856 protein-coding genes, 12 tRNA genes, 5 other RNA genes, 22 pseudogenes and 3 riboswitches (1 of these 898 cut by a window edge) are annotated in these 910,299 nt (G+C 66.2%); of the genes and pseudogenes, 553 read left to right on the top strand and 342 right to left on the bottom strand.

Annotated features, from left to right (window positions below; translation table 11 throughout):
* A protein-coding gene (locus TK90_RS11560; RefSeq protein ID WP_012983664.1) for a hypothetical protein crosses the window boundary here: on the top strand, positions 1–562 show its 3' portion. The gene continues 251 nt to the left of window position 1, outside the view; the window shows 562 of its 813 coding nt (coding positions 252–813); its start codon lies off the left edge, out of view; its stop codon occupies positions 560–562.
* Positions 563–602: 40 nt separating this feature from the next.
* Positions 603–1,091 carry a DsrE family protein gene (locus TK90_RS11555; RefSeq protein ID WP_012983663.1) on the top strand — a complete coding sequence of 163 codons (489 nt, stop codon included), beginning with the start codon at positions 603–605 and terminating at the stop codon, positions 1,089–1,091.
* Here TK90_RS11555 and murU read toward each other — a convergent pair.
* Genes murU through TK90_RS11540 form a run of 3 tightly spaced genes read right to left on the bottom strand, consistent with a single transcriptional unit; the run spans position 1,076 to position 3,548 of the window.
* On the bottom strand, positions 1,076–1,768 hold the full coding sequence (murU, locus tag TK90_RS11550) for an N-acetylmuramate alpha-1-phosphate uridylyltransferase MurU (RefSeq protein ID WP_012983662.1): 693 nt from the start codon (positions 1,766–1,768) through the stop codon (positions 1,076–1,078). The genes TK90_RS11555 and murU overlap by 16 nt on opposite strands.
* Positions 1,768–2,754, bottom strand: coding sequence for an aminoglycoside phosphotransferase family protein (locus TK90_RS11545; protein ID WP_012983661.1), 987 nt, complete (start codon positions 2,752–2,754; stop codon positions 1,768–1,770). The genes murU and TK90_RS11545 overlap by 1 nt, the downstream gene beginning before the upstream one ends.
* Complete coding sequence (locus TK90_RS11540; protein WP_012983660.1) at positions 2,751–3,548, bottom strand: phosphodiesterase; 798 nt, start codon at positions 3,546–3,548, stop codon at positions 2,751–2,753. The genes TK90_RS11545 and TK90_RS11540 overlap by 4 nt, the downstream gene beginning before the upstream one ends.
* Positions 3,549–3,689: 141 nt before the next feature.
* Between TK90_RS11540 and dksA the strand changes: the two genes are divergently transcribed.
* Both dksA and TK90_RS11530 read left to right on the top strand, forming a co-directional pair.
* On the top strand, positions 3,690–4,115 hold the full coding sequence (gene dksA / locus TK90_RS11535) for an RNA polymerase-binding protein DksA (RefSeq protein ID WP_012983659.1): 426 nt from the start codon (positions 3,690–3,692) through the stop codon (positions 4,113–4,115).
* A gap of 42 nt (positions 4,116–4,157) precedes the next feature.
* The gene (locus TK90_RS11530; RefSeq protein WP_012983658.1) at positions 4,158–5,036 is read left to right on the top strand and encodes a sterol desaturase family protein; all 879 of its coding nucleotides are present in this window, start codon (positions 4,158–4,160) and stop codon (positions 5,034–5,036) included.
* 27 nt (positions 5,037–5,063) lie between these two features.
* On the opposite strand, the gene argA is transcribed toward TK90_RS11530, so the two are convergent.
* The 3 genes from argA to TK90_RS11515 all read right to left on the bottom strand — a co-directional run bounded on the left by argA (position 5,064) and on the right by TK90_RS11515 (position 7,271).
* Entirely contained in the window at positions 5,064–6,305 is a 1,242-nt protein-coding gene (gene argA, locus TK90_RS11525; RefSeq protein WP_018138916.1) for an amino-acid N-acetyltransferase, read from the bottom strand.
* Between the two features lie 207 nt (positions 6,306–6,512).
* Positions 6,513–6,983, bottom strand: coding sequence for a DUF192 domain-containing protein (locus TK90_RS11520; protein WP_012983656.1), 471 nt, complete (start codon positions 6,981–6,983; stop codon positions 6,513–6,515).
* A 15-nt stretch (positions 6,984–6,998) separates the two neighbouring features.
* A complete protein-coding gene (locus TK90_RS11515) occupies positions 6,999–7,271 on the bottom strand; it encodes a heavy-metal-associated domain-containing protein (protein ID WP_012983655.1) in 273 nt (90 codons plus the stop codon).
* Positions 7,272–7,353: 82 nt separating this feature from the next.
* Between TK90_RS11515 and ilvD the strand changes: the two genes are divergently transcribed.
* Together ilvD and radC are read left to right on the top strand one after the other, a co-directional pair.
* Complete coding sequence (gene ilvD, locus TK90_RS11510; protein ID WP_012983654.1) at positions 7,354–9,201, top strand: dihydroxy-acid dehydratase; 1,848 nt, start codon at positions 7,354–7,356, stop codon at positions 9,199–9,201.
* Positions 9,202–9,393: 192 nt separating this feature from the next.
* Positions 9,394–10,065, top strand: coding sequence for a DNA repair protein RadC (radC, locus tag TK90_RS11505; RefSeq protein ID WP_018649101.1), 672 nt, complete (start codon positions 9,394–9,396; stop codon positions 10,063–10,065).
* Positions 10,066–10,072: 7 nt separating this feature from the next.
* Here the strand turns inward: radC and TK90_RS11500 are convergent, their stop codons facing one another.
* From TK90_RS11500 to TK90_RS11475, 6 genes are all read right to left on the bottom strand, one after another.
* Positions 10,073–11,296 carry a DUF418 domain-containing protein gene (locus tag TK90_RS11500; protein WP_020146848.1) on the bottom strand — a complete coding sequence of 408 codons (1,224 nt, stop codon included), beginning with the start codon at positions 11,294–11,296 and terminating at the stop codon, positions 10,073–10,075.
* Between the two features lie 135 nt (positions 11,297–11,431).
* A complete protein-coding gene (locus tag TK90_RS11495) occupies positions 11,432–12,010 on the bottom strand; it encodes a YMGG-like glycine zipper-containing protein (protein WP_012983651.1) in 579 nt (192 codons plus the stop codon).
* A gap of 121 nt (positions 12,011–12,131) precedes the next feature.
* Positions 12,132–13,313, bottom strand: a complete 1,182-nt coding sequence (gene bioF, locus TK90_RS11490; RefSeq protein ID WP_012983650.1) for an 8-amino-7-oxononanoate synthase — start codon at positions 13,311–13,313, stop codon at positions 12,132–12,134.
* A gap of 10 nt (positions 13,314–13,323) precedes the next feature.
* Complete coding sequence (locus tag TK90_RS11485) at positions 13,324–14,076, bottom strand: class I SAM-dependent methyltransferase (RefSeq protein ID WP_012983649.1); 753 nt, start codon at positions 14,074–14,076, stop codon at positions 13,324–13,326.
* Between the two features lie 13 nt (positions 14,077–14,089).
* Entirely contained in the window at positions 14,090–15,085 is a 996-nt protein-coding gene (gene bioB, locus TK90_RS11480; protein ID WP_012983648.1) for a biotin synthase BioB, read from the bottom strand.
* Positions 15,082–15,540 (bottom strand): hypothetical protein, encoded by a 459-nt coding sequence (locus TK90_RS11475; RefSeq protein ID WP_012983647.1) that lies wholly within the window; start codon positions 15,538–15,540, stop codon positions 15,082–15,084. Before TK90_RS11475 ends, bioB begins: the two co-directional genes overlap by 4 nt.
* A gap of 12 nt (positions 15,541–15,552) precedes the next feature.
* On the opposite strand from TK90_RS11475, the gene TK90_RS15460 reads away from it, so the two are divergent.
* Positions 15,553–16,329, top strand: coding sequence for a ComF family protein (locus TK90_RS15460; protein WP_012983646.1), 777 nt, complete (start codon positions 15,553–15,555; stop codon positions 16,327–16,329).
* 5 nt (positions 16,330–16,334) lie between these two features.
* Here the strand turns inward: TK90_RS15460 and ubiA are convergent, their stop codons facing one another.
* From ubiA to TK90_RS11420, 10 genes are all read right to left on the bottom strand, one after another.
* On the bottom strand, positions 16,335–17,204 hold the full coding sequence (gene ubiA, locus TK90_RS11465; RefSeq protein WP_012983645.1) for a 4-hydroxybenzoate octaprenyltransferase: 870 nt from the start codon (positions 17,202–17,204) through the stop codon (positions 16,335–16,337).
* Between the two features lie 91 nt (positions 17,205–17,295).
* Entirely contained in the window at positions 17,296–17,961 is a 666-nt protein-coding gene (locus TK90_RS11460; protein ID WP_012983644.1) for an OmpA family protein, read from the bottom strand.
* Positions 17,962–18,065: 104 nt separating this feature from the next.
* The gene (aroE, locus tag TK90_RS11455; RefSeq protein ID WP_012983643.1) at positions 18,066–18,914 is read right to left on the bottom strand and encodes a shikimate dehydrogenase; all 849 of its coding nucleotides are present in this window, start codon (positions 18,912–18,914) and stop codon (positions 18,066–18,068) included.
* Positions 18,911–19,927: a porphobilinogen synthase gene (gene hemB / locus TK90_RS11450; RefSeq protein WP_012983642.1), complete on the bottom strand. Its 1,017-nt coding sequence runs from the start codon at positions 19,925–19,927 to the stop codon at positions 18,911–18,913. Before hemB ends, aroE begins: the two co-directional genes overlap by 4 nt.
* A gap of 22 nt (positions 19,928–19,949) precedes the next feature.
* Positions 19,950–20,879, bottom strand: a complete 930-nt coding sequence (hemF, locus tag TK90_RS11445) for an oxygen-dependent coproporphyrinogen oxidase (protein ID WP_012983641.1) — start codon at positions 20,877–20,879, stop codon at positions 19,950–19,952.
* A gap of 16 nt (positions 20,880–20,895) precedes the next feature.
* Positions 20,896–21,489 carry an L-threonylcarbamoyladenylate synthase gene (locus TK90_RS11440; RefSeq protein WP_012983640.1) on the bottom strand — a complete coding sequence of 198 codons (594 nt, stop codon included), beginning with the start codon at positions 21,487–21,489 and terminating at the stop codon, positions 20,896–20,898.
* Positions 21,476–24,040, bottom strand: coding sequence for a DNA topoisomerase I (locus tag TK90_RS11435; RefSeq protein WP_012983639.1), 2,565 nt, complete (start codon positions 24,038–24,040; stop codon positions 21,476–21,478). Before TK90_RS11435 ends, TK90_RS11440 begins: the two co-directional genes overlap by 14 nt.
* A gap of 141 nt (positions 24,041–24,181) precedes the next feature.
* On the bottom strand, positions 24,182–24,667 hold the full coding sequence (locus TK90_RS11430; RefSeq protein ID WP_012983638.1) for a DUF494 family protein: 486 nt from the start codon (positions 24,665–24,667) through the stop codon (positions 24,182–24,184).
* Positions 24,664–25,797 (bottom strand): DNA-processing protein DprA, encoded by a 1,134-nt coding sequence (dprA, locus tag TK90_RS11425; protein ID WP_012983637.1) that lies wholly within the window; start codon positions 25,795–25,797, stop codon positions 24,664–24,666. Before dprA ends, TK90_RS11430 begins: the two co-directional genes overlap by 4 nt.
* Positions 25,798–25,825: 28 nt before the next feature.
* Complete coding sequence (locus TK90_RS11420; protein WP_012983636.1) at positions 25,826–26,995, bottom strand: LysM peptidoglycan-binding domain-containing protein; 1,170 nt, start codon at positions 26,993–26,995, stop codon at positions 25,826–25,828.
* Between the two features lie 144 nt (positions 26,996–27,139).
* Here TK90_RS11420 and def point away from each other — a divergent pair, with 144 nt between their 5' ends.
* The 13 genes from def (at position 27,140) to msrA (ending at position 41,383) form a co-directional block, all read left to right on the top strand.
* Complete coding sequence (def, locus tag TK90_RS11415) at positions 27,140–27,673, top strand: peptide deformylase (RefSeq protein WP_012983635.1); 534 nt, start codon at positions 27,140–27,142, stop codon at positions 27,671–27,673.
* Positions 27,673–28,635, top strand: a complete 963-nt coding sequence (fmt, locus tag TK90_RS11410) for a methionyl-tRNA formyltransferase (RefSeq protein ID WP_012983634.1) — start codon at positions 27,673–27,675, stop codon at positions 28,633–28,635. Before def ends, fmt begins: the two co-directional genes overlap by 1 nt.
* A gap of 3 nt (positions 28,636–28,638) precedes the next feature.
* Positions 28,639–29,994, top strand: coding sequence for a 16S rRNA (cytosine(967)-C(5))-methyltransferase RsmB (rsmB, locus tag TK90_RS11405; RefSeq protein WP_012983633.1), 1,356 nt, complete (start codon positions 28,639–28,641; stop codon positions 29,992–29,994).
* Between the two features lie 3 nt (positions 29,995–29,997).
* Positions 29,998–30,567, top strand: coding sequence for a DUF4390 domain-containing protein (locus tag TK90_RS11400; protein ID WP_012983632.1), 570 nt, complete (start codon positions 29,998–30,000; stop codon positions 30,565–30,567).
* Between the two features lie 280 nt (positions 30,568–30,847).
* Positions 30,848–33,058 carry an ATP-binding protein gene (locus TK90_RS11395; protein WP_012983631.1) on the top strand — a complete coding sequence of 737 codons (2,211 nt, stop codon included), beginning with the start codon at positions 30,848–30,850 and terminating at the stop codon, positions 33,056–33,058.
* Positions 33,055–34,434, top strand: a complete 1,380-nt coding sequence (locus TK90_RS11390) for a sigma-54 dependent transcriptional regulator (RefSeq protein WP_012983630.1) — start codon at positions 33,055–33,057, stop codon at positions 34,432–34,434. Before TK90_RS11395 ends, TK90_RS11390 begins: the two co-directional genes overlap by 4 nt.
* A 57-nt stretch (positions 34,435–34,491) precedes the next feature.
* A complete protein-coding gene (gene trkA / locus TK90_RS11385; RefSeq protein ID WP_012983629.1) occupies positions 34,492–35,871 on the top strand; it encodes a Trk system potassium transporter TrkA in 1,380 nt (459 codons plus the stop codon).
* A gap of 13 nt (positions 35,872–35,884) precedes the next feature.
* A complete protein-coding gene (locus tag TK90_RS11380) occupies positions 35,885–37,339 on the top strand; it encodes a TrkH family potassium uptake protein (protein ID WP_012983628.1) in 1,455 nt (484 codons plus the stop codon).
* Positions 37,340–37,379: 40 nt separating this feature from the next.
* Positions 37,380–37,718 (top strand): tetratricopeptide repeat protein, encoded by a 339-nt coding sequence (locus tag TK90_RS11375; RefSeq protein WP_012983627.1) that lies wholly within the window; start codon positions 37,380–37,382, stop codon positions 37,716–37,718.
* The gene (locus TK90_RS11370) at positions 37,715–38,692 is read left to right on the top strand and encodes a lipid A biosynthesis acyltransferase (protein ID WP_012983626.1); all 978 of its coding nucleotides are present in this window, start codon (positions 37,715–37,717) and stop codon (positions 38,690–38,692) included. Before TK90_RS11375 ends, TK90_RS11370 begins: the two co-directional genes overlap by 4 nt.
* Positions 38,693–38,707: 15 nt before the next feature.
* A complete protein-coding gene (locus tag TK90_RS11365; RefSeq protein ID WP_012983625.1) occupies positions 38,708–39,550 on the top strand; it encodes a DNA-formamidopyrimidine glycosylase family protein in 843 nt (280 codons plus the stop codon).
* Between the two features lie 25 nt (positions 39,551–39,575).
* On the top strand, positions 39,576–40,736 hold the full coding sequence (locus tag TK90_RS11360) for a PQQ-dependent sugar dehydrogenase (protein ID WP_012983624.1): 1,161 nt from the start codon (positions 39,576–39,578) through the stop codon (positions 40,734–40,736).
* A gap of 11 nt (positions 40,737–40,747) precedes the next feature.
* Positions 40,748–41,383, top strand: coding sequence for a peptide-methionine (S)-S-oxide reductase MsrA (gene msrA, locus TK90_RS11355; RefSeq protein WP_012983623.1), 636 nt, complete (start codon positions 40,748–40,750; stop codon positions 41,381–41,383).
* 21 nt (positions 41,384–41,404) lie between these two features.
* Here the strand turns inward: msrA and dut are convergent, their stop codons facing one another.
* The 3 genes from dut to TK90_RS11340 all read right to left on the bottom strand — a co-directional run bounded on the left by dut (position 41,405) and on the right by TK90_RS11340 (position 44,014).
* Positions 41,405–41,866, bottom strand: a complete 462-nt coding sequence (gene dut, locus TK90_RS11350; protein ID WP_012983622.1) for a dUTP diphosphatase — start codon at positions 41,864–41,866, stop codon at positions 41,405–41,407.
* 19 nt (positions 41,867–41,885) lie between these two features.
* Positions 41,886–43,103, bottom strand: a complete 1,218-nt coding sequence (gene coaBC / locus TK90_RS11345; protein ID WP_012983621.1) for a bifunctional phosphopantothenoylcysteine decarboxylase/phosphopantothenate--cysteine ligase CoaBC — start codon at positions 43,101–43,103, stop codon at positions 41,886–41,888.
* Between the two features lie 314 nt (positions 43,104–43,417).
* The gene (locus TK90_RS11340; protein ID WP_012983620.1) at positions 43,418–44,014 is read right to left on the bottom strand and encodes a DUF502 domain-containing protein; all 597 of its coding nucleotides are present in this window, start codon (positions 44,012–44,014) and stop codon (positions 43,418–43,420) included.
* Positions 44,015–44,138: 124 nt separating this feature from the next.
* Here TK90_RS11340 and TK90_RS11335 point away from each other — a divergent pair, with 124 nt between their 5' ends.
* Positions 44,139–45,110 carry an MBL fold metallo-hydrolase gene (locus tag TK90_RS11335; protein WP_012983619.1) on the top strand — a complete coding sequence of 324 codons (972 nt, stop codon included), beginning with the start codon at positions 44,139–44,141 and terminating at the stop codon, positions 45,108–45,110.
* A gap of 17 nt (positions 45,111–45,127) precedes the next feature.
* Here TK90_RS11335 and TK90_RS11330 read toward each other — a convergent pair whose 3' ends face one another.
* Positions 45,128–46,114: a lipid A deacylase LpxR family protein gene (locus tag TK90_RS11330; protein WP_012983618.1), complete on the bottom strand. Its 987-nt coding sequence runs from the start codon at positions 46,112–46,114 to the stop codon at positions 45,128–45,130.
* A gap of 64 nt (positions 46,115–46,178) precedes the next feature.
* Here TK90_RS11330 and TK90_RS11325 point away from each other — a divergent pair, with 64 nt between their 5' ends.
* Entirely contained in the window at positions 46,179–47,900 is a 1,722-nt protein-coding gene (locus TK90_RS11325) for a potassium/proton antiporter (RefSeq protein ID WP_012983617.1), read from the top strand.
* A gap of 319 nt (positions 47,901–48,219) precedes the next feature.
* Here the strand turns inward: TK90_RS11325 and TK90_RS11320 are convergent, their stop codons facing one another.
* Entirely contained in the window at positions 48,220–50,274 is a 2,055-nt protein-coding gene (locus tag TK90_RS11320; RefSeq protein ID WP_210399569.1) for a UvrD-helicase domain-containing protein, read from the bottom strand.
* A 451-nt stretch (positions 50,275–50,725) separates the two neighbouring features.
* Here TK90_RS11320 and TK90_RS11315 point away from each other — a divergent pair, with 451 nt between their 5' ends.
* The 4 genes from TK90_RS11315 to TK90_RS11300 are packed head-to-tail and all read left to right on the top strand — an operon-like array spanning position 50,726 to position 52,389.
* On the top strand, positions 50,726–50,884 hold the full coding sequence (locus TK90_RS11315) for an entericidin A/B family lipoprotein (RefSeq protein WP_012983615.1): 159 nt from the start codon (positions 50,726–50,728) through the stop codon (positions 50,882–50,884).
* A 31-nt stretch (positions 50,885–50,915) separates the two neighbouring features.
* Positions 50,916–51,242, top strand: coding sequence for a co-chaperone YbbN (locus TK90_RS11310; protein WP_081601268.1), 327 nt, complete (start codon positions 50,916–50,918; stop codon positions 51,240–51,242).
* Positions 51,239–51,805, top strand: coding sequence for a 1,6-anhydro-N-acetylmuramyl-L-alanine amidase AmpD (ampD, locus tag TK90_RS11305; RefSeq protein WP_012983613.1), 567 nt, complete (start codon positions 51,239–51,241; stop codon positions 51,803–51,805). The genes TK90_RS11310 and ampD overlap by 4 nt, the downstream gene beginning before the upstream one ends.
* Positions 51,802–52,389, top strand: a complete 588-nt coding sequence (locus TK90_RS11300; RefSeq protein WP_012983612.1) for a histidine phosphatase family protein — start codon at positions 51,802–51,804, stop codon at positions 52,387–52,389. Before ampD ends, TK90_RS11300 begins: the two co-directional genes overlap by 4 nt.
* Positions 52,390–52,447: 58 nt before the next feature.
* Here TK90_RS11300 and TK90_RS11295 read toward each other — a convergent pair whose 3' ends face one another.
* Positions 52,448–52,765, bottom strand: coding sequence for a DUF2322 family protein (locus tag TK90_RS11295; RefSeq protein WP_012983611.1), 318 nt, complete (start codon positions 52,763–52,765; stop codon positions 52,448–52,450).
* A 130-nt stretch (positions 52,766–52,895) separates the two neighbouring features.
* Here TK90_RS11295 and TK90_RS11290 point away from each other — a divergent pair, with 130 nt between their 5' ends.
* Positions 52,896–53,675, top strand: a complete 780-nt coding sequence (locus tag TK90_RS11290; protein WP_012983610.1) for an inositol monophosphatase family protein — start codon at positions 52,896–52,898, stop codon at positions 53,673–53,675.
* 64 nt (positions 53,676–53,739) lie between these two features.
* Here TK90_RS11290 and TK90_RS11285 read toward each other — a convergent pair whose 3' ends face one another.
* The 11 genes from TK90_RS11285 to TK90_RS11235 form a co-directional block, all read right to left on the bottom strand.
* Positions 53,740–54,072 (bottom strand): helix-turn-helix domain-containing protein, encoded by a 333-nt coding sequence (locus tag TK90_RS11285; RefSeq protein ID WP_012983609.1) that lies wholly within the window; start codon positions 54,070–54,072, stop codon positions 53,740–53,742.
* Between the two features lie 2 nt (positions 54,073–54,074).
* Positions 54,075–55,067 carry a tRNA dihydrouridine synthase DusB gene (gene dusB, locus TK90_RS11280; RefSeq protein WP_012983608.1) on the bottom strand — a complete coding sequence of 331 codons (993 nt, stop codon included), beginning with the start codon at positions 55,065–55,067 and terminating at the stop codon, positions 54,075–54,077.
* 60 nt (positions 55,068–55,127) lie between these two features.
* Positions 55,128–55,865 carry a DUF3426 domain-containing protein gene (locus TK90_RS11275; protein ID WP_012983607.1) on the bottom strand — a complete coding sequence of 246 codons (738 nt, stop codon included), beginning with the start codon at positions 55,863–55,865 and terminating at the stop codon, positions 55,128–55,130.
* A gap of 78 nt (positions 55,866–55,943) precedes the next feature.
* Complete coding sequence (prmA, locus tag TK90_RS11270; RefSeq protein WP_012983606.1) at positions 55,944–56,825, bottom strand: 50S ribosomal protein L11 methyltransferase; 882 nt, start codon at positions 56,823–56,825, stop codon at positions 55,944–55,946.
* Positions 56,822–58,171 carry an acetyl-CoA carboxylase biotin carboxylase subunit gene (gene accC, locus TK90_RS11265; RefSeq protein ID WP_012983605.1) on the bottom strand — a complete coding sequence of 450 codons (1,350 nt, stop codon included), beginning with the start codon at positions 58,169–58,171 and terminating at the stop codon, positions 56,822–56,824. Before accC ends, prmA begins: the two co-directional genes overlap by 4 nt.
* Positions 58,172–58,203: 32 nt before the next feature.
* Complete coding sequence (gene accB, locus TK90_RS11260; RefSeq protein WP_012983604.1) at positions 58,204–58,647, bottom strand: acetyl-CoA carboxylase biotin carboxyl carrier protein; 444 nt, start codon at positions 58,645–58,647, stop codon at positions 58,204–58,206.
* Positions 58,648–58,654: 7 nt separating this feature from the next.
* Positions 58,655–59,098 carry a type II 3-dehydroquinate dehydratase gene (gene aroQ, locus TK90_RS11255; RefSeq protein WP_012983603.1) on the bottom strand — a complete coding sequence of 148 codons (444 nt, stop codon included), beginning with the start codon at positions 59,096–59,098 and terminating at the stop codon, positions 58,655–58,657.
* A gap of 279 nt (positions 59,099–59,377) precedes the next feature.
* Positions 59,378–63,898 carry a DEAD/DEAH box helicase gene (locus TK90_RS11250; protein ID WP_012983602.1) on the bottom strand — a complete coding sequence of 1,507 codons (4,521 nt, stop codon included), beginning with the start codon at positions 63,896–63,898 and terminating at the stop codon, positions 59,378–59,380.
* A 25-nt stretch (positions 63,899–63,923) separates the two neighbouring features.
* Positions 63,924–64,226: a hypothetical protein gene (locus TK90_RS11245; RefSeq protein WP_012983601.1), complete on the bottom strand. Its 303-nt coding sequence runs from the start codon at positions 64,224–64,226 to the stop codon at positions 63,924–63,926.
* A gap of 61 nt (positions 64,227–64,287) precedes the next feature.
* Positions 64,288–65,499, bottom strand: coding sequence for an alkaline phosphatase family protein (locus TK90_RS11240; protein ID WP_012983600.1), 1,212 nt, complete (start codon positions 65,497–65,499; stop codon positions 64,288–64,290).
* A gap of 4 nt (positions 65,500–65,503) precedes the next feature.
* Positions 65,504–65,824, bottom strand: a complete 321-nt coding sequence (locus tag TK90_RS11235) for a BolA family transcriptional regulator (protein WP_012983599.1) — start codon at positions 65,822–65,824, stop codon at positions 65,504–65,506.
* Between the two features lie 120 nt (positions 65,825–65,944).
* Here TK90_RS11235 and TK90_RS11230 point away from each other — a divergent pair, with 120 nt between their 5' ends.
* The 6 genes from TK90_RS11230 to TK90_RS11205 all read left to right on the top strand — a co-directional run bounded on the left by TK90_RS11230 (position 65,945) and on the right by TK90_RS11205 (position 71,982).
* Positions 65,945–66,613, top strand: coding sequence for a haloacid dehalogenase type II (locus tag TK90_RS11230; RefSeq protein ID WP_012983598.1), 669 nt, complete (start codon positions 65,945–65,947; stop codon positions 66,611–66,613).
* A 103-nt stretch (positions 66,614–66,716) separates the two neighbouring features.
* Positions 66,717–67,688 carry a hypothetical protein gene (locus tag TK90_RS11225; protein WP_012983597.1) on the top strand — a complete coding sequence of 324 codons (972 nt, stop codon included), beginning with the start codon at positions 66,717–66,719 and terminating at the stop codon, positions 67,686–67,688.
* Positions 67,689–67,729: 41 nt separating this feature from the next.
* Complete coding sequence (locus TK90_RS11220) at positions 67,730–68,320, top strand: RQC-minor-1 family DNA-binding protein (RefSeq protein ID WP_012983596.1); 591 nt, start codon at positions 67,730–67,732, stop codon at positions 68,318–68,320.
* Positions 68,321–68,399: 79 nt separating this feature from the next.
* Positions 68,400–69,569 (top strand): GNAT family N-acetyltransferase/peptidase C39 family protein, encoded by a 1,170-nt coding sequence (locus TK90_RS11215; protein WP_012983595.1) that lies wholly within the window; start codon positions 68,400–68,402, stop codon positions 69,567–69,569.
* Positions 69,562–71,046: a RimK family protein gene (locus TK90_RS11210; protein ID WP_012983594.1), complete on the top strand. Its 1,485-nt coding sequence runs from the start codon at positions 69,562–69,564 to the stop codon at positions 71,044–71,046. The genes TK90_RS11215 and TK90_RS11210 overlap by 8 nt, the downstream gene beginning before the upstream one ends.
* Positions 71,047–71,691: 645 nt before the next feature.
* The gene (locus TK90_RS11205) at positions 71,692–71,982 is read left to right on the top strand and encodes a DNA-binding transcriptional regulator (RefSeq protein ID WP_012983592.1); all 291 of its coding nucleotides are present in this window, start codon (positions 71,692–71,694) and stop codon (positions 71,980–71,982) included.
* A gap of 19 nt (positions 71,983–72,001) precedes the next feature.
* On the opposite strand, the gene TK90_RS11200 is transcribed toward TK90_RS11205, so the two are convergent.
* Complete coding sequence (locus TK90_RS11200; protein WP_012983591.1) at positions 72,002–72,547, bottom strand: glycine cleavage system protein R; 546 nt, start codon at positions 72,545–72,547, stop codon at positions 72,002–72,004.
* A gap of 213 nt (positions 72,548–72,760) precedes the next feature.
* A complete protein-coding gene (locus TK90_RS11195; RefSeq protein WP_012983590.1) occupies positions 72,761–73,582 on the bottom strand; it encodes a TatD family hydrolase in 822 nt (273 codons plus the stop codon).
* Between the two features lie 165 nt (positions 73,583–73,747).
* Between TK90_RS11195 and pepN the strand changes: the two genes are divergently transcribed.
* The 6 genes from pepN (at position 73,748) to TK90_RS11165 (ending at position 81,684) form a co-directional block, all read left to right on the top strand.
* The gene (gene pepN / locus TK90_RS11190) at positions 73,748–76,384 is read left to right on the top strand and encodes an aminopeptidase N (RefSeq protein WP_012983589.1); all 2,637 of its coding nucleotides are present in this window, start codon (positions 73,748–73,750) and stop codon (positions 76,382–76,384) included.
* Between the two features lie 269 nt (positions 76,385–76,653).
* The gene (locus TK90_RS11185; RefSeq protein WP_049772264.1) at positions 76,654–77,094 is read left to right on the top strand and encodes a hypothetical protein; all 441 of its coding nucleotides are present in this window, start codon (positions 76,654–76,656) and stop codon (positions 77,092–77,094) included.
* A gap of 147 nt (positions 77,095–77,241) precedes the next feature.
* Positions 77,242–78,870 (top strand): TolC family protein, encoded by a 1,629-nt coding sequence (locus tag TK90_RS11180; RefSeq protein WP_041444281.1) that lies wholly within the window; start codon positions 77,242–77,244, stop codon positions 78,868–78,870.
* The gene (locus TK90_RS11175; protein ID WP_012983586.1) at positions 78,870–80,294 is read left to right on the top strand and encodes a multicopper oxidase family protein; all 1,425 of its coding nucleotides are present in this window, start codon (positions 78,870–78,872) and stop codon (positions 80,292–80,294) included. Before TK90_RS11180 ends, TK90_RS11175 begins: the two co-directional genes overlap by 1 nt.
* A 109-nt stretch (positions 80,295–80,403) precedes the next feature.
* On the top strand, positions 80,404–80,772 hold the full coding sequence (locus TK90_RS11170; protein ID WP_012983585.1) for a copper resistance CopC family protein: 369 nt from the start codon (positions 80,404–80,406) through the stop codon (positions 80,770–80,772).
* A 3-nt stretch (positions 80,773–80,775) separates the two neighbouring features.
* Complete coding sequence (locus TK90_RS11165; RefSeq protein WP_012983584.1) at positions 80,776–81,684, top strand: copper resistance D family protein; 909 nt, start codon at positions 80,776–80,778, stop codon at positions 81,682–81,684.
* A gap of 43 nt (positions 81,685–81,727) precedes the next feature.
* On the opposite strand, the gene TK90_RS11160 is transcribed toward TK90_RS11165, so the two are convergent.
* A complete protein-coding gene (locus TK90_RS11160) occupies positions 81,728–82,846 on the bottom strand; it encodes a trypsin-like peptidase domain-containing protein (protein WP_012983583.1) in 1,119 nt (372 codons plus the stop codon).
* Positions 82,847–82,913: 67 nt separating this feature from the next.
* Here TK90_RS11160 and TK90_RS11155 point away from each other — a divergent pair, with 67 nt between their 5' ends.
* The 6 genes from TK90_RS11155 to TK90_RS11130 all read left to right on the top strand — a co-directional run bounded on the left by TK90_RS11155 (position 82,914) and on the right by TK90_RS11130 (position 87,912).
* On the top strand, positions 82,914–83,663 hold the full coding sequence (locus TK90_RS11155; RefSeq protein WP_012983582.1) for a Nif3-like dinuclear metal center hexameric protein: 750 nt from the start codon (positions 82,914–82,916) through the stop codon (positions 83,661–83,663).
* Between the two features lie 331 nt (positions 83,664–83,994).
* Entirely contained in the window at positions 83,995–84,597 is a 603-nt protein-coding gene (gene petA / locus TK90_RS11150) for a ubiquinol-cytochrome c reductase iron-sulfur subunit (protein WP_012983581.1), read from the top strand.
* Positions 84,597–86,006: a cytochrome b N-terminal domain-containing protein gene (locus TK90_RS11145; protein WP_012983580.1), complete on the top strand. Its 1,410-nt coding sequence runs from the start codon at positions 84,597–84,599 to the stop codon at positions 86,004–86,006. The genes petA and TK90_RS11145 overlap by 1 nt, the downstream gene beginning before the upstream one ends.
* Positions 86,006–86,749 (top strand): cytochrome c1, encoded by a 744-nt coding sequence (locus TK90_RS11140; RefSeq protein ID WP_012983579.1) that lies wholly within the window; start codon positions 86,006–86,008, stop codon positions 86,747–86,749. The genes TK90_RS11145 and TK90_RS11140 overlap by 1 nt, the downstream gene beginning before the upstream one ends.
* 105 nt (positions 86,750–86,854) lie before the next feature.
* On the top strand, positions 86,855–87,481 hold the full coding sequence (locus tag TK90_RS11135; protein ID WP_012983578.1) for a glutathione S-transferase N-terminal domain-containing protein: 627 nt from the start codon (positions 86,855–86,857) through the stop codon (positions 87,479–87,481).
* Positions 87,478–87,912 carry a ClpXP protease specificity-enhancing factor gene (locus TK90_RS11130; protein ID WP_012983577.1) on the top strand — a complete coding sequence of 145 codons (435 nt, stop codon included), beginning with the start codon at positions 87,478–87,480 and terminating at the stop codon, positions 87,910–87,912. The genes TK90_RS11135 and TK90_RS11130 overlap by 4 nt, the downstream gene beginning before the upstream one ends.
* Here the strand turns inward: TK90_RS11130 and TK90_RS11125 are convergent.
* Genes TK90_RS11125 through TK90_RS11115 form a run of 3 tightly spaced genes read right to left on the bottom strand, consistent with a single transcriptional unit; the run spans position 87,905 to position 91,521 of the window.
* Complete coding sequence (locus tag TK90_RS11125) at positions 87,905–89,299, bottom strand: FAD-binding oxidoreductase (protein WP_012983576.1); 1,395 nt, start codon at positions 89,297–89,299, stop codon at positions 87,905–87,907. The two genes, TK90_RS11130 and TK90_RS11125, sit on opposite strands and share 8 nt — an antisense overlap.
* The gene (locus TK90_RS11120) at positions 89,296–89,652 is read right to left on the bottom strand and encodes a YraN family protein (RefSeq protein WP_012983575.1); all 357 of its coding nucleotides are present in this window, start codon (positions 89,650–89,652) and stop codon (positions 89,296–89,298) included. The genes TK90_RS11125 and TK90_RS11120 overlap by 4 nt, the downstream gene beginning before the upstream one ends.
* A 3-nt stretch (positions 89,653–89,655) precedes the next feature.
* Positions 89,656–91,521 carry a penicillin-binding protein activator gene (locus tag TK90_RS11115; RefSeq protein WP_012983574.1) on the bottom strand — a complete coding sequence of 622 codons (1,866 nt, stop codon included), beginning with the start codon at positions 91,519–91,521 and terminating at the stop codon, positions 89,656–89,658.
* 80 nt (positions 91,522–91,601) lie between these two features.
* Here TK90_RS11115 and rsmI point away from each other — a divergent pair, with 80 nt between their 5' ends.
* From rsmI to lpxC, 19 genes are all read left to right on the top strand, one after another.
* The gene (rsmI, locus tag TK90_RS11110; RefSeq protein WP_041444280.1) at positions 91,602–92,438 is read left to right on the top strand and encodes a 16S rRNA (cytidine(1402)-2'-O)-methyltransferase; all 837 of its coding nucleotides are present in this window, start codon (positions 91,602–91,604) and stop codon (positions 92,436–92,438) included.
* 48 nt (positions 92,439–92,486) lie between these two features.
* Positions 92,487–92,833, top strand: an RNA gene (gene rnpB, locus TK90_RS14485) — RNase P RNA component class A.
* A gap of 292 nt (positions 92,834–93,125) precedes the next feature.
* Positions 93,126–93,566: a division/cell wall cluster transcriptional repressor MraZ gene (mraZ, locus tag TK90_RS11105; protein ID WP_012983572.1), complete on the top strand. Its 441-nt coding sequence runs from the start codon at positions 93,126–93,128 to the stop codon at positions 93,564–93,566.
* Positions 93,567–93,568: 2 nt separating this feature from the next.
* On the top strand, positions 93,569–94,498 hold the full coding sequence (gene rsmH / locus TK90_RS11100) for a 16S rRNA (cytosine(1402)-N(4))-methyltransferase RsmH (protein ID WP_012983571.1): 930 nt from the start codon (positions 93,569–93,571) through the stop codon (positions 94,496–94,498).
* Positions 94,498–94,782 carry a cell division protein FtsL gene (ftsL, locus tag TK90_RS11095; protein ID WP_012983570.1) on the top strand — a complete coding sequence of 95 codons (285 nt, stop codon included), beginning with the start codon at positions 94,498–94,500 and terminating at the stop codon, positions 94,780–94,782. The genes rsmH and ftsL overlap by 1 nt, the downstream gene beginning before the upstream one ends.
* Positions 94,770–96,485 (top strand): penicillin-binding protein 2, encoded by a 1,716-nt coding sequence (locus TK90_RS11090; RefSeq protein WP_012983569.1) that lies wholly within the window; start codon positions 94,770–94,772, stop codon positions 96,483–96,485. The genes ftsL and TK90_RS11090 overlap by 13 nt, the downstream gene beginning before the upstream one ends.
* Positions 96,482–97,999 carry a UDP-N-acetylmuramoyl-L-alanyl-D-glutamate--2,6-diaminopimelate ligase gene (locus tag TK90_RS11085; RefSeq protein ID WP_012983568.1) on the top strand — a complete coding sequence of 506 codons (1,518 nt, stop codon included), beginning with the start codon at positions 96,482–96,484 and terminating at the stop codon, positions 97,997–97,999. Before TK90_RS11090 ends, TK90_RS11085 begins: the two co-directional genes overlap by 4 nt.
* Positions 97,996–99,369, top strand: coding sequence for a UDP-N-acetylmuramoyl-tripeptide--D-alanyl-D-alanine ligase (murF, locus tag TK90_RS11080; protein ID WP_012983567.1), 1,374 nt, complete (start codon positions 97,996–97,998; stop codon positions 99,367–99,369). Before TK90_RS11085 ends, murF begins: the two co-directional genes overlap by 4 nt.
* Positions 99,350–100,432, top strand: coding sequence for a phospho-N-acetylmuramoyl-pentapeptide-transferase (gene mraY / locus TK90_RS11075; protein ID WP_012983566.1), 1,083 nt, complete (start codon positions 99,350–99,352; stop codon positions 100,430–100,432). Before murF ends, mraY begins: the two co-directional genes overlap by 20 nt.
* Before the next feature lie 4 nt (positions 100,433–100,436).
* Entirely contained in the window at positions 100,437–101,783 is a 1,347-nt protein-coding gene (gene murD / locus TK90_RS11070; RefSeq protein ID WP_012983565.1) for a UDP-N-acetylmuramoyl-L-alanine--D-glutamate ligase, read from the top strand.
* Complete coding sequence (ftsW, locus tag TK90_RS11065) at positions 101,780–102,982, top strand: putative lipid II flippase FtsW (RefSeq protein ID WP_012983564.1); 1,203 nt, start codon at positions 101,780–101,782, stop codon at positions 102,980–102,982. Before murD ends, ftsW begins: the two co-directional genes overlap by 4 nt.
* Entirely contained in the window at positions 102,979–104,079 is a 1,101-nt protein-coding gene (murG, locus tag TK90_RS11060; protein WP_012983563.1) for an undecaprenyldiphospho-muramoylpentapeptide beta-N-acetylglucosaminyltransferase, read from the top strand. Before ftsW ends, murG begins: the two co-directional genes overlap by 4 nt.
* Positions 104,076–105,512 (top strand): UDP-N-acetylmuramate--L-alanine ligase, encoded by a 1,437-nt coding sequence (gene murC, locus TK90_RS11055; RefSeq protein ID WP_012983562.1) that lies wholly within the window; start codon positions 104,076–104,078, stop codon positions 105,510–105,512. Before murG ends, murC begins: the two co-directional genes overlap by 4 nt.
* On the top strand, positions 105,509–106,468 hold the full coding sequence (murB, locus tag TK90_RS11050) for a UDP-N-acetylmuramate dehydrogenase (RefSeq protein WP_012983561.1): 960 nt from the start codon (positions 105,509–105,511) through the stop codon (positions 106,466–106,468). Before murC ends, murB begins: the two co-directional genes overlap by 4 nt.
* Positions 106,465–107,406, top strand: coding sequence for a D-alanine--D-alanine ligase (locus tag TK90_RS11045; protein WP_012983560.1), 942 nt, complete (start codon positions 106,465–106,467; stop codon positions 107,404–107,406). The genes murB and TK90_RS11045 overlap by 4 nt, the downstream gene beginning before the upstream one ends.
* 59 nt (positions 107,407–107,465) lie before the next feature.
* Complete coding sequence (locus tag TK90_RS11040) at positions 107,466–108,188, top strand: cell division protein FtsQ/DivIB (protein WP_012983559.1); 723 nt, start codon at positions 107,466–107,468, stop codon at positions 108,186–108,188.
* A gap of 23 nt (positions 108,189–108,211) precedes the next feature.
* Positions 108,212–109,447, top strand: a complete 1,236-nt coding sequence (gene ftsA, locus TK90_RS11035) for a cell division protein FtsA (RefSeq protein ID WP_012983558.1) — start codon at positions 108,212–108,214, stop codon at positions 109,445–109,447.
* Positions 109,448–109,538: 91 nt separating this feature from the next.
* On the top strand, positions 109,539–110,696 hold the full coding sequence (ftsZ, locus tag TK90_RS11030; RefSeq protein WP_012983557.1) for a cell division protein FtsZ: 1,158 nt from the start codon (positions 109,539–109,541) through the stop codon (positions 110,694–110,696).
* Between the two features lie 121 nt (positions 110,697–110,817).
* On the top strand, positions 110,818–111,741 hold the full coding sequence (gene lpxC / locus TK90_RS11025; protein WP_012983556.1) for a UDP-3-O-acyl-N-acetylglucosamine deacetylase: 924 nt from the start codon (positions 110,818–110,820) through the stop codon (positions 111,739–111,741).
* 11 nt (positions 111,742–111,752) lie between these two features.
* Here the strand turns inward: lpxC and TK90_RS11020 are convergent, their stop codons facing one another.
* Positions 111,753–112,181, bottom strand: a complete 429-nt coding sequence (locus tag TK90_RS11020) for a DciA family protein (protein WP_012983555.1) — start codon at positions 112,179–112,181, stop codon at positions 111,753–111,755.
* Between the two features lie 48 nt (positions 112,182–112,229).
* Between TK90_RS11020 and TK90_RS11015 the strand changes: the two genes are divergently transcribed.
* The 4 genes from TK90_RS11015 (at position 112,230) to TK90_RS11000 (ending at position 118,233) form a co-directional block, all read left to right on the top strand.
* A complete protein-coding gene (locus TK90_RS11015; RefSeq protein WP_012983554.1) occupies positions 112,230–113,120 on the top strand; it encodes a M23 family metallopeptidase in 891 nt (296 codons plus the stop codon).
* 113 nt (positions 113,121–113,233) lie between these two features.
* Positions 113,234–116,020, top strand: a complete 2,787-nt coding sequence (gene secA, locus TK90_RS11010) for a preprotein translocase subunit SecA (RefSeq protein WP_012983553.1) — start codon at positions 113,234–113,236, stop codon at positions 116,018–116,020.
* 19 nt (positions 116,021–116,039) lie between these two features.
* Positions 116,040–117,251, top strand: coding sequence for a bifunctional glutamate N-acetyltransferase/amino-acid acetyltransferase ArgJ (gene argJ, locus TK90_RS11005; RefSeq protein WP_012983552.1), 1,212 nt, complete (start codon positions 116,040–116,042; stop codon positions 117,249–117,251).
* A complete protein-coding gene (locus TK90_RS11000) occupies positions 117,232–118,233 on the top strand; it encodes a Nudix family hydrolase (RefSeq protein ID WP_041444279.1) in 1,002 nt (333 codons plus the stop codon). Before argJ ends, TK90_RS11000 begins: the two co-directional genes overlap by 20 nt.
* A 22-nt stretch (positions 118,234–118,255) precedes the next feature.
* On the opposite strand, the gene zapD is transcribed toward TK90_RS11000, so the two are convergent.
* The 5 genes from zapD to pilB all read right to left on the bottom strand — a co-directional run bounded on the left by zapD (position 118,256) and on the right by pilB (position 123,962).
* Positions 118,256–119,026 carry a cell division protein ZapD gene (gene zapD, locus TK90_RS10995; protein ID WP_012983550.1) on the bottom strand — a complete coding sequence of 257 codons (771 nt, stop codon included), beginning with the start codon at positions 119,024–119,026 and terminating at the stop codon, positions 118,256–118,258.
* A gap of 150 nt (positions 119,027–119,176) precedes the next feature.
* The gene (coaE, locus tag TK90_RS10990) at positions 119,177–119,788 is read right to left on the bottom strand and encodes a dephospho-CoA kinase (protein ID WP_012983549.1); all 612 of its coding nucleotides are present in this window, start codon (positions 119,786–119,788) and stop codon (positions 119,177–119,179) included.
* 4 nt (positions 119,789–119,792) lie between these two features.
* Positions 119,793–120,656 (bottom strand): A24 family peptidase, encoded by an 864-nt coding sequence (locus tag TK90_RS10985; RefSeq protein WP_041444278.1) that lies wholly within the window; start codon positions 120,654–120,656, stop codon positions 119,793–119,795.
* A gap of 315 nt (positions 120,657–120,971) precedes the next feature.
* Complete coding sequence (locus TK90_RS10980; RefSeq protein ID WP_012983547.1) at positions 120,972–122,183, bottom strand: type II secretion system F family protein; 1,212 nt, start codon at positions 122,181–122,183, stop codon at positions 120,972–120,974.
* A gap of 60 nt (positions 122,184–122,243) precedes the next feature.
* Complete coding sequence (pilB, locus tag TK90_RS10975) at positions 122,244–123,962, bottom strand: type IV-A pilus assembly ATPase PilB (protein WP_012983546.1); 1,719 nt, start codon at positions 123,960–123,962, stop codon at positions 122,244–122,246.
* Positions 123,963–124,170: 208 nt separating this feature from the next.
* Here pilB and TK90_RS10970 point away from each other — a divergent pair.
* The 45 genes from TK90_RS10970 to rplQ all read left to right on the top strand — a co-directional run bounded on the left by TK90_RS10970 (position 124,171) and on the right by rplQ (position 155,572).
* Positions 124,171–124,255: transfer RNA gene (locus tag TK90_RS10970), tRNA-Tyr, on the top strand.
* Positions 124,256–124,311: 56 nt separating this feature from the next.
* Positions 124,312–124,385: transfer RNA gene (locus tag TK90_RS10965), tRNA-Gly, on the top strand.
* A gap of 44 nt (positions 124,386–124,429) precedes the next feature.
* A tRNA-Thr gene (locus tag TK90_RS10960) sits at positions 124,430–124,505 on the top strand.
* Between the two features lie 66 nt (positions 124,506–124,571).
* Positions 124,572–125,762, top strand: coding sequence for an elongation factor Tu (gene tuf / locus TK90_RS10955; RefSeq protein WP_012983534.1), 1,191 nt, complete (start codon positions 124,572–124,574; stop codon positions 125,760–125,762).
* A gap of 86 nt (positions 125,763–125,848) precedes the next feature.
* A tRNA-Trp gene (locus TK90_RS10950) sits at positions 125,849–125,924 on the top strand.
* Positions 125,925–125,963: 39 nt separating this feature from the next.
* A complete protein-coding gene (secE, locus tag TK90_RS10945) occupies positions 125,964–126,329 on the top strand; it encodes a preprotein translocase subunit SecE (protein ID WP_012983545.1) in 366 nt (121 codons plus the stop codon).
* A gap of 16 nt (positions 126,330–126,345) precedes the next feature.
* On the top strand, positions 126,346–126,879 hold the full coding sequence (gene nusG / locus TK90_RS10940; RefSeq protein WP_012983544.1) for a transcription termination/antitermination protein NusG: 534 nt from the start codon (positions 126,346–126,348) through the stop codon (positions 126,877–126,879).
* Between the two features lie 63 nt (positions 126,880–126,942).
* On the top strand, positions 126,943–127,374 hold the full coding sequence (rplK, locus tag TK90_RS10935; RefSeq protein ID WP_012983543.1) for a 50S ribosomal protein L11: 432 nt from the start codon (positions 126,943–126,945) through the stop codon (positions 127,372–127,374).
* A 2-nt stretch (positions 127,375–127,376) separates the two neighbouring features.
* Positions 127,377–128,072, top strand: coding sequence for a 50S ribosomal protein L1 (rplA, locus tag TK90_RS10930; protein ID WP_012983542.1), 696 nt, complete (start codon positions 127,377–127,379; stop codon positions 128,070–128,072).
* A 215-nt stretch (positions 128,073–128,287) separates the two neighbouring features.
* On the top strand, positions 128,288–128,809 hold the full coding sequence (rplJ, locus tag TK90_RS10925; RefSeq protein WP_026148294.1) for a 50S ribosomal protein L10: 522 nt from the start codon (positions 128,288–128,290) through the stop codon (positions 128,807–128,809).
* 67 nt (positions 128,810–128,876) lie between these two features.
* Positions 128,877–129,257, top strand: a complete 381-nt coding sequence (gene rplL, locus TK90_RS10920) for a 50S ribosomal protein L7/L12 (protein WP_012983540.1) — start codon at positions 128,877–128,879, stop codon at positions 129,255–129,257.
* 130 nt (positions 129,258–129,387) lie between these two features.
* Positions 129,388–133,467, top strand: coding sequence for a DNA-directed RNA polymerase subunit beta (rpoB, locus tag TK90_RS10915; RefSeq protein ID WP_012983539.1), 4,080 nt, complete (start codon positions 129,388–129,390; stop codon positions 133,465–133,467).
* A 73-nt stretch (positions 133,468–133,540) separates the two neighbouring features.
* Entirely contained in the window at positions 133,541–137,761 is a 4,221-nt protein-coding gene (gene rpoC, locus TK90_RS10910) for a DNA-directed RNA polymerase subunit beta' (protein ID WP_012983538.1), read from the top strand.
* A 109-nt stretch (positions 137,762–137,870) separates the two neighbouring features.
* On the top strand, positions 137,871–138,248 hold the full coding sequence (rpsL, locus tag TK90_RS10905) for a 30S ribosomal protein S12 (protein ID WP_012983537.1): 378 nt from the start codon (positions 137,871–137,873) through the stop codon (positions 138,246–138,248).
* 26 nt (positions 138,249–138,274) lie between these two features.
* Entirely contained in the window at positions 138,275–138,742 is a 468-nt protein-coding gene (rpsG, locus tag TK90_RS10900; RefSeq protein ID WP_012983536.1) for a 30S ribosomal protein S7, read from the top strand.
* A gap of 22 nt (positions 138,743–138,764) precedes the next feature.
* Positions 138,765–140,861: an elongation factor G gene (gene fusA, locus TK90_RS10895; RefSeq protein WP_012983535.1), complete on the top strand. Its 2,097-nt coding sequence runs from the start codon at positions 138,765–138,767 to the stop codon at positions 140,859–140,861.
* A 45-nt stretch (positions 140,862–140,906) separates the two neighbouring features.
* A complete protein-coding gene (gene tuf / locus TK90_RS10890) occupies positions 140,907–142,097 on the top strand; it encodes an elongation factor Tu (protein WP_012983534.1) in 1,191 nt (396 codons plus the stop codon).
* Between the two features lie 5 nt (positions 142,098–142,102).
* A complete protein-coding gene (gene rpsJ, locus TK90_RS10885; protein WP_012983533.1) occupies positions 142,103–142,414 on the top strand; it encodes a 30S ribosomal protein S10 in 312 nt (103 codons plus the stop codon).
* 111 nt (positions 142,415–142,525) lie between these two features.
* On the top strand, positions 142,526–143,170 hold the full coding sequence (gene rplC / locus TK90_RS10880) for a 50S ribosomal protein L3 (protein WP_012983532.1): 645 nt from the start codon (positions 142,526–142,528) through the stop codon (positions 143,168–143,170).
* Between the two features lie 5 nt (positions 143,171–143,175).
* A complete protein-coding gene (rplD, locus tag TK90_RS10875) occupies positions 143,176–143,781 on the top strand; it encodes a 50S ribosomal protein L4 (protein WP_012983531.1) in 606 nt (201 codons plus the stop codon).
* On the top strand, positions 143,778–144,074 hold the full coding sequence (gene rplW, locus TK90_RS10870) for a 50S ribosomal protein L23 (protein WP_012983530.1): 297 nt from the start codon (positions 143,778–143,780) through the stop codon (positions 144,072–144,074). Before rplD ends, rplW begins: the two co-directional genes overlap by 4 nt.
* Positions 144,075–144,076: 2 nt before the next feature.
* Positions 144,077–144,898 carry a 50S ribosomal protein L2 gene (gene rplB / locus TK90_RS10865; RefSeq protein WP_012983529.1) on the top strand — a complete coding sequence of 274 codons (822 nt, stop codon included), beginning with the start codon at positions 144,077–144,079 and terminating at the stop codon, positions 144,896–144,898.
* A gap of 12 nt (positions 144,899–144,910) precedes the next feature.
* Positions 144,911–145,183, top strand: a complete 273-nt coding sequence (gene rpsS / locus TK90_RS10860; RefSeq protein WP_012983528.1) for a 30S ribosomal protein S19 — start codon at positions 144,911–144,913, stop codon at positions 145,181–145,183.
* Between the two features lie 9 nt (positions 145,184–145,192).
* The gene (rplV, locus tag TK90_RS10855) at positions 145,193–145,531 is read left to right on the top strand and encodes a 50S ribosomal protein L22 (protein WP_012983527.1); all 339 of its coding nucleotides are present in this window, start codon (positions 145,193–145,195) and stop codon (positions 145,529–145,531) included.
* Between the two features lie 2 nt (positions 145,532–145,533).
* Complete coding sequence (gene rpsC / locus TK90_RS10850; protein WP_012983526.1) at positions 145,534–146,214, top strand: 30S ribosomal protein S3; 681 nt, start codon at positions 145,534–145,536, stop codon at positions 146,212–146,214.
* Positions 146,215–146,226: 12 nt separating this feature from the next.
* Entirely contained in the window at positions 146,227–146,640 is a 414-nt protein-coding gene (gene rplP / locus TK90_RS10845) for a 50S ribosomal protein L16 (protein WP_012983525.1), read from the top strand.
* Positions 146,640–146,831: a 50S ribosomal protein L29 gene (rpmC, locus tag TK90_RS10840; protein ID WP_012983524.1), complete on the top strand. Its 192-nt coding sequence runs from the start codon at positions 146,640–146,642 to the stop codon at positions 146,829–146,831. The genes rplP and rpmC overlap by 1 nt, the downstream gene beginning before the upstream one ends.
* Before the next feature lie 4 nt (positions 146,832–146,835).
* Positions 146,836–147,102 carry a 30S ribosomal protein S17 gene (gene rpsQ, locus TK90_RS10835; protein WP_012983523.1) on the top strand — a complete coding sequence of 89 codons (267 nt, stop codon included), beginning with the start codon at positions 146,836–146,838 and terminating at the stop codon, positions 147,100–147,102.
* 21 nt (positions 147,103–147,123) lie between these two features.
* Positions 147,124–147,492, top strand: coding sequence for a 50S ribosomal protein L14 (gene rplN, locus TK90_RS10830; protein ID WP_012983522.1), 369 nt, complete (start codon positions 147,124–147,126; stop codon positions 147,490–147,492).
* Positions 147,493–147,499: 7 nt separating this feature from the next.
* On the top strand, positions 147,500–147,814 hold the full coding sequence (gene rplX, locus TK90_RS10825; RefSeq protein WP_012983521.1) for a 50S ribosomal protein L24: 315 nt from the start codon (positions 147,500–147,502) through the stop codon (positions 147,812–147,814).
* Between the two features lie 16 nt (positions 147,815–147,830).
* Positions 147,831–148,370 carry a 50S ribosomal protein L5 gene (gene rplE / locus TK90_RS10820; protein ID WP_012983520.1) on the top strand — a complete coding sequence of 180 codons (540 nt, stop codon included), beginning with the start codon at positions 147,831–147,833 and terminating at the stop codon, positions 148,368–148,370.
* Between the two features lie 13 nt (positions 148,371–148,383).
* A complete protein-coding gene (gene rpsN, locus TK90_RS10815) occupies positions 148,384–148,689 on the top strand; it encodes a 30S ribosomal protein S14 (RefSeq protein WP_012983519.1) in 306 nt (101 codons plus the stop codon).
* 13 nt (positions 148,690–148,702) lie between these two features.
* Positions 148,703–149,095 carry a 30S ribosomal protein S8 gene (gene rpsH / locus TK90_RS10810; RefSeq protein WP_012983518.1) on the top strand — a complete coding sequence of 131 codons (393 nt, stop codon included), beginning with the start codon at positions 148,703–148,705 and terminating at the stop codon, positions 149,093–149,095.
* Positions 149,096–149,105: 10 nt separating this feature from the next.
* On the top strand, positions 149,106–149,636 hold the full coding sequence (rplF, locus tag TK90_RS10805) for a 50S ribosomal protein L6 (RefSeq protein WP_012983517.1): 531 nt from the start codon (positions 149,106–149,108) through the stop codon (positions 149,634–149,636).
* Positions 149,637–149,646: 10 nt separating this feature from the next.
* Positions 149,647–149,997: a 50S ribosomal protein L18 gene (gene rplR, locus TK90_RS10800; protein WP_012983516.1), complete on the top strand. Its 351-nt coding sequence runs from the start codon at positions 149,647–149,649 to the stop codon at positions 149,995–149,997.
* Between the two features lie 27 nt (positions 149,998–150,024).
* Positions 150,025–150,531 (top strand): 30S ribosomal protein S5, encoded by a 507-nt coding sequence (gene rpsE / locus TK90_RS10795; RefSeq protein WP_012983515.1) that lies wholly within the window; start codon positions 150,025–150,027, stop codon positions 150,529–150,531.
* 2 nt (positions 150,532–150,533) lie between these two features.
* Positions 150,534–150,713 (top strand): 50S ribosomal protein L30, encoded by a 180-nt coding sequence (gene rpmD, locus TK90_RS10790; protein ID WP_012983514.1) that lies wholly within the window; start codon positions 150,534–150,536, stop codon positions 150,711–150,713.
* Positions 150,714–150,716: 3 nt separating this feature from the next.
* Complete coding sequence (gene rplO, locus TK90_RS10785; protein WP_012983513.1) at positions 150,717–151,151, top strand: 50S ribosomal protein L15; 435 nt, start codon at positions 150,717–150,719, stop codon at positions 151,149–151,151.
* Positions 151,151–152,497, top strand: a complete 1,347-nt coding sequence (secY, locus tag TK90_RS10780) for a preprotein translocase subunit SecY (RefSeq protein ID WP_012983512.1) — start codon at positions 151,151–151,153, stop codon at positions 152,495–152,497. The genes rplO and secY overlap by 1 nt, the downstream gene beginning before the upstream one ends.
* 36 nt (positions 152,498–152,533) lie before the next feature.
* Entirely contained in the window at positions 152,534–152,647 is a 114-nt protein-coding gene (gene rpmJ / locus TK90_RS10775) for a 50S ribosomal protein L36 (RefSeq protein ID WP_012983511.1), read from the top strand.
* Between the two features lie 66 nt (positions 152,648–152,713).
* On the top strand, positions 152,714–153,070 hold the full coding sequence (gene rpsM / locus TK90_RS10770) for a 30S ribosomal protein S13 (protein ID WP_012983510.1): 357 nt from the start codon (positions 152,714–152,716) through the stop codon (positions 153,068–153,070).
* A gap of 21 nt (positions 153,071–153,091) precedes the next feature.
* Positions 153,092–153,481: a 30S ribosomal protein S11 gene (gene rpsK, locus TK90_RS10765; protein ID WP_012983509.1), complete on the top strand. Its 390-nt coding sequence runs from the start codon at positions 153,092–153,094 to the stop codon at positions 153,479–153,481.
* 15 nt (positions 153,482–153,496) lie between these two features.
* Positions 153,497–154,117 carry a 30S ribosomal protein S4 gene (rpsD, locus tag TK90_RS10760; RefSeq protein ID WP_012983508.1) on the top strand — a complete coding sequence of 207 codons (621 nt, stop codon included), beginning with the start codon at positions 153,497–153,499 and terminating at the stop codon, positions 154,115–154,117.
* A 30-nt stretch (positions 154,118–154,147) separates the two neighbouring features.
* Positions 154,148–155,134, top strand: coding sequence for a DNA-directed RNA polymerase subunit alpha (rpoA, locus tag TK90_RS10755; protein ID WP_012983507.1), 987 nt, complete (start codon positions 154,148–154,150; stop codon positions 155,132–155,134).
* 42 nt (positions 155,135–155,176) lie between these two features.
* Positions 155,177–155,572 (top strand): 50S ribosomal protein L17, encoded by a 396-nt coding sequence (rplQ, locus tag TK90_RS10750; RefSeq protein WP_012983506.1) that lies wholly within the window; start codon positions 155,177–155,179, stop codon positions 155,570–155,572.
* A gap of 85 nt (positions 155,573–155,657) precedes the next feature.
* Here the strand turns inward: rplQ and uvrA are convergent, their stop codons facing one another.
* A complete protein-coding gene (gene uvrA, locus TK90_RS10745) occupies positions 155,658–158,507 on the bottom strand; it encodes an excinuclease ABC subunit UvrA (protein WP_012983505.1) in 2,850 nt (949 codons plus the stop codon).
* 169 nt (positions 158,508–158,676) lie between these two features.
* Here uvrA and TK90_RS10740 point away from each other — a divergent pair, with 169 nt between their 5' ends.
* The 7 genes from TK90_RS10740 (at position 158,677) to lnt (ending at position 166,258) form a co-directional block, all read left to right on the top strand.
* Positions 158,677–160,065, top strand: coding sequence for an MFS transporter (locus TK90_RS10740; protein WP_012983504.1), 1,389 nt, complete (start codon positions 158,677–158,679; stop codon positions 160,063–160,065).
* Positions 160,066–160,455: 390 nt separating this feature from the next.
* Positions 160,456–160,938 carry a single-stranded DNA-binding protein gene (gene ssb, locus TK90_RS10735; protein WP_012983503.1) on the top strand — a complete coding sequence of 161 codons (483 nt, stop codon included), beginning with the start codon at positions 160,456–160,458 and terminating at the stop codon, positions 160,936–160,938.
* Between the two features lie 36 nt (positions 160,939–160,974).
* The gene (gene miaB, locus TK90_RS10730) at positions 160,975–162,327 is read left to right on the top strand and encodes a tRNA (N6-isopentenyl adenosine(37)-C2)-methylthiotransferase MiaB (RefSeq protein ID WP_012983502.1); all 1,353 of its coding nucleotides are present in this window, start codon (positions 160,975–160,977) and stop codon (positions 162,325–162,327) included.
* A gap of 3 nt (positions 162,328–162,330) precedes the next feature.
* Positions 162,331–163,326 carry a PhoH family protein gene (locus TK90_RS10725; protein WP_012983501.1) on the top strand — a complete coding sequence of 332 codons (996 nt, stop codon included), beginning with the start codon at positions 162,331–162,333 and terminating at the stop codon, positions 163,324–163,326.
* A complete protein-coding gene (gene ybeY / locus TK90_RS10720) occupies positions 163,313–163,828 on the top strand; it encodes an rRNA maturation RNase YbeY (RefSeq protein WP_012983500.1) in 516 nt (171 codons plus the stop codon). The genes TK90_RS10725 and ybeY overlap by 14 nt, the downstream gene beginning before the upstream one ends.
* Entirely contained in the window at positions 163,821–164,756 is a 936-nt protein-coding gene (locus TK90_RS10715) for an HlyC/CorC family transporter (protein WP_012983499.1), read from the top strand. Before ybeY ends, TK90_RS10715 begins: the two co-directional genes overlap by 8 nt.
* Positions 164,756–166,258, top strand: coding sequence for an apolipoprotein N-acyltransferase (gene lnt, locus TK90_RS10710; RefSeq protein ID WP_012983498.1), 1,503 nt, complete (start codon positions 164,756–164,758; stop codon positions 166,256–166,258). The genes TK90_RS10715 and lnt overlap by 1 nt, the downstream gene beginning before the upstream one ends.
* 6 nt (positions 166,259–166,264) lie before the next feature.
* Here the strand turns inward: lnt and TK90_RS10705 are convergent, their stop codons facing one another.
* Together TK90_RS10705 and TK90_RS10700 are read right to left on the bottom strand one after the other, a co-directional pair.
* On the bottom strand, positions 166,265–166,810 hold the full coding sequence (locus tag TK90_RS10705) for a zinc ribbon-containing protein (protein ID WP_012983497.1): 546 nt from the start codon (positions 166,808–166,810) through the stop codon (positions 166,265–166,267).
* Between the two features lie 59 nt (positions 166,811–166,869).
* Positions 166,870–167,724: a DUF2189 domain-containing protein gene (locus tag TK90_RS10700; protein WP_012983496.1), complete on the bottom strand. Its 855-nt coding sequence runs from the start codon at positions 167,722–167,724 to the stop codon at positions 166,870–166,872.
* Between the two features lie 207 nt (positions 167,725–167,931).
* Between TK90_RS10700 and leuS the strand changes: the two genes are divergently transcribed.
* The 8 genes from leuS (at position 167,932) to TK90_RS10660 (ending at position 175,910) form a co-directional block, all read left to right on the top strand.
* Positions 167,932–170,523 carry a leucine--tRNA ligase gene (gene leuS, locus TK90_RS10695; protein WP_012983495.1) on the top strand — a complete coding sequence of 864 codons (2,592 nt, stop codon included), beginning with the start codon at positions 167,932–167,934 and terminating at the stop codon, positions 170,521–170,523.
* Positions 170,520–171,077 carry an LPS assembly lipoprotein LptE gene (gene lptE, locus TK90_RS10690; RefSeq protein ID WP_012983494.1) on the top strand — a complete coding sequence of 186 codons (558 nt, stop codon included), beginning with the start codon at positions 170,520–170,522 and terminating at the stop codon, positions 171,075–171,077. The genes leuS and lptE overlap by 4 nt, the downstream gene beginning before the upstream one ends.
* A 293-nt stretch (positions 171,078–171,370) precedes the next feature.
* A complete protein-coding gene (gene holA / locus TK90_RS10685) occupies positions 171,371–172,408 on the top strand; it encodes a DNA polymerase III subunit delta (RefSeq protein ID WP_041444277.1) in 1,038 nt (345 codons plus the stop codon).
* A gap of 4 nt (positions 172,409–172,412) precedes the next feature.
* Positions 172,413–173,717, top strand: coding sequence for a glutamate-5-semialdehyde dehydrogenase (locus tag TK90_RS10680; protein WP_012983492.1), 1,305 nt, complete (start codon positions 172,413–172,415; stop codon positions 173,715–173,717).
* 63 nt (positions 173,718–173,780) lie between these two features.
* Positions 173,781–174,431 (top strand): nicotinate-nucleotide adenylyltransferase, encoded by a 651-nt coding sequence (nadD, locus tag TK90_RS10675; protein WP_012983491.1) that lies wholly within the window; start codon positions 173,781–173,783, stop codon positions 174,429–174,431.
* Positions 174,432–174,438: 7 nt separating this feature from the next.
* Positions 174,439–174,831: a ribosome silencing factor gene (rsfS, locus tag TK90_RS10670; protein ID WP_012983490.1), complete on the top strand. Its 393-nt coding sequence runs from the start codon at positions 174,439–174,441 to the stop codon at positions 174,829–174,831.
* A gap of 15 nt (positions 174,832–174,846) precedes the next feature.
* Positions 174,847–175,317, top strand: coding sequence for a 23S rRNA (pseudouridine(1915)-N(3))-methyltransferase RlmH (gene rlmH / locus TK90_RS10665; RefSeq protein WP_012983489.1), 471 nt, complete (start codon positions 174,847–174,849; stop codon positions 175,315–175,317).
* Positions 175,314–175,910 (top strand): nucleoside triphosphate pyrophosphatase, encoded by a 597-nt coding sequence (locus tag TK90_RS10660; RefSeq protein ID WP_012983488.1) that lies wholly within the window; start codon positions 175,314–175,316, stop codon positions 175,908–175,910. Before rlmH ends, TK90_RS10660 begins: the two co-directional genes overlap by 4 nt.
* Positions 175,911–175,920: 10 nt before the next feature.
* Here the strand turns inward: TK90_RS10660 and TK90_RS10655 are convergent, their stop codons facing one another.
* The 5 genes from TK90_RS10655 to glgA form a co-directional block, all read right to left on the bottom strand.
* A complete protein-coding gene (locus tag TK90_RS10655) occupies positions 175,921–177,345 on the bottom strand; it encodes a sigma-54 dependent transcriptional regulator (protein ID WP_012983487.1) in 1,425 nt (474 codons plus the stop codon).
* Positions 177,342–178,991 (bottom strand): PAS domain-containing sensor histidine kinase, encoded by a 1,650-nt coding sequence (locus tag TK90_RS10650; protein ID WP_012983486.1) that lies wholly within the window; start codon positions 178,989–178,991, stop codon positions 177,342–177,344. Before TK90_RS10650 ends, TK90_RS10655 begins: the two co-directional genes overlap by 4 nt.
* Before the next feature lie 21 nt (positions 178,992–179,012).
* Positions 179,013–179,294, bottom strand: a complete 282-nt coding sequence (locus TK90_RS10645) for a PP0621 family protein (RefSeq protein WP_012983485.1) — start codon at positions 179,292–179,294, stop codon at positions 179,013–179,015.
* 66 nt (positions 179,295–179,360) lie between these two features.
* Positions 179,361–182,201, bottom strand: coding sequence for a phosphoenolpyruvate carboxylase (gene ppc, locus TK90_RS10640; RefSeq protein WP_012983484.1), 2,841 nt, complete (start codon positions 182,199–182,201; stop codon positions 179,361–179,363).
* Between the two features lie 87 nt (positions 182,202–182,288).
* Positions 182,289–183,764, bottom strand: a complete 1,476-nt coding sequence (glgA, locus tag TK90_RS10635) for a glycogen synthase GlgA (protein WP_012983483.1) — start codon at positions 183,762–183,764, stop codon at positions 182,289–182,291.
* Between the two features lie 153 nt (positions 183,765–183,917).
* On the opposite strand from glgA, the gene pgi reads away from it, so the two are divergent.
* Positions 183,918–185,576, top strand: coding sequence for a glucose-6-phosphate isomerase (gene pgi / locus TK90_RS10630; protein ID WP_012983482.1), 1,659 nt, complete (start codon positions 183,918–183,920; stop codon positions 185,574–185,576).
* 21 nt (positions 185,577–185,597) lie between these two features.
* On the opposite strand, the gene TK90_RS10625 is transcribed toward pgi, so the two are convergent.
* Positions 185,598–186,464, bottom strand: coding sequence for a bifunctional nuclease domain-containing protein (locus TK90_RS10625; protein WP_012983481.1), 867 nt, complete (start codon positions 186,462–186,464; stop codon positions 185,598–185,600).
* A 90-nt stretch (positions 186,465–186,554) separates the two neighbouring features.
* Between TK90_RS10625 and TK90_RS10620 the strand changes: the two genes are divergently transcribed.
* Positions 186,555–187,154, top strand: coding sequence for a DUF938 domain-containing protein (locus TK90_RS10620; protein ID WP_012983480.1), 600 nt, complete (start codon positions 186,555–186,557; stop codon positions 187,152–187,154).
* Positions 187,155–187,184: 30 nt separating this feature from the next.
* Here the strand turns inward: TK90_RS10620 and TK90_RS10615 are convergent, their stop codons facing one another.
* Positions 187,185–187,604 carry a DNA polymerase III subunit chi gene (locus tag TK90_RS10615; protein WP_012983479.1) on the bottom strand — a complete coding sequence of 140 codons (420 nt, stop codon included), beginning with the start codon at positions 187,602–187,604 and terminating at the stop codon, positions 187,185–187,187.
* 16 nt (positions 187,605–187,620) lie between these two features.
* Complete coding sequence (locus TK90_RS10610; protein WP_012983478.1) at positions 187,621–189,099, bottom strand: leucyl aminopeptidase; 1,479 nt, start codon at positions 189,097–189,099, stop codon at positions 187,621–187,623.
* Between the two features lie 88 nt (positions 189,100–189,187).
* Here TK90_RS10610 and lptF point away from each other — a divergent pair, with 88 nt between their 5' ends.
* From lptF to TK90_RS10595, 3 genes are read left to right on the top strand one after another with little or no spacing between them, the layout of a single operon-like run.
* A complete protein-coding gene (gene lptF, locus TK90_RS10605; protein WP_041444360.1) occupies positions 189,188–190,303 on the top strand; it encodes an LPS export ABC transporter permease LptF in 1,116 nt (371 codons plus the stop codon).
* A complete protein-coding gene (gene lptG, locus TK90_RS10600) occupies positions 190,300–191,373 on the top strand; it encodes an LPS export ABC transporter permease LptG (RefSeq protein WP_012983476.1) in 1,074 nt (357 codons plus the stop codon). The genes lptF and lptG overlap by 4 nt, the downstream gene beginning before the upstream one ends.
* Complete coding sequence (locus tag TK90_RS10595) at positions 191,370–192,026, top strand: GDSL-type esterase/lipase family protein (RefSeq protein WP_012983475.1); 657 nt, start codon at positions 191,370–191,372, stop codon at positions 192,024–192,026. Before lptG ends, TK90_RS10595 begins: the two co-directional genes overlap by 4 nt.
* Before the next feature lie 42 nt (positions 192,027–192,068).
* On the opposite strand, the gene TK90_RS10590 is transcribed toward TK90_RS10595, so the two are convergent.
* Complete coding sequence (locus tag TK90_RS10590) at positions 192,069–192,605, bottom strand: RDD family protein (RefSeq protein ID WP_012983474.1); 537 nt, start codon at positions 192,603–192,605, stop codon at positions 192,069–192,071.
* Positions 192,606–192,667: 62 nt separating this feature from the next.
* Here TK90_RS10590 and TK90_RS10585 point away from each other — a divergent pair, with 62 nt between their 5' ends.
* On the top strand, positions 192,668–193,033 hold the full coding sequence (locus TK90_RS10585; protein WP_012983473.1) for a PilZ domain-containing protein: 366 nt from the start codon (positions 192,668–192,670) through the stop codon (positions 193,031–193,033).
* Between the two features lie 49 nt (positions 193,034–193,082).
* Here TK90_RS10585 and glp read toward each other — a convergent pair whose 3' ends face one another.
* The 3 genes from glp to mobA form a co-directional block, all read right to left on the bottom strand.
* Entirely contained in the window at positions 193,083–194,327 is a 1,245-nt protein-coding gene (gene glp / locus TK90_RS10580) for a gephyrin-like molybdotransferase Glp (RefSeq protein ID WP_012983472.1), read from the bottom strand.
* A 19-nt stretch (positions 194,328–194,346) separates the two neighbouring features.
* Positions 194,347–194,883 carry a molybdopterin-guanine dinucleotide biosynthesis protein B gene (mobB, locus tag TK90_RS10575; RefSeq protein WP_012983471.1) on the bottom strand — a complete coding sequence of 179 codons (537 nt, stop codon included), beginning with the start codon at positions 194,881–194,883 and terminating at the stop codon, positions 194,347–194,349.
* 64 nt (positions 194,884–194,947) lie between these two features.
* Complete coding sequence (mobA, locus tag TK90_RS10570) at positions 194,948–195,514, bottom strand: molybdenum cofactor guanylyltransferase MobA (RefSeq protein WP_012983470.1); 567 nt, start codon at positions 195,512–195,514, stop codon at positions 194,948–194,950.
* Between the two features lie 137 nt (positions 195,515–195,651).
* On the opposite strand from mobA, the gene TK90_RS10565 reads away from it, so the two are divergent.
* The 4 genes from TK90_RS10565 (at position 195,652) to TK90_RS10550 (ending at position 199,765) form a co-directional block, all read left to right on the top strand.
* Entirely contained in the window at positions 195,652–197,184 is a 1,533-nt protein-coding gene (locus TK90_RS10565; RefSeq protein WP_012983469.1) for a nodulation protein NfeD, read from the top strand.
* A 37-nt stretch (positions 197,185–197,221) separates the two neighbouring features.
* Positions 197,222–198,049, top strand: coding sequence for a slipin family protein (locus tag TK90_RS10560; RefSeq protein WP_012983468.1), 828 nt, complete (start codon positions 197,222–197,224; stop codon positions 198,047–198,049).
* Positions 198,050–198,052: 3 nt separating this feature from the next.
* Positions 198,053–198,958, top strand: coding sequence for a site-specific tyrosine recombinase XerD (xerD, locus tag TK90_RS10555; RefSeq protein ID WP_012983467.1), 906 nt, complete (start codon positions 198,053–198,055; stop codon positions 198,956–198,958).
* A gap of 93 nt (positions 198,959–199,051) precedes the next feature.
* A complete protein-coding gene (locus TK90_RS10550; RefSeq protein WP_012983466.1) occupies positions 199,052–199,765 on the top strand; it encodes a DsbC family protein in 714 nt (237 codons plus the stop codon).
* 147 nt (positions 199,766–199,912) lie between these two features.
* On the opposite strand, the gene trxA is transcribed toward TK90_RS10550, so the two are convergent.
* Positions 199,913–200,788: a thioredoxin gene (gene trxA, locus TK90_RS10545; RefSeq protein ID WP_012983465.1), complete on the bottom strand. Its 876-nt coding sequence runs from the start codon at positions 200,786–200,788 to the stop codon at positions 199,913–199,915.
* Between the two features lie 132 nt (positions 200,789–200,920).
* Here trxA and parE point away from each other — a divergent pair, with 132 nt between their 5' ends.
* Entirely contained in the window at positions 200,921–202,807 is a 1,887-nt protein-coding gene (parE, locus tag TK90_RS10540; protein WP_012983464.1) for a DNA topoisomerase IV subunit B, read from the top strand.
* A gap of 27 nt (positions 202,808–202,834) precedes the next feature.
* On the opposite strand, the gene TK90_RS10535 is transcribed toward parE, so the two are convergent.
* From TK90_RS10535 to TK90_RS10495, 9 genes are all read right to left on the bottom strand, one after another.
* On the bottom strand, positions 202,835–203,092 hold the full coding sequence (locus tag TK90_RS10535; protein WP_012983463.1) for a type II toxin-antitoxin system RelE/ParE family toxin: 258 nt from the start codon (positions 203,090–203,092) through the stop codon (positions 202,835–202,837).
* On the bottom strand, positions 203,079–203,312 hold the full coding sequence (locus TK90_RS10530; protein ID WP_012983462.1) for a hypothetical protein: 234 nt from the start codon (positions 203,310–203,312) through the stop codon (positions 203,079–203,081). Before TK90_RS10530 ends, TK90_RS10535 begins: the two co-directional genes overlap by 14 nt.
* 81 nt (positions 203,313–203,393) lie before the next feature.
* On the bottom strand, positions 203,394–206,474 hold the full coding sequence (locus TK90_RS10525) for an efflux RND transporter permease subunit (protein ID WP_012983461.1): 3,081 nt from the start codon (positions 206,472–206,474) through the stop codon (positions 203,394–203,396).
* A gap of 11 nt (positions 206,475–206,485) precedes the next feature.
* On the bottom strand, positions 206,486–208,147 hold the full coding sequence (locus tag TK90_RS10520) for an efflux RND transporter periplasmic adaptor subunit (RefSeq protein ID WP_012983460.1): 1,662 nt from the start codon (positions 208,145–208,147) through the stop codon (positions 206,486–206,488).
* A complete protein-coding gene (locus tag TK90_RS10515; RefSeq protein ID WP_012983459.1) occupies positions 208,144–209,403 on the bottom strand; it encodes a TolC family protein in 1,260 nt (419 codons plus the stop codon). The genes TK90_RS10520 and TK90_RS10515 overlap by 4 nt, the downstream gene beginning before the upstream one ends.
* Before the next feature lie 75 nt (positions 209,404–209,478).
* Positions 209,479–209,859, bottom strand: a complete 381-nt coding sequence (locus tag TK90_RS10510; protein WP_012983458.1) for a hypothetical protein — start codon at positions 209,857–209,859, stop codon at positions 209,479–209,481.
* A gap of 94 nt (positions 209,860–209,953) precedes the next feature.
* Positions 209,954–211,060 (bottom strand): alkene reductase, encoded by a 1,107-nt coding sequence (locus TK90_RS10505; RefSeq protein WP_012983457.1) that lies wholly within the window; start codon positions 211,058–211,060, stop codon positions 209,954–209,956.
* A gap of 199 nt (positions 211,061–211,259) precedes the next feature.
* Positions 211,260–211,586: a DUF3634 family protein gene (locus TK90_RS10500; protein WP_026148233.1), complete on the bottom strand. Its 327-nt coding sequence runs from the start codon at positions 211,584–211,586 to the stop codon at positions 211,260–211,262.
* Positions 211,587–211,598: 12 nt separating this feature from the next.
* A complete protein-coding gene (locus TK90_RS10495; protein WP_026148232.1) occupies positions 211,599–212,426 on the bottom strand; it encodes a M48 family metallopeptidase in 828 nt (275 codons plus the stop codon).
* Between the two features lie 236 nt (positions 212,427–212,662).
* Between TK90_RS10495 and TK90_RS10490 the strand changes: the two genes are divergently transcribed.
* A complete protein-coding gene (locus tag TK90_RS10490; protein ID WP_012983454.1) occupies positions 212,663–213,022 on the top strand; it encodes an MbcA/ParS/Xre antitoxin family protein in 360 nt (119 codons plus the stop codon).
* 12 nt (positions 213,023–213,034) lie between these two features.
* Positions 213,035–213,781, top strand: a complete 747-nt coding sequence (locus TK90_RS10485) for an RES family NAD+ phosphorylase (RefSeq protein WP_012983453.1) — start codon at positions 213,035–213,037, stop codon at positions 213,779–213,781.
* Between the two features lie 84 nt (positions 213,782–213,865).
* On the opposite strand, the gene TK90_RS10480 is transcribed toward TK90_RS10485, so the two are convergent.
* The 5 genes from TK90_RS10480 to TK90_RS10460 form a co-directional block, all read right to left on the bottom strand.
* Positions 213,866–214,780: a pirin family protein gene (locus TK90_RS10480; protein WP_012983452.1), complete on the bottom strand. Its 915-nt coding sequence runs from the start codon at positions 214,778–214,780 to the stop codon at positions 213,866–213,868.
* The gene (locus TK90_RS10475; RefSeq protein WP_012983451.1) at positions 214,777–215,364 is read right to left on the bottom strand and encodes an NADPH-dependent FMN reductase; all 588 of its coding nucleotides are present in this window, start codon (positions 215,362–215,364) and stop codon (positions 214,777–214,779) included. Before TK90_RS10475 ends, TK90_RS10480 begins: the two co-directional genes overlap by 4 nt.
* Positions 215,365–215,391: 27 nt before the next feature.
* Entirely contained in the window at positions 215,392–215,868 is a 477-nt protein-coding gene (locus TK90_RS10470) for a pirin family protein (RefSeq protein ID WP_231289549.1), read from the bottom strand.
* Positions 215,869–216,175: 307 nt separating this feature from the next.
* A complete protein-coding gene (locus TK90_RS10465; RefSeq protein WP_017926326.1) occupies positions 216,176–216,397 on the bottom strand; it encodes a pirin family protein in 222 nt (73 codons plus the stop codon).
* A 73-nt stretch (positions 216,398–216,470) separates the two neighbouring features.
* Positions 216,471–216,920, bottom strand: a complete 450-nt coding sequence (locus TK90_RS10460) for a DoxX family protein (protein WP_012983450.1) — start codon at positions 216,918–216,920, stop codon at positions 216,471–216,473.
* A gap of 121 nt (positions 216,921–217,041) precedes the next feature.
* Between TK90_RS10460 and TK90_RS10455 the strand changes: the two genes are divergently transcribed.
* The 4 genes from TK90_RS10455 to TK90_RS10440 all read left to right on the top strand — a co-directional run bounded on the left by TK90_RS10455 (position 217,042) and on the right by TK90_RS10440 (position 220,093).
* Positions 217,042–217,947, top strand: coding sequence for a LysR family transcriptional regulator (locus TK90_RS10455; protein ID WP_012983449.1), 906 nt, complete (start codon positions 217,042–217,044; stop codon positions 217,945–217,947).
* Between the two features lie 200 nt (positions 217,948–218,147).
* A complete protein-coding gene (locus tag TK90_RS10450) occupies positions 218,148–218,510 on the top strand; it encodes a nucleotide pyrophosphohydrolase (RefSeq protein ID WP_012983448.1) in 363 nt (120 codons plus the stop codon).
* 143 nt (positions 218,511–218,653) lie between these two features.
* Entirely contained in the window at positions 218,654–219,418 is a 765-nt protein-coding gene (locus tag TK90_RS10445) for an SDR family NAD(P)-dependent oxidoreductase (RefSeq protein WP_012983447.1), read from the top strand.
* Positions 219,419–219,625: 207 nt separating this feature from the next.
* Positions 219,626–220,093, top strand: coding sequence for a pyridoxamine 5'-phosphate oxidase family protein (locus tag TK90_RS10440; RefSeq protein WP_012983446.1), 468 nt, complete (start codon positions 219,626–219,628; stop codon positions 220,091–220,093).
* A gap of 65 nt (positions 220,094–220,158) precedes the next feature.
* Here TK90_RS10440 and TK90_RS10435 read toward each other — a convergent pair whose 3' ends face one another.
* The 7 genes and pseudogenes from TK90_RS10435 to TK90_RS10410 form a co-directional block, all read right to left on the bottom strand.
* Complete coding sequence (locus TK90_RS10435) at positions 220,159–220,824, bottom strand: DUF3012 domain-containing protein (protein ID WP_012983445.1); 666 nt, start codon at positions 220,822–220,824, stop codon at positions 220,159–220,161.
* Positions 220,825–221,028: 204 nt separating this feature from the next.
* Positions 221,029–221,970, bottom strand: a complete 942-nt coding sequence (locus TK90_RS10430) for a DUF5996 family protein (RefSeq protein ID WP_012983444.1) — start codon at positions 221,968–221,970, stop codon at positions 221,029–221,031.
* Between the two features lie 175 nt (positions 221,971–222,145).
* Complete coding sequence (locus tag TK90_RS10425) at positions 222,146–222,775, bottom strand: MarC family protein (protein ID WP_012983443.1); 630 nt, start codon at positions 222,773–222,775, stop codon at positions 222,146–222,148.
* Positions 222,776–222,948: 173 nt separating this feature from the next.
* Positions 222,949–223,359 carry a hypothetical protein gene (locus TK90_RS10420; protein ID WP_017926320.1) on the bottom strand — a complete coding sequence of 137 codons (411 nt, stop codon included), beginning with the start codon at positions 223,357–223,359 and terminating at the stop codon, positions 222,949–222,951.
* A gap of 147 nt (positions 223,360–223,506) precedes the next feature.
* Positions 223,507–223,980, bottom strand: coding sequence for a hypothetical protein (locus TK90_RS10415; protein WP_026148229.1), 474 nt, complete (start codon positions 223,978–223,980; stop codon positions 223,507–223,509).
* 180 nt (positions 223,981–224,160) lie between these two features.
* Positions 224,161–224,286: pseudogene (locus TK90_RS15390) on the bottom strand (NnrS family protein); the annotation flags it as partial.
* A 169-nt stretch (positions 224,287–224,455) separates the two neighbouring features.
* A complete protein-coding gene (locus TK90_RS10410) occupies positions 224,456–224,785 on the bottom strand; it encodes a DUF3634 family protein (RefSeq protein ID WP_012983440.1) in 330 nt (109 codons plus the stop codon).
* Between the two features lie 364 nt (positions 224,786–225,149).
* Between TK90_RS10410 and katG the strand changes: the two genes are divergently transcribed.
* Positions 225,150–227,342, top strand: a complete 2,193-nt coding sequence (gene katG / locus TK90_RS10405) for a catalase/peroxidase HPI (RefSeq protein WP_210399556.1) — start codon at positions 225,150–225,152, stop codon at positions 227,340–227,342.
* Between the two features lie 115 nt (positions 227,343–227,457).
* On the opposite strand, the gene corA is transcribed toward katG, so the two are convergent.
* The gene (gene corA, locus TK90_RS10400; protein WP_012983438.1) at positions 227,458–228,531 is read right to left on the bottom strand and encodes a magnesium/cobalt transporter CorA; all 1,074 of its coding nucleotides are present in this window, start codon (positions 228,529–228,531) and stop codon (positions 227,458–227,460) included.
* Positions 228,532–228,655: 124 nt separating this feature from the next.
* Between corA and TK90_RS10395 the strand changes: the two genes are divergently transcribed.
* On the top strand, positions 228,656–229,141 hold the full coding sequence (locus TK90_RS10395; RefSeq protein WP_012983437.1) for a universal stress protein: 486 nt from the start codon (positions 228,656–228,658) through the stop codon (positions 229,139–229,141).
* A 9-nt stretch (positions 229,142–229,150) separates the two neighbouring features.
* Positions 229,151–229,405 carry a Smr/MutS family protein gene (locus tag TK90_RS10390; RefSeq protein WP_012983436.1) on the top strand — a complete coding sequence of 85 codons (255 nt, stop codon included), beginning with the start codon at positions 229,151–229,153 and terminating at the stop codon, positions 229,403–229,405.
* Between the two features lie 87 nt (positions 229,406–229,492).
* Here the strand turns inward: TK90_RS10390 and TK90_RS10385 are convergent, their stop codons facing one another.
* Positions 229,493–230,470, bottom strand: coding sequence for a patatin-like phospholipase family protein (locus tag TK90_RS10385; RefSeq protein ID WP_012983435.1), 978 nt, complete (start codon positions 230,468–230,470; stop codon positions 229,493–229,495).
* A gap of 20 nt (positions 230,471–230,490) precedes the next feature.
* The gene (locus TK90_RS10380) at positions 230,491–230,922 is read right to left on the bottom strand and encodes a hypothetical protein (RefSeq protein WP_012983434.1); all 432 of its coding nucleotides are present in this window, start codon (positions 230,920–230,922) and stop codon (positions 230,491–230,493) included.
* Positions 230,923–231,022: 100 nt separating this feature from the next.
* On the opposite strand from TK90_RS10380, the gene TK90_RS10375 reads away from it, so the two are divergent.
* Complete coding sequence (locus TK90_RS10375) at positions 231,023–231,499, top strand: YbhB/YbcL family Raf kinase inhibitor-like protein (protein ID WP_012983433.1); 477 nt, start codon at positions 231,023–231,025, stop codon at positions 231,497–231,499.
* Between the two features lie 34 nt (positions 231,500–231,533).
* On the opposite strand, the gene TK90_RS10370 is transcribed toward TK90_RS10375, so the two are convergent.
* Together TK90_RS10370 and TK90_RS10365 are read right to left on the bottom strand one after the other, a co-directional pair.
* On the bottom strand, positions 231,534–232,526 hold the full coding sequence (locus tag TK90_RS10370; RefSeq protein WP_012982455.1) for an IS110 family transposase: 993 nt from the start codon (positions 232,524–232,526) through the stop codon (positions 231,534–231,536).
* Between the two features lie 365 nt (positions 232,527–232,891).
* A complete protein-coding gene (locus tag TK90_RS10365; RefSeq protein ID WP_012983432.1) occupies positions 232,892–233,824 on the bottom strand; it encodes a carbohydrate kinase family protein in 933 nt (310 codons plus the stop codon).
* Positions 233,825–234,140: 316 nt separating this feature from the next.
* Here TK90_RS10365 and TK90_RS10360 point away from each other — a divergent pair, with 316 nt between their 5' ends.
* The 11 genes from TK90_RS10360 (at position 234,141) to TK90_RS10315 (ending at position 246,670) form a co-directional block, all read left to right on the top strand.
* A complete protein-coding gene (locus tag TK90_RS10360) occupies positions 234,141–235,172 on the top strand; it encodes an IS110 family transposase (RefSeq protein ID WP_012983403.1) in 1,032 nt (343 codons plus the stop codon).
* Positions 235,173–235,625: 453 nt separating this feature from the next.
* On the top strand, positions 235,626–235,784 hold the full coding sequence (locus TK90_RS15270; RefSeq protein ID WP_012983431.1) for a hypothetical protein: 159 nt from the start codon (positions 235,626–235,628) through the stop codon (positions 235,782–235,784).
* The gene (locus TK90_RS10355) at positions 235,781–236,515 is read left to right on the top strand and encodes an ABC transporter ATP-binding protein (protein WP_012983430.1); all 735 of its coding nucleotides are present in this window, start codon (positions 235,781–235,783) and stop codon (positions 236,513–236,515) included. Before TK90_RS15270 ends, TK90_RS10355 begins: the two co-directional genes overlap by 4 nt.
* 18 nt (positions 236,516–236,533) lie before the next feature.
* The gene (locus tag TK90_RS10350) at positions 236,534–238,894 is read left to right on the top strand and encodes an FtsX-like permease family protein (RefSeq protein WP_012983429.1); all 2,361 of its coding nucleotides are present in this window, start codon (positions 236,534–236,536) and stop codon (positions 238,892–238,894) included.
* Between the two features lie 860 nt (positions 238,895–239,754).
* On the top strand, positions 239,755–240,948 hold the full coding sequence (locus tag TK90_RS10345) for an efflux RND transporter periplasmic adaptor subunit (RefSeq protein WP_017925784.1): 1,194 nt from the start codon (positions 239,755–239,757) through the stop codon (positions 240,946–240,948).
* Positions 240,949–240,957: 9 nt separating this feature from the next.
* Complete coding sequence (hrpB, locus tag TK90_RS10340; protein WP_012983427.1) at positions 240,958–243,471, top strand: ATP-dependent helicase HrpB; 2,514 nt, start codon at positions 240,958–240,960, stop codon at positions 243,469–243,471.
* A 564-nt stretch (positions 243,472–244,035) separates the two neighbouring features.
* Positions 244,036–244,257 carry a hypothetical protein gene (locus TK90_RS10335; RefSeq protein ID WP_012983426.1) on the top strand — a complete coding sequence of 74 codons (222 nt, stop codon included), beginning with the start codon at positions 244,036–244,038 and terminating at the stop codon, positions 244,255–244,257.
* Positions 244,258–244,396: 139 nt separating this feature from the next.
* Entirely contained in the window at positions 244,397–245,617 is a 1,221-nt protein-coding gene (locus TK90_RS10330; RefSeq protein ID WP_012983425.1) for an AI-2E family transporter, read from the top strand.
* A gap of 12 nt (positions 245,618–245,629) precedes the next feature.
* Positions 245,630–245,947, top strand: coding sequence for a YqjD family protein (locus TK90_RS10325; protein ID WP_012983424.1), 318 nt, complete (start codon positions 245,630–245,632; stop codon positions 245,945–245,947).
* Positions 245,948–245,950: 3 nt separating this feature from the next.
* On the top strand, positions 245,951–246,364 hold the full coding sequence (locus TK90_RS10320) for a phage holin family protein (RefSeq protein ID WP_012983423.1): 414 nt from the start codon (positions 245,951–245,953) through the stop codon (positions 246,362–246,364).
* A 3-nt stretch (positions 246,365–246,367) separates the two neighbouring features.
* The gene (locus TK90_RS10315; RefSeq protein WP_012983422.1) at positions 246,368–246,670 is read left to right on the top strand and encodes a hypothetical protein; all 303 of its coding nucleotides are present in this window, start codon (positions 246,368–246,370) and stop codon (positions 246,668–246,670) included.
* 21 nt (positions 246,671–246,691) lie between these two features.
* Here TK90_RS10315 and smpB read toward each other — a convergent pair whose 3' ends face one another.
* Positions 246,692–247,171: an SsrA-binding protein SmpB gene (smpB, locus tag TK90_RS10310; protein ID WP_012983421.1), complete on the bottom strand. Its 480-nt coding sequence runs from the start codon at positions 247,169–247,171 to the stop codon at positions 246,692–246,694.
* 232 nt (positions 247,172–247,403) lie between these two features.
* Here smpB and TK90_RS10305 point away from each other — a divergent pair, with 232 nt between their 5' ends.
* From TK90_RS10305 to TK90_RS10295, 3 genes are read left to right on the top strand one after another with little or no spacing between them, the layout of a single operon-like run.
* On the top strand, positions 247,404–248,762 hold the full coding sequence (locus TK90_RS10305; RefSeq protein ID WP_012983420.1) for a sodium-dependent transporter: 1,359 nt from the start codon (positions 247,404–247,406) through the stop codon (positions 248,760–248,762).
* Complete coding sequence (locus tag TK90_RS10300; protein ID WP_012983419.1) at positions 248,762–249,202, top strand: type II toxin-antitoxin system RatA family toxin; 441 nt, start codon at positions 248,762–248,764, stop codon at positions 249,200–249,202. Before TK90_RS10305 ends, TK90_RS10300 begins: the two co-directional genes overlap by 1 nt.
* Complete coding sequence (locus tag TK90_RS10295) at positions 249,192–249,623, top strand: RnfH family protein (RefSeq protein WP_012983418.1); 432 nt, start codon at positions 249,192–249,194, stop codon at positions 249,621–249,623. The genes TK90_RS10300 and TK90_RS10295 overlap by 11 nt, the downstream gene beginning before the upstream one ends.
* A 15-nt stretch (positions 249,624–249,638) precedes the next feature.
* On the opposite strand, the gene TK90_RS10290 is transcribed toward TK90_RS10295, so the two are convergent.
* Entirely contained in the window at positions 249,639–250,001 is a 363-nt protein-coding gene (locus TK90_RS10290) for an outer membrane protein assembly factor BamE (protein ID WP_012983417.1), read from the bottom strand.
* A 100-nt stretch (positions 250,002–250,101) separates the two neighbouring features.
* Here TK90_RS10290 and fur point away from each other — a divergent pair, with 100 nt between their 5' ends.
* Positions 250,102–250,527 carry a ferric iron uptake transcriptional regulator gene (fur, locus tag TK90_RS10285; RefSeq protein WP_012983416.1) on the top strand — a complete coding sequence of 142 codons (426 nt, stop codon included), beginning with the start codon at positions 250,102–250,104 and terminating at the stop codon, positions 250,525–250,527.
* A gap of 177 nt (positions 250,528–250,704) precedes the next feature.
* Here fur and TK90_RS10280 read toward each other — a convergent pair whose 3' ends face one another.
* Positions 250,705–251,394 (bottom strand): glutathione S-transferase family protein, encoded by a 690-nt coding sequence (locus tag TK90_RS10280; protein ID WP_012983415.1) that lies wholly within the window; start codon positions 251,392–251,394, stop codon positions 250,705–250,707.
* Positions 251,395–251,503: 109 nt separating this feature from the next.
* On the opposite strand from TK90_RS10280, the gene TK90_RS10275 reads away from it, so the two are divergent.
* The 13 genes from TK90_RS10275 to TK90_RS10215 all read left to right on the top strand — a co-directional run bounded on the left by TK90_RS10275 (position 251,504) and on the right by TK90_RS10215 (position 263,072).
* Positions 251,504–251,929 carry an RNA-binding S4 domain-containing protein gene (locus TK90_RS10275; RefSeq protein WP_012983414.1) on the top strand — a complete coding sequence of 142 codons (426 nt, stop codon included), beginning with the start codon at positions 251,504–251,506 and terminating at the stop codon, positions 251,927–251,929.
* Positions 251,930–251,949: 20 nt separating this feature from the next.
* Positions 251,950–252,396: an NUDIX hydrolase gene (locus TK90_RS10270; protein WP_017925775.1), complete on the top strand. Its 447-nt coding sequence runs from the start codon at positions 251,950–251,952 to the stop codon at positions 252,394–252,396.
* 76 nt (positions 252,397–252,472) lie between these two features.
* Positions 252,473–253,858, top strand: a complete 1,386-nt coding sequence (gene pcnB, locus TK90_RS10265) for a polynucleotide adenylyltransferase PcnB (protein WP_012983412.1) — start codon at positions 252,473–252,475, stop codon at positions 253,856–253,858.
* Positions 253,855–254,385: a 2-amino-4-hydroxy-6-hydroxymethyldihydropteridine diphosphokinase gene (folK, locus tag TK90_RS10260; protein WP_012983411.1), complete on the top strand. Its 531-nt coding sequence runs from the start codon at positions 253,855–253,857 to the stop codon at positions 254,383–254,385. Before pcnB ends, folK begins: the two co-directional genes overlap by 4 nt.
* Positions 254,382–255,032 carry a deoxynucleoside kinase gene (locus TK90_RS10255; RefSeq protein ID WP_012983410.1) on the top strand — a complete coding sequence of 217 codons (651 nt, stop codon included), beginning with the start codon at positions 254,382–254,384 and terminating at the stop codon, positions 255,030–255,032. Before folK ends, TK90_RS10255 begins: the two co-directional genes overlap by 4 nt.
* 36 nt (positions 255,033–255,068) lie before the next feature.
* Positions 255,069–255,863 carry a 3-methyl-2-oxobutanoate hydroxymethyltransferase gene (gene panB, locus TK90_RS10250; protein WP_012983409.1) on the top strand — a complete coding sequence of 265 codons (795 nt, stop codon included), beginning with the start codon at positions 255,069–255,071 and terminating at the stop codon, positions 255,861–255,863.
* Positions 255,864–255,914: 51 nt separating this feature from the next.
* Complete coding sequence (gene panC / locus TK90_RS10245; protein ID WP_012983408.1) at positions 255,915–256,796, top strand: pantoate--beta-alanine ligase; 882 nt, start codon at positions 255,915–255,917, stop codon at positions 256,794–256,796.
* A 92-nt stretch (positions 256,797–256,888) separates the two neighbouring features.
* Positions 256,889–257,269: an aspartate 1-decarboxylase gene (gene panD / locus TK90_RS10240; protein ID WP_012983407.1), complete on the top strand. Its 381-nt coding sequence runs from the start codon at positions 256,889–256,891 to the stop codon at positions 257,267–257,269.
* 82 nt (positions 257,270–257,351) lie between these two features.
* Positions 257,352–258,512 (top strand): ADP-forming succinate--CoA ligase subunit beta, encoded by a 1,161-nt coding sequence (gene sucC, locus TK90_RS10235; RefSeq protein ID WP_012983406.1) that lies wholly within the window; start codon positions 257,352–257,354, stop codon positions 258,510–258,512.
* Entirely contained in the window at positions 258,509–259,384 is an 876-nt protein-coding gene (gene sucD, locus TK90_RS10230) for a succinate--CoA ligase subunit alpha (protein WP_012983405.1), read from the top strand. The genes sucC and sucD overlap by 4 nt, the downstream gene beginning before the upstream one ends.
* Positions 259,385–259,393: 9 nt before the next feature.
* Positions 259,394–261,088 carry an NAD+ synthase gene (locus TK90_RS10225; RefSeq protein ID WP_012983404.1) on the top strand — a complete coding sequence of 565 codons (1,695 nt, stop codon included), beginning with the start codon at positions 259,394–259,396 and terminating at the stop codon, positions 261,086–261,088.
* A 226-nt stretch (positions 261,089–261,314) separates the two neighbouring features.
* Positions 261,315–262,346 (top strand): IS110 family transposase, encoded by a 1,032-nt coding sequence (locus TK90_RS10220; RefSeq protein ID WP_012983403.1) that lies wholly within the window; start codon positions 261,315–261,317, stop codon positions 262,344–262,346.
* A gap of 387 nt (positions 262,347–262,733) precedes the next feature.
* The gene (locus TK90_RS10215; RefSeq protein WP_012983402.1) at positions 262,734–263,072 is read left to right on the top strand and encodes a P-II family nitrogen regulator; all 339 of its coding nucleotides are present in this window, start codon (positions 262,734–262,736) and stop codon (positions 263,070–263,072) included.
* A 146-nt stretch (positions 263,073–263,218) separates the two neighbouring features.
* On the opposite strand, the gene TK90_RS10210 is transcribed toward TK90_RS10215, so the two are convergent.
* Entirely contained in the window at positions 263,219–264,058 is an 840-nt protein-coding gene (locus TK90_RS10210; protein WP_012983401.1) for an outer membrane protein assembly factor BamD, read from the bottom strand.
* 106 nt (positions 264,059–264,164) lie between these two features.
* Here TK90_RS10210 and rluD point away from each other — a divergent pair, with 106 nt between their 5' ends.
* The 7 genes from rluD (at position 264,165) to TK90_RS10175 (ending at position 273,453) form a co-directional block, all read left to right on the top strand.
* Positions 264,165–265,124 (top strand): 23S rRNA pseudouridine(1911/1915/1917) synthase RluD, encoded by a 960-nt coding sequence (rluD, locus tag TK90_RS10205; RefSeq protein WP_012983400.1) that lies wholly within the window; start codon positions 264,165–264,167, stop codon positions 265,122–265,124.
* Positions 265,114–265,932 (top strand): peptidoglycan editing factor PgeF, encoded by an 819-nt coding sequence (pgeF, locus tag TK90_RS10200; RefSeq protein WP_012983399.1) that lies wholly within the window; start codon positions 265,114–265,116, stop codon positions 265,930–265,932. The genes rluD and pgeF overlap by 11 nt, the downstream gene beginning before the upstream one ends.
* 96 nt (positions 265,933–266,028) lie before the next feature.
* On the top strand, positions 266,029–268,611 hold the full coding sequence (gene clpB, locus TK90_RS10195; protein ID WP_041444274.1) for an ATP-dependent chaperone ClpB: 2,583 nt from the start codon (positions 266,029–266,031) through the stop codon (positions 268,609–268,611).
* A gap of 199 nt (positions 268,612–268,810) precedes the next feature.
* Entirely contained in the window at positions 268,811–270,079 is a 1,269-nt protein-coding gene (locus TK90_RS10190; protein WP_041444273.1) for a triacylglycerol lipase, read from the top strand.
* Positions 270,080–270,182: 103 nt separating this feature from the next.
* Entirely contained in the window at positions 270,183–271,346 is a 1,164-nt protein-coding gene (locus TK90_RS10185) for a putative zinc-binding metallopeptidase (protein WP_012983396.1), read from the top strand.
* 27 nt (positions 271,347–271,373) lie between these two features.
* On the top strand, positions 271,374–273,050 hold the full coding sequence (locus TK90_RS10180; protein ID WP_012983395.1) for a BCCT family transporter: 1,677 nt from the start codon (positions 271,374–271,376) through the stop codon (positions 273,048–273,050).
* Between the two features lie 112 nt (positions 273,051–273,162).
* Positions 273,163–273,453, top strand: a complete 291-nt coding sequence (locus TK90_RS10175; RefSeq protein WP_012983394.1) for a hypothetical protein — start codon at positions 273,163–273,165, stop codon at positions 273,451–273,453.
* A gap of 51 nt (positions 273,454–273,504) precedes the next feature.
* Here the strand turns inward: TK90_RS10175 and TK90_RS10170 are convergent, their stop codons facing one another.
* From TK90_RS10170 to TK90_RS10145, 6 genes are all read right to left on the bottom strand, one after another.
* A complete protein-coding gene (locus tag TK90_RS10170; RefSeq protein WP_012983393.1) occupies positions 273,505–274,083 on the bottom strand; it encodes a hypothetical protein in 579 nt (192 codons plus the stop codon).
* A gap of 82 nt (positions 274,084–274,165) precedes the next feature.
* A complete protein-coding gene (locus tag TK90_RS10165; RefSeq protein WP_012983392.1) occupies positions 274,166–275,164 on the bottom strand; it encodes an NAD(P)H-dependent glycerol-3-phosphate dehydrogenase in 999 nt (332 codons plus the stop codon).
* A 15-nt stretch (positions 275,165–275,179) separates the two neighbouring features.
* Positions 275,180–275,716, bottom strand: coding sequence for a protein-export chaperone SecB (gene secB, locus TK90_RS10160; protein WP_012983391.1), 537 nt, complete (start codon positions 275,714–275,716; stop codon positions 275,180–275,182).
* Positions 275,717–275,787: 71 nt separating this feature from the next.
* The gene (locus TK90_RS10155) at positions 275,788–276,066 is read right to left on the bottom strand and encodes a glutaredoxin domain-containing protein (RefSeq protein ID WP_012983390.1); all 279 of its coding nucleotides are present in this window, start codon (positions 276,064–276,066) and stop codon (positions 275,788–275,790) included.
* Entirely contained in the window at positions 276,066–276,494 is a 429-nt protein-coding gene (locus tag TK90_RS10150; RefSeq protein ID WP_012983389.1) for a rhodanese-like domain-containing protein, read from the bottom strand. The genes TK90_RS10155 and TK90_RS10150 overlap by 1 nt, the downstream gene beginning before the upstream one ends.
* A 28-nt stretch (positions 276,495–276,522) precedes the next feature.
* Positions 276,523–276,858, bottom strand: a complete 336-nt coding sequence (locus TK90_RS10145; protein ID WP_012983388.1) for a helix-turn-helix transcriptional regulator — start codon at positions 276,856–276,858, stop codon at positions 276,523–276,525.
* Between the two features lie 79 nt (positions 276,859–276,937).
* On the opposite strand from TK90_RS10145, the gene TK90_RS10140 reads away from it, so the two are divergent.
* The 6 genes from TK90_RS10140 (at position 276,938) to ruvA (ending at position 282,171) form a co-directional block, all read left to right on the top strand.
* The gene (locus tag TK90_RS10140) at positions 276,938–278,137 is read left to right on the top strand and encodes a peptidoglycan DD-metalloendopeptidase family protein (protein ID WP_041444272.1); all 1,200 of its coding nucleotides are present in this window, start codon (positions 276,938–276,940) and stop codon (positions 278,135–278,137) included.
* Between the two features lie 141 nt (positions 278,138–278,278).
* A complete protein-coding gene (locus TK90_RS10135) occupies positions 278,279–279,565 on the top strand; it encodes a S41 family peptidase (protein ID WP_012983386.1) in 1,287 nt (428 codons plus the stop codon).
* A gap of 14 nt (positions 279,566–279,579) precedes the next feature.
* Positions 279,580–280,134 carry a DJ-1 family glyoxalase III gene (locus TK90_RS10130; protein ID WP_012983385.1) on the top strand — a complete coding sequence of 185 codons (555 nt, stop codon included), beginning with the start codon at positions 279,580–279,582 and terminating at the stop codon, positions 280,132–280,134.
* A 160-nt stretch (positions 280,135–280,294) separates the two neighbouring features.
* Positions 280,295–281,032 (top strand): YebC/PmpR family DNA-binding transcriptional regulator, encoded by a 738-nt coding sequence (locus TK90_RS10125; protein ID WP_012983384.1) that lies wholly within the window; start codon positions 280,295–280,297, stop codon positions 281,030–281,032.
* 21 nt (positions 281,033–281,053) lie between these two features.
* Complete coding sequence (gene ruvC / locus TK90_RS10120; RefSeq protein ID WP_012983383.1) at positions 281,054–281,569, top strand: crossover junction endodeoxyribonuclease RuvC; 516 nt, start codon at positions 281,054–281,056, stop codon at positions 281,567–281,569.
* On the top strand, positions 281,566–282,171 hold the full coding sequence (ruvA, locus tag TK90_RS10115; protein ID WP_012983382.1) for a Holliday junction branch migration protein RuvA: 606 nt from the start codon (positions 281,566–281,568) through the stop codon (positions 282,169–282,171). Before ruvC ends, ruvA begins: the two co-directional genes overlap by 4 nt.
* Before the next feature lie 51 nt (positions 282,172–282,222).
* Here ruvA and TK90_RS10110 read toward each other — a convergent pair whose 3' ends face one another.
* Positions 282,223–282,663 (bottom strand): DUF3617 family protein, encoded by a 441-nt coding sequence (locus tag TK90_RS10110; protein WP_012983381.1) that lies wholly within the window; start codon positions 282,661–282,663, stop codon positions 282,223–282,225.
* Between the two features lie 119 nt (positions 282,664–282,782).
* On the opposite strand from TK90_RS10110, the gene TK90_RS10105 reads away from it, so the two are divergent.
* The gene (locus TK90_RS10105) at positions 282,783–283,742 is read left to right on the top strand and encodes a matrixin family metalloprotease (protein WP_012983380.1); all 960 of its coding nucleotides are present in this window, start codon (positions 282,783–282,785) and stop codon (positions 283,740–283,742) included.
* A 34-nt stretch (positions 283,743–283,776) separates the two neighbouring features.
* On the opposite strand, the gene TK90_RS10100 is transcribed toward TK90_RS10105, so the two are convergent.
* The 9 genes and pseudogenes from TK90_RS10100 to rplU all read right to left on the bottom strand — a co-directional run bounded on the left by TK90_RS10100 (position 283,777) and on the right by rplU (position 291,233).
* Positions 283,777–285,075, bottom strand: coding sequence for an OmpP1/FadL family transporter (locus tag TK90_RS10100; protein WP_012983379.1), 1,299 nt, complete (start codon positions 285,073–285,075; stop codon positions 283,777–283,779).
* A gap of 163 nt (positions 285,076–285,238) precedes the next feature.
* Positions 285,239–285,427 carry a DUF3185 family protein gene (locus TK90_RS10095; protein ID WP_012983378.1) on the bottom strand — a complete coding sequence of 63 codons (189 nt, stop codon included), beginning with the start codon at positions 285,425–285,427 and terminating at the stop codon, positions 285,239–285,241.
* 24 nt (positions 285,428–285,451) lie between these two features.
* On the bottom strand, positions 285,452–285,709 hold the full coding sequence (locus TK90_RS10090; RefSeq protein WP_012983377.1) for a GlsB/YeaQ/YmgE family stress response membrane protein: 258 nt from the start codon (positions 285,707–285,709) through the stop codon (positions 285,452–285,454).
* A 63-nt stretch (positions 285,710–285,772) separates the two neighbouring features.
* Positions 285,773–287,848, bottom strand: a pseudogene (gene recG, locus TK90_RS10085) (ATP-dependent DNA helicase RecG); the annotation flags it as partial.
* A 7-nt stretch (positions 287,849–287,855) separates the two neighbouring features.
* Complete coding sequence (locus tag TK90_RS10080; RefSeq protein WP_012983375.1) at positions 287,856–288,245, bottom strand: RidA family protein; 390 nt, start codon at positions 288,243–288,245, stop codon at positions 287,856–287,858.
* Between the two features lie 85 nt (positions 288,246–288,330).
* Entirely contained in the window at positions 288,331–289,461 is a 1,131-nt protein-coding gene (proB, locus tag TK90_RS10075) for a glutamate 5-kinase (protein WP_012983374.1), read from the bottom strand.
* The gene (gene cgtA / locus TK90_RS10070) at positions 289,458–290,528 is read right to left on the bottom strand and encodes an Obg family GTPase CgtA (protein WP_012983373.1); all 1,071 of its coding nucleotides are present in this window, start codon (positions 290,526–290,528) and stop codon (positions 289,458–289,460) included. Before cgtA ends, proB begins: the two co-directional genes overlap by 4 nt.
* 100 nt (positions 290,529–290,628) lie before the next feature.
* Complete coding sequence (rpmA, locus tag TK90_RS10065; protein WP_012983372.1) at positions 290,629–290,889, bottom strand: 50S ribosomal protein L27; 261 nt, start codon at positions 290,887–290,889, stop codon at positions 290,629–290,631.
* Between the two features lie 32 nt (positions 290,890–290,921).
* Positions 290,922–291,233 carry a 50S ribosomal protein L21 gene (rplU, locus tag TK90_RS10060; RefSeq protein WP_012983371.1) on the bottom strand — a complete coding sequence of 104 codons (312 nt, stop codon included), beginning with the start codon at positions 291,231–291,233 and terminating at the stop codon, positions 290,922–290,924.
* Between the two features lie 201 nt (positions 291,234–291,434).
* Between rplU and ispB the strand changes: the two genes are divergently transcribed.
* The 5 genes from ispB to spoT all read left to right on the top strand — a co-directional run bounded on the left by ispB (position 291,435) and on the right by spoT (position 295,828).
* Positions 291,435–292,403, top strand: coding sequence for an octaprenyl diphosphate synthase (gene ispB, locus TK90_RS10055; protein WP_012983370.1), 969 nt, complete (start codon positions 291,435–291,437; stop codon positions 292,401–292,403).
* 116 nt (positions 292,404–292,519) lie between these two features.
* A tRNA-Pro gene (locus TK90_RS10050) sits at positions 292,520–292,596 on the top strand.
* 85 nt (positions 292,597–292,681) lie between these two features.
* A complete protein-coding gene (gmk, locus tag TK90_RS10045) occupies positions 292,682–293,332 on the top strand; it encodes a guanylate kinase (protein ID WP_012983369.1) in 651 nt (216 codons plus the stop codon).
* A gap of 34 nt (positions 293,333–293,366) precedes the next feature.
* The gene (gene rpoZ, locus TK90_RS10040) at positions 293,367–293,642 is read left to right on the top strand and encodes a DNA-directed RNA polymerase subunit omega (RefSeq protein ID WP_012983368.1); all 276 of its coding nucleotides are present in this window, start codon (positions 293,367–293,369) and stop codon (positions 293,640–293,642) included.
* A gap of 14 nt (positions 293,643–293,656) precedes the next feature.
* On the top strand, positions 293,657–295,828 hold the full coding sequence (gene spoT / locus TK90_RS10035; protein ID WP_012983367.1) for a bifunctional GTP diphosphokinase/guanosine-3',5'-bis pyrophosphate 3'-pyrophosphohydrolase: 2,172 nt from the start codon (positions 293,657–293,659) through the stop codon (positions 295,826–295,828).
* Between the two features lie 41 nt (positions 295,829–295,869).
* Here the strand turns inward: spoT and mutM are convergent, their stop codons facing one another.
* From mutM to TK90_RS10020, 3 genes are read right to left on the bottom strand one after another with little or no spacing between them, the layout of a single operon-like run.
* Complete coding sequence (gene mutM / locus TK90_RS10030) at positions 295,870–296,685, bottom strand: bifunctional DNA-formamidopyrimidine glycosylase/DNA-(apurinic or apyrimidinic site) lyase (protein ID WP_012983366.1); 816 nt, start codon at positions 296,683–296,685, stop codon at positions 295,870–295,872.
* Positions 296,678–297,622, bottom strand: a complete 945-nt coding sequence (locus TK90_RS10025) for a hypothetical protein (RefSeq protein ID WP_012983365.1) — start codon at positions 297,620–297,622, stop codon at positions 296,678–296,680. Before TK90_RS10025 ends, mutM begins: the two co-directional genes overlap by 8 nt.
* 3 nt (positions 297,623–297,625) lie before the next feature.
* The gene (locus TK90_RS10020) at positions 297,626–298,840 is read right to left on the bottom strand and encodes an EAL and HDOD domain-containing protein (protein WP_012983364.1); all 1,215 of its coding nucleotides are present in this window, start codon (positions 298,838–298,840) and stop codon (positions 297,626–297,628) included.
* Positions 298,841–298,914: 74 nt separating this feature from the next.
* Between TK90_RS10020 and TK90_RS10015 the strand changes: the two genes are divergently transcribed.
* A complete protein-coding gene (locus TK90_RS10015) occupies positions 298,915–299,124 on the top strand; it encodes a hypothetical protein (protein WP_012983363.1) in 210 nt (69 codons plus the stop codon).
* A gap of 117 nt (positions 299,125–299,241) precedes the next feature.
* Here the strand turns inward: TK90_RS10015 and rpmG are convergent, their stop codons facing one another.
* From rpmG to TK90_RS10000, 3 genes are all read right to left on the bottom strand, one after another.
* Positions 299,242–299,412: a 50S ribosomal protein L33 gene (gene rpmG, locus TK90_RS10010; protein WP_012983362.1), complete on the bottom strand. Its 171-nt coding sequence runs from the start codon at positions 299,410–299,412 to the stop codon at positions 299,242–299,244.
* A 10-nt stretch (positions 299,413–299,422) separates the two neighbouring features.
* On the bottom strand, positions 299,423–299,659 hold the full coding sequence (rpmB, locus tag TK90_RS10005; RefSeq protein ID WP_012983361.1) for a 50S ribosomal protein L28: 237 nt from the start codon (positions 299,657–299,659) through the stop codon (positions 299,423–299,425).
* Between the two features lie 74 nt (positions 299,660–299,733).
* Complete coding sequence (locus TK90_RS10000) at positions 299,734–301,470, bottom strand: bifunctional diguanylate cyclase/phosphodiesterase (protein WP_012983360.1); 1,737 nt, start codon at positions 301,468–301,470, stop codon at positions 299,734–299,736.
* A 183-nt stretch (positions 301,471–301,653) separates the two neighbouring features.
* Between TK90_RS10000 and TK90_RS09995 the strand changes: the two genes are divergently transcribed.
* From TK90_RS09995 to pmbA, 10 genes are all read left to right on the top strand, one after another.
* Positions 301,654–302,613, top strand: a complete 960-nt coding sequence (locus TK90_RS09995; RefSeq protein WP_012983359.1) for a LysR family transcriptional regulator — start codon at positions 301,654–301,656, stop codon at positions 302,611–302,613.
* On the top strand, positions 302,610–303,353 hold the full coding sequence (locus tag TK90_RS09990; RefSeq protein WP_012983358.1) for a type 1 glutamine amidotransferase: 744 nt from the start codon (positions 302,610–302,612) through the stop codon (positions 303,351–303,353). The genes TK90_RS09995 and TK90_RS09990 overlap by 4 nt, the downstream gene beginning before the upstream one ends.
* A gap of 14 nt (positions 303,354–303,367) precedes the next feature.
* Entirely contained in the window at positions 303,368–303,844 is a 477-nt protein-coding gene (locus TK90_RS09985; RefSeq protein ID WP_210399568.1) for a hypothetical protein, read from the top strand.
* The gene (locus TK90_RS09980; protein WP_012983356.1) at positions 303,841–304,959 is read left to right on the top strand and encodes an AI-2E family transporter; all 1,119 of its coding nucleotides are present in this window, start codon (positions 303,841–303,843) and stop codon (positions 304,957–304,959) included. The genes TK90_RS09985 and TK90_RS09980 overlap by 4 nt, the downstream gene beginning before the upstream one ends.
* A gap of 81 nt (positions 304,960–305,040) precedes the next feature.
* Complete coding sequence (gene rng / locus TK90_RS09975) at positions 305,041–306,555, top strand: ribonuclease G (RefSeq protein WP_012983355.1); 1,515 nt, start codon at positions 305,041–305,043, stop codon at positions 306,553–306,555.
* A 266-nt stretch (positions 306,556–306,821) separates the two neighbouring features.
* Positions 306,822–310,724: a YhdP family protein gene (locus tag TK90_RS09970; RefSeq protein WP_012983354.1), complete on the top strand. Its 3,903-nt coding sequence runs from the start codon at positions 306,822–306,824 to the stop codon at positions 310,722–310,724.
* Positions 310,725–310,736: 12 nt separating this feature from the next.
* The gene (locus tag TK90_RS09965) at positions 310,737–311,567 is read left to right on the top strand and encodes a carbon-nitrogen hydrolase family protein (protein WP_012983353.1); all 831 of its coding nucleotides are present in this window, start codon (positions 310,737–310,739) and stop codon (positions 311,565–311,567) included.
* 108 nt (positions 311,568–311,675) lie between these two features.
* Positions 311,676–313,118: a metalloprotease TldD gene (tldD, locus tag TK90_RS09960; protein ID WP_012983352.1), complete on the top strand. Its 1,443-nt coding sequence runs from the start codon at positions 311,676–311,678 to the stop codon at positions 313,116–313,118.
* 46 nt (positions 313,119–313,164) lie between these two features.
* Positions 313,165–313,428 (top strand): hypothetical protein, encoded by a 264-nt coding sequence (locus TK90_RS09955; RefSeq protein ID WP_012983351.1) that lies wholly within the window; start codon positions 313,165–313,167, stop codon positions 313,426–313,428.
* Positions 313,429–313,514: 86 nt separating this feature from the next.
* Positions 313,515–314,888, top strand: a complete 1,374-nt coding sequence (gene pmbA, locus TK90_RS09950; RefSeq protein WP_012983350.1) for a metalloprotease PmbA — start codon at positions 313,515–313,517, stop codon at positions 314,886–314,888.
* A gap of 19 nt (positions 314,889–314,907) precedes the next feature.
* Here pmbA and TK90_RS09945 read toward each other — a convergent pair whose 3' ends face one another.
* From TK90_RS09945 to TK90_RS09910, 8 genes are read right to left on the bottom strand one after another with little or no spacing between them, the layout of a single operon-like run.
* Positions 314,908–315,735: a symmetrical bis(5'-nucleosyl)-tetraphosphatase gene (locus TK90_RS09945; protein ID WP_012983349.1), complete on the bottom strand. Its 828-nt coding sequence runs from the start codon at positions 315,733–315,735 to the stop codon at positions 314,908–314,910.
* Positions 315,736–315,745: 10 nt separating this feature from the next.
* Positions 315,746–316,138, bottom strand: a complete 393-nt coding sequence (apaG, locus tag TK90_RS09940; RefSeq protein ID WP_012983348.1) for a Co2+/Mg2+ efflux protein ApaG — start codon at positions 316,136–316,138, stop codon at positions 315,746–315,748.
* Positions 316,135–317,121 carry an ROK family protein gene (locus TK90_RS09935; protein WP_012983347.1) on the bottom strand — a complete coding sequence of 329 codons (987 nt, stop codon included), beginning with the start codon at positions 317,119–317,121 and terminating at the stop codon, positions 316,135–316,137. Before TK90_RS09935 ends, apaG begins: the two co-directional genes overlap by 4 nt.
* Before the next feature lie 40 nt (positions 317,122–317,161).
* On the bottom strand, positions 317,162–317,953 hold the full coding sequence (gene rsmA / locus TK90_RS09930) for a 16S rRNA (adenine(1518)-N(6)/adenine(1519)-N(6))-dimethyltransferase RsmA (protein ID WP_012983346.1): 792 nt from the start codon (positions 317,951–317,953) through the stop codon (positions 317,162–317,164).
* Positions 317,954–317,961: 8 nt separating this feature from the next.
* Positions 317,962–319,026 carry a 4-hydroxythreonine-4-phosphate dehydrogenase PdxA gene (pdxA, locus tag TK90_RS09925; protein WP_041444271.1) on the bottom strand — a complete coding sequence of 355 codons (1,065 nt, stop codon included), beginning with the start codon at positions 319,024–319,026 and terminating at the stop codon, positions 317,962–317,964.
* Positions 318,992–320,419, bottom strand: a complete 1,428-nt coding sequence (locus tag TK90_RS09920) for a peptidylprolyl isomerase (RefSeq protein ID WP_012983344.1) — start codon at positions 320,417–320,419, stop codon at positions 318,992–318,994. The genes pdxA and TK90_RS09920 overlap by 35 nt, the downstream gene beginning before the upstream one ends.
* On the bottom strand, positions 320,403–322,658 hold the full coding sequence (locus TK90_RS09915) for an LPS-assembly protein LptD (RefSeq protein ID WP_012983343.1): 2,256 nt from the start codon (positions 322,656–322,658) through the stop codon (positions 320,403–320,405). Before TK90_RS09915 ends, TK90_RS09920 begins: the two co-directional genes overlap by 17 nt.
* Before the next feature lie 37 nt (positions 322,659–322,695).
* On the bottom strand, positions 322,696–323,343 hold the full coding sequence (locus TK90_RS09910) for an adenylate kinase (RefSeq protein WP_012983342.1): 648 nt from the start codon (positions 323,341–323,343) through the stop codon (positions 322,696–322,698).
* A 262-nt stretch (positions 323,344–323,605) separates the two neighbouring features.
* On the opposite strand from TK90_RS09910, the gene ppa reads away from it, so the two are divergent.
* The 9 genes from ppa (at position 323,606) to lipB (ending at position 332,447) form a co-directional block, all read left to right on the top strand.
* Positions 323,606–324,142, top strand: coding sequence for an inorganic diphosphatase (gene ppa / locus TK90_RS09905; RefSeq protein WP_012983341.1), 537 nt, complete (start codon positions 323,606–323,608; stop codon positions 324,140–324,142).
* Between the two features lie 104 nt (positions 324,143–324,246).
* Positions 324,247–326,127 carry a penicillin-binding protein 2 gene (gene mrdA / locus TK90_RS09900; RefSeq protein ID WP_012983340.1) on the top strand — a complete coding sequence of 627 codons (1,881 nt, stop codon included), beginning with the start codon at positions 324,247–324,249 and terminating at the stop codon, positions 326,125–326,127.
* On the top strand, positions 326,124–327,242 hold the full coding sequence (rodA, locus tag TK90_RS09895; protein WP_012983339.1) for a rod shape-determining protein RodA: 1,119 nt from the start codon (positions 326,124–326,126) through the stop codon (positions 327,240–327,242). Before mrdA ends, rodA begins: the two co-directional genes overlap by 4 nt.
* Complete coding sequence (gene mltB, locus TK90_RS09890; RefSeq protein ID WP_012983338.1) at positions 327,239–328,264, top strand: lytic murein transglycosylase B; 1,026 nt, start codon at positions 327,239–327,241, stop codon at positions 328,262–328,264. Before rodA ends, mltB begins: the two co-directional genes overlap by 4 nt.
* The gene (locus tag TK90_RS09885) at positions 328,221–329,225 is read left to right on the top strand and encodes a septal ring lytic transglycosylase RlpA family protein (protein WP_168021578.1); all 1,005 of its coding nucleotides are present in this window, start codon (positions 328,221–328,223) and stop codon (positions 329,223–329,225) included. Before mltB ends, TK90_RS09885 begins: the two co-directional genes overlap by 44 nt.
* Before the next feature lie 104 nt (positions 329,226–329,329).
* Positions 329,330–330,577: a D-alanyl-D-alanine carboxypeptidase family protein gene (locus TK90_RS09880; protein WP_012983336.1), complete on the top strand. Its 1,248-nt coding sequence runs from the start codon at positions 329,330–329,332 to the stop codon at positions 330,575–330,577.
* Positions 330,578–330,589: 12 nt separating this feature from the next.
* On the top strand, positions 330,590–331,474 hold the full coding sequence (locus TK90_RS09875; protein ID WP_012983335.1) for a D-amino acid aminotransferase: 885 nt from the start codon (positions 330,590–330,592) through the stop codon (positions 331,472–331,474).
* Positions 331,471–331,740, top strand: coding sequence for a YbeD family protein (locus TK90_RS09870; RefSeq protein WP_012983334.1), 270 nt, complete (start codon positions 331,471–331,473; stop codon positions 331,738–331,740). The genes TK90_RS09875 and TK90_RS09870 overlap by 4 nt, the downstream gene beginning before the upstream one ends.
* Positions 331,737–332,447 (top strand): lipoyl(octanoyl) transferase LipB, encoded by a 711-nt coding sequence (gene lipB / locus TK90_RS09865; protein ID WP_041444270.1) that lies wholly within the window; start codon positions 331,737–331,739, stop codon positions 332,445–332,447. Before TK90_RS09870 ends, lipB begins: the two co-directional genes overlap by 4 nt.
* Positions 332,448–333,338: 891 nt before the next feature.
* On the opposite strand, the gene lipA is transcribed toward lipB, so the two are convergent.
* The 6 genes from lipA to TK90_RS09835 form a co-directional block, all read right to left on the bottom strand.
* On the bottom strand, positions 333,339–334,295 hold the full coding sequence (gene lipA, locus TK90_RS09860) for a lipoyl synthase (protein WP_012983332.1): 957 nt from the start codon (positions 334,293–334,295) through the stop codon (positions 333,339–333,341).
* A gap of 64 nt (positions 334,296–334,359) precedes the next feature.
* Entirely contained in the window at positions 334,360–335,559 is a 1,200-nt protein-coding gene (locus TK90_RS09855; protein ID WP_012983331.1) for an HDOD domain-containing protein, read from the bottom strand.
* Positions 335,560–335,567: 8 nt separating this feature from the next.
* Positions 335,568–336,779: an HDOD domain-containing protein gene (locus TK90_RS09850; RefSeq protein WP_041444359.1), complete on the bottom strand. Its 1,212-nt coding sequence runs from the start codon at positions 336,777–336,779 to the stop codon at positions 335,568–335,570.
* 95 nt (positions 336,780–336,874) lie between these two features.
* Entirely contained in the window at positions 336,875–337,459 is a 585-nt protein-coding gene (locus tag TK90_RS09845; protein WP_012983329.1) for a hypothetical protein, read from the bottom strand.
* Positions 337,456–337,860, bottom strand: coding sequence for a hypothetical protein (locus TK90_RS09840; RefSeq protein WP_012983328.1), 405 nt, complete (start codon positions 337,858–337,860; stop codon positions 337,456–337,458). The genes TK90_RS09845 and TK90_RS09840 overlap by 4 nt, the downstream gene beginning before the upstream one ends.
* Before the next feature lie 6 nt (positions 337,861–337,866).
* Positions 337,867–338,106 carry a BolA family protein gene (locus TK90_RS09835; RefSeq protein WP_012983327.1) on the bottom strand — a complete coding sequence of 80 codons (240 nt, stop codon included), beginning with the start codon at positions 338,104–338,106 and terminating at the stop codon, positions 337,867–337,869.
* Positions 338,107–338,338: 232 nt separating this feature from the next.
* Here TK90_RS09835 and TK90_RS09830 point away from each other — a divergent pair, with 232 nt between their 5' ends.
* The 3 genes from TK90_RS09830 to TK90_RS09820 all read left to right on the top strand — a co-directional run bounded on the left by TK90_RS09830 (position 338,339) and on the right by TK90_RS09820 (position 340,740).
* Positions 338,339–339,091, top strand: a complete 753-nt coding sequence (locus tag TK90_RS09830; RefSeq protein ID WP_012983326.1) for an MBL fold metallo-hydrolase — start codon at positions 338,339–338,341, stop codon at positions 339,089–339,091.
* Between the two features lie 96 nt (positions 339,092–339,187).
* A complete protein-coding gene (gene mazG, locus TK90_RS09825) occupies positions 339,188–340,015 on the top strand; it encodes a nucleoside triphosphate pyrophosphohydrolase (RefSeq protein WP_012983325.1) in 828 nt (275 codons plus the stop codon).
* Entirely contained in the window at positions 340,012–340,740 is a 729-nt protein-coding gene (locus tag TK90_RS09820) for a ferredoxin--NADP reductase (RefSeq protein WP_012983324.1), read from the top strand. Before mazG ends, TK90_RS09820 begins: the two co-directional genes overlap by 4 nt.
* A gap of 143 nt (positions 340,741–340,883) precedes the next feature.
* Here the strand turns inward: TK90_RS09820 and nadB are convergent, their stop codons facing one another.
* Positions 340,884–342,524 carry an L-aspartate oxidase gene (gene nadB / locus TK90_RS09815; RefSeq protein WP_012983323.1) on the bottom strand — a complete coding sequence of 547 codons (1,641 nt, stop codon included), beginning with the start codon at positions 342,522–342,524 and terminating at the stop codon, positions 340,884–340,886.
* 144 nt (positions 342,525–342,668) lie between these two features.
* On the opposite strand from nadB, the gene rpoE reads away from it, so the two are divergent.
* The 18 genes from rpoE to TK90_RS09725 all read left to right on the top strand — a co-directional run bounded on the left by rpoE (position 342,669) and on the right by TK90_RS09725 (position 359,117).
* Positions 342,669–343,250: an RNA polymerase sigma factor RpoE gene (rpoE, locus tag TK90_RS09810; protein ID WP_012983322.1), complete on the top strand. Its 582-nt coding sequence runs from the start codon at positions 342,669–342,671 to the stop codon at positions 343,248–343,250.
* Positions 343,251–343,261: 11 nt separating this feature from the next.
* Entirely contained in the window at positions 343,262–343,831 is a 570-nt protein-coding gene (locus tag TK90_RS09805) for a sigma-E factor negative regulatory protein (protein WP_012983321.1), read from the top strand.
* A gap of 6 nt (positions 343,832–343,837) precedes the next feature.
* Positions 343,838–344,821, top strand: a complete 984-nt coding sequence (locus tag TK90_RS09800) for a MucB/RseB C-terminal domain-containing protein (protein WP_012983320.1) — start codon at positions 343,838–343,840, stop codon at positions 344,819–344,821.
* A gap of 5 nt (positions 344,822–344,826) precedes the next feature.
* Positions 344,827–345,312: a SoxR reducing system RseC family protein gene (locus TK90_RS09795; RefSeq protein WP_017925699.1), complete on the top strand. Its 486-nt coding sequence runs from the start codon at positions 344,827–344,829 to the stop codon at positions 345,310–345,312.
* An 88-nt stretch (positions 345,313–345,400) separates the two neighbouring features.
* Positions 345,401–346,810, top strand: coding sequence for a DegQ family serine endoprotease (locus TK90_RS09790; RefSeq protein ID WP_041444269.1), 1,410 nt, complete (start codon positions 345,401–345,403; stop codon positions 346,808–346,810).
* 49 nt (positions 346,811–346,859) lie between these two features.
* Entirely contained in the window at positions 346,860–347,099 is a 240-nt protein-coding gene (locus TK90_RS09785) for a glutaredoxin family protein (protein WP_026148139.1), read from the top strand.
* Entirely contained in the window at positions 347,096–348,901 is a 1,806-nt protein-coding gene (gene lepA / locus TK90_RS09780; RefSeq protein WP_012983316.1) for a translation elongation factor 4, read from the top strand. The genes TK90_RS09785 and lepA overlap by 4 nt, the downstream gene beginning before the upstream one ends.
* A 49-nt stretch (positions 348,902–348,950) precedes the next feature.
* Positions 348,951–349,721 carry a signal peptidase I gene (lepB, locus tag TK90_RS09775; RefSeq protein ID WP_012983315.1) on the top strand — a complete coding sequence of 257 codons (771 nt, stop codon included), beginning with the start codon at positions 348,951–348,953 and terminating at the stop codon, positions 349,719–349,721.
* Between the two features lie 59 nt (positions 349,722–349,780).
* Positions 349,781–350,137 (top strand): DUF4845 domain-containing protein, encoded by a 357-nt coding sequence (locus TK90_RS09770; RefSeq protein ID WP_041444268.1) that lies wholly within the window; start codon positions 349,781–349,783, stop codon positions 350,135–350,137.
* A 15-nt stretch (positions 350,138–350,152) separates the two neighbouring features.
* On the top strand, positions 350,153–350,857 hold the full coding sequence (rnc, locus tag TK90_RS09765; protein WP_041444267.1) for a ribonuclease III: 705 nt from the start codon (positions 350,153–350,155) through the stop codon (positions 350,855–350,857).
* Between the two features lie 5 nt (positions 350,858–350,862).
* Positions 350,863–351,774 carry a GTPase Era gene (era, locus tag TK90_RS09760; protein WP_012983312.1) on the top strand — a complete coding sequence of 304 codons (912 nt, stop codon included), beginning with the start codon at positions 350,863–350,865 and terminating at the stop codon, positions 351,772–351,774.
* Between the two features lie 16 nt (positions 351,775–351,790).
* Positions 351,791–352,450, top strand: coding sequence for a DNA repair protein RecO (locus TK90_RS09755; RefSeq protein WP_012983311.1), 660 nt, complete (start codon positions 351,791–351,793; stop codon positions 352,448–352,450).
* A gap of 56 nt (positions 352,451–352,506) precedes the next feature.
* Positions 352,507–353,274, top strand: a complete 768-nt coding sequence (locus tag TK90_RS09750) for a pyridoxine 5'-phosphate synthase (protein ID WP_012983310.1) — start codon at positions 352,507–352,509, stop codon at positions 353,272–353,274.
* A gap of 7 nt (positions 353,275–353,281) precedes the next feature.
* A complete protein-coding gene (gene acpS / locus TK90_RS09745; protein WP_012983309.1) occupies positions 353,282–353,665 on the top strand; it encodes a holo-ACP synthase in 384 nt (127 codons plus the stop codon).
* A gap of 421 nt (positions 353,666–354,086) precedes the next feature.
* Positions 354,087–355,307, top strand: coding sequence for an FtsH protease activity modulator HflK (gene hflK, locus TK90_RS09740; RefSeq protein WP_012983308.1), 1,221 nt, complete (start codon positions 354,087–354,089; stop codon positions 355,305–355,307).
* Positions 355,307–356,191 (top strand): protease modulator HflC, encoded by an 885-nt coding sequence (gene hflC / locus TK90_RS09735; RefSeq protein WP_012983307.1) that lies wholly within the window; start codon positions 355,307–355,309, stop codon positions 356,189–356,191. The genes hflK and hflC overlap by 1 nt, the downstream gene beginning before the upstream one ends.
* Before the next feature lie 441 nt (positions 356,192–356,632).
* Positions 356,633–357,817 (top strand): ATP phosphoribosyltransferase regulatory subunit, encoded by a 1,185-nt coding sequence (locus tag TK90_RS09730; protein WP_012983306.1) that lies wholly within the window; start codon positions 356,633–356,635, stop codon positions 357,815–357,817.
* Between the two features lie 4 nt (positions 357,818–357,821).
* The gene (locus tag TK90_RS09725) at positions 357,822–359,117 is read left to right on the top strand and encodes an adenylosuccinate synthase (protein ID WP_012983305.1); all 1,296 of its coding nucleotides are present in this window, start codon (positions 357,822–357,824) and stop codon (positions 359,115–359,117) included.
* Between the two features lie 138 nt (positions 359,118–359,255).
* Here the strand turns inward: TK90_RS09725 and TK90_RS09720 are convergent.
* Positions 359,256–359,342: transfer RNA gene (locus tag TK90_RS09720), tRNA-Leu, on the bottom strand.
* Positions 359,343–359,582: 240 nt separating this feature from the next.
* Here TK90_RS09720 and rnr point away from each other — a divergent pair.
* The 20 genes from rnr to TK90_RS09625 all read left to right on the top strand — a co-directional run bounded on the left by rnr (position 359,583) and on the right by TK90_RS09625 (position 384,503).
* Positions 359,583–362,072 carry a ribonuclease R gene (gene rnr / locus TK90_RS09715; protein ID WP_012983304.1) on the top strand — a complete coding sequence of 830 codons (2,490 nt, stop codon included), beginning with the start codon at positions 359,583–359,585 and terminating at the stop codon, positions 362,070–362,072.
* An 11-nt stretch (positions 362,073–362,083) separates the two neighbouring features.
* Positions 362,084–362,839 (top strand): 23S rRNA (guanosine(2251)-2'-O)-methyltransferase RlmB, encoded by a 756-nt coding sequence (gene rlmB, locus TK90_RS09710; RefSeq protein WP_012983303.1) that lies wholly within the window; start codon positions 362,084–362,086, stop codon positions 362,837–362,839.
* Positions 362,840–363,341: 502 nt separating this feature from the next.
* On the top strand, positions 363,342–363,782 hold the full coding sequence (locus tag TK90_RS09705) for a cytochrome c (protein WP_148216254.1): 441 nt from the start codon (positions 363,342–363,344) through the stop codon (positions 363,780–363,782).
* A gap of 161 nt (positions 363,783–363,943) precedes the next feature.
* Complete coding sequence (gene rpsF / locus TK90_RS09700; protein WP_012983301.1) at positions 363,944–364,348, top strand: 30S ribosomal protein S6; 405 nt, start codon at positions 363,944–363,946, stop codon at positions 364,346–364,348.
* Positions 364,349–364,390: 42 nt separating this feature from the next.
* On the top strand, positions 364,391–364,615 hold the full coding sequence (gene rpsR / locus TK90_RS09695; protein ID WP_012983300.1) for a 30S ribosomal protein S18: 225 nt from the start codon (positions 364,391–364,393) through the stop codon (positions 364,613–364,615).
* Positions 364,616–364,646: 31 nt separating this feature from the next.
* Positions 364,647–365,597: a DUF2232 domain-containing protein gene (locus TK90_RS09690; RefSeq protein ID WP_012983299.1), complete on the top strand. Its 951-nt coding sequence runs from the start codon at positions 364,647–364,649 to the stop codon at positions 365,595–365,597.
* Between the two features lie 68 nt (positions 365,598–365,665).
* On the top strand, positions 365,666–366,115 hold the full coding sequence (gene rplI / locus TK90_RS09685; RefSeq protein WP_012983298.1) for a 50S ribosomal protein L9: 450 nt from the start codon (positions 365,666–365,668) through the stop codon (positions 366,113–366,115).
* 88 nt (positions 366,116–366,203) lie between these two features.
* The gene (gene dnaB / locus TK90_RS09680) at positions 366,204–367,562 is read left to right on the top strand and encodes a replicative DNA helicase (protein WP_041444266.1); all 1,359 of its coding nucleotides are present in this window, start codon (positions 366,204–366,206) and stop codon (positions 367,560–367,562) included.
* A gap of 70 nt (positions 367,563–367,632) precedes the next feature.
* Entirely contained in the window at positions 367,633–368,736 is a 1,104-nt protein-coding gene (alr, locus tag TK90_RS09675) for an alanine racemase (protein ID WP_012983296.1), read from the top strand.
* 52 nt (positions 368,737–368,788) lie between these two features.
* On the top strand, positions 368,789–369,979 hold the full coding sequence (locus TK90_RS09670; RefSeq protein WP_012983295.1) for an O-succinylhomoserine sulfhydrylase: 1,191 nt from the start codon (positions 368,789–368,791) through the stop codon (positions 369,977–369,979).
* A gap of 27 nt (positions 369,980–370,006) precedes the next feature.
* Positions 370,007–371,479 carry a cardiolipin synthase gene (gene cls / locus TK90_RS09665; protein ID WP_012983294.1) on the top strand — a complete coding sequence of 491 codons (1,473 nt, stop codon included), beginning with the start codon at positions 370,007–370,009 and terminating at the stop codon, positions 371,477–371,479.
* A gap of 96 nt (positions 371,480–371,575) precedes the next feature.
* On the top strand, positions 371,576–371,920 hold the full coding sequence (locus TK90_RS09660) for a hypothetical protein (RefSeq protein ID WP_012983293.1): 345 nt from the start codon (positions 371,576–371,578) through the stop codon (positions 371,918–371,920).
* Positions 371,921–372,027: 107 nt separating this feature from the next.
* Positions 372,028–372,159: a hypothetical protein gene (locus tag TK90_RS15455; RefSeq protein ID WP_012983292.1), complete on the top strand. Its 132-nt coding sequence runs from the start codon at positions 372,028–372,030 to the stop codon at positions 372,157–372,159.
* Positions 372,160–372,170: 11 nt separating this feature from the next.
* Positions 372,171–374,687, top strand: coding sequence for a heavy metal translocating P-type ATPase (locus TK90_RS09655; protein WP_012983291.1), 2,517 nt, complete (start codon positions 372,171–372,173; stop codon positions 374,685–374,687).
* A complete protein-coding gene (locus TK90_RS09650) occupies positions 374,684–376,270 on the top strand; it encodes a multicopper oxidase family protein (protein ID WP_012983290.1) in 1,587 nt (528 codons plus the stop codon). Before TK90_RS09655 ends, TK90_RS09650 begins: the two co-directional genes overlap by 4 nt.
* A 28-nt stretch (positions 376,271–376,298) precedes the next feature.
* On the top strand, positions 376,299–377,135 hold the full coding sequence (locus tag TK90_RS09645; protein ID WP_012983289.1) for a ferritin-like domain-containing protein: 837 nt from the start codon (positions 376,299–376,301) through the stop codon (positions 377,133–377,135).
* 917 nt (positions 377,136–378,052) lie between these two features.
* Entirely contained in the window at positions 378,053–378,658 is a 606-nt protein-coding gene (locus TK90_RS09640) for a TetR/AcrR family transcriptional regulator (protein WP_012983288.1), read from the top strand.
* An 83-nt stretch (positions 378,659–378,741) separates the two neighbouring features.
* Positions 378,742–379,926, top strand: a complete 1,185-nt coding sequence (locus TK90_RS09635) for an efflux RND transporter periplasmic adaptor subunit (RefSeq protein ID WP_012983287.1) — start codon at positions 378,742–378,744, stop codon at positions 379,924–379,926.
* A gap of 1 nt (position 379,927) precedes the next feature.
* Positions 379,928–383,062, top strand: coding sequence for an efflux RND transporter permease subunit (locus TK90_RS09630; protein WP_012983286.1), 3,135 nt, complete (start codon positions 379,928–379,930; stop codon positions 383,060–383,062).
* Positions 383,055–384,503 (top strand): efflux transporter outer membrane subunit, encoded by a 1,449-nt coding sequence (locus TK90_RS09625; RefSeq protein ID WP_012983285.1) that lies wholly within the window; start codon positions 383,055–383,057, stop codon positions 384,501–384,503. Before TK90_RS09630 ends, TK90_RS09625 begins: the two co-directional genes overlap by 8 nt.
* Before the next feature lie 51 nt (positions 384,504–384,554).
* Here the strand turns inward: TK90_RS09625 and TK90_RS09620 are convergent, their stop codons facing one another.
* On the bottom strand, positions 384,555–385,310 hold the full coding sequence (locus TK90_RS09620) for a UDP-2,3-diacylglucosamine diphosphatase (RefSeq protein WP_012983284.1): 756 nt from the start codon (positions 385,308–385,310) through the stop codon (positions 384,555–384,557).
* 8 nt (positions 385,311–385,318) lie between these two features.
* Positions 385,319–385,834: a peptidylprolyl isomerase gene (locus TK90_RS09615; protein WP_012983283.1), complete on the bottom strand. Its 516-nt coding sequence runs from the start codon at positions 385,832–385,834 to the stop codon at positions 385,319–385,321.
* Between the two features lie 509 nt (positions 385,835–386,343).
* Here TK90_RS09615 and gltX point away from each other — a divergent pair.
* Positions 386,344–387,771: a glutamate--tRNA ligase gene (gltX, locus tag TK90_RS09610; protein WP_012983282.1), complete on the top strand. Its 1,428-nt coding sequence runs from the start codon at positions 386,344–386,346 to the stop codon at positions 387,769–387,771.
* Between the two features lie 9 nt (positions 387,772–387,780).
* On the opposite strand, the gene xseA is transcribed toward gltX, so the two are convergent.
* On the bottom strand, positions 387,781–389,196 hold the full coding sequence (xseA, locus tag TK90_RS09605; protein WP_012983281.1) for an exodeoxyribonuclease VII large subunit: 1,416 nt from the start codon (positions 389,194–389,196) through the stop codon (positions 387,781–387,783).
* 47 nt (positions 389,197–389,243) lie between these two features.
* The gene (locus TK90_RS09600; RefSeq protein ID WP_012983280.1) at positions 389,244–390,011 is read right to left on the bottom strand and encodes a DUF4197 domain-containing protein; all 768 of its coding nucleotides are present in this window, start codon (positions 390,009–390,011) and stop codon (positions 389,244–389,246) included.
* A 193-nt stretch (positions 390,012–390,204) separates the two neighbouring features.
* On the opposite strand from TK90_RS09600, the gene guaB reads away from it, so the two are divergent.
* Positions 390,205–391,665, top strand: coding sequence for an IMP dehydrogenase (gene guaB / locus TK90_RS09595; protein ID WP_012983279.1), 1,461 nt, complete (start codon positions 390,205–390,207; stop codon positions 391,663–391,665).
* Between the two features lie 64 nt (positions 391,666–391,729).
* The gene (gene guaA / locus TK90_RS09590) at positions 391,730–393,307 is read left to right on the top strand and encodes a glutamine-hydrolyzing GMP synthase (protein WP_012983278.1); all 1,578 of its coding nucleotides are present in this window, start codon (positions 391,730–391,732) and stop codon (positions 393,305–393,307) included.
* Positions 393,308–393,336: 29 nt separating this feature from the next.
* On the opposite strand, the gene TK90_RS09585 is transcribed toward guaA, so the two are convergent.
* Positions 393,337–393,927, bottom strand: a complete 591-nt coding sequence (locus tag TK90_RS09585) for a BLUF domain-containing protein (protein ID WP_012983277.1) — start codon at positions 393,925–393,927, stop codon at positions 393,337–393,339.
* 82 nt (positions 393,928–394,009) lie between these two features.
* Complete coding sequence (locus tag TK90_RS09580; protein WP_012983276.1) at positions 394,010–394,861, bottom strand: HDOD domain-containing protein; 852 nt, start codon at positions 394,859–394,861, stop codon at positions 394,010–394,012.
* Between the two features lie 136 nt (positions 394,862–394,997).
* On the opposite strand from TK90_RS09580, the gene TK90_RS09575 reads away from it, so the two are divergent.
* A complete protein-coding gene (locus TK90_RS09575; RefSeq protein ID WP_012983275.1) occupies positions 394,998–395,588 on the top strand; it encodes an RNA ligase partner protein in 591 nt (196 codons plus the stop codon).
* 13 nt (positions 395,589–395,601) lie between these two features.
* Here the strand turns inward: TK90_RS09575 and TK90_RS09570 are convergent, their stop codons facing one another.
* The 6 genes from TK90_RS09570 to lgt all read right to left on the bottom strand — a co-directional run bounded on the left by TK90_RS09570 (position 395,602) and on the right by lgt (position 402,023).
* Positions 395,602–396,702, bottom strand: coding sequence for an RNA ligase (locus TK90_RS09570; protein WP_012983274.1), 1,101 nt, complete (start codon positions 396,700–396,702; stop codon positions 395,602–395,604).
* Entirely contained in the window at positions 396,699–398,369 is a 1,671-nt protein-coding gene (locus tag TK90_RS09565) for a Na/Pi cotransporter family protein (protein ID WP_012983273.1), read from the bottom strand. The genes TK90_RS09570 and TK90_RS09565 overlap by 4 nt, the downstream gene beginning before the upstream one ends.
* 21 nt (positions 398,370–398,390) lie before the next feature.
* A complete protein-coding gene (locus tag TK90_RS09560) occupies positions 398,391–399,791 on the bottom strand; it encodes an MBL fold metallo-hydrolase RNA specificity domain-containing protein (RefSeq protein ID WP_012983272.1) in 1,401 nt (466 codons plus the stop codon).
* 75 nt (positions 399,792–399,866) lie between these two features.
* A complete protein-coding gene (locus TK90_RS09555; RefSeq protein WP_012983271.1) occupies positions 399,867–400,358 on the bottom strand; it encodes a dihydrofolate reductase in 492 nt (163 codons plus the stop codon).
* Complete coding sequence (locus TK90_RS09550; RefSeq protein ID WP_012983270.1) at positions 400,358–401,176, bottom strand: thymidylate synthase; 819 nt, start codon at positions 401,174–401,176, stop codon at positions 400,358–400,360. Before TK90_RS09550 ends, TK90_RS09555 begins: the two co-directional genes overlap by 1 nt.
* Before the next feature lies 1 nt (position 401,177).
* Entirely contained in the window at positions 401,178–402,023 is an 846-nt protein-coding gene (gene lgt, locus TK90_RS09545; protein ID WP_041444262.1) for a prolipoprotein diacylglyceryl transferase, read from the bottom strand.
* A 72-nt stretch (positions 402,024–402,095) separates the two neighbouring features.
* On the opposite strand from lgt, the gene TK90_RS09540 reads away from it, so the two are divergent.
* From TK90_RS09540 to TK90_RS09515, 6 genes are all read left to right on the top strand, one after another.
* A complete protein-coding gene (locus TK90_RS09540; protein WP_012983268.1) occupies positions 402,096–404,129 on the top strand; it encodes a thioredoxin domain-containing protein in 2,034 nt (677 codons plus the stop codon).
* 159 nt (positions 404,130–404,288) lie between these two features.
* A complete protein-coding gene (locus tag TK90_RS09535) occupies positions 404,289–404,702 on the top strand; it encodes a rhodanese-like domain-containing protein (protein WP_012983267.1) in 414 nt (137 codons plus the stop codon).
* Between the two features lie 113 nt (positions 404,703–404,815).
* A complete protein-coding gene (locus TK90_RS09530; protein WP_012983266.1) occupies positions 404,816–405,631 on the top strand; it encodes a GNAT family N-acetyltransferase in 816 nt (271 codons plus the stop codon).
* A gap of 4 nt (positions 405,632–405,635) precedes the next feature.
* On the top strand, positions 405,636–406,382 hold the full coding sequence (locus TK90_RS09525; RefSeq protein ID WP_017925665.1) for a 1-acyl-sn-glycerol-3-phosphate acyltransferase: 747 nt from the start codon (positions 405,636–405,638) through the stop codon (positions 406,380–406,382).
* Between the two features lie 80 nt (positions 406,383–406,462).
* Entirely contained in the window at positions 406,463–407,650 is a 1,188-nt protein-coding gene (locus TK90_RS09520) for a glycosyltransferase family 1 protein (protein WP_083767912.1), read from the top strand.
* The gene (locus tag TK90_RS09515) at positions 407,625–408,155 is read left to right on the top strand and encodes a phosphatase PAP2 family protein (RefSeq protein WP_012983263.1); all 531 of its coding nucleotides are present in this window, start codon (positions 407,625–407,627) and stop codon (positions 408,153–408,155) included. Before TK90_RS09520 ends, TK90_RS09515 begins: the two co-directional genes overlap by 26 nt.
* 89 nt (positions 408,156–408,244) lie before the next feature.
* On the opposite strand, the gene TK90_RS09510 is transcribed toward TK90_RS09515, so the two are convergent.
* From TK90_RS09510 to TK90_RS09470, 9 genes are all read right to left on the bottom strand, one after another.
* Complete coding sequence (locus TK90_RS09510; RefSeq protein WP_012983262.1) at positions 408,245–408,574, bottom strand: hypothetical protein; 330 nt, start codon at positions 408,572–408,574, stop codon at positions 408,245–408,247.
* Between the two features lie 62 nt (positions 408,575–408,636).
* Positions 408,637–409,818 carry an alanine--glyoxylate aminotransferase family protein gene (locus TK90_RS09505; protein WP_012983261.1) on the bottom strand — a complete coding sequence of 394 codons (1,182 nt, stop codon included), beginning with the start codon at positions 409,816–409,818 and terminating at the stop codon, positions 408,637–408,639.
* A gap of 64 nt (positions 409,819–409,882) precedes the next feature.
* Positions 409,883–411,148, bottom strand: coding sequence for a glycolate oxidase subunit GlcF (gene glcF / locus TK90_RS09500; RefSeq protein ID WP_012983260.1), 1,266 nt, complete (start codon positions 411,146–411,148; stop codon positions 409,883–409,885).
* A gap of 3 nt (positions 411,149–411,151) precedes the next feature.
* Positions 411,152–412,264, bottom strand: coding sequence for a glycolate oxidase subunit GlcE (gene glcE / locus TK90_RS09495; RefSeq protein ID WP_012983259.1), 1,113 nt, complete (start codon positions 412,262–412,264; stop codon positions 411,152–411,154).
* Between the two features lie 12 nt (positions 412,265–412,276).
* On the bottom strand, positions 412,277–412,681 hold the full coding sequence (locus TK90_RS09490) for a DUF302 domain-containing protein (protein WP_012983258.1): 405 nt from the start codon (positions 412,679–412,681) through the stop codon (positions 412,277–412,279).
* Between the two features lie 27 nt (positions 412,682–412,708).
* Complete coding sequence (locus TK90_RS09485; RefSeq protein ID WP_012983257.1) at positions 412,709–415,501, bottom strand: TRAP transporter permease; 2,793 nt, start codon at positions 415,499–415,501, stop codon at positions 412,709–412,711.
* Positions 415,498–416,499: a TAXI family TRAP transporter solute-binding subunit gene (locus TK90_RS09480; RefSeq protein ID WP_012983256.1), complete on the bottom strand. Its 1,002-nt coding sequence runs from the start codon at positions 416,497–416,499 to the stop codon at positions 415,498–415,500. Before TK90_RS09480 ends, TK90_RS09485 begins: the two co-directional genes overlap by 4 nt.
* Before the next feature lie 236 nt (positions 416,500–416,735).
* On the bottom strand, positions 416,736–417,368 hold the full coding sequence (locus tag TK90_RS09475; RefSeq protein WP_017925658.1) for a PEP-CTERM sorting domain-containing protein: 633 nt from the start codon (positions 417,366–417,368) through the stop codon (positions 416,736–416,738).
* Positions 417,369–417,700: 332 nt separating this feature from the next.
* Positions 417,701–418,378 (bottom strand): PEP-CTERM sorting domain-containing protein, encoded by a 678-nt coding sequence (locus TK90_RS09470; protein ID WP_012983254.1) that lies wholly within the window; start codon positions 418,376–418,378, stop codon positions 417,701–417,703.
* 586 nt (positions 418,379–418,964) lie between these two features.
* Between TK90_RS09470 and glyA the strand changes: the two genes are divergently transcribed.
* The 5 genes from glyA (at position 418,965) to ribBA (ending at position 423,929) form a co-directional block, all read left to right on the top strand.
* Entirely contained in the window at positions 418,965–420,224 is a 1,260-nt protein-coding gene (gene glyA, locus TK90_RS09465; RefSeq protein WP_012983253.1) for a serine hydroxymethyltransferase, read from the top strand.
* 22 nt (positions 420,225–420,246) lie between these two features.
* Entirely contained in the window at positions 420,247–420,798 is a 552-nt protein-coding gene (gene nrdR / locus TK90_RS09460) for a transcriptional regulator NrdR (protein ID WP_012983252.1), read from the top strand.
* Positions 420,798–421,988: a bifunctional diaminohydroxyphosphoribosylaminopyrimidine deaminase/5-amino-6-(5-phosphoribosylamino)uracil reductase RibD gene (ribD, locus tag TK90_RS09455; RefSeq protein ID WP_012983251.1), complete on the top strand. Its 1,191-nt coding sequence runs from the start codon at positions 420,798–420,800 to the stop codon at positions 421,986–421,988. The genes nrdR and ribD overlap by 1 nt, the downstream gene beginning before the upstream one ends.
* 123 nt (positions 421,989–422,111) lie before the next feature.
* Entirely contained in the window at positions 422,112–422,795 is a 684-nt protein-coding gene (locus TK90_RS09450) for a riboflavin synthase (protein ID WP_012983250.1), read from the top strand.
* Between the two features lie 27 nt (positions 422,796–422,822).
* A complete protein-coding gene (gene ribBA, locus TK90_RS09445; protein WP_012983249.1) occupies positions 422,823–423,929 on the top strand; it encodes a bifunctional 3,4-dihydroxy-2-butanone-4-phosphate synthase/GTP cyclohydrolase II in 1,107 nt (368 codons plus the stop codon).
* Positions 423,930–423,975: 46 nt separating this feature from the next.
* Here ribBA and TK90_RS15265 read toward each other — a convergent pair whose 3' ends face one another.
* Both TK90_RS15265 and TK90_RS09440 read right to left on the bottom strand, forming a co-directional pair.
* Complete coding sequence (locus TK90_RS15265) at positions 423,976–424,140, bottom strand: hypothetical protein (RefSeq protein ID WP_012983248.1); 165 nt, start codon at positions 424,138–424,140, stop codon at positions 423,976–423,978.
* 3 nt (positions 424,141–424,143) lie between these two features.
* Entirely contained in the window at positions 424,144–425,190 is a 1,047-nt protein-coding gene (locus TK90_RS09440) for a folate-binding protein YgfZ (protein ID WP_012983247.1), read from the bottom strand.
* Positions 425,191–425,382: 192 nt separating this feature from the next.
* Between TK90_RS09440 and sdhC the strand changes: the two genes are divergently transcribed.
* The 8 genes from sdhC to TK90_RS09400 all read left to right on the top strand — a co-directional run bounded on the left by sdhC (position 425,383) and on the right by TK90_RS09400 (position 430,810).
* Positions 425,383–425,763, top strand: coding sequence for a succinate dehydrogenase, cytochrome b556 subunit (sdhC, locus tag TK90_RS09435; RefSeq protein ID WP_012983246.1), 381 nt, complete (start codon positions 425,383–425,385; stop codon positions 425,761–425,763).
* On the top strand, positions 425,760–426,098 hold the full coding sequence (sdhD, locus tag TK90_RS09430) for a succinate dehydrogenase, hydrophobic membrane anchor protein (RefSeq protein WP_012983245.1): 339 nt from the start codon (positions 425,760–425,762) through the stop codon (positions 426,096–426,098). Before sdhC ends, sdhD begins: the two co-directional genes overlap by 4 nt.
* A complete protein-coding gene (gene sdhA / locus TK90_RS09425; protein WP_012983244.1) occupies positions 426,095–427,870 on the top strand; it encodes a succinate dehydrogenase flavoprotein subunit in 1,776 nt (591 codons plus the stop codon). Before sdhD ends, sdhA begins: the two co-directional genes overlap by 4 nt.
* 80 nt (positions 427,871–427,950) lie before the next feature.
* Entirely contained in the window at positions 427,951–428,652 is a 702-nt protein-coding gene (locus tag TK90_RS09420) for a succinate dehydrogenase iron-sulfur subunit (RefSeq protein WP_012983243.1), read from the top strand.
* Positions 428,653–428,788: 136 nt separating this feature from the next.
* Complete coding sequence (locus tag TK90_RS09415) at positions 428,789–429,043, top strand: succinate dehydrogenase assembly factor 2 (protein ID WP_012983242.1); 255 nt, start codon at positions 428,789–428,791, stop codon at positions 429,041–429,043.
* Positions 428,997–429,950: a NifU family protein gene (locus tag TK90_RS09410; RefSeq protein WP_041444261.1), complete on the top strand. Its 954-nt coding sequence runs from the start codon at positions 428,997–428,999 to the stop codon at positions 429,948–429,950. The genes TK90_RS09415 and TK90_RS09410 overlap by 47 nt, the downstream gene beginning before the upstream one ends.
* Positions 429,951–429,993: 43 nt before the next feature.
* On the top strand, positions 429,994–430,407 hold the full coding sequence (locus TK90_RS09405) for an ATP-binding protein (protein ID WP_012983240.1): 414 nt from the start codon (positions 429,994–429,996) through the stop codon (positions 430,405–430,407).
* 67 nt (positions 430,408–430,474) lie between these two features.
* Positions 430,475–430,810, top strand: coding sequence for an STAS domain-containing protein (locus TK90_RS09400; RefSeq protein ID WP_012983239.1), 336 nt, complete (start codon positions 430,475–430,477; stop codon positions 430,808–430,810).
* A 45-nt stretch (positions 430,811–430,855) separates the two neighbouring features.
* Here the strand turns inward: TK90_RS09400 and TK90_RS09395 are convergent, their stop codons facing one another.
* A complete protein-coding gene (locus TK90_RS09395) occupies positions 430,856–431,059 on the bottom strand; it encodes a hypothetical protein (RefSeq protein WP_012983238.1) in 204 nt (67 codons plus the stop codon).
* A 44-nt stretch (positions 431,060–431,103) separates the two neighbouring features.
* Positions 431,104–431,328: a hypothetical protein gene (locus tag TK90_RS09390; RefSeq protein ID WP_012983237.1), complete on the bottom strand. Its 225-nt coding sequence runs from the start codon at positions 431,326–431,328 to the stop codon at positions 431,104–431,106.
* Positions 431,329–431,622: 294 nt separating this feature from the next.
* Between TK90_RS09390 and TK90_RS09385 the strand changes: the two genes are divergently transcribed.
* Complete coding sequence (locus TK90_RS09385) at positions 431,623–434,964, top strand: bifunctional diguanylate cyclase/phosphodiesterase (protein WP_244406381.1); 3,342 nt, start codon at positions 431,623–431,625, stop codon at positions 434,962–434,964.
* Here the strand turns inward: TK90_RS09385 and TK90_RS09380 are convergent.
* The 7 genes from TK90_RS09380 to TK90_RS09350 all read right to left on the bottom strand — a co-directional run bounded on the left by TK90_RS09380 (position 434,961) and on the right by TK90_RS09350 (position 444,412).
* Positions 434,961–435,338, bottom strand: a complete 378-nt coding sequence (locus tag TK90_RS09380; protein WP_012983235.1) for a winged helix-turn-helix domain-containing protein — start codon at positions 435,336–435,338, stop codon at positions 434,961–434,963. The two genes, TK90_RS09385 and TK90_RS09380, sit on opposite strands and share 4 nt — an antisense overlap.
* A gap of 180 nt (positions 435,339–435,518) precedes the next feature.
* The gene (gene acs / locus TK90_RS09375) at positions 435,519–437,477 is read right to left on the bottom strand and encodes an acetate--CoA ligase (RefSeq protein ID WP_012983234.1); all 1,959 of its coding nucleotides are present in this window, start codon (positions 437,475–437,477) and stop codon (positions 435,519–435,521) included.
* Between the two features lie 89 nt (positions 437,478–437,566).
* A complete protein-coding gene (locus tag TK90_RS09370; protein WP_012983233.1) occupies positions 437,567–438,307 on the bottom strand; it encodes an exonuclease domain-containing protein in 741 nt (246 codons plus the stop codon).
* Between the two features lie 40 nt (positions 438,308–438,347).
* Entirely contained in the window at positions 438,348–440,195 is a 1,848-nt protein-coding gene (locus tag TK90_RS09365) for a putative nucleotidyltransferase substrate binding domain-containing protein (RefSeq protein WP_012983232.1), read from the bottom strand.
* 234 nt (positions 440,196–440,429) lie between these two features.
* Positions 440,430–442,208 (bottom strand): sodium:solute symporter family protein, encoded by a 1,779-nt coding sequence (locus tag TK90_RS09360; RefSeq protein WP_012983231.1) that lies wholly within the window; start codon positions 442,206–442,208, stop codon positions 440,430–440,432.
* Between the two features lie 7 nt (positions 442,209–442,215).
* Entirely contained in the window at positions 442,216–442,479 is a 264-nt protein-coding gene (locus TK90_RS09355) for a DUF4212 domain-containing protein (protein ID WP_012983230.1), read from the bottom strand.
* Between the two features lie 55 nt (positions 442,480–442,534).
* Positions 442,535–444,412, bottom strand: a complete 1,878-nt coding sequence (locus TK90_RS09350) for a DUF294 nucleotidyltransferase-like domain-containing protein (protein WP_012983229.1) — start codon at positions 444,410–444,412, stop codon at positions 442,535–442,537.
* 191 nt (positions 444,413–444,603) lie between these two features.
* Between TK90_RS09350 and TK90_RS09345 the strand changes: the two genes are divergently transcribed.
* Entirely contained in the window at positions 444,604–445,356 is a 753-nt protein-coding gene (locus TK90_RS09345; protein WP_012983228.1) for a Crp/Fnr family transcriptional regulator, read from the top strand.
* A gap of 48 nt (positions 445,357–445,404) precedes the next feature.
* Here the strand turns inward: TK90_RS09345 and TK90_RS14835 are convergent, their stop codons facing one another.
* Entirely contained in the window at positions 445,405–445,569 is a 165-nt protein-coding gene (locus TK90_RS14835; protein ID WP_012983227.1) for a DUF1328 domain-containing protein, read from the bottom strand.
* A 205-nt stretch (positions 445,570–445,774) separates the two neighbouring features.
* Between TK90_RS14835 and TK90_RS09335 the strand changes: the two genes are divergently transcribed.
* The 3 genes from TK90_RS09335 to TK90_RS09325 all read left to right on the top strand — a co-directional run bounded on the left by TK90_RS09335 (position 445,775) and on the right by TK90_RS09325 (position 447,492).
* Positions 445,775–445,990, top strand: a complete 216-nt coding sequence (locus tag TK90_RS09335) for a CsbD family protein (RefSeq protein WP_012983226.1) — start codon at positions 445,775–445,777, stop codon at positions 445,988–445,990.
* A 25-nt stretch (positions 445,991–446,015) separates the two neighbouring features.
* The gene (locus TK90_RS09330) at positions 446,016–446,279 is read left to right on the top strand and encodes a hypothetical protein (RefSeq protein ID WP_017926771.1); all 264 of its coding nucleotides are present in this window, start codon (positions 446,016–446,018) and stop codon (positions 446,277–446,279) included.
* 580 nt (positions 446,280–446,859) lie between these two features.
* Positions 446,860–447,492, top strand: a complete 633-nt coding sequence (locus TK90_RS09325) for a porin family protein (RefSeq protein ID WP_012983224.1) — start codon at positions 446,860–446,862, stop codon at positions 447,490–447,492.
* A gap of 468 nt (positions 447,493–447,960) precedes the next feature.
* Here TK90_RS09325 and gorA read toward each other — a convergent pair whose 3' ends face one another.
* A complete protein-coding gene (gene gorA / locus TK90_RS09320) occupies positions 447,961–449,361 on the bottom strand; it encodes a glutathione-disulfide reductase (RefSeq protein ID WP_012983223.1) in 1,401 nt (466 codons plus the stop codon).
* A gap of 187 nt (positions 449,362–449,548) precedes the next feature.
* The gene (locus TK90_RS09315) at positions 449,549–450,298 is read right to left on the bottom strand and encodes a glutathione peroxidase (protein ID WP_012983222.1); all 750 of its coding nucleotides are present in this window, start codon (positions 450,296–450,298) and stop codon (positions 449,549–449,551) included.
* A 240-nt stretch (positions 450,299–450,538) separates the two neighbouring features.
* Between TK90_RS09315 and ffs the strand changes: the two genes are divergently transcribed.
* The 6 genes from ffs to TK90_RS09290 all read left to right on the top strand — a co-directional run bounded on the left by ffs (position 450,539) and on the right by TK90_RS09290 (position 454,797).
* Positions 450,539–450,635: signal recognition particle sRNA small type (gene ffs, locus TK90_RS14470), an RNA gene on the top strand.
* Positions 450,636–450,721: 86 nt separating this feature from the next.
* Positions 450,722–452,485 (top strand): DNA polymerase III subunit gamma/tau, encoded by a 1,764-nt coding sequence (dnaX, locus tag TK90_RS09310; protein ID WP_012983221.1) that lies wholly within the window; start codon positions 450,722–450,724, stop codon positions 452,483–452,485.
* A gap of 35 nt (positions 452,486–452,520) precedes the next feature.
* Positions 452,521–452,847 (top strand): YbaB/EbfC family nucleoid-associated protein, encoded by a 327-nt coding sequence (locus TK90_RS09305; protein ID WP_012983220.1) that lies wholly within the window; start codon positions 452,521–452,523, stop codon positions 452,845–452,847.
* A 15-nt stretch (positions 452,848–452,862) separates the two neighbouring features.
* Complete coding sequence (recR, locus tag TK90_RS09300; RefSeq protein ID WP_012983219.1) at positions 452,863–453,453, top strand: recombination mediator RecR; 591 nt, start codon at positions 452,863–452,865, stop codon at positions 453,451–453,453.
* Positions 453,454–453,529: 76 nt separating this feature from the next.
* Positions 453,530–453,874, top strand: coding sequence for a histidine triad nucleotide-binding protein (locus TK90_RS09295; protein WP_012983218.1), 345 nt, complete (start codon positions 453,530–453,532; stop codon positions 453,872–453,874).
* Positions 453,875–453,978: 104 nt separating this feature from the next.
* Complete coding sequence (locus TK90_RS09290) at positions 453,979–454,797, top strand: hypothetical protein (RefSeq protein WP_017926775.1); 819 nt, start codon at positions 453,979–453,981, stop codon at positions 454,795–454,797.
* A 19-nt stretch (positions 454,798–454,816) separates the two neighbouring features.
* Here TK90_RS09290 and rsgA read toward each other — a convergent pair whose 3' ends face one another.
* The 3 genes from rsgA to TK90_RS09275 form a co-directional block, all read right to left on the bottom strand.
* The gene (gene rsgA, locus TK90_RS09285) at positions 454,817–455,662 is read right to left on the bottom strand and encodes a ribosome small subunit-dependent GTPase A (RefSeq protein WP_017926776.1); all 846 of its coding nucleotides are present in this window, start codon (positions 455,660–455,662) and stop codon (positions 454,817–454,819) included.
* Between the two features lie 81 nt (positions 455,663–455,743).
* Positions 455,744–456,079, bottom strand: coding sequence for a 4a-hydroxytetrahydrobiopterin dehydratase (locus tag TK90_RS09280; RefSeq protein WP_012983215.1), 336 nt, complete (start codon positions 456,077–456,079; stop codon positions 455,744–455,746).
* Positions 456,072–456,383 (bottom strand): cytochrome c, encoded by a 312-nt coding sequence (locus tag TK90_RS09275; RefSeq protein WP_012983214.1) that lies wholly within the window; start codon positions 456,381–456,383, stop codon positions 456,072–456,074. Before TK90_RS09275 ends, TK90_RS09280 begins: the two co-directional genes overlap by 8 nt.
* Positions 456,384–456,474: 91 nt before the next feature.
* Between TK90_RS09275 and orn the strand changes: the two genes are divergently transcribed.
* Positions 456,475–457,041, top strand: a complete 567-nt coding sequence (gene orn, locus TK90_RS09270) for an oligoribonuclease (protein WP_012983213.1) — start codon at positions 456,475–456,477, stop codon at positions 457,039–457,041.
* Between the two features lie 818 nt (positions 457,042–457,859).
* On the opposite strand, the gene asd is transcribed toward orn, so the two are convergent.
* Positions 457,860–458,714, bottom strand: a complete 855-nt coding sequence (asd, locus tag TK90_RS09265; RefSeq protein ID WP_012983212.1) for an archaetidylserine decarboxylase — start codon at positions 458,712–458,714, stop codon at positions 457,860–457,862.
* Positions 458,715–458,792: 78 nt separating this feature from the next.
* Between asd and prmB the strand changes: the two genes are divergently transcribed.
* Both prmB and dapB read left to right on the top strand, forming a co-directional pair.
* Positions 458,793–459,680: a 50S ribosomal protein L3 N(5)-glutamine methyltransferase gene (gene prmB, locus TK90_RS09260; RefSeq protein WP_041444259.1), complete on the top strand. Its 888-nt coding sequence runs from the start codon at positions 458,793–458,795 to the stop codon at positions 459,678–459,680.
* 42 nt (positions 459,681–459,722) lie between these two features.
* Entirely contained in the window at positions 459,723–460,517 is a 795-nt protein-coding gene (dapB, locus tag TK90_RS09255; RefSeq protein WP_012983210.1) for a 4-hydroxy-tetrahydrodipicolinate reductase, read from the top strand.
* Positions 460,518–460,519: 2 nt separating this feature from the next.
* Here dapB and TK90_RS09250 read toward each other — a convergent pair whose 3' ends face one another.
* Positions 460,520–460,783: a hypothetical protein gene (locus tag TK90_RS09250; RefSeq protein WP_244406396.1), complete on the bottom strand. Its 264-nt coding sequence runs from the start codon at positions 460,781–460,783 to the stop codon at positions 460,520–460,522.
* Between the two features lie 59 nt (positions 460,784–460,842).
* Positions 460,843–461,970, bottom strand: coding sequence for a metal-dependent hydrolase (locus TK90_RS09245; protein WP_012983208.1), 1,128 nt, complete (start codon positions 461,968–461,970; stop codon positions 460,843–460,845).
* A gap of 94 nt (positions 461,971–462,064) precedes the next feature.
* Here TK90_RS09245 and TK90_RS09240 point away from each other — a divergent pair, with 94 nt between their 5' ends.
* The 7 genes from TK90_RS09240 to TK90_RS09210 all read left to right on the top strand — a co-directional run bounded on the left by TK90_RS09240 (position 462,065) and on the right by TK90_RS09210 (position 471,365).
* Positions 462,065–465,742, top strand: a complete 3,678-nt coding sequence (locus TK90_RS09240) for a hydantoinase B/oxoprolinase family protein (protein WP_012983207.1) — start codon at positions 462,065–462,067, stop codon at positions 465,740–465,742.
* 65 nt (positions 465,743–465,807) lie between these two features.
* Positions 465,808–466,845 carry a cyclopropane-fatty-acyl-phospholipid synthase family protein gene (locus tag TK90_RS09235; RefSeq protein WP_012983206.1) on the top strand — a complete coding sequence of 346 codons (1,038 nt, stop codon included), beginning with the start codon at positions 465,808–465,810 and terminating at the stop codon, positions 466,843–466,845.
* Positions 466,846–466,850: 5 nt separating this feature from the next.
* Positions 466,851–467,624, top strand: a complete 774-nt coding sequence (locus tag TK90_RS09230) for a DUF1295 domain-containing protein (RefSeq protein WP_041444257.1) — start codon at positions 466,851–466,853, stop codon at positions 467,622–467,624.
* Positions 467,625–468,097: 473 nt separating this feature from the next.
* Complete coding sequence (minC, locus tag TK90_RS09225) at positions 468,098–468,829, top strand: septum site-determining protein MinC (protein ID WP_041444256.1); 732 nt, start codon at positions 468,098–468,100, stop codon at positions 468,827–468,829.
* A 351-nt stretch (positions 468,830–469,180) separates the two neighbouring features.
* Positions 469,181–469,990 carry a septum site-determining protein MinD gene (minD, locus tag TK90_RS09220; protein ID WP_012983203.1) on the top strand — a complete coding sequence of 270 codons (810 nt, stop codon included), beginning with the start codon at positions 469,181–469,183 and terminating at the stop codon, positions 469,988–469,990.
* Positions 469,991–469,992: 2 nt separating this feature from the next.
* The gene (minE, locus tag TK90_RS09215; protein WP_012983202.1) at positions 469,993–470,250 is read left to right on the top strand and encodes a cell division topological specificity factor MinE; all 258 of its coding nucleotides are present in this window, start codon (positions 469,993–469,995) and stop codon (positions 470,248–470,250) included.
* Positions 470,251–470,357: 107 nt separating this feature from the next.
* Positions 470,358–471,365 carry an NAD-dependent epimerase gene (locus tag TK90_RS09210; RefSeq protein ID WP_012983201.1) on the top strand — a complete coding sequence of 336 codons (1,008 nt, stop codon included), beginning with the start codon at positions 470,358–470,360 and terminating at the stop codon, positions 471,363–471,365.
* 37 nt (positions 471,366–471,402) lie between these two features.
* Here TK90_RS09210 and TK90_RS09205 read toward each other — a convergent pair whose 3' ends face one another.
* From TK90_RS09205 to lexA, 3 genes are all read right to left on the bottom strand, one after another.
* Positions 471,403–472,839, bottom strand: a complete 1,437-nt coding sequence (locus TK90_RS09205) for a DNA polymerase Y family protein (RefSeq protein ID WP_012983200.1) — start codon at positions 472,837–472,839, stop codon at positions 471,403–471,405.
* A 169-nt stretch (positions 472,840–473,008) separates the two neighbouring features.
* Positions 473,009–473,632 (bottom strand): translesion DNA synthesis-associated protein ImuA, encoded by a 624-nt coding sequence (gene imuA, locus TK90_RS09200; protein WP_012983199.1) that lies wholly within the window; start codon positions 473,630–473,632, stop codon positions 473,009–473,011.
* Positions 473,619–474,242, bottom strand: coding sequence for a transcriptional repressor LexA (lexA, locus tag TK90_RS09195; RefSeq protein ID WP_012983198.1), 624 nt, complete (start codon positions 474,240–474,242; stop codon positions 473,619–473,621). The genes imuA and lexA overlap by 14 nt, the downstream gene beginning before the upstream one ends.
* A 194-nt stretch (positions 474,243–474,436) precedes the next feature.
* Here lexA and TK90_RS09190 point away from each other — a divergent pair, with 194 nt between their 5' ends.
* Positions 474,437–476,233 carry a potassium/proton antiporter gene (locus TK90_RS09190; protein WP_012983197.1) on the top strand — a complete coding sequence of 599 codons (1,797 nt, stop codon included), beginning with the start codon at positions 474,437–474,439 and terminating at the stop codon, positions 476,231–476,233.
* A gap of 215 nt (positions 476,234–476,448) precedes the next feature.
* Here TK90_RS09190 and TK90_RS09185 read toward each other — a convergent pair whose 3' ends face one another.
* Positions 476,449–476,799: a hypothetical protein gene (locus TK90_RS09185; RefSeq protein ID WP_012983196.1), complete on the bottom strand. Its 351-nt coding sequence runs from the start codon at positions 476,797–476,799 to the stop codon at positions 476,449–476,451.
* Between the two features lie 20 nt (positions 476,800–476,819).
* Entirely contained in the window at positions 476,820–477,146 is a 327-nt protein-coding gene (locus TK90_RS09180) for a hypothetical protein (protein WP_012983195.1), read from the bottom strand.
* 165 nt (positions 477,147–477,311) lie between these two features.
* Here TK90_RS09180 and TK90_RS09175 point away from each other — a divergent pair, with 165 nt between their 5' ends.
* The 3 genes from TK90_RS09175 to lolA all read left to right on the top strand — a co-directional run bounded on the left by TK90_RS09175 (position 477,312) and on the right by lolA (position 482,114).
* On the top strand, positions 477,312–478,550 hold the full coding sequence (locus TK90_RS09175) for a methyltransferase domain-containing protein (RefSeq protein ID WP_012983194.1): 1,239 nt from the start codon (positions 477,312–477,314) through the stop codon (positions 478,548–478,550).
* Between the two features lie 146 nt (positions 478,551–478,696).
* Positions 478,697–481,066, top strand: coding sequence for a DNA translocase FtsK (locus tag TK90_RS09170; RefSeq protein ID WP_012983193.1), 2,370 nt, complete (start codon positions 478,697–478,699; stop codon positions 481,064–481,066).
* 388 nt (positions 481,067–481,454) lie between these two features.
* Positions 481,455–482,114, top strand: a complete 660-nt coding sequence (gene lolA / locus TK90_RS09165) for an outer membrane lipoprotein chaperone LolA (RefSeq protein WP_012983192.1) — start codon at positions 481,455–481,457, stop codon at positions 482,112–482,114.
* Positions 482,115–482,257: 143 nt separating this feature from the next.
* On the opposite strand, the gene TK90_RS09160 is transcribed toward lolA, so the two are convergent.
* Both TK90_RS09160 and zapB read right to left on the bottom strand, forming a co-directional pair.
* Positions 482,258–482,560 (bottom strand): cell division protein ZapA, encoded by a 303-nt coding sequence (locus TK90_RS09160; RefSeq protein WP_012983191.1) that lies wholly within the window; start codon positions 482,558–482,560, stop codon positions 482,258–482,260.
* Positions 482,557–482,781, bottom strand: a complete 225-nt coding sequence (gene zapB, locus TK90_RS09155) for a cell division protein ZapB (protein ID WP_012983190.1) — start codon at positions 482,779–482,781, stop codon at positions 482,557–482,559. The genes TK90_RS09160 and zapB overlap by 4 nt, the downstream gene beginning before the upstream one ends.
* 247 nt (positions 482,782–483,028) lie before the next feature.
* On the opposite strand from zapB, the gene TK90_RS09150 reads away from it, so the two are divergent.
* From TK90_RS09150 to TK90_RS09105, 10 genes and pseudogenes are all read left to right on the top strand, one after another.
* On the top strand, positions 483,029–483,316 hold the full coding sequence (locus tag TK90_RS09150; protein WP_012983189.1) for a hypothetical protein: 288 nt from the start codon (positions 483,029–483,031) through the stop codon (positions 483,314–483,316).
* Positions 483,316–483,918 carry a UPF0149 family protein gene (locus TK90_RS09145; RefSeq protein WP_012983188.1) on the top strand — a complete coding sequence of 201 codons (603 nt, stop codon included), beginning with the start codon at positions 483,316–483,318 and terminating at the stop codon, positions 483,916–483,918. The genes TK90_RS09150 and TK90_RS09145 overlap by 1 nt, the downstream gene beginning before the upstream one ends.
* Positions 483,915–485,279, top strand: a complete 1,365-nt coding sequence (pepP, locus tag TK90_RS09140) for a Xaa-Pro aminopeptidase (RefSeq protein WP_012983187.1) — start codon at positions 483,915–483,917, stop codon at positions 485,277–485,279. Before TK90_RS09145 ends, pepP begins: the two co-directional genes overlap by 4 nt.
* A 204-nt stretch (positions 485,280–485,483) precedes the next feature.
* Positions 485,484–486,743: an FAD-dependent oxidoreductase gene (locus TK90_RS09135; protein WP_012983186.1), complete on the top strand. Its 1,260-nt coding sequence runs from the start codon at positions 485,484–485,486 to the stop codon at positions 486,741–486,743.
* Entirely contained in the window at positions 486,740–487,936 is a 1,197-nt protein-coding gene (locus TK90_RS09130; RefSeq protein WP_012983185.1) for an FAD-dependent monooxygenase, read from the top strand. The genes TK90_RS09135 and TK90_RS09130 overlap by 4 nt, the downstream gene beginning before the upstream one ends.
* Before the next feature lie 337 nt (positions 487,937–488,273).
* Positions 488,274–488,579, top strand: a complete 306-nt coding sequence (locus TK90_RS09125; RefSeq protein WP_012983184.1) for a nucleotidyltransferase domain-containing protein — start codon at positions 488,274–488,276, stop codon at positions 488,577–488,579.
* A complete protein-coding gene (locus tag TK90_RS09120) occupies positions 488,576–489,055 on the top strand; it encodes a hypothetical protein (protein ID WP_012983183.1) in 480 nt (159 codons plus the stop codon). The genes TK90_RS09125 and TK90_RS09120 overlap by 4 nt, the downstream gene beginning before the upstream one ends.
* A 470-nt stretch (positions 489,056–489,525) precedes the next feature.
* Positions 489,526–489,777: a type II toxin-antitoxin system Phd/YefM family antitoxin gene (locus tag TK90_RS09115; RefSeq protein WP_012983182.1), complete on the top strand. Its 252-nt coding sequence runs from the start codon at positions 489,526–489,528 to the stop codon at positions 489,775–489,777.
* A pseudogene (locus tag TK90_RS09110) lies at positions 489,777–490,212 on the top strand (type II toxin-antitoxin system VapC family toxin). The gene TK90_RS09115 and the pseudogene TK90_RS09110 overlap by 1 nt, the downstream one beginning before the upstream one ends.
* A gap of 632 nt (positions 490,213–490,844) precedes the next feature.
* Positions 490,845–491,909, top strand: a complete 1,065-nt coding sequence (locus TK90_RS09105) for a porin (RefSeq protein ID WP_012983180.1) — start codon at positions 490,845–490,847, stop codon at positions 491,907–491,909.
* 753 nt (positions 491,910–492,662) lie between these two features.
* On the opposite strand, the gene TK90_RS09100 is transcribed toward TK90_RS09105, so the two are convergent.
* The 3 genes and pseudogenes from TK90_RS09100 to TK90_RS14800 all read right to left on the bottom strand — a co-directional run.
* Positions 492,663–493,496 (bottom strand): transposase, encoded by an 834-nt coding sequence (locus TK90_RS09100; protein WP_012983179.1) that lies wholly within the window; start codon positions 493,494–493,496, stop codon positions 492,663–492,665.
* A gap of 231 nt (positions 493,497–493,727) precedes the next feature.
* A pseudogene (locus TK90_RS14805) lies at positions 493,728–493,985 on the bottom strand (transposase); the annotation flags it as partial.
* 243 nt (positions 493,986–494,228) lie between these two features.
* Positions 494,229–494,555 (bottom strand): annotated as a pseudogene (locus TK90_RS14800) (transposase); the annotation flags it as partial.
* A 201-nt stretch (positions 494,556–494,756) separates the two neighbouring features.
* On the opposite strand from TK90_RS14800, the gene TK90_RS09095 reads away from it, so the two are divergent.
* Positions 494,757–496,031 (top strand): IS256 family transposase, encoded by a 1,275-nt coding sequence (locus TK90_RS09095; protein WP_012981820.1) that lies wholly within the window; start codon positions 494,757–494,759, stop codon positions 496,029–496,031.
* A 417-nt stretch (positions 496,032–496,448) separates the two neighbouring features.
* Here TK90_RS09095 and TK90_RS09090 read toward each other — a convergent pair whose 3' ends face one another.
* The 8 genes from TK90_RS09090 to TK90_RS09055 form a co-directional block, all read right to left on the bottom strand.
* A complete protein-coding gene (locus tag TK90_RS09090; RefSeq protein ID WP_210399567.1) occupies positions 496,449–497,189 on the bottom strand; it encodes a secretin N-terminal domain-containing protein in 741 nt (246 codons plus the stop codon).
* A 61-nt stretch (positions 497,190–497,250) separates the two neighbouring features.
* Positions 497,251–497,733 carry a hypothetical protein gene (locus TK90_RS09085; RefSeq protein WP_012983175.1) on the bottom strand — a complete coding sequence of 161 codons (483 nt, stop codon included), beginning with the start codon at positions 497,731–497,733 and terminating at the stop codon, positions 497,251–497,253.
* Between the two features lie 96 nt (positions 497,734–497,829).
* Positions 497,830–498,306: a hypothetical protein gene (locus tag TK90_RS09080; RefSeq protein WP_012983174.1), complete on the bottom strand. Its 477-nt coding sequence runs from the start codon at positions 498,304–498,306 to the stop codon at positions 497,830–497,832.
* Positions 498,297–498,599 carry a nucleotidyltransferase domain-containing protein gene (locus TK90_RS09075; protein WP_012983173.1) on the bottom strand — a complete coding sequence of 101 codons (303 nt, stop codon included), beginning with the start codon at positions 498,597–498,599 and terminating at the stop codon, positions 498,297–498,299. Before TK90_RS09075 ends, TK90_RS09080 begins: the two co-directional genes overlap by 10 nt.
* Before the next feature lie 93 nt (positions 498,600–498,692).
* Entirely contained in the window at positions 498,693–499,163 is a 471-nt protein-coding gene (locus tag TK90_RS09070) for a GNAT family N-acetyltransferase (protein ID WP_012983172.1), read from the bottom strand.
* 162 nt (positions 499,164–499,325) lie between these two features.
* Complete coding sequence (locus tag TK90_RS09065; RefSeq protein WP_012983171.1) at positions 499,326–500,594, bottom strand: cyclopropane-fatty-acyl-phospholipid synthase family protein; 1,269 nt, start codon at positions 500,592–500,594, stop codon at positions 499,326–499,328.
* On the bottom strand, positions 500,594–501,364 hold the full coding sequence (locus TK90_RS09060) for a DUF1365 domain-containing protein (protein ID WP_012983170.1): 771 nt from the start codon (positions 501,362–501,364) through the stop codon (positions 500,594–500,596). Before TK90_RS09060 ends, TK90_RS09065 begins: the two co-directional genes overlap by 1 nt.
* A 9-nt stretch (positions 501,365–501,373) precedes the next feature.
* Entirely contained in the window at positions 501,374–502,747 is a 1,374-nt protein-coding gene (locus TK90_RS09055; RefSeq protein WP_012983169.1) for an NAD(P)/FAD-dependent oxidoreductase, read from the bottom strand.
* Between the two features lie 132 nt (positions 502,748–502,879).
* Between TK90_RS09055 and TK90_RS09050 the strand changes: the two genes are divergently transcribed.
* Genes TK90_RS09050 through folE form a run of 3 tightly spaced genes read left to right on the top strand, consistent with a single transcriptional unit; the run spans position 502,880 to position 504,948 of the window.
* Positions 502,880–503,452: a glutathione peroxidase gene (locus TK90_RS09050; RefSeq protein ID WP_026148091.1), complete on the top strand. Its 573-nt coding sequence runs from the start codon at positions 502,880–502,882 to the stop codon at positions 503,450–503,452.
* Positions 503,449–504,264 (top strand): DUF3429 domain-containing protein, encoded by an 816-nt coding sequence (locus tag TK90_RS09045; protein ID WP_012983167.1) that lies wholly within the window; start codon positions 503,449–503,451, stop codon positions 504,262–504,264. Before TK90_RS09050 ends, TK90_RS09045 begins: the two co-directional genes overlap by 4 nt.
* Positions 504,265–504,294: 30 nt before the next feature.
* Positions 504,295–504,948: a GTP cyclohydrolase I FolE gene (folE, locus tag TK90_RS09040; protein WP_019025217.1), complete on the top strand. Its 654-nt coding sequence runs from the start codon at positions 504,295–504,297 to the stop codon at positions 504,946–504,948.
* A gap of 54 nt (positions 504,949–505,002) precedes the next feature.
* On the opposite strand, the gene TK90_RS09035 is transcribed toward folE, so the two are convergent.
* Positions 505,003–506,745: a uracil-xanthine permease family protein gene (locus TK90_RS09035; protein ID WP_012983165.1), complete on the bottom strand. Its 1,743-nt coding sequence runs from the start codon at positions 506,743–506,745 to the stop codon at positions 505,003–505,005.
* Positions 506,746–507,070: 325 nt separating this feature from the next.
* On the opposite strand from TK90_RS09035, the gene TK90_RS09030 reads away from it, so the two are divergent.
* Positions 507,071–507,697, top strand: a complete 627-nt coding sequence (locus TK90_RS09030) for a class I SAM-dependent methyltransferase (protein WP_017925279.1) — start codon at positions 507,071–507,073, stop codon at positions 507,695–507,697.
* 100 nt (positions 507,698–507,797) lie between these two features.
* Positions 507,798–508,010, top strand: a complete 213-nt coding sequence (locus TK90_RS09025) for a YjfB family protein (RefSeq protein WP_012983163.1) — start codon at positions 507,798–507,800, stop codon at positions 508,008–508,010.
* 100 nt (positions 508,011–508,110) lie between these two features.
* Here the strand turns inward: TK90_RS09025 and TK90_RS09020 are convergent, their stop codons facing one another.
* From TK90_RS09020 to metG, 9 genes are all read right to left on the bottom strand, one after another.
* On the bottom strand, positions 508,111–508,803 hold the full coding sequence (locus tag TK90_RS09020) for an electron transport complex subunit E (protein ID WP_012983162.1): 693 nt from the start codon (positions 508,801–508,803) through the stop codon (positions 508,111–508,113).
* 26 nt (positions 508,804–508,829) lie between these two features.
* Complete coding sequence (gene rsxG, locus TK90_RS09015; RefSeq protein WP_012983161.1) at positions 508,830–509,498, bottom strand: electron transport complex subunit RsxG; 669 nt, start codon at positions 509,496–509,498, stop codon at positions 508,830–508,832.
* Positions 509,491–510,552: an electron transport complex subunit RsxD gene (gene rsxD, locus TK90_RS09010; protein ID WP_012983160.1), complete on the bottom strand. Its 1,062-nt coding sequence runs from the start codon at positions 510,550–510,552 to the stop codon at positions 509,491–509,493. Before rsxD ends, rsxG begins: the two co-directional genes overlap by 8 nt.
* The gene (gene rsxC, locus TK90_RS09005; protein ID WP_012983159.1) at positions 510,552–512,177 is read right to left on the bottom strand and encodes an electron transport complex subunit RsxC; all 1,626 of its coding nucleotides are present in this window, start codon (positions 512,175–512,177) and stop codon (positions 510,552–510,554) included. The genes rsxD and rsxC overlap by 1 nt, the downstream gene beginning before the upstream one ends.
* Before the next feature lie 32 nt (positions 512,178–512,209).
* Positions 512,210–512,794 (bottom strand): electron transport complex subunit RsxB, encoded by a 585-nt coding sequence (gene rsxB / locus TK90_RS09000; RefSeq protein WP_012983158.1) that lies wholly within the window; start codon positions 512,792–512,794, stop codon positions 512,210–512,212.
* Positions 512,791–513,369 (bottom strand): electron transport complex subunit RsxA, encoded by a 579-nt coding sequence (gene rsxA, locus TK90_RS08995; protein WP_012983157.1) that lies wholly within the window; start codon positions 513,367–513,369, stop codon positions 512,791–512,793. The genes rsxB and rsxA overlap by 4 nt, the downstream gene beginning before the upstream one ends.
* Positions 513,370–513,585: 216 nt before the next feature.
* A complete protein-coding gene (locus tag TK90_RS08990; protein WP_012983156.1) occupies positions 513,586–514,281 on the bottom strand; it encodes an enolase-phosphatase in 696 nt (231 codons plus the stop codon).
* Positions 514,278–514,898 (bottom strand): methylthioribulose 1-phosphate dehydratase, encoded by a 621-nt coding sequence (gene mtnB / locus TK90_RS08985; protein WP_012983155.1) that lies wholly within the window; start codon positions 514,896–514,898, stop codon positions 514,278–514,280. Before mtnB ends, TK90_RS08990 begins: the two co-directional genes overlap by 4 nt.
* Positions 514,899–514,967: 69 nt before the next feature.
* Entirely contained in the window at positions 514,968–517,004 is a 2,037-nt protein-coding gene (metG, locus tag TK90_RS08980; RefSeq protein WP_012983154.1) for a methionine--tRNA ligase, read from the bottom strand.
* A gap of 461 nt (positions 517,005–517,465) precedes the next feature.
* Between metG and apbC the strand changes: the two genes are divergently transcribed.
* The 15 genes from apbC to arfB all read left to right on the top strand — a co-directional run bounded on the left by apbC (position 517,466) and on the right by arfB (position 530,416).
* Positions 517,466–518,557, top strand: a complete 1,092-nt coding sequence (gene apbC / locus TK90_RS08975) for an iron-sulfur cluster carrier protein ApbC (protein WP_012983153.1) — start codon at positions 517,466–517,468, stop codon at positions 518,555–518,557.
* 29 nt (positions 518,558–518,586) lie between these two features.
* Positions 518,587–519,153, top strand: a complete 567-nt coding sequence (dcd, locus tag TK90_RS08970; RefSeq protein ID WP_012983152.1) for a dCTP deaminase — start codon at positions 518,587–518,589, stop codon at positions 519,151–519,153.
* A 33-nt stretch (positions 519,154–519,186) separates the two neighbouring features.
* On the top strand, positions 519,187–520,092 hold the full coding sequence (locus TK90_RS08965; RefSeq protein WP_012983151.1) for a carbamate kinase: 906 nt from the start codon (positions 519,187–519,189) through the stop codon (positions 520,090–520,092).
* 107 nt (positions 520,093–520,199) lie between these two features.
* Positions 520,200–520,409, top strand: coding sequence for a hypothetical protein (locus TK90_RS08960; protein WP_012983150.1), 210 nt, complete (start codon positions 520,200–520,202; stop codon positions 520,407–520,409).
* 162 nt (positions 520,410–520,571) lie between these two features.
* Positions 520,572–522,290 (top strand): biosynthetic-type acetolactate synthase large subunit, encoded by a 1,719-nt coding sequence (gene ilvB, locus TK90_RS08955; RefSeq protein ID WP_012983149.1) that lies wholly within the window; start codon positions 520,572–520,574, stop codon positions 522,288–522,290.
* 22 nt (positions 522,291–522,312) lie between these two features.
* Positions 522,313–522,807, top strand: a complete 495-nt coding sequence (gene ilvN, locus TK90_RS08950; RefSeq protein WP_012983148.1) for an acetolactate synthase small subunit — start codon at positions 522,313–522,315, stop codon at positions 522,805–522,807.
* Between the two features lie 91 nt (positions 522,808–522,898).
* Positions 522,899–523,915 carry a ketol-acid reductoisomerase gene (ilvC, locus tag TK90_RS08945; RefSeq protein WP_012983147.1) on the top strand — a complete coding sequence of 339 codons (1,017 nt, stop codon included), beginning with the start codon at positions 522,899–522,901 and terminating at the stop codon, positions 523,913–523,915.
* A gap of 64 nt (positions 523,916–523,979) precedes the next feature.
* On the top strand, positions 523,980–524,648 hold the full coding sequence (locus TK90_RS08940; RefSeq protein ID WP_012983146.1) for a phosphatidylserine decarboxylase: 669 nt from the start codon (positions 523,980–523,982) through the stop codon (positions 524,646–524,648).
* Positions 524,645–525,454, top strand: a complete 810-nt coding sequence (gene pssA, locus TK90_RS08935) for a CDP-diacylglycerol--serine O-phosphatidyltransferase (protein ID WP_012983145.1) — start codon at positions 524,645–524,647, stop codon at positions 525,452–525,454. Before TK90_RS08940 ends, pssA begins: the two co-directional genes overlap by 4 nt.
* 3 nt (positions 525,455–525,457) lie before the next feature.
* Positions 525,458–526,252, top strand: a complete 795-nt coding sequence (locus TK90_RS08930; protein ID WP_012983144.1) for a uracil-DNA glycosylase — start codon at positions 525,458–525,460, stop codon at positions 526,250–526,252.
* 94 nt (positions 526,253–526,346) lie between these two features.
* Positions 526,347–526,826, top strand: a complete 480-nt coding sequence (gene rimI / locus TK90_RS08925) for a ribosomal protein S18-alanine N-acetyltransferase (RefSeq protein WP_012983143.1) — start codon at positions 526,347–526,349, stop codon at positions 526,824–526,826.
* Between the two features lie 156 nt (positions 526,827–526,982).
* On the top strand, positions 526,983–527,786 hold the full coding sequence (locus TK90_RS08920; protein WP_012983142.1) for a tetratricopeptide repeat protein: 804 nt from the start codon (positions 526,983–526,985) through the stop codon (positions 527,784–527,786).
* A gap of 142 nt (positions 527,787–527,928) precedes the next feature.
* On the top strand, positions 527,929–529,521 hold the full coding sequence (locus TK90_RS08915; protein ID WP_012983141.1) for a peptide chain release factor 3: 1,593 nt from the start codon (positions 527,929–527,931) through the stop codon (positions 529,519–529,521).
* Between the two features lie 169 nt (positions 529,522–529,690).
* Positions 529,691–529,996, top strand: coding sequence for a hypothetical protein (locus TK90_RS08910; protein ID WP_012983140.1), 306 nt, complete (start codon positions 529,691–529,693; stop codon positions 529,994–529,996).
* Complete coding sequence (arfB, locus tag TK90_RS08905; RefSeq protein WP_012983139.1) at positions 529,997–530,416, top strand: alternative ribosome rescue aminoacyl-tRNA hydrolase ArfB; 420 nt, start codon at positions 529,997–529,999, stop codon at positions 530,414–530,416. It abuts the gene before it with no gap.
* 28 nt (positions 530,417–530,444) lie between these two features.
* Here the strand turns inward: arfB and TK90_RS08900 are convergent, their stop codons facing one another.
* Entirely contained in the window at positions 530,445–531,170 is a 726-nt protein-coding gene (locus TK90_RS08900) for an HAD family hydrolase (RefSeq protein WP_012983138.1), read from the bottom strand.
* Positions 531,171–531,284: 114 nt separating this feature from the next.
* Between TK90_RS08900 and TK90_RS08895 the strand changes: the two genes are divergently transcribed.
* The gene (locus tag TK90_RS08895; protein WP_012983137.1) at positions 531,285–531,866 is read left to right on the top strand and encodes a cytochrome b; all 582 of its coding nucleotides are present in this window, start codon (positions 531,285–531,287) and stop codon (positions 531,864–531,866) included.
* 13 nt (positions 531,867–531,879) lie between these two features.
* On the top strand, positions 531,880–533,475 hold the full coding sequence (locus tag TK90_RS08890; protein ID WP_012983136.1) for a sulfatase-like hydrolase/transferase: 1,596 nt from the start codon (positions 531,880–531,882) through the stop codon (positions 533,473–533,475).
* Here TK90_RS08890 and TK90_RS08885 read toward each other — a convergent pair.
* The 6 genes from TK90_RS08885 to arsS form a co-directional block, all read right to left on the bottom strand.
* A complete protein-coding gene (locus TK90_RS08885) occupies positions 533,472–534,812 on the bottom strand; it encodes a TlpA disulfide reductase family protein (RefSeq protein WP_012983135.1) in 1,341 nt (446 codons plus the stop codon). The two genes, TK90_RS08890 and TK90_RS08885, sit on opposite strands and share 4 nt — an antisense overlap.
* Before the next feature lie 76 nt (positions 534,813–534,888).
* On the bottom strand, positions 534,889–535,959 hold the full coding sequence (locus TK90_RS08880) for a succinylglutamate desuccinylase/aspartoacylase family protein (protein ID WP_012983134.1): 1,071 nt from the start codon (positions 535,957–535,959) through the stop codon (positions 534,889–534,891).
* Positions 535,959–536,864 (bottom strand): 30S ribosomal protein S6--L-glutamate ligase, encoded by a 906-nt coding sequence (rimK, locus tag TK90_RS08875; RefSeq protein ID WP_012983133.1) that lies wholly within the window; start codon positions 536,862–536,864, stop codon positions 535,959–535,961. Before rimK ends, TK90_RS08880 begins: the two co-directional genes overlap by 1 nt.
* The gene (locus TK90_RS08870) at positions 536,861–537,358 is read right to left on the bottom strand and encodes an ATP-dependent zinc protease (protein WP_012983132.1); all 498 of its coding nucleotides are present in this window, start codon (positions 537,356–537,358) and stop codon (positions 536,861–536,863) included. The genes rimK and TK90_RS08870 overlap by 4 nt, the downstream gene beginning before the upstream one ends.
* A gap of 62 nt (positions 537,359–537,420) precedes the next feature.
* Positions 537,421–537,885, bottom strand: a complete 465-nt coding sequence (locus tag TK90_RS08865; RefSeq protein ID WP_012983131.1) for a DUF302 domain-containing protein — start codon at positions 537,883–537,885, stop codon at positions 537,421–537,423.
* Positions 537,886–537,934: 49 nt separating this feature from the next.
* Positions 537,935–538,894, bottom strand: coding sequence for an arsenosugar biosynthesis radical SAM (seleno)protein ArsS (gene arsS / locus TK90_RS08860; protein ID WP_012983130.1), 960 nt, complete (start codon positions 538,892–538,894; stop codon positions 537,935–537,937).
* A gap of 110 nt (positions 538,895–539,004) precedes the next feature.
* Here arsS and TK90_RS08855 point away from each other — a divergent pair, with 110 nt between their 5' ends.
* Positions 539,005–539,979, top strand: coding sequence for an arsenic resistance protein (locus TK90_RS08855; protein WP_041444354.1), 975 nt, complete (start codon positions 539,005–539,007; stop codon positions 539,977–539,979).
* Positions 539,980–540,008: 29 nt separating this feature from the next.
* On the opposite strand, the gene TK90_RS08850 is transcribed toward TK90_RS08855, so the two are convergent.
* From TK90_RS08850 to sohB, 3 genes are all read right to left on the bottom strand, one after another.
* Positions 540,009–541,340: an ethylbenzene dehydrogenase-related protein gene (locus TK90_RS08850; RefSeq protein ID WP_012983128.1), complete on the bottom strand. Its 1,332-nt coding sequence runs from the start codon at positions 541,338–541,340 to the stop codon at positions 540,009–540,011.
* Positions 541,341–541,457: 117 nt separating this feature from the next.
* On the bottom strand, positions 541,458–541,958 hold the full coding sequence (locus TK90_RS08845; protein ID WP_012983127.1) for a DsrE family protein: 501 nt from the start codon (positions 541,956–541,958) through the stop codon (positions 541,458–541,460).
* 77 nt (positions 541,959–542,035) lie between these two features.
* Positions 542,036–543,106 carry a protease SohB gene (gene sohB, locus TK90_RS08840; protein WP_012983126.1) on the bottom strand — a complete coding sequence of 357 codons (1,071 nt, stop codon included), beginning with the start codon at positions 543,104–543,106 and terminating at the stop codon, positions 542,036–542,038.
* 50 nt (positions 543,107–543,156) lie between these two features.
* On the opposite strand from sohB, the gene TK90_RS08835 reads away from it, so the two are divergent.
* The 4 genes from TK90_RS08835 to TK90_RS08820 all read left to right on the top strand — a co-directional run bounded on the left by TK90_RS08835 (position 543,157) and on the right by TK90_RS08820 (position 546,889).
* A complete protein-coding gene (locus TK90_RS08835) occupies positions 543,157–543,546 on the top strand; it encodes a hypothetical protein (RefSeq protein ID WP_012983125.1) in 390 nt (129 codons plus the stop codon).
* Between the two features lie 129 nt (positions 543,547–543,675).
* Positions 543,676–544,578 carry a LysR family transcriptional regulator gene (locus tag TK90_RS08830; RefSeq protein ID WP_256364832.1) on the top strand — a complete coding sequence of 301 codons (903 nt, stop codon included), beginning with the start codon at positions 543,676–543,678 and terminating at the stop codon, positions 544,576–544,578.
* A gap of 90 nt (positions 544,579–544,668) precedes the next feature.
* Positions 544,669–546,453 (top strand): N-acetylglutaminylglutamine amidotransferase, encoded by a 1,785-nt coding sequence (locus TK90_RS08825; protein WP_012983123.1) that lies wholly within the window; start codon positions 544,669–544,671, stop codon positions 546,451–546,453.
* Positions 546,454–546,460: 7 nt separating this feature from the next.
* Positions 546,461–546,889: a DUF488 domain-containing protein gene (locus TK90_RS08820; protein ID WP_012983122.1), complete on the top strand. Its 429-nt coding sequence runs from the start codon at positions 546,461–546,463 to the stop codon at positions 546,887–546,889.
* 4 nt (positions 546,890–546,893) lie between these two features.
* Here the strand turns inward: TK90_RS08820 and moaB are convergent, their stop codons facing one another.
* Entirely contained in the window at positions 546,894–547,430 is a 537-nt protein-coding gene (moaB, locus tag TK90_RS08815) for a molybdenum cofactor biosynthesis protein B (protein WP_012983121.1), read from the bottom strand.
* A gap of 98 nt (positions 547,431–547,528) precedes the next feature.
* Here moaB and rluB point away from each other — a divergent pair, with 98 nt between their 5' ends.
* From rluB to TK90_RS08800, 3 genes are read left to right on the top strand one after another with little or no spacing between them, the layout of a single operon-like run.
* On the top strand, positions 547,529–548,485 hold the full coding sequence (rluB, locus tag TK90_RS08810; RefSeq protein WP_012983120.1) for a 23S rRNA pseudouridine(2605) synthase RluB: 957 nt from the start codon (positions 547,529–547,531) through the stop codon (positions 548,483–548,485).
* A complete protein-coding gene (locus tag TK90_RS08805; RefSeq protein WP_012983119.1) occupies positions 548,485–549,135 on the top strand; it encodes an endonuclease III domain-containing protein in 651 nt (216 codons plus the stop codon). The genes rluB and TK90_RS08805 overlap by 1 nt, the downstream gene beginning before the upstream one ends.
* A gap of 5 nt (positions 549,136–549,140) precedes the next feature.
* A complete protein-coding gene (locus TK90_RS08800) occupies positions 549,141–550,346 on the top strand; it encodes a nitrate/nitrite transporter (RefSeq protein ID WP_012983118.1) in 1,206 nt (401 codons plus the stop codon).
* 24 nt (positions 550,347–550,370) lie between these two features.
* Here TK90_RS08800 and TK90_RS08795 read toward each other — a convergent pair whose 3' ends face one another.
* The 3 genes from TK90_RS08795 to TK90_RS08785 form a co-directional block, all read right to left on the bottom strand.
* Positions 550,371–553,061, bottom strand: a complete 2,691-nt coding sequence (locus tag TK90_RS08795) for a PAS domain S-box protein (RefSeq protein WP_012983117.1) — start codon at positions 553,059–553,061, stop codon at positions 550,371–550,373.
* Positions 553,062–553,173: 112 nt separating this feature from the next.
* Positions 553,174–553,890, bottom strand: coding sequence for a hemerythrin domain-containing protein (locus TK90_RS08790; protein ID WP_012983116.1), 717 nt, complete (start codon positions 553,888–553,890; stop codon positions 553,174–553,176).
* Complete coding sequence (locus TK90_RS08785) at positions 553,883–554,440, bottom strand: hemerythrin domain-containing protein (protein WP_012983115.1); 558 nt, start codon at positions 554,438–554,440, stop codon at positions 553,883–553,885. The genes TK90_RS08790 and TK90_RS08785 overlap by 8 nt, the downstream gene beginning before the upstream one ends.
* A gap of 180 nt (positions 554,441–554,620) precedes the next feature.
* On the opposite strand from TK90_RS08785, the gene TK90_RS08780 reads away from it, so the two are divergent.
* From TK90_RS08780 to rnk, 5 genes are all read left to right on the top strand, one after another.
* Positions 554,621–555,019: a hypothetical protein gene (locus tag TK90_RS08780; RefSeq protein ID WP_012983114.1), complete on the top strand. Its 399-nt coding sequence runs from the start codon at positions 554,621–554,623 to the stop codon at positions 555,017–555,019.
* A complete protein-coding gene (locus TK90_RS08775; RefSeq protein WP_012983113.1) occupies positions 555,019–555,471 on the top strand; it encodes a glycine cleavage system protein H in 453 nt (150 codons plus the stop codon). The genes TK90_RS08780 and TK90_RS08775 overlap by 1 nt, the downstream gene beginning before the upstream one ends.
* A 20-nt stretch (positions 555,472–555,491) precedes the next feature.
* Positions 555,492–556,160 (top strand): thioredoxin family protein, encoded by a 669-nt coding sequence (locus tag TK90_RS08770; RefSeq protein ID WP_012983112.1) that lies wholly within the window; start codon positions 555,492–555,494, stop codon positions 556,158–556,160.
* A 62-nt stretch (positions 556,161–556,222) separates the two neighbouring features.
* The gene (locus TK90_RS08765; protein WP_012983111.1) at positions 556,223–556,561 is read left to right on the top strand and encodes a rhodanese-like domain-containing protein; all 339 of its coding nucleotides are present in this window, start codon (positions 556,223–556,225) and stop codon (positions 556,559–556,561) included.
* A gap of 151 nt (positions 556,562–556,712) precedes the next feature.
* The gene (rnk, locus tag TK90_RS08760; protein ID WP_012983110.1) at positions 556,713–557,123 is read left to right on the top strand and encodes a nucleoside diphosphate kinase regulator; all 411 of its coding nucleotides are present in this window, start codon (positions 556,713–556,715) and stop codon (positions 557,121–557,123) included.
* Positions 557,124–557,139: 16 nt separating this feature from the next.
* Here rnk and TK90_RS08755 read toward each other — a convergent pair whose 3' ends face one another.
* On the bottom strand, positions 557,140–557,595 hold the full coding sequence (locus TK90_RS08755; protein WP_012983109.1) for a rhodanese-like domain-containing protein: 456 nt from the start codon (positions 557,593–557,595) through the stop codon (positions 557,140–557,142).
* 42 nt (positions 557,596–557,637) lie between these two features.
* Complete coding sequence (locus tag TK90_RS08750; RefSeq protein ID WP_012983108.1) at positions 557,638–558,144, bottom strand: heme-binding protein; 507 nt, start codon at positions 558,142–558,144, stop codon at positions 557,638–557,640.
* A 133-nt stretch (positions 558,145–558,277) separates the two neighbouring features.
* Between TK90_RS08750 and aroC the strand changes: the two genes are divergently transcribed.
* Complete coding sequence (gene aroC, locus TK90_RS08745) at positions 558,278–559,384, top strand: chorismate synthase (RefSeq protein WP_012983107.1); 1,107 nt, start codon at positions 558,278–558,280, stop codon at positions 559,382–559,384.
* A gap of 45 nt (positions 559,385–559,429) precedes the next feature.
* Entirely contained in the window at positions 559,430–560,587 is a 1,158-nt protein-coding gene (locus tag TK90_RS08740; protein ID WP_012983106.1) for an MFS transporter, read from the top strand.
* Between the two features lie 18 nt (positions 560,588–560,605).
* Here TK90_RS08740 and TK90_RS08735 read toward each other — a convergent pair whose 3' ends face one another.
* The gene (locus TK90_RS08735; protein ID WP_012983105.1) at positions 560,606–561,040 is read right to left on the bottom strand and encodes an SRPBCC family protein; all 435 of its coding nucleotides are present in this window, start codon (positions 561,038–561,040) and stop codon (positions 560,606–560,608) included.
* Positions 561,041–561,153: 113 nt separating this feature from the next.
* Between TK90_RS08735 and TK90_RS08730 the strand changes: the two genes are divergently transcribed.
* On the top strand, positions 561,154–561,603 hold the full coding sequence (locus TK90_RS08730; RefSeq protein ID WP_012983104.1) for a hypothetical protein: 450 nt from the start codon (positions 561,154–561,156) through the stop codon (positions 561,601–561,603).
* Between the two features lie 326 nt (positions 561,604–561,929).
* On the opposite strand, the gene TK90_RS08725 is transcribed toward TK90_RS08730, so the two are convergent.
* The 5 genes from TK90_RS08725 to TK90_RS08705 form a co-directional block, all read right to left on the bottom strand.
* Positions 561,930–562,355 (bottom strand): DUF1841 family protein, encoded by a 426-nt coding sequence (locus TK90_RS08725; protein WP_012983103.1) that lies wholly within the window; start codon positions 562,353–562,355, stop codon positions 561,930–561,932.
* Between the two features lie 28 nt (positions 562,356–562,383).
* A complete protein-coding gene (gene nth, locus TK90_RS08720; protein WP_012983102.1) occupies positions 562,384–563,031 on the bottom strand; it encodes an endonuclease III in 648 nt (215 codons plus the stop codon).
* A gap of 67 nt (positions 563,032–563,098) precedes the next feature.
* Positions 563,099–563,536 carry a hypothetical protein gene (locus tag TK90_RS08715; protein WP_012983101.1) on the bottom strand — a complete coding sequence of 146 codons (438 nt, stop codon included), beginning with the start codon at positions 563,534–563,536 and terminating at the stop codon, positions 563,099–563,101.
* Between the two features lie 91 nt (positions 563,537–563,627).
* Positions 563,628–566,822, bottom strand: a complete 3,195-nt coding sequence (locus TK90_RS08710) for an efflux RND transporter permease subunit (protein WP_012983100.1) — start codon at positions 566,820–566,822, stop codon at positions 563,628–563,630.
* The gene (locus TK90_RS08705) at positions 566,815–568,134 is read right to left on the bottom strand and encodes an efflux RND transporter periplasmic adaptor subunit (protein ID WP_012983099.1); all 1,320 of its coding nucleotides are present in this window, start codon (positions 568,132–568,134) and stop codon (positions 566,815–566,817) included. The genes TK90_RS08710 and TK90_RS08705 overlap by 8 nt, the downstream gene beginning before the upstream one ends.
* Before the next feature lie 167 nt (positions 568,135–568,301).
* On the opposite strand from TK90_RS08705, the gene TK90_RS08700 reads away from it, so the two are divergent.
* Complete coding sequence (locus tag TK90_RS08700) at positions 568,302–568,850, top strand: copper chaperone PCu(A)C (RefSeq protein WP_012983098.1); 549 nt, start codon at positions 568,302–568,304, stop codon at positions 568,848–568,850.
* Between the two features lie 23 nt (positions 568,851–568,873).
* Here the strand turns inward: TK90_RS08700 and TK90_RS08695 are convergent, their stop codons facing one another.
* Both TK90_RS08695 and TK90_RS08690 read right to left on the bottom strand, forming a co-directional pair.
* Positions 568,874–569,743: a peptidylprolyl isomerase gene (locus TK90_RS08695; RefSeq protein ID WP_012983097.1), complete on the bottom strand. Its 870-nt coding sequence runs from the start codon at positions 569,741–569,743 to the stop codon at positions 568,874–568,876.
* Positions 569,744–569,745: 2 nt separating this feature from the next.
* On the bottom strand, positions 569,746–570,042 hold the full coding sequence (locus TK90_RS08690) for a YciI family protein (protein ID WP_012983096.1): 297 nt from the start codon (positions 570,040–570,042) through the stop codon (positions 569,746–569,748).
* A gap of 111 nt (positions 570,043–570,153) precedes the next feature.
* On the opposite strand from TK90_RS08690, the gene TK90_RS08685 reads away from it, so the two are divergent.
* From TK90_RS08685 to scpB, 5 genes are read left to right on the top strand one after another with little or no spacing between them, the layout of a single operon-like run.
* Positions 570,154–570,768: an L-threonylcarbamoyladenylate synthase gene (locus TK90_RS08685; RefSeq protein WP_012983095.1), complete on the top strand. Its 615-nt coding sequence runs from the start codon at positions 570,154–570,156 to the stop codon at positions 570,766–570,768.
* 30 nt (positions 570,769–570,798) lie between these two features.
* Complete coding sequence (locus tag TK90_RS08680; protein ID WP_012983094.1) at positions 570,799–572,160, top strand: DUF945 family protein; 1,362 nt, start codon at positions 570,799–570,801, stop codon at positions 572,158–572,160.
* A gap of 44 nt (positions 572,161–572,204) precedes the next feature.
* On the top strand, positions 572,205–573,425 hold the full coding sequence (locus TK90_RS08675; RefSeq protein WP_012983093.1) for a tryptophan--tRNA ligase: 1,221 nt from the start codon (positions 572,205–572,207) through the stop codon (positions 573,423–573,425).
* A gap of 32 nt (positions 573,426–573,457) precedes the next feature.
* Positions 573,458–574,315, top strand: a complete 858-nt coding sequence (locus tag TK90_RS08670) for a ScpA family protein (RefSeq protein ID WP_012983092.1) — start codon at positions 573,458–573,460, stop codon at positions 574,313–574,315.
* A complete protein-coding gene (scpB, locus tag TK90_RS08665) occupies positions 574,312–574,998 on the top strand; it encodes an SMC-Scp complex subunit ScpB (RefSeq protein ID WP_012983091.1) in 687 nt (228 codons plus the stop codon). The genes TK90_RS08670 and scpB overlap by 4 nt, the downstream gene beginning before the upstream one ends.
* Positions 574,999–575,961: 963 nt before the next feature.
* Here scpB and nadC read toward each other — a convergent pair.
* A complete protein-coding gene (nadC, locus tag TK90_RS08660) occupies positions 575,962–576,864 on the bottom strand; it encodes a carboxylating nicotinate-nucleotide diphosphorylase (RefSeq protein WP_012983090.1) in 903 nt (300 codons plus the stop codon).
* On the bottom strand, positions 576,854–578,245 hold the full coding sequence (locus tag TK90_RS08655) for a sodium:alanine symporter family protein (protein ID WP_041444253.1): 1,392 nt from the start codon (positions 578,243–578,245) through the stop codon (positions 576,854–576,856). Before TK90_RS08655 ends, nadC begins: the two co-directional genes overlap by 11 nt.
* A 167-nt stretch (positions 578,246–578,412) precedes the next feature.
* On the opposite strand from TK90_RS08655, the gene TK90_RS08650 reads away from it, so the two are divergent.
* The 8 genes and pseudogenes from TK90_RS08650 to TK90_RS08615 all read left to right on the top strand — a co-directional run bounded on the left by TK90_RS08650 (position 578,413) and on the right by TK90_RS08615 (position 591,248).
* Entirely contained in the window at positions 578,413–579,342 is a 930-nt protein-coding gene (locus TK90_RS08650; RefSeq protein WP_012983088.1) for a ZIP family metal transporter, read from the top strand.
* 184 nt (positions 579,343–579,526) lie between these two features.
* A riboswitch (glycine riboswitch) is annotated at positions 579,527–579,628 on the top strand.
* A gap of 1 nt (position 579,629) precedes the next feature.
* Positions 579,630–579,739, top strand: a riboswitch (glycine riboswitch).
* A gap of 122 nt (positions 579,740–579,861) precedes the next feature.
* Positions 579,862–580,959 carry a glycine cleavage system aminomethyltransferase GcvT gene (gene gcvT, locus TK90_RS08645; protein ID WP_012983087.1) on the top strand — a complete coding sequence of 366 codons (1,098 nt, stop codon included), beginning with the start codon at positions 579,862–579,864 and terminating at the stop codon, positions 580,957–580,959.
* A 74-nt stretch (positions 580,960–581,033) separates the two neighbouring features.
* The gene (gene gcvH, locus TK90_RS08640; RefSeq protein ID WP_012983086.1) at positions 581,034–581,426 is read left to right on the top strand and encodes a glycine cleavage system protein GcvH; all 393 of its coding nucleotides are present in this window, start codon (positions 581,034–581,036) and stop codon (positions 581,424–581,426) included.
* 118 nt (positions 581,427–581,544) lie between these two features.
* Entirely contained in the window at positions 581,545–582,903 is a 1,359-nt protein-coding gene (gene gcvPA, locus TK90_RS08635; RefSeq protein ID WP_012983085.1) for an aminomethyl-transferring glycine dehydrogenase subunit GcvPA, read from the top strand.
* 50 nt (positions 582,904–582,953) lie between these two features.
* Positions 582,954–583,481, top strand: a complete 528-nt coding sequence (tpx, locus tag TK90_RS08630; protein ID WP_012983084.1) for a thiol peroxidase — start codon at positions 582,954–582,956, stop codon at positions 583,479–583,481.
* Between the two features lie 76 nt (positions 583,482–583,557).
* On the top strand, positions 583,558–585,069 hold the full coding sequence (gcvPB, locus tag TK90_RS08625) for an aminomethyl-transferring glycine dehydrogenase subunit GcvPB (RefSeq protein ID WP_012983083.1): 1,512 nt from the start codon (positions 583,558–583,560) through the stop codon (positions 585,067–585,069).
* 216 nt (positions 585,070–585,285) lie between these two features.
* Positions 585,286–587,661, top strand: coding sequence for a PAS domain S-box protein (locus TK90_RS08620; protein ID WP_012983082.1), 2,376 nt, complete (start codon positions 585,286–585,288; stop codon positions 587,659–587,661).
* 40 nt (positions 587,662–587,701) lie between these two features.
* Positions 587,702–591,248 (top strand): annotated as a pseudogene (locus tag TK90_RS08615) (PAS domain S-box protein).
* Between the two features lie 73 nt (positions 591,249–591,321).
* Here the strand turns inward: TK90_RS08615 and TK90_RS08605 are convergent.
* Positions 591,322–592,431 (bottom strand): zinc ABC transporter substrate-binding protein ZnuA, encoded by a 1,110-nt coding sequence (locus TK90_RS08605; protein ID WP_012983080.1) that lies wholly within the window; start codon positions 592,429–592,431, stop codon positions 591,322–591,324.
* Between the two features lie 78 nt (positions 592,432–592,509).
* Between TK90_RS08605 and znuC the strand changes: the two genes are divergently transcribed.
* The gene (gene znuC, locus TK90_RS08600) at positions 592,510–593,340 is read left to right on the top strand and encodes a zinc ABC transporter ATP-binding protein ZnuC (RefSeq protein ID WP_012983079.1); all 831 of its coding nucleotides are present in this window, start codon (positions 592,510–592,512) and stop codon (positions 593,338–593,340) included.
* Positions 593,337–594,158 carry a zinc ABC transporter permease subunit ZnuB gene (gene znuB / locus TK90_RS08595; RefSeq protein ID WP_012983078.1) on the top strand — a complete coding sequence of 274 codons (822 nt, stop codon included), beginning with the start codon at positions 593,337–593,339 and terminating at the stop codon, positions 594,156–594,158. The genes znuC and znuB overlap by 4 nt, the downstream gene beginning before the upstream one ends.
* A gap of 52 nt (positions 594,159–594,210) precedes the next feature.
* Here the strand turns inward: znuB and TK90_RS08590 are convergent, their stop codons facing one another.
* Complete coding sequence (locus tag TK90_RS08590; RefSeq protein WP_018137934.1) at positions 594,211–594,702, bottom strand: Lrp/AsnC family transcriptional regulator; 492 nt, start codon at positions 594,700–594,702, stop codon at positions 594,211–594,213.
* Positions 594,703–594,864: 162 nt separating this feature from the next.
* On the opposite strand from TK90_RS08590, the gene TK90_RS08585 reads away from it, so the two are divergent.
* The gene (locus TK90_RS08585; protein ID WP_012983076.1) at positions 594,865–596,553 is read left to right on the top strand and encodes a 2-isopropylmalate synthase; all 1,689 of its coding nucleotides are present in this window, start codon (positions 594,865–594,867) and stop codon (positions 596,551–596,553) included.
* A 166-nt stretch (positions 596,554–596,719) separates the two neighbouring features.
* Here the strand turns inward: TK90_RS08585 and TK90_RS08580 are convergent, their stop codons facing one another.
* The 11 genes and pseudogenes from TK90_RS08580 to TK90_RS08540 all read right to left on the bottom strand — a co-directional run bounded on the left by TK90_RS08580 (position 596,720) and on the right by TK90_RS08540 (position 604,298).
* A complete protein-coding gene (locus tag TK90_RS08580; protein WP_012982455.1) occupies positions 596,720–597,712 on the bottom strand; it encodes an IS110 family transposase in 993 nt (330 codons plus the stop codon).
* Positions 597,713–597,972: 260 nt separating this feature from the next.
* Complete coding sequence (locus TK90_RS08575; protein ID WP_012983075.1) at positions 597,973–598,815, bottom strand: ion transporter; 843 nt, start codon at positions 598,813–598,815, stop codon at positions 597,973–597,975.
* 753 nt (positions 598,816–599,568) lie between these two features.
* On the bottom strand, positions 599,569–599,991 hold the full coding sequence (locus TK90_RS08570) for a type II toxin-antitoxin system VapC family toxin (protein WP_012983074.1): 423 nt from the start codon (positions 599,989–599,991) through the stop codon (positions 599,569–599,571).
* Entirely contained in the window at positions 599,991–600,233 is a 243-nt protein-coding gene (locus tag TK90_RS08565) for a type II toxin-antitoxin system Phd/YefM family antitoxin (RefSeq protein WP_012983068.1), read from the bottom strand. Before TK90_RS08565 ends, TK90_RS08570 begins: the two co-directional genes overlap by 1 nt.
* Before the next feature lie 78 nt (positions 600,234–600,311).
* Positions 600,312–600,650 (bottom strand): transposase, encoded by a 339-nt coding sequence (locus TK90_RS15105; RefSeq protein ID WP_012983073.1) that lies wholly within the window; start codon positions 600,648–600,650, stop codon positions 600,312–600,314.
* Positions 600,651–600,800: 150 nt separating this feature from the next.
* Entirely contained in the window at positions 600,801–601,106 is a 306-nt protein-coding gene (locus TK90_RS14785; RefSeq protein WP_012983072.1) for a BrnA antitoxin family protein, read from the bottom strand.
* On the bottom strand, positions 601,081–601,359 hold the full coding sequence (locus TK90_RS08555) for a BrnT family toxin (RefSeq protein ID WP_012983071.1): 279 nt from the start codon (positions 601,357–601,359) through the stop codon (positions 601,081–601,083). Before TK90_RS08555 ends, TK90_RS14785 begins: the two co-directional genes overlap by 26 nt.
* 670 nt (positions 601,360–602,029) lie before the next feature.
* A pseudogene (locus TK90_RS15385) lies at positions 602,030–602,206 on the bottom strand (transposase); the annotation flags it as partial.
* A 371-nt stretch (positions 602,207–602,577) separates the two neighbouring features.
* Entirely contained in the window at positions 602,578–603,711 is a 1,134-nt protein-coding gene (locus TK90_RS08550) for a transposase (RefSeq protein WP_012983070.1), read from the bottom strand.
* A 99-nt stretch (positions 603,712–603,810) separates the two neighbouring features.
* Positions 603,811–604,056: pseudogene (locus TK90_RS08545) on the bottom strand (type II toxin-antitoxin system VapC family toxin); the annotation flags it as partial.
* Entirely contained in the window at positions 604,056–604,298 is a 243-nt protein-coding gene (locus TK90_RS08540; RefSeq protein WP_012983068.1) for a type II toxin-antitoxin system Phd/YefM family antitoxin, read from the bottom strand. The pseudogene TK90_RS08545 and the gene TK90_RS08540, both read right to left, overlap by 1 nt.
* A gap of 99 nt (positions 604,299–604,397) precedes the next feature.
* Here TK90_RS08540 and TK90_RS08535 point away from each other — a divergent pair.
* Positions 604,398–604,688: pseudogene (locus TK90_RS08535) on the top strand (alpha-isopropylmalate synthase regulatory domain-containing protein); the annotation flags it as partial.
* A 206-nt stretch (positions 604,689–604,894) separates the two neighbouring features.
* Here the strand turns inward: TK90_RS08535 and TK90_RS08530 are convergent.
* A complete protein-coding gene (locus tag TK90_RS08530) occupies positions 604,895–605,737 on the bottom strand; it encodes an ion transporter (protein ID WP_012983067.1) in 843 nt (280 codons plus the stop codon).
* Positions 605,738–605,995: 258 nt separating this feature from the next.
* Between TK90_RS08530 and TK90_RS08525 the strand changes: the two genes are divergently transcribed.
* Entirely contained in the window at positions 605,996–606,595 is a 600-nt protein-coding gene (locus tag TK90_RS08525; RefSeq protein ID WP_012983066.1) for a bifunctional 2-polyprenyl-6-hydroxyphenol methylase/3-demethylubiquinol 3-O-methyltransferase UbiG, read from the top strand.
* Positions 606,596–607,137: 542 nt separating this feature from the next.
* Here TK90_RS08525 and TK90_RS08520 read toward each other — a convergent pair.
* The 5 genes and pseudogenes from TK90_RS08520 to mgtE (TK90_RS08505) form a co-directional block, all read right to left on the bottom strand.
* Positions 607,138–608,125 (bottom strand): annotated as a pseudogene (locus TK90_RS08520) (transposase).
* Between the two features lie 534 nt (positions 608,126–608,659).
* Positions 608,660–608,965, bottom strand: coding sequence for a BrnA antitoxin family protein (locus TK90_RS14780; RefSeq protein ID WP_012983065.1), 306 nt, complete (start codon positions 608,963–608,965; stop codon positions 608,660–608,662).
* Positions 608,940–609,219 (bottom strand): annotated as a pseudogene (locus TK90_RS08515) (BrnT family toxin). Before TK90_RS08515 ends, TK90_RS14780 begins: the two are co-directional and overlap by 26 nt.
* 702 nt (positions 609,220–609,921) lie before the next feature.
* Positions 609,922–611,280: a magnesium transporter gene (gene mgtE, locus TK90_RS08510; protein WP_012983064.1), complete on the bottom strand. Its 1,359-nt coding sequence runs from the start codon at positions 611,278–611,280 to the stop codon at positions 609,922–609,924.
* A gap of 11 nt (positions 611,281–611,291) precedes the next feature.
* The gene (gene mgtE, locus TK90_RS08505) at positions 611,292–612,650 is read right to left on the bottom strand and encodes a magnesium transporter (RefSeq protein ID WP_012983063.1); all 1,359 of its coding nucleotides are present in this window, start codon (positions 612,648–612,650) and stop codon (positions 611,292–611,294) included.
* 424 nt (positions 612,651–613,074) lie between these two features.
* Here mgtE (TK90_RS08505) and TK90_RS08500 point away from each other — a divergent pair, with 424 nt between their 5' ends.
* The 5 genes from TK90_RS08500 (at position 613,075) to TK90_RS08480 (ending at position 619,513) form a co-directional block, all read left to right on the top strand.
* Positions 613,075–613,803, top strand: a complete 729-nt coding sequence (locus TK90_RS08500; RefSeq protein WP_012983062.1) for an ABC transporter ATP-binding protein — start codon at positions 613,075–613,077, stop codon at positions 613,801–613,803.
* Positions 613,800–616,340 (top strand): FtsX-like permease family protein, encoded by a 2,541-nt coding sequence (locus tag TK90_RS08495; protein ID WP_012983061.1) that lies wholly within the window; start codon positions 613,800–613,802, stop codon positions 616,338–616,340. Before TK90_RS08500 ends, TK90_RS08495 begins: the two co-directional genes overlap by 4 nt.
* 284 nt (positions 616,341–616,624) lie before the next feature.
* Complete coding sequence (locus tag TK90_RS08490) at positions 616,625–617,617, top strand: IS110 family transposase (protein WP_012981642.1); 993 nt, start codon at positions 616,625–616,627, stop codon at positions 617,615–617,617.
* Positions 617,618–617,657: 40 nt separating this feature from the next.
* On the top strand, positions 617,658–618,800 hold the full coding sequence (locus TK90_RS08485; protein ID WP_041444251.1) for a lipocalin-like domain-containing protein: 1,143 nt from the start codon (positions 617,658–617,660) through the stop codon (positions 618,798–618,800).
* Between the two features lie 158 nt (positions 618,801–618,958).
* Positions 618,959–619,513, top strand: a complete 555-nt coding sequence (locus TK90_RS08480) for a transposase (RefSeq protein ID WP_012983059.1) — start codon at positions 618,959–618,961, stop codon at positions 619,511–619,513.
* 126 nt (positions 619,514–619,639) lie between these two features.
* On the opposite strand, the gene TK90_RS08475 is transcribed toward TK90_RS08480, so the two are convergent.
* Complete coding sequence (locus TK90_RS08475) at positions 619,640–619,840, bottom strand: PA3496 family putative envelope integrity protein (RefSeq protein WP_012983058.1); 201 nt, start codon at positions 619,838–619,840, stop codon at positions 619,640–619,642.
* Positions 619,841–620,129: 289 nt separating this feature from the next.
* Between TK90_RS08475 and msrP the strand changes: the two genes are divergently transcribed.
* The 6 genes from msrP to TK90_RS08445 all read left to right on the top strand — a co-directional run bounded on the left by msrP (position 620,130) and on the right by TK90_RS08445 (position 624,755).
* Positions 620,130–621,101, top strand: a complete 972-nt coding sequence (gene msrP / locus TK90_RS08470) for a protein-methionine-sulfoxide reductase catalytic subunit MsrP (RefSeq protein ID WP_012983057.1) — start codon at positions 620,130–620,132, stop codon at positions 621,099–621,101.
* 64 nt (positions 621,102–621,165) lie between these two features.
* A complete protein-coding gene (locus tag TK90_RS08465) occupies positions 621,166–621,759 on the top strand; it encodes a sulfite oxidase heme-binding subunit YedZ (protein WP_020146480.1) in 594 nt (197 codons plus the stop codon).
* A 97-nt stretch (positions 621,760–621,856) separates the two neighbouring features.
* Entirely contained in the window at positions 621,857–622,342 is a 486-nt protein-coding gene (gene ribE, locus TK90_RS08460; protein WP_012983055.1) for a 6,7-dimethyl-8-ribityllumazine synthase, read from the top strand.
* Positions 622,343–622,608: 266 nt separating this feature from the next.
* On the top strand, positions 622,609–623,172 hold the full coding sequence (nusB, locus tag TK90_RS08455; RefSeq protein ID WP_012983054.1) for a transcription antitermination factor NusB: 564 nt from the start codon (positions 622,609–622,611) through the stop codon (positions 623,170–623,172).
* Between the two features lie 22 nt (positions 623,173–623,194).
* Positions 623,195–624,169, top strand: a complete 975-nt coding sequence (gene thiL, locus TK90_RS08450; RefSeq protein ID WP_012983053.1) for a thiamine-phosphate kinase — start codon at positions 623,195–623,197, stop codon at positions 624,167–624,169.
* 40 nt (positions 624,170–624,209) lie between these two features.
* Complete coding sequence (locus TK90_RS08445; protein ID WP_012983052.1) at positions 624,210–624,755, top strand: phosphatidylglycerophosphatase A; 546 nt, start codon at positions 624,210–624,212, stop codon at positions 624,753–624,755.
* A gap of 103 nt (positions 624,756–624,858) precedes the next feature.
* Here the strand turns inward: TK90_RS08445 and TK90_RS08440 are convergent, their stop codons facing one another.
* Positions 624,859–625,143: a hypothetical protein gene (locus TK90_RS08440; protein WP_012983051.1), complete on the bottom strand. Its 285-nt coding sequence runs from the start codon at positions 625,141–625,143 to the stop codon at positions 624,859–624,861.
* A gap of 122 nt (positions 625,144–625,265) precedes the next feature.
* On the opposite strand from TK90_RS08440, the gene TK90_RS08435 reads away from it, so the two are divergent.
* Positions 625,266–626,714, top strand: coding sequence for a circularly permuted type 2 ATP-grasp protein (locus TK90_RS08435; protein ID WP_012983050.1), 1,449 nt, complete (start codon positions 625,266–625,268; stop codon positions 626,712–626,714).
* Between the two features lies 1 nt (position 626,715).
* Positions 626,716–627,663 (top strand): alpha-E domain-containing protein, encoded by a 948-nt coding sequence (locus TK90_RS08430; protein WP_012983049.1) that lies wholly within the window; start codon positions 626,716–626,718, stop codon positions 627,661–627,663.
* Between the two features lie 100 nt (positions 627,664–627,763).
* Here TK90_RS08430 and TK90_RS08425 read toward each other — a convergent pair whose 3' ends face one another.
* Positions 627,764–628,609, bottom strand: coding sequence for a proteasome-type protease (locus TK90_RS08425; protein WP_012983048.1), 846 nt, complete (start codon positions 628,607–628,609; stop codon positions 627,764–627,766).
* Positions 628,610–628,752: 143 nt separating this feature from the next.
* Here TK90_RS08425 and TK90_RS08420 point away from each other — a divergent pair, with 143 nt between their 5' ends.
* The 3 genes from TK90_RS08420 (at position 628,753) to TK90_RS08410 (ending at position 631,011) form a co-directional block, all read left to right on the top strand.
* Positions 628,753–629,346, top strand: coding sequence for a histidine phosphatase family protein (locus TK90_RS08420; RefSeq protein ID WP_012983047.1), 594 nt, complete (start codon positions 628,753–628,755; stop codon positions 629,344–629,346).
* A 91-nt stretch (positions 629,347–629,437) separates the two neighbouring features.
* Positions 629,438–630,088, top strand: a complete 651-nt coding sequence (locus TK90_RS08415) for a histidine phosphatase family protein (protein WP_148216262.1) — start codon at positions 629,438–629,440, stop codon at positions 630,086–630,088.
* 215 nt (positions 630,089–630,303) lie between these two features.
* Complete coding sequence (locus TK90_RS08410; protein ID WP_041444349.1) at positions 630,304–631,011, top strand: 2-keto-4-pentenoate hydratase; 708 nt, start codon at positions 630,304–630,306, stop codon at positions 631,009–631,011.
* 42 nt (positions 631,012–631,053) lie between these two features.
* Here TK90_RS08410 and TK90_RS08405 read toward each other — a convergent pair whose 3' ends face one another.
* Entirely contained in the window at positions 631,054–631,500 is a 447-nt protein-coding gene (locus TK90_RS08405) for a host attachment protein (RefSeq protein WP_012983044.1), read from the bottom strand.
* Positions 631,501–631,712: 212 nt separating this feature from the next.
* Here TK90_RS08405 and TK90_RS08400 point away from each other — a divergent pair, with 212 nt between their 5' ends.
* Complete coding sequence (locus TK90_RS08400; RefSeq protein WP_012983043.1) at positions 631,713–632,294, top strand: GNAT family N-acetyltransferase; 582 nt, start codon at positions 631,713–631,715, stop codon at positions 632,292–632,294.
* A gap of 79 nt (positions 632,295–632,373) precedes the next feature.
* Here the strand turns inward: TK90_RS08400 and TK90_RS08395 are convergent, their stop codons facing one another.
* From TK90_RS08395 to TK90_RS08370, 6 genes are all read right to left on the bottom strand, one after another.
* Positions 632,374–632,751: a YajD family HNH nuclease gene (locus TK90_RS08395; RefSeq protein WP_012983042.1), complete on the bottom strand. Its 378-nt coding sequence runs from the start codon at positions 632,749–632,751 to the stop codon at positions 632,374–632,376.
* Between the two features lie 77 nt (positions 632,752–632,828).
* A complete protein-coding gene (locus TK90_RS08390; RefSeq protein WP_012983041.1) occupies positions 632,829–635,429 on the bottom strand; it encodes an EAL domain-containing protein in 2,601 nt (866 codons plus the stop codon).
* Positions 635,430–635,551: 122 nt separating this feature from the next.
* Positions 635,552–636,568, bottom strand: a complete 1,017-nt coding sequence (locus tag TK90_RS08385) for an alpha/beta fold hydrolase (RefSeq protein ID WP_012983040.1) — start codon at positions 636,566–636,568, stop codon at positions 635,552–635,554.
* A gap of 7 nt (positions 636,569–636,575) precedes the next feature.
* Entirely contained in the window at positions 636,576–638,597 is a 2,022-nt protein-coding gene (locus TK90_RS08380; protein ID WP_012983039.1) for a site-specific recombinase, read from the bottom strand.
* 649 nt (positions 638,598–639,246) lie between these two features.
* Positions 639,247–639,882 (bottom strand): TMEM165/GDT1 family protein, encoded by a 636-nt coding sequence (locus tag TK90_RS08375; protein ID WP_012983038.1) that lies wholly within the window; start codon positions 639,880–639,882, stop codon positions 639,247–639,249.
* A 350-nt stretch (positions 639,883–640,232) separates the two neighbouring features.
* Complete coding sequence (locus tag TK90_RS08370) at positions 640,233–641,642, bottom strand: GGDEF domain-containing protein (protein ID WP_041444348.1); 1,410 nt, start codon at positions 641,640–641,642, stop codon at positions 640,233–640,235.
* 236 nt (positions 641,643–641,878) lie between these two features.
* On the opposite strand from TK90_RS08370, the pseudogene TK90_RS08365 reads away from it, so the two are divergent.
* Positions 641,879–642,061: pseudogene (locus tag TK90_RS08365) on the top strand (TetR/AcrR family transcriptional regulator); the annotation flags it as partial.
* Positions 642,062–642,064: 3 nt separating this feature from the next.
* Positions 642,065–642,326, top strand: a pseudogene (locus TK90_RS08360) (DsrE family protein); the annotation flags it as partial.
* Positions 642,327–642,362: 36 nt separating this feature from the next.
* Here the strand turns inward: TK90_RS08360 and TK90_RS08355 are convergent.
* Positions 642,363–642,992 (bottom strand): alternative oxidase, encoded by a 630-nt coding sequence (locus TK90_RS08355; protein ID WP_012983034.1) that lies wholly within the window; start codon positions 642,990–642,992, stop codon positions 642,363–642,365.
* A gap of 293 nt (positions 642,993–643,285) precedes the next feature.
* Between TK90_RS08355 and TK90_RS08350 the strand changes: the two genes are divergently transcribed.
* Together TK90_RS08350 and TK90_RS08345 are read left to right on the top strand one after the other, a co-directional pair.
* Positions 643,286–643,900, top strand: coding sequence for a microcompartments protein (locus tag TK90_RS08350; RefSeq protein WP_012983033.1), 615 nt, complete (start codon positions 643,286–643,288; stop codon positions 643,898–643,900).
* 1 nt (position 643,901) lies between these two features.
* Positions 643,902–644,474, top strand: coding sequence for an NUDIX hydrolase (locus tag TK90_RS08345; RefSeq protein ID WP_012983032.1), 573 nt, complete (start codon positions 643,902–643,904; stop codon positions 644,472–644,474).
* 32 nt (positions 644,475–644,506) lie between these two features.
* Here the strand turns inward: TK90_RS08345 and TK90_RS08340 are convergent, their stop codons facing one another.
* Entirely contained in the window at positions 644,507–644,857 is a 351-nt protein-coding gene (locus TK90_RS08340) for a hypothetical protein (RefSeq protein WP_012983031.1), read from the bottom strand.
* A gap of 116 nt (positions 644,858–644,973) precedes the next feature.
* Between TK90_RS08340 and TK90_RS08335 the strand changes: the two genes are divergently transcribed.
* Complete coding sequence (locus TK90_RS08335; protein WP_012983030.1) at positions 644,974–646,290, top strand: rhodanese-like domain-containing protein; 1,317 nt, start codon at positions 644,974–644,976, stop codon at positions 646,288–646,290.
* A 31-nt stretch (positions 646,291–646,321) separates the two neighbouring features.
* Here the strand turns inward: TK90_RS08335 and mscL are convergent, their stop codons facing one another.
* Positions 646,322–646,717: a large-conductance mechanosensitive channel protein MscL gene (gene mscL, locus TK90_RS08330; RefSeq protein ID WP_041444347.1), complete on the bottom strand. Its 396-nt coding sequence runs from the start codon at positions 646,715–646,717 to the stop codon at positions 646,322–646,324.
* Between the two features lie 66 nt (positions 646,718–646,783).
* On the opposite strand from mscL, the gene TK90_RS08320 reads away from it, so the two are divergent.
* Positions 646,784–647,955 (top strand): IS3 family transposase gene (locus tag TK90_RS08320; protein WP_148216238.1). Its coding sequence is split into 2 segments (ribosomal slippage): positions 646,784–647,042 and positions 647,042–647,955, totalling 1,173 coding nucleotides; the frame shifts between segments, so codons are not numbered across the junction.
* A 258-nt stretch (positions 647,956–648,213) separates the two neighbouring features.
* Positions 648,214–649,674, top strand: coding sequence for a plastocyanin/azurin family copper-binding protein (locus tag TK90_RS08315; RefSeq protein WP_012983028.1), 1,461 nt, complete (start codon positions 648,214–648,216; stop codon positions 649,672–649,674).
* A gap of 24 nt (positions 649,675–649,698) precedes the next feature.
* Here the strand turns inward: TK90_RS08315 and TK90_RS08310 are convergent, their stop codons facing one another.
* From TK90_RS08310 to TK90_RS08295, 4 genes are all read right to left on the bottom strand, one after another.
* Positions 649,699–650,046 carry an antibiotic biosynthesis monooxygenase gene (locus TK90_RS08310; protein ID WP_012983027.1) on the bottom strand — a complete coding sequence of 116 codons (348 nt, stop codon included), beginning with the start codon at positions 650,044–650,046 and terminating at the stop codon, positions 649,699–649,701.
* Between the two features lie 284 nt (positions 650,047–650,330).
* Positions 650,331–650,633, bottom strand: a complete 303-nt coding sequence (locus tag TK90_RS08305) for a DUF3817 domain-containing protein (RefSeq protein ID WP_012983026.1) — start codon at positions 650,631–650,633, stop codon at positions 650,331–650,333.
* Between the two features lie 74 nt (positions 650,634–650,707).
* Complete coding sequence (locus tag TK90_RS08300; protein ID WP_012983025.1) at positions 650,708–650,986, bottom strand: hypothetical protein; 279 nt, start codon at positions 650,984–650,986, stop codon at positions 650,708–650,710.
* A gap of 159 nt (positions 650,987–651,145) precedes the next feature.
* Positions 651,146–651,559, bottom strand: coding sequence for a GreA/GreB family elongation factor (locus TK90_RS08295; RefSeq protein ID WP_012983024.1), 414 nt, complete (start codon positions 651,557–651,559; stop codon positions 651,146–651,148).
* A 237-nt stretch (positions 651,560–651,796) separates the two neighbouring features.
* Here TK90_RS08295 and TK90_RS08290 point away from each other — a divergent pair, with 237 nt between their 5' ends.
* Together TK90_RS08290 and TK90_RS08285 are read left to right on the top strand one after the other, a co-directional pair.
* Positions 651,797–652,204, top strand: a complete 408-nt coding sequence (locus TK90_RS08290; protein WP_012983023.1) for a rhodanese-like domain-containing protein — start codon at positions 651,797–651,799, stop codon at positions 652,202–652,204.
* A 93-nt stretch (positions 652,205–652,297) separates the two neighbouring features.
* Entirely contained in the window at positions 652,298–654,415 is a 2,118-nt protein-coding gene (locus tag TK90_RS08285) for a S9 family peptidase (protein ID WP_012983022.1), read from the top strand.
* 31 nt (positions 654,416–654,446) lie between these two features.
* Here the strand turns inward: TK90_RS08285 and TK90_RS08280 are convergent, their stop codons facing one another.
* Positions 654,447–656,249 (bottom strand): SLC13 family permease, encoded by a 1,803-nt coding sequence (locus TK90_RS08280; RefSeq protein ID WP_041444346.1) that lies wholly within the window; start codon positions 656,247–656,249, stop codon positions 654,447–654,449.
* Between the two features lie 219 nt (positions 656,250–656,468).
* Complete coding sequence (locus TK90_RS08275) at positions 656,469–657,050, bottom strand: OsmC family protein (RefSeq protein ID WP_012983020.1); 582 nt, start codon at positions 657,048–657,050, stop codon at positions 656,469–656,471.
* Positions 657,051–657,184: 134 nt separating this feature from the next.
* On the opposite strand from TK90_RS08275, the gene TK90_RS08270 reads away from it, so the two are divergent.
* On the top strand, positions 657,185–658,240 hold the full coding sequence (locus TK90_RS08270) for a GlxA family transcriptional regulator (protein WP_012983019.1): 1,056 nt from the start codon (positions 657,185–657,187) through the stop codon (positions 658,238–658,240).
* 203 nt (positions 658,241–658,443) lie between these two features.
* On the opposite strand, the gene pyk is transcribed toward TK90_RS08270, so the two are convergent.
* Together pyk and TK90_RS08260 are read right to left on the bottom strand one after the other, a co-directional pair.
* On the bottom strand, positions 658,444–659,901 hold the full coding sequence (pyk, locus tag TK90_RS08265; protein ID WP_012983018.1) for a pyruvate kinase: 1,458 nt from the start codon (positions 659,899–659,901) through the stop codon (positions 658,444–658,446).
* Positions 659,902–660,065: 164 nt separating this feature from the next.
* Entirely contained in the window at positions 660,066–660,536 is a 471-nt protein-coding gene (locus tag TK90_RS08260) for a hypothetical protein (protein ID WP_012983017.1), read from the bottom strand.
* Positions 660,537–660,714: 178 nt separating this feature from the next.
* On the opposite strand from TK90_RS08260, the gene TK90_RS08255 reads away from it, so the two are divergent.
* Together TK90_RS08255 and TK90_RS08250 are read left to right on the top strand one after the other, a co-directional pair.
* Positions 660,715–661,182 (top strand): hypothetical protein, encoded by a 468-nt coding sequence (locus TK90_RS08255; protein ID WP_012983016.1) that lies wholly within the window; start codon positions 660,715–660,717, stop codon positions 661,180–661,182.
* 371 nt (positions 661,183–661,553) lie between these two features.
* Positions 661,554–662,063 (top strand): DsbC family protein, encoded by a 510-nt coding sequence (locus tag TK90_RS08250; RefSeq protein WP_041444250.1) that lies wholly within the window; start codon positions 661,554–661,556, stop codon positions 662,061–662,063.
* A gap of 120 nt (positions 662,064–662,183) precedes the next feature.
* Here the strand turns inward: TK90_RS08250 and TK90_RS08245 are convergent, their stop codons facing one another.
* The 7 genes from TK90_RS08245 to TK90_RS08215 form a co-directional block, all read right to left on the bottom strand.
* Positions 662,184–662,885: a hypothetical protein gene (locus TK90_RS08245; RefSeq protein WP_012983014.1), complete on the bottom strand. Its 702-nt coding sequence runs from the start codon at positions 662,883–662,885 to the stop codon at positions 662,184–662,186.
* Positions 662,886–663,072: 187 nt separating this feature from the next.
* The gene (hsdR, locus tag TK90_RS08240; RefSeq protein WP_012983013.1) at positions 663,073–665,487 is read right to left on the bottom strand and encodes an EcoAI/FtnUII family type I restriction enzme subunit R; all 2,415 of its coding nucleotides are present in this window, start codon (positions 665,485–665,487) and stop codon (positions 663,073–663,075) included.
* The gene (gene rhuM, locus TK90_RS08235; protein WP_012983012.1) at positions 665,484–666,488 is read right to left on the bottom strand and encodes a RhuM family protein; all 1,005 of its coding nucleotides are present in this window, start codon (positions 666,486–666,488) and stop codon (positions 665,484–665,486) included. The genes hsdR and rhuM overlap by 4 nt, the downstream gene beginning before the upstream one ends.
* Positions 666,485–667,744, bottom strand: a complete 1,260-nt coding sequence (locus TK90_RS08230) for a restriction endonuclease subunit S (RefSeq protein WP_012983011.1) — start codon at positions 667,742–667,744, stop codon at positions 666,485–666,487. Before TK90_RS08230 ends, rhuM begins: the two co-directional genes overlap by 4 nt.
* Positions 667,741–669,228 (bottom strand): N-6 DNA methylase, encoded by a 1,488-nt coding sequence (locus tag TK90_RS08225; RefSeq protein WP_012983010.1) that lies wholly within the window; start codon positions 669,226–669,228, stop codon positions 667,741–667,743. The genes TK90_RS08230 and TK90_RS08225 overlap by 4 nt, the downstream gene beginning before the upstream one ends.
* 94 nt (positions 669,229–669,322) lie before the next feature.
* On the bottom strand, positions 669,323–669,640 hold the full coding sequence (locus TK90_RS08220; protein ID WP_012983009.1) for a HigA family addiction module antitoxin: 318 nt from the start codon (positions 669,638–669,640) through the stop codon (positions 669,323–669,325).
* 416 nt (positions 669,641–670,056) lie between these two features.
* Entirely contained in the window at positions 670,057–671,355 is a 1,299-nt protein-coding gene (locus tag TK90_RS08215; RefSeq protein WP_083767911.1) for an RNA-directed DNA polymerase, read from the bottom strand.
* Here TK90_RS08215 and TK90_RS08210 point away from each other — a divergent pair.
* Positions 671,354–672,343 carry an IS481 family transposase gene (locus TK90_RS08210; RefSeq protein ID WP_012983008.1) on the top strand — a complete coding sequence of 330 codons (990 nt, stop codon included), beginning with the start codon at positions 671,354–671,356 and terminating at the stop codon, positions 672,341–672,343. The two genes, TK90_RS08215 and TK90_RS08210, sit on opposite strands and share 2 nt — an antisense overlap.
* 532 nt (positions 672,344–672,875) lie before the next feature.
* On the opposite strand, the gene modC is transcribed toward TK90_RS08210, so the two are convergent.
* The 4 genes from modC to TK90_RS08190 all read right to left on the bottom strand — a co-directional run bounded on the left by modC (position 672,876) and on the right by TK90_RS08190 (position 676,953).
* Positions 672,876–673,982, bottom strand: coding sequence for a molybdenum ABC transporter ATP-binding protein (gene modC, locus TK90_RS08205; protein WP_012983007.1), 1,107 nt, complete (start codon positions 673,980–673,982; stop codon positions 672,876–672,878).
* Positions 673,979–674,671, bottom strand: a complete 693-nt coding sequence (gene modB, locus TK90_RS08200; RefSeq protein ID WP_012983006.1) for a molybdate ABC transporter permease subunit — start codon at positions 674,669–674,671, stop codon at positions 673,979–673,981. Before modB ends, modC begins: the two co-directional genes overlap by 4 nt.
* 6 nt (positions 674,672–674,677) lie before the next feature.
* Positions 674,678–675,436 (bottom strand): molybdate ABC transporter substrate-binding protein, encoded by a 759-nt coding sequence (gene modA, locus TK90_RS08195; protein ID WP_012983005.1) that lies wholly within the window; start codon positions 675,434–675,436, stop codon positions 674,678–674,680.
* Between the two features lie 263 nt (positions 675,437–675,699).
* Entirely contained in the window at positions 675,700–676,953 is a 1,254-nt protein-coding gene (locus TK90_RS08190) for a NupC/NupG family nucleoside CNT transporter (RefSeq protein WP_012983004.1), read from the bottom strand.
* Between the two features lie 177 nt (positions 676,954–677,130).
* Between TK90_RS08190 and recC the strand changes: the two genes are divergently transcribed.
* The 6 genes and pseudogenes from recC to TK90_RS08160 all read left to right on the top strand — a co-directional run bounded on the left by recC (position 677,131) and on the right by TK90_RS08160 (position 692,539).
* Entirely contained in the window at positions 677,131–680,622 is a 3,492-nt protein-coding gene (gene recC / locus TK90_RS08185; protein ID WP_083767910.1) for an exodeoxyribonuclease V subunit gamma, read from the top strand.
* Complete coding sequence (recB, locus tag TK90_RS08180; RefSeq protein ID WP_012983002.1) at positions 680,619–684,341, top strand: exodeoxyribonuclease V subunit beta; 3,723 nt, start codon at positions 680,619–680,621, stop codon at positions 684,339–684,341. Before recC ends, recB begins: the two co-directional genes overlap by 4 nt.
* Positions 684,338–686,377, top strand: a complete 2,040-nt coding sequence (gene recD / locus TK90_RS08175) for an exodeoxyribonuclease V subunit alpha (RefSeq protein ID WP_012983001.1) — start codon at positions 684,338–684,340, stop codon at positions 686,375–686,377. The genes recB and recD overlap by 4 nt, the downstream gene beginning before the upstream one ends.
* A 227-nt stretch (positions 686,378–686,604) precedes the next feature.
* Positions 686,605–687,913 (top strand): annotated as a pseudogene (locus TK90_RS08170) (efflux RND transporter periplasmic adaptor subunit).
* A complete protein-coding gene (locus tag TK90_RS08165) occupies positions 687,913–691,059 on the top strand; it encodes an efflux RND transporter permease subunit (RefSeq protein WP_012982999.1) in 3,147 nt (1,048 codons plus the stop codon). The pseudogene TK90_RS08170 and the gene TK90_RS08165 overlap by 1 nt, the downstream one beginning before the upstream one ends.
* Positions 691,060–691,066: 7 nt before the next feature.
* Positions 691,067–692,539, top strand: coding sequence for an efflux transporter outer membrane subunit (locus TK90_RS08160; RefSeq protein ID WP_371190825.1), 1,473 nt, complete (start codon positions 691,067–691,069; stop codon positions 692,537–692,539).
* A gap of 12 nt (positions 692,540–692,551) precedes the next feature.
* On the opposite strand, the gene mutS is transcribed toward TK90_RS08160, so the two are convergent.
* The gene (gene mutS / locus TK90_RS08155) at positions 692,552–695,194 is read right to left on the bottom strand and encodes a DNA mismatch repair protein MutS (protein ID WP_041444249.1); all 2,643 of its coding nucleotides are present in this window, start codon (positions 695,192–695,194) and stop codon (positions 692,552–692,554) included.
* 389 nt (positions 695,195–695,583) lie between these two features.
* Between mutS and TK90_RS08150 the strand changes: the two genes are divergently transcribed.
* The 12 genes from TK90_RS08150 to TK90_RS08095 all read left to right on the top strand — a co-directional run bounded on the left by TK90_RS08150 (position 695,584) and on the right by TK90_RS08095 (position 707,213).
* On the top strand, positions 695,584–695,883 hold the full coding sequence (locus TK90_RS08150; RefSeq protein WP_012982996.1) for a PilZ domain-containing protein: 300 nt from the start codon (positions 695,584–695,586) through the stop codon (positions 695,881–695,883).
* A gap of 7 nt (positions 695,884–695,890) precedes the next feature.
* Positions 695,891–696,421, top strand: a complete 531-nt coding sequence (locus tag TK90_RS08145) for a CinA family protein (protein WP_012982995.1) — start codon at positions 695,891–695,893, stop codon at positions 696,419–696,421.
* Positions 696,422–696,576: 155 nt separating this feature from the next.
* On the top strand, positions 696,577–697,623 hold the full coding sequence (recA, locus tag TK90_RS08140) for a recombinase RecA (RefSeq protein ID WP_012982994.1): 1,047 nt from the start codon (positions 696,577–696,579) through the stop codon (positions 697,621–697,623).
* Positions 697,598–698,080, top strand: a complete 483-nt coding sequence (locus TK90_RS08135; RefSeq protein WP_012982993.1) for a regulatory protein RecX — start codon at positions 697,598–697,600, stop codon at positions 698,078–698,080. The genes recA and TK90_RS08135 overlap by 26 nt, the downstream gene beginning before the upstream one ends.
* 274 nt (positions 698,081–698,354) lie before the next feature.
* Positions 698,355–700,964, top strand: a complete 2,610-nt coding sequence (gene alaS / locus TK90_RS08130; RefSeq protein ID WP_012982992.1) for an alanine--tRNA ligase — start codon at positions 698,355–698,357, stop codon at positions 700,962–700,964.
* Between the two features lie 151 nt (positions 700,965–701,115).
* A complete protein-coding gene (locus TK90_RS08125; RefSeq protein ID WP_012982991.1) occupies positions 701,116–702,360 on the top strand; it encodes an aspartate kinase in 1,245 nt (414 codons plus the stop codon).
* Positions 702,361–702,428: 68 nt separating this feature from the next.
* Positions 702,429–702,677 (top strand): carbon storage regulator CsrA, encoded by a 249-nt coding sequence (gene csrA, locus TK90_RS08120; protein WP_012982990.1) that lies wholly within the window; start codon positions 702,429–702,431, stop codon positions 702,675–702,677.
* Between the two features lie 83 nt (positions 702,678–702,760).
* Positions 702,761–702,851, top strand: a tRNA-Ser gene (locus TK90_RS08115).
* Positions 702,852–703,772: 921 nt separating this feature from the next.
* Positions 703,773–704,783: a multicopper oxidase domain-containing protein gene (locus tag TK90_RS08110; RefSeq protein ID WP_026148287.1), complete on the top strand. Its 1,011-nt coding sequence runs from the start codon at positions 703,773–703,775 to the stop codon at positions 704,781–704,783.
* Between the two features lie 43 nt (positions 704,784–704,826).
* Positions 704,827–705,891 carry a multicopper oxidase domain-containing protein gene (locus tag TK90_RS08105; protein WP_012982988.1) on the top strand — a complete coding sequence of 355 codons (1,065 nt, stop codon included), beginning with the start codon at positions 704,827–704,829 and terminating at the stop codon, positions 705,889–705,891.
* A gap of 70 nt (positions 705,892–705,961) precedes the next feature.
* Entirely contained in the window at positions 705,962–706,729 is a 768-nt protein-coding gene (locus TK90_RS08100) for an ankyrin repeat domain-containing protein (RefSeq protein ID WP_012982987.1), read from the top strand.
* A 109-nt stretch (positions 706,730–706,838) separates the two neighbouring features.
* Positions 706,839–707,213 carry a metalloregulator ArsR/SmtB family transcription factor gene (locus TK90_RS08095; RefSeq protein WP_012982986.1) on the top strand — a complete coding sequence of 125 codons (375 nt, stop codon included), beginning with the start codon at positions 706,839–706,841 and terminating at the stop codon, positions 707,211–707,213.
* Here TK90_RS08095 and TK90_RS08090 read toward each other — a convergent pair whose 3' ends face one another.
* The 3 genes from TK90_RS08090 to TK90_RS08080 are packed head-to-tail and all read right to left on the bottom strand — an operon-like array spanning position 707,214 to position 711,086.
* Positions 707,214–707,810, bottom strand: coding sequence for a nucleoside triphosphate pyrophosphatase (locus TK90_RS08090; protein ID WP_026148288.1), 597 nt, complete (start codon positions 707,808–707,810; stop codon positions 707,214–707,216).
* Positions 707,811–707,814: 4 nt separating this feature from the next.
* On the bottom strand, positions 707,815–709,641 hold the full coding sequence (gene oadA / locus TK90_RS08085) for a sodium-extruding oxaloacetate decarboxylase subunit alpha (protein WP_012982984.1): 1,827 nt from the start codon (positions 709,639–709,641) through the stop codon (positions 707,815–707,817).
* Between the two features lie 26 nt (positions 709,642–709,667).
* The gene (locus tag TK90_RS08080) at positions 709,668–711,086 is read right to left on the bottom strand and encodes an acetyl-CoA carboxylase biotin carboxylase subunit (protein WP_012982983.1); all 1,419 of its coding nucleotides are present in this window, start codon (positions 711,084–711,086) and stop codon (positions 709,668–709,670) included.
* 131 nt (positions 711,087–711,217) lie between these two features.
* On the opposite strand from TK90_RS08080, the gene TK90_RS08075 reads away from it, so the two are divergent.
* The 13 genes from TK90_RS08075 (at position 711,218) to TK90_RS08015 (ending at position 723,795) form a co-directional block, all read left to right on the top strand.
* A complete protein-coding gene (locus TK90_RS08075) occupies positions 711,218–711,739 on the top strand; it encodes a DUF177 domain-containing protein (RefSeq protein WP_012982982.1) in 522 nt (173 codons plus the stop codon).
* Positions 711,740–711,845: 106 nt separating this feature from the next.
* Positions 711,846–712,043 (top strand): 50S ribosomal protein L32, encoded by a 198-nt coding sequence (gene rpmF / locus TK90_RS08070; RefSeq protein WP_012982981.1) that lies wholly within the window; start codon positions 711,846–711,848, stop codon positions 712,041–712,043.
* A 75-nt stretch (positions 712,044–712,118) separates the two neighbouring features.
* Complete coding sequence (plsX, locus tag TK90_RS08065; RefSeq protein WP_012982980.1) at positions 712,119–713,147, top strand: phosphate acyltransferase PlsX; 1,029 nt, start codon at positions 712,119–712,121, stop codon at positions 713,145–713,147.
* The gene (locus TK90_RS08060; protein WP_012982979.1) at positions 713,144–714,106 is read left to right on the top strand and encodes a beta-ketoacyl-ACP synthase III; all 963 of its coding nucleotides are present in this window, start codon (positions 713,144–713,146) and stop codon (positions 714,104–714,106) included. The genes plsX and TK90_RS08060 overlap by 4 nt, the downstream gene beginning before the upstream one ends.
* Before the next feature lie 104 nt (positions 714,107–714,210).
* Complete coding sequence (locus tag TK90_RS08055; RefSeq protein ID WP_012982978.1) at positions 714,211–714,687, top strand: CYTH domain-containing protein; 477 nt, start codon at positions 714,211–714,213, stop codon at positions 714,685–714,687.
* On the top strand, positions 714,677–715,315 hold the full coding sequence (locus TK90_RS08050; RefSeq protein ID WP_012982977.1) for a uracil-DNA glycosylase: 639 nt from the start codon (positions 714,677–714,679) through the stop codon (positions 715,313–715,315). The genes TK90_RS08055 and TK90_RS08050 overlap by 11 nt, the downstream gene beginning before the upstream one ends.
* A 158-nt stretch (positions 715,316–715,473) precedes the next feature.
* Entirely contained in the window at positions 715,474–717,297 is a 1,824-nt protein-coding gene (gene uvrC / locus TK90_RS08045; RefSeq protein ID WP_012982976.1) for an excinuclease ABC subunit UvrC, read from the top strand.
* A gap of 298 nt (positions 717,298–717,595) precedes the next feature.
* On the top strand, positions 717,596–718,147 hold the full coding sequence (gene pgsA / locus TK90_RS08040; RefSeq protein ID WP_017926843.1) for a CDP-diacylglycerol--glycerol-3-phosphate 3-phosphatidyltransferase: 552 nt from the start codon (positions 717,596–717,598) through the stop codon (positions 718,145–718,147).
* Positions 718,148–718,221: 74 nt separating this feature from the next.
* Positions 718,222–718,297 (top strand) — tRNA-Gly (locus tag TK90_RS08035).
* 98 nt (positions 718,298–718,395) lie between these two features.
* Positions 718,396–718,469: transfer RNA gene (locus TK90_RS08030), tRNA-Cys, on the top strand.
* Between the two features lie 158 nt (positions 718,470–718,627).
* Positions 718,628–719,989: a GntP family permease gene (locus TK90_RS08025; protein WP_012982974.1), complete on the top strand. Its 1,362-nt coding sequence runs from the start codon at positions 718,628–718,630 to the stop codon at positions 719,987–719,989.
* A 13-nt stretch (positions 719,990–720,002) separates the two neighbouring features.
* Positions 720,003–721,133, top strand: coding sequence for a glycerate kinase (locus TK90_RS08020; RefSeq protein ID WP_012982973.1), 1,131 nt, complete (start codon positions 720,003–720,005; stop codon positions 721,131–721,133).
* 133 nt (positions 721,134–721,266) lie between these two features.
* Positions 721,267–723,795 (top strand): EAL domain-containing protein, encoded by a 2,529-nt coding sequence (locus TK90_RS08015; protein WP_012982972.1) that lies wholly within the window; start codon positions 721,267–721,269, stop codon positions 723,793–723,795.
* A 36-nt stretch (positions 723,796–723,831) separates the two neighbouring features.
* Here TK90_RS08015 and TK90_RS08010 read toward each other — a convergent pair whose 3' ends face one another.
* The gene (locus TK90_RS08010; protein ID WP_012982971.1) at positions 723,832–725,952 is read right to left on the bottom strand and encodes an EAL domain-containing protein; all 2,121 of its coding nucleotides are present in this window, start codon (positions 725,950–725,952) and stop codon (positions 723,832–723,834) included.
* 37 nt (positions 725,953–725,989) lie between these two features.
* Entirely contained in the window at positions 725,990–728,101 is a 2,112-nt protein-coding gene (locus tag TK90_RS08005) for an HDOD domain-containing protein (RefSeq protein ID WP_012982970.1), read from the bottom strand.
* A 190-nt stretch (positions 728,102–728,291) separates the two neighbouring features.
* On the opposite strand from TK90_RS08005, the gene TK90_RS08000 reads away from it, so the two are divergent.
* Positions 728,292–729,851 carry a MinD/ParA family protein gene (locus tag TK90_RS08000; protein WP_012982969.1) on the top strand — a complete coding sequence of 520 codons (1,560 nt, stop codon included), beginning with the start codon at positions 728,292–728,294 and terminating at the stop codon, positions 729,849–729,851.
* Here TK90_RS08000 and TK90_RS14755 read toward each other — a convergent pair.
* Positions 729,777–729,953 carry a PLDc N-terminal domain-containing protein gene (locus TK90_RS14755; RefSeq protein ID WP_012982968.1) on the bottom strand — a complete coding sequence of 59 codons (177 nt, stop codon included), beginning with the start codon at positions 729,951–729,953 and terminating at the stop codon, positions 729,777–729,779. The genes TK90_RS08000 and TK90_RS14755 overlap by 75 nt on opposite strands.
* A gap of 153 nt (positions 729,954–730,106) precedes the next feature.
* Between TK90_RS14755 and TK90_RS07995 the strand changes: the two genes are divergently transcribed.
* Positions 730,107–730,562, top strand: a complete 456-nt coding sequence (locus TK90_RS07995; protein ID WP_012982967.1) for a YaiI/YqxD family protein — start codon at positions 730,107–730,109, stop codon at positions 730,560–730,562.
* Between the two features lie 9 nt (positions 730,563–730,571).
* Here TK90_RS07995 and TK90_RS07990 read toward each other — a convergent pair whose 3' ends face one another.
* Positions 730,572–731,120 (bottom strand): pyridoxamine 5'-phosphate oxidase family protein, encoded by a 549-nt coding sequence (locus tag TK90_RS07990; RefSeq protein WP_012982966.1) that lies wholly within the window; start codon positions 731,118–731,120, stop codon positions 730,572–730,574.
* 98 nt (positions 731,121–731,218) lie between these two features.
* Between TK90_RS07990 and TK90_RS07985 the strand changes: the two genes are divergently transcribed.
* The 3 genes from TK90_RS07985 to TK90_RS07975 all read left to right on the top strand — a co-directional run bounded on the left by TK90_RS07985 (position 731,219) and on the right by TK90_RS07975 (position 734,213).
* Positions 731,219–731,584, top strand: a complete 366-nt coding sequence (locus TK90_RS07985) for a hypothetical protein (RefSeq protein WP_012982965.1) — start codon at positions 731,219–731,221, stop codon at positions 731,582–731,584.
* A gap of 72 nt (positions 731,585–731,656) precedes the next feature.
* A complete protein-coding gene (locus TK90_RS07980) occupies positions 731,657–731,980 on the top strand; it encodes a non-heme iron oxygenase ferredoxin subunit (RefSeq protein ID WP_012982964.1) in 324 nt (107 codons plus the stop codon).
* 133 nt (positions 731,981–732,113) lie between these two features.
* Positions 732,114–734,213: a DUF1631 family protein gene (locus tag TK90_RS07975; RefSeq protein ID WP_012982963.1), complete on the top strand. Its 2,100-nt coding sequence runs from the start codon at positions 732,114–732,116 to the stop codon at positions 734,211–734,213.
* A 64-nt stretch (positions 734,214–734,277) separates the two neighbouring features.
* Here the strand turns inward: TK90_RS07975 and TK90_RS07970 are convergent, their stop codons facing one another.
* A complete protein-coding gene (locus TK90_RS07970) occupies positions 734,278–736,227 on the bottom strand; it encodes a SpoIIE family protein phosphatase (RefSeq protein WP_012982962.1) in 1,950 nt (649 codons plus the stop codon).
* Positions 736,224–737,183 (bottom strand): ABC transporter substrate-binding protein, encoded by a 960-nt coding sequence (locus TK90_RS07965; protein WP_041444344.1) that lies wholly within the window; start codon positions 737,181–737,183, stop codon positions 736,224–736,226. The genes TK90_RS07970 and TK90_RS07965 overlap by 4 nt, the downstream gene beginning before the upstream one ends.
* Positions 737,184–737,428: 245 nt before the next feature.
* Here TK90_RS07965 and TK90_RS07960 point away from each other — a divergent pair, with 245 nt between their 5' ends.
* Positions 737,429–739,654 (top strand): TRIC cation channel family protein, encoded by a 2,226-nt coding sequence (locus tag TK90_RS07960; protein ID WP_012982960.1) that lies wholly within the window; start codon positions 737,429–737,431, stop codon positions 739,652–739,654.
* A 16-nt stretch (positions 739,655–739,670) separates the two neighbouring features.
* On the opposite strand, the gene cysZ is transcribed toward TK90_RS07960, so the two are convergent.
* The 4 genes from cysZ to queF all read right to left on the bottom strand — a co-directional run bounded on the left by cysZ (position 739,671) and on the right by queF (position 742,648).
* Positions 739,671–740,345: a sulfate transporter CysZ gene (gene cysZ / locus TK90_RS07955; protein WP_049772236.1), complete on the bottom strand. Its 675-nt coding sequence runs from the start codon at positions 740,343–740,345 to the stop codon at positions 739,671–739,673.
* A 56-nt stretch (positions 740,346–740,401) separates the two neighbouring features.
* Positions 740,402–740,611, bottom strand: a complete 210-nt coding sequence (locus tag TK90_RS07950; RefSeq protein ID WP_012982958.1) for a DUF3185 family protein — start codon at positions 740,609–740,611, stop codon at positions 740,402–740,404.
* Positions 740,612–740,917: 306 nt separating this feature from the next.
* Complete coding sequence (locus TK90_RS07945; RefSeq protein WP_012982957.1) at positions 740,918–742,216, bottom strand: FGGY-family carbohydrate kinase; 1,299 nt, start codon at positions 742,214–742,216, stop codon at positions 740,918–740,920.
* 9 nt (positions 742,217–742,225) lie between these two features.
* Entirely contained in the window at positions 742,226–742,648 is a 423-nt protein-coding gene (gene queF / locus TK90_RS07940) for a preQ(1) synthase (RefSeq protein ID WP_012982956.1), read from the bottom strand.
* A 226-nt stretch (positions 742,649–742,874) separates the two neighbouring features.
* On the opposite strand from queF, the gene smc reads away from it, so the two are divergent.
* From smc to TK90_RS07910, 6 genes are all read left to right on the top strand, one after another.
* Positions 742,875–746,369 (top strand): chromosome segregation protein SMC, encoded by a 3,495-nt coding sequence (gene smc / locus TK90_RS07935; protein WP_012982955.1) that lies wholly within the window; start codon positions 742,875–742,877, stop codon positions 746,367–746,369.
* 63 nt (positions 746,370–746,432) lie between these two features.
* Positions 746,433–747,620 carry a cell division protein ZipA gene (gene zipA / locus TK90_RS07930; protein ID WP_012982954.1) on the top strand — a complete coding sequence of 396 codons (1,188 nt, stop codon included), beginning with the start codon at positions 746,433–746,435 and terminating at the stop codon, positions 747,618–747,620.
* Positions 747,617–749,710, top strand: a complete 2,094-nt coding sequence (gene ligA / locus TK90_RS07925) for an NAD-dependent DNA ligase LigA (RefSeq protein WP_012982953.1) — start codon at positions 747,617–747,619, stop codon at positions 749,708–749,710. Before zipA ends, ligA begins: the two co-directional genes overlap by 4 nt.
* Before the next feature lie 219 nt (positions 749,711–749,929).
* Entirely contained in the window at positions 749,930–750,382 is a 453-nt protein-coding gene (locus tag TK90_RS07920) for a transposase (protein ID WP_012982952.1), read from the top strand.
* A 346-nt stretch (positions 750,383–750,728) separates the two neighbouring features.
* Positions 750,729–752,633 (top strand): nucleoside-diphosphate sugar epimerase/dehydratase, encoded by a 1,905-nt coding sequence (locus TK90_RS07915; protein WP_012982951.1) that lies wholly within the window; start codon positions 750,729–750,731, stop codon positions 752,631–752,633.
* 225 nt (positions 752,634–752,858) lie between these two features.
* Complete coding sequence (locus tag TK90_RS07910; RefSeq protein ID WP_012982950.1) at positions 752,859–754,025, top strand: nucleotide sugar dehydrogenase; 1,167 nt, start codon at positions 752,859–752,861, stop codon at positions 754,023–754,025.
* Between the two features lie 202 nt (positions 754,026–754,227).
* On the opposite strand, the gene TK90_RS07905 is transcribed toward TK90_RS07910, so the two are convergent.
* Positions 754,228–755,343 carry a Wzz/FepE/Etk N-terminal domain-containing protein gene (locus TK90_RS07905; protein WP_012982949.1) on the bottom strand — a complete coding sequence of 372 codons (1,116 nt, stop codon included), beginning with the start codon at positions 755,341–755,343 and terminating at the stop codon, positions 754,228–754,230.
* 284 nt (positions 755,344–755,627) lie between these two features.
* Between TK90_RS07905 and TK90_RS07900 the strand changes: the two genes are divergently transcribed.
* The 28 genes and pseudogenes from TK90_RS07900 to TK90_RS15510 all read left to right on the top strand — a co-directional run bounded on the left by TK90_RS07900 (position 755,628) and on the right by TK90_RS15510 (position 781,163).
* Positions 755,628–755,987: a MarR family EPS-associated transcriptional regulator gene (locus TK90_RS07900; protein WP_012982948.1), complete on the top strand. Its 360-nt coding sequence runs from the start codon at positions 755,628–755,630 to the stop codon at positions 755,985–755,987.
* A gap of 400 nt (positions 755,988–756,387) precedes the next feature.
* Positions 756,388–756,609, top strand: coding sequence for a DUF6290 family protein (locus TK90_RS07895; protein ID WP_012982947.1), 222 nt, complete (start codon positions 756,388–756,390; stop codon positions 756,607–756,609).
* 268 nt (positions 756,610–756,877) lie between these two features.
* On the top strand, positions 756,878–757,144 hold the full coding sequence (locus TK90_RS14735) for a type II toxin-antitoxin system RelE/ParE family toxin (RefSeq protein WP_083767896.1): 267 nt from the start codon (positions 756,878–756,880) through the stop codon (positions 757,142–757,144).
* A gap of 417 nt (positions 757,145–757,561) precedes the next feature.
* Complete coding sequence (locus TK90_RS07890) at positions 757,562–757,825, top strand: AbrB/MazE/SpoVT family DNA-binding domain-containing protein (RefSeq protein ID WP_012982946.1); 264 nt, start codon at positions 757,562–757,564, stop codon at positions 757,823–757,825.
* The gene (locus TK90_RS07885) at positions 757,822–758,202 is read left to right on the top strand and encodes a PIN domain-containing protein (protein WP_012982945.1); all 381 of its coding nucleotides are present in this window, start codon (positions 757,822–757,824) and stop codon (positions 758,200–758,202) included. The genes TK90_RS07890 and TK90_RS07885 overlap by 4 nt, the downstream gene beginning before the upstream one ends.
* Before the next feature lie 401 nt (positions 758,203–758,603).
* Complete coding sequence (locus TK90_RS07880) at positions 758,604–758,879, top strand: type II toxin-antitoxin system Phd/YefM family antitoxin (RefSeq protein WP_012982944.1); 276 nt, start codon at positions 758,604–758,606, stop codon at positions 758,877–758,879.
* Entirely contained in the window at positions 758,879–759,292 is a 414-nt protein-coding gene (locus tag TK90_RS07875; protein WP_012982943.1) for a PIN domain-containing protein, read from the top strand. Before TK90_RS07880 ends, TK90_RS07875 begins: the two co-directional genes overlap by 1 nt.
* A gap of 477 nt (positions 759,293–759,769) precedes the next feature.
* Entirely contained in the window at positions 759,770–761,092 is a 1,323-nt protein-coding gene (locus TK90_RS07870; RefSeq protein WP_244406380.1) for a lipopolysaccharide biosynthesis protein, read from the top strand.
* On the top strand, positions 761,076–761,807 hold the full coding sequence (locus TK90_RS07865; protein WP_012982941.1) for a class I SAM-dependent methyltransferase: 732 nt from the start codon (positions 761,076–761,078) through the stop codon (positions 761,805–761,807). Before TK90_RS07870 ends, TK90_RS07865 begins: the two co-directional genes overlap by 17 nt.
* The gene (locus tag TK90_RS07860; protein WP_012981492.1) at positions 761,761–762,726 is read left to right on the top strand and encodes an IS5 family transposase; all 966 of its coding nucleotides are present in this window, start codon (positions 761,761–761,763) and stop codon (positions 762,724–762,726) included. The genes TK90_RS07865 and TK90_RS07860 overlap by 47 nt, the downstream gene beginning before the upstream one ends.
* A 176-nt stretch (positions 762,727–762,902) precedes the next feature.
* A complete protein-coding gene (locus TK90_RS07855) occupies positions 762,903–764,060 on the top strand; it encodes a hypothetical protein (RefSeq protein ID WP_012982940.1) in 1,158 nt (385 codons plus the stop codon).
* A gap of 290 nt (positions 764,061–764,350) precedes the next feature.
* Positions 764,351–765,043 carry a transposase gene (locus TK90_RS07850; protein WP_012982938.1) on the top strand — a complete coding sequence of 231 codons (693 nt, stop codon included), beginning with the start codon at positions 764,351–764,353 and terminating at the stop codon, positions 765,041–765,043.
* Between the two features lie 25 nt (positions 765,044–765,068).
* Positions 765,069–765,581 (top strand): annotated as a pseudogene (locus TK90_RS07845) (transposase); the annotation flags it as partial.
* A gap of 231 nt (positions 765,582–765,812) precedes the next feature.
* Positions 765,813–766,505, top strand: coding sequence for a transposase (locus tag TK90_RS07840; protein ID WP_012982937.1), 693 nt, complete (start codon positions 765,813–765,815; stop codon positions 766,503–766,505).
* A 26-nt stretch (positions 766,506–766,531) separates the two neighbouring features.
* Positions 766,532–767,044 (top strand): annotated as a pseudogene (locus TK90_RS07835) (transposase); the annotation flags it as partial.
* Positions 767,045–767,275: 231 nt separating this feature from the next.
* Positions 767,276–767,968, top strand: a complete 693-nt coding sequence (locus TK90_RS07830) for a transposase (RefSeq protein ID WP_012982937.1) — start codon at positions 767,276–767,278, stop codon at positions 767,966–767,968.
* Between the two features lie 26 nt (positions 767,969–767,994).
* A pseudogene (locus tag TK90_RS07825) lies at positions 767,995–768,507 on the top strand (transposase); the annotation flags it as partial.
* Between the two features lie 142 nt (positions 768,508–768,649).
* On the top strand, positions 768,650–769,342 hold the full coding sequence (locus TK90_RS07820) for a transposase (RefSeq protein WP_012982936.1): 693 nt from the start codon (positions 768,650–768,652) through the stop codon (positions 769,340–769,342).
* 369 nt (positions 769,343–769,711) lie between these two features.
* Positions 769,712–770,986: a Vi polysaccharide biosynthesis UDP-N-acetylglucosamine C-6 dehydrogenase TviB gene (gene tviB / locus TK90_RS07810; RefSeq protein WP_012982934.1), complete on the top strand. Its 1,275-nt coding sequence runs from the start codon at positions 769,712–769,714 to the stop codon at positions 770,984–770,986.
* A gap of 230 nt (positions 770,987–771,216) precedes the next feature.
* Entirely contained in the window at positions 771,217–772,152 is a 936-nt protein-coding gene (locus TK90_RS07805) for a glycosyltransferase family 2 protein (protein ID WP_371190817.1), read from the top strand.
* The gene (locus tag TK90_RS07800) at positions 772,149–773,099 is read left to right on the top strand and encodes a glycosyltransferase family A protein (RefSeq protein ID WP_012982932.1); all 951 of its coding nucleotides are present in this window, start codon (positions 772,149–772,151) and stop codon (positions 773,097–773,099) included. The genes TK90_RS07805 and TK90_RS07800 overlap by 4 nt, the downstream gene beginning before the upstream one ends.
* Positions 773,100–773,154: 55 nt before the next feature.
* Positions 773,155–774,246 carry an EpsG family protein gene (locus tag TK90_RS07795; RefSeq protein ID WP_012982931.1) on the top strand — a complete coding sequence of 364 codons (1,092 nt, stop codon included), beginning with the start codon at positions 773,155–773,157 and terminating at the stop codon, positions 774,244–774,246.
* Between the two features lie 280 nt (positions 774,247–774,526).
* On the top strand, positions 774,527–775,651 hold the full coding sequence (locus TK90_RS07790) for a glycosyltransferase family 4 protein (RefSeq protein WP_012982930.1): 1,125 nt from the start codon (positions 774,527–774,529) through the stop codon (positions 775,649–775,651).
* Positions 775,652–775,792: 141 nt separating this feature from the next.
* The gene (locus TK90_RS07785; RefSeq protein WP_012982929.1) at positions 775,793–776,812 is read left to right on the top strand and encodes a glycosyltransferase; all 1,020 of its coding nucleotides are present in this window, start codon (positions 775,793–775,795) and stop codon (positions 776,810–776,812) included.
* A gap of 35 nt (positions 776,813–776,847) precedes the next feature.
* Positions 776,848–777,747 carry a DUF3800 domain-containing protein gene (locus TK90_RS07780; protein ID WP_244406394.1) on the top strand — a complete coding sequence of 300 codons (900 nt, stop codon included), beginning with the start codon at positions 776,848–776,850 and terminating at the stop codon, positions 777,745–777,747.
* A 115-nt stretch (positions 777,748–777,862) separates the two neighbouring features.
* Positions 777,863–778,822, top strand: coding sequence for an SDR family oxidoreductase (locus TK90_RS07775; RefSeq protein WP_012982927.1), 960 nt, complete (start codon positions 777,863–777,865; stop codon positions 778,820–778,822).
* Positions 778,823–779,150: 328 nt separating this feature from the next.
* Positions 779,151–780,134, top strand: coding sequence for an IS110 family transposase (locus tag TK90_RS07770; protein WP_012982926.1), 984 nt, complete (start codon positions 779,151–779,153; stop codon positions 780,132–780,134).
* Positions 780,135–780,637: 503 nt separating this feature from the next.
* Positions 780,638–781,163 (top strand): annotated as a pseudogene (locus tag TK90_RS15510) (DUF2335 domain-containing protein).
* Between the two features lie 283 nt (positions 781,164–781,446).
* On the opposite strand, the gene nadS reads toward TK90_RS15510, so the two are convergent.
* Both nadS and TK90_RS07760 read right to left on the bottom strand, forming a co-directional pair.
* Complete coding sequence (gene nadS / locus TK90_RS07765) at positions 781,447–781,731, bottom strand: NadS family protein (RefSeq protein ID WP_012982925.1); 285 nt, start codon at positions 781,729–781,731, stop codon at positions 781,447–781,449.
* Positions 781,728–782,085: pseudogene (locus tag TK90_RS07760) on the bottom strand (type II toxin-antitoxin system RelE/ParE family toxin). Before TK90_RS07760 ends, nadS begins: the two are co-directional and overlap by 4 nt.
* A gap of 377 nt (positions 782,086–782,462) precedes the next feature.
* On the opposite strand from TK90_RS07760, the gene TK90_RS07755 reads away from it, so the two are divergent.
* The 6 genes and pseudogenes from TK90_RS07755 to TK90_RS07725 form a co-directional block, all read left to right on the top strand.
* Complete coding sequence (locus TK90_RS07755) at positions 782,463–783,014, top strand: sugar transferase (protein WP_012982924.1); 552 nt, start codon at positions 782,463–782,465, stop codon at positions 783,012–783,014.
* 280 nt (positions 783,015–783,294) lie between these two features.
* Complete coding sequence (locus tag TK90_RS07750) at positions 783,295–784,461, top strand: ATP-binding protein (protein WP_012982923.1); 1,167 nt, start codon at positions 783,295–783,297, stop codon at positions 784,459–784,461.
* Positions 784,462–784,567: 106 nt separating this feature from the next.
* Positions 784,568–785,739 (top strand): IS3 family transposase gene (locus TK90_RS07740; RefSeq protein WP_148216238.1). Its coding sequence is split into 2 segments (ribosomal slippage): positions 784,568–784,826 and positions 784,826–785,739, totalling 1,173 coding nucleotides; the frame shifts between segments, so codons are not numbered across the junction.
* A gap of 383 nt (positions 785,740–786,122) precedes the next feature.
* Entirely contained in the window at positions 786,123–786,329 is a 207-nt protein-coding gene (locus tag TK90_RS07735; RefSeq protein ID WP_012982922.1) for an AbrB/MazE/SpoVT family DNA-binding domain-containing protein, read from the top strand.
* Positions 786,326–786,481, top strand: a complete 156-nt coding sequence (locus TK90_RS07730; protein ID WP_371190816.1) for a hypothetical protein — start codon at positions 786,326–786,328, stop codon at positions 786,479–786,481. Before TK90_RS07735 ends, TK90_RS07730 begins: the two co-directional genes overlap by 4 nt.
* A 299-nt stretch (positions 786,482–786,780) precedes the next feature.
* Positions 786,781–786,981: pseudogene (locus tag TK90_RS07725) on the top strand (type II toxin-antitoxin system VapC family toxin); the annotation flags it as partial.
* Between the two features lie 119 nt (positions 786,982–787,100).
* Here TK90_RS07725 and TK90_RS07720 read toward each other — a convergent pair.
* Together TK90_RS07720 and TK90_RS07715 are read right to left on the bottom strand one after the other, a co-directional pair.
* Complete coding sequence (locus tag TK90_RS07720) at positions 787,101–787,499, bottom strand: type II toxin-antitoxin system VapC family toxin (protein ID WP_012982921.1); 399 nt, start codon at positions 787,497–787,499, stop codon at positions 787,101–787,103.
* Positions 787,496–787,723 (bottom strand): hypothetical protein, encoded by a 228-nt coding sequence (locus tag TK90_RS07715; RefSeq protein WP_012982920.1) that lies wholly within the window; start codon positions 787,721–787,723, stop codon positions 787,496–787,498. The genes TK90_RS07720 and TK90_RS07715 overlap by 4 nt, the downstream gene beginning before the upstream one ends.
* Positions 787,724–788,043: 320 nt before the next feature.
* On the opposite strand from TK90_RS07715, the gene TK90_RS07710 reads away from it, so the two are divergent.
* Positions 788,044–788,475, top strand: a complete 432-nt coding sequence (locus tag TK90_RS07710; RefSeq protein WP_041444245.1) for a restriction endonuclease — start codon at positions 788,044–788,046, stop codon at positions 788,473–788,475.
* 540 nt (positions 788,476–789,015) lie between these two features.
* Here TK90_RS07710 and glgB read toward each other — a convergent pair.
* A complete protein-coding gene (glgB, locus tag TK90_RS07705; protein ID WP_012982919.1) occupies positions 789,016–791,226 on the bottom strand; it encodes a 1,4-alpha-glucan branching protein GlgB in 2,211 nt (736 codons plus the stop codon).
* Positions 791,227–791,292: 66 nt separating this feature from the next.
* Here glgB and glgC point away from each other — a divergent pair, with 66 nt between their 5' ends.
* The 5 genes from glgC (at position 791,293) to TK90_RS07680 (ending at position 796,436) form a co-directional block, all read left to right on the top strand.
* Positions 791,293–792,558, top strand: coding sequence for a glucose-1-phosphate adenylyltransferase (gene glgC / locus TK90_RS07700; RefSeq protein WP_012982918.1), 1,266 nt, complete (start codon positions 791,293–791,295; stop codon positions 792,556–792,558).
* A 52-nt stretch (positions 792,559–792,610) separates the two neighbouring features.
* Positions 792,611–794,290, top strand: a complete 1,680-nt coding sequence (locus TK90_RS07695) for a glycoside hydrolase family 57 protein (protein WP_017926256.1) — start codon at positions 792,611–792,613, stop codon at positions 794,288–794,290.
* Positions 794,290–795,759: a 4-alpha-glucanotransferase gene (gene malQ / locus TK90_RS07690; protein ID WP_012982916.1), complete on the top strand. Its 1,470-nt coding sequence runs from the start codon at positions 794,290–794,292 to the stop codon at positions 795,757–795,759. Before TK90_RS07695 ends, malQ begins: the two co-directional genes overlap by 1 nt.
* A gap of 293 nt (positions 795,760–796,052) precedes the next feature.
* Positions 796,053–796,142: transfer RNA gene (locus TK90_RS07685), tRNA-Ser, on the top strand.
* A gap of 219 nt (positions 796,143–796,361) precedes the next feature.
* Positions 796,362–796,436 (top strand) — tRNA-Val (locus TK90_RS07680).
* Between the two features lie 30 nt (positions 796,437–796,466).
* On the opposite strand, the gene TK90_RS07675 is transcribed toward TK90_RS07680, so the two are convergent.
* From TK90_RS07675 to pdxH, 12 genes and pseudogenes are all read right to left on the bottom strand, one after another.
* Entirely contained in the window at positions 796,467–797,783 is a 1,317-nt protein-coding gene (locus TK90_RS07675) for an RNA polymerase sigma factor (protein ID WP_012982915.1), read from the bottom strand.
* Positions 797,780–798,145 carry a DUF1428 domain-containing protein gene (locus tag TK90_RS07670; RefSeq protein WP_012982914.1) on the bottom strand — a complete coding sequence of 122 codons (366 nt, stop codon included), beginning with the start codon at positions 798,143–798,145 and terminating at the stop codon, positions 797,780–797,782. The genes TK90_RS07675 and TK90_RS07670 overlap by 4 nt, the downstream gene beginning before the upstream one ends.
* A gap of 95 nt (positions 798,146–798,240) precedes the next feature.
* Positions 798,241–799,158, bottom strand: a complete 918-nt coding sequence (locus tag TK90_RS07665; protein WP_012982913.1) for a VOC family protein — start codon at positions 799,156–799,158, stop codon at positions 798,241–798,243.
* Positions 799,159–799,277: 119 nt separating this feature from the next.
* Positions 799,278–799,754 (bottom strand): annotated as a pseudogene (locus tag TK90_RS07660) (AAC(3)-I family aminoglycoside N-acetyltransferase); the annotation flags it as partial.
* Complete coding sequence (locus TK90_RS07655) at positions 799,744–800,199, bottom strand: SRPBCC family protein (RefSeq protein WP_012982911.1); 456 nt, start codon at positions 800,197–800,199, stop codon at positions 799,744–799,746. The gene TK90_RS07655 and the pseudogene TK90_RS07660, both read right to left, overlap by 11 nt.
* Before the next feature lie 51 nt (positions 800,200–800,250).
* Positions 800,251–800,607: a YciI family protein gene (locus tag TK90_RS07650; protein ID WP_012982910.1), complete on the bottom strand. Its 357-nt coding sequence runs from the start codon at positions 800,605–800,607 to the stop codon at positions 800,251–800,253.
* An 11-nt stretch (positions 800,608–800,618) separates the two neighbouring features.
* Positions 800,619–801,002 (bottom strand): VOC family protein, encoded by a 384-nt coding sequence (locus TK90_RS07645; protein ID WP_012982909.1) that lies wholly within the window; start codon positions 801,000–801,002, stop codon positions 800,619–800,621.
* Between the two features lie 233 nt (positions 801,003–801,235).
* A non-coding RNA gene (locus TK90_RS14725) (RtT sRNA) lies at positions 801,236–801,381 on the bottom strand.
* 39 nt (positions 801,382–801,420) lie between these two features.
* Positions 801,421–801,551, bottom strand: a non-coding RNA gene (locus TK90_RS14720) — RtT sRNA.
* A 53-nt stretch (positions 801,552–801,604) separates the two neighbouring features.
* Positions 801,605–801,750, bottom strand: a non-coding RNA gene (locus TK90_RS14715) — RtT sRNA.
* A gap of 39 nt (positions 801,751–801,789) precedes the next feature.
* A tRNA-Ser gene (locus TK90_RS07635) sits at positions 801,790–801,879 on the bottom strand.
* A gap of 78 nt (positions 801,880–801,957) precedes the next feature.
* Complete coding sequence (gene pdxH / locus TK90_RS07630; RefSeq protein WP_012982908.1) at positions 801,958–802,602, bottom strand: pyridoxamine 5'-phosphate oxidase; 645 nt, start codon at positions 802,600–802,602, stop codon at positions 801,958–801,960.
* 130 nt (positions 802,603–802,732) lie between these two features.
* Here pdxH and TK90_RS07625 point away from each other — a divergent pair, with 130 nt between their 5' ends.
* The 4 genes and pseudogenes from TK90_RS07625 to TK90_RS07610 all read left to right on the top strand — a co-directional run bounded on the left by TK90_RS07625 (position 802,733) and on the right by TK90_RS07610 (position 808,085).
* Positions 802,733–804,289 carry a glutamate synthase-related protein gene (locus TK90_RS07625; RefSeq protein WP_012982907.1) on the top strand — a complete coding sequence of 519 codons (1,557 nt, stop codon included), beginning with the start codon at positions 802,733–802,735 and terminating at the stop codon, positions 804,287–804,289.
* A gap of 442 nt (positions 804,290–804,731) precedes the next feature.
* Positions 804,732–805,082 (top strand): annotated as a pseudogene (locus TK90_RS07620) (hypothetical protein); the annotation flags it as partial.
* A 66-nt stretch (positions 805,083–805,148) separates the two neighbouring features.
* Positions 805,149–805,547, top strand: coding sequence for a globin (locus TK90_RS07615; RefSeq protein ID WP_012982905.1), 399 nt, complete (start codon positions 805,149–805,151; stop codon positions 805,545–805,547).
* Positions 805,548–805,808: 261 nt separating this feature from the next.
* Positions 805,809–808,085, top strand: a complete 2,277-nt coding sequence (locus tag TK90_RS07610) for a YgiQ family radical SAM protein (RefSeq protein WP_012982904.1) — start codon at positions 805,809–805,811, stop codon at positions 808,083–808,085.
* A gap of 101 nt (positions 808,086–808,186) precedes the next feature.
* Here TK90_RS07610 and TK90_RS07605 read toward each other — a convergent pair whose 3' ends face one another.
* Genes TK90_RS07605 through hpnD form a run of 3 tightly spaced genes read right to left on the bottom strand, consistent with a single transcriptional unit; the run spans position 808,187 to position 811,198 of the window.
* Positions 808,187–808,996 (bottom strand): SDR family NAD(P)-dependent oxidoreductase, encoded by an 810-nt coding sequence (locus tag TK90_RS07605; RefSeq protein ID WP_012982903.1) that lies wholly within the window; start codon positions 808,994–808,996, stop codon positions 808,187–808,189.
* On the bottom strand, positions 808,993–810,327 hold the full coding sequence (hpnE, locus tag TK90_RS07600; protein WP_012982902.1) for a hydroxysqualene dehydroxylase HpnE: 1,335 nt from the start codon (positions 810,325–810,327) through the stop codon (positions 808,993–808,995). Before hpnE ends, TK90_RS07605 begins: the two co-directional genes overlap by 4 nt.
* 13 nt (positions 810,328–810,340) lie before the next feature.
* Positions 810,341–811,198, bottom strand: coding sequence for a presqualene diphosphate synthase HpnD (gene hpnD / locus TK90_RS07595; RefSeq protein WP_012982901.1), 858 nt, complete (start codon positions 811,196–811,198; stop codon positions 810,341–810,343).
* Between the two features lie 180 nt (positions 811,199–811,378).
* On the opposite strand from hpnD, the gene hemN reads away from it, so the two are divergent.
* A complete protein-coding gene (gene hemN / locus TK90_RS07590; protein WP_012982900.1) occupies positions 811,379–812,767 on the top strand; it encodes an oxygen-independent coproporphyrinogen III oxidase in 1,389 nt (462 codons plus the stop codon).
* Here hemN and hpnC read toward each other — a convergent pair.
* The 9 genes from hpnC to TK90_RS07545 all read right to left on the bottom strand — a co-directional run bounded on the left by hpnC (position 812,764) and on the right by TK90_RS07545 (position 823,026).
* Positions 812,764–813,642, bottom strand: coding sequence for a squalene synthase HpnC (gene hpnC / locus TK90_RS07585; RefSeq protein ID WP_012982899.1), 879 nt, complete (start codon positions 813,640–813,642; stop codon positions 812,764–812,766). The genes hemN and hpnC overlap by 4 nt on opposite strands.
* Positions 813,643–813,646: 4 nt before the next feature.
* Complete coding sequence (rmuC, locus tag TK90_RS07580) at positions 813,647–814,975, bottom strand: DNA recombination protein RmuC (RefSeq protein WP_012982898.1); 1,329 nt, start codon at positions 814,973–814,975, stop codon at positions 813,647–813,649.
* Complete coding sequence (locus TK90_RS07575; protein ID WP_012982897.1) at positions 814,960–815,646, bottom strand: HAD-IA family hydrolase; 687 nt, start codon at positions 815,644–815,646, stop codon at positions 814,960–814,962. Before TK90_RS07575 ends, rmuC begins: the two co-directional genes overlap by 16 nt.
* The gene (ubiG, locus tag TK90_RS07570) at positions 815,643–816,386 is read right to left on the bottom strand and encodes a bifunctional 2-polyprenyl-6-hydroxyphenol methylase/3-demethylubiquinol 3-O-methyltransferase UbiG (protein ID WP_012982896.1); all 744 of its coding nucleotides are present in this window, start codon (positions 816,384–816,386) and stop codon (positions 815,643–815,645) included. The genes TK90_RS07575 and ubiG overlap by 4 nt, the downstream gene beginning before the upstream one ends.
* An 11-nt stretch (positions 816,387–816,397) precedes the next feature.
* Entirely contained in the window at positions 816,398–817,735 is a 1,338-nt protein-coding gene (locus TK90_RS07565; protein ID WP_012982895.1) for a TRZ/ATZ family hydrolase, read from the bottom strand.
* An 84-nt stretch (positions 817,736–817,819) separates the two neighbouring features.
* The gene (wrbA, locus tag TK90_RS07560) at positions 817,820–818,440 is read right to left on the bottom strand and encodes an NAD(P)H:quinone oxidoreductase (protein ID WP_012982894.1); all 621 of its coding nucleotides are present in this window, start codon (positions 818,438–818,440) and stop codon (positions 817,820–817,822) included.
* 99 nt (positions 818,441–818,539) lie between these two features.
* A complete protein-coding gene (locus TK90_RS07555) occupies positions 818,540–821,338 on the bottom strand; it encodes an EAL domain-containing protein (protein ID WP_041444242.1) in 2,799 nt (932 codons plus the stop codon).
* 389 nt (positions 821,339–821,727) lie between these two features.
* Entirely contained in the window at positions 821,728–822,120 is a 393-nt protein-coding gene (locus TK90_RS07550; RefSeq protein ID WP_012982892.1) for a DoxX family protein, read from the bottom strand.
* 66 nt (positions 822,121–822,186) lie between these two features.
* Positions 822,187–823,026: a phosphate/phosphite/phosphonate ABC transporter substrate-binding protein gene (locus tag TK90_RS07545; protein ID WP_371190824.1), complete on the bottom strand. Its 840-nt coding sequence runs from the start codon at positions 823,024–823,026 to the stop codon at positions 822,187–822,189.
* A gap of 256 nt (positions 823,027–823,282) precedes the next feature.
* Here TK90_RS07545 and TK90_RS07540 point away from each other — a divergent pair, with 256 nt between their 5' ends.
* Positions 823,283–824,386, top strand: a complete 1,104-nt coding sequence (locus TK90_RS07540) for a hypothetical protein (RefSeq protein ID WP_012982890.1) — start codon at positions 823,283–823,285, stop codon at positions 824,384–824,386.
* On the top strand, positions 824,383–825,144 hold the full coding sequence (locus tag TK90_RS07535; RefSeq protein WP_012982889.1) for an OmpA family protein: 762 nt from the start codon (positions 824,383–824,385) through the stop codon (positions 825,142–825,144). The genes TK90_RS07540 and TK90_RS07535 overlap by 4 nt, the downstream gene beginning before the upstream one ends.
* Positions 825,145–825,178: 34 nt before the next feature.
* Here the strand turns inward: TK90_RS07535 and glnD are convergent, their stop codons facing one another.
* Both glnD and map read right to left on the bottom strand, forming a co-directional pair.
* Positions 825,179–827,860 carry a [protein-PII] uridylyltransferase gene (glnD, locus tag TK90_RS07530; protein ID WP_012982888.1) on the bottom strand — a complete coding sequence of 894 codons (2,682 nt, stop codon included), beginning with the start codon at positions 827,858–827,860 and terminating at the stop codon, positions 825,179–825,181.
* Positions 827,861–827,870: 10 nt separating this feature from the next.
* Positions 827,871–828,656, bottom strand: coding sequence for a type I methionyl aminopeptidase (gene map, locus TK90_RS07525; RefSeq protein WP_012982887.1), 786 nt, complete (start codon positions 828,654–828,656; stop codon positions 827,871–827,873).
* Between the two features lie 292 nt (positions 828,657–828,948).
* On the opposite strand from map, the gene rpsB reads away from it, so the two are divergent.
* The 13 genes from rpsB to lpxA all read left to right on the top strand — a co-directional run bounded on the left by rpsB (position 828,949) and on the right by lpxA (position 841,537).
* A complete protein-coding gene (gene rpsB, locus TK90_RS07520; RefSeq protein WP_012982886.1) occupies positions 828,949–829,731 on the top strand; it encodes a 30S ribosomal protein S2 in 783 nt (260 codons plus the stop codon).
* A 113-nt stretch (positions 829,732–829,844) separates the two neighbouring features.
* On the top strand, positions 829,845–830,714 hold the full coding sequence (gene tsf / locus TK90_RS07515) for a translation elongation factor Ts (RefSeq protein WP_012982885.1): 870 nt from the start codon (positions 829,845–829,847) through the stop codon (positions 830,712–830,714).
* A 122-nt stretch (positions 830,715–830,836) separates the two neighbouring features.
* On the top strand, positions 830,837–831,574 hold the full coding sequence (gene pyrH / locus TK90_RS07510) for a UMP kinase (RefSeq protein ID WP_012982884.1): 738 nt from the start codon (positions 830,837–830,839) through the stop codon (positions 831,572–831,574).
* Positions 831,567–832,124 (top strand): ribosome recycling factor, encoded by a 558-nt coding sequence (gene frr / locus TK90_RS07505; RefSeq protein WP_012982883.1) that lies wholly within the window; start codon positions 831,567–831,569, stop codon positions 832,122–832,124. Before pyrH ends, frr begins: the two co-directional genes overlap by 8 nt.
* A 14-nt stretch (positions 832,125–832,138) precedes the next feature.
* Entirely contained in the window at positions 832,139–832,891 is a 753-nt protein-coding gene (uppS, locus tag TK90_RS07500) for a polyprenyl diphosphate synthase (RefSeq protein WP_012982882.1), read from the top strand.
* 10 nt (positions 832,892–832,901) lie between these two features.
* Positions 832,902–833,711 carry a phosphatidate cytidylyltransferase gene (locus TK90_RS07495; protein WP_017926281.1) on the top strand — a complete coding sequence of 270 codons (810 nt, stop codon included), beginning with the start codon at positions 832,902–832,904 and terminating at the stop codon, positions 833,709–833,711.
* A gap of 20 nt (positions 833,712–833,731) precedes the next feature.
* Complete coding sequence (gene ispC, locus TK90_RS07490; protein WP_012982880.1) at positions 833,732–834,937, top strand: 1-deoxy-D-xylulose-5-phosphate reductoisomerase; 1,206 nt, start codon at positions 833,732–833,734, stop codon at positions 834,935–834,937.
* Positions 834,934–836,295 carry an RIP metalloprotease RseP gene (rseP, locus tag TK90_RS07485; protein ID WP_012982879.1) on the top strand — a complete coding sequence of 454 codons (1,362 nt, stop codon included), beginning with the start codon at positions 834,934–834,936 and terminating at the stop codon, positions 836,293–836,295. Before ispC ends, rseP begins: the two co-directional genes overlap by 4 nt.
* A 33-nt stretch (positions 836,296–836,328) precedes the next feature.
* Positions 836,329–838,671 (top strand): outer membrane protein assembly factor BamA, encoded by a 2,343-nt coding sequence (gene bamA, locus TK90_RS07480; protein WP_012982878.1) that lies wholly within the window; start codon positions 836,329–836,331, stop codon positions 838,669–838,671.
* A 19-nt stretch (positions 838,672–838,690) separates the two neighbouring features.
* Positions 838,691–839,227 carry an OmpH family outer membrane protein gene (locus TK90_RS07475; RefSeq protein ID WP_012982877.1) on the top strand — a complete coding sequence of 179 codons (537 nt, stop codon included), beginning with the start codon at positions 838,691–838,693 and terminating at the stop codon, positions 839,225–839,227.
* A gap of 4 nt (positions 839,228–839,231) precedes the next feature.
* The gene (gene lpxD / locus TK90_RS07470) at positions 839,232–840,233 is read left to right on the top strand and encodes a UDP-3-O-(3-hydroxymyristoyl)glucosamine N-acyltransferase (protein ID WP_012982876.1); all 1,002 of its coding nucleotides are present in this window, start codon (positions 839,232–839,234) and stop codon (positions 840,231–840,233) included.
* Between the two features lie 66 nt (positions 840,234–840,299).
* Positions 840,300–840,758, top strand: a complete 459-nt coding sequence (gene fabZ / locus TK90_RS07465) for a 3-hydroxyacyl-ACP dehydratase FabZ (RefSeq protein WP_012982875.1) — start codon at positions 840,300–840,302, stop codon at positions 840,756–840,758.
* Positions 840,755–841,537, top strand: coding sequence for an acyl-ACP--UDP-N-acetylglucosamine O-acyltransferase (gene lpxA, locus TK90_RS07460; protein ID WP_012982874.1), 783 nt, complete (start codon positions 840,755–840,757; stop codon positions 841,535–841,537). Before fabZ ends, lpxA begins: the two co-directional genes overlap by 4 nt.
* Positions 841,538–841,552: 15 nt before the next feature.
* On the opposite strand, the gene lpxB is transcribed toward lpxA, so the two are convergent.
* Genes lpxB through TK90_RS07445 form a run of 3 tightly spaced genes read right to left on the bottom strand, consistent with a single transcriptional unit; the run spans position 841,553 to position 844,837 of the window.
* Positions 841,553–842,707: a lipid-A-disaccharide synthase gene (gene lpxB / locus TK90_RS07455; protein ID WP_012982873.1), complete on the bottom strand. Its 1,155-nt coding sequence runs from the start codon at positions 842,705–842,707 to the stop codon at positions 841,553–841,555.
* A gap of 22 nt (positions 842,708–842,729) precedes the next feature.
* Positions 842,730–843,827 carry a DegT/DnrJ/EryC1/StrS aminotransferase family protein gene (locus TK90_RS07450; protein ID WP_012982872.1) on the bottom strand — a complete coding sequence of 366 codons (1,098 nt, stop codon included), beginning with the start codon at positions 843,825–843,827 and terminating at the stop codon, positions 842,730–842,732.
* Positions 843,824–844,837 (bottom strand): Gfo/Idh/MocA family protein, encoded by a 1,014-nt coding sequence (locus TK90_RS07445; RefSeq protein ID WP_012982871.1) that lies wholly within the window; start codon positions 844,835–844,837, stop codon positions 843,824–843,826. Before TK90_RS07445 ends, TK90_RS07450 begins: the two co-directional genes overlap by 4 nt.
* Positions 844,838–844,984: 147 nt before the next feature.
* Between TK90_RS07445 and rnhB the strand changes: the two genes are divergently transcribed.
* The 17 genes from rnhB (at position 844,985) to glpK (ending at position 863,924) form a co-directional block, all read left to right on the top strand.
* Entirely contained in the window at positions 844,985–845,590 is a 606-nt protein-coding gene (gene rnhB, locus TK90_RS07440; RefSeq protein WP_041444240.1) for a ribonuclease HII, read from the top strand.
* Positions 845,587–849,066, top strand: coding sequence for a DNA polymerase III subunit alpha (gene dnaE / locus TK90_RS07435; RefSeq protein WP_012982869.1), 3,480 nt, complete (start codon positions 845,587–845,589; stop codon positions 849,064–849,066). The genes rnhB and dnaE overlap by 4 nt, the downstream gene beginning before the upstream one ends.
* 160 nt (positions 849,067–849,226) lie before the next feature.
* Positions 849,227–850,192: an acetyl-CoA carboxylase carboxyltransferase subunit alpha gene (locus TK90_RS07430; RefSeq protein ID WP_012982868.1), complete on the top strand. Its 966-nt coding sequence runs from the start codon at positions 849,227–849,229 to the stop codon at positions 850,190–850,192.
* A gap of 13 nt (positions 850,193–850,205) precedes the next feature.
* Positions 850,206–851,462 carry a tRNA lysidine(34) synthetase TilS gene (gene tilS / locus TK90_RS07425; RefSeq protein WP_012982867.1) on the top strand — a complete coding sequence of 419 codons (1,257 nt, stop codon included), beginning with the start codon at positions 850,206–850,208 and terminating at the stop codon, positions 851,460–851,462.
* 180 nt (positions 851,463–851,642) lie between these two features.
* Positions 851,643–852,338 (top strand): ABC transporter substrate-binding protein, encoded by a 696-nt coding sequence (locus tag TK90_RS07420; protein WP_041444239.1) that lies wholly within the window; start codon positions 851,643–851,645, stop codon positions 852,336–852,338.
* On the top strand, positions 852,331–852,924 hold the full coding sequence (locus TK90_RS07415) for a SiaB family protein kinase (RefSeq protein ID WP_012982865.1): 594 nt from the start codon (positions 852,331–852,333) through the stop codon (positions 852,922–852,924). Before TK90_RS07420 ends, TK90_RS07415 begins: the two co-directional genes overlap by 8 nt.
* Positions 852,924–853,316 carry a DUF1987 domain-containing protein gene (locus tag TK90_RS07410; RefSeq protein WP_012982864.1) on the top strand — a complete coding sequence of 131 codons (393 nt, stop codon included), beginning with the start codon at positions 852,924–852,926 and terminating at the stop codon, positions 853,314–853,316. Before TK90_RS07415 ends, TK90_RS07410 begins: the two co-directional genes overlap by 1 nt.
* 32 nt (positions 853,317–853,348) lie before the next feature.
* Positions 853,349–854,185: a GGDEF domain-containing protein gene (locus TK90_RS07405; protein WP_041444238.1), complete on the top strand. Its 837-nt coding sequence runs from the start codon at positions 853,349–853,351 to the stop codon at positions 854,183–854,185.
* On the top strand, positions 854,182–855,858 hold the full coding sequence (locus tag TK90_RS07400; protein ID WP_012982862.1) for a PP2C family protein-serine/threonine phosphatase: 1,677 nt from the start codon (positions 854,182–854,184) through the stop codon (positions 855,856–855,858). The genes TK90_RS07405 and TK90_RS07400 overlap by 4 nt, the downstream gene beginning before the upstream one ends.
* Before the next feature lie 366 nt (positions 855,859–856,224).
* Complete coding sequence (locus TK90_RS07395) at positions 856,225–857,892, top strand: CTP synthase (RefSeq protein ID WP_012982861.1); 1,668 nt, start codon at positions 856,225–856,227, stop codon at positions 857,890–857,892.
* 75 nt (positions 857,893–857,967) lie between these two features.
* Positions 857,968–858,810 carry a 3-deoxy-8-phosphooctulonate synthase gene (gene kdsA, locus TK90_RS07390; protein ID WP_012982860.1) on the top strand — a complete coding sequence of 281 codons (843 nt, stop codon included), beginning with the start codon at positions 857,968–857,970 and terminating at the stop codon, positions 858,808–858,810.
* A gap of 83 nt (positions 858,811–858,893) precedes the next feature.
* Positions 858,894–860,171, top strand: a complete 1,278-nt coding sequence (gene eno / locus TK90_RS07385; protein WP_012982859.1) for a phosphopyruvate hydratase — start codon at positions 858,894–858,896, stop codon at positions 860,169–860,171.
* Between the two features lie 156 nt (positions 860,172–860,327).
* Positions 860,328–860,735: a cell division protein FtsB gene (gene ftsB, locus TK90_RS07380; protein WP_012982858.1), complete on the top strand. Its 408-nt coding sequence runs from the start codon at positions 860,328–860,330 to the stop codon at positions 860,733–860,735.
* Positions 860,728–861,477 carry a 2-C-methyl-D-erythritol 4-phosphate cytidylyltransferase gene (gene ispD / locus TK90_RS07375; protein ID WP_012982857.1) on the top strand — a complete coding sequence of 250 codons (750 nt, stop codon included), beginning with the start codon at positions 860,728–860,730 and terminating at the stop codon, positions 861,475–861,477. The genes ftsB and ispD overlap by 8 nt, the downstream gene beginning before the upstream one ends.
* Positions 861,474–861,974: a 2-C-methyl-D-erythritol 2,4-cyclodiphosphate synthase gene (ispF, locus tag TK90_RS07370; RefSeq protein ID WP_012982856.1), complete on the top strand. Its 501-nt coding sequence runs from the start codon at positions 861,474–861,476 to the stop codon at positions 861,972–861,974. Before ispD ends, ispF begins: the two co-directional genes overlap by 4 nt.
* Positions 861,971–862,357, top strand: coding sequence for a VOC family protein (locus TK90_RS07365; RefSeq protein ID WP_012982855.1), 387 nt, complete (start codon positions 861,971–861,973; stop codon positions 862,355–862,357). Before ispF ends, TK90_RS07365 begins: the two co-directional genes overlap by 4 nt.
* A gap of 49 nt (positions 862,358–862,406) precedes the next feature.
* Positions 862,407–863,924, top strand: a complete 1,518-nt coding sequence (gene glpK / locus TK90_RS07360) for a glycerol kinase GlpK (protein ID WP_012982854.1) — start codon at positions 862,407–862,409, stop codon at positions 863,922–863,924.
* Positions 863,925–864,075: 151 nt separating this feature from the next.
* On the opposite strand, the gene TK90_RS07355 is transcribed toward glpK, so the two are convergent.
* The 5 genes from TK90_RS07355 to TK90_RS07335 are packed head-to-tail and all read right to left on the bottom strand — an operon-like array spanning position 864,076 to position 868,118.
* A complete protein-coding gene (locus TK90_RS07355; RefSeq protein WP_012982853.1) occupies positions 864,076–864,924 on the bottom strand; it encodes a pirin family protein in 849 nt (282 codons plus the stop codon).
* Between the two features lie 59 nt (positions 864,925–864,983).
* Positions 864,984–865,373 (bottom strand): hypothetical protein, encoded by a 390-nt coding sequence (locus TK90_RS07350; RefSeq protein WP_012982852.1) that lies wholly within the window; start codon positions 865,371–865,373, stop codon positions 864,984–864,986.
* A gap of 10 nt (positions 865,374–865,383) precedes the next feature.
* Positions 865,384–866,238, bottom strand: coding sequence for an ABC transporter ATP-binding protein (locus TK90_RS07345; RefSeq protein WP_012982851.1), 855 nt, complete (start codon positions 866,236–866,238; stop codon positions 865,384–865,386).
* Positions 866,238–867,209 (bottom strand): iron ABC transporter permease, encoded by a 972-nt coding sequence (locus TK90_RS07340; protein ID WP_012982850.1) that lies wholly within the window; start codon positions 867,207–867,209, stop codon positions 866,238–866,240. Before TK90_RS07340 ends, TK90_RS07345 begins: the two co-directional genes overlap by 1 nt.
* Before the next feature lie 6 nt (positions 867,210–867,215).
* On the bottom strand, positions 867,216–868,118 hold the full coding sequence (locus tag TK90_RS07335; protein ID WP_012982849.1) for a cobalamin-binding protein: 903 nt from the start codon (positions 868,116–868,118) through the stop codon (positions 867,216–867,218).
* Between the two features lie 145 nt (positions 868,119–868,263).
* A riboswitch (cobalamin riboswitch) is annotated at positions 868,264–868,459 on the top strand.
* 95 nt (positions 868,460–868,554) lie between these two features.
* On the opposite strand from TK90_RS07335, the gene bluB reads away from it, so the two are divergent.
* The 15 genes from bluB (at position 868,555) to TK90_RS07260 (ending at position 882,854) form a co-directional block, all read left to right on the top strand.
* Positions 868,555–869,277, top strand: a complete 723-nt coding sequence (bluB, locus tag TK90_RS07330) for a 5,6-dimethylbenzimidazole synthase (RefSeq protein ID WP_012982848.1) — start codon at positions 868,555–868,557, stop codon at positions 869,275–869,277.
* Complete coding sequence (gene cbiB, locus TK90_RS07325; RefSeq protein WP_012982847.1) at positions 869,274–870,176, top strand: adenosylcobinamide-phosphate synthase CbiB; 903 nt, start codon at positions 869,274–869,276, stop codon at positions 870,174–870,176. Before bluB ends, cbiB begins: the two co-directional genes overlap by 4 nt.
* A gap of 52 nt (positions 870,177–870,228) precedes the next feature.
* Complete coding sequence (gene cobD, locus TK90_RS07320) at positions 870,229–871,188, top strand: threonine-phosphate decarboxylase CobD (protein ID WP_017926306.1); 960 nt, start codon at positions 870,229–870,231, stop codon at positions 871,186–871,188.
* Positions 871,185–872,672, top strand: a complete 1,488-nt coding sequence (locus TK90_RS07315) for a cobyric acid synthase (protein WP_012982845.1) — start codon at positions 871,185–871,187, stop codon at positions 872,670–872,672. The genes cobD and TK90_RS07315 overlap by 4 nt, the downstream gene beginning before the upstream one ends.
* Positions 872,669–873,190 carry a bifunctional adenosylcobinamide kinase/adenosylcobinamide-phosphate guanylyltransferase gene (gene cobU, locus TK90_RS07310; protein WP_012982844.1) on the top strand — a complete coding sequence of 174 codons (522 nt, stop codon included), beginning with the start codon at positions 872,669–872,671 and terminating at the stop codon, positions 873,188–873,190. The genes TK90_RS07315 and cobU overlap by 4 nt, the downstream gene beginning before the upstream one ends.
* A gap of 70 nt (positions 873,191–873,260) precedes the next feature.
* Positions 873,261–874,322, top strand: coding sequence for a nicotinate-nucleotide--dimethylbenzimidazole phosphoribosyltransferase (gene cobT / locus TK90_RS07305; protein WP_012982843.1), 1,062 nt, complete (start codon positions 873,261–873,263; stop codon positions 874,320–874,322).
* The gene (locus TK90_RS07300) at positions 874,319–874,891 is read left to right on the top strand and encodes a histidine phosphatase family protein (RefSeq protein ID WP_012982842.1); all 573 of its coding nucleotides are present in this window, start codon (positions 874,319–874,321) and stop codon (positions 874,889–874,891) included. Before cobT ends, TK90_RS07300 begins: the two co-directional genes overlap by 4 nt.
* 109 nt (positions 874,892–875,000) lie before the next feature.
* Positions 875,001–875,771, top strand: a complete 771-nt coding sequence (cobS, locus tag TK90_RS07295) for an adenosylcobinamide-GDP ribazoletransferase (protein ID WP_012982841.1) — start codon at positions 875,001–875,003, stop codon at positions 875,769–875,771.
* 75 nt (positions 875,772–875,846) lie between these two features.
* On the top strand, positions 875,847–876,476 hold the full coding sequence (locus TK90_RS07290) for a YIP1 family protein (protein ID WP_012982840.1): 630 nt from the start codon (positions 875,847–875,849) through the stop codon (positions 876,474–876,476).
* Positions 876,477–876,992: 516 nt separating this feature from the next.
* Positions 876,993–878,288 carry a flagellin gene (locus TK90_RS07285; RefSeq protein WP_012982839.1) on the top strand — a complete coding sequence of 432 codons (1,296 nt, stop codon included), beginning with the start codon at positions 876,993–876,995 and terminating at the stop codon, positions 878,286–878,288.
* A gap of 74 nt (positions 878,289–878,362) precedes the next feature.
* The gene (locus TK90_RS15505; RefSeq protein WP_012982838.1) at positions 878,363–878,794 is read left to right on the top strand and encodes a flagellar protein FlaG; all 432 of its coding nucleotides are present in this window, start codon (positions 878,363–878,365) and stop codon (positions 878,792–878,794) included.
* 261 nt (positions 878,795–879,055) lie between these two features.
* Entirely contained in the window at positions 879,056–880,369 is a 1,314-nt protein-coding gene (locus TK90_RS07275) for a flagellin (protein ID WP_012982837.1), read from the top strand.
* Positions 880,370–880,625: 256 nt separating this feature from the next.
* Positions 880,626–881,984 (top strand): flagellar filament capping protein FliD, encoded by a 1,359-nt coding sequence (gene fliD / locus TK90_RS07270; protein WP_012982836.1) that lies wholly within the window; start codon positions 880,626–880,628, stop codon positions 881,982–881,984.
* 23 nt (positions 881,985–882,007) lie between these two features.
* Complete coding sequence (gene fliS, locus TK90_RS07265) at positions 882,008–882,421, top strand: flagellar export chaperone FliS (protein WP_012982835.1); 414 nt, start codon at positions 882,008–882,010, stop codon at positions 882,419–882,421.
* A 49-nt stretch (positions 882,422–882,470) separates the two neighbouring features.
* On the top strand, positions 882,471–882,854 hold the full coding sequence (locus TK90_RS07260; RefSeq protein WP_012982834.1) for a flagellar protein FliT: 384 nt from the start codon (positions 882,471–882,473) through the stop codon (positions 882,852–882,854).
* 391 nt (positions 882,855–883,245) lie between these two features.
* Here TK90_RS07260 and TK90_RS07255 read toward each other — a convergent pair whose 3' ends face one another.
* Positions 883,246–884,481 (bottom strand): GNAT family N-acetyltransferase, encoded by a 1,236-nt coding sequence (locus TK90_RS07255; protein ID WP_012982833.1) that lies wholly within the window; start codon positions 884,479–884,481, stop codon positions 883,246–883,248.
* A gap of 3 nt (positions 884,482–884,484) precedes the next feature.
* The gene (gene trxB / locus TK90_RS07250) at positions 884,485–885,600 is read right to left on the bottom strand and encodes a thioredoxin-disulfide reductase (protein ID WP_017926897.1); all 1,116 of its coding nucleotides are present in this window, start codon (positions 885,598–885,600) and stop codon (positions 884,485–884,487) included.
* 452 nt (positions 885,601–886,052) lie between these two features.
* On the opposite strand from trxB, the gene TK90_RS07245 reads away from it, so the two are divergent.
* The 14 genes from TK90_RS07245 (at position 886,053) to TK90_RS07185 (ending at position 902,354) form a co-directional block, all read left to right on the top strand.
* Positions 886,053–888,947: a ribonucleoside-diphosphate reductase subunit alpha gene (locus tag TK90_RS07245; protein ID WP_012982831.1), complete on the top strand. Its 2,895-nt coding sequence runs from the start codon at positions 886,053–886,055 to the stop codon at positions 888,945–888,947.
* A gap of 109 nt (positions 888,948–889,056) precedes the next feature.
* On the top strand, positions 889,057–890,295 hold the full coding sequence (locus TK90_RS07240) for a ribonucleotide-diphosphate reductase subunit beta (RefSeq protein ID WP_012982830.1): 1,239 nt from the start codon (positions 889,057–889,059) through the stop codon (positions 890,293–890,295).
* Positions 890,296–890,838: 543 nt separating this feature from the next.
* On the top strand, positions 890,839–891,921 hold the full coding sequence (locus tag TK90_RS07235) for a reverse transcriptase family protein (protein ID WP_168021575.1): 1,083 nt from the start codon (positions 890,839–890,841) through the stop codon (positions 891,919–891,921).
* The gene (locus tag TK90_RS15065; RefSeq protein WP_012982828.1) at positions 891,911–892,624 is read left to right on the top strand and encodes a retron Ec48 family effector membrane protein; all 714 of its coding nucleotides are present in this window, start codon (positions 891,911–891,913) and stop codon (positions 892,622–892,624) included. The genes TK90_RS07235 and TK90_RS15065 overlap by 11 nt, the downstream gene beginning before the upstream one ends.
* Positions 892,625–893,332: 708 nt before the next feature.
* Positions 893,333–894,607 carry an IS256 family transposase gene (locus tag TK90_RS07230; RefSeq protein ID WP_012981820.1) on the top strand — a complete coding sequence of 425 codons (1,275 nt, stop codon included), beginning with the start codon at positions 893,333–893,335 and terminating at the stop codon, positions 894,605–894,607.
* Positions 894,608–895,492: 885 nt separating this feature from the next.
* Positions 895,493–896,518 (top strand): transposase, encoded by a 1,026-nt coding sequence (locus TK90_RS07225; protein WP_012982827.1) that lies wholly within the window; start codon positions 895,493–895,495, stop codon positions 896,516–896,518.
* A gap of 27 nt (positions 896,519–896,545) precedes the next feature.
* Positions 896,546–896,791: a DUF4160 domain-containing protein gene (locus tag TK90_RS07220; protein ID WP_012982826.1), complete on the top strand. Its 246-nt coding sequence runs from the start codon at positions 896,546–896,548 to the stop codon at positions 896,789–896,791.
* The gene (locus TK90_RS07215; RefSeq protein WP_012982825.1) at positions 896,763–897,020 is read left to right on the top strand and encodes a DUF2442 domain-containing protein; all 258 of its coding nucleotides are present in this window, start codon (positions 896,763–896,765) and stop codon (positions 897,018–897,020) included. The genes TK90_RS07220 and TK90_RS07215 overlap by 29 nt, the downstream gene beginning before the upstream one ends.
* A 177-nt stretch (positions 897,021–897,197) precedes the next feature.
* On the top strand, positions 897,198–897,827 hold the full coding sequence (locus TK90_RS07210; protein WP_012982824.1) for a hypothetical protein: 630 nt from the start codon (positions 897,198–897,200) through the stop codon (positions 897,825–897,827).
* A 474-nt stretch (positions 897,828–898,301) separates the two neighbouring features.
* Complete coding sequence (locus TK90_RS15315) at positions 898,302–899,594, top strand: hypothetical protein (RefSeq protein WP_012982823.1); 1,293 nt, start codon at positions 898,302–898,304, stop codon at positions 899,592–899,594.
* Between the two features lie 161 nt (positions 899,595–899,755).
* Positions 899,756–900,076: a hypothetical protein gene (locus TK90_RS07200; protein ID WP_012982822.1), complete on the top strand. Its 321-nt coding sequence runs from the start codon at positions 899,756–899,758 to the stop codon at positions 900,074–900,076.
* A gap of 58 nt (positions 900,077–900,134) precedes the next feature.
* Positions 900,135–900,467, top strand: coding sequence for an antibiotic biosynthesis monooxygenase (locus TK90_RS07195; protein ID WP_012982821.1), 333 nt, complete (start codon positions 900,135–900,137; stop codon positions 900,465–900,467).
* A 104-nt stretch (positions 900,468–900,571) separates the two neighbouring features.
* On the top strand, positions 900,572–901,453 hold the full coding sequence (locus TK90_RS07190; protein WP_012982820.1) for a phosphatase PAP2 family protein: 882 nt from the start codon (positions 900,572–900,574) through the stop codon (positions 901,451–901,453).
* A 121-nt stretch (positions 901,454–901,574) separates the two neighbouring features.
* Positions 901,575–902,354, top strand: a complete 780-nt coding sequence (locus TK90_RS07185) for a type II CAAX prenyl endopeptidase Rce1 family protein (RefSeq protein ID WP_012982819.1) — start codon at positions 901,575–901,577, stop codon at positions 902,352–902,354.
* Positions 902,355–902,481: 127 nt separating this feature from the next.
* Here the strand turns inward: TK90_RS07185 and TK90_RS07180 are convergent, their stop codons facing one another.
* The 4 genes from TK90_RS07180 to TK90_RS07165 all read right to left on the bottom strand — a co-directional run bounded on the left by TK90_RS07180 (position 902,482) and on the right by TK90_RS07165 (position 908,530).
* Entirely contained in the window at positions 902,482–903,774 is a 1,293-nt protein-coding gene (locus tag TK90_RS07180) for an MFS transporter (protein ID WP_012982818.1), read from the bottom strand.
* 157 nt (positions 903,775–903,931) lie between these two features.
* On the bottom strand, positions 903,932–905,089 hold the full coding sequence (locus tag TK90_RS07175; RefSeq protein ID WP_012982817.1) for a GGDEF domain-containing protein: 1,158 nt from the start codon (positions 905,087–905,089) through the stop codon (positions 903,932–903,934).
* A 140-nt stretch (positions 905,090–905,229) separates the two neighbouring features.
* The gene (locus TK90_RS07170; RefSeq protein ID WP_012982816.1) at positions 905,230–906,681 is read right to left on the bottom strand and encodes a diguanylate cyclase; all 1,452 of its coding nucleotides are present in this window, start codon (positions 906,679–906,681) and stop codon (positions 905,230–905,232) included.
* Between the two features lie 565 nt (positions 906,682–907,246).
* Positions 907,247–908,530 carry a hypothetical protein gene (locus TK90_RS07165; RefSeq protein WP_012982815.1) on the bottom strand — a complete coding sequence of 428 codons (1,284 nt, stop codon included), beginning with the start codon at positions 908,528–908,530 and terminating at the stop codon, positions 907,247–907,249.
* Between the two features lie 191 nt (positions 908,531–908,721).
* On the opposite strand from TK90_RS07165, the gene TK90_RS07160 reads away from it, so the two are divergent.
* The gene (locus TK90_RS07160) at positions 908,722–909,492 is read left to right on the top strand and encodes a hypothetical protein (protein WP_026148189.1); all 771 of its coding nucleotides are present in this window, start codon (positions 908,722–908,724) and stop codon (positions 909,490–909,492) included.
* Between the two features lie 36 nt (positions 909,493–909,528).
* Here the strand turns inward: TK90_RS07160 and TK90_RS07155 are convergent, their stop codons facing one another.
* Positions 909,529–910,197, bottom strand: a complete 669-nt coding sequence (locus tag TK90_RS07155; RefSeq protein WP_012982813.1) for a c-type cytochrome — start codon at positions 910,195–910,197, stop codon at positions 909,529–909,531.
* Positions 910,198–910,299: the final 102 nt, after the last annotated feature.

The following is a 910,299-nucleotide window of genomic DNA, read 5'->3' as shown; positions in this document are numbered from 1 at the left end:
GTTCCCGTCGATGGCGGCCGGGGTGGTGGCGCTCGTGCTGGGGTCCCTGGCGGGTTACGAGATTACGCGCGATGCCGGATTCCTCGGGAGTGGCGAACCAACCGCCTGGATCGGTGGTGATGCCGGCGAGACGGCGCTGATTGCCGGTAGCGATCAGGCCGATGGTTCCGCGCCGCAGGTCGTCGCGGCGACCGAGACTGACCAGATCCTGCTGCATATCAACGAGGCCGACCCGAAATCCATGGCCGAGCTGCTGGACGACATCGAGGCGATGTACCGCGACGCGGCGGCCGATGGTCGCGAGCTGAACGTGCAGGTCGTGGTGCACAACAACGCGATGGATTTCCTGCGCACGGACCGGGCTCCGTATCCCGAGCGGGTTGCGGCGCTCAGCCAGGAGTATGCGAGCCTGCGTTTCACGGCCTGCACCCAGACCCTCGATCGTCTGGCCCGCGAGGAGGGTGGCACGGTGGACATCCTCCCGCAGGCCGAACGGATCGATTCCGGCGTAGCCGAGGCCGCGCGCCGTCAGGCCGAAGGCTGGATCTACATCAAGGTATGATCGCGCCAGTCGCAGGTCATCCCGAGGGTTCGGCCTGGCGATGAACCCCCTCTCGTTTCTCGCGCGCCCCGGCTGGTTCCTGGCCGGGGCGCTTTTCGTACTGTCGCTGGGGGTCACCTGGGCCCTGTTCTCGTTCGAGCGAGACGGCGGCGAGACCGCTGATGCCGACGACACACTGCAGGTGGTCTATCACATCAATGCCGATGATCCGGCTCTGCACCTCAATGCCCTGCGCAACCTGCAGAACCATATCGACGGCAGTGCGGTGGATCGTCTGGAGATCAAGGTCGTGATGCACGGTGGCGGGGTCAGTCTGCTGCAGCACGCCAAGGACGACCCCGACCTTCGCAGTACTGTGGACACCCTGAAGATGCAGGATGTGCGGTTCCTCGTCTGCGGCAACACCCTGGACAAGCGCGGGATCGAGCTGGACGATCTGCATGATGCCGAGCCCAAGGACCGTGTGTCCTCGGGCATTGGCGAGCTGACGCGGCTGCAGCGCGCGGGCTACACCTACATCAAGCCGTGATCCCGACTTCGGTCGATGTCCGCCTCCAGCGTCGCGAGGCGTTCGGGGGTGCCGATGTCGCGCCAGTCCCCCCTGTAGCGCTCTCCGCTCACCCGCCCGCCGCCGATGGCCTCGCGCAATAAGGGTCCCAGCGGGCGGCGCCCTTCGGGCAGGCCAGCGAACAGCGCGGGGTGATACCAGCCGATGCCGCTGAAGGTCAGCGGCGTGCCGGTATCCAGCGATACCCGCCCGCCGGACAGTCGAAAGTCGCCCTGCGGATGGTGCGGCGGGTTGTCCACCAGCACCAGGTGCGCAAGCGGGCCGCTTTCCGCGAGCGGCTGTTGGGCGGGAGGGTGGAGCGGGTGCTCACACCAGACGTCGCCATTGACCACCAGAAACGGCCCGTCGCCCAGCAGCGGCAGGGCCTGGCGGATGCCCCCCGCGGTTTCCAGCGCCCCCTCCGGTTCCTCGGAGTACAACAGTCGCGTGCCTGCGTACTCGGCCCCCAGCGCCTCGCGGATCTGTGCGCCCAGGTGTGCGGTGTTGATCACCACCGTGCGGTAGCCGGCCCGGGCCAGGCGTTCCAGGGTGTAGGCGATCAGCGGGCGTCCGGCGACCGGGAGCAGTGGCTTCGGGCAATGGTCGGTCAGCGGGCGCATGCGCTCGCCGCGTCCGGCGGCCAGGATCATCGCGCGCATCAGGCGTGCTCCCTGGCCGCATGGGCAGCGAACCAGCGGGCGACCGGCCCCAGTTCGGGGTGGCGCAGGCCCTGTTCCAGCAGTCGGTGCAGGCGCGGCAGGTGCTCCAGATAGCGGGGCTTGCCGTCGCGTTCGGCCAGGCGCACGAAGATGCCCAGGATCTTCACCGTGCGCTGCACGCCCAGCACGTGATAGTGCGCCATGAACGACGCGCGGGGCATGTCCGCGTTCGCCAGGTAGTGTTCGAGCCCGCGGGCGACCGTGTCGGCCGAGACCTCGCGGCGAGCGTCTTCCAGCAGCGAGACCACGTCATAGGCGGGACTGCCGATCACCGCATCCTGAAAGTCCAGCAGCGCGCAGGCCTGCTCGTCGCCGGGAGGCAGCATCAGATTGTCGACATGGAAATCGCGTAGCACCAGGGCGTCCGGGAGACCTGGCAGGGCCTCCAGCACCTGGTGCCAGGCGGCGTCGAACTCCGCACGCATGGCCTCCGGCATGGCGTGACCCCGCAGCCGCGGCCAGTACCAGTCCGCGTACAGGGCCGTCTCTGCCAGCAGGCGCTCGCGGTCATAGGGGGGGATGTGATCAGCGCGGCCTTGCTCGGGCCAGCGCTGATGCAGCGTGGCGAGCGTATCCAGGGCGCGCTGGTACAGCGGCCATTCGTTCGCCCCCTCGGCCAGGGCCCGGGTGAAGGTGCGGTCCCCCAGGTCCTCCAGCAGCACAAAGCCCGAGTCGGGCTCGTGTTCCAGTACCCGGGGCGGTCGCAGCCCCAGACCCTCCAGCAGCCGGGCGATTCGTACGAAGGGCTCGGTTGCCTCGCGTTCGGGCGGGGCGTCCATGATCACGACCGACACCCCGTCCCGACGGGCTCGGAAATAGCGGCGAAAGCTCGCATCCGCCCGCAGCAGGCGCAGGTCCTCGAACGCCCCGGGCAGGGTGTCCAGCCAGTGCTGCAAGGACTGGGCGCGGGCGTCTGGCGTATTCATGCCGAAGGTTCCATGGCGATGCGGGTCCCCGGTACGCGGACCACCTGCGTATCGAATCGCCCATCCGGGTGCAGATCCAGAATGCGGTAGCCGGCGTCCAGGGCCGCATCCACGGCGAACTCTTCGGAGCCCGGCGTGAACTGCACGCAGGTCGACGGGCTTCCGAGGAGCTCGATCGCACCCCGCCGGGCCCGGAAGTCCTGGTGGATGTGCCCGAACAGGCAGGCGCGCACCTGCGGATGGCGGTCGAGCACCGCGAACAGCGCGTCCGGATCCAGCAGCCCCAGCCGATCCATCCAGGCACTGCCAATGGCCACTGGCGGATGGTGCAGGGCGACGACGGTAGGGCGGTCCGGATCGGCCGACAGGCTTTTCTCCAGGCGCTCGCACTCTGACGCGTCCAGACGCCCGGCCGCCTCGCCGGGTGTGCTGGAATCCAGGCCGATCAGCTTCCAGGGCCCCAGCATCCTCTCGCCATGGACTTGACAGGTCTCGGGCTCCAGGGCGGTGCGCAGGGTCTGGCAATCGTCGTGGTTGCCGGCGAGTGCGAGCATCGGTTCGCGCCGGCTGCCCAGCAGTCGCGCCAGCCGAGCATAGGTCGCTGGTTCCGGATCCTCGGCCAGATCGCCGCTCAGGAGCAGGGCATCCGCCGCCGGCTCCCGGGGCAGGGCGCCGAGGATTCGTTCCAGCTGGGTGTCGCTGTCCGGATAGCCGGCCCGGATCGGCCCGGGCACGCGGCCCAGGTGGGTGTCACTGATCTGGATCAGGCGCTGCGTGGTGCTCATGGTGTGCATGGGTTCCCATGAAGTCCTGCGATTGTTGCGCGGCGTTTGCCGTCCGCGTGGGGAAGTGCCCTATACTGGATCGGGTGTACCTGTCGTCGTGCCGGGTCCGTTCCGACATGGGGTCGGAAGGCGGTCCGGCGAGGGGCCGATATGAGCCAAGAAGCCGAAACTATCCTGGAGTCCGGGTATCGTCCGTCCGAGGACGAACCCTACATGAATCCGCGTCAGCTGGACTACTTTCGCGCCAAGCTCGAGGCCTGGCGTGCGGAACTGATCGAGGAGTCCGAGCAGACGCTCGAGCACCTGCGCACCGAGAGCTGGCAGGAACCGGACCCCAACGACCGCGCGACTCACGAGGCCGATGCCGGGCTGGAGCTGCGCACGCGCGATCGCTACCGCAAGCTGCTGAACAAGATCGATGCGGCCCTGGCGCGTATTGATCTGGGCGAGTACGGCTACTGCGAGGAGACCGGCGAACCGATCGGTATCGCTCGCCTGGAGGCTCGTCCGATCGCGACCCTGAGCGTGGCGGCCCAGGAGGCCCATGAACGCAACGAGGCGCGCTTCGGTCAGTAGGCAGGGGCGCGACCGCGCCTGAAGCGAACGCAGGGCACACACATGGCGGACTGGTTTCTGGCGCAGGAGCCGATCATTCGGGTCGGCATCCTGCTGTCCGTTCTGGCGATCATGGCGACCTGGGAGATCCTGGGGCCGCGACGTCCCCTGTCGGTGGGCAAGGCCTATCGCTGGTCGAATAACTGGGGCGTGGTGATTACCGGCACGCTGCTGACCCGGTTCCTGTTCCCGGCGGGGCTGGTGGGCCTGGGGCTGTTCGTCGAGACCCAGGGCTGGGGGCTGCTGCAGATGCTGGACCTGCCCTTCTGGCTGGTCGTGCTGATCGCGGTCGTGGTCCTCGATTTCGCGATCTGGGCCCAGCACGTGATGTTTCATGCCGTCCCGTCGCTGTGGCGGCTGCACCGCATGCACCATGCGGATCTCGACTTCGACGTGACCACCGGCCTGCGCTTCCACCCGCTGGAAATTGTGCTGTCGTTCGGTATCAAGGCCATGGTGGTGGTCGCAATCGGCGCCCCGGCACTGGCGGTGCTGATCTTCGAGGTGATCCTCAGCTCGCTGGCCCTGTTCAACCACTCCAACGTGCGCATGCCGGCCGCGGTGGACCGGGTGCTGCGCTGGTTCATCGTCACGCCGGACTTCCACCGCGTCCACCATTCCTGGTATCCGCACGAGACCAACTCGAACTTCGGATTCAACCTCTCGCTCTGGGACCGGATCATGGGGACCTACCGCGCGCAGCCGCAGGACGGGCATGACGGGATGACGATTGGGCTGAACCAGTTCCGCGACCCCGCCTGGGAGCGGCTCGATCGCATGCTGATCCAGCCATTCGTCGGGCCCGCCGACAGCTATCCGATCAATCGCCGCCCAGAGACCGAGGGGGATTCGCGGGAGGAGGTCACCCGCCGCCGGCGCTGATGGCGCGGTTGCGGCGGGCGGCCGGGGTCAGGGCTGGAGCCGTTTCGTGTAGACCCGGGAGTTTCGCGCCTGGTTGTAGTGCGCGCGCCGCTCGGGCGGCAGATCGTCGACCTTTCCGGTCGTGTAGCCGCGCTCCTGGAACCACTGCGCGGTGCGGGTCGTCAGCACGAACAGCTGCCGTGCGCCCTGTTCCCGCGCCAGTGACTCCATGGCCGCCAGCAGGCGGTCGCCCCGTCCGCTGCCGCGATAGTCGGCGTGCAGAGCCAGGCAGGCGATCTCCGCCGCTTGTTCGCCAAACGGATACAGCGCGGCGGTGCCGATGATCAGACCGTCGACATCCAGCACCTGGAAGCGCTCGATTTCCAGCTCCAGGTGCTCGCGTGCACGATGGACCAGGATGCCCTCGGCCTCCAGCGGCTGCAGCAGGGCATGGATACCGCCGACATCGTCGATCGTTGCCTGACGCAGCCGCTCCAGCGGTTCGCGCGAGACCAGCGTGCCGATCCCCTGGCGGGTGAACAGCTCGATCAGCAGCCCGCCATCGTCATGGCGGTCCACCAGGTGGACGCGCATCTCGCGCTGGCGGCAGGCATCGATCGCGCTCTTGAGGTGATTGGCCAGCTCCTCCGGCAGATCGTCCGATTCCGCCAGGAGCCGTTCCGCGGCGGGCACGGTCAGCTGGCCCAGGACCCCGTGTTGTGGATCGCGCAGGACCCCCGCCTCGGTCAGGAAGATCAGCTTGTCCGCGTTCAGGGCGATCGCGACCTGGGTTGCCACGTCCTCGCCGGAGAGGTTGAACACCTCACCGGTGGGCGAGTACCCCAGCGGCGAAACCAGCGCCACCTGATCCTGGTCCAGCAGGTTGCGCAGGGCCTCGGTATCGACCCCGCGCACCTCGCCGGTGTAGTGAAAGTCCACGCCGCCACGCACGCCAAGCGGGCGCGCGGTGACGAAATTGCCGCTGGCCACGCGCAGCCGTGCATTGCCGGTGCCCGGCTGCCCCAGGCTGCGCGACAGCAGGCCCTCGATCTGCAGGCGCAGCCGGCCGACTGCATCCAGTACCGCCTCCAGCGCCGGCGCGTCGGTGACTCGCAGGCCCTCCGCGTACTGCGGCGTCAGGCCGCTCTCGGCCAGTCGGGCCTCGATCTGGGGGCGCACGCCATAGACCAGCACCACACGCACACCGAGCGCGTGCAGTTTGGCGATATCGCGCATCAGCTCCGGGAATTCCGGTGCCAGCGCAGCCTCGCCGGCCAGGGCGATGACCATGGTTCGACCCCGGTGCGCGGCGATATACGGCACCGCCCCGCGGAACCAGTCGAGTTCCGAGGGGTGCGGGGCGGCCCGGGTTTCACTGGGTGCGCCGGGCGTGGCACTGGCGGTGGCGGGAGGGTTCACGGGCGTGTCCGCGCGCGGATGGGCTTGTCGGACAGTGTAGGGAAAGCACGCGGTGGGCGCATCAGTGTGAGATCTGGGCTATTTCTTGCCCAGTGCGCGCGGGAGATCGTCGATCCGGTCGCCGGCGCTGACATCGTTTTCCGCGAACCAGCCCGCGTTGACCTCCAGCGCATAGAGCACGTCGCGCTCGGCTTCGTGCAGGGTGGTGGTCTGCGGCTCCATGGTCTCGATGTTGGTGATGCGGTAGTCGGTATCAATGAACGCGACGTCCAGCGGGATGTAGGTGTTGCGCATCCACATCGCGTAACGTGCCGGGCGGTCCCAGACGAACAGCATCCCGCGGTCGTCGGCCAGTTCCTCGCGGTACATCAGGCCCTGGCGGCGGGCCGGCTCGTCGGCGGCGATCTCGATGGTCAGCGTGCGCTCGCCGACCTTGAGTTCGGCGACGGGCAGGCCGGACTCGGCCTGGGTCGCGCCCCACAGCAGCAGGACCCCCAGCAAAGCCGCGCCCGCCACGAGGGCGGGCGCGATACGCGAGACTGCACGCATGCCGTCCGTTGCCGGCTAGTCGCCGCTCATGCGCCCCACGGCGCAGCTGGCGAAGGACTTGGCCTTGGCGCTGGCGGAACGCAGACCGGAGACCGAGCCCACCTCGGGGTAGCCCATGCTGGCCAGCTTCGCCGCGACCGCTTCGCGGGCGCTATCCGGGGCATGGACTTCCACGGCGCCGCCTTCCACATCGACCTCGGCTTCAGTGACGCCTTCGACCTGCATCAGGCCCTTGCGGATGGAGCTGGCGCAGCCGCCACATTTGATGTTCTCGACCTCGATTTTCATCAACGTTTCCTCCGGAAACTGGGGTTTGTACGACTCATTATGTACGATTCCGCATCTGCATAAACGTTCACGAGATCCGACCATGCCCGCCTATCGTTCCCGCACCACCACCCACGGCCGCAACATGGCCGGCGCCCGCGCCCTGTGGCGCGCCACCGGCATGAAGGATGGCGACTTCGGCAAGCCGATCATCGCCATCGCCAACTCCTTCACCCAGTTCGTGCCCGGGCACGTGCACCTGAAGGATCTGGGCCAGCTGGTCGCCGGCGAAGTGGAGAAGGCCGGTGGTGTGGCCAAGGAGTTCAACACCATCGCGGTGGATGACGGTATCGCGATGGGCCACGGCGGGATGCTCTATTCGCTGCCCTCGCGCGAGATTATCGCCGATTCGGTGGAGTACATGGTCAATGCCCACTGCGCCGATGCGCTGGTGTGCATCTCGAACTGCGACAAGATCACCCCGGGCATGCTGATGGCCGCGATGCGTCTGAACATCCCGGTGGTCTTCGTCTCCGGCGGCCCGATGGAGGCTGGCAAGGTGAAGCAGCCGGGTACCGACAACGTGATCCACCTGGATCTGGTGGATGCGATGGTCAAGGCCGCGGACTCCAGCGCCAGCGACGAGGAGGTGGAGGCCATCGAGCGCTCCGCCTGCCCGACCTGTGGATCCTGCTCCGGCATGTTCACCGCCAACTCGATGAACTGCCTGACCGAGGCCCTGGGCCTGTCGCTGCCGGGCAACGGCTCGCTGCTGGCCACCCATGCCGGGCGCAAGTCGCTGTTCGAACAGGCCGGTCGGCGCGTGGTCGAGCTCGCGAAGCGCTACTACGAGCAGGACGACGAATCCGTGCTGCCGCGTTCGATCGCCACCTTCGAGGCCTTCGAGAACGCGATGAGCCTGGACATCGCGATGGGCGGCTCCACCAATACCGTGCTGCACCTGCTGGCGGCCGCGCGCGAGGGCGACGTGGACTTCACCATGGCGGATATCGACCGCCTGTCGCGCAAGGTCCCGAACCTGTGCAAGGTGGCGCCGGCCACCCAGCTCTATCACATGGAGGACGTGCACCGCGCCGGTGGCGTCGTCGGCATCCTGGCCGAGCTGGACCGTGGTGGGCTGATCCACCGCGATATCCCGACGGTCCACGCCGACACCATGGGCCAGGCGCTGGAGCAGTGGGATGTGATGCGCCACGCCGCTGCCTCCGAGACCCTGTACAAGGCCGCGCCGGGCGGCGTGCCCACTCAGGTCGCGTTCAGCCAGGACAAGACCTGGGACAGCCTCGACATCGACCGCGAGAACGGCTGTATCCGCGATATCGAACATGCCTACTCCCAGGACGGCGGCCTGGCCGTGCTCTACGGCAACATGGCCCCGGACGGCTGCATCGTGAAGACCGCGGGGGTCGACGAGAGCATCCTGAAGTTCTCCGGCCCCGCGCGGGTGTTCGAGAGCCAGGACGCGGCCGTCGAGGCGATCCTCGGTGACCGCATCCAGGCGGGTGACGTCGTGATCATCCGCTACGAGGGTCCGAAGGGCGGCCCCGGCATGCAGGAGATGCTCTACCCGACCTCGTATCTGAAGTCCAAGGGGCTGGGCAAGGAATGCGCGCTGATCACCGACGGGCGCTTCTCCGGCGGTACTTCCGGGCTGTCCATCGGCCACGTCTCCCCGGAGGCCGCGCAGGGCGGCGCGATCGGCCTGATCGAGGAGGGCGACACCATCGTGATCGACATCCCCGGGCGCGAGATCCGCATCGACGTCGACGACGCCACCCTGGCAGCCCGGCGCGAGGCGATGGAGGCCCGTGGCGCGAAGGCCTGGAAGCCCGAGTCGCGGACCCGCCCGGTCACCCAGGCCCTGCGCGCCTACGCCCTGATGACGACCTCCGCCGCCTTCGGCGCGGTGCGTGATATCTCCCGCTTCTAGGACTGACCGAGGGCTACCAGCAGGGTCGTAGGATGCGTTGAGCGGCAGCGAAACGCATCATGCTTGCCATTGGTGTCCGAATCGATGCGTTTCGCTGCCGCTCAACGCATCCTACGGTTCTTCGCTACGGTCGGGATGACCGAGACGGCCTGGAACGAAAAAACCAAACGACTGAACCACAGGGAGGTGGGGATGGCGATTACCGACTGGCCCGCGGCCGAGCGCCCGCGGGAGAAGCTGATCGAACGGGGCGCGGCTGCGCTTTCGGACGCAGAGCTGCTGGCGATCTTTCTGCGCACCGGCGTGGCCGGCAAGAGCGCGGTCGATGTCGCGCGCGATCTGCTCAGCCGCTTCGGCGGGCTGCGGCCTCTATTGCAGTCCGATCAGGCGGGATTTTGCGCGGCGCCGGGGCTGGGGGATGCCAAATACGCCCAGCTCCAGGCGGTGCTCGAGATGGGTCGGCGGCACCTCGCCGCCGACCTGGAGCGTGGCGATGCGTTGACCTCGCCGACTGCCACCCGCCAGTTCCTTGCGGCGCGTCTGCGCGACTATCCCTTCGAGGTCTTCGCGGTCCTGTTCCTGGATAACCGCCATCGGGTGATCGCCTTCGAGGAGCTGTTCCGCGGCACGATTGACGGCGCCGCCGTGCACCCGCGCGAGGTCGTGCGGCGTGTGCTGCACCACAATGCGGCCGCGGTGATCCTTGCCCACAACCACCCGTCCGGGGTGGCCGAGCCCTCGGGCTCGGATATCGCGATCACCCGGCGTTTGACCGAGGCCCTCGGGCTGGTGGATGTGCGGATACTCGATCACGTGGTGATCGCCGACACCCCCGTATCCATGGCTGAACGGGGGCTGCTGTAGACCCTGGCTAGCTTGCCAGGCGCCGCCAGAGGGTCTCGATTGGCCCGGGGCCGATGTAGCGTTGCCAGAGCAGGGAGAAGGTGATCTGGAACACCCAGATCGCCAGCACGATGCCGAGCAGTTCGAGGTGCCCGAACTGCGAGAACAGGCCGAGCCCGATCCCGTAGAAGATCATCGCGGCGAGGATCGACTGGCCGATGTAGTTGGTCAGCGCGAGGCGGCCGACCGCCTCGAGGGCGCGGATGACGCCTGGCAGGATCCGCCGCCGCCCGTCGGGGTGGGCCAGCAGGATCACCAGGGCGACCCAGGCCAGGGCAATCGCGACACTGCCCCACAGGTTGGCGATGCGGCCCAGGAACATCGAGTAGCGCAGATCCCACTCCACGGCCGTGTTGAACCACAGCCCCGCCAGTACCAGCGGGATGCCGGCGCCCAGTCCGATCAGCACGACGCGCCGATAGCCGGCCAGTGACCAGGTCCCGTGAAGGAAACCGAGCCGCAGCAGGGCCATGCCGATGAACATCATCGCGAGCATCTGCCACAGGCGCTCGGAGAAGAACATCCACAGCTGCGCAGTCAGTGCACCGGTCGCCCGTTCGCCGGTCGCCGCCAGCCAGTGCAGGGACATCCGGTTGAGCTCGTCGCTGACGACATCGGCGCCGGGCTGCCAGTAGCGCTCGTTGAGCGTCTGCAGCCAGTGCTCGGGGACAAGGAAGATCAGGATCGCGCTCAGAACGAGCCAGAGCGCGGTCAGTCCTCCGAGCAGCGCGACCCCGAAGGCCAGGAGCGTCATCGGCGGGTGGTCGCGAAAATGCATGGCCACCAGTCCGCACACCGCGTATGCCGCGAGGATGTCGCCGGGCCACAGGATCAGCCCGTGTGCCAGCCCGATCAGGAACAGCCAGCCCATGCGGCGGCGAAAGCGCTGCTCGAAGGTGTCGGCCGGATGGCGCGAACCCGAGGCCATCAGCACGATCCCGGCCCCGAACAGCAGGGTCAGCATGCTGATGAACTTCTCGTCCGCCAGCACGTGGACCACGACCCAGGCGATCCAGTCCGCCAGCGGGAGGGGGCCGAGAGCCATCGGATTCAGGTATTCGCTGGAGATGCGTCCGAACGACTGGATGTTCATCACCAGGATGCCGAGGATCGCGACTCCGCGCAGCACATCCAGAACGATCACGCGTTCCGGTGCGGACGGGGACGTATTGGCGGGCAGGATCCGGGCCATGGAGTGAGACATTCCGTGCTGTGCGGCCCTTCGGTAGCCGGACGGAAGGTGTGGCCGGCCGGGGCAGGGCAGGGTGGCCCTGCAGGATAGGCGATGGTGCCCGGGGGCGTTCAAGGCCCCCGGGCCAATGGTCGTTTATCCGCGGATCTCCCAGTGTCCGGGTTCGTCCGGGCAAGCCGTACCGGTGTGGCGTTCGCCGTCGATCATCATCTCGAAGTCGCGGCAGCCGCTGTCGCGAACGCGCCCCGGCGTCATGTGCACCGGCTGCCCATTGGCATTGTCCCAGTAGACGGGCTGTCCGGGCTCGGCCAGTTCCAGGGCATGTCCCATGCAGGCCTGGTCATTGCGGTCCATCTGGCGTCCGATCATGCCGCCCAGGACCGCGCCCCCCGCCGCCCCGATCAGAATGGCCACCGGATCGCCGTCGCCGACCTGGTGGCCGATGACGGCGCCGGCACCGCCGCCAATCGCCGCGCCGATTGCGTCGCGGTTGCAGCGGCCGTCCATCACGCCGTAGTCGTGTTCCCAGCGGTCAACACTGTAGCCGTGGTACCCGGCATACCCCGGGTCGTTCTGCGCGCGCCAGCCGTGGGCCGGTGCCCAGGGCGGTGGGGCGGCCAGGGTGTCGGCGGCGAAGCCGAACAGCATCGCGGCCGCCAGCGCCTTCAGATGAGTGGGTACACCGCGTCGGGAATGGTTGCGTTTCCGTGCCATGGTCCGTCTCCTTTCGACCGTGCTCGGCCCCAGCCTCGCGCGGGGTCGCTGAACGGTTCTTTAACGGGGAATGGCGGTTTTCGGAAACGTGAAGGGCGTCAATGCCGGGGTGTGTACGGGTTCACGGAGTCGCATGATCGAGGGCCTGCTCCAGCGCCCGTAGCAAGGCATCCACCTGAGCCTCGGTGTGGGCGGCGGACAGGGTGATGCGCAGCCGTGCCTGGCCCTCGGGGACTGTGGGCGGACGGATCGCCGGGACCAGAAACCCGGCGGCCAGCAGCCTCTCGGCCACGTCGCTAGCGCGGTGGGCGTCACCGATCTGGACCGGCTGGATGGGGGTCAACGGAGGCGGGTGCTGCAGGCCGAGCCGGTCCAGGCCCGCCCCCAGGCGCTGGAGCAGGTCCTGCAGGTGCGCCCGCCGATCCGTTGCGGCCTCGGCGATGCGCACGGACGCCAGCGTTGCGGCGGCGAGGGCGGCCGGCATCGCGGTGGTATAGATGTAGGGCCGGGCGGTCTGGATCAGGGTCTCGATCAGGGCTTCGGAGCCGGCAACGAAGGCCCCGGCGGCGCCGAATCCCTTACCCAGCGTGCCCATCAGGATCGGCACATCGTCCGCGCCGAGGCCGTGGTGCTGGCAGCTGCCGCCACCGGTCGCGCCCAGCACCGACAGGCCGTGGGCGTCATCCACCATCAGCCAGGCATCGAACTCGCGCGCCAGCGCGGCTAGCTCCGGCAGGGGTGCGATATCCCCGTCCATGGAGAACACCCCGTCGGTGACGACCAGCCGATGCCCGCGATCGGGAGCCCGCTCCAGGCGATCGCGCAGGTGCCCGGGATCGGCATGACGATAGCGCTGGCTGCGCGCGCCGGCCAGGCGCACGGCATCGATCAGCGAGGCATGGTTCCAGCGGTCCTCGAACACCGTGTCGTGGCGGCCGGCCAGCGTCTGTACCAGCGCCAGGTTGGCCATGTAGCCGGTCGAGAACAGCAGCGCGCGCTCGCGCCCGGTGAAGCGCGCCAGCGCCTGCTCCAGTTCCACATGGGCGCGGGTGTGGCCGTTGATCAGATGGGCGGCCCCGGCCCCAAACCCGTAGCGGTCGAGGGCCTCGCGGGCGGCGGCGGCGACGGCCGGATCCGCCGCCAGACCCAGGTAGTCGTTGGAGCAGAAGGCAACAACCGGCTGGCCGTCGATGACCTGCTCCGGTTGCTGCGGACCGTCCAGCGTGCGCAGCCGGCGCCAGCGACCGTCCGTGCGCACGCGGTCGAGACGGGCCTGCAGGAAGGCCTGCAGCGAGGTGCTCATGGTGACGGACTCACGGCCGCAGCCCGGCGCGCAGGAAGATCGGCCAGTGCAGGCGGGCGGTGATGTCCGCGTTCGGCCACAGTGCGTGCAGGGCTGGCTCCAGTGCGGCCAGCGGATCCTGGCCGGCCGTCTGCGCGCGGCGGATGGCTGACCAGGTGCCGAGGTAGCCGAGCAGGGTGTCGCGGCCCCATTCGCGGTCGATCCGAAACTCGGGCGTCTCGATCTCCGGCCAGGGGAACGGCAGGTCGCGGTAGTGGCTGCGGATATGGCTGCGTTCTTCCGGCCACCAGGGCGCCAGGGTGGTGTCGTGAAAGTCGGTCAGCAGGCGGTCCAGCGCCGGGTCCTCGGCGCGCAGGATGCCGTAGCCCCAGATCGCCAGCAGGCCGCCCGGGCGCAGGACGCGTGCAACCTCGTCATGGAACTCGGCGTGGCGAAACCAGTGCGCGGCCTGGGCGACGCAGGCGAGATCCACCGAGGTATCGGCCAGTGCGCAGGCCTCGGCGGCGCAGGCTACTCGGTTGATCCCGGCTGTCGCCGGCAGAGCGGCCAGCAGGGCTGGGGCGGCATCGGTCGCTACGACCTGGGAGAAGTGAGGCTGCAGGCCCTGCGCGGCCTGGCCATTGCCGCTGGCGCAGTCCCAGGCCTGTTCGTGGTGCGGGGTGCGCGCGGCCAGCCAGTCAAAGAGATCGGCGGGGTAGTCCGGGCGGTGGCGGGCATACGCCGCCGCCACCGCCGAGAAATGATCGGGAAAGTCGCCCGCCACTGGCCGGTCGGCATCAGGCCGATGCGGAGGCGGGCCGGTCCGATTCCCCGGGGGCTTCCGGCCCGGTCTCCGGGTGCAGGCCGAGGCGTTCGAACAGCGCGAGGTCGTGGTTCTCGCCGGGGTTCGGTGTGGTCAGCAGGGTGTCGCCGTAGAACAGCGAGTTGGCGCCGGCCAGGAAGCACAGGGCCTGCATCTCGTCGGACATCTCGGTGCGCCCGGCGGACAGGCGCACGTAGGAGGCCGGCATCAGGATGCGGGTGGCGGCGATGGTGCGCACAAACTCCAGCGGGTCGAGGTCCTCGATCCCGTGCAGTGGGGTGCCCTCGACCTGGATCAGCTGATTGATCGGGACTGACTCCGGGTGCTTCGGCAGGTTGGCCATCTGCTGCAGCAGACGCGCCCGGTCACGGCGCGATTCGCCCATGCCGAGGATGCCGCCGCAGCATACGTTCATGCCCGCTTCGCGTACGTGTTCCAGGGTTTCCAGGCGGTCTTCGTAGGTGCGCGTCGAGATGATGTGCCCGTAGAACTCCGGCGAGGTGTCGAGATTGTGGTTGTAGTAGTCCAGACCTGCCTCGGACAGGCGCTTCGCCTGCTCGGCCTTCAGCATGCCGAGGGTCATGCAGGTCTCCAGACCCTCGTCCTTGACCGCGCGCACCATCTCGATCACGCGCTCCAGGTTCTTGTCGGTGGGGTTGCGCCAGGCGGCACCCATGCAGAAGCGGGTCGCACCCTGGGCGCGGGCGTTGCGCGCCGCCTCCAGCACCTCGTCCAGTGGCAGCAGGCGCTCGCGTTCCAGCTCCACTTCGTGGTGCGCGCTCTGCGGGCAGTAGGCGCAGTCCTCGGGGCAGGCCCCGGTCTTGATCGACAGCAACGTGCTGACCTGTACTGCGTTCGGATCGAAGTGTTCGCGGTGCACGGTCTGCGCGCGGAAGATCAGGTCATTCAGCGGCAGGTCGAGCAGGGCCTCGACCTCGTCGGTGTTCCAGTCGTGGCGGGGCGTGCTCATGAGTGTGGCTCCTTGTCGGCTTCCGCCGGGATGGCGACATCGGCCCAGGGTTCGCGGTAGACGCGGAACAGGGCGTAGACCGTCCACGGCAGCAGGATGGCGGCAGCCACGGCCCAATAGGCGCGGTAGTAGGCCAGATCCGGCGGGAAGAAGGTGGCGACCCCGATCAGCAGGCCCATCAGCGCGTAGTAGCGATAGGCCGCCCACTGCGTGAAATGGCCCACGCGCGGATCGGGGTGGTGCTTGTTCAGGGCGTACACCAGCATGGAGGCGCCAAACCACAGCACTAGCGGCACGATGCCCATGATCGCGGCAATGATGAAGCCGACTCCGACCCCCTCGCTGCTAACCACAAACAGCGGGATGCCGGCAATCGACACGCTGATCAGATTGCCGACGTCGAACATCGCGGCGGCGCGCCGCGAACTGCGTGCGGAGACGGTCTTGGTCGCCATGGACTACCCTGAATGCAAAAGCGGAAGCATACCATCATGGCTCATCCCCCTTCAGCCACGCCGGGGCAAACTGGAGAGCGATCGGGCGCGCTGCGTGCGCTGAGCGCCTGGGCGGCCCGGGCGCTGTATCCCGACCACTGTGGCTTGTGTCTGGCCCCGTTGCCGGAGGGCGGGGCCATCTGTCCTGCCTGCCGCAAGGACCTGGTGCGGGTGGAGGCCCCGTGCCCGGGTTGCGCGGCACCCCTGCCGGCGACAGTGGCCTGCCCCGCCTGTCAGCGCCGCCCTCCGGCAGTAGACGCCCTGCGGGCGCCATGGGCCTATGCCTGGCCGCTGGATCGGGTGCTGCTGGCCTACAAGCGCAGCGGCCACGCCCGCGCTGAACGGATCCTCGTGGACCTGGCCGCACAGGCAGCCCGCGAACGCCGGGATGTGCCGACACCGTTGCCTACCCGCGTGGTGCCCGTTCCATTGCACCCCTCGCGCCTGCGCGAGCGCGGGTTCAATCAGTGCGAGCCGCTGGCGCGGTGCGTCGCCGAGGTCCTGGGGCTCCCGCTGGATACCGCATGCGTTCGCCGCGTACGGGCCACGCCTTCGCAGCAGACGCTGAGCGGTCCACAGCGGCGCCGGAACCTGCGCGATGCATTTGCCGTGAACGCGGAGTTGGCGGGCGAGCGGGTGCTGCTGGTGGACGATGTGGTCACGACCGGGGCGACCCTGGATGCGCTGGCCCGTGCGCTGCGGGCGGCGGGAGCGGCATCGGTCGAGGGTCTGGCGCTTGCCCGCGCGTAACCGAGTTAGCCCCCCAGATGATGGTCTGCGATCATCGCGAGCAGGACCACGGCACCGAGATAATGGTTGTTCTTGAATGCCCGCAGGCAGTCGGTCGGCTCGCGTTCGGCGATCAGGAACTGCTGGTAGAACATCAGCATCGCCACGATCACCAGCCCCGCCGTGTAGTAGCCGCCGAGCCCGGCATGCTGGCCGATCAGGTACAGCCCCAGCCAGACGAGCACCTGGAGCCCCGCGGTGATCAGACGGTCCATCTCGCCGAACGCGATGGCGGTGGACTTCACCCCGATTTTCAGGTCGTCTTCTCGGTCCACCATCCCGTAGAAGGTGTCATACACCACGGTCCAGGCCAGCACGGTCACGTACAGCAGCCAGGCGAGCGGCGGCGGGTGATCCCCGGTGACCGCGGTAAAGGCCATGGGCACGGCCCAGGCGAAGGCCGCGCCCAGGTGCACCTGCGGAAAGTGGTGAAAGCGCTTGGCGAAGGGATAGGTAGCGGCCAGCACCACCGCGACCAGGGAATAGAGAATGGTCAGCAGGTTGGTGAACAGGACCAGCACGAAGGCGGTCAGGGCCAGCACGGCGAAGGTCGCCAGTGCCTCGTTCGGGGTGATCGTGCCCAGCGCCAGCGGGCGGTCGCGCGTACGGGCGACATGGGCGTCGAAGTCGCGGTCCGCGTAGTCGTTGATCGCACAGCCGGCCGAGCGCATCAGCACGACGCCGGCAACGAAGATGAAGATCAGCGAACCCGGCGGCCAGCCCTCGGCTGCGATCCAGAGCGCCCACAGGGTCGGCCACAGCAGCAGATAGATGCCGACAGGTCGGTCCAGGCGGACCAGTCGGGCCAGTTCCCACAGGCGTGCACGTGCGTCCATGGCGGCCAAGCTTACCAGCCCGGCGCGCCGGATGGATGCGGAAGGGGGCGGGTCGGGCAATCCCCGGCCCGGCCGCGCTGGGGGCCGGCGCTCAGTCCGCGGTCAGCGGGAACAGGGTCAGTTCTACACGCCGGTTCAGCGCTCGGCCCTCGGCGGTTTCGTTGGTCGCGATGGGCTGATGCGGCCCGAAGCCGACGGTGTCGACGCGCACCGACTGGACGCCGCGCCGTATCAGGGCGCGCCCGACGCTCTGAGCGCGCCGTTCCGACAGGTCCATGTTGTACTCGACGCGTCCGGTGATGTCGGTATGGCCGGCGACCTCGATACCGGTCTGGTCGTATTCGGCCAGGACCAGCGCCACCGAGTTCAGCACCTCCTCGAACTCCGGTTTGATGTCGGTGCGGTCGATATCGAAGGTGATGTGCCCGGGCATGTTCAGGATGATGTTGTCGCCGTCGCGGGTCACGCTGACACCGGTTCCCCGCAGCTGCTCGCGCAGCTCGGCCTCCTGGCGGTCCATGTAGTTGCCGATCGCACCGCCGGCCAGGGCCCCGATCCCGGCCCCGATCATCGCGCGCTGGGTGCGGTTGCGGCGGCTGGTGATGCTGCCGACCACGGCCCCGGCAGCCGCGCCGACACCGGCGCCGATGGCCGTGCGCGATACCCGCTCCTCGCCGGTATAGGGATCCGTGGTGGTACAGCCGATGGCGAAGGTCAGAAAACCGACCAGTACCAGAACACCAATGCGCGAGATCATGCTTGCCCCCCAGCCGGGAAGGAACTCCCGGGTTTCAGTCTGCGCCCACGGGCGCGCTCGGGAACAGGATTGCGCCGTTGCTTGAACGGAAGGTGAACCGGGCGTCAGGCCGTGTCGTTTTCGTGACGCAGTTGGCGCAATACCGGGGTGGTGTCGGGGTGGATGCCGCGCCAGGTCGCGAAGGCCTCGGCGGCCTGCTCGACCAGCATGCCCAGGCCGTCCGACGTCTGCCGGCAGCCAGCATCCCGGGCCCAGTCAAGGAACCGGGCCGCACCGGGGCCGTAGACCAGGTCGTAGGCCAGGCTGTCCGGGTGCACCAGCGTCGCGGGCAGGTTCAGGCCCGCGTCGGACAGGCCGGCGGCGGTGGCGTTGATGACCAGATCGAACGGGCCGGCGGGCAGGGCGTCGAGGCCGCAGGCGGAGAGCTCGGTATCGATCGCCAGGTCGGCGAAGTCCTCGGCCAGTGCCTCGGCCCGCGCCGCAGTGCGGTTGGCGATCACCAGCTGTGCGGGGTGGCGCTCCAGCAGGGGCTGCAGCAGCCCGCGGGTCGCGCCGCCGGCCCCGAGGATCAGGATGCGCCGGCCGGGCACCTCGCCACCCAGGCGGTCGAGGTCGCGGCAGAAGCCGATGCCGTCGGTGTTGTCGCCGTGGAGCTGGCGCTCGTCGTCGCGCCAGAGGGTGTTCACGGCGCCGGCGCGCCGGGCGCGGTCGGTCAGGACCCGGGCCAGGGCGAACGCCTCTTCCTTGAACGGGACGGTCACGTTCAGGCCGCGGAACCCGGAGGAGAACCATGCCCAGACCTCCTCGGCGAACTGCCCCGGGGTGCCGAGCAGGGCCTCGTAGGTCAGGTGCTGCCCGGTCTGTTCGGCGAATAGGGCATGGATGCGCGGCGACAGCGAATGGCGGATCGGGTTGCCGACCACGCCATAACGATCGGGGCGCGGCTCGCTCATCGGGCCGCGTCCTCCGTCAGCCATTCGGCCACGGTGCGGGCGTAGTAGGTGAGGATGCCGTCGGCCCCGGCGCGCTTCATGCCGGTCAGGGCCTCCAGCACGCAGGCGCGCTCGTCCAGCCAGCCGCGTTCGGCGGCGGCCTTGAGCATCGCGTACTCGCCGGAGACGTGATAGACGAAGGTCGGGCGCTGGAACTCGTCGCGAATCCGGCGGACCACGTCCAGGTACGGCATCCCCGGCTTGACCATCACCATGTCGGCGCCCTCGGCCAGGTCGAGCGCGACCTCGTGCAGGGCCTCATCGCCGTTGGCCGGGTCCATCTGGTAGGTCTCCTTGCCGCCCTTGCCCAGATTGCTGGCCGAGCCCACCGCATCGCGGAACGGCCCGTAGAAGGCCGAGGCGTACTTGGCGGAGTAGGCGAGGATGCGCGTGTGCACGTGCCCGCCATCTTCCAGCGCGGTGCGGATCGCGCCGATGCGCCCGTCCATCATGTCGGAGGGGGCGACCACGTCGGCCCCGGCCGCGGCATGCGACAGCGCCTGCTTCACCAGCGCCTCGACGGTGATGTCGTTCACCACGTAGCCGTCATCGTCGATGATGCCGTCCTGGCCGTGGGTGGTGAACGGGTCCAGGGCGACGTCGGTGATCACGCCGAGCTCGGGGTGGGCCTGCTTCAGCGCGCGTACCGCGCGCTGGGCCAGGCCCTCGGGGTTCCAGGCCTCGGCGGCATCCAGGCTCTTCTTCTCGCCCGGGACCACCGGGAACAGGGCCAGCGCCGGGATGCCGAGGCGCACGGCGGCGGCCGCCTCCTCCAGCAGCAGGTCGATGCTGACGCGCTCCACGCCGGGCATCGACGGCACCGCCTCGCGCACCCCTTCGCCCTCGGTGACGAACACCGGCAGGATCAGGTCGTCCGCGCGCAGGTGATGCTCGCGCATCAGGCGGCGGGAGAAGGCGTCGCGGCGCATGCGGCGCGGACGGCCGGCGGGATAGGGGGCGATCGGTGCGGTCATGCGGGTCGTCCTTGTTGGTGGGTCAGCCGGCGGACTCGGCCAGCCAGTCGCGCGGCTTCAGATAGCGCTCGTAGAGTTCGGCCTCGGGCGTGCCGGCCTCCGGCTGGTAGTTGTATTCCCAGCGCACCAGCGGCGGCAGCGACATCAGGATCGACTCGGTGCGCCCGCCCGACTGCAGGCCGAACAGGGTACCGCGGTCGTAGACCAGATTGAACTCGACATAGCGCCCGCGCCGGTAGAGCTGGAACTGGCGCTCGCGCTCGCCGTATTCGGTCGCGTGGCGACGCTCGACGATCGGGCCATAGGCATCCAGATAGGCATTGCCGACGCTCTGCATGTAGCCGAAGGCGTGCTCGAAGCCGCCCTCGCTGAAGTCGTCGAAGAACAGCCCGCCGACGCCGCGCGGCTCGTCGCGGTGCTTGAGATGAAAGTACTCGTCGCACCACTGCTTGTGCGCCGGGTAGAGGTGCTCGCCGAACGGACGACAGGCGGCCTCGGCCGTGCGGTGCCAGTGGATGCAGTCCTCGTCGAAACCGTAGTACGGGGTCAGGTCGAAGCCGCCGCCGAACCACCAGATCGGCTCCTCGCCGGGCTTCTCCGCGATGAAGAAGCGCACATTCGCGTGCGAGGTCGGCACATACGGGTTGTGCGGGTGGATCACCAGCGACACGCCGGTGGCCTGGAACGAGCGTCCGGCCATCTCCGGGCGGTGCGCGGTGGCCGAGGCCGGGAGGTTGTCGCCCATCACATGGGAGAAGTTGACCCCGGCCTGCTCGAAGACCCGCCCCTCGTGCATTACACGGGTGCGGCCGCCGCCGCCGGCCGGGCGTTCCCAGGCGTCCTCCTGGAAGCGGGCCTGGCCGTCCAGGCCCTCGAGACCCTGGCAGATGCGGTCCTGCAGGCCCTGCAGGTAGTCGATGACACGGTCGATGGAGACGTGGTCCTGGCTCATGCTGCGTCCCGGTTGGTTATTCGTGGGTATCCGGCGCGCCCCGGAGCCAGGCCCCGGTGCGGGCATCGCGGATCGTGCTGGGTGCGGTGCGCCCGCCACATTCTGCCTGCAGGATCGCGTCGATGCCCGCCCCGAGCTGCGTGTTCACGCAGTCCCAGGTGCGGCAGGGCTCTATGCCCGCGCGGTTGGCGCTGGTGGAGACCAGGGGGCTGCCCGCGGCCGCGCACAGCGCGCGCGTCTCCGGGTGGGCGGTGACGCGTACCGCGAGGCTGTCGTGTTCGCCGCGCAGCAGCGGCGGGCAGGCATCGGTGACGGGTAGCAGCCAGGTGGTCGGCCCAGGCCAGCTGGCGTCGATCTCGGCCCGGCGTTCGGCCGGTAGCGGCGCCAGCCAGGGCGCGAGGCGATCCAGCCGGTCGGTGACCACAATCAGTCCCTTGGTGGCCGGGCGGCCCTTGATCTCGAGGATGCGATCGATCGTCCGGGGGTCATCCGGGCGGCAGCCAAGGCCGAAGACCGCCTCGGTGGGGTAGGCGACCACGCCGCCGTCGCGCACGCACTGCGCGACGGGCTCGATCTCGGGGGTTAGCAGCGGTTGGCTATTCGGATCCACGGTCGCCGGAGGGCTGGGCACTCAGGCGGCTGTCGCCGCTGCCGGATTTCGCGCTACCAGACTTGGCGGTCGAAGCCTTCTTCGCCGGGGCCTTCTTCGACGTGCTCGTCTTCTTTGCGGTGGCCTTTTTCGTGCCCGTCTTGCTGGCGGCCTTCTTGGTGGTGGCTGCCTTTTTCGTGGTCGTCTTCTTTGCGGTCGACGACTTGGAGGCGGTCTTCCCGGAGGACTTGCCGGTCGACTTGGCCGCCCCCTTGCGGCCGCGGCCCTTGCGTTCCGGGGCGGCGGCGATCAGTTCCTGGCACTGTTCCAGCGTCAGGGACTTGGGATCGGTCTCCTTGGGGATCTTGGCGTTCTTGTTGCCGTCGGTCACGTAAGGGCCGTAGCGCCCGTTGAGGACCTGGATGCCCTCTTCGTCGAAGCTCTTGATGAAGCGTTCGGCGTCCTTCTTCTTCTTCTCGGCGACGATCTCCAGCGCGCGCGGCAGCTCGATGGTCCAGACGTCGTCGTCCGGGCCGAGGGAGGCGTACTTGGAGCCGTACTTCACGTACGGTCCGAAGCGGCCGATGTTGACCATCACCGGCTCGCCCTCGGGCGTCTCGCCGAGGTCGCGCGGCAGCTTGAATAGCTCCAGCGCCTCGTCGAGGGTGATTTTGTCCATCTTCTGCCCGGGCAGCAGGCCGGCGAAGCGCGGCTTCTCCTCGTCGTCCTTGGTGCCGATCTGCACGATCGGGCCGAAACGGCCCAGGCGCACGCTGACCGGGCGTCCGCTCTGCGGATCGGGGCCCAGTTCGCGCGACTGCACGGCCTCGGCGCGAGTGACGTTTTCTTCCTTCTCCTTCACCCGGTCGCGGAAGTCGCCCCAGAAATCCTCCAGCACCGGGACCCAGTCCTTCTCGCCGCGCGAGATCGCGTCCAGCTCGTCTTCCAGCTTCGCGGTGAAGTCGTAGTCCACGTAGCGGTCGAAGTGCTGGGTCAGGAAGCTGTTCACGATCCGGCCGGTGTCGGTCGGGATGAAGCGCTTGCCGTCCATCTCCACGTACTCGCGCGACTGCAGCGTGGAGATGATGCTGGCGTAGGTGGACGGACGGCCGATGCCGTATTCCTCCAGCGTCTTCACCAGGCTGGCCTCGGTGTAGCGCGGCGGCGGCTCGGTGAAGTGCTGGTCGGCGGTGACCTCTTCCAGCTGGACCGTGTCGCCCTCGGCCATTTCCGGCAGGCGCTTGTCCTCGTCGTCATCCTGCGCGTCGTCGCGGCCCTCCTGGTAGACGGCGATGAAGCCGGGGTCGACCAGGGTGGAGCCGGTGGCGCGGAACTGGTGTCGGCTGTCACCCGGGACCAGGTCGGCGGCCACGGTGTCGAAGGTCGCGTGGATCATCTGGCAGGCGACGGTGCGCTTCCAGATCAGGTCGTACAGCCGGGCCTGGTCACTGCTCAGGCGGGCGCGGACCTCGTTCGGCAGGCGGCGCACGGAGGTCGGGCGGATAGCCTCGTGGGCCTCCTGCGCGTTCTTCGACTTGGTCTTGTACTGGCGCGGGCTGTCGGGGACGTTGTTGGCGCCATAGCGCTCCTCGATCAGGCCGCGGATCTCGCCAATCGCCTCGCCGGCCAGGGCCACCGAGTCGGTACGCATATAGGTGATCAGGCCGATCGCGCCGGAGCCCAGATCGATCCCCTCGTACAGCTGCTGCGCGGTGCGCATGGTGCGCGATGCGGTGAAGCCCAGCTTGCGCGAGGCCTCCTGCTGCAGGGTCGAGGTGGTGAACGGCGCGGCCGGGTTGCGGCGGCGCTGCTTCTTCTCGACCTTGGCGACACGCAGCTCGCCGTTCGCGGCCTCGGTCAGGCGCTTCTGGGCGTCATGTGCGAGTTCGGCGCTGTTCAGGTCGAACTGGTCCAGCTTGTTGCCGTCCAGGTAGGTCAGGCGCGCGGTGAACGGCTGCTCCTGGCGCTCGACCTTCGCATCCAGGGTCCAGTATTCGCGCGGGACGAAGGCCTCGATCTCGTTCTCGCGCTCGCAGATCATGCGCAGTGCCGGGCTTTGCACGCGCCCGGCGGACAGGCCGCGCTTGATCTTGCGCCACAGCAGCGGGGAGAGGTTGAAGCCGACCAGGTAGTCCAGCGCGCGGCGCGCCTGCTGGGCATCGATCAGCGGCTTGGCCAGGTCGCGCGGTTCCTCGATCGCCTGCTGGATCGCCTTCTTGGTGATCTCGTGGAACACGACCCGATGCACGCCACGATCGTCTAGCAGGCCGCGGTCACGCAGCACCTCGTAGAGATGCCAGGAGATTGCCTCGCCTTCACGGTCGGGGTCAGTCGCGAGGATCAGGTCATCGGATTTCTTCAGAGCCTTGGCGATCGCCTCGATCTGCTTTTCGCTGCGCTCGATCACGTCGTACTTCATGCGGAACCCGTTTTCCGGGTCCACCGCCCCTTCCTTGGGGACCAGGTCGCGGACATGGCCATAGGAGGCCATGACCTGGTAGTCCGGGCCGAGATATTTTTCGATGGTCTTGCCCTTGGCGGGCGACTCTACAATGACGAGGTGCTTGCTCATGTCGCTCGGGACCGTCTCCGTGGCAGCGGGTTCCGTATCGGGGCGATCGCGGTCGCATGGCAGCGACCGGGTTCACGGGCGCTAAAGACTAGAGGAGGAAAACGCCCGTGGCTACCGCATTGTCTGCGGAGGACGGTGGACTCAGTGCAGATAATCCACGGCCGACGGGCCGGCATCGTCGCGCATCACCTCTTCCAGGCGGGAATAGGCGATCGCATCGTCGGGCTGGTTGAACAGCACCATCAGCACCACCCAGCGCAGCTGGTCGAGGTCGATCTCCTCGGCGTCCAGTTCCATCACGCGGTCCAGTACCAGCTCGCGGGTGCCGGCGGTCAGCAGCCCGTTTTGCTCCAGGTGCAGCAGGAAGCCGTGCGCCTCGGTGTCCAGGCGCTTGCGCTCTTCCGGGGCATAGATGCGCTGGGCCGCGCTGTCGCCGCCGCGACCGGTGAGGGGGGCCTCGCTCATCAGGCGATCCAGCCAGCCCAGGGCGCGGTCGATCTCGGGGCGGGCGAAACCGGCCTCCACCAGGTGGCGTTCCAGTTCCGCGCGATCCGGCTCCTCGTCGGATTCCTCGTCCATGGTGTGCTCGAACAGGTACATGAGCACATCCAGCACGCTTTCGTTCATGATTCAGGGGATCCTGCGTCGAGGCGCTGGTAGCGCCCGTGGTCGAGGGCGGCCACACGGCCGTTGAGTTCCAGCAAAACCAGCATGGATGAAAGGCGCTCGATGGTCAATTTGGTGCGATCCCGCAGGGTTTCCAGCGGGATCGGGTCAAAACCCATCGCGTTCAGCACGCGTTCCTGCTCCGGATCCAGTGGCTCCCGGGCCGGTTCCGGTGGTGTGCTGGCTGTCTCCCCGGGGGCGACGCCGAGCCAGTCCGCCAGGTCTTCCAGCACCTCGTCGGCCGATTCCACGAGTTGCGCCCCATCACGGATCAGGCGATGGCAACCTCGGCTGACCGGGCTCAGTACCGAGCCCGGCACCGCGTAGACCTGCCGGCCCTGTTCCGCCGCCAGGCGGGCGGTGATCAGCGATCCGCTCTTCAGTGCGGCCTCGACCACGACCGTGCCCAGGGCCATGCCGCTGATCACCCGGTTGCGCTGCGGGAAGTTGCGCGCCAGTGGGCGCGTGCCGGTTGGCCACAGCGATACGACCAGTCCGTGATCCGCGATGCGGTGGGCGAGGCGACGATGCTGCGCCGGGTAGATGCGGTCGGGGCCGGTCGCGACGACTGCGATCGTGCGGCCACCGGGGGCAGCCAGGGCGCCCTCGTGGGCCACCCCGTCGATGCCGCGCGCCAGGCCGCTGGTCACCACCACGCCGGCACCGGCGAGCTCGCGCGCGAACTCCCCGGCCAGGCGTTCGCCCTGCGGCGTGCACTCGCGTGCGCCGATGATTGCGATTTGCGGCCGATGCAGCAGGCTCGGGTCGCCGTTCAGGTACAGGACCGGGGGCGGATCGGGGATTTCGGCCAGTAGCGGCGGGTAGTCGGGGTCATCCCGGCATAGCAGGTGGTGCCGCTCGTCCTGGTCGAGCCAGGCCTGGTCGGCATCGGCGGCTGCCGTGCGGGCCGCCGGGTCGATATTCAGCTCGACGCCGTGATGGCGCCATTCGCTAGGAGAAGCGGCCAGGGCGGCGCCGGGACCGCCAAAGGCCTCGACCAGATGCAGCAGGCGCTGGTGGCCGAGCCCCGGGGTGTTGATCAGTTCCAGCCAGGCGCGCTGATGCGTCGCCCGGTCCCAGTCGTCGGTCATCGGTGGTGCGGATGCCCGTGCGAGCGGATCAGTGCGACGGATGGCGGACCTTGTCACCCTCGCGCAGGGTGCGGTCGGACTCCGTGACCAGGATGTAGGAGACCTTCTCGAAGGTCTGGAACACCATCACCGTTCCGACCGATTCCTCGGGCAAGGTCACGACCTCGTTCGCCCGGTCGCTGATCGGGTCGCGAACCTGGCGGCCGGCGGTGTAGGCGGTCATCACCTGGCCGTTCTCGATGCCGTCACGCTCGCCACGGTTGATGATCGCAGCCTGGAGCTGGCCGATCTGGCTGATCGCGTCGAACAGGGAGATGATCGTGCCCTCCAGGTCTTCTGGCGGACGTCCGATCTCGAACAGCATGTCCTGTTCATCGGCATAGGGGACCAGGCGGTCGCCACGGATGGCTTCGCGCTCACCCTTGCGGATGTTTGCGCGTGCCACGTTGCCGGGCTCGACGATCTCGGCCTCGCCAATCGGCAGGGTCGCAATGCCCAGGTTCTCGCCGGTGTCCGGGTCCACCAGCTCGCCGTCACGACGCACGATGTGATAGAGGTCGTATTGCTGGGTGTCTTCGGCATTGCGCACGTAGACGCGGTCGCCCGGGCCGAAGATCACGCGCTCATCCTGCGAGGCCAGGATGTAGGGGGCGTTGTCCAGCGTCTCGTCGTCCAGCACCTGCGGACGGAACATGAACGACTGCAGCGTGGAGATCGGGGTCGCATCCTCATCGCGATCGACTACGCGAATCTCGGGCGACAGACGCTTGGTCGGGCGAACGCGCGGGCCGCCATCCACGGTGATGCGCGGTTCGCCGTCCACGTAGTAGATGCTGAGTACGTCGCCCGGATAGATCAGATGCGGGTTCTCGATCTCGGGGTTCACCAGCCAGATCTCCGGCCAGTACCACGGATCGCGCAGGAACATCGCGGCGATGTCCCACAGGGTGTCGCCCTCGCGGACCACGTAGCGTTCGGGAGCGGATTCGCGGATCTCGGGTTCCGGCTCCGGGGTCTCGGCGGCCCGGTCGGTTTCGCGGGAGGTGTCCTCGCTGCGGGCCGTTTGTGTGGCCTCGGTGTCCTCGGCGGTGGCAGCCCCCTCTTCGGTCTGGGTGGCTGCGCAGGCGCCGAGCAACAGCGTTACACTGAATAAAATGCCCGGCAGAACGAAGGTCGTGGTCGCCCTGGTCTTGTACATTGCTGTCCCCTGTCAGATCCGCGCGCTCCCCGAGCCTTCTTTTGCTTTAGCCCGGCCCCATGCGGATGACGCAATTCCGCGGATATTGCGGTCCAACGTTAGCAGAATTGCGGCATCTGTACAGTACAAAGTTTGAGGTTTTTCATGGCCAAGCGCGAAATACTGCATTTCCCGGATCCCCGCCTGCGCCTGAAGGCGGAGCCGGTCGAGACGGTGGACGACGAGATCCGCACCCTGGTCGACGACATGCTGGAAACGATGTACGACGCGCCGGGCATTGGTCTGGCGGCCACCCAGATCAACGTGCAAAAGCGGGTGCTGGTCGCGGATGTTTCCGATGACCAGAGCGAGCCGCATGTGCTGATCAACCCCGAGATCCTCGAGACCTCCGGCGAGGAGGAGATGGACGAGGGCTGCCTCTCGGTGCCCGGTTTCTACGAGAAGGTACAACGCGCGGATCGTATCCGCGTGCGCGCCCTCGGTCGCGATGGCGAGCCCTTCGAACTCGACATCGACGGCCTTTTGGCCGTGTGCATCCAGCACGAGATCGACCACCTCGACGGCAAGCTGTTCGTGGACTACCTCTCCAGCCTGAAGCGCAACCGCATCCGCAAAAAGCTGGAGAAGCAGGGCGCGCGGACTGGCGCGGGAGACAAGGCCGCGGCGCCCGCCGTCTGATGACGCAAAGCGACAAGGATGTTCCAAGGCCGCGCGTGGTCTACGCTGGCACGCCGGACTTCGCGGTCCCCGCGCTGGAGGCCCTGATCGAGTGCGGCCCGCGGCCCGTGGCCGTGTACACCCAGCCGGATCGCCCGGCGGGGCGTGGGCGTCAGCTGCGTCCGAGCCCGGTCAAGGTCGCCGCCGAGGCGGCCGGTATCCCGGTGCGGCAGCCGGAATCCCTGAAATCGCCCGAGGCCCAGGCCGAACTGGCCACCTGGCGCCCGGATATCCTGATCGTCGCGGCCTACGGGCTGATCCTGCCGCGCGCGGTGCTGGAAATCCCCCGCCGGGGCGGGCTGAACATCCACGCTTCGCTGTTGCCCCGCTGGCGCGGCGCCGCACCGATCCACCGCGCGATCCTTGCCGGCGATTCCGAGACCGGGGTCTGCCTGATGCAGATGGCGCCCGGCCTGGACACGGGGCCGGTGCACGCCTGTCGCTCGACCCCGATCACGGCGACGACGACCACCGGCGAGCTGCACGACACGCTGGCCACACTGGGCGCCGAGCTGCTGCTGGAGTGGCTGCCCGAGATCCTCGCGGGGCGTTCGCAGCCGGAACCCCAGGACGATGCCGACGCGACCTACGCGCACAAGCTGGAGAAGAACGAGGCCTGGCTGGACTTTGCCCGCCCGGCGGTGGAACTGGATCGCCAGGTGCGGGCCTTCAACCCCTGGCCGGTCGCCCAGGCGCGCTGGGGCGAGCAGGTGATCCGCGTGCATGCCGCGCGCCCGCTGCCCGGCCCGGCGGACCCGGAGCCGGGCACCATCCGCGCCGCGGGCCGCGACGGGGTGGAAGTCGGCACGGGGGAGGGCCGGCTGCGTCTGGAGACCGTGCAGCTGCCGGGCAGGCGCCCGGTTGCGGCCGCGGACTGGGCCAACACTACGGCGCTGGCGGGGCAGCGCCTCGCGGGGCGCTAGGCGATGGCAGGCAAGCGCGCCGGACGCATCGTACCCTCGCGGGTGGACTCGCGCTCCCCGCGCCAGCGGGCGCTGGAGGCGGCCGAGGGGGTCGTACTGCAGGGGCATTCCCTGACGCGTGCGGTCGAGCACGCAACCGAGGGGCTGAACGCCCGCGACGCGGCCTGGGTGCAGGCGCTGGCCTACACTACGCTGCGCTGGTATCCGCAGCTGTCGGCGCTGGTGAACGGGTTCCTGGAGCGCCCGCTGCGCAAGAAGGACGCGGTGATCGGTGTGCTGCTGGCCCAGGGGCTGGCCGAGCTCATGCATTTCTCCACCCGGGACCACGCGGCGGTGCGCGAGACCGCGGAGCTGGCGAGGGCCATCCATCGCCCCGGTGCGGTGGGGCTGATCAATGCGGTCCTGCGGCGCGCGCAGCGCGAGCAGGATGCGCTGGAGGCGGCAGTCCGGGAAGACCCGGCGCTGCGTTTCGCCGTTCCGGAATGGCTGCTGGAGACGATCCGCGCCTCCTGGCCCGACGACTGGGAGACGTTGCTGGAGGCGGCCACCCGTCCCGCACCCATGACCCTGCGCGTGAACCTGTCTCGCACCTCGCGCGAGGAGGCCCTTCAGGCGCTGGTCGCGGCGGGACACCCGGCACAGGCGCATCCTCAGCTGGAGGCGGCCCTGACCCTGGACGAACCCGCCGACGTCGCCCAGCTGCCCGGTTTTGCCGAGGGCCGGCTCTCGGTGCAGGACGCCTCCGCGCAGTGGGCGGCGGTGCTGCTCGATCCGCAGCCGGGCGAACGCGTGCTGGACGCCTGCGCGGCCCCGGGTGGCAAGACCGGTCATCTGCTGGAACGGGCGGGTGGTGATCTCCAGCTCACTGCGCTGGACAGCGACGCCGAGCGCCTGGTGCAGGTGCGCGAGAACCTCGACCGCCTGGGCTTCGCCGCGCAACTGACCGCGGCCGATGTCGCCGATCCCGACGCCTGGTGGGATGGTCGGCCCTTCGATGCGATCCTGCTCGATGTCCCCTGCTCGGCGACCGGGGTGATCCGGCGTCACCCGGACATCAAGACCCTGCGCCGTGCCGACGACATCCCGCGCCTGGCGGCGGAGCAGGCGCGCATTCTGGAGGCCGCCTGGGGGCTGCTGCGCCCTGGCGGGCGCCTGCTGTATGCGACCTGTTCGCTCCTGTCGGAGGAGAACGACGCGGTGGTCGCAGGCTTTCTCGAGCGGATGCCGGATGCCCGAGCGCTGGAGCCCGAGGGTGGTCCACCGATCGCCGGCGCGCACGCACGCTCGGTCGGCTGGGCGCTGCCGCTGGGCCTGGAAGGCGGCGATGGCTTCTACTACGCGTTGTTGACAAAGGATTAGGACATGCGCGCGGGGCGGTCGCCGATCGGATTGCTGCTGGCGTGGTCGCTTGTGCTGGCGCTGGTCCCGGGTGCGGCGCAGGCCCTGGAGATCCGCGACGCCCGGCACATGTGGATGGACGATGACACCCTGCTGGTGCGCCTTGTGCTCGACATGCGACTGCCGCAGGTGCTGGAGGACGCGCTGGCCAACGGGGTCACGCTGGAATTCGAGGCCGAGGCCCGGATCGAACGGGATCGCTGGCTGGGGCGGGAGTCCGTGCAGCACGAGACACGCCGGGTCAAGCTGCAATACTTTGCGCTGAACCGGTATTACCTGGTAACCGACGTGAACGACGACCGGATGGAGCTCAAGCCGACCCTGGGCGATGCCCTGGAGTATGTGGCCCGTCGACTCGGGCGCCTGCCGATGCATGGCGTCCCGGGGGCGGTGCGCGAGCGGCCGGAGGATTACAACATGGCCGCGCGGCTGTTGCTCGTGTATTCGGCGCTGCCCCTGCCGCTGCAGCTGGATGCCGGTCTGCGCGGTGACCTCACCACCCGGCGGGAGTGGCATCGATGGTCACTGGATTAGGGAAACGCTGGTCAATGTACACGCCCGCTGCTTCGTCGCTTTTGCGTGCGAACAAGGCGCGGCGACTGCCGTGCAGTCATTCTGCACAAGGGAGCCGCAACGCCGTTCCCGCGCCCGTTTTTGTCAATAACGGGCGGCCGAGCCCCTTGAGGTTGGCAACCCAGGTTTCCCGATCCCGCGTTGCGCCCCGAATCCATCAAACACGGGCGGATAGAACCACTACCCCCTGCACGACGCGCTTTGTCTCGGAAAACCTGGGTTACCAACGCGAGTGTGTACATTGATCAGCGTTTCCCTAAGACGCTTCCCATGGGGCCTGCTGGGCATGGGCCTGCTGTTCCTGCTGCTGCTGACCTCGCTGGTGGTCATGGGCGGGGCGGCGCAGGACCAGGCCCGCTTCGAGCAGCTGTTCCTGTGGCTGCTGGTATTCCACGCCGCGATCCTGCTGGTACTGGGTGGCCTGATCGTCCACCAGGTCGTCCGCATGGTTGCTCAGTATCGCCAGGGCGTTCCCGGCAGCCGCCTGACGCTGCGGCTGGTCGGGGGGTTCATGCTGGTCGCGGTGCTGCCGGTGTCGGTCGTCTATTACTTCTCCTTCGAGTTCCTGAACGAGGGCGTGGATTCGTGGTTCGACGTGCGCGTGGACTCTGCGCTGGAGGATGCCCTGGAGCTGTCGCGTTCGTCGCTGGATCTGCGTGTGCGCCAACTGGCGACCGAGACGCAGGAGATGATGAGCGAGCTGGAAGGGGTCTCGGAGGGCCTGGTTCCGCTGGCGTTGAATGACTACCGCCGTCAGGTTGGGGCCCAGGAACTGACGCTGGTCGGCTCCAACAACCGCATCATTGCCTCCTCCACCGACAGCCCGATCCGCCGCCTGCCCAGTCCCCCGGGGGCCGATATCCTGATGCGCGTGCGCCCGGAGCAGCCGTATTCGCGCCTGGAACCGCAGACCGACGGCTCGCTGGTCATCCGTGTGGTGGCTACCACCAGCAGTCGAAGGCCGGGGGCGGAGAACCGCATCCTGCAGGGGATCTACCCGGTCGACCCGCGCATGTCGGCCCTGTCGCAACGCGTGGAGGACGCCTTTGCCGGCTACCGCGAGTTCGCCTACCTGCGCGGCCCGATCATCCAGGGCTTTATCTTCACCCTGTCGCTGGCGCTGGCGATCTCGCTGATGGCGGCCCTGTGGGCCGGGCTGCTGGTGGCGCGGCGCATGGTGCGTCCGATCTCCGATCTGGTGCAGGGGACACGGCTGGTGGCCGCTGGCGACTATTCCACCCGGCTCGCGGTGCAGCGGGCGGACGAACTGGGCTTTCTGGTGCAGTCGTTCAACGCCATGACGCGCACGTTGAACGAGGCGCGTGACGAGGCCGAGCGCAACCGCCGCCTGCTGGATGCCGAGCGCGCCTACCTGGAGAGTGTCCTGCAGCACCTGCGTTCCGGCGTGCTCGCGCTGGATGGCAGTCTGCGCCTTCGCACCGCGAACGAGGCCGCCGGCCAGATCCTGGAGTGCGACCTGCAGGGCGCCCGTGCGCGTCCGATCTCCGAGCTGGGCGCCGAGTGTCCGCTGGTCGGGCAGTTTTTCGAGGCGATCAACGATGCCCTGGCGCGCCAGGAAGACGAGTGGTCGCGGCAGGTCGTCGTGTTTACCCGTTCCGGGCGCAAGGTGCTGATGACGCGTGCCGTCTGGCTGCCAACCTCGGGCTCCAGTCGCGGCCTGCACGCGATCGTGTTCGATGACATGACCGAGTTCCTGAAGGCGCAGCGCGATGCCGCCTGGGGCGAGGTGGCCCGGCGTCTGGCACACGAGATCAAGAATCCGCTGACCCCGATCCAGCTATCCGCCGAGCGTCTGTCGCGCCGGTTGGGCAAGGTCCTCGACGGGGCCGACCGCGATGTCCTGGATCGCGCGACCGGCACGATCATCCAGCAGGTGGAGGCGATGAAGACGCTGGTCAACGCCTTCCGCGATTACGCTCAGGCCCCGCGACTGGAGCTGGGATCGGTGGACCTGAACCAGCTGATCCAGGATGTCTGCGAGCTGTATGTCGATTCCGACGGCCATTCCCGTGTGCAGACCGACCTCGAGCCGGATCTGCCCGGGATTCGGGGCGACGCCGGACGCCTGCGACAGCTGCTGCACAACCTGATCAAGAACGCGCTGGAGGCCGGCAAAGACCAGGAGGCCTTCGTGGTGCATATCGCCACTGCCTATCTGGACGATCCGACTGGGCCGCATATCGAGCTGCGGGTGACCGACACGGGCCCGGGGATCAAGCCCGAGCTGCTGGAACGCATCTTCGAGCCCTACACCACTGACAAGCCGCGTGGAACCGGTCTCGGTTTGGCGGTCGCGCAGAAGATCGTCGAGGAACATGGCGGCATGATTGAGTGCCATAATGAACCGGCGGGCGAAGGTGGGGCGGTTTTCCGCATTCGCATCCCGGTCGAACATACCCCGCAGGCCCTGGCCCACGAGGAACCGGAATGAGCGAACCGTACGTACTGGTCGTCGACGACGAACCGGATATCCGGATGCTGCTGCAGGATGTCCTCGAGGACGAGGGCTACCAGGTGGCGCTGGCCGGCTCGGTGGCCGAGGCCAAGGCCCAGCGGCGCAGCCGCCGCCCGGATCTGATCCTCCTCGATGTCTGGATGCCGGATGGCGACGGGATCTCCCTGCTCAAGGAGTGGGGCGACGACGAGGGTCTGCCCTGTCCGGTGGTGATGATCTCCGGCCACGGCAACGTGGAGACCGCCGTCGACGCCACGCGGCTGGGCGCCTACGACTTCATTGAAAAACCGCTGTCGATCGACAAGCTGTTGATCACGCTCAACAATGCCCTGGAGGCCGCCCGCCTGCAGCGCGAGAACGTGGGCCTGAAGCGCCATGCCGGCACGGTCGCCGATCCGGTCGGTGGCAGCGCGGTGATGGTGAACCTGCGCGACCAGGTGCAGCGCATGGCGCAACACGACACCTGGGTGCTGATCACGGGCGAGCCGGGGGTAGGCAAGCAGACCTTTGCCCGGTTGCTGCATGCGCGCAGTGCGCGGCGGGACAGCCCGTTCATCGTAGTCTCGGTCGGTTCGCTGTCGGGCGACGAGGCCGTGGCCGAGCTGTTCGGCAGCGAGCAGGGCGATCGCGTGCGCTATGGCTTGCTGGAGCAAGCCGCCGGTGGCGTGCTGTTCCTCGACGAGGTCGCCGAGATGGACATGCAGACACAGGGCCGGCTACTGCACGCCCTGGACACCCAGCGCATTACCCGGATCGGGGGCGATCAGCCGATCAGTGTCAATGTTCGGGTGATCGCCGCCAGCCAGCACGATCTCGGCGAGGCGGTGGAGCAGGGCCGGTTTCGCGAGGACCTGTATTACCGGCTGAACGTCCTGCCACTGGCGATCCCGCCGCTGCGCGAGCACGCGGAGGACATCCCGGAGTTGCTGGACTACCATATGCGCCATCTGCATCAGCAGGAAGGCCTGCCGATGCGGCTGTTCCAGCGCCCGGCGCTGGAGCGGCTGCAGCAGTATCAGTGGCCCGGCAACGTGCGCGAGCTGCGTAACCTGGTGCAGCGACTGATGATCCTCGGCTCCGGTGACGAGATCACCCGCGACGAGGTCGAGCGCACCCTGACCGGCCAGCCGCAGCGCGGTGAGGAGTTCGAGGATGGGGCACTGGCGATCCCCGACCTGCCGCTGCGCGAGGCGCGCGAGCAGTTCGAGCGCGAGTATCTGATCCAGCAACTGGAGCGCTCGGAAGGCAACATGACACGGCTGGCCGAGCGGGTGGGGCTGGAGCGCACCCACCTCTATCGCAAGTTCAAGGCACTGGGCATCGATCCAAAACGGGTGAAGGCCGACGGCTGAGAGGCCAGCCTTCGTTTCCCTGGCACGATGCCCTGACATCTCCGGGACGGGAGACGCATGAAGCACATCATCATCCTCGGCGCCGGGCAGGTGGGCCAGTCACTGGCCGAGGCCCTGAGCGCCGACGGCATCGACATCACCATCGTCGACGCCCGCGCCGAGCGCCTGGCCGAGCTGGAGGACCAGTTCGACATCAAGACGGTGAACGGCTTCGCCTCGCACCCCAGCGTGCTGGAGGCCGCCGGGGCGCAGGATGCCTCGATGGTCATCGCGGTGACCGACTCCGACGAGGTGAACATGATCGCCTGTCAGGTCGCCTCGACCCTGTTCAATGTCGAAACCAAGATCGCCCGTGTGCGCTCGCGGGACTACCACGAGACCCCGGAGCTGTTCGCCCAGGACGCGATGCCGGTGGACATGCTGATCTCGCCGGAGGCGATCGTCACCCGCCACATCCACCGCCTGATCGAGCATCCGGGCTCGCTGCAGGTACTGGAGTTCGCCGAGGGGCTGGTCTCGCTGGTCGGTGTGCGCGCCTACTACGGGGGGCCGCTGGTCGGGCACGAGCTGAAGAATCTGCAAAGCGACATGCCGGGCATCCACACGCGGGTGGCGGCGATCTTTCGCAAGAACCGCTCCATCCAGCCGGATGGCGACACCGTAATCGAGGCCGACGACGAGGTCTTCTTCGTCGCGGCGAAGAAGAGCATCCGTGCGGTCACCTCGGAGCTGCGCAAGCTGGAAAAGCCGTACAAGCGCATCATGATCGCCGGTGGCGGCAATATCGGCGAGCGCCTGGCGGAGACGCTCAGCAAGCGCTATCGGGTCAAGGTGATCGAGCGCGACCCGGACCGCGCCGACCACCTGGCGCGCTCGCTGCCCAGCAATGTGCTGGTCCTGCATGGCGACAGTGCGGACGATCGCTTCCTCGAATCGATCGGCATCGAGAACAACGACGTCTTCTGTGCGGTGACCAATGACGACCAGGCGAACATCTTTGCCGGCATGCTGGCCAAGCGCTGGGGCGTGCGCAAGGTGATGTCGCTGATCAATCGCCCGAGCTATGTGGATCTGCTGCAAAGCGGCACCATCGACGTCGCGATCTCGCCGCAGCAGGCGACGATCAGCGCACTGCTGGCGCGCGTACGCGAGGGTGGCACGGCCACCGTACACACCCTGCGTCGCGGCGCCGCCGAGGCCATCGAGACAGTCGTGAATGGTGATGCGCGTACCTCGCAGGTGGTGGGTCGGCAGATCGAGGAGATCGATTTCCCGGAAGGCACGAGCGTGGGTGCGGTGGTGCGCGGCGAGGATGTCATCATTCCGCACCACGACACCGTGATCGAGGCGGGTGATCACGTGATCCTGTTCCTGACCGACCGGCGCAAGGTCAAGCAGGTGCAGCGCCTGTTCCAGCCCTCCGCCCTGTTCTTTTAGGGCTCCCTGGCCGATGCTGCATCTCGCATCCACTGCCCGCTTGCTCGGGGTTCTGCTGACCCTGTTCAGCCTGACCATGCTGCCCCCCGCGGCGATCGGATTTCTCTACGGCGAAGCCACTGCCTGGGTGTTTCTCCAGGCCTTCGCGCTGCTGCTGCTAATTGGCGGGATCCTCTGGGGTTCGCTGTACAAGGCGCGCTGTGATCTGCAGGTACGCGACGGCTTTATCCTTGTCGTGCTGTTCTGGCTGGGGCTGGGGATTGCCGGGGCGGCGCCACTGGTGCTGGACCCCAACCTGCCAGTCTCGTTTACCGACGCCGTCTTCGAATCCATGTCCGGGCTCACCACGACGGGCGCGACGGTGCTCACCGGACTGGATGATTTGCCGCGCGCGATTCTGTGGTATCGCCAGCAACTGCAGTGGATGGGGGGCATGGGGATCATCGTGCTGGCGGTCGCGATCCTGCCGCTGCTGGGCGTGGGTGGGATGCAGCTGTTCAAGGCCGAAACCCCGGGCCCGATCCGTGACAACAAGCTGACCCCGCGCATCGCGGAGACCGCGCGCAATCTCTGGTACATCTATCTGGGTCTGACCGTGGCCTGTGCATTGGCCTACTGGGCCGCCGGGATGGAGGCCTTCGATGCGGTTGCTCACTCCTTTACCACGGTGGCCATCGGCGGTTTCTCGACCTACGATGCCAGTATTGGCCACTTCAATTCGGTGGCGATCGAGACGGTCGCGATCGCGTTCATGATCCTTGGCGGGATGAACTTCGCGCTGCACTTTCTGGTGCTTCATCGCGCAACCTGGAAGCCCTATCAGCGGGACGAGGAGTTGCGTACCTACCTGCTGCTGCTCGGTTCCGCTGCCGTAATTGTGGTCAGCTACATGCTGTGGAGTGGTTTCACCGACCAGGCGGGTGACGCCCTGCGCCGCGGGGTGTTCCATGTCGTTTCCATTGCGACCACCACGGGTTATGCCACCGATGCCTTCTATCTGTGGCCGGGGTTCCTGCCGGTCCTGCTGATTTTCCTGTCCTTTATCGGTGGCTGCACCGGGTCCACCGGTGGCGGGATGAAGGTGGTGCGCGTACTGCTGCTGGTCAAGCAGGGGCTGCGCGAGATCAAGCGCCTGATTCATCCGCATGCGCGCATTGCGGTCAAGGTGAACGGTAAAGAGGCGCCGGACCGGGTGGTTCAGGCGGTCTGGGGCTTTCTCGCCGCCTACGTGATGGTGTTCGTGGTGATGATGCTGGCGCTGATGGCCTCCGGGCTCGATCAGGTGACCTCGTTTTCCGCGGTCGCGGCGACGTTGAACAATCTGGGCCCGGGGCTGGGCGAGGTCGGGCCCAACTTTCAGTCGATCAACGACTTCAGCAAGTGGGTGCTGGTGCTGGCGATGCTGATGGGGCGTCTGGAAATCTTTACCGTGCTGGTGCTTCTGTCGCCGGCCTTCTGGCGGCGTTAGCCTGCAGTAACTGAATGGCACGCGGCGATGGAGGTGCCCCATGAGTGACATGATCGAACGCTTCCAGAACATGCTGGATGGCGGACAGGATTCCGCGATGCTGCGTTTCTCGCTGGGCAATGCCCTGGCGACCGACGGCCAGAAGGAGGCCGCGATCCCGCATCTGGAACGCGCGTTGGAGTTGGATGGCGGGTATTCCGCTGCATGGAAGCTGCTGGCCAAGACCTTGGTCGACCTGGAGCGTTCGCAGGCCGCGCTGTCGGCCTGCGAACGCGGCATTGCCATCGCCACCGAGAAGGGCGACCTGCAGGCGGCGAAGGAGATGGAGGTCTACGCGAAACGTGCTCGCAAGCAGCTCGATGCGGGCGGGAGCGCATGAGTGAGAAGACCGGGGAGACCCGTTCAGGCAAAGAGGCGGGCGCCTATCAGGCCCCACTGACGGCCGCGCATTTCGCTCCGCGTTACTGGGGCAGCTGGCTGCTGCTGGGTGTGGCCTGGGTGCTGCAGGAGATGCCGCGCCCGGCCGTGCACGCACTGGCCCGGGGACTCGGGCGGCTGATCCGCCGGGCGGCCGGGCGCAGCCGCGCGGTGGTGCAGCGCAACCTCGAGCTGTGCTTTCCCGACATGACCCCGGCCGAGCGCGAGCAGCGCATGGAGGCCTATTACCGCTACCAGGCGCAGACGGTGCTGGACTACGGACTGCTGTGGTTCGGCAAGCCCGGCCAGCATGCTACGCGTATCCGTATCGAGGGGCTGGAACACTACGAGCGCCTGCAGGCCGCGGGTACTCCGGTGATCATCCTCGCCCCGCACTCGCTGGCGCTGGATTACGGCGGCGTGCGCATGAGCCAGATGCACGACGGCGTCTCGTTCGCCAAGCCGATGAAGAATCCGGTGCTGGAGTGGATCAATCACCGCAGTCGCACGCGCTACTCGGGTGACATCTTCGCCCGCGAGCAGGGCCTGCGTCCGGCGATTCGCCAGTTGCGCCGCGGCCGTTTCTTCTACTACCTGCCGGACGAGGATCTGGGCGCGGAAGGCGCAGTGTTCGTCGATTTCTTTGGCGTGAAGAAGGCCACGCTGACGGCGCTTGGTCGCCTGGCGCGCATGTCGAAGGCGGTCGTGCTGCCCAGCTTCGCCTGGTACGACAGCGCCCGCGACCAGTACGTGATGCGCCTGTGGCCTCCGCTGGACGACTTCCCCAGCGACGACGAGTCGGCGGACGCACGCGCCATGAACACGGCCATCGAGCGCGGCATCGAACAGGCCCCGGCCCAGTACCTGTGGTCCATGCGCCTGTTCCGCACCCGCCCCGAGGGCGAACCCCCGCTCTACCCCAGCCGCAAGCGCTGATCTCCGCTTCCCGCGATGCCCGAGGGCGATACCATCCACAAGCTGGCCCGGGTGCTTGGTCCGGCGTTGGCTGGTGCCCCCCTGGAGTCGGTGGCGACGCGCGCGCGGCGCGGTGCGGTACTGGTGGAGCATGGGGCGATGACCGTGCGTAGGGTGAGCGCTCGTGGCAAGCATCTGCTGATCGCGCTGGAGGATGCCGCGGGCCGGGCCTGGCGCCTCCGCACGCATTTGGGGATGTACGGGACCTGGCACCAGTACGCGCCCGGGGCGGCCTGGCACAAGCCGGACCATCAGGCCTGGGCCGTGCTGCGCCTGGCGGACCGAGTGCTGGTCTGTTTCCATCCGCGTGAGCTCGCCTGGCAGTTATTGTCGGAGGGGCGAGCCGATCCGGAGCGACTGGACGCGCGGGTAGGGCCGGATCTTCTGGATGCGACTGTGGAGCTGGATGAGGTCGTCCAACGCATCCGCACGAACTGTGATCCCGCGCGGCCGATCCTGGATGTACTGCTCGATCAGTCGCTGGCGGCGGGCATTGGCAACATCTACAAGTCGGAGGTGCTGTTCCTGCAAGGCCGGTACCCGCTGACGCCGGTCGGCGCGATCACGGATCGCGACTTGCTGGATATCTACTGCGATTCCGCACGTCTGTTGCGACGCAACCTGAAGCCAGGGCCGCGCATTACGCGCGCGCGGGCCGAGACGGACGAGTACCTGCATGTGTACGGGCGTGGGGGCCAGGCCTGCCGGACGTGCGGGACGCCAGTGGAACGGGCGTTACTGGGCGAGCACCTGCGCGCCACCTACTGGTGCCCCTCCTGCCAGCCGGGGAACCTCGACAGGCCCCGCGACCACCAATAACCAGGTTTCAGCGGAGGAGCGCAACATGACAGCGCATGCATGGACCCCGGGTCGCCTGCTGGCGGCGCCCCTGTTTGGCGGCCTGCTGGTGGCCTGCGGGGGCTCGGCCGGGATCGCGGCCGAGGAGTTCTCCGCCGCGGATGGCGAGTTGCGGGGCGAGGTGGTGCAGCAGGGACTGAACCACCCCTGGGCGATCGCCTTCCTGCCGGATGGCGGTGCCCTGATCAGTGAACGCCCGGGGCAGTTGCGCCACTTCCCGGATGTGTCGAACTTCGAGGGGCGTGGCGATCTGGTGTCCGGCCTGCCGGACGACCTGGTTGCGCAGAACCAGGGCGGGCTGCTGGATCTCGCACTGCACCCCGAGTTCGAGGACAACGGTTGGCTGTACTTCACCTACTCCGCCCAGGCCGATGGCGGCCAGACCACACGACTCGCCCGAGGCCAGTTTGCCGACGGCACACTCGAGGATGTCGAGATCCTGTTCTCCGCCGAGCCGGCCACGCGTGGCGGGCGCCACTTTGGCTCGCGCATCGTGTTTGACGCGGATGGTTACGTCTACGTCAGCGTCGGCGACCGTGGCGACCAGGACCGCGCTCAGAAGAAGGACGACCATGCCGGCAGCATTGTGCGCCTGCATGACGATGGCTCGGTGCCGGACGACAACCCGTTCGTGGACGCGGACGGCGCGCACCCCGAAATATGGGTGATTGGCGTGCGCAATCCGCAAGGCATGGTCATGGACCCCGAGACCGGCACCTTCTGGCAGAACGAACACGGCCCGCGTGGTGGCGACGAGGTGAACATCATCGAGCGCGGCCTGAACTATGGCTGGCCGGTGATCTCGCATGGCGAGGCCTATTCCGGTGGCCCGATTGGTACCGGAGAGTCGGAGAAGGAGGGTATGGAGTCCGCCATACACTACTGGACACCGGCCATCGCCCCATCCGGGATGGCGATCCTGCGCGATCCGGCCCTTGCCGACTGGGATGGCGATCTGCTGGTGGGCGGTCTGCGCGGCCAGACCCTGCGCAAGCTGACCTTCGAAGATCGCGAGCTGGTGGAAGAGGTGGATCTGCTACCCGATCTCGGTCGCCGCATCCGCGATGTGCGCGTGTACGATGGCGCAATCTGGGTGCTGACCGATCACAACCCGGGCGAGCTGATCCGGCTCACCCCGACCGACTGAAGGAACGCGTAATGTTCGCATTTTCCGACCCGCGCCTGCCCGCGCCCGAGGAGGCCTTGCCAGGGCGTGATGACCCCCTGCCGGTCCCGCCCCGTCACATGGTGCTGGGTACGCCGCTTGCGCCCCCGTACCCGGATGGCCTGCAGGTGCTGCATGTGGGCATGGGCTGTTTCTGGGGGGCGGAGCGCTTGTTCTGGCAGACCGACGGCGTGTACTCGACCAGCGTGGGCTACGGTGGCGGCTACACGCGCAACCCCACCTACCGGGAGGTCTGCTCCGGGCAGACCGGGCATACGGAGCTGGTGCGCGTGGTGTTCGACCCGAATCGGGTCGCGTTGGAGACCCTGTTGCGGGTGTTCTGGGAGGGGCACGACCCGACCCAGGGTATGCGCCAGGGCAACGATGTCGGGACCCAGTACCGCTCCGCGATTTACGTGGACTCGGCCGAGCAGCAGGCGGCTGCCGAGGTCAGCCGCGAGCGCTATCAGGCCGCGCTGGACGCCGCAGGGCGCGGCCCCATCACCACGGAGATCCAGCCGCTGGATGCCTGGTACTTCGCCGAGGACTACCACCAGCAGTATCTGGCCAAGGTGCCCAACGGATACTGCGGCCTGGGCGGGGTGGGTGTGCCGTATCCCTCTGGCTGACGGATCGATGCGCTGCGGTCGTTATCCGCGACCGGAGGAACCGAAGCCGCCTATGCCGCGTGCGGTTTCCTCGAAGTCCTCGACCACGTGGAATTGCGGCTGGACCACCGGTACGATGACCAGCTGCGCCAGGCGTTCCCCCACCTCCAGCGTGTAGGCGTTCGCGCCTCGGTTCCAGCAGGAGACCATCAGCGGGCCCTGGTAGTCGGCGTCGATCAGGCCGACCAGGTTGCCCAGCACCAGACCGTGCTTGTGGCCGAGCCCGGAGCGCGGAAGGATCATCCCGGCGTAGCCCGGGTCCTCGATATGGATCGACAGGCCGGTCGGGATTAGCTCGGCTGCGCCGGGTTCCAGTGTCAGCGGGGCGTCGATCATCGCGCGCAGGTCCACCCCGGCGGAGCCGTCTGTAGCCGGTGCGGGCACCGGGAAGTCCGTGCCCATGCGCGGGTCGAGGATCTTCAGGTCAATCTCGGGGACGGGCATCCGGTTTTCCTTTCCAATATCAGTCGGTTTCACGTTCGGCCAGACGTTCGATGACTAGGTCGATCAGTGCCCGGGCCAGCTGCGTCTTGGGCTGGTTCGGCAGGGTGCGTTCACCGCCTTCCCAAATGCACAGCAGTTCGTTGTCGGCGGTGCCGAAGGCGAGGCCCTCGCCCACGCGATTGGCCGCGATCAGGTCGACAGCCTTGGTGCGACGCTTGGCCTCGGCGTGTTCGCGCAGTTGCTCGGTTTCGGCTGCGAAGCCCACCAGGAACGGGCGCCGGGGGAGCGTGGCCGCGTGGCTTGCGGCCTCGGCCAGGATATCCTCGGTGCGCTCCAGCGTGAGGTTCAGTACCGGAGCGGCCTTCTTGATCTTCTGCGTCTGCGCTTCGGCCGGGCGGTAGTCGGCCACCGCCGCCGCGGCGATCAGGATGTCGGTTTCGGGCAGACGTTCCATTACCGCCGCGTGCATCGCGGCGGCGGTCTCGGTGGCCACGCCCTTGATCCCGGCGGGCACGGCCTCGGCCGTGGGGCCGTGTACCAGCGTCACGCGGGCGCCGGCCTCGCGCGCGGCCGCGGCCAGGGCGAAGCCCATGCGCCCGGAACTGCGGTTGCCGATGAAGCGGACGGGGTCGATCGGTTCAAAGGTGGGGCCGGCGGTGATCAACACGTGCCGTCCCGCCAGGGGGACGTCGGCCGGCTGCAGCAGTTCGCGCGCGATCGCGGCCGGCTCGCGCAGGCGGCCCTCGCCCTGTTCGCCGCAGGCCTGGTCGCCACTGTCCGGCCCGATCAGGGTTACGCCGCGCTCGACCAGGGTCGCGATATTGGCCTGTGTGGCCGGATGGGCCCACATGCGGTGGTTCATCGCCGGCGCCAGCGCGACCGGTGCGGTGGTGGCCAGCAACAGGGTGCTCAGCAGATCGTCCGCCAGGCCCTGGGCAAAACGTGCGATCAGGTTGGCGCTGGCCGGGGCGACCACGATGCGCTCGGCCCAGCGCGCCAGCGCGATGTGGTCCATGCCGGATTCGGCCTCGGCATCCAGCAGCTCGGTGCGCACCGGCGCGCCGGAAAGGGCCTGGAAAGTCAGCGGGGTTACGAAGGCCTGGGCGCCCGCGGTCATCACCACACGCACCTCGCAGCCGGCGCGCCTCAGTTCGCGCACCAGCTCGCAGGCCTTGTAGGCGGCGATGCCGCCGCTGACGCCGACCAGTATCCGTGGCTTGGAATCGTGTTCCGTCATGCGGCGGATTCTACCCCTTAAGGAGACGCTGATTAATTCGCACGTTCGCGCTCGAGTCGATTTTTCTCGATGACAAGGCGCGGCGAGCGAAGTGTAGTCGAGCTACATAAGCGAGCCGCAACGCCGTCAGCGGGCCCATTTTTATCCAATAGGGGCGGCCGAGCCCCTTCGGGGTTGGTGCCCCATTTTCCCCGATCCTGCGTTGCGCCCCGATGATCGACACGGGGCCGTAGAGTGACTACGGCACTGCGCACCGCGCCTTGTCTCGGAAAAAATGGGCACCAACGCGGACGTGCGAATTGATCAGCGTCTCCTTAGGTCTTTTCCTGGCGCGCGGAGACGCCGGCGGTCAGGGCATAGCGCATGGCATCCTCCAGCGACAGGTCCAGCGGCTCGATGCGTTCGCGCGGGAGCATGAGGGTGTAGCCACCGATCTGGTAGCTCATGGGCATGTACACCGCGAGGGTTTCCGGGCCGCCCAGGTTGTTCGGAAGGCCCTCGAAATCCTCGCGGGTGACGAAGCCGACCAGCTTGAAGTCGCTGCCGGGAAAGGTCACCAGCACGGCCTGTCCGAAACGCTTGTGGATGTCGCCGGAGAGCAGGTTGGTGACGTCGCGCACGGTCCCGTGGATCGTCTTGATGACCGGGATGCGCTGCATCAGCGATTCCATCCAGTCGAACAGCCCGCGCACCACATAGGCCTGAAGCAGTACGCCCAGCGCAAACACCAGCGCGACGCCGGCAAGGATACCAAGACCCGGGAAATACAGGGCGTCGGGCAGGATCGCACCCAGCAGTCCGCCGAGGACCTTTTCGGCCGTGCTGCCCAGCCACCAGAGCAGGGCCAGGGTGATGACCAGCGGCAGGATCGCCGCCAGGCCTGTCAGGAAGGTCCGGGAAATATTGCGCACCAGCCGTCTCCATCCCAGGGAAGTCCCGATGCTACCAGTTTCGAGGCCACGCGCGGCGCCGCGCACTTTGGTGGCGCTGGCGGGTCTACTCTTGAGCGTACAAGACCATTGGGAAGTGACCGCGATGCTGGGATGGAAACCGTTATGCGTTGTACTGGCAGGTTTGGCCGGGGTGCTGGCCTTGACCACTTCATTGTCGGCCGGCGAACCGGCCGCGCCCGAGGATTACGAGATGACAGCCGAGCCAGTGGCCCCGGGCGTGTACGCGGTGATGACACCCGCGCGCGATTTTCCCAGCCGCGAGAATCTCGGCTGGAATGCGAACATGGCGTTTGTGGTGACCCGCGAAGGGGTGCTCGTGTTTGACACGGGTTCGTCCGAGACCATGGGCGTGGCCCTGCGCGAGGCGATCCGCGAAGTTACCGATCAGCCGGTGCGCTGGGTCGTGAACAGCCATAGTCACGGCGACCACTGGCTGGGCAACCACGCCTTTGCCGAGGATGACCCGGAGATCATGGCCGGCCCCGAGGCGGTCGAACGCATGAAGGCGGAGGCCGACACCTGGGTCGAGAACTTTCGCGAGATGACCGAGGGGGCCACCGGCGACACCACGCCGCTTTTGCCCAACATGCCCGTGGACGAGCGCATGACGCGCGACCTGGGCGGTAAGGAAGTGGTGATTCTGCCCTCCGGAGGCGCCCATTCGCCGGGTGACCTGATCGTATGGCTGCCGCAGACGGAAGTGCTGCTGGCCGGGGACGTGGTCTACAGCGATCGCGCCCCGTCCGTCTGGGATGGCGACGTCGCGCAGTGGATCGAGTTGCTGGATGATCTGATCGCGCTGGAGCCTGACGTGGTCGTGCCCGGGCATGGGCGGCTGGAGGGCGCGGAGACGCTGCCGCGGCTGCAGAACTATCTGGTCACGCTATGGGACGCAATCGAGGAAGGCGTGGAGCAGGGGCTGGCGGACTTCGAAACCGTGCCGCTGGTGCGCGAACGCATGGCCGACATCATCGGCGATTACCCGGGATTCGACGACAAGATCGACCGCTCGGTGGCCACCACCTACCCCGATGTCGAGGCCGCGGTGTTCTGAGCCTGGTCACCGCGGGCTCAGAACTGCCAGGTGGCGTGCAGCGAGCCGAACTCCGCCGCGCCCTTGGCCTGGCCGCTGAACTCGCGCGAGCGCCAGACATGGGTGTATCCCAGACGCACCCCGCCCACATGGAATACGAACCCCGCGGTGAATTCTCCTACCGCCGGGTGCTTGTCCACCGAGGGGCCGTCGCGGAACAGCGGACCGTCCAGGAACAGATCGTAGGCCATTAGCCGGGTGTCCACGCCGGCGAACAGATAGCCCCCGACTGGCCCGGTCGTTTCAAAGGTATGCGAACCCGATAGCGCCGGGTTGATCCGTGGTGGGCCGTAGTCGCGCGGCAGGTTGCGCCCGGCACGCACGATCGCCCCGGCATTGGCGAAGGTGAACGGGCTGCCGACGGTCACGCCCCAGTGCGGGGTCAGATCCCAGCCCCAGCCGCCCTCGGCGTGATGCGAATACCCGCGCAGGTGGCGCTCGTACCCCACCATCAGGGTGGCCTCGTTACCGATCTGGTCGTCCCAGCCCTGTGGCTGCGGCGCGCTGGACCAGCTGTGGACCTCCTCCTGGGTGCGGCCGGCCAGGGAGGCGGGGCCGACTGTGCCTACGGTGACCTGCAAACGGTCGCGGCGATCGCCGTGATCCTCGGCCAGGCTGAAGTTCAGATACAGCCAGCCGGCGTAGGGTCGGTCATCCGGGTCCGGGGGCGAGCGTTCGATGTCCTCCGGGGTGTACATGTTCTGGCCCAGGTGGATGGCCGACTTCAGGCGCCCGCGTTCCTCGCGGTCAATGAAATAGGGCAGGGTGTCGGCGACGCGCTGCAGCCAGGGTGGTACGCGTTCCTCGCTGCGCGTCCAGCCGATGCGAAACCCATTGGTGTAGTACCGGTCCTCGCCGGCAAACAGATCGTTCTCGAACTCGAAATGCAGTGCATCCACGCCGCGCTCCGCGAGTGCCGGTGAGGCGCACAGCAAGAGCATGCAGGCGGCTGTGGCCCCCAGCATGGACCGGCCGGCCAGTAGCTTTCCGGCGCGCCGGGGGGCACACGCGTTCCGGTATGATCGACGCATGGATCTCTCCAACCAGATTATTTTCCTGGCTGCCATTGTGCTGCTGGGCAGCATCCTTTCGAGCGTGATCACCTCGCGGCTGGGTGTGCCCCTGCTGCTGGTGTTCCTGGTGATCGGCATGCTGCTCGGGCCGGAGGGCCCGGGCGGTCTCGAGGTCGAGAATATCACCCTGGCCTATCTGATCGGCTCGGCGGCGCTCGCGATCATCCTGTTTGACGGCGGGATGCGCACACCGGCCCGCAATTTCCGCATTGGACTCAAGCCGGCCTTGGGGCTGGCCACGTTCGGTGTGCTGGTGACCTCCGGGCTGACCGGGGTGTTTGCCGTTTGGTGGCTGGGGCTGTCCTGGCTGGAGGGCTTGTTGCTCGGTGCGATCGTCGGCTCTACCGACGCCGCCGCCGTGTTCTCGCTGCTGCGCTCGCGCGGGCTGGAGCTGAAAAGCCGTGTCGGCGCCACGCTCGAGATCGAGTCCGGCTCCAACGACCCGATGGCGATCTTTCTGACCATCGTGCTGATCGAGTTGCTTTTGATGCCCGATCAGCAATTCGGTGTGGTGGTGGCGGTCGAGTTTGTCCAGCAGATGGGCCTGGGGGCGCTGCTGGGCGTGGCCGGGGGCTTTGCCCTGCTGGCCCTGATCAACCGGGTGCCGATGGCGGGCGGCCTGTACCCCCTGTTTGCCATGGCCGGGGCGCTGGCCATCTTCGGTCTGACCGGATTGGTGGGAGGCTCGGGCTTCCTCGCCGTCTATCTGGCGGGGCTGCTGATCGGCAATCGTCCGCTGGAGGCCTCGCAGAACATCAAGCGCTTTCACGACGGGATCGCCTCGCTCGCGCAGATCGGGATGTTCCTGATGCTCGGCATGCTGGTGACGCCCTCGGGGTTGCCTCCGGTGGCGCTGGACGCGGGCCTGGTCGCGGCCGTGCTGATCCTGGTTGCGCGGCCGCTGGCGGTCTGGCTGTGCCTTCTGCCCTTCCACTTCCCCTGGCGCGAACAGGTGTTCATCTCATGGGTGGGACTGCGCGGCGCGGTGCCGATCATCCTGGCGCTGTTTCCGCTACTCGCCGGGCTGGAGTTGGCCGGCTACTTCTTCCACGTGGTGTTCTTTGTGGTGCTGATCTCGCTGCTGGTGCAGGGCTGGACGGTGGCGACTTCGGCGCGCTGGCTGGGGCTGGAACTGCCGCCCACCACCGCGCGCGTGCAGCGCACCGAGCTGGATATCCCGGGGCAGCAGGAGATGGAGTTGGTCGGCTATCGCCTGGCCGAGACCACGCCCGTGGTGCGCGAGGCCTGGTCCAGTTTCCGCCTGCCGGGCACCGCGCGGGTGGTCGCGCACCTGCGTGAGGGCAAGCTGCTGGACACCCTGGAACTACTGGACCTGCATGCCGGTGACCACCTCTACATTATGGTCGCGCCGACGGACCTGCATGACCTCGACCGTCTGTTCGTCCCGCAGGACGAGGTGCCCGAACGCCTGACCGAACGCAGCGTGTTTGGCGAATTTGCACTCAATGGCGACGCCCAGCTGGACGCGGTCGGCATGGCCTACGGCGCCCCGGTGCCTCCGGAACGCCAGGGCGACACCCTCGAGGCCTATCTGCGCCACGAACTCCAGGCCGAACCGGTCGTCGGCGACGCCGTCGACCTCGGCCCCATGCGCCTGGTCATCCGCGAGATGGACGGTGCCCGCATCACCAGGGTCGGCCTGAAGCTGCGCCACTGATGCCGTCGGCGCTGGACGCTGTACAGGGGTGTCGTCTCAGTGAGCCTCGCTGGTTCAATTGAGGTGGGGCCTTTGGTATAAGAAACGAAGATGGCGTGTGACGAATACCATACTTTTCCGGCGACCTAAGCTTTTGACAAGCGAGTCGTATGTCACTTTGAGGGTCGCAGTGCGTTTGCCGCCGCCCGCCAAGTGACCGGCAACAGCACAACGCACAGCTGCAGGCTGAGGAGACAAGGGGGGAGCGGGGCGGGGCGCCCGGAATGGGCCGGGCGCCTCCACTAGCGATTGTTTGCTTCCCCCGGCGGCCGCCCATGGCCTATTTGCCGAGCATGGCCTTCAGGCCGGCGAGGTGGGCGCGGGCGGTGAGTTGCTGGGTCTCGGGGTCCGGCGGTTTGGCGTCCGGCCATTCGAGGTGTTCCTCGGGGAGTTCGTCGAGGAAGCGCGAGGGCTCGCAGTCGATGGTCTCGCCGTAGCGGGAGCGTTGCTGGGCGTAGGTGATCAGCAGGGTCTGCTGGGCGCGGGTCAGGCCGACATAGGCCAGGCGGCGCTCCTCCTCGATGGAGTCGTCCTCGACGCTGACCCGGTGCGGCAGCAGCTCTTCCTCGAAACCCACGAGGCAGACGTGCGGAAACTCCAGGCCCTTGGCGGTGTGCAGGGTTAGCAGTTGTACCGACTCGTCGCCGTCCTGGGATTCGCGATTGCGGTCGAGGATGTCCATCAGGCTGATGCGGTTGACGATGTCGGCTAGGTCCATGCCTCGGTCATCCTCGGCCTCGTCGTCGCCGTATTCGGCGCTGGTGCTGCCGCCGCCCATGCGCCCGACCCAGTCGATGAACTCGCGCACGTTCTCCATGCGCCGTGTGGCGGCGCGCGGGTTGGGGCTGTTTTCCAGCAGCCAGGATTCGTAGTCGATGTCCTCGACCAGGGCGCGCAGCAGGGCGTCGAGGGCCTCCTCCGTGCCCCGGCGCTGGAAGCCGTCGACCCAGTCGGTGAAGCGTTCCAGCCGCGCCTGGGCGCGGGCATCCATGTATTCGGACAGGCCGGCACCACGTGCGGCCTGCAGCAGCGAGGTCCCACGCTGGTTGGCGTAGTGGCCGAGCTTTTCCAGGGTCGCCGGCCCGATCTCGCGGCGCGGCACGTTGACCACGCGCAGGAAGGCGGTGTTGTCGTCCGGGTTCGCAAGCAGGCGCAGGTAGGCGACCAGGTCCTTGATCTCGGCCTTCTCGAAGAACGACTGCCCGCCGCTCAGGCGGTAGGGGATGCCCTGCTCCCGCAGGAGCTTCTCGAACAGCCGTGACTGGTGGTTGCTGCGGTAGAGGATCGCGAAGTCGCCCCAGGTCGCATTCAGGCGGAAGCGACGGCGCATCAGCTCGGAGACCACGCGGGCGGCCTCGGTATCGGCGTCAGAGCAGCCGATCACCTCGATCTTCTCGCCCTCGCCGAGTGCACTCCACAGGCGTTTCTCGAACACGTGCGGGTTGTTGGCGATCAGCGCGTTCGCGGTGTGCAGGATGCGGTTGGTGGAGCGGTAGTTCTGCTCCAGCTTGATCACCTCCAGACGCGGGAAGTCCTGCTGCAGGCGTGCGAGATTCTCCGGCCGGGCCCCGCGCCAGGCGTAGATCGACTGATCGTCGTCGCCGACCACGGTCAGGCCGTCGCTGACGCCTACCAGCAGGCGCACCAGCTGGTACTGCGCGGCGTTGGTGTCCTGGTATTCATCCACCAGCAGGTGGCGGATGCGGTCCTGCCAGCGGTTGCGCAGATCGGCATCCACGCGCAGGCAGTCCACCGGACGCTTGATCAGGTCGTCGAAGTCCACCGCGTTGTAGGCGCGCAGGGCATCCTCGTAGCGCGGGTAGAGGTTGGCCGCGGCGATCGCCTCCGGGGCGTCGCGCATCTGGCTGGCCTCGTGCAGCGCCTCCTCCGGCGTCATCAGGTCGTTCTTCCAGCGGCTGATATGGCCGATCAGGGCATCGACCTCGGAGCCGGTATCGTCGCGGTAGGTGATCTCGCGCAGCAGCGAGCGGCAGTCGCCCGGGTCGAGGATGGAGAAGCCCGCACGCAGTCCGGACGCGGCCAGTTCGCGGCGCAGGAAGTTCAGCCCGAAGGTGTGGAAGGTGGAGACGCCGAGCCCGCGTGCCTGTTCCTTCGACAGGCGCCCCTGGACGCGTTCGCGCATCTCGCGCGCGGCTTTGTTGGTGAAGGTGATCGCGACAATCCGGCGGGCCTCGAGCCCGCGCTGCTCGATCAGGTACGCGATCTTCTCCGTGATCACGCGGGTCTTGCCCGAGCCCGCTCCGGCCAGCACCAGCAGGGGGCGGTCCGTGGTGGTCACGGCCGCCTGCTGTTGCGGATTCAGGGAAGCACTGATCAATGGACACCCTCGCGCTCGAGTCGCTTTTGTGTGGGAACCCGGCGCGGTGGCCGCCGTGCAGTCATTCTGCACAAGGGAGCCGCAACGCCGTTCCCGCGCCCGTTTTTGACAGCAACAGGCGGCCGAGCCCCTTCGTTCATTAAGTTGTGGGGTTGGTATCCCAGGTTCCTCGATCTTGCGTTGCGCCCCGCATCCATCAACCACGGGCGGGTAGAACCACGACCCGCTGCCAGAGGCGCCTGGTCTCGGAAAACCTGGGATACCAACGCGAGTGTGTACATTGATCAGTATTTCCCTGGCTCGGACACGGGGTTGCGACTTCCTTCACGAAAAGAGGGCGGCGCGTAAACTACCCCAGTGCGTGCGCCTCATAAAGTGTGACCGCCCCGGGAGTGCCCTTTGGCGGTCAGTATCACGGACCGAATCACGAAAGAGACAAGGAGCACACATGCATTTCACCCAACGCATTCCCGCCGCCCTGCTGATACTGCTGGTGGCCCTGGGGTCGCTTGGCATCGCTGGTTGCGCCACTATGGAGGGGTTTGGCGAAGACGTGCAGGATGCCGGTGAATCCATTGAGCGACAGGCCGAAGACAACTCCAACTGACCCGTCCCCGCGTCAGGCGGGCCTGCCCCGCCTGACGCAGTTCGACCTCCACCAACACCTCCTGGAGGTCCCGGGCCCGGCGGTGATCCTGTTCACTCGCCGGGGCTGCGGGGCCTGCAAGGTCATGGGCCGGGTGCTGGAGCAGTGGCAGGCCGAGTCTGAAGCGCCCGCCCTGTTCGTCGTCGATGCGGAGACGGATACCGCACTGGTGCGCGAGTTCGAGGTCTTCCACCTCCCGGCCCTGTTCGTCTTCAATGCCGGTGCCTACCACGGCCGTCTCGAGGCCCCGCCACGCCTGCCGTTACTGCGCGAGGCCCTCGCGGCCTGTCTGCAGCGTCCACCCGAGGAGGCCCCGTGACCGAAGCCGTGACCGTTGATCGCGACTGGTGGCCGCCGGCTCGCGTGCTCGAGAGCCCGAACCAGGACGCGCGCCCCGCGCGGATAGAACCCGAGTTGATCGTCGTGCATGCGATCAGCCTGCCGCCGGGCGAGTTCGGCGGTCCGCACGTAGCCGAGCTGTTCCAGAATCGGCTCGATCCGGATGCCCACCCGTACTTTGCGCAGATCGCCGATCTGCGCGTGTCCGCGCATGTACTGATTGACCGGGAGGGGATGGCGACCCAGTTCGTGCCGTTCTCCCGGCGTGCCTGGCATGCGGGCGTATCGCAATGGCGTGGTCGCGAGCGCTGCAACGATTTTTCCATCGGCATCGAACTCGAGGGCACCGACGACGACCCGTTCACGCCGGTGCAGTACGCCGAGCTGGCCCGTCTGATCGGCTGGCTGCGCGAACGCTTTCCGGCGATTGCTCCGGATGCGCTGGTGGGACACTGCGACATCGCCCCCGGGCGCAAGACCGACCCGGGACCGCATTTCGACTGGGCGCACCTGGAGAGCTGCCTGAGCGAGGACACGGCATGATTGTGGATCTGTTGCGACACGGCGAGCCGGAGGGCGGGCAGCGCTATCGTGGCCATGGCTGCGACGATCCGCTCAGCGCGCAGGGGTGGACGCAGATGGAACACGCGGTGCGCGACGACGACGGCTGGCAGGCGGTCGTCAGCTCGCCGATGCGCCGCTGCCGGGCGTTTGCCGAACGCCTGGTGGACGAGCGTGAGCTGTCCCTGCATCTAGAGCCGGACCTGCGCGAGGTCGGCTTTGGCGACTGGGAGGGCCGCACACGGGTCGATCTGCAGCGCGAACGGCCGGAGGAATACCGGGCGTTCTATGCCGATCCGGTGCATTCGCGGCCGGCCGGGGCGGAGCCGCTGGGGGCCTTTCGCCGGAGGGTGGAGACGGCCTTCGAAACCGCGGTCGGGGGCCAGTCGGCGGAACGCGTGCTGGTGATCGTGCACGCCGGGGTCATTCGCGCACTGGTCGGCTGGGTGATGGGGGTGCCGGACGAGCGGCTGTTCCAGCTGGAATGCGAGTATGCGAGCCGGACCCGGCTGCACCGCCATCCGACGCGCGGCTGGCGCCTGATCCACACCAACCGCCTGCCGTGATGCGCGGAAGGCGCGATCCTTTTTGCCCGCTGAAACGGGGTAGCGCCCTCCAGAAGAACTAGCCGGCGCGGCTCTTGCGCTTGGGTACGGCCTTCACCGAAAGATAGTAGCCCTTGTCGAGGATCTCGAACAGGCGGTCGATGTTCGGGTGCTTGCCCGGATGGGCGCGGGCATCGTCGGCATGGCTGCCGTACATCAGCAAACCGGAGTTGGCGGCCTTCGGGCCGATGCCACCGTAGTCCAGCGCCAGCTGGTAGTAGATCTGCAGCGACAGGGTCTGGCCGTCCACGTTCTCGATGGTCGCACTCGGGTTGTAGTCCTCGCCGAACAGTTCCAGGCGTTCGAGATTGCTGACGTCGGGCAGGTTCTTGGGCATGTCGGACTCCTCGAAAAGATGGCGGCATTATCGGGGCATGCCCGAGCCGGGACAACCGCCGACCGTTTACTGGCCAGAGCCGCTGGGGGCGGCATGGTAAGATGGCTCCTTTTTTTGAAGGGGTAGCAGCATGCAGCAGAGCGCGTTTATGGAGGCCGCCCAGGCCGCCGCCGATGCCGCGGACAAGGTCATCCGTCACTACTACGCCGCCGGCGTCGACGTCGAGACCAAGCCCGACGACACGCCCGTGACGCGCGCCGACGTGGAAAGCGAACAGGCGATCCGCCAGGTGATCCGCGAGCGCTTCCCGGATCACGGCTTCTACGGCGAAGAAACCGGCCAGTCGGACATGGACTCCGATTATGTCTGGCTGATCGACCCGATCGACGGCACCAAGAGCTTCGTACGCCGCTACCCGTTCTTCTCCACCCAGATCGCGCTGATGCACAAGGGCGAGCTGATCCTCGGGCTGTCCAACGGCATGCAGTTCGGCGAGCGCGCCTGGGCGGAAAAAGGCCAGGGCGCCTTCCTCAACGGCGAAAAGATCGCCGTCGCCCCGACCACCGAGCTGGGCCGCGCCTCGCTGTCCACCGGGAACCTGAAGACCCTTGCGCAGAATGCCGCAGGCTGGACGGCGCTGGGCGGGATCATGGCCGAGGTCAATCGCACGCGCGGCTATGGCGATTTCTACCACTACCACCTGCTGGCACGCGGCAGCATCGACCTGATCATCGAGTCGGATGTGAATATCCTCGATATCGCGGCGCTGGCCGTGATCGTGCGCGAGGCGGGCGGGACCTTCACCAATCTATCCGGCGGCGAATTGGACCTGCAGACCACCAACGTGCTGGCGGCGGCGACGCCGGAACTGCACCGCACGGCGCTGCAGCGCCTCGGCTGGCAGGGATAGATCGGTCGATGATTGCGCACACGCCCGTCAGGTGGCGGGCGTGTGCCGGGTACGGCGGGGTGGGTTAGCGCTGGGCGCCGTTCCCGTTCCCGTGGCCGTTCTCGCTGATTAGGCCATGGGCACGCAGCTTCTTGCGCAGCGTGGCGCGGTTGAGCCCCAGAAGCGCCGCCGCCCGGCTCTGGTTGCCGTTGCAGCGCTCCAGCACGCAGGCCAGTAGTGGGCGCTCGACCTCGTTCATTACGAGCGCATAGAGGTCGTGGCTACTCTGCCCGTCCAGCGTCTCGAAATACTGGTCCAGCGCATTGCGCACCGACTCGGCGAGTACGCAGCCCGACGCGAGGTTGCCCGATGATGCCGGTTCCCCGCTTTGTTCTTGTTCGAAAGAGGGTACGTCCATCCTCATGCAGCCTCGCTTGTGATTCCTGACAGAATGGCGCGCAAGCGCCCAAGCTGTTCACTAGCGGTAGTGGCGGCGAGAAGGGAAGCCCGTGCCGCACGGGTTGGGTCCTCCCCGAGACCCATGTGCTGAAGATACCAGCCCAGGTGCTTGCGTGCGATACGTACGCCCTGCATTTCGCCGTATTGCGCATGCAATGCCCGCAAATGCTCCTCGATCAGCGCAAGACGCGCATCCCATGCAGGGTCGGCTGGCACTGGCTCGCCGGCCAGGCTGGCGCGGATCTGGCCGGGGAGCCAGGGGCGCCCCTGTGCCCCGCGCCCGATCATCAGTCCGGTCGCGCCGCTGATCGCGAGCGCCCGGCGCGCACTGCCGATGTCGACCACATCGCCGTTGGCCAGCACCGGGATGGAGACGGCCCGTACCACGCGCGCGATGGCCTCGTAGTCGGCCGTGCCACGGTAGGCGTCGGCGCGGGTGCGCCCGTGCACCGTCAGCATTGCGATCCCGCAATCCTGCGCGATGCCCGCGATGGTCTCGGCGTTGACCCGCTCGCGATCCAGCCCCAGGCGCATCTTCAGCGTGACCGGGACCTCGACGCTTTCCACCAGTGCGGTCAGCAGCTCGCGTACCCGCTCCGGCTCCCCCAGCAGGGCCGAGCCTGCGGCCTTGCTGCAGACCTTCTTGGCGGGGCAGCCGAGGTTCAGGTCGATCACGTCCGCCCCGCGGCGTACGTTTTCGCGCGCGGCCTCGGCCAGCGGTTCGGGTTCGTTTCCCAGCAGTTGCACGATGCGCGGGCGGGGTTCCTGGCGGTGGTCCAGCCGGTGCCGGCTCTTGTCGCTGCCCCACAGGCGCGTGTCCGAGGTGACCATCTCCGAGACGGCCGCGCTGGCCCCCAGGCGCCGCGCGATCAGGCGCAACGGCCGGTCACTGACCCCGGCCATCGGGGCCAGGAACACGGGCGGGTCGGGGAGATGGTGGGGGCCGAGCTGCATGCGGGATTTCGAACCAGCAGGGTAAAACCCGAGAGTCTAGCAGCGTTGAGTGGGGCGGGGTCAGTGCAGCGTGATGTGAGCCCCGGTGATGTGCGGCCCGGTATCGGGTAATTCGATCTCGATCGCATAGCGGTGACCTGCCGCCATCGGTGCCTGAAGGTTGGCATGGCCGTCCGCCGGATGGAGTCGCCAGTGGCCGCGGGGTGTCCCCAGTCGGTCCGACAGCCAAACGTCTATTACCGGCCATGCCTGTTGCAGCGGGCTTTCCAGCTCAAAGCGCATGGACAGGTCTCCCGCGTTGGCGAGGTGCAGGTCGGGGGAGGAGACGCGGATGCGTTCCGGTTCGCGCTCAGGTTCCCATCGCGGGCAGAGATCCTCGACCCGGGGCGCGGCGCAGAGGCTCGCGCGAGCGGCGTCCAGTGCGCTCCAGGTCCCCGGGGGTACCGGCGGCGCCAGCAGGAGCTGCAGGGCGAGGAGGGCGAGCAGCAGAAGGGCCAGAAAGGCGGCGAAGGTCCGCCCCGGGCGTCGTCCCGGAAATGCCGTGGTCTGCCCGGGGCGGGTATCGATATCGAGTTCCAGTGCCTGGCGCCGGGGGCTGCGCTCGATCTCCAGGGAGGCAGTGTGGCGTACCGCCGAGATGCCGGGGCCGGTTGCCCGTTCGCCGGCGCCGCCGATCTCGAGTGCCACGAACAGCGCAAAGTCCGCACCGCAGGCATCACAATGTGCCCGGTCCAGTCGTAGCTCTTCGCCGCGGGTCAGGGTGTGGGCAACGCCACAATGGGGACAGCGGGCGAGCATCGTGCGGGGCTCCGGTCAGCCGTACCAGGGAAATACGGACCCTTGCACATGCTCGCGGACCGGGCGCGCGCTCATGCGCTAGCGCCGGCGCCCGCTGAGCAGGGCCCAGCCCTCGCGGGTGTCCTCGATCCCGATGTCGAAGGCGTCCGCGTAGGCCGCCATGACCTCGTCGGCCTGGCGCTCCAGCAGGCCGGCCAGCAGCAGGCGCGCCCCCGGGCGGGCCGCGCAGGCCAGTTCCGGGGCGAGATCGATCAGAGGCTTGGCCAGGATGTTGGCGATCACGAGGTCAAAGCCGGCATCGGGTACCGGGTGATCGGTCAGTCCAGCCTCGATCTGGTCCTCGGAGATGTCGTTTGCCGCCGCATTGCTGTAGGTGGCCTGCACGGCCTGGCGGTCGATGTCGGTGCCCACCGCATGCCGTGCCCCCAGCTTCAACGCAGCGATCGCGAGGATGCCCGAGCCGCAGCCGTAGTCGAGCACCTCCTGATCGCGTGGCGGGTTCGCCGCCAGCGATTTCAGGCACATCGCGGTGGTCGGGTGATTGCCGGTGCCAAAGGCCAGGCCCGGGTCGAGATGCACGAACACGCCATCCTCGACGTCGGGCGGGCTTTCCCAGGAGGGCACGATCCACAGCGGCCCCCCGCAATGGATGGCGCCCAGGCCGTCGAGCCCCGCGCGCACCCAGTCCTGATCCTCGATCGCGACCACGGAGATGGACTCCGGCGCCGGTTGGTGGCGCTCCAGCGACGCGGCGGCCAGCTCGGCCTGGGTGGCGTCGGCGAACACGGCCTTCAGGCACACGCTGGACCACAGCGGATGGGTGCCAATCGGGGGCTCGAACAGCGGCTCGTCGGCGCCGTCGTGCAGCTCCACGCTGACGGCACCGAGTTCGAACAGGGCATCCTCCAGGGGCTCGGCCTGCTCCGGGGCGATCTGGCACTGCAGTTCGGCGAGACTCATCCGGTCAGCGACTTCAGCTTCTTTTCCAGGTAGTGGATGTCGGTCCCACCGTTCTGGAAGTTCGCGTCGTTCATCAACTCGCTGTGCAGGGCGATGTTGGTCTCGATCCCGTCGATCACGATCTCGCCGAGCGCGCCGCGCATACGGGCGATTGCGATCTTGCGGTCAAACCCGTGGGCGATCAGCTTGCCGATCATCGAGTCGTAGTACGGGGGCACCGCATAGCCATTGTAGATGTGGGTATCCATGCGGATGCCGAGCCCGCCCGGGGCGTGATACTGCTGGATGGTGCCCGGGCTGGGGATGAACGTGGCCGGGTTCTCGGCATTGATGCGGCACTCGATCGCATGCCCGCGGATCTCCACCTGATCCTGGGTCAGGGACAGCGGTTCGCCCGCCGCGATGAGAATCTGCTCGCGCACCAGGTCGATGCCGGTGACCTGCTCGGTCACCGTGTGCTCGACCTGCAGCCGGGTGTTCATCTCGATGAAGTAGAACTCCCCGTTTTCGTAGAGGAATTCGAAGGTCCCGGCACCGCGGTAGCCGATCTCCTGGCAGGCCCGGACCAGCCGCTCGCTCATGGCCTGACGCTGCTCGTCGGTGATACCCGGTGCCGGGGCCTCCTCGATCACTTTCTGGTGGCGGCGCTGCATCGAACAGTCGCGCTCGCCCAGGCAGATGGCGTTGCCGTGGCTGTCGGAGAGGATCTGGAATTCCACGTGGCGTGGGTGTTCGAGGTACTTCTCCATGTAAAGGGTGTCGTTGCCGAACCCCTGCTGGGCCTCGTTGCGGGTTAGCGAGATCGAATGCAGTAGCGCGCCCTCGGTGTGCACCACGCGCATGCCGCGGCCGCCACCGCCCGCGGCGGCCTTGATGATGACCGGGTAGCCAATCTCGCGGGCCAGCGCCATGTTGGCATCGGCGTCGTCGGTCAGCGCGCCGCCGGAGCCGGGCACGCAGGGTACGCCGGCATCCAGCATTGCCTGCTTGGCCGAGACCTTGTCGCCCATCAGGCGAATCGTCTCGGCGCGCGGGCCGATGAAAGCAAAGCCCGAGGACTCCACGCGTTCGGCGAAGTCCGCGTTCTCGGACAGGAAGCCGTAGCCGGGGTGGATCGCGCCGGCATCGGTGACCTCGGCCGCGGCGATCAGTGCGGGGATATTCAGATAACTCTCGCCGGAGGCGGCCGGCCCAATGCAGACCGACTCGTCGGCCAGGCGCACGTGCTTCAGGTCGCGGTCGGCGCTGGAGTGCACCGCGACCGTCGCGATGCCCATCTCGCGGCAGGTACGCAGGACCCGCAGGGCGATCTCGCCGCGGTTGGCGATCAGAATCTTTTCAAACATGCTCGGACCTGTAGGCAGCGAAGTCGGGGGCGTCAGCCAATGATGAACAGGGGCTGGCCGTATTCCACCGGGTTGCCGTTCTCGACCAGGATGTCGCGGATGGTGCCGGCCTGGTCCGCCTCGATGGGGTTGAGCATCTTCATTGCCTCGATGATGCACAGCGTCTCGCCGACCTCGACCGTCTGGCCGACCTCGACAAAGGGCTTCGCGCCGGGGCTCGGGGCGCGGTAGAAGGTGCCGACCATCGGTGCGGTGACCGGATGGCCATCCACTTCCGGCGCCGCCGGTGCCGCGGCCTCGCCCGCCGGGGCGGCGGCCGGTGCCGGGGCGGGCATCGCTGCCGGGGCGGCGGCCACGGCCGAGCCACTCGGCGAGCGGGTGATGCGCACCGACTCCTCGCCTTCGTGGATCTCGATCTCGTGGATGCCGCTCTCGTCGAGCAGATCGATCAGTTTCTTGACCTTGCGAATATCCATGGGGTGTCTATGACTCCTTGAGGGCCGCGATTGCCGCGTCCAGCGCCATCCGGTAGCCGATTACGCCGAACCCGCTCAGGGTGCCGGCGGCGACATCGGCCAGGCGCGAGGTATGGCGAAACGCCTCGCGCGCGTGGATGTTGCTGATGTGAATCTCGTAAAACGGGATGTCGACGCCGAGCAGGGCGTCGCGCAGGCTTACGCTGGTGTGCGTCAGGCCGCCCGGATTGATCAGGATGCGGCGTACGCCCTCGCTGCGTGCCGCATGGATGCGGTCGATCAGCTCGCCTTCATGGTTGCTCTGAAAGCAGGCCAGGGTCTCCCCGGCGGCCTGGGCGTGCGCCGTCAGGTCGGCCTCGATGTCCGCCAGCGTATGGTGCCCGTACCGCTCCGGCTCCCGCTGTCCCAGCAGGTTCAGGTTGGGGCCGTTGAGCAGCAGGATAGAAGGCATGGTGGGCGGAATCGGCGGCGATCCTGTCGTGAATGGACGCGATTGCACCAAAAATGGAAGGTGCATCGAATGAGCGGGATTCTGCCGTACCGGGGGTGCGAGTGTCCAGCCAGACAGGCGTTTTTTGTCCGGGCGCGTGCAGCACGTGGCCGCTGGATGCCGATGCGTCCGGGGAACCGCATCGAGCCCCGAGAACCCGGGCTAGCGGAGCGTTTCGCTTGGCTCAGCGCACCCTGCAACCATGCCACCGCAGGATGCCGATGAGCGCAGCGAATCGCATCAATAATGCCGCCCCGCCGGTGATTCCAGGCGCAGGCCGCGGACCTCTCCCATGGCGCCGCCGGCGCGCAGGGCGGCGGCAAACGGCGATTGGCGGGCGGGTTCGCCATTGACGGTCTCGATGGTGATGCTGCGGCGCTTCGGCAGCCAGCGGCTCCCGGCGAGCTGGCGGATGGCCTCGGTTACCAGCGCGGCGTGTTCCTCCGCGGTGTCGATGCCGGGGATCGCCTCCCAGACGAACAGCTGGCGGCCCGAGGCGGCGAGATAGAGCAGCGGCTGGCCGCCGGCCAGCGCGACCAGCGCCCCGGCGACACGGCGCAGGCGGCCCTCGGCCGCTTCCGGGGGCTGCGGCCAGGGCAGGAGCTGGCCCCAGGGGTTGGCCGGGTCGACGCTGGCCAGCCACTGCGGTTCGGGGGTGTCGTCGGCCGCGCGTTCCAGCGCGCGCAGGCGATCCACCGCGCCGGCGCGGGCGAACTGCGCGCCGGTCAGGCCCTCGACGAAGTGGCCGCGCCGCAGCTTGCCGGCGTCCTCCATCGCGCGGTAGACGGGATACACGCGCCCGAAGCCGCCGGGCAGGCCCTCGGCGCGGGCCATCTCGCGGCTGACCACGCCGTAGCGCGCCAGCAGGTTCTCGGCCTGTTCGCGGGCGCGCTCGGTCAGCGACACGTCGGGGTCGATCAGATCCGCGACCCGTGACCAGCGCCCGCCGGCCAGGCCCTGGCCCGGGCGTCGGCGACCTCGGGCGGAGGTCTTGCGCTGGCCCAGGCTGCGCAGCGGAGCGAAGGTGTCGTTGGTGATCTGCCCGGCCCAGACCCGATCCCAGATCGCGGCCTCGATCGCGTCCTGGCGGGCGTCCGGCTGTGCGCTGCGGGCCGCGCGCTCCAGCTCCATGTAGAAGCAGGCGCCGCGCCGGTCCAGGGTCTCCAGGATCGCCTGTGCCAGCGGGTCGTCGCTGGCCGGGGTATCCGCGGCATCGGCCTCCGGCTCCAGCAGCACCATCGCCTGTTCGCGGCGCAGGAAGCGGATGCGCCCGTCGCGCTGGCCCAGCGCGCCGGCACCCACCCAGACGAACTCCCCGGAGGCGGTGATGCGGTCCAGCGCATCCAGCGAGAAGTCGCGCACCCGCATCGGCAGCACGTGGGCGATCCAGGCGGACCAGGGCAGGGCGATGCCCTCCAGTTGGGTCAACGTGTCGCGCAGGGCGCTGGCGCCGCGGCCGGGCTCGGTCAGGCCCTGCCAGGCGGGCAGAAGGCGGCCCAGTGCGCGGGCATCCACCGCCGCCGCCTCGTCGCGCAGGCGGGCCAGGGTGCGGCGCTTCAGCCGGCGCAGGATGTCCAGTTCGCACCAGTCCTCGCCCGTGCCCTGCGGGCGGATCTCGCCACGCAGCAGCACGCCGGCGCGCTCCAGGCTCTCGAGCGCCGGCAGCAGTGCGCCCGGCGCGAGGCCATAGCGTGCGCCCAGGTCCTCGCTGCGGAACGGACCGTGGGTACGGGCGTAGCGGCGGAGCAGCTGTTCCAGCGGGTGCTGCGGCGGTTCCAGGAAGGCGGCGGGCAGGCCGGGCGGGGGCACCACGCCGAGGGCATCACGGTACAGCGCCGCGTCCTCGGCCGCGATCCAGCGCGGCTCGCCGGCGATGCGCACCTCCACCGCGCGCAGGGAGCGCGCGAGCTGTTCCAGCCACGGCCCCGGCGCCTCGGCGCAGGCGGCTGCGACCTCGTCTGGCGTCAGGTCCCCGCGCCGGCGCAGCAGGTCGTGCAGGGCGTCGGCGTCCGGCACCCGGGTCGCCTCGGTGGCGTGCGCCAGCTCGGCCTCCAGCTCGGCCAGGGCCTCGGGGTCGATCAGCTCGCGCAGCTCGGCCTGGCCCAGCAGTTCGGCCAGCATGCCGCGGTCCAGCGTCAGCGCCTGGGCCTTGCGCTCGGCCATCGGCGCGTCCTGCTCGTAGATGTAGGCCGCGACATAGGCGAACACCAGGCTGCGCGCGAACGGCGAGGCCTGCGGCGTCTCCACCTCGTGCACGCGGATGCGCCGTTCCTGCACGCCGCGCAGGATCTCGCGCAGGGCGTCCAGGTCGAACACGTCGGCCAGCACCTGGCGGTAGGTCTCCAGCACCACCGGAAAACTCGCGTACTCGCGCACCGAGGCCAGCAGCTGCTGCGACTTCAGCCGCTGCGCCCACAGCGGCGTGCGCTGGCCCGGGCGGTTGCGCACCAGCAGCAGGGCCCGTGCCGCGTTCTCGCGGAAGGCGCTGGCGAACAGGGTGGAGTGGCCCAGCTCGCGGGTGACGGCCTCCTCCAGCTCCTCCGGGTCCGGGAACAGGCTGTCGAGTTCAGGCAGGTCTTCGCTGTCGGCCAGGCGCAGGACGATGCCGTCGTCGGTGTACATCACCTGCACCTCGAAGCCGGAGGTGCTGGTCAGCGCGCCCTGCAGGGCCAGCGCCCAGGGGGCGTGCACGCGCGCGCCGAACGGCGTCAGGATGCAGACGCGCCAGTCGCCGACCTCGTCGCGGAAGCGCTCGACCACGATGCGCCGGTCCGAGGGTAGCTGCCCGGTGGCCTCGCGCTGCTCGTCGATGTAGTCGCAGAGGGTCTCGACCGCCGCCTCCGACAGTGGCGCGTGTTCCCTGAGCCAGGCCGTGCGTTCGGCGCGGTCCATGTGCGCCAGCCGCTCGGTGGCGGCGCCGATGGCCTGGCCGAGCTGGATCGGGCGGCCGGGGCCGTCGCCATGCCAGAACGGCAGCTTGCCGACCTCGCCGGGGGCGGGGGAGACCAGCACGCGGTCGCGGGTGATCGCCTCCACATGCCAGGTGCTGGCGCCGAGGGTCACGTTCTCGCCGGTCTTCAGCTCGAACACCATCTCCTCGTCCAGCTCGCCGATGCGCGGGCCGCCCTCGCCGACATGCACGCCGTACAGGCCGCGGTCGGGGATGGTGCCGGCGTTCAGGCGCGCGGCCAGCGCCGCCCCCCGGCGCGGGGTCAGCGCGTCGCGGGCGCGGTCCCAGGCGAGCCAGGGGCGCAGGTCGGCGAAGTCGGTGCTGGGGTAATGGCCGGAGAGCATGTCCAGCGTGGCCTCGAGCAGCGCGCGCGACAGCTCGCGCCAGGGCGCGGCGCGGCGGATCAGCGCGTGCAGCTCGTCCACCGTGCGCGGGCGTTCGCAGACCATCGCGACGAGCTGCTGGGCGAGCACGTCCAGCGGGTTGTGCGGGGCATGGATTGGCTCCAGTGCGCCGGCCTGCATGCGCTCGCCGATCACCGCGCATTCGAGCAGGTCGCCGCGAAAGCGCGGCAGCAGCAGCGAGCGCGAGACCTGACCCACGCCATGCCCGGCACGGCCGGCGCGCTGCAGCCCGCGGGCGACGGCGCCGGGGGACTCGACCATGATCACCAGGTCCACCGCGCCCATGTCGATGCCCAGCTCCAGCGAGCTGGTCGCGACGATGCCGCGCAGGCGCCCGGTCTTCAGTCGGCCCTCGATCTCGGCGCGGCGCTCGTGGGACACGCTGCCGTGGTGGGCGGCGACCAGGTCCTCCACCGGTTCGGCATCCTCCGGCTGCTGTTCGCGCCAGGCCTCGTTGATGCGCTGGACCAGGCGCTCGCACAGTCCGCGACTGTTGACGAACACGATGGTGGAGCGGTGCTCCAGGATCGCGGCCATCAGCCGCGGCTCCAGGCGTGCGGCGCGGTCGCCACCGGCCGCCGGGAGCTTCCCTGTGCCCTGGCCGTAGACCGCGCCCAGAATGGAGCCGGACGGGATGGGGCTTGCCGGTTCCGGTGTCTCGGTGGTGGCGGGTGCGTGCTCGGCGGGCGGTTCCTCGGGGGCGAGGATCTCCAGATCCAGGCGCGGGGGCTCCGCGGCGTCGATCACGTCCACCTCGCGGTCGCCCCCGAGGAAGCCGCGCGCGACCTCCACCGGGTGCACGGTGGCCGACAGCCCGATGCGCTGCGGGTCCTGGTCGCAGCGTTCGGCCAGGCGCTCCAGCGACAGGGCCAGGTGCGCGCCGCGCTTGTTCCCGGCCAGGGCGTGCACCTCGTCGATGATGACCGTGTGGACGGACTCGAGGTTCTCCGCGGCCTTCGAGCCCAGCAGCAGGTAGAGCGACTCCGGCGTGGTCACCAGGATGTCGCCGGGTTCGCGCGCCTGGGCACGGCGCTCGGCCTGCGGGGTGTCGCCGGTGCGGATGTGCACCACGGGTTCGCGGGCCGGCTCACCCAGGCGCGCGGCGGTGTGGGTGATGCCGGTCAGCGGGGCGCGCAGGTTGCGCTCGATGTCGGTGGCCAGCGCCTTCAGCGGCGAGATGTAGAGCACCGAGTAGCCGGTGCGGGGTTCCGGGGCCGGCTCGCCGGTCAGGCGGTCGATTGCACTCAGGAACGCGGCGAGCGTCTTGCCGCTGCCGGTGGGCGCGATCAGCAGGCAGTGGCGGCCGGCCCGGATCGCGGGCCAGCCCCGGGACTGGATGGTGGTCGCCTGCCCGAAGGCCTCGCCAAACCAGGTGTCGGTCGCGGGACGAAAGGGCGAGACCGGCATCGGCGAGAGTGCCCGGTCGTGCGGGTCAGGCGTGGCCGACGGTGGTGTCGGTGGTGGCGTGGAAGTAGTCGCTGTCGCGCGCCAGCTCGTCGATCAGCTCGTGCAGCATGGCCAGGCGGCTCTCGGCATCCGCGAACGGCGCGCAGTCCTCGCATAAAGGGTCGCCGCAGGGCTGGCGGCTGTACAGCCAGAAGTGCACGGCACCGGCCAGCAGGCCGTCGGCGACGTCGCCGGTCCCGGCGGCCTGGCCGTCGTCGGCGAGCCGGTTCGCCAGCTCGATCAGGTGCTGAGCAGCGTTGTTGTAGGTCTGGTCGGCGGTGTCGTTCATGGGATCTCGAAATCGGTTTACGGCAAGCCGCGATCATTCGACCGCGGGCAAACCCCGCAGTTTACCGCGTCTGGCCGATATTCCGAAGAAACAGGGGAATATGCCGCTCCTCCGGCGACAGGCCGCCGTGGGCACCGCGGAAGAATGGGCCCTCGTCGTCGGCCGGCGGGTCGACCAGGTAGGCGTCCTCCGCGGGCAGCAGGAGGTAGTCGCCGGCGCGGGCCCGCAGCTCGGGGTGCTCCGGGCCGTGGCCCAGGGTCCGGCCCTGCCCGCCGGGTTCCAGCCAGTCGGCGGCGGGTACCACGACGATGTCATCGCCGAATGCGGTGTGCAGGGCGACCAGGAAGTCCGCGTTATGCCCCTCGCGTACGTGGGCGAGGGCGGCTCGCGGCTCGCCGGTCAGGCGGTGGCGCAGACAGGCCTGGACCGCCGGGTGCTCGCGAAGGTCCAGCCGGCGCTCCATGGTACGCATGCCGTGGTCGGCGGTGGTCAGGAACACGCTCTCCAGGCGCTGGATCTGCGCGCAGGTCGCGGTGTAGGCCAGGTCCAGCTGCTTCAGGTGGCGCTCTACCTCCGGGCTCTCCGGGCCGTATTCGTGGCCCAGGTGGTCCAGCTCTGGCCAGTAGACGTAGGTGAAATGCGGCCCTGGCGTCGCGTTCACATGCGCGGCCACCCGCGCTGGCAGCTCGGACAGGTCCTCGAAGCCGATGAAATCCGCGGCCCCGTTCATCATGCGGTTGTACGGCGTGCCGCCGATCCACTCCGGGCCGATGCAGGTCATGCCGCAGTCGATCCGATCGCTCAGGCGGTCCGGCTGCACGCGGCCGGTCAGCTCGCGGTAGCCGAGCGTGTTGATGCGGTCTTCACGGTCGCGCTCCTGGCCCATCAGCACGGTCAGCGTGCGCTCGGCGGCGGACAGGCGGGTGTGCCAGCCGAGCAGGCCGTGCTGCGCGGGCGCGCGGCCCGTCAGGATGCTGCTGATCGCGGTGGCCGTGGTGCTGGGGAACACGGTCTCGAGGTCCGTCACGTAGTCCGCGCCCAGCAGCGGCGTGTGACGGCGATAGCGCGTGGCAAAGCCGTCGATCAGCCAAAGCACGATGTGGCGGTCCGCCCCCAGGTGCTCGGATATGCCCGGCAGTGGCGGGTGGCTGGCCGCCGGGTTCAGGCTGGCCTCGATCTGGCCGAGCAGGTCCATCAGCCCCGGCGCTTCCAGCCGCGCGCGCAGGATGTGGTCGACGGCCGATTCGGGCGCGGGGATCTCTGTTAGTGGCAAGGGATCAGGCCTTGCCGCCGTCGCCACCCATGCAGGGTGGGGAGTCGGCGACCTTGCCGGCGCGCTCGAACCACTGGTCCGGGTCCAGCGTGTGCAGCGCGAGGGCGTGGATGCCGCCGGCCAGCTCGTCAGCCAGGGTCTGGTTCACCAGCCGGTGCCGCGCGATCAGTTTCTGATCACGAAAGGCCTCGGACACCACCGTCACCTTGAAATGCGACTCCGAACCCGGTGGCACGTTGTGCATGTGGCTCTCGTTCACCACCTCCAGATGCTCGGGCGCAAAGCGCTCCTCCAGCTTCCGGGTAATGGTCTCCTGCATGGTCATGGATATTTCCCGACAGTTGAACTCGACACGCGCAGTGTTTCGCCGCCAGGCAGCGATGTCCAGAACTGCCATGTGGTGGACGGGATGCGCCATGCTCGCGACCGGAGCGAAGGGGGATACATGCGACAGACGCTGGCGTTCGATGTGTACGGGACGCTGATTGATACACAGGGGGTTGCGGCGACGCTTGAAGGCTGGATCGGCGCGCAGGCGCTGGTGCTGGCACGGGCCTGGCGCGAGAAGCAGCTGGAGTACACCTTCCGGCGCGGGCTGATGGGGGCGTATGCGGATTTTGATACCTGCACCGAGCAGGCGTTGGAGTATTGCTGCGAGGCCCTGGGTATCGCGCTCGAACCGGAGCAGGAGGCGGAGTTGTTGCGGCGGTATCAAGAGCTCCCGGCGTTTGCCGATGCGGGACCGGCCCTGGATGCGCTGCGCGCGGATGGGCACCGGCTGTTTGCGTTCTCCAACGGGACGGCCGAGACGGTCAGCGGGCTGCTGCGGAACGCCGGGTTGGAGGATCGCTTCGAGGATCTCGTCAGTGTGGACGAGATCGGCTGCTTCAAGCCGGACCCGCGCGGGTACCGGCATTTCCTGCAGCGGGCGAATGTGTCGCCGCCGGATGCCTGGCTGATCTCGGGCAACCCGTTCGACGTGATCGGCGCGCAGGCAATGGGCATGCGCACGGCATGGCTCGACCGGTCGAGGCAGGGTCTGTTCGACCCTTGGGGCGGGGATCCCACGGCCACCATCGGCAGCCTCGATGGGCTGGCCGGGGTGCTACGTTAGTCTCGATGCATGGATGATTGGAAGTGGCGATCCGGTTTAGCCTTGTCTTCAGGATTGATCCATATACGGCCGGGCAGCCTCCGCCGTCGCGAGGTATCCATTCATGAAGAAATCCGGTACGAACCCACCGCGCGAGGATGAAATGAACGCGATCGTCGCGGCGATCGAGCAGTCCCTGGCGCAGGACTTCCCTGGTGACCGAGCCGAAAGGGATGCGATGGTGGCCGCCGCCGTCGCCGAGGCGAATGCCCGGCCGCTGGACGACTTCGCGGGCTTGTCGCCCGAGCAGATGGGGGCACTCCTTTATTCACCGTTCGAGCACCCGGAGCTGGTGAGTTTTGCCGAGGGTGTAGCGGAATGTCCGACCACCGTGATGAGTGTGTTGTTCCGCGTGCTGGCGGATACCATTCGTGCCGAGGGCGGCATCCCGTTGACTCCAAAAGGCAATCTTCCGCTTCGAGTCGTGGCAGATGCGTGGGCCGCGGTGGAAGCCGCGGGGCTGGAACCGGAGTGGCGCCCCGGGTCGCGGCGCAAGGAGGATGATTTCCCGGAACTGCATGTGACCCGGTTGCTGGTGCAGATGAGCGGGCTTGGGCGGAAATACCGCGGGCGGCTGCAACTGACCCGCTCGACGCAACAGAAAATCGAGCGCGGGGATTGGGCGTCAATCTTTCGCGAACTGCTGCGCTGGCATACCCGCGAGTTCAACTGGGCTTACCAGGATGGGTATCCGCCCCTGTCGACTGTCCAGCAGGGGGCGCTGTTTTCTCTGTATCTGCTTGCACGTTTTGGCGATGAGTGGCGCCCCGTATCGTTCTATATCGATGCCTTCGAGCGGGCCTTCCCGGTGGCGCTGGACGAGGCGGACGAATACGACGGCCCCTTCAGCGCGCAGGAGGTGCTGCGTAATGTCTGGCCCCTTCGGAGCTTTATGCGGTTTGCTCACCCGTTCGGCCTGATCGAAGAACGCGACGATCCGGACGAGCCCGATTCCCTGCTGGCATTCGAGCGAACCCGAGAGGTCCGCAAGAGTGCATTTTATGATCAGGCCGTGACCTGGAAAGTCCCAGGTTGAGGTCAATGGGGAAACGGGGTGTTTCTGGAGGTTGAGGCGACATGAGCCGTTCCCGTCATCGCGTCTCCTTGCAACTGCGTCCTTGCTCGGACGACCTCTCGGACGAGGAGTTGCGCGCCATCCTCCGCGCGGCGGACGACCTGATCATGTCCGGTGGGCGGAACCTGCTGGCCAAGGTGTTGAAGGGATCACGGGCGAAGAAGGTCCTGGAACTCGGCCTGGATGACAACCCTGCGCATGGTTTCTACCGCTCCCTTTCCGAAGACGAGACCCTCGCGCGGATCGATCGGGCCATCGTGGGTGGCTGGCTGGCGATCGAGTACGACGGTCGCTTGCCTTTGCTGGTGTTCACGGACCGAGGCTGGGCCATCGAGCGGGAGGTTCGCGCGCGGGAGCTGTTCGATCAGCTGGCCGAGAACGCCCGGCGTGGCCCGCCGTTCGAGGTGGAGATGCTGCGCGATCGCAACCGGTCGATGATCTGGCGCTTGCTGGATCTCGTCGAGGCCTCCCATGATCCCGACTTCATCGCGCTGTTGCAGGCCTGGGGGGAGATCGACTATCGCAAAGTTCGTCAGCGCATTCGTTCGGTCATCGCGCAGCTCCAGGCAGCGAGAACGACTGGATCCGAGTAGCCTTTTTCTCGGTGCTTGCCGTCACTCCGTGCGTGGCCGTGGAGTACGATGGAGATCGGGCAGCCGCCGGGAGAGGAGCGTGAGCCAGCAGGTCAAGCAACGGGTCGCGCCCGCCGCAGAATCGCCCGTGATCCGTCCGGCTACGCTGGAGGATCTGGAAGCGCTGGTGGCGCTGGAGGATGCGGCGTTCGAGGTCGATCGTATCTCGCGGCGGCAGTTTCGCTATCTCCTCACGCGGGGACATGCGGCCTCGCTGGTGGCGGAGGGGGCCGGTGGTGAGGGCCTGCTCGGCTACGTGATGCTGTTGTTCAGCCGGGGCACATCGCTGGCGCGGCTGTACTCCATCGCGGTCAGCGCGCGGGCGCGCGGCCAGGGCCTGGGGCGGCGCCTGGTGGAGGCGGCGGAAGACGCGGCGCGGGCGCACGGGCGGACCGACCTGCGCCTGGAGGTGCGGCGCGACAACGCGGCCAGTCTGGCGCTGTTCCGCGGGCTCGGGTATCGCGACTTCGGCACGATCGACGACTACTACGAGGACCACATGGATGCGCTGCGGCTGCAAAAGTCGCTGGCGCCCGGTCCCGATCCGGCACTGGTGCGTGCGCCGTATTACGCGCAGACGCTGGAGTTCACCTGCGGCCCGGCCGCGCTGATGATGGCGATGCGCGCTGTCGATGCGGATCTCAAGCTGGATCGGCGCCTGGAGCTGCGCCTGTGGCGCGACGCCACCACGATTTTCATGACCTCGGGCCACGGCGGCTGCGGGCCGTACGGGCTTGCCCTGGCGGCTGCCCATCGCGGGTTCGAGGTGGAACTGCTGGTGCGCGATCGCGGCGTGGCGTTCGCGGATTCCGTGCGCAGCGCGGAGAAGAAGGAGGTGATGCAGCTGGTGCAGGAGGACATGGTCGAGGAGTTGAAACAGCTCGGGGTGCCGGTGGTGCACGGCCCGGTGAGCGTGGCCATGCTGGCGGCACGCTCTGCCGAAGGCGGGGTGCCGGTGGTGCTGATCAGCAGCGTGCGGCTCTATGCCGAGCGCTTCCCGCACTGGGTCACGGTCACCGGCTTCGACGAGCGCTTTGTCTACGTGCACGACCCGTTCGTGGACGCCGAGCAGGGTGAGCGCGCGCTGGATTCGGTGAACATGCCGATCGCGCGTGCGGACTTCGAGCGCATGGCGCGCTACGGCCGTGCGGGGCTGCAGGCGGCGGTGATCATCGGCCCGCGTCGGGCGCCGGAGGGTGCGCATGCCTGAGCACCGCATCCTGGTCGAGCGCCGGGCGGACTGGAAGCCGCACTTCCCCGACCTGCTGGTGATGGCCATCGACGACTACCTGCGCGGCCCGGCCGCCGACGACCCGGCCACCCTGCGGGTGATCAACCTGTGCCGCAGCCAGCGCTACCTGTCGGCCGGCTACTACGGCTCGCTGCTGGCGGAGGCGCGCGGGCATCGGGTGATCCCCAGCGTGCGCACCCTGCAGGACCTGTCGCGCAAGTCCATCTACAGCCTGGATACCGGGGAGCTGGACGAGCGCGTGGCGCGCGTGCTGGGCCGCAGCCGCCAGGCCGCGCAGCCCGAGCGGCTGGAGCTGACCGTGCTGTTCGGCCAGTGCGACGAGCCGGCGCTGCAGGAGATCGCCGCGCAGCTCTTCGCCCTGTTCCCCGCGCCCATGTTCCGGGTGGAGTTCCGGCGGCAGGGGCGCTGGCAGATTCACGCCCTGCGCCCGTTCGCGCTGAACGCGCTCGAGCCCGAGCAGGAGCCGGCCTTCTTCGCCGCGCTGGAGCGCTACCTCTCCAAACCCTGGCGGCGCCGCCGCGGGGCACGCAGCGCGCGCTACGAGTTGGCCATCCTGCACAACCCGGACGAGGCGATGGCCCCGTCCACGCCGGCCACGCTCAAGCGTTTCGCCCGCGCCGGGCAGGAGCAGGGGATGGATGTCGAGCTGATCCAGGCACGTGATCTGCCCCGGCTGGCGGAGTTCGACGCCCTGTTCATCCGCGAGACCACGGCGATCGACCACTACACCTATCGTTTCGCGCGCAAGGCCGAGGCCGAAGGCATGGTGGTGATTGACGACGCCGACTCCATCCTGCGCTGCACCAACAAGGTCTACCTGGCCGAGCGCCTCGCCGCCCATCGCGTGCCGACGCCCAGGACGGTGATCCTCAACCGCGAGACCATCCTGCGTGCGGAGGAGCAGATCGGCTATCCCGTGGTGCTCAAGATCCCGGACGGCAGCTTCTCGCGCGGCGTGTTCAAGGCGAACGACCGCGCCGAGCTGGAATCCATCGCCCGGCGCCTGCTGAAAGAGAGCGATCTGATCCTCGCCCAGGAGTTCGTCTACACCGAGTTTGACTGGCGTATCGGCGTGCTCAACCGCCAGCCGCTGTACGCCTCGCAATACCTGATGTCGCGCAAGCACTGGCAGATCGTCAATCACGACGCCAAGGGCGGCCCGCGCGAGGGCGGCTTCCGCACCCAGGCCCTGGCGGACGTGCCCGCCGCGGTGGTCAAGACGGCCGTCAAGGCCGCCAACCTGATCGGCAATGGCCTCTACGGCGTCGATCTCAAGCAGACCCCGCGCGGCGTGATGGTCATCGAGGTGAACGACAACCCCAACCTCGACGCCGGCATTGAGGACAAGGTCCTCGGCGAAGCCCTCTACACTACCCTGATGCAGGACTTCGTCCGCCGCCTCGACGCCGCCCGCCGCCACCGCGCCGCGTCCTGAAACGGACGTTGCGATATACGCCAATGGCGTATATCGTGAGCGAATGATCACGGTGGCGGAAACCGCTCCGTTCAGGAAGAAGATCATCGAAGTGCTCAAGGACGATGAGCGTGCCGATCTGATTGCCTATCTGGCGGAGCACCCGAGCGCGGGTGACCTCATCCAGGGCACGGGTGGGGTAAGAAAGCTGCGCTGGCGTGCTCTGGGTCGTGGCAAGAGCGGTGGCATTCGCGTGATCTACTACTTCCACAACGAGTCCATGCCGCTGTATCTGCTGGCGGCCAAGGGAAACACTGATCAATGTACACGCTCGCGTTGGTACCCCAGGTTTTCTGAGACAAGGCGCGTTGTGCAGCGGGTAGTGGTTCTACCCGCAAGCGGCGCAACGCAGGATCGGGGAACCTGGGGTACCAACCCCAAGGGCTCGGCCGCTTTTGCACGGGAACGGCGTTGCGGCTCCCTTGTGCAGAATGACTGCACGGCAGTCACCGCGCCTTGTTCCCACGCAAAAGCGACTCGAGCGCGAGCGTGTACATTGATCAGTGTTTCCCTGGGGCAAGAACGAGAAAGCCGACCTGTCAGGCGAGGAGCGCCGAGCAATTGCCCGCCTAGTGCGGGATCTGGTCGCTTATTGGAGGCAGCGTAATGGGCAAGGCATTCACTGATATCGCGGAAGGGCTGGCGGATGCAATCGACCACGCTCGTGGCGACCCTTCGGGTATTGTCGAACATCGTCCCGAGACCCTGGACGTCAAGGCCATCCGCGAAAAGACCGGCATGAGTCAGCAGCGTTTCTGTGCCGCCTTCGGTATTTCCATCGGCACGCTGCGGCACTGGGAGCAGGGGCTGCGCGCGCCGCGCGGTCCGGCCCGCGTACTGCTCAAGGTGGTGGAAAACGATCCCGAGGCGGTCATCCGGGCGGCACGCCAGGACTAACCGCGGGCTACAGCTTGGGTCAGGCCACGGCCTCGGGTGGTTCCTCCAGCGGGTCGTGAAGTTCGAGGTCGACCATCAGCTCGTTGGCCAGGGCCTCCAGGTCATCCTGAAGCGTGTCCAGGCCCAGGCCTTCCGGCACGCCCAGGCGGGCCTTCGCGCGGAACATCGGCTCGCCGGTCATCGAGCCCGGCTCGCAGGCGGTCTCCAGCGTCTCGACGCTGACACCGTGGCGCGAGAGTACAGCGGTAATGTCCTGCACGATCCCCGGCCGGTCATGCCCGATCAGGTCGAGCTCCACGGCGCGCCGCGCAGTCGGCGGCAGCTCGCTGCCGCGCTGGATATGCACCTGCAGCCCGTCGCCCTCCAGATCGCGCAGCGCCGCTTCCAGCCCGTCCACCGCCTCGGCTTCCACTTCCAGCAGCACCACCCCGGCAAACTGCCCGGCCAGCTGCGTCATCCGGCTCTCCAGCCAGTTGCCGCCCGCCGCCCGTGCCCGCGCCGCTACCGCGCTCACCAGCCCCGGCCGGTCCGGCCCGATCAACGTCAGAATCACCGAAGTCTTCATACGCACAGCCCTCACTCTAATCGCCAACAGACTCAACATCCTGCGCGCCCTTGTCCCCCGAGGCAACGCGCCCGCGGGTGGCTTCAATCGTGCCGGAAGCGTGATTCACACACGGTCGAATGGTGGATTGTCCAGGTTCGGCCGTCCGCGTCTCTTCGGCGGTTTGCCCCTGCCAGGTCCGACCGGCGCGCCCAGTGTGTCCGGTGCTGTCCGTCAGGCATCCGCGGTTTCGGGAAGGCCGTAGAAGGCGCGGGCGGTGGCGGTCGTGTGGGCGGCGAGGTCTTCCGGGGTTTCGTCGCGCAGTTTGGCCACGTATTCACCGATGTGGGGGAGGAAGGCGGGTTCGTTGCGGCGGCCGTTGCCGATCTTCTTGCCGGTGCCCTTGGGCAGGCTGCGCGGCAGGAGGTAGGGGGCGTCGGTCTCGATCATCAGGCGGCCGCGCGGGATGCGCGGGACCAGCGGGTGCAGGTGGGTGCCGCGACGTTCGTCGCAGACCCAGCCGGTGAGGCCGATGTGGCAGTCGAGGTCGAGGTATTCGGCCAGGGCGTCGGCTTCGCCAGTGAAGCAGTGCACCACGGCGGCCGGTAGGTTGTCGCGCCAGCGGCGCAGGATCTGGGCGAAGTCGTGGTGGGCGTCGCGTTCGTGCAGGAACACCGGCAGGCCGAGGTCGGCGGACAACTCCAGCTGGGCCTCGAAGGCGATGCGCTGCTGCGGGCGCGGCGAGTGGTCGCGGTTGTAGTCCAGGCCCATCTCGCCCATGGCGACGACGTTTTCGTCCGCGCCAGCGAGGTCACTGAACCGGGCGGCGATCGCGTCGGTCCACTGTTTGGCCAGGTGTGGATGCACGCCCAGGGTGGCGCGGCAGCATTCCGGGTACTGGTCGGCGATCTCCAGGCACTTTTCGCTCTGGTGGGCGTCGGCGCCGGTGATCAGCATCCAGGAGACGCCGGCCTCGCGGGCGCGCTCGAGGACCTCGGAGCGTTCCTTGTTGAAGGATTCGTGGGTGAGGTTGAAGCAGATATCGATCCATTCCATGCGCGGTATGCTAACGGATTGGTGTTCTGGTGCCAGTTTCCGGTACGTGATCGCGGCGTGGGGCCGGAGCCGCGTTGGCAATGACAGGGCCATGGTCCGGGTTTGACGTCGAGGCTGTGGTGGCGTGTTAAACCTTTTTGCAGTGCCTTTGATCTGGAGTTTGGAATGCGTGATGCGAGTCCCCAGGCGGTTTATCTGAGCGATTACCAGCCGCCGGCGTTTGTGGTGGAGAGCCTGGAGCTGGACTTTGACCTGGCCGCGGCGACCACCGAGGTGACCACGCGCACGGCGGTGCGGCGCAATCCGCAGGCGGTGGAGCCGGATGCGCCGCTGCGACTGTACGGCGATGGCGTCGAGTTGGTGTCACTCACGGTGGATGGTGCCGAGCCCGCGGAAGGTCGGGTGGAGCAGGATGCCGAGGGCCTGCTGCTGCACGGCCTGCCGGAGCGTGCGCGGCTGGAGATCGTCAGCCGCTGTCACCCGGAGCAGAACACCGCGCTGGAAGGCCTGTACGCCTCCAGCGGCAATCTGTGCACGCAGTGCGAGCCGGAGGGCTTTCGCCGCATCACCTTCTTCCCCGACCGCCCGGATGTGCTGACCCCCTACCGTGTGCGCCTGGAGGCGGACCGGGCGCAGTACCCGGTCCTGCTGGCCAACGGCAACCGCGTGGAGGCCGGCGAGCTGGATGGCGGGCGCCACTATGCGGTGTGGGAGGATCCGTTCCCCAAGCCGTCGTACCTGTTTGCGCTGGTCGCCGGGGATCTGGCCTGCCAGCGCGACACCTTCACCACCATGTCCGGGCGCGAGGTCGCGCTGGAGCTGTATGTCGAGGCGCACAACGCCGATCGCTGTGACCACGCGCTGGCCTCGCTGAAGCGCGCGATGCGCTATGACGAGGAGGCCTTCGGCCGCGAATACGATCTGGACGTGTACATGATCGTCGCGGTGGACGACTTCAACATGGGGGCGATGGAGAACAAGGGGCTCAACCTGTTCAATGCCAAGTACGTGCTGGCCAGCCCCGACACCGCCACGGATGACGACTTCGTCGCCATCGAGTCGGTGATCGCCCACGAGTACTTCCACAACTGGTCGGGCAACCGCGTGACCTGTCGCGACTGGTTCCAGCTGTCGCTCAAGGAGGGGCTCACGGTCTTCCGCGACCAGGAATTCACCACCGACTGCACCCTGTTCGGCGTGAAGCGCATCGACGATGTCGCCATGCTGCGCGCCTTCCAGTTCCCGGAGGACGCGGGTCCGCTGGCACACCCGGTGCGACCGGACCACTACGCCGAGATCAACAACTTCTACACCCTGACGGTGTACGAGAAGGGCGCGGAGCTGATCCGCATGCTGCGCACCCTGATCGGGCGCGAGACCTTCCGTCGCGGGCTGGATCTCTACTTCGAGCGTTTCGACGGCCAGGCGGTGACCACCGACGACTTTGTCGCGGTGATGGCCGAGGCCAGCGGGCGCGATCTCTCCCGCTTCAAGCGCTGGTACACCCAGGCGGGCACCCCGCACGTGACCGCAAGCACCGCGTTTGACGGCCCCGGCGGCCCGGCCCGCATGACGCTCGCACAGGAGACGCCGGCGACCCCGGGGCAGGCGCACAAGGAGCCGGTGGTGATCCCGATGCGGGTTGCTTTCCTCGATGCCGACGGCCAGCGCATCCGCGCGCGCCTGGATGGCGACGACGCCGAGCGCGACGAATGGGTACTGGAGCTGGATGCCGCCGAGCACACCTTCTGTTTCGAGGGCCTGTCCGCCGAGCCGACCGCGATCTCCTGGCTGCGTGGCTTCTCCGCCCCGGTGATCCTGAACGCCAACCAGGGCGTGGACGAGCTGGCCCACCTGCTGGCGCATGACGACGATGCCTTCGCCCGCTGGGAGGCCGCTCAGACCCTGTTCCGCCGCGCGATCCGCGCGCGTATCGAACACGACGCCGCCGACTCCGCGCTGGAGGCCGCCACCGAGCACGCCCTGCACGCCCTGATCGAGGACCCGGCGATCGAGCCGGTGCTGCTGGCGACCATCCTGCAACTGCCGCCCACGCGCGAGCTGGCCGAGCTGTTCGAGCGCGTCGATCCGGTGCGCCTGCGCATGGAGCGCGATGACCTGGAGAAGCGCCTTTACGCCCCGCTGGCCGGCGCGATGCAGCAGATCCAGCCGAAGCTGGACGACGTGGACAACGGCGCCTTCACCGCCGAGGCGATGGGCCTGCGCCAGCTGCGCAACCGCCTGCTGGCGCTGCGCGTGGCCGCCGGCGACCAGGCCGCGGTGCCCGAGGCCCTGGCGCAATACCAGAAGGCGCGCAGCATGACCATGCGCATGGGCGCGCTGAATGCGGTGAACGAGCTGGATCACGAGGCCCGCGAGGTGCTGCTGACGGACTTCGAGCAGCGTTACCGCGACGATCCGCTGGTGCTGGACAAGTACTTCGGGTTGCAGGCCGGCAGCCAGGTCGCCGGCGGTTTCGAGCGCCTGGACGCGCTGCTGGAGCACCCCGGGTTCCGCTGGACCAACCCGAACCGAGTGCGCGCGGTGCTGGGGCCGTTCATGGCGCGGAACGAACGCCATTTCCACCAGGAAGACGGTGCCGGCTACCGGCGCATGAGTGGCTTCGTCGAGAAGCTCGACGCGATGAACCCGCAGACCGCCGCGCGCCTGGCCCAGCCGCTGACGCGCTGGCAAAAGGTGGACAAGGTTCGCGGCGAGCAGATGCGTGCGGAACTCGAGCGCCTCGCCGCGCTCGAAGTGTCGCGCGACCTGCGCGACGTGATCGAGCGCGCGCTCGCGTAGGAGGCCAGCCCTCTGGCCGATGGGCGTTGGTCAGGTCGCAATCGGCCAGGGGCTGGCCTTCAACAGGGGGTCAGCCCCGGATCTGTAGGAGGCGAGCCTCTCGCCGATGGGGCGCTGGTCGGGTCCCTGTCGGCCAGAGGGCTGGCCTCCTACAGGGGTGGCCCCAAGGGTGAGGGTTGTGGTATGTTGACCGCCGATTGCCGGGCCGAGGGGCCCCCAAACGAGGTTTGACCGACGTGAAACGGGTCTTCCACCGACTGCTGTGCTGGATGCTGGTGCTGGCGATTGCCGGCCTGCCGGCGCTTGCGGCGGTTGCGAGCGAGGAAGGCGGTCACGCCGGGCATGCGATGCACGGGGCCCAGTCGCAGGGCGACAAGCCTGCGGATCACACGGCCCATGACCACTCACATGATCACGCGCACGGCGACGACCACGATCACCATGCGCATGACGATCATGCCGATACCCGGCATGGCGATGACCACACCCGCGAGACTTCGGATTCCTCTGACGCCAGCGGGGTGATCGTGCACGTGGATTGTATGGACGCCACCTGTCTGGCCTCTTGCTCGGCCTGCAGCCATTGCCAGGGTATGCCGCCCATCACCGGTATCAATGCCCTGAGCCCGATGACCCAGGCGGCGAACCTGTATTCCTTCCAGAGCGGTCCGCCTGCGGCCGCGTTATACCGACCCCCGATCCTCTCCTGATCTGACTGTACCGGCCCGAGCGCCGGGGCTGTCCGCACGTCCGGGTTTCCACTCGGTGCTGGCGGACGGCAAGGCCGTGTCGCGCGTTCGCGCGGGATGCGGAGTCGAAGTCCGATCAAGGAGATTTTCACGATGCGAGCAACCCGATTGCTGCTCCCCGTCGTATCGGTGCTGTTCCTCGCCGGTTGCGCGGTTACCGCGCCCGAGCTGGATCGCTCCGAAATGGCGGAGGACATCTCGGTGCAGGGGATCGACCTGCCCGAGTCGGAGATGCCCCGACCCTCCGGCGAGCTGACGCTCGAGGAGGCGATTCATCAGGCCCTGTGGCGCAACCCGCGCATGCAGCAGGCCTACGCCAAACTGGACCTGACGGCCGCCGATGTGGTCGAGGCCTCCCAGTTTTCCAATCCCACCTTGTCGCTGTCGGTGATGCGCCCGGAGGGCGGGGGCGGCAACGAGTATGGCGTCGGTCTGGCCTGGGGCCTATCCGGTCTGCTGATGCGCAGTGCCCGTCAGGACATTGCCGAATCCCACTGGGAGTCCACCCGTCTGCAGCTGGCCGAAGGCATGGTGGCCCTGGCCTCGGACACCGAGCGTGCCTGGTATGACGCGGTGGCTGCGCGCCAGCGAGTTCAGGTGCAGGCGCTGGAGACCCGCGCGGCGGATCTTGGGTCGCTGCTGGGCGAGCGCTTTTATGACGCCGGCAATATCACCGACCTGAAGCGGGCACAGCTGCGCATCCGCGCAGCCGAGGCGCGGCTGAAGCTCGAGGATGCCCGTCAGCGTGAACGCGAGACACGTCTGCGTCTGGCCCACCTGATGGGGCTGCCCGGCGAGGTCGATGACTGGGAGGTCCCGGGCAAGTTGCCACTGCCATTGGCCGGGGTTGACGATCGCGAGGCCCTGGTGGAGCAGGCCCTCGAGCAGCGTCTGGATTTGCGGGCCCTGGATCATGCCCTGGAAGGGTTCACCGAGGGGGTGGCCCTGGTGCGGCGTTATCGCTGGCTGGGCGACATCGAGCCCGGGATCGAGTTCGAGCGCGAGACGGACGGCACCCGCCTGTGGGGCGGTGGCATTTCGTTCACCCTGCCAATCTTCAACCAGAACCAGGCCGGTATCGCCCGTGCCGAGGCACGGCTGGAGGATGGCGAAGCCCGACGCGCCCAGCTGGAGCAGGCGATCACCGCCGATGTCCACCAGCACCTTGTGCGCCTGACCCATCATCGTGACAAGTTCAGTGCCAAGCGCTACGAGCTGTTGCCGGCCCGCGAGATCGAGCTGGAGCGCATGCAGGAGCGTGTGAACTTCATGTTCGATGATGTCTTCGACCTGCTGGTGACCAAGCAGGAAGAGCTGGCCGACTGGCAGCGGGCCGTGGCCGCGCTGGGTGACTACTGGCGGGCCCGCGTGGATCTGGCCTTTACGGTGGCCGGCGAGCTGCCGGATGGAGCGCCGGGTGACGAGGGCTATCTCGAGACCGACGCGCTTGAACACGACCCGTCCGCGATGGACCACGGCGACCACGGCGACCACGGGGATCACGGGGATCACGGCGACCACGGGGATCACGGGGATCACGGGGATCACGGGGACCACGGCGATCACGGGGATCACGGGGATCACGGGGATCACGGCGACCACGGGGATCACGGGGATCACGGGGATCACGGGGATCACGGGGATCACGGGGATCACGGAGATCACGGAGATCACGGAGATCATGACCATGGCGATCACGGTGACCACGGCGACGACGGTCACGGAGGGCATCACTGATGAAACGGCGTAACTTCCTGCTGGCCGCTGGCGCTGCAATGCTGCCGGCAACGACCCTGACCCGGGTGATGGCCGAAACGGGTCACGAGCACCACAACGAGGGTGAAACCACGCCCGGCGAGCGTACCGACCAGGGCTACATGCCGGTACATACGCCGAATGGCTGGACGCTGCCGTACGAGATGAACAACGGGGTGAAGGAGTTTCACCTGGTCGCCGAGGAGATCGAGCACGAGTTCGCGCCCGGTTCGGTGGCCAGATGCTGGGGCTACAACGGCACCACTCCGGGGCCGACCATCGAGGCGGTCGAAGGGGACAAGGTCCGTATTTATGTGACCAACCGCCTGCCGGAATACACCTCGGTGCACTGGCACGGTATCCATCTGCCCTCGGGCATGGACGGGGTGAAGGGCGTGACTCAGCCGCCGATCCATCCGGGGGAGACCTTCGTCTACGAGTTCGAGCTGAACCAGCACGGCACGCACATGTACCACCCGCATGCCGACGAGATGGTGCAGATGGCGATGGGGATGATGGGGATGTTCATCATTCACCCGAAGGATGGCGAGATCGAGCCGGTGGACCGCGACTACGCGATCCTGCTGCACAACTGGGCCCTGCATCCCGGTACGCGTACGCCCGATCCGTCGATCATGGTGGATTTCGATCTGTGGTCGATGAACTCCAAGGTGTTCCCGGCCATCGACTCGCTGGTGGCGAAGACCGGCGAGCGCGTGCGCGTCCGCATGGGCAATCTGTCGATGTGGAACCACCCGATGCACGTCCACGGGGTATCGTTCGAGGTGACCGGATCCGACGGCGGGCGCTGGCCGCGCGAGCAGTGGCGCAAGGAGACCACCGAGATTGTGGCGGTCGGCCAGACGCGCGACATCGAGTTCGTCGCGCCGCCCGGTGACTGGGCATTCCACTGTCACATGTCGCACCACACCATGAACCCGATGGGCCATGGCATTGCCAATACCCTGGGCGTGGATCAATCCGGCCTCGAGGACGAGATCCGCACGCTGCTGCCGGGATACATGGCCATGGGCGAACACGGCATGGCGGACCATCAGGATCATACCGATGGCGGCCACATGCGCGGCCCCGAAAACACGCTGCCGATGGGGATGGGCCAGGGTCCGTTCGGCAACATCGGCATGGGCGGGATGTTCACCCTGATCAAGGTGCGCGACGACCAGGAGCCCGGGGATTTCAGTGATCCCGGCTGGTACTGGCACCCGGACGGGGAGGTCGCTCGCCGCGTGAGCAGTGATCCCGATTTCGGCAATCCGGTTCGCCGCGGCAAGGTTGCCGGTGCGGATTCCGACGGGCTTCCGACCCCGAGCCGCGATGCCCACGGCGGGCATGGTGGCCACGGGGGGCATGGAGGACACAACGGCCACGAAGGCCATAACCACTGAGCTTCCGCCGGCGCGGGCGCCGGGGCCGCCGCAAGGCAGCCCCCGGTGGCCTGTGGTCGGCGGACTCTGACATGACACGACTGCACTTTATATCGAGAGGAAACTCATCATGATGACGATTCGTACCCGCAATACACTGCGTTCCGCCCTTGCGGCCCTGCTGCTGGCTTTTGCCGCTCCCCTGATGGCCCACGAGGGCGAGATGGGCCAGGTCCCGGAGGACGGTTCCACGGTGCAGGGCACTCCGGAGGAGATCGGGATTCACTTCGATGGCGCGATGCGCATCACCCAGTTCGATGTCATCGGCCCGCAAGGGCGCGTGTCCCTGGAGAACGAGCCGGGCAGTGATCCGACCGAGGAATACCACGTGAAACCGGCCGGCTCGATGGAGCCCGGCAACTACGAAGTGCGCTGGCGTGGTCTGGCCCGCGACGGCCACATGATGTCCGGGACCTTCCGCTTTACGGTCGAGGACTGAGCCGTGGCCTGGCTGTCCGCACTAGCCGGGGTGGATGCCTGGACGGTCGCCATGATGCTGGTGATGGCCGGGTTCTATGCCGGCGCACTGCTGGCGGCCGGCGCGGTACTGTTTCGCCTGGCGTTTCCGGATCTGCCTGATCCGGAGCGGCAGGCGGCCAGTCGCTTGGGCGCGATCGCGGCCTGGGTCGCGATCGCGCTGGCCCTGATCGAGTGGCCGCTACAGGCCGGGTATCTCGGCGGTGGCAATGGTGCCGCCGCGGTCGATCCGATGTTGCTAGGGATGGTGTTCGAGGGCGCCCAGGGGACCCAGCTGATCCTTGCCGTGAGCGGTTTGCTGCTGGTGCAGGCAATCCTGCTGGATGCCCGGCGGCTGCCGGGGCTTGGGCATGGCTTGAGTCTTGGGGGTGTGTTGCTGGTTATGCTGGCCTTTGTGCAGGTCGGGCACACGGTCGACGAACCCCGATGGCTGCTGGGCAGCCTGCTGGTGGTCCACCTGCTGGCGGCGGCCTTCTGGGTTGGGTCGTTGTGGCCGCTGTATCGCCTGGCGAGGCACCCACCTGGCGGAGCGGATGCCGTACGTATCCTGGATCGCTTCGGTCGGGTGGCGGTGTTTGGTGTGGGCCTGCTGGTGCTCGCGGGTGTTGTGCTCGCTGCGCTGCTGCTCGGCGGTGTCACACCTCTGCTCACGACCGGTTACGGGCAGTTCCTGATCGGCAAGGTCCTGGTCGTCGCGCTGCTCCTGCTGCTGGCGGCGTCCAACAAGTGGCGCCTGGTGCCGGCCTTCGAGCGGGGCGAGCCCCGGGCCCCGCAGCGCCTCCGGCGCAGTATCGCGATGGAGATCGGGCTGGTCGGGCTGGTGCTGCTGGTTACGGCCATACTGACCACGGTCAGTTCCCCGGCCAACGGGTAGCTAAAGGGGCATCTCCCGGATATCCGGGAGATGCCATTGGGTGTCAGATCGGACGCTGGGCGACACTCGCCTCGAGTTCGACTTCCTCGCCGTCGCGCAGGAGCTTGATCGACAGGTCGGCGCCTGGATCGGTTCGTGCAATGACATTCAGGGCTTCGCGCGGGCTGTTGACCGCGTCGCCATTGAGATGGGTGATCGCGTCGCCGATCTCGATGCCGGCCTCCTGGGCGGGGCCGTCCCGCAGGATGCCGGCGACCAGCACTCCGCGCGGGGCATCCAGCCCGAAGGAATCAGCCAGTTCGCGGTTCATCGCCTGGACCTCGATCCCCAGCCATCCGCGGGCGACATAGCCCTGTTCGATGATCTCGGTCATCACGTCACGGGCGAGGTCCACCGGGATCGCGAAGCCGATGCCGTGCGAGCCCCCGGAGCGCGAGAAGATCGCGGTGTTGATGCCGATGACCTCGCCCTTGGCATTGATCAGCGCGCCACCGGAGTTGCCGGGATTGATCGCTGCGTCGGTCTGGATAAAGTCCTCGAAGGTGTTAATCCCGAGCTGGTTGCGCCCGGTGGCGGAGACGATCCCCTGGGTCACGGTCTGCCCGACGCCGAAGGGGTTGCCGATCGCGAGTACGACGTCGCCGACGCGCAGGTCGCGGGAGTGGCCAACCGTGGCCACTGCCACCTCGTCGGTACGGATGCGCAGGACGGCGAGGTCGGTATCGGGGTCGATGCCGATGATCTCGACCGGATGGGCGTCGCCATTGGGCAGGACCACGGCGATCGCGTCGGCCTCCTCGATCACGTGGTGATTGGTCAGGATATGGCCCCGATCGGTCATGATTACACCGGAGCCCAGGCTGGCCTGCTCGGTGTCGCCCGGGGGCATGGGCTGGCCAAAGAACTCGTGCAGGTCAAGGATGCCAGGGGTGTCGAGCACGCGCGAGGTCATGATGTTGACCACGGCCGGCGCGGCGCGCTCGACCCCGTCGGCATAGCTGACCGCGGCCCCGTTGGTCGTGGAAAGCGGGGTGGCGACTTGCAGCTCCGCCCGCTCGGCCCGGTCGCGGTCGAGCACATGGGGAAAGAACACGGCGACGACTACGGCGATCGCCACGCCGGTCAGGGCGGCTTGCAGCAGGAAACGCGAGAAATTCACCATATAGCGAATATACCGAAATGGGATGGGCTGCACAGCCGCCGATCCCGGTCCAGCCGGAGAACCGATCGTGATCGAACGTGACGTATTAATGCAGGCCCTGAACGAAGAGCTCCAGCCGGAGCGCTTTCGCGACTATTGCCCGAACGGGCTGCAGGTGGAGGGACGGGCCCAGGTGCGCCGCATCGTCAGCGGGGTGACGGCTTCGCTGGCGCTGGTCGAGGCCGCGATCGCGGACGGGGCCGACACGATCCTGGTGCATCACGGCTATTTCTGGAAGGGCGAGCCGGAGGTGGTCACCGGCATGAAGCGCGAACGCCTGCGCCGGCTGCTGGAGCACGATATCAACCTGGTGGCCTACCACCTGCCGCTGGACGCGCACCCGGAGCTGGGCAACAACACGCAGCTGGCCAATCGCCTCGGGTTCGCGATCGAGGGCGTGCTGCGCGAGGACGGCGTGGGCCAGTACGGGCGCCCCGCCGCCGAAGTGTCGGGGGCGGACCTGCGCGACCACATCTCGGCTGTGCTGGGGCGCGAGTGTCTGTGGGTGCCGGGCGGCGAGCGGCCGATCCGGCGGCTTGCCTGGTGCACCGGCGGGGCGCAGTCATTGCTGATGGAGGCGGCGGCGCAGGGCGTGGACGCCTATATCAGTGGCGAGATCTCCGAGCAGACCACCCACGAGGCGCGCGAGAGCGGGGTGCACTACTTCGCCGCCGGACATCATGCGACCGAGCGCTACGGGGCGCCTGCCCTGGGGGAGTGGTGCGCCGAGCGCTTCGGTCTGGAGCATCGGTTTATCGACATCGACAACCCCGCTTGAACGGCGCCCCGGCGAGCGCACATTCGCGGGGCAATCTGCTCTTGCTGGGGGCGCTGAAATCCCGCCTTTATCATGAATAACTTATAATCGATTGGGCGCGTCTGGAGAGGCCGTCCGCCCGGTCTTAAGGTATTCACCTACTTGACCTTATTAGCGTGTTCGGGAATTCTATCGGATTTTACTGGCCGCCCCGCGGTGGCCTGCCCGTTCGCCCGTGAGCGCGCCCAGGGCGGCGCGCTCACGGGGCAGTCTGCGGGCATCTCCGCACCCTCGTACGCGTATCGAGTGGCTGCCGGGACACGATTTCAACACGTTGTTTGGAGAGACAAACATGGCAAACCAAGGCGTAAATCGAGGCCGTCGTCGGTTCCTCGTCGCTGCCACATCAGTCGTCGGCGGTGCCGGTGTCGTTGCGGTCGCGACTCCGTTCCTGGCGTCCTTGCAGCCTAGCGCTCGCGCTCAGGCAGCAGGGGCCCCGGTCGAGTTCGACGTGACCGAGGTCGAGCCCGGCCAGCGCGTCAGCATCGAGTGGCGGGGACAGCCGATCTGGATCGTGCGGCGTACCGACGAGATGCTGGAAGGTTTGTCCCAGGTGACCGATCGCCTGCGCGATCCGGACTCCGAGAACGAGGCCCAGCAGCCGGAATACGCGCAGAACGAGCACCGCTCGATCAAGCCGGAAATCCTGGTGCTGATCGGGATCTGCACCCACCTCGGGTGCTCGCCGTCGTTCCGCCCGGAGATCGGTGATCCCGGTATGGGTTCCGACTGGCAGGGCGGCTGGCTGTGCGGTTGCCACGGTTCCCGCTTCGACATGGCCGGCCGCGTCTATCGCAACATGCCGGCAGTCGACAACCTGGAGGTGCCGCCGCACCACTACATCACGGACAACCTGCTGCTCGTGGGTGAAGATGAAGACGGAGGAGCTGTCTGATGGCCGGTAATCCCGCGGAAAAGTGGCAGGGTGGGCTGCTGGGCTGGGTTGACGCCCGCTTCCCCCTGTCCCAGATGTGGAACGAACATCTGGCTCAGTATTATGCGCCGAAGAACTTCAACTTCTGGTATTTCTTCGGTTCCCTCGCCCTGCTGGTGCTGGTCATCCAGATCGTCTCCGGCATCTTCCTGACCATGTTCTACAAGCCCGATGCCGAGCTGGCCTTCGCATCGGTCGAGTACATCATGCGTGATGTGGAGTGGGGCTGGCTGATCCGCTACATGCACTCCACGGGCGCCTCGATGTTCTTCGTGGTGGTCTATCTGCACATGTTCCGGGCGCTGCTGTACGGCTCCTACAAGAAGCCGCGCGAGTTGATCTGGATCTTTGGTGTGCTGATCTATCTGGTGCTGATGGCCGAAGCCTTCGCCGGCTACCTGCTGCCGTGGGGCCAGATGTCCTACTGGGGCGCGCAGGTGATCGTGAACCTGTTCCAGACCATCCCGTACATTGGGCCGGACCTGGTGACCTGGATCCGCGGTGACTTCCTGCTGTCCGACGCTACGCTCACGCGTTTCTTCGCGCTGCACGTGATTGCCCTGCCGCTGGTGCTGATCCTGCTGGTAGCCGCGCACATCATCGCGCTGCACGAAGTGGGTTCGAACAACCCCGACGGCGTCGAGATCAAGAAGAACAAGGACGAGAACGGCATCCCGAAGGACGGCATCCCGTTCCACCCGTACTACACCGTGAAGGACATCGTCGGCGTCGGTGTCTTCCTGATGGTGTTCGCGGTCATCATGTTCTTCTTCCCGATGGGCGGCGGTCTGTTCCTGAAGCCGGACAACATGATCCCGGCCGATCCGCTGGTCACCCCTGAACTGATTCCGCCGGTCTGGTACTTCACCTCGATGTACTCGGTGCTGCGTTCCGTGCCGGATCCGTTCCTCGGCGTGGTGGCCATGGGCCTCGCGGTGGTGATGCTGTTCTTCATCCCCTGGCTGGACCGCAACCCGGTGCTGTCGATGCGCTACCGCTCGTTCGCGGCCAAGTTCAACCTGGCGGCATTCGTGGTGGCCTTCGTGATCCTGGGCTGGCTGGGTCTGCAGCAGGCGACCACGATGATCAGCGAAATGAGCTTCCGCTGGTCGCTCGTGTACTTCGCGTTCTTCTTCCTGCTGTGGTTCCTCAGTCGGGAGCGCTCTGCGGCGGTCAGTCTGATCCTGTTCGCGGTGGTCGTGGGTATCTACACCCTCTACGACATCACGCGCTTCGATCCGAGTGACGCAAGCCTGATTATGTGGTCCTGGCTGATCCCGACCGTGCATCTGTTCGTCTGCATGGTGGTCCCGGTGTTTGCCCGGGGTCTGGGTCGTGATCGTGCCGTTCCGGAAAGGGTGACTTCGTAATGAAAACGTTTATCGCAACGACTGTTATGGCCCTGGCGGCCCTGTTCACCGTGCCGGCGGCCTCGGCCGCCAGCTACAGTGGTGATCTGCAAAAAGCCAATGTGGACGTGACCAACCAGGCGTCGCTGCAACGCGGCGCCCGGCTGTACATGAACTACTGCATGGCCTGCCACTCCACCCAGTACATGCGCTACAACCGCGTGGGGCGCGACATCGGTCTGACCGAGGAGCAGGTTACCGAGAACTTCATCTTCATCACCGATGAGGATGGCGACCTGGTGAACCCGGGCTCGCTGATGAAGAACGCGATGTCGGACTCCTATGCCGACGAGGCCTTTGGTGTGACGCCGCCGGATCTGACCCTGGCGACCCGCATCCATGGCGAGGACTGGGTGTACACCTTCCTCAAGAGCTTCTACATCGACGAGGACCGTCCGCTGGGTGCCAACAACACGGTGTTCAGCAACGTCGGCATGCCCCACGTGTTGTGGGAGCTGCAGGGCTGGCAGGAGCTGGTCGAGGACGATGACGGCAACGAGCGTCTGGAGCTCGTGCGCAATGGCTCGATGAGCCAGAGCGAGTACGATCGCGCGGTGCGTGACCTGGTCACCTACCTTTCGTATATGGGCGAACCGATGCAGCTCGACCGTCAGCGCATCGGTCTGTACGTTCTGATTTTCCTGGCCGTGTTTACCGTGCTGGCCTACTTCTTGAAAAAGGAGTACTGGAAAGACGTACACTAGGCGGCCTGAACCGTCGCCGGCGGGCGCTCAGGGATGAGCGCCCGCCGGTGTTATTGACCGTCTGCCCGGTGTGGCCTCGTGCCCGGCCGGGGTAGGGAGAAAGCTATGGCGCTGGTCGCCAATCGTCGTTCCGTAATGACTCTGTTTTCCGCTCACGACTGCGTGCGCTGCCACCGCGTGCGTATCATCCTCGCCGAGAAGGACATCGCGGTGGATGTCGTCAACCTCGGGCCGGACGAGCTTCCCGAGGATCTCTCCGATCTCAATCCCTACAACGAGGTACCGACCCTGGTGGATCGGGACCTGGCGCTGTACGGGACTCACGTGATCACCGAATACCTGGACGAGCGTTTCCCGCATCCGCCGCTGATGCCGGTGGACCCGGTTTCGCGTGCCGCCGCGCGGCTGGCGCTTTATCGCGTCGAGCGAGACTGGTACGAGGGCCTGGACGCGGTGAAGAAGGCATCCGGGGGCGGGCTGACCAAGGCACGCAAGATCCTGCGCGAGAGCCTGATGAACTCGGCGGAGATCTTCGAGCTGAAGCCGTACTTCCTGAGTGACGAGTTCAGCATCGTGGATTGCGCGATCGCCCCGGTCATGTGGCGTCTGCCGTCGCTGGGGATCGACCTCGAGTCCCTGCCGACTGCGATTCAGGAATACGCGGATCGCGTCTGCAAGCGGGAATCCTTCCAGATCAGTCTCACCGAGGCCGAGCGCGAGCTGAGGCTGTGACCTCTTCGCGTCCCTATCTGCTCCGGGCCTTGTGGGAGTGGATCACGGATAACGGGTTTACGCCGCATATCCTGGTCGACGCCACGGTGGAGGGTGCGCTAGTGCCCGATGCCTTTGTCGAGCAGGGCAAGATCACGCTCAACATCGGCCCGTCCGCGGTGCAGGCCCTGAATATCGGGGACGAGGCGGTCGCCTTCTCGGCGCGTTTCGCCGGCAGCCCGATGGACGTCTACGTGCCCACGCAGGCTGTGCTCGCCGTCTATGCGCGCGAGAACGGCCAGGGGATGATGTTCGGCAGCGAGCCGGGGCCGGGGCCGGACGATGGCCCGGGCGGCGACGGACCGGACGACTCTGGCCCTACGGGCTCCGATCAGAATGGGGACAAGCCGGCTGCCAAGCGCAAGGGTCCCGCCCTGAAGGTCGTCAAGTAAGACCCGTGATGGCCGGCCCCGGCGCCTTGCCGGGGTTCAGGATGTTGTCGGGATCGAAGCTCCGCTTGATCCCGCTCATCAGGTTCAGCGCCACGGGATCGATCTCCCGGCCCACAAAGGCGCGTTTCACCAGCCCGATCCCGTGCTCGCCGGACAGCGTACCCCCAAGCCCCAGCACCAGCGTGAAGACCTCGTCCAGGCAGCGTTCGGCGGCGGCGAGTTCCTGCGGATCGTCCGGGTTCACCAGCAGATTCACGTGGATGTTGCCGTTGCCGGCGTGCCCAAAATTCACGATCTTGATCGCGTGCGCCTGGGCGAGCCGGTCGAGGCCCGCGATCAGGTCGGGGATGCGGGAGACGGGCACGACCACATCCTCGTTGATCTTCTTCGGCGCGACGGTACGCAGCGCCGGCGAGAGGGCCTTGCGCACGGCCCACAAGGCCTGGGTCTCTTCCGCGGTGTCCGCGCTGATGGTCTGCAGGCAGCCATCGCCATCGGCGGCGGCGCGGACGCCGCGCGTCGTCGCATCGATCCCGGCCTCGGTGCCGTCCGTCTCGATCATCAGGATGGCGCCGGCGTCCCTTGGCAGCGGGCAGTCCGGTGCGTAGTCGCGGATCATGGCAATCGCCGAATGGTCCATGAACTCCAGGGCCGACGGTACCTCCGCGCGGCCCATCAGCCGCGACACGGCGGCCGCCGCGTCGCCCACGGTCCGATACATAGCCTGAATCAGGCGCGTGGCTTCGGGTTTTGGTGTGAGGCGCAGCGTGGCCTCGGTGATCACGGCCAGGGTCCCCTCGGACCCGATCAGCAGCCGGGTCAGGTCGTACCCGACGACGCCCTTGGTCGTGTGCACGCCCGTACGGAAGGCCTCGCCGGTGCCGGCGACCGCCGCAAGCCCGAGGGTGTTGTCCCGTGGCGTGCCGTACTTCACGGCATGGGGGCCTGCCGAGTTGTAGGCCAGATTGCCGCCGAGCGTGCAGTAAGTACTGCTCGTGGGGTCCGGGGGCCAGAAAAACCCCTGGGCCCCTGCCGCTTCCTGCACCTCGCCGTTGGTTACGCCAGGTTCCGCGATCAGCCAACGGTTTGCCGGGTCGACCTCCAGGATCCGGTTCATGCGTTCGAACGACAGGACTAATCCGCCATGGTCGGGGACCGCCGCGCCTGTGGTGCCGGTGCCGCGCCCGCGGCAGGTCACGGGTGCGCCCAGACGTCGGCAAAGCCGTACCAGTTCAGCGACCGTCTCGGCGTCGCGTGCAAACGCGACCGCATCCGGCGGGGCATGCAGCTTGGAGTTGTCGGCACCGTAGGACCAGCAATCGGCCGGGTCCAGCAGGCGGTCCTCGGCCGGAAGGAGTTGTTCGATTTCGCGTGCCAGCGGTGTCATGCCCGGTCCCCCTGAATGGCGTCGGGCAGCCATTCGATCGTGTCGTCGCCGTCCAGCAGCACGACATCGAAGCGCACGGGGCCTTGCCAGCGGGTCTCCTGCAGATAGCCCTCGGCCGCCCGTAGCAGTCGCCTGCGCTTGCCGGCATCGATGCTCTCGGCTCCGCCGCCAAAGTTGCGGTGGCTGCGCTTGCGTACCTCGACCAGAACCAGCGTATCGCCCTCGCGTGCGACCAGATCCAGCTCGCCCCACGGGCGGCGCACGTTGCGCGCCACCAGGATGAGGCCTTGCCCGGTCAGGTAGTGCGCCGCACGGTCCTCGGCGGCTTGGCCGGCCATGCCCGGGCGAAACATTGGTCAGCTGCCCTCGCTGGTGGACCCCAGCTGGCGTGGTGCGCCGCTCTCGAAGCGCGCCCAGGCCGGCTCGCGCACCCAGTCCCCGCTGATCGGGTTCAGTGACCAGGTTCCGGCACCCCCGACGATTTGATGGTGGGTGGCCTCGCGTACCGCGTGATCATGCAGGCTCAGCCGCATCGCATCCATGCCCAGCGCGACGAAGCGTGGGAGCTCGTCAGTCGCCCCTTCGGCCATTTCGCCGTTCAGCGGCTCGATGGTCGTGAACAGATAGGGCGCGTCGGGGAAAACGATGCCGTTGAGATCGCGGTCGCGATTGGCGTTTGGCTGCCCGGCGTAGATATGAGGCGTCGCCATAATCGGGAGTTGCCGGGCCCCGTGGAAGTGCAGGTGTGGCACGAGTTGCCGCATCTGGCGCGAGGTTCCGGTCACGAACAGGTGATCGGCATCGCCCCGAACCTGGGGGTCGCCCTCCAGACTCAGGCCAGTCCGGCGGGCGACATCGCGAATGCGTGCCTCGCTCTGCTCAATCCCGAGCGCATTGCCCACCCGGGCATTGATGTCCTCGGCATCCGGGCGCAGGCGCACGATGTCCCGCGGCCGCAGGCCGTGGTCCGCGAGCGCTTCCTGGTAGGCTTCCGCAATGCGGTCCCCGAACTGACCCTCGGGCAGGATTACGAGCGGGTTGCGCCAACCCGTGCGCACCGCGCGGTCCACCACAGCGTAGGCATCCTCTTCCGGATTCAGTGCCAGCGTGCCGAAGGCACCGTTGCCGTCGAGCCGGGTACGGTTGAGCAGCAGCGTCGGGCGCGTCTCCTCGCTTGCGGCCACCGCGCGCACCGCATCGCGGTCGAGCGGTCCGATGATGCGGTCCACACCGTCCTCGACGCCGCGCCTGTAGAGGTCTGCAGCCGTGTCGGGGTCGCCGCGTGTGTCGCGCACCAACAGTCGGCCGTGGCCCCCGGTCTCCGCGTAGTAGGCGCGCGTGATGCCGTCGAGGATCGCATTGCCGAGCTGGGCGAGATCACCGGACAGCGGCAGGAGGACCAGGATCGTCTCCGGCGCCTCGGGCTGGAGCGGGTGACTTGCGACCAGTTCCGGGAGCAGGCTGTTGGCCGGGTGCGACGGATAGCGCTCCCGCCACTGGCCGGCCACGCGGCGGGCGTCGTCTTCCGAATGGACGCTGCGCAATCCGGTGAACAGGCGAACCCAGGGCTCGGCATCCGGGTGTTCGCCCGCCGCCAGGCCGTCCCGCTGGGCGGGTCGAAGCGCCGAGAGCAGACCCCAGATGCGTTTCTGGTTGGCTGTTTGCTCATCGGGCTTCAGCAGGAGCAGGCCGTCGAGGCGCAACCGGGCGTCCAGCGCCTGATACCATTCGCGCTCGTGCTCGAGCAGGCGGGCATGCAGGCCCAGACCCTCGCGGTAGACCTCGGGCGTGCGGGTCTCGTCGTCCGGGTCGTCGGCGCCGAGCCGCTCGCGCGCGGTTTCCCACTCGCCGCGTGTGGCCGCCAGGCGGGCACCGCGCACACGGTCGGCCAGCGGTTCCCGGTGCTGGGCATCCAGGTCGCGCCACAGCGCGTCCGCGCGGTCGACCAGGTCGCCGTCCGGCTCGTCTAGTCTCAGGACCGCGTCGATCGCTGCGCGCACGTTGTCCGGCTGCGGGCCCGCCCAGGCCTCGCTGATCAGGATCGGGGCCTGTTGCTCGGCCGGCAGGTCAACGACCTCGGGTCGTTCCTCCTCCGGTTCCGGGGCGGGGGTGGGGTCCGGGCGCGGCGTCGCGCAGCCGGCGAGGATTGCGCCGGCGAGCAGGCTCAGGGCCAGGCGGCCCCGGTAGCGCCCCCCGGCAGCTGGAGAGAGGTATAGGTTCACGATAGCGGGATGCTCAGCGTATTGGGGAGTCAGTATTGAAAGCGCATCAGATTGTGTCAACGAATTGCGGCACGTTATGGGTGGTTGCCACGCCGATCGGCAATCTGGCCGATCTCAGCCCGCGTGCCCGTGACGTGCTGGCGCGCGTTTCGCGTATCGCTGCGGAGGATACGCGACACAGCGGCGGGTTGCTGGCGCACCTGGGGGTACTGACGCCCCTGGTCAGCCTCCATGAACATAACGAGCGCGAGCGCATCCCCTCTTTATTGTCTGCGCTGGAGGCAGGCGACGATCTCGCGTTGATCTCGGATGCCGGTACGCCGCTGGTATCCGACCCGGGGTATCGTCTGGTACGAGCGGCCGCCGAGGCAGGGCTGCCGGTGCGTGCGGTGCCTGGCGCCAGCGCGCCGCTTGCCGCTCTGGCCGTCGCCGGCCTGCCCTCCGATCGTTTCTGCTTCGAGGGCTTTCTGCCGCATGCCGGCGGGGCCCGCCGTCGCCGCCTGGAGGCCTTGCTGTCGCAGCCGGTGACGACGATCCTGTTCGAGTCGTCGCATCGCGTACGTGCCGCTGCCGACGACCTGGCCGCGCTCGCGCCGGAGCGGCTGGTGTTCCTGGGGCGTGAGCTGACCAAGCAGTTCGAGGAACACTATAGAGGTGTTGCGGACGAGCTCCCGGCCTGGCTCGATGCTGATGCCAATCGTCTGCGGGGGGAGTTCGTGTTGATCCTCGCGCCGGCGCCGCAGGCGGCCGATCCGGAGTCCGAGGATGCCCCGCTCGCCGACGAACATGAGCGCCTGCTGGGGGCCTTGCTGGGGGAGCTTCCATTGAAACGAGCGGTGCGGGTTCTTGCCGACGCCACCGGAGTGCCGCGCAACCGTGTCTATGCCCGGGCCCTGCGTCTGAAGGACGAGGGTTGATGGGGGTTTTTCTTGCGTTGTTGCGGGTGCGGGCGTAAAAGGAGCGCGGGAGCTGGCCTGGCAGTCGCTGTATCCACTGGATGCGGAGGAAAGTCCGGGCTCCACAGGGCAGGACGCCAGGTAACGCCTGGGCGGCGCGAGCCGACGGAAAGTGCCGCAGAAAATACACCGCCGATGGCCTTCGGGCACAGGCAAGGGTGAAAAGGTGCGGTAAGAGCGCACCGCACGGCTGGTAACAGTCCGTGGCAGGGTAAACCCCGTCCGGAGCAAGGCCAAATAGGGGTGCATGGTGTGGCCCGCATCGCACCCGGGTAGGCTGCTCGAGGCGTCCGGTGACGGACGTCCCAGATGAATGACTGTCCACGACAGAACCCGGCTTACGGCCGGCTCCCACTTTTTCCCACCTTTGCGGCCCCCTCCGCGGGCCGGTGTCTCGCCGTGTCGGCGGTTCCTACCGAAAAATAGTGAAGTAGTTTCTTAAGTGTGGCCCTCAAGACGCGGCTTTTGGGGTGTTATTTTCTGGCTGCACTGTCGCTGGGCAGGTGTTCGCTAAGTCTCTGTGATTCAACGCTTATTTTTGGTTTTTTCGGGTCGATTTTCTTGACTCCTGGAGATAGCCGTACCTATAGTGTCGAAAAGTGGGAAAAGGTGGGGAAAGGTGGGTGACCACCGCAACCGGTACCGGCCATGTTTCGAGGCGTAAGCCAACTCAATCTGGATGCCAAGGGTCGCTTGGCCATGCCCGCGCGCTATCGCGATACGCTGGCGGCGTCCTGTGGTGGCCAGCTGGTGATTACCGTAGACCCCGACCGGTGCCTGCTCCTGTATCCGTTCCCCGAGTGGGAGCGCATCGAGCAAAGTCTGATGTCCCGCCCCAACATGAATCCGAAGGTCCGTAATCTGCAGCGCCTCCTGGTCGGTCATGCGACCGAGTGCGAGCTGGACGGTAGCGGCCGTCTCCTGCTGCCGACGCCGCTGCGCCAGTACGCCAGTCTGGACAAGCGCGCGGTGCTGCTGGGGCAGGGCAACAAGTTCGAGATCTGGGATGCCGATGCCTGGGATGCCCGTTGCGAGCAGGCGCTGGGGGGTGACGTGGATGACGACGCACTCGAGTCCATTGCGTTGTGACCATGACGGAAACCGTCGCTCATATCCCGGTGCTGCGCGACGCGGTGCTGGAGGGGCTGGCCGTGCGCGCTGACGGGTTCTACGTGGATGGGACCTTCGGGCGCGGCGGGCACAGCCGCGCGATTCTCGATCGCCTCGGTGCCGGCGGAAGCCTGCTGGCAATGGACCGGGACCCCGAGGCGGCTGCGGCCGCCTCTTCGTTTGCGGACGATCCACGCTTCGTCTTCGAGCCGGGTCCGTTCTCGACGATGGCCGATACCCTGCGCCGGCGCTTCCCCGATCGTGCGCCGGATGGCGTGTTTCTGGATCTGGGGGTCTCCTCCCCGCAGCTGGACACCCCCGAGCGTGGTTTCAGCTTCCAGCACGATGGCCCGCTGGACATGCGCATGGACCCCACGCAGGGCGAGAGTGCCGCGGACTGGCTGGCCCGCGCGGAGCAGGACGAGATCGCCGACGTGATTTACCACTATGGCGAGGAGCGCCATTCCCGCCGCGTCGCCCGTGCGATCGTCGCTGCGCGCGCGGATGCCCCGATTACGCGCACCGCACAGCTCGCCGAGATCGTGCGCCGCGCGGTGCCCGGGCGCGAACCGGGCAAGCACCCGGCCACGCGTACCTTTCAGGCTCTGCGTATCCATGTGAATCGGGAGCTCGAAGAGCTGGAGCAGTGGCTCGAGACGATCCCGGAGGCCCTGCACACCGGCGCGCGGATGGTGGTGATCAGCTTTCATTCGCTCGAGGATCGCATGGTCAAGCAGGCACTGCGTGGGCCGCGCCCGGACACGCGCCTGCCGCGCGGGCTGCCGGTGATGCCCGAAACACCCGAGCGCCCGTGGCGCCCGATCGGCAAGCCCGTGCGTGCCGACGCCGAAGAGCAGCGCCGCAACCCGCGCGCACGCTCGGCGGTGCTGCGTGTGGGGGAGCGCACCTGATGGTCTTTCGCGGCTTCATCCTGATCATCCTGGCGACCGGGGTCTTTGCCTCCGCCGTCGGTGTGGTGGCGGCCAAGCACGAGGCACGCCAGGCCTTTATCGCGCATCAGTCGGAGCTTTCGGAGCGCGACGCGCTGAACCTGGAGTGGACGCAGCTGCAGATCGAGCAGTCGACCTGGGCGACGCAGGGCCGTATCGAGCGGCAGGCGCTCGAGGAACTGGGCATGATCAAGCCCGAGCCGGATCGCATCGTGGTGATCGGGGGGCGCACATGGGAGCGCTGAAGCGTCAGGTCAGCCATGGCCGTCTGAAGGTGCTGCTGGTGGTCTCCGCGCTGGTGCTTGTGGCCCTGGTGCTGCGCGCAATCGATCTGCAGGTCCTCAGCCGCGATTTCCTCACGCAGCAGGGCGAGCAGCGCCAGGTGCGTACGCTGACCGAATCGGCCCATCGCGGCATGGTCACGGATCGCAACGGCGAGCCGCTGGCGATCTCCGCCCCGGTGCAGACCGCCTGGGCGAACCCGAAGGACTTGCTGGAGCAACGCGATCGCTGGCCGGAACTGGCCGAGGCGCTGCAGGTTGATGCCGACTGGCTGGCCGAGCGCATCGAGTCGCGCGCCGGCCGGGAATTCATGTACCTGCGCCGGCATATGCTGCCGGCCCAGGCGGAGCAGGTGACCGCCTTGCGCATCCAGGGCCTTGGCCTGACGCGTGAGTTCCGGCGCTACTACCCGCATGGCGAGACGACCTCGCACATCCTTGGCTACACCGATATTGACGATCGCGGGCAGGAGGGCGTCGAGCTTGCGTTCAACGACTGGCTGTCGGGCGCGCCGGGTGCCAAGCGGGTGTTGCGCGACCGCCACGGACGCACGATCCGCGATGTGGCCAGTATCCGCCCCGCCCGCGACGGCCGCACGCTGCGCCTGACCATCGATCAGCGCCTGCAGTATCTGGCCTACCGCGAGCTGAAGGCCGCGGTGGCGGAGCATGATGCCCAGGGCGGGTCGGCCGTGCTGCTGGACGCCCGTACGGGTGATGTCCTGGCGATGGTCAATCAGCCGAGTTTCAACCCGAACAATCGCGGTTCGATCCGCTCGGAGCTCGCGCGCAACCGATCCCTGACCGACAGCATGGAGCCGGGTTCCGTCATCAAGCCCTTCACCGTTGCGGCGGCCCTGGATGCCGGCATCATCGACCCCAATGTGACCCTGGACACCCGTCCCGGGACCATGCGTGTCGGGCGGCTGACCGTGCGCGACTTTCGGGACTATGGCGTGATTGACCTGACCACCCTGATCGCGCGCTCCAGCAATGTCGGCGCGACCAAGCTGGCGCTGGACCTGCCGCCGGACCGATTCTGGCAGGTGCTGCACCAGGCCGGGTTCGGCCAGTCGACCGGGACCCACTTCCCGGGCGAGGTGAGCGGCCGTCTGCGCGACTTCCCGACCTGGCGCGAGGTCGAACAGGCCACGATGGGGTATGGCTACGGCCTCTCCATTACGCCACTGCAGATGGCCGCGGCCTATACCGCATTTGCCAACGACGGTCAGCGCATCCCGGTACGGCTGGTGCAGACGGCCGATGACCTGCGCGAGCCGGCCGGCGTGATGACCCCGGAGACGGCCCAGCGCGTGCTCGCCATGATGGAGCACACGATCGGCTCCGAAGGTACGGCCCGCCAGGCCGCGATCGACGGCTACCGCATCGCGGGCAAGACCGGTACCAGCCGCAAGAGCGGGCCCGGTGGCTATACCGAAGATCGCTATATCTCCAGCTTTGTGGGTCTCGCGCCGGCGTCCGATCCGCGTTTCGTGATGGCCGTGGTGATCGACGAACCCAATGCTGGCACCTACTTCGGCGGCGCCGTGGCGGCGCCGGTATTCCGCAACGTGATCGGCTCGGCGCTGCGGATGTTCAACGTGCGCCCGGACGCGATGCCGGATATCCCCATGCAGTTCGCCGCCGAACGCGAGGGCTCGACATGATGGCGGCGAATACGGTCCAGACCGTCGCGACACTGGGCCGCCTGTGGCCCGCCGGGGCGCCAGCGCTGCCGAGCGAGGTCGCCGGGCAGCGTGTCACCGACCTTGCCCAGGACAGCCGCCGGGTGACCCCGGGTGCCGTCTTCGTGGCCCTGCGCGGGACCCAGGGCCACGGCCTTGCCCATGCGCGGGCCGCGGCCGAGCAGGGGGCTGTGGCCATCCTGTGGGACGAGGCCGAGGCGGCCCCCGCCCTGAGCATCCCGGTGCTGCATCTCCCGGGCCTGCGCGTCGCGCTGCCGGCGATCTGTGACGCCCTGTGGGGTGCCTGGCCGGCCGATTATCCCGTCGTCGCGGTGACCGGTACTGATGGCAAGACCTCGGTCAGCCAGTTGTTCGCCGGCGCCCTGGAGCAGCTCGGTGTCCCCACAGGGGTGGTCGGGACGCTGGGCACGGGCCGCTTTGGGGCGCTGGAAGATTGTGGCCACACGACCCCGGGCGTGATCGACCTGCATCGACACCTCGCGCATTTGACCGCCGACGGCTGCCGGGCGCTCTCGATCGAGGCCTCGTCCCACGGCCTCGAACAGGGGCGGATGGCCGGGTTGCCGGTGCGCGTCGCCGTGCTGACCCGGCTGGGTTCGGACCATCTGGATTTTCATGGCAGCCAGCAGGCCTATGCCGACGCCAAGGCGCGGCTGTTCGCCTGGCCGGGGCTGGAGACCGCGGTGCTCAATGCCGACGACGCCCTCGGGCAGCGCCTGATCCGTGAAACCACGGCTGAACACATCCTCACCTACAGTGCCGTCGGGGCCTCCGCCGACCTGGTCGCGCGGGAGGTCGAGGCAGGCTCCGACGGCATTCGCTTCACGCTGGAGGTGGCCGGCGAGGCCTGGCCGGTGCAAGCGGCCCTGTTCGGGCTGTTCCAGGTCGGCAATCTGCTGGCGACGCTCGCCGCCCTGCGGGCGCTGGGTCATTCCTGGCCGGCCGCCGTCGATGCGGTGTCGCGCCTGCGCGGTGTCCCGGGGCGCATGGAGCGCTTCGAACTGCCCAGTGGGGCATTGCTGGTCGTGGACTATGCCCACACCGAACAGGCGCTGGCCGCGGCGCTGGATGCCTTGCGCCCGCACACGGCCGGCCGCCTGATCGCAGTCTTTGGCTGTGGTGGAGACCGCGATGTCACCAAGCGTCCGGCCATGGGGCGGGCCGCCAGTGCGCGCGCCGACCAGGTGATCGTGACGGACGACAACCCGCGTTCCGAAGACCCGGCCGCGATCCGCGCCGCCGTACTCGCCGGCTGTGACCGGCCCGAGGCCTGCCGCGAGCTGGGCGATCGGGAGGCGGCGGTGCGCGCGGCGGTGGCCGAGGCGGGCCCGGGCGACGTCATCCTGCTGGCGGGCAAGGGGCACGAGACCACTCAGCAGGTGGGTACGCAGTTTTATCCGTTCAGTGATCGCGAGCTGGCGTTAGCGCTCGCCGCTCGGACGAATGCGGGAGACAGTGGGGGGGGTATCCAATGATCCGGATGACCGGACAGGAACTGGCGGACGCCGTGCGCGGCCGTCTGGAAAACGGCGACGGCGAGCGGGTCTTCGAGGGGGTGTTCACCGACACCCGGCAACCGCTCGAAGGAGGGCTGTTCGTGGCGCTGCGCGGCCCGCGCTTTGATGCCCACGAGCATGTCGCCGCCGACCTGCCGGCCGCTGTGCTACTGGTGGAGCGCGTGCTGGATGTCCCGCACCCGCAGGTGGTCGTGGCCGATACCGGCGAGGCCCTGGGCCGGCTGGCCCAGCACTGGCGCCGCCGCAGCCGGGCGCGGGTGATCGCGCTGACCGGCTCCAACGGCAAGACCACCACCAAAGAGATGCTGCGCTGCATCCTCGAGGGCGTGGGCTCGGTGCATGCCACCCAGGGCAACCTGAATAACGAGATCGGCGTGCCGCTGACGCTGCTGGCCATGCCCGAGGACACCGATTACGCGGTGATCGAGATGGGCGCCAACCATGCCGGCGAGATCGGGCGCATGGCGCGCTGGACCGAACCGATGGTCGCCATGATCACCAACGCCGGGCGGGCCCATCTGGAGGGCTTTGGCAGCCTTGAGGGGGTGGCCCACGCGAAGGCCGAAATCTTCTCGGGGCTGCCGTCCCAGGGCGGTACGGCGGTGATCAATCTGGACGACCCGTTCGCCGACTATTGGCTGTCGCTGAACGAGCACCACCACTGCCAGCGCTTTTCCCTGGAGGGCGGTGGCGAGATCGAGGGTGTGTGGCAGGCCCCCGACCGCCTGCGTCTGACGATCCTGGGCGCCGGCCGTGACCTGCGTCTGGCCAGCCCGGGGCGCCATGTCGCTGCCAATGCGATCGCCGCGGCCGCCGCGGCGAATGCGGTGGGTGTGGCGATCGACGCGATCGCCAACGGTCTGGCGGGCTGGACGCCGGTGCAGGGGCGTTTGCAGGAGCTCTGGCATGTCAGCGGTGCCCGCCTCTGGGACGACACCTACAACGCCAACCCCGACTCGCTGCGCGCGGGGCTCGAGGTGCTGGCCGCGATGCCCGGCCGGCGCATCCTCGTGCTGGGTGCGATGGGGGAACTGGGCGCCGAGACCCCGGTGCTGCACCGTGAGACCGGGGCGCTGGCCCGCGCGATGGGTGTGGACTACTGCCTGGCCCTGGGCGAGGCCGCGCGCGACAGCGCCGAGGCGTTTGGCGAGGGCGGCGAGTGGTTTGCCGACCATGACGCCCTGCGGACGCGCCTGGAAGCACTGCTGGAGGACGAGACCACGGTCCTGATCAAGGGCTCGCGCAGCCAGCACATGGAGCGAATCATCGAAGGGCTGGAGACGGCCCCGTCGGCGCGGGGGGCTGCGAATGCTGTACGCGCTGACTGAATATCTCACGCAGTTCTACAGCGGCTTTACGGTCTTTCAGTACCTGACCTTCCGCGCCATCCTGGGCGTGGTGACTGCGCTGGCGATCGCGTTGCTGATCGGCCCGGCAATGATCCGTCGGCTGACGGTCGGCAACGTGGGCCAGCAGGTCCGCGACGACGGCCCGGAATCGCACCTGAGCAAGGCCGGTACCCCGACCATGGGCGGGGCGCTCATCCTGGTGGCGGTGGCAGTGGCCACGCTGCTGTGGAGCGACCTCACCAACCGCTTCGTCTGGATCGTGCTGCTGACCACGCTGGCCTTTGGTGCAGTCGGGGGCTGGGACGACTACCTGAAGCTGCGTTACGGCAACAGCAAGGGGCTTTCGGCCAAGGCCAAGCTCCTGTGGCAGACGCTGTTCGCGCTGATCGCCGCCGGGGTGATCATGGCCACCGCGCAGAGCCCGGTGGAGACGAGCTTCTATCTCCCGATCTTCAAGGATTTCGAGCTGCACCTCGGCTGGCTGTTCATCCCGCTGGTCTGGCTGGTCGTGGTCGGGTCCTCCAACGCGGTCAACCTGACCGACGGCCTCGACGGCCTGGCCATCATGCCGGCGGTGCTGGTGGCCGGGGCCCTCGGGGTATTCGCCTATGCGGCCGGCCACGCGGTATTCGCGGATTACCTGCAGATCCCGGCGGTGCCAGGGGTGGGCGAGGTCGGTGTCTTCGCCGCTGCACTGGTCGGGGCCGGGCTCGGCTTCCTGTGGTTCAACGCCTATCCCGCCCAGGTCTTCATGGGCGATGTCGGGGCCCTGGCCCTGGGGGCGGCCCTGGGCATGATGGCGATCCTGACCCGTCAGGAGATCGTGCTCCTGATCATGGGCGGCATCTTCGTGCTGGAGACGCTGTCGGTGATGCTGCAGGTCGCCTCGTTCAAGCTCACCGGGCGGCGCATCTTCCGCATGGCGCCGCTGCATCACCACTTCGAACTCAAGGGTTGGCCTGAGCCGCGCGTGATCGTGCGTTTCTGGATCCTGACCGTGGTGTTCGTCCTGATCGGTCTTGCGACCCTGAAGATCCGCTGACGCCATGTCGAAGCCACAGCCGCACAATCTGATCGTGGGAACCGGGGTGACGGGGCAGTCCGTCGCCCGTTTTCTGCGTGCGCGTGGCGAGACCTTTGCGATCACCGACACGCGTCGCGATCCACCGGCGCTGGCGGCCGGGGCCGACGCCGCGTGGCTGGCCGAGGCCTGGGCCGGACCCCTGGATGGTCTCGATACTGCAGGCTACGCCCGCCTGGTCGTCTCGCCGGGGGTCCCGCTCGAACACCCGGCCGTCGAACAGGCCCGGGCCGCCGGCGCGGTGATTACCGGCGATATCGACCTGTTCGCTGCTGTGGCGCAGGCCCCGGTCATTGCGATCACCGGCTCCAACGGCAAGAGCACGGTCACCGCCCTGGTGGGCGAGATCCTGACGGCCGCAGGTCGCAAGGTCGCGATTGGCGGCAATTTTGGCACCCCGGCGCTGGATCTTCTGGACCCGGTGGTGGAGGTCTATGTGCTGGAGCTGTCGAGTTTTCAGCTCGAACGCAGCGAGCAGCTGAAGCCGGACGGGGCCGCGATCCTGAACATCTCGCCCGACCACATGGATCGCTACCCGGATCTTGCCGCGTACATCCAGGCCAAGGCCCGCATCCTCGACCGCGCCGCCCGCGGTGTGCTCAACCGCGACGATCCCTGGCTGCGCGAGTTGCCCCTGCCGGCCGGTCTGCGCGTGGTCTCGTTCGGGCTGGATGCCCCGCTGGCCGCGACCGACTTTGGCGTGAACACGGGCGAGGCGGAGCCGGACCTGGTGCGTGGGGAGGAACGGCTGCTGTCCACCGCGCGCCTGCGTCTGCGCGGGCAGCACAACTGGGCCAATGCCCTGGCCGCTCTGGCGCTGGCCTGGCCGTGGCTGGAATCGCTCCAGGCGCGCAGCGAGGCGCTGGCTGCGCTAGCCGACTTCGCGGGCCTGCCGCACCGTTCGCAGTGGATCGCGCGGGTCGCCGAGGTCGACTACATCAACGATTCCAAGGGCACCAACGTGGGCGCGACCCTGGCCGCGCTTCGGGGTACGCCGGGGCCCCTGGTGCTGATCGCCGGTGGCCAGGGCAAGGGACAGGACTTCTCGCCGCTGGCGGACTACGTGCCCGGCAAGGTCCGGGGTGTGGTGCTGCTCGGCGAGGATGCCCCGCTGATTGCCCGTGCCCTGGCCTCGGTGGTGCCGGTGCAGCGGGTGGACGACATGACCGCCGCCGTGGCGCAGGCCGCGGCCTGGGCGCAGCCCGGCGATACCGTGCTGCTGTCGCCGGGCTGCGCGAGCTTGGACATGTACGAGAACTATCAGGCCCGCGGCGACGACTTCGCGCGGGTTGTACGGGAGCGAGCGGCATGAGTACCGGATCGCTGCCCCTCGGACTGCCGTCGCGCGACTCGCTCGACGGGCTGCGCAACAGCGTGGATCTGCCGCTGCTGGCGGCGGCCGCGTTGCTGCTGGGGCTCGGCCTGATCATGGTCGCCTCGGCCTCGATGGATCTGGGCGAGCGCTACTATGGCAACACCTGGCACTTCTTCCAGCGCCAGGTCCTGTTCGCCGCCATCGGTCTGGCGCTGGCGACCGTGATGTGGGCAATTCCGCTGGAGCGCTGGGAGCGGGCCGGTCCCTGGCTGCTGATCCTGGTGATGGTGCTGCTGATTGCGGTGCTGCTCCCGGGCGTGGGCCGAACCGTGAACGGCGCGACTCGCTGGATCCCGATCGGCATGTTCAACCTCCAGGTGGCCGAGCCGGTGAAGCTGCTGGTGGTCATGTACCTGGCCGGCTACATCGTGCGCCACTACTCGGCATTGCGGCTGCACCTGCGGGGGTTTGTCCGCCCGCTGGTCGTGCTGGGATTCGGGACGGTACTCCTGCTGCTGCAGCCCGACTTCGGTGGCGCGGCCATCATGCTGGCGATCGGCATGGGCATGCTGTTCCTGGCTGGCGCCAAGCTGTGGCAGTTCGCCGCGCTTGGCGCGACCATTGCGGTGGGTATGGCCTTCGTGGCCGTGGCTGCGCCCTACCGGGTCGCGCGCCTGACCGCGTTCCTCGACCCCTGGCAGGACCCGTTCGCGACCGGCTTCCAGCTGACCCAGTCGCTGATCGCGATCGGCTCCGGCGGCTGGTTCGGTACCGGTCTGGGCAACAGCGTGCAGAAGCTGTTCTACCTGCCAGAAGCCCATAACGACTTCCTGTTCGCGGTCTTCGCCGAGGAGTTTGGCTTTATCGGTGTGCTCGCCCTGATCGCACTGTTTGCGGTCGTGGTCTGGCGCTGCGTGAAGATCGGACTCTGGGCCGAGCGGGCGGGGCATGCATTTGGTTCGCATCTGGCCTTTGGGGTCGCGATCTGGCTGGCGCTGCAGAGCGCGCTCAATCTTGCGGTGAACATGGGGTTGCTGCCGACCAAGGGCATGACGCTCCCTTTTCTCAGCTACGGCGGCAGTTCGCTGATCGTAACGCTGATGGCGATCGGTCTGGTGATGCGGGTCTATCGCGAGGCGCAGATCCCGGCCCCGCGTCAATCGACCCCGCCGCGGCGCAAGAGGGGGCAGGCATGAACAATCCCCTGCGCATCCTGATCATGGCCGGCGGTACCGGCGGGCACGTCTTCCCGGGGCTGGCGGTCGCCGAGGCCCTGCGTGCCCGTGGCGTCGAGGTCCTCTGGCTGGGTAGCGCCCGCGGGATCGAGACGCGCCTGGTGCCTGCGGCGGGGATCGAGCTGCACACCCTCCCGATCAGCGGGGTGCGTGGCAAGGGTCTGATCGGGCTGTTGCTGGCGCCCTGGCGCCTCGGGATCTCGTTGTGGGCGGCACTGGCCCTGATTACCCGGTTGCGTCCGGCCGCCGTGATCGGCTTTGGCGGCTTCGCGGCCGGCCCTGGCGGCCTGATGGCCGCCGCGCTGGGGCGCCCGCTGGCGATCCACGAGCAGAACGCGGTCGCCGGTCTTACCAACCGCTGGCTGGCGCGCATCGCGGACCGGGTCTATGCGGGCTTCGATCATGCCTTCCCGGAGCGTCACACCGTGACGGTGGTGGGCAATCCGGTCCGCGCGGAGATCGCCGCGTTGCCGGAGCCGGAACAGCGCTTCGACGAGCGCTCGGGCCCGCTGCGGGTGCTGGTGCTGGGTGGCAGCCTTGGGGCGCGCTCGCTGAACCGCATCGTCCCGGCGGGGCTCGAGCAGACCCGCGACGCGAAGCCGATGGTGATTCGTCACCAGGCCGGGGAGCGCACGCTGGACGAGGCGCGCGCCGCCTATGCCGAGACCGCGCTGGAATACGAAGTGACTCCGTTCATCGAGGACATGGCCGCGGCCTATGGCTGGGCGGATCTAGTGATCTGCCGGGCCGGTGCGCTGACCGTGGCCGAGATTGCGGCGGCTGGTGTGCCGGCCCTGTTCGTACCCTATCCGCATGCGGTCGACGATCACCAGACGGCGAATGCCCGCGCCCTCGTCGAGGCGGGTGCGGCCTGGTGCCTGGCGGATGCCGATCTGACGCCCGAGCGGGTTGCCGGCATCGTTCGGCCACTGGGGCGCGAGGCCCTGCGCGAACGTGCTCGGCTGGCGCGCGAGCAGGCCTGCCCTGACACCGCCGAGCGTCTGGCCGAGGCCTGCCTGGAGATGGCCAATGCCCGGCGCGGGAGGAAGAACTCATGAACGCCCCGCGCCTGCCACGCCACGCGATGCGTCGCATCCGCCGTATTCACTGTGTCGGGATCGGTGGTTCCGGTATGAGCGGGATCGCCGAGGTCCTGCACCAGCTGGGCTACGAGGTCTCCGGATCGGATCTCGGGCAGTCGGCGATGGTCGCGCGTCTGACCGGGATGGGGATTCCGGTGGCCCCCGCGCATACCGAAGAGAACGTCGCCGAGGCCGACGTGCTGGTCGTCTCCAGCGCAATCGACCCCTCCAACCCCGAGGTGCAGGCGGCCCGCCGCCGCGGGATCCCGATCGTGCGCCGCGCGGAGATGCTCGCGGAGTTGATGCGTTTTCGCTACGGCATTGCCGTGGCCGGTACCCACGGCAAGACCACCACGACCAGCCTGGTGGCCAGCGTGCTCGCCGAGGCCGGTATGGACCCCACCTTCGTGATCGGCGGGCGCCTGAACAGCACGGCCAGCCACTCGAACCTGGGGGCGGGCGACTATCTGGTGGCCGAGGCCGACGAGAGCGATGCCTCGTTCCTGCATCTGCAGCCGATGATCAGCATCGTGACCAACATCGATGCCGACCACCTCGGGACCTATGGCAACGACTTCGGGAACCTGCGCGCGACCTTCCTCGAGTTTCTGCACCACCTGCCGTTCTACGGCATCGCCGTGCTGTGCGCGGACGACCCGCAGGTGCGCGACCTCTATCCGGAACTGGAGCGCCCGCGCCTGACTTACGGCATCGAGGCACAAGCCGATGTGCGCGCCCTGAACGTGCGCCAGGAAGGCGTGCGCATGTTCTTCGACCTGAAGCTGCCGGGGCAGGCCGCGTTCCCGGTCACGCTGAACCTGCCCGGACGGCACAACGTGCTCAACGCCCTGGCCGCGGCGGCCGTCGCTCATGAACTGGAGGTCGCCCCCGAGGCGATCCAGGCGGCGCTCGAGCGCTTCCAGGGGATCGGGCGGCGCTTCCAGGTGCAGGAGCTCGAGACCGCGCAGGGCCCGCTGACCCTGGTCGACGACTACGGCCATCACCCGCGCGAGATCGAGGCGACCCAGGCCGCGGCGCGCGATGCCTGGCCCGACCGGCGGCGCATCACCGTGTTCCAGCCCCACCGTTACACGCGCACCCGCGACCTGTTCGAGGACTTTGCCGAGGCCTTGTCCGAGACCGATGTGCTGATCCTGCTGGAGGTCTACCCCGCCGGCGAGGAGCCGATCCCCAGCGCCGATGGCCGCAGCCTTGCCCGCGCGATCCGTCTGCGCGGACAGGTCGAGCCGGTGTTCGTCGAGCATGCGGCCGACGTGGCCGAGGTGCTGTCCGGGATGCTGAAGCCGAACGACGTCGTGATCACTCAGGGGGCCGGCGATATCGGCCGGCTGGCGAGCCTGCTGCCGGACCAACTGGGGGCGAAGAAGCGCCCCGGGAGTGCGACATGATGGCGGCTCGCGCGGTGGAACCGGTGAACGGTCCGTTTGCCCACGCCCCTCGGGGCGAGGTACGGCCCCATGCCCCGCTGGCAGGGCTGACCTCCTGGCGTGTGGGCGGTCCGGCCGACTGGCTGTTCCGGCCGGTGGATCGGGCCGATCTCGTGTCGGCGCTGGCGGATCACGCCCGCCATGCCCCCGCGATGCCGGTGACCTTCCTGGGGCTGGGCAGCAATGTGCTGATCCGTGATGGCGGCATCGAAGGGCTGGTGGTGCACCTGTCCGGCGTGATCAACGAGCGCGAGCGCCTGGAGGGCAACCGCGTACGTCTCGGGGCGGGACTTGCCTGCGCCCAGGCCGCACGGTTCTGTGCCCGTCAGGGGCTGGTAGGTGGTGAATTCCTGGCCGGCATCCCGGGCACCCTGGGCGGTGCCTTGCGCATGAACGCGGGGGCCTGGGGCGGCGAGATCTGGCCGCTGGTCGAGGCGGTATCCACCGTGGATGCCGACGGGCAGGAGCATCGGCGCGAGCCGGCCGAGTACCGCATCGGCTATCGCAGCGTCGAGGGTCCGGACGAGTGGTTTACCGGCTGCGTGCTGCAACTGGAGTCGGGCGATCCGGCTGCTGGCACGGCGCGTATCAAGGAGCTCCTGCGCGAGCGTTCTCGCAAGCAGCCGCTGGGCCTGCCGTCCTGCGGATCGGTGTTCCGCAACCCGCCCGGCGATCACGCCGCGCGCCTGATCGAGGCGGCGGGACTGAAGGGCCTGCGCCACGGCGGCGCGGAGATATCCCCCAAGCACGCGAACTTCATTACCCACGATGGCTCGGCGCATGCCGCCGACATCGAGTGGCTGCTGCGCCATGCCCAAAGCGAGGTCGAGCGGCGCTTTGGCGTGCGCCTGGAGCCCGAGGTGCGGCTGCTGGGTCGACCGGGTCCCATGGACGAGACAACCGAGGGAAGGCAATGAGCAGGCGCAAACCGGAAGAATATGGGCGGGTGGCGGTCCTGATGGGCGGCTGGTCCGGCGAGCGGGACATCTCTCTCAAGAGCGGCAATGCCGTGCTGGCGGCGCTGCGCCGCCAGGGCGTCGATGCCCATGCCGTCGATCTCACCCGCGAGACGGCGCGCTGCATGGCGCTGGAGGGCTACGACCGGGTATTTATCGCGCTGCATGGCGAGTGCGGCGAGGACGGCACGCTGCAGGGCTGCCTCGATATGGGTGGCATGCCCTACACCGGGACCGGGGTCCTCGGCTCGGCGCTGGGCATGGACAAGCTGGCCTGCAAGCGCCTCTGGGCGGGCACGAATCTGCCGAGCGCGCCGTATCGCCTGCTGACGCCGGGCTTCGATCCGGAGGCGGTGGCCGATGCCCTCGGCCTGCCGCTGATCGTCAAGCCCGCGCGCGGTGGCTCCAGTCTGGGCATCACCCGGGTCGATCGCGTTGCGGACCTGCCGGCTGCGTTCGAGGCCGCTCGCGTGCAGCCGGGCCAGGTGTTCGCCGAACAGTGGATCACCGGTCGCGAATTCACCGTCGCCGTGCTCGGCAACGAGCCGCTCCCGGTGATCGAGATTCGCGCGGCCAGCGGCTTTTACGACTACCACGCGAAGTACGAGGCGGACGATACCGGTTACCTGTGCCCGCCGCCGGACCTGTCGCGCAGCGCCCAGCTGGAGCTGCAGTCGCTGGCGATCGCCGCCTTTGCTGCCCTCGAGGGCTGCGGCTGGGGCCGGGTGGACATCCTGCAGGACGAACACGGCGAGAACTTCCTGATCGAGGTCAACACCATCCCCGGCATGACCGGCCATTCGCTGGTCCCCAAGGCCGCCGCGCAGGCGGGCATCGACTTCGACGAGCTGTGCCTGCGCATTCTCGATTCCAGCTTTGAATGCGGAGGGCTGCGTTGAGCGCGCGACGTACAACGCGACCTGCGCGGCGGCCGGCCGGTCCGTCGCGTCTGCAGGCCATGACCGGGCCGGGGCTGCGCCTGCTCGCCGGCATGGGGCTGGCCGGGGCGCTGGTGCTGGGCCTCAGCCTGTGGCTGCACTTCGACCCGGATCAGCACCTGCCGATTGGCTCCATCCAGATTACCGGCGAGCCGCGTCATGCCGACACGGACGCGATCCTCGAACGGGTGCGGGCTCATGCGCCGGGATTTGTGGGTACGGACCTCGAGGTGCTGCGCGAGGAGCTGCAGGCCATGCCCTGGGTGGACGCGGTGCAACTGCGCCGTCGCTGGCCCGACACCCTGGAGGTCCATGTGACCGAACCGGTCCCGGTGGCCCAGTGGGGCGACGATCACCTGGTTGACCGCCACGGGCGCCTGTTCGGGCCGGTGGACCTGGCCGAATGGGATTTCCTGCCGGCTCTGGCCGGCGAGGACGGCCGTCAGGTGGTGCTGATGCACCGCTACCTGGAGGTCTCCGCGCGCCTGGCCGACGCCGGGTTCGAGGTGGTGGGCGTGCACGAGGGCAAGCGGCATGACTGGACCATCCACCTGGCCGATGGGGCGGAGGTCCTGATGGGCCGCGACGTGAATCTGAACCGGCTGGGCCAGCTGGTGCGCGCGGCGCCGGCCCTGCGGGCGCGTGAGGATGCCCCGATTGCGCGGGTGGACCTGCGCTATCCGCACGGGCTGGCCGTGGCTTGGGCCGAAGAAGCGGACAACGACGGCGGCAACGCCCGATGACACGAACGACAGGACGCAGAAAGATGATGGCAAAGAAGTCGGAACCCGGACTGATCGTTGGCCTGGATGTCGGCACCTCGAAGATCGAGGCGATCGTCGGCGAGCTGACCGACGAGGGCGAGATCGAGATCATCGGCATCGGCTCCTCGCCGTCGCGCGGACTGAAGAAGGGCGTGGTCGTGAACATCGAGTCCACCGTCCAGTCGATCCAGCGCGCGGTGGAGGAGGCCGAGCTGATGGCCGGCTGCGAGATTCATTCGGTTTACACCGGCATCGCCGGCTCGCACATCAAGAGCTACAACTCCACCGGCGTGGTCGCGATCAAGGACGGCGAGGTCGTGGCGGGTGATGTCGACCGGGTGATCGATGCCGCCCGCGCGATCGCGATCCCGGCCGATCAGCGCATCCTCCACGTGCTGCCGCAGGAATACATCATTGACGAGCAGGAGGGCATCCGCGAGCCGATCGGGATGTCCGGGGTGCGGCTGGAGGCCAAGGTGCACCTGGTCACCGGCGCGGTGTCCGCGGCGCAGAACATCGTCAAGTGCGTGGAGCGCTGTGGACTGCGGGTGGATGACATCATCCTGGAGCAGCTCGCCTCCAGTTACTCGGTGCTCAGCGAGGATGAGAAGGATCTGGGTGTGTGTCTGGTCGACATCGGCGGGGGCACTACCGACATCGCGGTGTTCGCCCACGGCGCGATCATGCACACCGCGGTCATCCCGATTGCCGGTGACCAGGTGACCAACGACATCGCGGTGGCCCTGCGTACGCCGACCCAGTACGCCGACGAACTCAAGATCAAGTACGCCTGTGCGTTGCGCACGCTGGCCGACCCGGGCGAGACCATCGAGGTCCCGGGGGTCGGCGATCGGGCCGCGCGCCGGCTGTCGCGCCAGACGCTCGCCTCCGTGGTCGAGCCGCGCTACGAGGAACTGCTGCAGCTGGTGCAGGCGGAACTGCGCCGCAGCGGCACCGAGGAAATGATCGCCGCCGGGGTGGTACTGACCGGCGGATCGTCTCGAATGGAAGGTGTGGTGGACCTTGCCGAAGAGGTCTTCCACATGCCCGTGCGCCTGGGGGTGCCGCAACGCGTCACCGGGCTCCTGGATGTGGTGAAGAATCCGATCCACGCGACGGGCGTAGGGCTGTTGCTCTACGCCCGCGAGTCGCGTGCGGAACAGGAGGCCCGGCCCGTGAGCAGCGGGTTCCAGGGTGTATGGGCGCGCATGAAGCGCTGGTTTTCCGGCCAGTTCTGATGACCAGAACCGCCGGGGTTATGGGGGTCGGACCGCTCTCCGGCCATAGGCAAACGACTGACATGTACACACGAACCGAGAGGACGCAGCCATGACGTTCGAACTGATGGATACCTTTAGCCAGAACGCCACGATTAAGGTCGTTGGCGTTGGGGGTGGTGGCGGCAATGCCGTACAGCACATGGTTCACTCGCAACTCGACGGCGTGGATTTCATCTGCGCCAATACCGATGCCCAGGCCCTGAAGAGCCTGGACTCCAAGACGCTGCTGCAGCTGGGTGGCGACATCACCAAGGGTCTGGGTGCAGGGGCCGATCCGTCGGTCGGGCGCGAGGCGGCCCTGGAAGACCGCGAGCGCATCCAGGACCTGCTCCAGGGTGCGGACATGGTGTTCATTACCGCCGGCATGGGTGGCGGTACCGGCACGGGCGCGGCCCCGGTGGTTGCACAGATCGCCAAGGAGATGGGCATCCTGACGGTTGCAGTGGTCACCAAGCCGTTCCCGTTCGAGGGCAAGAAGCGCATGCAGGTGGCCGTGTCCGGGATCAAGGCGCTGACCGAGCAGGTCGATTCGCTGATCACCATCCCGAACGAGAAACTGCTGACCGTGCTGGGCAAGAACACCACGTTGCTGGACGCCTTCAAGGCTGCCAACGACGTGCTGTTTGGTGCGGTGCAGGGGATCGCCGAACTGATCACCCGCCCGGGCCTGATCAACGTCGACTTCGCCGACGTGCGCAACGTGATGCGCGAGATGGGCATGGCGATGATGGGCACCGGCACCGGTACCGGCGAGGACCGTGCGCGTCAGGCCGCCGAGGCCGCGATTGCCAGCCCGTTGCTCGAGGATGTCGATATCTCCGGTGCTCGCGGGATTCTGGTGAACGTCACCGGGGGCATGGATGTCGGAATCGGCGAGTTCGAGGAGGTCGGCGAGGCCGTGAAGGCCCTGGCGTCCGAGGATGCGACCGTGGTGGTCGGTACCGTGATTGATCCCGAGATGAGCGACGAACTGCGTGTGACCCTGGTGGCCACCGGCCTCGGTGCCCAGACGGCCCAGCAGGAACGCCCGCAGGTGCGTGTGGTCGATGCCCAGCCGAAGCGCGCGGTCGGCTCCGACGTCGAGGTGGACCTCGACCAGCCGACGGTGAAGCGTCGCGGCGGGGACAATCTCGCGGTCGACTACAACCAGCAGCAAGGCATCGATGTGCTGGATATCCCGGCCTTTCTGCGCAAACAAGCCGACTGAGCAAGGGGCCGCATGCAGGGAGAGCGGAAACTTGCAATAATGCGGTAATCGTTGTGTGCATGATGAGCCCGGGAGGGCCCGGGCTCCACTTTGCACCTGAAAAAGCAAGAGGTTATACGCGTTGATTCGACAAAGAACGCTCAAGAACAGCATCCGGGCCACAGGCGTGGGGCTGCATACCGGGGAAAAGGTCGTGCTTACGCTGCGACCGGCGCCGGTGAATACCGGGATCGTCTTCCATCGGAGCGATCTGGACCCCGTCGTCGAAATCCCGGCTCGGGCGGAGAACGTGGGCGACACGCGTTTGTCGACAACGCTCGTCAAGGGGGACGTGCGCGTCTCCACCGTGGAACATCTGCTTTCCGCGATCGCGGGGCTGGGCATCGACAACCTGCACGTGGATGTCAGTGCCGCCGAGGTCCCGATCATGGACGGCAGTGCCGGGCCGTTTGTGTTCCTGTTGCAGTCCGCCGGGCTCAAGGAACAGGATGCCCCCAAGGAATTCATCCGGGTGAAGCGCAGCGTGGAAGTCCGCGAGGGCGACAAATGGGTGCGCTTCGACCCCTATGACGGGTTCAAGGTCGGTTTCTGCATCGACTTCGAACACCCGATGTTTACCGACGGAAGCCAGCGCGCCGAGCTGGACTTCTCGTCCACCTCCTTTGTAAAGGAGGTCTCGCGTGCCCGGACCTTCGGGTTCATGCGCGATATCGAGGCCCTGCGCGCCAACCAGCTGGCGCTGGGTGGCAGCCTGGACAACGCCGTTGTGCTTGATGACTACAAGATCCTGAACGAGAACGGTCTGCGCTACGACAACGAGCTGGTCAAGCACAAGATCCTCGACGTGGTCGGCGATCTGTATCTGCTCGGACACAGCCTGATCGGCGCGTTTACCGGGCACAAGTCCGGGCATGCGCTGAACAACCAGTTAATCCGCCAGTTGGCGGCGGACGAGACGGCCTGGGAAAAGGTTACCTTCGAGGACCCCTCGGAGCGCCTGCCGATCTCCTTCGGGCAGCTGGCGCCCACGATCGCCACTGGCTAGGCCTGGCGGGGCTAGCGTCCCTGCGGGGGCAGTGCCGCGAGGCGTTCCAGTGCCCCGGCCAGTTCCGGGTCGCTGATCGAGCGCGCGGTCTGCATCAGTAGGGAGCGGGCCGACTCCGGGATCTCGCGTTGAACCGCGACCCGTTTGGGTTGTGGCGCGCGTGGCGTGCTGTCGAGTCGGATGCGCACCTCGGTGGTGCCGTCGATTCCGGCCGCCGCGAGCGTCTTCAGCAGTTCGCGCTGTTGGAAACGGATCTCGGTCGCCAGTGGCCGATCGGCGCAGACCGCGATCAGGGTCTCTCCTTGCCGGGTCAGCGCCAGGCGTCCGCGCCGTAGCTCCTCTCCCACCACGGGGGCGAGGGCGCGTTCCAGCTCCCGGTCGCGGTCGCTGTGAACGCTCAAATTCGCCGCGACAAAGCGGTTCGCGGGGCGCGGCATCATTGGCGCGGCTCCACGAAGCCCGACAGTACAAGAGTAATTGAGAAACGCATGCAGCTGATCGTACTACGACCGGATGGCCTTTGTACCCGCCTTCCGCTTCGCGTCACCCTCGTCCTGTCCGTAACCCTGCTCGCCCTGGTCGTGGCGGCCGTGGCCGCCGCCTACTGGGTGGGGCAACAGCAGCGCGAGGTTATCAAGGTACCGGTGGTGCCGGGGAGCGACCAGGCGGTGATCGAGGCCGCCGAGCGCGAGGTGGCGCACGAGGGCCTGAAACACCTCGCCGAACGGGTGGTGGCCCTGGAACGCCAGCTCGCCCGTGTTGACCTGCGCATGCGCTCGGTGGGCGAGACGCTTGACCTGGATTTGTCCGAGCTGACGCCCGCGATGGGGGGGCAGGGTGGACCTGAACTGGAGGGGCCGGATTCCCCCGTTGCGATGGATGAACGCCTCTACGCCCTCGAGCGCCTGCTCCATCGGCAACAGACCTCGGTGGCCCTGATCGACGACACACTGCGCGAGGATGCCTCGCGCGAGGCCCTGCGTCCGCAATTGATGCCGGTCGATGACGAGGCCTGGATCAGCTCGGCCTTTGGTTATCGCAACGACCCGTTTACCGGCGCGCGGCGCTTCCATTCCGGCATGGACTTCGCTGGCAGTCCGGGCTCGGAGATCCGCGCCGCGGGTGGTGGCATCGTGGTGTTCTCGGGCAAACGCGATGCCTACGGCAAGATGGTGGAGATTGACCACGGGGGCGGTCTGCGTACCCGCTACGCGCACAACTCCGAGCTGCTCGTGGAGCCGGGGCAGCGCGTGGATGCCGGCGACACCATTGCACGCATGGGCCGCACGGGCCGTGCCACGGACACGCACCTGCACTATGAAGTCCTCAAGGCGGGGCAGGCCGTTAATCCCTACGACTTCCTGCCTAGCGACGACTGAATCCGAACCCCTCCGGCATCCGCCCACGCGCAGGTGCTGGGCGGATGGTTTATCCTAGATAGGTTTCGGACAACGGCTGGCTCTTAATACAAGCCCCCCTCAAGCGGATCCCTATGGTCAAGCAGCTCGTACAGAAGTTCTTCGGCAGTCGCAACGACCGCATCATCAAGCGCTATCGCAAGCAGGTTGAGCAGGTGAACGCCCTCGCGGAAGCCACCGAGGCCCTGCCGCGCCAGGAGCTGCAACACAAGACCACGGAGCTGCGCCAGCGCGCCCAGGACGGCGAGTCCATCGACAAGCTGTTGCCGGAGGCCTTTGCGGTCTGCCGCGCCATGAGCGTGCATGCCCTTGGCATGCGCCATTTCGACGTGCAGTTGATCGGTGGCATGGTGCTGAACGACGGGCGCATCGCCGAGATGCGCACGGGGGAAGGCAAGACCCTGGTCGCCACGCTCCCTGCCTACCTCAACGCCCTGTCCGGCGATGGTGTGCACGTGGTCACGGTCAACGACTACCTGGCCCGCCGCGACGCCGCGTGGATGGGCCGGCTGTATCACGCCCTGGGACTCAGCGTCGGGGTGATTAACTCCTCCGGCGGGCTGGGCGTGGACAGCGCCTCGTATCTGTACGACCCCGAGTACAAGGCCGAAGAAGGCGGAATGGACCACCTGCGTCCGGTGACCCGCCGCGAGGCCTATGCCGCCGATATCACCTACGGCACCAACAACGAGTTCGGCTTCGACTACCTGCGCGACAACATGGCGTTTTCCGCCGATCAGCGGGTGCAGCGGGGCCTCAATTTCGCGGTGGTCGACGAGGTCGACTCGATCCTGATCGATGAGGCCCGGACCCCGTTGATCATCTCCGGCCCCAGTGGCGACAGCTCCGAGCTCTACGAGCGGATGAACAAGATCCCGCCCCAGCTCACCCGTCAGGAAGACGAGGAGAGCGAGGGCGACTACTACGTCGACGAGAAGGCCAAGCAGGTCTTCCTGAGCGAGGACGGGCACGAGAAGGCCGAGCAGCTGCTGCGCGAGGAAGGGTTGCTGGAGGAGTACCAGTCTCTGTATGACGCCGGCGCGATCCAGGTCCTGCATCACCTGAACGCCGCCCTGCGTGCCCATGCGCTGTTCCACCGCGACGTGGACTACCTGGTGCGTGACAACAAGGTCCAGATCATCGACGAATTCACCGGCCGCATCATGGGTGGTCGGCGCTGGTCCGAGGGTCTGCACCAGGCGATCGAGGCGAAGGAAGGCGTCCCGATCCAGCGCGAAAACCAGACCCTGGCCTCGATTACCTTCCAGAACTATTTCCGTCTGTACGAGAAACTGGCCGGCATGACCGGTACCGCGGACACCGAGGCCTACGAGTTCCAGACGATCTACGGCCTCGAGGTTGTCGTGGTGCCTGGCAACAGGCCGCTGGTGCGGGACGACATGCAGGACCTCGTCTACCTGACACAGGAAGAGAAGTACCAGGCGATCATCAAGGAGATCCAGTGGTGCGTGGATCGCGGCCAGCCCGTACTGGTCGGCACCGCATCCGTCGAGGCCTCCGAACGCCTGGCCCAGGCCCTGAAAAAGACCGGGATCAAATTCGAGGTGCTCAACGCCAAGCAGCACGAGCGCGAGGCCGCGATCATTGCCCATGCCGGACGCCCGGGCGCGATCACGCTGGCCACCAACATGGCGGGCCGCGGGACCGACATCGTGCTGGGTGGGTCGCTGGATGCCGAGCTGGCCGAGGTGGACCCGGAAGACACCGCGAAATGCGAGCAGATCAAGGCGGACTGGCAGAAGCGCCACGATGCCGTGCTCGCGTCCGGCGGCTTGCACATCATCGGTTCCGAGCGCCACGAATCCCGCCGCATCGACAACCAGCTGCGCGGTCGTTCCGGGCGTCAGGGTGACCCGGGCTCCAGCCGTTTCTTCCTGTCGCTGGAAGACAACCTGATGCGAGTGTTCGCCTCCGAGCGCGTGCGCGGGCTGATGCAACGCCTGGGCATGAAGGAGGGCGAGGCGATCGAGAATGCCTGGGTCTCGCGCGCGATCGAGAACGCCCAGCGCAAGGTCGAGGCGCACAACTTCGATATCCGCAAGCAGCTGCTGGAGTACGACGACGTCGCCAACGACCAGCGGCGGGTGATCTACGAACAGCGTGCCGAGTTGCTGACCACCGACGACATCAGCGACACCATCGAGGCGTTGCTCAATGACGTGATCAATGCCCAGATCAGCGAGTACATCCCGCCCGGTTCCATCGAGGACGAGTGGGACGTCGAGGGTCTGGAGCAGGCCCTGGCCGGCGAGTTCGGGATCGAGTTGCCCGTGAAGCAGTGGCTGGAGGATGAGGACGACCTGCACGAAGAGCCGCTGCGCGAACGGATTATCGAGCACGCCCGCACGCTGCTTGCCGGCAAGCGCGAGCAGCTGGGCGATACCACGATGAACCGCCTGCAGCGCGACATGATGCTCCAGGTGCTGGATACCCAGTGGAAGGAACACCTGGCCGCGATGGACTACCTGCGCCAGGGCATCGGGCTGCGCGGCTACGCACAGCGCAACCCGAAGCAGGAATACAAGAAAGAAGCCTTCGCGATGTTCCAGGCCCTGCTGGAGCGCATCAAGCACGACGTCATCAAGTATCTGCTGCGCATCCAGCTGCGCTCGCCCGAAGAGGTCGAGGCGCTGCAGCCGAAGAAAAAGGCCCCGGCCGAGTCCGACATGAACTTCCAGCACGAGAACCCGGACAGCGCGCTGGACGCCGGGGCGGAAGAGCGCGAGCCTGTGGCCAGTGGTGACACCCCTTATCGTCGCGAGGGCCCCAAGCTTGGCCGCAACGAACCCTGTTGGTGCGGTTCGGGCAAGAAGTACAAGCAGTGCCACGGCAAGCTCTGATTTTGTCCGGGACTCCTTGATGGCTGTCGGTCTGCAACCACCGGAGACGCTGCTGCCGGTGCCGGGCATCCGCCTGGCGACTACCGCGGCGGGCATCCGCTACGCCGGGCGCGACGACCTGGTACTGGTCGATGCCGGCCCGGACGCCACCATTGTGGCGCTCTATACCACCAACGCCTTCTGCGCCGCGCCGGTCATCGTGGCCCGTGAGCACCAGTCCGCGTGCCCCGGCCGCTGGCTGTTGATCAACGCGGGCAATGCCAACGCCGGGACCGGGGAGACAGGGCTGGCCGCCGCGCGTGCCTGTTGCGAGGCAGTCGCCGCAGTGGTCGGCGGGGATGCCCGTGCGGTGCTGCCCTTCTCTACCGGCGTGATCGGCGAGCCGCTACCGGTCGAGCGGATTACAGCGGCTCTGCCCACCCTGCAAGCGGCGCTGGTGCCGAATGGCTGGATGCAGGCGGGCCGCGCGATCATGACCACCGATACCGTGCTCAAGGGCGGCAGTCGCCGTATCGAGCTCTCGGGCGGTACCGTGAACCTGACCGGGATCGCCAAGGGCTCCGGGATGATCCACCCGAATATGGCCACGATGCTCGGGTTCATCGGGACCGATCTCGTTATCACCGAAGCGGAGCTGTTGCCTTTGCTGCGCGCAGCGAATGCGGCCAGCTTTAACGCCATCACGGTGGATGGCGACACTTCTACGAACGATGCGGTCGTCTGCATGGCCTCGGGCGCCAGCGGCGCGACGCTGGCCACGGCCGAGGACCGCGAGACCTTCACGCGAGCACTCGGAGACTTGTGCCTGGAGCTCGCGCAGGCGATCGTGCGCGACGGCGAGGGCGCGACCAAGTTCGTGACCGTGGCGGTGGAGTCGGCCCGTGACGAGGCCGAGGCTGCCCGGGTGGCCGAGACCGTGGCCCTGTCGCCGCTGGTCAAGACCGCCCTTTTCGCGTCCGATCCCAATTGGGGGCGCATCCTGGCCGCGGTCGGTCGCGCCGGCGTCGCGGACCTGGCGATCGAGCAGGTCGCCATCACCGTCAATGGCGTCGCGATCGTTCGCGGGGGCGGCCGTTCCCCGGACTACACCGAAGCGGCCGGGCAGCAGGCCTTTGCGCAGGACGAGATCGAAATCCACATCGCGCTGGGTCGGGGGCCGGCTGCGGCCCGCAAGTACACCTGCGACTTCTCCCACGAGTACGTTCGTATCAATGCCGAATACCGGTCCTGAGCCGGCCGGATCCGTTCCGCCGTTGGAGGTCGCGGTGGGGCTGGTGCTCGATGCCGAGGGCCGCGTGCTGGTCAGTCGACGTCTGGCCGGCCGGCACCTCGCCGGCTATTGGGAGTTTCCGGGCGGCAAGATCGATGCCGGCGAAAGCGCCTTTGCCGGCCTGGTGCGCGAGTTGCACGAAGAGCTGGGGATTGTCGTGCGCGCCGGTGTTCAATGTCTGACCGTGCGCCATGACTTTGCCGAGTGTTCCGTGGCCCTGCGCGTGTTCCGGGTAACGGAGTGGTCCGGCACGGTGCATGGCCGCGAAGGGCAGGAATGGGCCTGGCGCGACCCGGCTACCCTGGACCCCGCGGATTTCCCCGCTGCCAATCACCCGATGTTTCAGGCCCTGGTTCTGCCGCAGCGCTATGTGATTACACCATCCCCTGCGGTGCGGGCCGAGATCCCGGCTGTGGTTGAGCAGGTCCAGGCAGCGCTGGTGGCTATGGACGACGCGATGCTGCAGGTCCGGGCGCCATCGCTGGGGCGGAAGGACTACCGAGCCTTGGTCGAGCCACTCCACGGGTTTGCCCGCGGTCGCGGCATACCGCTGCTGGCCAACGCCCCGTGGGAGTGGGTTGCGGACCTGTCCGGTATCGGATGGCATCTTCCCGAACGGCGCTGGCGTGCGCTGGACGAGCGCCCCCCGGTGTCGGGTCTGGTGGCAGCGTCGGTGCATGACGCCGAAGGACTGACTGCGGCCGCCCGGCTGGGGCTGGATTTTGCCGTCCTGAGTCCAGTGTGTTCCACGGTCTCCCATCCCGGCGTGCCGGGTATGGGGTGGGCGCAATTCGCCGCGCAGGTGCGCGAGGCTGGGGTCCCGGTTTATGCCCTGGGCGGGATGCGTGCGTCCGATCTGGAACAGGCGCGGACCTGCGGTGCCCAGGGGATCGCGGCGATCCGGGGGCTGCTGGGGATGGAGGCCGGTGAAACGGCGGTCTGAGTGGTGAGCCCGTTCAGCCCGTTTACAAGGCGCAGCAGCACAGCTGGAATTCAATGTCCTGTGCGGCGGGGATGGGGCGGCTGCGGAAATCCTCGGGTGAGAAAAAACGCACCGTGAAGCGTTGGCGTCCCGCGCTGATCTCCGGGTAATACCCCAGATCGGGATCGACACTGACCCGGATCAGTTGCCATGCATGACTCGTGTCCAGGCTGCGTTCGAAATAGCCGTCTTCGGCGATCGCGGACTCCGAGCGCCCGGATCGGCGCATATAGGACAGGACCTGGACGGTTGCCTCGGCAACCGTGTTCAACGGTTCGAACCATTCCAGCAACAGTGCGGTGCGCTCCGGGGAACTCTGGGCCAGCCAGTGATGGTAGATCGGCAGGTCGAAATCGAAGGCCCCGCCGGGTAGCGCCATGCGCTGGCGCACGCTGTTGAAGAATTCGTTGCCACGCACTCGATGATCCAGCGACCCGGCCTGTTCTTCCAGGGCGGTGTGCAGGCGTTTCTGCGCCTGCATGGTCTCGGTGAAACGCTCCGGGTCGACGCCCGGCTGGTGCGTGAGTCGGTTGAGGTTGGCAGTCTGGCGCTCGATCTCGCCCATCAATTCGCGCTTGATGTCGACGCGGGTGACCAGGGCATAGATGTCGACCAGCGAGACCAGGGCCTCGTGATGGTCAAAAGGCCGGCCGGACTCCAGGGCGTCCCCGAACCGCTGAGCCAGCGCCTCCAGGCGCAACAGCAGTCGCACGCGTTCGTGCAGCGGTTGTTCGAAGGTGAGTAATTGGGTCACGGGCGGCCCGTCCGGCTTGGGTTCTCGGTGTTGCGGGGCAACACGACCCTGGCAGTATCCAGTATTCCGGGGGGGACTTTCCACCCGTCCCTGCCAGCAATCGGAGTCGGTGCGCAAGCTCTCCCCCTATCGCGGGCTAGACGCATGTGGCTAGCCCTTCCCCGTTGCGGCTCGAAGCTGATCGTGCAGGTCGGACACCTGCCGGCGCAGATCCTCGTCCGTGGTCGTGCGGCTGTTCGTGATCACCCGGTCGCCGCGCTGGCGGCGCTCGTCCGGACTCAGCTGGCAGTCCATGATGGCCTGCACCTCGGCCGGGGTACGGCCATCGCGATGGGTGACCCGCTCGAGCTGTTCCTCCGGCTCGCAGTCGACGACGATGACCGCGTCGAATTCCTGCTCCCAGCCAGCCTCGAACAGCAGCGGCACCACGATCAGCGCATAACCGTTGGTGTCTGGCAGCTCACGGAGACGGCGTTCCAGTTCCGCGTGCACCGCGGGGTGGACCAGCGCTTCCAGCGCCTTGCGCTCGTCGGGTCGTGCGAAGACCCGTGTGCGCAGGGCCCCGCGATCCAGGTGCCCCCGTGCGTCGAGCACCCCTGGCCCGAACTGTTGAACGATTGCGGCATGCAGGTCGTGCCCCGGCTCCTGCAGTTCGCGGGTGATGCGGTCGGCGTCGAGCACCGGTACCCCCAGGCTGGCAAACAGCCCGGCGACGCGGCTCTTGCCGCAGCCTATCCCGCCTGTCAGTCCGACCCGCCGCATAAAACTAGAGCCCCTGTGGGAAGTAGAACGCCACCAGCGTATCGCCCCAGATCAGCGCCAGCCACCCGGCGGCTGCCAGATACGGCCCGAACGGGATCGGGATGTTGCGGTCGCGCCCGCGCAGCAGGATCAGCAGGATGCCGACCACCGCTCCGACCAGCGAGGCCAGCAGCAGGATTACCGGCAGGGCCTGCCAGCCGAGCCATGCGCCCAGCGCGGCGAGCAGCTTGAAGTCGCCGTACCCCATGCCCTCCTTGCCGGTGGCCAGGCGGAAGCCGTGGAAGATCAGCCACAGCACCAGGTAACCGGCGGCCGCTCCGATCACGGCCGACTGCAGATCGGTGAAGGTGCCCGGGATATTGACCAGCAGCCCCAGCCAGAGCAGTGGCAGGGTCAGCTGGTCCGGGAGCAGGGTGGTGCGCGCGTCGATCCCGGCGGCGGCGATCAGGACGCCGGTGAAGATCAGCGCCAGCAGCGCTGTCGTGTCGGGTCCGAAGTGCCAGATGGTCAGGGCAAACAGGACTGCGGTGAGGATCTCGACCAGCGGGTACTGCCAGCTGATGGCTGTGCCGCAGCCCGGGCAGCGTCCGCGCAGCCAGAGGAAGCTGAGCACGGGGATGTTCTCGTACGCACGGATCGGTCGCTCGCAGTGGGGGCAGCGCGAGCGTGGACGCAGCAGATCGAACGGGACGTCGTCCGCTGGGGGCTCCTGCTCCAGGATCGCGCGTGCCTCGGCATTCCAGCCGCGCTCCAGCATCACCGGCAGCCGGGCGATGACCACGTTCAGAAAACTGCCGATTAGCAGCCCGAAAATCGCTGCGACCGCGATTGCCCAGGGTGGCGACAGGAGCTCTTCCGTGCCGAGCATCCTAGGGAAGCCCTGACCAATGTGCACGCTCGCGCTCGAGTCGCTTTTGCGTGCGTTTAATGCGCGGTGACTGCCGTGCAGTCATTCTGCACAAGGGAGCCGCAACGCCGTGTGCGCGCCCGTTCTTGATAACAACGGGCGGCCGAGCCCCTGCTTTCAATCGCTTGTGGGGTTGGTAACCCCTGTTCCCCGATCCTGCGTTGCGCCCCGAATCCATCAAAACCGGGCGGGTAGAACCACTACCCGCTGCGCGACGTGCCTTGTCTCGGAAAACCTGGGGTACCAACGCGAGTGTGTACATTGGTCAGTGTTTCCCTAGATGACCTGACCCATCTGGAAGATGGGCAGGTACATCGCGATCACCAGGCCGCCGACCAGTACGCCGAGTACGACCATGATCAGGGGTTCCAGCAGGCTCGAGAGGCTGTCCACGGCGTTGTCCACCTCGGCCTCGTAGAAGTCCGCCACCTTCGCCAGCATCGAGTCCAGCGAGCCGGATTCCTCGCCGATCGCGACCATCTGCACGACCATGTTGGGGAACACGCCGGTATTGCGCATCGACCATTGCAGCTGGGCCCCGGCCGAGGTCTCGTCGCGCATGCGCAGCGTGGCCTCGCGATACAGCGCGTTGCCCGTGGCGCCGGAGACCGAAGTCAGGGCATCGACCAGCGGGACGCCGGCGGAGAACATGGTGGACAGCGTCCGTGCGAAGCGGGCGATCGCGGCTTTGCGCAGGATCGGGCCAAAGGCCGGGGCCTTGAGGATCGCGATATCGAGGAAACGTGCAAATCGTGGCGAACGCCGCCGGGTCTCTACGAATGCGAAGCCGATCGCGACCATGATCGCGAGGATCAGCCACCACCAGGACTGCACGAATCCCGACAGGTCGACCACCATGCGGGTGAAGACCGGCAGGTCCGCGCCAAAGCCCTGGAACAGGGATTCGAACTGCGGGACCACGTAGATCAGCAGGATGGCCGTCACCACGATGGCCACCACGACGACCGCCGCCGGGTAGAACATCGCCTTGCGGATCTTGGCCTTCAGGGCCTCGGTCTTTTCCTTGTAGGTGGCGACCTTGTCGAGCAGGGTCTCGAGCGTCCCCGCCTGCTCGCCGGCCTCGACCAGGTTGACCACCAGGTCGTCGAAGTACTTGGGCTGTTTGGCGAGCGCGGCGGCGAAGGTCTCGCCGCCCTCGACGTCGGCCTTGAGCTTGAGCACGAGATCGCGCATCGCCGGCTTCTCGTTGCCGCGCCCGACAATCTCGAAGGCCTGTACCAGCGGCACGCCGGATTGCAGCATCGTGGTCATCTGTCGCAGGAAGTAGGCGATGTCCGCGGGGACGATCTTTTTCTTGCCCCCGGAGAGTAGCGACTTTGGCTTCTTGCGAATCTTGACGACATTGATGCCGTTCTTGCGCAGTTCGGAGCGTGCGACGGCTTCGCTGTCGGCCGGGGTTTCGCCCTTGACCCGGTCGCCGTTCTTGTTCAGTCCTTCCCAAGCGTAGATTGTCCCGGAATCGGCCATCTACCTGTCCCCCTGTGCTGGTGACCCGAACCGGAGCCGTCCTGAGCGGGTCGCGGCGTGCTAGTCCTTGGTCACGCGGTTAACTTCCTCGAGGCTGGTCATCCCTGCCAGAACCTTTACCAGGCCGGCGCGACGCAGGTCCTCGACCCCTTCCTTTGCGGCCTGTTGAGCCAGCTGCATGGAGTTGTAGCCCTCCAGGATCCCGCGCTGCATCTCTTCGCTGATCGGCATGACCTGATAGATGCCGACCCGCCCCTTGTAGCCGTTCGTGCACTGATCGCAGCCCACTGCTCGATACGCGGTTACGCCGGCCTGAATGTCGGCGTCGGTGAAGCCCTCCTTGCGCAGGACCTCTTCCGGGAGATCCTCCGGTTCCTTGCAGTTCGGGCACAGCCGGCGCGCCAGGCGCTGAGCGATGATCAGCAGGATCGAGGAGGCGATGTTGTAGGGGGGTACCCCCATGTTCGCCAGTCGGGTCAGGGTCTGCGGGGCATCGTTGGTATGCAGCGTGGAGAGCACCAGGTGCCCTGTCTGCGCCGCCTTGATCGCGATCTCCGCGGTCTCGAGGTCGCGGATCTCCCCCACCATGATCACGTCCGGATCCTGACGCAGGAAGGCGCGTAGCGCGCTGGCGAAGGTCAGCCCGACCTTCGGGTTCACGTTGACCTGGTTGACCCCGGGCATGTTGATTTCCGAGGGGTCTTCCGCGGTGGAGATGTTGCGGTCGGCCGTGTTCAGGATCCCAAGGCCGGTGTACAGCGACACCGTTTTACCCGAGCCGGTCGGCCCGGTGACCAGGATCATCCCGTAGGGTCGCTTGAGCGCCTGGAGGTAGGCCTCCTTCTGGTGCTCCTCGTAGCCGAGCTGATCGATCCCGATCTGGGTGCTGCTCGGGTCGAGGATACGCATTACGATCTTTTCGCCGTACAGTGTGGGCAGTGTGCTGACACGAAAATCGATCGCTCGCGTGCGCGAGAGCTTCAGCTTGATGCGCCCATCCTGCGGGACCCGCCGCTCGGCGATGTCCATGCGCGACATGACCTTGACCCGCGCGGTGATGCGTGGCGCCAGGGTGTTCGGCGGGTGGGCGATCTCGTGCAGCACGCCGTCGATGCGAAAGCGCACGCGGAAATCCTTCTCGAACGGCTCGAGGTGGATGTCCGACGCCTTGCGGTTGATCGCGTCCATCAGCACCTTGTTGACGAAGCGCACCACGGGCGCGTCGTCCACCGCGTCGGCGGCGTCCGAAGTGTCGCCGTCATCGCCGCCACCCGATTCGATGGCCAGGTTTTCGAGATCGTCGTCGCCCAGGTCGTCCATCAGCGACGACGCAGCGCTCAGGGCGCTTTCGATCAGGCGGTCGAGCTTGTGCCCCTCGACCAGTACGGCCTCCACCGGCATCCCGGTCGCGAACTTGAACTCGTCGGTGGCCCCCAGGTTGGTGGGGTCGGATACCGCGATATACAGGCGGTTGCCGCGCTGCATGATCGGCAGGGCGTGGTGTTTCTGGATCAGCTTCTCGTTCAGGTGATCCTTGGGCAGCAGCTCGGGTTCAAAGCACGACAAATCCAGTACCGGGAGGCCGAACTCCTCGGCCGCGGCCTCGGCCAGGCGGGCCTCGGAGACCTGCCCCTTGCTGGCGAGCAGGGGCATCAAAGGGGTCTGCTGAGCGCGCGATTCCTCGGCGATCTGGGCAGCGATATCTTCCGCAATCAGGCCGGCGTCCACGAGACGCTTGGCCAGACCCGGCAGGCGGGGCGCCGTTGTCGTGTTGGGCATGGGCCTCTACGCGCGAATCTTCAAGTCCTGAATAGGCACACTCTACGTGCGTCTGTCGTGGAATGGAAACCGTCAGGCGCACCGTATGACCGGAAATCATAGGTAGAGAATGAGCGACATGCGCGCATGCCCGCGTGATCTGCGCGCGGGATGTAATCCCCGCTTGACGCTGTGCTTCGCGCTGGTTCAGAATACGCGGCTTGATCGAGGAGGGATACCCAAGCGGTCAACGGGGGCAGACTGTAAATCTGCTGGCTCAGCCTTCGGAGGTTCGAATCCTCCTCCCTCCACCATCGGGTTTTCAAGCCAGCGGCCTGTAGCGGGCGGTGGTTCGGCAAGCCAGGGTTCTGCGGGTGTAGTTCAATGGTAGAACCTCAGCCTTCCAAGCTGATGATGTGGGTTCGATTCCCATCACCCGCTCCAGTTGATCCGAACGGTTCGGGTCCGGCCCTGGCCAGGTAAGTCAGGCTCATGTAGCTCAGTCGGTAGAGCACTTCCTTGGTAAGGAAGAGGTCACCGGTTCGAATCCGGTCATGAGCTCCAATTTTGTGTAAGTCAGCGTACAACCTGCGTCGCTTGTGAAAGCGTCACGATCCGGGGAAGCGAGAGATGTCCAAGGAAAAGTTCGAGCGTAAGAAGCCGCATGTGAATGTGGGGACGATTGGTCATGTGGACCATGGCAAGACCACGCTGACGGCGGCGATGACGACGGTGCTGGGCAAGAAGTACGGTAGCGAAGCCCGTGCGTTTGACCAGATCGACAATGCGCCGGAAGAGAAGGCGCGCGGGATTACGATTGCCACGGCGCACGTGGAATACGAATCCGACATTCGTCACTACGCGCATGTGGATTGCCCTGGGCACGCGGACTACGTGAAGAACATGATCACGGGTGCGGCGCAGATGGACGGCGCGATTCTGGTGGTGTCCGCGGCCGATGGTCCGATGCCGCAGACCCGCGAGCACATTCTGCTGGCGCGTCAGGTGGGTGTGCCGTACATCGTGGTGTTCCTGAACAAGGCCGACATGGTCGACGACCCCGAGCTGCTCGAGCTGGTCGAGATGGAAGTGCGCGATCTGCTGTCTTCCTATGATTTCCCGGGCGACGACACCCCGGTGATCACCGGTTCCGCGCTGAAGGCGCTGGAAGGTGACGAGAGCGAAGTGGGCGCGCAGGCGATCTACAAGCTGGTCGAGGCGATGGACAGCTGGATTCCGGAGCCGGAGCGCGCGGTGGACGGCGACTTCCTGATGCCGGTGGAAGACGTGTTCTCGATCTCCGGGCGCGGCACTGTGGTGACGGGTCGTATCGAGCGCGGTGTGGTCAAGGTGGGCGAGGAGATCGAGATTGTCGGTATCCGCGACACCCAGAAGACCACCGTCACGGGTGTCGAGATGTTCCGCAAGCTGCTGGACCAGGGCGAAGCGGGCGACAACGTGGGCATTCTGCTGCGTGGTACCAAGCGCGACGAAGTGCAGCGTGGTCAGGTGCTGTGCAAGCCGGGTTCGATTACGCCGCACACGCATTTCGAGGCTGAGGTGTACATTCTGGGCAAGGACGAGGGTGGTCGTCATACCCCGTTTTTCAATGGTTATCGCCCGCAGTTCTACTTCCGCACGACCGATGTGACGGGTTCGGTGGAGCTGCCGGAAGGCACCGAGATGGTGATGCCGGGTGACAACGTGAAGATGACCGTGTCGCTGATCAGCCCGATCGCGATGGAAGATGGTCTGCGCTTTGCGATTCGCGAAGGCGGCCGTACCGTCGGCGCCGGCGTCGTATCCAAGATCATCGAGTGATACAGTAGATAAGTTGAACGATCGACCGCGAGAGGCGGCGCCTGGTGCGTCGTCTCTCGCGTTTGTTTCTTGTCGATTCGATTTTTAGGCCAGTAGCTCAATTGGCAGAGCAGCGGTCTCCAAAACCGCAGGTTGGGGGTTCGAGTCCCTCCTGGCCTGCCATCTTCACCGATGGCGGCGAGTACCGGGTGATACGTATTCATGAGTGAACAATCGGAACAGACCGGCGGGCTGGATACTTTCAAGCTCGCGGTAGCCGTGGCGCTGCTGATTGCTGGCGTTATGGGCTTCTATTGGTTCTCGGACGAGTCCACTCTGATTCGTGTGCTCGGGCTGCTGGCCGTGGTCGGCGTGGCCGTGGCGATTGGCATGACCACGGCGAAGGGGCATCAGCTGGCGGCCTTTATGGGCAATGCACGCACCGAGGTGCGCAAGATGGTCTGGCCGACCCGGGTCGAGACCACCCAGACCACGCTGATCGTCATCGCCGTCGTGATCATTATCGGGATCTTCCTCTGGCTCCTGGACATGTTCCTGGGTTGGTCCATCAGTCGCTTCATCGGTTAGTCACAGGATTCTCTCCATGGCATTACGCTGGTACGTCGTACAGGCATTCTCGGGCTTCGAGGCCCAGGTGAAGCGGTCGCTGGAGGAGCGCATCGAGCGTTTCGGCATGCAGGACCATTTCGGTCAGATCCTGGTGCCCACCGAAGAGGTCGTCGAGATGAAGGACGGCCAAAAGCGCAAGAGCGAGCGCAAGTTCTTCCCGGGGTATGTCCTGGTGCAGATGGATCTGAACGACGAGGCCTGGCACCTGGTCAAGGCCGTTCCGCGGGTGCTCGGTTTCATCGGTGGCACCGCCGACCGGCCGGCCCCGATCAGCGACAAGGAAGCCGATGCCATCCTGCAGCGCATGCAGGAAGGTGCCGAGAAGCCGCGTCCGAAGGTCCTGTTCGAGGTTGGCGAGATGGTTCGCGTCACCGACGGCCCGTTCAACGACTTCAATGGCGTCGTCGAGGAAGTGAACTACGAGAAGAGCCGCCTCCTGGTGGCCGTGCAGATTTTTGGTCGCTCGACACCCGTGGAACTCGAGTTCCACCAAGTCGAGAAAACCTGACGTACTAACGTCAACCACTGCTAATCGGGGAGCCGCGAGGCGCTTGCACCCGAGGGAGTCATCATGGCGAAGAAAATCGAAGCATATATCAAGCTTCAGGTGCCTGCCGGAAAGGCCAACCCGAGTCCGCCCGTCGGGCCGGCACTGGGTCAGCGCGGCGTGAACATCATGGAGTTCTGCAAGGCGTTTAACGCCCAGACCCAGGAGATCGAGCCCGGTCTGCCGATTCCGGTGGTGATCACCGTCTATTCGGATCGCAGCTTTACCTTCATCACCAAGACGCCGCCGGCGTCGATCCTGTTGAAGAAGGCCGCGGGCCTGCAGAAGGGTTCCGGCGAGCCGAACACCAACAAGGTCGGCACCGTGACCCGGGCGCAGCTCGAGGAAATCGCGAAGACCAAGGAGCCGGATCTGACCGCCGCCGATCTGGACGCAGCGGTTCGCACTATTGCCGGCAGTGCCCGCAGCATGGGCCTCGAAGTGGAGGGTCTGTAGACATGGCGAAAATGACCAAGCGAATGAAGGCCATCCGCGAAAAGGTCGAGCCGGGCCGTCTGTATCCGGTGACCGAGGCCTTTGACCTGCTGCGTGAGCTGCCCAAGGCGAAGTTCCGCGAGTCGGTCGACGTGGCCGTGAATCTCGGCGTGGACCCGCGCAAGTCCGATCAGGTCGTGCGGGGCTCCACGGTGCTGCCGCACGGCAATGGCAAAAGCGTGCGCGTGGCCGTGTTCACCCAGGGCGCCAATGCCGACGCCGCGAAGGAAGCCGGTGCCGATGTGGTGGGCATGGACGACCTCGCCGAACAGGTGAAGGCCGGCCAGATGGATTTCGACGTGGTGATCGCCTCCCCGGACGCGATGCGAGTCGTCGGTCAGCTCGGGCAGATCCTGGGCCCGCGTGGCCTGATGCCGAACCCGAAGGTCGGCACCGTGACGCCGGACGTCGCGACCGCGGTGACCAACGCCAAGAGCGGCCAGGTCCGCTACCGCACCGACAAGGGCGGGATCGTGCACTGCACCATTGGCGCGGCGGACTTCGATTCCAGCTCGCTGGCCGAGAACCTGAACGCCCTGCTGGCGGATCTGGTCAAGATGAAGCCGGCGACGTCCAAGGGGCAGTACGTCAAGGGGGTCACGATCTCCACGACGATGGGCCCGGGGGTGAAGGTCGACCAGGCGTCATTGTCACTGTAAGAAGTTTTTTTGGTTTTTGGTCGGCTGTCGCGCAAGCGGCACGCCATCCAAGACCGCAGGCGCCGCCCCGTTCGCGGGGTGGCTTAATCCACCAGCCTGCGCAGATGGTGTCACCCGATTCAGGAAGTACCTGCGACGGGAGCACCGAAGTACCGGGTTCGCCCGGTTTCACGATCGCCTTCGGGTGGTCTTACTAGAGGAGAGTCAACGTGGCTTTGAATCTCGACGACAAGAAGGCGATTGTCTCGGAGCTGGCTACGGTTGCTGCCTCGGCGCATTCCGCGGTCGCCGCGGAATACCGGGGTCTCTCGGTCGCGCAGATGACCGACCTTCGTCGGCAGGCCCGCAATTCCGGGGTCTATCTGCGGGTGGTGAAGAACAACCTCGCCAAGCGTGCCATCGAGGGTACGGATTTCGCGTGCATGCAGCCCGAGCTGCAGGGCCCGCTGATCCTGGCCTTCAGTGAAGAGGAGCCTGGCTCCGCCGCGCGACTGGTGAAGTCCTTCGCCAAGGAAAACGAACAGCTGAAGGTCCGGCTGGTGTCGTTTGGTGGGCAGCTGATGGGTGCGAACGATCTCGATCGCCTCGCCAGCCTGCCGACACGCGATGAAGCACTCGCAACGCTTCTCGCCACCATGAAGGCGCCGCTCGACAAGTTCGCCCGTACGGTGAACGAAGTCCCGGGCAAGCTCGTGCGTACCGTTGCAGCAATTCGTGACCAGAAACAGGCAGCCTGAATCTCATCAAGCCGTTTCTGAGCAAGTACTGAATGAATACGGGTGTGCCCCGTTAGGAGAGTAAAAAATGGCCGTTTCGAAAGAAGACATCCTGGAAGCCATCGGCAATATGACGGTCCTGGAAATCGTGGACCTGATCAGTGAGATGGAAGAGAAGTTCGGCGTTTCCGCCGCTGCCGCCGTCGCGGCTGCCCCGGCTGCCGCTGGTGGTGGTGAAGCCGCCGCTGCCGAAGCCAAGGACGAGTTCGACGTCGTCATGTCCAGCTTTGGCGAAAACAAGGTTGGCGTGATCAAGGTCGTCCGAGGCCTGACCGGTCTGGGCCTGAAGGAGGCCAAGGAGATGGTCGAAGGCGTGCCGGCAACCGTCAAGGAAGGCGCGGCGAAGGACGAAGCCGAAAAGATGAAGGCGGAGCTGGAAGAGGCTGGCGCCACTGTCGAACTGAAGTAAAAGGCGCTTGCGCCTGTTGTTTTCGTGTACATCACGAATCCCTGAGGCTGGCGGCCTTTTGGTCGTCAGCCTCAGCCCGTGGTGGCGCGGGTTTTTTCGCGCGTTGTTCAGCTAGCCGCCGAGGTAAGCCATGGCCCTCAGTTATACCGAAAAGAAACGTATCCGCAAGGACTTCGGGAAACGTCCCCAGATCCTGGACGTCCCGTATCTGCTGGAAACCCAATTGACCTCCTATCGGGATTTCCTGCAGGCCGAAAAGGGTCCGGAGGCGCGTCACGCGTTGGGCCTGCACGCGGCGTTTCAGTCGGTGTTCCCGATTGTTAGCTATTCCGGTCATGTCCAGCTCGAGTACGTCAGCTACCGCTTGGGCGAGCCGCTGTTCGATGTGAAGGAATGCCAGATCCGTGGCGTGACTTACGCGGCCCCGCTGCGTGTCCTGCTGCGTCTGGTGATCCACGACAAGGAGGCCCCGGCCGGCTCCACCGTGGTGAAGGAGGTCAAGGAGCAGGAGGTCTACATGGGCGAGATGCCGCTCATGACCGAGAACGGGACCTTCGTGATCAACGGTACCGAGCGAGTGATCGTCTCCCAGTTGCATCGTTCGCCCGGCGTGTTCTTCGACAGCGACCGTGGCAAGACCCAGGGCAGCGCCCAGAAGCTGCTCTACAACGCACGCATTATTCCGTACCGCGGTTCCTGGCTGGACTTCGAGTTCGATGCCAAGGACGGGGTGTACGTGCGTATCGACCGTCGCCGCAAACTGCCGGCGTCGATTCTGCTGCGTGCGCTGGGCATGGATACCGAAGAGATCCTGTCCACCTTTTTTGAATTCAACCAGATCACGCTCGATGAAGACGGCGGTGAACTGGACCTGATCCCCGAGCGCCTGCGCGGCGAGACCGCCGTGGTCGACATCACCGACGGCAAGAACGTGATCGTCGAGGCCGGGCGCCGGATTACCCCGCGGCATATCCGCGAGATCGAAAAGGCCGGCATCAACCGCCTGCGCGTGCCGGACGAGTACCTGCTCGGCCGCGTGCTGGCCAAGGGCGTAGTCGACGAGTCGACCGGCGAGCTGATGGCGGCCGCCAACGATCCGCTGACCCAGGAACTCCTGGACAAGCTGCGCGCCGAGGGCGTGAAGTCGGTGGAGACCATCTACACCAACGACTATGACCATGGCCCGTTCATGTCGGACACCCTGCGTCTGGATCCGACCAAGACGCAGTTGGAGGCCCAGGTCGAGATCTATCGCGTGATGCGCCCCGGCGAGCCGCCGACCAAGGACGCCGCCGAGAACCTGTTCTCCAACCTGTTCTTCTCCGAGGACCGCTACGACCTGTCGGCCGTCGGCCGGATGAAGTTCAACCGCCGTGTCGGACGCGATACCGACGAGGGCCCGGGTGTGCTGTCGCCCGAGGACATCCTCGACGTGCTGAAGGTCCTGATCGACCTGCGTAACGGCAACGGTCGCACCGACGATATCGATCACCTGGGCAACCGCCGCATCCGCAGCGTGGGCGAGATGGCCGAGAACCAGTTCCGTCTGGGTCTGGTGCGCGTCGAGCGTGCGGTCAAGGAGCGCCTGACGGTCGCCGAGAGCGAAGGCCTGATGCCGCAGGAGCTGATCAACGCGAAGCCGGTGGCGGCCGCGGTCAAGGAGTTCTTCGGTTCCAGTCAGCTGTCGCAGTTCATGGACCAGAACAATCCGCTGTCCGAGGTGACTCACAAGCGCCGTATCTCCGCGCTGGGCCCGGGCGGCCTGACCCGCGAACGCGCGGGCTTCGAGGTGCGCGACGTACACCCGACCCACTACGGTCGTGTCTGCCCGATCGAGACGCCGGAAGGTCCGAACATCGGCCTGATCAACTCGCTGGCCGTGTATGCCCGCACCAACCGTTACGGCTTCCTGGAGACCCCGTACCGCAAGGTCGAGGACGGCAAGGTCACCGATGAGATCGTGTATCTGTCCGCGATCGAGGAAAGCCAGTACGTGATCGCCCAGGCGAATGCGGCGATGGACGAGCAAGGGCGTCTGACCGACGACCTGGTCTCCTGCCGCTTCCAGGAGGAGTTCACGATCTCCTCGCCGGACAAGATCCAGTACATGGATATCTCGCCGAAGCAGATCGTGTCCGTGGCGGCCGCGCTGCTGCCGTTCCTGGAGCATGACGATGCCAACCGCGCCCTGATGGGTGCGAACATGCAGCGTCAGGCGGTGCCCTGCCTGCGTGCGGACAAGCCGCTGGTCGGGACCGGTATCGAACGCACCGTGGCGATCGACTCCGGGTCCGCGATTGTCGCCAAGCGCGGCGGTACGGTCGATTCCGTGGACGCCGCCCGCGTGGTGGTGCGCGTGAACGACGACGAGACCGTCGCCGGCGAGCCAGGCGTGGATATCTACAACCTGACCAAGTACTCGCGTTCCAACCAGAACACCAGCATCAACCAGCGTCCGCTGGTCGCGGTGGGCGACGAGATCGCCCGCGGCGACGTGCTGGCCGATGGGTCCTCGACCGATCTCGGCGAGCTGGCCCTGGGGCAGAACATGATGGTCGCGTTCATGCCCTGGAACGGCTACAACTTCGAGGATTCCATCCTGATCTCCGAGCGCGTGGTGCAGGAAGACCGCTACACCACGATCCATATCGAGGAGCTCAACTGTGTCGCGCGTGACACCAAGCTGGGCCAGGAAGAGATCACCGCGGATATCCCGAACGTCTCCGAGTCGCTGCTGGCCAAGCTGGACGAGTCCGGTGTGGTCTATGTCGGTGCCGAGGTGAACCCGGGCGACATCCTGGTGGGCAAGGTCACGCCGAAGGGCGAGACCCAGCTGACCCCGGAAGAGAAGCTCCTGAGGGCCATCTTTGGCGAGAAGGCCTCGGACGTGAAGGACACCTCCCTGCGTGTGCCGTCCGGCATTGAGGGCACGGTGATCGACGTACGCGTGTTCACCCGCGACGGCGTGGAGAAGGACGCGCGCGCCAAGTCGATCGAGGAAGACGACCTCGCCGCGGTCAAGAAGGACCTGAAGGACCAGCTGCGTATCTACGAGGACGACATCTACGCACGAGTGGAAAAGCTGCTGGTCAACAAGGCCGCCGCCGGTGGTCCCGAAGGGCTGGGCGATGGCTCCAAGGTCACCAAGAAGTACCTGCAGGGACTGTCCCGCGACCAGTGGTTCGAGGTGCGCCTGAAGGACGACGCCGTGAACTCTCAGCTGGAGGACCTCGGTCGCCAGCTGCAGGAGCAGCACGAGCTGTTCGACAAGAAGTTCGAGCACCAGAAGGCGAAGGTTGCCGCGGGCGACGACCTGCCGCCGGGCGTGCAGAAGATGGTCAAGGTCTACGTGGCCGTGAAGCGTCGTCTGCAGCCGGGCGACAAGATGGCCGGCCGCCACGGGAACAAGGGCGTCATCTCGATGATCGTGCCGGAAGAGGACATGCCGTTCCTCGAGGACGGGACCCCGGTGGACGTGGTCCTGAACCCACTGGGCGTTCCCTCGCGCATGAACGTCGGGCAGGTGCTGGAGGTTCACCTCGGGTGGGCCGCGAAGGGCCTGGGCGACAAGATCAACCGCATGCTCGAGGCGCAGGCCGAGATCGCGAAGCTGCGCGAGTTCCTGGACAAGATCTACAACCACCGCGACAAGAAGGTCGATCTCGACTCCATGTCGGACGCCGAGATCATTGCGCTTTGCCGCAACCTGCGCGGTGGCGTGCCGATGGCGACGCCGGTGTTCGACGGTGCCGAGGAGGCCGAGATCAAGGAGATGCTGCGTCTGGCCGATCTGCCCGAGACGGGGCAGGCCGAACTGTTCGACGGGCGCACCGGTGACTCCTTCGATCGTCCGGTGACCGTCGGCTACATGCACATGCTGAAGCTGAACCACCTGGTCGACGACAAGATGCATGCGCGCTCGACCGGCCCGTACTCGCTGGTGACCCAGCAGCCGCTGGGCGGCAAGGCGCAGTTTGGTGGCCAGCGCTTCGGCGAGATGGAGGTCTGGGCGCTGGAGGCCTACGGCGCTGCCTACACCCTGCAGGAGATGCTGACGGTGAAGGCGGACGACGTGCAGGGCCGCAACAAGATGTACAAGAACATCGTCGACGGCGAGCACCACATGGAGGCCAACGTCCCCGAGTCGTTCAACGTGCTTATGAAGGAGATCAAGGCGCTCGGCATCAATATCGAGCTGGAGCAGGACTGATCTCCTCCGATCCGAATGTGATCCGAAGGGGTGCAGGGCACCCCTCGACCCAAAGCTTTGTGAGGCATAGCGAATGAAAGACCTCCTCAATCTGTTCAAGCAGCAGACTCAGCCGGAAGAGTTCGATGCAATCCGCATCGGCCTGGCCTCCGCCGACCAGATCCGGTCGTGGTCCTTCGGCGAGGTGAAGAAGCCCGAGACCATCAACTACCGGACCTTCAAGCCGGAACGCGATGGCCTGTTTTGCGCCAAGATCTTCGGTCCGGTGAAGGACTACGAGTGCCTGTGCGGCAAGTACAAGCGCCTGAAGCACCGGGGTGTGGTCTGCGAGAAGTGCGGCGTCGAGGTGACCCAGACCAAGGTGCGCCGCGAGCGCATGGGGCACATCGATCTGGCCTCGCCGGTCGCGCACATCTGGTACCTGAAGAGCCTCCCGTCGCGCATCGGGCTGCTGCTCGACATGACCCTGAAGGACATCGAGAAGGTGCTCTACTTCGAGTCCTTCATCGTGATCGACCCGGGCTTCACCACGCTGGAGAAGGGCCAGCTCCTGACCGACGAGGAATACCTCGAGGCGATGGAGGAGCACGGCGACGACTTCACCGCGATGATGGGCGCCGAGGCCGTGCTGTCCCTGCTCAAGGAGATGGACCTGCAGGGCGAGGCCGCGAAGCTGCGCCAGGAGCTGTCCGAGACCGGGTCCGAGACCAAGATCAAGCGTCTGGGCAAGCGGCTCAAGCTGATCGAGTCGTTCCTGGAATCCGGCAACAAGCCGGAGTGGATGATCATGTCCGTGCTGCCGGTGCTGCCGCCGGACCTGCGCCCGCTGGTGCCGCTGGACGGTGGCCGCTTCGCGACCTCCGACCTGAATGACCTGTACCGCCGGGTAATCAACCGCAACAATCGTCTGCGTCGCCTGCTGGAGCTCAATGCCCCGGACATCATCGTGCGCAATGAAAAGCGCATGCTGCAGGAGTCCGTGGACGCGCTGCTGGACAACGGCCGCCGCGGCCGTGCGATCACCGGCACCAACAAGCGCCCGCTGAAGTCCCTGGCCGACATGATCAAGGGCAAGCAGGGCCGCTTCCGCCAGAACCTGCTGGGCAAGCGTGTCGACTACTCCGGTCGTTCCGTGATCGTGGTCGGACCGACCCTGCGTCTGCACCAGTGCGGCCTGCCCAAGCGCATGGCGCTGGAACTGTTCAAGCCGTTCATCTTCGGCAAGCTGCAGCGTCGTGGCCTGGCCACTACCATCAAGGCCGCCAAGAAGGCGGTGGAGAAGGAAGGTCCCGAGGTCTGGGACATCCTCGAAGAGGTGATCCGCGAGCATCCGGTGATGCTGAACCGCGCCCCGACCCTGCACCGCCTGGGTATCCAGGCCTTCGAACCGGTGCTGATCGAGGGCAAGGCGATCCAGCTGCACCCGCTGGTCTGCGCCGCGTTCAACGCCGACTTCGACGGTGACCAGATGGCCGTGCACGTGCCGCTGTCGCTGGAGGCCCAGCTGGAGGCGCGCACGCTGATGTTGTCCTCCAACAACGTGTTGTCCCCGGCGAACGGCGAGCCGATCATCGTGCCGTCGCAGGATATCGTGCTGGGGCTTTACTACCTCTCGCGCGAGAAGGTGAACGCCAAGGGTGAGGGCATGACCTTTGCCGATGTGGACGAGGTGCATCGCGCCTACGAACACAAGCAGGTCGATCTTCATGCCCGGATCACCGTGCGCATCGCCGACACGATGGCGGATGTCGCCGAAGGGGAGCCGCTGCCGTCCATGCGGGTGGAGACCACCGTCGGTCGCGCGATCCTGTCGCGCATCATGCCGAAGGGGCTTCCGTTCGAGCTGATCGACCGCGAGCTGAGCAAGAAGACCATCTCCGCGCTGATCAACTCCTGCTACCGTCGTCTGGGCCTGAAGGACACTGTGGTGTTCGCGGACCAGCTGATGTACGCGGGCTTCTACTACTCGACCCGCGCCGGGGTCTCCTTCTGCTCGGATGACATGGTCATCCCGGACGAGAAGCAGCCGATCCTGCAGAACGCCGAGGAACAGGTGAAGGAGATCGAGGACCAGTACGCCTCGGGTCTGGTCACCAAGGGCGAGCGCTACAACAAGGTTGTGGACATCTGGTCGCACTGCAATGACCAGGTCGCGAAGGCGATGATGGAGCGCCTCGGCAAGGAGCAGGTGACCAACGCCGAGGGCGAGACAGTCGAGCAGAGCTCGTTCAACTCGATCTTCATGATGGCCGATTCCGGCGCGCGTGGTTCCGCTGCCCAGATCCGTCAGCTGGCGGGTATGCGTGGCCTGATGGCCAAGCCGGACGGCTCCATCATCGAGACGCCGATCACCGCGAACTTCCGCGAGGGTCTGAACGTCCTGCAGTACTTCATCTCGACCCACGGCGCGCGTAAAGGTCTGGCCGATACCGCGCTGAAGACCGCGAACTCCGGTTATCTGACCCGCCGCCTGGTGGATGTGTCGCAGGACGTGGTGGTCACCCAGCACGACTGCGGGACCCAGCAGGGCCTGATGATGAAACCGATCATCGAGGGCGGGGATGTGGTCGAGCCGCTGCGCGACCGCGTACTGGGCCGTACCACGGCGGTCGACGTGCATCGCCCGGGTACCGACGAGGTCCTGATCCCGGCGGGCACCCTGCTGGACGAGGCAATGGTCGACAAGCTGGACGAGGCCTCGGTCGACGAGGTGCTGGTGCGCTCCGCGATTACCTGCGAGACGCGTCAGGGCATCTGCGCCAAGTGCTACGGTCGCGATCTGGCCCGTGGCCACGAGGTCAACGAGGGCGAAGCGGTGGGTGTGATCGCCGCGCAGTCCATCGGCGAGCCGGGTACCCAGCTGACCATGCGTACCTTCCACATTGGGGGTGCCGCGAGCCGTGCGGTTACCGTCAGCGCGATCCAGGTGAAAAATGCCGGGTCCGTGCGTCTGCACAACCTGAAGACCGTCACCAACAAGGCGGACAACCTGGTTGCGGTATCGCGCTCCGGGGAGCTGGGCGTGATCGACGACCAGGGTCGCGAGCGCGAGCGCTACAAGATTCCCTACGGCGCCACCATCACCGTCAAGGACGGTGATGCGGTCGAGGCGGGTCAGGAGGTCGCGACCTGGGATCCGCATACCCACCCGATCGTCACCGAGGTGGGCGGCTACATCCGTCTGGCGGACTTCGTCGAGAACGTCACCGTGACCAAGGAGACGGACGAGTTTACCGGTCTGTCCCAGAACGTGGTGCTGGATCCGAAGAGCCGTTCGAGCGCCGGCAAGGATCTGCGCCCGACCGTCAAGCTGGTCGACGACGACGGCAACGAGGTGTACATCCCGGGTACCGATATGCCCGCGCAGTACATGCTGCCGGCCAATGCGATCTTCAATCTCGAGGACAATGCCCGCGTCGAGGTCGGTGATGTTATCGCCCGCCTGCCGCAGGAGTCGTCCAAGACCCGCGACATCACCGGTGGTCTGCCGCGTGTGGCGGATTTGTTCGAGGCTCGGCGTCCCAAGGAGCCGGCCGTACTGGCCGAGATCTCCGGTACCGTCTCGTTCGGCAAGGAGACCAAGGGCAAGCAGCGTCTGGTGATTACCCCGGACAAGGGTGATCCGGTCGAGATGCTGATCCCGAAACTGCGCACCGTGAACGTGTTCGAGGGCGAGCGCGTGGAGCGTGGCGAGGTCGTGGTCGACGGCGAGCTGGACCCGCACGACATCGTGCGTCTGCGCGGCGTGACTACTCTGGCCGAATACCAGGTCCAGGAGATCCAGGACGTCTACCGCCTGCAGGGCGTGAAGATCAATGACAAGCACATCGAGGTCATTGTTCGCCAGATGATGCGCAAGGTGAACATCGTCAATCCGGGCGACACCAAGTTCCTCGCGGGGGACCAGGTGGATCGCGTCCGCGTCCTCGAGGAGAACGAGAAGCTCGGCGACGACCAGCAGCCGGCCACCTACGAGCGTGTGCTGCTCGGGATCACCAAGGCCTCGCTGGTGACGGAATCGTTCATCTCTGCGGCCTCCTTCCAGGAGACCACTCGCGTGCTGACCGAGGCGTCCACCCGTGGCGCTCGCGACGATCTGCGCGGCCTGAAGGAGAACGTGATTGTGGGGCGCCTGATCCCGGCTGGTACCGGACTGGCGTACCACAAGGAGCGTCGCCGCAAGCGCGAGCTGGAAATGCCGGAGTTCGAGAGCGTCGAGGAGGCGTCCGCGGTTACCGTCGACACCGAATCCGATGCCCCGGGTTCGGAAACCACCGGGGAAGGCTCGGAATAGCCTTCCCTTCTGTTGACACTTCAGGGGGCGGCGATTAGAATTCCGCTCCCTCGACAGGCCGGTCACGGCGCCGGCCTGTCGTTATTTTTAGGCTAGGAGAAAGGGTTTCATGGCCACGATCAATCAGTTGGTACGCAAGCCCCGCAAGCGCCCCGTCGAGAAGAGCGACGTGCCGGCGCTGCAGGGCTCGCCGCAGAAGCGCGGGGTATGCACCCGTGTCTACACGACCACGCCGAAGAAGCCGAATTCCGCGCTGCGCAAGGTTGCGCGCGTGCGTCTGACCAATGGCTACGAAGTCAGTAGCTACATCGGCGGCGAAGGCCACAACCTGCAGGAGCACTCGGTGGTCCTGATTCGTGGCGGTCGTGTAAAGGATCTTCCCGGTGTGCGTTACCACACGGTGCGTGGCTCCCTGGATACCCAGGGGGTGCAGAACCGCACCCAGGGTCGTTCCAAGTACGGCACCAAGCGCCCGAAGAAATCCTAACCGTGTACAAGAGCGGGAACTGAAACATGTCGAGAAGAGCAGCTGCCCCCAAGCGTCACATCCTTCCTGATCCGAAGTTCGGAAGCGAGCGCCTGGCCAAGTTCATCAATACCGTGATGCGTGACGGCAAGAAGTCGGTCGCAGAACAGGTCGTGTACGGCGCGCTGGACCAGATCGAGTCCAAGCAGGGTGACGGCATGGGTGCACTGGAACGCGCGCTGGACAACATTCGTCCGCGTGTCGAGGTGAAGTCTCGTCGTGTGGGCGGCGCCACCTACCAGGTGCCGGTCGAGGTGCGCTCGGTTCGTCAGGACGCCCTGGCGATGCGCTGGGTCGTGGAAGCGGCCCGCAAGCGTGGCGAGCGCACCATGGCGCTGAAGCTGGCGGGCGAGCTGATGGACGCCGCCGATGCCAAGGGCTCCGCCGTGAAGAAGCGCGAAGACACTCACCGCATGGCGGAAGCGAACAAGGCGTTCGCCCACTTCCGCTGGTAAAACCGATTTAGAGAGGCTCAACGTGGCACGCAAGACCCCACTGAAGCGCTACCGGAACATCGGGATCAGCGCGCACATCGACGCCGGCAAGACGACGACGACCGAGCGCATCCTGTTCTACACCGGTCTGTCGCACAAGATCGGCGAGGTCCATGAAGGCGCCGCCACGATGGACTGGATGGAGCAGGAACAGGAACGCGGGATCACCATCACCTCCGCGGCGACCACCTGCTTCTGGCAGGGTATGGCCAAGCAGTTCGATGAGCATCGCGTCAACATCATCGACACCCCGGGACACGTGGACTTCACCATCGAGGTGGAGCGTTCCATGCGTGTGCTCGACGGTGCGGTGATGGTGTACTGCGCTGTGGGTGGCGTGCAGCCGCAGTCCGAAACGGTCTGGCGCCAGGCGACCAAGTACTCGGTTCCGCGCATGGCGTTCGTCAACAAAATGGACCGCGCCGGTGCCGACTTCCTGCGTGTCTACGAGCAAATGAAGGAGCGCCTGCAGGCGAACCCGGTCCCGATCCAGCTGCCGATCGGTGCCGAGGACAACTTCCGGGGCGTGATCGACCTGGTCAAGATGCAGGCGATCTTCTGGGACGACGAAAACTTCGGGATCTCCTTCGAGTACAAGGATATCCCCGACGAGCTCAAGGCCGAGGCGGAAAAGTGGCGCGAGAACATGCTCGAGGCCGCCGCCGAAGCCAATGAAGAGCTGATGGACAAGTACCTCAACGAGGGCGACCTCAGCGAGGAAGAGATCAAGCAGGCGATCCGCCATCGCACTATCGAGCTCGAGATCGTGCCGATGCTGTGCGGCTCCGCGTTCAAGAACAAGGGCGTGCAGGCCATGCTCGACGCGGTGGTCGAATACCTGCCTTCGCCGGAAGAGGTCAAGGCGATCAAGGGCGTGAAGGCCGGGACCGAAGAGCCGGTCGAGAAGCACGCCTCGGACGACGAGCCGTTCGCGGCCCTGGCGTTCAAGATCATGACCGACCCGTACGTCGGTTCGCTGACCTTCGTCCGTGTGTACTCGGGTGTGCTGAGCGCGGGCGACACCGTGCTCAATACGCAGAACAACCGCCGCGAGCGCATTGGTCGCATCCTGCAGATGCACTCCAACTCCCGCGAGGAGATCAAGGAGCTGCGCGCGGGTGACATCGGTGCGGTCGTCGGCCTGAAGGATCTGTACACCGGTAGTACGCTCTGCGACCCGAACAATCCGGTCGAGCTGGAGCGCATGGAGTTCCCGGAGCCGGTGATCTCGATTGCCGTCGAGCCGAAGACCAAGTCGGACCAGGAAAAAATGGGTATCGCGCTGAACAAGCTGGCGCAGGAAGACCCGTCCTTCCGCGTGCGGACCGACGAAGAGTCGGGCCAGACGATCATCTCGGGCATGGGCGAGCTGCACCTCGAGGTCCTGGTGGACCGCATGAAGCGCGAGTTCAAGGTCGAGGCGAACGTCGGTCAGCCGCAGGTGGCGTACCGCGAGACGATCAAGAAGAGCGTGGAAACCGAAGGCAAGTTTGTGCGCCAGTCGGGTGGTCGCGGCCAGTACGGTCATGTCTGGCTGCGCATCGAACCGCAAGAAGCGGGAGACGGCTACGAGTTCGTCAACGCGATCGTCGGTGGTGTCGTGCCGAAAGACTACATCCCGGCCGTCAACAAGGGCGTCGAGGAGCAGATGGCCAATGGCGTGCTCGCCGGTTATCCGGTGGTGGACGTGAAGGTCACGCTGTTTGATGGCTCCTACCATGACGTCGACTCGAACGAGATGGCGTTCAAGGTGGCGGGATCGATGGCCTTCAAGGAAGGCGCGTTGAAGGCCGGCGCCGTGCTCCTCGAGCCGATGATGAAGGTCGAGGTCGAGACGCCGGAAGAATACATGGGCGACGTGATGGGTGACCTGAATCGCCGTCGTGGCCTGGTCAAGGGCATGGAAGATGTCGCCGGTCAGAAGCTGCTGAAGGCCGAGGTCCCGCTGTCCGAGATGTTTGGCTATTCGACGCAGCTGCGCTCGATGAGCCAGGGCCGTGCTACGTACTCGATGGAGTTCGAAAAGTACTCCGAGGCGCCGGCGCAGGTCGCCGAGGCCGTGGCCGCGAAGGCCTCCTGAACCGAATCGCGTAATCCGAAAGAACTGTAGAAAGAGGTTTGAGCTGTGTCCAAGGAAAAGTTCGAGCGTAAGAAGCCGCATGTGAATGTGGGGACGATTGGTCATGTGGACCATGGCAAGACCACGCTGACGGCGGCGATGACGACGGTGCTGGGCAAGAAGTACGGTAGCGAAGCCCGTGCGTTTGACCAGATCGACAATGCGCCGGAAGAGAAGGCGCGCGGGATTACGATTGCCACGGCGCACGTGGAATACGAATCCGACATTCGTCACTACGCGCATGTGGATTGCCCTGGGCACGCGGACTACGTGAAGAACATGATCACGGGTGCGGCGCAGATGGACGGCGCGATTCTGGTGGTGTCCGCGGCCGATGGTCCGATGCCGCAGACCCGCGAGCACATTCTGCTGGCGCGTCAGGTGGGTGTGCCGTACATCGTGGTGTTCCTGAACAAGGCCGACATGGTCGACGACCCCGAGCTGCTCGAGCTGGTCGAGATGGAAGTGCGCGATCTGCTGTCTTCCTATGATTTCCCGGGCGACGACACCCCGGTGATCACCGGTTCCGCGCTGAAGGCGCTGGAAGGTGACGAGAGCGAAGTGGGCGCGCAGGCGATCTACAAGCTGGTCGAGGCGATGGACAGCTGGATTCCGGAGCCGGAGCGCGCGGTGGACGGCGACTTCCTGATGCCGGTGGAAGACGTGTTCTCGATCTCCGGGCGCGGCACTGTGGTGACGGGTCGTATCGAGCGCGGTGTGGTCAAGGTGGGCGAGGAGATCGAGATTGTCGGTATCCGCGACACCCAGAAGACCACCGTCACGGGTGTCGAGATGTTCCGCAAGCTGCTGGACCAGGGCGAAGCGGGCGACAACGTGGGCATTCTGCTGCGTGGTACCAAGCGCGACGAAGTGCAGCGTGGTCAGGTGCTGTGCAAGCCGGGTTCGATTACGCCGCACACGCATTTCGAGGCTGAGGTGTACATTCTGGGCAAGGACGAGGGTGGTCGTCATACCCCGTTTTTCAATGGTTATCGCCCGCAGTTCTACTTCCGCACGACCGATGTGACGGGTTCGGTGGAGCTGCCGGAAGGCACCGAGATGGTGATGCCGGGTGACAACGTGAAGATGACCGTGTCGCTGATCAGCCCGATCGCGATGGAAGATGGTCTGCGCTTTGCGATTCGCGAAGGCGGCCGTACCGTCGGCGCCGGCGTCGTATCCAAGATTATTGAGTGAGTGAGATGGCAAACCAGCGTATCCGAATTCGCCTGAAGGCCTTTGATCATCGACTGATCGACCGTTCCGCGGCCGAGATCGTCGAGACCGCGAAGCGCACGGGCGCCCGCGTGAAGGGGCCAATCCCGCTCCCGACCAAGCGTGAGTCGTACACGGTCCTGATCTCGCCGCACGTCAACAAGGACGCGCGAGACCAGTACGAGCTGCGTACGCACAAGCGCTTGATGGACATCCTCGATCCGACCGACAAGACCGTGGATGCCCTGATGAAGCTGGATCTCGCCGCCGGCGTGAATGTTCAGATTCGACTTAACTAACTCGTAACTTTCTGCCATACTATTGGGCTTTCCGTGGCCCGGCGGGATTGTTCGCCGGGCCACGGCTTTAGGGCGCTTGCCAGCGCCGTTCGATACGGAAGGGGTTTTGCAATGGCCATTGGACTCATCGGTCGCAAACTAGGCATGAGCCGCGTCTTCACTGACGACGGCGTCTCCGTGCCGGTGACTGTGCTGCAGGTGGACAACAATCGCGTGGTCCAGATCAAGCGCAGCGAAGGCGACGGCTACAACGCGGTCCAGGTGACGGCCGGCGCACGCAAGGCGTCCCGGGTCAGCAAGCCCGAAGCGGGGCACTATGCGGCGGCCTCGGTCGAGCCTGGGCGCGGTCTCTGGGAATTCCGTGTTGAAGCGGATGAGCTCGAGGGCCTGGCCCCGGGTGACGCCATCACGGTCGATCGCTTTGAGGAAGGTCAGGTCGTTGACGTGACCTCTCAGAGCAAGGGCAAGGGTTTCCAGGGTGCGGTCAAGCGTCATAACTTCCGCACGCAAGACGCGACCCACGGTAACTCGCTGGCGCACCGCGCCCCGGGTTCGATCGGGCAGAACCAGAGCCCGGGTCGTGTGTTCAAGGGCAAGAAGATGGCGGGCCACATGGGCGCCGAGCGCAAGACGATCCAGAACCTGAAGGTTGTTCGGGTGGATGCGGATCGCAGCCTCGTGCTGATCCAGGGCGCGGTGCCGGGTGCGCCCAGCACTGACGTGATGATTCGTCCGGCCGTCAAGGCGAAGGGTTGAAGACAATGCAAGTAACGACAGCCGATACCGGTGCCAGCGTGGAGTTGTCGCCCGTGTGCTTCGAGCGCGACTTCAACGAGTCGCTGGTCCACCAGAGCGTGGTCGCGTTCCTCGCGGGGCAGCGCCAGGGAACCCGTGCGCAGAAGACGCGCTCCGACGTGAGCGGCGGTGGTGCGAAGCCGTTTCGCCAGAAAGGTACGGGCCGCGCCCGGGCCGGTACGATCCGCAGTCCGCTGTGGACCGGTGGCGGGAAGGTTTTCGCCGCGCGCACCCGGGACTTTTCGCAGAAGCTGAACAAGAAAATGTATCGCGCCGCGATGGCCTCGATCCTCTCCGAGCTGGTCCGTCAGGAGCGGCTGAAGGTGGTGGCTGACTTCGCGGTGGCATCGGGCAAGACCCGCGACGGCGTGGCCAAGCTCAAGGAGCTGGGTCTCGCGAAGGGGCTGGTCGTTCTCGCCGAGGCCGATGACATGACCGCTCGTGCGCTGGGTAACGTCCCGCACATCGACGTCGTCGACGTGGCCGGCATCAACCCGGCCAACCTGGTCGGCGCGGAGACGGTCGTGATGACCGAGGCGGCGATCCGCAAGGTTGAGGAGTGGCTGGCATGAATGCGCGTCTGATGCAGGTAATTCAGGGCCCGGTGGTTTCCGAGAAATCCACCATGGCCGGCGAAGTCGGTCAGTACGTCTTCCGCGTGCTGCCTGATGCGAGCAAAGAAGAGATCAAGGCGGCGGTCGAGCATCTGTTCCAGGTGCGGGTCGAGAATGTCCGCACCCTGAACCAGCAGGGCAAGAAGAAGCGCTTTGGCCGCCTCTTCGGGCGCCGCAATCACTGGAAGAAGGCCTATGTCGCGCTGGCCGAAGGCGAGAGCATCGACATGGGTGAAGGAGACCAGGTCTAGTCATGGCGATTATCAAGACGAATCCGACTTCGGCCGGTCGTCGTCACGCGGTACAGATCCGTGGCGACAACCTGTACAAGGGTGCGCCGCATGCCGCGCTGGTCGAGAAAAAGACCCGCACCGGCGGCCGTAACAATACGGGCCGTATTACGACGCGGCACGTGGGGGGCGGGCACAAGCAGCGTTACCGCGTGGTCGACTTCAAGCGCAACAAGGACAACGTGCCGGCGCGGGTCGAGCGTCTGGAGTATGATCCGAACCGCAGCGCCCACCTGGCCCTGTTGCTGTACGCCGACGGCGAGCGTCGCTACATCATCGCGCCGAAGGGTCTGAACCAGGGCGACCAGGTCGCGAGTGGAAACCAGGCCCCGATTCGCCCGGGCAACGCGATGCCGCTGCGCTCGATTCCGGTCGGTACCACGGTCCATTGTGTCGAGCTCAAGCCCGGCAAGGGCGCCCAGATGGTCCGGTCCGCCGGGACGTCCGCACAGGTCGTGGCCCGTGAAGGGCAGCACGCGACCCTGCGCCTGGGTTCGGGCGAGATGCGCCGCGTCCTGTCCGAGTGCCGCGCCGTGGTGGGCGAAGTCGGTCATTCCGAGCACAGCCTGAAGAAGTACGGCAAGGCCGGCGCGAAGCGCTGGAAGGGTGTTCGTCCGACTGTGCGTGGTACCGCCATGAACCCGGTCGACCACCCGCATGGTGGTGGCGAAGGCCGCAACTTCGGCCGTCATCCGGTGACCCCGTGGGGTCGTCCGACCAAGGGTTACAAGACCCGCAATAACAAGCGTACCGACGGCATGATCGTGCGTCGGCGTAAGAAGTAACGGAGTCCCAGCATGCCGCGTTCACTGAAGAAAGGCCCGTTCGTCGACCATCACCTGCGCAAGAAGGTGGAAGACGCGGTCGAGAAGAACGATCGTCGACCGATCAAGACCTGGTCTCGGCGTTCGATGATCATCCCGCAAATGGTCGGGCTGACCATCGCCGTCCACAACGGCCGGCAGCACGTGCCTGTCCTCGTCAACGAGAACATGGTGGGCCACAAGCTGGGCGAATTTGCCTTGACGCGGACCTTCAAGGGTCATATCGCGAACAAGAAGTCGCGCTGAGGACGAACGATGGAAACGATTGCAAAACTGCGTTTCGCGCGGATCTCCCCGCAAAAGGCCCGCCTGGTCGCTGACCAGGTGCGGGGCCTGCGGGTCGAGGAAGCGCTCAACGAGCTCACGTTCAGCGCGAAAAAGCCGGCTGCCATTGTGAAGAAGGTGCTGGAGTCGGCGATCGCGAACGCGGAGAACAACGACGGCGCTGATATCGACGAGCTGCGCATCTCGCGCATCCAGGTCGATGAAGGGCCGGTGCTCAAGCGGATGCATGCGCGTGCCAAGGGCCGCGGTAACCGCATCCTCAAGCGTACCAGCCATATCGTCATCGGCGTCAGCGAGAAGGGAGCCTAAGCATGGGTCAGAAAGTACATCCGACCGGCATCCGCCTGGGCATCTCTCGCCCGTGGTCGGCCACCTGGTACGCCGACGGTCGCGAATTTGGCGAAACGTTGAACAACGACATCAAGCTGCGCGAGTTTCTGCAGAAGAAACTGGCCCACGCGTCGGTAAGCCGCATCAGTATCTCGCGCCCGGCCAAGGCCGCGCACATTACGATCCAGACCGCGCGTCCCGGGATCGTGATTGGCAAGAAGGGCGAGGACATCGAGAAGCTCCGCCAGGACGTGGCACGCGAGACCGGGCTGGAGAAAGGAACGGTCAAGATCAACATCGAAGAAGTGCGCAAGCCCGAGATCGAGGCCCAGTTGGTCGCCGAAGGGATCGCCCAGCAGCTGGAACGCCGCATCATGTTCCGGCGTGCGATGAAGCGCGCCGTCGGGAACGCGATGCGCCTTGGGGCCCAGGGCATCAAGGTGCACGTGTCTGGCCGCCTGAACGGCGCCGAGATTGCGCGCTCCGAATGGTACCGCGAAGGCCGCGTGCCGCTGCATACCCTGCGTGCCGATATCGACTACGGGTTTGCGGAAGCGCGGACCACCTACGGGATCATTGGCGTGAAGGTGTGGATCTTCAAGGGCGAGGTCTTTGGCCTGGAGCCGACCGAAGGGACCCGTGCCGCCGCCAACGCGAGCTAGGACTGAAAGATCATGCTGCAGCCAAAAAGAACCAAGTTCCGCAAGCAGTTCAAGGGCCGTAACCGAGGCATGGCCTCGACCGGCGCCAAGGTCAGCTTCGGCGAATACGGCCTGCAGGCCGTCGAGCGGGGCCGCATTACGGCCCGCCAGATCGAGGCCGCGCGTCGCGCGATGGTCCGCCACATCAAGCGTGGCGGGAAGATCTGGATCCGGGTGTTCCCGGATGTGCCGGTGACCAAGAAGCCGCTTGAAGTCCGTATGGGTAAGGGTAAGGGCGGCGTCGAGTACTGGGTCTGCAAGGTGCAGCCTGGTCGCATGCTCTACGAAATGGAAGGTGTGCACGAGGACGTGGCGCGTGAGGCGATGCGTCTGGCGGCCGCCAAGTTGCCGGTGAAGACGGTGTTTACCCGTCGGCAGGTGATGTGATGAAAGCGAGCGAACTGAGAAAGAAATCCGACGACGAGCTCAACACCGAGCTCGAGGCGCTCTACAGGGAGCAGTTCGGGCTGCGCATGCAGAAGGCCGTCGGCCAGCTGGCGCGCCCCGATCGGGTGGGCAAGGTCCGGCGCGAGATCGCGCAGATCAAGACGCTGATGAACGAACGAAAGGCAGGCTAAGAAGATGACCGAGCAAGTCTCCAAAACCCAGCGATCCGTCGTTGGGCGCGTGATCAGCGACAAGATGGACAAGACCCGCACGGTCCTGGTCGAACGCCGCGTGCGTCATCCGCTGTATGGCAAGTTCATTCGGCGCAGCACCAAGCTGCACGTCCATGACGAGGAAAATGTCTCGCGCATGGGGGACCGGGTGCGTATCCGTGAGTGCCGGCCGATGTCCAAGCAGAAGCGCTTTGCCCTGATCGAAGTGGTCGGGCACGACGCGCTCTAATCGGCCGCTGGGAGAGAAGTCATGATTCAAATGCAGACCGTTCTCGAGGCCGCCGACAACAGCGGCGCCCGTCGCATCCAGTGCATTAAGGTGCTGGGTGGCTCGCACCGTCGCTATGCACGCGTGGGCGATGTGATCAAGGTGAGCGTCAAGGACGCCATCCCGCGAGGCAAAGTCAAGAAAGGCGACGTCTACAATGCGGTCGTCGTGCGCACCGCCGCGGGTGTTCGGCGCCCCGATGGTTCGATCATTCGTTTCGACCGCAATGCGGCGGTGCTGCTGAACAATCAGCATCAGCCGATCGGCACTCGTATCTTCGGGCCGGTGACGCGTGAACTGCGAGGGGAGAAGTACATGAAGATCATCTCCCTCGCCCCGGAAGTGCTGTGAGGTCGTCATGAATAAGATTCGCAAAGGCGACGACGTCGTCGTGATCGCAGGAAAGGACAAGGGCCGTCGCGGCACCATCATCAAGGTGCTGGAAGGCAAGGTCCTGGTCCAGAACATCAACATGGTGAAGAAGCATCAGAAGCCGAATCCGCAGCGCGGGATCGGTGGCGGGATCATCGAGAAGGAAATGCCGATCGATGTCTCCAATGTGATGCTCTTCAACCCGGCAACCGACAAGGGTGATCGCGTGTCGTTCAAGACCCTGGAAGACGGCCGCAAGGTGCGTGTCTTCCGATCGAACGGCGAGGTCGTGGACGCATAACGCGGACGGACGGTTTATGGAACGCTTGAGAGAAGAATACGAATCCAACGTGAAGCAGGCGCTGCAGAAGCAGTTCAGCTATGCCAACGTGATGGAGATCCCGCGTGTCACCAAGGTGACCCTGAATATGGGTCTGGGTGATGCAGTTGCGGACAAGAAGATCATTGAGCACGCGGTCAGTGACATGACGGCCATCGCCGGGCAGAAGCCCGTGGTGACGAAGGCCCGCAAGTCGATCGCCGGGTTCAAGATCCGTGACGGCTATCCGATCGGTTGCAAGGTGACCCTTCGTAGCCGGCAGATGTACGAGTTCCTCGATCGCCTGATCAACGTGGCGTTGCCGCGCGTGCGAGACTTCCGTGGTTTCAGTGCCAAGGCGTTCGATGGCCGTGGGAACTACTCCATGGGTATCAAGGAACAGATCATCTTTCCCGAGATTGATTATGACCGTGTCGACAAGATTCGCGGCATGGACATCACGATCACAACCAGCGCGAAGACGGACGAGGAAGCCAAGGCCCTGCTAGAAGCCTTCCGTTTCCCGTTCCGGAACTAAGAGGTAGGCGCACATGGCGAAGACATCGATGATCGAGCGCGAGAAAAAGCGCGCCCGTCTGGTCCAGAAATATGCCGCAAAGCGTGCGGAACTGAAGGCCATCCTGGTGGACGAAACCAAGTCCTCCGAGGAACGCCTGGCCGCGATGCATGCATTGCAGAAACTGCCGCGCGACTCCGCGGCGGTGCGACAGACCAACCGCTGTGGCGTCACCGGTCGCCCGAAAGGTTATTACCGTCGGTTCGGTCTTGGGCGGAACAAGCTGCGGGAGCACGCCATGAAGGGCGAAATCCCGGGCCTGCGCAAGTCGAGCTGGTAAGGAGACAGAAGCAATGATGACCGATCCGATTTCCGACATGCTGACCCGCGTGCGCAATGCGCAGCGCGCGAACAAGGAGCAGGTCGCGATCCCGTTCAGCAAGGCCAAGGAGCGAATCCTCAAGGTGTTTGCCGACGAGGGCTATGTGGGCGACGTCCAGGTGGACGGCGAGGCCGCGCAGAAGAAGCTGGTGGTGAAGCTGAAATATTTCGAGGGGCGTCCGGTCATCGAGAGCGTTGAACGGATCTCCCGCCCGGGCTTGCGGATCTACCGCGGCAAGGATGAGCTCCCGCGCATTAACCAGGGGCTCGGTGTCGCGGTGATTTCCACGCCGCAGGGTGTCATGAGTGATCGCGCAGCCCGGGCCGCCGGCCAGGGCGGCGAGGTCCTCTGCAAGATTTACTGAGGAATCAGCCATGTCGCGCATTGCAAACCTGCCGATCAAGCTGCCCAACGGCGTGGCCGTGGAGCAGGCGGACGGCGAGATCAAGGTCAAGGGCCCGAAGGGCGAGTTGCAGCTGAGCTGCCCCGAGGCCGTCACGGTCGCCGTTGAAGACGGTGTCGTTCAGGTCAAGCCCAACGAGCACGCCAAGAACACGGCCCTGGCGGGCACGATCCGCGCCATCCTGGGCAACCATGTGCATGGCGTGAGTGAAGGCTTCGAGCGCAAGCTCGAGCTGGTGGGCGTCGGCTACCGCGCGCAGATGCAGGGCGCGAAGCTGAACCTGACGCTGGGCTACTCGCATCCGATCGAGTTTGAAGTGCCCGAAGGGGTCACGATCGAGACGCCCAGCGCGACCGAGGTCGTAGTGAAGGGGACGGATCGCCAGAAGGTGGGCCAGGTGGCTGCGAACATTCGCGCCTTCCGCCCGCCGGAGCCCTACAAGGGCAAGGGCGTGAAGTACAAAGACGAGCGCATTGTGCGTAAAGAAGCCAAGAAGAAGTAGGTAGGCACCAGTGGACAAGAAAGAGGCCAGACTTAAGAGGGCGCGTCGCGCGCGGTTCAAGATCCGCGAGCTGGGGGTGCATCGTCTCTGTATTCACCGGACGCCCCGCCACATGTATGCGCAGATCATTGCCCCTTCGGGCGACGCGGTCGTGGCTGCGGCCTCCACCGTCGAGAAGGAGCTGAAGAGCGCCGGCAACACCGGGAACGCCGAAGCGGCGGCCCGCGTCGGGCAGGCGATCGCCGAGCGCGCAAAGAAAGCCGGAATCGAACAGGTCGCGTTCGACCGTGCGGGCTTTCGTTATCACGGACGGGTCAAGGCCCTGGCCGATGCCGCCCGTGAAAACGGCCTGCAGTTCTAGTCCAACGCGACCCACCGGAGAAGATAAATGGCACGTAATGATGTAAGCGAAGCCACCGACGGCCTGCAGGAAAAGCTGATCGGCGTGAACCGCGTGGCCAAGGTGGTCAAGGGCGGGCGCCAGTTCCGCTTTGCCGCGTTGACCGTGGTGGGCGATGGTGAAGGCCGTGTTGGCTTCGGCTATGGCAAGGCCCGCGAGGTCCCGCAGGCGATCCAGAAGGCGATGCAGCAGGCGCGTCAGGAGATGCGCGATGTGTCACTGAAGGACGGCACGCTGCACTATGCGGTCAACGGCCGTCATGGCGCCGCCAAGGTCTACATGCAGCCGGCCTCCGAGGGTACGGGTGTCATCGCCGGTGGTGCGATGCGCGCGGTGCTCGAAGTGGCGGGTGTGCACAACGTGCTGGCCAAGTGTGTTGGCTCGCGCAATCCGATCAACGTCGTGCAGGCGACCATCGACGGGCTCACGAAGGTGAACTCGCCGGAACGTGTCGCTGCCAAGCGCGGCAAGTCTGTCGACGAAGTGACGAGCTAGTCATGAGCAAGCTGAAACTGACCCTGGTGCGCAGCACCGCCGGACGGCTGAAGAACCACAAGGCCTGTGTCCGCGGCCTCGGCCTGCGCAAGACCCACAGCACCTCTGTGATCGAGGCCACCCCCGAGAATCTCGGCATGGTCCGCAAGGTGTCGTACCTGCTGAAGGTAGAGGAAGTCTGACCTATGCGACTCAACGATATTTCCAGTCCCGCCGGCGCCCGCAAGCCGGGCAAGCGTGTGGGTCGTGGTATCGGCTCCGGTCTGGGCAAGACCGGCGGTCGTGGCCACAAGGGCCAGAAGTCCCGCTCGGGCGGTTTCACCAAGACCGGATTCGAGGGCGGCCAGATGCCGTTGCAGCGCCGTCTGCCCAAGGTGGGCTTTCGTTCGCGCAAGCAGCGCTATTCGGCCGAGGTGCGCCTGAGTGAACTGGCCAAGGTCGACGGCGAGATTACGCTGGAGAGCCTGAAGAAGGCCGGCGTGATCCCCGAGATTACCCAGACCGCGAAGATCTTTGCGTCCGGTGAAGTCACCCAGGCCTGCGTCGTCAAGGGCGTGGGCGTGACCAAGGGGGCCAAGGCAGCCATTGAGGCGGCCGGCGGGAGCGTCGAGGCCGAATAATGGCGCGTGGAGCGACAGCACGATCCGGTGGCGGGCTCACCGGCTTTACCGAGTTGCGTCAACGCCTGCTGTTCGTGCTGGGCGCTCTGGTCGTCTACCGCATCGGGACGTTCATCCCGGTGCCGGGGATCAACCCGGTCGCCGTATCGCAGTTCTTCGAACAGCAAAGCGGCACGATCCTGGACATGTTCAACATGTTTTCCGGAGGTGCGCTGGAGCGGCTGTCGATCTTCGCCCTCGGGGTGATGCCGTATATCTCGGCCGCGATCATTATGCAGTTGCTGGCCGCGACCGTGCCCGCGCTGCAACAGCTGAAGAAGGAAGGCGAGCAAGGCCGCCGCAAGATTACGCAGTACACGCGCTACGGGACCGTGGCGCTGGCGCTGTTTCAGAGTATTGGGATCGGGATCGCGCTGAACGGCCAGACCATTCAGGGGATGCCGATGGCGCTGAACCCGGGCCCGATCTTTATCTTCACGGTGGTCGTATCGCTGGTGACCGGGACGTTGTTCCTGATGTGGCTGGGCGAACAGATCACCGAACGCGGCATTGGCAACGGGATCTCGATTATTATCTTCGCCGGGATCGTGGCGGGTCTGCCGGGTGCCATTGGCGGGACCCTGGAACTGGCGCGTACCGGTGAGCTGGCGGCGGCATTTGTGGTGATCCTGATCGTGCTGGCGCTGGCGGTGACCGCCTTCGTGGTGTTTGTCGAACGCGGGCAGCGGCGGGTCACGATCAACTACGCCAAGCGTCAGGTCGGAAGAAAGGTCGTCGGTGGCCAGTCCTCGCACCTGCCGCTGAAGCTGAACATGGCGGGCGTGATCCCGCCGATCTTCGCGTCGAGTATCATTCTGTTCCCCTCGACCCTGGGGCAATGGTTTGGGCAGGCGGAAGGCATGGACTGGCTGCGCGAGCTGTCGACGACGCTCGCGCCTGGTCAGCCGCTGTACGTGGGCTTCTACGCGGCGGCCATCATTTTCTTCTGTTTCTTCTATACCGCGCTGGTGTTCAATTCGCGCGATACGGCGGAAAACCTGAAGAAGCAGGGCGCCTTTATCCCGGGGATCCGGCCGGGCGTCCAGACGGAACGGTTTATCGACGGGGTCATGACCCGGTTGACCGCGGTGGGTGCGGTGTACATTACCGCCGTGTGTCTGCTTCCGGAGTTCCTGATCCTGTACTGGAACGTGCCCTTCTACTTTGGTGGGACGTCGCTGCTGATCATCGTGATCGTGGTGATGGACTTCATGGCCCAGTTGCAATCGCACCTGGTGTCGCACCAATACGAAGGATTGATGAAAAAGGCGAATCTGAAGGGGTTCGGCGGGACCGGGATCCGCTAGACCATCCCGTTGGGAATCCGTTGAAGGAGAAAGACCATGAAGGTACGGGCATCCGTAAAGCCGATCTGCCGCAACTGCAAGGTGATCCGGCGTAATGGCGTGGTCCGCGTGATTTGCTCGGACAAGCGCCACAAGCAACGCCAGGGCTAAGGCTTGGCGTCACTGGTATTCATTGCTACTATAGCCGGCTTTGCCGGTTTCTGATGGAGATGTTGGATGGCTCGCGTCGCTGGAATCAATATTCCTGACCAGAAGCACACCGTGGTTGCGCTGACCGCGATCTATGGCATTGGCCCGACTCGGGCCCGCCAGATCTGCGAGGCCGCCGGTGTGCGTCCGGAAATCAAGGTGCGGGATCTGACCGATGCCGAAGTCGACGCTCTGCGTGCGCAGATCGATCGCATTCCGGTGGAAGGGGATCTGCGTCGCGAGATCAGCATGAACATCAAGCGGTTGATGGATCTGGGCTGCTATCGCGGGGTGCGTCATCGTCGCGGCCTGCCGCTGCGCGGCCAGCAGACGCAGACGAACGCCCGGACCCGCAAGGGCCCGCGTCGCCCGATTCGTAAGTAATCAGACTGGGATCACAGGTACATGGCACAAGCGCAGACCCGGACCAAGAAAAAGGTCCGCAAAAATATCGCCGAGGGCGTGGCACACGTGTACGCCACGTTCAACAATACGATCATCACCATCACCGATCGTCAGGGCAACACGATCAGCTGGGCGACCTCCGGTGGCTCCGGCTTCCGTGGCTCGCGCAAGTCGACCCCGTTCGCAGCCCAGGTGGCCGCGGAACGCGCCGGTTCGGCTGCGGCCGAGCATGGGGTGAAGAACCTCGATGTGATGGTGCGCGGTCCGGGCCCGGGTCGCGAGTCGGCGGTACGTGCGCTGAACAACGCGGGGTTCAAGATCACCAACATCAGTGATGTGACCCCGATCCCCCACAACGGCTGCCGGCCGCCCAAGAAACGCCGCGTTTAAGGCTGGAGTTCAAGAATGGCTCGTTACATTGGACCGAAATGCAAGCTGAGTCGCCGCGAAGGCGTGGACCTGGGGCTGAAGAGCCGGGCGCGCGCGCTGGAGACCAAGTGCAAGCTGGACAAGGCCCCGGGGCAGCACGGCGAACGCCGCACCCGCCTGTCCGACTACGCCGTGCAGCTGCGCGAAAAGCAGAAGCTGCGCCGCATCTACGGGGTGCTGGAAAAGCAGTTCCGCAACTATTACAAGAAGGCCGCCCAGCGCAAGGGCTCCACGGGTGAGAACCTGCTGAAGCTGCTGGAAGGGCGTCTGGACAACGTCGTGTATCGCATGGGCTTCGGCAGCACTCGCTCCGAGGCGCGTCAGCTGGTCTCGCACCGCGCGGTGCTGGTCAATGGCCAGGTGGTGAACATCGCCGCCTACCAGGTGCAGCCGTCCGACGTGGTCAGTATTCGCGAGAAGGCACGCAAGCAGGTGCGTATCCAGGACTCCATGACGCTGGCCGAGCAGAGCGGTTTTCCGTCCTGGGTGGAAGTGGACACGAGCAAGTTCGAGGGCACCTTCAAGGCGATCCCGGACCGCTCCGACCTGCCCGCCGACATCAACGAGTCGCTCGTCGTCGAGCTGTACTCGAAGTAACCGTATAGCGGCCTTCCGCCAGGAGACACCATGCAGTCGAACGAACTGGTCAAGAAACAACAGATCGAGGTCGAGGCCGAGAACCGGAACCAGGCCAAGGTCGCGCTGGAGCCGCTCGAGCGGGGCTTCGGTCACACGCTGGGCAACGCCCTGCGCCGCGTGCTGCTGTCGTCGATCCCGGGTGCCGCGATCGTCGAGGCCCGTATCGAGGGCGTGCTGCACGAGTACACCGCGATCGAGGGCGTGCAGGAAGACGTGGTCGACATCCTGCTGAATCTGAAGGGTGTGGCGCTGCGCATGCACAGCCGCGAAGAATCGACGCTGAGCCTGAAGAAGAAGGGCCCGTGCGTGGTGACCGCCGGTGACATCACCGTGGACCACGATGTCGAAGTGGTGAACCCCGAGCATGTGATCGCGACGATCACCAAGAACGTCGAAATCGACATGACCCTGACCGCCCGTGCCGGCCGCGGGTACGAGCCGGTGAGCACTCGCCGCCAGGCCGAAGGCGACGAGACCGGTATTGGTCGTCTGCTGCTGGATGCCAGCTTCAGCCCGATCCGCCGCGTGGCCTACCGTGTCGAGAGCGCCCGTCTGGCGCAGCGTACCGATATGGATCGTCTGGTGCTCGAGCTCGAGACCAACGGTGCGATCGCGCCGGATGACGCGGTCCGTCAGGCCGCGACGATCCTCCAGGGCCAGCTGGCCCCGTTCGTGGATCTCCAGGAAGAGACGGGCGAAGTGCCGGGTACGACCGCGGGCGCGATCGATCCGATCCTGCTGCGTCCGGTGGACGAGCTGGAGCTGACCGTGCGGTCCGCGAACTGCCTGAAGGCCGAGAACCTGTACTACATCGGGGATCTGGTGCAGCGCACCGAGGTTGAGCTGCTGCGTGCGCCCAACCTGGGGAAGAAGTCGCTGACCGAGATCAAGGACACGCTGGCCACTCACGGTCTGTCGCTCGGGATGCGTCTCGAGAACTGGCCGCCGCCGGGTCTGCGCGACGACAACGAGTAATCACGGCGCTTCGCGCCAACCGTATTTCAGAGGAAATCTCTCATGCGTCATCGTCATTCCGGCCGTCAGCTGGGCCGTAACAGCTCGCACCGCAAGGCCACCTTTCAGGCCCTGTCCGTGGCCCTGTTCCGGCATGAACTGATCAAGACCACGCTGCCGAAGGCCAAGGAGCTGCGGCGTGTGGCCGAGCCGCTGATCACCCTCGCGAAGGAAGACAGCGTGCACGGTCGCCGCACCGCGTTCGCCCGCCTGCGTGACAAGGAGATCGTGGGCAAGCTGTTCAACGAACTGGGTCCGCGCTACGACGGTCGTCCGGGCGGCTATCTGCGCATCCTGAAGTGCGGCAATCGCGCAGGCGACAACGCGCCGATGGCGTATGTCGAGCTGGTCGACCGGCCGGAGCCGAGCGCGGATCAGGAGAATGGCGAAGCGGCCTGATCGAGTACGGCACGCCCGTTAAAAAGCCGGCCTTCTGGGCCGGCTTTTTTGCGTCTGGGGGCAGGCCCCGGCCTGAACCGAACGATCAGGCGGAAGCGGCGCTCCTTTGCTGCGTCCCCAGCAAAGGAGCGAGGAAGCGCCCCGTGTGGCTGCTTGGAGTGCCAGCCACCGCCTCGGGCGTGCCCGCGACGAGCAGCTCGCCACCACCGCTACCGCCCTCCGGTCCAATGTCGATCAGCCAATCGGCGGTCTTGATCACGTCGAGGTTGTGCTCGATCACGACGATCGTGTTGCCGTGGTCGCGCAGGCGGTGGAGCACCCGCAAGAGCTGGGCGATGTCCTCGAAGTGCAGGCCGGTCGTGGGCTCGTCGAGGATGTACAGGGTGCGGCCGGTATCGCGTTTGGACAGCTCGCGTGCGAGCTTGATGCGCTGGGCCTCGCCACCGGACAACGTGGTGGCGTTCTGACCGAGCTGGATGTAGGACAGCCCGACCTCCATCAGCATCTCGAGCTTGCGATGGATCACGGGGACCGGCTGGAAGAACTCCAGGGCCTCCTCGACGGTCATCTCCAGCACTTCGTGGATGCTCTTGCCCTTGTACCGGACCTCCAGGGTCTCGCGGTTGTAGCGCTTGCCCTTGCAGACGTCGCAGGGGACGAAGACATCCGGAAGAAAGTGCATCTCCACCTTGATCACGCCATCTCCCTGGCAGGCCTCGCAGCGGCCGCCGCGCACGTTGAACGAGAAGCGCCCTGGCTTGTAGCCGCGCGAGCGGGCCTCGGCGGTGGCGGCAAACAGCTCGCGGATCGGGGTGAACAGGCCGGTGTAGGTCGCCGGGTTCGAGCGCGGCGTGCGGCCGATCGGACTCTGGTCGATGTCGACGACCTTGTCGATCAGTTCGAGGCCGTCGATGCGCTCGTGCGGCGCGATCGTGTGGCGCCCGCCATGCAGGGCCACGGCGACGGCCGGGTAGAGCGTGTTGTTGACCAGGGTCGACTTGCCGGAGCCCGAGACCCCGGTGACGCAGGTCAGCAGGCCCGTGGGAAACGCGAAGTCTCCGCCCTTCAGGTTGTTGCCGCGCGCGCCGATCACGCGGATCTCGCGTTCGGGGTCCGGTTCGGTGCGCTTCTCCGGGACGGCGATCGCGCGCGTACCGGTGAGATAGGCCCCAGTCAGGGAGTCCGGTGTGCGGGCCACCTCGTCCGGGGTGCCGGCGGCCACGACCTGGCCGCCATGGCGGCCCGCACCGGGGCCGATGTCGACGACATGATCCGCCGCGCGAATCGCATCCTCGTCGTGCTCCACGACCACCACGGTGTTGCCGAGGTCCCGCAGGTGACACAAAGTCTTCAACAGGCGTTCGTTGTCGCGCTGGTGCAGGCCGATCGAGGGTTCGTCGAGGATGTACATCACCCCTACCAGGGCCGACCCGATCTGGGAGGCCAGCCGGATGCGCTGGGCCTCGCCGCCGGACAGGGTGTCGGCCGAGCGGTCCAGGGTCAGGTAGTCGAGCCCGACATCGTTCAGGAAGCCCAGGCGTGCGCCGATCTCGCGCACGATCTTCTCCGCGATCTGGGCGAAGCGGCCCGGCAGGCGCAGCTCAGCGAAGAAGGCCCGTGCGTCGGCCACGCTCATGTGCGTGACCTCGGGCAGTGTCAGGTCATTGACGAACACATGACGCGCCGCGGAGTTCAGCCGCGTGCCGTGGCACTCGGGGCAGGCCTGTTCGGCCAGATAGCGCCCTAGCTCCTCGCGTACGGCGGCGGAGTCGGTCTCGCGGTAGCGCCGCTCCAGATTCGGGATCACTCCTTCAAACACGCGCTCGTCGGTACGCAGGCGGCCATTCGCGGCCGGCGTCGACAGCTTGACCTTCTCCTTGCCGGAGCCGTGCAGCACCACGGCGCGGACCTCGGCCGGCAGCTCCTGCCACGGCGTCTCGACGTCAAAGCCGTAATGGCGGGCGAGGCTGTTCAGGAGGCTGAAGTACCAGGCATTGCGCCGGTCCCATCCACGCACTGCGCCGCCGGCCAGGCTCAGTTCGGGTTGCGAGACGACCCGCTCCGGGTCGAAGTACTGGCGCACGCCGAGGCCATCACAGGTGGGGCAGGCGCCGGCCGGATTGTTGAACGAGAACAGCCGGGGCTCCAGCTCGCGCAGCGCATAGCCGCAGACGGGGCAGGCATAGCGCGCGGAAAAGATCATTGGCTCGCGTTCGGGCTCGTCCATCCAGGCGATCAGCGCCAGCCCGTCGGCCAGTTCGGTCGCCGTCTCGAAGGACTCGGCCAGGCGGCTCCGCAGGTCCTCGCGGACCTTGAAGCGGTCGATCACGATCTCGATGTTGTGCTTGCGCTTCGGGTCCAGCGCGGGCAAGGCGTCGAGGTCGTGGATCTCGCCGTTGATGCGGGCGCGCAGGTACCCCTGGGCGCGCATGGACTCCAGCAGCTTGTGGTGCTCGCCCTTGCGTCCGCGCACGATCGGGGCCAGCAGCATCACCTTCTCGCCCTCGGGAAGATCCAGCACCTGATCCACCATCTGCGAGATGGTCTGGGCCGCCAGGGTCTCACCGTGTTCGGGGCAACGCGGCTCGCCCGCACGCGCGAACAGCAGGCGCAGGTAGTCGTAGATCTCGGTGATGGTGCCGACGGTGGAACGCGGGTTGTGCGAGGTGCTCTTCTGCTCGATGGAGATCGCCGGGGAGAGCCCCTCGATCTGATCCACGTCCGGCTTTTCCATCATCGACAGGAACTGGCGGGCGTAGGTGGACAGGCTCTCCACGTAGCGGCGTTGTCCCTCGGCAAACAGGGTGTCGAAGGCCAGCGACGACTTGCCGGAGCCGGACACGCCCGTGATCACGATCAGCCGGTCGCGCGGCAGGTCGAGATCAATGTTCTTCAGGTTGTGGGTGCGGGCCCCGCGGATGCTGATGCTGTCCATGGATCGGTATCGACTCCACCTGGTTGTGCGAGGGGCGCCCGACAGACTGCGTCAGGGCGCAAACCGCTCATAGTAACACTGCGGCGATCGCCGCCATGGTTTCCGTGGCGTTGTTGCCGGTAAACTCGGCACGCATGACAGCCTGTCCTTACCTGCGGATTCCACCGGCATGACGCCCCGCGAGCTGCGCGCGACCTCCGGGCTCGCGGCCATCTATGGCGTGCGCATGGCCGGTCTCTTCATGGTGCTGCCGGTGTTCATGCTGCACCTGGACACGCTCGCGGGTGCCACGCCGTTCCTGATGGGGCTGGCGCTGGGGATCTACGGGCTGACCCAGGCCCTGCTGCAGATCCCGTTCGGGCTGTTGTCCGATCGGCTGGGGCGCAAGCCGTTGATCCTCGGCGGGCTCGTGCTCTTCGTGCTCGGGAGTCTGGTCGCGGCCCTGGCGGAGACCGTGCACGGGGTAATCCTGGGGCGGGCGCTGCAGGGCGCCGGGGCGGTGGCCGCGGTGATCCTGGCGCTGACCGCCGATCTGGTGGGCGAGGAGCGGCGCATGCGCGCGCTCGCGGTGATCGGACTGACCATCGGGCTGACCTTTACCGCCTCGATGGCGCTGGGGCCGGTGGTGGATCGCGCGGCCGGGTTGAGCGGCGTCTTCGGCCTGTCCGCATTGCTCGGGGTGCTGGCGATCGTGATCCTGCTGTTCTGGGTGCCCAACCCGGAGCGCGCGCGGCAGCACCCGGACATGGTCCCCATCTGGTCCGCGCTGCCGCAGGTGCTGCGCGAACCGGAGCTGCTGCGCCTGAACGTCGGCATCTTCGTGCTGCATCTGGTGCTGGCGGCCAATTTTCTCGTGATCCCGCTGTTGCTGGTCGAGTATCTGGGACTGGCCGGAGCCGAGCACTGGCGCTTTTATGTCCCGGTGCTGCTGGCGGGGTTTGCCCTGATGCTCCCGGGGATCATCCTGGGCGAGCGCCGCCGGCGCGTGCATACGGTGATGCGGGGAGCGATCGCCTCGCTCGCGCTGGTCCAGCTCCTGCTGGCGCTGGTGCTTCTCAATGGCATGGGCATGTGGTTCTTTGTGGCCCTGATGGTGGTGTTTTTCGCCGCGTTCAACCTGCTGGAGGCAGGGCTGCCGTCGCTGGTGGCCCGCGAGGCGCCGGTCGCGCACAAGGGGACGGCGATGGGTGGCTTCGCCACTGCGCAGTTTCTGGGTATTTTCGCCGGAGGGTTGCTGGGGGGCGGCGTCCTGACACTGGCGGGGCCCGCCAGTGTGTTTCTTGCCGCCGTACCGTTGTTGTTGATCTGGTTTGTGGTCGCCTGGCGCATGCAGCCGCGCTACCGATCCAACCGTGTACTGGGGGTTCCTGCCCACTGGGCGGGTCGCGAGGCCGAACTGCGCTATGCGCTGGTGGGTTGGCCCGGCATCGTGGAGGTGGCGCTGTCACCCGATGCACGCTCGCTGTACCTCAAGGTCGACCCTGGCGGGCCGGATACGGAGGCCCTGGTGGCCTGGCTGGCGCAGCCCCCCGATGTGGTCGCCGCACGCGGGGGGTGAGCGGTGTCACCGGTGTTTGAGGCAATACCGCAAACGGGCGCTGCCGGCCGGCGGACGCCCTGCTACAATTAAAGAAACACTGACCAATGTACGCGCTCGCTGCTTCGTCGCTTTTGCGTGCGTTTAATGCGCGGTGACTGCCGTGCAGTCATTCTGCACAAGGGAGCCGCAACGCCGTTCCCACGCAAAAGCGGCCGAGCCCCTTCGGGGTTGGCACCCTAGGTTCCCCGATCCTGCATTGCGCCGCTTGCGGGTAGAACCACTACCCGCTGCACGACGCGCCTTGTCTCGGACAACCTGGGGTACCAGCGCGAGCGTGTACATTGATCAGTGTTTCCTTAACGGTTCGTTTCCCGCGCCCTGCAAAGGCGTCAGACACAAGGAGTTCCCATGGCCCGCGGCGTCAACAAAGTCATCCTGCTCGGCAACCTCGGGGCCGACCCGGAAAAGCGCGAGACCCCCAACGGGGTTACCGTGACCAATCTGCGTCTGGCCACCTCGGAGCAGTGGACCGACAAGAACTCCGGCGAGAAGCGCGAGAACACCGAATGGCACCGCGTGGTGATGTTCGGGCGTCTGGCCGATATCGCCGCGCAGTACCTGTCCAAGGGCTCGCAGGTCTACATCGAAGGCAAGATCCAGACGCGCAAGTGGCAGGACCAGTCCGGCAATGACCGCTACAGCACCGAGATCGTGGCCAACGACATGCAGCTGATCGGCGGCCGCGGGGGCAGCGGCGGTGGCGGCGGGTTCGACCAGGATCCGGGCTATGGCGGCGGCAGTTCCTACGGCGGCGGTGGCCAACAGGGCGGCAACCGCAGCAGCGCCCCGGTCTCCGGCGGCGCCTTCGATGACGACGACGTCCCGTTCTGAGAAGTACCTGACGTCCACCAACACAAGTACGCACGCATGATTCGCAAGGTATACATCCAGACACACGGGTGTCAGATGAACGAGTACGACTCCGACCGCATGCTCGACGCCCTGCGCGAGCTGCACGGGGCGGAGCGTACCGATGACCCCGAGCAGGCCGATGTCTTGCTGATGAATACCTGCTCCATCCGCGAGAAGGCACAGGAGAAGGTGTTCTCGCTGCTGGGGCGCTGGCGGCAGATCAAGGAGCGCCGACCCGAGGTGATCATCGGGGTTGGCGGCTGTGTGGCCAGCCAGGAGGGCGATGCCCTGCGCGAACGGGCCCCGTACGTGGATCTGGTGTTCGGCCCGCAGACGCTGCACCGCCTGCCGGCGATGATCCAGTCGGTGCGCCGCGAGCGGGCGCCGGTGGTGGATATCTCCTTCCCCGAGATCGAGAAGTTCGACCGTCTGCCCGAGCCGAAGGCCGATGGCCCGACCGCGTTCGTCTCGGTGATGGAGGGCTGTTCCAAGTACTGCAGCTTCTGCGTGGTGCCCTATACCCGCGGCGACGAGATCAGCCGGCCGTTCGACGACGTGATCGCCGAGGTCGTGGCGCTGGCCGGGCAGGGGGTCAAGGAGATCAACCTGCTGGGGCAGAATGTGAATGCCTACCGCGGGCCGATGGAGGACGGTGATACCGCCGACCTCGCCCTGCTGATCCACTATGTCGCCGCGGTGGACGGGATCGAGCGCATCCGCTTCACCACCTCGCACCCGGTGGAGTTCTCCGATTCGCTGATCCAGGCCTATGCCGACGAGCCCAAGCTGGTCGGCCACCTGCACCTGCCGGTACAGAGCGGTTCCGACCGCATCCTGGCGCAGATGAAGCGCGGCCACACGATCCTGGAATACAAGTCCAAGATCCGCCGCCTGCGCGAGGCGCGCCCGGATCTGGACCTGTCCTCCGACTTCATCGTCGGCTTCCCCGGCGAGACGGATGCCGACCACGCGGCGACCATGAAGCTGATCGAGGAGCTGCATTTCGACTTCTCCTTCAGCTTCATCTACAGCGCCCGCCCGGGCACGCCGGCGGCCTCGCTGCCGGACGACGTGCCGCTGGCCACCAAGAAGGCCCGCCTGGCCGAGCTGCAGGCCCTGATCGAGCAGCACGGGCGCGAGCGCAACCAGGCCATGGTCGGCAACATCGAGCCCGTGCTGGTCGAGGGCCCGGCCAAACGCAATCCCGGCGAACTGGCCGCACGTACGGCGAACAACCGCATCGTGAACTTTGCGGGCGACCCCAGCCTGATCGGACAGATGATCCCGGTCGAGATCACCGAGGCCCTGGCGCATTCCCTGCGCGGCCGTGCGGTCGAGCGGGCGATGCCCGCCGCCGTCGGCGCCTGATTGATGAGCAACCGTCTGGATTTCACCCTGGAGCCGGGTGACCAGGAGACGCTGGCGCGTCTGTCCGGTCCGCTGGATGCCCATCTGCGCCTGATCGAGTCGCGCCTGGGTGTGGCGGTGCACAACCGTGGACCGCGCTTCAACCTGACCGGGCCAAAGGCCGCGGTGCAGGCTGCCGGCGCGCTGATTCACGACCTCCACCGCATGGCGCAGGAGGAACCGGTCAGCCTGGAACAGGTGCACGCCGCGTTGCAGACCGCGCATATGGAAGGGCTGGCGGAGGCCGAGCCGGCCGCAGCCGATCCCGCCCTGCGCCTGAAGCGCGCGGTGATCCGGGGCCGTGGTCCGCGCCAGAGCGGCTACCTGGCCTCGATCCAGCAGCATGACCTGAGCTTCGGGATCGGACCCGCCGGGACCGGCAAGACCTTTCTCGCGGTCGCCGCCGCTGTCGCGGCGCTGGAGCAGGACCGCGTGCAGCGCCTGGTGCTGGTGCGTCCGGCGGTGGAGGCGGGCGAGCGCCTGGGCTTCCTGCCCGGCGATCTCGCGCAGAAGATCGATCCCTACCTGCGGCCGATGTACGACGCCCTGTACGAACTGATGGGCTTCGACCAGACCGCACGCCTGATGGAGCGTCAGGTGATCGAGGTGGCCCCGCTGGCCTACATGCGCGGGCGCACGCTGAACGAGGCCTTCATCATCCTCGACGAGGCACAGAACACCACCGTCGAGCAGATGAAGATGTTCCTCACCCGCATCGGCTTTGGTTCCACGGCGGTCGTCAACGGCGATATCACCCAGGTGGATCTGCCGCGCGGCCAGCGCTCGGGTCTGAAACACGCGATGCAGATCCTGCAGGGTGTGGAGGGTGTGAGCATTACGCAGTTCCAGGCTGGCGACGTGGTGCGCCACCCGCTGGTGCAGCGCATCGTCGAGGCCTACGACGCACACGAGGATGACGCGGCGCAGGAGGGCGGACCCCGAGGCGATGGCGACGCTTGAGGTCGTGGTTCAGTATGCCCTGCCGCGCCGGGGGCTCCCGTCCGCTGCTACCCTGCACCGGGCCGCGCGCGCCGCATGGCGTGGGACCGGCCGGGCCGACGTAGCCCTGCGCGTGGTGGATGCCGACGAGGGCCTGGAACTGAACCGGGGCTTTCGCGGGCGCGACTACGCCACCAACGTACTGTCCTTCCCCGCCCCCGATCTGCCTCCGATGGCGGCGGGCGAGCCGCGCTATCTCGGTGATATCGTGCTCTGCGCACCGGTACTGGCGCGTGAGGCGGCCGAACAGGGCAAGTCCCTGCGGGCCCATTACAGTCACATGGTGGTGCATGGCCTGCTGCATCTGCAGGGCATGGATCACCAGGAATCCGGCGAGGCCGAGGCGATGGAGGCCGTTGAGCGCTCGATCCTGGCCGGGTTAGGCTATCCCGACCCCTATCAGACCGGCTCTCCGGCCCGTGACCCAAGCGCGCCCGCCACCGGAACTGTCCCCAATGCCTGAACCCGTACCCGACGAGCAACCTACCTGGCGGCGTTGGCTGGAGCGCGCGAAGACGCGCCTGTGGCCGCGCCGCGATCCTGCCACCCGGCGCGAACTGATCGAGACGCTGCGCGACGCGCACGGTCGCGAGCTGGTCGATCCCGAGGCCCTGACCATGCTCGAGGGCGTGCTCAACGTGGCCGACATGCAGGTGCGAGACATCATGATCCCGCGTGCGCAGATGGAGGTGGTGCGTCGTGACGCCAGGCTGTCCGAGTTCCTGCCCGACGTGGTCGCCTCCGCCCACTCGCGTCTGCCGGTGGTCGGGGACCACCGCGACGAGGTCGTCGGCGTCCTGCTGGCCAAGGACCTGCTGCGTTTCTTCGGCGAGCCCGACGATGCCGCCTTCGACATGCAGGAGATCCTGCGCCCGGCGGTGTTCGTGCCCGAGAGCAAGCGCTTGAACGTTTTGCTGAAGGAGTTCCGCCTGAGCCGCAATCATATGGCGATCGTGGTGGACGAGTACGGTGGCGTGGCCGGGCTGGTGACCATCGAGGATGTGCTGGAACAGATCGTCGGCGAGATCGAGGACGAACACGACGTCGAGGACTACCTCACCCAGATCATGCAGCACCCCGGCGGGCGCTACACCATCAAGGCGCTGACGCCGATGGAAGAGTTCAACGCTTACTTCCAGACTGCCTACAGCGAGGATGACTTCGACACCATTGGCGGGCTGGTGCTGTCGCACTTTGGCCATGTGCCGCGCCGCGGCGAGCAGATCGTGATCGACGGGATGCGCTTTCGCGTGCTGCGCGCGGACAACCGCCGCCTGCATCTGCTGGAGATGCGCCTGCCGGAGCCCGACGTGGCCCCGGCCTCGGATGACCCGGGCCAGACCTTCGAGGGCCAGCCGGCCGACGGCGGCGGCGAGCACAAGGGGGCCTGATGCAGCCACTGGCCGAGCGTCTGCCCGCCTGGGCCATTGCAGTGCTGGCCCTGGTCGCCGGGGCGGGGGCGACCCTCGCCTTTGCCCCGGTCGGCTGGTTTCTGGCCGCGCCCCTGGGCCTGGCCGTCTGGTTTGGCCTGCTGATCGGCGCACCGACGCGGCAGGCCGCCTGGACTGGCTATGCCTTCGGGCTCGGGTTCTTCGGGACCGGCGTGACCTGGATTTTCAACAGCCTGCTGGTGTTCGGGCAGGCCCCCCTGGTCGTGGCCTCGTTCATCACGGTGCTCTTCGTGCTGGTGATGGCCCTTTATCCGGCCCTGCTCGCAGGGGTTGCCGCGCGCTTTCTGCCGCTGACGCGACCTGCCGGTCTGCTGGCCCTGGCCGGCGGCGTGGTGCTGATGGAGCTGGCCCGGTCCTGGCTGTTTTCGGGCTTCCCGTGGCTGCTGTTCGGGCACACGGTGCTGGATACCCCGCTGCAGGGCTGGCTGCCTCTGGCCGGGGAGCTGGGTGCCGGCCTGATGGTCGCGTTGCTGGCCGTGGCGGTGGTCAGCGTGTTCCTGTCCGGGCAGCGCTGGCTGGGCGCGGGGCTGGCGGTGGCGGTGGTCATCGCGTCCGTGGTGCTGGGGCTCGTGCGCTGGGTGGAGCCCACCGGAGAGGAGATCCCGGTGGCGATGGTGCAGGGCAACATCGACCAGGCGCGCAAGTGGGCCCCGGACGGCATCGAGTATTCGCTGGACATCTATCAGGAGCTGACCCGCGAGGCCGCCGGGGATGCCTTGGTCGTCTGGCCGGAGACCGCGATTCCCGCTTTCTACACCGAGGTGCACCGGCCCCTGGAAGGCATCGCAAGCGAGCTGGCCGAGGCCGGTGGCGAGCTGGTGGTGGGGATCTTCGACTACGAGGCCGAGGGGCGGGATGTCTTCAACTCGGTGGTGCACGTCGGCAGTGGCGCGGGTTACAACAAGCGTCAGCTGGTGCCCTTTGGCGAGTACATCCCGCTGCGCGACCGCCTGGCCTGGCTGGACCGGTTGCTGCAGATTCCGATGTCGGATCTCTCCCCGGGCAGGGGCGATGGCCGCATGGAGATGGCCGGGACGACCGCCGGAGTCAGTATCTGCTACGAGTCCGCCTATGCCCGTCACATCCGCGCGGCCCTGCCGGAGGCCGGATTTCTGGTCAATGTCTCCAACGACGCCTGGTTCGGCGACAGCCTGGCCCCGGCCCAGCACCTGCAGATCGCCCGGGTGCGGGCGGTGGAGACTGGGCGCCCGATGGTGCGCTCAACCAATACGGGCATCTCGGCGCTGATCGATGCCGACGGCGGTATCCTGGAGCGTTCGGGGCTTTTCACCCGCGAGGTGGTCCGCGGGACGTTGGAACCGCGCACCGGGCTGACCCCCGCCGCCGCGCTGGGTGAGGGCCCGGCGGTGCTGGCCGCGCTGGTCCTGGTGGTGCTGGGTGCGGCGGTGGGTCGCCGCCGCACTCCGCCACCGTCGGTCTGACGGCCCTTAGGCCTCTGCGGCCTCGGGGCCGCCCGGGCCGCGGCGGAAGGTCGTATTGTGGCAGTTGGAGCAGGGCGGGATGCGCGCGACCTTGGTCATGTGCAGCGCGTGGCCGCACTTCTTGCACAACAGCTCGCCGGGGCCGGTGATCTCGCCGGTGTGCCATTCGCCCATCACCTGGGCGCGGGCGGTCAGCTCGGTGATCTCGATGCGGGTCCTGTCGGCGATGCGCTCCAGCGCATTGAGAACGCTGGCCTCGATCAGCCCGAGATCGATCCGCAGCCAGCCGCGCCAGTCCTCGCTGCGGCTGTCCAGATAGGCCCCCAAGTCCTGCAGGTCGCGGCGCAGATAGTCCATGACCTCGTGCGCCTCTTCGCGCGTGAGGTCGCTGGCCTTCTGTACGCGGTCGCGGGCGTTTTCCAGTGTCTCGGTGATCGCCTTGCTGGTCTTGTCTTCCAGCTTCTCGAGGTCCTCGGTGACCTCGTGCAGCATCCGGTGGTAGGCGCTGCTCAACCGGTTCTCGCGTTCCTCGTCCCTGCGTTCTTCGCTCATCGATTCCTCCGTCGATTGCTGGGAAGGGGCGGATGCCCCTCCCCAGGATTAGAGCCTTTTTACGCAGTTTCGACCAGATCCCGGTAGCCGTGCCACATCGCAAAGCCGAGCCACGGGAAGATCACGATCAGTGCCAGCAGGGCGGTGGCCACCGAGATTGCGAACAGGGCGGTAATGATCAGCCCCCAGAGGATCAGCGTGCCCCGGTTGTGGCTGAAGGCCTTCAGGCTCATCCCGATCGCGTCAATCAGCGTGGTCTGCGGGGCCTCCTCGCGGGCACGATGATCGATCATGGCGGGCAAGGTGACGAGGCTCAGCACGAAGACAATGAGCCCGAACACCACGGCGGCTACAATCACGCCGATCAGGGAGATAATCCCGGAGCCCGTGGTCAGCATGGTGCCCACCAGGTGATGCAGCTGCCCGGTCACGCCCAGTTCGCCGATATTCAGCACGGCGATCCACATCCAGACAAAGCTTGCCCAGATGACGAAGATCAGGGCCAGGAGCAGGGCGAACACCCAGACCGAGCCTCCCAGATGGGTAAGCCAGCCCAGCCCAGCACCCGTGGAATGCCCCTGTTCGCGTTCCATCGCCAGGTAGTTCACGCCGACGGCGAGCACCGGCCCCAGAAACAGGAAACCGGCCAGGAAGGAAAAGGCCATCCAGGGCTGGTTCCATGACATTCCCAGCAGCACCAGGCCGACGATCGCGATCACCAGACCGTGTATCAGGGCCACGGGGGTTTTCCAGAGGTCTCGCCAGCCCTTGCCCAGCCAGGTCCCGAGATGGTCGGGTTCCACCGTGCGTATCGCGGGACTCTCGGTCTCGGGTGTGTGTTCCCTTTCGACTTCGCCCAGATCTTCGGGGTAGGCGCGTTTTACAACGGGGATTTCGTCCTTTTCCTCACTCATGTCCTCAACTCCTTGGGACTTTTTTCGTGGGCTCACTGATTCCGTCCGTCGCGATGCGCAGTGGTTCCGGTCATTTTTTGAAGTCAGTCTCGAAAACCGGCGGGTTACCCGGGTGCCCCGGTCAGCGTGGTTTGCTTGGAGGGGGTACGGGCGGCTGGTATTCTGCGCAGTTCTTTGTTTCCCGCGATAAAGGCACAGGTGAGGCGCATGCAGGAGCAGTATTCCCCGAAGGAGATCGAGGCGCAGGTACAGCGCCAGTGGGAGGAGTCCGACTGCTTCCGTGCGCGCGAGGACGCCCCTGGCGAGCCGTTCTACTGCCTGTCCATGTTCCCCTACCCCTCGGGCAAGCTGCACATGGGCCATGTGCGCAACTACACCATCGGCGACGTGATCGCGCGCTTTCAGCGCATGCAGGGCCGGAGCGTGCTGCAGCCGATGGGCTGGGACGCCTTCGGCCTGCCGGCGGAAAACGCGGCAATGCAGAATCACGTACCTCCCGCCGCCTGGACGCGCCAGAACATCGAGCAGATGCGCACCCAGCTCAAGCGCCTGGGCTTCGCCTACGACTGGTCGCGCGAGTTCGCCACCTGCGATGCCGACTACTACCGCTGGGAACAGTGGCTGTTCGTGCGCCTGCTGAAGAAGGGCCTGGTCTATCGCAAGAAGGCCACGGTGAACTGGGACCCGGTGGACCAGACCGTGCTCGCCAACGAGCAGGTGATCGAGGGCCGCGGCTGGCGCTCCGGTGCGCTGGTCGAGCGCCGCGAGATGCCGCAGTGGTTCCTGCGTATCACCGACTACGCCGACGAGTTGCTGGAGGCCCTGGACGGGCTGAACGGCTGGCCGGACCAGGTGCGTACCATGCAGCGCAACTGGATCGGCCGTTCCGAGGGCGTGGAGCTGGAGTTCGCGGTGGATGGTGGCGAGCCGCTGACTGTCTACACCACGCGCCCGGACACCCTGTTCGGCGTCTCCTACATGGCGCTGGCCCCGGAACACCCGCGGGTGCAGGCGCTGGCGGAGAACGACGCCGAACTGGCCGCGTTCGTCGCCGACTGTGCGCAGGGCGGGGTGGCCGAGGCCGATCTGGCGACCATGGAGAAGAAGGGCCGGCCGCTGGGCTTTACCGCCCGCCATCCGCTGACCGGGGCGGAGGTCCCGGTCTGGGTCGCCAACTTCGTGCTAATGGAATACGGCACCGGCGCGGTGATGGCCGTGCCGGCACACGACGAACGCGACCACGAGTTCGCAACGAAATACGACCTGCCGATTCGCCAGGTGATCGCCCCGGCCGACGGTGCCGAGTGCGATGTACAGGCTGCGGCCTTCACCGAGGCCGGCGTGCTGGTGAACTCCGGCGACTTCGACGGGCAGGCCTCCGAGGCGGCCAAGGCTGCGATCGCCGAACACCTGGAACAGGCCGGGCTTGGCCGGCGTCGGCGCAACTACCGTCTGCGCGACTGGGGCATCTCGCGCCAGCGCTACTGGGGCTGCCCGATTCCGGTAATCCACTGTGACGCCTGTGGGGCGGTGCCGGTACCGGAAGAAGACCTGCCGGTGCGCCTGCCGGAGGACGTGATCCCGGACGGCGCCGGCTCGCCGCTGGCGCGCATGCCCGAGTTCTTCGAGGCGAGTTGCCCGGAGTGCGGCAAGCCGGCGCGGCGCGAGACCGACACCTTCGACACCTTCTTCGAATCCAGCTGGTACTTCGCCCGTTACGCCTGTGCCGACAACGACACGGCGATGCTGGATGCACGCGCCGACCACTGGCTGCCGGTGGACCAGTACGTCGGCGGCATCGAGCACGCGGTGCTGCATCTGCTGTATGCGCGCTTCTTCCACAAGCTGCTGCGCGACGAGGGCCTGCTGGCCTCGGACGAGCCCTTCACCCGGCTGCTGACCCAGGGCATGGTGATCGCGCCGACCTTCTACCGCGAGCGCGATGACGGCGGGAAGGACTGGATCAACCCGGCGGACGTCGAGCTGGAGCGCGCAGAGGATGGCTCGGTCAAGGCCGCGCGCCACCGCGAGGACGGTCTGCCGGTGATGGTCGGTGGCATGGAAAAGATGTCCAAGTCGAAGAACAACGGCGTGGACCCGCAGGCCCTGATCGAACGCTTCGGCGCGGATACTGCGCGGCTGTTCACCATGTTCGCGGCTCCCCCGGACCTGTCGCTGGAGTGGTCCGACTCCGGCGTCGAGGGCGCGCATCGCTTCATCAAGCGCCTGTGGCGGGCGGTGCACGAGCACGTGAACGGCGATGCGCCGGGCGCGCTGGAGGTGGACGCGCTGGACGATGCCGGGCGCGAACTGCGACGCAAGCTGCACGACACCATCGCCAAGGTCACTGACGACATCGGCCGGCGCCAGACCTTCAACACCGCGGTGGCCGCGAACATGGAGCTGCTGAACGACCTCGGCAAGTTCCCGAAGGATGCGCCGCTGGTTGCAGTCGTGCGCCAGGAGGCGCTGGAGGGCATCGTGCGCATGCTGGCGCCGATCATCCCGCATGTGACCGAGACCCTGTGGCGCGCGCTGGGCCATGACGAGCTGGTCGCGACCACCGCATGGCCAACGGTCGACGAGGCCGCGCGTCAGGCCGCGCAGGAGACCCTGGCGGTGCAGGTGAACGGCAAGCGACGCGCCGAGATTGCGGTCCCCGCCGGTGCCGATCGCGACGCGATCGAGGCCACCGCGCGCGGTGACGAGAACGTGCAGCGGCACATCGAGGGACACAACGTGGTGAAGGTCATCGTGGTGCCCGGTCGCCTGGTGAACTTCGTGGTGAAGCCGCAATGAGCGCGGTGCTACGCGCAGTGCTGGTCGTATGGCTGGCGGTTGCCGTGGCCGCCTGCGGCTTCCAGCTGCGCGGCAGCATGGACTGGCCGGAGGCCCTGGCCCCGGTGCAGATCACTGGCGTGAATCCGCGTGATTCCCTGTACCGCGAGCTGGCGGTGGCCTTCGGCTCGGCCGGGGTCGAGGTGGTCGATCAGCGTCCCGAGGGGCAGGGGGCCACCCTGGACGTGCGTTCCGTGCGCGACCGGCGGCGCACGCTGTCGGTGACCGACGCCGCACGGGTCGCGGAGTACGAACTGATCCGGTCGGTGGACGTGCGCCTGCGCCCGGTGGACGGAGAGGCCGTGGATCTGGGCACGTTGCACGCGAGTCGGATCTACCTGTTCGACGGCTCGGCGGTGCTCAGCCGTTCCGAGCGCGAGGAGACCCTGCGCGAGGCGATGAACCGGGATATCGTCAGCCAGCTGCAGCGTCGTATTCAGGCGGTGATCGGAGCCGACGGGCAGTTGCGCACGGATGTCGAGTTCGAGGATGACCAGCCGTCAAGGGAACACTGATCCATGTACACACTCGCGTTGGTACCCCAGGTTTTCCGAGACAAGGCGCGTCGGGCAGCGGGTAGTGGTTCTACCCGCAAGCGGCGCAACGCAGGATCGGGGAACCTGGGGTGCCAACCCCGAAGGGGCTCGGCCGCCCGTTGTGATCAAAAACGGGCGTGGGAACCGCGTTGCGGCTCCCTTGTGCAGAATGACTGCACGGCAGTCACCGCGCCTTGTTCGCACGCAAAAGCGACTCGAGCGCGAGCGTGTACATGGATCAGTGTTCCCTTAACTGGAGAACCTACCGACTGATGGCCCAGGATCTCGCCCGCCTGGAACAGGATCTGGCGCGCGGCGTGGCGCCGATCTACCTGCTACTGGCCGAGGAGCCGCTGCAGGCGATCGAGGCAGCCGATGCGATCCGCGCGGCGGCCCGTGACCAGGGCTATCTGGAACGGACCGTGCTGGACATGACCGCGCAGTCCGACTGGGCGCCGTTCGAGTCCGCGATCCGCGATCGATCCCTGTTCGCCGAGCGCAGCGTGCTGGACCTGCGCCTGGCCACCGGCAAGCCAGGCAAGGTGGGCGGTGATCATCTTAAGACCTATGCGGCCGAGCCCCAGGATGACCTCGTGCTGCTGGTGCAGCTCCCGCGGCCGGATCGGGACATGCGTCGGGCGGCCTGGTTCAAGGCGCTGGAGAACCGCGCGGTGGTGCTCCACGCGCGCCCGATCCCTCCATCCCAGCTGGGTCCGTGGGTCCGCGCCCGCCTGCAGCGCCACGGCCTGACGATCACGGAGCCGGCGCTGGCGCTGCTGGTCTCGCGCATCGAGGGCAATCTGCTGGCCGCGCGCCAGGAGATCGAGAAGCTGGCGCTGGCGGGCGTGACCGAGATCGACGAGGCCGTGCTGGCAGAGGCCACCACCGACGCCGCGCGCTTCGAGCTGTTTGCACTGGCCCCGACCGCACTGCGCGGCGATGCCCGCCATGCCCTGCGCATGCTGGAGGGGCTGCTCGACGAGGGGCAGCCGGAGCCCCTGATTCTCTGGGCGCTGGCGCGCGAATGCCGCCTGCTGGTGCAGGCGATGGAACGCAAGGCGGCCGGGGCGCCGGATCGCGAGGCCTTTCAGGGCAGCTTCGGGGACGGCCAGAAGGCCCTGCGCCAGGCGATGTCGCGGTTGAGCCTGCCGGCGGCGCGCGGGCTGCTGGGCGAGGCCGCGCGTGTGGATCGGGTCATCAAGGGTCAGGAAAACGGCAACGCGCGGCAGGGGTTGCTAGACTTGGTGGCCCGTATGGCGGGACGCCGGTTGTCCCGGCCATTGCCCGCACTGCACACCGAACGAGTCTGATTGCATGAACGCTGCCGTACACCCGACCGAATCCGCTGCCGCCGACGTGATCGCCCAGGTCGAAGCCCTGGGACGTGCCGCTCGCGTGGCCTCGCGGCGCATGGCCGAGGCCGAGCCGGGCGCGAAGAACGCGGCACTGCACGCGATCGCCGAGGGTATCGCCGCGCGGCGTGCGGAGCTGGTGGAGGCCAACAGCCGCGACCTGGAGGCGGGGCGAGAGCGCGGCCTGGACGCCGCGATGCTGGACCGCCTGGCGCTGACCGACGCACGCATCGACACCATGATCGAGGGTTGTCGCCAGGTGGCCGGGCTGCCCGATCCGGTGGGCACCATCACCGATATGGCGTATCAGCCGAGTGGCATCCAGGTGGGTCAGATGCGCGTGCCCCTGGGCGTGATCGGCATCATCTACGAGTCGCGTCCGAACGTGACCATCGACGCCGCGGCCCTGTGCCTGAAGTCCGGCAACGCCGCGATCCTGCGCGGCGGTTCCGAGGCCCTGCACTCGAATCAGGCCCTGGCCGCGATCATCCAGGCCGGGCTGGAGCAGGCGGGCCTGCCGCGCGAGGCGGTGCAGGTGGTGCCGACCACCGACCGCGCGGCGGTGGGCGCGCTGCTGCGCATGCCGCAGTACGTGGACGTGATCGTCCCGCGCGGCGGCAAGGGCCTGATCGAGCGTGTCAGCAACGAGTCGCGGATCCCGGTGATCAAGCACCTGGACGGTGTCTGCCATGTCTACGTGGATGGCGGGGCCGCTCTCGACAAGGCGCTGGCCGTGGCGGTGAACGCCAAGACCCAGCGCTATGGCACCTGCAATACCATGGAGACGCTGCTGGTGCACGCGGATCAGGCCGAGGCCTTCCTGCCGCGTCTGGCGGCGGCGTTGGCGGAGCACCAGGTGAGTCTGCGGGGCTGCGCGCGCACCCGCGCCATCCTCGCGAACACCGGGACGGATATCGCCGAGGCCACCGAGGACGACTGGGTAGCCGAGTACCTGGGACCGATCCTCGCGATCCGCGTGGTCGACGACCTGGATGCGGCGATCGACCATATCAACACCTATGGCTCGCACCACACCGACAGCATTGTGACCGAGGACTACACCCGGGCCCGGCGCTTCCTGCGCGCGGTGGATTCCAGCTCGGTGATGGTGAACGCCTCCACCCGCTTCGCCGATGGTTTCGAGTACGGTCTGGGCGCGGAGATCGGTATCTCCACCGACAAGCTGCACGCGCGCGGTCCGGTGGGCCTGCACGGCCTGACCACCCTCAAGTATGTGGTGTTCGGCGACGGTCATGTACGTAGCTAAGGGAGACGCTGATTCGAGCGCGGACGCGCGATTGAATCAGCGTCTCCCTGGGGCGATTCCCGCGTGATCGGGATTCTCGGCGGCACCTTCGACCCGATCCACTTCGGCCACCTGCGCCCGGCTCTGGAGATCCAGCAGCATCTGGGGCTCGATCAGGTGCGTTTCGTCCCCTGTCATGTCCCGCCGCATCGCACGAGCCCGGGCACCGGCAGCGCTGACCGCCTGGCGATGGTGGAACAGGCGGTCCGCGATGTGCCGGGCTTCGTGGCCGACCGCCGGGAGCTGGATCGCGAAGGGCCCTCCTATACGGTCGATACCCTGCTGAGCTTTCGCGAGGAGCTGGGGCCGGAGACCCCGCTGGTGCTGATCATGGGCATGGATGCCTTCGCCGGTCTGCCGTCCTGGAATCGCTGGGAGCAGCTCCTCGAGCTGGCGCATATCGTGGTCTCGCACCGCCCGGGCAGCCCCGCCTCGCAGGAACTGGGTGGCTGGCGGGGCAAAGCGGCTACCCATGACCCGGCCGCGCTGCGCTCCTCTCCCGCCGGCCGGGTGTACTTCCAGGCGGTGACCCAGCTCGATATCGCTGCCACGGCCATCCGCGAAGAACTGCTTGCCGGGCGCAGCCCGCGCTTTCTGCTCCCCGGCGCCGTCAACCGCTACATTCAGGACCACGGCCTGTACCGGGCCGGGGTCCAACGACATCACGGAACCTGATCGATACATGAACAGCGAACAACTGCTTGAACTCGTGACCACCGCGCTGGAAGACATCAAGGCGCAGAACATTCGCACCATCGATGTGCGCGGCAAGACCACACTGGCCGACTACATGGTGATCGCCTCCGGGACCTCCGGGCGGCATGTGCAGTCGGCGGCCGAATCGGTCGCACTCGAGGCGAAGAAGGCCGGCATCCAGCCGTTGGGGGTCGAGGGCCAGGAGAGCCAGGAGTGGGTGCTGGTGGACCTGAACGACGTGATCGTCCACGTGATGCTCCCGGAAACCCGCGACTTCTACAACCTGGAAAAGCTCTGGCTGGCCGAGGAGGCCGCGGATACCGAAAAGGCCGCCCCGGAAGACCCCAGCCTGGAGCGCGTCCGCCGCCTGCGCGGCTGACCGGGGCGCGCCGCCATGCGCCTGGACCTGATCGCGATCGGCAAGCGCATGCCCGACTGGGTGGCGGCCGGTTTCGACGAATACGCCGGTCGCCTGCCGCGCGAGCTGAACCTGAACCTGCAGGGCCTGGCCGGCCCCTCCGGGGCCAAGTCCATGGATACGGCCACGCTGCTGCGGCGTGAGGGCGAGATCCTGCTGAAGGCCATCCCCGAGGGCGCCCGCGTGATCCTGCTGGACGAGCGCGGCAAGGGTGTGGACACGAAGGGCGTCGCGCGGCGCCTGGCGGACTGGCAGCAGGACGGGCGCGATGTCGCACTGGTGATCGGCGGGGCCGCGGGGCTGGATGAGGCCGTGCGCGCCCGCGCGGAATGGGCCTGGTCGCTGTCGCCGCTGACCTTCCCGCACATGCTGGTGCGGGTACTGGTCGCCGAGCAGATCTACCGTGCCTGGTCGCTGCTGAACAACCACCCCTACCATCGCGCGTGACGCCCGTGGCTCATCCGCTGTTACTGGCCTCCGCCTCCCCGCGCCGCCGCGAGCTGCTGGAGCAGATCCAGCTCGTCTTCGAAGTAGCCCCGATGGATGTGGACGAGACCCCGCGGCCGGGCGAGTCACCAGAGGTGCTGGTCGAGCGCCTCGCCATCGCCAAGGCCGAGGCGGCCCTCGAACGCAGCGCCCCGGGGCAGTGGGTGCTGGCCGCGGATACCGTAGTCGCGGTGGGCGGCGAGGCCCTGGGAAAGCCCGCGGCTTTTGCCGACGCCGCGGCCATGCTGCAGCGCCTTTCCGGCGGGGAGCACCGGGTGGTGTCCGGCATGGCGCTGGGCCGCCCCGGTGAATCCATGCGGGCGCGCACTGTGACGACCCGTGTGCGCATGCGGCCGCTGACGCCATCCGACATCGAGCACTACTGGGCGACGGGCGAGCCCCGCGGCAAGGCCGGGGCCTATGCGATCCAGGGGCGCGGTGCCGCCTTTGTCGAGTGGATCGCGGGTTCCTATACCAACGTGGTCGGCCTCCCGCTGTTCGAGCTCGAACAGTGGCTGGCGAGAATCCCCGACCCGCCGCCGCGCCGCGCCTGATCTGTCCCTTTTACTCGATCCCGAGCTTCTTGAGCCGATAGCGCAGCTGGCGAAAGCTGAGCCCAAGCAGGCGCGCCGCCGCCGTGCGGTTGCCGCCGGTCTGCTGCAGCGCCGTGGCGATGGCCTGGCGTTCCTGCTCGGCCAGGCGCTGGTCCAGGGCGACGTCGTCCGCCGTGGCCGTCGGTATCTCGCGCCGGGGCGGGGGTGGTACAAAGCCCGGGGCCTCGGCCGATGGCAAGGGTTCGCCATGTGCGGAACGGGGCAGGTCAATGCTGTCGGCGTGTATCGTGGGGCCCTCGCTGAGGGTGGCCGCGCGTTCGAGGATGTTCTCCAGTTCGCGCACGTTCCCCGGGAAGGGATGCCGGGCGAGAACCTCGAGTGCGTCCGGCGCCAGTTCCAGCGGTTCGGTACCCCACTGCTCGCTGATCCGTGCCAGCACGCACTGGGCCAGCACCGGGATGTCCTCGCGTCGTTCACGTAGCGCAGGGACCTTCAGTTCGATCACGTTCAGGCGGTAGTAGAGGTCCTGGCGGAAGCGCCCCTCGGCCACCGCGCGCTCCAGGTCGTGGTGGGTGGCCGACAAAAGGCGCACGTCCACCGGGATCTCGCGCGTGCCCCCGACCGGCTTGATCGCGCGTTCCTGGATCGCGCGCAGCAGCTTGACCTGCATGGGCAGCGGCAGGTCGGCGACCTCGTCGAGAAACAGCGTGCCGCCGCTGGCGGCCTGGAACAGCCCGGTGTGATCCTGCGTGGCCCCGGTGAAGGCCCCCTTGCGGTGGCCGAAGAACTCGCTCTCCATCAACTCGCCGGGGATTGCCGCGCAATTGACCGGCACAAATGGGCGATCACTGCGCGGCCCCAGGCGATGGATCTCGCGTGCCACCAGCTCCTTGCCGGAGCCGGATTCGCCACGGATGAACACCGGTGCCTGGCTGCGCGCCAGCTTCTGGATCGTCGCTCGCAGGGTCTGCATCGGCGGGGCCTGACCGAGCAGGGGGCTGTCGATGCGGGTGGTTTCGGCGTCCGGGACCGTGTCGGTATTCAGCGCGCCGGGCAGGTCGGGGGCGGGTTCCATTCGCAGTGCGGTGTCAATCAGCTCGCGCAGCTGCTGCAGGTCCACCGGCTTGCTGACAAAGTCGAATGCGCCCAGCTTGAGGGCCTGGACAGCGGTGTCCACACTCCCGTGGGCCGTGATCACGGCCACCGGAAGGTCCGGGCGCTGACCCTGGATGTGGCGCACGAGGTCCAGCCCGTCGCCATCGGGCAGGCGCATGTCGGTCAGACAGAGGTCAAAGTCCCGCGCGGCGAGCAGTTCGCGCGCCCCGTTCAGGTGTTCCGTCGTGGTGGCCTCGATCCCCATGCGGGAGAGGGTGATCTCGAGGAGTTCGCAGATGTCCGGTTCGTCGTCCACGACCAGGACGTGGCGAATGCTCATGCGCGTTCCCTCGCGGGGTCCGTCGACGATGCTTCCGTGCTGCTATTGCCCGCGACTGTTTCGGTCGGGGCGAACAGGATGCGGAAGCACCCGCCGGTGGGTGTGCTGACGTACTCCAGGGTTGCCCCGTTGTTCTCGCACAACATGCGCGAGATGTACAGGCCCAGCCCGGAACCCCCGCCGCTGCTCGAGACAAACGGTTCGAACAGGTCGGAGCGCTGATCCGGCGCAATGCCGGGTCCTGCGTCGAGGATATCGAGACTGACTACCCGGGCGACCTGGCCGGCGCCGCCACGCAGCACGATCGGCGGTGCGCCCGGCTGGTCGTGGCCCCCGTGTATGCGGGCATTGGTGCACAGGTTCCACAGGACCTGATTCAGCTGCGACGGGTCGAACAGCACTTCGGAATCATACGGCTCGACCCTGGCGTGCAGTGCGACGCGCGGGATCTGCAGGGCGCCGCAGAACTCGTCGACGAAGCGGTCGAGAAACTCCTGCAGGTTCAGCCGCTCGCGTTGCCCGGTATCGCGTCGCGACAGGCTCAGCACGTTGGAGATCAGCTCGTTCACGCGCTTGCTCTGCTTGTTGATGATGGTCAGCAGGCGTTGGTCGGGCCGGGTCAGCTGGGGTGACTCGGCGAGCAACTGGGCACTGTGGCTGATCGCGCCCAGCGGATTGCGGATCTCGTGGGCGATACTCGCGGTCAGGCGGCCGAGCGCCTGCAGCTTGCTGGCCTGTGCCTGGCGCTGGATCTCCGCGAGATCCTCAAGGATCAGGAGTGTCCCGCGGTCGCCCAGGGGGGTCAGGCGGACCTGCAGGGCGGGCTGGTCACGATCCCCCGGCAGCTGTTGCGTGTCCGTGCGCATCCCCGTGCTTTGCCATTGCTCGACCCGCTGGGCCAGCGCGGGCGAGATCGCGGCCAGTTGGCGGCCGGGGCGAGGCGGGAGCAGGCGGCGCGCGGCCTCGTTGATCGAACGGATCTCGCCATCCGGGTCGACCGCGATGACGCCGGCGCTCATCCGCGCGATGATCTGGGCGTTGAGTTCGGCGAGGTTGGCCAGGTCCTCTTCCTGTCGCTCGACCTGGGCGCGGGTCGCCCCGGCCCGGCGTGCGACATGCCGGGCGAGAAGCCCGGCGGCGAATAGCGTGGCGCCGAGCAGCCCGGCCTGGGTCAGGCCCGAGCCGTCCTGGTCCAGCAGAACAATCGCGGCTGCCTCGGCCGTTAGCAGGCCCAGGGTGGCCACGGCTGCCAGCGACAGGCTCAGCCGTCCTCCGGAGAGCAGGGTGGCGGCCACCACCGCGGGGATCAGCAACAGGCCGATGCCGGTGCCCACGCCGCCTGCGACCAGGACCAGCGCGACCAGGCTGATGGTGTCGCCAATCCCGCCCAGTAGCGCGAGAGCCGCCAGACTGGTCGTGTTGGGGTCGCGGGCCGGGCGCCAGGTCATCGCCGCGACGAACAGCGCAAAGACCAGATAGCCACCGGCGAGCGCGGGATACATCTCCGGTGCCACGGCTTGCAGCCCCACGGGGCCCTCGGGCACCAGCCCCAGGATCAGCAGGACGCTGGCGACAAAGACCCGGTAGAGCGCGAACAGCCAGGCCGAGCGGCGCGTGTCGGCATCAAGCGCGATGGGGCCCCCCATGGATGCCGACCTCCCGCTGGATCAGTCGGCGCCCGAGTCGGAACCGGGCCCGGCGTTCTGCCGGTTGCGGTCGATCTCGGCGTGTTGCGGGGAGCAGTAGAGGCGATCGCCATCGCGGTGGGCCTCGGCCTCCGGGACGTGTACGCCACAGTAGGCGCAACGAATCACCGCGCCGCCTTCCTTCAGGCGTTCGGGGCGGGTGTCACGCGAGACGGACTCCTTGCGTGCGCTGGTGGAGCGCACCAGGGTGCGGACCGCCAGAAAGACAGCGACGATGGCAACGATGAGCAGCAGCAGGCGCATGCCGCGATTCTAACGCAAGGCGGTGCGCACCGCCCCCCGGTCCAGCGCGGGGGCGGATGACTGTGTTCAGCCCGTGTTGCGCATCCCGGCGGCGATCGCGTTGATCGAGCGCAGCAGTGGCGACAGCCAGGGGTTGTCCGCGTCATCGTCGGCCTGGGCATCGAACTGACGCGACTCGCGCAGCAGGTGGATCTGGATGCTGTTGAGCGGGTCCAGATACGGGTTGCGCCGTTGCAGCGAGCGCGCCAGCAGCGGCGTCTCGTCCATCAGGTTGTCCAGCCGGGCGACGCGCAGGACCTCGTTGACCGTGCGCGTGTGTTCCTCGCGTACGCGCGAGTACAGGCGCTCGGCCAGTGCCGGATCGCTGCAAAGGCGCGCGTACTCGGCCGCGGTGCGCATGTCGGCCTTGGTCAGCGCCATCTGGCAGTTTGACAGCAGGGACCGGAAGAACGGCCACTCCTGGTACATCCGCTGCAGCTGTTCCAGGCGTGCCGGATCCTCGCCCCGCCACTGCTCCAGCGCCGATCCGATCCCGTACCAGGCGGGCAGGGTATGGCGCGACTGCGCCCAGCCGAACACCCAGGGGATCGCCCGTATCGAGCTCTTGGAACGGTCCGTCTTGCGCCGGTGCGAGGGCCGCGAGCCGATGTTCAGGAAACCGATCTCCTGCACCGGGGTGATCTCGTAGAAGTAGTCGAGAATCCCCGGTGTGCGGTCGATCAGGTCGCGGTAGGCATCCTCGCCGGCACGGGCCAGCTCGTCCATCGTGGCGCGGTATTCGTCACGGTCCTGGCGTGCCGGGCGGATCAGGCTGCGCGAGGCGAGCATCAGACCGGTCGCCCCCATGCCCAGTTCGTAGACCGCGGTCTCTGCATTGGAGTACTTGTACGACAGTACCTCGCCCTGCTCGGTGAACTTGATCCGCCCCTGCACGGTGGCCGGGGGCTGGGCGAGGATGGACTCATGGGTCGGGCCGCCACCGCGGCCCACGGTGCCGCCGCGCCCGTGGAACAGCTGGCAGCGCACGCCAAAGCGGTCGGTGATCCCGACGATCTTCTTCTGCGCCTCGTAGAGGTTCCAGCTGGAGGCGAGGATGCCGCCATCCTTGCAGGAGTCGGAGTAGCCAAGCATCACGTCCTGGACGTTGCCGGAGGCGGTCAGCAGGCGGGCATAGACCGGGTTGGACAGCAGGCCCTCCAGCACATCCTCGACGTGCAGCAGGTCCTCGATGGTCTCGAACAGTGGCGAGATGCGCAGGTGGCAGAACGGCTCGCCGCTCTCGTCTTCGCCGGCCAGCCCCGCCAGACGGCCCAGCAGCAGGACCTCCAGCACATGCGAGGCGGCATGGGTCATCGAGATCACATAGGTGCCGATGCCGTCCGGACCGATCTCGCGGCGCATCGCCTGGATGACCTCGAATACGCGCAGGGTCTCCAGCGCGCCCTCGTCGAGGGCCTCGCGATTCAGATCGGCCAGCGCCGGTGCCGCGATCAGATCGCTCAGGACCTTCTGACGGTCGGACTCGTCCAGCGTGTTGTAGTCGACCTCCGGGGCCAGTTGCTGCAGCAGCTGGGCGACGGCCTCGCCATGGACCGTGGACTCCTGGCGCACATCCAGGTGATGCAGGTGGAAGCCGCAGGTCTCGACCAGGCGGATCAGGTCGGTCAGCGCGCCGGAGGCGATGTTGCGGTCGCCATGGCTGATCAGCGAGTCGCGGATCAGGTTCAGGTCCTGCAGAAAGGCATCGGCGTCGGCGTAGGCGCTGTTGGTCGGCAGCACGGCCGCTTCGCCCTGGATGCGCCGGCAGACCGTCTCCAGCGTCTCGCGCAGGCGGTAGCGCATGATGTACAGCTTGCGCCGGTACGGCTCGCTCTCGAAACGGTCGGAGGCGCCGTGGAACACGGCGTTGGCGATGTTGCTGTCGGCGTCCAGGCTGTCGAGGAATTCCTGCGACGGTTGGCACATGTAGGCCGAGTGGGTGAGGACATTGCGCAGGTGGTTGACCCGCTTGATGTATTCGCGCAGGACCTGTTCCATCGCCAGGCGACAGGCCAGTTCGGTGACTTCCGGGGTGACGTTCGGGTTGCCGTCGCGGTCCCCGCCGATCCAGGAGCCGAAGTGCAGAAAGGCCGGGATGCGCACGGGCAGGCTGCCGTCGGGGTGTACCCCGTAGATGCGCCGGATGGCCTTCTCCAGGAAGCGGTAGGACTGCGGTATCGCCTCGAACAGGCTCTCCTCGAAATAGAACAGCCCGTACTTGATCTCGTCCTGGACCTGCGGCTTTTTCACCCGCACCTCGTTGGTGCGCCACAGTAGCTGGATCTGGGTCTCCAGCTCCTCGATGATCAGGCGGCGCTCTTCCTCGCCCAGCTCGGGCTGGTTGAGCCGGTCGGCCGTCTCGAACACACGGCGCTGGTTCTCCATCGTGGTCCGGCGACGGGCCTCGGTGGGGTGCGCGGTGAACACCGGCTGGTAGTGCAGTTCCGCGAGCAGGCGTTCCAGTTCGGCGGCGGTCACGCCCTCGTTGTGCAATTCGCGCAGCGTCTGGTCGAACGAACCGGTCCACAGCGGTTCTCCGCTGGAGACCTGCGCGCGCCGCCAGCGGTAGAACAGGTCTTCCTCGGCGATGTTGACCAGGCTGAAGTAGATGCTGAACGCGCGGATTACGCGTTCGGTCAGGGCTGCGTCAAAATGGGTGATGTCCGCCATCAGACGCTGGCGCAGCTGGGGATCTTCGTCCTTGCGCAGGCTCACGAAACCGCGGCGGAGCTTTTCCACCGCGTCGAATACGGTCTGGCCTTCCAGCTTGCGAATGACGTTACCCAGCAGTTCGCCGAACAGGCGCACGCGGGCGCGCAGTTCCTTGTCCTTGGGCAGGAATCGGTCGTCTAGGTCGGTTTGAGTCATAAGCCCTTCTGCACGCACAAGGCCGGCCCATGGGCCGGCCTTGTGGGGAACGTTGCTAGCGCGAAAAGAGGATGATTATAGCGCAGATCAGCCGGTCGTAGCCTGTCGCCTGCGGGGAACCAGTTGGCGATAAAGCGAGAGGTAGTGCTCGGCACTCGCGGTCCAGTCGAATTCCTGGGTCATGCCGGTGCGCAGGAGCTGTTCCCAGCGCCCGTCGGCGCGCTGCTGGTAGAGCTCGAGGGCGCGTTCCAGGGCCTGCGTCAGGGCGCTGACCGTGTCGGGCGTGAAGCTGAAGCCAGTGGCTGTGCCGTCGGCCAGGTTTTCGGGGCTTGCGTGCACCACGGTGTCCGCCAGCCCGCCCGTGGCATGCACCACCGGCGGGGTGCCGTAGCGCAGGCTGTACATCTGGTTCAGGCCGCAGGGCTCGAAGCGCGAGGGCATCAGGAACAGGTCGGACCCGGCCTCGATCTGGTGCGCCAGCGGCTCGTCGTAGCCGATATGCACCCCGACGCGGCCGGTGTAGGTCCGGGCCAGGGCGCCGGTCGCATGTTCCAGGTCCTTCTGTCCGGAGCCGACCAGGGCGAGCTGCACACGTCCGGCCTCCAGCAACGGGGTGCAGGCCGCATGGATCAGGTCCACGCCCTTTTGCTCGACCATGCGCCCGACATGCCCGAGCAGCGGTACGTCGGGGTCCACGTCCAGTCCCATGCGTTTTTGCAGGGCGGCCTTGCTATGGGCCTTGCCGGCCAGGTCCTCCGCCGAGTAAGGCTGAGCGATGTGGCGATCGCGGGACGGATCCCAGGCGCGGTAGTCGACCCCGTTCAGGATGCCGTAGAGGTCGGCGGCGCGGGCACGCAGCACGCCGTCCAGGCCCATGCCTGATTCCGGCTCCTGGATCTCGCGGGCGTAGGTGGGCGAGACGGTGGTGATGGCGTCGGCGAAGACCAGTCCGGCCTTCATGAACGACAACTGGTCGTGGAACTCCAGGGCGTCCGGGGTCCACAGATCGGACGGCAGCCCAAGATCGTCCATCGCCTGCGCCGGGAACAGGCCCTGATAGGCGAGGTTGTGGATCGTGAAGATCGTGCGCGGGCGCGGGGCGCCACTGCGCTCGGGGTCCAGGAACACGGGCACCAGGCCGGTCTGCCAGTCGTTCAGGTGCACCAGTTCCGGTGCCCAGTCGAGCCCGGCCGCGTCGCGGGCGATGGCGGTGATCGCCCGGGCGAATCCGGCGAAACGCTGGGCGTTGTCCGGCCAGTCCGTGCCATTGCTGGCGCTGTAGGGGTTGCCGGCCCGCTGGAAATACTCCGGCCAGTCGACCAGGTAGACCGGCAGTTTGGTACCGGGCAGATGGCCTTCAATCAGCTGCCAGGGCGCATCCGGGGGGCCGGGCAAGGGTTGCGCGTGGGCCAGCTGGCTGCAGGCCTCCGGATAGCCGGGTACGACCAGCCGTACGTCCTGCCGCCGCCGGCGCAGGGCAACGGGCAGACTGGCGCTGACGTCGGCGAGGCCCCCGGTCTTGGTGAGGCCGTACGCCTCGCTGCTGGCGAAAAGGATGCGCATAACAATTTCCTGGGGAAACACGGGTGGAACCGGGAGCCCCGGTTGCGTTTCCAAGAGTGTAACGCAGGCGCCCGGAGCGATATGGGGCGCCGGGGCATTGAACGGCTGGGCGGCGCGCGGCAATCTGGAGTCACCATCGCAAGGGGCACACGGATGATCTCAGGGAACGAAGGGGCACGGAGTGATGATCTGGCTGCACATGCAGAGCGGCTGAACGAGTGCCCCCTGCGAAACCTGCTGGAAGAGGACTCGGGCCGGGTGCAGCGGGATGTGCAGGAGATCGCGGGGCTGCGCCTGGACTGGACGCGCCAGCGGCTGGACGGTCCGGCGTGGCAGGCCCTGGCGGCGCACGCGAACCGCTGCGGTGTGTCCGGGGCCCTGGAGCGCCTGTTCTCGGGCGAGCGCGTGAACATCACCGAGGGGCGGGCGGCTCTGCATTCAGCGCTGCGCCTGCCGCCCGGGGCGTGCTGCGAGGTCGAAGGCGAGGACCTGGCGCGTGTGGTGCATGCGGAACTCGAGCGCATGGAGGCCTTCGTGCGGCGGGTCCACACGGGTGAGCATATGGGCCATACCGGGCGCCCGATCCGGCGCGTGGTCAATATCGGTATTGGCGGCTCCGACCTGGGCCCGCGCATGGTCTGTCGTGCACTGGCCGCACACGCGCGGCCGACCGCCGAGGGCGATCCGCTAACCGTGCGCTTTGTCTCCAACGTGGATGGCGCCGCACTGTCCGCCGAGCTGCGCGAGGCCGACCCCGAGACGACTCTGTTCATCGTCGCCTCCAAGACCTTCGGCACGCAGGAGACCCTGACCAACGCCCGCGCCGCGCGTGACTGGCTGCTTGGCCACTTTCCCGAGGAGGCGGTCGCGCGCCACTTCGTCGCGGTGTCCACCGCGCGCGAGCGGGTGGTGGCGTTCGGGATCGACCCGGCCAACATGTTCGGCTTCTGGGACTGGGTGGGCGGGCGCTATTCGGTGTGGTCGGTGATCGGTCTGCCGGTGGCGCTGCTGCTGGGCATGGATGGCTTCCGCGCCTTCCTCGGCGGGGCGCACATGATGGACGAGCACGTGCGCGCCACGCCCCTCGCCGACAACGCCGCCGTACGCATGGCCCTGGTCGACTACTGGAACCAGAACCTGCTGGGGGCCTGCGCCCGCGCGGTCCTGCCCTATGACGAGCGCCTGGCCCTGCTGCCCGCCTATCTGCAGCAGGCAGAGATGGAGAGTCTCGGCAAGCGGGTGCGTCTGGATGGCCGCCCGGTGGAGGAGGATACCGGCAGCATCGTCTGGGGGGCGGTCGGCACCGATGGCCAGCACGCGTTCTTTCAGCTGCTCCATCAGGGTACGCGGGTGATCCCGGCGGAATTTATCGGCGTGGCCCGGCCGGAACACGACCTGCCGGCCCAGCACCCGCTGCTGCTGGCGAACCTGGTAGCGCAGGCGCAGGCCCTGGCGCTCGGCAAGGACGAGGGCACGGTGCGCGCGGAGATGGCCGCGGCCGGGACCGCCCCCAAGCAGATCGATGCCCTGGCCCCGCACCGGACTTTCCCGGGCAACCGGCCCAGCACCGTGATCCTGCTCGAGCAACTCGATCCGGCCACGCTCGGGGCGCTGATCGCGCTGTACGAGCACAAGATCTATGTGCTCGCGACGCTCTGGGGTATCAATGCCTTCGACCAGTGGGGCGTGGAGCTTGGCAAGCAGCTGGCGGGTGAGGCCCTCCAGGCCCTGCGCGGCGAGGGCGGGCAGCCGGACGCGGCCACGGCCGCGACGCTGGACTGGCTGCGCCCGCGGCTGCCGACTGCCGACTGACTTCTTTCCTGGCCAGTTCCGCTACACGGCCAGCGCGTCGTCCGACTCTTCGATCTGCGGGACGTCGGTGGGCAGAGTGATGGTCTGTTCCTCGCCGTCCAGCCAGAAGCGGATCTCCGCCTCTTCGCCATCCGGGGTCTCGGAGACCGCATCCAGGAATTCGATCGGGGTCTCGGGAGTTTGCCCGTTTACCTCCAGGATCAGCGCGCCCTGCGCCAGGCCGGCGGCTGCGGCAGCGCCCTGGGCGCGGCTGACCAGCACGCCGGGTTCATCCGGCAGTTCCAGTGCCTCGCGCAGGTCGTCGCGCACCGCGATCACGGTGATGCCGAGCGCGGTCACCACCTCGTCGTCGCCGGGCGGGCTGTATTCGAACGGCACGTCGGCCTCGAGGACGTCGGGCGAGACCGCAATCGTGGCACCGGTGCGCACGGCCAGGGCCAGGCCGTCACTGGGGCGGGTGTCGATGTAGCGCGGTTCGTCCTCGCCTTCCACGCGCAGCTCCAGCCAGCCAAGGTAGGTGCCGTCGACCAGGCCGTCGACGATCACGCGCTCCAGGGTGGCATCCAGTTCCTCCAGCAGATTGATCATCAGGTCGTGCGTCTGCGGGCGCGACAGCTGGACCTCATGCATCGCCAGCAGGATGGCCTGCGCCTGGTCGGGGCCGATCACGATCGGTACCACCTCGCCGGAGTCGGGGTCGCGCAGCAGGGCGATCGGAGCGCCGGTCTGGGCGTCCATGCCGACCGTCGCCAGTTCCACCGGCAGCACGCGTTCCAGTGCCTCCGGATCGACTTCGCGGGCGAGCGCGTCACTGGCGGCGAGCGCGAGGGTGAGCGCCAGGGAAACGATCAGGACTCGGGGCCAGGCAAACCAGCGGGGGTGCGACATGGGGCGGGCCTGTGGTCGGGATGTCCCTCGATCATGGCAGTCCGCCCCGGGTGCGTCCAGAATGACCCGAAATCGTATGCAGGAGAGATGATGTCCCGACACAAGCCGTACGCCCCAGCCGCGGAGGAGAACCGCGACCCCATCCTGTCCGTGTTGCGCGAGCGTTTTGCCGCACCGGGGCGTGTGCTGGAGGTCGGGGCGGGAACAGGGCAGCACGCGGCGTACTTCGCCGGCGCCCTGCCACACCTTGACTGGCTCCCGAGCGATGTCGCGGAGAATCTCCCGGGGGTGGAGGCCTGGCGCGCGGACGCGGCGCTGCCGAATCTGCGGGCGCCCGTGGCGCTGGACGTGGTGGCCGACCCCTGGCCCGAGGGGCCTTTCGACTACGTTTACAGCGCGAATACCGTGCACATCATGCACTGGCCGGCGGTCGAGGTCTTTTTTGCTGGCGTGGGGCGGGTGCTGGCGCCGGGCGGCATTTTTGCGCTGTACGGCCCGTTCGCGCATGACGGCACGCACACGGCGTCGTCCAATGCCCGTTTCGACGCGATGCTGCGTCAGCAGGACCCGGGCATGGGCGTGCGCGACCGCGCCGATCTGGACGCGCTGGCCGGGCAGCATAGTCTCGGCCGGGCCGAGGTCGTGGAGATGCCGGTCAACAACCAGGTGCTGATCTGGCACAAGGCCTGAAGAGTCCGTGTTTCCCTGGCGTGGTGCGTGTCAGATGTTGTGGTGCTTCAGTGGGTAGCCGCGTTCCTTGAAGTAGCGGTAGCGGGCGCGGCCGGCCTCGCGCTCCGACTCCTCGCCGCCGACGATGTCGGCGACGCGCTCGAAGCGGCCGCAGTATTCCGGCACGTCGGCCGCCAGATTGATCAGCACGTCGCAGCGATCCGAAGGGGCATGGGCCTCGTGCAGGGAGACCGGCACGTCGGTGTTGCGCACGTCGGTGCTGTGCGGCAGGAAGGTAGTGTCCTCGAAGGTCCACAGCCACTCGTCCAGGGTGCGGGTCAGCTCCGGCGAGCCGGTGTGGATGTGCACGCGATGCCCCTGGCCGCTGGCCTTTTTCGCCAGGCGGCAGGTGAAGCGCAGCCGCGCCTCCGGGGCCGGGTCCTGCAGCAGGTAGAAGCTGACGTGGGTCATCCGCGCCCGACCCGGATCAGGCCTGGTCGAGCAGGTAGCGCATCAGCATCGGGACTGGGCGGCCGGTCGCGCCCTTCTCCTTGCCGCTTTTCCAGGCCACGCCGGCGATGTCGACATGCGCCCAGGTGTAGTCCTCGGTATAGCGCGACAGGAAGCAGGCGGCGGTGATGGTGCCGGCCGGGCGCCCGCCGATATTGGCCATGTCGGCGAAATTGCTCTTCAACTGCTCCTGGTATTCCGGCCACAGCGGGAGCTGCCAGCCGCGATCCCCGGTCTCTTCACCGGCGGCCAGCAGCGCCTTCGCCAGGCGCTCGTTGTTGCCGAGCACGGCCGCGCCCTGGTGGCCCAGCGCGACGATGCAGGCGCCAGTCAGGGTGGCGATGTCGATCACCGCCTTCGGCTTGTAGCGCTCCACCCAGGTCAGTGCATCGGCCAGCACCAGGCGGCCCTCGGCGTCGGTGTTCAGGATCTCCACCGTCTGCCCGGACAGGGTGGTGACGATGTCGCCGGGGCGCGTCGCGCGGCCGTCGGGCATGTTCTCGGCACTGGTGACCACGCCGACCACGTTGATCGGCAACCCCAGCTCGCAGCAGGCCTCGATCACCCCGAACACGCTGGCCGCGCCGCACATGTCGTACTTCATCTCGTCCATCTCGGCACCGGGCTTCAGCGAGATGCCGCCGGTGTCGAAGGTGATGCCCTTGCCGACCAGCACCACCGGGGCGTCGCCCTTCTTGCCGCCGGAGTACTCCATCGCGATCAAGCGCGGCGGGCGCTCGGAACCCTTGCCTACCGCCAGGATGGCCCCGGCCCCGAGCTTCTCCAGGTCCTTCTCGTCCAGCACTGTGGCCTTCAGTGTCTTGTGCTGCTTGGCCATCTCGCGTGCGGTCTCGGCCAGACTCTCCGGGTAGCAGACATTCGGCGGGGTGTTGCCCAGGTCCTTCGCGCGGTTTACGCCGGTGGCGATGGCCGCGGCCTCGGTGCAGGCGTTCTTGGCGGACTCGGCATCCTTGCGTTCCACGCATAGCTGGATCTTGTCCAGCTTCACCGGGGTCGTCTTCTCCTTGCCCTTGAACGGGGTGAAGCGGTAGGCGGCGTCCGAGATCGCCGCGACCAGGGTGTGCACCACCCAGGCGATGTCCTTGCCGCGCGGCTGGAAGTCCGCGACCGCGATCGCCGCGCTGGTGGCCGGGCGTTCGACCAGCGCGCTCGCCAGGGTTTGCGCCGCCTTGCGCGCGGCGCGGGCGTCGAAGTCCTTTTTCGCGCCCAGGCCGATCAGGAGTGCGCTACCCTTGCTTCCACTGCCGGGGAGCAGCAGCCGGCTGCCGGCCTCGCCATCCATCTCGCCGGCCTTCAGCAGGGCGGTGATCTCGCCGTCGCGCGCGGCATCCAGCGCCGTGGCACCCGCGGCCGGCTTGCGCTTGTGATTAATCCCGGCGGCGCGGATGCCGGCGCGGGGTTTGTCGAGGGTCGAGGTGGTGACGGAGAATTGCATGAATGCCTCCCGAAAATGAGTCCGAGCATGTTACCAGCGCCGAGTGGCGCCCGACCACGCGTCGCGTCCGACGCGGGGTGATGCGCGCGTGATCCTGCGGCGCGCCGAGCGCTTCATCGCCCGCGAGCTGTGGCTGACCCAGGCCGCGGTGAGCGTGGTGTTGCTGCTGGTCATTATCGGCGGTGTGCTGGCGCGGGTGCTGCGCGACGTCGCCGAGGGCAGACTGCCGGTCGACTTCCTCCCCGGCATGGTCGCGTTCGGGGCGTTCAAGGGCATCGTCTTTCTCTGGCCGGTGGCGCTGTTTCTGGCGTTCATGCTGGTGTTCGGGCGCATGCAGCGTGACAGCGAGATGACCGCGTTGCAGGCCAGCGGGATGTCGTTCGCCGCGCTGTACCGTGCACTGTTCTGGGTCGCCGCCCCGGCCGCGATCCTGCTGCTGGTGCTGATGACCATGGTCGTGCCCCGTACCGAGGCGCAGATTGACCAGCTGCGCGACCTGGCCGAACAGCGCTCCGACCTGGTGGGGATCGCCCCGGGGCGGTTCCTGCGTTCTCGCGTGGGCGATCAGGTCTTTTTCGCCGAGCGCATGAGCGCGGATCGCGAGGCCCTGCTGGAGGTCTTTATCTACCGCGAGGTGGACGGCGAGGCGCAGATCACCGTGGCCGAGCGTGCGGTGCCCGATCCCGGCGCCGAGGGCAGCGGGTTCCTGCTGCTGGAGAACGGCTACCGCTACGTCGGCGAGCCCGGTACCGCGAGTTTTCGCATGCTGGAGTTTGAACGCCTGCGTACCCAGATCACCGAGCCCGACCCCGGTACGCGCCGCGCCAGTCTGAATGCGCAGCCGACCCCCGCGCTGTGGGCGCAGCGCGACGATCCCGAGGCGCGCGCCGAGCTGGAATGGCGTCTGGCCATGCCGCTTTCAATCCTGGTGCTGGCGTTGCTCGCGCTGCCGCTGGCGCAGGTGCCGCCACGCACTGGACGCTATGCACGCATCCCGGCCGCGATCGGTGTGTACGTGCTGTATGCGAACTTTCTGATCCTCGGGCAGGGACAGCTGGCCGACGGACGCACGCCGCTGGCCCTCGGGCTGTGGTGGGCCCATGGCCTGATGCTGGTGCTGTGGGTCGTGCTGGCCTGGCACAAGGGCCTGTTGCGACTGCGCCCGGCTACGCCCCGGTTGCAGGACGGTGGAGGGGCCTCATGACTACCGTGCTGGGGCGCTATGTCATCCGCCAGGTGCTGATCGGCACCACACTGGCCGTTGTGCTGCTGGTCGCGCTGGATGCGGTGTTCGCGATGATCGACGAGCTGCGCGACACCGGGGCCGGCAACTACGGGGTCACCGAGGCCATGCTCTACGTGGCGCTGACCCTGCCGCGGCGGATGTACGAGATGCTGCCTCCGGCCGCTCTGGTCGGCGGGTTGTTGTGGCTGGGCAACCTCGCGGCCAACAGCGAGTTGACGGCGATGCGGGCGGCCGGCATGACGCTGGGTCGGTTTATCGTCTGGGTGCTGCAGGCGGGGCTGGTGGTGGTGATGGTGATGCTGATTATCGGCGAATTCTTTGCCCCGGCCTCGGAGACGCGCGCCCAGGCGCTGAAGGCCTCGGCCTTCGACGAGGAAATCAGTGTGGGCTCCATGGGGCTTTGGGCGCGCGATGGGCAGCGGATGATCCACGCCGAGTCGGTGCTGGCCGGGAATCAGCTCGTGGGTGTGCGCATCATCGAGTTCACCGGTGACCGCGAGCCGAGCTGGATTACCCGTGCGGCACGGGCCCGGTTTGTCGATGGTGACTGGCGCCTGGAAGACGTGGAGCGTTCGCTCCTGTCGCATGACCGCGTGGTCGCCGAGCATCGCGCGGAGGAGACGATCGACCGCCTGATCGCGCCCGAGTATTTCGACGTGCTGGTGGTCGAGCCGAGCCAGATGGCTGCGCTCGACCTGTCTCGCTACATCGACTACCTGCGCGAGAACCAGCTGGATGCGGCCCCGTACGAGGTCGCCTTCTGGCAGCGCTTCACCCTGCCGGCGAGCACCTTCGTGATGCTGCTGCTGGCGATCCCGTTTCTGTTCGGGTCGCAGCGCGAGGGCGGCGCCGGCCAGCGCCTGTTCATCGGGATCGCGATCGGGGTTTCGTTCGTGATCGTGATGCGGGCCATCACCCACCTGGGGCTGGTGTACAACCTGCCACCGTTGCTGGCGGCCTGCCTGCCGGTGCTGCTGTTCCTGGCCATCGCGCTGTTCGCGCTGCGACGCATGGCGGTGCGGACATGATCGTTTCTTCGCGGCGGATATTTCTCGCGGGCGGTCTGGCGGGGCTGCTGGCCCTGCTCGCCGGTTGTGGCGGCAGCGGCCCCGGTGACCTGGAGCCGCTGCCTCGCTCGGCGACCGTGCTGGCGTTCGGGGACAGCGTGACCCACGGCACCGGCGCCTCGCGCGGGGAGGATTTTCCGGCGCGGCTGTCCGAGATCACGGGCTGGCAGGTGGTGAACGAGGGCGTGCCGGGCGATCGCGCCGATACGGCGCGTACTCGGCTGGGTCGCAGCCTGCGCGAGCATGATCCGGATCTCGTGATCATCGGTCTGGGCGGTAATGACTTTCTGCGTCAGCGCGCCGCCTCGGCGGTCAAGGAAGACCTGCGGGCCCTGATCCACGAGGTGCGCGAGCATGGCGCCCAGCCCCTGTTGCTTGGCGTGCCGTCGGCCTCGGCCTTTGCGGCCGCGACGGGGCGCCTGCGCGACGACGGCCTCTATGGCGAGCTGGCGCGCGAAGAGGGTGTCCCGCTGATCGGCGCAGTGCTCTCGGATGTCCTGTCGAGCCGCGATCTGCGCGCCGACCGCATCCATCCGAATGCGGCCGGCTATCAGCAAATGGCGGAACAAATCGCCGACGGGCTGGAGGAGCTCGGCCTGTGGCTTGCCCCCTGATGCAAGAACCCTGCGGGCTCCGGCGCCGGAGGCGGCGTCGGTTCAGGCCGCCTTGTCCTTTTTCCAGCGCGGCTTGGCCAGGCCCGGAATGCGTACCAGCTCGGTACCGGACAGCCAGTCGTGCAGCATCCAGCGCCGCGGATGGAATTGCGACAGCCCCAGCGCGAAGATTGCCGCGGCGGTAACCGCTACGGTCGCCACGGCGCCGTGTTCGCGCACCGCCCAGATCGCCATCAGCACCACCAGCCACTGCGCGGCGGCGACCAGATAGCGCAGCGTGGCCTGCCAGGCGTTGACCGGCTGGCCATGCTCGGTGCGCAGCTGGATGTTCCAGGTTTGCAGGCCCAGGGTCTGCCCGGTGCGCGTCCAGAACCAGAAAAAGAAGGCCCAGCCGACGAACAGATTGGCGATGAAATGCGCGCGGGTGGAATACCAGCCGGTCAGGTTGCCCAGCGCCACCACGATCATGCCCAGCACCATCCAGATCGCGATCAGCAGCAGGGCGTCGTAGAGGATCGCGCCGAAGCGGCGCAGCAGGCCGGCGGGAAGGCCTTCAATGTTATTCGGGTCTTGGCTCATGGGCAGGGTCGGGCTCGGGGCACGGGTTGGTGGAACGGGCAAGGAGCGCGTAGTCTTCCTGTATGCAGCGACGGTTTCAACGTATCCCTCTGGAGTTTCCGGCCACCCTGATCCATGCGAACGGGGAGTGTCCCGTGCGTGTCGAGGATATCTCGCTGCGCGGTGTGCTGGTCGAGGGATCCCGGATTCCGGCGGTCGAGCTGGACGCCTTGGTGACGCTGGATATCCCGTTGTCCGAGGAGGCGCGCATCACCTTCGAGGGGCGCGTGCGCTGGCAGGAGGGTCTGTGGCTGGGGCTCGAGATCGAGGCGATGCCGCTGGAATCGGCGACGCACCTGCGCCGCCTGGTCGAGCTCAATCTGGGCGATGAGGCCTTGCTGGAGCGGGAGTTTGCCGCGATGGCCGAGTCCGCCCCGCCTCGCGAATAAGCCTGCTTTCAAAGGGGGACCCTGTTGGCATCCCCGATGGAGGGGGTGATCAGAAAATCTCCCGGAACGGGAGCACCTCCACCCATTCACCCACGCGCGCCCCGTCGGATTCGCGTGGCAGCACGATGTAGGCATTGGCCTCGCTCATTGCGCGCAGCTGATGCGAACTCTGGCCACCGGCCGAGCGCACGGTCCATCCACGATCGTCGGTGGCGAGCACTGCCCGCTGGAAGTCCTTGCGCCCGGGGGTCTTGTGCAGGTCCTCCACCAGACGCGCGCTGATGGTCTGCGGCGGTGTGGTGTCGCGTCCGGACAGGGCCTGCAGGGCGGGGCGTACCAGCAGGGCGAAGGTGGTCATCACCGCGACCGGGTTGCCCGGCAGACCCAGGAAGTGGGCATTGCCGAAACGGCCAAAGGCCAGCGGACGGCCGGGCTTGATCGCGATCTTCCAGAAGCCGACCTGGCCCGAGGCCTGCAGCACGCGGGTCACGTGGTCGGCATCGCCCACCGAGACCCCGCCGGTGGTGATGATCAGGTCCGCCTCCTGTCCGGCGCGCTCCAGCGCCTCGCGCACCGCGGCCTCGGTATCGCGGATCACGCCGTAGTCGAGTGCCTCGACCGGATAGGCGGCGAGCAGCGCGCGCAGCGTGTGGCGGTTGGAGTCGTGGATCTGGCCCGGGCCCAGCGGCTCGCCCAGCGGTACCAGCTCGTCGCCGGTGGAGAAGAATGCGACCCGCGGCTTGCGCAGCACTCGCAGTTCGGCGATCCCCTGGCTGGCCAGTACGCCGATCTCGGCGGCGCCAATGACCTGCCCCTTGTCGAACAGAGCGGTACCGCTGGCGGTGTCGCTGCCCGGGCCGCGGATGTTGTGCCCGGGCGCCAGGCCGCCGTTGTTCAGGCGGATCCCGGCCGCGCCGACGCGCTCGACCTGTTCTTGCATGATTACGACATCGGCGCCGTCCGGGACCACGGCACCGGTCAGGATGCGCACACACTGGCCCGGTTCCACGCGGCCATCCCAGGGATGCCCGGCGGCCGAGGTCCCGGCCAGCATTAGCTCGCGGCCCGCGACGGCATCGTCGGCGCGCAGGGCATAGCCATCCATCGCGGAGACGGCGGCCGGCGGGACGTCGATGCGGGCGGCGACCGGCTCGGCCAGGGTACGCCCCAGCGCGGATTCCAGCGGTACGGTCTCGGATTCGGTCAGTGCATCGCAGGCCTGCAGGATGGCCGCGCGTGCCTGTTCCAGGGTCAGGGCGTTGGGGTCGAACTCATCGCAGCTGGGCACGGACATGGCGCTCGGCGTCTCCGGGTCAGGGGTTCAGGTTGCAATAGTCGATGATGAAGCGCGCGACCGCATCGGGGTCGTTGACCGGCAGCAGGGGGCCGTCAAAGTCCAGCTCGGCGGCATCGGTCGCGACCGCGATCACGCCGGGGATCTCCGGGTACAGCGGGGGCTTGCCGACGGCTGGGCGGTGGACCTCGATCTTCGGCAGGTCGGCCTGCTTGAAGCCCTCGACCAGGATCAGGTCCGCGCGCTCCGGGTCCAGGCGCGAGCAGAGCATGTCCAGGTCCGGTACGCGGCCATCGTCGGTCTCCGGGGTCTCCACCATCAGGGCGTAGCGCCGGCAGGAGGCGACCAGCATCTGGTCCGCGCCGGCATGGCGCAGCTCGTAACTGTCCTTGCCGGGGGTGTCTACGTCGAAGGCGTGATGGGCATGCTTGATCACGGCCGGGCGCTGGCCACGGGCGCGCAGGGCGGGGATTACCGCCTTGAGCAGGGTCGTCTTGCCGCTGCCGCTCCAGGCGGCAAAGCCGATGCGCGGCAGATTGAACGGGTGTGGCGTCATGGTCGTTGGCTTGCGTTATGCACGCCCGAGTATAGCGATAACCGGCGGCAGCGGGAGGGGGTGTTCAGCCGACCAGGTCCTCGGGCGTATTCAGGTTGGCGAAGGCGCCGGGCTGGTCGGAGAAGTCGACCACCGTGGCGCCGATATCGCGAAACCAGCGGCCAACTGCGAGTGGGCCATGTGCGAGATCCGTCTCCAGGCGCGCGGCCAGGTCGGGTCTGAGCAGGGCGAATAGCGGTTGCAGCCGTTCGCCGTCGTGGGCGATCGCGGCCGGGGCGTCACCGGTGTCCAGCGCCTGACCCAGTCGTTCGGACAGGTCGAGCGGCAGGTGCGGGGCATCCACCGGGACACTGAGCAGGGTGTGTCCGGGGTAGTGCGCCCATGCCGCGGCGATCCCGGCCAGCGGTCCCGGGTAGTCCGGACGGGTATCCGGCAGACAGGGAAACCCTAGCGCGCGATAACGGTCGATATCGGTGTTGGCGCTGATCACGATGGAGTCCACTTGCGGCGCGAGACGTTCGATCACCTGTTCCACCAGCGGGCGGCCCCGATACTCCACCCAGCCCTTGTTGCGCCCGCCCATGCGCCGACCCTGTCCGCCGGCCAGAACCAGGCCAAGCGGCGGATGCATTGCCTTGTTCGTGGGGGATGCGGACATCGGGATTGGGGAATCAGCGGCGCAATAGCCTATGGTTTAGGGTGGGGGCACGTACCGGGTGAAGCGTTGCCGAGTGTACGACGAAACAGGACCGACGGGAGAGGAAGCCCATGAAGCGAGGCGGCATGCGCGTCTGGCGAACCGCAATCTGGCTGGCGTTCCTGCTGCTGGGGGCCGGCTGGCTGGCGGTGTCCACACTGGCGGAAACCGGACAACGGCACGCCCTGGTGCTGACCGTAGAGGATGCCATTGGGCCGGCTACTGGAGATTACATTCGCCGCGGTATCGAGCGTGCGGAGGCCGACGATGCGGAGGTGATGGTGCTGATGCTGGATACGCCCGGCGGGCTCGATTCCAGCATGCGCAGCATTATCCGCAACATCCTGCAGTCGGATGTGCCGGTCGTCACCTATGTCCACCCGTCGGGCGCACGCGCCGCCAGTGCCGGCACCTACATTCTTTATGGCTCGCACGTCGCGGCCATGACGCCAGCCACCAATCTGGGCTCTGCCACCCCCGTGCAGATGGGCGGGGGCGGTCTGCCGGGTATGGATCCGCCGGAAGAGGAGGCAGAAGAGGCTGCCGACGAGGCCAATGACAACGGCAACGGTGGGAACGGCGCCGAGAACGGGGAGAACGGCGACAACGGTAATGGCAATGATAACGGCGAGGTCGAGCCGGCCACCGAGGACGAGCTGCTGGAGGACGATCCGCCCTCGCCCCGTCGCGGGGGCGATGCAATGGAGCGCAAGGTGCTGGAAGATGCGGTGTCCTACATCCGCGGCCTGGCCGAGCGCTACGACCGCAACGCCGAGTGGGCCGAGGAGACCGTGCGCGAGGGCTCCAACCTGACCGCGACTGCCGCGCTGGAACAGAACGTGATCGACTTCGTCGCGAACAACCTCGACGACCTGCTGACACAGATCGACGGCCACACTGTGCGCATGCACGATGGCGAGCGCACACTGTCCACCGAGGGGCTGGAGATCGTGCGCATGGACCCGGACTGGCGCACCCAGTTGCTGTCAGTGATCACCAACCCGAACATTGCCTATATCCTGATGCTGCTCGGGATCTACGGCATCATCTTCGAGCTGGCCAACCCGGGTGCGATCTATCCCGGGGTGATCGGCTCGATCGCGCTGATCCTGGCGTTCTTCGCGCTGCAGGTGATGCCGGTGAACTACGCGGGCCTGGCGCTGATGCTGCTGGGCATGATCTTCATGATTGCAGAGGCCTTCGTACCCAGTTTCGGGGCGCTGGGCATAGGAGGAATCGTGGCCTTTACCGTTGGCTCCATCATCTTGTGGGACGACCCGCAGCTGAATGTGGCGATCCCGCTGGTGATCGGCACCGCCATTGCCATTGGCATCCTGTCGGTGTGGGTGCTGGGCCGGCTGTTCAGTCTGCGTGGCAAGAAGCCCGCCACCGGCTATGAAGAGATGATCGGCATGATCGGCGAGGCGCGCGAGGACTTCGACCACAGTGGCCGGGTATGGGTCCACAGCGAGCAATGGAACGCGGAGAGCTCCGCACCGGTCCGCGAAGGGCAGAAAGTGCGCGTAACGGCCATCGACGGCCTGAAGCTGCAGGTCGAACCCGTGACCGAAGAAGACACCCCGGATACCGCCTCGGCCGGCTGACCGGTCGAACGGTGTTCACAACAAGAAGGAGCAGGACATGAACGATCTCGGTTTCTTTGTCGTCCCGCTAGTCATCCTGGTCGCCATCATCGTGATGTCGATCAAGGTGCTGCGCGAGTACGAGCGCGGCGTCATCTTCTTCCTCGGTCGCTTCCAGTCGGTCAAGGGCCCGGGCCTGATCATCGTGATCCCGGGCATCCAGCAGATGGTGCGGATCGACCTGCGCATCATTACGCTGGACGTGCCCAGCCAGGACGTGATCTCGCAGGACAACGTGACGGTCCGGGTGAACGCGGTGCTGTACTTCCGCGTAGTGGATTCCGCCAAATCGGTGATCCAGGTCGAGGACTATTACGCGGCCACCAGCCAGCTTGCGCAGACCACGCTGCGCTCGGTGCTCGGCAAGCATGATCTGGACGAGATGCTCTCCGAGCGCGACAAGCTGAACAACGACATCCAGGAAATCCTCGACAGCCAGACCGATGCCTGGGGCATCAAGGTCACCAATGTCGAGATCAAGCATGTCGACCTGGACGACTCGATGATTCGCGCCATTGCCCGCCAGGCCGAGGCCGAGCGCGAGCGGCGCGCCAAGGTCATCCACGCCGAGGGCGAGCTGCAGGCGGCCGAAAAGCTGGTGCAGGCCGCGCAGAAGATGGAGGCGAGCCCCGCCGCGCTGCAGCTGCGCTATTTGCAGACCATGGCCGACATGTCGACCAACGGCAACGCCAACTCCATCTTCTTCCCGTTGCCGCTGGAGCTGACTAAGGTCTTCGAGAACCTCGCCGGCAAGTTTCGTGCAGAGAACCCGGAGGCGCCCGGCAATATGGGCAACCCGGGTACTCCCGGAGGCGGTCAGTCGTAACGCGTGACCACCGCCGCGACGACCTCACCGGTCCTCGACCGCTTCCTGGACGAGCTCTGGGCGGTCGAGGGCCTCTCGGACCATACCCTGGCGGCCTACCGGCGCGACCTCGAGGCCCTGGCGCGCTGGCTGCATGGGCGCGGGGTTGCGCTCGAGGCAGCCAGTAGCGCCGATCTTCTGGCGTTCGTCAGTGCCCGCATGCAGGCGGGGGCACGGCCGAAATCCATTACCCGCGCGCTGTCCAGTATTCGTCGCTTCTATCGCTATCTGGTGCATCAGGGCGAACGCGAGGACGATCCCAGCGCCGGAATCGAATCCCCGCGTGCCGGCCGCCCGTTGCCGGACAGCCTGTCCGAGACTCAAGTCAATGCGCTGCTGGCGGCCCCCGAGCTGCACACTGAAGTGGGTCTGCGTGACCGCGCGATGCTCGAACTGATGTACGCCACCGGCCTGCGCGTATCCGAGCTGGTTGGGCTGGAGCAGTCCGAGGTGAACAGCCGTCAGGGGGTGGTGCGCATCACTGGCAAGGGCGACAAGGAACGCCTGGTACCGCTGGGTGAGGAGGCTGCCCACTGGCTGGCGCGTTATCTGCGAGAGGCACGCGGTGCACTGATGTCCGGCCATCCGCCAGTGGATACCGTGTTCGTGACCCGGCGAGGCAGGGGGCTCACCCGTCAGGCCTTTTGGTATCGCATCAAGCACTACGCCCAAGTGGCCGGAATCGAAGTGCCGCTGTCGCCCCATACCCTGCGCCACGCGTTCGCGACCCATCTGCTCGACCACGGCGCGGATCTGCGTGTGGTGCAGATGCTGCTGGGCCACAGCAGCCTGTCGACCACGCAAATCTATACCCACGTCGCACGCGCCCGCCTGCAGAGCCTGCATGCGGAACATCATCCCCGCGGCTGACGTCTATTACTGCGATCTTGCCGGCCTCGGCAGGCACCCCGCTTCGGGACTGCTAGACTGGCCCCGTTTTCTTGCACAGCTACGAGAGAGTCCATGTTTGTACAACGCGCACTGCCCCTGGCCATGCTGCTGGCCGCCTTCACCTCCACCGCCGCCGCGACCGATGCCATCGAAGAGCGCATGGCGGACGTGATCCCCAATGCCGAGATCGACAGCATCCAGGAGACCGGCATGGACGGGATCTATGAGGTGCGCTATGGCACCGAGATCTTCTATGTCTCCGGGGATGGCAAGTACCTGCTGCAGGGCAACCTGATTGACCTGGATACCCGCGACAACCTGACCCAAGGGTCACTGCGTGGTGTGCGCGCTGACATGTTCGCCGAGATCGACGACCGCGAACTGGTGGTCTATTCACCGAACGGCGACACCCGCGGCGTGCTGAATGTCTTTACCGATCCGAATTGCCCCTACTGCCGTGAGCTTCACCAGGACATCCCGCAGTACCTGGAGGCCGGCATCAAGGTGCGCTACCTGATGTTCCCTGTGCTGGGACAGAATTCCCCGGAGATCATGGACCGGATCTGGTGCGCGGATGACCGCGAGGACGCGATGGACCGCGCCAAGACTGGCGACACCCTGGACCATATCGACGGCAGCTGCGATACCCCGCAGGATGCACACTTGGCACTGGGCCAGCAGCTGAACGTGCGCGGGACCCCGGCCCTGATCACCGAGGACGGCCAGCAGATGTCCGGCTACCAGGAGCCGGAGGCCGTGATCGAACGGATCGTCGGCGGTAGCTGAGCCAGCAGCTCCCGGGTGGTGTTGCCTCGATCCATCCCGGGACATCGCCCTGTAGGAGGCCAGCCCTCTGGCCGATGCAGCACATGCAGGATCGGGCTTGCCTGCGAGGTCCCCGACGCGTGGATGAGGGCGTCGGTGTTTGCCTGATCAATACAGCAGCGACGCCATCTGCCGCCGGTACTGTCCGACCAGGGGGTGGTCGTCGCCCAGCACCTTGAACGCTGCCAGCAGGCCCTTCTGGCCGGCGCCGTCGTTGTAGGCGCGGTGCTGTTTCATCAGTTGCAGGTAAAGCCCCAGAGCCTCCTCGGCACGCCCGGAGAGCATCGCGTAGGCGGCCATCTTCTCCAGCGCTTCGGGACTGGGGTCGCCGGACTGGATCTCCTTCGCCACGGCCTGCGGGTCGATGCCGGCAGCGGTTTTGGCGAACACCAGACGGGCTCGCAGTTCCTTCACTGCATCCTGTTCGTGCTGGTCCAGCGGCAGCTTGTTCAGCTCCGTTTCGGCGGCGTCCGCATCGCCGGACTGGGCCAGCGCGCGGGCCAGTTCAATGCGCAGGTCGCCATGGTCGGGGTCCTCCTCGAGCGCGGCCTTGAGCGTGGCCAGGGCCCCATCCACGTCGCCGGTTCGGGCCTGTTCACGCGCCTGCTCGATGATCCTGTCCGAGGGCTTTTCCAGATAGCGGTCGATCATCGCGCGGATGTTCGGCTCCGGCTGCACGCCCATGAACTGGTCCACCGGCTTGCCGTGGCGGAACACCATCACCGTGGGCAGGCTGCGCACGCCGTACTGCTGGGCCAGAGCCTGCTGCTCGTCGCTGTTGACCTTGGCCAGGCGGAACTTGCCGGCGTATTGCGCGGCCAGTTGCTGCAGCAGCGGCATCAGCTGCTGGCAAGGCCCGCACCAAGCGGCCCAGAAGTCGACCACCACCGGGCGCTGATGGGACTCGTCCAGCACAGCCTGCTGGAAGCTTTCCTGGGTGACGTCGAGGATGTCCTCGCCGGTTGCGCTTGCGGCTTCTGCCATGGGAACCCTCCTGAAACGCTTGAATACGGAATTTGCAATGCAATTGTTGGGATCATGGGGGCGATTGCAAGCAGCCCTGATTTGCTACCCTTCGCGCATCCGCGAGCGCGCGATCGACACAGGAACCATTACGTGAGCTATTCCGCATCCGATATCGAGGTCCTCGAGGGGCTGGACCCGGTGCGCAAGCGCCCGGGCATGTATACCGACACGACCCGCCCGAACCACCTCGCGCAGGAGGTGATCGACAACTCGGTGGACGAGGCGATCAGCGGCCACGCCAAGCGCATCGACGTGATCCTGCACAAGGACGACTCGGTCTCGGTGTCGGATGACGGTCGCGGCATGCCGGTGGACCTGCACCCGCGCGAGAATCGCCCCGGGGTCGAGGTGATCCTGTCCACGCTGCATGCGGGCGGGAAGTTCTCGGACAAGAACTACCAGTTCTCCGGTGGCCTGCACGGGGTCGGCGTGTCGGTGGTCAATGCGCTGTCGAAGCAGCTCGAGGTGCAGATCAAGCGCGATGGCCGCGAGTACCGCATGGCGTTCGCCGGCGGGTACAAGACCCAGGATCTGGAGGCGGTCGGCGACGTCGGCAAGCGCAACACCGGCACCACGCTGCACTTTTGGCCGGACCCGCAGTATTTCGATTCCGCGAAGTTCTCGGTGCCCCGGCTCAAGCACATCCTGCGCGCGAAGGCCGTGTTGTGCCCGGGCCTGACCGTCACGTTCCATGACGAGACCACCGGCGAGGCCTGCGAGTGGTGCTATCAGGCGGGGCTGCGCGACTACCTGGTGGAGGCCCTGGACGGCCTGGAGCGGGTGCCGGAGGAGCCGTTCATGGGGTCGGTCTCCGGGGCCACCGAGGCCGCCGACTGGGCGGTGACCTGGCTGCCGGAGGGCGGCGAGGTCGTCAGCGAGAGCTACGTGAACCTGATCCCGACCACCCAGGGCGGGACGCATGTGAACGGCCTGCGCACCGGCCTGACCGAGGCCGTGCGCGAGTTCTGCGAGTTTCGCAGCCTGCTCCCCCGCGGGATCAAGCTGGCCCCGGAAGACGTCTGGGAACGGGTCGCCAGTGTGCTGTCGTTCAAGATGCAGGACCCGCAGTTCGCCGGGCAGACCAAGGAACGCCTGTCCTCGCGTCAGGCCGCGCCGTTTGTCTCCGGCGTGGTCAAGGACGCCTTCAGTCTGTGGCTGAACCAGCACCCGCAGCAGGGCGAGCGCATCGCCGAACTGGCGATCCAGAACGCGCAAAAGCGCAGCCGCGCCGGGCGCAAGGTGGTGCGCAAGAAGGTCACCCAGGGCCCGACCCTGCCGGGCAAGCTGGCCGACTGCGCCAGCCAGGACCTGGAGCGCACCGAGCTGTTCCTGGTCGAGGGCGACTCCGCCGGCGGCTCCGCCAAGCAGGCGCGCGATCGCGACTTCCAGGCGATCATGCCGCTGCGTGGCAAGATCCTGAATTCCTGGGAGGTGGACCCTGACCAGGTGCTGGGCTCGCAGGAGATCCACGACATCTCCGTGGCCCTGGGTGTGGACCCGGGCCAGGCCAGCCTGGACGGGCTGCGCTACGGCAAGGTCTGCATCCTGGCCGATGCCGACTCCGACGGCGCGCACATCGCAACGCTGCTGTGTGCGCTGTTCCTGAAGCACTTCCGCCCGCTGGTGGAGCGGGGGCACGTGTACATCGCCATGCCGCCGCTTTACCGCGTGGACGTCGGCAAGCAGACCTTCTATGCCCTGGACGACGACGAGAAGGCCGGCGTGCTGGAACGCATCGAGGCGGAAAAGATGAAGGGCAAGGTCTCCGTGACCCGCTTCAAGGGGCTGGGCGAGATGAACCCGCTACAGCTGCGCGAGACCACCATGAACCCGGACACCCGGCGCCTGGTGCAGCTCACCCTCGACGCCGCCGACGACACCATGCAGCTGCTGGACATGCTGCTCGGCAAGAAACGCGCCTCCGAACGCCGCGCCTGGCTGGAAGGCAAGGGCCACCTGGCCGACGTCGCCGTCTGACAGCCTGTTGAGAGATCACACCTAGAGTTACCGATAGACCTCACGGCGGTGGCCGATCTTCACCACCGTGACGATCAGTTGCTCGTCCTGGATCTCGTAGAGGATGCGGTAGGCGCCTTGCCGCACACGGTAGCGTTCCTGCGCGGAAAGCTTCTCGCTGCCCGGTGGGCGGGGGTCCTCTGCCAGCGAAGCGATGCGCTCCAGGATGCGGCGTACGTCCCTGTCGGGAACCCGTCGCAGATCCTTGGCGACGGACTTGCGGACCACAACCTCAAAGCTTGCCATGCGCCTTCAGGTCGTCGAGGAGCGCCTCGTAGGACATGGTCGGCTCTGCAACGCGATCCTCGAACGCCCTCAAATCCTCCTGGTCCTCGATCAGTACTTGGCGCACGGCGCGATTGACCAGATCGGAGATCGAGCACTGGGTGGAGGCGGCCTTCATACGCAGGGCGCGGTGCAGGTCCGGTTCGAAATACACGGTGGAACGCTTGTTCGGCTCGTTCATTGGAGCCTCCGGGATGATGGATACAAGGTTCATTGTAGCGCTGTGGCGTCATGACGCCACAGCGTCAGGGTCGAACCGGCGTCAGGCCCGCGCCGCGGCGCGCGACCGGACCCAGTGGTACAGGGCCGGCAGCACAATCATGTTGAGCGCGGTGGAGCCGAGCAGGCCGCCGAGGATCACGATGGCCATCGGGGCCTGGATCTCGGTGCCGGTCTCGCCCAGGCCCAGCGCCAGCGGGACGAGCGCCAGCGCGGCGGTGAGCGCGGTCATCAGGATCGGCGTCAGCCGCTCCAGTGCGCCGCGTTCCACGGCCTCGTCCAGCGGCACGCCCTCGGCCGCCAGGCTCTGGTAGCGGCTGATCAGCAGCAGCCCGTTGCGCACGGCGATGCCGAACAGGGTGATGAACCCGACCAGCGCCGCGATGGTCAGCACGCCGCCCATGGCGAACACGGCGATCACCCCGCCGATCAGCGCCAGCGGGATGTTGACCATCACCAGCAGGACCAGGGTCAGCGAGCGCAGGGCCAGTTGCAGCACCACCAGCATGGCGACCAGGACGCCGGCGGACACGATGGCGATGGTCCGGCTGGCCTGGGCCTCGGCCTCGAACTGGCCGCCCAGTTCCACGCGATAGCCCTCGGGCAGTGCTACCCGTTCGTCGATGGTGGCGCGGACCTCGTCGGCCGCCCCGCGCAGGTCACGCCCTGCCACGTTGGCGCTGACCACCAGGCGGCGTTCGGCGTTTTCGCGGTTGACCTGGGCGGGGCCGCGTTCGATCCGCGGTTCGGCCACGTCGCCCAGCCGGATGTTGTGCCCGGTCGGCGTGCGCATCGGGATGTCGGCCAGGCGGTCCAGCTCGCGCCGCTCCACGGGCAGCTGCACGACCAGGTCGAAACGCCGCTCCCCCTCGAAGATCTGGGCGACGCGGGCGCCGCGCCAAGCGGTCTCCAGGGTCTCCGCGGCGTCGGCCACGGTCAGGCCGTAGCGGGCGAGGGCGCTGCGATCGGCATGCAGCCGGATTTGTGGCACCGCGGCGACGGGCTCGATCGACAGGTCGACCAGGCCGTCGATGCCCTCGAGGGTTCGCTCGACCTCGCCCGCCAGGCGCTGCAGTTCGCCCAGGCCCGGGCCGAAGATCTTCACCGACAGGTTCGCGCGCACGCCGGTCAGCATATGGTCGATGCGGTGCGAGATCGGCTGGCCGATGTTGAACTGGCCAGGAAACGCGGCCAGCCCCTCGCGCAGCTCCTCGAGAAACGCTTCCTTCCCCTGCGGCAGCGGGCCCAGACGGACATCCAGTTCGCTCAGATGGGGCGGCTGGGTGTGTTCGGCCCCTTCGGCCCGTCCGGTACGGCGGGCGACGGAGAGGATCGGATCCTGTTCCAGCAGCCAGCGTTCCACCTGGCCGGCCATCTCCGCCGCGGTCTCCAGGCCGGTGCCGGGCGGGGTCGCCATCTCGATGGTCAGGCTGCCTTCGTTGAAGTCGGGCAGAAAGGAGCGCCCGAGCAGCAGCGTGGCCGCCAGGGTGGCGATGGCAAGGGCTGCCGAGATGACCACCACACTGCGGCGAAAGCGCAGGGTGGCGCGCAGCAGCGGGCGGTAGGCGCGCTGCAGGGCCGCGGCCACCGGCGGTTCGCGACCCGCGCTACGCTCCGCGACCGCGGGCAGCAGCCAACGGGCGAGCACCGGCGTCACGGTCAGGGCGACCATGAGCGAGGCCGCGATCGCGACCAGATAGGCCAGCCCCAGCGGCTGCAGCAGGCGGCCCTCCACCCCGCTCAGGAAGAACAGCGGGGCGAACGCCAGCATGATGATCACGGTGGAATAGACCACCGGATAGCGCATCTCCGAGCAGGCCCGGCGTACGGTCTCGTCCAGGCTGGCCCGATCGCGGTCGCCGCCGTTCTCGCGCAGGCGGCGATAGATGTTCTCCACGAAGATGATGGCATCGTCGACCAGCGCGCCGATGGCGATGGTCATGCCGCCCAGGGTCATGGTGTTGATGGTGATGCCCAGCGCGTGCAGCACCAGCAGGGCGACGGTCAACGACAGCGGGATGGCCAGCGCCGAGATCAGCGTGATCCGTACGCTCAGCAGGAACACCAGCAGGATCAGCACCACGAAGATCGCCCCGTCGCGCAGGGCCTTGCCCACGTTCGCCACTGCCGTCTGGATGAAATCGGCCTGGCGGAACAGGTTGGGTTCGATGGTGACACCCTCGGGCAGGCCGGCTTCGAGCCGCGCGAGGGTCTCGTTGATCGAACGCGTCAGGTCGAGGGTGTCGGCATCTGGCTGTTTGGAGACGGCCAGCACCACACCGGGGTGGCCGTTCACGCCGCCATCCCCGACCGGGATGGAGGGCCCCATCGCGACCTCCGCGACATGCCGTACCAGGATCGGCATGCCGTCGCGTACTGCGACCACGGCCTGTTCGATCTCGTCCAGCCGCTCGGCGCGACCGAGGAAGCGGATCAGGTAGTCCTGGCCGCCCTCGCTGAGCCGGTCGCCGCCCGCATTGCGGCTGGCCTGTTCCAGTGCGTCCCGGACCTCGGCGAGGTTCAGGCCGAACGCCGCGAGGCGCTCCGGGGAGACTTGCACCTGGTATTGGCGGACCTGGCCGCCCAGGGTGGTCACCTGGGCCACGCCGGGGATGGCCTCCAGCTGCCGCGCTACCACCCAGTCCGCGACTTCGCGGGCGCGCATGCCATCCGCACGGGCGTCGTCACGTACGCCGAGATAGGCGATCTCGCCCATGATCGAGCTGATCGGCCCCAGCTGCGGGGCGGCGACGCCTTCGGGGAGTTGCGCCTGCACGCGCCCCAGCCGCTCGTTGACGACCTGCCGGGCCTGGTAGATCTCCTCGCCCCACTCGAACTCCACCCACACCAGCGAGAAGCCGGCCACGGACTGCGAGCGCACGCGGCGCACCCCGCTCGCGCCGCTGACCGCGGACTCGATCAGGTAGCTGACCTGCTGTTCCACCTCCTCGGCGGCCAGGCCGGGGGCCTCGGTCATCACCGTTACGGTGGGTGCGGTCAGGTCCGGGAATACGTCGATCGGGGTCTGGCTGGCCTGCCAGGCGCCCAGCAGCAGGAGGCCGAGGGCCCCGGCCATCACCAGCAGGCGGTTGGCGAGGGACCATCGAATCAGTCGATCCAGCATTGGGTGGCCTCCTAGTGGCTGTGGCCGTGGCCGATGTCATCGGTATCGCGGCCCGCGAGCAGGACTGCATAGGCGCCCTGGACCACCACCCGTTCGTCCGCCTCGACCCCGGCGAGGATCTCCACCCGGCCGGCGGAACGAATCCCGGTACGCACCGGTCGCCGCTCGAACGTCTCGCCCCCGGTCTGGACCATCACCACCTGCACGCCGTCGTCGTCGATCAGTGCCGCGGCCGGGAGCGTGACGCGGTGCCGCGATGGCCCTGCCGCCAGCGAGACGGTCAGCGGCATGCCGGGCCGGTACCGGGTGTCCGTGTCCTCCAGCGCAAAGGCGACCGGCAGCGTCTGCCCGGGCCCGTCGAATGCACCGCCTTCCCAGACCGGTTCGCCGCCGATGGCATGCCACTCGCGACTGCCCGGGTGGCGCATGGCCGGATCGGCCAGGGAGGTGACCCGCTCCAGGTCCGCCGGGTAGAGGTGCGCCACCAGCCACAGCGTCTCGCCATCGAGCACGCGGGCCAGTTGCTGGCCGGCCTGGACGACCTCTCCGGGGCTGACATCCAGGGACTCCACCCGGCCACCCGCCGGGGCGCGCAGGGCCAGGGTGCCGGAGACGGCGCTACCGTCGAGCCGTTCCTGGCGGTCGCGGGCGTCGTCCAGTTCGGCCCGCGCGGTGTTGCGTTCGCGGCGGGCCTCCACCACCCGACTGTCGGCGATCACGCCCTCCTCGGCGAGCGCCGTCAGACGCTCCAGATCCGCCTCGGCCGCGGTCAGACGTTCCTGTGCGCGGGCGAGATCCAGGGCCAGGCCGCTGGAGGTGCCGCTGTCCGGCAAGACCGCCAGACGCATCAGACTGTCCCCGGCGTTGACCTCGCGCCCGGGTGCCGGCCATTCCCCGTCGGCCGTGATGACGCCATCGGCGGGCGCGATCAGCCGCGTGCGCTTGCCGGGTACCTCGCGGATGGTCCCCGGGACTTCGATGCGTTCGGCGAACGGCTCATAACGGGCCGGGGCGGTGGCGAAGCGCATGCGCCACTGGGTCTCCTTGAGAAAGGTGATCGTGTCGTCCGCGTCGTGCGCGTGCCCTTCGTCGCCATGGCCGTGATCGTGTCCATGGTCATCGTGGCCGTGATCGTCTCCGTGGTCGTCCTCGCCATGGGCATGCCTGCGGTCGTCGCCCGCATGGTCATGGTCATGGTCGTGACCGTGATCTTCGTCCCCTTGGTCGTGATCCCCGGGGACGTGTACCTGACCGAGCGTGCTCTCGCGCATGCCGTCGGCGTCTTCGTGGACGGCCGTCAGGTAATAGCGTCCCGGCGCGGGCAGGGTCAGGGGGACCGCGAAGATGCCTTCCCGGTCGAGGCCGGCCGTGGCCTCGCTGAATATCTCCCCGTAGCGGTTATGCATCTGCAGGGTTACCTCCCCCGTGGTGACCGGCCGGAAGTCGTCCAGCCAGGTGGCATGGACCACGAAGGTCTCCGTTGCCCCCGGCGCCGGGGCGCCGGCCTCCAGGAACCATTCCAGCTCGGCGCCCCAGTGCGTGATCTCGAGGTCGTCGGCCAGGGCGGGACCGGTAGCGAGGGCCGTCGCGAGGGCGAGGGCCAGCAGGGTGATGATGCGCGTGATCCGATGGGCGACGCGGTGGGCGATGCGGTGGGCGATTCGGTGGGTCATTGGGTGTCCTCCACGAGGCTAAGCCCCGCTGCGATGCGCAGTTCGCGCCACTCGGCCCAGCTCTGGGCGAGCAGCTCGTGTTCCTGTTCGATCGCGTTGAAATGGGTGTTGTAGGCCTCGAGCAGCTCCAGCAGCGAGGCCTCGCCGGCCTCGTAGCCGCGGTAGGTCAGCTCGCGCACGCGCCGGGCGGGTGCCAGCGTCTCGCCCCGGTGGCGCTCGAGTTCGTCCAGCAGGTGCGCCAGGTGCACGGTGCCGACCTCGACCTGTCGGGTCAGGTCGCGCTGCAGGGCCCGGCGCTCGGTCTGGCGGGTGTAGTGATCCGCCACCGATTCGCGCACGCGACCCTGGTTGCGGTCCCACAGCGGTAGTTCCAGTTGTAGCCCGATGCCGGTCGAGGTGTCGCGGCGGCCGTCGATCACCTCACGTTCCTGGAACAGCCGGATGCCGATGTCCGGGCGCCCTTCGGCGCGGGCACGGGCAATCTCCAGCTGCGCCGCCTGTTGCCGCTCGGAGGCAGCGCGCAGGGCGGGGTGGCGGTCCACCACCGTCCCGGGCGCGGCCCGGGTGGGCCGCGGCGGCGGGGCGTCGAAGGCGGGGGCGGTGCCCATCCCGGCCGGGCGCCGGTCGAGCCAGGCGGCGAGGGTGGCGCGGGCCTCGGTCCGTTCGCCCTCGGCGGCCTCCAGTTGACGCATGGCCTCGGAACGGAACAGGTCGATGCGCAGCCGCTCGCGTTCGGAGAGGTCGCCGCGTTCCTGTCGCAGTCGGGCGATGCGCCCCAGGCGCTCGGCCTCGTCCAGGCGCTCGCGCGCCAGCTCGAACCCCGCCTCTGCCTGCTGCCAGGCATGAAACGCCGCGCCGATCCGGCCTTCCAGTTCCAGGCGGTCGGCGTGGGTCTGCGCCTCGGTCGCGGCGAGACGGGCGCTGGCGGCATCACGGCGGTGTCCGATCTGCCCCCACAGCGGGAGGGGCTGAGTCACGGCGATCCCGCTCAGCGAATAGCCGCCGCGCCCGTCCTCCATCCCGAGCCCGTCGGAGGCCTCGGCCTCCAGTGTCGGGTTGGGCCAGCGTCCCGCCTGATCGCGCGCGCCGCGCTGCGCGTCAATACGGTGTTCGAAGGCCTCGGCCTCGGGGGCCACAGAAAGCCCGTGCGTGACCGCGCGCTCCAGGGTCCAGCGGTCCGTGTCCGCGTGCACGGCGGGCAGGCAAAGCAGTCCGATCAGTCCGGCGACCGACCAGGAAGTTACCGAATTGGGCATGGGAAGCACTCCCCATTGATGACGATCCAGGCTGCGCCCCGAAAGGCGTCAGCACGCTACGTTCGAATCAACGGGTCAGGCGGGCGGCCCGCGCAGCGGCGGCGCGAGCCAGGGAGGGGATGCGCGAAGGGGCCAGGCAAGGTCGGCGATGCGCGGGGGTGCGCGTGGGGTCGCCACGGACAGGTCGCCGGCCGTGGTGGGCAGCGCCGCGCCGGGCAGATCGAATCCGATCACCGGCTTGCCGGTGGCCTGCGGCGTCAGATCGACCTCGGCCGCCTCGTTATGATGGTGCACATGCTCGGCATCGTGCGCCGCATGCAGCGGCGAGGGGTGATCGTGATGATCGTGATCGCCCACGTGCAGGTGCAGCCCTGCGCCCTGCAGCAGGGGCACGGCCAGCACCAGGCTCAGGACCAGCAGGGCGTGCAGCCACGTATGACGGTTGGCAGTGCGCATCGAGCCGCATTCTACGCCGGGTCCAGGAAAAGGGCAAGACGCCACGCGTGCATGGGTTGCGTAAATGACCCCCGGGGACCCCCGGGGGTCGGTTTCAGTCGGATAGCGCCGGGTAGTCGGTGTAGCCGTGTTCGTCGCCGCCGTAGAAGGTGGCTTCGTCCCACTCGTTGAGCGAGGCGCCCCGGCGGAAGCGCTCGGGCAGGTCCGGGTTGGCGATGAACGGGCGGCCGAAGGTGACCAGGTCGCAGCGGCCGGCGTCGATGCGCTGGCGGGCCTCTTCGGCGGTGTAGGCGCCGTTGCCGATGTAGGTACGCCTGAAACGCGAACGGATCGCCTCGATGATGGATTCCGGGCGACCGGTCTCGTGGTTGCCCTGGAAGGAGTCCTCCACCACCTCGATGTAGGCGATGCCGGTGGCGTCTAGGGCCTCGGCGAAGGCGCTGTACGTTTCTAGCGGATCATCATCGTGCATGCCGTTGAAACTGCCGGTGGGGCTCACGCGGATGCCGACACGTTCCGGTCCCCAGATCTCGATCACGGCGCGCACCACCTCCAGCGGCAGGCGGATGCGATTCTCCACCGTCCCACCGTAGGCGTCGGTGCGATGGTTGCTGCCACTGCGGATGAACTGGTCCAGCAGATAGCCGTTGGCCGCGTGGATCTGCACGCCGTCGAAGCCGGAGGCCTTGGCATTCCGAGCGCCCTGACGGTACTGCTCCACGATCCCGGGCAGTTCGTTGAGCTCCAGCGCGCGTGGCTGCTGCACCTCGACCATGCCCGATTCGGCGCTGATGAAGGTGTAGGCCCCCTCGGGTTTGATCGCGGAGGGCGCGACGGGGAGTGCGCCATTGGGCTGCAGCTCCGGGCGCGAGATCCGGCCCACGTGCCACAGCTGCGCCTGGATGCGTCCGCCGGCGCCATGCACGGCGTCCGTCACCTTGCGCCAGCCCGCCATCTGCTCGGGCGAGTGGATGCCCGGGGTGAACGCGTAGCCCTTGCCCTGCGGCGAGACCTGGGTGGCCTCGCTGATGATCAGACCGGCGCCGGCGCGCTGGGCGTAGTACTCGGCGTTCAGGTCCGTGGGCACATCGCCTGGCTGTCCGGCGCGCGAGCGCGTCAGCGGCGACATCAGCATCCGGTTCGGAAGTTCCAGCGGGCCCAGACTGTAGGGGCGAAAAAGTGCGTCATCCTGCTCAGCCATGGGCCGTTGTCCTTTCGTGCGTTGTGGTTCCGTGCGGTTTTCCGACCGGGGCGGCATCGAGTCGTTCCCCCGATCATGGCGAAGGGGCGGCTTGATCATCCCGGGTCCGGAGGATCTGCGGACGATGGGGGCACAAAGCGGGGCGTGCCGGTCCTGACGGCCTTTGGGCAGGCCGACGTAGCCCTGTTCGGCGTCTCCCTTAGCGGCGTCTTCTTCTGCGGCGACGCCCGAGTTTGATGCGTTGCAGGGCGGTCTGCAGTTCGGTGCGCGCCTCCCGTGGGATAGAGCTGGAGGCGCGCAGGCGAGGGCCCTCGCGGGTGCGCATGGCGGTCAGGCGCCCGCGCTGGATCCCGTAGCGGCGGGCGATATCCCGGGCGGCATGTTCGAAGTGCATGGGCACGTCGCCGCGTCGTGCCCGGGGTTTGCCGTCTGTGATCTCGATGCTGAACAGGATGCTGGCCTGCCAGATGATCAGCGCTGCTGCTGCGAGCAGAAGCGCGATCATGAGCAGTAACGCGGTAAGCATGGACATGGCGTTTTAGTCCGACTCCGGTTCCGGCAACGCCTCGACCTCGCGGCGAAAACGCTGGAAATCGTCGCTGTCGCGGGCTAGGCCGTCCAGCGTCTCCGCCGGTATCGAGTCGATCCGGGCCTGGGTGTTTTCAACGCGCTCGCGGGTAGCGGGGTGGGTAGCAAAGAACTGCTCGACCCGGCTGGGGTCCCGATCGCGTTCGTCCAGCAGGGTCTCGAAGAACGAGACGAGGCCGATCGGATGGATACCCGCATCCACCAGATAGCCGATGGCCACGTCGTCCGCCTCGCGTTCGGCCTCGCGGCTGTAGCCGGCGAACACGCCCGCCGCACCCACTTGCACGGCCACCTGCTCGGCCGCGCCGGGGTCGCGCCCGAGTATCACGCCGTAGACGACCGCAAGCCCCATTTCCGCCTGCTGCGCGCGGCGCCACTGGTCGATACCGTGGCGCTTCACTACGTGTCCGACCTCGTGCGCCAGTACCCCGGCCAGCTCGGACATGTCGTCGGCGCGTTCGATCAGCCCGCGATAGATGTAGATGTGCCCGCCTGGTACGGCGAAGGCATTCACGTCCGGGCCGTTGACGACATAGAAGGTGTAGTCGATCTCGTCGCGGTCATCGGCCACCGCCGCAATCGACTGGCCCAGCGAGTTGATGTAATCGCGGATCGCGGGCGCCTCGACAATCGGCAGCTCCGCGTTCAGGTCCTGGGCCAGCTCGTCCCCCAGTTCGCGCTCCTCCTGTACCGATACACGGGGCGCGCAGGCACTGGCCAGCACGAATACTCCGACCAGCGCCAGCACCGCTGCCAGTCGTCCGTACGCCGCTCGCATTCTGATCACCGTCATTCCTTGCCTCGTTGTGATTTGTGTCCATCGACACCCTCAACATAGAGGGTTTTGTCACGGACCGGGAGCCCTGTGCGCATCCAGTTCGTGACAGTGTGCCCGTTGTGGCTTGCCGGGGTGCGTGGATGTCCAGGCTGCTGGTATTTCGCGGGATCTCGATCCATAATGTGCATAAAGCACATAATGATTGTAAATGTGCATGATTGGTGTGGAGGTGTGCCATGAGTGTCGCAACGGTAGCCGTCCCGGAGCGCGCGGATGTCCTGCGCGAGGCGCTGGTCAATGCCGGCAAGGCGCTGGGTCTCACCCAGGCTGATCTGGGCGACGTCGTCGGGCGCGGCCGTACGGATATCAGCCGCGGCAACATCGATCCGGCCAGCAAGCCGGGCGAGCTGGCGCTGTTGCTGATCCGCTGCTATCGCGCGCTGTACGTCCTGACCGGCGGGGACGCCGCGGCCATGAAACACTGGATGCACACGCAGAATCATCACACCGGCGGAGTGCCCGCCGAGCAGATCCGCACGGTGCAGGGGCTGGTGGGCGTGCTGGAGTATCTCGACGCGATCCGCGGCAAGCTGTGATGCGAAACTGACATGCCGGACTGGAATGCGCTGGTCGAAGCCGCGCCGCGCGTCACGCTGAGAGGGGAGGTATTGCGCCTGGTCGAGAGCCAGGAGCAGGTCGCTACCAACCAGCTCGTTTCCTCACTCGACCGTCAGGCTGTGCTGGAGGAGATGCTGGAGGCGACCAAGCCGCCCCGGCGCCCGGGCACGGAACGGCTGCATTATCTGCTGGCGACCCCGTTTCGCTATCCGCCACTGCGCCATGGTTCGCGCTTCGGCCGTCGCCACGAGCCCAGCCTGTTCTACGGCGCCCTGCGCGAGCGCACCGTCCTGGCCGAGGCCGCTTATTACCGGTTCGTCTTCTGGCACGGCATGGCGACGCCGCCAGCGCGCAAGCTGGATACACAGCACACCCTGTTGGCCGCGCGCTACCTGAGCCCCGATGGCCTGCAGCTCCACGAGCCTCCGTTCGCGGAACACATAAAGCGGCTGCGGCACCCCGCCGACTACCAGGCCACACAGGCCCTGGGTGCCATCATGCGCGAGAGCGGCGTCGACCTGTTCGAGTATGCGTCTGCCCGTGACCGCGAGGCCGGCCTGAACCTCGCGCTCTTCAATGCGCGCCCGTTTACCCGCAACAAGCCGACGCGCCAGGACCCCTGGCTGTGCCAGCTCAACGCGGAATGCGTCCGCTTCCTCAAGCCCCGCGACGGCACTCTGTATGAATTCCCGTTGAGCCAATTTCTTTATCAGGGGCACCTGCCGCTACCGGCCTGATCAGTGCGCCCGAATGCCGCCCGGCAGGGGCTGGTTGTGGCAACGCGGCTCGTGTAGCTCGAGTCCGTCGCCAGCAGGGGACCTTCAGGGCAGGGGGATAAACTCGTCTTCGTCGCCGGGGACCCTGGGAAAGCGGCCGCCTTGCCAGTCCTGTTTGGCCTGCTCGATGCGCTCGCGGCGGCTGGAGACGAAATTCCATTCGATGTGGCGCTCGCCCACGGGTGCGCCACCAACCAGGGCGATGGTCGAGGCCGTGGTGGCGGTGACTGCAATGCCGGACTGGCGGGAGAAGATCGTCATCGAATGGGCTGGCATCGCGGTGTCCTGCGCGCGCAGCTCGCCGGAGACCACATAGACGGCGCGTTCGTCGCCATCGGGCAGGGTGAGGGTCTGGCCGGGCTGCAGGCGGGCCTCCAGATAGAGTGTCTCGGAAAACACCCGCACCGGCGACTGCACGCCATAGGCGCTACCCATCATCACGCGGACGGGGATCTCTTCGACGGTGACGGTCGGGATCGTCTGTTCCGGATAGTGGTGAAAGGCGGGTTCGGTTTCCTCGTCGGCTTCCGGAAGGGCGAGCCACAGCTGCAGCCCGTGTTGGGTGTGTTCCTCGGCTGTGACCTCCGGTCGTTCCCGCTCGGAATGGACGATGCCGCGTCCGGCGACCATCAGGTTGAGATCCCCGGGCCGAATGGCTTGGTGCGAGCCCAGCGAATCGCGATGCAGGATCTCGCCCTGGAACAGGTAGGTGACCGTCGCGATCCCGATGTGCGGGTGCGGGCGCACGTTGATCCCCTCGCCTGCGGGGAAGCGCGCCGGGCCCATGTGATCAAAAAAGATCCACGGCCCGACCATCCGCCGTTGTGCGGTGGGCAGCACCCGGCGCACGGAGAAGCCGCCCAGGTCGCGCTCGCGGGGCTGCAGCACGGTCTCGATTGCCGCGCAGGGGGCAGGCGAGGCGATACAGGGCTGTTCGGTGGTCTCCAGGGTGTTGCTCATCGGGGGGCTCCGGGTGTCGCGTCGCGCATGGGCCGGAGGGCGCGGGCCCATTTCGCCAGTTCTTCCAGCATGCCCCGGGCGGATTCATCGTGCATCGGTTCGGGGACGAATCGCCGCTCGTCGTCCAGGTGATTCCAGGGCATCTGGATCATCACGCCCTCCGGGATCGGCATCATCTTGAGGGCCGTCACCATCTGCCGGGCCATCTGTGCCGAGCGCAGCCCGCCGGAGGCCCCGCCGTAGCTCACGAACGCGCAGGGCTTGTAATTCCACTCTGGATAGACGTAATCGAGGGCGTTGATCAGCGCGGGGGGTGCGGAGTAGTTGTATTCGGGGATCACGAACACATAGGCATCGGCGCTGGCGACACTGCGCGACCAGTTCCGGGTGTGCTCCTGCGTGTACTTCTGCGTCCGGGGGTGGTGGGGCTCGTCGTATACCGGCAGCTGGAAGTCGGCCAGGTCGACCCGCTCGCACTGGAACGCGTTGTGTTCACTGGCCAGCGTATGAAACCAGTCCCCCACGGAGGGGCCGATGCGGCCCGGGCGGGTACTGGCGATGAGGGTCTGAAGCTTCAGTGACATGGGTGTGTCCTCGTCAGGGGGGCGGCATCAGCCGCCGCGCAGATCGAACAGCAGGGCCTCGGCCTCGCCGTCGGTGGTGAATTCGAGCCCGCGTTCCTGGCGGATGGTGGCGCCGTCGCCGGCAGCCATCGTCTGGTCGTTCAGGGTCAGTTCGCCTCGGGTGATCTGTACGTAATAGACCCTGCTCGGGTCCGCCGGAAACCGAGTGGCATCGTGCGCCATCCGGAGCCTGTGGATGCAGGCGTCCTGCCGGATGGGCAGGGAGCCATCCCGGCCATCGGGCGAGACCAGCAGGACGTGCCCGCCGGCACCCGAAAAATCCTTCTGGGCGTAGCACGGTTCGCCACCCTTGTGATCCGGGATGATCCAGATTTGCAGGAAGTGCAGCGGATCGGTGGTTGATGCGTTGAACTCGCTGTGCCGGATGCCCGTGCCCGCACTCATCACCTGGACCTCGCCGGCCCTCAGCCGGGTCTGGTGATCCATCGTGTCCCGGTGCTCGATGGCCCCGTCTAGGGAGACGCTGATTGAATCGCACGTCCGCGTTGGCGCCCCCCGTTTTCCGAGACAAGGCGCGTCGTGCAGCGGGTAGTGGTTCTACCCGCCCGTTCTTGATTGATTCGGGGCGCAACGCAGGATCGGGGAACAGGGGGCGCCAACCCCACAAGCCATTGAAAGCAGGGGCTCGGCCGCCCGTTGTTATCAAGAACGGGCGCGCGCACAACGTTGCGGTTCCCTTGTGCAGAATGACTGCACGGCAGTCACCGCGCCTTGTTCGCACGCAAAAGCGACTCGAGCGCGGACGCGCGATTCAATCAGCGTCTCCTAGCACACAGGTGATGATTTCCATGTCCCGATGCGGGTGGGCGCCGAAGCCGGCACCCGGTGCGACCCGGTCCTCGTTCAGCACGCGCAGGTCGGAGACCCCCATGTGCTCCGGGTCGAAGTAACTGGCAAACGAGAAGCTGTGGCGGGAATCCAGCCAGCCGTGTCGGGCATGGCCGCGTTCGGCACTGGGGCGCAGGGTGATCATGGTGTCCTCCTCCCGGGTGTTACCGATCAGGCGACCCTTGCCGAGCCAGATGGCCCGGCAAGGGGGAGTGCGGCTAGCCGCGGTACGTCCCGGCCAGGCGGTTGTCGATCGAGGCCCGACCGGCGCCGCTGATCGCCAGTGCGACGGAGACAGCCAGCAGCGACAGCGCGAACTCGTAGCCGTTGTTGCTCATGAACAGGCCATGTTCGAAGTGTACGGCGAAGATCGCCACGACCATGGTGAAGGCGAGCACCGCTGCCGCCGGGCGCACCAGCAACCCGATGATCAGGGCCAGACCGCCGAAGAACTCTGCGCCGCCGGCCATCAGGGCCATCAGGAAACCCGGCTCCAGCCCGATCGAGGCCATCCACTGGCCGGTCCCCTCCAGACCGTGACCGCCGAACCAGCCGAACAGTTTCTGCGCGCCATGCGCCATGAAGATGATCCCGACCGGGATGCGCAGGGCGAGGGCCGCCCAGCCGGCGTTGGTGCCAAACAGCTGCTGCATGAAGGACGAATTCATTTTGACTCTCCTGGAGGGTTTGCGAAGGCCGGCGGTTCTGGCCGGTCAGGGAGAGTCTGGATATTTCTTGATGAGCAATAAACGGCTATAAAGGGCACATATAGTTGCAAATGTCGAAACAATGGATCGTTTCCAGCAGATGCAGATCTTCGTGGCCGTAGTCGAGACCGGGCACTTCGTGCATGCGGCGGAGACGCTGGGCCTGTCCAAGGCGGCCGTCTCGCGCGCGGTGAACGGCCTCGAGGAACGGCTGGGTGCTCGGCTGCTGCACCGCACGACCCGGCGCCTGTCGCTGACCAGCGAGGGCGAGACCTTCTTTGGCCGCAGCAAGCTGTTGCTTGAGGAACTGGCCGCCGCCGAGGGCGAGATCAGCGAACGCGGCACCGCCGTCAGCGGCCGGCTGCGCATCAATGTACCGGTCAGCTTCGGCATCCAGCACCTGGCGCCGCTGTGGGGCACATTCACGGCCCGACACCCCAGGGTGGAGCTGGACGTCACCCTGAACGACCGTTCGGTGGATCTGGTCGACGAAGGCTTTGACCTGGCCGTGCGCATTGGCACGCTCGACAGCTCCAGCCTGGTCGCGCGCCGCCTGGCGACCACGCGCATGCGCATCTGTGCCGCGCCGGACTACCTGGCGGCCAGCGGTCTGCCCGCACACCCGCGCGAGCTGGCGGACCACGCCACCATCGCTTACAGCTACCACGCGACCGGCGACGACTGGACCCTCACGGGCCCGGACGGGCCGGTCGCGGTCACGACCCGCCCCGTGCTGCGCAGCAACAACGGCGAGACCTGCGTCGCCGCGGCCCTGGCCGGGCAGGGCATCGTCTACCAGCCGGAGTTCCTGCTGCAGCCGCATCTGCAAACCGGCGCCCTGCAGGTGCTGTTCCCGGACTGGGAAACCGCCACGCTCGGCATCCACGCGGTCTACCCCAGCCGCCGCTATCTCCTGCCCAAGACCCGCGCCCTGATCGACTTCCTGGCGCAGCAGCTAGGTACGCCGAACGGGTTAGCGTCGCGATAGGCCTGGCATCGGTTGGTCGGCGCATCTCATCCCATGTCATCCCGGCCGCAGCGAAGCGAAGAGCGGGCATCTCCGGCATATGAAGGTCCCGGTGATGTTGCTCCTGCTACTCCGCGAGCCATTCCCAGGCGGATTACGGCGCCGCGAGAGTTCGTTACGGTGTCGAGTCCAGAGAGATGGATGCGACAGGAGTGATGGCTATGGGGTCGAATAACGCGCGGGAGCAGGATGAACTGGCGGCTCGGCTGGAGGCGTTCGTCGAAGAGCGCGATTGGGCGCAGTTCCATTCGCCGAAGAATCTCTCGATGGCGCTGGCGGGGGAGGTCGGCGAGCTGATCGAGCACTTCCAGTGGCTGACCGAGGAGCAGTCGCGTGGCCTGTCCGGCGAGGCGCTGGAGGAAGTGCGGGCCGAGATCGCGGATGTGCAGATCTATCTGCTGATGCTGGCGCGCAAGCTGAACATCGACCTCGTGCAGGCGGCGAGCGACAAGCTGGAAATCAACGCGAAAAAATACCCGGTGGACAAGGCGCGGGGTCTCGCGCGCAAGTACACGAACCTGTAGATCGCTCGTTCGTCCCGCCCCGAGGCGTATGCGGTAAGAGTCGTGACCCGGATCAAGATTCCTGGCCTTTGCCGGGCTGATAATGGTCTTGTCCGCGAGCGTCTTGCCGCGGTTCCCCGACTGCATGACGAAGGAGACACAGCATGAGCCCCCTGGTAGGAAAAGTGATCGCAATCACCGGTGGCGCCGGTGGTATCGGCGAGAGCACGGCGCGCACGGCGTACGCGCAGGGCGCCAGTGTGGTGATTACCGACCGCGAGGCCGGGCCGGTGGAGGCCATTGCCCAGTCCCTGGGTGAGCGGGCGGTGGGCCTGGCCGTGGACGTCACGCGGCGCGAGGACAACGAGCGCATGGTCGCGACGGCACTGGAACGTTTCGGACGCCTGGATGGGGTCTTCCTGAACGCCGGAATCGAGGGCGAGGTTGGCCCGTTCGACAGCCGCTCCGACGCGGCGTGGGAGAAGGTCTTTGCCGTCAATGTGCATGGCGTGCGCCTGGGCGCGGAGGCGGCCCTGCCGGCGCTGCGCCGGGGCAATGGCGGCAGCATTGTGATCACCTCCAGCGTAGCCGGGCTGCGCGGGGCCGCCGGCCTCTCGCCGTACGTGTCCAGCAAGCACGCGGTGGTGGGCATGATGAAGTGTCTGGCCGCCGAGCTGGGGCCGGAGAACATCCGCGTGAATACGCTTAACCCCGGCCCGGTCGCGAACCGCATGATGCAGTCCATCGAGGAGCAGGCGAACCCGGGCCACGCCGACGAGGTGCACAAGTCCTTCGAGGCGCGTATCCCGCTGGGTCGGTACGTCAGCAACGAGGAATGCGCCGGGATGGCGGTGTTCCTGCTGTCCGACGCCGCCTCCGGCTGCACCGGCAACACCTACGTCGTCGACGGCGGCCTCTGTTCGCAGTAACCGCCTGTGCGTACGTGCGGCGGGACCTGGGGAGCGCATCGCGGGTCCGGCCGTGCGGCACGCTGTCGAGCGCGTCTACATCGTCCGGAGAGCGTCTATATATCGAAAGATCCTGGCCGCTTTCCTGCGATCTCGCGAGCGGGTGCATGAAATGGCCATCGGGCGATTCCGTCGCCCTGGAGTCCACGCATCTTCAGGAGGTGGCAGATGGACGAGGCACTCAGAAAGAAGATCCAGGTCCTGCTGGACGAACACCGGATCATGAGCATTGCCACCCTGCGCGAGGATGGCTGGCCCCAGGTGACGACGGTCGGCTACGTGCATGAAGGGATGACGCTGTACTTCCTCTGCGGACTGGACAGCCAGAAGGCGCGAAACCTGGCGCACGACAACCGGGTTTCTCTCACCATCGATCACGACACCTCCGACCTGATGGCGATTTCGGGGCTGTCCATGGCGGCGCATGCAGAGCCCGTGGTCGATCGGGATGAAGCGCAGAAGGTGCTGGACCTGCTCGTGCAGGCCTATCCCGAGCAGGACACCGCCAAGCTGGACATGGAGATGCCCAGCCCGGAGGACGTCCGGATCTTCCGCGTGACCCCGACGGTGATATCCGTCCTTGATTACTCGAAGGGGTTCGGGCACACGGATCTCGTGGAGCTGAGCGTGGCATGAGCGCACGGGCGATGTGGCCGCGCGCCGGCCTGCGCGAGTAATTCCGTACCGTCCGGAGCCCCGGATCACCGACCCACGCAGTGGTTGGCAAAGGCGAAGGCGTCGTTCATCGTCCACTGGGCCTGGGGCGTGTTGGCCATGGCGTCGCACCATGCGGGACTGCCCACCGCCTGTGCGCCACCGGCGAACGTGGCCTCCATCTGCCGTTCCAGCCGCTCGTTGGTCCGGGCGAAGTTCATCCATGCCACCTCCAGTGCCGGCGTTGCGTACGTGCTCTCGACACGCATGATGTTCTCTTCCAGTCGATCCAGCGACTGCTCCATGCGTCCTTCCAGTTCCAGCATGCGCTGGTGGTTTTCCGGGGCATCAAACGACGCCTCCATGAGCTCCATCTCGTGTTCCTCGATCGACTCCATGAAGATGATCATCTCGCCCGCCAGCTGTTCCAGGCGTGGCGTCAGTTCCTCGGTCAGCCAGGTGGCGTGCTCATTGGCGGCCTCCTGGCTGTCGACCCCGGCCAGTTCCGCACTCATGGCGTCGAACAATTCGATCCAGGACTCCATGAAGCCGATCGCGCGCTCCATCGCCGGCGCGTCCGGTTCTTCCTGGATCGGGGCGTGCTGTTCCGCGGCCTGGGCCGAGTCGTTCGACTGGCCGCAGCCGGAAAACGTGATCAACACAAAAGCCAGACCCGCGACGGCTGGCACGGTAAAACTCGGTAGGGTGTTCATGGCTGCCTCCCTCGGTTCCCCCTAACCGAACACAAAGCAATGCAACAGGACGGGAACCGCGGCCCACAGCGAACGGAATGCGAACAGGCGGCGATTAACTAGTTCATAGCACCAAATGCGCGCGTTTGCGCTGGGTTTCGGGAGCCTCGGTGCATGTGCGAGTCCTGTGTGCGCGCCGCGCGGCTCCGAAGTGCCTTTCCGCCGCTATTTCGGGTTGGGAGGGAGGCACTCGAGGGTTTCGCGGTCCCATCCGCCATTGTCGGCAGCCGCCTGGTAGGTGCTCTGCAGAAAGCTCAGCAGCGCCGCATCGGGATCGCTCGACGCCCGAACAGCGTCGAATGGCAGGATGTATTCCCCGAGGCCTTCGTGGAAGCGGGCCGCGGCGGGCTGGATGGCGGCCTCGCGATATCCGTGAGGTTCCGGGTAGGCATATGCATAGAAAGCCGCTTCACCCAGTCCCGTGCCGGGCCAGAAGCCGGCGCTCGCCAGCTCATGGGAATAAGCCTCTTCCATCACCCAGTCGGCACAGTTGGGGACACCTCCGGGATGCTTCGGCGCCTCGCGGCCGGAAAAGCGCGTGACGGCCAGATCGAACGCACCCCAAAAAAAGTGCACGGGGCTGCACTTTCCCAGAAAGCCCGCGCGGAACTCCGAGAACACCCGGTTCACCTGCACCAGTGCCTGCCAGAAAGCGTGGATGGCCTGGCGATGATAGCTGCGGTTTCGTGTGTTCCTGGCAAAGGGGATGGCTTCCGGCACCTCCACCGGGCGCGCAAGGATGTGTACTTGAATGCCGAGGCACGCCAGTGCGTCAAAGATCTTGTCATGGAAATCGGCAACGCTCATCGGTTCCAGCGAAAAGACCACCTTGCGGCCGTTCGATGTGGTGATCACCAGCTGGTGCGCAACGAAATCGAAGTCGATGGTGAAGGTCTGCCCCTGATAGGGAATCGGCGATGTCGTCAGCCCGGTGCTGGTGACATACAGCGTGGAACCCCACGAGTGATTCACCCAGGGCCCCTGTTCGAGACGGATCTTGCCGACAATCTGTGTCCACATGTGGACCGTCGTGCAGGTATCCGCCCACTGATCGAGGGGTGGGAGTTCGGGCCAGGGGGTGGGTCCATTCTGCGAGTGGGCGGGCATAAGATCCTCCGGGGGCTGATCCGGGGCCATTGCGAATCGAGCGAAAGCGCTGGCAAAAGGGCGCGCCCATCAATCCCGAGGAATCCGTTAGGCCATCCTGAGAAGTGTAGACCCCCGCGAAGGGTTTGCTGTCGAACATCCCGCTTGTGATCCCGGCCGCGTACGACGCCGGGGCTCAGCCCAGCAGGCCGCTTTTCTCGAGGCCGTCAAATATGAACTGCATCGCCAGTGCGCACAGCAGGACGCCGAGGATGCGGGTCAGCACATGGGCGCCGGTCACCCCCAGCAGGTGCTGCAGGCGCGACGCCACCAGCAGGCAGACGAGCGCCAGCACCATGATCGCCGCCAGAGCGCCCAGCACCACCGCCTGGGCCATCCAGTCATCGCCGGCCCGACTCATCAGCAGGATCGCCGCCCCCATCGCCCCCGGCCCGGCGAGCATGGGCGTGGCCAGCGGAAATACCGAGATGTCTCCCCGGCTGCGCGCCTCGCTGGTCTCCGCCGGGGTTGCCGACACCCCACCGGAACTGCGCGCGAAGACCATGTCGATCCCGATCAGCAACAGCAGGATGCCGCCGGCCGTGTACAGCGCCGGCATGGTGATGCCCAGCACCGAGAGCACGGCCTCGCCAAACAGCGCGAACAGCATCAGGATGCCGGTGGCCAGCAACGCCGCGCGCCAGGCCATCCGGCGCCGTTGCGCGCGGCCCATGCCCTGGCTCAGCACGGCAAAGACCACCGCTACATCCACCGGCCCGACCGTCACGAAAAAGGTCGCCAGTGCGACCACACCCAGCTCCAGCATCGCTCCCTCTTTCCCGCACTGTGCCGCACCGGCCCCGGCCGCTGCCTTTGTGTTATGCACGCGGGCCGTCTACGGCCTGCATCATCGCAGACACAAGCCCCGAGCGAGCAGCATTTGCTATCGCCTCTTGCGCGAAAACAGTCCAGGGCCCTTGGTGGCCTGCCAGTACTGAATCAAATCGTTCCGGTCTTCTCGCCGACGGGGTTCAGCCACCATATAGCGAACAGCAGTGCCGACGTTGCGACGGGATAGCTCGCGAGTGTCAGGCCGGCACCCGGAATGGCCGCCACGGCCAGAATCCCCGCGATCAGCCCCGCTCTGATCGCCAGCGGCGCCCTTTGATACGCTCGATTGATCAGGGCCGCGCCGGCGTACAGTGCAACCCAGCCCCAAAGGCCCGCGAGTGCGCCAAATATGCTTCGTGCTTCGAAGAGAACTTTGGCCCTCGCGATTTCCTCATCGCCAATGCCGTGTTCACGCACAAGTGCCTCTGGTACTTGATTAAACACCTGATTGAGTCCCTGATCTGGCGTGACATACGTGCTCGCCAGCCAGGCGACCCGGAACAGGCACCAGAAGACCACTGTCGATCAGGCCAGGGCAGCCAGCATGATGCCTTTCAGGGTAACTCTCAGGGCCCCTTCCATGTGGGCACACTCCGTGATGGGGAACTCGCTGGTGGCTGCGTATCGGCACGCTGGCCTGTGTCGCAGGCAAACGTGTTGAGAGCGCTAGTCGTCGGCATCCTGTCGCGGCGATTCGCCCGGGCGCCACTCGGCCTGCACCGCGAACAGCTCGATCAGTGCCCGGGCGTTCGGATCGTCACAGCCGTGCGCGTCGATGCGCTGCCCCACCTGAGACTGGATGTCTTCCTGGCCACGCATCAGGGTTTCCGCGATCTGCTCTCCCGTCGCTTCCGGGTGCTGTTCCTGCAGCGCCATGACGGATTGCAGGTAGATCATTTGCTGGTTGGCCAGAAACGCGACCATCTGGTCGTCATCGATTTCGTCGCAGCGGGCCGCGGCCGTACTGGATGCGACGAACTGACTCAGGATGTTCAGGATTTCGGGTGGTTCTTCGGCCCCGGCCGGGGCGCTGAAGCCTAGTATCAGCGCGAGCGAGCCGAGCGCCGCGGCCGCGCGAGACGGGGCGCGTGGCCAGCAAGATGGCTTTCGGGTGGCTCGGGTCGGGGTGGTGGGCCGCATGAGGCCCGGGCGTGCAGAACTGCGTGTCTTCTTCATCGTTTCCCTCCCTGGAAACATTGCGTCTGAGCGGCTCAGACATGCGTGTACGCTAAATGCTTCCGTCCCGCATGTCATCCATGGGCCAGAACCGAGGCGGCTGCGGCACAGGCGGCGAGCAGCCGCACGACGGGGCCATGGACCGAGCGAGCTCCACCAAGCCACAACCAGCACGGCGTACAACCCCGCCAGCAAAAGGAACGGGCGAAAGCCCAGGTGACTCAGGGCGAACCGATACTGGCTCGGCTCGTCGATATTCAGTTGTACGATCGCCCCCTGACTCCGCCGGGTCGTTACCCGTCATCTTTCCGTGAACCACCCAGAAGGTAGCGTTGCCCCTCGCCCATATCATGCATTTCGTTGGTGTCTTGGTGCGAACCTGGGCCCTTTGTCATTGCGGGGCCTCGCAGAGGCCGAGGCAATCTCGCGGACCGGCCCGCTATCCCGTCGCGCGCATGCCGCCGCCCCCTCCGCCCGGCGGGGGTGTCCAGACGTTGCGAAAGGCCTGGTGCGTCTTCGGCGGGAGATGACGGGAGAAGCGCAGCTGAACACCCTGGTCAGTACGCACGGCATCGATCCGGCCGCGCTCCAGGCGGTATCTTCGCGCCACATCCTCGCAGCCGCGTGCGAACCCGGACGGCGGCCTGCCGCGCCGCACGCGGGCGGCGCCCTCGCGCAGTTCCACTGAAAAGACCAGCCTTGCGTGCCAGAGCATCAGTGCGACGCCAAGGCCCAATACAGCGAACATGATCAGCAGCGTGAGCAGCATAATGATTGTGTCGCGGGACAGGGATACCGGCCCAGTGTAACGCCCCCGATCCACGATCCGTGGTTGCGCGGACGGGGCGTGTTGCGCGTGGCCATGAACTGGAGGGGGCCGGGGCGGTCGGACTCCCTACGGAAACACTGATCAATGTGCGGCCCGCCGGTGTGATAACCCCAGGCTATCGGATTGATGGGGAATCTCAACTGGTACCCGTGACTTCCGGGGCCTAACTTCAAGGTTAGACAGACAGCAGGCTGCTCCGCGGCCGGTGTCGGCCCGAAGTGGAAACGGCTTGCCGTCTCCGGGAACAACCATCTTCTGTGCGGATGGCGGTTCCCGAAACGCGATCAAGCTCAACGCAGCGAACATGGAGAACGATATGGGTGAGCAGCAGAACATGGGCCAGTGCCCGGTCATGCACGGTGGCCAGACCACCGCGGGTCACTCCGTCACGGAATGGTGGCCGGAAGCGCTGAATCTGGACATCCTGCACCAGCATGATCGCAAGACGAACCCGATGGGCGAGGACTTCAACTATCGGGAAGAGGTGAAGAAGCTCGACTTCGAAGCGCTGAAGAAGGACATGCACGCGCTATTGACCGAGAGCCAGGCGTGGTGGCCGGCCGACTGGGGTCACTACGGCGGGCTGATGATCCGCATGTCCTGGCACGCGGCGGGTACCTACCGCATCGCCGATGGCCGCGGTGGCGGCGGCACCGGCAACCAGCGCTTCGCGCCGATCAACAGCTGGCCGGACAACGCCAGCCTCGACAAGGCGCGCCGCCTGCTGTGGCCGCTCAAGAAGAAGTACGGCAACAAGGTCAGCTGGGCCGATCTGATCATTCTGGCCGGCAACGTGGCCTACGAGAACATGGGCCTGAAGACGTTCGGCTTCGCCTTTGGCCGCGAGGATATCTGGCACCCCGAGAAGGACACCTACTGGGGCGCGGAGAAGGAGTGGCTGGCACCTTCCGACGAGCGCTACGGCGACGTCGAGAAGCCCTCCACCATGGAAAACCCGCTGGCGGCCGTGCAGATGGGTCTGATCTACGTGAACCCGGAAGGGGTCAACGGCAAGCCCGATCCGCTGAAGACTGGCGAGCAGGTGCGCGAGACCTTCGCCCGCATGGCGATGAACGACGAGGAGACCGCGGCGCTGACCGCCGGCGGCCACACCGTGGGCAAGTGCCACGGCAACGGCGATGCCGGCGCGCTGGGCCCGGAACCGGAAGGCGCCGATGTCGAGGAACAGGGCTTCGGCTGGAAGAACCCCAACATGCAGGGCAAGGCCGCCAACGCCATTACCTCCGGCATCGAGGGGGCCTGGACCAAGAACCCGACGCAGTTCGACATGGGCTACTTCGAGGCCCTGCTCGACCACGAATGGGAGCTCAAGAAGAGCCCGGCCGGGGCCTGGCAGTGGGAGCCGGTGGATATGCAGGAGGAGGACAAGCCGGTCGACGCCACGGACCCGTCCATCCGCCATAACCCGATCATGACCGACGCGGACATGGCGATGAAGATGGACCCCGTCTACCGCCAGTATATGGACGCGTTCCGCAAGGACCCCGAGTACTTCAAGGACTGCTTCGCCCGTGCCTGGTTCAAGCTGATCCACCGCGATATGGGCCCGAAGACCCGCTACATCGGGCCGGACGCGCCGCAAGAAGATCTGATCTGGCAGGACCCGGTGCCGGCCGGCAACACGGACTATTCCGTGGAGGCCGTCAAGCAGAAGATTGCCGAGAGTGGCCTGAGTATCGCCGAGCTGGTCGCGACCGCCTGGGACAGCGCCCGTACCTTCCGTGGTTCCGACATGCGCGGTGGCGCCAATGGCGCCCGCATCCGCCTGGCGCCGCAGAAGGACTGGGAAGGCAACGAGCCCGAGCGCCTGGCGCGCGTGCTCAAGGTCTACGAACAGATCTCCGCCGAGACCGGGGCCAGCGTAGCCGACCTGATCGTGCTGGGCGGCAGCGTGGGCATCGAACAGGCGGCCCGGGCGGCCGGTCATGATGTCCTGGTGCCGTTCATCCCGGGCCGGGGTGATGCCAGCGCCGAGATGACCGACGCCGACTCCTTCGAGCCCCTGGAACCGCTGGCTGATGGCTTCCGCAACTGGCTGAAGAAGGAGTACGTGGTCAAGCCGGAGGAGATGCTGCTCGACCGCGCCCAGCTGATGGGCCTGACCGCGCCGGAGATGACGGTGCTGATCGGCGGCATGCGTGTGCTGGGCACCAACCATGGTGGCAGCAAGCACGGCGTGTTTACCGACCGCGAAGGGCAGCTGACCAACGACTTCTTCGTCAACCTGACCGACATGGCCTATGCCTGGCAGCCGGCAGGCAGCGGCGTGTACGAGGTGCGTGATCGTCAGAACGATCAAGTGAAGTGGACCGCCAGCCGCATCGACCTGGTGTTCGGCTCCAACTCCATCCTGCGCAGCTACGCCGAGGTGTACGCCCAGGACGACAACGAGGAGAAGTTCGTGCAGGACTTCATCCGGGCCTGGACCAAGGTGATGAACGCCGACCGCTTCGACCTGGAGCAGTTCCAGCAGTAGGCACGGCACGTGCCGGGTGACGAGCCCGGTTCAAGCAAAAAGGCGCTCGGGGTGACCCGGGCGCTTTTTTGTTGGGCAATGTCTTCGCGGGCAAGCCCGCTCCCACATGGTGGGGCTACAGCCAGCGGCGGCGGCGGAACAGGTAGAGCATGCCGAGGACGATGGCGAGCATGATGCCGAGCAGGACGGGATAGCCGTAGTAGGTGTAGAGCTCGGGCATTGACCACGGGCTGTCGGGGTGGTCGAAGTTCATGCCGTAGATGCCGACGATGAACGTGAGCGGGATGAAGATGGTGGCGATGATGGTGAGCACACGGATCACGTCGTTGGAGCGCTGGTTGACGGCCGAGAGGTAGGCCTCGATCAGGCTGGAGGCCATGTCGCGATAGGACTCCAGCAGGTCCATGATCTGGATGGTGTGATCGTGGACGTCGCGCAGCCAGGGCATCATGTCGGGGCCGAACGGGTCCTGGTCGTCGCGCATCAGGCGGGTGATCACGTCGCGCGTGGGCCAGAGCTGGCGGCGCAGCACCAGCAGCTCGCGGCGCACGACATGGATGCGGCTCAGGGTGTCGTGGTTGGGCTGCGAGAGCACGCGTTCTTCCAGGTCTTCAATGCGGTCGCCGAGTTGTTCCATCAGCGGGAAGGCCTGGTCCACGACCACGTCCATCAGGGCATAGGCCAGGTATGGGGCGCCCAGGCGATTGAAGTTGCGGTTGGTGCCACGCATGCGCTGGCGGATGGGCTCGAACGGGTCGGTCTCGCCGCTGTGCACGCTGATCACGAACTGCGGGTGTACGAACAGGTTGAACTGCTCCAGGCGCACGCTATCGCCGTCCAGCTGCGGCTGGTTGAGGATGATGACCGCGTAGTCGTCAAAGTAGTCGAGCTTGGGGCGCTGGCCGCGATGGCGCACATCCTCCAGCGCCAGTGGGTGCAGCCCGAAGGCCTCGCCCAGGCGCTGCAGCTGATGGGGACTGGGTGCCCCCTGGAAGTGCAGCCAGACGAACCCGTCCGTCGGCGTGCCTTTGCGCAGGATCGCGTCCGGATCCTGCGGGTTCAGTTGTTCATTGTGGTAGAGCCATGCGGAAACAGCGGCCTCGGAAGGGTGGGGGTGTTCGTGAGCGTGTGCGCCGTGGCCCGGGGCCGTTCCGGGCTGCGGATAGGTTTTCTCGAACAGTCGTGTCATGGGTTCTCCCGGCTCGGCATTGCCCCGAGTATAGGGTGTTCGCCGGCGCGGACGACACGCGGGTGCGGGGACGCGGCAACTCTGGCAGGCTGGACGGTGGCCGGTAACGAGGAGCGCGGAGCCGATGGAACTGAAGACGATGCTGGTGCCGGTAGACGGCTCGGCCAACGCCTGGCGCGCGGTTGAGGTGGCGGCTGACCTGGCCGCCAAATACCAGACAAGGGTGGTGCTGGTGAGCGTGCTGCTGCAGGGCGAGGTGCCGCCGCATATCCGCAAGCTGTCGGATCTGCCCGACCCGAATGATCCACCGCTCGCGGTCGGGGGCGCGGCGGTGGGTTCGTCGGTGCCGCCGAAGGTGCTGCGCGACATCGCAAAGAAACTGAACGAGCAGGCCCACGAGTACTTCACCGCCCTGGGTGTGACGGATATCGGGCACCATGTCGAGGATGGCTCCCCGGCCAAGGTGATCCTGCAGCAGGCCGAGTATCACGATGTGGACATGATCGTCATGGGCTCCCGCGGGCTGGGGGGGTTGCAGGGGCTGCTGGCCGGCAGCGTGTCGCACAAGGTGCAGCAGCTGGCGCGCTGCATTGTGGTGACGGTTAATTGAGGTCCCGCGATGTCGCGGCTTTCCATCGACCTGCACGAATGCTTTCGTAACGGGCGCCAGATCGATGCGGCGCTGAATGGCGCGATCGAAGAGGCCTGCGACAAGCGCATCAAGACGGTGGAGATCATCCACGGCAAGGGCAGCGGGCAACTGAAAAAGCGCGTACTGCGTTTTTTGCAGCAGCCGGAGATCAAGCAGCGCTACCACCGGGTGGAGAAGGACTCGAAGAACCATGGACGGTTGTTTGTGCATTTCAAGCACTGACCGACAACGTTCTCTCTTCCGTTGCAGGAGGCCACCCTCTGGCCGATTCGGCGCCGGCAAAACCCTATCGGCCAGAGGGCTGGCCTCCTACAGGGGGCGGGGCGACGGGTCCTGGTTGCCCAGGCTGCGTTCGGCGAGGTGGTAGCCGAGTTCGATCATCTCGCGGGCGCGGTGAAAGTCGAAGATGCCGCAGGCGTTGACCGGCACTTCGATCAGGTACTCGGGGTTGTAGGCGGCGATGCGAAAGCGCGCGATCGAGCCCTGCATGGCCTCGATGGAGTGGGAGACCACGTCGATCAGGCTGAGCGCCCGGGCCTCCTGGGCGCGGCTCATGCCGGCGGTGGTGGAGCCGAGGCCAAGCCTGCCTGGCCAGTCCTGGAGCCAGCCGCCGACCCGGTCCGGCAATACGCCCTGCAGCCGCTGATTCAGGCGGTTGCGCCCCAGTTTTTCGGCGTCGACGTCGTCGAAGGCGTTGGGGCGGGTGACGCGCGTGAGTTCGTCTCCCATGCGTCCGTTCAGGCTCACGGCCACGGTAATGTCGGTGTGGTCGTTCAGGGTCGGCGCGATGGGGACCGGGTTTAGCAGGGCGCCATCCACCAGCAGGCGGCCGCGATGGCGCACGGGAGTGAACACGGTGGGGATGGCGATGGAGGCGCGAATCGCGTTGAACAGCGAGCCGGAGTTCAGCCAGACCTCGCGTTCGCGCTCGATGTCGGTCGCGACAGCGGTGAAGGAGATCGGCAGTTCCTCAATGTCGATGTCGCCCAGCATGTCGCGCAGTTTGCCGATCAGGCGGTCGCCCCGGATCAGCCCGGCACCGCGGAACGAGAAGTCGAGCAGCCGCCAGACGTCCTGGCGGCGCAAGGTTTTGACCCAGTCCTCGTAGATATCCAGCTTGCCGGCTGCGTAGATGCCGCCGATCAGTGCGCCCATGGAAGCGCCCGAGATGGAGCGGATGCGGTAGTCGGAGTGCTCCTCCAGCCAGCGGATGACCCCGATCTGGGCCAGGCCCCGGGCGCCACCGCTGCCCAGTACCAGCGAAATCGACTGTTCGTGATCGTGCATCCTGCGGTGGCTCGATGGGGTTACGAGGAGGTGTCACCCAGAAGGAAGTCGTGCAGGGTCCGGGCGGACTCCGTGGCCGACTCTTCCAGGCGCACCTGCCATACGGCGACGGGGTGTTCCGGCGACCATTCGCTGATCACCACCAGGCCCGCATAGATACTGGTACCGCGGACGGTACCGACGGTGATGCGTCCGGTATCGTCGCCGAACAGGCGCACTTCGAACTCCGAGCCGGGCGCGGGCAGGGACCAGTACCCGTTCTGGCCCGTCTCGCGGAATTCTTCGTCGGAGGGGTGAACCGCCTCGCCAAAGTGGCGGCGTAACAGTGGCACGGCGAGCCGGTGTGGCAGGCCCAGCACGGTCTCGATTCCCGAGCGGCCGCGGTCGATCGCCCGTGCAGCCCCGGTCAGGGGATCTTCTCGGCCCAGCCAGCGTTTTACGGCATTCAGCATGCCCTCGATGATCCGCGTGACGGCGGGCGGCTGCAACCGGTTGGTGTGGGCCCGGGGCGCGCGTTAGGGTGGCGGGTACGCATTGATCAGGAGATTGGCGATGGGTTTTGCACTGTCCGACCTGCAGCTGTCCAGTTCCGCGTTCGGCCCTGGCCAGCCGATCCCGAAGCGCCATACGGGCGAAGGCGAGGATACCTCGCCGGCGCTCAAGTGGAGCAACCTCCCGCGGGAAACGCGTTCGCTGGCCGTCATCTGCCATGATCCGGATGCCCCGTTGATCAAGTCCGGCACCTACGGCTTTGTGCACTGGGTGCTGTACAACCTGCCGCCGGATACCGACGGCCTGCCTGAGGCGGCCACGCTGGGCGATGTCGGCGAGAACGACTTTGGTGGCACCGGCTACGGTGGCCCGATGCCGCCCGAGGGCCACAGCAAACACCACTACTTCTTCTGGCTGCTGGCGCTGGACCGCGATCTGCAGCTCCCCGCCGGCCTCACGCTCTGGCAATTCCTGGATCGTGCCGAACCCCACGTGATCGGCATGAACCGGCTGGTTGGTACCTACCAGCGCGACTGACCTTTGGCTAACCCCCCGTAGATACCGTCTTGCCCTACGGGGTGCAAGGGGTTTCATGGCGGGCTTGATACGGGGTTTGGGATTTGAGCACACCGAAGGCGATGTGCAGGAGTTTGCGCATGGCCGCCCCGATCGCCGACATCTTGGCCTTGCCGCGTGTCAGCAGACGTTGATGTTGGTGTCGCACGTCCGGGTTGTACCGGGTCGCCACCACCGCCGCCATGTAGAGCGCCTTGCGCAGTCGGCTGGAACCGATCTTTGCCAACCGCGAGGGCCGCCGGACCGTGGCCCCCGATTCTTCCAGGACCGGCGCCAGCCCATGGAACGCCGCCGCTTGTCGAGCGCTCGTGAACGCGCGGCTGCGCAGCGCTGCGGTCATCGAGGCCGACAGCACGCGGCCGATGCCGGGGATGCTCTCCAGCAAGGTCCGATCCCGCTTCAGGTGGTGATGGGCGTCGAAGTGATCGTCGATCTGCTGCTGGAGCCGACGGTGTTCCTCACGCAGGGCCTGCAGGACGTTGTCGATCGACGCCTGAGCGAGGGTGTCCTCACTGAAACGCGCCTTCTCCAGGCGGTTCTCTTCGCGCCGCATATCCTGTTCCAGAGCCTCCAGGCGGCTGAGCAGGCGCTTGAGTTCCCGCACCTCCGGCGGTTCGGGCTGCCAGCGCCGTGGTGCGCGTTCGATGCCGTAGCGGGCCAGCATCATGCTGTCCTTGCGGTCGGTCTTGTTGCGCACCCCCATGCCCTTGGCATGCGAACGCACCTGGGCCGGGTTCAGCACGTGGACCTGCACCCCCTGATCATGAAGCCAGTACGCCAGCGGCTCGTGGTAGATGCCAGTGGCCTCCAGATACACATGGAGCCCCTCGGGGGTCTCGCCGGTGTTGCGCTCGAGCCAGTGCAGCAGCTCCCGGTACTGGTCTTGGCGGTTCGGGAACACCTTGGGCTTCACCTTGCCCGCCTCCAGATCCCGGACCCACATGCAGTCGAGCTTGTTCTTGCTAACATCAACGCCAATATGAGCCATCTCGTCCTCTCGCCTTGTCCGTACAGCCTCACCCGTCCGTCACGGAGGGGGGTCTTGGATACCGTTCAAACTTCGAGATGAGAAAGGACTCGGGGCCAATCTACAGAACAGGTTCGTGACCTCAGGAGCCTGACGGGTTACCCGAGCCCAATACGGTTCATGGTAGCGATCCGTGAACCGCAAGACACAAGGAGCCTGCTTGCAGGCGAGGCTCCCGCCAGAATCGGACGCGGGCAGGCAGGGGCATTCGCCTGCAAGCAGGCTCCTACGGGGCGCAATAAACCAATAAAAAGGCCCGGACCGAGGAAACTCGGGCCGGGCCTTTTGCGTTCCCGGGCGGGGTGCCCGGGGCAGCGTGAGGTCGCTTAGTAACGGTAGCCGAAAGCCTTTTCGAACTGGTCGGCGAACGCTTCCGGCGTAAAGTGGTGGTTCTGGGTGCCGGAGTGGGCGATCTTGATCGAGCCGATCAGCGAGGCGATGCGGCCAGTGGTCTCCCAGTCATAGCCCTTTTCCAGGCCGAACAGGATGCCGGCGCGATAGGAATCGCCACAGCCGGTCGGGTCCTTGATCGCGGCCGGTTCGACCGACGGGATGGTGATCTTTTTGCCGCCGGTGTAGATGTCGGAGCCCTCGCCACCACGGGTGACGATCATCGCGTCGACCATCTCGGCCATCTGCTCCAGGCTCAGGCCGGTGCGGTCGGCGGTCAGCTGCGCCTCGTAGTCATTGAACGCGGCATAGGTCGCCTGCTCCATGAAGCGCTTCAGGTCGTCGCCATCGAACATCGGCAGGCCCTGGCCCGGGTCGAACATGAACGGGATGCCGGCCTCGGCGAATTGCTGGGCGTGCTCGATCATGCCGTCACGGCCGTCCGGGGAGACGATGCCGACCTTGATGCCGTCGGCCTCGGTGACCTTCTGCTGGTGCGAGAAGCCCATCGCGCCCGGGTGGAAGGCGGTGATCTGGTTGTCGTCCTGGTCCGTGGTGATGAACGCCTGACCGGTGTAGGTGTCGTTCAGTTCCTTGATGTGCTTGCGCGAGATGCCGTGCTTGTCCATCCAGTCGGCATAGGGGGCGAAGTCGCCGCCGACGGTGGCCATGATGGTGGGGTCGCCGCCCAGCAGTTTCATGTTGTAGGCGATGTTACCGGCGCAACCACCGAACTCGCGACGCATGTCCGGGACCAGGAAAGACACGTTCAGCATGTGCACCTTGTCCGGCAGGATGTGGTTCTTGAAGCGGTCGGGAAACACCATGATGGTGTCGTACGCGATGGACCCACAGATGAGTGCGGACATGTTGACTCCTTGCGTTGTTGAAACGGGTTGGCATGGCACCGATCGCGGTGCCAAAACGGCTCTGCGGCGCGCGATTTCGGGATGCTCGGCGCGTCTGCGGCAGGCCGGACGGTGGGCATAGGGTAAATATTTGGGCGCAAAACAACAAATCGGGGGGGTGTCGGGTACTGGGGCCGCGCTGGCTTTGCGCTCGATTTCAGCGATTGCTACGTCGCCTTCGTCTCCTCAATGGAATGGACGCCCCCGCCCTATTACGGCATCGCGATGTGCCAGAGTGGGGGTGTGAACTCTCACTCGAAGCGACGGAGGCGTCCAGATGCAGGTTACAACACTCGGCATTGATCTCGCGAAGAACGTGTTTCAGGTCCACGGCGTGGATGCGCAGGGCCGGAAGGTGTTTTCGAAGGCGATCACGCGGAAGAAGCTGCTTGCGTTCCTGGCGCAGCTGCCGGCGTGCCGGGTGGGCATGGAGGCCTGCGGGAGTGCCCATTACTGGGCCCGTGAGTTGCAGGCGTTGGGGCACGAGGTGCGGCTGATGGCGCCGCAGTTCGTGAAGCCCTACGTGAAGACGAACAAGAACGACCGGGCGGACGCCGAGGCGATCTGTGAGGCGGTGACCCGCCCGAACATGCGTTTCGTGCCGATCAAGACGCCCGACCAGCAGGCGGTACTGGCTTTGCACCGGGTGCGCGAGGGCCAGATCAAGGCGCGCACCGCGCAGGCCAACCAGTTGCGCGGCTTGCTGGCTGAGTTCGGGATCGTGGTGCCCCAGGGGATGACGACCCTGTTCCGCGAGCTCCCGGGGATCCTGGAGGACGCGGAGAACGGCTTGCCGGATCTGTTCCGCACGCTGCTGGCCGACCGGCTCGACGAGTTGCGGCGACTGGACCAGGCCGTGAAGGAACAGGAGCGCCAGATCCAGGCCTGGCATCGAAGTCATGCAGTCAGCCGGCGCCTGGCCGAGATCCCGGGGATCGGATCGATCAGCGCGACCGCCTTGGTCGCCGCGATCGGCAATGCCCGGCACTTCAAGAACGGTCGCCAGCTGGCCGCCTGGATGGGGCTGGTGCCCAAGCAGCACTCCAGTGGCGGCCAGTCGAACCTGCTGGGGATCAGCAAGCGCGGCGACCGCTACCTGCGCATGCTGCTGATCCACGGGGCGCGGTCCGCCCTGTTGGCGGATCAGCGCCGCGGCGAGGGCGGCGACCCTTGGCTCGAAGGGTTACGCCAGCGGCGCGGTTCCAACGTGGCCACCGTGGCCCTGGCCAACAAGAATGCCCGCACGGTCTGGGCCCTGATGGCCCATGACCGGACGTTTGACCCCGGCTTACGCGGCGCCGCCGCGTAAGCCTGAAAAAACGGAGAAGCGAACGCGTTATTACGTACCCAACCCTCGATTGCGCAAGCGATTGAGCATGATGGCAACGGGAGCGATCCCGGTGGGGGCCAGTCCGATCATTGCGAAGCACCTCGAGTGCGCGACCTCGCTGGGACCCTCCACCCGCGGAATCCATCCGGGACCGTGGCGAATGAAAGCCGCACACGCAGTCCGAATGTACGGGAGCAATCGTCGCCCCGAAACCATCTACTCAAACGCTTGGCAAACCGGGGGCGTCCATGTACGCAATGACGAGGTCGAACACGCCGTAAAAAGTCGTCATTGCGAGGCCCCGCAGGGGCCGTGGCAATCGGGTGAAGCTGGCTGTGCGGCGGGCTCGGGTGGTTCTGGGCGGCGATCGCCACGTTGTGCCAGGGGCTTTGTGGCAGCATGGGGCTATTCCCGCGACCGAGAGTGCGATTGATGAATCCGCGCGTACTGATTCCGATCCTGATTATTCTGCTGTTGCTGCTGAGCCTGTGGTCCATGAGCCTGGACGGCGAAGGCGGCATCCTTCCAAGCGCGCCCGAGCCGGGGGCCTCGGCGCCGCCGACCACGCACGTGGTGGCCGCACCCGCATGAGCGCGTCCCCGGCCCCCGCGGCCACGCGGGAGGTGATCTTTCGCGCGGCGGGGGTGACCAAGGTCTACCGCATGGGCGAGGTGACCATCCATGCCCTGCGCGGGGTGGATCTGGAGCTCTACACCGGCGAGCTGGTGGTGATGCTGGGGGCCTCGGGCTCCGGCAAGTCGACGCTGCTGAATATCATGGGCGGGCTGGATACCGCGTCCGAGGGCGAGGTGCGCTACCGCGACCAGGACCTGGCGCAGGCCTCCGAGCGCACGCTGACGGCCTTTCGTCGCGACCATGTCGGCTTCGTGTTCCAGTTCTACAACCTGATCGCCAGCCTGACCGCGCGCGAGAACGTGGCGATTGTCACCGAGATCTCGCGCGACCCGATGCCACCGGAGGAGGCGCTCGCGCTGGTCGGGCTGGAGGACCGCATGGACCATTTCCCCTCGCAGCTCTCCGGCGGCGAGCAGCAGCGGGTGGCCATCGCCCGCGCGATCGCCAAGCAGCCGGCGGTGTTGCTGTGTGACGAGCCGACCGGCGCGCTGGATTCGAAGACCGGTATTCGCGTGCTGGAAGTGCTGCAGCACATCAATGAACGCCTGGATACGACGGTGGCGATCATTACCCACAATGCGGTGATCGGCGAGATGGCCGATCGCGTGATCCACCTGAGCGACGGTCGCGTGAGCGAGATCCATGAGAATGCCACTCGCCAGTCTCCCTCCTCGCTGCACTGGTAGCAGCACCGACCGCGTCTCATGCGCGCCCTGAACCGCAAGATCCTGCGTGACCTTGGCCACCTGAAGGGGCAGGCGGCCGCGATCGCGCTGGTGATCGCCAGCGGCGTGATGACGCTGGTGATCGCGGTCACCAGCCTCGACGCCCTGACCATCACCAAGGAACGCTTCTACTCCGAATATCAGTTTGCCGACGTCTTCGCGGATATCACGCGCGCGCCGGAGAGTGCGGTGGAGCGCTTTCGCGATGCGCCAGGCATCAACCAGATCGAGACCCGCGTACAGGCCCCGGTGCGTCTGGAGGTCGCCGGCTTCGACGACCCGATCCGGGGCACTATGCTCTCCCTGCCGGACGGGGGTGAGCCGCTGCTGAACCGGCTCTACCTGCGCGAGGGCCGGCTGCCCGAGCCCGGGCGCGAGCGCGAGGTGGTCGTCAGCGAGGCCTTCGCCGAGGCGCACGGACTGGGCAGCGGGGATACCCTGCGCGCGATCATCGACGGCCGCCTGACCGACCTGCAGATCAGCGGCATCGCGCTGTCGCCGGAGTTCGTCTACCAGATCAGCCCCACCGACCTGCTGCCGGACTACGAGCGCTACGGCATCCTGTGGATGAACCGCCGCGCGCTGGCCGCCGCCTACGGCATGGAAGGGGCGTTCAACTCCGTCGCCGTGAGTCTGGAAGCGGGCGCCGACCCGGAGCCCGTAATCGAGGCAATGGACCGCGCGCTGGCCCGCTACGGTGGCCTGGGCGCCTACGGGCGCGAGGACCAGTTCTCGCACCGTTTCCTGTCCGAGGAGCTGACCCAGTTGCGCGCCCAGGCGGCGATCCTCCCCACCATCTTCCTGGCGGTTGCGGCGTTTCTGCTGAACGTCGTGGTCGGGCGCATCATCCGCTCGCAGCGCGAGCCGATCGCGGTGCTCAAGGCCTTTGGCTACGGCAACGGCGCGATTGCCGCGCACTACGGCCTGCTGACCGGGGGCATCGTGCTGGCGGGTTGCGTGCTGGGGCTCGCGTTCGGGGCCTGGGCCGCGCAGGGCCTGGCCGGCATCTATGCCGAGTACTTCCGCTTCCCGGAGATGAGCTTTCGCCTGCAGCCCTGGGTGATGGTGCTGGCGGTGGCCGTGGCGATGGGCGCGGCGATGCTCGGCACCTTCCGCGCGGTCTGGCAGGCGGTGCGCATGGCCCCGGCCGAGGCCATGCGTCCACCGGCGCCGGAGCGTTTTCATCGCGGCTGGCTGGAGCGCTCGGCGGCCTGGCGGGCAATCGACCAGCCGACCCGGATCATCCTGCGCAACCTGGCGCGCCACCGGCTCAAGTCCCTGCTGTCGGTGATCGGCATCGGCCTGTCCGGCGGGCTGCTGCTGATGGGCGCCTACCAGCTGAACGCGGTAGATCAGATGCTGGACACCCAGTACGGGCAGGTCCTGCAGATGGACATCGATCTGCAGTTCACCGATCCCGTGCCGGCGCGCGCGGCCGGCGAGCTGCGCCACGAGCCGGGCGTGCTGGCGGTGGAGACCTTCCGCGCGGTGCCGGTGCGGCTGGTTGGGGTGAACCGCGAGGAGCGCGTGCGCCTGCTGGGGCTGGACGCCGCGCCGCGCCTGCGGCAGCTGCCGATGGCGGGCGGGCGCGGCCGGCTGCCCGAGGAGGGCATCCTGCTGACCGACTACCTGGCCGAACAGCTCGGGCTGCGCGTGGGCGACCCGGTGGAGGTGGAGATCCTGGAGGGCCGCCGCCGCACCGTCACGGTGCCGCTGGCCGGCGTGGTGGAGGAGCCGATCGGCGTCGGCGCCTACATGTACCGCCCGGCGCTGAATCGCCTGATCGGCGAGGGGCCGGCCGTCTCCGGGGCCTGGCTGCTGACCGACCGCGCACAGGAGGAGGCTCTGTTCCGCAGCCTGTCCGATCGCCCGCGGGTCGCCAGCGTCGGTCTGATCGCGGAGGCCGAGCGCAACATCCGCGAGTACATCGGCGAGACCATCATCGTGTTCGCGCTGGTATTCGTTGCACTGGCGGTATCCATTGCCTTCGCCGTGACTTACAACAATGCGCGCATCACCTATGCCGAGCGCGCCCGTGACCTGGCCACGCTGGAGGTGCTCGGCTATTCGCGCGGCCAGGTGAGCTGGATCCTGCTGGGCGAGATCGCGGTGCTCACCTTCGCCGCGATCCCGGTCGCCTGGCTGACCGGCACCGGGTTCGCCTGGCTGCTGAACCAGGCCTTCGCGATGGACCTGATGCGCGTGCCATTTGTGATTACGTCACAGGCCTACGGCTTCGCCGCGCTGGGCATCCTGGTCGCGGCCGGCCTGACCGCCTTCCTCGCCTGGCGGCGCCTGCAGCAGCTCGACCGCGTGCAGGCCCTGAAGGCGGCGGAGTAGTCCTCAGCAGCCTTTGGGGGCTTCGGCTGGCCGCCTGCCTTGTTGTGGCTGGCCCTGGTTCTGCATCCGGTGTTTACGTGCCTCCGGGCCACATACTGCCGAGGACTGACTCGCCAGCGCGCCCCGAGGTACTTTCTTGCTTGCCCAAGAAAGTACCCGTCGAGGCGCACCCGGATTCCGCCCGGGAACCTTGCTCCAGGGCTCTCGGGCCGGCGGCGCTGAACTCGCTACGCTGCGCTTCGCTCAGACATCCAGCGCCTTCTCCCGGCCCGAGAACCCTTCCGCAAGGGGCTCCATACGGGAGGCGAAGGTCAAAACCGAACGTGTCCCCACGTTTGCGCTTAACCATAGGCATCACCGCCTGAAAGCCCCCGGCGCCCGCTTGCGGGCGCGGCACGCTATGGCCAAAGGCCGAGTGTGCCCAGATGCCGGAAGACCTAGCCATCCCCCACTGGCAAGACCATCGGGACGGCCGTTGTCTTGACCTTGCCCCCCGTTGTCGTCGCGCCGAGTGGAGAGGGTTTTCGCGGGAAGAGAGGCGCTGACTGTCTGAGCGAAGCGAGTTTCAGCGCCGCCCGCGAAAACCCTCGGAGCGAGGGAAACCCCGGCCCGCGCAGCGGGCCGGGGTCGCGGCAGTCGGGCGTGTTTCTTGGGTACTTCTTTGCACGAGCAAAGAAGTACCTCGCGGTGCGCTCGCGAGTGAGCGCTTGGCAGTCGGTGGACCGAAGCCACCGTAAACACCGGAGGATGAACCAGGACCAGCCACAAGTCGGCTAGTAATCGAGGGTGGCACCTTGTATATCGGCGTGCCGGGCGATGAGGGGGAAGCGCCGGATGGCGGGATTTGCGAGACTGAGCCTATGGCGATGAAAAAGCGAATCACGGTTGGGTTGATCGTGCTGGCGGGGGTGGCCGCGCTGGTGTGGGCGCTGCGCCCGCAGCCGGTGCCGGTATCGCTGACCACGGTCGAGGCCGGCCCGTTCGAGGAGACCGTGCGCGAGGAAGGCCGCACGCGGCTGCGCGACACCTTTACCGTTTCGGCACCGATCGCGGGCTTCCTGCATCGCGTGCAGCTGGAGGAGGGCGACGCGGTCGAGCTTGGCGACACGCTGTTCCGCATGGAACCGCTGCCGACCCCGGCGCTGGATGTGCGTTCGCGCGAGCAGGCGCGCGAGAACCTCGCCGCCGCGCGGTCGCGCCTGCAAAGCGCCGAGGCGAATCTCGAGAACCTGCGGGCGGAGGCCCGCTTCGCCGAGTCCGAGTATCGCCGGCACCAGGAGCTGTTCGAGCGCGGGGCGGTGTCGGCCACCGAGGTGGAGCGTATGGAGACCGCGCGCGACCGCGCACGTTCGGCGGTGCGGGCCGGCGAATCCGCGGTGGAGGTCGCGCGCAGCGAAATTGAGGGTGCGCGAATCGTGCTGGAAATTGCCAGCGGCCAGATGCCCGAGTCCGAGACCGAGACCCTGTCCGTACGCTCGCCGGTCTCGGGCGTGGTGCTGGAGCGTTATCGCTGCTGCGAGGGCACGATCGGGGCCGGCGAGGCGGTGCTGGTCGTGGGCGATCTCGATGACCTGGAGGTGCAGGTGGACCTGCTGTCGATGGACGCGGTGCGCGTGGTGCCGGGCATGCGCGTGCGCCTGACCGACTGGGGCCGCGATGCCGAGCTGGAAGGCACCGTACGCCGGGTGCAGCCGTTCGGCTTCACCAGGATCTCCGCGCTGGGCGTGGACGAGCAGCGCGTACCGGTGATCCTCGACCTCGACGCGGTGGAGGCGCGCATGGCCGGGCTGGCGGTGGGCTACCGCGTGGAGGCCGAGTTCCTGCTGTGGGAAGGAGATGAGGTACTGCAGGTTCCGACCAGCGCGCTGTTCCGCGACCGCGGTGAGTGGTCGGTGTTCGTGGTCGAGAACGGCCGTGCCGAGCCACGCCGGGTCGAAGTGGGGCGGCGCTCGGGCTTCGCCACGCAGATCCTCGAGGGCCTGGAGGCGGGCGAGCGTGTGGTCACCCGCCCGGGGGATCGTGTGCAGGCGGGTACGCGTGTGGTCGAGAACTGACCGCAGTAGATGAGTAAAGATCCGAGCGAGGCGCCGCAGGCCCGGGCGCTGGAAGATCTCCTGAATCCCCTGGATGCTGCGCTGGAATCGCGCGGTGCCGCTGTGCTGGTGGCCGAGCCCGGTGCCGGCAAGACCACCCGCGTCCCGCTGCATCTGGCCGCCTGCAACCGCGAGGACCGCGTGATCGTGCTGCAGCCGCGCCGGCTGGCCGCGCGCATGGCGGCGACCTATATGGCGGGGCAGCTGGGCGAATCGGCCGGGCAGACGGTCGGCTACCGCGTGCGCGACGAGCAGAAGGTCTCCGAGCGCACCCGGGTGGAGCTGGTGACCGATGGCCTGTTCCTGCGGCGCATCCAGGGCGACCCGCTGCTGGAAGGGGTTGGTACGGTGGTCTTCGACGAATTCCATCTGCGCCGGCCGGAGGCCGAGCTGGCGCTGGCCTTTGCCCTGCAGGTGCGTCGGCTGCTGCGCCCGGAGCTGCGCATCGTGGTGATGTCGGCGACCCTCGACGACGAGGCCGTGGCCCGGCTGCTGGCCGGCCCGGAGGCAGATGCCGTTGCGGTGCTGCGCGCCCGTGGGCGGCAGTTCCCGGTCGAGGTCCGTTATGCCCCAACGGCGAAGGATGCGCCGCTGGCCGACGGTGTGGCACAGGCGGTTCGGGACGCGCTGGCGGTGGAGCCGGGCTCGATCCTGGTCTTCCTGCCCGGCGAGCGCGAGATCCGCGAAGTGGCCGCGCGCCTGGGCGAGGGGGTGGACACGCCTGCCGGCCCCGCGCGTATCGCACCGCTGTTCGGCCGGCTATCGGCCCAGGAGCAGGCCCGGGCCGTGCGCCCGGCGCCGGCGGGCGAGCGCAAGGTGGTGCTGGCGACCGATATCGCCGAGACCAGCCTGACCATCGAGGGCGTGCGCGTGGTGATCGACACGGGGCTTTCCCGCGAGCCGCGCTTCGATGCCGCGACCGGGCTCTCGCGACTGGTGACGCGGCCGGCCTCGAAGGCTGCCGCCGAGCAGCGGGCCGGGCGCGCCGGGCGCACTGAGTCAGGGGTGGCGATCCGCCTGTGGTCGCGGGCCGACGAGGTCGCGCGCCCGGACTATGCCACCCCGGGGATGCAGCAGGTGGACCTGCTGCCGCTGGCCCTGGAACTGGCCGGTTGGGGCGAGGCGGTGGCCGAGCTGGACTGGCTGGAGCCGCCGCCCGCGCAGGGCCTGGCCTCCGCACAGGCGGTCCTTGCGGAGCTGGGCGCGGTGGATGCCGACGGGCGGGTGACCGGGCACGGGCAGGCCCTGCTGCGCCTGCCGGCCCACCCGCGTCTGGCGCATATGCTGTTGCGGGGCCGGGAGCGGGGGCTGGCGCGCCTGGCCTGCGAACTGGCGGTAGCCGTGGAAGAACCCGGCGTGGCCGGGCCGGAGCCACCGCTGGAGCTGGGCGCGCGCCTGGAGCGCGCGCGCCGCTCGGGTGGCCGGGCCTGGCCATCCGGTCTGCGGCGTCTGGAGCAGGCGCTGGCACGCGTCGGGGGCCGCCCCGTTGGCACGGAAGCAGTGCTGGACGAAAGTTCGGCGCTGGGCGTGCTGGCGGCGCTGGCCTGGCCGGAGCGCATCGCGCGGCGTCGCGGCGAGGCGGCCGGGCGCTTTGTGATGGGGAACGGTCGCGGCGCGTGGCTGCCGGAACGCGAGCGTCTGGCGCATACCGACTACCTGGTCGCGGTGGACTGCACGGATGCCGACCGCGAGGCGCGCATCCGCTGTGCGGTGGCGCTGGATCTGGCCGCACTGGAGCAGGAGGCCCCGGAACTCTTCCATCGCGAGACGCGCTGCGACTGGGTGGAGGATGGCGCACGGCTGGAGAACGCGCGGGTCCGGCGGATCGGCACGCTGGTGGTGGAGCGGCAGATGGTCGCGCTGGACGACCCCGCCGCCACCATCCCGCGCTGGTGCGAACGGCTGCGCCGCGAGGGCCTTGCGCTGCTGCCCTGGGATGACACCGCGACCCAGCTGCGCGCGCGCATCCAGCTGTTGCACGAGGCGATGCCCGAGGGCGGCTTTCCGGATCTGCGCGACACCGCGCTGCTGAGGGCCCTTGAGGACTGGTTGGGGCCGTATCTGGCCGGGATCACACGGCGTCGGGATCTGGAGCGGCTGGACCTCGCAGCGATCCTGCGCGCGCGGCTGGACTGGGATCACCAGCAGCAACTGGAGCGGGAGGCGCCGGCGCGGATCGAGGTCCCCTCTGGTTCCGCCCATCGCATTGATTACACGCAGGACCCCCCGGTGCTGGCGGTGAAGCTGCAGGAGCTGTTCGGCCTGGGCGAGACACCCCGGGTAGCGGGCGGCCGCATGGCGCTGGTGCTGCACCTGCTGTCGCCGGCGCGGCGCCCGGTGCAGGTCACCCAGGATCTGAAGAGCTTCTGGGAGAACGGCTATCCCGACGTGCGCCGCGAGCTCAAGGGGCGCTATCCAAAACACCCCTGGCCGGAGGATCCATGGAATGCGCCGGCCACGCGGCATACGAAGCGGCGCGGGTAGGCAGGGTCGGGGCTGGCAGGGGCTTCGCCTGCAAGCAGGCTCCCACAGGGACCCGGGCAATACGGGACGCCGTTTATTAGCTTCTGTGTCGTCATCCCGGAAACCGCAGAGCGGTTATCCGGGATCTCGGGCGTTAGGGTAGTGCATGGCCATGGAGATCCCGGCTCGTCGCTGTGCTGTGGCAGGGATGGCGAAGTGGGGTGCTGCGGTGGGATGACGATGCGGCGGGTGGCGTTCTCGGGTAGTGTCGCGTTCAGCGACTCCCCTAGGGAAACACTGATCGATGTGCACACTCGCGTTGGTACCCCAGGTTTTCCGAGACAAGGCGCGGCGTGCAGCGGGTAGTGGTTCTAGCCGCAAGCGGTGCAACGCAGGATCGCGGAACCTGGGGTACCAACCCCGAAGGGGCTCGGCCGCTTTTGCGCGGGAACGGCGTTGCGGCTCCCTTGTGCAGAATGACTGCACGGCAGTCGCCGCGCATTAAACGCACGCAAAAGCGACTCGAGCGCGAGCGTGTACATTGATCAGTGTTTCCCTCAGTCCCGTGCGAGGAAATGAACCGCGATGCTGAAGTTCCTGACCGTTGTCCTGATCCTGCTGTTTGTCTGGTGGCGGGTATCGCGCTGGCTGGAGGTGCGGCGCCGGCGAGCACGCGGCGAGGATGTCTCCTACGAGGTGCGGGTGAAGGGCTTTCGCCCGATCACCATCCTCAGCATCATTTTCCTGATTCTCTACGGGGGCTACGTGATCTGGTTTGCCCTGACGGAGTGGGCGGACTTGTTCTAGGGATTGAATAGCGTCCCTCTGGCGCGGGCCAGGGTCGAGCGCCATATTTTTGTGACGCAGTGCCTGAAACGGTGGTGCGCACCGTGGCAGATCATGGCCGGGTGGTTACGGTCGAACGATCCCCTCATGCGAGCCCTGCGTGGAAAACCAGCCGCAATCGAATATCGAATTCAGCGCCTTCGAGCGGACATTGTTCCGCTATGTCGCCGTGCTCGCCGCCTTCATGGTGTTGACCGGGCTGGTGGCCCTGCTGGTCTGGTTGCTGGGGCAGGTGGTGTCGTTTTTCTACGCGCTGCTCTTGCCGTTGTCAGTGGCCGGGGTGCTGAGCCTGATCCTCTACCCGGTGGTGCGCTGGCTGCAGCGGATTGCGGGATTCTCACGGATGGGGGCGGTGAGCTCGCTGTTCGGTGTGGTGTTGATCGCCTTGGTGGTCGTCTCGGTACTGGTGGTGCCTACGGCGAGCCATCAGGTTCAGGAGTTCATCAAGGGTGCCCCGGAGCTGGCGGAGAATGCCTACGAGTCATTCTCGCGCAATTTCCCTAACGCCACCGAGCGCGTGGCCTCGATGCTGGAAGAACTGGACCTCCAGAGCATCATGCCGAACCTGGAAGGCGTGGGTTCGCAACTGATGCACTACGTGACGGTGGTCGTCGGGCTGGCCTTTGTGCCCTTGTATCTGTTCTTTGCGTTGCTGTCCGGGGAACGCCTGAAGGAGGGTGGGCGCGAGGTTCTGTCGGTCTTTCGGCCCCAGACCCAGCGTGAGTTGATGTTCCTGGGTCGCCTGTTTGTCGGCTACGTGACGGCGTTTTTCCAGGGGCAGGTGGTGATCGCCCTGATCATGGGGGTTCTGCTGGCCGTCGGGTTTTCGTTGATCGGCCTGCAGGCGGCGATCCTGTTCGGGTTGATGCTGGGGTTTCTCAATATCGTGCCCTATCTGGGGACGATCGTCGGCTTGACGCTGGCTCTGCCGGTGGCCTATCTCCAGCCTGAGGGCGGCGGACTGACGCTGGTCGCGCTGGTGCTTGTGGTGTTTGCCGTGGTGCAGCTGATCGAGAGCTGGCTGCTGACGCCGAAGATCATGGCGGATCGCTCCGGGCTGCATCCGGCGATTGTCGTGATCTCGATCTTCTTCTGGGGGACGGCGCTGGGCGGCATTATCGGCATGATCCTGGCGGTGCCGTTGTCGGCGTTTGTGGCCAGCCTCTGGAAGCACTTCAGGGTCAAGTGGAGTACGGCCTTGGTGGATACCTCGGAGGTGATTGAGGAAGACCCGGAAATCCTGACGGGGTTGAGTGATTTCGAAGACCCTGCAACCAATTCCGCGGGGGAGGGGTCGGAAGATGATCCAGGCCCGCGATAAGGAGTGCGTGTAATGGCAACGACGAAAAGCAGCAGTGCGAAGAAGCAGGACGAAGCGGAACACGAGGCCTCCACGACCGAGCGCGTGGCGGCCCAGGCCCACGAGGCCGTGGACCGCGTGGCGGAACATGCCGGCACGGCCGAGGAACGCATCCGCGAGGGCCTCTCGCATGCGGATGAAGAGGTTCGCGAGAGGGCGGAGAAGGCGCGTCAGAGTTCCGAGGACGTCCTGCGCGTGGTCGGCAACTATGTGCGCGACAACCCGCTGACGGCGATCGGCCTGGCCTTTGTGGCGGGGACCCTGTTCTCGGCCTTGACTCGCCGCAAGTAAGTCATGGCGGCGCAGGATGACGGACCGGCGCGCGAGCGATCGGATTCCGATACCGCCGACCCCGGGGACGTGATGCAGGACCTCGGCCGCATCCTGGGAGATTCGCGCGAGTTGTTGGGGACCGAGACCCGGCAACTGGTGCGCAATGCGGTGGGGGTTATCGTGTTCGCGGTGGTGCTGGGGCTGCTGCTGGTCACGGTGTGGCTGGCGCTGGTCGCGGCGGTGGTAATGCTGCTGCAGGCCTACGCGGGCGTGTCGCCGGCGTTGTCGCTGGTGATCGTGGCGGCGCTGACCGGCGTGCTGGCATGGCTGGTTGCCCGCGGGATCGGCCGGCTGCTGCACGGCATGACCTACCCGGAGACACGCGCCCTGGTGCGGAATCTGGTCGCACGGCCCGAGAGCCGGGATACCGAGTAGCCCATGGCTGGCACCTGGCTGGGCCTGCGGGGCCATGCTCGCGAACTGCGCCTGCGGCTGCAGGGCGAGGTCGACGAACTGCGTGACGATGTGCGTGCGACCGGCTGGTGGCGCGCGTTACAGCGTCTGGGTTCGCCGGAGATGGTTCCCAGGGCGTTCCTGCTGGGGTTTGCGGTCGATCAGCTGCGCGGGCTGCGCCTGCTGCGGCCTGTGAAGGCACTGACGGCGGGTGTGCTGGCGGTGACCAAGATGGGCTGGCTGACCCGCCACTGGTGGAGGAAGGGGCAGGCCCAACCGCCGGAGTGATGCCACGCCTCGATTGCTTCCTCAGCCGCTTTTGAGGATGCGCGCGCGTTCGCGCTGCCAGTCCTTGTCCTTCTTGGCCGCGCGCTTGTCGTAATCCTTCTTGCCCTTGGCCAGCCCGATCTCCAGTTTGGCGCGGCCGCGTTTCCAGTACAGGGCCATGGGGACCAGGGTATAACCCTTGCGCTCCACCGCACCGATCAGACGGTTGATCTCCGAGCGGTGCAGCAGCAGCTTGCGCGTGCGACTCGGGTCCGGGTTGATATGGGTAGAGGCGGTGGGCAGTGGGGTGATGTGGGCCCCGAACAGGAACGCCTCGCCCTTGCGCAGAAGCACGTACGCCTCGCTGAGCTGGGCGCGCCCGGCGCGCATCGACTTGACTTCCCAGCCCTGCAGTTCCAGCCCCGCCTCCAGGCGGTCCTCGATAAAGAAATCGTGGCGCGCCTTGCGGTTCAGCGCGATGGTGTTGGAACCGGCGTCCTTTTTCTTGTTTGGCTTTCCCATGGCCCGCGCAGTGTACTGCACGCGCGGGGCGAAAGCCGAGGAAACACGCACGAACGTACAGGATCGCGCGCGTCGCGGGTCGGCGTTTGCCGCGCACAGTTGAGCCCGCGGGAAGCCTGCCCCACAATTCCGGGCGACTCGAAGCCCTGCTTGTGCCGCCATGTGCCGTTGACCGTGCATCGATCTGGCCGCGCCGAGCGATGGAACGGGTACCACCAACAAGGAGCCGCTGATGCCTGCCACGACTTCCATCCACGGTCAGTGGACGACCCGCCTGGCCTTTATTCTTGCGGCCACCGGATCGGCTGTCGGACTCGGCAACATCTGGCGTTTTCCCTATATCGCCGGTGATAACGGGGGCGGGGCCTTTGTGCTGGTCTACCTCGGCTGCATCCTGCTGATCGGCCTGCCGGTGATGATGGCGGAGATCCTGCTGGGGCGGCGCGGCCGCCAGAGCCCGATCAACACGATGGTGACGCTGGCGCGCGAGGAGGGCCTGAGCCGTGGCTGGGGCATGGTTGGGTGGATCGGAGTGCTCGCCGGGTTCCTGATCCTGTCGTTCTACAGCGTGGTGGCCGGCTGGTCGCTGTCCTACGTGTTCAAGTCTGGCAGTGGCGGCTTCATGGGCCTGGATGCGGATGGCTCGGAGGCCATGTTTGATGGCCTGCTCTCCAATCCCGAGGCCCTGCTGGCCTGGCATACGATCTTCATGGTGATGACCGCGATGGTGGTCGCACGCGGGGTGCAGTCCGGTCTGGAGAAGGCCGTGACCATCCTGATGCCGCTGCTGTTCGTGATGCTGGTGGTGATGGTCGGCTACGCAATGGTGGAAGGGCGCTTTATCGCGGGGCTGGAGTTCCTGCTGTATCCGGACTTCTCGGCGCTGACGGCCAACGCGGTGCTATTGGCGATGGGGCAGGCGTTCTTCACGCTGAGCCTCGGCATGGGCGCGATCATGATCTACGGCAGCTATCTGCAGAGCGAGGCCTCGATCGCACGGACCTCGGCGGCCGTGGTGGGGGCCGACACCCTGGTGGCGATCATGGCCGGGCTGGCGATCTTCCCGATCGTGCTGGGGGCGGGGCTCTCGCCGGAGCAGGGGCCGGGGCTGATCTTCGTCACGCTGCCGCTGTCGTTCGCGGAGATGCCGGGCGGGCTCTACTTCGGGACGATGTTCTTTGTGCTGCTGGTGTTCGCGGCCTGGACGTCGTCGATCTCCATCATCGAGCCGGCGGTCGCCTATCTGGTGGAGAATGTCGGCATGACGCGCGTGGCCGCGAGCGCCAGCATTGCCATCGCCGCCTGGCTGCTGGGGATCGGGGCCTTGCTGTCGCTGAACGTCTGGTCGGATTACACCCTGTTCAACATGGGGATCCTGGACCTGCTGGACTACGTGACTGCTAACATCCTGCTCCCGCTGGGCGGGTTTCTGATCGCGGTATTTGTGGGCTGGCGCATGACCGAGCGCTCGGTCCAGTCCGAGCTGCGCATGAAACTCGGGGGTCTGTACCAGGTCTGGTATTTCCTGGTGCGCTTCGTGGCCCCGATTGCCATTCTGTTTGTGTTCCTGCGCGCGGTGGAGCTTATTTGATGTCCTCGACAGTCCGGCGCTCGGCGGAGGTCCCGTACTCCCGCGAGCAGATGTTCGACCTTGTCAATGACGTGGATTCCTACTCGGAATTTCTGCCGGGTTGCCGCAGCTCGCGTGCGCGCATGCGCGGAGAGGATGAGGTGGAGGGGACCATCGAGATGGCCAAGGGCGCCCTGCACAAGTCGTTCACGACGCGCAATCGCGTGCAGCGCCCCGAGCGCATCGACATTCGTCTGGCGGACGGACCGTTTCGTCGCCTGCACGGCACCTGGAGTTTCACCGAGCTGGACAATGGCCAGACGCGCATCGCGCTGGAGCTGGAATTCGAGTTTGCCAGCCGCCTGATGTCGTTCGCGATCGGACCGATCTTCCACCAGCTGGCCAACTCCTTTGTCGACGCCTTTGTGCGGCGCGCGCGCGAGGTCTACGGTGTCCGATGATCGGGAGGCCGTCAGCTCGGAGGCGGGGGACGGGACAATCCGTATCGAGGTCGCCTATGCGCGCCCCGACCGCCAGGTGATCCTGCCCTTGGTCGTGCCCGAAGGCACGACCGTGGACGCGGCCCTGCGCCAGTCGGAGATCGACGCGCAGTTTCCCGAGATCGATCTGGACAACGCCAAGGTGGGGATCTTCGGCAAGCTCACCCGACGCGACACGGTGTTGCGCCCGAAGGATCGCATCGAGATCTATCGGCCGTTGATCGCCGATCCGAAAGAGGTGCGTCGTCAACGGGCCGGCAAGAACCGGAAGAAGCCCGGCAAGGGGGACGCGCAGAAGGCGGGCGATCAGGCGTCCGCAAAGCCCGCGGGCGAAAAGCCGGAGGGCGGGGCCGGGAGCGGGAAGGATTCGGCCGGCGATTGAGCCGGCCGGTCGCGATCAGTTGTCGTCGAGCTCGACCGGGTACTCGTCCAGCGCGATCGGCTGCGGCACGTCGGAGTCGACGTAGCTGACTACGCCATTTTCGAAGAACACCGTTACGCGGCGCTGCTCCGTGGGCCCGATTCCGGGACGGCGATAGTAGACGTAATCCCAGCGGTCTTCGCGCTTGAACGCGCCGTCGATCTGCGGCGTACCCATCAGAAAACGGACCTGCTGCGGGGTCATGCCGGGCTGGATCTGGGCGACTTGTGTCGCGTCGATGACATTGCCCTGCTGTACATCGAGGCGGAACTGGTTGAAGCCACTGCAGGCGCTGAGCAGGCTTGCAGCCACGGCAATAGAAATGAGAATCTTGATCATCGAGCCGGCGGGTCCCCAGAAGTCGGATGGGCCGTTGAACGCGCATGGTACACCAAAGCGTCCGGATGCTCTCAAGCAATCGGGTGACGGGAATCGAAGGATGGAAACAAGCGATCTCAAGAAAGCGGGGCTCAAGGTCACGCTGCCACGGATGAAGATCCTCGAGATCCTCGAGAACTCGGAAACGCGTCACCTGACCGCCGAGGCCATTTACCGCGAGCTGCTCGACTCTGGCGAGGAGATCGGGCTGGCGACAGTCTACCGCGTGCTGACCCAGTTCGAGGCTGCGGGGCTGGTCTGCCGTCTGCATCTGGAAGGCAACCAGGCCGTGTTCGAGCTGGAGCGCGGCGGACACCACGATCACATCGTCTGTAACCAGTGCGGCCGCGTCGAAGAGTTCTTCGACGAGACCATCGAGACCCGCCAGCGGGAGGTCGCGCGCCAGCACGGCTTCTCCATCAAGGACCACGCCCTGGTCCTGTACGGCGACTGCAGCGACAGCGCCTGCCCCCACCGCCCGGTCTGACGCGCCCTCGCGCGGCTTTTCAGTCCGGCCGCTTTGTAGCTGGGCCCGGTTGGTCATCCTGTGTTTACGGTGGCTTCGGCCGGCCGAAAGCACGTGAACACCGGATGCCGAACCAGAGCCGGCCACAGAGACGTGTGCTATTGCCACGTCCGACCCGGCGGGGCCCCGGGCCTGGCCTCAGGTCGTATCGGCGAGACGCGAGGCGATGTGCGCCGGGGCGAAGCCTTTCTGTGCGCGCAGGTAGGCGGCCAGACGCGCCGCAAAGTCGGCGGGGACCGAGGTGGAGACCGCGTCCATGTCGCGCAGCGTTTCCCAGCGCTCGGCCAGGCGCGGAAACGCCTCCGGCTCCCAGGGGTTGTCGATGTCGTCGATCAGGCTGTAGCGCAGCAGGACCGGCGCGAGGGTCGCGTCGATCAGGGTGAAGGCATGCCCCATGAGCAACGAATCGGTCGCCAGTTCTCGTTCCAGCCGCTCCAGCCCGCGCGAGGCCGCATGGCGCTCCATCTCGAAGGCCTCTTCGTCGCCCGCTGTCATCCAGCGGTACTGCGTCATGGTCTGCTCGCCCAGATATTCGATCCAGGCGCGCGTGCGGGCCTGCTGTAGCGGCGGGTCCGGCATCAGAGGGGGTGGGGTGATGGCATCGACGTATTCGTTGATCACCGCCGACTCGAACAGCACAGTGTCGTGATCGACCTTCAGGATCGGCACCTTGCCGAGCGGAGACTGCTCGCGAAACCAGTCGGGCGGGTTCGCGAGATCGATATAGGTCACTTCGAACGGTGCCTGCTTGTATTTCAGCGTGATCACGCTACGCTGAACGAAAGGACAAAGGTCAAAGCTGATCAGGTGCAGATGCGGGAGTTTCATGACGTGCCGAAGCCCCATGCGGGGCCCCATCCTCTGATGGTGGAAAGTCGCGCATTGTCCATGCCCGCGATCCGGCGGGAAAGTCCAGTGCCTCCAGTGCGAGGGCCTCTTGGCCGGGGCTGAGGCACGCGCAGCGCCCGCCGGCGGGTTGCGCATCGACAAGTGGCTTTGGGCCGCGCGCTTCTTCAAGACCCGCGCGCTGGCCACCGAGGCCGTCAGTGGCGGCAAGGTCCATGTGAACGGCGAGCGCTGCAAACCCGCTCGCCGGGTGCACCCGGGCGATCGCCTGACGATTCATCGCGGCCAGCAGACCTGGGAGATCGACGTACGGGCGCTGAATGATCAGCGTCGGCCCGCCCCCGAGGCGCGCGAGTTGTATGCCGAGACGTCGGAGAGCGAGGCCCGGCGCGAGGCCGAGTCCGAACGTCGGCGCTCGGAACGGGCGGTGGCCGACAGCGCCCCCAGTCGCCGCCCGGACAAGCGCCAGCGCCGCCAGATCCGGCGTTTCATCCGCCAGGACGGTCAAGACGAATGAGTGGCCCACCCCAAACACCCTTGCTGGCCGCGGATGTGGTGATCCATCACCCCGCCCACCCTGGCCGTGTTCTGGTGATCGAGCGGCGCAACCCGCCCCATGGCTGGGCCCTCCCCGGGGGCTTCGTGGATGTCGGTGAGTCGGTCGAGCAGGCCGCCGTGCGCGAGGCCCTGGAGGAGACGGGCCTGCAGGTCACGCTCGAAGCCCTGCTGGGTGTTTACTCCGATCCCGCACGGGATCCGCGCGGGCACACCGTCAGTGCTGTATTCGTGGCGCGCGGCGCTGGCGAGGCCCGTGCGGCCGATGATGCGGCGGACTGTGCCTGGCTGGATCCCGACGATCAGGGACAGCCCCTGGTCTTTGACCACCGGCGCATCCTCGATGACTATCTGCGCTACCGCTTGACCGGCGAAACGGCGCCGCTGCGCCTGATGTCGCCGGGGGCGGGGCCAGGGGGCGGAACATGATGTCCGAACCTCCGGTCCTTTCCCGTACCGGCTTGCTGTTACCATACTGCGCTTTCGTTCACGGAACCCGAACCGAGTGACCCAGGCCGATCCTGCAACCCCGTCCGCCGCGATCCCCGAACCGCGCGTGTATTCACGCGAGGAACACGGCATTTCGCGCGCCGCGATTGACGATAACGCCCTGAAGGTGCTCTATCGCCTGCGCGATGCGGGTTATCGCGCCTGCCTGGTGGGTGGGGGAGTGCGCGATCTGCTGCTGGGGCGCGAGCCAAAGGACTTCGATATCGCGACCGATGCCACGCCGGATCAGGTACGCGGGCTGTTCCGTAACTGCCGTCTGATCGGGCGGCGTTTCCGCCTGGCCCATGTCCTGTTCGGTCGCGAGGTGATCGAGGTCGCCACCTTCCGTGCGCCGCACGACGAGGACGACGACAACGACGGGCAGGTGGCGCTGAGCGAAGAGGGTCGCATCCTGCGCGACAACCGCTACGGCACGATCGAGCAGGATGCGGTGCGGCGGGACTTCAGCGTGAATGCGCTGTACTACGACATCGACGACTTCTCGGTGCTCGACTACACCGGCGGGGTCGAAGACCTGCGCGAGGGTGTGCTGCGCCTGATCGGAGACGACGTCGAGACGCGGCTGCGCGAGGACCCGGTACGCATGCTGCGCGCCGTGCGCTTCTCCGCGAAGCTGGGGCTGCGCATTGCGCCCGAGGTCGAGGCCGGGATCCGCGAGCTCGCGGGCCTGATGCAGACGGTGGCCCCGGCACGGTTGTTCGACGAGGTGATCAAGCTGTTCCACAGTGGTGCGGCGGTCACCTGCCTGGATGAACTGGAGCGCTTTGGTCTGTTCGCGCCGATGTTCCCGGAGGCGGCCGAGTGCTTCGCCGATCCGGATGTGGGCGCCGAGCGGCGGCAGTTCCTGGTCGAGTCGTTGCTCAATACTGACAAGCGCATCAACGAAGAGCTTGGGGTCAACCCGGCGTTTCTTTATGCCGCGATCCTGTGGGCCCCGGTGCAGGTGGCGGCGACCCGGCGCATCGAGGACGGCGAGCAGGAGATCCCGGCCTGGCAGCAGGCGATGGCCGAGGTGCTGGATCGCCAGGTGAAGACGGTGTCGATCCCCAAGCGCTTCAGCCTGATCGTGCGTGAGATCTGGGAGCTGCAGGCGCGGCTGGAACGGGCGCGGGGTGGCCGCGCGCTGCGCCTGCTGACGCATCCGCGTTTCCGAGCGGGATACGATTTTCTCTGCCTGCGCGCCCGCGCGGGCGATGCCGACCCGGAACTGTGTCGCTGGTGGACCGAGTTCCAGGAGAAGGACGAGGGCGAGCAGAAGAAGATGGCTGGGGGCGGCGGCAAGGGTAAGGGCCGTGCCCGCCGTGGCGGGCGTCGCCGAAAACGTCGACGCACGGGCGATGGCGAAGCCGGCAGCTCGAATGACGGCGGGGATGCGGCATGACCGACGCTGGTTTGCAGGTGTTCGTGGGCATCGGCGCCAATCTTGGCGACCCCGAGGATCAGGTGCGCGAGGCCTTTCGGCGCCTGGCCGGTGACGTGCCGCAGACGCTGCTGACGGGGCAGTCGCGGCTGTACCGAAACCCGCCGATGGGCCCGCAGGACCAGCCGGACTACGTGAATGCCGTGGCCCGGCTGCACACCCGGCTCGAACCCCTGGAGCTGCTGCATGCGCTGCAAGCGATCGAGGCCGACTGTGGCCGCGAGCGCGATGGCACCCGCTGGGGGCCGCGCCTGCTCGACCTGGACATCTTGCTGTACGGGGATCAGGTGCTGGACCTGCCCGGGCTGCATGTACCCCATCCGGGCCTGGCCGAGCGCGACTTCGTGGTCCTGCCGCTGGCCGAGCTGGCACCGGGTCTGAAGATTCCGGGTGAGGGCCTGATCGAGCGGCTCGCCCGCCGCTTCGATGGCGCCTCGCTGGTCGCGCTGGAGGACCCGAACGTTGCCCGTGCTGGAGGGCAGCGGTGAGTCTGAGCAACTTCGATTTTGTTGCGGTGGAAGGACCGATCGGGGTGGGCAAGTCCAGCCTCGCGCGTCTGCTGTCGGAACACCTGCGGGCTGAGGGAATTTTTGAAGCACCGGACGAGAACCCGTTCCTCGAGCGCTTCTACCAGGAGCCGGACAAACACGCCCTGGCCACGCAGCTGCATTTTCTGGTGCAGCGTGTGCGGCAGCTGACGCCGGTCAGCCAGAAGGGCCTGTTCGAGCAGCGCCACGTGGCCGACTACGTGATGGACAAGGACCCGCTGTTCGCCGAGCTCAACCTGCACCCTGACGAGCTGGAGATCTACCGCGAGATGTTTCGGCATCTGCGCGCGGGTCTGCCACGACCTGATCTGGTGATCTACCTGCAGGCGCCCGTGGAAGTGCTGCTGGACCGCATTCGCCAGCGTGCGCGACCGTACGAACGTCACATCGAGGCGCATTACCTGGAACGCCTGAACGCCGCCTATGCGGAATTCTTCTATCATTTCGAAGGGGCGGCACTGGTGATCGTGAACGCCACCGAGATCGACTGGGTGAACAATCCGGCCGATTTCGAACAGCTGGTGCAGTTCCTGGAGCCGATCCAGGGTGGCCGACACTATTTCAATCCGCTGCCGATCACGCTCTGACGTGCGGCAGACCGATCCCGCCCGGGAGGCAGACTGATGCGGCCGATCACGGTCAATACGCTGGCCAGGCGCAAGCAGGCCGGCGAACCGATTACCTGTCTGACGGCGTATGATGCGTCCTTTGCCGCGCTACTGGATCGCTGTGGCGTGGACGTCATCCTGGTCGGGGATTCGCTCGGCATGGTGGTGCAGGGGCACCCGACCACGCTGCCGGTGACAATTGACGACATGTGTTATCACGTCGCAAATGTTGCTCGTGTGACCCATAACGCAATGATTATGGCGGACTTGCCGTTTCTTGGCGACGCCGATGCACCGACCGCGTTGCAGCAGTCCGGGGCCTTGCTGCGTGCCGGTGCGCACATGGTCAAGGTCGAGTGCGGTCTGGCCGAGCTGCCGATCGTCGAGCGCCTGGTGGCCGCCGGGATTCCCGTTTGTGCCCATCTGGGCCTGACGCCGCAGGCGGTGCATCGCATGGGTGGCTATCGTGTACAGGGTCGTGACCCGCACGCCGCCGCCGAGATGGAATCGCTGGCCGCACGCCTGGAAGCGGCGGGTGCCCAGGGCCTGCTCCTGGAAAGCGTACCGGAGGAGCTGGCGAACGCGATCGTGCGCGCGACCGATATCCCGGTGATCGGGATCGGCGCCAGCCCGCGCTGCGATGGCCAGGTCCTGGTGATCCAGGACGTGATTGGTCTGACGCCCGAGCCGCCGCGTTTCGCCCGCGACTTTCTGGGCGACGGTGGCTCGCTGGAGGGCGCAGTTCGCGCCTATTGCGAGGCGGTGCGTGCGCGCACGTTCCCTGAATCCGGCGTGCACACGTACCGTTAGTTCTTTCTTTTTTCCGTCCATGAGGACCCCGGCCCAAGAGACCCCTGGCCCATGAGAATCCTGCGTGACCGGCCCCAGTTGGTGGCCATGCATCGAGAATGGGCCCGCAAGGGCCGCGGAACCATTGCCCTGATCCCCACGATGGGGCACCTGCACGAGGGGCATATGACGCTGATCCGGCATGCCCGGGCGCGTTCGCAGCGCGTGGTGGTTTCGATTTTCGTGAATCCGATGCAGTTCGACCGCCCCGAGGACCTGGAGCGCTATCCGCGCACCCTGGAGGAGGACTCGCGCCTGCTGACCGAGGCGGGTGTGGACGCGGTGTTCTGCCCGTCGGAGGAGGACATGTACCCGAACGACGGCATGCCACCGGTACGCGTGGTGGTGCCGGGGCTCTCGGAGATTCTGGAAGGGGCCTTTCGTCCGGGGCACTTCGACGGCGTGGCCACCGTGGTAACCAAGCTGTTCAACCTGGTGCGGCCGGATATCGCGCTGTTCGGGGAGAAGGACTACCAGCAGTTCAAGCTGATCGAGCGGATGGTGCAGGGGCTGGATATCCCGGTGCGGGTCGAGGCAATCCCGACAGTACGCGAGAGGGATGGCCTGGCCTGCAGCTCGCGCAACGACCAGTTGCCCGAAGAGGCGCGGGTGATCGCGCCGGAGCTCAAGCGCGTGCTGGACGAAGTGGCCACGGTCTGCCGGGGCGCGACCGTATTCGATGCCGAGCGCATCCCCGAGGTCGAGGGGCGTGCCTGCGATCGTCTCCGCGAGGCCGGCTTCGACCCCGAATACCTGTCCATCCGCCGCGCGCAGGACCTGGCCGAGCCGGAGCATGGCGTGGCGCTGGCCGATCAGGACCTGGTCGTGCTGGCCGCCGCGTGGCTGGCGGAAGTCCGTCTGATCGACAACGTCCGCACCCGCCCGACGAACTGATCCGTGCCCGATTCGGGGTGGGGCATTTGCCGCGCCTGGCACAATCGCGGATAATTTTGCGCCCCCAGAGGTTATCGCCGGGAAAATCGCCGATGCACGTCACCATGCTCAAGGGCAAGCTGCACAAGGCCCAGGTCACTCATTGTGAGCTGGAGTACGAGGGCTCGTGCGCCATTGATACGCGGCTGCTGGAAGCCGCCGGCATCCTGCCGTTCGAGCAGATCCAGATCTACAACGTGGACAACGGCGAGCGCTTCACCACCTACGCGATCGAGGGCGAGCCGGGCTCCGGCATCATCTCGGTCAATGGCGCGGCCGCGCACAAGGCGGCGGTGGGGCACCGCGTGATCATCTGCGCCTACGCGCAGATGGAGGCCGCCGCGGCCCGCGAATTCACCCCGAACCTCGTGTATCTCGACGCCCGCAACGCGATCGTGCGCACCGGCCACGGCATCCCGGTGCAGGCCGCCTGAGAAACCACCCCTCGCGTTCGCCCCTGCAGTTGTAGGGCCCCGTAGTTGTAGGGCAACGGGCGCACCGCTATCCTCCACACCCATGAATCTCCACGAATTTCAGGCCAAGGCGCGCTTTCGCGACGCCGGCATCCCCGTTCCCGACGGACAGGTGATCACCCACACTGACGAACTCCCCGCGGCCTGGCAGGCACTGGGCGCCGAGCGTGTGCTGGTCAAGGCTCAGGTGCATTCCGGCGGACGCGGCAAGGCCGGTGGCGTGGTGATGGCGGATTCCCCCGAGGCCGCGCGCGAGGCGGCGGAGAAGCTGCTGGGCTCGCGTCTGGTCACCGGGCAGAGCGGCCCCGAGGGCCTGCCGGTGGATCAGCTCCTGCTGGAGCCAGCCGCGGACATCGCCCGCGAGTTCTATTTCGCCCTGCTGGTGGACCGGGCCCGCGAGCGCCTGGCGCTGGTGGTCTCCGCCGAGGGGGGCATGGACATCGAAACCCTGGCCGCCGAGCGGCCCGAGGCGGTGATCACCCTGCCGATCCACCCGGCCACGGGCGTGATGCCGTTTCACGGACGGCGGGTCGCGTTTGCCCTCGGGCTGTCGGGCGAGCCGGCCAAGGCGATGGCGCAACTGGTGACCAATGCCCATGCCCTGTTCCAGCAGGTGGATGCGCAGCTGCTGGAGATCAACCCGCTGGTGCTGACCGCTGACGACCAGCTGCTGGCCATCGACGCCAAGCTGACCGTGGACGACTCCGCCGCCTACCGCCAGAAGGCGCTGATGGCCGAACGTGACGCGCGCCAGCGCGACCCGGCCGAGGAAGAGGCGCACGAGCACGACCTCAACTACATCCGCCTGGACGGCTCCATCGGCTGCATGGTGAACGGCGCGGGGCTGGCCATGGCCACGATGGACCTGATCAAGCACCACGGTGGCGAGCCGGCCAACTTCCTGGATGTCGGCGGCGGCACGACGGTGGAGCGGGTCACGGCCGCGTTCAAGCTGATCCTGTCGGACCCCTCGGTGAAGGCGGTGCTGGTGAATATCTTTGGCGGCATTGTGCGCTGCGACCTGATCGCCGAGGGCATCATCGCCGCGATCCGCGAGGTGCAGGTCCAGGTGCCGGTGGTCGTGCGGCTGGAGGGTACCAACGCGGAACAGGGCCGCGAGGCGCTGGCCAGCTCCGGTCTGGACGTGATCCCGGCCGCGGACCTCGACCGCGCGGCGCGCACCGTGGTGGAGGCCGTGGCATGAGCATCCTCGTCGACCGCGATACGAAGGTGATCTGCCAGGGCTTTACCGGCAAGCAGGGCAGCTTCCACTCCGAGCAGGCGATCGCCTACGGCACCCGTCTGGTCGGGGGCGTGACGCCCGGCAAGGGTGGGCAGACGCATCTGGACCGTCCGGTGTTCGATACCGTCGCTGATGCGGTGGCGCAGACCGGCGCGACCGTCAGCATGATCTATGTCCCGGCCCCGTTCGCGGCCGATGCGATCTGCGAAGCGGCGGATGCCGGCATCGAGCTGGCCGTGTGCATCACCGAGGGCATCCCGGTACAGGACATGATCCGCGTGAAGCAGGTCCTGGCCGGCAGTTCGACGCGCCTGATCGGGCCGAACTGCCCCGGCATCATCACGCCGGATGCCTGCAAGGTCGGCATCATGCCCGGCTATATCCATCAGCGCGGGCGCATCGGCATCATCTCGCGTTCCGGCACCCTGACCTACGAGGCCGTCAAGCAGACCTCGGATCGGGGCCTGGGCCAGAGTACCTGTATCGGTATCGGTGGCGACCCGATCCAGGGGCTTGACTTCGTCGACTGCCTGCGCCTGTTCCGCGACGACCCGGAGACCGACGGCGTGCTGCTGGTCGGCGAGATCGGCGGCGATGCCGAGGAACGCGCCGCGCGCTATATCGAGAACGAGTTCGACAAGCCGGTGGCGGCCTACATCGCGGGCGCCACCGCGCCGCCCGGACGTCGCATGGGCCATGCCGGGGCGATCATCGCCGGCGGCCAGGGCACGGCCGAACAGAAGATGGCGGCCCTGCGTGCGGCCGGGGCGAGCGTGGCCGAGAGCCCGGCCGAACTCGGCCAGGCCATGCAGTCCGCGCTCGATCGCGCCTGATACGCCGCGATGGCGTCCACCGATGACCTGCCGCTGGCCCTGGCCCAGATCAACCCGATCGTGGGCGGGCTGGATACGAACCGCCACCTGATCGAGGACGCGATCGAACAGGCCCGCGCCGCCGGTGCGCGCGCGGTGGTCTTCCCCGAACTCGCCCTGACCGGCTACCCCCCGGAGGACCTGCTGCTGCGCCCGGCCTTCCTGCGCGCGGTGGAGCAGTCCCTGGCCGCGATTACACGCTCGGTAGCGGGCATCGACGTGATCCTCGGCGCGCCGGTTCCCACCGAGAAGGGTCTGGTGAACGCCGCGCTGTGGCTGCGCGACGGTCGCGAGATCGCGCGCTATGCCAAGCAGGTCCTGCCCAACTATTCGGTATTCGACGAACAGCGCTATTTCGTCGCGGGCGATCAGGCCTGCGTGGTTGAGCTGGCGGGCTGGCGGATCGGCCTGACCGTCTGCGAGGACATCTGGCAGGCGGCGCCAGCCGCTGCCGCACAGGCGGCCGGCGCCGAACTGATCCTGAACCTGAATGCCTCGCCCTATCATCGCGGCAAGGCCGAGGAGCGCCTGCAGGTGGTGGGCGCGCGGGTCGCCGAGACCGGCTGCCCGGTGGTCTACGTGAACCAGGTGGGCGGTCAGGACGAGCTGGTGTTCGACGGCCGCTCCTTCGTGCACGACGCCGCGCATGGCGCGCGCGCGGTGCTGCCGGCCTGGGCGACCGGGTATGCCCTGGTGCAGGGCCGGCGCGGACCGTCCGGGATCGAACTGCAGCCCCGTCCCGAGACCATGCACCTGTCCGCCTGCGGCATCCGCCCGACGCTGACCGACCCCGGCCCGGAGCCGGACGAGGCGGATGCCCGCGACCTCTACCAGGCCCTGATGATCGGCATCCGCGACTATGTCGCCAAGAATGGGTTTCCCGGCGTGCTGCTGGGCCTGTCCGGCGGCATCGACTCGGGGCTGACGGCCGCACTGGCGGTGGACGCCCTGGGTCCGGCCGCCGTGACGGCGGTGATGATGCCGTATCGCTACACCGCGTCGATGAGTATCGAGGATGCCGAGGCACAGGCCCGGCTGCTGGGTATCGAGTACCACGAGATCGCGATTGAGCCGATGGTGCAGGACTTCCTCGAGGGCCTGTCACCGGCGTTCGACGCGATGCCCGCCCATGCGGGGGATGTGACCGAGGAGAACCTGCAGTCGCGCGCCCGCGGGGTGCTGCTGATGGCACTGTCGAACCGCAGCGGCAAGCTGCTGCTGGCGACCGGCAACAAGTCGGAGATGGCCGTCGGCTATTCCACGCTGTATGGCGACATGAACGGCGGCTTTGCCCCACTCAAGGATGTCTCCAAGCAGTGGGTGTACCGCCTGGCGCGCTGGCGCAATACGCGTGGCGCGGCGATCCCCGAGCGGGTGATCGAGCGTCCGCCCAGCGCCGAACTGGCGCCCGACCAGAAGGATGCCGATTCGCTGCCCCCCTACGAGGTGCTGGATGCGGTGCTGGAGGCCTTCGTCGAACAGGAGCGCTCGGTGGAGGAGATCGTGGCCGATGGCTTTGATCATGCCACTGTGGAGCGCATCGCGCGGCTGGTTTTCCGGGCCGAGTACAAGCGACGTCAGGCCCCGCCCGGCGTGCGTGTCAGCCGGCGGGCCTTCGGCCGCGACCGGCGCTACCCGATCACCTCCGGCTACCGCCCGGACTGAGTGCTCCGCAGATCGCGGCGTCGGACCCGGTCATTGCGAGGAGCGTAGCAACGAAGCAATCGGGCCGGGCAAACGCAGCGCTGGATGCAAACGACGCGGGTTCAGGAAACCGATTGCCACGTCGCCTTCGGCTCCTCAATGGAATGGACGCCCCCGCCCTATTACGGCATCGCGATGTGCCAGAGTGGGGGTGTGAACTCTCACTCGAAGCGACGGAGGCGTCCAGATGCAGGTTACAACACTCGGCATTGATCTCGCGAAGAACGTGTTTCAGGTCCACGGCGTGGATGCGCAGGGCCGGAAGGTGTTTTCGAAGGCGATCACGCGGAAGAAGCTGCTTGCGTTCCTGGCGCAGCTGCCGGCGTGCCGGGTGGGCATGGAGGCCTGCGGGAGTGCCCATTACTGGGCCCGTGAGTTGCAGGCGTTGGGGCACGAGGTGCGGCTGATGGCGCCGCAGTTCGTGAAGCCCTACGTGAAGACGAACAAGAACGACCGGGCGGACGCCGAGGCGATCTGTGAGGCGGTGACCCGCCCGAACATGCGTTTCGTGCCGATCAAGACGCCCGACCAGCAGGCGGTACTGGCTTTGCACCGGGTGCGCGAGGGCCAGATCAAGGCGCGCACCGCGCAGGCCAACCAGTTGCGCGGCTTGCTGGCTGAGTTCGGGATCGTGGTGCCCCAGGGGATGACGACCCTGTTCCGCGAGCTCCCGGGGATCCTGGAGGACGCGGAGAACGGCTTGCCGGATCTGTTCCGCACGCTGCTGGCCGACCGGCTCGACGAGTTGCGGCGACTGGACCAGGCCGTGAAGGAACAGGAGCGCCAGATCCAGGCCTGGCATCGAAGTCATGCAGTCAGCCGGCGCCTGGCCGAGATCCCGGGGATCGGATCGATCAGCGCGACCGCCTTGGTCGCCGCGATCGGCAATGCCCGGCACTTCAAGAACGGTCGCCAGCTGGCCGCCTGGATGGGGCTGGTGCCCAAGCAGCACTCCAGTGGCGGCCAGTCGAACCTGCTGGGGATCAGCAAGCGCGGCGACCGCTACCTGCGCATGCTGCTGATCCACGGGGCGCGGTCCGCCCTGTTGGCGGATCAGCGCCGCGGCGAGGGCGGCGACCCTTGGCTCGAAGGGTTACGCCAGCGGCGCGGTTCCAACGTGGCCACCGTGGCCCTGGCCAACAAGAATGCCCGCACGGTCTGGGCCCTGATGGCCCATGACCGGACGTTTGACCCCGGCTTACGCGGCGCCGCCGCGTAAGCCTGAAAAAACGGAGAAGCGAACGCGTTATTACGTACCCAACCCTCGATTGCGCAAGCGATTGAGCATGATGGCAACGGGAGCGATCCCGGTGGGGGCCAGTCCGATCATTGCGAAGCACCTCGAGTGCGCGACCTCGCTGGGACCCTCCACCCGCGGAATCCATCCGGGACCGTGGCGAATGAAAGCCGCACACGCAGTCCGAATGTACGGGAGCAATCGTCGCCCCGAAACCATCTACTCAAACGCTTGGCAAACCGGGGGCGTCCATGTACGCAATGACGGGATGGTGAATCGGCCCGCCATGACGGCGCCGTGGCGGCGGTTTGGTACACTTTCGGATGCAAGACGAGCGCCCGCGCGGCGGGCACAACCAAAGGGATTCGCATGAAGAAGATCGAGGCGATCATCAAGCCGTTCAAGCTGGAGGATGTCCGCGAGGCCCTGACCGAGATGGGTATTGCCGGCATGACCGCGACCGAGGTCCAGGGCTTTGGTCGGCAGAAGGGCCATACCGAGCTTTATCGGGGTGCGGAATACGTGGTCGACTTCCTGCCCAAGGTGAAGCTGGAACTGGTGGTGGACGACGACCGCGTGGACGCCTGCATCGACGCGATCGTGAAGGCCTCGCGCACCGGCAAAATCGGGGACGGCAAGATCTTTGTTTCCGATATGGCCCGCGTGGTGCGCATCCGTACTGGCGAAGAGGGCAGCGAGGCGCTGTAACTAACCCCAGGGGCTCGTCGCAGGCGGGCTGAGCAACGCACCCGCCGCGGACACTACGGGTTCAGGAAGCCGCGGTTGCCACGTCGCCTGCGGTTCCTCGCAATGACAGCTTTTTCGCGCGGCCGGGGAGCAGGCATGCTCCCCGGTCAGTTCGTGAAGAACGGCAGGCGGTCGAACACGCGCCACAGGCCGCCGCGCGGCTCGCGCATCTCGATCGGCTCGCCGGCGCGTACGGCGACAGCCGCGTCGGGGTAGTTCAGCTCCAGGACCTGCATGGTCGCGTCGGCATAGTCCTCGAGCCCCAGCTCGGTGTAGGCGCGCCACAGCACACCCAGGGCCTGCGGCTGGACCTCGGCACCGGGATAGGTGGCCAGCACGTGGCGCGCGCGCTCGGCGCCCGCCACCCAGGCGGTGCGCTCCATGTAGAACTCGGCCACGCGCAGTTCGTAGGCGGCCAGCGCGTTGCGGATGTAGACCATCCGCAGGTAGGAGTCCTGCGCGTAGCGACTGTCCGGGAACTCTCGAATCAGGCGGTCGAAATCCTGGAAGGCCTGCTCGAAGGGCTCGGGGTCCATCTCCGCCGGGTCACGCGGGAACAGGTTGGCAAGGAAGCCCTGCTGGCGGTTGAAATTGATCAGCCCGCGCAGGTAGTAGGCATAATCCAGATTCGGGTGGCGCGGGTTGAGCTGGATGAAGCGGTCCACCGCGGCGATGGCGGCCTCCGGCTCGCGGGCCTTGTAATAGGCATACGGGATTTCGATCTGCGCCTGCTGGGCGTAGCGGCCGAACGGATAGCGGGCCTCGAGTTTCTCGTAGTATTCAACGGCCTGGTCGTAATTGCCCTCGTTCAGCGCGTTCTTGGCCTCGCCGTAGAGCTGGCTGGCCGACCAGCCAAGAGTCGGGTCTTCGCGGCCGGCGCAACCGGCGATCATGAGCGCCAGGAGCAGTACGGCCAGCAGACGCAGCAGGTTCGGGGCAGAAATCACGATGGGGCCTCGCAGATGAACCAATGTTCGCGGATTCTACAACATCACACCTGATGGCGGTGCCTGGCCGTTCGCAGGTTCGGGACAATCGAGACGAGTATCGCCAATGAACGAACCGCGATCCGCGGAACTCCCCGAGGAAGAGGCCGGCCAGCGGCTGGATGCCGCGCTGGCGCGGCTGTTCCCGGAGTATTCGCGCAGCCAGCTGACCCAGTGGCTGAAGGAAGGGGCCTTGACCGTGAACGGTGGCCAGCCGAAACCGCGCACGCCGGTGCAGGGCGGCGAGCATGTCGTGCTGGAGCCCCCGGAGGCCCCGGTCCTGGAGGCCGAGCCCGAGCCCATTGCGCTGGATATCGTCCATGAGGACCCCGCCGTACTGGTGATCAACAAGCCGGCCGGGCTGGTGGTGCATCCGGCGGCGGGGCATCGTGCCGGCACCCTGGTGAATGCCTTGCTGCACCATGACCCGAACCTCTCGCAGCTGCCGCGCGCCGGCGTGGTGCACCGGCTGGACAAGGACACCACCGGGCTGATGGTGGTGGCGCGTACGCCGCAGGCGCAGACCGCGCTGGTGCGCCAGTTGCAGCAGCGTACGGTGCACCGCGAGTACCGGGCGCTGGTACAGGGTCGCGTGATCAGCGGTGCCACGATCGAAGAGCCGATCGGCCGCCATCCGGTGGATCGCAAGCGTCAGGCGGTCACGGGGGGTGGCAAGCCGGCGGTGACCCACTACCGGGTGGCGGAGCGTTTCCCGGCGCATACCCTGCTGAACGTGCGTCTGGAGACCGGGCGAACCCACCAGATCCGCGTGCACATGGCGCATATCCGGCACCCGATCGTGGGTGATCCCGCCTATGGGGGGCGCCCGCGCCCGGTGCGCGGCATGGGCGAGGCGGCGAAGGCGGCGCTCGCGGCTTTTCGCCGCCAGGCACTGCATGCGGCGCGGTTGGAATTCGAGCATCCTGACAGTGGCGAAGTGCTCGCCTTCGAGGCCCCCGTGCCCGAGGATTTCGAGGCCCTGCTCGCCGCCCTGCGTACCGACCGGGAGGCTGACCATGACCGCTGAACTGATCCCCACGCTCGCGCCGGATTTCGGCGACCTTCCGTCGGGTGTCTGGGCGGTACAGAGCACCCGCGAGGGGGGCGTGAGTACGGGCCCCTGGCACTCGCTGAATCTCGCCCTGCATACCGGCGATGACCCCGAACATGTCGCCGAGAACCGCTACCGCCTGGAACACAGCCTGGGGATCGCGGAGCCCGTTGCCTGGCCGCGGCAGGTCCACGGCACGCGCGTGATTCGGGCCGAGGACCTGCTGGAGGCCCGGGAGCAGGACGAGGTGCCCGAAGCCGATGCAGTGTTCACCGACGTCCCTGGTGTGGTCTGTGCCGTGCAGACGGCGGACTGCCTGCCCGTCGTGCTGGCGACCGACGATGGCGAGGCAGTGGCCGTCGCGCATGCTGGCTGGCGCGGGCTGGCCGACGGGGTGCTGGAGGCGGCCGTCGAGGCCTTGCGCATTACGCGTCCGGAGGCGGAGATCCGCGCCTGGATGGGCGCGGCGATCGGGCCGGAGGCCTTCGAGGTCGGGCCGGAGGTACGCGATACCTTCCTCGATCACGATGTCGAGGCCGCGCCCGCGTTCCGCCCCGGACCGAACGGGCATTTCCACGCGGACATCTACGCGCTGGCCCGGCACCGCCTGGAGCGGGTCGATGTCGTGCATGTGGCAGGCGGCGGGCGCTGCACCTATTCGGAGGCCGGGCGGTTCTACTCCTACCGCCGGGACGGCGAGACCGGGCGCATGGGCACCCTGGTCTGGATCGGCGAGCCGGACGATGACCGTGGCATGGCAGAAGAATCCTCGTTTCCCTGGTAGAACCGGTATTCGGCGTTGCCAGCTTGAAGCTGCGAGCATTGCCCCCATCGTTCGTGTCAGTTCACCAAGATTTGACCGAGGGGTTTCCCAATGCGAATGGATCGCCTGACCACCAAGTTCCAGTCCGCGATCGCCGATGCGCAGTCACTTGCCGTTGGCCGCGACCACCAGTTCATCGAACCGTCCCACCTGTTGCTGGCGTTGCTGGACCAGGATGGCGGTACCGTGCGCCATGTGCTCGACCGCGCGGGCGTCAACGTGCGCCAGCTGCGTTCGGCACTGGGCGAGGCGCTGGACCGCATGCCTCGCGTCGAGGGCGCGGCCGGGGAGGTCCATGTCTCCAATGACCTGGGCCGTCTGCTGAATGTCTGCGACAAGCTGGCCCAGCAGAACAAGGATCAGTACATCTCTAGCGAGCTGTTCCTGCTTGCCGCCGTCGACGAGAAGGGTGGCGTGGGCGAGATGCTGCGCCAGGCCGGCGCCAACAAGGACGCGCTGGACAAGGCCATACATGACATCCGCGGTGGCAACCAGGTGGACAACCCGGATGCCGAGGAGAGCCGCCAGGCGCTGGAGAAATACACCACCGACCTGACCGAGCGCGCCGAGCAGGGCAAGCTGGACCCGGTGATCGGGCGTGACGAGGAGATTCGCCGCTCGATCCAGGTGCTGCAGCGCCGCACCAAGAACAACCCGGTGCTGATCGGCGAGCCCGGCGTCGGCAAGACCGCGATCGTCGAGGGCCTGGCCCAGCGCATTATCAACGGCGAGGTGCCCGAGGGGCTCAAGGACAAGCGCGTGCTCGCGCTGGACCTGGGGGCGCTGCTGGCCGGGGCCAAATACCGCGGCGATTTCGAGGAACGGCTGAAGTCCGTGCTCAAGGAGCTCTCGCAGGAAGAGGGTCGCGTGATCCTGTTCATCGACGAGATCCACACCCTGGTGGGTGCCGGCAAGGCCGAGGGTGCGATGGATGCGGGCAACATGCTCAAGCCCGCGCTGGCACGGGGCGAGCTGCACTGCATCGGCGCGACCACGCTGGATGAATACCGCCAGAACATCGAAAAGGACGCCGCGCTGGAGCGCCGCTTTCAGAAGGTACTGGTGGATGAGCCTACCCTGGAGGACACGATCGCCATCCTTCGCGGGCTCAAGGAACGCTACGAGGTCCATCACGGGATCGAAATTACTGACCCGGCCATCGTGGCCGCCGCGCAGCTCTCGCAGCGCTACATTACCGACCGGCAACTGCCGGACAAGGCGATCGACCTGATCGACGAGGCGGCCAGCCGCATCAAGATGGAGATCGACTCCAAGCCCGAATCCATGGATCGTCTGGAACGCCGCCTGATCCAGCTGAAGATCGAGCGCGAGGCCCTGAAAAAGGAATCCGACGATGCCTCGAAAAAGCGTCTGGATACGCTGCAGGAGGAGATCGAGCGCCTGGAGCGCGAGTACTCCGATCTGGAAGAGGTCTGGAAGTCCGAGAAGGCCTCGGTCTCCGGCGCCGCGCAACTGAAGGAAGAACTGGAGCGTGCCCGCATGGAGCTGGAGACGGCCCGCCGCGCCGGGGATCTCTCGCGCATGTCGGAGCTGCAGTATGGCCGTATTCCGGACCTGGAAAAGTCCCTGGCCATGGCCCACGAGATGGAGAGCCAGGAGACCAAGCTGCTGCGTACCAAGGTGACCGACGAAGAGGTCGCCGAGGTCGTCTCGCGCTGGACCGGCATCCCGGTCTCCAAGATGCTGGAGGGCGAAAAGGACAAGCTGCTGCGCATGGAGGAGGCGATCGGCGCCCGCGTGGTCGGCCAGTCCGAGGCGGTCAATGCGGTGGCCAATGCCATCCGCCGCTCGCGAGCGGGCCTGTCGGACCCGAATCGCCCGAACGGCTCGTTCCTGTTCCTCGGTCCGACCGGTGTGGGCAAGACCGAGCTGACCAAGGCGCTGGCCAGTTTCCTGTTCGATACGGAAGAGGCCATGGTGCGCATCGATATGTCGGAGTTCATGGAGAAACACTCCGTGGCGCGGCTGATCGGGGCGCCCCCGGGCTACATCGGCTACGAGGAAGGCGGCTACCTGACCGAGGCCGTGCGCCGCAAGCCGTACTCCGTAATCCTGCTGGACGAGGTCGAAAAGGCACACCCGGATGTCTTCAACGTGCTGCTGCAGGTTCTGGACGACGGCCGCTTGACCGATGGTCATGGCCGTACCGTGGACTTCCGCAACACGGTGATTGTGATGACCTCCAACCTTGGCTCGCAGCAGATCCAGGAGATGGCCGGCGAGGAGAACTACGACGCGATGAAGGCCGCGGTGATGGAGATCGTCGGGCAGCACTTCCGCCCCGAGTTCATCAACCGCGTGGACGACGTGGTCGTGTTCCACCCGCTGGAACGCGAGCAGATCCGCGCGATCGCCGACATCCAGTTGCAGTACCTGCGCAAGCGGTTGGAGGAGCGCGACCTGTCGATCACCATCACCGACGCCGCGCTGGATCACCTGGGCGCGGCCGGGTTCGACCCGGTGTACGGCGCGCGTCCGCTCAAGCGGGCGATCCAGACCCAGCTGGAGAATCCGCTGGCACAGTCGCTGCTGGCCGGCGAATTCGGCCCTGGCGACACCATCGAGGTGGACATGGCCGACGGGCATCTGGCCTTCACCCGCGCCGCGGCGGCCGCCTGATCCGGTCCGCTTCTGTCCATGATCGCAAGGCCCGCTGCGTGCGGGCCTTTTTTGTGGGAAGTCCGTGGCGTTCCGGTCACGGTGATACCGGGTGGCAGCAGGCGATCGGGCGCGTGCGCCGCTATCCTGAGAGGAACAGGTGGGCGGCGAGACGCACGAGCCGCTTGTTGGACTGATCCGGGTGGGCAGGAAGGCGGACATGGACGGAGCAAGGATTGCCGCGCTGGTGCTGGCGGCGGGGTGGCTGACGGGCTGCGGGTTGTGGGATGCGCGTGGACAAATGCAGATGATGGGCCAGGCCTGCACGATTTCCGGCACCGTAGTGGCGGATGACGCGGTCCCGGGGCCGTATGTGGTCGCGGTATTCCGCGCGCCGATGGAGGAGGGCGCGGTTCCGGAACCGGTGGACCATGTCGTGAGTGCCGGTGGCGGCGAGTGGTTCTTTGGCTTGGCGCCGGGGCGTTACCAGGTCCTGGCCTTTGCCGACCCCGAACGTGACGGCCAGCACGAGGCGGGGGCGCCGGTATACCTGGCGAACCAGGGCGGCATGCTGGACTGCCCTGCGGGCACGCGCTTGGGCAATATGGAGATCCAGATCGAGGGTGAAGGGGTCGCGGGGCATGCGATCGCGCTGCCCGTCATGCGCGGTGCCGGTCCGGATGGCAGTCCCATCAGCGTTGGGGGGGTCACGGCGTTCGGGGAAGTGACCACGCTGGATGATCCGCGTTTCGACGACGATGTCGCGCGCGGGAGCCAGTGGCGGCCGGTGGATTTCATGCTGGCTGGTTATGCCGGGATCTATTTCCTGGAGCCCTACGACCCCGACCGCATCCCGGTGCTGTTCGTGCATGGGATGAATGGCTCCCCGCGGGGGTTCGCCGAACTCATCGACCAACTCGATCGCGAGCGCTACCAGCCCTGGCTGTATTACTACCCGTCCGGGCTCCCCCTGCAGTCCATCGCCGCACACCTGGCCCAGACTCTGGAAGAAATCGAGTTGCGCTATGAAGTGGAGTCGCTGCCGGTCGTTGCGCACAGTATGGGCGGCCTGGTGGCAAAGGGCTTTCTGCATGAGCGCGCACGTCGCGCGTCGCCGGCCCATATCCCGCGAATGATTGCGCTGTCTACGCCCTGGCATGGGCATGCGGCTGCGCAGTCGGGGGTCGATCGCTCGCCGGTGGTGATCCCGGTCTGGCGCGACATGGTGCCCGGTAGTGAATACCAGCGGCGGTTGTTCGAGTCGGAGCTGTTGGAGGAGACCGAACTGCATCTGCTGTTCAGCTTCCGCCGCCCGGAAAGCGGGGCGCGTGCGGGTACGGACGGCGTGCTCACCCTGGCGACCATGCTGTACCCCCCGATTCAGGCGATGGCGAGCAGCGTCTATGGGGTGGATACCACGCATGCGGGGATTCTCACGCATCCGATGGCGCTGGAGCGGGTGCAGATGCTGCTCGAGTCTGGCTCCTGACAGGGCGATCGGGGATGGGAATGCACGCGACGCATGCAGCGGTTTTGGCGTAGGCTGAAAGGCGCGCCGTGAATCGCGGTGGTGCGCTTTTCGGGAGGTCGCAATGCAGCTGTTCGAGTGTGAAAGCTGCGGTAGTGTCATTTACTTCGACAACACCTACTGCAATCGCTGTGGTTATCGCCTGGGCTTTCTGCCCGACCGTCTTGAGCTGTCGGCGCTGGAGATGGCCGGGGATGCACTGTATTCCTCCGGGGAGCCGATCCCGGGCGGGCTGTGGCGTGTCGCGGGCGAACCCGATGGGCCGCTTTATCGCCAGTGCCGCCACTACGCGGTGGACGCGGTCTGTAACTGGATGGTGCGCCACGATGATCCGGAGGGCTATTGCCGCGCGTGCCGGCTGAACCGCACCATCCCGGATCTGAGCGTGCCCGGCAATGCGCGCCTGTGGGAACGGATGGAGACGGAAAAGCGGCGCCTGGTCTACAGCCTGTTGCGCCTGGGGTTACCCGTTGTGTCCAAGCAGACGGACTCCGCCGGCGTGGCGTTCGATTTTCTTGCCGACCCGAACCCCGATTTCCACGAGGGTGGCGGCGTGGTAACCGGGCATGCGAACGGCGTGATTACACTCAACATCGCGGAGGCGGACCCGTCCGTGCGCGAGAGCATGCGCGAGGCCATGGCCGAGCCCTACCGCACCATCCTCGGCCACTTTCGTCATGAATCGGCGCATTACTACTGGGACCGGCTGATCCGGGGCACGCGCTGGCACGAGTACTTCCGCAATCGTTTCGGGGACGAACGCATTGCCTACGACGAGGCCTTGCGCCGCCATTACGAGAACGGCCCGCCCAGCGACTGGCAGGACCATTTCGTATCCGCCTATGCCAGTTCCCACCCATGGGAGGACTGGGCCGAGACCTGGGCGCATTACCTGCATATCGTCGATGCGCTGGACACGGCGGCGGCCTATGGTATGGATGTCGCGCCCAGTGTCGGAGAGGCGGCGAGGCTCGGGCCGCAGGGCGGGCAGTCGCATTTCGATGCCTACGCGACCGACGATCCGGACGCCCTGGTCGCGCACTGGCTGCCGCTGGCCGCGGCGTTGAACAGCCTGAATCGCAGCATGGGTCATGCCCATGTCTATCCATTCGTGCTGACGCCGGAAGCGATCTCGAAACTGGGTTTCGTGCATCGGGTGATCCAGGATTTCCGCACCGGTAACCGGTCCGCAGGCGAGCGGGAACTGTTGCATACGCACCGCGTCTGAGGGCCGGACACTTCAGGGAGGAAGCGCATGTACAACGTCGCGACCCGAGGACCCTTCAAGGGGCTGAACCCGCGTGTGGCCCCGATCGCGCTGCTGCTGGTGGTGCTGATCGCGCTGTTTGCGATCTACCGCACCGAGCAGCTCGAACGGGTCGTCTTTGATACCCGCGCCTTTCTGACACCCTTTCTCGAGTGGTACTACGTGGTCGCGATGGCCCTGTTCCTGGTCATCGTGATCTGGCTGGGGGTCGGGCGTTACAAGAACGTGCGCCTGGGGCGCGACGACGAGGTACCGGAGTTCACCACGGTGTCGTGGCTGGCGATGCTGTTCGCCGCCGGCATGGGCGTGGGCCTTCTGTTCTGGGCGGTGGCCGAGCCGCTCAGCCACTACGGGGGCAACCCGTTCCTGCTGGACAATGGCGAGACGGCCGAGGCCGCCGACATGTCCATGGTGCTGACCTATTTTCACTGGGGTCTCAATGCCTGGGCGGTGTTTGCCCTGCTGGCGCTCATCCTCGCCTATTTCGGCTTCCGCAGGGGGCAACCGCTGGCGCTTCGTTCCGCGCTGCATCCCCTGATCGGAAAGTACAGCCATGGCTGGCCCGGCGATATCGTGGATCTGCTGGCCATCCTCGCCACCGTGTTCGGGATCGCGACCACCCTGGGGCTGGGTATTCAGCAGCTGGACACCGGGTTGGTGCATACCCTGGGGATTTCCGGCGGCGAAAATGGACAGCTGTTCCTGGCGGCGCTGCTGACGGTGATTGCGATTGTTTCGGTGATTACCGGTGTTCAGGTCGGCGTGCAGCGGGTCTCGCAGGCCAATATGTGGCTGAGCGTGGCCCTGATGGGACTGCTGCTGATATGGGGGCCGACCCAGTACCTGCTGGCGTTGTTCGTCCAGTCCTCCGGCAGCTATTTGCAGAATCTGCTGGGGCTTTCGCTGTACACCCACGCCCATCAGACGGATCCCTGGCACTCCGACTGGACAGTGTTCTACTGGGGCTGGTGGCTGGCCTGGGCCCCGTTCGTCGGGCTGTTTATCGCGCGCATCTCGCGCGGGCGCACGCTGCGCGAATTCGTCCTGGGCGTGTTGCTGGTGCCCACGGTTATCACCTTTTTCTGGCTGTCCATGCTGGGCGGTACAGCCCTGTACGCGGAGGTCAACGGGGTCGCGGACATTGCCGACAAGGTCTCCGAGGACCTGACCATGGCGACCTTTGCGACCATGGACACGCTGGAGCCCTGGCTGGTGGCGAAGATCGGGGGCGGGCTGATCACGATCCTGATCGCCACCTACCTGTTGACCTCGGCCAACGCCGGGATCGTCGTGATCAACACCCTGCTGGCTCACGGTTCTACCGTGCATCGCAAGCGGCACCTGACCATCTGGGGTGCCCTGATTGGCCTGATCACCGCGGTGCTGTTGCTGGCGGGCGGGCTGGAGGTCCTGCAAAGCGCGGTGATCCTGGCCGCCCTGCCATTTTCGCTGGTGATCCTGATGATGATCGTCGGGCTGATCCGGGGGCTGGAGCAGGAACGCTGGGCCCCACGCCCGGGCGAGCGGACGGTTCTGCCCAGCGAGCCCTGGCAGGTTCCGGCGGATCGCATGAACGAGGACTATGACAGCGAGGATGATGCGCCCGAATCCGGCCCGGACGATGACGGCAAGGACGAGCGCGAGCCACCGCCACGGCCGTGGTGAGGACCTTGCGCCTCGCACGATTCAGCGGAAAGTCCCCCCGGCTTTGCGTTCACTTTTGGGCACGGCGGCCTTGCCTTAGCCTGTTCACACATTTGATAACCGAGAGAGCATCATGAGCGACGATACCCTGCAGCTGTCCGGCGACCTGATCCAGAAGATTCAGGATGTGCTGGTCGAGACCGATCCCAAGGCCCAGCAGCCCATCGTGGCCGTGCAGTATCTGAGCGCGATTACCGGTTTTCTGGTGGCCCAGATGCCGGAGTCGGTGAACGAGCGCAAGGAGTATCTCAAGCAGCTCTCGCAGTTCACCGAGTCGGTGTTCGTGGATATGGAGAGCCGCAAGCAGGCCGCCCCGCCGCCGCAACAGGAGGCCAGTGGCGTCTGGCGTCCGGGCGATAACTAGGGGGCGTTTGTACCCGCCCGTGCGGGCGTGGGTTCCGGGGCTGGGGCGGCGTCAGTCGTCCCCGGTTTCGCTGTTCTTGCGTGAGCGCATCTGGCGCAGCATGGCTTCCTGCTCGTTGAAGCTCGGCATGCGCCGCTTGCCGCCCACATCGCGATCACGTCGATTCGCCCCGGCCGGGCCCGGGTGCCCGGCGCGCTCGCCTTCCTTGATCGACTGGTATTCGGCCAGTTCGCGCTGGGCGTCTTCGTCGCTGGTATAGCGGCCGCGATAGTCCTGCGGCGGTTTGTGGCCCTTGCGCAGGAACAGCTGTTTGCGCAGCTCCTTGTTGTAGTCGGTCACACGGCGGTCGATCCAGACAAGATCAAATGCCGCCCAGCCAAGCATGGCACCGGCTGGAATCAGCCACCACCAGCCGGCCAGGAGCCAGGCCACGATCAGCGTCGCCACGCTCAGGCCGACAAAACCCATTCCGCCCAGCGGTTCGCGCAGGTAGAAGCGATGCAGCCCCAGGGGAAACAGGATCCAGGCGATGTAGGCGGGCGGGCGCGCGCGCATCTCGGCCGCGAGTTTTGCGTTGATCGCTTGCAGGCCGCCGCCCTCGAGATCCAGTTCCTTCCACGCCTTGCGCATGGATGCCTCCCAGCTGTGAACGATATCCGTCCACCGTAACGAACCATGCGGGCGGCTGCGATTGCGCGGGTTCGGCTCGGGGTTACCCGGCCGGGTTCTCGTGGGTCGGGTCGCGCTCCAGCAGCCGGCGGGCGGCCTCGCGCACGGGGCGACCCTGGTAGAGCACCGCGTGGACTTCGGCGCAGATGGGCATGTCCACCGAAAGGGCCCTGGCGCGGGCACTGATCTGGCGTGCGGTCTCCACCCCTTCGACCGACTGTCCGATACGGGCGCGGGCCGTCTCCAGGTCATAGCCCTGGCCCAGCAGGCGCCCCAGTCGGCGGTTGCGCGACTGGTCATCGGTGCAGGTGAGGATCAGGTCGCCCAGTCCGGACAGCCCGGTCAGGGTGCCTGGCTGGGCCCCGACAGCCTCGCCCAGGCGCTGCATCTCGGCCAGTCCACGGGTCATCAGTGCCGCACGGGCGTTGGCGCCGTAGCCCGCGCCGTCGGCGATCCCGGTCGCGACTGCCAGCACGTTCTTTAACGCGCCACCGAGCTCTACGCCGATCACGTCGGGGTTGCGATAGATGCGCAGGGCCTCACCGTGCAGGGCTCCGGTCAGCTGGTCCAGGCTGCGCCCGCTCTGCGAGGCCGCCGTGAGCGCGGTGGGCTGTCCGCGGGCCACCTCGGCGGCGAAGGAGGGGCCGGAGACCAGGGCAGGCGGGAAGTCAGTGCCCAGTTCTTCCTCGGCGATCTCGTGCAGCCACGCTCCGCTGGAGGTCTCGAGCCCCTTGGTCGCCCAGGCGACCGTCTGCCCTTCACACAGGCGCGGTTGCATCCAGCGCAGGGTCTCGCGAAAGGCCCCGGACGGGACCGCGATCAGGATCAGGTCCGCGTCGTCGATCGCACCGGGGTCGGCGGTGATGGAGAGGGTTTCCGGGAACGGGATGCCAGGCAGATAGCGGGCGTTCTCGCGCTCGCGGTTCAGCCGCTCGGCCGTCTCGTCCTTGCGGACCCAGAGCACGACGTCCTGGTGCAGCCGCGCGGCGTGGATCGCCAGCGCGGTACCCCAGGAGCCGCCACCCAGGAGTGCGATGCGCACGGGTGCGGGCCCCGGTCAGGCCTGGGAGGTCGACTCCGGCGCGGCCGCCTGCGAGTCTCCGGACGCCTTTTTCTGGTCTTCCAGGTGCTGCTGGTACAGCGCCTCGAAGTTGACCGGCTGCAGCAGCAGCTGCGGGAAGCCACCCTTGAGCACCAGGTCTGCGACGGTTTCGCGCGCGAACGGGAACAGCAGGTTCGGGCAATAGGAGCCCAGAAGCTGGTTGAGCTGGTCGCGCGGAAAGCCCCGGATGATGAAGACACCGGCCTGGTTGATTTCGACCAGGTAGGCGGTCTTGCCATTGGACTCGGTGGTTACAGTCAGCTTCAGCTCGACCTCGAACACGCCTTCCTCTTCGCGAATCGGGCGGGCGTTGGTGTTCAGCTGAATGTTGGTGTCACCCTTCCACTCATTCAGAAAGATCTCGGGAGCGTCCGGCGATTCGAACGAGATGTCCTTGATGAATACCTTCTGGATGGAGAAGCCGGGGTTGTCCTGGGTGTTGCCCTGGGCGCCCGCGCCGTTACCGCTGGTGTTGGAGGTTTCTTCAGCCATGATGTCGTTCCGAGTCGTGGAAGTTGGGTTCGTGTCGGGGCATCGTATAGGAATGCGGCACCGGAATGGGCTCAGCTCACGCCGGTGCGCTCGATCCCGGCCGCTTCGGCCATGCGTTGCAGCTCACCGGAGCGATCCAGCGCCTGCAACTCGTCGTAGCCGCCGATGTGGGTATCGCCGAGGAAGATCTGTGGTACCGAACTGCGCCCGGCCCGCTGCTCCATCTCCGCGCGCGCCCCCGGTTCGCGATCCACCGGGTGGTCGTCGAAGGGATAGCCGTGGTGGATCAGCAGCCGGCGGGCCAGCAGACAGAAGGGACAGCGGACCGTGCCATAGACCTCGAAGCGCATTACTTCTTCTTGATTGGCATGCCCGCGGATTGCCAGGCCTGGATGCCACCCTGCAGGTTCACGACATCCTGAAAACCCGCCGAGGTCAGTTGCGAGGCGGCCGTCGCGGAGCGGTTGCCGCTGCGGCAGTACACCACCACCGGCTTGTCCTTGTACTGGGCGATGTCGTCCATACGCTTTTGCAGACTGCCCACCGGGATGTGCTTGGCACCGCCAATGCGGCCGGAGGCGATCTCGTTGTCCTCGCGCACGTCCAGCACCAGGCTGTCGTCCTGGTTGATTACGCGCACCGCCTCGCTCGGCGACAGGGTGCGGTACTTGCGGGTCAGGCGGCGGAACTCGGTGAACAGGATCATCCCGACGACCGCGAGCAGGGCACCGGTCAGGATCGGGTGGTTGGACAGGAATTCAGGGAGTCTTTCGAGCATTCAGGCGGCCGGGTCGGTAATGAGGATGTCAGGAGCTGCAGAAAACGTCCTGCATCATACCGATCAGGCGCAGCGTGCGGGAGTCCCCCACCCGGTAGTAGACGCGGTTCGCATCCTTGCGGGTCGCCAGGATGCCCTTGTCGCGCAGGATGCCCAAGTGCTGCGAAATGTTGCTCTGCGAGGTCCCGACCTGATCGACGATTTCCTGTACGCTGATCTCGCGATCGCCGAGAATGCAGAGGATCTTGAGCCGCAGGGGGTGGGACATGGCCTTGAGCGAGCGCGAGGCCCGCTCGATGTCCTCGTCCTGGGACATCAGTTCGTCTTCGACCATCTTTTCTTCTTCGACCGTTTCGTTGCTCACGGCATGCCTCTTTATTTTATTTTGCGAAACAGCAGGCCCGTAACCGGGTGAGAATATAAGTACCTAAACGTACCCCGATATGCGAATTTGCGCAATCTTGACTTCCCGATACCCCTTACTGCTTGTTCTGGCGGCATTTTTGCTGGCCCCCGCGGGCACCGTGTCGGCGTTTGAACCAGAGGCCGAACTGGAGGAGACGCTGGAGGCCATCCGCGACCTGGAGCGCAGCCAGGAGGAGCGCCAGGCGGCGCTCGAGCGCCTGGAGGACGAGCTCGAGCGGGCGGCCCGGGGCAGCAGCGAGTCGCGGCGCGAACTGCGCGAACTGGAGGCCGAACGCGAGCAGCAGGCCGAGGTGATCGCCGAGCACGAGGCACGTGTCGAACAGGAAGAGGATCGCCTGCGCGAAGAACGCGTGCAGGCGGGGCGACTGCTGCGAGACCAGTGGCAGCGCGACCGGCACCCGGGGCGGGTGCCGGGTACCGGTGGCGACGGCGAGCTGAGCCGGCTGCATCCGGAGATCGCCGCGCGCTTGCGCGAGGCACGGGCCGAGGCACTGGCGGCCCTGGGCGAGCAACTCGAGGTGTTGCGGGCCGCCCGCGATGATCTGGAGCGCGAGCAGGCGGTGCTGGCCGAGCAGGAGGCGGAGCTGCGCGAGGTGGTGGCCGAGCTCGAGCGCGAGGAGGAACGGCAGCGCGCGGCGATGGACGAGCTGGAACGCGCGATCGAGGACGAGGCGCTGGAGCTGGCGCGCCTGGAGCGCAATGCCGAGACGCTGGAGGAGCTGATCCGCGAGGTGGAGCGTGATGCGGCGGAGCGCGAAGAGCGCGCGGCGCGTGGCGACCCTCCGCCCGATCGGGGGCCCGTACGGTCCGATGTGGCATTTTCCGACCTCCAGGGGGAACTCCCCAGACCCGCCGAAGGCTCGGTCGTCCGGCGTTTCAACGAGCCGCGTGGCAGTCGTCTGCAGTCCCGTTGGCGGGGGACCGTTCTGGAGGTCGACAATGGCGAGGCGGTACATGCCGTCCACTTTGGCCGCGTGGTCTACGCCGACTGGATGCAGGGATACGGCTTTCTGGTCATCCTCGATCACGGGGGCGGTTACCTGACGCTGTACAGCAACCTGGAGGAGATCCTGGTCGCCGAGGGCGAGGAAATCGAAGGCGGCGAGCGCATGGCTCTGGCCGGCGCGGGTCGCGAGGCGATCGCGCCGGGGCTGTACTTCGAAATTCGGCGAAATGGCGATCCGTTGAACCCTGAGGATTGGTGGCTATCTCAATGACGAGCATCACGAAAAAAACGTGACCGTGTTTGAAGGATTTGTCGGGCGAAAACAGCAGACGCAGTCGGGCGTTCAGGCATGGGTCAGATTCCCGGTGCTACCATCGACCCGGTAAATACCTCCGTTTCTAGAGGATCGGTAATGAAGAAGTCGTGTCGCACCGGGTACGCCCTGGTGGTGGGTTTGGTGGTCGGTGTCATGCTTAGCGTGTCGGTGGCGGTGTATGCCGATCGCGAGAATGGCGCACAGAATGCCTTGCCGGTGGAGGACCTGCAGCGGTTTACCGAGGTGTATATGCGCATCAAGCGCAATTACGTCACCGAGGTGGACGACAAGGAGCTGCTGGATAACGCCATCCAGGGGATGCTGTCCGGGCTGGATCCGCATTCGGCCTACCTGGACGAACAGGACTTCGAGGACATGCAGGTCGGCACCTCCGGCGAGTTCGGCGGTCTGGGGATCGAGGTCGGTATGGAGGATGGCTTCGTCAAGGTCATTGCCCCGATCGATGGCACCCCGGCGAGCAAGGCCGGCATCGAGGCGGGTGACCTGATCATTCGCCTGGACGGTGAATCGGTGCAGGGCATGACGCTGTCCGATGCCGTCTCCAAGATGCGCGGCGAGAAGGGCTCCGACATTACTCTGACCATCGTCCGCGAGGGCGAGGACCAGCCGAAGGAGATCACCCTTACCCGTGACCGTATCCAGGTCCAGAGTGTGCGCTCCGAGATTCTCGAAGACGGGTATGGCTACCTGCGTATCAGCAACTTCCAGCAGCGCACCGCGCGTGACGTTGTGCGAGCCGTCGAAGAGCTGAAGGAAGAGGGCGATCTGCGCGGCCTGGTGCTGGATCTGCGCAACAATCCGGGCGGCATCCTGAATGGTGCGGTCGGTGTGTCCGATGCTTTCCTGGAGGAAGGGCTGATCGTTTATACCGAGGGTCGGTTGGAGGACTCTCAGTTCCGCTATCAGGCCTCGCCGGGTGATGTGCTCGGCGGTGCCCCGATGGTGGTACTGGTGAACCGGGGTTCGGCCTCGGCCTCCGAGATCGTGGCCGGCGCCCTGCAGGATCACAAGCGCGCGGTGGTCATGGGCCAGAACACCTTTGGCAAGGGTTCGGTGCAGACAATCCTGCCGCTGACCGAGAACACCGGTATCAAGCTGACCACGGCGCGTTACTTCACGCCGGATGGGCGCAACATCGAGGAAGAGGGAGTAGCACCCGACATCCGGCTGGAAAACCTGACGGTCACGCGTGCCGAAGGCGAGGATGAGCGTGACGCCCAGGCGCGTATGCAGCGCGAGCTGCAGGGCGAGGACGTGCCGGAAGACGATGACGACAATGGCGAGAGCCTGGCCGAGCGTGATTACGGTCTGAGCGAGGCCCTGAATCTGCTCAAAGGGCTGAACATCTACAGTCAGCGCTGATTGGGGGTGCGGCCATGACGGAGGAAACACCACGTGTCCTGGTGCCGCTGGCGGCCGGGGCCGAGGAGCTGGAGGCCGTCACCATCATCGACCTGTTGCGCCGCGCGCGCTTCGAGGTCACGGTCGCGGGGCTCGAACAGGGCCCCGTGCGCTGTTCCCGCGGGACGGTGATCCAGCCCGATACCACGCTGGATGCCATTCAGGACGATGCCTTCGACCTGATCGTGTTGCCCGGTGGTCTGCCGGGGGCCGATCACCTGCGCGACAACCCGCATGTACAGGCGATGCTGCGGGCGCAGGCAGAGCGCGACGGCTGGCTGGGCGCGATCTGCGCCGGGCCCAAGGCGCTGGCGCAGGCGGGGGTGCTGGAAGGTCACCGGGTGACCTCGTTTACCGGTGCGCTGGATGAATCGGGCATCCCCTCTACCGGGGGACTGGTCGAGGTTGACGGGCGCATCATCACCGGCCGCGGTCCGGGCGCGGCGATGGACTTTGCCCTGACCCTGATCGAGCAACTGGCCGGGCGCGAGGCCCGCGAGGCCGTCGAGGGACCGTTGCTGCGTCCTTAGAAAGACAGACCTTTCCTGCTCCCGTGCAAGCCCTGCGCGGTTCCATCCAGCGTCACTTCGCATCCTGGCATGAACCCGACAGCCCCAGTCGATTAGACTGTGCGGGTCTCGCGGTCGCCTGGCCGCGCCCAACGAACCCAACCCAAGGAGTCGTGACCGAATGGCAGGCCACAGCAAGTGGGCGAACATCCAGCATCGCAAGAACGCCCAGGACGCCAAGCGCGGCAAACTCTTTACCAAGCTGATCCGCGAGATCACCGTCGCTGCCCGGCAGGGCGGGTCCGACCCCGAGACCAATCCGCGCCTGCGCCTGGCGATCGACAAGGCGCTCGGCGCCAACATGACGCGGGATACCATCGAGCGCGCGGCCAAGCGCGGCGCTGGCGAGACCGACGGGGCCGCGATGGAGGAGATCCGCTACGAGGGCTATGGCCCGGGCGGCGCGGCGATCCTGGTCGACTGCATGACCGACAATCGCAACCGGACCGTGGCCGAGGTGCGTCACGCCTTCTCCAAGATGGGTGGCAACCTGGGGACCGATGGCTCGGTGGCCTACCTGTTCCAGAACAAGGGCGTGATTCGTTTTGCGCCGGGGCTGGACGACGAGACGGTCATGGAGGCCGCGCTAGAGGGTGGGGCCGAGGACGTGCAGGTCGAGGACGACGGCGCGATCGAGGTGATTACCGAGCCCGATACCTATCAGGACGTGCGCCAGGCGCTGCTGGACCGAGGGCTGGAGCCGGAGAGCTCGGAGGTCACCTGGCGCCCGGAGACCCTGTCGCCACTGGATGCGGAGACCGCCGAATCCGTGCTGAAACTCCTGGAGATGCTGGACGACCTGGATGACGTGCAGAACGTCTTTACCAACGCCGACTTCCCGGAAGGCGTGGGGCAGTAGCGCGAGTTCCTGGACAAGCGAATGCGCATCCTTGGTATCGACCCCGGATCGCGGATCACTGGCTTTGCGGTGATCGAGTACGCCAAGGGCCAGGGCCGTTCCCGCGGCCATGGCGTGATCCGGCCCAGATCCAAGGGGTTTCCCGAACGACTGGGCGAGATCTTCGCCGGCGTGGTCGAGGTGATCGGCGAACTCAAGCCCGACGTGCTGGCGATCGAAACGGTGTTCGTCGCGCGCAATGCGCAGTCGGCGATCAAGCTGGGGCACGCCCGGGGGGCCGCCATCTGCGCGGCGACTCAGGCCGGGCTCCCGGTACATGAATATGCCCCGCGTGCGATCAAGATGGCCGTGGTCGGCGTGGGCAGCGCGGACAAGGAGCAGGTCCAGCACATGATGCAGCAATTGTTACGTCTGACCGAACCGGCCAGCAGCGATGCCGCCGATGCCCTGGCCGTCGCGCTGTGCCATGCCCATACCGCCCAGCACCAGGCGCGTCTGGCAGGCGCCGCCTCGGCCGTGATTGGGGGGCGCCCGTGATTGCCCGGCTGGAGGGGACGCTGATCAGCCGCGAGGTGAATGGCGTGGTGATCGATGCGGGGGGTGTGGGCTACGAGGTCGAGGTCCCGCTCTCCACGCTGGCGGCCCTGCCGGAGCCGGGCGCGACCGTGGTCCTGACCACGCACCTCGTGGTACGTGAGGATGCGCACCAGCTGTTCGGGTTCATGCACAAGCGCGACCGCGATCTGTTCCGGCGCCTGATCCGAGTCAACGGGATCGGGGCCAAACTCGCGCTCGCGATGCTCTCGACCTATGCGGGTGACGAACTCGCCGGCCTGATCAGCGGCGGTGACGTGACCGGGCTGGCCAAGGTCCCGGGGATCGGCAAGCGCACGGCTGAACGCGTGGTGCTGGAGCTGGGCGAGCGCCTGGCCGAGATGGGATTCGCGGCTGCGCCGGGGGGTGCCGACGCAGGGGCCGATATCCCGGGTGCCGCGATGGACGGCGAGGCCCTGGCAGCGCTCGAGTCATTGGGTTATCCACGCGCCAGCGCGGAGAAGATGGTCGCCGCCGTGCGCGATCAGGCCGACTCGGTGGAGTCGCTCGTGCGTCTCGCACTGCGTGCGACCGTAAGGCGTTGAGTACCCGGCCCGGTATTACCGGGGCCGGGCCGATATGGCAAAAAACAGCTCCTAGCAGTCGCCGATGCGCTGGCCTTCAACGGTGATGCGCACGGACATGGGGCCCATCGGCGAGTCGATCTCGCTGCGCATTTCACCCTCGGCGCGATCTCCCATGAATTGCATCGAGCCCTGCATGTCCATGCTGGTGCCGTCGGGATCGGTGCAGGTCATGGTGTAGTCCACGCCGTCCGCGCGCATGTCCATGCTGTCCACACTACAGCCCTCGGGCGCCTCGATCATCTCCTCGCCGCGCGCGAGGTCGTCCTCGGTCACGCACTCGGTGTAGGTCTCGGTCTGCTCCGGCATCTGGTGTGCGCCTTCCATGGTGGTGGTGTTGGTGTACTCCCACTCGCCCGGCTGAATGTTCGGTGTTTCGGCCTGGGCCACCAGTGGCAGGAACGCGAACGGGATGGCGGCCAGCAGGCCGTAAAGGCTGAAACGAGGCATCATGATGGGGCTCTCCCTGCGAAATGTGTGCGGTTCATGGTGCCTCGGCGTCTGCAGGGGAGCAAATTGGCGAATGCCGCAGATCGGTGGCATGTTGCGCTTGGGGATCTCGGAGGGGATGCATGGCCATACCGTTATGGGTGCTGGGCGGTGCGGGTGCCGTGGTGCTGGGCGGGGCCGTGTTGCTGGATGGCGATCCGCGCGATTTCCTGGCGGGCGGGGGGCATCCGGCCGCGCCCGGCTGTGCGATTCCGGTGGAGATGCATCTGGGCGAGATCGACCCGCGCTTCGAGCTGGAGCCCGACGAAGTGCGCCGCGCACTCGATGCCGCGGTGGCGATGTGGGAGACCCATACCGAAGAACGGCTGTTCACCGCGCGCGACGGCGAGGGAATGGCCGTGCGGCTGGTGTTCGACGAACGTCAGGCCGGCGCCATGGCACGGGAGCGCTCGCGCGCGCAGCTGGATCGGGCGCAAGAGGATATCGACGATGCCCGCGAGCGCCTGGAACGCCATCGCTCGGCGCTGAATGCCGACGTCGAGCTGTACGAACGCCGCGTGCGCGGGTTCGACGAGCGGCGCCGCGCGCATGAAGGCCGGGTCGCCGACTGGAACGCGGGTCGGGTGGAGCACAGTGCACAGGCCCGCGAGCGTCTGGAGCAGGGGGCGCGAGAGCTGCGCGAGGAGCACGATCGACTGGAGGAACGCCGCCGCGGGCTGGAGGATCGCCGGGCGGATCTGAACGCGGCCGGGCGCGAGCTGGAACGCGAGGTTGCGGCCTTCAATGAACAGGTCGAGCAGTACAACCGGGCAGCGGCCATGGGCAGCGGTTTCGACATGGCGATCTACCAGCAACAGGGCAACCGTCGCAGCATCACGGTCTACAAGGCGAGCGACTTTGACGAGTTGCGCCTGACGCTGGCACACGAGCTCGGCCATGCCCTGGGGATCGGGCACGTCGATGATCCCGCCGCGGTCATGCACGCGGAGCTGGGCCCGGCGAACGCGGGTCGCGAGGACCTGGCCCCGGCGGATCGAGCGGCCCTAGTGGAGTCGTGCGGAGTAGAACGGGTGACGCCGTGAAGGGCCGGGGCGTGATCCCTCGCCCCGGCAGGCATCAGAAGCGGTAGCGCAACCCGGCCGACAGGACGTGCACATCGCCGCGCGTGCGCCCGCGAGTCTCGGTGCTCACCCCGACTTCCGCAAATTCCGATTCGAGCTCGATCGACTCGCTGCCGACGTCGATATAGGCATAGCCGAAGTCGAAGCTGAAGCGATCGCTGGCGCGGTAGCTGGCGCCGACCGTGTACCAGATGCGATCGCCATCCGGTGTGCGCGTGCTGCGAAAGCCGTCGCGGGTTGGCGTGCGGTCGTACTGGATGCCGGCGCGCAGCGTCCACTGCGGGTTGGCCTGATACTCGGCGCCCAGCGCGATGGCGTAGCTGTCGCGATAGGCCTGCTCCACCGTCTGGATGGAACCACCAGCGCTGCGTACATCGATTTCGTCGAAGTTCGACCAGCGAAACCAGGTGTACTGAACAAGCCCGGTCCAGCGCGCATCGAACTCGTGCGACAGGGCGACGCTCGCGACATCCGGCAGTTTGAGCCGGGCCTGGGCGGACATCGTCGTACTCTCGCCCAGCCCCTGCGGTGGGGTAACCGTCGCCGTGCCACGCAGGGTCTGGCTCACCCCGTGGCGGTAGTGCAGGCCCAGCCGGGTCGCGTCGGTCAGGTCGGCCTGCAGGCCCAGGTTGAAACCGACATCCCAGCTGTCGCCCTCCAGCTTGAATTCGCCATCGGTGTCCGGGTCGGGGCCCGCGGGCGAGGGGACGGCGCTGCGCAGCGTCGCGTTCGCGTAATGGAGGTCCAGACCACCGCCGATGGAAACGCGTTCGCTCAACTCGAAGGCCATCGACGGGTGCAGGTTGATCACCTTCAGGTCGGTATCGGTGGAGTCGTAGCGCCCGAAGAAATCGTCGTCGTAGTCGTTGGCCAGGCCATAGGGTGCGGTCAGCCCCACGCCCAGCCACAGGCGCTCGCCGTAGCGCTCGGCCCAGTAGAGATTCGGGACGGGGGTCGGATCGTATGGGTTGCCGCCGCTGCCGCCGTCAATGGGCTGTTCACCGAAGGCGCCGGTGGCCGATGAGCCCTGGTCGCTTAGGCGTGTGCGTGGCATCAGCAGGTGCACGTTGGCCTGAAACTCGCCGCTTTCCAGGCGCGTCATGCCGGCGGGGTTGAAGTAGATGGTGCTGGCATCATTGGCTGCGGCGGCCTCGCCGGCGTAGGCCCGGCCAAGGCCTGTGACGCCCTGTTCCTGGATGTAGAACCCCGCCGCGAGCAGGGTGGTCGGCGCGGCGAACATGGCGCCGGCGACGGCGACACAGAGCGCCAGTCGGCGCGTGGAATGGTGCGTCATGCGGTCCCCCTGGTCTTGTTATGGGCGGGGCAGGGCCTGGCCCCTGTCCCGGGGTGACCGCCTGCTCCCGGTTCGGACCCTACCGGGTAGAATGATATTCGCCAACCTTTTTGCCGTGTCAGAGCATGATAAATATCATGCTCTGAGGGGTGGCTGAGGGGGGTCAGACCAGGAGGGCGAGCCCCACGACCGCGGCGGTGATGCCCCCGATCAGCAGGGCAAGCGTGCGCTGGGTGAAGCGGCCAAGGAACAGGCGCGCCGCCCGCTCACGCAGGCCAAAGCTGTCCTGCAGGCCGACGATGGCCGCGATCAGGCCACCGACCAGCAGGACAATGCCGAGGATCTGGATCATCGCGTCTCCCTCCATGCGGTTTGTTTACCACTTGCGTGGTGCGATCAGGCGCAGTAGCGCCAGCAGCAGGATGGCCCCGACAGTGGCCGCCACCAGCGTGCCGATCAGGCCGGCCGTCGGGACTCCCAGCTGGGTGAACAGCCAGCCGCCCAGCACCGCCCCGATGACCCCGATCACGATATTCAGCAGGATGCCCTGACCGGCGCCGTGGACCAGCAACCCCGCGAGCCAGCCGGCGATGCCGCCGATCAGCAGCAGCAATAACAGTGATTCAACGGGCATTGAGTGCTCCTTTGCTCTCTTGTCTGATGGATGACCGGGGCGGGTGTTCCGTGCGGCCCTGATTCAGCCGACGGTGGCGTAGCGCGTGGCGCTGCCCAGCCAGCGTTCGATCAGGGCCGCCGCGCGTGGCGGGTCCTCGCGCATGCGCAGGGCCAGCTCTGTGGCCTCCTCCAGCAGGTCCTGATCGCGCGACCAGTCGGCCACACGGAAGCTGCGGTCGCCCGTCTGGCGCGTGCCCAGCAGCTCGCCGGGGCCGCGCAACCGGAGGTCCACCTCCGCGATCTCGAAGCCGTCGTCGGTCCGGCGCATCGCCTCCAGGCGCTCGCGGGCGGTTTCGCCCAGCGGCGGGCGGTAAAGCAGCACGCAGGCAGAGGCGGTGTTGCCGCGCCCGACACGGCCACGCAACTGGTGCAGCTGTGACAGCCCCATGCGTTCGGCGTTCTCGATGATCATCAGGCTCGCATTGGGGACATCCACGCCGACCTCGATCACCGTGGTGGCGACCAGCAGATCGAGCGCGCCGGCACGAAAGCGTTCCATCACCGTATCGCGCTCGGGCCCCTTCATGCGCCCGTGGGCCAGTCCGATGCTCAGCTCCGGCAGCGCCTCGCGCAGGCGTTCGGCGGTTGCTTCGGCGGATTCCGCCTCCAGTTGTTCGGATTCCTCCACCAGCGGGCAGACCCAGTAGGCCTGGGTCCCGGAGCCGCAGGCGGCACGGATGCGGTCGATCACTTCGTCACGACGCTCGTGGCTGATCAGTGCGGTGCGCACGGGCGTGCGCCCCGGCGGACGCTCGTCGATGACCGAGCTGTCCAGGTCGGCATACAGGGCCATGGCCAGCGTGCGCGGGATTGGTGTTGCGGTCATGATCAGCTGATGCGGCATCTGGCCATTGCCCTTGTCGCGCAGGGCCATGCGCTGGTGCACGCCAAAGCGGTGCTGCTCGTCGATGATCGCCAGTCCCAGGCGGTGGAAGCGGACCTCTTCCTGGAACAGGGCGTGGGTGCCGATCGCGACCTGGCGATGGCCACTGGCCAGTTCCGAAAGCAACTGACCCCGCTCGCTGGCGCCCTGGCGTCCGCCCAGCCATGCCACCGAAACGCCCAGCGGTTCCAGCCACTGGGCGAGATTGCGCCCGTGCTGACGGGCGAGCAGCTCGGTGGGGGCCATGAATGCGACCTGATGGCCGGCTTCCACTGCCGCGAGGGCGGCCGCGACCGCGACCAGGGTCTTGCCGGAGCCGACGTCGCCCTGCACCAGCCGGTTCATCGGGGTCGGGCGGGCCAGGTCCTCACGCACCTCGTGGATCACGCGCTCCTGTGCGCTGGTGGGTGCGAACGGGAGCTGGTCGCGCAGTTGTCGCCACAGCGCGCCCGCGGGACGGATGACCGGCGCGCGGCGCGCATCCTGTGGGGTGCGGTTTTGTTCCATGCGGGCGAGCTGGTGGGCGGTCAGCTCCTCCAGTGCCAGGCGGGTGCGCGCGGGCCCGCGCTGCTCGGCGGTGTCCAGTGCATCCAGGACCTCGGCCCGTGCCGGGGGGTGGTGCAGCTGCTGCAGGGCCGTGTGCAGCCCGGGTAGCTGGCGCTGGTTCAGTTCCGGGAGCAGGTCGGGCAGCTGCTCGGTCGTCGGCAGGGCCTCGGTGACCAGCTGACGCAGGAGCTTCTGCGAGATGCCCTCGGTCGTCGGATAGATCGGGGTGAGGTGGGTTTCCAGCACGGGTGGTTTCGTGCCTACCACCTGGAGTTCCGGGTGCACGCACTCCATCGCGCCGGGCATGCCGCGCGGTTCGCCGAAGGCGCGAATGCGCGTACCCGGGCTCAGGCGGCGCTGCTGGCCGCTGCCGAAATGGAAGAACCGCAGCAGGATGGACGCGCCGTCCTCTTCCAGCGTGACCACCAGCATGCGGCGGCGGCGATGGACGACCTCGGCGTGGGTGACCCGGCCCTCGAACAGGGCGGACAGTCCCGGGCGCAGGGCGCGGATCGGGGTCAGCCGGGTGCGGTCCTCGAAACGCAGTGGCAGGTGCAGGAGGAGGTCCCGGGCCTGTTCCAGGCCCAGACGGGCCAGGCGCTCGGCCACCGCGGGGCCGACACCCTTGAACCCCGTCAGCGGCGTCTGCAGGTCCACCGCGGTCGCCGCGCGCGGATCAGCCGCGCGGGCACCAGGCGATGGCGTCCATCTCCACCTGCGCGCCCTTGGGCAGGGCGGCCACGCCGATCGCGGCGCGGGCCGGATACGGCTCGGCGAAGACCTCGCTCATGATCTTGTTGACCAGCGGGAAGTGGGTCAGGTCGATCAGGAAGATGTTCAGCTTGGCGATGTCGGAGAAATCCGCATTGGCGGCCTCCAGCACGGCTTTCAGGTTGTCGAACACACGGCGAATCTGGTCTTCGATGCCGCCGTCGACCAGTTCCATCGTGGCCGGGTCCAGAGGGATCTGGCCGGACAGGTACAGGGTGTCGCCGGCGCGCACGGCCTGGGAGTAGGGGCCGATCGCGGCCGGGGCGTTTTCGGTCTGGATGATTTCGCGCGACATGCGGGCTCCTTGGCTCGGGTCGGTGATTCGGGATGCGGGCACCTTACCGCATTCGTTGAGCGGTGGGATCGCCGGGACAATGCATCTACAGGAGAACGAGATTGTCGCGGTGAATGAGCTCGGGTTCCAGAAGGTAGCCGAGCTCCGCCTCGATATGGTCCGCGCGCAGGCCGCGGATGCGTTCCACCTCGCTGGAGGCGTAGTTGGTCAGTCCGCGTGCGAACGGGCGGCCGTCCGGGTCGACGCAGGTCACGACCTCGCCGCGCCGAAAGTCGCCGCGCAGGCCCACCACGCCCACCGGCAGCAGGCTGCGGCCCGACTCGCGCAACACGCGTGCGGCGCCGGCATCCAGCAGGAGCTCGCCGCGCGAATGCAGCTGGTCGGCCAGCCAGCGCTTGCGCGCGGCCAGCGGCTCGCGGTCGGGTTTGAGCCAGGTGCCCAGGCGCTCGTTCTTCAGTACGCGGCCGATCACCTGGGCCTCGCGCCCGGAGGCGATCACGGTATGCGTGCCGGAGCGTGCGGCGCGCTCCGCGGCCTTGAGCTTGGTGGCCATGCCGCCGCGCCCCAGGCGTCCGAAATCGGCGGCCACGAAGCGGTGCAGTTCGGTATCCGTGGCGCGGCCCTCGTGGATCAACTGCGCGTCGGCGTGCTGGCGCGGATCGCGGTCGAACAGGCCGTCCTGGTCGGTCAGGATCAGTAGCAGGTCGGCGACCACGAGATTGGCAACCAGCGCCGCCAGGGTGTCGTTGTCCCCCAGCCGGATCTCCTCGTAGGCGACCGTGTCGTTCTCGTTCACCACGGGGATGGTCCCCATCTCCAGCAGGGCCTGCATGGTCGAGCGGGCGTTCAGGTAGCGCGAGCGATCGGCGAGGTCGTCATGCGTCAGCAGGACCTGTGCCGCGTGCAGGCCGTGGCTTGCGAACTCCCGCTCGTAGGCCTGCACCAGACCCATCTGCCCCACAGCGGCGGCGGCCTGCAGGCGATGCAACTGGTGCGGGCGCTCGCTCATCCCCAGTCGGCGCATGCCCTCGGCCACCGCGCCACTGGAGACCAGGATCACCTCCAGACCCTTGCGTCGGAGCGCGGCGATTTGATGCGCCCAGGATTCCAGCGCCGGGCGGTCCAGGCCGGCGCCATCGGCGGTGATCAGTGCGGAGCCGATCTTGACGACCACGCGGCGTACGGTCGGCAGTTCGCGCAGCGTGCGGTTGCTCACGCGGAGCCCTCCCCGGCCTCGCCGGAGGTTTCTGCGCGCGGTGCCTGCGGCTCGCGGTTTGCCTCCTCGACGTGGCGCATGACCGCCTGTAACAGCGTGTCGACGCCATCGCCGGTGACGGCGGAGATCGTGAATACCGGGCGTTCGGGCCCGGCGACCTCGCGAACCCTCGCGATCAGGCCATCCAGCGATTCGGTGTCCAGCAGTTCCTTCTTGTTGAGCACGATCCAGCGCGGCCGGCTCGCCAGGTCGTCGCTGTGGCGCTCGAGTTCGCCCAGCGCGGTCTGCATGTCCGCGACGGGATCGGCTTCGGGATCGGGCGGGGCCACGTCCACCACATGCAGAAGCAGCCGCGTGCGCGCCAGATGCTTGAGAAAGCGGGTGCCCAGCCCCGCACCCTCGGCAGCACCTTCGATCAGGCCGGGGATGTCGGCCATCACAAAGCTCTGGTTCGGCCCGATGCGGACCACACCCAGTTGCGGGACGAGGGTGGTGAACGGATAGTCCGCGATCTTCGGGCGCGCGGCCGATGCCCGCGCGAGCAGCGTGGACTTGCCGGCATTCGGCAGGCCCAGCAGCCCGACATCGGCCAGCACCATCAGCTCGAGCCCCAGCCGCCGCAGCTCGCCCGGGGTGCCGGGCTTGCTCTGGCGTGGGGCCTGGTTGGTGGAGGACTTGTAGCGCGTGTTGCCGAGCCCGTGAAAGCCCCCCTGGGCGACCAGCAGGCGCTCGCCGTGGCGCGTGATATCGCCGAGGACCTCGTCGGTGTCGGCGTCACGGACCTGAGTGCCGACCGGGACCGGGATCACCAGATCCTCACCGGAGGCGCCGGTGCGCTGGCGACCCATGCCGTTCTCGCCGCGCTGGGCATCGAAGCGGCGCTGGTAACGGAAGTCGGCGAGGGTGTTCAGACCCTCGTCCCCGATCAGCCAGACCGATCCGCCGTCGCCCCCGTCACCCCCGTCGGGACCACCGAACGGGATGAATTTCTCGCGGCGAAAGCTTACGCAGCCGTTTCCGCCGTCTCCGGCCTTCACGGTGATGGTCGCCTCGTCGATGAATTTCATGCCGTTGTTTCCTTGGGGGGATGCGGATGGATTGCGGTATGCACAAATAAAAAAAGCCCCGCGGAACGGGGCTTTTCGGCGCTACCAGTGGCGTGTCCGCTTACTGCTGCGGCTGCACGCTCACGAAGCGCCGGTTGTTCGGGCCACCGACCTTGAACACGACCTGGCCGTCGACCTTCGCGAACAGCGTGTGGTCCTTGCCACAACCCACGTTCTCGCCGGGATGATACTGCGTCCCGCGCTGACGGACGAGGATGTTGCCGGCGCGCACGACCTGGCCACCAAAGCGCTTCACGCCCAGGCGTTTGCTCTCGGAATCGCGCCCGTTGCGGGTACTCCCGCCTGCCTTCTTATGTGCCATGCCTCAAAATCTCCTGAGTAATGCCCAGTGCCTCAGCCGGCGATGCCGGTGATGCGCACGGTGGTGTAGTGCTGACGGTGCCCCATCTGCTTCTGCGAATGCTTGCGGCGCCGGAATTTCATGATGTGGACCTTCTTGGCGCGGCCATGGTCTTCGACCTTGGCGGTTACCTTGCCGCCGTCGACCAGCGGGGCCCCGACGCGGACATCGTCGCCCGAACCGACCATCAGCACCTGGTCGAACTCGACCTCGGAGCCGGCTTCGGCCTCAAGCTTTTCGATGCGGATCACGTCACCTTCGGCGACGCGGTACTGTTTACCACCTGTTGCGATGATCGCGTACATTTCCCTGGGACTCCGTTGCGATACCTGTGTGGACCGGCCCGTAGAGTTTGGAACTCAAGCCGGTCTCGCGAAAGGGCGGAAATGCTAGCAGCGAGTGGCTCCCGGGTCAATGCCAACCCGTGGTGCGCGCTTGACACCCCACCGGGGCCTTCCTAGCATGCCAGCGCCTACCAACTTCCTCATACTGGCGCGCCTACCCGCATGTCCATCAACGCAATCCGAGAGCTGGCTGCAGACGACATGCAGGCGGTCGACCAGTGCATCCGTGACCGGCTCAGTTCGCCGGTGGTGCTGATCAACCAGCTGGGCCACTACATTATCCACTCCGGGGGCAAGCGCCTGCGGCCTTTGCTGGCGACCCTGTCGGCGCGAGCCTGTGCGGTCGAGGGCGATGAGCCTGTCGTACTGGCCGCGGTGGTGGAGTTCATCCACACCGCGACCCTGCTGCATGACGATGTGGTCGACGCCTCCGAGATGCGCCGGGGCAACGAGACCGCGAACCACATCTTCGGTAACGAAGCCGCGGTGCTGGTCGGCGATTTTCTCTACTCGCGCGCGTTCGAGATGATGGTCGAGGTGGGCTCGATGCGGGTGATGGAGATCCTGGCCCACGCGACCAACGTGATCGCCGAGGGCGAGGTGATGCAGTTGATGAACTGCCATGACGCCGACGTCGACGAGGCACGCTACATGAACGTGATCCAGTCGAAGACGGCCAAGCTTTTCGAGGCCGCCTGCCAGCTGGGCGCCATCCTTGGCGAGCGTCCGCGGGCCGAGGAAGAGTCGCTCGCCCACTATGGCATGCATCTGGGTACGGCCTTCCAGCTGATCGACGATGTGCTCGACTATTCCTCCGACGATGCCGTGACCGGCAAGCGCATGGGCGATGACCTGGCCGAGGGCAAGCCGACCCTGCCGCTGATCCAGGCGATCCGGGTCGGTACGCCGGAGCAGCAGACCGTGGTGCGTCAGGCGATCGAGGACGGCGGGCGTGAGCAGGTGGAGGCGGTCCTCGAGATCGTCCACGCCACCGGGGCCCTGGACTACGCCCGCGAACGCGCGGCCGCAGAGACCGAGGCGGCGATTGCCGCGGTGTCCGTGCTCCCCGAGTCGCCACACCGCCAGGCCCTGATCGACCTCGCGCGTTTCGCCGTCGGCCGCGATCACTGACCCGTTCACACCGGCGGTTTGGGGCCATTTGCCGGTGACGTCGATGGGATCGAAGGTTCGGCTGGCACAGGGCATGGACACGCCCGTAGTGGCTCGGCATAATAGCGGGCTCGGTTCGGAGTGTAGCTCAGCTTGGTAGAGCACTGCCTTCGGGAGGCAGGGGTCGAAGGTTCGAATCCTTTCACTCCGACCAACTCTATTTCCCTGGTGTGCCGGGTCGTTTCTGGCCGGCAGCCAGCCGATGATTCCATTCCTGTTCTGCTCCTGCGGACGCGTTCATGACCGCCACTTCCCAGGCCGTTCGCGGCACCCTCTATATCGTTTCCGCGCCATCGGGCGCAGGCAAGACCAGCTTGGTTGCCGCTTTGTTGGAGCGGGTGGAACAGGTCGAGGTCTCGGTCTCGCATACGACGCGCAAGCCGCGCGCCGGCGAGGTGAACGGCGAGCACTATCACTTCGTCTCGGCCGAGGAGTTCCTCGGCATGATCGAGGATGGCCAACTGCTGGAACACGCGAAGGTGTTCGACAACTTCTACGGTACCGCGCGCGCCAGCGTTGAGGAACGCCTGGATGCCGGCATGGACGTGATCCTGGAGATTGACTGGCAGGGCGCGCGCCAGGTGCGCGCGGCCGTGCCGGATGCACATTCGATCTTCATCCTGCCGCCGTCGCGCGACGAGCTGGAGCGGCGCCTGCGCGGACGCGGGCAGGACAGTGAAGAGGTGATCCAGCGCCGCCTGCGCGACGCGGAGTCCGATTGCACGCATTTCCGTGAATATGACTACACGGTCGTCAACTCGGATTTCGAGCGGGCGGTCAGTGACCTGGCCAGCATCTTCCGCTCCAACCGTCTGCGCACGGTGGAGCAGGAGATTCGTTCCGCATCGACGATACGGAATCTGTTGGCGAGTACGCCGGGCACGGCGTAACATGCAGTATTAACGACTCATAACCGGAGTACCCATGGCACGCGTCACCGTCGAGGACTGCCTCGAAAAAGTGGACAATCGCTTCGAACTGGTGCTGATGGCGGCCCGCCGGGCCCGTCACATCGCCCACGGCAAGGAGCCCCGTGTATCCGAGGACAACGACAAGCCCACGGTCATCGCCCTGCGCGAGATCGCCGAAGGGCTGGTCGGCACCGAGGTGTTCGACGAGCACGATGAACGGCCCCAGAAGCAGATGCTGGACTTCAGCACGATCCGCCATCTGGAGCAGCTGGAAGCCGACGAACGCTAGGGAAACACTGACTCATGGCCGCTGGGCAGCCAGCCGTGCCCGGGGCCGCATCGCCGGTTCCCGGTGACTCGACCCGATTCCTGATCAGCGATCTATGTTCCGAGCTCGAGTCTTACCTCGAGCCGGACGAAGTCGAGGAGGTCTATCGCGCCTATCTGCTGGGCGCGGAGGCCCACGAAGGTCAGACCCGCAAGACCGGCGAGCCGTACATCTACCACCCCCTGGCCGTGGCCCGGACCATGGCCGAGATGCGGATGGACCACAAGGCCATCTGTGCCGCGATCCTCCATGACGTCATGGAGGATACCGCCACCAGCAAGGATCGCATCCACGCCGAGTTCGGCGAGGAAGTGGCCGAGCTGGTCGATGGCGTCTCCAAGCTCACCCACCTGCAGTTCCAGTCCAAGGCCGAGGCGCAGGCGGAGAATTTCCGCAAGATGATGCTGGCGATCACCCGCGATATCCGGGTGATCCTGATCAAGCTGGCCGACCGCCTGCACAACATGCGCACCCTGGGCGTGATGCGCCCGGACAAGCGCCGCCGCATCGCCAAGGAAACCCTGGAGATCTACGCGCCGATTGCCCAGCGCCTGGGGATGAACGCGATCCGCCGCGAGCTGGAGCAGCTCGGCTTTTCCGCCAAGCACCCCTGGCGGGCCGCGGTCCTGGAACGCGCCGTGCAGCGGGCCGGGGGCAACCGGCGCGAACCGATGAAGAACATCGAACAGGCGATCTGCTCGCGCATGGAGGCGGCCGGGATCGTCGGGCGAATCTCCGGGCGCGAAAAGAGCCTGTACAGCATCTATCGCAAGATGCGCGACAAGCACCACTCGTTCGAGGAGGTGTTCGACGTCTTCGCGATCCGCATCATCGTCGACGATGTCGACACCTGCTATCGCTCGCTGGGTGTGGTGCACAACCTCTACAAGCCGGTGCCGGGGCGCTTCAAGGACTACATCGCGATCCCCAAGTCGAACGGCTACCAGTCGCTGCATACCATCCTGTTCGGCCCGCAGGCCATCCCGATCGAGGTGCAGATCCGCTCCACCGAGATGGATCGCGTGGCCGAGAGCGGGATCGCCGCGCACTGGCAGTACAAGGCCGGGGGCGAGTCCGCGCGCACCGCGCAGAGCCGGGCCCGCGAGTGGCTGAAGGATGTACTGGAGATCCAGAACAGCGTCGGCAACTCCATCGAGTTCCTGGAAAACGTAAAGGTCGATCTGTTCCCGGACGAGGTCTACACCTTCACCCCCGAGGGCGACATCCTGGTTCTACCGCGCGATGCGACACCGATCGATTTTGCCTACGCGGTGCACTCCGACGTCGGCAACCGCTGCGTGGCGGCGAAGATCGATCGCCAGCTGGCACCGCTTTCGGTGCGCCTGCAAAGCGGACAGACGGTGGAGATCGTCACCGCCCCCGGCGCGCGCCCCAACCCGGCCTGGCTGTCCTTCGTTGTCACTGGCAAGGCCCGGTCCGGCATCCGGCATTGCCTGAAGTCGATGCAGTCGGACGAGGCCCGTGCCCTTGGCGAACGCCTGCTGGAGAAGGCCCTGAGCGCACTGGACACCTCCCTCAAGCAGATCTCGCCGGCGCGCCTGGATCAGCTGCTCGACGCGATGCAGCTACAGGACCTGGACAGCCTGCTGGTGGATATCGGGCTGGGCAACCGCATGGCCTCGCTGGTCGCACGCCAGATGGTGGGCAAGGAGAGCGCGGAGGCCGACAACACTACCCAGACCACGCTGGCGGTCAAGGGTACCGAGGGTCTGGTGCTGAACTATGCCCGCTGTTGCCACCCGATCCCCGGCGACCCGATTATCGGCCAGCTGAGCGCGGGTCGTGGCCTTGTGGTGCACCGGGAGAGCTGTCGTAACGTGCTGCACGAGAGCCGCGACCGGGCGGACAAGACAATCGCGCTCGAATGGTCACACGAGCCGGAACTGCAGTTCACCGCGGCGGTGCGCACCCGCACCGCCAACCGGCGCGGTGCGCTGGCCGACATGGCGGCCGTGATCGCCGACAACGGCTCGAATATCGAGCACATCTCGTTCAACGAACAGGACGGGCACTCCACCGCGATGACCTTCCTGCTGACGGTCAGCGATCGCCAGCACCTGGCCCAGATCATGCGAGGCCTGCGGCGCCTGCCGGATGTGCTGCGTATCGCGCGCCAGCGCGGTTAGCAGGGTTCCCGGGCGATGCTTGTTCGCGCGCGGCTCGCTCGCTACCGTTGGCAGGTCGGGCAGTACGCCGAGGCGCGCTGCCCGATGCGTCGGTTGCGCAGCGGTGTCGCACACTCCAGGCACGGCTCTCCGGCGCGTCCGTAGACCCGCAGTGACTGGCGAAAGTACCCGTGGGTCCCGTCCTCGCGCAGGAAGTCGCGCAGGGTCGTGCCGCCTTGTTCGATCGCCGCGCCCAGCACGGTGCGGATGAATCCGGCCAGTCGTTCGTATTCCGCCCGGGTCACGCGCCCGGCGGCCCGCCCCGGACGGATTCCGGCCAGGAACAGCGCCTCGGTCGCATAGATGTTGCCCACGCCGACCACGACATCCTGATCCATGATGAAGGCCTTGATCGGACCCCGGCGCCCGCGGCTGCGGCGGAACAGGTGGTCGCCGTTGAATGTGGCGTCCAGGGGCTCCGGCCCCAGTGCGGCCAGCAGGGGATGTGGCTCGCCGGTCTCCGGCAGCGGCAGGCAACATCCAAAGCGGCGCGGATCATGAAAGCGCACCTGCGCGCCGTTCGTCAGATGCAGGATCAGGTGATCGTGCGTGCGCAGCGGGACGCCCGGCATGCAGTGGCGCAGCGAGCCGGACATGCCAAGATGCAATAGTGCCCCGCCACGATCGGTGTTCAGCAGCAGGTATTTGGCGCGTCGCGCCAGTGTCGTGATGCGGGCCCCGGCCAGACGCCCGGGCAATTCCTCCGGTACGGGCCAGCGCAGGCGCCCATTGCGTACCTCGAGCCATTCGATAGTCTGGCCTTCAAGAAGAGGCGACAGCCCGCGCCGGGTGGTCTCGACCTCGGGGAGCTCAGGCATGTACGCCCTCGATCTCGAGCAGGAGTTCTGGCCGGCAGATGTCGCCCTGGGCCCACTGGATCACGGGGCCCGGCTTCATGGCCTTGTAGTGCTCGGCGATCACCCCCGCGACGGCGGCGCGATCTTCGGGGCGCCGCAGGTAGACCCGCAACCACGAAGGGCCGGGGAGTTCGCGCCCCGCCGTGTCGTGCAGGGCCTGCAGGTTGGCCACCGTCTCGCGTGCCTGGGCCACCACGTCGTCCGGATGGCGGCTTTCATGGCCGACGATACTCGCCGTGCCGGAGACCATCAGCATGGGCCCGGTCGCGGTCAGCAGCAGCGTGGCGCGGGCGAACGCCGGGCTCCTCGGGCTGTAGCGCTCCGGGTAGTGGTAGGCGCTGACCTGGCGCGGGTTCTCGATCGCGCGAGCCGGGGCGCGTGTGGCGATCAGGTAGACGAACAGGCCCGGTTGCCGGGTGCCGATCGCGGTGGCCGCGGGCATGCTGCCCAGCGGGACCTCGAGCGTCTCCAGCGCCTCGGCGCGCCCAATACAGAAGGCCTGGTAGCGTTCCTGGCCCTGTTCGTCACCGTGGATGTCGGAGAAATAGTTCCAGATGCGTGCCGGATGCTCGAAGCGGCGCTCCCGGCAGGCGTTCAGCAGCTGACGGTAGGCCTGCTTGGTTTGTTCGCGCAGAGGGTGATCCGGGCCCTGCCAGGCGGCGAACAGGACGTCGTCGAACTCCAGCAGATGCAGGGGGGCGGCGCTGGTGCCGCGCGCCGGGCCGTCTCCCCACCAGTTCTCGATATAGAGATCCGGAGGCAGGGCCTCGAGACCCGGGGTGACCTCGATCTGGCCGCTTTCGGCATGAATGCCCGCGCTTGCGTCCAGCCGCACGTGGAGGCCGTCCGGGAGCGTCGTCCCGGGCGAGACGAGCCGGTTGTGCAGGTGGGGTGCCATCAGTCAGGTCCTGGACAGCGCGTCGAGTATGTCCTCGGTCCAGCGTACCGATTCCAGGTAGAGCCGGCTGGCAACCTGTGGCGCCACCGGGGATTCTCCGACGGGGGGCGGGTTTGCCGGCCCCTCGAACGCCTCGATGGTCTCCAGCCAGGGGGCCAGCGGGCCTTTGTGCTCGATCAGCGCCTCTTCCACCTCCGGCGCCAGGTGCAGTTCGTTCAGGATGCGCCGCAGCGGGATGCCCAGTACGCGATCCAGTCCGGAGAGCATCCCCAGAGAGAAGTGGCACTCGCACTCCGGGGCTGTCAGATTGCACGCCCGGGCGAGCAGCATCCCCATGCGGGCGCGGATCATGACCTGTTCGACCGCGGCCGAGGGCCCGGCCGCATTGTGGAGCACCAGCAGCATCCCGATGCGGCGGATTCGCCCCTGCCCCAGACGATCGAGCGCCGAAGCCAGATCGTCCGTGGGCTGTTCGGCGCGGTACGCGGGGCTGTTGGCGATGCGCAGGATCTGGGTAGCCAGATCGGGTTCGGCGCCAATGAGGCGTTCCAGTTCCGATGGTTCAGGGTGGGGATCGTGCAGGGTCTTCAGCAGCTTCAGCAGGGCGACTTCCAGGCTCTCCAGACGCTGGCCTTCGATTACGTGGGGGTGCGACAGGTGGTAGCCCTGGAAGTAGCGAAAACCGAGTTGCTGGCAGTGGTGGTAGCACTCGGCGGTTTCGACCTTCTCTGCCAGCAGCTCCACGCCGAACGTGCGCAACGTCTCGACCTCGCGTGCCAGCGCCTCGGCGGAAAGCGCCAGTACATCGAGTTTGACGATGTCCGCCAGCGCCACCAGCGGCGAGTGGTGGACCTGAAACTGGTAGTCATCCAGGGCGATGCGAAAACCGCGCTGCTTCAGTCTTTGCACCGCGGCGACGACCTCGGAATCGATCTCGATGTCCTCGAGGATCTCCAGGACCACCTGATCGGGGGGCAGGCCGGTGATGATGTCGTCGTCGAGAAAGGACCGTGTCAGATTGACGAAGGCCAGGTGCGGACCGACCAGATGGGGCAGGCCGATATCCACGAACGCGCTTCGCAGCAGGTCCGAGGTGGCTTCGTCGCCATTGGTCACCGCCGCCTCGCTACGGTGGCCGGCGCGAAACAGGAGTTCGAAACCGACCAGGCGCTCGTGCGCATCGAAGATGGGTTGCCGGCCGACAAAAATAGGGTGCATGCTTGCGCTTTGCCAGTTGATGAGCGAGGCGGCCCGATCTGCGTGTGGCCGGCCCGGGAGAGAGCGAACACATCATGGAGTCCATTGATGCGCCGTTTGGCGAGGTCGTGGAGCTGCGGCAGATCCTGCACGACTCGGGGATCCCTCTCCTGAGGGTCATTATCCGCGATGGCGGCCGCTACACCAAGATAGAACTGGACCCGTCTACTGCCCATCAGTGGGGCCGCATGATGGTGCGCTGGGCCGAGACGGCGACACAACAGGGAACTGCCGGGGGAGGATAGGGCTCCGAGTGAGTGGTGTCCGTGATGGTGCACCCACTCAAGGCTGCAGGCAATAAAAAAGCCCGGCCAGGCCGGGCTTTTAGATCTGCCACCAGACGCTCTGGCGCCGGGCAATGACTACTTGATCTTGGCTTCCTTGTACATCACGTGCTTGCGGATGACCGGATCAAACTTCTTGATCTCCATCTTTTCGGGCATGTTCCGCTTGTTCTTCGACGTGGTGTAGAAGTGGCCGGTGCCGGCGGAGGACACCAGGCGGATCTTGTCGCGTGCGCTTTTCGCTGCCATGGAGAGCTCCTTACACCTTTTCGCCGCGGGCGCGGCAGTCCGCGAGCACCGCATCGATGCCCAGCTTGTCGATGATCCGCATGCCCTTGCTGCTCACGCGCAGCCGCACGAAGCGGTTCTCGCTCTCCACCCAGAAGCGGTGGGTGTGCAGATTGGGCAGGAAACGCCGCCGCGTCTTGCGGTGGGCGTGAGACACGTTGTTACCGGTCGCCGGTCGTTTGCCGGTCACCTGACATACTCGAGCCATCTCGGGGACTCCGGAAATTGGGTCTAGCAAAAGACGGCGGATCTTAGCCCAACCGGCGGCCGGGCGCAAGATCATCACGGAGCGTCCTGCTCCAGTGCGCACTCGCGTCGCAACGAGGGCTCGACCGTCTGATGGCGTGCCCATTGCAATGTCTCGCTGAAGGGCATGGGGCGGGCGACCCCGAAGCCCTGGACGGCGTCGCAGCACAGTTCGCGCAGCATGTCGAGGGTCTGGCTGTCTTCCGCGCCTTCGGCGACCACCTTCAGGCCAAGGTCGTGCGCGAGGCCCACGGCCGCGCGGGTGATCTGTTCGTCCACTCGCTGCGTGGCCATGTGGGACACGAAGGTTTGATCGACCTTGAGGGTCGTGATCGGGAGCCGCCTCAGGTAGGCAAGAGAGGAGTATCCAGTGCCGAAGTCGTCGATGGAGAGCGCGAGCCCGCGCTCCGTCAGACGCCGCAGGGCCTCGATGACTTGATCGGGATCGGCCATCAGGGCCGTTTCGGTGAATTCGAGCTCCAGTGAGCAGGCCGGGAGGCCGGCGGCTTCGATACGTTCGATAATGGTTTGTGCAAAGTCGGGATCGAGGAAATTGCGCGCCGAGACATTGATGCTGACCGGGGCCTGGATGCCTTGTTCGCGCAGCACCAGGAGGTCGGCGATCGCCAGGTCCAGTACCTTGAGTGTCAGGGCATGAATGAGCCCCGTTCGCTCGGCTTGTGCAATGAACCGATCCGGCGGTACCTGTCCCCGGTGCGGGTGTTGCCAGCGCAACAGGGCCTCGAAGCCGCACAGTTCGCCACGCTGCAGGGTCACCTTGGGCTGGTAGTGCAACTGGATTTGGTCGCCCTCCAGGGCGCTTTGCAGCTCGCCCAGCAGCTCCACGGTCTGGCGGCCGGCGTCGTTGCTGCGCCGGTCGTAGGTGCGGTAGCGCCGGCCCGACTGACTGGCCTCGTGCATCGCCATCCAGGCCTTGGTCAGCAGGCTTTGCGGGTCGTCCTGTTCGTGGAACGGAAACGAGGACACCCCGGCGTGAGCCCCGACGTAAACCGGCAGCCCGAGCACCTCGAATGGCGCCTGCAACTCTTCCACAGCCTCCTGTGTAGTGGCCAGGCACTCCTGGCGGCTGCGGTGAGGCAGCAGCAAGGCGAAGTGGTCGTCGTGGATATGGTAGACGAGGGTGTCCGGGCCCCCGGCGACGGCCTGCAGTCGTTCGGCAATCCCCGTCAGCAGGGGTCTCTCCGCGGCGAAGCCCAGGGCGCTGATCGTGTCCGCATAGTTTTCCATTTGCAGGCTGATCACGAACACCCGGGTTGCGGGCTGTTCCGAGCCCTCCGCCTGGGTCATCAGTTGTCGGACATGCTGTTCCAGTGACTCGCGGTTGGGCAGGCCGGTGACGGGGTTGTGGTAGGCCTGATCGAGCAGCCGCGTCGCGTGCTGGCGCAGTTGGGAGAACAGCCAGCCGCTGAACCCGCCCAGCACCAGATAGATCCCGGCACGGGTCACCCAGTTGAGGGTCGGCTGGGCGATCCCCTCGTCCACGTTCAGGGGCATGAACGGCCCCAGCAGAAGCCCGGCGAGCAGGCCGAAGGCCAGCCCGCCCCACAGGCCCATCAGGGCGGCGCCCAGCAGTACCGGGATCAGGATGAAGTTGAGATAGGCGGTGCTGGTGCCGCCGGTCTGATAGACCAGTAGTGTGACGCCGGCCATCAGGATCAGGACCAGTCCCACGCCGGTCAGGCGCCAGGCGCCGGTCACCCCCAGCCAGGATTCGGGACGCCAGGGTCGGTCAAACTCCGAAAGCCGCTCCATGCGCGTTCCTTGGTGGAATGAGTTTTGTCAGCTTGTCCCTACTTTATATATCGATTCCCGCGAGACTGGTGAGTTCATTCCCCGGTCACTGGCTGGTGCCAGTCGTTCACGGGTGTGCCTCTGGCTGTCCCCCTTGCGAGTGGCTTGGTAGCATGCCGAATCGTACGGGTTGCGGAGTGGGGCATGGCCGATCGACGCTTGCAGGTCTTTCTTACGGTGGCGCGCCTTTTGTCCTTCACCAGGGCGGCCGAGGTCCTGCACATGACCCAGCCGGCGGTGACCTTCCAGGTGCGCCAGCTGGAGGAGCAGCTGGAGACGCGGCTGTTCGACCGTAATCACAATCGGGTGACCCTGACCGAGGCCGGGCGTCTGGTGCAGCGCTATGCCGAGCGCATCTTCGATACCTATGGCGAACTCGAGGCCGCGCTGCGCGAGCTGAAGGGGGCCGACGGCGGGGCGATCGTGATCGGCGCGAGCATGACGGTGGCCGAGTACATGCTCCCGGCCTTGCTCGGGGCCTTCCGTCGGGCACACCCGGACATCGGCATCCGGCTGCGCGTCGGCAACACCGAAAATGTCGTCGCGATGGTTGAAGAGGGTAGTGTCGATCTGGGGATCGTCGAGGCGCCGGTGAACCATCGCACCCTGCTGGTGCAGCCCTGCACGGTGGACCAGTTGCGCCTGATCGTGCCGCCGGAGCACGAACTGGCCAGCCGCAAGAGTGTGCGGGTCGCGGAGTTTGTCGAGCAGCCATTCATATGCCGCGAGGAGGGTTCCGGGACCCGCGAGGTCATCATGGAGTACCTTGGGCGGTCCGGTTACGACCGCAATACCCTGCGCGGGTGTATGGAGCTCGGCAGCCCGGAGGCCATCAAGGGCGCCGTGGCGGCGGGCATGGGCGTGTCGGTACTGTCCGAGGCTGTGGTCGCCAAGGAACTGACGCTGGGCGAGCTGGCGGCGATCCCGCTGGACCCGCCGCTGGAACGCCCGATCTCGCTGGTGCATGCGCGCCAGCAGTTCCGCGTGCCGACGCTGGAGGTGCTGATGCAGTTCCTGCGCGGCTACTGCACGGGCCTGGGGCCCGGCGCGGCCGAGGGTAACCCCGCGAATACAGAATCCAATCGAATAGAAGACGCGACATGAAGAATTACTGCGTAGTGCAGCATAGTTATTCCGAGTTTCTCGGCCTGATCGAGTCGCAGCTCGAGAAGCGCGATATCGGCTTTTCCTATTACCGGCCGTTTGTAGGGCAGGACCTCCCCGGGTCGGCGGCCCAGTTCGATGGTCTGTGGCTGTTGGGGGGCGCCTGGCCGACCGCCGACCATGAAGAAAACCCGCAGGTCCCCGACGAGCTGGCCCTGATCGATATCTTCCGCCGGTCGCAGCGCCCGGTGGTCGGGCTGGGCATGGGCGGGCTGCTGGTGGCCGAACAGGCCGGTGGCACCGCGCATGAGGACCCGATGTACCGGGCCCGTTTCGTGACCGCGCACAAGACCGCGGCCGGCGAGGGGGACGATCTGGCCGAGGCCCTGGACGGGCGCCGCGTACTGCAGCTGGTCAACGGCCGCGTGGATTTGCCGGAGGGGCTGGAGCCAGTCCTGGTGGACGACGACGGTGACTGGCTGGCGATCCGGCCGGACAAGTTGACCTACGGGCTTTTGTTCCGGCCGGAAATGAAGCCGGGCATGCTCGAAGACATCATCATGGAGGCCAAGCACAACCCGCCGCCGAACATGGGCGAGTTGCTGGGCGAGGCGCGCATGGAGTGGGGCGAGATGCAGAAGGTCACCGAGGACGTGATCGTCGCCCTGGTCAAGGAGCTCGGTCTGATGCAGGAACGGCGCAAGATGCCCGTGTTCAGTCTGAAGATCGAGAACGAATAGGCATGCTCCCTCCGATGGGCAGTCCGAGCGGGCTGGGCGGGGGCGATGTCGCCTCCGCCTTGGCCCGTGGCAAGAAGAAAAAGGACGATCCGGCGCGCGAGCTGGCCGAGATCGCGTCACGCCTGTCGCCCGAGGATCAGGCCAGCCTGCTGAAGTTCGCGCGTTTCCTCGAGCAGGAGTCGCCGGCCCCGGCACCGGAACCGGTGCCCGAGCCGGAGCCGATCCCGCGCCCGGAGCAGGAGTCGGTGGTCAAGGCGATGCGCCGGCTGTCGGCGACCTATCACATGCTGGATCGCTCCAAGCTGCTCAACGAGACCTCGGCGCTGATGGCTCAGCATGTCATGCAGGGGCGTCCCGCGGTGGAGGTAATCGACGAGCTGGAGGTCGTGTTCCAGACCCACTACGAAAAGGTGGTGGCCGAGGACCCGACGCGTCAGGACACGGACGCCCGGGCGAAGGGTGACTCGACGAAAGGGGACGTGACTCGATGATCGACGTCCTGCGCGAGTGGTACCGACGGCATTTCACTGATCCCCAGGTGGTGATCCTGGCGTTCCTGCTGCTGGCGGGATTCCTGATCATCGTATTCGCCGGGCGCATTCTCGCCCCGCTGCTCGCCTCGCTGATCATTGCCTATCTGCTGGAGGGAGCAGTGCAGAAGCTGATACGTCTGCATGTTCCGCGCCTGCTGGCGGTGACGATCGTGCTGCTCGTCTTCCTGGCGCTTACAGTCGCCGCGCTGTTTAGTGTCGTGCCGCTGATGTCCGCTCAGGTCACACAACTGGTCCGCGAACTGCCGGGCATGATCCGCGAGGGGCAGGCCTTGCTCCTGCAGCTTCCCGAGCGCTACCCGCAGCTGATCACCGACGAGCAGGTGCGCGAGTTGATGGGCGCCATCCAGGCCGAGGCCACCATGCTCGGACAGCGGGTGGTTTCGTTCTCGCTGGCTGGCGCCCGGCACCTGGTGGACGTCGTGATCTACCTGATCGTGGTGCCGCTGATGGTCTTCTTCATGCTGAAGGACCGCGACCTGATCCTCGACTGGGTGCGCAGCTTCATGCCGCGCGACTCGCACCTGGCCAGCGAGGTGTGGCGCGAGGTCAACGTGAAGATCGCCAGCTACGTGCGCGGCAAGTTCATCGAGATCCTGATTGTGTGGGCCGTCAGCTTCCTGACCTTCAACTGGTTCGGGCTGGAGTATGCCGTGCTGCTGTCGTTCATGGTCGGCATTTCGGTGATCATCCCGTATATCGGGGCGGCGGTGGTGACGATCCCGGTAGCCGCCGTGGCCTACTTCCAGTTCGGGCTGTCCAGCGAGTTTGCGTGGCTGTTGATCGCCTACGGGGTGATCCAGTTCCTGGACGGCAATGTGCTCGTTCCGCTGCTGTTCTCCGAGGTGGTCAATCTGCACCCGGTCGCGATCATCGCGGCGGTGTTCGTGTTTGGTGGTATCTGGGGACTGTGGGGCGTGTTCTTTGCCATCCCGCTGGCGACCCTGGTGCATGCGGTGATCAAGTCCTGGCCGCGCACCGACAAGCTCGAGGCCAGGCGCGAGGCGGAGCAGCAGGCTGCAACGCCCGAGCCCGCCGAAGCCGACTCCAAGTAGCCCCGCCGGGCCGGCGTCCCGCGTCCGCGCGGGAGATCGGCGTGGCCTGCACATTCACAACAACAAGAAGAAAAACCCAGCATGACCGGTACCGAAATCCTGATGAACGTCACCCCCCAGGAAAGCCGCGTGGCCCTGGTCGACAACGGCGTTCTGACCGAACTGCACCTGGAACGAACCCGTCGGCGCGGGATCGTCGGCAATATCTACAAGGGCCGTGTCGTACGCGTGCTCCCGGGCATGGACGCGGCCTTCGTGGACATCGGCCTGGATCGTACGGCCTTTCTGCATGCCTCCGACGTGGCACCGGTGGAGCGCGAAGAACTTGACGGCCATGGGTCGGCCAACGGTCCGGGTAACGGCGGCGGCAATGGTTCCGGCCGTGCCGAGACCATCCGCGAGCTGCTACGCGAAGGCCAGGATGTGCTGGTGCAGGTAATCAAGGACCCACTGGGCACCAAGGGCGCCCGGCTGACGACCTACATCACCGTGCCGTCGCGCCATCTGGTGCTGATGCCCAATCAGAGCAATGTCGGTGTGTCCACGCGCATCGAGGACGAGGGTTCGCGCAGTCGTCTGCGCGAGAAGGTGGAGGCCCTGCGCAACGAGATCGCCCCGCAGCATGGCTTCATTGTGCGCACCGCGGCGGAACTGGTGGACGACGAGGCCCTGGAAAACGACACGGCCTTCCTTAAAAAGGTCTGGGACAGTATCCAGATGGCGGCTGCCGAGGCCAGCGCGGGGGAGGAGGTCTACGCCGACCTGCCGCTGGTGCTGCGCATCCTGCGCGACATGGTCGGGGTCGAGATCGAGCGCATTCGAATCGATTCGCGCGAGACCTACCAGAAGGTGTGCGAGTTCGTCGCACAGTACCTCCCGGAACTGGTGGGGCGGATCGAGCATTACCCCGGCGAGCGCCCGATCTTCGATCTGTTCAATGTCGAGGAGGAGATTCAGCGAGCGCTGGAACGCAAGGTCGAGCTGAAGTCCGGGGGCTACCTGATTTTCGACCAGACCGAGGCGATGACCACGGTGGATATCAACACTGGCGGCTTCGTTGGGCATCGCAAGCTGGAAGAGACGATCTTCAAGACCAACCTCGAGGCGGCCCAGGCGATCGGGCGCCAGCTGCGCCTGCGCAATCTCGGCGGGATCATCATCATCGATTTCATCGACATGCAGGACGACGAGCACAAACGCCAGGTCATCCGTGCCCTGGAGAAGGCGCTCGAGCGCGATCACGTGAAGACACAGATCTGCGATGTCTCGCCGCTGGGGCTGGTCGAGATGACGCGCAAGCGCACACGCGAGAGCCTGGAACACCAGCTCTGCGAGCCGTGTCCAACCTGTGCGGGGCGCGGCTATCTGAAGTCGGCCGAGACCGTTTGCTACGAGCTGTTTCGCGAGATCCTGCGCGAAGTACGACAGTACGACGCGCGCGAACTGCGTGTGCTCGCCTCGCAGAACGTGATCGACCTGCTGCTGGATGAGGAATCGGCCAGCCTGGCGGAGCTGCAGAGCTTTGTCGGTATCCCGATCCGTTTCCAGGTGGAGACGCTATATACCCAGGAGCAATTCGACGTAGTGTTCGTCTAGGAGCCTGTCGGATTTGGGCGATCGTCGCGAGCGTGGGTCAGGAGAGTGGCCCCAAGTCCGACAGGCTCCTGGGGAAACACTGATCCATGTACGCGTTCGCGTTGGTACCCCCAGGGGGTTTTTTCTAGCCGGGGACACGCAGGGGAGACGAGCCCCCAGCCAGGAACGGAGGAGGAAACGGACGGCGTGACAGCGATGCACGGGCCCAGACTGCGCGGGGGTCCCGGCACACCGGGCCGGCGGTGTTGCGGCCGGTCGGGGCTGAAATGAGATCCCTGTCACACTCTGTTCGTATCGTTGTTGGCGTCCTCCTTCTGCTGACTGCGCTGGCCGCGGTTGCCTTGCTGGCCCTGCGCCTGACGGTGGCCCACTGGGACGGGCTGGATGAGTGGGTGGAGACCACGGCCAGCGCGCAGCTGGGTTACCCCATTCACACGGACGAGATCGAGCTGGGCTGGTCCGGCTGGTCGCCGGCGCTGGTCGCCCGGGGCGTGAGTGTCGACCTGTCCGGCGAGGAGCCGCTGCATCTCGAGCGCCTGCGACTGTCACTCAGCGCCGGTGCAACGCTGCGAAGCCGTTTTCCGTCGATGCAGGTTGAGGTGGCCGGCGCCGAGGTCCGGGTGGTCCGCGAGGCCGATGGTGCGATTCACGTACACGGCTACGAAGTGGGGCTGGGCGACGGCGCCTTGCTGGAGATCCCGGTGGAGCGCTGGCCGGATCTCGAAGCGAGCGAGGTGCACATCACCTGGGAGGACCGCGGGGCGGGGCTGGAGTCGGTCCTGGATGTGCGGCGCCTGGCCGTGCGGACGGATGCCCGGAGCCGGCTGCGCGTTTTTCTCGACGGCGCCATGCAAGGGGCGGCCGACGGTGATTTCGTCCTGGGGGTGGAGGTGCCGGATGCGACCGCCCGCGATGCACGTTTCTTCCTCGATACCCAACCGGTGGCACTGGGCGCCTGGTCTCCCTGGCTGGTGCGCCTGGGCTGGGAGCCGCCTCCCGGCACGACCGCCCTGCGTCTTTGGGGCGAGATCGACGATGGCCGCGTGGTCGCGCTGCGCGGCGAGCACGACACCCAGCTGGACGGAGCCGGGGGCGAGCCGGGGGGCGCCTTTGGTCATCGCTTCGACTGGCGGGTGCGCGGCGCCGCCCATGAATCCAACTGGACCGCGACGCGCCCGGGGTCAGGCGATCTGCGCCTGCGCTATACGCTCGGGGGGGAACCCGAGGCGGTGATTGTCGAGGCGCTGGAACTCGCGGCGCGGGACCTGGAGGTGGAACCCTATGCACCTCTGCTGTTCCTGGTGGAGCAGCGCGCGCCCGAGCTCGCCGACCCCCTGCGCGAGGTGCGCCCGCGCGGACGGCTCGGCGATGCCTGGGTGCGGGCACGGCATGACGGGGAACGTCTGGAGCCGGTAGAGGGGCTAGCGCAATTGCGCGATCTGCAATGGCATGCGGGCGATTACGGGCCGGGCGTGCAGGGGGTCGACGGGGAGGTCTCCTGGCGCGAGGGCGGGCTGGAGCTCGACCTCGACAGCCGCAATGTGCGCTTCGAGATGCCCACCCTGTTTGACGACCCCCTGTGGATCGAGACGGTGCGCGGGCGGCTGCGGGCCGAGCGCAACGAGGCCGGTGACTGGCGCATCGCCGGGGAGGGGCTCGATGTCGCGAACGAGCACGCGGCCGCCCGTGGCCGTATGCGGCTGTTGTTCGACGGGCACGAGTCGGGCCCGCGCGTGGACCTGGCGCTGGATATCCTGCGCGCCGACGGCGACTACACCCAGCGTTATCTGCCCATTCATTTGTTGCCGTCCAATACTTACCAGTGGCTGGCGGAGAGCATCCAGACGGGGGTCTCCGACGGGGGCGGTATGGTCTATCGCGGCCGTGGCCGCGACTTCCCGTTTACGGATCAGTCGGGTGTGTTCGACCTGTGGGCGGATATCGAGGAAGGTCTGCTCGATTACGAGCCCGGCTGGCCGGTAGCGGAGGACCTGCGCGGGCGGTTGTTGTTCCACAACGCGAGTTTCCGCGCGACCGATGTCTCGGGGCGCATCCTCGATACGGCGGTCCACGGCACCGAGGTATGGATCGACGACATGATGGACACCCCGGTCCTGGAGATCGAAGGCACGGCCGACGGCACCGCACAGGACCTGATGCTGTATCTGCGTCAGGCCGGGTTGCTGGAAGATGCCGCCGAGATTCGCGATGCGGCAACACTGGAGGGTTCCACGCGTCTGGCCCTGGGCATTACGCTGCCGCTCGACGAGGACCGCCTGCAGGATGTCCGTGTGCAGGGACGGCTGGATCTGCTGCATACCCGGGCCGAGGTCGCTGGCTGGCCCACCGGATTCGAGTCCGTGGAAGGGGCGGTGCATTTTGATACCCACGACCGGATATGGGCCGATGACGTGCAGGCACGGGTCCATGGGGAGTGGATCAATGTCAGCGCCGACTGGCCGCTGAACGGCGAAGAGGCCACGATTCGCGCCCATGGTCCCCAGCCGCTGGAACCGTGGCTGGAGGAGATACCCGCCCTGCAGCCGTATCTGGAGGGGCGCGCGACCTGGGATGCAACCCTGAGGCTGGGGGATGCCATCGATGGCGTGCGTCTCGACCTGAGCTCGGATCTGGTCGGCGTCGGGATCGACTGGCCCAGCCCGATTGGCAAGGATCCCGATGAGCGGCGCCCACTGGAGGTAACGCTCCCGTTCGGGCACAGCCGTGCGAGCATCGGGCATGTGCAGCTGGGCGAGACGTTGCGGGCCCACCTGCGCCTGAGTCCAAGTCAGGCACCGGACGACCCGGCTGCACGCGGAGTGGATCCACAGACCGCTGCGGCCGGAACGGACGTACAGGCCATGGCGCTGGAGATTGGCATTCCGGCCGCAACCCTGCTCTCGCTTCCTGGCGAGGGCCTCTCGGTACGGGCACGCTTGCCGGAACTGGACGTCCAGCCCTGGCTGGAGGCGCTGGCCGAGGCGCCCTGGGCGCGGGATGTGGACCTGGGCGATGTGGAAGCCGCCGATGGCAGTGGCGGCCTGAGTCTGCAGCGGATCGAGCTGGACGTGCGCGATCGTATCCGTTGGGGCGAGCTGGAGATTCCAGGTACGCGTCTGCAGGGGCAGCGGCGCGAGGATGGCTGGGACCTGGAGGCCCAGTCGGCCTGGTTGTCGGGAAACGCCACCTGGCGTGCGTCCGGCGATGGGCGCGACCGCTGGCAGGCGCGCCTGCGTCATTTGATCCTTGAGGACATGGAATTTGATGGCGAGCCGGACAGCGATACGACCGTTCGGGCTGTCGAGGGAGGAGGGCCGGAGGACCCGCGGGAGTGGCCGGGGGTGGACCTGATCCTCGACCGGTTGCAAGTGGGCGAGTATCGCCTGGCCGATGTGCACCTGGCGCTGGGTCCGGTGAATCAGGGGCTGCGGGTGGACAGCCTGCGGGCTCGCGGACCGGACGGTGATCTGCAGGTCCAGGGGAGCGGCCATTGGCATGTCCTCGCCGACGGGCGGCCCGATACCCGTCTGGACATCCGCCTCTCGGGGGACGACTGGGGCGGGGCCCTGACATCGGCACGACTCTCCCGCGCGCTGGTAGGAGGCGAGGGCGAGGGGCGTCTGGATCTGTCCTGGCCTGGCCCGCTGTATGCGCCGCGCCTGGCGCTGCTGGGCGGGACGATGGAGCTGGAACTGGAAGATGGCCGTCTGGCCGACGTCGAGCCGGGAGCGGGGCGCCTGCTGGGACTGGTGAGTCTGGATGTGCTGCCGCGGCGCTTGCGCCTCGATTTCCGCGACGTGTTCACGGAAGGGCTGTCATTCGACCTGCTGGAGGCGACGGCAACGCTGCAAGATGGCAATCTGCACGTTCCTGACCTCGAGATGCGGGGCCCATCCGCCCGGGTGCGTCTGAGTGGCCGCACCGGGCTGATCGCGCGGGATTACGATCACCACATCGTGGTCGTGCCGAGCCTGCGCACGGCACTGCCGATTGTCGGAGCGCTGGTCGGCGGCCCGGTGACCGGGGCGGTGGTGCTGTTTGCGGAACGTGTGCTGGGGATTGGGGATCAAATCGAAGAGGCTGCTCGCGTGGAGTATCGCGTGACCGGTCCGTGGGACGATCCGGAGGTGCAGACTCTGGTTCAGCCGGCCAATGACAATGACGACTAGATGGATGCGCTGATGACTCAGGTAGCGGCAATACAGATGGCCTCCGGGCCCCAGCCTCAGGCGAACCTGCTGGAGGCCAAACGTCTGCTGCAGGAGGCCGCAGACAAGGGGGCCCGCCTGGCGGTGCTACCGGAGAATTTCGCCTTCATGGGGATGCAGGAGACGGATGTCCTGGGCATCGCCGAGGCCGCCGACGGGGCGGGGCCGCTGCAGGCCTTCCTGTCCGAGCAGGCACGCCGTCTGGGGTTGTGGATCGTCGGAGGCACCGTGCCGTTGCAGACCGTGGATGGTCAGCGCGTGCGTTCGGCCTGTCTGGTGTTCGACGACCAGGGCCAGCAGGTGGCGCGATACGACAAGATCCATCTGTTCGACGTGCAGCTGCCGGACAGCAGCGAGGCCTATACCGAGTCGAAGGTGTTCGAGCGCGGTGACAAGGTGGTGGTCGTGGATACCCCGGTGGGGCGCATGGGGCTCGCGATCTGCTATGACCTGCGCTTCCCGGAGCTGTTTCGGGCCCTGCTGGACCAGGGGGCCGACTGGGTCGCGCTGCCGGCGGCGTTTACCGCGCAGACGGGCCAGGCTCACTGGGATGTCCTGCTGCGTGCACGCGCGATCGAGAACCAGTACTACATGCTCTCGTCGGCTCAGGGCGGATTTCACGTGAACGGTCGCGAGACCTACGGACACAGCGCCCTGGTCGACCCCTGGGGGCGGGTGGTCGACCAGTTGCAGCGCAACCCCGGCGTGCTGCTGGCGGACCTGGATCATGCCCAGGTCGAACGCATCCGCACGGTTTTTCCCACCATCGAGCACCGACGCCTGGCGTGTCCGGGGACGGTCTAGCTCGCCCTTCCGGGACGGGCATAACCGCGTGGCGCGCGGGCTTGAAAGCCCGGCGCGGGCCCCAAGCTCCATACTGGATACGACGCCTTCCTGAATTACGAGGATTCCATGATCGACAGCCTTGCCCAACAAACCCTGCTCGACCCGGCCGGCCTGGGCGACCATGAGCTGACCACCCTGCTGGGCACAACCTTTGGCCGCGGCGTGGACGGGGGCGACTGCTACTTCCAGTTTGCCTGCCAGGAGGGCTGGTCGCTGGAGGACGGCATCGTCAAGTCGGCCAGCTTCAATATCGAGCGCGGGGTGGGCATACGCGTGGTGCGCGGCGAACAGACCGGGTTTGCCTATTCCGACGACATCGCGATGCCGGCACTCCTGGATGCGGCCCGGACCGCCCGCAGCATCGCCGATGCGGGCCAGAGCGGGCGGGTCGCGGTCGCGAGTCGCATGCCCACGCGTCCGGCGCTGTATGCCCCCGAGAATCCGATGGACTCGCTGGACGAGCAGTCCAAGATCGACCTGCTCAAGGAAGTGGACGCCGCGGCTCGTGCCGCCGACCCGCGCGTGACCCAGGTGATGTGCTCCCTCGCCGGGGTACACGAGGTGGTCCTCGTGCTGAACGCCCGTGGCGAGCTGACCACGGATGTGCGCCCGCTGGTCCGCCTGAGTGTTCAGGTGATCGCCCAGCAGGGCGATCGTCGCGAATCCGGCACCTCCGGGGGCGGTGGCCGCTTCGGTTATCGCTACTTCCTCGAGAACGATCGCGCGGCCGGCTACGCCCGCGAGGCGGTGCGCCAGGCCCTGGTGAACCTGGAGGCGCGCGATGCGCCGGCCGGTACGATGAAGGTCGTGCTGGGGCCCGGCTGGCCCGGTGTGCTGCTGCACGAGGCGATTGGCCACGGCCTGGAGGGCGATTTCAACCGCAAGGGGACCTCGGCCTTCTCCGGGCGTATCGGCGAGCGGGTGGCCGCAAAGGGCATCACCATCGTTGACGACGGCACGCTGGAAGGGCGTCGCGGTTCGCTGAATGTGGACGACGAGGGCACTGCGACGCAGCAGACCGTGCTGATCGAGGACGGCATCCTGCGCGGCTACATGCAGGACGAGATGAACGCCCGGCTGACGGGCGTCCAGTCGACCGGCAACGGCCGGCGCGAGTCCTACGCCCATCTGCCGATGCCGCGCATGACCAATACCTACATGCTGGCGGGCGAGGCCGACCCGGAGGAGATCCTCGCCTCGGTGGAGGACGGCCTGTATGCGGTCAACTTCGGCGGCGGGCAGGTGGACATCACGTCCGGCAAGTTTGTCTTCTCCGCCTCCGAGGCCTATCGCGTCGAAAAGGGCAAGGTGACCTATCCGGTCAAGGGCGCGACCCTGATCGGCAACGGCCCGGACGTGCTGACCCGCGTCTCGATGGTGGGCAATGACATGCGCCTGGACCCCGGCGTGGGGACCTGTGGCAAGGAAGGGCAAGGCGTGCCGGTAGGCGTGGGGCAGCCCACCCTGCGTATCGACGGCATGACCGTGGGGGGCACCCAGGCGGCCTGACGCCGGCCCGGAGTGCCCGCGGACGAGCAGCGACAAGGAGGCTTAGATGAAGCTGGATTTTCTGGATCAGGAACATTCCCTGCCGGAGGGTCATGGCCACGACAAGATCGTGCAGTGGCATGTCTTCCGCGACCGCGAACGGGCCGAGCATTTCGCCGATCACGTCGAGCTGGGCGAGGGCCAGGAACTGGTCGGTGGCTGGACCCGTGACAGCGTCGGCAAGCTCTACTGGGTCGGCGTGCACGTCGAGGACCTGGAGCGCTGGGGCAACGTTGGCGCCGTGCACAAGCACACGGGACGCCCCTCCTGAAGTCTCGCAGGGCATGACGCACCAAGGCGGGCCGGAATGAACCCGGCCCGCCGATCCTGTTGATCTGAACGCAAACGGACGTCTGTATGAGCACATCCCCCGAACGCATGGCGCCGGATCTCGAGATCCAGGCCCTGTCCCATTCCGCCGACTCCCTGCAGGATCGCGTCCAGCGGACCCTGGACGCGGCCCGTGCGCAGGGGGCTTCGGATGTGCAGGCGGTGGTCAGCCACAGCGTCGGGCTGGAACTCTCCGTGCGCAAGGGCGAGATCGAGACGCTGGAATACGAGCGCGACCAGAGTCTGTCGCTGATTGCCTATTTCGGCCAGTCGAAGGGGGCCGCCTCGACCACCGATTTCGGCGAGCAGGCCCTGCTGGATACGGTCGAAGCCGCCTGCCGCATCGCACGCTACACCGAGCCGGACCCCCATGCCGGGATGCCCGATCCCGCGCTCAAGGCCGGGGAGTGGGATGACCTGGACCTGGATCACCCCTGGGACTGCGATGCAGAACAGGCGACCGAACTCGCGCGTGCGATCGAGGCCGCGGGCTTTGCCGCCGATTCGCGGATCGAGAATTCCGAAGGCGCGAGCGTCAGCACCCGCCGTGCGATCGCTTTTCTCGGCGACTCGCAGGGCTTCATGGGCGGGTATCGCAGCACGCGTCACTCGATGTCCTGTGCCCTGGTGGCGCGCGACGATGCCGGCATGCAGCGTGATTATGCCTACACCGTGGCCCGCCACGCGGCGGACCTCGACGCCTGTGAGGCCATCGGGCGTCAGGCCGCCGAGCGCACCGTGCGGCGACTGGGCGGGCGCAAACTCTCCACGCGCAGCTGCCCGGTGCTGTTTGCCCCGGAGATGGCGCGCACGCTGATCGGAAGCTTTACCCGCGCGATCTCCGGCCCCGCACAGTATCGCCACAGCTCGTTCCTGCTGAATGCGGTCGGGGAGTCCGTGTTCCCCGACTGGATGCAGATCGAGGAACGCCCGCTGACACCGCGCGCGCTCGGCAGTGCCCCGTTCGACGGCGAGGGCGTGCGCACGCGCAACCGGCCCCTGGTGGCTGACGGCGTACTGCAAAGCTATACCCTGGACAGCTATGCCGCCCGGCGCCTGGGGCTGGAGAGCACCGGCAACGCAGGCGGCGCGCGCAACGTGACCGTGAAGCCGGGCGAGCGGGACTTTGCCGCCCTGCTGGCCGAGATGGGCACGGGCTTTCTGGTGACCGAACTGATCGGCCAGGGCGTGAATGCGGTCACCGGCGACTACTCGCGGGGGGCCGCCGGCTTCTGGGTGGAGAATGGCGAGATCCAGTACCCCGTGGAAGAGATCACCATCGCCGGTAATCTCAAGGACATCTACCAGCGCATCGTCGCGGTGGGGACCGACGTCGACCGCCGGGGCAACATCCACACCGGCTCGATCCTGGTCGAATCGATGACCGTCGCCGGCGAATGAGCTCCTGGGAGCCTTCTTCCTAGCCGCACGCTGCCCGCCAGGTACGTATCTGATAGGGGTCGCGGGTCTCGTCGAGGCGCGCGATCGTCATCTCTCGGCCCCAGACACAGCCGCTGTCCAGTGACAGCCAGTCGGGTCCTCGGCGGTGTCCGAGGGCGGCCCAGTGACCGAATACCAGGGGCAAGCCTCTGCTCGGGCGGCCCGGCCAGGCAAACCACGGCGTCAGGGTGTCCGGGGCGTCTTCCGGTGGCCCGTTTCCCGCGAATTCCAGACCGCCATCGGGCATCAGGTAGCGCATGCGGGTAAAGGCGTTGATCGTGTAGCGCAGGCGATCATACCCGGCCAACTCCGGGTCCCAGTGGGTGGGCTCGTCGCCGTACATCACCTCGAACAGGGCATGGCGTCGCGCGGGGTCGCGCAGCTCGGCCTCCACCCGCCGGGCTTCGGTCTGCGCGGTTTCGAGATCCCAGTCGGGCGGGATGCCGGCATGCACCAGGGTCCAGCCAGCCGCGGGATCGGTGTGCAACAGGGGGCGCTGTGCCAGCCACTCCAGCAGCTCGGCGGCATCCGGGGCGTCCAGCACGGGGCGCAGGGTGTCCTTGTTGCCGGGGGTGCGTACACCCTCGGCGGAGGCCAGCAGATGCAGGTCGTGATTGCCCAGCACGGTAGTCGCGGCAACGCCCAGGGCGCGTACGTAGCGCAGGCAGCCAAGCGAGGCCGGCCCGCGGTTGACCAGGTCGCCCACCAGCCACAGGTGGTCCGTGGTGGGGTCGAAACGGACCTGCTCCAGCAGGTGTTTTAGCGGATCCAGGCAGCCCTGGAGGTCGCCGACGGCGTAAAGGGCCATAGCGACTGGCCTAGTGCAGCGTGCGGGGTACGGAGAGGGTGAAGGGCGGGATCGGCGCCTCGAAGGTGTTGCCGCGTTCGTCCTGCATGCCGTAGCTGCCCTCCATGGTGCCGACCGGCGTCTCGATCACCGTGCCGCTGGTGTACTCGAAGCTGTCACCGGGCTCGATGCGTGGCTGCTCGCCCACTACGCCTTCGCCGCGCACCTCCTGCGTCTGGTCGCGGCCATCGCGGATGATCCAGTGGCGGTTCAGCAGTTGCACGGTCAGCGCACCGGAGTTGCGGATCGTGATGTGGTAGGCGAACACGTAGCGGTCGTCATCGGGCTCCGACTGGTCCTCGACATAGGCCGTGGCGACCTCGATCTCGATGGCGTGTTCTTCGGTTTCGCGGGGCGAATTCATTCGGTTGCAGCTCCTGTCTGGAACCAGGCGCTGACGGCAGCGCCCAGCAGGCCGGGTTCAGGGTGCATGATAAGGGACACGGGCATTCGCTCAAGCAAGTGGGTCATCGGTGGGCGATTATGCAGGGCCCGCAGAAATGCCGTGTCCTGGAAGTAATCAGCCCAGCGCGGGGCGATCCCGCCGGCCAGGTACAGCCCGCCGGTGGGCAGGGCGGTCAGGGCCATGTCGGCCAGTTGTCCCGCATAGATCGTCACGAAACGCTGGACCACCGCGAGGGCTACCGCGTGCCCGGCATCGGCCAGGTCACTGATGGCGGCGGCCGGATCGGCAGCGGCCAGGGCCCGTGCCAGCGCGGCATCGTCCCGGCGTGTCAGCTCGAAGCGTGCGATGCGCGCAATGCCGCGACCGCTGAGCAGGTGCTCGCGGGTACAAAGCCCTTCCTCGGCGCTGACGAACGCCGCGAGCGCCGCCTCGTCTGCGTCGGCCGGGGAAAAGCGTGCGTGCCCCCCTTCGCCGGGATGGATGGCGAGCTGCTGGGACGGGCCGACCAGGCAGGTCCCGAGACCGGTCCCGGCCCCGACCACCAGGCGCAAACCCTCCGGATCGGCCGCTGCGTTCTGCAGGGTGATCCGGTCTCCGGGTTCCAGGGCATCCAGGCAGGCGCCGACAGCGGCGAAATCGTTGATCAGGGCGACCGGGATGCCCAGTGTCTGCTCGAGTGCGCGCGCATCCAGTTCGGGCCAGTCGAGATTGGTCGCGCGGGCCCGACCGTCCTGCACGGGGCCAGCCAGGGCCAGACCGGCAGCCGCCAGCGGCTCGGCCGGTCCGACCTCGTTGCGCCAGGTCTCGAGGATTTGCTCCAGATCCGGGAAGCCGCGGCTGGGATAGCGGTGGATATCATGCAGCGACCAGTGCGTGCCGCTGTGGCGGGCGCGTGCGACCCGGGTGCGGGTCCCTCCGATGTCGGCCACGATGAAGTCCATGGACTCATCATAGCGGATCGCGGCCCGCTGGCGGGGCCGGTCAGCTGAGCGCGACCATCCGCGCCAGCGCCGCGAAGCCGTGGACGTCCACGGTCTCCGGGCGGGCGCCGGGGTCGAGTTGCGCGGCCTCGATTCGGGCGGCATCCACCAGTCCGGAAAGCCCCCGCCGCAGCGTCTTGCGGCGGCTGGAGAAGGCTTGGTTCACAACCTTTGCAAACACCGGATACAGCGCGCTGTCCACCAGCGGCGCCTCCAGTGGCGTGATGCGCACGACCGCGGAGTGGACCTTGGGCGGCGGGTGGAAGGCACCGGGGGGGACCCCGAACAGCGACTGGGCCCGGGCGCGCGCCGCGAGCATGACCGTCAGCCGGCCATAGGTCTTGCTGCCGGGGACGGCGGTCATGCGCTCGACCACCTCGCGCTGCAGGAGGAAATGCATGTCGCGGACGGCCTCCATCTGGTCGAGCAGGTGGAACAGCAGGGGGGTCGAGATGTTGTAGGGCAGGTTGCCCACGACCCGCCAGCCACCCTCCGGTGGCGGGCCAAGGCTGGCCAGGTCCAGATCCAGGGCGTCGCCCACATGGAGCTCCAGTCGCTCCGGGGCAAAGGCGGCGCGCAGGCCGGCCACCAGGTCACGGTCGATCTCCACCGCGACCAGACGATTCAGGCGTTCCAGCAGGGCGCCGGTCAGGGCCCCCCGGCCGGGGCCGATCTCCAGCACCGGGTCGTCGGGGCGCGGGGCGATCGCGCCGACGATGCGTGCGAGCACGGCCTGATCATGCAGGAAGTTCTGGCCGAACCGCTTGCGGATCGGCGGCAGCGCGCTACCCATTTGCGGCGTCACCCATGGACGTGCGCGGCCTGTGCCTGAAGGCGATGGCGGGCCAGTTCCCGGGCCAGGCCCTCGGCTGCGAGGAAGCTGCCGACCTCCGCGCGACCACTGCCGGCCAGGTCGAGGGCCGTGCCGTGGTCGACCGAGGTGCGCACGAAGGGCAGCCCCAGGGTCACATTGACCGCATGTCCGAATCCCGCGTGCTTGAGCACCGGGAGTCCCTGGTCGTGATACATCGCCAGTACCGCGTCGAACTCGGCGAGTGCGCGCGGGGTGAATGCGGTATCCGCGGGCAGCGGCCCGCGCAGGTCCAGGCCCTCGGCGCGCAGGCGGTCGAGCGTCGGGGTGATGACCTCGATCTCCTCGAGCCCCAGCACGCCGTCTTCGCCGGCGTGCGGGTTCAGCCCGCACACGCCGATGCGCGGGCGTTCGATCCCGAAGTCCTCGGCGAGGTCGTGGTGCAGTACGCGGGTGACCGCCTCGATGCGCTCCGGTGTGATTGCGTCGGGGACGTCGCGCAGGGACAGGTGCGTAGTCACCAGTGCGACCCGCAGGGATTCGGTCGCCAGCATCATCACGGGCATGGGCGCGCCGGCGCGTTCGGCCAGCCACTCGGTATGACCACTGAAGGGGATGCCGGCACGGTTGATCACGCCCTTGTGCACCGGGCCGGTGACCATCGCGTCGAAGGTGCCATCGAGACAGCCATCGGCGGCGGCGGCGAGCATCGCCAGCACGCCTTCGGCGTGCCGGGCGTCGAGGGTGCCCGTTTGCACGGGGCCGCCGGCTGGGACCGCGATGATCTCCAGGGTCCCGCGCGGTGTAGCGGTGCGCGGTCGTGCGGGGTCGAAGGGGATCAGGTGGATCGACTGGCCCAGTTGCTGCGCCCGTTGCTCAAGGACATCCGGATCGCCGATGGCGACGCGCTGGGTGCCACCGCCAGGCTCGTGGGCCAGGGCAATCAGCAGATCCGGCCCGATCCCGGCCGGCTCGCCAGCGGTCAGTGCCAGACGCGGGATTGCACCCGGCGTCCGGGCGTCAGGAGCCGAAGCCGTCAACGCGGTACTCGACATAGGCCTCGTCGCGCAGACGCCGCATCCACAGCTCGATCTCTTCTTCGCGCTTGCGGTTTTGCAGGATCTCGCGGGCACGGGCTCGGATCTGCTCGCGCGAGGTGTCGACCTCGCGGTGGTCGAGGACCTCGATGATGTGCCAGCCAAACTGGCTCTCCACCGGCTCGCTGATCTCGCCCGGCTGCAGGGCGTTCATCGCCTCTTCGAACTCCGGCACCAGCTCGCCGGGGCTGATCCAGCCGAGCTGGCCGCCCTGGGCGGCGGAGCCGGGGTCGTCGGAGTTCGCGCGTGCCAGGGCCTCGAAGTCGCTGCCCTCGCGGATGCGGTTATACAGGGACTCGGCCTGGCGGCGGGCCTCTTCGTCGCTGCGGACCTGGTCGGGGCTGATCAGGATGTGGCGTACCTGCGTCTGCCGGACTCGGGTCTGGTCGCCCCCTTCGCGGTCCACGAGCTTCATGATGTGGAAGCCGTTCGGCGAGCGCAGCACGTCACTGATCTCGCCGGTGCGCATCAGCACAGCCTCGCGGGCGAATACGGAGGGGATCTCGCCGGCGGTGCGCCAGCCGAGATCGCCGCCCTCCAGGGCATCCGGGGCGTCGGATTCGGAGATTGCCACGCTGGCAAAGTCCTCGCCTTCGCGCACCCGCTGGCGCAGTTCGCGGGCCTTCTCGCGGGCGGTGGCGATCTGGCCGGAGTCCGCGCCGCGCGGCAGGGAGACCTGGATATGCGCGATGCGATAGCGCACGCCGCGGTCAATGGCGCCGCTCTCGGAGGCGATCAGATCCGCGATCTCCTGGTCGCTGACGCGAATCTGGTTGTCGACCTGGCGGCGCTGCAGCTGGTTGACGGTCAGTTCGTTGCGGATCTGTTCGCGGAAGGCGTTGAAGTCGACACCGTCCTGCAGCAGGGCCTGGCGCAGCTGCGGCAGGGTCATGCGGTTCTCGCGGGCGATGTTCTCCATTGCCCGGTTCAGGGTCATCTCGTCGATGTTGATGCCGACCCGCTGGGCCTCCTGCAGCTGAACGCGCTCGACGATCAGGCGTTCCATGACCTGTCGTGCGAGGGTGTCGCGATCCGGCGGGCGGGTCCCGCGCTCCATCATCTGCTGGGCGACCAGGTTCATGCGCTCGACCAGCTCGCGCTGGGTTACCACGTCGTCGCCGACGACCGCGAGGATGCGATCGGTGAACTGATCCCCCTCCGGTGGCGTGATGGGCGCGGCGGGGGCGCCGGCCTCGGAGGCGGCGCCCGGGGTCACCGGGGCCTCGACGGCGTCCTCGGGTTGTTCGCTGCCGGGGACCTGGGCCTGCGCGGACAGGCCGAGGCTCAAGAGCACGGCGCCCAGTAGCGGGAGCCAGAAGGCCCGGCGGTGGTGGTCAGGGGAGTGCGTCATATCCGGCTATACCCTCGCTCAAAAGCGAATCCACGCCGGAGTCGAAGCGTCCGAGCCCGTCCAGCGTGAGTTGGAAATAAATCGAGTTGTCGTAGGTCTCGTCGAAGTCGTAGGCGCGGCGGGCGACCACTCGGATGCCATAGCAGCAACTACGATACTGAAGGCCGGCCAGAAGTTCGAGATCACGTTCCTCCTGCAGGCTGTAATTCCAGCGCCCGATCGCATCGATGCGCGGGGTCACCGGCCACAGCACGGAGACATCGGTCTGGTCGATGGAGCGGGCGCCCGCCTCGCGTTGACGATAGCCGACATTGATGCGGGCCCGCGCGCCCGGGCTGTAGCTGACCGACAGCGCTGTGAGGGTGGTCTCGCCTTCGTCCTGGTTGTACAGGATGGAGCCGCGACCGCTCCAGGCATCGCCGATGCGCACGCGACCCTCCAGGGCGAGATCCGAACGCGATTCGGTCAGCGGGTCGCCTTGCGGGTCGCGGCGGACCTCGCGGTCCTCGAAGTAGCGGATCTGGCCCGCCGACAGGCTCATCCGCTCCTGTCCGGTTTGCTCGTCGAAGATGCGCGTGGTCAGCGCGGTGGTCAGCTGGTGGGTGTCGCCGACGCGGTCGGCGCCGACGAAGCGATCCAGGCTGAACAGGTTGTCGAAGCTGAAGTCCGCCTCGCCGGTGTCGAAAATCGGGATATCGGTCTGGTCGACGAACGGGACATAGCCGTAGAAGATCCGGGGTTCCAGCGTCTGCAGACGACGCCCGTCCTGGATCGGGCGCTCGAAGACCAGCCCGGTGTCGACCGAGGCGCGCGGCACGGTGCGGCTGATCGACTCGGGGCCCGGGAGACCGCGGCGGTCCAGCTCGTAGTGGGTGTAGCGCACGCCGGCGCTGGGCTCGAAGAAGAAGCCCCCGGTATCGTAGCGCCACGAGGCCGTGGGGTTGAGGTCGAAGCGCGTGCCCAGGGGTTCCAGCGAGTCGCTCTCGCTACGCTCGAAGCGCACCAGTTCGGTGTCCAGGTCCCAGGCCAGGCCGCGCCCCAGATACTCGCCCGCCTCCAGGGTGATCTGCGGCAGGCGCTGGTAGGGCTCGCGCTGGGCCCGCAGCTCGGGGTCGATGACCTGGTAGTCCTCGATCCGGGTGCGCAGGCGGTAGGCGGGCTGGTTGTAGGTCAGGTCCGCTCGACGGCGCAGATAGGGCGTGCTGCCGGAGTAGCGGTCCGCGCCACCGAAGTCGCGGAAATACTCGCTGTCGGAGGCATCGGCGGCGTCCAGGCGAAAGCGCAGGTCCGAGGTCAGGCGGCTCTGGTGAAACCACTGCACGTAGTGCCGGTCGTCGCCGAATACGCGATCGCTCGGCAGGTAGCGGATATCGGCCACGCCCTCGTGGCGGGGCTGCAGATAACGGAACTCGGTGCCGAGCTTGACCCCGCGGTCCGACATGACGCGCGGGGTGAAAGTCGCGTCGTAATTCGGCGCGATGTTCCAGTACCAGGGCGTGCTGATATCGACCCCGTGTCGTGAGCTGACCCCGGCACTGGGCAGCAGGAAGCCGCTCTGGCGCCGGTCGTCCAGCGGGAAGTGGATATACGGCGTGTAGGCGATGGGCACGCCCTTGAAGTCGATGCGGGCGTTGCGGGCAACGCCGATCCCGCGCTCGCGGTCCAGCTCCAGATCGCGCGTGCGCAGCCACCAGCTGTCGTTGTTGATCGGGCAGGTGGTGTACTCGGCGTCCTCGAATTCGTGCAGGTGAGGCGCGAGCTGGATGCCCACCCCGGCGCTTCCGCGGGCCGGCACGGACTGCACCAGGTAGTCGATGCGCCGGAACTCCCCGGTCTCCTCGTCCAGACGGTATTCGCCGCCGTCGGTGTGCAGCAGAAGGTCGCCGTCGAACAATCGGGTGTCGCCCTCGGTACGTGCGAGGCCCGTGGCCCGGTCGTATTCAAGAAACTCGGTGTCCAGGCGGCGCCCTTGTTCGAAGAGCTGGACGTTGCCGCGGGCGCTGATCATCTCCCCCTCGCGGCGTACGTAATCGGCGTCGATATCGGTGATCTCGGCCGCGAGCTCGCGCATCTCGGGCCACTCCATGCCGGGGGCGAATTCGCAGCCCGGGGGGCGCTCCAGCCGCTCGAGTTCGGCCTGCGCCGTCGTGGCGGCGACGCCGAGCACGCAGGCAATGATGGCTCGCACTGTGGCCCGTCGGTGCAGTGGGCGTGCGTGGCCGGCTGGCGAGGGCGTCATGCGGGATTCAGCTTGAGGAAACACGGATCATGCTGGATCAGTGTTTCCCTAGCAGCTGGCGGATTTCGTCGAAGATCAGGGCGATGTCGCGGGTGCCATTCACGTGCTTGAGCAGGTCGCGGCGGGCGTAATATTCGATCAGCGGCTGGGTCTGTTCCTCGTAGACCTTCAGGCGATTGATGACTGTTTTTTCGGTGTCATCGGCGCGGTGGACGAGTTCGCCGCCGCACAGATCACAAACCCCTTCCCGCTGAGGCGGGAAGGTATGGGAGTTGAATACCGCGCCGCAGTCGCCGCAGGAGACGCGCCCGGTCAGTCGCTGTTTCAGCTCCTCGAACGGCACATCGATCTGGATCGCCTGATCCAGTGGTGCCCCGAGTTCCTCGAGCATGGTGTCCAGGGTCTCGGCCTGGGCGACGTTGCGTGGAAAGCCGTCGAGGATAAAGCCCTTTTGTGCGTCCGGCTCCTGCAGCCGGTCGCGGGTCAGTCCCAGGACCAGGTCGTCCGGTACGAGCTGGCCTGCGTTCATCGCGCTTTCGACCTGCTTCCCCAGGTCGGTCTGGGCGGCCATTGCGGCGCGCAGCAGGTCGCCGGTGGAGATCTGCGGGATGCCGAAGGTGGCGACCATCTTCTTGGCCTGGGTGCCCTTGCCGGACCCCGGGGCGCCCATCAGGACGATACGCATGGCTGACTCCTGCTGCCGGGTGCGGCGCCGAACCGCAGCACAAGCCGGGTACGAGGCGGCACGGTAAATGGCCATCGTGAAAGGGTTGCGGCGGTGCGGCGCAAACCGTTTCCCGAGCGCGGTCTTATACCGCCTGAGGGTGATCGGCCGCAACCGCTCACTACAGCCCGTGGCTCCCTGGCCTGACGGTGACGGGTGCCATTGCGGGGGCTCTCCCCTGTATAATCCCCCGCTCTTCAAAACAATCGGAATATAACCAAGCATGGACCTCAACCAGATCGAAGCCGGCAAGGATCTCCCCAACGACATCAACGTGGTAATCGAGATCCCCACCCAGGGCCAGCCCGTCAAGTACGAGATGGACAAGGACAGCGGGGCTCTGGTGGTCGATCGCTTTATGGCGGTCGCGATGTTCTATCCGTGCAACTACGGATTCATCCCGAATACGGAGTCGGAAGACAATGACCCGGTGGACGTGCTGGTGATCACCCCGGTGCCGCTGCTGCCGGGTTCGGTCGTGCGCTCGCGCCCGATTGGTATGCTGAAGATGACCGACGAGGCCGGTGTGGATGCGAAGATCCTCGCGGTTCCGGTGAGCAAACTGTGCACGCAGTCCGGGCGGTTCCAGGGGCCGGAAGATGTGCCGAAGGAGCTCCTGGATTCGATCAAGCACTTCTTCGAGCGCTACAAGGAGCTGGAGAAGGGCAAGTGGGTCAAGGTCGAAGGCTGGGTCGGCGCCGAAGAGGCCAAGGCGGAGATTGTTGCCAGCTACAAGCGTTACCAGAAGAGCAAGATCTGAGCCGGTAGCGGCCCGGCGTCAGCACGTGGCGTGGATCGTCCCCGCATCCCCGGGGCCGGGGTTCGCCGTGTGCGCGGCGTTCGTTGTTGTGGCGGTCCGCTGAAATGGCCGGGCGTGATGACTACGGACAGGAACAACAGGACCAGCAGCGGTTCGTCGTCCGTATTCTGCTGGCGCTGCTCCTGCTTGCCGCCGTTCTGCTCCTGATTGGCTGGCGCCTGTCGGGCCTTCAGGTCGGCGCGCATACCCATTTCACCACGCTGTCGGAGAATAATCGGCTGCGGGTGGAGCCGATTGCGCCCAGTCGTGGCGTGATCCGGGATCGCAATGGCCAGTTGCTGGCGGGCAACCGTGCCTCCTACCAGCTGGAGGTGACAGTCGAGCAGGCCGGCAATCTGGACGACCTCCTGGAGCGCCTGCACGACTTTGTCGATCTCTCCGACGCGGATATCGAACGTTTCCGCCGCGGCGTGCGTCAGCGCCGTCCCTTCCAGCCGGTGCTGCTCAAGGCGGGCCTGGACGACACCACGGTGGCCAGGATCGCGGTCTCGCGGCACGAGTTGCCGGGCGTGGAGATCGAGGCCCGGCCGATGCGCTTCTATCCGCTCGGCGACAAGTTCTCGCATGTGGTCGGGTACGTGGGCCGGATCAACGAGCAGGACCTGGCGCGGGTGGACCGGCGTGCCTATGCCGGCAGCTCGCATATTGGCAAGATCGGCATTGAGCGCTACTACGAGGATTTGCTGCATGGCCGCCCGGGTTACCGCCAGGTAGAGGTCAATGCCCAGGGGCGGGTGATTCGCGAGCTGTCGGTAACGCCACCGGAGGCCGGTACCGACATTACCCTCACCATTGACGCGGACCTGCAGCGTGCCGCTTACCGGTCGCTGGCGGGCCGGCGGGGGGCGATTGTCGCGCTGGATCCGAACAACGGCGAGGTGCTGGCGCTGGTCAGTGCCCCGGGATTCGACCCCGAGATGTTCGTGCACGGCATCTCCCAGGCCGCCTTTTCCGATCTGCAATCCGACCCCGCGCGGCCGTTGTTCAATCGCGCCCTGACCGGACAGTATCCGCCGGGTTCCACGGTCAAGCCCCTGGTGGGGCTGGCCGCGCTGGACGAGGGGATTACCACTGCGGATCGACGGATGTTTGCCCGTGGCTATTTTCAGATCCCCGGCCATGAGCGTCGCTATCGTGACTGGCGCCGGGAAGGGCATGGCTGGGTCGACATGTCGCGCGCCATCGCCGTGTCTTCCGACGTCTACTTCTACGACCTTGCGCATACGATGGGGATCGACCGCATGGTGCCGATGCTGGGGGCATTCGGGCTTGGGCAGCGCGTCGGTATCGATGCCACGGGCGAGCGCGCAGGTATCCTGCCCAGCCGTGACTGGAAGCGGGCCACACATGACCAGGTCTGGTTCCCCGGCGAGACCCTGATTACCGCGATTGGCCAGGGCTACATGCTGTCAACGCCGTTGCAGATGGCGGACTTCACGGCGACCCTGGCCGGGCGCGGACAGCGTATCCAGCCTCGCCTGCTGCAATCGATGGATAATGGCAACGGCGAACTCGAACGGTTGCTGCCGCAGCCTCGCGAGCCGGTGCAGGCGGCCCCGGAGCACTGGGACACGATTCACGAGTCGCTGATCGAGGCCGTGCATGCGCGCCACGGCACCGCCTGGGGGTCGATTGGCAGCCGCCCGCCGACGAATTACCGCATCGCGGGCAAGACCGGCACTTCGCAGGTCTTCGGGCTGGGCCAGGACGAGGAGTACGACGAGGACGAGTTGCCCCGGCATCTGTGGGATCACGCCCTGTTTGTCGGCTATGCACCCGCGGATGACCCACAGATCGCGGTGGCGGTGCTGCTCGAGCACGGCGGCTCGGGCGGTCGCGTGGCGGCCCCGGTGGCCCGCGAGGTGATGGACGCCTTCCTGAAAGGTGACGCCGGAATGACGCTTGACGTGCCGGAGGACGAATGATCAGCGTGACGGGTCGCGAGATGCCGCTAGGGCAGTGGGTGCTGGGGCGCCTGCGTCTGGATGGCGTGCTGCTGGTGCTGATCGGCATCCTGCTGCTGGTGGGTCTGGCGGTCCTGTTCAGTGCCTCCGGCGAGAGCATGATTGCCCTTGAGCGGCAGACCATGCGCATCGGACTCGGCGTGGCCGCGATGGTGCTGGTCGCGCAGATCCCGGTGCGTACCCTGCGGTCCCTGGCACCATGGCTGTTTGTGGCCGGTGTCGCGCTACTGTTGGCGGTCATGGTTGCCGGCGAGGTGGGCAAGGGGGCGCGGCGCTGGCTGGATCTCGGCTTCATGCGCTTCCAGCCCTCCGAGATCATGAAGCTGGCGGTGCCGATGATGGTCGCCTGGTACCTGTCCACTCGCAACGACCGCCCGCGTTTCCGCGACCTGCTGGTGACGGTGCCACTGATCCTGGTTCCAGTGTTTCTGATCATGCGCCAGCCGGATCTGGGGACCGCGATGCTGGTGGGTACCGCCGGTTTCCTGGTGATCTTCCTGGCGGGGCTGAGCTGGCGCTGGTTTGTCGGGCTGGGGCTGGCCGCGGCCGCTGCGATCCCGGCATTATGGCTGCAGATGCATGACTACCAGCGCCAGCGGGTGCTGACCCTGTTCAATCCGGAGTCGGACCCGCTGGGGACCGGTTATCACATCATTCAGTCCAAGATTGCGATCGGCTCCGGCGGGCTGTATGGCAAGGGCTGGCTGAACGGCACGCAGTCGCACCTCGACTTCTTGCCCGAACGTTCCACGGATTTTATTTTTGCGGTATACGCCGAGGAATTCGGGTTTATCGGTGTCGCACTCTTGCTGTTGCTGTATTTTGCGATCGTGGCGCGCGGGCTGTGGATCTCGGCCCTGGCCCAGGATCGTTTCGCCCGTTTGCTGGGCGGCAGCCTGGCGCTCACCTTCGCCGTCTACATGGTGGTCAATATCGCCATGGTGACCGGGCTTTTGCCCGTGGTTGGCGTGCCGCTTCCGCTGGTGAGCTACGGCGGTACATCACTGGTGACCCTTATGGTCGCCTTCGGTATTCTCATGAGCATCGCGTCGCAAAAGCGCCTGGTGAATCGATGACCCTGAATCTGCGCCCTCTGGGCACCCTTCGTTCCCTCCTCCTGCAGGCCGGGTTGATCCTGTCACTGGGGGCCTGCTCTCTGTCGAACGTCTCGGGGTCCGAGTTTCGCGCTGGCGACCCGCCCTACCTGGAGCGCGAGGAGGTGCAGGCCTTTATCGACGAACAGGTCGAGGCGGGTATGGATCGTGACGAACTGGAGGGCCTGTTCGCCGAGGCCGACCCCCAGCAGCGGATCCTCGACCTGATCTCGGCGCCCGCCGAGGCGCGTCCCTGGAAGGACTATCGCCCGATTTTCGTGAACGAGCTGCGCATCGAGCGTGGCGAGCGCTTCATGGAAGAGCAGGCCGAGACGCTGGCCCGTGCCGAGGAAACCTTTGGCGTCGAACAGGAAATGATTACCGCCATCATCGGTGTGGAGACCAACTACGGGCGCAACACCGGGGGCTTCCGCGTGTTCGATGCGCTGGTCACGCTGGGCTTTGACTACCCGCCGCGTGCGGATTTCTTCCGCAGTGAACTGGGCCAGTTCCTGACCCTGGTGCAGGAGGAGGGCCTGGATGTCCGCGAGACTCGGGGCTCCTACGCCGGGGCCATGGGACGCGGACAGTTTATCTCCTCGAGCTATCGCCACTATGCAGTGGACTTCGACGGCGATGGCCGCCGCGATCTGCTCAATTCGTGGCCGGATGCCATCGGCAGTGTGGCCAACTACTTCCGCGAGCACGGCTGGCAGACCGGCGAGCCGGTGGTGGCGCGGGCGCGGGTCGAGGGCGATGCCCACGAGGAACTGATCAGCCGCAATTTCCAGGCGCGCTTTGACCTCGACGAGCTTGCCGAGCACGGTATTTATCCCGACGAGTCCGTGGCCGAGGACGGGAAGTACTCGTTTATTCGTCTCGAGGGCGAGGACGGCTACGAGTACTATCTTGGTTACCCCAATTTCTATGTGATCACCCGTTATAACCGGAGCCCGCTGTATGCGATGGCCGTCCACCAGCTGGCCGAGGCCTTTGCCCAGTAACCGGTGCCGCCCTGGCGCGGTCGTCGCCGCGCCGGCGGTGTTGTTCGCGCTGGCGCTGGCGGGGTGCTCGTCGACCCCCGACCGCGAGGCAGACCCGGACCGCCCGCTGGGCGATGCGGCCTATGACGCCTACCCGGACCCGGAGGATGTCCCGCAGGATCTGGCCCTGATCCCCGACGCGGTGCCGACCGACGAGCCCCCGAGTCGCTACGGGAACCCGCCCGAGTACGAGGTCTTCGGGCAGCGTTACCGTACCCTGCGCACCAGCACCGGGTTCGAGGAAGAGGGCCTGGCCTCCTGGTACGGAACCAAGTTCCACGGCCGGCGCACCTCCAGCGGGGAACCCTACGACATGTATGCGATGACGGCAGCCCACAAGACACTGCCGCTGCCGACCTATGTCGAGGTCGTGAACCTGGAGAACGACCGCCGCGTGATTGTGAGGGTCAACGATCGCGGGCCCTTTGTGGACGAGCGCATCATCGACCTCTCCTATGCCGCGGCGCATCGGTTGGACATGACCGACGCCGGTGTGGCCCCGGTGCGCATTCGTGCCGTGGGGCCGGAAGACGTCGATTCGCCGCGTGTGGCCGAATCGCGCCCGCCAGTGCCGGAACCCATCGAGCTGGCCGAGGCCAGACAGGGGGGCGGCAGCAGCCCCGTTGCGGCATCCTCTGATGACGCGCGCGCTGCTACCGCAGCGAATGCCCCAGAGGCCGCCGCGAACAATGGCCGCTGGGTGCAGGTCGGGGCGTTTTCCGAACGCCGAACGGCGGAGGAGATCCAGCGCGATCTGGAGGCCCTCGGATTCGAGTCGGTCGAGATCTCGACGCTGGAACGCGACGAGCAGGCGGATCTGCATCGGGTGCGCATCGGCCCGCTGGAAGAGGTCGAGCTGCAGGAGGCGACCGAGCGCCTGCAGGAGGCCGCCCACGTCGACTACCGCATCGTCGACGACTGACGCCGCGTATCGCTCAGTTTTTGTACCGCCGGTTCCGTTTGCGTTCATCTGCGCGGACCCGGTCTGCTATCGTTAGCCATCTCTACAGGAGGCCTCGAACCACCATGATCCCCCCGCTCCATTCTGTCGCCCGCCGCGCCCTGATGACCCTCTCCCTGGCCGTGTGCGTGGCCGCCATGCCGGCGATGGCGGATGAGCCCCTGCCGGTTCCGGGCAGTGGTGGGGCCATGCCGAGCGGGATCCCCAGCCCGCCCTCTGATGTGACGGCGAAGAGCTATGCATTGATGGACTTTGACTCGGGTCTGATGCTGGCCTCGCGCGAGGCGGATGTTGATCGCGAACCGGCCAGCCTGACCAAGCTGATGACGGCCTATGTCGTGTTCGGCGAGATTCGTGACGGGCGGCTGGGGCTCGAGGACACGGTGACGATCAGCGAGCGGGCCTGGCGCACGGGCATGCGGGGTGCGTCGCGCATGTTCATCGAGGTCGGCGACGAGGTGAAGGTCGAGGACCTGCTGCGCGGGATGATTATCCAGTCCGGCAACGATGCCTCCACTGCGCTGGCCGAGGCCGTGGCCGGTTCCGAAGGGGCGTTCGTCGACATGATGAACAACCAGGCGCGTGAACTCGGGATGACGCGCTCGTATTTCACCAACTCGCACGGGCTGCCGTCCGACGAGCCGCAGTCGACCTCCGCTCAGGATATGGCGCTGCTGGCGCGGGCGCTGATTCGGGAGTTCCCCGACCTTTACGGCTATTACAGCGAGCGCTCGTTCGAGTTCAACGATATCTCGCAGAGCAATCGGAACATGCTCCTGTGGCGTGACGCCGGTTTCGATGGCCTGAAGACGGGCTGGACCTCCGCGGCCGGGTACAACCTGGTCTCGTCGGCGAAACGCAGCGATCGCCGGCTGATCGCCGTGGTGCTGGGAATCGAGGCCTCCAATCACCAGGAGGGTGGCACGCGCCGGGCCAACGAGTCGCAGGCCCTGGTCAACTGGGGCATGCGTTTTACCGAACCGCAGCGGCTGTTCGAGGCGGGCACGCAGCTGGGCAGCCCGCGCGTCTATCGTGGTGCGGATAGCGAGGTGTCCGTCGGGCTAGCCGAGGACTTCTGGGTGATCGTGCCCCCGGGTCGCGGTGACAACCTTGAAGCCACGATGGAGCTGAACCAGCCGCTGGAAGCGCCGCTGGCCGCAGGGGCCGCTGTGGGTGAGGTGCAGGCTCGCCTGAATGGCGAGTTGATCGGGCAGCAGCCGGTCGTCGCCCTTGAAGAGGTGGAGGAGGGCGGACTGATGCGGCGCCTGTGGGATGGTGCTGCCCTGTCGTTGCGCTCGGTCTGGCCGTTCTGATTCGGAGCGAGTGTGAGCGTTGCGTATTTCAATGGTGAGTTCATGCCGCTCGAATCCGTGCGGATCTCCCCGCTGGATCGCGGGTTTCTGTTCGGGGACTCGGTCTACGAGGTGATTCCCAGCTACGCCGGCCAGTTGTTTCTGCTGACGGAACACCTGGAGCGACTGCAGCGCTCGCTGGACGCCATCCGCCTCGAATCGCCGCTGTCGCTCGACCAGTGGCGGGCTATGCTGGAAGAGCTCGTCCGGCGCAACGAGGGGGATGAGCCCATCGATCTCGGCCTGTACCTGCAGGTCACGCGCGGGGTTGCCCCGCGCGACCACGCCTTTCCCGCCGTCGGACCGCCCACGGTCTTTGCGATGGCGAATCCGATCGCGCCCCTGCCGGACACGACCCGCCAGGCCGGGGTCGCGGCAGTGACGGGGCCCGATACGCGCTGGTCGCGCTGCGACATCAAGGCCACTACGTTGCTGGCCAACGTGCTCGCGCGTCAGGAGGCGCGTGAACAGGATGCGGTCGAGGCCATCCTGCTGCGGGACGGACAGGTGACGGAGGGTGCGGCCAGCAATGTGTTCGCTCTGGTGGACGGCACGCTGGTGACACCACCGCTGGCAGCATCGCTGCTCCCGGGGGTAACAAGGGACCTGGTCCTGCGCCTGGCTGCTCAGTGTGGTCTCGATGTCGTGGAGCGCGATCTGTCCGAGTCCGAGTTGCGTGCGGCCGACGAGATCTGGCTGACCAGTTCCACCAAGGAGCTCCTGCCGGTTTGTCGGCTCGACGGCCATCCGGTCGGAGCCGGGTTCCCGGGGCCGGCCTGGAAGGCCATTCATGCCGCGTATCAGCAGGCAAAGTGCGACGCTCACCCGTCCCGGACGGCGGTCGAGGGGTGCGCATGACAGACGAACGCGAAAGTCTGATCGAGTTTCCCTGTCGTTTTCCGATCAAGGTCATGGGGGACTCGCACCCGGAACTCCTGGAGGCCGTGGAGGCTTGCGTGGCCGAGCATGTGCCGGACCCGGACGATGCCGTGATCCAGCAGCGCGCGTCCAGCGGCGGGCGCTTCGTCGGCATTACCATCACCTTCACCGCGACCAGTCAGACCCAGCTCGACGACCTCTACCGGGCCCTGGGACGCTGCGACCGGGTCCGCATGATCCTGTGACCGGCATGCTCGTTCCCGGGCCGGAGGTCCGCCTGCTGGGTGTGCAGCCCTACGTCCCCGTCTGGCAGGCGATGCAGCTCCAGGCCCGGGAGCGGGATGCGTCCCGTCCGGATGCGTTCTGGTGCGTCGAGCACCTTCCCGTCTTCACTCAGGGTCGTAATGGCCGCCCCGAGCACTTGCTGGACCCCGGCGCGACGCCGGTGGTGGTGATCGACCGCGGCGGGCAGGTGACCTGGCATGGCCCCGGGCAGCTGGTCGTCTACACGCTGGTGGACCTGCCGCGGCTGGGGATCGGGGTCCGGCGTCTAGTCGAATGCCTGGAACAGGCCGTGATCGATACGCTCGCGCAATGGGGTATCCATGCACAGCGTCGCGAGAAGGCGCCGGGGGTGTATGTCGGCGTGGCCAAGATTGCGGCGCTGGGTTTGCGCATCCGGCATGGGCGCAGCATCCATGGGCTGGCGCTGAACATCGCCCCGGATCTGGCGCCGTTTCAGCGCATGAATCCCTGTGGCTATCCGGGCCTCGCCGCGACCTCCATGCAGCATCTGCTCGGCCCGGTGGATGCCACCCGCGTCCGCGAGCAGCTGCTCGCCCACCTGACCGCGCAGTTGTTTCCCGCCGAGGTGGCGAGCATCCGGCATGAACCCTCTTTGCCGCCTGAGCTCGTCCGTATTCTGGCGCTGGGGCGTTGTCCCACGTCCTGAGGCTGGGCCTGGTTCGTCCTCTGGAGTTTACGGTGGCTTCGGTCCGCCGCCTGCCTGCGCTGTCTCGCCAGCGCGCCGCGCCCGTTGTTGATCAACAACTGGCTTTCTTGCTTGCCCAAGAAAGTACCCGTCGAGGCGCGCCCGAATTCCGCCCGGGAACCTTGCTCCAGGGTCCTCGGGCCGGCGGCGCTGAAACTCGCTGCGCTGTCGCTCCGCTCAGACAGTCAGCGCCCCCGTTTCTATTTTGAATCGTCCGTCCCGAGGACCCTTCCGCAAGGGGCTTCATACGGGGGGGATGAAGGTCAAAACAAAAGTATCCCCATGCCTGCAGCCAACTCCAACGCCGTAGGGTGCGGTTGAGCGCAGCGAAACGCACCGTTCCGACGTCGGGGCAACCCTGATGCGATTCGCTACGCTCATCGGCATCCTACCCACCCCTTGGCGCCCGCTCGCGGGCGCGGCACGCCATGGCCGAAGGCCGAGCGTGCCTAAAATGTCGGAAGATCCAGCCTCCATCCATGTGCTACGTCGCTGGGACAGCCGTTGTTTGGACCTTCACCCCCGTTGTCGTCGCGCCGAGTGGAGAGGGTTTTCGCGGGAAGAGAGGCGCTGACTGTCTGAGCGGAGCCGAAGGCGTAGCGAGTTTCAGCGCCGCCCGCGAAAACCCTCGGAGCGAGGGAAACCCCGGCCCGCATAGCGGGCCGGGGTCGCGGCAGTCGGGCGTGTTTCTTGGTTACTTCTTTGCACGAGCAAAGAAGTAACTCGGGGCGCGCTGCCGAGACAGCGCTTGGCAGGCGGCCGGACGAAGCCACCGCAAACACCGGATGCCGAATCAGGCCTAACTCTCAGGACGTGGGACGACGCCCCAGTGGCAGAGTACGGCAGGGCGGGTCAGGCGGTTTCGAGGCCCTGGGCCTGGAGGTCGGCGTGGTAGGACGAGCGGACCATGGGCCCGCTGGCCACCTGCTTGAAGCCCATTTCGCGCGCGGCTTCGCCAAGATCGTCGAACTCCTCCGGGGCCAGGAAACGCGTGACCGGCAGGTGGTGGCGCGAGGGCTGCAGGTACTGGCCCAGGGTCAGCATGTCGCAGCCGTGTTCACGAAGGTCCGCCAGGACCTCCAGCAGTTCCTCGCGGGTCTCGCCCAGCCCGAGCATCAGGCCGGACTTGGTCGGCACCCCGGGGTGCTGTTCGCGGAAGCGCTTCAGTAGTTCCAGTGACCACTGATAGTCGGCGCCGGGACGCGCCTCGCGGTAAAGCCGCGGGATCGTCTCGAGGTTGTGGTTGAAGACGTCCGGCGGGGCCTGGTGCATGATCTCCAGCGCCCGGTCCATGCGGCCGCGGAAGTCGGGCACCAGGATCTCGATCTTCGTGGTCGGATTCAGGGTGCGGACCTCGCGGATGCAGTCCACGAAGTGGCCGGCGCCACCGTCACGCAGGTCGTCGCGATCCACCGAGGTGATGACCACGTACTTCAGGCCCAGCGCCTGGATGGTCTCCGCCAGGTGGCGAGGCTCGTCCGGGTCCAGGGCCTCGGGGCGGCCATGCGCGACGTCGCAGAACGGGCAGCGGCGGGTGCAGATGTCACCCATGATCATGAAGGTGGCGGTGCCGTGGGCGAAGCATTCGCCGAGGTTCGGGCAGCTCGCCTCTTCGCAGACGGTGTGTAGCTTCTGGTCGCGCAGGATGCGCTTGATGCGCTGCACCTCGGGCCGGGCCTGGCTCTGGGCACGGATCCACTTCGGTTTGCGCTGCGGCTGCTCGGTCGGGCGGATCTTGACCGGGATGCGCGCGACCTTGTCGGCGGCGCGTTGTTTTTCGCCAGGTTGGGGGCGGGTTCGAGTATCCATATGTCTTCCCTGAGTGGGTTGCGGTCGCCCCGCCAGTGCCGGGGCGATAGCAGCGCGATCGGGGTCAGGCGACCTCGCGGATCAGCGCATCGATTTCGCGGCGGGCCGTGTCGATTGCAGGCAGCTGCCCGTCGTTGTCGAGCACGAAGCCGAATCGGGTCACGGCGTTTAACTCGGCGAGTGGCGTGCGGTCCACCAGGGCATCGTCGCCGTCGCGCGTGCAGGCGCTGCGAGCGATGCGCACGATGTCCGTCAGCGGTGCTGCCGTGGCCGTTTCCGGACCGCCGGATTCGCGAATGGCCTCCATGATATCGGATGCCAGACCCCATTGTTGGGCAACCAGTTCGCCGATCAGGCCTTCCAGGCGATAGAGGATGCGTTCGATGTCCTCGGCACTGCGGTCGGGGTGGCTGCGGGCGACCTCGCCGATGATGGGCAATGCGCCGACGCGATGCAGCAGGCCGACCAGCAGGGCCTTTTGGGGATCGACTGCCTCGCTCTGGTCAGCCAGCACGCAGCTGATGGCCGCGATTCGGGCCGAACGGCGCCACAGGCGTTCCAGCAGGCCGTGGTAAGGGCTGCCGCGCTGGATGAAGACCTGGTGCGCGGCGAGCGCCATCACCAGTTGGCGGGTCCGTTCCAGGCCGAGGCGGGAGACCGCATCGGCCAGCCGCGAGACCTCGCGCTGACTCCCCATTGCCGGGCTGTTGGCCACCGACAGCAGGCGCGCGGCGACACTGGGGTCTTCCTCGATGATGCGGGTGACCCGTTCGATATCGACGTCCGGGTCCTTGAGCGCCGCCTGCAGGTGCAGCGCCACTTCCGGCAACTGCGGCAGTTGTAGTTCGCCGGAGAGGGCACGGGTGTAGATGCCGGTGAACAGCTCCCCTTCGAGGTCGGACAGCTCGATCTCGCTGACTTCCACGCCTTCGCGTGCACCGTCGATCAGGTTCTCGTAAACCTTTCGGTCGAACAGGGCGATACGCCCGCTACTCGCCGCGATCGCGTGGCTGTGGTAGTCGCGTTCATTGAACAGCGGGTTCAGGGATTCCGGGCTGCCGCCCTTGAGGATGACCGACTGGCCGTCGTCAGACAGGATTACCCGGCCTTCAAGTAGAAAGATCAGATGGCGCCATTCGTCACGCGCATGCAGTTTCAGACCGGGCTTGATATCCAGGGTGCTGGCGTGCTGGAGGAGTTTGTGGTGCGCGCGCTCGCCGAGGTCGGCGAACGGGACCAGTTGTGGAAGACGTTCCTCGAGCACCAGCGCCTCTACATATCAAAGAGTTTTTGCAATTCCGCCAGGTCGGCGGATCGGGCCTCCAGGAATGCGATCGGTTCCCCGGGGGCGGGGGCATCGATGCCCAGGAGTTCGAAAGCCTTGACCTCGGACGGGGGCGGCAGTTCTTTGCCCTCGGCCTGCAGCGCGGCGTACTGGGCGACCAGCGCGATACTGGCATAGTCGGGCTCCGCCGGCCGGTAGCTCCAGTCGCTGCTGTGTTCTGCGACGTTGACCAGGTCTCCGCCCAGGTCCCAGTAGTTGATAACCAGCACGCCGGCCAGATTGCGCAGGCGGCGAACCAGACGGGCGACACGCTCGGGCTCCGGGTGATCCTCGCGGACCTCGATGAACTGGATGATCGGGACGGCCCCGATGCCGGCCACCAGGCCGGCGAGCAACGCGCGCTCACGGTCCAGCAGCTTCAGGGAGTCGGCCACCAGATAGGCATAGGCCGATTGCAGTACCCCGTGTTGCCAGACCGCCTCCATTGCCTCACGCGTGGTGGCGTGGCGCGCCTTGAAGGCCTGCCGCATGGCCATGTTCATGGCCAGCATGCGGGTATTGCGAAAGCCCAGACGCGTCACCGCGTCACGTACCGACTGGATCTGTTGCGCGCCGCGGAACAGGGGGCTGTTCGTGGCGTGCAACAGGGCCCCGGCGATGGTCCCGTCGCGCTGAATGACATCGGTCAGCTTGTCGATGTCCGCGTCTGGATCCTTGGTCAGCTCCTGGATGCGCAGGGCGACCTCGGGCATGGTTGGCAGCTCCAGACGATTGCTGGTGATCAGGTCGTACAGCTCGCCGAAAAAGGCACCTTCCGTATCATCCAGCTCGGTGTCGTGCATCACCAGCGAGGCACTGTGGGCCTGCTCCAGCGCCCCTGTGGGCACCTCCAGCATGCGGCAGGGCTTTTCGGTGATGATGAAATCGTGCTGGCCGGCCCCGCCGTCGAACATCTGCAGCGGCGGCTCGCCGTCGCCATCGCCCATGGTAATGCGCGAAGGGGTGCCGCCGCTGACGCGTACCAGTTGCCCGCTTAGCAGGAACAGGTGCCGGTCCGCGACGTCCTGCGGACGCAGGCGCTTGCCGGCGGGCAGCTCCGGGCTGGCGCATGCCTGGGCCAGTTCCGCACGGGCGGACTCCGACAGGTGCGCGGTGAGGTCCATTTCCTGGAGCAGACTGTCGATGGTCGTCGTGTCCATGAGCGATTCCGTTGCCTGTGTTTCGATCATTCCCTGGTCCGGGCGGGGCGCCAGTGGGTTCGTGTCTCCCCGGGTCGCTGTGCCCGGCCGCGCAATCACCGCAGTGGATCTTGCCGGGTATTTTGCGGGGGAGTCGCGTCTTGTGACGTGGATCTCAGTGTAGCATCCCGTGCTGGTTCAAGGCCCCCGCGACAGGCGAAGGAGGGGCGTTCGTGCGAGTCGACCAGGCCTTCGGCACGCAGGAAGGCCCGCGCATCGTCGGCGTCCTCGTCAAACCAGCGTGCGGTCGATCCCAGGCGGAAGCTGTAGCCCCAGGTGTCCATGTCCCGCATCAGGCGCTCGCGACCCACTCCGGGCAGGGCATCGGCGAGCAGGATCTGCAGATAGCACACCCCGCATTCCTCCAGATCATCGCCGCCGGCATTGGTGTGCAGAGTCGCGCGGCGCTCGGGTTCCATGCAGATCAGGTGTGCGGCCTCGTGCAGAGCCGAGTGCAGCGGGGTGTCCGGGCGCACATGCACGGCCAGCCCGATGATCCCGGCCTCGGGCTCGCCCCACCAGGTCCCGGGCAGCGTGGCACCGGGCGGATGCATCACCAGTTCCAGCCCGTAGCGTTCGAGCAGGTCCCGCAGCGGGGTCTCGATGGCGGGATCGCCGCATTCAAGAACGGTTGGGCTCATGGGTCAGAGTTGCCGGGCAGGGCCTGGGTGTGGGCGCGGCTGCGGCGCGGGCATTCCTCCGGGTGCTCGCGGCACCAGGCATCCACCCGTTTGGCAAGGTCGTCCTGAAAGCACAGGAGGTAGAAGCGGGCCTGCTCGCGGTTGGCGATGGCCGGTCGCCCGAGGGCGTCGGCCACGCCGGTGCGCAATGCGGCGATGATTGCGTTGGCGGCCTTTTTCTGCGGCCAGGCGGTGATTTGTTCCCACGCCGCGGGGCTGAAATACAGCCGGAGCAGGTCCGGGCGCGTGGTCAGCAGCATGCGCGTGACATTACGCAGGGTCGTCTCGGCCTCGCCCCAGTCGTGAACCAGGCCGCCCTCCAGCAGGCGTTCAATCTCCTCGCGGCCCTTGGGCGAGAGCATTGCGTGCTAGGCGCCCGCGGCTTCTTCCGGCGTCAGGGCGCGGATGGACAGCGCATGGACCTCGCCGGAGTCGATCTGGTCGCGCACCGTCGCGTAGACGGTCTGGTGCTTCCTGACCTTGTTCATCCCGGCGAACTGCGGGCTGACGACCAGGGCCTCGAACTTGCCCTCGCCCCCGGTCACTTCGACCTTCTCGGCCTCCGGCAGGCCGGCGCGGATGAGTTCGGCCACTTGATTGGCTTCCATGGTGAGTCCTTGATGTCGATGTGTATGTCGGCAGAGGCCGCATGATAGCCAGTGGCGTGTCACGACAGAAGGGCGGGGCGGGCCGGGCGCGGGAACTCGTGGTCGCCGTGAGGTTCCGAATCGGAACAATGGCGCACGCCGCATGTGCCCGGTTGGTGCGTGAACCGGCCGCCGGTTAGCATCGAGCCATGTACCCCAATGGACCGGCCCTTGTGGCCACGGAGGACACCGCATGATTTTCAAGCAGCTGTTCGAGGATGAATCGTCCACCTACACCTATCTGCTGAGCTGCCCGGATACGGGCAAGACCGCGCTGATCGATCCGGTCATCGAGACCGTGGACCGCGACCTGCGTGTGTTGCAGGAGATGGGGCTGAGCCTCGACTACGCGATCGAGACGCACATCCACGCCGACCACATCACCGGCGGCAAGATGCTGCGCGAGCGGACGGGCTGCCAGCTGGCCGGCCCGGCGCTGGACGAGCTGCCCTGCCGTGACGTCGACCTGCGCGAGGGCGAGCCCTTCCAGGTGGGGAATCTGGTGATTAACCCGCTGTTTACGCCAGGGCATACCGATACCCATCACGCCTATCTGATGGATCACGTCGGCCTGAAGATGCTGTTCTCGGGTGATGCTTTGCTGATCGAGGCCTGCGGCCGCACCGATTTTCAGTCGGGTGACGCCAAGACCCTGTACCGGTCGATCCACGACAAGTTCTTTACCCTGCCAGACGAGACGCTGGTGTATCCGTGCCACGACTACGAGGAGCGTCAGATCACCACCATCGGGCAGGAGAAGATGCGCAACCCGCGCCTGGGCAAGAACAAGCCCGAGGCCGAGTTCATCAAGATCATGGAGGAGATGGACCTGCCGTATCCGAAGAAGATCGACTGGGCGCTGCCCGGCAACGAGGGCTGCGGGATCTGTCCGGACAACCTGCCGGACGAGAAAAAGCGCCTCTGCGAGCCGGATCAGCAGGGCTGACCGAGGGTGGCGGGGCCGATTGCACGGCCCTGACACTGGCATCGGGGTGTGGTGGGCGGTTTTGCCTGCCCACCGGACCCCTTACACTCCACCCTCATGAGGAATACCAACCCCGTGGAGCGCCTGCGCGCGATCATGGCGCGCCTGCGTGATCCCGAGCAGGGCTGTGCCTGGGACCGGGCGCAGACTGCCCAGACCATCGTGCCCCACACACTCGAGGAGGCCTTCGAGCTGGCCGACGCGATCGCTCGCGACGATGGCCGCGAGGCGGCCAGTCGCGAGCTGCGCGACGAACTGGGCGATCTTCTCTTTCAGGTGGTCTTTCAGGCACGGATCGCGGAGGAGGCGGGGCGCTTTGACCTCGATGACATCGCCCGTGCGATCGGCGACAAGCTGGTGCGGCGCCACCCGCATGTATTCGCCGATGCCGAATACTCGGATGATGCCGCCCGCGAGGCGGCCTGGGAGTCGGCCAAGGCCGAGGAGCGCGCCGCGCGCGACCACCACAGTGCGATGGACGATATCCCGCTGGCGATGCCGGCCCTGGCCCGTGCCGCCAAGACCCAGCGCCGCGCGGCCCGGCTGGGCTTCGACTGGGACGACCCGGCCCCGGTGCTGGAGAAGATCCACGAGGAACTGGACGAGGTCCGCGAGGAGTTGGCCGGCGACGCCGATCCCGAGCGCGTGGCCGAGGAGATCGGCGATCTGCTGTTTGCCGTGACCAACTGGGCGCGCCACCTGGGGGTGGAACCGGAGGGCGCGCTGCGCGGGACCACGCGCAAGTTCGAGGCGCGCTTTCGTACCATGGAGGCCCTGGCCCGCGCGCATGGGCAGGCCCTTGAACAAATGGATTTCGACGCCCAGGAGGCCCTTTACCAGGAGGCCCGGCGGCGTGAACGCGACACCAACACGGACCTCGAATGACACACGCTGTTGAACTGCCCGAACACTTTATGCCGGCCCGGATCGAGGTCATCGAACAGGTCACACCGCTGATCAAGGTCTTTACCCTGTCGGCTGACCCGGCGCGCTTTTCCAGCAAGGCCGGGCAGTGGCTGGACCTGGTGATCCCGCAGCCCGCTGGCAAGCCCTTTGTCGGGGGGTATTCGGTGGTCTCCGCGCCGCGTGATGACGGGCGGCTGCAGCTCGCGATCAAGTATGCCGATCACCATCACGCCACGCATTACCTGCACACCACCGCGCGCGAGGGGGATACGGTCTATATCACCCCCGGCCAGGGCAGCTTCTTCTTCGAGCCGGGTATGGCACGGAACGTCGTGCTGCTGGGCGCGGGGATTGGGGTCACGCCGCTGTTCAGCATCCTGCGCGCGGTCAATGACGGCATGCCGGACGTCTACGCCCATCTTGTCTACAGCGTCGCCCACCAGGACGAGATGCTGTTCCCCGACGAACTGGCGCACCTGGCCAAGGCCGAGAACATCGACGTAACGCTGACCGTGACGCGCGAGGCCGAGGACTGGCTGGGCCACACCGGGCGCATCAGCCACGAGCTCCTCGAGTCCCTGAACCTGCCGCGCGACGCCCTGTTCTACTTCTGTGGTTCGCGCGAGTTCATCGAGGACATGGCCACGCTGCTGGCCGAGTGGGGAATCCCCGAGGCCCAGCTCAAGTACGAGAAGTGGTGGTAGCGCCGTAGCGCTTGCCTCCATCATTGCGAGGAGCCGCAGGCGACGCGGCAATCTGCCCGAAGCTGGACGTCGCTTTGGGGTTCGCTGGCTTGCGGATACCGCTTGCTTCGTCGCGAGGTTCCTCGCAATGACGGGGAAGCAGGTTACGGCCGGCGGCGGTCGCCGGGGCGCAGGGCGTTGTCCGGGGCCAGGATCGTCGGCTGGCCGTCCAGGGCCGGGTCGGTCTCGGGGTAGTCGCGAATAAAGTGCAGCCCGCGGCTTTCCTTGCGGGACAGGGCGCTGGTTACGATGATCTCCGCGACCATGGCCAGGTTGCGCAGCTCGAGCAGGTCCGGCGAGATGCGGAAGTGGCTGTAATACTCGTGAATTTCTTCCTGCAGGATGCGGATGCGGCGCTCGGCGCGGTGCAGGCGCTCGCGGGTGCGCACAATGCCGACGTAGTCCCACATCAGGCGGCGCAGTTCGTCCCAGTCGTGGGCGACCACGACCTCTTCCTCGGATTCCGTGACCCGTGACTCGTCCCAGGCGGGCGGTACCGCGAGCTGCTCCGGCGCGGGCAGATCGGTCTGTGACAGGATATGCTCGGCGGCGGCGCGGGCGTAGACCAGGCACTCCAGCAGCGAGTTGCTGGCCATGCGGTTGGCCCCGTGCAGACCGGTGTAGGAGACCTCGCCGGCCGCGTACAGGCCCGGCAGATCGGTCTGGCCAAAGTGGTTCACCATCACCCCGCCACAGGTGTAGTGCGCGGCCGGCACCACCGGCAGCGGTTCGCGAGTCATGTCGAAGCCGAACTCCAGGCAGCGCTCGTGGATCGTCGGGAAGTGTTCGCGGATGAACTCTGCTGGCTTGTGACTGATGTCCAGGTTCACGTGATCCAGGCCGAGGCGTTTCATCTCGTGGTCGACCGCGCGCGCGACGATGTCGCGCGGGGCCAGTTCCGCGCGCTCGTCGAAGCGCGGCATGAAGCGCTCGCCGTCGGGGAGTAACAGCAGTCCACCCTCGCCACGTACCGCCTCGGAGATCAGGAACGATTTGGCGCGCGGGTGGAACAGGCAGGTTGGGTGGAACTGCATGAACTCCATGTTCGCGATGCGGCAGCCGGCCCGCCAGGCCATTGCGATCCCGTCGCCGGTGGCGCCATCGGGGTTGGAGCTGTACAGATAGACCTTGCTCGCGCCGCCGGTCGCCAGGATCACGGTTGGGGCGAGGATGGTCTCCACTTCGCGGGTCTTGGCGTCCTGCACATAGGCGCCGATCACGCGCCGGGTGCCATCCACGGGCTGGGTGATCAGGTCCACTGCCACGTGGCGCTCGAAGACCTCGATGCTGGCCTGCCCGGAGGCGCTCTTCACGAGGGCGTCCTCAATCGCGCGGCCGGTCGCATCGGCCGCATGGGCGACGCGCCGGGCGCTGTGCCCCCCCTCGCGCGTCAGGTGCAGCCGGCTGCGCCCCTCCAGGGCCTCGCGCGTGAACGGCACGCCGAGGTTCAGCAGCCACTGGATCGCCTCGGGGCCGGCGGCCACGGTGCGGCGTACGGCGTCCGGATCGCACAGGCCGGCCCCCGCATCCAGGGTGTCGGCGATATGGGCATCGAACGAGTCGGCGCGGTCGAGAACAGCGGAGATGCCGCCCTGGGCATAGCGGGTCGAGCCTTCGTCCACCGGGCCCTTGCTGATCACGGTTACGCGGCGATGGGGGGCCAGATGCAGGGCGGCGGAGAGCCCCGCCGCGCCACTCCCGATGACCAGTACGTCGGCCAGGCGAGGTTGTTGTACTGTTCCCATGGCTCAGGTAACGTGCTGCGCTTGTTGCCCGAGCAAATCGTGGCCCTTTCGCAACAGTGTTGTGCGGAAAGCGAACTTAATGCGAGTCAGGCGGTCCATGCATCATAGATTACCGGAGACCGGTGCCCTGGCGGGAGCCCCCGCATGAGCGAGAAGGCTTCCGACGAGGCCCTGGTCAAACGCGTACAAAACGGCGACAAGGCGGCTTTCGACATCCTGGTGCTGAAGTATCAGCACAAGATCATCAATCTGGTCGGGCGCTATGTGCATGATCAGGCTGCCGCCCTGGATGTGTCCCAGGAGGCCTTTATCAAGGCGTACCGGGGGCTGGCGAACTTTCGCGGCGAGAGTGCGTTCTACACCTGGCTCTACCGTATCGCCATCAATACGGCCAAGAACTACCTGGTTTCCCAGGGACGGCGGCGGCCGGAGGCCGAAGTCGACGCACAGGACGCGGAACAGATGAGCGGTGATTCCGCTCTCAAGGACAATGCAACCCCGGAGGGGGAGCTCTTGTCCGAGGAGATAGAAGGCGCGGTGCAGCGCACCATCGAGAAACTGCCCGACGACCTTCGCATGGCGATTATGCTGCGCGAAATCGAGGGACTGAGTTACGAAGAAATCGCGCAGACGATGGGATGTCCGATCGGTACCGTACGGTCGCGCATCTTCAGGGCCCGCGAGGCCATCGACCGGACCTTGCGTCCTTTGTTAGACGAAGAATGACGAGAAGCACCATGAAAGAACAAGTCACCAAGAATGAACGTCTATCCGCCCTCGTAGACGGAGAAACGGATGACTTCGAGACGCGGCGCCTGATCGACGAACTGGTCAAGTCCGAAGAGGACCGCAACCAGTGGGAACGCTATCACCTGATCGGCGACAGTCTCCGCGGCGGGCTGCGCAACACCGCCCCCGCACATTTCATGGATGATATCCGCACGGCCCTGGCGGACGAACCCGTCCTGCAGGGCGTACCCCGACGCGAGTCGCCGCGCTGGCTGAAGCCCGTCGCCGGCACCGGAGTGGCCGCGGCCGTGGCGATGGTCACGCTGGTTGGCATGCAGATGCTGGGGGATCAACCCGGTCAGGATGCGACCCCGGTGGCCGTGGAAAGCGGTACCCCGGCGGCTACGGGTGATGTGCAGACGGCCAGCTCCCGCGCCGGTGCCGATGACTCGGCACAGACAGAGGGTGGCGACTCCCTGGATCCGCGGTTTGCCCGCTACCTCGAGAACCATGCCGAACTGACCGGTCCGGGCTCCTCGGCCCTGGGACGCGTACGCTACTCGGTCAGCGACGAGTAATACGTCATGTGGCGTGGGCTGCCGCTCGTTCTGGCCGCAACCGCGCTCTGCCTTCCGGCACAGGTCCTCGCGGACGAGGCCTCGCCGTCGGAATGGCTCGAGCGCATGACGACAAGCCTGCATGCGGAGAGTTACCAGGGCACCTTCGTGTTGCAGCGCGATGACCGCATCGACACCATTCGCGTGGTGCATGTCGCCGAGGATGGTGGCTACCGCGAACGTCTGGAAACCCTGACTGGCGCCGAACGCGAGATCCTGCGATCGGTGGACCGACTGAGCGCTATCAAGGGCGCGCGCGGCGCGTCGGGCGATGGTGCGCAGTCGCCGCTGGGGCCTGCCGGTGCGCCCGTTTCCCTGCTGCAAGAACACGACCTCTATTCCCTGGACATCCAGGGCCTGGACCGCGTGGCCGGTTATCCCTGCACCCTGATTCTGGCGCGCGCGCGGGATGCTCTGCGCTACAGCCATCGCTACTGTCTCCATATGGACAGCGCCCTGCCGCTCCTGAGCGAGCTGTACGACCCCAAGGGCAAGCTGCTGGAGCGGCTTGCCTTCACCGATCTGGAGTTGAGCGGCGAGATCGCCGAGAGCGAACTCGAGCCGACGACCGATCAGGCCGAGCACATCGAGGTGCGCGCCGATCGCGGCCACAAGAAGCCCCAGTGGGACGACGACAACGGCCTGGGTGGCTGGAAGTTTGGCGAACTCCCCCCTGGCTTTCAGGCAGTCGCCGCCACGGAGCGCTCGCTGGGTAATGGGGACGAGATCTCGCGCCACTTCGTGCTGAGTGATGGTCTGGCGTCGGTGTCGGTCTACGTCGAGCCGGCGGATGGCGAGAAGAGTTTCGAGGGTACGACCCGTGCCGGCGCCACGCATGCCGCGGCGCGGGTGATGGCCGGGCATCAAGTCACGGCGGTCGGCGATGTGCCCCATGTTACGGTCCAGCAGGTGCTGGACGCGGTCTATTACCAGGGCGCCGCGGGCGACTAAGACCCGTGGGACACTGGATCGAGGAACAGGGTGTCGTGCTCTCGGCCGAGGCGCACAGCGCGCGCGTGCGCATCGAGCGCCAGTCCACCTGCGGAAGCTGTTCGGCCCGCACCGGCTGCGGTAGCGGTGTGCTGTCCGAGGTGCTGGGGCGAAAGGCTGTGGAGGTGACCATCGGCCATCCGGGTCAACTCCGTGCCGGCGATCGCGTGGTCATCGGGATTCGCGATCAGGCTCTGGTTTCGGGGGCCCTGGCGATGTACTTGCTGCCCCTGCTGGGCCTGGTTGCCGTGCCGGGGCTGCTGATGCTGGCCTGGCCGCTGCTGGGCGAGGGCTGGCTGATGCTGGCCGGTGCGGCGGGTTTTGTGCTGGGGCTCGGCGGGGTGCGGTACTGGATGCGTCACCGCGCACCGGATCTGGCGCCGGTATTTCTGCGGCGCGAGCCTGATGCGGGGGTGGTGCGGGCGCAGGGCCGTCCGCGTCCGATCGAATAATGCAGGCAATCGCCGGGAACTTGTCCCGGTACGAATTTTCTAGAGCATGAACGCACGAGCAAGAGCGGCTTCAATCATGACGCGACCGATGCAATGGGCCCTGCTGGGGCTGATCCTGTTTGCCTTCTCCCTGCCGGCCTCGGCGTGCATGCTGCCGGACTTTGTCCCGCTGGCGGAGGAGCACAGCCCCGCGGTGGTCAATATCTCCACCACGCGTGAGCGCGAGGGTGGTCAGACGGGCGGACACCCCGATTTCGAGGGTTCTCCGTTCGAGGACCTGTTCGAACGCTTCTTCGGTTCGCCCCCGGGCGGTGAGGGGGGGCAGGGACGGATGCCCGAGCGCAGCTCGCTGGGGTCCGGCTTTATCTACACCGAGGACGGTTACATCATCACGGCGAACCACGTCGTGGAGGGGGCTTCCGAGGTCGTCGTGCATCTCTCCGACCGGCGTGTGTTCGATGCCGAAGTGGTCGGCAAGGACCCGCAAAGCGACGTGGCTTTGCTGAAGATCGATGCCGATGATCTGCCGACGCTGGAGCTGGGCTCCTCGGACGACCTCAAGGTCGGCGAGTGGGTGCTCGCGATCGGCTCGCCGTTTGGCTTTGACCACTCCGTGACGGCCGGGATCGTCAGCGCCAAGGGGCGCAATCTCCCGACCGAGAACTACGTCCCGTTCATCCAGACCGATGTCGCGATCAACCCCGGGAATTCGGGTGGCCCGCTGCTGAATCTGGACGGCAAGGTCGTGGGGATTAATGCCCAGATCTACAGCCGCACCGGTGGCTTCATGGGGCTGTCGTTCGCCGTCCCGATCGAGATGGTCGAGGATGTCGTCAAGCAGCTGCGCGAGCACGGCGAGGTCACGCGAGGCTGGCTGGGCGTGCTGATCCAGGAGGTGACGCGTGATCTGGCTGAGTCGTTTGGTATGGACAAGCCCAGCGGCGCCCTGGTCGCCCGCGTGCAGTCGGACAGCCCGGCCGAGAAGGCCGGCTTCGAGACGGGGGATGTGATCCTCAAGTTCAATGGGATCGAGGTCCCGAACTCCTCCGCCCTGCCGCCGATCGTGGGACGCACACCGGTCGGCACCGAGGCCGAGGTGGAGATCCGTCGCGGCGAGGAGACCAGGACCCTGATGGTCGAGATCGAACGCCTGCCGGACGATATCGCGGCGGAGCGCGGTGGTCCCCAGCCGGAGCAGGGAGAGCGTGCCGAGCCGCAAAGCCTGCTCGGGATGCATCTGGAGCCGCTGGACGCGGCCCAGGCCGAGGAGCTGGGTCTCGACGGCGGGCTCGTGGTTACGGAGGTGACCGGCAACCCGGCGCGTTCCTCCGGCATTCGTCCGGGCGACGTGATCGTGCAGTTCGGTCGCCACTCGGTGGATTCGCTGGACGCGCTGGAAGAGCAGATCGAGGCCGCCGGTAGTGGGCGCACGGTGCCGGTCCTGATTCACCGCGACGGCAACCCGACGTTTATCGCCTTGCGTATCCCGTCCGAATGATGGTCGTGGCCTGGCCCGGGCGCTGTGCGCCCGGGCGGCGGCGATCATGATGCCAACCCTGACGCTGTATCACCGCGAGGGCTGCGGGCTTTGCGAGCAGATGCTCGCGGAGCTTTCGGCCCTCAAAAGTCGTTATACTTTCGCCCTCGAGGTCGTCGACATCGACGAGGACCCGGGCCTGCGCGCGCGTTTCAACGCGAAGGTCCCGGTGCTTGCGGTCGACGACGACATTCTTTGCTGCCATTTCCTCGACCGAAAGGCACTGCTGGACCGACTGGCCCCTGCATGACCGAAACTCGCCTCACCCGCAATTTTTCCATCATCGCGCACATCGACCACGGCAAGTCCACGCTGGCCGACCGCCTGATCCAGGGCTGCCACGGCCTGACCGAACGCGAGATGTCCGAGCAGGTGCTGGACTCGATGGACCTGGAGCGCGAGCGCGGAATCACCATCAAGGCGCAAAGCGTCTCGTTGTTCTACGACGCCCAGGATGGCCAGCGCTATCAGCTGAATTTCATCGATACCCCGGGGCATGTGGACTTTTCCTACGAGGTGTCGCGTTCGCTGTATGCCTGCGAGGGCGCGCTGCTGGTCGTCGATGCCTCCCAGGGTGTGGAGGCGCAGAGCGTGGCCAACTGCTATACCGCGATCGACCAGGGGCTCGAGGTCGTCCCGGTGCTCAACAAGATCGACCTGCCGGCGGCCGAGCCGGACCGCGTGGCGGCAGAGATCGAGGACGTGATCGGCATCGAGGCCACCGACGCCGTGCGGGTCTCGGCCAAGACCGGCGAGGGCATCGCCGAGCTGCTCGAGGAGATCGTGCGTCGAATCCCGCCGCCGGAGGGGGACGCCGAGGCCTCGCCCAAGGCCCTGGTGATCGACTCCTGGTACGACAACTACCTGGGCGTGGTGGCGCTGGTGCGGGTGAAGGCCGGGCGCTTTTATGCGGGGCAGAAGATCAAGGCGATGTCGGTCGGGCGTGCCCACGAGGTCAGCCGAGTCGGGGTATTCACGCCCAAGCCGGTGGACCGCGAGACCCTGGAGGTGGGCGAGGTCGGCTATCTGATCGCGACTATCAAGGACATTTCCGGGGCCAAGGTGGGCGACACCTTCACCGACTTCAACAACCCGGCCTCCGAGCCGGTGCCGGGCTTCCAGGAGGTCCAGCCGCGGGTGTTCGCCGGGCTGTTCCCGGTCAGCGCGGATGACTTCAACGACCTGCGCGATGCGCTGGACAAGCTGCGCCTGAACGATGCCGCGCTGTCCTTCGAGCCGGAGACGTCGCAGGCGCTGGGCTTTGGCTTTCGCTGCGGCTTCCTCGGCATGCTGCACATGGAGATCGTGCAGGAGCGCCTGGAGCGCGAGTACGACCTCGACCTGATTACCACCGCGCCCACGGTGGTCTACGAGGTGGAAAAGAGCGACGGCGAGGTGGTGATGGTGCACAACCCATCCGGGCTGCCGCCGAGCAACGAGATCGCCGAGATCCGCGAGCCGATTATCGAGGCGAACATCCTCGTGCCGCAGGACTACGTCGGCGCGGTGATCACCCTGTGCATCGAAAAGCGCGGGGTGCAGACCAAGATGCAGTACCTGGGGCGTCAGGTGCAGCTGTCCTACGAGCTGCCGATGTCCGAGGTGATGCTGGACTTCTTCGACCGGCTGAAGTCCGCAACCCGTGGCTACGCCTCGTTCGACTACCAGCCGCGGCGCTTCCAGGCGGCGCCACTGGTGCGCGTGGATATCCTGATCAACGGCGAGCGAGTGGATGCCCTGTCCGGGATCGTGCATCGTGACCACGCGGAGTCGCGCGGTCGCGAACTGACCGAGCGCATGGCCAAGATCATCCCGCGGCAGATGTACGAGGTGGCGATCCAGGCGGCGATCGGCTCGAAGATTATCGCGCGCTCCACGGTCAAGGCGATGCGCAAGAACGTCCTGGCCAAGTGCTACGGGGGTGACGTCTCGCGCAAGCGCAAGCTGCTGGAGAAGCAGAAGGCCGGCAAGAAACGCATGAAGTCGATTGGCAAGGTGGATGTGCCGCAGGAGGCCTTCCTGGCGGTGCTGTCGGTCGGCGACGACAAATAACGCCCGGCTTGGAGCGGGCACGCCGCGAGGCGGTGATCGAGGACAATAGATGGCGAATCTGGAACTGATCCTGGTACTGGCCACGGCCGCAACGGGCCTGATCTGGCTGGGCTGGGTGCTCCTGCGGCGGCGGTTGAGCCCCGAGCGCCAGGCGCGCATGCCGTGGTTCGTGGACTATTCGCGTTCGTTCTTCCCGGTGCTGCTGATCGTGCTGGTGCTGCGGTCGTTCGTGGCCGAGCCGTTCCGTATCCCGTCGGGCTCCATGATGCCGACCCTTCTGGTGGGCGACTTCATCATGGTGAACAAGTTCTCCTACGGGATCCGCCTGCCGGTTACGCGTACGAAGGTCCTGGACATGGGCGAGCCCGAGCGTGGCGAGGTCGTGGTGTTCAAGTACCCCCGCAACCCGCAGGAGGACTACATCAAGCGCGTGATCGGGCTGCCGGGCGACACCATCGAGTTCCGCGATCGCGTGCTCTACGTCAACGGCGAGGCACAATCGGCCGAGCGCGTGGGGACCTTCGAGGGCGAGGGGTCCGGGGAAATGATGTCCGGCGCCTCGCTGTACGAGGAGACCCTCGACGGGCGCACCTACACGACGCTGATGCGCGAGGAACGCCCAAGCCTGGATGGCTCGGTGACGGTCCCCGACGGTCACTACTTCATGGTCGGCGACAATCGCGACAACTCGAACGACAGCCGGACCTGGGGTTTTGTCTCCGAGGACCTGCTGGTGGGGCGTGCCCTCTTTATCTGGCTGCATTGGGATTACAATGAAGGGCACAGGGACTTTTCCCGGATTGGCCAGGCAATTCGTTAGGTCCATTTCGCGGGCGCAGGCAACCAGGGGATAGGGCGATGCGGCATTCCAGACATTCCATGCGCGGGGCGGGTGCCCTGACGGTGATGGCGTTGATCCTGCTGGCGCTGCTGGTCGGGACCTTCGTGATCAAGATGGGCACTCAGTACACCCAGTACCTGACCGTGCGCTCGATCATGCAGGATGTCGCGGCCCAGCCCGGTGCGGCCGAGAAAAGCGAGCGCGAGCTGTGGCGCGAGATGAACCGCCGGTTCCAGATCAACTCGGTGTACGACGGGATTGAGGAGGACGACTTCTCGGTGACCGAGGAGGGCGATCGCCGGCAGATGCATCTGGAATACGAAGTCCGCCGCGAGTTCCTGGGGAACGTGGATGTGGTCGCGCGTTTTTCCCGTAGCGAAACCCTGGCGCCCTAGAGAAACACTGTGGGATTGTCGGAACGTAACCTTCAACGATCGAGTCGCGATTTTCGCGAGCTGCTGCCGGAGTCAGTGCGCGAGGGCGATGGCGTTCGCCAGGCCCTGACCCATCGCAGTGCCGGCGGGCGCAACAACGAGCGCCTGGAGTTTCTGGGCGATGCGGTCCTGGGCCTGGTTATCGCCGATGCCCTGTACGAGCAGCTGCCGGACGCGCCAGAGGGGGATCTCACGCGTCTGCGCGCGGCGCTGGTCAACCGCGAGTCGCTGGCGGCCCTGGCGCGCGAGTCGGGACTGGAAGGCACGCTCAATCTCGGCCAGGGCGAACGCAAGAGCGGCGGCCAGCGGCGCGATTCCATCCTCGCCGACGCAGTCGAGGCTCTGATTGGAGTGACGTACCGCGAGGCGGGTATGCAGGCTGCACGCGACTTCACCCTCGCACTCTATGCCGAGCGCCTGGGGAATCTCCCCTCCGCCGAGTCCCTGAAGGACCCGAAGACCCGGTTGCAGGAACAGCTGCAGGGCCGCAATGCGGAATTGCCTGTTTACGAAGTGCTGGAGGTGGTCGGTCCCGATCATCAGCGCCGTTTCACCGTCTCCGTGCACCTGCCTACCCAGGGCTGGGGTCAGCAGGGCGAGGGCTCCTCTCGGCGCCGCGCGGAGCAGGCCGCGGCCGAGGCTGCGCTGCAGCGGTTGCAGCAGCAGGCCCAGGAGCAGTGAGCGACATGGACAGCGCCCCCGAGTCCGGAACGCGGTGCGGTTTGGTCGCGCTGGTTGGCCGTCCGAATGTCGGCAAGACCACGCTGATGAACCGCCTGGTGGGCGAGAAGCTGGCAGCCACTACGCGGCGTCCCCACACCACGCGCAATCGCATCCTCGGCATCGTGACCGAGGGCGACGACCAGATCGTGCTGATGGACACCCCGGGGATCGATACCGAGCGCACGCGCCTGGTAAACCGGGTACTGAACCGCACGGCCAGTCAGGCCCTGGCCGACGCGGACCTGGTGTGTTTCCTGGTGGAGGCGGGACGCTTCGGTGAGGGCGACGAGCGCATCGAACAGCTGATTCGCCAGTCCGAACGGCCGGCCCTGCTGGTGATCAACAAGGTCGATCGGGCGCGGGAAAAAGAAGAACTGCTGCCGTTTATCGCGGGGCGGATGGAGGCAATGCCGTATGCAGGTGTCGTCCCGCTGTCGGCGAAGACAGGCTCCAACGTCGCGGGCCTGATCGACGAAATCCGGGCGCACCTGCCCGCGGGACCCTTCCTCTACGACCCCGAGCAGCTGTCCGATCGCCCGGAGCGCTTCCGCGCCGAGGAGATGATCCGCGAATCCCTGCTCGAGAGCCTCGGACAGGAGGTCCCGTACTCGGTGGCGGTGCGCGTGGAACAATGGGCTGACGAGCCGCGGACGACGCACATCGATGCGGTGATCATGGTCGAGCGCGACAGCCAGAAGGGCATCGTGATCGGCAAGGGTGGGCAGCGTCTGAAGCGGATCGGGCAGGCGGCGCGTCTGCAGCTTGAAGAACTGCTGGGGCGCAAGGTCATGCTGCGCCTGACGGTGCGCGTCGAGGCCGACTGGACCCGGAACCCGCGCGCCCTGCGCGAGCTGGGCATCGAAGAACCCCGGTGAAGGCCCTGCGGCGCGCATGAGTGGCGCGGCGACGGCGGTCACCCAGGGTGTAGTGCTGCATGCGCGTGCACTGCGCGAAAACAGCCGTGTGCTGGAACTGCTGACGGGCGAGGCCGGGCGGGTGGCGGCGGTGGTACGTGGCAAGGCGGGGTCGGTACAGCCCTTTGTGCTGCTGGATCTGGCCTGGCGCGGTCGTGGCGAGCTTCCTACGCTTCAGGTGGCGGAGCAGCAGAGGGTCTTCCCGTTGACCGGGCGGACGCTGGTTTGTGGTTTGTACCTGAACGAACTGGTATTGCGCCTCTATCCGCGCGAGGCCCCCATCCCCGAGGCGCTGCCGGCCCTGCTGACGGCCTACGCGCGGCTGGCGGCCCGGGAGCGGGCAGACGTAGTGTTGCGCCGCGCCGAGTGGGCGTTGCTGCTGCCGATCGACTCCGGGCTCGAGCATGTCGATGCCGCCGAGCTTGAACCGGCGGTCTGGTATCGGTACGAGCCCGAGATGGGGCTGGAGCCCACGGCACCGGGGCGCGCGGGCGCCATCGCCGGGGAGGCCCTGGTGGCGCTGGCTTCGGGGCAGTCGGTCCCCGATAATTATGCCCGCCCGGCGCGTGACTTCATGCGCGCCCTGATTGACCATCACCTGGCCGGTCGCGCGCTGCGCACGCGAGCGCTGCTGTAGCCCCGGCCCTGACACGCATCCAAGCCCATACAAGCCCATATAAGGCCACTCGTACCATGTCGTATCCCGCACCGCTCAAGCTGGGGGTCAACCTCGACCACATCGCCACGATCCGCCAGGCGCGCCACACCCCGTATCCCGACCTGATGCAGGCGGTGCGCCTGGCCGAAGCCAGCGGCGCGGACTCGATCACCCTGCATCTGCGCGAGGACCGCCGGCATATCCAGGACGACGATGTTTTCGGCATCAAGCCGAAACTCACGGTCCCGATGAATCTCGAGATGGCCGCCACCGAGGGCATGCAGGCCATCGCATTGAAGCTGCTCCCGGAGGCCTGCTGCATCGTGCCGGAAAAGCGCGAGGAGCTGACTACCGAGGGTGGCCTGGATGCGGCCGGACAGCTCGAGCGGCTGCGCGATTTTGTGGCTCCGCTGACCACGGCCGGGATCGAGGTCTCGCTGTTCGTGGAGCCGGATGTGCGCCAGCTGGAGGCAGCGGTCAAGATCGGCGCCCCGGTGGTGGAGCTGCATACAGGCGCCTACGCCAATGCCCGTGATGCGGCCGAGCGCGAACGCTTGCTGGCCGGGATCAACGAGGCCGCCGCTGCCGGTCAGGCCATGGGGCTGGTGATCAACGCCGGTCATGGGCTCGATTACGACAATGTGCGTCCGATCGCTGCGAATCCGGTCTTTCACGAGCTGAATATCGGCCACTCCATCGTGGCCCGGGCACTGTTTACGGGATTGCCGGAGGCGGTCAGCCACATGCGCGGGCTGATGGACGCCGCCCGCGCAGGCCTGCCCGTCGGCCAGTACCCGGTGTGATCGCCAGATGATCCTCGGGATTGGTACCGACCTCGTCCAGGTGGCGCGCATGCAGGGCATGTGGGAGCGCCACGGCCGGCGCCTGACCGAGCGTATCCTGCATCCGGTGGAGCAAGCCGACCTGCCGCCGGAGCACCCGGCGGGCTTCCTCGCCCGGCGCTTTGCGGCCAAGGAGGCCCTCGCCAAGGCGCTGGGCTGCGGAGTCGGGGCCGACATGGGGCTGGCCGAGGCCGGGGTGACCCATGATGCCCGCGGGCGCCCCGAATTCGTGCTGGAAGGCCGCACGCGGGCAACCGCCGAACGCCTTGGTGTGGTCGCCATTCACCTCAGCATCAGCGACGAGCGCGAGTATGCCCAGGCCTTTGTCGTCATCGAGGGAACCACTGGTTAACGTACACACTCGCGTTGGCACCCCAGGTTCCCCGGTCCTGCGTTGCACCGCTTGCGGGTAGGACCACTACCCACTGCGCGGCGTGCCTTGTCTCGGAAAACCTGGGGTGCCAACCCCGCAGGCCATTGTGAGCGGGGGCTCGGCCGCCCGTTGTTGCTCAAAAACGGGCACGGGAACGGCGTTGCGGCTCCCTTGTGCACAATGAGTGCACGGCAGTCACCGCACTTTGTTCACACGCAAAAGCTTTGAGGCAGCGAGCGTGTACATTGATCCGTGTTTCCCTGGGGCGACGAGTAACCCGTATTTCCCTCCGGACGTGGTTGCCCGGGTGGGGCCGGCTCCCTAGAATGTGGCCCCTTATGCCCATCCGTGTCAGTTGAACGGATGGTGCCAGCCCTGAGCGAGTGACGGAGTCCAGTCCATGCCCTGGAACGAACCGGGAAATAGTAACCGCGACCCCTGGAGTGGGGGCGGCGGTGGCCAGCGCGGCGGTGGTAGCGGTGGCGGCGGGGGCAACCAGCCCCCCGATCTGGAAGAAATGATGCGCAAGCTGTCGCGCCAGCTGAACGGAATCTTCGGTGGTGGTGGCGACAGTGGTTCTGGCGGTTCCTCCGGCGGTGGCATGGGCCGTGGTACCCAGGCCCTGGTCAGCCTCGGGCTGATTATCGCGCTGGTGGTATGGCTGGCTTCCGGCTTTCACATCATCTCCGAGGGCGAGCGTGGTGTAGTGCTGCGCTTTGGCGCCTTCCAGGAAGTGAAGAATCCGGGTCCCGGCTGGCACTTGCCGTATCCGATTGAGCGGATCGAGATTGTCAACGTCGACAACGTGCGAACCATCGAGCACCGCGCGCTGATGCTGACCGGCGACGAAAACATCATCGATATCGATATCGCGGTGCAGTACCGCATCCTCGATCTGGTCGATTTTCTCTTCAACGTGCGCAACCCCGATATTACCGTGGACCATGTGATGGAATCGGCGATTCGCGAACGTGTCGGACGGTCCAATCTGGACTTCATCCTCGGGGAAGGGCGTGGGGAAATCGCATCCTCGGCACGTGTGGTCATGCAGGAAAGCCTGGATTCCTATGGGGCCGGGGTAACGGTCACCGCCGTGTCCATGCAGCAGGCCCAGCCGCCTGAACCGGTCCAGGAGGCCTTTGCCGACGCGATCCGTGCCCGCGAAGACGAGGTCCGCTTCCGCAACGAGGCCGAGGCCTACGCCAATGGCGTGATCCCGCGGGCACGTGGTCAGGCGGCCCGTATCATCGAAGAAGCCGAGGCCTATCGTGATCAGGTCATTGCGCGGGCCGACGGTGATGCCTCCCGCTTCGATCAGTTGCTGGTCGAATACCAGCAGTACCCGGAAGTGACCCGCGACCGTCTGTATCTGGAGGCCGTCGAGGCGGTGCTCGAGGATTCGCGCAAGGTCATGCTCGACGTGGGTAGCAGCAACAACCTGATGATGCTGCCGCTGGATCAGCTGTTCCGTGGTACCGGTACCCGTTCCAACTCGGGTGATACGCCGACCCCGCAACCCATCGATACCAGCCGCGGTGGCCTGGGTGCCACTACTGGGTCAGGTGTCAATCGACTGGGTAGCCGTGATCCGGCGGCCCAGCGCTCGCGGGAGGTGCGCTAATGCTACGCATAGCCGGTATCGCCGTTGTTGTCATCGGGATCGTGGTGGCGCTTTCGACCTACACCGTCGACGAGCGCGAGCGCGTGATCAAGTTCGCCCTGGGCGAGATCCGTCAGGTCGACCCCGAGCCCGGTCTGCACTTCAAGTTTCCGCTGATCCAGAACGTCGAGAAATTCGATGCCCGGATCATGACGCTGAACATCCCGCCGGATCGGTTCCTGACCTCCGAGGCGAAGAACATCATCGTCGACTTCTACGCCAAGTGGCGGATCGACGACGTCGGCCAGTTCTACCGCTCGACCCGCGGTGACGAACGTCTGGCCGAGGAACGCCTCGCCCAGATCCTGCGCGACGGCATGCGTAACGAGTTCGCCCGCTACGAACTGCAGGAAGTCGTGGCCGGCGAGCGGCTCGAGATCCTGGGTGCGGTGCGTCAGACGGCGCTCGAGACGGCGCTGGAGCTGGGGATCAACCTGGTCGACGTTCGCGTGCGCCGGATGGACCTGCCGGACGAGGTCTCCGAGTCGGTGTACGAGCGTATGCGCGCCGAGCGTCAGCGCGTGGCGCAGGACTTCCGGGCCCGTGGTCAGGAGGAGGCCGAACGTATTCGCTCGCGTGCTGATCGTGACCGGACGGTCATCCTCGCGAACGCCTACCGTGACTCCGAGGAGATCCGGGGTGCCGGTGATGCCCGCGCCACCGAGACGCTGGGCCGTTCGTTCGGTGAAGATGAAGAGTTCTTCCGCTTCTACCGGAGCCTGATCGCCTACCGCAACAGCATGAGCGGCGAGAAGAGCACCTTCATCCTGGAGCCGAACTCGGAGTTCTTCCAGTTCTTCAACGCGCCGGGCGGGGAGCGGCCGGCGCCGCTGCCGACCCAGTAACACCGGGGCCGGGTGCCATCGCAGGTGCCCGGTGCGCGGTGACCGTTTGACTCGGGCCCGGTCTTCCGGGCCCGAGTCATGCCGGGACCCGGTGCGCATCGGGTGATACATGGGAAACACTGATCAATGTACACACTCGCGTGGGTACCCCGGGTTTCCCGAGACCAGGCGCCTCTGGCAGCGGGTAGTGGTTCTACCCTCCCGTTTTTGATGGCTTGGTCGCAACGCAGGATCGGGGAGCCTGGGGCACCAACCCCGCAACCCATTGGATGCAAGGGATCGGCCGACCATTGTGATCAAAAACGGGCGCGGAAATGGCGTTGCGGCTCCCTTGTGCAGGATGCTGCAAGGCGGTCACCGCGCCTTGTTCGCACACGAAAGCGACGAGGCAGCGAGTGTGGACATTGACCCGTGTTTCCCTAGGATAAAGGCAGGGACGAGATGACCGAGATCAACCGCTGGCTACTGCCGGATGGCCTCGACGAGGCGCTGCCGGACGCCGCCCGGCGTCTGGAGGGGCTGCGCCGTCGGGTGCTGGACCAGTTCGATACCTGGGGCTATGACCTGGTCATGCCGCCGCTGGCGGAATACCTGGAGTCCTTGCTGGTGGGTGCGGGCCATGCGCTGGATTTGCAGACCTTCAAGCTGACCGACCAGATGAACGGTCGCCTGATGGGGGTGCGCGCGGATCTGACCCCGCAGGTGGCACGCATCGATGCGCATCGCCTGAAGGTCGAGGGGCCCAACCGCCTCTGCTATGTCGGGAGTACGCTGCGTACGCGTGCGGACGAGTGGTCCGGGTCGCGCAGTCCTCTGCAGGCCGGGGCCGAGCTGTTTGGGCATGACGGTCTGGATTCCGACCTCGAAATCATCCGCCTGATGCTCGCCACACTGGAGATCTGCGGGGTTTACCAGCCCAGCATGGACCTGGGTCATGTCGGCATCTATCGCGCGCTGGCGCGCGAGGCCGGTCTGGACAATGCCCGCGAAGAGGCCTTCTTCGATCAGTTGCAGCGCAAGAGCGTCCCCGAGATCGAGGAGACCCTCAAGGCATGGGGGGCGGAAGGCATGGATGCGGCCGTTTGCCGGCGATTGCGCGCACTGGTGGATCTCAATGGGGACGCCGGCGTCATTGCCGCCGCCCGCGAGGCCCTGGCCGGTGCGCCGTCCGAGGTGGGGGCGGCCCTGGATCACCTGCAGGCGGTGGCGGAGCGTCTGGAGGCGACACAACCGAATGTGGACCTCCATGTTGATCTCGGCGAATTGCGCGGTTATGCCTATCACACGGGCCTGGTGTTCGCGGTGTTCGTGCCAGGCTCGGGGCAGGCGATTGCACGCGGCGGGCGCTACAACGATATTGGTCGCGTCTTTGGCCGCGCGCGCGCCGCGACCGGCTTCAGTACCGACCTGCGCGAGTTGCTGCGCCGTGCCGAGGTGGCGCCGCCGGTACCGCGTCGAACGGTGCGTGCGCCGGCCTCGGGCGATGTGGCCATGGAGGCCGCGATCGCCGACCTGCGTGCCCGCGGCAATCGCGTGGTGCGCGATCTGGAAGGGCAAACCAATGAACCCCCCGCTGATGCGCGTCTCGAGCTGCGCGACGGGGCCTGGACGGTAGTGGAGTACTGAGCCGATGGGACGTTTCGTAGTCGTACTGGGCAGTCAGTGGGGTGACGAGGGCAAGGGCAAGATCGTCGACCGCCTGACCGAGGACGCCGCCGCTGTTGTCCGTTTTCAGGGTGGGCACAATGCCGGGCATACCCTGGTGATTGATGGCGAGAAGACCGTGCTGCACCTGATTCCTTCGGGGATCCTGCGCGAAGGTGTGGAATGCATGATTGGCAACGGGGTGGTGCTGTCGCCCGAGGCGCTGATTACCGAGATGGAAGAGCTGGAGGCCAAGGGCGTTCCGGTCGCGGATCGTCTGCGCCTGTCGGACGCCTGCCAGCTGATCCTGCCCTACCACGTCGCGCTGGACCATGCGCGCGAAAAGGCGCGCGGCAAGGCCGCGATCGGGACCACCGGGCGCGGGATCGGCCCCGCCTACGAGGACAAGGTCGCCCGTCGTGGCCTGCGCCTGGACGACCTGTTCCACCGCGAGCGCCTGGCCGCCAAGCTGGGCGAGGTGATGGACTATCACAACTTCGCCCTGAAGCACTACTTCAAGGCCCCGACCATCGATCAGCAGGAGGTGCTGGAGCAGTGCCTGGCGCACGCCGAGCGCCTGCAGCCGATGGTCGCGGATGTCGCCGGACGGCTGCACGAGCTGCGTGCCCAGGGCCGGGACGTGATGTTCGAGGGCGCGCAGGGCACCCTGCTGGATATCGACCACGGGACCTATCCGTTCGTTACCTCGTCCAACACGACCGCCGGCGGGGCCTCGACGGGCTCCGGCGTCGGTCCGCGCGATATCGACTACGTGCTGGGGATCACCAAGGCCTATACCACCCGTGTCGGAGCCGGCCCGTTCCCGACTGAGCTGTTCGACAACATGGGCGAGCACCTGGCCACCCGGGGCAACGAGTTCGGCTCCACCACCGGGCGCGCCCGGCGCTGCGGCTGGTTCGATGCGGTCGCGCTCAAGCGGGCGGTCGCGATCAACAGCATCAGCGGCCTGTGCATGACCAAGCTGGATGTGCTGGACGGGCTGGAGAGCGTGCAGATCTGTGTCGGCTATGACTGTGGCGGCAAACGCCACGAGGTGCCGCCGTCCGGGGCCGAGGCCTATGCGGCCTGCAAGCCGATCTACGAGGAGATGCCGGGCTGGCAGGAATCCACCGTCGGGATTCGCGAGTACGACAAGCTGCCTGCCGCGGCGCGGGCCTATCTGGAGCGTCTGTCCGACGTGGTGGGTGTCCCGATCGACATGATCTCCACCGGGCCCGACCGCGACGAAACGCTGGTCCTGCGCGATCCGTTCGACGGCTGATTCCAGGCAGACCCTGAGCGGGCGGTGCGGGTTGCAACCCGTGTCGCCCGCGCGGGCACGCGTATATCCGCCGATACACGGTTATCCGTGCGGAGGATGGGCGGGTGTTGTCGTCTCGGGGATGGAGAAGCAGGTAAATGGTGCCGAGGAGAGGACTTGAACCTCCACGAGCTTTCGCTCACTAGCACCTGAAGCTAGCGCGTCTACCAATTCCGCCACCTCGGCACGAGGTCGGATCGCCGGTACGAGACCGGGTCCTGCGCTTCAGGAGCGCGCAATATAGTGCGCGACCAGGAGCCTGTCAACGCCGGTGCGAGACTCCCGAGTCATGGGTGCGAACGTGATACCGGGTTCGCGTGTCCCCCGGGCGTTTCCGCGCAGCGAATCTTTACATGCCGCATAATAGGTAGCTTGTGTCGCCAGCCTGTTGTTGGTGGCCACCGAATCATCCAACGAGTTGTTTGAATGCCAAGAAAAAGAAGCAAGGCGCCGGCCGATCCCAATTTCGAGCGCGAGGCGCAGAAGTACGACAATCCCATCCCCAGCCGCGAGTTCATCCTCGGGCTCCTGCAGGAAGCCGACAACCCCCTGTCCTATGACGAGATTGCCGAGCGTCTGGAAATTTCCGACGACGACCGTCTCGAGGCCCTGCGCCGTCGCCTGAAGGCGATGGAGCGCGACGGCCAGGCGCTGTGCAACCGGCGCGGCGCCTATCTGCCGGTCAACCAGGAAGACCTGATCCGCGGACGCGTCATTGGGCACCCGGACGGCTTCGGCTTTCTGGTGCCGGACGAACAGGACGACGATCTGTTCCTCTCGCCGCGCCAGATGCGTGGTGTGTTCCATGGCGACCGCGTGCTGGCGCGGGTCATGGGCGTGGATCGTCGCGGTCGCCGCGAGGGCGGCATCGTCGAGGTCCTCGAGCACAACACGACCCAGGTGGTCGGGCGCCTGCGCATCGAGGACGGGGTGGGCATCCTGACCCCGGACAACAAGCGCATCACCCACGACATCCTGGTGCCGCCCGATGGCCTGGGCGAGTCCGGGGACGACCAGATCGTGGTCGTGCGTATCCGCGAGTCCGCGTCGCGCACGGCACGCCTGCGCGGGGACGTGATCGAGGTGCTGGGTGAGCACATGGCGCCCGGCATGGAGATCGATATCGCGATTCGTGCCCATGGTCTGCCGCACGAGTGGCCGGAGGAGGTCGCTGCTGCAGCCGACGAGCTGGGCGCCGAGGTCAGCGAGAAGGCCAAGAAGGGCCGCCTGGACCTGCGCGCACAGCCGTTTGTGACCATCGATGGCGACGACGCGCGGGACTTTGATGACGCGCTGTATTGCGAGCGCGACGGCAAGGGCTGGCGTCTGTGGGTCGCCATTGCGGACGTGTCGCACTACGTCGAGCGGGAGGCGGCGCTGGACCGCGAGGCACGTACGCGCGGGACCTCGGTGTACTTCCCGAACAACGTGATCCCGATGCTGCCGGAGGTGCTGTCCAACGGGCTGTGCTCGCTGAACCCGAACGTGGACCGGCTGAGTATGGTCTGCGAGATGGAGATCGGCGCGCGTGGCGCACTGAAGAGCTACCGCTTCCACGAGGGCCTGATCCGCTCGCATGCGCGCCTGATCTACGAGGACGTTGCGGCGATGCTCGATGGCGATGCGCCGCTGCGCGAGCAGAATGAGCATGTGATGCCCCACCTGGAGGTCCTGCACGAGGTCTTCAAGGCGCTGCATGCCGCGCGCAACCGTCGCGGCGCGATCGACTTTGATACCACCGAGACGAAGATCATCTTTGGCGAGGATCGGAAGATCGAAAAGATCGTGCCGACCGAGCGCAACGACGCGCATCGCATGGTCGAGGAATGCATGATCATGGCCAACGTGGCGGCCGCGCGCTTCCTCAAGAAGCACAAGGTGCCGGCGCTTTACCGTATCCATGACCAGCCGCCGACCGACAAGGTTGACGACCTGCGCGACTTCCTCAATGGGGTGGGCCTGACGCTCGGCGGCGGCAGTGAACCGAGCCCCCGTGACTACACCGAGGTGCTGAAGGCGGCGAAAAAGCGCCCCGACCAGCAGCTGATTCAGACCGTGCTGCTGCGCTCCCTGAGCCAGGCGGTGTATGCCCCCGAACTGGACGGCCACTTCGGGCTGGCGCTGGATGACTACGCCCACTTCACCTCGCCGATCCGGCGCTACCCGGATCTGCTGGTGCATCGTGGCATCCGCCATGTGCTGCGCAAGGGCAGCAACAAGGCCTTCCCGTACTCGCACAACGACATGGAATCCCTCGGCGAGCACTGCTCCATGGCGGAACGCCGTGCGGATGACGCCACACGTGACGCGGTCGCCTGGCTCAAGGCCGAATACATGCAGGACAAGGTCGGCGAGACCTTTGACGGCGTGGTCTCCGGAGTGACCGGATTCGGGCTGTTCGTCGAGATCAAGGATGTCTATATCGAGGGCCTGGTGCACGTGACGGCCCTAGACAACGACTTCTACCACTTCGAGCCGAGTCGTCACACCCTGACCGGCGAGCGCGGTGGGCGGGTATTCCGCATTGGCGACGAGGTGCGCGTGCAGGTTGTGCGCGTTAGCCTGGATGATCGCAAGATCGATCTGGCACTGGCCGAGGAAGCCAAGGGCGAGGCCGCGCCGAAGAAGAAATCCGGCCGCGGTCGCAAGCGCAAGGACGCCGAGTCCGTGCAGCCGGCGCCGGAGGCCGCGCCCGAGCAGGGCCAGGACGACGCCCCGCCGAAGAAGAAGCGCCGCCGCCGCGGTGGGCGCGGTCGCGGCAAGTCGGCGGAGTCCGCGGCTGAAGCCCCGGCTACGGAAGCTCCGGCCTCAGCCACTGACGCCGCAGAGACGGCGCCCGGCGCCGATGACGAGCCCGGTGGCAAATCCGGCCGGCGCCGCCGTGGCCGTCGGCGCCGTTCGTCCAGCCCCTCTTAGGAACACAGGCGATGGGCAAGGGCGGCAAGGGTCCTCGCGGCGAATCCTTCGGCGGGATCCACGCGGTCGCGGCCGTACTGCAGCACGCCCCGGAGCGGGTGCGTTTGTTGCAGCTCGCGAGCGGTACGCTGGAGCCTGCGCTGGCGCAGTTGCTGGAGCAGGCCCAGGCGCGCGGAATCTCGGTGGAACGTGCCGGGCGCGACAAGCTCGACCAGCACCACCCCGGGTTTCAGCATCAGGGTGTGATCGTGCATTGCGCCCCGCGCCCGGTTGTCGAGGAAAAGGCGCTGGTCCAGCGCGTACGCAACGGGCTGGACCTCGTGCTGGTGCTGGACGGGGTCACCGATCCGCACAACCTGGGTGCCTGCCTGCGCACCGCAGACGCGGCCGGTGCCGGTGCCATCGTGACACCCCGACACCACAGCGCGGCGCTCACGCCGGCGGCGATCAAGGTCGCCTCGGGGGCGGCGGAAACCGTGCCGGTGGTCGCAGTCGGCAACCTCGCGCGGACCCTGGCGGCATTGAAGGATGCCGGCATGTGGACCGTGGGTCTGGATGGTGCCGCGCACGAGGACCTCTATGCGGTGGATCTGCGGCCGCCGACCGCGATCGTGATGGGGGCCGAGGGGGAGGGCATGCGGCGCCTGACTCGCGAGGCTTGCGATCATCTCGCGAGGATCCCGATGGGCGGCACGGTGGAGAGCCTTAACGTCTCGGTGGCGACCGGCATCACACTGTTCGAGGCCCGGCGCCAGCGGCGCGCCTGATACGCTGCAGGCATGTACGCGCGAACCCGTCCAGTGCAGTGGTGGCTGCTGTTATCCCTGCTGGTGCTGGCGCTGACCATTCCCGCCATGCAGTCGGCGCCTGCGGTCGATAGTGACCCGTCCGGGGCGTGTGCGGACATGCATTGCGATCACGGCACGGAGACGGCCGAATGCCTCGGTCATGGCTGCTGCATGGCCCCTCCGTGCGCTACCCCCTCCAGCGTTTCCGGCCCATATATGACCGCCGGAGAGCCCACGCTTCTGCGCGCGAGAACACCCCGCGGGCCTCCCAATCCTCCGCCGAAAACCTGAGCGTTTCGCATCGACGGTGCCCGATCCGGCATCTGTTTTCGTTTTCGACTGAGAGGGATTGAACATGCCAATGAAAAACCACACCGTGCTCCGCTCCCTGACGGGCACCGGTCACAACGCGGATATGCTCGGCGGGGATCGTCTTCACCCTGCGTCTGAACGCCAGGGCAGGGTGGGGCGAACCACTACCATGACCCGGTCCGTCCTGGCTGCTGCGATCGTTGGGTTGAGCCTGGTCCTCGCGGGCTGTGGTGATGAGACCCCGGATACGACGGAGCAGGAGCGGGCGCCCTATCCAATCCAGGGCGTCAATGTCGAGCTGCTGGGCGATCCGCAGCTCGGGCGCGAGCGTTTTCAGCAAAGCTGCGCGGAGTGCCACGGCTCCGATGCACGGGGTACGGAACAGGGACCGGCGCTGGTGCATCGGATCTACGAGCCATCGCATCACGCTGACGTTACGTTTTTTATGGCCGTGGAGCGCGGGGTGGTCGCGCACCACTGGGACTTCGGCGACATGCCCCCGGTTCCCGGTCTCGACTACCAGGATGTGGCCGATATTGTCGCGTGGGTGCGGCACGAGCAGCGCGACGACGGCATCATCCCCGACGACGAGTGGCCGGTGGACGACTGAAACCGCAGGCCGGGTCCCGCGCCGCTGCCCGGCGGTGGCGGGCTTGTTGCCGGGGCCCAGTTCGTTTAAGGTATCGCGCCTTTCCGTCTGCCGGTAATCCGGCGGACGGAATCCTTGCCTCACCGCGATGACGGGAGGCTGATACCCGCAAGGAGTCGAAAATGCGTCATTACGAAGTTGTGTTCCTGGTCCACCCGGACCAGAGCGAGCAGGTCCCGGCGATGATCGAGCGCTACAAGGGCCTGGTCGAAGGTCACGAGGGCAAGATCCACCGTCTGGAAGACTGGGGCCGTCGTCAGCTGGCCTACCCGATCCAGAAGCTGGTCAAGGCCCACTACGTGCTGATGAACATCGAGGCCTCGGAAGAGGCGCTGGAAGAACTGGTCAGTGCCTTCCGGTTCAACGATGCCGTGCTGCGCCACCTGGCCATGCGCATGGAAGAGGCCGTCACCGAGACCTCCCCGCTGGCCAAGGGCCAGGAAGAGGAAGGTGCCAAGGGCCGTCGCCGCGAGCGTGACGACGAAGGTGGCCAGGCCGCCTCCGACGACTCGGCCTCCGCCGAGTAAGTCCCGCCTGCCCGTTGACCGAATTTTTGAAGGAGATCTGACATGGCCCGTTTTCCGCGTCGTCGCAAGTACTGCAAGTTCACCGCCGAAGGCATCGATTACATCGATTACAAGGACCTGAACCTGCTGAAGGGTTTTGTAACCGAGACTGGCAAGATCGTGCCGAGCCGTGTGACCGGTACCAGCGCGAAGTATCAGCGCCAGCTGGCCACGGCCGTGAAGCGCGCGCGCTACCTCGCGCTGTTGCCGTACAGCGACAACCACTGATCCGCGCTCCGGTTCGCCCGGACGCACGGCCTTGCGTGTACTGGCCGAATTCGTGATGAAAAGCCGGGGCCGCGCCGTGGGCGCGGTCTCCGGCTTTGGCGTTGCGGGGCTCTTCCTGCCGCCGATCGCGATCGTCAGCAGTGCCCTGATTGCACTGGTCGGCCTGCGTGTCGGCCTGGGGCAGGCCCTGCTCGTCGCCGCGTTGTCGGCGCTGGTGCTCGGGGCCGCGATGTTCGTGCTGATCCCGGAGGCCCCGCCGATGGCAGGCGTGGCCGCGGGGTTTGTGCAGTGGGCGCCGGTGGTATTGCTGGCCGAGGTCCTGCGCCGCACGGTGTCCTGGCGCATGACACTGAAGGCCGGTGCGATGGTCGCCGGGCTCGGCGTGCTGGCGGTGCATGCCCTGGTCCCGGATCTGCAGACGGCCTGGTCCGAGGCGGGCATGGCCCTGCTGGGACCGCTGGTCGAGGGTACGGATACCGGGGCTCAGGAGCTGGAAGCCGCATTGCGCCGGGCCGCGCCCTATCTGACTGGGCTGTTTGCCGGGATCGTGCTGCTGAGCCTCACGCTGAGTTTGCTGATCGGGCGCTACTGGCAGGCACTTCTGTACAACCCGGGGGCGTTCGGCGAGGAGTTCCGGGCGCTCCAGTTCGGACGGGCGATGAGTGGCGTCACCGTCGGGCTGGGGCTGATCGGGCATCTGGGCCCGGTTCCGCTGGCGACCGAGCTGGCGTTCATTCTGGGGGTGCTGTTCTTCCTCCAGGGGATTGCACTGGTGCATGCGCTGACGCATCACCAGGGCATGAGCAGCTTCTGGCTGGTGGGCATGTACGTGCTGATGGCGCTGGCCCTGCCGCAGATGTTCCTGTTGCTGGCGACGATCGGGGTGATCGATGCCTGGGCGGACATCCGTTCGCGCCTTGGCGCGCTGGGCGGGCGCAAGGGTCCGGGTGATGACGGCCCGGACGGTGACAACAATTCGTGAGACCGGTCGGCGACCGGTGTAGAATGCCTCGTTTTTGGGGCTGACCCAACGTTACAGGAATACCGAAGATGGAAGTCATTCTGCTGGAAAAGATCGATAACCTGGGTGGTCTGGGTGACCGCGTGACCGTGCGCTCCGGCTTCGCCCGCAACTACCTGCTGCCGCAGGGCAAGGCGAAGTTCGCCACCGCGGAGAACATTGCCGAGTTCGAGGCCCGCCGTGCCGAGCTGGAAAAGGCCGCCGCCGAAGCACTGGCCGCTGCCGAGGCGCGCAAGGCGCAGCTGGAAGGCACCGTGCTGGAGATCACCGCCAAGTCCGGTGGCGAGGGCAAGCTGTTCGGCTCCATCGGCCCCGCCGATATCGCCGATGCGCTGACCGCCAAGGGCACCGAGGTGGAGAAGAAGGAAGTGCGCATGCCGGAAGGCCCGCTGCGTACCACGGGCGAGTTCGAGATCGGTCTGCACCTGCATACGGACGTGGATGTCGACATCCACGTCGTGGTCATCGGCGAGGAGTGATCCTCCGCATGTCGGGAGAGTGGCCACAGGTCGCTGACGCCCGGCAGACTGGCCGGTTCGCATGGTGCCCCCGGGCATGAACCGGCCCATGACCCCGAATCCGCGCATCCCGCCGCATTCCGAGGAGGCCGAACAGTCGGTCCTCGGCGGGCTGATGCTGGATAACGCCGCCTGGGATCGGGTGGCGGACCGCATTACCGATGAAGACTTCTATCGCCATGACCACCGCCTGATCTACCGGGCGGTGGCCTCTCTGGCCGAACGCAATGCCCCGTTCGACATGGTTACCGTGTCCGAGCAGCTCGAGCGCACCAGTGAGCTGGAGGACGCGGGCGGCATGGCCTATCTGGGCCGCCTGGCGGCGGAGACCCCCAGTGCCGCGAATATCGTGGCCTACGCAGATATCGTCCGCGAGCGCTCCATCCTGCGGTCTCTGATCTCGGTGGGTACCGAGATCGCGGATTCGGCGTTTGTTCCCGACGGCCGCGACTCCAAAGAACTCCTCGACCAGGCCGAGCAGAAGGTCTTCCGTATCGCCGAGCAGGGTTCGCGTGGCGCCCGGGGCTTCCGCGGCATGAAGCCGCTGCTGACCGCCGCGGTCGAGCAGATCGAATACCTCTACGAGACGCAGAACCCGATCACCGGTGTGGCGACCGGGTATCAGGATCTGGATGCCCTGACGTCGGGACTGAACCCCGGCGATCTGGTGATCGTCGCCGGGCGTCCGTCGATGGGCAAGACCTCGTTCGCGATGAACATCGCCGAGTACGTGGCGATGAAGAACGCCGAGCCGGTCGCGATCTTCTCCATGGAGATGCCCGGCGAGCAGCTGGCGATGCGTCTGTTGTCCTCGATGGGCCGGATCAACCAGCAGAAGCTGCGCTCCGGACGCCTGGAGGACGGCGACTGGCCGCGCCTGACCAGTGCCGTGCAGATGCTCTCCGAGGCACCGTTGTACATCGACGACACCCCGGCGCTGTCACCCACCGAGTTGCGCGCCCGTACGCGCCGCCTGATGCGCGAGCACAAGGGGCTCAAGCTGATCGTGGTCGACTACCTGCAGCTGATGCAGTCGCCCGGTAGCAGCGAGAATCGCGCCAATGAAATCTCGGACATCTCGCGCTCGCTGAAGGCCCTGGCGAAGGAGCTGAGCGTGCCGATGATCGCGCTGTCGCAGCTCAACCGCTCGCTGGAGCAGCGCCCGAACAAGCGCCCGGTGATGTCCGACCTGCGCGAGTCCGGGGCCATCGAACAGGACGCCGACATTATTGCCTTCGTCTACCGCGACGAGGTCTATAACGAGGAGTCCCCCGACAAGGGCACGGCCGAGATCATTATCGCCAAGCAGCGTAATGGCCCCATCGGGACCGTGCGCCTGACCTTCCGCGGACAGTTCACCCGCTTCGAGAACTATGCCCCGGACGTCTACGGCGGGATCGAGCAATAGGGGAATAGCGAGCTATGTACCCACTCGTGCTAGCGCCCCATGTTCTGCGATTCCTGGTCCGAGGCGACGTGTGAGGCGCGCGGCCAGCATCCAGCTTCATCCCGAGGCCCTGCGGCACAACCTGTCCGTGGCACGGCGCCTTGCACCCGCTGTTCCCATGTGGTCGGTGATCAAGGCAGAAGGCTACGGTCACGGTCTGCTATGGGCAGCCCAGGCACTGGCCGACGATAGTGACGGGCTGGCCGTTTCTCAAGTCTGTGAGGCGCGGGCCCTGCGCGCGGCCGGTTTCGAGGGCGCGTTGCTGGTGCTGCAGGGCCCGCGCGACCTTTCTGAGGTGCATGCCTGCACCGAGTTTGACCTCCAGCCCGTCCTGCACCATTCGGCACAACTCGATCATCTCGAGGCCGCCAGCGTCGTGCTCCCCGTCGTCTGGATCAAACTGAATACCGGGATGAACCGGTTGGGTTTCGAGCCAGCGCAGGCGCCGAAGGTCGCCACGCGATTGCAGGCTGCCGGTCACGGGCAGGGCGGATTGCACTGGATGACCCATATGGCCTGTGCCGACGAGCCGGAGCACCCACAAAATGCCCGCCAGCTGGACGCCTTCGCTACGACGGTGGCGGCGTTTCCGGGACACCGCAGCGTGGCCAACTCGGCGGCCCTGTTTGCCGGCTGGGGTCGCGGCGGGGCGGCGGCGGGCGAGTACTGGGGCCGCCCCGGAATCATGCTCTACGGTGCGCATCCGGCCTCGGTACCCGCCGAGCATCTGCCGGAGGGTCCGGATGGCGACCTGCGTCCAGCGATGACCGTGCAGGCCCCGATCATTGCCACCCAGCCGCTCGCACCCGGCAGTACCGTCGGCTATGGCGCGACCTGGACCGCCGATGCGCCCGGGCGTGTCGGGATTGTGGCGATGGGATATGCCGATGGGTACCCGCGCCATGCCCCGTCGGGCACGCCGGTCCTGGTGAACGGGGAGCTTTGCCCTTTGATCGGGCGCGTCTCCATGGACATGCTGGCGGTGGACCTGTCCGGGGTGCCCGCGGCGCAGGTCGGGGACCGCGTGACCCTGTGGGGGGAAGGCCTTCCCGTGGAACGCGTCGCGCGCGCAGCGGGGACGATCAGCTACGAGCTGCTGACCCGCGTGGCCGACCGGCTGCAGCCCGGAAACTGAGCGCCGCGCCGGGTACACTGTCGGGTCTGCAATCCGCGCTTCGAGAAACCCGATGACCGACTTCGACCCCAGCGAATACGACCCGCAGACCGTGGCCATCCGGCACGGCTACCAGCGCACGCCCGAGGGCGAGCACTCCGAGGCGATCTTCCCGACCTCGAGCTTCGTGTTCGGCTCGGCCGCGGAGGCCGCGGCGCGCTTCGGTGGCGAGAGCCCGGGCAACATCTACTCGCGCTTCACCAACCCGACCGTGCGTACCTTCCAGGACCGCCTGGCGGCGCTGGAAGGGGGTGAGGCCTGTGTTGCCACCGCCTCCGGGATGTCCGCGATCCTCGCCACCATGATGGGCCTGCTGAAGGCCGGCGATCACGTGGTCTGCTCCCGCTCGGTGTTCGGCACCACCACCGTGTTGTTCAACAACTACCTCGGGCGTTTCGGCGTGGAGGTCACCTACGTCGAGCTGTCGAACCTCGAGGCCTGGGAGGCCGCGACCCAGCCGAACACCCGGCTGTATTTCTGCGAGACGCCGTCCAACCCGCTGGGCGAGGTGGTGGATATCCGCGCGCTGGCGGACATCGCGCATCGCCACGACGTAGTGCTGGCGGTGGACAACTGTTTCTGCACGCCGGCCCTGCAACGCCCGCTGGATCTGGGCGCCGACATCATCATCCACTCGGCAACCAAGTTCCTCGACGGCCAGGGCCGCTGCCTGGGCGGCGCGGTCGTGGGCGACGCCGAGCGTGTGGGCGAGGAGGTCTACGGCTTCCTGCGCACGGCTGGCCCCACGCTCTCGCCGTTCAACGCCTGGGTCTTCCTGAAGGGCCTGGAGACCCTGGCCCTGCGGATGCGCGCGCACAGTGACAATGCGCTGGCCCTGGCGCAGTGGCTGCAGGCCCACCCGAAGGTCACGGCGGTGCATTACCCGGGTCTGCCGGATCACCCCCAGCACGCAATCGCGAAGCAGCAGCAAAGCGGTTTCGGCGGGGTGCTGAGCTTCGAGGTCGCCGGTGGGCGCGAGGCTGCCTGGTCGGTGATCGACGCCACGCAGTTCCTGTCGATCACGGCCAACCTGGGCGATGCCAAGACCACCATCACCCATCCGGCGACCACCACCCACGGCCGCGTGGACCCGGACAAGCGCGAGGCACAGGGCATTACCGAGGCCATGGTGCGTGTCGCCGTAGGACTGGAGTCCGTCGCCGATATCCAGCGCGACCTGGCCCGCGGGCTCGACGCGCTCTGACGCCGGCGCCGGGTTGGCCGCACGGATATGTCCAGACCCGAGTCCGGTGATCCCCACCCGCAGCCGCGCCGGCGCCCGCGCTGGCGCGTTCTGCTGGCGGTCGTAATCGGCTTCCACCTGCTGGGTTTCCTGTCATCGCTGGATGCGCTGATGTCCACCCGCACTTCGCAAGGGGCAGTGGCGTGGATCGTCTCGCTGAACACCGTGCCCTATGTGGCCGTTCCGGCCTACTGGGTCTTCGGTGCGAGCGAGTTTCGCGGCTATGTGGTCGCGCGCCGCGACGAGGACTCGAGTCTTGCCCGGGCACTGCAGCCGAAGACCGAGGAGCTGTGGTCGCACCAGTACATCGTCCCGGAACCCAGCAAGCATCTGGACGGGGTGCAGCAGCTCGCCCGCTGGCCGTTTCTGCATGGCAACGAGGTCGAACTGCTGGTGGACGGCGAGGCGACCTTCGACAGCATCTTCCGCGGGATCGAGCAGGCTGAGCGCTACCTGCTGGTGCAGTTTTACATCGTGCGCGACGATGACCTGGGGCGGGAACTCCAGCGGCGGCTGGTGGAGCGTGCCCAAGACGGGGTCGAGGTCTATTTCCTGTACGACGAGATCGGCAGCTACCGCCTGCCCGGGAGCTACCTGGATACCCTGCGCGAGGCGGGTGTCCAGGTCCAGCACTTCCACTCCACCCGCGGGCGCGGCAATCGCTTCCAGCTGAACTTCCGCAATCATCGCAAGATCGTGGTGGCCGATGGCGAACAGGCCTGGGTCGGCGGACTGAACGTGGGCGACGAGTACCTGGGGCGCGATCCGAAGATCGGTTCGTGGCGGGACACCCACCTGCGTATCGAGGGGCCGTCCGCGCTCGCGTTGCAGTCGGTGTTTCTGGAGGACTGGCACTGGGCCACCGAGGCGATCCCGGAGCTGGAATGGAAGCCGGCGACCATGGCGGACGACGGGGTTCCGGTGCTGATCCTGCCCTCCGGTCCGGCTGACGAGTTCGAGACTGCCAGTCTGATGATGCAGCAGGCGATCCATGCGGCCGAGCGGCGCATCTGGATTGCCAGCCCGTATTTCGTGCCGGACGAGGGCGTGCAGGGCATGCTCAAGCTGGCCGCGCTCAGTGGCGTCGACGTGCGCATATTGATCCCCGAGGTCACCGACAACCCGCTGACCACCCATGCGGCCTATGCCTTCCTCGGGCCGCTGCTGGATGCCGGCGTGCGCATCTACCGCTATCAGGAGGGCTTCCTGCACGGCAAGGCGTTCGTGGTGGACGACATGGGGGCGGCGGTGGGTACAGTGAACCTGGACAACCGTTCGTTCCGGCTGAATTTCGAGGTCACCGCACTGGTGATGGACCCAGCCTTCGCCCGCGAGACGGCGCGCATGTTCGAGGCGGATTTCGCCCGCTCGCGCGAGATGACCCGGCAGGACGTGGATGACCTGCCGCTGTGGCGTCGTGTGGCCGCACGAGCCGCCTATCTGCTGGCGCCGGTGCTGTAGCGTTCCGGGCGAAGATCACGCGGCTTGATCTGTGTCATGTGGACATTGAATGCCGGTGCTAGACTGGTACTCAGAATGCATTTTCGAGGCCTGCCCGTGTCGCGAGCCCTGCACCACCTGCTGACCCTGTTGATCGCCGCCGCGCTGGTCGCGGCACCGATTGCCAGTGCGGGGATGCTGCACGGGGAACCCGGGCCGGGAATGGCCGCGCAGGCCCACTGCCCGGACCAGGTTGCCGGCTCGCATTCGGACGATCCCGCGATTCAGCTCGAAGCCACGGCCTGCGAGATGCCGTGCGCGGTTTGTGGCATCTGCGGGGTGTCGGCCCTGCCTTCCTTCCTGACGACCCCCGTCACCGCTTCGCTGTCCCATCCTGTTCCGGGAACCGTGGCCATGGGCCCCGGTGCTCGCGCGGCCCCGGATCTGCGCCCGCCTCTTTGAGTCCTCCCCGGCCGGGCATTTGCCCGGCTTCGGGCGATCGTGGATCGCCCCCGCGGTGCGCCGTTTCGCGTACCGCCTTGGTACCAACGTCCCGGGAGGGCTACACCATGATGCATGAACAAGGTTTTGGCTGGATGTCCGGTCTTGGCTTCGGCCACGGCTGGATTGGACTCTTGATTCTGGTATTGCTGATCCTCGGGGTCGCGGCCTTGATCAAGTATCTGTTCAGTAATCGGTAAGGAGTCGCTCAATGACGACCGAAACCAATACGGTGACCCCGCGCGAGGCGGTGGTGATCGTGCCCGGCATGGGCTCGGACCATTGCGCGGGCATCGTGCGTGCGGCCCTGGAAAAGACCGCGGGCGTACAAACGGTGAGCACCAACATCGCTCGGCACCGAGTGACGGTCGGGTACGACCCTGACCAGGTGGACCCGCCAGGCCTGCGTGCTGCCGTGGAGGGCGCCGGCTACGACGTCGCCCAGGTGGAAGGCGAGTCGGGCGGCTCTGCGACCGTGCGCCTGGTGGTGCCGGGCATGGGTTCGGACCACTGCGCGGGGATCGTGCGCGCTGCGATCGAGAAGCTGGATGGTATCCAGTCGGTGCGCACCAATATCGGCGACCACCGTGTGACCGTGGAACCCGGCCCCGACGGTCCCGACCCCGAGGCCCTGCGCGCGGCGGTGGAGGGCGCCGGCTATGACGTGGCGGCGGTGGAGACCGAGGAGGCCGGCAGCGAGGCGGACGACGCCGAGATTGACGCGGCCTACCTGAAGCAGGCCTGGCGCCGGCTGTGGATCGCGATGATCCCGACCATCGCGATCATGGTCCTGATGATGCCGCACATGTTCTGGCAGGAGATCCCCGGCTATCTTCTGATTATCGCCGTGCTGGCCTTCCCCGTGGTCTTTATGGCGGGGGGTGCGGCGACGCACCGTTCGTCCTGGCGCGCGCTGAAAAGCGGCAGCCTCAACATGGACGTGCTGATCTCCATGGGCTCGTTGCCGCCCTACCTGATTGGGCTGATCGGCTTCATCTATCCAATGACCTCGTTCATCGAGATGGCCGCGACCATCATGGCCTTCCATATGCTCGGGCGCTATCTGGAGTACCGCGCCAAGGGCGAGGCCTCCTCCGCGATCCGCAAGCTGCTGGATCTGGGTGCGAAGACCGCCCGGGTCGAGCGCGATGGCGAGGAGGTCGAGGTTCCCATCAAGTCGCTGCAGGTGGGCGACGTGATGATCGTGCGTCCGGGCGAGAAGGTGCCCACCGATGGCGAGGTGGTGGCGGGCGAGAGCACCGTGGACGAGTCCATCGCCACCGGCGAGTCGGTCCCGGTGGACAAGGGCGAGGGCGACACCGTGCTGGGCGCGACCCTGAACCAGCAGGGGCGGCTGAAGGTGCGTGCGACCCGGGTCGGTGCGGATACCTTCCTGTCCCAGGTGATCCGGTTGGTCAACGAGGCGCAGGGCTCGCGCGTGCCGGTGCAGGAGCTGGCGGATCGCATTACCGCGCGCTTCGTGCCGGCCGTTCTGGTGATCGCGCTGGCGGCGTTCGCGGCCTGGCTGGCGTTCTCCGGGGCGTTGCAGCCGATCCTGATCTGGGGCGAGGGCTTCCTGCCCTGGGTGGATTCGGAGCGTCCCCCGCTGGTGCTGGCGATCCTCGCCGCGATCGCCGTGCTGGTCATTGCCTGCCCCTGTGCGCTGGGACTGGCCACGCCCACCGCCCTGATGGTGGGCTCCGGCATGGGGGCCGAGCGTGGTGTGCTGATTCGCTCGGGCTCCGCGATCCAGACCCTGAAAGACATCGCGGTGATCGTGCTCGACAAGACCGGCACCATCACCCGCGGGCAACCGGCACTGACGGATGTGATCGCGGCCGAGGGCTTCGACGAGTCCCGTGTGCTGCGGGCGGCCGCGGCGGTCGAGGCCGGTTCCGCGCACCCGCTGGCCGACGCCATCGTGCAGGGCGCGCGCGACCGGGAGCTGGAGGTCGCCGAGGTCGAGCAGTTCCAGTCGCATACCGCGCGTGGAGTGGAGGCCCGCCTCGACGGGGAACGGGTCCTGGTCGGCAGTCAGCGGCTGCTGGAGGAACAGGGCCTGGATGCGTCCGGCCTGCTGGAATCGCTGCGGCGGCTTGAGGAGGCGGGCAAGACGGCGATGCTGGTGGCCATTGGCGATCAACCGGCGGGCATTGTCGCGGTCGCCGACACGCTCAAGGAGGAGTCGCAGGTCGCCATCGAACAGCTGCATGCCCTGGGCATCCGCTGCGTGATGGTCACCGGCGACAACGAGCGCACCGCGAATGCCGTGGCCGCGCAGGTAGGGATCGACGAGGTCCGTGCCGGAGTGCTGCCGGAGGGCAAGGTCGAGGCCATCCGTGAGCTGCAAAAGGAGTACGGCGAGCACGTGGCCATGGTGGGTGACGGCATCAACGACGCCCCGGCCCTGCAGCAGGCCAATGTCGGCATCGCGATCGGGGCCGGCGCGGACGTCGCAATCGAGGCCGCCGACGTGACCCTGGTGCGTGGCGAACTGACCAAGGTGGTCGAGGCCGTGCAGCTGTCGCGGCTGACCTTCCGCAAGATCGTACAGAACCTGTTCTGGGCCTGGGGCTACAACACCGCCGCGATCCCGATCGCCGCGGCCGGCCTGCTGCACCCGATGATCGGCGTAATCGCGATGACCGCCAGCTCGCTGTCGGTGATCGGCAACTCCATCCTGCTGCGCCGGAGCATGCCGGCATCACATCCGCAAGGAAAAAAATGATGAAACGACGTCAATTTCTGGGGCTGGCCGCCGCGCTGCCCGTGATCACCACGTTCGGCGGCTGGACCCTGTTCAACCATGCGGTGTCCGCTCCGCGTTTCGACAACCCGCTGTTTCTGCCCGGGGCCGATGGTCCGTTTGCGGTGCTCGCACCCGATCAGCCGTTCACCCTGGTGGCCGAACAGGGATGGTTGCCGGTGCCCGGCCGCGCGGAGACACCATTCCTCTGGTACCGCACACAGGTGAATGGGACCGAGTACCAGAACCCGATCCTGCTGTTGCGCACCGGCGATGACCTGGATGTGACGCTCGACAACCAGCTCGACGAGGGCACGATCATCCACTGGCACGGCCTGCATGTGCCGGGCCGGGAGGACGGTCACCCGATCCATACGGTCGATCCCGGGGAACAGTACGAATACCGCTTCCAGGTGACCAACCGCGGCGGTACCTACTGGTACCACACCCATGCGCATCACCGGACCGCGCGCCAGGCCCACCAGGGGCTGGCGAGTTTTTTGCTGGTGACGGATGACGACAACGACGCCCTCAACGAGGCCCTTGGCCTGGAGCTGGGCAAGACCGACCTGCCACTGGTGTTGCAGGACAAGCGCTTCGACCGGCTCGGGCATCTGGTGTACCAGCCGAATCCGATGCAGGGGATGATGGGGTATCTCGGGGACGAGGTGCTGGTGAACATGACGCCGTCCGCCCGCCACGAGGTCGAGCGTCGCATCCATCGCCTGCGCCTGCTGAACGGATCCACCGCCCGGATCTATCGCCTCGCCCTGCGGGCCGATGGCGCGGCGGTCCCGTTCCAGGTCATCGGCACGGACGCGGGGCTGCTGGAATCGCCTTGGGAGGTGAAAGAGGCCTTCCTGTCACCGGGCGAGCGTCTGGAGCTTCTGGTCGATTTCGCCGCGTTTTCCGGAGGCGATCGAGTCGAGCTGCACAGCCTGGAATTCGACCCGATGGCCGGTGGCGGCATGATGCGTGGCGGCGGTATGGGCGGCGGCATGGGCGGAGGAATGGGGCGCATGATGGGTGGCGGCATGCACGACGGCGATCCGCTCGCACTGCTTGAGTTCGTGGTCCGCGAGGGCGAGGCGGTCACCGCCGAGGTGCCCGAGCGCCTGTCGCGAATCGACCCCATCGACGTGTCCAACGCAACCGAACGCGACATCCTCCTGGACATGGCCCCGATGCAGTGGCGTATCAATGGCGAGACGTATGACCCGGACCGGGTGCCGATCGAGGTGGAGGCCAACACCCAGGAGGTGTGGACGCTCCGCAATGCGGACCGCAGCATGCCGCACCCGATGCATATCCATGGCTTCTCGTTCCAGGTGCTGTCGCGCTCCGGTGGCCCCGGTTTCGTGCGCGAACAGGCGGTCAACGACGACGGGCTGACGGTCGCGGATCTGGGCTGGAAGGACACCGTCCTGCTGTGGCCGGGCGAGACCGTGCGCATCGCCATCGACTTCACGCACGACTACGATGGCGACCAGCTCTACGTGTTCCACTGCCACAACCTGGAACACGAGGACAACGACATGATGGTGAACGTCCGCGTGCGTGCCTGACGGCACGCCTGTACGTACAGGGAGATCCATGAACGCGACACCGCGACCGGAGGCGGGCCTCTACCGGGTGGCCGAGACCGCCCTGCTGGAATCCGACCCGGAGGCCAAGTGCGAGCGTGTGCTGGGGCTGATGGACGCCTGGTGGTCCGGCGCGACGGCGCCAGCAGCGGCGCCACCCCCGCAGCGCGTGGAGGTGCCCGGGCGCCCCGAGCGCCCGGTGCTCGTGCACCCGCGCGAGCTGCCCCGGCGCGGGCTGCACACGACAGCCGGGCGGGTAGCGCTGGTGCATGCCGTTGCACATATCGAGTTCAATGCGATCAACCTGGCGCTGGATGCGGTCTATCGCTTTCGCGACATGCCGGCGCCGTTCGTCAGCGACTGGCTGCAGGTGGCGGCCGAGGAGGCGCGTCATTTCCGGCTGCTGCGCGCGCGACTCCACGAGCTGGGAGCAGACTACGGGGACCTTCCGGCCCACAACGGGCTGTGGGAGGCCGCGCTCGCTACCGACCACGACGTGATGATCCGTATGGCGCTGGTCCCGCGCGTGCTGGAGGCGCGCGGGCTGGATGTGACGCCCGGGATGATCGAGCGGCTGACCGCGGCGGGTGATCACGCGACCGTGGCGCTGCTCGAGATCATCCAGCGCGAGGAGGTCGCCCACGTGGCGATCGGCACGCGCTGGTTCCGCGAACTGGCCCACGCGCGCGGGCTCGATCCCGAACCGCTGTTCCTCGAGCTGCTAGCCGAGTACATGCCGGGCCGCGTACGCCCGCCCTTCGCCCATGCCGCCCGCCGCGCCGCCGGCTTCACCGACTCCGAGATGGCGCAGCTGGAGGCCCAGGCCGCCGCCCCGACCTCGCTGTAGGATGTGATGAGCGCAGCGAATCGCACCGTTCCCCACGCCGTGCGAAACCCTGATGCGATTCGCTGCGCTCATCACATCCTACGCCCCCCGACGCCCGCGGGCGGGCGCGGCACGGGATGGTGGCAGGCCGCGCGTGCCCAGTCTGTCGGAACACCCGGGGGCAGTGATGAATGGACACGCTCGCGTTGGCAGCCCAGGTTCCCCGATCCTGCGTTGAGCCCCGAAGAAATCAAGAGCGGGCGGGTAGAACCACTACCCGCTGCCTGAGGCGCCTTGCCTCGGAAAACCTGGGGCGACAACCCCGCACCTGATTAGCAATGAGAGTAAGCCAGCCCCAAGGACTGTGCAGGCTCGGGTCTCCAGCTGCCCCCCCCTGTGTCGTCATCCCGGAAACCGCGTAGCGGTTATCCGGGATCTCCGCGCTTGGGGTTGCCCCGACGGGGGAGATCCCGGCTCTTCGCTTCGCTCCGGCCGGGATGACTGGGCAGGGGTAAGGGGCCTCAGGAAGGTGACACTCCCAGGAAGGCCTGGATCAAAGTGGCCCGGGACGGCCCATGCACGTCCCCGAATGAGTCCCAGCCGCTGGCTGACTCGCGTTGCTAATCAGGACACGGCAAGTCATTGAGTGAAGGGGCTCGGCCGCCCGTTTTCGTCAACACGGGCGTGCGCAGGGTGTTGCGGCTCCCTGGTGCAGAGTGAGTGCACGCCAGTCACCGCGCCTTGTGCGCACGCAAAGGCGACGCGCGCGTGCGTGTGCATTCATCAATGTTCCCCAGGTGGCCGATCGGCGTCTGCGCCGTCCGCCCGCCGGTATTGGAGATTCCCGTTTTGACAGGCCTTTGTTGGTGTGAAACCATGCGGACTGACGGGTCCGTCCGTTTGGGGCCTGCATCAAGGACACACGGCGGGAAGCGGAAGTGAGCCAGGCGCGATACGCACGAAAAACCCCGGATGCAAGGAAGACAGAGCTGCTTGCCGCCGCGGTAATGGTGTTTGCCGAGCGCGGGTATCGATCCGCGGACGTTCAGGAAGTTGCCGATCGGGCCGGCGTGGGCAAGGGAACCGTGTACCGCTATTTCAGCGGCAAGGAAGACCTGTTCTGCGCCGCGCTGACCCAGCAGGTGGACGCGCTGGAAGCCCGGATGTGCGAGGGGCGTGATCGGCACTCGGATCCGCTGGAGCGACTCCGCTCCGGCATTCGTGCGGCCTTTGCCTTTTTCGACGAGCACCCGGAAACCGTCGATCTGTTCATCCAGGAGCGGGCGGAATTTCGCGATCGGGGTACCCCCCTCTATTTCGCGCGCTCCATGTCACGGCGTCATGAATGGGCGCCCGAGTTCGAGGCGCTGATGGTTTCCGGGCGAATGCGCAAGCTTCCCGTGGAGGCACTCATGGATGGGCTGGGCGACCTGGTGTACGGGGCCGTGATGTCAAGTGAAGCGTCCGCCGGTCGCCCATGCCTGGTGGACCGATTCGACCAATTGTTTGACATCTATCTGCACGGCGCGCTCGAGGGGTCCTGACCCGGGCGGCCGCACGCAGCCGGATGGCAGCGTCATTGTGTGTGCCGGGGTCCCGTCACACGTTCTACTGGCTTGGAGTCAACATGTACCGAACCGCATCCGTTGTGAACCAGACGCTCGGCCGCCTGTGGCCGCGACGCGGGGTTCGCGCCCCTATTGCGTTGCTGGTCCTCCTGCTCCTGCTGACCGCCTGCGGGGCCCCGCAGGACGACGCGGGCGGGCAGGAGCAGCCACTGCCTGTGGTCACCGTGCAGGCCGTCACGCCTCAGTCGGTCCAGGTCGAGGGCGAGTACGCCGGCCGCGTGCGCGGTTTCCGGGAAGTGGAAGTGCGTGCCCGCGTGGACGGCATTCTCGAGGAACGTCTCTACACCGAAGGGCAGCTGGTGCAGAAGGGCGATCCACTGTTCCGCATTGACCCGGAACCCTACGAGATCGCGGTGCGCCGTGCCGAGGCCGAACGCGCGGACGCCAGGGCCAGCCTGGCCGATGCCGAGCGGGAATGGGACCGCATCTCGGGTTTGTACCAACAGGATGCGGTGAGCCGCCGCGAACGCGACCAGGCGGAAACCAATCTGCAGCTTGCAGAGGCGCGGCTGGCCATGAGCGAGGCGGCGCTGGCGGATGCCCGCCGTAATCTGCGATATACGGAGGTCACGGCACCGGTGTCCGGTGTCACTGATCTGGAAACCCTGCCGGAGGGCAGCCTGATCGAACGGGGCGCGCTGTTGACGGTGGTCACCCGCCACGATCCGGCCCATGTGCGCTTCTCCCTGCCGGAGAACGATGCGGCCATCCAGCGCGTGGCACGCCGCGCCATGGGGCGCAGCCAGGATGAGGTGCAGACGTACGCGGCCCAGGTCATTTTGCCCGGTGGCGACGCCTATGAGCTGGAGGGTCAGGTGGATTTCACCGCCAGCACTATCGATCCGCGCACCGGCACGGTCTCCGCCCGAGCGGTGTTCGAGAATCCGGATGGGGATCTGGTTCCCGGCCAGTTCGTGCGTGTGCGCCTGGTCCTGCAGGAGCTGGAGGATGTGTTCCTGATTGACCAGAACGCCGTGGGTGAGGGTCGGGACGGGCCCCGGGTGTTCGTGGTGGATGACGAGGACGTGGCGCATGTCCGCACCGTGCGGCTCGGGCCGGTGGTGGATGGGCGCCAGGTGGTGCTCGAGGGGCTGGATGAGGGGGACCGGCTTGTGGTGATCGGGCAGGTGGCGCTGAGTGACGGCGCCTCGGTCGAGGTCACCGAGACCAACGGGGAATCCTGACATGCTGCGCTTCTTCATCGACCGGCCGATCTTCTCCTCGGTCATCTCGTTCGTTATCGTGTTGGCGGGGCTGGCGGCGCTGAGCGCGTTGCCGGTAGAGCAGTACCCGGATGTGGTGCCACCGCAGGTCGTGGTCCAGGCCAACTATCCCGGTGCCAGTTCCGAAGTGCTGGCGGAATCGGTCGCCGCGCCGCTGGAGCAGGAAATCAACGGCGTGGACAACATGATCTACATGGAGTCCACCAGCACCGATGCCGGCTCCCTGCAGATCGCCGTCTCGTTCGAGATGGGCACCGATCCGGACCAGGCGGCCATCAACGTCAATAACCGGGTGCAGGCCGCCCTGCCGCGCCTGCCGCAGGAGGTGCGGGATCAGGGCGTGCGGGTGGAAGCGCGCTCCACCAACATTCTGATGGTGCCGGTGCTGAGCTCGCCGGATGGCCGCTACGATTCGCTGTTCATCAGCAATTACGCGCTGCTCAATGTGCTGGACGAACTGGTCCGTCTGCCCGGTGTCGGCGACGCCAGCCTGTTCGGCGCCCAGGATTACTCCATGCGCGTGTGGCTGCGGCCGGACAAGCTCGCCCAGTTCGAGCTCACACCGTCCGATGTGACCGCCGCGATACGGGAGCAGAACGCCCAGTTCGCCGCAGGGCGCATCGGGGCGGAGCCGGCACCGGAGGGGCAGGCCTTTACCTTCACGGTGACCACCGATGGGCAGCTCGACAACGCCGAGGCCTTCGAGGACATCATCCTGCGCTCCGGGTCCGATGGCAGCACCCTGCGGCTGGGGGATGTGGCAAGGGTCAGCCTGGGCGCCCAGAACTACGAGTTTTCCGCCACCTATAACGGTGAGCCAACCGTGCCCCTGGGCGTCTTTCTGCAGCCCGGCGCCAACGCGCTGGACACGGCCCGGGAGGTGCGGTCGGCCCTCGACGAGTTGTCCGAGCGTTTTCCGGACGGCCTGGAATACACGGTAGCCTACGACATCACCGAGTTCGTGGAGATCTCGGTGCGGGAGGTCTTCATCACGCTGCTGATCGCCGTGGCGCTGGTGGTGCTGGTGACCTTCCTGTTCCTGCAGCACCTGCGGGCCACGCTGATCCCCGTGGCGGCCATTCCGGTGTCCCTGATCGGCACGTTTGCCGGCATGCAGGCGATGGGCTTTTCGGTCAATCTGCTGACCCTGTTCGGCCTGGTGCTGGCGATCGGCATTGTGGTCGACAACGCCATCATCGTTATGGAAAACGTGGAACGGCTGATGGCCGAAAAGGGCTTGAAGGCGCGCGAGGCGTCCATTGAAACCATGCAGCAGGTGGCCGGGGCGGTGGTGGCCTCGACCCTGGTGCTGGTGGCAGTGTTCGCGCCGGTGGCATTCCTGGGAGGCCTTTCCGGGGAGTTGTACCGTCAGTTCGCGGTGACCATCGCCGTGTCCGTGGTGGTTTCCGGCGTGGTGGCGCTGACCTTGACGCCGGCCATGTGTGCCCTGCTGCTGGACAAGCAGAAGCACACGGTGTCCCGGCCGTTCGCCCTGTTCAATAGCGGCTTCAATGCGCTGACCCGTGGTTTCGTAGGAACGGTGGGCTGGCTGTTGCGCCATCGCACGGTGGGTGTGGCGCTGTTTCTGGGTTTCTGCGCGACGACGGTGTTCCTGCTGGACCGCCTGCCATCCGGTCTGGTGCCGCAGGAAGACCAGGGCGTCGCGCTGGTGGTGGGCCAGTTGCCGCCGGTATCGGCTCTGGGGCGCACGGAGCAGGTGCGGGACGAACTGACGGACCGCCTCCGGGAGATCGAGGAGATCGACGAGTTCACCGCGTTCGCCGGATTCGACATTATCGCCTCGTCCCTGCGTACCAACGCCCTGGTCGGCTTTGCCAACCTGAGCGACTGGTCCGAGCGCCGAGCTCCGGACCAGCATGCCTCGGCGGTTGTGGGCAGGATCATGGGTGTCGGAGCCGGGATCCCGGAGGCCAATGTGTTCGCCTTCGCGCCGCCGCCTATTCAGGGCTTGTCACTGACCGGGGGGGTGGAAGGCTACCTTCAGGTCCGCGGTCAGACCACCACGGACGAAGTGGACGCAGCGGCCCAGCGGGTGGTGCAGGCCGCCAATGAACGGCCCGAGCTGGTTAATGTGCGGGCCACGCTGGATACCAACATGCCGCGCTACAGCGCCACCGTGGACCGGGAGAAGGCCCGCGCCATCGGCGTGCCCATCAACACCATCTTCGAGGCCATGCAGAGCACCTTCGGCGCCTTTTATGTCAACGATTTCACTTACCAGGGGCGTTTGTGGCGGGTGAACGTGCAGTCCGAAGCGGAGTTCCGCAGTCGCGAAGAGGACCTCCGGCATGTGTTCGTGCGCTCGGATGCCGGGGAGATGGTGCCCGTGGATTCCCTCGTGAGCCTGGAGCGGGGCAGCGGCGCGGACATTATCAACCGCTTCAATATCTATCAGTCGGCGCGCTTGCTTGCGGATGCGGCACCGGGTTACACCACGGGCCAGGCCAAGGAGGCATTGGAAGCCGTGGTGGCCGAGTTGGACTCGGACGCCAACACCACCATGGGCTGGATTGGCGAGGCCTACCAGCTGGACGTTGCCGCCGGTGCCGCTGGCGCGGCGTTCGGTCTGGGGCTGCTGATGGTGTTCCTGATTCTGGCCGCCCAGTACGAGCGTCTGACCCTGCCCCTGGCGGTGGCCACCGCCGTACCCTTCGGTGTGCTCGGCGCGGCCCTGGCAACCATGCTGCGCGGCTTTCCCAATGACATCTACTTTCAGGTAGGGCTGCTGGTGCTGATCGGCCTGGCGGCGAAGAATGCCATCCTGATCGTGGAGTTCGCCGCGCAGAACCGGCGCGAAGGCATGAGTTCTACCGATGCCGCCATGGCGGCGGCGCGGCAGCGTTTCCGTGCGATCGTCATGACCGCGATGACCTTCATCATCGGCACGCTGCCGCTGATGTTCGCCACCGGAGCCGGCGCGGCCAGTCGACAGGAGATCGGCACCGTGGTGGTGGGCGGCATGATCGCGGCCAGCACCCTGGCGCTGCTGTTCGTGCCGTTGTTCTACAAATTGCTCGAGGATCTGGTCACTTGGCGTCAGCAACGTCGCGAGAAGAAGGAGGCCAGCCATGCGTAAGTGGGGCTTGACCGTTGCTGCGGCGTTCTTACTCGGTGGCTGCGCCGTGGGGCCGGACTATGAGCGCCCGGACTTTGATCTTCCGGAGGATTGGCCGGAACACGTCCTGCTCAGTGCCGAGGAGCAGGAGGCCTGGCAGCAGTGGTGGACCCGTTACCAGGATCCGCAGCTCGACGCACTGGTGGCGCGGGCCCTGGACGATAACCTGGATGTCCGTCTGCAGGTGCAACGCATCCAGGAGTCTCGCGCCCGTCTGGGCCTGGCGGAGGCCAACCGGTTGCCCACGCTGGACGCCCAGGCAGAGGCGGCACGGGAACGGCAGCCGGAAGGGCTCTCGCCGATCCCGGGTGGGGGAGGCACCGACAACCTGTTCTCGATCACGGGGATTCTGGGATATGAGCTGGATCTGTGGGGCCGCCTCGCCCGCCAGGAGGAAGCCGCCGAGGCCTTTCTGCAACAGTCTCGGTTCAGCCATGAGGCGGTCCGGCTGAACGTGGTGGCGGACGTGGTCGCCACCTACGTGAATCTGCGCAGCGCGCAGGAACAGCTGGCTATCGCCGAAAAGACGGTGGAATCCCGGGAGCGGACCCTGGAACTGGAGCAAATCCGCTACGAGGGCGGCCAGACGGACGCTCTGGTCTTGCGCCAGTCGGTGGCCGAACTGGAAACCACGCGCGCGCGCATCCCCTCACTGCGTCAGCAGGTGCAGACCCTGGAGGGGGCACTCGCGGTGCTGGTGGGCATGTCACCGCGCGAGCTGCTGGACGAGCTGGATTTCGGGGATCGTCGTCTGGCCGACCTTGAACTGCCGGCGCATGTGCCTGCGGTGATGCCATCCGAACTGCTGCGCCGGCGGCCCGACATCCGCGCCGCCGAGGCGGAATTGATGGCCTCCACGGCCGAGATCGGCGTCGCCGAGGCGGACCGGCTTCCGCGCCTGAACCTGATGGGGTTCCTCGGCACCGCCGCCACGGAAACCAGCGACCTGTTTACCCGCTCGGCCGAGACCTGGGGCGTGGGCGCGACCGTGGCCGGGCCGCTGTTCGACTTCGGTCGCGCCCGGGCCCGGGTGGAGACCGCAGAAGCCCTGCGTGATCAGGCGGAAACCCGTTATGCCATGACCATGACGCAGGCGTTTCGCGAGGTGCGAGACGCCCTGGTGCTCTACGAGGCCACCGACGAACGTGTGGGTGCGGTCAGGCGGCAGGTACAGGCCATCCAGGAAACGCGTGATCTGGCGGAGATCCGGTATGAAGAAGGCTTTACCGGGTTTATCGAGCTGCTGGACGCTGAACGCGCGTTGCTGGACGCAGAGCTGGCTCTGAGTGAGGCCTTGCGGGATCGGCTCAATGCAACCGCGACCTTGTTCAAGGCGATGGGTGGCGGCTGGGATGGGGAACGATCCGCGCCCCCTCATGCGGAAGCTCGCGTTGAGGACTGAAGGTCGTACGATTAAGGCAGCGTCTGCCTGGGGGAGCCGGAACGCGCGCGTTCAGGCGTGCAGCAGGTGCGCCGGGTAGGGTGAGCCGTCCAGCTGGCGAAGGACCGGGCCGGTCGCGTCGATCTCCAGATACCCCGGGTGCTCGTCCCAGGCGGGGAGGACGCAGCGCTGGCGGGGCTGGCCGTCAACGGTGAGTTCGTGGATGGCCGGGCGGTGAGTGTGGCCGTGGATCATCAGCGGGACGTCGGCGTCGCGGAAGACGTCGGCCACTGCAGTCGGGTTCACGTCCATGATGGCAGCGGCCTTCATCTGGCCGTTGTCGCGGCTGGCGGCGCGCATGGCTTCGGCCTGGCGGATGCGTTCCTCCAGTGGATGACTCAGAAATCCCTTTTGCCATTCGCCACTGCGTACCTGCTGGCGAAAGGCCATGTGCTCGGTGTCGTCGGTGCACAGCGAGTCGCCGTGCAGGAGCACGGCGGGTCCGCAGGGCAGGGCGGCGTGCAGGGGTTCGGGGGCGAGCTGCATCCCCGCGCGCGCGGCGTAGGCCTCGCCCACGAGAAAATCCCGGTTGCCGTGGATGAAGGCGACCGGGATCTCGAGTGACTTGAGGGCCTCGGCGAGTTGTTCGGCGGCCGGGAATCCGGCGTCATCGCCGACCCAGTATTCGAACAGGTCGCCGAGGATGTACAGCGCCGAGGCGCTGCGCGCCGGGCCCTTCAGGAAGGCGAGTGTGGCCTCCAGCAGGGGGCCGGGCTCGCGATCCAGGTGCAGGTCGGAAATGACCAGGGCCGGCGCGCTCGAAGCCACGGGGTGGCTCAGTCCTCGACGCGTTTTACGCTTTCCATCACGACCGGCTCCTGCGGCACGTCCTGGTGCATGCCGGAGCGGCCGGTGGGTACGGACTCGATCTGGCGCACAACGTCCATGCCCTCGGTCACCTTGCCGAAGACCGCATAACCCCAGCCCTGCGCATTCGGGGCCGTGTGGTTGAGGAAGTCGTTGTCGTTCACGTTGATGAAGAATTGTGCGGTGGCCGAGTGCGGGTCCTGGGTGCGCGCCATGGCGATCGCGCCGACCTCGTTCTTCAGTCCGTTATCCGCCTCGTTGCGGATGGGCTCGCCGGCGGACTTCTGGCTCATGTTCTTGTCGAAGCCGCCGCCCTGGACCATGAAGCCCGGGATCACGCGGTGAAAGATCGTGCCGTCGTAGAAGCCGTCATCCACGTAGGACATGAAGTTGGCGACCGTCTCCGGGGCGGCCTCGGCATTGAGTTCCAGCACGATGCGGCCATGGTTGGTTTCGATCGCGACCTGCGGATTGGTATCGGCCATGGGGGCTCCTGAAAGCAGTAGGGCAAGAAGGGCGGTGGCCAGCACAATGCCGAGCCGGAAACGGGATCGCTGCACGGGACTGGCCCTCCGGATGAATGTCGGGCGGCCATGGTACCCGGCAGGCGGGGTCCCTGCCAGCAATGCTACTAGGGAGACGCTGATTGAATCGCGCGTCCGCGCTCGAGTCGCTTTTGTGTGCGTTTAATGCGCGGTGACTGTCGTGCAGTCATTCTGCACAAAGGAGCCGCAACGCCGTTCCCACGCCCGTTTCTGATAACAACGGGCGGCCGAGCCCCTGATTTCGATGGCTTGTGGGGTTGGTGCCCCCTGTTCCCCGATCCTGCGTTGCGCCCCGAATCCATCAAGAACGGGCGGGTAGAACCACTACCCGCTGCCAGAGGCGCCTTGTCTCGGAAAACAGGGGGCGCCAACGCGGACGTGCGATTCAATCAGCGTCTCCCTAGGGCCACGGCCGGCCCGGCTGGTGGCCCGCGGGGTGCTCCGCTACCATGCGCGCGATGACGACACCGCCGACCAAGACCCGTTTCGCGCCCAGTCCCACCGGGCTTCTCCACCTCGGCAACGTGCGCACCGCGTTGTTCAGCGCGCTGTTCGCCCGCTCGCGCGGCGGGCATTTTCTGCTGCGGATCGAGGATACCGACGCCGAGCGCTCGCGCCCGGAGTTCGTGGTCGCGCTGATGCGCGACCTGCGCTGGCTGAAGCTGGACTGGGACGAGGGCGTTGACGCCGGTGGCGATGCCGGACCGTATGCCCAGTCCGAGCGCGGCGGGATCTTCGATGGCTATTACCAGCAGTTGATTGATGCCGGTCAGGCCTACCCCTGCTTCTGCTCGCCCGCCGAGCTGGAGCGGGGACGCAAGCGCATGCGCGCCCAGGGCAAGCCGCCGCGCTATCCGGGGACCTGCTCCCACCTGAGCGCGGAGGAGGCCGAGCGGCGCGCGGCCGAGGGGCAGAAGCCGACCCTGCGCTTTCGTGTGCCGCTGGGTCGGACGGTCCGTTTCGAGGACGGGGTACGCGGGCCGGTGAGCTTTCGGACCGACGAGATCGGCGATTTCGTGATCCGCCGCTCCGACGGCACGCCCGCCTTCTTCTTCTCCAATGCGATCGACGACGCCCTGATGGGCGTGACCGATGTGGTGCGCGGCGAGGACCATATCGCCAACACCCCACGCCAGATGCTGTTGCTGGAGGCGCTGGGGCTGGCGGCGCCGGCCTACCATCACCTGCCGCTGGTGATGGGGCACGACGGTGCGCCGTTGTCCAAGCGCAATGGGTCGGCCAGTGTCGAGGAGTTGCGCACTACGGGTTACCTGCCGCTCGCGATCCTTAATCACCTGGCACGCCTCGGGCATCGCTACGAGTCGGACGAGTTACTGAGTGCGCAGGAACTCGCGGCCGGGTTCAGCCCGGAGCGCATTGGTCACAGCGCTGCGCGCCACGATGCGCAGCAGTTGGAACACTGGCAGACCGAGGCCCTGCGCCAGCTGTCCGATGCCGATCTGCTGGCCTATCTCGATGACTTCGATGTGTTCGGGCAGCTGTCAGAGGACCAGCGCCCGGCACTGGCGGGGCTGTTGCGCGACAACATCACCCGCGCCGAGGACGCCCGTATCTGGGTGGAGGCCTTCGCCACCGACCCGCCCCCGGTGAGCGAGGCGGCCGCCGCCGAGCTGCAGCAGGCGGGTGCCGATTTCTACCGCGCCGCCCTGGAGGCCCTGGACGAGGCCGAGGATTTCCCGGCTCTGGCAAAGGCCGTCGGCGCAGCGACGGGTGCGAAGGGGCGCAAGCTGTTCATGCCGTTGCGCGCAGCGCTGTCCGGCCAGACGCATGGGCCCGAGCTGCCGCGTATCTTCGAGTATCTGGGACGCGAGCGTGTACGTGCGCGCCTGCAGGTCGCGCTCGAACAGGCGGGCTGAAGCGCTTTTTCAGTCTCCCTCGGGCGATTTCGTCGCCGTCACCTTCAGTTCCAGTGCGCCGCGCGCCAGGCGGGCCTTCAGCGGCGCGCCAATCTCGGTTCTTGCGGCGTCGCGCAGGACCTGTCCTTCTTCCGTTTGCAGGATCGCATAGCCGCGCTCCAGGACCGCCTGGGGGCCGAGGGCGTTCAGTTGGCGCCGCGTCGCCTCCAGCCGCTGCTGGCGGATCGTCAGGGCCTGGCGCATCTGGTATTCGAGATCCCGGTGCAGGCGTGCCAGGCGCTCGCGGTGCGCGCGGATGTCGTGTGCCGGGGCGGCACGCGCGAGACGCTGGTGCAGATGGTCGAGGCGCATTCGCGCAGAGGCGATGCGATTGCCGGGTGAGGCCCCGGCCAGGCGCAGGCGCAGATGCTGCAGGCGCTGGCCGGCCTGCTCGTGGCGGCGCTGCCAGGCGCGTTGCAGGCGCTCGTGCTGGTCGTCCAGGCGCTGTGCGTTGCGTTCCATCAGCTGGCGCGGGTGGCGCCGCTCGAGTCGGGTCCACAGGGCGTTCAGCGTCTGCCGGTGCTGGGCAACGCGCTGGGCCGCAAGTGTGGTCATCCGGTCGCGCGCCCGCTCGATCCGGTGGCGCAGGGTGGCGCCATCCGGGCTGACCGCCTCGGCCGCCGCGGTGGGTGTGGAGGCGCGCAGGTCGGCGACGAAGTCCGCAATGGTGGTATCGGTCTCGTGCCCGACCCCCGTCACGACCGGAATCGGCGAGGCGGCGATGGCGCGGGCCACGCTCTCCTCGTTGAACGCCTGCAGATCCTCCAGCGACCCGCCGCCGCGCGCCAGGATGATCACGTCCACGGTGCCCTCGCGGGCGGCCTGCTCCAGGGCCGCGGCGATCTGGCTGGCGGCCTGCGCGCCCTGTACCGCGGTGGGGTAGAGGGTGAAGGGCAGCAGTAGCGGGAAACGCCGCGCCAGGGTGCGTTCGATATCGTGCCGCACATCGCCCTGGGTGGAGGTGATCACGCCGAGGCGGTGGGTCCAGGGGGGGAGGGGCTTCTTCCGCTCGGGGTCGAACAGGCCCTCGGCGGCGAGCTTTTCCTTGAGGCGCTGGAAGGCCGCCAGAAGCTGGCCCTCGCCGGCCGGCTGCAGCTGCTCGACGATGATCTGGAACTGGCCGCGTGCCGCGTAGATCCCGGCGCGGCCCTGGATCTGCACTGCGTCGCCATCGGAGAAGCGGGCAGCGTTGCGGGCATTCCCGCGAAAGAGCACGCAGCTCACCGAGCTGTTCGCGTCTTTCAGCGAGAAGTACTGGTGGCCGGAGGCGTACTGGCGCAGGTTGGAGACCTCGCCCTCCACGCGTACCCGGCCCAGGCGGTCGCGCAGCAGGCCGTCGGCACACTGGTTGAGTTCGGTGACGGTCAGTACGGGGGCGTCGCTCATGGCTCGGGATTCGCGGACGTGGGTTTAAGGGTATGGGGGGCGAGGGGCTACTGGCGCCGGAACACGCGGTGCAGGACATCGGTGCCGCGTCCCTGCGGGTTGGCGCGCAGACGGGCCTCTTCCTCGGCCAGCATGAAGAACAGGCCTTCCACCGCATGCTCCAGGACGTGCTCGACCGGGTCGAAGCGCACGCGCGCGAGGAAGGGGATGTCGCGCATGCGCTCCTTCAGCTCACCGTAGGTGTCCAGGGCCTCCACCTGCTCCAGGCTCTGCTGGATGGCCGGGCGCATCGTCTCGGTGATATCGGCGCGTGCGTGGTATTCGAGATGCCGTGTGGCGGCGTCGTCGTCGCCGGCGAGGATCTCGCGGGCGTTGTCCAGATTCAGCGCGAACACGGCCCGTACCAACGGCTCGCGGGCTTCCGGTATGGCGGCCTCGGCGGCCCGGTTCATCCCCTCCTCGAGCTGGGTCAGCGGCGTTGCCATGCCGATGCGATCCAGCGAGCGGCGGGCGGTCGCGAGCACCTCCGGGAGCGGGATGCGTACGTCCGGGTTGCCGAAGAAGCCGTTGCGCTGGGACAGGGTCTCGGTGGCCGAGTGGCTCGCGATGATCAGCGCCTCGTGTACCGCTTCGATGATCTCGGCCGTCGTGAGATCGGAGGCATCCGGGCGGCGGGTCAGCGCGCGCAGTACGTCGGGGTTGAAGGGCCACCAGCTGGCGCGGGCCGTCGGTGCCGCGGCGATCGCGATCAGCCCGGGCGCGAGCATCAGGGCAAGCAGTCGGCGGCGGCTCAGGCGGGGCATGCGCTCGGGCATGAACGGGCTCGGTGGCTTGAAACGAGGACGGTCATCGTAGCAGGGTGCCGACGTTGCGTCTGCCGGGCGACATGCACGGCGTTTGCCCGGTCTGCTTGTCGGGAGCTAGCCGGAAAATTTATACTGACCGGCTATTTATCTTTCTGGGAAAGAATTCGGTTCTTCCCCCCGCTGGACAGTCCTGGAGCGATGCATGCGGATACTCGATGAAGCCCTGACCTTCGATGACGTGCTGCTGATCCCGGGGCATTCGAATGTCGTCCCCCGCGATGTCGATTTGACCACGAACATCACCCGCGAGATCCAGTTGAGCGCGCCGGTCGTCTCCGCCGCGATGGATACGGTGACCGAGGCGCGCCTGGCGATTGCCATGGCGCAGGAAGGCGGGCTCGGGATCGTGCACAAGAACATGTCGATCGAGGCCCAGGCCGCCGAGGTCCAGCAGGTCAAGAAGTACGAGAGCGGGGTGATCAGCGAGCCGATCACCATCGGCCCGAGCGCGACGATCGGCGAGGTCGTGGAGCTGACCCAGGCCAATCATATCTCCGGCGTGCCGGTGGTGGATGGCAATGACCTGGTCGGCATCGTGACCTCCCGCGACCTGCGCTTCGAGACCCGTATGGAGGCCCCGGTCACCGAGATCATGACCCCCCGTGAGCGCCTGGTCACCGTGCCCGAGGGCGCGGATCGCGGTCACGTACTGGAACTGCTGCACAAGCACCGCATCGAGAAGGTGCTGGTGGTCAACGACGACTTCCAGCTGCGCGGGATGATCACCGTCAAGGACATTCAGAAGTCCACCGAACACCCGAATGCCTGCAAGGACGATCGCGGTCGCCTGCGCGTGGGCGCGGCGGTTGGCGTGGGTGCCGGTACCGACGAGCGCGTGGCCGCGCTGGTCGAGGCCGGGGTGGACGTGCTGGTGGTGGATACCGCGCACGGTCACTCGCAGGGCGTGCTGGATCGCGTCGCCTGGGTGAAGAAGCACTATCCGGAGGTGCAGGTAATCGGCGGCAACATCGCCACCGCCGCCGCCGCGAAGGACCTGGTCGCAGCCGGGGCCGACGGCGTGAAGGTCGGGATCGGCCCCGGCTCGATCTGCACCACCCGCATCGTGGCCGGCGTGGGTGTGCCGCAGATCACCGCGATCTCGGATGTGGCCGAGGCACTGAAGGGCACCGGCGTGCCGATGATCGCCGATGGCGGCGTGCGCTTCTCCGGCGATCTGGCCAAGGCCATCGCCGCTGGCGCCAACTGCGTGATGCTGGGGTCGATGTTCGCCGGGACCGAGGAGGCCCCGGGCGAGGTCGAGCTCTATCAGGGCCGCTCCTACAAGATTTATCGCGGCATGGGTTCGCTGGGCGCGATGCAGCAGGGCTCCTCGGACCGCTATTTCCAGGATCCGAACAGCTCGGCCGACAAGTTCGTGCCCGAGGGCATCGAGGGCCGCGTGCCGTACAAGGGCTCGATCGTCGCGATCATCTACCAGCTGATGGGCGGATTGCGCTCGTCCATGGGCTATGTCGGCGCCCACAACATCGAGGAGATGCGCAGCAAGCCGCACTTCGTTCGTGTGACGGCCGCCGGTATGCGCGAGAGTCACGTGCACGACGTGGCGATCACCAAGGAAGCTCCGAACTACCGAATGGACTGACCGGGCCGTCCCGGCCCGGTCCCGATACCCCACCGGCCGTCCGGCCGGTCCAGCGGATGACCTCATGACCCAGGATCTTCACGCCCACCGCATTCTGGTGCTGGACTTCGGTTCCCAGTACACCCAGCTGATCGCCCGCCGTGTGCGCGAGGCCCGGGTCTACTCCGAGGTGCATGCCTGGGACATGTCGGCGGCGGACATCCGAGCGTTCAATCCCACCGGCATTATCCTCTCGGGCGGGCCGGAGTCGGTGAACATTGATCACCCGCCACGAGCCGAAGAAGCGGTGTTCGAGTTGGGCGTTCCGGTGCTGGGTATCTGTTATGGCATGCAGACCATGGCCGCCCAGCTAGGCGGCCGGGTCGAGCCCTCCGAGCGCCGCGAGTTCGGCTACGCCCAGGTGCGCGCCCGCGGCCATACGCCGCTGCTGCGCGACATCGAGGATCACACCACGCCGGAGGGTTACGGGCTGCTGGACGTGTGGATGTCGCACGGCGACCACGTGACCGAGCTGCCGCAGGGCTTTCGCCTGATGGCTTCCACCGACTCCGCACCGATCGCCGGCATGGCCGACCCGGAGCGCGGCTTCTACGGCGTACAGTTCCATCCCGAGGTGACCCACACCACCCAGGGTCAGCGCATCATCGAGCGCTTTCTGCACGACATCTGCGGCTGCGAGGCCCTGTGGACCGCCGACAACATCATCGATGACATGGCCGCCCGCGTGCGCGAGCAGGTGGGCGACGACCACGTGGTGCTGGGCCTGTCCGGCGGCGTGGACTCCTCGGTGGTCGGTGCGCTGCTGCACAAGGCGATCGGGGACCAGTTGACCTGCGTATTCGTGGACACCGGCCTGCTGCGCCTGGGCGAGGGCGATCAGGTGATGGCGACCTTCGCCCGTCACATGGGCGTGAACGTGATCCGGGTGGACGCCGAGGATCGCTTCATGCGCGCGCTGGCAGGGGTCGAGGACCCGGAGGTCAAGCGCAAGGTGATCGGCGGGCTGTTCATCGACGTGTTCGACGAGGAGGCCGCAAAGCTCGACAACGTGCAGTGGCTGGCCCAGGGCACGATCTACCCGGACGTGATCGAGTCGGCCGACTCCAAGACCGGCAAGGCCCATGTGATCAAGTCGCACCACAACGTGGGCGGGCTGCCCGAGAACATGAAGCTGGGGCTGGTGGAGCCGCTGCGCGAGCTGTTCAAGGACGAGGTGCGCAAGATCGGCGTCGAGCTGGGTCTGCCCACCGAGATGGTCTACCGCCACCCGTTCCCGGGGCCGGGCCTGGGCGTGCGCATCCTCGGCGAGGTGAAGAAGGAATACGCCGAGCTGCTGCGCCGCGCCGATGCGATCTTCATCGAGGAACTGCGCAAGGCCGATCTGTACGACAAGACCTCGCAGGCGTTTGCGGTCTTCCTGCCGGTGAAGTCGGTGGGGGTGATGGGCGACGGCCGGCGCTATGACTACGTCGTCGCGCTGCGCGCGGTGGAGACGATCGATTTCATGACCGCGCGCTGGGCGCACCTGCCGTACGACTTCCTCGATCACGTCTCGCGCCGGATCATCAACGAGATCCCCGGCATCTCGCGCGTGACCTACGACATCTCCGGCAAGCCCCCGGCCACGATCGAGTGGGAGTAGGCGCCGCGGCGCGAGGGACCGGGCCTCCTTCAGGCCCCGGCCAGGAACAGATAGCCTGCCGTGCCGGCGATGCCTGCGGTTACGGCGGCCGCGACCCAGCCCGCCAGGGCCAACTGGCGGCGCCAATCGCCCGGCGGGGCGTGGCTCGTTGAAGGCGTGCTTCCGCTGGTCGCGGGTGCCGCCTCCAGCTCGCTGTCGCGTCCGCTGCGCAAGAGATCCAGCATCGCCTCGATCTGCTGGTCGTCGAAGCCGAAGGGATCGAACCGACGCTGCCCGAATTGCTGCAGTAGGGCGCGCACCTCGCCGGCCGCGGGTACATACTTCATCGACCACTCTCCGAAGCCGGGGCGCTCCAGTTCGCGCTCGCGCAGTACGGTGATCTCTTCGTGGCGCGGGTCGCGGCGGATGCGCTCCAGGGTCGCGTACACCGCTTCGGGTTCACCCTCCAGGCACTGGAAAAAGTGGCCGTCGCCGTAATAGAGGGCGCCCACGATGCGGGCCCGGGGGTTGTTCTGGCGCGACTGCAGCAGGATCCGCCCGACCTCGGGCTCGATACCCTGGGCGGCATGGGCATGAGGCGCGAAGGCCGCGCGGCTGACGTACACCAGTTGGAGGGTCATCAGCGGAACTTCCCTAAGTGGCTATGTAGGGAAGACCACGCCCGGGGGCGGGCGTTCCGCAGCGGGTGTCGGTGTCCTCGTCTTACTCGATGATCTGGTTGACGTGTTCCAGGCCGATCGCGTCGCCTTCCCAGTCCAGATCCCGGTTGGACGAACGCGGCGCCAGGCGGCGCAGTGCAGCGACCCCTTCGCGATCGATGTGGGCCAGGCGGTGGGGGGTGCCGACATGGCTTTCGATGTTCGCGGCCTGTACGACGTCGCTGTAGCTGATCGGGGACTCGGGCTCCGGTTCGCGCTGGAGATTCTCGTGGTCGGCGACCGCGCGGATGATCTCCGGCTCGAAGTTCCAGTTCTTCAGCATTGCGCGGCCGATCGCCACGTGCGCGGCGTCCGCCGCTGCCTGCAGGGCGCGCGGGTCCTCGTAGATCGCCGGTGTCTTCTCCGCGCGGCGCAGGATCGGGATCATGCCGATGTCGTGCACCAGGCCGGCAAGCAGGGCGGTATCCGGGTCCAGGTGGGGATGCCGGTGGGCCAGCAGATAGCTGATGATCGCCACCTCCAGGCTGTGGTTCCACAACGCCTCCATGCGCTGCCGGATCGCGTCGTTGCCGCTTTGAAACACCTCTTTCATCGACAGGGCGATGATGGTCTGGCGCGCCCGCTCCATCCCCAGGCGGGTCACTGCGGACCGGATGGTCGCGCAGCGGCTCAGTCCCCGATAGGCAGGGCTGTTGGCATGACGCACCAGCCGCGTGGCGAGCGCCGTATCGCGAGAGATCAGGTTGACCAGATCGGCGATGGAGCTGGTGTCGTCCTGCACGATGAACAGCGCCTGCACGGAGATATCCGGCAGGGTCGGGATGTCGATCTGCTGGCGTTCCAGATCCGAGCGCAGGCGCTCGAGGAATTTTTCCACTTCCGCGCGGGTGGCCAAGGGTCGTCCCTGTATGGCTGGGAGGTCAGGCGCGATTATGCCACAGGGTGCCCCCAGCGCCGATTGTACGGTGGGCCTGGTTGACGGGTTTCCGGCCGCCGCCGATGATGGAGAACGAACCCGACAGGAGGTCGTGATGCGCCGCTTCGTGCTGGATACCAGCGTGTTCACCAACCCGCATGTGGCGGGCCAGTTTGGCGCGGACCCGGAGGACATCCTGCGGACCTTCCTGCACCTGGCGCGGGACTGCCCGGCCGAGTTCTACATGCCGTTGTCGGTGTACGAGGAGTTTCGTGGCATGCGCGATCTCGAGGCCCTGGCCGCGGATTTCGAGACCGTGGTCTGGGTGCGTTCCCCGCGCCGCTTCGCCCTGACGCTGCCCAGCGACATCCTCTACGAGTTCATCGACGAGGTGCGTACGCGCATTGACCGGGGGTTGCGCATCGCCGAGGAGCACACGCGCCAGGCCGGTGCAGCCGAATCGCTCAAGCCGGAACTGATCACCCAGCTGCGCGAACGCTTTCGCGAGGCCATGCGCAAGGGCCTGGTGGATTCGCGCGAGGATGTCGATGCCGTCCTGCTGGCGATGGAACTCGATGCCGAGCTGGCCAGTGCCGACGAGGGCATGCGCAAGCTGGGCAATCGCATGGGGATCAAGCTGGTCACGGCCGACTACCTGCGCCGGGTGATGGAGAATCTCGCGGAGGCGGAGCGCCCCGGCGCCTGACCCCGGACCCGGGTCAGTCGTACTGGCGGTCGCCGGCCAGGGCGGAGGCCAGTGTGCCCGTGATGCGGTCGAACTGGCGCTCGAACTCCAGCAGCCAGTAGCCATCTTCCTGGCGCGGCGCGTCCTGTGCAAAGCTGACGTGGCGCCCACCGGTGGCGCGCATGTGGTTCATGAAACGCAGTGCGCTGGCATGCTCGCGAAAGCGGCAGCGATAGCGATGGCCGACATGCCCCTGCCGGCGGTGTTGTGCGACCGCGCCATGGAGCCCTGACAGCAGCGCCTGGCCCAGGGCCTGATCGAGGTCGGCATGGTGTCGATCCGGGTGCTCGGACAGGAAGATCGCGAGCCGTGTCAGGCGGTTGGTGAAATACTCCGGTGGCAGGTCCAGTAGCTGTTCCGCGCAGACCCGGATATCGGAGACGCAGGAGCTCCCGGTCACATACTTGGCCCGGTGCTGCCCGTCCGCGGTCTTCAGCACCAGTCCCTCGGCGCCTTCCTCGTCCAGTCGCCGGATCAGCTCGCCGAGGGCGCGGGTGTCGCGCGGGGTGAACCACCCGTGCAGGGGCGCCGGGGGCAGGGCGTGGCGCTCGATCAGCGCGAACTTCTCTGGCTGGGACACGAAGCCGGGCTGTCCCAGGCGCATTAGATCGAATACGAACAAGCCCACGTCATGGGCGACCCGGGGCGTGGACCCTTCCAGGTACGGCGTATCCGGCCCGGCGATCTCCGCGCACAGAATCAGATTGGGTTCGGCATTGAAAATGACCGGGTCCATGAAGTCCACGACCCGGTCAGTACTGAACGCGCAGACGTAACCGCCGCGGCTGAACGCATAGACGCGTCCCTGCCAGCGCAGGATACGTACGTTGAAGCCGTCGATCTTCTCCTCCGCCCAGAACGGCTGCTCGAACTGCCTTGGCAGTCCGGCCTCCAGCGACTGGATACGCCCGATCGACGGGTATCCGGGCACCACCGAGCCATCCGGCAGCACCACGGAACCGCGCGGGTAGTGGTTCACCGGCTCCAGTAGCCGGGCGTATTCCAGCTCGTCAAAGGTCAGGGCCTCGGCGCGACGGTTGTCGATGGCTTCCTGTAACACGTGGCGCTCGATCATGCGGCTTCCGAATCCAGTGTCGAATCGATGTCACGAGGATGGTTTTCCAGGTTCTCGGTGTGGCGTCGAGCCTTGTCGGCCTGCGTCACCAGGCGACGCGCCATGCTGATGATCCGCAGCTGCCGCTCCATCTCGGCCATGCTCAGCGAGCCGAAGGTCCCCTCGCGCAGCAGTGCGGCCTTTAGGTCGGCATAGGCGACTTCAACCGATTGGACGGCCTCGGCGGCCGCGATGTTCTCGCCATTTTCGGGCTCGAGGTTGGCCAGGTCGAGGGCGCGGATGACCTGCTCCTGCCACGCGCGGCGCTGGTCGCTGACGGCTGGGCGTTCCTCGCCGGTGGAGTGCCTGCGCAGGTCGGTGATCTGCTCGGCCAATACGGCTATCTCGCGATGATAGCGGGCGATGCGGACGACCTCGGCGATCCCGTGTCCTACCGCCTGCGGCATGGGGTGGTTGGCGGTGCGGGTGGCGAAATCGCTGATCGCCGCCGTCAGCTGCTCGACGGCGGCCCGGCGGGTGTCCAGGCTGCCCTCGGCTGGCGGATCGGCCCGCAGGGCCTCGCGCGCCATAGAGTGGCTGATATCCGCCAGCCGGTCCGTCTCCTGCAGCAGCGACTGCAGTGCCAGGTCCGGTACGCCGGCGCTGTGCCGGTCAAGGAAACGTGGCCGGGCGATGTCCTCCTCTTCCGTGCGAAAACGCATCTGCAGGAAGCGGATCATCGGCGGGGCGACAGGCACCATCAGCGCCACACCCAGCAGGTTGAACGCGGTATGGAACAGCGCCAGCAGTACCGCCGGGGCCGGGGCCTCCCCGGTGCTGCCCCAGATCCAGGCGATCGCGGCCAGGAACCAGGGCAGGATCAGCAATGCGACGATCGCGGTCAGGCCGTTGAAGATCACGTGGGCCGCCGCGACGCGCTTGGCGTTCGGGGTCGCGCCGATCACGACCAGGAGTGCCTTGACCGTGGTCCCGAGGTTCGCCCCGATAACTGCGGCGGCCGCGGCCTCCAGCGGCACGGCCCCGCTCATCGCGGCGGTCAGGGCCATTGCCATGGATGCCGACGAGCTCTGCATCAGCACGGTCAGCAACGCGCCGATGCCGACCATGATCAACAGTCCGGCGAAGCCCGGTCGGGCGAGGGCGGAGAGGTCGAAGGTCGCGCTCAGACCCTCGAAGGTCTCGCGCAGTACATCGATCCCGAAGAACAGCAGGCCGAAGCCGGCCAGGGCCAGACCCAGGTAGCGTGGGCGTGCGGCCTTCATGAACAGGTAGAGCAGGGCGCCGATGCCGATCGCCGGCAGGGCAAAGGCCTCGATGCGGATGTTGAAGCCGATCAGGGCGACCAGCCAGCCGGTCATGGTGGTGCCGACGTTGGACCCGAAGATCACCCAGACCGACTGGCCCAGCGTCAGCAGGCCGGCATTGGCGAAGCCGATGGTGGCGACCGTGACCGCACTGGAAGACTGCACGAGGGCGGTCACACCCATGCCCGAGGCGAGGGCGTGTGGCCGGGTGCGGGTCCACTGCCCAAGGATGTGTTGCAATGCTTTGCCGCCAGCCGTCTTCAGGCCGTCGGTCAGCAGGGTCATCCCGAGCAGGAACAGCCCGAGACCGCCGAGGAAGCCGGCGATCAGGGCATAGGTGCTGACGGCTTCGGCCTCCGGCATCGGTGTTGTGGGAGCGCGGCGCTACAGGGTGATGGTCTCGCCGAAGGCGGGTACATGCGCCTCGGCCCCTAGCTCGTCGCGCAGGCCGGCGGCCAGGGCCTCGCGCGCTTCTGGCTCGCCGTGGACCAGATGGAACACCGGCTGGTGCTGAAAACCGCGTGCCCAGTCGAGCAGCTGGCTGCGCCCGGCGTGGGCGGAAAAGCCGCCCAGGGTGTGGACCTTCGCGTTCACTGCAACGTCTTCGCCCAGCAGCTTGACCTTCTCGGCGCCGTCCACCAGCCGCCGTCCCAACGTACCCGCCGCCTGGAAGCCGACGATCACCAGGTGCGCCTCGCGTCGCCACAGGTTGTATTTCATGTGGTGACGGATGCGTCCGCCGTTGCACATGCCGGAGCCGGCGATGATGATCGCGCCACCGGTGATGCGGTTGATCGCCATGGATTCCTCCACCGTGCGGCAGACCTGAAGCCCGGGCAGATAGCCGTTCGGGTCGCCGTTCGCGGCCTGGTGCAGCCGGTCCATGTCCTCCGGGTCCAGCGTCCGGCGCAGGCGGGCGTAGAGCTCGGTGACCTTGATGGCCATCGGGCTGTCGAGGAAGACCTTCTGCTGCGGCAGGCGGCCGGCGTGATGCAGCATGCTCAGGTGGTAGAGGATCTCCTGCGTGCGCCCCACGGCGAAGGCCGGGATCAGCACGTTGCCGCCGCTCTTGTCGGCCTCGGCCAGCACTTGAGCAAATTCCTCGACCGTCTCGTCCATCGGGCGGTGGTCGCGGTTGCCATAGGTGCTCTCCAGCAGCACGTGGTCCGCGTGTTCCGGGCGGGTCGGAGCGTGCATCAGGACCGCGTCGGCATTGCCGAGGTCTCCGGAGAAGACCAGGTGCCGGTCGCGCCCGCCGGATGGCACGATCAGGTCCACGATGGCTGAACCGAGGATATGCCCGGCATCGCGAAAGGTCAGTCGGACATCGCCCGCGATGGTGTGGGTGTCGCCGTAGGGGATGGCCCGGCAAAGTCCCAGCGTGGTTGCGACATCATCGATGTCGTAGATTGGCTCCAGCAGGGGCTTGTCCGCGCGGCGGCGCCACTTGTTCTCCCACTCGATGTCCTTGCTCATCACGAACGCGGCGTCCTCGAGCATGATCTCGAGCAGCTCCTCCGTGCCCGGTGTGCAGTAGATCGGCCCGCGGTAGCCGTCGCGCACGAGCTTGGGCAATAGCCCCGAGTGATCCAGATGCCCGTGCGACAGGATCACCGCATTGATCGTTTCCGCCAGCTCGGTCAGCGAGGCGCGATTCGCCTCGTCCGCCTCGCTGTTGCCCTGATGCAGGCCGCATTCCAGAAGGATGCGGGCGTCGTCGGTCTCGAGGAGATAACGCGACCCGGTGACTTCGCCGGTCGCCCCCTGAAAGGTCAGTTGTGCCATGACGGGAAGTGTACGCACGGTCAGGCCCGTCTGCGCAACCCGCTGGTGCTTTCCGGGCGCACCGGGCGCTTCGGTTTAGCGGCGCTCCAGGCGTTCGAAGGTAAAGGCGCAGGCGTGGCGGTCGTCGGGTTCGTGGCGTTCGGACCAGACGCAGTCCCAGTCATCGGGGTTGATGGCCGGGAACCAGGTGTCCCCGGCATGGGGTTCGTGCACGCGGGTCAGGTGCAGCACCGAGGCTCGGGGCAGGGCCTCGGCGAACAGCCCGGCACCGCCGATCACGAAGGCCGGGCCCTGCGGGATGGAGGCGAGGGCGCTATCGAGATCCGGATAGACCTCCACTCCATCCGCCCGCCAGTCCGCCTGGCGCGTGAGCACCAGGTTGCGGCGTTTCGGCAGGGGGCGGCCAATGGACTCGAACGTGCGCCGACCCATGATCATCGGGTGCCCGTCGGTGACACGCTTGAAGTGCTGCAGGTCCTTCGGCAGGTGCCAGGGCAGGTCGTTGTCGCGCCCGATCACATGGTTCGGGTCCAGCGCGACGATCAGGTGAATCTCGGGAGTCGCCATCAGATCGCCACCGGCGCCTTGATTGGCGGGTGCGACTGGTAGTCACGCACCTCGATGTCGTCGAAGGTGAAGGCGAACAGGTCCGTGACCTCGGGATTCAGGTGCAGGGTGGGCAGTGGCAGGGGCTCGCGGCCCAGCAGTTCGTCCACCTGCTGTTCGTGATTGTGATACAGGTGGGCATCGCCGAAGGTGTGCACGAAGTCGCCCGGTTCCAGGTCGGCCACCTGCGCCAGCATGTGCGTGAACAGGGCATAGCTGGCGATGTTGAACGGCACGCCGAGGAAGACATCGGCGCTGCGCTGGTAGAGCTGGCAGGACAGGCGGCCGTCGGCGACGTAGAACTGGAACAGGGTGTGGCAGGGCGCCAGCGCCATGCGCCCGGCGTTCGCGTTCTCCTGCGGCGAGATGGACTCGTCCGGCAGATCGGCCACGTTCCAGGCGCTGATGATGTGGCGCCGGGAGTAGGGACGGTTCTTCAGGTTGCTCACCAGTTCGGCCAGCTGGTCGTGCCCGGCCCAGTTGCGCCACTGCGCCCCGTAGATCGGGCCGAGGTCCCCGCCCTCGGTCGCCCACTCGTCCCAGATGCGAACCTTGTGCTCCTTGAGATAGCCGATGTTCGTTTCGCCGCGGATGAACCACAGCAGTTCGTGGATCACCGAGCGCAGGTGCGTGCGTTTGGTGGTGACCAGCGGAAAGCCCGCGGCCAGGTCGAAGCGCATCTGGTAACCGAACACCGAACGCGTGCCCGTGCCAGTACGGTCCGGACGGTCGATGCCGTGCGCGCGGATGTGGCGGACGAGATCAAGGTATTGCTGCATGTCAGGGGTTCTCGGTAGCCGGGCGGGATTCCGGCACGGCGTTCTTGCGCGACCAGACGATCAGGCCGATCCCGAACAGGATGACCGGCAGGCTCAGTACCTGGCCGAGCGTCAGCCAGTCGAAGGCCAGATAGCCGATATGCGCATCCGGCACACGCACGAACTCGACCAGGAAGCGGAAGCTGCCGTAGAGCGTCAGGAACAGCCCGGAAACCAGCCCCGTACGGCGCGGGTGACGCGAGACGATCCATAGCACCACGAACAGCACCAGCCCCTCGAGGAACGCCTGGTAAAGCTGTGACGGGTGGCGCGGCACGTAGTCCGCAGCCGGGAAGATCATCGCCCAGGGCAGGTCGGTGGGCTTGCCCCACAGCTCCCCGTTGATCCAGTTCCCGATACGCCCCGCGCCCAGGCCAATCGGTACCAGCGGGGCGACAAAGTCCGTCAGGCGGAAGAAGCCCACGCCGAGCCGGCGTGCATAGAGCCAGGAGGTTACAAGCACCCCGACCAGACCGCCGTGGAAGGCCATGCCACCCTCCCAGACGCGGAACAGGCTGACCGGGTCGGCGAGTGTGGCATCCAGGTTGTAGAACAGGGCATAGCCCAGACGTCCGCCGATGATCACGCCGATCGCGCCCCAGAACAGGAGGTCGCCCACCTGTACTGGTTGCAGGGGCGCCCAGCCCTGTGCGCGCGCACGCCAGGCCCCCAGCGCCCAGAAGGCCACGAAGCCGATCAGGTACATCAGCCCGTACCAGTACAGGGTTAGTGGCCCCAGCGACAGGGCGACCGGATCGATAAACGGGTGCGTGGGCATGGTCGCTTGCGGATGGAAAATCGGCTGCACATGCTACCCGGCCTGGCCCTGGCGTGCACCTGTACCCGCCGGGGCGAATCCGATTTCCAGGGAGGTCGTGCGATGAATCGACTGGCCGGAGCCAGCAGCCCGTATCTGCTACAGCATGCCGACAACCCCGTGGACTGGTATCCGTGGGGCGAGGACGCGCTGGAACGCGCCCGCCGCGAGGACAAGCCGATCTTGCTGTCGATCGGCTACTCGGCCTGCCACTGGTGCCATGTGATGGCGCATGAATCGTTCGAGGACCCGGCCACCGCCGAGGTGATGAACCGTCGCTTCATCAATATCAAGGTGGACCGCGAGGAACGTCCCGACCTCGACCGCATCTACCAGAATGCCCACATGCTGCTGTCGCAGCGCCCGGGTGGCTGGCCGCTGACGGTGTTCCTGACACCCGACCAGGTGCCGTTCTTTGCCGGCACGTACTTTCCGAGCACCCCGCGTCACGGGCTGCCGTCGTTCGTCGACCTGATGAATCGCGTGGCCGATTTTCTCGCCGAGCACCCGGACGAGATCCAGCGCCAGAACGAGTCGCTGCAGCAGGCATTGGCGCGCATTTATCGACCGGCAGGCGGGGCGATCCCGGCGATCGGGGTGCTGGACAAGGCGCGGGCCGAGCTGGCCCAGACCTTCGACGATCAGTTCGGTGGCTTTGGCGATGCACCCAAGTTCCCGCACCCGGCGAGCCTGGAATGGCTGGCCTGGCACGCGGCGCGCCACAATGATGCCGAGGCCGAGCGCATGCTCGAGCGGACGCTCGCGGCGATGGCCGCAGGCGGGATCTTCGACCAGGTGGGCGGCGGCTTCTGCCGCTACTCGGTGGATGCGCGCTGGATGATCCCGCACTTCGAGAAGATGCTCTACGACAACGGGCCGCTGCTGGGCCTGTATGCCGAGCGCGCGGCCGCCGGCGACGACCGTGCCCGGCGTGTGGCCGAACAGACGGTCGCCTGGCTGGAGCGCGAGATGCGCGACCCCTCCGGCGCCTTCTACTCCAGCCTCGATGCCGATTCCGAGGGCGAGGAGGGCCGCTTCTACGTCTGGGATCCGGAGATGGTCGAGGGCCTGCTGCCGGAGGACGAGTGGGTGGTCGCCAGCCGGGTCTGGGGGCTGAACGGCCCGGCCAATTTCGAGGGTCGCTGGCACCTGCACGAGGTGGCCCCGATCGCGACCGTGGCCGATGCCCTGGGTATCGACGAGTCCGAGGCGGAAACGCGCCTGGGACGTGCCCGCGAGCGCCTGCTGGCCGCCCGCGAGCAGCGCGTGCGGCCGCATCGCGACGACAAGATCCTGGGGGCCTGGAACGCGCTGATGATCAACGGGCTCGCCCGCGCGGCGCGTGCGCTCGAACGGCACGATTGGCTGGGACTCGCGCGCGCGGCGATGCGCGCGGTGCGTGAACGGCTCTGGCACGACGGCCGGCTGTTTGCCAGCTTCCGCGAGGGCGCCACCAGCGAACTGCCGCGCGCCTATCTGGACGACCACGCCCTGTTGCTGGAGGCCACGCTGGCACTACTGGAGGTCGAGTGGGATGGCGACCTGCTGGGCTGGGCCACGACCCTGGCAGAGGCCCTGCTGGCCGACTTCGAGGATACCGAACACGGTGGCTTCTTCTATACCGCGCGCGATCACGAGGCGCTGATCCAGCGGCCCAAGGTCTACGCCGACGATGCGATGGCCGCCGGTAATGGCATTGCCGCGCAGGCCCTGCAGAAACTGGGCTACCTGCTCGCCGAGCCGCGCTATCTGGAGGCCGCCGAGCGCACGCTGGCCAACGCCGGGCCGATGATCGAACAGGCCCCGTTGGGCCACATGAGCCTGCTGGTCGCACTGGACATGCACCAGCAGCCGCCGCCGCTGGTCGTGCTGCGCGGAGCGGCTGACGAACTTGCTCCGTGGCAGCAACGGCTGCGCGCGCATGATGCTCCGATGTGGGTCTTCGCGATTCCGGCGCAGGCGGACGATCTGCCTCCCGCGCTGGCGGAGAAGGCCGCCCCGGAGACGGGTGTGCGCGCCTATCTCTGCCGCGGCCTGCACTGCGAAGTGCCCGTGACCGACCCCGCTGCCCTGGAAGGTGTGCTCGCCGCGGGTTGAATCACCCGGCCACGCACCCACGATAGAATGAGTCAGCCCCGTTTGTAGGAGCCTGCTTGCAGGCGAAGCCCCTGCCAGAGTCGGACATAGGCAGGAACGTTCGCCTGCAAGCAGCCTCCTGCGGGGGGCGTCCGATTCATTGCAAAAAGGAATGTTCGAATGAGCGAGAAGAAGTTGATGGATTTCGTCGCCGAGGCGCGCCAGCACGTCGAGGAGATCTCCCCCGAGGCACTCTCCGAGAAGATGGAGGCTGGCGAGGACTGGCTGCTGGTGGACGTGCGCGAACCGTACGAATACGAAAAGATCCATGTGCCGAACTCGCTGCTGATTCCGCGCGGCCTGCTGGAAGGCGCGGCGGACCCGAACACGCCGCATCGCATCGAAGCGCTGGTCAACGCCCGCGACAAACCGGTGGCCGTGATGTGTGCCACGGGCGGACGTGCCGCGATGTCCGTGCAGCGCCTGCGTGAAATGGGCTTTGGCCAGGTCGTGAACGTGGCCGGCGGTATCAAGGGATGGGAGGCCGAGGACCTGCCGGTGGAATCCGGGGCCTATACCGGTCAGCTGCCGTAGAAAACCCTCCCCGCTGGCACCCGTGGCGTGTTCACGGGAACGTCACGCGGGTTACACGAGGTCGTCAAATCGCGGGCGTAGCCTCCGGGACAGTTCAACCGGAGGTGGCGCCCATGTCCGCACCGCAGATCATCCCGCCCGCGAAGGCGGCTCACGCCGAGACGGGCTTTCGCGTCCATCTGGCCGCCGGACCGGGCGACCTGGAGGCCGCTCAGCGCCTGCGCTACTCCGTGTTCGCGGAGGAGATGGGCGCGCGGATTTCCGACGCCGAAGGCGAGCTGGATGCCGATTATCTGGATCCCCACTGCCATCACCTCCTGGTACGCGAGCCCCGCACCGGGGAGCTGGTCGCCTGCACGCGCATCCTGACCGAGGAGAGCGCGGCCGTTGCCGGTGGGTTTTACTCACTGGCCGAGTTCGAGCTGGGCCCGTTGATGAACCTGCCCGGCAAGACGCTGGAGATCGGGCGCACCTGTGTGCGCGCGGATCAGCGTCAGGGTGCGGCGATCAATGCCCTTTGGTCCGGTCTCGCCCGCTTTATGACCGCGCGGCAGTATCAGTACCTGATGGGCTGCGCCAGCCTTTCGCTGACCGAACGGACCCCGGCCCAGCTTGCCTGGCTGCGCCTGTTTCATCGCGGCCCGTCGCGTCTGCGCGTCACACCGCGCCGGCCGCTGCCCAACTCCCTCAGTATCTGGCACGGCACACCCTCGCGCGCCGGCTTGCCATCGCTGCTCAAGGCCTACCTGCGCCTGGGTGCCCGTATCTGCGGCGAGGCCTGTCACGATCCCGACTTCAATGTCGCCGATCTGCTGGTCCTGCTGGATGTCAGGGACCTTCCGGATCGCTACCATCGGCACTTCCTGGGCGCGTCCGCGCCCACTAGCCGAGGAGCGACACATGACGGGAAGCCTGCGGGCATCGGGTAGGCTGATGCGCATTCTCCTGCACCTGCTGAAGGGCGTCTGGCTGACCTGGCGCATGTCGCGCCGGGGCGATGCCTTCGAGACGCGCAGCCGCACCCGCCGCGACTGGTACGACCGTGCGCTGTGGCTGGCGGGGGTGCGTTTTCGCCTGACCGGCACTCCGCCCGAGCAGGCCTCGCTGGTGGTTGCCAACCATGTCTCGTGGCTGGACATCCCGCTGATTGGCGCGGCCGTGGATCCGTGTTTTCTGTCCAAGGACGAGATCGCCCGCTGGCCGGTGATCGGCTGGCTGGCGCGCCAGCACGACACGCGCTTCATCCGCCGCGGCGCCGGCGAGGCGAACGCCCACATCGAGGCCATGCGCGAGGGCCTCGACGAGGGGCGGCACTTCGTCGTGTTTCCGGAAGGGACGACCAGCCGCGGGCAGGGTGTACGCCGCTTCCACCCGCGCCTGTTTGCCGCGGTGGCCGAGAACGGCCATCCGGTGCAGCCGGTGGCGCTGGACTACGAGCGCCCCGAGGGCGGTCCGGTCCCGGTCGCCTATACCGACGACGACCGCCTCCTCGTGAATGCCTGGCACCTGCTGTGCCGCCGCGAGACCCGCGTGCAGGTGCATTTCCTTGCGCCGCTGCAAACCGCTGAAGAGGATCGCCGTTCGCTGGCAGAGGCCTCGCGGGACGCGATCGTCGAGCGCCTGGGGCTGCCCGCCGAGCCCCTGAACCCGCCCACTACGAAGCGACGAAAGGCGCGCTGACCATGGAGGCCGCGACGATGCCCGCCCCGTTAGTTCTTGCATCGCGTGGCCCGAATTCGGAGCGTTTGAGCGCGGGCCGTGTGAACGTGGCCCTCGTGACCGAGACCTGGCCACCCGAGGTCAATGGTGTGGCGCATACCCTCGAGCGGCTGACCGAGGGGCTGCGGCAACGCGGCCACCGAGTACAGGTGATTCGCCCGCGGCAGGTGCTGGATCGGCCCGTCGCGGGGCCCCGGCATGCAATGAGCCCCGAGGATGTCACGCTCCCCGGTATCGCGATCCCCGGCTACCGGGGGCTGCGGATGGGTTTGCCCTCCACGCGCCGGTTGCGCCGCCTGTGGCGGCACTCACCCCCGGATGTCGCGTACATCGCCACCGAAGGACCCCTCGGGCATGCCGCGCTGGCGGTGGCCAGGCAGCTCGGCATCCCGGTGGCCTCGGGTTTTCACACGCGCTTCGATGGCTATGCCCGCCACTACGGGCTGGGACTGCTGACCCTCCCGGTGCGGCGTCTGTTGCGGCGGTTTCACAACCGTTGCGGCGCCACCCTGGTACCCACCCGCGCGCTGGCCGAGGAGCTTCGGGAACAGGGGTTCCTGCGGGTGGGGGTGCTGGCGCGAGGGGTGGATACCCGGCGTTTCACTCCCGCGCGCCGTTCCCGGACGCTGCGGGGGCAGTGGGGTGCGAGTGGCCCGGTGCCCGTCGTGATCCATGTCGGACGCCTGGCCGCGGAGAAAAACCTGGATCTGGTGATCGCCGCCTTCCGCGCCATCCAGGCAGCCCGTCCCGATGCGCGGCTTGTGCTGGTGGGGGACGGCCCCCAGCGGGAGCGCCTGGCGCGTGCGCATCCGGATGTCATTTTCGCCGGGCAGCAGACCGGGCAGGCCCTGGCGCAGCACTACGCCAGCGCAGACCTGTTCCTGTTCCCGTCGACCTCCGAGACCTTCGGCAACGTGGTGATCGAGGCCATGGCCAGCGGTCTGCCGGTGCTCGCGTTCGATACGGCCGCCGCCCACGAGCACCTGGTCGATGGCGTCTCGGGTGTCCGCGTTTCGCTGACCGGCGCCCGCCGGGTCGACGAGCAGGCCTTCGTGCGCGCGGCACGCGAGCTCGCCGACCATCCCGAGCAGTGGCCGCTGCTCGGCGCGCGAGCGCGGGAACATGCGTCCACGCTGGACTGGTCCGAGGTGATCGGCGGCTTCGAGTCGGTCCTGGTGCAACTGGTGCAGACGGAGGCCCGTGATGCGCATGCCTCGGCGCATGGATGAGGCGGAGCTGGCGATCTGCCAGCTGTGCAATCAGGTCAATCGTCAGTGGGCGGTCAGCCGCTTCTTCGGACTGATCAGCCGGCTGGGAGACGGGGTCGTCTGGTACGGGCTGATGCTCCTGCTACCGCTGCTCCACGGTCCCGAGGCCGCCTGGGTCAGCCTGCAGATGGCCGTGGTGGGGCTGGCGTCATTACCGCTGTACAAGTGGCTGAAGCGCCGTACGAGCCGACCGCGACCGTGCAACCGCGGCCGTCCGTTCACCCGCACGGTGGATCCACTGGACGAGTTCAGCTTCCCCTCCGGCCACACCATGCATGCGGTGGGATTCACGGTCGTGCTGGTAGCATGGTTCCCCGTCTGGGCCTGGCTGGTGGTGCCGTTCGCCGCCCTGGTTGCCGCCTCGCGCCTGGTGCTGGCGCTGCACTATCCCAGCGATGTCGCAATGGGGGCGCTAATCGGGGCCAGCATGGCCGGAGCGGTGCTGGCACTGGCCGGTCTGGTTTGAGTTGACCCCGCCCCTTGTGAGTAGGCTGTCGCCAGCACCCCGGATAGCCACTGCGCGGTCCTCGGGGTGTGGCGCGGTGGGCGAGGGGGTCAGCCGCGCGAGGAGAGGGCCTCGTCGTTGTAGGCGGCGTCGATGGTGACGATGGTCTTCTCCACCAGGCGGAAGCCCTCGACCGGGGCATCGTCGGCCATGTATTTCAGCCTTACTGGGCCGATGGCCTTGACCGCCTCGGCGCGCTCCAGGGTGGTGTCCGGGCGGTCGGCGCCGGCACCGTCCATCAACGCCACCAGCACCTCGGCGGCGATCGGGTTGCGGTGCGAGCCTTCGCGTGCCTTGTCCAGCGTGGCGGCGGGGTCGCCGTCCAGGAAGACCCCGTCCATGTTCTCGTCCAGGTACTGCAGCAGTTCGGAAAGCGTCATGTTGTGTCTCCCGCAGGTTTCGTTATCGGCTCGGATTCGTCATCGAGTCAGGCCGTTCGGCGCTACGATTGCTTGTAGCGGGCGCGGGCAGCAGCGAGGGCCTGTCCCGGCTTGACCGCGCCCATGTCGGCCAGCACGGCCTCCAGCGCGGACAGGCACAGCGAGACGTTGCGTTCGTTGGCGCCATGACCCATCAGGCCGATGCGCCAGACCTTGCCGGCATAGGGGCCGAGCCCGGCGCCGATCTCGAGGTTGTAGCGCTCCAGCAGTTCCGCACGCACGGCGGCCTCGTCCACGCCTGCGGGGACATGCACGGCGTTGAGTTGCGGCAGTCGGTGGGCCTCGTCGACCAGGAAGGTCAGGCCCATCGCCTCGAGGCCCGCGCGCAGGGCGGCGTGGTGGCGGGCGTGACGGTTCCAGCTGTTCTCCAGGCCCTCTTCGGCCAGGATCACCAGCGACTCGTGCAGGGCGTACAGGGCGTTGATTGGCGCGGTGTGATGGTAGGCGCGCTTGCCGCCGCCACCCCAGTAGCCCATCACCAGGTTCAGGTCGAGGAACCAGCTCTGCACCTTGTGGCTGCGCGCCTGGATGCGCTCGACCGCGCGCTGGCTGAAGCTGACCGGCGAAAGGCCCGGGGTGCAGGACAGGCACTTCTGGCTGCCGGAATAGATGGCGTCCACGCCCCAGTCGTCGACCTTCAGCGGGCTGCCGCCCAGGCTGGTGACCGCGTCCACGATGGTCAGGCAGTCGTGCTCGCGCGCCAGACGGCACAGGGTCTCGACATCCGAGCAGGCGCCGGTGGAGGTCTCGGCATGCACGAAGGCCAGGATCTTCGCGTCCGGGTTGCCCTTCAGCGCGTCTTCGACCTTGCCCGGGGAGACCGGGGCACCCCAGTCATCCTCGACCACCACCGCGGTGCCGCCGCAGCGCTCGACGTTCTCTTTCATGCGCGTGCCGAACACGCCGTTGATGCAGACGATCGCCTTGTCGCCCGGTTCCACCAGGTTGGCGAAGCAGGTCTCCATGCCGGCGGATCCGGGCGCGGAGACCGGCAGGGTCAGGGCATTTTCGGTCTGGAATGCGTACTGCAGCAGACCTTTCATCTCCTCCATCATGCCGACGAACACCGGGTCCAGATGGCCGATGATCGGGCGGCTCATCGCGCTCAGCACGCGCGGGTTCACGTCGGAGGGGCCGGGGCCCATCAGGGTGCGCTGCGGGGGGAGAAAGGATTTTGCCTGCATGGATGCGTCTACCGGATTGGAAAAGGGGGAATCTAGTGTGCCGTACGGGTGTGGGCAAGCGCCCCTACGCACCGGCGGGAGTTGCCGGACAATGGCGCTCGAGCAGCGTCAGCCAGTGCTCGACCGGCGTCTCGGTCCCGGACTGGAGATGCGTCTGGCAACCGACGTTGGCCGTTATGATACGCGCGGGTGCGGCGGCCTCCAGATTGTCCAGCTTGCGGGTACGCAGACGGGCGGCCATCGCTGGCTGGGTGATCGAGTAGGTCCCTGCCGAGCCGCAGCATAGGTGAGGCTCGGCTGTGGGTGCCAGTTCGAAGCCTGCCGCCTGCAGAAGCGGTTCTACGCGCCCGGCCAGGCGCTGGCCATGCTGCAGGGTGCAGGGGGCGTGCCAGGCGATCGGGTCGTGGCCCTGCGGGGCGCGAATGCCCAGCTTCTGGATAGCGTCCGGGCTGAACAATTCCACCGGGTCGCGTACGCGCTCGGAGACGCCGCGTGCGCGTTCCGCGTAGTCCGAATCGCCAGCCAGCAGGTGGCCGTAGTCGCGCAGCATCACGCCGCAGCCGCTGGCGGTGCTGACCACCGCGTCCACGCCCTGGTCGAGCGCGGGTTGCCAGGCGTCGAGGTTGGCGCGCACCCGTTGCCGGGCGCGTTCCTCGAAAGCCAGGTGGTGCTCGACGGCCCCGCAGCACCGAGCCTCGCCGGCTTCCACGACCTCGACGCCGAGGCGCCCCAGGAGGTTCTTCAGTGCGGCGTTGGTGCGCGCGTCGATTGCATCATGGACGCAACCGCTTAGCAGCAGGACACGCCCGTGGGGAAAGCCTTCCAGGATTGGCGAAGGGATCGGTTGTGTCGCTTCGTGGGCTTCCTGCCGCGCGGGTACCCGGCGGCGCAGGGTCGCGGGCAGGACGGGGCGCACCATGCGCCCCAGCCCCAGGGCCAGGCGGAACGGCCAGCGCGCGGGCAGGGTGCGGGCCAGCAGGCCGCGCAGGGTCCGCTCGCGCCAGTTGCGATCGAGGTCCTGCTCGATCACCTCCCGGCCATAGGCGACCAGGTGGTTGTAGTCCACGCCCGAGGGGCAGGTGGTCATGCAGTTGAGGCAGGTCAGGCAGCGGTCCAGGTGGGTGCGCGCGGTGGGGTTGGCCTCGCCGGATTCGAGGATTTCCTTGATCTGGTAGATGCGCCCGCGCGGGCCGTCGACCTCGTCGCCCAGCTCCTGGTAGGTCGGGCAGGTCGCGTTGCAGAAGCCGCAGTGCACGCAGGCGCGCAGCGCATCCTCCGCAATGCGCGCGGCCGGATCGTTCGCGAAGCGTTCGTGCAGCCGGGTCTCCATGGCTTAGGTCGTGCGCGGCCGGCGGGAACGGGGGTTCGGCAGCAGGGGGGCGAAGAAGACGCCGTCCGGGTCCAGGGCCTCGCGCAGGCGGCCTTCCAGGGCCTCCAGCGCCTCCCCGCGCGGGTGCAGGCGGGACACGCCCGGGGCGTCGCCGAGCCACAGGCGGGCGTGCCCGCCGGCGTCGGTTACGGCGCGGCGCACGGTCTCGGGATGTTCCGTCGTGCGCAGCCAGCGCTCCGCGCCGCCCCAGTTCAGCAGCCACTCGCCGGACAGCGCGAGCGGTTCCGTCGCCGGTGGCAGGCTGATCCGCCACAGCCGGGCCCCGGCGGCCAGTTCGTCCGTGAACAGGGGCAGGCTGCGGTCCCTCAGTGCGCTCCAGAAGCCCCGGGCCGGGTCGCCCGGTTCGGCGTCGATACGCTGGATGGCCTCGTCCACCGCTTCCTCGCCGCCGCCAAGACGGATATGGGTGACGCCGTCGTGCCAGGCGATGCCCGAGAATGGCCACCCGGTGCGGCCCCAGGCGCTGCAGCGCGCGATGAACGATTCAGTATCATCCTCGCGCTGCAGGTAGCGCTCGCAGGCCGGTCGCGGCAACAATTTGAAGCTGGTCTCCAGGATCAGCCCGAGACCGCCCAGGCTGCCACACATCAGGCGCGAGACATCGAAGCCTGCGACGTTTTTCATGACCTGGCCGCCGAACTGCAGGATGTCGCCGCGTCCGTTCACGACCCGGGTGCCGAGCACGGCATCGCGCAGTGCGGCGGCCCACGGGCGGCGCGGTCCCGACATGCCCAGTGCGACCATGCCACCGACGGTGGCTTCGGGGGCGCCCAGCGCGGGTTCGAAGGGGAGCATCATGCCGACCTCGTCCAGGGCCTGGTCCAGGGTGACCACGGGGGTGCCGCTGCGCACGGTGACGACCAGTTCGCTCGGCTCCAGGGTCACGATCCCCCGATGTTCGTGGCTCTCCAGCTGGAGTACGCCGGTGGGGATGCCGTCGGGGAAGCTCTGATCACCATGCTGGCGACCGCCGCGCAGGGCGATTCGGTTCCCTGCCACGCTGGCCTCGCGGATCGCCTCCGCGAGCGGCGCGGCATGGTCTTTGGTGTCTCTCACCGGGCGGCAGGCTCAGCCGGCTTCCAGTGCCTGGCGGACCCGTTCGAGGCGTTCCCGGACATCGCTGGCAAGGGCCTCGACGCCCGGTTTGTCCACCAGGGCCATCACCGCGACCGGGTCCATGAAACCGACGGTGCAGGTCCCGTCCTGGTTGTCCTGCACCAGGACGTTGCAGGGCAACAGCAGCCCGATGTTGGGATCGGCCTCAATGGCATGACGCGCGAGATGCGGGTTGCACGCGCCGAGGATGCGGTAGGGACGATGATCGAGATCCAGCTTCTTCTTGAAGGCGGCGGCTACATCGATCTCGCTGAGGATGCCGAAGCCCTCCTCGCCGAGGGCCGCCGTCGTGCGCTCGATAGCCGTATCCATCGGGACGCTCAGAATCACGTTAAAGCCGTATTTGGGTTGTTCCATAGTACCGTTCTCCTGTCGCGTGGATCGTCAGGCGCTGAGCGCTGGTGCCGCCGCGGTCGGCCCGGAGGGCGGCTCGCGGCGGCGCTGGTTCCAGGCCACCAGCAGCGCCGGCAGGAGACCCGGGAGGTACCACCAGTAGGGGCTGGGACGGTCGGTCTCCACGAGCACGCTGGTGATCGTCCAGCCGCCTTCCAAGCCTACCCGGCCGGCCGGACTGCCAAAAGCAACCGTCTGGATGCGGGCCTTTTCCGCGTCTTCGTCAAAGGAGACGTCGAGGCCGGCATCGGACAGGCGTTCGCGCGGCTCCAGATCCGGGTCGCCCAGCGGGAACATCACGGTGCGGGTGATCTCACGGCCCTCCAGGTCGATACCGGTGGCCTCCACCCGCAGGGATTCGCGATCCGGGATGGTCTCGACGACCTCGAACAGCTGTTCGGCTGGTATTCGCTCATGGGGCTCTGCTACCCGATCCATCAGTACGGTCGGGGCCAGCAGCACGAACGCACTGACCAGCAGCAGCGCCGATTCCCAGCGGCGGCTCCGGGTCAGGAAGTAGCCCTGGGTCGCCGCGGTAAACAGGAGAATGCCGGCCAGCGAGCCGAGGAAGACGAGCAGCAACTGGAACACGTTGTCCACGCCGATCAGCAGCAGCTGGCTGTTGAAGATGAAGAAGAATGGCAGCGCGATGGTGCGCAGGCTGTAGGCGAAGGCCTGTATCCCGGTGCGGATCGGATCCGCCTTCGCCACGGCCGCTCCGGCGAACGAGGCCAGCCCCACCGGGGGTGTCACGTCCGCCATGATGCCAAAGTAGAACACGAACAGGTGCGCGGCGATCAGCGGGATCAGGATGTCGTTCTGGGCGCCCAGCTCCACGATCACCGGGGCCATCAGGGTCGCGACCACGATGTAGTTCGCGGTGGTCGGCAGTCCCAGGCCCAGCACCAGGCTGATCAGCGCGGTCAGGAACAGCACGAGCAGCAGGTTGCCGCCAGAGAGGGTGTCGACCAGGTCGGTCAGCACCAGCCCGACCCCGGTCATCGCGACGGTACCGACGATAATCCCGGCCGCTGCGGTCGCGACACCGATGCCGATCATGTTGCGTGCGCCGGTCTCGAAACCCTGGAACAGCTCCCATACGCCGACCCAGGCCGCCTGTGCGAGCCGGCCCTGGCGCCGGAACAGTGCGACCAGTGGCCGCTGAGTCAGCACGATGAAGATCATGAACGCGACGGCCCAGAAGGCCGAAAGCCCCGGCGACAGGCGCTCCACGACCAGCGCCCAGACCAGTACCACCAGCGGCAGCACGTAGTGCAGCCCGCCCAGCACCGTGGGCAGCACGCGCGGCAGCGGACGCTCGGTATCCAGTGGCGCCGCTTCCGGTTCATGAGCGGCAATCCACAGCAGCACCAGGTAGGCGGTAAACAGCAGGGCGGCGATGATCCAGGCGGCCGCGTCGCCGGCCACGTCCTTGATCCAGCCAAGCCCCCAGTAGACGGCGCCCGCCAGTATGACCAGGCTGGAGACCGTGATCCCGAAGCTGATCAGGCGGCCGCGCCAGGTGGTGACGGTAGCGCGCTTGAGGCCCTCCATGCCGTTCTTGCAGGCCTCCAGGTGCACGATGTAGATCAGCGCGATATAGGCGATCAGGGCCGGCAGGATCGCGTGCTTGAGGACCTCGACATAGGGGATGCCGACGTATTCGACCATCAGGAACGCGGCGGCCCCCATGACGGGTGGCATCAGCTGTCCGTTCACGGAGCTGGCCACCTCGACGGCCCCGGCCTTGTGCGGGCTGAAGCCGACCCGCTTCATCAGGGGGATGGTGAAGGTCCCGGTGGTGACGACGTTGGCGATGGACGAACCCGACACCACCCCGGTCATCCCCGAGGCCATTACGGCCGCCTTGGCCGGGCCTCCGCGCATGTGCCCGAGCAGGGAGAACGCGACCCGGATGAAGTAGTCGCCTGCCCCGGCGCGCTCCAGCAGCGCGCCGAACAGCACGAACAGGAACACGAAGCTGGTCGAGACCCCCAGCGCGATCCCGAACACCCCCTCGTTGGACAGCCACTGCTGCGCCATCGCGCGGGGATAGCTGGCGCCGCGATGGGCAATGATGTCCGGCATGATCGGGCCGGCGAAGGTGTAGAACAAAAAGATCGCGGCGATGATCGTCAGCGCCGGACCCAGTACCCGCCGGGTGGCCTCCAGCAGCAGGATCAGGCCGATCCCGGCGACGATCAGATCGACGTCCGAGGGCGCCCCGGGGCGATCGGCCAGTTCGGCATGAAACAGGTACAGGTACAGCGCGCTGAAGGCCGCGATCGCCGCGAACATCCAGTCGGTCAGCGGTATGTGGTGGATCGGGTCATGGCCGCGCAGCAGCGGCAATGCGATCACCAGCAGGGTCAGTCCGATGATTACGTAGACCTCGGCCAGGCGCTCCAGACCCAGCAACTGCCAGATCCCGAACGCCATCAGGATCAGCCCGCCCAGGGCGTAGGTCACGCCAATGGCGCGCGACCAGGACACGTGGCGCGTGCCCGGGCGGATCGCCGGAAACAGCAGGTAGGCCAGGAATACCGCAAAGGCCAGGTGGATCGAGCGCGCCTCGGTATCCGAGACGACAAAGAAATCCAGCCAGTCGCCCAGGGGTGAGGCGATCCAGATCTGGAACAGCGACCAGGCCACTGCAGTCAGCCAGATCAGGCTGCGTGTGCCGCGCCCCGGGTGACGCGCACCGGACTCCAGTTCCTGAGCAGTCTCGGCCGCGTTGTCGGCCGGTTCCGTGGCCTCCCCGGTAGTCCCCCTGGTCTCGCTCATTCGATCAGCCCCGCTTCACGGAAATAGCGTTGAGCCCCCGGATGCAGGGGGGCCGATAGTCCTTCGTCCACCATCGTCTCGCGCTCCAGCGGGCCAAAGGCCGGATGCAGGCCGCGAAAGGTCTCGAAGTTCTCGAACACCGCGCGGGTGATCTCGTAGACCGCGCGCTCCGAGGTGCGGGTCGAGGTCACCAGCGTGGCACCGACACCGTAGGTGTGAATGTCGTCGCCCTGGCCCGGGTAGGTGCCGGCGGGGATCACGGCGCGCAGGTAATAGGGGGTGTCCTCGACCAGCTGGTCGACGGTCGCGCCTTCGATCGACACCAGCCGCGCATCGCAGGTCGCGATGGGCTCCTGGATCGCGGCCGAGGGGTGGCCGACCGAGAATACAAAGGCGTCGATGCGGTTGTCGCACAGCGCCTGGGCCTGTTCGCGCGAGGGCAGTTCGCTCACCCGGCGAAAGGTGTCCTGGTCCCAGCCCAGCGCCTCCATCAGTTCTTCCATCAGGATGCGCTGGCCCGAGCCCGGGTTGCCGATGTTGACGCGTTTGCCGGGCAGGTCATCCAGCCCCTCGATGTCTGCGTCAGGTCGCACTACCAGGGTGAGGGGTTCGGCATGCAGGCTGAACGCCGCGCGCAGATGGGGGGCGGGGCCGAACGCCTCGAAACGCCCGGAGCCCCGATAGGCGTGGTACTGCAGGTCCGACTGCGCGACGCCAAAGTCCATGTCGCCCGACCGGATCATGTTGAGATTGAACACGGACCCGCCGGTGCTCTCCGCCGTGCAGCGCATCCCGTGCTCGTCGCGGCGGGTGTTGAACAGACGACACAGGTGCTGGCCCGCCGGGTAATACACGCCGGTGACCCCGCCGGTGCCGATATTGATGAAGCGCGATTCGGCCTGTGTGGTGGTGGCCAGCAGCAGGCTGACCAGGGTGAGCACTGGCAGCAGCCGTTGCAGCCATCGCCGGTCGGTCCTCGTCACACTGGATCGATTCATACGCCCTCCGGGGTATTGCCGGGAACGAATCGCGGCAGTGCCGAGGATTCTAGGGAGACGTCGATCAAATAGCACGTTCGCATTCAGGTCGATTGTGCCTGCGGGCGGGGACGATGGGGGCAGCCCCGCCTTTGGATATCCGCGGTCCTGTGCAGGACCCTCTTCAAGCAGGATCAAGGACACGCCCGACAGGCGTGCCCTTTATGGCGCGCGGCGACGGGCCGCGGTGTGTTCGGCTAGGCCGGAAAACGGGACCCCTGAAGCCGGTTTCGGCGAAGTATCAGCCCAAGCAGGCCGAGCCCCAGGCCCATCAGCAGCATCGTCTTCGGTTCGGGGACGGTGCCGACCGCGCTCGAACGGTAATAGACGCTGATATGCGAGATGTTGCGTGTAGCCGCACCCGGATAGTTGAAGGGCGGTTGGGTAAAGGGTGAGCTGTATTCCCCGTTCATTCCGGTCATCAGGAACCCGACGAGGTTGGTGCCGTTGCCATGGCTGAACACGAACAGCAGGTCTTCATAGTCCCATTCGGAATCGAGGCTCCATTGCCCGTTGTGGCGATTGCCATCAAAGCTGGCGAGGGTCGAGCTGTTCGACCCGGGGGAGGTCCAGCGGCCGTCGAACAGCCAGTCGCTGATCCCGAAGAACCCGGTATCGCCCGCGGTATTTACCAGCCAGCTGGAGGGGTCCCCGGTGGTGGAGTCGGTGGCCGCACCATCCAAAGGCGACAAAATTTGGCAGCCGATATTGTTGCTGACCTTGTCGCCGACGTTGCCGGACAGGGCACTGCAATCGAGAAGTGCGGCCTGGGTGGCCCCGGAAAGCGACAGGGTCAACAGGAGCAACGTCCCGGCCAGGAACGAGGGCAAAGGCTTGCATGACATCGGGCTTATCTCCATGGGACGAAAGTCCCTCCATGGTGTCTCATGAATGCGGCGGGGACGGGGATCGTCCGAAAGTGCCATCACTCACAAGGCGGGAATGCAGCACGCTTCGTGCCATGTTCGACGAGATGGGGGATTCGGCTGCTGAAACAACCGCTTGCGGGAATTGCTTTGAGGAGGCGGTCGCGGGGTATAGCCAAGATGTAAAAAAACCGGACATGTCCGGTCGAGGCCAGCGATTCATTGTGGATCGGGGAGCCTGAACGCAATGATGGCGCCACCTGGGCGCCATCATGCCGAAGCCGAGCAGGAGGTGATCAGGCTGCCATCGTGTCCCTGCGCGCTTTGCGGCGGACGACGATACCCAGCAAGCCCAGACCCAGACCCAATAGCAGCAGAGTGTGGGGTTCGGGGACACGGCCGCCGGGGCGGTAGTAGATGCTGACGTGGGAGATGTCGCGGTCGTTTCCTGCCCCCGGCAGCGGGAACGGCGGTCGGCTGAAGGGCGTGGAATAGGAGCCGCTGTAACCGGTCATCAGATAGCCAACCAGGTTCGTGTTGCCGCCGTCCTTGAACAGGAACAGGAGGTCTCCGTAGACGAAGCTCGGATCGAGTGTCCAGGTGCCGCTCAGAGAGTGGCCATTCAGGGTGACCAGGTTGAGTGTCGGGTCCGCCGGATCAAATTCCAGCGGATCGCCGTTGCTGTCGGGCGGGTCTTCCCAGCGACCATCGAACTGCCAGTCGCTGATACCAAAAAAACCCGTGCCACCGGCGGTGTTGACGATCCAGTTGGCTGAGTCGCCGCCCACAGGGTCGTTCGCATTGCCATCGAGCGGCTGGAGTACCTGGCAGCCGATGTTGCTGGTAACGCGATCCTCGAGGCCCCCGTCCAGGCTTTCGCAGCTAATAAACGAAGCCTGTGCGGCGCCGGAAAGGCCCAGGCCCAGCAACAGGGCGGCACTCGCGAAATAGGGTGTAATGCGTATGGGTTTCATTCGATGCACCTTCCCTGGGAATAGCCCCCTGGGTAGCTTGCGCGGATCCGGCCCATCCGGTCCTTGTGCATGCAGGGGTATGCAGAAAAGGTGCCATGCGGGCTCGGTACAAAGAATCCACACGCAAAAACATATGGATAGGCGAATGTCCATGCGCTCGAGCATGGCGCGAAGGGTATGGGTGTAAAAAAGTGTGACGCTGGTTGGGCATCCATTTGGATGACAGGCCTAGTGCGCACGTGGTTAGAGGGCGGTGGCCGTATGCCGGCTTCCACGCCGGTTCGAGATCGGGTGTAAAGAAACAGGACACTAATGGTGAGTACGGGGCGCATCGGTTGGCCTCGCTACCGCACCGGTCTCGTGAAAGAACGGAAACTCGTCTAGGTGGTTGAAAAAAAGGAAATAATGTCGGTATTGCGTGGCGTGCCGAATCGCGGGTGGCGGGGCCTTGCCGGCGTGGTCGCCTGAAAAAAAGCCCCGCATCCCCTATCATTACGCGTCTTTGTTTCCCCCTTCCCAGGCCTGCGCCGGTGAATCGGCGCGCCGGGAAACCGAATCCACGAAAGTAATGAAACGGGAGATCCGAATGTTTTCGATCGACATGAGCATCCACGGCTACGACGACGAACTCTGGGGCGCCATCAGCAAGGAGGCGCAGCGCCAGGAAGAGCACATCGAGCTGATCGCGTCGGAGAACTACACCAGCCCGCGCGTGATGGAGGCCCAGGGCTCCGTGCTGACCAACAAGTACGCCGAGGGCTATCCGGGCAAGCGCTACTACGGTGGCTGCGAGTACGTGGACATCGTCGAGCAGCTCGCCATCGACCGACTCAAGCAGCTCTATGGCGCCGACTACGCCAACGTGCAGCCGCATTCCGGCTCGCAGGCCAACGCGGCCGTGTACATGGCCCTGCTGCAGCCGCATGACACCGTGCTCGGCATGAGCCTGGACGCCGGCGGGCACCTGACCCACGGCGCCAAGCCGAACTTCTCCGGCAAGATCTACAACGCGGTGCAGTACGGCATCACCGACGAGGGCCTGATCGACTACGACGAGGTCCAGCGCCTGGCCACCGAGCACCAGCCGAAGATGATCGTCGCCGGCTTCTCCGCCTACTCGCGCGTGGTCGACTGGAAGCGCTTCCGCGAGATCGCCGATTCCGTGGGCGCCTACCTGATGGTGGACATGGCCCACGTCTCCGGGCTGATCGCCGCCGGCGAATACCCGAATCCGATCGACCATGCCCACGTGGTCACCTCCACCACGCACAAGTCCCTGCGCGGGCCGCGTGGCGGTTTTATCCTTTCCAAGGGTCAGCCGGAGCTGAACAAGAAGTTCCAGTCGCTGATCTTCCCCGGCACCCAGGGGGGTCCGTTGATGCACGTGATCGCCGGCAAGGCGGTGGCGTTCAAGGAGGCCCTGGAGCCGGAATTCAAGACCTACCAGAAGCAGGTGATCGCCAACGCCCGCGCGATGGCCGAGGTCCTGGTCGAGCGCGGCTATGACATCGTCTCCGGCGGCACCGACAACCACCTGTTCCTGCTGAGCCTGGTCTCCAAGGGTATGACCGGCAAGGCCGCGGACGCCGCGCTCGGCCGCGCCAATATCACGGTCAACAAGAACGCGGTGCCGAACGACCCGCAGTCGCCGTTCGTGACCTCCGGTATCCGCATCGGCACCGCCGCGCTCACGACCCGCGGCTTCACCGAGGCCGAGTCGCGCGAGCTGGCGGGCTGGATCGCCGACGTGCTGGATGACCACGAGAACGAGCAGGTGATCGACGCGACCCGCGCCAAGGTCGTCGAGATCTGCCGTCGGTTCCCGGTCTACGGCGCGGCCGAATAACGCGACGTAGCGGCGGCTCGCCATGCGCTGCCCGGCCTGTGGTGCTCAGGACACGCGTGTGGTCGACTCGCGCACGGCCGGTCCGGAGCAGGAACAGATCCGGCGTCGGCGCGAGTGCCGCGAGTGCCGGGCGCGCTTCACCACCTTCGAGCGGGCGGAGTTCAGCCTGCCGCGGGTGGTCAAGCGCTCCGGCGAACGGGTCGCGTTCGACGAGGACAAGCTGCGTAGCGGTCTGCGCCGGGCGCTGCACAAGCGCCCGGTGAAGACCGAGGATGTCGAACGCGTGATCGACGACATCAAGCGGCAGCTCGCCTCCCTGGCGGCCCCCGAGGTCAAGTCCGACCGCATTGGCGAGATGGTCCTGGCGGCCTTGCATGCCCTGGACCATGTGGCCTATATCCGTTTTGCCTCCATCTATCTGAGCTTTGCCAGCGTGCAGTCCTTCCGCGAGGCCATCGAGCGCCTCGAGGATGACCTGACACCGGAGATGCGTCGCTCGCAGCTGCGCCTGATCGATGAGGGACTCGCCGACACGGACGCCTCCGCACCGGGCGATTCGCAGGAGGGCAGTTGATGGCACAGCCGGGACACGAGCAGGCGGTGGAGGACCGGCGTCACATGGCGCGGGCGCTGGAGCTGGCCGATCTTGGCCGCTTCAGCGCCGATCCCAATCCTCGGGTGGGCTGCGTGCTGGTGCGCGAGGGCGAGGTCGTCGGCGAGGGGCTGCACTGGCGCGCCGGCGAGTCACATGCCGAAGTGAACGCCTTGCGCGCGGCCGGCGAAGCCGCGCGCGGCGCCACCGTCTACGTAACGCTCGAGCCGTGCAGTCACCACGGCCGTACCCCCCCCTGTACCGAGGCACTGATCCAGGCCGGCGTGGCCCGGGTGGTGATCGCGATGCAGGACCCCAATCCGCAAGTCTGTGGTGGCGGCATGGAGGCGCTGCGCGCGGCCGGGATCGAGGTCGAAACCGGCGTGCTCGAGGCCGAGGCGCGGGCGCTGAACCCGGGCTTTGTCCAGCGCATGGAGCAGGGACGCCCCTGGGTCCGGATCAAGCTCGCGGCGAGCCTGGACGGCCGCACGGCGATGGCCTCGGGCGAGTCGCGCTGGATTACCGGCGAGGCGGCGCGTCGCGACGTGCAGCTGTGGCGGGCGCGCGCCGGGGCGATCCTGACCGGCAGCGGTACCGTGGTGGCCGACGACCCGCGCCTGACCGTGCGCCTGAAGCCGCACCAGCTGGCCGCGCAGGCCGGTTTTCCCGATGACCCGCACTACTCGGACCTGTCCACCCGGCAACCGCTCAGGGTGATCCTGGATGCCCGGCTGCGCACGCCCCCCGGCGCCCAGATCCTGAAGAGCGGCCCCGTCTGGATCCTGACCGGTCCGGATGCAGCACGCTCGCCGGCAGCCGATACCTTGCGTGGGCATGGCGCCGATGTGCGGCCGATCGCGCTGGCCAGCGACTCGCCCGACGGTGGGCTGGACCTTGGAGAGGTGCTGGCGGAGCTGGCGCGTGCCGAGGTCAACGAACTGCATGTGGAGTCCGGACCGGGTCTGGCCGGGGCGCTGGCCCGCGGGGGCTGGGTGGACGAGTGGCTGCTGTACCAGGCGCCACTGCTGCTGGGCTCGAGCGCCCGCCCGCTGGTTGAATGGCCGCTGGCGCGCATGGACGAGCGTGCGGAGCTGGAGATCCTCGAGAGCCGTTGGGTGGGTGATAGCCTGCGCCTGCGCGCGCGCCCGCGCCGCCAGGGCACCGCACATTAGTGGGGATTTGCCTGGCAAGGCCCCGGCACCCGTAACCCAGTGGTGCGAATTCACTAGTGTTTCCCTAAGATGGTCGGTTCGCGGCGCCCCCTCCCGGGGTGGCCTGCAACCGAAACAAGGCCCATGTTCACCGGAATCATCGAGACCCTTGGCAACCTGGATCGTCTGACGCCCAGTGGGGGCGACGTGCGCCTCTACGTGAATGCGCCGGGGATGGACCTGTCCGACACTCGTTTGGGTGACTCCATCGCTGTCAATGGCGTGTGTCTTACCGTGACTGACCTGACCACCGGGGGCTTCGCTGCGGACGTCTCGCGCGAGTCATTGGACGTGACCACACTGGGGGCCCTGGGGCCTGGCGACCGGGTCAACCTGGAGCGGGCGCTGGCCCTGGGCGATCGCCTCGGCGGGCACATGGTCTCGGGCCACGTCGATGGCGTGGGCGAGGTGATCGCGATGGAGCCGGACGCGCGCTCCACCCGCGTGCGCTTTCGCGCCCCCGCCGCGCTGGCGCGTTACATCGCGGCGAAGGGCTCGATCACCATCGACGGCACCAGCCTGACCGTGAACCGGGTCGACGGGGCCGAATTCGAGGTCAACATCATCCCCCACACCTGGTCGCTGACCCGCTTCTCCGTCTACGCCGTGGGTACGCCGGTGAACCTGGAGGTCGACCTGATCGCCCGTTATCTGGAACGGTTGATGCTCGGCGAGCGTGCGGCGGAGCCGGGCACGGACGCCGGCCATCTGTCCGAAGCCTGGCTGGCCGCACAGGGCTTTCCCAATCATTCCGGGCCGCGCGACTGAGCGCACGGCCCCCGACCGAAGGCACGCATGGAATTTTCCAATACCGAAACCATCCTCGAGGAACTGCAGGCCGGGCGCATGGTGGTCATCGTCGACGACGAGGACCGCGAAAACGAGGGCGATCTTCTGATGCTTGCCTCGCATGTGCGCCCCGAGGACATCAACTTCATGGCCAAGTATGGCCGCGGGCTGATCTGCCTGACGCTGACCCGCGAGCGCTGCAAGCAGCTCGCGTTGCCGCTGATGGTGACCGACACCAACGACGTGCATGGCACCAACTTCACGCTGTCCATCGAGGCCGCCGAGGGCGTGACCACCGGCATCTCGGCCTATGACCGCGCGCATACCATCCGCACGGCCGTGGCGCCGAACGCGCAGCCGGACGACATCGTCCAGCCGGGGCATGTCTTTCCGCTGATGGCGCAGCCGGGCGGGGTGATCGTGCGCGCCGGCCACACCGAGGCCGGCTGCGACCTCGCGCGCCTGTCCGGCGCCGAGCCGGCCGCGGTGATCGTCGAGATCCTCAACGAGGACGGCACCATGGCGCGGCGCCCGGACCTCGAGCGCTTCTGTGCCGAACATGACCTGAAGATGGGCACGATCGAGGACCTGATCCGCTACCGTATCGAGAACGAGAAGACCGTTCAGCGCGTCTCGGAGCGCCCGTTCCCGACCGCGCATGGCGAGTTTCGCCTGCTGTCATTCCAGGACGAAGTCGACCACCAGCTGCACTTTGCGCTGGTGCGCGGCGAGCCGAAGCCGGAGCAGGACACTCTGGTGCGCGTGCATCTGGAAAACACCTTGCATGACACCCTCGGCTACGCCGGCCCCGATCGTGGCTGGCCGCTGGACGACGCCCTGCGCCGCATTGACGAGGCGGGCGAGGGGGTCGTGGTGGTGCTGCGCAAGCACGAGAGTGCCGAGGCCCTGGCGCAGCGCCTGGAACAGCTTGGGCAGCCTCAGCAGGAGGAGCGCGGCGGGCGCGAGAATTCGGCCGAGTGGCGCATGTACGGCATTGGTGCGCAGATTCTGGCGGACTGCGGCGTGGGCCGCATGAAGCTGATGTCCGCGCCCAAGCGCTTCCACGGCCTGGGCGGTTTCGGGCTCGAGGTCGTCGACTACATCCACGAATAGCCCGAGGTTACGAATAGCGCAGGGCGCTCTTCGTGACGCGCCCGCGCTATATGACCCCGTCCAGGCGCAGGTAGCCGATCAGGAACAGCACGGCGAGGACCCCGGCCAGCACGTACAGCCAGTTGGACAGCGTCGGGTTGTTGGGGCGGCTGAAGAAGGCCGCCCACAGCGCCAGCAGGATCAGGACGAAAAAGAAGAACAGGAATCGCATGGCTCAGGCTCCTTCCGGTACCGCGTAGGGCAGGTCGACGACCTCCGCCCGCGGGCCATCCGGTGACCCCCAGTGCAGCTCGCCCTCGGCGGCCGCCACCTGCACCACCGCCAGAGCCGAGTAGAGCCCGTCCGGGTGCAGCTCGGCGGCCACGATCTCGCCGTCCGCCTGCTCCGGGTTGCCGTCGGCGCGATACACCGGCGAGCCCGGCTGCGGTGGCTCCGCGGCATGGATCGCCAAGCGGAACATGCGCCGTTTCAGCTTGCCGAGGTAGTGCATGCGGGCCACCACCTCCTGTCCCGGGTAGCAGCCCTTCTCGAAGTTGATCGCCCCCAGCGCGTGCAGGTTCAGCATCTGCGGTACGAACAGCTCGCTGGTCGCCTCGACCACGGTCGGCATCCCGGCGAGGATGTCGAGCAATGCCCACTCGCGCGGCCCCACCGGGCCCGAGCGCACGTTCAGCTTGTCCCAGGCGGTGCGCATCGGTTCGAGCTCGCCGAACAGCTCGAAACGCGGGTGCACGCCGTTTACGCGCACGACGGTCACGCCGTCTTTCTCGACCACGTCGTCCACGTTCGCGGGGCAGACCCCCAGTGCGTTGTTCAGCTCGGATTCCGCGTCGGGGCCGGAGAGCCCGAAGTGGATGTGCGAGTCGTCGGCGCGCTCGATCACCACATGGGCCCGCAGCACGAACATCCGCAGCCGCTTGGCGATGGCCTCGATGCGGTCGGCCGGCATCTCCAGCAGATAGCTGTCCGCAGTGCGCAGCACGCGGAACACCGCATAGGCCCGACCTTTGGGGCTGGAATAGCTGGAAATCTGGCTGTGGCTGGCATCGACCTGGGTGATGTCGTTGCCGAACTGCCCCTGCAGGAACTCGGTCGCGTCGTCCCCGCGGACCTCCAGCAAGCCCCGATGGGACAGGTCGCAGATCACCTCGCCATTGATCGCCATGCGGCGTTCGCGCTCGGGGTTGCCGTAGTGCACGAGGTCGTCGTCCTCGAACTCGGCCCCGGCGTCGATCAGGTGATTCTTCCAGTCTTCGCGCATCGAAAACGCTCCTGTGACAGCGCTCGCGTCGTGTGCCCGGTCGGCTGGCGGCCTCGAGGACCCACGGCGGCGGATTGAGGTGGTAAGCTCAACACAGGTCGGGCGACCGGCTGAACCAAGCGGGTCGATAGTAGACGAACCTCTTGCAGGGTGTCAGCCCGACATTTTTTATCATCCGGTTTTGGGGGTGGCATGAGTTCTCCGGCACGGCCCGTTTTCCTGGATCTGCGCAAGATCCGCCTTCCGCTGAATGCCGTGGTTTCCATCCTGCACCGTATTACCGGGATCTTTCTGATCCTGTCGATCCCCGTCTTGTTGTGGCTGCTCGACCGCTCGCTGGCCAGTCCCGAGGGGTTCGCTCAGGTGGCGGCCATCATCGGTCACCCGGTCGGGCTGGCGCTGCTGCTGATCGGGCTGTGGTGGCTGTTGCACCACCTGTTCGCCGGGATTCGCTTTCTGCTGATGGAGTTCGGCATCGGGGAGGATCGGGCCGGCTCGCTGCGCACCGCCCGCGATGCCCTGTATGCCGCGATCTTCGCCACGCTTGCCGTCTGGCTGGGGCTGATCCTGTGAGACTGCTGTCGGGGCAGGGCGCGTGGTTGCTGCAGCGCATCACGGCCGTCTATGTCGGGCTGTTCGTGATCTTGGTGCTGGGCTATTTCCTGATCGCCCCTCCATCGGATCACGCGGCCTGGGTGGCGGTAATCGCGCACCCGGCTGTGGCGTTGGGCAGTGCGCTGTTTGTCGTGCTGCTGCTGTTGCATGCGTGGATCGGGCTGCGCGATGTCGTGCTCGACTACGTGAAGCCACTGGCACTGCGCCTGACCGTGCTGACCCTCGGTGCGGGCGCGCTCATCCTTCTGGGCCTGTGGGCTCTTTTCCTCCTGATTCGAACGGGGCTTGCATGAACCTGACGCGGCGCAAATTCGACGCGCTGATCATCGGCGCCGGCGGCGCGGGCCTGCGTGCCGCGCTGCAGCTGTCCAACGGCGATGCCAAGGTGGCGGTGGTCTCCAAGGTGTTTCCCACGCGCTCGCATACGGTGGCCGCGCAGGGCGGCGTGAACGCCGCCCTGGCCAACGTGCTGCCGGACTCCTGGCACTGGCATATGTTCGACACCGTGAAGGGATCGGACTATCTGGGCGATCAGGATGCGATCGAGTACATGTGCCGCGCCGCATCCAAGGTGGTCTACGAGCTGGATCACTTCGGCGTGCCGTTCTCGCGTCTGGACAACGGCAATATCTATCAGCGCGCCTTTGGCGGGCAGAGCCAGAACTTTGGCCAGACCCAGGCGGCGCGTACCTGTGCGGCGGCTGACCGGACCGGGCATGCGATCCTGCATTCGCTGTACCAGCAGAACCTGCGTGCTCGCACGCATTTTTTCGACGAGTACTTCGCGGTGGACCTGCTGCGTGACGAACAGGGTTTCGTGCTCGGTGTGCTGGCCTTCGAGATCCTGACCGGCGAGCCGATCGTGATCGAGGCGAAGACCACGCTGATCGCCACCGGCGGGGTGGGGCAGCTGTTCCGCACCACGACCAACGCGCTGATCAACACCGGCGACGGGATGGCGATGGCGCTGCGCGCCGGGGTGCCGCTGGAGGACATGGAGTTTGTCCAGTTTCACCCGACGGGGATCGCCGGGCGCGGGATGCTGATTACCGAGGGCGCACGCGGCGAGGGCGGCTACTTGATCAACTCCGAGGGCGAGCGCTTCATGGAGCGCTATGCCCCGCGGGCGAAGGACCTGGCCTCGCGCGACGTGGTCAGCCGCTCCATCGCCACCGAGGTGCGCGAGGGCCGCGGCTGCGGGCGCAATGCGGACCATGTGCTGCTGGATCTGCGCCATCTGGGCGCGGACACGATCATGCAGCGCCTGCCGGGCATCCGCGAGACCAGCATGACCTTCCTCGGCGTGGACCCGATCGAGGCCCCGATCCCGGTGTTCCCGACCTGCCACTACAGCATGGGCGGCATCCCGACCAACCGCTTCGGGCAGGTGGTCGCGCCGGTCAAGGACACCCCGGAGGACCCGGTGCCGGGGCTGTACGCGGCCGGGGAGGCCGCCTGTGTCTCCGTTCATGGGGCCAACCGCCTGGGCGGCAATTCGCTGCTGGACATCCTGGTGTTCGGGCGTGCGGCGGCCAACCATATCCTCGAATACCTGCGCGAGAACCACTACCACCGGCCGCTGGACGAGACGGCGGTGGAGCAGGCGATGGCACGACTGACGCGCTGGGACCGCAAGGACCCGGGCGACGGCTCCGCCGAGCAGGTCGAACCGCTGAAGCGCGAACTGCGCAAGGTGATGGAGGACCACTGCTCGGTGTTCCGAACCGACGAGGTGATGCGCGAGGGGGTGGAGAAGGTCCGTGCCCTGCGCGAGCGCCTGGATCACGCGGTGATCGCGGACCACTCGGCCACCTTCAACACCGCCCGGGTGGAGGCGATGGAGCTGGAGAACCTGATGGATTGCGCGATCGCCACCATCCGCTCTGCGCTGGGGCGCGAGGAGAGCCGCGGGGCGCATTCGCGTATCGACTTCCCCGAGCGCGACGATCAGCACTGGCTCAAGCACAGCCTGTACTCGCTGGCGGACGACAGCCTCGACTACAAGCCGGTGCGCACACAGCCGAACACCGTGCCCTCGTTCCCGCCGAAGGAGCGGGTGTACTGATGGCCCGCCGGGAATGCAATGCGGCGCGGGTTGCGGTTCGCGCGGCGAATCGCAGCGACACGCGCTGAAGGAACAGACGGATGGAATTCTCGATCTACCGCTTCAACCCGGAGACGGACACGCTGCCGAAGATGCAGCGCTTTACCCTGCCCGACGACCAGGTCGAGCCGGGGATGATGCTGCTGGATGCGCTGCTGTTGCTGAAGGAGCAGGACGATTCCCTGGGCTTTCGCCGCTCCTGCCAGCACGGGGTCTGCGGCTCCGACGGCATGAACATCAACGGCATGAACGGCCTGGCCTGCATCACGCCGCTCGCGGATCTGGAGGCGCCGGTCACGCTGCGCCCGTTCCCGGGGATGCCGGTGATCCGTGACCTGATCGTGGACATGGACAATTTCTGGGAGCAGTACCGAAGAGCAGAGCCCTGGCTGGTCAACGACAGCCCGGAGCCCGAGGTCGAGCGCAAGCAGAGCCCTGAGGATCGTGACCAGCTGGACGGTCTGTACGAGTGCATCCTGTGCGGCTGTTGTTCCGCCGCCTGTCCGTCCTACTGGTGGAATCCGGACAAGTTCCTGGGGCCGGCTGCGCTCTTGCAGGCCGCGCGCTTTATCCAGGACAGTCGCGACGAGGCCACCGATCATCGGCTGGCACAGCTGGATGATGCCTGGAAGCTCTATCGCTGCCACACCATCATGAACTGCACGCAGGTGTGCCCGAAGGGCCTGAACCCCAGCCGGGCGATCGGCGATATCCGCCGCACCATGCTCAAGAAATCGCTGTGAGCCTCCTGCTACAAAACGGCGGTTCAGCCCCCGTAGGAGCCTGCTTGCAGGCGAATGCCCCCGCCAAAGCCAGACGCGGGCAGAGGCTTCGCCTGCAAGCAGGCTCCTACAGGGGGGCTGGCGGGGTTTTTGGGTGATGGAGCCCGACAGCCGAACCCGCTGGCGCTGCCGCCGCGGCATGCTGGAGAATGACTGGCTGCTCGGGCAGTTTCTCGCGCAGGGATATGCGCAACTGGACCAGGAGGGTCGCGATGCCTTCGAGCGCCTGCTCGACTACCCCGACAACGTGCTGCTGGACGTGGTCATGGGGCGCCAAACCACGGTGGATGACGGGATAGCCCGGCTTGTCCCGGCGATCCGCGCCGCCGCTCAGGCTGCGCCTGCACCCTGACCCCGTTTTGCCGCGGCTCGCGCTGGCCGGGCAGATCCTGCTGGTCGTGGCCGTTTCCGGCTTTGTGCTGGTCTACAGCCCGTTGTGGATGCTGCTGCCGGTCTGGGGCCTGACGGTCATCGGCTGGTGGTGGCAGCGGCGTCATCAGACCCCGGACTGGGCCTGGCTGGGGCAGACGCCGGAGGGGAATACCTGGGTCGCGACGCGCGAAGGCTTGCGTCAGGAGCAGGTCACCTGGGTCGAGTTGTTGCCCGACAGCCGGGTCCTGGCCGGGACGGTCCTGCTGGTGCTGCGCGAACGAGACGGCGAACGGCTGTGGCGGCTCTGGTTGCATGCCGCGCGTATGGATGCTGATGACCTGCGCCGGCTGCGAATGCGCCTGCGCTGGCCGCCGGTCGCGCCACCGGAATCCGGTTGGCGCGTGCGGCTTCGGGCCGGTCGGGAACGGGCCGTTGCTATACTGGCGCAAATGCGATCAGGCGGAGGGCCGACGATGGCGGGACCCGACAAGGCACAGGTGATGGTGGATGTCTCGCATCTGCTGAGCGACGACCCGGATCACGTGTACAGCGAGGACGAACTGGACGCGATCGAGGAACTCGATCCGGAACTGGCCCTGCGCCTGGATCGGGCACAGACCTTCGCCGAGCGTGAGGCGGCCGATGTCCCGGCGGATGGTCCGATTGACGAGGACGCGGTGCGTGCCGCCATCGAGGAAGCCCGGCGCATCCTGATGCAGGACGGCGGCGATATCGAATTCGTGGAGCTCGACGGGCGCACCGTGCGGGTCCGCCTGAAGGGGGCTTGCGTGGGTTGTCCGCGTTCGACCCTGGATCTGAAGAACGTGGTCGAGCGCCTGGTGCGCTCGCGCGCGCCGGGGGTTGCCAGCGTCGCGAATACCTTTTGACTCGACGGGCGTTCGCTCGCCGAGCGCCAGCAGGGAGTGCATGATGCAGCGGGCTTTTCGGATCCAGACTGAACTGCGGGAGATCCCGCGCCTGGCCGAGCAGGTGGAGGCCTTCTGCGAGGAAGCGGGTGTCTCGATGTCCTCGGTCTACCCGATCAATCTCGTATTGGACGAGTGGCTGACCAATCTGATCACCTACGCCTTCGATGACGGCGCGGACCACACCATCGAGGTGGACCTGCGCAAGGCGGATGACGGGTTGACGATCACGGTCACCGACGATGGCCAGGCCTTCAATCCGCTGACTGATGCCCCCGAGGTCCAGCTTGACGGCGATATTGATTCGCGCCAGGTCGGAGGCCTGGGGATTCATTTCATGAAGACGCTGATGGACGAGATCGACTACCGATCCGCCGATGGCGTCAATCGCCTGACCCTGCGAAAGCAGCCGGTCTGATCCGATTGCTGCGGGGCGAGTTGCGGGGCGAGAGATCCATTCAACACAACACAGGCAAAGCGAACCGATGCAAGTCAACGAAGAGACGATCGACGGCGTGCTGGTCGTCAGTCCGGCCGGGCGTCTGGACAGCAACACCTCGCCGGAATTCGAGGCCCACCTGTTCCAGCGGATGGAGGAGCATCCGTCGTTGGTGATCCGTTTTGGTGACGTCGACTATATCTCCAGCGCGGGGCTGCGCGTGATGCTGATGACCGCGAAGAAGGTCAAGCAGAACGGCGGGCGGCTGGTGCTGTGCGAGATCGGTGATCCGATCCGCGAGGTGTTCGAGATCAGTGGGTTCTTGACCATCCTCGAAGTGTGCGACGACCCCCGCGGGGCCGTGGAGCGCGTCAACGCCTGACAGGAATACCCGGCCCGGGAGCGGGCCGGGTGGCAGAACGGATCATTAATCCGCCGGGGGCATGTATTCGTGCCGGATGTGGTCGGGCTGCGCGGGCAGCTGGATTCCGGCCTCTTCCAGGGCCTCGGCCAGTTCCTCGCACTCGTCCAGTTCATCGGCGCGCTTTTTCAGTGTGGCCAGGGCATCGGAGGCCTCCGCCTCCGGCATCGTGATCACCAGTTCGCCGTTTTCGGCCTTTTCCAGATGCATAACGTCCTCCTTGCGGGTTCCGTGTGTATACGAGCGGGCTCGTGTCAGTCCTCGATCGATGGCTGCTTGGGCGCGTGCTCGTCGAAGGCGTGCGGCGGCTGCCGGAATTCGTTTTCCAGCTCGTAGACACCCTGTTGCAGTACGGAGCCGAGTGCGCGGGCACCGTTGCTGATCTCGCCCTCGAGCTCGGTGATGTTCTCCGCGATGCTCTCGGCGGTCTTCTTGTCGATCTTCAGGGTCAGGATCCCGTCCTTCAGTGTGGCCTCCATGTCGTGCTCCTTGTCGTCAGGTGGATGACTGGTGGCCCGATCGGCCCGTCGGGCTGGCGGGTACTCAATTGATCTGCGTCAAATGGCGTGCCTCCGGTTTCCGGTATGCTGCTGCGGTTGCGCTGCTACTGTGAGTGGAGACAGCCCCTGGCTCGTGAGGGTTCCACTGGATGCTGCGGAATCCACTGCAGGCGAGCTTCATATCGCCCGCCTCAATGTACTCCTGTATCGGACGCTATTGATGATCCTTGTGGGTCTTCCGTTCAGTGTCGCCCGACAGAGGGGACTCATTCCTTGAAAGCGTTGGCACAAACCAGGCGATCGCGGGCCCCCGAATGGATTGCCGGGACCTTCTTCGTGCTGGGCGTGCTGTGGATCATCCTGTCCGATGTCGCTGTTGCCTGGTGGCTGGGCACCGGCATCGGCGATGTATTAACCCTGGCCAATCTCGGCAAGGGCCTCGGATTCATCATCGTGTCGGCTTTGGCCCTTTATCTGGCGATGAGTTGGAGCGCCGTCGGGCAACTGGCCGGCGCCCGCGCGTCATCGTTGACGTCCTCTACCCCGAGGCGTTTTGGCCCAAAGCGCTTTGGAGCGGGTGGCTGGACGGTGCTGGCCCTTGCAGTCGCCCTGTCCACGACCGGTATGGCGTTTGGTACCTGGCAGATCCAGGCGACCTCCGCGAAGGATCAGGCGCGTGAGGATCTGCGCCGATCGGCCTTTCTCAAGGGTGGCCTGCTGGACCGCTGGCTGGCGGAGCGCGAGGGTGATGCGATGGTGCTCGCCCAGGCGCGGGACTTCTCCGTCTTTGCGCGAACCGCCGTTCTGGTGCAGTCGCCGCTGGCGCTGGAACAGGTACGTCATCGCCTGGAGTTGATGCATGAGCGTTACGACTACGACGCCATTTCGCTGATCGACCGGGACTGGCGGCCCATCGTGGAGGTGGGGCATAACTCGCTGGACGATGTCGCGGTGGACAAGGCGGTCACGGAGGCCCTGGTCAGCGGTGAGGTAAGTGCCCCCTACCTGCATGCGAATGCCCGGGGCGAGGTGCGGATTAGCTGGGCGGTCCCGGTAGCGGACCGAGTCGATCCGGACGGCGAGCCGGTCGCCGTGGTCGTGCTGTCCTCCGGGATCGAGATGTTGCGTGCGCTGCTGACCGTTGGCGAGGAGGCGGGGACGGTGGATCCCCATGTGGTGGCCCGGGACGACACACGCTGGGCCACGATTGCACGAATCGAGGCACAGGGCGGCCATATCATCGACCCGCCGGAGGCCTTCGCGCGCTTGCGCCACGAGATTCTCGACCGTGAACGAGAGGGTGTTAGCGTAGCGCTGTTCGATGATGCCGATGGGGGGTTTCTGGCGGGCGTCCAGCCGCTGTCGGCACCGGGATGGGACCTGATCCTCAAGCGCAATGTTGCGTCCCTGGCGATCGCACCCCGCCAGCAGGCGCTATGGATGGGGGCCGCCACGCTGTTTGTCTGGTTGATCATGCTGGCGGCCGGTGGCCTGCTCTGGCGCCAGCAGTGGCTGCGCCAACATCTGGTACTAATGCATTCGCATGCCGAGCAGGACCGTCTGCTGCGGCTGTACTTCGATATGCCGTTTCTGGGTATGGCGATCTCGTATCCGGGCGGCAGGGGCTGGGAGCGGGTCAATCCGTTCCTGGCACAGATGCTCGGCTACTCGCCGGAAGAACTGGTCCGGACCGACTGGGATCGTCTGGCCGTACCCGAGGATCGCAGCTGCGAAGCGCCGCTCGATGCGGCCATGCAGGCCGGCGAGCGCGACGGGTACAGCATCGAGAAGCGGCTACTGAGACGGGATGGCCGGGTGCTCGTCGCGGACATCGATGTGAAATGCACGCGCACGGCCGATGGCGCCATCGATCGCGTAGTCGCGACCATTGAGGACATCACCGAACGCCGGGAGCAGGAGGAGCGCCGGCGGCTGGCGTCGGTGGTGTTCGAGAACACCCGCGAGGGTGTGGTGATTACCGACGCCACCGCCCACATCCTGTCGGTCAATCGTGCATTCACCGAGTTGATGGGATATACCCAGGACGAGGTCGTGGGGCGCACGCCCAAGATGTTCCAGTCGGGGCGACACGACCAGGCCTTCTACGCCAACATGCGGCGTCAACTCGAGACGGAAGGGCACTGGCAGGGCGAGATCTGGAACCGGCGCAAGACCGGCGAGATTTTTCCCGAACTGCAAAGCATCACGGCAGTGCGCGATGACCAGGGTCGCCTGACCCACTATGTCTCCGTGTTCGCGGATATCTCCCGTCTCAAGGCCTCGGAGGCCGAGCTCGACTTTCTCGCGCACCATGACCCCCTGACCGAGCTGCCCAACCGCCGGTTGCTGCGGGCCCGACTGGCGCAGGCGATCGCGCTGATGCGGCGACGTAATGGTTTACTGGCGATCCTGATCATCGACGTCGACCGTTTCAAGGACATCAACGACTCGAGAGGGCATGCCGCGGGTGATCGCCTGCTGAAGATCGTCGCCGATCGCCTCCAGGCGGGGCAGCGGGGTACCGACACGGTCGCCCGCCTGGCCAGCGACGAGTTTGCCGTGCTGGCGGACAATCTGGCGCATGTGGACGATGCCGCGCTGGTCGCCGAGGACATCCTTCGCGAAGTGGGACGCCCGGTCGATCTCGGCGACGGCGTCGAATTTGAGATTGCGGCGACGATTGGCATCGCCGTGTTCCCGGACCACGGGGCGGATGCCGAGACGTTGCTGCAGCAGGCCGGTACCGCGCTGTCGCGTGCCAAGGAGGACGGGCGTGGCGGCTATCGCTACTACTCGGATGCGTTCACCGAGGCGGCCCGCGAACGCATCGACCTGAATGCGCGGCTGCGGCGCGCGATCGAGCAGGACAGCCTTGAGGTTCACTACCAGCCGCAGTATCGCGTCAGTGATGGTGTGCTGATCGGGGCCGAGGCCCTGCTGCGCTGGACCGACCCCGAACTGGGCCCCGTATCGCCCGGACGCTTCATCCCGGTAGCGGAGCAGACGGGCCTGATCGTGGAGCTGGGTGACTGGGTGCTGCGGCGTGTGCTGGCGCAGGGGCAGGCCTGGCGCGATGCCGGCTATCCGGCTGTACGCCTGGCGGTGAATGTCTCCGCACTCCAGTTTCAGCGGGTGGCGATCGACCATCAGGTGGCCGATCTGCTGGAGGGGCATGGTTATCCGGCCAAGTACCTGGAACTGGAGATTACCGAGTCGGCGCTGATGTCCGACCCCGAGCGCGCCCGGCGTATCCTCCAGCGCCTGCGCGAGCGGGGCGTGAGCTTCGCGGTGGACGATTTCGGGACCGGGTATTCGTCCATGGCCCAGCTCAAGCGCTTCCCGGTCGATACGCTGAAGGTCGACAAGAGTTTCGTGGATGGCCTGGCGGCGGGTGCGCACGATGCCGATGATCGCTCGATTGCGCGGGCGATCGTGGCGCTGGGGCACGGGCTGGGCCTGAGCGTGCTGGCCGAGGGGGTCGAGACCCGCGAGCAGCTCGGCGCGCTGCGCGAGCTGGGCTGCGATCACTACCAGGGTTATCTGGCCAGCCGCCCGCTACCTGCCGAGCATTTTGCCGCGCTGCTGGCCGAAGGATTGGTGGCGGAAGAGTATTAGTCCGGGCGTGCCGAGTCGGCCAGGAATTCGCTGAAGGCGTCCAGTTCCGCGCGGATGGCCGCCGTCGCGCGGGCTTCCATCTCCCGGTAGCGCGCCAGTACCCGCTCGCCGAACTCCGTGACCTGTGCACCGCCACCACCTGAGCCGCCCTTGGCGGTCTCGACCATGGGCTCGCGGAAGCTCTGGTTCATCGTCTCGACCAGATCCCAGGCGCGGCGATAGGACATGCCGACACTGCGTGCTGCGGCGGAGATGGAGCCCTTCTCGCGGATGGCCTCCAGCAGCATGGCCTTGCCCGGGCCCATGGCCGTGACCTCGCCGAGCAGCACACGCAGGCGCGGGGTTTGCGGGTGATCGGAGTGGTGCGTCGTCATGCCTTGGGTGCCCCGGGTGGAACGGATATGGTGCCCGGAATGCGTATCTCCGCCAAGGCACGAACGGTAGGAGGCCAGCCCTCTGGCCGATCAGCCCTTTCCGGCGCCCGATCGGCCAGAGGGCTGGCCTCCTACAGGAAGATCAAAGCAGGGCCGGGGCGATGGGCCCCGGACCGTGACTCAGGCCTTGCCCTGGAGCTGCGGGATCACGGCCTCGTTCTCGAGCGTCGAGGTGTCCGAGGTGATCTCCTCGCCCTTGGCGATGGAGCGCAGCAGCCGGCGCATGATCTTGCCGGAGCGGGTCTTGGGCAGGCCGTCGGCAAAGCGGATGTCGTCCGGCTTGGCGATCGGGCCGATCTGATCGGCCACCCAGTTGCGCAGGTCCTTGATCATCGCGTCGGCCTCGTCGCCGGTCAGGCGGTCGCCCTTCAGGATCACGAAGGCCACGATGGCCTCGCCTTTCACATCATGCGGACGCCCGACCACGGCGGCCTCGGCCACCTCGGCATGTGCGACCAGGGCCGATTCGACCTCCATGGTGCCCAGACGATGGCCGGAGACGTTCAGCACGTCGTCGATGCGGCCCATGATCCAGAAGTTGCCTTCGGAATCGCGGCGCGCGGAGTCGCCGGCCAGGTAGTACTTGCCGTCGAACTTGGGCCAGTAGGTGTCCTTGTAGCGCTGATCGTCGCCCCACACGGTGCGCAGCATCGACGGCCACGGCTTCTTGATTACCAGGTATCCGCCCTGATCGGCGGGCAGGCTGTTGCCGTTCTCGTCCACCACGTCGGCGTCGATGCCGGGCAGGGCCTGGGTGCAGGACCCGGGCACCAGGGTGGTGGCACCGGGGATCGGGGCGATCATGTTGGCGCCGGTCTCGGTCTGCCACCAGGTGTCGACCACCGGGCAGCGTTCACCGCCGATCACGCGGTAGTACCACATCCAGGCCTCGGGGTTGATCGGCTCGCCGACCGTGCCCAGCAGCCGCAACTTCGACAGGTCGTACTGGGCGGGGAAGTCATCACCGGCCTTCATCAGCGCGCGGATCGCGGTCGGGGCGGTGTAGAACACGGTCACGCCGTGGTCCTGGCACATTTTCCACCAGCGGCCGGCATCGGGCACCGTCGGCACGCCCTCGTAGACGACCTGCGTCGCGCCGACCGCCAACGGGCCGTAGGCGACGTAGGTATGGCCGGTGATCCAGCCGACATCGGCGGTGCACCAGTAGACGTCGTCGCCCTGCAGGTCGAACACCCACTGGTTGGTGATAATCGCGCCCAGCAGGTATCCGGCGCTGGAGTGCTGGATGCCCTTCGGCTTGCCGGTGGACCCGGAGGTATAGAGCAGGAAAAGGGGGTGCTCGGACTCGACCCATTCCGGTTCGCAGTCGACCGACTCGCCATCCACGGCGTCGTCCCACCAGATGTCGCGTTCGTCCTGCATGGTCACGTCGTTGCCGGCGCGCTTGCAGACGATGACCTTCTCGACGTCGGCCGGATTGGAGTCCAGCGCCTTGTCGACATTGGCCTTGAGGGCTACGGTCTTGCCGCCGCGCACGCCACCATCCGCCGTGATGACCAGCTTGGCGCCGGAGTCGACGATGCGGTCACGCAGGGCATCGGCGGAGAATCCCCCGAAGACCACCGAGTGGATCGCGCCGATGCGGGCGCAGGCCTGCATGGCGATCACGGCCTCGGCGTTCATCGGCATGTAGATGATCACCCGGTCGCCCTTTTCAACACCCATGGTCTTGAGCGCGTTGGCGAGCTTCCCGACCTCGTTGTAGAGGTCGCGGTAGGTCAGGTTGCGGGTCTCGCCATTTTCCGCCTCGAAGATGATCGCGGTCTTGTTGCCGCGCACTTCAAGATGACGGTCGATGCAGTTGTAGGAGACGTTCATGCGCCCGTCGGCGAACCAGCGGTAGTGTGGTGCGTTCGAGCTGTCCAGACCCTCGGTGAACTCGGTCTGCCAGTCGATCTTCTCGCGCGCGAGGTCACACCAGAAGCCCTCGTAGTCGGCGTCGGCCTTCTTGTGCAGGGCCTCGAGATCTTCGGGCTTCAGACGGGCGTTCTTCGTGAACTCCGCCGGCGGCGCGAAGTGACGGGTCTCGTGCAGCGTGGACTCGATGGTGTCGCTCATCAGGGCCTCCGTGATTCAGTTCGGGAATCGTGATCAATTCGTGGGCATTTTGGGAGCTGAGGATAGCATGTCGACCGCCGGGATCCGTGCTACCAGAGCCACCCAGGGCGGAACAGCACGCGCTCCAGCGGGACTTGTGCCTCCGGAGAAAGCTGGCTGACCAGGGCGACGAACAGCTCGCCGGCGGCCAGGGCGTCGAACAGCGCGTCGTGTGCGCGGTACTGCGGCAGATTGTAGCGTCCGCGCAGGGTGTGAAGGCGCATGCCATCCGCCGGGATCGGGCGCCCCGCGCGCCGCAACTGGCGCTCCGCCAGGCGCAGGGTATCCACTACCGGGAGCGGTGGGCGCACGCCGTACAGGCGATAGCACGCCTCCTCCAGAAAGCCGAGCTCCAGTGCGGCGTGATGGGCGACCAGGACGCGCCCCTGAAGCACCTCGAACAGGGCATCGAGGGCGCTGTCCACGGTGGTCCCGCCGGCCGCCTCGCGGTCGGTGATGCGGTGGATGACCGCGCTTTGTTCCGGCACCGGGCAATCCGCGCGTACTAGCCGCTGATCGGCGGTCGACAGGTCGATGCGTACACCGTCCATCGCCACCCAGCCGATGCTCAGGATCGCATCGTGCTCCGGGTCGAGCCCCGTGGTTTCGAGATCCACTGCGAGAAAGCGGCAGTCCGCCACCGCTTGCCGAGCGGAGGGCAGGGGTGACTCCAGGCAGGCCCGCAGGGCCCCTGTCGGGGCGTGTTGCGCCGCCCGCTGGCGGCGGTAGCAGAAACGCCAGTGCCCGATGGGGCGCACCCAGGGCGTGTCCTCCGGCGGTGGGCAGGGCATCAGGAAGCCTCGGACGGGTACATGCAATTCAGGGGACGGGTCACCCGTGTACCTGCTCGGCCTGGGCCAGGGCGGCCTTCTGCGCATGGGCCACCAGGCGAAATGCGTTCTTCAGGTGGCTGCGCTCCAGCCCGGACAGCTCGTTCGGGGACAGGGCGTTGTCGGGGGCGGACCCGCGCCGGATCTGCTCGGCCTGCAGGCGTGTGCGCAGCGTGGCGATGAACTGCCAGGCGTCGATCAGGTCGGCGCCTGTGCCCTCCGACAGAACACCCGCGTGGCGGGCGGCCCGCAGCCGCTCGAGCGTGCTGCGGGCGTCCGACCCGGCGCGCAGGGCAAACACCCGGGCTAGCGCGACGATCGGCATCAGGCCGCGCATCTTCAGGTCCAGGGTGTCGGCGTGTTCGCCCCCGCGTTCGAGTACGAACTGGCGAAAGAATCCCAGCGGCGGGCGCACTTCCCGTGCCTGGTCGGCGAGCATGCGCAATACCGCCTCGCTGCGATAGCCCTGTTCCAGGGCTGTGTGGCGTACGGGTTCGAACAGGCGGGTCGGGCCGTGGATCACGCGCAGATCGAGGTAATGGGTGGCGAGCATCGCATCGCGCGGTGAGGGATGGCTCAACACCCGCCGAATCTCGTGCTCCCAGTCGCGGGTCGAGCGCCGCCAGTGGGGCTGGCTCGGGTCGACATCGCCCGGGCAGCGGCGGATGCCGCAGGCCGCCAGGCCTTCGCCGACCTCCTCGGCCAGGCGCTGGAACCAGGCGTCGGCATCGGGGGGTGCCGCATCGTCGTAGACCAGTGCCGTGTCCTGATCGGTATGCACCATCTGTTCGTGCCGCCCCTGACTGCCGCTGGCCAGCCAGGCGTAGGCGGCCGGCGCGGGACCGAGCTTCGCTTCTGCCTGTTCGATCAGGCACTGCGTGAGGGTGTCGATCACCGTGGTGATGGTCTGGCCGATCTGGGTCGCATCGGCCCCGGCCTCGACCAGCTGCACCTGCAGGCTGGGCAGGGCACGCATCACGTCACGCAGGGCGTCGAGGCCGTCGGCGCGGCGCAGGTCGCGTACCAGGTACACCGCGCTGGTGCCCTGATGGCGGATCAGGTCGGTGCTGGAGAGAATGCCGACCAGCGGGCCGTTCTCGCCATTGGTGACCGGCAGATGATGGATGTCCCGCCGCGCCATGCGCAGCAGGGCATCGAAGGCTGGAGTGTCGCGGCTGACCGCGGCGACCGGCTGCGCCATGCATTCGGCCACGCTGCATCCGGGGTCGGTGCCTGCAGCCAGGGCATGGCGCAGGTCGGTGTCGGTCAGGATGCCCACCGGGATGTCTCCCTGGCCGGGCGCGTGCAGCAGCAGGGCGGAGATGTCCGCTTCGGTCATGCGCTGGGCCGCCTCGCGCAGGGTGAGGCTGGTCGGCGACATGATCGGGCGCGGTGTCATCAGGGCGCGCACGGGGGTAGTCAGCAGGCTGCGCTCGCCCGCGGGCGAGGTCGCCGCTGGTGCCCGCAAGCGGTCGGTGTCGAGATCGACAAATTCGCGGAAGGCCTCGTCCCGGCCGGCGAGGTCGCGGGCACGGTCGGCCTCCAGCTGGTAGATCAGGGCATCCTCGGTGATACGGCCGTGCAGGTTGCTGGCGTGAGTGGTGTTGAGCAGGTCGCCTTCGCCCAGACGGTCCTGGAGCTGGTCCCGGGCGTCGTACAGTTCGGCGGCCCCGGTGCGCACGATCCACAGCTCGCCGGGGGGCGCATCGGCGGGCGGGAACGGGCTGTCCTCGCGCAGGTAGCGCAGGGTCAGACGGCGAACAAGACCCGTGCGCGTCTCGGCGGGCAGGCGCGCGAGTTCCGGGCAGCGTTCCAGGAACTCGCGAATCTCTTCCAGTTCACCGTTCATCTGCGTACCGGGCAACCTTCGTTCGCGGCGTGGGTGGTGGGTGGGGTCAGAGCAATTCTCCAGCGCCCCTTCCGGGTACTGGAGAATTGTCCCGAAGGAAAAAAGGCCGACCCGGCATGTGCCGGGCCGACCCCGGGGAAGCGTTTGCTTCCCTTCGTTGCATGAATGTCATGCATGTCCATTCATGGTGGGCCGACAGGCCCGGTCATGCCGGCGGCATGACCGGGCACGGCATCAGCTCGGGTTGTCGGTGCGCGGAACACGCACGCTTTCCACCAGCTCCTGGATATGCTGCGGCGGCTCCTTGGTCAGCTTCATCACGATGTAGGCCGCGACGAAGTTGAACACCGCGCCAATGGCGCCGAAGCCGGTCGGGTTCACGCCGAACAGCCAGTACTCCTCGGTATCCGGGAGCATGGCGGTGCCGGAGAAGAAGAACCACCCCTTGTAGGTAAAGATGTAGAGCAGGGTGGTCACCAGACCGACCAGCATGCCGGCGATCGCGCCTTCCTTGTTCATCTTCTTCATGAAGATGCCCATCATCAGGGTCGGGAACAGCGAGGCCGCGGCAAGACCGAAGGCGAGTGCGACCACCTCGGCCGCAAAGCCTGGTGGATTGAGCCCCAGATATCCCGCGAACAGGATTGCGCCTGCCATGGCGATCCGTCCCGCCAGCAGCTCGTTCTTCTCGCTGATTCGAGGCATGAAGACCCCCTTCAGCAAGTCATGCGAGATGGCCGACGAGATGGCCAGCAACAGACCGGCCGCAGTCGACAGGGCCGCCGCGATACCACCGGCCGCCACCAGCGCGATCACCCAGCCCGGAAGCCCGGCGATCTCGGGATTGGCCAGCACCATGATGTCGCGGTCGAGGGTTACGATCTCGGAGCCTTCCCAGCCGTATTCCTCTTCCGCCATCGCGGCGAACTCTTCGTTGGCATCGTTGTAGTACTGCATGCGGCCGTCTTCGTTCTTGTCCTCGAACGCGAGCAGACCAGTCTGTTCCCAGCGCTCCATCCAGGCCGGCTTGTCCTCGTAGGCCAGGTGGCCTTCCTCGGTGCCGATTTCGCCCGGATGCACGGTGTTGACGAGGTTCCAGATCGCCATCGCACCGACCGCCGGGGCGGTGGTGTAGAGGATGCCGATGAAGACCAGCGCCCAGCCGGCGGACTTACGCGCATCGCGCACACGCGGAACGGTAAAGAACCGGATGATCACGTGCGGCAGACCGGCGGTACCGATCATCAGCGCCATGGTCAGCAGGAACATGTTGAGCATGCTCATGCCGCCCTCGGTGGCCGTGTACATGGTGAAGCCAAGATCCACCATCGTCTGGTCCAGGGCCTCCAGCAGGTAGGTGTCCTGACCCTGCAGGGTGGAACCCAGGCCGATCTGCGGGAACACCTGGCCGGTGAGGGTCAGCGAGATGAAGACCGCCGGCACGGTGTAGGCGAAGATCATGATCACGTACTGCGCGATCTGGGTGTAGGTAATCCCTTTCATCCCGCCGAGCACCGCGTAGATGAACACCACCGCCATGCCCGAGATCAGGCCGATGGCCAGCGGCACTTCGAGGATGTTGGAGAACGCAATCCCGACGCCACGCATCTGTCCGATCACGTAGGTGATGGACATCGCCAGCAGCGAGACGACCGCCACCACGCGTGCAACCTTCGAGTAGAACCGGTCACCGATGAATTCCGGCACCGTGAACTTGCCGAACTTGCGCAGGTACGGGGCCAGCAACAGGGCCATCAGCACGTAGCCGCCGGTCCAGCCCATCAGGTAGGCGCCCCCGGTGAAGCCGAGGAACGCGATCAGGCCGGCCATGGAGATGAACGACGCGGCGGACATCCAGTCCGCCGCGGTGGCCATCCCGTTGGCGATCGGGTTGACGCCGCGCCCGGCGACGTAGAACTCGCTGGTCGAACCGGCCCGCGCCCAGATGGCGATGCCGATGTACAGGGCGAAGGTCGCCCCGACCACGAGAAGACTTAGGGTCTGTTGATCCATGACAGGCTTACTCCTCGTGGACGTTGTACTTGCGATCCAGGACGTTCATGCGCCAGGCATAAACGAAGATCAGGATGATGAAGGTGTAGATCGCGCCCTGCTGGGCGAACCAGAAGCCCAGCGGATACCCGCCGATCGAGAACGCGTTCAGCGGTGCGGCCAGAATGATCCCCAGCCCGAAGGACACGAGAAACCAGATGGCAAGGCAGATCGCCAACAGGCGCAGATGCGCGCGCCAGTAGGCCTGCCGGCTCAGGTCTTCTTGTGACATGACGTAGCTCCTCTCATGAGTTTTATTGTTTGCCGTGACTCGTCGACGCGATTCGTCACAGCTGGTACTGCACCTCAAGCTGGCCTTGCAGCTTGCGAGCCTGCCGGAAGGACTCCTTGAGGATGCGTCCCTCAAGGGTGCCCAGTTCCTCCGGCCGGATTCGGTTGTCGTCGTCGCGCCCTTCACGCAGCGCCTTTTGTTGCGCGCGCAGCCGCAGCATCTGCAGATAGCGCAGGGCGGCGTGATAGTCGCGCGCGTCGGATTCGCGCATCACCTCCGCGGTAACGGCCTGGTCGAGACGCTCGTGGGTGCGGGTGGCCGGCAGCTCGGCGGCCAGGGCGATCACGCGCGCCGCATCCACGAACGGGGTCAGCCCCTGTTTCTTGATGTCGATGCCGTGCGCGCCACTCCTGATCTCGCCGAACAGCCCCAGCGGCGGGCGGAAGGCCTGCTGGTTGGCCGCCATCTGGCGGCGGAAGCGGCTGTTGTAGGCGGTCTTTTGCAGCAGTTGGGTGCGCAGCGCCTCCACCGGGCCGTGGTCGCCATCCACCGCACGCAGGTCGAAGAAAATGGTGCTTTTGAGTAGATGCTCGGGGGTGCCCTGCTCGATCCAGCGGGTAAAGCGCCGATCCCACTCCGGGCCGCTCAGGCAGCATTCCGGGTTGCCCGCCATGATGTTGCCGGGGCACAGCATGAAGCCGCATTCGGCCAGCGCCTCGTTCACGGCTTTTGCGTAGGGCAGCAGACGCTCGCGGATCGCATCCGCATCGCCGGCCTCGGCGTCGAACAGGATGCCGTTGTCCTGGTCGGTGACCAGGGCCTGTTCCTCGCGCGCCTGGGAGCCGAAGGCCAGCCAGGTGAAGTCGATCCCTTCGATTGCTTCGTACTGCGGGCGTAGCAGGGCCAGCACGCGGCGGGTTGCGTGTTCGTTCAGGCGCGTGATCAGACGCAACACCTGATCCGCCTCGGCCCCCTGGCCGACCACAGCCTCGATCAGGCGCGGGACCTGGCGCAGCCGTTCGGCAATGGCCGCCACGCTGTCGGCGCGGCGGATCTCGCGCACCAGGCCGTCCAGGGTCAGGGGCTGGCTGGTCAGCAGGTCGCGTTCGCCGAGTACGCCGACCAGGCGGCCCTCGCGCACCACGCACAGGTGTGTCATCCCGTGTTCGGTCATCGCCTCGATGCCCTCGAAGCCCGGCGCACTCTCCTCCAGTGCGACCGGGCCGGGCGTCATCACGGCGTCCAGCGGGGTGTCGAGGCCGACATCCTTCAGGGCGACCCGTGCCAGCAGGTCCCGCAGGGTGAAGATGCCCACCGGACGCTGTTCGGCGTCCACCGCGACCACGGAGCCCACGCGCTCGTCGCGCATGGTGGTCAGCACCTCGCGCAGGTGTGTGTCCGGGCGGCAGGTCACCGGGCTGCGGGCGATGCGCAGTGCGAGCGGGGTGTTGAGCTGCCCGGCTGCGCCGCCGTCACGGCTGGACAGGGTGTCCAGGCCCTGTTGCAGGCGGTCCAGCAGATTGGCCAGCCGTCGCGTGCAGAAGTCATTGAAGACGCGGGAGCGGCTACGCAGCCGGTCGAAATCCTCCAGGTCCAGCTCCAGGCATACCGTATCTTCGGCGGCTCGGTGTACCGTATGGACGGCGCGGCGACCGAGCAGGGCGCCAATCGGGAAACACTCGCCGGGAATCAGTTCCCAGGCCTTTCCCGAGAGTTGCTCGTCTTCGCTGGGGGTCTCGCCACGAATGCGGCCTTGGCGGATGATGTGAAAGCGGCGTGCCGGGCCGGCATCGGGATCGGTGATACGGGCCCCGCGCGCGTAGAAGCGGTTCTCCAGACGCGGCAGCAGGAATTCCAGCGCGTCGGGTTCGAGCTGATCGAACGGGGCGTGGGCGCTGAGGAACTCGCGGGTGCTGTCGAGCGCATCGGTCATGGCGGTGGCGCATTCCCCTGGGTGAACGGGTTCACAGAATGGCCTTTGGGGTTGCAAAAAGTACGCCATGAAAGGACGGTATTGGGAATCAGTCGTTTGGACGTACGACTTTCTTGTGATTGTTACGTGAGGTAACACGGGTGTTTCGTTGCGTGACATGATCGCTTTGTGCGAAGACAAAGGAGCCCGCGATGCCCATATCGCAAGGTTGCATCCTCGAGCAGATTGACCAGTTTGCAGACCTCGTGCCCGAGGAGAAGGCGCTGTTGTTGCAGCTGGAGAAGGACCCGAAGCGTTACGCCGCCGAGACCTGCCTGTGTGCAGCTGGCGAGGAGGCCGAGCGTTTCTACACGCTACGCTCGGGCTGGGCCTGTGCGGTACGTGACCTGGCCGATGGGCGGCGTCAGGTGCTGGATATCTTTTTGCCGGGGCAAATCCTGGGCTTGCGCGAGATGGGGTTCAACGAGGCTCGCTCGGACTTCGTCGCGCTGACCGACATCGAGGCCTGCCCGTTTCCCCGCGGCCAGCTGACCGAGGTGTTCGAGCAGGCGCCGCGTCTGGCTTCGCTGTTCTTTCTGATCCTGGCGCGCGAACAGTCGATGCTGGTGGAGCGCATCATCAACATCGGCCGCCGGCCCGCGGCCGAGCGCCTTGCGCATTTTCTGCTCGAGATGAAAGTGCGCCTGCAGCGTCCGTCCGAGGAGGTCCGGCTCCCGATGAATCAGAGCGTGCTCGGGGATGCGCTGGGCATGTCCGCGGTGCATGTGAGCCGGTCGTTCAGCCAGTTGCGCAAGCGGGACCTCATTAGCACAGAAGACGGAGCCATCCGAATCAAGGATCTGGACGGACTGGTACGTTTCTCCGGATTCAACCAGGCCTATCTGGACTGTGAAGCCAACTGGGTCAAAAGCGCGGACCTCGTTTGCGCGGAGGAAGCCTCGTAACGCAATCGCCCGGCGCAAGGCCGGGCGATTGCAGTGCCACACAGACGCTTATAGCGGGGGGCGTCGTCCCGTGATGAAGAAGATGACCGCCAGGATCAGGCCCACCACGAAAAGAATCCATGCAATGTTGGTCGCTGCGCCCGCGATCCCGCTCAGGCCCAGCACGCCGGCTACGATTCCGACGATCAAGAACATCAGTGCCCATCCCAGCATCGTCCACTCCTTTATTGGTTGTAGTCGCGCCTGAAGTGTAGGGCATGGTCCGCGTTTTTGCGCGGTCCAGCGTCCGCAGGGTGTCTCGGTTCTCATTTTTCCCGTTTCCGGGGAGCTTTTTGCTCCAGGTTAATGCCATCGTTATCCGGCGTGTTCAGGCTTTGGCGCCCGCGTTATGGAGACGCATTCAATAAAGGAACAACGTATGAACAAAGATCAAATGCTGGGACGCAGTGAACGCTTCAAGGCGCGGCTGAAACAGGAGTGGGGCCGCCTGACTGATGACGAGGTGGTTGAAGCCGAGGGCAATATGGACGAGCTGGCCGCCCGGATTCGCGAAAAATACGGTGATAGCCAGGAAAAGATTGCCGCGAAGATCAACCAATTGATGGACGAGGTGCGTAATGAAGAAGATTCCTGAGACGCCTGGCGTTCGTTGGGTGGCGATGGCCCTGGCCGCGGCCGGCCTGTTGTTTTTGTCGGCCTGTTCCGATTCGGATACGGCGGATGATGCCGGTGACGCGTTCGAAGAAACGGTAGAAGACGCTGTGGATGCCGTTGAAGAATCGGGTGATGAGGCGCGCGGCTGGATCGAAGATCAGCGCGAAGACGAAGACGAAGTCCAGCGCGAGGAAGAAGAAAACGAGGAGCAATACGAACAAGACTCCTATGACGAGCATCGGGACGGAAACCCTATTCGTTTCGATTAATCAGTAGCCGTTTGAACCAGAAGGCTGGGGCGCGGGTGGCTACGAGCGGGTGGTCATCCGCGCCCCAGCCTTTTTGTTTTTATGGATCGTTTGAGATTGATCCCTGGCTTCCTCCTTAAGGAGACGCTGATTGAATCGCACGTCCGCGTTGGTGCCCCCTGTTTTCCGAGACCAGGCGCGTCGCGCAGCAGGTAGTGGTTCTACCTGCAAGCGGCGCAACGCAGGATCGGGGAACAGGGGGCACCAACCCCACAAGCCATTGAAAGCAGGGGCTCGGCCGCTTTTGCGCGCGCACGGCGTTGCGGTTCCCTTGTGCAGAATGACTGCACGGCAGTCACCGCGCATTAAACGCACGCAAAAGCGACTCGAGCGCGGACGCGCGATTCAATCAGCGTCTCCTTAACCTGAGTCAAAGTGGGTGTGCGCTCGGTCAATGATTGATGGCCGGGTCATGCAGGCATCCTTGTAAGTATGAATCGGTTCAATCATTGCGTCTTCCATGTGGCCTGGATTGAATCAAGAATCCTCTCCGTTGTTTTGCCGTCCTCAAGCACCATTAGCAAATGATAAGGAGAGGAAAATGAAACGTTATCTGGCTGCCGGGGTTGCAGTATCGGCGCTCGTCCTGTTGGGTTCCCAGAGTGCGCTGGCACAGCAGGATCGCGATCGCACGACCCAGGAGCGTGACCGCACCACGGGTGTGTATATGGGTCTGGGGACGGGCTTCAGCTCGCTGAAGAACGACAGCGACGAGGTCGCGGATTTCATCGGATCCGGGACGTCGGACTACAGCATCGACGACGATGACAACGTCTGGCGCGGCTTTGTCGGTTACAACTTCAATCGCTATCTCGCGGTCGAGGGCTTCTATACCGATCTGGGCGAGGTGACTTTGCGCGGGGACGAGGATGGCGCGCACTCGAGCGTCCGCTCGACGGCCTACGGTGCCAGTGTGCTCGGCAAGTTGCCGATCGGCCCCTATGTGGAGGCCTTCGCGAAGGTCGGTGCGGCCAAGTGGGATGCGGACGTACGCGGTAACCTGGGAGACGAGGGCCGTACGCTGCGCAGTCAGGACGGTTTCGATCCGGTCTATGGTGTCGGGATGCAGGTCAATCTGAACGCGTTCATGATCCGCGCGGAATACGAGCGCTATGACTTCGACAGCGACTACAAGATGGACGCCTTCACCGCGTCGCTGGGCTGGCGCTTCTAGGGAGACGCTGATTGAATCGCGCGTCCGCACTCGAGTCGCTTTTGCGTGCGTTTAATGCGCGGTGACGGCCGTGCAGTCATTCTGCACAAAGGAGGCGCAACGCCGTGCGCGCGCCCGTTCTTGATAACAACGGGCGGCCGAGCCCCTGCTTTCAATCGCTTGTGGGGTTGGTGCCCCCTGTTCCCCGATCCTGCGTTGCGCCCCGAATCCATCAAGAACGGGCGGGTAGAACCACTAGCCGCTGCCAGAGGCGCCTTGTCTCGGAAAACAGGGGGCACCAACACGGACGTGCAATTAGATCAGCGTCTCCCTCGACAAGTGCAGGCCGCCACAAATGCCTGACGGGTATCGGCGATCGAGCAGGTTCGCTCTGCCGCATTCGTTTCGCCATCACCTTGGGCAACACAGGCACGCCGCCCCGGCGCTTTGCACAGGGGCGGCGTTTTGCCGTTTGCGACCAGCCGCCTGTTAAGCGGCCTTGGCCTTGGCCAGGCCCTTCTGGCGGCCCGGGCGGGCCTCCTTGAGGGTTACCAGCTCCTCGGCGCTGGTCGGATGCAGCGGAATGGTCAGGTCCAGGTCGCGCTTGGTGGCGCCCATGCGCACGGCCACGGCAAAGCCCTGCAACATCTCGTCCACATGGGCTCCGATCATGTGGATGCCGACGACCTTTTCATCCTCTTCGGCGCAGACCAGCTTCATCGCCACGGGCGGCACTTCGCCCGTGGCGAAGGCGCGGTCCAGACCGCCGAACTGGGTCTCGTAGACGCGCACCGATTCGCCGAAGCGCTCCACGGCCTGCGGCTCGGTCAGCCCGACCATGCCGGCGGTCGGGTGGGTAAAGGTGACCGTCGGGATCTGGTCATAGTCCACGGGGACGGGGTTCGTCTCCGGGGCATACCAGTGATCTGCCATTCGGCGACCGGCCGCGATCGCAACCGGCGTCAGCGGACCCTTGCCAATGATGTCGCCCAGGGCATAGATGCCGTCGACGTTGGTCGCTTGCCACGCGTCCACCGGGACGGTGCCGTCACGGGCGATCTCGACGCCGGCGTCTTCCAGCCCCATGTCAGCGGTGGCGGGTTTGCGGCCAACGGCCCATAGCACTTTCTCGTACGGGCCCAGTTCCTGGCCGCCCTCGAGTTGGACGGTCACGGCGCCTGGCTTGCCGCCCAGACCGGCGACCTTCACGCCCAGATGGCGGCCAATACCCTGGTGCTCCATGTGCTGGTCCAGCGCCTGCGAGACCATCGGGTCGAACATCTCCAGCACGCGGTCCTCCATCGCGACCACGTCGGTTTTTACGCCCAGGGAGCGCAGCATGCCGGCCATCTCCAGGCCGATGTAGCCGGCGCCGATTACGGCGATGGACTGCGGCAGCTCCGTCCATTCGAAGAAGTCGTCGGAGGTTGTGCCCAGTTCGGCACCCTCCTGCGGCGGGACGATCGGGGCGCCGCCCATCGCCAGCACGATGCGTTCGGCGGTGTATTCGGTGCCGCTGTCGCTGATCACCTGGTTTTTGCCGGCCAGGCGAGCGCGTTCAGGGATGTGGGTTACGCCCAGCTTCTCCAGGTGCCCGGCCCAGAACTGGTTCAGGTCTTTCAGCATCGCCTGGCGCTGGTTGGCCAGATCGGCGTAGCGGATGCCCTTGATCTCGACATCGACGCCGAACTCGTGCGCCAGGCGTGCCTGCGCGGCATGCTCGGCGGCATACCAGGTGAGCTTTTTCGGTACACAGCCTTCGTTCACGCAGGTACCGCCGAGCGGTTTCGGGTCGAACACGGCGACGCGGGCGCCGTGCGGCGCGGCACGCTCGGCCACTGCCAGGCCGCCACTGCCGCCGCCGATCACGATGATGTCGTAGTGTTCCATTTCGATTCCTTGAGGGGTTCGGTGAAAGTTTCGCATACGACCGTACTGTTTACGGTCGTCAGGGTCTGCCATCCGCATCCGGACATCCGGGCTGGGTGGTGTCCGGATGCGGATGGCCACCCATAGTTCGGGTGGCCGCCCGGGACGGGCACGACCCCGCCCCCGCCCCGGGTACGCCTTCGACGGCTTACGCCGCCTTCTTCTCGCGGGAGATCCACTCCTGCAGGTCCTCCGAGCCGCCGATGCGGTGGCCGCCGACAAATACCTGCGGGACCGTCATCGCGCCGGTGGCGGCACGCAGGCTGCGCAGGCTGGCATCGCGGCCCAGCACGATCTCCTCGTACTCGAGACCGGCGTTCTCCAGCATCTCCTTGGCGCTGGCGCAGTACGGGCAGCCCGGCTTGGTGAAGACGACGACGTCTTCAGGGCAGGCGGCCTCCGGCGCGATATGCGCAAGCATGGTGTCGGCGTCGGAGACCACGAAGGGGTCGCCTGGCTCGTCCGGCTCGATGAACTGCTTCTCGATCACGCCGTCGCGCACCAGCATGGAGTAGCGCCAGGAGCGCCAGCCGAAGCCGAGGTCGCTCTTGTCGACCAGCATGCCCATCTGTTCGGTGAACTCGCCATTGCCGTCGGCGATAAAGGTCACGCGGTCGGCCTGCTGGTCGGCCTGCCAGGCCTCCATCACGAAGCCGTCATTGACCGAGATGCAGACGATCTCGTCGATGCCATGCTTCTTGAACACCGGCGCCAGCTCGTTGTAGCGCGGCACGTGGGCCGAGGAGCAGGTCGGGGTGAACGCGCCCGGCAGGGCAAAGACGATTACGTTGCGGCCCTTGAACAGGTCTTCCGAACGCACATCGTTCCAGTCGTTGTCCTTGCGGCAGCGGAAGGTCACTTCCGGTACGCGTTGGCCTTCGCGATTTTCGAGTTCCATTTAGTGTTCTCCTGTTAATTGGCGTTTGCTTGTCAGGGATGAAGATTTCTATTCGGCCGGGGTAGTTCCCGACTACGGGACCCAAGGTAAGGGCAGGCCGGCGATTGATCCAGTTTTATATTCCTATTGTGTTATTAGCTTCTAGCTATTGCGTATGCTTGACGTCACCCGGCCAAACCCGGAAGCTTGCCACCCCGATTCGAGTTCGCCTCGATTCGAGGACCGCGTTATGGTGGTCCGTATCAGTCCCCTCGCGACAACAGGCTGTGAATCCCGCCAGGCCCGGAAGGGAGCAACGGTAGCAGCTGCGTTGGGCGCCGGGGTGTGGCGGGTGCGGGCCACCACCCTTTTCCCTGCGGCCCCGATTCCTGCGGTGATGGCCCCGCACGCGGGCCCGCGGAAGACTGCACTGACGGGGGAGGCATGAGTCACCAGGTTCTGGCCCGCAAGTGGCGTCCCGGTCGTTTCGAGGACCTGGTCGGGCAACCGCATGTGGTGCGGGCCCTGGCCAATGCCCTGAGCGGGGATCGTCTGCATCATGCCTACCTGTTCGCCGGAACCCGTGGGGTAGGCAAGACCACGATCGCCCGAATTCTCGCACGCTGCCTGAACTGTGAAACCGGTATCACTGCGACCCCTTGCGGCGAATGCCGCAGTTGCGTGGAGATCGCGGAGGGTCGGCATCTGGACCTGATTGAGGTCGATGCCGCGTCGCGCACTCGCGTGGACGATACCCGGGAGCTGCTGGACAACGTCTCCTACGCCCCGACGGCGGGCCGCTTCAAGGTGTACCTGATCGACGAGGTGCACATGCTCTCCGAGAAGAGCTTCAACGCCCTGTTGAAGACGCTGGAAGAGCCGCCGGATCACGTCAAGTTCCTGCTCGCCACGACCGATCCGCAGAAACTGCCGGTCACCGTGCTGTCACGCTGCCTGCAGTTCAACCTCAAGCCGATGCCGCCGGCGCTGATCGCCGAGCACCTGACACGCATCCTCGAGGCCGAAGGCCTGCAGGCCGAGCCGGGCGCGCTGCTGCGTCTGGGCGAGGCGGCCGAGGGGTCCATGCGCGACGCGCTGAGCCTGACTGATCAGGCCATCGCCTATGGCGGCGACCGCCTGACCGAGTCCGATGCCTGCGACATGCTGGGCCTGCTGCCGCGTACCCGCTTGACCGGGCTGCTGGATGCGGCCTTTGCCGGTGATGGCCCGGGTCTGATGCAGGGTCTGCAGGAGCTCAAGGGCCTGGGGCCCGACTGGTCGCGCCTGCTGGACGAGCTGGCGGCCCTCGTGCATCGCGTGGCCGTGGAGCAGTTGGTGCGTGGTGAGGGCGGTGCCGAGGACGACGATGCCGCCGAGCGCTGGGCGCGCGAGACCGCAGCCCGGATAGACGCGGAGACCCTGCAACTGACCTACCAGATCCTGATTCACGGGGCCCGCGATCTGCCCTGGGCGCCGGATGCGCAGATGGGGGTGGAAATGACCCTGCTGCGTTTGCTGGCGTTTCGGCCGGAAGGTCCCGGCGAGGGTGCCGTGTCCGTTGAGCGCCAGGGCGGGACCCCGGCCACCGCACCGCGAACTGGCCCGAGTGCGGATCCGGCCACGGCCCGGCCCGACGCCACGATGCGGTCGGCTCCGCCCCCCATCCCGGAGCCGCCGCGCGAGCGGGCTCAGGAGCGGGTGCGCGAGCCGGACCCCGGTTCGGATATCGGACTGAACGAGTCTGCGCCGCGCCCCCGGGATGCCGAGCCTGTCAGGTCCCCGGAGCCGGACTCCGGGCCCTTTGACTGGCATCGCTTCGCTGAAGGTCTGCCGACCGGCACGGTGCGAGAACTCGCACTACATGGCGAATTGCAGCAACTGGATGACGAAAGCGTCGTGATCGCCGTAGCCCCGGGTACGCTCTATACCGATCGAACCCGCACGCGCCTGAAAGAGGCCCTCGAAACACGCCTCGGGCACTCGGTGCGGCTGGAGATTGTCGACCAGACACAACCCTCGCAGGCCACGCCCGCTGCGCGGCTTGCGGCAGACGCAGCGGAACGTCAGGCTAGCGCCGAAACGGCGATGCGTGAGGACCCGGTGGTGCAGGCCCTGGGCGAGGCCTTCGGGGCCGAACTGGGCACGGTACGCATTCGCGAGGACCGCGCGGGTGACGAGCCGTCCGCGTCGCAATCGATTGAACGATAACCCTCGCGCACGGCGTGGGGCAGGAGAGCGAAATCATGATGAAAGGTGGCATGGGTGGCCTGATGAAGCAGGCCCAGAAGATGCAGGAAGACATGCAGAAGATGCAGGCCGAGCTGGCCGAGATGGAGATCGAGGGCCAGGCGGGTGGCGGTCTTGTGAGTGTGCTCATGACCGGCAAATACGCGGTGCGTCGGGTCAAGATCGACCCCAGCCTGCTGGAGGACGACCGCGACATGATCGAGGACCTGGTGGCCGCGGCGATCAATGACGCCGTGCAGAAGGTCGAGTCCACCACCCAGGAGCGTATGGGCAGTCTGACCCAGGGCATGGGCCTGCCGGCCGGGATGAAGCTGCCGTTCTGATCCCGACCGCACCGAATGGACGCTGAACTCGACGAGCTGGTGCAGGCGCTACGCTGCCTGCCGGGCGTCGGTGCCAAATCCGCGCGGCGCATGGCGCTGCACCTGCTGGAGCGCGACCGCGATGGTGCGCGCCGGCTGGCGCGCGCGGTCGACCAGGCGGTCGAGCGCGTCGGCCACTGCCAGGTGTGCCGCACGCTGACCACGGCCGAGGTCTGTTCCCGCTGCGCGGATCCAGAGCGCGACCCGGGCGTGATCTGCGTGGTCGAGAGCCCGGGCGATGTGATGGCCATCGAATCGGCGACCGACTTTACCGGCCGCTTCCATGTCCTGCTGGGGCGGCTGTCGCCACTGGACGGTATCGGCCCCGAAGAGCTGGGGCTGGATCGGCTGGAGGCGCGTCTGCAGGAGGACAGCGTGCGCGAGCTGATCCTGGCGACCAACACCTCGGTCGAGGGCGAGGTCACTGCACACTACCTGGCCGAGATGGCCGCGCGTCACGGTATTCGTGCCACGCGGATCGCGCAGGGGATCCCCACCGGCGGCGAGCTCGAGTACATTGACGCGGGCACCCTCGCGCACGCCCTGTCCGGACGCCGCGAGTACTGAGCGCGCCCGTGCCTGTGGCGCGTTGAATCCATTACCGTTCCCTGATATAAATCCGCTCCGTTCATGGGAGACGACGATGGCTGACTGCATCTTTTGCAAGATCGTCGCGGGGGAGATCCCGGCGAAGGTCGTGTTCGAGGACGACCAGGTCCTGGCCTTCGAAGACCTGAATCCCCAGGCCCCGACGCATGTGCTGGTGATCCCGAAACAGCACATCGCCACCCTGAACGAACTCACCGCCGAGACCGCCCCGGTCATCGGGCACATGGCGCATGTGGCGGCACAGATTGCACGCGATCGCGGATTTGCGGAAAACGGTTATCGAACCGTGATGAACTGCAACCAAGACGGCGGACAAACGGTCTACCATGTACACATGCACGTACTGGGCGGTCGCGCGCTGAGCTGGCCCCCGGGCTGATCGAGACAACACAACACGGACGATACGGCGTGACGCGACGGAATCATCACGGTGAAGCCAGGCAAGCAGCGCGGGACAACAGCCCGCGGCTGGCGCCTGCTCGCGTGCCAATCGCGCTGGCACTGGCCGTCTTGTTCGGAGTGGCCACCACCAGTGTGGCGCATGCCGATGATCGCTACTCCCTGACGTATACCCCCACCAGCACCGAGTCGACGCTTGGCGGGTCGGATCGCGCCGATGAAGAAGCCGCGTACGAGTCCGAGAGCGGGACCGTGGTGGATCCGGTCGGCATGGAACCGATCGGTGGTGCGGCCCGCTCCGGGCCGAACGTCCTGCCGATGACCGATCCGGAACCCGCCTCGGCAAGTCGCGACTGGCGCTATCAGCTGACGCTGCGCACCGAGACCACCGGCGGCCTGCCGGGTGAAGAGGCCGGCATGGGCGTCCTCTCCAGCCGTCTGTTCGAGGTGGAAGGGGCCTACCACCAGCAGCTGGGCGCCGGTTTTGGCTACGGCCTGAACCTGGGAGTCGGTATGGAGAGTCGTCCGGGTTGGTCGGACCTGGGCCCGGAGACGGAATCGACCGCCTATTTCACCGACCTCAGCTTTGGTCCCACCTTTGCGTCCGGCCGCTTTGACAGTCAGTTCCGTGTCGGCGTGCGCCAGTCACTGACGAGTGGAGACGATGCCCTCGGCTTCGGCTACGGGGGCCGTCATCGCGAGCTGGGCCGCAGTGCGGGTTACCTCAGCCTCGACAGCCGCCTGCGCCTGCAGAACCAGTCCGAGTTGTCGCTGAGCCTGTACTACGACGACTACTCGCTGAACACCTCGAGCGACTGGATGTCCGACCGCCTCGACTTCGAGAGCACCCGCGGCGACGCGTCTTCCTCGGTGGTCGGCGTGGAGATGGGGCTGACGTTCTAGCGATGCGCTGTTCTCGAATCTAGCGTTTCTCCAGCGTCCCCAGCAGTGCAGTCCAGGCCTCGAGCCGTGCCGCGGGCAGGGTGCCTTGATCAACGCCCTCCCTTACCGCGCAGCCGGGTTCGGTCTGGTGCCGACAGTTGCGGAATCGGCAACCCTCGCCAAGCGCTTCGATATCCGGAAACCCGCGTACCAGCGCATCGATGGATTCCAGTTCCGGCGTAAAGTCGCGCACACCCGGCGAGTCGATCCAGGCGCCACCCCCTGTCAATGAGTACCACTGTGCCGTGACCGTTGTGTGGCGGCCCTCGCCGGACGCCGCGAGATCCCCCGTCTCCGGAAGCTTGATATCACCGCTGCCATGACGCTCCAGCAGGGCGGCGATCAGCGACGATTTGCCCACCCCGGACTGTCCGATCAGGATGTTGGTATGCCCCCGGGCCGCCTCGGCCAGGGCGTCCAGCCCGTAGCCGCTGCGCGCGCTGACATGCAGAGGGTCGAGGTCCAGGTGGGCGTACGGCGCCAGCCAGTCCGAGGGCGCAGCAGGTCCCGCGTCCTGCTTGTTCACCAGGATCCGTGGCCGTGCGGGAAGGTTGTACACCGCGACCAGGAAACGGTCGATCAGGTAGCGCGCCGGCATCGGGGAGGGCGCGATCACGATCCAGACGGTGTCGATGTTGGCCGCGATGACCTTGCGCCGGCCAAAGCCGTCCTGGCGCACCAGGGTGTTGTCCCGGGGCAGGCGCCGCTGAATCTGCTCGCCGGCCGCGTCCATCTCCACGCGATCGCCACAGGCGAGATCCTTCTGGCGTCGGTGCAGTCGGATTCGGCGCGGCTCCGCGTCCTCCGGCGCCGCGATGTCGGCCATCTGATTGTGGCGGGCGTGAACCCGGCCGGTCCGGCTCAAGAGCCTGAACCGGCCGGTGCCGGGGTCGTGCTGGTCAGCGGGCTAGTCGAACAACGCATCGATACGGGCGGCGCAGATCAAGTCATTTTCCGTCAGACCGCCCACCGCGTGGGTCGAGAATTGCACCGAGCAACGGTTGTAGCCCACCGCCATGTCCGGGTGATGGTCTTCCACATGGGCGATCCAGGCGACCGCGTTCACGAATGCCATCGTCTCGTGAAAGTTCTTGAACTTGAAGCTTCGCTGGATGCTGCGACCGGCCTCGTCGATGCCCCAGTGGCTGTCCAGCTGGCCGAGGCCGCGCTCGGCGTCCTCGCGTGACATCGGCTCGGTGAACCCTTCGCAGGCCTGGCAGTGCTTGGTCTTAAGATCACTCATCGAACTGGTAGTACTCCGCGTTGAGGTAAGCCACCACGGCCTCGATCTCGTCGTCGAACCAGTTGGTACCCAGTTGTGCGTTGCAGTTGTTCACCTGCCGGACCAGGTGGTCATAGTCGCCGACGATCCGGTTGTCACGCGTGTACAGGTCGGTACCGTCGCCACCGACCATGTCGGCGTGGCAGCTGATGCAGTTGTCCTGATGCAGGTTCTTGCCCTTCTGAATGTCATCGGCCTGGGCCGTACCCAGGGAAAACCCGAGGCCCAGGGTCAGGGCGGCAAGGCTTGAGGTGATCAGTCGCATGATTCCCTCCTTACAAGGGGAATGAGTCCGTTGGAACCGCGTGGCCCCTGGCCATGATGATAGACTTCCTGCGCATATGAAAGGAGCGGGCATGGCAGCGAGCGCCGAAAACCTGATCTGGATCGATCTCGAGATGACCGGCCTGGATCCCCAGAACGACCGTATCATCGAGGTGGCGACCATCGTCACCGACAAGGAGCTGAACATCCTGGCGGAGGGCCCGGTGCTGGCGATCTATCAGCCGACCGAAGTACTGGAGGCGATGGACGAGTGGAACCGGCGTACGCACGGTGAGTCGGGTCTGATCGAGCGCATCCGCCATAGCAGTACCGACGCGGCCGCCGCCGAGCGTGAGACCATCGCCTTTCTATCCGATTATGTGCCCAAGGGGGCGTCGCCGATGTGCGGGAACTCCATCTGCCAGGATCGGCGTTTCATGGCGCGCCTGATGCCGGAGCTGGAGGCCTATTTCCATTACCGTAACCTGGACGTCTCCACGCTCAAGGAGCTGGCCCGACGCTGGGCGCCCGATGTGATTGCGAAGCTTCAGAAAAACGCCTCGCACCAGGCGCTGCAGGACATCCGCGACTCCATCGACGAACTCCGCGTCTACCGCGAACACTTCATCCAGCTCCCCCCCGCCGCCGCCCACGACTGACCGCGCCGCGCCAGTTCTTAATCAAAAACGGGCTTCTTTGCTCGTGCAAAGAAGGAACCAAGAAACACGCCCGGGATTCGCCCGGGGACCTTGCTCCGGGCGCGCCAGGCCGGCGGCGCTGAAACTCGCTGCGCCTTTGGCTTCGCTCAGACAGTCAGCGCCCCGTTTCTATTTTGAATCGGCCGGCCTGTCACGCCCTCCACAAGGGGCTCATATCGGGAGGGTAGGCCAAAACCGACGGTGTCCCCGTACCTGTCCTAAGCCCCGAGCTGTAGGGTGCGTTGAGCGCAGCGAAACGCACCATTCCCACGCCGGGGAAACTCTGATGCGATTCGCTGCGCTCATCCGCATCCTACCTGCCTCCCCGGCGCCCGCTGGCGGGCGCGGCATGCCAAGGCCGAAGGCCGCGCGTGCCCAGGATGTCGGAATACCTTGCCTCCATCCATTGGCACAAACGTCAGGACCGCCGTTGTCTTGACCTTATCCCCCCGTATGAAGCCCCTTGCGGAGGGGTCCTCGGGCCGGGAGAAGGCGCTGACTGTCTGAGCGGAGCGACAGCGCAGCGAGTTTCAGCGCCGCCGGCCCGAGGGCCCTGGAGCAAGGTTCCCGGGCGGAATCCGGGTGCCCTTCTTTGGGTACTTTCTTGGGCAAGCAAGAAAGTACCTCGCGGTGCGCTCGCGAGAGAGCGCTTGGCAGGCGGCGGACCGAAAGCACGTAAAAACCGGATGATGAACCGGGACCAGCCTGAACGCCGCTGGCAACCGAGCACAGGCGGGGCTGTGTCAGGACGGGTGCGGAAACCGGCCGGCAGGGGGAAGCTAGTAGAAGCGGCCGAGGGCGCCGCGGACCTGCACCTCGGTCTCCGGCGTCAGGTGCGCGCCCAACTCTAGCGGATGATCCGGCAGCAGCAGGACCACCGACGAGCCGAGGTTGAAGCGCCCCATCTCGGCCCCGCGCTCGAGCGTAATCTCGCGATCCGGATATTCGCTGCAGCTGTAGGGCTGCCCAGCCGGTGGCGTCACCTCGCCCGCCCAGACCGTCTCGATGGAGCCGACATTCTGCGCCCCGATCAAGGCGACGGCCATCGGCCCGAAGTGGGTGTCGAAACAGGCCACCACGCGTTCGTTGCGGGCATACAGGCGCGGTACATGGCGCACGATGCGCGGCGCGACGGAGAAGAGCCGGCCGGGTACATGCAGCATGTGGGTCAGCGTACCGGTCAGTGGCATGTGCAGGCGGTGGTAGTGACGCGGCGACAGGTAGAGCGTCACGAAGTAGCCGTGCCGAAACGGTTCGGCCAGGTCCTCCTCCCCGCCCAGAAGTTCCCGCACCGTGTAGTGGTGGCCCTTGGCCTGAAAGATCTGGCCGGCCTCGATGCGGCCGGCCGCGCTGACTCGGGAGTCCGCGGGGCTGACGACCGTGTTGTCGTCACCCGCCAGAGGGCGGGCATCTTCGCGCAGTGCGCGCGTGAACAGGGCATTGAAACTGGGATAGGCCGCGATGTCGGGCTCCGCCGCCTCGTCCATGTTCAGCTCGTACTGACGCACGAACCAGCGCAGCAGCGGCTGCACACGCGGGCTCTCGATGCGTGCCAGGCGGTGCACGACCCGCGACAGCGCGTGTTGCGGCAGCAGGTAGGAAGCTCGGGCCAGCCAGGGGTCTAGGGCACTCATCGGAATACTCGGTTCGGACGCACGGGACGAAAGCGAGCCGGTATGATGACGGCCCCCACGCCAATGGGAAAGGCCCAAATGGAATCCACCACAGGACTGCGCACGCTGCGCGACTTCATCCGCTTTGGCGCGAGCCAGTTTCGCGCGGCCGGGCTGAGCTTCGGCCACGGGACGGACAACGCCTTCGACGAGGCCGCCTGGCTGGTGCTGCATACGCTGCATCTGCCGCTGGATCTGCCCGAGAGCTGGTGGTCGTCGAACCTGAGCGAGGCCGAACGCACGCGGGTGATTGCGGTGCTGCGCACGCGCATCGAGACGCGCAAGCCGGCGGCCTATCTGACCGGCGAGGCCTGGTTTGCGGGGCTGCCGTTCTTTGTCGACGAGCACGTGCTGGTGCCGCGCTCGCCCCTGGCGGAGCTGATCGCGGTCGGGTTCGAGCCCTGGATCGAGGCCGCTTCGGTCGAGCGGGTGCTGGACCTGTGCACGGGCGGCGGCTGCATCGGCATCGCCACGGCGCTGGCCCTGCCGCAGGCACAGGTCGATCTGAGCGATGTCTCCGAACCGGCGCTGGCCGTCGCGGCGCGCAACATCGAGCGCCATGATGTTGGTGACCGCGTGCAGGTTCGACACTCCGATGTCCTGGATGCGCTGGGGCCGGAGGATCGCTACGACCTGATCGTGAGCAATCCGCCCTATGTCGATGCCCGCGACATGGCCGAGCTGCCACAAGAGTACCGCCACGAGCCCGAGCTGGGCCTGGCCGCCGGCGAGGACGGCCTCGACATCGTGCGCCGCATCCTGGCCGATGCGCGCCGCCATCTGACCGAGGACGGCGCGCTGATCGTCGAGGTCGGCAACAGCCAGCCCGCGGTCGAGGAGGCCTTCCCCGACCTGCCGCTGATCTGGCTGGAGTTCGAATCCGGCGGCCACGGGGTCTTCCTCGCGTATGCCCGGGATCTTCCGTAGTCTTCGCGGGCTGGGAATGAACAGAACGAAAGGAACACGGCAATGATTCGAGTGGCAGTGGCAGGCGCCGCCGGGCGCATGGGGCAGAACCTGGTGCAGGCCGTCGAGGATCACCCCGAAGGCACGCTGGGGGCGGCGAGCGAGCGGCCGGGCAGCGAGCGCCTCGGTACGCCGGTGGGATCGGTGGCCCCGGTCCAGCTGGTCGAGGACCTGGCGAGCGTGGCCGATGACTTCGACGTGCTGATCGACTTCACCAGCCCCGCGGCGACCATGCAGCACCTGGAGCTGTGCCGTGCGCACGGCAAGGCGCTGGTGATCGGTACCACGGGCCTGGATGCCGCGCAGGAGCAGCGGCTGCGTGAAGCGGCCGGGGCGATGCGAATTGTCTATGCACCGAACATGAGTGTCGGCGTGAACCTGACCTTCAAGCTGGTGGAACTGGCCGCCCGTGCACTGGGCGACAGCGTGGACGTCGAGATCCTCGAGGCCCACCACCGGCACAAGGTGGACGCCCCCTCGGGTACGGCCCTGAAGCTCGGCCGGGTAGTGGCCGAGGTCCTGGGACGCGACCTGGAGCACGACGCCGTCTATGGGCGCGAGGGCCAGACCGGGGCGCGCGATCGGCGCACCATCGGCTTCGCGACCGTGCGCGCCGGCGACATCGTGGGCGAGCACACCGCGCTGTTCGCCGGCGAGGGGGAACGCATCGAGATCACCCACAAGGCCTCCAGCCGCGGGATCTTCGCCGCGGGTGCGGTGCGTGCGGCGGTGTGGCTGGCCGGCGCCGAGCACGGCCTGTACGACATGCAGGACGTGCTGGGGCTGCGCGAGTTGTAGGCTCAGCTGCGCGGTTTGAAGCCCGGCGGGTGGCGCGCGATCCAGGCGACGAAGTCCTGCACGACCGGCTCGGCGAGCAAGGCCTCCGCGGTGTTCAGGCGCTCGGCCAGGGTCTGCTCGTCAAAGTGCTTGTGGATGTGGTCGTGGCAGGGGCGGCAGACCCGGAGGATTCGCTGTTCGCGATCGCTGCGACTGAACAGGCGCCGGATGCGCTTGCGCCGGTGCTGCTTGCGCGGGATCAGGTGATGCCGCGTCAGGTCGTCCATCGTTCGGCCGCACAGTTCACAGGCCGATGGCGGGCCGGACACGCTGGGTTCGTCCTGGCTCACGGCATGTCGTGCGCGCCCCCGGCGGGAGGCGACGTGCGTCCATCCATGCGACAGCGCGGGGGCGGCTCGGTGATCGCGTAGGCCGGATTGCCCAGGTCCATGATGCAGGGTGCGCCCTCGGGATCGATGATCCGCTGCAGCATGCCGCTGAGGGCATCGAGGCTGTCGCGCCGGGGCAGCTCGCCGATTGCACGCGAGGGGATCGGCTCCCAGTCGCCGTTGCGCTCCTGTGCGATCTCGAAGCCGAACGGGAAGAAGCCGGGGGCCCCCAGGCGGATGTCGGTGACCACGAGCCGGTCGGGGCCCTCGTCAGGCGTGGCGCGATGAAAGCGCAGGAAGTCGCCGGAGAACCACTGCAGGCGCTGCCCGTCGTCCAGGGCCAGCGCGGCCTCGCGCAGCGCCCGGTCACCGCGCTCGAAGCGTTCGAAGTCGGGACGGATCGGGTCGTCGAAGATGCCCACCCAGGCATCCAGGAACTCGTCGCCGTTGATCACGGTGACACGCCACAGCAGCAGGTTGAACGGGGTCGGCTGGACCAGACGTGGTTGGTCCTCCAGCTCCATTGCGGCCAGCACGGGCTGGATGCGGTAGTCGATCCACGCCTTCAATGCCAGGCCGGACCCGGCATAGACGGTCGAGAGCACGAGCCCGGCGACCAGCAGGCGCGGGGCGAAGCGGTAGAACAGCGCGCCGATCGCCGCGACCAGCAGCGGCAGGGTGTAGAACGGGTCGATCACGAAGATCGAGCCCGCGGACAGGGGCCCGACCGGCAGCGGCCAGAGCACCTGGGTGCCGTAGGTGGTCAGCAGGTCGTTCAGCGAGTGGGTGGTCCAGATCAGGACGAAGAACAGCCACCAGCGGCCAAAGCCGATCTCCCGCGTTGCCGGGACCTTCGCGAGCAGCCCCGCAACGCCGGTGGCCACCAGCAACTGCACCAGCCAGGAGTGCGTAAAGCCCCGGTGGTGGATGAACTCCGATACCGCGTCCCCGTAAGCTATGAACGCATCCAGGTCGGGCAGCAGGGCGACACCGGCCCCCAGTACCACGGCCTTGCGCCCCAGGCGGGAGCCGAGGGTGAGGCCGCCGATCACGGCGCCGAGACTGGCGTGGGTAATGGGGTCCATTCGCGATAATTCCTTTGTTCAACGGCCCGTGAATTACGAGCCTGCGACCGGGTCACGGGTCGCGAGTTCGGGCGATCAAACCAGAGCGGTGGACATGACTCAAGCCACAGCGGCGAAAGACTGGCATTTCTGGGTGGACCGGGGCGGGACGTTCACCGATCTGGTCGCGCGTGATCCGGACGGGCGCCTGCACACCCGCAAACTGCTTTCGGAAAACCCGGAGGCCTACCGTGACGCGGCCGTGCAGGGTATTCGCGATCTGCTGGAGCTCCCGGCCGATGCACCCATTCCGGACGGCGTGGTGCACGAGGTGCGCATGGGCACAACCGTGGCCACCAACGCCCTGCTCGAGCGCAAGGGGGAGCCCACGCTCCTGGTGATCACCGAGGGGCTGGAGGACGCACTGGCGATCGGGCCTCAGGCGCGCCCCGATCTGTTCGCCCGCGAGATCCGGCTGCCGACACCGGTCTATACGCGTGTGGAGCCGGTGCGCGAGCGGGTGAATGCGGCGGGCGAGGTCCTGCAGCCGGTCGATCTGGACGCGCTGCGGCCGCGGCTGCAGGCGGCGCTGGCAGATGGTATCCACTGCGTGGCGATTGTCTGCCTGCACGGCTATCGCTACCCGGCGCACGAGCAGGCGATCGCCTCGCTGGCGCGCGAACTGGGCTTTGCCGAGGTCGCGACCAGCCACCAGACCAGCCCGCTGATCAAGCTCGTCCCGCGTGGCGAGACCACGGTGGTCGATGCCTACCTCTCGCCGGTGCTGCGCCGCTATGTCGAGCAGGTCGCGGGCGAGCTGGGCCGCGTACCTCTGCGCTTCATGCAGTCGCACGGCGGACTGGTGGACGCGGCGCGGTTTCGCGGGCGTGACGCGATCCTGTCGGGGCCGGCCGGCGGGATCGTTGGCGCACTCAAGACGGCTCGCCCGCTCGGTTTCCAACGCCTGATTACCTTCGACATGGGTGGCACCTCCACCGACGTCGCGCATCTGGCGGGGGCGCTGGAACGCCGCCAGGAGAGCGAGGTGGCGGGTGCGCGGCTGCGTGTGCCCATGCTCGATATCCATACGGTCGCGGCCGGGGGCGGGTCGATCTGCCGCTTCGATGGCATCCGTCTGCGGGTGGGCCCGGAATCCGCCGGCGCCCAGCCCGGACCCGCCTGTTACGGCCAGGGCGGGCCGCTGACCGTCACCGACTGCAACCTGCTGCTGGGGCGCCTGCGCCCGGAGTACTTCCCGGCGGTGTTCGGGCCGGATCGCGACCGGCCGCTGGATCCGGAACCGGTGCGCCGACAGTTCGCGGAGCTGGCCGCCGAGGTGGCGGCCGCGACCGGAGAACCCGCCACCCCGGAGGGCCTGGCCGAGGGGGCGCTGCAGATCGCGGTGGAGCATATGGCCCAGGCGATCAAGACCATCTCGGTGCAGCGCGGGCATGATGTCTCGCGTTATGCGCTGGTGTGTTTCGGTGGCGCTGGTGGCCAGCACGCCTGCCGCGTGGCGGAACAGCTGGGCATGCGGCATATCCTGTTCCATCCGCTCGGTGGCGTGCTGTCTGCCTACGGGATGGGGCTGGGCGAGTTGCGCGCCCTGCGCGAACGCAGCCTGGAGTGGCCGCTGGACGATCAGCACGCCGGGGCGATCGAGTCCGCCCTGGCGGAACAGGCCGAGGCCGCTCGCGCCGCGCTGGCGGAGCAGGGTGTGGCGGCAACGGACATGCGGATCGAACGGCGGCTGCACCTGCGCCTGGCCGGATCGGACACCGCGCTGGAGGTGCCGGCGGGCGAGCCCGCGGCGTTGATGGCCGCCTTTGCCGAGGCCTACCGCGCGCGCTATGGCTTTGCCCCGCCGGATCGCGAGCTGGTGGTGGCGATCGCGACCGCCGAGGCGATCGCCGCGCCGAGGGAGACCGCATCGGAACACGTGGCGCCTGCGGCGTCCCGGGGGGCCGCGCCGGAGGCGGATGCGGTCGCGATGGTCATCGACGGCGAACAGCGCCATGTGCCGCTGTACCGACGGGAATCGCTGCAACCGGGCATGACCCTGGCCGGCCCGGCCATCGTGATCGAGCCGACCGCGACGCTGGTGCTGGAACCTGGCTGGGCCGGGTGCATCGAGGCGGACGGGACCCTGCGGCTGGATCGCGAGCGGGGCAGCGCGCGGCGTGCGGGCGCGGCCGCAACGAACCCCGAGGCCGTCCCGCGTGATCCGATCCTGCTGGAGGTGTTCAACAACCGCTTCATGGCGATCGCCGACCAGATGGGGTTCACTCTGCGCAACACCGCGCACTCGGTGAACATCAAGGAGCGCCTGGACTTCTCCTGTGCACTGTTCGACGCCGAGGGCCGCCTGGTTGCCAATGCCCCGCACATGCCCGTCCATCTCGGCTCCATGGGGGCCAGTGTGCGCGCGGTGGTGGAGGCGTTCGCGGGCGACCTGCGCCCGGGCGATGCCTTCGTGCTGAACGACCCCTACAACGGCGGCACCCACCTGCCGGACATCACCGTGGTGACGCCGGTGTTCCTGGATGGCGACGAACAGGTAACCGAGGATACGTCTGCAGCGGCCGGCCCCCCCGCGTTCTTCGTCGCCTCGCGCGGGCATCACGCGGATGTCGGCGGCGTGACCCCGGGCTCCATGCCCGCGTTCTCCACCTGCCTGGAGGAGGAGGGTGTGCTGATCCCGCCCACCCGGCTCGTGCGCGACGGGGTGTTCGACAGCGACCGCCTGCGCGCCCGGCTCGGCGAGGGTCGGTGGCCGGCGCGCAACCCCGATCAGAACCTCGCCGATCTCGAGGCGCAGGTTGCGGCCAACCGCAAGGGGCTGGAGGAGTTGGGCCGGCTGCTGGATGAATACGGCGCGGCCACGGTGACGGCCTACATGGGCCATGTGCTGGACAACGCGGCCGAGGCCGTGGGACGGCTGATCCCGACGCTCGAGGACGGCCGGTTCGCATACGCGATGGACAACGGCGCCGAGGTGCAGGTGCGTGTGGTGCCCGATCCCGCGGCCCGGCGCCTGCGTATCGACTTCACCGGCACCAGCGCCGTACGCGAGGACAACTTCAACGCGCCGAGCTCCATCGTGCGCGCGGCGGTGCTGTATGTACTGCGCACCCTGCTGGAGGATGCGATCCCGCTGAATGACGGCTGCCTCGCCCCGGTGGATCTGGTCATCCCGGAAGACAGTCTGCTGAACCCGGCACCGCCCGCCGCGGTGGTGGCCGGCAATGTCGAGACCTCGCAGGTAGTCACCGATGCCCTGTTCGGGGCGCTGGGCGTGCAGGCGGCGGCCCAGGGCACGATGAACAACCTGACCTTCGGCAATGCCGACTACCAGTACTACGAGACGATCGCAGGCGGGGCCGGCGCGGGACCGGGTTACGCCGGGGCCAGTGCGGTGCAGACGCACATGACCAACTCGCGGCTGACCGATCCCGAGGTGCTGGAGAGCCGTTTCCCGGTGCGGGTGGAATGCTTCGCCTACCGCCGCGGTTCTGGCGGGCAGGGGCGTTATGCGGGCGGCGACGGGGTGATCCGTCGGCTTGGTTTCGACCAGGCGATGGAGGTCGTGCTGCTGGCCAACCGTCGCCGGGTGCCGCCGTTCGGGATCGCCGGAGGCGGGGCGGGCGCGCCGGGGGAGGATTCGATCCTGCGCGCCGACGGCACGCGCGAACCGATGTCCGCCTGCGATCGCCGCCAGATAGAGCCAGGCGATGCGATCGAGATACGCACACCCGGTGGCGGTGGGTACGGGGATCGTCGCAGCGATCCGTAGGGGCTGAATCGCGGGAACCGGTCACATTTCCCGGGGTCCATGTTGCACTCAAGGGGAGATGTGGCATGCAGCGGATGATGGAGTGGGCGGAGCAGGGACGCATGCCGGACTTGCTGGTCCGCGCGGGGATCCGCCGGCTGCTGGCGGAGCGCCTGGCAGAGGTCTCCGGCACGGCCGAGGCGACCATGGAGCGGCGCTACGCCCTGATCGAGTCCATGCGCGCGGCCCCGGTCGCCCTGTCCACCGACATCGCCAACGAGCAGCACTACGAGATCCCCACCGCTTATTTCGAGCAGTGCCTGGGTCCGCGGCTCAAGTACTCCAGTGCCTGGTGGCCGGAGGGCGTCGACACCCTCGAGGCGGCCGAGGTCGCGATGCTGCGCCTGACCTGCGAGCGTGCGGGGATTGCCGATGGCCAGCGGGTGCTGGAACTGGGCTGTGGCTGGGGATCGCTGTCGCTGTGGATGGCCGAGCAGTACCCCGGCGCACGGATCACCGCCGTCTCCAATTCCAGTACCCAGCGGGCCTTCATCGAGGCCCGGCGCGATGCCCTGGGGCTCGCGAATCTCGAGGTCCTGACCGCGGACATGAACACGTTCGCCCCGCCGGAGCCGGGCTTTGACCGGGCGGTCTCGATCGAGATGTTCGAGCACATGCGCAACTGGCCGGAACTGCTGCGGCGCATTGCCGGGTGGCTCAATCCCGGCGGGCGCTTCTTCATGCATGTGTTCGCCCATCGCGAACATGCCTATGTGTTCGAGTCCGAGGGCGAGCATGACTGGATGGGGCGGTACTTCTTCCGCGACGGCCTGATGCCGTCGGACGACCTCGCGCGGCACTTCCAGGAGGACCTGCGGGTGATCCGCCAGTGGCGCGTCGGTGGGCAGCACTACGCCCGCACGATCAACGCCTGGCTGGCCCGCCAGGATCGCGCCCGCGACACGCTGATGCCCCTGTTCGAGACGGCCTATGGTGCACAGCAGGCGGCACTCTGGTTCCAGCGCTGGCGGATCTTCTACATGGCCTGCGCGGAGCTGTTCGACTACGGCGGCGGGGACGAGTGGTTCGTCTCCCATGTGCTGTTCGAGCGGCCGGGAGACTGATCGCGATGGAGGCACTGATGGCGTTTCTCTGGGGGCTTCTGGCCAGTCTGGTTCTGATGACCCTGGTCTGGGCCGGCAGCGTATGGCGCCACGATGCCAGCCTGGTCGATCGCTTCTGGGGCCTGGGCTTCGTGGTCGTGACACTGGTCTGGTGGGGGCTGGCGGGTTGGCCGTTACAGGGCCTCTGGATCGTGATCCCGGTGCTGGTGTGGGGCTTGCGGCTGTCGCTGTTCATCACCTGGCGTAACTGGGGTCACGGCGAGGACGGGCGCTATACCGACATGCGCGAGGGGCTGTCGGACCGGGCCTTTGCCGCGCGCAGCCTGGTCACCATCTTCTGGCTGCAGGGCGCGCTGGTCGCCGTGATCGGCCTGCCGATGCTGGCGGTCACGAATGCCGCGAGTATCGGGTGGCCGCTGGCGGCGCTGGGCGTGGCGGTCTGGGCGCTGGGCACGCTGTATGAAACGGTCGCGGACGCACAGATGGCGCGCTTCCGGGCCGACCCTGCAAGGCGGGGCAAGGTCATGGACCAGGGCTTGTGGCGCTACAGCCGCCACCCGAACTACTTCGGCGAGATCGTCGTCTGGGTGGGCTACGGCTTGCTCGCCCTGGCCGCCGGGGGCTGGTGGGCGGTACCCTCTGCGATCCTGATGATCGTGCTGATCCTGCGTGTGTCGGGCGTCACGTTACTGGAAAAACGTCTGCATGCCTCGCGGCCGGGCTATGCGGAGTACGCGCGGCGCACCAATACGCTGATCCCGGGTCCGCCGCGAGCTTAAGGAAACACTGACCAATGTACACACTCGCGTTGGTACCCCAGGTTTTCCGAGACAAGGCGCGCCGTGCAGCCGGTAGTTCTACCCGCAAGCGGCGCAACGCAGGATCGGGGAACCTGGGGTACCAACCCCACAAGTGATTGAATGCCAGGGCTCGGCCGCTTTTGCATGCGCACGGCGTTGCGGCTCCCTTGTGCAGAATGACTGCACGGCAGTCGCCGCGCCTTGTTCGCATGCAAAAGCGACTCGAGCGCGAGCGTGTACATTGATCAGTGTTTCCTTGATCCACCGCCGATTTCGGTGGCACTCCCTTGCTGTGCTTTCCCCGTCCGCGCTATAAAGCGCGCATCTTTCCGGTCTTCCGACACGCGCCGGACCGGAAACCGTGTTTCCCGAATGCCGATCCCACAGCAGGGCCCAATGCACGCATGAGCGCCACGCCGAGTCCCGTCCAGACCATTGAACTGAAAGGGCGCATGATGCTGGTGTCGGTACTGCGCGTGTTTCAGACCGATCCCCGGATGCTGGGCGAACAACTCGCCGCGCACCGCGAACAGGCCCCGGACCTGATGCGCGACATGCCGATCGTGCTGGATCTCGAGCCGGTGGCCGAGTCCCCCGAGACGGACCTTCAGGCAACCATCGAACAGGTGCGCGCCGAGGGCTTCAAGCTGATCGGCCTGCAGGCGGGCGAGGTCGCCGAGCGCCTGCAGAGCTATTCCGAGTTGTTCGACGTGCTGCCCGTGCTGCAACTGGGCGGGCGTGGCGGCGCGCCCAGTGGCGAGGTGTCCCTGGAAGAGGACGAGGCCCCGGAGCCGCCGCCGAGCAGGAAGGGCAAGAAATCCGCGGACAACACGCCCGAGGCGACCCCAGCCGTGCACAGCGCGACCCGCGTCGTGGATCGGCCGGTGCGCTCCGGGCAGCAGATCTATGCCCGAGGGGGCGACCTGCTGGTGACCGGGGCGGTGTCCGCCGGGGCCGAGCTGCTGGCGGATGGGCACATCCATGTGCTGGGTCCGCTGCGCGGGCGGGCACTCGCCGGCGTGCGGGGCCTGGAGACGGCTCGGATCTTCTGCCGGCGACTGGATGCGGAGCTGTTGTCCATCGCCGGGCATTACCGGGTAGCCGAGGATATCGCCGAGTCCGAGCGCGGCGAGAACCGGCTGGTGACACTCGCGGGCGAAAGCCTCAAGATCGCGGAAATCTGAGCGAGCGGCGTGCGCCGCTCGGTCCTGTACACGTCCTCGCGCGACGACTAAGGGAAACGCTGATGAATGTACACACTCGCGTTGGTACCCCAGGTTTTCCGAGACAAGGCGCGTCGTGCAGCGGGTAGTGGTTCTACCCGCAAGCGGCGCAACACAGGATCGGGGAACCTGGGGTACCAACCCCACAAGCCATTCAATGCCGGGGCTCGGCCGCTTTTGCGTGGGCACGGCGTTGCGGTTCGCTCATGTAGCTCGGCTACACTGCGCTCACCGCGCCTTGTTCGCACGCAAAAGCGACTCGAGCGCGAGTGCGTACATTCATCAGCGTTTCCCTAAGGAGAAGCAGCCACCATGGCACGCATCGTAGTGATTACCTCGGGCAAGGGCGGGGTCGGCAAGACCACCACCTCTGCCGCGATCGCCACCGGTCTGGCCCTGCGCGGCCACAAGACGGCCGTGATCGATTTCGACGTCGGTCTGCGCAACCTGGACCTCATCATGGGCTGTGAGCGCCGTGTGGTGTACGACTTCGTCAACGTGATCAATGGCGACGCCAACCTGAAACAGGCGCTGATCCGCGACAAGCGCGCGGACAACCTGTACATCCTCCCGGCCTCGCAGACCCGCGACAAGGACGCCCTGACCCAGGACGGTGTGGAGCGTGTGCTGAACGAACTGTCCGAGGACTTCGAGTACATCATCTGCGACAGTCCGGCAGGGATCGAGCGGGGCGCGCTGATGGCGGCCTATTTCGCCGACGAGGCCATTGTGGTCACCAACCCCGAGGTCTCCTCGGTGCGCGACTCCGATCGCATCCTCGGCATCCTCGCCAGCAAGACCCGGCAGGTGGAACAGGGCGGCGAGCCGATCCAGGGGCGTCTGCTGCTGACCCGCTATGCCGCGGAGCGCGCCGCGCGCGGCGAGATGCTCAGCATCGAGGACGTGGGCGAGATCCTGGCGATCGACCTGCTGGGCGTGATCCCCGAGTCGCAGGCCGTGCTGAACGCCTCGAACGCCGGTCTGCCGGTGGTGCTGGACGAGGAATCCGATGCCGGACAGGCCTACCAGGATGCAGTGGATCGCTTCCTGGGCGAGGAGCGCCCGCTTCGCTTTGTCGATGTACCGAAGAAGGGCTTCTTCGGACGTCTGTTCGGGAGCTGATCATGGGTATTTTTGATTACTTCCGCCAGCCGCGGCAGAGAAGCGCCAGTGTTGCCAAGGAACGCCTGCAGATCATCGTGGCGCGCGAACGTGCGGCCCGGGGCGGGCCGGATTATCTGCCCGCGATGCAGCAGGAACTGCTGCAGGTCATCCGCAAGTACGTGAAGGTCAACGACGACGCCGTGCAGATGAACGTCGACCGCGAGGGCGACTGCGAGGTGCTGGAGTTGAACATCACCCTGCCCGACGATCGGGGCTAGCATATGTTCAGCCCGTCTCTCTCTGCAGGAGCTCAGCCCCCTGAGCGATGGGGAGCCAGGCCCGGCCCCCATCGGCTTAACATCGGCATAAGGCACATGATCCGTCCATGAGAATCCTGGTGACCGGCAGCGCCGGATTTATTGGCAGTGCCCTCGCCCTGCGCCTGCTGGAGCGGGGCGACGAGGTCATTGGCGTTGACAACCTCAACGACTACTACGATGTCTCGCTGAAAGAGGCGCGCCTGGCGCGCACCCAGGACCACCCGGGCTATACCGAGGTCCGCGAGGACATCGCCGACCGCGCCGCGATGGAGCGGGTGTTTCGCGAGCATCGCCCGGAGCGGGTGGTGAACCTGGCGGCCCAGGCCGGGGTGCGCTACTCCCTGGAGAACCCGGCGGCCTATGTCGACACCAACCTGGTCGGTTTCGGCAACATCCTGGAGGGCTGCCGGCACTTTGGTGTGGAGCACCTGGTCTACGCCAGCTCCAGCTCCGTCTACGGCGCCAACACCACGATGCCGTTCTCGGTGCACGACAACGTCGACCATCCGCTCTCCCTCTACGCCGCGAGCAAGAAGGCCAACGAGCTGATGGCCCACACCTACAGCCATCTCTACGACCTGCCAGTGACCGGGCTGCGCTTCTTTACCGTCTACGGCCCCTGGGGCCGCCCGGACATGGCGCTGTTTCTGTTCACGAAGAAGATCCTGGCGGGCGAGCCGATCGACGTCTTCAACTACGGTCATCATCGGCGCGACTTCACCTACATCGACGACATCGTCGAGGGCGTGATTCGCGCGCTGGACCGTCCGGCCCGGTCCAACCCGGCGTGGACCGGGGCCGAGCCCGACTCGGCGACGAGTGCAGCGCCCTACCGGCTGTACAACATCGGCGCGCACCGCCCGGTGGAGCTGATGCACTACATCGAGGTGCTGGAAGACTGCCTGGGCTGCAAGGCGGAGAAGAACCTGCTGCCGCTGCAGCCGGGGGATGTGCCGGACACCTACGCCGACGTCGAGGCGCTGCGCACCGACACCGGCTACGAACCGACCACATCGGTCGAGGAGGGCGTCGCCCGCTTCGTCGAGTGGTATCGCGAGTACTACCGCGTCTGATGGGTGCTGCGTGGGCGCGCCGTGCCACTGCGCCACGCTACCCCCAGTAGCCCTGCCGGAACCACCGGCCGCTGCGCAGGCAGCGGTACAGCCACAGCACGCGACCCTGCCGGTCGCGCGCAGTGGCGTAATCGCGTCGTACATCCCGTCCCTGGTCCCACCAGCCGTCTTCCAGCCGACCCAGTGCGTGTGGATGAAGCGGTGGCGGGACTGGCTCCGGTTCCTGCAGCCAAAGCGCCGTTCCGCAGACCCCCTGAGCGGGTGTTGGCGCAGGTGAGGGCGGGGACGTTTCCAGATCGTTTCGGGCGCCCTGGGCGGCCTCCGGGCGCGGAATGCCGCTTGCCGTCAGCCGGACGATTGCCTGTTCGCCCAGGCGGGCGCTCAGGCGGGCCAGCACGGCTGGCAACTGCGATTCCGGTGGTGGGTGGCCCGGGGCCTCGGCCAGGAGACTGGCACCTTCAGCGGGCGGGTCGAGCAGCTGCGTGGCCCGCAGGCGCAGGCCGATGACGGGGGCGGGCAGGGCCTCGCGCTCCAGACGGGTCTGCCACAGCGGCAGCCAGTCCTCGGCACGGATGCCGGGGTGACCTCGCTCCAGCGTGATGCGGGTGTGTACCTCGCGGTGTTTCAGCTCCAGCGTCATGCCCTGCAGGCTGCGGTTCAGACCGCGCAGCTGAGCCTCGGCCTGGCGCAGCAGGCGCTTGAGCGGGAAGGCCAGGGCCCCGGTCGTGTGAATTTCGTGTTCCAGGCGCAGGGGCAGGTCCAGCTCCGGAGGCGGGTTGAAGCGTGGCAGGGTCTCCGTGCGCCGTCCCAGCAGCCGATCCAGTAGAGCCAGCAACTCCGGGCCGTGGCGGCGCGCGAGTTCCGGGCGTGACAGGCGCAGCAGGTCGCCGAGCTGGCGCAGGCCGGTGGCCCGCAGGCCCTCCCGGGTCGCGGCCGGCAAGGGCAGTGCCTCCAGCGGGACGGGTGACAGGGTGCGGCGCAGGGCTTCGGCGTCCTCGGGGATCGCGGGGTTGCGCAGGGTGGCCAGCAGGCGCGCGGCGGCCGGGCTGCGCGCCACGCCGATGCGCGGGTGGAAGCCCAGCCCCTCCAGGGTCTCCCGCGCCTGCTCGCGCAGGACCGCGAGTCCGCCGAACAGGCGTCGGCTGCGACCCACTTCCAGCAGGATGCGCCGGGCGTCCGGTTCCGGGTGCACGTGATCGGAAAACTGCAGCAGCACGCCGGCCAGCATGGCGATCTGCGCGGTCTGGGCCTGCGGGTCGTGCTCGACGAGTTCCGGGGTATCGAGGATGGCGAGGGCATCGGCCAGCGCCATGCCCGGCCGGGCCCCTGCACGTCGCGCGGCGCGATTGGCGGCATGTACGCACGGCGCGGTGCCGTCTTCGATCACCAGTAACGGGCGCTCGGTCAGGCGTGCGCTGTCCCCCTCGGCGCGTGCCAGGGTCTCCAGCGCCAGATGCGGCAGCTCGACCGCCATCCATTGCTCGTGTCCTGACCGTGGGGCGGTGCGAGGAGCAGGGCCGGGTTCCGCCGAGGCTGTCGGGGGAGCGCTCACAGGCGAGATCAGGCCTGGTTGGTGGCCTGTTCTCGGTCGTGTTGCCCGCCGCCGATGCGGGGCGGCTGGCGGTTGCTCGGGGTGGCCCATCTCAGGACACCGGGACGTGCAGGGCCTGGTCGGAGCGGGCCCAGTCTCCAATGCCCTTCAGGCAATGCAGCTCCAGGCCATTGGTGGCGGGTTGCCAGCGCAGCCGCTGGTGAGCCGGCGAAGGCTGGTCCGCGGCGCGCGGTGGGCGATACAGGATGGCGCAGGCCTGGCTTTCGGCCGCGGCCAGACGCAGCCGGCGCAGCAGCGCGGTTTCCACCGGGCCGTCCAGCCAGGCCAGCAGGGCGCCGAAGGCCGGGTCGCGCAGGCATTGTTCGCCGGCCCAGAGGGTGTCGCGGTCGTGCTCGGTGCGGATCAGTAGCACCCGTTCCGGCGGGATGCCAAGCGGCCGCCAGCCGGGCAGCCAGGGCGTGGCGGGCGGCGCCAGCAGCGCAACCCAGTAACCCTCACGGCCGCAGGCCGCGAGCAGGGGGACCAGCAGACGGGTCTCGCCACAGCCGAAGGGGGCGCCCAGGAGTTCGATCAGCTGGCCGCGTGGCCAGCCGCCCCCCAGGGCCCGGTCCAGCGCCGGGTGGCCGCTGGGCCAGACCGGGGCATCCGCGGCGGGGACGGCGCTGCGCCCGCGCCACAGCGTCGGATGATCGAGCAGGGTGTCAATGCCGGGCACGGGATTCAAGATCGCGCAGTACGCCGACCCCGATGCCCTCGATTGCCAGCGCCTGGCGCTCCAGGTCGATCTCGATCGGGGCGAAGTCGGGGTTCTCCGGCAGCAGGCGCACGCGGGCACCGTCCTGCTCGTAGCGCTTGACCGTCACCTCGTCCTCGATGCGGGCCACGACGATCTGGCCGGGGTGGGCCTCCGGGGTCTGGCGCACGGCCAGCAGGTCGCCATCGAGGATGCCGGCGTCGCGCATGCTCTCGCCATGCACGCGCAGCAGGTAGTCCGGGCGGGCCCGGAACAGGCCGTCGTCGATCCGGTAGTGGCGTTCGATGTGCTCGGTGGCGAGGATCGGCGAGCCGGCCGCCACGCGCCCGACCAGGGGTAGCTCGGCGGGCCGCGCGGCCCGTGCACCGGCCAGGCGGATGCCGCGCGCGGCCCCGCCCACCAGTTCGATCGCGCCTTTTTTCTCCAGGGCTTTCAGGTGGCATTCGGCCGCGTAGGGCGAGCGAAAGCCAAAGGCGCGGGCGATCTCGCTGCGTGTCGGAGCCGTGCCCTGGGTGGCGACGGTCTCGCTGATGTAGTCGAGGATGGCCTGCTGGCGCGCGGTCAGGGACACAACGACTGCTCCGTGGAATGACTGGTTATAAATACAGTATTCCGTGGCAGGGTCCGAGGCAAGTGTCGGGGTCTTGTCGGTGGTATCGAGAATGGCCGACGGTTATCCGGGATGGGTCTCCCTTGAGCGTCGCTTTCCGGGCAATCATGCGATCATGGCCGCGCACGCGAGGCCAAAGGAAATAGAGGGATTCGATGGACTGGATTTTTCCGCTGATCTTCATCGGTGCGGGGCTCATTGTGGTCTCGGTGTTGACGTCGGTGCTGTCGTTCCGGCTGGGTGCGCCGCTGCTGCTGGTGTTCCTGGGGATTGGCCTGCTCGCCGGCGAGGACGGACTCGGGCTCGAGTTCGATGATCCCAATACGGCCTTCCTGATCGGTAGCCTCGCGCTCGCCGTGATCCTGTTCGACTCGGGCTTTGGCACCCGGCTGCGCACCCTGCGCCGGGCGGCCGGCCCGGCCATCGTGCTGGCGACGGTCGGGGTCGCGCTGACCACGTTGCTGCTGGGGGTGGCCGCGCACTACCTGCTGGATCTGCCCTGGGCCTATGCCCTGCTGCTGGGTGCGCTGATCAGCTCCACGGATGCCGCGGCGGTGTTCTTTCTGCTGCGTGTGGGCGGGGTGAAGATTAACCGCCGTGTGCGTTCCATCCTCGAGGTGGAGTCGGGGTCCAACGACCCGATGGCGATCTTCCTCACCGTGGTCTTTATCGAGTGGATCCTGTCCGGCACCACCGTGGGTGGTCTGGCCACGCTGTTTGCCACGGAGTTCCTGTGGCAGATGGGGCTGGGCCTGCTGTTGGGCGTGGTGGGCGGCTATCTGCTGGTGGAACTGGTCAACCGCCTGCCGCTGGAAGAGGGGCTTTATCCCATCGCGGTGATGGCCGGGGCCGTCACCCTGTTCGCGCTGGCCGGCTGGCTGGGCGGGAGCGGGTTCCTGGCGGCCTATGTGGCCGGCATCGTGGCCGGTAACCGCAAGCTGCGTGGGGCGGCGAAGCTGCACCGCCAGCAGCAGGGGCTGACGTGGCTGGCGCAGATCAGCATGTTCCTGATCCTCGGCCTGCTGGCGACTCCCTCGGAGTTTCCGTCGCTGGCGTTGCCGGCGCTGGCGCTGGGGCTGGTGCTGATTCTGGTCGCGCGCCCGCTGGCGGTCTGGCTGTGTCTGCTGCCGTTTCGCCAGGACTGGCGCAGCACGGCGTTTGTCTCCTGGGTCGGGCTGCGCGGGGCGGTGTCGATCCTGCTGGCGATCCTGCCGATGGTGGCCGGGATCGAGGGCGGCGAGCTCTTCTTCAACATCGTGTTCATGATGGTGCTGGTCTCGCTGCTGGTGCAGGGCTGGACCATTCGTCCGGTGGCCGAGCGGCTCGGGCTGGTCGTGCCCCCGGAAATCGGCCCGGTGGAACGGGTGCAGCTGGAGCTGCCGGGCAGTCCCCGGCACGAGCTGGCCGTCTACCGTGTGATCGAGGACAGCCCGGTGCTGCGCGGGGCACGCCTGCCACGCTGGGCGCGCCCGTCACTGGTGGTGCGCGAGGGGCGCTCGGTGCGCTACCAGCAGGCCGGGCATCTGACGCCGGGGGACTATGTCTACATTTTTGTGGTACCGGAGCACGTACCGCTGCTGGACCGGTTGTTTGCGAGCCCCCGCATACCGGGCCACGAGGATCCGGAATTCTTTGGCGAGCTGCCGCTGCACCCGGAGAAGCGGCTGGCCGAACTGTGCGAGATATACGGCGTGTCCTGTGACGCGGTGGATCAGCAGTTGACCATCGGTGCATACCTGGAACAGGAGCTGCCGGGAGATCCGATTGTGGGTGATCGGGTGAGCTTTGGCGCGGCGGACCTGATCGTGCGCGAAGTGGACGACCTCGGGCGGGTGACGCAGGCCGGTCTGGCCTTCATGCGCCACGGCGCCGGCGGCGACGGGCTCACGTTGCCGTGGTATGGCTGGTGGCGGGCCTTGCGCGGGCGGCGCGCCCGGGATCGGAACCGTTAGGGAAACACTGATTAATGTACGCACTCGCGCTCGAGTCGCTTTTGCGTGCGAACAAGGCGCGGTGACTACCGTGCAGTCACTCTGCACAAGGGAGCCGCAACGCCGTGCGCGCGCCCCGTTCTTGATAACAACGGGCGGCCGAGCCCCTGCGTTCAATGGTTTGTGGGGTGCCAACGCGAGTGTGTACATTGATCAGTGTTTCCTTAGCCCCTGTGCTACGGAGACCCCTGTTCCAGGGATTTGCGCAGGTGTTCGATCTGCTCGGGCTTGATGCCGGCAATGTCCTTGATCGGCAGGGTGAACGCAAAGCCGTTGCCCACCTCGCTTAGCGCGAGCTCTTCGTCCAGGCATTTCAGCAGCCGTTCGGCGATGCTGGCTTCCAGGACCATCAGCAGTACCGTGCGCGCCGCGGAGTCCTTCAGGTCCATGATCGGCGAGCGGCGCAGCTGGGCAATGCCCTGGCCCTCCAGCAGTGTCAGGCCGGCCGCGCCCTCGCGGCGGACGGTCTCGATGGCGCGGTCGGCCCGGTTGCGCGGAACCACGGCGGCGAGCAGTACGAATTGCATGGCGTTCCTCGCACAGAAGATTAGGGTTGGGCAGGGCCACCGACGAACTGCATGCCCGCCAAGGCCTGGGCATCCAGTGTGAAGGCCAGACCGTTGTAGGGCTGCAGGAGGTCTAGTTCCAGGTTCAGGCGGCGGGCAATGCGCTCGGCGCGTTGCTCGTCCATCTCCCAGATGCAGATCGATTCCCTGCCCTGGTAGGTCACCCCGAGAAAGGTCATGTGGTCGGGGAAGCCGAGCCCCGAGCCGTGCATCACTGTGCCGTCCATGCCACCTTCCTCGGCGGCGATCTCCAAGGCCAGGTCTTCGCGATCCTGATCGATGATGGCTACCAGAAATGTTTCGGCCATTAGGTGACCCCTGGTTGTTTGGCTCACTTGCTTGATTGTGTTGAGTATCTCAGCAATACCTGCCAGGTGCCCAGACCTATGCTGCCGATCTGGCAGCGGCTGCAGACGAAACGAAGCCTTGTTCGCCGTACCATACCCGGAATGCCGCAAGGGAAACACGGATCCATGTACGACCCCTTTGCCCGCCCGGGCCGCACGCCACCGACATTGAGCATGCCGCACAAGGCGCTGGATGTCGGTTTTACGCTGGATTGGGCCAGTGCCGAGGCCCGGCATCGCGATTGTCTGTTTCTGCCGTGGCTGATGCCTGCGCGGGATGTCTGGCCAGATACCGTTGGGTCGCAGCTGGCCGGGCAGGGTGCCGGGACGGTGGTCGAAAGCGCCGCCGCCGGACAGGTCCCGGTGTCGGACCCGGCGAGCGTGGTGGAGTTGCCGGTGGACGCGTTCAATCGTTGCCTGCGCCGTCACCGAGTGGTGGAACCCCGTGCCGGGCGTTTCTATCCGCGTGCGTTCATCGCCGGCCATGCCGGCATCGAGGCCGGCGACCGCGAGCTGTTCCGTATCGGCGCGCTGGAGGATGCGCGGCTCGTCGCGGACCTGAACCACCCGCTCTCGGGCACGGACCTGCAATTGCGCGCCCGAGTGCTTGCGACCCATGAGGACGGGCGCGACGGCGATGGCATGGTGGACGTGGCACGGCTGCTGACGGCGCGCGGCCCGGGGATGCAGGCCCGCTGGCGCGGGCGACCGACGGACTTCTGGTCCGCAGATGCCTGCGAGCGCGAGGATCCCGCGCCCGATCGCGACTTCTACGCCAGTCCGCGACTGGTGCATCACCTGGATGCCGAGGCCCGTGCCCGGATCGCGGAGCTGTACGCCACGCTGACCCCGCCGGGTGCACGGGTGCTGGACCTGATGAGCAGCTGGGAATCGCACCTCGATCAGCTGCGAGGGCCCGAGGCGGTTGTCGGGCTGGGCATGAACCACGAGGAACTGGCCGCCAACGAGGCCCTGGATCAGGCCCTGGTGCACGACCTGAACCGACAGCCGGCGATTCCGCTGCCGCCCGCGAGCTTCGATGCAGTGGTGTGTACCGCCTCGGTGGAATACCTGACGCGTCCACAGGCGGTATTCGCCTCGGTGCGCGAGCTGCTGCGCCCGGGTGGGGTTTTCGTGGTGACCTTCTCCGATCGCTGCTTTCCGACCAAGACGATCGCGGTCTGGGAGCCGTTGTACGACTTCGAGCGTATGGGGCTGGTACTCGATTTGTTTCTGCGTGCAGGATTCGACGACCGTTCCACGCTCTCGCTGCGTGGCCTGCCGCGCCCGCCGGACGACCCGTACGCCGGGCGGTTGGAACATGCCGATCCGGTATTCGCGGTCTGGGGTTGTCGACGGGACTGAGGGACCTTCGCGGGCAGCCCGCTCCCACGATGGCAGGGCTCACTGTGTGTGGGAAAAAAGGCAACCGGACGGGACTCGGTTCTCAGGCTTGGTTGGCCTGGCACCACGAACGCTGTTTTAACCGGTAAACTGCGCGATGATTCGCAATGCCCGCGTCGCGGGCCGAACACGATGGGGAGTGCATGGCCGCAAGCAAGGCCAAATCCGGGGGCAAGGGCAGGAAGACGGCAGAGCCGGCCGCGGCACCGAGTCTGAGCGGGCAGCTGCTGCGCGGGCTGCGCGAGGGCGCGCTGCTGATCTTCGGCATGCTGGCGCTTTATCTGCTGGTCGCCCTGGTGAGCTATCACCCGGGCGATGCGGCCTGGTCCACCACCGGCGACGGCGAGAGCCTGCGCAACCTCGGCGGCACCACCGGCGCCTGGTTTGCGGACATCGCGTTTCACCTGCTGGGCTATCTGGCGTACTTGATCCCGCTGGCGGTCGGCGGCATCGGCTGGTGGCTGTTCCGGCATCGCCGCGAGGCGCGCATCGCCAGCCCGATGGAGCTGACCGTGCGCGGGGTGGCGCTGATCGTGGCGCTGATCTCGGGCGCGGCCCTGGCCGCGCTGCACCTGCTCCCGGGCGGGATGCCGGTGCACGCGGGCGGCATCCTCGGGGACCTGTTCGCCGGCTGGGCGGTGGCCGGGTTGAGCCTGGTCGGGGCGACGCTGGTGCTGCTGGCGCTGTTCCTGGCCGGGGTGACGCTGTTTACCGGGCTGTCCTGGTTCCTGCTGATGGACCGGCTGGGGCAACTGACCATTCGGGGCTTCGAGCGCCTGCGCGCCCAGCTGGATTCGGCCCGGGACCGCCGCATCGGCGCGCGCGAACGCGCCGAACGCGAGACGCGGGTGGAGAAGGAGCGCAAGCGCACCGAGAAGCGCGCGCCCTCGCGGGTGGAGCCGCGCATCGAGGCGCCACCGCCCAGCCCGCGCGTGCAGAAGGAAAAGCAGGTCCCGTTGTTCACCGAAGGGTCCGGGGCCGATCCGCGTCCGCCGCTGTCCCTGCTGGACGAGGCGCCGCCCCCGCCCGACGGATTCTCCGAGGAGTCGCTGCAGGCGCTCTCGCGACTGGTCGAACTGAAGCTGAAGGACTTCGGCGTGGAGGTCGAGGTGGTTGCCGTGCAGCCCGGCCCGGTGATTACGCGCTTCGAGCTGCAGCCGGCCGCAGGTGTCAAGGCCTCGCGCATCTCCGGGCTGTCCACCGACCTGGCGCGCTCGCTGTCGGTGATGGCCGTGCGCATCGTCGAGGTGATCCCGGGCAAGTCCACGGTGGGCCTGGAGATCCCCAACGAAAACCGCGAGATCGTGGCCCTGTCGGAGATCCTGCGCTCGGATCTGTTCGACGCGAACAAGTCGCCGTTGACCATGGCGCTCGGCAAGGATATCGGCGGCGCTCCGGTGATGGCGGATCTGGCGAAGATGCCGCACCTGCTGGTGGCCGGAACGACCGGTTCCGGCAAGTCGGTGGGCGTGAACGCCATGCTGCTGTCGCTGCTGTACAAGGCGACCCCGGACGAGGTCCGGCTGATCCTGATCGACCCGAAGATGCTGGAGCTGTCGGTCTACGAAGGCATCCCGCACCTGCTGTGCGAGGTCGTGACCGACATGAAGGATGCCTCCAACGCCCTGCGCTGGGCGGTGGCGGAGATGGAACGGCGCTACAAGCTGATGTCGGCGATGGGCGTGCGCAATATCGGCGGGTTCAACAAGAAGGTGCGCGATGCCGAGGCCGCCGGCGAGCCGCTGAAGGACCCGCTGTTCAAGCCGGAGGAGGCACTGACCGAGACCGAAGCGCCCGATCTGGAGCCGTTGCCGTTCATCGTGATCGTGGTCGACGAGTTCGCCGACATGATCATGGTGGTGGGCAAGAAGGTGGAGGAGCTGATCGCGCGCCTGGCACAGAAGGCCCGCGCCGCTGGTATCCATCTGATTCTGGCCACCCAGCGCCCGTCGGTGGATGTGATTACCGGCCTGATCAAGGCCAATATCCCTACGCGTATTGCGTTCCAGGTCTCCTCGCGGGTGGACTCGCGCACCATCCTCGACCAGATGGGCGCGGAACACCTGCTGGGCCACGGCGACATGCTCTACCTGCCGCCGGGCAAGGCGATGCCGGAGCGTGTGCACGGCGCCTTCGTCGGCGACAACGAAGTGCATCAGGTGGTCGAGTACCTGAAGTCCACTGGCGAGCCGGACTACAACGAGGCCATCCTCGACGAGCCGGAGGCGGGCGCGGCGGCCATCCCGGGGCTGGAAGCGCCGGGCGAAGGCGAGGCGGAGACCGATCCGCTCTACGACCAGGCCGTGCAGATCGTGATCGAGACCCGCAAGGCCTCGATTTCGTTCATCCAGCGCCGGTTGAAGATCGGCTACAACCGTGCCGCGCGCATGGTCGAGGACATGGAGGCCGCCGGACTGGTCAGTCCGGTGCAGTCCAATGGCAACCGCGAGGTCCTGGTCCCGGGGCCGAACGACTAGGGAAACACTGATCAATGTACACGCTCGCGCTCGAGTCGCTTTTGCGTGCGAACAAGGCGCGGTGACTGCCGTGCAGTCATTCTGCACAAGGGAGCCGCAACGCCGTGCGCGCGCAAAAGCGGCCGAGCCCCTTCGGGGTTGGCACCCCAGGTTCCCCGATCCTGCGTTGCGCCGCTTGCAGGTAGAACCACTACCCGCTGCGCGACGCGCCTTGTCTCGGAAAACCTGGGGTGCCAACGCGAGTGTGTACATTAATCAGTGTTTCCCTAACGCTTGGCCGGGTCCATGTACCGGATCCTGTGATCCTGCTCGCCCTTTCACTTGTGGCATTCACGCCCGGTTAAGCGACCGGGCGCAGGATCATCGTAAACATGCAACTGGAGCCCGCATGACTGTCCGACTTGTTCCCCGTCTGTTGCTCGCCCTGGCCGCGACGACGATGTTCCTGTTCGCCGGACCGCTGGCGGCCGAGCGCGGCCCGGCACCGGATGCGCGCGCGGCGCTGGACCGTTTTGTCGAGGGACTGGAGACCTTTACCGCCGAATTCACGCAGACGGTGCGCGACGAGACGGGCTATGTGCTGCAGGAGTCGGATGGTTCGATGCAGCTGGGCATGCCCAACCGTCTGCGCTGGGAGGTGACCGAGCCCTTCCCGCAGACGATTGTCTCCGATGGCGAGGACCTGTGGACCTATGACCCGGACCTGGCGCAGGCGACCGTGCGCCCGCTGGGAGATGCCTTCGATGCGACACCGATCGCGGCGATCACCCAGCCGGAGCGGCTGGACGAGCACTTCCGCATGGATGTGCTGCCGGTACGGGACGCCTCGGCGCTGCGCCTGCTGCTGATCCCGCGCAACGAGCAGGCGGACTTCACCCACCTCGAGCTGGACCTGACGCCGGATGGCGATCTGACCCGCATGGCCTTTCGCGACATCTTTGGTCAGGAGACCGAAATTCACTTCGAGCGAAGCGAGCGCAATGCGCCGGTCGACGAGTCCGTGTTTACGTTTGATCCGCCGTCCGGGGTGGATATCTATCGGCCGTAGAGATGTGCCTCCGTCTGGGGCGTTAACGCTACCTGACGTAGGGTGCGGTTGAGCATCGCGAAACGCACCATTCCCCGCGCCGTGGGAAGCCTTGATGGGATTCGCCTGGCTCATCCCATCCTGCGGCCTGCGGCGCGGGGGATTCAGGAGCGGGGCGTGCCCAGCGACTGCTCGATGCGGTCGGCGATGGCGGTGATGCGGGCCGGGCCGGTTTGCTCGGCGCGCTTGAGCTGCTCCTGGCATTCGAGCATCTCGTGGGCGAGGTTCAGCGCCACCATCACCGCAATGCGCTCGGCGCCGACCACTCGGCCGGTGTCGCGCAGCTCGCGCATGCGTTCGTCGACCAGGGAGGCGGAGGCGAACAGGTCGGCGCGTTCCTCGGGCGGGCAGGCGATCTGGTATTCCTTGCCCAGGATCGAGACGCGTACGGGTTCGGACTGACTCATTCGCTGTGCTCCATCGACCGCAGGCGGGCGATCATCGTCTCGACCCGGTGGCGGGCCTGTTCGTTGCGTTCCTTGAAGGCCGCGCGCTCGCCCTTTAGCTGACGAATCTGCTCATGCAGCAGATTGTTTTCCTCGCGCAGGGCGGCATGTTCATCGAGCAGCCGCGTAATCGCGGTTTCAAGGCGCTCGACGGGATCGTGGCTGGAATCCTCGGACGACATGGCGACAGGCCCCGGTTCGGTGAAGGCGGCCGCACACGGCGCGCGGCTGGCAATTCATGGAGTCTAGGAGTCGCCCCCGCAAATCGTCAACTTGTGTGATCTTTTTGCGAGAGCGCCTTCACTTATGTCATCTGCGGCGGCCGGCGGCGACAGGGCCAAACGCACGCGGACACGGCGCTTTGTTGCGGCTCGCGCACCGGGCTGGTCACAATAGGCGGCATATCGTTTCTCAGGAACCGTCGCGCCCATGACCCAGCCCCCCGAACCCGACCCGCAGGCCACCGTGATCGAGGGTACCGCACACAACGGCAAGCCCTGCCGCATCGTGGACAACACGGGGGCGATCCCGCACGCGGAGCTGGAGCAGCTGCTGGAGGACCTGATCGCGGAGAAGCGCTTTGGTCTGAATGCGCTGTCGGCCACCGGGTCCAGTGCGATCAAGCTGGGCGAGCCGCAGTTCACCCACCTGCAGGTGGGCGACGACCTCTACCGCTTCCTGCTGTTCCCGTACGAAGCCCGTCTGGAGTCCTTCTGATGGCCGCCCCCACCGGCGAATCGACCAAGGCGCGCGGCGGCCTTGAATCCGACCCGGCCGCGCTGGCCGAGCAGCTCGCGCATGGCCTGCGTCGCATGGGTTTCGCGCAGACGCCGGCCTCGGCCCACGGGCTGTTTACCGGCTGCGTGGTTGCGGACCCCGGCGCGGATGTCGACGCGCTGGAGCATAGCCTGGGCGAGGCGCTGCCGCTGACCGATGCCGCGCCGGACGACTTCCGCGCGACGGTGGAGGCCATCCGCCGGACCCTGCTGGCCCAGCTGTACGATGTCGAGCTCGGCTTCGGGCCGCTGCTGCCCGAGGACGAGCCGATCGAGGCGCGCGCCCAGGCGCTGTCGGAGTGGGTCGACGGCTTTATCTCCGGCTTCGGGCAGATGCCCCGGCTGCAGCAGATGAAACCCTCGGCCGAGGCCAGCGAGATCCTGCGCGACTTCGCCGAGATCGCGCGCATCGAACTGGAGCCGGAGGACGACGAAGAGAACGCCGCCGCCTTCGAGGAACTCAACGAGTATGTACGCGTCGGTGTACTGCTGATCGCCGACGAGCTCGCCCCGGACGACCCGAAACGGATCCCGATGCAATGAACGCCCCCACGCGCCCCCCGCTGCCCGGCAAGACCCCGACCATCACCCTGGCCGAGTTCGCCCGGCGGCGTCAGCGCCTGATGCGCGGCGTGGGGGGCGACTCGATCATCGTCGTGCCGGCCGCACACGAGCAGGTGCGCAACCGCGATGTCGAGTATCCGTTTCGCCAGAACAGCGACTTTCTCTACCTGACGGGCTTCCCCGAGCCGGATGCCGTTGCCGTGCTCGTACCGGGTCGCGCGGCGGGGGAGTACATCCTGTTCTGCCGCGACCGCGACCCCACGCAGGAGACCTGGCAGGGCCGCCGCGCCGGCCCGGACGGGGCGATGGAACAATACGGCGCGGAATGCGCGTTCCCGATCGAGGACATCGACGAGATCCTGCCGGGCCTGATGGAGAACCGGCGCGTGCTGTGCGCCCCGTTCGGGCGCGACGAGGCGCTGGACCAGCGCCTGTTCGGCTGGGTCAACCAGGTCCGCGCGAAGGCCCGCAATGGCGTGCGCGCGCCGCACGAGTACGTGGCGGTCGAGCACTACGTGCACGAGCAGCGCCTGTTCAAGAAGGCCCCGGAGCTGCGCATGATGCGCCATGCGGCCGCGATCTCCTGCCAGGCCCATATCCGGGCCATGCAGGCGACCCGCCCCGGCATGACCGAGTTTATGGTCGAGGCCGAGCTGCTGCATGAATTCCACCGCCACGGCACCGAGCCGGCGTACTCGTCCATCGTCGGCGGTGGCGAGAACGGCTGCATCCTGCACTACATCGAGAACCGCGATGTCCTGAACGAAGGCGACCTGCTGCTGATCGACGCCGGCTGCGAGGTGCATGGGTACGCCTCCGACATCACCCGGACCTTCCCGGTCTCCGGGCGCTTCAGCGACACCCAGCGCGAGGTCTACGAGTGTGTACTGGCCGCGCAGCACGCGGCCATCGAGCAGACCCGTCCGGGCAACCACTGGAACGACCCGCACGACGCCGCGGTGCGCGAGTTGACCCGCGGGCTCAAGGATCTCGGCGTACTCAAGGGTCGGCTCGACAAGCTGCTCAAGGACCACGCCTACCGGCCCTTCTACATGCACCGGACCGGCCACTGGCTGGGCCTGGACGTGCACGATGTCGGCGACTACCGCGTCGGCGACGCCTGGCGCCTGCTGGAGCCGGGCATGGTGACCACCGTGGAGCCGGGGCTGTACTTCGGCCCGTACTCCGAGGCCCCCAAGGCGCTGCGCGGCATCGGCATCCGCATCGAGGACGACGTCGCCGTCTCCCGCGACGGACACGAAGTCCTCACCGGCGCCTGCCCCAAGACCCCCGCCGACATCGAAGCCTGCATGGCCGGCGACCTCCCGGGCTGGACCTGACCATGCACTCCCGCCCAAACCCGGCCAACCCCCAAACCGTAGGGTGCGTTGAGCCCCGCGAAACGCACCGATCGCCGGGGTGTAGTCACACCCCTGATGCGATTCGCTGCGCTCATCCGCATCCTACGAAGGCACTGCGGGACCGGCCCTTGTGGGAGCGGGCTTGCCCGCGAACCGCCGCCTACGAAGGCTTGCCGGTCTGACATGAGCACCCAAACCCCCGACATCGCCATCATCGGCGGCGGCCCGGTCGGCAGTCTGGCGGCTGCGACCCTCTCGCGGGCTGGCTACTCCGTGGCCCTGTTCGAGCGTGGCGCTGCGCCGAACGCCGGCACCACGCGTCCCGACACCCGCGGCTACGCGCTGGCCGCCGGTTCGGTCCAGATGCTCGACGATCTCGGCTACTGGTCGTCCGTGGCCGAACAGGCGAGCCCGATCCGCTCCATCGTCGTCAGCCGCCGCGGCGGGCTGGGGCGCGTCCACCTGAACGCCCGTGACCACGGCCGCGCCGCGCTCGGGCAGGTCGTTCCGGCCGCCGCGCTCGACCCGATGCTGCACGAGGCCTGCCGCGCGGCCGGCGTCGATCGGCATTACGACGCGACCCTGGCCGGCCTCGACCCGGCCGAAGGCGACCGGCGGACGCTGCACATCCGGGGAGCAAAGGGCGAGGCGGCCTGGTGCGCGCGCCTGATCCTGGCGGCGGACGGCGTGGGCTCCCCGACGCGCAAGGCCCTGGGCCTGCCGGTGCAGCGCCTGCGTTACGATGCCGACGCCCTGGTCTTCGACGTGCGCCCGGACCGTCCGCACAACGGCCAGGCCTTCGAGCGCTTTACCGACGAGGGGCCGCTGGCCCTGCTGCCGCAGGCCGATGGCCGCATGAATGTCGTCTGGGTCGCGCCGCCGCCGACCTGCGAGCAGCGCCTGGAGCAGACGGAGGCCGAACGCCTGCGCGAGTTGCAGGCCCGCTTTGGCTGGGCCCTCGGGCGCCTGCGCCCGGCGGGGCCGGTCGTGCGCTTCCCGCTGGAGCGGGTCCATGCGCCCCAGCCGGTTGCGGAGCGCGCTCTATTGCTCGGTAATGCGGCGCATTCGGTCCATCCGGTCGCGGGGCAGGGGCTCAACCTGTCGCTGCGCGATGTGGCGGGCCTGCTCGGTGCACTGCGCACGGGTCGACAAGCCGATGGCACGCCGACCTTTGCCGCCGACCCGGGTGCGGCGGCCGTGCTGGAGACCTATGCGAACGCTCGGCGACAGGACGTAGGCAGTGTGGTGGCCGCCACCGATTTCCTCGCTCGGGGCCTGATGCATGCCGCCGGGCTGCGCGGTCACGGGCTGGGGGCCGGCATGATGGCGGTCGATCGCCTGCGCCCGGCGCGCGATGCGCTGGCCCGCTCGGCGATGGGCCTGGGGCCGCTGCCGCGTCACATGCTCGCCCATCTGCCCGCAGCCGGGGAGGGTGCGGCATGACGAACACCACGCCCAACGAAACCCTGGATGTACTCGTGATCGGCGCCGGGGCCGTGGGCGGCGCCATCGCCCTGGGCGCCGTACGGCAGGGGTTGCGCGTCGGGGTACTGGAGCGCAATCCCGCGCCCGCATTCGATCCGGATACGACCCCGGTCACGCGTGTGGCGACCCTGAACGACGCGTCGATGGCGTTTCTGGAGGCGCTGGGTGTACGCGCGGCGCTGGAGCAGCGCCGCGCCCATGCCTTCTCCGGCATGTACGTCTGGGATGCGAACGGCCCCGGGCATATCCGTTTCGATGCCGATGCGCTGGGCGTACCCGCGCTCGGCTGGACGGTCGAGCTCGCCGCGCTCGAGTCTGTGCTCTGGCGCGAGCTCGAGACCGCAGGCGTGGCCCTGTACCCGCAAACCGAATGGAAGACCCTCGACCGTCGCCCGAAGCGCGTGGATGTGTACGGGGACCGCCGCCAGCCCATCGCGTCCGCACGCCTGCTGGTGGCGGCGGACGGTGCGCGTTCCCGCGTGCGCGAATCCGTCGGTATCCCGTTCACGGGGCGCGACTACGACGCGTGCGGTATCGTCGCGACCATTACCACCGAGCATCCGCACCAGGACACCGCCTGGCAGCGCTTCGTGGACGATCGGATCATCGCGCTGCTGCCGTTGGCGGACGGGCGCTGCTCCATCGTCTGGTCGCAGCCCGAATGGCCAGCCGCCGAGGACACCCTGGCACTGGACGACGCCGCCTTTTGCGCGGCATTGGAGCAGGAGACCGATGGCTGCCTGGGCGCGATCACCGCAACGTCCCCGCGCGCCAGCTTCCCGCTCACCGCACGGCACGCAAAGACCTACCACTCGGGCCGCGTGGTACTGGCCGGCGACGCTGCCCACACCATCCATCCGCTGGCCGGACAGGGCCTGAACCTGGGGCTGGCCGATGCCCGCGCCCTGACCGAGCGCCTGCGTGGCCCCGCCCGCCACGATCCGGGTGCGGAGACCGTCCTGCGCGCCTACACCCGCGACCGCCGCCCGGAAAACGCCTTCATGCAGCGCGCGATGGACGGCTTCAGGCTCCTGTTCGGCCACCAGACCGCCGGTCTCCCCGAACTGCGCGGCCTCGGCCTGCGCCTCGTCGACCAGGCCGATCCCATCAAACGCCGCCTCGCCCGCCGCGCCTTCGGCCTCGGCGGATGATGCGATTCGTGGAGCTCATCGGCCTCTTGCGAAAGGCCATGCCCCCGGCCACCGTTATTGCGAGGCGCGCCGCGTGGCGATCGCCTCCCGCCGGCCACCGTGCCGGCATCCGGAGGTTGCCACGGCCCCTTCGGGGCCTTGCAGCGACCGGGTACGGCGCTGACATAAGGACCGCAGGATGCGTTGAGCTTCGCGAAACGCATCGATCCCGGCTAGAGAATCTGCCCTGCGGTTCGCGGCCCCAAGGCTGGCCTTTTGAATTGGGTATGCGATGATCAATGCTCGGCATCCACACATTTCCTAGACTCGAAAAAGGGTCCATCACGACATCATCGCCATGCGACTCACAAACGAGCAGCGACAAATCATTCATGACACGGCACTGGAAGCCTTTGGGCCGGGTGCCAGTGTTCGCCTGTTCGGCTCGCGTGTGGACGAGCGGGCGCGCGGTGGCGACATCGACCTCCTGGTGACGGCGCCCATGCAGAATCCCGCCGAGGTCGTGCGCGCCGAAATGCGTTTTCAGGCGCTGCTACAGCAACGCCTGGGCGAGCAGAAGATTGATGTCCTCGTGGACTATCCCGGTAGACGCGAACGTCCGCCAATCTTCAATGTCGCGGAGCGTACGGGTATACCGTTGTGAACAACCTGGCCCGACAACGGCTGGCGGATGCCTGGCGCGAGTGCAGTCGTCACGCGCACCACATGCGTCACGCACTGCAGACGCTGGACGGCTTGATACCGTTGTTGGGTGACCGATTGCGTGAACTGGACGACGACAACATCCAGGCGCTGGACCAATTCGTCCTTCGCTTCGGCAAGCTGCAGGACGCCGCAGGAGCCCGCCTGCTGCCCGGCGTGCTTGAGGCCCTGCAGGAACCCTTCGAGGACCGACCGATGATCGACAAGCTCAATCGGCTCGAAAAGCTCGGTTATATCGATAGCGCTATGCAATGGCAGGAGTTGCGGGCCATCCGTAACCGCTTTGCACACGACTACCCAGATGATCCGGACAAGAACGCGGCTCTACTGAACCTCGCCATCGACGCCAGTGGCGATCTTCTGACCCTTCTGCAAAGGCTTGGCAACCGTCTCGACCTCCCGCCCCTGGAGCAATGATCGCCTCCCGCCGCCACGCCCTCTCGGGCGGGTTACAGGACCGCAGGATGCGTTGAGCGCCGCGAAGCGCATTGATCCCGGCCAGTCCCCCTGCGCGATTCCGGGGCCGCTGCGGGTGCAGGAGCCCAGCCCCCTGGGCGATCGGGCTCAACCAACGCCCCATCGCCGAGGGGCTCGGCTCCTACAATTCCGGGGCCACGCAGCCCGCAGGATGCGTTGAGCGCAACGAAGCGCATCCACCCCAATCGCCTAGAGGCTCGGCTCCTAAAATATATCGCCTCGGGGTATGCCGTCATCGACCCGGGGAGGCCGCCTTGTCCACGCCGTGCCAGCGATTCCCTCATCGATGCCCCCCGTTGATTCGCCGCGCCCGAGCTCGAAGCGACCCAGAAATCCCACCGCGCCTCCCTCATTCTGCGTGTAGTATTTGGCACCAACCAGTCGATCAACCGGTTCATGGAGGTTCGAGCATGTCTCATCACGAAACCATCGGGGCCCACGATGCCAAGACACGCCTTTCCGGTTTCCTTCGAAAAGTGCAGGCGGGTGAGCGTTTCACCATCACCCAGCGCGGGCGCCCCGTCGCCGCGCTTGTGCCACTGGAGGAGGACGACATTCCCAGACGGGTGCAGGCCGCGCGCAATCTCCGGCAGTTTATGGCCGACGCCCCGGTGCGAGGTGAAGCGGATATCAAGGCCCTGGTCGAGTCGGGTCGTGACTGATGGACCTCGTGCTCGACAACTCCATTGTGATGCGCTGGCTGCTGTCCGATGGTAGTTCCCGCCGACCAGGAGGTTGCGGCCAGTGTCCTGAGTTCCATCGAGTCGGGAGAGACCCGTTTGTTCGCGCCGTCTGTCTGGCTGCTGGAAGTCGCCAACGTGGTCGCTCGTGCGGAAAGCCAGGGCCTGGTGACCGAAGCCGAAACGACGCGTTTCCTTGGCCTGCTGCAAGCCCTCATGGTGGCTGTTGACCCAGGGGGCGTCGATCCAGTCTTCGGCCTGACGCTGCAATTGGCCAGGCGTTTCGGACTTTCCGCGTACGATGCGTCTTATCTTGCTCTGGCGCTGCAGCATAGTGCGACCCTTGCCACGCTGGACCAGTCCCTGGTCGCGGCTGCCCGCCGTGCCGGAGTCGCTTTGTTTGCAAGCAGCACCTGACCAGCGGCGCCAGCGCCCACCGCGCCTTCGGCCTCGACTAGCGCAATCGCTGCCACACCCCCTGTAGGAGGCCAGCCCTCTGGCCGATCGGGCATTGGGCTACTCCCAATCGGCCAGAGGGCTGGCCTCCTACAGCTCCATCTTCCGCCCTGGATGCCGTAGCATGCGTTGAGGCAACCGAAACGCATCACCCCAGCCTTCGCCCTCTCGCCTCAGTTGTCGCTTTCCCGCAACAAAGAATCTCGAGCGCCTGCCCCGCAGCCCTTCGTTGCACATATGCAACAGCTTCCTGGAGGCCGTATCCCATCCTCATATCCGCCTGAAGGTCCACTTTTTTGCAACATAAGGCCATGCTGATACGGGGCTCCCGTCACAATGCGCCAACGTTCTCATCGCTTCTTATTCTTCTGCTTATTCAGTGCCTTGGGAGGCCGTTTTGTCCTTCCTTCCACCCGTATCCATGTGTTTGCCCCGGTTACCACCGGGCAAACTTCCAACGCGATCGACATTTTTTCGCCACAAGGGGTTGAAATGCGACACCGTGGTGTATATAAAACACCTGTCATTCGCGGCATCGACCGTGGATGCAGGCGTAGAAATGAACCAAACACCTCTCCTGGGAGATACGCAACATGAAAAAACAGATTCTCGCAGTCGCCGTTGCCGGCGCCTTCGCGGTCCCGGCCTTCGCCGCCGCGGACTCCTCCGTCACCCTGTTCGGTCAGCTGCAGACGCAGATCGTCCACCACAGCGGTGGCCCGTCCGACTTCGACAGCGGCTTCCGCGTGCATGACGCCGGTGGTGCTGGTAACCCGGTCGACGGCGCTAGCGCCAACCGCCTCGGCGTCATGGTCGATCATGACCTGGGTAACGGCCTGTCCGCCATTGCCAAGTTCGAGCAGGATTTTAATACCAGCGGCGGAGATGCCGGGTTCAACTCCGGTGCCCGTGACATCTACGTCGGTCTGGACGGCAACTTCGGCCGCGTGATCGCCGGTCGCATGGCTTCCCCGTTCGTCACCGCTGGCAAGGACCCGCTGAACGGTACCTTCATGCAGGCCCGTACCAACGGTGGGCGCATGGACCCGCAGCAGCTCGGTGGTCTGGGTGAAGGTAACTACCTGGACCGTGGTATCCAGTACAGCAACAGCTTCGGCATCATGAGCATGAACGTTGCCGCGTTTGTTGATAACGCGGACGACAGCAACACCGCCTATGCCGGTCGCCTGAACTTCGATCTCAATCCCGTCGAACTTTATGTCGCCGGTAACTGGGCGGATGACTACAGCGGGCAGAGTGGCGCCCTCGACGGCGGTGACTTCCGCGCTTACAAGATCGGCGCCGACTGGCGTGCCGGTCCGTTCCGCCTGGTTGGTGAAGCGACCGACTTCAAGTGGAAGGATGAAGCGGGTGAGACTACCGGTGATGGTAACACCTACTTCCTGTCGGGTACCTACACGATGGGTCGTAACGACTTCGTGCTGAACCTCGGTCACACTCGCAATGACGACGCCGGTAACGTCGACTACGCCGCGATTGCCGTGAAGCACAACTTCAGCAACCGCGTGATGGCGTTTGCCGGTGTGTCCTACGCCGATTACGACGATGACGCTCCGACCTATGTCAGCCGTGCGGCCACGATCGCGGACGGCAACTCCTTCACGGGTGTTGGCGGCGGTCTGCGGGTGTCCTTCTAAGCCCGAGCACTGCTTACAAGCGGTATAACAACAAGCACTAGCTTGTTTTACGGGGCCCCCAGGGGCCCCGTTTTTTATGCACGACCTTCGGCCCCGTTCGGGGCTTTTTTGTGTCTGGCGTTCTCGGGTTGGTACGGGTTTCGCAGCGCGGGGAGCCACGACGTGGGGGCTGACAGCGGTCGCCGGGGTCAGACCTTGCCTTTTGCCTTTCCTGCGGCGATGCGGCGGATGCGGGACGCGCGGTCGCCGGGGTCAGACCTCGCGGTCGCCGGGGTCAGACCTTGCCTTTTGCCTTTCCTGCGGCGATGCGGCGGATGCGGGACGCGCGGTCGCCGGGGTCAGACCTTGCCTTTTGCCTTTCCTGCGGCGATGCGGCTGATGCGGGACGGGTGGAGCCCGAAGTAGTCACCGATCGCGCGGTCGCCGGGGTCAGACCTTGCCTTTTGCCTTTCCTGCGGCGATGCGGCTGATGCGGGACGGGTGGAGCCCGAAGTAGTCACCGATCGGTCGCCGGGGTCAGACCTTGCCTTTTGCCTTTCCTGCGGCGATGCGGCTGATGCGGGACGGGTGGAGCCCGAAGTAGTCACCGATCGCGCGGTCGCCGGGGTCAGACCTTGCCTTTCGGTCGCCGGGGTCAGACCTTGCCTTTTGCCTTTCCTGCGGCGATGCGGCTGATGCGGGACGGGTGGAGCCCGAAGTAGTCACCGATGGTTTTGAGGGTGTAGCCACCGCTGGCGTATACGGTCGCCGGGGTCAGACCTTGCCTTTTGCCTTTCCTGCGGCGATGCGGCTGATGCGGGACGGGTGGAGCCCGAAGTAGTCACCGATGGTTTTGAGGGTGTAGCCACCGCTGGCGTAGGCGTGCTGGATGGCTTCGTTGCGTGGATAGCGTGCTGTTAGTTGGTCGAGTGGCGGTGGTGTGGGGCGTTGCTGTGCTTTTGGATGTTCAATTTCTGGTTCGCCTTGGCGATGGGATAGCTGACGTTCGATAAAATCCTCGGAGCCGAGATATAACTGTGCGTGCAGTTGGCCCCATGGGGATTCTTTCCCGATGCCCTCGGCGACAAATTGCTGATAGGCGGCTGAAGGTTCTGGTCCGAATTCGTCGAGTACGCGATCCGTCGTCAACCACGTGGGTGCGCTGGCCTGCCCGGCGGTGGCAGTGTAACTGCTCCATTTCCAGTCCGAAGGACGTGCGACCAGATGGGCACGGACCGGGTTAAGTACGATATAACGCGCGAGTTCGAGCAGGTAGGACTCGCGTTCCACCAGAATCGCCTTGTATCGGCCCTGGAGAACGTGCCCCACTCGTCGATGCCTGCGGTTGAACCGCTGTGTGTAGACGCCATTGAGCCACTGCATACCGCGGGAGAGGTTCGCGTCCGGCGTTTCAACGAGCAGGTGATAATGATTTCCCATCAGGCAGTACGCTGACAGTACCCAGTTATACCGTTGTACGGCTTGAGCCAGGGTGTCGAGAAATCGCTGATGATCGACCGAATCTTGGTAGATCCATCCGCGTCGGTCGCCGCGTGCGGTGACGTGATAGAGCGCCCACGGGTACTCCAGGCGTAGGGGTCGGACCATCCTTGTCCCTCCGTCATGTATGCCTGACGAGGGAGTACACCTTAAAGTGGTGTGCGATGCCACCCGTGTTGCCGTGGTTCGCGCCAGAGAGCAAAAGGCAAGGTCTGACCCCCAAGCCCCCGCAGTCATGTATGCCTGACGAGGGAGTACACCTTAAAGTGGTGTGCGATGCCACCCGTGTTGCCGTGGTTCGCGCCAGAGAGCAAAAGGCAAGGTCTGACCCCCAAGCCCCCGCTGTGTGTAGACGCCATTGAGCCACTGCATACCGCGGGAGAGGTTCGCGTCCGGCGTTTCAACGAGCAGGTGATAATGATTTCCCATCAGGCAGTACGCTGACAGTACCCAGTTATACCGTTGTACGGCTTGAGCCAGGGTGTCGAGAAATCGCTGATGATCGACCGAATCTTGGTAGATCCATCCGCGTCGGTCGCCGCGTGCGGTGACGTGATAGAGCGCCCACGGGTACTCCAGGCGTAGGGGTCGGACCATCCTTGTCCCTCCGTCATGTATGCCTGACGAGGGAGTACACCTTAAAGTGGTGTGCGATGCCACCCGTGTTGCCGTGGTTCGCGCCAGAGAGCAAAAGGCAAGGTCTGACCCCCAAGCCCCCGCAGTCATGTATGCCTGACGAGGGAGTACACCTTAAAGTGGTGTGCGATGCCACCCGTGTTGCCGTGGTTCGCGCCAGAGAGCAAAAGGCAAGGTCTGACCCCCAAGCCCCCGCCCAATGACGCGTTCCACCAGAATCGCCTTGTATCGGCCCTGGAGAACGTGCCCCACTCGTCGATGCCTGCGGTTGAACCGCTGTGTGTAGACGCCATTGAGCCACTGCATACCGCGGGAGAGGTTCGCGTCCGGCGTTTCAACGAGCAGGTGATAATGATTTCCCATCAGGCAGTACGCTGACAGTACCCAGTTATACCGTTGTACGGCTTGAGCCAGGGTGTCGAGAAATCGCTGATGATCGACCGAATCTTGGTAGATCCATCCGCGTCGGTCGCCGCGTGCGGTGACGTGATAGAGCGCCCACGGGTACTCCAGGCGTAGGGGTCGGACCATCCTTGTCCCTCCGTCATGTATGCCTGACGAGGGAGTACACCTTAAAGTGGTGTGCGATGCCACCCGTGTTGCCGTGGTTCGCGCCAGAGAGCAAAAGGCAGAGTTACTGTCAAAAGTGGTGTACGGGGGGATTGAGGAAGGCGGCGTATCCGGCTGGAATGGAAGTGCGACCAACCAGCCAGCCAGAGGAGATACGCCAACATGGCTCACGATACGACAGAGAACCCGAACGGACCAGAGGACCCGTTGACCGATCTGCTGCGCCGCGGGGCGCGGGATCTGATCCAGCAAGCGGTGGAGGCAGAGTTGCGGACGTTCATGGAGACCTACGCGGAGGATCGCATGCCGGACGGTCGCCGGGCGGTCGTACGCAATGGCTATCAGCCCCAGCGCCGGGTTCAGACCGGCATCGGCGATGTACCGGTGCAGGTGCCGAAGACCCGGGATCGGTCCGGCGGTGGCCGGCACTTCACGTCGAGCCTGCTGCCCCCGTATCTGCGCCGGGCGCGCTCGGTCGAGGAGCTGCTGCCCTGGCTCTATCTCAAGGGGGTGTCCTCGGGCGACTTCCAGGAGGCGCTGAGCGCGCTGCTGGGCGAGCAGGCCCAGGGGCTGTCGGCCTCGACACTGGGCCGCCTCAAGCAGCAGTGGCTGACCGAGCACGCCGAATGGCGCGAGCGTGATCTCCGCGCCTACCGCTACAGCTACTGGTGGGCGGACGGTATCCACTTCAACCTGCGCGGGGAGGACGACGAACGCGCCTGTGTGCTGGTCATCATCGGGGTCCTGCCCGACGGGACCAAGGAGTTTGTTGCCCTCGACGACGGGATGCGCGAGTCCGAGCAGAGCTGGTACGAACTGCTGGTGCGCCTGCGGGATCATCAGGGCCTCGCGAACGGCCCGAAGCTCGCCATCGGCGATGGCGCGCTGGGCTTCTGGAAGGCCCTGGCCCGGGTCTACCCGGACACCCGCCGCCAGCGCTGCTGGGTCCACAAGACCGCCAATGTGCTGAACCGGCTGCCCAAGCGCAGTCAGCCCAAGGCCAAGTCCGCCTTGCAGGCGATCTGGATGGCCGAGACCCGCGCCGACGCCGAACAGGCCTTCGACGCCTTCCTGACCGCCTACGGCGACAAGTACCCGAAAGCCGCCGAGACGCTGGCCAAGGACCGGGAAGACCTGCTCGCGTTCTACGACTTCCCAGCCGCGCACTGGCAGTCGATCCGGACCACCAATCCGATCGAATCGACCTTCGCCACCGTGCGGCTGCGCACCGACAAGACCCGGGGCTGCGTGACCCGCAACACCGTCTTGAGCCTGACGTTCAAGCTCGGTCAGAGCACGCAGAAGCGCTGGCGTCGGCTCCGGGGTTACGAATGGCTCGACAAGCTCGAGCGCGGGGTCAAGTTCATCGACGGCATCGAGCAGACCGAACCGACCAACGACGAGGCATCCTCCATCACCGACCGGAGCGCCGCCTGAACCCGCCATCGCTCATACACCAGACTTGACCATAACTCCAAAAGGCAAGGTCTGACCCCCAAGCCCCCGCAGTCATGTATGCCTGACGAGGGAGTACACCTTAAAGTGGTGTGCGATGCCACCCGTGTTGCCGTGGTTCGCGCCAGAGAGCAAAAGGCAAGGTCTGACCCCCAAGCCCCGGACCCCCAAGCCCCCGCCCGGCCCCGTTAGGGGCCTTTTTGTGTCTGGCGTTCTCGGGTTGGTACGGGTTTCGCAGCGCCGGGAGCCACGACATGGGGGCTGGCAGAGTGGTGTGTTATGCGCCAAGGGGGAGACCCGGATAACCGCTCCGCGGTTTCCGGGATGACTATCATTAGGAACGTGGGATAACACGCGGAATCCATGCGGCACCTGGGCCCTGAGGCCATCGGAGGGTGGTCAGTCGATGGGGTCGACGCGGATCTGCAGGGACAGTGCGTCGCGGTCGAGGGTGGTGCGGGCCGAGGCAATGCCGCGTTCGTCGAGTTCGATGGTGCGGCCGACGCCCGCGAGGTCATGCCATGCGCCGGGCTCAATGGTGATGGACGATTCGACGGCCTGGCGTTCCACGCGGCCCATGGTGGTGGCGGGCGGCTGTTCGTGGAGCTGAACGATATCCACGCGGATGCGACCGTCGGGCTGGGCGTGGGGCTGCACGCGGAAGCCGCGGGCGGTGTCGCGGAATACCGGCTCCATGCCGAAGCCGGAACGACCGGCGAATACACGGAAGCCGTGGGCCTCGGTCTCGCCAACGAGGATGACCGCGTCGGTGCCATCGCGCAGTCGTATCTGCTGCGTTTGGTCGTCTTGGCGTGCGGTGGTCCAACGGCGGGCCGTGCCACGTGCTTGGGTACCGTCCGGGCCGGTTTCGATGTCGATTCCGGTGCCCGTTTCCTGGCGCGGGCGTTCGCTGCTTCGACGTACGGAGAGTATGAAGTCCCGGGCGCTGTGGTCGAGTTCGGCCACGACCTCGCGGATCTGCTCCAGGGTCCGGGCGTCGGTGCGTACCAGGAGGCGGAAGCCGTCGGCCCGCAGTGTGGCCGCATCGCCGAACAAGCCCTGCAGCTCGGGAAGGATCTCGGCGGCCGGGCGATTCTGCAGAGGGAGGACGGCGACCTCGGCCTGCGGGTCGCGCCCCAGGGCGGGTGCCGAGGGTCCGGCCAACAGCAGGCACCCCGCCAGGATGCGCAGGGTGCGGCGCCTAGACCATGAGCCGACGCAGTTCGATCGCTTCATCGCTGAGACTCCAGTTCGCCTCGAAATCCAGGGCGGACCGTTGGGTACCCGCACGGTCTTCGACATCTCCGCGAAGAACGCGTTGTCCGCCGGCCTGGGTGAGCTGCATCCACCCACTGTGATCGGCGATCGCGGTCAGTGTGAGGGGGCTTTCCTCGGCGGCATCCAGCCGTCGCACGGTCACGGCGGTGGGCAGGCGCTTGATGCTTTCCACCAGATCCGGGATGCGCTCGCGCAGCGCCAGATCGTCATCGACCAGAATACGGATATCGGTATGGCGGTGGCGGCGGGCGATATTCGCCAGGTATGAGCCCAGCTCCAGCCCCCGGAACTCCGCCAGCAGTTCCACGCGGGCATGCAGCCAGAAGCGCCGCCGGGTCTGGCCCACCAGCTCCCCGAGAAGGGCGGCTGCGTCCTCCATTACGGGGTCGGTGGTCGGTTCGGCCATGCGGTCGCCTCCGGGCTGGGTCTCTACTCAGCATAGGCAACTAGCGCGCCTCGCGCATCTGCTTTAAGGGGGGCGGCGATCGAATCCACGCATGGATCAACCGTTGGTGAAACGCTTCGCGGCTTCGGCTAGTTTCTCTCGGGTCTGCTCCAGCAACGGAGTGAGGTCCATCGCTCTACGAAGCGCCTGCGCAAACTCTTCGGGGTCCCGCATGTATTCATGGATCAGGCGATTACGCAGATTCCGTGCTTCGACCCAGTCGGCGACCGAAGGAAGGTAGCCGAGCCGTTCCATCCGGGCGAGGTTGTCGAGGGTGGCGCCGACGTCTTCCAGGAGGTGTCCGAGTAATTCCGGGATCAGTTTGTCCCCGAGCGTGTCCTGAAGGCGCCCGAATCGAGCGACGAATGCATCCAGCCTTTCGGACAGCTCGGGTTCGTGTTCGAGTTGGCTAACCCACTGGGCCGTTATCGGTTCCTCGGTAAGCCGATCAACGGTCTGTCTCAGATGGCGAGCTTCTTTTCGCGTGGTTTCAAGCAGGAACTGGAGGCGGTCCTTGTCGGGGTTCAATGCCACAGTGCGACTCCCTGTTCGCGCGCCTTGTCATGAATGGGCTGGTGCCGGGTATCGGGATCGAGAACCAGGACGTCGATGCGCTGATCGCCCAGAGCCATCTGCAAGCGACCCGAGAAGCGAGCGGCCATCGCAGCGCGGTTTGGCACGCGATGCGGCGTCTCCACGAGCAGGTCGATGTCACCACCGCGAGCTGAATCATCGACCCGTGAACCAAACAGATAAACGGTACAGTCGCCAAAAAGCTCGTGGGCGATGGTTTCGATCGTTTGGCGCTGATGTTCGCTAAGTCGCATGAGGGCACCTCCAGCACCATTGTAGGCCGCCGGCGGTGCTAATTCATGGCTGTGCTTGCGGCGGAGTGTGCGCGCGATTGAATCAGCGTTTCCTTAACCGGCCTGGGCCCGGGCCCGGGCCTGGGCCAGGGGCTGGCGGATGCGGCGCAGCATGCGCCGGTGGGGGATGCCGGCGTCCTCGAAGGTGTCGGAGATGATGAAGAAGTCGTGCTGGGCGTAGAAGCCCAGCCGGGTGTTCTGGGCGTTCAGCCAGACCTCGCGCCAGCCGTGGCGCATCGCGGCCTCGACCGCGTAATCGAGCAGGCGCGAGCCGATGCCGTGGCCGCGCCAGGGTTCGCGCACGGCCATGCGTCCGATCTGGCCGGAGGGCAGCATGCGCAGGGTGCCGATGGGTTCTTCGCCGGGGCCAATGGCGAGCCAGTGCAGGGCGGTCGCATCCAGACCGTCGAATTCCAGCGGCTCGGGGACGCCTTGTTCCTCGATGAAGACCTCGCGACGAACGGCGGAGATGGCTTCGGCGTCGGCGGGCCAGCTGGCCTCGCGGAATTGAATGCGATGTTGCATGGCTGAAGCTCCTCGACCAATCGGGATGGTCTGTGACCGAATCCCGGTTTCCATGAACCCGGAAGTTTGCATTCTAGTCGACGAATCCAGAACCGTCCTGTGACCAGAATCCCAATAAACTGGTGATTCGGTACCAGAATTGGCCCATACGTGGGGAAGAGTCTAGAGAGTCTTGGATGATTGGTGGGTCGGGTGGGGCACAGGTGTGTCGGGGCATCCGGGCTCCAGGACGACCTGCATCAGGTCCACACGCTGGTGTTCGAACCCCACCTCGCAGTAGGCGAGGTAGTAGCGCCACATGCGCAGGAACTCGGGGGCGTATCCCAGTGCCTCGATGACCGGTTCGGCCTGGCGCACCTCGCGATCCCAGCGGCGCAGGGTTTCGGCATAGTCCAGTCCGAAGAACCGCTGATCGCCGACTTCGAGGCCCGCTTTGCGCGCCGCCTCGTTGAAGCGGGGGACCGAGGGCAGCATCCCGCCCGGGAAGACATAGAGCTGGATGAAATCAGCATTGTTGCGGTAGTACTCGAACGCGCTCTCGTCGATGGTGATGACCTGCAATGCGGCACGCCCGCCGGGGCGCAGGCAGCGGCGAACGGTCTCGAAGAATCTCGACCACCATCGCTGCCCAACCGCCTCGAACATCTCGATCGACACGACGTGGTCAAACTGTCCAGTGGTGTCGCGGTAATCCTGCAGGCGCAGTTTGACACGGGCGGATAGCCCGGCCCGTTCGATCCGCTCGCGGGCGTAGTCGAGCTGCTCCTGCGACAGGGTAATGGCCGTGACCTGATGGCCGCGTCGCGCGGCGAGTTCGGCAAAGCCGCCCCAGCGGCAACCGATCTCGAGGATGTGGGACCCGGGGGCGGCGTCGAGTTGCTCCAGCAGGCGCTCGTACTTGCGCTGCTGGGCGCTCTCCAGCGCCTCGTCGCCGCGACTGAACAGGGCCGCGGAGTAGCTCATGCTCGGGTCCAGCCACAGGCGATAAAAGTCGTTGCCGAGGTCGTAGTGGAAGCGAATGTTGGCGCGACTGCCGCGGCGGCTGTTGCGGTGCCACCAGTGGCGCAGGGCGTCGAGCTGGCGCTGGACCAAGGGGCGGGCCGCGAGATCGGCCAGTGCCGCCTCATTGTCGGTGGCCAGGTGCAGCAGGCCCTTCAGGTCCGGCGTGTTCCAGTCGCCGGCGATGTAGCCCTCGGCAAAGCCGAGGTCCCCGTGGCGCAGGATGCGCAGCAGCGTTCGCCAGGGCCGCTTGAGGTGCCAGATGGCCTCGCGGCCTGGCTGCGCGCCCTGTACGAGCTCCCGTTCCCCGCGTGGGCCGACCAGTGTCAACTGTCCCTGTTCGAGACCGCGCAGGGTCCGGGCGATCAGTTGCAGGGCCCTGTGCCGGCGGGTCGCGAAGTCGGTGGTCGCGCTTCCCTGTTCGACGGACATCAGTGCATCTCCTTTTGCGGCGGCGCGGGGCGCGGGTGGTAGCGTCCGCCGCGCAGCCAGATCTTGAGCGCCTGCCAGTGAATCAGTGGCAGGACCTTGAGGGTCATCCACGGCTGGTGAAGCAGTGCGGCCCGCAGGGTCTGGTCGCTGAAGTCGCGCAGACGACCGTGCTGGGTCGCGATCAGGAACGGCGAACCCGCCTGGGTCTCGCGAATTGCGAGGCGCACGGTGGCTCCGCGTTCCATGCGTGCGGGCGAGATCGCGAAGGCGTAGCGCGCATCCATGTCGATGAACGGGGATACATGAAAGGCCTTGTCCTTCTCCTGGCGTACCGGCGTGGTCATGGTGCACCCGCCTTCGTGCAGCAGGTAGTGGTGGTGCTCGCCGAAGGTGTTGCGGACTTCCAGCAACACGCCACGCAACCCGCCATCCGCGTGATAGGCGAACCAGGCGCTGAGCGGGTTGAACGCGTGCCCGAATACGCGCGGCATCGCGAGCAGGTGGATCGTGCCGCCCGCGAGCTCAATGCCGTGCTCCGCGAGACGGGACTCGATCCAGGGCCGCCAGGGGCGACCGTCGCGGGGGCCGTGGTCGCGGGTATGCAGGCTGAACAGGTTGAAACGATTCAGGGAGAAAGCGCGGCAGCGGGCCGCGGTGGCCTCCAGGCGATCAATGTCGAACAGCGCGGCGATCACCGTATAGCGAAAGCGGTACGCCGGCGCCGCAATGCGCTGGTGCACAACCGATGTGTAGACGAGGGCCGCGTCCATGCCAGCGCCTCAGGCATCCTCGGGGCGCGCAGCCGGTGCCGCGGTCGGCGTCGCGCCACCGCCGTTGACCGGCTCCGAATCCACCGCCACCGGCGCGGGTGTAGCACTCGGCGTGGAGTCCCAAGGGGGCGCGATGCCCATCGCCTCGCCGATCGCGACGGCGGAGCGCAGCCCGTCCTCGTGGAAGCCGTCGCCCATCCAGGCCCCGGCGAAATGGAGTCCGTCCTGGCCCTGGCGGTCCATCAGGCGCTGGCGTGCGATCTCGGCGGGGGCATCCATTACGGGATGTTCCCAAAGGTGCTCGCCAAGCACTGCGGTGGGGTGGGGCTCGCGCCAGGGGTTCAGGCTGATCACGTAGTCGCGGCGACGTTCCAGGTTGTGCAGGCGGTTCATCCAGTAGGAGACCGAAACCCGTTCACCAGGCTGCGTGGTGCGTCCGCTCAGGTAGTTCCACGAGGACCAGACGCGGCGTGAGCGGGGCATCAGGGTGGCGTCGGTATGCACGATGGCGCGGTTTTCCTGGAAGCGGCAGTCCGCCAGCAGGCCGTCGAGCGCGGGCATGGTTCGCCCCAGGAGGCGGCGGGCGTCGTTCGCATGACAGGCGAACACGACTCGATCGAATCCCTCGGAGCGCTCCGCGGTCAGCACACGCCACTGGCCGCCTTCGGGGATCACGGCGCGGACGGCCTCGTGGATGACGCTACGCGGCTCGAGCCGCGCGGCGAGGCGCTGCACATATTCGCGGCTGCCACCGCGCACGGTGCGCCACTGCGGGCGGTCGCGCAGGTCCAGCAGCCCGTGGTTGCGAAAGAACCGCAGGAAACTCGCGGACGGGAACTCGCGGATGGACTCCGGCGGCGCGGACCAGATCGCGGCGGCCATCGGCAACAGGTAGTCCTCGCGGAAGCCACGACCGAAACGGTGTCGCGAGAGAAAGTGATCCAGTGTGCCCTGCGGGGTCTCGCCGCGCTCGAACAGTCGATGCCCCAGGTGATTGAAGCGCAGGATGTCGGCGCCCATGCGCAGAAAGCGCGGGTTGAGCAGGTTGCGCCGCTGCGCGAACAGGGTGTTCAGGTCACTGCCGGCGTACTCCACGCCGTGGGGTTGCCGGGAACACGAGAATGACATGTCGGTCTGCTGGGTCGGCACGTCCAGGTCGCGGAACAGGCGCGTCAGCAGCGGGTAGTTGCGCTCGTTGTACACCACGAATCCGGTGTCGAGGTGAGTGGGGCCCTCCGGGTCGGGTACCTCGATGGTGTGGGCGTGACCGCCCAGTTCGGGCGCCGCCTCGAACAGACGCACCTGGTGGCGCGACTGCAGGATCCAGCTGCTGGCCAGGCCGGCGATGCCACCGCCGATGACAGCGATGCGAGAGGTGCTCATGACGACGGTTCCGATTCCATCAAGGGGTGATGTACATCTTATACAGGACCTGTACAATGCCTGTAAATGGGCGCCGTCCCGAATGCGGTGCAAAGAGGGCCTGGCATGGCCCGGGGTGTGGAGGGTGCAGTGATGCGCAGGGCGAGTCGGTTCCTTGTGGTGATAGGGCTGTTGTGGACAGGCCTGGCGTCTAGCGCGGCGGCGGGCGAGGCGGGGGCGCTGTGCCCCGCGAGCCTCGACTTCGAGATGCGTCCGCTGACCGCATCCGAACCCGTGCGTCTTTGCGAGCGCCATGCCGGTCAAGTGCTGCTGGTGGTCAATACGGCAAGCCAGTGCGGTTTCACCCCGCAATACGAGGGCCTGGAGGCGTTGAACGCGGAACTTCACGAGCAAGGGTTCAGTGTGCTGGGGTTCCCCTCGGGTGACTTCGCCGGGCAGGAATACGAGGACGAGGCCGATATCGCCGAATTCTGCCGCTCCAACTACGGCATCCAGTTCCCGATGTACGAGAAGGTGCATGCCTCGCGGCGTCACGCGGCGCCCGGTACGCTTTATCACTATCTGGGGACCGCGGCGGGCGAGTTTCCGTCCTGGAATTTCCACAAGTACCTGATCGGGCGCGACGGCGAGGTGCTGGCCTCGTTCGGCACACGGGTGACACCCGAAGACCGACGTCTGCGCGCCGCGATCGAGGCTGCCCTATGAACGACGTTGTCCAGGCCATGAGCGACTGGCCCCGCGAGGTGCGCGAGGCACTGGCGCGGTACGAGGTCGTGGCGATTACGTCGGGGTTGTCCGATGTGCGCGATGCCGAGGCGCTGCTGGAGGCGATGCTCCCGGGACGCTGGGTGCGCCTGGAGTGGGGCATGGGCTCTGCTCACAGCCGCGAGCAGTTTCATGCCCTGCAGCAGGCGACTGGAGCCGATGTGTTGCCCTATTTCGTTGCGCGGGACGGTGCAATCGGGGGGCTCCCCGAGTTGCGCGAATACCTCGGCGCGCGGGCTGTCGCGGCCGGGGCCAACCGAGGCCCGCGTGACGCCGCGGAACGGGCCGGGCAAACGCAACGGTCCCAGGAAGCCTTGGCACCGATGCTTCAGGTGCTGGGATACGGAGGGCTAATCCCCTTTGTGGCCCTGGGCATCGGGACGTGGATGGCCCAGCCGGAATGGCAGGTTTTCGCGCTCGAGGCCCTGGCGTTTTATGGTGCCGTTATCCTGTCGTTTCTCGGGGCGATCCACTGGGGGCTTTACCTGGCGGATCGCGAACACCGGGTGGGCCCGCTGTCGGCGCCCGTGTGGGCGGTGGTCCCGGCGATCCTCGCCTGGCTTACGTTGCTGCAACCGTTGCCCGAGGCACTGATGACCCTGGCCGTGCTGTTTCTGGGGGCGCTGTGGGTGGACCGCCTGAGCCTGCGTGGGCGGCCGTTGCCGCGTGGGTACCTGGGGATGCGCCTGGTGCTGACCGCGGGGGCCATCGTATCGCTGGCCTCTGGGCTGGCCGTTATCATGGGGCGCTGACGCGCCCGCACGCCCCAGGGAATGTCGAAGATGGCACAGAACAAGGACCTATCGATGCAAGCAGATGCCCGTACCGCGGACGAACCCGTGACCAGCGCCGCCGATGGGCGGCCGCTGCCGGCCCCCGAGGCGCTGGCCCGTCATTACCGCGAGATCCTCGCCGGCCTGAATGAAGACCCGAACCGCGAGGGCCTGCTGGATACGCCGATGCGGGCGGCCAAGGCGATGCAGTACCTGACCCGTGGCTATCACCAGGATCTCGACACGATCGTCAACGGGGCGTTGTTCAGCTCCGATAACGACGAGATGGTGCTGCTGCGCGATATCGAGCTGTACTCGCTGTGCGAGCATCACCTGTTGCCGATCATCGGCAAGGTGCATGTCGCCTACCTGCCGAATGGCAAGGTGATCGGCCTCTCCAAGATCGCGCGCATTGTCGATATGTTCGCCGCGCGCCTGCAGATCCAGGAAAACATGACCCGGCAGATCGCCGAGGCGTTGATGCAGGTCACCGATGCCAAGGGCGTGGGTGTGGTCGTGGACGCCAAGCACATGTGCATGACCATGCGCGGGGTGGAGAAGCAGCACTCCTCGATGGCGACGTCGGTGATGCTGGGTGCGTTCCGCAAGGATGCGCGCACCCGTCGCGAGTTCCTCAACCTGATCCACGGCTCTCGCGACTGAACCGCTGGCGGCGGCCTGTGCAGGGCCCTGAACCGGCGAACCGTCGTCGAGTGATTACATCGGGCGCAGCGGGATACCGAACGAGATGTAGTTGACCCCGGCCATGCGCAGGTGTCGCACATCCTGTGCGAGGCTATTCAGCAGGTACAGCCCCAGTTCGCGCAGGGACTGCTCGTCGTTGTGACCCCATTGCCGGGCCTTGCGCAGCGAGGCCTCGTCGACTTCGGCCGCCGCACTGCGGTCGATCATCTCCACCGCGAGGTGTTCGCCCTCGCGTTCCAGACGGACATCCACCGGGCGGCTGCGCCCCGGCTCGCTGGCGGCTTGTTCGGACAGGTGCATGAACACCTCTTCCAGGGCCACCTGCAGCTTGACGGACTGCTTCTCCGGCAGACTCAGGCTCTCGCCGAACTCCCGCGCCATGGCCTGGATCTGCGGCAGGGATTCGGCCTCGGGCGCGAAGGTGCTGTGGCGTCGTGGGCGCGGGCGCAGGTTGAAGATCAGGCTGATGGCGACCGCGACGGTGCCGCCGGTGGTCACGCTGTTGTTCATGAACGGCCCCAGCGCGTCCGGGATCAAGTGATGGAAGAACAACTGGTTCTGGAACAGGAAGCCGGTGGAGAACGCCACGCCGATGATCAGCCCGCTCTGGTAGCTCAGGCCGTCCTGTGCGCACAGGCGAATGCCGGCCACGAACAGCAGCGCCAGAAGGATCAGCAGGAAGGCTCCAAAGACCGGGCCGGGGAGCGAGATCATCACCATTTTGAGTTTGGGGATGAGTGCGACCAGGGCGAGGAAGCCGGCGAAGTAGTAGCCGACGCGCCGCGCAGCCATGCCGGTCAGCTCGATCGAGGACACGCCGATCCCGTAGGTGGTGTTTGGCAGCGTACCCAGGCCGCCGGCGATCATGTTGCCGACCCCGTCCGCATAGAGGCCGCCGCGCACGCGGTCGTAATCAACCTTGCGCGGGATCCGGTGGGAGTTGCGTTGCGCGACCATGGTGTCGCCCACCGACTCGACCGATCCGACCAGCGTGACGATGATGAAGGTCAGAAGTAGTGTGAACCAGGCGGTCGAGAACTCGAAGTTGAAGCCCGGCCATTCCAGTGGCGGCAGACCCAGCCAGGCGGCGTCCGCGACCCTGGAAAAGTCCGTGACGTTGAATGCAACCGCCACCGCGACGCCGACCCCGAGCCCGATGATGGGTGCCCAAAGGCGCAGCATGCGACCGCCGAAGATCGCCAGCAGGATGGTGAACCCGAGCGTAAACAGGGCGACGACCAGGGCGCGCCAGGTGCCCTCGTACTCGCCTTCTCCATGCATCATGTCGGCCGTGGACGGGATCACGGTCAGCACCAGCAGCATGATCACGACCCCGCTGACGGTCGGCGTTATGATGCGCCGGAACAGGCCCAGGTAGCGGGCGAACAGTAACTGTGCGGGTGCGGACAGGATGGCCAGCGTCGCGACCAGCGCCATGCCGCCGACCATGGCCGCCTCGATGCCGACGGCCAGATACGCGGTCGAGGTGCCCATGAAGATCAGGTAGCCCGAACCGACCGGCCCGACGCGACGAACCTGGACCAGCGTGGCGAGCGCACTGCCGATGAGTGCGGCAAAGACGGTCCACTGGGTGGCGGCCAGGTCGAGGCCGATGGTGCGCGCCAGAATCAGGGGCGCGAGGATAATGGTCGGGGCGACCAGGATCAGACTCTGAAGGGCGCTGAGCGCGCATTTCCCGATCGGCGGACGGTCATCCACCTCGTAGAGAATCTTCGATTGCGAGGATTCGGTCATTGCATCACCGCGTGGGGAGCACGAAAGCGCCGAATCGTATCAGGGTAAGGGGGGAGTGACCGCGCAGGCGTGAGTCAGGCGTTGGCCCGCGCCGACCCCGGTCGCGGGCCCAGGCAAAAAAAAGGCCCGGTGGGAGTCCGGGCCGAACGTTCAGACAACCGTGTGATGGAGTCTTCAAGTCTGAACGGCGGAACTGCGGCGGCCGTTGCCAGGCGCCGATCTTTCCGCTCTTGCCTCGGTAGACAGGGGTGTTGCCCACAGGTTCCTTTCGGATCCGGGTATCACGCCAACGCGTTCACATTTTGCGGGGCGTAGAATGAAATCCATGCGTGGAGTGGAACAGATTCCCTGGCTTTATGACGCCCTGATGGGGCTGGCGGACGCGCTTGGTTTCCGTGGCTGGCGCCGCCGTCTCGTCGCGGGGGCAGGGGGGCTCGTCCTCGAGCTGGGCTGTGGCACGGGCCGCAATCTTCCCCTGTATTCCGCCTCGACGCATGTCGTCGCGCTCGATCCAGACCTGGCGGCCCTGCGTCGGGCGCGCGAACGCGCGCCCGGGGCCCTTTTCGTGGTCGCCCGGGCCGAGGCATTGCCATTTGCCGATGCACGGTTCGACACGGTTGTGTCGGGGCTGGTGTTCTGTTCGGTTCAGGACCCGGAGCAGGGGCTGGCGGAGATCCGCCGTGTGCTGGGCACCGAGGGTCAGTTGCGCATGCTCGAGCATGTGCGGCACACGCGCCCGAGCCTGGCCTGGGTGCAGGATCGCGTGCAACCGACCTGGACCTGTGTGACCGGGGGTTGCCACCCGAACCGCGATACCGAGGCGGTGGTGGAGCGCGCCGGGTTCGTAATCGAGGCGGAGGATCGCGAGTCGCGCGGGGTTATGCGGCGGTTCGCCGCCCGCCCGGACCCGCTCGAGGCCGCACGCGCCGAAAAAACTTCACCCATGCCCTAAAGTCTGCGCACCACTGGCCGTCACCCGGAGTGAGTCGGGCCCGAAACGGCACACCGAGTCCCCGGGCGGGCCGGCTCCATATTCGAATCAGGAGCAGAAGATGGATGCCAGTGCGATTGCCAGCCAGGCCACGCAGATGAGCCAGCAGAACATCGCCGCGCAAAAGGATGTGGCGGTACAGAAAAAGGCCATGGAATCGGAAGAGATGGCGGCACAGGGCCTGTTGCAGGCCATGCCGAACATCAGCGAGATGCAGGCGACCTCCCAGGGCCTGCCCGACCACGTGGGCAATAACGTCGACACGACCGCCTGATTGCCCATACGGTCACTTGGGGAAGCTGGTTTCCCTTTACGCCCCGCCGGAGCGCCCCGGTGGGGTGTTTTCGTTTAAGGGGCCTGTAGGGCGCGCCGGATCAGGTGGTTTCGGAGGCCTCGGCGCGGGATTCCTCCGCGGCGGGCTCCGGCTCGGTCGCCGTGTGCTGGTCGATCCAGTTCTTGGCGGCGATCAGCAGGCCCATGGCCATGAACGCGCCCGGCGGCAGCAGGGCCAGCAGGAACCCGTGTTCGGACGGGTAGATCTGGATGGTCATCGCGTGCCCCCACTCGCCGAACAGCAGGTGGGCGTTGTCCATCAGCGTGCCCTGGCCCAGGACCTCGCGCAGCGCGCCCAGCGCAATCAGTACGCCGGTAAAGCCCAGCCCCATCATCAGACCGTCCAGCGCGGCGCGCGGGACCGAGTTGCGCGAGGCGAAGGCCTCCGCGCGGCCGATAATCGCGCAGTTGGTGACAATCAGCGGGATGAAGATGCCGAGGATCAGGAACAGGCCGTGGAACCAGGCGTTCATCGCCAGTTCGATCGCGGTCACGATGGAGGCGATGATCAGCACGTACACCGGGATACGGATCTCCGGACGGGCGTGGCGGCGGATCATCGAGACTAGGACGTTCGACAGCAGCAGCGTCAGGGTGGTCGCGATGCCCAGGCCGATGGCGTTGACCATCGTCCCGGAGATCGCCAGCAGCGGGCACAGGCCGAGCAGCTGGACCAGGCCCGGGTTGTTGTTCCACAGGCCGTCGCGAATGATGTCGGTCAGGGTCGGGTTCATCGGTCGTCCTGTTCCGAGTACATGGATCAGTCGTTCCCTATTGGTTCGACCACCGCACCTTCCTCTTCCTCCGGCGAGGTCGAGAGCAGGTCATCGCGATAGTTGTCGAAGTATTCCAGTGTGCGGCGGACGGCGCGAACCACCGCACGCGGGGTAATGGTGGCGCCGGTAAACTGGTCGAACACGCCGCCATCGCGGCGCACCGCCCAGTCGCCGGGCGAGGGGTCGCCCAGGGAGCGGCCCTCGAAGCCGTGGATCCAGTCGGAGCGTTCGGCCTCGATCGCGTCTCCCAGGCCCGGCGTCTCGCGGTGGCTGGAGACACGCACGCCCAGCAGTTCACCGTCGCGGTCCACGCCGATCAGCAGGTGGATGTCACCGCTGTAGCCGTCACGCGCGACCGCCGAGAACACGATGCCCATGACGTTGTCGTCTGCGTCGCGTGCGAACCACGCGGGCAGGTTGTCGCCGCCCAGACGCTCGTCACTCAGGGCCACTGCGTCGTGCACCGGATCATTGGCGTAATCGAGGTCGCCGGTGAGCTCCGCGATGCGGCTGCGGTTGACCTCCATGCGGTTGTCCGCGATGCGGGCCTCCGTGCCTTCCTGCACCAGCGCGACCAGACCCGCGCCGGCCGCCGCAAATCCGGCCAGCAGGACGGTGGCGATCAGGATGTCGCGCGGCTTCAGGTCAGGCACGACCGTCCCCTGACGGCGGCCCGCCGCGGGTGCGCCCGAAGATCCGCGGTCGTGTCAGGTGGTCGAGCGTCGGGGCGACCATGTTCATCAGCAGCACGGCGAACGCGACTGCGTCCGGGTAGCCACCCCAGGTGCGGATCACAAAGATCAGCACGCCGATCCCGGCGCCGTAGAGGATGCGACCCAGAGGGGTGGTGGACGCGGAGACCGGATCGGTGGCGATAAAAAAGGCCCCGATGATCACCGCCCCGGAAAACACGTGGAAGGCCGGCGAGGCGAACGAGTCCGGGTCCAGCAGCCAGAAGAAGCCGGCCGGGATGGCCACGCCCAGGATCACCGCCACCGGGATGTGCCAGTGGATGATCCGACGGAACAGCAGGTACAGCCCACCCAGCAGGAAGAAGTTGCCGACCCATTCCCAGCCGGTCTCGGTGAAGCTTCCGAACAGCGGGCTGGCCGTGATCTCGCCAACCGTGCGCCCGGAGACCAGCCCCTCGCGCATCGCGTCGAGCGGGGTGGCGCGCGTGACCGCGTCCCACGCCTGGGCGCCGGGGAGACTGCCGGTCAGGACCGTCTGCAGGGTCTGCAGCAGGGTGAGCGGGGATTCCGGCAGCGTGCTGGGGGCCGGCCAGAGCGCCATTTCGCGCGGGAACGAGACCAGCACGACGACATAGCCGACCATTGCGGGGTTGAACGGGTTGTAGCCCAGCCCGCCGTACAGGTGCTTGGCGACAATGATCGCGAATGCAATACCGATTAACGTGACCCAGAACGGCGCCAGTGGCGGGATCGCCAGCGCGAACAGCCAGCCGGTGACGATCGCGGAGTTGTCCGCCAGTGTGGCCATGACGGGCCGCTTGCGCGCGGCGACCATCGCCGCCTCGAAGGCCACGGCGAACAGCACGCCCAGCAGGACGTTGACCAGTACACCCCAGCCGAAGAACCAGGTCATCGCCAGGGTCCCGGGCACCAGCGCCATCAGCACCTGCTGCATCACGCCGCCCACGGAGTGCGCGGGGATCACGTGCGGCGAGGATTGCGTGCGAAAGCGCATCAGCGGTCGTCCCTGTCGCGGGTGTCGTTCGTCGTGGAGGTTTCCTCGCGGGTCGTCTCCGATCCGGGTGCCTGATCGCTACCCTTCGCGGACTCTTCCGCACGGGCGGCCTTTTTCTTCTGGGCGCGTTCCAGTGCCGCCTGGATCGCGGCCTGCTTGTCGCCGTCGGCTTCCTTGTTCTTCAGAGCGGCCTTTTTCTTCGCCAGGCGTTCGGCCTTCTCGCGCTCCTCGCGTTCGATGCGTTCCTGGCGGAATTCGTAGCGTTCGCGCGCGATGTCCGACTTGTGGCGTTCCTTCTCCCGCGCCCAGATCTCGTTCTTGGCATAGCGGTAGTACTGGACCAGCGGGATGTTGCTGGGGCAGACATAGGCGCAGCAGCCGCATTCGATGCAGTCGAACAGCCCGTAGTCCTGGATCGCGTCGAAGTCTTTTGCTTTCGCCTGCCAGTAGAGCTGCTGCGGCAGCAGCTGGGCGGGGCAGACGGCCGCGCACTCGGCGCAGCGGATGCAGGGCATGACCGGGCCGGGGTCAGGCGTGTCCTGGGGGCGCGTGGCGAGCAGGCAGTTGGTGGCCTTGATCACAGGAATGGAGTCGTCGTGGACCGCGAAGCCCATCATCGGGCCGCCCATCACCAGCCGGTCCACGCCTTCGGCATAGCCGCCGGCCGCCTCGATCACGTCGGCGAACGGGGTGCCGAGCAGGGCTTCCACATTGCGCGGGTGTTTCACACCGGGGCCGGTGACGGTGACGATACGCGACAGCAGCGGTCGGCCCTGGATCACCGTGTCGCAGATCGCCTTGAAGGTGCCCGGGTTGTGGCAGACCATCCCGAGATCCGCGGGCAGGCCGCCGCTCGGGACCTCCTGGCCGGTCAGTACCTTGATCAGCTGGCGTTCGCCCCCGGTGGGATAGATCGAGGGGACCGATACCAGCTCGATCAGGTCGCGCAGCTCGGGGGGCAGGGTCTCGGTCAGCGAGCGCATCGCCTCCGGCATGTTGTCCTCGACCGCGAACAGCACCCGCTCCACGCCCAGCAGGCGGGCGGTGATGCGAATCCCCTCGAACACCGCCTCGGGAGCGGTGCGCAGCAGCATGTCGTCGGCGCTGATGTAGGGTTCGCACTCCGCCCCGTTGACCACCAGCGTATGGATGCGCTGGCCGGCGCGCGGGTTCAGTTTGACTGCCGTGGGGAAGGCCGCGCCACCCAGTCCGACGATCCCGCCGGCACGCAGGCGCTGGCGCAGCGCACGCAGGTCGCGGGTATCCCAGTCCAGCCAGGGCTCCATGCGGGCATCGCCCCAATCGTCGTGCCCATCGGGCTCGATCACCACGCAGGGGGCATCAAGGCCCGAGGGATGAGGGACCGGGTACAGGTCGATATCGACCACCTTGCCGGAGGTGGGCGCGTGCACGTGCGCGGCGATGTAGCCCTTGGACTGACCGATGCGCTGGCCCTTGGTGACGTGATCGCCGACCTGGACACAGGCCTCGGTCGCCTCGCCGATATGCTGGCCGAGCGGAACGGTCAGTTTCGCAGGCACACCCATCACCAGCACCGGCTCGGCGGTACTGGCGTCGGTCTCGTCGGCCAGTTTCAGGCCTCCATGGAAGCGGTGCAGCTGCATTGGCGTATTCTAACGTTTCGCGGAACCCCGGCTTAGCGGGAGCTCCGCGAGCCTTCTGCAAGAGCGTGTATGGGCCGCTCGATAGGCGAGGGTTCCGGTTCCGCCCAGCGCCATTCGGTGATGTCGGTCTGCACCGGGACCATCTCGATGCAGTCGACCGGGCAGGGCTCGATGCACAACTCGCAGCCGGTGCACTCCTCCTCGATGACGGTGTGCATCTGCTTGGCTGCGCCGAGGATCGCGTCCACCGGGCAGGCCTGGATGCACAGGGTGCAACCGATGCAGATGTTCTCGTCGATGACCGCGACGGCCTTTTCCTGTTCCTCTTCTTCCAGCGGGGTCGGCTCGCGGTCCAGCAGATCCGCCAGGGCCTGCACCGTGGCCTGGCCGCCGGGGGGGCAGCGGTTGATGTCGGCCTCGCCGGCGGCGATCGCCTCCGCGTAGGGGCGGCAGCCGGGGTAGGAGCACTGGCCGCACTGCGTCTGGGGCAGCAGGGCGTCGATCTGGTCGACGACCGGGTCCGCCTCGACACGAAAGCGCTGCGCGGCAAAGCCGAGGACCAGCCCGAACGCGGCGGCCAGGCCCCCGATCGCGAGAATGGCGTAGACGACACTCACAGCCGCACCAGCCCCGAGAAGCCCATGAATCCCAGCGACATCAGGCCCGCCGTGACCATGGCCACCGCGCTGCCGCGAAAGACCACGGGCACGTCCGCGACCGCGATGCGTTCGCGAATGGCGGAAAACAGGATCAGTACCAGGGAGAAGCCGACCGCGGCGCCAAAGCCGTACAGCGCGGACTCGACGAAGTTGTGGGCCTCCTGGACGTTCAGCAGGGCCACGCCCAGCACCGCGCAGTTGGTCGTGATCAGCGGCAGGAAGATCCCCAGCACGTTGTACAGAAGCGGGCTGGTCTTGCGCACCACCAGCTCGGTGAACTGCACCACCGCCGCGATCACCAGTATGAAGGCGATCGTGCGCAGGTATTCGAGCCCGAGCGGGAGCAGCAGATATTCGTTAATGACGTAGGAGCTGACCGCAGACAACGTCAGCACGAAGGTCGTGGCCAGGCCCATGCCAGTGGCCGTCTCGACCTTGCGCGAGACCCCCATGAACGGGCACAGGCCCAGAAACTTCACCAGTACGAAGTTGTTCACGAGGATCGTACTGATGAGGATCAGGACGTATTCCACGTTAATTCCGAGTCGTCAGGTCAACAAAATAGTATCAGGGACCGCTAATCCCGACTCAACCCTTCCGGATACGGGTGATCTGAATGCCCCCGCCCCTTTGGGAACGGGCTTGTCCTCGAGGCCTTTGTAATGGCCAGGCTCTGGCCGGAGGCATTCGCGCCCAGGCCCGCTCCTGCAGATTGGTCCCCCGCAGGCCGATCGCGCCCTGTTATCAGTTTAGCGGTCTGTCGGGATGAGCGAGTCCAGGCTGCGCAGCGAGTGATCGTCTGAAGCGGCCGGGTCGGCGAAGGGTCGGGCAGTCTGCAGCCAGGCCTGGTGTGCGGCGTCCAGCTCCTCGCCGCGCATGGACAGCAGCATGATGGCCTCCGGGGCGACGCCGATTTCGTCTGCCAGACGGCGGTAGCTGCCGGCATCGCGCCGACCCCCGATGCGGGTATCGAACAGACCGGCCAGGCGCTGTTCGACTTCGGGGCGCGGGCCGTGGCGCAGCCAGTCGCGCTGCACCGGCGCCGGGCTCGCGCCGAAGCTGTACAGGGCCACCCCGGCATCGTCCAGCGCCATCAGGGTGCGGGCCGTGTCGTCCGACAGCTCCGGGCGCAGCATCGAGGCCTCCAGGGCGTCGGCCCAGATCAGCCCCTGTAGCTGGCGCAGAGGCGTGATGTCCTGTCCGCCGCGGATCCAGGCGCGGATCTGCGCGAGCAGCCCGTCGACGTCCAGCTCGCGCCCGGAATAGGCGAGGATGTCCGCCAGCACGCGCTGCACCGCGGTGCTCTCCGCGTGACGCTCGAGGAAGCCCGGCAGGGCCTCCAGGGAGTAGGGCTCAAGCGTGTCGCGCAGCACGCCGGGCGGTGCCAGCACCCCCTCGAAGGCGAGGATCAGGGCCTGGGGCGCGGGATTCGGTGACTTGTTCATCGGCTCATCTGGTGCGCGAGCGTTTCGCACTGGAACATGAATTCGAAGGCCTCGACCCGGTGCAGCGCCAGCTCCACGCTTGCGCCCCAGGTGTAGAGCCCGTGGCCGCCGATCATGAAACCGGCGAGGTTGGGCTCGCGGCTCATCGCGGCATCGACGCGTGCGGCGAGCTGCTGCACATCGGGCTCGTTCGCGAAAACGGGCAGGTTCAGGCCCCGGGAGGGGTTTTCCACCCCGGGCAGTTCGCGCAGGACCTCGTAGTCGCGCAGGGCGAGCGTGCCGGGGAACTGACGCGACAGGACCGTCGCATGCACCGAGTGCGTATGCAGCACCGCCCCCAGCTGGGGGTCGTGGCGGTACATGATGATGTGCAGGAAGGTCTCCGGGGCGGGCTCTTCGGTCCCGGCCACCACGTGTCCGTCGAGATCGACCACCAGGAAGTCATGGCGGTCGAGGAAGCTCTTCTCGCGATTGGGCGCGGTGACGGCGATATGCCGGTCGTCCAGGCGCGCGGAGAAGTGCCCGGTGCGCGCGGGCAGCCAGCCGCGCGCCGAGAGATCACGTCCTGCTTCGGCCAGCAGGCGTACCTGTGCCTGGAATTCGGGGCTTTGGTCCATGCGTCCGGGTATCGGCAAAAGAGCGGCAGCTTACGCGAGCCGTGGGTGCAAATCCATGACGCCGGCGGCCTATTTTACCCGCATGCCGGGCTGGGCGCCGTCGTCCGGGTGCAGGATGTACAAATCCGAGCCGCCGGGACCAGCGGCCAGGACCATGCCCTCGGATACGCCAAAGCGCATCTTGCGCGGCGCGAGATTGGCCACCATTACGGTGTGCCGGCCGACCAGGTCCTCCGGTGCGTAGGCCGACTTGATGCCGGCAAACACCTGGCGCGTCCCGGAACCGATATCCAGCGTCAGCTTGAGCAGCTTGTCCGCGCCTTCCACGTGCTCGGCGTTGGCGATGCGCGCGATGCGCAGGTCGACCTGGGCAAAGGTGTCGAAGTCGATGGTGTCGGCGATGGGGTCCACGTTGGCTTCCGCTTTGTTGTCTGGGGTGGTGGTCGATTCGGTAGCGGCCAGGGTCGCCTTCGAGGCCTCCAGCAGCTTCTCCACGGTCTCGCCCTCGATGCGCGTCATCAGCGGCTTGAACTTCTCGATCGAGTGGCCGACCAGTGGCGCGCGCGTATCCCAGGCCAGGCTGTCCAGGCGCAGGAAGGCCGCGGCGTCGGCCGCCAGCTTCGGCAGGACCGGGGCGAGGTAGACGATCAGGATGCGGAACAGGTCCAGTCCCTGGGTGGAGATGGCCTGCACCTCGGCCTCGCGGCCTTCCTGCTTCGCCAGCACCCAGGGCTGGGCCTCGTCGATGTACTGGTTGGCCTGGTCGGCCAGCGCCATGATGCGGCGGATGGCCTGGGCGTATTCGCGCTTCTCGAAGGCTTGGGCGATGGCCTCGCCCTCGGCTACGAAGGCCTCGTGCAGGTCCGGGCGCGGCAGTTCGGCCGCGAGTTCGCCGTGCGAACGCTTGGTGATGAAGCCGGCACAGCGGCTGGCGATGTTGACCAGCTTGCCGACCAGATCGGAGTTCACGCGCTGGACGAAGTCGTCGAGGTTGAGGTCGAGATCATCGACCCCGGCGCCCAGCTTGGCCGCCAGGTAGTAGCGCAGGGACTCGGGGTTCAGGTGGTCCAGGTAGTCGCGGGCGCGGATAAAGGTCCCGCGCGACTTGGACATCTTCTGGCCGTTGACGGTCAGGAAGCCGTGGCAGAACACCGCCGACGGGGTGCGGAAACCCGCGCCATGGAGCATCGCCGGCCAGAACAGGGTGTGGAAGTAGGCGATGTCCTTGCCGATAAAGTGATACAGCTCGGCGTCCGAGTCCGCGCCCCACCAGGCGTCGAAGTCCAGGCCCTGCTTTTCGGCGTAGGCGCGAAAGCTCGCCATGTAGCCGATCGGGGCGTCCAGCCAGACATAGAAGTACTTGCCCGGGGCGTCGGGGATCTCGAAGCCGAAATAGGGGGCGTCGCGCGAGATGTCCCAGTCGGTCAGGCCCGCGTCGAACCACTCGTCCAGCTTGTTGCGGATCGCGTCCTGCAGGCGGCCGGAGCCGGTCCATTCGCGCAGGAAGGCCTCGAAGTCGCCGAGCTTGAAGAAGTAGTGCTCGGACTGGCGGGACTCGGGACGGGCGCCGCTGATCGCGGAGACCGGGTCTTTCAGGTCCAGCGGGCTGTAGGTTGCGCCGCAGGCCTCGCAGGAGTCGCCGTACTGCTCTTCGGCGCCGCAGTTCGGGCAGGTGCCCTTGATGAAACGGTCGGGCAGGAACATCCCGGCCTCGGGATCATAGGCCTGGTCGATCGTGCGCGTCTCGATGTGTCCAGCATCGCGCAGCGCGGTGTAGATGTGGGCGGCGAGCTCGCGGTTCTCGTCCGAGTGGGTCGAGTGGTAGTGGTCGAAATCGACCAGGAACTCGCTGAAGTCGGCCTCGTGTTCCTGACGCACCCGCGCGATCAGCTCCTCGGGCTCGATGCCCTCGGCGCGGGCCTTCAGCATGATCGGCGTGCCGTGGGCGTCATCCGCGCAGACATAGATCACCTCGTGGCCGCGTGCACGCTGAAAGCGCACCCAGATGTCGGTCTGGATGTACTCGACCAGGTGTCCCAGATGGATCGGCCCGTTGGCATAGGGCAGGGCGCTGGTGACCAGGATCTTGCGCGGCGTGTCAGTCATCGTCGGGTCCGTGCGTCGGTAGCGGCGGGCGGTGGAATGCAGGGGCGCTATTGTCGGGGCTGCCTGCCGGGTTGTCGAGGCGCATAAAGACCGTCATAGGCTTTTCCACAGAAGCTGTGGATAACTCTGTGGGCAACCCAGTGGAATTCATCGTCAGGCCTTGTCACGCAAGGGCCTTGTACAGATTGGTCAAAAAACGTTCAATTTGTTTTTATTCCGAATAAACAAATAGATGCGATCTTTTTGTGTACTGCTTTCGGCCTTTTGGCTGCTATCTGGGGCGTTTTCAGGGCCAGTGGAGGTTCATGTGTATAAAACTCGCTGAGAGGGGTTGACAGATCGTTGAGGACCCCTCTTGTGGCATGGGGCAAAGGACTGGCCAGTGGTGGTGCCATTGGCGTGCCGATTTGCGCCCAGTAGAATCGCGCGATTACTCCCAACTGTCGGATGGAACGAACGCCATGGCCGAACTCTCACGCGAGCAGATCGAAAACGCCCTGAAGACCGTTCAGGACAAGTACCTGGAGCAGGACTTGGTGGCCGCCGGTGCGGTCAAGGACATCCGTGTGGAGGGCGCACGGGCGGCCATCACTCTTGAGATGGGCTACTCCGCGAGCGGCTATCACGACGAGCTGCGCGCTGCGATTCAGGGCGCGCTGGCCGGCGTGGCCGGGCTGGAGTCCTCGGAGGTGACGATCACCACCAAGGTGACCGCCCACGCGGTGCAGAAGAGCCTGAAGCCGATGCCCGGCATCAAGAACATCATCGCCGTGGCCTCCGGCAAGGGCGGGGTGGGCAAGTCCACCACCGCGGTCAATCTGGCGCTGGCGCTGGCCGCTGAAGGGGCGCAGGTCGGCATCCTGGATGCGGACATCTATGGCCCGAGCCAGCCGCGCATGCTGGGCATCAAGGACCGCCCGGAGTCGAAGGACGGCAAGTCCATGGAGCCGCTGGAGCGCCACGGCGTGCAGGCGATGTCCATCGGCTTTCTGATTGACGAGGACACGCCGATGATCTGGCGTGGCCCGATGGTCACCCAGGCCCTGGAGCAGCTGCTGAACGAGACCAACTGGAAGGATCTTGACTACCTGGTGATCGACCTGCCGCCGGGCACCGGCGACATCCAGCTGACCCTGTCCCAGAAGATCCCGGTCTCTGGCGCGGTGATCGTTACCACCCCGCAGGACATCGCGCTGCTGGACGCGCGCAAGGGCCTGCGCATGTTCGAGAAGGTCGAGGTGCCGGTACTGGGCATCATCGAGAACATGAGCATCCACATCTGCTCCAACTGCGGGCACGAGGAGCACATCTTCGGCCAGGGCGGGGCCGAGAGCATGGCCGAGGAATATGGTGTGGACATGCTGGGCGCGCTGCCGCTGGATATCCGCATTCGCGAGCAGGCGGATGGCGGTGAACCGACCGTGATCGCCGATCCGGACGGCCGCATCGCGGAGATCTACCGCGAGATTGCCCGTCGCACGGGCGCCAAGCTCGCGGAGCAGGCGAAGGATTACAGCAGCAAATTCCCCAACATCGTCATCCAGAACAACTGATCCGGCGATCACAACCAGGGACAGGGCAGATGAGCATCAAGTCGGACCGCTGGATCCGGGAGATGGCCGAGACGAAGGGCATGATCGAGCCCTTCGAGCCCGGTCAGGTCCGCTATCACGACGAGCAGCGCATCGTCTCCTACGGCACGTCCAGCTACGGCTATGACGTGCGCTGCTCGGACCATTTCAAGATCTTCACCAACATCAACTCGAGCATCGTCGACCCCAAGGGCTTCGACGAGGGCAGCTTCGTGGATGTGCATTCGGATGTCTGCATCATCCCGCCCAACTCGTTCGCGCTGGCGCATACGGTGGAGTACTTCCGCATCCCGCGTGATGTGCTGACGATCTGTCTCGGCAAGTCGACCTACGCGCGCTGCGGCATCATCGTGAACGTGACTCCGCTGGAACCCGAGTGGGAAGGCCATGTGACGCTGGAGTTCTCCAACACCACGCCGCTGCCGGCCAAGATCTACGCCAACGAGGGCGTGGCGCAGATGCTGTTCCTGCAGTCCGACGAGGTCTGCGAGACCTCCTACAAGGACCGCGGCGGCAAGTACCAGGGCCAGCGCGGCGTGACGCTCCCGCGCACCTGACGTTCTGTCCATACGCTCACCAGGAGACCCGCCATGCGTATCGTGATCGCGCTGGGCGGAAACGCCCTGCTGCAACGCGGCGAGACGCCGTCGGCCGAGGCCCAGCGGCGCAACGCCCGTGCCGCGGCGCGGGCCATCGCCGATGTCGCAAACGAGCACGAGGTCGTCGTGACTCATGGCAATGGCCCGCAGGTGGGGCTGCTCGCCAGTCAGGCGGAGGCCGATTCCATCCACTGGCCGCTGGATGTGGTCGGCGCCGAGAGCCACGGGATGATCGGCTACATCCTGGCGCAGGAACTGCACAACGCCCTGGGCCATGACCGGATCGCCAGCCTCCTGACGCAGACCGAAGTGGATCCGGACGATCCGGCATTTTCCTGCCCCGAGAAGTTCATTGGTCCGGTATGGGATGAATCCCGGGCGCGCGCGCTGGCCGAGGAGCGCGGCTGGGATATCGCCCGCGACGGCGACGGCTGGCGTCGCGTGGTCGCCTCGCCGGAGCCGCGGAAGGTACTGGGCGTGGAGGCCGTGCGGGCCCTGGTCGACGGCGGGTCCCTCGCGATCTGCGCGGGGGGCGGCGGCGTACCGGTCGCGCGCGACGACGAAGGCCGGCTGTACGGCATCGAGGCGGTGGTGGACAAGGACCTGACCGCCGCACGCCTCGCAGTGGAACTGGGCGCGGACTGGCTGTTGATGCTGACGGACGTCGACGGCGTCTACTGGAACTGGGGCGAGCCCGATGCCACGCGGCTGAAGGCATTGCTGGTCAGCGCGGTCGACCCCGCATCGTTCCCGGCCGGCTCGATGGGCCCGAAGATGGAGGCCGCCCGGCGCGTGGCCGATCAGGGTGCCCGGGCCGGGATCGGGGCACTCGAGGACGCCACCGCGATTATTGCGGAGCAGGCCGGGACGCGGATACTGCCGGTGGGGGCGGGGTAGCCCGCGTCGCGCGGGAATCAGCGTCTCGCCGTGGTGGATTGTTGCCAAGCCATTGGCGCCACGGCAAGCTCGCCAGTTCACGCCCCTGTCTCGCAAGGATGAACACTATGTACCGCCATGCCCGCATCACTGGATTTTTCGTTCTGTCGGTTGCCGCCACGCTTGTGCTGGTCGGCTGCGGGGGCGAGGAAGAAGAGATGAACCCGCCGCAAGGGCTGGAACAGCAGATGGCGCCGCAGGACATGTCCAGCGACGATGCCCGCCGCCCGACCAATCCTGGTCTGCCCGCGGCGGACGTGAAGAAGTCGGACGACTGAAGGCTGTCTGCACGACGCTGGGTCCCCTCCCGGGGTGGCTTTTCCGCACCCCGGTGCTGGGAAAAATCGTCATTTCATATTAGGATGTTGGGCTATTTTGATTCCTGCTGGGTCATCCCGCCACGATCACGCACGAGCCCTTAGGTAAGGAAGTCGACCACCATGTCCGAGACCTCAAGTTCCTCCACCGCCATCACCGGCGCCGAAATCTTCTGCCGCAGCCTGCAGGCCGAGGGTGTCGATGTCGTATTCGGGTATCCCGGCGGGGCGGTACTGCACATCTATGATGCGCTGTATCGCCAGGACAAGGTCTCGCACGTACTGGTGCGCCACGAGCAGGGCGCGGTGCACGCGGCCGAGGGCTATGCCAAGTCCTCCGACAAGCCGGGTGTCGCGCTGGTGACTTCCGGTCCCGGTGCGACCAACGCGATTACCGGCATTGCCGACGCCTATATGGATTCGGTGCCGCTGGTGGTGTTCACCGGCCAGGTGCCGACCAGCCTGATCGGCAACGACGCCTTCCAGGAAGTGGATACCGTGGGGATTACCCGCCCCTGCGTGAAGCACAACTTCCTGGTCAAGGACGTGAAGGACCTGGCGACCACCATCAAGAAGGCCTTTTACGTGGCGACTACGGGTCGTCCGGGCCCGGTGGTCGTGGATATCCCGAAGGATGTGACCGCGGCGAGCTGCGAGTTCGAGTATCCCGAGTCCATCCACATGCGCTCGTACAACCCGACCTTTGGCGGCTATACCGGCCAGATCGACAAGGCGGTGGACCTGATCCTGTCGGCGAAGCAGCCGATGATCTACACCGGCGGCGGCGTGATTCTGGGGCGTGGCTCCGAGGCACTGACCGAGTTCACCCGCAAGCTGGGTTACCCGATCACCAACACCCTGATGGGCTTGGGCGGCTATCCGGCGTCGGACAAGCAGTTCCTCGGCATGCTGGGCATGCATGGTACCTACGAGGCCAACATGGCCATGCACCACGCCGATGTGCTGATCGCGATCGGCGCGCGCTTTGACGACCGCGTGACCGGCAACATCGAGAAGTTCTGCCCGCACGCGAAGATCGTGCATGTCGATGTCGATCCGTCCTCGATCTCCAAGAACGTGAAGGTCGATGTGCCGATCGTGGGTGAAGTGGAGCCGGTGCTGCGCGCGTTGATCAAGGCGCTGGACGCCGCCAAGGCGAAGCCGGATCCCGAGGCGCTGGACGCCTGGTGGAAACAGATCGGCGAGTGGCAGTCACAGGACTGCCTGAAATACGACCGCGACTCCGAACTGATCAAGCCACAGTATGTGGTGCAGAAATTCTGGGAGCTGACGCAGGGCGATGCCTTTGTGACCTCCGACGTCGGCCAGCACCAGATGTGGGCGGCGCAGTTCTACGGCTTCGACAAGCCCAACCGCTGGATTAACTCGGGTGGCCTGGGGACGATGGGCGTGGGCCTGCCGTTCGCGATGGGCGTGCAGTTCGCGCACCCGGACGCGACGGTCGGCTGCATCACCGGCGAGGCCAGCATCCAGATGTGCATCCAGGAGCTGTCGACCTGCTACCAGTACCAGCTCCCGATCAAGATCCTGAACCTGAACAACCGCTATCTGGGCATGGTCCGGCAGTGGCAGGAGTTCTTCTATCAGGGGCGCTACGCGATGTCCTACATGGACGCCCTGCCCGACTTCGTGAAGCTGGCCGAGGCCTATGGCCACGTCGGCATGCGCATCGACAAGCCGGGCGACGTCGAGGGTGCGATCAAGGAGGCCCTCGCGCAGAAGGAACGCCTGGTGTTTTTGGACTTCATTACGGATCAGTCCGAGAACGTCTATCCGATGATCCCGGCCGGCGCCGGCCAGAACGAAATGATCCTGGTCTGAACCGGGTACAGGGAAGAGCCGTATGCGTCATATCATCAGTGTCCTGCTGGAAAACGAATCCGGTGCCCTCTCAAGGGTGGCCGGCCTGTTCTCCGCGCGTGGCTACAACATCGAATCGCTGACCGTCGCGCCGACCGACGACCCGTCGCTGTCGCGCATGACCATCGTCACCAGTGGCTCCGACGAGATCGTCGAGCAGATCACCAAGCAGCTGAACAAGCTGGTCGACGTGATCAAGCTGCTGGACATGACCGCTCACCCGCACATCGAGCGCGAGATGGCGCTGATCAAGGTGCGCGTCGGCGAGGCGGCCGACCGTGAAGAGGTCAAGCGCCTGACCGATATCTTCCGCGGTCGCATCATCGACGTGACCCAGCAGACCTACGTGATCGAGATCACCGGCGAGGGCTCCAAACTGGATGCCTTCCTCGAGGCGGTCTCGCCGTTTCCGGTGCTGGAGGTCGTGCGTTCGGGTGTGATGGGCATCGCCCGCGGCGACGTCGCGCTGCAGCTGTAATCGTCTTCGCTTTCGTCCGTGCCGGCCGGGCACGGGCTTTTAATTCGTCATCGGCCCCCTGTCGGGGCCTGTTGCCAAGGAAATGACTGCCATGAATCTGTATTACGACAAAGACGCCGACCTCTCCATCATCCAGGGCATGAAGGTCGCGATCATCGGCTACGGCTCGCAGGGTCACGCCCATGCGAACAACCTGAAGGACTCCGGCGTGGACGTGACCGTGGGTCTGCGCGACGGTTCCGCCTCGCGCGCCAAGGCCGAGGAGGCCGGACTTAAGGTCGCCGATGTCGACGCCGCGACCGCTGGCGCCGACCTGATCATGGTGCTGGCCCCGGACGAGTATCAGGCGGCCCTGTACCGCGACGTCCTGGAACCCAACCTGAAGCAGGGCGCGACCCTGGCCTTCGCCCACGGCTTCGCGATCCACTACAACCAGATCGTTCCGCGCAAGGACCTGGACGTGATCATGATCGCGCCCAAGGCCCCGGGCCACACCGTGCGCTCCGAATTCGTGCGTGGCGGCGGTATCCCCGACCTGATCGCGATCCAGCAGGACGCCTCCGGCAAGGCCCGTGACATCGCGATGTCCTACGCCTCCGCGATCGGCGGCGGCCGCACCGGCATCATCGAGACGACCTTCAAGGACGAGACCGAGACCGACCTGTTCGGCGAGCAGGCCGTGCTTTGCGGCGGTGCGGTGGAACTGGTCAAGGCTGGTTTCGAGACACTGACCGAGGCCGGCTACGCCCCGGAGATGGCCTACTTCGAGTGCCTGCACGAGCTCAAGCTGATCGTCGATCTGATGTACGAGGGCGGCATCGCCAACATGAACTACTCGATCTCCAACAATGCGGAGTACGGGGAATACGTGACCGGTCCGCAGGTGATCAACGAAGAGTCGCGCTGGGCGATGCGCGAGGCGCTGAAGAACATCCAGAATGGCGAGTACGCCAAGCAGTTCATCCTGGAAGGCGCGATGAACTACCCGTCGATGACCGCCAACCGCCGCCTGAACGCGGCCCACGAGATCGAGCAGGTGGGCGAACGCCTGCGTGCGATGATGCCGTGGATCAAGGCCAACCAGCTGGTCGACAAGTCCCGCAACTGATCCGTCGGGGCGGCCCGGGGCGCAGGCCCCGGGTCGCGCACCCGCGCCCCCCTCCGAGAACCCCATGCTGTTTCCGCTTGCCCCCGAAGGCCGTGTGTTCGTGATCATCTCCGCCTGGATGGCGGTGATCTCACTGCTGGTCGGGGAGGCGGAGCTGGGCCTGTTCATGGTGCTGCTGACCGTGGCGCTGATGGGGCTTTTCCGTGATCTGCGGCGCAAGGCGGCGGCCCCCGCGCTGGGCGTGATTGCTCCGGCCGATGGCACGGTGGAGGCGATCGACGAGACGACCGATCCGTTTACCGGCGAGCCCGCCCGGCGCATCCGCATTCGCCAGCGGCGGCTGGGGGAATACAACGTCCATGCCCCGCAGGAATCGAAGGTGGTGGAGCGAATCTGGCCGGGGAAGGAGACGGATAGCCCGCCGGATGCGCAGCTCGATCACCGGCTGGCGTTTGCGCTGGCGACCGACGAGGGTACGCGCCTGACGCTCGCCCTGTCGGTCAATCACTGGCCGCGCATGATCCGCCTGCAGAATGTGGTGCCCGGCAATCGACTCGGGCGCGGCAAGCGCATGGGTTTTGCCGGATTCGGTGCTACCTTCGAGGTCTGGCTACCGGCCGGGTCGCAGGTTATGGCCCAGGTCGGCCAGAAGGTTCTGGCGGGCTCCACCGTGATCGGGGGTCTGCCGGAGGCCAGTGGCGACGAGGAAGCGACCGTGGAGGTGCTGGAGTGACGCCGGATGACGAGGGATCAAGCGACATCGACGAGATGAACGGGGCCGACGAGCGGCACGAGGGCCGTGCCCGGCGTCGCCGCGGGATCTTTCTGCTGCCCAACCTGTTCACGACCGGGGTGCTCTTCTCCGGCTTCTTCGCGATTGTCTCCGCGATCAATGGCGAGTTTACGACCGCCGCGATCGCAGTGTTCGTGGCCATGGTCCTGGATACCCTGGATGGCCGCGTGGCGCGGATGACGGACACGCAAAGCGAGTTCGGGGCGCAATACGACTCGCTTTCCGACCTGGTCTCCTTCGGCGTGGCCCCGGCCCTGGTCGTGTACCTGTGGCAGCTGCAGGACCTGGGCAATCTCGGCTGGGTGGCGGCCTTCTTCTTTGCCACGGCCGCGGCATTGCGTCTCGCGCGCTTCAACAGTCGTCTGGCCGTCGTCGACAAGCGTTTCTTTCAGGGGCTGCCGAGCCCCGCTGCCGCTGCACTGGTGGTCGGGATGGTCTGGGTGCTGGAGGATCTCGGCATTCCGGCGGACCTGGCCGATCCGTACGTAGTCGCAATCCTGATCGTAACGGTTCTGGCGGGTGCGGGGATGGTCAGCAATCTGACCTACTTCAGCTTCAAGGACATGGACTTCAAGCATCGGGTGCCCTTCCTGGCGATTGTCGGAGTGGTGGGCGCACTGATGCTGCTGGCGCTGGATCCGCCCAAGGTCCTTTGGGCGGGTTTCGTGGTCTATGCCCTCTCCGGGCCCTTGCTGACACTGGAACGCTGGCGCCGCCATCGGCGTCGTACGCCCTCGGGGGACTGAGGCGTGGAACTGTCGGCGCGCAAACGCCGTATTCTGGCCGACATGGGGATCCCCGTCTGGCGTGCCCGGGACGGCGCCTTACCGGGCGTGCCGGTGGCAGCCCCGGTCGCCGAGCCTCCCGCTGCGCCGCTAATGACCGAGGCCGAGTCGGCCCAGGCACCCGGCGCGCCCTCGGAGACATCCGAGCCGCTCGTGTCCCCCGCGGACGTGCCGGAGGAAGGCGGGGTCGCGGTATTGGACTGGCCAGAGCTCGAAGCCCGCGTGCGCGAATGCACGGCCTGCGCCGAACTCGCGGCCCAGCGTACGCAGACCGTGTTCGGCGTGGGCGATCGCCGTGCCCGGTGGCTGTTCGTGGGCGAGGCCCCGGGGGCCGAGGAAGACCGCCGGGGCGAGCCGTTTGTCGGGCGTGCCGGCCAGTTGCTGGACAGCATGCTCGCCGCGCTGGGGCTCGATCGCGGGCAGGATGTCTTTATCGCGAATGTCCTCAAATGTCGCCCGCCGAACAACCGCGACCCCAGTCCGGACGAGTCCCGGGCCTGCCGCGGCTTCCTCGACCGGCAGATCGCGCTGGTGCAGCCGGAGGTAATCGTGGCGCTCGGGCGTATCGCCGCCCAGCATCTGCTGGAGACCGACCAGCCACTGGGCCGCATGCGTGGCAGCCTGCATCGGTATCGTGAGGTCCCGCTGGTCGTGACTTATCATCCGGCCTATCTTCTGCGGAAGCCGCAGGACAAGGCCAAGGCCTGGCAGGACCTGCAGCGCGCTCGGGCCTGCCTGACGAGTGCACCCGGGAGCTAACCCTGCAGACTGTAGGTGTTAGGGAACGCAGCGATTGCCTACACGCCTATATGTTCAGCCCAGGTAATGAACTCAGGAGACCCAGCCCGACGCCATGAGTGCCGAGCCGCAAGTACAACCCCGGATGCGCCGCATGCTGGCCGAGGATGTCGAGCGTGTGATGGGCATCGAGCGCGAGGCCTACCACTATCCGTGGACCGCGCGCATCTTCGAGGACTGCATCCGGGTTGGCTACGACTGCTGGGTGCTGGAGGTGGACGAGCGCCAGGTGGGGCACGCTGTGCTGACCGTGGCGGCCGGCGAGGCGCACCTGCTGAACCTGACCGTCGATCGACGCTGGCAGGGTTACGGGCTGGGTCGCTTCATGCTGCGCCGCCTGCTCGACTATGCCTGCGAACAGAAGGCCGAGGCCCTGTTTCTGGAGGTTCGTCCCTCCAATGTCGCGGCGGTGCAGCTCTACCGCTCGGAGGGGTTCGAGCACATCGGGACCCGGCCGCGCTACTACCCCTTGCACAGCGGCCGCGAGGATGCCTGGGTGCTGAGTTGCCGATGTGACACCCCGGCCGGGACGTGACGCGAAACACTGTGACGTCTGCCACGTTTTTTCGGCGTTCGGAGAGCGTTTTGCGGCCAGGGGTTCTCGTACCCGTGGACGGGTTTTGCGCGCGGATGGGGGGCGGTCTATGATCGTAACCGGTATTGATGCCCGAATTCCCTGTGAGGCTGCCCCATGTCCCGAACCCTGCGTGCGTTGTTTTTCTCCCTTCCGCTGACTCTGCCCCTGGCCTTCGGGGTCGGTGTGGCCCAGGCCCAGGAATTTGGCTACGACGAGGTTGAGCGCCAGCAGGAGTTGCTCGGCGTCTGGTACGAGATTCGTGAAGGCAACGCCCAGCGCGGTGACACCCGTGCCATGTTCGACGTGGGCATGGCCAATTACGTCGGTCGTGGTACCGACGTGGATTACGACGCGGCGCTGCACTGGTTCGCGCGTGCGGCGGATGATGATCACGCCGGCGCCCATTACTACCTTGGGTTCATGTTTGCCGCCGGCCGTGGCACGGCCGCCGATGAAGACAAGGCCCTCGAGCACTACACCCGCTCGGCCGAACTCGGCTACGCCAATGCGCAGTACTGGCTGGGCAGCCACTATGCCCGTAACGAGCAGTCGAATGGCGAAGCCCTGGAGTGGCTGGGCAAGGCAGCCGAGCAGGGGCAGGTTTCGGCCAAGTACTACTACGGTTTCCTGCACGAGACGGGTCGCGGGACGAATCCGAACCCCGGTGAGGCCGCCCGCTGGTACACCAAAGCCGCTGAGCGTGGCGATCGCAATGCGCAGATCGGTCTGGGGCGCCTGCATCAGAACGGACAGGGCGTGGAGCGTGATCTGGTCGAAGCCTATGTCTGGTATTCCCTGGCCGAGGACCGCGAACGCATGGAAACCGTGAAGGCGCGCATGAGTCCGCGTGACCTGGACCTGGCCCAGAGCCGGCTGGACGAACAGTCCTCCGCGATCCAGCGAGCCTCTGCACGCTAGCCGCAACCATTACGGTTCAGGGCCTACTGCAAACGGCCCCGGATGTTCATCCGGGGCCGTTTGCATTCCGGGCACCGGGAAGCGCAACGTCTACCCCGTTTTCGCGTTAAACTCCCGCGCTTCACTCAGGCGACCCAAGACCATGTCCTTTCTCGAGGAAACCGCCCGGCGCCGGACGTTTGCGATCATCTCGCACCCGGACGCGGGCAAGACCACCATGACCGAAAAGCTCCTGCTGTACGGTGGCGCGATCCAGCTCGCCGGTACGGTCAAGGGGCGCAAGGCTTCGCGCCATGCCACCTCCGACTGGATGGAGATGGAAAAGCAGCGCGGGATCTCGGTGACCTCCTCGGTGATGCAGTATCCCTACAAGGGCCGCATCGTGAACCTGCTGGACACCCCGGGGCACGCGGACTTTTCCGAGGACACCTACCGCACCCTGACCGCGGTGGACTCCGCGCTGATGGTGATCGACGCGGCCAAGGGCGTGGAGGAACGCACCATCAAGCTGATGGAGGTCTGTCGGCTGCGCGACACGCCGATCATGACCTTCGTCAACAAGATGGACCGCGAGGGCCGCGACCCGATCGAACTGCTCGACGAAGTCGAAGAAGTGCTGAAGATCCAGTGCGCCCCGATCACCTGGCCGATCGGTTCCGGCAAGCGCTTTCGCGGTGTCTACCATATCCGCCGCGATGCGGTGCATCTGTACGACCCGGAAGAGGGTGGCAAGAAGTCTACCGGCGAGATCATCGAAGGGCTGGACAATCCGCGCCTGGACGAGGTGCTCGGTGCACAGGCCGAGGAGCTGCGGGACGAAATGGAACTGGTGCGAGGTGCCTCGCACGAGTTCGACGCCGACGGCTATCTGCGTGGCGAGCAGACCCCGGCCTTTTTCGGCTCCGCGATCAACAATTTCGGCATCGAGGAGCTGCTGGACGACTTCGTCGAGTACGCCCCGGGCCCGCTGCCGCGGCCGACCCATTCGCGCCGGGTCGATCCCACCGAAGAGAAGTTCACCGGCTTCGTGTTCAAGATCCAGGCGAACATGGACCCGAAGCACCGCGACCGCATCGCGTTCATGCGCATCTGCTCCGGTACTTTCGACAAGGGCGCGAAGCTGCGCCATGTGCGTATTGGGCGCGACGTAAAGATCCCCGATGCGCTGACCTTCATGGCCTCGGACCGCGAGCATGTGGAGACCGCCTATCCGGGCGACATCATCGGCATCCACAACCACGGCACCATCCGCATCGGGGACACCTTCACCGAGGGCGAGGAACTGACCTTTACCGGCGTGCCCAACTTCGCGCCGGAGCTGTTCCGTCGCGCGCAGCTGAAGGACCCGCTGAAGATGAAGCAGCTCGCCAAGGGCCTGCAGGAGCTGTGCGAGGAGGGCGCGACCCAACTCTACCGCCCGCTGACCAACAACGACCTGATCCTGGGCGCGGTCGGCGTGCTGCAGTTCGATGTGGTCGCCGAGCGCCTGCGTACCGAGTACAAGGTCGAGGCGCAGTTCGAGAACGTGAACGTCCAGACCGCGCGTTGGGTCGAATGTGACGATCCGAAGAAGCTCGAGGAGTTCAAGGAGAAGGCCGCCGCGAACCTGGCCATCGACCACGGCGGCGATCTGGTCTATATCGCACCGACACGGGTCAACCTGCAGATGGCACAGGAAAAGTGGCCGGAGATCCGCTTCGAGGCCACCCGCGAACACGGCCAGCCGTCGGAGTAGGGAGCACTCCGGAACGTGGTTCTGGCACCGTCACCGGCGAGGAGCGAAGCGACGTGGCGAACTCCATCCAAAGCCAGCGGCGCCGGGCTTGATGCCAGCTTGAGGCGATGGCCACGGCGTCTGCGACGCCTCGCAATGACGGTGCAATCGTGTGGTGCAGGAGGAAAATATGGCGTTTCGATTCTTGTCTATAATCGGCGTGGTCGTGGCGCTGGTGGCCGGCGGCTGCGCGGTGCACAAGACCGAGACCCGAGCCGACGGGCCGGAGCCGCGTCCGGGGACGGTCAAGCAGATGAACCCGTTCCTGCATTTCCTGGAAACCCGGCCGACCCCGGAGGAATTCGAGCGCGTCTACCCGGATGTGACGCTGGTGCTGCCGGGCGAGATCGCGACCCACGAGTATCGCCAGGACCACTCGCGCTTTTTCGCCGAGCTGGATGACGAGGGCCGGATCCGGGACGGCGACTTTCGCTGAATGGTTCTTCGCATTTCCAACAGTGTCTCGGTGCCCGAGGACGAGATCGAACTGACTGCCATCCGGGCCCAGGGTGCGGGTGGTCAGAACGTGAACAAGGTGGCCTCCGCCATCCACCTGCGTTTTGACATCCGGGCCTCCAGCCTCCCGGAGGTCTACAAGCAGCGCCTGCTGCGCCGCCGTGATCAGCGCATCAGCAAGGACGGCGTGGTGGTGATCAAGGCACAGCAGTACCGCACGCAGGAGGCCAACCGCGAGGATGCGCTGGAGCGCCTGGCCGAGCTCCTGCGCGAGGCCGGCCGACCGATCAAGACGCGCAAGCCGACCCGTCCCACGCGCGCGTCCAAGCTGCGTCGGCTGGAGGGCAAGACCCACCGTGGCCGCAAGAAGGCCCTGCGCGGCCGCGTCGACCCCGATTAGGGAGACTGGCTGGTTGGCGATCGTCGGCCTAGTCGATGCCGAGATGCCGCGGCAGCTGGCCCAGCCGCCCCAGCGTCAGCACCGGCCGGGGCCGCCCGTGTTCCCAGGGCAGCGCGTCGGGGTTGAACCAGGCGGCCTGAAACCCTGCGTTCAAAGCCCCGAGCACGTCGCTGGTGCTGTCATCCCCCACATGCAGAATATTTTCGGCGTTGACGCCGGCCTGTTCGCGGGCCTGCGCGAAGATCACCGGATCGGGCTTGGCCGCGCCCGCCGCGCCCGCCGCGATCGCGAAGTCGAAATGGCGCCCCAGGGGGGTGCGAAAGACATCGGCATTGCCGTTGCTGATGGCGCCCAGCCGGAAGTGCCGCGCCAGGGTCGCGAGGACGCCGTCCGCCTCGGGGAACGGCGTCACCTCGTTGCGTGCATGCCAGAACACCTCGAACCCCTCGCCCGACAGGCGGTCGGGACAACAGCCGCAGTCCGTGGCCAGCTCGCGCAGCCAGCGCTTGCGCAGGCGGGTCAGGTCGTGGCGCTCCTCCGGTGGCGCGGCGCGCATGAAGGTGGTGCGCGCGGCGATCAGTTCCTGCGGATCGAAGCGCTCGCAGACGACCGGTGCATGCTCCCGCAGCCAGGCGTAGAAGCGCGCCTCCGCGTGGTGGATGACCGGCATCACTGGCCACAAGGTGTCGTCGAGGTCGAAGGTCAGGCAGCGTACGCCGGCCAGGGGCGTGGAGTTGGGGATGGAGGATCGCATCCTCAAAGCATAATGGCCCGCACCGGGCCATGCGGGATATCGTCAGCTGATTTAGGGTTGCGGGCATCCCGTGTGGGCGGCATGTTGGGGGGCATACACGAACGGGAGCGCGGGATGGATACGGACAATGCCGAGGTATGGCCGCGTTACGCACTAGGCCAGCGGATCGTGCACTGGGCGGTCGCCGCGCTGGTGCTGGGTGCCCTGGCGCTGGGTGGCACGATTGGCTGGTATGGCTTCGAGGGGTTGCAGGAGCGCTTTGGCGAAGACACGACCGACACGATCTACACCTGGCACAAGAGCTTCGGGGTGCTGGTGTTGCTGCTGATGCTGGTGCGTGTGGGTCTGCGTCTGCGTCACGGCAAGCCGGCCTACGCGGTCGCGTTGCCCCCGGCCCAGCGCATCGCCGCTGAATCCGTCCACGGGCTGTTGTATCTGCTCCTGATCGTGATGCCGGTGATCGGCTGGTGGGCGACGGCGGCCGGTGGCTACCCGGTGCAGCTGGGCCCGCTGATCCTGCCGGGTCTGTTCCCGGAAAACGAGGCGCTGTCGGAGACCCTGTTCGCCTGGCATCAGATCGTGGGGATCACCATTCTGGTACTGGCACTGGGCCATATCTCGGCGGCCCTGTACCACTGGCGTGTGCGTCGGGATGGGGTATTGCAGCGGATGACCTTTGGTTCGCCGCGGCGCTGATGCCTGTCCGCCCATGATCCGACTGCTGCTGGCCTTTGCGGCACTCAACGTTGTGCTGCTGGGGCTGGATGTGCCCCGCCACGCGGGGATCGGGCCCCACTGGCTGGCCTGGGAGGCGGTCCTGCTGGTCGGGCTGTTCGCGCTGCTGCCCACCGGGCGACTGGCGCGGACGCTGGCCTGGCTGGCCGGTTTCGTCCTGCTGGCGCTGGTGGTGCTGGCACTGTTCGATGCCCTGACCCGAGTCAGTCTGGTGCGCCCCCTGAACGTGATGCAGGACTGGATCCTGCTGGACGCGGTCTGGCGGCTGGTGACCGGAAATCTGGATATCTGGGTCACGGTGGCGCTGGTGGTCGTCCTGGCCGCGGGGCTGATCGCGGTCATCGCGGGCGCCGCTCGTGGCCTGTTCGGCTTGACCGCGCAGCCGCTACCCGAGCGCCGGATACCCCTGTCCATCGCGGTCGGGCTGGTCACGCTCGGGCTGGTAGGGGCGGTCGTTTCCGTGCGCGGCGAGGCACCGCCGGGTACAGCCGTACCCGGGATCGTTTCGGTCCAGGAACAGATCGTGGCCGGGCAGGGGGCGCTGGCGGAGAACCGTGCCTTTCGCGAAGGCCTGGAACGGACCCGCGAGCAGGCCGAGGGGCGTCCCCTGACGGGTCTGGCTGACGTCGACGTGATCCTGGGGCTGGTCGAGTCCTACGGGGTCTCGGCCGTGTTCGACGAGCGCTATGCCCCGGTCATCGTGCCGAGTCTCGAATCCATTGGCGAGCAGCTCGAGGCCTCGGACCTGCATGTGGTGACCGGAGTACTGGAGGCCCCGATCGCCGGGGGCCAGTCCTGGCTGGCGCAGGCCTCGCTGCTGACGGGCCTGCAGGTGCGTTACGCGGGGCATTATGACGCCCTGCAGGCGCAGACCCGCGACACCCTGGTGCAGGACTTCCAGGCGACCGGGCACGAGACGGCCATGCTGGCGCCGGCGATCCAGCTCGACTGGCCGGAGGGACAGTGGTTTCGCTGGGACGACATCATCGACAAGCACGGGTTCGACTATGCCGGGCCGCCGTTTTTCTGGGTGACCATGCCGGATCAGTACACCTGGTCGTTCTTCGAACGCGAGATCCGCGGGCCCTCGCAACGCCCCGTGTTTGCGATGCTGGCCCTGATCAGCTCGCATGCACCGTGGACCCCGATCCTGCCGGTGCTGGAGGACTGGGAGACGATCGGGGACGGCGCGATCTTCGACGAGTGGGCGGGCCAGGGGCCCACGCCGGAGGCGCTGTGGCGGGACTTCGATCGCGTGCGCGAGTACTACGCGGAGTCGGTGCGTTACTCGCTGGAGGTGACCGGTGGCTATGCCGCCCGCTACGTGGACGAGGACACGCTGTTTTTCATGCTGGGCGATCATCAGCCGGCTGCCCTGGTCACCGGTCAGGACGCCAGCTGGGCCGTTCCGGTGCACATCATCAGCGGCGATCCGGCCTTGCTGGAGCCGTTTCGCGAGTACGGCTTCGTCCCGGGCATGCAGCCGCCCTCGGAACGGGCGGAGCATGGCTTTGACGCCCTGCGCGACTGGCTGCGCGAGGCCTTCGGGACGCCTCCGGGTTCGGACTAGTCGTCGCCTTCCGGGGCTTCGTAGTCTTCCTCGAGCAGCTCGCGCATCTGGTCGACGACGCCGGGCTCGGTCCACTCGATCGCGCCGAACAGGTAGTAGCGCAGGTTGCCCTCGCGGTCGACGACATAGCTGGTGGGATAGGCCATCGCGCGCCAGTCGTTCAGCGACTCCTGGTTCGGGTCGAGCAGGATGGTGAACTCCGTTTGCACCTCGTTCTCGATGAAGTCGCGGATGGTCTCTTCGTCTTCGCCAAGATTCACCGCGAGGATGCGAAAGCCCTCTTCGCGCAGCTCGTCTTCCAGCAGCTGCATGGACGGCATTTCGTGCACGCAGGGCGGGCACCAGCTGGCCCAGAAGTTGATCAGCACGACCTCGCCACGATAATCCTCCAGACGGTGCTCCTCGCCGGCCAGGTCCGGGCGGACCAGCTCGGGGGCCGCGATCGGTTCGTCCAGCGCATCCAGCTGGACGTCGCCGCCGGTAGGCGTGTTCACGCTCAGGTCCCGGTCGTCGGATGCGGCGGCGGTGCGCGCGGCCGGCAGGCGGCGCAGCAGGTCCATGCCGTAGACGAGCTCCTGGTGGAAGATCTCGCGTGCCAGGAGCTCGGCCTCCATCGCGTCGGGGCGGAAGAAGAACCGGTCACGCAGCTCGGGCAGCAGGCGTGCCCCGACGGCGCTGCCGCCGTCGCTCAGGGCCGAACGGATCAGGCCCAGGTGCTGGAACTGTGGAGAGAGCATGGGCTGGATGATGTAGACCGGCAGGTTGGTGACGCCGACGATGGGCTGCATCTCGGCTTCGTCGGTGTCCACGCCGGTATGCAGGTACGGGCTCATCATGAGCAGCCCCGCGAGGTGCTCGGCCTCCGGATGGTCCTCCTGCCATTGATACAGACCCATGAGCAGCCAGGGCAGGGCGCGGTCGTTGCCGAACACGAACACCGCGCGTTCGTCCTCCGCGTGTGCGGCCTCGATCAGGTCGCCCACGGTTGCGGTCGGCATCTCGTCGAAGCTGGAGGCGGCCTCCGGGAGGAAATGCCCGGCAAACGGGTCCGCCAGCCAGACCTCGATGCCCGCGGCCTGCAGCGCCAGGGCCTGCTGCCGGTGGCCGTCCAGCAGCCCGTGCTCGGACGGGAACCACAGTAGCACGGCCTTGCCATCGGCGGGGTAGCGTTCGACCGGTATCTCGGCGCCACCCGCATCGATGCCGGTGGCGGCTGACACCGCGCCGGTCTGGGCATCGTCCGGGGTTTCTTCGGCGATCTCTTGCGCCAGGGTGGGGCTGGCACACAGGGCGCCCGCCAGGAGCAGGGTGTTGAGGCACAGGGGCAAACGGATCATCGACGGGGTTCTGGTTGAATGAGTTCAAGCCGTAGACGTGCTGGTGGAGGGTTTTGATCCCCCGCGAGTGTGAACGTCAGGGCGTTTCCGGGCGCTGGGCGTCGGCGTAGGGGTAGTCGCTGGCCTCGAGGTTTTCCTGGAAGGTCTCCAGGCGCTCCACCGCCAGATCGGTCCGGTTGAACTGCGCGATATGGAACAGGGCGTCGCCCTCGTTGATCAGGGGCAGGTTGAGCTGGCCAATGATGATCCCCGAGGCCGGGGCGAGGACCTCGGTCTCGGTCTCGCCGAAGGGGTCGGAGACGATCGCCAGGCGCGTCTGGTCGCGGACCACACGGTCGCCCTGACGGACAAAGCTGCGCAGGATGCCGCTTTGCGGGGCGCGCACCCAGCCACTGGTGCGGGCCATGATCGGCTCGCGCGGGGAGCGGCGTCGGCTCGCCGGCAGCATGCCGAGATGCCGCATCACCTCGATGATCCCGTGCACGCCGCCGCGGATGGACAGCTCGTCGAAGCGCAGCGCCTCGCCGGCTTCGTACAGCAGGATCGGGGTATCCCGCTCCGCTGCGGCCTCGCGCAGGGACCCGTCACGGAGCGCGGAATTCAGGATTACCGGCGCGCCGAACGCGCGTGCCAGGGCCTGCGTCTCCGCGTGGTCGAGGTTGGCACGGATCTGCGGCAGGTTGGAGCGATGGATCGCCCCGGTATGCAGGTCGATCCCATGGGTGCTGCGGTGGACGATCTCGCGCATGAACAGCCGCGCGACCCGGGCCCCCAGCGAGCCCTTGGGCGAGCCGGGGAAACAGCGATTCAGGTCGCGGCGGTCCGGCAGGTAGCGGCTCTGGTTGATGAAGCCGTGCATGTTGACCACGGGGATCGCCAGCAGCGTGCCCCGCATGCGCCGCAGCGCCGGGATCTTCAGCAGGCGGCGGATGATCTCCACGCCGTTGATCTCGTCGCCATGGATGGCGGCGCTGACGAACAGGACCGGCCCCTTGCGCCGACCACACAGGACCTGCACGGGCATGTTGGTCGGGGTGTGGGTGTACAGGGCGCCGAGCTGCAGTTCCACCGTGCGTCGTTCACCGGGGCGGACGGTCGTCCCGCCGATGGTGATCGGGTCGTTCCGGTCGGCCCGGGGCGTGCCCATCAGCCGCGGCCCTTGGTCTTGGTGCGGTTCGGCTTGGCGTTCTTCTCGATGAAGTCGATGATCATGCCGGCCACGTCCTTTCCGGAGGCGTTTTCGATCCCCTCCAGGCCCGGCGAAGAGTTGACCTCCATCACCACCGCGCCGTGGTTGGAACGCAGCAGGTCGACACCGCAGACGTTCAGCCCCATCACCTTGGCCGCGCGCACCGCCGTAGCCCGTTCCTCGGGGGTGATGCGGCACAGCGTCGCGGTGCCGCCGCGGTGCAGATTGGAACGAAACTCGCCGTCTTTCGCCTGGCGTTTCATCGAGGCGACAACCTTTTCGCCAATCACAAAGCAGCGGATATCCGAGCCCTTGGCCTCCTTGATGTACTCCTGTACCAGGATGTGCTGCTTCAGCCCCATGAAGGCCTGAATCACGCTCTCGGCGGCCTGCTTGGTCTCGGCCAGCACGACCCCCAGCCCCTGGGTGCCCTCCAGCAGCTTGATCACGGCAGGTGCGCCGCCGACGGTGGCCAGCAGGTCGTCGATGTCATCGGGGGAGTGGGCAAACCCGGTCACCGGAAGGCCGATGCCGCGGCGCGAAAGCAGCTGCAGGCTGCGCAGCTTGTCGCGCGAGCGCGAGATGGCCACCGACTCGTTCAGGGGATAGACGCTCATCATCTCGAACTGGCGCAGCACGGCGGTACCGTAGAAGGTGATGGAGGCGCCAATACGCGGGATGACGGCGTTGAACTGGTCGAGCACATCACCCTTGTAGTGAATCTGGGGCTTGTGTGCGGTGATGTTCATGTAGCAGCGCAGCGGGTCCACCACGCGGATCTCGTGGCCGCGTTCCTGGGCGGCCTCGACCAGGCGCCGGGTGGAGTAGAGCTTGCTGTTGCGCGAGAGGATTCCGAGCTTCATTCGGGCGTGGGTTCCGGTGTTGCGAGATGTGGAGTGGGGCGCCCGAGCAGGAAGGAAGCACGGGGATCCACCAGAAAGCGTCCCCGCATGGCCTCGCGTCCGAGCAGCATACGAAAGCGCATGGTATCGCGGCTGGTCAGGGAGAGTTCCAGAGGAACCACTCGATCACCGATTTTTGCGCGGGTCGCGATGAAGTAGCGCTCGCTGGTATGACCGCCGGAGTCGGTGACGTTGCGAACATCCAGTACCGGGGCCTCGCACCAGGCCTCGGTCTGGTCATCCTGCTGATAGGGATGGATGCCAAAACGCACCCATTCACGCCCGTCGCGGGTAAAACTCTCGATATAGAAGGCATGCAGCGCGGAACTGCGCGCACCGGTATCCACCTTGCACTTGATGGCCCCGAGACCGAGATCCGGCAGGCCGACCCACTCGCGCCAGCCGAGCACATCTTCGGCATGCGCCGAGGGCTTGAAATGAGGCGGGCGATTCATGAGTCCCTCGGTGAATTGGGTCCGGCCCCCACTATAACGAATCGCCCGCCGGGTGCTGGTGCTCAGTCGTCGGCGATCGCCGCGTCGGATAGGTTGTCGAGCGCGTTGCTCATCTGCTCGACGACCTCCTCGCGATCGTCGATCCCGTGGCGCTCGGCCAGCCATACGGGGTCGTTATAGGCCAGCCAGGTCTGCCCGTCCGCATCGGTCCAGGCCAGTGCCTTCATCGGCAGGTCGATGCCCGCGTGCTGGCGGCTGGTGAACATGTGGCTGCCCAGGGCCGGATTGCCGAACAGCAGCAGCTCGGTCGGACCCAGATCAATGCCCTCGCCGGCCGCCTTTTCGGCGTGGTCCCAGCGCAGGGCGACGTTGACATCGTTCGCCTCCAGGGTGGACTCAAGGCGATCCAGCGTTTCCGCGGCCGAGTGCGGGCTGGCCTTGGTGATCATGCCGTCCACATCGAACGCCTGCGCGGACGTGGCGGCGAGGGCCAGTGACAGGGTAGTGGCCAGAAGAGTCTTTTTCATGACGAACTCCTTTTCATCGTGGTTGAGGATTTGAATGGTGGCGGGGGAATCAAAGCGCCCCGCCGCAGCTGGAACCCTGGCCGGCCGTGCAGCCGTAGCAGTGGTCGGCCACCGCGATCGGTGCCTGCGCCAGGTACTCGGGCGTGAGCTCGGCGATGTGCACGCGACCGCCCCGACCGGCCCCGAGGGGCAACTCCAGCATCTGGTTGAAATCACAGTCGTGCACGTACCCCTGCCAGTCGACCGAGACGAGTGTCCGACACATGACGCCTGCGAGATTAGACGACTGATGGGCGTTTCGCAGTGTCTGCATGTACGTGTTGTAACGGCCTTCACGCGCGAGCGTCTTGGCGAAGCGGTGGATGGGCATATTGGTGATCGTGAACAGCGCGTTGAAGCGGATGCCGTATTTGCGCTCGAGGTGCTCGTGGTAGGCGGCCTCCAGCTCGGCCTGCGGGGGCGGCAGGCTGGGCCCTTGCGGGTTGTATACCAGGTTGAGGGCCAATCCTCTGCCGGGCTGTCCGTAGCCCAGGGCATTGAGCTGCTTCAGACCGGCAATGCTTCGCTCGAACACGCCGTCGCCGCGCTGGGCATCGACGTTCTCTTCCAGATAACAGGGCAGCGAGGCCACGACCTCGACGCCCTGTTCGGCCAGGAACGCGGCCAGGTCTTCCTGCCCGGGTTCACCGAGGATGGTCAGGTTGCAGCGATCGATCACGTGTATGCCGCGCTGGCGGGCGGCGCGGACCAGAGCGCGGAAACCGGGGTTCAGTTCCGGAGCGCCCCCGGTCAGGTCGAGGGTGCGGATATCGCAGCGGTCGCAGCAGGCGAGCAGTTCGTCGATGACCTCCGGCGGCATGACCTCGCGCCGGTTGGGGCCGGCGTTCACGTGGCAGTGAAAGCAGGTCTGGTTGCAGACATAGCCAAGATTCGCCTGCAGGGTCTCCAGCCGGTCACGCGTGACGGGAGGGAAATCGTGGTAGGCAATCAGAGGCTCTTGCTGAGACATGACATCGGCTGCCGGCTAATCGATACATCAAGTATTTCCAAGCCTGAACGGTCCCAGTGTCGAGGGCAACGAAGCCCGGAGGCAGGGTGGGGTTCTGGTACCGTGTCTTGATGCTGGAACGCCTTCAGGTCTGGATCTATCTTGCCGCCATTGTGATGGGTCTGGTGCTGGCTGGCCTCTGGCCGGGGCTTGGCGAGGGTCTGATCGCCTGGGTATGGATCGCGCTCGGACTGTTGTTGTTTGCCACCTTTGCACAGATCCCCTGGGAGGCGATCCGGCTCGCGTTTAACGACCGACGCTTCCTGATCGCCGCGCTCGTGGGGAACTTCGTGCTGGTACCCCTGTTGCTGGTCGCCCTGCTGCCGCTGGCCCCCGCCGACCCGGCGATACGGCTGGGCATCCTGCTCGTGCTGCTGATGCCCTGCACCGACTGGTTCATTACCTTTGCCCGCCAGGGCGGGGGCGATGGTGCGCGTGCCGCGGCTTTTACACCGGTGAGCCTGGCGGCCCAGTTTCTGATGCTGCCCGCTTATCTGGCCATCATCCTGGGGCCGGGGGAGGCCATGGGCCTGATGTCGCCGGCTGTGTTCGCCGCGGCGGCGCTGCTGATCGGCCTGCCGCTACTGGCGGCCATCCTGCTGGAACAGGCGCTCAGGCTGCGGGGGCGTGTAGAGGTCTGGCAGAACCGCTTCGCGGGCGCTACCGTTCCGCTGCTGGCCCTCGTGGTGGGAATGATCGCGCTGGTGGAGGCCCCGGCGGTGTTCCAGGGCGGACGGGAGCTCCTGGGGGTGATCCCGGTGTACCTGCTGTTCCTGTTCGGGGCGGCCGCGCTGGCATGGGGTCTCGCACGGGCCTTCGCCCTGCCCGGCGAGCAGGGGCGCACGCTGGCGTTCAGCCTGGGCACGCGCAACTCGTTTGTCGTGCTGCCGGTGGCCCTTGCGCTGCCGGAGGCCCTGCACGCGGCCGTCATGGTCATCGTACTGCAGTCGCTGGTCGAGCTGTTCGGGATGCTCGGCTACCTGCGCTGGATGCCGCGCCTGTTCCCTGCCTCGCAGGCATCCTTGGATCGATCCGGGTCGACCTGACGATCAGTCCTGGGGAGATATTGGTCTCCCTAGTGCTCGAGCTGACGCAGTTCGTGCTCGATGATCAGGTCCGCCAGCCCCTCCGGATCATGGGCGTCAAGCACGCCCAGGTCGCCGTCGCGCACGAGCGGGCCGCCGGCCCCGTGCGTGTCGCCGTGCAGGTCCTGGTAGGTCATCTGCCCAGGGTAGAACACCGGGATTTCGGTCCATTCCAGATCAACGTCGTCCAGATGCCCATCCGCGTACTGGGCCTCGATGTCGGCCTCGCCATTGTCCAGGCCCAGCGTCATGGGCAGCGAGACCAGATGCCAGCGGGCCCCGTTACCGTTATGCACAGCGAAGGCGACGTTATAGGTATTGCCCTGCTCAAGCGCCTTGCTGTCGCGCGAGTCCGGGGCGTCGAGCGAGCGGGTCAATGCGATGCGCCAGGCCCCGTCCTGGTAGCCGCCCGAGGCCTCGATCGCGCCGCGGCTGCCACTGGGCTCGCGCAGGAAGCGCTGGGGCAGTGTGTCGCCCTCCTGCCAGTCATAGTCGGGGTCAAACGCGACCGAGTTATCTTCCGACAGGAAGTAGGGGTCGTTCTGGCCGTATTCGCCAGCGACCAGGCGTTCCCAGTCGAGGGCCGGAGCGCCCACCTGGTCGGGGTCGAACATGTACGCGGGCTGGTCGGCGTCGTCGTCCCAGTTGTCGGTGAACATGCCGTCGCCCTCGGAGCTCAGGCGGTAGTGCAGCACATAGCCGTTGTCCGCGTACCCAACCGGGTGGCTGCGATGGGCGCGCCACTGCCAGAGGTCGAGGAACTCGCCGTCGTCGCGCATCGCCTCGAGTTCGTCATCGTCACGGATCGCGTCCCAGGAGACGTCTTCCGGGTCATCGGTCTCGCGGGTCTGCGGCAGGTACTTGCGCACGTCGCGGCGCCCCATCTCCTCGCCCAGCTTGGGGTGGTTGCGCACCTCGTCGCGATCGATCTCCGAGCTCAGGCTGCGCATGCCCTCGTGCGCCGTGATCCAGCCTCCGAGGCGCATGAAGTCCTCGACCGCGCCGTCATCCAGCATCATCGAGATACGGTCTTCGTACAGGCCGTGCTCGTCCGGCTCCGGCCCGCCGGAGCCATAGCGCACCCATTCGCCATCCTCGTAGCGCCAGTACTGGTGATACCAGCTTGGATTGTTGGTCTCGTACTCGTAGTGAATCCGGATGCGGTCCCCGTTGTAGACCGCTGCCACGCGCAACACGCCTTGGCTGTCCTCGGCCCCGGGGATGTAGACATTCCGGTCAGGTTCGCTCTTTCGCGGTTCGTCGGCCAGGACCAGGGTGGGGCCGGTGGCCGCGATCAGGAGGGCAAGCAGACGTCGTTTCATGAGCGGGGATTCCTTGGGGTGCCATCGATGGGGCGTAGGAGGCTCGTTCGGGGCAGCCATTGAAGGGGCGTTAACAGACAGACGCCAGGGTTCTGGCGTCTGTCTGCAGGCGGGGCCTCACTGCATCAGCAGATAGCCCTCGTGCTGCAGTTCGATGATCTCGGCGTCAGCCATGGGCACCAGGTTCACGAAGCCGTGGACGTCTTCGTGGTCGATGCCGCGCAGCCGGGCGGAGGCCTCGCACATGCGAAATTCCACCACGCCACCCTCGGTCAGGGACTTGGCACGGCGCATGGTTTCCTCGCGTTCCTCGAACTGGTCGCGGGTGAAGAACGGGACCTCGCGGCCGTGCAGGACCAGTACGATATGGGCCTCGAAGGGATCGGACTCGTAGACGTTGTTCAACATGCTGACACGGTCGAGCACCATGTTCAGCTCGTCTTCGGTATCCACATAGACGTCATAGACCACCTTTCGTGGTTCGTATTCACGGTCCATCATCTCGGCCGAGCCCCAGGGCATCTGGTCGTCTGCGGCCGCCTTCAGCGGCAGGGCAAGCAAGGCCAGGCTGGCGAGCAGACACAACAGCAACGCGGGGGTGCAGGAACGGTTTTTCATGGTCATATCCTCCGAATTGGTCCTTTGCATGGTCGACGGGCAGGGACGGGTTCTTCTTCCCTTTATGCCGAGATGGCTCAAAGCCGCGCCTCGGGTCCCTGGCTGCGCAGCACGCGCTCGACGATGGACTCCATCGCCAGGGTAATCCGCCGGCTCAGACGTTGCGGGCGGGTATAGGTGATCTCGAACAGGTCAGCCTCGCGGCTGGTCTCCAGCAGCAGATCATCGCTGGTTCGCAGCTCGTCGGCCAGGCCCAGCTGGTGTGCCTGTTCTCCGTACCAGTGCTCTCCGGTCGCCACTTTCTCCAGATCCAGGGATGGGCGGTAGCGGGAAAGAAACGTCTTGAACTGGTCGTGGGCCTCGTCCAGCTGCTCGCGAAACTTGCGCCGGCCCTCGTCGGTGTTCTCCCCGAGTACGGTCAGGGTGCGCTTGTATTCGCCGGCGGTCAGCAGTTCGACATCGATGTCATGGCGCTCCAGCCAGCGGTGCAGGTTCGGGATCTGGGCCACGACCCCGATCGACCCCAGCACTGCGAAGGGCGCGGCCACGATCCGGTCTGCCACCGCGGCCATCATGTACCCGCCGCTCGCGGCGACCCGGTCCACCGCGACGGTCAGGTCCAGCCCCTTTTCACGCAGGCGGGCCAGTTGCGAGGCGGCCAGGCCGTAGGACGGGACGAGCCCGCCCGGGCTCTCCAGGCATACGATGACGCGGTCCTGTTCGGGGCGAGCGAGGGTCAGGATCGCGGTGATTTCCTCGCGCAGGCTGTCGACGCTGGAGGCGCGGATGTCGCCCGTGAAGCGCAACACATAGACCCGGGGGCGCTCCTTGTCGACGGATTCATCGGCCGGGGCATCCGACCCGGACGCTTCGCCTGCATCGCGTTCGCCTGACGACGAATCGCCGCGTTGCCAGCCCAGCTTTTTGCGCAACCGCGCCCGCCAGTTCGCGCTGCCCTCCACCGCGTGGCGAATGGTCTTCTCCATGCGGCGATAGCGATCGTTCAGCTTGCGTACCGTCAGGCGGTCCGGCCGCCTCTCGCGGCTCTTGGCGACCACCCCCGCCACGGCACTCACGAAGATCAGCACCACCACGAGGGCGGTTACGAGTTTGGCGAAGAACAGCCCGTATTCCTGTAGCAATTCCATCCGTGTCGTCCTGTTCCGTCGGCCGGCTGTCGGCATGCCATAATGCCAGCATGAGGATCGAAAGCGACGAAGACCCCCGTAGTGCAGGACTGTTTCCGGGGCGCGAGGGTTCCGCCAGCGCCACCCCGCCGGACCCGATCATCCACGCGGGGTATGCCACCTTGAGCCTGCGTCAGATTGACGAATGGAACGGTGTGCCCAAGGGCACGGCCTTTCGCCTGTTCAAGGCGCAAAAAGACCAGCTGCGCGAAGGGCAGGACTTTTTCTACATTCCCGAGGGCAAGGACCCGGAGCTGACCGAGACCCTGCGCATGGACGGCCGGATCTACCCCTCCACGGTTCATGTGCTGCTGATGACCACGACCGCGTACGCGCGGATGCGCGAAGAGTGGCATCGGCGCATGCACAAGACCGGTTGCGGGTGCCCGGAGGAACACTAGAGTGGCGCCAGCCGGGCTCGAATCGCGCCCGTTTGCGGGCCACTCGCGGCGCTGGCCGGACCGCCTTTCGCCCCTGGATCGAAGCCGTGTCGGACCGGGGTGGGCGGGGTGCCGGCGGGGGCGGGTTCCTTGATTCGCGTCTCCCTGGAGCAGTGGCGCATGCTGCAGGCGGTGGTGGCCGCCGGCGGTTTTGCCCGTGCCGCGGAACAGGTGCACAAGAGCCCCTCCAGCGTGAACCATGCGGTGCAGAAACTGGAGGAGCGCCTGGGCGTCGAGGTCTTCGAGGTACAGGGCCGCAAGGCGGTCCTGACCCCGGCGGGTGAGGCGCTGCTGCGCCGTGCCGAGCACCTGCTGGAGGAGGCCGCCGAGATCGAGGCCCTGGCCGGTGCGCTCGCCGCCGGTGTGGAGTCCGAGGTCCGGCTGGCGGTGGACCAGATCCTGCCGCGGGGGCCTGTGATCCAGGCACTGGAGCGTTTTTCCCGTGCCTATCCGGCCACGCGTGTTCAGCTGGAGGAGGTCGTCCTGAGCGGCGGTCCGGAACTCCTGCGCGAAGGCCGGGTGGATATCCTGATCGCGCCGGAGCTTCCGGGCGGCTATCTGGGTGCCTGGCTGACGGACCAGGTCATGGTCTGCGTGGCACACCCGGGGCATCCGCTGGCCGACGGCCGTCGACTGACGCGGCGGGACCTGCAGGCTCAGCGCCAGATCGTGGTTCGTGATTCCGGCGAGCAGCAGGCCGGGGAGGGTGGCTGGCTCGAGGCCGACCAGCGCTGGACGGTCTCGCACATGAGTACCGCGCGCGAGATCCTGTGCTCCGGGATCGGCTTTGCCTGGCTGCCGCTGGATCGCATCGCGGAGGATCTCGCGCAGGGGCGTCTGGTCGAACTCAACCTGGAGGCGGGCACGCGCCACGAGGTGCCGTTCTACATGGCGCACGCGGATCGCGATCGCGCCGGGGCCGCCAGTCAGGCCCTGATGGAGGCCCTGGAGGCCACCTTCGGCGCAACCCCGTCAGAGCCCCCTGAACGGTAGGAGCCTGCTTGCAGGCGAAGCCCCTGCCCGCGTCGGGCGGTAACAAGCCGTTTCCAAAACCAAGCCACCCAACCAGCAAGGAATGAATCGATGTGCGGGATCGCGGGAGAATTCGTCTGGGGCGAGCGGCGCGCGAGCGGCGAGGCGGTGGCGCGCATGCTGCCCAGCCTGGAACGGCGCGGGCCGGATGCCGACGGGCTGTGGGCCTCCGGGCGGGTCGCGCTGGGGCACCGGCGGCTGTCGATCCTGGATCTGTCGCAGCGCGCGCACCAGCCGATGTTCGACCCGGAGACCGGGCTCGCGCTGGTGTTCAACGGCGCGATCTACAACTTCCGGGCGCTGCGTTCGGAGCTGGAAGGCCGCGGCCACCGCTTTTTCTCGACGGGTGATACCGAGGTCATCCTGCGCGGCTATGCCGAGTGGGGCGAGGGCATCGTGGCGCGGTTGCACGGGATGTTCGCCTTCGCCCTGTATGACGGCCACGCCCAGCGTCTGCTGCTGGCGCGCGACCGCATGGGCATCAAGCCGCTGTACTTGGCGCGCACGGGCAACGGCATTCGTTTCGCCTCGAATACCCAGGCCTTGCTGGCGGCGGGCGACGTGGATACCGAGCTGGATGCCGAGGCACTGCACATGCTGTTCTCGCTGCACGCGGTGGTGCCGGCGCCGCGTACCGTATTGCGCGGCATCCGCAAACTCGAGCCGGGGCATTACCTGAGCATCGACGCCCGGGGACAGGAGCGGCTGCAGCGCTACTGGACGCTGCACGCACGCCGCCCGGCCGAGCCGGTATCGGATAACGAGTGGCAGGAGCGCATCGAACACGCCCTGCGCAGTGCCGTGCGCAAGCGCCTGGAGGTGGCCGACGTCCCGGTGGGCGTTCTGCTGTCGGGCGGGCTGGACTCTTCGCTGCTGGTGGCACTGGCCATGGAGGAGGGGGCGCAAGACCTGCGTACCTTTACCGTCGGCTTCGAGGACCAGCCGGAGGAGAAGGGTTCCGAGTTCGAATATTCCGATCCGGTCGCCGAACGCTACGCGACCGACCACCAGGCCACGCTGATCCCGAACGACCAGGTCCTGGCCCGGCTGCCGGAGGCCGTCGGCGCGATGGCCGAGCCGATGTTCGGCCAGGATGCGGTGGCCTTCTACCTGCTCTCCGAGCAGGTCTCGCGGCACGTGAAGGTGGTCCAGTCGGGCCAGGGTGCCGACGAGGTCTTCGGTGGCTATTTCTGGTATCCGCAGATGGCGGAGGATCGCCACGGTGACTGGGTGGAACGCTTCCGGCGCCACTACTTCGACCGCGATCACCCCGAGATGGCCGAGATGCTGCGTCATCCCCCCGCGAACGACATCACCGGCGACTGGCTGCGCGAGCAGTTCGCCGAGCTCGAGACCGACCGTGCGGACTCCTTTATCGATGCGGTGCTGGCGCTGGATGTGACCACGCTGATCGTGGACGACCCGGTCAAGCGCGTGGACAACATGACCATGGCTTTCGGCCTGGAGGCGCGGGTGCCGTTCCTGGATCACGAGCTGGTGGAGATTGCCGCCGCGATGCCGCCGCACCTGAAGCTTGGCGATGGCGGCAAGGATGTCTTGCGGCGCATCGCGCGCGGCCGCCTGCCGGATGCGGTGCTGGACCGGCCCAAGGGCTACTTCCCGGTGCCGGCGCTGAAATACGTGCGTGGCGACTTTCTCGAATTCATGCGCGACATTCTCACCTCGCGCGCCTCGCGCGAGCGGGGCCTCTATCAGCCGGCCTATATCGACAAGCTGCTGGATGCACCGGACCAGTACTTCACCCGTATCCAGGGCTCCAAACTCTGGCATGCCGCCCTGCTCGAATACTGGCTGCAGACCCACGTGGACCGGTAATCGCGGCATGGAACGGGTGCGGATCCGGCGCGTCTACGATCCGGTCGATCCCGACGATGGGGCCCGTGTACTGGTTGATCGCCTCTGGCCTCGCGGCGTCAAGAAGTCCGCGCTCGTACTCGACGCATGGGAGAAGTCTGTCGCGCCATCGCCGGACTTGCGCCGCTGGTTCGCGCATGACCCAAGTCGCTGGCGTGACTTCAGCCGTCGTTATCAGGCCGAACTGGACGCGGGCTCCGAGGCCTTTGGCCGGTTGCTGGGGTATGCCCGCCGTGGCTGCCTGACGCTGCTGACGGCTACTCGGGACGTGGAACACAGCCACGTGGCGGTGTTGCGCGATCTCCTCAATGCCGAGAGGGCCGAGGAGGAGCGAACCGGAGAACGCGCTTCGCCGGTGTGCTTCGCGCCCGACGAGCCCGGGGCAGATCCCGATTGACCGCTCAGGACTCCTTCAGGCGCGGCATCAGCATGGTGAGGTTGCAGGGCATGGTGCGGTCGTCGAGCTGGGCCTGGATGATGCGGTCCCAGGCGGTGCGGCAGGCGCCGGTGGAGCCGGGCAGCACGAAGATATAGGTGCCGTTGGCGACCCCCGACAGGGCGCGGGACTGCAGGCTGGAGGTGCCGATCTCTTCATAGGACAGTGCCCGGAACAGCTCGCCGAAGCCCTCGATGGTCTTGTCCAGCAGCACCGAGGCCGCCTCCGGGGTGCCGTCGCGGCCCGTGATGCCGGTGCCGCCAGTGGTCAGCACCGCGTCGATCTCCGGGTCCGCAATCCAGCGCGAGAGGTCGGCGCGGATCGCGTAGATGTCATCCCGGACCACGCGGCGCTCGGCCAGGTGGTGCCCTGCGCCCTCCAGCCGTTCGACCAGGGCATCGCCGGAGCGGTCCTCGGCCAGGGTTCGGCTGTCGGATACGGTGAGGACGGCGATGTTCAGCGGGGTCTGGACGGGAGTGGTTTCCGGGCTCTTGGCGGTCATGGGCAACGTCCTGTTGGTGTATCGTGAGCGCCCATCATAATGAATGCGGGTCCGGTCGCGGCAATGCGGGCGGATCGAGACGTCTGGAGTCAGCAGGAATGTCGGAGCGGGTACAGAAGGTCCTGGCGGCGCGCGGCCTCGGTTCGCGGCGCGAGATCGAGGGCTGGATCGAGCGCGGCGAGGTGAAGGTCAACCAGCGCACGGCCAAGCTGGGCGACCAGGTGGGGCCGAATGACGTGATCCGCGTGCGCGGGCGCGTGATCCACATGGCGGAGCATGCCCATCGCTGGCTCGTGTATCACAAGCCCGTCGGCGAGATCTGCAGTCGCTCGGATCCCGAGGGCCGCAAGCCGGTGTTCGCCAGCCTGCCGCGCCTGAAGGGGCAGCGCTGGGTGGCGGTCGGGCGTCTCGACCTGAATACCTCGGGGCTGCTCCTGTTCACCACCGATGGCGAACTGGCCAATCGCCTGATGCACCCCAGCCATTCGCTGGAGCGCGAATATGCGGTGCGGGTGCTGGGCGAGGTCCCCGACGATACGCGGCGCATGCTGCTGGAAGGGGTCGAGCTGGAGGATGGTCCCGCGCGTTTCGATGTCCTGGAAGAGCGTGGCGGCGACGGTGCCAATCACTGGTTTCATGTCGTGGTCAGTGAAGGCCGCAACCGCCTGGTGCGCCGCCTGTGGGATGCGGTCGGTGTGACCGTCAGCCGGCTGATCCGGGTGCGCTACGGACCGGTGGTCCTCGGGCGCGGCCTGAAGACGGGCGCCTCCCGCGATCTGGAGGTGCGCGAGGTCGAGGCCCTGTACGAGGCGGTCGAACTGCCGGTGCCGGAATCCATTCGCGAGCGGGGCCGGCGCCGCGGACCGGGCCGCAACACTCGGCCCGCGCGTGGCAAACGGGGCAAGTCGGGGGGGCGCGTACGCGAAGCGGATCGCTGGACCTCTACCAAGCCGGGGAGCGGCCCCGGCAAGGGCGGCAAGACCGGGCGTTCGGGGCCGGGAGGTGCCGGGCGCAAGGGCGGGCCGCGCAAGCCGGGTGGTCGGGCGCGTTCCTGATGCCGTTGCGGGTGTCCGAGGTCCGGCAGCGCCTGCAGGGTGCCTACGGTGATCTGCAGTGGTGGCCGGCGGAGTCGGCGTTCGAGGTCATGGTGGGCGCGGTGCTTACGCAGAACACCAGCTGGACCAATGTCGAACGCGCAATCGCCAATCTGCGCGCGGGGGATGTACTGGATCCGGAGTCGCTGCTGGAGCTCCCGCACGAGATCCTGGCCGAGCACATCCGGCCGAGCGGTTACTTCAACGTGAAGGCCGACCGCCTGCGGCACCTGCTGCGCTTTCTGGAACAGCAGGGTGGCGTGGAAGCCCTGGCCCGCATGGAGACCGAGGCCCTGCGCTCGGCCCTTTTGAGTGTGAAGGGGGTTGGGCCGGAGACGGCGGACGACATCGTGCTGTATGCGTTCGAACGGCCGGTGTTCGTGGTCGATGCCTATACCCGGCGGTTGTTCGAGCGGCTGGGCCTGCCGCATGCCCGCGGCGCCTACGACGACCTGCGGGTCTGGGTGGAGTCGGAGCTGGGGCCGGATGCGCAGGCCTTTAATGATCTGCACGCCCTGATCGTGGAACACGGCAAGCAGCGCTGCCGACCCAAACCGCTTTGTCAGGGATGCCCACTGAGTGACGTCTGTCCGGGCCGTGTGGCGGTTTAGCACTCGTGCAGGCAGGCCATTACGTCGGACTGCTGCACCGCCATCCCCTGGCGGCGATCGTGATCGCTCAGCTCTTTGCGACCTCGCTGTGGTTCAGTGTGAACGGGGTCGGGTTGTCTCTGCAGCAGGAACTGGGCTGGACGGCGACCGAGATTGGGTGGCTGACGATGGCGACCCAGCTGGGATTCATCACCGGTACCCTGGTGACGGCCGCAACCGGGCTGGCCGACCGGGTGCGTGCGAGTCGCCTGTTCATGGTGTCCGCGCTGCTGGGGGCACTGGTCAATGCCGGGTTCATCCTGCTGGCCGGCGTCTGGGAGCTGGCACTGGCCGTGCGCTTTGTCGTCGGGCTGTGCCTGGCCGGGGTGTATCCGCTGGGCATGAAGTTGGTGATCAGCTGGACGCCGCAGCAAAAGGGCTGGGCCCTGTCCTGGCTGCTCGGGATGCTCACGCTGGGAACGGCGCTTCCTCATCTCTTGCGGGGCGTGACCCTCGATTTGGTCTGGCCGGTACCGATGATGCTGGCCTCCGTGCTGGCGGTGGCGGCCGCCGGGATGATCGCGCGCCTGGGCGACGGCCCGCATCTGCCGCCGGCGGGGCGCACACCGGGGCTGGGCAAGGGCTTTCGTGCATTGGGCGGGCGTGACTTTCGTGCGGTGGCCGGCGGTTATTTCGGCCATTGCTGGGAGCTGTACGCCTTCTGGACGCTGGTTCCGCTGCTGGTTGCGCATGAACTGGCCCGTCTGGATGCCCCCGCCGGCCTGGTGCCCTGGCTGGCCTTCGCGGTGATCGGGCTGGGCGCGGTGGGCTGTGTCTGGGGTGGCCGCCTGAGCCGCCGTCTGGGGAGCCTGCGGGTCGCACGGGTGGCGCTGGCGACATCCGGGCTGGTGTGCCTGCTGTACCCGTTGCTGGCTGGACTGGCGCCATGGCTGCTTCTGGGCCTGCTCGCCCTCTGGGGGCTGACGGTGATCGCGGATTCGCCCCAGTTCTCGGCGCTGGCCGCGGAGAGTGCGCCACCGGATGCGGTGGGCTCTGCCCTGAGCGTGATGAATGCCATCGGCTTTGCGCTCACCCTGCCTTCGATCCTGGTCACCGCCTGGCTGTGGGACGACATCGGGCTGTGGGTGTTGTGGCTGTTGCTGCCCGGGCCCGCGCTCGGGTTGTGGGCGCTCAGCCGACTGTCGGGTCCACGGGGCGCCGGGAGGCACTGACGTATTCAACGTGTCCCGGATGGGTTACGTGTCTCCGGCCACAAGCCGGTCGCGGCCCTGAGCCTTCGCGCGATAGAGACGATCGTCGGCCCGATTGATCAGGGTTTCGGGCGTGAGGTGCCCGGGGTCGCACTCGTCGGACCAGGCCAGTCCGGCGCTGACCGTGAAGGCCAGCGATTCGTCCTCGAAGCGTGTGTCGAGTTCGCGGGTGGCCTCCAGCAGGCGTTCGATGGCGGTGGTGGCGGCCTCGTGATCGACACGGGTGAGGACCACGATGAATTCCTCGCCGCCAAAGCGAGCCACAATGTCGAAGGCCCGATGCTGGCGCCGCAACAGATCGCCGAAGTTGCGCAGAACCTCGTCGCCGGCCAGGTGTCCGTGGGTGTCATTGAGGGTCTTGAAGTGGTCCAGATCCAGGATCGCCACGGCAAAATCTTCGCCGTGGCGGCGCCAGGCCTCGATCTGTTCGCGCAGGCGCTCCATCAGGTAGCGGCGGTTGTACAGGCCGGTCAACGGGTCGGTGATCCCAAGATCGCGTAGCTGGATCTCCAGGTGGTTGCGCTGCAGTGCCTCCGAGATCAGGTTGCCGAGCACCAGCAGCAATTCATCCTGATCCTTGCGCCAGGTGCGCGGGCGCAGCATGTCCATGCCGACGAAGCCGGTGACCTGCTGTCCGGCCAGGATGGGTACGCAGATCAGGGTCTTGACGCCTTGTCGCCGGAACAACTCGCGCTCGGTGGCCGCCTCCTCCGGGAGCTCGTCCACCACGGGAATCACCACCGGTATGCGCTGCTCGATCATCTCCAGCATGCGGGTGCGCCACCAGGGTAGCTTTTTGATGTCCACATCCCGCAGTTGGTCCATTACGGAGAATACGCCGGGGGCACACCATTCATGGGTGTTGTCCATGTGTGTGCCATCAGGTGATAACTCGAACAGATAGCAGCGATCGCTCTCGAAAAAGCGCCCGATGTCGGCCAGGGCAGCATCCAGTCGCTCGTCCATCAAGTCGGCGCTGGCGGTCACGAAGTCCGAGGACAGGCGCGCCAGCATGGCGTTGAAACGTGCCTGATACTGAAGCTCGTCGTGCATGCGGCGGCGATCGGTGATGTCTCGAGCAACGCCCACATAGCCTGTGATCTCGCCCGTCGCGCTGCGGATCGGGGCGCCGCTGGAGACGTGCCAGCGCCATTCCCCACTCTGATGCCGGACGCGGTACTCGATTTCCTGGTCGTTCTGCTCCGAACGGAGGGTGCGTTGGAGGAAGCGGCCGCATTCCCCGCGGTCCTCCCGATGGACGTAGTCGGCGATGGGGGTTCCGGTCGCCTCTTCGGCGGTGTAACCCAGCACTCGTGTCCATTGCGGGGAGACATAGGTGATGACGCCGTCCGGCGTGAGGGTGTAGATGATGTCCCCGATGTTCTCGACCAGCTGGCGGTACTGGGCCTCGCTGGCGCGCAACTGTTCCTCCAGCAGGTGCCGCTCGGTGATGTCGTATATCGTGCCAATGCTGGCCGCGCCGCTTTGCAGCTCCACGCGGCCGGCGGTCAGCTCGACCCAGCGCGTCTCGCCGTTACCGGTGATGACCTTCATCTCGTAGTGGTCCGGCACCTTCTTGCCCGCGATCCGGTCGCGAGCCCGCTGAGTCACGGCCTCGCGCTGTTCCGGGTGGATGATCTCGTAGAAGGGCTGGTTCAGCAGCCAGTGTTCGGGGCGCTGGAGGATGCGGGAAAGGGCCGGATTCACGGTCTGGAAATGGTCATTCTGGAGGATGAATACGCCGGCCGCAGCGTGTTCGGTCAGGGTGCGGAACAGCTCGCGCTCGTCCTCGAGTTCGGCGGTGCGCTCGCGAACGCGGGTCTCGAGCGCACGCCGCTGGCGAAGCAGCAATGCGGCATACAGCAATACCGCCAGCAGGCTCAGGCCAATGACGGTTGGGAGCAGCCAGGCGGGGAACACCTCGACCGTATCGGAGTGGATCCAGCGCTGCGTGATCTGGCGCAGCAGTTCGTCATCCAGCTGGGCGATGGCCGTGTTGATTTCGTCCAGCAATTCCTCGTTAGCGTGCGTTACCGCTGCGCGCAGGGGCTGCTCGTAGAGCAGCTCCAGGGGGTGAAACATGCCCGGCTCGCCATGACGGTCCAGCAGGTACATGGCGACCGGGTAGTCGCCCACGAAGACATCGATCGTGCCTTCCAGCGCGGCGCGCACCATCTGCTCGTTGTTGTCGAAGACCTGCAGCGGGTGTTCAGGTCGTTCGCGCCGCATGAACTCGAGTTCGAAGCTGCCCGCCACCACGCCAGCCGGTTTGTGCGCGAGTTCGTCCAGTCGGGCCACGGGCGCGCCGGTGCGCACGAACGCGAAGGTCCGCAGCGGGAGCAGTACTTCGCTGAAGGCCAGGGTTTGTTCGCGCTCGGGAGACTGGATCAGCCCGCCGTGCACATCAGCCTCGCCACCGCGGACGAGATCCAGGGTGCGCGGCCAGTCGACCAGTCGGAATTCCACTGGACGGTCGAGTTCGTTCGCGATCTCCTGCCACAGGTCTACCAGCAAGCCGCGAGGCTCGCCCCCGTTATCTTCGAAGGCAAAGGGGGGCCAGGCGTGATCCTGGGAGACGATCAGGGGAGGTGGCGGTTCGTCGGCCTGCACGCCGGTGCAGCAAAGGAGCAGGACGCCTATGGCCGACAGGCCGGCTGGCCATGCCGCAAACCGCATACGAAGCCAGTGAACAGGGCGGGAAAAGCCGATATCGAGGTGGAGTGGTGTCACGTCGTGTCAGGCCGTGGCGATGGGCCATCGTGACACAATCATTCCGTATTGCCGACCCCTATTGTCCGGGCGTGGTGGCGCCGGCCCCTAGCTGCTGACGGGCCTTCTCCAGGAGTTCGGCCGCCAGGTCGGGCTCGTGGCGCAGGCGGCGTCCCCAGTTCGGGAACACGTTTTGCTCCTCGCGACTTTCGTGCTTGGCGAGGGCCCCGGAGATCAGGGCGAAGAAGGGGGCCACCATCCAGGCCTCCTCGACACCTTCCTGAAACTCGTGTTCCAGCAGTGCGGTTTGTTCCAGGATCTCGTCATGCTCGCGCAGCATGATCGTGACCGGGTCCTGGCTGCCGGCCCCGCGCGCAACCTCAAGCGTCGGGACGATCAGTTCGTTTTCCACATGCACGTGTCGGCGCAGGCCTTCCACGTAGGCCTGGAAGTCGGGTGCTGCGCCCTCGAGATCGCCGGCATTGACCTTGTGCAGGGCGCTGGCGAACAGGCGGTCGATGCGCAGGTGGTCGCGCTGCAGGAGATCGACGAGGTCCACGGGCGCGACGTCCTCGCGGCGCTGGACGCGCAGTTTCCAAAGCGGTGGGCCGTTCTCCTGCACCTGCCAGTGGATGGCGTGGCGCAGCTGCAGGCTGACGGCATCCATCAGCAGCTGCGGCTCCTGATCCAGCCAGACGTCGAAGACCTGACCCGGCTGGAGTTCGCGCAGCGTGTAGTAGGCGCGGGTGTGTGCGTGGTCGCCCAGCCCCCGCAGGTCCAGCAGAAAGTCACTCATCGGCGGGCTTCGCGTACGCGTCCGGGATGCCGCGCCGGCGCGCCATGGAACGTCCGATGAGGGCGCGCTCCTCGGCGCTGAGCAGGTGGTCAGCCAGTGGCAGTACGGCTTGTTCCTCCAGCTCGAGGTGGGTCCGGTAGCACTGGATCCAGTCAGTCGCGCCTTCCAGCGGATCCGCGTGCCCCGCCGCAATGTTTTGCAGGGCAGGCTCCAGGGCGTCCCAGCCGGCCTCAAGCCGAGGGTGCTCCGCGCTCAGGCGATCCATCCACTCACCCAGTTGTGGATGGGCCTCGGGATGGTCGCGGTATGCATGCAGGATCGGGAACAGATCCTGGTCCTCGTCGGCGTGATGTTGCGGGGCGGCCTGCTCGAAATAGGCCAGCACACGGCGAGCCGCGGACTGGGCCTCTGCGTCGGCCCCGTGCTGCTCCAGGTGTCCCGACAGTCGCTCCAGCGCGTCGAGGCAGTTCGTGATCCGCCGATGACAGGCCCGCAGGAGTTCGATCGGGTGGTGAAAGCCGGGGGCGGGTTCGTGGAGTTGCAGTTTCATCAATAGGCTCGGATCGCGGGGCGACGGCGTGTGTACGAATAACGGAGGCGCTACTGTCCCTTAAGTCTCCCGGGTCCGTGTTGATCTCGATCAATGCATTCGTTATGCATCTTATCGTAGTCTAGCCTCGCTGAAGAACAAACAAAGCCGTAACAAACAAGCAAAGGGAGCGAACGCGACATGCATCCACGCAACCGGATGTTCATCCTGGCCGCACTGGTTTATGCGCTGCTGGGTGGACTGATCGGCGTCCTCTGGCTGGCCCATCCGGGGCTGATCCCCGGCAACGTGCCGCGTATCCATGGTCATCTGATGCTGCTGGGATTCGTGATCATGATGATTTACGGCGTGGGGCTTCACGTACTGCCGCGTTTTTCCGGGCGCTCGCTGTTCTCGGAACGGCTGGCGCATGTCCAGTTCGTGCTGGCCAATGTCGGCCTCTGGGTGATGATCGCCGGCTGGATGATGTTCCATAACCCGACGGTTGCGGTCGGCGGGGCGATGGCCTGGGGGGCGATGATCCTGTTTGCGCTGAATATCGCACTCACGGTGCGCCACTATGGTCCGAAGGGGGCGTGATGAGCCATACCGAATACAACGGCTGTGAGCTGCCGGACGACCTGTTCTATGACCTCGACTATGTCTGGGTCCGTCCGGAGGATGATGGGACCTTTACCCTGGGCATTACCGATCCCGCCCAGACGATGGCGGGGCGCGTGCAGTACTTCCGTTTTCGCAAGCCGGGTTCGCACCGGGCTGCGGGCAAGCCGGTCGCGCGGCTGGAGTCCGGCAAGTGGGCGGGGGGGATCCCCACGCCCTTCGACGGCACCATCGAGCGCATCAACCCGGCCGTGGAGGCCGACCCGGGGCTGGTGAATGTCGCTCCCTATACCGATGCCTGGGTGGTGGTGATGCGCCCGGACGACCCGCAAAAGGCGCTGGAACGGCTGCACACAGGGCCCGAAGCCGTCGACGGGCTCAAACAGTGGATCGACCGCTACGACATCCACTGCATGCGCTGTGCCGACTGAGGCTGGGAGGCAACCGATTCATGAAGGTGGAACTGCTGGTGTCCGAATGGTGTGCCTCCTGCCATGATGCCGAGCGCATCTGGCGCGAGGTGGCCCAGAAGAAACAGATCGATTTCGCGGTGGTCGACATGGGGCAGCCTGAGGGGCGTCAACTGGCGACCCGGTTGCGCATACGTTCCATCCCGGCCGTGGTGGTGGACGGCGAGCTCAAGCACATTGGGCTGCTGGATCGCACGGCCGCGACCGCGCTGGTCGCCGATGCGCCGGAGCGCACGCATAAGGCTGCGCGTCATGTCGGGCTGGGGCTTTCGGCCTCCAGCCGTGCCTCCGTGCTGGGCGCGATGATCTGGTTGCTGATCGCGGGTGCGGCCTTGCCGCTGGGTGGCTTCTTTCTGGATGGCGCCGCGCGCCCCGCCGCGCTGCACGGTTTTACCCTCGGGTTTTTGCTGCTGCTGATCATGGGCCTGGGCGAGCACATGCTGCCGCGCTTTACCGGGCACCCGATCGCGGGCGGCTGGCTGTGGGCCTGGACGCCGCAGATTCTGGTGCACCTGGCCGTGCTGGCGATGGGGCTGGGCTGGCTCCTGGGTGTGCCCCTGTTGACGGCGGTCGGTGCGGTGGCCGCATTCGTCGGCCTTTTGCTGTTTACGCTGCGCATCGCCCCGCTCTTGCTGCGCCCGTCTCTGTGAACACCCAGCCTCTGTCGAGACGATAGAATGGTGACCCTGTGTACCCAACGGAGCCACTGACTGTGAGCCTGTTCGAGAAGCGCATTGCGGAACTGGAAGAAGAGCTGCCGCATCTGGAACCCGCGGATCTTGCTGACTGGCGCCAGGCGGGGCGGTCGTTTCTGTTGGTGGATGTTCGCCAGCCGGAGGAAGCGGCAGAAGGCATCATCGATGGGGCGGTGAATATCCCGCGGCCGAAGCTGGAGGCCAGTATAGAGGCCTACTTGAAGGATCCGGAGCAGCCGGTCGTCGTGTACTGCGGGTACCGTGGTCGGTCGCAACTGGTGGCTGCGAGCCTGCGCGCCATGGGTATTGACGCCCATGTCCTGCGGGGTGGCTATTCGGTGTGGCGCGAGACGTGACTTAAGCGCAGGAATACCCGTCTCGGCCAATATGGCTTTTTGCCTGGGCCTTGGCTACTCTCGGGTTTGATTCTCCGATTTCGGATTGGTCCCTATTTTATTCAGCGCGCCTCCCGTGGGGGCGCGTTCTGCTTTATTGGAGTGTGTAAAGGTGAGTAAGCCGAAGATCGTCGTCTCCAGCACGGACATTGAGCGTCTGGACAAGCTGCTGGAGTCGCTGCCGGACGACAGCTTCCCCGGCAAGGCCGACCTGGAGGCCGAGCTGGACCGCGCGGATGTCGTGGATTCGCGCGAGATCCCGGGCACCGTGGTCACGATGAATTCGAAGGTCCGGTTCCGGGTGACCGAGTCCGGCGAGGAATTCTCGCTGACACTGGTCTACCCGCGCGATGTGGATGACAGCGGCGGCACGCTGTCGATCCTGGCCCCGGTGGGCAGTGCACTGCTGGGACTGTCCGAGGGGGACGAGATCGAATGGCCGCGCCCGGGTGGCGGGCAGATGCATGTTCGCATCGAGGCCGTCGAGTACCAGCCGGAGCGCGCCGGCGAGTACCACCGCTAGGGAGACGCTGACTCGCTCAGCACTGTTCCCAGGGCAGCCCGTGGTAGCGCCAGCCACCGCGGGTGGAGCGCTGGTGGTGTTCGTCCAGCGGCCCTTCAAAGCCTTCATCCACCGAGTACACGTTCTCGATACCGGCATCGACCAGGGCCTGGCCGGCGGCCAGCGTGCGCTTCCCGCTGCGGCAGATCAGGTAGAGCGCGGGGGCATCCTCGCTGTGATCCTCGGCGCCCCCCAGCAGCAGCTTGCGCACCTGGGGCACGAAGTGGGGATTCACGGTCCAGTCCGGCTCGTCGATCCACGGGATATGGATGGCGCCCTGCGGGTGCCCGACGAACAGGAATTCCATCGTGGAGCGGATGTCGATCAGCAGGTCGCGCGGGCGCTCCTGCAGCCGCTGATGGGCCTCCTGCGGGCGAATCCGGCGTACGCCGGGCGCGGGAACCGTCTTCTGATTGGCGAGTGGATCTTTCATCAAGGCTCCGGGCGTGGGTCGGCGGCCGTCCCCAGGGACTCGTTACATCGCGAAGTCGAGTCGCTCCTGAACCGAGTCTAGCGCGGCCTGGGCGCATTCTTCATCCAGATCACCACCGGGGGCACCGGATACACCCACCGCGCCGATCATGCTGCCGGCCACCTCGATCGGCAGCCCGCCTTCCAGCATGATGATGCCGTCCACGTGGTTCATCTCCATGCGGATGTCTTCGCGGTTATCACGGAAGTTGCCGGAGCTGGTGCCGGACATGACCGTGGCTCGGGCCTTGTCGCCGGCGATCTGGATGGTCTGCACGGCGGCCAGGTTGTCGCGCAGCACGGCGCGGTCGTTGCCGGCGCGGTCGACGACCACGGCGCTGGTCTGATGTCCCTTCTCGCGGCAGGCGAGCACCGCGGCCTCGGCGATGTCGTTGGCCAGCTCCATGCTCATCATGCGCTGGTTGAACACGTCGGCCTGGGCCGCACCGGCCAGTCCCAGACAGGCCGCGGCGGCGGTGCCGGCGGCCAGGCGTTTGATCGAACGCGACATATTCATCTCCTTTCTCCAGGGAAGCACTGATTAATTTGCACGCTGTCGATCATGGCAGAAACATCGTGGCTTTGCCGTCCGGTCGGGGCGGCGACAGGCGACAGCACCGCGCGGCGCGGATACACTATCGCGCATGTCGGGAAACAGCTTTGGGCGACTGTTCGTCGTCAGTACCTTTGGTGAGAGTCACGGGCCGGCCCTGGGCGCGGTGGTGGACGGCTGTCCGCCCGGTCTGGAGCTTTGCGAGGCGGACCTGCAGTTCGACCTCGATCGCCGTCGGCCGGGACAGTCGCGCCACACCACCCAGCGCCGCGAGCCGGACCAGGTACGCATCCTGTCCGGGGTGTTCGAGGGCCGCACGACCGGGACTCCGATCGGCCTGCTGATCGAGAACGTCGATCAGCGTTCCAAGGACTACAGCGAGATCATGGATCGCTTCCGTCCGGGACATGCGGACTACACCTATCACCGCAAGTACGGCCTGCGCGATTACCGCGGCGGGGGTCGCAGTTCCGCGCGCGAGACCGCGCTGCGTGTGGCGGCGGGTGGCATCGCCCGGCGCTACCTCCAGCAGCGTTACGGGATCGAGATCCGTGGCTGGCTGTCACAGCTGGGCCCGATCGAGCTGGAAGCAAAGCAGCCGGAGATCGTCAACGACAACCCGTTCTTCTGCCCCGACCCGGACAAGGTCGCGGAGCTGGAGGAATACATGGATGCCCTGCGCAAGTCGGGCGACTCCATCGGCGCGCGAGTGACGGTGGAGGCCGTGGGTGTACCGGCGGGCTGGGGCGAGCCGGTGTTCGATCGCCTGGATGCCGAACTGGCGCATGCGCTGATGAGTATCAACGCGGTCAAGGGCGTGGAGATCGGGGCCGGTTTCGAATCGGTGACCCAGCGGGGCACCGAGCACCGCGACGAGATCACCCCCGAGGGATTTCTCTCCAACCACGCCGGCGGCGTGCTCGGCGGGATCAGTACCGGCCAGGCCGTGCGCGCGAGCATCGCGCTCAAGCCGACCTCCAGCCTCCGCCTGCCGGGACGCAGCATCAACACCGCCGGCGAACCGGTGGAAGTGGTCACCAAGGGTCGCCATGATCCCTGCGTGGGCATCCGTGCGACCCCGATCGCCGAGGCGATGATGGCGCTTGTGCTGATGGATCACGCCCTGCGCCATCGTGGACAAAACGCCGACGTCGGTGACACCGGCCTGCCGGAACTGCGCGACCTGCCGCACGACTGATATGGGCGCGTACCGCCGTGCCCGCATCGCCGGAGGCCTGTTCCGGTGATCCCCAGCGCGCGCCTTTCCACGGTCTACTTCTTCTATTTCGCCAGCCTCGGCGCGTTCATGCCGTTCTGGGGCCCGTATCTGTCCGAGGCCGGTTTTAGCGGATCGCAGATCGGCGAGTTGATGGCGATCGTGCTCGCCACCAAGATCATTGCACCCAACGTCTGGGGCTGGCTGGCCGACCGCGCCGGCGCGCACATGCCGATTACACGCTGGGGAGCGTTTGGCGGAGTGATCGCCTTTGCCGGGGTACTGCTGTACACCGGCTACTGGTGGCTGGCCGTGGTGATGGCGGCCTTCAGCTTCTTCTGGAATGCAATCCTCCCGCAGTTCGAGGCGACCACGATGCGTACCCTGGGTTGCGATGCCCATCGCTACGCGCTGGTGCGGCTGTGGGGGTCGGTCGGGTTTATCGTCGCGGTCGCGCTGCTGGGCTGGGCCTTCGACCATATCGACATCGCCTGGCTGCCCTGGATCGTGCTCGGGATCTTCGCAGCCCTCTGGCTGGCGACGCTCTGGGTGCGCGAGCCCGTGCGCGACCTGGAACAGGACAACAACGTCCCGGCGCTGGTCGCGGTACTCAAGCGGCCCGAGGTGATCGCGCTGTTTGCGGCCTGCTTTTTCATGCAGGCGAGCCACGGGCCGTACTACGCGTTCTTCACGCTGTACCTGGAGGAGGCCGGGTTCTCGCGGGCGGTGGCCGGCCAGCTGTGGGCGCTCGGGGTGGCGGCGGAGGTGGTGCTGTTCCTGCTGATGCCGAGGCTGATCCTGCGCTTCGGCGCCTGGTTCCTGGTGTCGGTGGCGCTGGTGCTGACCACCCTGCGCTGGGGGCTCCTGGCCGCGATCCCCGACTCGTTGCCCATGCTGTTGTTCATCCAGGCCCTGCATGCGGCGAGCTACGGCGTCTATCACGCCGCCGCCATCTCGCTGATCCATTACTTCTTCCCCGGGCGGCTACAAGGGCGCGGGCAGGCCCTGTATTCCTCCCTGGCATTCGGGATGGGGGGTGCGGCGGGGAGCCTGGTCGCGGGCTATCTCTGGGACGGCATCAGCCCGGCCTCGGTCTATGTGTTCGCGGCATGTCTGGCGGCGGCTGGTGTGCTGGCGTCGGTATACGGGGAGTGGCGCCACAGGACACCGGTGCGTACGCCATAGGCCGCCCGGCTTGAAGCGTCAGGAGCGACCGTTCTCGACATCGAGCCGGTGTTGCACCCGGGTCATTAACTGACCGGAGACGCGTTCGACCAGCGAGTGCGCGGCGCGGCGCACCGCGGCCTCCAGCAGCGGGCTGCCCAGGCGGTATTGCAGCTCGAACGCCACCTGCGTGTGGCCAGGCTCGCCGGGGCTCAGGCGGTAGCTGCCCCGATTCTGGATGCCGCGGATCGAGCGCCAGGCGAAATACTCCGGACGCGCGGCCTCGCAGACCTCCACATCGAAATGCAGCTTCATCCCCGCCGCGCGGATGGTCCAGCGGTAGCGCGCGTCCCCCAGCGGTTCGATATGCTCGACGTTGTCGCACAGATCGACAAAGTTGGGCACGTGGCTCAACAGGTCGAAGACCTGCTCCGGTTCCGCGTGCAGAGAGGTATTGTGAGTGAGCTGACGCATCGTCCGGGCGTTGGGAAGAGTGTTGCTGTTCAGAGGCTCGCGCAGGCCGTGGGTTCCATGCAAGGGAGTCGACGGCGGGCTACGATGACGATTCACCCCTACCGGTTACCGCGATGTCCGCCCCGTCCGCCCTCGAACCCGAGTTTCTCAAGCGCTTTCAGGCGGGCAGTACCGGTGTGCTGCACTGGAATGACCTGGATGCCGTGTGGGCCCGGCTGCGCGAACAGGCGGACGATCACTGGTACATCTATGCCGTGGGCGATGCAGTGCCGCAGGCGCCGGTCTCGGCGGAGGACTTTCGGCGTTTCCTGGAGGAGGTCGATCACTTGCTGCGGCAGGATCATGACGAGGATTACTGCGGCATCGTCTATGTCGACGATCGTGATGCCCCAAGCTTTGTGAAGATCTTCGACCCGAACCACCTGGGGGCCAGTTGTGGCTCCTCGGGGCTGAGGATACTGCCCGGCTGGGTGCTCTCGCGGGTCCCACCGGTGGACCTGCAGGCCGCGATCCCCCCGACCGGCAGCCGCCGGCGCTGGTGGCAGCGCCTGTTCTCGCGTTAGACCAGCGTTTCCCTAGGGAGACGCTGATTGAATCGCGCGTCCGCGCTCGAGTCGCTTTTGCGTGCGAACAAGGCGCGGTGACTGCCGTGCAGTCATTCTGCACAAGGGAACCGCAACGCTGTGCGCGCGCCCGTTCTTGATAACAACGGGCGGCCGAGCCCCTGCTTTCAATGGCTTGTGGGGTTGGCGCCCCCTGTTCCCCGATCCTGCGTTGCGCCCCGAATCCATCAAGAACGGGCGGGTAGAACCACTACCCGCTGCCAGAGGCGCCTTGTCTCGGAAAACAGGGGGCACCAACGCGGACGTGCGATTCAATCAGCGTCTCCCTAGCGCGCTGCGAGGCGCTGGATGCACTCGAGGTAGGCATTCTGGTCCGGCGGCGTGTTGTTGCGCTGGGCCTCCCACAGGGCCTGGCCCAGGCATTCCATCATCCGGTGCTCGGCATCCATCACGCCAAAGCGGGCGCACAGGCTCGCGTGTGCGGCCTGGATGCCGGCGGGGCGGTCGGTGCGCGCCTGATCGCGCAGGCTCAGATGCATCGCCATGTGCAGGAACGGGTTGGAGGTGCCCAGCTCCGGCGGGAATTCGCCAGTCAGCGCGGTCTCGCGGTCCTTGATGAATTCGTGGTACTCGGGGTGTTCTGAGATCACGTCCACCAGCTGCTGTTCCAGGTCGGTCAGCGTCTCGCCGGCCTGCGCCTTGTGCCAGGCGTCGACGAACTGGGTGCGGATCTGGTCGCGGTTGCCGTACATGGGGTGTTCCTCGAAGGTATGGGGGTGGTCAGGCGCCGATGGGTGGCGGCGTCTTCGCCTTGTATTCGCACAGGTCCTCGATCGGACAGCGCCAGCATTCGGGCTTGCGCGCCTTGCAGACATAGCGTCCGTGCAGGATCAGCCAGTGGTGGGCGTCCTGCAAATAGGGCTTTGGCGTCAGCCGCATCAGCCGCTTCTCGACCTCCAGCACGTTCTTGCCGGGCGCCAGTCCGGTGCGGTTGGCGACCCGGAAGATGTGGGTGTCCACCGCGATGGTGGGTACGCCGAAGGCGGTATTCAGGACGACGTTCGCGGTCTTGCGGCCCACCCCCGGCAGGGCCTCCAGCGACTTGCGGTCGCGCGGAACCTCGCCGCCGTGCTGGTCGACCAGGATGCGGCAGGTCTTGATCACGTTCTCGGCCTTGGCGTTGTACAGGCCGATGGTCTTGATGTGTTCCTTTAACCCGTCCAGCCCCAGCGCGAGGATCGCCTCGGGCGTGTTGGCGGCGGGGTAGAGGCGGCGGGTGGCCTTGTTCACGCCGACATCCGTGGCCTGGGCCGACAGGATGACTGCGATCAAAAGTTCGAAGGGCGTGTTGTATTCGAGCTCGGTGGTCGGCTCGGGGTTCGCCGCCTTCAGGCGTTCGAAGATGGCTTCACGCTTCGCGGCGTTCATTAATCAGTGTTTCCCTAAACAAACCGGCCCCGCAGGGCGGGGCCGGATGCTGCGGCAAGGCTGCCGATCAGACGTGGCGGAACAGACCGACGTCCGGGGCCGCTTCGCGCGGGTTGGACTCGGCTTCCTTCTCCAGGTCCTTGATCATTTTGGCGTGCTTCTCTTCGAGATCGTGCATCGCCTTTTCGTCCATCTTCGGGAAGATGACGTCGCGGATGAACGAGCCCAGCTCGTCCAGGCAGCTCGGCCAGTACTTGCCGTTCAGATGGAACGAGTGGTGGGCATGGGTGCCCATCGGATAGCTGTCGAACTTGGTGATCATGGTGTAGGAGAGATCGGCGTCCTTCTCGACGAAGTCCTTGGCCCAGTCGTACCACCACTTGTAGTACTTCTCCTGCAGGTCCTCGTTGAACCCGTGGTTTTCGAAAAAGGCGGCGATGGTGCCGCGCGGGGCGAGGCCGTAGCGCGTGCCGCGCTTACCAGCAAACGGGAAATGTCCAGCCATGCCTATCTCCTGGGACGTTTGGATTGCCGGGGCCAGGCCCCGGTGAAACGGAATTCGTGGCGCCGGAAGTTTACTCGCTGGCGAGCGAGAATCAAGAAACGCGTGCCTCGGTGGCCTCCGCGCGTCCGAAGCGCCCCTCGTACAGGCGCAGCAGGGCGGGGATCACGAACAGCACCAGCAGGGTCGCGAAGGCCAGTCCGAACACGATCGAGATCGCCATCGGGATCAGGAACTGGGCCTGCACCGAGCGCTCGAACAGCAGGGGTGTAAGCCCGGCGATGGTGGTGACCGAGGTCAGGATGACCGCACGCAGGCGCTGACAGGCGGCCTCTACGATCGCCTCGCGCAGAGCGAGTCCGGTCTCCCGCAGCCCCTGGTAGAAGCTGACCAGGATGATCGAGTTGTTGACCACGATCCCGGTCAGTCCGAACAGGCCGAACAGTGACAGGATGGTGAGCTCCACACCCATCACCCAGTGCCCGAACAGTGCGCCGAGAATCCCGAACGGGATGATTGCCATCACGATCAGCGGCCAGCCCCAGGAGGCGAACACCCAGGCCAGCACGATGTACATCAGCCCTAGCGCCAGCAGCAGGCCCATCCGCATGTCGGCAAAGGTCTCTTCCTGGTCGGCCGCGCGCCCTTCGAAGGAGTACTCGACGCCATAGCGGACAGCCAGCTCGTCCAGCGGCCCGTCCTCGAGTGCCGCCCGGATACGGGCGGCGTTGTTCACCGCCCGATCCACCTCGGTCGAGACCTGAATGGCCAGCCGCGTATCGGCGTGGCGCAGGGTCTCGAACCCCTGGCGTGAACGCAGTTCCACGACGTCGTCCAGTGGCACGAAGGCCCCGTCCGGCAGGCGCAGGTTCAGCCGCTCCAGACTCTCGCTGCGGTGGCGCTCGCCATCCGGCAGTCGTACGCGAACCTCCACTTCCTCCAGCCCGTCCTGATAGAGCTGGGCGAGGTAGCCATCAAAGGCGTTGCGCAGCTGCAACCCGACCGATTCGGTCGTCAGCCCGACCGCGCGGCCCTCGGGCTTCAGCTGAAATACGAACTGCTCGCGCCCGAACGGGGTGTCGTCGCTGGTGGCGAAGGTCCCGGGGAAGTCGTCCAGCATGTCGGCCAGTTCCAGCGCCGCCTCCTTCAGTACATGCGGGTCGTCCCCGGTCAGGCGGATATCGAGGTCACGCCCGGGCGGACCGGTCTGGCGCTCGTCGATGGAGAAGTTCTCGATTCCAGGGGCCTGGCGGATGCGGTCCTCCCATTCGCGGATGAACTCGCGATTGCGCACGGTCCGTTCTTCCGGCGAGACCAGTTCCACCTGGATGTTGCCGAACTGCTCCCCCTTGGGCGCATTGCCATCGCCCGGGTCGATCCCCTTGCCGAGGCGGGTCACGGAGGTGCGCACGAGGTTGCCGCCCAATGCCTCCTCGGTCTCCTCAAGAGCGCGCTCGGCGTGGATCAGGAACGACTCCACCCGCTCCGGCGGGGTGCCGGCGACGAAGTTCACCCCGGCGTTGACGATGGTGCCCTCGGGCGAGGGGAAGAAGGTGAAGCCGATGCGGCCACTGGCGGCCAGACCAATGGCCAGGATCAGCGCGCCCACGGCCAGTGCCAGGGTGACGCCCGCGTGGTCCACCGAGTGCGTAACAGCGCGGCGGAACGGGCCATTTCTCAGCCGTTCGAAGCCGGCGTCGAAGCGCGCCCGCAGGCTGTTCGGGGCGGGCTCCTTGAGCCGATGCATCACACCCTTCAGGTGGGCCGGCAGGATCAGGAACGCAATCAGCAGGGTCGCCACGATCACGCAGATCACCACCAGCGGGATGTCGAACAGGATGTTTCCGATCACCCCGCCGATCAGCATCAGCGGCATGAAGGCGGCGACCGTGGTCAGCGAGGCTGCGATCACCGGACCGACCATGCGCCGGGCGCCGTCGCGCGCGGCCCGGCCCGCGTCCAGCCCGCGCTGGTGCAGGCTGTAGGCATGCTCCGAGACCACGATCGCGTTGTCGACGATGATCCCCAGCGACATGATGAAGCCGAACAGCGAGATCATGTTGATCGAGCCGCCCACCAGCCACAGCACGACAAACGCGGCGGTGAACGCGATGGGGATGCCCAGCGCCACGCGTAGCGCGACATGCCGGTTGAGGAACAAAAACAGAATCCCCAGCACCAGCATCAGGCCGCCGAGGCCGTTTTTCAGCAGCAGGTTGATGCGCTCGGCCAGCAGTTCCCAGAAGGCATCCATCACCTGGAGATCCACTCCCGGGGGCAGGGCGGGTTTGGTCTCCTCCAGCCAGTCTTCGAGGACGCGCGCGGCCTCCAGCGAGTCACCCGTCTCCGAGCGCAGCAGCTGCATCTCGATAGCGGGCTTGCCGTTGGCACGGGTGCGTACCTCGCCATCGCGCGGGCGCAGTTCGATGTCGGCGATATCGCCCAGCCTGATCCGCCCCAGATCGGTGTCGCCGCGCAGGATCAGCCGCTCGAAGCCGACAACATCGCGGGCCTGCTCCAGGCTGCGAATCTGGCGCGCGGTATCGTCGCGCCCGACCGAGCCGGCGGGGAAGTCCTGCGCCATCTCGCGGATCTGCGCACCGATCTGGTCCAGCGTCATGTCCAGTCGATAGAGCTCGCGCGCCGGCACCTGGATGGCCATCTCGTCTTCAGTCAGCCCGGTGAACTCGATCTGGGCGATCCCGGCATCCAGCAGTTCACGTTCGAACTGCCGGGCCAGCCGGCGCAGCTGCTGCGGGTCTTCCGGGCCGGTGATCAGCAGCCGCGCCACGGGCTCGTAGCGGATGATCCGTTTGACCACCGGGGTTTCCGCGTCTTCCGGCAGATTGCGCTGCTGGTCGACGCGGTCGTTGACCTGCTCGGCGGCCCGCGTCATGTCGGTGCCCGCCTCGAACTCCAGCGTGACCACGCCGACGCCCAGCGCAGAGGTCGAGGTCATGTTGCGCAGGCCGTCCACGGTGCGCAGGTCCTGCTCCAGGGGATCGATGATCGCCTGTTCCACGTCCTCCGCACTGGCGCCGCTCCAGACCACTTCCACGATCATGAAGTCCAGTTCGAAGTTCGGGAAGAACTGGGTGTTCAGCTTGGTCAGCGCGAACGCCCCGGCCAGCAGCATCAGCGCAATCAGCAGATTCGCGGCCAGGCGGTGTTCCAGGAACAGCTGAATGGGACCACGCGGTGGCTGGCCGTTGTCGCGCGATCCCCCGCCGGGCATCGGGCGCTCGTTCGGGCCGTCGCCGGCGCGCTGGCCGGGATCGGCGTCAGTCATCGTTCGGGTCCTGTTCCCCGTTGCTGTCGGAGGCGCGCGGGATCGCGGCATCGCGGTCCGGGCGTTCGCCGGGCTCCTCGACCTCGACCTTCAGCCCGTCCACGGCATTCGGCAGGCGGGTGGCGACCAGGATATCGCCCGTCTCCAGATCCGGGTGGCGGATCAGCGCCCGGACGTCCCCGGCGTCGGTCACGAACTCGCCGAGACGCTCGACCCGCAGCGACTGCATGCGGTCATCCACGACGCGGAAGATCTGGTCGCGGCCGTAGAGGGCCTCGTAGGGCACGGCGACACTGTCGGCCTCGGCCGGCAGGCGGAGCGTCAACTCGACGAAGCGGTTGAGGTTCAGCGCCGAATGACCCTCGCGTACCTCGAAGACGCCGCGCGTCCCGGCTTCGCCCGCGCGCGTCTCGCCTTCCAGGCGTGCCAGTTCCGTGCGCACCGTGCGCCCGCCCACCCGGGCATGGGCAGTCAGCTCCTCGCCCGCGTCCAGCAGTTCCTCGATGCGCGGGAGGATGTAGGCCGGGATGCTGGCGCGAATCTCCAGGTCGTCGAGCGCGAACAGGCGCACCAGCGGGTCGCCCGGGCGTGCACGCTCGCCGACGGCCACCTCGACTTCGACTATCCGGGCATCGAAGGGTGCGGTGATCGTGGTGCGCTCGAGATCGATGTGCGCCTGATCCTCGGCAGCCCGCGCGCGCTCCAGGCGGGCCTCTGCCTGGGCCATGCGCATCGGGGCATCGGCCATCGCCTGCTCGCGGTTGTCCAACGTCAGGCTGGCCTGTTCCAGGGCCTCCCGGGCTGTGTCCACGTCGGTCTCGGAGCCGAGATCGCGTTCGCGCAGGTTCTGCGCCCGGCGCAGCCCACGCTCGGCGATCTCCAGGAGTTCGCGTTCGCGCACCAGGGCCTCGCGATCGAAGCGGGCGCGGATCTCCTCGCTCTCTTTTGCGCCCTCGAGCTCACGGCGTTCGGCCGTGCGCTGGACGAGCAGCAGTTCCGCCTCGCGCGGGTCGATGCGCAACAGGGTTTCGCCAGCCTCCATGCGCGCCCCGATCCGGGCTGGGACGGCTTCGATCTCGCCCTCCACGGCTGCGCGCAGGGTGGCCGTCTGGGCCGACGCGCTGCGCCCGTTCAGCAGGATGCCTGGGTGGTGTTCGCCCAACTCGGCCACCAGCCCCTGCACCGGCCAGGTCCGCTCGGTGGCCTCCGGCGCAGGCGCCTCGGGGCCCGTCGCACGCAATACGAGGAAGCCCACGATCGCAGCGGCGAGGATCAGCAAGGGGGGCAGGGCACGTCGAAGAAGGCGCGGCATGGTGTTCTCGGTCGGATGGGGCAGGGCCGGTCGGTTGGAGGCACTAAAGGGTCGGAGGGTTCCTTCCCGGCGCGTTATTCTAAGCGAATTGTCTGTGTGCGCGACCGCGCCTCCTCGATGATCCTCGCTGGGTTAGTATGCGGCCAGCCACACATCTGGAGAGCGCGATGATGAAACTCGGCGTATTACGAAATCTCGGGGCCGTCGCCCTGGTCCTTGGCCTCGGTGTGGGCGGTGGTACCACGATGGCCGAGGAGGCCCCGGAGGCGTGCGAATGCCTGGAAGGGCTGGAGATGGAAGGCACGCCATGGGTGCGCCTGGTACCGGGGGATACCACCGCCGGCTACCTGGAGCTGCGCAATACCGGCGGGTCCGATCGCCGCATCGTGGCCGCCGAGTCGCCGATCGCCGAGACTACCGAATTGCACGAGCACACCCACGAGGATGGCGTGATGCGCATGCGCGAGGTCGAACACCTGGATCTGCCCGCGGGCGAGGCCCTGGTGCTGGAGCCGGGCGGCCTGCACCTGATGTTCATCGGTCTGCACGAGCCGCTGACGGCCGGTGACTGGGTCGCCGTACGTGTGACCTTCGAGGACGGCGAGACCATGGATCTGCACATGCAGGTCCGCCGCGGCGAGGCCGAGGAGGGTGCCGGGCACGATCACATGGAACACGATGACGCGGGTCACGGGCACGGCGGTCACGGGCACTGACGCGCCCGCCCGAACGGGCCGAATCAGTTCTCCGGCCGGTTCGGGATCTCGATCGTCGCCTCGGCGCGCAGGGCCTCCAGCTTTTCCTGAATGGCGCGGCTTTCCAGGATCTCGATGATCTCGGCGCGCACCTCGTCCAGCGGCGGGACTTCCACCTCGCGGGTGTCGTCCAGACGGATCAGGTGCCAGCCAAACTGGGACTGCACGGGCGCGTCGGTGGTCTCGCCGGGTTCCAGGGCCTCGGTGGCGGCGGCGAATTCCGGCACCATGCCATCGGGCGTGAACCAGCCCAGGTCCCCGCCCCGGGCGGCGGATCCCGGGTCGATGGAGTGCTCCTCGGCCAGCTCCGCAAAATCGGCCCCGTCGTCCAGTTGTGCCAGCAGCTCGCGCGCGCTGTCTTCGTCCTCGACCAGGATGTGACGCGCGCGGTACTCCGTGCCGCGCAGGTATTCGACCTGGCGCTCGTATTCCGCTTCCACGTCCTCTTCGCTGATCTCGAGCTCCTCGGCGATGCGCTCCATCAGCATCGAAGCCAGCAGATTGGTCTCGACCATCTTCAGGATGCGCTGGATCTCGGGGTCGTCGCCCAGCCCGCGCTTCAACGCCTCCTGGCGTAGCAGCTCCAGGCTGATGACCTCGTCCAGCACGCCTTCGCCCTGCGTGGCCAACCCCGGATCCTCGTCCATGCCGGCATAGGTGAACAGGTCGGCGCGGGTGATCGCGCGATCGTTAACGATGGCGACCGTGTCCTCGTCATCGGTATCGGTGATGACCGTGTCGAGCTCGCTAGCCTCTTCGTCGGGCAGCGGCAGACCCTCGTCGCCATTCCCGCAGGCGGCCAGAAGGCCCGCGAGGGCGAGAGTGGCAACGAGCGCGGCGGGACGGGTACGCATGATCAAAACACCTGCTTGAAAGGACGAACGTCCACCGAGGTATAGACCCCCGCGGCGACATAGGGGTCGGCGTCGGCCCAGTCGTGGGCGGCCTCCAGCGACGGAAACTCGGCCACGATCAGGCTGCCGGTGAACCCGGCGGGGCCCGGGTCGTTGCTGTCAATCGCCGGCAGCGGACCGGCCAGGACCAGGCGACCGGCGTCGTGCAGCGCCTGCAGGCGGGCGACGTGTTCCGGCCGCGCGGCGAGGCGGGCATCCAGCGAGTCGGGCGCGTCCTGGCCCTGGATCATGTAGAGCATTGATCGGCGTCTCCGTGGGTTGGGACGTAAATTCTAACGCAGCCAGACCGCCTTATAAGCGGCGCCCACCATGCGCTACACTGCGCGCCTTGTCATCAGTGGCCCGACTTCATGATCGCGATACACCCCGAAAACCCGCAGCCCCGGTTGGTCCGGCAGGTCCTGGATCGGCTGCACGAGGGCACCGTGATCGCGATCCCGACCGATGCCTGCTATGCCCTGGCCTGTTTGCCGGGCGACAAGGCCGGCGCCGACCGTATCCGCCGCATTCGCCAGGTCGACGAGACCCATCACCTCACGCTGCTGTGCCGGGATCTCTCGGAGCTTGGCGTCTATGCCAAGGTCGACAACACGGCCTTTCGCCTGATGAAAGGCCTGACGCCCGGGCCCTATACCTTCATCCTGCCGGCCACGCGCGAGGTGCCGCGCCGCCTGCAGCACCCCAAGCGGCGCACCATTGGCCTGCGCGTTCCGGACAGCCGCATCGTCTCGGCGCTGCTGGAGGAACTGGGATCGCCGCTGATGACCGCGACGCTGCAACTGCCGGGCGAGGATCTGCCGCTGAGCGAGCCCTGGGTGATCGACGAGCGGCTGTCAAAGGTCGTGGACGAAGTCGTCGATGGCGGGGCCGGCACCCTGGAGCCGACGAGCGTGATCGACCTGACCGGTGACGTACCGGAGATCATCCGTCACGGTGTCGGCGACGTGGCGTTTCTTGAGGAATAGCAGGGGCATGGAGGCCCGGGGAGATGCGTGATGCGTAAATGGATCGTGCTGGTACTGGTGTTGCTGATCGTGGTCGCCGCCTGGCCGGTGTTTGTCGGTGGGCAGGTCGAGCGCAACGTGACCGAGGCCCAGCAGGCACGCATCGGCGAGGTGGATCTGCGCCACGAGATGGTCGAATACCGGCGCAGCTATCGCACCGCGACCGCTCGCAGCGAGCTGACGCTCAATGACGGCGAGACCGAACTGGTCATTCCGCTGGAACATCGGGTACGCCACGGCGTGCTCGGCGCCCGCGGCGAATCGAACGTGGACCTGGGTGCCCTCGAGGCCCCGGAGGGCTCGCTCGCGGCCCATCTGCTGCACGAGCTCGATCTGGTCGTGCAGACGCACGCCGGCATGGGTGGTCGTCTGACTACGCGTGTGCAGTTCGAGCCCCTGACGCTGGACCTGATGGAGGTCCCGGATGTGGCCGACCGTGTTGATGGCGAAGGGCCGTTGTGGCTCGAGCTGGATGCGGGCCAGGGGCGCTTTGCCTGGTCGGCGGAGCAGCTGCTGCTGAGCCTGGACCTGCCCGCACTGCGTCTGCATGACGACGAGGCGGACCTGCGAGTGGAGCAGGGCCGTTTTGCGACCGTGTTTGAACCAGACGAGGATGGCATCTACGGCCGCCTGCCCGATTACGAGGGCGGCCTGGCGGCCGCGCAGCTGCGCTTTCGCGACGAGCAGGGCGAGATGGAGCTGACCCGGCCGCGGGTGAATGCCTTCCAGAAGACCAATAACGATCGCCTGGACAGCCGCCTGCGCCTGGAGATCGACGAGGTCCGCCTGCGCGAGGCGGACGCCGACGTGCTGGAACTCGAGACTGTCGATCTCCAGTTTGCGATGCTGCGCTGGGATCGCCCGGCACTGCTGCAGATGATCCAGGACCTGGAGGTGTTGCAGGAGCGTGACCTCGAACGCGGGCAGCGTCTGGCGCTCGGCGGGTCGGTGATCACCGATGCGATCGAACGCATGATCGAGCACCGCCCGGCGGTCGAGCTGAAGGCCTCGTTCAACGAATCCCCCGCACGTCAGGTGGCGCTGACGACCGAGCTGGGCCTGCGCGGTGATGCGCGCGGCTTCCGCACCCGGCCGCTGGAGACGGTGGTACTGGACAGCGAACTGCGGCTCGGGCTGGAATGGGTGCGCGAGTTCGAGGCGGCCTATCCCGAGGCGGAGCTGGACGAGCGTCTCCATGCCCTGGCGGCGCAGGGCTGGCTGCAGCGGGACGCCGACGCCGAGCTCTGGCGCGGGCACCTGAATATGGAAGACGGTCGCGTGTACGTGAACGAACGCGATCGCACCGCGGCCCTGTTGGGCATGCTGTTTGCCTTGTCGGGCGGTATGTTCTGAATCGTGCCCAACGAACCCCACGAATAACGGAGAAGGAACCACTCGTGACCAGCAACCAGGGAACGAACCAGCGCGTGATCTCGGGCATGCGCCCGACCGGGCACCTGCATCTGGGCCATTATCACGGCGTCCTGAAAAACTGGATCGAGCTGCAGCACAACTACGAGTGCTTCTTCTTCGTCGCCGACTGGCACGCGCTGACCACGCACTACGAAGACCCGGGTGATCTGCAACAGCATGTCACCGAGATGGTGATCGACTGGCTGGCGGCCGGGGTGAGTCCCGGCTCCGCCACGCTGTTCGTGCAGTCGCGCGTGCCGGAGCATGCGGAGCTGCACCTGCTGCTGTCGATGATTACCCCGCTCGGCTGGCTGGAGCGCGTGCCCACGTACAAGGACCAGCAGGAACAGCTGCGCGAGAAGGATCTGGCGACCTACGGCTTTCTGGGGTACCCCGTGCTGCAGAGCGCGGATGTGCTCGCCTACCGCGCCGGCATGGTCCCGGTTGGCGAGGATCAGGTATCGCATCTGGAAGTCACGCGCGAGATCGCGCGCCGCTTCAACCATCTCTATGGCCGCGAGCCGGGGTTTGCGGAGAAGGCCGAGGCCGCGGTCGACAAGATGGGCAAAAAGGCCGCCAAGCGTTACCGCGACCTGCGCAAGCGTTTCCAGGAGCACGGCGAGGACGAGGCGCTGGAAGTGGCCCGGGCCATGCTCGAGTCGCAGCAGAACATCTCGCTGGGGGATCGTGAACGCCTGTTCGGCTACCTTGAAGGTGGTGGCAAGATCATCCTGCCGGAGCCCCAGGCCAAGCTCACGCCCACTGCGAAGATGCCGGGGCTGGACGGGCGCAAGATGTCCAAGAGCTATGGCAACACCATCAGCCTGCGCACCGAGCCGGCCGAGGTGGAAAGACTGATCCGCACCATGCCGACCGACCCGGCGCGCGTGCGCCGTACTGATCCCGGCACGCCGGAGAAGTGTCCGGTCTGGGACCTGCACCTGGTCTATACCGACGAGGCCAGCCGTGCCGAGCTGCACGAGGGCTGCACCTCGGCCGGGATCGGCTGCATCGACTGCAAGCGCCCGCTGATCGAAGAGGTGCAGGCGGAACTGGAGCCGATCCAGCAGCGCGCCAAGGAGTATGCCGAGGACCCGGCCCTGGTGCGCTCGATCATCGTCGAGGGCTCCGAGGCCGCGCGCGAAGAGGCGCGCGAGACCCTGGAAGAGGTACGCCGCGTGATGGGCCTGGATTACCTGCGATGACCCCATTCGGGAAGCTCCCACCGAGATGAGCCATGGACCCGCGCGATGAGCTGACGGACCTGGAGAACTCCGCGACGGTCGAGACCGGAGCGGAAGGCGAGTTTGTCTATCGCGTGCATGGCGAGCCGGTGGCCGAGCTGCCGGCCGATCTGTATATCCCCCCGGATGCGCTGGAGGTCTTCCTCGAATCGTTCGAGGGACCGTTGGACCTGTTGCTGTACCTGATCCGCCGGCAGAACCTCGACATCCTTGCCATCCCGATCGCCGAGATCACCCGTCAGTACATGGCGTATATCGAGGTCATGCGCGCGCTGCGCCTGGAGCTGGCCGGCGAGTATCTGGTGATGGCGGCGCTGCTTGCCGAGATCAAGTCGCGCATGCTGCTCCCGCGCCCGGTGCAGGCTGACGCGGACGAGGACACGGATCCGCGCATGGCGCTGATCCGGCAGCTGCAGGAATACGAACAGTTCAAGACCGCGGCCGAACGGCTGGACGAGATCCCGCGCATGGACCGCGACGTGTACGCCGCCGCTGCCAGCGTCGAGGCACTGGAGGGGCCGCCACCCCCGGCCCCCACGATGGACGAGTTGATGGAGGCCCTGGCCGCCGTGATGCATCGGGCCAGCCTCTCCGCACACCATCACATCTCCACCGAGCAGTTGTCGGTGCGCGAGCGCATGAGCAGTATCCTCGAGGTCCTGCACCCGGAGCGCTTTACCGACTTCGTCACGCTCCTGCTCGCCTCTGAAGGGCGCCAGGGCGTGGTGGTTTCGTTTCTCGCCGTGCTGGAGCTGACCAAGTCCGGCCTGGTGGAGTGGGGCCAGAGCGAACCCTACAGCCCGATTCGCCTGCGCCGTCGGGGTGGCCGGCCGGACACGGAGGATGCATGAACGACGTCACCAGCCCTGAGGCCCCGCAAGCCGCCACCGAGATCGACACCGACACGCTCGGGGCCATCGAACTCGCGATCGAGGCGGTCCTCTTTGCCGCCGCCGAGCCGGTCGCGCCGCGCGACCTGAAGGCCGCCTGCGAGGACCTTGGCGAGATCGATCAGCCGACACTGGACCAGGCGATTGGCCGGCTGCAGGAGCGCTATGCGGATCGCGCCATCGAACTGGTGCGCACCGCTGGCGGCTACCGCTTCCGGGTGCGGGCCCGCTTCTCGGCCACGGTCCAGGCGGCGCAGCCCGAACGCCCCGCGCGGCTGTCCCGCGCGCTGCTGGAGACGCTCGCGATCATTGCCTATCGCCAGCCGGTGACGCGCGCCGAGATCGAGGCGGTACGCGGCGTGGCAGTCAGCTCCGGCATCATGCGTACCCTGCAGGAGCGCGAATGGGTACGCGTGGTAGGGCACAAGGAGGTGCCCGGTCGGCCTGCGCTGTATGCGACGACGCGGACGTTCCTCGACGACCTGGGCCTGAAGCGGCTGGAGGAGCTGCCGCCGCTGGACGCGATCCGCGACCTGGCGGACGTCGCCTCCGACGCGGGCTTCACCCTGGCACCGCCCGAGGACGACGCCAATGGCCAGCTCCGCCTCGAGCCCGCCCCCGAATCCGACGACGACACCCGCTAGCCCACGCTCGTTCTGTCGGACCCTGGTCTTGATGTGCCGTGCTCGACTAGCTGCGGTCGTTGAGGCTGGGCCTGGTTCGGCATCCGGTGTTTACGGTGGCTTCGTCTTGCCGCCTGCCATGCGCTGTTTCGCCAGCGCGCCGCGAGTTACTTCTTTGCTCGTGCAAAGAAGTAACCAAGAAACACGCCCGGGATTCGCCCAGGAACCTTGCTCCGGGCGCGCCAGGCCGGCGGCGCTGAAACTCGCTACGCCTTTGGCTTCGCTCAGACAGTCAGCGCCTTTTCTCCGGCCTGTCACGCCCTCCACAAGGGGCTCATATCGGGAGGGAAAGTCAAAACCGACGGTATCCCAGCGCTTCTGCCTATTCCGTACGCCGTAGGGTGCGGTTGAGCGCAGCGAAACGCACCGTTCCGACGTTGGGGCAACCCTGATGCGATTCGCTGCGCTCATCACATCCTACGATGGGTCTTGGCGCCCGCTGGCGGGCGCGGCACGCCAGGGCCGAAGGCCGCACGTGCCAAGATGTCCGAATGCCCAGCCTCAATCCATTGGCGCGAACGTCAGAGCGGCTGTTGTCTTGACCTTCATCCCCCGTATGAAGCCCCTTGCGGAAGGGTCCTCGGGACGGAAAAGAGGCGCTGACTGTCTGAGCGGAGCGTAGCGTAGCGAGTTTCAGCGCCGCCGGCCCGAGGGCCCTGGAGCAAGGTCCCCGGGCGGAATCCGGGTGCCCTTCTTTGGGTACTTTCTTGGGCAAGCAAGAAAGTACCTCGCGGCGCGCTCGCGAGTGAGCGCACGGCAGTATGCGGACCGAAGGCACGTAAACACCGACGACGAACCAGGGCCAGCCTCAACAAGGCAGGCGGCCGGACAAAACCCCCGTAAACACCCGAAGACGAACCCGGCCCAGCCACAACGGCGTATGCGGCTGGATATCGGCTCGCAGCGAGGCTTAACGCGAAGCGATTACGAGTCGAGGCGCAGGGAGAAGTCGATAGCGCGGACGTGCTTGGTCAGGGCACCGACCGAGATGTAGTCGACACCGGTGGCCGCGATCTCGGAGAGGCTGTCCGGCGTGACCCCGCCCGAGGCCTCGGAGATGGCCCGCCCCCGGATGCGCTGCACGGCGGTGGCGAGGTCGTCCCGCGAGAGTTCATCCAGCATGATCACGTCGGCGCCCGCCGTCAGCGCCTGATCGACCTCGTCGAGGTTCTCGGTTTCCACCTCCACCCAGCGCCCGGCCCCGAGCGCGCGGGCGCGCTCCACGGCGGCCGCGATAGAGCCGCAAGCGGCGATGTGGTTTTCCTTGATCAGTACGGCGTCCCAGAGCCCGAGGCGGTGGTTGTAGCCGCCGCCGATGCGCACGGCGTACTTCTGACCATGACGCAGGCCCGGAAGTGTCTTGCGGGTGTCGAGGATGCGGCTGTGGGCGTCGCCCAGGCGGGCGACCCAGCGGGCGGTCTCGGTGGCGGTTCCGGACAGCGTCTGAAGCAGGTTGAGCGCGGCGCGCTCGGCGGCCAGTACGGCGCGGGCCGGGCCCTCGAGCGTGGCGACGGGCTGTGCGCCCTCGGGTTCCAGCACGGCGCCCTCGGCTACCTGCCAGTCGATACGGATCTCGGGTGCGAGGCTCGCAAAAACGCGGTCGAACCACGCCTGGCCACACAGCACGCCGGGCTCTTTCAGCAGCAGGGTGGCGCGCGCGGCGCGATCCTCCGGTACCAGTGCCGCGGTGATGTCGCCGGCCAGGGCATTGGGCCCCAGGTCCTCGGCCAGCGCCATCTCGACCTCGCGCACCAGCATGGCCCCGTCTGGCCGTGCCGGGCCCTGGGCGAACGGGTCATGCGGGGCGCGCTGCTGCTCAGCCGTCATGGCGATCGGGCATCGGGCGTCCGGAAACATAATCGTCGCGAAGCTTCTTCACCAGCCCGGCCAGCAGGATCAGCGCGATCAGGTTGGGTGCGGCCATCAGGATGTTGGCGATGTCGGAGAAGTTCCAGACCATGCCCAGCGGGATGGTGGCCCCGATGACGATCAGGATCACGAACGCGATGCGATAGGGCATCACCGCACGATCGCCGAACAGGAAGTAGGCCGAGCGGTCGCCATAGTAGGACCAGGCGATCATCGTGGAGAAGGCGAACAGCATCAGGCTGAAGCCGACCACCATCGCGCCGAACGGCCCCAGCGTGGAGCTGAACGCGGTGGCGGTCAGCGAGGCGCCGACCACGTCGTCGGCGCGGTCGATGTAGGCGCCGGTGACCACGATCGCCAAGCCGGTCAGGGTACAGACGACGATGGTATCGATGAACGGCTCGAGCATGGCCACCGAGCCTTCGCGCGGCGGATCGCCGTTCTTGGCCGCGGCGTGAGCCATGGCCGAGGAGCCCAGGCCCGCTTCGTTCGAGAACATGCCGCGTGCGACGCCGTACTGGATGGCCAGACCGATCGCGCCGCCGCCGGCCGCCCAGGGGTTCAGCGCCAGGTTCAGGATGGTGGCCACCGCGGCCGGCACGGCCTCGATATTGGCGACGATCACGATGAACGCGCCGATCATGTACACCACGGCCATGAACGGCACGATGGCGGAGGCGATCATCGCAATGCGCTTGACCCCGCCAATGATTACCAGGGCGACGAGCACGGCCATGGTCAGGCCGATGATCAGCGCCATCCAGCCCATGATGTCGTCATCGGCGCGCAGGTTCGGGACCATGAAGGTCAGGCCATCGACTACAGAGTTCGCCTGCACCATGTTGCCGATGCCGAACGAGGCGATCAGGGTGAAGGCGGCGAACAGGATCGCCATCTTCTTCATGTTCAGGCCGTGCAGCAGGGTGAACATCGGGCCACCGGCGATGGTGCCGTCCGGTCCCACTTCGCGGTAGCGCACGGCGAGGGTTGTCTCGGCAAACTTGGTGGCCATGCCGAAGAAGGCGGTTACCCACATCCAGAAGAGGGCCCCGGGGCCGCCGAGGGCAATGGCCGTGGCGACGCCGGCGATATTCCCGGTTCCGATGGTGCCGGACAGGGCCGTGGACAGGGCCTGGAATGGCGAGATCTGGCCAGCGCCACCGGCACGCCCGTCGGTGCCGCGCAGCGCGCGCCAGCCCTGGCGGAAGGCGACGACCTGCACCAGTCCCAGGCGGATGGTCAGGTAGAGTCCCGTACCCAGCAGCAGGATCAGCGTGATCGGGTTGCCCCACAGGAGGCTGGCGGTATCACCGAGGAACTGGTCGAGGGTCTCGAGCATTGCGAAGGTCCTTTTGCCGGGCATGCAGGGGGCGCTCCGGGCGAATGTACCGCGCCTTTTCCGCGTTGACGATAGGCAATCTCGAACACCGCAATAGAAAACAGGCGGGAACCGGGTTGAAATCCCGCCTTCTCAACAGCAAAGGGAATGGGTCTCAGGGAATGACTATGACGCAGGATCGACAGGAGCAGATTGACCAGGACACCGAGGGTTCGGCCAAGCCCGTCCCGCGGGTTTTTCTGGTCGGGTCACTGATCGTATTGGCGGCGTTCATCTGGCTGGTCAGCGTGATCTGGCCGACGCTGGAAGGTCGTATCGCGGACATGAGCACCCTGCAGATCGGTCTGCTGGCGAGCTTTGTTGCCGGTCTGATGACCGCCGTGGGCGCGATTCCGATCTTTTTCCTGCGGCGTATCAGCCAGTCGGTCGAGGACGCGATGATGGGCTTCGGGGCCGGGGTCATGCTCTCGGCCACAGCCTTCGAACTGGTGCTGCCATCGGTGGAGCACGCCGAGGTTCAGTACGGCGGGGTCGGCATGGCGATCCTGGTGTTGTCGGTAGGCATGGCCCTCGGCGGCGGGGCCCTGCTGGCGCTGCACAAGCTGGTCCCGCACGAGCACTTTCACATCGGCCCCCAAAGCGGGGCCGATCCCGCGAAGATCCGGCGGGTGTGGCTGTTCATCTTTGCGATCGCCCTGCACAACCTGCCGGAGGGTCTGGCCGTCGGGGTCGGCTTCGGCGGCGACGATGTCAGCGATGGCATCACCCTGGCGATCGCGATCGGTCTGCAGAACATCCCGGAAGGGCTGGTGGTGGCGATTGCGCTCCTCTCGCTGGGCTACAGCAAGTGGGCCGCGTTCGGCGTAACCCTGCTGACCGGCCTGGTGCAGCCGATCGGCGGGTTGATCGGGGCCGGCGCGATCACGCTGATGGAATTCTTGCTGCCCTGGGGCCTGGCCTTCGCCGCGGGGGCGATGCTGTTCGTGATCAGCCACGAAATCATCCCCGAATCGCACCGCAAGGGGCACGAGGCCCAGGCGACCGTCGGCGTGCTGGTCGGCTTCGTCGCGCTTCTGGCGATCGACCTGGCGCTGTAGCGCTGGCGCGGGCTCCGGTACTGTTCTTGCGCGGCGTGTAGTGGCAGCGCCCCTGAGGTTCGGCTTGGGGTGAAGTGGGGCTGCAAGCCCGCCGCCGAAAAGTCGCCGCCACCCGTCCGGGCTTTCGCGAAGGAGGTATTTGGGTGTACAATTAGTTTCGTCTGCGGGTGCCCGACATTGCCCGCACACCGTTCTGGAAGAGATCTGCGATCGCAAGTCGATTGGCAGACGCCGAAGGCGCAACATCCGCCCGGAATCGCTCAGGCTACCGGACCGGAACGGTGCAGAAGACACACTCTGGAGAGCGGCCGGCGACGGCCCACCGAAGGGGGCGGCCCTGCAGCGAGTAATCGCTGGCACGGCGCAAACTCTCAGGTTTCAGGACAGAGGGGCGGCTGGCAGGTAGACCCTGCTGGCCGCCCTTTTTTTATGCCCCGCGTACGCGCCGCGTGTATGGCAGGGGCCGCGTCGGGCCGGGAGGCGGCCCGTCTCACGAACACGGATGCAAGGCGACACAAGATGACTTTGAAGAAAACGCCGCTTCACGCCGCGCACCAGCGCGCCGGGGCCAAGCTGGTCGACTTCGCCGGCTGGGAGATGCCGCTGCACTACGGCTCCCAGATGGAGGAGCACAAGATGGTGCGCGCCGGGGCCGGTATGTTCGATGTCTCGCACATGCAGGTCGTCGATATCCACGGCCCGCAGGCGCAGGCCTTTCTGCGCTACCTGCTGGCCAATGACGTCGCCAAGCTGAAGACCGAGGGTCGCGCCCTGTACAGCTGCATGCTGAACGAGGCCGGTGGCGTGATCGACGACCTGATCATCTACTGGACCGGGGGCGACAGCTACCGCGCCGTAGTCAATGCCGCGACCGCCGAGGGCGATATCGCCCACATGCAGCAGGTGGTAAAGGGCTTCGACGCGAACGTCGAGCCGCGCCCGGAGTTCGCGCTGATCGCGATCCAGGGCCCGCAGGCGGTGGAGAAGACGCTGCCGCTGCTGCCGGAAGACCTGCGCTCGGCCGGCGATCTCAAGCCGTTCTCCGCCGTCTGGAACGACTCCTGGTTCGTTGCCCGCACCGGCTACACCGGCGAGGACGGCTTCGAGGTGATGCTGCCGGAAGCTGAGGCCGACGGCTTCTGGGAACAGCTGAAGGACGCCGGTGTGAACCCGATCGGCCTGGGTGCGCGCGACACGCTGCGCCTGGAGGCCGGCATGAACCTCTACGGCACGGATATGGACGACCAGACCAATCCGCTGACCGCGAATCTCGGCTGGACCATCGCCCTGAAGGACGCCGAGCGCGACTTCATCGGCCGCAAGGCCATCGAACAGTGGAAGGCCGAGGGTGTGCCGGAGCGCATGGTCGGGCTGGTGCTCGAGGGTCGCGGCGTGCTGCGCGGCGGCACCCGTATCGAGACCGCGGCCGGCGACGGCGTGGTGACCTCCGGCAGCTTCTCGCCGAGCCTCGGCGTGTCGGTTGCGTTTGCGCGCATCCCGGCCGCGGTGGATGCCGAGGAACTGCAGGCCGACATCCGCGGGCGCATGCTGCCGGTGCGGGTGGTCAAGCCCGTATTCGTGCGTAACGGCGAGCCACAGATCGAACTGAATCGCTAGCGATTTTATTGCCTCATGCCGCTTGCCACAGACTACACTGCGCAGGCGGGATCCAAACGAAAAAGGAAGACGTCATGAGCGAAGCACCGAAGGATCTGAAGTACACCAAGAGCCACGAGTGGGTGCGCCAGGAGGCTGACGGCAGCGTGACCATCGGCATTACCGATCACGCGCAGGAACTGCTGGGCGATCTGGTGTTCGTGGAGGCCCCGGAGGCGGGCAGCTCGGTCGAGGCCGGCTCCGCCTGCGCGACGGTCGAGTCGGTCAAGGCCGCCTCGGATGTGTATGCCCCGCTGTCCGGCGAGGTGACCGAGGCCAACGAAGAGCTGGCCGACAGCCCCGAAAAGGTCAACGAGTCGCCGTTCGACGAGGGCTGGCTGTTCAAGATGAAGCCCTCCGACGCGAGCCAGCTCGACGCCCTGATGGACGCCGACGCCTACGCGGCGCACGTCGAGGCCGAGTCCTGATCCGACGTTCCCCACGGGGCGGTTCCTGACGGAGCCGGCCCGGCAGGAACGAGAAGGCGCCCCGGGCATCCGGCCCGGGGCCCGATCCGAACTTCGCAGTAGCGAAAGCGAGTACGACATGCCCTTTATCCCGCATACCGAAGAAGACATCCGCTCGATGCTCGACCGCATCGGCGCCGATTCCATCGAGGATCTGTTCGACGAGATCCCGAAAGAACTGCGCGCGCCGGCGCTCGAAAAGGTCCCCGAGGGACTGAACGAGATGGCGATCTCGCGTCTGATGCAGGAGCGTGCGGCGCGGGACGGCATGGCGTCCAATTTCATCGGCGCCGGGGCCTACGAGCACCATATCCCGGCGGCCGTGTGGCAGATCGCCACGCGTGGCGAGTTCTACAGTGCCTACACGCCGTACCAGGCGGAGGCCAGCCAGGGCACGCTGCAGCTGATCTACGAATACCAGACCATGATCAGCCGTCTGACCGGTATGGAGGCCTCCAACGCCTCGCTGTACGACGGCGCCTCCGCGCTGGCCGAGGCCGTGCTGATGGCCGTGCGCGTGAACCGCCGCTCGAAGAGCAAGAAGATCCTCGTGCCAGGCGCGCTGCATCCGGATTATCGCCGCGTGATCCACACCCTGATCGGTAACCAGGGCATCGAGCTGGTCGAGATCCCGTTCGACGAGACCTCTGGCCAGACGCCGGTCGATGCGCTGGCGCCGTTCGCGGACGACGACGTGACCGCGATGATCATCAGCCAGCCGAACTTCTTCGGCATCCTGGAAGATGTCGACGCGCTCACCGGCTGGGCCGAGCAGCGCGAGGTCCCGGTGATCGCCGTGGTCAACCCGGTCTCGCTGGCGCTGCTGAAGCCGCCGGGTGAGTGGGGCGAGAACGGCGTCGATATCGTGGTGGGCGAGGGCCAGCCGCTGGGTGCCCCGCTGTCCTCCGGCGGGCCGTACTTCGGCTTCATGACCACGCGCAAGAAGCACATCCGGCAGATGCCGGGGCGTATCGTCGGCCGCGCCGAGGATGCCGACGGCAAGCCGGGCTACGTGCTGACACTGCAGGCCCGCGAGCAGCACATCCGCCGCTCCAAGGCGACCTCGAACATCTGCACCAACCAGGGCCTGGTGGTCACCGCCGCGACGATCCACATGTCCATGCTGGGTGACGAGGGTCTGACCCGCGTGGCCGAGGCCTGCTACGCCAACACCCACGCGCTGGTGGAGAAGCTGGCGGCCAAGGGCATCAAGCCGCGCTTTACCGGCGAGTACTTCCACGAGGTCGCGCTGGACTTCGGCGGGGACGCCGCGGGCCGCGTGCAGGCGATGGCCGATGCCGGCGTGCTGGCCGGATACCAGCTGGGCCGCGACTATGCCCAGCTCGACGGCTGCGTGCTGGCCTGCGCGACCGAGACCAAGACGGATGCCGATCTGGAGCAGTATGTGACGACCTGCGAGCAGGCGAAGGCCGCCTGACGCGGGCCGCACCCGACGCGCCATACACCACAAGCCTGAGGAGGCACGCCATGGCCGAAGTCAAACTGAAGGGTAATCCGATCCATACCAACGGCGACCTGCCGCACGTCGGCTCGCCGGCCCCGGATTTCAAGCTGACGACCAAGGACCTCGAGGACGTCTCGCTCGCCCACTTTGGCGACAAGCGCAAGCTGATCTCGATCGTGCCCAGTCTGGACACCCCGGTCTGTGCCGAGTCCACCAAGAAGTTCGAGGACATGGTCAAGCAGCGCCCGGATCTGGAGATCCTGGTGGTCTCCGCCGACCTGCCGTTCGCGATGGGCCGCTTCTGCGCCGCCGAGAACCTTGAGCGTGTGACCGTGCTGTCGATGATGCGCGATCGCAACTTCGCCAAGGACTACGGCGTGCTGATCCAGGACGGTCCGCTGGAGGGCATCACCGCCCGCGGTGTCGTGCTGCTGGATACCGACAATCTGGTGATGCACGCGGAGCTGGTCTCCGAGATCGGCGAGGAGCCGGACTACGACGCCATCTTCAAGGCCCTGGACGACCGGGCCGATCTGAGCCCGACGCAATAAACGACGGGCTGCAGGCGCCGGGCCCGGGTGACCAGGCCCCGGCGCCTTCCACGAATTCCTGAAGCGAGAAACCGCTATGAACACCACGGAAAACCATCTGATCTTCGAACGTTCGCGTGCCGGTCGCTCGGCCGTGGCCCAGGCGCCGCGCGCGCATGCCACGACCGCCATCCCCGCGAACCTGCAGCGCAAATCGGCCCCTGGCCTGCCTGCGGCCTCGGAGCTGGATGTGGTGCGTCACTACACGCGGTTGTCGCAAAAGAACTTCTCCATCGATACCGAGTTCTACCCGCTGGGCTCGTGCACGATGAAGTACAACCCGCGCGCCTGTAACAGCCTGGCCATGCTGCCCGGCTTCCTGAACCGGCACCCGCATGCCCCGGCCAGCCACAGCCAGGGCTTCCTGCACACCATGTTCGAGCTGCAGGAGATGCTGAAGGACGTGACCGGCATGAAGGCCGTGTCGCTGGCGCCGATGGCCGGTGCGCAGGGCGAGTACACCGGGGTGGCGATGATCCGCGCCTATCACGATGCGCGCGGCGACAGCGAACGCCGCGAGATCATCGTCCCGGACGCCGCGCACGGCACCAATCCGGCCACCGCAATCATGTGCGGCTACGAGGTACGCGAGATCCCCACCGACGCAAGCGGCGACGTGAACCTCGAGGCGCTGAAGGAGGCCGTTGGGCCGCAGACCGCCGGGATCATGCTGACCAACCCGTCCACCGTGGGCGTGTTCGAGCGTCGTATCTCCGAGATCGCGAAGATCGTGCACGACGCCGGCGGCCTGCTGTACTACGACGGCGCCAACCTGAACGCGATCCTCGGCAAGGTGCGCCCGGGCGACATGGGGTTCGACGTGATCCACATGAACCTGCACAAGACCTTCTCCACGCCGCATGGCGGGGGCGGTCCGGGTTCCGGTGCGGTCGGTGTCGGCGAGCGCCTGCTGCCGTACCTGCCGGTGCCGCACGTGATCGAGAACGGCGAGGGTGGCTACCGTTTTGCCACCGAGACGGACTATCCCGAGACCATCGGCCGCCTGTCCGCGTTTGCCGGCAACGCCGGGGTGCTGCTGCGCGCCTATGTCTACATGCGCATGCTGGGGCGCGAGGGCATGCAGCGCGTGTCCGAGTTCGCCACACTGAACGCCAACTACCTGGCGCGCGAACTGGAGAGCGCCGGGTTCGACCTGGCTTATCCCGAGCGCCGTGCGACCCACGAGTTCATCGTTACGCTGAAGAAGCAGGCGAAGGAACTGGGCTTGACTGCGGGGGATGTCGCCAAGCGCCTGCTGGACCACGGCTACCATGCGCCGACCACCTACTTCCCGCTGCTGGTGCCGGAGTGCCTGCTGGTCGAGCCGACCGAGACCGAGTCGAAGGAGACGCTGGACGGCTTCGTCGAGGCGATGGTTGCGATTCTGGAAGAGGCCGGCCGCGACATCGACACCATCAAGGCGTCGCCGCACAACCTGCCCAACCGCCGCTTCAACGAGGTGGCCGCGGCCAAGGCGCTGGACGTGGTGTACCAGGAGCCGAGTACGGATGAAGGCGAGCCGGCCCCGCGTACGGGCACCAGCGGCTAATCCGGTCACGTTCGGTTGTGCTGTCAGGGCCCCCGGTTTCCCGGGGGCTTTTTTTTGCGTCCTGTACTTCTCGATTCTTGCGGGGGTATACGAAAAAGTCCGACCCCTGTGGTAGGGTTTAGACCGACTATAAGGATCCATTAACGGGTCCGTGGATACTCCCGCCAGGGGGAGGAAAGGCCAGGCAGGCCTTTTCGAGACGGGCAAGGACTAGGAATGACGGAGATTTGTGCGGCCCACGGCTACGCCGCGCTGTTCGAGCATGCCCCGGTTGGGCTGGCCGAGATGGACACGGAGGGGCGCATCCTGCGCGCGAACCCGCGTCTGGGGGAGATGCTGGCCTGCGACCCTGGGGATCTGGTCGGGGGATGGTTGCGCGAGCGCCTGCTCCCCGAGGATGTCGAGCCCTGCGAGGCGCGACGCCGCGGTCTGCTTGACGGTGGCTGCCCCAACTGCCAGGTCGAGGTTCGCCTGGTGGACGCCACAGGCCTTGCCCGCTGGGTCGAGATCAGTATCAGCCGTATCCCCGCGACGATTGATAGCCCGGAGGCGCTACTGGCGGCTGTTGCCGATATCGGTACGCGCAAGCAGGCCGAGCAGCGCATGGACAGCCTGTTGCATGCCAGCCCCGCGGTGATCTACACCATGCATCCGGACAACCTCGGCACCATGACCTGGCTCAGCCGCAACTCGGTCTCGGTGACCGGTTGGGCCCCGGAGCAGATCAGCTCGAATCCGGACTGGCTGACAACCCACATCGCCCCGGAGGACTATGGCCGCTGCGTCTGTCAGGTGCGGCGCTGGCTGTCCGACGGGGCCCAAGGGTTCTGCCGCCTGAACTACCGCCAGCGGATGCCCAACGGCCACTGGCAGTGGCTGGAGGACCAGATCACCGCCATTCGTGATGCAACCGGTGCGGTGACCGAACTGGTGGGTGCTTTTCAGGATATCGGCGCGCGCGTCGAGACCGAGCGACACCTGGAAAAGATCGCCCGCAACCTGCCCGGCGTGATTTACCAGTACCGCCAGCACCCCGACGGGCGTGGCTGCTACCCATACGCTAGCGAGGGGATGACCGATATATTCGGGATTGCACCCGAGGAGGCGATGCGCGATGCCGAGGCGGTGTTCCGCGTGATCCACCCGGAGGACGTGGAACGCATCCGCGCGAGCATCGAAGCGTCGATGCGATCGCTGGAACCCTGGTTGCAGCGCTATCGCGTGATGAGTCCCGAACGCGGCGAGACCTGGCTGGAGGGCCACGCGAGTCCGGAGGCTCTGGACGACGGGAGTGTGCTCTGGCACGGCGTGATCCTGGACATCACGCAGCGGGTGCGCGCCGAGCATGCTCTGCACCGAAGTGAGCAGGAACTGGCCCTGGCACAAAGCATCGCGCATGTCGGCAACTGGATCAGTGATTTCCAGAAGCACGAGATTCGCTGGTCGGACGAGGTCTATCGCATCTTCGGGATGGAACGATCCCGCTGGGAGGGCACGCATGGGGCGTTCATGCAGGCGGTCCACCCGGGGGACCGTGAACGCGTACAGGCGGCGGTAGACCGAGCCCTGGCTGGTCTGGAGCAGTTCGATGTGACCCACCGCATCCTGCGGCCGGACGGTACAGAGCGCGTGGTGCGCGAGCTAGCCTCCGTGGAGCTCAGCCCCTGCGGCACGCCCGCGCGCATGGTCGGCACGGTGCAGGATATTACCGAGCAGTATCACCTCGAACAGGAGCAGCGTCTGCTGGCCGCGACCTTCGAGTCCAGCCAGGCCATCTTCATCACGGACGTTGAGGGCACCATCCAGCGTGTGAACGCAACGTTCACGCAGCTCACGGGATATACCGAAGAGGAGGCCGTGGGGGCAAATCCGCGCATCCTGAATTCCGGGCGCCAGGATCGCGACTTCTACCAGGAGATGTTCCGCACGGTGCGCGAGACGGGCCACTGGCAGGGCGAGATCTGGAATCGCCGCAAGAATGGCGAGATCTTCCCCCTGCACGAGGTCGTTACCGCGATCCACGACGATCAGGGCGAGATCGAGTACTACATCGCGATGTTCCACGACATCACGCGGCAGAAAGAACTCGAGGCCGCCCTGGAGCACCAGGCTTTCTACGACCCGCTGACCGATGCCGCCAACCGTGGCTACTTCGAGACGCTCCTGGATCAGGAGGCGCGCCGTGCGCAGCGTTACGCGCATCCCTGCTCGCTACTGCTGCTGGATATCGACCACTTCAAGCGTATCAACGATACGTTCGGCCACGAGGTGGGCGACGAGGTCCTGCGCTTCCTGGTGCATGCCCTGAAGGGTCGTCTGCGCGAGGCGGATGTACTGGGACGCTGGGGTGGCGAGGAGTTTGTGGTCCTGCTGCCCGGAACGGACGCGGAGCGTGGCCAGCATGTGGCCGAACAGCTGCGCGAGCAGGTCACTGCTACGGCATTCCCCTGTGTGGGCCTTGTGACGATTAGTCTGGGGGTTGCGGAGTGCCGCCCCGGTGAGTCGATCAGGGACTGGGTGAAGCGAGCGGACGAGGCCATGTACGTGGCCAAGAAGGGCGGGCGCAATCGGGTCGTGCGGCTGGATGATTGACTACTTCATTGGACCCCGGGCTCCGGGCAGAGTGAGCTGAATGGCGAGCACGGAAGGCGCCGACCCCATTCAATGCGAGCACATTGCAGTAGGCCTGGCCCGCCTCGACGCGGCCGGTGCCATCTGCACGGTCAATGCCCGCCTGGCTGAGTGGCTCGAGTGCTCGCCGGCTGATCTGCAGGGCAGTGCACTGGTGGACTGCATCGCGCCCGAACAGCGGCCATCGCTGGCGGACGCGTTGCAGCGTTCGGCCACATCCGAGGTGACCCTGAGCGTGGACATGCTCGCGCCGGCTGCACCGGAAGGGGCCTCGCTCTCCTGTACGTTGACGCTGGTGCCGGATGACGATGGGCGCGTCGTGACCGTTCAGCGCAGGCCCGGAGGCGATTCTGCAGCCCAGGTCTACGAGCAGACGTTTACCGCCAATACCGCACCGAAGCTGCTGATCAACCCGGCGGATGGCCGGATTGTCGATGCCAACCCCGCCGCGGTGAGCTTCTACGGCTATTCGGCCGACACCCTCAAGGGCATGTATATCCACGACATCAACACGCTGTCGGCGGAAGACGTGCGGGTCGAGATGCAGCGTGCCAGGAGCGAGGAACGCCGGTATTTCCGGTTCCGCCATCGCATCCAGGGGGGCGAGATCCGCGAGGTCGAGGTGTACTCCGGCCCGGTGGTGCTGGACGGAACCACCTACCTGTATTCGATTGTTCACGATGTCTCCGAGGCCCGGCGCTACGAGCGCGAGCTGGAGTTCTACGGGGGCGTGTTCCGGCGTCTTCCGGTGGGCGTCTACCGCAACACGCCCGGGCCGGAAGGCCGCCTTGTCTGGCTCAATCCGGCGATGGTGGCGCTGTTTGAGGCCGAGTCCGAGGCACAGCTGCGCGCAACCCCGGTGCAAGACCTGTATCGCGATCCGGGCGCGCGCGAGGCATTCAGCCGCGATCTGGAGATGCACGGTCGCGTGGTCGGGCGCGAACTGGACCTGCAGACACTGCGTGGTCGGGCCTTTCGGGCGCGCGTGACCGCGTATCGCAGCCATGACGAGGACGGCGAGCCCGTGTTCGATGGCGTGATCGAGGACGTCACCGAGGTGCGCGCGGCCGAGGCTTTTCAGAACCACCTTCTGGCGAGTCTGGCGGAAGGTGTCTTCGGACTGGACCGTTACGGCCGCTACACCTTTCTCAACCCGGCGGCCTGCCGTCTGTTGGGTTTCAAAAGCGAAGCCGAGGCACTCGGGCGCGACGCCCATTCAACCAACCATCACTCGTTGGTGGGCGGGGAGCCCTATCCCAAAGAAGCCTGCCCGATCCTGCGGGTCCTGGAGGCTGGCCAGTCGGATGAACCCTGGGACGACTATTTTGTGCGGACCGATGGCTCCCATTTTCCGGTGAGCGTCTTTGCGGCGCCGACGTTTGATGCGGCCGGTCGGGTCGATGGTGTGGTGGTGTCGTTCCAGGACCAGACCGCACGGACGGAAAGGGAGGTTCAACTGACCAAGGCCACCGCCCATCTGCCCGGGGCGATCTACCAGTACCACCTGTATCCGGATGGGCGGCACGCGTTTCCGTTCGTCAGTGATGGGATACGGCGCGTGTTCGGGCTCAGCCCGGGGCTGGTTCAGGACAGCGCGGACGCGGCCTTTGCAACGGTACACGCGGATGACCGGCCTCGCATCCAGGCCAGCATCGAGGAATCGGCGCGGTCCATGGAACCCTGGCGGGTTCGCTTCCGCGTTCGCCACCCGCTGCGCGGAACGATCTGGGTCGAGGGTCGTGCGACGCCCGAGGCACGTGCCGATGGAGGCATCGTCTGGCACGGTGTGATGATCGACATTACCGAGCAGGTGGCGATGGAAGATGCCCTGCGCGAGCGGGGCCGGGAACTGGCCGCTGCGCAGCGCATCGCGCACGTGGGCAGCTGGGTCTGGGAGATCCACGAGGACCGCACCCGCTGGTCGGACGAGGTCTATCGCATCTTCGGCCTCAGGCGGGGTGAGCAGGAAGCCAACTACGCGGGGTTTCTGCATGCCGTGCATCCCGAGGACCGGCGCGATGTGGCAAAGACAGTAGGGGCAGCACTGGAGAGCGGCGATTACGATATTCATTTTCGGATCCTGCGCCCCGATGGGCAGGAACGAGTGGTCCATGCGCGCGGTACGGTCGAGGGCGATGACAACGGCAAGCCACGTCGTCTGATGGGAACTGTGCAGGACGTGACCGAGCGGCGCGCCCTGGAGGAAAACCAGCGCCGTCTGGTCGGGATCCTGGAACATACGCCCGACGTGGTCGCCATGCATGGGCCCGCTGGCGACATGCAGTTCCTGAACGCCGCCGGTCGCCGCCTGTTTGGTCTGCCGCCCATGACGGGCGAACCGTGGACCCCCGAGAACGGCTGGAATACCTGGGGGCTGCCGCCCGAAACCCGCTCGGTCGAGAGTGCCGTCCAGCGGTTCCATCCACCTTGGGCGGCCGAGCGCATCGTGAACGAGGCCGCTCCGATTGCGATGCGCGACGGGGTCTGGGAAGGCGAGACGGCGATACTGGACGGACAGGGCAGGGAGATCCCGGCTTCACAGGTGATTATTGTTCGCCGCGACGACCAGGGCGAGATCCGGCAGGTGTCGACCATCCTGCGCGACCTCTCGCAGCGCAAGGCAGTAGAAGAGGCCCTGCGCGAGAGCGAGGCGCGCTTCCGCCAGCTGGCGGGCAGCGTGAACGAGGTGTTCTGGCTACAGGACGAAGACAGGGATCCTGTACGTGAATCCGGCCTTCGAGCGGATCTGGGGGCAAAGCCGTGACCGCCTCTATCGCGATCCGCGTTCGATGCTGGAGGCCGTGCACCCGGAAGACCGCGAGCGCGTGGAGCGTCAGTTCCTGAACGACCCCATGAAGGGGGCTCATGTCGAGGATACCTTCCGCTTGCGCCGACCGGATGGTGCTGAACGCTGGCTACACGTGCATCGTTACCAGGTGCCGGACGAGGACGGGCGAGTGAGCCGAGTGGCGGGAACCGCGGTGGATATCACCGACCTCAAGCAGGTGGAGCTGGAGCTACAGCGCGCCAATGCGGAGCTGAAGCGTCAGGCCTATTACGATCGCCTGACCGGTGTGGCCAACCGCCACTACTTCGAAACGCTGCTCAATCGCGAGTTGGCGCGTGCCGACCGCTACGGGGCGCCTTTTGCCCTGGTGATGTTCGATCTCGATCACTTCAAGCGGGTCAACGACACCTTTGGCCATGCGGCGGGGGATGTCGTGCTGCAGGAGGTGACCCGCGTGATCGCGGAACGTCTGCGCGATGCCGACGTTCTCGGGCGCTGGGGCGGCGAGGAGTTCATGGTCCTGCTGCCGGGTACCCAAGAGGCGGATGCCGCGCGGGTCGCGGAGACCATGCGGGCGCGGGTGGAGGGGCATGATTTCCCGGAGGCCGGCCGGGTAACGATCAGCCTCGGTGTGGCGGCCTTCTGCGCGGGCGAGCCACGTACAGGGTTGTTGCGTCGGGTCGACGAGGCGCTTTATCGCGCCAAGGGCGAGGGCCGCAACCGTGTAGCCGTGGCCGCCTCGGCCGAAGCGATTGGATGAGCCCCGGCGTTTAAACAACCGCGTAGGGTGCGTTGAGCGCAGCGAAACGCACCGCCTTGGCTTGTCCCGCGGGCTATTCCTTACCCAGGCAGCCGGCAAAGCCGTCCGCCATGTTCTGCATCAACTCGAACCAGGCATCCGGCCCGGGCTCCAGTTCGGCACCGACAGGATCCAGCACGCCGAGCCGTGTATCGGTTCCCTCGGCCACGGTCTCGGCCAGGGCCGGACGGAATTGCGGCTCGGTGAACAGGCAGACCACGTCGCCGTCGGCGACACGCTCGCGCAGTTCGCTGATGCGCCGCGGCCCCGGGCTGCGCGAGGGATCGATGCTGATCGAGCCGGCGGAGTTCAGACCGTAGTGCTGCTCGAAGTACTGGTAGGCGTCGTGGAACACGATAAAGGCCTGGTCCCGTACCGGCTCGAGCTGTTCCGCCAGGCGTCCGTCCAGATCGTTGATCCGTTCGAGCAGGGCGTCACGGTTGGCCTCCACGATTTCGGCGCGTTCCGGATCCCATTGCATCAGCTTGTCGGCGAGCTGCTCGGTGATCGCGCGCACCACCGCTGGCGAGAGCCAGATGTGGGCATCGTAGTCGCCGTGATGGTGATCATGGTCGTGTCCATGGGCCTCGTCGTGGTGGCCGTGATCATGGTTGTGGTCATGGCCGTTGTGGCCATGGCCGTTGTGGCTGTGATTGTCGTCGGAGTGCCCGTCGTCGTGGCTGTGGCCATGGCCGTTGTGATCGTGGTCATGGTCGCCGTGGCCGTGATCATCGTCCCCGTGGTCGTGGTGATGCTCCCAGACGCCCCCTTCGCGCGTGGGCTTCAAGTCCAGGTCGAGGTCGTCCATCAGGCTGATAATCTCGCGGTCGCCGGCACGGCGGAGCGGGCGCTCCAGAAAGGTCTCGAGGTCCGGGCCGACCCAGACCACCATGTCCGCGTTCTGCAGACGGCGCGCCTCGGATGGCCGCATGGAATATCCGTGCGGCGAAGCCGTGGCGGGGACCAGCAGTTCCACGTCGAAGGCGTCCTCGCCCAGGGCGGCGACGATGCTGTGAATCGGTAGAATGGTCGCGACGATGCGCGGCTTGTCCGCGGCGGCCATGCCCGGGAGCAGGAGGCCCAGGATGGCCAGCAGGCTGACCGTCAGCGAAATCCCGAAGGGGTGGCGCGGGCGCGAGTGCATGGCAGGGTCTCCAGGGTGTCGGATCGGAATTAGAGAACGTTATAGTATATCAACATGAACAAGGGAAGCCCTGCCACCATGTCCGCACCGGAATCGGACCACAGCCCGCTGCTGGACGCCCGTGATATCTCCCTGGAGCGGGGGGGCAAGCTGATTCTCGACCGGGTCTCGGTGCAGATCCCGCCGGCCGAGGTCGCGGTGGTGATCGGCCCCAACGGCGCGGGCAAGACTTCATTGTTGCGGGTGTTGCTGGGCTTGTGGCAGCCGACGCGGGGGCAGGTGAAGCGCCGGCGCGGGCTGCGCATCGGCTACATGCCGCAGCGCCTGCAGATCGAACCGGTGCTGCCGTTGTCGGTGCGGCGGTTTCTGACGCTGCGCCAGCGCGCGCCGAGGGCCGAGCTGCTGGCGCACCTGGAAAGGGTGGGTGTCCCGCACCTGCTGGACAAGCCGGTGCAATCCCTGTCCGGGGGCGAGATGCAGCGAGTGCTGCTGGCGCGGGCGCTGCTCAACCGGCCCAATCTGCTGGTGCTGGACGAGCCGGCGCAGGGCGTGGATATCGTCGGGCAGGGCGAGGTCTTTCGCCTGATCGATGACATTCGGCGCGAGACGGGCTGCGGGGTGCTGATGGTCTCGCATGACCTGCATCTGGTCATGGCGGGGGCGGATGCCGTGATCTGCCTGAACCAGCATGTCTGCTGCACCGGCCGGCCGGAGGAGGTCTCGCGCCACCCGGAGTACCAGCGCCTGTTCCCCACCGCCGATGTGCAGGGCATCGGTATCTACAAACATGACCACAACCATGTCCACGACCTGCACGGCGAGGTGCATGATCTGGACGACAACGGAACGGGCGGGTCGCACGGCTGTGGCCACGCCCACCATCACGGACAGGGAACGCCGAAACGATGATCGAAGCCTGGCTGGATGACTTCCTGTTCCGCGCGGTGCTGGCAGGGCTGATGGTGGCGGCCGTGGCCGGTCCGCTGGGTGCCTTCGTAGTCTGGCGGCGTATGGCCTATTTCGGCGACACGATCTCGCATTCCGCCCTGCTGGGGGTGGCGCTCGGGTTCCTGCTGGGGACGAATCTCAACCTGATGGTGACCATCGTCTGTGTCGCGATCGCCGTGCTGCTGGTGATCCTGCAGCGCCGTCAGGAGCTGGCTTCCGATACCTTGTTGGGGATCCTGGCGCACAGCGCGCTGTCGCTGGGGATTGTGGCGGTCACCTTTATCGAGGGCCTGCGGGTGGATCTGATGGCCTATCTGTTCGGCGACATCCTCGCGGTGGGGACGAATGACCTGCTGGCGATTGCCATAGGCGGCGGCATTGCGCTGTTGCTGCTGGTGCTGCTCTGGCGACCGCTGCTGGCGCTGACGGTGCACGAGGAACTGGCGCGGGTCGAGGGTGTGCCGGTGCTGGCCGTGCGCCTGGGGCTGATGCTGCTGATCGCGCTGGTGATCGCGGCCGCGATGCAGGTGGTCGGCGTCTTGCTGATTACGGCGTTGATGATCATTCCGGCCGCGAGTGCCCGGCGCTTCGCGTCGACGCCGGAGCAAATGGCGTTCCTGGCCGGTGTGATCGGCATGCTGGCGGTGCTCGTCGGCGTCTGGGGTTCGTTCCAGTACGACACCCCGACCGGGCCGACGATCGTCGTCGCTGCGATGCTGGGCTTCATCCTCATTCACCTGCTGCCCGCGCGTCTGCTGCCCCAGTTCGGCGGGCGCTGAGGGAAGCGCTGAGCCATCGGAGCCGTTTCGGAGGGAGGTTCGCGGCCCGCCGTCAGTCGCGGATGTAGTCCAGCGGCAGCGAGGTGCGGTCCACCACCCGGCGCAGGACGAAGCTCGAGTGCACCGAATCCACCCCCTCCAGCCGGGTCACCCGCCGCAGCAGGAAGTCCTGATAGGCATCCATGTCCGGCACGACGACCTGCAGCATGTAGTCCGCCGATTGCCCGGTGATCAGATACAGGTGCTGCACCTCGGGGTAGCTGGCGATCGCCTCCTCGAAGCGTGCGAAGCGCTCCGGGGTGTGGCGGTCCATGCCGATGTGGATCAGCGCGGTCAGTTCCAGCCCCAGGGCGCGCCGGTCGAGCAGGGCCACGCGCCGGATCAGGATCCCGGCCTGCTCGAGTGCCCGAACGCGCCGCAGGCAGGGCGAGGGGCTCAGCCCCACGCGCTCGGCGAGGGCCTGGTTCGACAGGCTGGCGTCCTCCTGCAGGATCTCCAGGATGTGACGGTCAAAGCGGTCGAGCTTGTGCGGTTGCGGTTCCATGGTGGAATATTGCGCCAGATAGGTCATTTAAAGCAATAAAAAGCCTCTTACCTCCCGCTATATGCGAAAAAAGCAAGGTTCTGTCCGCGCAAATTCGTTAGGATAATGTGCAAGTGGACCAATCGCCGCGACGGAATGCCGCGGCCCCAGGAGAGAATGAAGATGGCCTTCGATCACACCAAGTACGCCCCGTTCCCGCCGATCGACAAGGCGGACCGCCGCTGGCCGGCGCAGCGCACCACGGTTGCGCCGCGTTTCTGCGCGGTGGACCTGCGCGACGGCAACCAGGCGCTGGTGCACCCGATGAGCGTCGAGCAGAAGATGCGCTTCTTCGAGGTGCTGGTGGATATCGGTCTGACCGAGATCGAGATCGGCTTCCCCTCCGCCTCGCAGATCGACTACGACTTCACCCGCCGTCTGATCGAGGAGGACCGGATCCCCGAGGGCGTGTACGTGCAGGTGCTGACGCAGGCGCGCGAGGATCTGATCCAGAAGACCTTCGCCGCGCTGGAGGGCGCGCCGCGCGCGGTGGTGCACGTGTACAACTCCACCAACCCGGCGCAGCGCGAGCAGGTCTTCCGCATGGACCGTGCCGGCATCCGTGGCATCGCCGAGAACGGCGCGCGCTGGGTGCGCGACTACGCGGCGAGGTACCCGCAGACCGACTGGATCTTCCAGTATTCGCCGGAGAGCTTCTCTACCACCGAGCTGGACTACGCGGTCGAGGTCGTGGATGCGGTGAACGCGATCTGGCGCCCGGACCAGGGCCAGAAGGTCGTGATCAACCTGCCGGCCACGGTCGAGTCGGCCACGCCCAACGTCTTTGCCGACCAGGTCGAGTGGTTCTGCGACCACGTGCAGTATCGCGAGCACTTCTGCGTGTCGCTGCATACGCACAATGACCGCGGTACCGGCGTGGCCGCGGCCGAGCTGGGCCTGCTGGCCGGGGCCGACCGCCTGGAGGGCACGCTGTTCGGCAACGGCGAGCGCACCGGCAACATGGACCTGGTCACCGTCGGGATGAACCTGTATTCGCAGGGGATTGACCCGACCATCGACCTGTCCGACATGGAACGGCTGATGGACGTGTACAAGGAGTGCACTGATATGCCGATCCACCCGCGTCACCCGTGGGCGGGCGAGCTGGTGTACACCGCGTTCTCCGGCAGCCATCAGGATGCGATCCGCAAGGGCCTGGCGCACTACAAGGAGAAGGGCGGCCACTGGAACGTGCCCTACCTGCCGATCGACCCGAGCGATCTGGGCCGGCGCTACGAGGAGGTCGTGCGCATCAACAGCCAGTCCGGCAAGGGCGGCGTGGCGCATGTCCTGGAGCGCGACTACGGCATCGAACTGCCGCGCTGGCTGGCGATCGAGTTCGCCCGCATCGTGCAGAAGGATGCCGAGACCTCGCAGATCGAGGTCTCCTCGAAGCGTATCCACGAGCTGTTCGAGCAGCATTACCTGACGCCGGTCGCCGGCTGGGATCTGGTGCGCTACGAGATCGAGAAGGAAGGCCCGGTGGTGCGGCTGGACGCGACCATGGGCCCACCCGGGCGCGAGTCGCGCCTGAAGGGCGAGGGCCACGGCGCGGTCGAGGCCCTGACCGCCGCGATGAAGGCCGACCGGGGAGTCGAGGTCAAGGTGAGCCACTTTGACGAGCACGCGATGGAGTCGGGCACCGAGGCGCGCGCCATGGCCGCGGTGGACGTACAGGTCGACGGCGAGCGTTCCGTCGGCGTCGCCCTGGGCGAGGACACGACCGCCGCCACGCTGCAGGCCGTGCTCAACGCCACCGGCCGCCGCCTGGGCCAACCCGCCGCCACCGAGCAGGTCGCCGCCAACGCCTGATTCAGCGGCCCCTGCGCGCTCGAAGGCGCGTAGGGTGCGTTGAGCCGCGCGAAACGCACCGGTCGCAGGCAGCGACGCGGCATTGATGCAATTCGCTGCGCTCATTGCATCCTGCGGGCCTACGGGTAATGCCGGGCGGCTATCGGTGTGTAGATACCGTCTTGCCCTACGGGGTGCAAGGGGTTTCATGGCGGGCTTGATACGGGGTTTGGGATTTGAGCACACCGAAGGCGATGTGCAGGAGTTTGCGCATGGCCGCCCCGATCGCCGACATCTTGGCCTTGCCGCGTGTCAGCAGACGTTGATGTTGGTGTCGCACGTCCGGGTTGTACCGGGTCGCCACCACCGCCGCCATGTAGAGCGCCTTGCGCAGTCGGCTGGAACCGATCTTTGCCAACCGCGAGGGCCGCCGGACCGTGGCCCCCGATTCTTCCAGGACCGGCGCCAGCCCATGGAACGCCGCCGCTTGTCGAGCGCTCGTGAACGCGCGGCTGCGCAGCGCTGCGGTCATCGAGGCCGACAGCACGCGGCCGATGCCGGGGATGCTCTCCAGCAAGGTCCGATCCCGCTTCAGGTGGTGATGGGCGTCGAAGTGATCGTCGATCTGCTGCTGGAGCCGACGGTGTTCCTCACGCAGGGCCTGCAGGACGTTGTCGATCGACGCCTGAGCGAGGGTGTCCTCACTGAAACGCGCCTTCTCCAGGCGGTTCTCTTCGCGCCGCATATCCTGTTCCAGAGCCTCCAGGCGGCTGAGCAGGCGCTTGAGTTCCCGCACCTCCGGCGGTTCGGGCTGCCAGCGCCGTGGTGCGCGTTCGATGCCGTAGCGGGCCAGCATCATGCTGTCCTTGCGGTCGGTCTTGTTGCGCACCCCCATGCCCTTGGCATGCGAACGCACCTGGGCCGGGTTCAGCACGTGGACCTGCACCCCCTGATCATGAAGCCAGTACGCCAGCGGCTCGTGGTAGATGCCAGTGGCCTCCAGATACACATGGAGCCCCTCGGGGGTCTCGCCGGTGTTGCGCTCGAGCCAGTGCAGCAGCTCCCGGTACTGGTCTTGGCGGTTCGGGAACACCTTGGGCTTCACCTTGCCCGCCTCCAGATCCCGGACCCACATGCAGTCGAGCTTGTTCTTGCTAACATCAACGCCAATATGAGCCATCTCGTCCTCTCGCCTTGTCCGTACAGCCTCACCCGTCCGTCACGGAGGGGGGTCTTGGATACCGTTCAAACTTCGAGATGAGAAAGGACTCGGGGCCAATCTACAGAACAGGTTCGTGACCTCAGGAGCCTGACGGGTTACCCGAGCCCAATACGGTTCATGGTAGCGATCCGTGAACCGCAAGACACAAGGAGCCTGCTTGCAGGCGAAGCCCCGGCCCGCGTCGGAGAGCCTCAGCCTGGCCTCCGTCCCGGAGCCTGTTACTTCACCCGTTTCTCCAGCATGCTCTGCATGCGGATGAGGCGTTCCTGGAGCTTGACCGTTTCCTGCTGCAGCTCGTGGATCTCCGAGTGCAGCGCCTTGTTCTCCTCGTGCACGCTGTCGTGGATCATCTGCTGCTCGATCTCGATCGCGCGATCATGCATGCGCTGCATCGCGTCCACGATGATCGCGATGAACAGGTTCAGCACGGTAAACGTGGCGATCAGGATGAACGGCACGAAGAAGGCCCAGGCCCAGGGGTAGACCTCCATCACCGGGCGGGCGATATCTTCGGACCAGCCCTCCAGCGTCATGACCTGGAACAGGCTGTACATCGTGGCGCCGAGTGTCCCGAACTTCTGCGGGAAGGACTCGCTGAAAAGGCCTGTGGCGATGATCGCGAATACATAGAAGATCAGCACCAGCAACCCCAGGATGGAGATAATCCCGGGGATGGCCCGCAACAGGGCCTCCACGATAAAGCGCAACTTCGGCACCATCGATACCAGGCGCAACAGACGCAGCACGCGCAGCACCGAGAACGGCCCGGAGGCCGGGATCAGTGCGATCCCCACCACGAAGAAGTCGAACACGTTCCAGGGGTTGCGCCAGAAACTCAGGCGATAGACAAACAGCTTCGCCAGCACCTCGGCCGTAAAGATCGACAGGATGATCGTGTCTGCCGCGAGGATCACTGGGCCCATCCAGGCCATGACCGTGTCGGACGTCTCCAGCCCCAGGGTCAGGGCATTCAGCAGGATCAGCGCGATGATCGCGCGCTGGGTCAGGCGCGCCTCGATGAACTGGCCGAGACGGCCGCGCAGCGTGGTGGGCTCGCTCATGGTGCTTGGGTGCCTGGTGTCGATTGCGAATGGAACATCCCGGAACGATTCGCGGATCACGGCCCGCAACGCCGTCTATGGGAAGCCGCAAGAGAGTAGGCGAAAGCCGAATCAGCGGCAATTCCCCCGAGACGCCGCAGCCAGACAACGAGCGAAAAACGCTCGATGTTGCGACGAGACAGGCATGAGATAGATCGCGGGCCGCATACGCATAATCGCGAAACAAAACAATCGTTACTCTCTTGGAGAAAGTACCGTTCAGTGGCCGTATGCCGCCGTTTGGCGAAAAACCCGAACTGAGTCTAGAAATCAGTAATCGATGTGCTACTTTTAACCGCGAAGGCAGGGACGCCTTCACTAGAGCCGCCCAGGAACGGAAGCCGGGGTGGCTCTTTCTTTTTGTACCTCCCCGTATTCAAGCCTCTCCCCCCTGACCAGCCGGCACCCCCGCAGGGTGCGAAGAACCACGCGAATCGCACCGAAATGGGCCAATGTCCTGCGGTTTCGTGATCTGCGCGTTCGCGCATCAAGCGGCGTGGCGCACGAACAGCGACCGAGCCATGGACATGCACCTTGGATAGCGGCGCTGCGTCTGCGCGGCCAGGTCCACCAACTGCTCGGGTGTGTCCACACAAAGTGGGTGTCCTGTACCCCTCCCCGCAACAAATAACCCCGGCACGAGGCCGGGGTTCGGGGAAGGACAATCAATCTGTCCCCTTTAACTTTCGGAATGGAAGGCTGCACGGGTTCCCGTTACAGCAGCGTCGCATTCACGCCCATGGGTTCTGCAGCGGCCATGAGCGTCTTGTCGAGAGAGCAAAGTTCCACGCCGTGGTTGTACGCAATGGCCAGGTGAAGGGCGTCGCCAGCGCGTAACCCGGAGGCATGATCGTCGGCGAAGTGGGCAGCGGTGTGGTAATCGATGGATGAGACCGGCAGCGTCGAGAGTGACGATTCCCGCAATGCCGCAAATGCGCCAAGCACGGTTGCCCGTTCCCGGGGTGTCAGGATCTCCATTCGAACCTTCATGGACAAGGCCGCGGAGAACTCCGTAAGCACCCAGTCACTTATGCATAGCGAATCGGCGCTCTGTGCCGCCAGCCACTTCTGCATATCCTCGGTTCGGGGCTCGCGAGTGAGGGCCGCCACCAGAATGCTGGTATCCAGATAGCGCATCAGTAGCGAGCATCATCGCGGATACGACGGATGAAGCTCTCATCGACACTGTTGCTCTGGGTATCCGTGACTGCACGGAGCGCATTCGCATCGATCGGCTTCCTGGGTGCGGTGGCGCTGGAAAGGCGCACGACCGCCTTGCCTCGCTTGGTGATGAGGATGGATTCACCTGCAGCAGCACGTTCAGCCAGTTCGCTCAGGTGGGCTTTGGCGTTCGCCAGACTAATCGTCGGCTCGGACATTTCGCACTCTCCTGACCATATAGATGGTCATATCATACCTCGGCGCTAGCCGTCGCGGAAATGCGTTGGCTCGTGACATCAAAGTGGGTGTCCCTGAGCGAGACGTCCAACAGGTTTCCCACAGGTCAGAGGAAAGTGGGTGTCCCACAGGTCCCACAGGTCTAATACATTGAGTTGATCGACCCAGCGGCGAACGGCCGTCTCACCTAGATCCTGATCCCGGCAGGTCAGAGGAAAGTGGGTGTCCCACAGGTCCCACAGGTCTAATACATTGAGTTGATCGACCCAGCGGCGAACGGCCGTCTCACCTAGATCCTGATCCCGGCATACGACCGAGACCTCCAGACCGTCATCGACCACCATCCGGGCTACGCGCTCCTTGTGTTCGCTTGAAAAACGTCGGCGCTTGCGTGCCATGGTTGTTCTCCTCGTCCAGGGGGTGTCGTCCCACCGAACGAGGCGTCCACGGAAATTAGACCAGCTCAGTGGGTGTCCCACAGACGGTGAGGCGTCCCCACAGACGGTGCTGGAAAGTGGGTGTCCCAGGGTATGTCAGGAGGATCAAATCTATCGACTGTTCGAGTTCGGGGTGTGATCCTTGAGCCAGTCCTTCAAGGCTGCGTCCATTCGTGTCTGCCAGCCCTTCCCGGTTGCCCGAAATGCCTCCACGACGTCTGGCGATAGCCGAATCGTAATCCGTTCCTTGGTTACCGCCAGCGGAGGGCGACCCACGCGCCGCAGCGCTTTTGCTGCGTTCTCGGAGGGCTCGTGGGTCTCAGGGTCCGCATGGATCCCGGCCTGGATTGCTGCTTCCTCGTCGGCCTCATTCAATACGACGCGCCGACCGTTACGTAGCGTTAGTGATTTCGACATAGCGCGCAATCTCCCGGTTGTTGGCTTTGCGCAGGCTGATAATGCGGCGAACGGATGATCGATCGGTATAGACGACGCAATACAAGCGATCGCCCATCAGCGCGTATCCGAGCATTCGGCATTCGCCGTAGCTTTTCCGTCGGTCTTCCATGGCCAGGAGCGTATCCCATTCCAGCCATAGGGCATCGCCGAGTGAGACCCCGTGTTTCGCCAGGTTCGCAGCGTCCTTGTCTGCGTCAAACTCGATCTCCATCGAATTATTGTATGCACAGGAACTGGCGTGCGCAATTGGCAGGGTCGGAACCCCTCGGAGGGCCCGAGAATGGCCGTCGTCTGGCGGCCCATGTGACGCGTTGGGTGGGGTACTTGGTGGATCCTGGCCGATTTGGGGAGTGGGGGCGGGATGTGGATGAACAGCCTGTGGCTGGCTGCGTCGACGAATCGGCCTTATGGCAACAAAAAAACCCGGCACGAGGCCGGGGTTCGAGGAGGGGAAATAAATCTGTCCCCTGTTTGCAGATCCCACAGAAAAGTGGGTGTCCCACAGGTTCTTCGGCTTATGCCTGGCGAATCGCTCAGGCGGACCGCGCTCGTACCATTCGTTGAGCCGAATGCGAGCTGCGTGAGCGGCCGGATGGACGGATCAAGGTTTCGCCATCGACCTCCAGCGGCTCAAGTCGCGGCGGTGATGGAAGTGGGTACCCCGCAATATGGGAAGGTGCGCATGACGGCCTGCGGACTGGCGGGCCTGGGTGAGCCGCAAGACCGGGCCCGCGGCAACAAACACCAATGCACGTGTGTGCCATGCCCAGTGACAAAAAAACGCCCCGCCTCTGGGGGAGATGCGGGGCGCGGAGCACACAGGGGGGAGGTGCTCGCGGCTTAAGGTATGCAGTATCCCCGACCCCGGCAAGCGAAGTCAGTCACAAACCCGAATGCCTGGCCCGAAACCTGCGTTGGAGTGTGAGGTGCGGCGCCAAAGCGGCGGGGCGGGCGAACAGCGCCCGAGCCATGGACATCCCGCGCAGGTAGCGGCACTGTCTGCGCGCGGCCAAATCCACCAACTGCTCTGGTGCGCCAATCGCCGATCCGCAGGTTCTTCGGCTTATGCCTGGCGAATCGCTCAGGCGGACCGCGCTCGTACCATTCGTTGAGCCGAATGCGAGCTGCGTGAGCGGCCGGATGGACGGATCAAGGTTTCGCCATCGACCTCCAGCGGCTCAAGTCGCGGCGGTGATGGAAGTGGGTACCCCGCAATATGGGAAGGTGCGCATGACGGCCTGCGGACTGGCGGGCCTGGGTGAGCCGCAAGACCGGGCCCGCGGCAACAAACACCAATGCACGTGTGTGCCATGCCCAGTGACAAAAAAACGCCCCGCCTCTGGGGGAGATGCGGGGCGCGGAGCACACAGGGGGGAGGTGCTCGCGGCTTAAGGTATGCAGTATCCCCGACCCCGGCAAGCGAAGTCAGTCACAAACCCGAATGCCTGGCCCGAAACCTGCGTTGGAGTGTGAGGTGCGGCGCCAAAGCGGCGGGGCGGGCGAACAGCGCCCGAGCCATGGACATCCCGCGCAGGTAGCGGCACTGTCTGCGCGCGGCCAAATCCACCAACTGCTCTGGTGCGCCAATCGCCGATCCGAACGCGCGCAATAGACTGCTGGATTGCTGGATAAAAGTCTCGGCATCCATGCTCAAGCGGTCTAGCAGGCGAGGACGGTGCGCCGGAATCCATCCCCGTTTCGTGGGGTGGACGCAACGCCCCAGCGTATCGGTCAGCTCCAGGTAATCCTCGAATGCGAACGGAATAGCCGGTTCGAACTGCCCGGTTGCATCAAACGGCATCAGGGGCGCCTGGGGAAGCGATCGAAGCTCATTCTCCGGGCGCAAGGCATCTGGTGGACCGCATGGCTGGGGCCCATTTGGAGTCGCAACTGCCCCGGTCTGTGCGTCTGCCTCGGTCCCCTCCTGGCGGAGACGCCGTTGCAGTGACGTGTGGTCACTCTCGTCCAGCGTCTCGGCCATCCCGGCCCGGATCGGGTTCAGGTCCGCGTAGCTCATGGCCGTCAGCACGGCGGCATCATCCAGCAGCGCCTGACTCTTGAAGCGGCCCTCCCAGAATCGTCCCTTGATGCCTTCCTCCTCGTTGGCCTGTCGGGCAATGGACTCGTTCAACACGCGCATGAACCACGACAGATCGGCCAGTCGGGCCCGATAGGTTTGGGCGTATTCCTCGACCCGCCGAACCTGTGCGGCGCACATCGCCTTCCGCCGAGGCGACAGGTACTGTCTAACCAACTCGGGGCCAGAGAACAGGCGCGTCCAGCGACGCAGGACGGACTCGGTATCCAGCGCGGCCGCCCGCTCGGGGTCCAGTCGAACTACAACGTGATAGTGATTGCTCATCACCGCATAGGCTGCGACATCAATGGTGAAGATCGCCGCCAGCTCCAGGATCCGCGTCTCGATCCATTCGCGGCGATGCTCGAAGTTGTGTCCGGATACGCGATCCTCGCCGCAGAGAAAGGCGCGCCGAACGCAGCGGGAGACGACGTGGTACCAGGGCGTGTCCTTGATAGACACGAGGGACGAGCGGGGTTGGGTCATCGTGGACTCCTTCCATGGAATCAGATGGTTCAGAAGCTAGATGCGATTAGCCGCGATCGCAAGGTCTTTTCTTCACAACGTGGGTGTCCTGCAGATCAAGACCGGCAGCGTCGAGAGTGACGATTCCCGCAATGCCGCAAATGCGCCAAGCACGGTTGCCCGTTCCCGGGGTGTCAGGATCTCCATTCGAACCTTCATGGACAAGGCCGTGGAGAACTCCGTAAGCACCCAGTCACTTATGCATAGCGAATCGGCGCTCTGTGCCGCCAGCCACTTCTGCATATCCTCGGTTCGGGGCTCGCGAGTGAGGGCCGCCACCAGAATGCTGGTATCCAGATAGCGCATCAGTAGCGAGCATCATCGCGGATACGACGGATGAAGCTCTCATCGACACTGTTGCTCTGGGTATCCGTGACTGCACGGAGCGCATTCGCATCGATCGGCTTCCTGGGTGCGGTGGCGCTGGAAAGGCGCACGACCGCCTTGCCTCGCTTGGTGATGAGGATGGATTCACCTGCAGCAGCACGTTCAGCCAGTTCGCTCAGGTGGGCTTTGGCGTTCGCCAGACTAATCGTCGGCTCGGACATTTCGCACTCTCCTGACCATATAGATGGTCATATCATACCTCGGCGCTAGCCGTCGCCTAAATGGGTGGGCTCGTGACATCAAAATGGGTGTCCCAGAGTCGCGAGTCACGCCTGCAGGGCGAGGGCCACGGCGCGGTCGAGGCCCTGACCGCCGCGATGCAGGCGGATCGGGGTGTCGAGGTCAAGGTGAGCCACTTCGACGAGCACGCCATGGAATCCGGCACCGAGGCGCGCGCGATGGCCGCGGTAGATGTGCAGGTCGACGGTGAACGCTCCGTCGGCGTTGCTTTGGGCGAGGACACCACCGCCGCCACGCTGCAGGCCGTGCTGAACGCCACCGGTCGCCGCCTGGGCGAACGCGCCGCCGAGCCGGCCGCTGCCAACGCCTGATCCAGCGGCCCCTGCGTGTCCGAGGGCACGCAGGGGGGCATTGAAGGCCACGCAAGCACCGTTCGTTGAGGTGGGGCTGGCTTTGGCAGGGGCTTCGCCTGCAAGCAGGCTACCGGAGGTGGGGTGTGGCTTTGTAGGAGCCGCCTTGGCGGCGAAGCCCCTGCCCGCGTCGGAGAGCCACAGCCTGGCCTCCGTCCCCGGGTCCGTTACTTCACCCGCTTCTCCAGCATGTTCTGCATGCGGATGAGGCGTTCCTGCAGCTTGACGGTTTCCTGCTGGATCTCGTGGATCTCAGCGTGCAGTGCCTTGTTCTCCTCGTGCACGCTGTCATGGATCATCTGCTGCTCGATCTCGATTGCGCGATCATGCATGCGCTGCATCGCGTCCACGATGATCGCGATGAACAGGTTCAGCACGGTGAACGTGGCGATCAGGATGAATGGCACAAAGAACGCCCAGGCCCAGGGGTAGATCTCCATCACCGGGCGTGCGATGTCTTCGGACCAGCCTTCCAGTGTCATTACCTGGAACAGGCTGTACATCGAGGCCCCGAGCGTCCCGAATTTTTGCGGGAACGAGTCGCTGAACAGCCCGGTCGCGATGATCGCGAACACGTAGAAGATCAGCACCAGCAGGCCCATGATCGACACGATCCCGGGGATGGCCCGCAGGAGCGCCTCCACGATAAAGCGCAGTTTGGGCACCATCGATACCAGGCGCAGCAGTCGCAGCACGCGCAATACCGAGAACGGTCCGGAGGCCGGGATGAGTGCGATCCCCACCACGAAGAAGTCGAAGACATTCCAGGGGTTGCGCCAGAAACTCAGGCGATAGACAAACAGCTTGGCCAGTACCTCGGCCGTAAAGATCGACAGGATGACGGCGTCTGCCGTGAGGATCACCGGGCCCATCCAGCCCATTACGGTATCGGACGTCTCCAACCCCAGCGTCACGGCGTTCAGCAGGATCAGCGCGATGATTGCGCGCTGGGTGAGACGGGCTTCGATAAAATGCTCGAGGCGCTGGCGTAGCGAGGTCGGTGCGCTCATGGCGGTTCTGGGCTCTGGTGGTTCGCTGGTGGTTCGACATTTCGGCGGCGCGGCGGGCTCGCCGTGGACCAGTCCGGAAAGGCGTGCAAGAGTAGGCGAAACTCCGCTTTCCGGCAATTGGCTGGCAGCCGCGAACCCACCCACAAAGTGGGTGTCCCTTAACTGCGCAGGGCAGGTGCTCGCCCACAAAGTGGGTGCCCACAAAGTGGGTGTCCTGCACATACTTGAGGGCAAGGAACCAACGGGTGGAGTCGATTGATGTGGGATGAACGGTACGCCACGGATGAGTATGTCTACGGTACTCGGCCGAACGATTTCCTGGCCGAGCAGATCTCGGGGGTTCCGCCTGGGAAAGCTCTTTGCCTGGCCGAAGGTGAGGGACGAAACGCGGTCTTTCTGGCCGAACGTGGGTTCGATGTGCTGGCGGTGGATAGTTCGTCAGTAGGTCTGGAGAAGGCCGAGCGTCTTGCGACGCAACGTCATGTCGCGATCCGGACGGAAGTCGCGGATCTGACCGACTACAGTATCCAGCCGAACCGTTGGGACCTTGTCGTCTCGATTTTCTGCCATCTGCCGCCCGATACTCGGCGTCGGCTACATCGGGAGGCGGTCGCTGGCTTGAGGCCTGGCGGGCGTTTCATTCTGGAGGGGTATACGCCGGCGCAACTGGCCCTGGGAACCGGGGGACCGCCTACCGAGGCGCTCATGATGAATCTGCCAGAGCTGCGTGATGAACTGACCGGCCTTGAGTTCATTCATGCGGTCGAGGTCGAGCGTGACGTGGTTGAAGGTGTTTTTCATACGGGCCGTGGTGCTGTCGTGCAGATTCACGCATGCAAGCCCGCCGAGCCGGGTTGATCCACCGCGGAGGCCTGGGCCTTGGGTTGGGTGCCCCGCAAAGTCCCTGTGCAACTGCTGACGCCCTTTCAGTGACGGTGACTCCGGTTTAGTGTCTATCCACATCTCGGGGGCAACGGCTTCCGGGGCAATGCGCCAGGGACGTCGCTGCCATGTCCGTCGCCGCACTCTCCCCTGATTCTTCAGCAGAGCTAGGCTAAGCGCATTGCCTGGTGTTCAGCCTGCAATCGAAAGATAAAACAATCGTTGCTCTGTTAGAGGAAGTACCGCTCAGTCGGCGCATAGGGCCGTTCGACGAAAAGCGGGAAATACATCTAGAAATTGGCAAACGATGTGCTACTTTCAACCCCGAAGGCAGGGATGCCTTCGCTAGAGCCGCCCAGGAACGGAAGCCCGGGTGGCTCTTTCTTTTGGGGGCCCAGGTGAGCCCCACTAAGGCCTAACTCGCCAACAGTGCCGCGGAACAACGTGGATCGAACCGGCCGCGAGCGGCCCAAACAACCGAAATTCATCCATGCCAAGTCGACGTCCTGCGCTCGGGTTCAAGCAGCAGGGCGGGCGAACAGCGCCCGCGCCATGGAGATTCCTCGGAGGTAGCGGCACTGCCGACGTTCGGCGAGGCTCACCAACTGCTCCGGTGCGCCAATGGCCGAGCCGAACGCGCGCAATAGATGGCTGGATTGCCGGATGAAGGCTTCGGCATCCATGCCCAGCTGGTCGAGCAGGCGAGGGCGGTGCGCGGGAATGGATCCTCGTTTCGTCGGATGTACGCAGCGCCCCAATGTGTCCGTCATCTCCAGGTAATCCTCGAACGCAAATGGGATCGCCGGTTCGAACTGGCCGCTTGCATCAAATGGCATCAGTGGCGCACGCCGAATCATCCTCGGCCTCCGGGCGGATACGCCGTTTCAGCGAAGTGTGATCACACTCGTGCAAGGCTTCGGCCATCCCGGCACGGACCGGATTCAAGTCCACGTAGCTCATGGCCGCCAGCACGGCTGCGTCATCCAGCAGGGCCTGACTCTTGAAGCGCCCCTCCCAGAATCGTCCCTTGACGCCTTCCTCCTCATTGGCCTGTCGTGCGATGGATTCATTCAGCACACGCATGAACCACGACAGATCTGCCAGCCGGTTCCGATACGTTTGGGCGTACGCCTCGACCCGGCGTAACTGTGCGTCGCACATCGCTTTCCGACGTGGAGACAGATACTGCCTAACCAATTCGGGGCCCGAGAACAGCCGCGTCCAGCGAAGCAGGACGGACTCGGTGTCCAGTGAGGCTGCGCGTTCAGGGTCCAGCCGTACCACCACATGGTAGTGATTGCTCATCACGGCATAGGCAGCCACATCGATGGCGAAGATCGCGGCCAGCTCCAGGATCCGCGTCTCGATCCATTCGCGGCGATGCTCGAAGTTGTGTCCGGACACGCGATCCTCGCCGCAGAGAAAGGCGCGCCGAACGCAGCGTGAGACGACGTGGTACCAGGGCGTGTCCTCGACGGACACGAGGGACGAGCGGGGTTGGGTCATCGTGGACTCCTTCCATGGAATCGGACGATTCAGAACCTAGATGCGATCAGCCGCGATAGCAAGGGCCTGTCTTGAGAAAGTGGGTGTCCTACAATGCCGAAGTTTATTCCATCCAAAAGTACCGCCTATGGCGCAAAAACGACCGTTCGGCGGCCTCTTCGGTGTGCAGCTGGAAATCCACGAGGCTCGTGCTAGATTGTGCCCTGGGGCAAGGAAGCCCCTAAAGGGTCGTCCGGGAAGGGAATCCACGGGCGGCCCTTTTGCGTTCTGTGCCCCGGCAATATCAGGTCACAAGCCTGGAGCCCCTGGGAGCGCCGCAAAGCGGTGTCGTCGTAGTCTCGGTGCCCCGCGTGCGATCGTCTCTGATCATTTCCTGAAGGCGCTGCATCCAGTAGCCATCCCGGAAAGCGCGCAGCGGTTATCCGGGGCCTGACCGAGGGGCCGTGTAGCGTGGGGAGGAAAGTGGGTGTGCCGCAGATGCCACCGCGATGTCAGTTGGTCATACGATACCGCGGCCGGAGCCGCAGCCGGGCACTAACGACTATTAGACGTCGGGCTATGGTCCTTGAGCCAGTCCTTCAAAGCCGAGTCCATTCGCGTTTGCCAGCCCTTTCCTGTAGCGCGGAATGCCTCCACGACGTCGGGCGACAGACGGATCGTGATGCGCTCTTTAGTTACAGGTAGAGGCGGGCGCCCCACGCGTCGCAGGGCTTTCGTCTCGTCTTCGGAAGGTTCCCGGGTCTCTGGGTCCGCATCGATTCCGGCCTGAATGGACGACTCTTCGTCGGCGTCGTTCAAGACGACCCGGCGACCGCTACGTAGCGTTAGTGATTTCGACATAACGCACAATCTCCGGGTTGTTGGCTTTGCGCAGGCTGATGATCCGCCGCACGGATGATCGATCGGTGAATACGACGCAATACAAGCGTTCGCCCATCAAGGCGTACCCGAACGTTCGCCGTTCGCCGTAGCTTTTCCGTCGGTCTTCCATGGCCAGGAGCGTATCCCATTCGAGCCCGAGGGCATCGCCGAGTGAGACCCCCGTGTTTCGCCAGGTTCGCAGCGTCCTTGTCTGCGTCAAACTCGATCCCTATCAAATTATTGTATGTACATTAACTTGCGAGTGCATTTGGCGAGGTGGATTAGCCGCGGACCCTCGGGCTATCCCGGTCGTCTGGCAAGGCATAACACGCCACGGCGAACACACCGGCGGAAGGCTAGTGGCCCTGGGGGGAAAGAGCGGAGTGGGAGTGTGGAGTCTGCCGCCAGTTAGTTGTGTCGCTGGTGTCGGCGAATCGGGCTTATGACAACTGGGAAGAAAGTGGGTGTCCCACAGATGGCCGCCACAGTTTCTCCTTGCAAAGTGGGTGTCCCGCAGGTGCGAATGTCCCCGGTGCGCCAATGTTGGAAGAAAGTGGGTGTCCCACAAATGGTTACAGGGCGCATGTGACCATTGTTGTCATGTGAACTGACGCACATTGTCAGTGTTGGGGGTTTGCGCGCTGTTGTGTTGGCTGGGTCGCCCCTGGGCTTTGGCTGGGGGCGGAGATCCCGGCTCTTCGCTTCGCTGCGGACGGGATGACTGGGGCCGGGGTTCCGTTCGGAGATGGCCACGGCCCCTGCGGGGCCTCGCCATGACGGGGTGGGGGCGTGGTGTTGCCCTCGCGGCTGCTAACCGATTTGTAGGGTGCGTTGAGCCGGGCGAAACGCACCATTCCCGCGGCGGGGGTAATCCTGATTCGATTCGCTGCGCTCATCGGCATCCTACGGGGGCCGATGAGCGTATCCGTTGGGTGTCAGAGGCCGAGCATGGCGACGGCGACGCCGAAGTAGATGAGGATGCCGACGATGTCGATTACGGAGGTGATCAGCGGGGCGCTGGCCACGGCCGGGTCGATGCCGAAGCGGGTCAGGGCGAACGGCAGGAGCATGCCGAACAGCGAGCCGAAGACGATCACGAAGAACATGCCCAGGGCGATCGCGTTGGCGACCTCGACGGTGCCCAGCCAGTTGCCGGAGACCCAGATGGCAGCGGCGAGGGTGACGCCCAGCGCGGTAGCGACCAGCACTTCCTTGCCGCCGAGGCGCCACCAGTCCCGTAGTTGTATGTCGTTCACCGCCAGTGATCGCACGACCAGTGTGGCGGCCTGGGCCCCGGCGTTGCCGCCGGAGGCGATGACCATGGGCAGGAAGAAGACCAGCGCGACGACGGCTTCGATCGCGGCCTCGTAGTAGCCGATGGCGATGCCGGCGAAGATATTGACCGCGACCAGGATCAGCAGCCAGCCGATGCGCTTGCGGTACAGCAGGCTCATGCTGGCGTCGCGCAGGGAGAGCACCATGTCGCCGACCGCCGCCATGCGGTGGAAGTCCTCGGTGGTTTCCGCGCGCAGCACGTCCATCACGTCGTCGACGGTGATGATGCCGAGCAGGTGGCCGTTGTCGTCGACCACGGGGAGGACGTCGAGGTCGTAATGCCCGATGCGGTGGGCCGCCTCTTCGCGGTCTTCCTCGGCCGCGATGCTGACGACATCGGTGTGCATGCGCTCGCGCACGCTGGTGGTGGGGCGCGACAGCAGCAGTTCCTTCAGGCGCACCCAGCCCAGCAGTTCGCCCTCCGGCGTGGTCACGAAGATGGTGTTGAGGGTCTCCGCCAGTTCGTGGTGTTCGCGCAGGTGGTCCATTGCCTCGCCCACGGACCAGTCCGGCTGCACGGTGGCGTACTCGGGCGTCATCAGGCGCCCGGCGCTTTCTTCCGGGAAGCCGAGCAGAGTCTCCAGCGCCTCCTGGTCGTCGTCCGGCATGGTCTCGAGCAGGGATTCGGCGTGGTCGTCGTGCAGGCCTTCCAGGACCGAGGCGGCATCGTCGTAGGACAGCGCTGACATCAGCCGGCTGGCATGGTCTTCGTCGAGCGCGTGCAGCACGCGCGTCTGGTGGTCGGGCTCCAGGTGCGCGTAGACATCGGCGGTGCAGGACACGTCGAGACGCCGGAAGAAGTCCAGCATGCGGTCTTCCGGCAGGGCCTCCAGCGCGTCCGACAGGTCGGCGCCTGCATGGGCGTCGCAAAGCCCCTGGAGCGAGTCTTCCGTGGGCTGGTCCAGCGCGGTCTTGAGCGTCTGCGGCAGGGTCTGGATGTCGTCGTCGGTCGGGCTCATCGGTCAGTCCCCTACGGAGTCGCCAGGCCGAGCATTGCCACGGCCAGGGAGAAATAGATCATGATGCCGCCGAGGTCGGCGATCGCGGTGATCAGTGGCACGCTGGCGGTGGCCGGGTCCAGCTTCAGGCGGCTGAGGATGAACGGCAGCAGCATGCCGACCATGCTGGCGAACGCGACGATCAGCGTCATCGCGATCGCGACCAGCAGGGCGATGTCGGCCCCTCCGCGCCACAGCCCGAGTACGGATACGGCCAGACCCATGGTCACGCCGATCCCGACGGCCACGCCGAGCTCCTTGCCCCACAACCGCAGCCAGTCCTTGGACGTGACCTCGCCGGTGGCCAGGGCGCGCACCATCAGCGTGGCGCTCTGGGCACCCGCGTTGCCGCCGGAGTCGATAATCAGCGGCAGGAAGAAGACCAGTACCACCAGCGCCTCGATGGCCTCCTCGTACTGCGAGATCATCAGCGCGCCGATGGTGTTGAACGCGACCAGACCGATCAGCCAGCCCACGCGCTTGCGGTACAAAAGGAACGGGCTCGCATCCTGTGGCGAGAGCGGGAGGGTGCCGACCGCCCCGATCTTGTGGAAGTCCTCGGTGGATTCGGCTTCTAGCACGTCCATCACGTCGTCGACCGTGATCACCCCCAGTAGCTCGCCGGTCTCGCCGACCACAGGCAGGGTTTCCAGGTCGTAGTGCTGGATCTTGCGGGCGGCCTCCACGGCCGACTCGGATACCCCGATGGTGATCGGATCGGATTCGCCCAGCAGTTCGCGCACCGGGCTGTCTGCCGAGGCGCGCAGGAAGTGCCGGATCGGCACTGCGGCGAGCAGTACGCGGTCCTGATCGACCACGAAGATCACGTTGTTCGAGTGTTCGTCCGCGTTGCGGCGGATGAAGGCCAGCGCGCGCTTGAGCGTCCAGTCGGGGTCTACCGCGACGACGTCCGGGGACATCACGCGACCGGCGGAGTCCTCCGGGTAGTTGAGCTGCTTGAGGGCGCGGCGGATGGCGCGAAACGGCAGCAACCGCAGGTAGCTACGCAGAGTCTCCGGATCCAGGGTCTGGAGCAGGCCGGTGAGGTCGTCGGCCTCCATCTCGGAGAGGATGAAGCGGGCGTCGTCCTTCGGCGAGGCCTCGAGCAGCCGGATCTGGTGCGGGGTGTCGAGGTAGGAGAAGACATCCGCCTTGCGCCCGGGCTCCAGCAGGTTGAACACCGCGCACAGGTCGTCGTCGTTCAGCTCCATCAGCGCATGCGCGATGTCCTGCACACGCGTGTAGTCGAGCAGTTCCTGGATGCCGTCGCGGTCGTCCAGACGCAGCAGCTCCTTCAGCTCGATGATGGATTGTTCCAGATGCAAATCCATGCCCTACTCCCGGCTGTCATCCGCGGGCCAGGGGGCTGAATACACAGCCTCACAAGGCGCCGCATGGATGAGGTGTCTTGGTCCGGTCGGGATCGGGCTGGGGCCCGGCCGCTCCCGGCACTCTAGTACTTAGAGGCCCAGCGGGAAGCGTCCGGTTCGGGAAGGAGGCGCTTACCGCGAGGCGCAGATAGATCGACTGCGTGATCGGCGTTTCAAGGCGCGTTCCCGTGTGTGGAGATGCGACTTATTCTAACGGATGTCGGGCCGCAATCAACCGCTTGGGGGCTGTTTTGAAACATTCCTCTCCCGTCAGGGGTCTGTGCAGACACCATGAACGGCCGTGGTTACGGTGGTGTGAACGCCCCTTGAGTGGGAAGTGCGGTGGCTCTTCCGGCAACCAGTGGTAATCGACAAGGAAAACCCGATGCAGGATCAGACGATGCATCCCCAGCGACCGCTCGGCAGCCCGGTGCTCGCCATGAGTGGAGTGGCCTTCGGCTACCCCGGCGAGGGTCGCGTGCTGCATGACGTGGAGCTGGCGCTGGCACCCGGCGAGCGCGTGGCGATCGTCGGCGAGAGTGGCACCGGCAAATCCACGCTGTTGCACCTGGCGGCCGGGCTGGAGCCGGCCGACACCGGCACGGTGGAACTGGCCGGTCAGGCGCTGGCGGGGCTGGACGAGGCGGCGCGTACGCGGCTGCGCCGAGCGCAGGTTGGGATCGTGTTTCAGTCGTTTCATCTGATCCCGACGCTCACGGCGCTGGAGAACGTGATGCTGCCGCTGGAGCTGGCGACGGATCTGGATGCCGCTCAGCGCCGTGAGCGGGCTGCGGCGCAGCTGGCAGCCGTGGGGCTCGCGGACAAGGGCGGGCGCGAACCGGAGCAGCTATCCGGCGGCGAGCAGCAGCGCGTGGCGATCGCACGGGCGCTGGTGCACCGGCCGGCGCTGATCCTGGCCGACGAGCCGACCGGCAACCTCGACTCGCGCACCGGCGAGGCGGTGTTCGGCCTGCTGCTGGAACAGGTGCGCGCGACCGGCTGCGCGCTGTTGCTGGTTACGCATAGCGATGACCTGGCCGGGCGTCTGGACCGGGTGCTGCGCATGCAGGACGGCCACCTGCAGGATCTCGCCGCGGAAGCCTCGGCGACGTGAGCTCGCTGCTGGTAAAGGCCTGGCTGCGCGACTGGCGCAGGCGCCCGCTGCAGCGGCTGCTGACGCTGGTGGGCGTGGTGATCGCCGTGGCCGTGGTGCTGGCGGTGGATCTGGCCAACCAGTCGGCGCAGCGCGCGTTCGACCGTTCGATGGACGAGGTGGCGGGCACGGCCACGCACCAGATTCTGGGGCCGGCCCGGGGTTTCGACGAGACACATTACCGTGATCTGCGGCTGGCCGGCTGGCGCGATACCGCGCCGATCGTGGAGGGACCCGCGCGGCTGCCGGACGGGCGCACGATCTATGTGCTGGGCGTCGATCCGCTGGCCGAGGGCCCGTTCCGCGGGGCGGCCTCGGATATCGGGGATGCCCCGGTGCAGCGGCTGGTGACCGAGCCGGGCACGATCCTGCCGCCGAGTGGCTGGTGGTTGGGCTCCGGGATGGCGCATGAGGACCGCCTGGCGCTCGAGACCGCCGCCGGGCGCTTCGAGGTCACGCTGCTCGAACGCGAGGCGGAGCGTGACGAACCGGCGGCCGAGTCAGACGACGAGGGTGGCTCGCTGTGGGTCACGGATATCGCCACCGCACAGACGTTGCTCGGCCGGCCGGGACGGCTCGATCGTGTCGACGTACGCCTCGATGACGCCGACATCGGCGCCTTCGCGGAGCGATTGCCGAATGGTCTGGAACTCGTGCCAGTGGCGGCGCGCGACCAGGCCTCGCGCGAGCTGGCGCAGGCCTTCCGCATCAACCTGACGGCGATGAGCCTGCTGGCGCTGCTGATTGCAGCCTTCCTGATCTACAACACCCAGACCTTTGCGGTGCTGCGCCGACGCGAGGTGCTGGCGAGTCTGCGCCTGGTGGGGGCCGGTCGGCGGGCGCTGTTCGGCGTGGTGATGCTGGAGGCCTTGCTGGTCGGTGTGATCGGCACGCTGCTGGGGGTGCTGGTCGGGATCGGTCTGGCGCAGGTGCTGGTCGGCCAGGTCGCGCAGACGGTGACGGATCATTTCTTCGTGGTGGCGGTGACCGAGGTGACGCCGCGCCCGCTGGCGCTGCTGGTGGTAATCGCGCTGGGGGTAGGGCTGTCGCTGCTGGCGGCGCTGGCCCCGGCCTGGGAGGCGGCACGGGCGGCCAGCCCCGGCAGCCTTGGACGCGGGCGGCTGGAACGCCGGGCGCGCCGGGGCCTGCGCGGGCTGGCCGTGGCGGCGGTCGTTCTGCTCGCGGCGGGTGGCGTGATGCTGCTGCTCGGGGCCGGAGGGCTGGTGGGCAGCTTTGTCGCGCTGTTCCTGCTGATCACTGGCTTTGTGCTGCTGCTCCCGCTGGTGCTGGCCGGAGTCCTGCGCGGTCTGGCGCGGCTCGGTCGCGGGCAGACGCTCCCGCGCATCGGGGTGCGCAGTCTCGAGCGGAGCCTGTCGCGCAGCGCACCGGCGACCTCCGCGCTGACGCTGGCCCTGGCGGCCGCGATCAGCGTGTCGGTGATGGTCGGGAGCTTCCGCGACAGCGTGGAGCAGTGGCTGGGGCAGGCGCTTACCTCGGATGTGTACGTGGTGCCGGTGGCGCCGGCCGCGGCGCGCAGTGGGGCGCGCCTCCCCGCGGACTGGGGGGAGACGCTCGCCCGGATCGCGGAGGCGGAGTCGGTCAGCACCGGCTCCAGCCAGGACACGCCGAGCGATGTCGGGATGATCGATCTCTACGTGGTCGAGCCGCACCCGGTCTGGCTGGAGTACCTGCCGCTGCTGGAGGCCGAGGCCACGGGCGAAGCACTCGACCGGCGCCTGCGAGAGACCGATGCGGTACTGGTCACCGAGCCCTTTGCGGCCCATCACGACGTGGGTGTGGGCGACCGGCTGGAGATCCGCGTGGATGAGGGGCGGCGGGTGTTCGAGGTGGCGGGCGTGTATCGCGATTACGGCAGTCCGCAGGGCACGGTGCTGATGCTGGGCGACCGGTTCTACGCGGGCACGCCCGGCGCCGAGGAGGTGGGGTCGTTTGGACTGCGCCTGCCCGAGGGCGCGGATGCCGACGCGGTGATCGAGCGCTTGGAGACTTGGCTGGCCGAGCGCGAGATGGCGGCCATGGTCACGCGCCCCGGCGATATCGAGCAGGAGTCGATGGCGATCTTCGACCGTACCTTTGCGATCACGCATCTGCTGCGGGTGATCACGCTGCTGGTCGCGTTCATCGCGATCCTCGGGGCGCTGATGGCCCTGCAGATGGAACGCGCGCGTGAATTCGCCACGCTGCGCAGCCTGGGCCTTCTGCCCGGCGGGGTGCGCGGACTGGTGGTGTTTCAGGGCGCGGTGCTGGGTGCTTTCGCCGCGCTGGCCGCGATACCACTGGGTCTTGGCATGGGCTGGCTGCTGATCGAGGTGATCAACCGCGAGGCGTTCGGCTGGGGCATGGACCTGCGCTGGCCTGGTCGCGAGATTGCCGAGACCGTTGCCCTGGGCGTGGGTGCGGCGCTGCTGGCGGCGCTGATCCCGGCCTGGCGCATGGCGCGCATGCGGCTGGTGCCCGCGTTAAGGGAGGTGCCCTGATGCGGTGGTTTAGTCCGGTAGGAGCCTGCTTGCAGGCGAATGTTTTGGGTCAGGATCAGGCGCGGTCGGGGGCTTCGCCTGCGAGCAGGCTCCTTGTGTCTTGCGGTTCACGGATCGCTACCATGAACCGTATTGGGCTCGGGTAACCCGTCAGGCTCCTGAGGTCACGAACCTGTTCTGTAGATTGGCCCCCGAGTCCTTTCTCATCTCGAAGTTTGAACGGTATCCAAGACCCCCCTCCGTGACGGACGGGTGAGGCTGTACGGACAAGGCGAGAGGACGAGATGGCTCATATTGGCGTTGATGTTAGCAAGAACAAGCTCGACTGCATGTGGGTCCGGGATCTGGAGGCGGGCAAGGTGAAGCCCAAGGTGTTCCCGAACCGCCAAGACCAGTACCGGGAGCTGCTGCACTGGCTCGAGCGCAACACCGGCGAGACCCCCGAGGGGCTCCATGTGTATCTGGAGGCCACCGGCATCTACCACGAGCCGCTGGCGTACTGGCTTCATGATCAGGGGGTGCAGGTCCACGTGCTGAACCCGGCCCAGGTGCGTTCGCATGCCAAGGGCATGGGGGTGCGCAACAAGACCGACCGCAAGGACAGCATGATGCTGGCCCGCTACGGCATCGAACGCGCACCACGACGCTGGCAGCCCGAACCGCCGGAGGTGCGGGAACTCAAGCGCCTGCTCAGCCGCCTGGAGGCTCTGGAACAGGATATGCGGCGCGAAGAGAACCGCCTGGAGAAGGCGCGTTTCAGTGAGGACACCCTCGCTCAGGCGTCGATCGACAACGTCCTGCAGGCCCTGCGTGAGGAACACCGTCGGCTCCAGCAGCAGATCGACGATCACTTCGACGCCCATCACCACCTGAAGCGGGATCGGACCTTGCTGGAGAGCATCCCCGGCATCGGCCGCGTGCTGTCGGCCTCGATGACCGCAGCGCTGCGCAGCCGCGCGTTCACGAGCGCTCGACAAGCGGCGGCGTTCCATGGGCTGGCACCGGTCCTGGAAGAATCGGGGACCACGGTCCGGCGGCCCTCGCGGTTGGCGAAGATCGGTTCCAGCCGACTGCGCAAGGCGCTCTACATGGCGGCGGTGGTGGCGACCCGGTACAACCCGGACGTGCGACACCAGCATCAACGTCTGCTGACACGCGGCAAGGCCAAGATGTCGGCGATCGGGGCGGCTATGCGCAAACTCCTGCACATCGCCTTCGGTGTGCTCAAATCCCAAACCCCGTATCAAGCCCGCCATGAAACCCCTTGCACCCCGTAGGGCAAGACGGTATCTACGGAGGGTGCGCTTGCGGGTGGTTATGGTGTTGATGTTGGTGGGGGTGTTGGCGGCGTGCGGGGGCGCGGAGCCTCCGGAGACCGACGATACGGGGGTCACTGGGCTGCGCGTGGGCGAGGCCCTGGGTGGCGAGGAGACGGTCGGATTCCGGCGTGCGGATGCGCCGCGGGTGTTCGAGTTTCCGCGCGATCACGGGCCGCACCCGGGGTTTCGCAACGAATGGTGGTATGTGACTGGCAATCTCGACGGGCCGGAGGGCGAGCGGCTGGGCTTTCACATCACCTTCTTTCGCGTCGGACTGGCGCCGGAGTTGGCGGGGGACGCCCGCTGGCACGACTCGGCCTGGGCCAGTCCGGACATCTGGATGGCACATACGGCCGTGGTGGACCAGGAGGCCGGGTATCACGCCTCCGAGGAGCGCTTCGTGCGCGACGGGGCCGGGCTGGCCGGGGCAACGCAACCGGTCGGGCGCGTGTGGGCGGAGGACTGGCAGCTCGCGGACCTCGATCAGGAGCGCTGGACGCTGGCCTTCAGCGTGGACGACTACCGCCTGCAGCTGGAGCTGGAGCCGCTGCGCGGCCCGGTTCTTCAGGGCGAGGCGGGGCTCAGCCAGAAGGGCCCGGAGCCGGGCAATGCCTCCTATTACTACTCCATGCCCCGCATCGCGGTGCGCGGGGAGGTGGAGCGCGGCGGGCGCGGGCCCCTGGCGGTCACCGGTCAGGCCTGGATGGACCGCGAGTGGAGCACCAGTGCGCTGTCCGAGGATCAGGTGGGCTGGGACTGGTTCGCGCTGCAGTTCGACGACGGGCTGGACGTCATGTACTACCAGCTGCGCAAGGAAGACGGCGAGCCGCACCCGCTGTCCAAGGGCCGCTGGATGCCGGCGGATGCCGACGACCGATTGCTGGAACCCGACCAGGTCGAACTTGAGCCCCGGCGCTGGGCCACGCAGCCCTCCGGCAACCGCTACCCAGTGGAATGGGCGATGCGCATCGCGCCGCCGGACGGCTCGGCCCCGCGCAAGTTCACCGTGCGTGCGATCCGCGACGACCAGGAGATGGATACCGTAATCCGCTACTGGGAAGGCGCGGTGGACATCCTGGATAGCGAAGGGCAACCCGTTGGGCGCGGCTTCGTGGAGCTGACCGGCTACGACGACGAGTAGGCGGGGGGCTTGGGCGGCACATCCTGCGTTGATGCGTTTCGCGGGGCTCAACGCATCCTACGAAGGGGAGGGGATAGCTGTAGGATGTGATGAGCGAAGCGAATCGCATCATTCCGCAACAACGTTGAAGACCATGAACCCAGGGAAGGGGGCTATGGATGACGGACTATCGCCGCGTATACGTGCCCGGCGGCACGTATTTTTTTACCGTGAACGCCGCCTGGCGTCGCAACACCACCCTGCTGACCGATCATATTGATGCCCTGAGGGACGCATTTCGCGAGGTACGGCGACGGCACCCGTTCGTCATAGACGCAATGGTGGTGCTGCCCGAGCACCTGCACTGCATCTGGCGGTTGCCGGAGGGCGATACCGATTTCAGTCGGAGATGGCGACTGATCAAGGCACGCTTTTCGCGTTCGATTGCGCCGATCGAAACCCGAACATACAGCCGGGCTCAGCGAGGCGAGCGCGGCATCTGGCAGCGCCGGTTCTGGGAACGTTGCATACGTGACGAGCGGGATTGGGCGCGGCACGTCGATTACATCCATTACAACCCGGTCAAGCACGGCTGGGTTCGGGCCGTGGCGGATTGGCCATATTCCAGCTTCCACCGGTTCGTGCGGGCCGGGGTGTATCCGGCGGACTGGGGCGGGGTGCCCGAGATGGAGGATTGGCCTTTGGGGGAGAGGGATTGGAGATTCAGGGATTGATGCGATTCGCTTTGCTCATCGCATCCTACGAGGCTACCCCTGCCGCCCCTCGTAGGATGCGTTGAGCCCCGCGAAACGCATCGTTGATAAACGCAGGGTGGCCCATATGGGCCACCCTTCTTTTGGCTACCAGTCCAGTGGGTCGCTGGCGTGGTCGAGGTCGAAGTCGTCCTGCAGGTGGGCGCGCAGGGCGCGTTCTTCCATCATGCGTTCGAGGGCACGGCGGGCGGCGTGTTTGCTCGGGCCGCGGTCGTTGACGAGCGGGTTCTCGAACAGGCCGGTGAGGTCTTCGGTGCTGTCGAAACCGGTATCGAGATTGAGGTCCATGCGGGGTCTCCAGGTATGCCGGCCGGGCCACCCCGGTACTGCGGCATCAGGAAAGCCTTATATAGCGGCGGCGGCCGCGCGCAAGCAGAAAATTCTTATGCCTTGTCGCGTTTCCTTATTGTCCACAGTCGGAGCATGACAGCGGCAAAAGTGCCAGGGTTTTCGAACTTGGCGACGGGTTACCGGTCCATCCCGAAGGAGACACTTGGACAGGCACCTGCGGTGCCGCCCTGCAGGGAATGGACTGGCGGTCCGGTTGGTCCCGAATGGTCGAGATGCGAGGTTGTTCATGCTGATTCGTACGCGGCGGCGTTCCGATCCCGCCCGCAGCGAAATTACCCCGAAGGCAATCTACCAGCGACGGCGGGAATTCCTGCGCGCGGGTGTTGGGCTGGGTGCCGGTCTGGCCCTGAGCGGGCTGGGCATGGCGGTCCCGGCGACGGCTGCTTTGCGCGGCTTTGAGCTCGACTTCGAGCCCAGTGATTACTCCACCGACGAGTCGAAGACGCCGTACGAGGAGATCACCAGCTACAACAACTTCTTCGAGATGGGGCCGGGCAAGGGCGATCCCAAGACCTATGCCGACCAGCTGAAGACGGATCCCTGGACCATCAAGGTGGACGGGCTGTGCGACAATCCGGGTGAGTACGCGGTGGAGGACTTCATCAGTCCCTGGTCGCTGGAGGAGCGGATCTACCGCATGCGCTGCGTCGAGGGCTGGTCGATGGTGATCCCGTGGATCGGCTTCGAGCTGAACCGCATCATCGACAAGGCCGAGCCCCGGGGCGATGCCCGCTATGTGGCCTTCGAGAGTATTTACGACCCGGACAACCTGCGCGGCCAGCGCCGACGCCGCGGCAGTGGCGGGCTGCAGTGGCCTTATACCGAGGGCCTGCGCATGGACGAGGCGATGCACCCGCTGACGATCCTCGCCGTAGGGCTGTACGACGAGGTGCTGCCGAACCAGAACGGGGCGCCGATCCGTCTGGTCGTGCCCTGGAAGTATGGTTTCAAGAGCATCAAGTCCATCAAGCACATCCGCTTCGTCGAGGACGAGCCGCCGACCCTGTGGAATCAGGCGCAGCCCGATGAATACGGCTTCTACAGCAACGTGAACCCGGACGTGGATCACCCGCGCTGGTCGCAGCGCACCGAGCGGCGCATTGGCGAGTTTCGCCGTCGGCGCACGGAGATGTTCAACGGGTATGGGGATGAAGTCGCCTCGATGTACGAGGGGATGGACCTGACCGAGTATTTCTGACGGGTTCGGCGTGGCGACGACTCAACGCCGCAGAGGGCAGCCCCCGCGAGGCGTCTGGACGGGCGTGCTGCTGCTCTCGCTCGTGCCCGCGGTCTGGATTGGCCTGCGCGCGCTCGGATGGTTCGGCGGGCTGGGAGCGAACCCCATCGAGCAGCTGCTGGCGCTCTCCGGCACCCACGCGATGATCGCGCTGCTGATCGCGCTGGCCGTGACCCCGCTGCGGCAGATGACGGGGCTGGCCTGGATTACCCGGCTGCGCCGGATGCTGGGGCTGGTGGCGTTCGGCTATGTCACCGCGCATGCCCTGACCTGGCTGGGGCTGGACCTGTTCTTCGACTGGGAGCTGGTGCTCTACGACCTGACCGAGCGGCCGTTTGTGATGGTCGGCTTTGCCGCCTGGGTGATCCTGCTCGCCCTGGCGGTAACCTCCACCGACGGGGCACAGCGCTGGCTCCGCAAGAAATGGGTCTGGCTGCACCGCGGGGTGTACGTGGCCGGGGTGCTGGCGATCCTGCATTTTCTCTGGCTGGCGCGGGCGGACTATGGCGAGGTCGCGCTGTACGCCGCGATCCTGGCCTTCCTGCTCGGCTGGCGGGCGGTCCATTCCTGGATCTCGGCGCGAAGGGTGCGGGCACGCAGGGCCGCCACCGCTTCCTGAGGCCCTGTCCATAAGCGTCTCCCTAGGCGCGCCGCGATGCTACACTACGCAGGATTTGCGGGCCGCGTGTCCGCCCCATTCCGACCGGAACCACATCATGCACGAGATCGAGACCCTGGAAGGCGAGTTCACGGATGCCGCCAACCATCGCTACGGCCTGTTGCTGGCGCGCTTCAACAGCCTGATCGTCGAGCGCCTGCTGGAAGGCGCGGTCGACACCCTGAAGCGCCACGGCGTCGCCGAGAAGAACCTGACCATCGCACGCGTGCCCGGCGCCTACGAGCTGCCGCTGGCGGCGCAGGCGATGGCGCGCTCCGGCCGTTATGACGCGGTGATCGCGCTGGGCTGCGTGATCCGGGGCTCGACCCCGCACTTTGACTATGTCGCGGGCGAGGCCGCCAAGGGCCTGGCCCAGGTGCAGATGACCGAGGACCTGCCGATCAGCTTCGGCGTGCTGACGACCGACTCGATCGAGCAGGCGATCGAACGCGCCGGCACCAAGGCCGGCAACAAGGGCGCGGATGCCGCAATGGGCGCGATCGAGATGGTCAGCCTGATGTGCAAGCTGCGCGCCGACTCCTAAGGGAAACACTGATCCATGTACACACTCGCGTTGACACCCCAGGTTTTCCGAGACAAGGCGCGGTGCGCAGCCGGTAGTGGCTCTACCGGCAAGTGCCGCAACGCAGGATCGGGGAACCTGGGGTGCCAACCCCGAAGGGGCTCGGCCGCCCGTTGTTATCAAAAACGGGCGCGCGCACAGCGTTGCGGCTCCCTTGTGCAGAATGACTGCACGGCAGTCGCCGCGCCTTGTTCGCACGCAAAAGCGACTCGAGCGCGAGCGTGTCCATGGATCAGTGTTTCCCTAAGCGGGTGGGTGCCGTACACGCCGTGAGTGAATCCCATAACCCTTCGCAGCCCGCGGGCAAGAAGCCGCGCCAGGGCGGGCGGGGCAAACGCCCGCACAGTACGCCCGAGCAGCGTGCCCGCCACGCACGCTCGGTTGCGCGCCGCCGTGCCATGCAGGCCCTGTATTCCTGGCAGATGACGGCGGCCGAGCCCAAGGACATCCTGGCCGAGTTTCGCGACGACGAGGAACACGCCAAGGCCGACGCCGAATACTTCCGCGAGATCCTGATCGGTGTGACACGCAACCGCGAGGCCCTGGATGCCCGTATGGAGCCGTACCTGGGCCGTCCGCTGGATCAGCTCGACCCGGTCGAGCGGGCCCTGCTGTGGCTCGGCCAGTGGGAGCTCGCCGAGCGCATCGATGTGCCCTATCGCGTAGTGATCAACGAGGCGGTGGACCTGGCCAAGCGTTTCGGCGCCGAGCAGTCGCACCGCTACATCAACGGGGTGCTGGATCGGCTCTCTGCCGACCTGCGCGGCCCCGAGCGTTCCGTTCAACGCTGATTCCGATGGGCCGCCTCTCGCCATGACCGGTCCCGACTCCGAATTCGATCTGATCCGGCGCTACTTTGCCGAACCTGCCGGGACCAGCCCGGACGTGCGCCTGGGCATTGGCGATGACGCCGCGCTGCTTGGGGTGCAGGCCGGCCACGAGCTGGTCGTCAGCGTGGATACGATGGTCGAGGGGACGCACTACTTCCCCGACCACCCGCCGGCCAGCCTGGGGCACAAGGCCCTGGCCGCCAACCTGAGCGATCTTGCTGCGATGGGGGCCGATCCGCTTGGGGCGGTCCTGTCCCTGACCCTGCCTTCCGTCGACCATGACTGGCTGGCGGCCTTCAGCCGCGGCTTTCTGGCATTGGCCGAACAGGCCTCGGTTCCGCTGGTCGGTGGCGATACGACGCGTGGCCCCGGGGCAATCAGCGTGACTGTGCTGGGTCAGGTCCCGGCCGGGCAGGCCCTGCGGCGCGCCGGTGCCCGCCCCGGTGACCGCCTGGTAGTCAGCGGCGCACTGGGCGGGGCGGCCGCGGGCCTCGCCTTTGAGAAGCAGCGCCGGGCGCAGGGCCGGCCACCGGACGAGGAGTCCCCGGACTGCGCCCGCCTGTTCTGGCCGAGTGCGCGCCTGGCACTGGGACGTGGTTTGCGCAATCGGGCGCGCGCCGTCATCGATATCTCGGACGGGCTGTTGGCGGACCTCGGCCATCTGGCCGCGGCATGCGGCTGCGGTGCCCGGGTCGACTGGTCGCAGCTGCCGGTCGATCCGTTGCTGGAAGGGCAGCCCGAGGAAATGGTTCGCGATTGTGTGCTCGCCGGTGGCGAGGACTACGAACTGCTGTTTGCCTTACCGCCCACCGAGCCGCTGGAGCTGCTGAGCCTGAGCGTGCGCACCTCGCTGACCGTGATCGGCGAGTTCACCAGCGGCAGCGATATCGAGGTGGTGGACGCCCATGGCGCGCGGCTGGACGTCGCGCGCCGGGGCCACGATCATTTCGCGGGCTAGCCAGAAACACAAAAACAAAAGAACAAAGCCAAGGGACGTCATGGCCAGGAAGAAGACCGGCGCCGGTGCGGCGCCCGCCCAAAGCGCAAAGCCGAAGATGCCGTCGGCGAAGACGGTGTTCACTGATCCGATCCACCTGCTGGCCTTCGGGTTCGGGAGTGGCCTGTCGCGCTGGGCACCGGGGACCACCGGATCGCTCGGGGCGCTGGTGCTCTACTTCGCGATCATGAACTTCCCGGAGTGGGCCTATCTGGCCGTCACCGTGCTCGTGGTGATGGCCGGGTTCCACATCTGCGGGGAGAGCGCACGCCGTCTGGGCGTGCACGACCATCCCGGGATCGTCTGGGACGAATGGGCGGGCATGCTGATTACCCTGGCGTTCGCACCTGCGGGGCTCGTCTGGATCGTGATCGGCTTCCTGCTGTTCCGGCTGTTCGACATCCTCAAGCCGTGGCCGGCCAACTACTTTGACGCCAAGTGGAAGGACGGGCACGGGATCATGATGGATGACGTGGTCGCGGGGCTCTACGCCGGGTTTGCGCTGGTGATTCTCGCGGCGCTGTTCCAGCAGTTCTTCGTGCAGTAGCCGGCTTTCGGTTGATAAAGCCCTTTGATGGGATTCGCGTTGCTCATCCCATCCTACGAGGTTGGTGGCGCGCCGTAGGATGGGATGAGCAACGCGAATCCCATCATCCCTGATTCCGGGTGAAAAGAGGCAGTTCATGGCGCCGCGCATTGGCCGCGATGAAGGTCCCGCGGCCCCCCTGTTCCGTGTCCAGACCGGCGCGTTCGGTCGACGCCTCGCCCAGAATCGTGGCAAGAAACACCTCCAGCTCGCGGCCGTCCACGCGTAGCTCTCCATAGGGTCCGCCATCGGTGGCCGGATACCAGAAAAGACGCGGCTGCCAGTTGCAGCCCTGGATCTTCGGATGCTCGTAGAGCGCGATCAGGCGCTGTTCGAGGGTGTCGCTCATGGGAACCTCTGGCGGGTCAGGGGGACGAAAAACGTACACCACCCCATTTCGGCTATTGCCCGTGGTGCCGGAAAAGGCGCTACTGTAGTGCAAACCGTTCCCCGCGTCAGAGGACCCGACGTATGGCGATTGACTGGAAGCAATACGACCCCAAGCCCTTCTTTGATGAACTGATTGCCAAGCCTGGCAAGCCGCGCAAGCCGGCGAAACCCCTGACCGATTACCTCAGCAGCCTGGACGACGCCGAGATCCAGAGCCGCAAGGCCGCGGCCGACAGCGCGATCCTGGAAATGGGTATCAGCTTCACGGTCTACACCGAAGGCGAGAACATCGACCGCGCCTGGCCGTTCGACATCATCCCGCGGGTGATCACCAAAGCCGAATGGGAGCGGGTGTCGGAGGGGCTGGAGCAGCGCCTGACGGCGCTCAACATGTTCATCAACGATATCTACAACAAGCAGCAGATCTTCAAAGACAAGATCATCCCGCGCTACGTACTGAAACAGTCGAAGAACTTCCGCGAGCAGTGCGTGGGGATCACCCCACCGCACGGCGTCTGGGCGCACATCTGCGGCACCGACCTGGTACGCGACGGCAAGGGCGACTTCTACGTGCTGGAGGACAACCTGCGTGTGCCCTCTGGCGTCTCCTACATGCTGGAAAATCGGCAGGTGACCAAGCGCGTGTTCCCGGAGCTGTTCGAGAACTCGAGCATCCTCCCGGTGGACGAGTACCCGACCCAGCTGTTCGACATGCTGGCCTCGATCTCGCCCCGCCCACAGGACTACCCGGAGATCGCGGTACTGACCCCGGGGATCTACAACTCGGCCTATTTCGAGCACTCGTTCCTGGCCCAGCGCATGGGGGCCGAACTGGTCGAGGGCGCGGACCTGGTGGTCGGTGATGACGACTGCGTGTACATGCGCACCATCGACGGTCTGGAACGGGTGGACGTGATCTACCGCCGGATCGACGACGAGTTCATCGATCCGGAGGTGTTCAATCCGGACTCGATGCTCGGCGTGCCCGGCCTGATGCGCGCCTGGCGCAAGGGCAATGTCGGGCTCGCCAATGCCCCCGGGGCCGGGGTCGCCGACGACAAGGTGATGTACGCCTTTGTACCCGAGGTGATCCGCTACTACCTCGACGAGGAGCCGATCCTGCCCAATGTGCCGACCTACCTGTGCGTGGACGACAAGGACCGCGAGTACGTGCTCGATCACCTGGACGAGCTGGTGGTGAAGCCGGCCAACGAGTCCGGGGGCTACGGGATGCTGGTCGGCCCGCACGCCACCAAGAAGCAGCGCGCGGAGTTCGCCCAGCTGATCCAGAAGGACCCGCGCAACTACATCGCGCAGCCAACCCTGGACCTGTCCGTCGCGCCGACGCTGTGCGGCGACGATATCGAGCCGCGCCACCTGGATCTGCGGCCCTTCATCCTGCAGGGCGTGCGCACGGACGTGACCGCGGGCGGGCTGACCCGCGTGGCGATGCGCAAGGGCTCATTGGTGGTGAATTCCTCGCAGGGCGGGGGCAGCAAGGACACCTGGATCGTGGACGAGGAGAACTAAGATGCTCTCGAGAGTCGCGGAACGCGTGTACTGGATGGCGCGCTATGTGGAACGGGCGGAGAACACCGCGCGTATGGTCACCGCCTTCCATCTGCTGGCGCTGGACATGCCGAAATCGGTCCAGCTCTCCTGGAAGGGTCTGGTCGAGGTAACCGGGAACGACGAGCTGTTCGACAATCACTACCAGCGCGATGACGAGCGCAATTGCGTGAAGTTCCTGCTGGCCGACGCCGACAACCCCAGCTCGGTGCTCAATTCCCTGCGTTCGGCGCGCGAGAACGTGCGCACCACCCGGGACCTGGTGCCATCCGAGGCCTGGGAGGTGATGAACGAGCTCTATCTGTTCGCGCGTGACGAAATCGACCAGGGCATTGGCAAGCGTGGACGCTTCGAGTTTCTGTCGAGCATCGTCCAGCGCTGTCAGACCCTGACCGGGCTGCTGGCGGGCACGATGAGCCATGATGCCGCGTACGACTTTATCCGCCTGGGGCGCAATCTGGAGCGCGCGGACATGTCGACCCGACAGATCGATGTCGGGGCGCTTAAGCTGCTGAAGAAGGACGGAGAGGACCCGGAGCCGTACGAAGGCCTGCTGTGGACCAGTATTCTGCGTTCGGAGAGCGGCTTTCAGATGTATCGCCAGCACGTAAAAAGGCGCATCAATGGCGTGGATGTGGTGCGCTTCCTGTTGCAGGACAATGCCTTTCCGCGTTCGGTTACGCACGCCCTGACGCAGGTGCAGGATGCGCTGGAAAGCCTGCCGAACAACGAAGTCCCGCTGCGGCTGGTGATCCAGGCCCGGCGCCACGCGATGAATGCCAGCGTGGACGAGCTGCTGGCCGAGGACGGTCTGCACGATTTCGTCGACCGGCTGCAGCAGGATATCGCGGACATCCACGGCGCCAACGCCGAGACCTGGTTCCTGGCCGCCCCCGCACACGCCGCGTAAACCGCCCCTGTAGGAGCCGGCTTGCCGGCGAAGCCCCTGCCCGGGCCGAACGCTGGCCGGGGCGTTCGCTTGCAAGCAAGCTCCTACAAACAGGTCGTGTTCAGCGGCGGGGCTTTTTGGGCTTGCTGGTGCTGGCCTTGGTGGTGCTGGTCTTGCCGCCGCCGGTTTTGGCGGACCCGCGGCTGACCCGCGTCCCGCGCTGCTTGCGTCCGTGCGTGCCTTCCCAGTCGAAGCGGGGCAGGTCGGTAAAGGCGCGCTTGATGTTTGCGTCCCAGGCCTGTGTCAGGGAGCGCAGATACTCGTCGTCGGCCTCCAGGCACAGGTAGTGGTCGAAGTCGAGGGTGCCGCGCTCGTAGACGAGGACCTCGATCGGCGGGCCGACGGTCAGGTTGGAGCGGATGGTGGAGTCGATCGACACCAGCGCACAGCGGGCCGCGTCGCCGAGCCCGGTGTCGTGCGAGATGATGCGATCGAGGATCGGCTTGCCGTACTTGCTCTCGCCGATTTGCAGAAACCGGGTCTGCTGCGAGGTCGTGATGTAGTTGCCCTGGGGGTAGATCAGGTAGACGCCAGGGGGATCCTCGGCGATCTGGCCGCCGATGATCAGGGTCGCATCGGCCTGCATGCCGGAACGCGACAGCGCCTCGGAGTGCTTTTCGGTCTCCTCGCGGTTCAGGCGCCCCAGATACTCGGCGGCATCCGACATGCGTTCCACCGTCGCCAGGCTTTCCTCGGCATTGTCTTCCATGTCGCGCTTGAGCCGGTTTACCACCGCCTGCGTGGTGGCCAGGTTCCCGGCGGTCAGCACGACGAACAGGCGCTGGCCTTCGACCTCGAAGGTGTGCATCTTGCTGTAGGTGCTGACCTGGTCGACCCCGGCGTTGGTGCGCGAGTCGGAGGCGAACACGAGGCCGTCGTCCAGATCAATGGCGACACAGTAGGTCATGCGAGGGCGGGATTCCGGGCTGGGGAGACCGGCATACTAGGCCCGAGCCGGGGGGGCGTCAACGATCGCGCAGGGCGAACCTCAGCCGGGCCGACGGGTCGGAATCATTTGTAGGGCGGGTGAGAAACATGAGGGCATATCGCATGTGGCGCATGGCTATGATTCTGATCGCGAGTCTTCTCGTGCCGGGGGTGGGCCATGCCGGTACGGAGTTGGCTCCCGAGGAGCTGATCGAGCGCATGCAGGAGGGCGGGCTGGTGATTTACTGGCGCCACGCGGCGACCGACCGCAGCCAGCGTGACCGCGACCTGTCGGACATGTCCCGCTGCGAGCTTCAGCGCAATCTCAATGATCAGGGCAAGGAAGAGGCGCGCAAGGTGGGCGAGGGCTTCGAGCGCCATGCGATTCCCGTGGAGTCGATCCTCAGTTCCGCGTTCTGTCGCAACGTGGACAGCGCCCGTATCGCCTTTGGCGAGGACGCCTACGAGATTCGCGAGGACCTGTTCAACGTGCCGCCGGTACGCGATCGCGAGCGTCAGGACGAGCTCGTACGTGCGTTGCAACGCTACCTCAACACACCCCCCGAGGAGGCTGGGCAGAATGTCGTGATCGTCGGGCACAACATCAATCTGCAGCGGGCGGCCCGGGTTCAGATCGACGAGGGCGAGATCGCGGTATTCGAGCCCGGGGAGGAACGCCCGCGGCTGTTGGGGGTGCTGACGCCGGGCGACTTCTGAGCCGGTCGGCCCGAGCGCACCCTCGATTTTTCGTCTACGCATTGAGTATCAAGTAGACGAAGTATGGGGAGCGGAGGCGATGGCGAGGCGGGTGTCCGGGTTCTTTGGAGCACTGCTCTTCGGCCTCGTCCCCATGGGACCTGGGGCCGAGGAGATGAGTGCGGAGCAATTGATCGAGCGACTGCAGGGGGGCGGGCTGGTTGTCTTCTGGCGCCATGCGGAGACGGATCGCTCGCACGATGACTATGACATCAGCGACATGGATGACTGCGCGGGGCAGCGCAACCTGAGCACCCTTGGGCGCAATCACTCGCGGCGGGTGGGTGACGGCTTCCGCGCGCTCGAGATCCCGGTCGAGCAAGTGCTGACCAGCCCCTTCTGCCGGAACTGGGAGACCGCCTCGCTGGCCTTTGAGGAGTACGAGATCCGCTATGACCTCTTCAACCTTCCCTGGGTGCGGGATGAGGACCGCCGAGCCCATTTGATCGATGGCCTTGTGCGCCACCTTCATACGCCGCCGGCGGATCCTTATTCCAACATCGTGGTGGTGGGCCACGACCTGAACCTGCGCCAGGCAGTCGATCTGGAGATCCAGGAGGCCGAACTGGCGATCTTCGTGCCCGCCCATGACGGACCCGAACTACTCGGGGTCCTCGCGCCGAGCGACTTCCCCGAGCCGGATGCCGACCGCATCGCACCCGTTCCCGGGACTCCCGAACGCGAGGCATCCGATCCGCACTAGCGACGTCACCTGGGCGGTACCCGGATACAATGGCCGTTTTGGGGAGAATCCGCATGCGTCCTTGCATGGGTGTGGGACTCGCAGGACTGTTGCTGGGGCTATGGATCGCGGGTCCGGCATTCGCGGCCTGCCCGGAGGGCAGTGCCCATGAGGGCGAGACCCTCGCAGCCGCCTGGCAGGACCGGGAGCCCGTAGCTCGGGTCAAGCCGGAGGACATGGCCGATGCCCTGTGCATTCAGCGCGTCATGGTGGCGGAGCTGGATGTGGTGGTGGGGCCGCATGTGGGGTGGAAGGTCGGGCTGACCTCCGAGACCGTTCAGGAGCGCTTCGGCGCCGATGCCCCGGTGGCCGGTGCCCTGCTGGCCGGGATGATCTGGCCGTCAGAGCTCCCGGTCGCGCGGGATTTCGGCGCGCGCCCTATGGTCGAGGCCGATCTGGCCGTTCGCGTGGCGGACCCGGCCATCATGCAGGCATCGGACCATGCCGAGGTGCTCGCGGCTATCGACTGGGTGCTGCCATTCATTGAGCTCGTGGATCTGATGGTCGCGGACCCCGCGACCCTGGATGCCTGGAGCATTACCGCGATCAACGTGGGCGCGCGGGGAGGTGTCCTTGGCGAGCCGGTGCCCGTGACCCAGGAGATGGGTGAGACGCTGGCCGCGATGACGGTGGTCATCGAGAGCGAGGGGGGCGAGGTACTGGGCGAGTATCCGGGTAGCGCCATCCTCGGACACCCACTGGACGCTGTACTCTGGCTGGTGGATGAACTGGCGGCCCGCGGCGAGACCCTCGATGCTGGCGAACTGCTGAGTCTGGGGAGCTTCGGGCCCTTGTTTGCGGTGGATGAACACGACGCCTTTCGGGTGCGTTACGAGGGCCTGGTTCCGGACCAGGTCCCGGAAGTCGAGGTGCGGTTCGAGTGACAAGGGCCCGCGCTGGGCGGGCCCTTGTCGAGGCTGGACGGGCTAGTAGAGAAAGTCCGGCAGGTGGCTGCGCAGGGCGGCCGGGTCCTGGATCTTGGAAACGTTCTTGGCGATCTGGGAAGTGACGATCTGCGCGACCTGCGGGTCCAGCAGTTCGCGCAGGGCCCCCAGGAACTGGGGTGCGGCGAGGATCACCAGCCGCTGGTAGCTGCCGCCGTGATAGCCCGATTTCAGGCGTTCGGCCACTTCGCGGGCAAAGCGGTTGCGTTCGTTGACGCTCGGATCGGTTGTCTCCTGCATGGCGTGGCGGCCATCACCCGAACTGCTCCAGCTGCGGCCGGGCCGGTCGGTGACCAGTTCCTGGGCATGTACGCGGGACTCGGAGTGCGCCAGGGTTTCGATCTCGTGCAAACCCTGACAGGCTCGACCTTCACAACTGAGGATGCGCGCGCGGGCAGCATCGGCCACAACGATCCATACGGTATCCATACAGTGCCTCCTGTTGGACAGACGTGAATGCCCCGAAGGGCGAAATGGACACGCAATCCACGAGCGGGCCCGGTATTGCGATCGGGTCCGCGCGGGATGTTGCATCCTTTCTTCCTGAGTGTAGATCGTTGTGGCTGAGTTTCCTGGTTCCAGGGGCATCGAGTCGGCCCCTTTGATCTGTGTCACAGGACGTATGAATAAAGGAGGCGGGAGTGGACTTCACGATGGAACGTGGCACGGGCCTTGAGCCGCATCTGGAGGCCATCGCGCGGCTGCGTATCGAGGTCTTTCGCGAGTGGCCCTACCTGTACGAAGGTTCCGTCGAGTACGAGCGGGACTACCTGGTCGACTATGTCCGCTGCCCGCAAAGCGCGGTGGTGCTCGCCTGGGAGGGCGACGAACTGGTGGGCGCGTCGACCTCGCTGCCGCTGGCGGCGGCCGACGCCGATTTTCAGGCTCCTTTTGTTCAGAACGGACTGGATCCCGAGCGCTATTTCTATCTCGCGGAGTCGGTCCTGCGGCGACCGTATCGGGGCCGGGGTGCCGGGCACTACTTCTTCGATGCCCGCGAGGCCGCGGCGCGTGAGTCAGGCTATAGGCAGGCGACCTTCTGCGCCGTCATCCGCCCGGACGATCATCCGGCACGCCCGGCGGGCTATCGCCCGCTGGACGGCTTTTGGCGCAAGCGTGGCTACGAACCTGCCGAAGGGCTCGTATGCCATTACCACTGGCCGGATCTGGGCGAGGACGAGGAGACCTGGAAGCCGCTCCAGTTCTGGTGGCGGTCACTCTAGGGAGACAATGATTGAATTGCGCGTCCGCGCTCGAGTCGCTTTTGCGTGCGAACAAGGCGCGGTGACTGCCGTACAGGCCTTACTTCGAGTCGTCGTCCCGGTTCAGCAGGTCGGCGAGCCCAGCGAAGGGGTTGTGGGTCGCCGTGGTGTCGGTGTTCTTGCCGCTCCCGGGCGTCGCGTCGGTATAGCGCTGGTGTTCGTTGTCGTGGCAGTACAGGCACAGCAGCTCCCAGTTGCTGCCATCGGGCGGGTTGTTGTCGTGGTTGTGGTCGCGGTGGTGGACCGTCAGCTCCTGCAGGTTGGCGCGCGTGAACTCCCGCCCGCAGCGCCCGCAGACCCATGGGTACATCTTGAGCGCCTGTTCGCGATAGCCCTGCTCGCGTTCCGCGCGCGAGCGATGACTTTGTGCGACCAGCGCGTCCAGTCGTTCGGAAGACCCCTTGCCCTTTTGTCCCATCGTGCCTCCGGCCACTCTCTGCAAGTACGGGTGGCTGTCCCCACGATAAAACAGCGTGGCCCGTCAGGCGAGGCCGCTCAGTGGCGGGTCTTGCCGTCCCCGGGGCCGGGCAGCGGCCCTGGGCCGGGGTGGCCCACGTGAAAGCCCTGGGCGTAGTGGATGCCGATGGACCTGACTGCTTCCAGGATCTCGGCGTCTTCCACGAATTCGGCGATGGTGCGTACGTTCAGGTCGCGCGCCAGCGCTGCGATGGAGCGCACAAACGCCTGGTCGCGTGCGTCGTGGACCATATTACGCACGAAATCGCCCTCGATCTTCACGAAGTCGATGGGGAAGCGCTTGAGGTAGTGGAACGAGGAAAAGCCCGAGCCGAAGTCGTCGACCGCGAACTGGAAACCCTGCTGTTTCAGGTCGAGCACGAACTGCTCCAGCACGGCCATGTTTTTCACCGTGTCACGCTCGGTGATCTCGAACACCACCTTGGCCGGTTCGATGCCGTGGTCGTGCGCGAGCTGGCGGACCTTGCCGATGAACTCGCCAATGATCAGCGCGCGCGGCGAGAGGTTGATGAACAACAGCCCCGAGTAGCCGGAGCGGCTGACCTCGATGAAGGCCTGCTCGATCAGTACATAGTCGAGCTGGTGCATCACCCCCATGGTCTCGGCGACCTCGACGAACTGGCCCGCCGGGATCAGTTCGCCGCCCACGCGGATGCGCATGAGCAGCTCGTGGATATGGGCCTCGCCGGTGGTGGTGTCCATGATCGGCTGGAAGTAGGGCACGATGCGGCGGTCTTCCAGCGCCTCCATGATCATGATCCCGGTCTCGCCCGCCTCGCGGAACACCGCGGCCACTTCCTCGTCGCTCGGCACGCAGACCGCGTTTTTCCCCTCGCGCTTGGCCTTGTACATCATGTTGTCGGCCACCAGGAACAGGTCGCGCGTGTCCTTGCCGTGTCTTGGGTAGGCGGCGATGCCGATGCAGGTGGTGGCCCTGACCCGCGAGCCGTCCGGGGCCGGGAGCGACAGGCCATCGGTGGCCTCGGCCATGTGCGCGGCCAGCTGCCAGGCGGACTGCTGGTCGGTCTCGGGCAGGATCAGCGCGAACTCGTCGCCCCCGTACCGGGCCAGGATATCCTCGTTGCGGATCGCGCCCTGGATCGTCTCGGAATAGGCCTGCAGGAAGCGGTCACCAAAGGCATGGCCGTAGCGGTCGTTGATGGTCTTGAAGTTGTCCAGGTCCACGACCATGACCGCGAAGGGGTAGCCATGCCCCTCGGCACGCTTGATCTCGTAGTTGAACAGTTCCCAGAACACCCGCTGGTTGTACAGATTGGTCAGCGGGTCACGGGTGGCGTAGTGCTCGAGGTCCTGGGTGTACTTGTAGATCGCCTTCACCGAGCCGACGAGGTTCAGCAGCGTCGACAAGATGCTCTCGATCACCACGTGCCGGACCGGGTCGCGCACCAGCTCGGACTGCACGCCGATCCCGACCACACCGCCAATGCGTGGGGTGTCCAGCACCAGCGACTTGGTCGCCAGCTCGATCTGGCGGGGCGAGAGTTCCGGCAGATGACTGGAGGCATCGGCGACGTTGTGCCGCACGCTGATGTTCGCGTCCCGCACGAACTCCTCGGATGCCCGGATGCGATGCGTGGCCAGCCGTTCCACGGTGCGTCGTGTGGCCTCTTTGGGTTCTGCGCGCCAGAAGATCTCCAGCTCGTAGATGTCGTCGTTGGCCTTGAACAGGGTGAACAGGGTGTAGGCATCGATGATCGTGTTGATCTCGGTCAGCAAGACCCCGATGTATTCGCGCCAGTCCCGCACCACGTCCGAGGTGATGATGAATTTGTCGAGCAGCTTCAGCTCGAACTCGAGGATGTCCTTGTCCACCGCGACCGCGCGCAGCTTGCGCACCAGGTCATCCACCTGATCGACGACCTGGTTGAGCTCCACAAAGCCGGTGTCGATTGCCTGCGTCTCGACGTGGTTGAGGTCCTTGATCGCGTTGACTTGGGTCACCTGATCCTGGAAGCGGCGCACCGAACGGGTGATGGGCGCCGTCGCCCAGGCGGCGATCAGGGAACCCAGCAGCAGCGTGCCCAGCCCGGTCCCCAGGAAGGTCCAGACGTGCTGGTTGCGCGCCTCGCTGATGGCCGTACCCAGGTCCTGGCGCACCTCCATCACTCCGAGCACATCGCCGGTGGAGGCATTGCCATGGCAGGCGAGGCACTCGTTGCGGGCGCGCAAGGGGAAGGTGTAGCGCAGCTCGCCGTTGTCCTGGCGACTCTCAATGGCCCCCGTCTCGAATGCATGCTCGATCCGTTCGTGCCAGGTGGGCTGGTCCACTTCGCCATACAGGGCCGCCACCTTCTCGCCGCGATAGAAGTCCAGCCGCAGCGGCGTATCCGCCAGCGATTCCTCGATCCCGGCCGAAAACGCCTCCAGCTGCTCGCGGGTCCAGCCCTCGCGCATGATCTGAAACATCGAGGCGAAGGTCTGGTGGGCGATGCCGCTGGCGGTCTGTTCCGCCTGGCGTGTCATCGTGCGTTCGTAGATCAGCGTGGAGGTGATGTGGACTGTCAGGAACACGAGCAGGGCCACGCCCATGATCGCGGCGACGATGAACAGCCGCAGTCGCAGGGCCCGGCGCGGGGATGCAGGACGTTCGGCGGACATGGAGACCTCGCGGGTCCAGACAAAAGGTCTCTGAGTATTAGAGACCTCATACCTCGGGGTCTTGATCTGGATCAAATGCCGGTTGGGTCGCCGGTCCTGTGCAGCCAGGCGCTGGTTTCGGGTTAACGTTGCGCGTCGAGATCTTGCAGGTTCTGCACCATGGTCTCGGGGGCGCGTTCGTGGCCGGAGGGTAGGGTGGCCTCGGGGTCCAGCATCCAGGCGACGAGATCGCCAAAGGTGTCCACGGAACGGGTGTAGCGTGTGAGCATGTGGTAGCCCTCGGGATAGAGCACCATGCGGTGGCCGGGGTCGCCGGTTGCGGCCAGGCGTTCGGCCAGCACCGCCGTGGGCCCGGGTGGCACGAGGTCGTCCTTCGCACCGTAGAGCAGCAGGCTTGGGGCGGGGAGGGCGTCTCCGGCGCTCAGCGCGCGACCCATCAGCGTGGTCAGTCCGTCGAGGGCGTCGATGCGGGCCTCGCGCAGGACCAGTGGGTCATCGCGCATCTGTTCCAGGACCGCCGGGTCATCGGTGGGCCGGATATCGAATTCCGCTGCCATCTCGCCGGTCAGGCGCATGCCGGGGGCAATGCGGGCACCAACCCAGAGGCCGAAGCGCTGGTACCAGGGCATTTGGTCACGGCTCCAGACGGCCGGACCGATCAGGGCTGTCCCGCGCATCGCCGGCAGTTCTTCGCCGCTGGTGGCCAGCAGGGCCACTGCCCCGCCCATGCTCTTGCCGATCAGGTAGGGCGGGTTGTCGGGATAGCGTTCGGCGAGGATGCGCAGCCCGGTGCGGGCGTCCTCGGCCATCGTCTGGTAGCCCGCCCAATGGCCGACATCGCGGTTGGCGCCGAAGCCCCGCTGGTCATAGGCGTAGACGGCGATCTCGTGCTCGGCCAGGGCCTCGCCCAGCGCCGCCATGCTGCCGCCATGGTCGTTGAAACCGTGCAGGGCCAGCGCAACCCGGCGGGGCTCTTCCGGGCCCCAGCGGTGCAGCGGGAGGCGGGTCCCGTCCGCGGCTTCGAGGACCTCGGCGTCCGGGCGTTCATCCGGGGCCTCGTCCGCGGGCGGTTGCGGCGGACTGCCGGCGCAGGCGGCCAGCCAGAAGGCGACGAGGACGACCCACCAGGCGCGCATCATGCCGGCCTCACCTGGGGGGTGCCTCGTCACCTTCCTGGGCCTCGCCACCCCGTGGCGGGAGCAAGAATTGCGTCGGGTGCCGGCGCAGGTGCCGGCCATAGGCCTTCAGCACGCGGTCGAAGGCCCCGATGCGCACGCCGCGGGCGCGCAGGGCAACGTACAGCGCCAGGCCAAAGCTGACCCACAGGTTGACCGCGCCGATCAGCAGCACGAACACCAGGAACAACAGGAAGGTGAACACGCCGATGGATTCGCTGGCGGTCACGTAGCCGAGGTTCGCGGAGGCGAAGGCCACGTGCTGGATGTCCAGGGGCAGGTTCAGCAGGTAGCCGACAAAGCCGGTCATGCCCAGCAGCATACCGAACAGGAAATTGCCCAGCACCGCGCCGTAGTTGTATCCGACCCAGTCGGCGAGGCGATGGCGCGTGGTGGTGGGCAGCAGCCGTTGCAGCAGCGGATGCTCGCGCAGGCGACCGGGCAGGTCGAGATAGGCGCAGCGGTTGTCGAAGAACCCGGCGATCAGGCCGGAGACGAACAGCCAGACCCCGGCGATGGCCGCGAAGAACAGCGCCAGGCCCATGATCGGGCGCAGACCATCCAGCAGATAATCCGCCTCGGTGCCCGACAGGATCGGTGTGCCGAAGCCCCAGGCCGTGAGGACCCCGATCAGCAGCGCCGTTGGGAGTGCCACGCCGACATTGCCCAGCACGGCCGCGAACTGGGAGCGGCCCACCCGGACCAGCAGGTCCGCAAGCTTCGAGGCGTCGGCCGTGCCGCGTTCGTTCTCCTCGATCGCGGCCGCCAGCCGCGCGGCGGTCATCGCTGGCTGTTTGGTCGCGACGGTGAAGTGCAGGATGTGGATCAGCACGAAGCCCAGGCCATAATTCAGGCTGACCCACAAGGCGTTCCAGCCCTCGGACAGGCCCAGGGATTCCACCTGGATCTTGATCAGGGCCATGAAGGCGATAATCAGGCCCGCCCCGGCCCCCGAGCGCAGCATCGTCAGATATTCGCCACGATCGCGGGTGATGTAGTGCTCGCCGGTATCGGAGACATGCTGGGTGATGCTGCGCGAGACCAGGCGGATGTTGTCCTGCCACAGCGCGCGCAACCCGTGGCGGCGGGCACTGGCTGTGACCAGCTCGCGGAACACGCCCACCGCGGTGGCACGGGTGTGTGCCTCCTCACGCGGTTCCAGCAGGTCCAGCAGCTTGTGAATGCGCGACAGCGTCTGGTCCAGGCGCTCCAGCAGGTGGGTTAGCGACAGGCTGCTGCCATGCGTGATCGCGCGCCGACGCAGGCGCAGGATCTGATCCCCGCACTGCTCCAGCAGCACCCGGGCATGGGCGTCGTCCATGCGTTCGTGGCCGGGGTCCTGCAGCCAGGCGCGGTAGTCGCGCACGTAGGCGGAGATCTCGCGCTCCTGCGCGACGAAGGCCGAGTTGCGCTCGGCAATCGACGGGTCCAGGCGCAGCAGCTCCGGTTCCAGTTCCTCGGCCGCGATCCAGATCGAGAGCATCTCCAGGGCGTAGAGCGTCTCGCTGCGGGCGCGGTCCAGCACGCCGGGGTGTTCGCCGGACAGGCAGCCCAGCGCCCCCAGCAGCCGGGACCAGGCATCGTCCGGCAGGGCCGATACCCAGATCGCGTCATCGGGGTCGTGGAAGACGTGGTAGAGCACGTCCCGAAGGTCCGCGCGCTCCATCGGGCGCGGGTTGATGCGCTCGTACAGCAGCTCCGCCGCCTCGCGGAAAAAGCCCTTGCGGGAGAACAGACCCACGCCGGTGTACAGCGTCAGGTGGCGGGCGTCCTCTAGGCCGGCCTCCAGACGCTCGCGCAGGCGTTCGCGTACCTCGGGCTGTGCCTGCAGGGCCAGCGTAAGGCTCTCGATTCGGGCAATGACCGGCGCCACATTGCGGGGGTTGTCCGGGCGTAGCCAGTCCACGATACGACGCAGGGTCTCGGCGAGATCGCACTGGTTGTCATCCTGCAGGGTGTCCAGCAACTGGGCGGCATCGTCCGGGGTCTGCATAACGCTCCCTGCGCAATCGGAAGGCCCCCATTATACGGACAGCACAGGCCGGTTCAGCCCTCCCCCGGCACCGTGGTCAGGGCGAACATATGCCATAGCTGCATGCCGCCGCGATACCACTTCAGCTTGTGCGCGGGCAGGGCAACGCTGATCCATGTACCCGCTCGCGCCCGAGTCGCTTTTGCGTGCGAACAAGGCGCGGCGACTGCCGCGCAGTCGTTCTGCACAAGGGAGCCGCAACGCCGCGCGCGCCCGTTTTTGATAACAACGGGCGGCCGAGCCCCTGCTTTGAATGGTTCGGGTTCGTGGGGTTGGTACCCCAGGTTCCCCGATGCTGCGTTGTGCCCCTTGCGGGTAGAACCACTACCCGCTGCACACCGCGCCTTGTCTCGGAAAACCTGGGGTACCAACGCGAGTGGGAACATTCATCAGTGTTCCCTGAACGGGGCAATACGAGAACCATTACCGGCTGGCGCGCGCTGGTTGCCTCGGGTATCGAGGTGTGGATGATCGACCTGCTGGACGCCTATTGATCGAGTGGGACGATCCGGAGGTCATCGACACGGTGCGCGAATTGTTGCAATAACGCGGAGAACGCAGCGCGCCCGGGGGATCAGGAGGTTTCGATCTCCGCGAGCGCAGCCTTGCGTTATTGCCCCTGCTGGTGGTTTTCGACGGCCTGCATCAGGAAGCCCGAGAGATCTGGCAGGCCAAGATCGGGGATCCAGTTGCCGGCCTCGGACCAGGTCCACAGGCCGATCAGCAGAAACATGCCGGAGGCGATCCAGCGCATCGGCGCGGCCGGGATACGCGCGGCAAAACGCTTACCCAGGATCAGGGCCGGGGTGGTGATCAGCAGGATGCCGACTGTGGCGCCCAGGACGACGGGCAGCAGCGCGCCGGAGGCCCCGGCCAGGGTGACGACCGCCAGCTGGGTCTTGTCCAGCATCTCGAACAGGAAGAAAGCCACCGCGGCGGCGAAGAATGCGCTGCGCGCCTGCGGTGCCTTCTCGTCTTCGTCGTCTTCCGGGAACAGGACCCAGATCGCCATGATCAGGAAGGCCGCCCCGACTACCCACAGGTGCCAGTCAGTGGCGATGACCGCGAACAGCCAGATCCCGACGACCGCGGACAACAACTGGTTCAGGAAGAGGCCCGTGGCCATCCCCCAGAAAACGGCCCAGGCACTGCGGCAGCGCATGCCGAACACGGCCGCCAGGAACATCGAACGGTCGCCGATCTCCGCGATGGCTACGGCCACAATGGACAGCAGGAAGAGTTCCATGAATGCAGTTCCGGGGCGGGCGGCGTAACGCAGAGCCGGTGACATCGTCATCCGCCGCCCGCCCACGGGCTACCCTCGCGATCACGCGAGGCGGATTTCGATGCCACAGGTCTCGTCAGGCCGCTTTTCGCAGGCGCGTCGGGGCGCCTTCGGACGGGCTGCACACGCCATGGCCCGAGGGAAACACGGATCCATGTTTCCCTCGGGCCAAGGATGTTGACGCATGCCTCCGGCGGTGCCGGAGCGACTACTCCCCTGAGGGTGCACGAACTATAACCAACGCGTCTGGAGCCTGTCCATCGTGTCCGCGGCGGCCATTGCCCTTGCCGGGTTAATGGGGCTGGCAACGTTCAGGAAGGCGCCAGCGCAGCCTCATCGGTTGTGGCGAACCGCGACTGGTTGCGGCCCTCGTCCTTGGCCCGGTACAAGGCCTGGTCGGCGCGCCGGAGCAGGCTTTCCGCGGTTTCCATCGGCTCGGCACAGGCGATGCCAGCGGAGCAGGTCTGCTGGTTCGGGGTGCGCTGCCGGAGGCGCTCGATGACGGTGCCCGCCTGATCCGGGCCGGTGTGGGGGAGCACCACCACAAATTCCTCGCCCCCGTAGCGGGCGATTGTGTCGCTGGGGCGCAGTTCCTGATGCCAGGCTGTGACTAGGTCGCGCAGCAGGCGATCCCCCTGCGCGTGGCCGTGGAGGTCGTTGTACTGCTTGAAGTAATCCAGATCGATAAAGGCGAGGGCGAGCGGTGTGTCGAGACGCCGGACACGCGCCAGTTCGTCCTCGAGAACGGTCTCCAGGTGCCGCCGGTTCGCCGCCCCGGTTAGCGGGTCGGTGCGGGAGAGTTGCTCCAGCGCCTGGGCCTGGCGTTGGGTCTCTCGGATCAATCCGCTCATGCGGTACAGAACCAGCAGGAAGATCAGGATGGAGGCGCCGGCGGCGACGCGCACCGTGTCCGTATCCACCCCGGCGGTGAACAGGATGATCGCCGGCACCAGTACCGCCGCGGACCCGAGGATGTAGAGCCTGCGGCGGGAGAGCTCATGGCTGCCGGTTCGGTCGTCCGGGTTGACCTGGGACGAGGGGTGCCACGCGGCCGTGGCGAACAGGGTATAGGCGATCAGCCAGCCGGCATCGGTGAGTCCGCCGGGCTGATACCAGCCGGTGGAGTTCCCGTGGGCGTAGAGGAGATCGGCCGCCAGATAGGCCAGCACGCCGAGCAGCAGGAACAGCTGGCCATCAATTCGGGTGTTGTAGCGAAACACCAGGCGCAGCGCCAGTGGCAGCAGCATCAGGTCGAACACCGGGTAGCCGGCCGACACCAGCAGCTGCAGGTAGGTCAGCTCCGGGTCGTACAGGTAGGGCTGGATCAACAGCGCCCAGGCGAGAACCGCCGCGGAGATCCCGACAATCAGCGCATCGCCCAGGGCGCCATCGTCGCGGTCCGCCGGGCCACCCAGCCGCCACAGGGCGACAATAAACAGCGGATACACCGCCAGGTACAGGAAATCCGGCGCCGCCGGAAACGGCTCAAGGCCCTGCAGATCCAGGACATACCAGATCAGGTGCCCGGTACCCCCGAGGAGCAGGGCGATCGCGATCAGGACCCAGGCCGATCGACACCACGGGGAGCACCCGCGAAACAGTGCCGCGGCGACGACGGCGGCGGCGCCGAGACTCGCCACAACGTACAGGGCCGCAGTGGTGGCGCCGTAGGGCATCAGCATATAAGCGAATGTCGCTACAAGCCCGATTGCCAGCCACACCAGCCAGTAGCGCTGGCCGGACCCGGGCGTCATGGCCTGGGTGCGCGGATCGTCTGGATCGGTCATGCAAGCCCCCCTGGCCTCTCCCCCTCGGCCCCCATGTTGGCAGAAGCCGGCCTGTTTCGCCCGATGCGAGGGGGGGCAAGCGCCGTGTATCGGTCCCAATCGAGCACGAACGGTCGTGTTCGGTTGCGCGATGACCGTATCAGCACAGGAAATCGGCGAGGCGCCAGCGTGTGCTGGAGACGGTGCTGGAACTGTGCAGCACGGCTGGGTACTTCAACATCTCGATCCACGATATTCGGCGTGAGCCCGGTGTCTCGAGTGGCTCGATCTGCCACCACTTCCGCAACAATGAGTCGCTGGCCGCCCATGTGATGCCGAACGATGCGCGGGCACTGGAGGGTGTCGATCAGGGCTGAACGGAGTTCGACCACCGGGACACGATCGAGGAGCTCATCAGCCGCGCTGAAGGACAAGGGCGTTCGGATGGAGTCCTGCTCTGTGGCCGCGCGCCTGTTCGGGGTCGATCACGCCGAAGTGCTGCCCGGCATCGAGCCGGTACGCAATGCGTCCGTCGCGCTGACCGGCCATCAGGCCGAGGGCTACGCGGTGGTACCCGTTTACGGAGCACCGCCGGGATTTCCCGCACGGTCCCTTGTTGCGATCGTCACAGGGATGTGACCGCCTTTTTTGTGCGTATCTCTCGGCAGGCCTGCCTCAAGTTTTCTTGTTGAGCAGGTCGGCGAAGCCGTGGTTGACGTCGCGATGGCCGGCCTCGTCTTCGCGTACGGCGCGAATGACATCGGACAGGCGTGCGTCCTCCGGCAGGTCCCAGTACTGGATGGCGCGATCCGGTGCCGGGATGTTCTCGATCGCACCGGTCTCGACTTCCTCCAGGTAATCGGTATAGCTGATGACGGCCTCCTCCTCGAAGTAGCCGACGATCCGGTGCGCGGTGCGCGGGGAGATCACGTAGATCAGGAAGTACAGCGTGTAGAAGAAGCCCTGCGCCAGGATGATCAGGAGCCGCTCCAGCCAGTTGGGCGAGGCGATCTCGATGAAGGTGAGCAGGTGCATGCGCTCGTTTTCGGCCTCTTCCATCAGCGTGCGGATCCAGCCGTGGTCGTCCTCCATCCGGCGCAGCGAGCGCAGGTGCTGCAAGGTAGCCCCGACCATGCCGGGGACCCCGGCCACCGTCTCCAGCACCACGGCGCGGTGGCCGTAGCGGCGGGCAAAGAAGGTGTCGGCGAACAGGCGCATCATGGATGTGAAGGCGCGTGCGACACGGTCGGAGAAATCGCGCGGCTCGTGATGGCGACTCAGGTCCGTTTCCTGGTTGATGCTCATACAGGCTCCCGGGCAGGGCGCAATAACATGAATGTGTTGTCTCGAGAGTAGAGCCAGCCACCCGCACTGTCGTTCCGCCGTGTCACAAAAATGCGCGGTTTCGCGCAGCGCAGGAGCGTCTGGCGTTGAGCTTCGGGGCCGCTGCGTTCACAATACGCCCCTCTATTCTCCCGTGTGCGCGAACAAGCCGGCGGTTTTCTGGCGGCTCAAGTTCGTGTGTGCGGATTCCCGCGCGGGCCCGGGCCGCGCCGCGCGGGGGCTAACGGGGTGTTGCCCCGGCCCAGAGCGAATCGATGATCAAGCTGCGCACCTACGTCTACATGGATTCCCTCCAGCCTCAGCTGGCGGAATACATGGCCACGGTCTCCCAGGGCTTTCTGCCCGTGCCGGGGGACGCGTGCCTGTGGGTGGAGGTGTCGCCGGGCATGGCCGTGCACCGGCTGACGGACGTCGCGCTGAAGGCCACCCGTGTGCACCTCGCGCAGCAGGTCGTGGAACGCGAATTCGGTTCCATGGTGATCCACCATCGCGACCAGAGCGATGTGCAGGAGGCCGGCCGTGTGCTGTTGCAGCGCCTGGGCGCGGATCAGTCCGAACGCCAGCCCTGCCGTATCCCGTGGCAGGAGACGATCCGCGGCATGACGCCGGATCACACCGTGCTGATCAACCGCCAGAACCGGCGCGGCAACATGATCCTGCCCGACCAGAGCATGTTCATCCTCGAGGCGGAGCCGGCCGGCTACATCATCTATGCGGCCAATCAGGCACTGAAGGCCTCCCATGTCTCGCTGATCGACGTGCGCGCGGTGGGTGCGTTCGGCCGCCTGACGCTGGCCGGCTCCGAGGCGGACATCGACGAGGCGGCACGGGCGGCGATTCACGCCCTGCACAACCCCGCCGGTACATAAGATGCACCGCGCGCAACTGCTCGAGCTGCTCGCCCGCCACCAGACCCCGTTCATCGAGGAAGCCGGCTTTGTGCGCCGTGCGCTGGACTTCGTGCAGGCCCATCCGGACTGCTTCCACTGCGATCTCCTGCCGGCACACGTGACTGGTTCCGCCTGGGTGGTCAGCCCGGATCGCGAACGCGCGCTGCTCCTGCTGCATGGCAAGCACCACCGCTGGTTCCAGCCGGGCGGGCATGCCGACGGCCAGTCGGACATCCTGCAGGTCGCCTTGCGCGAGATCCACGAGGAAACGGGCCTGGCACGGGAGCATATTCACCTGGTGGCCGAGGACGTCTTTGATCTCGACATCCACACCATCCCGGCGAGCCCGCACTTTCCGATGCACGAACACATCGACGTGCGCTTTCTGCTGGAGATCGACGACCGCCTGCCGGTGCCCGGCAGCCACGAGTCGCACGACATCCTGTGGGTCCCGCTGCAGCACGTCTCGCGCTACAACAACAGCCGTTCCCTCTGGCGCATGGTCGAGAAGACCCGCCGCATGCGCACCTGGCTGCACACGCATCCACGCTGATCACGCGGCAGCGAGCCCGCTCAGTGTTTCCCTCAGCGGGGCTTGACCGGAGCGTAGTCCTCGAATCCGCAGCTCATGCAGTGAAAGCGTGCCTCGTAGCCCGCCCCGTCATCGCGTGCGCGCATCGAGCCGGACTGAAAGTTGAACGAATGCAGCGTGCAGCGCGGGCATCTCAGATTCGTCTCCCGGGGTACCCGCAACTCGCCTGATTGGTCCGCCTGGCTGGTACCCGGGGCGGGCTTTCCGCCATCGGACAGTACCGCCAGTTCTCCCTTCAGCTCGTCGGCGAGCGTGCGCGCTGCCGCGGCATGTTCATCGGCGGCCATCCCGGCCAGTTGATCGATCCGTTCCTTGAGTCGCGCCAGCTCGGCGGCGTCTGTCATGGTGGTTTCTCCTGTACCCCTTGGGCTGGGCGTTCCGTTGCCGGGCGCTTTATGGACGCTCGCGCCGTGGCTGTCTATGTTCAGGGAATCACATCCGGCAACAACAGGACACCCCGATGCGTACATCATGGCTGGCTTTGGCTCTGTTCGCGGCGGCAACCGTCGCACAGGGGGACGAGATCACCGCGGATTCCCTGGTCGAGGATGCCCGCGCCGAGGTTACCGATATCGACCAGGAGGCCCTGCGCGAGCTGATCGCGAACGAGCCGGACCATGTCCTGATCGATGTCCGCTCGCACCAGGAGATCGAGCTGGGAGGCGGCCAGATCCGCTCGCACCTGACACTGAATATCCCGCGGGGCGAGCTGGAGTTTCGTATACCGGGTGCGGTGTCCGACAAGGACACGCCGATCGTCGTCTACAGCGACGAGAACCGCCGCTCCGCGCTCGCAGCACAGACGCTCCAGCGCATGGGCTATACCAACGTGCACAATTACGCTGGCGGCTTCCCCGAGTGGAAGGAGGCCGAATTGCCGCTGTACGTGCTCGACAAGGCGCTCGATTCCTTCCTCTACGACATGCCGCAGGAGGTGACCGATGGCGTGTGGTCCGCGATCGGTGCGACCCAGCCGTCGACCTACGAGAATTCCGGTCATAACAACAACCTGTCGTTCATCATCACCGACGATGGCGTGGTCGTGATGAACGCGGGTGACAACTACCTGCTGGCGCAGTCCCTGCACCAGGAGATCAAGAAGCGCACCGATCAGCCGGTGAAGTATGTGGTGCTGGAAAACGCCCAGGGGCATGCGATGCTCGGCATGACCTACTGGCAGGAGCAGGGCGCCACCGTGATCGCGCACGAGGATGCCGCGCGCGAGATCGAGCAGAACGGCCAGCGCAGCCTGGAGGGCGCACCGAACCGCACGCGCGACAAGGCGTTTCTGACCGAACTGGGCACGCCGGACAAGATTTTCGAGGATCGCGTCGACCTCGACATGGGCGGTGAGACCATCGAGGTGCTCTACCTTGGCCCCGCGCACGCCCCGGGGGATATCGCCCTGTGGGCCCCGGATCGCAAGACGCTGATCACCGGCGATCTGGCGTTCCACGAGCGCATGCTGCCGATCTTCGAGTACACCGACACCGCCGGCTGGATCGAAACCTGGGACAAGCTGGAAGCGATCGAGGCCGACTACATCATCCCCGGCCACGGCGGTCCGGTGACCGACTTCGAGCAGCTGCGCAAGTACACCCGGGACTACCTCGTCTTCCTGCGCGAGGAGGTGCAGGAGATCCTCGATACCGGCGGCACGCTGAACGACGCCTACAACATCGACCAGTCGGCCTACCGCCACCTCGACACCTACGACGAGCTGCATCGGCAAAATGCCGGCCGCGTCTTCCGCACCATGGAGTTCGAGGACTTTTGACGCCAAGTGGCGGCGGGGGCTTCCCTCGCCGCTACTTTGACTTCAGCAGATCGCGGATCTCGGCGAGCAGCTTTTCCTCGTTGCTGGGGGCGGGCGGTTCCGCGGGCGGGGTTTCCTTCGTCCGCTGCAGCCGGCTGATCGTCTTGATCGCGGCAAACACCACCACCGCGATGATCAGGAAGTCCACTACGCGCTTGATGAAGGTGCCGTAGTTGATCGTCACCGCGGCCACGCCGTTCTCCGCTTCACGCAGCACGATCATCAGCTCCGAGAAGTCGACCCCGCCGATCAGCAGACCGATGGGTGGCATCAGCACGTCCGACACCAGGGACGACACGATCTGCCCGAACGCCAACCCCACGATGACGCCGACCGCCATGTCGATGACGTTACCGCGCGCCACAAACTGCTTGAACTCCTCAATGATGTGCTGGTCTAATGTTGGTGGACACCTCGATCGGTGGAATGATGAGGATCTGATCGAGGAGACGATATGGGACGCAGGAATTTTGATCCGGAGTATAAGCTTCGGGTTGCCCGGATGGTGGTGGACGAGGGCCAGGGTGTGCCGCAGGTGGTGCGGGATACGGGGGTCGGCGAGACGGCGGTCCGGCGCTGGGTCGAGCAGCTCAAGGCGGATCGATCCGGCGAGGCGGGTGATGGTCGCCCCCTGACGCCGGAGCAACGCCGGATCCGGGAGCTGGAGGAAGAGAACCGCCGACTGCGAGAGGACAAGGCCCTACTAAAAAAGGCTTCGGCCTTCTTCGCCCGGGAACTGCTGTGATGGTTCGCTGCATCACGACGCTGGCGAAGAAGGCTCCGGTGAAGCGGGTGTGTGATCTGCTGGAGGTGAACCGGTCGGGCTACTACGCGGCGCAGACGCGCCGCCGGCGGCCGCGCCAGCCGTGTGCACTGGAGGCACGGGTCAAGGAGGCGTTCGAGCAGTCGGAATGGACCTACGGCAGCCGCCGTGTGCAGGCCGCCCTGCGTTCGGACGGTGTGACGGTGGGCCGCTACCGGGTCCGCCGTCTGATGCGGGAACAGGGCCTGCGCCCGGTCTGGAAGCGGGCGTTCGTCGTGACCACCCAGCGGGATGCGACCGCGCCGGTGGTGGAAAACCACCTGGACCGGCAGTTCCAGCCATCGCGCCCGAACGCGGCCTGGGTGACGGATATCACCTACATCCGGACCCGCACCGGCTGGACGTATCTGGCGGCGGTGCTGGACCTGTTCAACCGCAAGGTGGTGGGCTGGTCCATGAGCCGAAGGCTGGATGCCGAGTTGGCCTGCAGTGCGCTACGCATGGCGCTGCAGAGCCGGCAACCCGAGCCGGGGCTGCTGGTGCACTCCGACCAGGGCTGTCAGTACACCAGCGACGCCTGGCGGCGTCTGCTGGTGCAGCACGGCGCCCGGGCCAGCATGAGCCGGCGGGGTAACTGCTGGGACAATGCGGTGGCCGAGCGCTTCTTCCTGAACCTGAAGACGGAGCGCGTCTGGCGACGGGACTATGCCAATCACGGCGAGGCCACCCGGGACATCACCGACTACATCGTCGGCTTCTACAACGAGCGCCGAAGGCACTCAACCCTGGGCTACCTGTCGCCCAACGCCTACGAGCGAAAATGGACAGCCGAACCTCCTATCGAGGTGTCCGAAATCGCTTGACCACTACATGATGCCCATGCCCGCTCTCCTTTCCGGCTGCCAAAGAAGTTCCTATAGGCCACTGCCGACGCCGTTTCCACTGGTGGCGATGGGGAGTTCAAGGCATTTTCAGGCAGCCCCATGAGCGCGTGACTTGCACAACTTCGATCCGTGCGTCTAGAAATTAGGTATATGGGGTATACAGATTTGGCCGGGTGCCGTGTACCCGGTCCGGGGGAGAACGCAATGAAGCACACAAAACCAGCAGCATCTTCGGCCATGGGTCGCCACGATCGGGGTATGCACCTCGTGGCCTGGTGCGTGATCGGACTGTTCTGGTGGGTGGCCTCTGCGGCGCAGGCTTCACCGGGGCCGGACTTCAGCGAGCGGTTCGGTGACAGCGACTTCATCGAGATCATCGAACGCGACGAGGGGCTGGAGACGCGGCCGACCGGGTACGTCTCGCAGGATATCGAGCCGGATCATGTGTTCAGGATCGACCTCAACGAGGGTCAGGTGCCGATCGGGCAGGGCGTCGTCTACGACGGCTTCCTGATCGACGGCAAACTGCCGGGGCCCACCCTGCGTGTCACCGAGGGCGACATTGTGCGCATGGAGATCACCAATAGCGGGGCGGTGATGCACGGGGCGTCCTTCCATGCCGCCTATACCCAGACCTCCAAGCACGTCGGTTCCATCATGCCGGGGCAGACCAAGTCGATCACCTTCCGCGCGACGACGCCGGGGGTCTTCATGTATCACTGCGCTCCGGGTGGCCATGCCATCCCCATGCACGTGATGTTCGGCCAGTACGGGATGATGGTGGTCGAGCCGCGCGAGGAGCCCTACCAGCTGGAAGCGGACCTGGGGCAGGAGCCGGATCTGAAGCTCTACATGCTGCAGCACGAGCTGTACGCCAGCGGCAAGGAAGCGGTGGAAGGCGATCCCAGCTACACCGCCTTCAATGGCGAGCTGTTCCGCTACGTGGAAAACCCGATCCCGGTGCGCCCGGGCGACTACGTGCGCATGTATTTCCTGAACGTGGGGCCCAACCTGCTCTCGACCTTCCATATCGTCGGCATCGTCTGGGACTACGTGTACTGGCAGGGGCATCCCGCGGCCATGTGGCCCGGCGGGCAGACGGTCACCGCGGGCCCCTCGGACTCCTGGGTGATCGAGTTCCGGATACCCCCGGAGGAGGGCGTCTACACCATGCTGGATCATGGCGTGGGGGGTACCAGTCGCGGTGCCATCGGGCTGCTGGATGCCCGTGCGGACGCCGATACGCCTTCCGAGATCCTGGCCGAGGGCCCGTCCTACGAGCCGGCGGAGCGGGAAGAGCGGATGGGTGAAGCGCGGCGGATCCTTTCACCATTCGGCATCCCCGACTCCGATGCCAACCCGGTTCCCGCGCGGGCGGATCGGCCGGTTCGGTTCGGGTCCGACGTCGAGGAAGTCGTGATCGAGATGAAGGGCAATGCCTTCTACCCGAAGATCGTCGAGGTGGCGCCGGGCACGAAGATCACCTGGGTCAACGAGGACGTCTTCACCTACGGGCACGGCGAGACATCCGGTGCCCACAACGCGGTGGCCCTGAGCGGTCCGCAGTCGTTCGCCACTGCGTTGCTGGCACACGCCGAGAGCGACAGCGTGACCCTGACCGAGCCGGGAACCTACGACTACATCTGCGCCCCGCACCCCTACATGCAGGGCCGCATCATCGTGCGCGACACGGACTGATACGCGCCGGGGCGGTTGGTGGATTCAGGCCCCGTGGGCCGTGCGCGAGTCGGGCGGGGCCTGGTCGCGGTCATGCATACCGTAATCGCGCACGACCTCGGCCACGCGCAGGCGGTAGTCGACAAAGATGCCGCCGCGCCCGGCCGCCTGCACCTGCCGGTGCGCCTCCAGATTGCGCCATTCCTGCACGGCGGTCTCGTCCCGCCAGAAGGACAGTGACAAGACCTTGCCCGGCTGGCTGAGACTCTCGAAACGTTCAATGGAGATGAACCCGTCGACGTCCTTCAGGTGTTCGCGCAGGCTCGCGGCCGCATCCAGGTAGTCCTGCCTGCGTTCGGCATGCGGTTCCACTTCAAAGATCACGGCAATCATGGCGGCTTCGCTATCGGCGGGGTGGAGCGCCGATTAAACCACGCCAAAGCCCATTGTGCGGAAGTGCGACGCTCCGTGATTCCAGGCTCACCCGGCATCGCGCACCCGACTGTGTCATCCCGGAAGCCGCGAGCGGTTATCCGGGATCTCCGCGCGCGGGTTGGGCTCGGTCGATGGGGCCTGCCCGCGCGGGAGATCGCGGCTCGACGCTTCGCCTGGGCCGGGATGACAAGGCTTGGCGCCCGCCGTTCCCGTTGTCGGGCCTCGGCTGACGATGAGTGGGGTCAGGCCGTCTCGGCCTCGCCGGCGGGGGTGGTCTCGCGGCGGATCATGCGGTCCACGTAGAGGAAGCCGAACGGGACCACGCCGAGGAACAGAACCAGCAGCCATTTCCACACCGACCAGCCGTTCAGGTGGCTGGCGACCAGCGAAGTCGCACCGTAGAGGATGAAAAGGATGCCGTGCACCCAGCCGGCATAGGTGACGGCCAGCGGCATATCCGCATACGTGCGCAGCGGCATTGCGATAAACAGCAGGGTGACGAGCGACAAACCCTCGAGAACGCTGATCAGGCGGAAGAATTTCATGGGCGGGACCGGTGGAACGGGAAACGCGGCGGAGGGTAGCACGAAGTGCGACGGGGGCCACGAAATGGCCGGGCTTAATCCTTGCGCTGGTTGCGCGCAGATTGGGCGTAGCCCTTGGCCCGGGCGCGAATCTCTTCAAAGAACAGCGCCTCCCAGCGCGTGTTGCGCTCGTCGGGCGAGAGGTTCCCGTCGGCCTGCTCGTTCTTCAGGCGTGTATCGGCCGCCGCCTCCGCCTCGTTCAGGATCTGGCTGAACACCTCCTGGGCCGCGGCCGCCGTAGGGTCGATCCCGTTGCGCTTGAGCACGTCGGCCAACAACGCACCGCCTTTTTTCCACTTCGACCAGAGCCTCATGCATTCTCCTGGAGTTGGGTGCGAGAAATGGTGGCGGCACCGCAACAGAATGATTGTGCCCATAGCCTCTGACGAAGACGAAGAGGCAGCACACGGATACGGTATTCCGGCCGGATGATGTGCCTGCCGGGGCGTGAACCTCCGGCAGGCCTGTGTGGATCATTGGTCTGGATCGTGCCCCGGTGCCAGTATTTCGATTACCAGGAATCGCAGTCGGCTACGGAGCAGCGTGATCTCGGCCAGCGAGTTCTTGCGCAGCCCCAGCAGACGCGAGCCCAGAGGGGACAAGATCGATATCTTCCCGCGCTCGGGCTGGGCGTGCTCCGGCTCGCAAAGCTCGACCAGATAGGTCTCCTCGGTTTGCAAGTCCAGCAGGCGGACGCAGCAGCCTGTCTGGATAACTTGTCCGCATCGGGGAGTAGTGTCCGAATGGGGGGTCTCGCTCTCGATCTTCTCGAGTAGCGAGGCAAGGTCGACTGGTGTACCAATCGCGCCCCAGTAGTCCTGGCGGACCCAGCGGTTGACTTGGGAATCGTAGGCTTGACGTAGGTAAGACGAGCTCTTGCGCGCCACGGTCGCATCTCCTGTTGAGGTGTTAGAAGAAGGCATGGGCCGGGCGCGGAATTCGGCGCCCGGCCTAGGTGAGGGTTCCCATCGTCGTATGCTCCATCGATTGATAACTGTCTGTTAGAATTAAAGAAATTAGGATGCTACCCAGGCACCCAAAAAAAGGCAAATCCGTGTGAATCGTGGCATTTCTAGTGTGCCTAATCCCGATCTTTCCGATCCCGCAATTGCAAAGGAGCCTTCATGGCGAACGAGACGAACGACCCGCAGCTGGAAATCAGCGTCAACGCGGCGCGCGAACTGGTGGATATCGGCCTGGCCGTGCTGCTGGACATCCGCCAGCCCTTCGAGCTGGAGCTGGAGGGCGAGGTGGAAGGCGCGGTGTCGGTGCCGCTGTTCCGGCTGAAGCAGCTGCTGGGGCGGGCGATCTCGGAGGAGGAGCAGGAGCTGCTGGACGCGGACGAGCCGGATGATCGCGACTTTCAGCACTTCCTCTCGCTGATCAATCGCTACCACGTGACGCAGGACCAGATCCTGCTGTGCCTGTGCAACAGCGGTCGTCGCAGCCTGCGCGCCGCCGAGCTGTTGCGCGAGCTGGGCTACGCCCGTTGCCTGTCGGTACGCGAGGGCTTCCGCGGCTGGAAGGACTAGCCATTCGCTGGCTGGCCGGCGTTTCCCGCCCTCGGCGGGAACCCGCGGGGAGGCGTGGCTGTCGCTGGTGCAGCACGTAACGGGAGACAAGGTATGCAGTCCACGGGTGAGCGTTTGGCGAATCACGGGATCACGAAGCGGCGCAGGTCGCCCGCGGCCATCGCGCTGAGCGTGTCGCTGGCGTTGTTCGCCGTGCCGACCATCGGCGCTGCCGAGACCGAGCTCGAGGCCGAACTCGTGGAAGGTAACGAAAGCCCGTGGGCACAGGGCGAGGCGCCCCCGCTGCTTGAACTGGAGCAGTTCTTCCGTGATCCGCAGCATGCCGCCGGGCGTATCTCGCCGGATGGCGACTACGTGGCACTGGTGAGCGCCCACGAGGGCGCCATGAACCTGCATCTGATGAAGCGGGGCGATCGCCTGGAGTCGGCCCGTCCGCTGACCGCGGAGCCGCGTTCGATCATGGGCTTTTTCTGGTCCCGCGACGGACGGCACCTGATCTTCGTGCGCGATCGCGATGGCGACGAGAATCTTGAGCTGCGCGTGATCGCGCTGAAGGACGCCGTCGGGCAGGACGGGATTCCCGAGTCGCGCCACCTCGCCGGGGGTGATGGCGTGCAGGCGCGGGTGCAGCATGTCCCGCGCTCGACCCCGGAGTACATCTTCGTCGGGCTGAACGAACGCGACCCTCGCCTGCACGATGTCTATCGCGTAGCGCTGGAGACCGGCGAGAAGACCCGCGTGGCGAAGAACACCGCCGAGATCGAGGGCTGGGGCTTCCACGAAGGCGAGCTGCGCAAGGCCGTGCGCACGACGGACGACGCGGGCACCGAGATCCTGCGCGTGCAGTCGCAGGACGAATTTGAGTCCATCTATACCTGCGCGTTCGGCGAGACCTGCTCCATCGCGAATTTCCATCCCGACGGCGAGCGGCTCTATATGCGCACCAACGCGGGGGACGAGCGTGACCTGATCGAACTGGTCCTGTTCGACCCGGCCACTGGCGAGGAAGAGCGGGTGCATCGCGATCCGGAAGGCGAAGTCGACCTTGGCGGCGCGAAGTTCTCGGATCAGGACCATCGCCTGCTGGCCACGGTGTACACCGGGGATCGCCAGCGCATCTACGCCCATGACGAGGACTTCGAGTCGCACCTGGACTGGCTGCGCGACGAGCTGGGCGAGGGTGAGCTGGAGATCACCTCGCGCACCCGCGACGAGTCCCTGTGGACGGTCGGGGTCATCCGGGACACCGACCCGGGCAGCGTGTATCTCGCGAACGTCGAGACGCGCGAGATCGAACGACTGTACGAGGGGCGCCCGGACCTGCCGCGCGAACACCTCGCGCCGATGGAGCCGATCCGCTACACCGCGCGCGACGGCCAGGAGATTCCCGGCTACCTCACGCTCCCGCACGGCGCGGAGCCGGAAGGCCTGCCGCTGGTGGTGATGCCGCACGGCGGCCCGTGGATTCGCGATACCTGGGGCTACAGCGGCACGGTGCAGTTCCTCGCCAACCGTGGCTATGCGGTATTTCAGCCCAACTTCCGTGGTTCTTCCGGTTTCGGCAAGGAATTCCTCAACGCCGGCAACCAGGAGTGGGGCACGGGTGTCATGCAGCACGACGTCACCGACGGCGTGAAATACCTGATCGACCAGGGCATCGCCGATCCCGAGCGGGTCGCGATCTTCGGGGCCTCCTACGGGGGGTACTCGGCCCTGGCCGGTCTCACCTGGACACCCGAGCTGTACACCGCCGGCGTCTCCATGGTGGGACCGTCCAACCTGATCACGCTGATGGAATCCATCCCGCCGTACTGGGAGGCCGGCATCCGCCGCATGCACGGCCGCGTCGGCGATCCGGAGGACCCGGACGACCGCGAGCGCCTCAAGGCGCAGTCGCCGCTGTTCCACGTGGAGAACATCCAGGCACCGCTGATGGTCGCGCAGGGTGCCAACGACCCGCGCGTGAAGCAGCAGGAGTCCGACCAGATCGTTGCAGCCCTGCGCGAGGCCGGACACCCGGTCGAGTACCTGCTGGCTCCGGACGAAGGCCACGGTCTGGTCGACCAGACCAATCGCCTCGCCTTCTTCGCCGGGCTGGAGACCTTCCTGGCCGAACACCTGGGCGGCCGCCACCAGGCCGACTACCCCGAGGCCGTGCAGGAGCGCCTGGACCTGTTGCGCCAGGACGTGGACGAGGTGGACGCGCCGTAAGGGTCGAGCGTGTACATGAATCAGTGTTTCCCTAGGGTGGCCAGATCCACAGGATCAGCGGCACGGCGGTCACGATGACCAGCAGCGACAGCGGCAGCCCCATGCGCCAGTAGTCGCGGAACTCGTAGCCACCCGGCGCCATCACCAGCGTGTTCGACTGGTGCCCGATGGGCGTGAGGAAGGCGCAGGAGGCGCCGATGGCCACGGCCATCAGGAACGGGTCCGGTGCGGCCTCCATCGACCGCGCCAGTGCGATCCCCACCGGTGCGGCCAGTACCGCCGCCGCGGCGTTGTTGATCACGTTCGACAGCAGCATGACCACGGCCATCAACAGCGCCAGCATCATGGCAGGGGAGGCGGCCTCGCCCAGCGTGAACAGGCCATCGGCGATCAGCTGCGAGCCGCCGGTCGTCTCCAGCGCCTGGCCCACCGGCAGCAGCGCGGCCAGCAGCACGATCACCGGCCACTCGATCCCGCGATACACCTCGCTTGGCCCGATCAGCCCGACCAGTACCATCGCCACTGCGGCCCCGACCAGCGCTGGTGCCGCCGGTACCCAGCCCAGCGCCACCGCGCCCAGCGCGAGCGCAAACAGGCTGCTGGCCAGGATCACCTTGCGCGGCCGGGTGATGCGCAACCCGCGCGAGGCCAGGGGCAGGCAGCCAAGCTCGCTCAGCGCACCGGGCAGTTCCTCCTCGCCTCCCTGTACCAGCAGAATGTCCCCGGCCCGAAACCGCACCTGGTCCAGGCGCTCGCGCAGGCGCACACCCTGGCGCGCCACCGCCAGCACATTCACCGCGTAGCGCTGGCGCAGTTCCAGGGCACTGGCCGTGGCGCCGACCAGGCGCGAGCCGGGCGTCACGATCGCCTCCTCCAGCGCCAGTTCGCCCAGGGCGCTGTCGCGCTTCTCGCCGTTGCCTTCCTGTTCGGCCTGCTCCTGCTCTTCCTCCTCCTCGACCCGCGCCTGCAGCTCCATTTCGGTCACGTCCAGCAGCGTCTTCAGGCTGTCGGAGTCCGCCTCCACCAGCAGGATGTCATCCGCGCGCAGCACCTCGTAGATGGCAGGCATCGGCTCCCGGCGTTCCCCGCGTACCAGTCCGACCACGACCACCTCGGCCTCGCCGCGCAGCTCGCGCATCAACTCGTAGACGGTGCGCCCGACATAGCGGTTGTCCTCCGGCACGCGTATCTCGGTCAGGTAGGCGCTGATCTCGAACAGCTCGCCGCTGGCGGCCGGGCGTTCGCGCTGCGGCGTCAGCCGCCAGCCGATCAGCGCAATGAAGATCACGCCAACCAGCGCGACCCCCAGCCCCACCGGCAGGAAGTCGAACATTGCAAACGCGGTGCCTGTCGCCTCCGCGCGGTACTCGGCAATGATGATGTTCGGCGGCGTGCCGATCATGGTCAGCATCCCGCCCAGAAGCGACCCGAACGCCAGTGGCATCAGCAGGAACGAGGGCGAACGCCCGCTCTGGCGCGCCATCCAGATGGCCACGGGCATCAGCAGGGCCAGCGCGCCGACGTTGTTCATGAACCCCGAGGCCAGCGCCACGATCCCCGTCAGTGCGGCCACCTGAACCCAGGGCTGGTCGCCCACACGGGTGAGCTGCCGCGCGACCGTGTCCACGACCCCGGCGTTCAGCAACCCCCGGCTCAGCACCAGCACGGCGGCGACCGTGATCACCGCCGGGTGGCCGAAGCCGGAGAACATCTCGCGAAACGGGACCAGCCCGAGAAAGGCCGCCGCCAGCAGCGCCCCGATCGCCACGATGTCGTAGCGCCAGCGGTTCCATACAAACAACACGAGGGTGACCGCCAGCACCCCGAAGATCATCCACTGCTCGGCTGTCACTCACCGCTCCCTGGGTCATTCCTTTCGTCCAATGTAGGGCCTTCGCGGGTCATGTGCACCGTTTGTGGCGGCAGGCGCCGAACGATGAAACCCCCTTGCCTGCCATTCAGCGTCGAGTGGACGACGGCGCGTACTGCGTGCGCCGCCGTCGCACTGGAACCGCGGAAGCTGGCAAGGGACAGGTGGTTCCAGTCGTCCGCATTACGCCGCCGACCGGCCGGCATGGGCCACGCGCTCGATCCTGACCGGTACCGGTCGGCAGACCGTGTTGCACACCGGCGAATGTTCCTGCGCAAACCGGAGCAGGTCGTCCAGCTCTTGCTGGCTGCAGTCCGCGTCGACCTGCATCTGGATGGTGATGTCCTGGTAGCCGGCCGGGACCTCGTCATTGAGCGCCAGGAGACCTTCCAGATTGATCGTTCCTTTCAGCTCGGTCGAAAGCGAACGGATGTGAATACCCCGGGCGGTGGCGTGCAGCACGGTCGTCGTGGTGACGCATCCCGCCAGCGCGTGGAGCAGGTATTCAACCGGGTTGGCACCCTCGTTGTTGCCGAGTAGCACCGGCGGTTCGCCGTTGGTGAATTCCCACCCGGTATCCCGCGAGGTGTCTTCGGCACCCGCGCCATAGAAGTCCTTGATGGTCGATCGATTCTCGCCTCCGCTGATCCAGGTGTTGCGGGCGCGAAACTCGAACTGCGCGAGTTCGCGGTTGTCCTGCAGGGCCTGCACGGTCGTGGTCATCTGATCCACGTTCAGGCCGTTGATGGTGTTATGCGTGTTCATGGCTGTTCTCCGCTTCAGAAGGGACCATTTCGCGCCATCGGATGGTGGCGCAGTTATAGGCTATAACCGGGTAATCGACTGCATAAGCGGCAGACGAGCCAGAAGCGTGGCGTTCGTGCCACCGGAGGACGCAGATGAGCCGCTCGGACATGCCCGTCGAGGTGCTGATCGTCGCCGTCCCCGAAACCGCTGGTTCCGCGTTGTACGGCATGGTGGACGTGCTGTCGGCCGCCGGTAATCTCTGGCAACGCCTTCGCCATGAGCCTGTCAGGCAGGCCGGGTTTCGGGTCCGCATCGTCGCGAGCGAACGCAAGCCGTTTCTTTGTGGAAACGACATTCCGGTGCAGCCGCATTGCTCGATTCGCGACAAGCCGGATGGGTCCATCGTGATCCTGCCCGAGCTATGGCTCGGCCCGGACGAATCCTTCCATGGTCGGTATCCGGAACTGATGCGCTGGGTTCGCGACTGTTACGAGGGCGGGAAATCCATCTACTCGGCCTGCTCCGGAACCATCATGCTGGCCGAAACGGGCCTCTTGGCCGGGTGTGCCGCCACCTCGCACTGGGGTTATCAGGACTTGTTCCGGCGCGACTATCCGGAAGTGCGATTCCGGCCCGAGCCCAATCTGGTCCTGGCGGACCCATCGGGGCGGATGGTCAGTGCCGGGGGTACCACGTCCTGGCACGATCTGGCCCTGCATATCATCGCGCGCCATCTGGGCCCGGTGGAGGCCATCCGCATCGCCAAGGTGTATCTGCTCAAGTGGCATGATGAAGGTCAGGGGCCTTATACCCCGCTGGTGCTGAAATCCGACCACACAGATGCCCGAATCCGGCAGTGCGAGGACTGGCTGAGCCGGCACTTTGCCGAGCACTCGGCGATACGCTTGCTGATCGAGGAATCCGGCCTTGCCGAACGCACCCTGAAGCGGCGTTTCAAGCAGGCCACCGGCGTATCCCTTGTGCACTACCTGCAGAACGTGCGCGTCGAAAGGGCCAAGCACTTGCTCGAAACCACAACGATGTCCATCGAGGAGATCAGCTTTGCAGTCGGATACGAGGATGTGTCTTTCTGTCGCGAGCTGTTCCGGCGGCTGACGGGTACCACCCCGGGGCGGTATCGCAGGCTCTTCTTCGCAGGCGCGGACTTGAGTATCGGGAAGGCCCGTCCGGACAAGGCCGCGAGCTGAAGGTTGGGTAGGGCAAAGATGGGTGTCCCCTTCACGGGCCGGCACCGTCATCGCGAGGCGCGCAGCGCCGTGGCGATCTCTGTGGATCTCCCCGGCGCTGACAGAGGCGGACGTCTGGGGTCGCGTTCGGAGATGGCCACGGCCCCGGCGGGGCCTCGCCATGACGGGGCAGGGAAGAAGGGTGTGTTCTCGTTGACCTTTTCTCAGGTATGCCCTGGTGCGTCTCCCTGGCTGGGGCTGTCGAGTTCGAGCAGTTCCAGGCGGTGGTTGCCGGTCGGGTTCGGGCCCGAGGGGCCCTGGATGAGGAGGGCGAGGCCGTCGTTGATGTCGTTCTCGGCGAGCCACGTCCGGGCGAAGTCGTTCCAGTCGCTGCGGTCCTCGGTGACTTCCACCGGCTCGACGCCATAGGAGAACTGCAGGCTCTGGGCGGTTGCGGGGGTCGGGGTGAAAGCGACCGTCCAGCAGGGCAGGCGCAGGCAGGCAATGCGTCGGGCGGTGGTGCCGCTGAGCGTGGGCGCCAGGGTCACCTGGGGCAGACGCCGCTGCGCGGTGTGGAATACGCTGCGCACGATCAGGTCGACGGCGCGGTCGTGCCCGGCCTCGCCATGGTCGTTCGGGCCATCCGGGATCACGCCTCGGTCGCGTTCCGGTTCGATGGAGCGGGCAATGGCCGCGAGCATGGCCACCGACTCCACCGGATACCGCCCCATGGCCGATTCGCCGGAGAGCATCACGCAGTCGCTGCCGCCCAGGATGGCATTGGCCACGTCGGTCGCCTCGGCACGGGTCGGGCGGCGCGAGGTGACCATGGACTCCAGCATCTGGGTCGCGGTGATCACCGGGCGGTGGTACTGGTTGGCGCGCCGGGTGATGCGGCGCTGGGCGAGGGCGATGCTCGCGATCGGGATCTCCACCCCCAGATCCCCGCGCGCCACCATGATGCCGTCTGCCGCCTCCAGGATGCTGTCGAGCTGCTCCAGCGCCGCCGCCCGTTCGATCTTGGCGACGATGAACGGGCTGTAGCCCAGCGCCTCCGCGGCCTTGCGCACGGCCAGGATGTCGTCGCCGTCGACCACGAAGCTCTGGCTGACGGCATCCACGCCGTGTTCCGCCGCAAACTGCAGCCAGTCGTGATCGTCCAGCGTAAAGGCGCGGATGCCGAGATCGATGCCCGGCAGGTTCAGGCCCTTGCGCGAGCGCAGTTCCCCGCCCGTCTGCACGCGGCAGGTGACGTCGTGGCCCTCGACCGACAACGCCTCCAGCTCAATGTAGCCATCGTTCAGAAACAGCGCATCACCGGGCTGTACCGCCTCCGGCAGCCCGGCGAACGAAACGCTCACGCGCGAGGCATCCCCGGTGCAGTCCTCGGTGGTCAGTGTGATGGTCTGGCCGGGCTCCAGCTCGATCGGCTCCTCGGCCAGTTCGCCGATACGCATCTTCGGCCCCGGCAGGTCGCCCAGGATCGCAACGCGTGCGCCGGCATCCCGTGCCGCCTCTCGGATACGTCCGATCACCTCGGCGTGGTAGGCCGGGTCACCATGCGAGAAATTCAGCCGCACCACGTTGAGCCCGGCCTGCATCATTCGGCGTAGCGTGTCCGGGGAGTCGGACGCCGGGCCGATCGTGGCCACGATCTTCGTCTTCTGCGCGGGAAACGGCATGGGCAGGCCCTTACTCGATCACGGCCTATGAGGGTAAACCGTCCGCACACGCCTGTCGCCGCGGGCCCGGCGGCCTGCGAGCGAGATGCATGCAGGCATCCGCACAAAGGGGGGTATGTACCTCTTCCGTTCCAGACCCGCCCGTTGGGGCTCGGTCGCGGTGGTCAGGGGCGCTGCCAGTCCAGGGTGGCCCGCACCTCGCGATCGTCGTCCGGCAGCCGGATCTTGAGGTCAATGTCGTATGGTCCACTTCCGGTCAGGTCGAAGTAATTGCCGTATGTCTCGGCATCGGCAATCACCATACGTTCGAGATCCTTGCGAACCTCGGCCATCTCCTCGCCGCTGATCGTCGCCTCGACGTCCGCATCGGTGATGCGGTTCCCCGTCTTGTCGTCGAACAGGGCGATCATCACGTGATAGCCGTCGTCCGGAACGCCGCCGTGCATCTCGGCCTCCGGATGATCGGGCGGATGATGACCACGCACGACCGCAGCCGGGACCACGCCCAGGTAGATCGTCACCCCGTCGACCGTTTCCGCGGCGCGCGCGTCGCTGGCCAGCGCTCCCATGCCGAACACCATGAGCCCTGCCACCACGCTGACCATCCAGGCGGAAAGAGGATAAGTCTTGAGCATCGGATGCCTCCTGTAGCGGGAAACGTTTGCGTACCTGGAGTCTAGATCAGATAGAGGGATGGACCCGCCTCGATGATCGTGCCGCTTGGGCGATTGGCCTCTACTTCAGGCAGGGCAGCATCATCGTGTACCGTCTCGGTGTCCGAACAGCCCGAGCCAACACCAACAGGAGGCTCCCATGTCACCACGGCGCATCCTGGCTATGCCCGAGTTCAATGTGGCCCTGTTCGCGTTCCTGCTGAACTATCCATGGGAATTCCTGCAAGTGCCCTTCTTCGACGACATGCCCACCATGCCGCACTGGGAGGCCGTGGTGTTCTGCACCCGGGCAACGCTTGGCGATGTGCTGATCGCCCTCGCGGCCTTCTGGGGCGTGGCGGCGCTCACCCGAAACCGAAGCTGGATTCTCCAGCCCACCCTGCGCACCGTGCTGCTGTTCGTGGCGATCGGAGTCGTGATCACCGTCGGCCTGGAGTGGCACGCAACGGAAATCGACGACCGCTGGCAGTACGCCGACACCATGCCCACCTTGCCGATCCTGGGCACGGGCCTGCTTCCGCTCATTCAGTGGCTGATCCTGCCGCTCCTGCTGATCTGGCTCGTCCGCCGTCAGGTGAGGGGGCAGCTGGCATTAAACAACGAGTAGCCACCGCATTGAGAAGGAGGGTGTCCTCTTCTTCGACGGCATAACCAGGCATCGCCATCGCGCGGCGCCAGCGCCGTGGCGATCTCCATGAATAACCTCGGCGCTGGCAGAGGCAAAGGTCAGGAGTTGCGTTCGGAGATTGCTACGCCCCCGGGGCCTCGCCATAACAGACCAGAAAATGACGCTATCGAGGTCCGAGCCCGTTTCCCGCTGGTCTTCGCGTTTCGTTCAGGCGGAACCCGGATTCCTCGCAATGGTCCATCGGTATGTGTTCGGGGCAGGGTATCCGGCAGGCCGACAAACACCGGCTGTTGGCACATCAAGCCGGAAGGACGGTGGACGTGATACGGAACGGGATCTGCGCATGCCCCATGGTCCTGGTGGCCGTGGCGCTTCTCGTGTTCGGCCTGAGCGGCACCGCGGCCGCCGGGGAACGGGAGGCCGAGATCGTGCAACTGGTGGAAGGCCTGGACGAGGACGAGCTGATTGTCTTTGAGCCGGACGACGCCCAGTACACCGTGACGGTCTTTACCGACGTCAACTGCCCCTATTGCCGCGAGTTCCACCAGCAAATCGACGACTACCTCTTATGGGACATCCGCATTCGCTATGCGGCGTTCCCCGTCATCGGCAACGCCTTCGAGCAGATGGAGGCGGTGTGGTGCAGCGACGACCGGCAGGATGCCATCACCCGGGCCAAGCTGGGCGAGACCATAAAGGCGGAAGACTGCCCGAATCCCGTGGCCGATCATCTGGCCATCGCCCGGGAGCAGCGGTTCCGAGGCACCCCCACCATCATCACCCCCCAGGGCCGGATCAGGTACGGCCTTGCATCCGCCGCCGAACTCGTGGACATGCTGGAAGCCGAGGCGGCCCGGTAAGCAGCGTATCAAGAAGCTCGGTGTCCTCTTCTTGATCACCATGGATCCAAGTAGGAGAAACCCCGCTTTTACGTTCAGTGGCTTGTCGAGCGGCGCCCCCCGAATTGGTTTCGCGAATTGTTAGGTATCAATCTGGCCCGAGTAGTCTGAAATCCGTTGGTTACGAGATTCGATGAACGACTCAACTCTCTTCTTGTAGAGGAGGTAGTCCTCGACATTCCTAAAATCTGGTGGCGATTTAAAGTCGTCGAACGGCAAGTAGAACTTCACGCCCCCATTTTCATCCACCAGATCGTTGAGAAGGAAGAAGTTGATGTAGCCATTGAATGTATCGAACAAATGAAAAAACGAAGAATATCGCTTAAGGGTATCCTCTAACGGGTTTGGCTCGCCGATGTAGAAGCGTCGGATGCACTCCAAGGTTAAGTCAAATCGGTCATCGATTAGCCGCAGCATTCCTCTAGCCTGATTAATTGTTTGCTTCCGGTTAACCCGCCTGTTTGGGAAAATCAGGTATGCACCAATTGTTGACCCGCGATCGAAAAGCTCCTGCACCTCCGTCGGTAATTGTGTCGTCAGCCATTTCTTCTTGTTCTGCTTGCTGTAGGAGTGAGTTATAGCGTCACTCCCTAATGAAAATTCGCCCAACTCAGAGCGATGGTATAGGTAGTAACTAGGCTTATCGATGCTTAAGTCGAACAGGTCGCCACTTGGTAAAGGCTTGCTCCAGAGAAGCTTGTGGTAGGTTCGCAGTGTGGGGCTGGTGACATCCGGATCGCCCCCATTTGCGTCACTGTACATATTGATTGTCGTATCAATCATGGCTCTTCTCGGTCGGTCAGACACCTGTGACTGCCGCGCTAGACGCAGGTAATGTGGGTGTGTTCGTGCCGTTAGCGCGCGTTTCCCGGAGCTACGCGGCTGGTTGCCCGTTCTCTCTATGCCCGTCGAACCGCACGTTGACCTCTGGCTTTCACACCTCTTCGACGGCGATACTCGTGGTCTTACATCAGTACAAATACTGCTGAAAGTCCACGAACACTTCTCGAATGTTGCTCACCGGCCCTAGCTCGTGCACCGCATCACCGAGGCTGTGGTACTTCAATTCGATCAGTTGGGGGAGCTTCGCCGTATCCAGTTCGCTCACGCCCTGGGCGACATAGTGATCGAGCACGAATCGCAGGAATTCCTGCTGCCTGTAGTCGTGTCCCTGGAAGATGCGCTCCTTGTGGGCATCCACTCGTTCGGCCCGGGTGACCGGCGCCATGTTGAAGGCGATGTAGGCCAGCACATCGTATAGATCGCTGTTTTCGGCCTCGATCAGCTTGCCGACCTCGGCCAACTGTTGCGTGCCGTAGCCCTTCTCCTCCAGTCCCTCCAGCAGACTCTTGCGGGTATCCGGGCGGCTCCACAGGCGGCGAAGCTCATCTTCGTCCTGGAAGAGCTCTGGCAGATCCCCGAATAGTCGCTGGATGAATTCAGCGGCAGAAATGGGCTTGCCGTCCGGCCCCCAGAAGCTGGTAGCGGTCATGTGCTGGATGGCGCGTTCCTTGCCGTCGCCCAGGCGGATCTTCACCTTGCGCCGTTTCTCGCAGATGCAGGGCCATTCGCCACAGACCTCGCAGGGGTCCGGCGGCTCCTTCTCGCAAACACAAGGCCGCTCGCCGCAAACAGGGCAGGGCTGCGGAGGCTCCGTAGTGCAACTACAAGGGCTGTTGCCACATCGCTCGCAGGGTTCGGGCGGTAAGGGCTCGCCATCCCACTCCGGATCGTTAAAGTGCTCGTAGGCCTTCACGAAGTCGTAGATCGTGAAGTAGTCCTTGCCCTCAAACAGGCGCGTGCCGCGTCCGATGATCTGCTTGAACTCGATCATGCTGTTCACCGGCCGCATCAGCACGATGTTGCGCACGTTGCGGGCATCCACGCCGGTGGACAGCTTCTGCGAGGTGGTGAGGATGGTCGGGATGGTCTTCTCGTTGTCCTGGAACTGCTTCAGGAAACGCTCGCCCTCCTTGCCGTCGTTGGCGGTGACGCGCTCGCAGTAGTGGGGGTCTTTGCTGGTCTTGAGCTGGTTGATCAGGTCGCGCACGGCCAGCGCGTGTTCCTGAGTGGCGCAGAACACCAGCGTCTTTTCGCGCGGGTCGATCTGCTCCATGAACAGCTTCACGCGGTAGCGCTCGCGCTCGGTGATTTCGATGACGCGGTTGAAGTCCTCCTCGGTGTAGCGCCGCCCTTGCTCCACCTCGCCCTCGATGATCTCGTCATCCGCCGTGTAGACGTAGTCATCCAGCGTGGTGGCGATTTGCCGCACCTTGAACGGCGTCAGGAAGCCGTCGTTGATGCCTTCCTTCAGCGAGTAGATGTAGACCGGCTCGCCGAAGTAGGCGTAGGTGTCGGCGTTGTGCGTGCGCTTGGGCGTGGCGGTCAGGCCAAGCTGCACGGCGGGCTGGAAATACTCCAGGATGCCGCGCCAGTTGCTCTCGTCGTTGGCGCCGCCCCGGTGGCACTCGTCGATGATGATGAAATCGAAGAAGTCCGGCGGGTAGTCGCCGAAGTTGGGCGCCGAGTGGCCCTCGGCATCGCGCCCGGTCATGAAGGTCTGGAAGATGGTGAAGAACACGTTGCCGTTCTTCGGTACCCGGCCTTTCTTGCGGATCACCTCCGGATCGATGCGCACCAGCGCATCCTCGGGAAAGGCGGAAAAGTCGTTGAAGGCCTGATTGGCGAGGATGTTGCGGTCCGCCAGAAACAGGATGCGCGGCTGCCGCCCCGGCGTGCCGGCAGCACGCGCCGCCAGGCTCCAGCGGGCATGGAACAGCTTCCAGGCAATCTGGAAGGCGATGGCCGTCTTGCCGGTGCCGGTGGCCAGGGTCAGCAGAATGCGGTCCCGTCCCGCGGCAACCGCCTCCAGCGCCTGATTGATGGCGTTGTACTGGTAGTAGCGCGCCTGCCAGAAGCCGCCCTTGTCCTCGAACGGCACGGCCCCGAAGCGCTCCCGCCAGGTGTCCTGCGCGCCAACACTCGCGCCGAAGGTCTCCACCCACAGCTCATCCGGCGCGGGCCAGGCATCCACCGCGCCTTCCACACCGGTCGTCATGTCCACCCGGTAGATGCCGTCGCCATTGGTGGCGTAGGCGAAGCGCGCCTGCAGGCGCTCGGCATAGCGTTTAGCCTGGGCCAGCCCCTCGCTCACCGGCAGGCTGCGCTTCTTGGCCTCGATCACCGCCAGCTTCTGGCCGCGATAGGTCAGCACGTAGTCGGCGATGTCCTGCCTGGCACGCTTGCCGCCACCCTGCAGTCGCCCGAGGGTGATCACCTCGCGCCGCACCCGGCTGGCCTCCACCACGCCCCAGCCCGCCTCCTTCAAGGCCGGGTCGATCAGTTCGGCGCGCGTGTCTGCCTCATTGAGGCCGGCCTCGTTCATCCCTGGTCTCCAGCCACCATATTCATGATCAAACGGATCATGGTCTCCTTGTTCGCAGGGTCGGACTCGGCCACCAGCAGGGTCAAGGCCGCGAGGCCGACATCGTTGATCACCGGCTCGCCGGACTCACCCAGCAGGCGACCGTTGCGGTGGAGGAAGTCCACGAACAGAAAGGCCGCGCTGCGCTTGTTGCCATCGGAAAACGGGTGGTTCTTCACCACGAAATAGAGCAGGTGCGCCGCCTTGGATTCGACGCTGGGGTAGGCGGGCTCACCAAACACACTCTGATCGAGATTGCCCAGCAGCGAGGTCAGACCATCACCCCGGTCGCGGGCGAACAGCTCGGTGGCTTCGCCGCGTGCCATGAGGTCGGATTTCAGCCCGTCCAGCGCGGCCCGCGCCTGTTCCCAGGAGGGCAGCGTGCCTCCAGTCTGGGCGCGCGGTTCGGTCAGCAAGCCTTCGTCATAGCGTTGCAGCCACAGAAAGGTCTGGGCGTAGCGGCTGACGATATCCACCAGACCACGACCGCTGCCCGCATCCAGCGCCGGGCTTTGCGCGGCCTTCCGTACCAGCGCCAGGGCCGCCTCCAGCTCCCGGGCGTTTTCCTCGAAGCGCTGGCGGTTCAGGGTCCAGCCCTGGGTCAGGTGTTCGCGCAACACGCGGGTGGCCCACTGGCGAAACTTGACGGCGCGGCGCGAGTTCACCCGGTAGCCAACGGAGATGATCGCGTCGAGGTTGTAGTGCTCGATCTGCCGGGTGACCCGGCGCTTTCCCTCGGCTCGAACGGTTTCCAAAATGGAAACGGTTGCCTCACGTTCCAGTTCGCCATCCTGAAAGATGTTCTTCAGGTGCTTGGATACCGCCGCCTTCTGCACATCGAAGATCACCGTCATCTGCTCCTGCGTCAGCCAGACGGTCTCGCGGTCGGCATCCAGCCGAACTTCGACCGCCTTGTCGGCATCCTCGAAGATCACGATGGGGGCCTGGGTTTCGGCGCTCATGCGATTTCCTCCACCTGGCGCATGGCATCGGAGGCTGCCTTGCCTGCGGTGAGTTCGCCGGAGAAGGCTTTTTGCAGGAGGGATTGTTTCAGTTCACCCAAGTTACGGAGCTGCTGCCTGTAGATCGATTCAAGCCCTTCGACATCAGCAAGGAGGTTATCTAATTGCTGTACGTTGTCCACTTGCTGATCCAAAGGAATCGTTGGAACCCTGAAACTGCGAAGCACTTTCAATGAAACCGTCTTCTGTGCTGTTCCGGTGGCACCGTCAGTCGCCTGCGCAAAAATCTGAGGAGACATGAGAAGGTAATAGAGCCAGCTACTGTCTGTGCCTGATTTTGGCCGGATCAAACCGATATGTCGCTGGAAACAGAACTCCGTCTTTTGACCCACCACAACAGGAATTCCGAACGAACCGGTAACGGTATACAACACGTCGCCTTTTCTTGGGCGTTTATTTGGCTTGAGTCCCTCAAAGTAGCTGCGAGGGACACGAAAGGTGTTCTCAAAGTCAACCTTTCGCGTTCTTTTATCAATGTTCTTGATCGTTATAAACGGAACGCCCGATGGTGCCTTGGGCGGAGGCATGTGATCACCATCAGTGATCTCTTCAGCCAAGTCAGACAACACCGTGACAGTGGATTTGCGGAACGCGGTGTCAACCACTGCATTTAAATAACTCTCAAACAACTCCCGGGCATTGGCGAGGTTCTTTTCGGTGTTGGCGACCGCGGTGTCGATGCTCGCGAAGGCTTCATCGAGGATGGCGACGATGCGCTTTTGCTCGGGGAGGGGTGGGACAACCACCAGGATCTCCTTTAGCTTCGCCTTGTTTAACGTCATCCCCTTGAGCTTGACGTCATCCTGTGCTGCCTTCACCCAATCAAAAAAATGCAAGAAGTAGAACAAATAATCTCGGTTGATGATCTGCTCATCATGAATTGTTAACGCAGCAATCGCTTCATTGGTATATAGGTCTTTTCCCGCAAATGCGACCCGGCCCAATGTCAGCTTAAAGCTGACAAGAAGTGTTCCCTTCTTGACGATCTTGCACAGCTTTGCCCCTTTATCCGAAAGATACTCCTTGCTGTCGGATACGTTGTTGGCTTCAGATTTGAGTAGATCCGCAATGGAGAGCCAAACGTTACCGGTGGACCTCTCTTGATCCCAATAGGAAGAATTAGCGCGAGCGGGTGTCTTTCCAAGTTGAATATCGCAAAGCTCACTGAGCTTCGCTGTCTTCCACCCCTCCCTCATAACATCCCCCGAATGCCTTCCAGGATCTCTTCGCTCTCCCGGTCCAGCGTCTCGATCTCGTTGATGATTACCTCGGGATCGCGCAGGGGTTCAGCTTCGGCCTTGTTCGGGTTCTTCACCGACAGATCGACGCTGTCCGGGTCGATATCCTGGACGTCCACCGTCCAGGAATTGTCAGAATCGTCGAAGCCGGCCTGGCGGGCGACAAAGTCCTTCAGGTCATCATCGTTGAGCGGGTTGGTCTTGCCCAGGCTGCGGCCGGGGTCGAGCTGGTAGTACCAGAGCTTCCGGGTCGGCGCGCCCTTGTCGAAGAACAGCACCACCGTCTTCACACCCGCACCGAGGAAGGTGCCGCCGGGGCAGTCCAGGATGGTGTGCAGGTTGCAGCTTTGCAGCAGTTCCTTGCGCAGCGCACGCGAGGCATTGTCGCTGTTGGACAGGAAGGTGTTCTTGATGACGACGGCGGTGCGGCCACCGGCCTTCAGGTACTTGATGAAGTGCTGCAGGAACAGGAAGGCCGTTTCGCCGGTCTTGATGGGGAAGTTCTGCTGGACCTCCTTGCGCTCCTTGCCGCCGAAGGGCGGGTTGGCGAGGATCACGTCGAAGCGGTCCTTCTCCTGGATGTCGCTCAGGTTCTCCGTAAGGCTGTTGGTGTGAATGACATTGGGCGCCTCGATGCCGTGCAGGATCAGGTTCATGATCCCGATCACATAGGGCAGGCTCTTCTTCTCCTTGGCGTAGAAGGTGCGGGTCTGGAGGGTATTCAGGTCGCTGATGGACAGATGGCTGCCGTCGCGCTTCCCATCACCCTGGCCGTCCGGCCCGTAGCGCAGGTAGTCGTGGGCCTCGCACAGAAAGCCGGCCGACCCGGCGGCGGCGTCGTAGATGCGCTCGCCGATGCGCGGCTTCACCACCTGGATCATGGCGCGGATCAACGGGCGCGGCGTGTAGTACTCGCCGCCGTTGCGCCCCGCATTGCCCATGTTGCGGATCTTCGCCTCGTACAAGTGGGAGAGCTCGTGCTTCTCCTTCTGCGAGCGGAAGCTCAGGCCGTCGATCAGCTCCAGCGCATCGCGCAGGCTGTAGCCGCTGGAGAACTTGTTGCGGATCTCGCTGAAGATCTCCCCGATCTTGTACTCGAGGGTGTCCGGCCCCGTCGCGCGCGTGCGGAAGCCCTGGAGATACGGAAACAGATCGTCGTTGACGAAGCCGATCAGATCCGCGCCCGTCAGCGCCTCGTCATGGTCGAATGTACCATCCGCCTTCTTCGGCGCAGCCCACGCCGACCAGCGATACGGCTCATCGATGATGTATTGATAGGACTTGCCCACCAGCTCCGCCTCCTGCGCGCGCTCGTACTCCAGATCATCCAGATACTTGAGGAACAGCATCCACGACGTCTGCTCCGTGTAGTCCAGCTCCGTCGCGCAGCCGGCCTCTTTCCAGAGCACATCATCGATATTGCGGAAGGTTTGCTCGAACATTCAGTCACCCGTTCTCCTTGGACGCCGCATTATCCCTTCGCGCGCAGGTCAGGAGAAAGGTGGGCGCCACTTCCCTGGCGTACTTCCTGCGGTGCTAAGCGGCAGGTTGCCCGCCGTCGCCAGGTCCATCGAACCGCACCCGCTGCACGGTGTCCAGCTTCACGCTCTTCCGTGCGCACCAGAGATCGTGCTGGTCCTGCATGGCCAGCCAGCTTTCCGGCGAACGGCCGAGCGTTTTGGACAGACGCAGCGCCATCTCCGGGCTGACCCCGCTGCGTCCCTGCAGGACGCGCCCCAGGGTGGAAGGCGAGACATCGAGCTTGCTGGCAAGCTGGCGGGCACTGAGTCCAAACGGTTCCAGATAGACCTCGCGAATGAACTCGCCCGGGTGCGGAGGGTTGTGCATGGTCATCAGTGGTAATCCTCGTAGCCTACGGCAGTCGTCGCAACCGGAAAGGAAAATGGTTGCCCCCTTCGTCCCGAAATCTTGGTGGCCCTTTTCCGCTCAAAAATGGCCCGTCTAAGCCCCTTTAGAGGCCCGAACGACGAAACCCGGCCTTTGCGTTCAGCGGCTTATCGAGGTCCGACCCCGTCAGGGGGTCCGAAAAAAGATGGGTGTCCCCTTCTTCGGTTTCTCTTTTTCTCTCCATTCGCCGGCATCACTCAGGACATCTGGGGCTAGGCCCCGGCACTCTCCCAGCCACTTCGATCGGCGCCTTCGGGCGCCGAGTTCGTTTTCAGGCAAGCCCGCAGAAAGTGGGTGTCCTCCACTCGCAATGCCTTATCGAGGTCCGACGCCGTGATGAACAACCTGGTGGGTTTACACAACTAGCCAGTCTTGGGGGGGTAAAAGACCTCTAGATGTTCGAGCATCGAGACTTCCTTTCCGGCGGCAACGCAGCCTTTAAAAAGCTTGAACTCTGTAGCGTTCTTGAAGAGGACCGAGCGGTTATTATAAACAGAGCGCGTAATCGGGTCGGAGAGCTTCGGCGAAATGGATAAGTCTTTCTTAAGTCCGTTGCTGACTATGAAGTAACTGATCCAGCAGATAAGGTACTTGTTCCTCTCCTCCTCAAGTACAAGTGATTGTAAGTACCTTTCTAGATGCTCGACGATCTCGGTCTGATGGGCTGATCCGAATGGAGACCGAAGAACGGATTCAATGATTGCGAGCACCTTGGGGAAGGCTTTTACACGCCTATTTGCAAGCATTAGTAGCATGCTTATGATTCTTTGCAAATTGAAGGATCCGACGGTCACCTTGAGCGCCCCATATTTAGAGACAATGTCTGCTAAGAAGCGGTCAATAACGCCTGTCCCTGGGCAGTCTTCATCTATGCGGAGAACCGCCAAGTAGAGCTCCCTAAACTGCTTCCAAGAGTACTTCGCGCGTTTTTTTGGGTGTACAAGATGGTAGCGAGATACCCACTCTCGGAACAGTCCTTCTGGCAGGGTTTTTATTTCCGTCTTCGCTTCGTTTATCTCTAAGCTAAATTCTTTTAATGATGCCTGTAGTTCTTTTATCACGCGCCTGCCATCTTCTTCGGACTGAACTAATATCCTATAATCATCCTTAAATCGAATTATCTCGCAGTCGATAGAACTTTCTTTGACCCCTTTTGATAGGATTCGATCCACTGCACTGGCGATGATCTCGGCGACAATATCTGACACTGCCGGGCCTATAGGAACTCCATTTGTGCATCCATCATTCGCCCGCTGGAATAATCGATCCAGGCGGTTGCCTAAAAGTTGGTAGTTGCGGAAGTTCTCTCGTTTTCTTACGTTGTTTTTCCCATGTAAGGCCCAAGCGATACTGTGCGTATATATCCCGGGGTAAAAATTCTTTATATCGGCTCTAACCAAGTGTTTGTAGCGATAGGCGATTGAGGCTATGTCTTTGTCAACCATCCCAACGAACTCGTAGATCATCCGTCCACTCCTGAGATGACCTAGTCTTCCGGGGTGCTTCGAATCGATCGGAACTGGGAAGCTATAGGATGTGACAATGCTGTCACTAGGTGTTGGGTAACGGACGATTCTATACCGCACGAGAAGGCACCCCTGTTTCGTGCACGAGAGTGGCTGAGTATCGTGTGCGGCCGCCCCACGCAGGAGGGATAGCATGGCGAGCACGATCCATTCGAACGCGCGCACCACACCCCAGATCCGGCGGGAGTTGCAGGAGGCACCGCCCGGCGTGAGCGATCCCGAGCTGGCCCGGCGCTACGGCATTACGCGCATGACCGTGCGCAAGTGGCGCTACCGCCGGGAGGTGGAAGATCGGTCGCATTGCCCCAAGCGGCTGCACACGACCCTGACGCCGGAGCAGGAGGCGATCGTGGTCCAGGTCCGGGAAGTGGCCCTGCTGTCGCTGGATGACCTGCTGATCGTGGCGCGTGAGTTCCTGAACCCGGATCTCAGCCGGGCGGCGCTCGCGCGCTGCCTGCGCCGGCACGGCGTGGGCGACCTGCGGGCCCTGCAGCGGGAACGCGACGGGGAACCCGAGGAGCCGGCGCACAAGCCGTTCAAGGACTACGTGCCGGGCTTTGTGCATGTGGACGTGAAGTACCTGCCGCAGATGGCAGACCAGACGTCTCGTGGCTACCTGTTCGTGGCCATCGACCGGGCCAGCCGCTGGGTCTATCTGGAGGTGCGGCGCACCAAGAGCGCCGAAGCCGCGCGCGGCTTTCTGAAGAAGCTCCTCGAGAAAGCGCCGTTCCATATCACCCACCTCGTCACCGACAACGGCAAGGAGTTCACGGACCGCTTTGCCGCGACCGGGGAGCGCGCGCCGACGGGGCAGCACCCCTTCGACCGGCTGTGTGCCGAGCACGGGATCGAGCATCGCCTGATCCGGCCCAAGCGGCCCCAGACCAACGGCATGGTCGAACGCTTCAACGGGCGCATCGCCGATCTGCTGCGCACCCGCCACTTCGACTCCGGTCAGCACCTGGACGAAGCCCTGCGGCACTACCAGCGGCTGTACAACCATCACATTGGCCAGAAGGCGCTGGGGCATCGGACGCCGGTGGAAACCCTCAAGGCCTGGCAGCATGAACGCCCCGATTTATTTCGAAAACGTGTATATGACCAGGCGAGACCTGACAACTAGGAATGAGAGCCTTGACAACGGATTTCCAGTTCCGAGAAATGTGGTATGCGATATCGTTGTGTAAGTGTGGGTGTATGACACCAAAGTCACGATCGGTAAACTCGGACTTTGGGAAGTGCACACCCACAAGTTGGTGCGTAGGGACGTTGTAGTTCTTTCCGCGCCCTGTAACCGGAATAAATTTCTTCCGTGTATTTGGCCGCTGCGCGACTTGATAGCATGGGGGGAGAACGTAGCTTTCTGGGAAATACCCGTTGTCAATGAGCCAATGGTAGACGTCGGAACCTTTGAGGTTCGCAGCTAAGGAACGGGTGGCTTCCCGATGTTCGTGGACCGGGTTATTTATCATGGTCAGTAAGGGGTAATCTGGATGTGGTCTTAAGCCTTTGATTCGCTGGGATTGGGGTTCGAGGTTAGTGCACAGCGGAAAGGTCGGCTTCGTGACGGCGGTCATACGGATTCTGTCATGGACTATGCGGGTTTTGCGAATCGTTCGATGGTGGGGGGCCATTCGCGGCGCAGGCGAGGGAACTCAGTCGAGGAAGGCGACCGATTTGACGAGCGCATGCGCGCGGGCGCCTTGCCGAAGGCCAAGCCGCTCGGTGGAGAGCTTCGTCAACTCCGCCATCAAAGTCTGCCCATCATCCTGCCGACACACCGCGAGTACGCGCGCGGGCCCGTGGTGCCCAGGCGCCTCGTCCAGCGACTCGATGGTGACGGGGATGATGTTGAGGATGGAAACGTCCTGGGGCGGGGTTAGGGCGATGGAGACGTCGCGGGCGTCGATGCGCAGGCGGGCCGGGCGGCCGGCGCCGTTGGTGGCGCCGGGGGTGGACGGTACGCGGTAGCGGGCCTCGGGTGGGCCGAAGGGATGCAGGCCGTGGGCGTCCGCCGGGCCGAGTTCGCCTTGCAGGACGGAGACGGCGCCTTCGTCGCGGAACAGGGGGGAGTCGGCGCGGGCGAGGGCGTCGCGCAGGGGTTCCAGGCGTTCGAGCTGGCCGTCGTGCATGAAGGCGACGCGGTGGGCGAGGCGTTCGACTTCTTCCGGGGCGTGGGTGACCAGGAGGGTGGGGATGCCGGTCCTGTCGGACAGGCGGGCGAGGAAGGGCATGATCTCGCGCTTGGTCTGGGTGTCCAGGGCGTTCAGGGGCTCGTCGAGCAGCAGCAGGTCGGGACTGATGAGCAGGGCGCGGCCGAGGGCGACGCGCTGGCGCTGGCCGCCGGAGAGCTGGTCGGCGCGGCGCTCCAGCAGGTCGTCGATGCCGAGCAGGCGGGCGACCTCGTCCAGGTGCAGGCGACGCAGGGGCTCCGGCGTGCGCTTGTAGCCGTAGAGCAGGTTGCCGCGCACGGAGAGGTGCGGGAGCAGGGTGGATTCCTGGAACACGAGGCCGACGCGGCGGCGGTGCAGCGGGACGAAGGTCTTGCCGGATTGCCAGGTGGTGTCGCCGAAGTGCACCTCGGCGCCGGGCGGGTGTTCCAGGCCGGCGATGATGCGCAGGAGGGTAGTCTTGCCGCAGCCGGAGCGGCCGAACAGGGCGGTGACGCCCTCCAGCGGGAAGGCGGTGTCCACGTCCAGCGTGAAGCCGGGGCGTTCCAGCCGGGCCTTTATGCGCAGAGTGTCGGTTGTGGGCCGGGTCACAGGCGCACCGTGTCGAAGCGGCGGTTGATCGCGTAGACGATGAACAGCACGGCGAAGGCGAAGATCAGCAGTCCGAAGGACAGGCGATGGGCGGAGTCGAAGTCCATCGCCTCGGCGTGGTCGTAGATCAGGATGGACAGCACCTGGGTCTCGCCGGGGATGGCGCCGCCCAGCATCAGGATCACGCCGAACTCGCCGAGGGTGTGGGCGAAGGCGAGCGTGGCGGCGACGATGAAGCCGCCGCGCGTCATCGGCAGGATCACGGTCACGAAGCGGTCGATGCGCCCGGCGCCCAGCGAGCCGGCGATCTCCACCGGGCGACGGCCGAGGTTGGCGAAGGCCTGCTGCAGCGGCTGCACGGCGAACGGCAGGGAGTAGATGACCGAGCCGACCAGGATGCCCTGAAAGGTAAAGGCCAGGTGGTTCAGGCCCCAGCTCTCCAGCGTGCTGCCGACCGGCCCGGCCGGGCCGAGCAGCACCAGCAGGTAGAAGCCGAGGACGGTGGGCGGCAGCACCAGCGGCAGGGCGACGAGGGCCTGCACCGCGGTGCGCACGCCGGGGGAGCCGCGCCCGTTGGCCAGCCACCAGGCGATCGGCGTGGCGATCACCAGCAGGATCAGCGTGGTGTAGAGCGCGAGCTTGAGGGTGACCTCGATCGCCATCCAGTCCGTGGGGCTCAGCTCGAACATATTCGGTTACGAATCTCCAGGCATCTCGAAGCCGTAGCGGCGCATGATCTCGCGGGCGGTGTCGCGGCCCATGAACCCGGCGAAGCGGTGCGCCGCGTCCTTGTCCGCGCCGCGGCGGGTGATCACGAAGCCCTGGGTCAGGGGTTCGTGCAGCGCGTCGTCGATCAGGTAGTGCGGGTGTTCGGCGAGATCGGGAAACGCCGCGAGTGACAGCGCGATGATGCCGATGTCGGCGCCGCCGGCCTGCACCATGCGCGCGGTCTGGGCGATGTTGTCGCCGTTGACGATCCTGGGCTGCAGCTCCTCCCAGACGCCGGCGGCCTTCAGCGCCTCCATCGCGCGCACGCCGTAGGGGGCGTGCGTGGGCGAGGCGATGGCCACGCGGCGGATGTCGTCGCGCGTCAGGTCCTCCAGCGTCAGCTCGGAGGCATCCAGGCGGTTGCTCCACAGCACGATGCGGCCGATCGCGTAGACGGACGGCTCGGTGACGGCGGCCCCCTCCGCGTAGAGCCGCTTCGGGTAGGCGATGTCGGCGGAGAAGAAGAGGTCGTAGGGCGCGCCGTTGAGGATCTGCGTGGTCATGCGCCCGGAGGAGCCGTAGGTCACGCGTACGCGGTCGTCCGGATACTCCTCGCGGTAGGCCTCCACGATCTCGTCCAGGGCAAAGCGCAGGTCCGAGGCGGCGGCGATGGTCAGCGGCCCGGAGGCGTGCGCCAGGCCGGGCAGCAGCAGGACGAGGGTCAGGAGGAGGGCGCGCAGGTGCATGGGTGGGGATAGTTCCCTGTGGGTGCGGGTTGTGGTTGGCTCGGGTGGTTTCGTCCGCGATTACTCGCTGCGCTCGCCCTTCGGGCCGGCCTTCGGCCGTTCAACGCAGCTTCGCTGCTTTTGTGCTTCGTCGTGGTGCTCCTCGCAGTGACGGTGAAGCTGGGGATATGCGGTTCGTTATATTTCAGTTTGCATATCGCCAGGCAGAAGCCTACACCGGAACGGCTCCCGGCTGCCAACGGTTTGGCAGACCCCGCCGCGCGTCAGGCGATATGCACGATGCCGACCACGGCGCCGGTCATCAGCGTGGCGAGCGTGCCGGCGACGATGGCGCGGATGCCCAGGCTCACGATCTCGCTGCGCCGTTCCGGCACCAGTGCGCCGAGGCCGCCGATCAGGATGCCGAGGCTGCCCAGGTTGGCGAAGCCGCTGAGCGCATAGATCAGGATCAGTTCGCTGCGCGCGGACAGCGCGTCGTCACCCAGCTCGGCCATCTGCAGGAAGGCGACCATCTCGTTGAGGATGGTCTTGACCCCCAGCAGCGAGCCGGCGGTGGTGGCCTCGGCCCAGGGGATGCCCATCAGCCAGGCCAGCGGGGCGAAGACCCAGCCCAGGATGCGCTCCAGGCTCAGCGCGGCCCCGGCGACCTCCGGCAGCGCACCCAGCATCACGTTGACCAGCGCGACCAGGGCGATCACCACGATCAGCAGCGCGATGATCTGCAGCAGCAGTTCCAGCCCGCGCAGGGTGCCGCGGGTGATCGCGTCCATGGAGCTGGTGGCGCCCTCGGTCTCGGGGAGCAGCTCGCCGGCGGTGGAGGGCGCGGTCGGCGGGATCATCACGGTGGCGATCAGCAGCGCGGCCGGCAGGCTGATCAGCGAGGCGACGATCAGGTGGCCCAGCGCGTCGTCCAGCACCGTGCCGATGATGGTCGAGTACAGCACCAGCATCGTGCCGGCCAGCGTCGCCATGCCCACGCTCATCAGCGCGAACAGCTCGCTGCGCGTCATCTGGCGCAGGTACGGGCGGATCACCAGCGGCGACTCGACCATGGAGAGGAACACGTTCGACGCCGTGCCCACGCCCAGGGCGCCGCCAATACCGAACGCCCGCTGCAGCACCAGCGAGGCCCCGCGGATCAGCACCGGCAGCACGCGCCAGTAGAACAGCAGCGCCGACAGGGCCGAGAGCACCAGCACCAGCGGCAGCGCCTGGAACGCGAGGATGAAGGTGTTTTCCGGCTCGTCGACCGCGAACGGCGGGTCGTCCCCGCCGATATAGCCGAACACGAACGAGGTGCCGGCCTGGGTGGCGTCGGTCAGGGCGATCACGACCTCGTTCAGCCACAGGAACGCATGCTGCGCGCCGGGGACGCTCAACAGCAGCACGGCGATCCCGAACTGGAGCGCCAGTCCGGCCAGCACCTCACGCCAGGGGAAGCGTGTCTTGTGTTCGCTCAGCAGCCACGCGATGGCCACGAAAGCGAGCAGTCCCAGCCCGGCTTGCAGTGCGAGCATGCAGTCCCCTTTGATTCTGTGACGGCGTTCAAAAACCGCACAAGATACCGGCTTTCACACGGATGCCAATGGGGGCGGGCGCAGGGGCGTGCACATTGGTAGGGTAGGCCCATCACACGGGGCACACACAGGGCACAAGGAGCAAGGGTGACGCAGTCCGGCGATCTGCAGCCAGGGATGGTGGTGCTGCACGGCAACCATCTGGAGTCGCTGCGTGCCCTGGTGGTCGAGTGGATGCAGCGCGCGCCGCTCGGCCCGCTGGAGAACGAGACTCTGCTGGTGCAGAGCAACGGCATGGCGCAGTGGCTGCGCTATGCCCTGGCCGCGCATCCGGATGCCGATCCGCCCGGCTGTGGCATCGCCGCCGCGCTGGACATGCAGCTGCCGTCGCGCTTTGTCTGGTCGGCCTACCGGGCGGTGCTCGGGCCGGAGGCCGTGCCGCTGGAATCGCCGTATGCCAAGCGCCCGCTGATCTGGCGTCTGATGCGCCTGCTGCCGGAGTGCCTCGCGCGTCCGGAGTTCGCCCCGCTGGCGCGCTTTCTTGCCGACGATGACCCGCGCGACGGCGGCGACCTGCGCAAGCGCCACCAGCTCGCCGAACGTCTGGCCGACCTGTTCGACCAGTACCAGGTCTATCGTGCCGACTGGCTGACCTCCTGGGCCACCGGGCGCGATGTCCTGCGCGACGCGCGTGGCCGCGAGACCCCGCTGGCGGAGGGCGATCGCTGGCAGGCCGCGCTGTGGCGCCTGCTGCGCGAGGACATCGGCGAGGGCCCGGCCGACACCAGCCGGGCCACGGTCCACGCCCGCTACCGCGAGGCCGTGCAGGGCCTGAGCGAGCGCCCGCCGGGCCTGCCACGGCGGCTGATCGTGTTCGGCATCTCCTCGATGCCCGGGCAGATCCTCGAGGCGCTGGAGGGGCTGGCGGGCGTGTGCCAGATCCTCGTCTGCGTGCACAACCCCTGCGAGCACTACTGGGCCGACATCGTCGCCGACAAGGACCTGCTGCGCGCGACGCGCCAGCGCCAGGCGCGCAAGGCCGGGATGCCCAGCGTGCTGGACGACGCCGAGCTGCACCAGCATGCGCACCCGCTGCTGGCCGCCTGGGGCAAGCAGGGCCGCGACTACATCGGCCTGCTGGACGAACACGACGACCCCACTGCCTACGACGCGGTGCTGCGTACCCTCGCCTGGAAGCGGGTCGACTACTTCGAGCCGCACGGCGGCGACTGCCTGCTGCACCAGCTGCAGGACGACATCCGCGAACTGCGCCCGCTGGGCGAGACCCGCGAGAGCTGGCCGGCCGTGGCGCCGGACGACGACTCCATCCAGTTTCATGTCGCCCATGGCCCGTTGCGCGAGGTGGAGATCCTGCACGACCGGCTGCTCGCGCACTTCGACGCCGACCCGGACCTGCGCCCGCGCGACGTGATCGTGATGGTCCCGGACATCGACGCCTACGCCCCGCACATCGAGGCCGTGTTCGGCCAGCTCCCGCCGGACGACCCGCGCTACATCCCCTACACCCTGTCCGACCAGGGGCCGCGCGGGCGCGACCCGGTGCTGATCGCGCTGGAGCGCCTGCTGTCGCTGCCGGAGAGCCGGATGGGCGTGGCCGAGGTGCTGGACCTGCTGGATGTGCCGGCGCTGCGCCGGCGATTCGGGATCGCCGAAGAAGACCTGACCACCCTGCACCGCTGGGCCGAGGGGGCGGGGGTGCGCTGGGGCCTGGATGCCGAGCAGCGCGCGGGGCTTGGCCTGCCGGAGGGGCTGGAGCAGAACACCTGGCGCTTCGGCCTGCGCCGGATGCTGTTGGGCTATGCATCCGGGGGCGCGGGGGCCTGGCAGGGGCTGGAGCCGTTCGACGAGATCGGTGGAATCGAGGCCGCCCTGCTGGGGCCGATGGATGACCTGATCACCGCACTGACGCAGACGTGGGACTGGCTGCGCCATGCCCATACCCCTGGCGAATGGAATACCCGGCTGCGCGAACTGCTGGATACCTTCTTTGCCGGCGAGACCGATGCCGAACTGTTCACGCTGGGGCGCCTGCGCGAGGCGCTGGACCAGTGGCAGGCCGACTGCGCAGAGGCGGAACTGGACGACCCCCTGCCGCTGGGCGTCGTGCGCGAGCAGTGGCTGGCCAGCCAGGAGGACAGCGGGCTGGGGCAGCGCTTCCTGGCCGGCTCGGTGAACTTCGGCACGCTGATGCCGATGCGCGCGATCCCGTTTCGCATCGTCTGCCTGCTGGGCATGAACGACGGCGACTATCCGCGCAGCCCGACGCCGGTGGACTTCGACCTGATGCGCCGCGACTACCGCCCGGGCGACCGCTCGCGGCGCGAGGACGACCGCTACCTGTTTCTGGAGGCATTGCTGTCCGCGCGGCGGCAGCTGCATGTGAGCTGGGTGGGCCACAGCGCGCGCGACAACGAGTCGCAGCCGCCCTCGGTGCTGGTCGCGCAGCTGCGCGATCACCTGGCCGCCGGCTGGCGGCTCCAGGGCGCCGAGGAGGCCGGTGCTCCGAGCAGGGACGACCCGCTGCTGGACCATCTGACCACCGAGCACACCCTGCAGCCGTTCTCGCCGGCCAATTTCCCGCCCGACCCGGCGCAGGCCCGGTACTTCACCTACGCGCGCGAGTGGGAGGCGGTTCACCACGGCGACGAGACCCCGGCGCCGGGCGCAATCGAACTGCCACCGCCGGACGCAGCCGACGACGAACGCGTGCTGGGCCCGGATGCGCTGATGCGTTTCCTGCGCGACCCGGCGGAGGCGTTCTTCCGCCATCGGCTGGGCGTGGTGTTCGATCGCGAAGAGGCCCCGAGCGAAGATCTGGAGCCCTTTGCACTGGCCGGGCTGGAGCAGTGGCAGGTGCGCGAGGCCCTGGTCGCGGCCGCGCTGGACCACGGCGAGGACCCCGAGGCCTGGGGCCCGGTGCTGGAGGCCGAGGCCGCGCGGCTGCAGCGCACCGGTGCGTTGCCGCTGGGTGCCGCCGGCGAGCTGGAACGCGACGCGATGATCGCCGAGTCCGGGCGTCTGCTGGAGCGTATCGGCCTGCGTCTGGCGGCCTGGCCGGAGCGGCTGCCGCCGGTGCCCGCGGTGCGTCTGGGGCAGGGGGGCTGGACGCTGGAGGGGGCCGGCCCCGCCCTGCGTGGCGCGGCCGGGCAAGCCGTCTATCTGGACTACACCGTGAGCAAACTGAAACAGAAAAAGGACTGGCGGGTGGACAAGCTGGCCAAGCCCTGGCTCGAACACCTGCTGGCAAACCAGGGCGCGGGCGAAGGCGGACCGGTCGCCACCGAGGTGATCGGGCTGGATACCGCGCTGCACCTGCCGGGTCTGGGGCCGGAGCAGGCCCGCGAGCACCTCGGGGCCCTGGTCGAGGGCTGGGCGGCCGGCCTGGAACGCCCGTTGCCGGTGGCCTGCGCCACGGCCTTCGCCTGGCTGCAGGCCGAGGCGAAGGACGATCCCGATCCGCTGGCGCGGGCGCGCAAGATGCTGGTCGGGGACGACTTCAGCCCCGGTGAATGGGCCCGGAGCCCGGCGCTGGCGCGTGCCTGGCCGGACCCGGAGGCGCTGCTGCAGGACCCGGCGTTCGGGCACTGGCGCGACCGGCTGTACCGGCCGCTGTTCGAGGCGCTGGCCGCCGGGGAGGCGATGGAATGAGTGCGGGCGCGCAGCCGCTGGCGCTGATGGAACTGCCGCTGCACGGCAGCCGCCTGATCGAGGCCAGTGCCGGCACCGGCAAGACCTACACCATCGCCGCGCTGTATCTGCGGCTGGTGCTGGGCCACGGCGAGCTGCCGGAGGGTACCGGCGAGCTGACCCCGCCGCAGATCCTGGTGATGACCTTTACCGAGGCCGCCACCCGCGAGCTGCGCGAACGCATCCGCGCCGTGCTGGCGCGCGGGGCGCGCATCCTGCGCGGCGAACCGGCCCCGGCCCACGAGGCGTTGTGGCCGGCGCTGCTGGACGCCTACCCGGAGCCGGCCGCCCGCGCCGGGGCCGCGCGACGGCTGGAGCTGGCCGCCGAGTGGATGGACGAGGCGGCGGTCTCGACCATCCACGGGTGGTGCTATCGCATGCTGCGCGAGCATGCCTTCGACAGCGGCAGCCTGTTCAACCAGCGCCTGGAGGCGGACCAGGGGGAGCTGGTGGCCGAGGCGGCGCGTGACTACTGGCGCCGCTTTGTCTATCCGCAGCCGGCGGATCACCTGCGTCTGCTGCGCCAGGCCTTTGGCGAGGGGCCCGACGATCTCCTGGCCAAGGTGCGGCCCCTGCTCGGGCATCTGTCGGACACGGTGGGGCTGGAGCCGTACCGGACGCCGGACGGATTGTACGCCGAGCTGGCCACGCGCCTGGCGCGCCTGGCCGAGCTGAAGGCGGTCTGGCGCGAGGATGCCGCCGAGGTGGAACGCCAGTTCCGCGCCCTGCATGCCAGCGCGCTGAATCGCCAGCAATACCAGAAGCCGGATGACCTGATCGCGGCGATGCACGCCTGGGCCGAGGACCCGGCCGCGCTGCTGCCGGAGAAGGTTGGCGGTACCCCGGTGCTGGAGCGCATGTGCGAGCAGGGCGTGGGCGAGCGGCTGAAGAAGGGGCAATCGCTGCCGGATGACCTGCACCCGGCCTTCGTCGCGCTGAATGCCGCGCCCGAGGTCTGCGCGGACGACAGCGAACGCCTGCTGCAGGCGGCGTCCGTGGAGATCGATCGCCAGTTCCGCCAGGCCCAGCGCGTGCGGGTGCAGATGGGTTTCAACGACCTGCTGCTGCGTCTGCGCGATGCCCTGGACGGCCCTGGTGGCGAGGCGCTGGCCGAGACGCTGCGGCGTCAGTTCCCGGTCGCCCTGGTGGACGAGTTCCAGGACACCGACCCGGTGCAGTACCGCATCCTGGAACGCGTCTATCGCATCGAGGACAACCCGGCCGAGCAGGGCCTGCTCCTGATCGGCGATCCGAAGCAGGCGATCTACGGCTTTCGCGGCGCGGACATCCACAGCTATCTGAAGGCACGGCGTGCGACCGCCGGACGGCACTACACCCTGCCGCGCAACTTCCGCTCGACCGCGCGCCTGGTTGGCGCGGTGAACCGCCTGTTCGCCCACGCCGACGGCTGGCCGGAGGGGGCCTTCCTGTTCGGCCAGGGCGATGCCGGCGAGCTGCCGTTTCACCGGGTGGACGCCCAGGATCGCGGTGAGCGTCTGGAACACGACGGAGCCGAGGTGCCGGCGCTGACCCTGTGGTGCACGGACCCGGGCACGTCGGTCGGCACGGGCGTCTATCGCGAACAGATGGCCGCTGCGGCGGCCGAGCAGATGGTGCGCCTGCTCAATGGCGGGGCGGACGGGACCTGCGGGTTTCGCGATGGTGAGGGGTGGCGGCCGGTTCGCCCGCGGGATATCGCCGTGCTGGTGCGCGGCCGGGTGGAGGCGCGGTTGATGCAGGAGGCGCTGCGCGCGCGGGGGGTGCGCAGCGTGTACCTGTCGGAGGGGGAGTCGGTCTTTGCCACCCCGGAGGCCGGGGACCTGCTGCGCTGGCTGCGGGCCTGTGCCGAGCCGACCAGCGAGCGCCTGCTGCGCGCGGCGCTGGCGACCCCGACGCTGGGGCAGTCGCTGGCCGATCTGCACCGGCTGACCACCGACGAGCTGCGCTGGGAGCACCGCGTCGAGCAGTTCCGCGAGTACCGCCGCCTGTGGCAGACGCGCGGTGTGCTGCCGATGCTGCGCCGTCTGTTGCACGACTTCGATGTCCCGCGCCGGCTGTTGGCCAGTGCCGATGGCGAGCGCGCGCTGACCAACCTGCTGCACCTGAGCGAACTGCTGCAGCGCGCGGCCGCCGAGCTGGATGGCGAACAGGCCCTGATCCGGCACCTGATCGAGCACCGCGAGGGCGAGCGGGCGGCGGCGGACGAGCAGGTACTGCGCCTGGAGAGCGACGAGGACCTGGTCAAGGTGGTCACGCTGCACAAGTCCAAGGGGCTGGAGTACCCGCTGGTGTTCCTGCCGTTTGTCTGCGCGTTTCGCGCGGTCGACCCGAAGAAGGACGTGCCGCGGATCGACCGCCCGCCGGGTGGCAGGCCGCGCTGGATCTTTCGTATGGACAGCCGTGCCCAGGAGCGCGCCGATCGCGAGCGCCTGGCGGAGGACCTGCGCCTGCTGTATGTGGGCATGACCCGCGCGCGCCACGCCTGCTGGATGGGGCTGGCGCCGATTGTGTCGGGGCGGGGTAAAGAGAACGAGCTGCACCGCAGCGCGGTCGGCTACCTGCTGAACGGCCCGGAGCCGATGCCGAACGGCGAGCTGGAGGACCGGCTGCAGGAGGCCCGTGGTGACGAGTCCGCGATTGCGATCGAACCCCTGCCCGAGATCATGGGCACGAGCGTGCGGCTGGCGCAGCAGACGGCGGCCCTCGGGCGGGCCCGCACCCCGACACGCCCGGTACGCGAGCCCTGGTGGGTGGCCAGCTACAGCGCCATCGCACACCCGGACGAGGCCCATGCGCCGGCCCCGCTGGTTGCCGACCCGGTGGCCCCGGATTCCGCGCTGGAGGACTTGCTGCGCGAACGTGCGGAGACTCCCGGTGCCGGGGCGGATCCGTCCCACGGGGTGTCGCGGCCCGAGGTGCCGGTGGCCGGCGGGTTGCACGACTTTCCGCGCGGGCCCGCGCCGGGGACCTTCCTGCACGGCCTGCTGGAATGGGCGGCGGAGCAGGGCTGGGAGGCCGTGGTCACTGACCGCGCCCGGCTGGACGACGAGGTGCGAAGGCGCTGCGAGCAACGCGACTGGGGTGACTGGGCGCCCGTCGTGCAGGACTGGATGCGCCGGCTGATCACGGCCGAGTACGCGCTGGCCTCCGGCGGCTCGTTCCGTCTGGACGAGCTGGGCGTGTATCAGCCGGAGCTCGAGTTCCTGTTCGAGACGCGCTGGCTGCAAAGCCGGCGGCTGGATGCCGCCGTGTGCGAGCAGCTACTGCCCGGACAGGCGCGGCCACCGGCGGGCGACCGGCTGTTGAACGGCATGCTCAAGGGTTTTGTCGATCTCGTCTTCGAGCACGAGGGCCGCTATTACGTCGCGGACTACAAGTCCAACTGGCTGGGGCCCGGCCCCGACGCCTACGGGCCCGAGCGCCTGCGCGACGCGGTGCTGGAACACCGCTATGACCTGCAGCTGGTGATCTACACCCTGGCCCTGCATCGCCAGCTGCAGGCGCGGATGCCGGGGTACGACTACGACCGTCACATGGGGGGCGGGGTGTACCTGTTCCTGCGCGGAATCGATGCGCCCGGAAGGGGCGTGTTCCATGACTGCCCGCCACGGGCACTGATCGAGCAGCTGGACGGCTGGTTCGCCGAGGGGCCGGACCGGCCGCGGGAGGCGCGGGCATGACGGCCGAGCGCGCATTGCAGGACACCGGGGCGCTGCTGGATCTGCTCGGGGAGTGGGAGCATGCGGGCTGGGTGCGCGGCGTCGACCGCGTGCTGGTGCGTTTTCTGCGCGAGCAGGTGCCCGCCGCACCGCCGTTGACGCTGTTGCTGGCGGCGCTGACCAGCCACCAGGCCGGGCGCGGGCATGTCTGCCTGGACCTCGACGGTCTGCTGGAGGCCCCGGACCGGATGCTGTCGCTGCCGCCGGAAGGCGCGGAGCGGGGGCTTCCTAGGCCCTCGGATGTGCTGCGCGGCCTGGACCGTGCGGCACTCGACACTGCGCTGGAAGGGCATCGGATCTGCGGTGTCGACGCGGACGCCGGGACGCCGCTGGTGCGGGCGCAGGATCGGTTGTATCTGCGTCGCTACCGCGAGGCCGAGCGCCGGATCGGGGAGGCGGTGGCCGGACGCCTGCGCGAGCAGCCGGCCTGGCGCGAAGGGCTGGATGCGGATGTGCTGCGCACCTGGCTGGATCGGCTGTTCGGTCCGGCCGACGAGGCCGATGGCGAACCGGACTGGCAGCGCCTGGCCTGCATACTGGCGGCCGGATCCGGGTTCAGCGTGATTACCGGCGGGCCGGGCACCGGCAAGACCTACACGGTGCTGCAACTGCTTGCGCTGCTGCAGGGGCTGCAGGGGGAGGGCGAGCCGCTGCGTATCCGCCTGGCGGCGCCGACCGGCAAGGCCGCCGCCCGGCTGAACGCCTCGGTCGCGGGGGCGGTGGACGCGCTGGGGCTGGAACGCTTCCCCGGCGGCGTGCGTCTGCGTGCCGCGATCCCGCGCGAGGTGGTCACGCTCCATCGCCTGCTGGGCGCGCGACCGGATACCCGACGCTTCCGCCACGATGCGCGCAATCCGCTGCCGGTGGACGTGCTGGTGGTGGACGAGGCCTCAATGGTGGATCTGGAGCTGATGGCCAGCCTGATGGTCGCGGTGCCGGCCCATGCGCGGCTGGTGCTGCTGGGGGATCGCGACCAGCTCGCCTCGGTGGAGGCCGGGGCGGTACTGGGCGAGCTGTGCGCACGGGCCGACGGCGGGCATTACACGCCGCAGACGGCCGCCTGGCTGCGCGAGGTGGCCGGGCTGGAACTGCCGGCCGGCTATGTGGACGAGGACGGGCGCGCGCTGGATCAGCATGTGGCGATGCTGCGCCGCAGCCGCCGCTTCGGCGCGGACAGCGGGATCGGTCGTCTGGCCGCGGCGGTGAACGACGGCACGGCCGAGGTGACGGGCCACCCGGGCGAGGATGTCTACGCGGCGGTGCTGCAGGGCCCGGACGATCCGGCCCTGCTGCGGCGGGTGCTGGACGGGGCCGGGCATGCCGACGCCGCACCGTTCGGGGTGGTCCGCTATCTGGAGCATTTGACGGCCGGACGCCCGGCATCCCGCGATGCGCGCGGCACGTGGGAGGAATGGGCGCGCGGCACGCTGCGCGAGCACGGGCGTTTCCAGTTGCTGTGCGCCGTGCGCGAGGGGCCCTGGGGCGTGGACCGGATGAACCGGCGCGTTGCCGGAGCACTGACGGCGCGCGGGGTATTGCAGGCAGAGGGTGTCTGGTACGAGGGCCGCCCGGTGATCGTCACACGCAACGATTACGCGCTGGGGCTGATCAACGGCGACATCGGCGTGACCCTGCGCGTGCCCGCCTGGCTGGCCCGGGGCGATGCCGAACCGGGCGCGGACGATGCGACGGAAACGGCCCTGCGGGTCGCCTTCGTCGCGGCCGACGGGCATGTGCGGTGGATGATCCCGCAGCGCCTGGAGTCCGTGGAGACGGCATTCGCGCTGACGGTGCACAAGTCCCAGGGCTCGGAGTTCGAGCATGTCGCCTTCCTGCTGCCCCCGCCGGAGAGCCCGCTGCTGACGCGCGAGCTGGCCTACACCGCGATCACGCGCGCGAGCGGCTGGCTGAGCCTGTTCGAGCCACAGGCGGGGGTTCTGCAGCAGGCGAGCCGGCAACCGACCCGGCGCAGTGGCGGCTTGCGCACGTGGCTGTAGCGCCCCCAGATCAGGTGCATGCGCAATAACAAGGGTTGTTTACCTTCGGCGCCGGGGCACGCTAGGGTGGCTCCACGAGCCGTCTTAGCGCCATTCAGGCCGGTTTTTCATCGGAATCCGGTCCGTACTTTCGACGACCGCGACTTTTTGGCGTGATGGCAATCACAGTTTTGCGCCCCTGACGGGGGTGGACTCCGGGCGCGCCCGGATCAGCGGGAGAAGCATTCATGCACCACCTGCGACTGGCCGCCCCCCCTTTCGGCCCTGAGCATTCCTCTACTGGCCCTTTTGCTGGCCCTTTTGGTCCTGCCCGGTTGCGCGGCGGAATCCGACGACGAAGACGATGCCGCGCCCGAGGCGGTCGAGGTGCCGGTGCGGGAGATGGTGAGCGAGCTCGTCTCGATCTCCCGCACCTACACGGCGCGCACCCGCAGCCCGCGCGAGGTGGAGGTGCGCGCGCGGGTCTCGGGCGTGCTGGAGAGCCGGCGCTACGACGAGGGCGAGATGGTGGAGCGCGGTACCGAACTGTTCCGCATCGACCCCTCGCCCTATGCCGTGCAGGTGCGCAGCGCGCAGGCCAGCCTGGAACGCGCCGAGGCCGAGCAGCGCCAGGCCGAGCGCGAGTGGGAGCGGGTGCTGGACCTGTACGAGGACAACGCCGCCAGTGGTCGTGAGCGCGACGAGGCCCGCTCGCAACTGGAACTGGGCGAGGCCGCGGTCGCGGAGGCCGAGGCGGCGCTGGCGGAGGCCCGGCTGGATCTGGATTACACCTCCGTGACTGCGCCGCTGGAAGGGGTCGCGGGGCTGGAGGAACGCCCGGAAGGCAGCCTCTTGCAGGCCGGCGACCTGCTGACCACCGTGACCCAGCTCGACCCCATCCGTACCGATTTCGCGATCCCCGAGGGCCATCTGACGGCCTATGGGCCGCAGATCCGTTCCGGTGTTGGCCTGACTGTAGTGCTGACCCTGCCGGATGGTTCGCTGTATCCGCACCAGGGCCAGATCGACGTGACGGAGACCGCGGTGGATGAGGCCACGGGCATGGTCGAGGTGCGCGCGCTGTTCCCCAACCGCGAGGTCCAGTTGCTGCCCGGACAGTTCGTGCGCGTGACCCTGAGCGGCCTGATGGCGGGACATGGGATGCGCGTGCCGCATGCCGCGGTGATCGAGGGCTCCGACGGGGCCGCGGTATACGTGGTCGACGACGATGACATCCCGCATGTGCGGCCGATCCAGATTGGTATGGACCTGGACGAGGACTTTCTGGTTACCGCCGGGCTGAGCGATGGCGACCGGATTGTGGTCGGGGGCGTGGCCGGCGTCGAGGAGGGGGAACGGATCGAACCCCGGGACGCCCCGCGCGAGACGGAAGAGCCCGTGTCGCCGGGTGTGCTGCCGGAGGTGGCACCGGATCTGCTGGACGAGGTGATGGATCCGGAGACCGAGGCCGATGCGGTCGAGGACATCCTGGACGGGGTGGGCAATGGCGCCGAGCCGGGTCTGGATGATCCCGACGGCGACGAGGCGTCCGACTAATGCTGCGCTTTTTCATCGGCCGGCCGGTACTGGCCTCGGTCATCTCGATCCTGTTCGTGCTGGCGGGCCTGTCTTCGGCCCTTCTGCTCCCGGTCGACCAGTATCCGGACATCCTGCCGCCGAAGGTGATCGTGACCGCCAGTTATCCGGGCGCGAGCGCCGAGGCGGTGGCGGAGACGGTGGCCGCCCCGATCGAGGCAACGGTCGATGGCGTGGACAACATGGCGTACATGCGCTCGAAGTCCACCGACGACGGCGACATGGAGCTGATCGTTACCTTCGAGGTCGGGACCGACCCCGACATCGCCGCGATCAACGTCAGCAACGAGGTCGAAGGCGCGATGGGGCGCCTGCCGGAGACGGTGACCGGTGCCGGGATCGCGGTGGAGAAACGCGCCCCGTCGATGCTGCAGATGATCACGTTCACCTCGTCGGACGGCAGCCTCGACAACCGCTTTATCAGTGACTACGTCTGGCGCAACGTCTATGCGGAGCTGCGCCGCGCGCCGGGGGTGGGCGACCAGACCTTCTTTGGCGCACAGATTTATTCGATGCGGATCTGGCTGCAGCCGGACCAGATGGCGGAGTACGACCTGACCGCCAGTGACATCCGCTCCGCGATCCAGGAGCAGAACGAGCAGTACGCGGCCGGCCAGTTCGGCGCCGAGCCGATGGAGAACGCGATCGACTTCACCTATGCGGTGACGACCCCCGAGCGGTTCTCCGAGGAGGAGGAATTCGAGCAGGTGATCCTGCGCAGTGCGCCGGACGGTTCCGCCCTGCGGCTGGGTGACGTGGCGCGGGTGGAGCTGGGCGCGCACTTCTACAACTTCGATGCCAAGCACAACGGCCAGTCCACCGTGCCGGTGGGGGTCTACCTGGAGCCCGGCGCCAACGCGCTGGAGACGGCGCGCGGGGTGCGCGAGATCCTGGAGGAACTGGAGCCGCGTTTCCCGGATTCGCTGGAATACTCGATCCCGTTCGATACCACGATCTTCATCGACCAGTCGGTGCAGCGCGTACTGCTGACCCTGGTGCAGGCGCTGATCCTGGTGGTCGCAGTGGTGTATCTGTTCCTGCAGACGTTCCGGGCTACGGCCGTGCCGATCATCGCGGTGCCGGTCTCGCTGATCGGGACGCTGGCCGGGATGTACGTGCTCGGCTTTTCCGCGAACATGCTGACGCTGTTCGGGCTGGTGCTGGCGATCGGGATCGTGGTGGACAACGCGATCATTGTGCTCGAGAACACCGAGCGGCTGATGCGCGAGCAGGGGATGAAGGCCGTCGATGCGGCCTATCAGACCGTGGACGAGGTGGCCACACCGATCATCGCGATGACGCTGGTCACCATCGCGGTGTTCGTGCCGGTTGCCTTTATCGGCGGATTCAGCGGGCAGATGTACCAGCAGTTCGCGATCACCATCGCCGTATCGGTGGGGATCTCGGGGATCGTCGCGCTGACCTTGAGCCCGGCGATGTGCGCGCGCCTGTTGTCCGACAAGCCCCGCCGTCCGGCCTTCCCGTTTCGCTGGTTCAACAGCACGTTCGACCGCTTCACCGCCGCCTACATGGTAGGGGTGCGCTTCCTGCTGCGGCGCAATTTCGTGGGCATGGGCCTGTTCGCGCTGCTGCTGGTGGCGATCGTGGTGCTGTTCCGGATCGTGCCCGGTGGCCTGGTGCCGCAGGAGGATCAGGGGTATGTGTTCGCCGCCGCCGAACTGCCCGCCGCGGCCTCGCTGCAGCGTACCCGTGATGTCATGGATCGCCTGGGCGAGGAGGCGCTGGAGTACGACGACACCGCGGACGTCGTGGCCTTCTCCGGCATGGACCTGCTGTCCGACGGCATGAAGACCTATGCCGGCGCGGCCTATGTGACGCTCAATGACTGGTCCGAGCGTCGCGGCGACGATCAGAGCAGCGACGCGGTGATCGACCGTCTGGTCGCCGATGGCGAACGCCAGCCGGAGGCGACGATCCGTGCGTTCAATCCGCCGCCGATCACCGGCATCTCCACCACGGGCGGGTTCGAGGCCTATCTGCAAAGCCGGGTGGGGGATGACTCGGAAACCATGCGCGAGCGCGCCGAGGAGATTATTGCGGCGGCCGCGGAGCGCCCGGAGCTGGCGGATGTGCGCACCTCGCTCAATATCGAGGTGCCGCGTTACGACGCCGATGTGGATCGCGAACGGGCCTTTGCCGCCGGGGTGCCGATCGCGGACGTGTTCGACGCGATGCAGAGCACCTTCGGTGCGGTCTACATCAACGACTTCTCGCTGTTCGGCCGGGTGATGCAGGTGCAGATGCAGGCCGAGGCCGATTACCGCCGGAGCCCGGATGATCTCGATCGCATCTTCGTGCGCTCGGATGGTGGCGACCTGGTGCCGCTGTCCAGCCTGGTGTCGGTCGAGCGGGTACAGGGACCGGACGAGGTGGAGCGCTTCAACGTGTTCCCCGCCGCGCGGATCATGGGCGAGCCCGCACCCGGCTACAGCTCGGGGGATGCAATACAGGCACTGGAGGAAGTGGTCGACGAGACCCTGTCGGACGACTACCTGCTGAGCTGGACCGGTGCCGAGTACCTGGAGCAGCAGGCGGCGGGGACCTCGGTGCTCGCTTTCGTTCTGGGGGTGGTCTTCGTGGTGTTGATCCTGGCCGCCCAGTACGAGCGATGGACGCTGCCATTGGCCGTGCTGATGGCCGTTCCGTTCGCAATCTTCGGGGCCCTGGTCGCGGTCTGGCTGACCGGGCAGGAGAACGGGATCTACTTCCAGATCGGTCTGCTGGTGCTGGTCTCGCTGGCGGCCAAGAACGCGATCCTGATCGTCGAATTCGCGCAGAACAAGCGCAACGAGGGCCTGAGCCTGTTCGATGCCTCGGTGGAGGCGGCCCGCCTGCGTTTCCGGCCGATCATGATGACGGCGATGTCGTTCATCCTGGGCGTGGTTCCGCTGGTACTGGCAACCGGCGCGGGTGCGAACAGTCAGCACGCGATCGGCATCGGCATCATTGGCGGCATGCTGAGCGCGACCTTCCTCGCGCTGCTGTTCGTGCCCCTGTTCTATTTTGTCATTTCCAGTGGCATGGAGCGCCTGAGCAAGCGCCCGCGCGACACGGACGACCCGAAGGAGGCCGGAACGCATGCGTAGGACGCTGTTGGGGGTTTCTGCGGCCGCGCTGCTGGCCGGGTGTGCGGTCGGGCCGGACTACGAGCGCCCGGAGGTCACGCTCCCGGACGAGTGGCCGGAGGAGATCGGTGACCAGATGGACACCGACTACGCCGACGCCGAGTTCTGGTGGGAGATGTTCGAGGACCCGCTGCTGGATCGCCTGGTGCGCGAGGCGCTGGAGAACAATATCGAGGCGGAAATCGCCGCGGCGCGGGTGGTGCAGGCGCGGGCGGTGCTGGGCCTGAGTCGTGCCGAGCAGTTTCCTCAGTTGGACGGGTTCGCCGAGTTCGAACGCGAGTATCCAGCGGGGGACGATGACCCGGAAACCGAGATTGCGATCGGGACGCTGCTGAGCTACGAGGTCGATCTATGGGGGCGGCTGTCGCGCGCAGAGGAGGGAGCGCGGGCGCAACTGCTGAACACGGCGTTTACCCGTGATGCCACCCGCCTGGCGGTTGTGAGCGATGTGGTCAGCACCTATTTCGACTACCGCGCCACGCGGGAGCAGATCGAGACCACCGAGGCGACGATCCTTTCCCAGATCGAGGCGCTGGAACTGGAGCGCTCGCGCCGCCAGAGTGGTGCCACTACCGATCTCACCGTGCGCCAGGCCCAGGCCGAGCTGGAGACCAGCCGCGCGGGCCTGCCCGATCTGCGCGCCGATGCCGCACAGCAGCGCCGGGCGCTGGCAGTCCTGGTCGGGGATACCGAGGCGGTGGTCGAGGGCCTGGAGGGGCTCGGCGACGAGGGTCTGGAAGACCTGCCGGATACGATCTCCGGACTCCCGCATTCAGTACCGTCGGACCTGATGATCCGCCGGCCGGATATCCGGGCGGCGGAGGCCAGCCTGATTGCGGCCAATGCCGATATCGGCGTGGCCCGCGCGGAATGGCTGCCGAGCCTGAACCTGGCCGCGCTGTTCGGGCAGGAGGTCAGCCGGGTCAGCCAGTTTTCCTCCAGTGATTCGTTCTTCTGGGAGTTCCTGGCGGAGTCCACGGTGCCGATCCTCGATTTCGGGCGGCGGCGCGCCACGATCGAAGGCGTGGAGGCCGAGCGCGATATCGCCGAACTGGAATACCGCGCGGCGATTCAGGAGGCCCTGGAAGAGGTCGCCAATACCTGGAGCGTGCTGAACGCGGCGCATGAGCGGGTGGAGGTGCGCCAGCGCGAAGTCGGGGCCCGGGTCGAGGTGCTGGACCTGGCGGAGCGCCGCTATCTGGGCGGGTTCGTGGGCTATCTGGAGGTGCTGGATGCGCGGCGGGCCCTGCTGGATGCGCGCCTGACGCTGACCGAGGCCTCGCGTGATCGTCTGGCGGCCACCGCGACGCTGTTCCGCGCCCTGGGCGGTGGCTGGGACAGCGCCGCGATTCCGCATGATGTGCTGGAGGACGATGACCCGGATGCCGCCGAGGCGGAAGCTGAGGAGCAAATCATCGTCCCGGCCGATTCGGAAGACTGACCAACAGGACGCCTATTGCCGATCGCGCAGGGCGTCCTTCATGCGGTAGAGGGCATCCAGGGCCTCGCGCGGGCTCATTTCGTCCGGGTCCAGGGTGTCGAACAGGGCCTTCAGGGCCCGTTCTTCCGAAGACCGCTCCTCGGCAACCGGCTCGGGGGCCGTGGTCGTTGCGTCCGGCGCGGAGGCGAACAGGCCGAGTTGCGGCGAGTCCGTCGCTGCGGCCCGGTCCTCCAGTTCGCGCAGGTGTTCCCGCGCGAGCTTGAGTACATCGGCCGGGACGCCGGCCAGCTGCGCCACCTGCAACCCGTAACTCTGATTCGCCGGACCCTCGCGGACCTGGTGCAGGAACACGATGCTGTGTTCGTGCTCCATGGCGTCCGTGTGCACGTTGGCCACGGCCGGCTCGCGCTCGGCCAGCGCGGTCAGTTCGAAGTAATGCGTGGCGAACAGGGTCAGCGCGCGGTTGTGGCGCGTCAGGCGCTCGGCGCAGGCCAGGGCGAGTGCCAGCCCGTCGAAGGTGCTGGTGCCGCGGCCGATCTCGTCCATCAGCACCAGGCTTTCGGGGCCCGCGTTGTGCAGGATGTTCGCGGCCTCGGTCATCTCCACCATGAAGGTCGAACGCCCGGATGTCAGGTCGTCGGAGGCGCCGATGCGGGTGAAGATGCGGTCCACCGGCCCGATCTGCGCCCGCGCGGCCGGCACGAAGCTTCCCATGCACGCGAGCAGCACGATCAATGCCGTCTGACGCATGTAGGTGGATTTGCCACCCATGTTGGGACCGGTGATCACCAGCAGGCGGCGCGCCTCCGGGTCCAGCTCGGTGTCATTGGCGACGAACGGGGTATCGAGCCCGGCCTCGACCACCGGATGCCGGCCCTGCTCGATATGGATGCCGGGATCCTGGACCAGCTCCGGGCAGTGCCAGTCGAGGCGGGCGGCGCGCTCGGCCAGGCAGGCGAGCACGTCCAGCTCGGCTACGGCGTCGGCGAGGGTGCGCAGGCGCGGGGCGCGGGCCTGCAGGTCGGCGATCAGGTCGTCGAACAGCGCGCGCTCGCGGAGCATGGCCTGCTCGCGGGCGGAGAGGATCTCGTCCTCGAAGCGCTTGAGTTCCTCGGTGGTGTAGCGCTCGGTGTTCTTCAGTGTCTGACGGCGCATGAAGCGGCCGGGGAGCTCGGCCGAGCGGCTGCGCGAGACCTCGATGTAATAGCCGTGCACGCGGTTGTAGGCGACCTTGAGCGTGGGGATGCCGGTGGCCTCGCGCTCGCGGGCCTCGATCTCCCGCAGGAAGGTGTCGCCGTCGCTTTCCAGCGCGCGCAGGCGATCCAGCTCGGGGTCGTAACCCGCGCGGATCATGCCGCCGTCGGTCACCCGCAGCGGTGGCTCCTCCACCAGGGCGGCGCCGAGCCGGGCGGTCAGGTCATCCTCCGGCGCGAGTGCGGCATGCAGGGCGGACAGGCGTTCGGCGACATTGGCCAGCGGTGTCAGGGCCGCGTGCAGGGCCGGCAGGCGTTCCAGACTGGCGAGCAGGGCCGTCAGGTCGCGCGGGCGTGCGCTGCCCAGCACGATGCGCGAGAGGATGCGTTCGCTGTCGGCGGAGCCGGCCAGGGCGTCGCGGATCGGGGTGACGGCCTCCTGTTCCAGCAGGGCGGTGATCGCGGTCTGGCGCTCGCGGATGATCGCGCGCTCGCGCAGCGGCTGGTGCAGCCACTGCATCAGGCGGCGGGCACCCATCGCCGACTGCGTTGTGTCCAACAGGGCGAGCAGAGAACCGCGGCGCTCGCCCGTCAGGGTGCGCGTGAGTTCCAGATTGCGGCGGGTGGCCGGGTCCAGCACCAGCATCTGGCTGCGCTGCTCGTGCGCCAGGCTGGTGATGTGTGCGAGATCGCCGCGATGGCGGTTCTGCACGTAGGCGAGCAGGGCGCCGGCGGCGGCGATGCCGAGGTCCAGCCCCTCGCAGCCAAAGCCGGACAGGTCGCGGGTACCGAAATGGGTGATCAGCAGGCGATGGGCGGAGACCGCGTCGAAATGCCAGTCGGCGTGGCGCTGGGGAGTGAAGGACTCGGTGCCCGGGATCGCGCCGGTCAGATCGGGTACGAGCAGTTCCACCGGGTCGAGCCGCGCCAGTTCGGCGGCCAGCTCGGTTTCGTCGCCGACCTCCAGTACGCGGAACTGGCCGCTGGCGAACTCCAGGCTGGCGATGCCGTAGCCCGTCTTGCGGCCCTTCACGGCGGCGGAAGCGGCCGGGCAGACCGCGACCAGCCGATTCACCTGGCGGGCATCCAGCAGGGCTTCCTCGGTAACCGTGCCCGGAGTCACGATGCGCACGACCTCGCGCTTGACCGGGCCCTTCTGGGCGCCCACCGCACCCGTCTGCTCGCAGATGGCGACGCTCTCGCCCATCTTCAGCAGGCGGGCCAGGTAGCTCTCCAGCGTGTGCACGGGGATCCCGGCCATCGGGATGGGCGCCCCGGCCGATTCGCCGCGCCGGGTCAGGGTGATGTCGAGCAGCCCCGCGGCGCGCTCGGCGTCGTCGTAGAACAGTTCGTAGAAGTCCCCCATGCGGTAGAGCAGCAACGTATCCGGGTACTCGGCCTTGATGGCCAGGTACTGTTGCATCATCGGGGTGTGGGCGGAGAGGGGCTCGGCGGTGCTCATCGGTTCGGCTGCGGTCGATCCGGGCTTGGGGAAACACTGATTAATGTACACGTTCGCGCTCGAGTCGCTTTTGCGTGCGAACAAGGCGCGGTGACTGCCGTGCAGTCATTCTGCACAAGGGAGCCGCAACGCCGTTCGCGCGCAAAAGCGGCCGAGCCCCTTGGGGTTGGCACCCCAGGTTCCCCGATTCGGCGTTGCGCCGCTTGCGGGTAGAACCACTACCCGCTGCACGACGCGCCTTGTCTCGGAAAACCTGGGGTACCAACGCGAGCGTGTACATTAATCAGTATTTCCCTGCCGCGCAGTATACGGATGCGCGGCCTCGTGTGGCAGGTGCACCATCACGAGACGTGATGTGCCACACTCGGGTGGAGTCATGGAGGATGCGCATGCTGGGAGAAGATGATCGCCGGGGCTTCCGGCGCATGCAGGTCGATACCCCCGCACAAGTGACCTGGACGGCGACCGGTGCGGTGGACGATGTGCGGCTGGAGGACCTTTCGGCCAGCGGCTGTGCCTTTCGCTGGCCGCATGCGCCACAGGCGGGCGAGCGTGTGAGTATCGCGGTTCACAGCCCGGACGGGCGAGTGCCCGCCCTGGAGCGTGCCGGCGAGGTCGTGCGCAGCGATCCCCTGGGCGAAGATCGGGTGATCTGGCGCGTGGCCATTGTCTTTGATAGCGAGGGATGATGCGGACATGGAAGCGGAATCGACTGTGATTGTGAGCCCGCACGAGCCCGATCTGGCCGGGCTCTCGGCGCTGGTCTACGACCTCGGCGAGCGGCTGCTCGCCAGCGAGCGCAAGCTTTGCACCATCGAGTCCTGTACCGGGGGCGGGATCGCCCAGGCGATTACCGATGTTCCCGGCAGTTCGGGCTGGTTCGAGTGCGGCTGGGTGGCGTATTCCAACGCGGCCAAGACGCGGATGGTCGGGGTGCCGGCCGAGCTGATCGAGCAGCACGGCGCGGTCAGCGAGGCCGTGGCGCGGGCAATGGTCGAGGGCGGGCTTGCCCACTGCGATGCCGACCTGGCGCTCTCGGTGACCGGGATCGCCGGGCCTGGCGGCGGCAGCGTGGACAAGCCGGTGGGCACGGTCTGCTTTGGCTGGCAGGAGCGCGGGCAGGATGCGCGCGTCGAGACCTGCCATTTCGATGGCGAACGCCACGATGTACGCCTGCAGGCGATGCTGCACGCACTGAGTGCATTGCTGGTGCACGAGGCGGCCTGACCCCATGACCATCCCCGGAGGCACCGGTGCCTCCGGGGATCCCCTTCGAACCGTGAACCCGGGTTGGGTCGCTCCCCGCCCTGTGGGATACTGCGGCCCCGTATCCGCCCCGCAACGGATCGGAAACCATCGCTGCAAGCATCGGGAGGCATACCGTGGACGAGAATCGCAAGAAGGCCCTGACCGCCGCACTGGGGCAGATCGAACGCCAATTCGGCAAGGGCGCGGTGATGCGCATGGGCGATCAGCAGGCGGTGGACGTCCCCGCGATCTCCACGGGCTCCCTGGCGCTGGACATCGCGCTCGGGATTGGCGGCGTGCCGCGCGGGCGCGTGGTCGAGATCTATGGCCCGGAGTCCTCGGGCAAGACGACCCTGACCCTGCAGGTGGTGGCCGAGGCGCAGAAGCTGGGCGGCACCGCCGCGTTCGTGGACGCCGAGCACGCGTTGGACCCGACCTACGCCGAGAAGCTGGGCGTGAACGTGGACGATCTGCTGGTCTCGCAGCCGGATACCGGTGAGCAGGCGCTGGAGATCGCCGACATGCTGGTGCGCTCCGGTGCGGTGGATGTGGTGATCGTCGACTCGGTGGCCGCGCTCACGCCCAAGGCCGAGATCGAGGGCGAGATGGGCGACTCCCATGTCGGCCTGCAGGCGCGTCTGATGTCGCAGGCGCTGCGCAAGCTGACCGCCAACATCAAGCGCTCCAACACCCTGGTCATCTTCATCAACCAGATCCGCATGAAGATCGGCGTGATGTTCGGCAGCCCCGAGACCACCACCGGCGGCAACGCGCTCAAGTTTTACTCCTCCGTGCGCATGGATATCCGCCGCATCGGCGCGATCAAGAAGGGCGACGAGGTGATCGGCAACGAGACCCGCGTGAAGGTCGTCAAGAACAAGATGGCACCCCCGTTCCGCGAGGCCTACTTCGAGATCCTCTACGGCGAGGGCATCTCGCGGGTCGGCGAGATCATCGAGATGGGTGTGAAGGAAGGCCTGATTGACAAGGCCGGCGCCTGGTACAGCTACAACGGCGAGCGGATTGGTCAGGGCAAGGAAAACGCCCGCCAGTACCTGAAGGACAACCCGCAGATCGCCGAGGAAGTCGAAAAGACCCTGCGCGAACGCCTGCTGCCGAAGCGCAACAAGGCTGCGGTGGAGGACGAGCCGGTCGATGCCCCGGTCGAGGAGCAAGGCTGACCCGGCCGACCCGGACGCCGCACTGGAGGCCGGGCTCCGGCTGCTGGTGCGGCGCGAGCATTCCGCGCTGGAGCTCGCGCGCAAGCTGGCCGAGCGCGGGTTCGAGCGCGACGCGGTGGATGCCGCGCTGGAACGCGCGCGGGAACTCGACTACCTGAGCGACACCCGTTACGCGGACTTCATCGCCCGCCACCGCACCGAGCAGGGCTACGGCGAACAGCGCATCCGTGCCGAACTTGCCCACAACGGCATCAGCAACGACACCGTCAACGCCGCCATCGACGCCCTGGAGGTCAACTGGACCGACCAGGCCCGCGGCCAGCTCGAACGCCACTTCCGCTACCCCCCCGATACCCGCGAAGACGAGGCCCGCATGCTCCGCCACCTCGCCGGCCGCGGCTTCTCCGGCGGCGTTGCCCACCAGGCCCTCGCGGCCTGGAAGGACGAGACCCCGTAGGACGCAGGAGGCATGGTCCCCACTGTAGGAGCGCAACCCTCTGCGCGATACGACGTTTGGTGATGCCCCGATCGGCCAGTGGTCTGGCCTCCTACCGGTTGGTGGCTCTGTCGCTGTAGGAGCGCAGCCCTCTGCGCGATGGGGTGCTGGACAGGCCCGATCGGCCAGAGGGCTGGCCTCCTGCATCATGGCCCGAAGGCGGGCCCGGCAATACGCGGGTTGGGGGCTTGCGTGATAGGATTCCGGTTTTGACCCCATATTCAATCGGAACCGCATGAAAAGCGCCGACATTCGCCGGAGTTTCCTCGAATTCTTTGAAGGGCATGGCCATACGATCGTGTCCTCCAGCCCGCTGGTACCGGGCAACGATCCCACGCTGTTGTTCACCAACGCGGGGATGGTGCAGTTCAAGGATGTGTTCCTCGGTCGCGAGAAGCGTTCGTACAACCGCGCGGTATCCAGCCAGCGCTGCGTGCGCGCGGGCGGCAAGCACAACGACCTGGAAAACGTCGGTTACACCGCGCGGCATCACACCTTCTTCGAGATGCTGGGCAACTTCAGCTTTGGCGACTACTTCAAGCGCGATGCGATCCACTACGCCTGGCAGTTCCTGACCGAGACCATTGGTCTGCCGCCGGAAAAGCTGTGGGTCACGGTCTACGAGACCGACGACGACGCCTATAACGTCTGGGCGAACGAGATCCAGGTCCCGGCCGAGCGCATCGTGCGCATCGGTGACAAGCCGGACGGCGGCTCCGACAACTTCTGGCAGATGGGCGACACCGGCCCCTGCGGCCCCTGCACCGAGGTCTTCTATGACCACGGGCCGGAGGTCGAGGGTGGCCCGCCCGGATCCCCGGACGAAGACGGTGATCGCTACATCGAGATTTGGAATCTGGTGTTCATGCAGTACGACCGCGACGCGGACGGCACGCTGAACCCGCTGCCGCGTCCGTCGGTGGATACCGGCATGGGCCTCGAACGCCTGGCCGCGGTGCTGCAGGGCGTGCACTCCAATTACGAGATCGACCTGTTCCAGGACCTGATCGCGGCCGCCGCACGCGTGACCGGGGCGAAGGAGCAGGACTCCGCCTCGCTGCGCGTGATCGCCGACCACATCCGTTCCATCGCCTTCCTGATTACCGACGGCGTGCTGCCGTCGAATGAGGGCCGCGGCTATGTGCTGCGCCGCATCATCCGCCGCGCCGCGCGCCATGGCTTCAAGGTGGGCGCGCAGGACGCCTTCCTCTACCAGATGGTCGGCGATCTGGTGCGCGTAATGGGCGAGGCCTTCCCGGAGCTGGCCGAGGCGCAGGCCCGGGTCGAGCAGGTACTGGAGAAGGAGGAACGCAAGTTCCTGGAGACGCTCGACAAGGGCATGAAGATCCTCGAGGACGACCTGCGCGATCTCGAGGGCAAGGTGATCCCGGGCGAGACCATCTTCCTGCTGTATGACACCTACGGCTTCCCGGTGGACCTGACCGGGGACATCGCGCGCGAGCGTGGCCTGGAGCTGGACATGGCGGGCTTCGAGTCCGCGATGGCCGACCAGCGCGCCCGGGCCCGCGCCGCCAGCCACTTCTCCATGGACGACGGCGGCCTGCCGCAGATCGATCTCGAGACCACATTCTCCGGCTACGAGACCGTCGACGACGAGGGTCGCGTGGTCGCGCTGTACCAGAACGGCGAGCCGGTCGAACGACTCGAGGTCGGCGCCGAAGGTCTGGTGGTGCTGGACCGTACGCCGTTCTACGGCGAGTCCGGCGGCCAGGTGGGCGATGTCGGCACGCTGAGCGGCTCCGGCGTGCGCTTCCAGGTCGCCGATACGCGCAAGCAGGGCGCGGCGCATATCCATGTCGGCCAGGTCCGTGCCGGCACGCTGGAGGTTGGCCAGACGCTGCAGGCCGCGGTCGAAGGCCCGCGCCGCGAGAATATCCGTCGCCACCACTCGGCGACCCACCTGCTGCACAAGGCCCTGCGCGACCAGCTGGGCGACCACGTCCAGCAGAAGGGCTCGCTGGTGGACCCCGATCGCCTGCGTTTCGACTTCACCCACATGGAGCCGCTGACCGACGAACAGCTACGCGCCATCGAGGCCCAGGTGAACGCCGAGATCCTGGCCAATGAGGCCACAGACACCCGCGTGATGGACATCGAATCGGCGATGGAGTCCGGCGCGGTCGCCCTGTTCGGCGAGAAGTACGGCGACCAGGTGCGCGTGCTGAAGATCGGCACCTCCGTGGAGCTGTGCGGCGGCACGCATGTGGATCGTACCGGCGACATCGGACTGTTCCGCATTACCTCCGAGGGTGGGGTGGCTGCCGGGATCCGCCGTATTGAGGCGGTGGCCGGCGAGGTGGCGCTACGCTGGGTGGACGAGCAGCTCGGGTATCTGGATGCGATCGCCGACCGCCTGCGTGCCGGGCGTGGCGAGGCGGCCGACAAGGTCGCCCAGTTGCAGGAGCGCTCGCGCGAACTGGAAAAGCAGATCGAACAGCTCAAGGGCAAGCTGGCCAGCCAGGCCGGCAGCGACCTGGCCTCGCAGGCGCAGGAGGTCGGCGGCGTGCAGGTGCTGGCCGCGAAGATCGACGGCGTGGAGCCCAAGGCCCTGCGCGACATGGTCGACCAGCTCAAGCAGAAACTTGGCAAGGCGGTCGTGGTCCTGGGAACCGCGACCGGCGAGGGCAAGGTCAGCCTGGTGGCCGGCGTTACCAAGGCCGAGACCGGCCAGTTCAAGGCCGGCGACCTGGTCGGTCATGTCGCCGCGCAGGTGGACGGCAAGGGCGGCGGTCGCCCGGACATGGCGATGGCCGGCGGCCAGAGCCCGGACAAGCTGGATGCCGCGCTGGCCTCGGTCGCGGACTGGGTACGCGAACGCGCCTGAAGACCATCCGTCATCGCGTGGCCAGCGCCGCGGCGATGTCTGTCCGCCACCCTCGGGACGCTTGCTGCGCGTGCTCGAGGGTTCTCGCAATGAAGAACTGAATGATGTTTAATGCGCCGCCTTTCCGGGTGGCGGTGAATGGAATCGTGCAATGGCGTTGCTGGTACTGAAATTCGGGGGCACTTCGGTGGGCACCACCGAGCGCATCCAGGCGGTCGCGGAGCGGGCGCTGAAGCTACGCGAGGAGGGCCATCAATTGGTGATCGTCGTCTCCGCGATGAGCGGCGAGACGGATCGTCTGCTGGGGCTTGCGCACGCCCTGAACCCGCGGGCCGATGGTCGCGAGCTGGATGTACTTCTCTCCACCGGCGAGCAGGTGACGATTGCCCTGCTGTCGATGGCGCTGGAGGCGCATGGTTGCCCGGCGCGCTCCTATACCGGCGCCCAGGTCACGATTCGCACGGACAGCGCACATAACAAGGCGCGTATCCGCAGTATCGACGATGCCCGTGTGCGCGCGGATCTGGAGGCCGGCCGAGTGGTCGTTGTGGCCGGATTCCAGGGTGTGGACGAGCACGGCGCAATCACCACACTGGGCCGCGGCGGGTCGGATACAACGGCGGTCGCGCTGGCGGCCGCGCTGAAGGCCGATGAGTGCCGGATCTATACGGATGTCGACGGTGTGTACACCACTGACCCGCGCCTGGTGCCGAATGCGCGACGCCTGCACAGCATCACCTTCGAGGAGATGCTGGAGATGGCGAGCCTCGGCTCCAAGGTGCTGCAGATTCGCGCGGTGGAATTTGCGGGCAAGTACAACGTCCCTCTAAGAGTCCTGTCCTCGTTTGAGGAAGGACAAGGGACACTGATTACCACGGAGGAGGATGCGCAGGTGGAACAGGCGCTGGTTGCGGGTATCGCGTTCAATCAGAACGAGGCCCAGCTGACGGTTCAGGGCGTCCCCGATCAGCCGGGGGTCGCGCATCGTATCCTCGGGCCGATCGCGGACGCCAACATCGAGGTGGACATGATCGTGCAGAACGTGGGCGCGGATCAGACCACCGACTTCACCTTTACGGTGCATCGCAACGACTATGACAAGGCGCTGACGATTCTGCAGGATGCCTGCAAGGCCTTGAATGCACGTGAGGTCTCCGGGGATACCCACATCGTGAAGATCTCGGTGGTCGGCGTCGGGATGCGTTCGCACGCCGGGATTGCCAGCAAGATGTTCGAGGCCCTGTCGCGCGAGACGATCAACATTCGGATGATTTCGACCTCCGAGATCAAGATCTCGGTGGTCGTGGATGAGAAGTACCTCGAACTTGCAGTACGCGCTCTCCATGATGCCTTTGAACTTGAGCATGAACCTGTCGGTCAACAGGAGGACGGTTAAGGATGACAGACCGTAAAACGGTTACCGGACGACCGACTGCGTCCGACACAGGCACTGCGGAGAAGAGCATGCTCATTTTGACTCGACGTGTGGGCGAGACCCTCATGATCGGCGAGGACGTTTCCGTCACCGTCCTGGGGGTCAAGGGCAATCAGGTTCGTATCGGGATCAACGCGCCTCAGGACGTTGCTGTCCACCGCGAGGAGATTTTCCAGCGCATCCAGCGCGAATCCAACGTAGCGGGCGACGATCAGGGCTCGTCCGGCGGTGGGTCTGCCCCAGGGGGGAGCGTGGCCGCTTCCTCGCGCGACGACTGACAGAGGTTGCCAGGCCCGGCGGTCCCAGTGGCCGCCGGGCCTTTTCTTTATGGGCCCAAGCCCGTATCCTGTGCCGCGTTTCCGGAGAGTTGGCCGAGTGGTCGAAGGCGCTCCCCTGCTAAGGGAGTATGGGTCAAAAGCCCATCGAGGGTTCGAATCCCTCACTCTCCGCCAAATCCTGCAAAGGGGTCCGAGTGGCCCCTTTCGCACGTCTGGCCCCCGAGGTATCGGGATTCGAACCCGAGATATAGAAAACGATGGTTCGACGGGTGACGCGCAGCGGCACCCGAACGTCACCGCAGGTGACGGCCCGAAGGGCGAGGCGCAAAGCGCCGCGTAATCCTCACTCTCCGCCAAATCCTGCAAAGGGGTCCGAGTGGCCCCTTTCGCACGTCTGGCCCCCGAGGTATCGGGATTCGAACCCGAGATATAGAAAACGATGGTTCGACGGGTGACGCGCAGCGGCACCCGAACGTCACCGCAGGTGACGGCCCGAAGGGCGAGGCGCAAAGCGCCGCGTAATCCTCACTCTCCGCCAAATCCTGCAAAGGGGTCCGAGTGGCCCCTTTCGCACGTCTGGCCCCCGAGGCTTCGGGGTCCGTCGAAAACGATGGTTCGACGGCCGAAGTCAGAACGCGCCTGCGAGCGATCATCCGGTCCCTCCGTCCGATTCAATGAAGCCGCCGTAAGGGCGGAGTCTCCCGCGTAATGCCTGTCCCCGTTGACCTCCTGGCCTGAAAGCAGGCTGGAAAATGTCACTTTGTGAAACCGGTCCGCAGAAAGACTGGAAAAACTCCTACTTTGGTCTATGTTCCGTTCCGGTCGGCCCTTGTCCGGTTCTGCGGGTGAAGGGCCGCAAATGCGAGCGGGTACAGGGAAGCTTGGGTCGGACAGACCCCAGTACCCCCGGGAACGAACGTTGCGCCGCGACACTGGGGGCGGGCGACGGTGTTCCCGCGATCGTCACGGAACCATGACCTCGGTCCGGATCCGGATAACAAAATCAACAAGACGGTTGCCAGTCCCGCGTTTTCGCTTCCCCCGAAGGAACGGAGGACGACGCGTATGCATCGTAGGAATTTTCTCAAGGCCGGCATGGCGCTTTCGGCCGGAATGGTGGTGCCTGGAGCGGCAGGGTTGCTGGCTTGGTCGCCGCGTGCCCATGCGGCCGAACTGAGTGTGGACCTGACGGCCCGACGCGGTGACGTGACCATGATTGATGGCACGACGGCGCTGATGTTCGGGTTTGTCCAGGGCAGCGGGATCAGCACGCCGGGGCCGACCTTGCTGTGCCAGGAAGGCGACACGATCACGGTTCAACTGAAGAACGAGCTGTCGACGCCCGTGGTGTTCCATGTGGGTGCAACGAACGTTCGCTACCCGGTCAACGCCAACGACGAGATCGAGTTCAGCTTCTCGGCACCGCCGGCCGGCACCTACCTCTATTACGACGACCAGAACAACGGCGTGAATCGCATCATGGGCCTGCACGGGGCGTTGGTGGTGATGCCTGCCGGCGTCAGCGATCGTCCGTTTTCGGGCGGCCCGCAGTTCGTGCGGCAGTACAAGTGGCTGTTCAGTAACGTCGACCCGGCCTGGGGCCAGGCGGTGCGCAACCTGGGCGATTACCACGTGGGCTCGATCAACCCGGAGTCGTTCAACCCGCGCTATTTCATGATCAACGGCAACGCGTACGAGAACACCCACGAGTACAACACCGAACTCATGGGGCAGTACGGCGAGCCCGCCTATGTACGCATGCTCAATGCCGGCGGCATCGTGCATGCGCCGCACTTTCACGGCAATCACGTCGAGATGGTCGTGATTAACTACGAACGCTTCAACGCGCCTTACAAGAACAAGGACGCGGTATCGATGTTCCCGCTTGATGTGCGCGAGGTCGTGTATCCGTTCAAGACACCGCCGGACGCCTATCCCCCGGTCTCCAGTCAGCAAATCCAGCATTTCCCGATGCACTGCCATGTCGAGATGTCGCAGACCGCCGGTGGCGGCCTTTATCCGCACGGGGCTCACGCGCCCATCATCATGGGGCAGACGCCACCGAACGAGCCGGATTTGACCCGCGACGCGAACGATCTGCCCTGAGGGGCGCGTGCGTTGACCAAGAACGGAACAGGGAGTTTGAGAGATGAGCAGAAACCGAGATGGCGGCGGTATGGGTGGTGGCATGGGCGGCTGCGATGCCGGTATTACCGGGAATTGTGGTCTGCATATCGATGCACCAAATACGCCGAATCGAGTAACCCCGGATGTGGAGTTCTTTTTGCAGACGTTCATGCAGGGCAGCCAGGTCATCAATGGTGTCGAGGTCCCGATCTGGGGCTTCAACATGGATGGCATGGGGGGTGGCGGCATGGGCGGTGGAGGAGGTGGCGGCGGTGGCGGCGGCATGGGTGGTGCCATGCCCTCGCCGCCGATCCGGGTGCGTCAGGGCCAGATCGTGCATACGCACCTGAACGCGATGGCGATGATGGCGCCCCATACCATTCATCACCACGGTATCGAGCCGGACACCTTCAACGATGGTGTAGGTCACTACTCGTTCGATGTGCTGGGCGAGTACACCTACCAGTGGCGCGCCTCGCAGGCCGGGACGTACTTCTATCACTGCCACACCAATACGGTGCTGCATGCGGAGATGGGCATGTACGGGGCATTGATCGTCGATCCGCCCAGTGGCCCGGGTACCGTCTATGAGGGTGGGCCCAGCTACACCGTCGAGGCGATCTGGGCCGTGGATGATATCGACATGAACTGGCACTGCCTGCCGTGGGATGCGGCGCTGTGCGGGGGTGACGCCGGGCTGAACGACTTCAATCCGGAGATCTTCTGCATCAATGGTGTTGGCGAGGATCTGTCCGAGACGGATCCCTCGGTGGTGGTCAATGCCTCGCGCGTGGATCGCGTGCTGCTGCGCTACATCATGGCAGGTTACGTGCCACAGCGGGTTCGCTTCCCCGCCGAGTTGGGACCGATCCAGATCGTGGCCGAGGATGGTCGTCCTCTGCCGGAGATCGAAACCATTCCGGCGGGTGGCGAGATCCTGATGACCGCGGCCGAGCGCTATGACCTGATCTTCGAGCCGAAGGAAGCGGGATCTTTCCCGGTGGATATCGATTTCTTCGATTTCCGCGCCGCGGATGGCACGTTGCGGCCGATCGGGCATATCCGCAGCCGGTTCAATATCAGTTAGGGCTGACTGGTTGTCCGCGGGGCCGGGGTGTCACCGGGTCCTGCGGATGCCAGCTGTCAGGAGGAAGGACATGAACAAGTCCAAGGCTTTTGTCGGGGTCGTCGTCATGCTGCTGGGTGTTTCCTGGGGGCTAGTGCAGGCGAACGACGAGGCCGACGCGGCGTTAATGCAGGCGGTCGTCGCGGGCGACCAGGAGAAGGTCTCGCACTGGCTTGGCCAGGGGGCTGACCCCAATGTTGCCCAGCGACCCTGGGAACTCACGCCGTTGCTGGTGGCAGTTGCCGGGGATGTCGAGATCGTGGATCGCCTGATCGAGGCGGGTGCCGATGTGAATGCCCGTGAACGTGAAGGGGTGACGGTGCTGATGAAGGCCGTGCACGGCGGACAGCCGGATGTGGTGGAGCGCCTGTTGCGGGAGGACGACCTGGAGGTCGATGCGGCGGGTCCGCGCGGCACCACTGCCCTGGCTTACGCGACGCTCTACGGGTATCCCACCATGGTGGAGGCCCTGTTGGGCGCGGGTGCCGACCCGCAGCACGTGCGATACAACGGTACCACGCCGGTGTCCCTGGCCGAGCACATGCATGAACTGGCGCTGGCGATGCCGGAAGAAGATGCGGGTGGTCACCACGGCGAGCATGACCATGGGGCGGACGAGGGGCCGCATGATCACTACCGTTCGCGCAACGAGGCGGTGGCCTCGTATGACCGGATCGTGGCGTTACTGGATGCCGCTCCGGCCAGCGAAGACTCGGGCGAGCAGTGCCATCACAACCGCGCAGGTGACCCGGAAGCCTCCGACGCCAGTCAGCGCCCGCCTCACCACCGTCATCACTAATGGTTTTGCTGCATACCCGCACGCACTGGGGTCCTTGGGTGCCCGTGCGTGCTAATCTTGCCTTTAAAGGCCGAGTTATAGTGGCCGGATCGGCCGAAGTGGATTTGCTATGTCTCTGACCCCCTCCGTTTTCTTCAGCTTGCTGTCGGACGACACCCGCTTGCGTTCGATGCTGCTGATTCAAATGGAGTGCGAGCTCTGTGTATGCGAGCTGATGACCGCGCTGGAGATCTCGCAGCCGAAGGTCTCGCGTCATCTGGCCGCGCTGCGTCAGCAGGACGTGGTGACGACCCGACGCGAAAGCAACTGGATCTACTATCGGTTGCACCCGCAATTGCCGGAGTGGGCCCGCGAGGTACTGGCATCGACCGCCGGGGCTTCGCGCGTGGACGGCACGCTGCGCGAGGATCATGCGCGCCTGCAGGCGATGTGGCGTGATGCCGACCTGGATCTTCCGGTTTCCCGGCGCTCGCCGGAGACCTGATCAGCGCTCCTCGGTGGGGGGCATGGCAATACCGGCTTCCCGCAGCCAGTGGCACAGGCGGATCAGCGGCAGACCCACCAGGGCGGTAGGGTCCGAACCCTCCATGCGCTCGAACAGACTGACCCCCAGTCCCTCCGACTTGAAGCTGCCGGCGCAGTCCACGGGATTGTCCAGCGCGACATAGGCTCGAATCTCCGCGTCCGACAGCCGGCGAAAGGTGACGGTGTATTCAACGTCCTCCACCCGTGCCTCGCCGCTGGAGGCATCCAGCAGGCACAGCCCGGTGTGAAAGGTGACCGTGCCGCCGGACAGCGAGGCCAGCTGTTCGCGTGCGCGCTCGGCATTGCCCGGTTTGCCGAGGATACGGCCCCCATGGCTGGCGCTTTGGTCGGAACCAATGATCAATGCGTCCGGGTGGGTGCCGCCGGTGACCGCTCGTGCCTTGGCCTCGGCGAGGCGCCGCACGAGGGCCGCTGCGTCTTCGTCCGGAAGCCGCGTCTCGTCGACCTGCGGCGCGGCCGTCGTGAACGGCAGATGCAGCCGCTGCAATAGCTGGGCGCGATAGGGCGAGGTCGAGGCAAGGACGATCTCGCGCACGGGCTTACCCATCGGGAGAATCGATCTCGATCAGGGCATCGTCCGGATTGGCGGCCGCACCTTTGGCCACGTTCACCGCGCGTACCGTGCCGGCGATGGGTGCGGCGATCTCGGACTCCATCTTCATCGCCTCGAGCACCAGCACCGGCTGGCCGGCCTCCACGGTGTCGCCCTCGGCCACTAGTACGTCGATGACGGTTCCGGGCATGGACGTGGTCACATCGCCCGGGCGGGTGGCGCGGCGGGATTTCTTGCCTGTGCGCGGTGATTCGGCACCACCGCCACCGGCCGTGTCGATCGTGTCCAGCGTCTCGATCAGGACATCTTCCGGCATACCGTCGATGGTGACGTACATCGGCCGCGTATCCTCGCGGTGATGGCCGCTGCCATTCACGCGGATGTGGTACGACTCCCCGTGGAAGGTGACGTTGAACTCCACCGGTGCCGGGCAGCCGGCCTGTGTGTTCTCGGGCAGGTTCAATGGTTCCGGTTCGAGCGTGCCGTTGCGTCGTTGCTCGAGGAAGGACCGGCCGACCTCGGGAAACAGCGCGAAGGTCAGGACGTCTTCGGGCCCCTGGGCCAAATCGCCGATCTCCCGGGTCAGATGGTCCATCTCCGGCTTCAGCAGGTCCGCCGGGCGCACGTCGATGACCTCGGCGTTGCCGATCGCCTTGCGCTGAATGACACGGTTGATGGGCCCCGGTGCACGGCCGTAGTGCCCGGTCAGGTACTGCTTCACCTCGTTGGTGATGGTCTTGTAGCGCTCCCCGGCGAGTACGTTCATCACCGCCTGGGTCCCGACGATCTGCGACGTCGGCGTGACCAGGGGCGGGTAGCCGAGATCCTCGCGCACGCGCGGGATTTCCTCCAGCACGGCATCAAAGCGGTCCAGCGCGTTCTGGTCGCGCAGCTGATTGGCCAGGTTGGAGATCATGCCGCCCGGGACCTGGTTCACCTGCACGCGGGTGTCGACGCCGGTGTATTCGCTCTCGAAACGCTGGTACTTCTTGCGCACCTCGTGGAAATACAGGCCGATTTTCTGCAGGGCCACGAGATCCAGCCCCGTGTCGTGTTCTGTGCTGGACAGGGCCGCGACCAGGCTTTCCGTTGGGGGATGGCTGGTGCCCCCGGCGAAGGCGGAGATCGCCGTCTCGATGTGGCGGCAGCCAGCCTCGATCGCCTGCCAGTGGCACAGCTCGGATAGACCCGAGGTGGCATGCGCATGCAGGTGGATCGGGACATCCAGCGCGTCGACCAGCTCGGTCACCAGTTCGCGGGTGGCGGTGGGGGTCAGCAACCCGGCCATGTCCTTGATGGCAATGCTCTGCGCCCCCATTGCCACCAGCTCGCGGGCGAGGGCGACGAACTGGGCGGCGGAGTGTACCGGTCCGGTGGTGTAGCACAGCGTGCCCTGGGCATGGCCGCCGGCTTTGCGTGTGGCCTCGATCGCGGTGCGCAGGTTCCGTGCATCGTTCATCGCGTCGAAGATGCGGATGATGTCGATGCCGCCGGCCACCGAGCGCTCGACGAAGGCGCGAACGACGTCGTCGGCATAGTGGCGGTAGCCGAGCAGGTTCTGCCCGCGCAGCAGCATCTGCAGCGGGGTATTGGGCAGTGCGCCCTTGAGCTGGTGCAGGCGCTCCCACGGGTCTTCCTTCAGAAAGCGCACGCAGGCGTCGAACGTGGCCCCGCCCCAGGCCTCGAGGGAGTGGAAGCCGATCGCGTCCATCTGCTCGCAGATCGGCAGCATGTCCTCGGTGCGCATGCGCGTGGCGATCAGGCTTTGGTGGCCGTCGCGCAGGGTGACATCCGTAATGTGAACTCGATCCATGGCTAGTCCGGTGGGGCAGTGACTTTCTAGAGCCCGTGGTGGGCGGCGATAGCGGCGGCGATTGCGACGGCCAGCTGGCGGTCGGAGCGCTTGGCCGGAAGATTGGTCAGTTCAGGGTGCTCGGCAATGAAGCCGGTATTGAAATCCGCGCGGCGAAAGTCCGGGTGATTCACGATCGCCAGGTGATACGGGATGGTGGTTTTGACCCCGAATACGCCCATGTCGCGCAGGGCGCGGTTGCTGCGCGTCAGCAGGTCGTCCCATTCCAGCGCCCAGCAGATCAGCTTGGCGCACATCGAATCGTAGTGCGGCGGGATCTCGTAGCCGGTGTAGATCGCGCCGTCGGTGCGCACGCCCGGCCCGCCCGGGGCAAAGTAGCGCGTAATGCGACCAAAGCTCGGCAGAAAGTCATTGGTCGGGTCTTCCGCGTTGATCCGGAACTCCATGGCGAAGCCACGGCGGGAGATCTGCGACTGGTCGTAACGCAGGGGTTCGCCACTGGCGATGCGCAGCTGCTCCTGGACGATGTCCACTCCCGTGATCATCTCGGTAGCTGGATGTTCTACTTGAAGACGCGTGTTCATCTCCATGAAATAAAACGTATCGTCGCCGTCCATCAGGAACTCGACAGTCCCGGCATTCTGGTACCCGACCGTCTGTGCGGCCGTGACGGCCAGCGCGCCCAGGCGCTCGCGTTGTGCCTCGTTCAATTGCGGTGAAGGGGCGATTTCGATCAGTTTCTGATGGCGCCGCTGCACGGAGCAGTCACGCTCGTACAGGTGAACGGCATTGCCATGGGTGTCGGCGAGGATCTGGACCTCGATGTGGCGTGGGTTGACCACGGCCTTTTCCAGGAAGATTTCGGTACTGCCGAATGCACGCGTGGCCTCCGAGCGCACGCGGTCGAAGTTGCGCCGCAGGGCGTCCGGGTCTTCGCACAGCCGGATGCCGCGCCCGCCGCCGCCACTGGTGGCCTTGAGCATTACCGGATACCCGATGGCCTCGGCGGCCTCCAGTGCGGCCTCCAGGGTCTCCAGGTTGCCCTCCGATCCGGGGGTGACCGGCACCCCGGCCTCGATCATCGCCTGTCGCGCGGCCACCTTGTCGCCCATGCGGCGGATGACGCTGGCGTCCGGGCCGACCCAGATGAGCCCGCGCGCCGCGCAGGCCGCCGCGAAATCCGCGTTCTCCGAGAGAAAACCGTATCCGGGGTGCACGGCATCACAGCCGGCGGCCCGAGCGACGCTGATCAGCCGGTGGATGCTGAGATACCCACCCATGCTGTCGGGCCCGATCGCATAGGCCTCGTCCGCCTTTTTTACGTGCAGGGCGTGGCGGTCGGCATCGGTATGCACCGCGACCGAGGTAATTCCCATCTCCGCGCAGGCCCGGATCAGGCGCACGGCAATCTCGCCCCGGTTGGCTATGAGCAGCTTGCGGATCAAACGGAAGGTCCCGGGAAGGTCAGTGACAACCCGAGTATCGGCATGCAGTCGAAGGGCTGCAAGTTTCTGTTTCGCTTTGACAGAACAGCCCTCGCGCGCGTATATTCCGCGCCCTTGTATTTGAGTGTTCTATGAGTCGTATTCCCGTATCTCTCGACCCGTGGCAGCCACGAGCCCGGCACCAGGAATTCGAAGGCGATTTGTCTGCGGAGGACCTGCCGCGCCTGCGGGACGAGTCGCTGGCCGAGCACCCGCTGCGAGTCCATGTCCGTTTCGGGCTGGAGCGCGGGGCGCTGGACGAGGTGCGGCTGACCGGTGTGATCACCGGCGAGCTGTGGCAGACCTGCCAGCGCTGCCTGCAGCCGATGGCCTGGGAATTCCGGCTGGAGACCGATGCGGTGATCCTGCCGGCGGGCGGCTCCGTAGAAGGCCTGGGCGCGGACGAGGACATCCTCGAACTCGCGGACGACGGACGGCTGCACCCGGCCGTGTGGGCCGAGGACGAGGTGCTGCTGGCCTGGCCGCTGGTGCCGCGCCACGCGGACTGCGAGCCGGCGGTGGAGCCCGAGTTTGTTCCCGGGCAGCGCGAGGACAACCCGTTTGCGGTGCTCGAGCAGCTAAAGGGCAGTTCGAGCCACGGCAACGATCGGTAGGCCGGGCGGAGCAGGGCGCCGCCCGGCTCGAAACGCTATACTTGCGCCCGTTTTTGATTCGGGCTAACCCCGCACAGGCGGGATTTGATTAATCTGGAGATTCATCATGGCTGTGCAACAACGCCGCAAGACCCGTTCCAAGCGCGATATGCGCCGCTCCCACGACGGGCTGAAGGGCGCGACCCTGTCCACCGATCCGACCACCGGAGAGGTCCATCGCCGGCACCACGTGACCCCGGACGGGTTTTACCGTGGTCGTCAGGTGATCCAGCAGGACGTCGAAGTCGAAGACGACGAAGACTAAGCTCGGCGTGATGACCTTGCTGGGGCCACGGCTGCGGCTGCACCGTGGCCTTTCCGCGTTTAATCGGGCCCGCGCATGAGCCGTGAATTCACCATCGCCCTGGATGTGATGGGCGGCGACCACGGGGCCCCCGTGGTGCTCCCGGCTGCCCGCCGTTCGCTGAAGGTGGCAGACGACTTCCGCTTGCTGCTGGTGGGGGACGAGGCGACGATCGAATCCGGTCTTGCCGAATGGACGGCGACCGAGCGCGATCGCGTTGAAATCGTGCATGCCAGCCAGGTGGTCGGCATGGAGGAGTCGCCGGCCGTCGCCCTGCGTACCAAGCGTGACTCCTCGATGCGGGTGGCCATCGACCAGGTCAAGAAAGGCACGGCCCAGGCCTGCGTGTCGGCCGGTAACACCGGCGGGCTGATGGCCACCGCGCGTTATGTGCTGAAGACCCTGCCGGGGATTGACCGTCCGGCGATCGCGACTGCGCTGCCGTCTTTGTACGGTCATACCCACATGCTGGATCTCGGCGCCAACGTGGACGTCGAGGCGGCACACCTGTACCAGTTCGCGGTCATGGGCTCGGTGCTGGCGAATGCGGTGGACGGGCTCGAGGCCCCCAAGGTGGGGCTGCTCAATATCGGGTCGGAGGCCATCAAGGGTAACGACCGGGTACGCGAGGCGGGCCGCATGCTGGAGGAATCCAGCCTGAACTATGTCGGCTTCGTCGAGGGCAACGACGTCTACTGCAGCGATGTCGACGTGGTGGTCTGCGACGGCTTTGTCGGCAACGTGGCGCTGAAGGTCAGCGAGGGCGTGGCCAAGATGATCTCCACGAACATGAAGGCCGAGTTCCGCGCCTCGCTGTACTCGCGGCTGGCCGGTCTGTTCGCGCTGCCCGTGCTGCGCCGGTTGCGCCACCGCTTTGACCACCGGCGTTACAACGGGGCCTCGCTGCTGGGGTTGCAGGGCGTGGTGATCAAGAGCCACGGCAGTGCCGATGCCCTGGCATTCGAATACGCGATCCGCATTGCCCGGGTCGAGGCCGAGGCCAACATCTCCAGCCGCATCGACAAGCAGCTGGGACAGTTACTGGGGCAGGAGCACGCGCAATGAAGCATGCACGCATCAGCGGGACCGGGAGCTACCTGCCCGAGCGCATCCTGACCAACGCCGATCTCGAGGCCATGGTGGATACATCGGATGCCTGGATCCAGGAGCGCACCGGGATTCGCGAGCGCCACATCGTGGCCGAGAATCAGGTGACCTCCGACCTGGCGCTGAAGGCCGCCGAACGCGCGCTGGACGCCGCGGGCATCCGCCCCGCCGACCTGGACCTGATCATCGTCGCCACCACGACCCCGGACCAGATCTTTCCCAGTACCGCGTGCATCCTGCAGGCCAAGCTGGGGATTGGCGGCTGCCCGGCCTTCGACGTGCAGGCGGTGTGTTCCGGTTTTGTCTATGCACTCGCCACGGCCGATCGCTTCATGCAGAGCGACGAGATCCGGCATGTGCTGGTCGTCGGGGCCGAGACGCTCTCGCGCATCACCGACTACACCGACCGCGGCAACTGCATCCTGTGGGGCGATGGTGCCGGCGCGGTGGTGCTGTCGCGCTCGCCGGACCCGGGCATCATCTCGACCCACCTGCACGCGGATGGCCACCACAAGGGCCTGCTGGAGGTCCCGGGCGGGGTCTCGCAGCCCGGCGACAACCCGGATCTCGAGTTCATCCGCATGGAGGGCCGCGCGGTCTTCCGCGTTGCCGTCAATACGCTGGATCAGATCGTCGACGAGACGCTGGAGTACAACGGGATCGACAAGTCCGAGCTGGACTGGCTGGTCCCGCACCAGGCCAACATCCGCATTATCCAGGCCACCGCCAAGAAGCTGAACATGTCCATGGACAACGTTGTGGTCACGGTCGACCGGCACGGCAACACCTCCGCCGCGTCCATCCCGCTGGCGCTGGATACTGCCGTGCGCGACGGGCGTATCAAGAAGGGCGACCTGATCCTGACCGAGGCCTTTGGCGGCGGCTTTACCTGGGGCTCCGCGCTGATCCGCATGTAGCGCGCGCCACTTCGCGATTCCATTCCTGTGGGAGCCTGCTTGCAGGCGAAGCCCCTGCCAAAGCCTGATACGAAGCGGTTCGCCGAAAGACGGGAGTCGACGACATGGGTCGCGAGATCGAACGCAAGTTTCTGCTGGCCAGTGATGCCTGGCGCAGCCACGTGGCGCGCTCGCAGCGCATGCGCCAGGGCTATCTGTGCGGCAACGACCGCGCCTCGATCCGCGTACGCGTGGACGAGGAGGGCGCGAACCTGAACATCAAGAGCGCGACCCTCGGTGTCGAACGCGACGAGTACCAGTACGCGATCCCGGTCGAAGAGGCGCACCGCCTGCTCGACACCCTCGCCGGCCCGCAGGTCGAGAAGACACGCTACTGGGTGGACGTCGACGGCTGGGAATACGAGATCGACGTGTTCGAGGGCGCCAATACCGGCCTGATCGTGGCCGAGCTGGAGCTGCCCGCAAGCGATGCCGAGTTCCCGCGGCCCGAGTGGCTGGGCGAGGAGGTCTCGCACGACCCGCGCTACTACAACACCGAGCTGGCCCGGAATCCCTACCGCGACTGGCCCGATGCAAGCTGAGTCGTTTCCGGTGTTCGATCCGCACTGCCGGCGCTGTCCGCGCCTGGCGGGCTTCCTGGACGACGTGCGGGCGAAGCACCCGGACTACCACGCCGCGCCCGTGGCATCGTTTGGGCCACTGGATGCGCGGCTGCTGATCGTCGGGCTGGCCCCCGGGATGCACGGGGCCAACGCCACGGGGCGCCCCTTCACCGGGGACTACGCCGGGGTGCTGCTCTACGAGACCCTGCACCAGTACGGCTTCGCCACCGCACCCGAGAGCGTGAGTGCGGACGACGGGCTGCAACTGCTGGACTGCCGCATCACCAATGCGGTCAAGTGCCTGCCGCCGCAGAACAAGCCGACCACCGAGGAGATCCGCACCTGTAACGGCTTCCTGGCATCCGAGATGGATGCGATGCAGCCCCGGGTGATCCTGGCGCTCGGCAAGATCGCCCATGACGCGGTGCTGCGGGCCCGGGGTCTGCCCCTGTCCAGCCTGCGTTTTGCCCACGGCGCCGAGCATGCGCTGGACGGCATGCGGCTGATCGATTCCTACCACTGCTCGCGCTACAACACCCAGACCCGCCGCCTCACCCCGGCCATGTTCGGCGAACTCTTCGCCCGCATTCGCGCCCATCTCGAGTAGAACTGGCTGGGGCCGGGGGACCCTTCATTGAAGGGGGAGCGCAACGGGTCATCCCCGAGCCAGGAACGCGAATGGGTGGCGCATTTGGTGGATAGCGCGCCCTTGGCCATAAGGGTACTGGCCGATTTCGCTGGTTGATCCGGTATCCTGACGCTGTGATGAGCACGCCCGAGACCGGATTCGATTCCAAGGCCTTCCTGAAGACGCTGACGCAGTCGCCCGGTGTCTATCAGATGCTGGATGCCAGCGGCGGCGTGCTGTACGTCGGCAAGGCGCGCAATCTCAGGAGTCGTGTGGCCAGCTACTTTCGCGGTTCGGACGATCGCGGGCCGCGGATCCGGTCGATGGTGCGTCAGATCGCGGACATTCGTGTCGCGGTCACGCATACCGAAGCCGAGGCCCTGCTGCTCGAGGCCAACCTGATCAAGCGCCACCGGCCGCGTTACAACGTATTGCTGCGGGACGACAAGAGCTACCCCTACATCTTCGTGTCGAATCAGGATTATCCGCGGCTCGGGTTTCACCGGGGCGCGAAGAAGAAGGGGGTGCGGTACTTCGGGCCCTATCCCTCGGCCGGGGCGGTGCGCGAGAGCCTGGCGCTGCTGCAGAAGCTGTTTCAGGTGCGTCAGTGCGAGGACAGCGTGTTCGCGCACCGCTCCCGGCCCTGTCTGCAGTATCAGATCGGGCGTTGTACGGCGCCCTGCGTGGGCTACATCACGCCCGAAGAGTATGCCCGCGACGTCGAGTCTTCCGTGCAGTTCCTGCAGGGCAAGAGTGAGGTGGTGATCGCCGACCTGATGCAGCGCATGGAGGCGGCCTCCGAACGTCTCGACTTCGAGCATGCGGCGCGGCTGCGGGACCAGATTGCGCGGCTGCGCCAGATCTCCGAGCAGCAGTTTGTCTCCGGCGGCGAGGGCGATGCCGACGTGATTGCGCTGGCACAGGAGGCGGGCGTGGTGGCCGTGGAGATCTTCTTTGTGCGCGGGGGGCAGAACCTGGGCAACCGCGAACTGTTCCCGAACGTGCCGGAGGCCACTGACACCGGCGAGATCATGGCGGCAGTGCTGGCGCAGTACTACGCCGAACGCGACCCGCCGGCGCGCGTGTTGCTGTCGCACGAGCCGGAAGGTGCGTCGGCGCTGGAGGCCTTCCTGTCGGAGCGGCGCGGGGGCCGCAAGGTCCAGCTTGCCTGGTCGCTGCGCGGCGACCGCGCGCGCTGGCTGGACATGGCGCGGCGCAATGCCGAACTGGCCCTGAAGACACGCATCGCCAGTCAGGCCGGGCAGACCGCGCGCCTGGACGCGCTCACCGCCGAACTGAACCTGGAGAGTCCGCCCAAGCGCATGGAATGCTTTGATATCTCGCACACCGGGGGCGAACGCACGGTGGCCTCCTGCGTGGTGTTCGGGCCTGACGGGCCGATCAAATCCGACTATCGGCGGTTCAATATCGACGGCATCGAGCCCGGCGACGATTACGCCGCAATGCATCAGGCGCTGAGCCGGCGCTTCGCCCGCCTGAAGAAGGGGGAAGGTCAGGAGCCGGACATCCTGTTCATCGATGGTGGCAAGGGGCAGGTCACGCAGGCGCTCAATGTGCTGGCGGACCTCGGGCTCGATCACATCCGCGTGATCGGCGTCGCCAAGGGCGAGGAACGCCGGCCGGGTATGGAAACTCTGATATTGAGCGGGGTCGAGGCCCCCTCTATACTCCCGGCGCACTCGGGTGCCCTGCACCTGATCCAGCAGATCCGCGACGAGGCCCATCGATTCGCGATTACCGGGCACCGTGCGCGCCGGGCCAAGGCCCGGAAGGAATCGACCCTGGAGGCGATCCCGGGGCTGGGGCCGAAGCGCCGCAGTGCGTTGCTGCGCCACTTCGGGGGGCTGCGCGGGGTGGCCCGGGCCGGCGTCGACGAGCTGACCAAGGTGCCGGGTATCCACCGGCGGCTCGCGCAGGCGATTTACGACCAGTTTCACTAGGGAAACACTGATTAATGTACACACTCGTGTTGGCACCCCAGGTTTTCCGAGACAAGGCGCGGTGCGCAGCCGGTAGTGGTTCTACCGGCAAGTGCCGCAACGCCGGATCGGGGAACCTGGGGTGCCAACCCCGAAGGGGCTCGGCCTCCCGTTGTTATCAAAAACGGGCGTGGGAACGGCGTTGCGGTTCCCTTGTGCAGAATGACTGCACGGCAGTCACCGCGCCTTGTTCGCACGCAAAAGCGACTCGAGCACGAGCGTGTACATTAATCAGTGTTTCCCTGGGGCTGACCAGCAGATGATCCGTGAACTCCCCAACTGGCTGACCTGGTCGCGGATCGTGATGATCCCGCTGCTGATCGTCGTGTTCTATGCCCTGCCGATGCCTACGGCCGGCATCGTGGCCGCCATTGTCTTTGCGCTCGCCGCGATCACCGACTGGGCGGACGGCTACCTGGCCCGGCGCTGGGAGGTGACCACCCGCTTCGGGGCCTTCCTGGATCCCGTGGCGGACAAGCTGATTGTGGCCGCCGCGCTGGTCCTGGTTGTGGATCACAACCCGGGTGTGGGTCTGGCACTGGCGGCCGTCGTGATCATCGGGCGCGAGATCGCGATCTCGGCCCTGCGCGAATGGATGGCCGAGGTGGGCGCCAGCGCGAAGGTGGCCGTATCCTGGGTCGGCAAGGTCAAGACCACCGCCCAGATGGTGGCAATCTTCCTGCTGCTGTGGGCGGAGCCGGTCGCCGGGTTGCCGATTTTCGCGATCGGTGAATGGCTGCTGTATCTGGCGGCCGTCCTGACGCTGGTCTCGATGGTGCAGTACATGCTGGCGGCCGCGCGCGGGCGCTGATCGGCCGCACGGAAACGCCGGTGGGGTATTGACGTTCACCCCCGGTGCGGTAGAATACGCGCCGTTAACGAAGAGCGGGAATAGCTCAGCTGGTAGAGCACAACCTTGCCAAGGTTGGGGTCGCGAGTTCGAATCTCGTTTCCCGCTCCAACAGATTCGTGAAACCCCGGTTCGGCCGGGGTTTTCTGTTTCGGCTGCCGCCTGTCGCATCACGCGGGCATCATGCGGGCCGGGACCCACCCGATACAGGCTGGGTGGCAGAGTGGTTATGCAGCGGACTGCAAATCCGTGTACGCCGGTTCGATTCCGACCCCAGCCTCCATCATCGTGCTTCACGCCAGGGCCGCCTTCGGGCGGCCTTTTCTTTTGTCGGTCTGTCGTGCGAGCGCGGATTGAATCCAGTATGGAATTTCTCGTCCCAAGACGGGTTACAGGGTCTATGCTCTTAACTCGATAACCACAACAAGACGAGGACGCGAGATGCTGATTATTGGCCTGATTATCGTCGTGGCGGCGCTGGTGTTCGCCACCGTGAAGCTGCGAGTCCACCCCTTCCTTGCCCTGTTGCTGGCGGCCTTTGTGATGGCGCTGATCGGGGGTATTGCCCCGAAAGAGGCGATCAGCGTCATCAACGACGGTTTTGGCGGGACGCTGGGCTATATCGGGATCGTGATCGCGCTGGGCACGATCATCGGGGTGATCCTGGATCGCACCGGGGCGGCGATCGTGATGGCGGAGGCAATCATCCGCGCGTTGTCGGATCGATTCCCGAACCTCACGGCCACAATCATCGGCTACATCGTGTCGATCCCGGTGTTCTGCGACTCGGGCTACGTGATCCTGAACTCCCTGAAGAACGCGCTGGCGAAGAAGGCCGGCGTGTCCATGGTGGCGATGAGTGTCGCGCTGGCGACGGGCCTGTTCGCCACGCACAACTTTGTTCCGCCGACGCCGGGCCCGATCGCCGCAGCCAGCAACATCGGGATTGCCGATGCGCTGGGGCTGGTGATCCTGTTCGGTCTCGTGGTGGCCGCCGTGGCGGCCGCGGTTGGCTGGCTCTGGGCCAGCCGCTATACCCACGCGAACGACGACGAGCTGCTGGAGCCGGACCCGATTGAGGAGGCGACCGGTCAGGAGGTGAAGAAGCCGGAGCCCGACCTGGCCAATCCGCCCACGACCCTGGCCGCGTTCATGCCGATCCTGGCACCGATCATCCTGATCTCCATCGGCTCGATCGCGTCCCTCGCCACCCGCGATGTCGATCCCGGCATGTTCGCGGCGGCACTGATCTTCCTCGGCCAGCCGGTCGTCGCGCTGGCCATTGGCGTGGTGTTCGCCCTGCTGCTGGTCAAGGGCGGCGACAAGCGCGGCCGTTTCCACCAGATGACGGTCGATGCGGTTCTGCTCGCGGCCCCGATCCTGCTGATCACCGGGGCGGGCGGCGCGTTTGGCTCGGTGCTACAGGAAACACCGATCGGTGACCAGCTCGGCGACATGCTGACAGGGCTGGGCCTGGGCCTGTTGGTGCCGTTCCTGCTGGCGGCTGCGCTCAAGTCGGCGCAGGGTTCGTCGACGGTGGCACTGGTGGCCGCTTCCAGTATGGTGGCGCCGCTGCTGCCAGCGCTGGGCCTGGATTCCGACATGGGCATGGTGCTGGCCGTGATGGCCGTGGGTGCGGGCGCGATGACCGTGTCGCATGCCAACGACAGCTTCTTCTGGGTGGTGACCCAGTTCAGCCGCATGAAGGTGTCGACCGCCTACAAGGCCTATACGACCGCCACGCTGTTGCAGGGTGTGAGCGCGATGATCGTGATCTACCTGCTGGGGCTCGTCTTTGTCTGAGCTGAGGCGGGTCGTGCTGTGTCCGGACAGCTTCAAGGGCAGTCTGGATGCGGCAGACGTGGCCCAGGCGATGGCTCGCGGTGTACATGCCGCGAGTCCATCCACCCGCATCCGGGCGTTGCCGATGGCGGATGGGGGAGAAGGGACGGCGGAACTGGTCAGCCATACCATGGGTTGGGCCTGGCATTTGTCCGATGTCCGTGATCCGCGTGGGCAGCATGTCTCGGCGGGCTGGGGGTGCGATGCCGTCACCCGACGCGCGGTGATTGATGTCGCCTCGGCCTGTGGGCTGGGCCTGGTGCCCGAGGCCGAGCGCGATCCGTGGAGGCTCGATACCCGCGGCGTGGGGCACCTGATCCTTGCCGCCCTGGATGCCGGTGCCCGGCATGTGCTGATCGGCCTCGGGGGCAGCGGCACGGTGGATGGCGGTGCCGGGATGCTGCACGCACTGGGGGTCCGCTTTCGGGACCGAGAAGGGGCCGAGCTGGATCCTGTCCCGGACCGGCTGGAGCACCTGGAAAGTGCCGATTTCTCTGGTCTGGAGCCACGGCTTGCGGGACTCCGCATCACGGTGCTGAACGATGTCGACAACCCGTTGACGGGCAACCGGGGTGCTGCGGCGGTGTTCGGCCCGCAAAAGGGCCTGGCCACGAAAGACGTGCCACGCATGGATGCCTACATGGAGCGGCTGGAACGCGCGATTGACGAGGCGGGGGAGTTGCGCCGCCCGGGCGCCATGCCCGGGGCGGGGGCTGCCGGCGGACTGGGCTTTGCACTGGCCTGTGTCCTGCGCGGGCAGTCACGCATGGGGGCGGTGTACCTGGCGGATCTGATCGATCTCGATGCGGCGATCGCCGGGAGCGATCTGGTGATCACGGGCGAGGGGCAGGTCGACGGCCAGACCGCGCATGGCAAGGTCGTGGCCGAGGTGGTTCGGCGGGCACGGCGCTGCTGTGTGCCGGTCGTCGCCGTGGCCGGTTCGATCGATGCTACCCCGGAGGAACTCGAGGCGGTGGGGCTCGCCGACGCGCGCGCCCTTTGTGATGGCACGATCACGCTGGAGCAGGCGATGGGCGAGCCCGGGCGCTGGATCATGGAGCGTACGCGCGCACTGGTGGAGGCGCGAGGGGCGCGATCGGTCTAACGAACGGATAACAACGGGCGGTCCGTGGCCTGGCCATCCATGGCACTATGCGGTACCGAACGCACAGGGGCGCGTCGTGCCTGATTGGAAACCCAGAACCAGGAGCAAATGGACGCGATGGCGCCGTGCGGTCATGCCTGTCCTGCTGGCGGTGTCCCTGTGCCTGCCCGCCGGGGCCGGCGCGGATGATCCCCTGCGCATAGGGCTGTACGAGAACGTGCCCAAGGTCGGCACGGGTGACGATGGGGCGGCAGGGGGCGTGTTCGTCGAGTTGCTGGACGCCATCGCGCGACGCGAGCACTGGCGGCTGGAGTATGTCTCGTGCGAGTGGTCGGCCTGTCTGGAGGCCCTGGAGGCGGGCGAGATCGACCTGATGCCGGATGTCGCGCTGACGCCGGAGCGGCGCGAGAGCCTCGCGTTTCACTCGATCCCGGTGGCTCAGGCATGGAGCCAGGTGCTGGCGCCGATCGATTCGGGGCTGGATCGCATCGAAGCGCTGGAAGGCCTCCGCCTTGCGGTGCTCGATGGATCGATTCAATACGACTACCTGCGCGAGTACGCACTGGACACCGGCCTGGACTGGACCCTTGTGACCCGTGGCGACATGGAATCCGTGCTGGCTGCTGTCGCGTCGGGCGATGCCGACGTGGCCATCACAAACAACTTCTATGCGCGGCGTCATGCACGCCAGCATATGCTGGTGGAAACCCCCGTCACCTTCGACCAGGTCGGTCTTTACTACGCCGCTGCTCCTGGGCGGCAGGATGACCGACTGGAGGTTATCGACGCCTACCTCCAGCGCTGGAAGGGCGACGCGGGGTCGCCCTATCAGCACGCGATGGAGCAGGCACTGGAACCACCCCTCGGGGAGGGGGAAATCCCGACGTGGGCCTGGTCGGCGCTGGCGTCCGCCGCCGTGATCGCACTCGTCCTGGGGCTGATGGCGGTCTGGTTGCGACGCACCGTGCGCGCGCAGACACGTGCCCTGCGCGAGGCCAATCAGCGTCTCGAACACCTGCTCGAGAGTGGACCGGTCGTGCTCTATCAACTCAATGCGCTGGATTTCAAGCCGCTTTGGGTGAGTGGCAACTTCGCGCGGCTGTTTGGATTCAATTCCAGGGTGGCGCTGCAGCCGGGCTGGTGGGAGCAGCAAGTCCATCCGGAGGACCGGGCCACGGCCATGCGCGAGAACCGGCGTTTGCAGGAGGAACGCCACATGGTCCGTGAACTGCGCCTGTTCGATGGCTGGGGCAAGCTGCGCCATATTCGCGACGAGATGCGGATCATTCCCGGCGGCAATCAGGGACAGCGCGGGGCCGAGGTGGTCGGCAGCTGGACGGATCTCACCGCCAGCATGGAGCAGAAAGAAGCGCTGCGGCAGATGGCCCATTACGACGCGCGTACCGGCCTCCCGAACCGCGTGCTGTTGCACGACCGGCTGGGACACACCCTGGAACGCGCGATGGCCGATGGTCTTGCGCGCTGGGTGGTGCTGATCGACCTGGATCGCTTCCGCAATGTCAACGAGACCCTGGGAACATCGGCGGGCGACCGCGTGCTGGAAGGTTTGGCGGAACGGCTTGGGGGGTTACTGGGGCCGCAGGATACGGTGTCTCGCGTAGGAGCAGACGAGTTCTGCCTGATTATCGAAAACCCGCCGATGGATGGCGGCGCCGAGGCCTTCCTCGAGCAGCTGCTGGAAACCTTGCGCGAACCCTGCGCTATCGGTGGGCGTGCGCTGGTCACCACGGCGAGCGTCGGGCTGGCGACGTTCCCCGAACATGGCAACACGCGTGACGAATTGTTGACCGCCGCGGAACTCGCAATGGCGGCCTCGCGCAGCGTTGGCGGGGACACCTGGCATGTCTACGAGCCCGGAATGGGGGCGCAGACGGAACATCGTCTGTTCCTGGAAAACGACCTGCGTAGCGCCATCGCCAACGACGAGCTGCTGCTCTACTTTCAGCCGCAGCTGGAGATGCAGTCGGGCCGGCTGGTGGGGATGGAGGCGCTGGTGCGCTGGCGTCATCCCGTTCGCGGAATGGTGTCCCCCGCGGAGTTTATCCCGCTGGCGGAAGAAACCGGGATGATCCAGGCCATTGATCGCTGGGTGTTGAACGCGGCCTGTGCCCAGCTGGCGCATTGGGACCAGGACGGCCGAGGCGTGCCGACCGTGGCCGTGAACCTGTCCGCGCGCGAGCTGCATGACGAAACTCTGGTGGCGGCGATCCAGGAGATCCTGGAGCACCACGGTCTGGAGCCCGACCGGCTGGAGCTGGAACTGACCGAGACCATGATGATGGAGCAGCCAGAGCGGGCGCTGGCCGTGCTGCACCGCCTGGAAACGCTCGGCGTGACGCTGGCCATGGATGACTTCGGTGCGGGCTATTCCAACCTGGCGCATCTGCGTCGCTTGCCGCTGCGGCGGCTGAAGATCGACCAGTCACTGGTCCGCGATATCGGGCACTCGCGCAACAACGAATCGATTATCCGCGCCATCATTGCCCTGGCCGACGCACTGGGGCTGGACCTGATTGCCGAGGGTGTGGAAGAGGCGGGCCAGCAAGCGTTCCTGCTACGCGAGGGCTGCCGTTTCGGGCAGGGCTACCTGCTGGGCCGCCCGGCCCCGGCCGATAATGCCTTGCAAGGCATTGGCGCATAGTCTGCTGCGAGGGCGGGACGGGACCGTAAACCGGATTCAGGATCGGGCAGTTCGACGCCCGAAGTCGGATTCCGCCTGTAGCAGGTCCGCGAGGGGGGAGGGGTGCCCGAACAGGAAGCCCTGCATCATCGGGCAGCCAAGGCGGCGCAGATACTCCTGCTGGGCTGCGGTCTCCACGCCCTCCGCGACGATGTTCATCTGCAGGCCGCGCGCCATCGATACGATCGCGTTAACGATACAGGCCTCCCCGTCAGTACAGATGGTGAGGGTGAAGCTGCGATCAATCTTCAGGGTGTGGACCGGCAGCTTCTGCAGATAGCTCAGCGACGAATAACCGGTGCCGAAGTCATCCACCGCCACCTGGACGCCGGCTTCGCACAGGCGGTTGAGTTTGGCCACGGTATCGTGGGTGTCGCTCATCAACAGGCTTTCGGTGATCTCGATCTCCAGCAGTTCTGCGGGGAAGCCGGTCTCGACCAGCAATCCCAGCACGCCGTCGACAAAGTCGTCGCGCTCGATCAGCACCGGTGACAGGTTCACCGCCAGGCGCAGGTTGGGTACGTGTTGATGGGCTTTGCGTATGTCGCCGAGGGCGTTGCGCAGGGTCGCGCGATCGAGGTCGACGATCAGACGTGTGTCTTCGGCGACCGGGATGAATTCGGCTGGGCCCAGCATGCCGCGATCGGGGTGATTCCAGCGAACCAACGCCTCGACGCCCAGGAGCTGTCCTGTCTCGCCATCGACCTGCGGCTGGTAGAGGATGTGGAACTCTTCGCGCTCCAGGGCCTTGCGCAGGTCCTGCTCCAATTGCAGGCGGTGTGGCGTGTTGCCGTGCATCTCCGGTGCGAACAGGCGGATGCCATTCTTGCCCGTGTTCTTTTCCCGGTACATCGCGATGTCGGCATGCCGGATCAGGGTCTCGAGCGTGTCGCCCCCCTCGGGGTAGATCGCGATCCCGATGCTGGCCCCGACATACAACTCGTGGTCGCCCCCCAGGTGGAACGGTTCATTGAGGCTTTCGAGGATCTTTTCGGCTACATCAACCGCGGCCTCCTGGCGGCTGATCTGAGGGAGCAGCAGGGTAAATTCGTCGCCGCCGAAGCGCGACAGCGTATCCCCTTTGCGAATGCAGCCCAGCAGGCGCTGGGCGACGGCCTGCAGCAGGCGGTCGCCGATGGTGTGCCCCAGCGAATCGTTGATGACCTTGAAGCGGTTGAGGTCGATGAACATCACGGCCAGGGGGTGACCCTGGCGCTGTGCCTGGGCGATGGCCACATCGACCCGGTCGCGGAACAGGGCACGATTGGGCAGGCGCGTAAGCAGGTCGTGGTAGGCCTGAAAGTTGATGAAGGCTTCTGACTCTTTGCGGTCGGTGATGTCGCGGGCAGTCCCGTAGACCAGGGTCTCGCCTGTATCGTCGCTGGCCGCTGTCGGCCAGACCGCGACCTCGAAATAGCGCCGGGTGCGGGCCATCTCCCGCGGCTTGAGCGCGAGCTCCACGGAGCGGATGTGGGCATGGCTGCGCCCGGCCTGCTCGAAGAAGTACTCCGCCTTCTCGTGGTCGTCGGTTTCGACCAGATCCAGGACACGGGTGTCCAGCAGGTCCTGACGGGAATAGCCGAGCAACTCGTGGACGCGCGAATTCACGAAACGAAACCGACCGTCGCGGTCCAGGATGAACACGATGTCCGGCGAGTTGTTGACGATCAGCCGGTGCAGGCGCTCGGAACGCTCCAGGCGTGCCCGCATGTGGCGGTTGGCGTCTTCCAGGTCTTTTTTGTGCAGGGCATTGCGGACGGTCGCCAGCAGCTCGTCGGGCTGGTAGGGCTTTTTCAGGTAGTCGGAGGCCCCGTCGCGCAGGGCGCCGGCGACATCGTCCACCGAGGTGTTGCCGCTGATGACCACCACAGGGACCGCGAGCCCGGCGGCCTGGATGAAGCGCAGGACATCACGCCCCCCCAGTTCCGGCATGCACAGATCGAGCAGCAGGAGATCGGGCGGATCCCGCCGCAGGGCCTCGATGGCGCTGCCGCCGCCCGGCGCGGTTTCCACGTTGAACGTTTGCAGTTCCAGCAGCTGGCGCACGCTTTCCAGAAGGCGCGGGTCGTCGTCGACGACGAGGATGCGAGGGGTCTGTGGTGTGCCGGGTTCGTTCATGTGCGGCTCCCGCCGTGGTCTCGCATCATCGCGGGGGCTATCCCTGTCCCGCCCCGAGGGCTCCGGTTTCGGCCTCGCGATGGGGGAGCCGAATCTCGAACCGCGTTCCTTCGCGGTCGCTGTCGCACTGGATGTGAGCGCCGATCTCGTCCGCCAGGCGGCGGACAATACTCAGGCCTAGCCCGGCGTGCCCCCCGCCCTTGGCGGATTCTACCGGGCGATAATGGGCCGCGCGGACCTCCGGTGGAAGCCCGGGGCCGTCGTCGGCGACCACCAGTGCCACCACGCTGGTCCCATTGAAGCTCTCGGGGTCGCGGGTCTGCAGCCGAATGACGCCCCCCGGCTGCAGGGCCTCGGCGGCGTTTTTGAGCAGGTTCGTCAGAATCTGGCGCACATGGTCGCTGGAGACAGACAAGGGCGGATCGCCGGGTGCCAGATCCAGTTCCAGGCGGATGCCCCGCGTGTGGCAAAGAGAGCGGTCCACGATGTCGGCCACGTCCTGGACCAGCCGATTAAGCGAGGATGGCGGCCCGTCCACTGCCTGGTCGGGTTCCTTTAGACGCAGCAGGATGCGGCCGACGCGATCAATCTCCTCCTTGATCAGGGCCAGTTCCTGGCTGGCCTCGTGCTCATCGCCCAGCTTTGTGTTCAACACACCCAGATAATTCTGGATGATGCTGAGGGGGTTGCCCGCCTCGTGCAGCGTCTCGCGGATTCGCTCTTGCGTCGTATCGTCGGTGTGCGCTTGCTCGGGCGGGTCGGACTGCGAGGTGCACAGCACGCGTGCAATCTCTCGCGCCAGGGCCCGGACAAATCCGGTTCGGGGTTCCAGGGTCTGGGCACGTTCTCGGTCCAGTCCCAGGATCAGCACCCCTGCGGGCGAGGAGTTGGCATCCGCCAGCAGAGGGAATGCCCAGATCACCTCGGCACCGCAGAGCCGGAACAACTGCTGGTCGATGACCGGTGTAGGTGTCTCGCCATCGGGTTTGTGCTGGCGCATCTCGCGGTCCAGCAGGGTGTCGGTCACAAGGCTCCGTCCCGGCAGCAGGGGCAGGGTGAAGTCGGGCTCGTCTTCCTCGCCGAGCCAGGCGGAGACCGATGCACCGTCCGCGTCTGTCAGGAACATCAGGCTGTGTTCGACACCCAGGGTGAGAAACAGCGTTCGCTGGGCGGCCAGACAATGTTCTCGGGGGGTCCGCGAGGCGCGAAGCTCGCCGGACAGCCGCTCCAGCTCGGTGAGGTCGCGGACACGCATCCCCAGCGCCTCGCGCGCCGCCTGATCGGGGTGATGTGCCTCGATATTCGCGGTTTCGGCTCCCGCGTCCAGCTCAATACCCAGGGAACCGGCAACCCGGGTGACATCGTCTTCGATGCGGTTGCGCAGTTCCCGGGTCAGGCCGTCATTGAGCCCAAACAGGTCGTGGGCGGCTGCCAGGGCCGGGTCGCCGATGGCGTCGGGTGGTTCGTCGCCAAGTCGGCTGGCGAGATGGACAATCTTCACTAGGTGGTGTGCATCGCGCACTTGTGCCGTGGGTTCGAGGTGGAAACGCACCGCATCGGTGACGAAGCCGTCCAGGCCCCATTGGTCCAGGTGTTCGGCGGCCAGTTCTGCATGGTGTTGACCGTAGGTCGCCTGTTCACGGGAGACCAGTTCGCGGTGGTCGCTGCTGGCCTCGAGCAGCGGCCAGTAGCGCGCTTCGTCGGACGCCAGTCGCATCAGCTTGCCGAGATCAACCAGAAGCCCTGACAGATACGCCTCTTCGGGCCGTGGGTGGCGTGTCAGGGAGGCGAGGACCTGGCCGAGCATGGCGGTGGTCAGCGCACGGCGCCAGATGGTCCGAAGCGTGCTGGTGCGCTTGGGCTGGTAGCGGCCGAAAAGCTGCTGGATCGCGGCGGTCAGGGCGAGGCTGCGCACGGTGTCCAGCCCCAGGCTGAAAAGGGCTCTATCGATGGTGCGACACGGCGAGCCGCGGTAATAGAACGGGGAGTTGGCTGCCGCGAGGAGGCGTGTGGTCATGCCGGTGTCGCGCAGAATGGCACGGCTGAGGGCCTCGAAATCGGCCTCCGCCGCCTGGCCCGCATCGAGAACGGACGTCAGGGCCTGTGGCAGGCTGGGGATGGTTTCGGTTGCCGTATGCGCCGTGGCCATGCTTCTCCCCGGGACCCGAGAGGGTGCCCTTGTATTGCCCCGATCCGTTGCTGCGTCGCGGCTTCTCGCCCTGGTTCCCGACTATACTGCTGGGACTTGCGTTGCGCCAGCGATTCCAGTAGACGAGACGTTAGGCGTGCGTGAGGCCTATCCCGTGAGGCCACTTCGGAGGCAGGAAGCTTTGAAGCCCATGATCGACAGGCAGTCTGGCACGGCTCGCGTCCAGTCAGCTCAGCCGCGTGTCCTGACAGTGACCAGCGGCAAGGGCGGGGTGGGCAAGTCCAGTATCGCGGTCAACCTCGGGATTACCCTGGCCCGGGCGGGGCGCCGGGTCTGCATCCTGGATGCCGACACGGGGCTTGCCAACGTGAACATCCTGCTGGGGCTGCACCCGCAAAAGGGGCTGGCCGAGGTCCTGACGGGGGAGTGTCCGGTCGAGGATGTCCTTCTCGAGGGCCCCCATGGCCTGAAAGTCATCCCGGGGGCCTCGGGTATCCGCGATTGCGTGGAGTTGTCGGCGGCCCGACAGCGGCGGCTGGTGACCGAGCTGGCGCGGATCGAGCAGCATTTCGATGACCTGATCCTGGATACCGCTGCGGGGATTGGCGATACCACCCTGGATTTCGTCGCCGCCGGACATCAAGTGCTGCTGGTCATTACGCCGGAGCCGACCTCGCTCACCGATGCCTTTTCGTTGCTGAAGGTCGCGCTACGGCGATATCCGCTCACCTGTCAGGTGGTCGTGAACATGGTGGCCGACATCAGTGAGGCGCGGGCGGTGTATCAGCGCTTCAGTGGTGCGGTGGAGAAGTATCTGAAGATCTCGGTGGGCTTTCTCGGGTTCATTCAGCGCGACGAGAGCCTGCGTGCGGCGGTGACCCTGCAGCACCCCGTAGCGATGTTCTCGGAGCATGATCCGTCAGTACGTCCGTTTCAGCGGCTGGCACAGGCCTTGAACGATCTCTCCTGGGACCCCTCGAGCCAGGCCTCGTTCAGCCGTTTCTGGTTCCGGCATCTATTGCGCAAACCCGCATCGAGCGAGCCAGTGGCGGTTGACGCCGGGGCGGATGACACCCCGTCGGAGCGGCTGCTTGCCGAACGGGGTGGCACTCCGGATGTGGAAGTCCCGGCACCGGAGTCCGGCAGTGAGGTGAAGAAGCGGTTCGAGGCCCTGCGGCGGGAGTTCCGTGCCCTGGCGAGCGCGGTCGACGAGCCCTGCGCGCTGGCCGAGTGGATCCAGACGCTGGAGGCCGATTATCGCGATCGCTTTGGCATCCCCGCGGTGGATCCGGAGGCGCTGATCGAATGGCTGCTCGAGCACCCTGAGACCTCCGAAGACGTACTCGAGCGCATCGGCGTGCGTCTGGAACAGGCAACCCGCGGAGAGGATGCCGCTTGCCCGGAGCCGCCCGAAAACGTGGTGACGCCCGACTTTGGCCGCTACGGCCCGCTGGCGGCGAGCGAGCGCCCAACGCCGATCCCGAAACCCGATGCCATACACCGGGTGGATGTGGCGGTGTTCGGCTCGCAGCAGGACCTGTTGCAGTGGTTGCGCGATTCCCGCGACGAGGGACAGCTACTGATCGAGCAGCTCGAACGGCGCGGGGACGGTGTAGCCCCGTCCCCGCCCATCGGCAACCCGAACGGCGATGATTCGACCGATCCGTCTTCCGGGCTACTTGGGCCCGAGGAGGAGCCAGGCGATCAGCCCCGCCACTGGCAGGAACAGCAGGATCAGAATCCACAGTAGCTTGACCATCGGCCCAGCCGGGCTTTGCGCGGTGCGGACGATGGCCCAGATCACGATGATCAGCCAGATCAGACCGAGAATTCCGGTGACTTCGATACCCATGGGGGCTCCTTGTCGGCGCGAGTGCCGTGTCCGTTGAGCGTAGCACCATGGCATGCGGCCGGGGGCAGGGCCAATCGAAAAGCGGTGGAGTGTGTTGCGCTTCGCCGAACCGGCTATGCTGCGGAACTTCTCTCGAATCGACGATCGGTGAGCATGAAGATATGGGTAGACGCGGACGCCTGTCCCGCGGTGATCAAGGAGATTCTTTTCCGGGCGGCCAACCGCACTCAGGTGCCGCTGACCCTGGTGGCCAATCAGCCGCTGCGCACCCCACCGTCGAAATGGATCGATGCCATTCAGGTGGGTGCCGGCTTCGACGTGGCCGACAACGAGATCGTGCGGCGGCTGGAGTCGGGGGACCTGGTGATCACCGCCGACATCCCGCTGGCGGCCGAGGCCATTGCCAAGGGCGCCCAGGCCCTGAATCCGCGCGGCGAGCTGTATACCGAGGGGACGATCCGCGAGCGCCTCAGCATGCGCGACTTCATGGAGACCCTGCGCTCCAGCGGCGTGGATACGGGCGGTCCCGCCGCCTTCAGCCAGGCCGATCGCCAGGCCTTCGCCAACCAGCTCGACCGCTTGCTGACCCGTCAGGCAAAAACCCGGTAGGCGGCTCGTTCAGCGTTTCCCAAGTGGGGTCGGCAGGTCGTCGATGCTGACCGCATTCTTTTCCTCCCAGTAGCGTTCCAGGCCCTCGGGGCCCTTGCGTTCGCTCCACTCGGTCAGGGTGGGGCGTGGCTGGAGTTCGCCTTCGGGTACACCGAAGCCACAGGAGGTCTGAATGCGGTGGATCTCGATGTCGATGATCTGCCGCATTCCTGGATGAGCAGGGAACGCGCTGTACAGGGATTCCCAGTCGCCATCGGTCGGGAGCACGGTCCGCCCGCGGCCGTATAGCCGGAGAATCTTCGGTTTTCCGGAAAAGGCGCAGAACATCAGCGTGATGCGGCCGTTCTCCGCGAGATGGGCGGAGGTCTCGTTGCCGGAGCCGGTCAGGTCGAGATAGGCCGCGCGGCGAGGACCCAGGACGCGCAGGGTGTCCAGCCCCTTGGGAGACAGGTTGACGTGGCCGTCGGCCGCGAGCGGGGCGGAGCCCACGAAATAAACCGGCTGTTCGAGGATGAAGCCCGTGAGTCGTTCGTCGAGGGCAGGGAAGGTCTTGGCCATTGGCATTACCGGCTTGATTGGGGTGAATCGAGACGTTGAAGGCATGTTTCGGTACCCTCGCGAGCGTACTACAACGTTGCTTCGGCCCGGAGATTCACATGAGACATTCGCTGCGCCCCCTGCTCCTGACGCCCATCCTGGTGGTGGGGCTTGCCGCCTGCGGGGGTGGTGAGCGTGTGTCCGAGGTAACGCTGGCCCAGTTGGCGGGTGCGGCGGGCGAATTCAACGGTGAGCTGGTGCAGACCGAGGGTGTGGTCAAGCGCTTTGACGAGGACCCCGAACGCTACCACTACTGGCTGGAAGACGAGGATGTGAACCGCGTGGCGGTCGAGCCTCACGACGAGGTATCGGATCGGCTGGGGGAACATATCCGCGTGGTCGGGCGCTTCAGCTACCACCCGGAAGAAGGCCGCCTGATCGAGATCGACCCGGCCGCAACGGCAGCCCTGGATGCGACGCCTTAGGGACAGTGTTTCCCAAGATGGAGATTCGCTGGGCGGCAAGTTGAAGCCCAACCACAAGGCCCTGGAGGAGAGATGAGCGAGTGGATCGACGTGGCACCGGTCGACAGTATCGCGGACGGTGAACATCGTCTGGTAGACACGGCGGGAACCGAGGTTGCGATCTTCAACCTCGACGGCGAGTTCTTCGCGGTCGAAAACCTCTGCACGCACGAAGAAGTGCCCATCGCCGATGGCGAGCTCGACGATGACTGTATCACCTGCCCATTGCACGAGGCCCAGTTCTGCCTGCGCACCGGCGAGGTGATGGAGCCCCCGGCGGAGGACCCGCTGACCCGTTTCCCGACTCGCGTGCATGGCGGCATGGTTCAGGTGGGTTCCGAGCCGCTGGACGACTAAGCTCTCCAGTTAACCTCCCGCGCTACGGTGCAAAATAGCAACTTGTGGCTGTTTTGCCGCTTTCTGACCTGTACACTGGCCGATTAACACTGGGCTAACGGCCGCGCCGCGGCCGGTCGCGAAGGCAGGGCGCATGGCGGGAAAGGACTCCAGAGAACAGGGAAACTACCAGGACGACACGGCGATCTGGAGCGGTCTGTCGGGGCTGTCCGAGGCACAGCGTTCCGAGCTGGCCGCCGGTGTCGCCCCGCGCGTGGTCGATCACCTGGATCAATGCATGGAGTGGGTCGCGACCGAATGGAGCGCCGGACGCGTCTGGGGCGACCAGGAAAGTGATGCGGTCGAATGGGCCAACCAGTTGCATGGCTATCAGTACGTCCTGCGGCGTGAGTTCGAGGAGGCACTGAACCGCGACCTGCGCACCACCACCTATCCGCCCGAATACGATTTCTCCGGCACGCGCTATGCGGGTGGTGATTCCGGGCTGCAAGTGCTCGACGACTACCAGTCCACCCGGCGCTCCCTGCGGCACAAGCTCGAGGGCGTGATCCGCGAGCACAACCGCTACTCCTACTACATGTTCCAGCAGGCCGCGCGCGAGGAGCACCGCTTCGAGCACCCGGGCTGGGCGCCCTGGTCTCCGCTGCACTGGTACGAACGGGTGATCGAGGCCGCCGAACGGCAGTTCGGCCGCACGGCCATGACCCTGGACCTGATGCGGGCCTACGTGAAGTGCATGGGGCGCACAGGCGCCCCGATGCTGGCCTTCGTGGTGGAGACAATTGACGAGTGCGGGCTGGTGACCGAGCCGCCTCGTAGTCCGGAGGCGCACGAGTCCGAAAGCGTGCCCCAGCAACGCGCGAGCTGGGCCCATTACACCGCGGGCAGCCCGCCGCGATCCGCCTCCGAATCAACCGCCGGCGGAGACCCGGCGGCGCTCGGGTTGGGCGCTGCGGGCTCCGCCGGGAAACACGAAATGCCCCCGCCGGATGCCGACCCCACCGCCTGGGCACAGTGGGCACGCGCCCTGGTGCAGGCCCAGGGGTTGCCCGCCAGTTCGCCGCATGCGGCCGGCGTGGCCGATGGGAGCGGGGCCGGGGGCGCAGGCGGTGAGCGGGCGGACCCGGAATCCGCGGAATTCTCGCGCGAGTCCTTGACGCCATTCATCCTTGATCTCTTGCAGGGGATGTTTGATCACATCTTCCGGCAGGTCGGGTTCAACTCGCGTGTGCGTGCGGCCATTGCCGACATGCAGTTCTCGCTGGCGCGCGTGGTCATCCGCGATCTCTCGTTCTTCCGCGATCGCTCGCACCCGTTACGCCTGTGGATCGGCAGCCTGATCAATACCGGCGTGCGCGTCAGCCCGGATGACCAGGCCGAGGGCAACGATGCCATCGAGGCCTATCTGCAGCATATCCAGCAGTCGGTCAATCGGCTGCGCCACGAAGCCGACAGCATGGACCGTGATGCCGCGCAGGCCCTGGTGGACGACTGGCTGGCGGCGATCGAGGAAGAGGATGCGCGCTGGCAGGAGCTGCAGGATCCCCATATCGATCCACTGCGCCAGGAGGAGCGCGCGGCGCGCGCGCGGCGCAGCCTGACCATCTGCGTGCTGGAGACCGGCGCGGAGCTGCCGGAACGTTCGGCTGAGCAGATCGCCGAGGCCTGGGAAGACCTGCTGGCCGCCGATGGTGACTCGGCCGAACGGCTGGACCAGGTGGTCAAGGACGTGGCCAAGGCCATCTGCAACCGCGCGACCCCGAAGGAGGTCAACCCGATGGTGCAGCGCATTGTGGCGACCGCGCGCGAGGCCGGGGTCTCCGAGGAGCGCGTGAAGGCCGTGGTGCAGCACCTGGGGCAGGCCCACCTGCAGCGGATCCGGGCCTCCGGGGACGAGCCCCGTTTCGACCCGCAGGAGCGCATCCGGGCCCGGCGTTCCATACGCTTCGAGGACGACGATCCGGACCTGCTGGCAGACCAGGACGACCCCTATGTTTTCGAGGCCTCGCGGGTACAGGTCGGGGACTGGTTCGAGTTCATCGACAAGGCGACCGGCGAGACCCAGCGCATGGCGCTGGTCTGGCGCGGGGAGGCCACGCGCCGCTTCCTGTTCCTGTCGCTGGATGGCGTGACCAGCCGTCGCCACAGCCTGCAGGGTGTGGCCCACGAGATGCGCGAGGGCCGCATGCGCGCGCTACCCCGAGACAACCCCCTCGACGCGATGATCCGCTAGCGCCAGCAGGGCCTTCGGGCGGGTTGTGGGAGCGGGCTCGCCCGCGAAGCCTCGGTCCACGCCTTCATCTGGCGCATTCCCCATCCCCCGGGCAGTAACGCAGCGCCAGCACGGTAATGTCATCCGCCTGTGTAGCACCATCCGCGAAACGCTCGACGGACTCCAGCACCGCGTCGACTTGCTGTCGTGCTGGCTGGGATGCGATCTCCCCGTACAAGGCGAACAGCCGATCCTCGTCATACAGCTTCTGCTCCCCGTCCGCTGCCTCGGTCACCCCGTCGGTATACAGCAGCAACGCATCACCGGGCGCCAGGCGGACGGTCTGCACCGGGTACTCCATGTCTTCCATCGCCCCCAGCACCAGCCCAGGCGGCAGCTTCAGCCAGTCGTAGGTGCCATCGGCGCGGTGGATCAACGGCGGGTTGTGGCCGGCGTTGGCAAAGCGGACCTCGCCGGTGCCCAGGTCCAGCACCCCGCACAGGTAGGTCACGAACATGCCGTTGTCGTTGTTCAGGCACAGCTCGTTGTTGACTCGGGTCAGGATCTCGCCCGGGTCGCGCGGGTCCTGCTCGGCGATACCCTTGACCAGGGTCTTGGTCACGGCCATGAACAGCGCGGCGGGAACGCCCTTGTCGGAGACATCGCCGACCGCGAAGAACAGGGCGTTGTGCTCGCGCAGGGGGAAGAAGTCGTAGAGATCACCGCCGACCTCCTTGGCCGGGATCAGGCGGGCCGCGAGGTCGATACCCACATCCAGGTCGGACAGGTCCAGTCGCTTGGGCAGGAAGCTCATCTGGATGTTGCGCGCGATCTTCAGCTCGCTCTCCATGCGCTCCTTGGCGGCGGTGGTCGCGGTCAGGTCGTTGATGTAGTCCTTCAGCGACAGGCGCATCTCGTCCAGCGAGTGGGCGAGCTGGCCCACCTCGTCGCCGGTGCGGATCGGCGGCAGCGGGCGGTCCAGATTGCCGCGGGCGATCTCGCCGGCGCTGCTCGCCAGGCCCTTCAGCGGGCGGGTGATGCCGCGCGAGATACCGATGATGGTGCCGAGCAGGATGAAGAAGCCGATCGCGGCGATGATCAGCACCCAGTGCATCACCCGCAGGATATCCCCGAACAGTTCGCGCTCGGGGATGATCACGCCCACCGCCCAGTTCGCCTCGGGCAGGCGCACGTGATAGAGCCGGGCGGGTTCCTCCAGCAGGGCCTCCGGCACGCGGGAGAAGCCTTCGTCGGTTTGCTGGATGCGCCGTCCGAGTTCGCGCAGTTCCGGCTCGCCCAGGGTTTCGGCCAGGCTGAACAGGCTCTCGCGCATGATCCAGTCGCGCTGTGGATAGGTGATAAAGCGCGTACGCGGGCTGACCAGAAACGCAAAGCCGCTGTCGAAGATCTCCACCTCGTCCACGCGCGCGGTCAGGGCCGGCAGTTCGATGTCCATGGTCACGATCCCGCGCAGTGCCTCGGCGTCGTCGGGGTCGAAGAACGGGCGCGAGTAGGTGGTGATCAGGCGGTTGGGGTCGGCGGCCGATGGAAAGGGCTCGGTCCAGAAGCCGCTGCGCGTGAGTGCCGGGATCTGGTACCAGTCCCGGGTAAAGTAGTCGAAGTCGTCGCCGCCCAGGTGCATGCGCGCGATGCCGTTGAGCGTCTCGTAGGAGAATGGGCCGTAGTAGCGCTCGTCGGGGTCGGCGGCATAGGGCTCGTAGGTCACGGCGGCGCCCTGGACCGCGTCCGACTGGAGCGTCACGTTGTCCAGCACGGGAAACAGGCCGTCGGGTCGAATCTGTCCCGAATTCAGGGCGCTGGCGAGGCCTTGTGCCGACCCGGCCACCTCGTTCAGTGACGAGCGGATGCGGTTGGCCGTCGCGTGGGTCAGCTCGCGCGCCTGGTCCTCGGCGTGCTCCAGCATGATATCGCGCACCATCAGGTACAGCGCGCCGGAGGAGATGAAGAAGATCGACCCGGTCGTCAGCAGGGTGACCAGGGCGAGGCGGACGGCGAGGCTCTTGCGGCCGTTCATTGCGTCACGTCCTGGTGAAACTGTTCGTACGGCACCGGCTCCCATTCCAGGTGCCCCAGGTTGCGCATCAGACTGACGGCCAGCTGGTAGTCCTGCCGATCCAGGTGCGGACCGCGGAGCGCCTCGTCTTCCAGATACAGCGGGCGCAGCGCCTCCAGCATCAGACGCTGGTGCGCCCGATTGGTCGGCTCGCCGGCCTGGATGACGCGATCCATCACCGCGTCCACTGCGGCGTCCGGATGGGCAAACGCGTACTCCCAGCCCCGCAGTGAGACCTCGACGAACGTGCGGACGGCTTCGGGGCGTTCGCGCAATGTCGACTCCAGGACATAGATCCCGTCCTCGGCCAGGCCCACGCCGTGATCCTCTAGCGGCATCACCTCGATCTCGTCCGGATCCAGACCGCTGAGATACAGCTCGACCAGTTCGTTGTAGCGCGTGGCGGTGGCGGCCGCGACCGCACCGGTGCGCAATGCGGCCATCGTCGCCCCCTGGTCGACCGTGTCGGGGTGCACCCCGTAGGTGCGGAACAACGCCTCCGGCTGAAGGCTGAAGCTGGCCCAGCGCGAGACGCGCTGCCCGTCCAGGTCTTCGGGCACCAGGATCCCGGACTCCGCCAGCGATACCAGCACTAGAGAGGAGTCCTGGATCAGTTGTGCTACGTTGACCACGTCCACGCCCTGTTCACGCAATTCCAGGGCCTGGGTGAGGTAGAGCAAAGCCACATCGGCCTCCTGGCGGGCCAGCGTCGCGGGGGCGGGGTGCTCCGCGCCGTGCGGGAGGATTTCCAGTTCCAGTCCGGCGTCCTGGTACCACCCCATCTCCTTGGCCAGGTAAAAGCCGGCGAACTGCGCCTGGGGGACCCAATGGGGCTGAAAGCGCAGGGTCTGCGTGTCGGCCATCGCAGTGCTGGCGCACAGAAGCAGGACAGCCGCCAGGGCGACTACACGGCGCAGGTTGGAACCCAGACCATGGGCCGCAGAGTTGGGGAATCGTGCGTATGCAGCGTCCATGGGGAGGGAGTCGGCCGTGGGGGATCTTAGACGGCGACAGCATACCGAGGTGTTCCTGCGGGCGCATCCAGTCGCGCGCTAGCCGTCAGGCGGGCGTTATTCGGGCGTCGCGGTGGCGCCAGAGAAGCGGTTGGGAGCGGCCGCGGGGCCGACGTTCGCGGGTTGCGCGTTGGCTGGGGGGGCTGTGGGTGGGGTTGGCGCTGGCCATCCTCGCGCCGTTCACGGCCGGTGCGTCCTCGCCCCCGTCCGCGGCCGATATCGGCACCCCGATCCCGATCGCGCAGCAATCGGCGCCCGAAACGTTGCGCTCTGGCTGGTTCGAACGTCCCCCGTATCAGGCCGGTTCCGACAGCGCATCCCGGGCATCCCCGGCCGGGCTCGACGTGCGGGTCGCGCAGGAGGCACTGGCCGGTGTCGGGCGGGGTGCCGAGTTCACGCCGCTTTCCTGGAACGACCAACTCGCCGCGCTGCGCCACGGCGCGATCGATTTTGTCATCGGCACCTATTTTGATTCCGGTCGACTCGACTATGCGCATTACTCGCAGCCCTACCGTCAGGAACGTAACGCCCTCTATGTGCGCGCCGGCGAGCACGGTGACTATTCATTCCAGGACCGCGCGGCCCTGGTCCAGGCGGTTCGCGACGGAGAGTTCCGGCTGGGGGTGACAACGGGCTATGCCTACGCCTCCAGCGAGCTCGCGGACCTGGTCGCGGATCCGGGGGAGGCCGCGCGCCTGTACCCCGCCGCCGGTGACGAGGCCCATATCCAGGCGCTGATCAAGGGCCGGATCGACGGCTTTGTCGCGGACCCCGTGATTGTGGACCTGCTGCTGGCGCGGACCGATCGTGCCCGTGCGATCCAGACGCATCCGCTGGACCTGGGGACCGTTGGCGTGCGGGTGATGTTCTCCCGCGCCACGGTCCCCGCGGCGTTCGTCGAGCAGTTCAACGCGCAGTTGCAGGCGCTGGAGGACAGCCGGCGGATGGCCGCGCTGGAAGTCGAGCATGTGCTGCCCGCGTTTCTCTCGATGGCCACTAGCGAGGCCTGGTTCAATACGCTCACCCTGCTGGGGATCCTCGCTTTTTCCGCCTCCGGGCTGATCCTCGCCCGGCGCGAACGTTACAACCTGTTCGGCGCGCTGGTCCTGGCCTCGTTGCCGGCGATCGGCGGCGGCGTGCTGCGCGATCTCCTGCTGGGCCGCGACCCGATCTTTATCTTCGAGACGCCGGAGTTTCTTCTGGTCCCGATCGTGGTCGTGGGCGTCGGCTTCGTGCTGTACAAGCTGCACGATCATGTACTGGTGCGCTGGCATGTCGTCCAGGAACTCCTGACGCGGCAGCAGGCGGGATTGGGCGGGCGCGTGGTGGGGAATCTGCAGCGTGGACTGGATGCCTGGGCGGTGGCCTCGTTCACCGTGATCGGCGTCGGGGTGGCCGTCGAGTCGCAGGCCAGCCCGTTGTGGCTCTGGGGCCCGGTAATGGCCGTGGTGACCGCCTCGTTCGGCGTGATCATGCGCGATGTGGTGCGCTCGGACTTCAACATCGACATGCTCAAGCGCGACTCCTTCGCCGAGATCTCCGTCCTGGGCGGCATTCTCTATTCGCTGATCCTGCTTTGGCCCCCGGTCGAGCTGAGCCTCGGATTCATCCTGATCACCACCCATGCAGTGATCGTGCTGCTGTTCCTGGCGCGCCTCGGGGTTCTCTACTGGGGCCGGCCCAACCCGTTGCAGATGGGCGACCCGCATACCCTGCCGGAACGGCGCCTCGAGGCACTGGCGCGGCGCGAACCGGAGGCCTGGTCCAGTCTGACCGGCTACCTTACCGAGGATGACGAGGGGCGTGCCCGCCCGGTCGATCCCGGTGAGTTGGAACGCCTGCACAAGGACTTCGAATACCTGCTGCAGCCGGTGTTTGCCGAGCTGGGCCGGCTGGCGGGCGAGCCCCTGCTGGAGGCCGCCGCGCGGCGGCACGAGGCCCTGCGTGATCGCTTCCGGCTGGTCGCCCGCCTGGAGCAGCAGATGTATGACCACCTGCGCGCGACTGTGACGGATATGGAGACCGCGGCCGACGAGGTAGCGCGGGCCCTGGAGGGCCGCGTGCTCGAGGCCCTGCGCGGATTGCTGGATGCCGCGACCATGGCCGTGTACTCCAGGGATCGCGAAGACCTGGCCTGGCTACGCGACATGACGGCCAATCAGCGCAGCCGCTTCGATGCCCTGCGCGCCCGCTACCTCGACCCCGATCATTTCCAGCCTGGAGGTGCGCTGGACCGGGTGCTGCAGCGCACCCACCGCGTGGAGCGCATGCTCTGGATGCTGGCCGAGTACGCGGATCGGCGGCTGGAACCGACGGTGAGCCCGGTTCAGGGTGATCGGCGTGCACTGCAGAGGCGATTCCTGCGCGCCGGCTGATCGCCTGGTCGGTGGTTTACGGAGTTGCGTCCAGCTGGCGGGTACGCAGGTGCGTGGCGCCGATCACCGCGGCCGGCACCAGTAGCAGGTTCACCAGGGGCACCATTGCCAGCAGCGTCGTTCCGGCGCCGAACGCGAGGGTCTGCAGGCGGCGCCCCCGTAGCCGCTGACGTACCGCTGCGAACTTGAGGCCGTCGTTGGCCAGCGGGACCTCCATGAACTCCACCGCCAGCACCCAGCTGCCATAAAGGAACCAGGCAGCGGGTGCGAGCAGGTTGAGTCCGGGCACGAAGGTGATGATCAGCACCGGTATCAGCAGCAGGGCGTAATACCCGAGCTTGCGCGCTGCGGTGGCCAGTGCATGTACGGATTCCGCGGTCAACGAGCGGGGGGCGGCCAGGGGCGGATGGCCCAGGCCTTCGGCCGTGCGATAGGCCAGCGGCCCGGAGAAGGGGCTTGCCACGATCGCGGCCAGGGCCACGGCGGATATCCCGATCACCAGCAGCAGGAACAGGGCGAACAGCGGCCACAGCAGCCAGGCCAGCCAGTCCAGGGTCTGCGGCAGCCAGGCGGCAAGCAGGGCATCAAAGCCCACGGCCGCGGCTGCGATCAGCGCACCCACCAGCAGGACATTGATGATCAGCGGAATGATCACGAGCCCGCGCAGGGCGGGCTCGCGGACGCGTGTCAGGCCCCGGAACGGGGCGAGGAACGCGTAAAGCGGCGAGAGGGGTCTTGTCCGCTGGTTCAGCGGCGGGCCCCGAACAACGTCAGAACCAGACCCACCGCGGCCATGATGCCGCCACCGATCAGGTACAGGCGCGTGTCGTCCGTGTAGCGCCCGGTGAAGGTCTCGTGCAGCTCTTCACCCAGGCTTTCGGTGGCGTTGTAACCCATGACCAGCAGGATGACGCCACCGACCAGCAGGGCGATTCCGAGAATACGGCTCCAGTGCATGTCTACGTCCCTTTGTTGTTGTGGTTCTCTGCCTGAATGTAGCACCGATCTCCGGCGCCGGTGGTGACCTATCCAGAGAAACGCGAGTTTCCCCGGTTGCGTAGGAGGCCAGCCCCCTGGCCGATGGGGTCTGTCCAGCATCGTATCGCGCAGGGGGCTGCGCTCCTACAGGGGTGTGTCATGCGTAGGAGGCCAGCCCCCTGGCCGATGGGGTCTGTCCAGCATCGTATCGCGCAGGGGGCTGCGCTCCTACAGGGGTGTGTCATGCGTAGGAGGCCAGCCCCCCCTGGCCGATCGCCGTTGAATTCAGCGAGAAGGCGAAAAGGACTCAAGCCCGAGGCCGATGCGCACCAGGCGCGCCGCGCCGTGTGCGGCGTCGTCGTTGTCCGCGGCCATCACCGGGATCTCCAGGATGCGCTTGCGGATGCGTGTCCACGTGGGGTTCGCGGCACCGCCGCCGAGTGTGATCACGCGTTCCACGCGCGGCGCCCCGAGCTCCGTCAGGCGTCGATAGCCGTCGCGCTCGATGCGCGCGATGCCCTCGAACAACCCCTGGAGAAAGTGCGCGTCGTCATCCGGGCGTGGCGTAAGCCGAGGTTCCAGTTCCGGATCACTCACCGGAAAGCGCTCGCCCCGTCGGGGCAGGGGCAGGTAGTCGAGACCCGTGTCCACATCCGGGTCCATCTGCTCACTGAGCCGTTGAAGCGAGTCGTCGTCAAAGTGCTGGCGCAGTACCGCGCCGCCGCTGTTGGATGCGCCGCCGATCAGCCACTGGCCGAACAGGTGATGGCTGTAGATGCCCAGCTCGGGGGCAAACACGGGTTCCGACGATAGCTGCTTGATCACCATGGTCGAACCCAGGCTGGTGACGCCGGTGCGGTCGTCCTCCACGCCCGAGGCGAGAAAGCCGGCAATGCTGTCGGTGGTCCCGGCGATCACCCGCGAGGCCGGGTTCAGCCCCAGGTGCTGCGCCATCTCGGGGGCAATCGGCCCCAGGTTCGTGCCCGCTGGCACGACCTCCGGCAGCAGGTTGGCATCTGTGGTCAGGATGTCCTCCAGCCAGTCCGGCCAGCCCTGCCAGAGGGCGTCGTAGCCGAGCTTCAGCGCATTGTTCTCGTCCATCACATCAAAGCGCCCGCGCAGCCGCCCGGCGATCCAGTCGGCCTGATGCAGAACGCGCCGCACCCCGGAGAGGCTCTCGTGGCGGCGCACCCACAGCAGCTTCGCCGCCGAGGAGCTGGGGCTGTGCACGGCCGAATCGCTGGGCGCGACCCCGGCGAGGATCGCCGTCATGTCAGTGGCGCGGGCGTCGTTGTACATCATGGCCGGCCGTACCGGGCGGCCATCGGCATCCAGAAACAAAAGCGTGGCCGAGGTGCCGTCCACCGCGATCGCGACGGGTTCGCCCTTCAGGTGTTCCGCGGCCTCGCGCAGCAGTTCGCGTACCAGGGTCCACCACTGCGAGGGATCCTGTTCCGCGATGCCGTCGCCGTCCGTCTCCGGTTCCGGGAGATCCCGCGTCGCCGAGTGCACCCGTACACCGTCCGGATCAAGAAGCGCCAGGCGGATGCCGGAGGTCCCGAGGTCGAGCCCGATCGTGTGCATGGAAATCGGCTAGAGGCCCGAATGCAGCGGGCTGCGCCCCGGGGGTGGGAGTGTGACGCGCTCCGGTGGGGTCCACCCGGGCTGGCGATGTTCGGCCACGACCGAGGTGTAGATACCCCCGCGCACGTTGAAGTACGAGGTCAGACGCATGAAGCGCGGCTCGGTCGCCGCGACCAGGTCCGCCAGGATTCGGTTGGTCACCGCCTCGTGAAAGGCCCCCTCGTCACGGAACGACCACATGTAGTTCTTCAGCGACTTCAGCTCCACGCACTTCCGGTCCGCCACGTATTCCAGGTGCAGTTCGGCGAAGTCGGGCTGGCCGGTGGCTGGACACAGGCAGGTGAACTCCGGGATGCGGATATAGATCGCGAAGTCGTTTTCCGGCGCCGGGTTGTCAAAGGTGTCCAGGGTCTTGCTCGGCTGGCTGGGCATCTACGCCTCTCTTCGTTGAATGAATGGTCCCGCAGTTGACTGTGCCACCGTAGGAGCCTGCTTGCAGGCGAACGGCTTTTGCCAGGGGCCGGCGTGGGCAGGGGCTTCGCCTGCGAGCAGGCGCCTACAGGGACGGCGGTGACGGGCTGTTCGGGCCTGGTCACGCTCAGGCCGTAAGCGTGTACCATTCTACCCGCGAATGCCCTGACCGTGGATCACGCCGAACGTGCGACTCGCCCGAATCAAACTGGCCGGCTTCAAGTCCTTCGTGGATCCGACGACACTGGTGCTGCCCGGAAACCGCGTGGGCATCGTGGGGCCGAACGGCTGTGGCAAGTCGAACACCATCGACGCCGTGCGCTGGGTGATGGGCGAGTCCTCGGCCAAGCACCTGCGCGGCGACTCCAGCGAGGACGTGATCTTCAACGGCTCCTCCAGCCGCAAGCCGGTCGGGCAGGCCTCGATCGAGCTGATCTTCGACAACTCCGACGGTCGCCTGGGCGGCGAGTACAGCGCCTATGGCGAGATTGCCGTACGCCGTGCGCTGACGCGCGACGGCCAGTCCAAGTACTTCCTCAATGGCCAGCGTGCGCGCAAGCGCGACGTCGTGGACCTCTTTCTTGGCACCGGCCTGGGCCCGCGCAGCTACGCCATCATCGAGCAGGGCATGATCGCGCGCCTGATCGACGCCCGGCCGGAGGAACTGCGCGTTTACCTGGAGGAGGCCGCCGGCATCTCCAAGTACAAGGAGCGCCGGCGCGAGACCGAGAACCGCGTACGTCACACCCGCGAGAACCTGGAGCGTCTGGACGATGTGCGCGACGAGGTCGCCAAGCAGGCCGAGCGCCTTAACCGTCAGGCCGCCACCGCCGAGAAATACCAGACCCTGGCTGCCGAGCGCCGGCAAAAGCGCGCCGAGGCCATCCTGCTGCGCCTGCGCGCCCAGGAACAGGAATTGGAGGCGAGCCGCCAACGCCTGCAGGACGCCGAGACGCAACTGGCGGGCACCCAGGCTGAGGCGCAGAAGGTCCGCACCGAGACCGAACAGCAGCGCCAGACGCGCGTGGACCTGGAGGCGGCGACCACCGAGGCGCAGTCCGCCTATTACGACCGGGCCGCCGAGGTCTCGCGCCTGGAGCAGTCGATCCGCCACGCGGAGGACGAGCTGGCACGTGAGCGCGCCGAACTGCAGCAACTCGAACAACGCATCCAGACCGCGGGAGACGAGTTCGCGGCGCTCGAGCAGCGCATTGTCGAGGCCGAACGCGAGCGTGATCAGCGCCAGCAGGAAGCGGAGACTGCCGAGGCGGAACGCGAACGTCTGGAGGCAGCTGCGGAGCAGGCCGAGAACGAGTTCCAGGCCGCGCGCGAGGCACAGTCCGAGTGGGAGCGGGCGCTGGCCGAGCCGCGCCAGAACGCCCAGCTGGCGCGCTCGCGCATGGATCACGCCGAACATCAGCTGGCGCGTCTGGCCCAGCGCCGCGAGCGCCTCGACGCCGAGCGCGCGGCTCTGCCACAGACCCATCCGGGCGAGGAGGCCGAGCGCCTGCAGCGCGAGCGCGATGCTCTGGCCGAACGCCTGGAGGAGCTGCGCCACGAACGCGAGCAGCAGCAGGAGCAACTGAACCAGCTCACCGAGGCCCGCCGCGAGGCCCGCGACGCGCTGCACGAGGCCGAGCGCGAGGCGCGCGAGGTGGCCGGGCGCCTGGCGGGGCTGGAACACTTCGCCGGCGAGGATGACCCGGCCGAGACCCGTGAGCGCCGCGAGGCCTGGGCACGCGAGCAGGGGCTCGATCTCTCGCGGCCGCTGGTGCAGCAGCTGGAGGTCGACGAGGGCTGGGATACGGCCGTGGAGCTAGCGCTCGGGGCCTGGCTCGAGGCGGCGGTCCTGGACGCGCCCGAGGCGACACGCGACTGGCCGGATGCCGCGCTGCGCCTGGTGAGCGCGGAGCCCGGCGCGGATGCCGAGATCCCGCGCGACTCCCTCGCCGCGCGTGTGCGCGGTTCGGCGCCGGTGGGCCACTGGCTGGCACGCATCCATTGTGCGACCGAGCTGGAGGATGCCCGCCGCAGGATGGCCACGCTGGCGCCGGACGAGAGCGTGATGACACCCGATGGCACCTGGATGGGTCCCGGGTGGGTGGCCCATCGCACGCTGGAAGGCGGTGCCTCTGGCGCGGTCGCCCGGGTGCGCCTGGCCCGCGAGCTGCGCGAACGCGAGCAGGCGCTGCAAGGGCAGATCGAGCAGCACCAGGCGACGCTCGCCGAACGTAGCGAGGCGATCGAGGCGGCGCAGGCCGAGCGCGACCGGCTGGATGCGCAGTTGCGCGAACAGCAGGGCGAGATCGACGAACGGGATCGGCGCATTCAGCGCCTGCACGATCAGGCACGCCAGCTGGAACAGCAGCAGGCGCGAATCGACCACGAGGCAGGCGAGCTGGAAGAAGAAACGGCCCGCGCGCGCGAACAGTTCGCCACAGCGGAGCAGGAGCGTAACCAGGCGCTCGCCACGCTGGAGACCCTCGACGCCGACGGCGAGGCGCTGGAAAACCGGCTGGAGGCCGCGCGTGGCACCCAGGGTCGCGCCCGCGAGTCCGTGCGCGAGGCGCGCGATGCGGCCGGCCGCGCGCGGATGGCGGAACAGGAGGCGCGCCACCGGCTGGAGCGCGAGCAAAGCGAACACACGCGTCTGGAACGGCAGCGCGCGGAGGACCGCGAGCGCTTCGAGAAGCTGCAACAGGGTCTCGCCGGGCGCGAGGGCCCGCTGGAACAGTGGCGCGGTGACCTGCAGGCGGCCGCGGAGCAGCGTCAGCAGGCGGAGGAACGCCTCACGCGGGCGCGCTCGGATCTCGAGGCCTGCGATGCGCGCCTGCGCGAGCTGGCCACCCGAGCCAGCGAGCTGGACAGTCGCGTCGAGAGCCAGCGCTCCACCTGCGAGGAGTTGCGCCTGGACCAGCGCGAACGCTCGGTACAGATTGATCAGCTCAAGGCTCAGTTTCAGGAGTCGGGCTTTGCCACTGAGACGCTCGCCGAAGGGCTCGCGGAGGATGCCTCGGTGCCGGCCTGGGAGCAGGCCATCGCGGAGCTCGACCGCAAGATCGAACGCCTCGGTCCGATCAACCTGGCCGCGATCGACGAGGCGCGCAGCCTGGAGGAGCGCTCACGCTATCTGGAGGAACAGCATGCGGACCTGATCGAGGCCCTGGAGACGCTGGAGGCGGCGATGCACCGTATCGATCGCGAGACGCGCCAGCTATTCAAGCAGACCTTCGATCAGGTGAACGCCGGGCTGGGACAGAAATTCCAGCGCCTGTTCGGCGGCGGCGAGGCGCGCCTGGAGATGACCGGTGACGACTTGCTGGATACCGGCGTGACCATCATGGCGCGTCCGCCGGGGAAGCGGCTGTCTACCATCCATCTTATGTCCGGGGGCGAGAAGGCGCTCACAGCATCGGCGCTGGTGTTCGCTATCTTTGAATTGAATCCGGCACCCTTCTGCATGCTGGACGAGGTGGATGCGCCGCTCGACGAGGCCAACGTCGGGCGCTTCTGTGAGCTGCTGGAGGACATGTCGGAGCAGATCCAGTTCATCTTTATTACCCATAACAAGGCCACGATGGCCATGGCGGAACAGCTGATCGGCGTTACCATGCACGAACCGGGGGTCTCGCGCCTGGTGAGCGTGGATATCGACGAAGCCGTGGAACTGGCCGAGGCCTGATCCGTGGCTTCCAGCGGCCGCTGTGGCTTCACAACACGATTGACGAGGTATTGAGTGGATTGGATGCGCATCAGTCTGGTGGTCCTGGGCATTGTGCTGGTCGCCGGTATCTGGCTGGCCCACCGCCTGCGTACGCGCGAGCGCGGACGGGATCTGGATGACGACGCCGCCGACTGGGGTGACGACGCTGTGCACATCCGTGCGCAAGGCGACGAGGGGCCGCGCCAGCGAGCGAGTGAGTCCGAGCCTCTGGGGGCCGATGCCGGTTGGGCCGATCCCCTGGAGACCTCGCGCGAGTACACGCGTGATCCGGAGGCCGAGACCGCCGACTTCGATGATGTGCGCGTGCCGCAAAACGAACGCGCGGAACCGCGTCTGGGCGTGACCTCCGCGGAGGACGATCAACCCCTGCCGCCAGGGGAGCGCCATGCTGATCGCGCCCAGGACATCTACGGCGTCCTCGATAGCGACGACGAGCCGGTGCCGCCTCCGCCGCATGGCGCGTTCGAGCCGGACCCGACGGACGCGCCACGCCGGCGGCCCAAATCCAGCGCATTGGAGACGGCGCGCGGCATGGCGGGCGAATTGGGCGGGCGCCTGCGTTCTGGGATCACCGCGTTGCGTTCCGGGCGGCTGCGCAAGCCGCGCGCCGAGGACACGCTTGGCGACCGTCTGGACCCAGACCATGAGGTTGACCCCGAGCTGATCGAGGAACCAGCCCCGGACATGGAAACCCTGGGTGAGTACGTCTCCGAGCCGCGCGTGGTCGGGCGCAACCCACTACGCGATGGCCCCGCCGCGGACGAGAAGATCCTGCTCCTGCATGTCGTCGCACCCCGCAACCGGCCGTTTACCGGCGTGGCGCTGGGTGCCGCGCTGCAACGCGCGGGGCTTGCACCAGGCGAGATGGACATCTACCACTACCACGAGCCCGATATCGACAGCCGGCAGGCGTTGTTCTCCGCCGCGAATATGGTGCCGCCCGGGACGCTGCGCGAGCAGGACCTGGCGGACATGATGACGCCGGGCATCACGCTGTTCACGCAGGTGCACAGTAGCGCCCAACCGCAGCGTGCGTTCGAGGCCCTGCTGGAAAATGCGCATGCGCTGGCACGCGACCTTGGCGGGTCCATCCTGGATGCCCAGCAGTCCACCGCCACCAACCAGACGCTCGCCTACATGCGCGAGGACCTGAACGAGTGGCTGATGCGCCATCGCCCGGATCTGCTGCGGCGCCGGAGGGCGCGGTGAGCTCTCCCTCCGCGTCCCGGGACGGCACGACGGGCGCGGCGGGGGAGGTAGGCGAGCGGATCGAACAGCTGCGCCGCCAGATCGAGCACCACAACTACCGCTATTACGTCCTCGACGACCCGGAGGTCTCCGACGCCGAGTTCGACGCCCTGATGCGCGAACTCGAACAGCTCGAGGCCGATCACCCTGACCTCGTCACCCCCGACTCGCCCACACAACGGGTCGGCGGAGCGCCTGCCGCCGGCTTCGACACCGTGCGCCATCGTCTGCCGATGCTGTCGCTGGCCAACGGCTTCGAGTCCGACGAAATCCGCGACTTCGACCGTCGTGTACGCGAGCGCCTGGCCAAACAGACTGGCGATCCCGCGCGCGCCGAGCAGGCCGTCGCCTACATGGCCGAACCCAAGCTGGACGGCCTGGCGATCAGCCTGATCTACGAAAACGGCCGCCTGGTGCAGGCCGCCACGCGCGGCGACGGCGAGACCGGCGAGGACGTGACCGGCAATGTCCGCACCGTGCGGCCGATCCCGCTGCATCTGGGCGATCGCTATACGGACGATGCCCCCGGCGTGCTCGAGGTGCGCGGCGAGGTGTTCATGCGCCGCTCGGACTTCGAACGCCTGAACCAGGGCCTGGAGGCCGATGGCCAGCGCGGCTTCATGAACCCCCGCAACGCCGCCGCCGGCAGCCTGCGCCAGCTCGATCCGAAGGTGACGGCGCGGCGCCCGCTGAGCTTCTTTGCCTACTCCGTGGGGCATGTCGAGGGCGGCACGCTGCCCGACACACAGTCCGGCACGCTGGATTGGCTGCACCGGCTGGGCTTTCCGGTCTGCCCCGAGCGGGCCGTGTTGGACGGGGTCGAGGGCTGCCTTGCGTACTACGAACGCCTGGCCGAGCGGCGCCGCGAGCTGGACTACGAGATCGACGGCATCGTCTACAAGGTCGACTCGCTGGCTGACCAGCAGCAGCTGGGGTTCGTCTCGCGCGCGCCGCGCTGGGCGATCGCTCACAAGTTCCCGGCCGAGGAACAGACGACGACCCTGCGCGCCGTCGACTTCCGCGTCGGCCGCACCGGCGCGCTGACCCCGGTCGCGCGGCTGGAGCCGGTGCTGGTTGGTGGCGTGACGGTCAGCAACGCCACGCTGCACAACATGGACGAGATTGCGCGCAAGGACATCCGCATCGGCGACCGCGTGATCGTGCGCCGTGCGGGCGACGTCATCCCCGAGGTGGTTGGTCGCGCCGGGGGCGAGCGCCCGGCGGACACCCGTGCCATCGAGATGCCCACCCGTTGCCCGGAGTGCGACTCGCATATCGAACGCCCGGAGGGCGAGGCCGTGGCTCGCTGTACCGGCGGGCTGGTCTGCCCCGCGCAGCGCCGCGAGGCCCTCAAGCACTTCGTTTCGCGCCGCGCCATGGACATCGAGGGTTTCGGCGAAAAACTGATCGAGCAACTCGCCGATGGCGGCATCGTGCAAAGCCCGGCGGATCTGTTCGCACTGGATACCGAGCGCCTGGAGGCGCTGGAGCGGGTCGGTCCCAAGCTCGCCGAGAATCTCGTCAACGCCCTGGAACAGGCGCGCGAGACCACTCTGGCGCGTTTCATCTTCGCCCTCGGCATCCGCGAGGTCGGGGAGGTCACCGCACGCAACCTGGCCACGTACTATGGCGACCTGGACACGCTGATGCAGGCTGATGCCGAGGCGTTGCAGGAGGTGCCGGACGTTGGGCCCATCGTTGCCGAGCACATCGCCAACTTCTTCGCCGAACCGCACAACCTCGAGGTGATCCGCGCCCTGCGCGAGGCCGGCGTGCACTGGCCCGACCCGCCCGCGCGTCCGGCAGCGGAGAAGGGCGAAACCGCCCCGCTGGCCGGCAATACCTACGTCCTCACCGGCAGCTTCGACACCATGACCCGCGAGGAGGCCAAGGCCGCCCTCGAGGCCCGCGGCGCCAAGGTCACCGGCTCCGTCTCCAAAAAGACCACCGCCGTCATCGCCGGCACCGACCCCGGCTCCAAGGTCACCAAGGCCGAATCCCTCGACATCCCCATCCTCGGCCCCGACGACCTCGCCCAGCTCCTCGCCTGATCAACCCCGCCCCCGTAGGAGCCGCCTCGGCGGCGAAGCCCTTGCCAGAGTCGGACCCGGGCAGGGGCGTTCGCCTGCGAGCAGGCTCCTACGGGGGGTGTTCGTGCACGGGGCTGCCCGTTGTAGGAGCCGCCTTGGCGGCGAAGCTCCTGCCAGCCTCAGCTTTGCCATCAGCGCCTGATATCCTCGAACACCAAACGGAATACAGAAGGAGGTCCCATGCCACGGAAGGCACAAGGGCATCGCCTGCGACTCGGCCGGGTCAGTGAGCAGGGGCGCATCTACCTCGTTACAACGGTGTGTGCGGGCCGGCGGCCATGGTTTGCAGAGTTTGCCCGGGCCCGTTGCTGTGTGCAGTCGTTGCGAGAGGTTGAAGATGCCATCACGACTTTATGCTTCGTGGTCATGCCGGACCACCTGCACTGGTTGTTGCAACTGGACCACGGCGAACTCCCGGTGGCGGTACAAAAGGTGAAGGCAAACACAACCCGCCGCATTGGACGGCTTGAGGGTACGCGGTGCCACATCTGGCAAAAGGGCTACCACGACCGCGCACTACGCCGCGAAGAAGACCTCCAGGCCGTCGCTCGATATGTGGTTGCCAACCCGCTAAGAGCGGGCCTCGTTCGCAATCTGCGTGATTATCCGCACTGGGATGCGCTCTGGTTGTAGATCCCCTGTGGGAGCCTGCTTGCAGGCGAAGCCCTTGCCCGGGTCCGGCATTGGCAGGGGCTTCGCCGCCAAGGCGGCTCCTACAGGGGCCTCGCAACGCGCGACCAGCCCCCCGTAGGAGCCTGCTCGCAGGCGAATGCTCCTGCCCGGGCTGGATGACCGCAATGCCCAGGGTTATCGCGCGGCGACCGGCACATGGATGCATTTTTATCAGGGGTTGCTTATGCTTCGCGCGCCGCTCAGGGAACGCGGCGGGCGCCAGGGACCGGTACTTGATGTAGTGTGGTCTGGGCATGATTGAGTCGACAGGGCTTGAGGCGAAGATGCCAGGCGGGCACAACACACCATGCTGAACCGTGGGCTGGAACGTCTGCTGCGCTTGCCGCGCGGCAAGAAGCGCTGGCTGATGATTGCCGCGGACGCGGTCATGCTGCCGCTGGCGCTGTGGTCGGGCTTCGCGATCCGCCTCGCGGAGCCGTTCCCCCCGATCATGCAGCAGACCTGGTGGCTATTCCCACTGGTGGTGATCGTGGGGATCCCGCTGTTTGCGCGTCTGGGCTTGTATCGGGCCGTGGTGCGCTTTATGGGGTCGCGCACGATCTGGACGGTGGGTTCTGGTGTGGTCATCCTGGCGATGACGGTCTGGGCAGCGGTCGCCATCGCCCAGGTGGAGAGCTTTCCGCGTTCGGTCCCGATCAATTTTGCGATCGTGGCCTTCCTCTATGTCGGTGGTAGTCGCTTCTTGGTGCGGGCGTGGTACCGATCGGTGATGGCCGCGGCACCGGGTGCAGAAGCGGTGGTGGTGTATGGAGCGGGCGAGGCGGGCGTGCAGCTGCTGTCCGCGCTGAAGGGTGGTGGCGGGATGTTCCGCGTGGTGGCCTTCGTGGACGAGGATCGAGCCCTGCAGGGCAGCTCGATTGACGGCGTCCCGGTCTACAGCCCCCGGCGCCTGCAACGGCTGATTGACCAATGGCATGTGCGGCGCGTGCTGCTCGCCGTTCCCACGGCTACGCGTCAGGAGCGGCGCCGCATCCTGGAACAGCTCGAGCCGTTCTCACTGTATGTGCAGTCGGTCCCGTCGATGGAGGCGGTGGTCTCCGGGCAGGCCAGCCTGGAACAGCTGGAAGACATTGATGTGGCGGACCTGCTGGGGCGGGACCCGGTACCCCCCGACCCCGAGCTGCTGGCCTGCAGCATTCGCGGGCGCGTCGTCATGGTGACCGGCGCCGGGGGCTCCATTGGCTCTGAGCTGTGCCGCCGAATCATCCGGTTGCAGCCGGCAGCGCTGATTCTGTACGAGCGCAACGAGTTTGCGCTGTACAGCATCGAGCGCGAGATGCAGGACTACTCACTGCAACTGGACCCGTCCCCGGCGGTACACGCCGTACTCGGGTCCGTGGCGAACCCGCGTCGCGTCCGCTCTGTACTGGCCGAGCATGGCGTGCAGACCCTGTACCATGCGGCGGCCTACAAGCATGTGCCGATCGTCGAGGCCAACCTCATTGAGGGTGTGCGCAACAACGTGGTCGGTACCGCCGTGATGGCCGAAGCCGCGCAGGCGGCAGGCGTCGAACGGTTCATTCTGATCTCCACGGACAAGGCCGTGCGCCCGACCAACGTGATGGGGGCCACCAAGCGCCTGGCGGAGATGGTGCTGCAGGACCGGGCGCGGGAGGGCCGGGGTACGGTCTTCAGCATGGTGCGCTTCGGCAACGTTCTCGGTTCCTCGGGCTCCGTGGTGCCACTTTTCCATCAGCAGATCCGCGATGGCGGGCCTGTCACCGTCACCCATCCCGAGATCACCCGCTATTTTATGTCCATCCCCGAGGCGGCCGAGCTGGTGATCCAGGCGGGCGCGATGGCGCAGGGGGGCGAGGTGTATGTGCTGGATATGGGAGAGCCGGTACGCATTGTCGACCTCGCGCGCCGCATGATTCGGCTACACGGCCGACAGGTAAAAGAGGACGGATACCCCGAGGACGGGATCGAGATCGTGTTCACCGGGCTGCGCCCGGGCGAGAAGCTCTATGAAGAGCTGTTGATCGGAGACAACGTGGAGCCCACCGCGCATGTGAAGATCATGCGCGCCCGCGAGGAATGTGCCGCTTCGAGCGACCTGCGCGCCGCAATGAAACGCCTGGACCGTGCGGACCGTGAAATGGATACCGAAATCGCCTGCCAGACCATCCGCGATGTCGTGCATGGCTACGCGCCCGCCAACCATCCGCCGCAAGAACGTTTCGCTGAGTAGCACGGGTGCGATTCCTGAGTACCCGTTCCTCACACACGCGAAATCGCTTGTGTATTCTTCGCTCAAACGCCCTCAGGCCCCTTCTTTGTAGGAGCCTGCTTGCAGGCGAAGCCTCCTGCCGGCGTATGGAGCTTTGGCAGGAGGCTTCGCGGACAGGCCCGCTCCTACAGGCAAACAGGTGTCCACAGGCCAAACATCAACACTGAACAACCGAAGGATCCAGGGATGAAAATCGCAGTCGCCGGAACCGGCTATGTCGGGCTCTCCAATGCCGTCCTGCTCGCGCAGCACCACGAGGTGGTGGCGCTGGACGTGGTGCCGGAGAAAGTCGAGCAGATCAACCGCAGGCAGTCCCCGATCATCGACGCCGAGATCCAGGATTTCCTCGAGAACCGCGAGCTGAACCTCAAGGCTACGCTGGACAAGCAGGAGGCGTTCGCCGACGCGGACTTCATCATCATCGCGACTCCCACGGACTACGACCCGCAGACCAACTACTTCAACACCTCCACGGTGGAGTCGGTCATCCGCGACGTACTGGCGGCCAACCCACAGGCCACCATGGTCATCAAGTCCACCGTGCCGGTCGGCTACACGCGCGAGATCAAGGCGCAGATGGAAACCGACAACATCCTGTTCTCGCCGGAGTTCCTGCGCGAGGGCAGGGCGCTGTACGACAACCTGCACCCCTCGCGGATTATCGTCGGCGAACAGTCCGAACGGGCCGAGACCTTCGCCGGCCTGCTGGCCGAAGGGGCGGTGGACGACGACATCCCGATCCTGTTCACCAATTCCACCGAGGCCGAGGCGATCAAGCTGTTCGCCAACACGTATCTGGCCATGCGCGTGGCCTACTTCAACGAGCTGGACAGCTACGCCGAGATCCACGGCCTGGATACCCGCCAGATCATCGACGGTGTGTGCCTGGACCCGCGCATCGGCAGCCACTACAACAACCCGTCCTTCGGCTACGGTGGCTACTGCCTGCCGAAGGACACCAAGCAGCTGCTGGCCAACTACGACGAGATCCCCAACAACATCATCGGCGCCATCGTCGATGCCAACCGCACCCGCAAGGACTTCGTCGCCGATGCCATCATCCGCCGCAACCCCAAGGTCGTCGGCATCTACCGCCTGGTGATGAAGAGCGGCTCCGACAACTTCCGCGCCTCCGCCATCCAGGGCGTAATGAAGCGCATCAAGGCCAAGGGCATCGAGGTTGTCGTGTACGAGCCGGAGCTGCCCGACGACGAGTTCTACCGCTCCCGCGTCATCCGCGATCTCGACGAGTTCAAGCGCGTGTCCGACGTCATCGTCGCCAACCGCATCACCGACGACATCCGCGACCAGACCGACAAGATCTACACCCGCGACCTCTTCAACAGCGATTGATCCACCCAGGTCCGCTCCCACATGTCATGGGGGGCATGCAGACGTCACCCCGCGCCCCCATCATCCCGGCCGAAGCGAAGCGTAGAGCCGGGATCTCCCACGTTGGCGCGGCCCGAACGTGCGAGACCCCGGATCACAGATGCGCGGTTTCCGCGGTGATAGCGGAAGGGTGGTCGGCATGATCAACTGTGAGAAACGGGTACTAGTTGGCTTCTGTTGCCCGCACGTTCGCCAGAAACTCACGGAAAAACGCCCCGAAGACACCCAGCATCAGGCCGAGTATGAGAGACAGAGCCACGAACAGGGATCGTCCAGGACCCTCTGGCGTGTTTGATGCCAACGCATAATCCGATCCGCGGGCGACCGTTTCGCGAACCCGTTGTTCTCTGCGATCCAGGGCAGCCATCGCTATTTCGTGGCGGCTCTGTTCTCGCTCCATCTGTGATGCGATGCGTTCGCTTGAGGACTCCAGTTCACTGAGGCGCTGCTCAACTTCCTGTACGTGATCTGGAAGCTCGGTCCGCAAACGCCTTTCTGCGCTATAACGCATGTCCACGATTGAGGTTAGGGGCATCATGCTCCACAACGGTGCGGCGCTCTGATCCGTGTCCGCGAGGGCCGCGTCCAGTTGCTCCCGAAGGGGGTGAAGGCCATCGATCTGTTCTTCCAATAGGGCGCGTTCTTCTGTCAGCAATTCCAGTCGCGATGTGGCACGTTCCTTATGTTCGGTGATCGAGTCTAGGTCGCCTTGCAGCTGCTCGAGTTGGGCTGCGTGCTGTAGCTCTTGCTCACGACGTTGATCGGCGAGTTCCGCGCGAATATCGTCAATGTGTTGAACGTGATTCTGACGAAGCGCGCGTGTAGTGAGCGTGTGGAGTTGTTCAACCGCCTCTTTGCGGTCCATTGGCGCTGATGTCGTCAGGTGGACGTACTCGGTTCCATCCACGTACCGTGCACTGGCCTCTGGTGGTCTGGTCTCCGGGCTGTCCGCGAGGAGATCACGCCAAATGCCTGGTATTAGGACGTTATTGAGGAACGTAACCGTCACGTTTGGGTCCTCAACCGGATTTCCCCGGTCGTCTTGGCCCAGCTGGATGGTTGTCTGAAAGCTGTACGAGGGGGTCTTAAGGAAGCCGTATAACGTGCCGAGGAGCAGGACTGCAATGGTCACAGCGGCAATCCACCACTTGCGCCTGGACAGCACGTTCCACAGATCAACAAGGCTGATCTCGTCGTCGTATCGCGAATGGTTGCCGGGATCGGGTCGGTCACCACTGGTGCGGGTTTCGCTTGTGGGGGATGAGTCTTTCGTCGACATCGAGTGTCCAGGCAGTTATCACGGGGCTGTGATTGTCGCTGAATCCTAATCAGAAATGAACTGAAGATGCCTATTCCTTGGGGGTTGGACAGGTACCACTGATCGCTGCCAGAGGCACTTACTTCTTTGCGTCTAGTGGCCCCTCTATGGTCTAATCGAGACTGCGTTCACATTGTGAACGCACTACAAAATGTGCTTCCCCCAGCCGTGGCGGGCCCGCAAGAACCGGGCGCACCGTCCCGGCGGTAGCGTGCCCGAACGCCGCCTTTAACCCCGGTAACTCATTGATAGAAGAAGATCTTCATCTGGAAGTGCTCCGTCTGCTGGAGCAGGAGCCGGACATGAGCCAGCGCCAGCTGGCGCGTTCGCTGGGGCTGTCCGTGGGCAAGACCCACTACGCGCTCAAGGCCGTGCTCGACCGCGGCTGGGTCAAGGCGCAGAACTTTCGCCGCTCCGACAACCGCTCGGCCTATCTGTACAAGCTCACGCCCAACGGCCTGCAGGAAAAGGCCCGCCTGGCGTACGCGCTGCTCCAGCGCAAACGCGTCGAACATGAAGCCCTGATGACCGAGATCGAACAACTCCGCGCCGAGCTCCGGGACGCGAGGCCCGAGGCCGTAGCCCCGGAGCCCCGCAATCCGTAGGAGCCGCCTTGGCGGCGAAGCCCCTGCCAGAGTCGGACGCGGGCAGGGGCTTCGCCTGCGAGCAGGCTCCTACGGGGCGCGGCTCAGCGTCACGCCAACCGTCATCTGTGCGGACCACCCGTCCCCACCGTCATCCCGGCCGCGGCGAAGCGGAGAGCCGGGATCCTCAGCGGTTGGGGCACCGTCCGCGTTGGAGATCCCAGATAACCGCTACGCGGTTTCCGGGATGATGGCCCTGGGGGTGCGACTTCCGGGAGGACGAACCGTAGGGAGTTCGTGGGGGCGCGGAGGAAAAGGCCATGGTCGGTGCCGTTGGGATCATGTCGGTGCGACACCTGTCGAACTGGGGTAGTCGTGCGCCGTGCTATACTTGTATAGCAATTTCTCGGAGGTGATCCCCATGCTGGCTTTGCGTCTGCCTGAAGATGTGGAAGAACGCCTGGCTGCCCTGGCCAAGGCCACAGGTCGTAGCAAGAGCTACTACGCGCGTGAGGCGATCGTTCAGCATCTGGAAGACCTTGAAGACATCTACTTGGCCGAGCAGCGCCTGATTGACCACCGCAAGGGAAGCGGCGAGACGGTCTCCATGGATGAAATGAGGCGCCAGCAAGGGAGACGCTGATCGATTCGCGCGTTCGCGCTCGAGTCTATTTTGCTTGCTGACAAGGCGCGGTGACCGCCGTGCAGTCACTCTGCACAAGGGAGCCGGAACGCCGTCAGCGGGCAAAATCGGCCGAGCCCCTCCGGGGTTGGGCCCCATTTTTCCCGATCCTGCTTTGCGCCGCTTGCCGGTAGAACCACTACCGGTCTGCGCGACACGCCTGGTCGCGGAAAAAATGGGGCGCCAACGCGAACGTACGAATCGGTCAGCGTCTCCCTGAAGTTGGACGATTGAGTTCGACAAGCGCGTAGAGAAGGATCTCCGCGGGCTGGACAAACAGGCGGCCCACCGGATTCTTAAATACCTGAACGAGCGGGTTGCGCCACTTGACGACCCGCGCCGATTGGGTAAATCGCTTACTGGAGAACTGGGCGAATACTGGCGCTACCGCGTCGGCCCATACCGTGTCATTGCATCGATAGAGGATAACCGGTTCCGGGTGCTTGTCGTCCGCGTGGCACACCGCAATGCGGTCTATCGCCAGGGAACAGTATAGGCGTCGGCAGGCAACGGGTTCCCGTACGGTAAATGCCGTGTCTTTGAACTGGAGACCGGATCCCTGGGCGACTGTGGCGTCCAGCGCTACCCCGACCCGTCATCCCGACCGGAGCCTGCCCCCTCCGTCGTCTCGGCTGTAGCTTCCTCCCACCCCGCCACCCCGGGCGTAGCCGTCCTCGCACCCGGTCATCCCGGCCGCCGCGAAGCGAAGAGCCGGGATCTCCAGCGGTGGGGCTGCCCGGACGTGGAAGATCCCGGATAACCGCTCCGCGGTTTCCGGAATGACGTAGGAGTGGGAGGGCGTCCCGGCCGCCGCGAAACGTAGAACCGTGAAGAACTGATCTGCCCCCGTCGTTCTTGCGCGCCGGACGAGTGCGTGTCACCTTCTAGTGGTTAGTGGCATGAGGAACGACTGATGGCACATCAAGATAACGAAGTCCAGGTAGGGGCTCAGGGCCGCGTAGTTATTCCCGCGGGGCTGCGCAAGACGCTCAAGCTGCAAGCCGGCGACCGCTTGATCGCGCGCCTGGTTGGCGAGAGCTTGGTGCTGGAACGGCGAGAACTCGTCGAGAGACGGTTGCGCGACCGGTTCAAGCACATCCCCAGGGACGTCAGCCTTGTGGATGAGCTGATCGACGAGCGGCGGTCCGAGGCGACGCGCGAACGCAAGGCTCCATGACCACGGTACTGGATGCTTCGGCATTGTTGGCCTTTCTGCATGACGAGCCGGGTGGCGACCACGTGGCAGCCGTTTTGGATGGTAGCTGCGTCTCGACCGTGAACTGGTCCGAAGTGATGCAGAAATCGCTCCAGCGCAAGGTGAGTATCCAGGGAATGCAGCAGGAGTTTGCCGATGTCGGGCTGCTTTTCGAGCCCTTCACAGCGGAACAAGCCGCGTTGGCCGCACAGCTCTGGGAGCCTTCCCGGCAGCACGGGCTGTCGATGGCCGACCGGGCCTGTATTGCCCTGGCGATGGACAAGGCACTCCCTGTGCTGACCGCCGACCGAGCGTGGGGTCAGTTGGACTTGGGGATCGCCATTCAGGTTTTGAGGTAAAAGCGCGCAAGCGCATCGACACCCGCGACATGGGCTCGGACGAAGCCGCCCATCACATCCTGCCCAAGCTCGAAGCCATGGGCTTCATCCGCAACCGTAAACAGCACCGGGCCATGTACCCGTAGGAGCCCAGCCCTCTGGGCGATCGGCCTGTCCAACGCCCCAATCGCCGAGAGGCTCGGCTCCTACAGGTCCGAAGCCACCGCAGCCCAACGGGCGTCCCGGCCGCAGCGAAGCGAAGAGCCGGGATCGCCAGCGGCTGGGGTTGCCCGGATAACCGCTCTGCGGTTTCTGGGAAGGCGCCCTTGGGGGGCTCCCCAGAGACGGCCGGTTCAGTCCCGGGGCCTGGTCGGGTTGTTCGAGGTGCTATGCTCAGTACTAAAACGAGTACTGGAGCGCATATGGACAACGTAATCTCGGCGCAGGAGATCAAGCGTCGCGGGATCAGTGCGGTGGACCAGGCATTGGAGAACGGACCGGTGCATGTGATCCAGCGCAATCGGCCCCGATACGTGATTTTGAGCGAAGACGCCTACCAGCGTCTGTCGGCTGGCGTAGAGGCTCGGCAGCGCCTGTGGGATCGATTGCTGAAAGACGATGCACCAAGGGTCGTGGCGCGAAGCCGTTCGGAGCTCGATCGCGAGCTGCAAGCGGAGCGCGAAGGCTGGCCCGATTGATGCTGGCGTTTCTTGATGCCAGTGCCATCATTTATTTGCTGGAAGGTGATGCGCGTACCCGATCGGCGGTCCGCCAGGTGCTAAAGGACCTGGGGCGCAGAGACGCAACGCCTACGTTGGCGGTATCGGCATTAAGCCGGCTGGAATGCCGCGAGCGTCCGCTGCGCGAATCGGATACCCAGGCGCTGGAGCAGCTGGATACGTTTTTTACCGATCCAGGCTTGTCGGTCATTGCGCTCGATACGGTCGTTCTGGACAAGGCCACGGAGCTGCGCGCGCACCATGGGTTGCGTACACCCGATGCCATTCAAGCGGCGTCCCTGCTCGCGGTCAATCCGGACGGGGCTTTCGTAACGGGCGATGGCGACTTTGAGAAGATCCCTGGCCTACGCGTGCACCGGATTCCGCGTTGACCCAGAAGGGCGGTTTAACGTCCTCCAGGCCGCAGCAAAGCGAAGACCCGGGATCTCCAGCGATAAGGAAGCCCCAAACGCACGAGATCCCGGATAACCGCTCCGCGGTTTCCGGGATGACCGAGGTGGGGCGGCTTATGTGGTGTGGGGGTAGGGTGGATGCCGAAGAACACACCCCGCGTCACTGCGAGGAGCGCAGCGACGCGGCAGTCTCCCGGAGCGCCACCGACCTCGATGCGTGGCCACGACGAGACCTCCGCTCGCCGAAACATAAAGCACGTGTAGGAGCGGGCTCGCCCGCGAACAGCTCACTTTGCCGGCAGCGCCAGTTAGTTTGAGTGCCATCCTGAGCACTACCGGATCGGACAGCCATAACGTGCCAACCCATTACGTCCTCAAACCATCCGTCATTGCGAGCGGCCCCACCGCGTGGCAATCGGTTTGCGCTCGCAACGCCCATGGCAGCAGCGCGTCGGCATGAGTAACGCAATGGCCCTCCCGCGGCGCGCGTTCGACCGCTTATGGCGCAGCCGCTTTGCGCGCAATGTGGCGGTAGTCGCCTCCGGCACCGCCGGCGCACAGGCCATTACCATAGCCTTCGCCCCGCTCATCACGCGCATCTATGGGCCGGAGGCGTTCGGCCTGCTGGGCACCTTCATGGCGATCGTGGCCGTCGCCATTCCGGTTGCTGCGCTGGCCTACCCCATCGCCATCGTTCTGCCACGCGAAGATCGCGACGCACTGGGCCTGGTCCGCCTGTCCGCCATCCTTTCGTTTGGCGTCGCGCTATTGGCTGCCGCGCTGCTGGCGTTCGGTGGCGACTGGCTGACGGTAACGCTCGGCGCCGAATCCGTTGCCGGCTACCTGTTTCTGATCCCCGTGGCGATGCTCTTCGCCGCGTGGATGCAGATCGCCCAGCAATGGCTGATCCGCAAGAAGCAATTCGGCGTGGTCGCCCGCTCCGCGGTCGCGCATTCGCTAATCCTGAACAGCGCCAAAAGCGGCATCGGCTGGCTGCATCCGGTTGGAGCCGTACTCATCGTGCTGGCCACGCTGGGCCACGCGCTGCATGCCGCCCTGCTGTTTATCGGTGCGCGCAGGCGCTACCAGGCAGAAGCAGCCGAGGGCGTAGATGGCTCGCATACACCTCTGAGAGAACTAGCGCATCGGCACCGTGATTTCCCGCTGTACCGTGCGCCACAGAACTTCATCAATGCCGCCTCGCAAAGCCTGCCGGTGCTGATGCTTGCGGCGTTCTTCGGCCCGGTGGCGGCGGGGTTTTACACGCTGGCGAAGATGGTCATGGGTATGCCCACGACCCTCATTGGCAAGGCCGTGAATGACGTGTTCTATCCACGTATCACGGAAGCCGCCCACAATGGCGAGAATCTTCCGCGCCATATCGTGCAGGCGACCGGTGCGTTGCTGGCGATCGGTATTGTCCCTTTCGGCCTAGTTGTCGTATTTGGCCCTTGGTTTTTCGGTCTCGTGTTTGGTGTGGATTGGGTGATGGCGGGCGAGTACGCCCGTTGGCTGGCGCTGTTCTTCCTGTTTAACTTCATCAACAAGCCCGCCGTTGCGGCTGTTCCAGTTCTTGGTATTCAGCGTGGTTTGCTTGTGTACGAGCTGTTCAGCACCGGTGCAAAAGCTTTGGGGCTAGTTGTCGGGTTCTACTGGTTTGGAAGCGATCTCTGGGCCGTTGCGCTGTTCTCAGTGATCGGCGTTCTGGCATACAGCGCAATGATGTTGTGGATCCTGTCCCACGCAATGCGGTGGAGAACCGATGCAAAAACAAGTTGACAAGTCGCACTACGAGTTTGGCAAGTACGTACACAAGCGCCGATGGGCCAGCATGTGGCACCAGTTGGACGAAGTGATCAAGCTGAATCCGGAGCGTGTGCTGGAAGTTGGGCCCGGTCCGGGGCTGTTCAAAGCAACGGCTGGGGTGATGGGGGTTCACGTCGAAGCGCTGGACCTGGACCCAGAGCTTGAGCCCGACCACGTGGCCCCGGCAGATGCCATGCCCTTTGAAGATGATGCGTTCGACGTCGTCTGCGCTTTTCAGATGCTGGAGCACGTGCCCTACGAAAAGAGTCTGGCCATCTTCGCGGAAATGGCTCGAGTGGCCCGCAAGGGTGTGGTTATCTCGCTGCCCGATGCCGCTACGCGCTGGCCTATGGCGCTGCACATCCCGCGCGTGGGGTTGAAGTGGGTATCCATCCCCAAGCCGCGCATCCGCGCGCGTGAACACCAGTTCGATGGCGAGCACCACTGGGAGATCAACAAGGCGGGCCATCCCTTGGCGAAGGTGCAGGAAGACTTCTCGAATGCCGCGCCGGTACGTCTGACCAGGACGTATCGCGTGAACGAGAACCCCTACGGAAACACTGATTTATTCCGCCGTGGGTCCCGCCCACCTGGCGGGTTTGGGATAATGGCGCCAGGTTTCCTGCCCGAGGTGATGGCCGATGTCCCAGCGCAGCTTTTCCGATCTCGAGTATTCCGCCAAGCGTAAGCAGACGCGGCGCGACCGCTTTCTGGGGGAGATCGATGCGATCACGCCCTGGGCGGCGCTGGTGGAGGCGATCGAGCCGCACTACCCGAAGGGGAAGCGGGGTCGTCCGCCGATTGGTCTGGAACGGATGCTGCGGATGTACGTGGCCCAGCAGTGCTTCAACCTGTCGGACGAAGGGATCGAGGACGCGGTGTACGACAGCCAGGCGATCCGGAGCTTTGTCGGGATCGACCTGAGCCGCGAAGACGCCCCGGATGCCACGACCCTGCTGCAGTTCCGCCGGCTGCTGGAGCAGCACAACCTGACCCAGGTGATCTTCGACCGGATCAACGCCCATCTGCAGCAGCGGGGACTGATGTTGCGCGAGGGCACAGTGGTGGACGCCACCCTGATCGCGGCCCCGCCGTCGACCAAGAACCGGGAGAAGGCGCGCGATCCAGAGATGCACCAGGCGAGGAAAGGCAACCAGTGGTACTTCGGGATGAAGGCGCATATCGGGGCCGATGTCGTCACCGGCCTGGTTCATACCGTGAAGGGTACCGCTGCGAATGTCTCGGACGTCTCGCAGGTGCCGGAACTGCTCCACGGCGAGGAAGCGAGCCTGCATGGCGATGCCGGCTACATCGGTGCGGAGAAGCGACTGGAAGGCCATCGTCCGGAGACGCACATCGCGCGCAAGCGCGGCACGGTACGTGCGATGCCAGAGGGCCCCGAACGCGATCAGGTGCGCGCCGCTGAACGGCACAAGGCTCAGTTGCGTTCGATCGTGGAGCATCCGTTCCATGTGGTGAAGAACCTGTTCGGATATCGCAAGGTGCGCTACCGCGGCCTCAAGAAGAACACCGCGCAGCTGCACAGCCTGTTCGCCCTGGCGAACCTGTACCGTGCGCGACAATGGGGGCTGCTGCCGCAGGGGTAGTGTGTCCGCAGGACCGGAAATCGCCCCTGTAACCGCCAAAAACGGCGGTTACAGGGGCCCAGGCCGGCCGTAATGGCCCCAGTGCCCTTCCAAAAACGCTTCGGCGGGGCACGGAGCCGGATGCAGGCCCATTGATCAGCGTTTCCCTACCACCGCTTCTTCGTCTACGAGCCTGCATGAACGCCCCCGATGCCATGGAACGCAGCGCGGCCGAATGCCTGCGCTTCGCTCAAAACAATGAGCCCCCGCGGCTGCTGAAATCCAGCCTGGCGGCCATGAGCGCCGACCAGAGACACACCCTTTGCGGAAAGAAGGGCATTGAACAGTGGGCAGCGTTCAAGGAGCGGTTGCTGGGGCATCAAGCCGACATGGGTTTCTACTGGCAGCCAACCCCCGGCCGGGGCGGCCCCTTGAGCCTCACGGCGATCGAGCCGCCGGCCGCTGCGGGCAAGGCACTGGGCGAGCAGCTACTCAACGAGGGCGTCCCAGAAGGTCGCCTGGATGAAGTGCTCAAACAACGGATGCCGAGTGTCGCGGAGCTGATGCACCGCCATGGTATCGACAGCGACCTGGACGCCTTTCGTTCCGGGTTCAAGGACGCCGTATGCGGCAACCGAAGTTATCGTTTCGCGCAGGGGCGCAGCCAGCGCTTCAGCGCCGCAACGCGGGAATACCGATACCCGGGTACCAACAGCCGCCGGCGCGAAGACCAGCTTGGCCACGCGCTGCTGCCCTGGCTCAAGGAGGCGTTCGACTTTGCCCGGGTCGAGCACGTACAGAGTCGCCGCCAGGGTGGCCGATTCGAGAACGCGGATTTCGTCGGGTTCCGTATCCGTCGCCAGATGGCCAATGACGAGTTCGTGATGTACAGCTTTGAGCTGAAGGCCACGAATGACATCCCCGCGATCTCCCAGGCCATCAGCCAGGCGGTCAACTACCGCAGTCGCTCGAACTACACCTACATCATCATCCCGCTGTTCGACGCAGCCCAGTTCCACGACGAGGCACGTTTGAGCGAGTTGCTGGCCATGTGCCGCAGCAACGGCATTGGCGCCCTTTCGATGAGCATCGACCCGGACGGCGACCGCATTGCGGATCTCGTCGAAGTTCAGCGCGCCGAATACCGCTCAATGGACGATGCCGATTGGCTTCGCACCCTCGTCGACCAGTCTAGCCAAGAGCTTTGCCCGCTGTGCCGACGCATCGTGGATGCCGGAAGCCGCCTGCACTGTGGCTGGAAAGTGCCTCAGAATGGCGACGACATCGGCTGCATGAAACAGCGCCTGGAGGAGAGCGTGGGGGTGCGCGCGGATTCCAGTGACCCGAACGAGTGAAACGCATTCTACGGAGGATAAATGATGGCCTGTTCCAATTGCGGCTCTGGCGCGCATACGGCGCGCAACTGCCCCAACGTACCGCGTTGCTCCCATTGCGGGCAGTCCGGTCACAACATACAGACCTGCCCGATCATTCGCCGGTGCCGGATCTGCAACGGTTACGGGCATGACGCGCGCAACTGCCCGGATCGGTGATCTCCAACGGGAGAACGAGGGGAAAACGGGGACAGATTTATTTTCCGCTGTATGGACGTGGCGGTCGTAGTGAGTGAGCAGGGAGGTAAAGCATGCCAAGGATGGCGCGAGTGGTGTTGCCGCATATGCCGCACCATGTGGTGCAGCGTGGGCACAATCGGCAGGTGGTTTTCGCAGAAGATGGGGATTACGAACGGTACCTGGAGGACCTGCGCGAGCTGAGCAGTGCGCTGGACATTCGAGTGTATGCGTACTGCCTGATGACGAACCATGTGCACCTGTTGCTGGGGCCGGGTGAGGAAGTAGCCGCCATGGGCCGGTTGATGAAGGCGCTGGCGGCGCGCGCCACGCGGTATCGCAATCGGCTGGAGGGCCGCTCCGGTACACTGTGGGAAGGGCGCTACAAGTCCAGCCCGGTGCAGACGGAGACGTACCTGCTCGCTTGCACGCGGTACATCGAACTGAACCCCGTGCGGGCGCGCATGGTGCCAGCGGCCGGTGACTACGCCTGGTCCAGTTTCCGTCAGCGTATGGGCGAGGAAGAGCAATGGATCGATCTGGATCCGGCGTACCTGGACTTGGGGCACCATGAACCCGACCGGCGCGCGCGATATGCCCGCTTCGTGGAGCAGGGCGTTCCGGAGCCGGAGCTGACACTGGTGCGCGAGGCCCTGCAACGCGGGCAGCTCACGGGCAACCAGCGATTCGTGGACGAGGTGGAGCAGATCATCGGCTGCCGCATTGAGCGCCGCCGACCTGGCCGCCCGTCATCACGCCGGGCGTGAGAAAATAAATCTGTCCCCGTTTTCCGTGCATCCGTCGCTGGGCCCCGGCGAGGAGGTGGCCGCCATGGGTCGTCTGATGAAGGCGTTAGCGGCCCGCGCTACGCGGTATCGTAATAGGCTAGAGGGGCGGTCCGGTAAGGTGTGGGAGGGGCGCTACAAGTCCAGCCCGGTGCAGATGGAGACGTATTTGCTTGCCTGGACGCGGTAGATCGAGTCGCACCCAGTGCGGGGGCGGATCGTGCCAGCGCCCTGTGACTATGCCTGGTCCAGCTTCCGTCAGCGTATGGGTCATGAAGCGCAGTGGATTGATCTGGACCCGGCGTACCTGGATCTGGGCGACAACGAGGCCAGGCGGCGCGCGCGATACGCCCGCTTCGTGGAGCAGCGCGTTCCGGAGCCGGAGCTGACACTGGTGCGCGAGGCCTTGCAGCGTGGCCAGCTCACGGGCAACCAGCGATTCGTGGACGAGGTGGAGCAGATCATCGGCTGCCGCATCGAGCGGCGGCGTCCGGGCCGCCCACCGTCTCGACGCGTGTGAGAAAATAAATCTGTCCCCGTTTTCGATCGTCATCACGCCGGGCGTGAGAAAATAAATCTGTCCCCGTTTTTGTGGAGCGGGCATACGCGGAAACGGTGACAGATTGATTCTCCGTCGCAAGGATGCCGCGGTGATGCAGCAGGAGCGGTATGGAGAAAACGGGGACGGAGAAAACGGGGACAGATTTACTTTCGCCGCTGGGAGCGGGCCGGATGATTCGGGAGGGAAGGCATGCCAAGGATGGCGCGAGTGGTGTTGCCGCATATGCCGCACCATGTGGTGCAGCGCGGGCATAATCGGCAGGTGGTGTTTGCCGGGGACGAGGATTACGAGCGGTACCTGGAAGATCTGCGGGAGCTGAGCAGTGCGCTGGACATCCGGGTGTATGCGTACTGCTTGATGACGAACCACGTCCACCTGTTGCTGGGGCCGGGTGAGGAAGTAGCCGCCATGGGCCGGTTGATGAAGGCGCTGGCGGCGCGGGCCACGCGGTACCGCAATCGGCTGGAGGGACGGTCCGGTACGCTGTGGGAAGGCCGCTACAAGTCCAGCCCGGTGCAGACGGAGACGTATCTGCTGGCCTGCACGCGGTACATCGAGCTCAACCCGGTACGGGCGAGGATGGTGCCAGCGGCCGGTGACTACGCCTGGTCCAGTTACCGTCAGCGTATGGGCGAGGAAGAGCAATGGATCGATCTGGATCCGGCCTACCTGGACTTGGCGCACCGCGAAGCCGACCGGCGCGCGCGATACGCCCGGTTCGTGGAGCAGGGCGTGCCGGAGCAGGAGCTGACACTGATGCGCGAGGCGTTACAGCGCGGCCAGCTCACGGGCAACCAGCGCTTCGTGGACGAGGTGGAGCAGATCATCGGCTGCCGCATTGAGCGCCGCCGCCCCGGCCGCCCGCGATCATGCCGGGCATGAGAAAATAAATCTGTCCCCGTTTTCGCGTGCATCCGTCGCTGGGCCCCGGCGAGGAGGTGGCCGCCATGGGTCGTCTGATGAAGGCGTTAGCGGCCCGCGCTACGCGGTATCGTAATAGGCTAGAGGGGCGGTCCGGTAAGGTGTGGGAGGGGCGCTACAAGTCCAGCCCGGTGCAGATGGAGACGTATTTGCTTGCCTGGACGCGGTAGATCGAGTCGCACCCAGTGCGGGGGCGGATCGTGCCAGCGCCCTGTGACTATGCCTGGTCCAGCTTCCGTCAGCGTATGGGTCATGAAGCGCAGTGGATTGATCTGGACCCGGCGTACCTGGATCTGGGCGACAACGAGGCCAGGCGGCGCGCGCGATACGCCCGCTTCGTGGAGCAGCGCGTTCCGGAGCCGGAGCTGACACTGGTGCGCGAGGCCTTGCAGCGTGGCCAGCTCACGGGCAACCAGCGATTCGTGGACGAGGTGGAGCAGATCATCGGCTGCCGCATCGAGCGGCGGCGTCCGGGCCGCCCACCGTCTCGACGCGTGTGAGAAAATAAATCTGTCCCCGTTTTCGATCGTCATCACGCCGGGCGTGAGAAAATAAATCTGTCCCCGTTTTTGTGGAGCGGGCATACGCGGAAACGGTGACAGATTGATTCTCCGTCGCAAGGATGCCGCGGTGATGCAGCAGGAGCGGTATGGAGAAAACGGGGACGGAGAAAACGGGGACAGATTTACTTTCGCCGCTGGGAGCGGGCCGGATGATTCGGGAGGGAAGGCATGCCAAGGATGGCGCGAGTGGTGTTGCCGCATATGCCGCACCATGTGGTGCAGCGCGGGCATAATCGGCAGGTGGTGTTTGCCGGGGACGAGGATTACGAGCGGTACCTGGAAGATCTGCGGGAGCTGAGCAGTGCGCTGGACATCCGGGTGTATGCGTACTGCTTGATGACGAACCACGTCCACCTGTTGCTGGGGCCGGGTGAGGAAGTAGCCGCCATGGGCCGGTTGATGAAGGCGCTGGCGGCGCGGGCCACGCGGTACCGCAATCGGCTGGAGGGACGGTCCGGTACGCTGTGGGAAGGCCGCTACAAGTCCAGCCCGGTGCAGACGGAGACGTATCTGCTGGCCTGCACGCGGTACATCGAGCTCAACCCGGTACGGGCGAGGATGGTGCCAGCGGCCGGTGACTACGCCTGGTCCAGTTACCGTCAGCGTATGGGCGAGGAAGAGCAATGGATCGATCTGGATCCGGCCTACCTGGACTTGGCGCACCGCGAAGCCGACCGGCGCGCGCGATACGCCCGGTTCGTGGAGCAGGGCGTGCCGGAGCAGGAGCTGACACTGATGCGCGAGGCGTTACAGCGCGGCCAGCTCACGGGCAACCAGCGCTTCGTGGACGAGGTGGAGCAGATCATCGGCTGCCGCATTGAGCGCCGCCGCCCCGGCCGCCCGCGATCATGCCGGGCATGAGAAAATAAATCTGTCCCCGTTTTCGCGTGCATCCGTCGCTGGGCCCCGGCGAGGAGGTGGCCGCCATGGGTCGTCTGATGAAGGCGTTAGCGGCCCGCGCTACGCGGTATCGTAATAGGCTAGAGGGGCGGTCCGGTAAGGTGTGGGAGGGGCGCTACAAGTCCAGCCCGGTGCAGATGGAGACGTATTTGCTTGCCTGGACGCGGTAGATCGAGTCGCACCCAGTGCGGGGGCGGATCGTGCCAGCGCCCTGTGACTATGCCTGGTCCAGCTTCCGTCAGCGTATGGGTCATGAAGCGCAGTGGATTGATCTGGACCCGGCGTACCTGGATCTGGGCGACAACGAGGCCAGGCGGCGCGCGCGATACGCCCGCTTCGTGGAGCAGCGCGTTCCGGAGCCGGAGCTGACACTGGTGCGCGAGGCCTTGCAGCGTGGCCAGCTCACGGGCAACCAGCGATTCGTGGACGAGGTGGAGCAGATCATCGGCTGCCGCATCGAGCGGCGGCGTCCGGGCCGCCCACCGTCTCGACGCGTGTGAGAAAATAAATCTGTCCCCGTTTTCGGTCCCCGTTTTTGTCGGATCGGTGATCTCCAACGGGAGAACGAGGGGAAAACGGGGACAGATTTATTTTCCGCTGTATGGACGTGGCGGTCGTAGTGAGTGAGCAGGGAGGTAAAGCATGCCAAGGATGGCGCGAGTGGTGTTGCCGCATATGCCGCACCATGTGGTGCAGCGTGGGCACAATCGGCAGGTGGTTTTCGCAGAAGATGGGGATTACGAACGGTACCTGGAGGACCTGCGCGAGCTGAGCAGTGCGCTGGACATTCGAGTGTATGCGTACTGCCTGATGACGAACCATGTGCACCTGTTGCTGGGGCCGGGTGAGGAAGTAGCCGCCATGGGCCGGTTGATGAAGGCGCTGGCGGCGCGGGCCACGCGGTACCGCAATCGGCTGGAGGGACGCTCCGGCACGTTGTGGGAAGGCCGCTACAAGTCCAGCCCGGTGCAGACGGAGACGTATCTGCTGGCCTGCGCTCGCTACATCGAGCTGAACCCGGTGCGGGCGCGTATGGTGGCGGCCGCCCGGGAGTACATCTGGTCCAGCTACCGCCAGCGGATGGGCGAGACGGAGAGCTGGATCGATTTGGACCCGGCGTATCTCGACTTGGCGGATGAAGAGACCGAGCGGCGCACACGCTACGCCCGCTTCGTGGAGCAGGGCGTCCCGCAGAAGGAGCTGACGCTGATGCGCGAGGCGCTCCAGCGCGGTCAGCTCACGGGCAACCAGCGGTTCGTGGACGAGGTGGAGCAGATTATCGGCTGCCGCATTGAGCGCCGCCGCCCTGGTCGCCCGCCATCATGTCGGGCGTGAGATAATAAATCTGTCCCAGTTTACGATTTATTCTGGTTGACGTTCTAGTTGTCAAGGCATGGACTCAAGTTTTTGGACCCAGACCATCAGGGCTGCAATGCTGTGAAACTGGGTCATGACCGTGCTGGTTTGGGTGTTCTTGTTGCTTACTATTAATTCCAAAACCAATCCGTCCGTCAGAGTCTTGTCTATAGATTCCTTGTATAGGTAGTAATTTCCGCTTCTGCAGTCGTAAGTGAAGTGATCGTAGTCGATTTCGAGTTTGCGGTTGTATCGATTCATTGTTTTCCTTATGTTTTTGCATAGATTGAGGGCTTGTCCCTCGTTATTATTTATAAAACTTGGCGTTTTTTATTATCAGGGTGATTGATGGCTGTTGGCGAAGGGAAAATTGCGGTGATCGGCCTGGGCTACGTCGGCCTTCCGCTGGCAGTGGCTTTTGGTGCGAAGCGCCCGGTGGTGGGGTTCGACGTGAACGCGGCGCGGGTGGCTGCGCTGAGGGCGGGGCATGACGACACGCTGGAGGTGCCCGACGGGGAACTGACGGCGGCGGAGCATCTGCGGGTAACGGACGATGCGGCGGCGCTGGCGGAGTGCAACGTGTTTATCGTGACGGTGCCTACCCCCATCGATTCCCACCGGCGCCCGGATTTGGGCCCGCTGCTGGCAGCTAGTGAGACGGTTGGACGTGCACTTTCGCCGGGGGGCGTGGTGGTTTATGAGTCTACGGTTTACCCGGGCGCGACTGAGGAAGACTGCATCCCGGTCGTGGAGCGGGTCTCGGGGCTCACGTACAATCGGGACTTTTTCGCCGGCTACAGCCCCGAGCGGGTGAATCCGGGTGACCGGGAACACCGCGTGACCACGATCCAGAAGGTGACGTCCGGTTCTACGCCGGAGGTCGCGGAGTTTGTGGATGCGCTCTATCGCGAGGTGATCACAGCCGGCACATACAGGGCCAGCAGTATCCGAGTGGCGGAGGCAGCCAAGGTGATCGAGAACACGCAGCGGGATGTGAACATCGCGCTGATCAATGAGCTGGCGATTCTGTTCAACCGCTTGGGGATCGATACACAGGAGGTTCTGGAGGCGGCTGGTTCGAAGTGGAATTTTCTCCCGTTCCGTCCCGGACTGGTGGGTGGCCATTGTATCGGGGTGGATCCGTACTACCTCACGCATAAGGCGCAGCAGATCGGGCATCACCCGGAGATTATCCTGGCCGGGCGGCGGCTGAACGACGGCATGGGCGCGTATGTGGTGGGCGAGTTGGTGAAGGCGATGATGCGCAAGGGTACACGCGTGCAAGGTGGGCGCGTGCTGGTGATGGGACTCACGTTCAAGGAGAACACTCCGGATCTGCGTAACAGCCGGGCGGTTGATGTGGTACGCGAGCTGGAGAGCTATGGGCTGGCGGTGGACGCATTTGACCCTTGGGTAAACCCGGCAGAGGCCGAGCACGAGCTGGACATCGTTCCCATCGCGGAACCGGAAGGTGGCGCCTACGACGCAATCGTGGTGGCGGTGGCCCATCGCGAGTTCCGCGAGCTGGGCGCGCAGGGCATCCGCGCCTTCGGCCGTGACCCGCATGTGCTGTACGACCTGAAATACCTGTTACCGAAGGGAGAGGCGGATATTCGCCTGTAGGGCCTGGTCCAAATCCCCTTTCATCATCAATGATCAGTTATTAACCCGTGCAGGGTCATCCAGGCTGCCGTGTCCGAGCGAGGTCCGAGCCGAGTTCGCCCTCCCGTAGATGGTCTGGGGCCCATTGGGCCGGATTCCCGGCTAAGCGTGTGGTGTGCTCGATGCCCGCACTCGTGCAGGATGCGCACAATGACGCCGGCCGACACCAACAATCTGGAAACCGATAAGGCATGAGCGCGATGCAACCGACCTATTCCCTTATCATCCCGCATTTCAACGATCCGGTTCGTCTGGAGCGGTTGTTGTGTTCGGTTCCGGTGGCGCGGGAGGACGTTGAGGTCATCGTGGTGGACGATTGCACCCCTGATCAGAGCGCTCTGGATACGGTGCGTGCGCACTGGCCGCGGGTGCAGTGGCTTTCGACACCCGAGAATGGCGGGGCGGGGATTGCCCGCAACGTGGGGCTGGATGCTGCGCGTGGTCGCTGGCTGGTGTTTGCGGATTCAGACGACGAGTTTCTGCCGGGTGCCTTCGAGACCTTCGACCGGGTGCTTCGGGCGGACGACGAGCTTGTGTATTTCCTGGCGGAGGCGGTTCAGGAAGTAGACGGGACGCCATCGAGTCGCGCCATTCGGGCCAACGAATTGTGCAGGGGTTACTTTGACGAACCGTCTAAATCGAACCTCGAACGACTCCGCTTTGGGCATGTTGTTCCTTGGGCAAAGGTCTATTCACGGCGTTTTGTTGAGGAGCGCGGGCTGACGTTCGATGAGACTCGGGTAAGTAACGATGTGGGCTTCAATGTGCTCGCCTCTGTACAAGCCGGTTCGGTGACCGTTGTCCCAGAAAAGATCTACCGGGTCTTCCGACGGGCGGACAGCTTGACTGCTGATGAGAGTCTGTCGTCAATGCTGGAGCGTATCCGTGTATTGTCGCGCTTGAACCGCCGTCTGGCGGCCTTGGGGACGCCTGGTCGCATGCACGCCGCGGGCTACCTTTACCGGGGCCTAATAAAAGGTCCTCGTGCGTTCGTATGCGTTGTGAGGGAAACGCTGGCGGGTGGCTTACTTTGGCCAACCATCCGTCAGCTGTCCCCGGACGAGATACGGGAGTTCTTGCGAAGGGTGAAGCGCGATCGCCGTGAACAGCGTCGGATCCGAACATGACAAGTCAATCTATGCGCTATTCAGTGATCATTCCTCATTTCAACGATGCCGATCGCCTGGAACGCTTGCTTCTCACGATTCCTGTCGCCCGTCGGGACCTGGAAGTGCTTGTGGTTGACGACTGCAGCCCCAACCAGCCAGCGCTGGAGGTGGTGAAGTCTCGCTGGTCGATGGTGACTTGGCTGTCGACACCACGTAATGCCGGCGCCGGCGCGGCGCGCAACATCGGACTGGATCATGCCCGGGGAGATCGCCTCTTATTCTCGGACTCTGATGATGAATTCCTTCCTGGGGCGTTCGAGCGGTTCGATGAGCACGTCGGTGACGAAGACGACTTAGTGTACTTTTTGGCCGACGCGGTTCAAGAGGTCGACGGCTCGCCCTCGAATCGAGCGGATCGCCTCAATGCTCTGTGTATGGAGTATCATGATGATCCCTCCGATCGGAACTTGAGCCAGCTTCGGGTTGGGCACGTCGTGCCGGTGGCGAAGGTTTATTCCCGAGTTTTTATCGATAAATGCGGGGTGAGGTTCGAGGAGACCCCCGTCAGCAACGATGTGGTGTTTAACGTATTGGCGGCTGTACAGGCGCGGCATGTGCGGGTGCAGCCGGTTACGGTCTACCGGATCCATCGCCGCCCAAAAAGCCTGACTTCCAACCCCAGCCCAGAGGCGTTCCTGGTGCGTGTCGGTGTGAAGGCACGGCTGGCATCAGCCTTGAAGGCGTTGGGGATAAAGGACATTCCGTCGGCGACCGGCTGGATGGTGGCATCATTTTCGTATGGCCCGCGAACGGCATTCCGTACGTGGTGGCTGTGCCTGACCTCCGACATGCGTATTGATGTGTTTCGCGTATTCCAGTTCGGCAGGTGGAAGAATTTCGTGGTCGGGCGTCAAGCCGACCGGGCAGAGAAAAAAGCAGCTGAGTCGTCTCGGGGGCATCGTTGAGAGACGCGATTTCGGAGCCCTATCGGTCAACGTACGCTTGATGGTGGATTGACCGATGCTTCCTTACGTTTTTTCCTTGTGCTGGGCGCTGTTTGTTTCTTTCGCACTTGGATCGCGCTGCGGGCGGGCAGCACTCCCTCCGAACCGGCAGCTTTCAGGACCAGTCCTTTTTCTTGGTATGGTTGCCAGCGCACCGCTCGTGTTGCTACTTGCGTTTCGGACCGACGTTGGAACCGACTACGATGCATATGTGCGGATATACAACGCATTCCGTGATGGTGAAGCGGGCATGCGCTACGAACCTCTCTATGCCTTGTTGAATCTAGCAGCGACACCTTTGGGCGACTGGGGTGTCGCGTTCGTTTTTGGCGTTGCTGCCGCGCTTGCAACGGTCCTTGTAATCTGGCGCGTGCTGCATACCAGCGACCTGCCATGGTTCAGCATCGTCTTGCTCTTTGGAATGACCTATCCCTTCCTCGCCACGAATGCCGTTCGTTTTGTGGTCGCCATCGCCCTGATGTTCTTCCTGCTTCCTGCTGTATGGAGCAGGAAGCCAGCATTATGGATTGCCGGCGGGATAGTGTCCGCCGGTTTTCACTATACCGCATTGCTGATGCTCCCTTTCTACTGGATTTTGCGGCGTGACTGGGGCCTCGTTGTGGTCGGAGCCTTATTTGCCGTAGCCGTCCTTTTGTCCACCCAGAAGGTACTTGCTTCGTCATTTCTGGAGTGGATCCCCGCCGTCATTCCTACAACATATAGCCATTACCCCGGATTGGTCTTGGAGCGACTGGAGAATTATCGCTTTGGGTTGGGGTATGTCTGGTATATCTTGACGGGCTTATTCGTTATTGTTTTTTGGCGTCGGGTGGGTAACCTAGGGATAGCCGAAATAGTAATAAGAAACGCTTTCTTCCTCGGTGTGGTGACGCTGATTGCTGCCTATCAGTTTTGGGCTATCGGTCGACTTGGGTGGTTTTTTTGGATTGCAGGCACGTTGTACTGGCCTATGGTAGTTTGCAGGCTGTTTTCGGGCGGAAGGGCTTTGTTGTTATGGGGTTTGGTGATTGTCCATGTGGTCTTGTTTGGGTATTCGTTGTGGATAGGTTCCCATGATGCTATCCCATATCATTCGGTTTTTCATTAGAAACGTATTGCCCATGCGATGTAGCGATCGCCTGTTAGTTCTTGCTTACTAGTCAAGGGGTGAACGTGCATAAATATTTTTATATGTGGGCAGTGTCGTCAGCGTTGAGGGGATCAATGTTTTATATAGGGTTACCCTTTAATGGTGTTAGGGCAGCCTGGAAAGTCTGGTTTATAACCAGTGGGGTCTGGCTTCCTCTTTGGGTGGTTTTCGGTGTTTTTAAGAGCGAAGGGAGGGAGGGTTGAGTAATTATGGGTCTAGGGGGTGTTCGGAGACGGTCTTGATTGTTACCGACAATAATGTCGAGACCGTGGGTGGGGAGCAGGAGTCAATAAAGATAATCGCGCAAAATCTGTCGGATGAGTTTCAGGTGGCGGTCCTTCAGCCCGGGGCGGCGAAGAGTGATCTTGGATTTTGTTGCATTGGTATCGGGAGGCGTACGCGCATCAAGGCGCTGGTGATGCGCCCAGTAGAGCTTTTATATTATATCGTGAAGGTTATCAGGTTCCTACGCAGGACTGAAGCAAAAGTGGTGCACACGCAAGCGCAGGCGAGCCTCTTTCTGATTAGTATTGCGATCAAGTTGCGGTTCATACCAAAGCGGTTCACGTTTGTGCACACCGATCGGGGCACATATTCGAAATATTCGGCGCTGGTACGGGCGCTGTTTCGGGTGTCTCTGTCGGTGGTGGATACGCTAGTGGCCACCACGCATCGGAATCGGTATCTCTGGGAGGATGCGCTCTCGAGGGTGGGGTCGAGGCCGGAATATGCGGTGATTGAGAATGCGGTGTCGAGCGACGGGGCTTGGATGGCGCGGCCGATGGGGCAGGCCGGCAAGATAACGGTTGGCTTTGCAGGTCGTTACTGCGGATGGAAGGATTGGCCGCTGGCGCTCGAGATAGCCCGCCGTTTGGTGGCGGATGGGGCTGTGGCGGCGGAGTTCCGAATGGCGGTCGGTTGCGTGGACGAGAGAGATCGAGGGGCGGCCGAAAGCTTTCTAAGCGATGCACATGCTGTGCTGGGGGAGGACTTAAATGCGCAGGTCAACGTGCCACATGGAGAGATGGCGGAGTTTTTTCGGTCGACGGATATTTTGGTGATGACTTCGAAGCCCGGGACAGAGTCGTTCGGGAGAACGGCGATTGAGGCCATGAGCGAGGGGTGTGTCGTGCTGAGTACGGATAGCGGGGGGCCGTCTGAGGTCCTGAATGACGCCGGGTGCATCTTGGGGGAGCCCGACGAGTTTGTGGGAAAAATAAAGTTCTATGCGATGGATGTGGATGCGCGAGCCGCGAAGGGGCGCGCGAATCAGAAAAGGGTCCAGGAGCTGTATTCGGCGGATAGTAACGTAGCAAAGCATCGTGTGTTGTATCAGGCTGCCATTGCGAGGCGTGGAGCCTAGGGGCCGTTATCTCGTTTGGGGGGAAGAGGGTGTGGTCCTTGGGTGGGAAGTATGCGGGAAGGGCTGTCGCGGGAGTCGATGGATCTGCGATGGCGGGTGATACGCTGGCGTGATCTGCATTGTTTGGTTTGAAGGATGAACGTGAGCGACAAGAGTGTGCTGGTAACAGGCGCTACGGGCTTTGTGGGTAGCGCTGTGATAAGAAAGCTGGCGGCTGAGGGCTGCTTGGTGCCGGTCGCGGGGTGTCGGCGCAGCGCTTCGGTGCCGGCGGGTGTGGAGCAGGCGGTAACGCCGTCGCTTGGTCCGGAAGCGGACTGGAGGGGCGCGCTGCAGGGCGTGGAGGCCGTGGTGCATGCGGCGGCCCGCGTACATGTGATGGATGAACCGGAGACCGATCCGCTGGAGGCGTTCCGGCGGGTGAATGTGGAAGGCACGCTGCGGCTGGCGCGCCAGGCGGTCATCCTGCAGAACACGGACGACCAGGCGGCGCTGATCCGGTCTGGGGGATTGCGTGATGAAAAGGCGGTGATGATCCGGGGGTCCGGTGTGGACCTTGCCCAGATGCCCTTTCGGGATGAGGTACCGGGCGTGCCGATCGTCGCGTTTGCGGCGCGGTTGCTCCAGCAAAAGGGTGTCGAGGAGTTCGTGGCGGCGGCTCGTAAGTTGCGCGAGCGGGGCATTTCGGCGCGGTTCTGGCTGATTGGTGATCCGGACCCAGGCAATCCCTACTCCATTACCGCGGAACAGGTTGAGGCATGGGCGGCGGAGGGCATGGTCGAGGTGATGGGGCATCGCTCGGACGTACCGGAGCTGTATGCCCAGGCGCATGTGGTGAGCTTGCCTTCGTACTATGGCGAGGGATTGCCGAAGACGTTGATTGAGGGAGCCGCGTGTGGGCGGCCGATTGTGACCACGGACCATCCGGGCTGCCGTGATGCGATCGAGGATGGTGTGACGGGGCTGCTGGTACCGATCCGCGATGCTGGGGCGCTGGCGGATGCCTTGCAGCGGTTGATCGAGAATCCCGAGGAACGCCGCGCCATGGGCCGGGCCGGGCGCGAGTTCGCGGAACGCGAGTTCGCGATCGAGAAGGTGGTGGACGCGCATATGGCGGTTTATCGGCGCTTGTTGAGTTCAAGGCGGGTCGGAATGGATATCTGAGGCTTTTTAGTGAGGAGGAATGGGGCGTGAGTTTTATGCTTTTCATGGATGAAAGCGGCCAGGACCGGCGCGATTCGCCATATGAAGTCCTGGCCGGAGTGTGTGTGGAGGACCGGGACCTGTGGAATCTGGTCTGTGAAGTTCAGGATGCGGAGACAGGTTTCTTCGGGCAGCGCATCACTCCAGCCGAGTTGGAGCTCAAGGGCAAAAAACTACTGAAACGGAAGACGTTCCGGTTGGCGGGGCAGATGGATCCCATTCCCCCCGAACGGCGGTCTGAGCTGGCCCGTGCGTGTTTGACGAAGGGGGAAGCTCAGCGTCGTGGGGATATCGGGGCCACTGGGCCCACGAGGAAGGAGTTGACGGCGCTGGCACAGGCGAAAATCGCCTTCGTGGACCATTTGTTGGAGATCTGTGCGCGTTACCGTGTCCGCACCTTCGCCAGTATTGTGGACTGCGCCGCACGACGGCCCGAGGGACAGTTTCTCCGTAAGGACTACGCGTATCTGTTCGAACGCTACTACCACTTTCTGGAGGAGCAGTCCGGAGCCGGGATGGGCGTGGTGGTTTTCGACGAGCTTGAGAAGGTTCAGGCACATATCTTGCTCGGCCAGATGGCTCGGTATTTCCGGGAGACGGCCAAGGGACGGATGCGTGCGGCCCGAGTGATTCCGGAGCCGTTCTTCGTGCACAGCCATCTGACGACAGCGGTTCAGTTGGCGGATGTCGTGGCGTATTTGGTCGCCTGGGGTGTTCGTGTGGGCACCATGACGCGGTCGGCCCGAAGCGAGTTGTCGGGGCTGGCGGAAAAGGTTTGCGACTTGCGGTTCAGAACCTTGCGAGAAGACGGTGATCAGCGTTACCCGCTGTGGAGTTTTGCGGTGATCGACGATCTGCGACCACGCGAAGAGCGCGATTCAACGAGTGGAAAATGAAAAAGGCAATGCCAGCGTCGCCGCCAACAAAGCCTCCACCGGCTATTTTGGATCAGTGTGGCGGAGGTGGCAAGCCTGGGGTGGGCGATTTGTACTCACAATGCGGGGCTGAGTGATGGTGGAGCGTGTACTGGTAACCGGGGCGACGGGGTTTGTGGGCGGTGCCGTGGTCGAAAGGCTGGCGAGCGAGGGCCCGTGCGTTCCTGTTGCGGGCTGTCGCCGCCGTAGTGTCTTGGTGCCGGAGGGTGTGGAGCTGGCAGTGACGCCATCGCTTGGTCCGGATGCGGACTGGATCGGCGCGCTGCAGGGCGTGGAGGTGGTGGTGCACGCGGCGGCGCGGGTGCATGTGATGGATGAGCCGGAGGCGGATCCGCTGGAGGCGTTCCGGCGGGTGAATGTGGAAGGGACGCTGAGGTTGGCGCGCCAGGCGGCGGATGCCGGGGTGCGGCGGTTCGTGTTTGTCAGCTCGGTGAAGGTGAACGGTGAGGATACGTCGTCGCGGCAGCCGTTCCGCGAGACGGATGCGTCGGCGCCGGAGGACCCCTACGGTGTGTCCAAGCGCGAGGCAGAGGATGGGCTTCGGGCGCTGAGTGCGGAGACGGGGCTGGAGGTGGTGATCATCCGGCCACCGCTGGTGTATGGGCCGGGTGTGGGGGCGAATTTCGGCAGCCTGCTGCGCTGGGTGAACAAGGGAGTGCCATTGCCACTGGGTGCGGTGACGCAGAACCGGCGCAGTCTGGTGGCGCTGGATAATCTGGTGGATTTGATTGTGACGTGTCTGGACCATCCGGCAGCGGCGGGGGAGACCTTCCTGGTGGCGGATGGGGAGGATGTGTCCACGGCCGGGTTGTTGCGAAAGGTGGGGGATGCACTGGAGCGGCCGGCGCGGTTGGTGCCGGTGCCGGTTTGGATGTTGCGGGCCGGGGCGGCGGCGCTGGGCAAGCGGGAGATGGCGCGGCGGTTGTTGGGGTCGTTGCAGGTGGATGCTTCGAAGGCGCGGGAGGTGTTGGGGTGGACGCCGCCGGTGTCGCTGGATGAAGGGTTGCGGCGGGCGGTGGGGCCGTTGCGGCGGTAGCGTTGGTGGTGTTTTCTGGCTTTGGCGGGGGCTTCGCCGCCGAGGCGGCTCCTACGGGGGGTGGCGTCGGCGTTGGTGGCCAGCCTCTCGGCGATGGGGCCTGTCCAACATCCAATCGGCCAGGGGGCTGGCCTCCTTGTGTGTCGTCGCAGATGGTTCGCTACCATCTGTGGCACTGGGCTCGGGGCAACCCGTTGGCCTCCTGAGGCTTTGAGCCTGATTGGTAGATCGGTCCCCGAGCCCGTTTTCATCTCGAAGTTTGAACGGTATCCAAGCCCCCCCTCCGTGACGGACGGGTGAGGCTGTACGGACAAGGCGAGAGGACGAGATGGCTCATATTGGCATTGATGTCAGCAAGAACAAGCTCGACTGCATGTGGGTCCGGGATCTGGAGGCGGGCAAGGTCAAGCCCAAGGTATTCCCGAACCGCCAGGACCAGTACCCGGAGTTGCTGCGCTGGCTGCAGCGCAACACGGGTGAAGCGCCCGAGACGCTTCAGGTGTATCTGGAGGCCACCGGCATCTACCACGAACCGCTGGCCTACTGGCTGCATGAGCAGGGGGTTCGGGTCCATGTGCTGAACCCGGCCCAGGTGCGCTTCCACGCCCAGGGCATGGGGGTGCGCAACAAGACGGATCGCAAGGACAGCATGATGCTGGCGCGTTACGGCATCGAACGCGCGCCCGCACCGTGGCAGCCGGAACCCCCGGAGGTGCGGGAACTCAAGCGTCTTCTGGGGCGGCTGGAGGCGCTGGAGCAGGACATCCGGCGCGAGGAGAACCGGCTGGAGAAGGCGCAGTTCAGTGAGGATGCGCTGGCCCAGGAGTCGATCGGCAACGTGCTGGAGGCCCTGCGCGAGGAACACCGGCGTCTCCAGCAGCAGATCGACGACCACTTCGACGCGCATGACCACCTGAAGCGGGATCGGGCCCTGCTGGAGAGCATCCCCGGGATCGGCCGGGTGTTATCGGCCTCGATGACCGCGACGTTGCGCAGCCGTGCGTTCACCAGTGCTCGGCAGGCGGCGGCGTTCCATGGACTGGTGCCGGTCCAGCAGGAATCGGGCATCTCGGTCCAGCGGCGACCGCAGCTGGCGAAGGCCGGCTCCAGCCGCCTGCGACGCAAGCTCTACATGGCGGCGGTCACGGCCGCGCACCACAATGCCGACGTTCGGGCGCAGTACCAGCGGCTGTTGCGGCGCGGCAAGGCGAAGATGGCGGCAATCGGCGCCGCGATGCGCAAGCTGCTCCATATCGCCTTCGGTGTGCTGAAGTCTCAGCAGCCGTATCAGCCTCGCTGCAGCACCGGTTGAACCCAGTGACCGAGACACGGTATCTACGGGGGCGGGCCGGAAGAACGGGTAGCGTTTGGAGATCGCTTCGTCACTTTGCTCCTCGTGATGACGGGGTGGTTGGGGGGCTGCTGGTGATGAGGGTGTGATTGGTGGCTTTCGGGCTTTGGCGGGGCTTCGCGGGCAGGCCCGCTCCCACAATGTAGGGTGCACGCCGGGTGCGAGGGCGGGTTGTGGATGGTGGGGCGGGTGCATTTGTACGTGGCGGCGGGCTGGGCCAAGATGGGCTTGTGGCCGGTATCGAAGCAATGGTGGTGAAAAGGTGAAGACGAGACAGCGAAGTACTGGAAGGATGTGGCTGGCCGCCGGGTCGGTGATGGACTCTTGGCCTTCGCATGATTACTCGGCATTTATGCCCGCTGGTTCCCTACAGCAGCGTATGGCGTTGCATTGGGCCTATGCGGGCGATCGGTTGCGCGCAGGGATTGAGCGCGTGGAATCCAGCCAGGGAAGGGAGATGACGGATGAGCGATCGGCCGACGGAGGGCCTGCCTGAGGACCCGCCAGATGCCGCCAGCGAAAATGGCGGTACGTTCGTGGCATTGGTGGACAGGCTGGAGGCCGGTTCCCTGTCGGCGGAGGAGCAACGGCGGCTCGCCGATCTTTTGGTTGCCGGGCCACCGGAGCTGGTGATGGCGGCAACGCGGCATGAATCATATAGCGGACCATTGCCGCACCCTGATCTCTTGAATCGTTTTGACGAGCCGACTCGCCGCGCCATCGTGCAGATGGCGGTGGATGAGCAGATGCGCGCACCGAGTGCGGGAGCGCGGCCTGGAAGGCGCTTTCGAAAAAGACCGCCGAGGCCAACGCTACGGAGTGATCATTGCGGTTGCGGGCTTGGGTGCGGCGGTTGCGATGGCGCCCTTCAGTACGGTTGCGGCTGGCATTATTGGGACACTCGACCTGTTCGGTATGGTGGCGCTGTTCGTTGCGCCGCGGATTCTGGAGCGAGCCCGGCGTTCGGCTGAAACCGGTCCGCCTGCCTAGCCAGGGATTGATCCATCGACGCGCTCGCTGCGCCTGGCTGGCGTGCAAGTTCTGCCCGGGGCGGCTGTGTGCGCGGAGCACTGTTTCCACGGGGTTGGTGGTTTTCGGGCTTTGGCGGAGGCTTCGCGGGCGAGGCCGCTCCTACGGGGGCCGGGCCCATGCAGCTCAGTGGCTCCGGATCGTGTAGGAGCCGAGCCTCTCGGCGATTGGGCGTTGGTTGGGTCTTATCGCCCAGGGGGCTGGGCTCCTACGGGGGATGCGGAGGTTCCTTGGGTCGCTCGGGTCAGTGTGCGGCGATTTCGTTGAAGAAGCTCGGGTTGTCCTGGATGGTGGCGAGGACCTTGGCGGCTAGTCCGGTGGGGTTGCGGCGTTTGGCTTCCCAGCTCTTGATGGTGTCGACGCTCGTTCCCATGGCTTTGGCGAATTCTGCCTGAGAAACGTGCAAGTGGGCGCGAATGGCCTTCACGTCCGCCACTTCGTGGCGTGTGACGCGGCTGGCCGCTTTCTTGCCTTGCTTGATGTCAACGGCTTCCTGTAGTGATGTCTGGAGTTCGTCGTAGATGGTCATCGGGGAGCTTCCGCTTTTAGCCGGGAGGTCAGTGCCTTCAGGGCTGCTTTTTCGGTGGCGGTGAGGTTGTCTTTCACGTTCTTCGGATAGGCCAGGATCAGATAGATGATCTGCGGACTCGCCAGAAAGTAGATGACTCGCCCCACCGCCACGCTTGCCCTGTTGGCCTAACCCGATGCGAACCTTCCGTAGCCCGCCTGTTCCCTGGATCAAGTCCCCTTTGTCGGGTTGCGCGATCAGCGTGCACTGGAGTTCTTTGAGGTCGTCATCTGTCGCGATCGTCTGGAATTGCCGAGTAAACGTTGGGGTTTCAATGAATTCAATGGCATGGGGTACGTGGAGACATGTCCTTATGTCTGCGGCCAATGGGGTACAGTGTACACGACCGGGGGTTCTTGGTCGAGTTTTCCTGGCATACGGTCGAAGTTCGACCGATCTATGTACGGTGCGGGTGGTGTGCCGGGCGGGGTAATGGGGTGGCCTCGCGGTAGCCCGAGGAGATCGCCGAGTCGCTTTGCTGCTCGCGATGACGGGGTGGTTGGTGGTTTTCGGGTTTTGGCAGGGGCTTCGCCGCCGAGGCGGCTCCTACGGGGGTATGGGACTATGCATCTACAGTGACTCTGGGCCGCGTAGGAGCCGAGCCTCTCGGCGATTGGGGAGTTGGTTGAGCCCTTATCGCCCAGGGGCTGGGCTCCTACAGGTTGGGCAGGTTGGTATAGAGGGGAGGCTTCTTGATACGGGTTCTGGATGTGGTGCTGTCGGTTTTGGGGTTGATTGTGGCGGTGCCGTTGATGTTGGTGTTGTGGATTGCGCTTTGGTGGGTTGCGCGTTCGCCGCTGTTTCGGCAGGAGCGTGTGGGGCGGTATCAGCGGCCGTTTGTGCTGGTGAAGTTTCGGACGATGCGGCCGGATACGGCGTCGGTGGCGACGCATCTGGCGCAGGCTTCGTCGATTACGCGCTTGGGCCACTTTCTGCGCAAAACGAAGCTGGATGAGTTGCCGCAGCTTTGGAATGTGCTGAAGGGGGAGATGAGCCTGGTGGGGCCGCGGCCTTGTCTGGTGAGTCAGGTGGAGTTGATCGCGGCGCGGGAGGCGCGTGGCGTGTTTGCGGTGCGCCCGGGCATTACCGGGCTGGCGCAGGTGAACGGGATCGATATGTCGGACCCCGAGAGGCTGGCCGAGATGGATGCGAAGATGATTGAGTCGCTGACGCTTGTGAGTTATTTCCGGTATCTGGTTTTGACGGTTACGGGGAAGGGTTCTGGGGATCGGGTTCGGGGTTAAGTTCTGTGGCGCCATTGGTGGTTTTCGGGCTTTGGCGGGGGCTTCGCGGGCGAGCCCGCTCCCACAGGGGGCAGGATTCGGTGTGGGAGGCCAACCTTCTGGCCGGTGAGGGTTGTCGGGCGTGGGTTATCGGCCAGGGGGCTGGCCTCCCACGGGGGGTGTTCGCGCGGTGGTGGTCCGGGCCCGGGGTTCTGTGGGAGCGGGCTCGCCCGCGAATGATGGGTGAATGGAAATTGTAAATGTGATTGCCATTGTGCATAAGTGGCGATAGGGTAGGCGCATGATACCGCGCACTGCCGAAACACTGGTCCGGGAGCTGTTGAGCGGCTTTCCCATCGTCACGATCACGGGGCCGCGCCAGTCCGGAAAGACAACGCTGGCACGCACGGTGATGGCGGATCGCCCGTATCGTTCCCTGGAAGATCCGGATGTGCGTGCGCTGGCGCTGGATGATCCGCGCGGGTTTCTGTCGCAGTGCCCCGATGGGGCGGTGCTGGACGAGGTTCAGCGGGCACCGGAGTTGTTCTCCTATCTGCAGACGCATGTGGACGGCGATGGACGCATGGGGCGGTTTCTGCTCACGGGGTCGCAGCAGTTCGGGTTGATGTCCGGGATTTCGCAGTCGCTGGCCGGGCGTTCGGCGTTTGTGGAGTTGCTGCCGTTGAGCCATGCGGAGTTGGTGGAGGCCGGGCAGGCACCAACGGCTCTGGATGCGATGATGTTTACCGGTGGTTATCCGGCATTGTATGACCGGCCGGTGTCTCCACGGCACTGGTTTCCGGCGTATGTCACGGCGTACGTGGAGCGGGATGTGCGGCAATTGCTCCAGGTGCAGGATCTGGACGCCTTTCAGCGCTTTGTGCGGCTGTGTGCCGGGCGCAGTGGTCAGGTGTTGAACCTGTCATCCCTTGCGGCCGATTGCGGTATTACCCACAACACGGCCAAAGCGTGGATCTCGGTGCTGGAGGCCAGCTATGTGCTGTTTCTCCTGCGGCCGCACCATGCGAATTTCAACAAGCGGCTGATCAAGTCGCCGAAGCTGTATTTCCACGACACCGGGCTGTTGTGCTGGCTGTTGGGGGTGCAGACGCCGGAACAGCTGGTGGTGCATCCGCTACGCGGGCAGGTGTTCGAGACGTACGTGATTTCGGAGCTGCGAAAGGCCTTTCTCAATCGCGGCGAGCCGCCGCTCTTCCACTTCTGGCGCGACAGTAATGGCAATGAAGTCGACCTGCTGATCGAGTGGGCGGGTGGCCTGATGCCGGTGGAGATCAAGTCAGGCCAGACGTTGAACCGGGATTTTTTCACCGGGCTCGAGCGCTGGACCGCGCTGGCCGGCGATATGGCTCGTTTGCCGACGCTTATTTACGGGGGCGAGGGCGAGCACCAGCGGAAGGCTGTGCGGGTGCTGGGCTGGGATGGGGTCGGCGAGGTTGTGCAGGGATAAAGGGGACGGTCCCTTTTTCGTGTCCCGTTCGCGGCCGAGTGTGCTGGTCTAATGTTGGTGGACACCTCGATCGGTGGAATGATGAGGATCTGATCGAGGAGACGATATGGGACGCAGGAATTTTGATCCGGAGTATAAGCTTCGGGTTGCCCGGATGGTGGTGGACGAGGGCCAGGGTGTGCCGCAGGTGGTGCGGGATACGGGGGTCGGCGAGACGGCGGTCCGGCGCTGGGTCGAGCAGCTCAAGGCGGATCGATCCGGCGAGGCGGGTGATGGTCGCCCCCTGACGCCGGAGCAACGCCGGATCCGGGAGCTGGAGGAAGAGAACCGCCGACTGCGAGAGGACAAGGCCCTACTAAAAAAGGCTTCGGCCTTCTTCGCCCGGGAACTGCTGTGATGGTTCGCTGCATCACGACGCTGGCGAAGAAGGCTCCGGTGAAGCGGGTGTGTGATCTGCTGGAGGTGAACCGGTCGGGCTACTACGCGGCGCAGACGCGCCGCCGGCGGCCGCGCCAGCCGTGTGCACTGGAGGCACGGGTCAAGGAGGCGTTCGAGCAGTCGGAATGGACCTACGGCAGCCGCCGTGTGCAGGCCGCCCTGCGTTCGGACGGTGTGACGGTGGGCCGCTACCGGGTCCGCCGTCTGATGCGGGAACAGGGCCTGCGCCCGGTCTGGAAGCGGGCGTTCGTCGTGACCACCCAGCGGGATGCGACCGCGCCGGTGGTGGAAAACCACCTGGACCGGCAGTTCCAGCCATCGCGCCCGAACGCGGCCTGGGTGACGGATATCACCTACATCCGGACCCGCACCGGCTGGACGTATCTGGCGGCGGTGCTGGACCTGTTCAACCGCAAGGTGGTGGGCTGGTCCATGAGCCGAAGGCTGGATGCCGAGTTGGCCTGCAGTGCGCTACGCATGGCGCTGCAGAGCCGGCAACCCGAGCCGGGGCTGCTGGTGCACTCCGACCAGGGCTGTCAGTACACCAGCGACGCCTGGCGGCGTCTGCTGGTGCAGCACGGCGCCCGGGCCAGCATGAGCCGGCGGGGTAACTGCTGGGACAATGCGGTGGCCGAGCGCTTCTTCCTGAACCTGAAGACGGAGCGCGTCTGGCGACGGGACTATGCCAATCACGGCGAGGCCACCCGGGACATCACCGACTACATCGTCGGCTTCTACAACGAGCGCCGAAGGCACTCAACCCTGGGCTACCTGTCGCCCAACGCCTACGAGCGAAAATGGACAGCCGAACCTCCTATCGAGGTGTCCGAAATCGCTTGACCACTACAGAGGCCGCTCCCACAGGGGGTTTAGCGGGGGGCATTCCGGAAACCGCGTTGCGGTTATCCGGGATCTCTGGGTGGGTGGTATTTCCGGCGCGGGGTGTTGTGCTGGTGTGGGGGATCCCGGCTCTTCGCTTCGCTGCGGCTGGGAAGGCGGTGGCGGCGCTGGGGCCGCGTTGAGTTTGACGGAGGCTTCGCGGGCGAGCCCGCTCCCACTTCGCAGGCGGTTCTGGGCTGCGGCTGGGATGAGCGGAGCGGGGTGATCCAGCGTGATCGGGGTGTCCCGGTGCTTGGAGACAGGAAGCGATGCTGTTGATGTGCCTCGGAGTTTGATCGATGTAGGGGGCGTAGTACGATTATTGGATCGATCCGGGAGGCAGCATGGACACTTTGACGATTTCTCCGAAGTACCAGGTGGTGATACCGAAGGTGGTGCGCGAGGCGTTACATCTTCGGGCTGGGCAGAAGGTGCAGGTGATTGCGTACGATGGCCGCATTGAGTTGATTCCCGAGCGCAAGATGCAGGAGATGCGTGGATTTCTCGCAGGAATTGACCCATCAGTCCCACGAGAAGGGGATCGTGTGTGAATGTGGTCGACTCGTCGGCCTGGCTGGAGTATGTCGCGAACGGGGCGAATGCCGACTGTTTCGCAGAGCCGATCGAGGCGACTTCGGCACTGATCGTCCCGGTAATCGCCTTGTATGAGGTGTTCAAGCGTGTTTTGCAGCAGCGAGACTAAGGGGCGGCTTTGCAGGCGGTTGCCTTAAGGAGACGCTGATTTAATCGCGCGTTCGCGTTGGTGCCCCCTGTTTTCCGAGACAAGGCGCGGTGCGCAGCCGGTAGTGGTTCTACCGGCAAGGGCCGCAACGCAGGATCGGGGAACAGGGGGCACCAACCCCACAAGCCATTCAATGCAGGGGCTCGGCCGCTTTTGCGCGGGAACGGCGTTGCGGCTCCCTTGTGCAGAATGACTGCACGGCAGTCGCCGCGCCTTGTTCGCACGCAAAAGCGACTCGAGCGCGAACGCGCGATTAAATCAGCGTCTCCTTAATGCAGCAAGGCCTCGTCGTGGAGCTGACGTCGTCGCTTGCGTTGTCGGCGGCACGGATCGGTGCCGAGAAGAAGTTGCCGCTGGCGGACAGCATCATCTATGCCACGGCGATCGACCGGGAGGCGACGCTCTGGACACAGGACGCGGATTTCGAGGGGCTCCCCGGCGTGCGTTACTTTCCCAGGTAGCGGTCCCGCCACTTGGCCATTGCGATGGACTTGACCCCGAGTCGCCGGAGACGCTGGCTCCATCGCAAAGTCCGATCTCCGTCTGCCTTCCCCTCGCAACCCCTTGGTGGCTTTTGCTTTCAGGTGAACCAGTCGGCGAGTGGTAGATCGGGGACACGCTGGAATTCGGTGACATTGTGGGTGACCAGGGTGACGCTGTTGGCCAGGGCGGTGGCAGCGATCAAGGTGTCCATGGGGCCGATGGGGGTGCCCTGTTGTTCGAGATGTGCCCGGATGCGTGCGGCATGTTCGGCGGTGGTTCTGTCGAATGGGAGGACGGTGACCACGTCGAGGAGTTCAGCGAGCTGTTGCTGGCGCTTGTCGGGCTCGCTGGATTTGGCGATGCCCGTTTGAAGTTCGTACACCACGACGGCGGGTACCTGAATATCCGCGGGTGCTGTGGCCAGCAGGTTTTCGGCCACGTTGCCCTGCCCCTTGAAAAAATAGATGAGCGTGTTGGTGTCGAGGGCGTACTTCACAGTGTCCCTCGGGGGCTGTCCGGGGGGGTGTCGCGCAGCTCTTCGATCGTTGGGAAGTCTTGCCACTGGCCGGCCATGGCGCGAATGGAGTCCGGCCATTCGGTGCGCGTGTTTTCTTCCACCAGGCGGGCGACGTAGCGGCTCACAGGGATGCCTGCGGACCGGGCTGCCCGCTTGAGGCGCTGCTCGTGTTCATTGTCGAGGTAGATGGTGACCTGGCCCATGTGCGGCCCTCACGTCGGAAACTTATATTTTCAATTATAGGTGGTCGGTAGTTGCCTGGCCAGCGGCCCAGTGGGCTGCCCTGGACCTCATTGGGCGTTGGCGGGGGCTTCGCCGCCGAGGCGGCTCCTACGGGGGTGGGGTTTGGCGTAGGTGGCCAGTCTCTGGCCGGTGGGATATTGGTGGCGTGGTGATCGCCCAGGGGCTGGGCTCCTACATGGATGGTTTGCACGCGGGGTACAGCCATCTGGGGAATGTGGATGGGTGGTTTTGTGACGTAGTTTGAATTAGCGTGCGGGGTGTTTGAGTTGGAGGCGTTGTGATGGATGACTGGGCCGAGCGGCTGGCGGGGTTTGGGACGGCGAGTATTGGGCGTGTGGTCGAAGGGCTGTTGCGCGGGATGGGGTATGTGCTGGTGGATGCGCCGCCGGACGGTCGCGATGTGTGGCAGGAGTTAGTGGTGGCCCCGGCGGGCGGCGGTGCGGATGCGCCGCGCCTGATTGTGGGGGTGGCGCGGGATCACGACAGCGAGGTGGAGGCGCCGGAGCTGGAGGCCTTCGCCTCGGGGCGTGAGGGTGCCGATCGCGGGATGTATGTGAGTCTGGCGGGGTTTGCGCCGGAGGCGCGCGAGCAGGCGGCGGAGCTGGCGATGCCGGTGATCCTGCTGGAGCCGGCGGATCTGGCGGAGCGGCTGCGCAGCCACTGGGGCGCGCTGGATGGCGAGACGCAGGCGCTGGTCGAGGGGCGTGGCTAGCGGTTCGCGTTTTCTGTGTCGGGGGTGAATAGGGCCTGTCCTGCTGGGATGGGCCCTTTTTTGTTGGGCGGGTTTGGTGGTAGTCGGGTGTGGGTGATCGCGCAGGGGGCTGCGCTCCTACCGGGGCGGGGTGTCGCCGTGGAGGTGGGCGGCCTTTAGGCGGTGGGGTTATGTCCAACGCCGCATCGCGCAGGGGCTGCGCTCCTACCGGGGCGGGGTGTCGCCGTGGAGGTGGGCGGCCTTTAGGCGGTGGGGTTATGTCCAACGCCGCATCGCGCAGGGGCTGCGCTCCTACCGGGGCGGGGTGTCGCCGTGGAGGTGGGCGGCCTTTAGGCGGTGGGGTTATGTCCAACGCCGCATCGCGCAGGGGCTGCGCTCCTACCGGGGCGGGGTGTCGCCGTGGAGGTGGGCGGCCTTTAGGCGGTGGGGTTATGTCCAACGCCGCATCGCGCAGGGGGCTGCGCTCCTACAGCAACCCGAGACCTTCTGTAGGAGGCCAGCCCTCTGGCCGATTGGGGCCTGTCCGCTAGTCGTACGCCGTCAATCGGCAGGTTCCAGGAGGAGGGCGGTCAGGGGCGGCAGGTGGAGATAGAGCGTGGCGGGGTGGCCGTTGCGCTCGATGGGTTCGGCGTGGGCGTGGGCGGGGCCGCGGGAGTCGCCGCCATAGGCCTGGGCGTCGGTGTTGAGGACGACGCGCCAGGAGCCGGGATGAGGCGCCGGCACGGGGTGGGCGCCGCGTTCGACGGGGGTGAGGTTGAGGACGACGATGCTTTCGCGGCCCTGGGTGTCGCGGCGCAGGAAGCTGAGGGTGGAGTGTTGGGCGTCGTCGCAGTCCAGCCAGGCGAAGCCGTCGGGTTCGAACTCGCGGCCGTGCAGGGCGGCGTGGTCGCGGTAGACGCGGTTGAGGTCGCGCACGAGCTGTTGCAGGCCCTGGTGCAGCGGGTACTGCAGGACGTACCAGTCCAGTTCGCGGTCCTCGGACCATTCTGGGCCCTGGCCGAACTCCTGGCCCATGAACAGGAGCTTTTTGCCGGGGTAGAGCCACTGCCAGGCGTAGAGCAGGCGCAGGTTGGCGAACTGTTCCCATTCGTTGCCGGGCATGCGGCCGCGCAGGCTGCGTTTGCCGTGCACGACTTCGTCGTGCGAGAAGGGCAGGACGAAGTTCTCGCTGTAGGCGTAGATCTGGCCGAAGGTGAGTTGGTTGTGGTGGTAGTGGCGGTAGAGTGGGTCCATGCCGAAGTAGGTCAGGGTGTCGTGCATCCAGCCCATGTTCCATTTCATGGTGAAGCCGAGTCCGCCCATGGACGGCGGGCGGCTGACGCCGGGCCAGGCGGTGGATTCTTCGGCGATCATCACGACGCCGGGATGCTCGGTTTGGACGGTCTCGTTGAGGTGGCGCAGGAAGTCGACGGCCTCGAGATTCTCGTTGCCGCCGTGGATGTTGGGCAGCCAGTCGTGCGGTTCGCGGTCGTAGTCGCGGTAGAGCATGGAGGCGACGGCATCCACGCGCAGGCCGTCGATGTGGAAGTCCTCCACCCAGCACAGGGCGCTGGAGAGCAGGAAGTTGCGTACCTCGGGACGTGAATAGTTGAAGATCAGCGTGCCCCAGCCCCGGTGTTCGCCGATGCGTGGGTCTTCGTGTTCGTACAGTGCGGTGCCGTCGAAGCGAGCGAGGGCGAATTCGTCGCGCGGGAAGTGGCCGGGCACCCAGTCGAGCAGTACGCCGATCCCGGCCTGGTGCGCCTGGTCGACGAAGTAGCGAAAGTCGTCCGCGTTGCCAAAACGCGAGGTGGGCGCGAAGAAGCCGGTGCTCTGGTAGCCCCAGGATCCGTCGAAGGGGTGTTCGGTGACCGGCAGCAGCTCGATATGGGTAAAGCCCATGTCACGGACGTAGGGCACGAGGCGTTCCGCCAGATCGTGGTAGTTGGGCCAGTGGCCCTCGGGGCTGCGCTGCCAGGAGCCGAGATGCACCTCGTAGATGCTCATCGGGCGGTGTTTCCAGCCCTCGGGGTCGCGGTTTTGCAGCCAGTCGTCATCACCCCAGGCGTACTCGCTTTGCGGCTGGATGCGGGCGGCCGTCTCCGGGCGCACCTGGTAGGCGCGGGCGTAGGGGTCGGTCTTGAGGTGGATGGTGCCGTGGTCACGGTTGCGGATTTCAAACTTGTACAGCGTCTCCATGGCAAGGCCGGGGACGAACAGCTCCCAGATGCCGCTGCCCGGGTGGACGGTCATGGGATGGCAGCGCCCGTCCCAGCGGTTGAAGTCGCCGACGACGGAGACGCGCTCGGCATTGGGCGCCCAGACGGCGAAACGCACGCCGTCGATCCCGTCGCGCGTTTGCGGATGGGCGCCGAGCATGCGGTGGGCGTGCCAGTGGCGGCCCTCGGCGAACAGGTGACGGTCGAACGAAGGGATGTCCGGTGCGAAGCTCCACGGATCGACGGTTCGCAGGGTGTCGCTGCGGTCCTCGGGTTTCCAGCTCAGTTCCGGGTGCCTGGGGAGGGCGCTGGCTCGGCCTTGCCAAGTGAAGAGTCCGGGGATTTTGGTACTCGGCGTGAAGTATTCGCCGGATCCGTCCGAAAGTGTGATCGAGACCTCGCTGGCATGGGGCAGCCAGGCACGGTAGCAGGCAGTCTTTTGATCCAGCTCATGGCACCCGAGGACGCTGTGGGGATCATGGAGACGCGCCTCCGGCAAACGCGCCAGGGTATCGGCAACGGGTGTGATGCATTTGCTGGAGGCAGTTGTCATACTCGAATCACGCTCTAGGTTTAGGCGGGGTCACGGCCCCGAGGTTTCTTTCGCAAGGATGGGTGCATGAATCCGCAACCGCAACGTTTTGTTAGTCGTCTGACCCGCGAGACGCTGGCCCTGATCCTTGCCGGGGGTCGTGGCTCCCGCCTGAAGCAGCTGACGCTCTGGCGGGCCAAGCCGGCCGTGCCGTTTGGCGGCAAATTCCGCATCATCGATTTTCCGCTGTCCAATTGCATCAACTCGGGCATCCGCCAGGTGGCGGTGCTGACACAGTACAAGGCCCATTCGCTGATCCAGCATATCCAGCGCGGCTGGAGCTTCCTGCGCGGGGAGTTTGGCGAGTTCATCGAGTTGCTGCCGGCGCAGCAGCGTATCGAGACGTCCTGGTACCAGGGTACGGCGGACGCGGTCTACCAGAACATCGACATCATTCGGCAGCATGCGCCGAGTTACGTGCTGATCCTGGCCGGCGACCATATCTACAAGATGGACTATGGCCAGATGATCGCCTTTCACGTGGAGAGCGGGGCCGACATGACGGTGGGCTGCCTGGAGGTGGAGCGTGAACGCGCCAAGGCCTTCGGGGTGATGGGGGTCGATGCCGCGGGCCGCATCACCTCGTTTGCCGAGAAGCCGGACGACCCGGCGAGCATTCCGGGCAAGAACACCCACTCGCTGGCCTCGATGGGGATCTACGTGATCAACACGCAGTTCCTGTTCGAGCAGCTGATCAAGGACGCGGATGACACCTTCTCCACGCATGATTTCGGCAAGGACATCATCCCCAGCATCATCGATCGCTATCAGGTGATGGCCTACCCGTTCCGCGACGAGCAGGGCGTGCGCCAGGGCTACTGGCGCGATGTCGGGACGATCGATTCCTACTGGCAGGCGAACCTGGAGCTGATCGGCGTGACTCCGGAGCTGAATCTGTACGACTCCGACTGGCCGATCTGGACCTATCAGGAGCAGCTGCCGCCGGCCAAGTTCGTGTTCGACGACGACGATCGACGGGGCATGGCGATCGACTCCATGGTGTCGGGCGGCTGCATCATCTCGGGCAGCACGATCCGCCACTCGCTGCTGTTCTCGAACGTGCAGGTGAACGCCGGCTCGACGGTGGAAGACTCGGTAATCCTGCCCAGCGTGAAGGTGGGCGAGGACTGCGTGATCCAGAAAGCGGTGATCGACAAGGCCTGCAAGGTTCCCGACGGGACCCGGATCGGGGTGGACGACGAGGCGGATGCGCGTGACTACTACATCTCGCCCGAAGGTGTGCGGGTGGTAACCCCCGAGATGCTCGGGCAGGCCACGCATCATGTGCGCTAGTACGGCGCTGGTGCCGACCCCACCCAAACTCGATGTGGTGCTGTGCTGGCACATGCACCAGCCACAGTACTTCGAGAGCGGTGCGGGTGAATATGCGCTGCCCTGGACGTACCTCCACGCGCTGAAGGACTACACCGACATGGCCGCGCATCTGGAGGCCTGCCCGAAGGCGCGCGCGGTAGTCAATTTCGCGCCGATCCTGCTGGAGCAGCTGGCCGATTACGGCGAGCGCCTGGATACCTGCGTGCGGGAGCGCCAGCCGGTGGGCGACCCGGTGCTGGATTTGCTGCACATGGATGTGGTGCCGACGGATCCCGCCCAGCGTCAGGAGATTCTGCGGGTGTGCCTGCGGGCCCATGCCCCGCGCATGATCGAGCCGTTTCCGCTGTTCCAGCGCCTTGCCGATATCGCGCGCAAGGCGATCGAGGAGCCGCTGCTGCTGGGGCATCTGGATGCCCGCTTTTTCCAGGATCTGGCCACCTGCTACCACCTGGCCTGGCTGGGCGAGACCATTCGCTGGGCCTACCCCGAGGTGCGCGGCTGGCTGAAGACGGACACGAACTTCGACCCCGGCATGCGCCAGCGCCTGCTGACGCTGATCCGCGACGAGGTCAAGGGTATCCTGCCGCGCTACCGCGAGCTGGCGGCCAGTGGCCGGGTGGAGCTGTCGTTTACCCCCTATGCCCACCCGATCATGCCCCTGATGATCGACCTGGCCTCCGCCCGCGAGGCGATGCCGGAGGTGGAACTGCCCAAGTCCCCGGCCTATCCGGACGGGGAGGCCCGGGTGCGCTGGCACATCGAACGGGGGCTTGAGGTGTTCGAGAGGCATTTTGGCTTTCGTCCGCGCGGGTGCTGGCCCTCCGAGGGGAGCCTGAGCGAGGCGACCATTCGCCTGCTGGACGAATACAAGCTGTGCTGGACGGCCAGCGGCCAGACGGTGCTGGCCAACAGCCTGGCGGCGGCGGGCGAAACGGCCGAATCCAACACCGGGTCCGCCGAAGAGGAAGGCTGGCTGCACCGGCCCTATCAGCTGCAGGGCAGTGATATCGAACTGTTCTTCCGGGATGACGGGTTGTCCGATGCGATCGGGTTTCGTTATGCGGACTGGCATGCGGACGATGCGGTGGGGGACTTCGTCCACCATCTGGAGAACATCGCCGCCGTCTCGCCCCAGGGCGGGGTCGTCTCGGTGATCCTGGATGGCGAGAACGCCTGGGAGTACTACCCCGAGAATGGGTATCACTTTCTCAATGCGCTGTATGAGCGCCTGGCGCACCACGCCACGCTGAATCTTTGCACCTTTGCCGACGTCTGCCGGCGCAGCGAGAAGGATCGCGACCGCGGCGAGTTGCCCGGGCTGGTCGCCGGTAGCTGGGTGTACGGGACGTTTTCTACCTGGATTGGCGACCCGGACAAGAATCGGGGCTGGGACAGCCTGATCGAGGCACGCCAGGCCGTAGACCGGGCGGTGGCCGAGGATCCCTCGCTGGATACCCCCGCGTTACGCGAACAGCTGGCGATCTGCGAAGGATCCGACTGGTGCTGGTGGTTCGGCGCGTACAACCCGGCGGGTTCGGTCAGTGACTTCGAGCAGCTTTATCGTCGGCACCTCGCGCGGCTTTACCAGCTTGCCAATCTCAACGTTCCCGAGTCCCTGGGCGAGGTGCTTTCGGTGGGCGGTGGGGACCCCTCGGCCGGCGGCACGATGCGCAAGGGGCAGGGCGACTGATGGTCGGGGAGGGCCATGCCAACCCCCTGATGCAGCGGCGGCGGGCGGGGGTCCTGCTGCATCCGACCTCGCTACCCGGCAGCGAGCCGGTCGGGACACTCGGTGGCGAGGCCTACGCCTTTCTGGACTGGGCGAGCCGCGCGGGCTTTACGCTGTGGCAGATCCTGCCGCTGCATCCCCCGCACGAGGACGGCTCGCCCTATGCATGCATCTCCGCCTTTGCCGGTGATGCGCGCCTGATCGATCCCCGGTTGCTGGCCGAGCGGGTCGGACTGTCGGCTGACAGCGGCACCGGTGAGGCCATGCTGGCCCGGGCGCACGCCCGTTTGAACGAGACCCCGGCGGTCTGGCGGGAGGCATACCAACGGTTCTGCGAGGAACAGGGGCCGGTCTGGCTGGACGACTACGCCCGCTTCGTGGTGATCCGCGCTCGCGAACAGGGCCGGCCCTGGTGGGAGTGGGAGCCGTCGCTGCGCGATCGTGAGCCGGACGCGATGGAGCGGATCGAGCACGAGGCGCGCGATGAGCTGGAGCGGGTGCGCTTCGCACAGTTTGTGTTTTTCGACCAGTGGCAGGACCTGCGTCGTCGGGCGCAGGACCTGGATATCCTGATCCTGGGTGACATGCCGATCTTCGTTGCGCACGACTCGGCGGATGTCTGGACCCATCGCGACCTGTTCGACCTGGACGAGACGGGCCACCCGCTTACGGTGGCGGGCGTGCCCCCAGACTACTTCTCCGAGACCGGGCAGCGCTGGGGCAACCCCCAGTACCACTGGGACCGGCTGGAGGCCACCGGCTACCGCTGGTGGGTCGAGCGCATGCGCTGGGCGCTGCAGACACTGGATGCGGTGCGTATCGACCACTTCCGTGGCTTCGAGGCGAGTTGGGGGATCCCGGCCGAGGAGCCGGACGCGACTAATGGCCGCTGGGTGCCTGGCCCAGGCGAGCCGTTCTTTCGCCGCCTGCAGGACGAACTGGGCACGCTGCCGTTGCTGGCCGAAGACCTCGGCGTGATCACTCCCGAGGTGACGGCGCTGCGCCAGCATTTCGATCTGCCGGGCATGCGCATCCTGCAGTTCGCCTTCGAGGGCGGCGGGGACAACCCGTACCTGCCGAATAACCACGACGAGGCCAGCGCCGTTTATACCGGGACGCACGACAACGACACCACGCTGGGCTGGTTTCACTCGCTCTCCCCCGAGATGCAGGCGCACGTGATCAACACCCTGAACGAGGGCGGGGCCGAGGAGATGCCGTGGCCGCTGATCCGCGCCGCCTATCGTTCCGTGGCGCAGTTGGCCATTGTGCCCATGCAGGACGCGCTCGCCCTGGACACCCGGGCCCGGATGAACCGCCCCGGTACGATGGACGATGGCAACTGGCGCTGGCGCTTCTCCTGGAAACAGGTTCCCGAGAGCCGCGCCGCCGAACTCCAGGCCCTGGCGCGCGAGACGAATCGCCTGTAGCGACTCCTCGCTCGCCATTGCCAGCCTGCGCCACATCCCGGAGAATGCCGGCCACCGGAGGGGTGGCAGAGTGGTTGAATGCACCGGTCTTGAAAACCGGCAGGGATTCACGTCCCTCGTGGGTTCAACAAGGCGGCGCAGCCGCCGCAGGACGTCGCCGCGAGCGGCGACGCCCGAAGGGTGAGGGCGCGAGCCCGAATCAATCCCACCCCCGGGCGCCCGGAGGGCGCCGCGGGCGCACCCCGACGCGATCATTGCCAGCCTGCCCCACATCCCGGAGAATGCCGGCCACCGGAGGGGTGGCAGAGTGGTTGAATGCACCGGTCTTGAAAACCGGCAGGGATTCACGTCCCTCGTGGGTTCAAATCCCACCCCCTCCGCCATTTCTCACGGTTTGCACGCTTTAGCCCGCCGCGGGAACGAGTGCGATACTCGTAGGGTGCTGTTGAGCGCTGCGAAACGCACCACCCCCTGCGCTGCGCGTAACCCCGATGCGATTCGCTTTGCTCATCACATCCTTCGGCTGTGCGGCGGGTTTACTCTCGTGGCAATTGTTCTCCCTTGACGCCGACCCCCGCTGGCCGTAATCTTGCCGCCGTTCTGGGCGGTTAGCTCAGCGGTAGAGCACTGCCTTCACACGGCAGGGGTCACTAGTTCGAACCTAGTACCGCCCACCAGCATTATCAAAGGGTTAGGTCCTTGCGGGCCTAACCCTTTTTTGTTGGGGGTGCGGCTGCCCGCGCACGGTCAAGCAGCAGGTGCTTCTCCGCTTCATTGGCAGAGCGCTCGGCAGCCCGCCGGAACGCCGCTGCCGCGGCCTCGCGCTCGCCGCAGCGTTCCAGGAGATCCCCGCGTACGGCGTGCAAAGGCACATAGCTGGACAATGCCCGGGCATCAATGTCGGTGTCGAGCGCCGCCAGTACCTGCGCCGGGTCGTCGAACTGGGCGGCGGCCTGGGCCTGATGGATGCGTGCGGCCGGCGATCCCGTGGTCGTGAACAGCGTTGCGTAGTGAGCGGCGATCTGTGGCCAGTCGGTGGCGGCAAAGCTGGGCGCTGTCGCATGGCAGGCGGCGATGGCAGCCTGCAGGCGAAATGGGCTCGGCCGGGCCTTCTGATCTCGGGCGAGCCTGTTGGCACGGGACAGGGCGATCAGACCACGGCGGATGCCGCCGCGATCCCACGCGCCGCGATCCTGGTCCTTCAGCAGCACTGGGTTGCCTTGCGCATCCATGCGCGCGGCCAGGCGCGCACCGTGCAGTTCGATCAGGCCGAGCAGTGCCTGGGTCTCGATGTCCTCGGGGATGGCCTGTGCGAGCACGCGGGCCATGCGCAGCGCCTCATGACAGAACTCCCCGTGCGTCCAGGCGTCGCCCTGGCTGGCTACATGCCCTTCGGTGAACAGCCGGTAGATCACTTCGTGCACGGATCCCAGGCGTTCCCGGCATTCTGACGGCGATGGCGTTTCGAACCGGACGTTGGCCTGTGCGAGTTTACGTTTGCCGCGGACGATGCGCTGCGCGATGGTGATCTCGGAGACCAGAAAGGCACGGGCGAGGGCGGTGTTGTCGAGCCCGGCGAGGGTGCGCAGGGCGAGTGCGCAGCGGGTGTCGGGGGAGAGGACCGGGTGGCAGGCGATGAACAGCAGGGCGAGCGTGTCGTGACGGACATCGTCGCTGCATTGCGGCGTCGATGCCCCCAGGTGGCTGCATGCGATTTCGTGGCCGTAATCGGCGACGAGGGCATCACCCCGATGTTCGCGGCGCAGCTGGTCGACCGCGCGGTTGCGTGCCGTATGCAGCAGCCACGCGGTCGGGTTCTCCGGGACTCCCTGGGTGGGCCAGTGTCCGAGGGCGGCGATCAGGGCATCCTGTGCCACGTCCTCGGCGAGGGCGTAGTCGCCGCTCCAGCGCGCCAGGGCCGCCACGATGCGGCTCGCATCCAGACGCCAGATGGACTCGATGCGGCGCTGGATATCCTGCGGCCCAAGCGCCGGATGTGCACCGGATTGGTCGCGGCCGCTCACCGTTCCACCAGTACCTCGAAGCCGCCCCAGAACATGCGCTGCAGGTCGAATGGTGGATCCTGGTCCGGCGTTTTGTCCGGGCACGGCAGGCGAGGGTCCGCCATGACGTCGGCATTGACACGATCCCGATGCTCGCGCGATTCGAAGCGGATCCACGAGAACACAACCGTTTCGTTGTCGCGTGCCTGGACGCTGCGCGGGAACGACGTCACCTCGCCCGGCGCGACGTCGTCAGCCACGCACTCGATGACTTCCAGTGCGCCGTGCTCGCGCCAGATCTGTGCGGCGAGGTCAGCCTGCTGGCGGTAGTCCTCGATCCGGTCTCGTGGAATCGGTATTACATAGCCGTCAACGTAGTTCATGGTCTGGCTCCTTTGGGGAATCGGACGGGATATGGGCGGGTACCCGGGCGTGCGGGACCCCGGTCGTGCGGTTGGGGACCGTTTTCCGGTCTGGACTAGCGATCATCGTATGCACCCTGCAGGGCCGCGAGATCGAGCTTCTTCATCGTGAGGATGCGCTGGGTGACCCGGCCGAGCTTGTCCGGGTCGGGATCTTTCAGCATGTGGGACAGCTGTTCGGGGACGATATGCCAGGAGACCCCGTAGGGGTCCTTGAGCCAGCCGCATTGCTCGGCTTCCGGAACGGCCGAAAGGGATTCCCAGCGCTGGTCGATCTCCTGCTGGTCGGCGCAGTTCACGACAAACGATATGGCTTCGTTGAAGCCGAAATCGTGTTCCTGCGCGCTGTCCATGGCGGCGAACCATTGGCCTTCGAGCATGAAGTCGGTGAACATCACCGTTCCTTCGCGGTCGGGTTCCATGTCGCTGGGGTAGCGGACGAGCTGCCCGCGTTGCGAATGGCGAAACTTCGACAGGTAGAAATCGGACGCCACTTCCGCCTTGCCGCAGACGTTTCCGACAAACAGCAGCGACGGAATGATCGGCGGGCGTTCTTCCCCTCGCGGATCGGTCAGGATCAGCTGCCATGACAGCCCGAACCGGTCCTGAATCCAGCCGTAGCGCTCGCTGAATGGATAGCGGTCCAGTGGCATGAGTACCCGGCCGCCGTCGGCAAGCTTCCCCCAGATCTCGTCGATCCGTGTTCTGGCGTCGGGATCACGCGAGGGGTCGAAGTTGACCATGAACGAGATCGACGGGTTGAACCGGAACATCGAGCCCGCGTTGATCGCCATGAACGCATGACCCCATAGAACGAACGACACGACGTCGCAGTCGCCCCCGGGTGTGTCATGTAGCGTGGTCAGGTGTGTGATGCTCGAGTCGGGAAAGACCGAGCAATAAAAGTCCACCGCCTCCCGGGCCTCGTTGTCGAACAAGAGGTGGGGAACAATGATCTGGGGTATGTGGCTCATGGCGTCTCGTCTCCTGGTTCGGAGCGCTTGATTCCGAAGGCCCCCGTGTTGGGAACGTCGGCGTTCCCCGGGTTGGTGTCCGGGTGCGGTGGAGGTGCATTACGGGGATTGTTCAGGGGCAAGTCGAAGTGGAGCACGTCCTCGCGCTGGCCCAGCCCGCTGTAGAGCGCTATCGCGGCATTGTCGGTGCGGTCAGCCTGGACGAATACCACCCAGGCACCCAACTCGGCGGCGATGGCCTGGGTGTGGCGGATCAGGGCCGTGGCAATGCCGCGCCGGCGGAAGTTGTCGGCCACGGCGAGGTCATAGATGTAGACCTCGCTGCGGGCCTGTTCGAGCTTGTCCAGGACATAGGCGACCAGCCCGCCGACGACCCGGCCTTCCGTTTCGGCAATCAGGGCGATGAACGTTTCTCGAGCCAGCAAGCGCTTGAGGTACTCGTCGGAGGGACGTGCACCCGAGTAGGTGTCCGGTTCCTCGAACACGTGTGCAAACAGGTCGAGCAGGGCGTGCGCGGCTGCCCGATCCGCCGGACCAAGGCGCCGGATCTTGAGCAAGGACCGCTCGTGCTGCGGGGGTGCCGGGTCAGCCGCCATCGGGGATCTCGGGTTCGACGAGGTAGGCGAGCAGGGTCAGCGATTCCTGCCAGCCGAGAACACAGAGCTCCGGTGGGATGGCCTCCGGCAGACCTTCCTGAAGAATATCCAGTGCGGTGCCGCAGGAGACCGGATCCAGCGTTACGGTGAGCGTCATCTCGCCGCCGAGCGCGGGATCGTCGAAACGGTCGCTGACGACAATTCGACGGCCCGGGTCCAGTTCGCGGTACTCGCCACTAAAATCGTGTTGAGTCCCCGTGGCAAAGTTGATGAAGCTCATCCGGTAGCCGCCGCCTACGCGAGCATCCATCTCGTGGATACGCGCGGTAAAGCCGTATGGTGCATTCCATTTGGCGATCGCGTCGGGTTCCAGGAATGCCCGATATACGCGCTCGGGCGGCGCGCGCAGGACGCGGTGCAGGTGGACATTGCGGTCAGTGGACATGGCTGATGGCCTCCGAGGTCGAACGATTGTGGGAGGGGGCGCGTGGTGCCGTCAGCGTTGGTGGCAGGGGGCACATTCGCGTACCTCGACCGTTGCAAATCGCGCGGCGGGGCAGCGTGTGGCCCATTCCACGGCTTCGTCGCGGTCGGCGCAGTCGATCAGGAAGAATCCGCCGATCATCTCCCGTGACTCGATGAACGGGCCGTCGATGAAACGGGTTTTCCCTTCGTCGGATCGGATGCGCACGCCGTGGCGGTCGGGTCGCAGGGATTCGCTGGCAAGCAACTGGCCACGCGCGTCGAGTTCGGCGCCAAAGGCGAGCATTTCCGCGTAAAGCGCCTGCCCTTCGGCATCGCTGCGGGCCTCGCGGTTGCCGTGATCTTCGAGGATGAGCAACAGAAAGTTCATCGTGGGCATCCTCATCGCATGGAGTGGAGACCGAATCGATTGCCGTCCGGATCGCGCGCGATGACGCAGAAGCCGTAGTCGCCTATCGACTCCTTGGGGCTTTCGATCGAACCACCGGCGGGATCGACGCGTTCCGCCTCGATCCCGCAGTCGTCGCAGCCGAAATAGACCATGCAGCCGCCGGAACCGACCAGGTTGTCGGGGCCTTGTACCAGCGCGCCAGCACACCCCGGCCGGTCTTCCTCCATCGGAAACATCCAGATCTCCGTGCTGGGGGCGAATGCGCTGGTGTCGGCTTGTGTGAGCGACATGTCCAGGACGGTTTCGTAGAACGCACGGGCACGACCGATATCCTTGGTGGGAATCTCGAACCAGACGACGGGATTGGCGGCCATGGCGGTATCTCCTCTGGCGGGATCAAACAAACGGGCGTGGTTCAGCGGCCCCTTTGAACTGTAGACGAACGGGAATCGGGAAAATCGACAAACTTTGTTAAGCCGGTCGAAAGCATCTGGAAGGGGGGAACGCAATCGCTACGGACTGGCGTCAGTGCGAGCCACTGTTCAGCGGACAAAATGCTTAGGGCCCGACATGCGAAGGGGGCCACTTGGGCCCCCTTGCTTGAATCTGGCGGAGAGGGAGGGATTACTCGGCACGATGTGTCTCGCCCTTCGGGTCGTCACCTGCGGTGACGTTCTGGCATCGCTACGCGCTGCCAGTCGAACCATCGTTTTGGATTACCTCGGGTTCGAATCCTCGCAGCTCAGGGGCCAGATGTGCGAAAGGGGCCACATGGACCCCTTTGCTGAAATTTGGCGGAGAGGGAGGGATTACTTGGCGCTGTGAGCCTCGCCCTTCGGGTCGTCACCTGCGGTGACGTTCGGGTGCCGCTGCGCGTCACCCGTCGAACCATCATTCTCTATTCCTCGGGTTCGAATCCCCGTACCTCAGGGGCTAGACATGCGAAAGGGGCCACTCGGGCCCCCTTGCTTGAATCTGGCGGAGAGGGAGGGATTACTCGGCACGATGTGTCTCGCCCTTCGGGTCGTCACCTGCGGTGACGTTCTGGCATCGCTACGCGCTGCCAGTCGAACCATCGTTTTGGATTACCTCGGGTTCGAATCCTCGCAGCTCAGGGGCCAGACGTGCGAAAGGGGCCACTTAGGCCCCCTTGCTTGAATCTGGCGGAGAGGGAGGGATTCGAACCCTCGGTACTCGCGAGAGTACAACGGTTTTCGAGACCGCCCCGTTCGACCACTCCGGCACCTCTCCGAATTGCTTTACCGTGCGGGGTCGAGCCGCGACGGCGGAGCGAATCCTAGCAGATTCGGAGGCTGTTGCGGTAGCGCGTCAGGGCATCAGGCGAGTGATGTGCCAGCCATTGTCCGCCCGGTGGTACTGGAAGCGGTCGTGCAGGCGGCCGGCCCGGCCCTGCCAGAACTCGAACAGCTCGGGCTGCAGGCGGTAGCCGATCCAGGCGGGATCCCGGGGGATCGCGCCTTCCGGGTATTGCTTCTCCAGTGCGTGAACGCGGGCCTCGAGTTCGGCGCGGGTGCTGATGGGCTGGCTCTGGATGGAGGCGGCCGCGGCGAGCTGGCTGGCGCGCGGGCGCTGGGTAAAGTATTCGTCCGCGGCCTCGCCGGGCAGGGCGGTCACGCTGCCTTCGACGCGGATCTGGCGCTCGGTCTCGGGCCAGTAAAACAGGAGGGCGGCGCGCGGGTTCTCGGTGAGGTCCTGACCCTTGCGGCTGCGGGAGTCGGTGTACCAGCAGAGGTCTTCGCCCTCGACATGCTTGAGCAGAACCGTGCGCGCGGAGGGCTGGCCATCGGCGTCGGCCGTGGCGAGGATCATCGCGGTGGGGTCCGGGTTGCCGGCCTTGCGCGCGTCGTCCAGCCAGCGGTCGAGCAGGGTCAGCGGGTTGTCGAGCAGGTCGCGGCGGTGGAGTTCGCCCTGGGTGTAGTCGCGGCGGGTGTGACGGTGGTCGGTGGTGCTCATCGGGTCTCCCGGTGGCCTTTGCAACCATGATAATGGCTGCTATCGCGAACGGCACGGGAAATTTGCGGTGGCTTTGTTGTCACAGGGACATTGCACATGACTGTGTCTACCAAACAGCAAGGAGCGAATGATGGCTGGAGCGAAGATCGCGGCAGTGGAGCCCAAGGGTGTCGAGCTCAAGAAGGGGGAGGAGTACTACTTCTGCCGCTGCGGGCGGTCCAAGGACCAGCCGTTTTGCGACGGCTCGCACGAGGGGACGGGGCTGGAGCCCATCGCCTTTACTCCCGAGGAAGACGGCGAGGCGTTTCTCTGCCAGTGCAAGCAGTCGGGTGATCTGCCGTACTGCGACGGCACGCACCAGCAGTTCGACGAGGACGACATCGGGACCGAGCCGGAGTCAAAGGGCGAGTCGGGCCAGGATGAAGGTAACGAGGCGCCGGACCCGCGTAATACCGAGACGGAGCCGCATGTCGAGCTGATCCATCGCATGGCCCGTTCCGGGCTGGACGAGGTGGGCCACTACGGGCCGACGGTGGCCATGGGTGTGCCGCGCAGCCGGCTCCCGATTTGGGACGACCTGCAGCTGCTGGCGGCGCAACTGGCGAGCCGGCCATTGCCGGACGGGGCCCCGGTCGAGACGGGGCTGGTGATCGGGCCGGAAGCGAAGCGGCCGCTGCGGCTGGATATCCCGATGCTGGTATCGGACATGAGCTTTGGCGCGCTGTCGCGCGAGGCGAAGATCGCGCTGGCGCGCGGTGCGGAGGCGGCCGGCACAGGGATCTGTTCCGGGGAGGGCGGGATGCTGGATGCCGAGCAGGCGGAGAACTCGCGCTATCTGTTCGAGCTGGGGCCGGCGCGCTTTGGCTATTCCGACGAGGTGCTGGAGAAGGTGCAGGCCTTTCATTTCAAGGCCGGCCAGGCAGCCAAGACCGGTGTGGGCGGCGTGCTGCCCGGGGCGAAGGTGAGTGACGAGATCGCGCGGGTGCGCGGGATCGACGCGGGGCAGGATGCCATCTCGCCAGCCAGCCTGGACGGGTTCGAGACGCCCGCGGACTACCGCCGTTTTGCCGACGAGGTGAGGGAGAAGACCGGGGGCATTCCCATCGGCTTCAAGCTCTCGGCCAACCATATCGAGGCGGATCTGGCCTTTGCCCTGGAGGCGGGGGCGGACTACGTGATCCTGGATGGTCGTGGCGGCGGGACCGGGGCCTCGCCCGCGTTGTTGCGGGATCATATCAGCGTGCCCACGATCCCCGCGCTGGGTCGCGCCCGGCGTTTTCTGGATGCCAACGGTGCCAGTGGCCGGGTCACGCTGCTGGTGACCGGCGGCCTGCGCACGCCGACGGATTTTGTGAAGGCCCTGGCGCTGGGTGCGGACGGTATTGCGCTGGCGAACGCGGCGATCCAGGCAGTGGGTTGTGTGGGCGCGCGGATCTGCCACACGAATCGCTGCCCGTCCGGTGTGGCGACGCAGGACCCGAAGTTGCGTGCGCGGCTGGATCCCCAGGAGGGCGGGGAACGGCTCGGCCGCTTCCTGCAGGCCTCGAGCGAGCTGATGTGTGTACTGGCGCGGGCCTGCGGGCACAGCCGTCTGGAGGACTTCGGCCCGAACGACCTGACGACGTTCGACCGCGAGTTGGCGGAACTGGCGGGCATTCAGTACGCCGGGGTGTATCCGAAGTCCTGAAGGGGCACGGTACGTCCGGTGGGCCCGTTAGCATGGGTTATAGCGGGCAAACGTTCGACTGCGTAGCATCACGGGGCCCATCAGCGGAGTACCGCATGTTTTTCCCCGATGTTCGCGCGAGCCATGATCGCTGCATACGAACCGATGCCTTCCTGCGCCACTTCCGGTTGTTGTTAAGGAAACACTGATTAATGTACACGCTCGCGCTCGAGTCGCTTTTGCGTGTGAACAAGGCGCGGTGACTGCCGTGCAGCATTCTGCACAAGGGAACCGCAACGCCGTGCGCGCGCAAAAGCGGCCGAGCCCCTTCGGGGTTGGCACCCCAGGTTCCCCGATACGGCGTTGCGCCGCTTGCGGGTAGAACCACTACCCGCTACACGACGCGCCTTGTCTCGGAAAACCTGGGGTACCAACGCGAGTGTGTACATTGATCAGTGTTTCCTTAATGGCGGCGGATCCGCGGATCCCCGAGGTGTTTGGCGACAGCGAACCCGCGCGCCAGGAGCACATTCTCAACGAGTCGGTGCTGGCGGCACTGGACTTTGCCGAGCGGCGCAACGACGGCCGGGCTCCGGTGCATACCATGGCCATGGTTCACGGGGCACACGGCCGTGTGCCCGTCGCGCCGGCGCTGAACGATTGCTGGGTCGAGGCCCTGATCGAGGCCGCCCGGGATACCGACCCCGAGTGGCGGGACGAACTGGCCTCGCGCTGGCGCGCGGCGACGGCCCCCACGGTGGATCTGTTTGCCCAGTTGCACTGGGTGGACGCGACGGCCGTCAGAGAAGGTTGATCTGGCTCAATCGCTCGATCTCCGAGAGGCTCTATCCTTGCGGCTTCTTCCGGCGCAGAGGTAGTCATGAGTTTCTCCGACGTGCACCAGAGCTACGGGCGATGCCGCCGGGCGGGCGACTTCGTGACGCGTTTTTACGAACACTTCCTCCAGGCCGACCCACGGGTGAAGGCGGCGTTCGGCTCGACGGACTTTTCGCAGCAGAAACGTGCCCTCGGGCAGGCGATTTCGACGGCGATCAGCTATGCCGAGGGCGAGAGCTTCGTCGCTTCCACCATGGAGCGCATGGGCCAGGTTCATTCCCGCGAGGGCCGTGTGCCCGTGGAGCCGGATCTGTACCCGATCTGGCTGGACTGTATGGTGCGCACGGCCGCCGAGATCGACCCGCGCTGGGAGCCGCGTCTGGAAGAGCGCTGGCGGGGTGCGATGCAGCCGGCGATTGATCTGTTCGTAAGGCTTTACTGAGGCCGGTCGCGCCGAGCGAACGATCGGCCAGGGGGCTGGCCTCCTACAGGGGGGCGTTCAAGGGCTTTGGGGTTGGTTATCGTGTTCCTTGACCTCGGTCCGCCTGGGGGCATGGCTTGTAGGAGGCCAGCCTCTGGCCGATGGGGTTTGTCCGGCATCCCTTTCGGCCCCGCAGGCGCCGGGGCCGTTTGATCTGGCGGCGATTCCGGCGTGTAATGCGCGGGTTTGAATCCACCGGCCCTGCGCCGGGAGCCTGTGTCCATGTCCGCTGTCCCCGATTTCCCGCCTTCGCTGTTTGCGCGCAAGCCCTACTGGGCCAAGCGCTTCGGTACCGCACCGTTTCTGCCGACCACCCGCGAGGAGATGGACGACCTCGGCTGGGACAGCTGCGACATCGTGCTGGTCACCGGGGACGCCTATGTCGACCACCCGAGCTTTGGTATGGCGATCATCGGGCGGTTGCTGGAGGCGCAGGGCTTTCGCGTCGGCATCATCGCGCAGCCGGACTGGACCTCGGCCGAGCCGTTCCGCGCGCTGGGCCGTCCCAACCTGTTCTTTGGCGTCACCGCCGGGAACATGGATTCCATGGTCAACCACTACACGGCTGACCGGAAGATCCGCTCCAACGATGCATACACCCCGGGCGACGTGCATGGCCATCGGCCGGACCGCGCGGTGATCGTCTACGCGCAGCGCGCCCGCGAGGCCTACAAGGACGTACCGGTGGTGGCCGGCGGGATCGAGGCCAGCCTGCGCCGCATCGCCCACTACGACTACTGGCAGGACAAGGTACGCCGGTCGGTGCTGCTGGATGCGCGGGCCGACATCCTGCTGTTCGGCAATGCCGAGCGCGCCCTGGTGGAGCTGGCGCACCGCGTGGCCGCCGGTGAGCACCCCCGCGAGATCACCGACCTGCGCGGCACGGCCTTTCTGCGCGATGCCGTGCCAGCCGGCTATGTCGAGCTGGACTCCAGCGAGGTGGACACCCCGGGCCCGGTGGATGCCAACCCCGATCCCTATGCGATGGTGTCGCCGTCCACCTGCGCCGAGGCCGAGACGAAGGCGGAGTCGGAGGACACGGCCGGCGAAGGTGGTGCGCAGGTCGTTCGTTTTCACCGGGATATTCCGCGCGGCACGCCGCGAGACAAGACGGTGATCCGCATCCCGGCCTTTGAACAGGTCAAGGGCGATTCCGTGCTGTATGCGCATGCCTCTCGCGTGCTGCATCTGGAGACCAACCCGGGCAATGCCCGCGCCATCGTGCAGCGCCATGGCGACAAGGAGGTCTGGCTGAACCCGCCGCCGATCCCGTTGACCACCGCCGAGATGGATGCGGTGTTCGACCTGCCGTATGCCCGTGCGCCGCATCCCTCCTATGGCGATGCGCGCATCCCGGCCTGGGAGATGATTCGCTTCTCGGTGAACATCATGCGCGGCTGCTTTGGGGGCTGTACGTTCTGTTCGATTACCGAGCACGAGGGACGGATCATCCAGAGCCGCTCCGAGGAGAGCGTGCTCAAGGAGATCGAGGAGATCCGCGACAAGGTCGACGGGTTTACCGGCGTGGTCTCCGATCTCGGCGGGCCGACGGCCAACATGTACCGGCTGGCCTGCAAGGACCCGGAGATCGAGCGCAGTTGCCGCCGGCTGTCCTGTGTCTATCCCGGGATCTGCAAGAACCTCGATACCGACCACACGCCGCTGGTGAACCTCTACCGCAAGGCGCGGGCGTTGCCGGGCATCAAGAAGATCCTGATCGCCTCGGGTCTGCGCTACGACCTGGCCGTGGAATCACCGGAATACGTGAAGGAACTGGTCACGCATCACGTGGGAGGCTACCTGAAGATTGCGCCGGAACATACGGAATCCGGGCCGCTTTCTCGCATGATGAAGCCGGGCATGGGCGCCTACGACCGCTTCAAGGCGATGTTCGAGAAGTACTCGAAACAGGCGGGCAAGGAGCAGTACCTGATCCCGTACTTCATTGCCGCGCACCCGGGGACGTCCGACGAGGACATGCTGAACCTCGCGCTCTGGCTGAAGCGCAACAACTTCCGCGCCGATCAGGTGCAGGCCTTCCTGCCCAGCCCGATGGCGCTCGCGACCGCAATGTGGCACTCCGGGCGCGATCCGCTGCGCGGCATCAAACGCAAGGCCGGGGACCGCGTGCCGGTCGCGCGCGGTGCGCGGGCGCGGCGCCTGCACAAGGCGTTCCTGCGCTATCACGATCCGAACAATTGGCCGCTGCTGCGTGATGCGCTCAAGCGCATGGGCCGCGCGGACCTGATCGGCAATGGCAAGCATCACCTGATTCCCACCTGGCAGCCCGCGGGCACCGGCCAGGGCGCCGGCGGAGCGAGGGCCGCCACTGGCGGTCGTGTGACCCGCGGCGGCAAGGCCCTGAAAAAACGCGGCCAGACCTTCCAGACTCAGCACAAGGGCGTGGAGGTCGCCGCCCGCCCGGCAGGCCCCGGCCCGAAGAAGGGCCCGCCCCGGGCCAAATCTCGCCCGGGCAAGCGCCGGCCGCAGCGTCCGTAGGACTCCACCTCCGCTGCATCCACTTGTAGGAGGCCAGCCCTCTGGCCGATGGGGCATTTCCGACACCCGATCGGCCAGAGGGCTGGCCTCCTACAGGGGGGTTAGCCCTCCTGGGGCTGGTGGTGCGGGCGGGGTGCCGGCTCGGGTACATGGCCTTCCAGCGACAGGTGCAGGCCGGTGTGCGCGGGGTCGGTGGTGTTGAGCAGGTAGAGGTACGGGCCGACGACGTCTTCCGGGCGCGGCAGCTTGTCGGCGTTCTCGGCCGGGTAGTGGCCGGCGCGGAAGCGCGAGCGGACCGGGCCGGTGTCGATGCCGTTCACATGGATGAAGTGCTTCTCGTTGCGGTGTTCGCGCACGAGGATGTCGATCATCGCGTCCTGCGCGGCCTTGGCCATGCCGAAGGCGCCCCAGAAGGCCTTGCGGCAGTCCTGAGTGGAGACGACCAGGCTGCCGTGCGGGCTGTCCTCCAGCAGTGGGAGTACGGCCTGGGCGAGGAAGAACGGGCCGTGCAGGTTGCTGTTGATGACCTTGAACCACAACTCGGGGTCGTACCCCTTCATGGGGGTCAGGGTGCCGGCCCAGCCGGCGTGCAGCACCAGTCCGTCCAGGCGCCCGAGGGAGTCGCGGATGTTCTCGGCCAGGTCGCCGTAGTCCTTGACCGTGGCGCCCTCCAGGTTGAGCGGGTAGATGGCCGGCTGTGGATGGCCTTCCTGCTCGATCAGGTCGTAGGTCTTCTCCAGCCCCTTGATGTCCTTGTCCAGCAGCACGACGATCGCGCCCGCCGCCGCGCAGGCCTGGGCGATTGCACGTCCGATGCCCGCGGCCGCGCCGGTTACCAAGATCACGCGGTCGTTGAAGGCACCCGGTTCCGGGCGGTAGTCGAGCAGGGCAGGGATGTCGAGATCGGTCAAGGGAGGGTCTCCAGTAGCTTGTGGGCTGATTCTAATCCAGACTGCACGGCCGCTTCGAGGGTCGAGGGCAGGCCCGGTGTCACATAGTCGCCCGCCAGGAACAGCCCGGGCCAGGGGGTGCCGGCTACCGGGCGGAGCGCGTCCAGATCGACGCGGGCATCAATGGTGGCGCGTTTCTCGCACACGACATGACCGGTCCGGGGCATTCCCAGTTCGGGGAAGGTCCGTTCCAGCTCTTTAGCAACCCGACGCCAGCGCTCCTCCGCCGTCATCGTCGGCAGGTCGTCCGCGGTGGAGATCACGACGGCCAGCCAGTTCGGCTCGCCGGCCACCTGGCGGGGAATCAGCCATTGTCCGTGCTGGTCGAGGAGTCCCTGCAGCGGCGGGCGTGCCAGGACGGGGTCCGGATAGTGCAGGTAGACCGTACAGATGCTGCGCTCGCCCATGGCCCTCAGGGCCCGATGGTGGGGCTGGAGCTCGGGGGCCTCGGGCAGGAGCCGAGTGGCCGCGCTGGGCGACGTGGCGAGGATCACCGCGTTGGCAGGGGTAACGTGATGGTTACGATCACGGAGCTGATAGCGGGACTCGGTTCCCCTGGATTCGATGACCACAATGCGCCGTCCGGTTTCGACCGTGGCGCCGCGCTCGTGCAGTTCGCGCAGGGCCGGTTCGGGATACAGCGACCCCAGCGGCCGAGTCGGGATGAGCAGCCGCGCGTCGTCCGGCCCGTGGTTCAGGGCCAGGCGCAGCACGTTCTGGAAGATCTGCGCCGAGGCGCTGCGGATTGGCGTGTTCATGACCGCGAGGCACAGCGGTTCCCAGAGCTGGCGGATCAGCGTGTCCGGCTGATGACGCGCCTGTAGCCATTCGAGTACGTCGAGATCTTCCTCCAACGGCCGGTACAGGATCGAGGCAGCCCCCAGCAGGGCCGGGAGTCTGCGGTGAAACGGGGTGCCCGCGAGCGATTGCCACAAGCCATGAACCAGGGCCGGCAGACGTGGCGAGCGGGGCTCCAGGGTAAAGGCTGGGTGAGGGTGGCCCGGGGCATGCATGCGCAGTCCGAACGGCAGGGCCACGAAGGCGCGCTCCGGGTCGGTGCCGACTGAGCGCAGCTGGTCCAGCGTGGCGTGACAGGCACCGACCAGCACGTGCTGGCCGTTATCCAGGTCCGCACCATCGCGGTTGAGGCTGCGGGCGCGCCCGCCTGCGGTCGCGGCGGCCTCGATCAGGTGGACCGCGATGCCGGCCCGGGCCAGGGTCAGCGCGGCGGTCAGACCGGCCCAGCCGGCGCCGAGCACGACGACCGGATGCGATTCGGGAACGGCGGCCATGGTGCGGGCGGGGTCAGCCCGCGCGGCGGTATTCGCGCTTCAGGCGGCGCGCGGTGCGCCAGGCGATCCACAGCTTGCGGATCGGGGTCAGCCGTACGCGGTGCTCCAGCACGCGGTAGCCGTCGTCCTGGATTTCGTCGAGCAGGGTGCGGTAGATCGCGGCCATGATCAGACCCGGGCGCTGGGGGTAGCGGTCCTCGGCGGGCAGGTGCTCCTCCGCGCGCTGGTAGTAGCGGCGGGCCCGCTCGGCCTGCTCGGCGAACAGGGCGCGGTGGCGGTCGTCGGTGACGTTGACCTGAAATTCTTCGGGCTTTACGCCGTGCTTTTTCAGCTCGTCCAGCGGGATGTAGACGCGGCCGCGCATTGCGTCCTCGTGGACGTCGCGCAGGATGTTGGTCAGCTGCAGGGCCATGCCTAAGTCATGCGCGTACTTCAGCGTGCGCCGGTCCGAGAAGCCGAAGATATGGGCGGACAGGATCCCGACCACGCTGGCCGCGCGGTAGCAGTACAGCGACAGTGTGGTGAAGTCGGGATAGCTGTCGTAGTCGAGGTCCATCTGCATGCCGTCGATGATCTCGTCGAAGTACTCGCGGCTGAGATCGAACGGCGCCAGATGCGGCTGCAGGGCCTGGGTGATCGGGTGGCGCGGCTGATGGTCGAACAGGCGCTCGATCTCCTCGCGCCACCACTGAAGCTTGGTGCGCGCCACGCTCTCCTCGCGGACCTCGTCGACGATGTCGTCCACCTCGCGGCAGAACGCGTACAGCGCGGTGATCGCACGGCGCCGGTCGGGTTCCAGAAAACGGAATGCGTAGTAGAAGCTGGAGCCGCTCTTCGCGGCCTTCTCCTCGCAATATTCGTCGGGGGACATACGCGCTCGGGATCGGGGTACCGTCTTGGGACGGCAAGGCTAGCACAGCGGGGCCGGGATGCGGACGACGCGGGTGATCGAAACGCCTTTTGACATACATCAACAAGGCCCGTCTCGGGGGCGCTTAGGGTGAAAGCGTCAGGGTGGCACAAGGGCCGCCCTCCCGATGCGGAAACCCGTATGGAACAGCGTCTGGTATTCGATCCTGAAGTCTTGCGTCGCTATGACGTCAGCGGCCCTCGCTACACGTCGTACCCCACGGCGCCGCAGTTCCACGAGGCGTTCGACGCACAGGCCTATGCGCGGGTGGCGCGGGCGACGAATGTCAAAGGGGCGGCGCGACCGCTCTCGCTCTATGTCCACGTGCCCTTCTGCGACACGGTGTGTTTCTACTGCGCCTGCAACAAGGTGATTACCGGCAATTATCGGCGGGCGACGAGCTATCTCGACTCGCTGGAACAGGAGATTGCCCTGCAGGGCGAGTGGTTCGATCGCGATCGGCCGGTGCGCCAGCTGCACTTCGGGGGCGGGACGCCGACGTATCTGTCCGACGAGGATCTGACCCGGGTCATGAAGGCCCTGGGTCGACATTTCACGCTGGAGACGGGGCCGGAGCGGGAATTCTCGATCGAGATCGATCCGCGTGCCGTGCGTCCCGGTACCCTGCCGCTTCTGGCATCGCTGGGCTTCAACCGCATCAGTGTGGGGGTGCAGGATGTCGATCCCGCCGTGCAGAAGGCCGTCAACCGCATCCAGCCATTCGAGGTCACCGAGCAGGCGGTCCGCCAGGCGCGCGAGCACGGCTTTGTCTCCACCAACCTGGACCTGATCTACGGGCTGCCCCTGCAGACGGTGGACACATTCTCCGCGACACTGGACCGCGTGCTGGAACTCCGCCCGGAGCGGCTGGCCGTATACAACTACGCGCACCTGCCGGAGCTGTTCAAGACGCAGCGCCAGATCCGCGACGGCGACCTGCCGCCGGCCACGGAGAAGCTTGCGGTCCTCGAGATGACCATCCAGCGCCTGACCGACGCCGGGTATGTGTACATCGGCATGGATCACTTTGCGCTGCCCGATGACGAACTCGCGATCGCCCAGCGTGCGGGCACCCTGCAACGAAATTTCCAGGGCTACTCGACGCGGGCGGAGTACGACCTCGTGGCACTCGGACCCACCGCCATCGGCAAGATCGGGGACAGCTACAGTCAGAACCTGCGCGAGGTGGATGCCTATCAGGAACGGCTGGCGGCGGGCCAGTTGCCCGTTTTCCGCGGCCTGGAACTGAGCGAGGACGACCGTCTGCGGCGTGCCGTGATCAGCGAGCTGATGTGCCACTCGAGGATCGACTTCGGCGGCATCGAGGCCACATTCGGCATCGACTTCCGCGAGACCTTCGCCGATGCCCTGAACCGCCTGGCCGAGATGGAGGCCGATGGCCTCGTCACCATCGGCCGCGACAGCCTGGAGGTCCAGCCACGCGGCCGACTCCTGCTGCGCAACATCGCCATGGCCTTCGACGCCTACCTCAACCGCGAGGAACGCCGTCGCTACTCGAAGGTCGTCTAATCAGCGTTTCGCTTGCGGCGGCGCGGGCGCAGGCTGTGGGCGAGGATGACCCAGGCGTCGCGGGCGCGCAGGCGCGGGCGGGCGAAGACGTCGTCCTGCTGGCGCAGGCGCCAGAGTACGCGGGCGCCGCCGTTGATGATGGCGCGGATCTCCAGGCCCATGCGCCCGCGCAGCATGCCGCCGAGCGGTGCTCCGGCGCGCAGCAGGCGATCGGCGCGGGCGTACTGAAACTGCATCAGGTTGCGTAACTGAAAGGTCGTCTGGCCGGCCGCGATCGTCTCTTCGCTGACGCCGTATTGCGCCATCTCGTCCTGTGGCAGATAGATCCGGTCGTTCTCGGTGAGGTCCTGGTGCAGGTCCTGATAGAAGTTGATCAGCTGCAGGGCCGAGCAGACCGCGTCGGAGTAGCCGATCATCTCCTCGGTGGGGTTGCCGTCGAGGTACAGCATCAGCCGGCCGACCGGGTTGGCGGAGCGGCGGCAGTACTCCACGACCTCGCCAAAGGTGGCGTAGCGCGTTTGTTCCAGGTCCTGGATGAAGGCGTCGACCAGATCGACAAACGGGGCAGCGGGCAGGCCGAAGCGCTGCCGCGCATCAGCCAGCGCGATCCATTCCGGCTCGGACTCCGCGGCCGGATCTTCGAGAATCTGCACGCGTTCCTGCATGGCGACCAGGTCGGCCCGTCGCTCGTCGACGGGGCGCTGGTCCTCGTCGGCGAGGTCGTCGGCATCGCGGGCGAAGCAGTAGATCGCGGCGACGGGTCCGCGCAGTCGCGCGGGCAGCAGCCAGGAGGCGACCGGGAAGTTCTCGTAGTGCGCGGTGGCGCGGACCCGGCAGTGGCGGTAGGCGGCACGGATGTCGGGATGTCCGGCCATCGGGTCAGTCCTGCGTTTCGGGCTTGTTGTCGTCGCCTGTGTCGCCCGCATCATCGACCTCGACGGGGCGCCGAGCCCGATTGTTCAGGGTGTCCGGGGTCTCGGGGGTCTTGCGCGCGCGGATGCCCAGCTCCTGAAACCGTCGGGCGCTGGGCATGACCTGGCGCTCCAGGCTGCCGACCGTCTTGTTGAAGGCGTCGGTGCTCTGGTCCAGTGCCTTGCCGAGGCGCGCCATGTGTTCGGTCATGGTGCCCAGGCGGTGGGAGAGCTCCGCGCCGAGGTCGCGAATCTCCAGCGCGTGCTCGGTGAGCTGGGACTGCTGCCAGCCGTACTCGACGGTGCGCAACAGGGCGATCAGCGTGCTCGGCGTGGCCAGCAGAACCTGGCGCTCCAGCGCGTACTCCAGCAGGCCGGGTTCGTGTTCCAGCGCGGCGGCCAGGAACGGGTCGCCGGGCAGGAACAGGACGGCGAACTCCGGGGACTGCTCGACACTGGCCCAGTACTGTTTGCTGGAGAGTTCGGTGACGCGCGAGCGCAGGTGCTGGGCATGGCGTTTGAAGGCGGCGGCGCGCGGCTCTGGATCGGTGGCGGCGACCGCGTCCAGATAGGCATCCAGTGGTGTCTTGGCATCGACCACCAGGGCCCGGTTGCCGGGCATGTGTACCAGCAGATCCGGACGCTGGCGCCCGCCATCGCCGTCCAGCGCGGGTTGTTCGGTGAAGTCGCAGTGCGCCGAGAGGCCGGCCAGTTCCACGGCGCGCTTGAGCGTCAGCTCGCCCCAGCGCCCGCGCACGCCGGGGCGGGAGAGGGCCTGGACCAGGTTGTGGGCCTCGCGCTGGAGGGTGGCGTTGTCCGAGCTCAGGCGCTGGATCTGTTCATTCAGGGCGGCGAAGGCCTGGGCACGCGAGCGTTCCATCGCGTTGATTTCGGCCTCGGTCTTGCCCAGTGTCTCCCGAATCGGCTTGAGCATCGCCTCGACCTTGTTTTCCGAGCGCGCGATCTCGTTCTGCCCCTCGCTGAGCTTCTGCGTCAGGATCGACTGGGCCAGACGCAGAAACTGGTTGGAGTTGGCCTCGAGGGCCTCGCTGGCCAGGGCGGAGAAGGAGCGATCCAGTTCCTGCCGCGCGGTCTCGAAACTCTGACGCAAGTCCTCGCGACGCTGTTCGGCGCCCTCCAGTTCGGCTTCCAGCCGGGCATTGCGGGTTTGCAGATCCCCGATGCGACGGTTCAGGCGCAGACTGGCCAGCGTATATCCCAGCAGGAGCCCGACCAGCAGGGCAGCGGCCAGGGCCAGCCAGGCCGTGGTCGACAGTTCGGTCAGCTCGCCAGCCATTGCGGGTCCGCTTTGGCCTGGTGCCAGCGCCAGAAATCATCGGGGCGATCGAGCGTGCCGTCGGCGCCCCAGGTGTCGGGGTTCTGGCTGGCATCGATGTAGCCCCATCGGGCGACGAGTGTTGCCATACCCGCCGCCCGGCCAGCGGCGATGTCGCGCTCGGCATCGCCCCAGTAACAAAGCTGTTCAGGGGGCAGACCCGTTTGCCGCGCGGCCAGCCACATCGGCTCGGGATCCGGTTTGCGCTGCGGGAGCGTGTCACCACTGACGATGGCGGCGAGTCGAGGGGACAGGCCCAGGGTCTCCAGCAATGGCTCGGTCAGCCAGGCGGGCTTGTTGGTCACGACCCCGAGGGGCCAGCCGCGCTGTTCGCAGGCGTCCAGCACGGGGCCCAGCCCGGGGAACAGAGCGGTGTCGATGCACAGGTCGCGGGCGTAGATCTCCAGGTAGCGTTGCTTGAGGGTCTCGCGGCGCGCACCCTCGACATCCGGAAAGCCGAGCTGCACAAGGGCCTGGGAGCCGTGCGAGACGTGATTGCGCACGGCCTCGAAGGGCAGCGGTGGGCGATCGTTTTCGGCCAGCAGCACGGTGAGCGCCGCGTGCATGTCCGGGGCCGTGTCGAGCAGGGTCCCGTCCAGGTCGAACAGGACCCCGCGGAGTTCGCGGCTCATGGGGTCTCGCTGTCGGCTTCAGGCCGGCGCGCGGCCATCAGGTAGTTGACGTCCGTGCGCGGAACCAGACGGTAGCGGCCGGACAGCGGCGAGTAGGTGAGCCCGGTCATGTCGGTGACCTCGAAGCGGTGCTTGCGCAGGACCGCGCCCAGTTCGGAGGGGCGGATAAAGCGGCTGTACTCGTGCGTGCCGGTGGGTAGCAGGCGCAGTACGTATTCGGCACCGACGATCGCTTCGGCGAACGCGCGGGGGGTGCGGTTGATGGTCGAGAGGAACAGCCAGCCGCCCGGACGCACCAGCTGGACCAGGGCGTCGATGACCGCCTCGGGATCGGGCACGTGCTCCAGCATCTCCAGACAGGTGACCACGTCGTAATCGCCCGCATGATGCTCGGCATGGGCCTCGGCGGTCGTGTGCAGATAGTGGATCTCGAGCCCGGAGTCGTGTGCGTGCTCGCGCGCGACCTCCAGGTGTTCGGCCCCGGCATCCAGCGCGGTCACCTGTGCGCCGCGCACTGCCATCGCCTCGGACAGGATGCCCGCGCCACAGCCGACATCCAGTACCTTCTTGCCGGCGAGATCGGCGTGCTGGTCGATCCACTCCAGCCGCAGGGGGTTGATCGCGTGCAGGGTGGCGAAGGCGCCATTCGGGTCCCACCACTCGTGCGCCCGATGCGTGAACTTGTGCAGTTCGGCGTGATCGACGTTGTCGCCAGTCTTGGCGTGGGTCTCATGGGTCATGGTGATCTCGATTACGCGGCCAGCTCGCGCTGGATTTCCAGCACGCGCGCGCCCCATTCGCGGGCCTCGGCCTGGAGCTCGTCCAGGTCCAGCGTAAGCAGTTCCCGGTCCCTGAGCAATGGCCGTCCGGCCACGTGGACGTCGGTGACGGCATCGCGGGTGGCGGAGTAGACGATCTGGGCGGCCGGTTCATGGGCGGGCTGCAGCTCGAGGGCGCGAAGATCGATGCTGACCACGTCGGCCTGCTTGCCCGGCTCCAGGCTCCCGATGCGGTCGGCCAGGCCCAGCGCACGGGCGCTGCCCAGCGTGGCCATCTCGAGCGCGGCGGTGGCGGGGAGGGACGAGGCGTCGCCACTGACGCCCTTGGCCAGCAGCGCGGCTGTGCGCATCTCGCCGATCATGTCGAGGTCGTTGTTGGACGCCGTGCCATCGGTGCCCAGCCCCACGGTGATGCCGTCCGCCAGCAGCGCCGCCACTGGGCAAAAGCCGGAGGCGAGCTTCAGATTGGATTCCGGACAGTGTGCAACCGATACCGGGCGTCCCTCCAGTAACTCGCGGTCCTGTGCGCCGACCTGAGTCATATGAACCGCGATGAAGGGCTGGTCCAGCAGGCCCAGGCGAGCCAGCCGGGCCAGTGGACGCTCGCCCAGATCGCGCTCGGCATCGGCGATTTCGCCAGCGGTCTCGTGCACGTGCATGTGAATGGGAACGCCCAGTTCCCGGGCGCGTTCGGCCACACGTTGCAGGCTCTCGTCACCCACCGTGTAGGGTGCGTGAGGTGCGACGGTGTAGTGGATGCGCCCGTGGTGCTGCCAGTTTTCGACGACCTCGGCACCCCGCTGGAAGTATTCATCGGTCGTCTGCGCCCAGGGCGTGGGGAAGTCGAACACGGTCAGGCCCAGTGCGGCGCGGATGCCGGATTCGTCGACCACGCGCGCAGCGTCGTCGACGAACAGGTACATGTCGCTGAAGCAGGTGGTCCCGCCGCGCAGCATTTCGGCGACCGACAGTCGCGTGCCCGCGCGGACGAACTCGGGCGACAGCAAGCGCCCCTCGGCCGGCCAGATATAGCGCTTGAGCCAGTCCATCAGCGGGCGGTCGCTGCCCACACCGCGCAGCAGGCTCATGCCGGAGTGGGTATGTACGTTGACCAGCCCCGGTATCAGGGCATGCCCTTCGCGGTGCAGGTGTTCGGCATCGAGGTGTTTTGCGCAGGCCTCTGCGCGCGGTAGCAGATCCTCGATCACGCCGTTGCGAATGACCAGTGCGTAATCGACGAGCACCGTGTCGCGCGGGATCACGGGCAGAATCTGCGAGGCGCTGAGAACGAGGGTTCGGGTTGTCGACATGGGAGGTCAGACCGAGGGGATTCGGTCGCGCATGGTACCCCAAAGAGGCGGCGAAGGCCGCCCCTTTGGGCAAGGCCGAACCGGTTAGCTGGCCTGGCGTCCCAGGACCTGGGCGCGCGTGACTTCGGCGACATGTCGGCCCTGGAAGGCGGCCATCGCAAGTTCGTTTTCGCTCGGCTGACGCGAGCCGTCGCCGTCCGCCAGGGTCGTGGCACCGTAGGGTGTGCCGCCGCTGATTTCGTTCATGTCGAGCAGACGCTTCTCGGTGTAGGGCAGGCCGACGATGGTCATGCCGTAGTGCATCAGGTTGACGATGGTCGAGACCAGCGTGGTCTCCTGCCCACCGTGCTGCGAGGCGGTGGAACCGAATACGGAGCCGATCTTGCCGACGAGCTTGTCGCCAAACCACAGCGCGCCAGTCTGATCGAGGAAGTTGGCCATTTGCGCGGACATGCGGCCAAAGCGGGTCGGGGTGCCGATGATGATTGCATCATAGTCCGCCAGTTCTTCCGGACTGGCGATGGGGGCGGCCTGGTCCAGCTTTGCCCCGGCCTGTTTTGCGACGTCCTCGGGCATCAATTCCGGGACGCGCTTGATTGTGACCTCGGTACCAGGAATCTCGCGGGCGCCCCGGGCGACGGCCTCGGCCATCTGCTCGATGTGGCCCCAGGTGGAGTAGTACAGGATCAGGATTTTGGTGCTCATGGGAAGGACCTCCGAGTTTGATCGAGGTCCAGCTTAATTCTCATTAAAGCGAATAAAAATGGGCTTTTAATGGCTTTATTGTTCGGTTAAAGCGAATCGTTAGTGGGGCGGCTGCGCAGCACTTTCAAACGAGGGTGATGCCCCGAGCACGGCCCTTTCCAGGTCCGCCAGGTCTCCAGGATAGCCGTACAGGAAGCCCTGGAAGTGGCGGCAGCCGAGGCCAAACAAGAAGGCCCGCTGTTCGACTGTTTCGACCCCTTCAGCAATGACGTCCAGGTCCAGCGTGCGGGCGAGATTGACGACCATCTGCGCGATCGCGGCGTCGTTGGGGTCGTCCAGTACGTCGCGCACGAAGGACTGGTCGATCTTCAGTTGTGCCAGGGGAAGCTGTTTCAGGTAGGCGAGGGAGGAGTACCCCGTGCCGAAGTCGTCCAGGGCGAACTCGACGCCCAGCGCTCGCAGTTCGTCGATATGGGCCACCACGGTGTCGATTTCCTCGAGCAGCATGCTCTCGGTCAGCTCCAGTTTCAGCCGATCGCCCGGGGCTCCGGTTTCCTGGAGGATCTCGCGCAGATGCGGGACAAAGTGTGGATCGCGGAACTGGCGTGCGCTGATATTCACCGACAGGGTCAGGTCGCGGAAGGCGGCCGTGTGCTGCCAGGCCCCCAACTGAGCACAGGCGGTGCGCAGGACCTTGCGCCCAATGGGCACGATCAGCCCGGTCTGCTCCGCGACGGGGATGAACTCGGCCGGGGAGATCGCGCCGCGTTGTGCGTGCTCCCAGCGCAGGAGCAACTCGGCGCCGATGACGCGCCCCTCGGCATCGACCTGCGGCTGATAGACCACGCTGAACCGGTCTTCGTCGAGGGCATGGCGCAGCTCGTTTTCGAGTTCGAAACGAGCCTCCACCGCGCGGTGCAGTTCGGGGTCGTAGAAGCGCACGGTATTGCGCCCGGCGTTCTTCGCCCGGTACATCGCGAGGTCGGCCTGTTTCAGTACCTCCTCCACGCCGAGGCTGCGGCCGCTGAACAGGGTGGCACCGATACTGGGGGTGACGTGGCGGTTCTGGCCCGCGAGCTGGAAGGGCTCGCGCAGCAGGTTGATCAGCTTGCGCCCGACTGCCTCTGCCTCGGTGGCGGCGCGCGCCGGGTCGGGGTGAAGGTCGTTGAGGATGATCACGAACTCGTCGCCGCCCAGGCGCGCGAGCGTGTCGGCTTCGCGCACGGAGTTCTCCATCCGTCGGGCCACCTGGCACAGCAGATCATCCCCGACCGCGTGTCCCAGGGTGTCGTTGATGTCCTTGAAGTTGTCCAGATCGATGAACAGGACCGCGCCGTGGTGACGCGTGCGCGCCGTATTGGCGAGGGCCTGGCCCAGACGGTCGTGCAGCAGCGTTCGATTGGGCAGGCCGGTCAGGCCATCGAAGAAGGCCAGGCGCCGGATTTCCTCTTCGGCCTCCTTGCGGTCGGAGATATCCATCATGGTGCCAAAGGTCGCCATGATATGGCCGTCTTCATCGAAGCGCGCACTGGCATAGATGCTGACCCAGCGATGACTGCCGTCGTGCGTGCGCAGGCGGATCTCCTCGGATTGCGCGTGAGTGCCCCCTTCGAGCAGGGTGGAACAGAAGCTCTGTGCGTCGTCGCGGTCTTCGGGATCGACAAAGGCACACATGGGTTGACCAAGGGTCTCTTCGACTTTGAATCCAGTCAGGGCCTCCCAGGCCGGGTTCAGCAGGGTCCAGCGGCCCTCGGCGTCGGTGCGGAAGATCACCTCGGAAATGTGGTTGACGACATCCTGGTAGCGGTTTTCGCTCTCCTTGAGTGCTGCTGCGGCCCGACGGTGGGCGGTGACATCGAGCGTCAGTCCGCGCAGGCTGCGACGGCTGCCGGGGTCTTCGGCCGAGGAGAGGATATCGCGCAGCCAGATCCACTGACCGTTGCGGTGGGCGAAGCGGTAATCAACCACCTGGGGTTCGTTACCGGCCGCGTGCGCGGCCTCGCGCACGCGGGGGAGGTCATCCGGGTGGATATGCCGGGCGCGCAGTTCCCCGCGCCCCAGGTTGCGCGAGGGGAAGCCCAGCAGCTTGCGGGTGTCTCCGGCGACGAACTCCCATTCGTGGCTCTCGGGGTTCGACTCCCACAGGATGGCGTTGGCCCCGCCCAGCATGGATTCCAGGCGGGCTACCGAGCGATTCAACTGCTGGTTTTGCTGGAGTAGTGTCGATTGTGTGGTGTCCAGGTGGGCGGCCATGTCGTTGAACGTCCGCGCCAGGTCGCCGAACTCGTCACGGGAATCGATCTTTACTCGGTGGTCGAGCTGCCCGGCCTCCAGGGCCCTGCCCCCTTGCAGGAGCAGGCGCAGACGGCGGGTCGTCATCAGGGCGAATAAAATGGCCGCGAGGATCGAGAGCCCCAGCACGCCCAGGGCCAGCAAGACATTGCGTTCCAGAAGATTGGTCGAGAGCTGGTCGATCGCATCGGTCGAGTAGCCGACCGCCACGGTACCCAGAGGCTGGCCGGAAAGCTCGATGCCCCGGGCAATCTCGACCTGGCCGGATTCACTGCGCACACCTGCCTCGGGGGCGGGGAGGGCGTCCGGGGCGACGCCGACCGAGGCCATGGGGCGCTCGCTGGCGTCGAGTACGACCGCGTAGAGGACGTTGGAGTCGTCTCCCAGCAGGTCGAGGAGGTCCTGGAGCATCGCGGGATCGGCGTAAGCGAGGCCCGGTGTCAGCGCAGATCCCAGCAGGCGGCTTTGTTGTTCGGCGGTGCGCTCCAGGACCTCCTGCTGGTTCTGCTGGACTTGGGTGATTCCGCTAAAGAGCAGCGCTCCCACCATCGCGACCTGGATCGCGACGGTGCCAATGATGATCTGCCAGGCGACGTTCAGGCGCATGAATGCCCCGCAGGCCCACCAGAGCGGGCGCGGCATGGCAGGCCGCTGTGCGGTCTGGATGCGGGCGAAAGACGAAACATGAGCCGTCCGGGGGTACCCGTAATGATCGGGATCAGGAGTAGAGTCGACCTATTCTACCTTGCCGGGGGCTTATTTTCTTTATGCCAGGCGGAGGACGAGTTATGGATCGGTGCCCTCCGCCTGGACGCCCGACAGCGCGCGGCCAGAAGCCTGTCGGGTCTGGATGATCGTCGTGAGCGTGGGGCAGGAGAGTGAGGCCATTTTTTGGTCTCTCGAGGCGCACAGTGGGAACGATGTAACGAGAGAGAGCGGAAAAAGGGGCCGTTCTCCCGCACGCGCTGCCGATCAGCCCCAAGTCCGACAGGCTCCTAGTACCGGTTGATGGCGAGGCGGCCCGGGCCAGTCAGGGCGAGGGCAATCGCCGAGAACAGGAACATGGCCTGTAGTTCAATGGCCCAGCCGCCGTGCTGGGTCAACTGCACGACTTCGTCCGCATGGGCGAGCCCGATGGCGAACAGCATGTTGACTGCGATCAGCACGGCGCCGATGCGCGCATACAGGCCGATGATCAACAGGATGGGTGCCAGGACCTCGCCGATGTAGGCCCCATAGGCCAGTATTCCCGGCAGTCCGGCCCCCGCCAGCATCCCCTCGATGTGTCCGACGCCTCCGGATATCTTGTCGATTCCGTGCAGCAGGATCATGACGCCCAGCGCCAGTCGCAGGATCAGCTTCCCGGTGTCGTCCAGCATGTTGTCCATTTCGGTGTCTCCTGATTGCGTGGTTGAGGTTTGCGCGGGGTCTTGTGTTGAGCAGCTGGGTCAGATTCAGTGGTCTGGCGGTAGGCTCCTGAAGGCTTCATAGTCCTCCGGGCTTGCCGGTTCGAAGCCACGAGAGTGGCCAAACGCGCGCAGCCGTTGTTGCCCGGAGGTGGTGCTGGAAAGCTCCAGCAATTGTGTCTGCAAGTCTAGATCATTCGTTTGCACCCGTTCGTGCAGCACGATCGTAACGCCGGGGAAAGGGTCCGACTGGGCGAGGATGCGGGCCAGGCTGCCATCGGCCAGGGCAATGGTGCGGGGCCCCTCCTGCGGCGAGCGTGGCGACTCGAGCGCGCGTGCATCAATCACCAGTACGGCCGCTTCGGCCAGTCCGCGTTGCATGGCCGCCGCGGCGGCATTGTGGTGCGGAAACTCCAGATAGTGGATCGGGGGATCCTCCGTATCGAACACCGCGCGGATTCGCTCTCTGGCCAGCCGGGTACCCAGACTGTGCCGAGCGGGGGTCGCCAGGGTTGCGTCCTCCAGGTCGGTCAATTGCCGGGGCGGCGCGTCCACTGGTGCCACGATGATCATGGCCAGGGTATCGCGCGAACGAGCGATTGGGCGATACGCGCTGGTTTCGCCGAGTAGCGGAACGACGTGCGGAGCGACAATCGCCACGTCGTAGCGCTCCTCCGACAGGCGCTCGATAAACCGAGGGAAATCGCGCGAGGCTTCCAGGTGTACGGGCGCCTGGCGCAGGTCGGCAAGCCATTCGCGCAACGGGGCGTATCGCTGAAACAGAGCCTGGGGACTCGCGAATGGCTGTATCCCCAGCTCCCAGGCTTCGTCCGTAAACGCTGTGCCAGGCAGTAGTGCGACTACCAGCACAAGTCCAATGGTGCGCAGGCGAGCCCGGCGGTTTACGGACGCTGGAAGAGGGGGTAACCCGGCCTGACGTTTTCCCATCGGGTGCGATCCCGGTGCATGGGCTTGCAGGTTTCTATAGTCAACCGCACTTGGTGTGTCCATGCGTCAATAAATCGGCACCGCAGAGAGGGTGCTGTTTCGCGCGGCTGTCGGAATTCCGTTGAATCCGCTCGTGCGCGTCTACTTGGGCGGGTTGCGAGGGAGCTGGCGTCGAATTTGCATGAGGTATTGTCGCATGCAGATCACCGCGCCGACGGGCGCGGCCGGAGGAATCAAGATGACCATTTTCGACCGCGTCGCCGAGGCGTTGCTCGCCACCCTGCAGGGGCTGACCCCGCTGACCGTTATCGGTGCCTTTTCGCTGTTGCTGTTCGTGCTCTTTCTGGTGGCCCTGATGGCGCTGACACTGCGGCGGGCGAACGCGTTTCAGGGTGCCGCGCCCGCCTTGCTGACGACACTGGGGATCCTGGGTACGTTCCTCGGCGTTGCGATCGGGCTGATCGACTTCGATGCGGCGCGGGTAGAGGCGAGTATTCCGGCATTGCTGGAGGGGCTGAAACTCGCGTTCGTGACCAGCATCGTGGGTATCCTGCTGGCCGCAGTGCTGCGCGTGCTGCAGGTGATGATGCCGTCCCCGGTCGAGGGGGCGGAGGGTGGAGGTGATGCCCAGGTCGGCGGTGATCCCGAGCGCGTATTGGCCGAGCAGCGGGACGCGACGCGGGCCCTGCTGCAGGCGGTGCAGCAGATGGACCGTCGTCTGGACCAGCGTCTCGAAAATCAGCACCACGAGCTGAAGCAGAGTCTGGAGGGGCTGGCGGACCGCATGAGCGAGCTCAGCAGCGGTCATCTGGTGGCGGCGCTGGAGCAGGTGATCCGCGATTTCAACGACCGTCTGGGCGAGCAGTTCGGCGAGAACTTTCGCCGGCTGGACGATTCGGTGGCGCGGCTGGTGGACTGGCAGGACCGCTACCGCGAACAGATGGACACCCTGCACCGGGCGTTTGACCAGGCGCGCGAGGGCGTCGAACAGAGCGAGGGTGCACTGGAGCGCCTGACGGGCCAGGCGCTGAAGATTACCCGCCATGTCGAGGAGCAGGATGCGACGCTGGCCAGTCTGCGACGGGAAACGGTGGAGCTGGAGGCCCTGCTGAGTGCGATCGCCGCCCTGCGTGACCGGGCCACCGAGGCCTTCCCGGCGATGGATGCCCGGCTCGAGGCGATGCTGGAGAGCATCGAGAACGCCGTGCAATCCGGGCGTGCGGCCGAGTCGCGCTGGCGGGGAGACGCGTTCGCAGTGGGGGTGGCGACGCCGGCGGACACCCTGGGGGCGCGGTCGTGATCCTGCGCTGGTGGCTTCGACCCCGGGCGCGCGCGGGTGGCGCTACGCACGAGGCGGATCAGGGGTCGCACTGGCTGGCGGTGGCGGACCTGATGGCCGCGTTGATGATGATCTTCCTGTTTCTGGCGCTGTTGCATATGGTGCAGGTCGAGCGCTCCAGCGCGGCCCATGTCGAGGTGCGCAACGAGGCCACAGCGTTGCGCGCGGCGATCTACTCGGTGCTGGAGGAGGAGTTTCGCGAGGACCTGCCGCGCTGGAATGCGGAACTCGACCGCGACACCCTGACGCTGCGCTTTCGCGAGCCGGAGGTTCTGTTCGAGCGCAGTTCCGCGAGTATCCGCCCGCGCTTCGAGACGATCCTGGACGATTTCATGCCGCGCTACGCCGAGCAGCTGCGGCCGTTTGCGGACGTGATCCGCGAGGTGCGTATCGAGGGGCATACCTCCAGCGAGTGGGCCGGAAGCGACGATGCGATGGATGCCTACTTCGGCAATATGGACCTGAGCCAGCGCCGTACCCGAGCGGTGCTCGAGCATGCCTACCGGCTTGAGCCCCTGCAGGAGGACGACTGGTTCCGATCGCGTGTGGCGGCGGTCGGTTTGTCCTCGTCGCGGCGGGTGCTGGATGCCGATGGACAGGAAGACCACGAGGCCTCGCGGCGGGTGGAGTTCAGCGTACTGACGGACTTCGAGGCGCGGCTTCTGGGCAACGCCGAGGCCCGCCCGTCCCCCGAACCGCTGGAGGCGCGTTCGCCCTGACCGATGTGCTGTGGGCTCTGGACGCGGATGTGTGTCAGATGCGTTCCAGCAGGGCGTTGCGGAGGGTCTCCTGCTGGTTTTCGGAGAGGGCCCCGCCGTTGTTGCACTCCAGCAGGAAGCTGTCCTCTACCTGCTCGCCGGCCGTGGCGATGCGGGCCGTGCGGACGTCGATGGCGTGTTCGGCCAGGACGTGACCGATGGTCGACAGGAGCCCGGGGCGGTCGAGCGCGCGCAGGCGCATGCGTGTGGCTTGCCCGCCGGAGGCGGATTCGAATTCGATCTGCGTATCCACGTCGAAATGCTTCAGGCGGCGGGGTAACTGGCGGCTCACCGGGGTCTTTTCGCCATCGGTGCGGGTGAGTTCGTTCGCAAGGTACTGGCGGATCTCGTCGCTGCGGTAACCGGCGTCCACCGTCTGGCCGCCGCCGCTCTCCAGCACCAGGAACGTGTCCAGTGTGCGCCCCCCGGCCGTGGTGATGATGCGGGCGTCGACGATGTCGAGGCCCAGCTGGGTCAGCGCGCTGGTGATGCGGGCGAACAGGTAGGGGTGGTCTTCCGCGTAGACGAAGATCTCGGTGCTGCCGCGGGAGGTCTTGGGGCGCACCAGAATCAATGGCAGTTCGTCCGCCTTCAGCGGCAGCAGGGCCTGTCCGTGCCAGGCGACCTCGTCGGCAGAGTGGCGCAGGAAGTACTCGTCGTCGAGCTCGTCCCACAGGGCTTCGGCGTCGTGGGCCCCAAAGCCACGCCCCTCGAGCAGTTGCAGGGCCTCGCCGCGGGTCTCGCGAATCTGTGCGTCCATGTTCGGGGCCGCGTCGAGGCCGCGCTCGAGTACGTTGCGCGTGGCGTGATAAAGCGTTTGCAGCAGCGAATCCTTCCAGCTGTTCCACAGCTCCGGGTTGGTGCCGCGGATATCGGCGATGGTCAGCAGGTACAGGAAGTCGAGGCGTTCGCGGGTGCGCACCTCGCGGGCGAAGGCCAGCACGACATCGGGGTCGGAGATGTCCTTGCGCTGGGCGGTGAGCGACATCAGCAGGTGGGAGCGGACCAGCCAGGCCACCAGGCCCGCGTCTTCGTCGGACAGGCCGTGTTGCTGGCAGAAGTGCAGGGCGTCGTGGGCGCCCAACTCCGAGTGGTCGCCGCCACGACCCTTGGCGATGTCGTGGAACAGGGCGCCCAGTACCAGTCGTTCGGGACGTTCCAGTTCCGTGTAAATACGGTGCGCAAGTGGTTGTTCGTGGGCGAATTCTGGCAGGGCCAGTCGGCGGGCGTTGCGCACCACGTTAAGGGTGTGTTCGTCCACCGTGTAGGCATGGAACAGGTCGTACTGCATGCGTCCGATGATGCGTCCGAAGGCGGGCAGGTAGTTCCCCAGTACGCCGTAGCGGTTCATGCGGCGGAGCTGACTGGTAATGCCGCGGGGCGCGCGCAGGATGTCCATGAACAGGGCGCGGCAGACCGGGTTGCGACGGAAATGGCCGTCGATCAGGTGGCGGTGGGCGCGGATCAGGCGAATGGTCGAGGCGCGAATTCCCTGGATCTCCGGATGCTCCTGCAGCAGGCGAAAGACCTCCAGCAGGGCCGGTGGGTAAATCATGAAGACCTGGTCGTGGGCCACTTCCAGATAGCCGCCGCGCACCTGGAAGCGCTGATGAATGCGGATGGGCTCCTGCAGGGCCTGCGGATCATCGAGGATGGCTTCGTTGAAGTGCTGCAGGAGCAGCTCGTTAAGCCGCTCCAGGTCGTTGATCGTGCGGAAGTAGCGCTGCATGAATTGCTCGACCGCACGGTTGTGGTTCTGGTCCACGAAGCCGAATGTGTTGGCCAGCTGACGCTGCAGGTCAAACAACAACCGGTCCTCGCGGCGCCCGGCGAGCATGTGCAGGGCGAAGCGTACACGCCAGAGAAAGCTCTGGCCCTCCAGCATCTCGTGAAGCTCGCCTTCGCGCAGGAAGCCGAGCGATACCAGTTCCTCGATACGTTCCGCGCCGTAGTGGCGCTTGGTGACCCAGCCGATCATCTGGATGTCGCGCAGCCCGCCGGGGCCTTCCTTCACGTTGGGTTCCAGGCGGTAGCCGGTCTCGCCGAAGCGGCGGTGCCGTGCCTGCTGTTCCGCGAGCTTCGCGGCGTAAAAGCTGCGCGAGTCCCAGATGCGATCAGAGTCGATCGCGCCGCGAAATTCATTGAAAAGACTTAAATTGCCACTTAAGTAGCGTGACTCGATCAGGTTGGTCGCGACCGTGATGTCGTCACGGGCCTCGCGGGTACAGTCCTCGATGCCGCGCACGCTGTGGCCGACCTCGATCCCGATATCCCAGAGGAAGGTGACGAATGCGCTGATTCGGTCGAATACCTCTCGGTCCGTGGTGCCGTCGATCACGATCTGCAGGTCGATGTCGGAAGCGGGGTGCAACTCGCCCCGTCCGTAGCCACCGACCGCGACCAGGCACAGCCGGTCGTCATCGGCCAGCCCCTGCTGGGCCCAGATCAGCTTGAGCATCTCGTCGATGCGGCGGGCGTGACCGAGGATCAGCTCCTCGATCGGCATGCCGTCGCGAAAGCCCTGGTACTGCTGTTCGAGGATTGCGCGTCGGCGATCGCGGAACAGGGAGATATTCCCGGGGTTACGGCTCAGGCGCTGGTAGTCCTCGCCCCAGTCGGGCGAGAAGGCGGGGGCGTCGCCCTCGCTGGGGGTGCCGCCGGCGGGCAGGGTACTCACGGGCAGCCCCTCAGGCCGCGAGTTCCTGTGGTGGCGTCTCGTCCTTGCGCAGGGTCAGGATCTCGTAGCCGTCTGCGGTCACCAGGAGGGTATGTTCCCACTGCGCGGACGGGCTGTGGTCCTTGGTCACGGCGGTCCAGCCGTCAGCGAGGATCCGGGTATGCCGGCGCCCGGCGTTGATCATCGGCTCGATGGTGAAGCACATGCCTTCCTCGAGTTTAAGCCCGGTGCCCGGCTTGCCGTAGTGCAGCACCTGCGGATCTTCGTGGAAGCCGCGCCCGATACCGTGACCGCAGAACTCGCGCACCACCGAGCAGCGCTGGCTTTCGGCGTACTGCTGGATCGCGTGCCCGATGTCGCCGAGGGTCGCGCCGGGGCGTACCTGCTGGATGCCGAGATACATGCTGGTGCGGGCGACGTCGATCACGCGCTGCGCCTGAATGCTGGGCTTGCCGATCACGAACATGCGGCTGGTGTCGCCGTGAAAGCCGTTCTTGATCACGGTGATATCGATATTGAGAATGTCGCCGTTTTTCAGCTTGCGATCGCCCGGGATGCCGTGACAGACCTGGTGATTGACCGAGGTGCAGATCGATTTGGGAAAGCCGCGATAGTTCAGCGGCGCGGGGATCGCATCCTGGGTGTTCACGATGTAGTCATGGCAGATGCGATCCAGCTCGCCGGTGGTGACCCCGGCCTGCACATGCGGTTCGATCATCTCCAGGACTTCGGCGGCCAGACGGCCGGCGACGCGCATGTGTTCGATCTCTTCTGGGGTCTTGATGGTTACGGACATGGGGGCTCCGGTCGAGACCTGCGAGGGTTGTGTGGCGGGTCTCGGGAGCCCGCGACACGGCGCCAAACAGGGCCCGGATAGTTGGTTCAAGTCAGCGTCCTATGCTATAAAGCGCGCGCCTCGCTGGCAATTCGGCGGGGTCGGGAGGCGGCCGGAAGCCGGCGGTCTCGCGGAACCTTAATCCACACACGCATCGACACGGTCTGTCGGGTGCCCGCCAGGAGGCTTCGGTCTCGTGCTCGGGTTTCAGATCGGGATGCGTGGAGGCTCAACCCGTTACAGGAGAAATCTAATGTCCCTCGTGACTATGCGACAGATGCTGGAAGCCGGTGTGCATTTCGGCCACCAGACGCGTTACTGGCATCCCAAAATGGCCCCGTACATCTTCGGGGAACGCAACAAGATTCATATCATCAACCTCGAGAAGTCCCTGCCGATGTTCAACGATGCGTTGAACTTCCTCGGCAAGATCGCCGCAGACGGCGGCAAGATCATGTTCGTGGGCACCAAGCGCTCCGCGCGTGAAGTGGTGGCCGAAGAGGCGCGCCGTTGCGGCATGCCGTTCGTTTCCCATCGCTGGCTGGGCGGCATGCTGACCAACTTCAGCACGGTCAAGCAGTCGATCAAGCGCCTGAAGGACCTGGAGACCATGGACGCCGATGGCAGCTTTGAGGTGCTGAACAAGCGCGAAGCACTGACCCGCCGCCGCGAGAAGGACAAGCTCGAGCGCAGCCTGGGCGGCATCAAGGACATGAACCGCATGCCGGACGCGATGTTCGTGATCGACGTTGGCTACGAGAAGATCGCAGTGGCCGAGGCCAAGAAACGCGGTATCCCGGTCGTGGCGGTGGTCGATTCCAACCACTCGCCGGAAGGCGTGGACTACGTGATCCCGGGCAACGACGACGCGATGCGTGCGATCCAGCTGTACGTAGCTGCGATTGCTGACACGATCATCGAGGCCAAGGGCGCGGTGACCACGGGCGGCGTGTCCGAGGACGAGTTCGCGGATGCCGCTGCCGATGCCGGGGGCAATGCCGAATCCAGCGAGGCGGCCCCGGCCAACCCGGCCTGAGTGGGCATTGGGCCCGGTGCGCGATACCGCGCCCGGGCCACTTGAACCAAAGAGCCGGCCCCGGTTTGCTGCGTGGCCGGCTCGATTGACGAATTTTTCAGGAGTACATCCCGATGCAGATTACTGCTGCCCAAGTGAAAGAACTGCGCGAGCGCACTGGCGCCGGCATGATGGAGTGCAAGAAGGCACTGACTGAGACCGGGGGCGACCTGGAAGCCGCCGTGGAGGCCATGCGCAAGTCCGGCATGGCCAAGGCCGACAAGAAAGCCGGTCGTGTGGCGGCCGAAGGCCGCGTCGAGATCGTCAGCGAGGGCAACAAGGCCGTGCTGGTCGAGATCAACTGCGAGACCGACTTTGTCGGTAACGACGACAACTTCCGTGCCTTCTCCGCGCAGTGCGCCCAGATCGCTCTGAACTCCGGTGCTGGCGACGTGGAAGGCCTGATGGCCGAGACCGTCGACGGCCAGACCCTTGAGGAACACCGTACGCAGCTGATCGCGAAGGTCGGCGAGAACGTGCAGGTGCGCCGCTTTGACCGCCTGCAGGCCGAGGACGCGCTGGGCTTCTACCAGCACGGCACGCGCATTGGTGTCGTGGTCAGCCTGAAGGGTGGCGACGAGGCCCTCGCGAAGGACGTTGCGATGCACATTGCGGCCTCGAAGCCGGTGTGTGTGGACGAGTCTGGTGTCCCGCAGGACCTGCTCGACAAGGAACGCGCGATCTTCAAGGCGCAGGCCGAGGAATCCGGCAAGCCGGAGAACATCATCGAGAAGATGATCGAAGGCCGCATTCGCAAGTACCTCGCCGAGATCACCCTGGTCGGTCAGCCGTTCGTGAAGGACCCGGATCAGACCGTTGGCCAGCTGCTGGAAGCGAAGGGCGCCTCGGTTACCGGTTTCCTGCGCTACGAGGTGGGCGAAGGCATCGAGAAGAAAAAAGAGAACTTCGCCGAAGAAGTGATGGCTCAAGCCCGCGGGGCCTGATCCGCCGAATCGCTTTGGCGTAGACTCCCGATGCGGGCGCAGGACGCGCCCGCATCGCTCGCCGGCCGGCAAGCACGGCCATTGATGACAGGTGCAGGACCCGAGCCCGATAAAGGAGCCCAATGAGTCAGGACAGGCAGCCCGCGTACAGGCGCATCCTTCTGAAGTTAAGCGGGGAGGCCCTGATGGGCCAGCAATCCTATGGGGTGGACCCGGATGTCCTGGCGCAGGTCGCCGAAGAGGTGTCGGAGCTTTCGAGCATGGGTGTCGAGGTCGGCATCGTGATCGGAGGGGGCAACATCTTTCGTGGCGCCGGTCTCGCCCAGGGTGGCATGGACCGGGTTACGGGCGACCACATGGGCATGCTGGCCACGGTAATCAATGCCCTGGCCATTCAGGATGCGATCGAACGCGCGGGTCGTTTCTCCCGCGTGATGTCGGCCATCCGCATTAATCAGGTCTGCGAAGACTACATTCGCCGCCGCGCCGTGCGGCATCTGGAAAAGGGCCGGATCGTGGTGTTCGCCGCGGGAACCGGCAACCCCTTCTTTACCACCGACTCCGCCGCTTCGCTGCGCGCCATCGAGATCAATGCCGAATTGATGATCAAGGCCACCAAGGTGGACGGGGTCTATGATTCGGACCCGATGACGAGCAAGGATGCCCGCCGTTATGAACGCCTGACGTTCGACGAGGCGCTGGAACGCCGCCTGGGTGTAATGGATACGACCGCGCTGGTGATGTGTCGTGATAACGGCCTGCCCATCCGCGTGATGAACATGTTTGCAAAAGGGGACCTCCGCCGGCTGGTGATGGGCGAGCCGGTGGGAACCCTGGTCGAGGGATCCCGAGATGACTGACGCCACGATCAAGGACGCGCGCCAGCGCATGGACAAGAGCATTGAGGCCCTGCGCAACGAGCTGGCCAAGATTCGCACGGGTCGCGCGCACCCCAGTCTGCTCGAGCATGTGCATGTCGACTACTACGGCATGGAAGTGCCGATCAATCAGGTCGCGAACATCAACGCCGAGGACTCGCGCACCCTGGCCGTGGTGCCATACGAAAAGGACATGGTCGCGAAGGTGGAGAAGGCGATCATGACCTCGGACCTGGGTCTGAACCCGGCGAGCATGGGCACTGTGATCCGGGTGCCGCTGCCGGCGCTGACGGAAGAACGTCGCCGTGACCTGGTCAAGGTAGTCAGGGCCGAGGCCGAAAATGCGCGTGTTGCGGTGCGCAATATCCGCCGCGACGCCAACAACACCTTCAAGCAGGCGGTGAAGGACAAGGAGGTCTCGGAAGACGAAGAGCGCAAGGCACAGGAGCAGGTGCAAAAGCTCACCGACGACCACATCGCGAAGATCGATGCATTGCTCGAGGACAAGGAAGCCGAGTTGATGGAAGTCTGACCGGCCATCCCCGTATGCCGGTTTCCTCCGCCACAGATCCCGCGCTGCCCGGCCACGTTGCCATCATTATGGATGGCAACGGGCGCTGGGCCCAGGCCCGTGGGCTGGACCGCTCCGAAGGCCACCGAGAGGGTCTGGAGGCAACCCGCCGGGCGGTGCGTTTCTACGCCGAACACGGTATTCAGTCGCTCACGGTATTTGCGTTCAGCAGCGAGAACTGGGGTCGCCCCCGCGCCGAGGTCGAGGCGCTTTTTGAACTCTTTGTCACGGCCATCGAGGGCGAACTGCCCGAGCTGGTCGAGCGCGGCATTCGCCTGAGATTCATCGGCGATCGCGCCACATTTCCTCCAACGCTACAAACCCGTATGGGCGAGGCCGAAGAGGCCACCGCGGGCAACGAGGGGATGTGCCTGGTGGTTGCACTGGGATACGGCGGCCGCTGGGACATCCTGCAGGCGGCCAGGCGTTGGGTGGCCAGTGGTGGGTCGGAGGCCGATGGTGATGCCGAGTCCGCCTTTGCGGCCGAGTTGAGTACTGCCGGTCTGGCAGACGTGGACCTGCTGATCCGAACCGGCGGCGAACAACGCATCAGCAACTTCCTCCTGTGGCAGGCGGCCTACGCCGAAATACTGTTCATCGAGACCTACTGGCCGGATGTTGGCGTGAAGGACTTCGAGCGCAGCCTGGCCTGGTATGCCCAGCGGCAGCGGCGTTTTGGTCGTGTACCTGCCGGGGCCTGTTCAGCGACCGAGGTCCCCGGTGCTTAGAACCCGTGTAATGACCGCCGCGGTCATCGGGCTGCCCGCGCTGGCACTGATCGCGTTCGGGCCCAACTGGGCGGTGCTGGCGTTGATGGCTCTGGGAATTGGACTGGCCACCTGGGAGTGGGGCGAGCTGACCGGGCTGCACGCGGCCTGGGAACGCGCGGCGCTGGTGGTGCTGGTGCTGACGCCACTGGTGGCCTTGGGACTGACGCTGGCGCAGCCTGTGCATCTATTGGTTCTCCTGTTTGCGGTTGTCTGGTGGCTGCTGATTGTGCTGGCACTACCGTTTTACCGCTCCGGGATCGACGGGCGTGGGCCGCGCCCCAAGCTGCTCACCGTCGCGGCGGTGTTGACGCTGGTGCCCGCGGGTATGGCCATCGTCTGGCTGCATGCGCTGGCGCCCTGGCTGGTGGTGTACCTGATCGTTCTGGTGGGCTTTGCCGATACCGGTGCCTACTTCGCCGGAAAGGCCTTCGGGCGCAACGCTCTGGCGCCGCACATCAGTCCGGGGAAGACCCGCGAAGGCTTGCTCGGCGGTCTGGGCGCGGTCTTCGCCCTGGCGGTGCTGGTGGCTGGTACTTGGGGGCTGGCGCCCATGGATGCCCTGGTGTTCGTGCTGCTGTCGATCCTGATTGCGCTGGTGTCGGTGGTGGGTGACCTGTTCGAGAGCATTCTCAAGCGCCAGGCGGGTGCCAAGGACAGCGGTTCCTTGCTACCCGGTCACGGGGGTATTCTGGATCGCATCGACAGCCTGATCGCGGCGGCCCCGATCTTTCTGGCCGGCTTGCTCTGGCTGGCCTTGTTGCCCGTCCCCGGGGCATAAAGAGTCGCAGGTAACACGTTATGAGCCCCACGCGGATCACCATACTCGGTTCCACCGGCAGCATCGGCGTCAGCACCCTGGATGTCGTGTCGCGCCAGCCGGGGCGCTTTCAGGTCTATGCGTTGACCGCGCACCGCAATGTGGAACGCCTGAAGGCGCAGTGCCTGGAGTTCCGACCGCGCGTGGCCGTCGTGGCCGAGGAGGCGGCCGCGGACGCGCTTCAGCGCGAGCTGGAGGCGGCCGGGTGTGCCACCGAGGTAAGGGCAGGGCCCGACGCCCTGGCCCAGGTGGCGGCGGCACCGGAGGTGGACGCTGTGATGGCGGCCATTGTTGGCGCGGCCGGGCTCCTGCCGACTCTCGCCGCGGCCGAGGCCGGCAAACGCGTGCTGCTGGCGAACAAAGAGGCCCTGGTCATGTCCGGGGCGCTGCTGATCGATGCCGTGCGCCGCTCCGGGGCTTGTCTGTTGCCGATCGACAGCGAGCACAATGCGATTTTTCAGTGTCTGCCGACGGGGTACGTCTGTGCGGACGAGGTGAATCCGCATGGCGTCGAACGCATCTGGCTGACCGCCTCGGGTGGCCCGTTCCGCGACCGCCCTCTCGATACTTTTGGCGACATCTCGCCCGAAGAGGCCTGCGCCCACCCGAACTGGGACATGGGACGCAAGATTTCGGTCGATTCTGCCACGATGATGAACAAGGGCCTGGAAGTGATCGAGGCCTGCTGGCTGTTCGCGGTTCGACCCGCGGCCATCCAGGTCGTGCTGCATCCGCAAAGCATCGTGCACTCGATGGTGGCGTACAACGACGGCTCGGTACTTGCCCAGATGGGTAATCCCGACATGCGTACGCCGATCGCGCATGCGCTGGCCTGGCCCGACCGGGTGGCGTCCGGGGTGGCACCACTGGATCTGCTGACGGTGGGGCCGCTGGAGTTTCGCGAGCCGGAAGCCGAACGGTTCCCCGCCTTGGGGCTGGCCTACCGAGCCATGGAGCAGGGGGGTACGGCCACCGCCGTGCTGAACGCGGCGAATGAGGTCGCGGTAGAGGCCTTCCTGTCGGACCGCTTGGCCTTCAGCGATATTGCCGTGGTCATCGAGCGGACGCTGGACGCGCTGCCGACGCAGGCAGCCGATTCCCTGGGACGTGTCCTGGCGGCGGATGCCGAGGCACGCGCCCATGCCGGTAGCGAGATCGGGCGTCTGCAGCGACGGGCGGTGTCATGACGCTGCTGACCAGTTTGCTGGCGTTCGCCGTGGCCATCGGTGTGCTGGTGACGGTGCACGAGTATGGGCACTATCTGGCGGCACGCGCGATGGGGGTCAAGGTACTGCGCTTCTCGGTCGGATTCGGGCGGCCGCTGTTGAGCCGCCGGATCGGACGTGATCGAACGGAGTTCGTCGTGGCGGCCCTGCCGCTTGGCGGGTACGTGAAGATGCTTGACGAGCGCGAGGGCGACGTGGCGCCCGAGGAGCGGTATCGCGCCTTCAACAACAAGGGCCTGAAGGCGCGAACATTTATCGTGTCCGCCGGGCCGCTGGCGAATTTCCTGTTTGCGATCGTCGCTTACGGTGCGATGTTCATGATTGGCGTGGGCGGGGTGCGACCGGTAGTGGGTGACATTACCGCGGACAGCCCGGCGGCGGTCGCGGGCCTGGAGCGCGGCGAGGAGATTCTCGCGGTCGACGGGCGCGCCGTGCGGGACTGGGAGCAAACGAACCTTCGGCTCCTTGACCACGCCGTACGGGGTGATACGGTGCCGGTTCTCGTGCGCGACCGCGATGGTCGCGAGGTGGAGCGCACGCTGGATTTGCGTGATCGTCAGGCGATCCTCGGCCAGGGGCAATTCCTGGAGCAGGTGGGGCTTGCTCCGTATCGGCCGGCATTGGTCCCGCGCATCGGGCAGGTCGAGTCGGACAGTCCCGCGGCGGCGGCCGGGCTTGAACCCGGCGACCGCGTGCTGACCGTGGACGGTGACCCGATCGACGACTGGAACGACTGGGTCCGCCGCATTCAGGCGAGCCCGGAGCGTGAACAGCTCGTGCAGGTGGAACGTGGTGACCAAACGGTCGAGCTGAGGGTGACGCCGGAGGCAATCGCCACCAATGGCGAGACCATCGGGCGCATCGGTGCGGGGGTGGATCCAGATCAGCCAGCGGCGCGCGAGATGGCAGTACTGGTGCGCCAGGGCCCCGTGGAGGCCCTGCTTTCAGGGGCGGCCCGAACCTGGGATGTCTCGATTCTGACGGTCGGTATCCTCTGGCGCATGGTCACCGGCGAGGCGTCGGTCAAAAACATTAGCGGACCGGTTACCATAGCCGAGTTTGCGGGCACCACTGCGGTGATCGGGATCTCGGCCTTCCTTGGATTCCTGGCGCTGGTCAGTGTGTCGCTGGGGATTATCAACCTGTTGCCGATCCCGCTGCTGGACGGTGGCCACCTGCTGTATTACGCCGTGGAGGCGGTTAAAGGCAGCCCGGTGTCCGAGCGCGCCCAGATGATCGGGCAGCAGTTCGGCATCCTCGCGATCGCCGGGTTGATGTTGCTGGCCCTGTACAACGATTTGACACGTCTGTTCGGGTGAACCCGACACAGCCCTTCTGAATTGGCGGAAAGCATGTCGCGAAACAGCTTGAGAGCAATAGCCCTGGTCGGTCTCCTGGGTCTGGCAGGTACGGCCTGGGGGCAGACCTACCAGATCGAGGATATCGAGATCGAGGGGCTGGAACGGATTACCGCCGGTACGGCGCTGAGCTATCTGCCAGTCGAAGTGGGCGACACCTTCGATGAAAGCCAGAGCCCGGACATCATCCGCGAGATGTTCCAGACGGGGTTTTTCGACGACGTGGAGATTGCCCGGCGTGGGAACGTGCTGGTGGTGATTGTCTCCGAGCGTCCGGCGATCAACGAGATCAACTTTTCCGGGAACCGCGACATCCCCGACGACGGCTTGCGCGAGGCGCTTGAAGCGGCCGGACTGCGCAGCGGTCGCGTGTTCAACCGCACGATGCTCGACCGGATCGAGAGTGAACTGCGCCAGCAGTACTTTGCGCGCGGCCGCTACAACGTCGAGGTGGACGTCGAGATCATCGACCTGCCGCGCAACCGTGTGGATATCGAGATCGATATCGCCGAAGGCCCTGTGGCGCGGATCCAGCAGGTCAATGTGGTGGGCAACGAGACCTTCACCAACCGCGAGCTGACTCGCCGGTTTGATTCGGGCGTGCCCCGCTGGTGGGCCTTTTTCAGTCGGCGGGACCACTATTCCCGCGAGAAATTGTCGGGCGATCTGGAGCAGCTGCGTTCGCATTATCTGGACGAGGGCTTTCTCGAGTTCGATATCGATTCCACCCAAGTGACCCTGACGCCGGACCGCCGCGATCTGTTCATCACGATTAACGTGGATGAGGGGGAGCGCTATACCGTCACCGGATTCGACCTGGCGGGCGATTTCGTGGTGTCGCGGGACGAGCTGGAAGAGCTGGTCGAGATTGATGTGGGTGAACCCTTCTCGCGCAGCCAGGTGACGCAATCGGCCGAGCGGATCACCAATCGCTTGATGCAGGACGGCTATGCATTCGCCAACGTGAATCCCGTGCCGGATGTCGACGAGGACAGCCGCGAGGTCGAGATCACCTTCTTTATCGACCCAGGCCCGCGCGTCTATGTGCGCCGTATCCAGATCACCGGTAACGAGAATACGGAGGAGCGCGTCTATCGCCGCGAGCTGCGGCAGATGGAGAGCTCCTGGTACAACGGGGCCTTGATCGAGCGCTCCCGCGTGCGGCTGCAGCGTCTGCCATTCGTGCAGAGCGTGAATGTGGAGACGCAGCGGGTCCCCGGTACTGATGACGAGGTGGACCTGAATATCACGGTGACCGAGCAGCAATCCGGCGCGCTGACGCTCGGGGCGGGTTTCTCGCAGAACCAGGGTGTGCTGCTGACGGCCGGGCTGCAGCAGGACAACTTCCTGGGCACCGGGAACCGCTTCAATGCGGAGGTCAGCACCAGCCGGGTGAACCAGATCTTCCGCATGAGCGTGACCAACCCGCACTACACCCCCGCCGGGGCCAGTCGCGGGTTCTCCGTCTTCTACCGCAAGATCGACGCCGAGCGGGCGAATATCTCGCGCTACTCCTCGAACCGCTACGGGTTCGACGTGAGCTACGGGATCCCGCTGTCGGAGTTCGATCGTGTGCGGATCGTGCCCGGATTCGAGCACATCGATATTGACACGGTTGACCGCGATGGCCGGCGGGGCAGCCCGGACGAGATCTTTGACGAGATCGATGAGTTCGGCAGTTCGGCGAATTTCTACAAGATCGAGACGAGTTATATCCATGACACGCGCGATCGGACCACCTTTGCCACCCAGGGCCGACGCCACCGCATTGGTCTGGAACTTGCCGTGCCCGGCAGTGATCGAGAGTTCTACAAGCTGACTTATTCTGGCGAGGAGATCTTCCGCCTGTCGGATCGCTATTCGTTCAGCCTCTCCGGTGGGATCGCCTACGCGGACGGCTACGGCGGGTCCGAGTTGCCGTTCTATGAACGGCTGTTCGCCGGCGGGATTCGGTCGGTGCGTGGCTACGAGGACAACCGCCTGGGTGACCAGCGCGAGTTGCGCGAATTCCGGGGCGAGGACGTTCCCGCGACGCGCGATTCGAACGACGACCCGTATGGTGGCCGGTTCCGCACTACGATCTCGGGCGAGTTGTTCTACCCGCTGCCGTTTGCGGCCGATAACGATGCCGTGCGGATGAGTACCTTCGTCGATGCGGGTAATGTATTCAACGACCCGGGCGATTGGGACGTCGGCGAACTGCGGGCCTCCGCTGGCTTCGCGGTTACCTGGTTCTCGCCGGTCGGGCCGCTGAGCTTTAGTGTGGCCGAGCCGCTGAACGACCAGCCGGAGGACGACATCCAGCGCTTCCAGTTCCTGCTGGGGGCATCCTTCTGAGTGTAAGGAGCAAGAAACGATGAGTCAGCGCAGTGGGACCATGAAGGGCGGCGCCCTGGCGCTGTCCGCCGTGCTGTTGTTGGCTGGCTGGCTGGCCCTCCCGGCACAGGCCGGGGCTCAGAACGTCGCGTTTGTGACGATGAACCGCATCCTGGAGGACTCGCCGCAGGCCGAGCAGGCTATGCGCGAGCTCGAACGCGAGTTCTCCCCGCGTGACGCCGAGCTTGTGGCCGAACGGGAAGAGCTGCAGCGCATGCGTGACCGGCTGGAGCGCGACGGGGACATGATGAATCCCTCTGAGCGGGCCGATCTGGAGCGGGAGTTTTCCCAGCGCTCGCGAGAGTTCCGGCGCGCCCAGGAGAGCTTCAGCGAGGACCTGAACGTGCGCCGTAACGAAGAACTCTCCCGGCTGCAGCGGCGGATCAACGACGCCATCGTGGAACTGGCGCGCGAACGCGAGATCGACGTCATCCTCACCGAGCGCAATGTGCTCTACGCCAGCGACCGGGTCGACATCACGGACGATATCCTTGCCGCAATGCAGCGCGACGACTGAGCGGGTGATTACCGCTGGGGCGCTGGCCGAGTATCTGGGCGGCGACCTCAAGGGATCGGCCGAGATCCCGTTGCGAGGTCTGGCAACGCTTGCACAGGCCGGGCCGGCCGATGTGGCCTTTGTGACGAATCCCGATCGCTATCGTGATGCCCTGGAGTCGACCCAAGCGGGCTGTGTTCTGGTCCCCCGTTCGGGTATCAAGCCAGGGTCGACGACTGCGCATGCGTGGATTGCCGTCGACAACCCCTATCGGGCCTATGGACAGGTGTCCCGCTGGTTGGCGGCCGGTCGCCGGGACGCCGTTCCCGGAGTGGACGCAAGCGCGCGAGTGCATCCGGATGCGCATCTTGCCGCCGATGTGCAGGTTGGACCCGGCGCGGTCGTTGGAGCTGGATCACGGGTCGGTGCAGGGTCGGTGATCGGAGCAAATAGTGTGCTCGGGGAGCGCGTCGAACTGGGGGAGAGGTGCTACCTGCATCCCCGCGTCAGCCTGCTGGATGACGTGAAGGTTGGCAAACGCGCCATCATCCATTGTGGCGCGGTACTGGGCGCGGATGGGTTTGGATTCGCACCCGGCCCGGATTCCTCCTGGGAGAAGATCGAGCAATTGGGAGATGTGCGCGTGGGCGATGATGTGGAGATCGGTGCGAACTCCACCATCGATCGCGGATCGCTGGAGTCCACACGGATCGGCAACGGGGTCAAGATCGACAACCTCGTCCATGTTGCCCATAACGTTCAGATTGGCGACCATACGGCCATTGCGGGTTGTGTGGGGATTGCGGGCAGCGCACGCATCGGGGCGCATTGCGCCATTGGGGGCGGGGTCGGGATTCTCGGCCACCTGGCGATCGCCGATCGGGTGACACTGCACGCGATGACGCTCGTCACGCGCTCGATTGATCGACCGGGGGAGTATGCATCCGGTGTCCCGCACCAGGAGGCCCGGCTGTGGAACCGGATGCTGGCACGGCTGCGTCGGCTCGCCCGGACCCGGGATGCGTGAATCCCGCTTGTGTTGGAGTCGTCCTTTGGTCTCGGCTCGTCAGAATCAACAAAAAAGGAATGCCGCGTGGATGACTTCAACGTCCAGGAGATCATGCGCTATCTGCCGCATCGATATCCGTTTCTCATGGTCGACCGGGTACTGGAATGGGAGCCCGGCGGCTATCTGACCGGGATCAAGAACGTCAGTATCAACGAGCCCTATTTTCAGGGGCACTTCCCGATCAAGCCGGTAATGCCCGGTGTCCTGATCCTCGAGGCGCTGGCGCAGGCCACGGGCCTTCTGGCGTTCAAGACCGAAGAGGCGCGCAACGAGAACCAGGACAAGCAGCAGCTGTACCTGTTCGTGGGCATTGACGAGGCACGTTTCCGGCGCCAGGTGGTGCCCGGTGACCAGCTCCACCTGCGCGTCGATCTCAAGCGCACCATGCGCGGCATCTGGCGCTTTGATGCGGTTGCCCGTGTGGGTGACGACATCTGTGCCACGGCCCAGCTGATGTGTTCCGGGCAGGAAATCCCCTCGTGATCGACCCGCGGGCCGATGTACACCCGAGCGCGGAGCTGGACTCCTCGGTCGAGGTGGGGCCGTTCAGCGTGATCGGCCCGAATGTGCGGATTGGGGCCGGTACCCGCGTGGGTCCTCATGTCGTGATTCGGGGCCCGACCGAGATCGGCCGCGAGAATCGCATTTTCCAGTTCTCCTCGATCGGCGAGGAGCCGCAGGATACGACCTACAAGGGCGAGCCGACGCGGCTGGTGATCGGGGATCGCAACGTGATTCGCGAATCGGTCACGCTGCACCGCGGCACGGAGAAGGGGCTGGGCGAGACCGTGATCGGTCATGACAACCTGATCATGGCCTATGTGCACATCGCGCACGACTGCACCATCGGCAACCAGATCATCTTCTCCAACGCGACTTCTCTGGCCGGTCACGTCGAGATTCAGGACAACGTGACACTGGGCGGTTTTACCCTGGTGCATCAGTTCTGTCGCGTGGGTACCTTTGCCTTTACCAGCATGGGGGCGGCGCTGAACCGCGACCTGCCGCCCTACTGCCTGGCCAGCGGCAACTACGCGCGGCTGATCGGGATCAACAAGGTCGGGTTGCGCCGCAATGGTTTCTCGAATGAGGCGATCCAGGCGCTGCATCGCGTCTTTATCCTCGGCATGCGTGGTCGCGCCGGCCGCGAGCGCCATCTGGAGACGATGTTCGACGAGACCGAGGTCCCGGAGGTGCGCAACCTGATCGGGTTCGTGCGCAACAGCCAGCGCGGCATACTCCGAGGGGGGCGCCCGCACTGACACCGGTTTGCCGTGTCAGGGCTCGACCAGGCGTCCCTGGTTGAGGAGCTCCCGTGCCATCTCGGCGATTCGGCGATTGGCCCCGCCTTCCCCCAGGCGCTCGCGAATCGAGGCCAGGGATTCGCGCATCGCGCCGAGCCGCTCCGGGTGCCGGAGCAGGTCGAGCGCGTCCGACGCGAGGCGTTCCGGGTTTGCCTGACGTTGAAGGTATTCCGGGACCAGTCGTTCCCCCGCGACGATGTTGACCAGGGCGATATTCTCCAGGCGGACCAGGCGTGAAAAGACCGCGTGGCTGAGACTCCCCATCCGGTAGAACACCAGCATCGGTGCCTGGAGCAGGCCGGCCTCGAGCGTGGCCGTACCCGAGGCAATCAGCAGCAGATCGGCATCCGCCATCAGCGCGTGCGTGCCATCCTCGCCGGAGACAAACGAAATCGGCAGGCCATCTCGCGGGGCCAGAGCATCCAGGCGTGGTGGGTCAACGCCCGGGGCCAGTGCGACGGCGAAGCGCAGCGAGGCGTCCTCCCTGTGCATCCGGCGCGCGGTCGCGACCAGGAGCGGCCAGTGGCGCTTGAGCTCTCCCCTGCGGCTGCCGGGCAAGAGTCCGACCACGCGTTCATCTTCGGCGACGGCGATCCGTTCCGCTAGCGGTACGCTGGGTGCCTGGACCCGGTCCACCAGTGGATTGCCGACGTAGCGCACCGGGACGCCGGCACGTTCGTAAATCTCGGTTTCGAAGGGAAACAGTACCGCCATCGCGTCGACGCACTGCTGAATCCGGCGGATACGCCCGGATCGCCAGGCCCACAGCTGGGGGCTGACATAGAACAGGACCGGGATACCCAGGCGTCGTGCATGCGCCGCCAGGCGCAGGTTGAATTCGACGTAGTCGACCAGGACCAGCAGATCCGGGCGGGTATTCTCCAGGTGGGTACCCATGCGCCGGAACAGTCGGCGCAGGCGCGGGTAGTTCACCAGGACGTCGACGAGCCCGACGACCGCGAGTTCCTCGACATCGATCAGTGTCTCGACACCCGCATCGCGCATCTGCGCGCCCCCCATGCCGGAATAGCGCACCGCGGGCTCCAGGGTCGCCAGTTCGCGCACCAGCCCGGCACCCAGGGCATCGCCGGAGCTCTCTCCGGCGCAGATGACCACGTGGCGTTCCATGGGGCCGGGTCTGTTTCGGTGCTTAGGCGAGGGCGCGCCGGATGGTGTCGCAGATCCTCTCGATCTGGCCGTCCTCGAGCTCGGGGAACACCGGAAGCGACAGACAGCGTGCGGTGACGGATTCCGTGACCGGAAGACTCGTCGGCAGATTCGGAAGGTCCGCGAAGGCCTTTTGCTGGTGCAGCGGCACTGGGTAGTAGATCGCGTGCGCGATCTCGGCCTCTTTCAAGGCCTGCATGATCGCGTCACGGTGATCGGTCAGCAGCGTGTACTGGTGGTAGACATGCGTACCAATCCGGTCCTCGTGCGGGGTCTGAACCGGCAGGCCCTCCAGGCCCTTGCGGTAACTGGCGGCGACGCGCCGGCGCTGGGCGTTGTATTCGTCGATGTGCGGCAGTTTCACCCGCAGGATCGCCGCCTGCATCTCGTCCAGGCGGCTGTTGTAGCCCACTTCGTCGTGGTAGTACCGCTCGGTGGACCCGTGGTTGCGCAGCCGCTTCAGGGCCTCGGCCGAGGTCGGGCAGCTGGTGGTGACCAGGCCGCCGTCGCCGAAGGCCCCGAGGTTCTTCGAGGGGAAAAACGAGAAGCAGCCAAAGGCATTTGCGGATCCGGTCTGCGCACCGTCGATGGCGGCACCAAAGGACTGGGCGCAATCCTCGACAATGAGCAGCTTGTGGCGTTCGGCGATGGCTTGCAGGCGCGGCAGGTCGGCTGGTTGTCCGAACAGATGCACCGGAATGATGGCCCTGGTGCTTTCGGTGATCGCGGCCTCGACCTGCTCCGGATCGATGTTGAAGGTGTCGGGATCGATGTCCACGAACACCGGGTCGGCCCCGACATAGCGAATCGCCTCGGCGGTGGCGATGAACGTGAACGGCGTGGTGATCACCTCGTCGCCCGGGCCGATGCCTGCGGCGGCCAGGGCCAGATGCAGCGCATCGGTCCCCGAGGCGCAGGTGATCGCATGTTCCACACCGAGATAGCGCGCCAGCTCGTCTTCCAGTGCCTGGACATTGGGGCCCAGGATGTAGCGGGCCCCGGACAGGACCTCCTGCAGCGCGGCATCGATTTCGGGACGCAGGCTCTGGTACTGGCGCTGCAGGTCGACCATCGGGATCACGACTTGACTCCTGTGCGGGTGTTTTCGAGGTGGCTGTGGGGGCCGTCGGCCTGGCCCATCACGTTGAGATTCTGATAGACGAGCTTTGTGATCTGCTCGGCGGTGGCCAGCGCACGCTGCCCGTCGCGGCCGCTGACCACGACCGGGCCTTCGCCGCGCACGGCGGCCACGAAGGCGCGGATCTCGGCGAGCAGGGCATCGGCCTCGTCGAACACGCTCTCGTCCCGGTGGATCTCCGGGGCGCCGGTCTCGGGGTCGGGTGCTCCGATTCGGTTCAGCGAGAGGATGCGGTTCTGAAAGTCCACCGAGGCGTAGGCGTGCGACTGGAAGATGCGCATGCGGCGCTCGGACTTGTTGCTCACGCGCGAGGAGGTCACGTTCGCGACGCAGCCGTTGGCGAACTCCAGACGGGCGTTGGCAATGTCGATGTCCTGCGTCAGCACGCGGGCGCCGGAGGCACGGACCTCGGTCAGCGGCGAATCCGTCAGGGACAGGATGATATCGATGTCGTGAATCATCAGATCCAGCACCACGGAGACATCCGTTGCACGGGGCTTGTACGGCGCGAGACGGTGCGATTCGATAAAGCGCGGATGCAGCGGATCGTCGGTCAGCCGGCGCAGGGCGGCATTGAAACGCTCCAGATGCCCGACCTGTAATACCACGCCCTTGGCCTCGGCCAGCTGGTTCAGGGCCTCGGCCTGCTCCAGCGTCGCGGTGATCGGTTTTTCGACCAGTACATGGCACCCGGCGTCGAGGAAGTCCCGCGCGATGTCGTAGTGCAGGGTGGTCGGCGCGGCGATCGAGACCGCATCGACCTGGCCAAGCAGTTCGCGGTGATCGGTGACGGCGGCGCAGCCATGTTCGGCGGCGACACGCTCGGCGGTGGTGGCGTCGGCATCGGCTACGGCGACCAGCTCGGTTTCTGGCAGGGCGGCGTATTTGGCAGCATGCCATTTGCCGAGGTGACCGACGCCGATCGCGGCGCAGCGCAGGGGATTCTGAGACATGGGCGGGCTCGGGGTTCGTGGGGCGTGTGCTAGGATTTCCGGCGCTATTGTAACGGATCGTCCGGACGGCGCATGTCCGCGATTCATTCCCGCTATTGTCCAGGGAAACACGGGTTTCAGTGTTTCCTAAACCCGGCCGGGGGTTCGATGTCCGCAAACAGGGTGACAAACGCTTGGGTCGCGGGCGTCGACGAGGTGGGGCGTGGCCCCCTGGCCGGCCCGGTGGTGGCGGCTGCGGTGATCCTGCCGGAGAGTTTTGCAGCACCGGGGCTGACCGATTCCAAGAAACTTTCGGCCGGGCGCCGGCAGGCGCTGGATGTCGAGATTCGCGAACGGGCGGTAGCCTGGGCGCTGGGCCGTGCCGAGGCGGCCGAGATTGACGCACTGAACATCCATCGCGCGACCCTGCTGGCGATGCAGCGCGCGGTGGCCGCATTGTCGCAGGCGCCGGATCATTTGCTGGTCGATGGCCGCTTCACGCCAGAGGGCCCCTGGAGTGCCGAGGCGATCGTCGGCGGGGATGGCTCCGTGGCAGCGATCAGTGCGGCCTCAGTCATCGCCAAGGTGGCGCGTGACGCGGAAATGACGGCCCTGCACGAGCGCTATCCCGACTACGGCTTTGATCGTCATGCCGGCTACCCGACGGCCTACCACCGCGACGCGCTGGCGCGCCTCGGGCCGTGTGTGGAGCATCGTCGGAGCTTTGGGCCAGTGGCGCGGGCACTGGCCGCTGTTGCGGGGGAAGAAGCATGAGCGGCGCATGGCACGACCCCGGTTTTGTGCACCTGAGGGTGCACTCCGAGTACTCGCTGATCGACGGGCTGGTGCGCCTGAAGCCGCTGGTCGCGGCGGTCGCGGAGAAGGGCATGCCCGCGGTCGCGGTGACCGATCACTGCAACCTGTTCGGACTGGTGAAATTCTACCGGGCGGCCATTGCCCAGGGCGTGCAGCCGATCATCGGGGCCGATCTGCTGGTGCGGGACGCCCGCGCAGACGGGAGCGTGGCGCGCATGACGCTGCTTGCGCAGAACGACCCCGGCTACCGCAACCTCACCCGACTGATCTCGCGGGCCTGGCAGGAAGGTCAGGAAAAGGGCATCCCTCGGATCGACGCGGAATGGCTGGATAGCGCGGCCGAGGGCCTGATCGCGCTGTCGGGTGGCATCGATGGTCTGTTCGTGAGCGGCTCGGGCGTCGCGCGCGTATTGACCCACGATGATCTTGCCCCCTGGCTGAAGCGTTTTCCCGGGCGCTTCTATCTGGAGCTGACGCGCACCGAGCGCCCGGGCGAGGAGGCCTGGATCGAGCAGGCCCTCGCGGCGGCGGAACAATTCGAGCTGCCCGTGGTGGCGACCAACGACGTTCGCTTCCTGAAGGCCGAGGACTTCGAGGCCCACGAGGCGCGCGTCTGTATCCATGATGGCACCACGCTGGATGACCCCTCGCGCCCGCGGCGCTACTCCGAGCATCAGTACCTCGCCACCCCGCAGGAGATGACGGAACGCTTCTCGGATATCCCCGAGGCCCTGGCGAACTCGGTGGCGATCGCCCGGCGCTGCAGTGTCAGCCTGACGCTCGGGGAGTCGGTGTTGCCGGATTTCCCGGTGCCGGAGGGCTACACGGTCGAGGATCATCTGCGCGAGACCTCGGCGAAGGGGCTCGAGGCCCGGCTGGAACGTTTTCAGTTTGCCGAGCGCTCGGAGTACGAGGAACGCCTGAAGCTCGAACTGGACGTGATCTGCCAGATGGGTTTCCCCGGCTACTTCCTGATCGTGGCCGACTTTATCCAGTGGGCCAAGGACAATGGCATTCCGGTGGGGCCGGGGCGTGGATCGGGCGCGGGTTCACTGGTCGCCTATGTGCTGGGTATTACTGATCTGGATCCATTGCGTTACGAGCTGCTTTTTGAGCGATTTCTTAATCCAGAGCGCGTGTCCATGCCTGACTTCGATGTCGATTTCTGCATGGAGAAACGCGATGACGTGATCGACTACGTGGCCGAGCGCTACGGGCGCGACAAGGTCTCGCAGATCATCACCCACGGCACCATGGCCGCGAAGGCGGTCGTGCGCGACTGTGGTCGTGTACTGGGCTATGGCTACGGATTTGTCGACCGCATCGCCAAGCTGATCCCGTTCGAGCTGGGCATGACCCTGGACAAGGCCCTGGCCGAGAGCGAGGACCTGAAGTCGCAGTACGATCAGGACGAGGAGGTGCGCGGGATCATCGATCTGGCGCGCAAGCTCGAGGGACTCACCCGCAATGCGGGCAAGCACGCCGGCGGCGTGGTGATCGCCCCCTCGGCGCTGACCGACTTCTCGCCACTGTACTGCGAGGACGATGGTGGCTCGCTGGTGACCCACTTCGACAAGGACGACGTCGAGGCCGTGGGTCTGGTGAAGTTCGACTTTCTGGGGCTGCGCACGCTGACGATCATCGACTGGGCGGTCGAGAACGTGCGCAAGATGGACCCCGAGACCCGTATCGACCTGGATGCGGTCCCGCTGGATGACCCCGACACCTTCAAGCTGCTGAAGGCCTACCAGACCACCGCGGTGTTCCAGCTGGAATCGGGCGGGATGAAGGACCTGATCCGGCGCCTGCAGCCGGACAGCTTCGAGGACATCATCGCGCTGGTGGCCCTGTACCGGCCGGGCCCGCTGCAGTCGGGGATGGTGGATGACTTCATCGACCGCAAGCATGGTCGCGCGCAGGTGGAATACCCGCATCCGGATCTGGAGCCGATCCTGCAGCCGACCTACGGGGTCATCCTGTACCAGGAGCAGGTGATGCAGATCGCCCAGGTCCTGGCGAACTATACGCTCGGCGGCGCTGACCTGCTGCGACGCGCGATGGGCAAGAAGAAGCCCGAGGAGATGGCCAAGCAGCGCCAGATTTTCATGGAGGGTGCGCTGGGGCGCGGGGTCGAGGAGGGGACCGCGACCTATATCTTCGACCTGATGGAGAAGTTCGCCGGCTACGGCTTCAACAAGTCGCACTCGGCCGCCTATGCCCTGGTTGCGTATCAGACCGCCTGGCTGAAGGCGCATTACCCGGCGCCGTTCATGGCCGCGGTGTTGTCCGCGGATATGGACAACACCGACAAGGTCGTGGGCCTGATCGAGGAATGCCGGAACATGGGCCTGGAGGTCCTGCCGCCGGACGTGAACCAGTCGGACTACCGCTTTACCTGCCGCGATGCCGGGACGGTGGTCTATGGCCTCGGGGCGATCAAGGGTGTGGGCGAGTCGGCGATCGAGACACTGCTGAAGGCGCGTGCGGTGGATGGTCCCTTCCACGGGCTGATCGACCTGTGCCAGCGCGTGGACCTGTCCAAGCTGAACAAGCGCGTGCTGGAGACGCTGGTGCGTGCGGGTGCGCTGGATGCGATCGGCGCGAACCGCGCGACGCTGCTGAACGACATCCCCACCGCCGTGGCCGCGGCGGAGCAGACCGAGCGCAACGCGAGCCTGGGGGTGGTGGATCTGTTTGGCGACCCGGCGGCGGCCGTGGTCCCCGAGAGCGAGACCCTCCCGGAAATGGAGGATGATGACCGCCTGCGCGGGGAGAAGGAGACGCTGGGCCTGTACCTGACCGGGCACCCGGTCGAACGCTATCGTGCAGAACTCAAGCGGCTGACGGGCAGCACGTTCGCCGAACTGGAGGCGAAGCTGGAGCAGCGGCCCGATGAGGGTGGCCAGCAGGGGCGGCGCGGGCGGCAGGAGACGGTGCGCATTGCCGGCCTGGTCGTGGGGGTGCGAGTGCGCAACACGCAGAACGGGCGCATGGGCATCGCGACCCTGGATGACCGCAGCGGGCGTGCCGAGATCGTGCTGTTCAACGACGACTTCACCACGTACCGCGATCGGCTGGAGCCGGACACCCTCCTGGTGGCCGAGGGCACGGTGGCGCTGGATGACTATGCCGGCGGTATCCGCATGCGGGCCCGGGCGGTGTACACGCTGGACGAGGCTCGGGCGCAGTGGGCACGCGCTCTGCACCTGTGTCTGGAGGGGGTGCGTGCCGAGCAGGTAGAGAACCTGCGCGGCCTGATGCAAGAACATCGCGATGGCCAGTGCCGAGTCCACCTGTGCTACCGCCGGGACGGCCTCGAGGCCGAACTGAGTCTGCCCGAGGGCTGGGCCATCCGTCCGGACGAGCGGTTGCTGCGCAACCTGCAGCAGACCCTGGGGCCGGGTTGCGAGGCCCAGGTCCTGTACGGCCGGTGATTCTGTGGGCATCTACGAAGTCGGGCGTTGTCATCAATAGCGCTGAACCAGGGCATGTTGCTGCGCAACCGTCCCGGCGGGTCTCGAACGGGCAGCGAAGTGCGGGGTAATTGGTTACAATTCCGCGCCTGACGCCCACCTTTCCGACGCGGGACCCTGCATGAATCCGGATTTTCTCGACTTCGAACAGCCCATCGCCGAACTGGAAGCCAAGATTCGGGATCTGCGCTATGTGGGTGACGATGCCGAGGTCAACATCCAGGAAGAGATCCAGCGCCTGGAGGAGAAGTGCCGTTCGCTGACGGAGAGTATCTTCGCCAAGCTCACCCCCTGGCAGGTGGCGCAGATGTCGCGCCACCCGAAGCGTCCGTACACGCTGGACTATATCCCGCAGCTGTTCGACGAGTTCGAGGAACTCCACGGTGACCGGACCTACGCGGATGATCCGGCGATCGTCGGTGGCGTGGCCCGTCTCGACGGGCGCCCGGTGATGATCATTGGCCACCAGAAGGGGCGCCAGACGCGCGAGAAGGTGTACCGCAACTTCGGGATGCCACGGCCGGAGGGCTACCGCAAGGCCCTGCGCCTGATGGAGACGGCCGAGCGTTTTCGGTTGCCGGTCCTCACGTTCATCGACACCCCGGGCGCCTATCCGGGTGTGGGTGCCGAGGAGCGCGGCCAGAGTGAGGCGATTGCCCGCAATCTGATGGTGATGGCGCGGCTGGATACCCCGATTATCGCGACGGTGATCGGCGAGGGCGGCTCCGGCGGCGCGCTGGCGATCGGGGTCGGCGATGCCACGCTGATGCTGCAGTACTCGACCTACTCGGTCATCTCGCCGGAAGGCTGTGCCTCCATTCTCTGGAAGAGTGCCGAACGCGCGTCCGAGGCGGCGGAGGCGCTGGGTATCACCTCGCAGCGGCTGCACGACCTGGGGCTGGTCGATCGCATTGTCCCCGAGCCGCTGGGCGGCGCCCATCGCGATCCGGAGACGATGTCGGCGCACCTGCGCGCGGCACTGCTGGAAACCCTCGATGGCCTGGAGGCGCTGGACCCGGCCAAGCGGCTGGATCGGCGTTACCGCCGCCTGATGGACTACGGTGCCTTCCAGGAAGCCGCCTCCTGAGACGCCGGGCCGGGTGCCGGATGGCACTCACCCGGTGATGGCCGCCGTTCGGGCCTTTTTGCAGGATCACCCCGGTGCTACATCCCTGCGGGTTGCCTTCAGCGGCGGCCGCGACTCCTCCGTATTACTGCACGCGCTCGCGCAACTGCGCCCTCAAGGGCTTGAGGCCTGGCATGTAAATCATGGTCTGCGACCGGATGCCGAGGCGCAGGCGGCATTCTGTGTGCGCGTTGCCGAGGCGCTGGAAGTACCGCTGACCGTACGCAATGTGATCGTTCTCGATGATGCCTCCGAGGGGCCGGAAGCCGCGGCGCGCCGCGCGCGCTACACGGCCCTGCGCGAGGGCCTTGGCGAGCGGGACCTGATCCTGACCGCCCAGCACGCCGACGACCAGGCCGAGACCTTCCTGCTCGCCGCGCTGCGCGGGAGCGGTCCGGAGGGCCTTCAAGGCATGCGCGTCCTGCGTCGCGAAGGGGATACCTGGCTGGGGCGTCCGCTGCTGGCGGTCCCGGGCGAGAGCATCGCGGGCTACGCGCGTGTGGCCGCTCTCGACTGGTACCACGACCCGAGCAATGACGACACCCGCTTCGACCGCAACTTCCTGCGCCGCGAGATCTTTCCGCGTCTGGCAGAACGGTTCCCCGTTTATGGCTCCCTGGCACGCTGCGCTCGCTGGCAGCGCGAGGCTGTCGATCGCCTGGCGAGCCTGGAGGACAAGCACCTTCCGGGTGAAGCCTCGCTCGAGGTGGCCTCGCTGGCCGAACTGGATCTGCCCGCTCGGCGCGCACGATTGCGGGCCTGGCTGCGCGCGCAGGGCCTGCGACCGCCGGGTCATGCGCGGCTGGAGGAGTTCTGTCGACAACTGGAGGTGCACGGGGCGGACCGGAATCCGGAACTGCGCTGGGCGGATGGCTGGATGGGCGTTTACCGCGGAACGATTTACGCCGAAGCCCCGGATGGGAAGCCGGCCGCGCCAGGCGACGTGATGCCCTGGCCGCCGGGCCATGCGCGCCTGACGCTCCCGGACGGTCGAGTGCTGGAGCGCGCAGCGCTGGAGGCGCTGGGTGTGGATGCGCAGGAGGCGCTGGAGGTCGGGTTTCGCCGAGGCGGGGAAACCGTGGTGACGCCAGCGGGTCGGCGACCCTTGAAGAAACGGCTGCAGGAGCGAGGGGTCCCGCCATGGGCGCGCGAGCACCTGCCGTTGGTCAGGCGGCGGGCGGATGGGACCGTCGTGGCCATTCTCTGGCCGGATGGAGAGCTGGGGCCCTGAAGTCGGCTGTCTGATCGATTGCGGGCCCCAAACCTGTAGTCCCCGTACAGTTGACGGGGCGAGCGGAAAAGCGAATGCTTGAACTTCGTCATACTTTTGAGGGGCCGGGGTGTGAGAACCATCAGCCGGCAGACCGGGGGGTATGTCTGGGGTATCGCTTGTGTGCTCGCGTTGCCGGGTATGGCAACGGCACAGGGCGGAACCCTCCACCTGGCCACCGAGAGCTATCCGCCATTCAACTTCGAGACGCCGGATGGCGAGCTCGACGGCATCTCCGTGCGCGTGATGAACCAGCTGCTCGAGGAGACCGGGATCGAGGCGGAGATCCGCCTGCTGCCCTGGAGTCGCGCCTACGCCGAGGCGCAGTCGAACCCCGACACCTGTGTGTTCTCCACGACGCGGACCCCGGAACGGGAAGAGCTCTTCGAGTGGGTAGGCCCGCTGGTGGAGAATCAGTGGCATGCCTATGCCCTTGAAGGCTCCGACGTCGCAGCGCAGTCGCTCGATGACCTCCATGACTACCGGGTGGGTGGTTATCGCGACGACGCGGTCGCGTTGTATGTCGAGGCCCGGGGGATCGAGGTCGATACCGCCCCCAATGACCGCCTGAACGCGCGCAAGCTCGCGGCCGACCGGATTGAGGTCTGGGTCAGTGGCGAGCACCTCGCACCCTGGTACGCGCGTCTCGAAGAGATCGGCGAACTGCGTTCGCTGTTTGCCTTCAACGATACGGTGATGTCGCTCGCCTGCCACCCGGATACCGATCGCGCTCGGCTGGGCCGCCTCCAGGCCGCGCTGGATGCCATGCGCGAGGATGGCCGCTACGCGGCGATCGTCAGCGACGTACTCGAACGTAACGGAGACGCGAATGACTGAGTTCGCCACGCAACGCGAAGCGGATCGCGGTGGCCTGATCGCCGAGGAGGTGCTGGATTTTCAGCGCAACATGACTCGGCGCGGCATCATCTTTTCGTTCACCGGCTACATCTCCGAGGGCATCCTGAAGGCGCTGGGCGATGCCCTGCGCCAGAAGATCCGGCTGGAGTCGACCGACAACAAGACCGTCAATCGAGTGTTCTCGGTGTTTGTCGAGCAGGTGCAGAACATCATTCGCTACTCCGCCGAACGGATCGAGCATGAGGCGGAACCCCCGGTGGAGCTGAGCTCGGGCATGATTACGGTCGGCTCCGACAAAGGCCGATTTTTCGTGATCTGCGGCAATATCATCGCCCGAGAAGACGCCGATACTCTCGGCGGGCGGCTCAGCGAACTGCAGGGTATGGACGCGGAGGCCCTGCGGCGCTTCTACAAGGAAAAGCTGCGCGAGCCGCCGGACGAGGGCAGCAAGGGGGGCAGCATCGGGCTGATCGAGATTGCACGCCGAGCCAGCGAGCCGATCCAGTTCGACTTCGAGCATCTTTCCGACGCGTATTCCTATTTTGTACTGAAGGCCTACATCTGATGGCAGCACCGGACCCCATTCGACACGAGGCAACGGACCGTACCCCGGAGGTCCTGTTCGATTTCGCGGCGGGGCAATACCGCATTGCCGGCGAGTCCTACCCGGAAGACGCCGCGAGCTTCTATGGACCCCTGACCCAGGGCTTGCGCCAGGCGGTCGAGGAGCGGGTCAGCGAGTCGCTGGAGTTCAGCGTCGAGATGATCTACTTCAACAGCTCGACCGCGAAGGCGCTGATGAATCTCTTTCAGATCCTCGAAGATGCCGCCGAGGCCGGCATCAACGTGCAGATCAACTGGTGCTACCACGAAGACGACGAGACGATGGAAGAGTTCGGCGAGGACTTTTCCGAGGACTTTGCCCACGCTGACTACCGCATGTGTCCGACATCATGAGCGCCTCTCACGACCCCAATCAGCCCGTGCCGATGCCATCGGCCTCCCGCGACGGCGACGATCCGGAAGCGCTTGCCGACTTCTCCCTGTTCGAACAGGAAAAGCAGATCATGCAGCGCTCCGAGCAGATGCTGGAGGCGCTGGATGATGTAGCCGAAGGCGTACGGATGCTGGCCAAGGCCTATTCAGAGAGTTACCGCGTTCAGCGCCGCATGATGCGCATGAGCGATCGCATGCAGCTGGACCTGCAGGCCGCGAACCGTCAGCTGCGCGAGCAGGCCACGCACCTGGAGCAGCTCAACTGCGCGTTGTCCGACGAGGTACGCGAGCGTGAACGGCTAACGTCCGAGCTCGAGCGCCTGGCGCTGGAGGATGCCCTGACCGGGCTGTTCTCGCGGCGCCGGGTAATGGACTGTGTCGAGGGGCTGGCCGAAACGGTGGGCGATCAGGCCCGCTCGCTCTCTGTGATGATGCTCGACCTCGACGACTTCAAGGCGCTGAACGACACCCATGGCCATGCCGCCGGGGACTACGCCCTGCAGAGTTTCGCCGAGATCCTCCGTGGCGAGCTCGGTGCCGATCAGTACGCCGGGCGCATGGGGGGCGAGGAGTTTCTGGTGGTGGCCGCCGATCTCGATCTCGACGCCGCCAAGAATCTTGCGGAGCGCATTCGCACCAGTGTCGAGCAGACGATCCCGCGCTGGAAGGGCGAACCGCTGCATCTGGAGGTCTCGATCGGTCTCGTCGTGACCACCGAACGCTGGCCGGATGCCGGGGCACTGGTCGCGGCGGCGGATGATCTGCTCTATCGCGCGAAGAACGAAGGCCGTAACCGCGTCGAGGTCCAGTTCCACGGCGAGCCTGTATGACGGAGTCCGGCCCGGCGCGCAGCCGCAGCCTGGTCGCGAAGCTGGCGCTCGCGACCCTGCTGGTGGCGCTGGCGCTCAGCCTGCTGGCGAGCGCTTACGTCATCGCGGCCGATTCGCGAGCCTTTCACGCCGAAACCCTGGAACAGATCGACCGGCTGCAACGGCTGGTGGCCCCTCCCGCGGCCGAGGCGGCCTACCAGTTGAATGCCGATCAGGCGGAATCGCTGGTGGCGGGCCTGCAGGCCTTTGACGAGATCCACCGCGCCGAGATCCTCGACGACTTCGGGCGCACCCTGGCCGAGGTGGAGCGCGAAGGTGGTGACACCTCCTGGCTTGGGGAGCGCCTGTTCGGGGCGGATCGCCAGCACGAGCGCGAGCTTCTCCACCCGGACCTGCGCGAGACCAATGGCGCAGTGGGGGCGCTGCGTGTGGAACTCGCCCCCGATGTGCTGGCTGCAGCTCTGGTCGAGCGGCTGCGCAACAGCGTGATCACCAGCGTGGTACAGGCGGTGATCGTCTCGCTGGTCGTCGTGCTGCTGTTCTACGGCCTGATGCTGCGCCCGATGCTGCGCATCTCCCACGCTGTGGCGGGTACCGATCCCGACCGCCCGGCCCAGTGGCCGCGCCCCCGCATGGGGCACCACGCGAATGACGAGCTGGGCGCCCTGGACCGCTCGCTTGATCGCCTCCTGAACGCGTTTCAACAGGGCCTCGACGCGCGGGATGGTGCACGGGGCGAGCTGAAGGCCCTGAACGAGGACCTGGAGCGGCGCGTGGTCGAGCGTACCCGCGAGCTGGAGGCCGAGAAGCTGGAGACGGAGCGCGCGCTCGCGCGGGTGGACGAGGCCAACCGCGAACTCGAGCGCAGTAACCGGCTCGTCGTGGAGAGCATCCACTATGCGCGGCGCATCCAGACCGCGATGCTGCCGGACAAACACGCCCTGGACGGCCATCTGGACGAGGTGCAGGTCTACTGGGAGCCGCTGCATCTGGTCGGGGGCGACTACTTCTGGCTGGAGGCCATCGACGGGCGCAGTGTACTGGTGGCGGCGGACTGCACCGGGCACGGTGTCCCCGGGGCGTTCATTACCCTGGTGCTGGCCTCGGCGCTGGATCGCATCCTGCATGAACACCGGCTCCTGGAGCCGTCGGCAATCCTGCGCGAGATGGATCGGCTGGTGCGCTCGCGCCTGCGCCAGGACGGTCAGGACTCGGATTCCGACGACGGACTGGAGGCGGCGGTCTGCGTCTATGACCCGGATGCCCGTACGCTGACCTTTGCCGGCGTGGGGTTGCCGCTGATCATCGACCGTGCGGGCGAGGTGGAAGAGATTCGCGGCGTGCGCGGCGGGCTGGGTTACCGCAGTCTGGAGCCTGCGCAGCCGGTGGACCACGTAGTGTCGGTGGAGCCGGGCATGGAGTTCTTCCTGATTACCGACGGCGCCCACGACCATGTGGGTGGCGAGCCGCCGCGGCTGTTCGGGCGCCGGCGGCTGCGCCATGTGCTGGCGGAGAAGTCCCCGCGTGACCTGGCCGCCAAGATCGATTCCGTGGTCCGCGTGCTGGAGGATTATCGCGGCGGCGAACCACGGCGTGACGATATGACGCTGGTCGCGTTCCGGCCCCTTCCGCCCAATGCGCAAAGTGCGCTTCGCGATGCCGCAGTTGATTGAGCCGAGAGGGGCTCTCTGGTAGCATTTCGGCCGATTTCAGCCGCCCGTGAGCCCTTTTGTGGCGGGGGTCCGTCGTTCCCCAGGGAAACACTGATTAATGTACACGCTCGCGTTGGTACCCCAGGTTTTCCGAGACAAGGCGCCTCTGGCAGCGGGTAGTGGTTCTACCCACAAGTGGCGCAACGCAGGATCGGGGAACCTGGGGTACCAACCCCGAAGGGGCTCGGCCGCTTTTGTGCGCGCACGGCGTTGCGGCTCCCTTGTGCAGAGTGACTGCACGGCAGTCGCCGCGCCTTGTTCGCACGCAAAAGCGACTCGAGCGCGAGCGTGTTCATTAATCAGTGTTTCCCTAGCCAGGTTTCCCGCATGACGCGTTATGTATTCATTACCGGAGGCGTGGTTTCGTCTCTGGGCAAAGGCATTGCATCCGCCTCGCTGGGGGCCATCCTCGAGGCGCGCGGCCTCAAGGTGACGCTGCTCAAGCTCGACCCCTATATCAACGTCGATCCGGGCACCATGAGCCCGTTCCAGCACGGCGAGGTCTTCGTGACCGACGACGGTGCGGAGACGGACCTGGATCTGGGGCATTACGAACGCTTTGTGCGCATCCGCACCTCGCGGCGCAATAATTTCACCACCGGGCAGATCTACGAGAACGTGATCCGCAAGGAGCGCCGCGGCGACTACCTGGGCGGTACGGTGCAGGTGATCCCGCATATCACCGACGAGATCAAGCGCTCGATCCGCGAGGGCGCGGGCGATGCCGACATTGCGTTGATCGAGATCGGCGGTACGGTGGGCGATATCGAGTCCCTGCCGTTTCTCGAGGCGATCCGCCAGATGGGTGTGGAACTGGGGCACGAGAATGCCCTGTTCATGCACCTGACCCTGGTGCCGTTTATTGCCGCCGCCGGCGAGATCAAGACCAAGCCGACGCAGCACTCGGTCAAGGAACTGCGCTCGATCGGGATTCAGCCGGACATCCTGCTGTGCCGCTCGACCCAGGCGATCCCCGAGGGCGAGCGGCGCAAGATCGCGCTGTTCACCAACGTTGAGGAGAAGGCCGTCATCTCCGCGGTGGACGTGGACAACATCTACAAGATCCCGCTGTGGCTACATTCGCAGAAGCTCGACGAGATCGTGCTGCGCAAGCTGCATATCGAGGCCCCGCAGGCCGACCTGTCGGACTGGAAGCACGTGGTCAATGCTATGGAGTTCCCGGAATCCGAGGTGACCGTCGGTATGATCGGGAAGTACGTCGATCTGACCGAATCCTACAAGTCCGTGAACGAGGCGCTGACCCACGCCGGCGTGCAGGTTGGGACGCGCGTGCGCATTCGCTATCTCGATTCGGAGAAGCTCGAAGGGGCGGATGCCGAGATCCAGGGCGAGATGGAAGGCCTGGACGCGATCCTGGTGCCCGGTGGCTTCGGCGAGCGCGGAGTGGAAGGCAAGATCGCGGCCGTGCGTTACGCACGCGAACACGGCGTGCCCTACCTGGGTATTTGTCTCGGCATGCAGGTAGCGGTGATCGAGTTCGCTCGTGATCAGGCCGGGCTCGAAGGTGCGCACAGTACGGAGTTCGCCCCGGATACCCCGCACCCGGTGATTGCCCTGATTACCGAGTGGCAGGACCGTGAGGGCCGCATCGAAAGGCGCGATGCCGAAAGCGATCTCGGCGGCACGATGCGTCTGGGGGCGCAGTCCGCGCGACTGGCCCAGGGTTCGCGGATTGCGGAGGCCTATGGCCGCGAAGAGGTCAGCGAGCGCCATCGCCACCGCTTCGAGTTCAACAATGCCTATCGCGAACGGCTGGAGGCGGCCGGCCTGCGCATCTCTGGTGTCTCCGAGTCCGGCGAGCTCGTCGAGGCGGTCGAACTGGCGGACCACCCGTGGTTCATCGGCTGCCAGTTCCATCCGGAGTTCACCTCGACCCCGCGCGACGGGCATCCGCTGTTTACCGGTTTCATTCGCGCCGCGCGAACCTATCAGGACGAGCGCGAGCCGGAGACCACGACGGCGCTGACGGATTAGTGCTTCCTTAACGCGCCGTACGACGACGCTTTGCGGCCGCGCCCGGAGGGTGGCGTCCGCCAGACAGGACATTGCATGCAGCTTTGCGGTTTTGAAGTTGGCCTCGATCGGCCCTTTTTTCTGATTGCCGGTCCGTGCGTGATCGAATCCGAGGCGATGGCCCTGGAGACGGCGGGTGCGCTCACGGCGATCACCGATGAGTTGGGTATCCCGTTTATCTACAAGTCATCGTTCGACAAGGCCAACCGCTCGTCGACGAAGAGCTTTCGTGGCCCGGGCATGGAAGAGGGCCTGCGCATCCTGGAACAGGTGAAGCAGCAGCTGGGAGTCCCGGTGCTGACCGATGTCCACGAGGATACCCCGCTGGACGAGGTCGCGTCGGTGGTCGATGTGCTGCAAACGCCGGCGTTCCTGTGCCGGCAGACCAATTTCATCCAGAACGTCGCGCGCCAGGGGCGCCCGGTGAACATCAAGAAGGGCCAGTTCCTGGCGCCCTGGGATATGGGCAATGTCGTGGACAAGGCGCGCGAGGCCGGCAACGAGCAGATCATGGTCTGCGAACGCGGCGTCTCCTTCGGCTACAACACACTCATCTCGGACATGCGGGGTCTTGCCCAGATGCGCCAGACCGGTTGCCCGGTGGTGTTCGACGCCACCCATTCAGTCCAGCAGCCGGGCGGGCAGGGTGCGACGTCCGGTGGGCAGCGCGAATATGTCCCCGTACTGGCGCGGGCGGCCGTCGCCTCCGGGGTGTCGGGTCTGTTCATGGAGACCCACCCGGATCCGGAGCGCGCACTCTCGGATGGACCCAATGCCTGGCCCCTGCCACGCATGGCGGAGCTGCTGACCACGCTCAAGGCGCTGGATGCCGCCGCCAAGGCGCAGCCGTTTGCCGAGGCCGAGTACGGGCTGGGTTGATTCGCGCAGGTTTGCTTAAGAGTTTCGTTTAAGTTCCGCCTGCAAACTCGAGGCGGAAGAATATATTTTTTCAAGGAGAGAGCATGTCCCAGATTGCGGAGATTCACGCCCGCGAGATCATCGACTCGCGGGGCAACCCGACGGTCGAGGCCGACGTTGTCCTGGATTCCGGCGCGATGGGTCGCGCCGCCGTGCCCTCGGGGGCCTCGACAGGGGCCCGCGAGGCGCTGGAGCTGCGCGACGACGAGCCGCGCTATGGCGGCAAGGGTGTGCAGAAGGCCGTGGGCCATGTAAATGGCGAGATCCGCGATGCCTTGCGCGGCATGGAGCTGGACCAGACCGCGGTGGACCGCCGCATGCTCGAGCTGGACGGCACCGAGAACAAGTCGCGCCTGGGCGCCAATGCGCTGCTGGCGGTGTCGATGGCGGCCGCACATGCACAGGCGGCGGACCGCGAGCAGCCGCTGTTCGAGGCGATGGGCGGCGAGCAGGCGACTCTGCTACCCGTGCCGATGATGAACATCATCAACGGCGGTGCCCATGCCGACAACAGTGTCGACATGCAGGAGTTCATGATCCTGCCGGTGGGTGCGGATTCGGTGCGCGAGGCCGTGCGCTACGGCGCCGAGGTGTTCCATGCCCTGAAGAAGGTGCTGGGGCAGCGCAATCTGGCGACGGGCGTGGGGGACGAGGGCGGCTTCGCCCCGGACCTGCCGTCCAACTCGGCCGCAATCGAGGTGATCCTCGAGGCCATCCACAAGGCGGGCTTCAAGGCCGGGCAGGACATCTGGCTGGGCCTGGACTGCGCCAGCTCCGAGTTCTACCGCGACGGTCGTTATCACCTCGACTCCGAAGGCAAGGCCTTCTCTGCTGACGAGTTCTGCGACTACCTCGCCCACTGGGTCGACCAGTACCCGATCCTGACCATCGAGGACGGTATGGCCGAGGATGACTGGGACGGATGGAAGACCCTCACCGAGCGAATGAGTGATCGCGTGCAGCTGGTGGGCGACGACCTGTTCGTGACCAACACGCAGATCCTGCAGGAAGGGATCGACAAGGGTGTGGGCAACTCGATCCTGATCAAGCTGAACCAGATCGGCACCGTGACCGAGACCCTGGAGGCCATCGAGCTGGCGCGCCAGGCGAAGTACACGGCGGTGATCTCCCATCGCTCCGGCGAAACCGAGGACGTGACCATCGCCGATCTGGCCGTGGCCACCGGGGTGGGCCAGATCAAGACCGGGTCGCTCTCGCGCTCGGATCGCGTGGCCAAGTACAACCAGCTGATCCGGATCGAGGAGCATCTGGGGTCCCGGGCGCGTTATCCCGGCATGGATGCGTTCAACGTCCGCAGATAGGGCTGCAGTTGCCTCGTTTGCCACGGTCGGGATTCACAGCCTGCGGGGCGGTTCCTGTGCCCCACGACCAATGGGCCGTAGAATGCCGAGCATGGAAGCTCGACTCTCTCCCTTGTGGCTGGCTGTGGCGGTCGGTCGTGGTCGCGGGAATTGCTGATGCGCGGGTTGCTGATCGGTCTAGCCGTGGTGCTGCTGTTGTTGCAGTGGCCACTGTGGCTGGGAGAGGGCAGCTGGCGCGATGTGCGCGACCTGCGCGAGCAGGTCGAGGAGCAGCGTGCGGCCAACGCCGAGCTGGAACAGCGCAATCAGGCGCTGGAGGCCGAGGTACTGGACCTGCGTACGGGTACCGATGCGGTGGAAGAACGCGCACGGCGCGACCTGGGCATGATCCGCGAAGACGAGGTCTTTTTCTTTGTGGTCGGCGAGGACGACGACCGGCGGCCGGTGCCGGAGCCGCTGCCGGATCCGGCGCGGGACGTGTCCCCGGGTCCCGCCGAGATCCCGGACCGCGAGCGCGAGCCGGCCACCGATACGCTGCCACCCGAGGATCCGTTTGATGGCTGATCCCGACGTGAACAACCCCTCCGCGGAACCCGCCTACTGGGCCCTGATTCCGGCGGCCGGCGTGGGCAGGCGCATGGGCTCGGACCGACCCAAGCAGTTCCTCACGCTGGGCTCGCGCACCATCCTCTCGCATACCCTGTCGATCTTTCTGGAACACCCCCGCATCCGCGGTGTGGTCCTGGTGCTGGGGCCGGATGTGGACCCGGACGCGCTGGATCTTCCGACGGCGGGCGGGCGCCTGTTTCGGGTAGCCGGTGGTGACGAGCGGGCCGATTCGGTCCAGAACGGCCTCGATTTTCTCCAGGATCGGGCTTCTCCCGACGACTGGGTGCTGGTGCACGACGCGGCACGCCCCTGTCTGCCACGCGCCGACCTGGACTCTCTTCTGAACGCGTTGCGGGACGATCCGGTGGGCGGGCTGCTGGCCACGCCCAGCACGGATACGGTCAAGTGGAGTGACGAGGAAGGGCGCGTCGAGCGGACCCTGGAACGCGAACGCGTCTGGCGCGCGCTGACCCCGCAGATGTTCCGCCTGGGCATGCTGCGGGAGGCCAATCGGGCCGCGCGCGAGGCCGGCCATCCGGTGACCGACGAGGCCAGCGCGATCGAATGGCATGGCGCCCGTCCGCGGCTGATCGAGGGCTCGATGATGAACATCAAGATCACCCGCGCCGAGGATCTGGAGCTGGCCCAGCTGTACCTGATGCAGCAGAGACGTCTGGACGGGGGTTTCCGGCCATGAGCGGCATGCGCGTGGGGCAGGGTTTCGATGTACATGCCTTCGGGCCTGGCGATCATCTGGTCCTGGGCGGCGTGCGTATCCCGTTCGATCACGGCTTTGTCGCGCATTCCGATGGCGACGTCCTGCTGCACGCGGTTTGCGATGCCCTGTTCGGGGCCGCGGGGCTGGGGGATATCGGTCGTCACTTTCCCGATACCGACGAGCGCTTTCGCGGGGCGAACAGCCGCGAGCTGCTGCGCGAGGCCCTGCGCCGGGTCCAGGAGGCCGGCTGGCGCCCAGTCAACATGGATGCGACGGTAATCGCACAGGCGCCGAAAATGGCCCCGCATGTCGCAAAGATGGAGGAGAACATTGGCGCGGACTTGGGGCTTGCGGCCGGTTGCGTGAACGTCAAGGCGACGACCACCGAGCGCCTGGGCTTTACCGGGCGCGGCGAGGGCGTTGCGGCACAGGCGGTGGTGCTGCTGGAGCCTTCTTCGGGGCTGATGCACGTATGACGGCGGCTCAGACGCACAGCGTACTGGGTCTGGATCACGTCAGTGTCGTGATCGCCGATCTGGAAGTGTCCGCGCGGTTCTACGGCGAGATTCTGGGCTTGCGACGGGTGGAGCGCCCGGATCTCGGCTTTCCGGGGCTCTGGTATGACCTGGGCGGCGGCCAGACGCTGCATCTGCTCTGCGTGCCCAATCCGGATGCCACCGAACGCGGTGTACGCGGTGGCCGAGACCGCCACCTGGCCCTGCGTGTGCACGGTCTGGAACCTTTGCTGCAACGCCTGGAGAACGCCGGGCATTCGGCCGAGCGCAGCCAGTCCGGGCGGCCTGCCGCGTTCGTCCGCGACCCGGACGGCAACACCGTCGAACTGATCGAGGCGGGCTGACCCCGCGCGGGTGCGCCGCGCCGAGTCCCCCGCTGCACGAGGAGGGAACATGGACGGCGAGTACATCCTGGCCCTGGATCAGGGCACGACCAGTTGCCGGGCGATCCTGTTCGATCGTGATGCGGCGATCATCGGTGTCGCCCAGCGCGAGTTCACTCAGCACTACCCGGAGCCCGGTTGGGTCGAGCACGACGCGATGGAGATCTGGGGCACCCAGATCGGGGCCGCACGCGAGGTGCTGGAGACCCGCGGCATCAAGCCGGCCCAGCTCGCCGCCATCGGCATCACCAACCAGCGTGAGACCACCGTGGTCTGGGACCGCGAGACGGGCAAGCCGATCCACCCGGCAATCGTCTGGCAGGACCGGCGCACCGCCAGTTTCTGCGATGAACTGAAGGCGCGCGGGCTGGAGGAGATGATCCGCAGCCGCACGGGTCTGGTGGTGGATGCCTACTTTTCCGGGACCAAACTGCGCTGGCTGCTCGACCACGTGGACGGTGCGCGCGAGCGCGCGGAGCGCGGCGAGCTGCTGTTCGGCACCATGGACACCTGGCTGATCTGGAACCTCACCCGGGGTGAGCGGCATGTAACCGATGTCTCCAACGCCTCGCGCACGCAGCTGTTCAACATCCACGAACTGGACTGGGACGACACGCTGCTGGACGCGCTGGCAATCCCGCGGGCCATGCTCCCCGAAGTCCGTGCGTCCAGCGAGGTGCTGGGGCATACGGGGACGGAGATGTTCGGCGCCAGCGAGATCCCCATCGCCGGCGTGGCCGGCGACCAGCACGCCGCGCTCTTCGGGCAGACCTGTTTCGGGCGCGGGATGGCCAAGAACACCTATGGCACCGGCTGCTTTCTCCTGATGAACACCGGCACCAAGCCGGTCGCCTCGCACTCGGGGCTGCTCACGACCGTCGCCTGGAGCGTCGATGGCCAGGTCGAGTATGCGCTGGAGGGCTCCATCTTTATCGCCGGCGCCGCGATCCAGTGGCTGCGCGACGAGCTCAAGCTGATCGACTCGGCCGAGGACTCGGAGTACTACGCGAGCAAGGTGGAAGATTCCGACGGCGTTTATGTCGTCCCGGCATTCGCGGGGCTGGGGGCGCCGTACTGGGATATGTATGCCCGCGGGGCGATTTTCGGGCTGACGCGCGGTACGCGCAAGGAACACATCACCCGCGCCACGCTGGACTCGCTGGCCTACCAGACGAAGGACGTGATCGACGCGATGGAGCAGGACTCTGGCATCGCGCTGAAAGGGCTGCGCGTCGACGGCGGTGCGGTCGCCAACAACGTGATGATGCAGTTCCAGGCGGACATGCTCGGGGTCAATGTCGAGCGCCCGGTGGTTACGGAGTCCACCGCGCTGGGGGCCGCTTATCTGGCGGGACTGGCCGTGGGTTTCTGGACGCGCGACGAACTGGAGCAAAAGAGCCAGCTGGACCGCGTATTCGAACCGCAGATGGATGCGGCCACCCGCGATCGCTATTACCGAGGCTGGAAAAAGGCCGTAAAGCGCACGATGGGCTGGGCGCGCGAGGACGACAACGAGGCGAGCGACTAGGGAAACACTGATGAACGGGTGGTCCGGGGAGCTGGCCGGCGTGGGCAGGGGCTTCGCCGCCAAGGCGGCTCCTACAGGGGGCGATGGCTTCGACAGGCAGCGCTCACTCGATCACTGTGGGAGCGGGCCTGCCCGCGAAGCCCCGGCCGGATCAGTCGATACTGGCCGGCTCGGCCGCGAGCTGGCCGGACTGGTAGTCGCTGATCGCCTGCTCGATCTCGTCGGGAGTGTTCATCACGAACGGGCCGTAGTGGGCGATCGGTTCGGCCAGCGGGCGGCCCTTGAACAGCAGCACCCGCGCATCCTGCTGGGCGATCAGGTGGATCTGCGTCTGTCCGCTCCAGGTGCCTAGCTGGCCCGTCTTCAGCCCGGTGAGCTCGCCGTCATAGACATAGGCGAGCACCCGGTCATCCAGCTGGACGGCCAGCGACAGGCGGTAGCCGGCCGGAAGGCTCAGATCCGCCATCGCCGCGCCTTCGCCGATCTGCTCCAGTGGGCCTTCGGTATCCCCGGCGCTGGTCTGCCAGGACCCGGCAATCGCCTTGAAGTGCAGCGGGCCGTCGTCTTCCGGCAGGTGGCGCATCGCGTCGGCGCGCACGTCGCGGTAGCGCGGCGGGTCCATCTTGCGCCGTGCCGGCAGGTTCACCCAGAGCTGGAAGCCGTGCAGCCCGTCTGAGTCCAGCAGGGGCATCTCGGAGTGGATGACCCCGCGCCCCGCACTCATCCACTGGGCCTCGCCGGCCTCCACGCGACCCTGATTGCCCATTGAATCCTCGTGGGTCAGGCCGCCATGGACGAGGTAGGTCAGCGTCTCGAAGCCGCGATGCGGGTGGGACGGGAATCCGCCGACGTAGTCCTCCTTCGCACTGGCCTTCAGCTCGTCGAGCATCAGGAAGGGGTCCAGGCCGCCGCCAAAGTCATGGATGCGGCGAATCTTCACACCCGCGCCGTCCTGGGTCGGGTGGGCTGTGCGTACGCTGTCCGGCGGTGTGGGGGTCATGACATCTCCTTGGGCAACCCTGCAACCATACCGACCATGAAAGCAAAAGAAAATTGCATTCAGGGCCCGTCATGGGGCGGCTGCAGCGATGTCAGCTCCAGCCAGCTATCGGCAAAGAATTCTAGGCTCTCGACGAAATCCGGGTCGTGTTCCTGGCGGTTGATGGTCAGGTGCAGCATGACCGCCTCCGGGGTCGGCGGATGCCCGGTCGTCAGGGTCCAGGCGAGTGCGTTCGGGCAGCCCGGCAGGCTGAAGCGTACCCCGCCATTGATGCACTCGCGCCGGACACGAAACTCGCCCCACAGGCAGTAGACGACCCCGGCATCCGGCCCGGCCTCTTCAACAAGCGTGTCGATGGCGGGGCAAAGCCGGGGAAGGGCCGGCACGGTCAGCTTGGCCTGCAGGGAATCGGTGCTAGCCCGCAGGGGCAGGGTGCGGAAGAACTCCATGAGGGTCGCCTTACGGGATTGTGGGCAGGAATACCGGCTGGCCGTCGATCTCGCCTACGCTCAGGGGCTGGTTGTACAGCCGTTCCAGCGCGGACGGTACCAGCATCGTTCGTGTGGGGCCCCAGCAGGCCTTGCCGTCGGGGAACATCAGCAGCAGGTGATCGCAGTAGCGTACCGCCAGGTTCACGTCGTGCAGCACCAGGATCGCGGCGCGGTCGCCCCGGGCGATGCCGCGGATGTGGTCCAGCACCGCGACCTGGTGGTGCAGATCCAGCTGGCTGGTGGGCTCGTCCAGCAGCAGGAGCCGCGGGTTCTGGGTGAGCACGGTGGCGATGGCCAGGCGCTGGCGCTCGCCGCCGGACAGGGTGTCCACCAGGCGGTGTTCCAGCGCGGCCAGGTCCATCCGGGCCAGTGCGGCGCGGGCCTGGGCGTAGTCCTCGGCGGTCTCGATGTCCCAGGGTCGCAGGTAAGGGTGGCGGCCGATCAAGGCGGTCTCCAGTACCGTTGCGGGGAACCCGTCGTGGTGCTTCTGGAACACCAGACCCAGTTCGCGCGCCAGGCGGGCACGGGAGTAGTCGGGGAGCGGGCGGCCTTGCACATGGATCTCTCCGGTGCGGGCGTCGCGCAGCCCGGCCAGGGTATGCAGCAGGGTGCTCTTGCCCGCGCCATTCGGGCCGAGGATGCCCCAGCACTGTCCCGGGTTGATGGTCAGGTCCAGGGGCGTGCCGCTGGCGCGTTCCGGGATGTCGATGACCAGATCGTGGGTCGCCAGCAGGGTGTCCGGTCCGGGCGCCTCGTGCACGCTCTCTGCACCGGGCGCATGGGGATCGCCGTGGCGTTGGGGATGGGCAGTGTGCGGAGGCATCAGCGGCTCCGGTACAGCAGGAACAGGAACACGGGAACCCCCAGCATCGCGGTGATTACGCCGACGGGCAACTGCTCCGGGGCGATCATCGTGCGGGCGAGGGTGTCGGCCAGCGTCAGCAGAATGCCGCCGCCCAGCGCCGAGGCCGGCAGGATCACACGCTGGTCGTTGCCGAAGACCAGTCGGAGCATGTGCGGCACGATCAGCCCGACAAAGCCCACCGCGCCGACCTGCATGACCGCCGTGGCTGTGATCAGTGCCGCAGCGACGTAAATCGTCCACTCCACCGGACGCACGGCCACGCCCAGCGCGGCCGCCTGCATCGGGCCGCGCGCCAGGACGTTCAGGGTCCGTCCCAGGGGCAGTGCCAGCAGCACCACCAGTACCAGCACGCCCCAGGCGGGGTACGGGTTGCGGGCGTGAGAGACATCGCCCATCAGCCAGTACAGCATTCCGGGCAGCTCCGCGGTCGGGCTTACGGCTAAGAGGAAGCTGATGACGGCGCCCCAGCCGGCCGCTACGACCACTCCGGTCAGCAGCAACCGGGTCGGGGTCCAGCTGCCGGTGCCGTGCGCGAGGCCGAAGACGATCACCGTCGACAGCAGCGCACCCGCGAATGCGGCGACCGAGACCGAGAACATCGACAGGCCCGCGAGCATGGCCAGCAGGGCGCCCACGGAAGCCCCGCCGGAGAGACCCAGCACATAGGGGTCGGCCAGCGGGTTGCGCAGCAACACCTGCATCAGAGCGCCGGCGACGCCCAGCAGCCCGCCGGCGGCGAACGCGGCCAGGGCGCGCGGAAGGCGCAGTTCCAGCACCAGCGTGCTGTGCAGGCGGCTGCCTTCGCCCTGAAGCACCGCGAGCAGGTCGCCGAGGGGGATGGCGACACTGCCGTAGGCCAGGGCGACCAGGATCGCGAGCAGTGACGCCGGGAGCAGGACCCCCGTGGCGAGGAGGAAGGAGCGGGTCACGGAGGATCAGTCCGTCCGGCGCTGGCGGGCGCGTTCGAGTTCCTCGCACATGAGCCGGGTTCCTTCGGCAATCCGCGGAGTGTGACGCTGGAGGAGCGACGGCGGGATGAAGAACAGGTTGTCGCGCTGCACCGCGGTCATGTCCTCCCATTGTTCCCAGGCAATCACCCAGTCCGGCCGGTCCTCGCCCATGCCGCCGCCAATGATCACCTCCGGGTCGGCGTCGATCACGGCCTCGCGATCCATGCGCGGTACCAGGCGGTCCAGGTGGCCGAACACGTTGTCGCCCCCGCACAGGCGGATGGCCTCGCTGATCAGGTGTTCGTCGTTGACCGTCATCAGGGGCTGCTCCCAGACCTGGTAGAACAGCGGGACCGGGTCGCGGTCGGCATAGTCGAGCCGTAGCGTCTCGATCTCGTCGAGAAAGGCCTGCACCGCCTCTTCGCCGTGTTCCTCGGTACCCGCGAGCTGGGCCATGCGACGCATGCTGGAGGCCACCCCTTCGAAACTGCGCGGTTCCGAGACATAGACATTCAGTCCCAGATCGCGCAGGCGCTCGATCTGCGAGCTGGAATTGCCACTGCGCCAGGCGACCACCAGGTCCGGGTCCATTTCGACCACGCGTTCCAGATCGATGCGGCTGTAGCCGCCGACTCGCGGGATCATCTCCGCCTCCGGTGGAAAATCGCTGTGCTGGGTGACGCCCACCAGCTTGTCTCCGGCACCGACGGCGAAGAGGACTTCGGTGATGTGCGGGGCCAGGCTGACGATGCGTTCGGCGGGCCGGTCGAGCGTGACCTCGCGATCGTCGTCGTCGGTCACCGTGACCGGCTCGGCCAGTGCCGGTGCCGCGCACAGGAGTATCGTGACAAGGAGCGTCAACTGGCGTTTTATGGCGATTAAAATCATTAAAAATCCGATGGTTGTGTATTGTTTGTAATGTAGAAAATACCGTATTTCGGGGCGCCGAACGGGTAGCGAAAGCGCTTCATCATAGCAGCAAGGGCCAGATGGTTTGGTGCCCAAATTGGTCGCGGGTGGCCCGAGCGCGTATCATGTCTCGCTTTCGCCAGGTGCCTGCAGTGCGCAGGTGAAACGGGAAGCCGGTGCAAGTCCGGCGCTGCCCCCGCAACGGTAAGCGAGCGGCGAAGCAGACTGGCCACTGGGTCCTGCACCTGGGAAGGCGTCTGCCGATCGGCATCGTCCGACGCTCGCAAGCCCGGAGACCGGCCTGGCGGTGATTCATCCTGCGACCGTGCGGCGGGCAACGGTCGAGGGCGCAGGCGTGCTGGCTTGATGCCTGTTCCTTCGTGTCTTCGCCGTGCCGTCGCCTCGACGGAACCTCATGACGGCCCCAACTCCCAACCAGTCAGAAGAGAATCCGAACGCGTTCGCCTCGGCGGAGCGTGCCGCGGTGTATCGCGTGATCGGCGAGCGCCGGGACATGCGCCATTTCCGCCCGGACCCGGTGGATGCCGATACGTTGCGGCGGCTACTGGAGGCCGCACATCAGGCGCCCAGTGTGGGCTACATGCAGCCCTGGCGCTTTCTGCGGGTGACGGACCTGCGGCTGCGCGACGCGCTGCATGGCCATGTGGCGGCCGAACAGTCGCGCACGGCCGAGGCCTGTGGCGAGCGAGCCGCGGAGGTGCACCGGCTGAAGCTCGAGGGTATCCGCGATGCCGGCGAGCTGCTCGTGGTGGCCCTGACCGACGGGCGCGAGCGCTACGTGCTGGGTCGGCGCACGATGCCGGAGATGGATCTGTGCTCCGCAGCCTGTGCGATCCAGAACCTGTGGCTGGCGGCGCGGGCCGAAGGCCTGGGCATGGGCTGGGTATCCCTGTTCGACCCGGACTGGCTGGCGCGCGAACTGGGTATGCCGGAAGGGGCCTGGCCGATCGCGATCCTCTGCCTGGGCCATGTGGATGCGTTCTACGAGCGGCCCATGCTGGAAACCGAGGGCTGGGATCAGCGGCGGCCGCTGGACGAGCTGGTGTTCGAGAATCGCTGGGAACAACAACGGGACTCGAGTGCGGATGCGCCGCGCGCGGCTCGACGCCGCGCATGACCACCTTCGCACTGCTGGTCGCCGCTCTGGTACTGGATCGGCTGCTGGGGGACCCGCGGCGAGGCCATCCGCTGGCAGGATTCGGGATGCTGGCGGCCGGGGCGGAGCGGCTCGGCCACGCGGATTCGGTCTGGCGCGGCGGCTTCTGGGTGCTGGTGCTGGTCGTGCCCTTCGGGCTGGCGGCCTGGTGGCTGAGCCGCCTCCCGGGCGGCTGGCTGGTGGAGCTGGCCGTGCTGTGGCTGGCGCTCGGCGGGCGCGGGCTGGAGGAGCACGCCCGTCGCGTGATTGATGCCCTGCAGGCCGGGGACCTTCCTGGCGCCCGACAGGCAGTGGGCATGCTGGTCAGCCGCGATACTTCGGAGCTGGACGCGTCCGGTGTTCGTGCGGCCACGGCGGAGTCGGTGCTGGAGAACGGCAACGACGCGGTGTTCGCGACGGTATTCTGGTTCCTGGTCGCGGGTGCGGCGGGTGTCGTGGTCTACCGTCTGGTGAACACGCTGGATGCGATGTGGGGCTACCGCACGCCGCGCCATGCACGCTTCGGGCGGGTCGCGGCGCGGCTGGACGATATCCTCAACTGGGTCCCGGCACGCCTGACCAGCCTGGCCTATGCGCTGGCCGGACAGACGCGGACGGCGCTGCGCTGCTGGCGCGACCAGGGCAGACGCTGGAAGAGCCCGAACGCGGGACCGGTGATGGCCGCCGGGGCAGGGGCGCTGGGGGTGACGCTGGGCGGTCCGGCGCACTATGCCGGGGGTACCGAGGATCGGCCGGTCCTCGGTGCCGGCGCCGCCCCGGGCCCGGGTGCCATCGATGCCGCACTGCGGTTGGTCGATCACGCGCTGGCGATCTGGCTGGTGGCCATCGCCACAGGAGTACTGATTCTTGTATTCGTCTAACGCCACAACCGAATCCGCGAGCGGGCCGCTGAAGCAGGTCCACGGGGGCGGTGTGCGTGCGGCGGCGGCGCATTACGGGATCCCCGAGGCGCAGTGGCTGGACCTGTCCACGGGGATCAACCCGCAGGGTTATCCCGTCGGACCGGTGCCCGCCGAGGCCTGGCAGCGCCTCCCGGAGGACGAGGACGGGCTGGAGGCCGCCGCCCGGGCGTACTACGGCGCTGCATCGTTACTGCCGGTCGCCGGTTCCCAGGCGGCGATTCAGGCGCTGCCCCGGCTGCGAGCGGGGCCTGCCCGTGTCGGGGTACTGGAGCCGAGCTACAACGAGCACGCCCGTGCCTGGCGGGCGGCTGGACACGAAGTGGTCGCGGTGAGGGAGGGCGAACTCGCCGGGGCCGCGTCCACGCTGGACGTACTGGTGCTGGTCAATCCAAACAACCCCACCGCCGCGTATTTTGCTCCCGAGACGCTGCTCGACTGGCACCGTAGGCTCGCCGAGCGGGGTGGCTGGCTGGTGGTCGACGAGGCTTTTATGGACACCACGCCCCAGCAGAGTCTGGCTGGACATACGCCGCGCGAGGGCCTGTTCGCGTTGCGTTCGCTGGGCAAGTTCTTCGGCCTGGCCGGTGCGCGGGTCGGCTTCGTTCTGGCCCCGGACGGCTGGCTGCGGCGCATCGCCGAGTTGCTGGGACCGTGGAGCGTGCCCGGTCCCGCGCGGTGGGTGGCGCAGCAGGCGCTGGAAGACCGGGCGTGGCAGGCACAGACGCGCGGGCAACTGCAGGAGGCAGGGCGCCGGCTCGAGACGCTGCTGCGGGATGCCGGCTTGCCGCCGGCGGGCGGGACGCCGCTGTTCCAGTGGTGCCGGACCGACCATGCGCAGGCGATTCAGGATGCGCTGGCGCGTCAGGGCATCCTCGTGCGTCGTTTCGACCGTCCGGCCAGCCTGCGTTTTGGCCTGCCGGGGCGTGAGGCCGATTGGCAGCGGCTGGAAACGGAGCTGCAGCAGGCATGAACGGTACAACGCTCATGGTGCAGGGGACCACCTCGGATGCCGGCAAGAGCGTGCTGGTGGCCGGGCTGGCGCGGGTGCTGCATCGCCGCGGGCTGTCGGTGGTGCCGTTCAAGCCGCAGAACATGGCGCTGAACAGCGCGGTCACCCTGGACGGCGGCGAGATCGGGCGCGCCCAGGCCCTGCAGGCCGCCGCCTGCGGCCTGGAGCCGCACACCGACATGAATCCGGTGCTGCTCAAGCCCACCTCCGATGAGGGGGCGCAGGTGATCATCCACGGCCGCCCGGCGGCCGAGCTGGATGCCCGCGCCTACCACGACTACAAGCCGGTTGCCCGCGAGGCCGTGCTGGCCTCGCATCGGCGACTGACCGCGCAGTATGCGCATGTGCTGGTGGAAGGCGCGGGCTCGCCGGCGGAGATCAACCTGCGCGCAGGCGATATCGCCAACATGGGGTTTGCCGAGGCGGTGGACTGTCCGGTGATTCTGGTCGCGGATATTGACCGCGGCGGCGTGTTCGCGCATCTGGTAGGCACGCTCGCGCTGTTGAGCGAGACGGAGCGCGCGCGGGTGCAGGGTTTCGTGATCAACCGCTTTCGCGGCGATATCAGCCTGCTGCAGCCGGGGCTGGACTGGCTGGAGCAGGAGACCGGCAAGCCGGTGCTTGGGGTGATCCCGTACCTGCACGGGTTGTACCTGGATGCCGAGGACGCCCTGCCGCGCGAGGCGGTCCCGCAGAAGGTGGCGGATGCCCTGAAGGTCGTCGTGCCGGCCCTGCCGCGTATCTCCAACCATACCGATTTCGACCCGCTGCGCCTGCACCCGGCTGTGGACCTTCGCTTCGCCGGCCCGGGCGAGTCGCTGCAGCCGGCGGATCTGATCATCCTTCCCGGGTCCAAGGCCGTGCGTGATGACCTCGCCTGGTTGCGCGAACAGGGCTGGGAGGCCGAGCTGCGCCGCCATGTGCGTTATGGCGGCAAGGTGCTCGGGATCTGTGGCGGCTTCCAGATGCTGGGTCGGGTCGTACACGATCCTGACGGCGTCGAGGGGCGGCCTGGTTCCACGCCGGGGTTGGGCTGGCTGGACATCGAGACGCGCCTCGCGCCCGAAAAGCGCCTGGAGCGTGTTGCCGGGGGGCGTGTGCTGGGCCAGGAAGCCCACGTGGAGGGCTACGAAATCCATGCCGGTGTGACGACCGGACCCGGACTGGATCGCGCCCTACTGGAGCTGCAGCATGGCCCGGACGGCGCGCGCAGCGAGGACGATGCGGTGGCGGGGACCTATATCCATGGGGTATTCGATACCTCCGCTGCCGCCGAGGCTTTGCTGCACTGGGCCGGCATGCGCACGGGGACGGAGCATGGGGAAGACCTGGCGACCGCCCGCGAGCGTGGCCTGGAACGCCTGGCCGATACCCTGGAGGCGCACCTGGACCTGGGGCGCATCCTCGCGCTGCTGCGGGCAGGAAACTCGGAGGCTGTGACATGAAGACGCTGGTGCTCGGCGGCGTGCGTTCCGGCAAGAGTCGGCTGGCGGAGCAGCTGGCCGATGCCAGCGGCTTGCACGTGACCTATGTCGCTACCGCGCGTGCCGACGACGCCGAGATGGTGCGCCGCATTGAGCGCCACCGCGCCGACCGTCCCGGGGAGTGGGGCCTGATCGAGGCGGATACCGGCCTGGCCACCGCGCTGGAAGAGGCCGCTAGACCAGATGAATGCCTGCTGGTCGACTGTCTGACGCTGTGGCTGACCCAGCTCCTGTGCACCGAGGACGAGCCCCTGATCGAGCGCGAGCGGGAGGCCCTGATCGCGACCGTGCCGCGCCTGCCGGGCACGCTCGTGTTCGTGTCCAACGAGACGGGTATGGGGATTACCCCGATGGATGCCTTGTCCCGCCGGTTCGCCGACGAGGCCGGCTGGCTGCACCAGCGCCTGGCCCCGGCCATGGACCGAGTCGTGCTGACCGTCGCCGGCCTCCCGCATGTGCTCAAGGGTGACCTTCTGTGATCCAGGGCGTGCTCTGCTGCGGCCACGATGACGGGCTTGCCCGCGAATCCTGACCGAATAAGGAGAACAAGTGACCGAAGACTGTGACTGGCTGCAGGTGCCGCCGGCTGCCCTCAACGTCGAGGCGGGCCAGGCGGCGGCCGAGCGCCAGGCCCATCTGACCAAGCCACCGGGCTCGCTCGGGCGACTGGAGGCGATCGCCGAGCGCCTGGCCGCCATGCAGGGTGTGTCCCAGCCCATGCTGGAGCGGGCGCATATCACGGTGTTTGCGGGCGATCACGGTGTGGTGGCGGAGGGCATTTCGCGTTTCCCGCAGGCCGTGACCGTACAGATGGTCGCGAACTTCGCGAATGGCGGCGCGGCGATCTCGGTGTTGGCCCGGCACCTGGGGGCGTCCATCGAGGTGATCAACCTGGGTACGGTGGCCCAGCCCCCGGATGTGGCCGGCGTGCAGCAGCTGAACCTGGGGCCCGGCACTGCCAACCTCGTACGCGAGCCGGCGATGACGCCGGCGCAGCTGGAACGCGCGCTCAACGCCGGCCGCCAGTGTGCCGAGCGTGCGCGACGGGGGGACGCACAACTGTTCATCGGTGGCGAGATGGGCATCGGCAACACGACGGCCGCCGCTGCACTCGCCTGTTCGATACTGGACCTGCCCCCGGTCGATCTGGCTGGGCCCGGCACGGGTCTGGATGCGAACGGGGTACGCCACAAGGCCGAGGTGATCGAGCAGGCCCTGCGCACCCACGCCGCGGTGCGTGGCGAGGCACTCGGCAGTCTGCGCTGTCTGGGGGGATTCGAGATTGCGGGCCTGGCTGGCGCCTACATTGCGGCGGCGCAGATCGGGCTGCCGGTGCTGGTGGATGGTTTCATCAGCACCTCCGCGGCGCTGGTGGCCGAGCGCCTGTGTCCGGGCACGGCGGAATGGTTCTTCTACGCCCACAGTTCGGCGGAGCCGGGTCACCAGCGGCTGCTGGAAGCACTGGCGGCCGAGCCGCTGCTCGATCTCGGCATGCGCCTCGGCGAGGGCAGTGGCGCGGCCACCGCCGTGCCCCTGCTGCGCCTGGCCTGCGAGCTGCACGCCGGCATGGCGACCTTCGCCGAGGCCGGCGTCTCGGGCGATACCCGGTGACCGCTGCAGCCCGGATCGGCCTGCTGCGCCACGGCGAGACCACCGGCACCGGTTTTCGCGGACGTGGCTGTGATGATCCGCTGACCCCTGAAGGCGAGAGGGCGATGCGCGCGGCGTTCGAGTCCTCCGGCGAGTGGGATCGCGTCGTGTGTTCGCCACTGCAGCGCTGTCGGCTTCCGGCCGAAGGCTTCGCCCGCGCGGCCGGAATCCCCGTGCAGTGTGATCCACGCCTGCAGGAGTTACATTTCGGGGACTGGGAGGGACGTACCGCGGAGCAGCTGATGTGTGACGATGCCGAGGCCCTGGGGCGGTTCTGGCAGGATCCCTTCGGCTATCCGCCGCCCAACGGCGAAGACCTCGGCCGCTTCCGCGACCGGGTGCTGGCCGGCTGGGAGCAGAGCGTGGTCGCGCCGGGTGATCGCGTCCTGGTCGTCACCCACGGTGGGGTGATTCGCCTGCTCCGCGCATACCTGGAGGGCTGGCCGTTGGAGAAGCTATTGTCGATCGAAGTCCCGTTGGCCTCGCTGTACGTTGTTGAGCCGGGCCAGCGCGAAGGGGTCCCCTCGTGATCGGGCACGAAACCTGTAGGAGGCCAGCCCCCTGGCCGATTGGGAATGGGCCAACGCCCCATCGGCCAGGGGGCTGGCCTCCTACGGCAAGACTGGAAGGAGGGGAGTAATGAACTCCGTGTTTGCCCCCTTCTGGCTGGCACTGCAGTTCCTGACGCGACTGCCGACGCCCCCGCAGGAGCCGCGACCCGAGGACCTCGGCCGTTCGCTCCTGGCCTATCCGCTGGTGGGGCTGATCCTGGGTCTGCTTCTGGTGCTGGTGGGGATCGGGCTGTCCGCGATCCCAGGGGCGCCGGTGTTGCTGGTCGCGGCGCTGGTGCTGACGTTCTGGGTCGCGCTCACCGGTGCACTCCATCTGGACGGGCTGGCGGACACGGTGGATGCCTGGGTCGGCGGTCAGCGGCATCCGGAGCGGGCCCAGGCCATCATGAAGGACCCGGCCTGTGGCCCGATGGCGGTGGCGGCACTGATCCTGATTCTGTTGCTGAAAGGCACGGCGTTGGTGGCGGTGGCCGATACCGGTGCCTGGATCGCGCTGCTGTTGGCGGTGCTGCTGGGGCGCGTGGTGCCGCCGGTGCTGTTTCTGACCACGCCCTACGTGAACCCGGTGGGGTTGGGTGCGGACATGGCGAAGCACCTTCCTCGCAGCGCCGCCATCGGCGTCGTCGGCGGCTCGGCCGTCGTGGTGCTGGTGCTGGGCCTGCTCTCCGGCCTTTGGGGGGTGATACCGGCCCTGGTCGCCGCCGGCCTGACGCTGTGGGTGGCAACGCGCGTACTGAGACACTGGCTGGGAGGCTTCACCGGCGACACGGCCGGGGCGACGTTGGAGCTGGTGGAGACCCTGACACTCGTGATTCTGGTCCTGACGCTTGCTGGCTAGGCGCTGATCGGCGAGGGCAGGGTTCGGGGCTGGTGTTGTCACGAAACCGTCACGGGATTGCCACATACTGACGGGATGAACTCATTCCCCTCCCGTCTGAACCCGGGCCGGCTGGTCCTGCGCACACTGACGAACCCCCTGCGGGCGGTACGCGAGGCCGGCGAACTGGAGACAGTGCCGCCCTGGTGGCAGACGTTCGTGCGACTGGCGTTCCCGGTGCTGCTGGTCAGCGTGATCGTCAGCCAGTGGCTGTACCAGATCATCCCGCCCGGGTTGCCGCCGGAGGCGATGCCGGGGGCCTGGGGCTTCGGGGTCTACAGCGTGCTGGCGATGAGTATCGGGGTGCTGGGCCTGGCCTGGTCCGCGCACTACCTGACCGAGCTGTTCCAGGGCTACTCCCATCCGGATCGGGCCATGCTGGCCGTGACCATCGGCCTTCTGCCGGCCTGGGTGGGCAAGGTTGTGGCCGCCTTCCCCTGGCCCTGGGGCAACACCGTCGGCTTGCTGCTGATCCTCTACAGCCTGTGGCTGCTGTACGGGTCGCTGTGCGGCATCCTCGGGCTGAAGCGTGGCAACCGCATCGGCCTGTTCGTGGCCACCGTCTTCTGCGGCGCGTTCATCACCCTCATCTTCGGCTGGCTGCTGATGGACCTGATCCCCGGCGCCACCCCCGAGACCCGCATCGGCACCACCTGGCTGATCTGATTCACTCCGGCCCTGTAGGAGGCCAGCCCTCTGGCCGATTGGGAACATGCCAACGCCCCATCGGCCAGAGGGCTGGCCTCCTACAGGGGGAAATCGGGCAACTGGGGCCGCCTTGGTTTTCGTTGCCCAAGATCCATATCTCTGAGGGTCCACGCCGATTGCTGGGTGGCCTTGCTCCTTGGCGATGACGGTAGTAGTGGCTTCGGACCTGACACAGTTTTCTCGCATCACCTGGGTGCGTCAAAGCGGTTGTTCAGGACCACGGGTATGTGGCTGGCCTGTGTCCCCTGTGGTGCTGTGCGGCTTCGTATCGGCCGTGGCTGATGAGTGGTGTGAGCCGAAGCGCTGGGGTGGCGAGCGTGCGCCGTGGCGGACACGTTCAGGCGGGCGGCAAAATTTTTCCGGAATGGGGCTAAAGGATTCGGTCGAGCGGTCGTTACTGCTTTCGAAGGCGCACGAGTGTTCGCCGAGGAAGCCGACCAAGGTGGTTCGGCATGACGCTACAGGAGCGTAATCATGTCTCAAGTCATCAACACCAATATCCTGTCCCTGAATGCTCAGCGCAATCTGAGCAATTCCCAGGGCGCGCTGGCCCAGAGCCTGGAGCGACTGTCCTCCGGCCTGCGTATCAACAGTGCCAAGGATGACGCCGCCGGTCTGGCGATCTCCGAACGCTTTACCACCCAGATTCGCGGCCTGAACCAGGCCGTGCGCAACGCGAACGACGGCATCTCGTTTGCGCAGACCGCCGAGGGTGCGCTGAGCACCGTGGGCGATGCCCTTCAGCGTATCCGCGAGCTGTCCGTCCAGGCGGCGAACGACTCCAACTCCGCCTCCGACCGCGAGGCCCTGAACAACGAGGCCCAGCAGCTGATCGCCGAGATTGGCCGCGTCGCGAACTCCACCGAGTTCAACGGTGACGCGATCCTGGATGGCGCCCTGCAGGATCTGTTCTTCCAGATTGGCGCGAATCAGGGTCAGAACATTGCGGTCTCCGGGGTCGATGCGCGCACTACGGAACTGGGTCGCGCTATTTCGGAAGGTGACTCCGGGCTGACTCAGCAGCAATTGAACGACGTCGGCATCGAAGGGATTTCCAATATCACGATCACCCTGGATAAGGTCGGTGTATTGGGGGGTGACGATGACGACGCATTGGGAGTTGAATTGGAGGTTGATCTTGACGGCGTAACGTCCCTCGAAGACGCGGTCCGGCAGATCAATGCCGCACTGGCGGCGCCCACAGGTGATGCGGCAGGAAGCCTTGAGGACGGGGAGTTAGACGATGCCGACGCGGCGATCGCTGCGATTCGCGATGCCGGCCTCAGTGCATCGCTGGTCACCAATAGCAATGGTGAAACCACGATAGCCATTCGTGGCAACTTCGATACCTCATTCTCGGTTCAAGGTGGTAAGGTCGAGTTGGGCGACGAAGTAGAAGTCACTTTGTTCGGAGACGGAGACGACGCCGACCCCACTTCCGTCGACTCTCGGGCGCGGAACCTTACCGATGTCGATATTGGCAGCCGGGGTGGCGCTACCGAGGCTCTTGCAATCGTCGATGGGGCTCTGAACCAGATCAATTCGTTGCGGGCCGACTTGGGTTCGATCCAGGTGCGCTTCGAAAACACCATTGCCAACCTGCAGGTGTCCTCGGAGAATCTGGAGTCGGCTCGCTCACGTATTCGGGATGCGGATTTTGCCTCCGAAACGGCTGAGCTGACCCGGGCGCAGATCCTGCAGCAGGCCGGTACCTCGGTGCTGGCCCAGGCGAACGCGACGTCGCAGAACGTGCTGGCCTTGTTGCAGTAAGTTGAACCGGTAAAAGGCCATGAGACGGGCGGGTGGCCAGACGGTCACCCGCCCTTGATGGCGAGGGAAGCAAGATGAGTGATTCGATTGGCAGTATCACTTCATTGGTGTTTCAGCCTGCCCGTCAGGGGCAGGGCGATGCCTCGATTCCGGTTGCTAAAGGGTTGAACGATACCGCGGGTTCTCGGAATGCCAGTTTCGGGGATGTCCCGGCGAGCCCCGATACTCCTGAACGGGGGCTGGATGAATCGACCCAGTCTGTGGACTTGGGAGAGTCGGAGGGCATGGAGCAGGTCGTGGAGTCGATCAACGCCTATCTGCAATCGTCCAAGCGTGCGCTGGAGTTCAGCGTGGATGATTCGAGCGGCCGGACCGTGATCACGGTCAAGGATGCCGAGCAGGACGAGGTGATCCGGCAGATTCCGCCGGAGGCAGTGGTGGCCCTGATTCGTCATTTCCAGGAACAGCAAGGCCTGGATGGTACGGGGGTCGAGGAACGGGCCTGACCGACCCGGCACATTATCAACCACAGTGACTTTCGGCCGGGCTTGTCCCGGCTTTTTTCTGTCGGCCGATATGGGGGTGCATCGGATGTGGGGGCTCGACAGGAAATCGTTGCGGAACCCACATAGGCACAATGGCAAGAAAATCGAAAATTCGTGTTAAAGCTCACGGATAGCTTGTCGTTAACGGGCCTGAGAGCGGTTGAATGCCGCCATCGCGATCGCCCGAGGCGGTCTAAAGCTATGCCGTAAGGAGACGTAATCATGTCCCAAGTTATCAACACGAACATCCTGTCCCTGAACGCTCAGCGCAATCTGAGCCAGTCGCAGGGTGCCCTGGGCCAGAGCCTCGAGCGGCTGTCCTCGGGCCTGCGAATCAACAGCGCAAAGGACGATGCCGCCGGTCTGGCCATCTCCGAGCGCTTCAGCACGCAGATCAACGGCCTGAACCAGGCTGTGCGCAACGCCAACGACGGTATCTCGTTCTCGCAGACCGCCGAAGGTGCGCTGAGTACCGTGGGCGATGCGCTGCAGCGGATCCGTGAACTGTCCGTACAGGCGGCGAACGACTCCAACTCCGCGTCCGACCGCGAGGCCCTGAACAACGAGGCCCAGCAGCTCGTGGCCGAAATCAGCCGCGTTGCCAACGAGACCGAGTTCAACGGCGACGCCATCCTGGATGGGGCGTTGAACGACATCTTCTTCCAGATCGGGGCTAACCAGGGGCAGAACATCGCGGTGTCCGGTGCGGATGCTCGCGCGACCGAATTGGGCCGAGTGATCGCCGAGGGTAGCGAAGGGCTCACGCAGACTCAGATTAATGATGTGGGCATCGAAGAGATCAACAACATCACGATCAACTTGGAGCAGGTAGGGGTACTTGGCGAAGGAGAGGACAACGATCTCGGGGTTGAGCTGGAGGTCGACCTGGAAGGGATGGGGGTTAATACGCTGGAGGATGCAGTTCGCGAAATTAACGCGGCGATCGCTTCTCCGGATCCGGACAATGAAAATGTGGGGAGTTTTGTTTCTGGCGAAGACCTTGATGACGAAGAAGCCATGGCGGCATTGCGAGATGCGGGCCTGAGTGCCGCACTCGTCACCAATGACGATGGTGAAACCACGATCGCGATTCGCGGAAACTTTGACACAGAGTTTTCGGTGGATGGTGGCGGTGTGACCCTAGAGGGAGGCGACACTACCGATCCTGATGTGACGCTATTCGATTCTGATGGTGATGGAGCTGCGGTGGATGGTCAGACCTTGAATCTCACAGATGTGGATATCGCGTCGCGTTCGGGGGCCACCGAAGCCCTGGCTGTAGTGGATGGTGCCCTAGACCAAGTCAATTCCCTGCGAGCCGACCTGGGCTCTATTCAGGTGCGTTTCGAAAACACCATCGCCAACCTGGAGATCTCCTCGGAGAACCTCGATGCGGCCCGATCCCGAATCCGGGATGCCGACTTCGCCGAGGAAACCGCGGAGCTGACCCGTGCCCAGATCCTGCAGCAGGCGGGGACCTCCGTACTGTCGCAGGCGAACGCCACGTCGCAGAACGTGCTGGCACTGCTGCAGTAAGCCGGGGTCTTCAAGAAGACCTTATGTAAGGCGGGTGGCCTTGGGCTGCCCGCCTTTTTTATTGCGCGGATCCAATCCCGAACCATGTGAAGCCAGGTTGGGTACTCGCTACGGCTGCGCCAGACTGAAGCCGAAGCGTGAACCGGTTCACGAACGAAGCGGCGCGGCTTGGCTAAAGAAATCGCTGAAACAGTCGTTATACTCAGCTAGAACGCATGCGAAAGTCCCGAACAGGGGCGTGGTGAGGTGGCGCGTCATGGCAATTAGTTCTCTCGGCGTAGGGTCCGGACTGGACCTGAATCAGCTGGTAGGGCAGCTCGTAGCGGCCGAGCGCGAGCCCAAGGAACAGCGCCTGAACCAGCGCGAAGAGCGCATTGACGCGCAGATTTCGGCCTTTGGCGAGCTGACCAGCAGTGTGGACCAGGTGGGTTCGGTGCTGGGCGATCTTTCCGGTTTCGAACCTACGCAATCGGCCTCGGTGGCGGATGACAGCGTGGCGAACGTCACGGTGACCGGGGACGCCGAGAACAGTGATTTCTCGCTTGAGGTCAATCAGCTCGCGCAATCTCAGATCGTTGCCTCGGCTGCCGGTGATTTCGACAGCGCCGATGACGAAGTAGGCGCGGGTCAGCTGCAGATCCAGGTCGGCAACGGGAATGCCGTCACTATTGACGTGGAAGAGGGCGCCACCCTGCGCGATGTTCGCAATGCGATTAACGACTCCGAAGCGGGTGTCACCGCGTCCATTGTGAATGACGGCAACGGTGCGCGCCTGGTACTGAGCGCGAACGAGACCGGAGCGGATAACACCATCTCCGTCACGGCGACGGAAGACCCCGAGGGCAGTGGACTGGGCCGACTGGATAGCAGCAACCTGACCGAGACCCGCGCGGCCCAGGACGCGGAGGCCGTCATCAACGGACTGACCGTCACCAGCTCCAGTAACACGTTGAGCGACACGATCGAGGGGCTCGAGATCGAACTGACGGGTGTCTCCAGCGGCCCGACAACCGTGTCCGTGTCGGAGGATCGCGACGAGCTGGAATCGCTGCTGCAGAGCTTCGTGGAGAACTACAACGCGCTCATCGGGCAGACCAACCAGCTCACGGCTTACGATCCCGAAGAGGACGAGGCGGCCGTGCTGACGGGCGACAGCACGGTGCGCGGGATTCGCAGCCGTCTTGGCAACGCCCTGATCCAGCCAGCGGAAGGTGCTGGCGGATCCAATCAAACGCTGGCCGAACTCGGCATCATCTCCAACCGGGATGGGACGCTGAGTTTTGACAGTACTCGCTTCAGTGAGGCCATGGAGCGTGACGGATTCGAAAATATCTCCGACACCGTGCGCAACATCGCGGGCCAGATGCGCGATGTGACGGACAGCTTTACCGGCCGCGATGGACTGATACAGGTTCGGCAGGACGGGCTGCAGAGTGATCTCAGCCGAATCGAACGCCAGCGCGAGGATCTGGAAGCCCGCATCGAGCGGCTTGAGGCGAATTGGGTGCGTCAGTTTTCGCGGATGGACTCCATGGTGGCGCAAATGCAGGCCACGGGCGATCAACTGATGGCGCAATTGGCCAACACGCCGCTGGCCAGAAATCAATCCCGATAACCTCACCGAGCAGGGGTAGTGAAATGTACGGACCGGGCATGAACAGGGCAGTCAACCAGTATCGGCAAGCGGGGCCGATGGCCGAGGCACAGGTGGCCGATCCTCACCGTCTGATTCAGATGCTGTTCGAGGGGGCCCTGGAGCGTATCGCGGTGGCGAAGGGCGCGATGCAGCAGGGCAATGTCGCGGTCAAGGGTGAACGCATTGGTAAGGCGATCGATATTGTCGAATCACTCAGGGCGATGCTGGATCACAAGCATCGGCCGGAGCTGGCTGCGAACCTGGATGCACTCTATGCGTACATGACCCGTCGCCTGCTGGAAGGCAACGCCCAGAACGATCCGGCGGCGCTGGACGAGGTGGCCAAGCTGCTGCGCGAGATCAAGGCCGGCTGGGACGACATTCCACCCGAGGAGCGCCAGCGCAAGGCGGGTTGAGGCGCGCCTCCTTGACGGCACCATCGCCTCGTGGTGTTGTTCGCCGATTATGACGACCAACGATGCGGGTAAAGACGACTCCGGTGCAACGCTGGAGGATGCGGTGGAAGCCGTACGCGGCCTGATGGACCAGGCCATCCGCGAGGAAGACTGGGACCACCTGGAAGAGCTGGACCTGAAGGCGCGTGTGCTGGTCGAGCGTGCCTTTGGCGATGAGCCCGTACCGTTGCGTGATGACACGGGCGAAGCCCTGCGCAGCGCACTGGAACGCCTCTCGACATTCTATGAAGAAACCGTCCCGATCCTGGCCGAACGCCGCGGCGATGCCAGCCGCCAGTTGCGCGAACTGCGCGCGGGGCGGAAAGGCACCAACGCCTACGAGAATACCCGCCGCAACTCCATGCGCTCCGGTCCGATGAAGCCCGGCGGCTGATTCGCAGCTCCAGACGGCCGCCGATGTCCCGGATGTGGCCGGCTCACGTCGCCATCATTTCCTCGGCAGTCGTTTCGACTCTCGGCCCCCGAGAATTTTCATCTCGTGTCAACCCGGAAAGGCACAGCGGTTAGCCGCCACCTCTGGTGTCGGGCGCTGGGCAGACCGTTGGGGGTTGTCTGACGCGGGAGATCCTGGCGCTCCGCTGCGGCGGGGATGACGGATACCCTGGCCCTGGTGGTTTGCCAAGCCCCGTAGGAGCCTGCTTGCAGGCGAATGGTCTGGGGCGGGCTCCAGCGCGGGCAGGGGCTTCGCGGGCGAGCCCGCTCCTACGGGTGGTGCCGCGCTGGTAGTTAGCGCGCGGGCACCGGCGGATGGGGAAGGAGATCGGTCAGGTGCGAGGTGCATCGTCTGGTTGGGAGGCCTGCCGGTAGGGCGAGTGTTCGTGCAGGCGTTCGCACTGGGTGCGCATCAGCTGGGCCTCGCGCTCGCAGAAGTCGCGCACGGGCTGGTCGAAGCCTTCGGTCAGGATCAGGTGGGCGGACCAGGTGGGCGTGGGCAGGAAGCCGCGCGGGATCTTGTGCTCGCCCTGCGCGCCGGGCTCGAAGCGGGCCAGCCCCTCGCGGATGCAGAACTCGATGCCCTGGTAGTAGCAGGTCTCGAAGTGCAGATCGGCCAGCTCCTCGGTGCAGCCCCAGAAGCGCCCGTACAGGGTGTCGTGGCTGCGATAGCAAAGCGCCGCGGCGATGGTCTCGTCGTCCCCCGCATCGCCTGGGCGTCTTGCCTCGAACAGCACCACCTGATCGCCCAGCGCCGCCGCCGTCTCCACGAAGAACGCCTCGGACAGCGTCGGGATGCCCATGTGCTTTTCGAAGGTGTCGACGTAGAAGCGGTGGAAGCGTGCCCAGTCCTCGGGCGATCCGGTGGCCCCGGTCAGGGTGCGGAACTCGATGCCGGCCTCGGCGACGCGGCGGCGTTCGCGCTTGATGTTCTTGCGCTTTTTCGAGCTGAGCGCGCCGAGGAAGGCGTCGAAGTCCTTGTAGCCCCCGTCCGGGGCGTTGGTCCAGTGGTACTGGCAGCCCATGCGCTCAGCCAGGCCCAGCTCGCGGGTTACGGCGAGATCGTCGGCGTTCGGGAACAGGATGTTTACGCCGGAGGCGTTCAGCTCGCGCCCGCGGGTGGCGAGGGCGCGCACGAGAAGGGTGCGCAGGTGATCGAAGTCCGCCGCCTCCGGGTGCACCAGCAGGCGCGGCCCGGTAGCCGGGGTGTAGGGCACGGAGACGACCAGCTTGGGGTAATAGTTAAGCCCGTGGCGGCTCCACGCGCTCTCCCAGGCGAAGTCGAACACGAACTCGCCGTAGTTGTTGGTCTTGGCGTAGGCGGGTGCGGCCGCAACAAGCTGATCCTCGCGAAAGATCAGCACATGCTGCGGGAACCAGCCGAACTGCCGCCCCAGGCAGCCGTGGCGCTCCAGGCCCTCCAGGAAGGCATGGCGCAAAAACGGCTCGGTGCCGCCGGTCAGGGCATCCCAGGCTCCCGGGTCCACGTCGGCCAGGCTATCGCGCAGCTCGATGCGCTCGGCGTGGTCTTCCGGCGGGGTTGCCTGGGTGTCGCCCTCGGCGCTCACGACTCAGCCGTTCTCTTCGAGGTATTTCTCCGCGTCCAGTGCGGCCATGCAGCCGGTGCCGGCAGAGGTCACCGCCTGGCGGTAGACATGGTCCATCACGTCGCCGGCGGCGAACACGCCCGGCACGGAGGTCGCGGTAGCGTTGCCTTCCAGCCCGCTTTGTACCTTGATATAGCCGCCTTCCATGTCCAGCTGACCCTGAAAGATGTCGGTGTTCGGCTTGTGGCCGATGGCGATGAACACGCCCATCAGCTCGACGTCCTTCGTCTCGCCGCTTTGCGCATGCTTGATGCGCATGCCGGTCACGCCGGAGTCGTCGCCCAGGATCTCGTCCAGGGTGTGGTTCCACTCGATCGTGACGTTGCCGTTCTTCTCTTTCTCGAACAGCTTGTCCTGCAGGATCTTCTCCGCGCGCAGCGCATCGCGGCGGTGTACCAGCACGACCTCGGAGGCGATGTTGGACAGGTACAGGGCCTCCTCGACCGCGGTATTGCCGCCGCCGATCACCGCGACCTTCTGGTTGCGGTAGAAAAAGCCGTCGCAGGTAGCACAGGCGGACACACCCTTGCCCATGAATGCCTGTTCGGATTCCAGCCCGAGATACTGGGCGGAGGCTCCGGTGCAGATGATCAGCGCGTCACAGGTGTACTCGCCGGCATCGCCGACCAGGCGGTAGGGCTTGTCCTTCAGATGCACCGTATGGATGTGATCAAAGATCACCTCGGTGTCAAAGCGTTCTGCATGCTTTTGCATGCGTTGCATAAGCTCAGGACCCTGCACGCCGTCGTTGTCGCCCGGCCAGTTGTCCACGTCGGTGGTGGTCATCAGCTGGCCGCCTTGTTCCAGACCCGTGATCACCACCGGGTTCAGGTTGGCGCGTGCAGCGTAGACGGCCGCGGTCCAGCCGGCGGGGCCGGAACCCAGGATCAGTAGCGGGCAGTGGCGCGGTTTCTTCTCGTCGCCACCCTTTTTTTCCTTGGAAGAGGGCTCGCCGGCACCGGAGAGCGAGACGGCGCCAGCGGCGGCCTGAACGGCCCCGGTGGCGACGGCGGCCTTGGGCATGTCCTTCTTATCGGCCTTCTTGCTCTTCTTGTCGGATGGGTCCTTGGCGTCGCTCATGCGGTACTCCCTGTCGATTCGATGAATACGGCTGGCGCTGCCGGTCGGGCCGACGGCGCGCAAGGCGGGTTCGATAAGGCGGGGATTATTGGCACCCGGCGGGGCTTTGTCCAACACCGCCACCGCGCGCGAGGGTCCACCCGGATTCGACCTTGGGAAGACCCATCGACGGATACCGATTCGGTAATCGCGGGCCATAAAACATTTTCATGTTCGTGTTTGCTGATGGTGGGCCCGAACGATCACAACGAGGGCGATTTATCCACCACCGGGCGAACGCCCGAAGAATGGCGGCAGAGTGCCGGGTTGGGGTTTTTATCCACAGCTTGCCCACGGGTTGTCCGAGGGGTTATTCGGCTGACAGGCACAAGATATTGTGTCTATGCACTTCCCGATCCCCGATCTATAGTACTTCACGTCCACTACCCACAGTTACGCGTGAGGCCGCCACCATGTACAGCGACACCCAGACCGCCGAAGCCCAAGAGGGCATCCAGTACCCGCCGCAGGCCGAACCGTCGGCCGAGGTCCTGGCGACCAGCCCGGGCCAGCACCAGGTGATTCGCCGCAATGGCAAGGTCACCGGCTTCGATGCCTCCAAGATCGAGGTCGCGGTGACCAAGGCCTTCCTCGCGGTGGAGGGCGGCAATGCCGCGGCCAGCCGCCGCATCCACGAGGTGTCGAAGGAAGTCGCCGGGCAGGTGGTGGACAGCCTGTTCCGCCGCGCCGGCACCCAGGGCATGACGGTGCACATCGAGGATATCCAGGACCAGGTGGAACTGGCCCTGATGCGCGGCGGCCACCACAAGGTCGCGCGGGCCTACGTGATCTACCGCGAGCAGCAGGCGCAGAAGCGTGCCGCCGAGGCCGCCGAACAATCCCCGGAAGAGCAGGAAGCGGCCGCCGCGCTGAACGTGACCCGCGCCGACGGCACCCAGGCCCCGCTGGACGAGGCGCGTCTGCAGGCGGTCGTCGCCGAGGCCTGTGACGGCATCGAGCACGTGGACGGCGAGAAGATCCTGACCGAGGCGCGCCGCAACCTGTTCGACGGCGTCGCCGAGAAGGATGTGGCCACCGCGCTGGTGATGGCCGCCCGCGTGATGATCGAGAAGGAGCCGAACTACTCCGAGGTCACCGCCCGGCTGCTGATGGACGCCCTGCGCCGCGAGGCCCTGAGCTTCGTGCACGGCCGCCCGGAAGAGGCCACCCAGGCCCAGCTGGCCGAGCGCTACGCCGAGTACTTCGGTGCCTACATCCGCCGCGCCGCCGATCTGGAGCTGGTCGACAGCGAGCTGACCCGCTACGACCTCGACAAGCTGGGCGCGGCGATCAAGCCCGAGCGCGACCTGCAGTTCACCTACTTGGGATTGCAGACCCTGTACGACCGCTACTTCATCCACTCGGACGGCACCCGCTTCGAGCTGCCGCAGGCGTTCTTCATGCGCGTGGCCATGGGTCTGGCGATCAACGAGATCGACCGCGAGGCGCGTGCGATCGAGTTCTACAACCTGCTGAGCTCGTTCGACTTCATGAGCTCCACGCCGACCCTGTTCAACTCCGGCACCCTGCGCCCGCAGCTGTCCAGCTGCTACCTGACCAGCGTCCCGGATGACCTCGACGGCATCTACAGCGCGATCCGCGACAACGCGCTGCTGTCCAAGTTTGCCGGCGGCCTGGGCAACGACTGGACCCGCGTGCGCGGCATGGGCGCCCACATCAAGGGCACCAACGGCAAGTCGCAGGGCGTGGTCCCGTTCCTCAAGGTCGCCAACGACACCGCGGTGGCGGTGAACCAGGGCGGCAAGCGCAAGGGTGCGGTGTGCGCCTACCTCGAGACCTGGCACATCGATGTCGAGGAATTCATCGAGCTGCGCAAGAACACCGGCGACGACCGCCGCCGCACCCACGACATGAACAGCGCCAACTGGATCCCGGACCTGTTCATGAAGCGCGTGGCCGAGGACGGCGACTGGACCCTGTTCTCCCCGAACGAGACCCCGGACCTGCACGACCTCGTCGGCACCGACTTCGAGAAGCGCTACTGCGAGTACGAAGAGAAGGCCGCGCGCGGCGAGCTGCGCGTGCACAAGACCATGAAGGCCGTCGACCTGTGGCGGAAGATGCTCGGCATGCTGTTCGAGACCGGCCATCCATGGATGACCTTCAAGGACCCGTGCAACCTGCGTAGCCCGCAGCAACACACCGGCGTGGTCCACAGCTCGAATCTGTGCACCGAGATCACCCTGAACACCTCGGACGACGAGATCGCGGTGTGCAACCTGGGCTCGATCAACCTGGCCGCGCATATCAACGAGGCCGGCGAGCTGGACCAGGACAAGCTCGAGCAGACCGTGAACACGGCCATGCGCATGCTCGACAACGTGATCGACTACAACTACTACTCCGTGCCGCAGGCGCGGCGCTCCAACCTGCGCCACCGCCCGGTGGGGCTGGGGATCATGGGGTTCCAGGATGCGCTGTACAAGCTGCGCATGCCGTATGCCTCCGAGGCCGCCGTGGAGTTCGCCGATACCTCCATGGAGGCGGTGTCCTACTACGCGATCAAGGCCTCGACCGACCTGGCCGAGGAGCGCGGGCGCTACGAGAGCTTCCCCGGCAGCCTGTGGAGCCAGGGCATCCTGCCGATCGACTCGGTCGAAAAGCTGGCCGAGACCCGCGGCGACTACCTGCAGATGGACACCACCCAGCGCCTGGAGTGGGACAAGCTGCGCAAGCGGGTGAAGAAGGTCGGCATGCGCAACTCCAACACCATGGCGATCGCGCCGACCGCGACCATCTCCAACATCTGTGGCGTGTCGCAGTCGATCGAGCCGACCTACCAGAACCTGTTCGTCAAATCGAACCTGTCCGGCGAGTTCACCGTAATCAACCCGTACCTGGTGCGCGACCTGAAAGACCGCGAGCTGTGGGACGAGGTGATGGTCAACGACCTCAAGTACTACGACGGCTCGGTGCAGCCGCTGGACCGCGTGCCGGACGACCTCAAGGCCCTGTACGCCACCGCGTTCGAGCTGGACACCCGCTGGCTGGTCGAGGCCGCCTCGCGCCGGCAGAAGTGGATCGACCAGGCCCAGAGCCTGAACCTGTACATGGCCGAGCCCTCCGGGCCCAAGCTGGACGCCCTGTACAAGCTGGCCTGGGTGCGCGGACTGAAGACCACCTACTACCTGCGCTCCATGGGCGCGACCCACGTGGAAAAGAGCACCGTGGCCGACTCCTCGCGCGCCAACAAGCTGAACGCCGTCTCCGGCGGCCAGCAGGCGTCCGAGCCCGAAGCGCCCAAGGCGTGCTCCATCCTCGACCCGGACTGCGAGGCCTGCCAGTAAGGCGGCCCCGCCCACGGGCACCGAATACGCACCAAGCACCGATCACAACGCACTGAACAAAAGGCCCGGCCACCGAGCCGGGCCGCCACCGAAAAGAAGAGGGGACACTATGCTTTCCTGGGACGATCCGATCGCAGCCATCAAAGGCGAAGGCCAGAAAGAACCCGCCGTCCGCCCCGGCATGGGCTTTCAGGAGAACGAAGCCCTGATGAGCACCGCCGGCGCCGCGCCCAGCGTCTCGCCGGAGCCGGAAAACGCCGGCCAGCCGCTGGCCGAGCCGAATGAAGACGCCCTGACCGGCACCGGTTTGGAAGACCTCGAGATGGGTGCCGAGCGCATCCGCGTGGATGACAAGAAGATCATCAACTGCCACGCGGACCTCAACCAGCTCGTGCCCTTCAAGTACAAGTGGGCCTGGCAGAAGTACCTGGACGGCTGCGCCAACCACTGGATGCCGCAGGAAATCAACATGAACGCGGACATCGCCCTGTGGAAGGACCCGAATGGTCTGACCGAGGACGAGCGCACCATCGTCAAGCGCAACCTCGGCTTCTTCTCCACCGCCGACTCGCTGGTGGCGAACAACCTGGTGCTGGCCGTGTACCGTCACATCACCAACCCCGAGTGCCGCCAGTACCTGCTGCGCCAGGCCTTCGAGGAGGCGCTGCACACCCACGCCTACCAGTACTGCGTGGAGTCCCTGGGCCTGGACGAGGGCGAGATCTTCAACATGTACCGCGAGGTGCCCTCCGTGGCCACCAAGGCGGAGTGGGCGCTGCCGTTCACCAAGCACCTGGCGGACCCGAACTTCCGCACCGGCACGCCGGAGGCGGACCAGAAGCTGCTGCGCGAGCTGATCGCCTTCTACGTCGTGTTCGAGGGCATCTTCTTCTACGTCGGCTTCGTGCAGATCCTCTCCATGGGCCGGCGCAACAAGATGACCGGCGTCGCCGAGCAGTTCCAGTACATCCTGCGCGACGAGTCCATGCACATGAACTTCGGCATCGACGTGATCAACCAGATCAAGGTCGAGAACCCGCACCTGTGGACCGAAGAGTTCAAGAACGAGATGCGCACCCTGATCTCGGATGCCGTGGAGCTGGAGGCGCAGTACGCGCGCGACACCATGCCCCGCGGCGTGCTCGGCATGAACGCGCAGATGTTCGAGGAATACCTGCACTTCATCGCTAACCGTCGCTGCGCGCAGATCGGCCTGGCCGAGATGTACCCGGGTGCCGACAACCCGTTCCCGTGGATGAGCGAGGTGCTGGATCTGAAGAAGGAGAAGAACTTCTTTGAGACGCGGGTTACGGAGTATCAGACGGGTGGGGCGTTGAGCTGGGATTGAGGCCGAAGGACCGGTTGGACTAGAACGTGCCAGGGATGGTGCTAACCCCCCCCTCTAACAGGCATCACAACCACGGTAGATTGCCTAAAAAAGCGCTAAGAGTCATGAACGCGCCTGCTTGCTTGACATTACCACACTCAGCGTCTACTTTCTAAATCGCAGGGGCGCATCGCCTCTTCACCGCAGCCGAGCAGTAACAACGTCGATATCTGGCCCGCTAATCTGAACAACCTAGTGGGCGTCCTCGGAGCTATAGAGGGCTAGAGGGGCGAAGTTCGTACCCTCCTCTCCTCCGACCCGGAGGAGAGATTGACAATAGGTCCGACCATGTGGTGTGTGGTAGTAGTCGGCGTTGAAGTTCGGCGAAGGTGACACATAGCACTGTACCCTATTGTATGGGTTGGTCGGGCCTATATTTAATCGATACACAGCGTTTTGATATTGTACTCCCCTTCAAAACTTTCTTCAGAATCGGTATCAAGCGAACATAATCTGTGCCAAGCACTCGATATCTCTTGGCATGAACTAGAATCGGCCCGTTCTATGCGGGGCGATGAGCGCTATACGACAATGCGGCAGCCCAAGTTAAATGGCTCTGATCGCATCGTAAACAATCCTCATTACTTAATTCGAAAAATCCAACGGCGATTGAACAAGAGGTTCTTCGCTAACCCCGATTTTATCCGTTGGCCGCGGCATATTTTTGGCTGCATACCAAACTATGTCGATGACGACGGCGAGCTAGTCACTACTGACTACGTGAGCTGTGCAAGCAAGCATTGCCAGTCGAAGAGTATCCTAAAGATGGATATCTCCGATTTCTTTGGCAATGTTCATCAAGACCACGTCTATAAGGTCTTTCTGAACTTGTTGAGCTTTCCTGAAGACGTGTCCAAGATTCTCACGGATCTTTGTACTCTCAGGGGCTCTCTTCCCCAGGGCGGCCTCACCTCGAGTTATCTGGCTTCTCTCTGTTTGCATGATAAAGAGGGGAGCGTCGTTAGGCGTCTAGAGAATAAAGGACTTGTCTATACGAGGTTGGTCGACGACATTACCGTCTCTTCTCACGTAGCTAATTATAATTTCAGCTATGCCAAGAAGATAATCACGGATATGCTTATCGAAAAAGACCTGCCTATTAACGAAGACAAGACTATTGTCCAGCGGTTATCTACCGAGCCCCTAACGGTTCATGGGCTCCGTGTTGGTTTCAAGGAGCCCCGTCTGCCTGCCGGAGAGGTAAAACGCATTCGAGCGTCGGTTCAGAGTATGGAGCAGCTTGCTCGGGAACCGAACTACCGTGTAAGTCACGCGTACCGACGCGATTACAATCGGTGTATGGGGCGCGTAAATAAATTAAGTCGTGTAGGGCATAAGCAGCATTCGATCTTGGTGAGACGGTTAAAAAGTATCCGGCCCTTGCCATCAAGGGCAGACTTGGATCGGCTGGAGGTTATGGTTAGTCGCTTAGAAAAGGATCATGCGGAGAAGCGAGCCACTTTCTGGTATTGGAAGCGATATCACAGGGCGCATGAGCGTTTGAATGTCCTGCAACTTATCTATATAGCGAAGGCTAAAAAGTTTAGGGAACGACTTAAGAAGGTCAAGCCGCTCTATGACTCGTAACAATTGGTTTTTTTTTAAAGTTCTGTCTTTTGCTGTTGTGACAGTGTTGATCGTTGGATTGGGTCTCTCGGCCACGGTGTTTTTTGTGGAAGGGTTTTCGGGTGCGTTTAGTAAGGATCTATGTTTCTCCAATCATTGTGTTCAAAACGCGTTTGATATCTATAGTGCCTCGGTAGACCTAATTAGAGGGATGCTCTCCATTGTGGTGGCGACTGCGATGGTCGGTGGTATAGGGGTGGCGCTTCAAAGTTACATTAACAACGCACAGTCAAATGCTTTGAGTAATCATCTATCGCATATTTCAGTGTTTCAGAGTTTTCTGGCCCAAGAGATCGAGAAAAGGCCGCTTGTCGAACTCAGCTCAGTAGACATATTCAAGTGGTATAATCGCATATTTGAAGAGTCTCGCGAGGGCTCTACTAAGCTGTCGAGGGGGTATGTGGAACGGATCAAGGAAATTAATCGTGCGATTCTGGAATCTAATAAACTGACCTCGAACACATCGAGTGAGAAATTTAGGTATGTAGAGCATCAGAGTAGACTGATTGGGGTTCTGGAAGAGCTTGGGGTAAGGATGTCTCGTGCGCCGCGTAACGAGTTCTATGAGGTAGAAAGCCAAGTCTTGTCGTTGGTTGTCTGCGTGAATCGAGAGTTCTGCTATTCGAGAGAGGTCCCCGAGATCATGGAAAGGCGATATCTTTAGAGCCAGAAATATAAATATACGAAATAGTGAGCAACAAGAACAGGACGCCCATGATTTCTTGGGTAAGTTGGAATGGCCAAGGCGCTCGGAGGGGAAGGCGATCTGGGTTCTCGGACAACTGTTGGGGGTTCGCAGTCTCAGTCTTAGGGTTTGGGTCCAATAAGGGTGGATGCGGTTTCTTTATGGAGAGAATGATGAGTGCATGGAGCCATTTAGCAATAGAAATCGAAAGTGCCATCAACTCTGGGATCGCTGAGTGTTATCCCTATGCGTGGGAAGAGAACCACATTACGCACGCCATGTTGGGAGGGATCCGGTCCGCTGTTCGCGGTCGAAAATTGGTTCATGGACGGGAGGCTGTGTCCGTAGAGTTTGAGACTTACAAGCTGGATGGGCGGTACGAGAAGAATTTTGGCGATATTGTGTTTTTGGTAAATATTGTTCGAAAAGGGCAGAAACCAATTCTCGGAGCAGCCTTTGTGGAAGCTAAGCGCCGTTCGCTGAACGGGCTTAGATATCCAGAAATTAGAGTTCAGCAGGCGCGTCGTATACTTAAGGTTGCGCCTCGAGCATTCTACGTGCTTTATGACTACGACTTCACGACTCGGAGTTACTGTCAAAAGTGGTGTACGGGGGGATTGAGGAAGGCGGCGTATCCGGCTGGAATGGAAGTGCGACCAACCAGCCAGCCAGAGGAGATACGCCAACATGGCTCACGATACGACAGAGAACCCGAACGGACCAGAGGACCCGTTGACCGATCTGCTGCGCCGCGGGGCGCGGGATCTGATCCAGCAAGCGGTGGAGGCAGAGTTGCGGACGTTCATGGAGACCTACGCGGAGGATCGCATGCCGGACGGTCGCCGGGCGGTCGTACGCAATGGCTATCAGCCCCAGCGCCGGGTTCAGACCGGCATCGGCGATGTACCGGTGCAGGTGCCGAAGACCCGGGATCGGTCCGGCGGTGGCCGGCACTTCACGTCGAGCCTGCTGCCCCCGTATCTGCGCCGGGCGCGCTCGGTCGAGGAGCTGCTGCCCTGGCTCTATCTCAAGGGGGTGTCCTCGGGCGACTTCCAGGAGGCGCTGAGCGCGCTGCTGGGCGAGCAGGCCCAGGGGCTGTCGGCCTCGACACTGGGCCGCCTCAAGCAGCAGTGGCTGACCGAGCACGCCGAATGGCGCGAGCGTGATCTCCGCGCCTACCGCTACAGCTACTGGTGGGCGGACGGTATCCACTTCAACCTGCGCGGGGAGGACGACGAACGCGCCTGTGTGCTGGTCATCATCGGGGTCCTGCCCGACGGGACCAAGGAGTTTGTTGCCCTCGACGACGGGATGCGCGAGTCCGAGCAGAGCTGGTACGAACTGCTGGTGCGCCTGCGGGATCATCAGGGCCTCGCGAACGGCCCGAAGCTCGCCATCGGCGATGGCGCGCTGGGCTTCTGGAAGGCCCTGGCCCGGGTCTACCCGGACACCCGCCGCCAGCGCTGCTGGGTCCACAAGACCGCCAATGTGCTGAACCGGCTGCCCAAGCGCAGTCAGCCCAAGGCCAAGTCCGCCTTGCAGGCGATCTGGATGGCCGAGACCCGCGCCGACGCCGAACAGGCCTTCGACGCCTTCCTGACCGCCTACGGCGACAAGTACCCGAAAGCCGCCGAGACGCTGGCCAAGGACCGGGAAGACCTGCTCGCGTTCTACGACTTCCCAGCCGCGCACTGGCAGTCGATCCGGACCACCAATCCGATCGAATCGACCTTCGCCACCGTGCGGCTGCGCACCGACAAGACCCGGGGCTGCGTGACCCGCAACACCGTCTTGAGCCTGACGTTCAAGCTCGGTCAGAGCACGCAGAAGCGCTGGCGTCGGCTCCGGGGTTACGAATGGCTCGACAAGCTCGAGCGCGGGGTCAAGTTCATCGACGGCATCGAGCAGACCGAACCGACCAACGACGAGGCATCCTCCATCACCGACCGGAGCGCCGCCTGAACCCGCCATCGCTCATACACCAGACTTGACCATAACTCCACGACTCGCTTTGTTAGTCAAGAAGGGTTTGATCCGTGGGGCATCAATGATCGCCGAGTTTTGAAAGGGCGCACGGGGTTCGCGCCCGTCGCGAAGGTATTGTGTACCCCGATAAATGCCGCTTTGGCGAATTCCTATAAGGACGTTCGGTTGTACAATCAGGCACTTCCGTTTACTACGCAGCTCATGACGCGATATCTATGTGGTTTGGATCTTGAGTATGGAAATGATGCATTGGCGGTAGCGGCAGGGTGGCGAGAGAATAAGGGTCTTCCCAAGCAGATAGTCCGAATAGATGTATGTGAGGATGGCGAAGAAGTTGAGGCATCCTCGATTCCGGTGAACGTCGAGCTGTATCGTAGAGGCGAATAACGGGGTCGGACCTATGTAACCGTATGATTCGCTTGCTAAAGAGTTTAGATTTAGAGAAGAAGAGGACACCCATGATTCTTGATTCGGGGCGATCGCCACCCTAACGGGAACTTCGGACTCCCGCGAACAAAAGAAGAAGAAAGAAGAGCGTCGACTGCGAAACTGGGTGATGTACGGCGACATGAACGACCGCGACTAAGCTGGAATCGTTGGGTCAGACCTTGCCTTTTGCCCTTGGACCTACCAATAAAGCGGTCGGACCTCGGTAACCTACATAAAAACCGGCGGAAAGAAGAGTACACCCATGATTCTTGATGGTCTGGGCGGGTCGGACTAGGTTTCAGGGGGAGTGCATGGACCAGGGAGAGCGGTGAAAAAGAGGACGCGCAAGAAGAGGACACCCATGATTTCTTGACGGTATTGGACGGCCGGGCTAGGTTTCAGGGGAGTGCATGGACCAGGGAGGGTCCGGAGATGACGCGAGCCAGGAAGGAGCTCGTCTCGGTCGAGACGACGCCGTATTACCACTGCATTTGTCGCTGTGTTCGCCGCGCGTTCCTGTGCGGCGAGGATTCCTATTCGGGCACGAACTACGAGCACCGGCGCGGCTGGGTGCTGGAACGCCTGCGCGATCTGCAGGGCGTGTTCGCGGTGGACGTGTGCGCGTACGCGGTGATGTCGAACCACTATCACCTGGTGGTGCGGCTGGATTCGGACCGGGCGGCGGCATGGAGCGAAGGCGAGGTGATGGAGCGCTGGGAGCGGCTGTTCTCGTTGCCGGTGCTGGTCGCCCGCTATCGGGCGGGGCAAGCCAAGACGGTGGCAGAGCGCGAGCGGGCGCAAGCGCAGATTGCCGAGTGGCGGGATCGGCTGCAGGACCTGTCCTGGTTCATGCGCAGCCTGAACGAACACCTGGCGCGCCGCGCCAATGCGGAGGATGGCTGCAAGGGCCGCTTCTGGGAAGGCCGCTACAAGAGCCAGGCGCTGCTCGACGACGCGGCGGTGCTGACCTGCATGAGCTACGTGGATCTGAACCCGGTACGCGCCGGGATGGCGGATACGCCCGAGACGTCCGATTTCACCTCGATCCAGCAGCGTATCCGGGCGCTGGCCCGGGAGGATCAGGAGCACGAAGGCTCGGCGTGTGAGGGCGACGAGCCTCGCCTGACTGTATTGGGCCGGGAAGGGGACGATCCGCATGCGAATGCGGTGGCCTTTACCACGGAGGACTACCTGGAGCTGGTGGACTGGACCGGGCGCGCGATCCGCGAGGACAAGCGCGGGGCCATCCCGGAATCCATTCCGCCGATCCTGGAACGCCTGCGAATCGATCCAGCGCATTTCCTGGGGCATGTCGGAAGAGGGCAGAGGTCGCACCATGTTGCGGCCCTGGGCCACGTGGAGCGTTTTCACGAGGTGGTGAAACAGCTTGGCCGTCGCAGCATCAAGGGTGTGGGCATGTCGGCCCGGATCTTTCTGGCTCCAGCCGACTGTCGTTGAACCAGCGCGGTTTCAGGGGAGGCGCGGATGCCGACGGTGTTCAGGGGTGGGCCCTACCGCTTCTACTGGTTCAGCCATGAGCCGGACGAGCCGCCGCATGTGCATGTAGACCGTGGAAAGTGCTCGGCGAAGTTCTGGTTGCGCCGGGTGGCATTGGCGCGGAATATGGGGTTTCCGGCGCACGCGTTGCGGCGGATTCGGGACGTTGTCGAGGGTCGGCAGCCGGAGCGGTTGGAGGCTTGGCATGAGTTCTTTGGCCACGAACCCGGATGAGCGTGTTGCGTCGGTGGGTTTCACCGAGCATGACCTGGTGGTCGGCCTGATGGATGGCCGTCGAATCTCGGTTCCGCTGGAGTGGTACCCACGCCTCGCACACGCAACGCCCGCGCAACTGCGTATCTGGGAGATCTCCGCGGGAGGCTACGGGATTCACTGGCCAGAGCTCGACGAGAACCTGAGCACCGAAGGACTGCTGCGAGGCGCACCTGCTCCCGCTCGTTAAAGGTTTTTAAACCTGAGGACGACTTTCACGGCTTTTCGTCACTACGCGAGGACGCGCCCCCGGATCGATCACGGGCTGGTTGAGAGAAGGAATTGTGGGCTCGGGTTTTGTCCCTGGATTAGTAGGCCTGATCTGACTCGGGCCAAGAGTAGTGATAAGCGACGCATGGAGGCGCGCATGGTTTTACTGATTCTGTATATCCCCGCAGTGCTGGTCGCACTGGGAATCCTGTTTCTCGCCAGGCGGGCCGCACTGGGGCCTCGGGTGCGGTACGCCCTCGCAACGCTGATTCTCCCCGTTGTGGTGCTGTTTGCAGGCTGGGCTATCGCCGGTGGTGATCCGTCGATGGGGGTGGCGCTGACAATCTTGTTTCTGGCGTTTGTGGTCGTTCCCGCCGGTCTTGGTCGGATGTTCATGCGGCGATACCTGTCCGTATCGCCAACGCAGGAGATGAATGTGACTCCGGATCGCGACCCTCTCGTGACCGACGTTGCGGAGCGGGAGTCCGATTCGCGGCATGGAAACGATTTGACCCCGGGACCGGATGGCCGTTCGCGGACGATGCGGCTTGCTGTCCTGGTGCATACGCCCGGAGCGATGTTGGTGGGACTCGGTCTGGCGGAACGACTTGGAAATTCGGATCCGCTGCTGCCCTGGTTCGAGAACGGCTGGGTGGTCGATGGCATGCTGCTACTGGGAGTGGTGCTGATCGCGATCTCCACGCGGATGATTCTTGCCACGTTGTTCGGCCCGTCCTCCAAGGCACGTGATTCGGGGAGCCTGGGCCGGCGGAATCCACGCCTCTGATTCGCTGCGAAAGCACAAAGACGATCCCGGTCCGATTCAGGGTGTACCTCCTTGGAGATCCCAGACCGTAGGAATGTTGCGAAGAGTGATCACGCCGGCACGGTGAACGTGGAGAGTGGCAGGGAAGAGCGCATCCAGAATTACTAGGAACGTGTCTGACCGAAGGCAAGGCCCGTCAATGGTTCCGATGGCATATTCACACGGACTGGCCTAGGCTCGTTTGGGACGGGCGACGGGCCAGGGAGCGGCAGGATGATCAGGGGGCTGAGACGGGTAGCAGTTGCTACGGTTGGGCTATGGATGACTTGGGGTCTGTCGGGATGTGCCGGGCCCCAGCATGGGCCTACCCAGTATGTGCTGACGTCGGATCCGCCAGGAGCCGAGATCTATCGAGGGGATCGTCCGGACCGCCTTTTTCACTATACGACGACCCCATTCCGGTTGACGACCTCGCGGTCCGAGGGGTGGTCCGGGATGTATTTCCTGGCGCGAAAGGAGGGGTATCACGACTCGGAGCTTCATCAACAGCCCACGTCGGCTATGGGGGGCGAGCCCATCGCGATCCATCTGGAGCTGGAACCCCGTGGCGATGAGGAAGATTTCGCGCCGTATCGGGAGCGCGACACGCTGGAGGCGTATCAGGAATTTCTCGAAACCTATCCCGCGACGCCACTGCGGGAGGCGGTGTTCGAGCGCATGGTGGACCGCATTGAAGAGTCGGACGCCCCGGAGGCGCGCTATGAAGAGCTGTTGGAGGCGTATCCGGAGGCCGCCCGTCTCGTGCCGGTGAGCCGGCAGGCGCAGGCAGAGGTGGACGCCTCTGATTCGGAGTCGGAGTCCGGTTCGGAGCCGGTGGGCTCGGAGCAGCAGGTTGAGCGCACTGAGGCGGAGGATGGCGACGAGGAAGCCGCCGTCGCTCGGAACGATGTGACCCTGGATGGTGATGGCGAGCGGGTGCGGGTGGCCCTGGAGCAGCAAGATGAGGAGCTGGATCGCCGGCGCGCGCAGTACGAAACGCTGGTGACGCAGCAAGACGATCTCCGGGATGAACTGGATAGGCGGTGGCAGGTGCACCCTCCCTTCACGGGCCCGGATATGGACGACACGATTGCCCGGTCGGCGCTTGGGTACTGCTTTGAACAGTATGGGCGCCGTGCATGGGAGAACGATCCGTGGCGGATGGAAGAGCGGTGCGAGGCGGAACTGAACCGGGACGCGCGACCATCCCTGGAGGCCTACTGGCGTCTCGATGAAGAGGTCCAGCGCTCGGTGGAGCAGTACAGTGAACTGCACGAGGAACGCAGTCAGCTGGCCGAGGCCGCCGAGCAATGGCGGGAGACCGGCGAGACGACGGACGCGCTACTGGCCGCAGTCCTGGGCGACGAGTATGACCCGACCCTGACGGGGGTAACGCCGGAGTCGGTGGCCGAGGGTGTCGCGGGCGCGCCCGGCGGGGGCGAGCAATGCGCCATCAAGCATCGGCAGTACGATGAGTTCACGCGGCAATTGATCCAGGTAGCGCGGGGTACGGAAGACGTTTGTGATCACCACAAGGTGAATTACCTCGGTCAGGCCTGGGCCTATGATCTGGCGCGAATCTGCCTGGAGGAGGGCGATCCGGAGATCCCTCCGGACGAAGTGGAAAAGCTGCGTCAGGCCATGCCGGAGCTGACACGCCATTTCGAGCAGGTGGACCGCCGGATCGGCTGCCAATTCGATCCGACACTGACGCGGTTGCGCCGGGAGTGGGGCCCCGTCCCCTACTGACTCGAGGACAACAGCGAAGAAGAGGCCAGCCGTGATTTCGTCTCGATATGAGCTTGCGAGGTCCGATAAAGGGGTGTCGTTGCTTGAGCATTGTCGGCAAGCGGTCTAGCGTCACAGGGAAGGCCGAAAGACTGCCCGGGATACCGGGAAGGAGTGACCTCATGGCCAGCGATAACATCCCGACCGTGGACTGGCAGGACGGACGGAACGCGGGACGAGTGAAATTCCAGGTGATGCACGAGGAGCCGGTGGTTTTGATGATGCCATCGGGTATGGACTGGTCGGTGGATGGCAGCGAATTTGGGTGCAAGACGGACCCGGACAGCGGAATGCAGCGCGGCTGCGAGGGTGCAGGCCTGGTGCGGAAGCTGGCCGAGCTTAATGACATGCCCAAGCTGAACGACATTGCGGACGCCTGCGAGTACGCAAGTTGTCGCGTGGATATCGACCCCGCCGGCGCACGCATCATCTTCCACGACTGACCCGTCCGCTAACGCATCGCTGCGACCGCATGGCCTTGCTGACTGCGGAGAGGGGCGGATGATTTTTGTGTTCGAGATCCGTCTCCGGCCGGGCTGTTCAGCCGAGCAGTATGCGGACGCCTGGGTGCGGGCCAGCCGGATCATCCAGCAGGCCCCGGGTGCCCGTGGCACTCGCTTGCACCGGATGATTGGCGACCCGCACGTACTGCTGGCCATCGCCTACTGGGAATCGAAGGACAAGCGCGATGCGATGGAGGCGGACCAGCCGGAGAACGTGCGCCGTATCATTGCCGAGCAGGCGGCGTGTGTGGATGTGCGGGTGATTGGCGAGTTCGCGGACCCCGAATGGCGCGTCGATCCACCCGGAACGGACGACACGAGTCATCGCTGACGCTTCGGTTGTAGGGATGCCTCAGGCTTGGGGCCCACGGAGATCGGCGGGGATACCCATGTTTTTTTGGGTGAAACGAGGCCGCACACCGCAGGGGAAGGTTGATGCTCTGGGACGGGTTGCTTCTGTTGGGTCTGCTGGCCGGGGTGCTGGGTGTGCGGTGGCTGGCCTTGTGGGTGGCCCGGCTTGGCTGGGGCTTGGGTATCCGGCTGTACGAGCAGGTGGGGCAGGCGGCGAAGGACGAACGCATCCGGTCGGTCGTGTCGGCCGCGCGGTTACGGTTTCCGCGTTTGATGTACTGGACGGAGGCCCGGCTGACGCCGCGCCGGTTTGCCGGTCTGCCGTTGACGCTGATCGTGATCTCGGCGGTGTATCTGCTGGGACTGTTCGCCGGTCTGATCGAGGAGCTGGTCGAGGCCGATGAGCTGGTGCGGCTGGATACGGCCGTGAATGCGATGCTGGCGCCATTTCGTACGGACACTACCGTGGCGGCGTTGGCCTGGTTTACAGGGCTGGGTGGATCGGTCGCGCTTACGGCCGTTGTAGTGGTGACGACGGCACTCGTCTGGGGTCTTCGGCACGCCTATATGATCCCGGGGTTGTGGGCGACGCTGATCGGATCCCAGATCACCATTTATGTGACGAAACGAGTGCTGGACCGCGAACGCCCCGAGTTTCTGTTCGATATCGCCGCGACGTCACCGTCTTTTCCCAGCGGGCATGCGGCCGGGGCGATGGCGGTGTACGGATTTGTGGCGTATATCGTCGCGCGCCATCTTGTGACGGCTCGTCGGCGTTTCGAGCTGGTCTACTGGACGGCGGTACTGGTGGCAATGATCGGGTTCAGCCGCATGCTGCTGACGCTCCATTACCTCAGTGATGTCGTTGCGGGTTTTGTGGTGGGTGCATTCTGGTTGCTGGTGGGTTTTGTCATGGCCGAGCAGTTGCGCCTGCGGCAGCATACGGGCCACGGGCGTGCACATTGATCGCTGTTTACTGGACGAGCGAGGCGGCAAGGAGTGAGATGCCGCAAGCACGTGCTGTCGTCGCCTCAAGGGGTTGCGGGGACTTGAGGGTACGCTGAGCTTTCCGACGCGGGACGGACCCATGAAAACGAGTGCTCCCAGGCCCGATCCCAGGCTGTGGCTTGGGCTGCTGCTATTCATCACGGGGATGGTCGGCGTGGTGGCTCTCGTGGTCACGGTGCTGCCGCAGCTGGTCGACGGGAGTGCGGGCGTTCCCGCCTTGTGGGTCGTGTCCCTGGCCAGTCTTGTGCAGGGCGCGCTCGTGGTTGCGCTGGCGGTGTGGTGCGGCGTATTGCTCGGTCCGAAGGTGGGCCTTCGTGCTCCGGGGTTCGAGGCGGTGGCATTCAGTCGGCCAGTCCTGGCGGCTCTGGGGCCCCAGCTCCTGCCCGGGCTCCTGGCCGGTGGGGTGGCGGGTATCGGACTCTTTGCGATCGGCGGTTACGCCTCGCCGGCAGCCGTTGCCGGGGTCGAGCCTCAGTTCACTGTGCCACTGTTCGCGCGCGTGCTCTACGGGGGCATTACGGAAGAGTTGCTCTTGCGATGGGGGGTCATGACCCTGCTGGTCTGGCTGGCGTGGCGATTACTGCAACGGCGGCAGGGTGTACCTCGCGCGGGGTATGTCTGGCTCGCCATCGTTGCGAGCGCAGTGCTGTTCGGCGCAGGGCATCTCCCCGCCGTTGCGGTGCATCTGGAGACCTGGACGCCTGAGGTCGTGCTGTTTGTGATAGGCGCCAACGGGGTGTTTGGCGTTCTGTTCGGTTATCTGTTCTGGCGCTACGGTCTGGAAGCGGCAATGATGGCGCACGCCCTTGCCCACGTGGTGGCCTGGTTCGCGGATCGGATCGTGACATCGCTGCAATGAGCGGGCGCCGGGAGCGCGCGGGTCTTTCGCCTTTGAGGCTGCGCAGGGCCAACGGCCGGCTCTGGCCACGGGTGTACGCAAGAACCGGAACAGGTCAATACACCTCGACATCACTTTGTGTCGAAGCTTAGTCGCCTTGTGGGCCCTTCGATGGTGGGTCGTTTGTGTCTTGCGGGGGCGTTCCCTCCTCGGCGGCGGCCTGGGGCAGTGCCCGCGGGTCGAGATGGTGGATCACCGCGGTGGTGCGGGTGAGGGTGCGGAAGGGCTCGCGAGCCTCGGCCGTGTCGCGCCTGAGCAGCCATGCGGTCAGTGCGACCAGGGCGCCGATGGTGGCCATGTAGGCCAGCAGCCCGACCCCGCCCAGCCAGGCGATGGCCCACCCGCCGACGATTGGGCCCGCGACGGCCCCCAGTCCCCAGAGGAAGAGCAGGGCCGCGGTCACCGCCACGAAGTCGTCGGGCTGGAGGACGTCGTTGGCGTGGGAGACGCTCAGCGGGTAAAGGGTGAACGCGAGCCCGCCGAACACCGCTGCGAGTGTGAGGATGGCCCAGAGCGGGGCAGGGCCGATGGCGGCGACGAGCGCGAGCGAGACCAGGGCCACGCCACCACCGACCACGATCATTAACGGCCGGCGGCCGTAGCGATCCGAGAAATAGCCGATCGGCCACTGGAGCGCCATGCCGCCTAGAATCAGGCTGGTCATGACCAGCGATACCCCGGCGATGTCGAGTCCCATGCGCAGGGCGAAGACTGGCGTCAACGTGAAGGCGGCGCCACTGACCAGTCCGGCGGCGACGCAGACGATTGCCGCCAGGGGCGAGACGGTCACGACTTGGCGCAGCTGCATGCGTTTGTGCGCAGGGGTGTCCGGGGGCATCCCGGTGCGTGTCAGAGCCACCGGCACCAGGCAGAGGGCAAACAGTACCGCGACGACCATGAAGAGTTCGGTGCTGACGGGTTCGTAAAGGTTGAGCAGAGGTTGGCCGGCCGCCAGCCCCAGGTAGGCGAGGAACTGGTAGATGGAGAACACCCGGCCGCGTGTTCGGTTCTCCGTTCGGGCGTTGAGCCAGCTCTCGACCACCAGGTAGGCGCCCGCGAGACAGAACCCGACCACCACGCGCAGGGCAAACCAGGCCCAGACGGCAACATGGAGTCCCAGAAGAAGCACTGCGACGGTGGCGATCGCCGCGAAGATTGCGAAGGCGCGGATATGGCCGGTGCGCCGCACGACCCAGTCGCCCTGCTGGGCTCCGATGACCAGCCCGATGTAGTAGGCGGACATGATAAGCCCCTTGAACTGGGGATCGATGGCCTCGAGGCTCAGGCGTGTGCTGACCAGCGTCCCCATCAGACCGCTGCCCATCACCAGGACGGTGATGGAGGCGAGAATGGCGGCGATGGGGATGAGCAGGCGAGCCAATGCGTCGGGTCTCGGTGGACGGGCGATACCGGCAGTTTGTGCCAGCCCCGGGCCGGCCGACAAGCCGAGTCAAGCCGGGGAACCGCCCAGGGTAGAGGGCAACTGGAACGTCTTGATGTTCCAAGCCGGGCGGGGGATGGTTGCACTCAATGGGCGGTCAGGATTGTTGAGACGATGCCAGGACGACCTTGTTGCGGCCCTGACGCTTGGCGGTGCTCATGGCGTCGTCGGCTCGGGTCAGCAGCGTGTCCAGCGCTTCCGGGCTCTCGGGGATGTGGCTCGCGATGCCGATCGAGACGGTCAGGGGGATAGGGGGATGCCCCGAGCCGCCCTCGGCGAGGGGCTCGCGATCGATGCGTGCGCGCAGCTGTTCGGCTACCTGTTCTGCATCACGGGGACCGGTGCCCTGCAGCCAGACGAGAAACTCCTCGCCGCCGTGCCGGGTGACGAGATCGCTCTCGCGGAAGGTTGCCTGCAGCAGCCGTGCGACATGGCACAGGGCGCGGTCGCCCATCGCATGGCCGTGGGTGTCATTCACCTGCTTGAAGTGGTCGATGTCGACGAAGAGGACGCTCACGGGCTGACCGGTACGGTTCGCTATCGCCAACTGGCGGGGGGCCACCCGGAAGAAATGGCGACGGTTGGGCAGGCCGGTGAGCGGGTCACGCTCGGCCTGTTGCGTCAGCTCGATGCGTGTCTCATACAGGCGCCAGTAGAGAAACTCGACCAGCGTGAGGATCAGGGCAAAGGGCAGGAAGGCCACCCAGACATAGGAGTGGTAGACGGCCAGGTTCAGGTGCTGCACGAATCCGGCGGCGTGCAGGAGGGTGGGGGTGATGGCGATGACCGCCAGGGCGAACAGGTTGAACCCAAGCCCCAGGGGCCGGCCCATGAACGGCATGAAGATGAAGAAGTAGAGGATGCCGCCGATGCCGTAGGCCGCGCCGCCTTCCAGGCGTGCGAGGATCTCGAGGAACGTGATCAGCACGAACATCGGGACCACGATGAACACGATCCGTGCCGCGAGAGACCCCGGCCAGGTCCAGAAGACCCACGCCAGCAGCATGACCGAAGCGGACTGAGCCAGGCGCAGCCCGATCGCGTCGGTGAAGTGGACCGGGTCGATCGCGTAGTCCATCAGGATCGTGAGCAACACGAATACGGCCGTGATCGCCGAGGCCACCGCGCCGAAGAGGGCATTGTCGCGGACGCGTGCCGCCTTGTATTCCGGGGCGCGCAGGGCGCGGAGGAACAGGCGGACGTAAACGGCTAGCGAGGCGAGTGATAAAGGCGGCTGGTGCGAATCGTTGGGCATCGCAGGTCCGGGTGTGAATCGAGGTGTTGCTCGTGATCCGGAACGTCGAGTCGCAGCATACCGCAGCTGGCGGGTCTTATGAGGCAGCGTTTCCTTGTCAGGGGGAGGAAGGGGCCGGGACGTAGACCGGCATACCCGGGCTACCAGGAGGCCTCGGGCAGCGTCAGTGCCTCGACCCGGTTGCGGCCGGCGCGTTTCGCGCGGTAGAGCGCTTCGTCTGCCTGGCGCAGCAGAGCCCTGGGCTCCACGGGCCACCGGGTGTGGACGCTGCACACGCCAATACTGATGGTGACGCGCCCTTCGTCGGTGTCGGGCTGTTTCAGGTCGAGCCCGTACACCGCCTCGCGGATGCGTTCGGCGACCCGCAGCCCTCCCTCAGGGTTGGTATCGGCCAGTACGCAGGCGAATTCCTCGCCACCGTAGCGGGCGCCGACATCGGCGGGGCGGTTCAGTATCGAGCGGATCACGTCGGCCACCGCCCGCAGGCAGTCATCCCCGGCCTGGTGGCCGAAGGCGTCGTTGTATGGCTTGAAATGGTCGATATCGATCATCAGCAGCGAGAGGGAGCGCTCGCGTCGGGCGGCGCATTCCCGCTCGAGTTGGTGGTCGAACTCGCGGCGGTTGGCGAGGCCGGTCAGCCCGTCCACGCGCGCCTGGCGTGCCAGTTCCTGCTCCACCTGCTTGCGCGCCAGGGTGCCGGCGATCATGTCGGCGACCAGCCGCAGCGCGGTGATCTGATCGTCGGTCCAGCGATGCGGCGCCTCCACGGCATCGAATCCAAGCATGCCGAACGCATTCTGGTCGCTGACGAGGGGGATCAGCAGCAGGGACCGGATCTGTTCGCGACGGAATTCCTCCTGTTCCACCGCCGCTTCTGCCGGAAGTTCGTGGACGTCTGGCACGTGCACGACCTTCCTCGCGAGGATCTGTGAGGTGACCCAGTTGTGTTCGTGCAGTGGAATCGCCTGGAGGTGGTCGCGGTAAGCTTGTACGCCGCGTGCGCACCATTCATTCACCAGACTCATCTGCCCGGCGGGGAGATCGAAACGAAATACGTAGGCGCGCCCGAGGCCGAAGAAGTTTCCCAGCCGGGACAGGCTCTCTTCAACGACCCGGTCGATGTCTTCGGCCGTGATGTTGATCAGTGCGGCGGAGATCTCGGCGATCATGCCCTGCAGGCGATATTGCCGATCGTGGGCGGTCTCCAGACGGCGACGGTCGCTGATGTCGATGGCGACGGCGCTTGCCCCAAGCAATTGCCCGTCTGCTGCGAACAGTTGCTCGGAGTGCCACTCCAGCGTTCGGTCGTCGCCGGCGCGGGTGCGGATTGTGCTCTCGAAGCCCTGCAGGCCCTTGCCCAGCTGCATGATCTGGCGGGCGCGGGCAAAGACCGCCTCGCGGTAGTTGGGCTCGGGATACAGCCATTCCCAGACGCGGTCGTGCCCGAGCACCTCCTCGCGGGAGTAGCCGCTAATCTGCTCGGCCGCACGGTTCCAGAAGGTGATGCGGCCGTCTACATCCAGTGAATTGATCCAGACCGCTGCGTTCTCGACGATCAGCGCGTTGAACTGGTCCTGATCTTTAAACGCCATCCACGTCCCCTGACCAAACCATTGGTCACGCCTCTACCGTCAGAATGCCAGAATGCCGGGTCGGGGTAAGCATTGGAGGGGAGGCGCCCACAGGCAAAAGGAATGACAAAGGAACGGGGTATCCACGGTCAATGCGATCAGTAGGGAGAGTCAGCAGGAAGGGGCGCCCATGATGGTCTGCCGTTGATCGAGACCATCCTTGGGCGGCTCAGCGCGTGAAGCCGGGGTTTCGCTTTGGCGCCCGGGTCGAGCCGCAAGGGAAGCACCGATCAATGTACACACTCGCGTTGGCACCCCAGGTTTTCCGAGGCAAGGCGCGTCGCGCAGCGGGTGGTGGTTCTACCCACAAGCGGCGCAACGCAGGATCGAGGACCCTGGGGTGACAACCCCACAAGTTAATGAACGAAGGGGCTCGGCCGCTCGTTGTGGATCAAAAACGGGGGCGGGAACGGCGTTGCGGTTCCCTTGTGCAGAATGATTGCGCGGCAGTGACCGCGCATTAAACGCACGCAAAAGCTTTGAGGCAGCGAGCGTGTACATTAATCAGTGTTTCCCAAGGCGTGAGTTATTGCAGTGAGTGGACCTCGCTAATGTCCTTGAGTGCGATCGGCATGACTATGTAGCCGCTCCCGATGCGGCGGCGTACGCGGATATGCCCCTCATGGATTTCGAGCAGCTCGCCGTTGCGGGCGCGACCGTCCGCGAGGGTGATCTGCAGGTTGCGGCCAATGTGTTCGCCCAGTGTATTCAACGCGATCACCGAGTCCCGCGCCGTTTGCGGGGGGCGGGCGGAATCGGATGGCAGGGCCGGTGTGGCGTTCCATCCCGTGTTCGGGGTCGCGGCGAGCCTCCCGGGGCGCGGCGTGATCGGGCGCAGGTCGATGCGACCAAAGGGCCGGCCGGCCACGTTAAGGCTGGTTTCGACCTGCCGTAGCCATTGTGTCGGGGAGTCGAGGCCGGGCCAGAGCAGGGCGGGGTTGTCGATCGGGCCGATGCGGACGGAGTAGCCCCGAGGCTCCTGGATGAAGTGGCCATAGGCCTCGACCATCAGCGGCCCCGGCTGCAGACCGAGCGGTTCCCAGGCTTCGACCCAGGCCGCCTGATGGTGCTTGAGGTAATCCCGATGCTCCATGTCCATCTCGGCCGCACAGAGCTCCATCAGGGCGGGATAGTACCCGCGGTCCTCGTAATCCACGGTCATGGACTGCAACGAGGTGGTCATCAGGGCGGGTGCGAGATCGCGAGCGCGATTCGAGGCGGCCTGGATGTTGAAATGCGCTGTGGATGTGCCCAGGCCCAAGGGGCCCATGCCAAAGGTGCTGTGCACGGTCAGACGGTTCTGGTCCTCCTCGAGACGGTAGCGAATGCTCATGTCCAGCGGGATGTCGCGATAGCCGAGGGCGGCCAGGAGGTCGTCCGCAGGGGCCGCCTGGTAGGCGCCGCAGCCGGCGGTGTCGAGCCACAGGGCCGGAATGCCGTCCTGTGCGCCGGTGGCCAGGCCGGGCGGCAGGGTCAGACCGTTGACCGCAAAGCCCAGTTGCCGGGGCAGGCGGCGGGCATCCAGCGTGTGGCGCAGCCGGAGGAGCTGCCACAGGTTCCCGGTTTCCAGCGTGATGCGTTCGGCCCGTGTGCGGCCGATAGCCGTACTGCGCGGTTCGAACAGGAGCCTGTCGACGTGGAGCTCGCCGCTCAGGCCGATCTTTACCGCTCCATAGTGCAGTGTACCGAGCGGCTCCAGCATCTGTGCCATATCGTCGAGCTTCTGCTCGACCTGGCGAATCTCGTAGTGGTAATAGCCGATACCCGCGGCGACCACGGCAAGGCCGCCCACGATCCATTTCCCTGGCATGTTTTCCCCCTGCGGTTGCTCGTTCGGGCCCGTGACAGTCGACCCGACAGCGGGACTACCCTGTCCCGCGATACGAAGATAGCCGCTGTCGGGACATTTCGCACCTGCGAGCAGGGCGTGCGGGCCTGTCGGGCATGCGAGCCAACGTGCTTCGGCATTGGGCATTGGCAGGAACGGGCGGTTTGACTCGCATGCGGGTCCGCGTCGATGGTGGCGTGATGCGAGGTCCGACGAACAGTCGAGAAGGAGTGGATGTGCTGGCGGAGCGATCGGCTGCGGGCGCATTGCGGCCTGGATATGGCCGCTCGGTTCGATCCCCCGCAGCCTTGCTCGCCCTGGGCGTCGTAATGGCGCTGATCGTGACCGGTGGTTGCATGCCGTCCGGCGAGGAGGAGCGATCCTCCGACGATGACGAGGCGTCGATGCTGGCGCCGCTCGACATGAGTGAGGAATCAATTCGCACAGTAGAGGGCACCACGCTGCTCCACATTGATGATCTGCCCGGCGACATTCAAGTGGACGAGCAGAACGCCTTCGGTGCGGCGACGCGATTCCGCGAGGCCAAGGCATCCCCGGACGATACCTGGGTAGCGGTGGTCACCAGCGGTGCCGCCCACAGCGCCGGCTGGCTGGTACGGGCGGACAGTGGCGAGGCGTTCCCGGCGGCGTTTCAGTACGGGGGCAGCGTCACGATTGGCCCCTGGAGCGGCGATGGGCACCACGTGGTGTTCGCGCAGGAAGGACCTGCAGGAAACCGTACGCTGACGGTCGTGGATCGCGAATCGCTGGGCGACTCGGTGGAAGCGAATGCGATCCCGGTGCGCGTCGATCAACACGGGGACCTTGATCCGGAGGACCAACACTACGAGGCGCTGGGCTGGGAAGAGGGAAGTCTTCGGTTCCGCCTCGGCGACGAACCATGGGTGTTTGATCCGGCCACGGGGGCGGTGGAAGCGGAGTAGTGCCAGACTGAATGGGCAGGTCTCCGCGAGCCCTGGTTACTCGTCGCTGGCCGGCAGGGAGGCGTAGTAGGCCGCCAGGGCGGCCATTTCTTCTTCTTCCAGTTCGCTCACGATTCCCTGCATCAGACCGGCGAGTGAGGTTTCGCGTGCGCCGTGGGCGTAGGCCTGGAGTTGGGCCATCAGGTATTGGGGGGGATGGCCAGCCAGCGGCGGCAGGCTGGGATTGCGTTCGCGTCCTTCTTCCCCATGGCAGGAGGCGCAGGACTGGATGTTGCGTTCCGAAAGCCCGTCGAGGGCGATTTCGCGCCCTTTGTCCACCAGGTCAGTCGGCACGTCGTGCGGGCCGCCCGCCGGTTCCATTTCGGCGTAATAGCGGCTGATGGCTTCGATTTCGTCGGCGTCCAGATTTTGTGCGATCTGCGCCATGGTGGCGTTCGGGCGCAGGCCTTCCCGGTAGGCTTCCATCTGCTCCACCAGGTACTGCTCGGGCAGCCCCGCCAGACGCGGGAATGGCGGCTGCGACTGACCCTGACCCTGTTCGCCATGGCATTGAATGCAGGCGGTCGCCCCGCGCTCGTTGCCATCCTGTGCGATGCGTGCCCCGAGGTCCTGGTCCGCGCTGGCGCTGGCCGCCAGAAGACCAAACAAGGCCGAGGCGAGGGCGAGCCCGGCAGCCGGGCCGAGAGGCGGGTAGACACGTGTCATACGCAAGCGAGGTCATCGGTGGAAGCGTGATGAATAATCGTAGCCCGTATACGGCCCTATTGCTGCGACTGGTGCCACGGGTTGGTGGACGCGGGCGGATGC

Source organism: Thioalkalivibrio sp. K90mix, assembly GCF_000025545.1.
Taxonomy (GTDB): domain Bacteria; phylum Pseudomonadota; class Gammaproteobacteria; order Ectothiorhodospirales; family Ectothiorhodospiraceae; genus Thioalkalivibrio.
Note: the sequence above shows the minus strand (reverse complement) of the source record. Positions and strands in the feature narration are given on the sequence as shown.

Bases quoted from the DNA above. Each gene is read 5' to 3' on its own strand.
- TK90_RS11555 (WP_012983663.1), top strand. From the start codon at position 603: ATGAACCCCCTCTCGTTTCTCGCGCGCCCCGGCTGGTTCCTGGCCGGG.
- murU (WP_012983662.1), bottom strand. From the start codon at position 1,768: ATGCGCGCGATGATCCTGGCCGCCGGACGCGGCGAGCGCATGCGCCCG.
- TK90_RS11545 (WP_012983661.1), bottom strand. From the start codon at position 2,754: ATGAATACGCCAGACGCCCGCGCCCAGTCCTTGCAGCACTGGCTGGAC.
- TK90_RS11540 (WP_012983660.1), bottom strand. From the start codon at position 3,548: ATGCACACCATGAGCACCACGCAGCGCCTGATCCAGATCAGTGACACC.
- dksA (WP_012983659.1), top strand. From the start codon at position 3,690: ATGAGCCAAGAAGCCGAAACTATCCTGGAGTCCGGGTATCGTCCGTCC.
- TK90_RS11530 (WP_012983658.1), top strand. From the start codon at position 4,158: ATGGCGGACTGGTTTCTGGCGCAGGAGCCGATCATTCGGGTCGGCATC.
- argA (WP_018138916.1), bottom strand. From the start codon at position 6,305: ATGGTCATCGCCCTGGCCGGCGAGGCTGCGCTGGCACCGGAATTCCCG.
- TK90_RS11520 (WP_012983656.1), bottom strand. From the start codon at position 6,983: ATGCGTGCAGTCTCGCGTATCGCGCCCGCCCTCGTGGCGGGCGCGGCT.
- TK90_RS11515 (WP_012983655.1), bottom strand. From the start codon at position 7,271: ATGAAAATCGAGGTCGAGAACATCAAATGTGGCGGCTGCGCCAGCTCC.
- ilvD (WP_012983654.1), top strand. From the start codon at position 7,354: ATGCCCGCCTATCGTTCCCGCACCACCACCCACGGCCGCAACATGGCC.
- radC (WP_018649101.1), top strand. From the start codon at position 9,394: ATGGCGATTACCGACTGGCCCGCGGCCGAGCGCCCGCGGGAGAAGCTG.
- TK90_RS11500 (WP_020146848.1), bottom strand. From the start codon at position 11,296: ATGGCCCGGATCCTGCCCGCCAATACGTCCCCGTCCGCACCGGAACGC.
- TK90_RS11495 (WP_012983651.1), bottom strand. From the start codon at position 12,010: ATGGCACGGAAACGCAACCATTCCCGACGCGGTGTACCCACTCATCTG.
- bioF (WP_012983650.1), bottom strand. From the start codon at position 13,313: ATGAGCACCTCGCTGCAGGCCTTCCTGCAGGCCCGTCTCGACCGCGTG.
- bioB (WP_012983648.1), bottom strand. From the start codon at position 15,085: ATGAGCACGCCCCGCCACGACTGGAACACCGACGAGGTCGAGGCCCTG.
- TK90_RS11475 (WP_012983647.1), bottom strand. From the start codon at position 15,540: ATGGCGACCAAGACCGTCTCCGCACGCAGTTCGCGGCGCGCCGCCGCG.
- TK90_RS15460 (WP_012983646.1), top strand. From the start codon at position 15,553: ATGCAAAAGCGGAAGCATACCATCATGGCTCATCCCCCTTCAGCCACG.
- ubiA (WP_012983645.1), bottom strand. From the start codon at position 17,204: ATGGACGCACGTGCACGCCTGTGGGAACTGGCCCGACTGGTCCGCCTG.
- TK90_RS11460 (WP_012983644.1), bottom strand. From the start codon at position 17,961: ATGATCTCGCGCATTGGTGTTCTGGTACTGGTCGGTTTTCTGACCTTC.
- aroE (WP_012983643.1), bottom strand. From the start codon at position 18,914: ATGAGCGAGCCGCGCCCCGATCGTTATGGCGTGGTCGGCAACCCGATC.
- hemB (WP_012983642.1), bottom strand. From the start codon at position 19,927: ATGACCGCACCGATCGCCCCCTATCCCGCCGGCCGTCCGCGCCGCATG.
- hemF (WP_012983641.1), bottom strand. From the start codon at position 20,879: ATGAGCCAGGACCACGTCTCCATCGACCGTGTCATCGACTACCTGCAG.
- TK90_RS11435 (WP_012983639.1), bottom strand. From the start codon at position 24,040: ATGAGCAAGCACCTCGTCATTGTAGAGTCGCCCGCCAAGGGCAAGACC.
- TK90_RS11430 (WP_012983638.1), bottom strand. From the start codon at position 24,667: ATGAACGAAAGCGTGCTGGATGTGCTCATGTACCTGTTCGAGCACACC.
- dprA (WP_012983637.1), bottom strand. From the start codon at position 25,797: ATGACCGACGACTGGGACCGGGCGACGCATCAGCGCGCCTGGCTGGAA.
- TK90_RS11420 (WP_012983636.1), bottom strand. From the start codon at position 26,995: ATGTACAAGACCAGGGCGACCACGACCTTCGTTCTGCCGGGCATTTTA.
- def (WP_012983635.1), top strand. From the start codon at position 27,140: ATGGCCAAGCGCGAAATACTGCATTTCCCGGATCCCCGCCTGCGCCTG.
- fmt (WP_012983634.1), top strand. From the start codon at position 27,673: ATGACGCAAAGCGACAAGGATGTTCCAAGGCCGCGCGTGGTCTACGCT.
- rsmB (WP_012983633.1), top strand. From the start codon at position 28,639: ATGGCAGGCAAGCGCGCCGGACGCATCGTACCCTCGCGGGTGGACTCG.
- TK90_RS11400 (WP_012983632.1), top strand. From the start codon at position 29,998: ATGCGCGCGGGGCGGTCGCCGATCGGATTGCTGCTGGCGTGGTCGCTT.
- TK90_RS11390 (WP_012983630.1), top strand. From the start codon at position 33,055: ATGAGCGAACCGTACGTACTGGTCGTCGACGACGAACCGGATATCCGG.
- trkA (WP_012983629.1), top strand. From the start codon at position 34,492: ATGAAGCACATCATCATCCTCGGCGCCGGGCAGGTGGGCCAGTCACTG.
- TK90_RS11380 (WP_012983628.1), top strand. From the start codon at position 35,885: ATGCTGCATCTCGCATCCACTGCCCGCTTGCTCGGGGTTCTGCTGACC.
- TK90_RS11375 (WP_012983627.1), top strand. From the start codon at position 37,380: ATGAGTGACATGATCGAACGCTTCCAGAACATGCTGGATGGCGGACAG.
- TK90_RS11370 (WP_012983626.1), top strand. From the start codon at position 37,715: ATGAGTGAGAAGACCGGGGAGACCCGTTCAGGCAAAGAGGCGGGCGCC.
- TK90_RS11365 (WP_012983625.1), top strand. From the start codon at position 38,708: ATGCCCGAGGGCGATACCATCCACAAGCTGGCCCGGGTGCTTGGTCCG.
- TK90_RS11360 (WP_012983624.1), top strand. From the start codon at position 39,576: ATGACAGCGCATGCATGGACCCCGGGTCGCCTGCTGGCGGCGCCCCTG.
- msrA (WP_012983623.1), top strand. From the start codon at position 40,748: ATGTTCGCATTTTCCGACCCGCGCCTGCCCGCGCCCGAGGAGGCCTTG.
- dut (WP_012983622.1), bottom strand. From the start codon at position 41,866: ATGCCCGTCCCCGAGATTGACCTGAAGATCCTCGACCCGCGCATGGGC.
- coaBC (WP_012983621.1), bottom strand. From the start codon at position 43,103: ATGACGGAACACGATTCCAAGCCACGGATACTGGTCGGCGTCAGCGGC.
- TK90_RS11335 (WP_012983619.1), top strand. From the start codon at position 44,139: ATGCTGGGATGGAAACCGTTATGCGTTGTACTGGCAGGTTTGGCCGGG.
- TK90_RS11330 (WP_012983618.1), bottom strand. From the start codon at position 46,114: ATGCTGGGGGCCACAGCCGCCTGCATGCTCTTGCTGTGCGCCTCACCG.
- TK90_RS11325 (WP_012983617.1), top strand. From the start codon at position 46,179: ATGGATCTCTCCAACCAGATTATTTTCCTGGCTGCCATTGTGCTGCTG.
- TK90_RS11315 (WP_012983615.1), top strand. From the start codon at position 50,726: ATGCATTTCACCCAACGCATTCCCGCCGCCCTGCTGATACTGCTGGTG.
- TK90_RS11300 (WP_012983612.1), top strand. From the start codon at position 51,802: ATGATTGTGGATCTGTTGCGACACGGCGAGCCGGAGGGCGGGCAGCGC.
- TK90_RS11295 (WP_012983611.1), bottom strand. From the start codon at position 52,765: ATGCCCAAGAACCTGCCCGACGTCAGCAATCTCGAACGCCTGGAACTG.
- TK90_RS11290 (WP_012983610.1), top strand. From the start codon at position 52,896: ATGCAGCAGAGCGCGTTTATGGAGGCCGCCCAGGCCGCCGCCGATGCC.
- TK90_RS11285 (WP_012983609.1), bottom strand. From the start codon at position 54,072: ATGGACGTACCCTCTTTCGAACAAGAACAAAGCGGGGAACCGGCATCA.
- dusB (WP_012983608.1), bottom strand. From the start codon at position 55,067: ATGCAGCTCGGCCCCCACCATCTCCCCGACCCGCCCGTGTTCCTGGCC.
- TK90_RS11275 (WP_012983607.1), bottom strand. From the start codon at position 55,865: ATGCTCGCCCGCTGTCCCCATTGTGGCGTTGCCCACACCCTGACCCGC.
- prmA (WP_012983606.1), bottom strand. From the start codon at position 56,825: ATGAGTCTCGCCGAACTGCAGTGCCAGATCGCCCCGGAGCAGGCCGAG.
- accC (WP_012983605.1), bottom strand. From the start codon at position 58,171: ATGTTTGAAAAGATTCTGATCGCCAACCGCGGCGAGATCGCCCTGCGG.
- accB (WP_012983604.1), bottom strand. From the start codon at position 58,647: ATGGATATTCGCAAGGTCAAGAAACTGATCGATCTGCTCGACGAGAGC.
- aroQ (WP_012983603.1), bottom strand. From the start codon at position 59,098: ATGCCTTCTATCCTGCTGCTCAACGGCCCCAACCTGAACCTGCTGGGA.
- TK90_RS11250 (WP_012983602.1), bottom strand. From the start codon at position 63,898: ATGCCGGTCTCGCCCTTTCGTCCCGCGACCGACACCTGGTTTGGCGAG.
- TK90_RS11245 (WP_012983601.1), bottom strand. From the start codon at position 64,226: ATGAACGACACCGCCGACCAGACCTACAACAACGCTGCTCAGCACCTG.
- TK90_RS11235 (WP_012983599.1), bottom strand. From the start codon at position 65,824: ATGACCATGCAGGAGACCATTACCCGGAAGCTGGAGGAGCGCTTTGCG.
- TK90_RS11230 (WP_012983598.1), top strand. From the start codon at position 65,945: ATGCGACAGACGCTGGCGTTCGATGTGTACGGGACGCTGATTGATACA.
- TK90_RS11225 (WP_012983597.1), top strand. From the start codon at position 66,717: ATGAAGAAATCCGGTACGAACCCACCGCGCGAGGATGAAATGAACGCG.
- TK90_RS11220 (WP_012983596.1), top strand. From the start codon at position 67,730: ATGAGCCGTTCCCGTCATCGCGTCTCCTTGCAACTGCGTCCTTGCTCG.
- TK90_RS11210 (WP_012983594.1), top strand. From the start codon at position 69,562: ATGCCTGAGCACCGCATCCTGGTCGAGCGCCGGGCGGACTGGAAGCCG.
- TK90_RS11205 (WP_012983592.1), top strand. From the start codon at position 71,692: ATGGGCAAGGCATTCACTGATATCGCGGAAGGGCTGGCGGATGCAATC.
- TK90_RS11200 (WP_012983591.1), bottom strand. From the start codon at position 72,547: ATGAAGACTTCGGTGATTCTGACGTTGATCGGGCCGGACCGGCCGGGG.
- TK90_RS11195 (WP_012983590.1), bottom strand. From the start codon at position 73,582: ATGGAATGGATCGATATCTGCTTCAACCTCACCCACGAATCCTTCAAC.
- pepN (WP_012983589.1), top strand. From the start codon at position 73,748: ATGCGTGATGCGAGTCCCCAGGCGGTTTATCTGAGCGATTACCAGCCG.
- TK90_RS11185 (WP_049772264.1), top strand. From the start codon at position 76,654: ATGCTGGTGCTGGCGATTGCCGGCCTGCCGGCGCTTGCGGCGGTTGCG.
- TK90_RS11175 (WP_012983586.1), top strand. From the start codon at position 78,870: ATGAAACGGCGTAACTTCCTGCTGGCCGCTGGCGCTGCAATGCTGCCG.
- TK90_RS11170 (WP_012983585.1), top strand. From the start codon at position 80,404: ATGATGACGATTCGTACCCGCAATACACTGCGTTCCGCCCTTGCGGCC.
- TK90_RS11160 (WP_012983583.1), bottom strand. From the start codon at position 82,846: ATGGTGAATTTCTCGCGTTTCCTGCTGCAAGCCGCCCTGACCGGCGTG.
- petA (WP_012983581.1), top strand. From the start codon at position 83,995: ATGGCAAACCAAGGCGTAAATCGAGGCCGTCGTCGGTTCCTCGTCGCT.
- TK90_RS11145 (WP_012983580.1), top strand. From the start codon at position 84,597: ATGGCCGGTAATCCCGCGGAAAAGTGGCAGGGTGGGCTGCTGGGCTGG.
- TK90_RS11140 (WP_012983579.1), top strand. From the start codon at position 86,006: ATGAAAACGTTTATCGCAACGACTGTTATGGCCCTGGCGGCCCTGTTC.
- TK90_RS11135 (WP_012983578.1), top strand. From the start codon at position 86,855: ATGGCGCTGGTCGCCAATCGTCGTTCCGTAATGACTCTGTTTTCCGCT.
- TK90_RS11125 (WP_012983576.1), bottom strand. From the start codon at position 89,299: ATGACACCGCTGGCACGCGAAATCGAACAACTCCTTCCGGCCGAGGAC.
- TK90_RS11120 (WP_012983575.1), bottom strand. From the start codon at position 89,652: ATGTTTCGCCCGGGCATGGCCGGCCAAGCCGCCGAGGACCGTGCGGCG.
- mraZ (WP_012983572.1), top strand. From the start codon at position 93,126: ATGTTTCGAGGCGTAAGCCAACTCAATCTGGATGCCAAGGGTCGCTTG.
- rsmH (WP_012983571.1), top strand. From the start codon at position 93,569: ATGACGGAAACCGTCGCTCATATCCCGGTGCTGCGCGACGCGGTGCTG.
- ftsL (WP_012983570.1), top strand. From the start codon at position 94,498: ATGGTCTTTCGCGGCTTCATCCTGATCATCCTGGCGACCGGGGTCTTT.
- TK90_RS11090 (WP_012983569.1), top strand. From the start codon at position 94,770: ATGGGAGCGCTGAAGCGTCAGGTCAGCCATGGCCGTCTGAAGGTGCTG.
- TK90_RS11085 (WP_012983568.1), top strand. From the start codon at position 96,482: ATGATGGCGGCGAATACGGTCCAGACCGTCGCGACACTGGGCCGCCTG.
- murF (WP_012983567.1), top strand. From the start codon at position 97,996: ATGATCCGGATGACCGGACAGGAACTGGCGGACGCCGTGCGCGGCCGT.
- mraY (WP_012983566.1), top strand. From the start codon at position 99,350: ATGCTGTACGCGCTGACTGAATATCTCACGCAGTTCTACAGCGGCTTT.
- murD (WP_012983565.1), top strand. From the start codon at position 100,437: ATGTCGAAGCCACAGCCGCACAATCTGATCGTGGGAACCGGGGTGACG.
- ftsW (WP_012983564.1), top strand. From the start codon at position 101,780: ATGAGTACCGGATCGCTGCCCCTCGGACTGCCGTCGCGCGACTCGCTC.
- murG (WP_012983563.1), top strand. From the start codon at position 102,979: ATGAACAATCCCCTGCGCATCCTGATCATGGCCGGCGGTACCGGCGGG.
- murC (WP_012983562.1), top strand. From the start codon at position 104,076: ATGAACGCCCCGCGCCTGCCACGCCACGCGATGCGTCGCATCCGCCGT.
- murB (WP_012983561.1), top strand. From the start codon at position 105,509: ATGATGGCGGCTCGCGCGGTGGAACCGGTGAACGGTCCGTTTGCCCAC.
- TK90_RS11045 (WP_012983560.1), top strand. From the start codon at position 106,465: ATGAGCAGGCGCAAACCGGAAGAATATGGGCGGGTGGCGGTCCTGATG.
- TK90_RS11040 (WP_012983559.1), top strand. From the start codon at position 107,466: ATGACCGGGCCGGGGCTGCGCCTGCTCGCCGGCATGGGGCTGGCCGGG.
- ftsA (WP_012983558.1), top strand. From the start codon at position 108,212: ATGATGGCAAAGAAGTCGGAACCCGGACTGATCGTTGGCCTGGATGTC.
- ftsZ (WP_012983557.1), top strand. From the start codon at position 109,539: ATGACGTTCGAACTGATGGATACCTTTAGCCAGAACGCCACGATTAAG.
- TK90_RS11020 (WP_012983555.1), bottom strand. From the start codon at position 112,181: ATGATGCCGCGCCCCGCGAACCGCTTTGTCGCGGCGAATTTGAGCGTT.
- TK90_RS11015 (WP_012983554.1), top strand. From the start codon at position 112,230: ATGCAGCTGATCGTACTACGACCGGATGGCCTTTGTACCCGCCTTCCG.
- secA (WP_012983553.1), top strand. From the start codon at position 113,234: ATGGTCAAGCAGCTCGTACAGAAGTTCTTCGGCAGTCGCAACGACCGC.
- argJ (WP_012983552.1), top strand. From the start codon at position 116,040: ATGGCTGTCGGTCTGCAACCACCGGAGACGCTGCTGCCGGTGCCGGGC.
- TK90_RS11000 (WP_041444279.1), top strand. From the start codon at position 117,232: ATGCCGAATACCGGTCCTGAGCCGGCCGGATCCGTTCCGCCGTTGGAG.
- coaE (WP_012983549.1), bottom strand. From the start codon at position 119,788: ATGCGGCGGGTCGGACTGACAGGCGGGATAGGCTGCGGCAAGAGCCGC.
- TK90_RS10985 (WP_041444278.1), bottom strand. From the start codon at position 120,656: ATGCTCGGCACGGAAGAGCTCCTGTCGCCACCCTGGGCAATCGCGGTC.
- TK90_RS10980 (WP_012983547.1), bottom strand. From the start codon at position 122,183: ATGGCCGATTCCGGGACAATCTACGCTTGGGAAGGACTGAACAAGAAC.
- pilB (WP_012983546.1), bottom strand. From the start codon at position 123,962: ATGCCCAACACGACAACGGCGCCCCGCCTGCCGGGTCTGGCCAAGCGT.
- tuf (WP_012983534.1), top strand. From the start codon at position 124,572: ATGTCCAAGGAAAAGTTCGAGCGTAAGAAGCCGCATGTGAATGTGGGG.
- secE (WP_012983545.1), top strand. From the start codon at position 125,964: ATGAGTGAACAATCGGAACAGACCGGCGGGCTGGATACTTTCAAGCTC.
- nusG (WP_012983544.1), top strand. From the start codon at position 126,346: ATGGCATTACGCTGGTACGTCGTACAGGCATTCTCGGGCTTCGAGGCC.
- rplK (WP_012983543.1), top strand. From the start codon at position 126,943: ATGGCGAAGAAAATCGAAGCATATATCAAGCTTCAGGTGCCTGCCGGA.
- rplA (WP_012983542.1), top strand. From the start codon at position 127,377: ATGGCGAAAATGACCAAGCGAATGAAGGCCATCCGCGAAAAGGTCGAG.
- rplL (WP_012983540.1), top strand. From the start codon at position 128,877: ATGGCCGTTTCGAAAGAAGACATCCTGGAAGCCATCGGCAATATGACG.
- rpoB (WP_012983539.1), top strand. From the start codon at position 129,388: ATGGCCCTCAGTTATACCGAAAAGAAACGTATCCGCAAGGACTTCGGG.
- rpoC (WP_012983538.1), top strand. From the start codon at position 133,541: ATGAAAGACCTCCTCAATCTGTTCAAGCAGCAGACTCAGCCGGAAGAG.
- rpsL (WP_012983537.1), top strand. From the start codon at position 137,871: ATGGCCACGATCAATCAGTTGGTACGCAAGCCCCGCAAGCGCCCCGTC.
- rpsG (WP_012983536.1), top strand. From the start codon at position 138,275: ATGTCGAGAAGAGCAGCTGCCCCCAAGCGTCACATCCTTCCTGATCCG.
- rpsJ (WP_012983533.1), top strand. From the start codon at position 142,103: ATGGCAAACCAGCGTATCCGAATTCGCCTGAAGGCCTTTGATCATCGA.
- rplC (WP_012983532.1), top strand. From the start codon at position 142,526: ATGGCCATTGGACTCATCGGTCGCAAACTAGGCATGAGCCGCGTCTTC.
- rplD (WP_012983531.1), top strand. From the start codon at position 143,176: ATGCAAGTAACGACAGCCGATACCGGTGCCAGCGTGGAGTTGTCGCCC.
- rplW (WP_012983530.1), top strand. From the start codon at position 143,778: ATGAATGCGCGTCTGATGCAGGTAATTCAGGGCCCGGTGGTTTCCGAG.
- rplB (WP_012983529.1), top strand. From the start codon at position 144,077: ATGGCGATTATCAAGACGAATCCGACTTCGGCCGGTCGTCGTCACGCG.
- rpsS (WP_012983528.1), top strand. From the start codon at position 144,911: ATGCCGCGTTCACTGAAGAAAGGCCCGTTCGTCGACCATCACCTGCGC.
- rplV (WP_012983527.1), top strand. From the start codon at position 145,193: ATGGAAACGATTGCAAAACTGCGTTTCGCGCGGATCTCCCCGCAAAAG.
- rpsC (WP_012983526.1), top strand. From the start codon at position 145,534: ATGGGTCAGAAAGTACATCCGACCGGCATCCGCCTGGGCATCTCTCGC.
- rplP (WP_012983525.1), top strand. From the start codon at position 146,227: ATGCTGCAGCCAAAAAGAACCAAGTTCCGCAAGCAGTTCAAGGGCCGT.
- rpmC (WP_012983524.1), top strand. From the start codon at position 146,640: ATGAAAGCGAGCGAACTGAGAAAGAAATCCGACGACGAGCTCAACACC.
- rpsQ (WP_012983523.1), top strand. From the start codon at position 146,836: ATGACCGAGCAAGTCTCCAAAACCCAGCGATCCGTCGTTGGGCGCGTG.
- rplN (WP_012983522.1), top strand. From the start codon at position 147,124: ATGATTCAAATGCAGACCGTTCTCGAGGCCGCCGACAACAGCGGCGCC.
- rplX (WP_012983521.1), top strand. From the start codon at position 147,500: ATGAATAAGATTCGCAAAGGCGACGACGTCGTCGTGATCGCAGGAAAG.
- rplE (WP_012983520.1), top strand. From the start codon at position 147,831: ATGGAACGCTTGAGAGAAGAATACGAATCCAACGTGAAGCAGGCGCTG.
- rpsN (WP_012983519.1), top strand. From the start codon at position 148,384: ATGGCGAAGACATCGATGATCGAGCGCGAGAAAAAGCGCGCCCGTCTG.
- rpsH (WP_012983518.1), top strand. From the start codon at position 148,703: ATGATGACCGATCCGATTTCCGACATGCTGACCCGCGTGCGCAATGCG.
- rplF (WP_012983517.1), top strand. From the start codon at position 149,106: ATGTCGCGCATTGCAAACCTGCCGATCAAGCTGCCCAACGGCGTGGCC.
- rpsE (WP_012983515.1), top strand. From the start codon at position 150,025: ATGGCACGTAATGATGTAAGCGAAGCCACCGACGGCCTGCAGGAAAAG.
- rpmD (WP_012983514.1), top strand. From the start codon at position 150,534: ATGAGCAAGCTGAAACTGACCCTGGTGCGCAGCACCGCCGGACGGCTG.
- rplO (WP_012983513.1), top strand. From the start codon at position 150,717: ATGCGACTCAACGATATTTCCAGTCCCGCCGGCGCCCGCAAGCCGGGC.
- secY (WP_012983512.1), top strand. From the start codon at position 151,151: ATGGCGCGTGGAGCGACAGCACGATCCGGTGGCGGGCTCACCGGCTTT.
- rpmJ (WP_012983511.1), top strand. From the start codon at position 152,534: ATGAAGGTACGGGCATCCGTAAAGCCGATCTGCCGCAACTGCAAGGTG.
- rpsM (WP_012983510.1), top strand. From the start codon at position 152,714: ATGGCTCGCGTCGCTGGAATCAATATTCCTGACCAGAAGCACACCGTG.
- rpsK (WP_012983509.1), top strand. From the start codon at position 153,092: ATGGCACAAGCGCAGACCCGGACCAAGAAAAAGGTCCGCAAAAATATC.
- rpsD (WP_012983508.1), top strand. From the start codon at position 153,497: ATGGCTCGTTACATTGGACCGAAATGCAAGCTGAGTCGCCGCGAAGGC.
- rpoA (WP_012983507.1), top strand. From the start codon at position 154,148: ATGCAGTCGAACGAACTGGTCAAGAAACAACAGATCGAGGTCGAGGCC.
- rplQ (WP_012983506.1), top strand. From the start codon at position 155,177: ATGCGTCATCGTCATTCCGGCCGTCAGCTGGGCCGTAACAGCTCGCAC.
- uvrA (WP_012983505.1), bottom strand. From the start codon at position 158,507: ATGGACAGCATCAGCATCCGCGGGGCCCGCACCCACAACCTGAAGAAC.
- TK90_RS10740 (WP_012983504.1), top strand. From the start codon at position 158,677: ATGACGCCCCGCGAGCTGCGCGCGACCTCCGGGCTCGCGGCCATCTAT.
- ssb (WP_012983503.1), top strand. From the start codon at position 160,456: ATGGCCCGCGGCGTCAACAAAGTCATCCTGCTCGGCAACCTCGGGGCC.
- miaB (WP_012983502.1), top strand. From the start codon at position 160,975: ATGATTCGCAAGGTATACATCCAGACACACGGGTGTCAGATGAACGAG.
- TK90_RS10725 (WP_012983501.1), top strand. From the start codon at position 162,331: ATGAGCAACCGTCTGGATTTCACCCTGGAGCCGGGTGACCAGGAGACG.
- ybeY (WP_012983500.1), top strand. From the start codon at position 163,313: ATGGCGACGCTTGAGGTCGTGGTTCAGTATGCCCTGCCGCGCCGGGGG.
- TK90_RS10715 (WP_012983499.1), top strand. From the start codon at position 163,821: ATGCCTGAACCCGTACCCGACGAGCAACCTACCTGGCGGCGTTGGCTG.
- lnt (WP_012983498.1), top strand. From the start codon at position 164,756: ATGCAGCCACTGGCCGAGCGTCTGCCCGCCTGGGCCATTGCAGTGCTG.
- TK90_RS10705 (WP_012983497.1), bottom strand. From the start codon at position 166,810: ATGAGCGAAGAACGCAGGGACGAGGAACGCGAGAACCGGTTGAGCAGC.
- TK90_RS10700 (WP_012983496.1), bottom strand. From the start codon at position 167,724: ATGAGTGAGGAAAAGGACGAAATCCCCGTTGTAAAACGCGCCTACCCC.
- leuS (WP_012983495.1), top strand. From the start codon at position 167,932: ATGCAGGAGCAGTATTCCCCGAAGGAGATCGAGGCGCAGGTACAGCGC.
- lptE (WP_012983494.1), top strand. From the start codon at position 170,520: ATGAGCGCGGTGCTACGCGCAGTGCTGGTCGTATGGCTGGCGGTTGCC.
- holA (WP_041444277.1), top strand. From the start codon at position 171,371: ATGGCCCAGGATCTCGCCCGCCTGGAACAGGATCTGGCGCGCGGCGTG.
- TK90_RS10680 (WP_012983492.1), top strand. From the start codon at position 172,413: ATGAACGCTGCCGTACACCCGACCGAATCCGCTGCCGCCGACGTGATC.
- rsfS (WP_012983490.1), top strand. From the start codon at position 174,439: ATGAACAGCGAACAACTGCTTGAACTCGTGACCACCGCGCTGGAAGAC.
- rlmH (WP_012983489.1), top strand. From the start codon at position 174,847: ATGCGCCTGGACCTGATCGCGATCGGCAAGCGCATGCCCGACTGGGTG.
- TK90_RS10655 (WP_012983487.1), bottom strand. From the start codon at position 177,345: ATGAGCATTCGCCACGTCCTGGTCGTGGACGACGAACCGGACATCTGC.
- TK90_RS10650 (WP_012983486.1), bottom strand. From the start codon at position 178,991: ATGGGGGGCCCCATCGCGCTTGATGCCGACACGCGCCGCTCGGCCTGG.
- TK90_RS10645 (WP_012983485.1), bottom strand. From the start codon at position 179,294: ATGCGCCTGCTGCTGCTCATCGTTGCCATCGTCGCTGTCTTTCTGGCG.
- ppc (WP_012983484.1), bottom strand. From the start codon at position 182,201: ATGACTCAAACCGACCTAGACGACCGATTCCTGCCCAAGGACAAGGAA.
- glgA (WP_012983483.1), bottom strand. From the start codon at position 183,764: ATGCGCATCCTTTTCGCCAGCAGCGAGGCGTACGGCCTCACCAAGACC.
- pgi (WP_012983482.1), top strand. From the start codon at position 183,918: ATGATCTCAGGGAACGAAGGGGCACGGAGTGATGATCTGGCTGCACAT.
- TK90_RS10625 (WP_012983481.1), bottom strand. From the start codon at position 186,464: ATGTCGCACCCCCGCTGGTTTGCCTGGCCCCGAGTCCTGATCGTTTCC.
- TK90_RS10620 (WP_012983480.1), top strand. From the start codon at position 186,555: ATGTCCCGACACAAGCCGTACGCCCCAGCCGCGGAGGAGAACCGCGAC.
- TK90_RS10615 (WP_012983479.1), bottom strand. From the start codon at position 187,604: ATGACCCACGTCAGCTTCTACCTGCTGCAGGACCCGGCCCCGGAGGCG.
- TK90_RS10610 (WP_012983478.1), bottom strand. From the start codon at position 189,099: ATGCAATTCTCCGTCACCACCTCGACCCTCGACAAACCCCGCGCCGGC.
- lptG (WP_012983476.1), top strand. From the start codon at position 190,300: ATGACTACCGTGCTGGGGCGCTATGTCATCCGCCAGGTGCTGATCGGC.
- TK90_RS10595 (WP_012983475.1), top strand. From the start codon at position 191,370: ATGATCGTTTCTTCGCGGCGGATATTTCTCGCGGGCGGTCTGGCGGGG.
- TK90_RS10590 (WP_012983474.1), bottom strand. From the start codon at position 192,605: ATGAGCCAAGACCCGAATAACATTGAAGGCCTTCCCGCCGGCCTGCTG.
- TK90_RS10585 (WP_012983473.1), top strand. From the start codon at position 192,668: ATGCAGCGACGGTTTCAACGTATCCCTCTGGAGTTTCCGGCCACCCTG.
- glp (WP_012983472.1), bottom strand. From the start codon at position 194,327: ATGTCCGTGCCCAGCTGCGATGAGTTCGACCCCAACGCCCTGACCCTG.
- mobB (WP_012983471.1), bottom strand. From the start codon at position 194,883: ATGACGCCACACCCGTTCAATCTGCCGCGCATCGGCTTTGCCGCCTGG.
- mobA (WP_012983470.1), bottom strand. From the start codon at position 195,514: ATGCATCCGCCGCTTGGCCTGGTTCTGGCCGGCGGACAGGGTCGGCGC.
- TK90_RS10565 (WP_012983469.1), top strand. From the start codon at position 195,652: ATGAAGCGAGGCGGCATGCGCGTCTGGCGAACCGCAATCTGGCTGGCG.
- TK90_RS10560 (WP_012983468.1), top strand. From the start codon at position 197,222: ATGAACGATCTCGGTTTCTTTGTCGTCCCGCTAGTCATCCTGGTCGCC.
- TK90_RS10550 (WP_012983466.1), top strand. From the start codon at position 199,052: ATGTTTGTACAACGCGCACTGCCCCTGGCCATGCTGCTGGCCGCCTTC.
- trxA (WP_012983465.1), bottom strand. From the start codon at position 200,788: ATGGCAGAAGCCGCAAGCGCAACCGGCGAGGACATCCTCGACGTCACC.
- TK90_RS10535 (WP_012983463.1), bottom strand. From the start codon at position 203,092: ATGGCAAGCTTTGAGGTTGTGGTCCGCAAGTCCGTCGCCAAGGATCTG.
- TK90_RS10530 (WP_012983462.1), bottom strand. From the start codon at position 203,312: ATGAACGAGCCGAACAAGCGTTCCACCGTGTATTTCGAACCGGACCTG.
- TK90_RS10525 (WP_012983461.1), bottom strand. From the start codon at position 206,474: ATGCTGGATCGACTGATTCGATGGTCCCTCGCCAACCGCCTGCTGGTG.
- TK90_RS10520 (WP_012983460.1), bottom strand. From the start codon at position 208,147: ATGACCCACCGAATCGCCCACCGCATCGCCCACCGCGTCGCCCATCGG.
- TK90_RS10515 (WP_012983459.1), bottom strand. From the start codon at position 209,403: ATGCCCAATTCGGTAACTTCCTGGTCGGTCGCCGGACTGATCGGACTG.
- TK90_RS10510 (WP_012983458.1), bottom strand. From the start codon at position 209,859: ATGCGCACTGCCAACCGTCATACGTGGCTGCACGCCCTGCTGGTCCTG.
- TK90_RS10505 (WP_012983457.1), bottom strand. From the start codon at position 211,060: ATGGCTGAGCAGGATGACGCACTTTTTCGCCCCTACAGTCTGGGCCCG.
- TK90_RS10500 (WP_026148233.1), bottom strand. From the start codon at position 211,586: ATGCTTACCGCGTTACTGCTCATGATCGCGCTTCTGCTCGCAGCAGCA.
- TK90_RS10495 (WP_026148232.1), bottom strand. From the start codon at position 212,426: ATGCGAGCGGCGTACGGACGACTGGCAGCGGTGCTGGCGCTGGTCGGA.
- TK90_RS10490 (WP_012983454.1), top strand. From the start codon at position 212,663: ATGAGTGTCGCAACGGTAGCCGTCCCGGAGCGCGCGGATGTCCTGCGC.
- TK90_RS10485 (WP_012983453.1), top strand. From the start codon at position 213,035: ATGCCGGACTGGAATGCGCTGGTCGAAGCCGCGCCGCGCGTCACGCTG.
- TK90_RS10480 (WP_012983452.1), bottom strand. From the start codon at position 214,780: ATGAGCAACACCCTGGAGACCACCGAACAGCCCTGTATCGCCTCGCCT.
- TK90_RS10475 (WP_012983451.1), bottom strand. From the start codon at position 215,364: ATGTCACTGAAGCTTCAGACCCTCATCGCCAGTACCCGCCCGGGCCGC.
- TK90_RS10465 (WP_017926326.1), bottom strand. From the start codon at position 216,397: ATGATCACCCTGCGCCCCAGTGCCGAACGCGGCCATGCCCGACACGGC.
- TK90_RS10460 (WP_012983450.1), bottom strand. From the start codon at position 216,920: ATGAATTCGTCCTTCATGCAGCAGCTGTTTGGCACCAACGCCGGCTGG.
- TK90_RS10455 (WP_012983449.1), top strand. From the start codon at position 217,042: ATGGATCGTTTCCAGCAGATGCAGATCTTCGTGGCCGTAGTCGAGACC.
- TK90_RS10450 (WP_012983448.1), top strand. From the start codon at position 218,148: ATGGGGTCGAATAACGCGCGGGAGCAGGATGAACTGGCGGCTCGGCTG.
- TK90_RS10445 (WP_012983447.1), top strand. From the start codon at position 218,654: ATGAGCCCCCTGGTAGGAAAAGTGATCGCAATCACCGGTGGCGCCGGT.
- TK90_RS10440 (WP_012983446.1), top strand. From the start codon at position 219,626: ATGGACGAGGCACTCAGAAAGAAGATCCAGGTCCTGCTGGACGAACAC.
- TK90_RS10435 (WP_012983445.1), bottom strand. From the start codon at position 220,824: ATGAACACCCTACCGAGTTTTACCGTGCCAGCCGTCGCGGGTCTGGCT.
- TK90_RS10430 (WP_012983444.1), bottom strand. From the start codon at position 221,970: ATGCCCGCCCACTCGCAGAATGGACCCACCCCCTGGCCCGAACTCCCA.
- TK90_RS10425 (WP_012983443.1), bottom strand. From the start codon at position 222,775: ATGCTGGAGCTGGGTGTGGTCGCACTGGCGACCTTTTTCGTGACGGTC.
- TK90_RS10415 (WP_026148229.1), bottom strand. From the start codon at position 223,980: ATGCGGCCCACCACCCCGACCCGAGCCACCCGAAAGCCATCTTGCTGG.
- TK90_RS10410 (WP_012983440.1), bottom strand. From the start codon at position 224,785: ATGCTGCTCACGCTGCTGATCATGTTCGCTGTATTGGGCCTTGGCGTC.
- katG (WP_210399556.1), top strand. From the start codon at position 225,150: ATGGAGAACGATATGGGTGAGCAGCAGAACATGGGCCAGTGCCCGGTC.
- corA (WP_012983438.1), bottom strand. From the start codon at position 228,531: ATGACACGACTGTTCGAGAAAACCTATCCGCAGCCCGGAACGGCCCCG.
- TK90_RS10395 (WP_012983437.1), top strand. From the start codon at position 228,656: ATGGAACTGAAGACGATGCTGGTGCCGGTAGACGGCTCGGCCAACGCC.
- TK90_RS10390 (WP_012983436.1), top strand. From the start codon at position 229,151: ATGTCGCGGCTTTCCATCGACCTGCACGAATGCTTTCGTAACGGGCGC.
- TK90_RS10385 (WP_012983435.1), bottom strand. From the start codon at position 230,470: ATGCACGATCACGAACAGTCGATTTCGCTGGTACTGGGCAGCGGTGGC.
- TK90_RS10380 (WP_012983434.1), bottom strand. From the start codon at position 230,922: ATGCTGAATGCCGTAAAACGCTGGCTGGGCCGAGAAGATCCCCTGACC.
- TK90_RS10375 (WP_012983433.1), top strand. From the start codon at position 231,023: ATGGGTTTTGCACTGTCCGACCTGCAGCTGTCCAGTTCCGCGTTCGGC.
- TK90_RS10370 (WP_012982455.1), bottom strand. From the start codon at position 232,526: ATGGCTCATATTGGCGTTGATGTTAGCAAGAACAAGCTCGACTGCATG.
- TK90_RS10365 (WP_012983432.1), bottom strand. From the start codon at position 233,824: ATGTCCGCACTCATCTGTGGGTCCATCGCGTACGACACCATCATGGTG.
- TK90_RS10360 (WP_012983403.1), top strand. From the start codon at position 234,141: ATGCAGGTTACAACACTCGGCATTGATCTCGCGAAGAACGTGTTTCAG.
- TK90_RS15270 (WP_012983431.1), top strand. From the start codon at position 235,626: ATGAATCCGCGCGTACTGATTCCGATCCTGATTATTCTGCTGTTGCTG.
- TK90_RS10355 (WP_012983430.1), top strand. From the start codon at position 235,781: ATGAGCGCGTCCCCGGCCCCCGCGGCCACGCGGGAGGTGATCTTTCGC.
- TK90_RS10350 (WP_012983429.1), top strand. From the start codon at position 236,534: ATGCGCGCCCTGAACCGCAAGATCCTGCGTGACCTTGGCCACCTGAAG.
- TK90_RS10345 (WP_017925784.1), top strand. From the start codon at position 239,755: ATGGCGATGAAAAAGCGAATCACGGTTGGGTTGATCGTGCTGGCGGGG.
- hrpB (WP_012983427.1), top strand. From the start codon at position 240,958: ATGAGTAAAGATCCGAGCGAGGCGCCGCAGGCCCGGGCGCTGGAAGAT.
- TK90_RS10335 (WP_012983426.1), top strand. From the start codon at position 244,036: ATGCTGAAGTTCCTGACCGTTGTCCTGATCCTGCTGTTTGTCTGGTGG.
- TK90_RS10325 (WP_012983424.1), top strand. From the start codon at position 245,630: ATGGCAACGACGAAAAGCAGCAGTGCGAAGAAGCAGGACGAAGCGGAA.
- TK90_RS10320 (WP_012983423.1), top strand. From the start codon at position 245,951: ATGGCGGCGCAGGATGACGGACCGGCGCGCGAGCGATCGGATTCCGAT.
- TK90_RS10315 (WP_012983422.1), top strand. From the start codon at position 246,368: ATGGCTGGCACCTGGCTGGGCCTGCGGGGCCATGCTCGCGAACTGCGC.
- smpB (WP_012983421.1), bottom strand. From the start codon at position 247,171: ATGGGAAAGCCAAACAAGAAAAAGGACGCCGGTTCCAACACCATCGCG.
- TK90_RS10305 (WP_012983420.1), top strand. From the start codon at position 247,404: ATGCCTGCCACGACTTCCATCCACGGTCAGTGGACGACCCGCCTGGCC.
- TK90_RS10300 (WP_012983419.1), top strand. From the start codon at position 248,762: ATGTCCTCGACAGTCCGGCGCTCGGCGGAGGTCCCGTACTCCCGCGAG.
- TK90_RS10290 (WP_012983417.1), bottom strand. From the start codon at position 250,001: ATGATCAAGATTCTCATTTCTATTGCCGTGGCTGCAAGCCTGCTCAGC.
- fur (WP_012983416.1), top strand. From the start codon at position 250,102: ATGGAAACAAGCGATCTCAAGAAAGCGGGGCTCAAGGTCACGCTGCCA.
- TK90_RS10280 (WP_012983415.1), bottom strand. From the start codon at position 251,394: ATGAAACTCCCGCATCTGCACCTGATCAGCTTTGACCTTTGTCCTTTC.
- folK (WP_012983411.1), top strand. From the start codon at position 253,855: ATGACCGACGCTGGTTTGCAGGTGTTCGTGGGCATCGGCGCCAATCTT.
- panB (WP_012983409.1), top strand. From the start codon at position 255,069: ATGCGGCCGATCACGGTCAATACGCTGGCCAGGCGCAAGCAGGCCGGC.
- panC (WP_012983408.1), top strand. From the start codon at position 255,915: ATGAGAATCCTGCGTGACCGGCCCCAGTTGGTGGCCATGCATCGAGAA.
- panD (WP_012983407.1), top strand. From the start codon at position 256,889: ATGCACGTCACCATGCTCAAGGGCAAGCTGCACAAGGCCCAGGTCACT.
- sucC (WP_012983406.1), top strand. From the start codon at position 257,352: ATGAATCTCCACGAATTTCAGGCCAAGGCGCGCTTTCGCGACGCCGGC.
- sucD (WP_012983405.1), top strand. From the start codon at position 258,509: ATGAGCATCCTCGTCGACCGCGATACGAAGGTGATCTGCCAGGGCTTT.
- TK90_RS10225 (WP_012983404.1), top strand. From the start codon at position 259,394: ATGGCGTCCACCGATGACCTGCCGCTGGCCCTGGCCCAGATCAACCCG.
- TK90_RS10220 (WP_012983403.1), top strand. From the start codon at position 261,315: ATGCAGGTTACAACACTCGGCATTGATCTCGCGAAGAACGTGTTTCAG.
- TK90_RS10215 (WP_012983402.1), top strand. From the start codon at position 262,734: ATGAAGAAGATCGAGGCGATCATCAAGCCGTTCAAGCTGGAGGATGTC.
- rluD (WP_012983400.1), top strand. From the start codon at position 264,165: ATGAACGAACCGCGATCCGCGGAACTCCCCGAGGAAGAGGCCGGCCAG.
- pgeF (WP_012983399.1), top strand. From the start codon at position 265,114: ATGACCGCTGAACTGATCCCCACGCTCGCGCCGGATTTCGGCGACCTT.
- clpB (WP_041444274.1), top strand. From the start codon at position 266,029: ATGGATCGCCTGACCACCAAGTTCCAGTCCGCGATCGCCGATGCGCAG.
- TK90_RS10190 (WP_041444273.1), top strand. From the start codon at position 268,811: ATGGACGGAGCAAGGATTGCCGCGCTGGTGCTGGCGGCGGGGTGGCTG.
- TK90_RS10185 (WP_012983396.1), top strand. From the start codon at position 270,183: ATGCAGCTGTTCGAGTGTGAAAGCTGCGGTAGTGTCATTTACTTCGAC.
- TK90_RS10180 (WP_012983395.1), top strand. From the start codon at position 271,374: ATGTACAACGTCGCGACCCGAGGACCCTTCAAGGGGCTGAACCCGCGT.
- TK90_RS10175 (WP_012983394.1), top strand. From the start codon at position 273,163: ATGAGCGACGATACCCTGCAGCTGTCCGGCGACCTGATCCAGAAGATT.
- TK90_RS10170 (WP_012983393.1), bottom strand. From the start codon at position 274,083: ATGCGCAAGGCGTGGAAGGAACTGGATCTCGAGGGCGGCGGCCTGCAA.
- secB (WP_012983391.1), bottom strand. From the start codon at position 275,716: ATGGCTGAAGAAACCTCCAACACCAGCGGTAACGGCGCGGGCGCCCAG.
- TK90_RS10155 (WP_012983390.1), bottom strand. From the start codon at position 276,066: ATGCGCTTCGAGGTCTATGGCACGGTCCGCTGTCCCTTCTGTCTGCTG.
- TK90_RS10150 (WP_012983389.1), bottom strand. From the start codon at position 276,494: ATGCTCGAAAGACTCCCTGAATTCCTGTCCAACCACCCGATCCTGACC.
- TK90_RS10140 (WP_041444272.1), top strand. From the start codon at position 276,938: ATGCGAATTTGCGCAATCTTGACTTCCCGATACCCCTTACTGCTTGTT.
- TK90_RS10135 (WP_012983386.1), top strand. From the start codon at position 278,279: ATGAAGAAGTCGTGTCGCACCGGGTACGCCCTGGTGGTGGGTTTGGTG.
- TK90_RS10130 (WP_012983385.1), top strand. From the start codon at position 279,580: ATGACGGAGGAAACACCACGTGTCCTGGTGCCGCTGGCGGCCGGGGCC.
- TK90_RS10125 (WP_012983384.1), top strand. From the start codon at position 280,295: ATGGCAGGCCACAGCAAGTGGGCGAACATCCAGCATCGCAAGAACGCC.
- ruvC (WP_012983383.1), top strand. From the start codon at position 281,054: ATGCGCATCCTTGGTATCGACCCCGGATCGCGGATCACTGGCTTTGCG.
- TK90_RS10110 (WP_012983381.1), bottom strand. From the start codon at position 282,663: ATGATGCCTCGTTTCAGCCTTTACGGCCTGCTGGCCGCCATCCCGTTC.
- TK90_RS10105 (WP_012983380.1), top strand. From the start codon at position 282,783: ATGGCCATACCGTTATGGGTGCTGGGCGGTGCGGGTGCCGTGGTGCTG.
- TK90_RS10100 (WP_012983379.1), bottom strand. From the start codon at position 285,075: ATGACGCACCATTCCACGCGCCGACTGGCGCTCTGTGTCGCCGTCGCC.
- TK90_RS10095 (WP_012983378.1), bottom strand. From the start codon at position 285,427: ATGATCCAGATCCTCGGCATTGTCCTGCTGGTCGGTGGCCTGATCGCG.
- TK90_RS10090 (WP_012983377.1), bottom strand. From the start codon at position 285,709: ATGCCCGTTGAATCACTGTTATTGCTGCTGCTGATCGGCGGCATCGCC.
- TK90_RS10080 (WP_012983375.1), bottom strand. From the start codon at position 288,245: ATGTCGCGCGAAATCATCCAGACCGAAAACGCCCCGGCCGCGATCGGC.
- cgtA (WP_012983373.1), bottom strand. From the start codon at position 290,528: ATGAAATTCATCGACGAGGCGACCATCACCGTGAAGGCCGGAGACGGC.
- rpmA (WP_012983372.1), bottom strand. From the start codon at position 290,889: ATGGCACATAAGAAGGCAGGCGGGAGTACCCGCAACGGGCGCGATTCC.
- rplU (WP_012983371.1), bottom strand. From the start codon at position 291,233: ATGTACGCGATCATCGCAACAGGTGGTAAACAGTACCGCGTCGCCGAA.
- ispB (WP_012983370.1), top strand. From the start codon at position 291,435: ATGTCCATCAACGCAATCCGAGAGCTGGCTGCAGACGACATGCAGGCG.
- gmk (WP_012983369.1), top strand. From the start codon at position 292,682: ATGACCGCCACTTCCCAGGCCGTTCGCGGCACCCTCTATATCGTTTCC.
- rpoZ (WP_012983368.1), top strand. From the start codon at position 293,367: ATGGCACGCGTCACCGTCGAGGACTGCCTCGAAAAAGTGGACAATCGC.
- spoT (WP_012983367.1), top strand. From the start codon at position 293,657: ATGGCCGCTGGGCAGCCAGCCGTGCCCGGGGCCGCATCGCCGGTTCCC.
- mutM (WP_012983366.1), bottom strand. From the start codon at position 296,685: ATGCCTGAGCTCCCCGAGGTCGAGACCACCCGGCGCGGGCTGTCGCCT.
- TK90_RS10025 (WP_012983365.1), bottom strand. From the start codon at position 297,622: ATGGCACCCCACCTGCACAACCGGCTCGTCTCGCCCGGGACGACGCTC.
- TK90_RS10020 (WP_012983364.1), bottom strand. From the start codon at position 298,840: ATGCACCCTATTTTTGTCGGCCGGCAACCCATCTTCGATGCGCACGAG.
- TK90_RS10015 (WP_012983363.1), top strand. From the start codon at position 298,915: ATGGAGTCCATTGATGCGCCGTTTGGCGAGGTCGTGGAGCTGCGGCAG.
- rpmG (WP_012983362.1), bottom strand. From the start codon at position 299,412: ATGGCAGCGAAAAGCGCACGCGACAAGATCCGCCTGGTGTCCTCCGCC.
- rpmB (WP_012983361.1), bottom strand. From the start codon at position 299,659: ATGGCTCGAGTATGTCAGGTGACCGGCAAACGACCGGCGACCGGTAAC.
- TK90_RS10000 (WP_012983360.1), bottom strand. From the start codon at position 301,470: ATGGAGCGGCTTTCGGAGTTTGACCGACCCTGGCGTCCCGAATCCTGG.
- TK90_RS09995 (WP_012983359.1), top strand. From the start codon at position 301,654: ATGGCCGATCGACGCTTGCAGGTCTTTCTTACGGTGGCGCGCCTTTTG.
- TK90_RS09990 (WP_012983358.1), top strand. From the start codon at position 302,610: ATGAAGAATTACTGCGTAGTGCAGCATAGTTATTCCGAGTTTCTCGGC.
- TK90_RS09985 (WP_210399568.1), top strand. From the start codon at position 303,368: ATGGGCAGTCCGAGCGGGCTGGGCGGGGGCGATGTCGCCTCCGCCTTG.
- TK90_RS09980 (WP_012983356.1), top strand. From the start codon at position 303,841: ATGATCGACGTCCTGCGCGAGTGGTACCGACGGCATTTCACTGATCCC.
- rng (WP_012983355.1), top strand. From the start codon at position 305,041: ATGACCGGTACCGAAATCCTGATGAACGTCACCCCCCAGGAAAGCCGC.
- TK90_RS09970 (WP_012983354.1), top strand. From the start codon at position 306,822: ATGAGATCCCTGTCACACTCTGTTCGTATCGTTGTTGGCGTCCTCCTT.
- TK90_RS09965 (WP_012983353.1), top strand. From the start codon at position 310,737: ATGACTCAGGTAGCGGCAATACAGATGGCCTCCGGGCCCCAGCCTCAG.
- tldD (WP_012983352.1), top strand. From the start codon at position 311,676: ATGATCGACAGCCTTGCCCAACAAACCCTGCTCGACCCGGCCGGCCTG.
- TK90_RS09955 (WP_012983351.1), top strand. From the start codon at position 313,165: ATGAAGCTGGATTTTCTGGATCAGGAACATTCCCTGCCGGAGGGTCAT.
- pmbA (WP_012983350.1), top strand. From the start codon at position 313,515: ATGAGCACATCCCCCGAACGCATGGCGCCGGATCTCGAGATCCAGGCC.
- TK90_RS09945 (WP_012983349.1), bottom strand. From the start codon at position 315,735: ATGGCCCTTTACGCCGTCGGCGACCTCCAGGGCTGCCTGGATCCGCTA.
- apaG (WP_012983348.1), bottom strand. From the start codon at position 316,138: ATGAATTCGCCCCGCGAAACCGAAGAACACGCCATCGAGATCGAGGTC.
- TK90_RS09935 (WP_012983347.1), bottom strand. From the start codon at position 317,121: ATGGACTTCATCGTGGCCGACATCGGAGGGACCCGCACCCGGGTCGCA.
- rsmA (WP_012983346.1), bottom strand. From the start codon at position 317,953: ATGGGTAGCGCGCTGCCGCCGATCCGCAAGCGGTTCGGCCAGAACTTC.
- pdxA (WP_041444271.1), bottom strand. From the start codon at position 319,026: ATGTCGAGTACCGCGTTGACGGCTTCGGCTCCTGACGCCCGGACGCCG.
- TK90_RS09920 (WP_012983344.1), bottom strand. From the start codon at position 320,419: ATGACGCACTCCCCTGACCACCACCGCCGGGCCTTCTGGCTCCCGCTA.
- TK90_RS09915 (WP_012983343.1), bottom strand. From the start codon at position 322,658: ATGACGCCCTCGCCAGCCGGCCACGCACGCCCACTGCACCGACGGGCC.
- TK90_RS09910 (WP_012983342.1), bottom strand. From the start codon at position 323,343: ATGCGTATCGTCCTGATGGGCGCCCCGGGGTCCGGCAAGGGCACCCAG.
- ppa (WP_012983341.1), top strand. From the start codon at position 323,606: ATGGACCTCAACCAGATCGAAGCCGGCAAGGATCTCCCCAACGACATC.
- mrdA (WP_012983340.1), top strand. From the start codon at position 324,247: ATGGCCGGGCGTGATGACTACGGACAGGAACAACAGGACCAGCAGCGG.
- rodA (WP_012983339.1), top strand. From the start codon at position 326,124: ATGATCAGCGTGACGGGTCGCGAGATGCCGCTAGGGCAGTGGGTGCTG.
- mltB (WP_012983338.1), top strand. From the start codon at position 327,239: ATGACCCTGAATCTGCGCCCTCTGGGCACCCTTCGTTCCCTCCTCCTG.
- TK90_RS09885 (WP_168021578.1), top strand. From the start codon at position 328,221: ATGCGATGGCCGTCCACCAGCTGGCCGAGGCCTTTGCCCAGTAACCGG.
- TK90_RS09880 (WP_012983336.1), top strand. From the start codon at position 329,330: ATGATCCCCCCGCTCCATTCTGTCGCCCGCCGCGCCCTGATGACCCTC.
- TK90_RS09870 (WP_012983334.1), top strand. From the start codon at position 331,471: ATGACAGACGAACGCGAAAGTCTGATCGAGTTTCCCTGTCGTTTTCCG.
- lipA (WP_012983332.1), bottom strand. From the start codon at position 334,295: ATGGATACTCGAACCCGCCCCCAACCTGGCGAAAAACAACGCGCCGCC.
- TK90_RS09850 (WP_041444359.1), bottom strand. From the start codon at position 336,779: ATGGACACGACGACCATCGACAGTCTGCTCCAGGAAATGGACCTCACC.
- TK90_RS09845 (WP_012983329.1), bottom strand. From the start codon at position 337,459: ATGAGCCCAACCGTTCTTGAATGCGGCGATCCCGCCATCGAGACCCCG.
- TK90_RS09840 (WP_012983328.1), bottom strand. From the start codon at position 337,860: ATGCTCTCGCCCAAGGGCCGCGAGGAGATTGAACGCCTGCTGGAGGGC.
- TK90_RS09835 (WP_012983327.1), bottom strand. From the start codon at position 338,106: ATGGAAGCCAATCAAGTGGCCGAACTCATCCGCGCCGGCCTGCCGGAG.
- TK90_RS09830 (WP_012983326.1), top strand. From the start codon at position 338,339: ATGATTTTCAAGCAGCTGTTCGAGGATGAATCGTCCACCTACACCTAT.
- mazG (WP_012983325.1), top strand. From the start codon at position 339,188: ATGAGGAATACCAACCCCGTGGAGCGCCTGCGCGCGATCATGGCGCGC.
- TK90_RS09820 (WP_012983324.1), top strand. From the start codon at position 340,012: ATGACACACGCTGTTGAACTGCCCGAACACTTTATGCCGGCCCGGATC.
- nadB (WP_012983323.1), bottom strand. From the start codon at position 342,524: ATGGGAACAGTACAACAACCTCGCCTGGCCGACGTACTGGTCATCGGG.
- rpoE (WP_012983322.1), top strand. From the start codon at position 342,669: ATGAGCGAGAAGGCTTCCGACGAGGCCCTGGTCAAACGCGTACAAAAC.
- TK90_RS09805 (WP_012983321.1), top strand. From the start codon at position 343,262: ATGAAAGAACAAGTCACCAAGAATGAACGTCTATCCGCCCTCGTAGAC.
- TK90_RS09800 (WP_012983320.1), top strand. From the start codon at position 343,838: ATGTGGCGTGGGCTGCCGCTCGTTCTGGCCGCAACCGCGCTCTGCCTT.
- TK90_RS09790 (WP_041444269.1), top strand. From the start codon at position 345,401: ATGCAATGGGCCCTGCTGGGGCTGATCCTGTTTGCCTTCTCCCTGCCG.
- TK90_RS09785 (WP_026148139.1), top strand. From the start codon at position 346,860: ATGCCAACCCTGACGCTGTATCACCGCGAGGGCTGCGGGCTTTGCGAG.
- lepA (WP_012983316.1), top strand. From the start codon at position 347,096: ATGACCGAAACTCGCCTCACCCGCAATTTTTCCATCATCGCGCACATC.
- lepB (WP_012983315.1), top strand. From the start codon at position 348,951: ATGGCGAATCTGGAACTGATCCTGGTACTGGCCACGGCCGCAACGGGC.
- TK90_RS09770 (WP_041444268.1), top strand. From the start codon at position 349,781: ATGCGCGGGGCGGGTGCCCTGACGGTGATGGCGTTGATCCTGCTGGCG.
- era (WP_012983312.1), top strand. From the start codon at position 350,863: ATGGACAGCGCCCCCGAGTCCGGAACGCGGTGCGGTTTGGTCGCGCTG.
- TK90_RS09755 (WP_012983311.1), top strand. From the start codon at position 351,791: ATGAGTGGCGCGGCGACGGCGGTCACCCAGGGTGTAGTGCTGCATGCG.
- TK90_RS09750 (WP_012983310.1), top strand. From the start codon at position 352,507: ATGTCGTATCCCGCACCGCTCAAGCTGGGGGTCAACCTCGACCACATC.
- acpS (WP_012983309.1), top strand. From the start codon at position 353,282: ATGATCCTCGGGATTGGTACCGACCTCGTCCAGGTGGCGCGCATGCAG.
- hflK (WP_012983308.1), top strand. From the start codon at position 354,087: ATGCCCTGGAACGAACCGGGAAATAGTAACCGCGACCCCTGGAGTGGG.
- hflC (WP_012983307.1), top strand. From the start codon at position 355,307: ATGCTACGCATAGCCGGTATCGCCGTTGTTGTCATCGGGATCGTGGTG.
- TK90_RS09730 (WP_012983306.1), top strand. From the start codon at position 356,633: ATGACCGAGATCAACCGCTGGCTACTGCCGGATGGCCTCGACGAGGCG.
- TK90_RS09725 (WP_012983305.1), top strand. From the start codon at position 357,822: ATGGGACGTTTCGTAGTCGTACTGGGCAGTCAGTGGGGTGACGAGGGC.
- rnr (WP_012983304.1), top strand. From the start codon at position 359,583: ATGCCAAGAAAAAGAAGCAAGGCGCCGGCCGATCCCAATTTCGAGCGC.
- rlmB (WP_012983303.1), top strand. From the start codon at position 362,084: ATGGGCAAGGGCGGCAAGGGTCCTCGCGGCGAATCCTTCGGCGGGATC.
- TK90_RS09705 (WP_148216254.1), top strand. From the start codon at position 363,342: ATGACCCGGTCCGTCCTGGCTGCTGCGATCGTTGGGTTGAGCCTGGTC.
- rpsF (WP_012983301.1), top strand. From the start codon at position 363,944: ATGCGTCATTACGAAGTTGTGTTCCTGGTCCACCCGGACCAGAGCGAG.
- rpsR (WP_012983300.1), top strand. From the start codon at position 364,391: ATGGCCCGTTTTCCGCGTCGTCGCAAGTACTGCAAGTTCACCGCCGAA.
- rplI (WP_012983298.1), top strand. From the start codon at position 365,666: ATGGAAGTCATTCTGCTGGAAAAGATCGATAACCTGGGTGGTCTGGGT.
- dnaB (WP_041444266.1), top strand. From the start codon at position 366,204: ATGACCCCGAATCCGCGCATCCCGCCGCATTCCGAGGAGGCCGAACAG.
- TK90_RS09670 (WP_012983295.1), top strand. From the start codon at position 368,789: ATGACCGACTTCGACCCCAGCGAATACGACCCGCAGACCGTGGCCATC.
- cls (WP_012983294.1), top strand. From the start codon at position 370,007: ATGTCCAGACCCGAGTCCGGTGATCCCCACCCGCAGCCGCGCCGGCGC.
- TK90_RS15455 (WP_012983292.1), top strand. From the start codon at position 372,028: ATGATGCATGAACAAGGTTTTGGCTGGATGTCCGGTCTTGGCTTCGGC.
- TK90_RS09655 (WP_012983291.1), top strand. From the start codon at position 372,171: ATGACGACCGAAACCAATACGGTGACCCCGCGCGAGGCGGTGGTGATC.
- TK90_RS09650 (WP_012983290.1), top strand. From the start codon at position 374,684: ATGATGAAACGACGTCAATTTCTGGGGCTGGCCGCCGCGCTGCCCGTG.
- TK90_RS09645 (WP_012983289.1), top strand. From the start codon at position 376,299: ATGAACGCGACACCGCGACCGGAGGCGGGCCTCTACCGGGTGGCCGAG.
- TK90_RS09635 (WP_012983287.1), top strand. From the start codon at position 378,742: ATGTACCGAACCGCATCCGTTGTGAACCAGACGCTCGGCCGCCTGTGG.
- TK90_RS09630 (WP_012983286.1), top strand. From the start codon at position 379,928: ATGCTGCGCTTCTTCATCGACCGGCCGATCTTCTCCTCGGTCATCTCG.
- TK90_RS09625 (WP_012983285.1), top strand. From the start codon at position 383,055: ATGCGTAAGTGGGGCTTGACCGTTGCTGCGGCGTTCTTACTCGGTGGC.
- TK90_RS09615 (WP_012983283.1), bottom strand. From the start codon at position 385,834: ATGGCCGATACCAATCCGCAGGTCGCGATCGAAACCAACCATGGCCGC.
- gltX (WP_012983282.1), top strand. From the start codon at position 386,344: ATGCGCGCGATGACGACACCGCCGACCAAGACCCGTTTCGCGCCCAGT.
- xseA (WP_012983281.1), bottom strand. From the start codon at position 389,196: ATGAGCGACGCCCCCGTACTGACCGTCACCGAACTCAACCAGTGTGCC.
- TK90_RS09600 (WP_012983280.1), bottom strand. From the start codon at position 390,011: ATGCCCGAGCGCATGCCCCGCCTGAGCCGCCGCCGACTGCTTGCCCTG.
- guaB (WP_012983279.1), top strand. From the start codon at position 390,205: ATGCGGATACTCGATGAAGCCCTGACCTTCGATGACGTGCTGCTGATC.
- guaA (WP_012983278.1), top strand. From the start codon at position 391,730: ATGACCCAGGATCTTCACGCCCACCGCATTCTGGTGCTGGACTTCGGT.
- TK90_RS09585 (WP_012983277.1), bottom strand. From the start codon at position 393,927: ATGACCCTCCAACTGGTGTACGTCAGCCGCGCGGCCTTCGCGCCTCAT.
- TK90_RS09575 (WP_012983275.1), top strand. From the start codon at position 394,998: ATGCGCCGCTTCGTGCTGGATACCAGCGTGTTCACCAACCCGCATGTG.
- TK90_RS09570 (WP_012983274.1), bottom strand. From the start codon at position 396,702: ATGATCGAGCGCCACGTGTTACAGGAAGCCATCGACAACCGTCGCGCC.
- TK90_RS09565 (WP_012983273.1), bottom strand. From the start codon at position 398,369: ATGCCGGAGGCCGAAGCCGTCAGCACCTATGCCCTGATCGCCGGCTTC.
- TK90_RS09560 (WP_012983272.1), bottom strand. From the start codon at position 399,791: ATGGCACAACTGACCTTTCAGGGGGCGACCGGCGAAGTCACCGGGTCG.
- TK90_RS09555 (WP_012983271.1), bottom strand. From the start codon at position 400,358: ATGGCGACTCCCGAGATTCACCTGATCGTCGCGCTGGACCCGAACCAT.
- TK90_RS09550 (WP_012983270.1), bottom strand. From the start codon at position 401,176: ATGCAGCAATACCTTGATCTCGTCCGCCACATCCGCGCGCACGGCATC.
- TK90_RS09540 (WP_012983268.1), top strand. From the start codon at position 402,096: ATGAATCGACTGGCCGGAGCCAGCAGCCCGTATCTGCTACAGCATGCC.
- TK90_RS09535 (WP_012983267.1), top strand. From the start codon at position 404,289: ATGAGCGAGAAGAAGTTGATGGATTTCGTCGCCGAGGCGCGCCAGCAC.
- TK90_RS09530 (WP_012983266.1), top strand. From the start codon at position 404,816: ATGTCCGCACCGCAGATCATCCCGCCCGCGAAGGCGGCTCACGCCGAG.
- TK90_RS09525 (WP_017925665.1), top strand. From the start codon at position 405,636: ATGCGCATTCTCCTGCACCTGCTGAAGGGCGTCTGGCTGACCTGGCGC.
- TK90_RS09515 (WP_012983263.1), top strand. From the start codon at position 407,625: ATGCGCATGCCTCGGCGCATGGATGAGGCGGAGCTGGCGATCTGCCAG.
- TK90_RS09510 (WP_012983262.1), bottom strand. From the start codon at position 408,574: ATGACGCTTTCCGAACTGCTGCAGTACCTGGACGAGAACATGGACGGG.
- TK90_RS09505 (WP_012983261.1), bottom strand. From the start codon at position 409,818: ATGCAGGCAAAATCCTTTCTCCCCCCGCAGCGCACCCTGATGGGCCCC.
- glcF (WP_012983260.1), bottom strand. From the start codon at position 411,148: ATGGAGACCCGGCTGCACGAACGCTTCGCGAACGATCCGGCCGCGCGC.
- TK90_RS09490 (WP_012983258.1), bottom strand. From the start codon at position 412,681: ATGGAACAACCCAAATACGGCTTTAACGTGATTCTGAGCGTCCCGATG.
- TK90_RS09485 (WP_012983257.1), bottom strand. From the start codon at position 415,501: ATGAGCGAGACCAGGGGGACTACCGGGGAGGCCACGGAACCGGCCGAC.
- TK90_RS09480 (WP_012983256.1), bottom strand. From the start codon at position 416,499: ATGAATCGATCCAGTGTGACGAGGACCGACCGGCGATGGCTGCAACGG.
- TK90_RS09470 (WP_012983254.1), bottom strand. From the start codon at position 418,378: ATGAAACCCATACGCATTACACCCTATTTCGCGAGTGCCGCCCTGTTG.
- glyA (WP_012983253.1), top strand. From the start codon at position 418,965: ATGTTTTCGATCGACATGAGCATCCACGGCTACGACGACGAACTCTGG.
- nrdR (WP_012983252.1), top strand. From the start codon at position 420,247: ATGCGCTGCCCGGCCTGTGGTGCTCAGGACACGCGTGTGGTCGACTCG.
- ribD (WP_012983251.1), top strand. From the start codon at position 420,798: ATGGCACAGCCGGGACACGAGCAGGCGGTGGAGGACCGGCGTCACATG.
- TK90_RS09450 (WP_012983250.1), top strand. From the start codon at position 422,112: ATGTTCACCGGAATCATCGAGACCCTTGGCAACCTGGATCGTCTGACG.
- ribBA (WP_012983249.1), top strand. From the start codon at position 422,823: ATGGAATTTTCCAATACCGAAACCATCCTCGAGGAACTGCAGGCCGGG.
- TK90_RS15265 (WP_012983248.1), bottom strand. From the start codon at position 424,140: ATGCGATTCCTGTTCTTCTTTTTCGTCCTGATCCTGCTGGCGCTGTGG.
- TK90_RS09440 (WP_012983247.1), bottom strand. From the start codon at position 425,190: ATGCGCGAAGACTGGAAGAATCACCTGATCGACGCCGGGGCCGAGTTC.
- sdhC (WP_012983246.1), top strand. From the start codon at position 425,383: ATGAGTTCTCCGGCACGGCCCGTTTTCCTGGATCTGCGCAAGATCCGC.
- sdhA (WP_012983244.1), top strand. From the start codon at position 426,095: ATGAACCTGACGCGGCGCAAATTCGACGCGCTGATCATCGGCGCCGGC.
- TK90_RS09420 (WP_012983243.1), top strand. From the start codon at position 427,951: ATGGAATTCTCGATCTACCGCTTCAACCCGGAGACGGACACGCTGCCG.
- TK90_RS09415 (WP_012983242.1), top strand. From the start codon at position 428,789: ATGGAGCCCGACAGCCGAACCCGCTGGCGCTGCCGCCGCGGCATGCTG.
- TK90_RS09405 (WP_012983240.1), top strand. From the start codon at position 429,994: ATGCAGCGGGCTTTTCGGATCCAGACTGAACTGCGGGAGATCCCGCGC.
- TK90_RS09400 (WP_012983239.1), top strand. From the start codon at position 430,475: ATGCAAGTCAACGAAGAGACGATCGACGGCGTGCTGGTCGTCAGTCCG.
- TK90_RS09395 (WP_012983238.1), bottom strand. From the start codon at position 431,059: ATGCATCTGGAAAAGGCCGAAAACGGCGAACTGGTGATCACGATGCCG.
- TK90_RS09390 (WP_012983237.1), bottom strand. From the start codon at position 431,328: ATGGAGGCCACACTGAAGGACGGGATCCTGACCCTGAAGATCGACAAG.
- TK90_RS09380 (WP_012983235.1), bottom strand. From the start codon at position 435,338: ATGACGACGCACCACTCCGATCACCCGCAAACCCCGCGCCTGCGTGTG.
- acs (WP_012983234.1), bottom strand. From the start codon at position 437,477: ATGAGCGACACCATCGAGTCCACGCTGCACGAGACCCGTCACTTCGCG.
- TK90_RS09370 (WP_012983233.1), bottom strand. From the start codon at position 438,307: ATGCCCTGCCCACCGCCGGAGGACACGCCCTGGGTGCGCCCCATCGGG.
- TK90_RS09365 (WP_012983232.1), bottom strand. From the start codon at position 440,195: ATGAACGGTGAACTGGAAGAGATTCGCGAGTTCCTGGAACGCTGCCCG.
- TK90_RS09360 (WP_012983231.1), bottom strand. From the start codon at position 442,208: ATGGATCAACAGACCCTAAGTCTTCTCGTGGTCGGGGCGACCTTCGCC.
- TK90_RS09355 (WP_012983230.1), bottom strand. From the start codon at position 442,479: ATGTCACAAGAAGACCTGAGCCGGCAGGCCTACTGGCGCGCGCATCTG.
- TK90_RS09350 (WP_012983229.1), bottom strand. From the start codon at position 444,412: ATGACCGATGCGCTCGACAGCACCCGCGAGTTCCTCAGCGCCCACGCC.
- TK90_RS09345 (WP_012983228.1), top strand. From the start codon at position 444,604: ATGCCCATATCGCAAGGTTGCATCCTCGAGCAGATTGACCAGTTTGCA.
- TK90_RS14835 (WP_012983227.1), bottom strand. From the start codon at position 445,569: ATGCTGGGATGGGCACTGATGTTCTTGATCGTCGGAATCGTAGCCGGC.
- TK90_RS09335 (WP_012983226.1), top strand. From the start codon at position 445,775: ATGAACAAAGATCAAATGCTGGGACGCAGTGAACGCTTCAAGGCGCGG.
- TK90_RS09330 (WP_017926771.1), top strand. From the start codon at position 446,016: ATGGCCCTGGCCGCGGCCGGCCTGTTGTTTTTGTCGGCCTGTTCCGAT.
- TK90_RS09325 (WP_012983224.1), top strand. From the start codon at position 446,860: ATGAAACGTTATCTGGCTGCCGGGGTTGCAGTATCGGCGCTCGTCCTG.
- gorA (WP_012983223.1), bottom strand. From the start codon at position 449,361: ATGGAACACTACGACATCATCGTGATCGGCGGCGGCAGTGGCGGCCTG.
- TK90_RS09315 (WP_012983222.1), bottom strand. From the start codon at position 450,298: ATGGAACTCGAAAATCGCGAAGGCCAACGCGTACCGGAAGTGACCTTC.
- dnaX (WP_012983221.1), top strand. From the start codon at position 450,722: ATGAGTCACCAGGTTCTGGCCCGCAAGTGGCGTCCCGGTCGTTTCGAG.
- TK90_RS09305 (WP_012983220.1), top strand. From the start codon at position 452,521: ATGATGAAAGGTGGCATGGGTGGCCTGATGAAGCAGGCCCAGAAGATG.
- recR (WP_012983219.1), top strand. From the start codon at position 452,863: ATGGACGCTGAACTCGACGAGCTGGTGCAGGCGCTACGCTGCCTGCCG.
- TK90_RS09295 (WP_012983218.1), top strand. From the start codon at position 453,530: ATGGCTGACTGCATCTTTTGCAAGATCGTCGCGGGGGAGATCCCGGCG.
- rsgA (WP_017926776.1), bottom strand. From the start codon at position 455,662: ATGGCCGACATCGCGGCGCCGGAGGACGCGGAGCCGCGCCGAATCCGA.
- TK90_RS09280 (WP_012983215.1), bottom strand. From the start codon at position 456,079: ATGAGTGATCTTAAGACCAAGCACTGCCAGGCCTGCGAAGGGTTCACC.
- TK90_RS09275 (WP_012983214.1), bottom strand. From the start codon at position 456,383: ATGCGACTGATCACCTCAAGCCTTGCCGCCCTGACCCTGGGCCTCGGG.
- orn (WP_012983213.1), top strand. From the start codon at position 456,475: ATGGCAGCGAGCGCCGAAAACCTGATCTGGATCGATCTCGAGATGACC.
- asd (WP_012983212.1), bottom strand. From the start codon at position 458,714: ATGAGTGCCCTAGACCCCTGGCTGGCCCGAGCTTCCTACCTGCTGCCG.
- prmB (WP_041444259.1), top strand. From the start codon at position 458,793: ATGGAATCCACCACAGGACTGCGCACGCTGCGCGACTTCATCCGCTTT.
- dapB (WP_012983210.1), top strand. From the start codon at position 459,723: ATGATTCGAGTGGCAGTGGCAGGCGCCGCCGGGCGCATGGGGCAGAAC.
- TK90_RS09250 (WP_244406396.1), bottom strand. From the start codon at position 460,783: ATGGACGACCTGACGCGGCATCACCTGATCCCGCGCAAGCAGCACCGG.
- TK90_RS09245 (WP_012983208.1), bottom strand. From the start codon at position 461,970: ATGGACCCCATTACCCACGCCAGTCTCGGCGCCGTGATCGGCGGCCTC.
- TK90_RS09240 (WP_012983207.1), top strand. From the start codon at position 462,065: ATGACTCAAGCCACAGCGGCGAAAGACTGGCATTTCTGGGTGGACCGG.
- TK90_RS09235 (WP_012983206.1), top strand. From the start codon at position 465,808: ATGCAGCGGATGATGGAGTGGGCGGAGCAGGGACGCATGCCGGACTTG.
- TK90_RS09230 (WP_041444257.1), top strand. From the start codon at position 466,851: ATGGAGGCACTGATGGCGTTTCTCTGGGGGCTTCTGGCCAGTCTGGTT.
- minC (WP_041444256.1), top strand. From the start codon at position 468,098: ATGATGCTGGTGTCGGTACTGCGCGTGTTTCAGACCGATCCCCGGATG.
- minD (WP_012983203.1), top strand. From the start codon at position 469,181: ATGGCACGCATCGTAGTGATTACCTCGGGCAAGGGCGGGGTCGGCAAG.
- minE (WP_012983202.1), top strand. From the start codon at position 469,993: ATGGGTATTTTTGATTACTTCCGCCAGCCGCGGCAGAGAAGCGCCAGT.
- TK90_RS09210 (WP_012983201.1), top strand. From the start codon at position 470,358: ATGAGAATCCTGGTGACCGGCAGCGCCGGATTTATTGGCAGTGCCCTC.
- TK90_RS09205 (WP_012983200.1), bottom strand. From the start codon at position 472,839: ATGGCGGTCGAGCTGCCGCATCTGGCGCTGGAGACCCTGGCACGCGCC.
- TK90_RS09190 (WP_012983197.1), top strand. From the start codon at position 474,437: ATGGACTGGATTTTTCCGCTGATCTTCATCGGTGCGGGGCTCATTGTG.
- TK90_RS09185 (WP_012983196.1), bottom strand. From the start codon at position 476,799: ATGCAATTCGTACTGCTCGCCGCCGTGGTTCCGCGCAACCGGGCCGAC.
- TK90_RS09180 (WP_012983195.1), bottom strand. From the start codon at position 477,146: ATGGCCGAAACATTTCTGGTAGCCATCATCGATCAGGATCGCGAAGAC.
- TK90_RS09175 (WP_012983194.1), top strand. From the start codon at position 477,312: ATGTACGACCCCTTTGCCCGCCCGGGCCGCACGCCACCGACATTGAGC.
- TK90_RS09170 (WP_012983193.1), top strand. From the start codon at position 478,697: ATGCCCGCGTCGCGGGCCGAACACGATGGGGAGTGCATGGCCGCAAGC.
- lolA (WP_012983192.1), top strand. From the start codon at position 481,455: ATGACTGTCCGACTTGTTCCCCGTCTGTTGCTCGCCCTGGCCGCGACG.
- TK90_RS09160 (WP_012983191.1), bottom strand. From the start codon at position 482,560: ATGAGTCAGTCCGAACCCGTACGCGTCTCGATCCTGGGCAAGGAATAC.
- zapB (WP_012983190.1), bottom strand. From the start codon at position 482,781: ATGTCGTCCGAGGATTCCAGCCACGATCCCGTCGAGCGCCTTGAAACC.
- TK90_RS09150 (WP_012983189.1), top strand. From the start codon at position 483,029: ATGACCCAGCCCCCCGAACCCGACCCGCAGGCCACCGTGATCGAGGGT.
- TK90_RS09145 (WP_012983188.1), top strand. From the start codon at position 483,316: ATGGCCGCCCCCACCGGCGAATCGACCAAGGCGCGCGGCGGCCTTGAA.
- pepP (WP_012983187.1), top strand. From the start codon at position 483,915: ATGAACGCCCCCACGCGCCCCCCGCTGCCCGGCAAGACCCCGACCATC.
- TK90_RS09135 (WP_012983186.1), top strand. From the start codon at position 485,484: ATGAGCACCCAAACCCCCGACATCGCCATCATCGGCGGCGGCCCGGTC.
- TK90_RS09130 (WP_012983185.1), top strand. From the start codon at position 486,740: ATGACGAACACCACGCCCAACGAAACCCTGGATGTACTCGTGATCGGC.
- TK90_RS09125 (WP_012983184.1), top strand. From the start codon at position 488,274: ATGCGACTCACAAACGAGCAGCGACAAATCATTCATGACACGGCACTG.
- TK90_RS09115 (WP_012983182.1), top strand. From the start codon at position 489,526: ATGTCTCATCACGAAACCATCGGGGCCCACGATGCCAAGACACGCCTT.
- TK90_RS09105 (WP_012983180.1), top strand. From the start codon at position 490,845: ATGAAAAAACAGATTCTCGCAGTCGCCGTTGCCGGCGCCTTCGCGGTC.
- TK90_RS09100 (WP_012983179.1), bottom strand. From the start codon at position 493,496: ATGGTCCGACCCCTACGCCTGGAGTACCCGTGGGCGCTCTATCACGTC.
- TK90_RS09095 (WP_012981820.1), top strand. From the start codon at position 494,757: ATGGCTCACGATACGACAGAGAACCCGAACGGACCAGAGGACCCGTTG.
- TK90_RS09085 (WP_012983175.1), bottom strand. From the start codon at position 497,733: ATGGCCGAACCGACCACCGACCCCGTAATGGAGGACGCAGCCGCCCTT.
- TK90_RS09075 (WP_012983173.1), bottom strand. From the start codon at position 498,599: ATGCGACTTAGCGAACATCAGCGCCAAACGATCGAAACCATCGCCCAC.
- TK90_RS09070 (WP_012983172.1), bottom strand. From the start codon at position 499,163: ATGCAACATCGCATTCAATTCCGCGAGGCCAGCTGGCCCGCCGACGCC.
- TK90_RS09065 (WP_012983171.1), bottom strand. From the start codon at position 500,594: ATGTCCGTCGAACAGGGAAGCGCGACCACCGACTTCGCGACCCGCCGG.
- TK90_RS09060 (WP_012983170.1), bottom strand. From the start codon at position 501,364: ATGGACGCGGCCCTCGTCTACACATCGGTTGTGCACCAGCGCATTGCG.
- TK90_RS09055 (WP_012983169.1), bottom strand. From the start codon at position 502,747: ATGAGCACCTCTCGCATCGCTGTCATCGGCGGTGGCATCGCCGGCCTG.
- TK90_RS09050 (WP_026148091.1), top strand. From the start codon at position 502,880: ATGCGCAGGGCGAGTCGGTTCCTTGTGGTGATAGGGCTGTTGTGGACA.
- TK90_RS09045 (WP_012983167.1), top strand. From the start codon at position 503,449: ATGAACGACGTTGTCCAGGCCATGAGCGACTGGCCCCGCGAGGTGCGC.
- folE (WP_019025217.1), top strand. From the start codon at position 504,295: ATGGCACAGAACAAGGACCTATCGATGCAAGCAGATGCCCGTACCGCG.
- TK90_RS09035 (WP_012983165.1), bottom strand. From the start codon at position 506,745: ATGACCGAATCCTCGCAATCGAAGATTCTCTACGAGGTGGATGACCGT.
- TK90_RS09030 (WP_017925279.1), top strand. From the start codon at position 507,071: ATGCGTGGAGTGGAACAGATTCCCTGGCTTTATGACGCCCTGATGGGG.
- TK90_RS09025 (WP_012983163.1), top strand. From the start codon at position 507,798: ATGGATGCCAGTGCGATTGCCAGCCAGGCCACGCAGATGAGCCAGCAG.
- TK90_RS09020 (WP_012983162.1), bottom strand. From the start codon at position 508,803: ATGAACCCGACCCTGACCGACATCATTCGCGACGGCCTGTGGAACAAC.
- rsxD (WP_012983160.1), bottom strand. From the start codon at position 510,552: ATGCGCTTTCGCACGCAATCCTCGCCGCACGTGATCCCCGCGCACTCC.
- rsxC (WP_012983159.1), bottom strand. From the start codon at position 512,177: ATGCAGCTGCACCGCTTCCATGGAGGCCTGAAACTGGCCGACGAGACC.
- TK90_RS08990 (WP_012983156.1), bottom strand. From the start codon at position 514,281: ATGAACAAGTCACCGAATCCCGCGCCCCAGGCCCTGATCCTCGCCTTC.
- mtnB (WP_012983155.1), bottom strand. From the start codon at position 514,898: ATGGACCAAAGCCCCGAATTCCAGGCACAGGTACGCCTGCTGGCCGAA.
- metG (WP_012983154.1), bottom strand. From the start codon at position 517,004: ATGACTGACACGCCGCGCAAGATCCTGGTCACCAGCGCCCTGCCCTAT.
- apbC (WP_012983153.1), top strand. From the start codon at position 517,466: ATGGCCGAACTCTCACGCGAGCAGATCGAAAACGCCCTGAAGACCGTT.
- dcd (WP_012983152.1), top strand. From the start codon at position 518,587: ATGAGCATCAAGTCGGACCGCTGGATCCGGGAGATGGCCGAGACGAAG.
- TK90_RS08965 (WP_012983151.1), top strand. From the start codon at position 519,187: ATGCGTATCGTGATCGCGCTGGGCGGAAACGCCCTGCTGCAACGCGGC.
- TK90_RS08960 (WP_012983150.1), top strand. From the start codon at position 520,200: ATGTACCGCCATGCCCGCATCACTGGATTTTTCGTTCTGTCGGTTGCC.
- ilvB (WP_012983149.1), top strand. From the start codon at position 520,572: ATGTCCGAGACCTCAAGTTCCTCCACCGCCATCACCGGCGCCGAAATC.
- ilvN (WP_012983148.1), top strand. From the start codon at position 522,313: ATGCGTCATATCATCAGTGTCCTGCTGGAAAACGAATCCGGTGCCCTC.
- ilvC (WP_012983147.1), top strand. From the start codon at position 522,899: ATGAATCTGTATTACGACAAAGACGCCGACCTCTCCATCATCCAGGGC.
- TK90_RS08940 (WP_012983146.1), top strand. From the start codon at position 523,980: ATGCTGTTTCCGCTTGCCCCCGAAGGCCGTGTGTTCGTGATCATCTCC.
- rimI (WP_012983143.1), top strand. From the start codon at position 526,347: ATGAGTGCCGAGCCGCAAGTACAACCCCGGATGCGCCGCATGCTGGCC.
- TK90_RS08920 (WP_012983142.1), top strand. From the start codon at position 526,983: ATGTCCCGAACCCTGCGTGCGTTGTTTTTCTCCCTTCCGCTGACTCTG.
- TK90_RS08915 (WP_012983141.1), top strand. From the start codon at position 527,929: ATGTCCTTTCTCGAGGAAACCGCCCGGCGCCGGACGTTTGCGATCATC.
- TK90_RS08910 (WP_012983140.1), top strand. From the start codon at position 529,691: ATGGCGTTTCGATTCTTGTCTATAATCGGCGTGGTCGTGGCGCTGGTG.
- arfB (WP_012983139.1), top strand. From the start codon at position 529,997: ATGGTTCTTCGCATTTCCAACAGTGTCTCGGTGCCCGAGGACGAGATC.
- TK90_RS08900 (WP_012983138.1), bottom strand. From the start codon at position 531,170: ATGCGATCCTCCATCCCCAACTCCACGCCCCTGGCCGGCGTACGCTGC.
- TK90_RS08895 (WP_012983137.1), top strand. From the start codon at position 531,285: ATGGATACGGACAATGCCGAGGTATGGCCGCGTTACGCACTAGGCCAG.
- TK90_RS08890 (WP_012983136.1), top strand. From the start codon at position 531,880: ATGATCCGACTGCTGCTGGCCTTTGCGGCACTCAACGTTGTGCTGCTG.
- TK90_RS08885 (WP_012983135.1), bottom strand. From the start codon at position 534,812: ATGATCCGTTTGCCCCTGTGCCTCAACACCCTGCTCCTGGCGGGCGCC.
- TK90_RS08880 (WP_012983134.1), bottom strand. From the start codon at position 535,959: ATGGGCACGCCCCGGGCCGACCGGAACGACCCGATCACCATCGGCGGG.
- rimK (WP_012983133.1), bottom strand. From the start codon at position 536,864: ATGAAGCTCGGAATCCTCTCGCGCAACAGCAAGCTCTACTCCACCCGG.
- TK90_RS08870 (WP_012983132.1), bottom strand. From the start codon at position 537,358: ATGAATCGCCCGCCTCATTTCAAGCCCTCGGCGCATGCCGAAGATGTG.
- TK90_RS08865 (WP_012983131.1), bottom strand. From the start codon at position 537,885: ATGAAAAAGACTCTTCTGGCCACTACCCTGTCACTGGCCCTCGCCGCC.
- arsS (WP_012983130.1), bottom strand. From the start codon at position 538,894: ATGTCTCAGCAAGAGCCTCTGATTGCCTACCACGATTTCCCTCCCGTC.
- TK90_RS08855 (WP_041444354.1), top strand. From the start codon at position 539,005: ATGCTGGAACGCCTTCAGGTCTGGATCTATCTTGCCGCCATTGTGATG.
- TK90_RS08850 (WP_012983128.1), bottom strand. From the start codon at position 541,340: ATGAAACGACGTCTGCTTGCCCTCCTGATCGCGGCCACCGGCCCCACC.
- TK90_RS08845 (WP_012983127.1), bottom strand. From the start codon at position 541,958: ATGAAAAACCGTTCCTGCACCCCCGCGTTGCTGTTGTGTCTGCTCGCC.
- sohB (WP_012983126.1), bottom strand. From the start codon at position 543,106: ATGGAATTGCTACAGGAATACGGGCTGTTCTTCGCCAAACTCGTAACC.
- TK90_RS08835 (WP_012983125.1), top strand. From the start codon at position 543,157: ATGAGGATCGAAAGCGACGAAGACCCCCGTAGTGCAGGACTGTTTCCG.
- TK90_RS08825 (WP_012983123.1), top strand. From the start codon at position 544,669: ATGTGCGGGATCGCGGGAGAATTCGTCTGGGGCGAGCGGCGCGCGAGC.
- TK90_RS08820 (WP_012983122.1), top strand. From the start codon at position 546,461: ATGGAACGGGTGCGGATCCGGCGCGTCTACGATCCGGTCGATCCCGAC.
- moaB (WP_012983121.1), bottom strand. From the start codon at position 547,430: ATGACCGCCAAGAGCCCGGAAACCACTCCCGTCCAGACCCCGCTGAAC.
- rluB (WP_012983120.1), top strand. From the start codon at position 547,529: ATGTCGGAGCGGGTACAGAAGGTCCTGGCGGCGCGCGGCCTCGGTTCG.
- TK90_RS08805 (WP_012983119.1), top strand. From the start codon at position 548,485: ATGCCGTTGCGGGTGTCCGAGGTCCGGCAGCGCCTGCAGGGTGCCTAC.
- TK90_RS08795 (WP_012983117.1), bottom strand. From the start codon at position 553,061: ATGCGGTTTGCGGCATGGCCAGCCGGCCTGTCGGCCATAGGCGTCCTG.
- TK90_RS08790 (WP_012983116.1), bottom strand. From the start codon at position 553,890: ATGAGTGACTTTCTGCTGGACCTGCGGGGGCTGGGCGACCACGCACAC.
- TK90_RS08785 (WP_012983115.1), bottom strand. From the start codon at position 554,440: ATGAAACTGCAACTCCACGAACCCGCCCCCGGCTTTCACCACCCGATC.
- TK90_RS08780 (WP_012983114.1), top strand. From the start codon at position 554,621: ATGCATCCACGCAACCGGATGTTCATCCTGGCCGCACTGGTTTATGCG.
- TK90_RS08775 (WP_012983113.1), top strand. From the start codon at position 555,019: ATGAGCCATACCGAATACAACGGCTGTGAGCTGCCGGACGACCTGTTC.
- TK90_RS08770 (WP_012983112.1), top strand. From the start codon at position 555,492: ATGAAGGTGGAACTGCTGGTGTCCGAATGGTGTGCCTCCTGCCATGAT.
- TK90_RS08755 (WP_012983109.1), bottom strand. From the start codon at position 557,595: ATGAAAGATCCACTCGCCAATCAGAAGACGGTTCCCGCGCCCGGCGTA.
- TK90_RS08750 (WP_012983108.1), bottom strand. From the start codon at position 558,144: ATGTCGCGTTCGATCAAACGCCTGGCCGCCGGCACCGCCGCCGCGGCC.
- aroC (WP_012983107.1), top strand. From the start codon at position 558,278: ATGTCGGGAAACAGCTTTGGGCGACTGTTCGTCGTCAGTACCTTTGGT.
- TK90_RS08735 (WP_012983105.1), bottom strand. From the start codon at position 561,040: ATGCGTCAGCTCACTCACAATACCTCTCTGCACGCGGAACCGGAGCAG.
- TK90_RS08730 (WP_012983104.1), top strand. From the start codon at position 561,154: ATGTCCGCCCCGTCCGCCCTCGAACCCGAGTTTCTCAAGCGCTTTCAG.
- TK90_RS08725 (WP_012983103.1), bottom strand. From the start codon at position 562,355: ATGTACGGCAACCGCGACCAGATCCGCACCCAGTTCGTCGACGCCTGG.
- nth (WP_012983102.1), bottom strand. From the start codon at position 563,031: ATGAACGCCGCGAAGCGTGAAGCCATCTTCGAACGCCTGAAGGCGGCG.
- TK90_RS08715 (WP_012983101.1), bottom strand. From the start codon at position 563,536: ATGGCTGGACATTTCCCGTTTGCTGGTAAGCGCGGCACGCGCTACGGC.
- TK90_RS08710 (WP_012983100.1), bottom strand. From the start codon at position 566,822: ATGACTGACGCCGATCCCGGCCAGCGCGCCGGCGACGGCCCGAACGAG.
- TK90_RS08705 (WP_012983099.1), bottom strand. From the start codon at position 568,134: ATGCCGCGCCTTCTTCGACGTGCCCTGCCCCCCTTGCTGATCCTCGCC.
- TK90_RS08700 (WP_012983098.1), top strand. From the start codon at position 568,302: ATGATGAAACTCGGCGTATTACGAAATCTCGGGGCCGTCGCCCTGGTC.
- TK90_RS08695 (WP_012983097.1), bottom strand. From the start codon at position 569,743: ATGCGTACCCGTCCCGCCGCGCTCGTTGCCACTCTCGCCCTCGCGGGC.
- TK90_RS08690 (WP_012983096.1), bottom strand. From the start codon at position 570,042: ATGCTCTACATGATCCAGGGCCAGGACGCGCCCGACTCGCTGGATGCC.
- TK90_RS08685 (WP_012983095.1), top strand. From the start codon at position 570,154: ATGATCGCGATACACCCCGAAAACCCGCAGCCCCGGTTGGTCCGGCAG.
- TK90_RS08680 (WP_012983094.1), top strand. From the start codon at position 570,799: ATGCGTAAATGGATCGTGCTGGTACTGGTGTTGCTGATCGTGGTCGCC.
- TK90_RS08670 (WP_012983092.1), top strand. From the start codon at position 573,458: ATGGACCCGCGCGATGAGCTGACGGACCTGGAGAACTCCGCGACGGTC.
- scpB (WP_012983091.1), top strand. From the start codon at position 574,312: ATGAACGACGTCACCAGCCCTGAGGCCCCGCAAGCCGCCACCGAGATC.
- nadC (WP_012983090.1), bottom strand. From the start codon at position 576,864: ATGACGGCTGAGCAGCAGCGCGCCCCGCATGACCCGTTCGCCCAGGGC.
- TK90_RS08655 (WP_041444253.1), bottom strand. From the start codon at position 578,245: ATGCTCGAGACCCTCGACCAGTTCCTCGGTGATACCGCCAGCCTCCTG.
- TK90_RS08650 (WP_012983088.1), top strand. From the start codon at position 578,413: ATGACGCAGGATCGACAGGAGCAGATTGACCAGGACACCGAGGGTTCG.
- gcvT (WP_012983087.1), top strand. From the start codon at position 579,862: ATGACTTTGAAGAAAACGCCGCTTCACGCCGCGCACCAGCGCGCCGGG.
- gcvH (WP_012983086.1), top strand. From the start codon at position 581,034: ATGAGCGAAGCACCGAAGGATCTGAAGTACACCAAGAGCCACGAGTGG.
- gcvPA (WP_012983085.1), top strand. From the start codon at position 581,545: ATGCCCTTTATCCCGCATACCGAAGAAGACATCCGCTCGATGCTCGAC.
- tpx (WP_012983084.1), top strand. From the start codon at position 582,954: ATGGCCGAAGTCAAACTGAAGGGTAATCCGATCCATACCAACGGCGAC.
- gcvPB (WP_012983083.1), top strand. From the start codon at position 583,558: ATGAACACCACGGAAAACCATCTGATCTTCGAACGTTCGCGTGCCGGT.
- TK90_RS08620 (WP_012983082.1), top strand. From the start codon at position 585,286: ATGACGGAGATTTGTGCGGCCCACGGCTACGCCGCGCTGTTCGAGCAT.
- TK90_RS08605 (WP_012983080.1), bottom strand. From the start codon at position 592,431: ATGCACTCGCGCCCGCGCCACCCCTTCGGGATTTCGCTGACGGTCAGC.
- znuC (WP_012983079.1), top strand. From the start codon at position 592,510: ATGTCCGCACCGGAATCGGACCACAGCCCGCTGCTGGACGCCCGTGAT.
- znuB (WP_012983078.1), top strand. From the start codon at position 593,337: ATGATCGAAGCCTGGCTGGATGACTTCCTGTTCCGCGCGGTGCTGGCA.
- TK90_RS08590 (WP_018137934.1), bottom strand. From the start codon at position 594,702: ATGGAACCGCAACCGCACAAGCTCGACCGCTTTGACCGTCACATCCTG.
- TK90_RS08585 (WP_012983076.1), top strand. From the start codon at position 594,865: ATGGCCTTCGATCACACCAAGTACGCCCCGTTCCCGCCGATCGACAAG.
- TK90_RS08580 (WP_012982455.1), bottom strand. From the start codon at position 597,712: ATGGCTCATATTGGCGTTGATGTTAGCAAGAACAAGCTCGACTGCATG.
- TK90_RS08575 (WP_012983075.1), bottom strand. From the start codon at position 598,815: ATGAGCGAGCCCACCACGCTGCGCGGCCGTCTCGGCCAGTTCATCGAG.
- TK90_RS08570 (WP_012983074.1), bottom strand. From the start codon at position 599,991: ATGCGCTATCTGGATACCAGCATTCTGGTGGCGGCCCTCACTCGCGAG.
- TK90_RS08565 (WP_012983068.1), bottom strand. From the start codon at position 600,233: ATGTCCGAGCCGACGATTAGTCTGGCGAACGCCAAAGCCCACCTGAGC.
- TK90_RS15105 (WP_012983073.1), bottom strand. From the start codon at position 600,650: ATGGCACGCAAGCGCCGACGTTTTTCAAGCGAACACAAGGAGCGCGTA.
- TK90_RS14785 (WP_012983072.1), bottom strand. From the start codon at position 601,106: ATGTCGAAATCACTAACGCTACGTAACGGTCGGCGCGTCGTATTGAAT.
- TK90_RS08555 (WP_012983071.1), bottom strand. From the start codon at position 601,359: ATGGAGATCGAGTTTGACGCAGACAAGGACGCTGCGAACCTGGCGAAA.
- TK90_RS08550 (WP_012983070.1), bottom strand. From the start codon at position 603,711: ATGACCCAACCCCGCTCGTCCCTCGTGTCTATCAAGGACACGCCCTGG.
- TK90_RS08540 (WP_012983068.1), bottom strand. From the start codon at position 604,298: ATGTCCGAGCCGACGATTAGTCTGGCGAACGCCAAAGCCCACCTGAGC.
- TK90_RS08530 (WP_012983067.1), bottom strand. From the start codon at position 605,737: ATGAGCGCACCGACCTCGCTACGCCAGCGCCTCGAGCATTTTATCGAA.
- TK90_RS08525 (WP_012983066.1), top strand. From the start codon at position 605,996: ATGTGGGATGAACGGTACGCCACGGATGAGTATGTCTACGGTACTCGG.
- TK90_RS14780 (WP_012983065.1), bottom strand. From the start codon at position 608,965: ATGTCGAAATCACTAACGCTACGTAGCGGTCGCCGGGTCGTCTTGAAC.
- mgtE (WP_012983064.1), bottom strand. From the start codon at position 611,280: ATGAGCCCGACCGACGACGACATCCAGACCCTGCCGCAGACGCTCAAG.
- mgtE (WP_012983063.1), bottom strand. From the start codon at position 612,650: ATGGATTTGCATCTGGAACAATCCATCATCGAGCTGAAGGAGCTGCTG.
- TK90_RS08500 (WP_012983062.1), top strand. From the start codon at position 613,075: ATGCAGGATCAGACGATGCATCCCCAGCGACCGCTCGGCAGCCCGGTG.
- TK90_RS08490 (WP_012981642.1), top strand. From the start codon at position 616,625: ATGGCTCATATTGGCGTTGATGTTAGCAAGAACAAGCTCGACTGCATG.
- TK90_RS08485 (WP_041444251.1), top strand. From the start codon at position 617,658: ATGGTGTTGATGTTGGTGGGGGTGTTGGCGGCGTGCGGGGGCGCGGAG.
- TK90_RS08480 (WP_012983059.1), top strand. From the start codon at position 618,959: ATGACGGACTATCGCCGCGTATACGTGCCCGGCGGCACGTATTTTTTT.
- TK90_RS08475 (WP_012983058.1), bottom strand. From the start codon at position 619,840: ATGGACCTCAATCTCGATACCGGTTTCGACAGCACCGAAGACCTCACC.
- msrP (WP_012983057.1), top strand. From the start codon at position 620,130: ATGCTGATTCGTACGCGGCGGCGTTCCGATCCCGCCCGCAGCGAAATT.
- ribE (WP_012983055.1), top strand. From the start codon at position 621,857: ATGCACGAGATCGAGACCCTGGAAGGCGAGTTCACGGATGCCGCCAAC.
- nusB (WP_012983054.1), top strand. From the start codon at position 622,609: ATGGATCAGTGTTTCCCTAAGCGGGTGGGTGCCGTACACGCCGTGAGT.
- thiL (WP_012983053.1), top strand. From the start codon at position 623,195: ATGACCGGTCCCGACTCCGAATTCGATCTGATCCGGCGCTACTTTGCC.
- TK90_RS08445 (WP_012983052.1), top strand. From the start codon at position 624,210: ATGGCCAGGAAGAAGACCGGCGCCGGTGCGGCGCCCGCCCAAAGCGCA.
- TK90_RS08440 (WP_012983051.1), bottom strand. From the start codon at position 625,143: ATGAGCGACACCCTCGAACAGCGCCTGATCGCGCTCTACGAGCATCCG.
- TK90_RS08435 (WP_012983050.1), top strand. From the start codon at position 625,266: ATGGCGATTGACTGGAAGCAATACGACCCCAAGCCCTTCTTTGATGAA.
- TK90_RS08430 (WP_012983049.1), top strand. From the start codon at position 626,716: ATGCTCTCGAGAGTCGCGGAACGCGTGTACTGGATGGCGCGCTATGTG.
- TK90_RS08425 (WP_012983048.1), bottom strand. From the start codon at position 628,609: ATGACCTACTGTGTCGCCATTGATCTGGACGACGGCCTCGTGTTCGCC.
- TK90_RS08420 (WP_012983047.1), top strand. From the start codon at position 628,753: ATGTGGCGCATGGCTATGATTCTGATCGCGAGTCTTCTCGTGCCGGGG.
- TK90_RS08410 (WP_041444349.1), top strand. From the start codon at position 630,304: ATGGCCGATGCCCTGTGCATTCAGCGCGTCATGGTGGCGGAGCTGGAT.
- TK90_RS08405 (WP_012983044.1), bottom strand. From the start codon at position 631,500: ATGGATACCGTATGGATCGTTGTGGCCGATGCTGCCCGCGCGCGCATC.
- TK90_RS08395 (WP_012983042.1), bottom strand. From the start codon at position 632,751: ATGGGACAAAAGGGCAAGGGGTCTTCCGAACGACTGGACGCGCTGGTC.
- TK90_RS08390 (WP_012983041.1), bottom strand. From the start codon at position 635,429: ATGTCCGCCGAACGTCCTGCATCCCCGCGCCGGGCCCTGCGACTGCGG.
- TK90_RS08385 (WP_012983040.1), bottom strand. From the start codon at position 636,568: ATGATGCGCGCCTGGTGGGTCGTCCTCGTCGCCTTCTGGCTGGCCGCC.
- TK90_RS08380 (WP_012983039.1), bottom strand. From the start codon at position 638,597: ATGCAGACCCCGGACGATGCCGCCCAGTTGCTGGACACCCTGCAGGAT.
- TK90_RS08375 (WP_012983038.1), bottom strand. From the start codon at position 639,882: ATGGAACTCTTCCTGCTGTCCATTGTGGCCGTAGCCATCGCGGAGATC.
- TK90_RS08355 (WP_012983034.1), bottom strand. From the start codon at position 642,992: ATGAGCATCAACCAGGAAACGGACCTGAGTCGCCATCACGAGCCGCGC.
- TK90_RS08350 (WP_012983033.1), top strand. From the start codon at position 643,286: ATGATCAAGCTGCGCACCTACGTCTACATGGATTCCCTCCAGCCTCAG.
- TK90_RS08345 (WP_012983032.1), top strand. From the start codon at position 643,902: ATGCACCGCGCGCAACTGCTCGAGCTGCTCGCCCGCCACCAGACCCCG.
- TK90_RS08340 (WP_012983031.1), bottom strand. From the start codon at position 644,857: ATGACAGACGCCGCCGAGCTGGCGCGACTCAAGGAACGGATCGATCAA.
- TK90_RS08335 (WP_012983030.1), top strand. From the start codon at position 644,974: ATGCGTACATCATGGCTGGCTTTGGCTCTGTTCGCGGCGGCAACCGTC.
- TK90_RS08315 (WP_012983028.1), top strand. From the start codon at position 648,214: ATGGGTCGCCACGATCGGGGTATGCACCTCGTGGCCTGGTGCGTGATC.
- TK90_RS08310 (WP_012983027.1), bottom strand. From the start codon at position 650,046: ATGATTGCCGTGATCTTTGAAGTGGAACCGCATGCCGAACGCAGGCAG.
- TK90_RS08305 (WP_012983026.1), bottom strand. From the start codon at position 650,633: ATGAAATTCTTCCGCCTGATCAGCGTTCTCGAGGGTTTGTCGCTCGTC.
- TK90_RS08300 (WP_012983025.1), bottom strand. From the start codon at position 650,986: ATGAGGCTCTGGTCGAAGTGGAAAAAAGGCGGTGCGTTGTTGGCCGAC.
- TK90_RS08290 (WP_012983023.1), top strand. From the start codon at position 651,797: ATGGCGAACGAGACGAACGACCCGCAGCTGGAAATCAGCGTCAACGCG.
- TK90_RS08285 (WP_012983022.1), top strand. From the start codon at position 652,298: ATGCAGTCCACGGGTGAGCGTTTGGCGAATCACGGGATCACGAAGCGG.
- TK90_RS08280 (WP_041444346.1), bottom strand. From the start codon at position 656,249: ATGATCTTCGGGGTGCTGGCGGTCACCCTCGTGTTGTTTGTATGGAAC.
- TK90_RS08275 (WP_012983020.1), bottom strand. From the start codon at position 657,050: ATGAACACGCATAACACCATCAACGGCCTGAACGTGGATCAGATGACC.
- TK90_RS08270 (WP_012983019.1), top strand. From the start codon at position 657,185: ATGAGCCGCTCGGACATGCCCGTCGAGGTGCTGATCGTCGCCGTCCCC.
- pyk (WP_012983018.1), bottom strand. From the start codon at position 659,901: ATGCCGTTTCCCGCGCAGAAGACGAAGATCGTGGCCACGATCGGCCCG.
- TK90_RS08260 (WP_012983017.1), bottom strand. From the start codon at position 660,536: ATGCTCAAGACTTATCCTCTTTCCGCCTGGATGGTCAGCGTGGTGGCA.
- TK90_RS08255 (WP_012983016.1), top strand. From the start codon at position 660,715: ATGTCACCACGGCGCATCCTGGCTATGCCCGAGTTCAATGTGGCCCTG.
- TK90_RS08250 (WP_041444250.1), top strand. From the start codon at position 661,554: ATGGTCCTGGTGGCCGTGGCGCTTCTCGTGTTCGGCCTGAGCGGCACC.
- TK90_RS08245 (WP_012983014.1), bottom strand. From the start codon at position 662,885: ATGATTGATACGACAATCAATATGTACAGTGACGCAAATGGGGGCGAT.
- hsdR (WP_012983013.1), bottom strand. From the start codon at position 665,487: ATGAACGAGGCCGGCCTCAATGAGGCAGACACGCGCGCCGAACTGATC.
- rhuM (WP_012983012.1), bottom strand. From the start codon at position 666,488: ATGAGCGCCGAAACCCAGGCCCCCATCGTGATCTTCGAGGATGCCGAC.
- TK90_RS08230 (WP_012983011.1), bottom strand. From the start codon at position 667,744: ATGAGGGAGGGGTGGAAGACAGCGAAGCTCAGTGAGCTTTGCGATATT.
- TK90_RS08225 (WP_012983010.1), bottom strand. From the start codon at position 669,228: ATGTTCGAGCAAACCTTCCGCAATATCGATGATGTGCTCTGGAAAGAG.
- TK90_RS08220 (WP_012983009.1), bottom strand. From the start codon at position 669,640: ATGACCATGCACAACCCTCCGCACCCGGGCGAGTTCATTCGCGAGGTC.
- TK90_RS08210 (WP_012983008.1), top strand. From the start codon at position 671,354: ATGGCGAGCACGATCCATTCGAACGCGCGCACCACACCCCAGATCCGG.
- TK90_RS08215 (WP_083767911.1), bottom strand. From the start codon at position 671,355: ATGCTATCCCTCCTGCGTGGGGCGGCCGCACACGATACTCAGCCACTC.
- modB (WP_012983006.1), bottom strand. From the start codon at position 674,671: ATGTTCGAGCTGAGCCCCACGGACTGGATGGCGATCGAGGTCACCCTC.
- modA (WP_012983005.1), bottom strand. From the start codon at position 675,436: ATGCACCTGCGCGCCCTCCTCCTGACCCTCGTCCTGCTGCTGCCCGGC.
- TK90_RS08190 (WP_012983004.1), bottom strand. From the start codon at position 676,953: ATGCTCGCACTGCAAGCCGGGCTGGGACTGCTCGCTTTCGTGGCCATC.
- recC (WP_083767910.1), top strand. From the start codon at position 677,131: ATGGTGGTGCTGCACGGCAACCATCTGGAGTCGCTGCGTGCCCTGGTG.
- recB (WP_012983002.1), top strand. From the start codon at position 680,619: ATGAGTGCGGGCGCGCAGCCGCTGGCGCTGATGGAACTGCCGCTGCAC.
- recD (WP_012983001.1), top strand. From the start codon at position 684,338: ATGACGGCCGAGCGCGCATTGCAGGACACCGGGGCGCTGCTGGATCTG.
- TK90_RS08165 (WP_012982999.1), top strand. From the start codon at position 687,913: ATGCTGCGCTTTTTCATCGGCCGGCCGGTACTGGCCTCGGTCATCTCG.
- mutS (WP_041444249.1), bottom strand. From the start codon at position 695,194: ATGAGCACCGCCGAGCCCCTCTCCGCCCACACCCCGATGATGCAACAG.
- TK90_RS08150 (WP_012982996.1), top strand. From the start codon at position 695,584: ATGCTGGGAGAAGATGATCGCCGGGGCTTCCGGCGCATGCAGGTCGAT.
- TK90_RS08145 (WP_012982995.1), top strand. From the start codon at position 695,891: ATGGAAGCGGAATCGACTGTGATTGTGAGCCCGCACGAGCCCGATCTG.
- TK90_RS08135 (WP_012982993.1), top strand. From the start codon at position 697,598: ATGCCCCGGTCGAGGAGCAAGGCTGACCCGGCCGACCCGGACGCCGCA.
- alaS (WP_012982992.1), top strand. From the start codon at position 698,355: ATGAAAAGCGCCGACATTCGCCGGAGTTTCCTCGAATTCTTTGAAGGG.
- TK90_RS08125 (WP_012982991.1), top strand. From the start codon at position 701,116: ATGGCGTTGCTGGTACTGAAATTCGGGGGCACTTCGGTGGGCACCACC.
- csrA (WP_012982990.1), top strand. From the start codon at position 702,429: ATGCTCATTTTGACTCGACGTGTGGGCGAGACCCTCATGATCGGCGAG.
- TK90_RS08110 (WP_026148287.1), top strand. From the start codon at position 703,773: ATGGCGCTTTCGGCCGGAATGGTGGTGCCTGGAGCGGCAGGGTTGCTG.
- TK90_RS08105 (WP_012982988.1), top strand. From the start codon at position 704,827: ATGAGCAGAAACCGAGATGGCGGCGGTATGGGTGGTGGCATGGGCGGC.
- TK90_RS08100 (WP_012982987.1), top strand. From the start codon at position 705,962: ATGAACAAGTCCAAGGCTTTTGTCGGGGTCGTCGTCATGCTGCTGGGT.
- TK90_RS08095 (WP_012982986.1), top strand. From the start codon at position 706,839: ATGTCTCTGACCCCCTCCGTTTTCTTCAGCTTGCTGTCGGACGACACC.
- oadA (WP_012982984.1), bottom strand. From the start codon at position 709,641: ATGGATCGAGTTCACATTACGGATGTCACCCTGCGCGACGGCCACCAA.
- TK90_RS08075 (WP_012982982.1), top strand. From the start codon at position 711,218: ATGAGTCGTATTCCCGTATCTCTCGACCCGTGGCAGCCACGAGCCCGG.
- rpmF (WP_012982981.1), top strand. From the start codon at position 711,846: ATGGCTGTGCAACAACGCCGCAAGACCCGTTCCAAGCGCGATATGCGC.
- plsX (WP_012982980.1), top strand. From the start codon at position 712,119: ATGAGCCGTGAATTCACCATCGCCCTGGATGTGATGGGCGGCGACCAC.
- TK90_RS08060 (WP_012982979.1), top strand. From the start codon at position 713,144: ATGAAGCATGCACGCATCAGCGGGACCGGGAGCTACCTGCCCGAGCGC.
- TK90_RS08055 (WP_012982978.1), top strand. From the start codon at position 714,211: ATGGGTCGCGAGATCGAACGCAAGTTTCTGCTGGCCAGTGATGCCTGG.
- TK90_RS08050 (WP_012982977.1), top strand. From the start codon at position 714,677: ATGCAAGCTGAGTCGTTTCCGGTGTTCGATCCGCACTGCCGGCGCTGT.
- uvrC (WP_012982976.1), top strand. From the start codon at position 715,474: ATGAGCACGCCCGAGACCGGATTCGATTCCAAGGCCTTCCTGAAGACG.
- pgsA (WP_017926843.1), top strand. From the start codon at position 717,596: ATGATCCGTGAACTCCCCAACTGGCTGACCTGGTCGCGGATCGTGATG.
- TK90_RS08025 (WP_012982974.1), top strand. From the start codon at position 718,628: ATGCTGATTATTGGCCTGATTATCGTCGTGGCGGCGCTGGTGTTCGCC.
- TK90_RS08015 (WP_012982972.1), top strand. From the start codon at position 721,267: ATGCCTGTCCTGCTGGCGGTGTCCCTGTGCCTGCCCGCCGGGGCCGGC.
- TK90_RS08010 (WP_012982971.1), bottom strand. From the start codon at position 725,952: ATGAACGAACCCGGCACACCACAGACCCCTCGCATCCTCGTCGTCGAC.
- TK90_RS08005 (WP_012982970.1), bottom strand. From the start codon at position 728,101: ATGGCCACGGCGCATACGGCAACCGAAACCATCCCCAGCCTGCCACAG.
- TK90_RS08000 (WP_012982969.1), top strand. From the start codon at position 728,292: ATGATCGACAGGCAGTCTGGCACGGCTCGCGTCCAGTCAGCTCAGCCG.
- TK90_RS14755 (WP_012982968.1), bottom strand. From the start codon at position 729,953: ATGGGTATCGAAGTCACCGGAATTCTCGGTCTGATCTGGCTGATCATC.
- TK90_RS07995 (WP_012982967.1), top strand. From the start codon at position 730,107: ATGAAGATATGGGTAGACGCGGACGCCTGTCCCGCGGTGATCAAGGAG.
- TK90_RS07990 (WP_012982966.1), bottom strand. From the start codon at position 731,120: ATGGCCAAGACCTTCCCTGCCCTCGACGAACGACTCACGGGCTTCATC.
- TK90_RS07985 (WP_012982965.1), top strand. From the start codon at position 731,219: ATGAGACATTCGCTGCGCCCCCTGCTCCTGACGCCCATCCTGGTGGTG.
- TK90_RS07980 (WP_012982964.1), top strand. From the start codon at position 731,657: ATGAGCGAGTGGATCGACGTGGCACCGGTCGACAGTATCGCGGACGGT.
- TK90_RS07975 (WP_012982963.1), top strand. From the start codon at position 732,114: ATGGCGGGAAAGGACTCCAGAGAACAGGGAAACTACCAGGACGACACG.
- TK90_RS07970 (WP_012982962.1), bottom strand. From the start codon at position 736,227: ATGAACGGCCGCAAGAGCCTCGCCGTCCGCCTCGCCCTGGTCACCCTG.
- TK90_RS07950 (WP_012982958.1), bottom strand. From the start codon at position 740,611: ATGCACTGGAGCCGTATTCTCGGAATCGCCCTGCTGGTCGGTGGCGTC.
- TK90_RS07945 (WP_012982957.1), bottom strand. From the start codon at position 742,216: ATGCACACGATCGGGCTCGACCTCGGGACCTCCGGCATCCGCCTGGCG.
- queF (WP_012982956.1), bottom strand. From the start codon at position 742,648: ATGCCCAGCCAGCCGAGCAAGACCCTGGACACCTTTGACAACCCGGCG.
- zipA (WP_012982954.1), top strand. From the start codon at position 746,433: ATGCGCATCAGTCTGGTGGTCCTGGGCATTGTGCTGGTCGCCGGTATC.
- TK90_RS07920 (WP_012982952.1), top strand. From the start codon at position 749,930: ATGCCACGGAAGGCACAAGGGCATCGCCTGCGACTCGGCCGGGTCAGT.
- TK90_RS07915 (WP_012982951.1), top strand. From the start codon at position 750,729: ATGCTGAACCGTGGGCTGGAACGTCTGCTGCGCTTGCCGCGCGGCAAG.
- TK90_RS07910 (WP_012982950.1), top strand. From the start codon at position 752,859: ATGAAAATCGCAGTCGCCGGAACCGGCTATGTCGGGCTCTCCAATGCC.
- TK90_RS07905 (WP_012982949.1), bottom strand. From the start codon at position 755,343: ATGTCGACGAAAGACTCATCCCCCACAAGCGAAACCCGCACCAGTGGT.
- TK90_RS07895 (WP_012982947.1), top strand. From the start codon at position 756,388: ATGCTGGCTTTGCGTCTGCCTGAAGATGTGGAAGAACGCCTGGCTGCC.
- TK90_RS07890 (WP_012982946.1), top strand. From the start codon at position 757,562: ATGGCACATCAAGATAACGAAGTCCAGGTAGGGGCTCAGGGCCGCGTA.
- TK90_RS07885 (WP_012982945.1), top strand. From the start codon at position 757,822: ATGACCACGGTACTGGATGCTTCGGCATTGTTGGCCTTTCTGCATGAC.
- TK90_RS07880 (WP_012982944.1), top strand. From the start codon at position 758,604: ATGGACAACGTAATCTCGGCGCAGGAGATCAAGCGTCGCGGGATCAGT.
- TK90_RS07875 (WP_012982943.1), top strand. From the start codon at position 758,879: ATGCTGGCGTTTCTTGATGCCAGTGCCATCATTTATTTGCTGGAAGGT.
- TK90_RS07870 (WP_244406380.1), top strand. From the start codon at position 759,770: ATGAGTAACGCAATGGCCCTCCCGCGGCGCGCGTTCGACCGCTTATGG.
- TK90_RS07865 (WP_012982941.1), top strand. From the start codon at position 761,076: ATGCAAAAACAAGTTGACAAGTCGCACTACGAGTTTGGCAAGTACGTA.
- TK90_RS07860 (WP_012981492.1), top strand. From the start codon at position 761,761: ATGTCCCAGCGCAGCTTTTCCGATCTCGAGTATTCCGCCAAGCGTAAG.
- TK90_RS07855 (WP_012982940.1), top strand. From the start codon at position 762,903: ATGAACGCCCCCGATGCCATGGAACGCAGCGCGGCCGAATGCCTGCGC.
- TK90_RS07850 (WP_012982938.1), top strand. From the start codon at position 764,351: ATGCCAAGGATGGCGCGAGTGGTGTTGCCGCATATGCCGCACCATGTG.
- TK90_RS07840 (WP_012982937.1), top strand. From the start codon at position 765,813: ATGCCAAGGATGGCGCGAGTGGTGTTGCCGCATATGCCGCACCATGTG.
- TK90_RS07830 (WP_012982937.1), top strand. From the start codon at position 767,276: ATGCCAAGGATGGCGCGAGTGGTGTTGCCGCATATGCCGCACCATGTG.
- TK90_RS07820 (WP_012982936.1), top strand. From the start codon at position 768,650: ATGCCAAGGATGGCGCGAGTGGTGTTGCCGCATATGCCGCACCATGTG.
- tviB (WP_012982934.1), top strand. From the start codon at position 769,712: ATGGCTGTTGGCGAAGGGAAAATTGCGGTGATCGGCCTGGGCTACGTC.
- TK90_RS07805 (WP_371190817.1), top strand. From the start codon at position 771,217: ATGAGCGCGATGCAACCGACCTATTCCCTTATCATCCCGCATTTCAAC.
- TK90_RS07800 (WP_012982932.1), top strand. From the start codon at position 772,149: ATGACAAGTCAATCTATGCGCTATTCAGTGATCATTCCTCATTTCAAC.
- TK90_RS07795 (WP_012982931.1), top strand. From the start codon at position 773,155: ATGCTTCCTTACGTTTTTTCCTTGTGCTGGGCGCTGTTTGTTTCTTTC.
- TK90_RS07780 (WP_244406394.1), top strand. From the start codon at position 776,848: ATGCTTTTCATGGATGAAAGCGGCCAGGACCGGCGCGATTCGCCATAT.
- TK90_RS07775 (WP_012982927.1), top strand. From the start codon at position 777,863: ATGGTGGAGCGTGTACTGGTAACCGGGGCGACGGGGTTTGTGGGCGGT.
- TK90_RS07770 (WP_012982926.1), top strand. From the start codon at position 779,151: ATGGCTCATATTGGCATTGATGTCAGCAAGAACAAGCTCGACTGCATG.
- nadS (WP_012982925.1), bottom strand. From the start codon at position 781,731: ATGACCATCTACGACGAACTCCAGACATCACTACAGGAAGCCGTTGAC.
- TK90_RS07750 (WP_012982923.1), top strand. From the start codon at position 783,295: ATGATACCGCGCACTGCCGAAACACTGGTCCGGGAGCTGTTGAGCGGC.
- TK90_RS07735 (WP_012982922.1), top strand. From the start codon at position 786,123: ATGGACACTTTGACGATTTCTCCGAAGTACCAGGTGGTGATACCGAAG.
- TK90_RS07715 (WP_012982920.1), bottom strand. From the start codon at position 787,723: ATGGGCCAGGTCACCATCTACCTCGACAATGAACACGAGCAGCGCCTC.
- TK90_RS07710 (WP_041444245.1), top strand. From the start codon at position 788,044: ATGGATGACTGGGCCGAGCGGCTGGCGGGGTTTGGGACGGCGAGTATT.
- glgB (WP_012982919.1), bottom strand. From the start codon at position 791,226: ATGACAACTGCCTCCAGCAAATGCATCACACCCGTTGCCGATACCCTG.
- glgC (WP_012982918.1), top strand. From the start codon at position 791,293: ATGAATCCGCAACCGCAACGTTTTGTTAGTCGTCTGACCCGCGAGACG.
- TK90_RS07695 (WP_017926256.1), top strand. From the start codon at position 792,611: ATGCACCAGCCACAGTACTTCGAGAGCGGTGCGGGTGAATATGCGCTG.
- malQ (WP_012982916.1), top strand. From the start codon at position 794,290: ATGGTCGGGGAGGGCCATGCCAACCCCCTGATGCAGCGGCGGCGGGCG.
- TK90_RS07670 (WP_012982914.1), bottom strand. From the start codon at position 798,145: ATGAACTACGTTGACGGCTATGTAATACCGATTCCACGAGACCGGATC.
- TK90_RS07665 (WP_012982913.1), bottom strand. From the start codon at position 799,158: ATGAGCCACATACCCCAGATCATTGTTCCCCACCTCTTGTTCGACAAC.
- TK90_RS07655 (WP_012982911.1), bottom strand. From the start codon at position 800,199: ATGTCCACTGACCGCAATGTCCACCTGCACCGCGTCCTGCGCGCGCCG.
- TK90_RS07650 (WP_012982910.1), bottom strand. From the start codon at position 800,607: ATGAACTTTCTGTTGCTCATCCTCGAAGATCACGGCAACCGCGAGGCC.
- TK90_RS07645 (WP_012982909.1), bottom strand. From the start codon at position 801,002: ATGGCCGCCAATCCCGTCGTCTGGTTCGAGATTCCCACCAAGGATATC.
- pdxH (WP_012982908.1), bottom strand. From the start codon at position 802,602: ATGAGCACCACCGACCACCGTCACACCCGCCGCGACTACACCCAGGGC.
- TK90_RS07625 (WP_012982907.1), top strand. From the start codon at position 802,733: ATGGCTGGAGCGAAGATCGCGGCAGTGGAGCCCAAGGGTGTCGAGCTC.
- TK90_RS07615 (WP_012982905.1), top strand. From the start codon at position 805,149: ATGAGTTTCTCCGACGTGCACCAGAGCTACGGGCGATGCCGCCGGGCG.
- TK90_RS07610 (WP_012982904.1), top strand. From the start codon at position 805,809: ATGTCCGCTGTCCCCGATTTCCCGCCTTCGCTGTTTGCGCGCAAGCCC.
- hpnE (WP_012982902.1), bottom strand. From the start codon at position 810,327: ATGGCCGCCGTTCCCGAATCGCATCCGGTCGTCGTGCTCGGCGCCGGC.
- hpnD (WP_012982901.1), bottom strand. From the start codon at position 811,198: ATGTCCCCCGACGAATATTGCGAGGAGAAGGCCGCGAAGAGCGGCTCC.
- hemN (WP_012982900.1), top strand. From the start codon at position 811,379: ATGGAACAGCGTCTGGTATTCGATCCTGAAGTCTTGCGTCGCTATGAC.
- hpnC (WP_012982899.1), bottom strand. From the start codon at position 813,642: ATGGCCGGACATCCCGACATCCGTGCCGCCTACCGCCACTGCCGGGTC.
- rmuC (WP_012982898.1), bottom strand. From the start codon at position 814,975: ATGGCTGGCGAGCTGACCGAACTGTCGACCACGGCCTGGCTGGCCCTG.
- TK90_RS07575 (WP_012982897.1), bottom strand. From the start codon at position 815,646: ATGAGCCGCGAACTCCGCGGGGTCCTGTTCGACCTGGACGGGACCCTG.
- ubiG (WP_012982896.1), bottom strand. From the start codon at position 816,386: ATGACCCATGAGACCCACGCCAAGACTGGCGACAACGTCGATCACGCC.
- TK90_RS07565 (WP_012982895.1), bottom strand. From the start codon at position 817,735: ATGTCGACAACCCGAACCCTCGTTCTCAGCGCCTCGCAGATTCTGCCC.
- wrbA (WP_012982894.1), bottom strand. From the start codon at position 818,440: ATGAGCACCAAAATCCTGATCCTGTACTACTCCACCTGGGGCCACATC.
- TK90_RS07555 (WP_041444242.1), bottom strand. From the start codon at position 821,338: ATGCGCCTGAACGTCGCCTGGCAGATCATCATTGGCACCGTCGCGATC.
- TK90_RS07550 (WP_012982892.1), bottom strand. From the start codon at position 822,120: ATGGACAACATGCTGGACGACACCGGGAAGCTGATCCTGCGACTGGCG.
- TK90_RS07540 (WP_012982890.1), top strand. From the start codon at position 823,283: ATGCAGATCACCGCGCCGACGGGCGCGGCCGGAGGAATCAAGATGACC.
- map (WP_012982887.1), bottom strand. From the start codon at position 828,656: ATGTCCGTAACCATCAAGACCCCAGAAGAGATCGAACACATGCGCGTC.
- rpsB (WP_012982886.1), top strand. From the start codon at position 828,949: ATGTCCCTCGTGACTATGCGACAGATGCTGGAAGCCGGTGTGCATTTC.
- tsf (WP_012982885.1), top strand. From the start codon at position 829,845: ATGCAGATTACTGCTGCCCAAGTGAAAGAACTGCGCGAGCGCACTGGC.
- pyrH (WP_012982884.1), top strand. From the start codon at position 830,837: ATGAGTCAGGACAGGCAGCCCGCGTACAGGCGCATCCTTCTGAAGTTA.
- frr (WP_012982883.1), top strand. From the start codon at position 831,567: ATGACTGACGCCACGATCAAGGACGCGCGCCAGCGCATGGACAAGAGC.
- uppS (WP_012982882.1), top strand. From the start codon at position 832,139: ATGCCGGTTTCCTCCGCCACAGATCCCGCGCTGCCCGGCCACGTTGCC.
- TK90_RS07495 (WP_017926281.1), top strand. From the start codon at position 832,902: ATGACCGCCGCGGTCATCGGGCTGCCCGCGCTGGCACTGATCGCGTTC.
- ispC (WP_012982880.1), top strand. From the start codon at position 833,732: ATGAGCCCCACGCGGATCACCATACTCGGTTCCACCGGCAGCATCGGC.
- rseP (WP_012982879.1), top strand. From the start codon at position 834,934: ATGACGCTGCTGACCAGTTTGCTGGCGTTCGCCGTGGCCATCGGTGTG.
- bamA (WP_012982878.1), top strand. From the start codon at position 836,329: ATGTCGCGAAACAGCTTGAGAGCAATAGCCCTGGTCGGTCTCCTGGGT.
- TK90_RS07475 (WP_012982877.1), top strand. From the start codon at position 838,691: ATGAGTCAGCGCAGTGGGACCATGAAGGGCGGCGCCCTGGCGCTGTCC.
- lpxB (WP_012982873.1), bottom strand. From the start codon at position 842,707: ATGGAACGCCACGTGGTCATCTGCGCCGGAGAGAGCTCCGGCGATGCC.
- TK90_RS07445 (WP_012982871.1), bottom strand. From the start codon at position 844,837: ATGTCTCAGAATCCCCTGCGCTGCGCCGCGATCGGCGTCGGTCACCTC.
- rnhB (WP_041444240.1), top strand. From the start codon at position 844,985: ATGTCCGCAAACAGGGTGACAAACGCTTGGGTCGCGGGCGTCGACGAG.
- dnaE (WP_012982869.1), top strand. From the start codon at position 845,587: ATGAGCGGCGCATGGCACGACCCCGGTTTTGTGCACCTGAGGGTGCAC.
- TK90_RS07430 (WP_012982868.1), top strand. From the start codon at position 849,227: ATGAATCCGGATTTTCTCGACTTCGAACAGCCCATCGCCGAACTGGAA.
- TK90_RS07420 (WP_041444239.1), top strand. From the start codon at position 851,643: ATGGCAACGGCACAGGGCGGAACCCTCCACCTGGCCACCGAGAGCTAT.
- TK90_RS07415 (WP_012982865.1), top strand. From the start codon at position 852,331: ATGACTGAGTTCGCCACGCAACGCGAAGCGGATCGCGGTGGCCTGATC.
- TK90_RS07410 (WP_012982864.1), top strand. From the start codon at position 852,924: ATGGCAGCACCGGACCCCATTCGACACGAGGCAACGGACCGTACCCCG.
- TK90_RS07405 (WP_041444238.1), top strand. From the start codon at position 853,349: ATGCCATCGGCCTCCCGCGACGGCGACGATCCGGAAGCGCTTGCCGAC.
- TK90_RS07400 (WP_012982862.1), top strand. From the start codon at position 854,182: ATGACGGAGTCCGGCCCGGCGCGCAGCCGCAGCCTGGTCGCGAAGCTG.
- TK90_RS07395 (WP_012982861.1), top strand. From the start codon at position 856,225: ATGACGCGTTATGTATTCATTACCGGAGGCGTGGTTTCGTCTCTGGGC.
- kdsA (WP_012982860.1), top strand. From the start codon at position 857,968: ATGCAGCTTTGCGGTTTTGAAGTTGGCCTCGATCGGCCCTTTTTTCTG.
- eno (WP_012982859.1), top strand. From the start codon at position 858,894: ATGTCCCAGATTGCGGAGATTCACGCCCGCGAGATCATCGACTCGCGG.
- ftsB (WP_012982858.1), top strand. From the start codon at position 860,328: ATGCGCGGGTTGCTGATCGGTCTAGCCGTGGTGCTGCTGTTGTTGCAG.
- ispD (WP_012982857.1), top strand. From the start codon at position 860,728: ATGGCTGATCCCGACGTGAACAACCCCTCCGCGGAACCCGCCTACTGG.
- ispF (WP_012982856.1), top strand. From the start codon at position 861,474: ATGAGCGGCATGCGCGTGGGGCAGGGTTTCGATGTACATGCCTTCGGG.
- TK90_RS07365 (WP_012982855.1), top strand. From the start codon at position 861,971: ATGACGGCGGCTCAGACGCACAGCGTACTGGGTCTGGATCACGTCAGT.
- glpK (WP_012982854.1), top strand. From the start codon at position 862,407: ATGGACGGCGAGTACATCCTGGCCCTGGATCAGGGCACGACCAGTTGC.
- TK90_RS07355 (WP_012982853.1), bottom strand. From the start codon at position 864,924: ATGACCCCCACACCGCCGGACAGCGTACGCACAGCCCACCCGACCCAG.
- TK90_RS07350 (WP_012982852.1), bottom strand. From the start codon at position 865,373: ATGGAGTTCTTCCGCACCCTGCCCCTGCGGGCTAGCACCGATTCCCTG.
- TK90_RS07345 (WP_012982851.1), bottom strand. From the start codon at position 866,238: ATGCCTCCGCACACTGCCCATCCCCAACGCCACGGCGATCCCCATGCG.
- TK90_RS07335 (WP_012982849.1), bottom strand. From the start codon at position 868,118: ATGATTTTAATCGCCATAAAACGCCAGTTGACGCTCCTTGTCACGATA.
- bluB (WP_012982848.1), top strand. From the start codon at position 868,555: ATGACGGCCCCAACTCCCAACCAGTCAGAAGAGAATCCGAACGCGTTC.
- cbiB (WP_012982847.1), top strand. From the start codon at position 869,274: ATGACCACCTTCGCACTGCTGGTCGCCGCTCTGGTACTGGATCGGCTG.
- TK90_RS07315 (WP_012982845.1), top strand. From the start codon at position 871,185: ATGAACGGTACAACGCTCATGGTGCAGGGGACCACCTCGGATGCCGGC.
- cobU (WP_012982844.1), top strand. From the start codon at position 872,669: ATGAAGACGCTGGTGCTCGGCGGCGTGCGTTCCGGCAAGAGTCGGCTG.
- cobS (WP_012982841.1), top strand. From the start codon at position 875,001: ATGAACTCCGTGTTTGCCCCCTTCTGGCTGGCACTGCAGTTCCTGACG.
- TK90_RS07290 (WP_012982840.1), top strand. From the start codon at position 875,847: ATGAACTCATTCCCCTCCCGTCTGAACCCGGGCCGGCTGGTCCTGCGC.
- TK90_RS07285 (WP_012982839.1), top strand. From the start codon at position 876,993: ATGTCTCAAGTCATCAACACCAATATCCTGTCCCTGAATGCTCAGCGC.
- TK90_RS15505 (WP_012982838.1), top strand. From the start codon at position 878,363: ATGAGTGATTCGATTGGCAGTATCACTTCATTGGTGTTTCAGCCTGCC.
- TK90_RS07275 (WP_012982837.1), top strand. From the start codon at position 879,056: ATGTCCCAAGTTATCAACACGAACATCCTGTCCCTGAACGCTCAGCGC.
- fliD (WP_012982836.1), top strand. From the start codon at position 880,626: ATGGCAATTAGTTCTCTCGGCGTAGGGTCCGGACTGGACCTGAATCAG.
- fliS (WP_012982835.1), top strand. From the start codon at position 882,008: ATGTACGGACCGGGCATGAACAGGGCAGTCAACCAGTATCGGCAAGCG.
- TK90_RS07260 (WP_012982834.1), top strand. From the start codon at position 882,471: ATGACGACCAACGATGCGGGTAAAGACGACTCCGGTGCAACGCTGGAG.
- trxB (WP_017926897.1), bottom strand. From the start codon at position 885,600: ATGAGCGACGCCAAGGACCCATCCGACAAGAAGAGCAAGAAGGCCGAT.
- TK90_RS07245 (WP_012982831.1), top strand. From the start codon at position 886,053: ATGTACAGCGACACCCAGACCGCCGAAGCCCAAGAGGGCATCCAGTAC.
- TK90_RS07240 (WP_012982830.1), top strand. From the start codon at position 889,057: ATGCTTTCCTGGGACGATCCGATCGCAGCCATCAAAGGCGAAGGCCAG.
- TK90_RS07235 (WP_168021575.1), top strand. From the start codon at position 890,839: ATGCGGGGCGATGAGCGCTATACGACAATGCGGCAGCCCAAGTTAAAT.
- TK90_RS15065 (WP_012982828.1), top strand. From the start codon at position 891,911: ATGACTCGTAACAATTGGTTTTTTTTTAAAGTTCTGTCTTTTGCTGTT.
- TK90_RS07230 (WP_012981820.1), top strand. From the start codon at position 893,333: ATGGCTCACGATACGACAGAGAACCCGAACGGACCAGAGGACCCGTTG.
- TK90_RS07225 (WP_012982827.1), top strand. From the start codon at position 895,493: ATGACGCGAGCCAGGAAGGAGCTCGTCTCGGTCGAGACGACGCCGTAT.
- TK90_RS07220 (WP_012982826.1), top strand. From the start codon at position 896,546: ATGCCGACGGTGTTCAGGGGTGGGCCCTACCGCTTCTACTGGTTCAGC.
- TK90_RS07215 (WP_012982825.1), top strand. From the start codon at position 896,763: ATGAGTTCTTTGGCCACGAACCCGGATGAGCGTGTTGCGTCGGTGGGT.
- TK90_RS07210 (WP_012982824.1), top strand. From the start codon at position 897,198: ATGGTTTTACTGATTCTGTATATCCCCGCAGTGCTGGTCGCACTGGGA.
- TK90_RS15315 (WP_012982823.1), top strand. From the start codon at position 898,302: ATGTATTTCCTGGCGCGAAAGGAGGGGTATCACGACTCGGAGCTTCAT.
- TK90_RS07200 (WP_012982822.1), top strand. From the start codon at position 899,756: ATGGCCAGCGATAACATCCCGACCGTGGACTGGCAGGACGGACGGAAC.
- TK90_RS07195 (WP_012982821.1), top strand. From the start codon at position 900,135: ATGATTTTTGTGTTCGAGATCCGTCTCCGGCCGGGCTGTTCAGCCGAG.
- TK90_RS07190 (WP_012982820.1), top strand. From the start codon at position 900,572: ATGCTCTGGGACGGGTTGCTTCTGTTGGGTCTGCTGGCCGGGGTGCTG.
- TK90_RS07185 (WP_012982819.1), top strand. From the start codon at position 901,575: ATGAAAACGAGTGCTCCCAGGCCCGATCCCAGGCTGTGGCTTGGGCTG.
- TK90_RS07175 (WP_012982817.1), bottom strand. From the start codon at position 905,089: ATGCCCAACGATTCGCACCAGCCGCCTTTATCACTCGCCTCGCTAGCC.
- TK90_RS07170 (WP_012982816.1), bottom strand. From the start codon at position 906,681: ATGGCGTTTAAAGATCAGGACCAGTTCAACGCGCTGATCGTCGAGAAC.
- TK90_RS07165 (WP_012982815.1), bottom strand. From the start codon at position 908,530: ATGCCAGGGAAATGGATCGTGGGCGGCCTTGCCGTGGTCGCCGCGGGT.
- TK90_RS07160 (WP_026148189.1), top strand. From the start codon at position 908,722: ATGCGGGTCCGCGTCGATGGTGGCGTGATGCGAGGTCCGACGAACAGT.
- TK90_RS07155 (WP_012982813.1), bottom strand. From the start codon at position 910,197: ATGACACGTGTCTACCCGCCTCTCGGCCCGGCTGCCGGGCTCGCCCTC.